Source organism: Pseudomonas sediminis (genome assembly GCF_039555755.1).
GTDB lineage: Bacteria > Pseudomonadota > Gammaproteobacteria > Pseudomonadales > Pseudomonadaceae > Aquipseudomonas > Aquipseudomonas mendocina_D.
The window spans coordinates 1,926,759-2,834,022 of the sequence record NZ_CP154631.1; the positions used below are offsets into that span (position 1 = coordinate 1,926,759).

Consider the following 907,264-nt stretch of genomic DNA (forward strand, 5'->3'; position numbering starts at 1 on the left):
CGGATGGCGGATATCCATCATCAACACCAGGCCGCTCAAACTCTCGCGGCTGCCCAGATACGCTTCCAGATGTTTCTGCCAGTGCTGTTTGAGCGGGATCGGTACCTTGGCATAACCGTAGCCGGGCAGGTCGACCAAGCGACGCTCGTCGTCCAGGCGGAAGAAGTTGAGCAACTGCGTGCGTCCCGGTGTTTTCGAGGTGCGCGCCAGGCTGGCGTGGGTAAGGGTGTTGAGCGCGCTCGACTTGCCAGCGTTGGAGCGGCCGGCGAATGCCACCTCCAGGCCGCTGTCCTCGGGGCACTGGTCGACCTTGGCGGCACTGATGAGGAAGCTGGCCTGCTGGCACAGACCGATGATGGGATTTTTCGGGAGCATGGGGGTATCCGGTGGATGCCTCGATTCCTGTTCAGTGGTTCGAGGGCTTGCGACATTTCCGCGCACCTGCTGCGCTCCAGAGGGGGCGGCAGGGGGCGTCGTTTCCGTTTCAGTGTTGCCAGTATATAATGCCGCAGATTTTGTGTGCGCTTTGTCCCACCCGCAGGAACCCAATTGCCGGGAGCGATTAAATCTCTGCTCGATAGAAAGCAGGACGTTCCCAACCCTGATGAGGTTGATCTGATGAAGAAAATGCTGCTTGCTGCTGCCGTTATGATGTTGTCGTTCAACGGCTATGCTGCTCAGGATGCGCAAGCTGTGTACGACCGTGCGTGTGGCGTTTGTCACAACGGCCAGATTCCCACGGCGCCCAAGAAGGGCGACAAGGCCGCATGGGAGCCGCGTTTGGCCAAGGGCATGGATGCACTGGTGCAAAGCGTTACCAATGGTTTGAATGCCATGCCGCCGCGCGGCTTGTGCATGGACTGCTCGGCCGAGGATTACCAGGCGGTCATCAAGCTGATGACCGAGTGAGTAAGCCCGCTCGATAACCCTTTCTCTCTTAGCCGTAATTGGATTAGCTGATGAACAAAGTACTCGTGAGTCTGCTGTTGACCCTGGGCCTCACTGGCGTGGCACAGGCTGCTGGCGATGCCGAAGCCGGTCAGGGCAAAGTCGCTGTCTGTGGTGCCTGTCATGGCGCCGATGGCAACAGCCCTGCACCAAACTTCCCCAAGCTGGCCGGTCAGGGCGAGCGTTACTTGCTCAAGCAGCTGCACGACATCAAGTCCGGTGCCCGTCCGGTGGTCGAAATGACCGGCATGCTGGACAACCTCAGCGAACAGGATATGGCTGACATCGCCGCTTACTTCTCCAGTCAGAAGATGAGCGTTGGTGCCGCCGATCCCAAGTTGGTCGAGCGTGGTGAAGCACTGTTCCGTGGCGGCAAGCTGGAAGAGGGCATGCCATCCTGCATCGGTTGCCATTCGCCCAACGGCGCTGGCCTGGCCGCTGCCGGCTTCCCACACCTGGGCGGCCAGCACGCTCAGTACGTGGCCAAGCAGCTGACTGACTTCCGCGAAGGCAACCGCACCAACGACGGCGACGCGATGATCATGCGCGCCATCGCTGCCAAACTGAGCAACAAGGATATCGAAGCTGTATCCAGCTTCATCCAGGGCCTGCACTGACGGACCATCGTTGCTTTTGGCAAGACAAAGGGTGGCTACGGCCACCCTTTTTCATTTGCGCCGCGGCTACAATGGGCGGAACCGGCCCAGCGGTAGCGAGTCATAGTCTCGAATCGCCACCAGGGCGACGCTTATCCAGTTGAGGAGTACCCCATGCGTAACCTGATTTTTGGCGCCGCTCTGGCGATCAGCAGCCTGTTCGGTCTTACTGCTCATGCCGAGCCGGTGGCCGGCCAGCAGTACGTCGAGCTGAAGAGCCCAGTGCCGGTGTCCAAGCCTGGCAAGGTCGAAGTGGTGGAGCTGTTCTGGTATGGCTGCCCGCATTGCTACCAGTTCGAAGCGACCCTCAACCCCTGGGTCGAAAAACTGCCGGATGACGTCAACTTCGTTCGTGTGCCGGCGCTGTTCGGTGGCATCTGGAACGTGCATGGCCAGGCGTTCATCACCCTGGAAAGCATGAAGGTCGAGCACAAGGTGCATGACGCCGTGTTCACCGCTATCCACCAGGAGAAGAAGAAACTGGCCTCGGCTGAAGAGTTTGCCGATTTCGTCGCCACCCAGGGTGTCGATCGCGAAGCCTTCCTCAAGACCTTCAATTCCTTCGCCGTCAAAGGCCAGATGGAAAAGGCCAAGAAACTGGCCATGGCTTACCAGATCACGGGTGTACCGGTGATGGTCGTGGGCGGCAAGTATCGCTTCGACCTGGGCTCGGCCGGTGGTCCGCAGCAGACCCTGCAGGTCGCTGACCACCTGATCGCCAAGGAACGCGAGGCGCTCTAAGCGCGGCCGCAGGCGCGAAGCATGCTGCGCCGCTGGCGAAAGACACGTGCGGTTGGTCTGTGCGATCCACAGATCAACCCGCACTGTTCGCCCCATGCCGACTGGCCAGCTGACGGCCTGTTGCGCTTGCTCAGTTTCAATGTCCAGGTCGGCATCAATACCCAGCGTTATCACCATTACCTGACGCGCAGTTGGCAGCATCTGTTGCCTCACGCCGGGCGTGCCGGCAACCTGCAGCGCATCGGTGATCTGCTCGCCGACTTCGATCTGGTGGCTTTGCAGGAGGTCGATGGCGGCAGCCTGCGTTCTGGCTACATCAATCAGGTCGAGTACCTGGCCCAGCAGGGGGCCTTTCCCTTCTGGTACCAACAGCTCAATCGCAATCTCGGGCGCTTCGCCCAGCACAGCAACGGTGTGCTCAGCCGTTTGCGTCCCTCTCTGCTGGAAGACCATCCGCTCCCCGGCCCGCCTGGGCGTGGTGCGATCTTCCTGCGTTTGGGCGAGGGTGAGCATGCACTGGGTGTAGTGATGATGCATCTGGCGCTGGGAGCTCGCACCCGAACGCGGCAACTGGCCTACATTCGTGAGCGTGTCAGCGAGTTTCGCCACCTGGTGCTGATGGGCGACATGAATACCCATGCCATCGACCTGCTGGAGAACTCCCCGTTGCGCGATCTCGGCCTGCTCGCACCGCAGGTCGAGGCGACTTTCCCCAGCTGGCGCCCGCAGCGCTGTCTCGACCATATCCTGCTCAGCTCGGAGCTTGAACTGGGGCGTGTCGACGTGCTCAGCCAGCCTATTTCCGACCACCTTCCCGTAGCCGTGGAAATCCGCCTGCCGGAAGCACAGAATGGCGCGCAAATGCCTATGCTGAAGACGCCATCTCCCGAGTAAGCCGTATGAGCGATGACGCGCAGCGCTGGAAAGAAAAGTACCTGAGCAGCCTGGAACAGCAGGAGAAGCTCGACCGCCGTTGGGAGTTGCGCCTGGATCTGCTGCGCCGGGGGCTGGTGCGCAGCAGCCTGGCCGCCGAGGGCGCGGACAAGGCGGTCGATCAGTGCATGCAGGAAATGCGCGAAATTCTTCGCCGCGACGATATGGACGCTGCATTGGGCGGCCTTATCCCGCGTCTGGAAAAGGCCGTGCTGGATTCCGAGCAGCGCCGTCAGCAGCGTGCCGGCGAGGCCGCCACGGCATTGGCGGGCCTGATCGAACAGTTGCAACGTCTGCAGCCGCCGCGTGAGGTACGCAAGGCACTCAAGTCACTCGGCAAACAACTGCAGGACGCCACCAGCCACCAGTATCTGTTGCCCGCATTGCTCAGCCAACTGAGCAACCTGCAAGGGCAGGCGCTGACCGTTCTGCAAACCCCGGTGCAGGAGCAACCCGGCTTGCTGCAGCGCCTCTTCGGCTCGCGTGGTGAAAGCAGCGAAGAGATCGCGAACACTGCACCTGCACCTAAATCGGAGCCTGAGGTTAAGCCTGCCACTGTCTCCGAGAGTGCAGAGCGCACGCCAGCGGTCCTCATGCCTGCGAGCGAGCCAGCGGCTGTTGCCACCTTGGCAAAGAGAAAGCATCAGGCCAACGACGCCGCGCCCATGCTCGACAGCCTGCCACTGCCGCCTGGCCTGGTGCCGCCGGAGGATGCAGGCGACAGCCCGTTCTCCCTGCCCGGCAGCGAACCCGGATACAGCGCGGTGGCCCCGCATATCGCCGGCAGCTTGCGCAGCCTGCTCGACGAGCTGGAGTTGCCGGCACGTCATCAGCCGCAAGGTGATGCGCTGCGCCAGCGTCTGGAGGGCAACCTCAACTGGTACGAACTGGTACCCGTGCTGGACGATCTGGCTGTGCTGGTATTGGCAGTCACCGACAGTGGCCATCGTGAGTTCGCCGGTTATCTCAAGCAGCTCAACGAGCGCCTGGCCGCCTTTATCAGCACCCTCAGTGAAGCGCATGAGGGTTATACCGCCTCGGTGGAAAGCACGCGCCACTTCAACCAGCAGTTGCGCGATCAGGTCAGCGACTTGCAGAACAGCGTGCAGGAGGCGGCCGATCTGGACGCGCTCAAGCAAGCGCTGGAGCAGCGTCTGGAGGGCCTGCTGCAGAGCGTCAGCAATCATCAGCGTCAGCGCGACAGTGGTGAGGATGACGTGGCGGAACGGCTGCAGGGCCTGGTCAAGCGTGTCGCTGAAATGGAGCTCGAGGCGCAACAGTTTCGCCAACATATCGAGGAGCAGCGGCAGAAATCGCTGCTCGACCCTCTGACCGGCTTGCCTAATCGCGCGGCCTGGAGCGAGCGCCTCGACCTGGAGACTGCCCGACGCCAGCGCTATGGCGGCCAGTTGCTGATGGCGGTGCTGGATATCGACCACTTCAAGCGGATCAACGATGGCTACGGTCACCTGGCAGGGGATCGAGTGCTGAAGATCATTGCCGGTGAACTGCACAAACGTCTGCGCAAGACCGATTTCATTGCCCGCTTCGGTGGCGAGGAGTTCGTTCTGCTGATTCCAGGCACGCCGCTTGATGGAGGCGTGCAATTGCTGGAAACCCTGCGTGCAGCGGTCGAAGCCTGCCCGTTCCACTTCAAGGGCGAGCCGGTGACCATCACTCTTTCTGCCGGCATTGCAGAGTTTCGCAATGACGAGGCCACCGAGGATACCTTCGAGCGCGCCGATCAGGCGCTATATCGAGCCAAGGGTGCTGGGCGCAACCGCGTTGAACAGGCCTGAGTCGGCGTAAATCCAGCCGCCGATGAAGTGGTCACCCTCGTGCAGGGCGGCGATGTCGCGATAGCGCAGGCTGCGCTCGGTACCTGCCACGAATACCGACTGCTGGTCCGAGTTGCCGGTGGTGAAATGGTTGAACAGCAGGTTGAGCAGGATCGCCATGATCGCCGCCGAGCTGATACCGGAGTGGAAGATGGTTTCGAACCAGGCCGGGAAATGGTGATAGAAGCTGGGCATGGCAATGGGGATCATGCCGAAATAGATGGAGGTGGCGACGATCACCAGATTCATGTTGTTGCGGTAATCCACCTTGGCTAGGGCGGCGGATGCCGCTGGCCGCGACCGTACCGAACAGCGCGATGCCGGCGCCACCTCGAACACCGGCACGCCGAAATGCAACGGAGTCGGGAAGGCCAACACCGGCTCTTCACTGACCCTGGAAAAGTCGGCCATGCCGAATGCCAAGGCGACCAGCGTGCCGATCACCATCGCCAGCAGGATCGACAGGCGCGAGATAGTGGCGCTGCCTACCTTGCTCAATAGAAGAACGGCAGGCCGATGGTCTGCAGCAGGGTAGCTGCGCCGCCAACGAACAGTGAGGCCGTGATCAGCCTGCCGATATCGGCAGGTGACAGGCCGGCCGCCTGACCGACGATCAATGGCACGGCAACGATGCCGCCATACATGGTCAGTACGTGTTGCAGAACGTAGAGCAGGTTGGAGCCGATACCGAGGTTCTCGTCCTCGGGGCGCGGAGCGGTGGAGGTCATGGAAAAACTACTCGCTGTTGTTCTTGTTTGGTCAATGTAGATATTTTGTGGCTGTCTTGGCTGATATTTTGTATACAAGTCTACGACTGGTCGTTTCCATGAGCGCCGCTGCGTTTTCGGTCATTAACAGTTCGCCCCTGCTAAAAAAGCAGGTATTAGGTGCGCGCGCCGGCTCGCGAGACGCCCCCCGCAGGCCCTAGACTATGCGCACCTGTCAGCGGAGATACCCATGGACATTTTCAGCATCGCCGCGCTGATCTTTCTGGTCACCGACCCTTTCGGCAATATCGCCATCTACATCGCCGCGCTGAAGAACGTCGAGCCTCGTCGACGCATCTGGATTGCCGCGCGCGAACTGCTGTTCGCCCTTGGCCTGCTGCTGCTGTTCCTCACCTTTGGTGACAAATTCCTCACCAGCCTCGGGCTCTCGCGCGAGGCAACGGCCATCGCCGGCGGTATCATCCTGTTCGTCATCGCCATGCGCCTGATCTTTCCCAGCCCGCAGGGCCTGCTCGGTGACGTGCCGGACGGTGAACCGATGCTGGTGCCGCTGGCGACGCCTGCGGTGGCAGGGCCTTCGGCACTCGCGGTGCTGATGACCCTGCGCAACACCCACACCGGGCCGCTCTGGGAGCTTTATCTGGCCTTGATCCTGGCCTGGGCGGCGACGGCATTCATTCTGCTGCAGGCTTCGTTCCTGCAGCGGTTCCTAGGTAACCGCGGGTTGATGGCAGTGGAACGTCTGATGGGGATGCTGCTGATCATGCTCAGCGTCGACATGCTGCTGGACAACCTGCAAAGCGTATTCGGTCACGCATGAAGTCTCTTTGCCTTGCCCTCGTTCTTGTTCTGCTCGCTGGTTGTGCCGGTAGCCTGCGAATTGACGACAGCCATACCGCAACTGGCCAGAACAGCCGCGTACAGTACGTCGTACTGCACTACACCTCCGCTGATCTGCAGCGTTCGCTCGAGCTGCTGACGCAGACCGAGGTCAGCAGTCACTACCTGATTGGCGATGCGCCACCGACCGTCTACCGCCTGGTGGACGAAAACCGCCGTGCCTGGCACGTCGGGGTCAGCGAGTGGAAAGGGCGCACCTGGCTCAACAGCACCACCATCGGCATCGAGTTGGTCAACCAGGGCTACTACCAGACACCTGCCGGGCGCTATTGGCAGCCGTTCGCCCCGCAGCAGATCGACACCCTGATCGTATTGCTCAAGGACATCGTCAAGCGTCATCAACTACCGTTGGGCTCGATCATTGCGCACAGCGACGTGGCGCCCCAGCGCAAGGTCGATCCGGGCCCGTTGTTCCCCTGGAAGCGTCTGGCCGATGAGGGCCTGGTGCCCTGGCCGAACGAAGACGCGGTGGCGCGTCAGCAGGCGCTGTTCAGCACCAGCTTGCCCAATGTGCAGTGGTTCCAGGAACAACTGGCGCAGCAGGGGTATACGGTGCCGCAGCATGGCGAGCTGGACGAGGCGACGCGCAATGTCATCGCGGCCTTCCAGATGAAGTATCGTCCGGCCAACTACGACGGTCAGCCGGACGCGGAAACCGCAGCGCGCTTGCTGGTGCTCAATCTGCAGGCGGCCGGCTGATCAGCGCAGGCCGGGTTGGAAGTCCCGCGCGTCGCGTGCCCAGACATCCAGCACCGGCTTAAGGTCGTCCAGGGTCAACTGGGTGCTGCTGTTGGCCAGCGTCAGGCCATGACCTTTGCGCACCACCCGCAGCACCGGTTCACTGGTGCGGGCATCGAGTGCTTCCAGTTCGATGAAAATCTCGGTGTCGCGGTCACGGGTGCCGGCAGCCGTGCTCGCTGCGGCGATCACCAGGGCCACGGGGATCACCTCGTAGGCCTTGATCCCCTCGGTCGAGACGTTGACCCCGGTGATCGCGCTGCGCAGCACCAGGCTATCCATGCTTGGCGTGTCGACCAGCTTCAGGCGCCCGTCCTTGAGCTCGCGCAGCAGTGCCTGGTGCAGGTAGTCACGCGCCTGTTCCAGCGTCTGGGCGCTGACTTGATCGCTGGGCATGGGTTCGGGGTAGAAGCTCGGCTGCTCGACGTAGACCGAGGTGTAGCGCTCGCTGCGAAACTGCGGCGAAATCCAGCGTAGCACCGGTGCTCCAGTGGCCGAGGTGGCAGGCTGGAGCTGGGAGTAATCGGCGAGGTAGCCGGAGAACTGCGTGGGTTGGGTGGTCTGACTGGCGCAGCCGGAGAGCAGCAAGCCAGCGAGAAGGCCCAGGCGAAGCGGGGTGGCGTAACGCATCGGCGGACTCTCCTGTCCAGTGGTCTGAAAATCAGACTAGATGCCGCTCCGTCAGCCCGCCAGTTCGCCCAGTCTTTGTGCCAGCAACCTGAAATCATAGGGTTTGACGATGCTGTCGGTGGCGGCTGCGCTGTCGCGAGCTCGTACGGCCTCGAGCAGTTCGCGTTCGTCGTAGCCGCTGGCGAACAGCACCGGCAGGGTCGGCTGCAACTGGCGTGCGGTTTCCACCAGTTCGCGCCCGTCCATGCCGGGCAAGCCAATATCGCTCATCAACAGATCGACCCGCTGCCCGCTGCGCAACAGATCGAGTGCGCTGGGGCCGTCACGCAGGGCGTGCACGCGATAACCGAACTCGCCGAGCACCTCCGCGGTGAGCTCGCGCACGACATCGTCGTCTTCGACCAGCAGGATGGTCTTGGCACTGGCGCAATCGGTTTCGGTCATGAGGCTCTCTGTTTCAGCGCGCAGAATACGCAAATGTTTGGCAAACTTCGGAGTCTGCACGCGGTCAGTGTGCCACACGCCTTCCCCCGATAGATAAGAAGAAGCGAGACAATCATCGAATGGACGTCCCAATGTCGAATGAGTCCGCAATGGACGAAAAAGGTTTTCGCCGAATTCTCAATCGTAACGTCGGGCTACCGCTCGGCCTGGGTCTGGTCGGCGCCCTGTTCTTTGCGCTGTTGATCGGTTACCTGCTCAATGTGATTCGCTGGGTCGAGCACACCGACCAGGTGCTGAACCGGGCCAGCGAGGTGTACAAGCTGACCCTGGATCTGGAAACCGGCATGCGCGGGTTCCTGCTCAGTGGCGACGAGGACTACCTCGCCCCCTATGAACAGGCGCGCGGCAAATTTCGTCCGCTGACCGAGCAGCTCATCGACATGGTCGGTGACAACCCGACACAGATGCAGCGGCTCGAACGCCTCTTGGCATTGCAGGAGCAGTGGGACCTGTTCGCTCAGGAAGTCATCGGCAGTCGTCGCGATGGCGGCAATTTCATGGCCGAGGTGGGACGAGGGCGCGGCAAGAACCTCACCGATGGCATGCGCCGCGAGCTCGACACCTTCATCAACAGCGAGCGAGAGCTGCGTCAGCAACGCAATGCCGATGTCAGCAGCACCACGCTCTGGGGCGCCGGCATCTACCTGGTGGTGAGCATCCTGTTCAGCGCCTTGTTGGCGCTGTTTGGTCGTCGTGAGCTGATGAGTCTCTCGCAGACTTACTCCCAGGCCATGGCCAGACAAGCCGAGTACGGCGAGGAGCAACGACGTCGCGCCTGGCTGGGTGGCGGCCAGACCCTGCTGTCGGAGCGCCTGCTCGGTCAGCCTCAGGTGCAGGAACTGGCTGACCGCTCCCTCGAGTTTCTCGCCGAGTATCTCAACTGCGTGGTCGCCGCCCTGTACCTGCGTGATGCCCACACGGGTGATCTGCGACGGGTTGCCGGCTATGGCTTCAGCAAGGACGCCAGCCTCAAGGAGCAGTTCTACAAAGGTGAGGGGCTGGTTGGCCAGGCTGCCCGAGGCCGTCGTCTGGTGTGCCTGGATGACTTGCCGGCGGATTACATCAAGGTGGCTTCGAGTCTCGGCGAGGGGCAGCCTGTCAGCGTTGCCCTGGTACCGCTGCAGTCCGAAGACAGTGTCAACGGCGTGATCGAGCTGGCGTTCATGCGCAAGCTCGATCCGCGTGAGCGCGAGTTCCTCGAAGCCATCGCCGGCAGCGTCGGTATGGCCCTGGAGGCCGCGCGTTATCGTCAGCGCCTGCAAGAGGTGCTCGGCCAGACCCAGCAGCTCAACGAGGAGTTGCAGACCCAGCAGGAAGAACTGCGTGCCGCCAACGAGGAGTTGGAGCAGCAGGCGCGGGTGCTCAAGGAATCCCAGGCGCACTTGGAAACCCAGCAGGCCGAGCTGGAGCAGACCAATGAGAAACTCTCCGAGCAGGCGCAGACGCTGGCTGACCAGCGCGACGAGCTGGACCAGCGCAATACCACGCTCGGCCGCATCCAGGCGCAGCTCGAAGAGCGTGCCGAAGAGCTGCAACGTGCCAGCCGCTACAAGTCCGAATTCCTCGCCAACATGAGCCATGAGCTGCGCACGCCGCTCAACAGCTCGCTGATCCTGGCCAAGCTGCTGGCGGAGAACGGCAAAGGCAATCTCGACGACGAACAGGTCAAGTTCGCCGAATCGATCTACTCGGCCGGCAATGACCTGCTCAACCTGATCAATGACATCCTCGACATCGCCAAGGTCGAGGCCGGCAAGCTCGAGGTGCGCCCTGAACGCACGCCGTTGGCCAGCATGCTGGAGAGCCTGCGCGATGTGTTCGTGCTCCTGGCTGGTGAGCGCGGCCTGAGCTTCCAGATCGAGGAGCAGGGCGAGCTGCCCGAGGTGCTGTTCACCGACCGCCAGCGCGCCGAGCAGATCCTGCGCAACCTGCTGTCCAACGCCTTCAAGTTCACCGATCGCGGCGGCGTGACCCTCAGCGTGTCGCGTCAGGATGATCATTACCTGGCCTTCGCCGTACGCGACACCGGCATCGGCATCGCGGCGGATCAACAAGAAGCGATCTTCGAGGCCTTCCGCCAGGCCGATGGCACCACCAACCGCCGCTATAGCGGCACCGGTCTGGGGCTTTCCATCTCGCGTGATCTGGCGGGGCTGCTCGGTGGCTCGATCACCGTCAGCAGCGTGCCGGGCGAGGGCAGTACCTTCACCCTGCTGCTGCCCGAACGGATGGTCGAAGACGCCGTTCAGAGCAAGCCAATGCCGCAGGTCTCGGCACCGCTGCCGGTGCCGGCGACGGCAGCTAGTCCCGCTGCTGCTGCGCCAATGCCGCGGACTCCGGCGCCTTTCGCCGATGATCGCGAGCAGCTCGACGAGCGCGGCGGCCGTCGTGTGCTGGTGGTGGAGGATGAAGTGCGCTTCGCCCGTATCCTCTTCGATCTGGCGCATGAGCTGGGCTACGCCTGCCTGGTCGCCACCTGCGCCGACGAAGGCCTGGAGCTGGCGCGGCAGTACCGCCCCGACGCCATCCTGCTCGACATGCGTCTGCCCGATGGTTCCGGCCTCAGCGTGCTGCAGCGCCTCAAGGACGATGCGCAGACTCGCCATATTCCGGTGCACGTGGTCTCGGTCGAGGACCAGAGCGAGGCTGCCCTGCACCTCGGCGCAGTCGGTTATGCATTCAAGCCCACCAGCCGCGACCAACTCAAGGAAGTCTTCGGCAAGCTGGAGGCCAAGCTCAACCAGCAGGTGAAACGCGTCCTGCTGGTTGAGGACGACCCGTTGCAGCGCGACAGCGTGGCCCGCCTGATCGGCGACGAAGACATCGAGATCACCGCCGTGGCCCTGGCCGGCGAAGCGCTGGAGAAACTGCGCACGACCGTCTTCGACTGCATGATCATCGACCTCAAGTTGCCTGACATGCTTGGCAACGAGCTGCTGCGACGCATGGCCGAGGAGGATATCTGCTCCTTCCCGCCGGTGATCGTCTACACCGGGCGCAACCTGACCCGCGACGAGGAAGCCGAGCTGCTCAAGTATTCGCGCTCGATCATCATCAAGGGCGCACGCTCGCCGGAGCGGCTGCTGGACGAGGTCACCCTGTTCCTGCACAAGGTCGAGGCCGAGCTGTCCAGCGAGCATCAACGTATGCTCAAGACGGCGCGCAGCCGCGACAAACTGTTCGAGGGCCGCCGCCTGCTGCTGGTCGATGACGACGTGCGCAACATCTTCGCCCTGTCCAGCGCGCTGGAGCAGAAGGGGGCCTCGGTGGAAGTGGCGCGCAACGGCCATGAGGCGCTGGCCAAGCTGCGCGAGCACGAGGACATCGACCTTGTACTGATGGACGTGATGATGCCGGAGATGGACGGCTACGAAGCCACCCGGCAGATTCGCCTGGAAGAACGCTGGAAAAACCTGCCGATCATTGCGGTGACGGCCAAGGCGATGAAGGATGACCAGGAGCGCTGCCGTCAGGTCGGTGCCAACGATTACCTGGCCAAACCCATCGACCTGGATCGCCTGTTCTCCCTGATCCGTGTGTGGATGCCCAAGCTGGAGCGTCTGTGATGCCTGACGAAATCGAGCTGCGCCTGCTGATCGAGGCGATCTATCTGCGTTACAGCTACGACTTTCGCGATTATTCGAAAGCCTCGCTCAAGCGCCGTGTGCGTCAGGCGCAGGCGCAGCTCGATTGCCCGACCATTTCGGCGCTGCAGGAGCGCATCCTGCACGAGCCGCAGGCGTTCATGCAGCTGTTGCAGTACCTCACCATCCCGGTCAGCGAGATGTTCCGCGACCCCGACTACTTTCTGGCCCTGCGCGAGCAGGTGGTGCCGCTGCTGCAGACCTATCCGTCGTTGAAGGTCTGGGTGGCTGGCTGCAGCACGGGTGAGGAGGTGTACTCCCTGGCCATCCTGCTGCACGAGGAAGGCCTGTTGGAGCGCACCATGATCTATGCAACCGACATCAACCCGCACTCGCTGGAAAAGGCTGAACAGGGCATCTTCGCCCTCGACAACCTGCGCACCTACACCCAGAACTACCAGCTCTCCGGCGGCAAGCGGGCGTTTTCCGACTACTACTCGGCGGCCTATGACCGCGTGCTGTTCGACAAGTCGTTGCGCGCCAACGTGACCTTCGCCGACCACAGCCTGGCCACCGACAGCGTGTTCGCCGAAACCCACCTGGTGTCGTGCCGCAACGTGCTTATCTATTTCAACCGCGACCTGCAGGACCGTGCCCTCGGTCTGTTCCACGAATCCCTCTGTCATCGCGGCTTTCTCGGTCTGGGCAGCAAGGAAAGCCTGGATTTCTCCGCCTACGCTCGGCACTTCGAAGCCGTGTCGCGCCCCGAGCGGATTTTTCGCAAGCGATGAGCAGCCAGCGGATCAACCTCCGCGGCCAGGTTCGTGCGCCGCTGCAGGCGCTGCTGATCGGTGCTTCTGCCGGCGGCGTGGAAGCCTTGCTCAGCCTGCTCGAAGACCTGCCGCCGGACTACCGGCTGCCGGTGGTGTGCCTGCTGCATCAGCCGGATCGCAACGACAGCCTGCTGGCAGACCTGCTCGCCCGGCGCCTACGGCTACCGGTCAAGGAAGCCGAGGACAAGGAATACCTGCGCCGCGGCATGGTTTACGTGGCGCCCGCCGGCTACCACCTGTCCATCGAAACCGAGCGCAGCTTTTCCCTCAGTCGTGAGGAGCCGCGGCATTTCTCCCGGCCCTCGATCGACATCCTCTTCGAGTCTGCGGCCGATGCCTACGGCGAGGACCTGGCTGCTGCGCTGCTGACTGGCGCCAACGAGGATGGCGCTGCCGGCCTGCTGGTTGTTCAGCAGGCCGGTGGTCTGACACTGGTACAGGACCCGGCCGACGCGCTGGTGCCCACCATGCCGAATGCCGCGCTGGCGCTGCTCAAACCGGATTTTCTCCTGCCTATCAATGCCATGCGCCTGCTGCTGGCCGAACTGGATACCCTGCCATGCTGAGGAAGATTGAAGCCAAGGTGCTGATCGTCGACGACCTACCGGAAAACCTGCTGGCACTGCGTTCGCTGATCCAGAGCGAGGATCGCACCGTGTTCCAGGCCAGCAGTGCCGATGAGGCCTTGTCGCTACTGCTCGAAAACGAATTCGCCCTGGCCATTCTCGACGTGAAGATGCCGGGCATGAACGGCTTCGAGTTGGCTGAGCTGATGCGTGGCACGGAGAAGACCAAGCACATTCCGATCATCTTCGTCAGCGCGGTCGGGCGCGACATGGACTATGCCTTTAGGGGTTACGAGAGCGGCGCGGTGGATTTCCTGCACAAGCCGTTGTCGCCGTTCGAGGTACGCAGCAAGGTGGCGATGTTCGTCGACCTGTACCGCCACCGTAAGGCGCTGAGCATGCAGCTGGAGGTGGTCGAGGCCGCGCGCCGCGAGCAGGAAGCGTTGCTTGCCGAGTTGCGTGAGACACAGGCCGAGCTGCAGAAGGCGGTGGAGATGCGCGACGTGTTCATGTCCATCGCCTCGCACGAGCTGCGTACGCCGCTCAACGGCCTGATTCTCGATGTGCAACTGCGCCGGCTGCGCCTGGAACAGGGGCGCATGGACGCCTTCACCGCCGACAAGCTACGGGAGATGGTCGCCCGCGACGAGCGGCAGATCCGCAGCCTGAGCCGCCTGATCGACGACATGCTGGATGTTTCGCGCATCCGTACCGGCAAGCTTTCCGTGCGCCCGGAACCGGGTGACCTCGGTGTGTTGGCCGGCAGCGTGGTAGAGAGCCTGGCTGCGCAGTACACCAATACCGGTACGCCTATCGACCTGCACGTGGAGGGGCCGGCCCCGGTGATGATGGACGAGTTCCGCATCGAGCAGGTTCTCGCCAACCTGCTGACCAACGCCTTGCGCTACGGTGGCGGCAAGCCGGTATCGGTACGGGTCGCGGCAGAGGGTGAGCAGGTTCGTGCCGAAGTACGCGATCAGGGCCTGGGTATCTCGGAAGAGGATCAGGGGCGCGTATTCGAGCAGTTCGAGCGGGTATCCGGTACCAGCGTCGCCCAAGGGCTTGGACTTGGCTTGTTCATCAGCGAGCAGATCGTCCAGGCCCACGGTGGCCGTATCGAGCTCAGCAGTCGCCTCGGCGAGGGCTCCTGCTTCAGTGTCGTGCTGCCGCGTCGTAGCTGATCGTGCAAATTGCACGTGTCGTAATTCATGCATCTTGCAAAGTGCATGAGGCAGGTAATTTTGAAGGTTAATAAGTTATTGATTTATAAGGATATTGTTGGTGGTTTGATGTTGGCATGAGCGCTGCAAAATCAGTCGTGTAAGCCACCGACTGACCTGCTGATGGAGAAGCGTCATGAACATCGTCCGAGTGAGCCTGTTTTGCGTCGCTGCATTGCTGGTCAACGGGGCTTACGCCAAAGATTTCAGTGGTTCGGCTGGAGCCATTGCAAAAACGGCCGAGTTCACCCTCTCCAACTCGCCGGTGTGGGAATCTCGTGTCGCTGCGCAGCAGGACGGCTCAGCCGAACTGCCCGCCCAGCCCACCCGCGCTGTCGGGGCCATCGGTGACGATGCGCAGTGGCTGCGCATTTCTGACGATGGCGAGACCGGTACCGCCAACCGTGAACCCCGTCCTGCTAACAGCACCCCTCGCTGGGTGTTCTGACCGACAAGGAGTCCCGCCATGTCCAGAAGTGCCGTACTGTTGTTGATCATGACCCTGTCGAGCCTGGCCGCGCTGTGGCTGAGCCCAGCTCTGCACGAGGGTGTCGCCCTGCTGCTCAAGGGTAGTAGCGTCGTCTTCGGTGCGGGCTTTCTGGTCGCGCTGATGGCCGGACGCCGCATCAAGTTCGACCCGGTGCTGCGCTGAAGCTGAACCGCACTGAGAAAACCAAAAACGCCGCGAAGACCGCGGCGTTTTTTATTGTGAGCGAATTGCCCGGTGTCTGCTGACCAGCCTCAGATCGGTAGGCTGAAATAGAAGTTGGCGCCTTCGCCCGGGCGGGAGTGAACGCCGATCTGGCCGCCGTGCAACTGCACGATCTCACGCGCCAGCGCCAAGCCCAGACCAACGCCACCTTTGCGTCTGCCAACCTGAACGAAGGGCTCGAAGATACGAGCCTGCTGCTCGAAGGGGATGCCTTCGCCGCCATCCTGTACGCTGACGATCACCTGCTCGCCTTGGCGGCGTACCTGTAGCCGCACCTCATCACCCGGGTTGCTGTAGCGCAGGGCATTGTCGATCAGGTTGTCGATCAGTCGCTCCAGTTGTGCAGCATCGAGGCTCAGGCGCGGCAGCGGTTCGTGAACCTCGCAGACCAGTGTCACTTCACGCTCGGCGGTCTTCTCGACAAAGCGCTGCGGCGTCTGCCGGATCATCTCGGCCAGGTCGCAGGGACGGCGCTGCAGGGTCTGCATGCCGTTCTGGTAGCGCGAGAAATTCAGCAGATCGTCGATCAACTGCACCAGGCGATGCATTTCTTCGTCGACGGTCCGCATCAGCTCCTGCTCACGGCCACTCGGCGGCAGCGAGAGGCGCTCGCGTAGCAAGCTGAAGGCCATGTGCATGCCGGTGATCGGCGTGCGCAGCTCGTGCGAGGCACGCAGGATGAATTCGCTGCGCACACGTTCGAAGGCGCGTTGCTTGGTGACGTCGCGTAGCACCATCACGGCCCCTACGCTGCCACCTTCGCTCACCTGCACCGGTGTCAGCGCCCAGGCCAGCAGGCGGGTTTCACCAGCGCGCTCGATCTGCAGGTCGGCTGGCGGCTCGTGCAGCAGCTCGCCTGCCAACACCTGGCGCAGCGCCTCGTCGACGGCGTGGTCCGGCAGCAGCGGCCCGATCGGTTGACCGAGGATATCGGCCTGCCAGGACAGCTGGCGCAGCGCCACGGGGTTGGCGTGCTCGATACGGCCCTGCTCGTCGAGGATGACCAGGCCATCGTCGATGCTGTCGAGCACGGCTTTCAGGCGGCCTTCGCTGCTGAGCAACTGGTTGAGGTTGCTCGAGTGGTACTCGCGCAGTGCCTCGGTCATCAGGCCGAAGCGACGGCTCAGCACTGCCAGTTCCACCACGGGCGAGACCGGCAGCACCACATCGTATTTGCCCTGGCCGATCTGGTCGGCGGCGCGCACCAGCATGTCGATGGGCGCGCCGAAACGGCGGGCGATGCCATGGGCGGTGAGCACGCCGATCGCCAGCACTGCCAGGCCCGTCAGCACCAGCAGCCCGGCGATCAATCGCGAACGTTCGGCGGCTTTGCGCTCAGCGGCGATCACCCAGGCGACGACCTGGTCCTGCTGTTCCAGCAGATGGTTGCGCAGGTGCTGGAAGGCGTCGGTGAAAGGTTTGTAGTTGGCCAGGTTGTGCGGCGTCTGACCTGCCGGGGTGCCCTCGCTCGCCATTCTTTCCATCTCGTCATAAAGCGCTGATGCCTGTTCCAGTGCACTTGCGTACTCCTGGCCAAGGTTGGCCTGAAAGCCCTCGTCGAAGGCGGCGCGGAATGACTGGCGGATGGCTTCCAGGCGTTGTGCGTCGGGCTGTTGGTCGATCAGCACCATCAGCTCGTCGCCCAGGTGCTGACGCAGCTTCTGACCGATTCGCACGGCATCGAAGCCGCGCTGGATCAGGTCGCTCTGGCTGTGTGACATCTGCGTGACGCTGAACAGGCCGAGCAGCAGGCCCAGCAGGGCCACGGTGATCAGCGCCGAAATGCTGAGAAACAGGCGCGTGCGAAGCTTCATCGACAGCTTCATGGTGGTCCCATGGTTAGAGGTTGTACTGCTTGCGTTTGCGATAGAGGGTCGAGGTATCGATACCCAGTGTCTTGGCCGCCATGTCGAGGGTGCTGCTGCTGGCCAATACCGCAGCGATGTGGGCCTTCTCCAGCTCCTCGAGGCTCATCGGTGCGCCGACCCGCACGGTGCTGGTTGGTGCTTCGTTGCTGCCACCGAGGCCGAGGTGGGCAATCTCCACGGTCTCGCTCTGGCAGATGATGCTGGCACGCTCGATGACGTTGCGCAGTTCGCGGATATTGCCTGGCCAGCGATAGGCCTGCAGAGCCGCTGCCGCTTCGGGGCTGAAGGCGCAGGCCGGACGGCCGTAGTCGCTGACGAAACGGGCGAGAAAGCGTTCGGCCAGGGACATCACGTCTTCGTGGCGTTCGCGCAGTGGCGGCAGCTTGAGGGTGATGACGTTGAGGCGGTAGAGCAGGTCTTCGCGGAAACGCCCCTCACGGACCATTTCGTCGAGATCCAGGTTGGTGGCGGCGACGATGCGTACATCGGCGCGGCGCGTGACCGGGTCGCCGACGCGCTCGTATTCCTTGTCCTGGATGAAGCGCAGCAGCTTGGGTTGCAGCGTCAGCGGGAAGTCGCCGATCTCGTCGAGGAACAGGGTACCGCCATCGGCCTGGCTGACGCGGCCCTGGGTGCTTTCGCTGGCGCCGGTGAAGGAGCCACGGGCATGGCCGAACAATTCGCTCTCCATCAGCTCGGCAGTCAGCGACGGGCAGTTGATGGTCACGCAGGTGCGCTTGGCGCGGCGGCTCCAGCCGTGAATGGCGCGGGCCAGCTCGCCCTTGCCGGTGCCGGACTCACCGAGGATGAGGATATTGGCGTCGGTGGCCGCAACCTGGCGCGCGGTTTCCAGGATCGACATCATCGCCGGGCTGTGTGAATCGAGCCCGTCCTTGACCTTGCGCACCTCGCCCTCCAGCGCTTCCAGGCGCGCGGCCAGGGTACGCACTTCCAGCTGCTTGGCGGCCGCCAGGCGCAGTTGATCGGGAGTGCAGGGTTTGACCAGATAATCGGCGGCGCCGGCCTGGATGGCGTCGACCGCTGTGTCCACGGCCGAGTGGGCAGTGACGATCACCACGCGCATCCACGGCGCCTGGATGCGCATCTGCGCCAGCAGGTCGAGACCGTTGTCCTCGCCCAGGCGCAGGTCGAGGAAGCACAGGTCAAACACCTGTCGATGCAACAGCGCTTCGGCTTGCGCCGCGCTGCTGGCCCCGGCGACGTCATAGCCTTCATCTTCAAGGCAGTAGCGGAAGGTACGCAGGATTGCCGCTTCGTCATCCACCAGCAGAATGCGCCCGCTGGTTTGCTCTGCAACTGCCATGTATGTGCTCCGTCTTGCTGGTCGATGCAGCTTAGTCAGGTAAAAACCGTGCAAGTTGCACGGCCTGAATGCGCAGATACTGCACCCTGCATGCAGGCAGGGTGCCTTTACTGTGTTTAAGTTATTGTTTTACATGGTATTTATGTTCTTTCATGGCTGGCATGGGGCTTGCCATATTCCTCGTATCGTCTCACGGACAGGAGTGAACTCATGCCCCCGTTCAAACCCTTGATGCTGGCCGCCAGTACTGCTTTGCTGCTCGGCCTGACTCCATTGGCCAGCCAGGCCGCCGAGGGCGCGCTGGCTTCGCAGCTCGAGGCTGCGCGCCAGGAAGGCTCGATCTGGACTGCCTTCGCGCTCAACCGCCATCTCAACCCGTTCAAGCTCAAGATCGACGTGGAGGATGGCGTGGCCACCCTCGGTGGCAAGGTCGAGAACGACGTGCAGAAGGAGCTGGCCGAGCAGGTGGCGCTGAGCATAGAGGGCATCGACTCGGTGAACAATCGCATCGAAGTCGGCAGCGATGCCGTCGAGGGCAACCCGCCGGGGATGGTGCAGCGTCTCGAGGACGCCAGCCTCGCCGCCACGGTCAAGTCCAAGCTGCTGTGGAACAGCAACACCCGTGGCCTGGACATTCAGGTCAAGAGCGAGACCGGCAACATCACCCTGAGTGGTCACGCCCAGACGCCCGCGGCCAAGGAGTTGGCGGGGCAACTGGCAGCCAATACCGATGGTGTGCGCGAGGTGTTCAACCACCTCAGCATCAGCACTGCCGACAGCAGTAGCAGCGAAGTGCAAACCACCCTCGACGAAGCGCGCGAGAACATCAGCGACAGCTGGATCACCAGTAAGGTCAAGGCCAGCTTTCTCTACAGCCGTAACCTGGACGCCATGAACATTTCGGTGAACACCGACGACGGTCTCGTCAGCCTGCGCGGCAGTGTGCTGAGCAGCGCCGAGAAGCGCCTGGCGGTCGAGATCGCCCGCAACATTCGCGGCGTGCGTGGCGTCGATGCAGATGCCCTGCGTATCAACAGTTGAACCCCTTCACCCCTCCGGCCACTGTCGTGGCCGATATCTGCAAGTCCCATAGCCAAGGAGAGAATCCATGAGCAGCAAGACCGCACAACTCAATGAACTGATCGAGATTACCCGCGACGGCAAGCGCTTCTACGAGCATGCCCACGATGAGGTCAAGGATATCCGCCTGCAGGCGCTGTTCCGTGACATGGTGCGTGCCAAGACTCAGGTGATCGATGCGCTGAGCGTCAAGGTCGCCGCCAACCAGAGCGAGCCGGCGTCCGGCGGCACCATGCTGGGCAAGCTGCGTCAGTTCTACGCCGACACCCGCGCGACCCTGGCCAAGGATGAAGATGCCACCTACGTTGCGCAGCTGGAGGAAGCAGAGGACCGTATCCTGCATGCCTTCGAAGATGCGCTGGAAAGCGCGGACAATGATGTCCGTGTCCTGTTGGCCGTGGAGATGCCCAAGGTGCGGGCTTGCCACGACCGTATGCGGGCGCTGAAGCAGAATATGCAGTAATCACTGCGGCGCTGTTACGAGCCCCTGCACGCGATGCGTGTGGGGGCTTTTTATTGGGGCTGGGCAGGCCAGGGCGCGTATTGCTCACTGGCTTAGCACTATCCGTTACCGAGTCCTCTGAGCGTTTAGGTTGCGCCCGTAAGGGGCGAAACCAAGACGAAAGATCGACACGCCAATGATCGTTGCCCGGATATAAATAGCGCAAAAACACACACAAGCTCGCCAGTCCGGTATCACCCACATTTTCTCCACGCCCGAAGCGCCTGTTCGCTACCCAACCGAGAGCCGTCGACGTTCATTTAACTGTCACATTCGTTTCATAGAGTGTTCACGTGGCCTGCAGATACTTGGGCCCGTTCCATCCAACACTATCCTGCTAGGAGCAAGGCATGAAACTGAAGCGTTTGATGGCGGCCCTGACTTTCGCCGCCGCTGGCGTAAGCGCCGTATCTGCTGTAGCCGCCGTCGACCCGGCTCTGCCGAACTACGAAAAGACTTCCGGTGTGTCGGGCAACCTGTCCAGCGTCGGTTCCGATTCGCTGGCCAACCTGATGACCCTGTGGGCAGAAGAGTTCAAGAAGAACTACCCCAACGTGAACATCCAGATCCAGGCCGCTGGTTCCTCCACTGCGCCACCCGCGCTGACCGAAGGCACCGCCAACATGGGCCCGATGAGCCGTCCGATGAAGGACAGCGAAATCCAGGCCTTCGAAGAGAAGTACGGCTACAAGCCGACCGCCGTTCCGGTAGCGATCGACGCCCTGGCCGTGTTCGTACACAAGGACAACCCGATCAAGTCGCTGTCCATCGAGCAGGTCGACGCGATCTTCTCCAGCACCCGTCTGTGCGGCAATGACAAGGACATCAAGACCTGGGGTGATCTCGGTCTGACCGGCGAGTGGGCAAACAAGCCGCTGCAGCTGTTCGGTCGTAACTCGGTATCCGGCACCTACGGTTACTTCAAGGAAGAAGCCCTGTGCAAAGGTGACTTCAAATCCAACGTCAACGAGCAGCCGGGTTCGGCTTCCGTGGTGCAGTCGATCTCCAGCACCCTGAACGCCATTGGCTACTCGGGTATTGGCTACCGTACCTCCAGCGTTCGCGCCGTACCGCTGTCCAAGAAGGGCGGTGAAGCCTTCGAAGCCTCGGAAGAAAACGCCCTGGCTGGCAAGTTCCCGCTGGCCCGCTTCTTCTACGTCTACGTGAACAAGGCTCCGAACCAGCCGCTGAGCCCGCTGGATGCCGAGTTCATCAAGCTGGTGCTGTCCAAGCAGGGCCAGGACGTCGTGATGAAAGACGGTTACATCCCGCTGCCGTCCAAGGTAGCCGAAAAAGCGATGAAGGAACTGGGCCTGTAAGGCTTCCAGTGTGATGGCCTAGCTCTGGTAGCCAGGCCATTCGACGAACCCGCCACCTTATGGGTGGCGGGCTTCGTCATGTCAGCAGGCTGTAATCTTTCTGTCACACAAGCTCGCTAAATTGACAAGCCTGGGCAGCCGTATGCGCTGCAATCAAGCTCGCGCAGAGACTTCTCGCATGAATGACTTGGCAAACGAATCCATGAACCGTTCGCAGAACCCTCTAGGGATCGACTTCAACACGCCCGCCCTGCAACGCAAGCGCCGTCTGCGCGCGTTGAAGGACCGCATGGCGCGCTGGTACGTCTCCATCGGTGGTCTGGCGGTGCTCGGTGCCATCACCCTTATCTTCTTCTACCTCGCCCATGTCGTGCTGCCCATGTTCCAGGGCGCCGAGCTCGAGTCGCGCAAGGCTCAGCAACCGGCCTGGCTGGCCGAGGCTCAGGCACCATTGCTTCTCGCCGTGGAAGAGCAGAACCAGGTCGCCATGCGCCTGGATACTTCCGGCGCCGTGCAGTTCTTCGAGCTCAAGAGTGGCGAAGCCCTGCAGCGCCTGCAATTGCCGCTGCCGCAAGGCGTCAGTGTCGCCTCTGTCGGCCAGGATCAGCCGGGTACACGCCGCGTGGTACTGGGCCTGTCCAACGGCCAGGCGCTGATCATTCAGCACAGTTACAAGATCACCTATCCAGACAACGTACGTGCCATCGCGCCGCAGATCGAATACCCCTACGGTGAAGCACCGATCGAGGTCGATCCGCAGGGGCGTCCGCTCGAGCACATCGCCGTCAATCTCAACAGCGGCACGCTGATGCTGGCTGGCTCCACGGGCAACGAGCTGCACCTGATCAGCCTCGCTCGCGAGGAGAACCTGTTCACCGGCGAGGTGAGCGTCAGCGAGGAGCGCATCAACCTGCCGCAGATCGGCGAGCCGATCAGTCAGCTGATCCTCGACCCGCGGCAGATGTGGCTGTACGTGTTCAACGGCGATTCCAGTGCCGACGTTTTCGATCTGCGCAAGCGCAGCCTCAATGGTCGTTACGAGCTGCTCAAGGATGCGTCCAACCGTGTGACCAGCGCTACCAGCCTGCTCGGCGGCATCTCGATCATGATCGGTGACGCCAAGGGTGGTATCCAGCAGTGGTTCATGGTGCGCGATCAGGATGGCAAGTCCACCTTCCAGTCGATCCGCAGCTTCCAGCTGGGCGACAGCGCGATCACCCAGATTCTTCCTGAAGAGCGCCGCAAAGGCTTCATGGCCCTGGACGCCGACGGGCGCCTGGGCATCTTCCACAGCACCGCGCACCGTACCCTGCTCAAGGAGCAGGTCGCCGAAGGCAGCGCCATCGCCGCCCTGTCACCGCGAGCCAGTCGTGTGCTGGTCGAGTCGGACGGCAAGCTGCAGCGCTTCGTGGTGGATAACCCGCACCCGGAAATTTCCTGGAGCTCGCTGTGGGGCAAGGTCTGGTACGAAAGCTACCCGGAGCCTGACTACGTCTGGCAGTCGACTTCCGCCAACACTGATTTCGAAGCCAAGCTGAGCTTGTCGCCGCTGGCCTTCGGTACCCTCAAGGCGGCGTTTTACGCCATGCTGCTGGCCGCGCCGCTGGCCGTGGCTGCAGCGATCTATACCGCCTACTTCATGGCGCCGCGCATGCGCACCAAGGTCAAGCCGGTGATCGAGCTGATGGAAGCGTTGCCGACGGTGATCCTCGGTTTCTTCGCCGGCCTGTTCCTCGCGCCGTTTCTGGAGAACCACTTACCCGGCATCTTCAGCCTCTTGTTGCTGACGCCGGTGGGCATCCTGCTTTTCGGTTTCCTCTGGACCAAGCTGCCTGAGTCCATCCGCCACCGTGTTCCCGAAGGCTGGGAAGCGGCACTGCTGATTCCGGTGGTGGTCGCCGTGGGCTGGTTCTCCATCGCGATCAGTGGTCATCTGGAAAACTGGCTGTTCGACGGCAACATGCGCCTGTGGCTGTCCAACGACCTGGGCATCCCCTTCGACCAGCGCAACGCTCTGGTGGTGGGCCTGGCGATGGGCTTCGCGGTGATCCCGAACATCTACTCCATCGCCGAAGACGCCGTGTTCAGTGTGCCCAAGAGCCTGACTTTCGGCTCCCTGGCCCTCGGTGCGACGCCCTGGCAGACCCTGACCCGCGTGGTGATTCTCACCGCCAGCCCGGGCATCTTCTCGGCGCTGATGATCGGCATGGGCCGCGCGGTGGGCGAGACCATGATCGTACTGATGGCCACCGGCAACACGCCGATCATGGACATGAATATCTTCGAAGGCATGCGCACCCTGGCGGCCAACGTCGCGGTGGAAATGCCCGAGTCTGAGGTTGGCGGCACTCACTACCGTGTGTTGTTCCTGGCCGCCATGGTGCTGCTGTTGTTCACCTTCGTCATGAACACCCTGGCCGAGCTGATTCGTCAGCGTCTGCGCACCAAGTATTCGTCGCTCTAAGGTTTTGGAAGGTATATGTCCGTGAAACAGAACAACCTGAAATCCTGGTACAAGAGCGGCGCTCCGGGCGTGTGGATGAGCGGTGGCGCGGTTGCCATCGCCATCATCATGACCCTTGGTCTGCTGGCGGTGATCGCCTCTCGTGGCCTGGGCCACTTCTGGCCGGCCGACATCCTCGAAGCCGACTACCAGGTGCCTGGTCAGGAAGCACGGGTGATGCTGGGTGAGGTGGTGCAGGTCGAGGAAGTGCCGCGTGCGCGTCTCGCGGCCGCAGGCCTGCCGGTCGCCGAAGAGGGCGGCGAATTCATGACCCGCGAGCTGATGAAAGTGGGTAACCGCGAGCTGTTCGGCGCCGACTTCACTTGGGTGGTCGGCGAGTGGCTGAGCAACCCGCGCAAGCCAGCGGGTATTACGGTGCTGGAGCGTCGCGAATGGGGCAACTTCTACGGCAACCTGGTCAACGTCAAGGAAAGCGGTCAGGTAATCGCCGAGGGTGATGCGGCCTGGGCTGCGTTGCAAGAGCGTCTGGATCGCGTCGATGATCTGCATGCGCAACTGGTGCGCCTGGAGAAGAAAGACATCGGCCGCATCAACCACAGCCTCGAGCGGATCCGTCTGGAAGGCCGCAAACTGCAGTTGCAGGGCAAGCTGGATGACGCCGCGCAAGCTGACATGGATGCCCGTCGCGATGCACTGAATGCCGAGTACAAGGTGCTCGAAGAGCGCATGGTGGCGCTGACCCAGCAGATCAATCGCGACAGCGTGACCCTGACAGCCAGCGATGGACGCCAGACCGAAATCGAACTGGGCAAAATCGTCCGCGCCTTCCGCCCGAACGCCATGGGCACCGTCGACAAGCTCGGCTTCTATGCCATGAAACTGTGGGAGTTCGTCAGTGACGAGCCGCGTGAGGCCAACACCGAAGGCGGTATCTTCCCGGCGATCTTCGGCACCGTGCTGATGGTCATGCTGATGGCGGTGATCGTTACCCCATTTGGCGTGATCGCCGCGGTCTACCTGCGCGAATACGCGCATCAGGGCGCACTGACCCGGGTGATCCGCATCGCGGTGAACAACCTGGCCGGCGTACCGTCGATCGTCTACGGCGTGTTCGGCCTGGGCTTCTTCGTTTACGTGCTGGGTGGCTCGATCGACCAGCTGTTCTTCCCCGAGTCCGCCCCGGCGCCGACCTTCGGCACCCCGGGCCTGATGTGGGCCTCGCTGACCCTGGCGATCCTCACCCTGCCGGTGGTCATCGTCGCCACCGAGGAAGGCCTGGCGCGTATTCCGCGTGCAGTACGTGAAGGTTCGCTGGCGCTTGGCGCGACCAAGGCCGAGACGCTGTGGAAGGTGGTCATCCCGATGGCCAGCCCGGCGATGATGACCGGCCTGATCCTGGCCGTGGCACGTGCCGCTGGTGAGGTGGCGCCGCTGATGCTGGTGGGTGTGGTGAAACTGGCACCGACCCTGCCGCTCAACGGTAACTACCCTTACCTGCACCTGGATCAGAAGATCATGCACCTGGGCTTCCACATCTACGACGTCGGCTTCCAGAGCCCCAACGTCGAGGCCGCGCGTCCGCTGGTTTACGCCACTGCGCTGCTGCTGGTGATCGTTATCGCCCTGCTCAACCTGACTGCGGTCTATATCCGTAACCACCTGCGCGAGAAGTACAAGGCGCTGGATCACTAACGCAGCTACGAGTCGCGCACCGCCGGTGCGCAGCTTGCAGCTTGTAGCTACGAACGGAGTGAGTTTATGCAACACGAAACCCATACCCACGGTATCGATCTGGCCGCCCTCGGCCGTGACAAGCAGAGCCTGAGCCTGGCCAACGAGACCACGGCCATCGAAGTGCCGGGGCTGAACCTGTACTACGGCCAGAAGCAGGCGCTGTTCGACGTCAAGATGGATATCCCCAAGCAGCGCGTGACCGCCTTCATCGGCCCGTCCGGCTGCGGCAAGTCGACCCTGCTGCGTACCTTCAACCGCATGAACGACTTGGTCGACGGTTGCCGTGTGGAGGGCGAGATCAACATCGACGGGCGCAACATCTACCGAAAGGGCGAGGACGTGGCCGAGCTGCGCCGCCGTGTCGGCATGGTGTTCCAGAAGCCCAACCCCTTTCCCAAGAGCATCTACGAGAACGTGGTGTATGGCCTGCGTATCCAGGGCATCAACAGCAAGCGTGTGCTCGACGAGGCCGTGGAGTGGGCGTTGAAGAGCGCGGCGTTGTGGGATGAGGTCAAGGATCGTCTGCATGACTCGGCGCTGGGTTTGTCCGGCGGTCAGCAGCAGCGTCTGGTCATTGCCCGTACCGTGGCCGTGCAGCCGGAAGTGCTGCTGCTCGACGAACCCTGCTCGGCCCTCGACCCGATTTCCACACTGAAGGTCGAAGAGCTGATCTACGAGCTCAAGAGCAAGTACACCATCGTCATCGTCACCCACAACATGCAGCAGGCGGCGCGCGTTTCCGACTACACCGCGTTCATGTACATGGGCAAGCTGATCGAGTTCGGTGATACCGACACCCTGTTCACCAACCCGGCCAAGAAGCAGACAGAAGACTACATCACCGGTCGCTATGGCTGATGGCCATGTCAGAGGTCGCTGGACTGCGTCGGCGGAACTTGCCGTACTACCTGTACTGTCTGCGTTCCGCCTCCTCGCCCAGCACCCTCTGCCAAAGCCCATCCCTTAACAACCAGTAGGGTGCGCGGCGCGCACCATGGCCATCCAAGCCGGCAGCTTTCGCGGAGCGAAACATGATCAACAAAGACAACCTTACCCAGCACATCTCCCAGCAGTTCAACGCCGAACTGGAAGAGGTGCGCAGCCACCTGCTGGCCATGGGCGGCCTGGTGGAAAAGCAGGTCAACGATGCCGTCACCGCGCTGATCGAGGCCGACTCCGGCCTGGCCCAGCAGGTGCGCGAGATCGACGACCAGATCAACCAGATGGAGCGCAACATCGACGAGGAATGCGTACGCATCCTCGCCCGTCGCCAGCCGGCTGCCTCCGACCTGCGTCTGATCATCAGCATCTCCAAATCGGTGATCGACCTCGAGCGCATCGGCGACGAGTCGACCAAGATCGCCAAGCGCGCCATCCAGCTGTGCGAAGAGGGCGAGTCGCCGCGTGGTTACGTCGAGGTTCGTCATATCGGTGATCAGGTGCGCAAGATGGTGCAGGAGGCACTGGACGCCTTCGCTCGCTTCGATGCCGACCTGGCCCTGTCGGTGGCGCAGTACGACAAGACCGTCGACCGCGAGTACAAGACCGCGTTGCGTGAACTGGTGACTTTCATGATGGAAGATCCGCGTTCGATCTCCCGCGTGCTCAACGTGATCTGGGCGCTTCGCTCGCTGGAGCGCATCGGCGATCATGCGCGCAACATCGCCGAACTGGTGATCTACCTGGTGCGTGGCACCGATGTGCGCCACATCGGCCTGACTCGCATGCGTGAAGAGGTCGAGGGCAAGTCCAGGGACTGATGCCTGCTTGATGCCGACGGCCCGGGCTTTCCCGGGCCGTTTTGTTTGCGCGATTTGTTGTGTGTCCGGCGTTTTTCCGTTGGCCTTAGGCCACTGGCCATGACTATGCTTACTGCCATTCGTACAGGAGTGGCCGATGAGCAAAGTCAGTGTGCTGGTGGTGGATGACGCGACCTTTATCCGTGATCTGGTCAAGAAAGGGCTGCGCGATAATTTCCCCGGCGTACAGATCGAGGAAGCGATCAACGGCCGCAAGGCCCAGCAGATGTTGAGCCGTCAGGTGGTCGACCTGATCCTCTGTGACTGGGAAATGCCGGAGATGTCCGGCCTCGAGCTGCTGACTTGGTGCCGCGAGCAGGACAACCTGAAAACCACGCCCTTCATCATGGTCACCAGCCGCGGTGACAAGGAGAACGTGGTGCAGGCGATCCAGGCTGGTGTTTCCGACTACATCGGTAAGCCCTTCTCCAACGAACAACTGGTGACCAAGGTGAAGAAGGCGCTGAGCCGCGCCGGCAAGCTGCAGGCCCTGGCCGCCAGCGCGCCGCCGAAGATGCTCAGCAGCGGCGGCTTTGCCAATGATTCGCTGGCCGCGCTCACCGGTGGCAAGGCTGAGGTGGTCAAACCCAGTGCTCCGGTGCCGGCTGCGGGCCAGGCTGAGCCGAGCGCAGCACCAGCGCCGGCAGCTCCGAGCAAGTCGCCAGCCGGTCGTGGCCAGGGTCAGCTGCGTTTGCCGGCGGGTAGCATGGCTTGTGTGATCAAGGCGCTGAGCCTCAAGGAGGCACTGCTAGTGGTCAAACGCACCGAACAACTGCCGCAGGTGCTGGAGAGTGCAGTGCTCGACCTAGAGCAGGGCGAAGCAGCGGAAACCGCTCGGCTCAATGGCTACCTGCACGCGGTGGTGGCATTCGAACCCAAGCCCGACAGCGAATGGCTGCAACTGACGTTCCGATTCGTCGACCGTGACCCGCAAAAACTCGATTATCTGTCGCGGCTGATCGCCCGCGGCACTGCGCAGAAGCATTTCAGCCCCGGCGCATAGCCGTATGCAATCCGCGGCGCTGTGCCGACCAATGGCGGTGAGCCGGTTCACAGCCTGACGGTCGGTGTCTCGCGCGCTCCGTGCTGCGCTGCTAGTCTTGCTAACCCGGATATCAAAAAGCCATAAGATCCGAGTCGTTATGCTAGGGCGTCTAATTATTCTCTGCAGTCTGCTGGTCTGTTGCAGCCAGGCCGCTGCGCTGACCATCTACAAGTACGTCGACAAGAACGGCGTAGTCACCTATAGCGATCAGGCTGCGCCTGGCGCGCAGGTGTTCGTGTTCAACGATCGCATGGTCGAGCGCTTGGACAACCAGGTGAAACTGGAAACCAAGAAGCACGAGGCCGGTGAAACCCTGCTGATTCGCAATGACCTGTATGCCCCGGTGGAAATCGAACTGAAGCTGGAGCAGGTACAGAACGCCATCGGCGCGCCGGACAAACCGATTCGCTGGGTGTTGCCACCGCGCAGCAATATCCGCCTCGCCACCCTCACCGCGCACGATGCATCGAAACCGCTGCGCTACACACCCAAGTTGCGCTACGCCCTCGGCGACCCGCGACTGCAGCCGAGCATCCATCGCTATCCGCTGCCCTGGCGTGGCGGTCCGTTCCGTCAGACCCAGGGCGCCAACGGCACCTACAGCCACTTCACTGCCAAGGGCCGCTATGCGGTGGATATCGCCATGCCTGAAGGCACGCCCATCGTCGCTGCACGCGCAGGCATGGTGGTGAAGACCGAGAACCAGCAGAGCGGCCGTGGCAACAACCCGGCCGGCAACTTCGTGCGCATTCTGCATGACGACGGCACCATGGGTGTTTACCTGCACCTGATGAAGGGGTCGGTCGGTGTGCGTGAAGGCCAGCGGGTAGAAACCGGCAGCCTGTTGGCGCGCTCCGGCAACACCGGCAACAGCACCGGCCCGCACCTGCACTTCGTGGTGCAGCGCAACGTGGGTCTGGCGGTCGAGTCCATTCCCTTCAACTTCCGTCAGCCGGTCAACAGCCTGCCGAATTTCGCCGTCGGCGGCGAATAGTCTGGCGGCAGAATATCAAGCAAAAAAACGGCGACCCTCGGGTCGCCGTTTTGTGAAAACCAGGCGTGATCAGCCGATCTCGATCATCTCGAAATCCATCTTGCCGACGCCGCAGTCAGGGCATAGCCAGTCTTCCGGCACGTCTTCCCAGCGGGTGCCGGGAGCGATGCCGTCATCCGGCCAGCCCTGGCTCTCGTCGTAAATCAGTCCACAGACCACGCATTGCCACTTTTTCATAAAAACCTCAGGCCAATCTCACGGTGTTGCGCGACGCAAGCTACCGCAATTGCACTGACGCGCCAAGCGGGCTGGCGGCAATCGCCGCCAGCCAGGGACCAACCAAAGTCGGGCCGCGCAGTGCACGGCCCGTCATCACTCAGCGAGCGGCCATCAGCGGGTCGGTCAGCGCCATGCCATACATCGTCACCAGGGCGATCACGCCGGCTGCAGCGAGGTAGTAGAGCGTCGGCAGGATGGTCTTGCGCAGGGTGATGCCTTCGCGCCCGAGCAGACCGACGGTCGCCGAAGCCGCCACCACGTTGTGAATGGCGATCATGTTGCCCGCCGCCGCACCGACCGACTGCACGGCGACCATCATCGCCCCGGACACGCCGATCAGCTCGGCAGCGTTGAGCTGGAACTGCGACAGCATCAGGTTGGACACGGTGTTGGAACCGGCGATGAAGGCGCCCAGTGCGCCCACGGCCGGGGCGAAGAACGGATACACGCCACCAACGCTGTCGGCCACCAGTTGCGCCATGGCCACCGGCATCGACACCAGGTCGCTGCCATTGACCCCGGAGTTGATCAGGATACGCACCATGGGGATGGTGAAGATCAGCACGAAGCCCGCACCGAGCAGGGTCTTGCTCGACTCGCCCACCGCCGCCTTCAGTTCGGAGAAGCGCATGCGATGGAGGAAGAAGGTGATCAGCACCACCATGCACAGGATGCCACCCGGCAGGTACAGCGGTTCGATGGTGCCGGACACGCCGGTCTCACCGAGGATGTCCTTCCAGCCGAAGGTAAAGCTCATCAGTGCCGCTTTCACCTCGGGGAAGGTGCGCGAGATCACCAGGAACACCGCCAGCAGCAGGTAGGGCGCCCACGCCATGGGCACCGAAATCGGCGCCTTGCCGGCCACCTCTTCCAGTTTCATTTCGATTTTGCCCATCCAGTCGGACGGCCAGTCTTTCGGGTCAGCGAAGTCCCAGGTGTCCTTCGGCAGCAGGAAGCCGGCCTTGGCGGCCGGTACCACGATGGCCAAGCCGACCAGGGCGCCGATCATCGAGGGGAATTCCGGGCCGAGGAACACGCCGGCTGCCATGTACGGCAGGGAGAAGGCGAAGGCGGTGAAGATGGCGAACGGCGCGACGGCCAGGCCTTCCTTCCAGCTCTGATTCTTGCCGAAGAAGCGCGTCATGATCATCACCATGATCAGCGGCATCAGCAGGCCGATCAGGCCGTGGGTGATGGCCACCCGCGAATAGATCAGGTGGAAGAAGGCTTCCCAGCTGCTGCCGGTGGCAACCAGTTGCTCGGTGATGCCGGTTCTGTCCAGGCCCGAACCGACACCCACCAGGATTGGCGTACCCACTGCGCCGAAAGATACCGGCGTCGATTGCACCATCATGCCCAGCACCACCGCGGCCAGCGCCGGGAAGCCCAGGGCGACCAGCAACGGCGCGGCCACGGCAGCCGGGGTGCCGAAACCGGAGGCGCCCTCGATGAAGCAGCCGAACAGCCAGGCGACGATCAGCGCCTGCACGCGGCGATCCGGACTGATGTTGGAGAAGCCCCGGCGAATTGCCGCGATGCCGCCGGAGTGCTTGAGGGTGTTCAGCAGCAGGATCGCGCCGAAGATGATCCATAGGATCGCGGCCGTGAGTATCAGCCCCTGCAGGCTGGAGGCGATGACCCGGTTGAGGGACATGTCCCAGGCCAGCAGGCCGATCAGAGCGGTGAGGACGAACACCAGCGGCATCGCGTACTTGGCCGGCCAGCGAAAGCCGATCAGCAGTACACCCGCCAGTACCAGTGGCACGAAGGCCAGGATGGACAGCAGCGTTTGACTCATGGGTTGGTTCCTTCTTTTTCTTGTGAACCACAGTTTTCCGGGGATACCCGGCGCCACGCATCTGGAAGTGTCGGGCACCACGGCACCGACCTTTCCGCGAGCCGCGACGGCAGGGATCACCCATCGTCGCGCTCATGCTCGAAAGCCCCGACGGCCAGAAACCGTCAGGGCTTGTTACTGCTCCGTGGAGGCGTCAAGAGCCATCCACGGTTGTTAGCTCCCTTGTGTAGGAGCTCCGCCCCGGGGCGAAGCGTTTCGAATCAACGCCGCCCTGCTTCGCGGCGGGGCGCCGCTCCTACATGATCGGTGAGATGTTCAGACCTCCTCTTTAAAGCGCAAACGCCAGGCATGCAGCAGCGGCTCGGTGTAACCGGACGGTTGCTCGCGGCCCTTGAATACCAGGTCGCTGGCGGCGCGGAAGGCGTGGGATTGCTCGAAGTTCGGTGCCATCGGGCGGTAGGCCGCATCGCCGGCATTCTGTCCGTCGACCACCTGGGCCATGCGCTGCAGCGTCTCGCGTACCTGGGCCTCGCTGACCACGCCGTGGTGCAGCCAGTTGGCGATGTGCTGGGCGGAGATGCGCAGGGTGGCGCGGTCTTCCATCAGGCCGACGTTGTGGATGTCCGGCACCTTGGAGCAGCCGACGCCCTGCTCGACCCAGCGCACCACGTAACCGAGGATGCCCTGGCAGTTGTTGTCCAGCTCCTGCTGGATATCGCTGGCGCTCCAGGGCCGTTCGGCGCTGACCGGTACGCTGAGCAGGTCATTGAGCAGGCTGTCGCGCTGACTGGCCAGGTCGATCAGCTCCAGCTCGCTCTGCACCGCCTGCACGTCGATCTGGTGGTAGTGCAGGGCGTGCAGCACGGCGGCGGTCGGCGACGGCACCCAGGCGGTGTTGGCGCCGGCTTTCGGATGGCCGATCTTCTGTTCGAGCATGGCTGCCATCAGGTCCGGCATGGCCCACATGCCCTTGCCGATCTGCGCCTTGCCGCGCAGCCCGCAGGCCAGGCCGACCAGCACGTTGTTGCGCTCGTAGGCCTGGATCCAGGCGCTGGATTTCATGTCGCCCTTGCGCAGCATCGCGCCAGCTTCCATGGCGGTGTGCATCTCGTCGCCAGTGCGATCGAGGAAGCCGGTGTTGATGAAGGCCACGCGCGCGCTGGCAGCCTCGATGCAGGCCTTGAGGTTGACGCTGGTGCGCCGCTCCTCGTCCATGATGCCCATTTTCAGGGTGTTCGCGGGCATGCCCAGTAGTTGCTCGACGCGACCGAACAGCTCGTTGGCGAAGGCCACTTCGAACGGCCCGTGCATCTTCGGTTTGACGATATACACGCTGCCGGTGCGCGAGTTGCCGCGGCGCTGCAGGTCATGCAGGGCGATCAGGCTGGTGATCACTGCATCGAGGATGCCCTCGGGAATTTCCAAGCCTTCACCGTCGAGGATCGCCGGGTTGCTCATCAGGTGGCCGACGTTGCGCACGAACAGCAATGAACGACCATGCAGGGTCAGTTCGCTGCCATCGGCGGCGGTGTAGACGCGATCCGGGTTGAGGCGGCGGGTGATACGCTTGCCGCCCTTGTCCAGTTCCTCGGCCAGGTCACCCTTCATCAGGCCCAGCCAGTTGCGGTAGACCACCACCTTGTCGACGGCGTCGACGGCGGCCACCGAGTCCTCGCAGTCCATGATGGTCGACAGTGCCGCCTCCATCAGCACGTCCTTCACCCCGGCGGCGTCGGTACGGCCGATGGGGCTACCTGCGTCGATCTGGATCTCGAAGTGCAGGCCGTTGTTCTTCAGCAGCACGGCGCTCGGCGTGGCAGCCTCGCCCTGGAAACCGACGAACTTCTCCGGTTGCGCCAAGGAGGTCTGCGCGCCGCTGCTCAGGGTCACCTGCAGCTGACCGGCGACCACGGCATAGGCACTGGCATCGGCGTGCGAGCCCTTGGCCAGCGGCGCGGCCTGGTCGAGGAAGGCGCGGGCGAAGGCGATCACCTTGGCGCCGCGTACTTCGTTATAGCCGGGACCTTTGCTGGCGCCGCCTTCTTCGCTGATCGCGTCGGTGCCATACAGGGCGTCGTACAGCGAGCCCCAGCGGGCGTTGGCAGCGTTCAGTGCGTAGCGTGCGTTCATCACCGGCACTACCAGCTGTGGGCCAGCCTGGGTGGCGATTTCGCTGTCGACGTTGGCGGTGCTGGCCTTAACCTGCTCCGGCTGCGGCAGCAGGTAACCGATGGAGCCGAGGAAGGCGCGGTAGGCGGCCATGTCGGTGATCGGGCCGGGGTTGGCGCGATGCCAGTTATCCAGCTCGGTCTGCAGACGGTCACGCTCGGCCAGCAGCGCGCGGTTGCGCGGGGCCAGGTCGTGTACCAGTGCGTCGAAACCGCTCCAGAAGGCCGCAGCCTCGACACCGCTACCGGGCAGCACTTCGCTTTCGATGAACTGCTTGAGCTCGGCGGCTACCTGCAGGCGCTGACATTGCACGCGTTCGGTCATTTTTCTGTTCTCCTGTCGTTCGCTCCCCTCTCCCTTTGGGAGAGGGGCTGGGGGTGAGGGTTCCTGGCTGTGCGCCGTAAGGCCCTCATCCGTCACTTCATGCCACCTTCTCCCAGAGGGAGAAGGGCATCAGTTGGCGGCTGCGCCGCATGTTTAAAGGGCCGCAATACCTGCTTTGGCCACCTGCGCATCCTGCTCGGCCTTGACCCCGGACACGCCCACTGCACCCACCACCTGGCCATCCACCAGCACCGGTACGCCACCTTCCAATGAAGTCACCAGCGGTGCGCTGAGGAAGGCGCTGCGACCACCATTGACCATGTCCTCGTAACCCTTGGTCTCGCGGCGGCCGATGGCGGCGCTGCGCGCTTTCTCGGTGGCGATGTAGGCGCCGATCGGCGCGCAGCCGTCGAGGCGTTCCAGGGCCAGCGGGTGACCGCCGTCGTCGACCACGGCGATGGCTACAGCCCAGCCCTGTTGCTGCGCTTCGCTGCGGGCCGCCTGAAGGATCTGGGCGACTTCGTTCTGGCTGAGTACGGCTTTATGTTGCATGGCATACCTCATTCTTGGCTTTTCTCCCCTCGCCCATTTATGGGAGAGGGGCCGGGGGAGAGGGTTCAGGCTTTCACGCCATGGCCTCTTCGACTATTTCGATCCAGTGCCTTACCGGCGTACGTCCGGCGCCGTCCAGATGGGTCTGGCAGCCGATATTGGCGGTGACGATGGCGTCCGGTTTGCTGCTTTCCAGGGCATTGAGCTTGTTGTCGCGCAGCTGGCGTGACAACGCCGGCTGGGTCAGCGAATAGGTGCCGGCCGAGCCGCAGCACAGATGGCTGTCCGGCACGGCAGTGAGGCCGAAACCGAGGCGCGTCAGCACGCCTTCCACCGCGCCGCCGAGCTTCTGCGCATGCTGCAGGGTGCAGGGGCAATGGAAGGCCAGGCGCTGCTCGGCGCGTACCTGCAACTGCTCCAGTGGCTCGCTTTGCAGCACCTCGACCAAATCCTTGGCCAGGGCACTGACCCGCGCCGCCTTGCTCGCATAGGCTGGGTCGCTGGCGAGCAGATGGCCGTAGTCCTTGACGAAGGCGCCGCAGCCGCTGGCGGTCTGCACGATGGCTTCGGTGCCGGCCTCGATGGCCGGCCACCAGGCGTCGATGTTCTGCCGGGCGCGTTGCAGGCCGGCTTCCTGAGCGTTGAGGTGATAGTCGACGGCGCCGCAGCAGCCGGCTTCGTGGATCGGCGTGACGCTGATACCGAGGCGATCGAGCACGCGCGCGGTGGCGGCGTTGGTGTTGGGCGACAGCCCCGGCTGCACACAGCCTTCGAGCATCAGCACGCGGCGCGCATGTTGCCCGGCCGGGCGCGGCTTGGCCGGGCGAACCTCACGCGGCAGCTTGGCCTTGAGCGCGGCCGGCAGCAGCGGACGCAGGGCCAGACCGGCCTGGGTCAGCGTCTTGAACAGCGCGGGTCGCGGTACCACGGCGCGCAGACCTTGGCGCAACAGGCGTTCGTTCAGCGGTCGCGGCACCGCCTGCTCGACCACTTCGCGGCCGATATCCAGCAGGTTGTGGTACTGCACGCCGGATGGGCAGGTGGTTTCGCAGTTGCGGCAGGTCAGGCAGCGATCCAGATGCTGTTGGGTCTTGGCCGTGACTTCATTGCCTTCGAGCATCTGCTTGATCAGGTAGATGCGCCCGCGCGGGCCGTCCAACTCGTCGCCGAGCAGCTGGTAGGTCGGGCAGGTGGCGTTGCAGAAGCCGCAGTGCACGCAGGAGCGCAGGATGCGTTCGGCTTCTTCGGCGCGCGGTAGGCGTTTGGCCTGTTCACTCAAATTGGTCTGCACGTCTTATACCTCGGCGTACATGCGGCCAGGGTTGAAAATACCCTGGGGGTCGAGCTGGTTCTTCAACTGGCGCTGGTAGCGCAGCAGCGGGGCTGCCAGCGGCTGGAAAGGTTGCGCCTGACCGGCGGCGAAGCAGGTGGCGTGGCCGCCGAGCTTGGCCGTCACGCTCTGGATCAGCTCGCCATCGGCGTCGGTCTTCAGCCAGCGTTGCGCGCCGCCCCAGTCGATCAACTGGCGGCCCGGCAGGTCGAGCAGGCCGCTGTTGGCCGGTAGCGACAGGCGCCACAACGTGCCGCTGGCCGCGAAGAAGGGCAGGCGCTGTTCACGCAGCTCATGCCAGTAAGCGTTATCGATTTCCTCACCACCGAGACGCTGGCGCGCGGCCTGAACCGAGCCCTCGCCACCCTCCAGGCGCAGGTGCAGCGCGGTACCGTCGTGGCTGGCGGCGCTGATCGGCAGCGGCTGCTGGCCCCATTCGGCGAGCTTGTTGAGGGCCTGCAGGGCTTCCACTTCCAGACGCAGGCTGAGCACCTGGCGCGGCTTGGGCAGGACCTTGAGCGAAACTTCGGCGAGCAGGCCGAGGCAGCCGAAGCTGCCGGCCATCAGGCGCGACAGGTCGTAGCCGGCGACGTTTTTCATCACCTCGCCGCCAAAGCGCAACAGCTTGCCCTGACCGGTGATCACACGGGTGCCAAGCACCTGATCGCGCACCGAACCGGCCCAGGGCCGACGCGGGCCGGACAGCCCGGCGGCAACCATGCCGCCGAGGGTGGCGCCATCGCCCAGGTGCGGCGGTTCGCATGGCAGCATCTGGTTGTTGGCCTCGAGCGCCGCCTCGATCTCGGTGAGCGGCGTACCGGCGCGGGCGGTGAGCACCAGCTCGGTGGGGTCGTAACTGACGATACCGCGATGCTGGCGGGTATCCAGTACTTCGCCAGTGGTGGCGCGGCCCAGATGCGCCTTGCTGCCGCTGCCCTGAATCCGCAGCGGGGTGGCGCTGTTCAGCGCGTGGTTGACCTGTTCCAGCAGCGCGGCGCTGGCATCGAAATCATGCTGCATCAGAAGCGCTCCAGTTCCGGGAAGGGCAGTTGGCCGTGGTGCACGTGCATGGCGCCGAACTCGGCGCAGCGGTGCAGGGTGGGGATGTTCTTGCCCGGATTGAGCAGGCCGCTGGGGTCGAACGCCGCCTTCACCGCATGGAACAGGGTGATTTCGTCGCTGTTGAACTGCGCGCACATCTGGTTGATCTTCTCGCGGCCAACGCCGTGCTCGCCGGTGATGCTGCCGCCGACCTTGACGCAGAGTTCGAGGATCTTGCCGCCGATGGCCTCGGCGCGCTCCAACTCACCAGGCACGTTGGCATCGAACAGGATCAGCGGGTGCATGTTGCCGTCGCCGGCATGGAACACGTTGGCCACGCGCAGGCCGTATTCCTCGGACAGCTCGGCGATGCCGCGTAGCACGCCTGGCAGCTCACGACGCGGGATGGTGCCGTCCATGCAGTAGTAGTCCGGCGAGATGCGCCCGACCGCGGGGAAGGCGTTCTTGCGCCCGGCCCAGAATTTCACCCGCTCGGCCTCGTCGCGCGCCAGGCGCACTTCGGTGGCGCCAGCTTTCTCCAGCACTTCACGGACGCGCTCGCAGTCGTCGGCCACATCGGCCTCCACGCCGTCGAGCTCGCAGAGCAGAATGGCTTCGGCCTCCACCGGGTAGCCGGCGTGGATAAAGTCTTCGGCGGCGCGAATGGCCAGGTTATCCATCATCTCCAGGCCGCCGGGGATGATGCCGGCGGCGATGATGTCACCCACGGCGCGGCCGGCCTTTTCCACTGAGTCGAAGGCCGCCAGCAGCACCTTGGCCACCTGCGGCTTGGGCAGCAGCTTGACGGTGACCTCGGTGACGATGCCGAGCATGCCCTCGGAGCCGGTGAACAGCGCCAGCAGGTCGAAACCGGGGGCGTCCAGGGCGTCGCTGCCGAGTGTCATGAACTCGCCCTCGACGGTGAGGATGTCGACCTTGAGCAGGTTGTGCACGGTCAGACCGTACTTCAGGCAGTGCACGCCGCCAGCGTTCTCGGCGACATTGCCGCCGATGGAGCAGGCGATCTGCGAAGACGGATCAGGGGCGTAATACAGGTCGAACGGCGCAGCGGTCTGGGAAATCGCCAGGTTACGTACACCAGGCTGAACCCGGGCGAAGCGACCTTCGCGGTTGATCTCGAGAATCTGGTTGAAGCGCGCCATCACCAAGAGGATGCCCTTTTCCAGTGGCAGCGCGCCGCCGGACAGGCCGGTGCCGGCGCCGCGTGCTACCACCGGTACGCCACGGGCGTGGCAGAGCTTGAGCAACTGCTGCACCTGCTCGATGCGCTCGGGCAGCACCACCAGCATGGGCGTGGTGCGATAGGCGGAAAGCCCGTCGCACTCATAGGGTTTGAGGTCTTCCTGGGTGTGCAGGATGTCGAGATCGGGCAGGCTCTGGCGCAACTCGGCCAGTAGGGCGGTCTTGTCGACCGCGGGTAGCGCGCCGTCGACGCGCTCGTCGTACAGAATGCTCATGGCAGGCTCAATCTTGGACGTTGTTGTTATTGGCGGTCATGCCGCGACCTTGGCTGCATGTTTAGGCTGCCTGCTTTTTTACGTCCATTCTCTTTGCTGCTGGTAGGACCAGTTTCTTTCATCAGGCTTTCGCCATGGATTGGCCTAAGGTCTCATACACTGTGGCTTGCCTGCCGGAAGGTGCACGATCTAAGGTGGCCCTTAAAAATTGGTACGACCAGTGCTGCGGAGGTGGCGAATGGACGGGCAACAGGGTGTCGCACGGCGGCAGGTAAGCGATGTTGTGGCCGAACGCATCGAGCGGCTGATCGTCGATGGCGTGCTCAAGGTAGGGCAGCCACTGCCGTCGGAACGGCGCCTGTGCGAAAAGCTGGGCATCTCCCGTTCGGCGCTACGTGAAGGGCTCAAGGTATTGCGTGGTCGCGGCATCATCGACACCGCGCAGGGGCGTGATTCACGGGTGGCCAAGCTCAGCGGCGAGCGCGATGCCAGCCCGCTGATGCACCTGTTCAACTCGCAACCACGCACCCTGTATGACCTGCTGGAGGTGCGCGGCCTGCTCGAAGGCGAGTCGGCGCGTTTGGCGGCGCTGCGTGGCACCGAGGCGGATTTCGTCCTGCTGACCCGGCGTTACGAAGAGATGCTGGCGGCCCATGCGCAGGAAAATCCGGTTGATCCGCGTGAGCATGCGCGCCTCGACCATGCCTTTCACCTGGCCATCTGCGAGGCCTCGCACAACCCGGTGCTGGTGCACACCTTGCAGTCGCTGACCGACCTGATGCTCAGCACCGTGTTCGCCTCGGTGAACAACCTCTACCACCGCCCGGCGCAGAAACGACAGATCGACCGCCAGCATTCGCGCCTGTACCACGCGGTGATCGAACGCCTGCCGGAACAAGCCCAGCGCGCCGCGCGCGACCATATCAACAGCATTCGCGACAACCTGCAGGAGATCGAGCAGGAAGAGCAGCGCCTGGTGCGCGCGACCATGCGTTTGGAGGGCTGGGCATGAGTTCCGCCCGTCTGCCTTTTCCCTCAACGTTTTTAGGTGTGGCAGCGACCAGTCGTCTGCTTCATGACTGGTCGCACAGAATGATGGCGTTTTAACAGCTATCATCGCGCCCTTTCCGCAGCATCCGGGCCGTGCGCCCGTCGAAACTGCCCCCCGCATTCCAATAAAAACCCCGCATTCAAGGGTTCACCCATCACTGCCGGCGCTCGCCTGCGGTGCATTGTCTCGTCCTCGAATTGGAGTACCGACGTGTTGAAGAAGTACCTGTCTGTCATTCTGCTCGCCTGCGCCGCGCTGGTGAGCATGCCCAGCCTGGCGCAGTTGAGCGATTCCGAAGCCATGAACATGGCCGGTCTGCAGCGCTCGCTGACCCAGCGCATGGCCAAGAACTACCTGATGCTCGGTGCCGACGTGCGCGTAGATGTGGCCCAGCGTCAGCTCAAGGAAACCATCGAGCGTTTCGATGCCAGCCAGAAGGCCCTGGCCGGTTACGCCCCCACTGCCGAGATCAAGGCCGCGCTGGCCAAGGTCGACGCCACCTGGGCTGTTCATCGCCAGCAGGTCGAAGCCAAGCCGGATCACGCCAAGGCCGCGGAAATGCTCGCCACCAGCGAGGAGCTGCTGCAGCAGACGCAGCACGTCAGTGACCTGATGGGCCAGCACCTGGGCGCCATGGGCGCCTCCGTGCATCACACCGGCTGGGCGCGCGTGCAGACCCAGCGCATCGCCATGCTCTACATGGCCAAGTCCTGGCGTGTGCCTGCGCCGGACCTGGATGCCAAGCTGGACAAGGCCGTGAGCGATTTCGAGACCATCCTCAAGGAGCTGGAAGCCCGCGGCACGCCGAACGAGGAAATCGCCAACACCCAGCGTCGCGCCCGCGCCCACTGGGGTTTCACCCTCAAGGGCATCGACCTGCACGCCTCGCAGGACTTCGTGCCGACCGTGATCACCGTCAGCACCGACTCGCTGTTCCGTCAGCTCAACGAGCTGACCCGTCTGTACGCCGGCCTGCAGGCCAAAGAGGCCTGATCCGCGTTTGCTGGAAAGCACAAGGGCCGCATTGCGGCCCTTGTGCTTTTGCCCTATCAAGCCGTTGAAAAACGTAGGCGAGGCAGCCAGTGCAATACCGATGGCGGCCCCGCAAAAACAGCCGAAAAAAACACTGGGCCCGCGCTCGGGTTTACGTGCTGTAAATGAGCATTTTGACTGGGCTCGCACGCGAGGCTGTTTTTAACGCAGCAATGGCAACGTAGCTAGTTTTTCAACGGCCTGCTATGCCTGAGGCGTGACGGCCAGGCTAGCCCAGGTCTCGGTTGAGCGGCTAAAGCTCAAGCTTGTAACCAACACCATAGATGGAGTGGATCAGCTCCTGCTCGGGAGCGGCCTGCTCCAGTTTGCGGCGCAGGTTCTTCACGTGGCTGTCGACGGTGCGGTCGGTGACGACGCGGTGGTCGTCGTAGAGATGATCCATAAGCTGGTCGCGCGAGTAGACCCGCCCGGGGGTGGTCGCCAGGCAGTGCAGCAGGCGGAATTCCACCGGGGTCAGGTCGAGTTCCTGCTGGTTGTAGAAGGCCCGGTAGGCCTGGGCATCCAGGCGCAGGCCGTTGTTGGCCGGCGGGCGGCGGCGCAGCACAGCGCGCACGCGCGCCATCACTTCGCGCGGGCTGAAGGGTTTGCAGATGTAGTCATCCGCGCCGAGGTCGAGGCCGAGCAAGCGGTCGACTTCTTCGACGCGCGCGGTGATCAGCATGATCGGTACGTCGCTGAAGGTGCGCAGTTCGCGGCAGATATCCAGGCCGTCGCGGCCCGGCAGCATGATGTCGAGCAGGATCAGTTGCGGCTCTTTTGCACGCACCGCTGGCACCACCGCCAGGCCGTCGGCCAGGCAGGTGACGCGATGCCCTTCAGCCTGCAGGTAGTCGCGCAGCAGCGCCGCCAACTTGGGTTCGTCCTCGACCACCAGGATGTCGGCTGCTGGCAGTGGTTGGTTGCTCAGCATGGGCCGTTCTCCCATGGCAGGTTCAGGTGCAGCCACAGCCCGCCCAGTGGTGAGGCCTTTGCTTCGAGGGTGCCGCCGTGCGCCTCGGCGATGCTGCGGCAGATCGCCAGGCCCAGGCCGGAGCCACCGCTGGCGCGCTGACGCGAACTGTCGGTGCGAAAGAAGCGTTCGCACAGGTGCGGAATGTCCGCCTCGGCAACCCCTGGTGCTGAATCCATCCAGTCCAGGGCAATGCGCCCTTGCTGCTCCTGCAGGCGGATGCGCAGGAGTCCGCCGGCCTCGGTGTAGCGCAGGCTGTTTTCCAGCAGGTTGCTGATCAGTTGGCGGATGCGCGCGGCGTCGACGCGCACCGGCAGGGCGTGCAACGGCAACTGCAGTTCGAGTTGCAGGCCGTGCTCCCGGCAGCGCTCCTGGCTGCCAGCGAGGGCTTCGCGCAGCAGCTCGACCAGGTCGTGCGGCTGCAGACGATAGGTCAGGGCGCCGACATCGGCCAACGACAGTTCGGAGAGGTCATCGACGAGTTTGTTCAACTGGCGCACCTCCTGCTGCAGCGAGCGCAGCGAGTCACCGTCGAGTTTGCGCACGCCATCTTCCAGTGCCTCCAGTTCGCCCTGCAGCACGGCCAGCGGGGTGCGCAGTTCATGGGACACATCAGCCATGAAGTCGCGGCGCATGCGTTCGTTGCGCTCCAGGGTGTAGGCCAGCAGGTTGAAGTCGCGGGCCAGCTGGCCGACGTCATCGTTCGCGGCTTCCTCCACACGTTCGCTGTACTCGCCAGCGGCCAGGCGGTGCGTGGCCGCTGCCACCCGCCGCACCGGTGCCAGCAGGCGCCGTGAGGCCCAGCCAGCGAGCAGTGCGGCCAGCAGCAGGGCGAGCAGACCGACCGCCAGGCTGGCCTGAAGCTGGCGCTTGAGCAGCAGCTCGCCGCCGGCCTCGGTGACGCTCTGGAAGGGCGTCATGGCCAGCCAGCCGACGGTTTTGCCGTCCACTTCGATGGGCATTTGCAGGGCGTCCTCGGTGGGTTCGACGAAGGCGATCAGGCTGCGCTTGTCGGCGTCGAGCAGGGAGATGCGGAATATCGCGCCGGTCAGGTCGGAGACCGGCAGTTCCCAGGTGCTCTGATCCTCGTTCTCCGGCTCGCCCTGTGGGTGGATCAGGCCGAACCAGCGCCGGCGGTCCTTGAGCAGGCCGTCCCAGCTGTGTTGCTCGCGGTAGTAGTCGCCCAGGCGCGGCAGCACCTGGCGCATGCGTTCTTCGGTCTGGCCGTTGATATAGCCGACGAAACCACGGGCGAAGTTCCAGCCGTCGGCGGCGCCCATGGCCAATGCGACCAGCACGGCGATGCCGAACACGGCGAAAAAGAGCTTGCGGGAAAGACTGTTCTTCATGGCGGACGCTGCAGCGGTTTTGCGCTATTTAGCGCCGGCATTGGCGGCGGATTCAATGCATCGCTCGCAATCTCCAAATTCTCTGCACATTTGCTGCGCAGCATAGCTCTCCTGAGAAAAGTCGAGAGTCCGGCCCAGCGTGCCGGTTGGAGAGCCCAATGCACATCACTCTGCGCAAGACCCTGTTGAGCCTGGCCCTGAGCCTGGCCCTGGCCGGTTGTGGCGAACAGGCCGCGCCGCCACCAGCGTCGCAGGCTGAGGTCGGCGTGATCAGCCTGCAGCCGCAGGCGCAACGCATTACCAGCGAGCTGCCCGGGCGCACCAAGGCCTGGCTGAGCGCCGAGATCCGTCCGCAGGTCGGCGGCATCCTGCAGAAACGCCTGTTCACCGAGGGCAGCCAGGTCAAGACCGGCGACGTGCTCTACATCATCGAGCCCGCGCCGTACCAGGCGGCGTTCGACCAGGCCAAGGCCAACACTGCCGAGGCCCGCGCCACGCTTGATGCGGCTCAGCTCAAGGCGCGCCGCTACGCCAATCTGGTGAAAATCGACGCGGTCAGCCAGCAGGACAACGAGGACGCCCAGTCCTCGCTGCAGAGCGCCAAGGCTGCCTACCAGGCTGCGCAAGCGGCACAGGAAAGCGCGCGCATCGACCTCGCCCATACCCGCCTGCAGGCGCCGATCAGCGGTCGCGTGGAGACCTCCAGTGTCACCCCCGGCGCGCTGGTCACCGCCAGCCAGGATGCCGCCCTGACCACCGTGCAGCAGCTCGATCCGCTGTACATCGACATCACCCAATCCAGCGCCCAGGTGCTGCATTACAAGCGTGAGCTGGCGGCCGGGCGGCTGACGGCGAGCGGCGACAACGAGGCGCAGATCCGCCTGGTGCTGGAAGACGGCAGCGAGTACGCGCACTCCGGCAGCCTGCAGTTCAGTGGCGCCAGCGTGTCGCAAAGCACTGGCAGCGTGACCCTGCGCGCGGTGATCCCCAACCCCGAAGGGCTGCTGCTGCCGGGCATGTACGTGCGTGCTCAGCTCGATGAGGCGGTCGACCAGCAGGCGCTGCTGGTGCCGCAGCGCGCCGTCACGCGCAGCGCCAGTGGTGCCACCAGCGTGCTGCTGGTGGTCGACGGCAAGGTCGAGCAGCGCCAGATCGAAGTGGGGCGCAGCGTCGAAAACCAGTGGTGGGTCGAGAGTGGTCTGGCCGCCGGTGACCAGGTGATCATCGAAGGTGGGCAGAAGGTGCGCGTTGGCGACAGCGTCAAGAGCGTGACGCTGCAACAGGCCAGCAGCACTGATCAGCTTGCCGCCAACGCGGCGCAGTGAGGAGGCGACATGGCACGTTTCTTCATTGATCGACCGATTTTTGCCTGGGTCATTGCCATCGTCATCATGCTGGCCGGCGGGCTGTCGATCAGCCAGTTGCCGCTGGAGCAGTACCCGGACATCGCGCCGCCGACCGTGCGCATTTCCGCCACCTACACCGGTGCTTCGGCCAAGACCATTGAGGACTCGGTCACCCAGGTGATCGAACAGCAGATGAAGGGCCTCGACGGCCTGATGTACATGTCGGCCACCAGCAGCTCCGATGGCAGCGCCAGCATCAGCCTGACCTTCACCGCCGGCACCGATGCCGACGTGGCGCAGATGCAGGTGCAGAACAAGTTGCAGCAGGCCGAATCACGCCTGCCGCAGTCGGTGCAGAGCCAGGGCATCACGGTGACCAAGGGCGGCGGCGACTTCCTGATGATCGTCGCCATCTCCTCCGCCAATGCCAGCGTCACCGCCACCGATATCGGCGACTTCATCGACAGCCAGTTGCTCGACCAGATCAGCCGTGTCGATGGCGTCGGTGATGTCGATACGCTGGGCTCCGGCTATGCCATGCGCGTCTGGCTCGACCCGGCCAAGATGGAGCAGTACGCGCTGATGCCGAGCGATGTGAGCAGCGCCCTGGAGGCGCAGAACACCGAGGTATCTGCCGGCCAGCTGGGCGCCCTGCCGGCCGCAGCCGGGCAGCAGCTCAACGCCACCATCACCGCGCGCAGCCGCTTGCAGAGCGTGCAGGAATTCCGCGACCTCGTGCTCAAGACCGACAGCGACGGCTCGCTGGTGCTGCTCTCGGATGTGGCGCGGGTCGAGCTGGGCAGTGAAAGCTACGACATCACCAGTGCGCTCAACGGCCAGCCGGCGGCAGCCATGGGCGTCAAGCTGGCCACCGGCGCCAACGCGCTGGACGTGGCCGAGGCGGTCAAGGCGCGCCTGGCCGAGCTGCAGCCGAACTTCCCGGCGGAAATGCAGTTGCAGACAAGCATTCCCTACGACACCACGCCTTTCGTCAGCCTGTCGATCGAGGAAGTGGTCAAGGCGCTGTTCGAAGCCATCGTGCTGGTGGTGGCGATCATGTACCTGTTCCTGCAGAACGTGCGCGCCACGCTGATCCCGGCGATCACCGTGCCGGTGGTGCTGCTGGGTACTTTCGGCGTGCTGGCGACCATGGGTTATTCGATCAACTCGCTGACCATGTTCGCCATGGTGCTGGCCATCGGCTTGCTGGTGGATGACGCCATCGTGGTGGTGGAGAACGTCGAGCGGGTGATGGCCGAGGAGGGCCTGTCGCCCCGCGAGGCCACGCGCAAATCGATGGGCGAGATCAGCGGCGCGCTGATTGGCATCGCTCTGGTGCTGTCGGCGGTGTTTATCCCGATGGCTTTCTTCAGCGGTTCCACCGGGGTGATCTACCGGCAGTTCTCGGTCACCGTGGTCAGCGCCATGCTGCTCTCGGTGCTGGTGGCCATGACCTTGAGCCCGGCGCTGTGCGCCAGTCTGCTCAAGCCGGGCCATGGCGAGGCGCAGCGCGGCTTCTTCGGCTGGTTCAACCGCATGTTCGCGCGCAACACCGAGCGTTATCAGTCCGGCGTTGGCGCGGTACTGCGCCGTGGCCCGCGCATGCTGCTGGTGTACGCGGCCATCGTCGCCGTGCTCGGCTTCGGTTATGCGCGGCTGCCGGGCGCGTTTCTGCCGGATGAAGACCAGGGCATGCTGATGGCCATGGTGCAGCTGCCGGTAGGCGCCACCGACGACCGCACGCAGGCGGCCACCAAGGAACTGGTCGATTACCTGCTCAAGCAGCCGGAAGTGGACTCGCTGATCACCATCACCGGTATGGGCATGGGCGGCAACGCGCAGAACTCCGGACGCGCCTTTATCAAACTGAAGGACTGGAGCGTGCGCGAAGGCGCCGACCAGAGCGGCGCAGCCCTGGCCCGTCGCGCCACTCAGGAGCTGTCCGGGTTGCGTGACGCGAGCATCTTCATCATGCAGCCGCCGGCGGTGCGCGGCCTCGGCGAAAGCTCGGGCTTCGACCTGCATCTCAAGGATGTCGGCGGTGTTGGCCACGATGCGCTGATTGCCGCGCGTGACCAGTTCCTCGCCCTGGCGGCCAAGAGCGACAAGTTGGTCGGCGTGCGCAGCACGGGCCTGGAGGATACCCCGGAGTTCCACATCAGCATCGATGACCGCAAGAGCGGCGCTTTCGGCCTGGCTACCAGCGACATCAACGACACGCTGGGCACCGCCATGGGCGGCAGCTACGTCAACGACTTCGTCTACAACGGCCGGGTGCAGAAGGTCTACGTGCAGGGCGAAGCGAATGCGCGCATGCAGCCCGAGGACATCAACCGCTGGTACGTGCGCAACGATGCCGACGAGATGGTGCCGTTCAGTGCCTTCGCCAGCAGCGCCTGGAGCTACGGTTCGCCGCTGCTGGAGCGCTACAACGGCAACTCCTCGGTGGAGTTGGTGGGCGACCCGGCTGACGGCGTCAGCTCCGGCGAGGCCATGACCGAGGTCGAGGCGCTGGTCGCGCAACTGCCCAGCGGCATCGGCTACGAGTGGTCCGGGCAGTCCTACCAGGAGCGCCTGTCCGGTTCGCAGGCGCCGTTGCTCTATGCGGTGTCGATCCTGTTCGTGTTCCTCTGCCTGGCCGCTTTGTACGAGAGCTGGTCGGTACCGTTCTCGGTGATGCTGGTGGTGCCGTTGGGCGTGGTCGGCGCGGTGGTCGGCAGTGGCCTGGCCGGGCTGAGCAACGACGTCTACTTCCAGGTCGGCCTGCTCACCACCGTGGGCCTGGCGGCGAAGAACGCGATCCTGATCGTCGAGTTCGCCAAGCACCTGCAGGAGCAGGGTGTGGAACTGGTCGAGGCGACGCTGCAGGCTTGCCGCCAGCGTCTGCGCCCGATCCTGATGACCTCGCTGGCGTTCATGTTCGGTGTGCTGCCGCTGGCCCTGAGCAGCGGTGCCGGCGCCGGCGGCCGCCAGGCCATCGGCACCAGCGTATTGGGCGGCATGTTCAGCGCCACCGTGCTGGGCATCATCTTCGTCCCGCTGTTCTTCGTGCTGGTGCGCCGCCTGGTCGGCAAGCGCGGCAATCTGGCTGCAGCAGAAGGAGTCTCGGCATGAGCCGCGCGATGTTTCCCCTGGCGCTGGTCGCGGCGCTGACCCTGGCCGGCTGTGTCAACCTGGCGCCGGACTACCAGCAGCCGGCCGCGCCGGTCCCCGCGCAGTGGCCGGCCAGCGCCGACACCGGCACGGCCTCGGCGCAGCTCGGCTGGCAGAGCTTCTTCCTCGATGCGCGGCTGCGTCAGGTGGTAGGGCAGGCGCTGGACAACAACCGCGACCTGCGCGTCGCCGCCCTTAATGTGGAAAAGGCCCGCGCGCTTTACCGCGTGCAGCGTGCCGAGCTGCTGCCCAGCGTCAACGCGTCGGCCAGCGGCACGCACAGCCGCACGCCGGCGAGCACGAGCAGCACCGGCAGCGCCACGACCAGCCACCAGTACAGTGCGGAAGTTGGCCTGAGCGCTTATGAGCTGGATCTGTTCGGGCGCATCCGCAACCTCAGCGATGCCGCCCTGGAGGATTACCTGCAACTGGAGGAGACCCGCCGCAGCACGCAGATCAGCCTGATCGGTGAAGTCGCCACAGCCTGGCTGACCTTGGCCGCGGATCGCGACCTGCTGCACCTGGCCGAGGAAACCCTGGCCAGCCAGCAGGCCAGCTACGCCCTGCAGCAACGCAGCCATGATCTGGGCAACACCTCGGGCCTGGCGCTGGCGCAAGCGCAAACCACCGTGGAGTCGGCGCGGGTCGACGTGGCCACCTATCAGAGCCAGGTGCAGCAGGACATCAACGCCCTCAACCTGCTGGTCGGCGGCACACTCAGTGACGACCTGCTGCCCGATGGCCTCGACGACAGCAGCGCGCAACTGCTGGAAATCCCCGCTGGCCTGCCGTCGAGCCTGCTGCAGCAGCGCCCGGACGTGCTGGCCGCCGAGCACGGGCTGAAATCGGCCAACGCCGATATCGGCGCGGCACGTGCGGCGTTCTTCCCCACCATCAGCCTGACCGCCAGCGCCGGCAGCAGCAGTACCGCGCTCAGTGGGCTGTTCAAGAGCGACAGTGGCGCCTGGAGCTTTGCCCCGAGCCTGAGCCTGCCGATCTTCGACGGCGGCGCCAACCGCGCCAATCTCGATGCCGCCAAGAGCGAGCGCGACATCCAGCTGGCCACTTACGAGCAGACCCTGCAGAGCGCCTTCCGCGAGGTGGCCGACGTGCTCGCCGAACGCAGCACCCTGCGCCAGCGTCTGCAGGCCCAGCAGGCGCTGACCGACGCCACCGCGCGCAGTTACCAGTTGGCCGACGTGCTCTACCGCAACGGCGCCAGCAGCTACCTTAATGTGCTCGACGCACAGCGTGAGCTCTATGCCGCGCGCCAGGATCTGATCAGCCTGCAGCTGACCGAACAAAGCAACCGCATCACTTTCTACCGTGTGCTGGGAGGCGGCTCGCTGAGCCAGACCCCGGCCGCCAACACCCCCGATGGAGCGACCCCATGACTGCCAAGACCCTTATCGCCAGCCTGAGCTGCAGCCTGCTGCTGGCCAGCACCCTGCTGCACGCCGCGCCGCAGGAGCAGGACGCCGACAAGAAACTCACCACGTCGGCCACGCAGAGTAGCCAGCAGGCCAAGACACAGACCTCGAGCAAGTCGCAGGCCCTGCAAGGTCAGACGAAAACTCAGACCCAAAGCAAGCCCAAGGCCCAGCAGACCCAGCCAAGCCAGGCCAAGGCTCAGACTCAGAGCAAGCCAAAAGCCCAGCAGACCCAAGCCAAGGCCCAGACCGCCAGCAAGGCGCAGACTCAGCAGAGCCATGCCAAGCCCAAGGCGCAAACCACCCGCGAAGGAGCGACCGAATGAGCACCAAGACCCTGATTACCCGTTTGAGCTGCGGCCTGTTGCTGACCAGCACCTTGCTGCACGCCGCCCCGCAGGAGCAGAACGATCCCCACAACGGCAAGCACGGCACGCCGGCCGCGCAGAGCAGTCAGCCGGGTAAACCGTCGAATCAGCGGCCGAGCCAGGGCAAGCCGCAAACCCAGAACAAGCCACAGGAGCAACAGAGCCAAGGCAAACCGCACCAGAGTGCGAGCAAGGCGCCTGGCCAGGCCCAGGGCGGCAAGCCGCCGAGTGACTTCAGCAGCGTGCGCAAGGTGTTCCAGGAGCGCCGTGGGCAGATCGGCAAGGGCGGCAATGTACCGGCCAGCGTCCATATCCAGGCCGGCAAGCCGTTGCCTTCGGGCTACGGCAAGCGCCTGGACAGCGCCCAGCTCAAAGGCGTACCGACCTATGCCGGCTACGAATGGCGCCGCGTCGGCAGCGACATGGTGCTGGTCGCCATCACCACCGGCATCGTCCATACCATTCTCTCCGGCGTACTCAACTGAGTGGCCAGCCGCGCCCGGCCAATGCCGGGCGCTCTGCTCGGCTGCGCGATCGTTAACCCAAGCGTAACGATCGCGCGGCCGGCTTGATTGATGCCCCCGCCCACCACTCCTAAGGTGACGCCACGACAGCGGAACCTGTGGAGTCTTCAATGACAACAACAATATCCCCACCGCCGCAGTGGTCGCGTCGTCGCGCGGAAAAAGCGCGGCGACTCGATCAGGTGTGCAACCTCGCCGGTGGCGTGGTGCTACCCAGCGACAAGATAGTCGCGGCGCTCGAAGGGCGGTTTCACAGCGCTCGAGTGTGAGGCAGTCACATCTTGCTCACGAAGTGACTATTTACCGATAGAGGCAATTCCAGTTTCTTGTAGAGATTCAGAAATGCTGGCAACTCGCCTGCGTCATCCTCGCACTCGATTTATGAGGTGAGAAGTGTTCCTGGAAACCAATCGTATGTCCTCTGGCCCCGCCTTCTTTTTCTGCATGTTATTTGGTTGGGCCAATTAGGTTGTCGCTCAGGAATACTTGATGCATACGATTACAAATGCCTGTTTCCAGGTAATGACCAAGGCATTTGCGAGCAAAGGTGTAGCGCTGGCCAGGTATCTACCTGGGTTGGATCAGGCCTTGGCCGGACACGAGCCGGTCAGGGTGATGCTGGTCTACCGTCTGCTGAGTGCACTCGTGAGCGAAACGGGTGATGCGGAAATGGGCTGAATGCATACGAGCATTTTCACCCGTGCATTCTGGGTGCTCAGAGCTACGCGCTGATGTCCACTCCGACGTTGGCTCACGCGCTGCAGCGCCTGGCCGATTATCACCCGATGACCAGCGACGGCTCGCACATGTTCCTGGAGCACCATGTCGAGCCCCTGAAGCTGGTTGGCCTGGAGAACGCCACGGTGGCCCAGCGGGCTCCGCGAGCCTTCATCGATGCGGGGGCGGCCTTGATCTTTGCCATCGTGCACTGGCTTTCGCCGTTTCAGCGGCCCATGCCATTGATGCTGGAACTGACCTATCCGGAGCCTGCCGACACGCGGCAGTTACGGCGCCTGTTTGGCGATAACCTGTATTTCTCGGCACGGCGCAATTGCATGACGTTCAGTGTTGAGGCTGGTGCGATCGAACTGCCCACTGCGGCCGCAGCCCTGCATCCCCTGCACGTCGAATATGCGCAGGCGCGCATGAGTGAGCAGGTGGATGGATCGCTGGAAGCCAGGGTAAGGCGCGTTCTGGCCGAGCAACTGAGTCAGGGTATCAGCCCGAGTCTCAGCCAGATTGCCGATCAGCTTGGTATGAGCCGGCGCAGCCTGCAACATGGCCTTGAGCGTGATTCGGCGAACTTCAGTCTGCTGCTGGACCAGGCCCGCCGCCGGCAGGCTGACAGTTTTCTGCGCAACACCAGCCGCAGTCTCAAGTACATCTCGGCGCAGCTGGGGTTTCGTGATCAGAGCAGCTTTCACAAGGCGTGCATGCGTTGGTTCAACACCTCGCCGAATCAGTACCGTGCATTACAGGAGGGTCGCGCGTTGTGAGGACGTGCACATCGCCTGGCATATGTCGTCACGTTACAACGAGTTGTCGATAAAGAACATTGCATGCAAAAGCTGTTTTGTATGAGGCTGTCATATGTAGGAGTATTACGGGGCATGGAGCTCTGTGGTTCTTTCCCTTCCCACGTACGACCCGAAAACAATAATGAAGAAGCACCTCAACGATCAGTTATTCGAACTCATCGCAGCGAGCATCCGTAAAGGTCGACTCAAGTCGGGAACCTTGCTGCTTGAAGGGCCCCTGGCGGATCTGTTCGGGGTGAGCCGCTCGCCTGTGCGCCAGGCGCTGCTCAGCCTGCATCAGGCAGGTCTTGTCTGTACGTTCGAAGGCCGTGGTTATCTGGTGGGTGCGCAGCCTGGCAAGGTGCTGCGGCGCAAGCTCGAGGCCGCTGATTTCAAGCTTACGGATGAGCAGGCTCAGGTTCCGCGCAAGACTGAAACCTGGAAATCCGTATACGACCAGATCGAACGGGACTTGCTGCACCAGTCGCTGTTCGGTACCTATCGCATCAACGAGCTCGAACTCTCCCGCCATTACGCCATCAGCCGCACGGTCTCCAGCCAGGTGCTCACGCGCCTTTCGCTGATGGGGTTGGTCGAGCGCGACGAGCGCTCCCGTTGGCAGCTCGGGCAGTGGGACGAGGCGCGTTTGGCTGAGCTGTACGAAGTGCGTCGGCGCCTGGAGCCTTATGTGCTGATGCGGGCGGCGGAGTTCATCGATGGCGAGCAGATCGAGGGGTATATCGAGCGTCTGCACCAGGCCGTTGATCTCTACCCGGACATGGACAGCCGCCAGTTCGACGACCTGGAAAGCGACCTGCACATCGAGACCCTGGGCCGCTGTCCCAACCGGCAGATGCTGCAGATACTGCGCCGTACTCACTCGCTGCTGCTGTCGGGCAAGCACATCCTGCTGGACAAGAGTTACTTCCCCGATGAGGAGCCCTTCTTCCGCGAGCACCTGAGCATCTTCGAGAACCTGCAGGCCGGTCGCCCTGACCTGGCGGCGCAAAGCATGGAGGAGCACCTGGTGATCGCCGAGCGCAAGGTCAAGCAGCGCCTGGCGCAGTTCCGCGCGCAGAACGTGATTCAGGCCGTGCCTTATCTGGAGCGGATCGACGCGTAGACGCCGCTGTAGGAGCCCTCTTGCGGGCGATCAGGGTGCCGGCAGAGAAAGTGGGCTGCTACGAGGCGGCACATCACAGATGCACGTCAGTAACGAAAACGGCCGGGAATCTCCGGCCGTTTTCGTATCAGCAGAACCTGACGATCAGGTCACCGCACCCACCTGCCACGGCACGAACTCGTTGTCGCCGTAGTTGTACAGCTCACTCTTGGACGGCTCGCCCGAGGCGATCTCGATAAGGATGTCGAAGATCTTCTGCCCGGCTTCGGCGATGCTCAACTCACCGTCGACGATGCCGCCGCAGTTGATGTCCATGTCCTCTTCCAGCTTGCGGAACATCTCGGTGTTGGTCGCCAGCTTGATGCACGGCGCCGGTTTGAATCCGGACACCGAGCCGCGACCTGTGGTGAAGCAGATCATGTTGGCGCCGGAGGCGACCTGGCCGGTCACCGATACCGGATCGTAGCCGGGGCTGTCCATGAACACGAAGCCGCGTTCGGTGATCGGCTCGCCCCATTCGTATACGCCGTTGAGCGAGCTGGTGCCGCCCTTGGCCGCCGCACCGAGGGATTTTTCCAGGATGGTGGTCAGGCCGCCGGCCTTGTTGCCTGGCGAGGGGTTGTTGTTCAGCTCGGCACCGTTGATGCGCGTGTATTCCTCCCACCAGGTCAGGCGGTCGAGCAGCTTCTGGCCCACTTCATGGCTGATCGCACGGGCGATCAGCAAGTGCTCGGCGCCGTAGATTTCTGGCGTTTCGCTGAGGATTGCAGTGCCGCCGTGCTGCGCCAGCAGGTCTGCTGCGTAGCCCAGTGCTGGATTGGCGGTGATGCCGGAATAACCGTCGGAGCCGCCGCACTGCATGCCGACCATGATGTGCTCGACACTTTCCGAGGTGCGCTCCAGGCGGCCGATGGCGTCGAGCATCTCGGTCACTTGCTCGATGGCGCGGGCGATGCTGGCGCGGGTGCCGCCGGCATTCTGGATGTTGAAGACGCGGAAGTTCGGTCCTTCGCTGATGTTGTAGCGCTTCATCAGCGAGCTGATCTGGTTGGTCTCACAACCCAGGCCGATGACCAGCGCACCCGCGATATTCGGGTTGCAGGCGTAGCCCCAGATGCTGCGTTCGAGGAACTTGAAGCCTTCCGATTCGGTATTGATCGCACAGCCACTGCCATGGGTCAGCGCCACCACGCCGTCGATGTTGTAGCGCTTGAGCAACTCCGAGCCGTTGAAGTGCGCGGCCACGGCGCGTGACACGGTCGCCGAGCAGTTCACCGTGGACAGGATGCCGATGTAGTTACGTGTGCCGACGCGGCCATCCGGACGGCGATAACCCATGAAGCGGCGGCGCTGTTCCGGTGGCAGTACCGGCGTGCGCTCGATGGGCGGTGGCAGCTGGTTGTTGGCGTGGCTCTGCGGCATCGACACGTTGTGGGTGTGCACGTGGGCGCCGGCGGCGATGTCCTGGCTGGCGACGCCGATGACCTGGCCGTACTTGAGCACGGCTTCGCCACTGGCGATGGCGCGGCGGGCGATCTTGTGGCCGGCGGGAATATCGTCCAGAGCCTCTAGATCGAGCTTTTCGACTCGGCTGCCCTGGGCCAGAGCACGGCGTGCGACGGCCACGGAATCTTGATCGCTGAGGATAACCACGGCTGGGGTGTTGGTGATGAGTTGCATGGCTCGTTCTCATTGTTGTTGTGATCGACTGGCGACGATACTGACAAAAATGAACATTGCACGCAATAATTTGTGATGTTAGTGTCGGCTCCACAGGGCTGCTTGCCAGCTTACAAAAACAACAATGTGAGGCTTTCCCGATGGCTCATTCCCATCCTTCCGGGAGCGTTGGCTGCCAGCCGACATCCTGCCTGTACGCTGTCATCGTCAGCTTGCTGGAGCGCCGTCATGCATAAGCTCGTCGACGGTTATTTCACCCTGCTCAAGGTGCTGGCGATCATCTGTCTGGTGACCATGGTGGTGCTGGTATTCGGCAACGTCGTGCTGCGCTACGGCTTCAACGAAAGCATCCTCATTTCCGAAGAAATTTCGCGTTGGGCCTTCGTCTGGCTGACGTTCCTTGGCGCCGTGGTGCTGCTGCGCGAGCGTGGTCACATGAGTGTGGACCTGGCGCTCCGGGCGCTGCCGAGCTGGGGTGAGCGTGGCTGCCTGATCCTTTCCCAATTGCTGATGCTGGCCTGTTCCGGGCTGTTCTTCTGGGGCAGTTGGCAGCAGATGGAAATCAACTGGAACGTACCGTCGCCGGTCGCTGGCTGGTCGATGGGCCTGTTCTACGGCTCTGGTGTGTTCTTCGGCATCTCGGCCTGCCTGATTCATCTCTACGAGATCGCCCGTCTCGCACTGGGCGGCGACATACCGCGACCTGACCTCTCGGCCGAGCTGCATCAGTAGCGCTTTCCAGTATTTCGTCCGGCCTGCCGCCGGCGCTCAATTTCATAATAAGAATCGGAGTGATGTGATGGTCATCATCGCGATATTCGTACTGTCTCTGCTGGGCGCCATGGCCATTGGCGTACCCATCTCCTATGCGCTGATCCTCTGCGCACTGGCCATGATGTATCACCTCGATCTGTTCGATGCGCAAATCGTCGCCCAGGGTCTGGTCAACGGTGCCGACAGCTTCCCCCTGATGGCTGTTCCATTCTTCATGCTCGCGGGTGAGCTGATGAATGCCGGTGGTCTGTCCCGGCGTATCGTCAACATGGCCATTGCTCTGGTCGGCCACATCAAAGGCGGGCTTGGCTACGTCACCATCCTGGCCGCCTGCGTATTGGCCAGCCTGTCAGGCTCGGCTGCGGCGGATGCCGCTGCGCTGGCTGCGCTGCTGGTGCCGATGATGGTCAAGGTCGGTCACGACAAGGCGACCGCTGGTGGTCTTGTCGCTGCATCGGGCATCATCGCCCCGGTTTTGCCGCCCTCGATTGGCCTGATTCTGTTCGGCGTGGCGGCCAACGTATCGATCACCAAACTGTTTCTCGCCGGTATCGCCCCCGGTCTGATGATGGGCGTGTCGCTGTGCATCGCCTGGGCCATCATCTCGCGCCGCGAGACGCTGATCACCCGCCCGCGAGCGCCGATGCGCGAAGTCGCCAAGGCGTTCTACGAAGGTGTCTGGGCGCTTCTGCTGCCGGTGATCATCCTCGTTGGCCTGCGCGCCGGGATCTTCACGCCCACGGAGGCGGGCGTGGTGGCAGCTGTCTATGCGCTGTTCGTTTCCCTGGTGATCTATCGTGAGCTGACCTGGAAAAGCATGTACCAGGTACTGGTGTCTTCGGTGATGACCACGGCGATGGTGATGTTCCTGGTCGCTTCGGCCATGGTCGCTGCCTGGATGATCACCGTGGCCGATTTGCCGAGCTCGGTGGTCGAGGTGCTGGAGCCGCTGATGGACAGCCCGCGTCTGCTGATGCTGCTGATCGTCGTCATCATCGTGCTGATCGGCATGGCCATGGACATGTCGCCGATCATCCTGATTCTGGCCCCGGTGATGATGCCGGTGGCGGTCGCGGCCGGTATCGATCCTATCTACTTCGGCGTGATTTTCGTCATGACCTGCGCCATCGGGCTGATCACTCCGCCCGTTGGGCTGGTGCTCAACGTGGTGGCCGGTGTGGCGAAGATCGACTTCGTCGCCACCATCCGCGGTGTGTTGCCCTTCCTGCTCGCCGAACTGCTGGTGATCGGCCTGCTGCTGGCCTTCCCGCAACTGCTGCTGGTACCCGCGCAGTGGCTCTACTGATCGACAACACCGCATTCGTCGTGTTCTGACGGCGAATGCGGAGCGGGCTGTTTCGCCCATTTCCCCGCCATCGCTGGCGGTAATAACAACAAGAGGAAACCTTATGAAATTCATCCCCAAAGCCCTCGCCGCACTGCTCTGCTCCTCGGCCCTGCTGTTGTCTGCCGCCAGCCAGGCTGTAGAGGAGATCAACCGCCACAACTTCAAGGTCGCGTTCGTCCAGGCCAAGGATCACCCGCACGGGCTGGGGGCGAACAAGTTCGCCGAGATCCTGAAGGAGAAGAGCGACGGCAAGATGAAGGTGATGGTGTTCGCCAGCGGTACCTTGGGCGGCGATGCTCAGGTGATCTCGTCCGTACAGGGCGGCACTGTCGACATGACGCTGGTAACTCCTGGCCTGCTCTCGGGCATCGAGAAGGGCTTCGCCCTGTATGGTCTGCCGTTCCTGTTCCAGAACTCTGCCGAGGTCGATGCCGTGCTCGACGGTCCGGCCGGGCAGAACCTGCTGACCACCCTGGAGCCGCATGGTTTGATCGGCCTTGGCTACTGGGATCATGGCTTTCGTCATGTCACCAACAGCAAGCACCCGGTGCAGAAGCTGGAAGACATCAAAGGCTTGAAACTGCGCCTGCAGCAGATTCCGACCGCCATCGAATCGTTCAAGGCGCTGGGTGCCAACGTGGTGCCGCTGTCGTTCACCGAGCTGTACACCGCGATGGAAACCCGCACCGTGGATGGCCAGGAGAACCCACTGGCGGCTATCGAAACCTCGAAGTTCTACGAAGTGCAGAAGTACCTGTCGCTGACCGGCCACTTCTACGATCCGCTGGTGGCGATCTTCAGCAAGCGCACCTGGGACAAGCTCAACGAAACCGAGCGTGAACTGGTACGCAGTGCATCGCTGGAAGCCCAGGCCTACGAGCGCAAGGTATCCCGCGAGATGGCCGTGAGTTCGCGCGAAGCGCTGGCCAAGCATGGCATGCAGATCAACGAAGTCGCGCCTGAGGAAATCGAGCGCATGCGTGAGCAGGTGCGTCCGACCGTCGAGAAGCTGGTCGCCGAGTATGGCCCAGCGCTGATGGATGAAATGAACGCCGAGATCGCCAAGGTCCGCAACGCTCAGTAACCCTTTACGTCTGTGCTCGGCACGGCTGATGCCGGGCACAGTCGCTACATGCAAGGTGGAGTCTCATGACCGCTATCAATGTTGGGTTCATCGGCCTCGGGTTGATGGGCCATGCCATGGCCAGCAACATCCAGAACAAGGGCTTCAGCCTCGGAGTTACGGCGCACCGCAACCGTCAGCCGGTCGAGGATCTGGTCAGCAAGGGCGCCCGCGAATACGCCAATGCCGCCGAGCTGACGCGTGCCGTCGACGTGGTGCTGCTGTGTCTGCCAGGCACGGCGGAAGTCGGCCGCGCTCTGGCTGGCGAGACCGGTATTCTCGCTGGCTTGCGCCCGGGGCAGATCGTCGTCGATTGCAGCACGGGTGATCCGAATCGCACCGCCGAGCTGGCCTCGCAGGTGGTTGCACAAGGCGGCCATTATCTCGATACGCCGGTCAACCGGACCCCCAAGGATGCCGTGGCCGGACGCCTCAATGTGCTCGCCGGCGGCGATGCCGAGGTGCTCGACAAGGTGCGCCCGGTGCTCGAGTGTTTCTCCGAGACCATCCACCACCTTGGCCCCCTGGGCTCAGGCCACAAGGCCAAGGTTATCCACAACTTCATTTCCCAGGGCAATGCCACCATTCTCGCCGAGGCGTTCTGCACGGCGGCGAAGAATGGTATCGACCTGGCCGCATTCGCCGAGATCTGCAGCATGAGCGGCGGCTACAGCCGCACCTTCGAGCGGATCATTCCCTATGTCCTGAAAGGCGACGATTCCGGGCAGCAGTTCGCCCTGGCCAACTGCGAGAAGGACATGCGCTATTACACCGAGCTGACCAAGCTGACTCCGACCACCGGCATCGTTTCCGACGCGGTGTACCAGACCTTCATGCTGGCCAAGGTGCTCGGCCACGGCGACAAGTACGTACCGCGCCTGTTTGACGTGCTGGGCGAAATCAATGGTGTACGGGTCAGCGCCCGTCAGGAGGACAAGGTATGAAACTGCTGCGTTACGGCCCGCTGGGCAAGGAAAAACCGGCTCTGGTTGCGGCCGATGGCAGCCTGCGCGATTTGTCACAGCACGTGCCCGATATCAACCCGCAGACGCTCGACGCCAAGGCACTCGATGAGCTGCGTGCGCTCGATCCGGCCAGCCTGCCGCGAGTCGAGGATGGTGTTCGTATCGGCACGCCCATCGCCAATATCGGCAAGCTGCTGTGCGTCGGGCTGAACTATGCCGACCATGCCAAGGAATCCAACCTGCCGGTGCCCAGCGAACCGGTGCTGTTCATGAAGGCGACCAGTGCCATCTGTGGGCCGAACGATCAGGTGATCATTCCGCGCGGCTCGGAAAAGACCGACTGGGAAGTGGAGCTGGGCATCGTCATCGGGCGCAAGGCGCAGTACGTCGAACGTGAGCAGGCGCTGGAGCATGTTGCCGGCTACTGCATCGTCAATGACGTTTCCGAGCGCGCCTACCAACTCGAAAGGGGCGGCACCTGGGACAAGGGCAAGGGCTGCGACACCTTCGCGCCCATCGGTCCCTGGCTGGTGACGCCTGACGAAATCGCCGATCTGCGCAATCTCGATATGCACCTGAGCGTGAATGGCGAGACCCGGCAGAACGGCAACACTCGCACGATGATCTTCTCCATCGACGAGATCGTCAGCTACATCAGCCAGTTCATGACGCTCAACCCGGGTGACGTGATCTGCACCGGCACGCCGCCAGGCGTGGGCGCGGGCATGAAACCGCCACAGTTTCTCAAGGCCGGCGACCGCATGCATCTCAGCATCAGCGGCCTGGGTGAGCAGCGCCAGAACGTGGTGGCCTGGCAGCGTTGAACATTGGGCGGCGCCTGTCGCCCGCACCTGAACGAGATGAGGTTTGAATATGCAACGACGCCTTTACCCAGGGCGCGATTTTCGCCGTGCGCAGAATATTGACGAGTTGCGCGAGATGGCGCGCCGCCGGTTGCCGAACTTTTCCTTCGAGTATGTCGAGGGCGGCGCCGACGATGAGGTGACGCTCAGGCGTAACCGCAGCGTATTCGAGGGCATCACCCTGCAGCCGCGCACACTTGTCGATGTTGGCCAGCGCGATCTGGGGTGTCATTTCTTCGATCGTCCATCGAGTATGCCTTGTTTGATCGGCCCGACTGGCTTCAACGGCCTGCTGACCGATCGTGGTGATTGGCACCTTGCCCAGGCGGCCACCCGTGCCGGTATTCCCTTCGTGCTGAGCAATGCTTCCACCGTCGCCATCGAAGAGATCGCTGCCATCGACGGGGTGCGTGCCTGGATGCAAATTTACCTGTACCGCACCCGCCAGCACGTTGCCGATCTGGTGGCGCGCTGCAAGGCACTGGAACTAGAGGCCATAGTGGTCACCACCGACAGTGCGATCCTCGGCAATCGTGAGTGGGACCGGCGCAATTACAGCCGGCCGCTGAAGCTCGACCTGCGCAATACCTTCGACGTTGCGGCCCATCCTAGCTGGGTCTGGGATGTGCTGGTACCCCATGGCGTGCCGCGCTTCAAGAACCTGGGCAATCTGTTGAAGCCAGGGCAGGACTCGGTGAAAGGCGCGGCCAGTGCCATCGGCCAGGAGCTGGACGCCACCCTGAGCTGGCAGGACATCGCCTGGTTGCGCGACCTGTGGCCCGGAAAGCTCATTATCAAGGGTCTGATGCATCCGGACGATGCGCCCCAGGCACTCAAGTACGGCGTCGATGGCGTGGTGCTGTCCAATCACGGCGGTCGCCAGCTCGATGGCGCAGTGTCGGCCATGGAGGTGCTGCCCGGTATCGTACGGCAGCTCAAGGGGCGCGTTAGCGTGTTCCTAGATGGTGGTTTCCGCCGCGGCACGGACATTCTCAAGGCCCGTCTGTTGGGCGCCGATGGGGTGTTCCTGGGGCGTGCGGGTCTTTATGGCCTGGCCGCGGGCAAAGGCCCGGGGGCCAGCCACGCGATCGAGATCCTGCGTAGCGAGATGGACCGTTCCCTGGGGCTGCTGGGCTGCAGCAGCCTGGAGGAGCTGACCCCCGATCTGATCCACGATCCCGTCTGGCGCGGCTTGGCCGAAGCCATTCGTCGCTAGTTTTCCAACTGCCTCGCACCCACCCACGAATCTGCAGGTGCGAGGCAGCTTTTTATGACCTGCCATCCTTGGTAGCCACCCTTTCGGGGGCATCGCATACTACGTTGAAAATGGCTCCCGGCTATTTTTTATCCCACTGACCTTCATGTTTTCGTAACCCGGATGCAATTCGGGGCAAACCATCGCCCGACAAGCCACTCCCGGAGTGCATCCGGCTACGCATTAGGTGTCGATGCGCCGATCCAGCTTGTGTAGGAACGGTCGGACGGAGAACCGAATTCGCGGATAAATCCGCTGCTACAGAGGCATAAGTTCATAAAAAACGCCGCGACCCGGCAAGGGCATCGCGGCTTTTGTTTAACTGATCGGAGCAATCAGAACGGCCAATCGCTGCCGGCCTCGTTGGCCGCTCCACGCAGCGCCGCCAGCACATCGTCTGGCAACTCCAGCCCTTGCTCGAAGGCTTTGGCGCGGCGCGCGATGCCGGCGTGGCCCGGCATGCGCACCGGGTTTTGTGCCACCCGCGGACGACTTTCCAGGCATGCACCGACGAAGTGATCCATCTCTGCTTTCAGTTCATTGACGCCACCGAAGAACGCTGGGTCGAAGGTCAGCACGGTCACCGCAGCGCCCCATTGCTTGACCCCGTCCTTGCGCCCGAAACCGCCCAAACCGGCAGTCAGCGCCTCGACCATAGTGCCAAGGGCGAAGCCCTTGTGGCCGAACTCCAGGCTGCCCAGTGGCAAGATCGCGCCCGGAGGCGTGCTGAAGTAGGCCGCTGTGTCGCGGGTCGGCTGGCCGTCCTGGCCGATCAGCGCGGCATGTTCCAGCTTGCCGCCAGCCTGATGGGTCTTGTTCACCAGGCCATTGGTGATGGTCGACATGCTGACGTCGATGAGAATCGGCTTCTCGCCGGTGGGAATGCCGATGCCCAGCGGATTGGGCGTGTACACCGGGTCGAGGCCGCCATGCGGTGCCACCGAGGCCACGGCCGGGTCGGAAGTGAGTACCAGCGGAATCAGGTTCTGCTCGGTGTAGCGCTGCAGGTAGGCCGCCAGGCAGGCGATATGGTGCGAGCGGCGGATGGTCGCCACGCCGATGCCGAAGGTGCGGGCTGCCTGCGTGGTGAAGTCCAGCGCCTGCTCCACGCAGTAGGGGCCAAGCAGGTAGTCGGCGTCATAGAGTCGCGCCGCCGGTGTCTGGCGGATGATTCGCAGACTTTCGGCATTGCCTTTGGCGTGGCCGGCGCGCAGGTCCTTGAGATAGCCCTGTGCCAGTTTCACGCCATGGGTGTGATGGCCGAGCAGATCGCCCTCGACCAGTACGCGGCTGACGACACTTGCCACGTCCGCGCTGACCTCAGCGTCGAGAAACAGCTGTTCGATGAATTGTTCGAGTTCTGCAGGGGCGATACGGCTCATTCGAGTGCTTCCTTGGGCTTGGTCAGGGCGCGTGGGTAGCGCATGCGCCAGTACTTGGCGAGCAACGGGAACAGGGCCACCAGCAGTACGAGCGAGGCCAGGCCGATGCTGATCGGGCGCTCGACGAAGGCCAGCAGATTGCCGTTGGCCTTGATCATCGAGGTCATGAAATTGCTTTCCAGGATATTGCCCAGCACCAGGCCCAGGATCGCCGGGGCGATGGGGAAGTCGGCGCTGGCGATCAGGTAGGCGACCACGCCGCAGATCAACATGATCCACACGTCGGTGATGCTGTTGTTGATGGCAAAGGCGCCGACGATGCAGAAGCACAGGATGATCGGCATCAGCACGCGGGTTGGCGTGACGGCAAAGACGTGGGCGCTGCGAATCGCCAGGTAGCCGATGGGGATCAGGATCAGGTTGGCGACGAAGAATGCGGTGAACAGACCGTAGGCCATGGCGCTGTTGTCCATGAAGATGGTCGGGCCGGGGTTCATGCCCTTCATGTACAGCACGCCGATCACGATGGCGGTGATCGAGTCGCCTGGAATGCCGAACACCAGAGCCGGCACCCAGGCACCCGCTACCGCAGCGTTGTTCGCCGAGCCGGCGTCGACCAGACCCTCGATATGACCTTTGCCATAGGCTTCGGGCGTCTTCGAGCGTTTCTTGCTGACGGCGTAGCAGATCCAGGCGGCGATGTCCGCGCCGGCACCCGGCAGTGCGCCGATGAAGGCGCCCAGGCTGCTGCCGCGGATCACGTTCTTCCAGTAGCGCTTGAGGTGCATCGGCACCAGGCCGAAGACGCTGCCGCTCTGGGGGGCGATGTCCTGGGCCGAGCCGTTGTCATTGGCCTTGTCCCTCGGTTGAGCGTAGAGCTTCATGACCTCGTACATGGCGAAGAAGCCGATCATCACCGGAATGAAGTTGATCCCGGCCATCAGGTCCGGCACGTCGAAGGTGAAGCGCGGCGCACCGGTGACCAGGTCCAGGCCGACGGTGGCCAGCAGCAATCCGACCAGCAGTGACAGGAATCCCTTGATCGCCGAACCGGTGGAGATGAACACCGCGCTGCCGAGGCCGAGCACGGCCAGCCAGAAGTATTCGAAGGAGCTGAAGTTCAGCGCGAACTCAGCCAGCGAAGGCGCAATCATCACCAGCACCAGGGTGCCGGTCAGACCGCCGATCACCGAGCAGGAGACGTTTACCCCCAATGCTTCGCGGGCACGACCCATGCGCCCGAGCGCGGCTGAGTCGGCGACGTAGGCCGCTGATGCCGGTGTGCCGGGGATGTTCAGGTAGGTGCCGGGGATGTCGCCGGCGAAGATCGCCATGGCCGCAGTGGTGATGATCGCGGCGATGGCGGCAGTGGGCTCCATGGCGAAGGTGATAGGCACCAGCAACGCAACGGCCATGGTGGCCGAAAGGCCTGGAATGGCGCCGACGAAAACGCCGAACAGCGCTGCAATGATGATCACAAACAGCGTCTGGAAATTGAAAACGAGCAAGATGCCGTCGAGTAGTTCGTTCATGCGTGTTTCCTCAGAAACCCAGAGGGCCGACGGGCAAAGGGACCTTGAGCAGGTGGCCGAAGGACAGGCTGATCACCGCCGTGGCCAGCGCAGCGATGACGATGGCGGGCAGTACGCGAACACCGCGTTGCACAAGCAGCACCAGCATGATCAGCAGCATCATCGTGGCCGCGCCCAGCACGTCGCTGAGGTAGATGTAGGCCACCACCAGGATGCCCGGCAGAATCACCGCGAAGCTGGGCAGGGGCAGGCGGGGTGTGCTTTGGTCCGGCCCACTGGCGCGCAGCTGGCGCAGGGCGCTGATGCTTAGCAGCAGACCTCCTACGGTCATGCCGATGGCAATCAGGGAAGGAAACAGGTCGGCCCCGTACTGCATGCCCGGTACGGCGGGGAACTCACGCGCGAGCAGCCATACGGTGATGCCAAGGGCGATGAAAATGATGCCGAACAGAAGGTCTTTCATGGTGCGTTCTCGAACTGCTGGAACAAAAGCATGCGACGCCCCGACGGGGCGTCGCATCGGATGAAGTCACTTCTTCATGCCGATCTTTTCGATGATGCCGCCCATGTACGCGTTGTTGTCGACCAGGAATTTCTTGAAGTCCTCGCCCTTGTGCCATTCGACACCGAAACCCTGGCGCTTCATGAAGTCCTGGTAGAACTCGCTGTTGTAGGCCTTCTCCAGGGCGTCCTCGAGTTTGGCCACCACGGCCGGGTCCATGCCTTTGGGGCCGGCGACACCGCGCCACTCACCCAGCGAGTAGTCGCTGCCGATGCTCTCCTTGATCGTCGGGATATCCGGGAAGGCCGGGTTGCGCTCGGGGGAAAGAATCGCCAGGCCCTTGGCCTTGCCGGCTTCGATCATCGAGCGGGCTTCGGGTACCGAGGACGGGACGAGTTCGATGCTGCCAGCGGCCAGTTCGACCATGGCCGGAGCGGCGCCCTGGCTGGGAATCCAGGTGACCTTGTTGGGCTCGATGCCGCGATCCATCAGCAGGCCGGCGAAGGCCACATGCCAGATGCCGCCCAGGCCGGTACCGGAAGCCTTGAAGGTACCCTTCGGCTTGTCGGCGATGTCCTTCAGGAGCTCTTCGACGTTGCTGTACGGCGCATCGGCGCTGACCTGTACGCCCGGGTAGTCGTAGTTGGTCATGGCCAGGGGCGTGAAGTCCTCGTGGGTGATCTTGGTCAGCCCCTGCCAGTGCATCATGTTCAGCTCACCGGTCACGAAGCCCAGGGTGTAGCCGTCGGGTTTGGCGCTGGCCATCACTGTGTGGCCCACCACGCTGCCACCGCCGGGACGGTTGACCACGTTGATGGTGACGCCCAACTCCTTCTCCAGCGCCGTGGCGATACCGCGTGCGGCAGAGTCGCTGCCGCCACCGGCGGCCCACGGCACGATCAGTTGGATGGGTTTGTTCGGGTATTCGGCCATGGCTGCCACTGGGGCGCCCAGAAGGGAAAAGCCGAGGGCGAGGCTGAGCGGGCGAAGCAGAGTGCTTAGCTTGATCATGAAAGGTCACCTATTGAAGTTATTTTGAGTGAGGTGCAGCTAGGTTCCGCTTGAACGAGTCGGCCAGGCAGATGGCACGGCGTGGAATCAAAGCCAGGCCGAAACTAGGCAACTCTGGGGGAGGTGTCTAATGAGGCTTTCTCATCGAGTCATAACTAGGGGTTATTCGCTGATGATTCGTCGCGAATGGCTGCCCGCAACGCCTCTATGAAGTCGCGGACTGCAGAGGATATGGGCTCGTCCTTGCGCAGCAGCACACCGTAGGCCAGTGGCGGCGGCGCCAGGTTTGTCTGTACCTGTTTCAGGCTGCCGTCGAGCAGGTTCTGCCGCACCACGGCTTCCGGCAGCAGGGCCAGGGTGTCGCTGTTGCACAGCAGTTTCAGCGTGGTTTGCACGGAGGTGGTTTCGATGCTGTTCGCTGGCGGGTTGACCCCGGCGTCGCTGAACGACTGCTCCAGCGATTGACGCAGCGGGGTGTTGAGCGGGTAGAGGACCCAGGGCCATTCGGTCAGTTGCGCCGGGCTGACGCGTTGCCGCGCGCAGAGCGGGTGTTCGGGGCGGGCGATGAGCAGGAAGGGTTCTTCGGCCAGCGCGGTGAAATCGAAGCGCTGGCGCTGCGGATGATCGGTGAAGCGCCCGACCACCAGGTCCAGCTGCTTGTGCTCCAGCAACTTGAGCAGATGGTCACTGGTGTCCTCCAGCAGTTCGATGGTCAGCAGCGGGCGCCTGCCTTTCAGGCGCAACAGGGTTTCAGGCAGGGCGTGGGCAGTGGCGGCGAAGATGGCGCCCACCTTGAGGTAGCCATGGCCGCCCTGGCGCAGGCTTTCCAGGCGATAGCTGAAGGTCTGGCAATCATTCAGGGCGCGCTGTGCATAGGCGATCACTTCCGCGCCCAGCTCGGTTGCCGGCAGTTCGCGGTTGAGACGTTCGAACAGGGTGAAGCCGAACTGGTTCTCGATGTCGCGCAGCATCTTGCTCACCGCAGGCTGGCTCAGCCCCAGCTGCTGGGCGCTGCTGTGCATGTTGCCGGTGCGGGCCAGGCTGTCGATCAAGGCCAGGTGGCGATAGCGCAGCCAGTTGTGAAGCGTCGGGAGATTGCCGGTTTGGCTCATGACGGATGTGCTCAGGAAGACTCGATAACCGGATCATATCGCGTACTGACTAATAGTCATTGGTGGTTATCGCGATTGGGGAGATAAGGTCGGCCGGCCTGACTGCACCACTGGGTGCCCCTGCAGGCATCCCCTTCGCATAACAAGACGGACACTGCCATGTCACATGCTCTCAGCCTTTCGCCCAGCAACACCTTGCCATCCGACGGCCTGCGCGGAACCCTCGTCGGCCGGGCCTGGCTGCCCGGAGAGCACGCGGGGCCTGCGCCTATCCTGCTGCGTGAAGATGGCGTCTACGATCTTTCCACTCTCGCGCCGACCCTAAGCGGGCTGTTCGAGCGCGAGCAGTTGTTGGCCAGCCTGGCGAGCGTTGGCGGCAGCCCGCTATGCAGCGTCGAGGCATTGCTGTGCAACAGCGGTGCTGATTTCAATCCACAGCTGCCCAGCCTGCTGGCGCCGGCCGATCTGCAAGTGCTCAAGGCTGCCGGCGTCACCTTCGCGTCCAGCATGGTCGAGCGTGTGATCGAGGAGCGCGCCGGTGGCGACGCCAGCCTGGCCGAAGGTGTGCGAGCCAAGGTCAGGCAGGTACTGGGCGACGATTTCGCCAGCATCAAGCCGGGCTCCGAGAAGGCCCAGCAGGTCAAGGCGCTATTGCAGGAGCAGGGCCTGTGGTCGCAGTACCTGGAAGTCGGCATCGGCCCGGATGCCGAGATTTTCACCAAGGCACCGGTACTGGCTGCCGTTGGCAGCGGGGCGGAGATCGGCATTCATCCCGGCTCGGTGTGGAACAACCCGGAGCCGGAGGTCGTGCTGGCCGTCAACAGCCGGGGCGAGGTGCTGGGTGCAACCCTGGGCAACGACGTCAACCTGCGGGATTTCGAAGGCCGCAGTGCCCTGTTGCTGAGCAAGGCCAAGGACAACAATGCCTCATGCGCCATCGGCCCCTTCATCCGCCTGTTCGACGATACCTTCAGCCTCGATGATGTGCGCAACACGGTAGTTCGCCTGCGCGTCGAGGGCGCTGACGGCTATGTGCTAGAAGGCACCAGCTCCATGGATAAGATCAGCCGCGATCCGCTGGATCTGGTCGGCCAGGCGCTCAACCGCAATCACCAGTATCCGGATGGCTTCCTGCTGTTTCTCGGCACCCTGTTCGCGCCGACCGAGGATCGTGATGCACCGGGTGGCGGCTTCACCCACAAGCTCGCCGATCGGGTGATCATCAGCAGTGAGCAGCTGGGCGCCCTGCACAACAGCGTCAACCACAGCGACAAGGCGCCGGTCTGGCAATTCGGTCTCAACGCGCTGATCAACAACCTGGCGGCACGCGGCCTGGTCTGATGCTCAGGCGTTGCCCTGCGCCGGTGTGAGCTGCTCGATGAACAGGCGGCTGATCGAAGACAGGCTGACACCGCGCCGGGTGATCAGCTGATACGGCTCGCTGCGGCTCTTCAGTTGCAGCGGCAGGATGCAGGTCATGCCGAAACCGGTGCAGAAGCGCGCCACGTCTGTAGACAGCAGTGCGACCAGTTCCGGGTTCTTCTGCAGCAGCGACAGGGTGGTGAAGGCCGAGGTGGTTTCCAGCAGGTGCAACGGGAAGCGTAGCCCCGCCTGCTGGAATTCCCGCTCCAGTGAAAGGCGCATCGGCATGTTGGCCGAGTAGACCACCCAGCGGCTATCAGCCAGGTCGGCCAGTTCCAGTTGCGCGCGGCCGGCCAGCGGATGATCACGGTTGGCGACCACGGCTAGGGTTTCGTCACGCACGTCGATGCAGTCGTATTGCTCCGGCTGGCGGCTGATGCTGGTGCGACAGATCGCCAAATCCAGACGGCCCTGGTCGAGCAGGCTGAGCAATCGCGCACTGGTGTCTTCGACGATTTCCACCGACAGATCCGGGTGCGCTTCCAGCAGCCGGGTCAGCGCATCCGTCATAAATGGCACTGCGCCCATGATCACGCCGACCGACAGCCGTCCGCCGTGGCCCTGGAGAATCCCCAGCATTTCCTCGCGCAGATGGGTCAGGTCGGTCTGGATCAGCTTGGCATAGCGAATTGCGCAATGCCCCAGCTCGTTGGCCTCCAGGCCGCGGTTGGTGCGTACGAAAAGCGGCGCGCCCAGCGTGGTCTCTATTTCCTGCAGGGCCTTGGTTGCTCCGGGTTGGCTGATCGAGACCAGTTCCGCGGCCTTGATCAACGAGCCCTGCTCGCCAAGGGCGATCAGCAGACGCAGTTGGCGGAAGCGCAGGCGGGAAAAAATGGAGGACACCGATGGCAGCATATATAGCTTTCCCTTATAGCAGTATCAGCGCCTCTCATTAGTCAGGAGCGCTTCTATCTCATAGTTTGCCTGGGCGGCAAGGCTATCTGTGAGAATGTCCGAGTGATCTTACTCGACGTTTTCCGCTGCCTGCTATTACAAAAAACAAAGCAGAGGCTTCCCATGGCACTTATCAACTACCTCACCCAAGTCCAGTTCGGCTATGACGCCCTCGGCCAGTTGGCTGCCGAGTGTCAGCGTATTGGTATCACTCGGCCCTTTATCGTCACCGATACCGGGGTGCGTGCTGCAGGTATCGTCGACAAGGTGCTGGCGCAACTGACCGAGCCCGCCGTTGCCGAGGTATTCGACCAGACGCCGCCGAACCCGAATGAAGGTGTGGTACGTGCTGCGGCTGCGCGTTATCGCGATGGTGGCTTCGACGGCATCATCGCGGTCGGTGGCGGTTCCTCCATCGATCTGGCCAAGGGCGTTGCCGTGTGCGGCACCCACGAAGGCCCGCTGAAGCAGTTTGCTGTCATCGAAGGTGGGCTGACTCGCATCACCGCCGCCACCGCGCCTGTGATCGCCATCCCCACCACCGCCGGTACTGGCAGCGAAGTCGGTCGCGGCGCCATCCTGATTCTCGACGACGGGCGCAAGGTTGGCGTCATCTCGCCCTATCTGATCCCGCGCTCGGCGATCTGCGATCCCGAGCTGACCCTCGGCTTGCCGGCGCAACTGACCGCTGCCACGGGCATGGATGCCATCGCCCACTGCCTGGAAACCTTCATGGCTCCGGCGTTCAATCCACCCGCCGACGGCATCGCCCTGGATGGTCTGTGGCGTGCCTGGCGGCACATCGAGCGTGCAACCCGTACCCCCGGAGATCGCGAGGCGCGGCTGAACATGATGAGCGCCTCGATGCAGGGCGCCCTGGCGTTCCAGAAGGGCCTGGGTTGCGTGCACAGCCTCAGTCACGCACTTGGCGGCATCAACCCAAGGTTGCACCACGGCACCCTCAACGCGGTATTCCTGCCTGCGGTTATTGCCTTCAACGCGCAGTCCGACTCGGTGCGCGACGAGCAGAAACTGCAACGCATCGCTCAGGCCATGGGGTTGGGTAGCGCGGAGCAAATCATCCCGGCGATCCGTGAGATGAACCGTCGTCTCGGCATGCCTTCGGGCCTGGCGGAAATGGGCGTGGACGAGTCGCTGTTCCCGGCGATCATCGAAGGTGCGCTGGCCGACCATAGCCACAAGACCAACCCGCGGGTGGCGAGTGCCGAGGACTACGCCGAGTTGCTGCGTCAGTCGTTGTAAGTGCGCTGATGGCGTGGCCGAGGCTGTGGCATTGGTGGCGTAATGCTCGAGAGGCGTCGGCCTTCCGCCAGCTGCCATGACCTCCGGACAAGTCCACTCCCACAGTAAACGCAGGCGCTGCGGCTTGCATCGTGGGAGCGGACTTGTCCGCTAATGCTCTCCTGATGCGGCTGTGGGCAGTGCCTTTCAGGCATCTTCCAACAGCGTGTCCAGCTCTTTGCGCAGGAGCTCCAGCAATTGCGCTGCCAAAGGCGACAGGTTGGTGCCGCTGCGATGGATGATCGAGCACGGTTCGTTACGCGACTGCAGCAATAGTGGCAAGCGGCGCAGCAGGCCGAAGCCTTCGCTGGAGCAGGCGATGGAGTGGGGCATCACCGCGACCAGCTGCGGGTCTTCCTGCAGCAGGCTGAGCATGGTGAAGGTCGAGGAAGTTTCCAGCGGGTTGCGTGGAAACTCCAGGCCGGCTTCGCCGAATTCACGCTCCAGCACCGTGCGCATCGGTGTGCCGGTCGGGTAGACCACCCAGCTGTAGGCGCTCAGGTCGGCCAACTGCAACCCCGGTTTGTTCTGCTGCGGATGCTGCGGGGCTGCGACCAGCGCCAGGCGCTCGGCATGCAGGCTCAGGCACTCGTAGGCGTCCGGATGCTGGCTGCCACTGGTGCGGGCGATGGCCAGATCCAGGCGGCCTTCATCGAGCAGCTTGAGCAGTCGCGGGCTGATGTCCTCGACGATCTGCACGGAAATATCCGGCTGCGCCTGGCGCAGGCGGGTGAGGGCGCGCAGGACCAGCGGCACCGAGCCGGCGATGGTGCCCACTGCCAGGTGACCACCATGGCCCTGGAGGATGCCCTGCATCTCGTCGTGCAGGTGTGCCAGGTCGTTGTGGATAAGGCGCGCGTAGCGGATCACGCAGCGGCCCATGTCATTGGCCTGCAGGCCTTGGGCCGTGCGTATGAACAGGGGCGTGCCGAAGGTGGTTTCGATCTCGTGCAGCGCCTTGGTAGCACCCGGCTGGCTGATGGCGATGCGCTCGGCTGCACGGTGCAGGGTGCCCAACTCGTCGAGGGCGATCAGCAGGCGCAACTGGCGAATACGCAGGCGCGAAACGATGTAGTTGAGTGGCTGCAACATAGGGGGATGACGAAAAGTTATCACCTAATCAGAAGCTTTCATTAGGCAGCACTGCGGGCAATTTTTAAAGTGCTAGCCAAGCAACGCCGCTGCGTCGGCGCAAGAACAACCGGACAAGAACAACAGGAGCACAGCGATGCGGTTGATTCAGTTTGAGAACGAACAGGGCCAGCGCCAGGTCGGCGTCGTCGGTGAGGCGCGTGTCAGTGTGGTCAGGGGCGTGGCCACGACCCGTGAGCTGGCGCTGCAGGCGATTGGCAACGGTCATGGCCTGATCGCCGAGATCGAGCGCCTGGGCGTCGAGCCTGGCCCGGTCTATGCCGAACTGATTGAACAGAACCGCGTGCTGGCGCCGCTGGATCACAGCGACCCGGCTCACTGCCTGGTATCCGGCACCGGCCTGACTCACCTGGGCAGCGCCTCCACCCGCGACAAGATGCACCAGCAGGTCGAGGCGCAGCAGGCCGAAGGCAAGCTCACCGACACCATGCAGATGTTCCAGTGGGGCATGGCCGGCGGTCGCCCGGCCGCAGGCAGCGAAGGCGCACAGCCGGAGTGGTTCTACAAAGGTGACGGCAGCATCGTGGTACGCCCCGGCGCCGATTTCCCTGTTCCAGATTTCGCCGAAGACTTCGGTGAGGAGCCCGAGCTGACCGGCCTCTACGTGATTGCTGACGACGGCCAGCCGTATCGCATCGGCTTCGCCCTGGGCAACGAGTTCTCCGACCACGTGGTCGAGCGCAAGAACTACCTCTACCTGGCCCACTCGAAACTGCGTTTCTGCTCCTTCGGTCCGGAGATGCTGATCGGTGAGCTGCCGCGCCACCTGTCCGGCATCAGCCGTATCCGGCGTGGCGACCAGGTGTTGTGGGAGAAGGAGTTCCTCTCCGGTGAGGACAATATGTGCCACAGCCTGGAAAACCTCGAATACCACCACTTCAAGTACCGCCAGTTCCTGCGTCCCGGCGATGTCCATGTGCACTTCTTCGGCACCGCGACCCTGTCGTTCGCCGATGGCATCAAGGCGCAGCCGGGCGATACCTTCGAGGTCAGCCTCGATGCTCTGGGCGAGCCGCTGCGCAACGGTATCAGCGTGCATGCCCCTGCCGTGAAGGTCGGTGGTGTACGTCAGCTGTAAGGATCTGCCAGGCCCGGCAGCACTGCTGTCGGGTCGAAATTCCGCTCGGCGGATTCGGATTGCGCCCTCACAAGGGGACGAATGCCGAAGTTATCACTTATCATACGTCTGACAACTGCATAGCCAGTTGCCAATCCCTGGCCCAAAAAGCCGGGGCCTCATTCATTTTCATTGTCCCTGGCGGCGACCCCGTCGCCCCACCTGACAGGAGAACGCCATGCTGAGTCTGACTGGCCACAATTACATCGGCGGTGAGCGCCGCGCTGCCGGCACCGTCGTGCACAAGAGCCTCGACGCCAGCAGCGGTGAAGCGCTGCCCTACACGTTCATCCAGGCCACAGCCGAAGAAGTCGACGCTGCTGCCCAGGCTGCCGCCGCCGCTTACCCGATTTACCGCAACCTGTCGGCCGAGCGCCGCGCCGAGTTCCTCGACGCCATCGCTGACGAACTCGATGCCCTCGGCGATGAGTTCGTCGCCCTGGTCACCCGCGAAACCGCGCTGCCTGCCGGCCGCATCCAGGGCGAACGTGGTCGTACAAGTGGCCAGATGCGCCTGTTCGCCAAGGTGCTGCGCCGTGGTGACTTCTACGGCGCGCGTATCGACCGCGCCCTGCCAGATCGCCAGCCGCTGCCGCGTCCGGATCTGCGTCAGTACCAGATCGGTGTTGGCCCGGTTGCCGTGTTCGGCGCCAGCAACTTCCCGCTGGCTTTCTCCACCGCTGGTGGCGATACCGCCTCTGCTCTGGCTGCCGGTTGCCCGGTGGTGTTCAAGGCGCACAGCGGCCACATGGCCACCGCTGAGTGCGTGGCTGATGCGATCATCCGCGCCGCCGAGAAAACCGGCATGCCGAAAGGCGTGTTCAACATGATCTTCGGTTCCGGTGTCGGCGAAGCGCTGGTCAAGCACCCGGCCATCCAGGCCGTCGGCTTCACCGGTTCGCTGAAAGGCGGCCGTGCCCTGTGCGACCTGGCCGCTGCCCGTCCGCAGCCGATCCCGGTGTTCGCCGAGATGTCCAGCGTCAACCCGGTGGTCATCCTGCCGGGCGCCCTGCAGGCCCGTGGCGCCACCATCGCCAAGGATCTGGCTGCCTCCGTGGTGCTGGGTTGCGGTCAGTTCTGCACCAACCCGGGCCTGGTCATCGGTATCCGTGGTGCCGAGTTCAATGACTTCGTCGCTGGCCTGGCCGATGCCATTGCCGCTCAACCGGCGCAGACCATGCTCAACGCCGGCACCCTGCGCAGCTACGTGGGTGGCTTGGCCCAGCTCAACGCCCATGCCAAGGTCACTCACCTGGCCGGTAACGAGCAGTCCGGCAACCAGGCGCAGCCGCAGCTGTTCAAGGCTGACGTGAGCATGCTGCTCGAAGGCGACCACCTGCTGCAGGAAGAAGTCTTCGGCCCGACCAGCATCGTTGTCGAAGTGGCCGATCGTGACGAGCTGACCCGCGCGCTGCAAAGCATGCACGGCCAGCTGACCGCGACCCTGATTGCCGAGCGTGACGACCTGCTGGCCTTCCGCGACCTGCTGCCGCTGTTGGAAGTCAAAGCTGGCCGCGTGCTGCTCAACGGCTACCCGACTGGCGTCGAAGTGTCCGACACCATGGTTCACGGCGGCCCGTACCCGGCGACCTCCGATGCCCGTGGCACCTCGGTCGGTACCCTGGCGATCAACCGCTTCCTGCGCCCGGTCTGCTACCAGAACTACCCGGACGAAGTGCTGCCCGAGGCGCTGCAGAACGCCAACCCGCTGGGTATCCAGCGTCTGGTTGACGGCGTGCACACCCGTGATGCCCTGAGCTGATCCGAACGCTGCAACGAAAAAGGCCCCAGGTTTTCACCTGGGGCCTTTCATGATCTGGCGCACTCGGCGGGATTCGAACCCACGACCCCCTTCGGAGGCCAATGCGGTATAGGAATCTTGGTTGGCGGCAAGCGTCCAAAAATGCCTCTAAGTGCCGTACTGCAAGGGTTTCGTCTTTAACTGCGTCTTGCAGTTTAAGGCGAATAGCGACATCTGAGGGCAGTTACTCTCGGCACAAAAAACGAAATCCGGAATATCGATTTTTGACCACTAGCCAGACCCTGGCGCGTCCTACCGTCGTTTCATTGAGCCTGAGTTCGGCTCGCGACATGCAGCGAGTATCGTAGCTCAGTACGCTCAGTGGAGGTTAACAGATCGCTGGTACCTGGCACCGCTCCGGCTCCATCGGCGCGTGGAATGCACGACTACAGTCGTGCTGCGCCTGAATTCGCACAAACCTGCTTTTGTCCTGTGCTGTTACATATACGCAACCCAGGACTTTGGTTGGCCAAAAGCTATCGGCACGTGTCTATGCATTAAGGACTCTGCTCCTGCAGGAGGCAATGGCAGAGCGACAAGCACCGGGATTCGCGTGCAGTAGGCTGGGTAGTCAGCTCACTCGTCCTTGGCGTTTATCTCGGCAGAGGCGTTGCCAAACGACTCCCAGTGGCCAACCAGCTCATCCACGCGATCAGGAATGCGCGGTGACTTACTGAGCACTAGGCAGCGGGTCGTGCCCACATACTCCTCAAGGAGGTAGAGCGTATCTCCGACGTCGACGCCCATCTCCTGCAGAACGTCGTCGGGTAGGCGAATAGCACCGTCGCCGTCCCAGTCCTCAATCACTACATGATTTCGCATTGTGACCCCAGGGAACGGTTGAATGGGTGTCCGCAGGGGGAAGCAACGGCGAGCCGTTGCCAACGAAGTCCCGCGGCGCAGATCGACAGAATAGCAAAAAGCTCCTGGGCTCAGAGGGTTGTAACGACGACGCCCCTCATCTCTAGCCGCAGCTTCTGATATTTGAACACGCCCAATGCCTGCCAGCTATCACCGCCGTTGTTGGGCTGAAAATCCCGCAATACCACCGGGGAAATTCACTATCCCCATGCCGCACTCAGCTAATGCACCGGCAGCTCACTGATAGGTCATCGTGACTTCGCTCTGTAGCCACCGTGGCTGCACTCGATTACCGCAGACTGTCGGTGGCAGTCCGGCAAAAACCACTGAGCCGCCACAAGCGCTCACTGGGGCACCTTCGCCGAACTAGCCAAATACACCCTCGTGACGACAGAACCCTCCACCGAATCGCCAATATCTAGCATGCGCCCCCGGAATAAATCGTTAAACCTCGACTGGCCTGGCCTTTCACTCACTCTATTCAAATGACACCGCCCCTGCGGACCATTAAACGGAGCCCACCCGCCAGGACAAATACGTATCATGAGGCAGCGGGTTAGCTTGGTAAGCTCGCTCTCAGACAACCTTTGTCAATGTGGCCGTCATGGAAGAAAGCGCGCAACAGCGTTCAGAACGCTATGTATCCGCCCGCAGCCAGCACCCAGCGTGGCTTTTGCTCGCCTCGCGGCGTGCTCCGCTCGTATTGGGCTGCCTGCGCACGCTATTCGAGCGGGCGCATGATGGGATCCCCATGGAGGATGCGCTGCAAGCGCTGTCCGAAATGCTGGCTGCTTATGCCAGCCAGGAGCTTTACGAAATCGACCCAGATGCAACGCATCTCCAAGCAGGTCGTGAACTTCGTGAATGGATCAAGCGGCGCCTCGTCGTAGAGCGAGAGGGCCGTATCTATGCAACCGACGCACTGGAGTCAGCCATCCGGTTCGTAGATTCGCTGGATAGTCGGATCATGACTTCCACAGCATCTCGCCTTTCGGTGGTTCAGCGCGAGATCGAAAACCTGGAAACGGGTCTGAACCCCAGCCCAACTGGCCGTATTGCCAGCCTGCGCCGCCGAATCCAGGATTTGGAGCACGAGCTAGCGCAGGTAGAAGCTGGCAACGTCATCGTGCTTGATGAAGCGCAGGCGATAGAGGGCATACGCGAGGTATATAACCTGGCCACCAGCCTACGCGCGGACTTTCGACGAGTTGAAGACTCTTGGCGCGAGGCGGATCGCGCCCTTCGACACTCGATCATCAGCGAGCAGTCTCACCGTGGAGAAATCGTCGATCGGTTGTTGGACGGGCAAGATGCTCTACTCAACACCCCCGAGGGGCGTGTCTTCGAAAGCTTCCAGCAGCAACTGAGGCAGTCCGCTGAGCTGGAAACCATGCGTGAGCGTTTGCGCACCATCCTTCGTCATCCAGCGGTTCCAAAGGCACTGAATCGTCCCCAGCAACGTGAGCTACGTTGGCTGGCGTTACGCCTGGTTCGGGAGTCGCAGGCTGTGCTCCAAGCGCGCGCCCGAAGCGAGCGCGATGTTCGTGGCTTCATGAAGACGGGGCTGGCCGCCGAGCATCATCGCGTCGGACAGTTACTCAACGATCTCTTCAATCTAGCGCTCAGAGTCGACTGGCAACGCCAGTCAGAACGCCGTAAGCCTGCATGTTTACCACCAGTTGGCGTAGCCATTACCGGTATCCCGGCAATCGAGCGTCTCCGCTTCAAGACCCTGGATGACGATGATACGGGCGAGCTGGATCTGAGTTTGAAGCCTGCGGGGTTGGAGCAGATTGATGATGACTTCTGGGATGCCTTCGACGGGCTGGATCGTGAAGCGCTGATTCAGGACACCCTAGCTGTGCTGGCGGAGCAGGGGCGCCCTGTCAGTCTCGGGGAGCTTGCGTCTTTGCTTCCACCTGCTCACGACCTAGAAACCTTTGCGCTCTGGTTGGCGATGGCACGCGAGGCAGGTATTGAGGTGCTGAAAGAGGAGCGTCAGCTCGTGGAGCTAGTTGACGAGGATGAGCAACGCTGGCGCTTCAATCTGCCTTATGTCGGACTCGACCACGAGGCACTCAAGGACATCGATTGGGAGTTGTGAGCATGGCAGGGATCTTCGATCGAATAGCAGGCGCCTCTGGCACCGACGAAACGGAGCTGACGGTGGAGCCCATAACGTTGGATGACGGCATGGATGATGAACAGCCTCTTATGAGCGCCGCTGTTCAGGTCGATGAGCGCCGGACGCCGCAACGGGTACGTGAGGCCGTACAGGAAATGCTCAAGTACGGGCTACTGGAAGAAAGTCACAAGCCCAATCTGTATCGCTCGGCGCTTGCCAATATCGAGGCGGTCGACACAATCCTGGAACCCCTCGACCTGGCCATGGGGGTCGACGAGGTTCGCGGGCTGGTGTTCGTCACCGTTCGTCAGGGCGAGGTGGCCGAGCAGGATGACTGGTCGCACCCCCTTGTGCGCAGGCAAAGGCTGAACCTGGAGCAGTCCCTGCTGATCGCCATTCTGCGCCAGCATTTCATCGCCTACGAACAGGAAAGCGGTACGGGCGCCACTCAGGCACTGGTAGCTGTTGATGAGCTGATTCCGCAATTGCAGGTTTACCTGGGCGAGCTGGGCAGTGAGGCGAAGGAGCGCAATCGCGTCATCACGCTGCTGGATCAGCTCAAGGGGCATGGTTTGGTGTCGGCTCTGGACGCCCATGACCGCGTCATCATCCGCCCCATCATTACCCACTTGGCCAACCCGGAGAACCTGCAGGCACTGGTGGTTTGGCTGCGCGAGCAGGTGGAGGGCGCGACTACCCCGGCTGCCGCTGCTGAGGAGGACGAGGCGTGAAGCAAGCACTGCTCTGGCGTGACAGCGAGACCCTCATTCTCAGCAGCATCGAACTCTATAACTGGGGCGGCTTTCAGGGATATCACCGTGCCGAGATCGATCCCTCAGGCACCGCCGTGATCGGCCCAACGGGTAGCGGTAAAACGACGCTGGTGGATGCTCTGATGACCTTGCTGTGCGCCAACCCGCGCTACAACCTGGCTTCCACAGGTGGGCATGAAAGCGACCGTGATCTGGTGTCCTATGTGCGCGGGGTTACCGGCCCTGGAGACGGAGGTGTAGAGCAATCTCATATCGCGCGACAGGGTAAGACGGTCACCGCCATTACCGCCACGCTCGAGCGTGACGGTGCGCAGGTGCGACTGGGCGCTGTACTCTGGTTCGAGGGCACCAGCTCCTCGGCGTCCGATCTGAAAAAACTGTGGCTGTTAAGCGAGTCCCCCGAGCAGACGCTGGAGCATTGGCTCAGCCAACATCACGCAGGCGGCATGCGGGCGCTGCGTCAGATGGAGAAGGATGGCACGGGTATCTGGCCGTATCCCAGTAAAAAAGCCTTCCTGGCCAGGCTCAGGGATTACTTCGAGGTGGGTGAAAACGCCTTCACCTTGCTCAACCGCGCTGCCGGCCTGAAGCAGCTCAACAGCATCGATGAGATCTTTCGCGAGTTGGTACTGGATGACCGCTCCGCCTTCGTGCGGGCTGCCGAAGTCGCCAGCAGCTTCGATGATCTGACCGATATTCACCGAGAACTGGAAACTGCTAGAAAACAGCAGCGCTCATTGCTGCCGGTCGCCGATGGCTGGGAGCGTTACCGAGTCTTGCAAGCCCAGTTGCAGGACAAACAGGCGCTCGAAGGCATTCTTCCGGTCTGGTTCGCCGAGCAGGGTTATCGCCTGTGGTTGGCCGAGACCAACAGGCTGGAGACGGCGTACAAACAGGCCGAACTGGATCAGGCGCAATGCAGGGGGCAGCTTGAAACCCAGAAGGGCGTGGTCGATCAACATCGTCAGCGCTACCTACGTGTAGGGGGCGCAGGGATAGATCAACTACGCGGGCGCATTGCGGATTGTGCCAGGGAGCGTGATAAGCGACGCCTGAAAGCCGAGCAGTACCAACGCTTGGTCAAGGGGCTTGGACTCGCGGATGAGTTATCGGCTGCTGCACTCGAGGAAAATCAGCAGCAGATCGCGGCACGCCTGGAAATACTGGGCGAGCATATTACCGAGGCACGGCAAAAGGCGTTCGATGCCGGCATCGTCCAGAAAGAACTCGATGGCCGCCTGCAGAGCTTGCAGCAGGAGCGTGCCGAGGTCGAACGACGGCCAGGCTCGAACCTGCCTGGGCATTTTCATGCTTTTCGAGGGGAGCTGGCGCAGACGCTTGGCGTCGATGAATCGGCCCTGCCTTTCGTTGCCGAGCTGGTGCAGGTCAAGCCCGAGGAGCTGGCCTGGAGGGGGGCCATCGAGCGGGCAATCGGCAGCCACCGCCTGCGTATCCTGGTGCCGCAGGGTGCGTCCGAGGCTGCACTGCGTTGGGTGAACCAACGACACAACCGCTTGCATGTGCGCTTGTTGGAGGTCAAGGAACCGTCGTCGCGCCCTGTGTTCTTCGACGATGGTTATACCCGCAAGCTGACCTTCAAGGAGCATCCGTACCGCGAAGCGATAAAGGCGCTACTGGCGGACAATGACCGACATTGCGTGGAGAGCACGGAGCAATTGCGTCATACCCCGCACGCCATGACGGCTCAGGGGCTGATGTCGGGTAAAGAACGCTTCTTCGACAAACAGGATCAGAAGCGCCTCGATGAGGACTGGCTGACCGGCTTCGATAACCGCGACCGTCTTGCCTTCCTGGCCGAGCAGATTGGCGAGGTCAATGAACTGCTCGCGCCTGCCAGGCTGGCCTTGGACGCTGCCCGGGGCGATGCCCGCAAGTTGGAGGATCAAGCTTCGCTGCTGCAGCGCGTCGAAGAACTGCAGTTCGAGGAGATTGATTTGCCGGGCGCCGAGCGTCAGCTTGCGTCGCTGCATGCTCAGCTCGAAACCCTGACGCGTCCCGACACCGACCTTGCCATGATCAAGGCTGAGTTGGATGAAGCTGAGGCGCTGTTCGACGCCCTGGATCGACAGAGGCAACAACTCATCGAGCAGTGCGGTCAGTTGAAACTTCAGTTCGAGCAGGCTGCATCCGCTACCCGTAAGGCCTATCGTGGTGCCGAAAAAGGGCTGAACGATACGCAGCGTGAACTAGCGCAAACGCATTTCCCGACCCTGACGGCAGATGACCTTGGCGATATTGTCGAGCTGGAGCGCCAGCATACGCGTGAGCTGCAAGGGCAGCTCAAAGCGCTCGGCGATAAACTCGGCGATCAGAAAACAGAGCTTGCCAAACGTATGTCTGACGCTCTGAAGGTGGACACCGGAGCGCTTGCGGAGGTCGGGCGAGAACTGGTGGACGTACCCAGGTATCTGGAGCGTCTTCGCGTGCTGACCGAGGAAGCCCTGCCCGAGAAACTCAAGCGCTTCCTGGAATACCTCAATCGTTCCTCGGATGACGGCGTCACCCAGTTGCTCAGCTATATCGACCATGAAGTCTCGGTGATCGAGGAGCGCCTGGATGACCTGAATAGCACGATGCAGCGTGTCGACTTTCAGCCCGGACGCTATCTGCGCCTGGTGGCGAAGAAGGTTATCCATGAAAGCCTGCGCACCTTGCAACAGGCTCAGCGCCAACTGAACTCGGCGCGCTTCATCGATGATGAAGGCGAGAGTCACTACAAGGCATTGCAGGCGCTCGTTGGGCTGCTCAAAGATGCCTGCGAGCACAGCAGGAATCAGGGCGCCAAAGCGCTTCTGGATCCGCGCTTCCGCCTGGAGTTCGCGGTCTCAGTGATCGATCGAGAAAGCAAGAGTGTCATCGAAACCCGAACAGGCTCTCAGGGCGGTAGTGGTGGTGAGAAGGAGATCATCGCCTCCTATGTGCTGACCGCATCACTCAGCTATGCGCTTTGTCCCGACGGCAGCAGCCGGCCGTTGTTCGGCACCATCGTTCTCGACGAGGCGTTCTCGCGCAGCTCCCATGCGGTTGCCGGTCGGATCATTGCAGCGTTGAGAGAGTTCGGCCTGCACGCTGTCTTCATCACGCCCAACAAGGAAATGCGCCTGCTGCGCCACCATACGCGTTCGGCAGTCGTCGTTCATCGGCGCGGCGTGGAATCCAGTCTGGTTTCCCTGAGCTGGGAAGCTTTGGATGAGCATCATCAACAGCGCATCAAGGCCATGCATGAAGTCGCCCACTGACATCAGTCGCAGCCTGGCCAGACAATGGCAGCGCTCCAGCGTACGCTTGGAACGCTTGCTCAATCCCGCTAGCTGGCCGCAAAGCCTCAACATCGGCAAGCCTTCGGCACGTCTATTCACTGACAACATCCAGGCGGTACTCCGGCATGTGGAGAACTGGCGGAGCGTGAACGTGGGTACAGTCGACTGGGAGCCCGTCAGCTACCGAGCAGGGCTGTCCCCCATTTCCTTACCGATGCGCTGGCACTTGCGTAGCCCTTCCGAATGGATTGCCGCGACCAATGATCCAGCGGTCAGCCAGGAATACGCTCAACTCGAGTATCTGGTTGAGCAGGTAGACAGTGCCTTTCATGCGCTGCTGGTAGCACAACGGAGCTTGTGGTTGACGAAGCCGTCTGAAGAAGTCGTCGCCACGGCGCGACTCGCCACCCGGTTGTCGCCAGGCTGTGCCCGAGGCCGTCCGCTGCGCCTGCTTGCCGAGCACGGCGTCGACACCAAGTTTTTCGAGCGCAACGCCAGTTTGCTGACCTGGCTCCTCGACGAGCGCTTCGGAGGCGCGGCATCCGAGCAAGGCCTGACGACTTTTCTGGATGCCTTTGAAGAAAGCAGCCACTGGGTTCTGGTCGTTCCCCTTCAGCCTGAACTGTTGCCCTTCAAGCGGCTCAGACTCACCACTGCGGAACTGGCCGAAACCCCACTTCCCGGTTCGCGATTGCTCGTGGTGGAAAATGAGCAATGCATTCACTTGCTGCCTGAGAACTTACCGGACACCCTGGCTGTGCTGGGCTCAGGACTCGATTTGCAGTGGCTAGCGTCCGCGCACCTGGCCGGTAAACATATCGCTTACTGGGGCGATATGGATACTTGGGGCTTGCTTATGTTGGCGCGAGCGAGACTTCATCAACCTACGGTCGAAGCACTATTGATGGAACGGGAGCTGTTCGAGCAACACTCACCGGTGAGCGCAGTCGTCGAGCCGACCAAAGCTCTGGATTCGGCCCCACCTGGTTTGCTGGCTGACGAAGCGGACTTCTATCGGTATCTGCTGGTGCAAGAACGAGGACGTCTTGAGCAGGAGTACCTGCCAAAGGAACAAGTTGAGCGCGCTATCGAGCAGTGGGCTCGAAAGATCCCTGTATAGAGCGGCTGGCGGTGGGCTCAATAGCCCTGTAATCCTTAGACCGCCTACCCTTAAACCACAATCTTCAGATATTCCTTCTCTGAAATTGCCAACGTTGATCGCTTTAGGCGGCCGGTTTTCAGCGTTGGTCTGCAGCGAGCCTTTCCACCTCCTCGACGAGACTAAGGGCGATTCACGATTCCGGTCGACTTAAAGCGCCGGAGGCCGGGATGCTCACGGATTTCCGGTCAGTTGAGTTGCACCATGGCCGAGCCGATCTCGCGCTCGCCAGATTCCGGTCTGATGACGCGACCAAGAGCGCTCGGCTGTTTCCGGTTGCGCTGGAGCGTATGGTCGGGGCTGGTTGACTGCCTGCGCACAGCATTCCGGTCAGACAGCGACACAGGGAAATTCACCACTTACTGCGCGGTTTACAGGGCGACGGGAGTCCAGCGCTCGCCCCAGTTTTGCATCCACCGGAATTTGCCGAGCGCCTTGGATCACAGGAACACCTTCGCCGAAATAGTCAAATGAACCCTCATTTCCTAATCTGGGAGCTGACGAAATTTGCGGCATCTACGTTAGCGCAGCGGAACATCGAGTTACCGTGTGTCTCGTAAGTAATCGGGAGCGCACGCTGATGAGATGGTTTTTCGTGGTGATGCTTTGCGGTGGGGCAGGTCTCTGGCTAAGCGCCCAATATCAAGTTCCTCAATGGTTGCTTTGGCTCCTGCTGGCGCTGGGAACCACGATGTGGGGCCTGGCCAAGTGGATGGAGCGGCAGGAGGCCAAGACGGAGTGCAGTCATGATTGAGCACACAGATCCGGGTTGGTCTGCATGCCCAATACTGCAGGCTTTGCAGCTTTCTGCACGGCAAACACTAGTTGGCATTGCACCTTATCTGGAGCGGTTTCACAGTGGGCGGGAAGGCCTGCAGGAATTCCAGGTTGATGGACTGCTGTTCTACCCTCTGGAGCTAATCAAGGGCGTGCTGGTACGTTCGCCTCAATGGCCGCGGCGCTTAACTGCGCGCTGGGTGGCGGGCGCTGGCGAGCCAGCTACCCGGGGCTTTGAGTTCATGACCAGGAGATAACGAGATTGACCCTCCCTTACGAAAGAACACGCGCCATCCTCAAAACAGAGGAGTTCCTGCGTGAACTCTCCCGTCATTCGGGGTTACCGCAGGATATCCGCAGCTATGCGAAAAGCCTGCTCAGGCACTATCCATCTGCCGATCAAATTTTCTCGCTGGGGCGCCTTGAGGAATGTCTGGTAAACGAAGCGCTTGAAGATGAATACCGACGGCGGGTAATCGCCTTCCACCAGCCGTTGCTCTGCTCGTCGCTGGAGTCGACACGATAGCAATGTCCTGCCCTCATTCTGAGCCGCCGGTGTCTCACCTCGTCAGGCAGCGGGTTAAGTTTCTGCGCAAGGGGAGGCCTTTCAGCATCAGGTGTCTTGCAGGGCTTGGTTCGAGCTCGGCCATCTCCAAGGCAGTCGCCCAGCTTGTTCGCCGTGGCGAGCTTGAGCGTGTGTATCGTGGCATCTACATGCGGCCGAAATACAGTCAGTACACTGGTCGGGTTCATCGTCCTGGGCCTTGGGACTTGGTGAATCTGATTGCCAGGCAGAACCGTTGGAAGCTGCAGATCCACGGCGCTGATGCCGTGAGACATTTCGGGCTGAGTACACAGATGCCGGTCATCCCGATCTATTACACGAGCGGCTCCAGTCGATCTCTATTCGTGGGGAAGGCCGAGATCAGGCTCGTGCATGCCGCTCCGATGGTGATGCAGTGCGCAGGAACCAAAGTGGGGATGACCATCAGCGCTCTGTTTTATCTCGGCAAAGGTGGTACTACGCCGGAGTGTGTTGCTGTAATGAAAAAAGCTCTCAGCCCTGAAGACCTGAGCAAAATAGTGGCCTGCAGAATGCCGAAATGGATGCGCGCAGCGCTGGAGACAACATGAGCCGGTAAGAAGCAGCCAGACACTCCGTTTGGCTGCCTATCCCTCTATCAGAGTCGGACCTGCATCTATTGCTGGCTGCCCTTCTGCATATTTATCCGCGCTCTGCGGATATAGCTCACCGACACGCTGAGCCGGCGGGCGATCTCGGCGTCGGAAAGGCCCCCGAACTCCGAGATAATTTCGGGTGTCATTTCGGGCAACGGTCGCTTGTACGCTTGTATTCCAAGCTCCCTACGCATTTTTTTGACCGGAAAATTACTGACGCCTAAACGGTCAGCGACTTCTGTATCCGGCATCATCCCCAGTAGAGCTATGGCTTCGCTGGTCCAAATGTCCTCCAGTGGTTTGAAACGCTCACGACTGATCTTTGACTCTGGGATCTTCAGCTCCGCTCTCGCACGCTTGATTCGGTTGATGGAAACACCGTACGGGCTTGCCAGCGCGTAATCAGGACGAACTGGAAGGGCGTGTTCGCTCGGTCATGAGACGATTGCAATTACACCCCCAAAGAATCCGTTCTTATTTCCGGCATCCACGTATCGCCTACGCGGCATGATTTGGTGTATTTGATTGCCGGGTTAATAGTGCGGGGTAGCCCACCGTGAGTCACTACTGCTAGTAGCCGATGGCAGAACCATCTTTACGCGGATCAGAACCGGCAGTCAGGGTGCCGGTTTGAGGATCGATGAGAATAATTTGACCGCCGCCCAGCGGCTTATAGCTGGGTGAATCGACCAGCTTATGCCCAAGCGCCTCAAGGCCCTGACGGGTATCAGCACTGACTCCCGCCTCCACCTGTACCACACCGTTCTCGAAGAACACTCGTGGCGCATCGATTGCCTCTTGCGCATCCATGCCGTAGTCGATGATGTTGGTCAGAACATGTACCTGCCCCACCGGCTGGTAGTCTCCACCCATCACGCCAAGTGGTGCAATCACCTGACCGTCCTTACAGAGCATACCCGGCATAATGGTATGCATGGGCCGTTTAGTCGGGGCGATAACGTTCGGATGTTCAGGACTCAGGCGAAAACTTTTGCCACGGTTTTGCAACAGCACACCGGATTTTGGAGCAACCACACCACTTCCAAACTCGTTGTAGATTGAATTGATAAAACTCACCACGTTGCGGTTTTCATCCACCACACACAGATACACCGTATCCGAGTGATCCAGCACCGAGTCAGGCAGCTCGCCTGTCGCTTTAAGGTTAATACCCCGGGCCATTTTTTCGCCCACTTCAGGCGCCAGCAGTTGCTCCACCGATGTGTTCATAGACGCCTGATCGGCAAGGCGCAGATCACGCTCACGGTAGGCCAGACGCGAGGCTTCAACTTCCAAATGAAGGCGTGCGGCACTCTCAGGATGCAACTCTTTCAAATCGAAGTGGCTCAGGGTATTCAGCATCAGTAGGGCTGTTAAGCCTTGGTTATTGGGTGGCACCTGATACAAATCAAAGCCACGGTAACTACCTTTAATAGGGTCGACATAATTGCCCCGGCACTCGGCAAAATCTGCCAGCGTGTGCAGCCCGCCACCAGCTTGCAGCGCCTCCACCATATCCTCGGCGATAGCGCCGGTGTAGAAGGCATCGCGACCAAATTTGGCAATCGCCTCCAAGGTATTGGCTAGTTCGGGCTGACGATGAATTTCGCCAGCCTTGGGGGCGCGGCCTTCAGGTAAAAACACCCGACGCGCATTGTCGATTTCTTTCAGCCACGGCTCGTTTTGCGCCCAGTCTCCCGCCACTCTGTCGGCCACCACATAACCTTCGCGGGCGAAGAAGATCGCGTCTTTAAAGACTTCTTCACGTGCCAGAACGCCGTGCTCATCCAAAAGCTGACACCAGGCATCAATCGCACCCGGCACCGTCACGCTATGCGCACCGCGACCGGGAATGGCATCAAGGCCCTGCTGCAGATACCAATCAAGGGTGGCGGCCTTTGGCGAGCGGCCCGAGCCGTTAAAGGCGCGCACCTTTTGATCTTTACCTGCCAACAGCACAAAGCAGTCACCGCCAATACCGGTGGCTTGCGGCTCAACCACCGCCAATACCGCAGCAGCGGCTACGGCAGCATCCATCGCACTGCCCCCACGGCGCAAAATATCCAGGCCGGCTTGGCTGGCCAGCGGGTGAGAAGTGGAAATCATGCCGCGCTGGGCACGTACCGGGGAACGGCCAGGTAGATGTAAGTTACGCATGGTGAAAACTCCGCAAACGGCTGGCATGTTCTGGATTTAAGGCCAAGGCAGGGACACGCCCGGCTAACAAGTCCTGGACTTGTGCCACACATTCCATGGCTTGGTAATCACTGGCCTCGGGTGTCAGCCCGGCAACATGAGGGGTAGCAATAACATTGGCGAGCACGGCAATTTTTGGATTCGGCTGCTCATCAAGGCCGCGCCCCACATCAAGGCCTGCGCCTTGAATCTGACCGCGGGTGAGTGCGTGATAAAGCGCTTCCTCATCAACCAGAATGCCTCGGGCGATATTGATAAAAAAGCTGTCTTTGCGCATTTGGCCAAACGCCCTAGCGTTAAACATCTCTATGGTTTCGGGCGTGGCGTAGGCTGCGGCAACCACATAATCAGAGGAGGCCAGCAGCTCCTCAAAACGCACCTTTTCAATGCCCTGTTCGGTGATCTCTGCGTAAGGGTCATAGACTGACACCTGCATGCCCGCACACAGACAAAGGGCCGCGATGCGCTTACCAATCGCGCCATAGCCGACAATGCCTACACTGGCTCCATAAAGCTGGCGACCAAAGACCATCGGCTGCTGATGCACGCCCTGATGATAAAGTGTGGCAGCCTGGGTAATACCGCGGCCCAGATCAATCATCAAACCCAAGGCCAGCTCACTACAGGCCTCGGCGTAACCTGCGCTGCAACGCACCGCCAAGATGCCTGCAGCACTGGCTGCCGACACATCGACATTGCGCGCATCCACCGCGCAGCGCAAAAAAGCCAGCAGGTTCGGCAGACCCGCAAACACCAAGGCCTCGCCCGGCGCCAGGCGATCAGAAATAATCACCTGACAATCTTTGGCTGCTGCTACTAGCGCATCGCCCCGCAAGGGCTCGTCACTATCGTTTAGCCGTACATTGCCAAGCCCCTGCAGGGTAGTTACCGCGCGGGCACTGAAGAAGTTTTTCAATAAGTCGCGGTTATGGGTAATCAGGATATTCATCTTTATCCCTTGGCAATTGGCAGATGACGCAACAGCCAGTTGTTCATGTCATGCACCACATCATCACGCCACGACAAGTGCCCCGGGGTATAACGAACCGAACTCAGGCCTTTTTGCTGTTTTTCCAGGATGCCAACATCTTCCAGAGCTACTGTGCCCCAGCGGTGGTAGTAAGGCTGAGCGCGCTCTTCAAAGTCGGGCAGCTCCAGCAAGTGTTTGGGGAAGCAGCCGCCCACCGACAAGTGCGTACGATCCACCGCAATCGGCCTTACTACCAGCCACCACATGCAATCTTGAGCGCAGCAGAATTGGGTAGTGGGCTCGACCAGAGTGAAGAAAGTGCCTTGTTTAGCCTGTTCGCTCAGGCCTTCAATTTGCGGAAAAGGCGCGTCCTGGGTTTTGTCGAGGACTGCGCTCGTCATCAACGACTGCACTTGAATGGCGTGCCATTCGCCTTTGGCTGCAAAGGTCAGGCTATTTTGCGCGCCTACGGTTTTGGCATGGACGATCCCGGTGTGATAGGTCTCCATTGCGTTTTCCAAAAGCAGCTTCCAGTTGCATTCGGCGATGATGTCTTTGCGCCAAACGCAGACCATATCCTCTAATTTGTTGGTCCCGACCAGCTCATCAAAGTCACCTAGATGGGTCATTAAATCCGGCGCGTTGTCGTCGAAATTTAAAAAGATATTGCCGCGCCACACGCTCATGCGAATCGGCACCAGCGCGTTATGTTCCGGATCAAAGCCCGGAACATCAGCCATCCCGGGCGCCCGCATCATGCTGCCATCCAACTTGTAGCTCCAGGCGTGATAGGGGCAGAGGATGTTGCGACGGTTACCGCAGCCTTCCAGCAGAATCGAGCCACGGTGACGGCAAAAGTTGGCAAAGGCGTGCAGCTCGCCTTGCTCATCACGGGTCAGCAGCACCGGCCCGCCCACGGTATCAATGGAGCGGTAGTCGCCCGAGCTGGCAAGCTCATCGGTACGCGCGGCAAAGAACCAGTTCTTTAAATGGATATGCTCCACTTCCTGTTTGAAGATTTCTTCACTGGTGTAGTAGTGCGGTGCAAGAGCACGGGCCTCGCCCAGTTCAGTGCCGCTCCAGAGGTACTTCGCAGAGTGGATCGTCATCATGCAACTCCAGTCACAGGTGTAGCGGCACCGCCGCCCAGATACAGTTGTTTTAAAAGGTCGGCATCCAGACTTGCACCGGAGCCTTGGTAGACAAGACGGCCCTGCCGCAGCACGTACGCGCTGTCAGCAATGGCAATTGCTTCAAGGGCGTTCTGCTCAACCATCAGCACCGTGATGCCCTTGTCGCGAATACTGGCTACCGCTTCCAGCACCCGGTCAATCATCTGCGGCGCCAGCCCCATGGTTGGCTCGTCCAGGATCAGGCATTGCGGGCGCGACATTAGCGCCCGGCCAATCGCAAGCATTTGCTGCTCTCCTCCGGAGAGGGTGCCGGCGAGTTGTTTGGCGCGGGTTTTCAGGATCGGAAACAGCTCGTGCAGCTCGTCGATATCACGGTCGATGGCGCGCTTGTCGCGCTGAATGTAGGCGCCCAGCAGTAAGTTCTCGGTGACCGTCATGCTGGCAAACACCAGCCGGCCTTCCGGTACATGGGCAATGCCCAGTTCGGAGCGGCTTTCAGCGCGTAATTTCAAAAGGTCGTGAGTGATATAGCGGATGCTGCCGCTGACCGGTTTCACCAGCCCTGAAATGGCTTTCAGAGTGGTGCTTTTACCTGCACCATTACTGCCGACCAGACTGGTGATCGTACCGGGCATCACCGCCAGACTGATATCGGTCAACGCTTCAACGGCGCCATAACGCACGCACAGGTTATCGACCTGAATTAATGGCGCAGTCATGCTTTGCCTCCTTTCACCTTTTGTTTGCCGAAGTAGGCGCTTTGCACGGCTTCATTGGCGAAGACTTCGGTCACGCTGCCTTCAGCCAGTTTTTGCCCGTGGTAGAGCACCGTGATCCGGTCGGCTAGACCATGGATGATGCTCATATCGTGTTCGACCAAAAGAACACTGGTGCCGTCGTCACGGATGCGTTTAATCAGGGCCGACAGCTCTTCCTTTTCGGCCAGGTTCATACCCGCCAAGGGCTCATCCAGCAGCAAAAGACGGGGGCGTGAGATCAGCGCGCGGGCAATCTCTACCCGGCGCTGATGGCCGTAGGCAAGGGTGGTGGGGGCACGCTCATCAAAGCTTTCATCCAGACCGACAAAGCGCAGAAGTGCTTTGGCTTGCTCAACCATCTGTGCCTCATGCACGCGCAGCGCCCGACGTAAAAACAGCAGGTGCCAGAGGTTTGCGTCAAAGTGCCGGTGGGCACCGACCAACACGGTTTCCAAGACACTCATCGCACCAAACAAACGGATGTTTTGAAAGGTGCGGGCCAGCCCTGCCTGGGCGATCACATGGGCTTCACGCCCACAGACTTCACTCCCGCTGATGGTCAATGACCCCGCTGTCGGTTTAACGAAACCAGACAGGGCATTGACCACAGTGCTTTTACCCGCACCATTGGGACCGATAAGCGCATGTATATGGCCCTCCCGGATACTGATATCCAGCCCGTCCACCGCCTTCAAGCCACCAAATGTCACGCTTAAACCTTGAGCATTTAGCAGGGCGTTCATTGCGCCACCAGCTTGACCCGCGCTTTGGCGGCAAGTCCTTGAGGTCGGTACAGCATCAAAAGGATCAACAACAGGCCCAGAAGGGCAAAACGCGCTTCAGGGAAGGCTTCAACAAAGGGCAAATCCAGCGCCAGCTGCAGGAACACCACCCAAATCAACGCGCCGATAAAGGGACCAATCAAAGTACCCAACCCGCCCAGAACAACCAGCATCAGCAGCAGAATGTTTTCAAACAGACTGAAGTTGAAAGGGCTGATGTACTGCTGGCTGTGGGCATAAAAGGTGCCAACCAGTCCACCAATAAAGCCACCGAAGGCGTAGGCATATAGCTTGTAGCGCGAGGTCGGGATGCCCATGGCTTCGGCAGCGTCTTCATCTTCACGTATGGCCACCCATGCCCGACCAACATGGGAGCGCACAATGCGAGCAATCACGAACACCACCAAGGCCGCCAGCGCCAACGCATAAAGGTATTGGGCCTGAGCGCTGGCCAACTCGTAACCAAACAGGTTTGGCAACGGGATATCGCGAATGCCCATCGGCCCCCGGGTCAGATCCACCCAGTTGATAGCCACGATGCGAATAATCTCGCCAAAGCCCAGGGTCATGATGGCCAGGTAATCGCCGCGCAGCTTTAGCGTCGGGTAGCCGATACACATTGCAGCCAGCGCTGCGAGTACACCGCCGACGATGAAGTTGGCGTACATCAGCCACCAAACCTCAGCAGATTCAATGCCGAAGCCCTGGCGCATCACCAGAATGAAGATGATTGAGGTGAAATAGGAGCCCACCGCCCAGAAGGCGACATAGCCCAGATCCAGCAAACCGGCAAAGCCCACCACCACGTTCAGACCGCTGGCGAGCATCCCGTAGATCAGCACGAAGATTAAAATCCGCAGCCAGTAGTCGCTGGTCACGACGAAGGCAAGACTAGCTGCAACAGCCACCAGAGCGATCATCAGCCAAGGACTTGGGCTGGCGAATTTACCTAGCAGGTGCTCAACGCGAGCCATCAACCAGCCGCTTTGCGGGCTGTTGCCCAACAAACTTCCACGCTCACCAGCAACGGTTTCCGGCCGGCCGAGCAGGCCTTGCGGGCGGAAGTACAGGAGCAAAATCAGCACACTGAAACTGATGGCGTCTTTCCAGGCGTTGCCGTTCGGCAAGTAACCACCACCCAAGGTTTCCATCATCCCCAGCAACAACCCGCCCAACGCAGCACCCGGAATGCTGCCAATGCCGCCCAAAACCGCTGCGGTCAGCGCTTTAAGCGCAGGTATAAAGCCCATAGTGGCGTGGGCAAAGCCGTAGGTTTGCGCGTAAAGAATCCCCGCCAGAGCGGCAAAACCTGAGCCAAGTAAAAAGGCGATGGCGATAATGCGGTTTACCGGGATGCCAATTAAGGTTGAAGCCGTGCTGTTCTCAGCCGTAGCCCGCATCGCCCGACCAAGGCGGCTGCGCGCCACGAACTGGTGCAACCCCAGCATCGCCACAACCGCCACGATAATGGTTAATGCTTCTGGCACAGTGAGATAGAGCGAGTTGAACAAGACGATCACTTCCATCTCTGAAAGCGGGTTTTCCGGGAAGCGCAGCTCTTCAGCACCCCAGATACTTTGCGCCCCGCTTTGCAGCAGCACAGAGATTGCGATAGAGGTAATTAAAGGCGCCAACCGCGGGGCGTTGCGCAGTGGCCGGTAGGCCAAGCGATCCACCACAACGCCTAATATTCCAGCCAGAACAATTCCGAAAGCAGCTGCCAACGGTAGCGCGAAGTGCGGCATCGCCACCGAAACTCCAAACAGGCTGATCTGGTCGAGCATCAAGCTCACGGTAATAAAGGCGCCCAACATGAAGAACTCGCCAAAGGCGAAGTTCACCATGCGCACCACCCCGTAGACGAGACTGAAGGCTACGGCCGCCAGTGCGTATATCGCACCAATGGTCAGGCCGTTAAGCAAAAGCTGAGCAAAGTATTCCATGGCAAACCCATCTGTGTTGCACGAAAGCAGCGGCGCAGCCGCACGGCAAATGGGGCGGCTAGGCCGCCCTGAGGTTTACTGGGTGTCGGCTAAGCGAAACGCGCCGTCTTTGACTTGCAAGAAGTACAAAGACCCCACGCGATCGCCGCTAGCCTCAAAGGTCGTTGGACCAGTAACGCCCGGAATATCTTTGATGGTGGAGAAGGCCTCATTAAGCGACTCACGGGTGAGTGCGCCCTGGCTCTTGGCTTGAGTCACCGCTGCGGCCAGAGTTTTACCGGCGTCATAGCCAAGGGCCGCCCAAGCATTGGGCTGCTCGCCATAGGCGCTTTGGTAGGCGTCGATAAAGGGGGCCGTGGTCTCGGTGGAAACCGACGGATCAAACATTCCGTAGGCGATCATGCCCTCCACCGCGCTGCGGCCCAGACTGATCAAATCAGGGTTGAGCGATCCGTCACTGCCTAGGAGCTGAACCTTGATTCCCAAGGCGCGTGCCTGTTCGGCAATTTTTGCTGCTTCAGAATAAAAACCACCGATAAAGATCGCGTCCGGCTTGGCAGCACGCGCCTTGATCAGCAGGGTTTTAAAGTCTTTGGTGCCCAGCAGGTAGCTTTCCTGACCAACAATCTCAGCGTTTTTCGCCGCAGCATCACTGAAGGCGCTTGATAGGCCGATACCATAGTCATCTTGCTGGTTGAGGATATAAACGCGCTTAAAGCCCAGCTTTTCCGTGGCGTAACGCCCCATGGTTTGCCCTTGGGTTGCATCGGTCATCACGTTGCGGCGGAAGTACGCACTGGCACCAGTTAAATCAGGACTGGTGACAGCAGAGGCCAGCACCGGCAATTTGCAGCGGTCAAACACCGGAACTGCAGCCAGTGCAATAGAGCTGAACGAGTAGCCCATCACTACATCAATGGACTCATCCGAGCAAAAGCGTTGTGCAATCAAAACACCTTCGCGAGCCTCACCACGGTCATCAGCCGAAGTCAGACTGAAGGTGGTGTCCGAAGTCTGATTGAGTTCAGTCAGGGCAATCTCTAGCCCCTTGCGGATGTTCAAACCAAATGCCGCAAAATCCCCTGACAGGGCTGCGGTAAAGCCAATTTTAACTTCCTCAGCAGCCACCTGCGTACTGATCAAGGGAAGAGCGGCCAAAGAACTCAGAGCCAGTCGTTTCAACATAAGCATTCTCCAAAGTCAGGATAAGCATGAAGACGATTGGGCAGCGTTAAGGCAATCAATTGGTCTTATTGGTTTGTTTTTTTATTCAGCATTTAGACCTGGATTTGATCTTGCCTTGCCTTGCTCTTGCTGGCAACCACTTATATGCTGGCTCCACTGAAAAAATTCACAAGAGCACATTGGTATGAATGGTTTGCCTGAAATCTTAATTGGTGCAAATGGTTCAGGTGGAAACAATGTCTTAGGCATCACCGCAGTCAACTCCAAAGAGCAGCTGCTGAGCCAGCTTTTGGGGGCGATGCGCACCGGCAGATTAAAAGTCGGAGACAGGCTTTTAAATGAGCGTGACCTGGCTGAATTTTCAACCCTTTCGCGGTCCACCGTGCGCGATGTCCTTAACACCCTTGAGAAGCAAGGGCTGCTAGAGCGGCGCGTCGGACGCGGTACTTTTCTGATCGCCCTTCCCGGGCATGAGCCGCTTGGAGAGCCGGGGAACGAATCCCTGGTTACGCCCGCTGAGCTGATTGAGTTTCGGCTGACAGTGGAACCGGCCCTGGCTGATTTGCTGGTGCTCAAATTGAGCGATGCTGAAATTGACAGGATTCGCGGTGAGCTGTTAGCAGGCCGACATGCCACCAGCTGGGATGAAGTGGAAAGGATCGACCGCGACTTCCACCTAATGCTCTACAGCGCCACACAAAACGCCATGTTCATCGAGTCCGGACGCAAGGTTGCGCGCATGCGCAACAACCCGGCCTGGCTGCGTCTTAAAGCTCATCGTTTTAACCGCGAGCGCTGGCTGGTGTTCCAGCGCGAACACGAAGCCATTCTGGATGCTCTCGCCATGCGCGATGCGCAAACCGTAGCCGACCTACTGCGCCACCATATCTCTGGGGTGCGTATGGATTACGCCCTGAACCGCTCTAACGCGATAAACGTACCCAAGGAGTAGCTGCTATGCCTGAGTCTTCGCACAAGCATCTTTTGTTTATTGACGGCCATTGGTGCTCAGGCCAAAAAGATGCATGGCTGGCAGTGGATAACCCCGCAACCAGCCAAACGGTAAATGAAGTGGCTGTTGCCGAAATCGAAGACTTGGATATAGCCCTAAACGCCTGCGCCAGGGGCTTTTCCGTTTGGCGCAAAACTCCCGCAATAAAGCGCGCGGATGTACTGCTTGAGGCGGCGCGACTGATCCGTGAGCGCCTTGAGTCGCTAGCGCAGACCTTAAGCCTTGAGCAAGGAAAACCCCTGCCTGAGGCACGCATGGAAATAAATTCCTGCGCCGAGCTTTTACAGTGGTACGCCGAAGAAGGGCGACGCGCTTGTGGTCGTCTGGTGCCGGCACGCGACAGCAAAGTGATCAACATGGTTCGGCGTGATCCGGTAGGGCCGGTGGCTGCATTTTCGCCGTGGAACTTTCCAGCCTCGCAAGCTGTACGCAAACTCGCGCCGGCCCTCGCGGCTGGCTGTTCGATTATCTTGAAAGGGCCAGAAGAAGCGCCGGGCGCGCTGATTGGGGTGGTGCAGGCACTGGTAGACGCCGGCCTGCCTGACGGAGTGCTGGCGTTGGTGTTTGGCCGGCCGGCTGAGATTTCTGCGCATTTGATTGCCTCACCGATTATTCGCAAAGTCTCGTTCACAGGCTCCGTGCCGGTTGGCAAGCTGATCGCCACCCAAGCGGCACAGAACGTCAAACCCTGCACTCTAGAACTCGGCGGACATGCTCCGGTTCTGGTATTCGAGGATGTGGATATCCTCGACTGCGCACAAAAGCTGGCACAGGCCAAGTTCCGTAACGCAGGGCAGGTATGCGTCTCGCCTACCCGCTTTTATATCCAGCAAAGTGTTTTTGCCGAATTCACCCAGGCATTTGTCGAGGCCGTACAACGTATAACCATTGGCGCAGCCCAAGAGCCAACCACACAAATGGGCCCACTAATCAACCAACGGCGCTGCGCGCAAATCGCCGACTTAGTCGCCGATGCCAAGGTCAAAGGCGCTACCGTCCTAACCGGTGGAGGGCCGCTAAGAGACTCCGGCTATTTTTTTGCGCCAACCGTGTTAACCAACGTTCCAGAAAACGCCCGCGCGTGGATGGAAGAACCTTTTGGTCCACTAGCGCTGCTGGCGCCGTTTAACTCGGTGGATGAGGCAATTGAGCTGGCCAACAACACAACCTTTGGTCTTGCTGCCTACGCCTTTAGCCACAACCTCGCAGTCTGTCATCGGCTAAGCGACGAGCTCATCACCGGCATGCTTGCCATTAATCACTTTGCGTTGGCCTTTGCTGAAACACCTTTTGGCGGTGTGGGTGAAAGCGGTTACGGGCGTGAAGGCGGCAGTGAAGGCTTGGATGTGTATTTGGTTAATCGCCTGATTACTCAGGCAGTGGCTTAGATTTCGGCTTTTGCGCTTTGTAAGCGAACGGGCATTACACCTTGCCGACGGATACCCAGTTGTGCGGCAGCAGCTCGGCCAGAGCGCTGGCCTTCTGTGTCGGCAGTCGCGTTAGCACATCCTTGAGATAGGCATACGGATCATGCCCATTCATCGTAACCGTCCGGGCAACACACCTCCCCGGTTCTTCCAGCTAGCGGCATGGTGTCCACCTGTTTTTGGTGGACACCATTTCAAGTCCCTTGCGGAGGATCTCCCGTGCCAGGCCAACGCCGCTCCTATCCCAAATCTTTCAAGGCCCAGGTCGTCGATGAGTGCACCCAGCCCGGCGCCTCGGTTGCCGGCGTGGCCTTGAGCCACGGCCTCAACGCCAATCTCGTGCATAAGTGGATTCGCCGCCAGCAGGCACAGCTGCCCGCTGTGCCTTCAGGTTTTATTCCGATTCCTCTCGTCCCGAGCCTGCTGGCTACCCCGAGTGCGGCCGACAGGGCCATCCAGATCGCCATTCCCCATCGGGCCGGCAAGCTGTCGGTGCATTGGCCGGGCAACGACCCTGAAGGCTGCGCCCGCTTCCTGCGCGAGCTGCTGAAGTGATCCGTATCGAGCGCATCTGGCTCGCCACCGAGCCGCTGGACATGCGCGCCGGCACCGAAACCGCGTTGGCCCGGGTGGTTCAAGTGTTCGGTGCGGCACAGCCGCACTGCGCCTACCTGTTCACCAACAAGCGCGCCAACCGGATGAAGGTGCTGGTGCACGATGGCTTCGGCATCTGGCTGGCTGCTCGCAGGCTCAATCGAGGGTGCTTCGTCTGGTCGGGCAATGGGCAGGGGCAGCAGTTGGAACTCAACCCCGAGCAGTTGCAGGCCCTGGTGGTCGGCCTGCCCTGGCAGCGTCTTGGGCCGGATGCCGAGATCAGGCTCCTGTAGCCGACGTGTGCCTGATTGTGGCTAATACTCAATCTCTGCGAAGTAACCGGCATGCCATCTCACCGTGCGGCACGCTTTGGGCACAGAATTGGCACAGCGTGAAAAGCCGCCGCTAGATGACACTGAGTGCAGTGCTCATCGCAGCCTGAGAGCTGGCATCAAGGGAATTTTGCTGGAGGGCGCCGATTCAGCAGCGGAAGCGGCGAAGCCTTAGAAAGAGGCCATTGAATCAAGAGGATATGGCGCACCTGGCGGGATTCGAACCCACGACCCTTGCCTTCGGAGGGCAATACTCTATCCAGCTGAGCTACAGGTGCGTATGTGTTGCGGCGAACTATTTGACCACTAGCCTGCACCCTTCTCAACTCGATGATCACTGCCTTCGGAGGGCAGTACTCTATCCAGCTGAGCTACGAGTGCGTTGCGGGGCGCAATCATACGCATCTCGGCGGTTAGCGTCCATTCTGCATGAGTGTGCATTATTCAGAACGGACTTTACACTTTTGGGCCGTCTGAATCTTAGTTTCAGAAGTTTTTGCCATTATTTTATGGATTTTGCTTGGTCGCCTATTGCCCTTTACCCCTGCCGATCCTAGGATTCGTTTGAGATTTCAAACGGCGTGTTCGGTCATTCTGAACCCTCGCGCGTTCAACGGCTCTGAATCCATTACCAGGCCCCGCACGGCTCCCATTTCGGCCTTGCGGGCTCTGTCCGTGACTCCAACGACTTACGCCGACGCCAGGGCGCCGGAACTGAAGGAGACTGCCATGCAACTGAAAGACCCCCAGCTGCTGCGCCAACAGGCTTATATCGATGGCCAGTGGTTGGACGCCGACAGCGGTCAGACCATTGCCGTGAACAACCCGGCCACTGGCGAGATCATCGGCCATGTTCCGAAGATGGGCCGTGCGGAAACTCGCCGCGCCGTCGAAGCCGCCGAGAAGGCGCTGCCGGCCTGGCGTGCGCTGACTGCCAAGGAGCGTGCGAACAAGCTGCGTCGCTGGTTCGAGCTGCTGATGGAAAGCCAGGATGACCTGGGCCGTCTGATGACCCTGGAGCAGGGCAAGCCGCTGGCCGAAGCCAAGGGCGAGATCGCCTACGCCGCCTCCTTCATCGAGTGGTTCGCCGAAGAGGCCAAGCGCGTCTACGGTGACGTGATTCCTGGTCACCAGCCGGACAAGCGCCTGATGGTGATCAAGCAGCCGATCGGCGTCACCGCCGCCATCACCCCGTGGAACTTCCCAGCCGCGATGATCACCCGCAAGGCAGGCCCAGCGCTGGCCGCTGGTTGCACCATGGTGATCAAGCCGGCTTCGCAGACCCCGTTCTCCGCCCTGGCCCTGGTCGAGCTGGCCGAGCGCGCCGGCATCCCGAAAGGTGTGCTGAGCGTGGTCACCGGCAGCGCTGGTGAAGTGGGTGGTGAGCTGACCAGCAACCCGATCGTGCGCAAGCTGTCCTTCACCGGCTCGACCGAGATCGGTCGCCAACTGATGGCCGAGTGTGCGCAGGACATCAAGAAGGTGTCGCTGGAGCTGGGCGGCAACGCGCCGTTCATCGTCTTCGATGACGCCGACTTGGACGCCGCCGTCGAGGGCGCGCTGATCTCCAAGTACCGCAACAACGGCCAGACCTGCGTCTGCGCCAACCGTATCTACGTGCAGGACGCCGTCTACGATGCCTTCGCCGAGAAGCTGATCGCGGCAGTGGGCAAGCTGAAGATCGGCAATGGTCTGGAAGATGGCACCACCACCGGTCCGCTGATCGACGAGAAGGCCGTGGCCAAGGTTCAGGAGCACATCGAGGACGCCGTGGGCAAAGGCGCCAAGCTGGCCCTGGGCGGCAAGCCGCACGCCCTGGGTGGCACCTTCTTCGAGCCGACCATTCTGCTCGACGTACCGAAAACCGCCGCCGTTGCTAAAGAAGAGACCTTCGGCCCGCTGGCGCCGCTGTTCCGCTTCAAGGACGAGGCCGAAGTGGTCGCCATGGCCAACGATACCGAGTTCGGCCTGGCTTCCTACTTCTATGCCCGTGATCTGGGCCGCGTGTTCCGCGTGGCCGAAGCGCTGGAGTACGGCATGGTGGGTATCAACACCGGCCTGATCTCCAACGAAGTCGCGCCGTTCGGCGGCGTGAAGGCGTCCGGCCTGGGCCGAGAAGGCTCCAAGTACGGGATCGAGGACTACCTCGAGATCAAGTACATGTGCCTCGGTGGAATCTGATTCGGAAATCCGCTGATTTCCAAGGCGGGGCAAGGTGCGAAAGAGCGTGCGGCGCCCCGGTTGTAAGCCGTAACCCTATTGAGTCCCTCGCGGGCTCGGTTCAGTCGATCATCGCATGCTGAGCCGACCTCCCGCCGGGGATGACCATGAGGACACCATGAGCAAGACCAACGAATCCCTGCTGCAACGCCGTGCCGCCGCTGTTCCGCGCGGTGTTGGCCAGATCCACCCGATCGTCGCCGAGCGCGCCGAGAACGCCACTGTGTGGGACGTCGAAGGCCGCGAGTACATCGACTTCGCCGGCGGCATCGCCGTACTGAACACCGGCCACCTGCATCCGAAGGTGATCGCTGCCGTTCAGGAGCAACTGACCAAGCTGACCCACACCTGCTTCCAGGTGCTGGCGTACGAGCCCTACATCGAGCTCTGTGAGGAGATCGCCAAGCGCGTACCGGGCGACTTCGCCAAGAAGACCCTGCTGGTCACCTCCGGCTCCGAAGCCGTCGAGAACGCGGTGAAGATCGCTCGTGCTGCCACCGGCCGTGCCGGCGTGATCGCCTTCACCGGCGCCTACCACGGTCGCACCATGATGACCCTGTCGCTGACTGGCAAGGTCGTGCCGTACTCTGCCGGCATGGGCCTGATGCCTGCTGGCGTGTACCGTGCCCAGGCGCCGTGCCCGCTGCACGGCGTGAGTGAGGACGAGTCCATCGCCAGCATCGAGCGCATCTTCAAGAACGACGCGCAGCCGCAGGACATCGCTGCGATCATCATCGAGCCGGTGCAGGGCGAGGGCGGTTTCTACGTCAACTCGCCGGCCTTCATGCAGCGCCTGCGCGCCCTGTGCGACCAGCACGGCATTCTGCTGATCGCTGACGAAGTGCAGACCGGCGCTGGCCGTACCGGCACCTTCTTTGCCACCGAGCAACTGGGCGTGGTGCCCGACCTGACCACCTTCGCCAAGTCCGTAGGCGGTGGCTTCCCGATCTCCGGCGTATGCGGCAAGGCCGAGATCATGGACAAGATCGCCCCCGGTGGCCTGGGCGGCACCTATGCCGGCAGCCCGATCGCCTGTGCTGCGGCCCTGGCCGTACTCAAGGTGTTCGACGAAGAGAACCTGCTGGCGCGCTCCAACGCCGTGGGTGAGAAGCTCAAAGCCGGCCTGAACAAGATCGCCGAGAAGCACAAGGTGATCGGTGACGTGCGCGGCCTGGGTTCGATGGTCGCCATCGAGCTGTTCGAAGGTGGCGACCACAGCAAGCCGGCTGCCGAGTTGGTCGGCAAGATCGTCGCCAAGGCGCGCGACAAGGGCCTGATCCTGCTGTCGTGCGGCACCTACTACAACGTCATCCGCTTCCTGATGCCCGTCACCATCCCTGACGCGCAACTGGAGAAAGGCATCGCTATCGTCGCCGAGTGCTTCGACGAACTGGCCTGAGTCGTTCCTGCCGTACCTGCGCCCGAGGCTCACTAGGCCGGGCGCACCCGTGACCCGCCGCGTGCGGGTCTTTTTTTGCCTGGAACAAGTCCGCCGTAGCCCAGATGCAATCCGGAGGCCGGGTTGCGGCCATCAGCGTCTATGCCTACTGCCGCAGCGCCGCTAGCGGGCATGAGTGGGCCGTGCGCGTGCCGAATAACTCGCGGGTTAAATCCGGGTCACGGGTGGGCTGAGCATTGGCCTCAGTGGCCGCGACTCAGCGAGTCGAGTTGCTGGCTGACGTCTCGGCTGGCCCGCTCCATCTGCGCCACGGCCTGCAGGGTGCGCGCCCAGTCCTGTTTCTGCGCGGCGTGCAGGGCTTCGTGAGCCGCCTCGTGCACCTGGCGATGTGGTGCCTCCAACTGCTGATAGCCGCGCGTCCTGCCGTAGCGGGTGATGGTTTCGCCATCCTGGTACCAGCGGCCCAGGCGGCAGCTCTGGTGGTTGGCCAGCTCGGTATTGCTGTCGTGACGCTGCAGGCGTTGGTAGACCTCGAACTTGAACAGCAGATGGTCGAGCTTGACCGCTTCGCAGAACGAGCCGAGGGCGATGTGCTCGATGAGTGCGCTCATGCGTTCACCCATTTCGACCATGCTGTCGAGGGTGTTGGCCGATTGCGAGACGTCGCCGGACAGACGCGAAGCTTCCTGCGATAGCTGACCGATGGACTGGCTGGCGCGCTCGGTTTCCTGGTTGATGCTGGCAACGAGCTGGCTGATTTCCTGGGTGGCCTGGTGGGTGCGTTGCGCCAGGGCGCGCACCTCATCGGCGACCACGGCAAAGCCACGGCCCTGCTCGCCCGCACGGGCCGCTTCGATGGCAGCGTTGAGGGCCAGCAGGTTGGTCTGGTCGGAAATGGCCTTGATCAGCTCGACGATGCGGCTGATATCGCCCGCCCGGCCTTGCAGCATTTCGACACTCTGTACGCTCTGGATGCCCTGCTCGGACATGCCGCCGAGTGCGCTGGAAAAACCGGCGAGCAAGCTCGAGGTCTGCTGGAAAACGCCCTGATGTTCGCGCTGCTTTTCGACCTCGACACGCAGTTGTTCCGCCTGCGCGACCACACCGTCACGCGTATCCGAGAGGGAATCCTGGAAGTGGCTCAGTTCGCTTTGCAGTCGTTCGCGAAAGCGGCTCATGCCGTTGAGCTGGTCTTGCTCCTGCTGGGTCTGGCGCAGCAGCTCGCGGGTATCCTCCAGCTCGCGCTGCATGGCCTGCTTTTCGGCGCTCAGGCGTTCGACCTGGCTGTGCAGGTCTTGGCATTGCTGGCGCAATTTACGGTCGAACATGGGGGGCTACTCCGGGCAGGAAACTACGGGTGACGCTGGCCTTCGCTATCGGCATTTCATTATTCGACTGAAGGGCGCGCGCGGCATTGACGCCGAGCATGGGCGCATGCAGAAAAAGGCCCGCGCATGGCGGGCCAAAGGGTGACAAGCAACAGGAATTGCGGGGCCTATTTGGGCTCGAAGATCACATACACCTTGCGGCAGGCTTCCAGCACTTCCCAGGTGCCGGAGAAGCCGGACGGGATGACGAAGCGGTCGCCGGCGCGCACGGTCTTGGCGTTGCCATCAGCATCACGCAGCACGGACACGCCCTGGAGAATCTCGCAGTACTCGTGCTCGGTGTAGCTCACCGTCCACTGACCGACTGCGCCTTCCCAGATACCGGTGCTGAACTGGCCGCAGGGGCTGCTGTAGTGGTTGCGCACGCTTTGCTCGGGGTCGCCCTTGAGCACTTTTTCCGGCGCTGGGCGATAGTGTTCAGCGGCCGTGTCGGCCTGGGCGAAGTCGATGATCTGCTCGATGTTCATCTGGCTGTTCCGTGGTGTCGGTGGCGGCAACCGCGCGACCAGCGGGGCTGTCGCGGGAAAGTCGTGGCAGCAGTCTATGTTTAAAAAAACGAACATGACAAGGGCTTTTGCCGGCCTATGTCAAAAATATTGAAAAGCCACAGCCCTCTGGTTTAGTGTGGCGAACAGGATTTGGCCAGCGATCTGGCCTTGCAGAATTATTGACAGCGCGCGCCCTGATGCGCGCCGCTTCCACCCATTGAGAGGATGCCGGAATGACTAGCCTTACGCGTGCCGACTGGGAACAGCGTGCCAAGACCCTGACCATCGAAACCCGTGCGTTCGTCCATGGTGAGTACCGCGCCGCCGAGTCTGGCGCCACCTTCGAATGCATCAGCCCGGTCGACGGCCGCCTGCTCGGCCTGGTGGCCAGCTGTGACCAGGCCGACGCCGAAGTGGCGGTCAAGGATGCCCGCGCTACGTTTGAATCCGGTGTGTGGTCGCGTCTGGCCCCGGCCAAGCGTAAGAAGGTGATGATCCGTTTCGCCGAGCTGATCGAAGAGCATGGCCAGGAGCTGGCGCTGCTGGAAACCCTCGACATGGGCAAGCCGATCAGTGACTCGCTGAGCATCGACGTCGGCAGTGCCGCCAACGCCATCCGCTGGAGTGGCGAGGCCATCGACAAGGTCTATGACGAGGTCGCTGCCACGCCTCACGACCAGCTCGGCCTGGTCACCCGCGAGCCGGTGGGTGTGGTCGCCGCCATCGTGCCGTGGAACTTTCCGCTGCTGATGTCCTGCTGGAAGCTCGGCCCGGCGTTGGCCACCGGTAACTCGATCATCCTCAAGCCCTCCGAGAAGTCGCCGCTGACCGGCATTCGCATCGCCCAGTTGGCCATCGAGGCAGGCATCCCGGCCGGCGTATTCAACGTGCTGCCGGGCTTCGGTCACACCGTGGGCAAGGCCTTGGCCCTGCACATGGATGTCGACACCCTGGTGTTCACCGGCTCGACCAAGATCGCCAAGCAACTGATGATCTATGCCGGCGAGTCGAACATGAAGCGCGTCTGGCTGGAGGCCGGCGGCAAGAGCCCGAACATCGTCTTCGCTGACGCACCGGACCTGCAGGCCGCTGCCGAGTCCGCTGCCAGCGCCATCGCTTTCAACCAGGGCGAAGTGTGCACAGCCGGTTCGCGCCTGCTGGTGGAGAACTCCATCAAGGACAAGTTCGTGCCCATGGTGGTCGAGGCGATCAAGGCCTGGAAACCGGGCAACCCACTGGACCCGGCGACCAACGTCGGTGCGCTGGTCGACACCACCCAGATGAACAACGTGCTGAGCTACATCCAGGCCGGTCATGACGACGGCGCCAAACTGGTGGCCGGCGGCAAGCGAGTGATGGAAGAGACCGGCGGCACCTACGTCGAGCCGACCATCTTCGACGGCGTGAACAACGCCATGCGCATCGCCAAGGAAGAGATCTTCGGCCCGGTGCTGTCGGTGATCGGCTTCGATGATCAGGACGAGGCCATTGCCATCGCCAATGACACTGTCTACGGCCTGGCCGCGGCGGTGTGGACCAGCAACCTGTCGCGCGCCCACCTGGTCGGTAAGGCATTGCGCGCCGGTAGCGTGTGGATCAACCAGTACGACGGCGGCGACATGACCGCGCCGTTCGGCGGCTTCAAGCAGTCCGGTAACGGCCGCGACAAGTCGCTGCACGCGTTCGACAAGTACACCGAGCTGAAATCCACCTGGATCAAGCTGTAGCGGCACCGGGGCGATCTCCTGGTCGTCGGCCAGGTGATCGGCTCCCCTCTCCCATTCATGGGAGAGGGGTTGGGGGGAGAGGGTCTAGAGTGCAGCGAAACTGCCGGCTACCTCGCTCCCGAAACCTACGGCCGGGTTCCCGAGGAACCCGGCCGTTGTCTTTGCAGTGGCTCGTCAGCCAAGGAATTCACCAATGCGTTGGGGTACCTACTTCGCCGTCTGTGCGGCGGTCATCAGCATCGGCCTCGCGCTGGGCGTGACCATGCCGCTGGTGTCGCTGCGTCTGGAAAGCTGGGGCTACGACTCCTTCGCCATCGGCGTAATGGCCGCGACTCCGGCTGTCGGTGTGCTGCTCGGTGCCTTGCTGGCCGGGCGCCTGGCGGCGCGCTTCGGCACCACCGTGTTGATGCAGCTGTGCCTGCTGCTCGGTGCAGTGTCGGTGGCCGGGCTGGCGCTGGTACAGAACTACGCGGTCTGGGTCGGCCTGCGCCTGTTCATCGGCGTGGCGCTGACCGTGGTGTTCATCCTCGGCGAAAGCTGGATCAATCAACTCGCCGTGGAAAAATGGCGCGGCCGCCTGGTGGCCCTTTACGGCACGGGCTATGCCCTCAGCCAGCTCAGTGGCCCACTGCTGCTGACGGCGCTCGGCACTGCGACCGACCGGGGTTTCTGGACGGGCGTGTGCCTGCTGATCGGTGGCTCGCTGATCCTACTCGGGCGCACTGGCGCACCCCAGGTGGATGCGCACAGCGCCTCCGGGCGCGGGCTGATGGTGTTCTGCCGCAAGCTGCCGGCTATCGCCTGGGCAGTGATGCTGTTCGCGGCCTTCGAAGCTATGATGCTGACCCTGTTGCCGATCTACGGCCTGCGCCAGGGCTTCACTCAGGAGGTGGCGTTGTTCATGGTCAGCGTGGTGGTGGTCGGCGACGCTGTGCTGCAACTGCCCATCGGCTGGCTGGCCGACCGCATGTCGCGGCAATTGCTGTTCCGCGCCTGTGGCGTCGTGCTGCTGGTCTCCAGCCTGGCCATCCCACCGTTGCTGCACACGCCGGTGATCTGGCCGGTGCTGGTGGCCTTCGGTGCTAGTGCCGGCGGCCTGTTCACCTTGTCGCTGATCATGATCGGCGAGCGTTATCGTGATGACGAGCTGGTGCGTGCCAATGCTCACGTCGCTCAGCTGTGGGGGCTGGGCTGCCTGATCGGGCCGTTGACCACCGGCGCCGTCAGCCAGTGGCTGAGCGGCCATGCGCTGCCGCTGATGATGGCCACCGGTGCGCTGGTGTTCATCATCCTGGCGAGCAAGCGTGGCGCCTTCAGCGAGATGCAGGCAGTGGGCGCGGCACGCTCCTGATGCCGCTGACCAGCTAGAGCACTTCCTTCAGCCGGTGCCAGAGCATGCCAAGGGCCAGCAGCGGTGAGCGCAGGTGCTTGCCGCCGGGGAAGGTCATGTGCGGCACCTTGTCGAACAGGTCGAAGCCACGGCTTGCCTGACCGGCGATGGCCTCGCCGAGCAGTTTGCCAGCCAGGTGCGTGGCGTTGACGCCGTGGCCGGCGTAGGCCTGGGCATGGAACACGTTGAGCTGATCCTTGAGCCGGCCGATCTGCGGCAGGCGGTTGGCGCCGATGCCGATCATCCCGCCCCATTGGTAGTCGATGCGCACGTCTGCCAGTTGCGGGAATACCTTGAGCATCTTCGGCTTCATGTAGCCGGCGATATCCGCCGGATCGCGCCCCGAATAGTGGCAGGCACCGCCGAACAGCAGGCGGCGATCAGCAGAGAGGCGGTAGTAATCCACGGTCACACGCTGGTCGCAGAGCGCCATGTTCTGCGGGATCAGTTGCCGCGCCTGCTCTTCGGAGAGTTGTTCGGTGGCGATGATGTAGCTGCCGGCCGGTAGCACCTTGCCACCCAGTTGCGGGTTGAGGCCATTGAGGTAGGCGTTGCAGGCCAGTACCAGATATTGGGCGCGCACCTGGCCACCTGCGGTGTGCACGCGCACCTCATTGCCGTAGTCGATGCGTGTCACCGGCGAGTCTTCGAACAGCTGCGCACCGAGCGACTGGGCGGCGGCGGCTTCGCCAAGCGCCAGGTTGAGCGGGTGCAGGTGGCCCGAGCCCATGTCGATCATGGCACCATGATAGTTGTCGGAGCCGACCACCTCATGGATGCGCTCCTTCGGCAGTAGGCGCAGTTCATGGCGGTAGCCGAGGCTTTCCAGCTCGGCCTTGTCGGCGGCGAAGTCGTCCATATGCGCCGGTTTGTTGGCCAGGTCGCAGTAGCCCCAGGTCAGGTCGCAATCGATCTGAAACTGCGCAACGCGATCACGCACGATCTCCACCGCCTCCAGCCCCATCAGCTTGAACTGACGCACGCCATCCTGGCCGACCACCGATTCGAACTGTTCGACATCATGGCCGACGCCACGAATCAGCTGCCCGCCGTTGCGCCCGCTGGCGCCCCAGCCGATCTTGCGCGCCTCCAGCAGCGCCACCGACAGGCCTTTCTGGGTCAGCTCGATGGCCGTGTTCAGGCCGCTGAAACCGCCACCGACGATGCACACGTCCACCTGCAGCTCACCGTCCAGGGGCGGGTAGGCCTGCTGGCGATTGACGCTGGCGGCGTAATAGGAAGCGGCATGTTGCGGGCTGTGGGCGGGCTGGTGAACGCGGGCGTTCATGTGCGAAATCCTGATTGTGTTGTGTGGAAAATTCAACGCAGCATAAGCGCGTGATCCGTCCGACGCCAAGTGTCAGTCGGAAAAAACACGCGGGACAGCAGAACGACGTCGTGCGCTCCGCTCGGGGATCGGCGTGTAGCTAATCCGTCCCTCTGCGGGCAGGCGTCAGCATGGCGCGGTAAACTGTCGTCTTCGTTGCCAGGCGCCCGCGTATGAGCTGCACAGACCGCAAGATCGACCACCTGCGTCGCAAGATTCCGCGCTTCGACTGCGTGCCCGGCTGTCACGATTGCTGCGGGCCGGTCACTGCGTCGTCCGAGGAACTGGCACGCCTACCGGTCAAGAGCGACGCCGAACATGATGCAGCACTGGCCGAATACAACTGCGTGCACCTGGGGCCGAACGGTTGCGAGGTGTACGACCAGCGGCCGCTGATCTGCCGCCTGTTCGGCACGACACCGCGTCTGCCTTGCCCGCATGGTCGCGGGCCGGAGCAGCCGATCGAGCCGGCGGTGGAGCGCCAGGTGCACCGGCTGATCGCCACGACGCGGCAGCGGCTGGTGTAGAACGCAGCGGCATCGCCTACGCGCACGACATGCGTTTCACTCCGGCACCGGCAGGGCCAGCGATTCCTTCACCTCTTCCATGACGATATAGCTCTTCGACTCGCGCACGTGCGGCAGCTTTAGCAGGATGTCGCCGAGCAGCTTGCGGTAGCTGGCCATCTCGTTGATGCGCGCTTTCACCAGATAGTCGAAGTCACCGGACACCAGGTGGCACTCCAGCACATGCGGCAGCTTGAGCACGGCGCGGCGGAATTCCTCGAAGGTGTCGCCGGACTTGTAGTCCAGGCTGATTTCGACGAACACCAGCAGGTTGGCCTTGAGGTTCTGCGGATTGAGGCGGGCGTGGTAGCCCATGATGATGCCTTCGCGCTCCAGGCGGCGTACGCGCTCCGTGCAGGGCGTGGTCGACAGCCCTACGCGTTCGCCCAATTCGGTGAAGCTGATGCGCCCATCCTCTTGCAGGATACGCAGGATGTTGCGGTCGATCTTGTCCAGTTCACGACGACTCTGATGCTGGGTTCTCATGGGGAATCCGCCTCTGTAAAACGGCTTTTTGCCAAGAATTCTCGCCAAATATAGCTGTGTATATGGTGAAAAGCACTGCACGGCTCTTCCTATACTGCGCCCATCGACAACAATGGCCTGTAACGCACGCGCCCTGGGCGCGGCGGGGAGAAAAACATGCGTGTTCTGGTTCTCGGCAGCGGTGTGATTGGTACCGCCAGTGCTTACTACCTCGCCCGTCAGGGCTTCGAGGTGGTGGTGGTCGACCGTCAGAACGGCCCGGCGCTGGAAACCAGCTTCGCCAACGCCGGCCAGGTCTCTCCGGGCTACGCTTCGCCATGGGCTGCGCCGGGCGTGCCGCTGAAAGCCATCAAGTGGCTGTTGCAGAAACACGCCCCGCTGGCGATCAAGGCCACTGGTGACGTCGACCAGTACCTGTGGATGGCGCAGATGCTGCGCAACTGCACTGCCAGCCGCTATGCGATCAACAAGGAGCGCATGGTGCGTCTGTCCGAGTACAGCCGCGACTGCCTCGACGAGCTGCGTGCCGAGACCGGCATCGCCTACGAAGGTCGCCAGCTCGGCACCACCCAGCTGTTCCGCACCCAGGCCCAGGTCGATGCTGCCGCCAAGGACATCGCCGTGCTGGAAGCCTCTGGCGTACCGTTCGAGCTGCTCGACCGCGACGGTATCGCCCGCGTCGAACCGGCTCTGGCTGGCGTCAAGCACAAGCTGGCCGGTGCCTTGCGCCTGCCCAACGACCAGACCGGCGACTGCCAGATGTTCACCACCAAGCTGGCGGACATGGCCAAGGCGCTCGGCGTCGAGTTCCGCTTCGGCCAGAACATCCAACGCCTGGACGCCGTCGGTGATCGCATCAATGGCGTGTGGATCGACGGCAAGCTGGAAACCGCCGACCGCTACGTACTCGCTCTCGGCAGCTACAGCCCGCAACTGCTCAAGCCGCTGGGCATTCGTGCTCCGGTTTACCCGCTCAAGGGCTACTCGCTGACCGTGCCGATCACCAACCCGGACATGGCACCGAACTCGACCATTCTCGACGAGACCTACAAGGTTGCGATCACCCGTTTCGATGGCCGCATCCGCGTCGGCGGCATGGCCGAGATCGCCGGTTTCGACCTGTCGCTCAATCCGCGTCGTCGCGAAACCCTGGAGATGATCACCTCCGACCTCTACCCGGAAGGCGGCGACCTGCAACGCGCCGATTTCTGGACCGGCCTGCGTCCGGCCACGCCTGATGGCACGCCGATCGTAGGGGGCAGCGCCTTCCGCAACCTGTTCCTCAACACCGGTCACGGCACCCTCGGCTGGACCATGGCCTGCGGCTCCGGGCGCCTGCTCGCCGACCTGATGGCCAACAAGCGCCCGCAGATCAGCGCCGATGGTCTGGATATCTCGCGTTACTCGCGCAAGGCGCGTGAAGTGCAAGCAGCACCGCAGCCGCTGCGCACCTGATGGCCTTCGCGCTTTCGCAATCCAAGGAGCTTTACCCCTATGTCGATCCAGCGCCTGCATGTGGCCAAACGCTACAGCGAAGTGGTGATCCACAACGGCACGATTTACCTCGCCGGCCAGTTGGCCGACGACTTCGACGGTGACATCCGCGAGCAGACCCGCCAGACCCTGGCCAACATCGACAAGATGCTGGCTGAGGGTGGCAGCGATAAGAGCAAGATCCTCTCGCTGACTATCTTCATCAAGGACATGGCCGACTATGACGGCCTCAACGCCGAGTACGACGCCTGGGTCGCCGATGGCCATGCACCGGCACGCGCCTGCGTCGAAGCGAAGATGTACAAGCCCGAAGTGCTGGTGGAAATGTGTGTGGTGGCTGCCGTCTGAGGCGGCCACAGCTTTTTGTTGCCTGCCATCCATGGCGGCAACCCTCCGGGCCGTCGCAAGCGACGTCAAAAAATTCTCCCGGAATCTTTTTGTGTTGGCTTTTCACCCGGCTCCCCCGCCGGGTTTTTTTTGAATGGCGATTTGTCGGCATAAGCCCGGATGTCACCGGACTACGAAAAATCGTCGCCTCAGTGAATGATTGAGAGAAACGAACCATGCGCCCCGCCCGTGCCCTGATCGACCTCGACGCCCTGCGTCATAACTACCGTCTGGCCCGCGAAATGAGCGGCGCCCGTGCTTTGGCCGTGGTCAAGGCCGATGCCTATGGGCACGGAGCGGTGCGTTGCGCGCAGGCACTCGAAGCCGACGCTGATGGTTTTGCCGTGGCCTGCATCGAAGAAGCGCTGGTGTTACGCGAGGCCGGCATCAGGGCGCCGATCCTGCTGCTCGAAGGCTTCTTCGAGGCCGACGAACTGGCGCTGATCGACCAGCATGACCTGTGGTGCGTTGCCCATGCGCAGTGGCAGATCGAGGCTATCGAGCAGGCCCAACTGAGCAAGCCGCTGACCGTCTGGCTCAAGCTGGACAGCGGCATGCACCGTGTCGGCCTGCATCCGGCCGAGTACCAGGCCGCCTATCGGCGTCTGCTGGCCAGCGGCAAGGTCAGCAAGATCGTACTGATGAGCCACTTCGCTCGGGCCGACGAGCCCGAGTGCGAGCGCACGAGTGAGCAACTGGCGGTGTTCCAGCAGGCTCGCGAAGGCCTCAGCGCCGAGGTCAGCTTGCGCAACTCGCCGGCCGTGCTTGGCTGGCCGCAGGTACCCAGCGACTGGGTGCGCCCCGGCATCATGCTCTACGGCGCCACCCCGTTCGAGCAGGCTCAGGAGCAGGCCGCGCGTTTGCGCCCGGTGATGACCCTGGAGTCGAAGGTCATCAGCGTGCGTGAGCTACCGGCCGGCGAGCCAGTAGGGTATGGCGCACGTTTCGTGGCCGAGCGGCCGACCCGCGTCGGTGTCGTCGCCATGGGCTATGCCGACGGTTATCCGCGTCACGCGCCGACCGGTACGCCAGTGCTGGTGGACGGTCAGCTGACCCGCCTGATCGGCCGGGTGTCGATGGACATGCTCACCGTCGACCTGACCGATCTGCCGCAAGCCGGTCTCGGCAGTCGTGTCGAGTTGTGGGGCAAGCAGGTGTTGGCCAGCGACGTGGCCATGGCGTCGGGCAGCATCCCCTACCAGATCTTCTGCAACCTGCGACGGGTGCCGCTGCTCTATCTCGGCAACTGAGCCCGGATCGGAAGGCCGCTTGCGCTGTGCGCTCCACGGCGCGCCAATTGCTGACTCGAACGGCTCTAGCTCGAGGCTTTTCGAAAGAGTATGTGGGCCGTGTAGGCGAAGGGTGAACGCAAGTGTTGTAAATTCCGAACGCTATGCCATGATACGGACACTTTTCCGTCTCATATCCCAAGGGGGATTCCAGCATTGGACGTCGGCGTTCGACTGCAATCGATTCGTAAGCTCAAAGGCCTATCCCAACGTGAACTCGCCAAGCGGGCGGGCGTCACCAACAGCACCATTTCCATGATCGAGAAGAACAGCGTGAGCCCCTCGATCAGCTCGCTGAAAAAGGTGCTCGGCGGCATTCCCATGTCGCTGGTGGAGTTCTTCTCCCTCGACATGGAGCAGGAGAACCAGGTTCAGGTGGTCTACCGGGCCTCCGAGCTGACCGATATCTGCAGTGGCGCCATCACCATGAAGCTGATCGGCAAGGCTCATCCGAGCCGCGCCATTTCCTTCCTCGACGAAACCTATCCGGCTGGCGCCGATACCGGTGACGAAATGTACGCCCATGAGGGCGAGGAAGCCGGCATGCTGGTCGAAGGCAAACTGGAACTGACCGTGGGCAACGAGGTGTTCATCCTCGAGCCGGGCGACAGTTACTACTTCGAGAGCAGTAAGCCGCATCGCTTCCGCAACCCGTTCGATATGCCGGCGCGCTTGATCAGTGCCACGACGCCCGCGAACTTCTGATCAATAACCCTGCGACAATATGGGTTGTTTCGGTGGGCCGCGCTTGCCGTTATACTGACGCCCGCTCGCGAAACCGTGGCCGCGGGCGTGACTAGCCACGAAGAGGGTGTACCGTGAATCTGATGAAGAAAATGCTGGCAGTACCGGCTGCCGTATTGGCCCTGTGGGCAGTGACTGCTCAGGCCACGACCGATGAAGCTATCGCCGAGCGCCTCAAGCCTGTAGGCGACGTGTGCATCATGGGCGAAGAGTGCAAGGGCGTCGAAACCGTCGCTGCGTCCGCCGGTGGTGGTGCACGTACCGCTGACGACATCATCGCCAAGCACTGCAATGCCTGCCATGGCTCTGGTGTACTGGGCGCACCGAAGATCGGTGACACCGCTGCCTGGAAAGATCGCGCCGATCACCAGGGCGGCCTCGACGGCATCCTCGCTGCTGCCATCTCCGGTATCAACGCCATGCCGCCGAAAGGCACCTGCGCGGATTGCTCGGATGACGAACTGCGCGAAGCGATCAAGAAGATGTCCGGTCTGTAAGACTCGCCGCTTCCCTGAAAAAACCGCCCTCTGGGCGGTTTTTTCGTTTCTGGCGGTGGCATGCAACCATGCCGGTGGCTACACAGTCCAAGCAGCATTCGTCATGGATGTCGCGAGGAGCGCCAGATGCCGCACACCTGTACCCTCGAACAAGCCGTCGACCACGTGTTGAGCGAAATCGACGGGCCGATTCATCTGGGCCTGCCCCTCGGTCTGGGCAAACCCAATCGCTGGGTAAACGCGCTCTATGAACGCGTGCGCAATCTGCCCGAGCGGCAACTGACCATCTACACCGCGCTGTGCCTGGCGCGCCCGCGTGCCGGCCAGGACTTGCAGCGACGCTTTCTCGAACCCTTCGTTGACCGGGTCTACGGCGATTATCCCGAGCTGGACTTTCTCGCCGATCTGCACGCCGGCAACCTGCCGGCCAACGTGCGCGTCGAGCAATTCTTCTTTCAGCCGGGCAGCCTGCTCGAATGCGAGCCAGCGCAGCAGGACTACATCAGCAGCAACTACAGCCATGTCGCCCGTGACCTCAATGCCAAGGGCCTGAATCTGGTCGCCCAGCTGGTGGCCGTTGACCCAGCGCACCCCGGGCATTTCAGCCTGAGCTGCAACCCGGACATCACTCTCGATCTGCTGCCGCTGCTGGATAAGCGCCGCGAGGCTGGCGAAACCGTGCTCAGCGTCGCCCAGATCCACAGTGACCTGCCCTACATGGCCGGTGATGCCCAGGTGTCGCGCGATACCTTCGATATCCATATTGGCGAGGACGAGCGCACCACGCTGTTCTCCACGCCGAACATGCCCGTGACCTTGCAGGATCATTGCATCGGCCTGTTCGCCAGCACCCTGGTGCGTGACGGTGGCACCCTGCAGATCGGTATCGGCGCGATGGGTGATGCCCTGGCGTCGGCACTGATGGCCAGGCAGGCCGACAATGCTCGCTACCGCGCACTGCTACGGGCGCTCCGTGCTGATGATTGGGCGGATGAGATTGCCGCCTGTGGCGGTCTCGAACCGCTCGCTCACGGGCTGTATGGCTGCAGTGAAATGTTCGTCAACGGCTTGCTGGCATTGGCCGAGGCCGGCCTGCTACGGCGCCGGGTTTACCCGGATCTGCGCCTGCAGCGTCTGGCCTGTGGTGGTGCGCTGGATGAACAGGATCGGCCACACAGCGTTCAGGCGCTGGTCGACGCAGGGCTGCCAGCGACCTTGCAGTCGAGCGATCTGGCCTGGCTGCTCGATAGCGGCCTGCTGCGCGGTGATATACGACTGGAGGCGGGCGAGCTGCAGTTGCTTGACGGTAGTCGCGTCGCCGCGGACCTCAGTGATCCCCAGACGCAGGCTCGCCTGCAGTCCTGTCTCGGCTGCGCGCAGGGCGGCGTGGTGCTGCATGGCGGTTTCTTTCTCGGCCCGGAAAGCTTCTACCGACGTTTGCGCGAGCTGGATGGTGCTGAACGGCAGCGCTTTGCCATGACCGGCATTCGCTATATCAACGAACTGTACGGCGAAGAGGAGCTCAAGCGTTTGCAGCGCCGTGACGCACGCTTCATCAATACGGCTTTCACCATGACGCTGCTCGGCGCAGGGGTGGCCGATCAACTGGAAGACGGCCGCGTACTCAGCGGCGTAGGCGGCCAGTACAACTTCGTCGCCCAGGCCCATGCGCTGGAGGATGCGCGCTCGATCCTGCTGCTGCGCAGCTGGCGCGAGTCGGGCGGCGAGGTGAATTCGAACATCGTCTGGGAGTACGGCCACGCCACCATCCCGCGGCACCTGCGCGACATCGTGGTAACCGAGTACGGCATCGCCGATCTGCGCGGCAAGACCGACGCCCAGGTCATCGAGGCGCTGCTCAAGGTCAGCGATTCGCGCTTTCAGAGCGAACTGATCGAGCAGGCGCAGCAGGTCGGCAAGCTGCCGGCGGATTTCCGCCTCGATGAGCGCTTCTGCAACAACCTGCCCGAGCGGCTGGAGGCTCTGCGTGCAGAACATTCGCAGCTGTTCGCCGAATACCCGCTAGGCAGCGATTTCAGCGCGGTGGAGCAGGACCTGGTGCGCGCGCTGAGCTGGCTCAAGAGCAAGCTGCGTCTGACCGAAGTACTGGCGCTGGGCAAGGCCACGCTCGATGCGCCGGAGCCGGTCGCCTATGCCGAGCATCTGCGACGCATGAGGCTGGAGGTGCCGGATGGGGCGCGTGAAGCCCTCTACCAGCGCTTGCTGCTGGCGGGCTTGCAGGCCACTGCCGGGGCCTGACTCGCGCGAGGGCGCGCACAGTTTTTAGTCGAGGAAGCGCACCTGGCCGTTCTCCAGCGTTGCTACACGGGCCAGCGACTCGACGCGGTAGCCTTCGCTCTCCAGCAGGTTGCGGCCGTCCTGGAAGGACTTCTCGATGACGATGCCAATACCGGCAATCTGCGCACCGGCTTGCTGGATCAGGTCGATCAGCGCCTTTGCGGCGTGGCCGTTGGCGAGGAAGTCGTCGATTACCAGCACCTTGTCGGCAGCAGTCAGGTGACGCGCGGAAATGGCGATGGTGCTTTCGGTCTGCTTGGTGAAGGAGAACACCTTGGAGATCAGTAGATCGTCCTTGAGCGTCAGCGACTGAAACTTGCGCGCGAAGATTACCGGAATGCCCAGTTCCAGGCCGGCCATCACCGCCGGGGCGATACCGGAGGCCTCGATGGTGACGATCTTGGTGATGCCCTGGCCGGCGAAACGCTGGGCGAACTCGTGGCCGATCTCCTGCATCAGGCGTGGATCGATCTGGTGGTTGAGAAAGGCGTCCACCTTGAGTACATGCTCGGACAGCACGATGCCTTCACTGCGAATCTTCTGTTTCAACGACTCCACGGTCGATCCTCTGGTTAAGCAGAAAAGCTGCGGATTTTCGCTCAAAATGACCTGCAATGTGTAGTGAAACCGCAGCCTGCCCGACAGTCGTGGGCAATTGACCGGTTAGACAGGTTGTTAGCCAGTGTCTGGAGCCCGGGTGCAATCCGCGGGCTGCTCCGCTCAGGCGCTCTTGGTCAGGCGGCGCAGGATGTCCTTGGGAATGCCGCGCGTGTCCAGCGGCAGCTTGTCCGGCGCAGGCTCCAGGCCCAGCTCGTAGAGCCAGTTGAGCGTGTACTCGCGCAGTTGCTTGAGTTCGTACGCCTGCCACTGCTGACGAATCGCCGGAAAGGATTCGATCTCGAAGTCGAACGCGCGCAGTGGCTTACGGCCGGTCAACGCGGCGCTGAGCAGTGGGTGGGCGTGCAGATCGTCGAGAGTGAACAGAAAAGACTCGCGCATGGCCACGCGCTGGGGAATGTCGAGGTTGGGTATCTGGGTGTAGCGATCCGGATTCAGTTCTACGTGCTGACGCTGCTCGCTGTGCTGATCTTCGGGCGACAGGCTCAGGACACTACCGCTTTCCAGGTCCAGCCAATTCTCCTGCTGCTCGCGGCCGTTGATCAACTGAGTCAGCGTGTCGAGGTCGAGAGTGAATGTGCGCATGGTGCCAACCCCCTGTGTCTGAACGATATCTTCTTTCTGACTGGCAAAAATGACGAGGGTGCCAGCCCGCCGAATAAACCGACCATACACCAGTCAGCCATGGCCTCAGCGCTTGAGCATCGCCCGCATATTGGCCAGGGCGTCGTTGCCGCGTGCGGCCTTGACCTCCACGGGCGCCTCTTCCAGGCCTTCCCACACCAGGTCTTCCGGCGGTAGCTCGTCGAGGAAGCGGCTCGGCGAGCAGTCGATCACTTCGCCGTACTGCTTGCGCTTGGCGGCGAAGGTCAGCGCCAGGTTGCGTTTGGCGCGGGTGATGCCGACGTAGGCCAGGCGCCGCTCTTCCTCGATGGTGTCGGCCTCGATGCTGGAGCGGTGCGGGAGAATCTCTTCCTCGAAACCGATGATGTACACCGAAGGGAATTCCAGGCCCTTGGAGGCGTGCATGGTCATCATCTGCACGCCCTCGGCGCCTTCTTCCTCCTCCTGCTGGCGCTCGAGCATGTCGCGTAGCACCAGTTTGCCGATGGCGTCTTCGATGGACATGTCGCCATCTTCGTCGCGCTCCAGGGTGCTCTTCAGTGCGTCGACGAGGAACCACACGTTGCCCATGCGCGCGTCAGCCACCTTGTCGCTGGAGGCGTTCTGCCGCAGCCAGTTCTCGTAGTCGATGTCCATGACCATGCTGCGGATGGCGGCGATCGGGTCGTTCTGCGCGCACTCCTGGCGCACCCGATCCATCCATTTGGTGAAGCGCTGCAGACGCTCGGTGAAGCGCGCATCGAGATGCTCGCCGAGGCCCATCTCACCGGCTGCGGCGTACATGCTGATCTTGCGCTCGTTGGCGTAGTTGCCGAGCTTTTCCAGGGTGGCGGAGCCGATCTCGCGGCGCGGCACGTTGATCACCCGCAGGAAGGCATTGTCGTCGTCCGGGTTTACCAGCAGGCGGAAGTAACTCATCAGGTCCTTCACCTCCTGACGGGCGAAGAAACTGGTGCCGCCGGACAGGCGATAGGGAATCTGATGGTGCTGCAGTTTCAGCTCCATCAGCTTGGCCTGGTAGTTGCCGCGATAGAGGATGGCGAATTCGCTGTAGGGACGCTGGGTACGCAGATGCTCGGTGAGAATTTCCAGTGCCACGCGCTCGCACTCGGCGTCTTCGTTGCGAGTGCGGATCACGCGAATCTCGTCGCCCATGCCCATCTCGCTCCACAACTGCTTCTCGAACACGTGCGGGTTGTTGGCGATCAGCACGTTGGCGCATTTGAGGATACGGCAGGTGGAGCGGTAGTTCTGCTCCAGCATCACCACTTTCAGCGACGGATAATCCTCTTTCAGCAGCATCAGGTTTTCCGGGCGCGCGCCGCGCCAGGCATAGATCGACTGGTCGTCGTCGCCGACCACGGTGAATTGGTTGCGCATGCCTACCAGCAGCTTCACCAGCAGGTACTGGCTGGCGTTGGTGTCCTGGTATTCGTCGACCAGCAGGTAGCGGATGCGGTTCTGCCACTTTTCCAGGATGTCGGCGTGCTCCTGAAAGAGTTTGACCGGCAGCAGGATCAGGTCGTTGAAATCCACCGCGTTGTACGCCTTGAGCGTGCGCTGGTAGTGCAGGTAGACGATGGCGGCGGTCTGTTCCTTGGGATTGCGCGCCTTGGCCAGGGCTTCATCGGGCAGGATCAGGTCGTTCTTCCAACTGTCGATGAGGTTTTTCACCTCGTCGGCACCGTCGTCGCCGGAATACTCCTTCTGCATGATGTCGCTGAGCAGCGCCTTGATGTCGCCGTCGTCGAAAATCGAGAAGCCGGGCTTGTAGCCCAGGCGTGCGTATTCCTTGCGGATGATGTTCATGCCCAGATTGTGGAAAGTGGACACGGTCAGGCCGCGCGCCTCGCTGCCCTTGAGCAGGGTACCGACGCGTTCCTTCATCTCGCGCGCGGCCTTGTTGGTGAAGGTCATGGCGACGATGTGCTGGGCGCGGATGCCACAGTTCTGTACCAGGTGGGCGATCTTGCGCGTGATCACGCTGGTCTTGCCGGAACCGGCACCGGCGAGCACCAGAAGTGGGCCGCCGACGTAGTTCACGGCCTCTTGTTGCCGGGGGTTCAGTCGGGACATGAGATCGTTCGCAGAAAAAAAGGCCGCGCATTTTAACAGGCCTGATGACTTCTGCCGCGACCGTCCGGAACTGTGGCCTAGCTCACGGAATTGCATAGCCATGCACTTGGTTAAGCGCTTTATTCCAGTACTCTGGTTCCACTTGTCTGTTTACTGGCTATACCTCAGGATCTGCACTACCTTTCGCACGGATGTGATTGATTAGACGCCGATTACGGCGCATTCAGGCGACGCGATTCGCCATCACTCTTGTGGTCATTGGGGAGGTTGCTTGTCCACGCTCGTCGAACCCTTGCGGTTGGTCCTGTTGGCGGAAACGCCGGACTGGGCCGAATTGTTGCGCGAGCAGTTGAGCGCCCTGGGCAGCCCATCCCCCCTGATTACCGCGCCGTCATGGGAGGCGGCCAGCAACCTGTTCGATGATCACGCCAGCGGTCTGCTGTTGAGTACCCCGGATCGCCTTCCCGAGCCGCATCAGTGCCCCTTGCCCATCGTCTTGCTACTCGACGAAGAGCCAGTCGAAGAGCCGACCGGTGTCAGCGATTGGTTGGTGCGCGGCAGCCTCAGTCTCGATGTGTTGCGTCGCTGCCTGCGCTACGCGCGTGAACAGGGCAATCTCAAGCACACCCTGCAACGACTAGCCGAGCAGGACCCCTTGACCGGTATCGCCAATCGCCAGGGCTTCCAGACCCTGCTCGCCGCGCGCCTGGCCGAGTGTGGTGGCCGTGGTCTTGTACTCGGTCATCTCGATCTGGATAACTTCCGCCACGCCAACGATGCCCTCGGCTACCAGGCTGGGGATCGCCTGATCCTGCAGGTGGTGGCGCGGCTCAAGAGTCTGCTGCAGCCCTGCGATCAGATTGCGCGTCTGGGTAGCGACGAATTCGCTCTGTTGCTCGATGCACGCCGCGATCCGCAGCGCGTGGAGCGCCTCGCCGAGCGTGTCACCGAGGTATTGGGTGAGCCTTACTGGGTAGACGGCGAGAGTCTGTTGATCGGCTGTAGTCTGGGGCTCGCTCACGCCCAGCCTGGAGAGGGCGCCGACCCGCTGCTGTGGCATGCGCATATCGCCATGCAGCAGGCCAAGAATCAGCAAGGCTGCGTGTTTCATGTCTATGACGAACGCCGCAACCGCAGCGCACGCAGTCAGGCCGATCTGGAAGGTGAGCTGCGCCGGGCGCTGCGCCGAGATGAACTGGAGCTGCATTACCAGCCGCGCCTGTGCCTGAAGAGCGGGCGCATCGTCGGCCTGGAGGCGCTGGTGCGCTGGCAGCACAGCGAGCGTGGGCTGCTCTCGCCCAATGAATTCGTGCCGTTGGCCGAAGAAACCGGATTGATCGTACCGCTCGGTTACTGGGTCATCTCCCGTGCCCTGCGCGACATGCAGTGGCTGCGTGGCCGTGGCCTGCCGGCGCTGCACATGGCAGTCAACCTGTCGTTCCGCCAGTTCCAGGACAGCCAATTGCTGCCGACACTCAGCCGCCTGATCGAAGAGCGTGGGGTGGACGCGCAGTGGCTGGAGTTCGAGCTGACCGAAACCGCAGTGATGCGCCGCAGCGACCAGGTGCAGCAGACCATGCTGGCGCTGGGACGGCTCGGCGTGCGTTTTTCGCTGGACGACTTCGGCACCGGGTTTTCCTCCTTCGTCCACCTCAACAGCCTGCCGATCACCCTGCTGAAGATCGACAGGAGCTTCGTCGGCGGCATGGGCGAGCGTGCCGAGAACCGCCAACTGGTGCGGGCGATGATCAACCTGGCGCATAACCTCAATCTCGAAGTGGTGGCCGAAGGGGTGGAGAACATCGAGCAGCTCGACATGCTGCGTCAGTTCGGCTGCGATCAGGTGCAGGGCTACCTGATCAGCAAGGCCGTGCCGCTGGCCGAGCTGGCGCGTTTTTTGGTGTTCGGCTTGCGTCAGCCGCTGCTGAGCGGTACTCCGCCTTCGGCGTGAGGCGCCGCAGTTCTGTAGCCCGAATGTAATCCGGGGCGCGCGCGTGTAGCCGGATTACGGCAGGCAGGCCTCGCTCGCCAGTGCACTCGGCCGCTGCAGGCGCGCCGTCTTCCATTGGAAACCCAGCACCAGACCGCTCGCCGTGACTGCCAGCCCAGCCGCCAGCCCCCACCACACACCCTGCGCACCCCAGCCGAGCGGGAAGGCGAGCAGCCAGGCCATTGGTGCGCCCACGCACCAGTAACCCGTCAGACCGATCAGCAGAGTGGTGCGGCCGTCGTTCAACCCGCGGATCGCACCCATGGCGATGCTCTGCAAACCATCGAACAACTCGAACCAGGCGGCAATCGCCAACAGGCCGACCGCGAGGGTGACGATATCGGCGAAAGCCGGGTCGTGACGGTCGAGGAACAGACCGATGATCCACTCTGGCAGCAGCCAGAACAGCAGGGCGAACAGCAGCATCAGCGCGGCGCCCACGGCCATGCCCAGGTGCCCCGCCAGCCGCGACAGGTGCAGGCGGTCGGCGCCGTAGTGCAGGCCGACGCGGAAGGTCACGGCATAGGACAACCCTTGCGGCACGATGAATGCCAGCGCCACCGTTTGTATGGCGATCTGATGCGCCGCCAGCTGCACGCTGCCCAGCGCGCCCATGCACAGCGTGGCGAAGGTGAACAGTCCCTGTTCGGCGGCGTAGGTGCCGCCGATAGGCAGGCCCAGACGCAGCAGGGCGCGCATCTCCGCTCGCTGTGGGCGACCCATGCCGTGCCGCAGCTGGTAGCGGTGATAGGTTGGCGAGAGCAGGATGTACAGCGCCAATGCCAGGGCCATGGCGCTGCTGACCAGCGCTGTGGTCATACCGATGCCGCTCAGGCCCAGGCTGGGCAGGCCGAACCAACCCTTGATCAGCGCGTAGTTGATGACGAAATTGGCGGCGGTACCGACGATGCTGATGGCCATGACCGGGCCGGGATGGCCAATGGCACTGGTGAAGCCGCGCAGCGCCATGAAGCACAGGTAGCCGGGCAGTGCCAGCGACAGCGGGCGCAGGAATGCCATGGCCTGGCTGGCTGCGTCAGGGTCCTGGCCCAGATGCGGCAGCAGCGGGCCCAGGCCATTGAGGCACAGCGCACTGACGGCGCCCAGCAGAATGGCCAGCCACAGACCATTGCGGATCAGGCGCGTGATGCCTGACGGGTCGCTCGCGCCGTGGCGAATGGCAATCAGGCTGCCCACCGCGGCGATCACCCCGGTGCAGAAGATCGAGAAAATGAAATAACAGGTGGCGCCCAGCGCGCCACCGGCCAGTTGCTGCGGACCGAGCATGGCCATCATCAGCGTGTCGGTGAAAATCATCAGCGCATGGGCCAGCTGGGCGGAGATCAGCGGGCCGGCCAGGCGCAACAGCGCAGCCAACTCGTGGCCAAGGGAATTCTTCATGATGAGTAAAACTTCGGCAGGGTAAGCATCCCCAGACTGTCGGGGGATGAGCAATGACAGCTATTCTCTGGTTTGTAGCGAATGCCCACAAAAGGAAAATAGCCATGACAGGCATGATAAAAACTCATGGATCTATGCGGTGACGCGTCGTCTTCCACCGCTTTACGCCCTGCGCGCCTTCGAGGCCGCCGCACGCCATGCCTCCTTTACCCGTGCCGCTGAAGAACTGGCCATCACCCAGAGCGCGGTAAGCCGGCACATCCGCACGCTGGAGGAGTACTTCACTTGTCGTCTGTTCGAGCGTCGTGGCCGCAGCCTGCACCTGACCGATCCCGCCCGTGCTCTGTTGCCGGGGCTGAGCGACGGCTTCGATGCACTGGAGCGCGCCATCGCTGCGTTGCGCGCCGATGATGAGGTGCTGCGTCTGAAGGCGCCGTCGACCCTGACCATGCGCTGGTTACTCGCGCGGCTGTCGCACTTTCGCCTGGCCAACCAGGACAGCGAAGTGCAGCTCACCAGCGCCTGGATGGATGTGGATAAGGTCGACTTCCGCCACGAGCCATTCGACTGTGCGGTGCTGTTGTCCGATGGCCAGTTCCCGGATGAGTGGGAAAGCGTGTTGTTGTTCGAGGAGTGGCTGATTCCGGTGTGCGCTGCCGGCGGTTCTGACGCAGGCCCCTGGTCGCTGGCGCGGCTGCAGGCGGCGGAGCAGTTGCACCCGACGCCGGATCGCCGCGACTGGCGGCGCTGGTTGCAGGCCACGGGTCTGGATGAGCAGGTGCCGCTGAAGACCGGCCAGCTGTTCGACATGCTTGAACTGGGCATCGTCGCCGCCGCACGCGGCTATGGCGTGTCCATCGGTGATTTGCTGATGGTGGCCGAGGACGTGGGCGCTGGCCGTCTCGGGTTGCCCTGGCCAACGGCAGTATTCAGTGGCGATAGCTATTATCTGGTATGGCCGCGGGGACATCGTGCGCAGGCGCGTTTGCAGCGGCTGCGCGACTACCTGTTGGCCGAAGTAGCGGCCATGCAACTTCCTCCAGTGGAGAGAGTGCTTTAGCCGCCGATACAGGTTTTTGAGAGCAAATGATTGCCATTCGGCAGAACGCTGATTGACCAACCATACTGCTCAGGTATCCTGCTGCGCCCTGGCTCGAGGTCGTATGACCACTCGGGTCAGTCAACCCCTGTTCCGTTCGGCCTGCCACTACTGAGTCAGGCCTTGAGAGGCCTGAATGACCCCTCCTCGTTCCCGTATCGCTCTGCAACTGGCCGCCATCCTGGCACTGGTGCTGGTGCTGCTGATCAGCTTCAGCACCCTGTTCGCCTTGCGCTCGCTCAACGAAGCCAACCTGGCCACCCGAGAGAAGCATCTGGGTAGCGAAGCCGGCCTGCTGGCCGACCAGCTCGAGACCTTCCATGGCAGTCTGCGCGACAGCACGCAGCGCCTGGCCGGCCTCTTCGAGCAGCGCTTCAGCAGTGGTTTGCAGGTGCGCAGCGACGAGCGTGTCGGGGTTGGTAGCCTGCAGACCCCGGCCCTCTATCTGGGTGCGACCCGGCTGAACAACGACTTCAGTGAGGTCGACGACTTTACCCGCATGACCGCTGGCGTTGCCACGGTGTTCGTGCGCGACGGTGAAGAGTTCGTACGTATCACTACCTCGCTGACCAAACAGGACGGTACTCGTGCGCTGGGTACCGTGCTGGACCACCAGCATCCGGCTTATCAGAAACTCCTGGCAGGCCAGGGTTATGTCGGCCGTGCGCTGCTGTTCGACCGCTTCTACATGACCCAGTACACCCCGGTGCGCGATACCGGTGGGCGGGTGATCGCCGTGCTGTTCGTTGGCTTCGACTACACCGACGCGCAGAACCTGCAAATGCGCAACCTCTCCGATTTCCGCATCGGCAGCACTGGTTCGCTGGCGCTGCTCGACGAGCAGGGCAAGTGGCTGGTGGCTCCGGCCGGTGCCGCCACTATGAGCAGCCTGCCTGCGGCGCTTACCGAGTTGATCGCCAGCCCCGGCAAGGGCGGTTTCTGGAGTGATGGTCATGACGAGTTCTACAGCGTGGCCATGCCGTTTGCCGGCGGCCCCTGGACGGTGCTGGCGAGCATGCCGCGCGAGGAAATCCAGGCGGTCACCTGGCGCGTCGGCACCCAGCTGGCTATCGGCAGTGCGCTGACCCTGTTGCTGGCGGTTATCGCCGTGGTCTGGTTGCTGCGACGCAAGCTGCGGCCGCTGGGCGATCTGGTGCAACAGGCGCAGGCGCTCGGTGCTGGTGATCTCGGCGCGCGCATGACGCAGTCCAGTGATGATGAGATTGGTGAGCTGGCGCGCAGCTTCAACCGCATGGGCGAGGCGCTGGCGAACATGGTCGCGGGCATTCGCAGTGCGGCTCAGGATGTCAGTGCGCGCTCGCAGTCTATGTCTGCGCTGTCGCGCGATGCCTACCAGGGGATCGATCAGCAGTCGGGCGAGATCAGTAGCATGGCCGGCGCGGTGGAGGAGTTCAGCGCCACTTCGCAGAATATCGCCGACAATATGCGCAGTACCGAGCGTATGGCCAGTGCCAACGCCCAACAGACCCGTATCGGTCGTGCCTCGATGGATCAGGCCTCCGAGGCACTGGTGCAGATTGCCGAGGCGCTGGAGCAGACCTCCACGGTGATCAACGGCCTCGGCCAGCGCTCACAGGAAATTGGCGGTATCGTCAGCGTGATCACCGCAATTGCTGACCAGACCAACCTGCTGGCGCTCAACGCCGCCATCGAGGCTGCACGTGCCGGCGAGCAGGGTCGTGGTTTTGCCGTGGTCGCCGACGAGGTGCGCAACCTGGCCGGGCGTACCCGCGAGGCGACCAACGAGATTTCCACCATGATTGGCAGCATCCAGAGCGAGACCAGCAGCGCCATCGCCACCATGGAGCAGGGCCGGCAACTGATGCAGGACGGTCTTGAGCGCAACGCCAAGGTGGCTTCAGCGCTGGCACAGATCAGCGAGCAGAGCGAGGCGGCGGGCGAGCAGTTCGCTGCCATCACCACCGCCACCAGCGAGCAGAGCAGCACTGCGACCGTGCTTAGCTCCAATCTGCAGAGTATCGCCCAGGCCAACGGCGAGCAGCGTGAAGTGGTGGCCAACCTGGCCGATACCGCGCGCGAGCTGGATCGCCTGGCCGCTCAGCTGCGTCAGGAGGTCGAGCGCTTTCGCTGAGTCACCCCGCTGCCGGTCTGTACTGCAGCGCTTCAGCCAGGTGGGCGCGGCTGATCTGCTGCTCGCTCGCCAGGTCGGCCAGAGTGCGCGCGACCTTGAGTACGCGATGGGCCGCGCGCAGGGACAGCCCGAGACGTTCGCAGGCGTTTTCCAGCCACTGGCGATCCGCGTCGCTCAATGCGCAGTGTTGGCGCAGACCGGGTAGGTCGAGAAAGGCGTTGGCCACGCCCTGGCGTTGCAATTGGCGCTCACGTGCCTGCGCCACCTTGGCTGCTGCCTGCGCAGTGCTTTCGCCATCCTGCGGTGGTGCATTCAGGGCTGTGGTTTCGCGGGCGACCGTCAGGTGCAGGTCGATGCGATCAAGGAGCGGGCCCGACAACTTGGCGCGGTAGCGCTGGATCTGCTCCGGGGTACAGCGACAGCGATTGCTCGGGTCGCCGAGGTAGCCGCAAGGGCAGGGGTTCATGGCGGCAACGAGCTGAAAACGAGCGGGAAAGCGCACCTTGTCGCGGGCTCGGGCGATGACGATGTGGCCGCTTTCCAGTGGTTCGCGCAGCACTTCCAGCACTTTCCTGTCGAATTCCGGTAGCTCATCGAGGAACAGGATGCCCATATGGGCCAAGGTTATTTCGCCAGGCTGCGGGCGACTGCCGCCACCCACCAATGCCGGGCCGGAGGCGCTGTGGTGCGGGGTGCGAAAGGGTCGCTGCGGCCAGTGCTGCAGAGGCGTATGGCTGGCCACCGAATGGATCGCGGCTACCTGCAGCGCCTCGTTTTCGTCAAGCGTAGGTAGCAGGCCTGGCAGGCGGCTGGCCAGCAGGGTTTTGCCTGTGCCGGGTGGGCCGCTGAGCAGCAGATTGTGCGAGCCGGCGGCCGCTACCAGTAACGCCCGTTTGGCGGCCAACTGGCCCTGCACTTCGGCCAGGTCCGGATAGGGCAGGCTCTGCCTGAGCAGGCCCTGGGCCGCGTAGAGTTCGAGAGGGTCGCTGCCGTTCAGGTGCGCAGCGATCTGCAGCAAGTGCTCGACGGCGATTACCTTCAACCCCGAGGCCAGGCTGGCCTCTTCGGCATTGGCCTGCGGCACCAAGAGGGTGCGTCCGGCTGCGCGTGCGGCCAGGGCAGCCGGCAATACGCCTTGCACGGGACGCACCGCGCCTGATAGCGCCAGCTCGCCCAGGCATTCGTATTCATCCAGCGATTGAGCTGGTACCTGGCCGCTGGCCGCGAGAATCCCCAAGGCGATGGCGAGGTCGAAGCGACCACCGTCTTTTGGCAGATCTGCAGGCGCAAGATTCAAGGTGATGCGTTTGCTGGGAAACTCGAAGGCAGCATTGAGGATGGCGCTGCGTACGCGATCCTTGCTCTCCTTGACTGCGGTTTCCGGCAGACCCACCAGGGTCAGAGAGGGCAGGCCGTTGGCCAGGTGCGCCTCGACGGTGACGGCCGGTGCTTCTACACCGACCTGGGCGCGGCTGTGAACGATGGCCAGGGACATGATCGCTCCTTGATCAAGTGGGGTGCAGTGCCTGTAGGAGCGGCTTCAGCCGCGAGGCCTGTCGCGGCTGAAGCCGCTCCTACAACATAACCTCAGTCTACGGCGGTGAGCTTGGCTTCCAGTTCCGCGACCTTGGCTTCCAACGCTTCAAGGCGAGCGCGGGTGCGGGCGAGAACCACCATCTGGCTGTCGAACTCTTCCCGGCTGACCAGATCGAGCTTGCTGAAGCCGCTCTGCAGCAGGGCCTTGAACTGCGCCTCCAGTTCGGCGCGCGGCAGTGGGCTGTCGCCACTGAACAAGCGCGAGGCGTGGCTACTGAGGGTGTCGAGCAAAGCTTTGGGCGGGAGCATGGGCCGGTTCCAGATACAGACGGCGGCAGTGTAGCACGCAGCCGCAGGCGCGGCGGTCGAGCACGGGTTGCACGATTTTTGAGCATTGCGGAATGTGTCGATGCACTGGATTGGTGCGATGCATTCGGTGCGAATGACCGCTCATCCATGCTCGAAGCGGGTAAAGGCCTGAAAGATGGCGCTTTTACGTGAGCTGGCAAGCTTTCTGCTTAGACCCCATCGACGCATGCACCGATGCAGTTCCGGTGCGGCAGGCGAAGCGGGGGAGTGTTTCGTCGGGAGCGGTTGGTGGGTATCGGCCACGCCAGGCTGGAGCGGTCGGTGCATTACAAAAGCCAGACACTGCGCTTAGACTTGAGCCGGGTTCGCAATTCCTGGGGCAAGTCCACCTTAAACGGGAGAAAGTTTCATGAAGCTAGTCACTGCCATCATCAAGCCGTTCAAGCTCGACGACGTGCGCGAGTCGCTGTCGGAGATCGGCGTGCAGGGCATTACCGTCACCGAGGTCAAGGGCTTCGGCCGTCAGAAAGGCCATACCGAGTTGTATCGCGGTGCCGAGTACGTGGTCGACTTCCTGCCCAAGGTGAAGATCGACGTGGCCATTGCTGACGATCAGCTGGATCGTGTGATCGAGGCCATCACCAAGGCTGCCAACACCGGCAAGATCGGCGACGGCAAAATTTTCGTAGTCAACCTGGAACAGGCGATTCGTATCCGTACCGGCGAAACCGATACCGACGCGATTTAACAAGCCTCCGAACCCCACGCCCCAGGAGTAAACCCATGACTCTGCGAACTTTCGCAGGGCTAGGAGCCCTTTTGTCCTCGAATTCTGGCCTTGCGCTGTTTTCGAGGGCGAATGCCGGAGCTGGCGATACCCTCGCCGCTCTGCTGTGCCAGACCCTCTTCAGGTCTCGCGCTTGGCCTAGTGATGGGAATGCCTGGTCGCCTCATGGCGCAGGGGTTCCGGTGATCCAGAACGAGCGTGGCAACGACTTGTAAAGCATGCGGAACGCGTCCGGCGCCAACCTGGACGTTTCTACCGAACAGCGCACAACAAAAGCGCCGGCAAGAGGTGAAAAATGGATAACACAGCATTGACTGCATTGCAGTACGGCTTCGATACCTTCTACTTTCTGATCTGTGGTGCCCTGGTGATGTGGATGGCAGCGGGTTTTGCCATGCTCGAATCCGGCTTGGTGCGTGCCAAGAACACCACCGAAATCCTGACCAAGAACGTGGCCCTGTATGCTGTTGCCAGCGTCATGTACCTGGTCATCGGCTACCACATCATGTATTCCAGCCCGGAAGGCGGCATCCTGCCGAGCCTGGGCTTCCTGATCGGTGACGAGAACAGCGTCGAGTCCGTTCTGGCCGGTGGCGACGATGCGCCCTACTACTCGGCGCGTTCGGACTTCTTCTTCCAGGTGGTGTTCGCCGCGACCTGCATGTCGATCGTGTCCGGTGCCGTGGCTGAGCGCATGAAGCTGTGGGCCTTCCTGGCTTTCGCCGTGGTCATGACCGGCTTCATCTACCCGGTTCAGGGCTTCTGGAAATGGGGTTCGGGCTTCCTTAACGAAGCCGGCTTCCTCGACTTTGCCGGTTCGGGTGTCGTGCACATGGCGGGTGCCTCTGCCGCTCTGGCTGGTGTGCTGCTGCTCGGTGCGCGTAAGGGCAAGTACGGTGCCAATGGCCAGGTCAACGCCATTCCGGGTGCCAACCTGCCGCTGGCTACCCTCGGTACCTTCATCCTGTGGATGGGCTGGTTCGGCTTCAACGGTGGCTCGCAGCTGAAGATGAGCACCATCGAAGACGCCAACGCTGTTGCCCAGGTGTTCACCAACACCAACATGGCCGCTGCTGGTGGCCTGATCGCGGCGCTGATCGTAGCCCGCATCCTGTTCGGCAAGGCTGACCTGACCATGGCCCTCAACGGTGCTCTGGCTGGTCTGGTGGCCATCACCGCCGAGCCGCTGACCCCGAGCGCCCTGCAGGCTACCCTGATTGGTGGCGTCGGCGGTGTGCTGGTGGTGTTCGCGATCCTGGGGCTGGACAAAGTCAAGATCGACGATCCGGTTGGTGCCATCTCCGTACACGGTGTGGTGGGTATCTGGGGTCTGCTGGCTGTCTGCCTGACCAACAGCGATGCATCGCTGGGCGCTCAGTTGCTGGGCATCGGTAGCATCTTCGCCTGGGTGTTCATCGCCAGCCTGATCGTGTGGAGCATCATCAAGGCTGTGATCGGTCTGCGCGTCAGCGAAGAAGAGGAATACGAGGGTGTGGACATCGCCGAATGCGGCATGGAAGCCTACCCGGAGTTCACCGGCAAGAAGTAAGTTTTGCCGGGAATGACAAGGGCGCCTTTTGGCGCCCTTTGTTTTTTCTGACAGCACGCTAGAATGCGCGCGCTGGAGCCATCGAGAGCGAGAGCGGCATGTGGCAGCAACGTATCATCAGCCTGCGCCCGCGTGAGCGCGGTTTTCATCTGGTGACCGAAGAAGTGCTGAGTGCACTGCCGGAACTGGCGCAGGTGCGTGTCGGTCTGTTGCACCTGTGGTCGCAGCACACCTCGGCATCGCTGACGGTCAACGAGAACGCCGATCCTGCGGTTCGCCGCGATTTCGAGCGTTTCTTCAACCGCCTGGTGCCGCAGGGTGAGTCGGGCTACGAGCACGATTACGAAGGGCCGGATGATCTGCCGGCGCACTTCAAGGGCAGTTTGCTGGGCTTTCAGCTACAGCTGCCGATACAGCAGGGGCGGCTGGCGCTTGGAACCTGGCAAGGGATCTACCTCGGTGAGCATCGCGATCATGGCGGTGCTCGGCGAGTGGTGGCGACCTTGCATGGCGAGGCTATTTGAATTTTTTCCGGTCGAGCGGTGCGCATCGCGCGACTGGGCTATAACTAACCTGCTTTTCGCAAGTCATGAGGTTGAACATGAGCGACGAAGACCTGGAACAAGACGATCTGGACGGGGCTGACGAGGACGATGGCGAGGGCCTGGCTGCTGCCGATGACGGCGACAGTGGCGACGATGAAGGCGATGGTGCAGTCGTAGCCAGCGGCAAGAAGAGCAAGGCCAAAGCCGTTGAAGTCGATGAGATGCCCAGCATCGAAGCCAAGCAGAAGGAGCGAGATGCCCTGGCCCGGGCCATGGAAGAGTTTCTCTCCCGTGGGGGCAAGGTGCAGGAGGTGGAGCCCAACGTGGTCGCCGACCCACCGAAGAAGCCCGACAGCAAATACGGCAGTCGTCCCATCTGAGGACGGCGTGCTGCAAGAACCCGCCCCTCGTGGCGGGTTTTTTGTGCCTATCATCCCGGGTTTCCCTTTTGGGCCGCCGCTGCGCGACGTCACAGATGGTGCTGTGGCGAGTAGGGTGCGCCGTGCGCACCGATCTTGTCGTGTATCAGGCGGTGCGCATTGCGCCCCCTGTGGGCACTAGCGTGTCCAGCTACCCAGCAGCGCGGGCAACTCTGCCAGGCTGCTGATTTGCGCGTCTGGTGTGGTCTCGCCTTCCCATGCTCGGCCCTGCGGGTTGAACCAGATCGCGCGCATGCCGGCTGCCTGAGCGCCGGCAATGTCATCGCTGGGGTGATCACCAATATGCACGGCGCGTTCGGCCGCTACGTCACCTGCGCGGCTGAGCGCTTCGCGGAAGGGTTTTGGATCGGGCTTGCCGATGCCCAGTTCTTCGGCGCACAGGGTGAACTGGAAGTAATCCGACAGGCCCAGGCGACGCACGTCGGCATTGCCATTGGTGATCACCCCGAGCATGAAGCGCTCGGCCAAGGACTCCAGTGTCGGGTGTACCTCGGTGAACAGTTGCACCTGATGGCGGGCGCTGAGAAACACCTGAAATCCCGCTTCGGCCAGCCCCTGTGCCTCGCTCAGGGGGTAGCCGGCGTCTTCCAGGGCGTGGAACAGAATGCGCCGGCGCAGTTCGCTGAGGCGATGCTTGAGCATCGGCTCGGCTTCCAGCAGGCGGCTGCGCACGGCCCATAGATGTTCGACCGGCACCGCGCCCAGGCGTGGCGCATGCAGTGCCAGCCAATTGCGCAGAGCGGCTTCGGCATCCTGCATCACCGGGGTAACGTCCCACAGGGTGTCGTCGAGGTCGAAGGTGATCAGTTCAATGCTCATTCGGAACCGCCTTTGCGCTTGGCGCGTGGATGGGCCTGGTCATAGACACTGGCCAGGTGCTGGAAATCCAGGTGGGTGTAGATCTGCGTGGTGGCGATATCGGCGTGGCCGAGCAGCTCTTGCACGGCGCGCAGATCCTGCGAAGACTCCAGCATATGGCTGGCGAAGCTGTGCCGCAGCATATGCGGATGCAGGTGCTGGCCCAGCTCGCGTACGCCGGCCTGGCGCACCCGCAACTGCACTGCACGCGGCCCGAGGCGGCGGCCTTGTTGACTGATGAATACCGCGCCGTCGCCAGGGTTGGCCAGTTTGCGCAGCGGCAGCCACTGCTCCAGCGCCTGGCGTGCCAGGCTGCCGACTGGCAGTTCGCGTACCTTGTTACCCTTACCGCGCACGCGCACCAGGCCGGCGGGTAGATCAAGGCCATCGAGATCGAGCCCGACCAGTTCGGACAGGCGCAGGCCGGAGGAATAGAACAGCTCGAGCATGGCCTGGTCGCGGCGGGCGATGAAGTCGTCCTCGACTGCGCCGTCGAGCAGTTGCGCGCTGCGGTCGGCGTCCAGGGTGCGGGGCAAGCGGCGTTCGCGTTTTGGCGGGCTGAGGCCGGTGGCTGGATCGTGACGACACAGGCCTTCACGCAGCAGGTACTGATAGAGGCCGCGGGTGGCCGAGAGCAGGCGCGCCAGGCTACGGCTTGCCAGACCCTGCTGATGCAGGCGGGCGACCAGGCGGCGCAGGTTACGTGTGTCCAGTCCGGCCCAGTCGCTCAGGCCTTCGGCTTCGCAGAATGTCCGCACCTTGTTGAGGTCGCGCCGATAGCCGTCGAGGGTATGCGCCGACACCTGGCGCTCGCGGCGCAGGTGTTCGATGTACGCGTCGAGGTGAGCTTCAAGTGTCACGTGCCGGCTTCCGAACGGGCCAATGGTGGATGAGCTTCGTCATCCACCCTATACGACCTAGCGTACCGAACGCAGCGGTGTGGAGAAACCGGGTACGACGCGTGCCAGTACTTCGGCGATATAGCTGAGGAACAAGGTGCCGAGCGAGCTTTTGTAGTGCTGTGGGTCGGCGCTGCCGATGGCCAGCACGCCATGCAGGCCCTGGTGGGTGAGGCTGACCACGGCGGCCGAGCCAACCTGCGCTGCGTCTTCCTTGCCGAAGAGGAACTCCAGCTCATGCGGGCGCAGCACGCCGCAGATGGTCTTGCCGCCGCTGAGCAGGCCGCCGACCTGTTGATGCGCTTCGGCCGAGCTGACCGAGCGACCGACCGGCAGCTTGTTGTCGCTGAACAGGATCAGACCGACGAAGGGCACCTGAAACTCGTGGCGCAGGCTGTCTTCGACCACGCCGACCACTTCTTCCAGGCTGCCGGCATCGAGTAGGTCGAGTACCAGGCGACGGGTCTTGTCGAACAGGCGATCATTGTCGCGCGCCACGTCCATCAGTTGACCGAGACGATGGCGCATCTCGATGTTGCGCTCACGCAGCAGCTTGACCTGGCGTTCGACCAGTGACACGGCATTGCCGGGCTGGTGCGGAATGCGCAGTTCGGCGATCAGTTCTTCATGGTCGATGAAGAACTCCGGGTGCAGGCGCAGATAGGCGGCGACCGTTTCCGAGTCGAGCGGTTTGGGCGAATCCTGCTGGTCGGTCATAGGCGAACCTGTCCTTCGTATACGCGGGCAGCGGGCCCGGTCATCATAACCGGCTGACCTTCGCCTGCCCATTCGATGGACAGTTTGCCGCCCGGCAGTTCCAGTTGCACGGGCGAATCCATCCAGCCCTGGCGAATCGCCGCGACCGCAGCGGCGCAGGCGCCGGTACCGCAGGCCAGGGTTTCCCCGGCGCCGCGCTCCCATACGCGCAGGCGTGCATGCTTGCGGTCGAGCACCTGCAGGAAGCCGACATTGACCCGCTGCGGGAAGCGCGGATGGTGTTCCAGCTTCGGCCCGAGCGTGTGCACCGGTGCGCTGTCGACATTGTCGACGCGTAAAACCGCATGCGGGTTTCCCATCGACAGCGCGGCGAGCTCGACGCTCTGGCCCTCGACGTCGACGCGATAGGTCAGTGCAGCCTGCTCTGCCTGGAACGGCACCTGTTCCGGCTGCAAGCGCGGTGCGCCCATGTTGACGCAGACCTGGCCGTCGTTCTGCACGCGCAGCTCGATGATGCCGCTCTTGGTCTCGACGCGAATGACCTTCTTGGTGGTCAGGCGTTTGTCCAGCACGAATCGGGCGAAGCAGCGCGCGCCATTGCCGCATTGCTCCACTTCCGAGCCGTCGGAGTTGAAGATGCGATAGCGGAAGTCGACGTCCGGGTGGCTCGGCGGCTCGACGATCAGCAGTTGGTCGAAACCGACACCGATGTGGCGGTCGCCCCATTGCTTGGCATGTTTGGGCTGCACGTGGGCATGCTGACTGATCAGGTCGAGGACCATGAAGTCATTGCCCAGGCCGTGCATCTTGGTAAAGCGCAATAGCATGACGTCGCCCTCAGGCCGGCAGCAGGCTTTCGCCGGCATAGAGCTCTTGGACGGTCTCGCGACGACGTACTTCGTAAGCCTGCTCGCCATCCACCAGCACCTCGGCGGCGCGGCCGCGGGTGTTGTAGTTGGAGCTCATAACGAAGCCATAGGCACCCGCCGAGCGCACGGCCAGCAGGTCACCTTCGGCCAGCGCCAACTGACGGTCCTTGGCCAGGAAGTCGCCAGTCTCGCAGATCGGCCCGACCAGGTCGTAGTTGCGCGTCTCACCTTCACGCGGCTGCACCGGCGACACGTCCATCCACGCCTGATACAGGGCGGGGCGGATCAGGTCGTTCATCGCCGCATCGACGATGGCGAAGTCCTTGTGCTCGGTGTGCTTGAGGTATTCGACCTGAGTCAGCAGCACGCCGGCGTTGGCGACGATGAAGCGGCCCGGCTCGAACACCAGCGACAGGTCACGGCCCGCCAGGCGCTTGCGCACGGCGGCGATGTAGTCGCCCGCCAGCGGAGGTTGTTCGTCGCGGTACTGCACGCCGAGGCCACCGCCCAGATCCAGATGCTTGATGCTGATGCCGCGCGCGGCCAGCTTGTCGACCAGCAGCAGCAGACGATCCAGGGCGTCGAGGAAGGGCTCAAGGGTGGTCAGCTGCGAGCCGATATGGCAGTCGACGCCGATCACGTCCAGGTTCGGCAGCTCGGCCGCGCGGGCATAGACCGCCTCAGCCTGCTCGATGTCGATGCCGAACTTGTTTTCCTTGAGGCCGGTGGAAATGTACGGGTGGGTGCCGGCGTCCACGTCCGGGTTGACTCGCAGCGAGACGGGCGCCTTGACGCCCAGTTCGGCAGCGACCTTCTGCAGGCGCTCCAGTTCGACGCTGGATTCGACGTTGAAGCAGTGCACGCCAACTTCCAGCGCGCGGCGCATGTCGTCGCGGCTTTTGCCGACGCCGGAGAACACGATTCGGCTCGGTTCGCCACCGGCGGCCAGTACGCGCTCCAGCTCACCGCTGGAGACGATGTCGAAGCCGGCGCCCAGGCGCGCCAGCACGTTCAATACGCCGATGTTGGAGTTGGCCTTGACCGCGAAGCAGACCAGGTGTGGCATGCCGGCCAGAGCATCGGCATAGGCACGGTACTGCCCCTCGATATGGGCGCGCGAGTAGACGTAGGTGGGCGTGCCGAAGCGCTGGGCCAGCGCGGACAAGGCGACGCCTTCCGCGAACAGCTCACCGTCGCGGTAGTTGAAGGCTTCCATGGTGCAGCTCCTGTCAGAGTTCGAAACGGTCTCGGCTGTTACCGGCGTTGTCGTCGCCCGGCAGGTACAGCGGGCCTTTCTGACCGCAGCCGGCCAGCAGGCAAACGGCGGCGAGGAGTGCGAGGGTCAGTCGCTTCATGGGACAGTCCTTGAAAATAAGCGTGAATTGCGCCGGAGTATACCGACCCCCTGCCACCTTGCCTATGCGCCCGGCGCCCGCCTGGCGGGGCGCCGGCTCGATTCGCGCGCATACGCCGAAGGCGTCCGTGCCTGCTTGGGTTAGCATGTGGCGAGTAACGAGGAGCCCCGATGGATAATCCCGCGATTCTGGCCGGTTCGGTCTCGGTCGCCTACCTGCAAGGCCTGATCGAGCACCTGCAGCGTCAGGGGGTAGCGCCCGACGCCTTGCTCGCCCATGCCCAGCTGAGCCCTGAAGTCCTCAGTCAGCGCGATCAGCGCATCGCTGCCAGTGCCTATCTGACATTGCTGGGCGAGGGCGTGCGTCTGATCGGCGATCAGTACCTGGGCCTGCATCTTGGGGAGTCGGTACGGCCGGGCTATTACGGCGTACTCGGCTACCTGATCATGAGTTGCGCGACCCTGGCTGACGCGCTGCACCGTCAGGCGCGCTACGCTTCGCTGGTTGGCAACCTGGGCCTGGTAGTGCTCGAAGACGAGCCCGCCCGGCCTGGTTGCGAACCGTTGGTTGCCCATAGCTGGCAGCCCTTGCTGGCGCAGCAGCAGCGTCAGCTGAGCGAGGAGACCCTGGCCGGCTGGGTGAGCTTCGGGCGCTGGATCAGTGGTCTGGACATCGCGCCGACCGAAGTGCGCTTCCAGCATCCGGCGCCAGCGGATACCTCGGAGCACACGCGCATCTTTCGCTGCCCGGTGCTGTTCGATCAGCCCGATAATGCCCTGATCTTTCCCAAGCGCTTGCTCGCGGCGCCGCTGAACCAGGCCGACGCGCAGGTGCGTGGCATGCTCGATGCCTATGCCGATCGGCTGTTGGCCGAACTCAACCGGGGCAACAGCGTGCTCGATCGCGCGCGCCTGGAGCTGGCGCGCCAGTTGCCGGAGCAGGGGCCGGACCTGGAAGCCATCGCTGTCGCCCTGGCGTTGAGCCCGCGAACCTTGCAGCGACGTTTGCGTGAGGGTGGGCTGTCGTTCAGCCAACTGGTCGACGAGACACGTCAGCAGCTGGTGCTGCATTACCTGCGTGACCCGGCTCTGGAGCTGGCGGAAATCGCCTTTCTGGTCGGTTTCGGTGAGTCCGGTTCTCTGGCACGTGCATTTCGTCGCTGGACGGGAACGAGTCCGGGCGAGTACCGTCGCCACCTTTGCGCCTAGGCCGCTACCCCGGCCGTGCGATTTCGCCTACTTTTTCTGCAGTCGCTGCATCTTGTGAGGACACCCCGATGAGCCTGAGTGAAGCCCGCTTTCACGACCTGGTCGATGCCACCCAGCAAGCGGTGGAGGACATTTTCGACGACAGTGGTCTGGACGTCGATCTGGAGAACAGCGCCGGTGTGCTGACGGTACGTTTCGACAATGGCAGCCAGCTGATCTTCAGCCGTCAGGAGCCGATTCGTCAGCTCTGGCTGGCGGCGCGCTCCGGTGGTTTCCATTTCGACTATGACGAGGCCGAGGGGCGCTGGATCTGTGACACCAGCGACGAGCAGTTGGGTGAGATGCTGGTGCGCATCACCCTTGAGCAATGCGGCACCGAGCTGGAGTTCGATGAGCTCTGAGTCCAACGTGGCGTCGCCGTGCCGACGTCAGTGTTGCCTTGATGAGCATGAACAGTGCCTCGGTTGCGGTCGTACCCTGCAGGAAATTCTCGACTGGGGCATGGCCGACAACGCGCGGCGACGCTTGATCTGCCAGGCCGCCGAGCAGCGCTTGCGCGAGCGCCGGCAGGGCCGTTGACCCGGCAGTCTTGTTTATTTATCCGGCTGTGTTAGGGTCGGCAGAACATTCAGCAAAACCCCGCCTTCGGGCGGGGTTTTGCTTTTTACGGTTTAGGCGAGGAGAGCGCCCGACATCATGAACAGCACACCAACCATCACTATTACCCGCCTCGATATGCAGCGTCTGGAGCGTCTGCTCGACAGCCTGGACGAGTTTGGCCCTGGCGCAGAAGCGCTACAGGCCGAGCTGGATCGTGCCGAAGTGGTGGGGCACGATGAGGTGCCGGCCGGTGTGGTAACCATGAACTCGCGCGTGCACTGCCGCGAGGAGAGCAGCGGCAAGGACTACCACCTAACCCTGGTCTACCCGGAGGATGCCGGTGGCGAAGGCAAGGTCAGCATCCTCGCGCCAGTCGGCAGTGCCCTACTTGGCCTGTCCGTCGGCCAACACATCGACTGGCCGGCGCCGGGCGGCAAGCAGCTCAAGCTGACATTGCTGGAAGTCGAATACCAGCCGGAAGCAGCGGGCGAGTACGACCGCTGACCGGTTTTTATGCAGGTAGCCCGTACCCGGGCGAGTGCAACCCTCAGGGCTTCACTGCCGGCGGCGGATTACCGATAGCGCTGTGTCAGGCCTGCTGCAGTGCCGCATTCAGAGCATTCTCCAGCTCGCTCTTGTAGCGCAGGTAGTGCACGGTCTGCGCCCGCTGTCCGGCCAGTACGGCAGACAGGTCGAGGTCGGTGATGTAGCAGGGGTAGCGTTCGCCACCGGCACGCTGAACGATGATGTGCTGTGCCACGGCGCGGTACAGTTCGCGACCGTATTCCAGTTCGGAAAACTCGCGGTGGTTGCAGTACAGCGTGACATGACGTCGGCGACCGTCGCCTGGCTCGACGATGGCCTGCACGTCGTAGAACGGATGGCTGACCTGCGACTCGGGCGCCGATCTGCGCTCGAGGTGCTGAGCGCGTAGTGGCGCCGCCGGCAGCAGTTGGTAGTAGATAATTTCCAATGGCGGCTGATTGTCGGCGCCATCGAGCGGCAACATGGCATTGCGCCGATACAGCAGTGATTGCAGGAAACGGTGGATCGGCGTCAGCAGGCTCTGCTCATCGCGAAATGGCAGGCGTCTGCGCCACAGGGCGTTGTGCTCGTCGAGCAGGGTCAGCTCGGCCTCACCGCTGCTCTCGTGCACGCGGTAGAAAACCTGCAGGCACTGTGGGCGGCCCATGGGCAGGATCAGCGCCAGGTCGTCGCCCTCGAGTGCATGGCGATCCAGGCGCAGCGGGCTGTAGCGCTCCTGTTCGGCGCCCAGGTGGTCGAGCAGGGCCGGCACGTCACCCAGAGCGGTGTGGCTGACCTGGCCGGGGACCAGTTGCAGAACGTGATAATGCTGGCGCACCTGCACCAGGTAGCGTGACGGGTACCCTTCGGCGTAGCTGTCGAGCAGGTCGCGCAGCAGTTCTTCGACCCGTTCGGCGATGGGTTGTGCACGGTTGCGGCAGTAGCAGCGTACCTGCACCCTGGGGAGCGCGCTGCCGGGCGGCAGGCTGTTGAGCAGGTCGCGCAGGCAGTCGAGCAGGGCGTCGGCACCGTCATAACGGCTGACCTGCAATTCGTTCCAGCTGTTGAGCACCACCTGGTCGAGGGTCAGCACCAGGTTCTCGCGTACTCCGGAATAGCCCAGCGCGTCGGTGCGGTCGGTGGTCATGTGCACGTTCATCTGGCTGTGCTGCTTGAGCGGGTCGACGCCGACATTGACCAGCAACAGCACCTGGCTGGGAGCGCTGGCACGCAGCAGGGCGGCTTCTTCCACGGGCTGCAGGGGCAGCGGGAAGCTCTGTTGCAGGCTGCCGATCAGGTTGGACAGCTCGTATTCGGTGAGGTCGCTGGCGCCGGGGTGCAGCGACAGGCGCGTGCTGCTGTCGATCACGCCGTTGCGATGGCACCAGGCGAGCAGTTCGATCAGTTCACGCGAGCGCTTCAGTGGCGCGAAGTCGGCCCATTCCTGCGCGCCCAGGCTGCCGTTGAACAGCGCCCAGAGGCGTTCGTTCGGCGCTTCGGGGCTGGGGTGCTGGACCAGGGTCAGGGTGTCTTCGGCCAGGTCTGGAGCGATGCCGGGGTTGATGAACTCCACCTTGCCGGCCTTGCGCTCGAATGCCGCATACAAGCGCCTGCCCAGCACATTCAGGTCGCGGTTGTTCAGCGAGCTGCCAGCCTCGGCGCTGCGGGCAAATTGCGAGAGAAAGCGGTAGCTGTACGTTAGCTCGTTGACCAGTACGCGGCGCTCGGCCGCGACCTGGCGCACCTTCCACTGGCTGCGACTGTCGAGCACGCTGAGCTGGCGGCTCTGCCAGCCCCATTCCGCAGTCAGGCGCTCCAGCAGCAGGCGCTGCCAGCTCTTGGCGCGGCCGCGTGTTGGCGGGCGACTGACCTTCTTGTTGACCTTCAGGTACAGGCAGCGGCGAATCAGCTCCAGTCTTTCCTGATCGCCGCGCGCGCTCAGATATTCCTCCAGGCGACGGTATACGACGATGTAGGGATCGAGCTCGTCGAGGTCCAGGCGGCCTTCGAACACTGCCCGCTTGAAGCGCAGTGCCAGGCATTCGACCTTGGGGTGCTCGCTGGCGTAGACCTCGGTGAGCAACAGTTTGAGCACCGACTTGTAGGGCGACTCGATGCCCTTGTACAGCTGCCACATGCCGGCGCCGATGAACTCTTCTGACGGAATGTGCGCCAGGTTGCCGAGGTCGAGTACGTCCTCGGAACGTACGAAGCGCTTGCTCAACAAGGTGCGGCAGTAGTCGTGGTAGCGCGTTTCCTCGTAGACCGGTACCAGCCACCAGAGTGGCGTACGACCGCCGAGCCAGATGGCGGTGCGGTAGAACTCGTCGAGCAGCAGATAATGCTGGGTGGTGCCGCAGTCGTCGGAGGTCAGTTGCGCCTCGCGTGCGCCCTGGGTGAAGCGCTGCGGGTCGACCAGAAAGACGTGCACCTCTGCGCCCTGGGTGGCGGCCCAGATTTCCAGTTGATCGCATTTTTTGCGCAGGTCTTGCAGTTCCTGCGCCGTGAGAGTGGGCGAGTGGCACAGCCACAGGTCCATGTCGCTCTGTTCGGCCTGCGCCACGGTGCCCAGGCTGCCCATCAGGAACAGGCCATGCAGCGGTGCTGCGCCCTGGCCACGACGGGGCTTGTAGACGAAGGAGCGGGTCAGTCGCTGGACTTCAGCGAGGCTGGCATCATCCGGTTCGAAGCCGCTGAGGCCCGCCGGTGTACTGGCCGACACATAGCCAGGCAGCAGCGGGTGATTGACGTGCAGCAGCAGCGGCAACAGCTTGAGGACCAGTTGCTGGCGTGTGGACAGCGCTTCCATGGCCCGCTGCACGCGGCCCTGATTGATCTGCAGAAAGCGCGCGCGCAGTTGCGTCAGCACCTTGCGGTCGATGCCGTCATCGATATCGGGGCGTATTTCCAGCGTGCGCGTCATGCTCGAACTCTACTGCAGATGCGGCAAGCCTATCAGCGGTGGGCTCGCCAGTGCAGTGCCTTTGACGCTATATCGCCCGCAGCGCCGCTCACTGAAGAGCGGCCGGCTAATGCCGAGTGGATAAGGTTACCAACGCAGTCTGTGGCAAGAGCCCCCGGGCGAGGTGCTCAAAGTGCGCGCCACTTTGACTCGCGGCGCGGCACCGGGTGACTGAGCGGCATTAGTCGGCGGGCGATTGGATTAAGCGGGAGTGGCCTGACGGGTCGAGAGAATGGTCAGCAGCGCTTGCGCGTGTTCGGCGGCATCGATGCCCAGGCTGGTCAGGTAGCCGCCGTCGGCTTGGCTCACCAGGCCTTTTTCGTGAAGGCGGGTGATGGCACCTTGCGCCTTGAATGAAGCGTTGTTGTGTACCTTGAGCCCTTCCAGATGGTTGTCCAAGTTGTACAGCGCGAGGATTTCCAGCTCGTCGATCAGGTCAGCGTTGAATGACTTCATGGTGACTCCGTCTTGTTGTTATGGCGTTCCTGCAGTGTAGAACCATGCGCGGTGCTCTGCCCATCAATGAGTTGCCAGTTGGCGAGAATTCGCTGGTAGGTGCCGTCCTGCCTGATCTGCCGCATGCCTGCGTCGAAGTCGCGCAGCAATGCTGCGGCCTGTGGATGATGGCGGGAAAAGGTCAGGTAGAGCTGTGGGCGATGCACCCTGGTCAGCGCCTTGAACTGGCCAGCCAGCTCGGGGTTTTCACGCAGCAGTGCTTCGGTGGTGCCGCGAAAGGCGATAACGTAGTCCACGCGGTCGCGCTGCAGCATGAGAAAGCCATTCATATCGCGCCGCACCGCAATGCGCTGGATATCCGCATAGCTGTCGAAGTACTCGCCGTAGGTGTAGCCGATGGTGACTGCCACGCGCTTGCCACGGATGCTGTCGAGATCATCAATCAGCGCATCCCCTGCATGACCCCAGAGCAGGATGTCGTCGCTGAACAGCGCCTCCTGCGGCAGCAGGAACTCCGCGCGGATGTGTGCGTCAGGGGTGGTGTTGAAGCAGCCTGCCAGACTGCCTGAACGCGCCAGCTCCATGCAGCGCGAGTAGGGGTAGGGCGCCAGCTCTACGGACGTTTTGCTGGCGCTGAACGCTGCACGGACGATGTCTGCCGACAAGCCCTCGATCTTGTCATTACGCAGGGCTGTGTAGGGATACCAGTCATCCTCGGCACCAATGCGCGGCGTTTCGGCTCGCACGACGCTGGCTCCGCTCAAACAGAGGGCGCAGATCAGCAGGGTGATGAGTCTGGGCAGCGTACAGGCCATCGAAGGCGGTACCTTCTCGGTCGGGATTGATGGTGACAGTAGCAATCTGCCTGCCAGTCCGACCAGTGGCCTGAGTCAATCCATCTTCAGTTTTCTTCCGGCAGCTCCGGCAGGGCGCGCAAGGCTTGCTCGTACCAGGCGCCATCGAAGGGGCGGTCCTCGCGCAGCATGGCATCGATTTCATGAGCCAAGACCAGTGCCATCAGCTCAAGGATCTCTTCGCGCTCGTAACCGACCAGCGTCAGCTTGTTGTACACCGCCTTGGCGGCTGCCGGTTCGCCGCTTTCCAGCTGATTCTCGATGGCCTGGATCAGGGTGGCCTCGGCGAAGCCTTCGTCTTCTTGGTCGTTGTTTTGGCTCATGTTCGATTCCTTATTGATTGTCGGCAGCGAAATCCAGCAAGGCCTGGCCAGCCAGGCGGTAGGTTGTCCACTCACTTTGCGGGCGGGCGCCGAAGGATTCATAGAAGTCGATGGCGGGGGTGTTCCAGTCCAGCACCGACCATTCGAAACGGCCACAACCGCGTGCCACGGCCAGTTGCGCAAGATGGCGCAGCAGTGCCTTGCCCGCGCCCAGGCCACGTGCTTCGGGGCTGATGTAGAGGTCTTCGAGGTACAGGCCGTGCTTGCCAAGCCAGGTGGAGTAATTGAAGAAGTACACCGCATAGCCGATGGGCTGACCGTCGTGCTCGCAGATCAGGCCGTGGGCCGTGCTGCCGTCGGCGAACAGGCTGTCGCGGATGCCGGCAGCATCGGTCTTGACCTCATGCTCGGCCTTTTCATAGATGGCCAGTTCGGTGATGAAGCCCAGGATCAGCTCTGCGTCGTCAGGGGTAGCGGGGCGGATGGTGAGGGGCATTGGCGTATCTCGTAAATGGTCAGCCGTAGGTCAGGGTCAGCCACGTCAGTGGCAAGCCCACCAGGCAAAGAAAACCGAATGCAGCGACCCAGGCCGTGCGCGAACCCATTGGGTCGTCCACGCGTAGCGGCAGGTTTGGGTAGCGGCCCAGCGTCAGTAGCCGCAGAGCCAGCCAGCCGATGCTGTACAGAATGTAGCCAACCACGACCTCGAGTACGAGCTCGGCGAGTAACGCCAGGCCGCGCAGCAATAATTCGAACATGGGAATTCCTTTTCCCTGATGGTTCCCGTGGGCGTTAGCGAGCCGCCAGCAGTTCGCGACCACGCACCACCGCCGCACGGACCTGATTCGGTGCAGTGCCGCCGATATGGTCGCGAGCGCCGACCGAGCCTTCCAGGGTCAGCACGGCGAATACATCGTCAGTGATCTGATCGCTGAACTGGCGCAGTTCGTCGAGGCTCATCTCGGCCAGGTCCTTGCCGGTCTGCACACCGTATTTCACGGCGTGCCCGACGATCTCGTGGCAGTCGCGGAAGGGCAGGCCCTTGCGTACCAGGTAGTCCGCCAGGTCGGTGGCGGTGGAGAAACCGCGCAGTGCCGCTTCGCGCATGATTTCGCGCTTTGGCTTGATTGCCGGCACCATGTCGGCGAAGGCGCGCAGGCTGTCGCGCAGGGTGTCGGCGGCGTCGAACAGCGGTTCTTTGTCTTCCTGGTTATCCTTGTTGTAGGCCAGCGGCTGGCCTTTCATCAGGGTCAGCAGGCCGATCAGGGCGCCGAATACGCGGCCGGTCTTGCCGCGCACCAGTTCGGGCACGTCTGGGTTCTTCTTCTGCGGCATGATCGAGGAGCCGGTGCAGAAACGATCCGGCAGGTCGATGAACTGGAACTGCGCGCTGGTCCACAGCACCAGCTCTTCGGAGAAGCGCGACAGGTGCATCATCGCCAGTGAGGCAGCGGCGCAGAACTCGATAGCGAAGTCGCGGTCGGAAACGCCGTCCAGCGAGTTGCCGCCAACAGCGTCGAAACCGAGCAGTTCGGCAGTGATCTCGCGGGCAATTGGGTAGGTGGTGCCGGCCAGTGCGGCTGAGCCCAGCGGCATGCGGTTGGTGCGTTTGCGGCAGTCGACCAGGCGCTCGTAGTCGCGCGCGAGCATCTCGAACCAGGCCAGCAGATGGTGGCCGAAGGTCACTGGCTGGGCGGTCTGCAGGTGGGTGAAGCCGGGCATGATGGTGTCCGCTTCAGCTTCGGCCAGGCCCAGCAGGCCCTGCTGCAGGCGGGTGATCTCGGCCAGGATGACGTCGATCTCGTCGCGCAGCCACAGGCGGATGTCGGTGGCCACCTGGTCGTTACGCGAGCGGCCGGTGTGCAGCTTCTTGCCGGTGACGCCGATGCGATCAGTCAGACGTGCCTCGATGTTCATGTGCACGTCTTCCAGATCGACGCGCCAGTCGAACTGGCCGGCTTCGATCTCGCCCTGGATCTGCTTGAGGCCGTCGATAATGGTGTCGCGCTCGGCATCGCTGAGTACGCCAACCTTGGCCAGCATGGTGGCGTGGGCGATGGAACCCATGATGTCGTGGCGGTACAGGCGCTTGTCGAATTCCACCGAGGCGGTGAAGCGGGCGACGAAGGCGTCGACAGGCTCGCTGAAGCGGCCGCCCCAGGATTGGTTGGTTTTTTCGCTGCTCATGATTTGGGCTCGGAATCGGGCGGGCCAGGTTGGCGGCCAGCATGGCGGACAAAGTGCGTCGATAATAACAGGGTCGGCAGGCGTTTCGCCGTGTCGAGTTAGCCGTCAGGCAGGACGCAGTGGTGTCGGCTGCTTCACAAATCTGTCGCGAAGGTGGCATTTCGGTGCTTTATTTTGTCCGGCTAGAGCCGTCTGGCTTGCCGGCTAGCAGGGCGACACGGAAACTGCGTCGATGCATACAAAATCGCTTGCCAAGAACAAACGTATCGACGACTTCTTCGTCCCGGAACTGTGCCAGCCGGAAGCCCTGCTGAGCATGGTGCTGCTGGCTGAGCTGCTGGTACTGGTGCTGGTGCTCGCCGAACCGATGACGCCCGGTTTCGACTGGGTGCGCCTGGCCCTGACCTCATTGTTCGTGCAGTGGATCGTGCTGCTGTCGGCTGCAGTGCTATGTCGATTACGGCCCTTGCTGGCGCGCCTGCCGCCGGCGCTGGCTGGCGGCCTGTGCTGTGTGCTGGTGGTGCTGCTGACTCTGGGTTGTACGGCGGTGGCCGACTATTACGAGCTGGGCGGGCCGCTGCCACGCAGTGGTGAAGTGAATCTTTATCTGCGCCATGCGTTGATCAGCCTGATCATGTCCGCACTGCTGCTACGCTATTTTTATCTGCAGAGCCAATGGCGTCGGCAGGAGCAGGCCGAGTTGCGTGCCCGTATAGAGTCGTTGCAGGCGCGGATTCGCCCGCATTTTCTGTTCAATAGCCTCAACAGCATTGCCAGCCTGGTCACGCTCGATCCGTACAAGGCCGAGCAGGCGGTGCTGGATCTGTCGGATCTGTTTCGCGCCAGCCTGGCCAAGTCCGGTACGCTGGTGCCGTGGAAGGAGGAATTGGAACTGGCGAAACGATATCTATCGATCGAGCACTATCGGCTCGGCGAGCGACTACAGTTGCAGTGGGAGGTCGAAGGTGTGCCGGAGGATCTGCCGATTCCCCAGCTGACCCTGCAACCTCTGTTGGAGAATGCGCTGATCTATGGCATCGCGCCGCGTATCGAAGGCGGCCTGGTGCGGGTCGAGGCGGATTACCAGGATGGTGTGTTCAGCTTGTGTGTCAGCAATCCGTATGAAGAGCGGGGCGAGCAGCATCCATCACGGGGTACGCAGCAAGCGCTGAGCAATATCGATGCGCGCCTGGCGGCACTTTTTGGGCCGAAGGCGAGTCTCAGCGTGGAGCGCCGTGACGGCCGTCACTACAGCTGTCTACGCTATCCTTGTGCGAGACTCACGCAGGAAGCCAGAGCAATATGAATGTCCTGATCGTCGATGACGAACCCCTTGCCCGCGAGCGCCTCAGCCGTATGGTCGGTGAGCTCGAGGGTTACCGGGTCCTGGAGCCCGCCGCCAGCAATGGCGAGGAAGCCCTGACCCTGATTGATAGTCTGAAGCCGGATGTGGTCCTGCTGGATATCCGCATGCCCGGCCTCGACGGCCTGCAAGTCGCTGCCAAGTTGTGCGAGCGCGAAGCGCCGCCAGCGGTGATTTTTTGCACGGCTCATGACGAGTTCGCTCTCGAGGCCTTCCAGGTCAGTGCAGTGGGCTACCTGGTCAAGCCTGTGCGCCCTGAGAGTCTGAGCGAAGCGCTGAAGAAGGCCGAGCGGCCCAATCGGGTGCAACTGGCCGCGCTGACTCGTCCCGCCGCGGAGACTGGCGGTGGTCCGCGTACTCATATCAGTGCGCGAACCCGCAAGGGCATCGAGCTGATCCCGCTGGATCACGTGGTCTACTTCATCGCCGACCACAAGTACGTCACTCTGCGTCATGAGGGTGGCGAGGTCTTGCTGGATGAGCCGCTGAAGGCGCTGGAAGACGAGTTCGGTGATCGCTTCGTGCGCATCCACCGCAATGCACTAGTGGCGCGTGAGCGTATCGAGCGTCTGCAGCGCACCCCGCTCGGACACTTCCAACTGTTCCTCAAGGGGGTCGACGGTGACTCGCTGGTGGTCAGCCGCCGCCATGTGGCCGGTGTACGCAAGATGATGCAGTCGCTGTAGCGGGTCGCCGGCTGCGGCCTATGGCCGCCTCCTTCCGCCGGCGCCGGGCGAGCCTGTTATGATTTGCGGCAATCGGTTTTCTGGAATTGCCTTCATGTCCCGCGAAATTCGCATCGCCACCCGTAAGAGCGCCCTGGCCCTGTGGCAGGCCGAATATGTCAAAGCCCGTCTGGAACAGGCTCATCCGGGCCTCAAGGTCAGCCTGGTGCCCATGGTCAGCCGCGGCGACAAGCTGCTCGACGCGCCGCTGGCGAAAATTGGTGGCAAGGGCCTGTTCGTCAAGGAACTGGAAACCGCACTGCTGGAAAACGAAGCCGACATCGCCGTGCACTCGATGAAGGACGTGCCGATGGACTTTCCCGAAGGGCTGGGCCTGTACTGCATCTGCGAGCGTGAAGACCCGCGCGACGCCTTCGTTTCCAATACCTACTCCAGCCTTGATGCACTGCCCGAGGGCAGCGTGGTCGGCACTTCCAGTCTTCGCCGTCAGGCGCAACTGCTGGCGCGTCGGCCGGACCTGAAAATCCAGTTCCTGCGTGGCAACGTCAACACCCGTCTGGCCAAGCTCGATGCCGGCGAATACGACGCCATCATTCTCGCCGCCGCCGGCCTGATTCGCCTGGGCTTCGAAGATCGCATCCGCAGCTCGATCAGCACCGAGGACAGCCTGCCGGCCGGCGGCCAGGGCGCCGTGGGTATCGAGTGCCGCAGCGCCGACAGTGACGTGCATGCTTTGCTGGCACCGTTGCATCACCGTGAAACCGCGCTGCGCGTTACTGCCGAGCGTGCGCTGAACAAACATCTCAATGGCGGCTGCCAGGTTCCCATCGCCTGCTATGCCCTGCTCGATAATGACCAGCTATGGCTACGCGGTCTGGTCGGCCAGCCTGACGGCGGCCTGTTGCTGCGCGCCGAAGAACGTGCTGCCAGTGGTGATGCTGAAGCACTGGGGGTGCGTGTCGCCGAGGCACTGCTGGCGCAAGGGGCCGATGTCATTCTCCAGGCCGTTTACGGTGAGGCCGGTCACTCTTGACTGCATGGCGCTTGCTGCTGACCCGTCCAGCCGAGGATTGTGCAGCGCTGGCGCAGACCTTGGGTGCGCAGGGCGTGTTCAGTCACTGCATGCCGCTGCTGGCCATCGAAGCGCTGGATGAGACGCCCGAGCAGCGCGAGGTCTTCGCCACATTGCAACGCTACTGTGCGGTGATCGTGGTCAGCAAGCCGGCGGCTCGCATGGGGTTGCGCCTCTTGGCGCAATATACGGCGCAGACGCCTGACCTGCCTTGGTTCAGCGTCGGCGCTGCCACCGCGGCTGTGCTCGCCGAACAGGGCTTGCGCGTGCACTTTCCTGATTCGGCCGATGACAGCGAAGCGCTGCTCGCTCTGCCTGCGCTACACCAGGCGATTGCCACGGCATCTACGCCGCGTGTTCTGATTCTGCGTGGCGAAGGTGGCCGAGAATTCCTTGCCGAGTACTTGCGCGGCCAAGGCGTGACGGTCGACTATCTGTCACTGTATCGCCGTGTGCTGCCGCTGTACGCGCCGGGCGAGCTGAGTCAGCGGGTGCGAGCGGAACGCCTGAACGGCCTGGTTGTCAGCAGTGGACAGGGTTTCGAACATCTGCAACAGCTAGCCGGCGATGACTGGCCGGCGTTGGCTCGGCTACCCTTGTTCGTACCCAGCCCGCGCGTCGCCGAACAGGCCCGTGCTGCGGGTGCACAGATCGTTGTGGACTGTCGTGGCGCCAATGCCGCGGCCTTGCAGGCAGCTCTGGAGCAGTTTCCGGCTGCCGCCCTCTAAAAGGACGGATACGTGAGCGAAGCATCCACCCCGAACACGCCAGAAGAAAAAACGGCCAGCGAAGCCGTGCAACCCACCCCCACACCGCCACCCGCGAAGGTACCCCGCAGTGGTGGTGGTAGCGGTCTTGCCGCATTCGCCCTGCTGATCGGGTTGGCAGGTGCCGCTGCCGGTGGCTGGAGCCTCTGGCAGCTGCATGAAATGCAGAGCCGGGACCAGCAGCAGGCCGAAGACCTGCAGCGCACCCGCGACGACAGCGCGAAGAAAGTGGATGAGTTGGCCCAGCGCCTGGATTCGCGCCTGTCCGCCCTGCCCAGCGCAGCTGAACTGGACGAGCGCCGCCGCCTGCTGGCTAACCTGCAGAACGATCAGCAGCGTATGAGCCAGCGTCTGGAAAGCGTGCTCGATGGCAGCCGCCAGGATTGGCGTCTGGACGAAGCCGAGCACCTGCTGCGCCTGGCAACTTTGCGGTTGTCGGCATTGCAGGATGTCGCCAGCGCCGAAGCTCTGGTGTTGGCTGCCGATGAAATCCTTCGTGAGCAGGACGACCCTGCGGCCTTCGCCGCCCGCGAGCAACTCAGCCGTAGCCTGGAAGCGCTGCGCACCACGGCGCGCCCGGATCGCGTCGGCCTGTTCCTGCAACTGGGCGCCCTGCGTGAGCAGGCAGCAACCCTCAACCCCCTGGCGCCGACCTTCGAAGGGCAGGGCGATGTGCTTTCCGATCTGGCAGCCGAAGGTGATGGCAGTGCCTGGTGGGGCGAGTGGGTGAAGAAGCTTTCGGAGTACTTCCGTATCGAATTCGATGCCGATCGCAACGTGCGTCCGCTGCTGTCCGGGCAAAGCCTGTCGCAGGTGCGCCTAAGTCTGTCGTTGGCGCTGGAGCAGGCACAGTGGGCCGCGCTGCATGGCCAGACCGGTGTCTACCAGCAGTCATTGAAGCAGGCCGAGGAAATCCTCGACGCCCACTTCAATCTGGACAATCCGGACAGTCGCGCCCTGCGCCAGCGCTTCGGCGAGCTGGCCGATGCCAGCATCGAGGTCAAGGTGCCGGACCTGAGCGACTCGCTCGATGCACTGCAGGCGTACCTGCAACGCAAACAGGCGCAACGTCGGCAGGGGGCCGCCGCGGCCGAGGAGGCGCAATGAGACGCCTGATCTGGCTTCTGCTACTGCTGGCCGTGGCAGTCGGGTTGTATCTGCTCAGCCTGGCTATCGAGGCCGACCGCGGCTATGTGTTGTTTGCGTACAAGGGTTTCCGTTATCAGTCCGGCCTGTGGGCATTCCTTGGCCTGCTGGTGGTCGTCGTGGTGTTGTACTACCTGATCAAGTGGACGTTGCGTCTGCTGCTCAGCTCGACGCGACTGGCCAACCCGTGGTCGCGTCTGCACCGCAATCGTCGCGTGCGCCTGGCGTCCGAACAGGGCATGCAGGACCTGGCCGAAGGCCGCTGGGCGCGCGCGCAGCGTCAGTTGACCCGCGCCGCCGAAGCCGACAGCCGACCGTTGATGTATTACCTGGGCGCAGCACGGGCTGCCAGCAAACTTGGGCAGCACGAGCAGAGCGATGCCCTGCTTGAGCGCGCACTGAGCAAGCAGCCTCAAGCCGAGCTGGCGATTGCCTTGACCCACGCCGAGCTGCAACGCAATCGTGGCGACAGTGATGCTGCACTGGAGACCCTGCAGGCGATGCGCGAGCGTCATCCGGGCCATCATCTGGTGTTGCGCCAGCTACAGCGCCTGTATTTGCAGCGTCAGGACTGGTCGGCACTGCTTGGCCTGCTGCCTGAGCTGCGCAAGGAAAAGGCCCTGCCTGCCGCCGAACTCGACGAGCTGGAGCGCGAGACCTGGCGCGGTCGTCTGGCCGATGCCGGGCAGCTAGGTCAGGGCGACGGAGAAACCGCACTGCAGCCGCTGACCCAAGCCTGGCAACAGCTTTCTTCACCGCTGCGTCAGGAACCTGAGCTGGTTGCCACCTACGTCGAGCAATTGCGTCGACTAGGCGCACAGGAAGAAGCCGAAGAGGTTTTGCGTGGTGCGCTCAAACGTGGCTACGACAGCCGTCTGGCGCGCTTCTATGGCGTGCTGCGTGGCGCCGATCCGGCGCGTCAGCTGCAAACCGCCGAACTCTGGCTCAAGCAGCATCCGCAGGACCCAGCCTTGCTCTTGACCCTGGGCCGCCTGTGCCTGCAGAACCAGTTGTGGGGCAAGGCGCGCGATTACTTCGAGACCAGTCTGAAGATCGAGCGCCATCCGGAAACCTGTGCCGAACTGGCGCGTCTGCTGGCGCAGTTGGGCGAGCTGGAACGCAGCAATCAGCTACTGCTGGAGAGTCTTGGCTTGCTGCATCAAGGCTTGCCTTCTCTGCCTCAACCAAAGGGCGTCAGAGCTTGAATGACTGCGGCCGAATGCCGCGGTAGGTTTGGTATGCGGACGGAGGGGCGTTCCAGCATGATGAAAAGCCGACTCTGATTCACGGGGCGCCTTGAAAGGCGCCCTCGCTTTCCTCTACCGTACGGCCCTCGATTTCCCTCCCGGAGCCACCATGCACTTGGCCAGTCCGCGTCCCCTGTTTTTTCTGGCATTCATCGGCTGCGTATTGCTGATGGCGGCTGCGCTGTACCTGGAACACGTCGTTGGGCTGGAGCCCTGCCCGATGTGCGTGCTGCAACGCATCTGCGTGGTGTTGTTCGGCGTGGTCTGCCTGATCGCTGCGATCCATGGGCCAGGCAGCGTAGGGCGCCGCGTTTACGCGGTACTGGCGCTGCTGTTCGCCGGGGCTGGCGCCGCCACCGCCGGCCGGCAGATCTGGCTGCAGAGCGTGCCAGCCGACCAGCTTGAAGCCTGTCTGCCCAGCCTCGAGTTCATGATGGAAGCTCTGCCGATGCAGGACATCGTGCGCCTGGTGTTCCAGGGTAGCGCTGACTGTGCCGAGGTGAAGTGGACGCTGTTCGGTATGAGCATCCCCGAGTGGAGCCTGCTGGGTTTCATCGGCATGCTCGGGTTCTGCCTGTTCCAGCTGCTGCGTCGCGATTGAGAATGCGAATTGTACGAAGCCACACGGGTCGTGGCTTCGGGATTAAACGGTCGTATGAAACTTTCTCACGGCGATGCCTTGATGGTGGGTGTCCACGAGCATAATCTGGCTCGCACGCACCGCCGGAAAAATGCCAATTTGCGGTTGCCTTCCCAAGGTCAAGCACCGATTGACAGAAAAACGTCTCGGGAGCGGACGTATAACAGGCATTATCGATAAGGGAAGCGAGGTTCATCATGCTTGAGAGTTGCCGGAACGCACAGGAACGTTGGGGTGGGGTTCACCAGTTGATCGATCGCTGGTTGGGTGAGCGCCGCGAACTTGTGCTGGCTTACACCGCCCTTACCAAGGCGCCGCAGGCGCCAGCAATCAACTGTGAGTCTCTGCAGGGTTTCTGCGAGTTGCTGGTGGATTACGTGTCTGCTGGTCACTTCGAGGTCTACGAGCAGTTGACCAACGAGGCCAAGGCCTTCAACGACCAACGTGGTCTGGAACTGGCCAAGCAGATCTACCCGCGTATCGAAGCCATTACCGCGGTCGCGCTGGCGTTCAACGACCACTGCGACAATGGCGACTGTCGCGACAGTACATCGCTGGTGGCGGAGCTCAATCATCTGGGGCAGTTACTGCACGAGCGCTTCGAACTGGAAGACTGCCTGATCGAAGTACTGCACAACTCTCATCAGGAACAGGCCGCCGAAGCGCTCTGAGCCCGTGTTGGCAATGGTCCGGAGCACTCCGGGCCGTGAGGCTGACGCCAGTCAGTTAAGCGTCGATGCACAAGTTTTTTGCGGCGGCGTCCCGCCGCGCATCAGGGCCGCGCGCAATCGAAAGCTTCGCCCCGCGGGGGGGTCCTACGTAAGCCTGCTTGTCGAAAGGCCATCAGTCGGCTACGTCGAGCAGGCGTAGATCGAACACCAGTGGCGCATAGGGTGGTATCAGGTCACCCGCCCCTTCTTCTCCGTACGCCTGATCCGCTGGAATTACCAGGCGCCAATGAGCGCCTTTCGGCATTTGCAGCAAAGCGCTGCGCCAGCCGGCGATCAGGCTGTCCAGGCGAAACCACTGCGGCGTGCTGCTCTCATCGAAGACGCTGCCGTCGGCCAGTTCGCCGCGGTAAATCACCTGCACTCGGCTGCGAGCGGTGGGCGTCGGGCCGCTGCCAGGGCTGAGCTCCGTCACCAGCACGCCATTGGCCAGCGTCCGCACGTTCGGGCGGCGCCCTTGCTCGGCGAGAAAGCGCTGCTCGGTTTCGATGGCTTTGGTGTGGCGCTGTGGCGAGGCTTCGATACGCGCTTCGTGTTCATCCAGCAGCTGCTCGATTCGACCTGCGTCGAGTCGCAAGGGCTTGCCCTCGTAGGCCTGGCGCAAGCCTTCGAACAGCTCGCTCAGTGGCAGGTCAGGCACCTCTTCGTGCAGGCGCTCGCCAAGGCGTACGCCCAAGCTGTAGGCCAGATCCTGCTGGTGCTGGTCGGCCTGCACGCCCAGGCTGCAGCAGATAGCGAGGGCGGCGATTACGGCGCGGCTCATGACGGTGTCTCCCGATCAAGATACTTGGCAGGCTGTTGAGGTTTTGCTGCGCCGTAGCGTGCTCTGCAACAGCTAAAAGGTCTCGCCGATTATGCCAGCGCACTTCGGCATCTGCTCGGCTCGCCAAAAGGCCTATGGCGAGCCCTCGCGGCTGCGTCTAGTATGGGCGCGTTCACATCCGCCAGGAGGCGCGCCATGTCGGCCAAGAAGAAGTCCATCACTACCCCGTTGCACCTGCTGCATCAACTGTCTGCCAGCTTGCTCGAGCACCTGGAAAATGCCTGCTCGCAAGCGCTGATCGACGCAGAGAAACTGCTCGCCAAGCTGGAGAAGCAGCGCGGCAAGGCGCAGGAAAAACTGCACAAGGCTCGCAGCAAGCTGCAGGACGCAGCTGTTGCCGGCAAGGCCAAGGCGCAAGCCAAGGCCAAGGACGCAGTCGCCGAGTTGGAGGAGTTGCTCGACGCACTCAAGGCCAGCCAGAGCGAAACCCGCACCTATATCGCCCAGCTCAAGCGTGATGCTCAGGAAAGCCTGAAGCTGGCCCAGGGCGTAGGCAAAGTGAAGGAAGCTGCCGGCAAGGCGTTGGATGTGCGTGAGGCCAAGGCCGCTGCTCCGGCCGCCAAGCCGAGCGCGGCGAAAAAGCCTGCTGCAGCGAAAGCACCCGTGAAGAAGGCCCCGGCCAAACCGGTTGCTGCCAAACCGGCGAGTAAAGCCGTCGCCAAGCCAGTAGCGAAACCGGCAGCAGCCAGCAAGCCTGCTGCCGCAAAAGCACCGGCCAAGCCCGCAGCAGCCAGTAAACCTGCTGCTAAGCCGGCTGCCAAGGCCACGCCTGCAAAACCCGCGAGCAAACCGGTCAGCAAGCCGGCTGCGGTGAAGAAACCAGTCGCTGCCAAGGCTCCGGCGAAGAAGGCTCCGGCCAAGCCAGCAGTTGCCAAGCCAGTCGCCGCGCCGGTTGCTCCGGCAGCCCCTGCTGCTCCTGCGACCACCAATGGAGCCACCGCCCCGGTTACTCCGAGCGCTTCCTAAGGGTGATCAACGGCGCCGCGTAGCACCTGCAGCGCGGCGCTGTTCCCTCCGGCCAGGCTGATCAACCAATCGTTTTCGCCTGCCTCGTTTGGCCAGTTCTTGGCCAGCGCCTGCAAACGATCGAGCAATATCCGCTCGGCCTGCAGTTCCAGTTTCTTGACCTGCTCACGCAAGGCTGCCAGTTCCGCATCCTGGCTTGCGTTCGCGCGCCAGTCCTGGCGTACATGACGCAAAGGCGCGATCACCTCGCGTTGCCAGGGGGCAGCCGCTTGCTGCAGTGCTTGCAGGCGCTCATCCAGGTAGCGCACACCGCGCCGCTGCAACCAGGCACCGGTCAGCAGCAGGCAAACGTCACTACCTGTGTCCTGCAACTCCAGGCAGGCCTGTTCCACGCCTGCTCTGGCGTAGAGTTCGAGGGCGAAATTCCACAGATCCTGCACGCGGCCTCCGGGGCGATTTGGTAGACTCCGCCGCCATTATGATCCGACTCCAGAACCTCACTCTACAGCGTGGCCCGCAGCGTCTTCTCGAAGGCGCCGAGCTGACCCTGCACGCCGGCCACAAGGCCGGTCTGATCGGTGCCAATGGCGCCGGTAAATCCAGCCTGTTCGCCCTGTTGCGCGGTGAGCTGACACCTGATGCCGGTGATTGCCTGCTGCCTGGTGACTGGCGTATCGCCCATATGCGCCAGGAGGTCGACACCCTCGATCGGCTGGCGGTGGATTACGTGCTCGACGGCGATCACAACCTGCGCCGCGTGCAGGCCGAACTGGCCGCGGCCGAGCAGAGTCATGATGGCGCCGCCATCGCCCGCCTGCACAGCGAGCTGGATAGCGCCGACGGCTATACCGCCGACGCGCGCGCACGCAAGCTGCTGGCCGGCCTGGGGTTCGAGAATGCGCAGATGGATCGCCGTGTCGGCTACTTCTCCGGTGGCTGGCGCATGCGTCTGAACCTGGCTCAGGCGCTGATGTGTCCGTCCGACCTGCTGCTGCTCGACGAACCGACCAACCACCTGGACCTGGACGCCATTCTCTGGCTGGAGGGCTGGCTGCAAAGCTATCCCGGCACCCTGCTGCTGATTTCCCACGACCGCGACTTTCTCGACGCGGTGGTCGACCACGTCGCCCATGTCGAACAGCGCAAGCTGAATCTCTATCGCGGCGGCTACACGGCTTTCGAGCGTACCCGCGCCGAACGCCTGGCCCAACAGCAGCAGGCCTACGAGAAGCAGCAGGCGCAGCGCGCACACATGGAAAAGTACATCGCCCGCTTCAAGGCCCAGGCCACCAAGGCCCGCCAGGCGCAGAGCCGGATCAAGGCCCTGGAACGCATGGAAGAGCTGAGCGCGGCGCATGTCGACTCACCTTTCGACTTCGTCTTTCGCGAGGCCGACAAGATTTCCACGCCGCTGCTCAGCCTCAGCGAAGGTCGCCTCGGCTACGGCGACAAGACCGTGCTGCAGCAGGTCAAGCTGAGCCTGGTGCCCGGCGCGCGCATTGGCCTGCTCGGCCCCAACGGCGCGGGCAAGTCGACGCTGATCAAGAACCTGTCGGCCGAACTGCAGCCGCTGAGCGGCAGCCTGAGCCGCGGTGAGAACCTGGTGATTGGCTATTTCGCCCAGCACCAGCTCGATTCGCTGGACGACAAAGCCAGCCCGTTGCTGCATTTGCAGCGTTTGGCACCGAGCGAACGCGAGCAGACCCTGCGCGATTTCCTTGGCGGCTTCGACTTCCGTGGGCCGCGTTGCGACGAGCCGGTGGTGAACTTTTCCGGTGGCGAGAAGGCCCGCCTGGCGCTGGCGTTGATCGCCTGGGAAAAGCCCAATCTACTGCTGCTCGACGAACCGACCAACCACCTCGACCTGGAAATGCGCCTGGCCCTGACCATGGCTCTGCAGGAATTTGCCGGCGCCGTGGTGGTGGTCTCGCACGATCGCCATCTGCTCAAGAGCACCACTGACGAGTTCCTGCTGGTCGCTGAAGGCCGCGTGGTGCCATTCGACGGCGATCTGGACGACTATGCGCGCTGGCTGGTCGATTACCGTCAGCGTCAGGCGCCAGCGAGTGCGCCGACCGAGGGTGGCGCGGACAAGACCGACAAGCGCGCCCAGCGCCAGGCTGCTGCGGCGTTGCGCCAGCAACTGGCACCGCACAAGAAGCAGGCGGAAAAGCTCGAACAGGAGCTGGGCAAGGTGCAGGAAAAGCTCGCCGCCGTCGAAACCCAGCTGGGCGACAGCGGTCTGTACGAGGCCGCGCGCAAGGATGAGCTGCGTCAGCGCCTGGCCGAACAGGCACAGCTCAAGACCCGCGAGGCCGAACTTGAGGAAGCCTGGCTGCTGGCGCTGGAAACCCTGGAGGCGTTGCAGCAGCAACTGGAGGAAGCCGAGTGATGGAACAGTTAGATTTGCTGATGGCCTGGCGCGACCCGCTGATTCGCACCGGCCAGGTATTGCTGATCATCCTGCTGGCGTGGGTTGCCCAACGCATTCTGACCCGTGGCATCAGCCGCCTCGGCGCGCGTTACAGCCTGCTGCCGCCAGAAGTGTTGCAGCCGCTGCGGGGGCTGGTGCGCTGGCTGATCATGGGCAGCGCACTGCTCATGGTGCTGGAGCGCCTGGGGGTTTCGGCCACCGTGCTGTGGACGGCGCTGACCGGTTTCACTGCTGTCGCTGCGGTGGCGTTCTTCGCCATCTGGAGCGTGCTGTCGAACATGTTCTGTGCGCTGCTGATCTTCACCATGGGGCCGTTCCGTATCGGCGACACGGTCGAGGTGATCGATAGCGCTGACAAGCCGGGTGTGAAGGGCCGGGTCATCGCCATCAACCTGTTCTACACCACCCTGCAGGACCTCACTGAGGATGCCTCCGGCGCTGTGTTGCAGGTACCCAACAGCCTGTTCTTCCAGAGGTCGGTGCGCCGCTGGCGCTGACCGACTGGTCGAGGCGCTGGAGCAGGAGTAGGCTGTGCTGCTCTTCCCCTGAATTCAGCTTCTCGAGGTACGCATCATGGCATTGGAAACCTGGCTCGCTTTCTTCGTCGCCTGCTGGGTGATCAGCCTGTCGCCGGGTGCCGGTGCCGTGGCCTCGATGTCGGCCGGTATGCAGTATGGCTTCTGGCGCGGCTACTGGAACGCGCTTGGCTTGCAGCTCGGCCTGGCGCTGCAGATCGCCATCGTCGCCGCTGGCGTGGGCGCCATTCTGGCCGCCTCGGCCCTGGCCTTCAGCCTGATCAAGTGGTTCGGCGTGGCCTATCTGGTGTTCCTCGCATACAAGCAGTGGGTCGCGCTGCCCAGCGATCTGGATGCCGGTGCGGCCGAGCGGCCTATTGGCCGGCCACTGACTCTGGTGTTGCGCGGTTTTCTGGTCAACTTCAGCAACCCCAAGGCGATCGTCTTCATGCTCGCGGTACTGCCGCAGTTCATCAATCCGCATGCGCCGCTGCTGGCGCAGTATCTGGTGATGGGCGTGACTATGATCATCGTGGATCTGATCGTCATGGCCGGCTACACCGGGCTCGCTTCGCGCGTCCTGCGCCTGCTGCGCACACCGCGTCAGCAGCGGGTGATGAACCGCAGTTTCGCCGCACTGTTCGCGGCTGCGGCTGGCCTGTTGGCGACGGTCAAGCGCGCGGCAGTCTGAGCCTCGTTCGTATCGCTCAACGCTGGCCGAGCGTTTGCCCGGGATGTTCTGAAAAAGCCATTCATCGCCACTCCCGCGAAGGCGAGCCCAGTTGATTCGCCGATCCTGGGTGCTCGCCTGCGCGTGCAGGACGGGTTTTCAGGTTCCGTTCGGCTGATTGTTACCAGATATTTCAGATTGTTCTTGTGCTTGGTCGTTAGGCAGGCAACAATTTAATGCCACCCATTCTCGTTTGGGATGCATTAATGATCCGCTTTCGTTTCTCCCTTTCCTGGCTGATGCTGCCGTTGCTGGCCTGCCTCAGCTTTCTCGCCGTTGCCGAGCCCCTCGATGGCGCCGCGCAGGCGCTGCATCTGATTGGCTATATCGGTGCTGATTACCCGGCCACCGTTGCCGGTGGCCAGATCGTCGATGCCGGTGAATACCAGGAGCAACTGGAGTTTCTCGACGTTTTGCAGGGCCTGGTCGTGGCCTTGCCGGCTCAAGCTGGCCGTGCCGAGTTGGAGCAGGGCGTGCGCGATCTGCACCAGGCGATTGTCCAGCTCCAACCGGGCGATGAGGTTGCAGGCGCCGCGCGCAAGCTGGGTGCACACCTGGCCGAGCTCTATAAGGTGGCGCAGACCCCCGTGCTGACGCCTGACCCGGAACGCGGTGCGCCGCTCTACGCGCAACATTGCTCGGTGTGCCATGGCGACACCGGCCTGGGCGATGGGCCTGCCGGCATCGGTCTGGAGCCGGCGCCGGCCAATCTGCGTGACGCCGCGCGTCTGGACCGCCTGAGCCTGTACGACCTCTACAACACGCTCGGCCTGGGCATTGAAGGCACCGATATGCCGGCTTTCGCCGATCAGCTCGACGAACGCCAACGTTGGGACTTGGCCGCCTACATCGCCGGCCTCAGCGCCGCGCCGGCACAGGGCCAGACGCGCTTCGCCATGAGTGAGCTGGCAGGGCGCACGCCTGCCGAGATTGCGGCTGCTGGCGGCGATATCGCCGCGTTCCGCGCCCAGCGCGCGCATCCGGTGCTGGAGCAGCGCGGCCCGCAACAATTGATCGGCTACACCCGCTCGACCTTGGAGCGCAGTCTGCAGGCCTACCGCGAGGGTGATCGTGAGCAGGCCTATGACCTCTCCGTCGGCGCCTACCTGGAAGGCTTCGAACTGGTCGAAGGTGCTCTCGACAACCTCGATGCAGTGCAGCGCAAGACCACTGAGCGTGCCCTGATGGCCTACCGCCAGGCGCTGCAGGATGGCGCTGGCGTCGCGCAGGCGGCACAGGCGCTGGAACAGGCCAAGGTGGAGCTGGACAAGTCTGCGGCGCTGCTGGCCGATGGTGCCATGGATGACAGCCTGAGCTTCTTCGCCAGCCTGTTGATTCTGCTGCGCGAGGGGCTCGAGGCGATTCTGGTGCTGGCGGCGATCCTCGCCTTTCTGCGCAATACCGGGCAACAGCAGGCGGTACGCAGCGTGCACATCGGCTGGGGTCTGGCATTGCTGGCCGGTGTCGCGACCTGGGCGGTGGCGGCCTACCTGATCGACATAAGCGGCGCTCAGCGTGAGCTGCTGGAAGGCGCCACGGCGCTGTTCGCCAGCGTGGTGCTGCTATGGGTTGGCGTGTGGATGCATGATCGTCGCCATGCTGCGGCCTGGCAGGATTACATCAAGAGCAGCCTGGTCGGTGGCGGTGGCCGTTTCGGCTTCGCCATGCTGGCGTTCTTCTCGGTGTATCGCGAGCTGTTCGAAGTGATTCTGTTCTACGAAACCCTCTGGCTGCAGGCCGGTCCTGCCGGGCACGGTGCGGTGCTGGCCGGCGCTGCCGCCGCCCTGGTGCTGTTGCTCGGCCTGGCCTGGGTGATCCTGCGTGGCTCGCGCAAGCTGCCGCTGGCCACCTTCTTCGGCATCAATGCGGTGCTGCTGTGCGTGCTGTCCGTGGTCTTCGCCGGTCATGGCGTGGCCGCGTTGCAGGAGGCTGGTGTGCTCGGCACTCGTCCGGTGGCCTTCTTCGAGTTCGACTGGTTGGGCATTCATGCCGATGCCTGGAGCCTGTCGGCGCAGGGCCTGGCGCTGGCCGGTATCGCGCTGCTGTACGGGCGCAGCCTGCTGGGTGAACGGCGCCGCGCAGCAGCTCAGGCCTGAGCCGCTGGAAAAGGCGTGAACGAGGGCGACTTTGCTCGCCCTCTTTGCGCGATAGCGTGAACCGCTGCCACGACAGCGGGTCCCAGTGTACCTAGGCTGGCTCTAATTTCTCTGCCGAGTGCGCGCATGTCTTCCTCGATCCACTCCACTCACTACGCCGACAGTCCTGATCTGGCGTTGGCTGCTCTGCGTCATCCTCCCCTGGAGCAGGCCCTGTCTGCGGCCTGTGCCCAGCTAGCTGTGCGCGAAGCTTTTCTCGCTGCGTTGCGCGATCCGGCCATCGGCCCACAGCCGCGCTTGCTGCTGGCGATTTCTGGTGCCGATGTGTGCGGTCAGCGGCGCCTGGCTGCGCTGGTAGCCGAGCTACTGCCCGATGAAGTGGAACTGGACCTCATCGAGCTGGCCGACGACAACCTGTCGCGCGCCGTGCGTGAGCGCTGCGAGCCTTTCTACAACGCCTGATCGAGTCGTCAGCTGGCATACTGCGCGCTGATTGTTCTGCGGAAGTTGCTGCATGCGCGTATGGATCGACGCCGACGCTTGCCCCCGGGCAGCGCGGGACCAAGTGGTCAAGTTCGCCCTCAAACGAGGCTTCGAAGTGGTGCTGGTGGCCGGTCAGGCCGTCGCCCGGCCGAATTTCGCCTGCGTGAAACTGATCGTGGTGCCCAGCGGGCCGGACGCCGCCGATGATCATTTGGTGGAGCACGCCGTGCCCGGCGAGCTGGTGATCTGCAGTGACGTGCCACTGGCCGACCGTCTGGTGAAGAAGGGTGTGGCTGCGCTCGACCCGCGTGGTCGCGAGTTCGACGAACGCAACATGGGTGAGCGCCTGGCGGTGCGCAATCTGTTCACCGACCTGCGTGAGCAGGGGCAGGTGGGCGGTGGTCAGGCGCCGTATTCGGAAAAGGATCGGCAGGCATTCGCCAACTCGCTGGATCGGATTCTCACACGGCTGAGTCGCTAGCTGCCTCGGCTACCGAGGCAATGACCGTAGGAGCGAGCTCTGCTCGCGAATTTCCTGGGGCAGGGCGCTTCGCGAGAAGAGCTCGCTCCTACAAAGGCATCCGTTCAGACGCACAGTTGTAGCCCGGGCGGCCTCCGTCAGCCGCACAGATAGGTGCCAGTGCCCACCGCCACCAGCACGCCCTCGTCGTTGTGCAGCTCCATACGAATCACCGCCACCTTGTTACCGGCGCGCAACGGCATGGCCGTGGCAGTGAAGCGCTGGCCGCGTCCGGGGCGCAGGTAGTCGATGCGCAGATCAATGGTGCCGAGCTTGGACAGTTTGCTCATGCGCTCGGCTGCCGGCAGGTGCTGGTGGTTGGCGAATGCGCCGATCAGCGCCATGGCGCCGCCACAGACGTCGAGCAGCGAGGAAATCACCCCGCCGTGCAGGATGCCGTGGACGAAGTTGCCGATCAGTTCGGGCTTCATCGGCAGGTGCATGGTCACCCGCTCGGGGCTCAGCTCGTCGAGTTCGATACCGAGCATCTGATTGAAGGGGATGCGCTGAAAGAAACTGGCCACCGCCTGTTGCAGGTCGGGGCTGAGGACGAAGGGCTGGGACATGGCAGGGGCTCCGGGAAATCCTGTTGCCACGCTGCAGTACCGCGCAAGGCTTGGCCAGAGGCAATGCAGGAGTGCCCTGAGTATTGGCCGGATCGGCCTGACTCCTGTGGGAGGATTCGGGCGCGTTCCGCTTCAGCTTCAGTCCACCAATGGTAATCAAGGTGGGCTAAAACGGAACGCCGCCCACCCCATGGGGCCTTGGCGTCAACTCAGGCGCAACGCCACATGCCGACGCCTGAAAATCAGTGGTGCGCCAGTTCCAGTACGCGGTCGACCATCTTGTTGATACCCGATGCCGCCTCGGCGATGGACTGCGCGAGCATATAGGCCGGCGTGGTCACCAGCTTGCGTTGCTCATCCTCGATGATGTCGCTGACCTCGCACTCATGGTGCTCGGCGCCCATCTGGGTCAGGGTGGTGGCGGTGTCGTGATCGGTGCCGATGGTGCACACCACGCCGGCCCCGAAGATTTTCGCCGCCAGTGCCGGCGCTATGCACATCAGGCCGACCGGCTTGCCGGCATCGACGAACGCCTTGCATGCGGCCAGTACGTCCGGCTGCACGGTGCAGCCGGCACCGTTGGTGGCGAAGTCGGAAAGGTTCTTCGCCACGCCGAAGCCGCCAGGTAGGATCAGCGCGTCGAACTCGGCCACATGCAGCTCTTTCACGTCCTTGATCTTGCCGCGGGCAATGCGCGCCGATTCCACCAGGACGTTGCGCGTCTCGTCCATCTCGTCGCCGCTATAGTGATCGACCACGTGCAGCTGCGGCACGTTGGGGGCGAAACACTGGACCTGGGCACCACGCTGGTCGAGGCGCAACAGGGTGATCACGCTTTCATGGATCTCGGCGCCATCGTAGACGCCACAGCCGGACAGAATCACTGCCACTTTCTTGCTCATGCTCGACTCCTGGTGAGGAAAGACGCGACCTTGAAACGGGCGCGGGTGTTACCGATTCCTAGGTTGTCGCCAAATGCCACTCGGGCTGTCATTTGCCGCCGCGAAGCCTGGCGAAGCTGCGCATAGGATGAATAACAGCTCATTCCCGACACAAGTACAACGATACGGCGCAGTCATGAATTACGTTCTCTACGCAGTGCCCTTCTTCTTTTTGCTGATCGCTCTGGAACTGCTCGCAGACCGCTGGCGCGGCATGCATACCTATCGCCTGGCCGATGCGCTCAACAGCCTCAGTGCTGGCGTGCTGTCGCAGGCCACCGGGATTCTCACCAAGGTGGTCGGCCTGCTCACCTATGCCTTCGCCTGGGAGCACCTGGCGTTGGTCGAGTTGTCTGCAAGCAGCCTCTGGGTCTGGATCTTCGCCTTCGTCTTCTACGATTTCTGCTACTACTGGAACCACCGCCTGGGCCACGAGCGCAATGTGCTGTGGGCTGCGCATGCCGTGCACCATCAAAGCGAGGACTACAACCTCTCCACTGCGTTACGGCAAACCAGCACCGGTTTCATCTTCGGCTGGATCTTCTACCTGCCGATGGCCGTGGTTGGTGTGCCGCCGCTGGTCTTTCTCACTGTCGCAGCCCTGAACCTGCTCTATCAGTTCTGGGTGCATACCCGCCACATTCCCAAGCTGGGCTGGTTCGAGTGGTTGTTCATCACGCCATCCAACCATCGGGTTCACCATGCGCAGAATCCTATCTACATGGATCGCAATTACGGCGGTGTGTTCATTGTCTGGGACCGAATTTTCGGCACATTCCAGGAGGAGCTCGACGAGGAACCGGTGATCTTCGGCGTAACCGTACCGCTGGCCAGCTGGAACCCCCTGTGGGCCAACCTGCAGGTCTACGCCGGGCTGTGGCGCGACGCCAGGCGCGCCAGCTCCTGGTGGGACCGCCTGCGTATCTGGTTCATGCCAACGGGGTGGCGCCCGGCCGACGTGGCGGCGCGCTATCCGCAAGCCAAGGCGGACCTGAGCAACTTCCGCAAGTTCGATGTGCCGCTGGCACGTGGCGCGCAGATTTACGCGTTGCTGCAGTTCGTCTGTTACCTGCTAGCCGGCGTATGGCTGCTGGCGCAGGGCGATGCGCTTTCGATCAGTGCGGTGCTGCTGGCCTGCCTGTGGATGGCCCTGGGCCTGTGCAGCATCGGCATGTGGCTGGAGAACCGCAGCAATGCCTGGCGGCTGGAGTGCCTGCGTCTGATGAGTAACCTGCCGGTATTCTGGTTGGCCGGTGAGCTCGGCATGCTGGGGCTCGATGCCAGCGCCTGGGTCTGGCTGAGCGCCTACGGTCTGCTCAGCATGCTTGGATTATGGCTGGTGCCGCGTGTAGGGCGGACCGGAACGCCGGCCGCTCGTAGCGAAGCGAACAGTCCGCACATTGGTGCATGACCTGATATCCACATGAGTCGTGAAGCTGCAGCGGCGTACTGCCTGCGGCGAGCGGATCGCCGCCCGGTACGCCCTACGCGCTGGTTCAGCCACGCCGGCGCTGACGCCACCGGTTTAGCCAGGCGAGGGCCAGTAGCAGTACCACCGCGGCGAGCAGGATGACCTGATAGTTGCGCAGCTCTTCCAGCAGACCGCCCATGGCGTTGCCCAGACTGTAGGCCAGCAGGCTGATGCCGCCGGCCCAGACGCCAGCGCCGATGGCATCGAGCAGCAGATAACGGCGCCAGGAATAGCCGGACAGGCCGATGGTCAGCGGCATCACCGTGCGCAAACCATAGAGGAAGCGGAAACACAGGACCCACAGGTCCGGATAACGCCTGATCAGCGCGCTGGCGCGTTCGCCCAGCGGTTGCCAGCGTGGTTTGCGTGCCAGCAGCGCGCGGCCATGGCGACGGCCGAGGTAGTACCACAGCTGATCGCTGGCGAAGGTGCCGAGGAAGGCGCACAGCGCCACCCATTCGATCTCCAACACGTTGCGCACGGCCATGTAGGCCGCCAGCAGCAAGGACACCTCACCCTCGAGGAAGGTGCCCAGTACCAATGCCGGATAACCGAACTGGCGGATCAGATCTTGGAGCATGCCGTGCGCTCGATGTGGGGGTGCTGAAGACTACTCTGACCGCGAGGAACCCGGAAGGTGGCGCGTCATGCCACAATGCGCGACTGGCTGTGCGACTCGCCGTCGCACGCGGTCATTTGACCGTCATCATTTGGTCATAATGGTCGCTTATAACCGTCACACTGGCCCGCCCGAGCGGGCTTTGGAGTCTGCCGTGAGCGTTACCCCCGCCAATCGTCTGTTCCCCGCCACCCGTCTGCGTCGCAATCGCCGCGACGATTTTTCCCGTCGCCTGGTGCGCGAGAATCGCCTGAGCGTCGATGATCTGATTCTGCCGGTGTTCGTCCTCGACGGCGAAAACCGCCGTGAAGCCGTGCCGTCGATGCCGGGCGTCGAGCGCCTGTCCATTGATCTGCTGCTCAAGGAAGCCGAGCATTGGGTCGAGCTGGGCATTCCGGCGCTGGCACTGTTCCCGGTCACGCCGCTGGAGAAGAAGTCCCTGGATGGGGCGGAAGCCTGGAACCCGGACGGTATCGCCCAGCGCGCGATCCGCGCCCTGCGTGAAAAATTCCCCGAGCTTGGGGTGATCAGTGACGTGGCCCTCGACCCCTTCACCACTCACGGCCAGGACGGCATTCTCGACGACTCCGGCTACGTGCAGAACGACATCACCGTCGATGCGCTGGTCAAGCAGGCACTGTCGCATGCCGAGGCTGGTGCCCAGGTGGTGGCGCCGTCGGACATGATGGATGGCCGCGTGCAGGCGATCCGCGAGGCACTGGAGCTGGCCGATCACGTCAATGTGCGCATCATGGCCTACTCGGCCAAGTACGCCAGCGCCTACTACGGTCCGTTCCGCGATGCGGTGGGCTCGGCCGCCAACCTCGGCAAGGGCAACAAGCTCGGTTACCAGATGGACCCGGCCAACAGTAACGAGGCGCTGCACGAAGTGGCCGCCGACCTGGCCGAAGGTGCCGACATGGTCATGGTCAAGCCTGGCATGCCCTATCTGGACATCCTCTGGCGCGTGAAGGATGCCTACAAGGTGCCGACCTTCGTCTATCAGGTCAGTGGTGAGTATGCCATGCACATGGCGGCGATCCAGAACGGCTGGCTCAGCGAGGCCGTGATACTGGAATCGCTCACCGCCTTCAAACGTGCCGGTGCCGATGGCATCCTCACCTATTTCGCCGTACGGGCGGCAGAACTGCTAAAACAAGAGCGATGACGCTCTCAGGAACCCAGCGATGAACAGCGAAGGACTCAACAGCGAAGTGCTCGACAGCAACCCGCCTCAGGCCGAGGTGGTCGCCGAGACGCCAGTGGTGGAAACCCCGCCGCCGGCGCCGATTCCCAGCCTGGATGACAGCAGCCTGTACATCCACCGTGAACTGTCGCAACTGCAGTTCAATATCCGGGTGCTGGAGCAGGCGCTGGATGAGTCCTATCCGCTGCTCGAACGTCTGAAGTTCCTGCTGATTTTCTCCAGCAACCTCGACGAATTCTTCGAGATCCGCGTCGCCGGCCTGAAGAAGCAGATCAATTTCGCCCGTGAACAGGCCGGTGCCGACGGCCTGCAGCCGCACCAGGCGCTGGCGCGCATCAGCGAACTGGTGCACGAGCAGGTCGAGCGACAGTACGCCATTCTCAACGACACGCTGTTCCCGGCGCTGGCCAAGCACAACATCAACTTCATCCGCCGGCGGTTCTGGACCACCAAGCTCAAGGCCTGGGTACGCCGCTACTTCCGCGACGAGATCGCGCCGATCATCACGCCCATCGGCCTCGACCCGACGCACCCCTTCCCGCTGCTGGTGAACAAGAGCCTGAACTTCATCGTCGAACTTGAGGGCGTCGATGCCTTCGGTCGCGACTCCGGTCTGGCCATCATCCCGGCGCCACGCCTGCTGCCGCGTATCATCAAGGTGCCGGAAGACGTCGGCGGCCCCGGCGACAACTACGTGTTCCTGTCGTCGATGATCCACGCCCACGCCGATGACCTGTTCCAGGGCATGAAGGTCAAGGGCTGCTACCAGTTCCGCCTGACCCGTAACGCCGACCTGTCGGTGGATACCGAGGACGTCGAAGACCTGGCCCGCGCCCTGCGCGGCGAACTGTTCAGCCGTCGCTATGGCGATGCGGTGCGCCTGGAGGTGGTCGACACCTGCCCGAAACACCTACGCGATCACCTGCTCAAGCAATTCGGCCTGACCGAGAGCGAGTTGTACCAGGTCAACGGCCCGGTCAACCTGACCCGGCTGTTCAGCATCACCGGCCTGGATAACCACCCGGAGCTGCAGTACGCGCCGTTCACTCCGGTGATCCCCAAGCTGCTGCAGAACGCCGAGAACATCTTCAGCGTGGTCAGTAAGCAGGACATCCTCCTGCTGCACCCCTTCGAGTCCTTCACCCCGGTGGTGGACCTGTTGCGCCAGGCGGCGAAAGACCCGCACGTGCTGGCGATCAAGCAGACCCTGTATCGCTCCGGCGCCAATTCGGAGATCGTCGACGCGCTGGTGGAAGCCGCGCGTAACGGCAAGGAAGTCACCGCGGTGATCGAGCTGCGTGCGCGCTTCGACGAAGAGTCCAACCTGGCCCTGGCCAGCCGTCTGCAGGCTGCCGGTGCGGTGGTGATTTATGGCGTGGTCGGCTTCAAGACTCACGCCAAGATGATGCTCATCCTGCGCCGCGAGAACGGCGAGATCGTCCGCTATGCACACTTGGGCACCGGCAACTACCACGCCGGCAACGCCAAGCTGTACACCGACTACAGCCTGCTCACCGCCGACGTGGCTCTGGGCGAGGACGTGTCGAAGCTGTTCAGCCAGCTGATTGGCATGGGCAAGACCCTGCGCATGAAGAAACTGCTGCACGCGCCCTTCACCCTGAAGAAGACCCTGCTCGACCTGATCGCCAAGGAAACCGCAGCTGCAGCCGAAGGCAAGCCGGCGCACATCATCGCCAAGTTCAACTCGCTGACCGACCCCAAGGTGATCCGCGCGCTGTACAAGGCCAGCCAGACCGGGGTGAAGATTGACCTGGTGGTGCGCGGCATGTGCTGCCTGCGCCCGGGTATCGCCGGGGTGTCGCACAACATCCAGGTGCGCTCGATCATCGGGCGCTTCCTCGAGCATACGCGGGTGTTCTACTTCCTCAATGGCGGTGACGAGAAGATCTACCTGTCCAGCGCCGACTGGATGGAGCGTAACCTCGACAAGCGCGTGGAGACCTGCTTTCCGGTAGAGGGCAAGAAGCTGATCATGCGCGTGAAGAAGGAACTGGAAAGCTACCTGACCGACAACACCCAGGCCTGGGTGCTGCAGCCGGACGGCCGCTACCTGCGTCAGCAGCCCACCGGCAACCAGAACCCGCGTAGCGCACAGTCCGGTCTGCTGGAAAAGCTCACGGCCCCGGTCGTCGTTGCTCGATAAAAGCGGCTGCTTGCAGCCCCTGATGACCCTCTCCTGCTTGCGGGAGAGGGTGCCCGAAGGGCGGGAGAGGGCTTTGAGGGCCGCGGGAAGCACTGCTTCCTGCGCCGATGAGCGCCCAATCGCTAGCCCTCTCCCCCGGCCCCTCTCCCGCAAGCGGGAGAGGGGAGAAAGCAGCCCGGCCGCATGTTTCGTAGGGTGCGCTGCCCCCTACACCGATTTGCGGCCGCAGTCCCTTACCTCTACGGGCACAGGGAAAACCGGCAGCTTTGCGGTATTCTCAGCCCTCCCCCGTGAATGGGAGAGGAGCAAGACCAGAGCCTTGCCTTCCGCCTTTTCCCGCCTTTCACGGGCTACGCTATCCCTACAACCGTGCCCGCACCTGCTTCGGGCTGATGCCGAACGCACGCTTGAACGCCGTGGAGAAGTTGGCGGCGCTGCTGTAGCCGGCGATCCAGGCGGCCTGGCCGACACTCACGCCCTGACGCTCCAGCGCCTCACGCGCCTGTTGCAGCTTGCGCTGGCGCTGATACTCGAACAGCGAGGTGCCCTTGGCCGCCTGGAACTGACGCTGCAGGGTGCTGGCGCAGCAGCCGACCTCGTGTGCGATATCTTCCAGTGACCAGCCATCGGCCTCGCCGCTGTGCAGCAGTTCCAGGGTGCGGCGGATGCGCTGGTGCTCGTGCGGGCGCAGATTCGGCACTGCCTGAGTCGGTTGCCGGGTCATCAGGCTCAACGCTTCGCCGGCGATCTCCAGGGCACGGCTTTCCAGGTAGAGATTTTCCAGCAGGCGATTGCCGCAGCCGGGATGCAGTACCTGTTCGGCCAGCGTCAGCAGGCGTGGCGACGGTTGCCAGCGCATTACATTGAGTGGCCGGTAATTGCCCTGCAGCAACGCCTTCAGCTGCGCCTGGCCATCGAAGCCGCTCGATTCGAACCACTCCGACGCCACGCTCACCGAGACCTTGCGGATGCGCTGGCCACGGCGTGCGCGACGGGCAAACAGCATCGGCTCGTTGAGCGCGATGGTCACTCCCTCGCCAGCAGTGCCGGATGTACCGAAGGTGAAGGGCCGACCGTCGTAGCTGACCTCGCTGCGCCCTTGCAGAAAGAGGATGAAATTCAGGTGAGGGCGCGCTTCGGTCTGGGTGGCGAAGTCCTGCAGCTCCTGGCAGTCCGAGCAGTGCAGCGACAGGCCGCTGCGCAGCCTGCGCCAGCTCAGGTGACCCTGGAACAGACGGTCGCGCGTGCGCTCGCCGTCCACCAGGCGAATGCGTTCATCGGCCAGGTTGGCCAGTTCTGCGGCGCGGACGATGGGAGCGTGGCTGGTCATCGATGACACCTCTGCATGCCTCTGGCGCAAAGAACAAATCCCCGCGCACAAACCTCTTGTTACAAACAGGGTGGCAGACTACGCCTCGCTATTTATTGATGTAAATCATTCGCATTGAATATTGTGCCGGCGCATCATGCCGTGCACATCGGGGAGGGGGCATGTACCTGCAAACGCGTCATCATTCACTCAAACCCTTGGCCATCGCCATGCTGCTGGTTGTGCCGGTATTGGCAGCGGCTTCCGAGGAGCCGTTGCAACTGCAGTCCACCGAGGTGCTTGGCACCGCGCAGGAGGAGCTCAAGCAGGCGCTTGGCGTATCGGTGATCACCGCCGAGGACATCCAGAAAGCGCCACCGGCGAACGACATCGCCGAGATCATTCGCAAGCAGCCGGGCGTCAACTTGACCGGCAACAGCGGTTCGGGCGCGCGTGGCAACAACCGCCAGATCGATATCCGCGGCATGGGTCCGGAGAACACCCTGATCCTGATCGATGGTAAGCCGGTGAGTTCACGCAATGCCGTGCGCTATGGCTGGCGCGGTGACCGCGACACCCGCGGCGATACCAACTGGGTGCCGGCCGAGCAGATCGAGCGCATCGAAGTGCTGCGCGGCCCGGCCGCTGCGCGCTATGGCAGCGGCGCTGCCGGTGGCGTGGTCAACATCATCACCAAGCAGGCCGGCCTGGAGCATCACGGCAACCTTAGCCTGTACGCCAACATGCCGCAGCACAGCGAGGAAGGCGCCACCCGGCGTTTCAACTTCGGCCTCAGCGGCCCGCTGGCGGAGAACATTTCCTATCGCGTCTACGGCAACCTGAACAAGACCGACTCGGACGACGCGGACATCAACGAAGGCCGCGCCGTCAGCACCAGCAACGCCGCGCTGGCGGGCCGCGAAGGCGTGCGCAACCGCGATGTCGACGGCACTCTGAGCTGGCGCCTGGACGAATCGCAGACCCTCGACCTGCAGGCCGGCTTCAGTCGCCAGGGCAACATCTACACCGGCGACAGTATGAACAACCTGAGCAGCAACGCAGGGATCAACAGCGCGCGCGCCGATTGGATTGGCCGTGAAACCAATCGCATGCTGCGCAACACCTACGCCATCACTCATCACGGCGACTGGGACTTCGGTAGCACGCTGAACTACCTGCAATACGAGCGCACGCGCAACAACCGCCTCAAGGAAGGCCTGGCCGGCGGTCCTGAAGGTGCTATCAATGGTAACGAGTTCGGCACCATCGAACTGCAAAGTCTGACCGCGCACAGTGAAGTCAGCCTGCCGCTGACAGCCCTGTTCGAGCAGGTGCTGACCCTTGGCGCCGAGTGGAACGAGCAACGCATGGAGGATGGTGTGTCCGATCTCGCCGCGATCCAGAGCATCGGCTATCCGACTCGTTTCGCCGGCAACATCGCCATGCGCACCGCATCGCTGTTCGTCGAGGACAATATCGAACTGCGCCCGGGCACCATGCTTACGCCAGGGCTGCGCTACGACCACAACAGCATCAGCGGCAGCAACTGGAGCCCATCGCTCAACCTGTCGCATCGCCTGGACGATAATTTCACCCTCAAGGCCGGTATCGCCCGCGCCTACAAAGTACCCAATCTGTATCAGAGCAACCCGTCCTATGCGCTCTACAGTAACGGCATCGGTTGCTGGGATTTCGTCGCCGGAGGCCCCGGCTGCTTCCTGGTGGGCAACGAGAATCTTGAGGCGGAAACCAGCGTCAACAAGGAGCTTGGTCTGGAGTTCGAGTCTGGTGAATATCAGGCCAGCCTGACTTGGTTCCGCAACGATTACCGCGACAAGGTCGAGGCCGGCCGCGTTCCGGTCGGTACGGTGGACTTCACGCAGGGCAGCGCTACCCGAGTGGCCAACGTGTTCCAGTGGAGCAACATTCCGCGTGCGGTGGTCGAGGGCTTCGAGGGCAACCTGAAGATGCCGCTGGCAAGCAGCCTGAGCTGGAACACCAACTTCACTTGGATGCTGCAATCGAAGAACAAGGAGACCGGCGAGCCGCTGTCGATCATCCCCGAGTTCACCGTCAACTCGACGCTGGACTGGCAGGTCAGCGACCCGCTGTCGTTGCAGACCACAGTGACCTGGTATGGCCGGCAGACGCCGGGCAAGTACGACTATCAGGGCAACGTGCTGACGGGCGACGCGCGCCGCGAAATTTCGCCCTACGCCCTGGTCGGCATCGGTGGCAACTATGCTATCGACAAGAACTGGAGCGTCGGTGCCGGAATCAGCAACCTGTTCGACAAGCGCCTGTACCGCGAGGGCAATAGCCGCGAGGCCGGCGCCTACACCTACAACGAACCGGGGCGCACCTTTTACGCCAGCATCAGCACCAGCTTCTGAGCGGGCGAGGGAGTGGTTCAAGCCACTCCCTCGCCCTTGCGACAACCACGACAGAAGCGGGCCCACCCGCCACCACCTGATGAGCCTTACTGCATGATTCGATTTCAAGGTACCGCGACCACCGCTTCGGCCTCGCTGTATATGACCAGGCTGTGCAAGCACTTTCGCCACAAGATCGCCGTGGAGTTCGACGAGCGCAGTGCCGATGCGCAATTTCCCTTTGGCCGCTGTCTGATGCACGCTGAAACCGATGCGCTGCATTTCGACTGTCAGGCCGACGATGCCGAGGCCGCCGCGCGCATCCGTTTCGTCCTCGACGATCATCTGGTGCGTTTCGCCCGCAAGGAGGGCCTGGCGGTCATCTGGAGCGAAGAGGCCAGCGATGAGAGCTAGCGTTGCCCTGTTCGTCCTGGCGCTGTGCGCGTCGCTCGGCGTAGCCGCCAAAAGCTGGCAGCCGGCGACGCTGGTGCAGGCCGAGATGCGCGAGCTGCATTCGCGGCACACCGGGCGCAGCTATCGACTGTATCTGTCGAAACCACAAGGTGAGGCGCCACCGCAGGGTTACCCGGTGGTCTATGTGCTCGATGCCGAGCTGTTCTTCCCGCTGCTGGCGCAGCAGGCGCTGATGTATACGCCGCACGCGGCGCGTGACGGGCGCGAGGCGGTGCTGGTGGTTGGCATCGGCTATCCGGGGGATGCGCCTTTCGACATTCCGGCGCGGGCCGAGGACTACACGCCGCCAGCGCCGAACCTCGGCGATAGCCATGCCCGCGAGGGCGGCGCCGAACGGTTTCTGGACTTTATCGAGGGTGAGGTCAAACCCTTGGTGGCGTCACGCTACAGGGTCGACACACGGCGCCAGACCCTGTTCGGCCACTCCTACGGCGGCCTGTTCACGCTCTACACCTTGCTGTCACGGCCACAGGCGTTCCAGCGCTACGTTGCTGCCAGCCTGTCGTTGTGGTGGCACCGGCGCTACGCCTTCGATCTTTTGGAGACCTTCGCCAGTCAGGAGCCGCGTCCAAACGTTCGCCTGATGCTCAGTGTCGGTGCGGCCGAGCAGCCGGCGGCCGATGCGCCGCTGCTGGATGCGTGACAAAAACACCTGGCCGAGCGGCGCATGGTCGATAACACTCGGGAATTTCAGCAGCGCCTCAGCGTGCTGGGCGTGAATGCGCAATTGCTGCTGACGCCTGGCGAGGATCACGCCGGCAACGCCTTCGTCAGCAGCCTGCAGGTGCTGGATTTCGCGCTGCAGCGCTAGGGCGGGTGATGGCGGTTTTCACCTGTCCTACGGCACTCCCGAATCAACGCACGCTCAATGTCAGCCGGGTGGGCTTTAGCCCACACTGACTGCGTTGGAGGGCTGAAACGGATCGCCGCCCGGCCCACCCGACGAGCTATCCCACCTGTAGGGTGCGCCGCGCCCACCGCCTGATCAGCGCACGCTCAGGGTCAGGTCGATGCGCTTGAGCCACTCGGCTTCGGCTTCGAAGTCCGCCAAGGTCAGCGGGTTGGCGGCCAGCCAGCCTTCGGGGAAGACGATCTCCAGGCTGTTGTCGTCGACCTTGAACTGCACCTCGGGCATGCTCTGCGTGCCGCGAATATGGTGAAAGAGGATGGCGAAGCGCAGCAGCACGCACAGGCGCATCAGCTTGATGCCTTCCTCGCCGAAGTCGGCGAACTTGTCCTTGGGAATGTTGCGCCGGTGGCCACGCACCAGCAGGGCGAGCATCTGCTGATCCTGGCGGGAGAAACCGGCCAGGTCCGAGTGCTCGATCAGGTAGGCACCGTGCTTGTGATACTGATAGTGAGCGATATCCAGGCCCACCTCGTGCACCTTGGCGCCCCAGCTCAACAGCTCGCGGTGCCAGACATCGGTCAGCCCCCAGTCACTGGCGACCTTGTCCAGTGCCGACAGCGCCTTGGCCTCGACCCGGGCGGCCTGGTCGGTATCGACGTGGTAGCGCTCCATGAACGCCGCCAGCGTGCGTTCGCGGACGTCTTCATGCTGATGACGGCCGAGCAGATCGTACAGCACGCCCTCACGCAGAGCACCTTCGGAGTGGCTCATGCGCTGGATGTCGCAGGCATCGAAGATGGCTTCGAGAATCGCCAAGCCGGCGGGGAAGATACCGCGGCGATCCGGTTTGATGCCGTCGAGGTCGATCTTCTCCACCTCGCCGAGCTTGAACAGCTTGCGCTTGAGCCAGGCCAGGCCCTCGACCGTGACCTCGCCATTGCCCAGGCCGGCGGCCTTGGTCGCCAGACCGATGGCCTTGATGGTGCCGGAGGCGCCGACGGCGTCTTCCCAGCCGAGACGGCGCAAGCCCTGCTCGATGCCCATCAGCTCCAGGCGCGCGGCGGTGTAGGCCTGGGCGTAGCGCGCCGGGGTGATCTTGCCGTCCTTGAAATAACGCTGGGTGAAGCTGACGCAGCCCATTTGCAAGCTCTCGCGCAGCAGTGGCTCGAAACGCTGGCCGATGATGAACTCGGTACTGCCGCCGCCAATGTCGGCGACCAAACGCTTGCCGGGGGTGTCGGCGATGCTGTGGGACACGCCGAGGTAGATCAGGCGAGCTTCTTCACGGCCGGAAATCACCTCGACCTGATGGCCGAGAATTTCCTCGGCGCGGCGGATGAACACCGCGCGGTTGCGCGCCTCACGCAGGGCATTGGTGCCGACGATGCGTACAGCGCCTTCCGGCAGTGTGTTGGTGAATTGGGCGAAACGACGCAGGCAATCCAGGCCGCGCTGCATCGCCTCTTCGCTGAGCTGGCGCTCGTCGTCCAGGCCCGCTGCCAGCTGGACCTTGTCGCCGAGGCGCTCGAGGATGCGGATTTCATGATTGTCGGCCTTGGCCAGCACCATATGGAAGCTGTTCGAGCCCAGGTCGATGGCGGCGATCAGGGGAAAACTCTCGGCAGGGGCTTGGGGCATGATTGCGGCATCTCGTTCGATTTCCGCGCATCCTGCCACGACTGAGCGCATGAGCCAACGCATTCGGATGTCGCACGAAACTGGTCTAGACCTGTGGTTATCGCAGGTTCAGCACGCTCAGCGGCTGTTTTAGAAGCTGCTCGTCGCAGTTGTGACCCTCGCCGCCGCGGTCCACCACCAGGAAGCGTCCAGGGTGTTGCAGGCAGAGTAACGGATGATGCCAGGTACCGCGCGCGTAGTTCACGCCCTGATCCGGCGCACTGATGAAGGCGCGGATTTTCGACTCGTCCAGTTCGCCAGGCGGGGCGCCGACGATCAGCATGCGCCCGCCGTCCACCGGGTAGAACGCCTGGCTGCCCAGCGGGTGGCGTTCGAGCATGCGGACTTCGATAGGTGCATGCCAGGCCTGACCCTCGAACAGATTGATCAGGGTGCGTGGCGCTTCACCGGCCAACTCCACCTGTGCCAGGTCGTGGTAGCGGGTGGTGGTGCCGGCGTTGATCGGGAAGGCCTGCGCTCCGGCCGCTTCGATCACATCACCGAAAGGCGCGAAGGCTTCGCGGGTCAGCGGCTCGACGCGCAGCGGCAGCGGCAGTGGCACTGGCGCGTTCACAGGTTCACCGAGCCGATGAAGTTGCGCAGTTCTTCCGTGCGTGGTGCGGCGAACAGCGCCTTGGGGTCGCCGATTTCATGCACCTTGCCATGGTGCATGAACACCAGCTTGTTACCCACTTCGCGGGCGAAGCGCATCTCGTGGGTGACCATGATCAGGGTCATGCCCTCGCTGGCCAGTTGTTGACCACCGCCAGCACCTCATTGACCAGCTCCGGGTCGAGCGCCGAGGTGATCTCGTCGCACCGCAGCACCTTGGGCGACATGGCCGGGGCGCGGGCGATGGCTACGCGCTGCTGCTGGCCGCCGGACAGGCGCTCGGGGTAGGCGTCGAACTTCTCCGCTAGGCCTACCCGCTCGAGTATCTGCCGGGCGATCTGCTCGGCTTCGGCGCGCGGTGTTTTCTTCACCACCTGCGGCGCCAGCATGACGTTCTCGCCGACGGTCAGGTGCGGGAACAGGTTGAACTGCTGAAACACCATGCCGACTTTCTGCCGCAAGCTGCGCAGGTCGGCGCGGGCGGCGTCGAGGTATTCGCCGTCGACTTCGATCACGCCGTCATTGATCGACTCCAGGCCGTTGAGGGTGCGCAGGAAGGTGCTCTTGCCCGAGCCGCTGCGACCGATGATGGCGACCACTTCGCCTTCCTCGACCTTGAGGTCGATGCCTTTAAGCACGTGATTGTCGCCGTAGTACTTGTGCAGGGCGACGACATTAAGCAGCGACATTCAGCCTCCTTTCCAGGCGATAGGCAGCGAGTGAGAGCGGGTAGCAGAGCAGGAAGTAGCCGAGGGCGACGAAGGCGTAGACCATGAACGGCTCGAAGGTAGCGTTGGCCGGCATGCTGCCGGTCTTGGTCAGCTCGGTGAAACCGATGATCGAGGTCACCGCGGTGCCCTTGCGAGCTGCGTGCGGGCGATTTCGAGCAAGCCAACCGTCTGGATTTCGAATTTCACCAGCGTATTCTCGTTGCCAGCGGCAATCAGGCAATGTGTGCCCTGGTGACGTCCAGCGCGGAGATCTTTCTGGACAGTCAAAAGCTGCCGTTCATCCGTCCGGAGCGGGCGCAGGAAACCTGGCAGGAGCATCGCAAGATTCTCAAGTCACTGGCGCCGGGCCGGCACAGAAGGCCATGCAGCAGCATATTCGCGCGGCTGCGCTGCGTACCGGCATCGCCTTCATCACCTTGAGTGATTGAAACTATTGAGTGGCTCAATCGCCAGTGCCTTTCGGTGTCACGCAAGCCGGGCTATGATGGCGCCACTTTTTGGTTGCCTGCCATCCTTGGCGGTAACCCTTCGGGCCGTCGCAAGCGACGTCAAAAATTCCTCCCGGCAATTTTTTGCTTCCGAATACACGGAGACTCCTCATGAGCGAATTCATCACCAACGTCAGCGACGCCAGCTTCGACCAGGACGTCATCCAGGCTGAAGGTCCGGTTCTGGTCGACTATTGGGCTGAGTGGTGCGGCCCGTGCAAGATGATTGCACCGGTGCTCGACGAGATCGCCAAGGAATACCAAGGCAAGCTGAAGATCTGCAAACTGAACATCGACGAGAACCAGGAAACCCCGCCGAAGTACGGCGTGCGCGGTATCCCGACCCTGATGCTGTTCAAGAACGGCAACGTCGAAGCGACCAAGGTCGGCGCGCTGTCCAAGTCGCAGCTGGCTGCTTTCCTCGACAGCAATATCTGAGGCAAGTCGCTCTGGAAGAGGCCCCGCAATTGGCGGGGTTTTTTCGTTTTCGGGACTAGACGCTGTTTTTTCACGGTGTTAAATTCGATCCCGCTGCATCCTCCATGCAGCTCTCTGCACGCCGTCGCCGATTCATTCCTATACGAATTCGTTCGCGATCCTGTCGCCTTCTCTGCGGCGCGGCCTCTCAAGCTAACAGCTTTCTTCTCCTCTCGATGATCACGTCATTCCTATGAATCTGACCGAACTCAAGCAAAAGCCGATTGCCGAACTGCTGGACATGGCCGAACAAATGGGCCTGGAAAACATGGCTCGTTCGCGCAAGCAGGACATCATCTTCGCCCTGCTGAAAAAGCATGCCAAAGGCGGCGAGGAAATTTCCGGTGACGGCGTGCTGGAGATCCTCCAGGACGGTTTCGGCTTTCTGCGCAGTGCCGACTCTTCCTACCTGGCCGGCCCTGACGACATCTACGTCTCGCCCAGCCAGATCCGCCGTTTCAACCTGCGTACCGGTGACACCATCGTCGGCAAGATCCGTCCGCCGAAGGAAGGCGAGCGTTACTTCGCTCTGCTCAAGGTCGACAGCATCAACTTCGACCGCCCGGAAAACGCCAAGAACAAGATCCTGTTCGAGAACCTGACGCCGCTGTTCCCGAATCAGCGCCTGACCATGGAAGCCGGCAACGGCTCCACCGAGGACATCACCGGTCGTGTGATCGACCTCTGCGCGCCGATTGGCAAGGGCCAGCGCGGCCTGATCGTCGCTCCGCCGAAAGCGGGCAAGACCATCATGCTGCAGAACATCGCCTCGAACATCACCCGCAACAACCCCGAGTGCCACCTGATCGTTCTGCTGATCGACGAGCGCCCGGAAGAAGTGACCGAGATGCAGCGCACCGTGCGCGGCGAAGTGGTCGCCTCCACCTTCGACGAGCCGCCGACCCGCCACGTGCAGGTCGCCGAAATGGTGATCGAGAAGGCCAAACGCCTGGTCGAGCACAAGAAGGACGTGGTCATCCTGCTCGACTCCATCACCCGCCTGGCGCGTGCCTACAACACCGTCATCCCGAGCTCCGGCAAGGTGCTGACCGGCGGTGTCGACGCCCATGCACTGGAGAAGCCGAAGCGCTTCTTCGGCGCCGCGCGTAACATCGAAGAAGGCGGCTCGCTGACCATCATCGCCACCGCGCTGGTTGAAACCGGCTCGAAGATGGACGAAGTGATCTACGAGGAATTCAAGGGCACCGGCAACATGGAGCTGATCCTCGATCGCCGTGTTTCCGAGAAGCGTGTGTTCCCGGCCATCAACATCAACAAGTCGGGCACTCGTCGTGAAGAGCTGCTGACCGGTGAGGAAGAGCTGTCGCGCATGTGGATTCTGCGCAAGCTGCTGCACCCGATGGATGAGATCGCGGCGATCGAGTTCCTGATCGACAAGCTCAAGGCCACCAAGACTAACGATGAGTTCTTCCTGTCGATGAAGCGCAAATAAGAGGATCTACTGCGCTTCGGTGATGCTGCGTTAAAAACCGACTCGGAATGCTCATGTACAAAAGTACACTCCGCTTCCTCGCCTGTTTGATTCGCTGGCGCTCACCCTTCGGGCCAGCCTTTGGCTGTTACTCCCGTTGGTCGTTGCGCCTTGCCTGACCTTCGCTCGCTACGATCCATTGCACCGCCACAAGGCCGGGGAAACCCGGCCTTGTCGTATCTGGAAGCTTTCAAGCCTTCTGAAAGCCCGACTTCGGCGCTAAACTTTGCGGCCGACTCCTGCCTGTCCGACACGAGGCTCCTGCATGCAGTATCGCGACCTGCGCGACTTCATCCGTGAACTGGAAAAGCGCGGCGAACTCAAGCGCATCCAGACCCCGGTATCGCCCGTTCTGGAAATGACCGAAATCTGTGACCGCACCCTGCGCAAGGGCGGCCCGGCGTTGCTGTTCGAAAAGCCCGCGGGCTTCGACGTGCCGGTGCTCGGCAACCTGTTCGGTACGCCCAAGCGCGTGGCGCTGGGCATGGGCGCCGAGGATGTCTCCGAGCTGCGCGAAATCGGCAAGCTGCTGGCCTTTCTCAAGGAGCCGGAGCCGCCGAAAGGCCTCAAAGATGCCTGGAGCAAGCTGCCGATCTTCAAGAAGGTCATCAGCATGGCGCCCAAGGTGGTCAAGGACGCGCCTTGTCACGAAGTGATCGAGGAGGGCGACGACGTCGACCTAGGCAAACTGCCGATCCAGCATTGCTGGCCGGGCGACGTGGCGCCGTTGATCACCTGGGGCCTGACCATCACCAAAGGCCCTAACAAGGAGCGGCAGAACCTTGGCATCTATCGCCAGCAGGTGATCGGCCGCAACAAGGTGATCATGCGCTGGCTCAGCCATCGCGGCGGCGCGCTGGATTACCGCGACTGGTGCCAGAAGCACCCGGACAAGCCTTACCCGGTTTGCGTGGCTCTGGGCGCCGACCCTGCGACCATCCTCGGCGCCGTGACGCCGGTGCCGGATACCCTCTCCGAGTACGCCTTCGCAGGGCTCTTGCGCGGCCATCGCACCGAGCTGATCAAGGCGGTTGGCAGCGACCTGCAGGTACCGGCCAGCGCCGAAATCGTCCTCGAAGGGGTAATCCATCCGGGCGAAACCGCCCCGGAAGGCCCCTACGGCGACCACACCGGCTACTACAACGAGGTCGACACCTTCCCGGTATTCACCGTCGAGCGCATCACCCGTCGCCGCGATCCGATCTATCACAGCACCTACACCGGCCGCCCACCAGACGAGCCGGCCATTCTCGGCGTGGCGCTGAACGAAGTGTTCGTGCCGATCCTGCAGAAGCAATTCCCCGAGATCACCGACTTCTATCTGCCGCCGGAAGGCTGCTCCTACCGCATGGCGGTGGTGACCATGAAGAAACAGTACCCGGGCCACGCCAAGCGCGTAATGCTCGGTGTGTGGTCGTTCCTGCGACAGTTCATGTACACCAAGTTCGTTATCGTCACCGACGACGATATCAACGCACGGGACTGGAATGACGTGATCTGGGCGATTACCACGCGCATGGACCCCAAGCGCGACACGGTGATGATCGACAACACGCCGATCGACTACCTCGACTTCGCCTCGCCGATCTCCGGCCTGGGTTCGAAGATGGGCCTGGACGCCACCCACAAGTGGCCCGGTGAAACCACTCGCGAGTGGGGCCGCGCCATCGAGAAGGATCCGGCCGTGGTGGCGCGTGTCGACGCGCTGTGGAGCGAGCTGGGAATCGATTGATGAACGTCACCCTGCAACCTTCCGGCGTCACCCTCGCCCTGCAACCGGGCGAACGCATTCTCGATGGCGCCCGGCGCCTGGGCTATGACTGCCCGCAGAGCTGCCGCAACGGCAACTGCCATATCTGTGCTGCCTTGCTGGTGGAGGGGCGTGTGCGGCAGAACGGCGTGGAGCTGGATCATGGCGAGCTGTTCACCTGCCTCGCCGAACCGCTGGAAGACTGTGTGCTGCACTGGGATGGCGTGCTGGCGCCGGGCGAGCTGCCGGTACGCGAGCTGAGTTGCCAGCTGATCGAATGCCAGGAAGTTGGCGGCGACGTGTTCCGCGTACGCTTGCGTACCCCGGCCGGCAAAGCGCCGCGTTATCACGCCGGGCAGTACCTGCTGTTGCAGCGCCCGGATAGCGAGATGGCGGCCTTTTCCCTGGCCTCTGCGCCGCATGCCGGGCGTGAGCTGGAACTGCATATCCTCGCGCGCGAGGACAGCAGCATTGCCCTGCTGGAGCATCTGCGCAGCACCGGCATGGCTCGCGTGCAGATGCCTTATGGTGATACCCACCTTGCCGATCTGCCCGATGGACCGCTGGTGTTGATCGCCGCGGGCACCGGTATGGGCCAGATGCACAGCCTGATCGAGCATTGCCGCGCCGCTGGTTTCCCCCACCCGGTACACCTGTACTGGGGCGCGCGGCGACCCGAGGATTTCTACGAGCTGCCGCACTGGGCCGAGTGGCAGCAACTGGACAATCTGCACCTGCATCAGGTGGTCAGCGACCAGTGTGGCTGGCAAGGCCGCTGCGGCCTGCTGCACGAAGCGGTGCGCGAAGACTTCCCCGACCTCAAGGCTTTGCACGTCTACGCCAGCGGCTCACCGGCGATGGTCTACGCCACCCTCGATGCACTGGTCGAAGCCGGTATGGACGCCCACCAGATGCGCGCCGACGTGTTTGCCTACGCGCCGCGCTCATAAGTGTAGGGCGGGTGCAACCCGCCACTGATTGATTCGGCGGGTTGCACCCGCCCTACGCACTTCAGCGAACGGTCACCACCACCTTGCCCACGGCCTTGCGCTGGCTGAGGGTAGCGATGGCTTCTCCGCCGCGCTCAAGCGGGAAGGTCTGCGACACCAGCGGCTTGAGCTTGCCTTCGGCATGCCAGGCGAACAGCTGCTGGAAGTTCGCGGCATTGTCCTGCGGCTGGCGCTGGGCGAAGGAGCCCCAGAATACGCCGACCAGGGAGGCGCCCTTAAGCAGTGGCAGGTTGGCCGGCAGGGCCGGGATGCCGCCGCCGGCGGCAAAGCCCACCACCAGGAAGCGACCGTTCCAGCCGATGCTGCGAAAGGCTTCCTCGAACAGCGTGCCGCCTACCGGGTCGTAGATCACGTCCACGCCCTGGCCGTCGGTGAGTTTCTTCACCTCGTCCTTGAGGCTTTGTTCGCTGTAGTTGATCAGGTCGTCGGCGCCGGCCTTGCGCGCCACTTCCAGTTTCTCGGCGCTGCTCGCTGCTGCAATCACTTTCGCGCCCATGGCCTTGCCGATTTCCACCGCTGCCAGGCCAACGCCGCCGGAGGCGCCGAGCACCAGCAGGGTTTCACCCGGTTGCAGGTTGGCGCGTTGCTTGAGGGCATGCATGGAGGTGCCGTAGGTCATGCCGAAGGCGGCGGCGGTGGTCAGGTCCATGCTCTTGGGTACTGGCAGCACGTTGTAGGCCGGCACGGCGACTTCTTCGGCGAAGCCGCCCCAGCCAGTCAGCGCCATCACCCGGTCACCAGCGCGCAGATGGCTTACCTTCTCGCCCACGGCCTTGACCACGCCGGCCACCTCGCCGCCCGGGGCGAAGGGGAAGGGCGGCTTGAACTGGTATTTGCCTTCGATGATCAGTGTGTCGGGGAAGTTGACCCCGGCGGCCTGCACCTCGATCAGCACCTCGTTCTTCTTGGGTTCGGGGCTCGGCAGGTCTTCCAGTACCAGGGTGTCGGCAGGGCCGAAGGCTTTGCACAGCAGGGCTTTCATGAAGGTCATTCCTCTTGCAGGGTGCCATGCAGTGTAGAAAGCGCCCGCCGAGGGTCAACGAGCATGCCGATGCCTGATAGGTCGGCATAAGCGTCGGGCTTGGGTGCTGGCGTGGGGATGGCTATGCTAGGCACATCCCCGATGGAGTGCCGAACGTGAAACTGTTGACCGCCCTGTTGCTGAGCCTGTCGATCTGCCTGCCTGCCCTGGCGTCTTCGGATAAGAAGGAAGCCCCGACGACGCTCTACTACAACCTGACGCCAGCGCTGATCGGTAACCTGGCCGATACCGGCAACCGCCTGAAATTCTTCAAGGCCGATGTGTCGTTGCGCGTGACCGGTACCGAGGCGGAGGAGAAGATTAAACAGCATGAGCCGCTGATCCGTCATCAGATGGTGATGCTGTTCTCGGCCCAGACCAGCGAGACCATCAATGCCCCCGATGGCCGTGAGAACCTGCGTCTGGAAGCGTTGAAGAAGGTGCAGGACGCGATCAATGGCGAAGAGGGCAAGCCCATCGTCGAAGACCTGTTTTTCAACAATCTGATCATTCAGTGAACGGCGGCGTAGTCAGTCACGCGTCGACGCTGTGAATGCGTAGGAGCGGCGCCCCGCCGTGAACCGCGGGGCAATGGAAAAGCTTCGCCCCAGGGCGGGGCTCCTACGAAAAGCCAGCTCCGGGTTGTTCAGGCCATCTGTGCCAAGGTCTTGCGAAAACGCGTCAGCGCGGCGACGAAGAACAGCGCGCCGATGCCGGCGATGGCCAGCATGTAGGGCCAGACGATCGCGAACCCCGCGCCGCGATAGAGAATGGCCTGGGCCAGCGCGACGAAGTGGGTGGTCGGCGCCGCCAGCATGATCTGCTGTACCAGCTCCGGCATGCTTTCGCGCGGCGTGGTGCCGCCGGAAAGGATCTGCAGCGGCAACAGTACCAGGATGATCAGCAGGCCCAATTGCGGCATCGAGCGCGCCACCGTGCCGAAGAAGATGCCCATCGAGGTAGTGGCGAACAGGTGCAGCGCCGCGCCAACCAGAAACAGCGCAATCGAACCCTCGATCGGCACCTGCAGCCAGCCCTGCACTACCAGCAGCAGTGACAGCGCCGCAGCTGAGAGCACCACCAGCCCCATCGACCAGACCTTGGCCAGCATGATTTCCAGTGGCGTCACCGGCATCACCAGCAGGTGTTCGACGGTGCCGTGCTCGCGTTCGCGAATCAGCGCCGCGCCGGTGAGGATGATCGACAGCATGGTGATCTGGTTGATCACCTCCATCACCGAGCCGAACCAGGCGCGCGTCAGGTTGGGGTTGAACTCTATGCGTGCCACCAGTTCGGCTGGCTGCTGCAGCTCGCCCCGGTAGCGGCGGACGAACTCGGCCACCTCGCTGGCGCCGATATTCTGGATGTAGCCGGCACCGGTGAAGGCCATGCTGACCTGGGTGGCATCGACGTTGAGCTGGATTGCCGGGCTCCGACCGGCGAGCACGTCGCGCTGGAAGTTCGGCGGAATGTTCAGGGTGAAGGTGTAGCGCCCGGCATCCATGCCGCGATCCATCTCGTTCAGGTCGATACGTTGCGGGGTACGGAAGTAGGGCGCCTGGAAGGCCTGGATCAGCCGTTCGGAGAGTTGCGACTGGTCTTCGTCGACCACGGCGATGGCGGCGTTGTGCAGGCTCTCCGGCATGCTGGTTGCGGCCGAGTAGATGCCCATGCTGAAGGCCCAGATGATCAGCAGTACCAGCGCCAGGTCATGCTGCAGGCTGCGCAGCTCCTTGATGCCGAGGTGGAGGATATTGGCCAGGCGTTCCATCACACCTCCTGTTTGCGCAGCAGGCTAGCGCTGAGCAGCGTCAGCAGAGGGATGGTCAGGGCCAGAGCGGTGAAGTAGCCGGTCAGGTCCTGCAGCTCCAGCGCCTTGGAGAAGATGCCGCGGCTGATCACCAGAAACTGCGAGGTCGGGTAGAGCTGGCCGATCAGCGCGCCCGCGCCTTCCAGCGAGGCCACCGGGTAGATCAGCCCGGAAAACTGGATGGCCGGCAGCAGGGTGACGATGGCGGTTCCGAATACGGCGGCGATCTGACTGTTGGTGAAGGTCGACATGAGCAGGCCGAGTCCGGTGGCGCAGGCCAGATAGAGCAGGGCGCCGGCCAGCAGAGTCAGCGGGTTGCCCTTGAGCGGGACGTCGAACACCGTGACTGCCAGCAGCATCAGCAGGATGAAGTTGAACAAGCCCAGGGCGATGTAGGGCAGTTGTTTACCGAGCAGGAATTCCAGGCGGGTGACCGGGGTAGCGTAGAGATTGATGATCGAGCCCAGCTCCTTCTCGCGCACCACACCCAGCGCCGTGAGCATCGCCGGGATCAGCATCAGCAGCAGCGGGATCACCGCCGGCACCATGGCCTTGAGGCTTTCCACGTCCGGGTTGTAGCGGTAGCGCACTTCCAGTTCGGCGGCGCTGGCTGCCTGCGGCTGGGGTGAACGGCGCGCAAGCTCTGCCAGGTAGTGCTGATGCAGGCCGGTGACGTAGCCCTTGATGGTTTCGGCGCGGGTCGGCATGGCGCCGTCGATCCACATGCCGATCTGCGGATTGTCGCCGCGCTTGAGATCGCGACCGAAGTGCGGCGGAATCTCCACGGCGAGGCTGATATCGCCATTGCGCAGGCGCCGTTCCAACTCGTCGTAGTCGGAGAGCGGCGCCTTCTCCAGGAAGTAGCGCGAGCCGGACAGGTTGAGGTGGTATTCCTGGCTGGTGGTGGTCTGGTCGCGATCGAGCACGGCGAAGGTCAGGTCTTCGACGTCGAGGCTGATGCCATAGCCGATGATGAACAGCAGCAGCACGGTGCCGAGCAGCGCCATGCCGCCACGAATCGGGTCGCGGCGCAGCTCCAGCGCTTCGCGGCGGGCATAGCTGAGCAGGCGGCGCAGGCTGAAGCGTTGACGCTGTTGTGGCGGCGCCTGTTCCAGCGGCGGCGCCTCGCTGACCGCTTGCTCGCCAACCGCCTCCTGCAGGTAGGCGATGAAGGTGGCTTCCAGGTTGTCCAGGCCGCGTTTGTCCATCAGGCCCTGCGGCGTGTCGCTGTCCAGCACGCGGCCGGCGTGCATCAGCGAGATGCGGTCGCAGCGCTGCGCCTCGTTCATGAAGTGGGTGGAGATGAAGATGGTCACGCCGTCCTGGCGCGACAGGTCGAGCATCAGTTGCCAGAAACCGTCACGCGCCACCGGGTCGACGCCTGAGGTGGGCTCGTCGAGGATGAGGATTTCCGGCTTGTGAATCACCGCCACGGCCAGCGACAGGCGCTGGCGGATGCCCAATGGCAGGCGCTCGGGGAGCATGTCCATGACCTCGCCGAGGTCGAAGCGTGCGGCCATCTGCGCCACGCGTGGCTCGATCTCCTCGGCGGGTACGTGAAAGAGTTGCGCGTGCAGCACCAGGTTCTGCCGCACCGTCAGTTCGCCATACAGGGAGAACGCCTGGGACATGTAGCCGACCCGCTTGCGCGTGGCCATGTCGCGCGGGTCAACTGCCTGGCCGAACAGCAGCGCCTCGCCCTCGGACGCTGGCAACAGGCCGGTAAGCATCTTCATGGTGGTGCTCTTGCCGCAACCGTTGGAGCCGAGAAAACCAAAGATTTCGCCCCGGCGGATGCGAAACGACACCGAATCGACGGCGACGAAATCACCGAAGCGCATGGTTAGACCCTTGGCTTCGATGGCGATCTCGTGGCTGTCTTGCAGGGGTGGAATGAGCACCTGCTGATGGCCACGCCGACGCTCTTCGGGCAACAGCGCGATAAAGGCCTGCTCCAGGCTGGTGCAGTTGGTGCGTTCGCGCAATTCGGCCGGGCTGCCTTCAGCCAGCACGCGGCCGGCATCCATCGCTACCAGGTGGTCGAAGCGTTCGGCTTCCTCCATATAGGCTGTGGCCACCAGCACGCTCATCTGCGGACGCTGTGCACGGATGCGCGCGATCAGTTCCCAGAACTGGTTGCGCGACAGCGGGTCGACGCCGGTGGTTGGCTCGTCGAGGATCAGCAGGTCGGGGTCGTGGATCAGCGCGCAGCACAGCCCCAGCTTCTGCTTCATGCCGCCGGACAGCTTGCCCGCCGGACGCTCGCGGAAGGCCGACATACCGGTGCTGCGCAGCAGGTCGTCGATGCGTCGCTCGCGTTCGGCAGCGTCCTGACCGAACAGGCGACCGAAGAAATCCAGGTTCTCGAACACCGACAGCGTCGGGTAGAGGTTCTTGCCCAGGCCCTGCGGCATGTAGGCGATATGCGGGCAGACATTGCGCCGATGACGGGCATCGGCCATGTCGCCGTCGAGCACCTCGACGCGGCCGTCCTGAATCTTGCGTGCCCCGGCGATCAGCGCCAGTAAGCTGGATTTGCCGACGCCGTCGGGGCCGATCAGGCCGACCATGCAGCGGGCCGGCAGTGCCAGCTCGATCTGTTGCAGCGCGTGGGTCTGGCCGTAGCGCAGGCCGACGCCGCTCAGGCGTGCGACCGGCGCGTTCATTGCGGGACCTTGATCGCCAGATGCGCGGGCCACTCGGCGTCAGGGTCGAGGCGCAGGTAGGCCATGCCCGGTACGCCGGTCTTGACCTGCTGCAGGTGCTTGCTCAGCAACTCGGGATCGAGGCGCGCCTTGACCCGGAACATCAGTTTCTCGCGCTCGTTGGCGGTTTCCACGCTCTTCGGGGTGAACTGGGCGACGCTGGCGACATAGCTGACCCTGGCCGGAATCACGTACTGCGGTACGGCATCGATCACCAGGCGTACCTCGCTGCCGAGGGCGACGCGACCGGCCTGGCGTTCGGGCAGGAAGAAGGTCATGTAGACGTCGGTGAGATCCACCAGGTTGAGTAGCTTGCCGCCGGCACCGAGCACTTCGCCGGGTTGTGTGACGCGATACTGTACGCGACCGGCGCGAGGCGCCTTGAGCAGGCTGTCATCGATGTCCACCTGCAGGCGCTCGACGCTGGCGCGGGCGGCCTCGGTCGCTGATTGCGCTTCGATGGCCTGCGATTGCGCGGCGGCGATACCGGCCTCGGCCGAGCTGACCTGGGCGCGCGCGGCGGCCAGCGCGGCTTCGGCGCTTTGCAGGCGGGCCAGATCGTCATCCAGCGTCTGCTGCGCCAGGGCGTTGCGCTTGACCAGGGTGGCGCTGCGCGCGTGACGTTTGCGTGCGGCATCCAGCTCGGCCTGGCGCTGGCGCACCACGGCTTCGGCAGCCAGCTTCTCGCTTTGGCGCAGGCTGATCTGGCTGGCGGCGGTGGTCTGGCCATTCTCGGCCTGGCGCAATTGGGCGCGGGCCTGCGCCAGTTGGGCCTCGAGCACCTGAGTGTCCATGCGCGCGAGAACCTGGCCTGGCTCGACGAAGTCCCCTTCGTCGACCTCGATGTTGGCAACGCGCCCGGCCAGCTTGGTGGCCACATCCACTTCGGTGGCTTCGATGCGTCCGTTGCCGCTGGCGAAGCCCTCGCCCAGGCCGTTCGGGCGCAGCTGCCACCAGGCTGTGGCAGCCAGTAGGGCGACGGCGGCAGCGAGCAGAACGGCCTGGCGAGATGTGATGTTGATCATTTCGGCTTCCCTGTTGAACCCCGGTTGCGGAGTTTTCACGACCTGTCGATTGTCTGCCGAATGGGCCTCAGGTGGCTTGATGCAGGTCAAGCACGGGTGGCTGCCACAGGCAGGTGCGGTTACGCCCTTGATGTTTGGCACGGTACAGCGCCTGATCGGCCTGGGCGAGCAATTCGCCTGGCTGTTCGTTAATCACCGGATCCACTACGGTGATGCCGATACTCAGGGTCAAACGCCCCAGCGGACTGCTTGGGTGCTTGATATCCAGGCTGGAAACCGCCGCATGAATGCGCGCGGCGACCTGCTCGGCACCCTCCTGATGGGTGTTGGCGAGGATGATGGCGAACTCCTCGCCGCCGTAACGGCAGGCGGTGTCGCCTTCGCGGTTCAGGCTTTCACGCAGGGCTGCACTGACCCGGCGCAGGACATCGTCACCGGCGAGGTGGCCGAGGGCATCGTTGTAGGGCTTGAAGTAGTCGATATCCAGCATCAGCAGCGCCAGGGGCGCATCGAGACGGCGCAGGCGGCGCCATTCAGCCAGCAGTTGCTGATCGAAGTAGCGACGGTTGTACAGGCCGGTCAGGCCATCGAGTTGTGACAGGCGCTGGAGTTGCGCCTCCAGTTGCAGGCGCTCGCTGTTGTCGCGGGAGACGGCGATCAGGTATTCGCGGTCGTGCAACTGCACCAACTGGGTGTTGATTTCGGCCGGCTGGCGACTGCCATCGCGGCGAATCAACTCGCGCTGGAAAATCCGCGAGAGGTTGTTGCTTTGCGCCTGGCGCGCCTGTTCCAGCCAGCTGTGAAAGTCTGGCAGGAGCTTCTCTGGATCATCGCGCAGTAGCTCGGCGAACTGTTCGGGGCGGTAGCCGAGCGTGGCGTAGGTGGCCTGATTCATGTGCAGCAGCTCGCGGGTACTGCTGTCGAAGATAAACAGTCCGTCATGGCTGGAGTCGGTCAGGTCCAGTACCAGTTGTAGCCGCTCGCGGTTCTCGCGCAGGCGTTGCTCGGTTTCTTCACGGCGTTCGGCTTCCAGTTTGAAGCGACGATTGGCCTGCTGCAGGGCATGGGCTCGGCGGCTGTTCTCCAGCGCCAGAGCCAGGGCGGCAACCAGCAGCAGGCTGATGGTCAGGCTGGCACCGAGCACGACGTCGGGCAGCGGCGAGTCCAGTTGATCGAGCAGTTGTTCAGTGGGGCTCAGGCGCAGGCTGAAGCCCTGATTGTTGAGCAGGCTCAGGTGCAGTTGCAGGCTGTGCTGCGTCTCGGAATCTGCTGCTCCATGACGAAACAGGCTGTGGCCGTTCTCAAGCAATTCGAGGTTGAAGGCTTGGCGGTCGATCTGGGTGAGTAGCTGCAGCATCAGCGGCTCGACCCGAAATGCGCCCTGCAGGAAACCGTCGAACACCTTGCTGCCATTCAGCTCGCGGTACAGCGGTGTATAGAGAACAAAACCGCGTCCGCCCTGGACCAGATCGAAGCTGTTGGAGAAACGTTGTTCACCGCTCTCGCGAGCTTCCATCGCCAATGGGTAATTGGGGTGCTCCGGGTGCAGGCGAAAATTCAGCGCCGCTTCGTTGCCGGCTACTGGCAGCAGCCAGCGCATATGCAGGTCGGGGCCAACCCATTGGATCGACTGGTAGGCAGGAAAGCCGCGTAGGGCAAGCTCCACTTCTTCGTCCCAGCTGGCGCGTGGCAGGCGGCCGAGGCTGTTCCACAAGCGGGCGATGCGTTCGAGGCTGGCCACTTCCAGGTGCAGCGTGCTTTCCAGCTGCCGTGCCAGGCTGCGTGCCTGGTAGCCGACTCGCTCGTCGACGCGTTGTTGTTGCGCAGATTCGATCTGGCGCCATAGCAATACGCTAGCGCTGCTCAGCACCAATAAGAGAAGCGCCAGCGCGAGCCGCGCTGGCCAGGCGGAGGATGCTGGCATGGATAACTCCCGAAGCGTGCTGTGGTGATAGCACACTGCTGTGGGGGACTCAACGCATGGCGAGAATCGCCGTCCACTCGGCCTCCGTGACCGGCATCACCGACAGGCGGCTGCCGCGTTGTACCAGGGCCAGCTCGGCCAGGAGCGGGTTGTTCTTCAGGTGTTGCAGCGCCAGTATCTCGTCGAAGGCTTCGACGAACTCGACGTCCAGGGCGCTCCAGGGGTTCTTCTCGGCGCTGGCCTTGGGGTCATGGTAGTGGCTGTGTGGGTCCAGCGCGGTTGGGTCCGGATACACCTCGCCGGCAATACGCGCGATGCCGGCGATACCGGGTTGCGGGCAGCTGGAGTGGTAGAAGAAGAACAGGTCGCCCGGTTGCATTGCGCGCATGAAGTTGCGTGCCTGGTAGTTACGCACGCCATCCCAGCGCGTTTTGCCCAGTCGTTGCAGGTCATGGATGGACAATTCATCGGGTTCTGACTTCATCAGCCAATAAGGCATGAACTTTGCTCCTGCAGGTCTGTCCGTAAGCGGACGCTCGTTTGAGGGGGATCTCCGACGGCCGGTTGGCGTCGGAAATTGCACAGTGCTTGGCACTGAAGGAAAATGCCCGGCTAAACGCTTGGCGCTGTCGTATTGCATAAAACAATAACGCGCGCATTGCCTTGAAGGGGGAGGCAATAAATGAAACGCAAGCCAGATCTTTTGTGGGTTCTCGTCGTACTGTTCAGCCTGGGCGTGGTTACCACGGGTTACACCCAGAGCCTTTGGGAGCGTCAAAACGACGCTCCGATCAATGTAACGCAGCAGCCCTGATTCACTGGCTGACCGCGTAAGCGCCGCAGGGAACGCGGTGCAGCATCCTTCGCTTCAATACCACGCCTTATCCGTCACCGTTGCCTGCAAGGGCACGTCCCAGCTGGCCATGGCCAGTTCATCCACCCGCTGACATTCATGCGCCAGACCCAGTAGTGTCGGCATGTGCCAATTTTTGCGCATGCGCAGATAAGCCAGGCTGCGGTCGTAGAAGCCGCCGCCCATGCCCAGGCGTCCGCCGCGATCATCGAAGCCCACCAGCGGCAGCAGCACCAGATCCAACGCCCAGACCTTGCGTTGGCGTTTGGGTTGCGGGCGCGGCTCGAGGATGCGGAAACGATTGCCCGCCAGTTTCTCGTGCCGACTGACGCGCTGAAACACCATCTTGGTGCGTGGCCAGGCGCTTAGCACTGGCAGGTAGGTGTGCTTGCCGCGTTTCTGTGCGGCGGCCAGCAGCGGGCGCGGGTCAATCTCGCCGTCATTGGGCAGGTATAGGGCGATATGCCTGGCGCGGCGAAACTGCGGGCTTTGCGTCAGCTGGCGATACAGGTTGCGTGCGGCAAGACGTTGCTGGCTGAGGCTGAGCGCGCGACGACGCTGACGCAGCACGCGGCGCAGTTGCGGGCGACTGAGAGTGGCGGGCGTAGTCATGAGGTGTGGCTGGGGCGAGGCGGGTAGCAGTGCTGAAGGCTGCTGCTGGAAAAGATGACTTCCCGACGTGCCGCTGTCGGTTTAGCCCTTGAACCCGAAAGTTCAAGGTGGAGGTTGCAGGAGGCGTTAAGGCTTTCCGTCAGGCGGACATGCACACCGGCCCCAACGTGCAACCCCCGTGGTTGTGCGTATCGGCTCAGGGACATCACCGACTGGCGCACACCCCAGGAAGTTGCGCCCAGTATACCCGAATAGAGGCTCTGCGGGGCGGCCTGCGACGAACAGGCAGGCATGACGGTGCTCAGGCGCTCGGGTCGTCGGCCAGTGCATGGTCGACGCGATCGAGCAGATCGCGCACCTGCTGGCGAGTGGAGTTGGCGTCCTGATCCAGGCGCTGTTGCTTGTGCAGCAGGTCGTGAGTGATGTTCAGTGCGGCCATCACGGCAACACGATCAGCACCAATCACTTTGCCGCTGGTGCGGATCTCGCGCATCTTGCCATCCAGGTAACGGGCAGCACTCTCTAGATTGGCGCGTTCATCCTGCGGGCAGGCGATGCAATATTCTTTGTCCAGAATGTGGACGGTCACGGTGTTCGACTGGGTCATGAGTCCTGCTCCAGGGCTTTAAGGCGCGAAATCATCGATTCGACCTTGTGCCGGGCCATTTCGTTCTTTTCGATCAGATGGGCGCGTTCCTCGCGCCAGGCCTGTTCATTCGCCAGCAGGAGTCGGTTGTGAGCCTTAAGCTGCTCGACACGCTGGATCAGCAGTTCCAGCTTGGCGGTCAATGCGTGCAGATCGGCGTCTTCCATGGGCTCTCGCTATGGGAGGGAATGGCTGGACTATATTAGGCCTGTCCCGTTCAGGGCACCTCTAAAAACTACCTGCGTTGTCATCACTGCGTTAAAAACAAGCTCAAAATGCTCATTTACAACTCGTAAACTCCGCTTTTTCGCTCGTTTTTGCCTTGTGCTGACTGCCTCGCCTACGTTTCTAGAAGCGCCCTTCTTGGGTCAAACCACGGATAGCAGTGGTGTGATGCAGATGGCGGCATCACCCTGGCGGCCTCGGATGGTCTTGCCGCGTCTGCCGGTGCTAGGATACGAGGCCTCCATTCTAGAGATTGCGCCGTCTGGCGCCTAGCTATCTATGTCGATTCCAAGCTCTCCCTACGCCGCCTTCGCCGCTTTGCTCAACAGCGCCGGGCATTCCGTTTCCCCTGCTGAACTGCATGGGCTGCTGCTCGGTCGCAGCTGCGCTGGCGCGGGCTTTGATGCCGATGCCTGGCTGCTCGACGCTGCCGATCTGCTTGGCAGCGAGCCGCAGGATAACGTGCGCCAGGCGCTGATCGGCCTGCAGGAGATGGTCAAGGGTGAGCTGTGCAGCGAAGACATCACCGTGGTGCTGTTGTTGCCGGATGACGAAACCCCGCTGGCGCAGCGCGCAACCGCTCTGGGCCAGTGGTGCCAGGGCTTTCTCGGTGGCTTTGGCTTGACCGCCCGCGACGGTGCGCTGAGCGCCGAGGCCATGGAAGTGTTGCAAGATCTCTCCGCCATCGCCCAGGTGCAGAGCGCTCTGGAAGAATCGGAAGATGGCGAGAGTGACTATATGGAGGTGATGGAGTACCTGCGTGTGGCGCCGCTGCTGTTGTTCACCGAGTGCGCCAAGCCCGCGGCGCCTGCTGCCAAACCATCCCTGCACTGATTTTTCGTCGGAGCCTGCCTTGATCAGCATCCCCAAGTCCGAATATGCCCGTCGGCGCAAGGCGCTGATGGCGCAGATGGAGCCCAACAGCATTGCCATCTTGCCGGCGGCACCGGTGTATATCCGTAACCGTGACGTCGAGCATGTCTACCGCCAGGACAGCGACTTCCAGTACCTCACCGGTTTCCCCGAGCCGGAAGCGGTGATGGCGCTGATTCCTGGCCGCGAGCACGGTGAATATGTGTTGTTCTGCCGTGAACGCGACCCGGAGCGTGAGTTGTGGGATGGCCTGCGCGCCGGTCAGGACGGCGCGGTTAAGCATTTCGGTGCCGACGATGCATTTCCCATCGGCGATATCGACGACATTCTCCCGGGGCTGATCGAAGGTCGCGAGCGTGTCTACTACGCTATCGGTAGTAACCAGGAGTTCGATCATCGGCTGATGGAGTGGGTCAACCACATCCGCGCCAAGGCTCGCCAGGGCGCTACGCCGCCGAACGAATTCGTTGCCCTCAACCATCTGCTGCACGACATGCGCCTGTACAAGTCGGCTGCCGAGGTGAAGGTTATGAAGGAGGCTGCCGAGATCAGTGCGCGCGCCCACATCCGTGCGATGCAGGCGAGTCGTGCCGGGCTGTTCGAATATCACCTGGAAGCCGAGCTGGATTACGAGTTCCGCAAGGGTGGGGCGAAGATGCCGGCCTACGGTAGCATCGTCGCCGCCGGCCACAATGCCTGCATCCTGCACTATCGCGAGAATGACGCGGCGCTCAAGGACGGCGATCTGGTATTGATCGACGCTGGTTGCGAGATCGACTGCTACGCCAGCGACATCACCCGCACCTTCCCGGTCAGCGGCAAGTTCTCGCCCGAGCAGAAGGCCATCTATGAGCTGGTGCTCAAGGCCAACGAGGAAGCGTTCAAGTTCATCGCGCCAGGCAAGCACTGGAACGAAGCCCACGAGTCCACCGTGCGCGTGATTACTGCCGGTCTTGTCGAGCTGGGCCTGCTCGAGGGTGACGTCGATGAGCTGATCGCCAGCGAAGCCTACAAACCTTTCTATATGCATCGCGCCGGCCACTGGCTGGGTATGGACGTGCACGATGTTGGCGACTACAAGGTCGGCGGCGAGTGGCGCGTGCTGGAAGTCGGCATGGCGATGACCGTCGAGCCGGGCATCTACATCGCCACCGACAACGACAAGGTCGCCAAGAAATGGCGTGGCATCGGCGTGCGCATCGAGGACGACGTGGTAGTGACCAAGAAAGGCTGCGAGATTCTCACCAACGGTGTGCCCAAGACCGTTGCCGCGATCGAGGCACTGATGGCAGCCGCGCGCACCGAGGTGGCCTGAGCCCATGTCACGCGTACAGTTGGCCATTATCGGCGGCGGTCTGGTCGGCGCGAGCCTGGCGCTGGCCCTGCAGGACACGGCGCGTCAGCGTGGTTGGCGCATCGCCCTGATCGAACCCTTCGCCCCGGGCAGCGAATACCAGCCCAGCTATGACGCGCGCTCTACCGCGCTGTCCTATGGCAGCCGGTTGATCTACGAGCGCCTCGGTCTGTGGCAGAGCATCGCCCAGCGGGCCGAGCCGATTCAGCAGATCCATGTGTCCGACCGCGGCCGCTTCGGCGCCACGCGCCTGCAAGCCATCGAGGAAGGCGTGCCGGCGCTCGGTTACGTAGCGGAGAACGCCTGGCTCGGCCATTGTCTGTGGCAGGCGCTGGATCAGGATGTGATCGAATGGCGCTGCCCGGCCGAGGTGGTCGGCATGCAGCGCCTTGACGACGGCTATCGCCTGACCCTGAACGACGAAACCTGTCTTGACTGCGACCTGGCGATTCTTGCCGATGGTGGGCGTTCCGGTTTGCGCGAGCAGCTCGGTATCGGCGTCAGCAGCAAACCTTACGGGCAGAGTGCGTTGATCGCCAACGTCAGCCCGCTGGAAGCGCATCGTGGGCAGGCTTTCGAGCGCTTCACCGATGACGGCCCGATGGCGCTGCTGCCCTTGAGCGACAACCGCTGCGCGCTGGTCTGGACACGCGCCGCGGCTGACGCCGAACGTCTGTTGCGCGCCAGCGAGTCGAGTTTTCTAAGCGAGTTGCAGCAGGCTTTCGGTTATCGCCTGGGCGCCTTGCGCCAGGTGGGTGCACGGCATCTGTATCCGTTGAGCCTGGTCGAGGCGCAGGAGCAGGTGCGTCCGCATCTGGTGGTGCTGGGCAACGCCGCGCACAGCCTGCACCCCATCGCCGGCCAGGGTTACAACCTGTCGCTGCGCGATACCCTGGCGCTGGCCGAGGTGCTGATCGATAGCGAGGCAGCACTGGGCGATTTCGCCACCCTGCAGCGTTACCTGCAACGGCAGCAGCTCGATCAACAGATGACCGTCGGCTTCTCCGATCAGGTAACGCGCCTGTTCAGCAACGCGCAGCCGCTGCTGACCGCCGGGCGTAACCTGGGTCTGCTCGGCCTCGATCTGCTATCGCCAGCCAAGCGCTGGTTCGCCCGGCAGGCCATGGGTATGGGAACCCGTAATCTATGACCGGCCCTGTAGGGTGCGCTGTGCGCACCAGCCGGAAGCCAGGGTGCGCACAGCGTGCCCTGGGGTTTAAGGAGTGATATGCGCGCGGATCTGATCATCGTCGGTGCCGGTATGGTCGGCAGCACCCTGGCTCTGGCGCTGGAGCACAGCGGTCTGGATATTCTGATCGTCGACGGCAGCCCGCTGAGCGTGTCGCCCTTCGATGCGCAGGCGCCGTTCGAGCCGCGCGTCAGCGCATTGTCAATGGCCAGCCAGCGCATTCTCGAGCGCCTGGGCGCCTGGCCAGGCATCGCTGCAAGGCGTGCCTGCCCCTATGGCGAGATGCGCGTCTGGGATGGCTCCGGTACCGGCAGCATTCACTTCGCTGCCGCCAGCGTGCATGCCGATACTCTGGGCCATATCGTCGAGAACCGTGTGGTGCAGGACGCTTTGCTAGAACGTCTGCACGACAGCCAGATCGGCCTGTTACCCGGCGCACGCTTGGAGCAACTGCGCCGCTCCGGCGACGACTGGCTGCTGACGCTCACCGATGGCCGCCAGCTGCGTGCACCGCTGCTGGTGGCGGCTGATGGTGCCAACTCCGCGGTGCGTCGCCTGGCCGGCTGCGCCACGCGCGAATGGGATTATCTGCACCATGCCATCGTCACCAGCGTGCGCTGCGAGCGTGCGCACCAGGCCACTGCCTGGCAGCGTTTCACCGATGACGGTCCGCTGGCCTTCCTGCCGCTGGCCGGGCCGGCCGGCGAGCACTGGTGCTCGATCGTCTGGTCCACCGTACCGGTCGAGGCTGAGCGCTTGATGGCGCTGGACGATGAGGCCTTCTGCGCCGAGCTGGGCAAGGCTTTCGAATCCCGCCTGGGCAAGGTGCTGCATGCCGATCGCCGTCTGTGCATCCCGCTGCGTCAACGCCATGCCAAGCGTTACGTGGAGCCGGGGCTGGCGCTGATCGGCGATGCCGCGCACACCATCCACCCGCTAGCGGGGCAGGGCGTCAACCTGGGCTTTCTCGATGCGGCGGTGCTGGCCGAGGTGCTGCTGCATGCCGCTATGCGAGGTGAGAACCTCAGTGATGAGCGCGTGCTGAGCCGTTTCGAGCGTCGGCGCATGCCGCACAACCTGGCGATGATGGCGGCTATGGAAGGCTTTCAGCGTCTGTTCCAGGCCGACCCGTTGCCGTTGCGCCTACTACGCAACGTCGGCCTCGACCTGGTCGACGGCCAGGCCGAAGCCAAGGCGCTGTTCGTGCGTCAGGCGCTTGGGCTGTCCGGCGACTTACCGGAACTGGCGCGAGCCTGAGCTGACGCAACTTGTAATAACTGCTGCGTGTGGTCTTGCTGTTTACGTTGAGAAGGCAAATAACATTCACTACTATTCAGCCACTTTGTAATCCACAAGAGGCTGGTCCCATGAAGGCTCGTAACGCGCTCCTCGCCGCATTCACTCTCAGCACCCTGGCAACTGCCGTCCAGGCTGCCGATGAAGTGGTGGTCTACTCCGCCCGCATCGATGAGCTGATCAAGCCGGTGTTCGACGCCTACACCGAGAAAACCGGGGTCAAGGTGAAGTTCATCACCGACAAGGAAGCCCCGCTGATCGCCCGCCTCAAGGCCGAGGGCGCCAACACCCCGGCTGACCTGCTGATCACCGTCGACGCCGGCAACCTCTGGCAGGCCGAGCAGGAAGGCGTACTGCAGCCGACCAAATCCGACGTGATCGATGCCAACATCCCCGCTCAGTATCGCTCCAGCACCGACAGCTGGACCGGCCTGTCGCTGCGTGCACGGACCATTTTCTACTCCACCGAGCGCGTCAAGCCTGAAGAGTTGTCCACCTACGAAGCGCTAGCAGACAAGAACTGGGAAGGCCGCCTGTGCCTGCGCACCAGCAAGAAGGTCTACAACCAGTCGCTGACCGCCACCCTGATCGAAGCCCATGGCGCCGAGAAGACCGAAGAAATCGTCAAGGGTTGGGTCAACAACCTGGCTACCGACGTGTTCCCGGATGACACTGCGCTGTTGCAAGCCATTGACGCCGGCCAGTGCGACGTGGGCATCACCAACACCTACTACTATGGCCGCCTGCACAAGCAGCAGCCGGATCTGAAGGTCAAGCCGTTCTGGCCGAACCAGAACGACCGTGGCGTGCACGTCAACCTGGCCGGTGCTGGTGTGACCAAGCATGCACCGCATGCCGAACAGGCCAAGAAGCTGCTGGAGTGGATGACCACCGCAGAAGCACAGAGCATCTTCGCCGGCGTCAACCAGGAATACCCGGCCAACCCGGCGGTCAAACCGTCTGCCGAGGTGGCTTCCTGGGGCACTTTCAAGGCCGATACCGTGGCCACCGAAGTGGCCGGCAAGCGCCAGGCCGAAGCGACCATGCTGATGGACCGAGCCGGCTGGCAGTAAGCGCGTAACGATTTGCTGCTCGTTTGCCCTGCTGATCGTGCCCACGCTCCGGCGTGGGAGAACGATCATCGACGAGCCCAGCGCTGCCGTTATACTGCGACGCCCCGCCTAGCCGGGGCGTCGTCATTTCCGTAGTCGAGGAGTCCGCGTGCCGCATCCCGTCCAGCGTCGCTGGTACCCCATCGTCCTTGCCGTCGCCGTTCTGGTGTTGATGCCGCTGTCGGTGCTGCTGCTGAGCTGGCACGACGTGGATCAGCAGATCTGGGCGCACCTGTGGCAGACGCAGATGGCACGGCTGATCGGTAATACGCTGACGCTGGTGATCGGTGTCGGCGTAGGGGTGACGCTGCTGGGCGTGAGCCTGGCCTGGCTCACCAGCCTCTGTGAGTTTCCCGGCCGGCGCTGGCTGGACTGGGCGCTGATGCTGCCTTTCGCCATTCCCGCCTACGTGCTGGCATTCGTTTTCGTTGGCCTGCTGGATTTCGCCGGCCCGGTGCAGACGCTGCTGCGCGAATGGTTCGGCAGTGGCTTGCGCCTGCCGCGCGTGCGCTCGACCGGCGGGGTGATCATCGTGTTGGTGCTGGTGTTCTATCCCTACGTCTATCTGCTCGCTCGTGGCGCCTTCCTGGCTCAGGGCAAGGGCTTGATGGAGGCGGCCCGGGTGCTCGGGCAAAGCCCCTGGCAGGCGTTCTGGCGGGTGGCGCTGCCAATGGCGCGCCCGGCCATCGGTGCTGGTCTGGCCCTGGCAATCATGGAGACTCTGGCGGATTTCGGCGCGGTGTCGGTGTTCAACTTCGACACCTTTACCACGGCGATCTACAAGACCTGGTACAGCTTCTACAGCCTGACCAGTGCCACCCAACTGGCCAGCCTGCTGCTGCTGGCCGTGGCGTTGGTGCTCTACGGCGAGCGTCGTGCCCGCGGCGCCGCACGACCGGCCAACGAGCGGCCGCGCGGCAAGGCGCTGTATCACCTGCACGGCTGGAAGGCCTTCGCGGCCAGCGCCTGGTGCGGTCTGGTATTCGCCTGCGCCTTCGTCATCCCGCTGCTGCAACTGCTGGCCTGGTTCTGGCAGCGCGGTCGCTTCGACCTCGATGAGCGATACGCCGGGCTGATCCTGCATACCCTTTACCTGGGCGGCATGGCGGCGCTGATCACGGTGAGCGTGGCCATGTTGCTGGCCTTTGCCCGGCGTCAGGCGCCGAATCGCAGCGTGCGTTTCGGTGTGGCGTTGGGCAACCTCGGTTATGCCTTGCCCGGTTCGGTGCTGGCGGTGGCGATCATGTTGGCCTTCAGTTTCCTCGATCGTGAACTGGTGATTCCGCTGTCCACGGCACTGGGCGGAGCCGGCAAGCCGCTGCTGATGGGTAGCCTCACGGCGCTGCTGGTGGCCTATCTGATCCGCTTCATGGCCGTGGCGTTCGGGCCGCTGGAAACCAGCCTGGCGCGGATTCGCCCGTCGCTGCCGGAGGCGTCGCGCAGCCTCGGTGTTGGCAGCTTCGGGCTGTTCTTCAGGGTCTATCTGCCGCTGCTGCTGCCGGGCACCTTGTCGGCCGCGCTGCTGGTATTCGTCGATGTGCTCAAGGAAATGCCGGCGACCCTGCTGATGCGTCCGTTCGGCTGGGACACCCTGTCGGTACGGGTATTTGAAATGACCAGCGAAGGCGAGTGGGCGCGCGCCTCGCTGCCGGCGCTGACCCTGGTGCTGGTCGGCCTGCTGCCGGTGATTCTGCTGATAAGGCGCTCGGCCCGAAGTTTCGGTTGATCAAGACAGCGATGTAGGGCGGGTGCAACCCGCCAGTGTCGGGGCATGGCGGGTTACACCCGCCCTACGACCTGAAGCCAGGATGACCCCCCGGACGCATGCGGCTACAATGCGCGCCATTCGCGAGCCGGGGTAACCCGGCGGACGTGCCGAGAAGCGTAGGCGAGGCGGCCAGTGCAAGGCGCAGCCAGGTGAAAAACGGCCGGGGTCGCGCCCGACTGTGCTCATACACATGAGCATTTTGAGCCTGGCTGTAACGCAGCAATGGCAACGCAGCTAGCTTCTCGGGGGTCTGAATCGCTTCGCCAAGCCCGGAAGGAGATTTACCCATGGGACAGCGCACCCCCCTCTATGAGCTGCACCTGGCGCTGGGGGCCAAGATGGTGGATTTCGGCGGCTGGGACATGCCGCTGCACTATGGTTCGCAAGTCGAGGAGCATCATCAGGTGCGCCGCGAGTGCGGCGTATTCGATGTCTCGCACATGTGTGTGGTGGACGTCAGCGGTGAGCAGGCGCAGGCCTACCTGCAGCACCTGCTGGCTAATGACGTGGCGCGCCTGCAGACGCCCGGCAAGGCGCTGTACAGCGCCATGCTCAACGAGCAGGGCGGGGTGGTCGATGACCTGATTGTCTACCTGACTGGCTCTTCTTCTCCGGCACCGGGCTACCGCCTGGTGCTCAATGCGGGGACTCGCGACAAGGACCTGGCCTGGATGCACGCCCAGACCGCCGAGTTCGCTGTCGAAGTGCGCGAGCGCCGCGACCTCGCGGTATTGGCCATTCAAGGCCCCAAGGCCCGTGCCCGTGTTGCCGAGTTGGTGACCCAGGCACGCGCCGCACTGATCCACGAGCTCAAGCCGTTCCAGGGTCTGCCCGAGGGTGACTGGTTCATCGCCCGAACCGGTTATACCGGTGAGGATGGTCTGGAAATCGTGCTGCCGGCGGCAGAGGTGGCGTCTTTCTTCAACGATCTGGTCGGTGCCGGTATTTCGCCGATTGGCCTGGGCGCGCGTGACACCCTGCGCCTGGAGGCGGGCATGAACCTGTATGGCCAGGACATGGACGAGCAGGTCAGCCCGCTGGCTGCCAACATGGCCTGGACCATCGCATGGGAACCAGCCGAGCGCGACTTCATTGGTCGTCCAGTGCTGGAAGCGCAGCGCGCCGCCGGCTGCCCGAGCAAGCTGGTTGGGCTGGTGCTGGAGGAGCGCGGCGTGCTGCGTGCACACCAGGTGGTACGCGTTGATGGCATTGGTGATGGCGAGATCACCAGTGGCAGCTTCTCGCCTACGCTGAACAAATCCATCGCGCTGGCGCGGGTACCGGCCGCGACCGGGGATCGTGCCGAGGTGGAGATCCGCGGCAAGTGGTACCCGGTGCGGGTGGTCAGGCCGAGCTTCGTGCGCAACGGTAAAACCCTTATCTGAATCATCAGGTCGCGGTGCTGGCTTCCCCTGGCGCTGCGGCCTGCTAAATTGTCCAGACGGCCCACTTGCCGTCACCGTTTACGAGGAATCAAACATGAGCAATATCCCCGCCGATCTGCGTTATGCCGCCAGCCACGAGTGGGCGCGCCTGGAGGCTGACGGTAGCGTGACCGTGGGCATTTCCGACCACGCCCAGGAAGCCCTCGGCGACGTGGTATTCATCGAGCTGCCGGAAGTCGGCAAGCAACTGAACGCCGGCCAGGAAGCCGGTGTGGTGGAGTCGGTCAAGGCTGCCTCCGACATCTATGCGCCGGTTGGCGGCGAAGTGATCGCCATCAACGAAGCGCTGGCTGACAGCCCGGAAAGCGTCAACAGCGACCCCTATGGCAGCTGGTTCTTCAAGCTCAAACCGAGCGACACCAGCGAGCTGGACAAGCTGCTGGACGCTGCCGCCTATCAGGCTGCTGCTGACGCCGACGCCTGATTCATCAGGCCTCTACCCGGAAACCCGCTGCGGCGGGTTTCTGTGTTTCTGGGCTCTGCTAGTGAATCCGCATGCAGGGCGTCAGTGGTAGCCCGGATGTATCCGGGGAGTGAGGCGCTTTAGCGGCGAGTTCTTGTCGCGGCTAAAGCCCCTCCCACGATTTGTGCTGTGCATGCATCGGTTGATGCAGGTAGGCGCGCTCTTGTAAGGCCCGTTCAATTCCCTCTTTAACCGCTGGTCGGTTGGGCTAACACTTACCCGGAATACAGTATATAAAAATACATATTGTATTGAGTGAGGGTGTTCCATGACTGAGCCCATCGATATCCAGCAGCTGCGTGCCAATGCCGACGCTGCCGGGCAACTGCTCAAGGCGCTGGCCAATCCGGATCGCCTGTTGCTGCTCTGCCAGCTGTCGCAAGGCGAGCGCAACGTCAGCGAGCTGGAGGCGCTGCTTGGTATCCAGCAGCCGACGCTGTCCCAGCAACTGGCGGTGTTGCGCCGCGAGGGGTTGGTGGAGACTCGTCGTGACGGCAAGCAGATCTTCTATCGCATCAGCAGCCCGGCGGCGCTGGCGGTGATCGAGACGCTCTACCGTCTGTTCTGCGAGGGCCGGCAATGAACATCGACTGGGCCAGCTTCACACCCTGGAGCGCCCTGGCTGGGGGGGCGCTGATTGGTCTGGCGGCTGCCATATTCGCCTTGGCCAATGGCCGGGTAGCGGGTATCAGCGGCCTGCTCGGCAGCCTGCTGCAGCGTCAGGGCGAAGGGCGCGGCGAAAAAGCAGCGTTCCTTGTTGGCCTGCTTCTGGCGCCCCTGCTCTGGGGATTGTTCGCGGCATTACCGTCGATTCATTTCGAGACTGGCAGTCTCGGCTTGATCGTCGCCGGCTTGCTGGTCGGTATCGGCACCCGTTATGGCTCGGGCTGCACAAGCGGCCACGGCGTCTGCGGTATTTCCCGCCTGTCGCCGCGCTCCATGCTGGCAACCCTGTGCTTCATGGCTACGGGTTTCGCCACGGTCTTTGTCCTGCGTCATCTCCTGGGAGCTTGAACATGGCCAGACTCAGTGCATTCGTCTGCGGCCTGCTGTTTGGTCTGGGCCTGCTGCTGGCGGGCATGGCCGACCCGGCCAAGGTGCTGGCATTTCTCGATCTGGCCGGCAATTGGGATCCCTCGCTGGCGCTGGTGATGGCCGGGGCCATAGGCGTAGCAGCGTTACCGTTGAACCTGGCGCAGCGGCGCAGTAAGGCGCTGCTGGGTGGCGCCATGCAGTTGCCGACCCGCCGCGATCTTGATGCTCGCCTGATTGGCGGCAGCCTGCTGTTCGGGGTCGGTTGGGGTATCGCTGGCATCTGTCCGGGGCCGGCTGTTGCCATCCTGCTGAGCGGGCACTGGCAGGCGCTACTGTTCGTCGCGGCGATGCTCGCCGGCATGCTGATCTTTACTGCGCTGGAAGGCCGGCGCGGACGTTGACCTGGAGAACCTCGATGAAAGCCAATGTTGGAACGCTCGACCGCAGTCTGCGCATCGCCGCAGGTCTGATTCTTATCGCGCTGAGTCTTGCCGGTGTCATCGGCCTGTGGGGTTGGATCGGTGTGGTGCCACTGGCGACCGGCATCTTCCGTTTCTGCCCGGCGTATCCATTGCTGGGTATCAACACCTGCAAAATGAAATGAAACATATCCACTGAGGCGAGATGCGCATGCGACTTGATGCAGATCAAGTCGCCCCGGGTGTGCGCTGGGCATGGTCGAGACATAACCAGAATAGCCAATACCTGAGGAGATACACACATGCGCACTCTGACCCTGCTGGCCGGATTGTGCTTGGGCGCCAGCGCCTGGGCCAATCTACCGGCCAACGAACCCGTCGAGCCGATCGCACCGGCCGAGATCACTGATCCGGCCAAGGTGGAGCTGGGCAAGCAGCTGTTCTTCGACCCGCGCCTGTCGCGCTCGGGGTTCATTTCCTGCAACTCCTGCCACAACCTGTCGATGGGGGGCAGCGACAACCTGCCGAGCTCAATCGGCCACAACTGGCAGCAAGGGCCGATCAATTCGCCGACCGTGCTCAATTCCAGTCTCAACCTCGCGCAGTTCTGGGATGGCCGCGCCGCCGACCTCAAGGAACAGGCCGCCGGCCCTATCGCCAACCCGATGGAAATGGCCTTTACCCACATTCTCGCCGTCGACGTGCTGCGCTCGATCCCGCAATACCGCGAGTCGTTCAAGGCCGTGTACAAAACCGACGAGATCACCCTGGACGAAGTGACCGATGCTATCGCCGAGTTCGAGAAGACCCTGGTCACGCCCAACTCGCGCTTCGACCTGTGGCTCAAGGGGGATGCTGAGGCCATCACCAAGACCGAGCTGGAAGGTTACGAGCTGTTCAAGTCCATCGGCTGCGTGGCTTGCCACAACGGCCCGGCGCTGGGCGGCAACTCGTTCCAGAAGATGGGCCTGGTAGAACCCTATGAAACCAGCAACCCCGCCGAAGGCGTTGCCGGTCTGACTGGCAAGGATGCCGACCGCTTCAAGTTCAAGGTGCCGACCCTGCGCAACGTCGAACTGACCTATCCCTACTTCCACGACGGTGCCTACTGGAAGCTGGAAGAGTCGGTGGACATCATGGCGCGCCTGCAGCTCGGCCGGCAGCTGAGCGAAGGCGATATTGGCAAGATCACCGCCTTCCTCAAGACCCTGACCGGCGAGCAGCCGAGCTTCGCCCTGCCGATCCTGCCGCCGTCTAACAATGACACACCGCGGCCGCAGCCATTCGAGTGATCAGTACTCCTCCAGCGCCTCGGCGAACTGGCGCACGGCATCGACAACCTGCCGTGCGCCGCTCTGGATTTCCTCGATCATCTGCCCGGCCTGGTTGACCAGCTCCACACCCTGCTCGACCTTGTGCTGACTGGACTGCATGTTGTCTACGGCGTCTTGCGCCAGCTCGTGGTTGCGCTTGACCACCTCGACGATCTCCACCGTGGCCTGTGCGGTACGCGCGGCCAGGCTGCGTACTTCATCAGCGACCACGGCGAATCCGCGGCCCTGCTCGCCTGCGCGCGCCGCTTCGATAGCGGCGTTGAGGGCCAGCAGGTTGGTTTGCTCGGCAATGCCGCGGATGGTCTGCACGATGCTGCTGATCATCTCCGACTGCTGACTGACCGCGCTAATGCCCTCGGCTGCGCGGGACAGCTCGTCGGCGATGCCGCGCACCATCGTGACGGTTTCGCTGATCACCTCGGCGCCATGCCGGGCACTGTCGTCGGTGCGTTGGGAAATTTCATAGGCAAGCTTGGCTGCATCAGATTCGGCCTGTTGCTGTTGCACCTGCGGGGTGATGTCACGGGCGAACTTGACGATCTTGTAGAGCGTGCCGCTGGCGTCGAACACCGGATTGTAGGTGGCGCTCAGCCAAATGATGTCGCCGTGGCGGTTGATGCGCTGGAATCGCCCTGAGAAGAATTCGCCGCGATTCAGGCGTGCCCAGAAGTCGCGGTAGGCAGGCGAGTCGGCCTCTTCGCGAGTGCAGAACAGGCGATGGTGCTTGCCGCGGATTTCGTCCAGGCGGTAGCCCATGGTTTGCAGGAAGTTGGCGTTGGCTTCCAGCACTTCGCCCTTGAGGTTGAACGCGATCACGGCCATGGAACGGCCGATCGCGTCGATCATGCTCTCCTGCTCCTGTTCGCGGGCCACCAGGGTGGTGATGTCGGTGGCCAGCTTGAGCACCGACTCGACGCGGCCATCGGCGCCCAGGATCGGGTTGTAGCTGGCTTCCAGCCAGACTTCCTGGCCCTGCTTGTTGCGGCGCAGGAAACGATCACGGATGTACTCGCCGGCCGCCAGGCGCTGCCAGAAACGCCGGTACTCGGCGCTGGCCTGGTAGTCGGGAAAGCAGAACAACCGGTGGTGCTGGCCCTGAATTTCTTCCAGGCGGTAGCCCACGGTCGTGAGGAAATTGTCATTGGCGCCGATGATGGTGCCGTCGGGTTTGAACTCAATCATGGCCGTCGAGCGATCGACGGCAGCCTTCCTGGCGAGAGCAGCTTGCAACTGTTGACGAGCCGCTTCCAGGGCTTGCTTGAGGGCTTTATTGAACATGATGTGCTCGAGAGGATACGGGGATGATCCCGACCTATATTATCGGCTTGGTCAGGATCTACTTGAACCCTGCGCGAGCAATTTTCAGCGCTGTTGCGGCGCCGGCTGTTGCTGGGTGATGCAGTGGATATTGCCGCCGCCCAGAAGGATCTCACGGCCCGGCACCATCACCACGCGATGCTCGGGGAAAATACGCTCAAGAATGGCGCGCGCCTCTTCGTCCTTCGGGTCATCGAAGCTCGGCGCGACAATGCCGCCGTTGACGATAAGGAAGTTGACGTAGGAGCCGGCCAGGCGAACGTCCGGGCTGCGCTCCTGGCTGCCGTCGACGATGTCGACCCCCGCGCACTCTTCGGCGGTGGCATGAATCGGGCCTGGAATGGGCATCTTGTGCACGGTCAGCTGACGGCCCTTGGCGTCGCGCACGCTTTCCAGCACGCGCATGGCGGCCTGACAGCGCGGGTAGTTGGGATCGTTCGCATCGTCGGTCCAGGCCAGCAGCACTTCACCGGGGCGCACGTAGCAGCAGAAGTTATCGACGTGGCCATCGGTCTCGTCGTTATACAGACCGTCCGGCAGCCAGATCACCGTATAGATGGAGAGGTGATCGCGCAGCACATTCTCGATCTCTTCGCGCGACAGGTGCGGGTTGCGGTTCTTGTTCAGCAGGCACTCCTCGGTGGTGATCAGGGTGCCTTCGCCATCGACATGGATCGAGCCGCCTTCGAGGACGAAACCTTCCGTGCGATAGCGCTTGCAGCCTTCGATCTCGAGAATCTTGCGCGCCACCTGATCGTCACGCAGCCACGGCCAGTACAGGCCGCCATCGAAGCCGCCCCAGGCATTGAAGGCCCAGTCCACGCCGCGCACTTCGCCACTGGCATCGGTCACAAAGGTCGGGCCGGTGTCGCGCACCCAGGCGTCGTCGGTGGTGATTTCCACCAGGCGGATGTTGGCGTCATCCAGGCGTGCGCGGGCGTTTTCGTACTGCGCCGCGGATACGCAGACGGTTACCGGTTCGAACTGGGCGATGGCCTTGGCCACGGCGGTGAAGGCTGCCTGCGCCGGCTTGCCGCCGTTGCGCCAGTTGTCCGGGCGTTCGGGCCAGACCATCCAGGTCTGGCTGTGTGGTGCCCACTCGGCAGGCATGTGGAAGCCATCGGCGCGTGGAGTCGTGGTCAACGTGGTCATATTTCGCTTCCGTAGGGTGCGCCATGCGCACCGGCAAAGTGTTTGGAGGGCTGGGTGCGCACAGCGCACCCTACCGGATCGACGGTGCTTTTCCGTCGAGCGTGGAAAGCGGCCAGTATAGGTTCGGCCGGCGGTCGCGGAACACACCCCAGGCGGTGCGCACCTTCTCCAGCTCGGTCAGGTCGAAGCTGTGCACCAGCACGCCTTCCACGGTCTGGTTCAGCTCCTCGACTTTCTCGCCGAACTGGTTGGCGATGAACGAGCTGCCGTAGAAGGTGATGTCGTAGCCGTCCTGCTCCTCGCGGCCGATGCGGTTGCTTGCCACCAGCGGCATCAGATTGGCGCCGACATGGCCCTGTTGCACACGCTGCCAGTGCTCGCGCGCCCTGTGCGGCAGCCTGGCGTACCAGCCTCTCGGCATTGGCGATGTTCGCGGGCGTATCCCAGGAGCAGGCCATCTGGGGCGCAGCGACGGTAACGATACTGGACATAAAGCACCTCTTGGCTCGTTCGCAAGCCGCTTCGGCGGTCTATTCAGAGTGCTGTGGCTGGACTTGGCCAAGGCTGGATGCTCGTTTTATATCCGATAAATATCGGTATTAGAAGGTGCTTTTTGTTGAATTAGCAAAATTTATACGATTTTGTCGGATTTATATTGGTTATGACCATGGGCGTGCAGTGTCGCCTAGGCTGCGCGCCGCGATCGAGCCGGGCGTCAGATACCATCGGTGCGCACGGCGCACCCTACGGGGGATTACGCCAATGGCGCAGGTCTTTTCGGCAGGGCAGCAGGCAGGTACAGGCCGAGGTAGGCATCGAACACACGCATGCCTTCCTCGGCCAGGCGTGGCGTGATTTTGCCGTGCAGCTGTACAGAGCGGGCATAGACGCGATCACCCAGTTCCATGGCCAGGGCGAAGACATCGATATCCATCGGTAGCTGCGGTAGGGGGAAGTGGCGGTCGAACAGCGCCTGCATCAGGCGGCCCAGTTCGATGTCGTGCTGATGGTCGGCCTGGGTTACCTCGGCCAGGCCATGCTGGGCGAGGATCAGCTGGCGCGCTGCGGCGTCGCGCGCGTAGATGTCCAGCATACGTTGTTCGACGATGCGCGACAGGTCATGCCAGGTGTTCAGACTGGCGTGTTCGACCGGCTCCTGCAGGCAGGCGCGAAAGGCTGCGTGCACGTCTGCAGTCAGGCCTTCGAGTAGTGTCGGCACGCTGGCGAAGAAGTGGTACACCGACGACGGTGGAATGCCTGCGTGCTCGGCCACCGTGTAGATCGACAGGTTGGCCATGCCCTGCTCGGCCAGCAGTTCGCGTGCTGCCGCCAGTATCACGGCGATACGGGCCTGGCTGCTGGCGCGTGGCTTGCGGGTGCTGGCGGGGCGCGACATGGCTGAGTCCTCGTGGGTCGAGGCGCTATTGGACGTCAGCAGGCGGCGGCGAGGCAAGCATCGCCGCCGTCATCAGCTACCGTCGCGAAACCGCTGCCAGACATCGCTGCGAACCTGGGCATGCTTCTCCGAAAGCACTTCCAGCGGATGCAGGCGGCGCTTGGTGTCCTGATCCGGATAAAGGCCGGGCTGTTCCAGTAGGGCTTTATCGATGAACGACATCGAATCGGCATTACCGTTGGGGTAGAGCGTTTCAGCGGTAATCTGGGCAATGACCTGCGGCTGCATCAGGTAGTCGATGAAGCGGTGAGCGAGGTCCGGCCGAGCGGCGTTGGCAGGAATTACCAGGTTGTCGATGAACAGCACCGAGCCTTCGTCCGGTACCACGAAGCGTACCGGCTGGCCGGCCTGCGCCGCTGCAAGGGCGTCTCCGACCCAAGCCATGGCCAGGCACAGGCGACCGTTGTTGAGGTCTGCGATATAGCGCTCGCTGTCGACGTAGCGCAGGTTCGGGCGTAGTGCCTCAAGCACTCCGCCGGCGCGCTCGACCCGGCTTGGTGCGCTGCGCGCCAGGCTGCGGCCCTGGTAGTTGAGCAGCAGCGACAGGGTTTCATCTGGCGCATCCAGCACGCTGATGCCGCAACTGGCCAGGCGCAGGCTCTGTTTGGCATCGAACAGCAGGCTCCAGCTGTCCGGCAGTGGTCCGCCATAGGCCGCCTCGGCCTGCGGCGTGTTGATCGCCAGGCCGACCGCGCCCCACAGGTACGGCACGGCGTGCTGGTTCTGTGGGTCGACCGCAGCCAGCTTGCTCAGCAACTGCTTGTCTAGGTGCGTGCGGTTGGGTAGCAGGTTGAAGTCCAGTGGGCGAATGCGGCCACTGGCGATCAGCGCCGGCAGCTCGCTGTGCGAGGGCGCGGCGATGTCGATGGGCTGGCCGCTTTGCAGTACGGCGGCCAGTTCTTCAGCACTGGCGAAGGTGTGGTACTCGACCTCGATGCCGGTGTCGCGGGTGAAGTCTTCCAGCACCTGCGGCGCGATGTAATCGTTCCAGTTGTAGACCCGAATGCTGTCGGCGGCCTGGGCCAGGCCACAGCTCAGGCCCAGCAGCACGGCGGCAATAGCGCGTTGCATGAGTAGCTCCCCGATGGATGAAGGCAACAGTATCCGGCGGCCTTGCTTGCCGGAGGTTGATTCATGTCAGCGGAGTCGCCGGGCGGCGAACCGCCGGCCCCGACGCGGGGTGTCGGAGTTGGCAGTTGGCAGGCAAAAAGAAGCCGGCTCCAGACCCTGTGAAAACGCAGCATGGCCGAGCGTTGTAGTTTTCACAGAGTCTGCGGCCGGCTTTCTCGGTGTTACACGGTATGCAGGTACCAGTTGTACTCGAGGTCGGAGATGGTGGTCTCGAACTCCTGCAGTTCGGCTTCCTTGCACGCGACGAAGATGTCGATGTACTTGGAGTCGATGTATTTGTTCATCACCTCACTGTCGTCCAGCTCGCGCAGCGCGTCACGCAGGTTGTTCGGCAGGCTGGGTTCGAGCTGCTCGTAAGAGTTGCCTTCGATCGGCTCGCCCGGTTCGATCTGGTTGGTCAGGCCGTGGTGGATACCGGCGAGGATCGAGGCCAGCATCAGGTAGGGGTTGGCATCGGCGCCGGCCACGCGGTGTTCGATGCGCACGGCATCCGGGCTGCCGGTGGGGATGCGAACGGCCACGGTGCGGTTGTCCAGTGCCCAGCTCGGCGCGTTGGGGACATAGAACTGCGCGCCGAAGCGGCGATAGGAGTTGACGTTGGGGCAGAGGAACGCCATCGACGCGGACATGGTGTCGAGGATGCCGCCGACGGCATGACGCAGCGAGGTGTTCTCCAGCGGATCTTCGGCCGCGAAGATGTTCTTGCCGGTCTTCTTGTCCAGCAGCGAGATGTGCACGTGCAGACCGTTGCCCGCCTGGCCTGGATAGGGCTTGGCCATGAAGGTGGAATCCATTTCATGGTCGTAGGCGATGTTCTTGATCAGGCGTTTGAGCAGCAGGGCGTAGTCGCAGGCCTTGATGGCGTCTTCGACGTGGTGCAGGTTGACTTCGAACTGCGCCGGGGCGCTTTCCTTGACGATGGCGTCGGCGGGGATGTCCTGCTCCTTGGCGGCTTCGAGCATGTCCTGCAGGCAATCGACGTACTCGTCGAGGTCATCGATCAGGTAGACCTGGGTCGAGTGCGGGCGTTTGCCGGAGATCGGCGAGCGCGGTGGCTGCGGACGACCGTTCACGTTCTCCTGGTCGATCAGGTAGAACTCCAGTTCAAAAGCTGCGCAGATACGCAGGCCCAGTTCGTCGAACTTCTGTACCACCTGGCGCAATACCTCGCGCGGGTCGGCGAAGAAAGGCGTGCCGTCCAGCTCGTGCATGGTCATCAGCAGCTGCGCGGTTGGGCGCTTCTGCCAGGGTTCGTTGCACAAGGTATTGGGGATGGGGAAGCAGATACGGTCGGCGTCGCCGATGTCCAGGCCAAGGCCGGTGCTCTCGACGGTGGAGCCATTGATGTCGAGCGCGAAGAGCGAGGCGGGCAGGTTGATGCCTTTCTCGTACACCTTATGAAGGGCGTTCCGGTCGATGCGCTTGCCGCGCACCACACCATTCATATCTGCAATAAGAAGGTCGACGAACTGGACCTCGGGATGTTCCTTGAGGAACGCGTTCGCTTCGTTAAGCTGAACGGCACGCGGGGGTACCGACATGATGCAACACCTTTTTGTTAAATATATCAATCATGCGACTGCATGGGTGTGAGTCAATCCGAAACGCACTTTACTGTCAAGCAGGCCACATGATGCCCTCTAGTGGGGCGTGATGGCCATTTTTGGGGCATTTCAAGGCCTTTCAGGGGGCTCCAAACCTTGATCTTTCAGGGTGCACAGCGGGGTGTGTTCAATTTTTTACAGGACTATTGTGTAAAAAAATGAACAAGGCTAAGCTCGGTTCAAACCCATAACAGCAATAATACGGGTGTCTCATGTTTTCCCTGCCGGCCATCGGCGTCAGCGCTTGTGCCAGGACCATCGGTCACGCTACCTCTTCCCGCAACAGCGAGGCGAATCTGCATATCATGCGGGCCCGAATGGTCATGAGCATGACCGCTGCAATGCGGCAACATCCTTTCTTTGTGCCCGGCGCGTCGCACGACCTGCCTGATCCGGTTTTTCGTTCATTGCATACCCAGCACGATAGCGTACGCGGCCGTGTGACGCTGTCTGCTGCGCGCCTTGGCCCGCGTCCTGCAATACACAAGGCGCTCGCCTGCTTCGCCGGGCGCGTGCTATGTCGCGAGATAGACGGCCCGATGTTCGAATACAAGGGTGAGCGATTTTCTTTCTGTGGTGTGCAAAGTCGGGTACCGGAGGTGTCGCACCCCTAGTAGCATCCACACGAATATCTCGCCTTCTTCCAGGCCTTTGGTGAGGCTTGCAGGGAGAGGGCGGGGCAACGCTGAACCCGCTATAACAAAAGCAGGTTCTACAACCCTGAGGTCTCTATGAGTACCAAGCTAGACCAGCTCACGAGCTGGCTGAAAGAACGCAAAATCACCGAAGTCGAATGCCTGATCAGCGATCTGACCGGCATTGCCCGCGGCAAGATCTCGCCGACCAACAAGTTCCTCGATGAGAAGGGCATGCGCCTCCCCGAGAGCGTGCTGCTGCAGACCGTGACCGGCGACTACGTCGAGGACGATATCTATTACGACCTGCTGGACGAGGCGGACATCGACATGTTCTGCCGTCCGGACCCCAACGCTGTCTTCGTCGTGCCCTGGGCCATCGAGCCCACCGCCATGGTGATCCACGATACGTTCGACAAGCAGGGCAATCCCATCGAGCTGTCGCCGCGCAACATCCTCAAGAAGGTGTTGCAGATGTATGCCGACAAGGGTTGGAAGCCCATCGTCGCGCCGGAGATGGAGTTCTACCTGACCAAGCGCAACAGCGACCCGGACTTCCCGCTGGTGGCGCCTGTTGGCCGCTCCGGCCGTCCGGAAACCGGCCGTCAGAGCTTCTCCATCGATGCGGCCAACGAGTTCGACCCGCTGTTCGAAGACATGTACGACTGGTGCGAACTGCAAGGCCTGGATCTGGACACCCTGATCCATGAAGAAGGCCCGGCGCAGATGGAAATCAACTTCCGTCACGGCGACGCGTTGCACCTGGCTGACCAGATTCTGGTGTTCAAGCGCACCATGCGTGAGGCTGCGCTCAAGCATGATGTGGCAGCCACCTTCATGGCCAAGCCGATCACCGACGAGCCGGGCAGCGCCATGCACATTCACCAGAGCGTGGTCGACCTGAAGACTGGCAAGAACATCTTCTCCAACGACGACGGCACCATGAGCGAGCTGTTCATGCATCACATCGGGGGGCTGCAGAAGTACATCCCCGAGCTGCTGCCACTGTTCGCGCCGAACGTTAACTCGTTCCGCCGCTTCCTGCCCGATACCTCGGCGCCGGTGAACGTGGAGTGGGGCGAGGAGAACCGCACCGTCGGCCTGCGCGTGCCTGAGGCGACTCCGCAGAACCGTCGTGTGGAAAACCGCCTGGCCGGCGCTGACGCCAACCCGTACCTGGTGCTGGCAGCTACTCTGCTGTGCGGCTACATGGGTATGGTCGGCGGGGTGAGGCCCGGTGCACCGGTCAAGGGCCGTGGTTACGAGCGTCGCAACCTGCGCCTGCCGGTGACCATCGAGAGCGCTCTGGAGCGGATGGAAGCGTGCAGGGACGCCGAGAAATTCCTCGGCGAGAAGTTCATCCGTGGCTATGTCGCGGTCAAGCGTGCCGAGCACGAGAACTTCAAGCGCGTGATCAGCTCCTGGGAACGCGAGTTCCTCCTGCTGTCGGTGTAAAAGGCTACCGGCCGCGCCTGGCGCGGCCGGCGCCACGAATTTCTGCGTAGCGCCACTGGCGCTGCGTGTTAGCAAGGTGTTGGCAATGAACAAGCAAGCGAACAATCCCAAGACTGCCCAGTGGCAGGCCCTGAGCAAGGCCCACCACTTGGCGCCGTTCAGTGATTACAAGCAACTGGCCGAAAATGGCCCGCGCATCATCACCGAGGCCAAGGGCGTGCATCTGTGGGACAGCGAGGGCAACAAGATCCTCGATGGCATGGCCGGCTTGTGGTGCGTGGCCGTCGGCTATGGCCGCGAGGAGCTGGTCGCAGCCGCCGCTACGCAGATGCGTCAACTGCCGTTCTACAACACCTTCTTCCAGACCGCGCACCCGCCGGTACTTGAGTTGGCCCACGCCATTTCCCAGCTGGCGCCGGCCGGCATGAACCACGTGTTCTTCACCGGTTCGGGTTCGGAAGGCAATGACACCATGCTGCGTCTGGTGCGCCACTACTGGGCATGCAAAGGCCAGCCGAACAAGAAAATCATCATCGGCCGCGACAACGGCTACCACGGCTCCACCGTGGCCGGGGCTAGCCTCGGCGGCATGAAGTTCATGCACGAGCAGGGCGATCTGCCGATTCCGGGCATCGCCCATATCCCGCAGCCGTACTGGTTCGGCGAGGGTGGCGAGCAGTCGCCGGAAGAGTTCGGCATCTGGGCTGCCGACCAGTTGGAGAAGAAGATTCTCGAACTGGGCGAAGAAAATGTTGCAGCGTTTATCGCCGAGCCGATCCAGGGCGCGGGCGGTGTGATCATTCCGCCCGAAACCTACTGGCCGCGGATCAAGGAAATCCTCGGCAAATACGACATCCTGTTCGTTGCCGACGAGGTGATCTGCGGTTTCGGCCGCACCGGCGAGTGGTTCGGCAGCCAGTACTACGACCTCAAACCTGACCTGATGACCATCGCCAAGGGCCTCACCAGTGGCTACGTGCCGATGGGCGGGCTGATTGTCAGCGACAAGGTGTTCGAAGTGATCGAGGCGCATGGCGACTTCAACCACGGCTTCACCTATTCCGGCCACCCGGTGGCCGCTGCGGTGGGCCTGGAGAACCTGCGCATTCTCAGGGAAGAAGGCATCGTCGAGCGGGTTAAAGCGGAAACGGCACCGTATTTGCAACGTCGTCTGCGTGAGCTGGCGGATCACCCGTTGGTGGGCGAAGTACGCGGCGTCGGTATGCTCGGCGCCATCGAGTTGGTGCAGGACAAGGCGACGCGCACGCGTTATCCGGGTGACAAGGCGGTAGGCATGATCTGCCGCGGCCACTGTTTCAACAACGGTCTGATCATGCGCGCCGTGGGCGACACCATGATCATTGCGCCGCCTCTGGTGATCAGCCAGGCGGAAGTGGATGAGCTGGTAGATAAAGCACGCAAGTGCCTGGATCTGACCCTGCGTGACCTATCGGTCTGAAAGCCTGCAGTCACGGAAAGTTGTCAGCGGTGCCATGACCTTGCCAGACTGCGCCAGAATGCGTGAGCCGTCCTGATTGGAACGGTTTGCGCGAACTCTGGAATATCGACACAACAACAGGAGCTGTACGCATGAAAACATTCGGCAAGACCCTTCTCGCGTTGTCCCTGGCTGCGGCCGTGGCAGGCGCTGCTCAGGCTGACGACAAGGTGCTGCACGTCTATAACTGGTCCGACTACATCGCACCTGACACCCTGGCCAATTTCGAGAAGGAAACCGGCATCAAGGTTGTCTACGACGTCTTCGACAGCAACGAAGTGCTGGAAGCCAAGTTGCTGGCCGGCAGCTCCGGTTACGACGTAGTGGTACCGTCCAACCCCTTCCTCGCCAAGCAGATCAAGGCCGGCGTATTCCAGAAGCTGGACAAGTCCAAGCTGCCCAACTGGAAGAACCTCGACACCGACCTGCTCAAGGCGCTGGATCCGAGCGATCCGGGCAACCTGTACTCGATCCCCTACATGTGGGGCACCATCGGCATCGGTTACAACGTCGACAAGGTCAAGGCCGTGCTCGGCGACGGCGCTCCGGTCGATTCCTGGGACCTGGTGTTCAAACCCGAGAACATCGAGAAGCTGAAGTCCTGCGGCGTCTCCTTCCTCGATTCACCGACCGAGATTCTGCCGGCCGCCCTGCATTACCTGGGTTATGCCCCGGATAGCAGCAGCACTGACGAGCTGAAGAAAGCCGAAGAGCTGTTCCTGACGATTCGTCCATCGATCTCCTACTTCCACAGTTCCAAGTACATCTCCGACCTGGCCAACGGCAACATCTGCGTGGCTGTCGGTTACTCGGGCGATATCTACCAGGGCAAGTCCCGTGCCGAGGAAGCCGGCAACGGCGTACAAGTCGGCTACAACATTCCGAAGGAAGGCGCTGGCAGCTTCTTCGACATGCTGGCCATCCCGGCGGACGCCAAGAACGTCGAGGCCGCGCATGTCTTCCTGGACTACCTGATGCGTCCGGAGGTGATCGCCGAGATCGGCAACTTCACCCAGTTCCCCACCGGCAACGCGGCGGCCGTTGCGCTGGCTGACGAAGCCCTGCGCAACGACCCGGGCGTCTACCCGACGCCGGAAGTGCTGAAGAAGATCTACACCTTCCCGGACCTGCCGGCAGGTGTGCAGCGCAACATGACCCGCAGCTGGACCAAGATCAAGTCCGGTCGCTAAGCGACGAAGCAACGCCGCCTGGCGGGTTCGCCCGCCAGGTACCCAAATCGCAAGAAGAGGAAACGTCATGCGTCGTTCTACCCTGCTGGCTGGCCTGATCGCCGCTGCCATTGGTATGTCTGTTGCCCAGGCCGCCGACCGTGTGGTCAGGGTCTACAACTGGTCCGACTACATTGCGCCGGACACCATTGCCGAGTTCGAGAAGGAAACCGGTATCAAGGTGGTGTATGACGTTTTCGATTCCAACGAAACCCTCGATGGCAAGCTGGCCACCGGCCAGAGCGGCTATGACGTGGTGGTTCCGACCAACCACTTCCTGGCCAAGCAGGTACGTGCCGGCACCTACCTGAAGCTGGATAAATCCAAGTTGCCCAATCTGGTCAATCTTGACCCGACCATCATGAAAAACCTGGCCGCGGGTGACCCCGGCAACGAATATTCGGTGCCCTACCTATGGGGCACCAACGGCATCGGCCTGAACGCCACCAAGGCGCGCGCTGTGCTCGGTGACGATGCACCACTGGATTCCTGGGAGCTGCTGTTCGACCCGAAATACGCCGAGAAGCTCGCCTCCTGCGGCATCGCATTGCTCGACTCTGGCGACGAAGTGCTGCCGCAAACGGTCAACTACCTGGGCCTCTCGCCGCATACCACCAAGCGTGAAGACTACGAGAAGGCCTATGAGCAGCTGATGAAGGTGCGCCCTTACATCACCTGCTTCCATAGCTCCAAATTCATCTCCGACCTGGCCAACGGCAACATCTGCGCCGCCTTCGGCTACTCCGGTGACGTGCTGCAGGCCGCTGACCGCGCCGAAGAGGCCGGTCGTAGCGACGAGATCATCTACATCATCCCCAAGGAAGGCACCGCCATGTGGGCGGATCTGCTGGCCATCCCCAAGGACTCGAAGAACGTCGCCGAAGCCCATGAATTCATCAACTACCTGCTGCGCCCCGACGTGATCGCCAAGATCAGCGACTACGTCGCCTACGCCAACCCCAACCTCAAGGCCACCGAGCTGGTCGACGAGAGCGTACGGGACAACCCGGGCGTTTATCCCAGTGAGGAGGTCATGGCCAAACTCTATGTTGCCGAGGAGCGTACGCCCGAGGTGCAGCGTTGGCTGACCCGTGACTGGACGAGAATCAAAAGCGGCCGCTGATCGACGAACGATTTTCCTATAAAGTGCCGCGCCTTTTTCGGGCGGCACACAAAAACGAGGATGATACAGTGCGAGTTACCCTGCCCAAGTCTCTGATCGCGATGGCGGCTTCCGCCTTCTGTAGTGCCGCGCTGGCCCAGTCCACGGTGCACATCTACAACTGGAGCGATTACATCGGCGAAGAGACGCTGGCCGACTTCGAACAGGCCACTGGCATCAAGCCGGTCTACGACGTCTTCGACTCCAATGAAACGCTGGAAGGCAAGCTGCTCGCCGGTCGTACCGGTTATGACGTGGTGGTGCCGTCCAATCATTTTCTCGGCAAGCAGATCAAGGCCGGCGCGTTCCAGCCGCTGGACCGTACCAAGCTGCCGAACTGGAGCAACCTCGACCCAGCCCTCCTCAAGCAGCTCGAAGCCAACGATCCGGGCAACCAGTACGCCGTACCCTATCTGTGGGGTACCAACGGCATAGGTTACAACGTCGAGAAGGTCAAGGCGGCGCTGGGCGTCGACAAGATCGACTCGTGGGCAGTGTTGTTCGAACCGGAGAACATGAAGAAGCTCGCCAGCTGTGGCGTGTCCTTCATGGATTCGGCCGACGAGATGATTCCCTCGGTGCTCAACTACCTGGGTCTGGATCCGAACAGCCAGAGTGCCGATGACTACGCCAAGGCCGAAGCCAAGCTGATGGAAGTGCGTCCCTACGTGAGCTACTTCCACTCCTCGAAATACATCTCCGATCTGGCCAACGGCAACATCTGCGTGGCGTTCGGTTATTCGGGGGACGTTCTACAGGCGGCCGACCGCGCCGAGGAGGCCGGAAAGGGCATCGAAATCGCCTATGCGATTCCCAAGGAGGGCGCCAACCTGTGGTTCGACATGCTGGCCATTCCCAAGGATGCCCGCAATGTCGAGCAAGCCCATGCCTTCATCAACTACCTCCTCGATCCCAAGGTGATCGCCGGGGTCAGCGACTATGTCGGCTATGCCAACCCCAACATCAATGCAGGGGAGATCATGGATCAGGACATTCGTCAGGACGAATCGGTGTATCCACCGCAGGCCGTGCTGGACAAGTTGTACGTGATGGCCGAACTGCCGCCCAAGGCTCAGCGTCTGATGACTCGCACCTGGACCAAGGTCAAGTCGGGTCAGTAATCGTTCCTGCCCGGCCGCTGGGGTCGGGCACAATCTTCCGGGAGTTTTCCTAAATGGCTGTTGCCTCCAGCGCCTACAAAAAAGCCCTCGAGGGGGATCAGACACCGAAAGAGGTGCTGGTCAAGATCGATCGGGTGACCAAGAAGTTCGACGAGACCGTGGCCGTCGACGACGTCTCGTTGACCATCAACAAGGGCGAAATCTTTGCTCTGCTCGGTGGCTCCGGCTCCGGTAAATCCACGCTGCTGCGCATGCTTGCCGGCTTCGAGCGGCCCACCTCCGGGCGCATCATTCTCGATGGTGTCGATATCACCGACATGCCGCCCTATCAGCGGCCGATCAACATGATGTTCCAATCCTATGCGCTGTTCCCGCACATGACCGTGGCGCAGAACATCGCCTTCGGTCTGCAGCAGGACAAGCTGCCCAAGGCCGAGATCGACGAGCGCGTGGCCGAGATGCTCAAGCTGGTGCACATGACCCAGTACGCCAAGCGCAAGCCGCATCAGCTTTCCGGCGGCCAGCGTCAGCGCGTGGCCCTGGCACGCTCACTGGCCAAGCGTCCGAAACTGCTGCTGCTCGACGAGCCGATGGGCGCGCTGGACAAGAAACTGCGTTCGCAGATGCAGCTGGAACTGGTGGAAATCATCGAGCGCGTCGGCGTGACCTGCGTGATGGTCACCCATGATCAGGAGGAGGCCATGACCATGGCCCAGCGCATCGCCATCATGCACCTGGGCTGGATCGCCCAGACCGGCAGCCCGGTGGACATCTACGAGACCCCGACCAGCCGCCTGGTGTGTGAATTCATCGGCAACGTCAACCTGTTCGACGGTCAGATCGTCAGCGACGAGGCCGACCACGCGATCATCGATTGTCCGCACCTGGACAAGCCGATCTACATTGGCCACGGCGTCAGCACCCGTGCCGAGAACAAGTCCGTCAGCTACGCCCTGCGCCCGGAAAAACTGCTGATGGCCACCGCCTTGCCGGCCGACCACGAGCACCCCGAGTACAACTGGAGCCGTGGCCACGTGCATGACATCGCCTACCTCGGCGGGCACTCGGTGTACTACGTCAAGCTTACTTCCGGTCAGGTGGTGCAGTGCTTCATCGCCAACGCCGAGCGCCGTGGTAAGCGTCCGACCTGGGACGATCCGGTGGTGGTGTACTGGGAAGACGACAGCGGCGTGGTACTGCAATCATGAAACTGGCCAAGCTCTCGCGCTATCTGCCCAGTGGGCGGCATGCCGTGATCGGCATACCCTTCCTCTGGCTGTTCCTGTTCTTCCTGCTGCCGTTCGTCATCGTGCTGAAGATCAGCTTCGCCGAAGCCGACGTGGCCATTCCGCCCTACACGGAAATCTACGAGTGGGCGGACAACAAGCTGACCCTGCTGCTGAATTTCGGCAACTACATCTTCCTCACCGAGGATGCGCTGTACCTGTCGGCTTATCTGGGTTCGCTGAAGGTGGCGTTCTTCAGCACCCTGCTGTGCCTGGTGATCGGCTACCCGATGGCCTATGCCATCGCCCGTGCGCCGAAGTCGCAGCAAACCGTGCTGTTGCTGCTGATCATGATGCCGACCTGGACCGCGATCCTGATCCGCGTCTATGCCTGGATGGGCATTCTCGGCAACAACGGCCTGCTTAACAGCCTGCTGATGGGCATCGGTCTGATCGATACGCCGCTGCAGATCCTCAATACCAACACCGCGGTGTACATCGGCGTGGTCTATTCCTACCTGCCGTTCATGATCCTGCCGCTTTACGCCAACCTGGTGAAGCATGATCTGAGCCTGCTGGAAGCTGCCTCCGACCTGGGCTCGAGCAACTTCAACAACTTCTGGCGGATCACCGTGCCGCTGTCGAAGAACGGCATCATCGCCGGCTCCATGCTGGTGTTCATTCCGGTGGTGGGTGAGTTCGTCATCCCCGAACTGCTCGGCGGGCCGGAGACCCTGATGATCGGCAAGGTGCTGTGGCAGGAGTTCTTCAACAACCGCGACTGGCCGGTGGCTTCCGCCCTGGCGGTGGTGATGCTGGCGATCCTGATCGTGCCCATCATCCTGTTCAACCGTAACCAGGCTAAAGAGCTGGAGGGCCGGCCATGACTGATCTAATCGCAATGAGCCCGTCATCCTGTTCAACCGGCTTTTTAACCAGACGCGTGGCTAAAGAACTGGAGGACCGCCCATGAAGCGTTTCAGTTTCTCCAGCATCATGCTCTGGGCGGGGCTGGCATTCATCTACCTGCCCATGGTCATCCTGGTCATCTACTCGTTCAACGCCTCGCGGCTGGTAACGGTGTGGGGCGGCTGGTCGGTGAAGTGGTACGTCGGCCTGCTGGACAACACCCAGCTGATGAACTCGGTGATGCGCTCGCTGGAAATCGCCTGCTACACCGCCATCGCGGCGGTGGCGCTGGGCACCCTGGCGGCCTTCGTGCTGACCCGCATCACCCACTTCAAGGGACGCACGCTGTTCGGTGGCCTGGTTACCGCGCCGCTGGTGATGCCGGAAGTGATCACCGGTCTGTCGCTGCTGCTGCTGTTCGTGCTGATGGCACAACTGATCGGCTGGCCGATGCAGCGCGGCATGACCACCATCTGGATCGCCCACACCACCTTCTGCTCGGCCTATGTGGCGGTGGTGGTGTCATCGCGTCTGCGTGAGCTGGACATGTCCATCGAAGAGGCGGCCATGGATCTGGGAGCGCGGCCGTGGAAGGTGTTCTTCCTGATCACCGTGCCGATGATCGCACCGTCGCTGGCAGCGGGCGCGATGATGTCCTTCGCCCTGTCGCTGGACGACCTGGTGCTGGCCAGCTTCGTCTCCGGTCCGGGTTCGACCACCCTGCCGATGGAGATTTTCTCCGCCGTGCGCCTGGGGGTTAAGCCGGAGATCAACGCGGTGGCCAGCCTGATCCTGCTGGCGGTGTCGTTCGCCACCTTCCTGGCTTGGTTCTTCGCCCATCGCGCCGAGGAAAAACGCAAGAAGGCCATGCAGCAGGCCATGGACGAGACCGCCAATCCGTCCTGGCAGCAGGTCATCGACAGCCGTCGCAACCCTGGCAGCAACTGAGCTTCTGGCTGAAAGCAGAACGGGCCCCGCGGGGCCCGTTTTTCATGGTGTCACTGATCGGCGCGGTACCGCGATCTGTAGGAGCGGCTTCAGCCGCGAAGGTTGTGAGGCCCAGCCGCTATTTCACCAGCGCCTTCCACCCCTTGAGGCTGCTCACGATCTGCGTCTGAGTTGCGCGCAATTGGCGCTGCTCGTCGTCCAGCGCCTGCTGCGCCAGTTCGTAGAGCTTGTTCAGCTCGCCATACAGGCGGTCGACCTCGGGGGCTTCCAGCACGCCACGGGCCAGGCGCAGCCAGACCAGCAGGCGCTCAAGGCGCGGCATCTGCTCGGCCAGGTCTTCCGGCTGCTGCTGGTAGCGGCGCAGCTGCAGGGCGGTGCCTTCTTCGCCCAACAGGGTCGGCAGCCAGTTGCCCAGCGCGGCATTGCCCTGGCGGTTGCCACGGTTATTGCGTTCGGCGGTCCAGCTGCGTTGCAGCAGCCAGTGCGACAGTTTCAGCGACAGCAGGCCCCAGCGGCAGCCATCGAGCTCGGCGGCGAACAGCGCTGGGGCATTACGCCGCATGCTGTCGTCGTCCTGACCCGCCGCCAGACGTGGGCGCCAATCGTCGAGCAGCGCATCGAGTGCTTCACGCAATTCGCGCGAGCTGGCACGCGGGGCTGCCTGGCCGAGGCTGGCGAGCAGGGCGCGCAGGTCGACCAGTTGCTCCAGCCATTGCTGCAGCAGGCTCCAATGGCCGTTCCAGCGATATTGCTCGGCCAGGCGCTGGCTGGCGCCGAGCAGATGCCAGGCCAGCGCCGCGAAAGCGTCGTCCAGGCTCATCTCGGCCGTCAGCTGGGGAGCCGGCAGGCTCAGGTTGTAACTGCCAGCATCGAACAGGCGATAGCCACGCTCGGCTTTGCTGATGTCACAAGGCATCAGCGGCAGCTCGGCGGCCAGCTCGCAGGCCAGCTCCAGCAGGGCTGCAGGCTCGCCCTGGCGCAGTTCCAGCTCCAGCTCGCAAATCTCTTCTTCGCCCTCGCCGGCGAACACCTTGCCCAGGTCCAGCGCGGCCTCGATGACCACCTTGGCCTTGCCGCGGCCCCAGGCGATCTCGGCCTTCTCGCGGACGAAGTCGGTGGTGAACAGCGGCTGCAGGGTTTTCTTGTCCAGCTCGGCCAGGCTGGCCGGCCAGCAGCTGTCGTCGAGCTTTTTCAGATCGAGCTTGGCCTTGCTCAGGTACCAGTCCCACTCGTTGCGCTCGGACAGGCCGGCAACGCTCTGGCCGCGGCTCTTCAGCGTCTGAATGAACTGCTCGCCATCACGGCGCAGGCGCAGGGCAACCTTGGCGCTGGCCAGGTCACGGTTCGGCGTATCGTAGTACTGATTGAACAGCTCGCCGCGCTGCCAGCCGCTCTTGTTGCGTTTCTTCAGCAGCGGGTGCTCGCGCAGGGCGGCCAGGGTGGCGCGGCTGGCGCGCAGTTTGATTTCGGTTTCTTTGACCATGGTCGAGAGCTAGATAGCCTTTTATGAAAATGTGACAGACCGATGACGCGCGCTGGCGAATGACGAATCCGGTCCCTATACTTGCGGCCTTCTCAAAACGGGGGCTTACCCTATGCCTATCAATCCCTTTGTCAGCCTGTTCGGCCGTTCACCCATCGGCCCCATGCAACAGCATATCGCCAAGGCCCACGAGTGCGCGGCGAACCTTGTTCCCTTCTTCGAGGCCGTGATGGCCGAGGACTGGGCCAAGGTAGAACAGGTGCAACAGGAGATGTTCCGGCTGGAGCACGAGGCCGACAAGCTGAAGAAGAGCGTTCGCCTGCATCTGCCCAAGAGCCTGTTCCTGCCCGTGCCGCGTTCGGACCTGCTTGAGCTGCTGAGTGTACAGGACAAAGTCGCCAACCGTGCCAAGGACATCGCCGGCCTGATGCTTGGCCGGCAGATGGTCATACCGGCCAGCCTGCAGCCGAAGATGATCGCCTATGTACGACGCACCGTGGACGCCAGCGCCCAGGCGCTGAAAGCCATGAACGAACTGGACGAGCTGTTGGAGGCCGGCTTTGGTGGCCGCGAGGCAACCCTGGTGGAATCGATGGTGGTGGAACTGGAGGACATCGAGCGTGATACCGACCGCATGCAGGTCGAGGTGCGTCGCGCGCTGTTCGCCCTGGAAAAGGATCTCCCCCCGGTCGATGTGATGTTTCTCTACAAGATCATCGACTGGATCGGCGATGTCGCCGATCGTGCCGAGCGTGTCGGCAACCGACTGGAACAACTGCTGGCGCGCTAAGCGCCAGTGTCCTTTCTGGGATCTACGGAAACTAATTTATGTCTCTGATTGCGGACTACGGGCTGGTTCTGCTCGTTCTTGCCTGCCTTTTCGGTTTTTTCATGGCCTGGGGTGTTGGAGCCAACGATGTAGCCAATGCTATGGGTACATCCGTTGGCTCGCGTGCATTGACCATCAAGCAGGCGATCATCATCGCCATGGTCTTCGAGTTCGCCGGTGCCTACCTGGCCGGCGGCGAGGTGACCGAAACCATCAAGAACGGCATCGTCGATGCCAATCTGATCAGCCCCAACCTCATGGTGTTGGGCATGATGTCGGCGCTGTTAGCGGCAGGCACCTGGCTGCTGGTGGCGTCGATGCGCGGCTGGCCGGTGTCCACCACCCACACCATCGTCGGTGCGGTGATCGGTTTCGCCGCAGTCGGTGTATCGGTTGATGCCGTGCATTGGAGCGGCGTTGGCCCCATCGTCGCCAGCTGGGTCGTCACGCCGATGCTGGCCGGGACCATCTCCTTCTGCCTCTTCGTCAGCGTGCAGAAGCTGATCATCGATACCGACAATCCGTTCATGAACGCCAAGCGTTATGTGCCGCTGTACATGTTCATCACCGGCTTCATGATTTCGCTGATGACCATGACCAAGGGTCTCAAGCATGTCGGCCTGAACCTCTCCAGCACCGAAGGCTTCCTGCTCTCGATCGGTATCGGCGTGCTGGTCATGCTGATCGGTATCGCGCTGCTCAGCCGCATTCATGTCGACGCCGAAGCTGACAAGGCTTTCCACTTCTCCAGCGTGGAGAAGGTGTTCGCCATCCTGATGATCTTCACCGCCTGCTCCATGGCTTTCGCTCATGGCTCCAACGATGTGGCCAATGCCGTTGGCCCGCTGGCGGCCATCGTCGGTGTGATCCAGAGTGGCGGTGACCTGGCCGCCGGCGACAAGTCGCTGGTACCGGGCTGGATTCTGCTGCTGGGCGCGCTGGGCATCGTGGTCGGCCTGGCGACCTACGGCTACAAGGTAATCGCCACCATCGGCAAGGAAATCACCGAGCTGACCCCCAGCCGCGGCTTCGCCGCCGAACTGGCTGCCGCCACCACCGTGGTCAGTGCCTCGGGTCTCGGCCTGCCGGTATCAACCACCCACACCCTGGTCGGTGCCATTCTGGGCGTCGGCCTGGCGCGCGGCATCGGTGCGCTGAACCTGGGCATGATCGGCAAGATCTTCCTGTCCTGGATCATCACCCTGCCGGCCGGTGCGATCCTGTCGATCATCTTCTTCTTCATCCTGCGCGCGCTGTTCGGCGGGGTCTGATCCCGGCCTGACGGTTTCCCCTGAGGTTGGATGCCCCTATGATGGGGCTCCGACCCAGGAGATCGCCGATGCCCTTGCCGTCCTTCCGAGAGCAGTTCGCCGCGCTGATCGCAGCGCCCTCGGTGAGCTGCACCCAGCCCAACTGGGACCAGAGCAACGCGCCTGTCATCGAGCTGCTTGCCGCCTGGCTCGGTGACCTGGGCTTCACCTGCGAAACTCAGCAGATCGCCCCCGGCAAATTCAACCTGCTCGCCAGCTATGGCAGTGGCCCAGGTGGTCTTGTGCTGGCTGGGCATAGCGATACTGTGCCCTTCGATGCGGCCCTGTGGCAGACCGATCCGCTCAAGCTGAGCGAAGTGGGCGACCGCTGGGTGGGGCTAGGCAGTTGCGACATGAAAGGTTTTTTTGCCCTGGCCATCGAAGCCGTGCGGCCGCTGCTTGATCAGCCTTTCCAGCAACCTTTGCTGATCCTTGCTACTTGTGATGAAGAAAGCTCCATGGCTGGCGCCCGCGCCCTGGCCGAGGCCGGGCGGCCGCTTGGCCGTGCGGCGGTGATCGGCGAGCCGACCGGCCTCAAACCCATCCGCCTGCACAAGGGCGTGATGATGGAGCGTATCGATATTCTCGGGCGCAGCGGTCACAGCTCCGACCCGAGTCTCGGGCATAGCGCGTTGGAGGCCATGCAGGACGTGATGGGTGAGCTGCGTGGCCTGCGTGCGCAGTGGCAGCGCGAATTCAACAACCCGCAATTCGGCGTGCCACAGCCGACGCTCAACCTCGGTTGTATCCACGGCGGCGACAATCCCAATCGCATCTGCGGGCAATGTGCGCTGGAGTTCGACCTGCGTCCGCTGCCGGGCATGGATCCTGAGCAACTGCGCGAGACCATTCGCGGCAAGCTGCTGCCGCTGGCGCTCAAGCATCAGGTACGCATCGACTATGGTCCGCTGTTCCCCGAAGTGCCGCCATTCGAGCAGCGTGCCGATGCCGAGCTGGTACGTCTGGCCGAGCGGCTGACCGGGCACGGCGCGCAGGCGGTGGCATTCGGCACCGAAGCGCCTTATCTTCAGCGCCTTGGCTGCGAGACGCTGGTGCTCGGCCCCGGCGATATCGACTGTGCGCACCAGCCCGGGGAACACCTGGAGCTGGCCCGTATCGAACCAACTGTGGCGATACTGCGCCAACTGATCCAACACTATTGCCTGACCCGGAGTGACGACGTGCAGCGACGATGAGAGCGACTCTCTAACCGAACATGACGGCTATGCCCGTCCTACGTCTCGACGCTAATGGATTGCTCATGCACGACTACGTCAACTGGTTACGCCACGCATCTCCCTATATCAACGCCCATCGCGACTGCACCTTCGTGGTCATGTTGCCGGGCGAGGGTGTTGCCCATCCGAATTTCGCCAATATCGTCCACGACCTGGTGTTGCTGCACAGCCTCGGCGTGCGCCTGGTGCTGGTGCATGGCTCGCGCCCGCAGATCGAGGCGCGCCTCGCTGCCCGTGGCCTGACCCCGCATTACCATCGCGACCTGCGCATCACCGACGCACCGACCTTGGAATGCGTGATCGATGCCGTCGGCCAGCTGCGCATCGCCATCGAGGCGCGTCTGTCTATGGACATGGCCGCTTCACCGATGCAGGGCTCGCGCTTGCGCCTGACCAGCGGCAACTTCGTCACCGCGCGGCCGATCGGTGTGGTCGATGGCGTCGACTACCACCACACCGGCGAAGTACGGCGCATCGACCGCAAGGGCATCAATCGTCAGCTCGACGAACGCAGCATCGTGCTGCTGTCGCCGCTGGGCTATTCGCCCACCGGGGAAATCTTCAATCTAGCCTGCGAGGACGTCGCCACCCGCGCCGCGGTCGACCTGGGCGCGGACAAGCTGCTGCTGTTCGGCGCCGAGGATGGCCTGCTCGACGAAAACGGCAAGCTGGTGCGCGAACTGCGTCCGCAGCAGGTGCCGGCGCATCTGGCGCGCCTGGGCAGCAACTATCAGGGCGAGCTACTCGATGCCGCCGCCGAAGCCTGTCGGGGCGGCGTGAAGCGTAGCCATATCGTCAGCTATGCCACCGATGGTGCGCTGCTCAGCGAGCTGTTCACCCGCACCGGCAACGGCACCCTGGTGGCCCAGGAGCAGTTCGAGTCCCTGCGCGAGGCGACCATCGAGGATGTCGGTGGTCTGATCGAGCTGATCAGCCCGCTGGAAGAACAGGGGATTCTGGTGCGCCGTTCGCGCGAGGTGCTGGAGCGCGAGATCGAGCAGTTCAGTATCGTCGAGCGCGAAGGCCTGATCATCGCCTGCGCGGCGCTTTATCCCATCGCCGATTCCGACTGTGGCGAGCTGGCCTGCCTGGCGGTCAATCCCGATTACCGCCATGGCGGCCGTGGCGACGAGTTGCTGGAACGCATCGAGGCCAGGGCGAGGGCGCAGGGCATCAAGACGCTGTTCGTGCTCACCACCCGCACCGCCCACTGGTTCCGCGAGCGCGGCTTCGAGCCGAGCAGCGTCGAGCGCATGCCCACCGCGCGAGCATCGCTGTACAACTACCAGCGCAATTCGAAGGTGTTCGAGAAGGCGTTGTAGGCGAGGCGAGAGCAGGCTGCAATTGTAGGAGCGGATTTATCCGCGAGTTTCGCGGCTGAAGCCGCTCCTACACTGGAGCGATGCGGGAGGCCAAGGCCGAGCATTTAGCCGCGACGGGTTCACCGCTCGCGGCTAAAGCCCCCCCCACAATGCGTTCAGAGTGTCAGGCGCTGTGCTGCTGCAGGCGCATCTGCTCGAAGCCGTCGTCCCAGCCGGCTTCCCACGCTGCTGCGGGGATTTCGTCCGGGTAGGGCTGGCGCGTTCCGGGCTGGCCAGTAAGGCCGGCCATATAACCTTGCTGGTAGGCCTTGGTCAGGCTCTCCAGGCTCCATTGCGGCGTGGCTTCATCGGCCATGGGCGCTGCTCGTCTATCGTCCTTTACCCGGCAATGCTAGCTGGCCGAGCGGCCATAGGTACGGCCGCCCATCCTGGCTTTTGCTCCGCTGGTTTGCTTTGTGACGCAGTCGACGCTTCGTCGCCCGTGCAACCGGGCACGTAGAGTGCGTCGCACGCACCGCGGTTACCCGGTGCGTACAGGTGCGCGCGGCCCTGGCTGCGTTGAGACCTAAACGGCCAGCGCCAGGATGCTCGCCTGATAGGCCGCGACGAAGGCGTCGAAATCGCCTGTGGGCTGCGCTTCCAGCTCCGCCTGCGCGGCCAGCGAGTCGTGCGCGGCCTGTTCGAAAGCCTGCTGCTGCTGTGGGCTGAGCGGCTGAGCGCGGAAGTACTCGGCGTGACGCAGGCTCTGCTGCAGGGCGAACTCGGTAAAGCTCTTGCCCTGACGCAGAATCGCCAGTACCTGTGCCGACGGCGTCATTTCCACATCCGCGACCTTGGCTTGCTGCTGCGCCAGGGCCTCGACGTGCGCATTGCCGTCCTGGCTGCGATCGAGCAGTTCGGCCAACGGCAGGATGCGCTCAAGCAGTTCGCTGGCCCAGACTTTGAGTTCTACCTGCTGGCTACCTTTCTGCAGGTGCAGGCCGGGACGCCGCCCCTCCTTGACCACCTTGAGGAAGTTGCTGGTGCAACTGCTGCACTCGCCGTTCTCCAGCAGCGGGCTGTCTTCCAGCGCACAGAACAGCAGGAACGCGTCGATGAAGCGCGCCTGCGTCACGTCGATGCCCAGCGGCAGGAAGGGGTTGATGTCGAGGCAGCGTACTTCCACGTATTGCACGCCACGGCTCATCAGCGCCTGGATCGGTCGCTCGCCGCTGTAGGTGACGCGTTTCGGGCGGATGCTCGAGTAGTACTCGTTCTCGATCTGCAGGATGTTGGTGTTCAGCTGCAGCCATTCGTCGCCGCGCTTGGTTCCTGCCTCGACATAGGCCGGGTAGGGCGTGCCCACCGCCAGGCGCAGGCTGTCGGTGTAGCTGGCCAGATCGTTGTAGCAGGGGGTCAGGCCAGACTGTGCGCTGCTCTGGTAGCCTAGGTCGCTCATGCGCAGGCTGGTGGCGTAGGGCAGGTACAGGGTGCCTGCGTCCAGTTCCTGAAGCTGGTGCGGGCGGCCACGCATGAAGCCTTTGCCCAGCGCCGGTGAGGCACCGAACAGGTACATCAGCAGCCAGCTGTAGCGACGGAAGTTGCGGATCAGGGCGATATAGCGGGCCGACTGATAGTCACGCGCACTCTGTTCGTTGCCTTCGCTCTGCTGTTGCAGCTGCCACAGCCCCTCGGGCAGGGAGAAGTTGTAGTGAATGCCGGCGATGCACTGCATGGTCTTGCCGTAACGCAGTGCCAGGCCCTTGCGGTAGACGTACTTGAGGCGGCCGATGTTGGAGCTGCCGTAGCGAGCGATGGGAATCGTCTCTTCGTCCGGCAGAGGGCAGGGCATCGACGGGCTCCACAGCAGTTCGTCATCGAGCTTGTCGTAGGCGAAACGGTGGATGTCTTCCAGTTCGGCGAGGGTGGCGGCCGGATCGTTGGCGGTGCCGGTGATGAACTCCAGCAGCGACTCGGAATAGTCGGTGGTGATCTGCGCATGGGTCAGCGCCGAGCCTAGTGCCTGCGGGTGCGGAGTCAGGGCCAGCTGGCCGTCGCGGTCGACGCGCAGGCACTCGCGCTCGATGCCATGCAGACACTCGCCCAGCAGGGACAGGTTGGCCGGCTCGCCGAGCTGGGCCAGGCGGCGGGAGAGAAGGTCGCTCAAGATGCAATTCCTAACTGGGCAGTCGCCACAATATGGGGATCGCCCCTGCACTCTGCAAGGGGCGAACGCTTACCCAGATTAGATCAGCGAGCGGAGTGCCGATTACACGCAGGCGAAGGTGCCTTGTGCCTTGGCGACCAGCTTGTCGCCCTGCAGCACTTCGGCCTCCACCACCTGGGTGCGGCGACCGGCGTGCAGCACCTTGGCGTGGCACAGCACGCTGCCCTCGGATACCGGGCGGATGTAGTTGATCTTGCACTCCAGGGTCACGCTGCTCGGGCCGCCATCGCCGAGGCTGTGGCTGGCCTGGCCCATGGCGGTGTCGATCAGCGAGAACAGCGCGCCGCCGTGCAGCTTGCCGTGCAGGTTGCGCAGCTCGTCGGTGAGGGTCAGGCGCACGCGCGCCTCGCCACCGCCGACCTGGAGGATCTCCAGGCCGAGCAGGCGGGAAAAGGCGCTGCTGGCGCCGACGTTATCGCTCGTACTCATTTCTTCAACTGCTTGGCGTTGGCGAACAGGGCGGCCATGCCGCCGGTGGCGGGTGCCGGTTTGTCCTGGCTGGAATGGCGCTCGCTGCGCGGCGTGTTGCCGCCACGGTTGCCGTTGCCGCGCTGACCGCCGCGCGCGCCCTCGACTTTCTCGCCGGGGGTGTCGCCCATGCGCATGGACAGGGCGATGCGGTTACGCGGAATGTCTACTTCCATCACCTTGACCTTGACCACGTCGCCGGCCTTGACCGCTTCGTGCGGATCCTTGATGAATTTCTCCGACAGTGCGCTGATGTGCACCAGGCCGTCCTGGTGCACGCCGATGTCGACGAAGGCACCGAAGTTGGTGACGTTGGTCACCACGCCTTCGAGCACCATGCCCAGCTTGAGGTCGTTCAGCGTTTCCACGCCTTCCTGGAACTCGGCGGTCTTGAACTCCGGGCGCGGGTCGCGGCCGGGTTTGTCCAGTTCCTTGAGGATGTCGCCGACGGTGACCAGGCCAAAGCGCTCATCGGTGAACTGGGCCGGATCGAGGCGCTTGAGGAAGCTCGAATCGCCGATCAGCGAGCGGATGTCGCGGCCGGTATCCTGGGCGATGCGCTCGACCAGCGGGTAGGTTTCCGGGTGCACCGCAGAGGCGTCCAGCGGGTTGTCGCCGCTCATCACGCGGAGGAAGCCGGCAGCCTGTTCGAAGGTCTTCTCGCCCAGGCGCGGCACCTTCTTCAACTCGGCGCGCGAGGCGAAGGCGCCGTTGGCGTCGCGGTACTGCACGATGTTCTGCGCCAGGGTCGCATTGAGGCCGGAGATGCGTGCCAGCAGGGCGGCGGAGGCGGTGTTCACATCGACGCCGACGGCGTTCACGCAGTCTTCCACCACCGCGTCCAGGCTGCGCGCCAATTTGAGCTGCGAGACGTCGTGCTGGTACTGGCCGACGCCGATGGATTTCGGGTCGATCTTCACCAGCTCGGCCAGCGGGTCCTGCAGGCGGCGGGCGATGCTGACTGCGCCACGCAGGGAGACGTCGAGATCGGGGAATTCGCGGGCGGCCAGTTCCGAGGCCGAGTACACCGAGGCGCCGGCCTCGGAGACCATCACCTTGGTCAGTTTCAGGCCCGGTACTTTCTTGATCAGTTCGGCGGCCAGCTTGTCGGTCTCGCGGCTGGCGGTGCCGTTGCCGATGGAGATCAGGTCGACGCCATGCTTGGCGCAGAGCTTGGCGAGGATGGCCAGGGTACCGTCCCAGTCGTTGCGAGGCGCGTGCGGGTAGACGGTGGCGGTTTCCAGCACCTTGCCGGTGGCGTCGACCACCGCCACCTTGCAGCCGGTGCGCAGGCCCGGATCGAGCGCCAGGGTGGCGCGCGGGCCGGCCGGGGCAGCCAGCAGCAGGTCGTGCAGGTTGCGGGCGAAGACGCTGATCGCCTCGTCCTCGGCCTTTTCGCGCAGCTCGCCGAGCAGGTCGGTTTCCAGGTGGTTGTACAGCTTGACCTTCCAGGTCCAGCGCACCACCTCGGCCAGCCACTTGTCGGCGGCACGGCCTTGCTCGCTGATACCGAAGCGCTCGCCGATCATCAGCTCGCACGGATGCATGGCGCCGGGCAGCTCTTCGCCGACCTTCAGGCTGGCGCTGAGAATGCCTTCGTTGCGCCCGCGGAAAATCGCCAGCGCACGGTGCGACGGCACGCCCTTGAGCGCTTCGTCGTGTTCGAAGTAGTCGTTGAACTTGGCGCCTTCGTTTTCCTTGCCCGGCACCAGGCGAGCACTGAGGGTGGCGTTGTCCTTGAGGAAGCTGCGCAGCTTGTCCAGCAGCGCGGCGTCTTCGGCGAAGCGCTCCATGAGGATGTACTTGGCGCCTTCGAGCACGGCCTTGACGTCGGCGAAGCCCTTTTCGGCGTCGATGAAGCGCTCGGCTTCCTGCTCGGGCGCGAGATTCGGGTCGTTGAACAGTGCATCGGCCAGCTCGCCGAGGCCTGCTTCCAGGGCGATCTGGCCCTTGGTGCGGCGCTTTTGCTTGTACGGTAGGTAGAGGTCTTCGAGGCGCGTCTTGGTGTCGGCCAGATTGATCTCGCGCTTGAGTTCGGGGGTCAGCTTGCCCTGCTCCTCAATGCTGGCGAGGATCGCCGTACGGCGCTCGTCCAGCTCGCGCAGGTAGCGCAGGCGCTCTTCCAGGTGGCGCAGCTGGGTATCGTCGAGGCTGCCGGTCACTTCTTTACGATAACGGGCGATGAAGGGCACGGTGGAGCCTTCGTCGAGCAGGGCGACGGCCGCGGCAACCTGTTGCGGGCGCACGCCCAGTTCATCGGCGATACGGTTGTTGATGCTATCCATATGAAAACTACCCACTGAAGCGACAGGGCGGCCGCAAAGACGCTGGCCAGACACGAAAGCGGCGCATTATAAACACCGCATTCGCGAGAGCTGCGAGCCGTTGGGGAAAAATCTGCTAACAATGGCTAAAGCGCCCACCCATGCGCCTGAGCGATAATGCCGCCACTTGCCGTCCTCAGTACGGCTGTCCAAGGAGACGCCATGACCCAGTCCGCTGCCCCTGTCGCCGAAGGCGAGAAGATCCTCATCGTCGATGACGACGCCCGCCTGCGCCGCTTGCTCGAACGCTTCTTCGATGAGCAGGGCTACCGGGTTCGCGCAGTGGAGAACGTCGAGCAGATGGATCGTCTGCTGGCGCGCGAGCTGTTCAATCTGGTGGTGCTGGACCTGATGTTGCCCGGCGAAGACGGCCTTTCTGCTTGCCGCCGCTTGCGCGAAGCGGGCAACCAGATGCCGATCATCATGCTCACCGCCAAAGGCGATGAGTCCAGTCGTATCCAGGGTCTGGAACTGGGTGCCGATGACTATCTGGCCAAACCCTTCAACCCGCGTGAGCTGCTGGCGCGGATCAAGGCGGTGCTGCGCCGTCAGGCGCCGGTGGTGCCGGGTGCGCCGGGTAGCGAGGACGAAAGCGTCAGCTTCGGCGAGTACGAATTGTCCCTGGCCACCCGCGAGCTGAAGAAGGGTGAGGAAGTGCATATGCTCACCACCGGCGAGTTCGCTGTGCTCAAAGCGCTGGTGCAGCATGCGCGCGAGCCGCTGACCCGCGACAAGCTGATGAACCTGGCCCGTGGCCGCGAATGGGATGCGCTGGAGCGCTCCATCGACGTGCAGATCAGCCGCCTGCGTCGCCTGATCGAGCCGGACCCGTCCAAGCCGCGCTATATCCAGACTGTCTGGGGTGTGGGTTACGTGTTCGTTCCCGACGGCAACAAGTGACCTGTAGGAGCGAGCGCTGCTCGCGAATCGAAGCCACATTTTCGCGAGCAGCGCTCGCTCCTCCGGTTATGTGTTGATGAAAGCCCCTTACTGGTTCCCGCAAAGCTTCTTCGCCCGCACCCTGTGGCTGGTGCTGGTGGTCGTGCTGTTCTCCAAGGCACTGACCCTGGTGTACCTGATGATGAACGAGGATGTACTGGTCGACCGCCAGTACAGCCACGGCGCGGCGCTGACCTTGCGCGCCTACTGGGCAGCCAACCCTGATGATCGCGACCACATCGCCCAGGCCGCCGGACTCAAGCGCATCCCGCGGGACAAGGTGCCAGCCAGCGAGCAGCACTGGCCCTACAGCGAGATCTTCCAGCGGCAGATGCAAACCGAGCTGGGCCCCGATACCGAAACCCACGTGCGTGCCACCACGCCGCCGGCGCTGTGGGTGCACGCGCCGAGCCTTGGCGACGGCTGGGTACGGGTGCCGATGTATCCGCATCCGCTGCGTGGCCAACGTATCTGGAGCGTACTTGGCTGGTTCCTCGGTATCGGCCTGCTGTCCACGGCTGCGGCCTGGATCTTCGTGCGCCAGCTCAATGCGCCGCTCAAGCGCCTGGTCTATGCCGCTCGCCAGCTTGGTCAGGGGCGCAGCGTGCGCCTGCCGGTGGGTGATACGCCAAGCGAGATGACCGAGGTGTACCGCGCCTTCAACCAGATGGCCGAGGACGTCGAACAGGCCGGGCGCGAACGCGAACTGATGCTGGCCGGTGTTTCTCATGATCTGCGCACGCCGCTGACTCGCCTGCGGCTGGCCCTGGAATTCATGGATAACGACACCGAGCTGACCGACGACATGGTGCGCGATATCGAGGACATGGACGCCATTCTCGATCAGTTCCTCGCCTTCATCCGCGACGGCCGCGACGAGCCGGTGGAGGAGCTGGACTTCTCCGAACTGGTGCGCGAAACCCTGGCACCCTACAACCAGAATGGCGAGCGCGTGCGTCTGTGCCTCGAGCCGATCCCGCCTTTCCCGCTGCGCCGCGTTTCGACCAAGCGGCTGCTAACCAATCTGGTGGAGAACGCCCTCAATCACGGCGGTGGTGATGCCGTCGAGGTGGTCGCCAGCCTGGCCGGCGACCACAACGCGCCTTATGTGGTGCTGAGCGTGCTGGACCGTGGCAACGGTATCGATCCGGCCGAGCTGGACAGCATCTTCAACCCCTTCATTCGCGGTGATCGGGCGCGTGGTGGGCGCGGCACCGGCCTAGGTCTGGCCATCGTCAAGCGCATCGCGGCGCTGCATGGTGGCAGCGTCGAGTTGCGCAACCGCTCCGGCGGCGGCCTGGAGGCGCGGGTGCGCCTGCCGCTCGGCCTGCTGCTACCGCGCGACGCGGTGTAGCAGACGACCGACCGTCCTGGCGGCGGTCTGCGTGCTGGCAATATGCTGCCAAGCGCTCTGGCGCTGGGCTATGCTGTGCCAGCGCATCAACTCGAGGCCTGCATGCCCGCCGCCTTCCCCGACCGCTTGCCCAACTGGACCTGGTGGCTGCCGCTGCCGATTTTCCATCTGGCAACCTGGATTTCCCTGGCGACCCGCCTGAATGACGGGGTGGCGTTGTGTTACCTGCCCATGGTGCTCGGCCTTGCCATGTGCCTGTGGTGGGGCCCGCGGGTGCTGCCTGCGTTGTACCTCAATGCTCTGTTCTGCGTGCCGTTATGGGGCCTGCCCTGGCAGTTGGCGCCGCTCTATGCCTTGCCGGAAACCGCCGCCGTCGCGCTGGGCTGGTGGCTGTTGCGACGTCAGCCTTTCGACCCCGCCCTGGGGCGCTTGAGTGATCTGCTCCGATTCCTCGCCTTCGCTGTGTTGATGCCGAGCACGCTGGTGGCGCTCGGCTTGCAGAGCAACCTGTGGCTGACTGGTTTCCAGACCAGCGAGCAGTGGGTGCAAGCCAGTTTGTCGGTCTGGTTGGGCGATACCATCAATATGCTCGCGTTGACGGCGCCCCTGCTGGCGTTCTGTACCCCACTGCTGCGCGCCCGCGGCTGGACCCACGCGCCGGTGGACAATGCCGCGCCAACGCTGAACATCAGTCGCTCGCCAACTGGCTGGTTGTTGGCCACTGGGGTGTTTCTGGTACTGATGCTGCTCAGCACCAGCCTACCGGCTCAGTTCGCTCTGCCGCTGCTTGGTCTGAGCATGCTGGTCCTGGCGCTACGACACGCCTTTGCTGGTGCTCTGTATGGCGTGCTGCTGGTGTACGCCGCGACTCTGCCGCTACCGCTGCTGCGCGACAGCCTGAGTTTCGGCGAGCTGGATCTGCAGCGTAACCAGCTGCACTTCGCGGTGGTGCTGCTGATGGGGGCTACCTTGCTGGTGGGCCGTGTGCTCGGCGACCTGCGTCAGGCGCTGGCGCGCAGCGCGCAGATGCAGCAGCAACTGGCCCGCGCCAACCTGGCGATAGAGGCCAGCCCGCTGGGCGTGACCATCGCCGATGTGCGCCAGGAGGACATGCCATTGGTGTACTGCAATTCCGCATTCAGCCAGATAACCGGCTACAGCGCCGAGGAGGCGTTAGGGCGCAACTGCCGTTTCCTGCTCGGCCAGGACCGCGCCCAGCTGGAGTCGCAACCGTTGCGCCGTGCCTTGCGGGAGGGGCGCAGCGGCCATGCGGTGGTGCGTAACTATCGCAAGGATGGCAGGCCGTTCTGGAACGAAGTGGTGTTGGCGCCAATGCGTGACGATCAGGGCATCAGCCATTTCGTCGGGCTGCAACACGATGTCACCGAGCGCGTCGAACTGGCGGCCAAGGTCGAGCTGCAACGCTCGCAGTTACTGCGTCAGAGCCATCTGTTCAGCCAGACCGAAGACATCGCCAGCCTGGGTGGCTGGGTGCTGGAGATCAGCGACTACGGCATGTCCTGGAGCGATGGCTGCTATCGCATCGTCGACCGTGACATTCATCTTGGGCCGCCGAATCTCGAGCAGGCGCTGCATTACTTCGACACGCCGAGCCAGACGCTGATCATGCAGACCCTGCAGGCAGCCTTGAGCGGGATGGATGATCTGGACATCGAGGTACGCCTGGCGGCGCGTCTGGGCGGACGCCTGGTGCGCCTGCGTGGCATGGCCGAGCGCAATCAGGACGGTAGCCTGGTGCGCATCTATGGCGTGGTGCAGGACATCAGCGAGCGCAAACGCACCGAGTCGCAACTGCGCGAGCGTGACGAGCGGCTGCGCCTGTTCTTCGAGGCGCCGCTGATCGGCATGGCACTGACCACCCAGAGCTTTGGCTGGGAGGAGGTCAACCAGAAGCTGTGCAGCATCCTCGGTCGCAGTCGTGACGAATTGCTCGCCTGCAGTTGGCAGCAGCTGTCGCACCCGGACGATCTGCCGGTCGAACAGGCCCATGTGGAGCAGGTGCTGCTGGGTAGCAGCGATGACTTCGAGATGGACAAGCGCTTTCTGCGTGCCGATGGTTTGGTGGTCTTCACCCGTGTCAGCCTGCGCGCCGTACGTGGTAGCGGCCGCCAGACACTGTTCCTGCTGCTGGTCGAGGACATCAGTGCGCGGCGCGAAGCCGAGGCGCGCTATCGAACACTGGTCGAGCATGCGCCCGAGGCGATCCTGCTGTTCAATCCTGAGGGCGGTATCGTCGAATGTAACGAGAACGCCTTGAGCCTGTTCCGCTATCGCCGCGATGAGCTACTCGGCAAGTCGATTCAGAGCATCAGCCCGGTGTGTCAGGCCGATGGTCGGCTGTCCTCCCGCGCTGGCAAGGCCTTCCTGCGCCGCGCCATCGCCGGTGAAGCGCCGGTATTCGAATGGAACCATCGCGACAGCGCCGGTCGCCAGTTGCCCTGCGAGGTGCGCCTGGTACGCATGCCGGGGGAGAACCTGCTGATTCGCGCCAGCGTCACCGACATCTCCGAGCGCCAGCGCTATCAGCGCGAGATTGAGCGCCTGGCCTACAGCGACGAACTCACCGGCCTGCCCAATCGCCGGCTGCTGCTCGATCGCCTGCAGCACGCCATGGACCGGGAGAATCGCGAGGGCAGCCTGGGCGCGCTGCTGTTCATCGATCTGGATCATTTCAAGACGGTCAACGACAGCCTGGGCCATCTGGTTGGCGATGCACTGCTGGTCGAAGTGACCACACGCCTGGCTGCCGAATTGCGTACTGAAGACACCCTGGCGCGCCTCGGTGGTGATGAGTTCGTGGTGCTGCTCGAAGCCCTGGGGCATGAGCCGCAAGTGGTTGCCGAGCAAGCTGCGGCAGTGGGAGAGAAATTGCTGCGTGGCCTGCAGGGCAGTTGCCTGATCGACGGTCATGAGCTGGCGATCAGCGCCAGTATCGGTATCGCCCTGCATCCACTGGGCCTGCAGCAGGCCTCGGACATTCTCAAACAGGCCGATACCGCCATGTACCGGGCCAAGCATGCCGGGCGCAACGCCCTGCATTTCTTCGCCCCGGAGATGCAGGTTGCCATCGACCAACGCCTGCAGTTGCAGAGCGAGCTGCGCCAGGCCATCGCGCGCCAGCAACTGCAGCTGGTGTTCCAGCCACAGCTGATGCTGGCTGACAACAGCGTGGCGGGCGCCGAGGTGTTGCTGCGCTGGATGCACCCGGAGCGCGGTGAGATCGGTCCGGATCAGTTCATCCCGCTGGCCGAGGAAACCGGGCTGATCCAGGACATTGGCCAGTGGGTGCTGGAGCAGGCCTGTGCGGCGCTGGCGCGCTGGCAGGCGCAATGGCCGCGACTGGTGCTGGCGGTCAATCTCAGCCCGCGTGAGCTGCGTCAGGCGTGCTGCTCGAAGACGTCGAGCGCTGCATCGGCAACATGCAGCAGCTCAAGGCGCAGGGCGTACGCTTCGCCATCGACGACTTCGGCACGGGCTACTCGTCGTTGACCTACCTCAAGCGTCTGCCGCTGGATCGGCTGAAGATCGACCGCAGTTTCGTCGCCGATCTGGACGGCGAGGCGAGCGGGCGCATGCTGGTGCAGACCATCCTGATGATCGCGCGCAACCTGGGCCTGGAATGCGTGGCCGAAGGGATCGAGCACGACAGCCAGCTGGCGCTGCTGCGCGAGCAGAACTGTACATTGGGGCAGGGCTATCTGTTTGGTCGGCCGATGGCCGAGGCCGAGTTTCTCGCCTGGATGCAGGCGCGTCAGCGCTGAGCGGGTTACCAGCTCAGGTTGCCGCCGCTCAAACGTGCACGCTGACCGTAGGGCCAAGGGTAGTTGACGTCACCGTGCCCGCTGGGCAGATCGCCGTACAGTGGCACGCCCAGCGGCGCCAGGTACTCGCCGATGATCTGCTCCAGGCTGTGCTGCACGCCGCGTCGCGGGCAGTCGGTGAAACTGCCCAGGCACACCGCGCGTGGTCTTTGCCCGGCGAAACTGTGCAGCAACTGCCAGAGGCTGCGCTCGAGGCGGTAGTAGGGCTCACCGACGTCTTCCAGGATCAGGATCGAATCCTCGGCCAGGCGCAGCTCGGCCGCCGTCCCGCAGACGCTGGCCAGGGCCGTGAGATTGCCGCCCTGCAAGGTGCCCTCGACGACATGTTGTGGACCACTGATATGGCGCAGCGGCAACTGCCGGTGCTCGCCCTTGAGCAGGCTCCACAGCGCCTGCATCGAAGTCAGGCGCTCACGCTGGCCGCCGGGCGCCGACAGCGTCTGATGGCCGAGCGCAGTAGCCACGGGACCATGAATGGCTGGCAGCCCCCGTTGGGCAAAGGCCTCTAGCAGAATCGACAGATCGGAGAAGCCGATCAGCGGCCGTGGGCTGGCCTGGCTTAGCAGCGTCCAGTCGATATCCGCCACCAGTTGTGCGCAGCCGTAGCCGCCACGCAGGCACCAGACGGCGCTGATATCCGCCAGGGTAAAGGCCTGGTGCAGGTCGTCCAGGCGCTGCTCCGGCGTGCCCGCCAGGTAGCGATGGCGGGCGCGCGCGTGCTGGCCCAGGTGATAGCGCACGCCGAGCACGTCGAGCTGCGCCAGGGTCGCTTCCAGTACGTCTTCGGCAATCGCCGCCGCGGGGGCGATCAGCGCCAGGCGGCCGTCGAACACTTGGCTCATCCGCGCCCTCGGGTGCGGGTCTGGCCGGGTTCGGCGTTCTTTTCCAGGTACTGGATGATCATGCCGGCGACATCCTTGCCGGTGGTGGTCTCGATACCTTCCAGGCCAGGGGAGGAGTTCACCTCCATCACCAGCGGGCCATGGTTGGAGCGCAGGATGTCGACACCGGCGACGTTCAGGCCCATGACCTTGGCCGCGCGCACTGCCGTCATGCGCTCCTCCGGGGTGATCTTGATCAGGCTGGCGCTGCCGCCGCGGTGCAGGTTGGAGCGGAATTCGCCAGCCTTGGCTTGACGCTTCATCGCGGCAATTACCTTGTCACCGACCACGAAGCAGCGAATGTCGGCGCCGCCGGCCTCCTGGATGTATTCCTGGACCATGATGTCCTGCTTGAGGCCGAGGAAGGCCTCGATCACTGATTCGGCCGCCTTGTGCGTTTCGGCCAGCACCACGCCCATGCCCTGGGTACCTTCCAGCACCTTGATCACCAGCGGCGCGCCACCCACCATCTGGATCAGATCGGGAATGTCGTCGGGGGAGTGGGCAAAGCCGGTCACCGGCAGGCCGATGCCCTTGCGCGACAGCAGTTGCAGGGCGCGCAGCTTGTCGCGCGAACGGCTGATGGCCACCGACTCGTTGAGCGGGTAGACGCCCATCATCTCGAACTGGCGCAACACCGCGCAGCCATAAAAAGTCACCGAAGCCCCGATGCGCGGAATCACGGCATCGAAGCCCTCAAGCGCCTGGCCACGATAGTGGATCTGCGGTTTGTGGCTGGCGATGTTCATGTAGGCGCGCAGGGTGTCGATCACCACCATTTCATGGCCTCGCTGCTGGCCGGCTTCCACCAGACGGCGGGTGGAATACAGGCGCGGGTTGCGCGACAGCACGGCGATCTTCATTGGGCACCTGGAAGGGCAGAGGAAAGTGAGGGTTTGTCCTGCACATAGCTGAGTGCCGGATTGACTAGCAGTTGGCCGGTGATCAGCGCCTTGGAGCCAAGTAGTACGCGATAACGCATGGTCTTGCGACAGGCCAGGGTGAATTCCACCGGCCACAGCAGATCACCGAGGGCCAGGTGGGTGCGGATTACATAGCGGCTCTGCGCCTGGCCATTGGAACTCTTGATACGTTTGACCGAGACCAGCGGCGCCTCGCAACGGTGGCGGCGCTGCACCTGAGTGCCGAGGTAGGCAGTGAAGCGTACCCAGTCCTCGCCGTCACGCTGGAACGGCTGGATGTCGCTGGCGTGCAGGCTCGAGGTGCTGGCGCCGGTGTCGATCTTGGCGCGCAGGCCGATGATGCCGAGCTCAGGCAGATTGATCCACTCACGCAGGCCGATCACGCTGAGCTGGTCGAAAGTCTTCAAGGTGAGAGTGTCCCCTGCGGCCGACAACGCCTATGATTCCGCGCATTCTAGTTGTGTCGTGTGACAACTGCATCTGCCGCGCGTGCGAATAGCTGAACCCTTCAGAGAGTGAGATGAGCGAAAAAGACGACGACAAGATCCGCCTGGACAAATGGCTGTGGGCGGCACGCTTCTTCAAGACGCGCGCCCTGTGCAAGGCGGCTATAGAAGGTGGCAAGGTCCACCATCGTGGCGAGCGCTGCAAGCCGGGCAAGGAGCCGAAGATCGGTGATGAGTACGTGCTGCGCACCGGCTTCGATGAACGCACCGTGGTCGTGCTGGCATTATCCAGCGTCCGCCGTGGTGCGCCCGAGGCGCAACTGCTGTATCGCGAGACCGAAGAAAGTATCGCCCGCCGCGAGCAGGCCGCGGCGATGCGCAAGGCTGGCGCCGTGGGCATGCAGACCGATGGTCGACCGAGCAAGAAGCAACGCCGGCAGATCCATCAGTTCAACGAGCAGCAGGAAGGTGGGCTGCGCCACCCCTGGGCGGATGAGGATTAGGCGAAAGCCTGTGGGAGCGAGCTCTGCTCACGAATGCGAGCTGCGGTAAAGCTTCGCGAGAGAGCTCGCTCCCACTTTCTCGTTCAGCGTCCGCTGACGATGCTCATGCGGCCCAGCAGTGGCAGTTTGGCCAGGCGCGAAGTGATCGGCAGGGTGACCTTCTCCAGCCATTCGCTGGCGTGATAACCCAGCGGGGTGTAGCAGCTCCAGGCCAGGGCCAGCAGGCTGAGGAATACGCCGCCGACGAAGGCATCCGCCCCCCAGTGAGCACCGGCCACCAGGCGCGGCAGGATGCCGATCACGGTAATGGCCCAGACCAGCAGCAGACGCCAGCCGCGGGCAAAGAAGCTCATGAAATAAGCCCAGATCAGCAGCACCGAGGCGTGGTCACCGGGGAAACTGCGGCTGGCGCTGTCCTTCAGGTCCCAGCGTTCTTCCCAGGCCGGGAACATCTCGGTCAGGCGCGCGCTGCCTTCTACTACCAGAGAAGGGCTGGCGTGCTGCTAGCCCATGTATTCGACCAGGTCGGCGAACAGCACGCGCATCAGCAGCATCACGATCAGGGCGACCAGAAAGGCGAACAGCGCTCGGCGTACCTGCGGTCCGGTGAATACCAGATCCGCCTTGAGCATGACCGCCAGCATCACCACGCCGACGCCGGCATCGACCGGGCGCATGCTGCCGATGGCCCAGATATGGGCCCACAGGCCGCCGGCATGGACCGGGTCGTTGAGCAGTTTGAACAGCCACACATCGAAGACATTCCAAAGCTCGCGGGTAGGCTGCCACAGCCAGCTGGCGAGCAGCACGACGGCCACGACATGGCAGGCCAGCACGGCGCGTGGTTGCCAGTGACGATTGATGAACGTGCTCGACATGGGAAATCCCTTTGCAGATTTATGACAGGTCTGACCTCAGGCGCGCGGATGATAGGCAGTGCTGGCGCCAGTACAAGGCCGGCAACACTGTCGTTCAGTCCAGGTTCAGGGGGCGATGGCGGGACGTGACCGACTGCACATGACGTTCGGGCCTTGGTTGTGCTGGCGTTTGTGCATAAAATCGCCAGCCCTTTTCAGACCTCGGGCCAGCCGCTATGAACGACTTCAGTCAACGCTTTCTCTTCGACGACACCGACGTGCGAGGCGAAATGGTCGCGTTGCGCGAAAGTTACGCTCATGTGCTGGCCAAGCACGCCTACCCGCAGCCAGTGGCGCAACTGCTCGGCGAGATGATGGCCGCCGCCGCCTTGCTGGTCGGCACCCTCAAGTTCGACGGCCTGCTGGTACTGCAGGCGCGTTCCGACGGCCCGCTGTCGCTGCTGATGGTCGAATGCTCCAGCGCTCGTGAGCTGCGCGGCATTGCCCGCTATGACGTCGAGCAGATCGGCGCCGATGCCGACCTGCAGAGTCTGATGCCCAATGGCGTGTTGGCCATTACCATCGACCCGACCCGGGGCCAGCGTTACCAGGGCATCGTCGATCTGGATGGCGTCGACCTGGCCGAGTGCCTGACCAACTACTTCGCCAGCTCCGAGCAACTGCCGACCCGCTTCTGGCTCAAGGCCGACGGCCAGCGTGCTCGCGGCCTGCTGCTGCAGCAACTGCCGCCGCACCACCAGATCGAGCCGGAAGAACGCGCCGAGAGCTGGAACCATGTGCTGACCCTGGCCAATACCCTGAGCGCCGAAGAGCTGCTCGGTCTGGACAACCCGACCCTGCTGCATCGTCTCTACCACGAAGAGAACGTGCGGCTGTTCGACGAACAGCCGCTGCAGTTCCGCTGCAGTTGCTCACGCGAGCGCTCGGCCAGTGCCCTGGCCAGCCTCGGCCAGGCCGATGCCGAGCTGTTGCTGGCCGAACAGGGCGGCAGCGTGGTGATCGATTGCCAGTTCTGTAACGAGCGTTATGCCTTCGACGCCGCCGACATCGCCCAGCTGTTTGCCGGGGCCGGCAGCGAAGCGCCGTCGCAGACCCGGCACTGATGAACCTCTCGCGCCAATAGACTGTCACTATTGGCGCTGTATCGGATTGGAGGCTGCCAAGCAGTTCGCTTTTCTGGCATACTCCCGCGACTTTTTTACCGTGTAGCGCAGTTGCCCCTGTAACTACACAACGTTCGGAAGACTCGGCCAGCGGCCGACGGGGATCCTCATGACGCAAGCCAACAACGCCGTGTACACCGACATCAGCGCCGCGCAACTGGTCGAAGAAGCCATTCGCCGTGGTGAAGGGGAACTGGCCGCCAACGGCGCGCTGGTCGTTCGTACCGGTCATCGCACTGGCCGCTCGCCGGCTGATCGCTTCATCGTTCAGGAGCCGAGCACCGAGGCGCAAATCGCCTGGGGCAACATCAACCGTCCGTTCCCGGCCGACAAGTTCGACGCCCTGTGGGATCGCGTCGAGGCGTTCAACGCCGCTCAGGATCACTTCGTTTCCCATGTGCACGTCGGCTCGGCCGAAGAGCACTATCTGCCGGTCAAGATGACCACCGCGACCGCCTGGCAAAACCTGTTCGGCCGTCAGCTGTTCATCAACCCGCACGCCTACAACCCGGCTGGCCGTGGCGAGTGGCAAGTGCTCAACGTCGCCAACTTCGAGTGCGTGCCCGAGCGTGACGGCACCAACTCCGATGGCTGCGTGATCATCAACTTCGCGGCCAAGAAAGTGCTGATCGCCGGCATGCGTTACGCCGGTGAAATGAAGAAGGCCATGTTCTCCGTGCAGAACTTCCTGCTGCCGGAAAAAGACGTGCTGCCGATGCACTGCGCTGCCAACATCGGTGAAGAAGGCGACGTCACCCTGTTCTTCGGTCTGTCCGGCACCGGCAAGACCACCCTGTCCGCCGACGAGTCGCGTTACCTGATCGGTGACGACGAGCACGGTTGGGGTGAAGGCGTGGTGTTCAACGTCGAAGGCGGCTGCTATGCCAAGTGCATCGACCTGTCCGAGAAGAACGAGCCGGTGATCTGGAAAGCCATCCAGTTCGGCACCGTGCTGGAAAACGTCGTGCTCGACGACAGCCGTACTCCGGATTACGCCGACGACAGCCTGACCCAGAACAGCCGCGCGGCCTACCCGCTGGAGTACGTCGAGAAGCGCAGCGAGAAAAACCTGGGCGGCGAGCCGAATGCCGTGATCTTCCTGACCTGCGACCTGACTGGCGTTCTGCCGCCGGTATCGATCCTCAACAACGAGCAGGCGGCCTACCACTTCCTGTCCGGCTACACCGCGCTGGTCGGTTCCACCGAAATGGGTTCGGGCGGCGGCATCAAGTCGACCTTCTCCACCTGCTTCGGCGCACCGTTCTTCCCGCGTCCGGCTGGCGTCTACGCTGAGCTGCTGATCAAGCGCATCAATGCCTTCGGCTCCAAGGTCTACCTGGTCAACACCGGCTGGACTGGCGGTGGCTACGGCGTCGGCAAACGCTTCAACATCCCCACCACTCGCGGCGTGATCGCGGCCATCCAGAGTGGCGCGCTGATCGGTGCCGAGACCGAGCACCTGCCGATCATCAACCTGGATGTGCCGAAGTCGGTACCGGGCGTCGAGACCAACCTGCTCAACCCGCGCAATACCTGGGCAGACAAGAACGCCTACGACGAAGCTGCCAAGGGCCTGGCCAAGCTGTTCATCGACAACTTCACCAAGTTCGATGTCAGCGACGCCATCAAGAACGCCGGTCCGCAGCTGTAAGCTGAGCCGTGTTCTCTGACAAAGCCGCCTTCGGGCGGCTTTGTCGTTTATGGCGTGGTGCCCGCGGAGCCCGGATGCAATCCGGGATGGCTGGTGACCCTTCCCGGATTTTATCCAGGCTATACACAGTGCCCGAGGTAGGGTGCGCCGTGCGCACCGGCTCTCAACGGGATTCTGTCTGTGCGCATGGCGCACCCTACCTAACCGCGTTATGGTCAGGGGCCATTCAGCGGTCAATGGAGTGACAGCGCATGTCTACCCTCAAACGTGTCTTCGGTTTCGATCAACTGCGTCCCGGCCAGGAAACGGTGATCAGCGCTGTGCTTGCCGGTCGTTCGGCGGCGGCGATCTTTCCTACCGGTTCGGGCAAGTCGCTGTGCTATCAGTTGCCGGCCTTGCATCTGCCACACCTGACCCTGGTGATTTCGCCGCTGCTTGCGCTGATGCAGGATCAGTTGGCGTTCCTGCATGCCCATGGCATTGCCGCGGCCAGTATCGATTCGGCGCAGAGCCGCGAGCAGGCGGCCGAGGTGATGAATCGCGCGCGCAGCGGCGAGCTGAAGATCCTGATGATCTCGGTGGAGCGCCTGAAGAACGAGCGTTTTCGCAATTTCATCGCTCAGGTGCCGATCTCCCTGCTGGTCGTAGACGAGGCGCACTGCATCTCCGAGTGGGGCCACAACTTCCGTCCGGACTACCTCAAGTTGCCCGACTATCAGCGCCAGTTCGGCATCAACCAGGTGCTGCTGCTGACCGCCACGGCGACGCCCAAGGTGATCGCAGATATGCGCGAGAAATTCGCCATTGCCGAGGCGGACGTGGTCACCACCGGTTTCTACCGACCCAACCTCAATCTGCTGGTCGAGCCCGTGCCCGGAGGTGCCAAGCAGCAGCGTCTGCAGCAATGGCTGGCGCCGCGACGTGGCCAGGCGAGCATCGTCTACGTCACCCAGCAGAAGACTGCCGAGCAGGTCGCCGAGCATCTGGCGCGCGACGGTCTGGCGGTCAGCGCTTACCACGCGGGTATGGCTCATGACGTACGTGAGTCGATCCAGCGCCGTTTCATGGCTGGCGAGCTGGAGTGCATCGTCGCCACCATCGCCTTCGGCATGGGCATCGACAAGCGTGATATCCGCAACGTGGTGCACTTCGACCTGCCCAAGTCGGTGGAGAACTACAGCCAGGAAATCGGCCGCGCCGGGCGTGACGGCCTGGCCTCGGACTGTCTGGTGCTTGCCAGCCGCGATGGTCTCAGCGTGTTGGAAAATTTCGTTTTTGGCGATACACCCGAGCTCAGCGGTATCCGCGCCGTGCTCGATGATTTGCGCGCGGTCGGCACGGGCGGGCAGTGGGAGCTGATGCTCGGGCAGCTGTCCGAGCTGAGCAATATTCGCGCATTGCCACTCAAGACCCTGCTGGTGCAGCTAGAACTGCGCGGCATCATCGCCCCGCGTTATGCCTACTTCGCGGAGTACCGCTTCAAGCTGCTGCTGGAAGATGACGTGCTGCTGGCCAAGTTCGAGGGCGAGCGCCGCCAGTTCGTCGAGGCGATTCTTGCCAGCTCACGGCGCGCACGAACCTGGAGCACCCTGGATTTCGACGTGCTGTATCGCGACCACGGCGCCGAACGTGCGCGGGTGGTCAAGGCGCTGGATTACTTTCAGGAAAGGGGCTGGCTGGAGCTGGAGAGCAAGCAGATGACCGAGGTCTACGCCGTGCTCGATGGCGACTTCGATGTGGCAGCCCTGGCCAGCGATCTACACGCGCACTTCCGCGCCCACGAGGCCAGCGAAATCGCGCGTATCCAGGCCATGCTCGGTTTGTTCGAGAGCCGCGAATGCCTGAGCCGGCGCCTCGCCTTGTACTTTGGTGACGAACAGGCGCCCGAGCATTGCGGACATTGTTCGGTGTGCCGGGGTCAGGTCGCGACCTTGCCGCAGCCTCCGGAACTACCGCCCTTGAGCGGACGTGATGCCGAGGCGCTGTGCGCCGCCTTCATCGAGAAGCACCAGCAGCACGCCGGCTACAGGCCGAGCCACGAATGCCTGACGCGTTTTCTCTGTGGCGTGACCACGCCGCTATTGACCAAGCTCAAGGCACGTCAGCTGGCCGGCTTCGCCGCGCTGGAGGATTACCCCTACGCCGAGGTGCGCGATTGGTTGGCTGTGTAGGGGGTGGATTGGTGCGCACGGCGCACCCTACGGTAGCGGCATCCATCGCGTAGGATGTGCTGTGTGCACCGATGATCACGTGTGCGCTGCCATGTGCTTATGGCCGGCGACTTCGTTGCCCTTCGGCCAGCGTCCAGTCCACCAACTCGCGGGACAGCCGATCGCCAGCCTGGCCGAAGGCTTTCACTACTGCAGCAATCGACGTATCACTCGCCGGCTGACTAACGCTGAAGCGGCGGCTGGCGAGGATGCGCTGATCGCGCCCGTCGACCAGACGCACGTCGAGCTGGATCAGTGCCTCGGCAACGCCATCGCGATACTGGCTGTGGAAGCTGCGCAGGTCGCTGACCAGCTCCAGGTCGGCCTGCAGACGTTGCTCTTCGTTGCTCAATGCCTGAACTCTGCCGTCATCCTGAAATGCGTCGAGCAGACGGCCGCGCAGCAACTGCGGCGTGCGCTCGCTCCAGCGCACGCCCTGGTAGGTGTTGACCCGGCCGGGCTCGGGCAGTACGACGATGCGTGTGCCGTCTAGTAACTGGTTGCTGACCGGGCTGTTCACTCGCAGCGACCAGTCGACGCGCTGGGTTTGTGCCGGCAGGGTAGCGCCTGGCAGCAGATAGATATCCAGGGGCTCGCTCTGCGGCAGGATCGAGCAGGCGCTGAGCAGGCCGGCGGCCAGCAGCAGGGACAGGCGCTTCATGGTTGGAACTCCTTGATGCTGTCGTTGCGCAGCAGGTAGCCGGTGGGGTCCTGCTCCAGGCGACGGGAGAAGCTGCGCAGGGCGCCGAGGGTGTCACGCAGTTCGCTAACTGCCGGGCCCAGCTCACCGAGACTCTGCATACCGTTGTCCAGCGCGCTGCGGTTGTTTTGCAGCAGCTCCTCGATATTGCGGCTGCTGCGTTCCAGCGAGGCCATCAGGCGCTCGGCGTTCTCCAGCACCTGGCTGCCCTGGCCATCGAGCAGGCGATTGGCCGTGCGCATCAGTTCTGCCGCTTCGCGGGTGGCGGCACTGGTCTGGCGCAGGGTTTCACCCAGCTCATCACGCTGCTCGGCGATGCCGGCGGTGGCCTGCTCCAGATTTTCCAGCGTGCGCGACACGCGCTCGGCGTTCTCGCGTGACAGCATGCGGTTGGCGCGATTGAGCAGGCGCGTGATGTTGACCACCAGATCTTCGCCGTTGGCCATCAGCCGCGACAGGGGCGATCGGTCGGCAATGATGATGCCGGGTTCGCCATCCGTGCTCTCCAGTGGCGGGCTTTCCGGGCTGCCGCCATGCAGCTGGATCACCGCCAGGCCGGTGATGCCGGTGATCGCCAGGCGGGCACGGGTGTCCTGCTTGATCGGCGTGTGGCCGACGATACGAATCCGCGCCCGCACGGTACGCGGATCGTTCGGGTCGAGCCCCAGGCTGACCACGTCGCCGACCTTGATCCCGCTGTACTGCACGGCGCTGCCTTGCGACAGGCCGGTAACCGCCTCGTTGAAGATCACCTCGTAGTCGGTAACGGCGCGATCAGCGCCGGCCTTGTTCAGCCACAGGCCGAACAGCAGCGCGGCGCCCACCGTGAGCACGGTAAACAGGCCGATCAGCACATGATGGGCTCTGGGTTCCATTCATTGACTCCCTACCGCTGCGGCGGCCTGTGCAGCCGCGCGTCCACGCGGGCCATGAAAATAGTCCTGAATCCAGGCGTTGTCGGTGGCAGCCACCACGTCCAGGCGGTCGGCCACCAGCACCTTCTTCTGCGCCAGCACCGCGACCCGGTCGCAGATGCTGTAGAGCGTGTCCAGATCGTGAGTCACCAGAAATACACTCAGACCGAGGCTGTCGCTGAGGGTGCGGATCAATTGGTCGAAGGCCGCCGCGCCAATCGGGTCGAGGCCGGCGGTAGGTTCGTCGAGAAACAGAATGTCCGGGTCGAGCGCCAGGGCACGGGCCAGGGCGGCGCGTTTGACCATGCCGCCGGATAGCGAGCTGGGGTACTTGCTGCCGGCGTCCTGCGGTAGGCCGGCGAGGGCGATCTTGACCCTGGCCAGGCGCTCGGCCGCGGCGCGCGACAGGCCGGCATGTTCGATCAGCGGCAGGGCGATGTTCTCGCTGACGGTCAGCGAGGAGAACAGCGCGCCGCGCTGGTAGAGCACGCCGAAGCGCCGTTCCAGTTGCGAGCGCCGCTCGGCCGGCAGGCTCAGCAATTCCTCGCCGAATACCCGTACGGTGCCGGCATTGGGTTGGCGCAGGCCGACGATGCTGCGCAGCAGCACGGATTTGCCGGTACCGGAGCCACCGACCACGCCGAGGATCTCGCCGCGATAGAGATCGAAATCCAGGTGCTCGTGCACCACCTGGCTACCGAAGCGATTGCTCAGGTCGCGTACCTCGATGACGGTCTCCCGGCTCACCAGCCCATCTCCATCAGGAACAACGCCGCCAGGGCGTCGAGCAGGATGACCACGAAGATCGATTGCACCACCGCCGAGGTGGTGTGCTCGCCCACCGACTGTGCGCTACCGCTGACCTTGAAACCTTCCAGGCAGCCGATCAGGGCGATCAGGAAGGCGAAGATCGGCGCCTTTAGCAGGCCGACCAGAAAGTGCCGCAGCAGGTCGCTTTCCTGCAGGATCGACAGGTACATGGCCAGCGGAATATCCAGTGACAGCGCGCAGACCAGCGCGCCGCCGAGCATGCCGCTGAGCATGGCGATGAAGGTCAATATCGGCAGGGCGATGAGCATGGCGAAAACGCGCGGCAGCACCAGCAGTTCGATGGGGCTCAGGCCGAGGGTGCGGATGGCGTCGATTTCCTCGTTGGCCTTCATCGAGCCGATCTGTGCGGTGAAGGCGCTGGCGGTGCGGCCGGCCATGAGAATCGCAGTGAGCAGCACGCCGAATTCGCGCAGGAAGGAGAAGGCCACCAGATTCACCGTGTAGATGCTGGCGCCGAAGTCGGCGAGGATGGTCGCGCCGAGAAAGGCCACCACGGCGCCGACCAGAAAGGTCAGCAGGGCGACGATGGGCACGGCATTGAGCCCGCACTGCTCCAGGTGCGCGGTCAGCGAGGTCAGGCGCCAGCGCGTCGGCCGCACCAGTATCGTTAGCATGCTGGTCAGGGTCAGTCCCATGAAGCCGAGCAACGCGCGGCCCTGGTGCCACATGCTTTCGACCACTTCGCCGATGTGCCCGAGCACTTCACGCAGCACCGACGGCTCCGGCGGTGTCTGAGCCTGCTGGCTGTCGGCCATGGCATCGGCCACTGTCAGCAGCAGTGCGCGGCGTTGCTCGTTGAATTCGCTGTTTTTGCTGAGCTGGCGTAGGCGTTCGCTGCCGAACAGCTCCACCAGCAACGCGGCACCGGCGGTATCCAGCGCGGCCAGGTCGCTCAGGTCGACGGATTCCTCGCCCTGCAGGCGTTCGCGTAGAGCCAGTACCTGGGGCTCCAGCACGCTGTAGTGGGCCAGCGTCCAGTCACCACCCAGCCGCAGGCTACTGGCGGCGTCCGTGCTGCTGGTCTGCTGCGAGGTCAGGTAGGGAGTGGTCATCGCCACAGCTTAGCGCTGCTCGGGCGCCTGAGGCCAGTCGTGGCGCTCACTCGAGGTTCTGCGCCTCTTTCCGAACGACCCCGCAGGCCATTGCTGATGGCCCGTATCGCGCAGGCTTTGCACCTGCTGCCAACGCAGGGCAAGCGCATGCCATGGAATCTGCTCCAGCATTACCTGCCCGATCTGGCACTGCTGCACTACGGCAAACTGGAAGACGATTAGCTGATGTTTTCCACCCCTCGGAAAGAGCCGTAAGCGGAGTCAGCGCAGCCCTGATGTGACGGGGGTATAGCGAATGTCCTACAAGAAATTACATAATCGCGCCGCTTTCTTTCCTGGCATTGCGCCACTACCATTTTGCGATATGTGTCACGGATGAGCCACTGGGTGCAGTGTCACCCATTACATGAGGAGTCGGCCATGAAGGAACAGCGCCACCTGCCCGCACTGCGTGCGCATATCGAGCAGCTATTGAGTAAAGGCTGGGTGATCGCCAGTCGCAGCCCCCTGACCCTGCAGAACGGTCATCGCTGCTTTCTCGTCTCCCACGGCATGCTGATCAGCGACTCTTCTTCGCGCGCAGCCTGATAACTGTTTCCCGACCGCTGCGCCGTTATCCCGCCTGGCGCAGCGGCGTTTTTGGTTACCGGATATTGCGTCCGTAGCCTGCCGCATTTCCTCTCCTGCGCCCGTCACTGCCGGCCTCCGGCGGATTCCCTTGCTGTCTTTCTCGGTCGATAGCGAATCGGTCGCGGATGTAACGCCTTGGTCTCAGCGCGGTCAGTGCCTATAACCAACCGGTCACTGTTAGAGGAGCCACGTCATGCCTACTCGTCGCCGAGTCCTGCAAGGTAGCGCCAGCCTGGCAGCGTTAGCTGTCCTGATGCCCTGGTTACCGTCCTCCGTCTTCGCCGCCGAAACACTGCTGAGCCGGGCGATTCCCAGTAGCGGTGAACTGCTGCCGGTGATCGGTCTGGGTACCTCACGCACCCACGATGTGGCGATGAGCGACGAGGCGCTACAGCCCTTGCGCGAGGTGTTGCAGGCACTGGTCAACGGTGGCGCCAGCCTGGTGGATACCGCGCCGAGCTACGGGCGGGCCGAAGCGGTGTGTGGCGCTCTGGCCGCAGAAGGCGACATGCGCAAAAAGCTGTTCCTGGCCAGCAAGGTGTCCTCCACCGGGCGTTCTGCTGGCGAGCGGCAGGTCGAAGCCAGTTTCGCCGCGCTCAAGACCGACACCATCGACCTGATGCAGGTGCATAACCTGCAGGACACCAGCACTCAGCTTGGCCTGTTGCGCGAGCTGAAAGAACAGGGCCGGGTACGCTACATCGGCGTGACTCACTACCTGGATTCCGCCCACGAGCGCCTGCTCGAGGTCCTGCGCAAGGAACCAGTGGATTTCGTCCAGTTCAACTACTCCATCGGCGAGCGCAACGCCGAGCGCGAGCTGTTGCCCTACTGCGCCGACAAGGGCATCGCAGTTTTGATCAACCGGCCTTTTCAACGCTCGGCCCTGTTCGATCGGGTCAAGGGCAAGAGCCTGCCGGACTGGGCTGCGGTGGAGCTCGATGCCACCTCCTGGGCACAGCTGATGCTCAAGTACATCCTCGCCAACCCGGCGGTAACGGCGGTGATCCCGGCCACCTCCAACCCACGCTATATGGCTGACAACATCCTCGCCGGCCAGGGCCGCCTGCCCGACGCGGCGCAGCGCCAACGCATCATCGAGCTATTCGCCTGAGATGCAGGCGCTCACCCGGCGCCTGGCGCGTGCGATCAATGCCGAAGGTGAGGAGCTGGCTGCGGTGCTGGCCGGTTTTGCCTTGTTCTTCTGTCTGTTCGCCGGCTATTTCATGTTGCGGCCGATCCGTGAGGCGATGGGCATCACCGGTGGTGTGAACAATCTGCAGTGGCTGTTCACCGCGACCTTTGTCGTCATGCTGCTGGCGGTGCCGCTGTTCGCCTGGCTCAACTCGAAAGTCCCGCGTATCCATTTCATCGACTGGGTATACGGCTTCTTCTGCCTCAACTTGCTGGCCTTCGTCCTGCTGTTTCGCATCGACCACGACAGCGTATGGCTGGCGCGGGTGTTCTACGTGTGGATCTCGGTCTACAACCTGTTCGTCGTCTCGGTGGCCTGGAGCCTGATGGCCGACGTGTTCGATGGCGCCCAGGCGCGGCGGCTGTTCGCCTTCATTGCTGCGGGCGCTAGCGTTGGTGGGCTCTGTGGACCGCTGTTGAGCGCCTTGTTGATCGGCGCTATCGGTGAGTCCGGGTTGATGCTGATGGCCGCCGTGCTGCTCGGTGCGGCCATGGCGCTCAAGCGTTACCTGATGGAGTGGCGCGAGCGACAGGGCGCCGGGCGGTCTGCAGGGGCAGCCAACGAGAGCCCGCGCAGGCCGGTGTCAGGCAATCCGTTCAGCGGGCTGACGCGTATGCTCGGTTCGCGTTACCTGCTGGGTATCGGCGCGTTCATTTTGCTGCTCACCTCGGTGAGCACCTTTCTCTATTTCGAGCAGGCGCGCCTGGTGGCTGAGCTGTTCCCGGATCGCGCCGCCCAGGTGAAGGTGTTCGGTGTGATCGATTTCGTCGTGCAGGCCGGTGCCCTGGCTGCGCAGTTGTTCATCACCGGGCGGGTGGCGCAGAAGCTGGGCGTACGTGTGTTGCTGTCGCTAGTACCGGCACTGGTGTGTCTGGGCTTTATCGGCCTGGCGCTGGCGCCGACTTTCGCCATGTTGGCTGGGCTGATGATCGTGCGGCGTATTGGTGAATACGCCTTCGTGCGGCCGGGGCGGGAAATGCTCTTCGCCCCGCTCGACGCCGAGAGCAAGTACAAGGCGAAGAACTTCATCGACACCGTGGTCTATCGCGGTGGCGATGCCCTCAGCGGCTGGGCCAAGGCCGGGCTGGACATGCTCGGCCACGGCGCCTGGCTGGTGGCCATGGTCGGTGCTCTCTGTGCAGCGCTGTGGGGAATGTTAGGTTGGTATCTGGGCGGACGCGCCGATAGGCAGGCGGAAAGACAGGACGGGTGACTGGGTAATCATCCCGCCACCGCGACGATCTCCTCGATCAGCCATTGCAGCGCGGCATCGCGTTGGCGTTGTGCCAGGCTGACTACCTCCAGATGGAAAGGCCCGAGGGTGAAGGGCAGGTCGAACAACTGCAGTGGCAGCAGCGTGGCGAAATGTCGGGCGAGGGCGGTGGGCAGCACTGCCGCCAGCTCGCTGCCAGCGACGATATGCGCCGCCTGCAGGTAGTTCGGTGTGGTGTAGAGAATCTGCCGCGACAGCCCCTGTTCCCCCAGCCATTGATCGACCATGCCGCGGGTCTGCCCACCATGCACCCAAAGGTGGCGCAGGCGCAGGAAGGTATCCAGATCCAGATTGCCCTGGCGCAGCAGCGGATGATCGCGGTGTACCGCCAGCTTGAGTGTCTCGCTCATCCAGTGGTGACGGGCGAAGCGCGCCGGCATCTCGTCGAAGCGGCCCAGCACCAGATCCAGCTCGCCCTTGTCCAGCGCCTCCATCGGCAGGCTCGGGCTGAGGTGGCGAATGTCGATGCCGATGCCCGGCGCTTTCTGGCTGATGCGGTCGAGCAGGCGCGGCATGCATACCAGCTCCACGTAGTCGGTGACGGCGATGCAAAAGCGCTGGCGGCTTTCGCCCGGCTCGAAGGTCTCGCCGGCGCTCAGGCTCTGTTCCAATTGGCGCAGGGCGCTGCGGATCGGGGCTTCCAGCGCCAGTGCTCGTGGCGTCGGTTGCATGCGCCGGCCCACGCGCACCAGCAGCGGGTCGCCGAGCAGCTCGCGCAGGCGCCCCAGCGCATTGCTCACGGCAGGCTGGCTCAAGGACAGGCGCTCGGCGGCGCGCGAGACGTTCTGTTCGCGCAGCAGAGCGTCCAGCACCCGCAACAGGTTGAGGTCGAAATTGCTGAAATTCATCTGCTGAATACGTCGTATCACAAGACTAAATTTCAAAAATAGTAGCGGCTTGCTTATCGTGACCCAAGCTTCTGGGTGCCTTTAAAAACGTAGGCGAGGCAGTCAGCGCAAGGCGAAAACAGGCTAAAAAGCGGAGTTTACGGGTTGTAAATGAGCATTTTGAGCCTGTTTTTAACGCAGCGATGGCAACGTAGGTAGTTTTTAAGGGGGCCCAGCCTGTTCGTGCACGAGAGGAACAACAATGAACAAAGTCGTCTCGCCGCTTCGCTGTGCCGCTGTGATCGGCGCCGGCACCATGGGCCGCGGTATCGTCATCAGCCTGGCCAATGCCGGCTTGCGCGTGCTGTGGCTGGATAACAATTCGCAGATGGTCGAGCAGGGCCTGGCGATGGCCGAGGAAACCTGGACGCATAACGTCGCCAAGGGGCGTATCGATGCGGCGCAAGCGGCTGCGCGACGGGCACTTATCGAGGCGGTAGACAGCTATGCGGCGCTGGCCGACGCCGACCTGGTGATCGAGGCGGTATATGAAAACCTCGAACTCAAGCAGCGCATCTTCCGCGAGCTGGACGCTGTGATGAAGCCCGGCGCGATTCTCGCCAGCAACACCTCGGCGCTGGATATCGATGCCATCGCCGCCGTCACCACTCGGCCGGAAGCCGTGCTGGGCCTGCACTTCTTCAGCCCGGCGCACATCATGAAGCTGCTGGAGATCGTCCGCGGCGCCAAGACCGCGCCAGCCGTGCTGGACGCCGCTCAAGAGCTGGGTGAGCGCATGGGCAAGGTGGCGGTGGTGGCCGGTAACTGCCACGGTTTCATCGGCAACCGCATGCTGCATACCTATGTGCGCGAGGCACGCATGCTGCTGCTCGAAGGCGCCTGGCCGCACCAGGTGGACGCGGCGCTGCAGGGCTTCGGCTTCGCCATGGGGCCGTTTCGCATGTACGACGTGGTCGGCATCGACCTGGAATGGCGTGCCCGTGAACTGTCCGGCCAGGGCCAGGACGACCCGGCGGTACAGGTGGACAACCGCCTGTGCGAACTGGGCCGCTTCGGCCAGAAGAGCGGCAAAGGCTATTACCTGTATGCGCCGGGCAGTCGTCAGGCGGAGCACGATCCCGAGGTGGACGCGCTGGTGCAAGCCGAGTCCGAGCGCCTGGGCTTCAGTCGCCGTGATATCGGCAACGAGGAGATTCTCGAGCGCTGCCTGCTGGCACTGGTCAACGAAGGGGCGAAGATTCTCGAAGAGAACATTGCTGCTAACAGCCACGATATCGATCTGGTCTATCTCAATGGCTACGGTTTCCCTGCCGAGCGCGGTGGCCCGATGGCTTGGGCCGACGGCGAGGGCGTCGGCGCCATTCGTCAGCGTCTGCTGCAACTGGCCGAACGCTTCGGTAGCCATTGGCAACCGGCGGCGTTGATCGAGCGTCTGGCCGCCGACAACAAGCGCTTCAGCGACGTGCAGGAGGGCCGGGTATGAGCTATCAGGCGCCATTGCGCGATATGCGCTTCGTCCTGCACGAACTGTTCGACGCTGCCGGCCACTGCGAGCGTCTGGGCAACGGCCTGGATCGCGAGCTGATTGACGGCGTGCTGGAGGAGGCTGCGGCCTTTGCCGCAGGCGAGGTCGCGCCGCTCAATCGCAACAGCGATGAGGAGGGTTGTTACCTGGAAAACGGCCTGGTCAGCACGCCCAGGGGCTTTGCCGAGGCCTATCGGCAGTACGTGGACAACGGCTGGGCGAGCATGACCGGCCCGGTGGAGTACGGTGGCCAGGGCTTTCCACAACTGGTTGCCTTTGCCTTTCACGAGATGCTGATGGGCGCGTCGTTGTCGTTCCGCGTCTACTCCGGGCTGACCGAGGGCGCCGTGCTGGCGCTGCACAAGCACGGTAGCGAAGCGCTCAAGCAGACCTACCTGGGTAAGCTGGTCAGCGGCCAGTGGACCGGCACCATGTGCCTGACCGAGCCGCAGGCCGGCACCGACCTGGCTCTGCTGCGTACTCGCGCCGAGCCGCAGGCCGATGGCAGCTACAAAGTCAGTGGCAGCAAGATCTTTATCAGCGGCGGCGAGCAGGACATCTCCGAAAACATCATCCATCTGGTGCTGGCGCGTCTGCCGGATGCACCTGCTGGCGTGAAGGGCATTTCGCTGCTACTGGTACCGAAATTTATCGCTGCCGCCGACGGTACGCCAGGCGAACGCAACAGCCTGTCGTGTGGTGCGATCGAGCACAAGATGGGTATCAAGGGCGCGTCCACCTGCGTGATGAACTTCGACGGTGCCACCGGTTGGCTGGTCGGCGAGGCCAACCAGGGCCTGGCCTGCATGTTCACCATGATGAACGACGCGCGCTTTCAGGTCGGCCTGCAGGGCTTGGGGATAGGCGAGGCAGCCTTCCAGGGCGCGCTGCGTTATGCCCGTGAGCGCCTGCAGTCACGTGGTCTGGCGGGCGTGCAGGCGCCGGACAAGGCAGCCGATCCGATCATCAATCATCCCGACGTGCGACGCATGCTGTTGACCCAGAAGACCCTGGTCGAGGGCAGCCGCATGCTCGCCGCCTACACCGCCCGCCAGTTGGACCTGGAGCACGGTGACGAGGCGGCCGAGGCACGCAAGGCGGCCGGCAAGCGCGCGGCGCTGCTGATCCCTATCGTCAAGGCGTTCTTCACCGACATGGGCCAGGAAGTGGCCAGCCATGGCGTGCAGGTTTATGGCGGTCACGGTTTCATTCGCGAGTGGGGCATGGAGCAACTGATGCGCGACAGTCGCATCACCCAGCTGTACGAGGGTACCAACGGCATCCAAGCGCTGGACTATATCCGCCGCAAGTTGCTCGGCGACGGTGGGGCCGAGCTGTCTGCGCTGCAGGCCGAGTTCAGCGCGCTGTGCGATGCCCAGGCCGAGCGCCTGGCGCTGAAGAATATGGCGACCGTCGTGCAGGCTCGTCTGGGTGAATGGCGCGAGCTAAGCGCAGAAGTGATTGCCGTCTGTCAGCGCGACCCGCAGGAGATTGGCGCTACTTCGGTGGATTTTCTCCAGTACTCGGCTTATGTGCTGCTCGCCGGTTTCTGGCTGCAAGCCGCGGCGCGGGCGCAGGATGCGCTGGAAACGGGCAGCGGCGAGGCGGCGTTCTACCAGGCCAAACTGCACAGCGCCGATTTCTATCTGCGCCGTGTGCTGCCGCGAGCCAGCGCGCACCGCGAAGCCCTGCTGGGTGGAGCGGATTGTTTGATGGCCATGGATGAGGGCAGTTTCGCGTTCTAACGCGGGTTATTGGTGCGCACGGCGCACCCTACGCGTGAGACGCCCAGCGGCGTAGCCCGGATGCAATCCGGGGACATTTGCATGACCAGTCCCGGATTTCATCCGGGCTACAAAAAGAGGAGCACCCATGCACCCATTCAGCTTCGCCACTACCGCGCAAATTCTTTGCGAATCCGGCGCCAGTCTGCGTCTGGCCGAACTCTGTCGCGAGCGCGGCGCCCGGCGCGTGCTGATCGTCACCGACCCCGGTATCACCCGTCTCGGTCTGCTGGAACCGCTGCTGCCGGGTTTTTCTCGCGCCGGCATGAACGTGCGGATATTCGATCAGGTGCTGGCCGACCCGCCCGAGGCCGTGGTGCTGGCCGCTGTGGCCCAGGCCCGCGAGCTGCAGGCGGAGCTGGTGGTCGGCTTTGGTGGCGGCAGCTCGATGGACGTGGCCAAACTGGTGGCCCTGCTGGCGCATCCAGACTGCGCCCAGGCCCTGAACGAGATCTACGGCGTGGGCAATGCCCGCGGTCGGCGCCTGCCGCTGATCCAGGTGCCGACCACCGCCGGCACCGGCTCCGAGGTGACGCCGATCGCCATCGTCACCACCGGCGAGACCACCAAGATGGGCGTGGTGTCGCCGCTGCTGCTGCCGGACCTGGCTCTGCTCGATGCCGACCTGACTCTCGGCCTGCCGGCGACGGTCACCGCCGCCACCGGCATCGACGCCATGGTGCATTCCATCGAGGCCTACACCAGTGCGCTGAAGAAGAACCCGCTTTCCGACTTGCTGGCGCGCGAAGCGCTGCGTCTGCTTGCGGCCAACCTCGATGAGGTAGTGAGTAACGGCAGCAACCGCGAGGCGCGCCAGGCCATGTTGCTTGGTGCCTGCCTGGCCGGACAGGCATTTGCCAACGCGCCAGTGGCGGCGGTGCATGCCCTGGCTTATCCCCTGGGCGGGCATTTCCATATTCCCCACGGGCTGTCCAACGCCCTGGTGCTACCGCAGGTGCTGGCATTCAACGCACCAGCAGCCGCGCCGCTATATGCCGAGCTGGCGCCGCTGGTATTGGGCGAGCGTTTACGTGCGGGCAGTGCAGCGGCGCAGACCGAGCAACTGATCGAGGCCCTGGCTGGCTTCAGTCAGCGCAGCGGCCTGCCGACGCGGTTGCGCGACGCCGGAGTCAGCGAAGCCATGTTGCCCACGCTGGCGGCGGACGCCATGCTGCAGCAGCGCCTGTTGGTGAACAATCCGCGCGAGATGAACGAGCAGCAGGCGCTGGCCATTTATCAGGCTGCCTACTGACACTCACCGCAATTGGTGCGCATGGCGCACCCTACCGGGCCGCCGCTATCCCTGCCGTAAGGTGCGCCGCGCGCACCGAAGCCACCCCAAGGACCCTTGATGAACCAACCCCAACACCTGCGTAGCGACTACCGTCACTTCCAGCCGATCACCACGCGCTGGCACGACAACGACATCTATGGCCACGTGAATAACGTGACCTACTACAGCTACTTCGACAGTGCGGTGAATGCCTACCTGATCGCCGAAGGTGGTCTGGATATCCATGACGGCGAAGTGGTTGGGTTCGTGGTCAGCTCGGCGTGCGACTACTTCGCCTCCATCGCCTTCCCCGACGCCATCGAGGTCGGCCTGCGCGTGGGCAAGCTGGGCAACAGTTCGGTGCAGTACGAGCTGGCGATTTTCAAGGTAGGTGAGGAGCAGGCCTGCGCCGCTGGGCGCTTCGTTCATGTGTTTGTCGACCGGACGAGCAATCGCCCAGTAGCGATCCCCGAGACCTTGCGTGCTGCGCTGGAGCGCTTACTCACGACCTAGTCGGGCCTGCTAGGCTGTGGGCAGTCATTTGCCAGGGAGTGCCCATGTCCGATCTCGAGCGTGAGCAGGCGCAACAGCGTGCCGCTCGCATCGCCGCCTTCCGCGAGGAGCTGGCGGAGTTGCGTCAGGAGCAGGTGTTGCAACTGAGCGCGACACAGGAACAAGCCGTCACCGACCATCATCGCCAATTGCTGGCGCACTTTCGCCAGTCGCTGGATATCGACGCCGATGCTCGCGCACGCCAGCTCTCACTGGGGATGCGCCTGGCCTCGCTGTTCGGCGCTCTGGCGCTGGCGGCCGGATTGTTCTTTCTGTTCTACCAGTTCTGGGGGCTGTTCGACGCCTTCACGCAGGTCGCCATCCTGGTGGGCAGTGCCTCGGGCAGCCTGCTGCTGTGCTTCTGGCTGCAGGCTCGCGACACTTCGGTTTATTACGCCAAGCTGGCCGCGGTGCTGGCGTTCGTCTGCTTCGTGCTGAACCTGTCGATGCTCGGGCAGATCTTCAATATCACCCCGTCGGACAAGGCCCTGCTGCCTTGGGGCGCGTTGGCGCTGCTATTGGCTTATCAATGCCGCCAGCGTCTGTTGCTGGTGGTGGCATTGCTCTGCTTCGGTCTGTTCGTCGCGGCTCGCCTGGGTGATTGGGCGGGCTGGCACTGGTGGTCGCTGGGGGAACGGCCGGAGCTGTTCATGCCGCTGGCGGCGCTGTTGCTCGTGCCGCAAGTGCTCGATCAGCGGCGTTATTCGGGCTTTGCCGCCTGCTACCGAGTAGTGGGGCTGCTGTACCTGCTCGGTCCGGTGCTGGTGCTGTCCTACTGGGGAGGCGGCAGCTATCTCGACTGGCCGACGGGCTGGATCGAGGCGTTCTACCAGACGCTCGGTTTCGTCCTCGCCGGGTTGACCATCTGGCTCGGTATTCGTCGCGACTGGGGGGAGGTGGTCAATACCGGCCTGGTCTTCGCGTTGATCATGCTCTTCGCCAAGCTGTTCGACTGGTGGTGGCAGTTGCTGCCGCGCTACCTGTTCTTCCTCCTGCTCGGGTTGATCGCCGTGCTGCTGCTGGTGGTGTTGCAACGCTGGCGGCGCAGCGCGTCGGGAGGTGCACGATGAAGCGTGCAGCATGGCTTGGCCTTGGTGTGGTGTTGCTGAGCAATGCCGTTGCCCTGGGCGGCGTCTGGTACAACCGCAGCGGCGAGCCCGAGGCGCAATTGCGGCTCAGCGAGCGCGAGCTGCAGCGCGTTTACGGTGGCTGGTTGCGCGATGAGGACGATGGCGTACTGCGTCTGCAACTGAGCTGGCAGCGCCCCGGTGATGCTTGGCAGTTGCCCTGGCTGGACGAGGCCAAGCTGCGCGAGCTGGGTTTCTCCGCTACCGATGAGCAAACCTTGAACAGACAGCCGGCACGCCAGGTCTGGTTGGTGCTGGAGCTGGATGGACCGTTGTACCGAGGTCAGGTCGAAGAGGCGCGGCAGGCTCTGAGCGGGGCCGAAGCTGAATTGCACGCCAAGCCAGAGAGCGAGGTGTTACAGCAGGAGCGCGATGAGCGCCAGCGTCGCCTGCAATTCGTCGAGCAACAGGCCAGCCGTTTGATGCTGGTGGATGCGGGCGTGGATGCGCAGGTGCTGCGCCAGCGTTGGCCGGATCGGCAGCGTCAGGTGTTACTGGCCGGGCGTATTGAACCCTATCGCCACGCTGCTGAAGCCGGTTATGGCGCCACCATTCGCCTGGAGAATGACCGCCTGAGTGTGCCCTACGCCTATCGTGAATTAGCGCGTGGCTGGGAGCGCAGCTACGAACAGACAGGGTTCAAGGCGCAGGTTGAAGTGGCCTTCGGTCGTCGCCATGAACCCTGGGTGATGGGGTTTGTTGGCGTTTCGCCGCGACCGCGCCGGAGCCAGTTTTAGCGCGGAGCTAGGCACGAGACGCGAAGTTTGGTTGCCCAAATGAGCCGTCGAGTAACGACGCTCCACGCTAAAACTGGCCCGGCCCTTCGGGTTGCGCGGGAAATGACTCCCGCTGTTGTTGCAGGACTTGGCAAGGGAATGACCATTACCTGCGTCCTGCGCCTAACCGGGAGCCATTTCTCGCGGCAACGCGGCTTGCGTCGAAATGCCAACAGACCCCAGGCATCCGTCAGTGACGGCGCCAGTGCTTGCCGTGCTTCTTGTGTTTCTTGCCATGGTGTTTGTGATGTTTGCCGCGACGATCATCGTCGTAGCTGGCGTTGCCCATGTAGTTGCCCAGCGCGCCACCAGCGCCGCCGCCGACTGCTGCACCGACCACGCCGCCGGTGTTACCACCGACCTGCTGGCCGACCACGTTACCGCCCGCTGCGCCCAGGGCGCCGCCAATCGCGGCTTCGGTACGACTGCGGCGATCCGCGCCGACCATGCTGCCGGCGGCGCCACCGAGACCGGCACCGACCGCAGCGCCAGTGTTGCCACCGACCTGCTGACCAACCATCGCACCCACTGCGCCACCTAGTGCGCCGCCCAGGCCGGCCTCGGTATTGCCGGCAAAGGCAAAACCGCCGCTAGTCAGGCCAAGGGAAAGAAAGAAGAGTTGCAGAGACTTCATGGACACCTCGATAACAGAAACCGCCAGATGGCGAGCGTTACGCCATTGACCAGCGATTTCTGTACGAGGTTCCTGGCCGCCGGTCAGCTTGCTGCGCTGCTGCCCAGCAGATTGCCGCCGCTGGCAGCCTGCAGGCGGATGGCGACGAACTTGCTGGTCGGTGTGCTGCTACCGACGCCGGCGCTTTCCAGCGGCACCAGCGGATTGGCTTCGGGGAAGTAGGCAGCGGCCTGGCCGGCCGGGATATCGAAGGCGAGCAGGGTGAAACCGCTCACCCGGCGTTCGATGCCATCGTTCCACAACGAGCGGATGTCCACCTTCTGACCTGGCTTGAAGCCCAGACGAAGGATGTCCGCTTCGTTGGCGAACAGCACATCGCGCTGCCCGCGCACGCCGCGGTAGCGGTCGTCGAGGCCGTACACCGTGGTGTTGTACTGATCGTGCGAGCGCAGGGTCTGCAGGATCAGATCCGGCTTCTCACCGCTTTCGCGCACCTGCGGAGGCAGCAGGTCGTCGAGCAGCGCATTGGCCTTGAAGTTGGCCTTGCCGGATGCCGTTTTCCACTGGCGCGCGCCGGCCGAGTTGCCGAGGTAGAAACCGCCGGGGTGAGCGACACGCTGGTTGAAATCCTGGAAGCCGGGGATGGTGTCGGCGATCAGCTCGCGGATGCGGTCGTAGTCGGCGATCAGCGCGTCCCAATCCACCGGGTGGTTGCCCAGGGTGGCCTTGGCGATCCCGGCAACGATGGCAGGCTCCGAGCGCATCTCGCTGCCGGAGAGCGGTTCGAGCTGGCCGTAGGAGGCGTGGATCATGCTGAACGAATCTTCCACCGTCACCGCTTGAGGGCCACCGGCCTGATGGTCGATGTCGGTACGGCCCAGGCACGGCAGGATCAGCGCGTCGCGGCCGACGGTGAGGTGACTGCGATTGAGCTTGGTGCTGATCTGCACGGTGAGGTCGCAGCTCTGCAGCGCCTTGTGCGTACGCGGGCTGTCCGGCGTGGCCTGAGCGAAGTTACCGCCGAGGCCGATGAATACCTTGGCCTGGCCGTCGATCATGGCGTTGATCGCCTCGACGGTGTTGTGGCCATTCTCGCGCGGCACCTTGAACTGAAAGCGCTTTTCCAGGGCGTCGAGCAGCGTGACCGGCGGGCGGTCGTTGATGCCCATGGTGCGGTCGCCCTGTACGTTGCTGTGGCCACGCACCGGGCACAGACCGGCGCCGGGGCGGCCGAGGTTGCCGCGCAGCAGTTGCAGGTTGACGATTTCCTGGATGGTGGCCACCGAGTGGTGGTGCTGGGTGATGCCCATGGCCCAGCAGATGATCACCCGCTCGGCGCGGCGGTACATGCGCGCCGCCTGTTCGATTTCCAGCAGGCTCAGGCCGGACTGGGCTTCGAGCGCCTCCCAGGTAGTGTCGTCGAGCAGCTGCAGGTAGGCCTCGACACCATCGGTGTGCTCAGCGATGAAGGCATGGTCGAACACCGCTGCTTCACCCTTGGACTGCGCCTCGCGCTCCCACAGCAGCAGGAACTTGGCGATGCCGCGCAGGGCGGCCATGTCGCCGCCCAGGGCCGGACGGAAGAACGCGGTGTTCAGCGGCTCGGAGCCGTTGGTGAGCATCTCCAGCGCGTGTTGCGGATGCTGGAAACGCTCCAGGCCACGCTCCTTCAGTGGGTTGAAGCAGACCACCTGGGCGCCGCGTTTGACCGCTTCACGCAGCGGTTCGAGCATGCGCGGGTGGTTGGTGCCGGGGTTCTGGCCGAGGACGAAAATGGCGTCGGCATGCTCGAAATCGTTGAAGGTCACGCTGCCCTTGCCGATGCCCACGCTCTGGCCGAGGGCGACGCCGCTGGCCTCGTGGCACATGTTCGAGCAGTCGGGGAAGTTGTTGGTGCCATAGGCGCGCACGAACAACTGGTAGAGGTATGCCGCCTCGTTGCTGGCCCGACCGGAGGTGTAGAATTCGGCGTGATCCGGACTCGGCAGCGCCTTCAGATGCCTGGCGATCAGGGCGAAGGCTTCGGCCCAGGTGGTCTTCGTGTAGCGATCGGTGCTGGCGTCATAGCGCATCGGGTGGGTCAGGCGGCCCTGGTATTCGAGCCAGTAGTCGCTCTGCTCGCGCAGTTGGCTGACCGTGTAGCGGGCAAAGAAGGCCGGGTCCACGCGGCGTTTGGTGGCTTCCCAGTTGACCGCCTTGGCGCCGTTCTCGCAGAACTTGATATGGCCGTCTTCGGGCGAATCGCCCCAGGCGCAGCCGGGGCAGTCGAAACCGCCGTTCTGGTTGGTCTTGAGCAGCGCGCGCAGGTTCTTGAATGGCTGCTTGCTGTCCAGCCAGAAGCGGGTCACGGCGTTCAGTGCACCCCAGCCAGCGGCTGGGCCTTTGTAGGGCTTATAGCGAGGATTGACGGGTTGCAGGCTCATGGTCGTTCTTCTTCGTCAGGCGCAGGGCTGTAGACCCGCGGCGTGCTGTGATGGGGCAGGTGGATCAGGTTGAGGCGATGGCGCCGCGCCCAGTCCACGGTCAGTGCGGTGGGCGCGGACAGGCTCACCAGGGTGCCGATGCCGGCACGTACCGCCTTGTGCAGTAGTTCCAGGCTGCAGCGGCTGGTGACCAGGGCGAAGCCACCGTGAGTGTCGATACGTTCGCGGGCGATGGCGCCGATCAGCTTGTCCAGGGCGTTATGGCGACCGATGTCTTCACGGCACAGACGAATCTCACCGCTGGCATCGATGAACAAGGCGGCATGCAGCGCGCCGCTGTGGCGTGCCAGTTGCTGCTGCTCACCGATGCGCTCGCGCAGGCCGCTCAGGTGTTCCAGCGGTGGCAGGGTGGCGCCTGGCAAAGCCGTCAGGGTTGGCAGGGCCTGTTCCAGCGCATCCACACCGCACAGGCCGCAACCACTGGTGCCAGCCATTTGTCGGCGTTGCTGCTTGAGCGCCCAGAAGGCGCGGCTGCTGACCTGCAAGCGGGCTTCGCGGCTGTCACCCAGGCCGCGCAACTGGATGTCATAGATGTCGTCGATTGACTTGATCAAGTCGTTGCCAAGACTGAAGCCGACGGCAAAATCTTCCAGGTGATGGGGCGAAACCATCATCACCGCCTGGTTCAGGTCGTTGTAGCTGATCGCCAGGGCACATTCTTCGGCCAGTGCAGCGTGCTGCGCGCGACCGTCACCGAGTTCGGCGTAGGTATAGGCACTGGCAATGTGCGGCTGGGCGGCTGGCTTGGCCATCGAGGCGCGCTCTGTGACAGATTGACACAGCTAAGCCTAGGCCCATGGGCGGGGAGCGTCTAATCGTTGGCTTTGATGTGTTGATCGAGCAAATCTATCAAGCGTTCGCCAGCCACTCTCGTGCCTCTTCGAAACAGGCTTGCGCGAGCGGTGAGGCAGGGGCGCTACGGCGCATGATCAGGCCCTGAGGTGCCAGGGTATGAGCGTCCTCGATGGGTAGCAGGCGCAGATGACCGTCAGTCGGAGAGCCGTCGGTCGGCAATGGCATGACGCTGCAGCACAGCCCGGCGCTGACCGCTTGAGTCAGGTGGTGTACGGCATCGGCCTCCAGGCGTACCTGCGGGCTCAGGCCGCGAGCACGGAAGCTGTGATCGATGGACTGGCGAAAGTGCATACCGGTGGAGAGCAGGCCCAGGGGCAGGTTGGCCAACTGTTCCCAGCGCAGGCTGCTGCTGACGAAGTGGAAGTGGCGCTGATCGTAGAGCAGGCCCATGCGTGCTTCGGCCAGCTCCAGGCTGGCGAAGTGCTCGCGGTCAAGGCGATCGAGATAGGACAGGCCCAGGTCGAGCTGATTGCGGACCAGGCCCTCAAGAATCTGATCGCTGCTCAGCGCGTGCAACTGAAAGCGCAGCCCAGGGTGACGCTCGGCGAACAGACTGATCAGGCGCATCGGGTCGAAACTGGCCAGCGGCACCACGCCCAGGCGCAGCGTACCCACCAGGTGCCCACGACAGGCTGCAGCTTCGGCGAGCAGGCCATCCTGTGCGGCCAGCACACTGCGTGCCCAGGCCAGGATACGCTCACCTTCGGCGCTGAAACCTTCGAAGCGCTGCCCGCGACGTACCAGTTCCAGGCCTAGCTCGTCTTCCAGTTGGCGCAAGCGCATGGACAGTGTCGGCTGGGTCACGTGGCAGCGCGCAGCGGCCTGACCGAAGTGGCGGGTCTCGTCGAGGGCGACGAGGAATTTCAGCTGCTTTATGTCCATGGGGGCTCCTGGTTTGCCCGGATTCTAATGCGCGAACGCTAATCAGGGGTGTTTCCTGAACTAGACTTTGGTCTCCGGGCGGTTTGCCCGGTCATTCACAAGGAACGAGAGGAATCGCCATGAGTCTGTTTGCCTTTGTCAAAGACGCCGGGGTCAAGCTCTGGGAGTCGCTGGTGGGTCAGGAGGCACAGGCCGCCGAATCGCTCAAGGAGCATGTCGCCAAGGTTGGCCTGGGCAACCCCGACATCGAGGTCAGCGTCGAGGGCGACAAGGTCATCGCTCGCGGCGAAGTGGCCAGCCAGGAAGAGAAGGAAAAGATTCTCCTGGCGCTGGGCAACGTGGCCGGCGTCGGTGAGGTCGATGATCAGATCAGCGTGACCACGCCCGCGCCCGAAGCGCGCTTCGTCACGGTGAAGAAGGGCGACACGCTGAGCGCGATTGCCAAGGCCGAGTACGGCAACGCCAATGCCTACATGAAGATATTCGAAGCCAACAAGCCGATGCTCAGTCACCCAGACAAAATCTATCCGGGGCAGGTATTGCGGATTCCCGACTAAACCCGCGCTCAGGTGCGGCGGGGGCTTGGCGACGATCGGCATCATTCGCGATCGCCGCCAAGCCGGCTCCTACCGCGAGGGCGTCGCAGGCAGTCCGTGCACCAACTCCCGGTAGTCCTCCACTGCGGCGAACTCCTCGGTATCTTTAGGCCCGGCCTGGCTGTCTGGCTGGCGCACGGCGAGCAGATGGGCAACACCGAACTGCCCGGCGCTGCGCAGGATCGGCAGGCTGTCATCGATGAACAGGCTGCGGGCCGGGTCGAAGTCGACGTCCTGGCGCAGGGCGAACCAAAACTGCTGATCCTCCTTGGGGAAACCGTAGTCGTGGGAGCTGATCAGGCGTTCGAACCAGGGCGCCAGCTCGACGCGTTCCAGTTTCAGCGACAGCGAATCTCGGTGCGCGTTGGTGATCAGCACCACGCGTTTGCCAGCTTCGCGCAGGGCGCGCAGAAACACTTCGGCATCCGTACGCAGGGCGATCAGGTGCGCGACCTCGCGCTTGAGGTCGCGGATTGACAGGCGCAGCTCGCGGCTCCAGAAATCGGTGCAGTACCAGTTCAGCGTGCCGGCGTGCTCGCGAAACAGCGGCAGCAGTTCGGCCTTGGCCAGCGCCAGGCTGACGCCATGGTGCTCGGCGTAGCGCTGCGGCAGGTGGGTGAGCCAGAAGTGGTTGTCGAAGTGCAGGTCGAGCAACGTGCCGTCCATATCCAGCAGGAGGGTGTCGATCTGCTGCCAGGGTAGTAGGGGCATACTCATCTCTCTGATCGGGAACAATCGATCCGTGGCCTGTTTCGCCTTGATGCAATCTCGGCCACGGATAATGGCGAAAGCCGCTGTATGATAACCCGCTCGGTCCCGCCAAGGAGTCGCCTCATGCGCCAAAAGCCCACGGTTCTCGCTCGCGAAATTGTCGCCAGCAGCCGTCTGTTTCGTGTCGAGGAAGTGCAGTTGCGCTTCTCCAACGGCACGGAGCGCACCTATGAGCGACTGGTCGGCAAGGGCTCGGGCTACGGCGCGGTGATGGTGGTGGCGATGCTCGACGCCGAACACGCGGTGCTGATCGAGGAGTATTGCGGCGGCACCGATGACTACCAGCTGTCGCTGCCCAAAGGCTTGATCGAGCCGGGTGAAGACGTGTTGGTGGCCGCCAACCGCGAGCTCAAGGAGGAGGCTGGTTTCGGCGCGCACGAACTGGAGTACATCACCGAGCTGAGCCTGTCGCCCGGTTACATGAGCCAGAAAATTCAGGTGGTACTGGCGCGCAACCTTTATGAAGAGCGCCTGCCGGGTGACGAGCCCGAGCCGATGCGGGTCGACCGCATCAGCCTGCGCGAGCTGTCCAGCCTGGCTCAGCACGAACAGTTCAGCGAAGGCCGTGCGCTGGCTGCGTTGTACCTGGTGCGCGATCTGCTGACTCAGCGCGGGGATTACCGTCCGTGAGTCATCCCTTTATTCCCCAGGTGATCGAACTGGTTCGTGCGGCGGGCGCGGCGGCGCTGCCGTACTGGCGCAGCGGTGTGGCAGTGACGGAGAAGGCCGATGCCTCGCCGGTGACCGCCGCCGACCTGGCCGCGCACCATATCCTGCTCGATGGCCTGCAGGCGCTGGCGCCGGATGTGCCGGTGCTGTCAGAGGAGGCCGCCGACATTCCGCTGGTCGAGCGCGCCACCTGGACGCGTTGGTGGCTGGTCGATCCGCTCGATGGCACCAAGGAATTTATCGCCGGCTCCGAAGAGTTCACGGTCAATGTCGCGCTGATCGAACAGGGGCGAGTGGTCTTCGGTGTGGTCGGCATTCCAGCCAATGGCCGCTGCTATTACGGCGGTGCTGGTTTGGGCGCCTGGTGCAGCGACACGCCGGGCGAGGAGCATTCGATCAGCGTGCGCCTGGCGCCCGCGCAGGGCTTTACCCTGGTGGCCAGCAAGCGCCATTCGAGCCCGGCGCAGGAAACCCTGCTCGCAGGCCTGTCTGAGCGTTTCGGCGAACCGGCGCTGGCCAATATCGGCAGCTCGCTTAAGTTCTGTCTGCTGGCTGAAGGCAATGCCGACTGCTATCCGCGCCTGGCGCCCACCTCGCAGTGGGATACCGCAGCCGCGCAGGGCGTGCTGGAAGGGGCGGGTGGCGAAGTGCTGGATCTGGCTGGCGAAGTGCTGACCTACGAGGCGCGCGAATCCTTCCTCAATCCGTCTTTCCTGGCGCTGCCGGCTGCCGCTGAGTGGCGTGGCGAGCTGATCGAGCTAGCGCGCGGTCTTTAGCCTTGACACGTTACCTGTAGGAGCGAGCTCTGCTCGCGAACCCTGGCGATCCAGAAGCTTCGCGAGCAGAGCTCGCTCCTACGGTTTGTGCGTCGTTGCTGCTTCGCTCAGTCGAGCATATCGCTGTAACGCGCATCCTTCCTGAACACCAGCGGCTGGTCGAAGCCAGGCACCTTCACTTCTTCGGTGGTGATGGAGATCGCCTGGTCGTCGATCATGTCGTTACCGAAGTTGTAGATGATGTCCAGCTTGCCCTGCAGGGCAAGTTGGTCGTACGCGGCAGCGGCGGCGCGTGTGCCTTCACGGCGCGCCAAGTAAGCGTCGAAAGCGGCCTGGCCGTGGCGTTTGCGCAGCATGCGCTCGGTCACGTGCGGGGCCAGCACCAGGGCGCTGGCGTTGTTACCGCCGAAGCCCTTGGAGTTGATGAAGGCAACGTCCAGCGCCTGCTCGCCGACCTTGCGGTCTTCGGTGGACAGGCTCAGGTGATCCTGGTGCACGTCGCCAGCGACTGCGTCGATGGTCTTCAGGCCCGGCACAATGCCGTACTTGAAGGCGCCGAGTGCGCCGATCACCTGGTCGCCGCTGGCGGTGGCCAGGGAGTGGCCGACGAAGGCCTTCACCGCTGTGACCGGCCACTGTTCGATGCCGAAGGCCGCCGCGACGCGGTCGAGGATTTCCGACTCGGTGACGCGGTTGGCCGGGGTGCTGGAGCCGTGGGCGTGGACGAAGCTGCGGCTACGTACGGCATCCAGGCCGAGCAGTTGCACGGCGCTGGCCACGGCCTTGGCCACGGTCAGGTAGTTGCCCGGGCCGGGGGCGGAAATGGATTTCTTGAAACCATCGGCATTGATGAACACGTCCGGCACCGCGCCGTGGATGTCTGCACCGAGTTCCAGGGCTAGCTCATCATCCATCAGCACCGCGAACTGGCAGGCCTCGGCCAGGGTGAAGCCGCAGTTGTCGCCGAACGGGCGGCTGGCGCGGCGGAAGTCCACCTCACTCTTGCCTTCGATCTGGCGCAGGCCCTCTTCGGTGGCCAGTGCGCCCATGGCGCCATAGCCCTCGATGCATTCCTGGTTGATCGGCGCCTCGCTGCTGCCGACGATGACCACGCGCGCCTTGCCGGAGGCGATCTGCTCGATGCCTTTCTGCAGGTTGTAGAGGAAGGTGGCGCAGGCGCCGGTGATGCTGCCGGTGGTGCCGACGCTACCGAGCACGTAGGCGTTGATGAAGTCGGCCGGCATGGTGTTCAGGCCGAGAGCCAGCTGCTTGGCGGTGACGCGGCCGCCCTTGAGGCGCGACTGCATCATGCCGCCGAAACCGTTCTCGTCGAGCTGGCTCATGATGCAACTGGCGAATACGGCGATCTCGTCCGGGGCGACGTGCTGGACGATGCGCTGCCAGTCGATGCCTACCGAGCGCAGGGCATCGGTGACTCCGACCACGGTCATGGCCAGGCCTCGCGGGTGAAAACGGGCGTTGTACAGCTCGCTCGGCTCGAAGCCGGTGGGCAACTGGCCGGCGGATTTCACTGCCAGCGGGCGATAGCTGTCGACCTTGAATTCGCAGCTGTCGTGCAGGGTGACGCGTACTTCGTTGCCTTCGAGCTCTTCGACCGACCAGTTGGCTGGCAGCGGCTCGGGCAGTTGCTTGCGCTGGGTGATGAAGCTCAGGTTGGCGCCATTGACGGGGGCGAGGCTGATGCTCTTCTGCCAGTGGGCGGCGTCCGGGTCCAGGTGCTGCTTCTCGAGACGACGTACCAAGGTGCCGGCGAGAATCTCCTTGGCGTAGCGGCTTTCGATGTCGGCGAGGCTCAGCGCCTGGCCGTCCTGATCCTGGTACTGGCCATCGACCACGCGCACCAGTTTCATCATTTGCGCCAATCCGGCCAGGGTTTCCTGGCGCGCCTGGGGTTCCAGCGACTCCTGCACGGTGCGACGGAAGCCATGGTGGAAGGAGCTGCGCCCGGCTGCGTTGTAACCCCCAAAACCCACGATCACAGGTAAGCGCGACATAAATCAAAAGCTCCTGAACAAGGCCAGCGCGACGCCAGGCCGGCGCCTTCGGGCGCGAGCGGGGTCATAGGGCGGTGGCATTTGGAAAATTTCGGCTGCCTAACCTGACGTGGATCATGACCGTCGAGTCACTACTTCGTCCAATGTCGTGGCAAGAGCGGGGCGTGTCGCGGATGGGAAGGTCGCCTGGACGTAGGGTGCGCCGTGCGCACCGCGGCCTTCAGCGGTTGGTGCCTGCGGCCTGGGCGACCCCGCGACACCCTACGGAGCTGGCGAGCCCGCCGGGTGGCGGGCTCGTATCGGTTCAACCCTGGTAGCTGATGTGTCCGTCGACCAGTGTGTAGCGCACCGCGCCAGGCAGGCAATGGCCGATGAACGGGCAGTTGCTGCCCTTGGAGTACCACTGCTCGCCGGCGATGGTCGAGGCCTGCGCATCGAACAGCACGATATCGGCAGCGCCGCCGACGTTCAGGCTGCCGGCTGGCAGGCGCAGCGCGGCGGCGGGGCCGTTGGTAAGGCGCGCCAGCAGTGTCGGCAGATCCAGCAGGCCGTCTTGCACCAGGCTCAGGGCCAGTGGCAGCAGCAACTGCACGCTGCTGATGCCTGGCTCGGTGGCGGCGAAGGGCGCCAGCTTGGCATCGCGCTCGTGCGGCTGGTGGTGACTGGAAATGGCAGAGATCACCCCGGCTTTCACTGCTTCGCGCAGACCGTCGCGGTCGGTACGCGAGCGCAGCGGCGGCTGCACATGGTAAAGGCTGGAGAAATCGATCAGCGCCTCGTCGGTGAGGATCAGTTGGTACAGCGCCACGTCGGCGGTCACCGGCAGGCCGCGGGCCTGAGCAGCGGCGATCAGCTCGGCACCACGGGCGCTGGTGATCTGGCTGAAGTGCGCACGCACGCCGCTTTGTTCTACCAGCAGCAGGTCGCGAGCCAGGGCCACGGTTTCGGCGGTTTCCGGGATGCCGGCCAGGCCGAGGAAGCTGGCGGTCGGGCCTTCGTGAGCCAGGCCGCCTTCGGCCAGGTCGGCATCCTGCGAGTGGAAGATCACCTGCAGGTCGAAGGTGGCTGCATATTCCAGCGCGCGGCGCAGGGTGCGGCTGCTGCGGAAGTTGTCCAGGCCGTTGCCGAATGCCACACAACCGGCATCGCGCAGAGCAACCAGTTCTGCGAGCTGCTCGCCGGCCAGGCCCTTGCTCAGTGCGCCGATGGGATAGACCTTGGTGTGCCCGGCTTCGCGGGCGCGGTCGAGGATCAGCTCGGCCACCGCCGAGGTGTCCAGCACTGGTTTGGTGAACGGTGGGCAGCACAGGCTGGTGACGCCGCCGGCCGCTGCTGCGAGGGTTTCCGTGGCGATGCTGCCCTTGCGGCTATAGCCAGGCTCACGCAGGGCCACCGACAGGTCGACCAGGCCGGGTGCGGCAATCAGGCCTTGGGCGTCGAGAGTCTTGTCGGCAGTGAAGCCGGCAGGTGCCTGGCCGGTGGCGATCAGTTTGCCGCCATCTATATAGAGGTCGGTGACCTGATCCAGGCCGCTGGCCGGGTCGATCACGCGGGCGCCGAGGATTGCGGTACGCATCAGTTGGCCTCCTCGGCGTTGAGTTGACGTTGGGCGTTCTGCCCGCTCATGGCCATCGACAGCACGGCCATACGGATGGCGATGCCGTAGGTGACCTGGTTGAGGATCACCGACTGCGGGCCGTCGGCCACTGCCGACTCGATCTCCACGCCGCGGTTGATCGGCCCCGGGTGCATCACCAGGGCATCCGGCTTGGCCAGCTTGAGGCGCTGCTCGGTGAGCCCGAACAGGCGGTAGAACTCGCCCTCGCTGGGCAGCAGGCCGCCCTGCATGCGCTCGCGCTGTAGACGCAGCATGATCACCACGTCGACGTCCTTGAGGCCTTCATCGGCATCGCTGAACACGCGCACGCCGTAAGCCTGCTCCAGACCGATCGGCAGCAGAGTCTTCGGCGCGATGACGCGAATGTCCGGGCAGCCCAGGGTCTTCAGCGCCAGCATGTTCGAGCGTGCTACCCGCGAGTGCAGGATGTCGCCGACGATGGCCACCGAGAGGTTCTCGAAATCACCTTTGTGGCGGCGGATGGTGAGCATGTCGAGCATGCCCTGGGTCGGGTGCGCGTGGCGGCCGTCGCCGCCGTTGATGATCGCCAGGTTCGGGCACACGTGCTCGGCGATGAAGTGCGCGGCGCCGGAGTCGGCATGGCGCACGACGAAGATGTCGGCGGCCATGGCTTCGAGGTTGCGCAGGGTATCGAACAGCGTCTCGCCCTTGCTGGTGGAACTGGTCGAGACGTTGAGGCTGATGACGTCGGCCGATAGGCGCTGGGCGGCCAGTTCGAAGGTGGTGCGGGTGCGCGTGGAGTTCTCGAAGAACACGTTGCACACGGTCTTGCCGCGCAGCAGCGGGACTTTCTTCACTGCCCGCGCGCCGACTTCGAGGAAGGAGTCGGCGGTGTCGAGGATTTCGGTCAACAGCTCGCGGGGCAGGCCGTCGAGTGAGAGGAAGTGGCGCAACTGACCTTGGTCGTTCAGTTGCAGCGGGCGCTTGGCGGCGAGTGGCGTCATCGCGGGGGTCTCAGTTGGCGAGCGTCTGGAGTTCGAGGGTCAGCGGCGTGGGGCCGGACAATTTTACCCGCTCGTTGGCTGCCAGCGACAGGGTGGCACCGACCACGTCGGGGCGAATCGGTAACTCGCGGGCATCGAGGTCGAGCAGGCTGACCAGGGTCACACTGGCCGGGCGGCCATAATCGAACAGTTCGTTCAGTGCGGCGCGGATGGTGCGGCCGCTCATCAATACGTCGTCGATCAGTACCAGGTGCTGGCCTTCGATCTCGAACGGCAGCTCGGACGGTTGCACCTGTGGATGCAGGCCATTCTGGGTGAAGTCGTCGCGGTAGAAGGACACGTCGAGCACGCCCAGCGCGTCGTCACGATTCAGGGCCTGCAGCAGGGCCTGGGCGACCCAGACACCGCCAGTCCGGATGCCGATAAAACGCGGTTCGCTGATCTGGCGCCGATTCAGATGCTGGGTCAGGGCGCTGGCCATGGCCGGCAGTAGATCGTTGGGGTTGGGCAGCATGGCGAAACTCCTTGGTGCGGGCTGACTCGATCAGCCCGTGCAGTTTTCCTCTAACCAGCCCTGTAGCAACAAGGCTGCAGCAATGGCATCAACGGGGCGCTCGCGATGGCCGCCACTCTGGCCTTCGCGCAGGCGCTGGCCCTTGGCCTCGAAGGTGGTCAGGCGTTCGTCGTGGGTGAAGGCCGGCAGGTTGAAGCGGCCGTTGAGGCGGCGGGCGAATTTCTCGGCGCGGGCGCTCATCTCACTGGGCGTGCCATCCATGTTAAGGGGCAGGCCGACCACCACGGCGTCCGGCTGCCACTCCTTGATCAGCGCTTCGACGCGGCTCCAGTCCGGCACGCCGTTCTGCGCCTTGAGCACACACAGTTCGCGGGCCTGGCCGGTGATTACCTGGCCGACGGCGACGCCGATCTGCTTGGTGCCATAGTCGAAGCCCAGCAGCAGGCGCAGTGGCTTGTTGCTCATCAGGCGTGCCCAACCTGTGAAGTCAGCAGGCTGAGGTTGACCCCCAGACGCGCAGCTGCGGCATTCAGGCGTTGGTCGAACGGCAGGTCGAAGAGAATGTTGGTGTCGGCGGGGCAGGTCAGCCAGGCGTTATCGGCCAGTTCGGCCTCCAGTTGCCCGGCATCCCAGCCGGCGTAGCCGAGGGTGATCAGGTAGTGATCCGGGCCGCTGCCGTCGGCGATGGCGAACAGCACGTCCTGCGAGGTCGAAAGCCCCAGCTCGCCCAGCTCCAGGGTCGCCTGGAACTGTGGGCCGGCGGGATGCAGGACGAAGCCGCGGTCAGTCTGTACCGGGCCGCCAGCGAAGATCGGCAGGCTGTGGCACAGCGCCGCGGGCTCCTCATCGGGGCGTAATTGCTCCAGCACATCGGCCAGGTTGAGGCCATTGGGCTTGTTGATCACCAGGCCCATCGCGCCCTGCTCGTTGTGTTCGACCAGGTAGGTGACGGTCTGCGCGAAATTCGGATCGTCCATGTGCGGCATGGCGATCAGGAAATGGTGCTTGAGCGAGGTAGGGGCTGAACTCTTCATGTCGGCTAGTTTGAAGCCGCAAGCTGCAAGCGACAAGCATCAGCAGAAGAACCTCCGTCGCGGTTCTCCGTATTGAGGCTTGTCGCGGCTCTGGCTAGTTGCTCGACAGGCGGTCGCCGCGCTCGAAGCGCCAGGTGCGGATGATCTCCAGGCGGTCGATATCAGCCAGGTCGCCGGTGAAGGGCGCATAGGGCGCGGCCAGGCGCACGATGCGCTGCGCGGCCTGGTCGAGCATGGCCTGGCCGGACGATTCCAGCACCTGGACCTCGTACAGCGAGCCGTCACGGTTGATCGACACCAGCAGGCGCAGGCTACCGTAGATGCGTTGGCGACGAGCATCGTCGGGATAATTCAGGTTGCCGATGCGCTCGACCTTCTTGCGCCATTCGTCCTTGTACCAGGCGCCCTTGTCGCGCATGGTCGAGGCAGCATTGAGGCGGTGGATCTTCGGGCGTTTGGCGTACTGCTGAACCTCCTGGGCAAGCTCCGCCTCCAGGCTGGCGATCTCGGCGGACAACTGAGCAGAGTCGAACACTGGTGCAGGCTGGGTTTGAGGCGCCGGCTTGGTTTCTTCGCGTTTGACCGGAGTTTTCTGCTGCTGTGGTGCGCGTGTAGCGACCGCGGCCTTGGGTGCTTCCTGTTTACTGGCGGGCTGTTGCGGGGCGGCGGGCGGTGTGACCTTGCGCACCTCGCTGTCCTGGAAGGGCGCCTGTTCGGTGGTCTTGGGGGCTGCTGCATGTTCCAGCGTGCCGCTGCCTTGCTGGTTGTCCTGCGCCAGGAAATCCGCTTCTTTGGGCTTTTCTTCGCTCTTGAAGGTGGAAAGCGTGATTTCCAGCGTCTTGCTGATTTCCGGCGGCGACTCTAGGGTAAAACCGACGCCGAGGATCAGTGCCGCGTGCAGTGCAGCCGCGAGAAACAGGGTGAATCCCAGGCGGTCCGCCGGTCGTGCGTTGGCGGAGGAGGTGGTCGGTGGGGTGGCTGCTGCGTTCATCGCGTATCGGGTCTGCTTTCGAATGTCGCGCAGTCTGCCGGGTAGCAGTAGGCGCCTGCAAGTTGCAGGCGCCAGGCTGCCACCTGCGTCAAGCTTTTAACCCGCGCTTGCGTGCAATGCAGTCCATCAGCTGTTCGCCGATGCGGGTGTCGAATGCCGCATCGATCTCGCGGATACAGGTCGGGCTGGTGACATTGATTTCTGTCAGATGGTCACCGATCACGTCGAGCCCAACGAAGATCAGGCCTTTTCCGCGCAGGGTCGGGCCGACTGCGGCGGCGATCTCACGATCACGTTCGGTCAGTGGGCGTGCCTCGCCACGGCCACCTGCGGCCAGGTTGCCGCGGGTCTCTCCGGCAGCCGGAATACGTGCCAGGCAGTAGGGTACCGGTTCCCCGTCTATCATCAGGATGCGTTTGTCGCCGTCCTTGATCGCCGGCAGGTAGGCCTGCGCCATGATCTGCTGGTGGCCGTGAAGGGTCAGGGTTTCCAGAATCACCGAGAGATTCGGGTCGCCCTCACGGTGGCGAAATATCTGCGATCCGCCCATGCCATCAAGGGGTTTGAGAATGATGTCACGGTGCTCATCGGCAAACTGGCGCACAATGTCGGGGCGCCGGCTTACCAGAGTCGCAGGTGTGTATTGAGGAAACTGGGTGGCGAAGAACTTTTCATTGCAGTCGCGCAGACTCTGCGGCCGATTGACCACCAGTACGCCGTCGCGCTCGGCCTGCTCGAGCAGGTAGGTGGAGTAGACGAACTCGTTATCGAAGGGCGGGTCCTTGCGCATCAGGATCACGTCCAGTTCGGCGAGCGGCGTGTCCTGCTCCGTACCAAGGGTGAACCAGCGCTGCGGATCGTTGAACACTTCCAGAGAGCGCAGGCGGGCGCGAGCCTGACCGCGAACCTGATAGAGATCCTGCTGCTCCATGTAAAACAGCGACCAGCCGCGTGCTTGAGCGGCCAGCAACATGGCCAGCGAGCTGTCTTTTTTGAAGGAGATGCTGGCAATAGGATCCATGACGATCCCGAGACGAAGGCTCATGGGGGGATAAACTCCGTGAGATGAGGGTGAAGGCCGGGCTGACCGAGCCGAATGACGGCTCTCAGGGTGGCGCCGGCCGGGCCGCGTGGTCAAGGGCGGAGCTGCCCGGGAAGCCTTATAGATTGCATCTGGAGAGTGTGCTAAAAAGGCCCGACGATTGGGTCAAGACCCATCGAAGACTGGGCCTCAGGCATACTGATAACGCGAATATAACGACTCACCGAGGCGATGGTAGGGCAAACATGGAACAGCATACCGAGGGTTTGAAAGTGATGGTGATCGACGATTCGAAAACGATTCGTCGCACCGCTGAAACTCTGCTGAAAAAAGTGGGTTGTGATGTCATCACTGCGGTCGATGGCTTCGATGCCCTGGCCAAGATTGCCGACACGCATCCCAGCATCATCTTTGTTGACATCATGATGCCGCGTCTCGATGGGTATCAGACCTGTGCCCTGATCAAGAACAACAGTGCTTTCAAGTCCACGCCAGTGATCATGCTGTCCTCCAAGGACGGCCTGTTCGACAAGGCCAAGGGGCGTATAGTCGGCTCCGACCAGTACCTGACCAAGCCTTTCAGCAAGGAAGAGCTGCTCGGTGCTATCAAAGCCCACGTGCCTGACTTCACCCCAGTGGAACAAGCCTCCTGACGTTCCGGCCTGACCGCCGTACGCCACTTCTGTATTGGGAAACACCATGGCTCGAATTCTGATTGTTGATGACTCACCGACCGAGATGTACAAGCTGACCGCCATGTTGGAAAAGCATGGGCATCAGGTACTCAAAGCGGAAAATGGCGCCGATGGCGTAGCTCTGGCTCGCCAGGAAAAACCCGATGCGGTGCTGATGGACATCGTCATGCCGGGCCTCAACGGTTTTCAGGCGACCCGTCAGTTGACCAAGGACGCCGAGACCAGCCACATCCCGGTGGTCATCGTTACCACCAAGGATCAGGAAACCGACAAGGTCTGGGGCAAGCGCCAGGGCGCGAAGGACTACCTGACCAAGCCGATCGATGAAGATACCTTGCTGAAGACTCTCAATGCGGTGCTGGCCGGCTGATGCCGTGCTGCTCGCGTACTAAATAAAAAGAAGGCCAAGGCTGGCATGTCCGTGCAGACTCCTTTCCAGATTCTCCTCGAGATCGACCAGCGTTGCCGAGCCCTGGCGGCCGGGCTGCCGTCGCAGCAAGCGGCGGTACAGACCTGGAGCGGTATCGGCTTTCGCATGGGCGAGCGATTCTTCGTCGCGCCGATGGGGGAGGTGGGTGAGGTACTGCATGAGCCGCGCTACACCCTGCTGCCGGGTGTCAAAGGCTGGGTCAAAGGGGTGGCCAACGTGCGTGGCCGCCTGCTGCCGATCATGGACCTGTGCGGGTTCTTCGGTAATGAGCTGTCGCCGCTGCGCAAGTTGCGGCGAATTCTGGTGGTCGACTATCAGGAAATCTTCGCTGGCCTGACGGTCGATGAAGTTTTCGGTATGCAGCACTTCCCCGTGGATGCATTTTCAGAACAACTGCCGCCTCTCGAGGCGAGCATTGCGCCGTTTATCCACGGTGTCTTTCAACGAGAACAGCCCTGGTTGGTGTTCAGCCCTCATGCGCTGACGGCCGATCCTGGCTTCCTCGATGTGTCCTTTCAGTAGATTTTCGGTTGGGTCGGTTCTTCCGGCCCTTTGGCGTTACATGGGAACCGTAGTGCGGTCGGTCCAGGCGGGGGCCAGAAAATGAAAAAATTCAATGCAGGTAATTTGTTGGTCGGGGCGCGCAGTAGCACGCTGATCGCGACGCTGTTCGTCGTGCTGATCGTTTCCATCGTGCTGTTGTTCGCGAACTTCGCCTACATCAACACCCAGTCCAACTACGATACCGAGTACATCAGCCACTCCGGTGAGCTGCGCGTACTGTCCCAGCGTATCGCCAAGAACGCCACGGAAGCTGCGGCAGGTAAAGCCGAAGCCTTCGGTCTGTTGCGCGACGCGCGTAACGACTTCCAGCTGCGCTGGGGGTACCTGACCGATGGTGATGCCAGCAGTGGCTTGCCGTCGGCGCCCGCGTCGGTGCAGGCGCAGATGGCTGCGGTACAGCAGGACTGGGATAGCCTGCGGCAGAATACCGACGCCATTCTGGCCAGTGAGCAGACCGTACTGTCCCTGCACCAGGTAGCCGCCACCCTGGCGGAAACCATCCCGCAGTTGCAGGTCGAGTACGAGGAAGTGGTCGACATCCTGCTGGAAAGCGGTGCGCCGGCTGCTCAGGTTTCTGTGGCCCAACGCCAGTCGCTGCTGGCCGAGCGTATTCTCGGTTCGGTGAACAAGGTACTGGCCGGTGACGAAGACTCGGTACAGGCTGCCGACATGTTCGGTCGTGACGCCAGCCTGTTCGGCCGTGTACTGGCTGCAATGCTCGAAGGCAACGCCGCGATGGAAATCAGCCAGGTGACCGACGAGGAAGCCCTCGAACGTCTGGCCGAGATTTCCGAGCTGTTCGAATTCGTATCCGGCTCCGTGGACGAGATTCTCGAAACCTCGCCAGAACTGTTCCAGGTACGTGAATCGGCGAACTCGATCTTCACCGTTTCGCAGACCCTGCTGGACAAGGCCTCCGAGCTCGCCGTCGGCTTTGAGAACCTGGCCTCGGGCCGTGCCATCAACACCCTGTTCGGCTACGTGCTGGGTGGCCTGGCGCTGGGTGCGATCATCCTCATCGGTCTGGTGATGGTGCGTGAAACCAACCGCCGTCTGGCCGAGACCGCCGAGAAGAACGAGCGTAACCAGACCGCGATTCTGCGTCTGCTCGACGAAATCGCCGACCTCGCCGACGGTGACTTGACCGTGGCCGCGACGGTAACCGAAGACTTCACCGGTGCCATCGCCGACTCCATCAACTACTCCATCGACCAGCTGCGCGACCTGGTAGCCACGATCAACCTGACCGCCGTTCAGGTAGCCGGTGCTGCCCAGGAAACCCAGGCCACGGCGATGCACCTGGCGGAAGCTTCCGAGCACCAGGCGCAGGAGATTGCCGGCGCCTCCGCCGCGATCAACGAAATGGCCGTGTCGATTGACCAGGTATCGGCGAACGCCTCGGAATCCTCCGCGGTAGCGGAGCGTTCCGTAGCCATCGCCAACAAGGGTAACGAAGTCGTACACAACACCATCACCGGCATGGATAACATCCGTGAGCAGATCCAGGACACCTCGAAGCGGATCAAACGCCTCGGTGAATCGTCCCAGGAGATCGGTGACATCGTTAGTCTGATTAACGATATTGCCGACCAGACCAACATCCTCGCACTGAACGCTGCGATCCAGGCCTCCATGGCCGGTGATGCGGGCCGCGGTTTCGCCGTGGTAGCGGACGAGGTACAACGCCTCGCAGAACGTTCCTCGGCGGCGACCAAGCAGATCGAGGCGCTGGTAAAAACCATTCAGACCGACACCAACGAAGCCGTTATCTCCATGGAGCAGACGACTTCCGAAGTGGTGCGCGGTGCCCGCCTGGCGCAGGACGCCGGGGTGGCACTGGAAGAGATCGAGAAGGTATCGAAGACCCTCGCGGCCCTCATCCAGAACATTTCCAACGCCGCGCGTCAGCAGGCCTCTTCGGCCGGCCACATTTCCAACACCATGAACGTGATCCAGGAGATCACCTCGCAGACGTCCTCGGGTACCACCGCCACCGCCAAGAGCATTGGTAACCTGGCCAAGATGGCCAGTGAGATGCGCAAGTCGGTGTCCGGTTTCACCCTGCCAGACGCCTGATAAAGGAGTGCGAGGGCTGGCGGCAGCCTTCGCTACATAGCCATGACTCAGGGCGAAGGTATGCAGTCAGCGGGCGTTTGGGCATTGCGCCCGGTGGCCGATATGTCGCAAGCCGATTTTCACGACTGGCAGACGTTGCTCGAAGCGCGTACCGGTGTGGTGATCAGCGAGCAGCGGCGTGCATTTCTGCAGACCAACCTGAGTGCGCGCATGCGCGAACTGGGCGTCACGGATTACGCCAGCTATTACCGTCAGGTCACCGATGGCCCGCGTGGCGCGGTGGAGTGGTCGACCCTGCTGGATCGTCTGACCGTGCAGGAAACCCGCTTCTTCCGCCACCCGCCGTCCTTCGAGGTGCTCTCGCAGTACCTGCAGGAGCGTCTGGCGGCGGGCCTGGGCAAACCCTGGGAGTTCTGGAGCGTGGGTTGCTCCAGTGGTGAAGAGCCTTACTCGCTGGCGATTCAGGCCGCAGAGGCGCTTCAAGGCAGCGAGTTGCCCGAGCATTTCGCGGTAACCGGCACGGATATCAGTCAGGGCGCACTGAGCAAGGCACGCGAGGCGTGTTATTCGGTGCGACGCCTGGAGCAGGTGAGTGACGAGCTGCGCGAGCGCTACTTTCTCGCTCAGGCCGATGGACGCTTCAAGATAGTACCGAGCCTGGCAGCGCGTGTGTGCTGCGCCAAGCTCAATGTGCTGGAACTGGCCAAGGCGCCGATGTCCGGCATGGATGTGATTTTCTGTCAGAACTTGCTGATCTATTTCCGCCGCTGGCGTCGCCGCGACATCCTCAATCGCCTGGCCGAAAGCCTGGCGCCGGGTGGCCTGCTGGTCGTGGGCGTGGGCGAAGTAGCCGGTTGGCAGCACCCGCAACTGGTGCCGGTGGCCGACGAGCGAGTTCTGGCGTTTACCCGCAAGGGATAAGGCCAAGTTTATGAGTGGAGTGGCTATGGGTGATCGGCATGATTATGTCGCCCTGGAGTGGGTCAAAGGCGAGATCGGGGAAACCCTGAAGCAGGCGCGGCAAGCCCTGGAGGCGTTCGTCGAGAACCCGCAGGACCCTACGCGCATGCGCTTCTGCCTGACCTACGTGCACCAGGTTCACGGCACCTTGCAGATGGTCGAATTCTACGGCGCCGCGTTGCTCGCCGAAGAAATGGAGCAGTTGGCCAAGGCGTTGATGGAAGGTCGCGTAGCCAATCAGGGCGAAGCCCTGGAAGTGCTGATGCAGGCCATCCTGCAACTGCCGGTGTACCTCGACCGTATCCAGACCGCTCGCCGCGACCTGCCCATGGTCGTGCTGCCGCTGCTCAACGACCTGCGTGCCGCCCGTGGCGAGAAGCTGCTGTCGGAAACCAGCCTGTTTTCCCCGGACATGTCCGCGCGCCTGCCGGCGCTGCCATCCGACAGCCTAGCGCGCCTGCGTACCGCCGAGCTTCCCGTGCTGTTGCGCAAACTGCGGCAGATGCTGCAAATGGCCCTGGTCGGCGTGATCCGCAACCAGGAACTGGCGACCAATCTGGGTTATATGGCGCGCGTCTTCGCGCGCCTGGAAACACTGTGCAAGGACGCCCCGCTGGGCGGCCTGTGGCAGATCGCTTCCGGCATGGTCGAAGGTCTGGCCAACGGCAGCGTGGTCAACGGTACGTCGGTGCGTACCCTGCTGCGTCAGGTCGACAAGGAGCTCAAGCGCCTGGTCGAACAGGGCGCCGATGGCATCAACCAGTCTGCGCCCGATGAGCTGACCAAGAACCTGCTGTTCTACGTCGCCAAGGCGCCGGCACAGTCCCCTCGCATTCGTGCGCTGAAGGAGCAGTACCGCCTCGACGAAGCACTGCCTGACAATGAGGTGGTGGATGAAGAACGTGCTCGCTTGGCCGGGCCAGACCGTGACGCCATGCGTTCGGTGGTCGCCGCGCTGTGCGAGGAACTGGTGCGGGTCAAGGACAGCCTCGATCTGTTCGTACGCAGCGATCGTAGCCAGCCCGGTGAGCTGGACGCCCTGCTTGCACCGCTCAAGCAGATCGCCGATACCCTCGCGGTGCTTGGCTTCGGTCAGCCGCGCAAGGTCATTCTCGACCAGATCGACGTGATCCATGGCCTGTCTCTCGGTCAGCGCGAGCCGAACGATGCGGTGCTGATGGACGTCGCTGGCGCGCTGCTCTATGTCGAGGCGACGCTGGCCGGCATGGTCGGCCCGAGCGACGACGGCCCGAATGAGCAGAGCCATCTGCCGACCACCGACGTGGCGCAGATCCACCAGCTTGTCATCAAGGAAGCGCGCAATGGCCTGGAACAGGCCAAGGACGCGATCATCGAATTCATCGCCTCGCAGTGGAACCACGAGCACCTGGCCCGTGTGCCCGAGCTGCTGACCCAGGTCCGTGGCGGCCTGGCGATGATTCCGCTGCGGCGCGCTGCCGACCTGCTCAATGCCTGCAATCGCTACATTCAGGAACAGCTGCTGGCGCGCAAGGCCGTGCCCAACTGGCAGAGCCTGGACACCCTGGCCGATGCCATCACCAGCGTCGAGTACTACCTCGAACGGCTGTCCGAGGACCATGGCACGCAGGGCGATCTGATTCTCGACGTTGCTGAGGAAAGCCTGGAAACCCTGGGTTACCCGCTCAAGGAGAAACCGTCGATCCTCGACCGTGTCGAGCTGCAGGAAGAAAGCCTGGCACCGCTGGCTGACCCGCTGCAGGAAATCGAGCTGCTGGGCGCCGAAGACGAACAACTCGAAGAGCCCCTGGCCGAGAGCGAGGCGCTGACCTTCGACGTGGTCGAGCCGTCCAGCGATGAGGTTGCGGATCTGCAACTGCTGGAGGCTGAGCCCGAGCAGTCGGACGCCCGTGAGACTGCCGACAGCTTTACCTTCGAGCTGGACGAGCTTGAAGAACTACCCGCCCTGCAGGACGAAGAGACTGTTGCCGCGCCGCTGCTTGACGCTGAGCCGGAGCTTGAGCTCGAAGAGCTGAGTCTGGATCAACTGGCCGAGCCGGCGCAGTGGGATGAGCTGGAACTGGCCGATCTGGAACTACCGGAAGTCGAGCTGCCCAGCGCACCGCAGGTGCAGGAACTGCCGGATGAACCGGCAGCGGAGAAGCCGCTGTCGATGGCCGATGTCATGGCAGCTCCGGTACAGGCGATCAACCCACCTGCTGCCGACGTGCCGCCGAGCCTGCTGCCGCCGCCTGCCGACGAAGAGCCGGTGGACGAAGAGCTGCTGGAAGTCTTTATCGAAGAAGTCGGCGAAGTACTGGAAACCATCGGTGAGTACCTGCCGCAGTGGCAGGCCGATACCGACAACAAGGACGCGCTGATCGAAGTGCGTCGCGCCTTCCACACGCTCAAGGGCAGCGGGCGTATGGTTCGCGCGCTGATCATCGGTGAGCTGGGCTGGTCCATCGAGAACCTGCTCAACCGCGTGCTGGACCGCAGCATCGAGCCGAACGCGCCTGTGCAGCAGGTGGTACTCGATGTCGTGGCCCTGATGCCGGCGCTGGTCGACGAGTTTGCCGCCAAGGCGCAGCGTCAGCGCGACGATGTCGATCTGCTGGCGGCCACCGCTCATGCTTTGGCCAAGGGGCTGACGCCCCCAAAATCTAACGCCCCGGCCACCCAGCAGGTAGCCGAGCCCGTGGGCGTTGACGACGCTACCGAGGTCGTCGAGCTGGACGAGTCGGCCAACGACCAATCGCTCGATGGTGAGCCCCTCGACCCGCAGTTGCTGGAAATTTTCCGCAACGAGGCGGAAACCCATCTGGATACCCTGGTTGGCTTTCTTGCCGACTGCGCGCAGGAACTGCCGCAGCCAGTCACCGATGACCTGCAGCGTGCGCTGCACACCCTCAAGGGCAGTGCCTATATGGCCGGCATCCTGCCGGTGGCAGAAATCGCGGCGCCGCTGGAGAAGCTGGTCAAGGAGTTCAAGACCAACCTGATCCAGGTGGATCTGGCGGCTGCCGAGCTGTTGAGCAGCGCCGAGGGCGTGTTCCGTATCGGTCTCGACAATCTCGAGACCCAGCCTCTGGCACCCATTCCTGGCGCAGAGGCACTTCTTGCTCGCGTCCAGGCGCTGCATCAGGAGCGTCTCGCCAGCGCCGAAGACGAGCGTATGGCGCAGAGCGGCGAAAGTCGCGACCCGCAGATGATCAGCATCTTCCTCGCCGAAGGCATGGATATCTTGCTGGACGCCGAGGACCTGCTACGCAAATGGCGCGAGCATCCGTCCGAGCGCCAGGAGCTGTCTGCGCTGCTGGAGGAACTGACGACCCTCGGCCGTGGCGCCGAAATGGCCGAGCTGCCGCAGATCGACGAGCTCTGCGAAGCCCTGCTGGATCTCTATGGCGCTGTCGAGGAAGGCAGCCTGGCGGTCAGCGAGCGCTTCTTCGACGAGGCGGAGAAGGCCCACGAAGCGCTGATCGGGATGATGGATCAGGTCGCTGCGGCCTTGCAGGTCACCCCGCAACCCGAGCGGGTGCAGGCGCTACGTGATCTGCTGAGCGAAGCCATCGATCCGCATACCTTGGCCTTGCTCACGCCTGGCGTCGGAGGGCTGGAGGTCATCGAGTTGGACCAGGCCACCGCCGAGCTGGAACAGGAAGCCGAGGCTGAGCCGGTGCTGTGGCAAGAGGCACCCGCCGAACCGGAAGTCGCCGAAGACATTGATCTGGAGTCGCAGTCTGAGGCCGAGCTGGGCTTCAGCCTTGTCGACGCCGATCTCGATGAGGAAATGGTCGAGATCTTCCTCGAAGAGGCTGTGGATATTCTCGACAGTGCTGGTCAGGCGCTGGAGCGCTGGCTCAGTGAGCCGGACAACACCATGCCGCTGTCCTCACTGCAGCGCGACCTGCACACCCTCAAGGGCGGTGCGCGCATGGCCGCGATTCGCCCGATCGGTGATCTTGGCCACGAACTTGAGTCGCTCTACGAGGGCTTGGTCGACCGCCGTTACAACCATTCGCCGGCGCTGGGCAATCTGCTGCAGCAAAGCCATGATCGCCTGGCGCAGATGCTCGATCAGTTGCAGGCTCGACTGCCGTTGGTCTCTGGTGACGACCTGATTCAGGCAATTCGTCAGTTCCGCCAGGGCGGTACGCCGCAGAGCCTGTCGGCGGCCGTCGCCCAGGTTGAGCCGGAGCTGGACGACGAACTCGTCGAGTCGATCGAGGTGGTGGAGCCGGATAGCTTCAAGCTGCCGCCCCTGGCGCTGGTCGAAGACGAAATCGTGCTCGACGAAGCGCCACAGGCAGAGCCAGAGGCAGTGTTGCCGCTGATCGACGAAGTCGAGCTGGTATTACCCGAAGACGAAATGCCTGTTGTCGAGCCCGAGCCGCAAGGGACGACGCTGGCCAACTGGCATGAAGAGCGTGATCCCGAACTGGTGGAAATCTTCCTCGAGGAAGGTTTCGACATCATCGACAGTGCTGGCGCCGCTCTGCAGCGGTGGATGGGCGATGTTGACAACAGCCTGGAGCTGGAAGCCCTGCAGCGTGACCTGCACACCCTCAAGGGTGGTGCGCGCATGGCTGAAATTCGTGAAATCGGCGATTTGGCTCACGAGCTGGAATTCCTGTACGAAGGTCTCGGCGGTGGTCGCCTGCGGGCTAGTCAGGAGCTGTTCACGCTGTTGCAGGCCTGTCATGACTGCCTGGCCGAGATGCTCGAAGCCGTGCGAGATAAGCGGGCAGTGCCGCAGGGCCATGCCCTGATCGAGACGATCAAACGCTTTCGTGCCAACCCTGACGAGCAACTGAGCATGCCGTCGGCGGTACAGCTCAGGGCGGTGGTCGAGAGCGACGAAGCCGAAGAGGCTGACAGCGACATCCTCGATATCTTCCTCGAAGAAGGCTATGACCTGCTCGAGGCGATGGAGGTGTCGATCGGGCGCTGGGAAGAACAGCGCGATGATGTCAGCGCCATCGACGAAATGCTGCGCACGCTGCACACCCTCAAGGGTGGTGCGCGTCTGGCTGGGCAGAAACGCCTTGGCGATCTGAGCCAGGACCTGGAACAACATCTCAGCGAGGCTCTGCTGCAGGGCGCCCCCTGGCCGGAGAGCCTGTTACTCGACGTGCAGTCCGGTTTCGAAGGGCTGCAGAATGAGCTCGACGTGCTGCGCCAGCGTCTTAGCGCCAGTCTCGGTGAAGAGCCGGTGGCGGCCGATGCCGGGGTCGAGCCAGCGGCAGCGCCTGTGAGCAATCTGCTCAACCCGATCGTTGCTGCCAGTGACGTGCCAAGCCAGTTGCAGGCGCCGAAGGTGCTGCCGTTCGTACAGCGTGCGCAGGAGGCCGCACTGGAGGTAGCGTCCCGCCGTGCGCCACAGGAGCTGGTCAAGGTGCCAGCCGAGCTGCTCGAAGGCCTGGTCAACCTGGCCGGTGAGACGTCGATCTTCCGCGGACGTGTCGAGCAGCAGGTGAGCGATGTCGGTTTCACCCTGAGCGAGATGGAAGCGACCATCGACCGCGTACGTGACCAGCTGCGCCGTCTCGATACCGAGACCCAGGCGCAAATTCTCAGCCGTTACCAGGCTGAGGCCGAGCGCGCCGGTTATGAAGATTTCGACCCGCTGGAGATGGACCGTCACTCGCAACTGCAGCAGCTCTCTCGCGCGCTGTTCGAGTCTGCCTCCGACTTGCTCGATCTGAAGGAAACCCTGGCGGCGAAGAACCGCGATGCCGAGACCCTGCTGCTGCAACAGGCGCGGGTCAACACCGAGCTGCAGGAAGGTCTGATGCGCACCCGCATGGTGCCGTTCGACCGCCTGGTACCGCGTCTGCGTCGCATCGTGCGCCAGGTTGCAGGCGAACTGGGCAAGCAGGTGGAGTTCGTCGTTGGCAACGCCGAAGGGGAAATGGACCGCACGGTGCTCGAGCGCATCGTCGCGCCGCTGGAACATATGCTGCGTAACGCCGTCGATCACGGCATCGAGCAGAGCGATGTGCGTCGCGCTGCTGGCAAGTCGGAGACCGGCACCATCCGCCTCAATCTCGGCCGTGAGGGCGGCGATATCGTTCTTACCCTGGACGATGACGGTGGTGGTATTCGCCTGGAAGCCGTGCGGCGCAAGGCCATCGAGCGTGGGCTGATGGACGCCGACAGCGGCCTGAGCGATCACGAAATCCTGCAGTTCATTCTTGAGGCAGGTTTCTCCACTGCCGAGAAGGTCACGCAGATTTCCGGCCGTGGTGTCGGCATGGACGTGGTGCACTCGGAGGTCAAGCAGCTCGGCGGTGCGATGAGCATCGACTCGACGCTGGGTCAGGGTACGCGCTTCACCATTCGCCTGCCGTTCACCGTGTCGGTCAACCGTGCCCTGATGGTGTACTCCGGCGAAGACCTCTACGCCATCCCGCTGAACACCATCGAAGGTATCGTGCGGGTGTCGCCGTTCGAGCTGGAGGCCTATTACGCGCCTGACGCGCCGCGCTTCGAATACGCCGGACAGGCCTACGAGCTGAAGTACCTGGGCGACCTGCTGAACAATGGCCAGCATCCCAAACTGGTGGGTCAGAGCCTGCCGCTGCCAGTGATTCTGGTGCGCTCCAGCGAGCACGCCGTGGCGGTGCAGGTAGACAGCCTGGCCGGTTCGCGCGAGATCGTGGTGAAGAGCCTCGGCCCGCAGTTCGCCGGGGTGCACGGGATCTCCGGTGCGACCATCCTCGGTGACGGCCGCGTGGTGGTGATTCTCGATCTGCTGGCGACCATTCGTGTGCTGCATGCGCATCTGCAGAATCAGCTGATGCCGCGCCTGGCTTCGCGTCAGGCTTCGGCCAGCGAAGAGGTGGAAATCGACCGTCCGACGCTGGTCATGGTGGTCGACGACTCGGTCACCGTGCGCAAGGTTACCAGCCGTTTACTCGAGCGTAATGGCATGAACGTGGTCACCGCCAAGGACGGGGTCGACGCTATTGCTCAGCTCCAGGAACACAAGCCTGACATCATGCTGCTGGACATCGAAATGCCGCGCATGGATGGCTTCGAGGTGGCCACGCTGGTGCGCCACGACGAGCGCCTGAAGGACCTGCCGATCATCATGATCACCTCGCGTACCGGCGAGAAGCACCGCGAGCGGGCCATGTCCATCGGTGTCAACCAATACCTCGGCAAGCCCTATCAGGAGTCCTTGCTGCTCGAGACCATCGCTCAGTTGGTGGATAGCCATCGGGTCAAACGGACATGACAGACAAAACCTCCGCGCGCATTGCAGTAATCGCCGACACCTCGTTGCAGCGCCATGTGTTGCAGCAGGCATTGGCCGGTGGCGGTTATCAGGTAGTGCTCAACAGCGACCCGGCGCGGCTCGACGAGGAGCAACTGGCTGCCTGCGAAACCGATCTTTGGTTGGTGGACCTGGCTCTGTCGGAAGATTCGCCGCTGGTCGACAGCCTGCTCGAGCGTGCCAGTGCCCCGGTGTTGTTCGGCGAGGGGCACGCGCCCGAGCGTCACTCGGAGAACTACCCGCGCTGGGAGCGCAGCCTGTTCGGCAAACTCAAGCGCCTGGTCGGTGATCCGACTCAGGCGGTTGGGCCCAGCCTGCAGGCACTGCTCGATGAAGCCCAGCGTCCGGCGCGTCTGGAGTTGCCGCAAGCACTGGCCAATACGCCGCTTAAAGCTGGCGAGCCGGCACGCCAGGTCTGGTTGCTGGCTGCCTCGTTGGGTGGCCCGGCAGCGGTCAAGGCATTTCTCGATGCCTTGCCGGGTGGTCTGCCCATCGGCTTTATCTACGCCCAGCACATCGATGCCAGTTTCGAGGCGGCCCTGCCGCAGGCGGTGGGTCGACATAGCCAGTGGCACGTCAACCCGGCACGTCATGGCGATCCGGTGCGGTGCGGTGAAGTGGTGGTGGTGCCGATCAGCAATGAACTGGGCTTTGCCGAAGACGGTGCGATGCAGATTACCGAACGCGGTTGGCCTGAGCCCTACAGCCCTTCCATCGATCAGATGATGCTCAATCTGGCGCAGCAATTCGGCGGCCTGTGCGGTGTGATCGCGTTCAGCGGCATGGGCAGCGATGGCAGTGCCGCTGCCGCTTACGTCAAACGCCAGGGTGGCTTGATCTGGACCCAGCGCGCCGACAGTTGCGCCAGCCCGAGTATGCCCGACAGCCTGCGCGAGGGCGGCTACAGCAGTTTCAGTGCCGACCCGCGTGAGTTGGCCGTGGCCCTGGTCAATCACCTCGCCGAACATTGCAGTTGAGGACGTTTCAATGAGCCAAGCCGTCGCTACCCAGAACAGCACTGAAGGTCTGACCGGCCTACTGGTGCCGCTGGCCGACCGCACCCTGTTGCTGCCCAACGTGGCCGTGGCCGAGCTGATTCCCTATCGCGCACCGCAGGTCAGCGAAGGCATGCCCGAGTGGTTTCTCGGTCAGATTGCCTGGCGTGATCTGCGCTTGCCGCTGTTGTCCTTCGAGGCGGCCAGCGATGGCCAGGCGCAGGTTGCCGGTGGCGCCCGTGTCGCGGTGATCAACGCTCTGGGGGGGCGGCCCAAGGTCAAGTTCATTGCCCTGCTGGTGCAGGGTATCCCGCGCTCGCTGAAGGTCGGCAGTGACCTGCCTGCGGCCGATGTCGAGCTGGCGCCGCTGGAACTGGGTGCCGCACGTGTCGGTGACGAGATCGTGCGTATTCCCGACCTGGCCGCACTGGAGCAATTGCTCGCCGATGCCGGTTTGATCTGAAGTCGCCATGCGCTCAGGCGAGCGCCCATGAAAAAGCCCCTGCACTTGGCCGGGGCTTTTTCGTTACTGCCGGGAGTGATCAGCGCTGCACTTGCTGCGCTTCAGTTTTCTCTGCAGTCAGGTTCTCTTCCGAGGTGTTGCTGCCCCAGTAGTCGGCATTGGTGATGCCAAGCTTCTCGGGGTGGAAGACCGGATCCTTACCCTCATCCAGCTGTTGTTCGTAGTCCTTCAGGCACTTGTAGGCAACCTTGTGCATGAGCAGGATAGCGATGATGTTCAGCCAGGCCATCAGGCCCACGCCGAGGTCACCCAAGTCCCAGGCGAAGGTGGCGGTGTGCACGGTGCCGTACACGGTGGCCGCGATGATGCCGAACTTCAGCAGCAGGGTGAGGATGGGGCGCTTCACCTTGCGGTTGATGTAGGCGATGTTGGTTTCGGCGATGTAGTAGTAGGCCAGGATGGTGGTGAAAGCGAAGAAGAACAGAGCAATGGCGACGAAGGCGTTGCCGAAGCCGGGCATCATGTTTTCCATCGCGGTCTGTACGTAGCCCGGACCTGCGGCTACGCCGGCGATACCGGTGAACATCGCGCTGCCATCAGGCGCCTGGACGTTGTACTGACCGGTGATCAGCAGCATGAAGGCGGTGGCGGAGCAGACAAACAGGGTGTCGATATAGACCGAGAAGCCCTGTACCAGACCTTGCTTGGCCGGGTGGCTGACGGCAGCGGCGGACGAAGCGTGCGGACCAGTACCCTGGCCGGCTTCGTTGGAATACACACCACGCTTGACGCCCCACTGGATGGCCATGCCGACGATGGCGCCGAAACCAGCCTCGAGGCCGAATGCGCTCTTGACGATCAGCAGCACGACTTCCGGCAGCTTTTCGATGTTCAGCAGGATGATGACCAGGGCGACCAGGATGTAGCCCAGCGCCATGAACGGTACGACCACCTGGGTGAAGTGGGCGATACGCTTGACGCCGCCGAAGATGATCAGGCCGATCAGCACGGCCAGAGCCGCCGCGGTGACGTTCGGGTCAATACCGAAGGCGGTTTGCGCACTGGAGGCAATGGAGTTGGCCTGAACACCCGGCAGCAGCAGGCCGCAGGCGAATACGGTAACGATGGCGAACAGCCAGGCGTACCACTTCAGACCCAGACCGCGCTCGATGTAGAAGGCCGGGCCACCACGGTATTCACCATTGAGCTTTTCCTTGTACACCTGGCCAAGGGTGGATTCGACGAACGCCGAGCTGGCGCCGAGGAAGGCCACCATCCACATCCAGAACACGGCACCCGGACCGCCGAAGGTGATCGCAGTGGCCACACCGGCGATGTTGCCGGTACCGACACGACCGGCGAGGGTCATGGTCAGTGCCTGGAAGGAGGTGATGCCATGTTCATCGGTCTTGCCGGTGAACATCAGGCGAATCATTTCTTTGAAGTGGCGAACCTGGAGAAAGCGGCCGCGCAGAGAGAAGTAGAGACCAACGCCGAGACATAGATAAATCAGCGCCGGGCTCCAGACCAGACCGTTTAGGGTCGAGACCAGTTCGTTCATGCAATGCTCCTGGGCATGCGGTCGCTTTTTGGGCGGTGCCGAGGCCCGTTGTTTGTTATTGGAAGAGAGCCGACGCTAACGGGCGTCGGCCTCGGCCGTGCGCGGTTCGCTGGTGAGCGGCCCGCGCATGCGGCGCGAAGAGCATGACAAAGACTGTCGATCTTGCAATCTCTTGAAATCACATTTTGTTACGTCCAAGCGACATTCTTATGCCTGGAGGTCGCCCCAGAGCTGTTGAGCGACAGTCAGCGCCACCACGGGTGCCGTTTCCGTGCGCAGAACGCGTGAGCCCAGGCGGGCAGGATGGAAGCCGGCGCTCGTGGCTTGGTCGACTTCGGCATCGCTCAGGCCGCCTTCCGGGCCGATCAGAAAGGCCAGGGAATGGGGCTTTTCATGGCTTTGCAGAGCAGCGGCAACGGGGTGCAGCACCAGCTTCAGCTCGGCTTCGGTCTGCTGCAACCAGGCGTCCAGCTCCAGCGGTGCATGGATCACCGGCAGTACCGAGCGGCCGCACTGTTCGCAAGCGCTGATCGCCACCTGACGCCAATGCGCCATGCGCTTGTCGGCGCGCTCGTCCTTCAGGCGTACCTCGCAGCGTGCCGAGACGATGGGGGTGATTTCGCTGGCCCCCAGTTCGGTGGCTTTCTGGATGGCCCAGTCCATGCGTTCGCCGCGTGACAGGCCCTGGCCGAGGTGAATATGCAGCGGCGACTCGCTTAGGCCGGCAAAGGCTTCACGCAGTTCGACGCGCACGCTTTTCTTGCCCACTTCGATCAGCTCGCCGAGGTATTCCTGGCCGCTGCCGTCGAACAGCTGCACGGCATCGCCCACGGCATGGCGCAGCACGCGGCCGATGTAATGGGCCTGGGCCTCGGGCAGTTCATGCTGGCCGAGAGACAGCGGGGCATCGATGAAGAAGCGGGACAGGCGCATGGTTTACCCACCTTGAAGAGAGGCGCGAATTCTAGCTGTAGGGTGCGCTGTGCGCACCGCTCCTGAGTCAGCCCGGATCGCGATGATCGGGGAAACGGTTGTCCACTGCCACGCTGATTGACTCTCGGGTGGCGATATCGATGCCCTCGCTGGCCACCTCGGCGAGGAAATCGATCTCTTCGGGCGTGATCACGTAGGGCGGCAGGAAGTACACCACACTGCCCAGTGGGCGCAGCAGCGCGCCGCGCTCCAGTGCATGCTGGTAGACGTGCAGGCCGCGCCGCTCCTGCCAGGGGTAGGCTGCCTTGATGGCCTTGTCCTGCACCATCTCGATGGCCAGAGCCATGCCGGTCTGGCGCACTTCGGCGACATGCGGGTGATCGGCCAGGTGCGCAGTGGCGCTGGCCATACGCGCCGCCAGGGCCTTGTTGCGTTCGATCACATCGTCGTCACGGAAGATGTCCAGCGTCGCCAGCGCGGCGGCGCAGGCCAGCGGGTTGCCGGTGTAGGTGTGCGAGTGGAGAAAGGCGCGCAGGGTGGCGTAGTCGTCGTAGAAGGCGCTGTACACCTGGTCGGTGGTCAGCACCGCAGCCATCGGCAGGTAACCACCGGTCAGTGCCTTGGACAGCACTAGAAAGTCCGGGGTAATCCCGGCCTGTTCGCAGGCGAACATCGTGCCGGTACGGCCGAAGCCGACAGCAATCTCGTCATGGATCAGGTGCACGCCATAGCGGTCGCAGGCCTCGCGCAGCAGCTTGAGGTAGACCGGATGATACATGCGCATGCCGCCGGCACCCTGGATCAGCGGTTCGACGATCACCGCGGCGACTTCGTGGTGATGCTCGGCCAGGGTCTGTTCCATGTGGGCGAACATGACGCGCGAATGCTCTTCCCAGCTCACGCCTTCCGGGCGCAGGTAACAGTCCGGGCTGGGCACCTTGAGGGTGTCGAGCAACAGCGGCTTGTAGGTGTCGGTGAACAGCGACACGTCGCCCACCGACATCGCTGCCACGGTTTCACCGTGATAACTGCTGCTCAGGGTGACGAAGCGCTTCTTGTTCGCCTGGCCGTTGTTGAGCCAGTAGTGAAAGCTCATCTTCAGCGCCACCTCGATGCCCGAGGAGCCGTTGTCGGCGTAGAACACCTTGTTCAGGCCGGCCGGGGTGATCTGCACCAGACGCTCGGACAGTTCGATCACCGGCTGATGGGTGAAGCCGGCGAGCATGACGTGCTCAAGGCTGTCCAGTTGCTCGCGGATGCGCGCATTGATACGTGGGTTGGCGTGACCGAAGACGTTGACCCACCAGGAGCTGACGGCATCCAGATAACGCTTGCCGTCGAAGTCTTCCAGCCACACGCCGTACGCCTTGCGAATCGCTACCAGCGGCAGGCGCTCGTGATCCTTCATCTGGGTGCAGGGGTGCCACAACACGTCGAGATCGCGTTGCATCCAGTGATCGTTCAGGCTCATGAGCTATCTCCCAGGGTTCGGCGGCACAGCCTACCAGAAGCCGTCACCGAGTCACGGCGTTGCCGCTGGTCTGGCAGAATGTACCGCTGGTGCCGTTGCCGGGGAACTCCATGGGCGGCGCGTCATACCAACTGGGTCGGCTTGAGGGGGACGCGCGAAATATCGCATTTCCTGATATTTCATAGCGAAATTTTCCGCTTTAAATCGATATATTTGCAGTTAGTCTTGCTCGGATCTGGATTAGGAAAGCCACCATGCAATGGCGTAACACTTCTGCTCGTTATGGTCTGGTCAGCGTGCTGCTGCACTGGTCGGTCGCGCTGGTCGTCTTTGGCCTGTTCGGCCTTGGCTTCTGGATGGTGGGGCTCAGTTACTACGACCCGTGGCGCCAGAGTGCGCCAGACCTGCACAAGAGCATCGGTATCCTGCTTTTCGCGGCGATGCTGCTGCGCGTGCTGTGGCGTCTGCTCAACCCTGCGCCGGTAGCTCTGGCCAGCCACGGCCAGCTCACTCGTCTGGCCTCCAAGCTGGGTCATGGCGTGCTCTATTTCGGCCTGTTTGGCGTGATGATTTCCGGCTACCTGATTTCCACTGCCGATGGCCGTGGCATCGAGGTGTTCGGCCTGTTCAGTGTGCCGGCCACCCTGACCGGTATCGCGCAACAGGAAGACATTGCCGGAGCCATTCACGAATACCTGGCCTGGGGCCTGGTGATTTTCGCTGGCCTGCATGGCCTGGCTGCACTCAAGCACCATTTCATCGACCGCGACAGCACCCTGCTGCGGATGTTCGGGCGCTGAAGCATTCAAATCGGGCCAAGGCCCATCTAGATCGACAACCTCGCAAGGAGAACACCCATGTTGAAGAACGCCCTCGCTGCACTGGTTCTGGGTTCCGCTCTGATCGGCGGCCAGGCCATGGCGGCAGACTACGCCATCGACAAGCAAGGCCAGCACGCCTTCGTCAATTTCAAGATCAGCCACCTGGGCTACAGCTGGCTGTACGGCACATTCAAGGATTTCGACGGCAAGTTCAGCTTCGACGCCGCCAATCCCGAGGCGAGCAAAGTCAGCGTTACCCTGAAGACTGCCAGCGTCGATACCAACCACGCCGAACGTGATAAGCACATCCGCAGTGCCGACTTCCTCAATGCGAGCAAGCACGCTACTGCCACGTTCGAATCGACTTCGGTCAAGTCCACTGGCGAAGGTACTGCCGACGTTACCGGCAACCTGACCCTGAACGGCGTGACCAAGCCGGTGGTGATCGCTGCCAAGTTCATCGGCGAGGGCAAGGACCCGTGGGGCGGCTACCGCGCCGGCTTCGAGGGCACCACCACCCTGACGCTGAAAGACTTCGACATCTCCATGGATCTCGGCCCGGCTTCGCAAACCGTGGAGCTGATCATCTCGGTCGAAGGTGTGCGTCAGTAAAGAAAGCGGCCGCTTGCGGCCCACTGATGACCCTCTCACATTTATGGGAGAGGGCTATTTAGCTGTTCATTCTGACTCTGCCGGCACCAGCAAAAAAGCCACCCCATGCAGACTGTGTGAAAACCTAGCAGTCTGAGAGCAAGCTGAAGACAATGCCTCCATCAGTCGATGGGGGCATTGTCGTTTATGGGCTACATCCAGGGCGAAGGTCGTCAGCAAAGCAGCCTGTTTCCTCCCACATTGGAGGAGCTGGTGCCGGAGGATCACCTGGTACGGGTGATCGAGGCCTATGTCGCCCGCCTGGATCTGCAGACTCTGGGTTTCAGCAAGGCCGAACCACTCAAGACTGGACGTCCTGGCTATGATCCAGCGGATCTACTCAAGCTTTATCTGTACGGTTACTTCCAGCGCATCCGCTCCTCCCGGCGCCTGGAAGCTGAGTGCCAACGCAATGTCGAGGTGATGTGGCTGCTGGGCCGATTGGCACCGGATTTCAAGACCATTGCTGATTTTCGCAAGGACAACAGCGCTGCTTTTCAGGCGACCTGCCGCACCTTCGTCCGGTTCTGTCGCCAGGTGGGGCTGATCAGCGGGCAACTCGTGGCCATCGATGGCAGCAAGTTTCAGGCGGTAGCGTCGCAACGCAAGCATCTGAGCCTGACGAAGCTCAAGCGTCAACAAGGCAAGCTGGAGGCGCAGATCGCCCGTTATCTGGCCGAACTGGACGAGGCTGACCGCAGTGAGGCCGCTGAAGTGGTTGATCGCAGTGCGGTCAAGGCTGCGCTGCAGCAGCTGGAGAGCCGACATGCCGATAACCTGACAGCCCAGGCGTTGATGGAGGTACAGGGGCTGGAGCAGTTCGTCGTGGGTGAGAGCGAGGCGCGCATGATGCGTACCCACCAGGGGGCTCGCGTGGCTTATAACGTGCAAAACGCGGTGGATGGCGAGCATGGGCTGATCGTGCATCATGCTGTCACTCAGGATGGCAGCGATAACCAACAACTGGAACCTATGGCCAAGGCTGCCCAGGCGATCCTGGCGCAGGAAGAGCTGACGGTTACAGCCGATGCCGGCTACTCCAATGGTGAGCAGTTTCAAGCGTGTGATGATGCTGGGATTACGGCCTATGTGCCGGAGAATCGGGGCATAAATAACAAGGGCGACGACACGCCGCTATTCGATCGCAGCGCCTTCAGCTACGACGCAGAAAACGACCAGTACCAATGCCCTGCAGGCCAATGGTTACCGCTCAAGCAGGTAAACGGCCTACAGCGCATTTATGCTCTACGCGGCGACTGCACGGCTTGTCCATTGAAATCACGCTGCACCAAGGCTAAACGTCGACACGTGACTCGGCATGTCCATGAGGCCGCATTCGAGCGCATGCATCAGCGGATGCAGGCGCATCCAGAGATGATGGTCAGGCGCCGATCCATCGTCGAACATCCCTTCGGCAACCTGAAGCAATGGATTTTGGGTAATGGTCGCTTCCTGCTCCGACAACTGCAGGGCGCTCGGACGGAAATGGCCCTGGCGGTCAACGCCTACAACCTGAAGCGTGCCATCAATGTGATGGGTGCCCGTCGGCTGATCGAGCTGTTGGGGTAAATCCCGCCTTCCATTTCCAAGCATCAAAAACACCAACGCCCCGAACCAGTCGGGGCGTTGGATTTTTCTGGCGTCAGTGCGTTTTCACACGCTCTGCATGGGGTGGCTTTTTTGTTTGCGTGGCAGCTTACTCTTCGCGATTACGCGTCAGCAGCGCTGGCTTCTCGCTGCGTGGACGAGTGCTGTTGCTCAACTCGTCTAGCTGCTCGGCGCTAGGGAAACGATCCAGGCGCGAGCCCTTGTGCACGATGATCGGCTGCTTCTCGCGCGGGTTGCGCACGGCCGCTTCGGCGCGTGGCAGTTCGTCGCGGTCTAGCGAGGTGATGCGACCATCCGCCTGCCGGCCACGGCCCCCGCCGTTGCGGCCTTGACCACCCTGGCCACCTTGACGGCGATTCTTGCCGGGATTGCCTGGGTTGCCGCCAGTGTTGTTGCGGGGCTGCCTGTTGTTGCTGTTGGCTCTCTGACCTTGGCCCTGAGCAGCGCCATTGCCAGGTGCACCGCCGCCTGAGCGGCGGCCGCGACCTTGCGGCTTGTTCTGCACCGGGACGTAATCGGCACGGTTGCCGAAATTGTCGATTTCGTCGTCGAGAAACTCTTCCGGATCGCGATCCGGCGGCAGTGCGGGAACGGCCGGGGCTGCGCCACGATTCTGGTTGCGAGGCTGCTGGCCACGACGGTTCTGACCTTGGCCCTGCTGTTGCGGCTTGGCTTTCTGCTCCTTGCCGCTGTCTTTGCCCTTGTCTCGACGACCACCGTTGTTGCGCTCGCCCTTGGGCTTGTCGGCGCCTTCGGCTTTCTGTTTCTTCTGGCCGGCACCACGTGGTTGGCGTGGCTCGCGCACTTCCGGGCGCTCCGCTTCTACGGCGCTGGCGTCGAAGCCCATCAGATCGCCGTCGGGGATCTTCTGCTTGGTCATGCGCTCGATGCTTTTCAGCAGCTTCTCTTCGTCCGGAGCGACCAGCGAGATGGCCTCACCACTGCGGCCGGCACGGCCGGTGCGGCCGATACGGTGAACGTAGTCTTCCTCGACGTTGGGCAGCTCGAAGTTGACTACGTGCGGCAGTTGGTCGATATCCAGGCCGCGTGCGGCGATATCGGTGGCTACCAGGATGCGTACTTGGTTGGCTTTGAAGTCGGCCAGGGCCTTGGTGCGCGCGTTCTGGCTCTTGTTGCCATGGATCGCGGCAGCCGGCAGACCATGCTTGTCGAGGTACTCGGCCAGGCGGTTGGCGCCGTGTTTGGTGCGGGTGAACACCAGCACCTGTTCCCAGGCGCCCTGAGTGATCAGGTGGGCGAGCAGGGCGCGCTTGTGGCTGGCGGCCAGGCGGAAGACGCGTTGTTCGATACGCTCGACTGTGGTGTTCGGCGGCGTGACCTCGATGCGCTCGGGGTTGTGCAGCAGCTTGCCGGCCAGGTCGGTGATGTCCTTGGAGAAGGTGGCCGAGAACAGCAGGTTCTGGCGCTGTGCGGGCAGTTTGGCCAGCACCTTCTTGACGTCGTGGATGAAACCCATGTCGAGCATGCGGTCGGCTTCATCGAGCACGAGGATTTCGACATGAGACAGGTCGATGGCTTTCTGATTGGCCAGGTCGAGCAGGCGGCCAGGGCAGGCCACCAGCACGTCGACGCCCTTAGCCAGGGCCTGGACCTGCGGGTTCATGCCAACGCCGCCGAAAATGCATGCGCTGACGAATTTCAGATCGCGGGCATAGACCTTGAAGCTGTCATGCACCTGGGCGGCCAGTTCGCGAGTGGGTGTCAACACCAGCACGCGCGGCTGTTTCGGGCCGTGACGTTGTTCGCGATCCGGATGACCACCCGGAAACAGGCGCTCGAGGATCGGCAGGGCGAAACCGCCCGTCTTACCTGTACCCGTCTGGGCCGCCACCATGAGATCGCGACCTTGCAACACGGCGGGAATGGCCCGCTGTTGCACCGGAGTGGGTTGGGTGTAGCCGGCGGCTTCGACCGCACGGACTAAAGCCTCGGAGAGACCGAGGGAGGCAAAGGACATGAGCAATCCTGTACTAGTGAGGGCGTGGCCCTGGGGGTGTAGAGCCTGGCTTGAATCACGCATTGGGGGCGTGATCCCGTCCGGTACTGCTGGCTTTAGAGCACCAGCATCCGGGCGCAAGCCTGGCGGGAAGGCCCGATTATAACAGAGCGCAAGGCTTGCGCACCTATCAGCCTGTCGGCTGGTTCACGGTTGGCGTTCGTGTGGCCTGGCGTAGCGTGCCTGCAGGCGGGCATAGGCGGGTTCGCGCTTGAAACGGCGTAGCTCGCGAGCGAACGCCTGCGCCAGTGGCTGCAGCGCCGGATCCTTGCGCAGCGCCAGGTACAGATGGTCGCGCCCGAGTCTTTTGCGGTGGTAGTCGATTTGCCCCTCGATACCCATCTGCGCGATCAGATAGAGGCCGGCGCGCCGGTCATTGACCACCAGGTCGACGCGGTGGCGTATCAGCTTGCCCATGTTGGCTTCATGGCTCTGCGCTTCTTCGCGGCTGAACAGGGTCGAGGTGCGGAAGGTTTCGTCGTTGTACCAGTAGCCTGGCGAGACACCGATTACCAGGTCGCTCAGGTCTTCCATGTTGGTGTAGCGGAAGGGACGATTACGTGCATGGAACAGCACCAGCTCGACCTCGCTCAGTGGCTCTGCGACGAAGAGCATGTCGGCCTCGCGCTCCGGGAGGTGGAATATGTCGAGAATTCCATCGGCGCGGCCTTGTTCCAGCGCCAACAGGCAGCGCTTCCAGGGCAGGAATTGCAGGTCCAGCGTTACCCCCAGGCGCTGCAGCACCTCGCGGGTTATTTCGTAGTCGAGGCCTGCGGCTTGGCCGTTGTCCTCGTAGACATAGGGCGCCCAGGCTTCCGTGACCAGGCGCAGCGTTTCACCGCGAGCGGCGAAAGCACAGAAGCACAGTAAAAGTATGGTGATAATCTGACGCGGAAATAGTGGCATTGCGCCGGATTAGCGATTTTGTAATGGCCTTTGAAGTGCGCCTACGCCACCTCAATCGATGACGCGATAGCAGGGCTCATAGGCGCTGCCGCCCGGCAGCTTCATGCGGTGTTGCTCGACGAAGGCCTGCAGCAGGCGATCCAGCGGGCGCATGATGGTGGCTTCGCCGCGAATCTCGTAGGGGCCGTGCTCCTCGATCAGACGGATGCCGTTCTCCTTGACGTTGCCGGCGACGATGCCGGAAAAGGCACGACGCAGGTTGGCGGCCAACTGATGCAATGGCTGCTCGCGGGTCAGGTTGAGGCTGGCCATGGATTCATGGGTTGGCTCGAAGGGGTGCTGGAAGCTCTCGTCGATCTTCAGCAGCCAGTTGAAGTGGAAGGCGTCGTTGCGCTCGCGGCGGAACTGACGCACGGCCTTGATGCCGACGGCCATTTCGCGGGCAACTTCAGCTGGGTCGTTGACGATCATGCGGTAGCGTTGCTGCGCCGCTGCGCCGAGAGTGGCGCCGATGAAATCATGCAGCTGCTGCAGGTACGGCCCGGCGCTTTTCGGTCCGGTAAGAATGACCGGGAAGGGCAGATCCTGGTTGTCCGGGTGGGTGAGGATGCCCAGCAGGTAGAGGAATTCTTCGGCAGTACCAGCGCCACCCGGGAAGATGATGATGCCGTGGCCGACGCGAACGAAAGCCTCCAGGCGCTTTTCGATATCCGGCAGAATCACCAGCTCGTTGACGATCGGGTTCGGCGCTTCGGCGGCGATGATCCCCGGTTCTGTCAGGCCCAGGTAGCGGCCGGTGAGGTTGCGCTGCTTGGCGTGGCTGATGGTGGCGCCCTTCATCGGCCCCTTCATCACGCCTGGGCCGCAGCCGGTGCAGATGTCCAGGCCGCGCAGGCCCAGCTCGTGACCGACCTTCTTGGTGTACTTGTATTCCTCGGTGCTGATCGAATGGCCGCCCCAGCACACCACCATCTTCGGCTCGACGCCGCTGCGCAGGGTCTGTGCGTTGCGCAGCAGGTGGAAGACGTAATCGGTGATGCCTTCGGAGCTGTCCAGGTCGATGCGCTTGTGCTCCAGCTCGCTTTGCGTGAAGACGATGTCGCGCAGCGCGCTGAACAACATCTCGCGGGTGCTGGCGATCATCTCGCCATCGACGAAGGCGTCGGCCGGGGCGTTGATCAGCTCCAGACGGATGCCGCGATCCTGCTGGTGAATCTTCACTTCGAAGTCCGGGTAGGCTTCGAGGATGGTCTTGGCGTTGTCGCTGTGCGAACCGGTATTGAGGATCGCCAGGGCGCACTGGCGGAACAGGCGGTAGACGCTGCCCGAGCCGGTCTCGCGCAGTTGCTGCACTTCGCGCTGGGAGAGGGTTTCCAGGCTGCCCTTGGGGCTGACGGAGGCGTTGATCGTGGAGCGTTTGAGCATGAAATGTGGTCCTGGTGGCAAGCTTGCGCCGAAGGTTGGCGCGGAGGCGTTCGAATAGGTTGTCGCCGTGGGTGTTGCGGTTGTCTGTGTCGGGCGTTCAGTGCCTGGTGGCTGGTGCGTCGGTTGCGGGTTCGCTCGGGTTCAGCAGAAATACCACATAGCCACGGAACCAGGGACTGCTTTGCAGGTAATCCGGCGCCTGCCATTCGCCGTTTTGTATCAGGCCGATGCGAAACGGCAACTGCAGCCGCGCGATGCTCGGCAGGTAGCGCTGGTAGCCAGCGATGCTGTGGCGGCCCTGGTATGTCTGCATCACCACTTCATCGACCATCCCGGCGAGACGGTTGAGCGCCGCCGGGTCGGCATTACCGGCCCAGTCGAGCAGGCCGGTGATACTCAGGCGGTACTGCTGTGGCAGGCGCTGGCGCAGGTCTTCGAGGAAGGCGGCGTAGCGATCCAGGCGCAGCGTTTGTGCATCGAAGTCGATCTGCACCCCGCTGACCCGGTTGCCGGAACGCTGCCAGCGCTGCAATTGGCTCAGCAGCAGGGCGAACACTTCCTCGTTCCAGTCCAGGGTATGCGCGCGATACACCACCCAGAGTTCGATATCCTCCGACAGCCTGGGCGTGGCTGGGTTCTGTGCCTGCATCCGCGCCGATGGATCGCCAGCGCGGCGTGGACCATCGATCTGCCCCTGCAGCATGTATAGGGTACGGGCTTGGGCCAGCACCGGCTGTGGCGTCACGCCGGCCCACAGCCAGAAGGCCTGATGCTCGGCGGCGTCGACGCGCGCGGCCTGCACCGGCAGGCCGGCTGCCAGCAGGAGCAGGCCTACCAGTAGTACTTGAGTCGCTGTGCCCACTGGGTGTCCGCGTAGCTACGCTTGAGAGTCTGGAACCACTGCTTGCGCTGATCCTTGCCGATGTCCTGGCCGTCGCAGCTGTTGTAGCCGCTGGGCGCGTAGCAGTTGATCGCGCGAAACAGCGCGTAGGCCTTGTCCTCGCGGCTGACCTGGGGCGCAGCCAGCAACATCTGGTAGGCGGCCAGGCGAGAAAAGGACGACCCCTGGAACTGACTTGGCGCGCTGCCCAGCTCGCCGGTCGCCGGCGGACGGTTCAGCCAGTGTTCGTCGAGGCCGTGGACACGGACGAAGTCGCCCAGGCACAGCATGCCTTGGGCGTCCTCGGCATTGGCGGCGAGGCGTTCGGCGATCTTCACCAGACTGGGGCAGGCGTAGCCGGCATCGCTGCCGCCGGCCCAGGCAAACAGGCCAGGATCGAGGCGCGGCGCAGGCTGTTCCGGCTTGTAAGGGTATTGCGCGAAATCGCTGAGAAAGTCGGCGTAGCGGCCATAATCCAGGTCACGGTAGAGCAGGGCATACAGCGCAGTTGCCCGCTCGCTTGCAGGTGCCTGTGCGTCGCCAGCCTGCTGGCGCAGCAGCTCGGGGCCGGCACCATAGGCCAGCAGGCGTTCGCGGATCGGCGCGGTGGTGATCGGCGAAGCGGCGGCGAATACCTTGTCCAGTTCGCCACTGCGCTCGTAGTTCAAGGCCAGCGCCAGTTGCAGTTGTGCCTGCTGCAGCGGGTCTTGGCTGCGTGCCAGTAGCGCCCGCCAGTGCTGCAGTGCCTGGGTCGTCTCGCCCTTGGCTTCCAGTGCCAGGCCGCGCAGCGTTTCCTGGCTGAAGACGAGGGCGTTCAGAGGCCCACCTTCGGCATCCGGCAGGGCGGCGAGAGTCTGCTCGGCGTTCTCACTGCGATAGAAATGCCAGGCAGCGACCAGGTAGGCATGTAGGTCAGGTTGGCTGGCGAAGCGCGGCTGCTGTGCCTGCAATTGCTCGAGGCTGAGGCGCGGCTGGCTGTTGCTGCCGGGGGCGCGCAGATGAATCAGGTCGACCATGGCCAGCAGCAGCGGGTCTTCGATGGTATCTGGGGCGAGGCTGGGCAGCAGTTTGCCGTCCAGTTCCTCGATCAGCGCGGGCATATCGACCTGCTGCGCGCCTCGCTGGAACTGCCGGGCAAAGGCCTCGGCAAATCGCCGGGTGTCACCGGCAAGCCAGTACACGCGGCGCTGCAGACCGCGCGCCGAGTCGCTGTAGAGCCCCTGTGGATAGTTATTCAGATACTGCTCGAAGGCCTTCGCGCTGGCGTCGAGGTTGGTTTTATCGACCTGCTCGGGGCTGAAGAAACCGTATTCATCGAAGGCGTGGAGCTGCGCCCGGTTCAGCGCGACACGGCCGAGCAGGTACTGGGCGGTTTCGCTCAGCCAGGGCCGCTCGCTGTGTGCGAGTTCGGCGAAACGTTCATGCGCCTGATCGAAGTCGCCGCGATAGAACGCGTCGGCGCCGCGCAGGTAGTCCCCGAAGGCCTGGGCAGCGGGCGACTGCAGTTGCGTCGCTTGCGGCAGAATGTCCTGCGTTTGTGGATCGCCCTCACCGCACAGGCTCAGCAGGCTGCGCCGCGAACGGGCCAGCGCCTGTGTCTCGCTCGAGGCCAGCTCTGGCGTGGCGCTGAGCGCATCGACGAAGCCGCGCATGGCCTGCAGGTCGTTGCTGCGGCAGCGATTGCCCTCGCCTTCAGCGAAGTGGTGCACGGCGAAAGCATCCGCCTCGCTGTCGACGCCCAGGCGCTGCAGGGCCTGGGTCAGGTACGTCGCGTCCGTCTCGGCGGCTTGCTCGTCCGTCTCGGCCGCTTCGCTACGAGTGCGGCTCGGGTCGAGCATGCCGAGGCTGAAGGGCACCAGGCCGTAGCCGTATTCGTAGCCTTCGAGTGCCAGCGGTTCGCGCGTCAGTTTCAGGTGGCCGGCGTCGTCGAGCAGCAGTTGCAGATTGACGCGGCTGTCGTTGCCGGGGCTGAGAAAGGCCAGGTTATTGCACGCCGAAAGCTCGTCGGAAATCAGCTTCCAGCTTGGTGTGCAGGTCATGTCGGAGCTGGCCAGTGCAGCGGGCGTATGCAGGCCGGCGAGCAAGGCGAAGGGGAGGAGGCGCTTGATTGTCATAGGGCTCATCCTTGAGCGTGGGAGCCGCTGTGCGGCTCCCTGCCCGTCAGCGTTTGAGATCGAGGTTGTTCCAGATGGCCAGGCTGGGACCTGCCAGGTTCATGCTGTAGAAGTGCAGGCCGGGCGCGCCGCCTTGCAGCAGGCGTTCGCACATCTCGGTGATGACCTGTTCGCCGAAGGCGCGAATGCTGTCGGCATCGTCGCCGTAGGCTTCCAGCTGCTTGCGCACCCAGCGTGGGATTTCAGCGCCGCAGGCGTCGGAGAAGCGCGCCAGCTTGCTGTAGTTGGTGATCGGCATGATGCCTGGCACCACTGGAATGTCCACGCCCAGCTTCTGCACGCGCTCGACGAAGTAGAAGTAGCTGTCGGCGTTGAAGAAGTATTGGGTGATGGCACTGTCGGCACCGGCCTTGGCCTTGCGCACGAAGTTGGCGATATCGTCCTCGAGGTTACGTGCCTGCGGATGCATCTCCGGGTAGGCGGCTACCTCGATGTGGAAGTGATCACCGGTTTCGCTGCGGATGAACTCGACCAGTTCGTTGGCGTAGCGCAGCTCACCGCTGGCCATGCCCATACCCGACGGCAGGTCGCCGCGCAGGGCAACGATGCGCTTGATACCGGCGTTCTTGTACAGGTTGAGCAGCTCGCGCAGTTCGGCCTTGCTGTCGCCGACGCAGGACAGGTGCGGGGCGGTGGGCACCTTGATCTCGCCATCGAGTTGCAGCACGGTGTTCAGGGTGCGGTCGCGGGTGGAGCCACCGGCACCATAGGTGCAGGAGAAGAAATCGGGCTTGTAGGCCGCCAGTTGGCGCGCCACGTCCATCAGTTTTTCATGCCCGGCTTCGGTCTTGGTGGGGAAGAATTCGAAGCTGTAGCGGCGTTCTTGGCTCATAGATTTCTAGCCTTGGAGACGTAGGGTGGATGGCGTTTTTCCATCCACCTTGCGGGAAGTCGGCGGTGGACAAGCCAGGGGCTTATCCACCCTACGCATCAGTAGCGATAGGTGTCCGGCTTGAACGGGCCTTCCACGGTCACGCCGATGTAGTCGGCCTGCTGCTTGGTCAGCTGGGTGACCACACCGCCGAAGCCCTTGACCATTTCCAGCGCCACTTCTTCGTCGAGCTTCTTCGGCAGCACTTCGACGGTCAGGCGCTCGGCCTTCTTCTCGGCGGACAGATCAGCGAACTTCTGCTCGAACAGGAAGATCTGCGCCAGCACCTGGTTGGCGAAGGAGCCGTCCATGATGCGGCTCGGGTGGCCGGTGGCGTTGCCCAGGTTCACCAGGCGGCCTTCGGCCAGCAGGATCAGGTAGTCGTCGTTGGCCGGATCGAAGCTGCCGGCGCCGGTGCGGTGGATCTTGTGCACCTGCGGCTTGACCTCTTCCCATGCCCAGTTCTTGCGCATGAAGGCAGTGTCGATCTCGTTGTCGAAGTGGCCGATGTTGCACACCACGGCGCGCTTCTTCAGGGCCTTGAGCATGCCCGCGTCACAGACGTTGACGTTGCCGGTGGTGGTGACGATCAGGTCGATCTTGCCCAGCAGCGCAGCGTCGACGCTGGCTTCGGTGCCGTCGTTGAGACCGTTCTTGTATGGGGAAACCAGCTCGAAGCCGTCCATGCAGGCCTGCATGGCGCAGATCGGGTCAATTTCGGAGACCTTGACGATCATGCCTTCCTGACGCAGCGACTGGGCCGAGCCCTTGCCCACGTCACCGTAGCCGATGACCAGCGCCTGCTTGCCCGACAACAGATGGTCGGTGCCGCGCTTGATGGCATCGTTGAGGCTGTGACGGCAACCGTACTTGTTGTCGTTCTTGCTCTTGGTGACCGCGTCGTTGACGTTGATCGCCGGGATCTTCAGCTCGCCCTTGGCCAGCATGTCCAGCAGGCGGTGTACACCGGTGGTGGTCTCTTCGGTGACGCCGTGGATGCGCTCGAGCATCTGCGGGTATTTCTTGTGCAGGATCTCGGTCAGGTCACCACCGTCGTCCAGCACCATGTTGGCGTCCCACGGCTGGCCGTCCTTGAGGATGGTCTGCTCGATGCACCACTCGTACTCTTCTTCGGTCTCGCCCTTCCAGGCGAATACCGGGATGCCGGCGGCGGCGATGGCGGCAGCGGCCTGATCCTGGGTAGAGAAGATGTTGCAGGACGACCAGCGCACTTCCGCGCCCAGGGCGGTGAGCGTCTCGATGAGCACGCCGGTCTGGATGGTCATGTGAATGCAGCCGAGGATCTTCGCGCCTTTCAGCGGTTGGCTGGCGGCGTACTTGCGGCGCAGGCCCATCAGTGCCGGCATCTCGGACTCGGCGATGATCAGCTCTTTGCGGCCCCAATCGGCCAGGGAAATGTCGGCGACTTTGAAATCATTGAAAGACATGCAATAGCACTCCATTCGTTGTCTGCGAATGGGCGCCGTTGATGCGTATGGTTAACGCCCCATCCGAGCCTGACAGTCTGGAAGGCTGATTCGAATCTACCGCGAAGCATTGTAGGAATGCAGGGCTTGGGGATTCGAAACAGATCTTTCAGGCTGCTGCAGCGCCCCTCGGACAGGTGGCGGGCACAACCGGAGCGGTGCCGGTTGCGTGAAACCGGCAAATTATAGCCGTGTACGCGGCGCAGCCCAAGGCTTTCCGTCGCATTTGCCTGGCTATGATTGTCATAGCCAGCGATGCAACGACAAGCGCAGCGCTGCGGGCGCATCATGGGCGCCCAATCTGGCACGGAGGACACTGCATGAATTTCCATACTCGCAAGTGGATCAAGCCCGAGGATCTCAACCCCAACGGCACTCTGTTCGGCGGCAGCCTGCTGAAATGGATCGATGAAGAAGCAGCGATCTACGCCATCGTCCAGCTCGACAATCAGCGCGTGGTGACCAAGTACATCTCCGAGATCAACTTCGTCAGCTCGGCGCGGCAGAGCGACATCATCGAGCTGGGTATCACTGCTACCGAGTTTGGCCGCACCTCCATCACCCTGTGCTGCGAAGTGCGCAACAAGGTAACCCGCAAGAGCATCCTGACCATCGACAAGCTGGTGTTCGTCAACCTCGGTGAGGATGGCTTGCCGGCCCCTCACGGCAAGACGGCGATCACCTACGCCAAGGATCGCTTCCCCGGCTGAGCCGCACTGGCCAGTCTGGCCGCAGGCTTGGCCGAAGCGCCGGCATCATGGGCCGGCGCGGCCATGGACGGTAACGGGGCGCTCGCTCAGGCTTGGCTTCCCGACCTTTCGAGTGAAGCCACACCATGACCCTTGCCTACTGGTGCGTACTGATCGCCATCTTTCTGCCCTACCTGGGCACTGCCACTGCCAAGTTCCTTGGCCCCGGCTACGGGCCGCGCGCCAATCAGGACCCGCGCGCCTTCCTGGGCACGCTGGAGGGCTGGCGTAAGCGCGCCAACAACGCCCAGCTCAATGGCTTCGAGGTGACTCCGGCGTTCGCCGCCGCAGTGATCATCGCGCACCAGGCCGGTGGCGCCGAGCAAGCGCTGCTCGACCAGTTGGCCATGGCGTTCATCGTCAGCCGTGTGCTGTATTTCATCTGCTACCTGGCCGACTGGGGCCCTGTTCGTTCGCTGGTGTGGTTCGCCGGGATGGGGCTGATCGCGGCCTTGTTCGTGGTGTCCGCTAGCTGAACACTGGCTGACTGCAAGGCAGGAAAGGCAGCCGTTGTGACAAGAGGTCGCTTGGCCCGGCCGGGGTGAGCCGCGATACTGTCGGCCCCTTGTCGCCTGGAAGTCGTGTCGATGACCTTGAAGAAACTCCTGCTGCTCACCTGCATCTGCCTGACCCTGGCTGCTTGTGGTGGGGTCGACCCCAACTCGCCGTTGGGCAAGCGCCAAGCCGCGTTCAAGGAGATGCTCAAGGTCAGCGAAGACCTCGGTGGGATGTTGCGCAATCGTATTCCCTACGACGAAGCCGCATTCATCAGCGGCGCAGCCAAGCTCGAGCGTCTGTCGCACGAGCCCTGGCAGCACTTTCCACAGGTGCGTGACGACGAGCGCAGCAAGGCCAATCCCGAGGTCTGGCAGCGCCAGGAGCAATTCCAGAAGATGGCGCGTGATCTGGAGCAGGCCACCGCCGCACTGGTGCAGGCGACGACCGCTCCGCCGTTACGCCGCTCCGAGCTGGAGCCGGCAGTGCAGGCTGTCGAGGATAGTTGCGAGGCCTGCCACAAGGCGTTTCGCGCTTACTGATCGGCGCGCGCTTCGGCCTCGGCCTGCTCCAGTTCGGCGCGCGCCTCGGCCAACTTGGCCTGACGCTTGGCGATCGTTTCCTGATCGCCCTTGCCCATGGCTTCGCGCAGATCCATCTCACGCTCCTGCACTTCCTCACGGGCTTCCTTGACGCTGGCCAGGCGATCACTGTGCAGGGTGGCGTCGTCGCAATTCATTTCCACATTGCCCAGCGCCCTTTGCAATCCATCCAGTTGCTGTGAGTTGCCGTTCTTGCGCGCGGCCTCGATCTTTTCTTCGATGACCTGGCGCTTGGCCGCACAGCCACCGTCGCCGTCTGCAGCGAGGATGGGCGTGGCGTTGAGATTGGCGGCCAGCAAGAGGCCGAGCAAAGCGGTTTGACGATTCATGGTCTGTCCTCGTGTAGGTCTACTTCGAAGTGACCCTGGTTGCCGCGCGAGGTTCGACCCGAGTGAGTCATCGGCTGACCAGGGTCAACCGCGCGGTGAATTTTCCTGCGGCAGGAAACCGGCGGTGCCGGCCTCCTGCAGTTGCGCGCCCAGGCGCTGAATCTCGGGGTGGCTGAAGAACGCCAACAGACGCTCAGCGCTCTTTTGGCTCACGCCGGGCTGCTTCATCCAGTCGGCGTGGCTGCGACCCAGTAGCGTGGCCCAGTCATCCTCCGCGCCTAGCTGGATGCCAGGTGGTGCGCCGAGTGCCTGCAGCCATTGCTGCAGTGAGCGCCGCTGGGCCTGGGCGAAGGCCTGCTGCAACTGCGAGGCGCGCCGTGGACCGATACCTGGCAGTTGCTGCAGGTGTTCGCTGTCGAATTCCAGCCAATCGAGCAGGCCATGCAGTTTCTGTCCCGCCAATAACGTGCTCCAGGTGCCTGGTCCTACGCCGGGCAGGTTCAGCCCCTGTTTGCCGGCGAGCCAGTTCAGGCGTGCCTGGAACTGTTGCTGGCACTCGTCGCTGAGTCGCCAGCAACTCATGGCGTGGTATCGATTAGGGTCAGGTGCCTGCACCGCTGCGCGCTCCTGGCTACGCCAGATCACTTGGTCGAGGCGTGGAATGGTCAGGCCAGCCAGGCGTATCGCCACCTGATCGCCGGGGCGAATGTCCAGTTCTTCCCAGGCTTGCAGCGAGCCGAGCGCGACCCGGCTGATACGCCGCTCGTCAAGGTCGACCGGCTGCAAGCGCAGGATGGGCGTGATACGTCCAGTGCGGCCGATACTGAAATCCACCGCCTGCACCACTGCCAGAGCCTGGCTGGCGGGGTATTTCCAGGCAATCGCCCAGTGTGGCGCTTCGGCCAGCCAGCGCTCTCCTGGGGGGCGTATGCCTTGGCGTATGACCACACCGTCGCTGGCGAACGATAGCGGCGCATTAAGCCAGTGCTGGCGCCAGCCGCGGGCATCCGCCGTGCTATTGAGTGGCTGGGTGTAATGCAGGCTGTCGCTGAAGCCTAGATTTTGCAGGGCTTTCAGGCGCTCGGGCATGTTCTCAGGGCCGTTCGGCCAGTCCCAGACGAACAGGCCAATGGCGTTGGTTTCCTGCTCATCGAGTGACTGTCGCGCCATCAAGCCTGCCACCTTGCCGCGTGCTCCGGCGCCACCGTCGCGGCCCTGAACATGGTCGTCCAGGCGCCAGTAAAGCTCGCCTTGCAGCACGGCATCTAATGGCTGTTTCAGGTGCTTGGGAATGGCTGGTAACTGTCTGGCGCGCGCCGTCCAGTCCTGTCCATGGCGTCCATCGCCGCGGCTGATGGCTTGTTTCAGGATGCCGCCCTGGTAGACCAGAGTAACTGCGACACCATCGACCTTGGGCTGAATCCACAGACTGTCGCGGCTGGCGACCCATTCGGCTACCGCCGCATCGTTCAGCTTGCGCAGGCCGGTTTGTGCCACGGGGTGAGCGAGCTTGCCCGTACTGCCGGCCAACGGTTCCGGCAGGTCAACGAGCGCGCTGGGGAAGCACTGATGCCAGGATTGCAGGCGCTCACGGGCTTGATCGTAAAGTTCATCGGCGATCAGCGAGCGACCATGATTGTGGTAGGCATCATCCCACTCGGCGATCTGCTGGCTAAGGACAGAGAGTTCGCTCTTGGCGCGGTTGGCCGGCCAGTCGGGGCAGGGGGCTGCCTGTGCGGTCAATGGAAAAAGGAGCAGCGCGATCCAGCGTGTCATGGCAAGCGTCCGTGCTTGGGATTGAATTCTCAGCCTAGACGATTTCGCGACGCCTGTCGGGTGAAGGGTGCTTTCACCTACTCCAGCAAAGAAAAAGCCCTGCGCAGGGCAGGGCTTCTCTTGTCGTCGCTGAGCCTTACAGGCCAGCGGCGGCGCGCAGGTCGGCAGCCTTGTCGGTGCGTTCCCAGGTGAAGGTGGTGAAGCTGTCGTCGCCAACGGTTCTGGACTGCGGCGTGCGGCCGAAGTGGCCGTAAGCTGCGGTGTCCTGGTACATCGGGTGCAGCAGGTCGAGCATCTTGGTGATGGCGTATGGGCGCAGGTCGAACACGTCACGCACTAGTTTGATGATCTTCTCTTCAGCGATCTTGTGGGTGCCGAAGGTGTTGATCGAGATGGAGGTCGGCTGGGCCACGCCGATGGCGTAGGACACCTGGATCTCGCAACGCTCGGCCAGGCCGGCGGCGACGATGTTCTTGGCCACGTAGCGGCCAGCGTAGGCAGCGCTACGGTCGACCTTGGAGGGGTCCTTGCCGGAGAACGCGCCACCGCCGTGACGGGCCATGCCGCCGTAGCTGTCGACGATGATCTTGCGCCCGGTCAGGCCGCAGTCGCCCACTGGGCCGCCGATGATGAACTGGCCGGTCGGGTTGATGTGGAACTGGGTGTCCTTGTGCAGCAGCTCAGCCGGCAGCACGTGCTTGACGATCAGCTCCATCACGCCTTCGCGCAGGTCGTCGTATTTCACTTCCGGGTTGTGCTGGGTGGACAGCACGACCGCGTCGATGGCTGCGACCTTGCCGTTTTCGTAGCGGCAGGTGACCTGGGATTTGGCATCCGGGCGCAGCCACGGGAGCAGGCCGGACTTGCGTGCTTCGGCCTGACGCTCGACCAGGCGGTGCGAGAAGCAGATCGGCGCCGGCATCAGCACGTCGGTTTCGTTGCTTGCGTAGCCGAACATCAGGCCCTGGTCGCCAGCGCCCTGATCTTCCGGCTTGGCGCGGTCGACGCCCTGGTTGATGTCCGGGGACTGCTTGCCGATGATGTTGAGCACGCCGCAGGTGGCGCCGTCGAAGCCGACGTCGCTGCTGGTGTAGCCGATGTCGCAGATCACGTCGCGGACGATCTGCTCCAGGTCGACCCAGGCGCTGGTGGTGACTTCACCGGCAACGATGGCCACACCGGTCTTGACCAGGGTTTCCACGGCCACGCGGGCGTGTTTGTCCTGGGTGATGATGGCGTCGAGCACCGCATCGGAGATCTGGTCGGCGATCTTGTCCGGATGCCCTTCGGACACGGACTCGGAGGTAAACAGGGAATATTCGCTCATCTATCGGTTCCTTTCTTGCCGGAGGCTGAAGGCGCTGTGCGCATCGGGTTTGGCAAAGTGCCGTAATTGAATCTGAAAGCCGTTTTTCAGGCCTATGTACAAACTTTCGCCAGGCGTCAGGCCGGCAGCCGTTGCCCAGCGCGCCAGGTCTTCCTGTTCGAAGCCGAGCCAGAGGTCGCCGCACGCTTCGCGCGCCCAGCTCTGGTCGTGGCTGCACAGTTCGCTGAGCAGCAGGCTGCCGCCTGGTGCGACCAGGCCAGCCAGCTTGCGAAAGGCCTCGGCCGGGGTGGCGAAGTGGTGCAGCACCATGTTCAGTACCACGCAATCTGCCGTGACTGGCGCGTCCTGCAGCGCATCGGCCAGTTTCAGCTCGACGTTATGCAGGCTTTCAGCGGCGCAGCGTTGGCTGGCCAGTTCGAGCATAGCCGGGCTGTTGTCCAGTGCCGTGACCTGGGCGAAGCGCCGCGCCAGTTCGGGGAGGAAGGCGCCATCGCCCGGGCCGATTTCCAGCGCGCTGGCGCTGGGGGCGAAGTGCAGGGCATCAAGCAGCGCCAGCAGGCTGTCGCGGTACTGCGGCAGGCCGGCGATCAGGTCCTGCTGGGCCTGGAAGTTGCTGGCCATGCGTGCGAAGAAATCGCGACTGACGGTGGCGCGCTGCTGGTGCACGGTGGCGATGCGTGCCTGTACATCGCCGGGCAGCGGCAGCTCGTCGATATCGTCCAGCAGGGCGGCATGCAGACGGCCATTGGGCAGTGCGCGGCGGTAGAAGATCGCGTTGCCTTCGCGGCGCGTTGCCACCAGCCCAGCCTGGGCCAGCACCTTGAGGTGATGGCTCATGCCCGACTGGCCGATGGCGAAGATCTGTGCCAACTCCAGTACGCCGAAGGAATCGTTGCTCAGCACGCGCAGCACGTTCAGGCGCAGCGGATCGCCGCCGGCCTTGCACAGGGCGGCGAGTGTGTCGCAGGGGTCGAATTCCAACTGGGGGGCGCGCAGGGTCATGGTGGCGCAGTCTAGTCGGTCATTTTTCATACAGCAATACCAATATCAAAAAGTTTTGATATTGGTATTGCTGTTACTCCGACGTTTGAGTCAACGCCAGGAAAGCCGCGGGTGCCGGGCTCAGACTGGCGCCCAGGCGCCACAGCACATGCAGCTCGCGCTCGATCTGCAGGTCCTGTACCGGCAGATGGCGCAGTTCGCCGTTGGCCAGTTCGCGCTCCACCACTCGCTGCGACAGCCAGGCAATGCCCTGGCCGTCAGCGAGCAGACGCTTGAGCGCCTCGGTGCTGCCGATGGCCATGCCGGCACGGGGTTCGAGGCCATGCGCGCGGTAGGCCTGCTCGACGCTGACGCGCGCGCCAGAGCCCGGCTCGCGCATGTACAGCGGGTAATCCTGCAGTTTCTCCGCGGCGAGCGTCTGGCTGGCGGCCAGCGGATGGTGCGGCGCAACCACCGGTAGCAGGGCGTCGCGTGCCAGCAGGCGATGGGCGTAGTCGGTGCGGACGAACGGGCCTTCGACGAAGCCCAGGCTGATGCGGCCTTCGTCCAGCTGCCGGGTGACGGCGTCGGTGTTGCTCACGTCGAGGCTGACGAATATCTGTGGATGCAGGGCGCGAAAACGGGTGAGCAGGGGCGGCAACAGGTAGGAGCCGAGGGTGGCGCTGGCGCCCAGGTGCAGTTCGCCTTGTTCCAGTTGGGCAAAGTCACGCAGGTCGCGTTCGGCGGCGCGTTCCAGGCTGAAGATGCGCTGGGCGTAGTCGAGCAGGCGCAGGCCGCCTTCGGTCAGTTGTACGCCGCGCGGCAGGCGGTCGAACAGGCGCAGGTCGAGGCTGGCTTCGAGGTCGCGAATTTCCCGCGTCACCGCCGGCTGGCTGATGTGCAGGCGCTCGGCGCCAGCGCTGATGCTGCCGGCCTCTGCCACGGCAAGGAAGACTTTCAGGTGATGGAGGTTCATGATTAATACATAAGTGAAAGGTATGGTAAGGATGCTGAATATGTATTTTTCATATGGCAAGCCTCTTCTTAACCTTGCGCTATCACTCATGTCACGGGACAACCCGATTCATGCCGCGCCCTTTCAGTCGTTTGCCCGAGCCGCTCGCATTCATTCGTCACTTCACGCCTAGCTGGTTCGCCATGACCATGGGCACCGGTGTGCTGGCGCTGGTTATCGCTCATCTGCCTTGGTCGCTGCCTGGTCTGGCGATGCTGGCGGAGGGGCTGTGGTTCTTCGCTGTCAGCCTGTTCGTCCTGTTCACGGCGCTGTTTCTGCTGCGCCTGGCACTGTTTCGCGACACGGTCTGGCCGATGCTGCTGCACCCGGTGCAGTCGATGTTTCTCGGCGCGATCCCGATGGGGCTGGCGGTGCTGATCAAGGGCCTGTTGCTGTTCGGCGTCCCGCGCTGGGGCGAGGGCGTCTATGCGCTGGCGCATGCCTTGTGGTGGCTGGATGCGGCGCTGGCGCTGCTCGGCGCCCTGCTGGTGCCCTATCTGATGTTCACCCGCCAGCATCACGCACTGGAAAAACTCACGGCAGTCTGGCTGCTACCTATCGTCGCTCCCGAGGTCGCTGCCAGCACGGCGGGAGCGTTGGCGCCGCACCTGGGCGCTGCGGCCGCGCAGCAACTGCTGGTCGCCGGCTTTATCCTCTGGGGATTGTCGCTGTCGCTGGCGTTCTCGCTGATCACCCTGGTGCTGCTGCGCCTGGCCCTGCACAAGTTGCCGGATACCGATTTCGCCGCCACCAGTTGGCTGCCGCTTGGGCCGCTGGCGACCGGCTGCCTGGGGCTGCTGAGCATGGGGCAGGCCGCGCCGCTGGCGTTCGCTGGCACACCCTTGGCCAGCGCTGCCGAGCTGGCCCGAGACCTTGGCCTGATCGGCGGCCTGGCGCTGTGGGGCGCGGGGCTGTGGTGGCTGGTGATCGCCACCCTGTTCACTCGCCACTACATTCGCGACAACATGCCATTCAACCTGGGTTGGTGGGGCTTCACCTTTCCGCTCGGAGTCTTCGCCCTGGCCACCTTCGAGCTACAGGCGCTGACCGGGCTGACCTTCTTCACTCTGGTCGGCGTGGCGCTGGCGATCCAGCTGGCGGCGGTATGGTCGCTGGTGTTCAGTCGTACGCTCGCTGGCGTCTGGCATGGCGAGCTGTTTCAGGCGCCCTGCCTGGGTGGGCCGGGTAGTCCGGCGGTGAGCGTGCTGAGCGAGCAGGCAGGTTGATTTGGTCTCTACGACCATCTGTCATTGCCCCGCGGGGGCCGGCTGGGCGAAAATAGGCGTCTTTTTTCGCCCCCTTCATTCAGAAGCAGCCCCCGTAGGAGATTCAGCGATGCCCAGCCGTCGTGAGCGAGCAAATGCCATTCGTGCCCTCAGCATGGATGCTGTGCAGAAAGCCAACAGCGGCCACCCCGGTGCCCCCATGGGTATGGCGGATATCGCCGAAGTGCTGTGGCGCGATTTTCTGAAGCACAATCCGAGCAACCCGAACTTCGCCGATCGTGACCGCTTCGTGCTGTCCAACGGCCATGGTTCGATGCTGATCTATTCGCTGCTGCACCTGACCGGCTACGACCTGTCCATCGACGACCTGAAGAACTTCCGTCAGCTGCATAGCAAGACCCCGGGCCACCCGGAATACGGCTACACCCCTGGCGTGGAAACCACCACCGGCCCACTCGGCCAGGGCATCGCCAACGCCGTCGGTTTCGCCATTGCCGAGAAGGTACTGGGCGCGCAGTTCAACCGTGAAGGCCACACCATCGTCGACCACAACACCTATGTGTTCCTCGGCGACGGCTGCATGATGGAAGGCATTTCCCACGAAGTCTGTTCGCTGGCCGGCACCCTTGGCTTGGGCAAGCTGATCGCCTTCTACGACGACAACGGTATCTCCATCGACGGTGAGGTCGAGGGCTGGTTCACCGATGACACGCCGAAGCGCTTCGAAGCCTACGGCTGGCAGGTGATCCGCAATGTCGACGGCCATGATGCCGAAGAAATCAAGATGGCCATCGACACCGCGCGCAAGACCACGGATCAGCCGACCCTGATCTGCTGCAAGACCACCATTGGCTTCGGTTCGCCGAACAAGCAGGGCAAGGAAGAGTGCCACGGCGCGCCGCTGGGCAATGACGAAATCGCCCTGACCCGCGCCGCGCTGGGCTGGAACCATGGCCCGTTCGAAATCCCCGCCGAGATCTACGCCGAGTGGGACGCCAAGGAAGCCGGCGCTGCCGCCGAAGCCGCCTGGAACGACAAATTTGCCGCCTACGCCGCTGCCCATCCTGAACTGGCTGCCGAGTTCAAGCGCCGCATCGCTGGTGAGCTGCCGGCCGACTTTGCCGAGAAGGCCGCTGCCTATATCAAGGACGTCGCCGAGAAGGGCGAGACCATCGCCAGCCGCAAAGCCAGCCAGAACGCGTTGAATGCCTTCGGCCCGCTGCTGCCGGAGTTCCTCGGTGGTTCGGCCGACCTGGCCGGTTCCAACCTGACCCTGTGGAAGGGCTGCAAGGGCGTCTCCGCTGAAGATGCGTCCGGCAACTACATGTTCTACGGCGTGCGCGAGTTCGGCATGAGCGCGATCATGAACGGCATCGCTCTGCACGGCGGCTTCGTGCCGTACGGCGCCACCTTCCTGATCTTCATGGAATACGCCCGTAACGCCGTGCGCATGTCCGCGCTGATGAAGAAGCGCGTGCTGTACGTGTTCACCCACGACTCCATCGGTCTCGGCGAAGACGGCCCGACCCACCAGCCGATCGAGCAACTGGCCAGCCTGCGTGGTACGCCGAACCTCGACACCTGGCGTCCGGCCGATGCCGTGGAGTCCGCTGTGGCCTGGAAATACGCCATCGAGCGCGCCGACGGCCCCAGCGCTCTGGTGTTCAGCCGCCAGAACCTGCCGCACCAGCCGCGTGATGCCCAGCAACTGGCTGACGTCGCCCGTGGCGGCTACGTGCTCAAAGACAGCGCTGGCGAGCCGGAGCTGATCCTGATCGCCACCGGTTCGGAAGTCGGCCTGGCCGTGGCTGCCTACGACAAACTGACTGCTGCCGGCCACAAGGTACGCGTGGTGTCGATGCCTTCCACCAGTGTGTTCGACGCCCAGGACGCCGCCTACAAGCAGGACGTGCTGCCACTGCAGGTCGGTGCGCGCATCGCCATCGAGGCCTCGCACGCCGACTACTGGTACAAGTATGTGGGCCTGGAAGGTCGCATCATTGGCATGACCAGCTTCGGCGAATCGGCCCCGGCTCCGGCCCTGTTCGAGCACTTCGGTTTCACCGTCGACAACATCGTCGCCACCGCCGAAGAACTGCTGGACGCCTGACCCTTCCGTAGGAGCGAGCTCTGCTCGCGAAGCTGTTTGCCTCGCGCAGGGTTCGCGAGCAGAGCTCGCTCCTACCGGGTTCCTTTTGCCTTGCGAGCGCCTATGTCACGACAACGCCCCTATCGTGTCGCCCTCAACGGCTATGGCCGCATCGGCCGTTGCGTGCTGCGCGCGCTGCACGAGCGTGGCAATTCTGCGAGCCTGGAAATCGTCGCGCTTAACGACCTGGCCGATCAGGCCAGCATCGAATACCTGACCCGCTTCGACTCCACCCACGGGCGCTTTCCCGGCGAGGTGAAGGTCGATGGCGACTGTCTGCATATCAATGGCGATTGTGTGAAGGTGCTGCGTCAGAGCGAGCCCGAGTCCATCGACTGGGCCGCGCTGGATATCGACCTGCTGCTGGAATGCTCCGGGCAATACACCACGCGTACCGATGCCGAGCGTTTTCTCGCTGCCGGCGCGCCGCGCGTGTTGTTGTCGCAGCCGATGGCCAGCGAGGCGGATATCGACGCCACGGTGGTCTACGGCGTCAATCAGCAGTGCCTCAGCGGTGCCGAACAACTGGTATCCAACGCCTCCTGCACCACCAACTGCGGCGTGCCGCTGCTGAAGCTTCTCGATGAGGTGGTGGGTCTGGAGTACGTCTCCATTACCACCATCCACTCGGCGATGAACGACCAACCGGTGATCGATGCCTACCACCACGAAGACCTACGCCGCACGCGCTCGGCCTTCCAGTCGGTGATTCCGGTGTCCACCGGCCTGGCACGCGGTATCGAACGCCTGCTGCCGGAGCTGGCCGGGCGCATTCAGGCCAAGGCCATTCGCGTGCCGACGGTCAACGTCTCGTGCCTGGACATCACCCTGCAGACCGCACGCGATACCTCTGCCGAAGAGATCAACCGCGTACTGCGCCAAGCGGCGGAAAGTGGCCCGCTCAAGGGGCTGCTGGCCTACACCGAACTGCCGCACGCCAGCTGCGACTTCAACCACGACCCGCACTCGGCCATCGTCGACGGCAGCCAGACCCGCGTGTCCGGCCCGCGCCTGGTCAACCTGCTGGCCTGGTTCGACAACGAGTGGGGGTTTGCCAACCGTATGCTCGATGTCGCCGAACATTTTCTCCTACAAGCCAATCAAGCCAATCAAGCCAATCCTGCCCCGTGAAGGACTGATCTATGACCGTTCTGAAGATGACCGACCTCGACCTCGCTGGTAAGCGCGTGTTGATCCGCGAAGACCTCAACGTTCCGGTGAAGGACGGTGTGGTCAAGAGCGACGCGCGTATCCTCGCCTCGCTGCCGACCATCAAGCTGGCGCTGGAAAAAGGCGCGGCCGTACTGGTTTGCTCGCACCTCGGGCGCCCGGAAGAAGGCGTCTACAGCGAGGAAGACAGCCTGGCGCCCGTCGCCGCTTACCTGAGCAAGGCCCTCGGCCGCGAAGTACCGCTGGTCAAGGACTACCTCGGTGGTGTCGAGGTCAAGGCCGGCGAGCTGGTGCTGCTGGAGAACGTCCGCTTCAACAAGGGCGAGAAGAAGAACACCGACGAGCTGGCCCAGCAGTACGCTGCCCTGTGCGACGTGTTCGTCATGGACGCCTTCGGTACCGCTCACCGCGCCCAGGGCTCGACCCATGGCGTGGCCAAGTTCGCCAAGGTCGCCTGTGCCGGCCCGCTGCTGGCTGCCGAGCTGGACGCGCTGGGCAAGGCGCTGGACAAACCGGCCCGCCCGATGCTGGCCATCGTCGCCGGCTCCAAGGTGTCGACCAAGCTCGACGTGCTCAACTCCCTGGCCGATATCTGCGACTCACTGATAGTCGGTGGCGGCATCGCCAACACCTTTCTCGCGGCTGCCGGCCTGCCGGTAGGCAAATCGCTGTACGAGGCTGATCTGGTCGATACCGCCAAGGCCATCGCAGCCAAGGTCAGCGTACCGCTGCCGGTCGACGTGGTGGTGGCCAAGGCTTTCGCCGAAGACGCCGAAGCCACCATCAAGGCCGTCGCTGATGTGGCCGAAGACGACATGATCCTCGACATTGGCCCGCAGACTGCGGCGATGTTCGCCGAGATGCTCAAGGCCTCGCAGACCATCCTGTGGAATGGCCCGGTCGGCGTGTTCGAGTTCGATCAGTTCGGCAACGGCACCAAGGCCCTGGCCCTTGCCATCGCCGAAAGCCCGGCGTTCTCCATCGCCGGTGGCGGCGACACCCTGGCGGCCATCGACAAATACGGTGTGGCAGAGAAGATTTCCTACATTTCCACCGGTGGCGGCGCCTTCCTCGAGTTCGTCGAGGGCAAGGTGCTGCCGGCCGTGGAAGTGCTGGAGCAACGCGCACAATAAACACCAGCTAGGGTGAATGGAGTCACCCTGCGCCACGGCGGATAAAACCCTGACGTGAACGGGTGGTCTGTAAGAAGACCGGATCATCGAACAAGGAGTCATGTCATGGACAAGTTAGCCGCCCTGGGCGTCATTGGTATGTTGCTGGCCGGTTGTGCCGGCGGTGGTCGTGAAGCGGCCTGCGAGGTGTTCAGCCCGGCGCAGATCGAAACCCCGACCACTCAGGATGATCAGCGTGTCGAGCAGAACAGTGGTGAGCCCACTGGCCCGGCACCGGAACAGCGTTGCTGAGAAGGAGAGACAATGATCGCTATCAGACTTGCAGGGCTCGCCGCCACCGGCTTGCTGCTTGCGGCTTGCAGCAGCAAGCCGCCAGTGTCGGATCAGTGGACTCGCTGGGTGTGCGACAGCCAGACCGAAGTGCTGTGGCGCTTCGCCAATGGCAGTGTCGAGCAGGTGGATGTGCGCCTGGGCGGTGATGACATCGTCTACCGCCTGACCCAGGAGCCGGCGGCATCCGGTGTGCTGTACAGCGATGGACGCCTGTCCTTCCACACCAAAGGTGAGGAAGGCCTGGTCTACTGGACCGCGACCGATGACCTGATCGGCCGCGGCTGCAAGGCCCCGTAACACCTTCGGCGCTGCCGAGACGGGCCGCGGGCACAGGCTCCGGCACGACGAAACTTGAACAACGCCTGCCCCTGCGGCAGGCTTGCACGATTAACGACCTCCAAACCGGGAGACAGAAACACCATGGCACTTATCAGCATGCGCCAGATGCTCGACCACGCCGCCGAATTCGGCTACGGCGTGCCGGCCTTCAACGTCAACAACCTCGAGCAGATGCGCGCCATCATGGAAGCCGCCGACAAGACCGATTCGCCGGTCATCGTCCAGGCTTCTGCTGGTGCCCGCAAGTACGCCGGTGCGCCGTTCCTGCGCCACCTGATCCTGGCTGCCATCGAAGAATTCCCGCACATCCCGGTGTGCATGCATCAGGACCACGGCACCAGCCCTGACGTATGCCAGCGCTCGATTCAGCTGGGTTTCTCCTCGGTAATGATGGACGGCTCGCTGAAAGAAGACGGCAAGACTCCCGCCGACTACGACTACAACGTCGCCGTTACCCGGCAGACTGTGGCCTTCGCCCATGCCTGTGGCGTGTCGGTGGAAGGTGAGCTGGGTTGCCTGGGCAGCCTGGAAACCGGCATGGCCGGTGAAGAAGACGGCGTCGGCGCCGAAGGCGTGCTGGATCACAGCCAACTGCTGACCGACCCGGAAGAAGCGGCGGCCTTCGTCAAGGCTACCCAGGTCGACGCTCTGGCCATCGCCATCGGCACCAGCCACGGCGCCTACAAGTTCACCAAGCCGCCAACCGGCGACGTGCTCTCCATCGAGCGCATCAAGGAAATCCACAAGCGCATCCCCAACACCCACCTGGTCATGCACGGTTCCTCCTCCGTGCCGCAGGAGTGGCTGAAGGTGATCAACGAATTCGGCGGCGACATCAAGGAAACCTACGGTGTGCCGGTCGAGGAAATCGTCGAAGGCATCAAGCACGGCGTGCGCAAGGTCAACATCGACACCGACCTGCGCCTGGCCTCCACCGGTGCCATCCGCCGCATGATGGCCGAGCACCCGAGCGAGTTCGACCCGCGCAAGTTCTTCGCCAAGACCATCGTTGCCATGCGTGACATCTGCATCGCCCGCTACGAGGCCTTCGGCACTGCCGGCAATGCCTCGAAGATCAAACCGATCTCCCTGGAAGGCATGTACCAGCGCTACGCCAGCGGCGAATTGAACGCCAAGGTCAACTGAGCCTGATGCGTGACCCGGAGCCCCGCCTTGTGCGGGGCTTCTGCTTTTTATAGTCGGGGTTCGGCGTGAGCAACGCAGTGAGAGGTAAAACCCTGTAAAACTCCCGAAGCGTGAGGGCAGGCGGGGTGCGCCATAATTCGCGCACTGTCGTTCCGGGAAACTGCCCCCCCATGTCCAGCAAGCCGCGTCTGTTGCTCGCTTTCCTCCTCGCCGTGTTGCTGGCCTCGCTGCTCGCCTCGATCTTCCAGACCCAGACCAACCTCGCTGCCTTGCAGGCGCTCGGTGCACCGATGCCGATGGATGTGCGCGTTGCCACCACCTGCCTCGATCTGCTCGGTTTCGCGCCGACCTTCGCCCTGCTCAGCGCGCTGGGCTTTCTGCTCGCTTTGCCGCTGGCTGCCTGGTTGGCGCGGAGCATGCCGCCGCTGCGTTGGCTGATCTTCGTGCTGGCTGGCGCTGCAGCCATCTGGACGGCACTGGCGCTGGCCAATGCCGTAGCGCCGATGCCGACGCTGATCGCCGCCGACCGCAGCCCGTTCGGCACGCTCGGGCTGATGGCATGCGGCAGCGTCGGTGCACTGCTGTTCGGCCTGCTCGGCCGGCGGGTACGCTACCGCGCGCAGCCGACTTCTTCCGATTCTCTGTGACAAGGCGTTGCCCATGTTGAGAAGCACCCGTGCGCTGATGCTCTGCGCCCTGTTCGTCAGTACGCCACTGCTGGCGCTGGACTACCGTGTTGAAACCTTCAGCGAAGGGCTGGAGAACCCGTGGGCCGTGGCCTTCCTGCCGGACGGGCGCCTGCTGGTTACCGAGCGGGTCGGGCGCCTGCGCATCATCGAAGCCGATGGCAGTGTCGACCCGGAGCCGGTGGCTGGCCTGCCCGAGGTCTTCATCGCTGCCCAGGCCGGGCTGATGGAAGTGGCACTGGGCCCGGACTACAGCGACAACCGCTGGCTGTACCTGACCTACGCGCACGGCTCGCTGGAGGCCAACAACACGCGTCTGGCGCGTGCCCGCCTGGTGGATGACGAACTGCACGACTTCGAGCTGTTGTTCACCGCCCAGCCGCTCAAGGCCGGCGCGGCGCATTACGGTGGGCGCATCGCCTTTCTCGCCGACAAGACCCTGGTGCTGACCCTGGGCGACGGTTTCGACTGGCGTGAGCAGGCGCAGAACCCGGCCAACCACCTGGGCAAGATCGTGCGTCTGAACCGCGACGGCAGCGTGCCGCAGGACAACCCGTTGCTCGGTCAGGAGGGCGCCGCGCCGGAGATCTACAGCCTTGGCCACCGCAACGTGCAGGGTATCTTCTTCGATGCCGAACACAATCGTCTGTACAGCCACGAGCACGGCCCGCGCGGGGGAGACGAGTTGAATCTGATCGAGGCCGGCAACAACTATGGCTGGCCGCTGGCGACCTTCGGTATCGACTACACCGGCGCGCGCATCAGCCCCTACACCGAGCTGCCGGGGCTGACCGCGCCGCTGCTGCACTGGACGCCCTCGGTCGCGCCGTCGAGCCTGACGCTGTATCGCGGCGAGCTGTTCCCCGACTGGCAGGGCGACCTGTTCGCAGCCACTCTGGCCGAGCGCAGCGTACGCCGCGTGCGTGTCCGTGATGGCATGCTGGCGGGTGAGGAAATTCTCTTCGAGGAGCTGGGAGAGCGGATTCGCGATGTGCGCAGCGGGCCGGATGGCGCGCTGTATCTGCTCACCGATAATCCGCAGGGGCGTCTGCTGCGTGTGGTGCCCAGCGAGTAATGCGGCATCCGTTACACTGGCGGTCCTGATGAAAATGGGATCGTGGCGTTGAAGTATCTACAGGGTTATCCGGTCGCCTTGCAGCAGCAGGTTCGTCAGCTGATCGCCGATGATCGGCTTGGCGACTACCTGGCGCAGCGCTATCCGGGGCGGCATGAAGTGCAGAGTGACAAGGCGCTGTACGGCTACGTCATGGCGCTCAAGCAGGAGCACCTGAAGAACGCGCCGGCCATCGACAAGGTGCTCTACGACAATCGGCTCGACCTCACGCACCGCGCCCTTGGCCTGCATACGGCGGTTTCGCGTGTGCAGGGCGGCAAGCTCAAGGCGAAAAAGGAGATTCGTGTTGCTTCGCTGTTTCGCGATGCGGCGCCGGCCTTTCTGCAGATGATCGTGGTGCACGAGTTGGCGCACCTGAAAGAGAGCGATCACAACAAGGCCTTCTACAAGCTGTGCGACCACATGTTGCCGGGCTATGCGCAGATCGAGTTCGACCTGCGCATGTACCTGACCTGGCGTGAGATGACAGCGGCGAACTGAGCCGCCGATGTGCTGACCTGTGAGCTCAGCCGTGCAGGCGCACGTTGAGCTGGTCGACCACTGGCGCCCAGTCGGCGTCTTCGAGAATTTCCTCGCGCAGCAGCGCGGCCTGCGCCGGCGTCCAGAACGGAGCCTCGGACAGTTTGCAGGCATCCGGCAGCGGCGAATGGGTGCTGATGAAGGCGTTGATGCTGGCGGCATCGTCAGGCAGGCCGAGCTGCTTGAACAGGGCTGGCAGGCTGTGGACTGGATTTTCCATGGTATTGGCTCTCGCTAGACGTGGTGTTCATCGCTAATTACCAACCCTAGCCCAGATAGTTCCACTCACGTGGCTGCCAGCACCTCGAAAACCTGCTGGCGGCTTCCTATTGGCAGGCTTATCTCGTCGCCGGGCTTCTTGCCAAGTAGCAACTTGCCAAGCGGTGCGGTATTGCCCAGTACCTGGATGCTCTGGTCGGCCAGTTGCAGTTTCATGCTGGCGCCTGGTGGGCCAATGAACAACCATTGTTCGTGGCCATCCTCAGCCGCAAGCTGCACCAGCGCACCGAGCTCGATACCTAGCTCGATATCGAACGGCCGCGGGCGCAACTGGCGCCAGGTGATCAGGGTCTGGCGCAGTTCTTCGACGCGGCGCGCCTGGCCGCTGGCCAGGTAGGCCGCTTCCAGTCCCAGGGTGTCGTACTTGTTCTCGGCGACGTTCTCTTCGTGGGTGGCCGTTTCGTGGGCGCTGAGAGCGGCGAGGCTGGCCTGTTCTAGGTCGGCCTGCAGGTGGGCGAGTACGTCTTGCAGCAGTTGATTCTTGTCCATGGCGGGCTATCGGGTTTGGGGTGATGAGAGGGGCAGCGGCCCCTCTTCAAAGCTGTTGGGTGGCCAGCTGTACGCGGTTGCGGCCTTCGGCCTTGGCCCGGTACATCGCAGCATCAGCCAGGCGAATCAGCAGAGTGGCATCGTCGGCACCGTGGCTCAGGGCGATACCGATGCTGGCGCCGACGCGTACGGCACGATCTTCCAGGTACATCGGGGTGTCCAGGCCTTCCAGCAGGCGTTTGGCCAGGTCTTGGGCATCCTCGGCCGATTGCACGTTCTCGCAGATCACCACGAACTCGTCACCGCCCAGGCGCGCAGGCAGATCGGTATCGCGCACGTATTGCCGCAGGCGCTGCGCCACTTCGGTCAGTATCAGGTCGCCGTAGCCATGGCCATGCTGGTCGTTGATCGGCTTGAAGCCGTCCAGGTCGATCAGCATAACGGCGAGCAGTTCGTTGCGGCGCAGGCTGCGCGCCAGAGCCTGCTCCAGGTGTTGCTGCAGGGCGGTGCGGTTAGCCAGCCCGGTCAGCGGGTCCTGCAGCGCCAGCTCGCTGAGGCGCTGATTGGCCTGCTCCAAGGCCTGGGTGCGTTCGGTTACGCGCTTGGCGAGGATCTGCTCGTTGAGCTGCAGCGCGGCTTCGCGTTGGCGCTTGAGCTCGTTGAAGCGTGCCGCCAGGGCGAAGGACAGCAGGATCATCTCCAGCCCCGAGCCGATCTGCATGGCGTACAGGGTAAGGAAGTTCGACGGAATCAGGGCGAAGTTGCGTAACGCCAGCAGCACCGCGCCGGTGAGTAGCATCAGCCAGGCCAGGGCGAACAGGCGAGCGCCGGGCACCCGGTAGCCAATGCAGACGAAGCTGGTCAGCAGCAGCGTCAGGGTGGCGATCAGGCCGGTCAGCGACATCAGCTGCAGCGCGCGCTGCAGTGGCAGCAGCACACTGGCCAATACGGCCCCACCGATGGCGACGGACAGCATCAGCAGGCCCTTGTCCCAGCGCGGCAGCCACTGGCGGGTGTCGAGAAAGCTGCGCGCAAACACCACCGACAGCAGCGCCGCCGTCGTCAGGCTGACCGGCAGCATGCGGTTGCTCCAGGGCGCGGCTTCGGACCACAGATACTGCGCGCCAAGGCCATTGAGTGACAGCACGCTGAGGGCGAAGGCGAACATGAACAGTACGTAGTTGAGGAAAGGCCGCTCGTGCAGGGCGAGAAACAGCAGCAGGTTGTACAGCCCCAGGGCGATCAGCACGCCGAAGTAGATGGCGTGCACCAGATAGCCGTTCTGGCTGTGCTGTTCGAAGTCGCGCGAAGACATCAGTGCGCCGCTGAGGGTCATGCTGCCGCGCGAGTCGACGCGCAGGTACAGCATGCGTTGTTCGCCGGGCTGCAGAACGATCTCGAATACCGGGTTGCGATGGCCAACGCTGCGCTGCGCGTAGGGCACGGTGTCGCCGCTGCGCGACTCGCGCACGGCATCGGCGCCGATGTCGTACAGACGCACCTCGTCCAGCGAGGCGTAATTCAGTTCCAGGCGCCAGACGCGTGTTTGCTGGGCATCCGATTGTAGCGCCAGGCGCAGCCAGATCACCCCCGGCACGTAGCCGAAGCTGAGGTCACGGCGGTCCAACGAGGATTGGAAAGGGGCATCGACAGCGCGAACGTCGTCCAGGCTCAGGGTACTCTGGGGATCGGCGAGAAAGTCGACCAGGCCGTAGAGATCCTGTGCTGCGCTGCTGTCACCCAGGCGCGTACTGGCGAGGGTGGCCTGGCTGGCCAAAAGCAGGCTGCACACCAACAGCAGACCCGGCAGCGAGGCCAGGCAGGCGAGGGTGGTGTGTCGATTGGCTGGCATGGGCAAGGTCTGGGAACTCGGCGTCGTCAGATAGTGGCAGAAAGCCCCATGAGCCTGCTAGTGGCGATCCTTCTGCAGATGCGCGGCCAGGGTGCGCAGTGGCGCCAGCTGGCGGCAGATCAGCGCCAGTTGCGTCTGCACCAGACGTTGGCGTTCGTCGACGTCGTCAGCAATCTGCTCCAGGCTTTGCGCCAGTGCCTGTTCTTCATCGCTGTGGATGGCCAGCGGCTGCTCGCCGCGCAGGCCGGTGGCGATTTCATCGAGACTGCTCGCCAGCGCTTCGGCCTGTTCCAGCAATTGTGCCTGGGCCGCCTGCGGTAACTGCTCGCCACGATGGGCGCCGAGCCCGGAGAGATAGCTGAGCAGGGTGTGCGACAGCACCAGAAAGCGAAAGCCGAGGTCGGCGTCCTTACGGAAGTGGCCAGGCTCCATCAGCATGTTGCCGAGGGTGGTGGACAGCGCGGCGTCGGCGTTGTGCGCATTGCGTCGGGCCAGGCGGTAGCCGAGGTCGTCACGCTTGCCGTGTGCGTACTGGGCGATGATCTGCCGCAGGTAAGCGCTGTTGCAGCTCAGTGTGTTCGCCAACATGCGCCCCAGGCGTCGACCCTGCCAGTCCGGCAGGATCAGGAACACCGCCAGCCCGGCCAGCATACCGCCGAGCAGGGTGTCGACCAGGCGCGGCAGGAACAGGCCGTAGCCATTGCCGATCTGGTTGAAGCAGAACAGCACCAGCAGGGTGATCGCCGCCGTGGCCAGGGTATAGCGGGTGCTGCGTGTGGCGAAGAAGGCGACCCCGGCGATCACGGCAAACAGTGCCTGGATGCGTGGGTCGGGGAACAGATCGAACAATGCCCAGCCGAGGCCCAAGCCGATCAGGGTGCCGACGATACGCTGCACCAGCTTGAGACGCGTGGCGCCGTAGTTCGGCTGGCAGACGAACAGGGTGGTCAGCAGAATCCAGTAACCCTGAGTCGGGTGGATCAAATGCAGCAAGCCATACCCGGCGGCCAGGGCAATGGACAAGCGCAGCGCGTGGCGAAACAGCAGCGAAGTGGGCGTCAGTTGCTGGCCGATCCGCTCGATGACCTCGCGCAACGAATGCGGCTCGCGGTCCAGCAGGCTGCTGTCCTGCTCATCGGCCAGAGCGTCGGGGTTGCTGGCGTTGCCGAGCAGCAGGTCGAGGCTGGCGAGGTTGCCGGCCAATGCACCGAGCGAGCGCAGCAGGCGGCGCCAGGCCGGGTTGCTTTGCAGGTGCAGGTGGTCGAGCGAGGCATGCAGGTCTTCCAGGGCCTGGCTGCACAGCTCGCGGTATTCGAACGGCTGGCGCAACTCGATGGCGCTGCCCAGGCGCTGGCAGGCTTCGCCGTGCAGGCGCAGCAAGCGCTGGCAACGAAACAGCACATCACTGTGGAAGAAGGCTTCGGCCAGTTCGTTGTAAGGGTAGTGCGACGAGCTGGCGCGTTCGTGAATGTCCTGGGCGAGGAAGTACAGCTTCAGGTAGCGATTGACCTTCGGTGCCGGCCGACCACCCCCGACCCGGTGCAGGATGATCTCCTTGGCCGCGTTGAGTGCGGAGACTACACGGCCATTCTGCTTGGCCAACTCCAGACGGCGTTGTTCCACATCCAGCTGGCGCACAGGTTCGAACAGCGCTGCCTTGAGCTTGAGGTACTTGCCCAGTTCGCGAAACAGCCGGGCCAGGGCGAGTTGCACCGGCTGATGGGCGAACAGCGCGTGCCAGATCACCGACAGAAGGCCGTACCAGGCGGCACCGGCCACCAGCAGTAGCGGCTCCAGCCACAGGCCGGCAACACCGCCGCGCTGCTCGACGCCGATCATGCTGTACACGGCGAGGATCAACGTGCCCGAACCCAGTGTGGCGAAACGCTCGCCGAGCGCGCCGAGCATGGTCAGACAAAAGGCGGAAAAGGCCAGGGCGATGACAAACAGCCAGGGATAGGGAAAGAGGAACTCCACCGCATAGGCTGCTGCGCTGAAGCAGGCCAGGGTGGCCAGCACCGCGCCGAGGCGGCCTTGCCAACTGTCGTCGGTCTCGGTCAGGGCGCTGGCGATGATGCCGAGAAACAGCGGGATCAGCCCATGCATCCAGCCCTGCCACCAGCACAGCGAAAGGGCTCCGGCCAGGGCGATGAATACCCGCAGACTGGCGCTGAACTTGTCCAGTGCCCAGAGGCGGCGCAGTGATTGACGGAGGCGAAGGCGGGGCATACGAAGCCTGATCTGAAGCGATGCATGAAGCCTACCGGAACTCATCGGTCACTGGGTATCGGTAGCGATACGCAGATCGTGTTGATTATTTGGACCGATTGGTTCTAAATTCGGCATATGACGACACGTGGACGCCCCAAAAGCTTCTGCCCGGACCGGGCCCTGGAAAATGCCATGCAGCTGTTCTGGCAGCGCGGTTATGAGGCCGCGTCGCTGCAGGACCTGCAGGCGGCCACCGGGCTGTCCAAGAGCAGCCTGTATCAGACCTACCCGAGCAAACAGGCCTGGTTCATCGCTGCGTTCAGCCGCTATGTCGCTCAGCGCCGCGCTTTGCTGCTTGAGCAGTTGCAGGCCAGCGCCTCGCCGCTTGCCTTCATCCATGAGCGCCTGCTCAGTGTGCTCGAAGATGACGGCCCCGGTGGTGTGCCGCGAGGCTGCATGCTGGTCAACGTCGCTAACGAGTTTTCTCTTTCGGAGCCGGCGCTGGTACCGGTTCTGCGGCAGGCCACGGCGGGTGTCTGCCAGGTGTTCGAAGAGGCGTTGGCGCGTGCCGTGGCCTGCGGGGAGCTGCGCAACGGGCAGGACCTTGCGGCCCGGGCAGGCTACTTGCAGTGTGTGATGAGCGGGCTGCGCACGCAGGTGAAATCCGCGGTGCCGGCGGACTCGATTCGTGCCACCGTGGCCGTGGTGATGGCGAGCCTGGACTGCCAGTGAGGCAGCCAGTGCCGGGTCTTCGTTGGTTTAATTCTGGACTGATTGGTTTTGAATGGAGGTGATATGCGCGAGTTGTTCGAACTGTGCGGCGCCGATCGCGAGCTGCTGTTCTCGCCCTACTGCTGGCGCGTCCGCCTGGCCATGGCGCACAAGGGGCTGGACTGGCAGAGCCGGCCGATACGTTTCACCGACAAGGAACTGATCGCCTTCTCCGGGCAGAAGCTGGTGCCGGTGCTGAGCGACGACGGCGAAACGGTGCACGACAGCCTGGCGATCTTCACCTACCTGGATCGGCGTTATCCACAGCGCCCGTTGCTCGGCGAGGGCCTGGCGGCCGAACGCGCCCGTCTGGTCGAGCGCCTGAGCTTTCACATGGTGCGCATACCGCTGTTGAAGATACTGATCCCGCGCGTCTGGCAGGTGATCGACCCGGCTGACCGTGAGTATTTCCGCAGTAGCCGCGAGCAGGCGCTAGGCATGAGCCTGGAGGCGTTCGCCGATCCGCAGGGTGGTGAGCGGCTGTTCCGTGAGGGCGTGGCGCCGCTGGAAGCGTGGCTGCGTGATCAGCCCTTCCTCGAAGGCCAGGCGCCCGGTGGCTGCGACTACCTGCTGGCCGGCATGTTGTTCTGGGCATGGTGCCTGGGCGCACAACCCTGGGCCGACGATTCGGCGCTGGGCGCCTGGTTCGCGCGCATCCTGCAGGCGTATGAGGCGACTCACGGCCCGGTCAAGCGGGCTGCGATCCACGTGGAGGAAAAGCAATGATCGACCTGTACTACTGGACCACACCCAACGGCCACAAGGTCAGCATCTTTCTCGAGGAGGCCGGGCTCGACTACCGTATCGTCCCCGTGCACATCGGCAAGGGCGAGCAGTTCGCGCCGGCGTTTCTCAAGATCGCGCCGAACAATCGCATTCCCGCCATCGTCGATAACGCGCCGGCTGATGCTGGCGAGCCCATTGCCCTGTTCGAGTCCGGGGCAATTCTCGAATACCTGGCGGACAAGAGCGGGCAGTTCCTGCCGCGCGAGACGCGGGCACGCTTCGACGTGCTGCAGTGGCTGTACTGGCAGATGGGCGGCCTCGGGCCGATGGCAGGGCAGAATCATCACTTCGTGCGCTACGCACCGGAGCCGATCCCCTATGCCATCGACCGCTACGTGAAGGAAACCGCGCGCCTCTACGGTGTGCTCGACCGCCAGCTGGCCGGGCGCGAGTATGTGGCGGGCGAGTATTCCATTGCCGACATGGCCATCTACCCCTGGGCCAAGCTGTGGAAGATGCAGCAGCAGAAGCTGGAGGACTTCCCCAACATGGCCGCCTGGCTCGAACGCATCGATGCACGCCCTGCGGTGCAGCGTGCCTACGCGCTGGTAGAGCAGGTGAATGCCGATCCGCAGGCATTGCTCACGGCTGAGGCGCGGCGCCTGCTGTTCGGACAGTGACGGACGGGCGAACTTTCTCGCGGATTTTCCTGTGATACGGCTCACGCTTTCCTAGACTTCAGACTGTTGGCCCGCAATGGTTGGAGATGGTGATGCGAATCGGCGTACCCAAGGAAATCAAGAACCACGAATACCGCGTCGGTCTCACGCCGCAGTCGGTGGCCGAGCTGACCGCGCTCGGTCATGAGGTGTGGGTCGAAACCCATGCCGGAGCCGCCATCGGTTTTGCCGACGCGGATTACCTCGAGGCCGGGGCGCAGATCGCCAGGAACTCGGCCGAGGTGTTCCAGCAGGGGCAGTTGATCGTCAAGGTCAAGGAGCCGCTGGCAGTGGAGCGCGCCAGGTTGCGCGCCCATCACACGCTGTTCACCTACCTGCACCTGGCGCCGGACCGGGCACAGACCGAAGAGCTGATGGCCGGCGGCGCCACCTGTATTGCCTATGAGACGGTGACCGATGCACAGGGGCGCCTGCCGTTGCTGGCACCGATGTCGGAAGTGGCCGGACGCATGTCGATCCAGGCCGGGGCCGGCTGCTTGGAAAAGGCCCGCGGCGGACGTGGCGTCCTGCTCGGCGGTGTGCCAGGCGTGGCGCCGGGTAAGGTGGTGATTCTCGGCGCTGGCGTGGTCGGTAGCCATGCCCTGGCCATGGCGGTGGGTCTTGGCGCCGATGTCGCGGTGCTGGACAAGAGCGTCGACGCACTGCGCCGGCTCGATGCCCAGTATGGCAATCGCATCACCACGCTCTATTCCACCCGCGCGGCGGTGCGCGAGCAGGTATTGGCTGCTGATCTGGTGATTGGCGGGGTACTGATTCCCGGCGCCGCCGCGCCGAAGCTGATCAGTGCGGAGATGGTCCGGCAGATGAAGGTGGGCGCAGTGCTGGTGGATGTCGCCATCGACCAAGGCGGCTGCGCCGAGACCTCGCGCGCCACCACCCATGCCGAGCCCACCTATGTGGTCGATGATGTGGTGCATTACTGCGTGGCCAACATGCCTGGCGCGGTGGCGCGCACCTCGACCCTGGCGCTCAACAACGCCACGCTGCCGTTCGTCGTGGCGCTGGCGCAAAAGGGCACGCGACGAGCCTTGCAGGAGGACCCACACCTGCTCGCTGGCCTCAACGTCGCGCGCGGCATCATCACCTGCGCCAGTGTCGCCGAGGCACATGACCTGCGCTTCCAGTCACCGGCCAGCGTCATCGAGCAGCTCTGAGGCAGGGTAGCCCCGGTGAACGGTTAGCCTGGCGGCGAGTTACAGCGGCCAGACCCAGAGCAGCAACGGGATGCTGACCAGTACTACCAGGATCTCCAGTGGCAACCCCAGGCGCCAATAGTCGCCGAAGCGAAAACCACCAGGGCTGAGAATCAGGGTGTTGTTCTGATGGCCGATGGGGGTGAGGAACGAACACGAGGCGCCGATGGCCACTGCCATCAACAGCGCGTCCGGGCTGACGCCAAGTTGGCTCGCGGCGCTCAGCGCAATCGGGCACATCACCGCAGCGGTTGCCGCGTTGTTCATGAAGTCCGACAGGGTCATGGTCACCACCAGCAACAGGGTCAGGGTGATGATGGCGTTGCCCTGCGCCAGATTTTCCATCAGCACTCGTGCCAGCAGATCGGCCGCGCCTGTGGTGGACATCGCCCCAGCCACCGGGATCAACGCTCCGAGCAGCACGATCACCGGCCAGTCGATGGACTCGTAGACGGCCCGCAGCGGCACCAGGCGCAGCAGCATGTAGGCCAGCACCCCGCAGGCGAAGGCGATCGCCGTGGGCAGCAGACCAAAGGCCGCCGCGATGATGGCCAGGATCATGATGCCAAGGGCCAGGTTGGCCTGACGTGGATCGGGAATGTTGATGGCGCGCGCCGCCAGCGGCACACAGTCATAGTCGCTGGCGAACTCACCGATATCCTCGGCGCTGCCCTGCATCAGCAGCACGTCACCACCCTGGATCAGGGTCGAGCGCAGGCGCTTGATCGAGCGATGGCTCTGCCGTGAGATGGCCAGCAGGTTGATGGAGTAGCGGCTGCGCAAGCGCGTGCTGCTGGCGGAGCGACCGATCAGCGAAGAGTCAGGTTTGACCAGCAGTTCCTGCATTGCACGGTCTTCGTCGTTGCTGACTTTCTTCTCGGTGTCACTGTTCTTGTCGTTCTGTTGCTCGGCCTCCCTGGCTTCGCGCTCGGCTTCCAGCAGCAGGTCCAGCTTGCCGAGCACTTCGCCCAGCTCTGCCGGGTCGGCCTCGATCACCAGCACGTCGTCGGCCTGCAGCACACGCCGCGGGTTGGGGGCAGTCAGGCGCAGCTTGTTGCGCACCATGGCCACCACCTGGGCGTCGGCTTCATCGAGCAACTGTTCGATCTCGCGCAGGGTCTTGCCCTCGGCGCTGCCGCCTGCCTTGACCCGCGCCTCGGTCAGGTAATGGCCAGTGTCGAAACTGGCGGCGTTGCCCACTTCGCGCTTGGGTACCAGGCGCCAACCGAGCAGGCTGATGAACAGTACGCCGGCCAGCGCCACGGCCACGCCGACCGGGCTGAAGTCGAACATTTCGAAGGGACCACCGCCATGCTGGGCGCGGAAGCTGGAGACGATCAGGTTTGGCGGTGTGCCGATCAGTGTGGTCATGCCGCCGAGGATGGTGCCGAAGGCCAGAGGCATCAGCACGCGTCCTGGCGGCAACTCCAGGCGTGCGGAAATCTGCAGGGCGATGGGCATCAGCAGGGCAAGGGCGCCGACGTTGTTCATGAATGCCGAGAGCAGCGCCCCGAGGCAGGTCAACGCGGCGATGGACACTAGAGCGCCCGCGCCGCTGGGCAGCAGGCGTTGTGCCAGGCGGTTGACCGCGCCAGTGCGCTGCAGGCCATGGCTGAGCACCAGCACGCAGGCAACGGTGATCACCGCCGGGTGACCGAAACCAGCGAAGGCGTCGCGGTCTGGCACGATGCCGACGATCACGCAGGCCAGCAGCGCCCCCAGTGCGACCACATCGTGGCGCCAGCGACCCCAGATGAACAAGCCCATGCTGGCGATTAGAATAGCGAAGATCAGGCCTTGTTCGAACGTCATGATGCGGCGTCATCCCTGTGATTGCAGCGTTGCATAAGCTGTTCACAGCAGAGTCTGCGCCGCGCCGGCAGTTCCCGGCGCGCCTTCAAATGGGGCGCAAAATTTTGTCTCAGACGTATTGCGCGGCGGCGTAGCCCGAAGCCCAGGCCCATTGGAAGTTGAAGCCGCCGAGGTGGCCGGTGACGTCGAGCACTTCGCCGATGAAATACAGCCCCGGCACCTTGAGCGACTCCAGCGTCTTCGACGACACCTCGTCGGTGTTCACCCCGCCCAGGGTTACCTCGGCGGTGCGGTAGCCCTCGGTGCCGGCCGGCACCAGCTGCCAGTCGGAGAGACGCTCGGCGATCGTCTTGAGCTCGCCAGGCGTGTACTGCTTGAGGGGTTTGTTGCTGAACCAGGCGTCGACCAGCAGGGTCGCCATCTTTTTGGTGAACAGCTCGGCCAGCAGAGTTTTCAGCTCGCTGTTGCCGCGCTCGCGCTGTTGCGTCGCCAGCCATTCAGGCAGATCGATGTGCGGCAGCAGGTCGATGTGCACGGTGTCGCCCGGCTGCCAGTAGGAGGAAATCTGCAGGATCGCCGGCCCGGACAGGCCGCGGTGGGTGAAGAGGATGTTCTCGACGAAGCTCTGGCCGTTGCAGCTTACCCGGCAATCCTCCACCGAAGTGCCGGACAGCTCGGTGCACAGCGCCTTGAGTTGCGGATCGGTGAGGGTGAACGGCACCAGCCCGGCGCGGGTTGGCAGCAGTTCGTGGCCGAATTGCCTGGCCACCTGATAGCCGAAGCCGGTGGCGCCCAGGGTCGGAATCGACAGCCCTCCGGTGGCGATCACCAGCGACTGGCAGGCCACGGCGCCGAGATCGGTTTGCAGGCAGAAGCCGGCGTCGGTTTTCTCGATGCTCTGCACGGCGGTATCGAGGCGGATCTCTGCGCCTGCTTCTGCGCACTCGGCCAGCAGCAGTTCGAGGATGTCGCTGGACTTGTTATCGCAGAACAGCTGGCCGAGTTTCTTCTCGTGATACGGCACGCCATGCTTGGCCACCAGGCCGATGAAGTCCCATTGAGTGAAGCGCGCCAGGGCCGACTTGCAGAAGTGCGGGTTACCAGAGAGGAAATTACCCGGCTCGCAGTACAGGTTGGTGAAGTTGCAGCGGCCACCACCGGACATGAGAATCTTCTTGCCGGCCTTGTTGGCGTGGTCGAGCACCAGCACCCGACGGCCACGAGCGGCGGCGCTGGCAGCGCACATGAGGCCGGCGGCGCCTGCGCCGATGATCAGTACGTCGGTTTGCAACACGATAGGTCCTCGGGTGGTTCATTGCCGCAGAAAGGCTGCGTGAAAACCTTGCAAGTTTACCCGAAGCCGCTCTGTACACCCGGTTCTGTCGGCATGCCGCTGGCACCAGTGGCATGCTCCGGTGACTGTCTCGAATTTGAGACAGTGACGAGTGGCCCTGCGCCTGCTATCACTAGAACGAAGATTTCGGATGGATTGTCACCCATGCCTGCAGTACGCGTCTGGCTATTGCTCCTCCTGCTGTCGCCTGCGCTGGCCTCGGCCGAACTGCTGCGTCTGGTGGCCAATCCCTGGCCGCCTTTCAATGACCAGGACCTTCCCGGCAAGGGGCTGGCCAGTGACCTGGTGGAACAGGCGCTCAAGCGCGCGGGCTACAGCACCAGTTATGTGGAAGTGCCCTGGGAGCGAGCGGTATTGGGGCTCAAGCGCGGCGACTACGACGTGCTGATCAACGCCTGGTACAGCGCCGAGCGCACCGAGTACGGCTATTTTTCCCAGCCCTATCTGGTCAATCGCATCCGCCTGATGCAGCGCAAGGGCGGTTCGATTCGCTTCGAAAACCTGGCCGATCTCTACCCGTACAGCATCGCGGTGATTCGCGGCTATGCCTATTCCAAGGAGTTCGACAGCGACCCGCGCCTGCTCAAGGTGGGTGTCGGCAGCTTCGAGATTGCCGCACGCATGTTGCATGCCGGGCGAGTGCAGCTCGCGCTGGAAGACGAGTTGGTGGCGCGTCATGTTCTCGCGCGAGAGTTGAACTCCATTCGCGATGAGCTGGAGTTCTTGCCCTTGCCGCTGAGCGAGAATGGCCTGCACATACTGGTGAGGCGCAGCCATCCCCATTTTCGCGAGATCGCCAGACGCTTCGATGCAGCGATTCAGGCGATGAGCGACGATGGCAGCTATGCCACGACGCTACAGCGGCACGCTCCCTGATCAGGCCAGGACAGTGCGCGCGCGGCCCTGCTGCTTGGCCCGATATAGGCGAATGTCGGCTTCGTGCAGCAGGCTCTCCAGGTCTTCCGGCTCACCCTGATACAGCCCGGCGCTGAACGATAACGGCGGGGCGCCTACGGTGTAGTGCAGCCCGGCACACTGGCGGCGCAATCTATCCAGCGCCTGGGCTACGTGCTCCGCGCCATGCAGGGTGAGCAGGGCGAACTCCTCGCCACCCAGGCGGCCGAGCAGCATGTCGGGGAAGGCATTGCTCATCGCCCGTGCGAATACCACCAGGGCGCTGTCGCCGCTGGCATGGCCGAAGCCATCGTTGATCTGCTTGAAGTGATCGAGGTCGAGCATCGCCACGCTGATCTCGCGGCCTTCCCGTTGCGCCTGCTGCAGCATCTTCAGGCCCTGTTCGTAGAAGGCCCGGCGATTGTTCAAGCCGGTCAGGGCATCGAACTGCGCCGCCTTCTTCAGGGCGCGCAACAGGTCGCGGCGCTCCAGAGTCGACATCACCCGGCAGTTCAGCTCTTCCGGGCAGAACGGCTTGCGCAGGAAATCGTCGGCGCCATGCTTGATGAACTGGGCGCTGAGCGAGCCTTTGGGGTCGGCGGAAACGCCAATGATGATCAGGTCATTGAGGCGCAGCTTCTGGCGCAGCAGCTTGACCAGCTCGAAGCCGCTGACGCCCGGCATGGCATGATCGAGGACCAGCAGGTCGAGGTCGGGGTGCTCGTTCAGCTGGCGCAGAGTCTCCTTGCCGTCGCTGGCTTCGATGATCTGGTAGTGGTGCGCTTCGAGAATGTGGCGGATGTAATGGCGCTGCGCTGCAGAGTCGTCGGCGATGAGAATCTTGATATGGCTGTTGTGATCGAGCCGGTGCAGCAGGCGGAAGGCGTACTCGTAGGAGTGCTGGCTTTCCTTGAGCACGTAGTCGACCACGCCTTTCATCAGCAGGTCGTCGCGCCGCTGTTCGTTGTAGCTGCCACTGAGCACGATGCACGGCAGGTTATAGCGCATCACCAGGTCGACGCTCTCGCCGTCCGGTGCATCGGGCAGGTGCAGGTCGACGATGGCGGCGAAGAACAGCGCGGCCGAGGTTTCCAGCATCACTTCGGCTTCTGCTAGCGAGGCACAGAAGATCGGCTCCAGATCGGTTTCCTGGCGAAACAGATGTTCGAGGATCTTCAGTACCAGTGGACTGTCTTCAATGACCAGAATATTGCGCATGGGTAACTCCGGCCCAGGCCTTTTGATGCTTTATATCAGCCTAAGAGCCTGTTCGCGATCTTGCGAGCCAGAGCGCCCGGCAGGAAAACGAGCGTCCGAGCTTGCTTTCAACGCAGTAGCGCCGACGCGCAGCAGGCCGTGTGCAGGCTCTTACAGTAGACGCACGCGCAGTGTTCTGCCCTTGATCTTGCCCTCAGTGAGGCGCTTGAGCGCCTGGCGGGCGACATCGCGCTCGACTGCGACATAGGCCTGGTAGTCGAACAGGGCGATCCTGCCGACCTGGCTACCGGGCAGCCCGGCGTCGCCGGTCAGGGCACCGAGAATATCGCCGGGGCGCAGCTTGTCCTTGCGTCCGGCGCCGATGCACAGCGTATGCATCGGCGGCAGCAACGGCTCACCCGTTGCCTTGGCCGCGGGTAATGGGTACCAGGCCAGCTCCTTGCCTTGCAGGGTTTCGATGGCCTGGGCGCGACCGGCTTCAGCGGGCGCCACCAGGCTCAGTGCCAGGCCTTTCTCGCCAGCGCGACCACTACGGCCGATACGGTGGATATGCACCTCGGCATCACGCGACAGCTCGACGTTGATCACCATTTCCAGCCCCGCGATATCCAGGCCGCGCGCGGCCACGTCGGTGGCCACCAGCACACTGAGGCTGCGATTGGCGAACAGGGCGAGGATCTGGTCGCGATCGCGCTGTTCCAGATCGCCATGCAGGGCCGCGGCGGAGATCTTCTCGGCTTCCAGTTGCGCGGCCAGCTCGTCGCACTGCTGGCGCGTGGCGCAGAAGGCCACGGTTGGTTGCTTGCGGAAATGCCGCAGCAGGGTGCTGACCGCTTCCATGCGCTGGCTCGGCGCTATTTCGTAGAAGCGCTGCTCGATCTGTCCGTCATCATGCTGAGCCTCCACTTCGACCCGCTCCGGGCTACGCAAGAAACGCGCGGCAAGCTGTTCGATGGCAGGCGGATAGGTGGCGGAGAACAGCAGGGTCTGACGGCGTGCCGGGGTCTGCTCGATGATTTCACTGATGCTGTCGATGAAACCCATGTCGAGCATGCGGTCAGCTTCGTCGAGCACCAGGGTATTGAGTCCATCGACTTTCAGCGTGCCCTTGCGCAGGTGCTCCTGTACCCGCCCCGGGGTGCCGACTATTACGTGCGCACCATGCTCCAGCGAGCCGATCTGCGGTCCGAAGGGTACGCCGCCGCAGAGGGTGAGCACCTTGATGTTGTCGGCGGCGCGGGCCAGGCGGCGGAGTTCCTTGGCCACCTGATCGGCCAGTTCGCGCGTCGGGCACAGCACCATGGCCTGGCAGCCGAAGTAGCGCGGGTTGAGCGGGTGCAGCAGGCCGATGCCGAAGGCTGCGGTCTTGCCGCTGCCGGTCTTGGCCTGGGCGATCAGATCGCGGCCCTTGAGAATCAGCGGCAGGCTGGCGGCCTGGATCGGCGTCATCTCGGCATAGCCGATGGCGGCGAGGTTGGCCTGCATGGCGGCAGAAATGGGCAGGCTGGCGAAGGCGGTAGCGGTCACGGCAAGTGCTCGGGGATGGCGAAACAGGGCGGCAGTGTAGCAGGCCCGATCATTCGTCCGCTGAAACCTCGATATTGCGGCCGCTGCGGCCATCTTTCGCATCCAGTTGCAGGAAGATCGCTGCCGCCAGCATCGACAGCAGGCCGACGCACAGGTAGGTGGCCTGGAACGCCTGCAACACATGCCCACTGTCACCCAGTTCACGGCTGAAACCACTGAGCAGCGCTGCCGCCGACGCAACGCCGAGGCCCATCGCCAGTTGCACCACCACCGACAGCAGGCTGTTGCCGCTGCTGGCGTCGCGGTTGTCCAGGTCGATCAGGGTCACGGTATTCATTGCGGTGAACTGCAGTGAGTTGCAGGCGCCGATCAGGCCTAGCTGGATGATCAACTGCATCGTCGAGGTCTCGGCATCGACCAGCGCCAGGCTGGCGATCAGGGCGCCGAGCAGCAAGGTATTGCTGGTGAGGATGGTGCGGTAGCCGAGGCGTTCGATCAGCGGTTTGGCCAGGGGCTTGGCCGCCATCGCCGCCAGTGCCAGCGGGATCAGGCTCATGCCGGCCTGGGCCGGCGAATAGCCCATCGCCAGTTGCAGCAACAGCGGCGTGAGGAAGGGCAGCGCGCCGCTACCGAGGCGGGCGAACAGGTTGCCGATGATGCCCACGGCGAAGCTACGGGTATGAAATAGCGCGGGTGAGAACAAGGGGTGCTCGATGCGCCCGGCGCGCAGCCAGTAGGCGGCCAGGCAGGCCATGCCGCCGAGCAACAGCAGCACCACGCGCATGGTTGGCAGGTGCAGCTCGCCCAGCCCTTCCAGCGCCACGGTGATCAGCAGCATCGCCGCGCCGAACAGCAGGAAACCGGCGGTATCGAAGCGGCTGCGTTCCGGCCCGCGCAGATCCGGCATGTGCCGCCATACCGCCCAACAGCCGAGCAGTCCCACCGGCAGGTTGATCAGGAAAATCCAGTGCCAGCTGGCCACCTCCACCAGCCAGCCGCCTAGACTTGGGCCGATCAGCGGGCCGAGCAGGCCGGGCAGGGTGATGAAGCTCATGATCCGCACCAGCTCCGAGCGCGGATAAGCGCGCAGCACCACCAGGCGCCCGACCGGCATCATCAGCGCGCCGCCCAGGCCCTGGATGACCCGTGCGCCGATCAGCATGCTGAGCGACTCTGACAGCGCGCAGAGCAGTGAACCGAGGCTGAACAGGGCGATGGCGCCGAAGAAGATACGCCGCGTACCGAAACGGTCGGCTACCCAGCCAGAGGCCGGTATCAGCAGGGCCACGGTGAGCATGTAGGCGATCACCACCGACTGCATGCGCAGTGGATCTTCGTTGAGATCGCCCGCCATGGCTGGCAGCGCCGTATTGAGGATGGTGCCGTCAAGCGTCTGCATGAAGAAGGCGATGGCGACTATCCAGGGCAGCAGGCGGGCGGTGCGTGGGTCGAGCAGGGCAGGGTTGGTCATGCTGTTCTCATGGGTTGTGCCTTTCACTCTAGGCTGCGGGTTCTGTGGGGGCAACCGCGGCAGGCTGCAGGCAGGCGCGAGTCAATGGGAGTTGCTACGCTGGGTTGACTGGCACATCGCCCCGCAAGGGCTAAGGATGGCTTCATGCGCTGGTTGTCTCTGTGGTTTTCGCTGGCCTGTCAGCCGCTGCTGGCAGCCGAGTGGTTCCCGTATCCGGTACGCGCCGATGGCCGCCTGCTGGATTACCGGCCTCTGCCGGTGGCCAGCCAGCCCTGGCGGATCTGCGCGCTATTGCCTCATGGCAAGGATCGCTACTGGTGGGGCGTGGCCTGGGGTCTGGACCAGGAGGCCAACCGTCTGGGCGTGCGCCTGGGCATCTATGAGGCTGGTGGCTACGAGCATGCCGAGGTGCAGGTGGAGCAGTTCGAGCATTGCGTGGCCGAGGGCGCCGATGCCTTCGTCGTCGCCAGCATCAACACCTATGACCTGTGCAGCGCGGCAGAAGTGCAGAGCAAGGCGGGCCGCCCGGTCATCGATCTGGTCAATCGCCTGGAGTGCCCAACGCTGAGCGCACACTCGCGGGTCGATTTCGCCGACATGGCGCGCACCACGCTTGAGTATCTGGTGCGCATCAGCGACGGTCGGCCGATTCAGGTCGGCTGGCTACCCGGCCCAGCCGATGCAGGCTGGGTGCAGGATGCCGAACGCGGTCTGCGCGATGCCTTGCCGGGAACCCAGGTGACCCTGATCCATGGCGGCTACGGCCCGGTGGATCGCAGCCGGCAGGCGCAGCTTGCGCGCGAGTTGTTCAAGCAGCATCCGCATCTCGATTATCTGATCGCCAATGCCGAGGCAGCGGCCTTCGCTGCGCAGTTGGTGCGCAACCTCGGCTCCGAGGCGCAGGTGCTGTCGCTGTACGCCACCGAGCGGGTGCTGGAACAGATTCGCGAGGGACAGGTGCTGGCCGCGCCCACCGATTCACCGGTGATTCAGGCTCGTATCGCGCTGGATATGGCCGTTCGTGGCCTGCAGGGCGAAAAACTGCCGCAACTGGTGAGCCCGCAGATCGAAATGCTCGACGCGGACGCGCTGGATCGCTTCGACCTCGGCCGGCTGATGCCGCCCGAGGGGCATTGGATGATCCGCCAGGAATTACCCGACTAACCTGTCGTGCTGGCTGCGCAGCGGCGTGCCGCGCACCGGACGCTCACCAGCGACGAAGTAAGGCGCGGTGCTGCGCGGCAAAGGCTGGCGACCACGAATCCGGTCCGCGATCTTCTCCGCCATCATGATGGTGGTGGCGTTGAGGTTGCCGGTGATGATCTCCGGCATGATCGACGCATCCACCACGCGCAAGCCCTGCACGCCGTGCACGCGGCCCTGGCTATCCACGACTGCCATGTCGTCCTCACCCATCTTGCACGAGCAGGACGGGTGGAAGGCGGTTTCCGCGTGCTCACGAATGAAGGCATCGAGCTCGGCGTCGCTCTGCACATGCGCGCCAGGGCTGATTTCACGGCCACGGTAAGGGTCCAGTGCCGGTTGTGCCATGATCTCGCGGGTGAGGCGAATGCCGTCGCGGAACTCCTGCCAGTCCTGCTCATGACTCATGTAGTTGAAGAGGATGCTCGGGTGCTGGCGCGGGTCCTTGGACTTGAGCTGGATGCGTCCGCGGCTGGGCGAGCGCATCGAGCCGACATGAGCCTGGAAACCGTGCTCGTTGACTGCGTTGCTGCCGTTGTAGTTGATCGCCACCGGCAAGAAGTGGAACTGGATGTTGGGCCAGGCGAACTCCGTGCGCGTGCGGATGAAACCGCCGGCCTCGAACTGGTTGCTGGCGCCGATGCCGTTGCCGGCGAACAGCCATTGCGCGCCGATGCCCGGTTGGTTGAGCAGCTTGAGCGCCGGGTACAGTGACACTGGCTGGGTGCAGGCGTACTGCAGGTACATCTCGAGGTGGTCTTGCAGGTTCTGGCCGACGCCAGGCAGTTCATGCACCAGCGGGATATCCAGCTCGCGCAGCAGCGCGGCAGGGCCAACGCCGGAGCGCTGCAGGATCTGCGGCGAGGCGATGGCGCCGGCGCACAGCAGCACTTCGCGACGGGCGCGGGCTTCAGTGGCGTTGTTCGAGTTGCCGATCAGGTAGCTCACGCCGCTGGCGCGCTTGCCGTCGAACAGGATGCGGTCGGTGGTGGCGTGGGTGACGATGGTCAGGCTCGGCCGCTCGCGGGCTTGGTCCAGATAACCGCGTGCGGTGCTGGCGCGGCGGCCTTCCGGGGTCACGGTGCGGTCCATCGGGCCGAATCCTTCCTGCTGATAGCCGTTGAGGTCATCGGTGCGTGGGTAACCAGCCTGCACGCCGGCCTCGACCATGGCGTGGAACAGCGGGTTGTTGCCGGCCTTTGGCGTGGTCACGCTCACCGGGCCATCGCCGCCGTGGTAATCGTTGGGGCCGATATCGCGGGTTTCCGCCTTGCGGAAATACGGCAGGCAGTCCAGATAAGTCCAGTCTTCCAGGCCTTTGGCCGTGGCCCAATTGTCGAAATCCAGCGCGTTGCCGCGGATGTAGCACATGCCGTTGATCAAGGATGAGCCGCCCAGGCCCTTGCCGCGTCCGCACTCCATACGGCGGTTGTTCATGTACGGCTCGGGTTCGGTCTCGTAGGCCCAGTTGTAGCGCCGCCCCTGCAGCGGGAAGGCCAGGGCGGCCGGCATCTGGGTGCGGAAATCGAGGCGGTAATCTGGGCCGCCAGCTTCCAGCAGCAGTACGCTGACGTCTGCGTCTTCGGTTAGCCGGGTGGCCAGGACGTTACCGGCCGAACCGGCGCCGATGATGATGTAGTCGAATTCCTGGGTCATGGCTCCTCCTGTCGCCCGGCTGCGAGCCGGGAAAACCTGGATGAATGTCCCCGGATGGCATCCGGGCTACGGGGGCGGCGATTCTTTGTAGGAGCGGATTCATCCGCGATGTCTTTCGCGGCTGAAGCGGTGCGCCGCCCGGCCGCTCCCACAGAACGATGTTCAGAACACTGACGCGTAATCGCCCATTTCCAGCTGTACCGACTTGATGCGGGTGTAGTGGCCGAGGGTGACCAGGCCGTTCTCACGGCCGACGCCGGACTGCTTGTAGCCGCCCACCGGCATTTCGGCCGGCGACTCACCCCAGGTGTTGATCCAGCAGATGCCGGCTTCCAGCTTGTGGATCACCCGGTGCGCGCGGTTCAGATCGCGAGTCACCACGCCGGCAGCCAGGCCGTAGTCGGTATCGTTGGCGCGGCGGATCACTTCCTCTTCGCTGTCGTAGATGAGGATGCTCATCACCGGGCCGAAGATTTCCTCGCGCACGATGCTCATGTCGTCGCGGCAGTCGGTGAACACGGTCGGCGCCACGTAGGCGCCCTTGGCGTAGTCGCCATCCGTGACGCGTGAACCGCCGATCAGCAGGCGCGCGCCCTCTTTGCGGCCCTGCTCGATGTAGCCGAGCACGCTTTCCATGTGCGCGTAGCTCACCAGCGGGCCGAAGTTGGTGGTGTCGCCGAGCGGATCGCCTAGGCGGATGCGCTTGACGCGCTCCAGCACCTTGGCCTCGAAGCGCGCTTGCAGCATGCGCGGTACGAACACGCGGGTGCCGTTGGTGCATACCTGGCCGGAACTGTAGAAGTTGGCCATCACCGCGATGTCGGCGGCGCGGTCCAGATCGGCGTCCTCGAACACGATCAGCGGCGACTTGCCGCCCAGCTCCATGGTCACTTCCTTGAGGCTGGAACTGGAGGCGCTGGCCATCACTTTCTTGCCGGTGACGGTGCCGCCGGTGAAGGAGATCTTCTCGATACCCGGATGCTCGGTCAGCCACTGGCCGACTTCGCGACCGCTGCCGGTGAGCACGTTGAACACGCCGTCGGGCAGGCCGGCTGCGGTATAGATCTCGGCCAGTTTCAGTGCGGTCAGCGAGGTGACTTCGCTGGGCTTGAAGATCATCGCGTTACCGGCGGCCAGGGCCGGAGCGGACTTCCACAGGGCGATCTGGATCGGGTAGTTCCAGGCACCGATGCCGGCGACCACGCCCAGCGGTTCGCGACGGGTGTAGACGAAAGAGGTCTCGCGCAGCGGGATCTGCTCGCCTTCGATGGCCGGGATCAGGCCAGCGTAGTACTCCAGCACGTCGGCGCCGGTAACGATATCGACGTAGCGGGTTTCCGACAGTGGCTTGCCGGTGTCGAGGGTTTCCAGCTCGGCCAGCTCGTCGTTGCGCTCACGCAGGATGTCGACGGCCTTGCGCAGGATGCGCGAGCGCTGCATGGCGGTCATCGCTGCCCACACCTTCTGCCCTTCGGTGGCACTGGCCACGGCACGGTCGACGTCGGCCTGGCTGGCGCGCTGCACCTTGGCCAGCACCTCACCGGTGGCCGGGTTGATGCTGTCGAAGGTTTCTCCACTGCTGGCGGCGACGTACTGACCACCGATGTAGAGCTGCTGTTCGGAGAAACGGGGCATGGGCTGTCCTCTGCACTTGGCAATCTGCTAAGAGAACAGCCTATTTTATTTAAATTGAACGATCAATCAACAAAAACGACAGCGCGCAGCCAAACGCGACATGCACGCGGGCGAACGGTCGTCCGTAGGGTGCGCCATGCGCACCTAGCGATCTAAGAGCGTGTTCAAAGTCTGCTGCGCGTCGGCCATGCAGCGTTGAAATCAAGCTGGAACGCCAGCCCGGTCAGAATGCTCATTTACAGCTCGTAAAGTCGAACGCGACTCCGAGCGTTCTTCGCACGATTCGCGGGGCCGCCATCGGTATTGCCTGGCTCTAGCTCGCGAGACTTTGAACAGGCTCTAAATGATCAGAAGAGGGGGTTGTACGCGGTGCGCACAGCGCACCCTACAAGGCCTTGGCCAACTGCAGGTCGAGATAGTCGTAAGCGATGCGGCGCGCCTGTTCGGTGTCGAAGGCCTCGCCGGACAGCGCGCCGCGCAGCCACAGGCCGTCGATCAGCGAAGCCAGCCCACGGGCGGCGAAGCGCGCCTGATCCTGCGGCAGTGCGCGATGGAACTGGCCACACAGGTTGGAGTAGAGGCGGTGATCATTGACCCGCTGCAGGCGGCGCAGGGCCGGCTGATGCATGCTGCTGGCCCAGAACGCCAGCCAGGTTTTCATCGCCGGACCGCTGACCTGGCTGTCGTCGAAGTTACCATCGATCATCGCCTTCAGGTGTGCCCGAGGGCTGTCCTCGCGCAATGCGCGACGGCGTTCTCCCACGGCATTGCTGAGCGCCTGCATCAAATGGCGCATGGTCGCTTCGAGCAGCCCGTTCTTGTCGTTGAAGTAGTGGCTGATGATGCCGTTCGACACCCCCGCCAGGCGGGCGATATAGGCGATGCTGGCATCGGCCATGCCGACCTGGTCGACCGCTTCCAGGGTGGCGGCGATCAGTTGCGAACGACGAATGGGCTGCATGCCGACCTTGGGCATGGGGATCTCCAGCGGGTGAAGTTGGGCCGGAGTCTAGGCGGATTTTGATCGTTCGATCAATCAAGCGAGGTGGGGAGCGGGGGGCGGGGCGCCGATTCCGCAGGCTGTCACGGGGCCACCTTGGCCGTGCACACCGCCTTATCATCGGTGCCTGCGGTGCACACGCGACCTTGCGACATCCTACGGAAACGACAAAGCGGGCCGAAGCCCGCTTTGTGATGCGACAGGGTGAGGCTTACTTCAGCCATTCCGCAACGCGGTCCGGGTTCTGGGCGATCCAGTCCTTGGCAGCCTGGTCAGGCTTGGCGCCTTCGCGGATGGCCAGCATGACTGCACCGACTTCTTCGCCGCTCCAGGAAATCTTGCTGAGGAAAGCAGCAGCGTCGGCGGCCTTGCCCTTCAGTTCCGGGTTGGCCACGGTGTCGACACGCTCGTCGTCGCCGAAGACTTTCTTCGGATCTTCAAGGAAGCGCAGTTTCCACTTGGCGAACATCCAGTGCGGAATCCAGCCGGTGACCACGATCGGCTTCTGCGCCTTCTCGGCACGGGTCAGGGCGGTGGCCATGGCCGGGCCCGAGCTCGGCATCAGCTTGATGCTGGCCAGGTTGTATTCCTTGATGGCGTCTTCGGTGCGGCGCATCACGCCGGCACCGGCGTCGATACCGGTGATCTTGCCGTCGAAGTCCTTGGCGTATTTTTCCAGGTCTTCGATGGTCTTGGCTTGTACGTAGTCCGGCACGATCAGGCCGATCTTGGCGCCGGAGTAGTTGGTGCCGAGGATTTCCACCTTGTCCTTGAGCTTGTCGTAGTACTCGCCGTGGGTAGCCGGCAGCCAGGCGGAGAGGGTGGCATCGAGGTCGCCACGGGCCACGCCCTGCCACATGATGGCGGGTTCGACCGGCTTCAGCTCGACGCTGTAGCCGAGTTTGCTTTGCAGGATTTCACCGGCGACATGGGTGACGGCGACGCTGTCGTCCCAGCCGTTGACGTAGCCGATCTTCAGGGTGGGTTTGTCAGCGGCCAGGGCGCTGCCCATGCCGATGGCCAGGGCGGCAGCGCCGAGGCAGAGGTGCTTAAGTACGCGCATGTTGTTGTGCTCCATCAGTGAGTGGCAGTTGCAAAATCGTTGACTGGCTCGTTCTCATTGCGGGCCTTGCGAATCCGTGTTGCGCAGCAGATAGCGGTTTCGCGGGCAAAGTCTCCCCGTCACGGCCAGAAATCAGCCGCTAGTGGTTTGCGAGGAGATTTTCAGGCTCGAACCCTGAGGTTCGAGCCCGAATCGGGTCGTGGCCTGTTACAGCCCGACGTGTTTCTTCACGGCGGCAACGCCGTCCTGACCGTCAAAGGTGGTCACGCCGTTCAGCCACTGGTCGAGGATCGCCGGGTTGGCCTTGATCCACTCCTTGGCGACGGTCTGCGGGTTTTCCTTCTCCAGCACCTTTTCCATCAGTTGGCTTTCGATATCGACGGTGAACTGCAGGTTGTTCAGCAGTTTGCCGACGTTCTCGCAGCGTGCTTCGTAATCCGGAGGTACCACGGTGTAGACCTTGGCTGCGCCGTAGTCGGGGCCGAACACGTCGTCACCGCCGGACAGGTAGGTGATGTCGTGCTGAGTGTTCATCGGGTGCGGCGCCCAGCCGAGGAAGACCACCGGCTCTTTCTTCTTGATGGCGCGCGATACCTGCACCAGCATCCCGGCTTCGCTGGACTCGACCATGCGGAAGTCGCCGAGGTCGAACTGGTTGTTCTTGATCATGCCGTCGATCAGCAGGTTGCCGTCGTTACCCGGCTCGATGCCGTAGATCTTGCCGCCCAGTTGATCCTTGAACTTGGCGATGTCCTGGAAGCTCTTCAGGCCAGCCTCGGCTGCGTAGGTCGGCACGGCGAGGGTGTACTTGGCGCCTTCGAGGTTGGCCTTGGGCAGCACCTTGACGCCGTCATCCTTGAGGAAGGGCTCGATCACCGAGTCCATCGACGGCGCCCAGTAGCCGAGGAAGACATCGACCTGGCCGCTCTTCACGCCGGTGAAGGCGATAGGCACCGAGGCCATGATCTTGCGTGGCTGATAGCCCAGGCCTTCGGCCAGGGTCATGGCCACACCGGTAGTGGCGGCGATGTCGGCCCAGCCAATTTCGGCAAAGCGTACCTGCTTGCAGCTGGCAGGTTCAGCGGCCATGGCGCCCTGCATCAGTGCGCAGGACAACAGGCCAATGACGGCGGTGGTCTTGATCGTTTTCATCTGCGGTTCCCTGTGAAGTGAAAAAAACGTATTAGCTGGACTGGCGCTGCAGTTTGCCACTGAACCAGGCGAATAGGCCGCGTTTGGCGGTCTGCGGCGTGCCGAAGCTTTCGGTGATGCGGTCGAGGATGATTGCCAGCAGCACCACGGCCATGCCGCTCTCGAAGCCTAGACCGATGTCCAGTCGCTGGATACTTGCCAATACATCGTTACCCAGGCCACCGGCGCCGACCATCGAGGCGATGATCACCATCGACAGGGCCATCATGATGGTCTGGTTGACCCCGGCCATGATCGACGGCATGGCATTGGGCAGTTGCACCTTGAACAGCAACTGGCGGCTGGTGCAGCCGAAGGATTGACCGGCCTCGACGATTTCCTTGTTCACCTGGCGGATACCCAGGCTGGTCAGGCGCACGGCTGGCGGCATGGCGAAGATCACCGTGGCGATGATGCCTGGTACGCGACCAAGGCCGAAGAGCATGGCAGCCGGGATCAGGTAGACGAACGCCGGCATGGTCTGCATGAAGTCGAGAATCGGCCGGATGATGGTCGCCACGCGCTCGCTCTTGGCAGCCCAGATGCCTAGTGGGATCCCCAGCAGCAGGCTAATCAGGGTGGCAGAGAAGGTCAGGCCGAGGGTGACCACGGTCTGATCCCAGAAACCGGTCATGACGATCAGGATGAAGGCCACGGCGGTGAAGATCGCGAAGCGTGCGCCGATGCGCCACAGGCCGAGAGCAACGAAGATGGCGATCAGCAACCAGGCTGGCGGCAGCATCAGCACCTTCTCGATGGCCTCGGAGAAGCCGGCGACCACGCTGCCAATGCTGTCGAAGGCACCGCTGTAGTTGTCCAGCAGGTGCTGGACGACGTCGTTGACCCAGCTACCCAGGTCGAGTTTCTTGTCACTCATTGGATTCCCCCTGCAGTCGGGTCAGCAGACGGCCCTTGCTGATGGCGCCGCAGTAATGGCCGTCGGCGTCCACCACCGGGATCGGACCTTCGTTGTCCACCAGACGGGTGATCACATCTTCCAGCGGCATGTCTTCGGGCACCGGCACGACCTGCTTGAGCGCATCCGCTTCGAGTGGTCGGGGTTCGTCGCCGTCGACCATCAGGGCGATCTTCTCCAGGCTGATGGAACCCTGGAAGTTGTTCTGTTCGTCGACGATGAAGGCGTAGTGCTTGTCCAGCGCCTGCAGCTCCTTGCAGATCTTCGCCGCGTCCGGCGCGCTGCCGTTGTAGACGTAGGTCGGCACGCTGTCGGCCTTGAGCTGGCCGGCGGTGAGATAACGGCTGGTGTCGACGGTGTCGAAGAAGTTGCGCACGTACTCGTTGGCTGGCTTTTCGATCAGTTCCTGCGGGGTGCCTACCTGGATCAGCTTGCCGCCTTCCATGATGCCGATGCGGGTACCGATGCGCATGGCCTCTTCGATGTCGTGGGAGACGAAGATGATGGTACGGCGATGGGTCTTCTGCAGCTCCAGCAGCACGTCCTGCATTTCGCGGCGCTTGAGCGGGTCGAGGGCGGAGAAGGCCTCGTCCATGATGATCATCGACGGGTTGACCGTCAGCGCACGGGCCAGGCCGACGCGCTGCTGCATGCCGCCGGAGAGTTCGTGCGGGTACTTTTGGGCGAAAGTGTCCAGGCCAACCTGCTTGAGCACTTCCATGGCGCGCTTTTCGCGCTCCTTGCGGCCGGTGCCGGCCACTTCCAGGCCGAAGGCGGCGTTGTCCAGCACGCTGCGCGAAGGCATCAGGGCGAATGACTGGAAGACCATGCTCATGTCGCGGCGGCGCAGGTCGATCAGTTGCGACTGCGGCAGCTTGGCCACGTTCTGGCCATCGATGTAGACGTCACCGCCGCTGGGCTCGACCAGGCGGTTGATCAGACGGATCAGGGTGGATTTGCCAGAACCGGACAGGCCCATGAGCACGAAGATTTCGCCCTCTTCGACACTGAACGACACATCGCTGACGCCGATCACGGCGCCTTTCTCGGCCAGAATCCTCTCCTTGCTCCAGCCTTCCTTGAGCAGGTCGATGGCTTCTTGTGGGTTAGGGCCGAAAACCTTGTACAGGTGTTCGACCACGATCTTTCCAGACTGCATGGGACGTTTCCCCTTCAATCGGCATCCAGTTCGCGCTGGCACGGCTGGGTACGCATCGTCGAAGCGTAGAACAGCGGTGTCAGGCTTCTGATACCTGTTTGGGTGTTTGCTGGGTTTCGGGGCTGGCGAGCGCTTCGCTGCGGGCGTCGGATGTGGCGCTCGGGCACGCTGCAGCGGACGCGGCTGGTGGCAGAAACTGCCCACTGCGTCGTCGCAACCTGTTGATGAGTGACCACTGTCTTGCCGTGCTGCAAACCGCTTTCCAAACCCTCTGGCAGTGTTTCGAAGCCCATTCCTTTGGGGTTTCATGCGTCGTCCTGGCGCATGCGTACATCCGAAATTTCTTGTTGGGCTGGCGCCCTATCGATGGTGGGCCAGCGCTTATCTGTTCTTCGGTCCGGGGCGGTGGGCCCCAGTCTGCCGGTCCCCTCGGGAGGCGGCAGCGACGTCATCGGCTGACTCAACGATATAGTCTTGGGGTCTGCGCAATTATCGGTTTGCGACCCTGACGTGTTGGGCGACGACATGGCCCGTCACACCCCGTGTTTTCCATGTTTTCGCCGTTTTTCGGGCTCCTGAAAGCACTGCGTGATGCCGTTTTGAATAGCGCTCGATGTGAGCATCGAGAAGCGCTTTCGAGAACGTGCTTTAAAAACCTTAACAGACTTTTTCGTCCCTTGGCCAAGGCTGAAAGCCGCGCCGGTGCTGGTTTTCAGCCCTTTAAGCGAGGCGCAGGCGGCGTAGCGCGGGGGCTGTGGCGATGTTGAAAAAAATTTACAGCCAGAGGTGGAGGCGTGCCGAAAAGCGTTGAAAAATCCAAAGGCGGCGCAATGTGACCGGTCGGTCATGGTTGGCCAGGCTTGCGAGCCTGGCCGTGATTCTCGACACGACAAGGGAGATCCCTTTCCAGCCATGAAGTGTTCTCTGTTTTCCGCCATTTTTATTGATTTTTCTCGGCTATTTCGTCGAATTTATCAGTCATTTTTCGCTAGCGATACGTCGAATACCTTGCTGATGGGGCCGCCTTGATAGCGAGTCACACCTTCCAGCCAGGACGCAACCATCTGCGGGTTGTCTTCGATCCACTGCTTGGCCACGCGGCGGCGATTGGTATTGCCTTCCAGCACGGCGCTCATCAAATGGTTTTCTGCGGCGATGGTGAAGGTCATGTTGCGAAACAGCTTGGCCAGATTGGGACACTGCTGGCTGAAGCCGCCGCGTGCCACCGTGTTGACCTGCGCTGCACCGTAATTGGGGCCGAAATAATCATCGCCACCGGCCAGATAGCTCATCTTCAGACGCTCGTTCATCGGGTGCGGTTCCCAGCCCAGAAAAACTGCCCATTTGCCCAGGCGCTGAGCGCGTTCGACGTGGTTGAGCATGCCGCTTTCGCTGGACTCCACCAGGGTGAATCCCTGCAAGCCGAATACGTTGTCGCGGATCATGCCTTTGACCATCTCGTTGCCTTCGTTGCCGGGCTCGATGCCGAAGATCTGCCCGTTGAGCTCGTCCTTGAAACGATGGATGTCGGCGAAGTCCTTGAGCCCCGCTTCATAACCTGGTGCCAGCACTGCCAGGGTGTAGCGCACCGTGGGCAGGTTGGTGTGCAGTTTTTCGATCTTGCCGCTGTCCAAGTGCGGCTGTACCTGCTCGCTCTGTGCCGGCATCCAGTTGCCAAGGAACACGTCCAGCTGGCCTTCGGACAATCCACGATAGGTATCGGGCAGTGACATGCGGCGGATCTGCGTGCGATAGCCGATCTCGCCCAGTATCAGGCGAGCCACGGCGGTGGTCATGGTGATGTCGGTCCAGCCTACATCGCTGAGGCGTACCAGCTCGCAGCGCTCGGATTCCGCGGCGTACAAGGTGGTGGATGAGGTGAGGGCGATCACGAGCAGCCAGCGAGCAAATCTGTTCATGGGGTGTGCCTCTGTTCGGGCGGCTGAAGCCGCTGGAAGATTCCTGGAGCGGACGATTGGCTATTTCACAGCAAGAGGTGGGCCGCCCCCTGGGCGAGAAGCGACACTGGCATGCCGAGAAAAGACCCCGATACGGCTGCTCGCTGCGGCGTGATTGAATATGTACGAGTCGGTTGGAGATCTGGACGTGCTGACGAAAGTTGGATCATCGCGAACCTGTTGCGGATTCGTCAGGTCGCTTGTCTCTATCAGGTCTGGCGGCTGGTGCATCGGCGAGCGTTGACCTGTGCTGGTGCAGTGATTCTGGCTAGGCCACCGCTTCGCGAGATTTTGGTGCGACGCGTGCGGTCATCGACTCCATCGGTCGTGACCGATCGGTCGCTGCTGTTACCGTCCGTCCGTTACTGGTAATCAGGGCAGCCGTAGCAGGCCACTCAATCCGTGCTACCGAAATGCTCAAAGCCTTGCGGCAAGAGGCTTTGAGAGCGTTTCGCAAGCTCTTGGATTCGCGTCAAGAAGCCCGTCTGGCGCGCCACGCATGGAAGGCTCTGTTTTTATTGAACGCTTGATCAATTTAGGCATGACCTTTGCGTAGAGATGCATAGCCACCGGGTTTTCAGACCTGGCCAGGATAAAACAGAGGCCCACTTCAATTGGGCTCACACCGTGCTTAGCGTGAGAGGGTTCCATCAATGTCGCAGTTCAGCCAAGGGGCGCATCCCCAGAACCGTGTCGCCCAGTCCATCGGCTTCCTGCTCCTGGACAACTTCACCCTGATTTCTCTCGCTTCGGCGGTAGAGCCCCTGCGCATGGCCAACCAGCTTTCCGGCAAGGAACTGTTTCGCTGGCATACCCTGACTCATGATGGCCTGCCGGTCTGCGCCAGCGATGGCTTGCAGATCACCCCGGACGCGGCCATGCAAAGCGCGCCGGCGCTGGATGCGGTGATCGTCTGTGGTGGCGTGGATATTCAACACAGCGTCAAGCGTGAACATGTCAGCTGGCTGCAACTGCAGGCGCGCCAGGGGCGCCTGCTTGGTGCTGTGTGCACCGGCAGTTGGGCGCTGGCCAAGGCCGGTCTGCTCGACGGCTACGATTGCAGCGTGCATTGGGAGTGCCTGGCCTCGATGCAGGAAGCCTTCCCGCGTGCGGCCATCACCACTCGCCTGTTTTCCATCGACCGCAATCGCCACACCTCCTCTGGCGGTACCGCGCCGATGGACATGATGCTGCACCTGATCGGTCAGCAGCATGGCCGCGAGCTGGCAGCCGGCATCTCCGAAATGTTCATCTACGAACGTATTCGTAACGAGCAGGATCACCAGCGTGTACCGCTCAAGCACATGCTTGGCAGCAACCAGCCGAAGTTGCAGGAAATCGTCGCACTGATGGAGGCGAATCTTGAGGAGCCGATCGATCTCGACGAGCTGGCCTGCTTCGTCGACATCTCCCGTCGTCAACTCGAGCGCCTGTTCCAGAAGTATTTGCACTGCTCGCCGTCGCGTTACTACCTCAAGCTGCGGCTGATCCGTGCGCGCCAGTTGCTCAAGCAGACCAGCATGTCGATCATCGAAGTGGCCTCGGTTTGCGGCTTCGTCTCCACCCCGCATTTCTCCAAGTGCTACCGCGAGTACTTCGGTATTCCGCCACGCGACGAGCGCGCTGGTCAGCAGGGTAACAACCTGGTGGTGCTGTTGCCGATCCCTGAGCAGCAAGCTCATTCCGGTGCCATGTTGGCGCTCAACCGTGCCCAGGGCGAGTCGACTTTCGCCAGCGTACGTATTTAGGTCGAGCTGCAATGAAAGCGGGGCGCCAGTGGCGCCCCGTTTTCATTGTGTCGTTGCTGTAGGGCGTCCGTCCGTAGGGTGTGCCATGCGCACCGAGGAATATCAAGCCGGCTTGGGCACCAGCGCTGGCAGTAGGTGCTTGCTGATGGCTTCGCGCACGTTGGGCAGCAGGGTGGCGCTGCCGCCGAGCAACTCCTCCACCAGATGACGCAAGGCCACGGCGCGTTCGGCGCTGAGGCCGCTGACGGCCAGCTCGCAAGCCTGCTCGGGCGTGACGCCTGCTGGAATGCTTAGGCCCAACGCGATCAGGCGTTCACGGAAGTCTTCCTGGTCGATCAGATCGGCATGCATCATGGTCGTGGCTCCTTGTGGAAAAGCAGGCGTTTAAAAACGTAGGCGAGGCAGCCAGTGCAATACCGATGGCGGCCCCGCAAAAACAGGCGAAAAACGGCCGGGGTCGCGACCGACTTTACGACTTGTAAATGAGCATTTGACCGGGCTGGCGTTCCAGCCTGTTTTTAACGCCGCAATGGCAACGCAGGTAGTTTTTAAACTGCCTGCTAGCGCAGGACGCCTTCTTCGATCAGTAGCTTGAAGATAGCCTCTGCTCCTTCCTGTGGCGAGACATCCTTGAGGATCTGGCCGCCGCCACCACTGGCTTTGGCTGTAGCTGCCTTCATCCGTTCCGCGCCGGTCTTGGCCTTGATCACCTTGAGACGCTTGGGCCGCGGCTTGGCCGGCTGCAGACTGGCCTCGGCCAGCAGCGTGTCATCCACCACCGTCACTTCATGTGCTTCGATCTGTCCGCGTCGTGCCGGGCCAAAGGCGCTCTGGCGAGCGACGGGGGCGGCGTTGTCGACGCTGGCCACGCACGGCAAGCGCACCTTCAGGCGACGCCGCTGGCCACGTGGCAGTGCTTGCAGCACCTGGGCTACGCCGTTCTCGACCTTCTCCACTTCGGCCAGGCCAACGACCATCGGCCAGCCCAGCCGCTCGGCGAGCAGGAACGGCAGCATGCCCGAGCCTTCGCCGGTTTCCGCCTGGCTGCCGGTGAGCACGAGCTGCGTGCGGCTGCCTTGCAGGTAGTCGACCAGCAGCGGCAAGGCGTCGGCGCCTTCGGGCTGCTCCAGCACGTCGAGCTGTTCCAATCCCATGCCCAGGTAGCCGCGCAGGGCTTCGGCCTGGGGATCGCCAGCGTGCAACAGCTGCAGATTCTGTCCGGCCAGACGCAGGCCGAGCTCCACCGCGCGGGCGTCCTGCTCGGCACGCCGTGGGCGAGCGGAGGTCGGGTGAGCGCCGACCGAGACCAGGGCGACGATATTCAGATCAGTCATGGTGGCAACCTCGAACCGTGGTAGCGGCTCTAGCCGCGATCTGGCCAAGCACGCAATCTGTCGCGGCTGAAGCCCCTCCCACGAGGGAGCATTCGTGAGAGTTAGGCCGCATCACGTTTTCCTTCCTGGCGCCAGGCCGCGACGCGCTCCATCAGCGCTGCGAGGATCGCTGCCGAGTCACCGATCACCGAGAGGTCGGCACGTTTGATCATGTCGCAGCCGGGGTCCATGTTCACTGCCACCACCTTGTCGCAGGCACCGATGCCCTGCAGGTGCTGGATGGCGCCGGAAATACCGACAGCCAGGTAGACGCGAGCGGTGACCCAGGTGCCGGTGGCGCCGACCTGACGGTTGCGCGGCATGAAGCCATCGTCGACCGCCACGCGCGAGGCACCTTCGGTGGCGCCGAGAGTGATGGCGGCCTGATGGAACAGCTTCCAGTCCTTCACGCCGTTGCCGCCGGAGAGGATGAATTCGGCCTCGGCCATGGGAATTTGTGCCGGGTCTACGGCTACCGGGCCGAGATCTTCGACGCGCGGCAGGCTGTGCGCGACTTTTTCAGCCAGCTCCAGCGAGCGGACTTCATGGCGGGTGTCGCTGACCGGCTCGGCGCATTCGGCGGCGGCCAGGATCAACCGTGGCAGCGCGCGCTGGATATCCTGCTGGCCACTGCCGGCACGGCCGATGGCCTGCTCGCCGGCGACCTGCCAGACGCGCGTTGCAGGACGCTCACCGAGCTTGGCAGCTAGGCGCCGACCCAGTTCGCCGCCACCGGTGCGGCTGTCGGGCAGCAGCCAGTGGCGCGGCGCCAATTGGCTCTCCACGGCGCTCAGCGCCAGTACGCGGGCTTCTGGGGCGTAGCCGTCGAAAGCGTCGCCCTGGACGCGCAGTAGACGGTCGACGCCGGCTGTGTCGAAGGCGCCTTCCTTGTCTTCGCCGAAGATCACGGCGACTACGGCACCTCTATCGCCGGCCAGCTTGCGCGCCAGGCCGAGCAGATCCTTGTCATGGCTGGACAGACGCCCGCCGACCATGTCCGGTACCACGCAGATATGGAATGCCGGTTGCTCGACGACGTGCAGCGGTAGTTGCACCTCGACGCTGGCGCTGCTGCGTTTGCCGGCAGTGCCCTGCTGGGCGCCGCTGCGGTCGATGCGCTTGAGCCCGGCCGGGCCGACGAAACCGGCGGCAATGACGTGCGGGTTCTTGCGGATGATGCCATTGGGGCCCATCCAGCTGGTTTCGGCCTTCTGCATCGAGGCATGCAGTGGATGCAGGCGGTTGCGGGCGATCCACTCGGCGCGTGGGTCGCGGCGGATTATGTCGCTCATGCCTGGGCCTCCTGGATGCGCTGGGATTGTTGTTTCATCACTGCACCTCCGCCAGTTCGCGCTTGGCGGCGGGGCGTTTGGCCGCTACGTCGGTGGCTTCGATCAGCACTTCGGCGACCAGCTCGGCGATGTCCTTGATCTCCGGGCGCGGGGCGACCACGCCTTCGAGCATCGCGGTGCATTGCGGGCAGCCGACGGCTACCAGTTCGGCGCCGGTTTCCTTGATGTCTTCCATGCGCATGTCGGGAATCCGTTGCTTGCCGGGGATGTCGGTGATCGGCGCGCCGCCGCCACCACCGCAGCAGCGCGAGCGAAAGCCCGAGCGTTGCATCTCCTTGACTTCGATGCCGATGGCCTTGAGCACCGCCCGCGGCGCCTCGTACTCACCGTTGTAGCGGCCCAGATAGCACGGGTCGTGGTAGGTGACCGATCCGCCCTTGTGTTGGCCCAGGTTGAGGCTGCCGCGCTGCAGCAGGGTTTCAATGAAGGTGCTGTGGTGCATGACCTGGTAATTGCCGCCCAGGGCGCCGTATTCGTTCTTCAGCACATGGAAACTGTGCGGGTCGCAGGAGACGATGGTCTTGAAGCGGTACTGGTTCAGCGTGGCGATGTTGCGTTTGGCTAACTGCTGAAAGGTCGCTTCGTCGCCGAGTCGGCGGGCGACGTCACCACTGTCGCGCTCTTCCAGGCCGAGCACGGCGAAGTCGACGCCGGATGCCTTGAGGATCTTCACGAAGGCGCGCAGGGTGCGCTGGTTACGCATGTCGAAGGCGCCGTCGCCAATCCAGAACAGCACCTCGGCGCTGCTCTTGTCGGCCATCAACGGCAGGTTCAGGTCTGCCGCCCAGTTCAGCCGGCCACTGGGTGCGAAGCCGCCCGGGTTGTCGGTGGCGATGAGGTTTTCCAGCACCTCGGCGCCCTTGTTCGGGGTCGAGCCCTTTTCCAGGGTCAGATGACGACGCATGTCGACGATGGCATCGACGTGTTCGATCATCATCGGGCACTCCTCCACGCAGGCACGGCAGGTGGTGCACGACCATAGCGTGTCGGCATCGACCAGGGCTTTGCCCTGCAGGGAGACGATCGGCTGGTGCGGGCCGCCACTGTGTTCACCAAGCGGCTTTCCTGGGTAGGGCGAGCCCGCGAATTTGGCGTCGCTGCCACCGGCCAGGCCGATGACCATGTCCTGAATCAGCTTCTTGGGGTTGAGCGGCTGGCCGGCGGCGAAGGCGGGACACATGGCTTCGCACTTGCCGCACTGCACGCAGGCGTCGAAACCGAGCAACTGGTTCCAGGTGAAGTCGGTGGGTTTTTCCACACCCAGCGGGGCTTTCGGGTCGTTCAGATCGAGCGCCTTCAGGCCGGTGGAGCGCCCACCACCGAAGCGTTCGCTGCGGCGGTGCCAGGCCAGGTGCAGAGCGCCTGCGAAGGCGTGCTTCATCGGCCCGCCCCAGGTCATGCCGAAGAACAGCTCGGAAACGCCCCAGGCCACGCCAACGGCGAGGATCGCCGCCAGTACCCAGCCGCCGAAGTCGGCGGGCAGAATCCCGGCCACCGGCAGGGTGGCGATGAAGAAGCTGCCAGCGAACATCAGCAGGCTTTTCGGCAGGCGCATCCACGGGCCTTTCGACAGGCGCGAGGGTGGGGCCAGGCGGCGCTTGGCGACGAACAGGGCACCGGTGAACATCAGCACCGTGGCAGCCAGCAGGGCGAAGCCGAGGATGCGGTTGTGCAGGCCGAAACCGTGCACGACGATGGCCAGCACGGCCGCCAGCACGAAGCCGCCAGCGGTGGCCACGTGGGTCTTGGACATGTACTTGTCGCGCTCGACCACGTGGTGCAGGTCCACCAGATAGCGCCGCGGCATCTTCAGCAGGCCGCCGATCCAGTCGACCTTGGCCGGGCGGCCGCGGCGCCACATGAAGAAGCGCCTGGCCGCGCCGATGACCGCGAGGGCCAGGGCGGCGAAGAGCAGAATGGGTAGAAGGGTGTTCAGCATCGGTCTGTCCTCACCGGACGAGATGTGGTGGGAGCGGGCCGGCCCGCAACCGGGCGCAGCCTTGGCGCAAATCAATCGCGGGCATGGACTAGGCGTCCCCGCCCGCTCCCACAAGGGCGTCGTTTAGATCAGAAGTCTTTGCACAGGCGCAGGGCGTCGTAGATCGCCGCGTGCACGTTGCGTTGGGCCACGCAGTCGCCGATACGGAACAGCAGGTAGCCGTCGCCCGCCTCGGACAGGCACGGCTGCGGCTTGATCGCAAACAGCGCCTCGACGTCGATCTGGCCCTTGTTGCGCGAGCCGTCCTTGAGCCCGTAGTACAGGCCCTCGTCCGGGCGCACGCCGTTCTCGATGACGATCTGGTCGACCACCCGCTCTTCCCGGGCGCCGGTGTATTCGTTCTCCAGCACCGCGACTTTCTTGTCGCCCTCGGCGTAGACCTTTTCCAGCATCATGTCGCCGGTCATGACCACTTCCTTGGGGTACATGCTGCGGTAGTAGGTCGGGAAGGTGGTGCCGCCCATGGCCACACCGGGCTTGATGTCGTCGGTGACGATCTCCACCTGGCTGCCTTTCTCGGCCAGGTAGTCGGCCGCCGACATGCCGGTGAATTCGCAGATGGTGTCGTACACCAGCACGTTCTTGCCGGGTTCGACCTTGCCGCTGAGGATGTCCCAGGCGCTGACCACCAGGCCTTCGGCCGCGCCCCAGTGTTCGTTCTGTTCGAGGAAGGCGTGGCCGCCGTTGGCCAGCACCACGATGTCCGGGCGCAGGTCGAGGATGGTCGCTTCATCGGCCGCCGTACCCAGGCGCAGGTCGACGCCGAGGCGGGCGATTTCCAGCTGATACCAGCGGGTGATGCCGGCGATCTGGTCGCGTTGCGGGGCGCGGGCGGCGATGCTGATCTGCCCGCCGAGGCTGTCCTGCTTCTCGAACAGGGTCACGTCGTGGCCACGCTCGGCAGCCACGCGGGCGGCTTCCATACCAGCCGGGCCGCCGCCGACGATCACCACCTTGCGCTTGGCGCCGGTGGTCTTCTCGATGATGTGCGGCACGCCCATGTATTCGCGGCTGGTCGCGGCGTTCTGGATGCACAGCACGTCCAGGCCCTGGTACTGGCGGTCGATGCAGTAGTTGGCGCCTACGCATTGCTTGATCTGGTCGATCTGGCCCATCTTGATCTTGGCGATCAGATGCGGGTCGGCCATGTGCGCGCGGGTCATGCCGACCATGTCGACGTAGCCGCCTTCGAGGATGCGCGTGGCCTGGTTCGGGTCCTTGATGTTCTGCGCGTGCAGCACCGGCACCTTGACCACTTCCTTGATGCCGGCCGCCAGGTGCAGGAACGGCTCCGGCGGGAAGCTCATGTTGGGGATGACGTTGGCCAGGGTGTTGTGGGTGTCGCAGCCCGAGCCGACCACGCCGATGAAGTCGAGCATGCCGGTGGCGTCGTAATAGGCGGCGATCTGCTTCATGTCCTCGTGGGACAGGCCGTCGGGGTGGAATTCGTCACCGGTGATGCGCATTCCCACGCAGAAATCTTCGCCGACTTCGGCGCGCACCGCCTTGAGCACTTCCATACCGAATTTCATGCGGCCTTCGAAGGTGCCGCCCCATTCGTCGGTACGCTTGTTCACGCGTGGCGACCAGAACTGGTCGATCAGGTGCTGGTGCACGGCGGACAGCTCGACGCCGTCCAGGCCGCCTTCCTTGGCGCGGCGCGCAGCCTGGGCGTAGTTGCCGATGATGCGCCAGATTTCCTCGACCTCGATGGTCTTGCAGGTGGCGCGGTGTACCGGTTCACGGATGCCGGACGGCGACATCAGGGTCGGCCAGTGGAAGCCGTCCCAGCGCGAGCGGCGGCCCATGTGGGTAATCTGGATCATGATCTTGGCGCCGTGCTTGTGCATGGCGTCGGCGAGATTCTGGAAGTGCGGGATGATGCGGTCGGTGGCCAGGTTCACCGAACTCCACCACTGCTGCGGGCTGTCGATGGCCACGACCGAGGAGCCGCCGCAGATCGCCAGGCCGATGCCGCCCTTGGCCTTCTCTTCGTAGTATTTGACGTAACGCTCGGTGGTCATGCCGCCGTCGGTGGCGTACACCTCGGCGTGAGCCGTGCTGAGTACGCGGTTACGGATGGTCAGTTTGCCGATCTGGATCGGCTGGAACATTGCTTCGAAGGCCATGACCTTCTCCTCGATTCGACGGCTGCACTGCGTTCACGGTCAATGCGGGGTGGAGCGCCTAGCGAGTGGCGCGCCTGTTGTTATTCAGAGCGGGCGGGTGACGAACAGGCCATCGTCGTGGCCTTCTTCCGAGCCGCCATATTCCTGCACGGTGACGGTGCGCAGGCTGCTGCCCTTGGCGGACAGGATCTGGTCGATGGCGCCGGAGAACCAGCCGGTGAACATGTAGTCCACCTTGCGGCCGACCTTGCCGTACACGTACACGAAGGCCGAGTGCTTGAGCTTCACTTCAGCGTAGCCGGCGTCGATGTCCAGTTTCTGGATCTCGAACAGGCCCCAGCCGCGCTGCGACAGGCGCTTCATGTAGTGCTCGAACACCGCATCGCCCTGCAGGCCATGGCACTCGGCTTCCTTCTCGCACCAGTGCCAGGCGGACTTGTAGCCGGCCTTGTAGAGAATCTCGGCGTACTTGTCGGCGCCGAGCACTTCCTCGATGCCGCGGTGGTTGTTGACGAAGAAATGCCGCGGCACGTACAGCATCGGCAGGGCATCGGTGGTCCATACGCCGGTTTCGTCGTCGACCTGAATGGGCATTTCGGGGGCGTGGGTGGCCATGTGTTGTTAACTCCAGAATTCGTTGTCTTGCATGTTTGAACGGTGCGGATGAATGCCTGTGGAGCCGTAGCGAGCACGCCGAGAGCAAGGAGACCCGCAGCGACAAGCGAGAGCAGTACGACTGTACGGCGAGCTTGTCGCGAGGACGCGACGCAGCTATCGGTGTGCGCAGTAGGCTCCGGAGGTATTCATCACTCGCCCCAGACGTCTTTCAGTACCCTTACCCAGTTCTCGCCCATGACCTTGCGCACCACGCGCTCGGGCATGCCGCGTTTGAGCAGGGTCTCGGTGAGGTTGGGGAATTCGCCCACGGTGCGGATGCCCAGTGGGTTGACGATCTTGCCGAAGCTGGTCAGGCGGCGGGCGTAACCTTTGTCGTGGGTCAGCCACTCGAAGAATTCCTTGCCGTGGCCCTGGGTGAAGTCGGTGCCGATACCGATGGCGTCTTCGCCGACGAGGTTCATCACGTACTCGATGGCCTCGGCGTAGTCGTCGATGGTCGAGTCGATGCCCTTGGCCAGGAACGGCGCGAACATGGTCACGCCGACGAAGCCGCCGTGGTCGGCGATGAACTTCAGTTCTTCATCGGATTTGTTGCGCGGGTGTTCTTTCAGGCCCGAGGGCAGGCAGTGCGAGTAGCAGACCGGCTTCTTCGATTCGAGGATGACTTCCTCGCTGGTCTTGGAACCGACGTGGGACAGGTCGCACATGATGCCGACGCGGTTCATCTCGGCGACGATCTCGCGGCCGAAGCCGGACAGGCCGCCGTCGCGTTCATAGCAGCCGGTACCGACCAGATTCTGTGTGTTGTAGCACATCTGCACGATACCCACGCCGAGCTGCTTGAACACCTCGACGTAACCGATCTGATCTTCGAACGCGTGGGCGTTCTGGAAGCCGTAAAGGATGCCGGTCTTGCCCTGTTCCTTGGCTTTACGGATGTCGGCGGTGGTGCGCACCGGGATGACCAGGTCGCTGTTCTCGCGGATCAGGTTGTTGCTGGCGACGATATTGTTCACCGTGGCCTGGAAACCTTCCCACACCGACACGGTGCAGTTGGCCGCGGTCAGGCCGCCCTTGCGCATGTCTTCGAACAGTTCGCGGTTCCACTTGGCGATGATCAGACCGTCGATGACGATGCTGTCGGCGTGCAATTCGGCTGGGCTCATCAGGCTTGTCCCCTAAACAGATGCGCCGAGTCGGTCGTCGGCGCTTTGGGGAGAGCTTATCCCTGGGGGGCAGGGCGACCCGGTGCAAAAACGACTGGGGGTTTGCCGAAAGCGTCAAGCCGAGGTCGCGAACGGATATGTGGCTCTGCAAGTGGCATCCCGTTCCTACGGGCAGGTGTGCATTCAGGCTGGCCGTTCGTGACGATCCTGGCTGGGGCTGACGGCGAAGCGCCTGCGGTAGCTGCGCGAGAAGTAAGAGGCCGAGTCGAAGCCGCAGGCAAGGCTCACCTCAAGTACGCTGAGATCGCTCTGGCGCAATAGCTGGCGGGCCTTTTCCAGGCGCAGATCGAGGTAGAAGGCCGAGGGTGTGGTCGCCAGGTGGTGGCGGAACAACCGCTCCAGCTGGCGCACGGTGATGCCGGCCAGCTCGGCCAGTGCCTCGCTGGACAGCGGTTGCTCGCACTGGCGCTCCATCTCGCCGACCACCCGCACCAGCTTCTTATTGCGCAGGTCGTAGCGGCTAGCTACCTGCATGCGCTGGTGGTCCAGACGGGTGCGGATGCGGCTGACCACGAACTGTTCGGATACCTGCACCGCCAGCGGCTCGCCGTGTTCCTGGCCGATCAGACCGAGCATCAGGTCGAGGCTACTGGTGCCGCCGGCGCTGGTGATGCGCCGGCCGTCGATCTCGAACAGTTCCTGGGTGACCAGCAGCGTCGGGTAGCGTTCGCGAAAGGCATCGATGGCTTCCCAGTGCAGGGTCAGGCGCTGGTGCTGGAACAGACCCGCTTCAGCCAGCACGAAGCTGCCGGTGTCGATGCCGCCGAGGATCGCCAGTTCCGGCTCGCGTCGTTGCAGCCAGTGCGCCAGATGATGGTCGTAGTGGGCCAGTGGCTCGAAGCCGGCGACCACGAACAGCGCCTGGCTGTCAGCGGGCAATTCCAGGCTGTCGTCGACGTTGAGCGACATGCCGTTGCTGGCCTGCACGGCATTGCCATCCTGGCTGAGCAGGCGCCAGCGATACAGCTCGCCGCGAAAGCGATTGGCCACGCGCAGCGGTTCGATGGCTGACATCAGGCCCATCATCGAGAAGCCGGGCAGCAGCAGAAAGCAGAAGGTCTGGGGCATACAGGTCACGACACGGGTGCAGGGTTACGGGCATACCGAGAGATTAATGGGCCAGTATCGCTTTCACACAAGAAAAAGTCGGCATAGGTAAATAAATAGTCGTTCAAGTGCGAATGTTGCATCGAATCGAAGCGTAAGGTGTTTTCATCGGGAGACGAAAGTCCCCGAGCACGGTGGGGGTTCTGTCCGTTGGCAGGCCTCTAGAAGAACGAAATAGAACCGCTGTGACACGATGAGGAGCACCCAGATGAAAGGTCTTACCGCGCTGGCCGCGTGCTGCACCCTGAGCCTGTTCAGTACCTCCCTGCTGGCCGACGACGCCAGTTGCAAGAACGTTCGAATTGGCGCCGTCGGCTGGACCGACGTGGTCGCCACTACCGCTGTCGCCAGCGAGCTGCTGAGTGGTCTCGGCTACGAAACCAAGCAGACCCAGGCGTCGCAACAGATCATCTTCGCCGGTATCCAGAAAGGGCAGATCGATGCCTTCCTCGGCTACTGGAAGCCGATCATGGACGACAACATCAAACCCTTCCTCGATGCCGGCGCGGTCAAGGTCGCGGCCGAGCCGTCGCTGGATGATGCGGTGGCGGTGCTCGCGGTACCGAGCTACACCGCCGACAAGGGACTGAAGACCCTGGCCGACATCGCCAAATTCAAGGACGAGCTGGACAGCAAGATCTATGGCATCGAAGCTGGTTCGGGCGCCAATACGGCGATCCAGAAGATGATCGACTCCGACCAGTTCGGTCTGGGTGGCTTCAAACTGGTGGAGTCGAGTGAAGCGGGCATGCTCGCCGCCGTCGGTCGCGCCGTACGCAACGAGAAACCGGTGGTGTTCTTCGGCTGGAAACCGCACCCGATGAACCTGTCGATGCAGGTCACCTACCTGACCGGCACCGACGACGTGTTCGGCCCCAACGATGGCGCCGCCACGGTGTCCACCGTCACCGCGCCGGACTACGCCGAGCGTTGCCCTAACGCCAACCGCCTCCTCACCAGCCTGCGCTTCACCAGCCAGCAGGAAGCCGAGCTGATGCAGCCGATCATGGACCGTAAGCCGGCCGCCCAGGTGGCGCGTGACTGGATCAAGGCCAACCCGCAGGTGGTCGATGCCTGGCTCGAGGGTGTCACCACGCTGGACGGCAAGCCGGCCAACGCCGCGCTGGTCGCCGGTAACTGATAGCACGGCGCCGGTTGATCCGGCGCCAACTCCCTTTTTTGCATAACGCCTGCGGCCCCGCCGTCGGCACTCGTTCGCCTCTGGAAAGGACAGTCGAAAATGAATTACGAGGTTATCGTCACCTGCGCGGTGACCGGCGCTGGCGACACCGTCGGCAAGCACCCGGCGATCCCGGTCACGCCCAAGGAGATCGCTGCCGCCGCCATCGAGGCGGCCAAGGCCGGTGCCACCGTCGCCCACTGCCATGTGCGCGACCCGCAGACCGGCAAGCCGAGCCGCGACGTGGCCCTGTACCGTGAATTGGTCGAGCGCATTCGTGAAAGCGATACCGACGTGATCATCAACCTCACTGCCGGCATGGGCGGTGATCTGGAAATTGGCCGAGGCGAGCAGCCATTGGAGTTCGGCGCCGGCACCGATCTGGTCGGGCCGATCACCCGCCTGGCGCATGTCGAGGAGCTGCTGCCGGAAATCTGCACCCTGGACTGCGGCACGCTGAATTTCGGCGATGGCGACTTCATCTACGTCTCCACCCCGGCGCAACTGCGCGCGGGCGCCAAACGCATCACCGAGCTGGGGGTGAAGGCCGAGCTGGAAATTTTCGACACCGGCCACCTGTGGTTCGCCAAGCAGATGATCAAGGAAGGCCTGCTGGACGACCCGCTTATCCAGCTGTGCCTGGGCATTCCCTGGGGCGCGCCGGCCGACACCACGACCATGAAGGCCATGGCCGACAACCTGCCGCCAGGCATCACCTGGGCTGGCTTCGGCATTGGCCGCATGCAGATGCCGATGGTCGCCCAGGCCATGTTGCTCGGCGGCCACGTGCGGGTGGGGCTGGAGGACAACATCTGGCTGGATCGCGGCGTGCATGCGAGCAACGGCCAACTGGTCGAGCGCGCCATCGAGATCATCGAGCGCCTTGGTGGTCGCGCCCTGACCCCGGCCGAGGGGCGGGAAAAGATGAAGCTCAAACCCAGACGCTAAGCCCGCTTCCTCCCCTCTCCCATTTATGGGGCAAAAGCGGGAACAGCGAAGCACTGCTTCGCCCGCTTTTGCGACCTGAGCTCTGCGAAGGGCTGGGGCACAGAGTGGGGGCCGGGGGAGAGGGCCTGTGAGCATCCCCCGTAGCCCGGACGCAATCCGCGGCATCCCCTAACGCCAATTCCCCGGATTGCATCCGGGCTACCGGAGTTCAACCATGACCTTCGTCACCGATATCAAGACTTTCTCCGCCCTCGGCACCGGCGTCATCGGCGCCGGCTGGATTGCTCGCGCCCTGGCCCATGGCCTCGACGTCATCGCCTGGGACCCGGCGCCCGGCGCCGAGGCTGCGCTGCGCACGCGGTTGGCCAATGCCTGGCCTGCGCTGGAAAAACAGGGCCTGGGACCCGGCGCCGCACTGGATCGCCTGCGCTTCGTCAGCACCATCGAGGACTGCGTACGCGATGCCGACTTTATCCAGGAAAGCGCGCCCGAGCGCCTCGAGCTCAAGTGCGAGCTGCACGCGAAGATCAGCGCCGCCGCGCACCCGGATGTGTTGATCGGCTCCAGTACCTCGGGCCTGCTGCCCAGCGAATTCTATGCAGACGCTGCGCACCCCGAGCGCTGCGTGGTTGGCCATCCCTTCAATCCGGTGTATCTGCTGCCACTGGTGGAGGTGGTCGGCGGGGCGAAGACCGCCCCGGAGGCGGTGCAGGCCGCCATCGAGGTCTACCAATCGCTGGGCATGCGCCCGCTGCATGTGCGCAAGGAGGTGCCGGGCTTTATCGCCGACCGCCTGCTCGAAGCGCTATGGCGCGAGGCGCTGCACCTGGTCAACGACGGCGTGGCGACCACCGGCGAGATCGACGATGCGATCCGCTTCGGCGCCGGCCTGCGCTGGTCGTTCATGGGTAGCTTCCTGACCTACACCCTGGCCGGCGGCCCGGCCGGCATGCGCCACTTCATGGCCCAGTTCGGCCCGGCGCTGAAACTGCCCTGGACGTACCTGGAGGCGCCGGAACTGACCGATGGGTTGATCGATGCGGTGGTCGAAGGCACCGCCGAGCAGCAGGGCGAACGCAGCCTGGATGCCCTGGAGCGCTATCGCGATGACTGCCTGCTGGCGGTTATGGAGGCGATTCGCCAAACCAAGGCCAAGCACGGCTTCGAGTTCGCCGAGTAACCGAGTCATTCCCGGTGCGCACGGCGCACCCTACAGACCGACTCCAATCTAGCTCCTCTCTCCCACTTGTGGGAGAGGGGCTGGGGGAGAGGGCCTCATCGGAAGCCGAGCATGAATCTGCCACCCTATCGCACCACCATCTCCCCTGACTGGGTCGACTACAACGGCCACTTGCGTGACGCCTTCTACCTGCTGATCTTCAGTCATGCCACCGATGCGCTGATGGACGTGCTGGGCCTGGATGAGGCCGGTCGCGCCCGCACCGGCCACACGCTGTACACCCTGGAGTGTCACCTGAACTTCCTGGCGGAGGTGAAGGAGGGCGAGCGGGTGGAGGTGCGCACCCAGCTACTGGCGCACGACGCCAAGCGCTTGCATATCCATCACGGCCTCTATCGGCCGGGCGAAGAGGCCAGCTTGGCGGAAAGCGAACAGATGCTGATGAACATCGACAGCGCGGCCGGCCGCGCGGCGCCATTCGACGAGCAGGTGGCCGAGCGGGTGACGCACCTGGCTGCCGAGCAGCAGAACCTGCAACGTCCTGTCTGTGTCGGGCGTGTTATCGGCCTACGCCGCGCTTCGTAGGGTGTCGCGGGGCCGCCCAGGTTGTGCGCACCAGCGTCACTGCCCGCGCAGCAACCCTTATTTGGGCTTATACGCGCAATACCCTGGCCGTGGGCCGACCTTGGGATGGTGGCGGCAGGTGTCCGGGCGCTTGTCGTAAACGGTGCACAGGCGCGTCTTGCGATCAAGGAACAGGCAGTCGTTATTGGACATGCGGATCAGGGTGAAGATGCCTGACTTCTGGTTGAAGCGCTCGACGATGCCGTCCTTCTGCAGGCGTTTGGCGATATTTTTCGGCGGCTCGCTGCGCTCGAACTCGTCCACCAGCTCCAGGCGGATCAGATCGTTCAGGCGCACCTCAACCGGCATGGTGCAGCAGGTGGACATGCAGCTGTGGCACATGTCGCTGGTGTATTTGGCCCAGGTTTCCAGGCGGTCGATCTCTGCAGCGGCTATCAGGCGGGGCTTCATCATGGTTTTGGCTATCGTGCGGTCTGCGCCGCTGCTGTCACGGGGGCGGCGATAATAGCGGGCGCGGGGCGTTTGTGAAGCACCGGCTGGCGGCTGATCGTTTTCCGTTGTGCCTGTGAACAGCTTGGCAGTCGTCTCCCTGGGTGTGGGTCGGCGCGGCTCCTATACTGTGGCTCGTCTCGGGCGGCCAGCAGGAACGTGAGGCGACTTCTTTCTCAAGATTGGGACATAACGCATGCAATGGATTTTCATGCTGGTCGGTTTGGTGCTCGGTGCGGGCGTCAGCGAATCGGTCACAGGCGCGCTGCTTGGCGGGCTGATCGGCCTCGGTCTGGGTCAGGCGCTGCGTCTGCAGGGATTGGAGGCGCGCAATGCGCAACTGACTGCGCAGCTCAAGGAATTCGCCGAGCGCTTCGATCGCGGTACGCGCGCCATGCATGAACGCCTGGTCAAGGTCGAGCAGGGCGAGCGGGGCGAGCGGGGCGAGCCGCAACCTGCTCCCGTCGAACCCGTCGCCAGTCCAGCACCAGAACTGCCACCCGAGCCGGCCGTTGTCGAAGAAGCGCAGCCGGAACTGGACTGGACGCTGCCGGAACTCGAAATCCCTCCAGCCGAACAGCCTGTCCCACTTGCCGCACAGGTCGTCCACGAGCCGCAGCCTGGTCCCCAGCAGAGCCCCTGGCGCGAGCAGGGCCCGCGCGAGCCGAATCTGATCGAACGTGGTATCGCTGCTGCCAAGGCCTGGTTGTTCGGTGGCAATACCGTGCTGCGAGTCGGCGTGGTGCTGCTGTTTCTCGGTCTGGCCTTCCTCCTGCGTTACGCCACCGAAGGTGTCGAGGTGCCGGTAGAGCTGCGTTACATGGGCGTCGCGGCCAGTGCCCTGGCCTTGCTCGGCCTGGGCTGGTGGTTGCGCCGGCGCAATCGCAACTACGCCCTGGTGTTGCAGGGCACCGGCATCGCCGTGCTGTACCTGACGGTGTTCGCCGCCATGCGCCTGCACCCATTGCTCGACCCCGGCATGGCGCTGGGGTTGCTGGTGGCGGTGATGCTGTTCTCGGCGATTCTCGCCGTGCAGCAGAACGCCCTGGGCCTGGCGGCTGCAGCGGCGCTCGGCGGTTTCGCCGCGCCCATTCTCACTTCCACGGGGAGCGGCAATCATGTTGCCCTGTTCTCCTACTTCGCCCTGCTCAACGCCGGCATCTTCGCCATCGCCTGGTTCAAGGCCTGGCGTCTGCTCAATCTGATCGGTTTCGTCGGCACCTTCGGTATCGGCCTTGCGTGGGGACTGCGCTCCTATACAGCGGATCTGCTCTGGAGCACCGAACCTTTCCTGATCCTGTTCTTTCTGATGTACGTGGGCATCGGCCTGCTGTTCGCCCGCCGCACCCTGCGTGACGCGACGGATGCGCCCGAGGCGCGTGACGAACTGCTGCGCTGGTCGTTGCGCCGTGGTGACTATGTCGATGCCACCACGCTGTTCGGCCCGCCATTGATCGGCTTCGGTCTGCAGGTGGCGCTGGTACGGCATATCGAGTTCGCCGCGGTGTTCAGCGCCCTCGGTCTGGGTTTCTTCTATCTGTTGCTGGCACGGGTGCTCAAGGCGCGCGCTGGCGACCGTGCACTGTTGCTGGTGGAGACTTGCCTGGCGCTCGGCGTGGTCTTCGCCAGCCTGGCCATCCCACTGGGTCTCGATGCGCGCTGGACGGCGGCGGCCTGGGCCGTGGAGGGCGCCGGTATCTACTGGTTGGGCCTGCGTCAGCGCCGACCGCTGGCGCGGGCTTTTGCCCTGCTGCTGCAGGTGGGCGCGGCCCTGGCCTTCGTCAGTGGTCTGGACGTCGGCCATGAAAGCCTGCTCGATGGCTCGCCGCTGGGCGCGCTGATGCTCGGTGCGGCGCTGCTGTTCAGCTACTGGCAATTGCGGTCGATGCCCGAAGCGGCCAACGCCTGGGAAAATCGCCTGCTGCCCTGGCTCGGTATCGCCGGCCTGGCGTTTCTCTATCTGATCGCACCGCTGCTGTTCGAGGCCCCCGGCACGGCCATCGCCTGGGCGCTGGCGGGGCTGGCGACCCTGTTGGTCGGGCTGCGCATCGCGGCGCCGAGTTTCGTCTACAGCGCCTTCGCCGTGCAACTGCTCGGTGGGCTGCTGTTCCTCGGGCAGATGGCGCTGGACTCGCTGTTCGGACGTGGTGGCTTCAGCGCCGGCTGGCTCGGCCTGCTGGCGGCGTCGATGGTCGGTCTGGGGCTGATCGCCGGCATGCTGCTGGCGGCGCGCGACCCGCAGATTCGCGAGAACCGACGGCTGCTCGGCGTCTTGTCGATGGTGATGCTGGTGGGCCTGGTGTTCATCAACCTGGCCGTACTGTTCGTGCTGCCCTGGGTGGCGGCTGCGGCCGTGTGGGGCGGCACGGGCCTGCTGATTCTGTGGCTGGCGCTGTATCTGCAACAGCGTGCGGCGTTCCTGTTCAGCTTGCTTCTGCAAGTGTTTGCCGGCCTGGCCTTCCTCGCTGCCGGGCCCTTGCTGCTCTCGGGCATCAGTGGCGAGGGCCTGGCGCCGCTGGCGCATACCGGCTTCTGGACGCCCGCTGTGCTCGGCCTGGCCGCACAGATCGGCGCCTGGCGCCTGCAGGGGCTGGCGCGTAGCGGCCGTGATACGGGCATCGATGGCGTCAGTCTGCAGCGCCTGGGCCAGCTGTTGCTGGCCTGGGGGGCGGGCTGGTGGGCCTTGGCTTTGGCCAGTGAAGTGCTGCGTTTCGTGAGCGATAACATGCAGGCCAGCGTGCTGCTGGTACTGGCCGCTGTGTCGAGCCTGGCCTGGATGCTGCTCGCGCTACGCACGGGCTGGCGCGACCTGGCCGTGCTGTGCAGCCTGCTGGCGCCGGTGGCAGGCCTGATTCTGGCCTATGCCTGGCATCCGCTGTATCACCCGGCGGCGAACTATGGCTGGCTGGGTTGGATCGCTGTGATCGCCGCGCATCTGTTGATGCTGAGGCGTTTGAGCGCGCTGCTACCGAACACTGCGGCCAGCGCCGCCCATGTGCTCGGGTGCTGGTTGTTGCTTGGCGTGCTGGCGTTGGAGCTGCGTTATCTGCTGCTGAGCCTTTCCGAGCACTACAACGCCTGGCGCTGGCTGGGTTGGGCGTTGCTGCCGACCGCCTACCTCTGGGCGATGGCGCAGGCGCGCCGACTGCCCTGGCCGGTGGCCCACTTCGAGCGCGAGTACCGGTTGTGGGCGGCGGCACCGCTGGCCGCGCTGATGCTCGCCTGGTTCTGGCTGGCCAATGCCAATAGCGCCGGTGATAGCGATCCGCTGCCTTATCTGCCGCTGTTCAATCCACTGGAGTTGGGTTTGCTGCTGTGTCTGGGCGCGCTGTTTGTCTGGGCACGCGATGCCCTGCCGCGCTTTGGCCTGGAACCTGCGCGTGCACAGCAATTGGTGCAGGGCGTCGCGGGGCTTTCGCTGTTCGCCCTGCTGACCGTGATGGTGATGCGTACCGCGCACCACTGGGGCGGCGTGCCCTGGCAGAGCGCTGCACTGTTCGACTCGATGCTGGTGCAGGCCGGGCTGTCCATCGTTTGGACCCTGATCGCCCTGGCGCTGATGCTCTTCGGCCATTTGCGTGTACGCCGCGAGCTGTGGCTGGTCGGCGCTGCGCTGATCGCCCTGGTGGTGGCCAAGCTGTTCTTCGTCGAGCTGGGCAACCGCGGCGGCCTGGAGCGCATCGTCTCGTTCATCGGGGTCGGTGTGCTGTTGCTGGTGGTCGGTTATTTCGCGCCGTTGCCGCCACGCAAGGTCGATGATTCGGCCGCTAACCAACAGGAGTCTGCCGTATGAACCTCATCCGTTGGGGCCTGCTCCTGGGCCTATCGCTGAGTGCACTCAGCCAGGCCAGTGAGAAACCTCAGGACTATCGGCACAGCGCTGCCCTGCAACTCGCTGGCGAGGGGCCCTGGTATCGCCTGGAGCTGCCCTTCGCTGCTCACCTCGCTGCCGGGCATGGCGATTTGCGTGATCTGCGCGTATTCGACAGCGATGGCCAGATGCAGGCCTATGCGCTGATTCCGGGGCGTAGCGAGACCGTGCAGCAGGAACAGGAGCATGGCGTGCGCTGGTTCCCGTTGCGGGGCCGCGCCGATGCCCAGGAAATGCCTGCGCTGCGAGTCGAGCGCAGTACCACTGGCACGCTGATCGAACTGCGCGGCGATGCGCCGGCCGAAAGCGAGCAGCAACTGCGCGGCTGGTTGCTCGATGCCAGTGCCATCGATGCGCCGCTGGTGCGTCTGAGCCTGGACTGGAGCGGGGCAGAGGACGGATTTCAGCGCTTCAGCATCGAGGCCAGTGACGATCTGCAGCATTGGCGCGGCTGGGGGGAGGGGCAGGTAGCGCGTCTGAGCTTCGCCGATGAGCGTATCGATCAGCGCCAGGCCGAATTGCCTGGGCAGCGTGCCCGTTATCTGCGGTTGCTGTGGCGCAACCCTGCTCAGGCCCCGCAACTGGAGGCCGTTACCCTGCGCAGTCAACGGCAGGCTCATCAGGCTGCGCCTTTGGTGTGGTCCGAGCCCCTGTCGGCGCAGGCCAACGCTGAGGGGCAGTTCCAGTGGCAGTTGCCCTTGTCGTTGCCTCTGGAGCGACTGCGGGTCGAACTGGAACAGAGCAATACGCTGGCGCCACTACGTTTCGAGGCGCGCAGCAGTGATCAGGGCGCCTGGCGCCAACTGGTCAACGGTGTGCTCTATCGCCTGCCCGAGGCTGGGCGCGAAGTGGTGAGCGATGAGTTGACCCTGCCCGGTTGGCCGGTGCGACAACTGCGTGTGCAGGTGGATGCGCGAGGGGGCGGCTTGGGCACGGATACGCCACGTATGCAGGTAGCGCTGCGCGCCACGCAACTGGTGTTTCTCGCACGTGGCGAGCCGCCTTATAGGCTGGCGTTGGGTAGCCCGAGTGCGCAGTCGGCAGCATTGCCGCTGCACACCCTGATCCCCGGTTATCAGCCGGAACGACTGGTCAGCCTTGGTCGTGCCGAGTTGACCGAGGCGTTTGCCTCCCCGGTCGAATCACAGACTGGCCCCGCTCGAGACTGGCAGCGTTGGGGACTCTGGGCTGTACTGCTAGTGGGCGTTGGATTGCTGGCTGCGATGGCCGCCAGTGTGCTGCGTCGCCCGCCAGACGCCTGAGAGGCATGGAGCAACAAAACCCGGCTGCGGCAGGGCTTTTGCAGTATCTTAGGCGCCCCGCGCCAATCCAGCATTGAAGGTCAGGAAGGCCCTTGCGTATTTCGATTCGCGTCATCGCCCAGTCGTCCTGTGTCGCTTGCCTCCGCGACTCACGCACTGCTTCGCCGGGAATGCGGAGGAGTCGCTGATGCAAGCCTGCATGGCTTCCGGCTGGAGTTTCTCGGGCCCCGTACTGGTGACGCTGCTGGTGTGCCTCGGCGTGATTCTGCTGGCGCACTGGGTGACCCGTCAGCGCGACTTTCCCGGACGTGAGCGGTTCATCTTGCTGCATCTGGCCAGCCTCTGGTGGATGGTTACTGCAGCGCTGGAAATTACCTTCCTCTGCACCACCTCAGTGAACTCAAGCTGGCTGAAGCACCGGCGCTGAGCGAGGAGCGCCTGCGCACCATCTCCAGCCTGCATGAACAACTGCGCGAACAGGCCCTGTGTGATCCACTGACGGGGTTGTACAACCGGCGTTACCTGGATGAGTTCTTCGAACGCGAACCGGCCAGGGTGCAGCGCGAGAACCTGCCATTGGCACTGGCCCTGATCGATCTCGATCACTTCAAGCGCCTTAACGACGAGTGCGGACATCTGGTCGGCGACGACGTACTCAAGGCCGTCGCCCAGCACCTGCTGGGCAACCTGCGCAGCACCGATGCGGTGTTTCGTATCGGTGGCGAGGAGTTTTTGCTGATATTGCCGGGCGCCGATCCACGTGAGGCCAGTGAACGCCTGCAAAGCATCGGCACGCAGCTGGCCGCTCAGGAGGTAGCGACCCGTGGTGGCGATCAGCGTGTGACGCTGTCCGCCGGCCTGGCCCATTGGCCTGAGCAGGGCCAGGCACTCGACGAGCTACTGCAGGCTACCGACGCCGCGCTTTATCAGGCCAAACGCGACGGGCGTAACCGCGTCTGCGACCTTTTGCCCGGCGCGGATCTCAGCCATCCATCCCGGCAGGCAGCATTGCGCGGCGACTCGGGTTAAACTGCGCGCGATTTTTCCCCTTTCCGGAGCCGTCCATGTCCCGCGTCACCCTGAGCCGATACCTGATCGAGCAGACTCGCAGCCATAACACCCCGGCCGACCTGCGTTTCCTTATCGAAGTCGTGGCGCGGGCCTGCAAGGCGATCAGCCATCAGGTGTCCAAGGGCGCCCTTGGCGGCGTGCTGGGCAGCCTGGACAGCGAAAACGTGCAGGGCGAAGTGCAGAAGAAGCTCGACGTGATTTCCAACGAGATTCTGCTCGAAGCCAACGAGTGGGGCGGCCACCTGGCCGGCATGGCGTCCGAGGAAATGGACAACGCCTACCAGATTCCCGGCAAGTACCCGAAAGGTGCCTACCTGCTGGTATTCGACCCGCTGGACGGCTCCAGCAACATCGACGTCAACGTTTCGGTCGGCACCATCTTCTCCGTGCTGCGCTGCCCTGACCGCAACGGCCAGACCGGCGACCTGGGCGAGGAAGCCTTCCTTCAGCCGGGCACCCAGCAGGTCGCGGCCGGCTACGCCATCTATGGTCCGCAGACCATGCTGATGCTGACCCTCGGCGACGGCGTGAAGGGCTTTACCCTGGATCGTGAGCTGGGCAGTTTCGTGCTCACCCACGACAACATCAAGGTGCCGGAGTCGACCAAGGAATTCGCCATCAACATGTCCAACCAGCGCCACTGGGAAGCCCCGGTGCAGCGTTACGTTTCCGAGCTGCTGGCCGGTGAAACCGGGCCACTGGGGCGTAACTACAACATGCGCTGGATCGCCTCGATGGTGGCCGATGTGCATCGCATCCTCACCCGTGGCGGCGTGTTCATGTACCCGCGCGATGCTCGCGAGCCGGACAAGCCGGGCAAGCTGCGCCTGATGTACGAGGCCAACCCGATGTCGATGATCATCGAACAGGCCGGCGGCTCCGCGACCGACGGCAGCCAGCGTATTCTCGATATCCAGCCCACTTCCCTGCACCAGCGTGTGCCGGTATTCCTCGGCTCCAAAGAAGAAGTGCTGCGCATCACCGCCTACCACCGCAACTGATGAGTACCTGGCTACCGTTGCTCGACTGGTGGTTCGGTGCCGAAGGCAGCGCTACCGAAGTCGCCGCAGCGCGCCAGGGTTTGTGGTTCGGCAAGCGTGACAGCCAGGATCGTGAGGCCGAGGCGCGTTTCGGCGCCCTGGTCGAGCAGGCACTGGCTGGCGAGCTCAGGGATTGGCTGGATGACCCGCAGGGTTGGCTGGCACAGCTGATCCTGCTCGATCAACTGCCGCGCATGATCTTTCGCGATACACCACGCGCATTTGCGGGAGACCAACGGGCTCGCCCGCTGCTGCGCGATGGTCTGGAGCGCGGCTGGGACCGCCGGCTGACGCCGATACAGCGTGTCTTTGCCTATCTGGTCTTTGAGCACGCCGAAGATCTGCCGTTGCAGAACCGTGCGGTTGAACTGTTTGCTGATCTGCTCAGCGAAGCAGCTGCCAATGAGCGGCCATTGTTCGCCAATTTCCTCGATTACGCCGAGCGCCATCAGCGGGTGATCGCTCGTTTCGGTCGTTTTCCCCATCGCAATGCGATTCTCGGTCGCGCATCCAGCGACGAAGAGCAGGCCTTCCTGCGGGAACCCGGCTCGCGTTTCTGAACTCCAAGCGGGCAAGTCGTCGCCGGCTATGCCAAGCTTGTTGGCACCTTCCCATCAGGAGCTTCATCCATGTCGATGCGTATCGTCGCGTTGCTCGCCTGTTGCCTGCTCGCCGCCTGCGGCAAGGTCAATCAGGAAAACTACTCCAAGCTCAAGGCCGGTATGAGCAAGCAGGAGGTGGAAAGCCTGCTCGGCGCGCCGGGCGAATGTGCCGGTGCGTTAGGGATGACCAGCTGCACCTGGGGCGACGACAAGGCCTATATCAGTGTCCAGTACGCCGGAGACAAGGTCATGCTGTTCTCCGGCAAGGGACTCAAGTAAACAGGAGCCTCCATGCGTTCGATCCTACTCGCCAGCGCCATTCTCGCCCTCGCCGGCTGTGCCAACTCCGGTACCGGCAACATTCACAAATCGCCGCCGCAGACCATGCAGGTCGACCTGCAGCGCTACCAGGGCACCTGGTACGAGCTGGCGCGGCTGCCGATGTTCTTCCAGCGCAAATGCGTGCAGTCGGAAGCGCATTACGGCCTGCGTGACGACGGGCGCATCGACGTCACCAACCGCTGCCGTGACAAGGACGGTGAATGGATCGAGGCCAAGGGCGTCGCCGAGCCGCAGGTCGAAGGGAAGACCGACAAGCTCTGGGTGCGCTTCGATAACTGGGCCAGCAAGATCCTGCCGATCAAGGGCGACTACTGGGTGATCTACCACGACGAGGATTATCGTGTAGCGCTGGTCGGCCACCCGAAGCACAAGTACCTGTGGCTGCTGTCACGCTCTCCGGAGATCGATCAGGAAACCCGCGACAAGCTGCTCAGCGTCGCGCGTGAGCAGGGTTATGTGACCTCGGATCTGATCTGGCGCCAGCCCGATTGATGCAGCTGTAGCCTTGCATCGAGCGCGTAACTGGGTACATTAGGCCCGCCCCCTGCAGGAGCGAGCTTGCTCGCGATCAACATCGAGGGACCGCCGGCAAACCGGCTCCTACGCAGGCGGGGGCCAGGCTACGCTTTTACTCCCAGTCCAGCCGCGCGAGTTTCCACTCGTTGCCGTCCAGCCACCATTCCAGCTTCACCGAGTAGTGCCGCGCGCTGTCGGGAATCAACCCTTCGGCGCCGCTAAGACCCACCTGCGCTTCGGTATAACCCTTGCTGCTGATTGCCGAGTCGATCCAGCTGTTCTTGCCCAGTGCGATGACCTTGATGTTCTTGTGGCGCAGGAACAGCAGGGTCATGGTGCGTTTGGCCCATTCACGGTCGAGCTCCTGGCGGGCCAGGAAATCATCATGTAGCAGGTCCAGCACTGCACCGGTGCTCTTGGCCTCGATATTGTCCTGCAACTGCTGTACGGCCGCCTCCAGCGCTGCCTGTGGGTCGTCACGACCGCCGCAGCCGGCGAGCAGGAGGGTGATGGACATAAACAGCGACCAAGCCAGATGACGCATCGACATGCTGAACTTCCTTTTCATGGTTATGATGCCGGGCAGAGTGGAACACGGCAGTTGTAGCCCAGCCAACAGGAGCCAACCATGCAGACTTTGTATCCGGAGATCAAACCCTACGCCCGCCATGAGCTGGCGGTCGAGCAACCGCACGTGCTTTACGTCGACGAGAGCGGCTCTGCGGATGGGTTGCCGGTACTGTTCATCCATGGTGGCCCTGGCGCCGGCTGCGATGCGGCCAGCCGCCGCTACTTCGATCCTGCCCTGTATCGCATCGTCACTTTCGACCAGCGTGGCTGCGGCCGCTCCACGCCGCATGCGAGCCTGGAGAACAACACCACCCAGGCGTTGATCGCCGATATCGAGCGTATTCGCGAGCATCTGGGCATCGACAAGTTCGTGCTGTTCGGCGGCTCCTGGGGCTCCACCTTGGCGCTGGCGTATGCGCAGACGCATCCGCAGCGTGTGCATGGTTTGATCCTGCGCGGCATCTTCCTGTGCCGGCCGCAGGAACTCGGCTGGTTCTATCAGGAAGGCGCCAGCCGCCTGTTCCCCGATTACTGGGAAGATTACGTGGCGCCCATCCCGGTCGAGGAGCGCGGTGACCTGATGCAGGCCTTCTACAAGCGCCTGACGGGTACCGACCAGATCGCCCAGATGCATGCGGCCAAGGCCTGGTCGACCTGGGAGGGGCGCACTGCCACCCTGCGTCCGAACACTCAGGTGGTCGAGCGCTTCAGCGAGGCGCATCGGGCACTGTCCATCGCCCGTATCGAGTGCCACTACTTCGTCAACGACGCCTTCCTCGAGCCTAACCAGCTGCTCCGTGACATGCCGAAGATCACCCACCTGCCGGGCATCATTGTGCATGGCCGATACGACGTGATCTGCCCACTGGATAATGCCTGGGCGCTGCATCAGGCATGGCCCAACAGCGAGCTGCAGATCATCCGTGACGCCGGCCACTCGGCGGCGGAACTCGGTATCACCGATGCGCTGATCCGCGCCGCCGAACAGATGGCCCGGCGCCTGCTCGACCTGCCGCCGGAGGATGCATGAAGCTGCTGATCCAGCGCGTCACTGAGGCGCGGGTGGAGGTGGAAGGGGAAGTGGTCGGGCGCATCGATCAGGGCCTGTTGGCGCTGGTCGGCATCGAACCGCAGGACGATCAGGCCAGTCTGTCGCGCGCGCTGCACAAGCTGCTGAATTACCGCGTGTTCAGCGATGAAGCGGGCAAGATGAATCGTTCGCTGACGGATATGCAGGGCGGCCTGTTGCTGGTCTCGCAGTTCACCCTGGCGGCCGACACCAAGAGCGGTATGCGCCCCAGCTTCTCCAGCGCTGCACCGCCGGTGCAGGGGGCTGCGCTGTTCGACGGTTTGGTCGAAATGGCCAAGGCCCAGCACCCGCAGGTCGCCACCGGGCGTTTCGGCGCCAATATGCAGGTGCACCTGGTCAACGATGGGCCGGTGACCTTCCTGCTGGAGGTATAGCGGTAGCTTGTGGGAGCGTTCGTGCTTAGAACAATCTGGCCAGCAACGCCGGCACGGCCGTCTCCACCCGCAAGATTCGCTCGCCGAGCTGCACCGGCTGCAGGCCTGCGGCTTCACGCAGAAGCTCGACTTCGTAGGGAATCCAGCCGCCTTCCGGGCCGATGGCCAGGGTCACTGGCTCCTGTACTGCACGCGGGCAGGTTGGGTGATTGCCGGGATGGCCGGTCAGGCCGAGCGTGCCGGCTGCCAGCGCCGGCAGGCGATCCTCGACGAAGGGCTTGAAGCGTTTCTCGATGCTCACCTCGGGTAGCACCGTATCACGCGCCTGTTCCAGGCCCAGGATCAGCTGTTCGCGAATGGCCTCTGCCTCGAGAAATGGCGTCTGCCAGAAGCTCTTTTCCACGCGATAGCTGTTGACCAGCACCAGGCGCGGCACGCCCATGGCGCTGACGGTTTGCAGCACGCGCTTGAGCATCTTCGGGCGGGGCAGGGCGAGGATCAGCGTCAGCGGCAGCTTGGCGGGTGGGGGTTGGTCGAGGCTGACCTGCAGTTCGGCATGCTCGGCATCCAGAGCGATCAGTCGACCTTCGCCCATCAAGCCGTCAAGGCGACCGACGCGCAGGCGGTCACCGGTTTCGGCGCGATGTACTTCATGTAGGTGCTTCAGGCGCCTACCAGTGAGACGTACCCGGTCGCCGTCAACGAAGTCGGCGTCTTCCAGCAGCAGCAGATTCACGGCTGTGGTGCGGGTGGTTGGTCTTCGGGCTCGGCCTGTTCCTCGTCGCGCTTGCGCTTGACCATGGCGCCAGCCAGCACGCCGGCCTCGAACAGCAGCCACATAGGTACTGCCAGCAGCGTCTGCGAGAACACGTCCGGCGGCGTCAGTACCATGCCGACCACGAAGCAGCCAACGATCACATAGGGACGGCTCTTGCGCAGTGTGGCGACGTCTACCAGCCCGACCCAGATCACCAGAAATGTAGCGATGGGGATCTCGAAGGCCACGCCGAAGGCGAAGAACAGCGTCAGGACGAAATCCAGGTACTGGCCTATGTCGGTCATCATCGCCACGCCTTCCGGCGTCACGCTGGCGAAGAAGCCGAACATGATCGGGAACACCACGAAGTAGGCGAAGGCCATGCCGGCATAGAACAGGAAAATACTGGAGACCAGCAGTGGCACCGCGATACGCCGTTCGTGGGTGTACAGCCCTGGCGCGATGAAGCCCCAGATCTGGTGCAGGATCACCGGCATGCCGAGAAACAACGCACACATCAGCGTCAGTTTGAACGGTGTGAGAAACGGCGAGGCGACGCCCGTGGCGATCATCGTCGCGCCTTCCGGCAGGTAGGCCCGCAGCGGCGCTGCTACCAGAGCGTAGATATCCTGAGCGAAGTAGAACAGGCCGGCGAAGATCAGCAGGATGATCACTACACAGCGCAACAGGCGAGTACGCAGCTCGGCCAGGTGCGAGACCAGGGGCATTTCCTGGTCGGCTTGTGGATTATTGCTCATGGCTGGGGATTCTTGTCCTGAACGCTCTGGGCCGTTTCGGTGGTCGGTTTGGCGCTGTTCTCGGCTGACGGGCTGTTACTGCTGCCGGTGCCGAGAATGTCCTGCTTCATCGCCTTCATCTCGCGCTCCAGCTCAAGAATCCGCTCGTTGTGCAGCTGGCGACGAATTTCATCAGCGCCGATCTCGCGCTCCACCTCGGCCTTGATCGAGTTGAAGCTGCGCTTGATCCGGCCGATCCACAGGCTGGCCGTGCGCACGGCGCCGGGCAGGCGCTCAGGGCCGAGCACCACCAGAGCCACGAGGCCGACCAGTAATAGCTCGGTAAAACCGATGTCGAACATGGCTTAGTCTTTCTTCGCCGGCTCTTCGACCTTGCGTGCCTGGGCATCGATGGTCTGGCCCTTGGGCTCTTCCACGGCGGGCTTTTCAGCTTCGCTGCTATCCATCGATTTACGGAAGCCTTTGATCGCGTCGCCCAGATCCGAGCCCAGGCCTTTCAGGCGCTTGGTACCGAAAAGCATGACCACGATGAGCAGGATGATCAGGAGTTGCCAGATGCTGATACCGCCGAAACCCATGATGAGTTCTCCGTTGTGAAAGTTATTCGGATTGCGGTCGCGCGGCTTTTTCCGCGTGGCCGGAGAGGCCGAAACGGCGATCCAATTCATCCAGCACGGCCTGAGGATGCTGGCCCAGGGCCGCGAGCATGACCAGACTGTGGAACCACAGATCGGCGGTTTCGTAGATCAGGTCCTTGCAGTCACCGCTGCTGGCGGCGTCCTTGGCGGCGAGGATGGTTTCCACCGATTCCTCGCCGACCTTTTCCAGAATCTTGTTCAGGCCCTTGTGATAAAGGCTGGCGACATAGGAGCTGTCGGCCGCTGCGCCCTTGCGCGCTTCCAATACCTCGGCCAGGCGGCTCAGGGTGTCACTCATGGCTATGTCCTGCATAGATGGCGTGCGGGTCTTTCAGCACGGCGTCGACGGTTTTCCAGTCGCCGTTCTCGTACACGCGGTAGAAGCAGCTCTCGCGACCGGTGTGGCAAGCGATGCCGCCCAGTTGCTCGACCATCAGCACGATGACGTCGGCATCGCAGTCCAGGCGCAGTTCGTGCAGCTTCTGCACATGGCCGGACTCTTCGCCCTTACGCCACAGCTTGCCACGTGAGCGCGACCAGTAGATGGCACGGTTCTCGGCGGCGGTGAGAGCGAGGGATTCACGGTTCATCCAGGCCATCATCAGGATGCGGCCGGTCTGGTGGTCCTGGGCGATGGCCGGCACCAGGCCGTCTTCGTTCCAGTGGATTTCGTCGAGCCAATCGTTCATCGGTGTTCCAAGTCTGCCGGGGCTGCCGGACTGTCAATTCGCCAAGTGTGCCAGTGCCGTGGCTAGCTGGCTATCGGCGCAGCACCAGATAGAGTCCGCCGCCAACCATCAGCCAGGCGGGCCAGGCGGCCAGCAGCGGTGCCAGGCCTTGAATGGTACCGGCAGCAATCAGTGCGGCGCCGAGCAGGCGTAGTGGCCATCGGTCGCTGCTGGGGTGCTGCTCTTCCCGTTGCTGCGAGCGCTGCAGGCGCTCCAGGGTGTCGCGGGCGATCTGCGACAGGTGCGGCACCTGCTCGGCCTGTTGCTGCAGATTGCGCAGCAGGTGTAACGGGCTGATGCGTTCGCGCATCCAGCGTTCGAGATAGGGCTGGGCGGTGCTCCACAGGTCCAGGTCCGGATACAGCTGGCGACCGAGGCCTTCGATGTTGAGCAGGGTCTTCTGCAGCAGTACCAGCTGCGGCTGCACTTCCATGTTGAAGCGCCGTGCGGTCTGGAACAGGCGCAGCAGCAACTGGCCGAAGGAGATGTCTTTCAGCGGCCGTTCGAAGATCGGCTCGCAGACGGTGCGGATCGCAGCCTCGAACTCGTTGACCTTGGTCTCCGCCGGCACCCAGCCGGAGTCGATGTGCAGCTGCGCGACCTTGCGATAGTCACGCTTGAAGAAAGCCAGCAGGTTGCGCGCCAGGTAGTCCTGATCCTCGTCGGTGAGGCTACCGACGATGCCGCAGTCGATGGCGATGTACTGCGGGCTCCAGGGCGTGCGCGTGCTGACGAAGATGTTGCCGGGGTGCATGTCGGCGTGGAAGAAGCTGTCGCGGAACACTTGGGTGAAGAAGATTTCCACGCCGCGCTCGGCCAGGAGCTTCATGTCGGTGCGCTGGTCGGCCAGGGTCGCCAGGTCGGTGACCGGGATGCCGTAGATACGCTCCATCACCAGCACCTGTGGACGGCACAGGTCCCAGTACACCCGCGGTACGTAGAGCAGCGGCGAACCATCGAAATTGCGTCGCAGCTGGCTGGCGTTGGCCGCCTCACGCAGTAGGTCGAGCTCGTCGTAGATGGTCTTTTCGTAGTCGCTGACCACCTCGACCGGATGCAGACGACGGGCATCGGCGGAAGCCTTTTCGGCAATGCGGGCGATCAGAAACAGCCAGGCCAGATCCTGGCGGATCACCGGCTTGAGGCCTGGGCGTACTACCTTGACCACCACTTCTTCGCCGGTCTTGAGCTGCGCGGCGTGCACCTGCGCGACCGAGGCAGAGGCCAGCGGCTGGCTGTCGAAGCGGGCGAACAGTTCGCTCACCGGTGCGCCGAGCTGACGCTCGATCAGGGCGATGGCCTGGGCTTCGGGGAACGGCGGTACCTGATCCTGCAGACGCGCCAGTTCGTCGGCGATGTCCGGCGGCATCAGGTCGCGGCGGGTAGACAGCAGTTGGCCGAACTTGATGAAGATCGGTCCGAGGTCTTCGAACGCCAGGCGCAGGCGTGCACCGCGCGACAATTGTGACGGCTTGCGCGGCAGCCAGCGCCACGGCAGCAGCCAGGACAGTGCGCGCAGCCAGAATGGCAGCGGCAGTTCGAGGAGCAGGTCGTCCAGTTGATAGCGGATGACCACGCGCTGGATACGCAGCAGACGGCGAACGGCAAGCAGCTTCATGCGTCGGACTTATTGGCAGAAGTGAGGCGCTCGATGCGTGCTTCCAGGCGGTCGAGGGCGAGTTTGAGATGGTCCAGTTCGGCAAAGCGCACATCGGCTTCGCGCTGGCCCACCAGCGTGCGTGATTCTTCGGCCAGGTAGTCGGCCAAATCCTGCTTGAGGCTGGCCGCTCCGTTGCTGGCCAGGTTCACCCGGCTGCGCAGATGGCCGGCGAGCAGGGTAGTGGCCACCGGGCCGAGCCAGCGGGAGACTTCGTATTCCCAATCCAGCTCCAGATCCTGGAGGATGCCGGCCAGTTGCAGCAGCACCGCGCTGTCGCCATCGAGCGAGACTTCCGGGCGGTGCAGCACGGCGGTCTTGTCGCGGCTCAGTGCCAGGCGCGCCAGGCTGGCGGCGGGTGCGGTGAGCGTGCAGTCGGGCGGTGCGTGCCATTGCGACGCCAGTTGCAGGCCGTCGCCGCTGGGCAGGATGAACAGCTCCAGGGTGGGACTCTGGCAGTGCACGGCGATGACCTTGCCGCTCAGCGCCTGCAGGCGCGGCAAGGCCGTGCCATCGAGGCCGAGAACCCGGTTGAGGCCCGTTTCGACGCCTGCCAGCAATCCGGTTATGAGCATTAAGGCTTGATGCCGCGGTGCAGGGCGACGATGCCGCCGGTCATGTTGTGGTAGGTCACGCGTTCGAAGCCGGCATCGACCATCATCGCCTTGAGGGTTTCCTGATCCGGGTGCATGCGGATCGACTCGGCGAGGTAGAGGTAGCTTTCCGAATCATTGGTGATCAGCTTGCCAGCCAGCGGCATGAAGCTGAACGAATAGGTGTCGTAGACCTTGGCCAGCAGCGGGTTGCCGGGCTTGGAGAACTCCAGCACCAGCAGGCGGCCACCGGGTTTGAGCACGCGCAGCATGGAGGCGATGGCCGCATCCTTGTGGGTGACGTTGCGCAGGCCGAAGGCGATGGTGACCACGTCGAAGTGATTGTCGGGGAACGGCAGCTTCTCGGCATCGGCTTGAACGAACTGCACGTTGCCGGCCACGCCCTTGTCCAGCAGGCGGTCGCGACCGACCTTGAGCATGGAATCGTTGATATCGGCCAGCACCACTTCACCGGTCGGGCCGACGATGCTGGCGAACTTGCGGGTCAGATCACCGGTGCCGCCGGCGATGTCCAGCACACGGTTACCGGGGCGCACGCCGGACAGCTCGATGGTGAAGCGCTTCCACAGGCGATGCAGGCCGCCGGACAGCACGTCGTTCATCAGATCGTACTTGGCCGCCACCGAGTGGAAGACTTCAGCCACCTTTTCCGCTTTCTGGCTTTCCGGTACGTCCTGGAAACCGAAGTGGGTGGTGGGTTCCTGCTCCTGGGCCTTGCGTGGATCGCTCATGTCGCTCTCACCGGGTAGAAAACCGCACCATTCTAAAGGCGCCTGGCGCCTTTGTCTTGCCTGGGTGCCCGCTTGCCCGATGGGCTGGTAGAGTGATGTGACCTCATGCCGCAGCCACGCGGCACGCTGCCAGTTCAAGGAGTTTTCATGTCCCGTATTCGTGTCGAACGATCCCATTCCCTTGGTCGCGAGGGCGCCCGCGAAAAGGCCGAGCGCCTGGCCGAACGCCTGGCCAGCGAGTACGACGTGCGCTATCGCTGGAACGGCGACACCCTGGAGTTCAAGCGCAGCGGTGCCGACGGCAGCATCGCGGTGGGTGAAGACACCGTGCGTGTCGAGCTCAAGCTCGGGCTGTTGCTGTCGCCCATGGGCGGCATGATCCAGCGCGAGATCGAGCAGGTGCTGGACAAATCGCTGGCCTGAGAGTAGCTGCAAGCCGGTAGGGTGCGCTGTGCGCACCTTCGCTGGGGTGCTTGAGCATGCGTACAGTCGCCTGCTCCTAGTATGCGATTTCTAATTTTTCTCTTTAGGGTGTACCCAAGCCTGCATTCCGTGGGCGTTTCCGCTAACTGTAAAGCGCGTGAGGTGCACCATGTCGAAAGTATCCGTGAAGAAAAAAGTAGAAGCCGTGGTCGAAGACAAAGCCGGTCTGTTCGACGACGTGAAGGGCTATGCCCGCAAGATCTACCTCGCTGGCCTGGGCGCTTACGCCAAGGCAGGTGTCGAGGGGGCTGAATACTTCAAGGAACTGGTCAAGGCCGGTGAAGGCGTCGAGAGCAAAGGCAAGAAGCTGGTCGACGAGCAGGTAGAGGCCGCCAACAGCCAGATCGAATCGGTCAAGCAGTCGGTCAATTCCAATGTCACCAGCGTTAAAGGCAAGGTCGAAGTTCAACTCGACAAGATCGAGAAGGCTTTCGATACTCGTGTGGCTTCCGCTCTGAACCGTATCGGCATTCCGTCCAAGCAGGATGTTGAAGCACTCTCTGCTAAGCTGGATGAGCTGAGCGCGTTGCTCGAGCATGTCGCGCGTACCAAATAAGGAGATCAGGATGGCTGTTAAGAAGAAAACCGAGAAACAGACCAGCTCCTGGATCGGCGAGGTCGAGAAATACTCGCGTCAGATCTGGTTGGCAGGCTTGGGCGCTTACTCCAAGGTCAGCAAGGACGGCACCAAGCTGTTCGATACGCTGGTCAAGGACGGCGAGAAGGCTGAGAAGCAGGCCAAGAGCGAAGTCGACAAGCAGGTTGGCGCGGTGAAAGCCGGCGTCGGCTCCAAGGTCGGTTCCGCCAAGTCCAAGGTCGATGAAGTCCGGGGCAAGGCGATCGGCAAGTGGGGTGAGCTGGAAGAGGCTTTCGACAAGCGTCTGAACAATGCCATCTCGCGTCTGGGCGTGCCCAGCCGCAACGAGGTCAAGGCATTGAACGACAAGGTCGACAGCCTGACCAAGCAGCTGGAGAAAATCACTGGCGTATCGGCCAAGTCGGTCGCCAAGCCTGCTGCCAAAGCTGCGCCCAAACCTGCCGCGAAGGCTGCCGCCAAGCCGGCTGCCAAACCTGCTGCCAAAGCTGCAGCCAAAGCTGCAGCCAAGCCCGCTGCCAAACCGGCTGCCGCGAAACCTGCAGCCGCCAAGCCGGCAGCTAAACCTGCGGCGAAACCGGCAGCCAAGGCCGCAGCGAAACCCGCTGCCAAGCCAGCGGCCGCCGCCAAGCCTGCAGCTAAGCCAGCAGCCAAGCCTGCTGCAGCGAAGAAGCCGGCTGCGAAGAAACCGGCAGTACCCAAGGCAGCTGCGCCGAAACCGGCTGCACCGGCACCAGCTCCGGCCGTCGCTGCAACGCCGGCTGCTGCACCGGCTCCGGCTGCCACTCCGGCAACTCCAGCCACCCCGTCCTGAGTTTCTCGGGACTGAAAACGCCCGGCCTAGTGCCGGGCGTTTTCGTTTCAGGTCGCAGGGCGGGCCATGCGCAACAACCGTGGATGCGTCTCGGCTTTGTAGGGCGGGTGCAACCCGCCATTTGCGCTCTGGCGGGTTGCACCCGCCCTACATTCCCAGCGTGTCATTGGCATGCGCACGGCTGCGCATCAGGCTTCCAGATAGCGCTGCGCCAGATGTTCGACGGTGCTGCGTGATGGCTGATTCAGATGAGGCGCGACTAGCATCATGATCTGGTACACCACCAGGCGGACTTCACCCTGCTGGTCGAGGATGCGCTGGTAGTCGAGGGAGAACAGCAGGGTCAGGGTGATCTGCTCGACCAGTTGGCCGAGCGCCTGAGTGCCGCTGTTCAACTGCCCATCCGCCATCAGGCGGGCGAGCAGGGCAGCCAGGGTGCGTTTCAGCGCGTTCAGCCAATGACGAATTCCTCGTGCCAGCTTCGGCAACCTTCCCGCCAGGTTGGACATATCTTGGAAGAGAAAGCGGTACTGCGACAGGCGCTCGACGATCAGGTGCAGGAACAGCCAGTAGTCCTCGACATCCAACTGGGCCTCTGCGGGTGGGTCGAGCAGAGGCGCCATCTCGCTCTGGAAACGCTCGAACAGTTCCAGTACCAACGGCTCCTTGCCATGGAAGTGGTAGTAGAGATTGCCTGGGCTGATGTCTAGCTCGTTGGCGATCTCCAGGGTCGAAACATTGGGCTCGCCCTGCTCGTTGAACAGCTGCAGGGCGGTTTGCAGAATGCGTTCGCGGGTTTTCATCCTTGGCTTCTTGTTCGACTGCGCGAGGGCTGACGATAACCGGCCGGCGTGCTGGCGGCCATCCCTTTACTAAAAGTCGCACAGCGACACCTCCTATACCCTTCTCCCTTGGGAGAAGGTGGCGCGAAGCGCCGGATGAGGGGTGCGCATGTCCACGGGCTTTCTTCGTTGCATGCCGCTTCAGCGGATATGCACGTAGGTGCCGGGCGCCGCCTCCATGGTCGGATGCTTCTGGCTGCCCAGGGTCATCAGCGTGGCGCGTTGCTCGCCGGAGCGCGCCTGAATCCACTCCAGCCACTGCGGCCACCAGCTGCCCTGCTGATGCTGGGCGTCGTGATACCAGGCGCGCGGGTCTGAGGTGAGCTTGGCGTTCTCGTAGTAGTTGGCCTTGGGGTTGCCCGGCGGGTTGAGAATGCTCTGGATATGGCCGCTGTTGGAGAGGATGAAGCGGCGGTTGCCGCCGAGCAGCAGGGTCGAGCGGTAGACTGCGTCCCAGGGCGTGATGTGATCGTTGATGCCGGCCACGCTGAAACTGTCGACAGTGACCTTGGCCAGGTCCACCGGCGTACCACAGACTTCCAGGCCGCCGCTGCGGCTGAGCGGGTTGTGCTTGAAGAAGTCGATCAGATCGCCATGCAGTGCAGCGGGCAGGCGGGTGTTGTCGTTGTTCCAGTAGAGGATATCGAAAGCCGGCGGCTGCTTGCCGAGCAGGTAGTTGTTGATCCAGTAGTTCCAGATCAGGTCGTTGGGGCGCATCCAGGCGAATACCCTGGCCATGTCGCGACCATCCAGCACGCCTTGCTGGTAGGAGCGGCGCTTGGCTGACTCGAGGGTTTCCTCGTCGGCGAAGAGCATCGCCGGGCTGTCGATCTGACTGTCGAGCAGACTGACCATATAGGTAGCGCTGGCAACCTTGCGTAACTGCCGGCGCGCCTGCAGGTGGCCTTGCAGGGCGGCGATGGTCAGACCACCGGCGCAGGCGCCGAGCAGATTGACGTCCTTGCTGCCGGTGATCGCGCGGCAGGCGTCGACCGCCTCTTCGACCGCCTGCACGTAGCTCGATAGACCCCATTCGCGATGCCGTGGATCGGGATTGCGCCAGCTGATCATGAAGGTCTGCAGGCCGTTCTTCAGCGTGTACTGGACGAAGCTCTTGTCGTTGGACAGGTCGAATATGTAGTACTTGTTGATCTGCGGCGGCACGATCAGCAGCGGGCGCAGGTACTGCTTTTCGCTCATCGGCTTGTACTGGATCAGCTCCAGCAGCTCATTGCGAAACACCACTGCGCCGGGGGTGCAGGCCAGGTTACGACCGACCTCGAAAGCATGCTTGGTCACCTGGCTGGGCATGCCGTCGTTGTGCAGCAGGTCGTCGAGCAGGTGGCGCAAGCCCTTGAAGGCACTACTGCCGCCGGTATTGAACAGCTCCTTCAACGCCTGCGGGTTGAGCGGGCTATTGGAGGGCGACAGTGCGTCACTCATCAGCGCGGCGAGAAAGCGCGCGCGGGCGCGATCATCGGCTGACAGATCGCTGTCGTCGATCCATGCCGCCAGTTGCTTCTGCCACGCCAGATAGGCCTGCAGACTGCGGCGATAGAAGGGGTTGAGGTGCCAGGTTGGATCGGCGAAACGGGCATCCTGCGGATTGACCTTGTGCAGGGTGTCGCCGAGCAGCACCCGGCCAAGCTGGCCGCCGAAGGCCAGCAGGTGACGACCACTGCGCACCGGGTTCTTCAGGCCCTGGGCGGCCAGCAGGCGCATCGTGGACAACAGATCGCGACCGCGTACGCCCACTACCGCGCTCTGGGCATTCATGAAACTGGCAGGTGCCGGCAGTGAGGCCAGGTTCGACTTGTCTCGCATGGTGTAACACTCCATCGTCAAACCGCTTGGCAGGTCGTTGAGCACGACCTGCAAGAGACTTTCATGGCGCGGACTGCCTGACGCGCACCTTGTGCTTGTGCAACCTGTGCAGCAAGCCCTGTACCAGGCACACGGGAAGTGCATTCCAGAGCGCCGCGTCGAAAATCGAAGGGGCCGTTATCGGCCCCTTCGTCGCGCATGCCCTACATTGCGCACTAAGCTGGTGCGGGTCAATGCTGGCGCACGGGTGTTGGCTGCGGGTGCATCACCGCGCGGTGCCGTTCCTCTTCGAGAAACTTCATGATGATCGGCGCTACCGCCTCGGCGCGGGTCACCAGGAACAGGTGGCCGTCGTCGATCACGTGCAGTTCGGCGTTGGGAATGCGCCAGGCCAGCAGGCGCATGTTGATCAGTGGGATCAGCGGGTCGTCATCGCCGGCCATCACCAGCGTCGGTTGGCGGATCTTGTGCAGCCAGTGAATGCTGGTCCAGCCGAGGCCGGCGAACAGCTGCCAGTAGTAGCCCATCTTGCCGCCCGAACGCACCTTGCTGGCATGCGCCATGGCCAGCTTGGGGTCGCGACGGAAGGCGCCGCCGTAGATGTCCGGGGCGATGCGCACGCCGTAGGACGGCTGCACGTAGCGCCGCGGGCTGGCCATGCGCCAAAGCACCTTGGGCTTGCCTGGCACCATCACCGCGCCGGCCGACGTGGCGGCGAGGATCAGCTTCTTGCAGCGCTCGGGGTAGTCATGGGCGAACTGCTGCGCGAGTGCGCCGCCCCAGGACACGCCAATGGCGTTGACCTGACCGTAGTCGAGATAGTCCAGCATGCGCGCCGCCAGCTTGGCCAGACCGGGAAACCGGTAGGGCGTGGCCGGGGTCGATGAGCCACCAACGCCAGGAACGTCGAAGGCGATGATTTCCAACTCTGGGTCCAGGGCGGCGACGAAGGGCATCACCAGCTCCAGGTTGGCGCCGATGCCGTTGAAAATCAGCAGCGGCACCAACTGGCTGTTGCCCGGCCGCACCGCGGTGCGGATGGTCTGCCCATCGAGGTCGATGGTGCGGAATACGAATGGTTGCGGCATGGGCGCAGCCCCTATGGAGTTAAGCGCTGGAGGCGACGATCCTGGCCGCTTCCAGAATGACCAGGGCAATCCTGGTTCGTCACGCCCGGCCAGGCCGTCGTGACGTGCGGCACTTCCCAGTGCCGCGGGCAGTGTGGCGCCAGAGGCGCCGCATCAACGTTCGTGTACGTAGGTGCCCGGGGCGGCTTCGCCGGCCGGGAATTTCTTGTTGCCCAGTGTGGTGGACGCGTTCTTGGTCTTGCCTGAGCGCTCGGCCAGCCAGGTCTGCCAGTGCAGCCACCAGGAGTCGGCGTGCTTGGTCGAGCTTTCCTGCCAGGCCTTCGGGTCCAGCGGCATCTCGCTGTTGGTCATGTAGCGCGCCTTGGGGTTGCCCGGCGGGTTGAGAATGCTCTGGATATGGCCGCTGTTGGAGAGCACGAACTCGCACTTGCCGCCGAACAGATGAGCCGATTTGTAGCAGGAATCCCATGGTGTGATGTGGTCGGTGGTGCCGGCGACGACGAAGAAGTCGCAGGTGACCTGTTTGAGGTCGATCGGCGTACCGCAGACTTCCAGCGCGCCGGGACGGGTCAACGGGTTGGTCTGGAACATTTCGATGAACTCGCCGTGCAGCGCAGCCGGCAGGCGTGTGGTGTCGTTGTTCCAGTAGAGAATGTCGAACACCGGCGGCTCGTTGCCGAGCAGGTAGTTGTTGACCCAGTAGTTCCAGATCAGGTCGTTGGGGCGCATCCAGGCGAACACCTTGGCCATGTCGCTGCCTTCCAGCACGCCGGCCTGGTAGGAACGGCGCTTGGCCGCTTCCAGGGTCTTCTCGTCGGCGAACAGCGCTACCTGGGTGTCGAGCTGGGTGTCGAGCACGCTGACCAGCAGGGTTAGGGCATTGACTTTGGGCTGGCCGAGCGCGGCGTAGTGGCCGAGCAGCGAAGCAGTGGTCAGGCCACCGGAGCAGGCGCCGAGCATGTTGACGTCCTTGCTGCCGGTGATGGCGCAGATGACGTCGATGGCTTCCTTGAGCGCCTCGATGTAGGTGGACAGGCCCCACTCGCGCTGCGCCTTGGTCGGGTTGCGCCAACTGACCACGAAGGTCTGCACCTGGCTGCGCAGCAGAAAGCGCGCCAGGCTCTTGTCTGGCGACAGGTCGAAGACGTAGAACTTGTTGATCTGCGGCGGCACCACCAGCAGCGGGCGTTCGTGCACGCTCTCGGTGATCGGCTTGTACTGGATCAGCTCCAGCACGTCATTGCGAAACACCACGGCGCCGTCGGTGGTGGCCAAGTTCTTGCCGACCTCGAAGGCCTCCATGTTCACCTGGCTGGGCATGCCGCCGTTGTGCACCATGTCCTTGGCCAGGTGCGAGAGGCCGTCGAGCAGGCTCTTGCCGCCGGTTTCGAAGAAACGTTTGACCGCGGCCGGGTTGGCCATGCTGTTGGAGGGTGCCATGGCTTCGGTCATCAGGTTGATCACGAAGTGGCCGCGGCTGGCGTCCTGCTCGGACAGCGAGCTGTGCTCGATCCAGTCGTGCAGTTCCTTGCGCCAGGCCAGGTAGGTCTGCAGGTAGCGGCGATACAACGGGTTCTGGCTCCAGGCCGGGTCGGCGAAGCGGCGGTCACCGTCTTCAGGCTTGAGCGCGGACTGGCCGAGCATGACGTTCTTTAGTTCGAGGCCGAAATGGGCGACATGCTTGGCGCTGTGGAACGGTTGCTTGAGTGCCTGGGTGAGCACCATGCGGGCAGATGTCAGGAGATCCTTGCCGCGGATGCCAATCACTGGGTTGAGTCCCAGAGTGTTTTCCGAGGCCTGGCGTTTCAGGTCTTCGTTATTCTTATCACTCATCTACGACGCTCCATTGTCCTGAGACGAATACCGGCCTGTGGGGGCGCGCGGCGACACAGGGCCTGGTACTGCTCGGGTTAACCGGGGGCGGATCGAGTCCGCATCTTTCGTTGCATCTGGCACAGCCAAATGCAGGGAACCTGCCAGTTCCTTGGTTACCCGAGTTTTTGAAGTTAAGCAAGCTGGTCAGTGGGGCAGGAGTATGCCGCGATAGATTAGAAAACGCGCTCTAACTGTCGCTAACGTGACTCTATGTGATGGGCGCGAGCGCTCTGCGTCGAGGCTTTTGCAGCCGCTCAAAGCATCAGGCGGACGACCGACTCGTTGGGGTCGCGAGATTTTCCGGCAGCGCTGAGTTCGGCCAGGTAGTCGGCCCACAGCGCGTCTTGGCGTGTGGCCAGTTCGTACAGGTATTCCCAGGTGAACAGGCCGCTGTCGTGGCCATCGTCGAAGCACAGTTTCAGTGCGTAGTTGCCAGCCGGTTCGATGCGCTCGAGACCGACGTTGAGTTTGCCGGTCTGCAGGATCGGCTTGCCATGCCCCTGTACTTCGGCCGAGGGCGAGTGTACGCGCAGAAACTCGGCACTGAGCCGATAGCTCTGCTCGCCATAGCGCAGCTCCAGGGTTTTCGAGGCCTTGTGCAGTTTGATTGCGCTGGGGATGGGCATGGCTGATTTCCGTGATCTTTTGGGGTGCTTGCAATGTCCTGTAGGAGCGGCTGGGCGGCATTGCGCTTCAGCCGCGAAATTCGCGGATAAATCCGCTCCTACAGAATGGCGCCGGTCACCAGCGACAGGATCGTGCGCCTGGATTTACCAGGCTGTTGAAAAACTACCTACGTTGCCATTGCTGCGTTAAAAACAGGCTCAAAATGCTCATTTATAGCTCGTAAACTCCGCTTTTTCGCCTGTTTTTGCCTTGCACTGGCTGCCTCGCCTACGTTTTTCAACGGCCTGTTACAGGATATAGCGCGACAGGTCTTCGTCCTGCGCCAGCTCGCCGAGGTGGTCGTTGACGTAGGTTGCGTCGATGCGAATCGGTTCGCCGTTCTGCTGGCCAGCCAGATCACCGGCACTGAAGGAGACTTCCTCCAACAGGCGTTCGAGCAGGGTGTGCAGGCGACGGGCACCGATGTTCTCGGTCTTCTCGTTGACCTGCCAGGCGATTTCGGCGAGACGCTTGATGCCGTCTTCGGCGAATTCGATGCTCAAACCCTCGGTCTGCAGCAACGCACTGTACTGTTCGGTAAGCGAAGCGTGCGGCTCGCTGAGGATGCGCTCGAAGTCCTGCGGGCTCAGTGCCTTGAGCTCGACGCGAATCGGCAGGCGGCCTTGCAGCTCGGGCACCAGGTCGCTCGGCTTGCTCAGGTGGAAAGCGCCCGAGGCGATGAACAGGATATGGTCGGTCTTGACCATGCCCAGCTTGGTGTTGACCGTGCAGCCCTCGATCAGCGGCAGCAGGTCGCGCTGCACACCCTCGCGAGAAACATCGGCGCCACCGGTATTGCCGCGCTTGGCCACCTTGTCGATCTCGTCGATGAAGACGATGCCGTGTTGCTCGACGGCTTCCAGTGCGCGGGCCTTGAGTTCTTCCTCGTTGACCAGGCGCGCGGCTTCCTCGTCGCGCACCAACTTGAGGGCATCGGCGACCTTGAGCTTGCGGCTCTTCTTCTTGCCCTTGCCCATGCTGGAGAACAGGTTCTGCAGCTGGTTGGTCATCTCCTCCATGCCCGGCGGGGTCATGATCTCGACGCCCATGGGCGAGTCGGCCACTTCGATATCGATTTCCTTGTCGTTCAACTGACCTTCGCGCAGGCGCTTGCGGAACAGCTGACGGGTATTGGAATCCTCGCTGCGCGCCGGCTCATCACCGAAACCCTGGCGTGCAGGTGGCAGCAGGGCATCGAGGATGCGCTCTTCGGCGGCATCTTCGGCACGGTGGCGGACCTTGGTGATCTCCTGTTCGCGCAGCATCTTCACCGCGGCATCGGCCAGGTCGCGGATGATCGACTCGACGTCGCGGCCAACGTAGCCGACCTCGGTGAACTTGGTCGCCTCGACCTTGAGGAACGGCGCGTTGGCCAGCTTGGCCAGGCGACGGGCGATTTCGGTCTTGCCGACACCGGTCGGGCCGATCATCAGGATGTTCTTCGGTGTCACTTCCTGGCGCAGTTCAGCCGGAAGCTGCATGCGCCGCCAGCGGTTGCGCAGGGCGATGGCGACGGCGCGTTTGGCGTCGTCCTGGCCGATGATGTGGCGGTTGAGTTCGTGAACGATCTCGCGGGGCGTCATGGACATGGAATCTGGCTCGCTATCGGGAAACTGTGAGCGCCTGTTCGTCGGCATCGGAACAGGTTCTGAGGCAGTGGACGCTACTCGGCAGCGTCCAGTTCCTCGATGGTCTGATGATGGTTGGTGAACACGCAGATGTCGCCGGCGATGCCGAGTGCGGTCTGCGCTACCTCAAGGGCCGACAGATCGGTCTTCATCAGCAGGGCGCGCGCGGCGGCCTGAGCGAAGTTGCCGCCGGAGCCCATGGCGATCAGGCCTTCCTCGGGTTCGACCACGTCGCCGTTGCCGGTGATGACCAGGGATGCGTCCTTGTTGGCCACGGCCAGCATGGCTTCCAGGCGGCTCAGGCTACGGTCGGTACGCCAGTCCTTGGCCAGTTCGACGGCGGCGCGTACCAAGTGGCCTTGATGTTTCTCGAGCTGGCCTTCGAAGCGCTCGAACAGGGTGAAAGCGTCGGCGGTGGCACCGGCGAAGCCGGCCAGCACCTGGCCGTGGTAGAGGCGGCGCACCTTCTTGGCGTTGCCCTTCATGACGGTGTTGCCGAGGGAAACCTGGCCGTCGCCAGCCATCACGACCTTGCCGTGGCGGCGCACTGAAACGATGGTGGTCAAGGGTGAATCTCCACGCTGCGGGGCGAACTTGCCCGGATGGAAACTCAGATGGGGTGCCCGCCGCAGATTTTCAACCGGCGGCGGATCAAACGGCGATCAGCGGACCTGGCGCTGCTGTAACAGCAGATTGCTGTAGCCGTTGCCAGCGAGGGTCTTCTGCGCGGCCGCGAGTTGCTCGCGACTGGCGAAGGGGCCGACCAGAACCCGGTGCCAGGTCTCGTCGCGCACCTTGCCAGTTTCCACGCGTACGTTCTGGCCGAGCAGGATGATCTGCGCGCGCACAGTGTCGGCATCGTCACGCTTGCGGAACGAGCCTGCCTGGAGGAAGAACTGCGTGGTGACGGGCGCGCTGGCCAGTACCGGCGGCGCAGGCGGCGGCACCTGGCCGTTGAGCGCAGCTTCGGCGCGAGCGGTGTCGATCTTCGCAGCCTCTTCCGGGGTGACCGGTTTCTGTTCGGGCAGGGGGGGCGGCGTTTCTTCCAGTGCCTGCGGCAGGATCACTTCCGACTCCGGCAGCAGGGTGTAGAAATCGTACTTGGGTCTGGACGGCTCGGGTTGCGTCGGCTTCGGCTCCGGCTTGGTACTGCGGACCTGCTCGCCCTTGTCGCGCTTGATCTCGTCACGGCCCGGTTCGAGGCTGAACAGAAACATGAAGAAACCACCGACCACCAGGCCGCAGGCCAGCCAGATCCATCCTGGTACGGGCTTTTTCGCCGGGGCTTGGTAGCGACTGGCGCCACGTTTCGGTGCCGGTTTCTTGCGCGCTGCCATTTACATCCGCTCCAGGGTTTCCAGGCCGAGCAGCTCCAGGCCCTGCTTGAGAGTGCGGCCGGTGAGGGCGGCCAGACGCAGACGGCTGTCGCGGGTGGCTTCGTCCTCGGCACTCAGGATCGGGCAATTCTCATAGAAGCTGGAGAACAGGCCGGCGAGGTCATACAGGTAGGCACAAAGAATGTGCGGCGTGCCCTTGTCGGCGACGTTGCCGAGCAGCTCGTTGAATTGTGCCAGCTTGGCGGCCAGGGCTTGCTCCTGATCGGCAACCAGGGTGATTTGCCCGCCGATCTCGTCCACGCCCTTGCCCAGCTTGCGGAACACACCAGCCACGCGGGTATAGGCGTACAGCAGGTAGGGTGCGGTATTGCCTTCGAAGCTCAGCATCAGGTCGAAGTTGAAGCTGTAGTCGCTGGTGCGGTGCTTGGACAGATCGGCGTATTTCACCGAGGCGATGCCAACCACGCGTGCGATGTTGCGCAGTTCCTCTTCGCCGAGGTCCGGGTTCTTGTCCTTGACCAGGCTGTAGGCGCGCTGTTCGGCTTCGTCGAGCAGTTGCACCAGCTTCACGGTGCCGCCGTCGCGGGTCTTGAACGGGCGACCGTCCGGACCGTTCATGGTGCCGAAGCCCATGTGTTCCATTTCCATGCTGGCCGGGACGAAGCCTGCCAGGCGCGCGCAGGCGAAGACCATCTGGAAGTGCAGGGCCTGGCGCTGGTCGACGAAGTACAGCACCCGGTCGGCCTTGAGCGTGCCGGCACGGTAGCGGGTGGCGGCCAGGTCGGTGGTGGCATACAGGTAGCCGCCGCCGGCCTTCTGCACGATCAGCGGTAGCGGGTTGCCTTCGGCATTCTTGAACTCGTCCATGAATACGCACTGCGCGCCGTTGTCTTCGGTCAGTAGACCCTTGGCGGCCAACTCGGCAACCACTTTCGGCAGGTCATCGTTGTAGGCGCTCTCGCCTTTGACGTCGGCCATGCTCAGCTTGACGCCGAGGCGGTCGTACAGCGCCTGGCAGTGCGACAGGGAAATGTCGTTGAAACGGTGCCACAAGCGCAGGCACTCGGCGTCGCCAGCCTGCAACTGGACCACCAGCTCGCGGGCGCGGTCGGCGAACTCGCTGGATTCGTCGAAGCGCTTTTTGGCGGCGCGGTAGAAGCCTTCCAGGTCGGCCAGCTCGCTTTCGGCGGCCGCCGGGTTTTCCTGCATGTAGGCCAGCAGCATGCCGAACTGGGTGCCCCAGTCGCCGACGTGGTTCTGGCGAATCACGCTGTCACCGAGGAACTCCAGCACGCGCGCCACACCGTCACCGATGATGGTCGAGCGCAGGTGACCAACGTGCATTTCCTTGGCCAGGTTGGGTGCCGACAGGTCGACTACCACGCGCTGCGCTGCGCCGTTCTTGCGTACGCCGAGCTTGGCATCGGCCAGTGCTGCTTCCAGGCGCTGGGCCAGGGCATCGCTGTTCTGGAAAAAGTTGAGAAAGCCTGGGCCGGCGATTTCCACCTTGGCGATCTGCTCGTCGGCCGGTAATGCTGCGATCAGCTTTTCGGCCAGGTCGCGCGGCTTCATGCCAGCCGGCTTGGCTAGCATCATGGCGATGTTGCTGGCGAAGTCGCCGTGGCTCTTGTCCTTGGTGTTCTCCACCTGGATGGCCGGCGTCAGGCCCGCTGGCAGCACGCCTTCGGCGGTCAGGCGGTCGAGGGCTTGCTGGATCAGGTGGCGAATGCTGTCTTTCATGTTCGGCTCGGGTTGCCTTGGGGCTTTGGTCGAAAACTGCGCATTATAAGAGCAGCGGCAAGCTGCAAGCCACAAGCAGGCATCACCCTGTTACAGCGCGTCGCCTCAGAACAGATCGATCGGGTCTACGTCCAGCGACCAGCGTACCGCACGGCCGCTGGGCATTTGCTCAAGCGCGTGCAGCCAATGGTTTAGCAGGCGGTGTAGCGGTGCGCGGGCGTTGCCCTGCACCAGCAGTTGCGCACGGAAGCGCCCGGCGCGGCGCTCCATCGGCGCGGGCACCGGGCCGAGCAGTTCGATGCCGGTCAATCCCAGCTCAGCCAGCAAATGCTCGGCCTCACTGCAGGCCTCATCGAGAAAACCTTCTGCCTGGCCGGGCTTGTGCGCTTCGGCGCGCAGCAGGGCCAGATGGCAGAACGGCGGCAGGCCGGCGCTGCGGCGCTCACTCAGCGCCTGTTCGGCGAAGGCGAAGTAGCCCTGCTCGGTCAATTGCACCAGCAGGGGGTGGTCGGCCAGGTGGCTCTGGATGATCACCTTGCCCGGCTCCTCGGCACGCCCAGCACGGCCAGCGACCTGCACGATCAACTGCGCCATGCGCTCGCTGGCACGAAAGTCAGCCGAGAACAGGCCGCCGTCGGCGTCGAGGATCGACACCAGCGTCACCCGCGGGAAATGGTGACCCTTGGCAAGCATCTGGGTGCCGACCAGGATGCACGGCTCGCCCTTGTTGATGGTGGCGAACAGGCGATCCATCGCGCCCTTGCGTGAGGTGCTGTCGCGGTCGATGCGCAGCACCGGGTAATCGGGGAACAGCACGGCCAGGCGTTCTTCGGCGCGCTCGGTGCCGGCACCGACCGGGCGCAGGTCGACGTGTTGGCACTTCGGGCAGTTGCTCGGCTGCCGCTCGACATGGCCACAGTGGTGGCAGCGCAGTTCCTGATAGCGCTGGTGCACGGTCATGCGCGCATCACAACGCGGGCACTCGGATAGCCAGCCGCAGTCGTGGCAGAGCAGGGTCGGGGCGAAACCGCGACGGTTGAGAAACACCAGCACCTGCTGACCAGCCGCCAGGGTTTGGGCAATGGCCTGCTGCATCGGGCCGGAGATGCCCGAGTCCAACGGCCGGCTCTTCACGTCCAGACGCAGGAAGCGCGGCTGGCTGGCACCGCCGGCGCGCTGGGTCAGTTTGAGCAGGGCGTAACGGCCGCTATAGGCGTTGTGCAGGCTTTCCAGTGAGGGCGTGGCAGAGCCAAGCACGATCGGCACGTCTTCCTGGCGGGCGCGTACCAGTGCCAGATCGCGGGCGTGGTAGCGCAGGCCTTCCTGCTGTTTATAAGAGGCGTCGTGTTCTTCGTCGACGATGATCAGCCCAGGGTTCTTCATCGGCGTGAACAGGGCCGAGCGGGTGCCGATGATGATGTCGGCCTCACCATCGCGCGCCGCCAACCAGGCGTCCAGACGCTCGCGGTCGTTCACCGCCGAATGCAGCAGGGCGATGCGTGCGTTGAAGCGGCGGGCGAAGCGGTCGAAGGTCTGCGGGCCGAGGTTGATCTCGGGGATCAGCACCAGCGCCTGCTTGCCGGCTTCCAGGCATTGATGGATCAGCTGCAGGTAGACCTCGGTCTTGCCGCTGCCGGTAACACCCGCGAGCAGGAAGGCATTGAACTGATTCCAGCCCGACGCCACGGCATTCACTGCGGCGCGCTGCTCTGCGTTCAGCGGCAGTTCCGGTTGCGCCAGCCAGTGCGCGGGCTTGGCATGCGGCTGGGTGCGGCGCACCTCGACCCGCACCAGTCCCTTTTCATGCAGCAGCTGCAGGCTGTCGCGATTGAGTTGCAGTTGGCTGAGCAGGCTGTGGGCCACGCCATGAGGGTGTTGCGCTAGCGCCTTGAGCGCGTCGCGCTGGCGTGGCGCGCGGGCCAGGCGTGGGTCGTCGACGCTGGCGCCTTTGCTGGCCAGCCAGTAACGCTCCTGGCGGGTTTCGGCCGGCTCGCCCTGGCGTAGTAACACGGGCAAGGCCCAGCTCAGGGTGTCGCCGAGGCTGTGCTGGTAGTACTGCGCCGTCCACAGGCACAGCTTGAACAGCGACGCCGGTAGCGGTGGGCGAGCATCGAGCAATTCCAGGGCGGGCTTGAGCTTGTCGAGTGGTACCTCACTCTGGCTGTCGACTTCAACCAGTACGCCGATCATCTCGCGCCGGCCGAAGGGCACGCGCAAGCGCACGCCTGGCTGCAAGGCACTGCGCGACACGCCGACGGGGGCGAGGTAGTCGAACAGGCGGCGCAGCGGCGAGGGCAGGGCAAGGCGCAGGATCAGGTCGGGCAAGCCAGGAGCTCCTTTGACAGGCCGGCGATCTTAGCACGCGACGACCGGCGCCTTGCGCGGCTTGCATCGACTCACGCGTCTGGTAAGATGCGCGGCCTATTTCTGTGCGGTGCCTGACATTGGTCGGGTGGCGGCACGACTACCCTGAGGAAAGCACGATGAAAGCCGATATCCATCCGAACTACGTCGAAATCGACGCTACCTGCTCCTGCGGTAACGTGATCAAGACCCGCTCCACCCTGGGCAAGAACCTGAGCCTCGACGTTTGCTCCGAGTGCCACCCGTTCTACACCGGTAAGCAGAAAGTGCTGGACACCGGCGGCCGTATCGATCGCTTCAAGCAGCGCTTCGGCGTATTCGGCGCCAAGTAAGCGACCGAACGAAAACGGAATCTGGCATGCGCCACTCCGTGATACTGAAAAAGGCGTCCCTGGTGGGCGCCTTTTTCGTTTCTCTGCTTTGTGTGGACCTTGCTCAGGCCTTCTGCCCTCTACGCGCAGATCTCACCCAGGTCGCCGTGCGCCAGGTGGTCGATGGCGATACGGTGCGCCTGGCCGATGGGCGCAGCATTCGCCTGATCGGCATCAACACGCCCGAACTGGGGCGAAAAGGGCGCAGTGATGAGCCCTATGCGGTGCAGGCCAGGCGCCGTCTGCAGGCGCTGGTGGATGCCAGCGATGGTCGTGTCGGTCTGCTCTACGGCAAGCAGCGCAAGGACCGCTACGGCCGCACCCTGGCCCATCTCTACGATCGCCAGGGGCGCAATCTCGAAGCACAACTGCTCGGCGAAGGCCTTGGCTTCATGGTCGCCGTGGCGCCCAACAGTGCGCTGGTGAGCTGTCATGTACAGGCCGAACGGCAGGCGCGCAGCCAGCGCCTCGGCCTGTGGCGCTCTGCTCAGGTGAAGAGCGCCGGCCAGCTGAGTGGTGGCGGCTTCGCCTTGCTCGGCGGGCGGATCACCGGCGTGCAGCGCAATCGCGGCGGCCTCTGGATCGACCTCGATGGCGGTCGGGTTCTGCGCGTGGCGCCAGAGATGCTCGACGAGTTCGATGTGCATGCCTTGCAGAAGCTCAAGGGCCGGCGAGTGGAGGCGCGCGGCTGGGTAATCGACCGCCAGACTCGCGGTGGCTTGAAATCCGGTCAGGCACGCTGGATGCTGCCGCTTACCCATTCGGCGATGCTGGAGGTGTTGCCATGATGCGTGCATTGATGCTGTGTCTGTGCTGCAGCTGGCTGGCCGGTTGTGCGGTCAACCCGGCGACCGGTCGCACCGACTTCGTGATGATGAGCGAGCGTCAGGAGCTGGACCTCGGCGCGCGTTACAACCAAGAAATCCTCAAGCAATACCCGCGCTACGAAGACGCCAAGCTGCAGGCCTATATACAGCGCGTGGGCGAGCGGGTAGCGCGCAGCAGCCATCGCAACCAGCTCAACTACGTCTTCACTCTGGTGGACAGTCCGGACGTCAATGCCTTCGCGCTGCCGGGCGGCTACATCTATATCCATCGTGGCCTGCTTGCCTATCTCAACTCCGAGGCAGAGCTGGCTGCCGTGCTGGGGCATGAGGTCGGTCACGTGACGGCGCGTCATAGCGTGCGCCAGCAGAGTCAGTCCACTGCCTGGGGGCTGCTCGGCCAGGCTGCCGCCATCGGCACCGGTGTCGGCGCAGTGGGGGATCTGACCAGTGTCATGGGCAATGCCTTCGTGCGCGGTTACGGTCGTGACATGGAGCTCGAGGCCGATGGCCTGGGCGCGCAATACCTGGCGCGCAGCGGCTATGACCCGCAGGCAATGATCGAAGTGGTCAAGGTGCTCAAGGCGCAGGAGGATTTTGCCCGCGAGCAGGCCGCCCGGCGCGGTGAAGCCGCGACTGCGGGTGGTTATCACGGTCTGTTCGACACCCATCCGGACAACGATCGTCGTCTGCAGGAAGTGATCGGTCCGGCGAGCGCGCTGGTCGGCAGCAACCAGGAGGTGGGGCGTGACAGTTTTCTGCAGATGCTCGACGGCCTGGTGTTCGGCGATTCGGCAGCCAGTGGCATTCGCCGCGGGCGCCATTTCTATCACGGCGAACTGGACTTCACTCTGACCTATCCGCAGGGCTGGCAACTGGTCAATCGTCCCGATGTACTTATCGGCCATACCCAGGATGAGCAAGCCTTTATCGCCATGACGCTGGAGGCAGCGGACAAGCAGCTTTCGCCCGCCGAGTATCTGCGCCGGCGCGTTGGCAATCAGCGCCTGGTTGCTGGTGAGGAGCTGCGTCTGGGGGCGCTGCGAGGCTATACGGCGGTGTTGCAGGGGCAGTCGGCGCGCCGCGTGGCGGTGATTTATCGTGGCGACAGTGCGTACCTGTTCGTGGGGGCGGTGAAGGGGCGCGCTTCGCTGGAAACCGAGGACCAGCGTTTCCTCGAGGTCATCCGCAGTTACCGGCCACTGAAGGCGGCCGAACGCAAGCTGGCCGAGCCGGTGCGCCTGCGCTTGATGCGGGCCAAGGCGGGGCAGAGCCTGTCTACTCTGGCCAAGGACTCGCCGCTGCCAACTGATGGCGAGGCCCAGTTGCGTTTGCTCAATGGGTTCTATCCAAGCGGTGAGCCGCGCCCTGGCGAGTGGCTGAAAACGCTGCGCTAGTGCGGCGCTTCAATCGCGACCGAACGGTCTTGTGCAGGTGTATACAACTTGCGTATCCTCGGCCGCCTGCCCGTTCAACAGCCAACAAAAGCGGAAATGCCACTATGTCAGATCTAAAAACTGCCGCTCTCGAATATCACGCCCAGCCCCGTCCCGGTAAGCTGAGTGTCGAGTTGACCAAAGCCACTGCTACCGCCCGCGACCTGTCGCTGGCCTACAGCCCGGGTGTCGCCGAGCCGGTTCGCGAAATCGCGCGTGATGCCGAGCTGGCCTACCGTTACACCGGTAAAGGCAACCTGGTAGCCGTGATCTCCGACGGCACTGCCATCCTCGGTCTGGGTAACCTCGGCCCGCTGGCTTCCAAGCCAGTGATGGAAGGTAAAGGCGTACTGTTCAAGCGTTTCGCTGGTATCGACGTGTTCGATATCGAAGTCGACTCGGAAAGCCCGCAGGCCTTCATCGACACCGTAAAACGCATCTCCATCACCTTCGGCGGCATCAACTTGGAAGATATCAAGGCCCCCGAGTGCTTCGAGATCGAGCGCGCGCTGATCGAACAGTGCGACATCCCGGTCTTCCACGATGACCAGCACGGCACCGCTATCGTGACCGCTGCCGGCATGCTCAATGCTCTGGAAATCGCCGGCAAGACCCTGGAAGAGGCGAAGATCGTCTGCCTGGGCGCCGGGGCAGCCGCCATCTCCTGCATGAAGCTGCTGGTGAGCATGGGTGCCAAGGTCGAAAATATCTTCATGATCGATCGCAAGGGCGTGATCCATGCCGGTCGCGATGACCTGAATCAGTACAAGGCCGTGTTCGCCACCGAGACCGACAAGCGCACGCTGTCCGACGCTCTCGACGGTGCTGATGTGTTCGTCGGCCTGTCCGGTGCCAACCTGCTGAGCCCGGAAGATCTCAGCCGCATGGCGGCCAACCCGATCGTCTTCGCCTGCTCCAACCCGGACCCGGAAATCAAGCCAGAGCTGGCGCACGAGACCCGCAACGACGTGATCATGGCCACCGGTCGTTCCGACTACCCGAACCAGGTCAACAACGTGCTGGGCTTCCCCTTCATCTTCCGTGGCGCTCTGGATGTGCGGGCGACCCGCATCAACGAAGAAATGAAGATCGCCGCTGCCCTGGCCCTGCGTGATCTGGCCAAGCTGCCAGTGCCGCAGGATGTCTGCGACGCGTACGGCGGCATCAAGCTGGAGTTCGGTCGCGAGTACATCATTCCGAAACCGATGGATCAGCGCCTGATCACCGTGGTCTGCGACGCCGTGGCTAAGGCTGCCATCGAATCCGGTGTGGCGACTCTGCCGTATCCGAAGCACTATCCGCTGACCTCGGTGGAAGATGTGTTCAACGGCTAAGCCGGCTGAATGCACAAACAAAAACCCGCCTAGCAGACTGAGTGAAAACCTAGCAGTCTGAGAGCAAGCTGAAGACAATGCCTCTATCGGTCGATAGGGGCATTGTCGTTTATGGGCTATATCCAAGGTGAAGGTCGGCAACAAAGCAGCCTGTTTCCGCCGACATTGGAAGAGCTGGTTCCTGAGGATCATCTAGTTCGAGTCATCGAGGCCTATGTGGCTCGTCTGGATCTGAAGGTACTGGGGTTCAGCAAGGCTGAGCCGCTCAAGACTGGGCGCCCTGGCTACGATCCAGCTGATTTGCTCAAGCTATACCTATATGGCTACTTCCAGCGCATTCGCTCCTCTCGTCGATTGGAGGCGGAGTGCCAGCGCAATATCGAGGTGATGTGGTTGCTGGGTCGTCTGGCGCCGGACTTCAAGACCATCGCGGATTTTCGCAAAGATAACAGCATGGCCTTTCAGGCGACTTGCAAGGCTTTCGTCCAGTTCTGTCGCCAGGCGAGCTTGATCAGTGGGGAGCTGGTGGCCATCGATGGCAGCAAGTTCCAAGCGGTAGCTTCGCTGCGCAAGCACCTGAGCGTGGAGAAGCTCAAGCGTCAACAAGCGAAGCTGGAAAAACACATTGCCCAGTACCTGGCCCAGCTTGATGAGGGTGATGCACAAGACGCGCAAGAGACGATTGACCGGGCAGCGGTGAAACAGGCGCTACGCCAGCTACAGGATCGCCATGCCGATAACTTGACTGTAAAAGCGCTGATGGAGGCGCAGGGCCTGGAACAGTTCGTCGAAGGCGAAGCGGATGCCAAGAAGATGCGCTGCTCAGGCAAGAGTCCTTGCGCGGCCTACAACGTGCAGAGCGCTGTCGATGCCGAGCATGGCCTGATCGTGCATCACGAAGTGACCAATGACTGCACCGACAACCAGCAGTTGGAGCCGATGGCCAAAGCGACTCATAGTGCCGATCAGAACAGATCGATCGGCGCCATTTCGTCAGCCGGCAGCGGGCTGCCAGGAGCGCCCATGCCAGGCTCGAACTCACTCATCGGTGGTGGCGAGTCTTCGCTTTTGAACAGTTCGAAGTAGGCGTCCGGCGTGCCCGGTGCGGCAGCGCGGCCACTGACCGGGTCGACGCGCAGCGTCAGCAGACCTTTGGGTTCCTTGGGCAGATGGTTGGGGCGGTCCTTGAGTACCGCGCCCATGTAGCCCATCCAGATGGGTAGTGCGACGGTGCCGCCATACTCGTGGCGGCCGAGACTTTCCGGTTGGTCGAAGCCGGCCCAGACAGTGGTTACGTAGTCGGCGTTGTAGCCGGAGAACCAGCTGTCCTTGGACTCGTTGGTGGTACCGGTCTTGCCCGCCAGGTCGCTACGACCCAGTGCAAGGGCGCGGCGACCGGTGCCGCGCTTGATCACATCCTGCAGCATGCTGGTCATGATGTAGGCCGTGCGCTCGTCGATGATCTGCTCGGCTACCTTGGGCTCTTCCAGGGGCAGATCGTCGGCCGCGTTAACCGTCAGGTTGGCATTCTCCTCGGCCGGCTCGCTGCCTGGGACGCGCGCCGGGTTGGCGCGGAACAGCGGTTTGCCGTTGCGGTCATCGATACGTTCGATCAGGTAGGGCTCGATCTTGTATCCGCCATTAGCGAAGGTGGCCCAGCCCTCGGCGATTTCCATCGGCGTCAGGCTGGCAGTGCCGAGGGCCAGCGACAGGTTGCGCGGCAGGTCCTGCGGGGCGAAGCCGAAGCGCTCGATATAACGCAGGCTGCGGTCGATGCCCATGTCCTGCAGCAGGCGGATGGAAACCAGGTTGCGCGACTTGTACAGCGCTTCGCGCATACGAATCGGGCCGAGGAAGGTGTTGTTGTCGTTCTTCGGCCGCCATTTCTGCGACAGGTAGTCATCGGAGAGGATGATCGGCGCATCGTTGACCAGCGTCGCAGCGGTGTAGCCACTATCCAGTGCCGCACTATAAATGAAGGGCTTGAAGCTCGAGCCTGGCTGGCGCTTGGCCTGTACGGCGCGGTTGTAATTGCTCTGGTCGAACGAGAATCCGCCGACCAATGATTGAATGGCGCCGCTGTATGGATCGAGGGAAACCAGTGCGCTCTGCGCCGATGGGACCTGGGCGAAAAGCAGGCTGCCATCTTCCTGGCGCTGCACGCGCACGATATCGCCAACTTGGGCGACATCGCCGGGCTGCTGCGGGCGTGGGCCAAGGCTGTTGGTATTGAGGAAGGGGCGCGCCCACTTCATGCTGTCCCAGGCCACGGCCTGCTCTTCGCCGTTGCGGGTCAGCACCAGGATGCCGCTTTTCTCGACCTGGGTAACCACTGCCGGCTCCAGGCCGCCGATGCTGCGAAATTTGCCCAGTTCAGCGAGCCAGGTTTCACGTGTCATGCCTGGCAGGCGGCTCTCGGGGCCGCGGTAGCCATGGCGCTGATCATAGGCGATCAGTCCGTCACGTAGCGCGCTATTGGCCACTTCCTGCAGATTGCTGGGGACTGTGGTGGTGACGTTGAAGCCTTCCGTATAGGCCTCGCTGCCATAACGGCCGACCATTTCGGCACGCGCCATCTCGGCTATATAAGGTGCGCTCAGTTCTGGCGCGGGAACGTGATAGCGCGCGTCGACCACCTCGGCAAGCGCTTCCTCGTAGCTGGCCTGGTCGATACGACCCAGGCGATACAGACGGCCGAGGATCCAGTCGCGGCGCTCTTTGGCGCGAGTTGGGTTGACCAGTGGGTTGTAGCGCGAGGGGGCTTTCGGCAGGCCGGCGATCATCGCCATCTGTGCCAGGTTGAGGTCGCGGATCGATTTGCCGTAGTAGACCTGTGCGGCAGCTTCGATGCCGTAGGCGCGGTGGCCGAGGTAGATCTTGTTGACGTAAAGCTCGAGGATCTCGTCCTTGCTCAGCTCGCGCTCGATTTGCAGCGCCAGGAGAATTTCGGTGGCCTTGCGCGAGAAGCTGCGCTCGCTGGTGAGGAAGAAGTTCTTCGCCACCTGCATGGTAATGGTGCTGCCGCCGCTTTGAATCTGGCCGCTTTTCAATAATTGCGTGGCAGCGCGCATCAGGCTGGTCACATCGACGCCATAATGATTGGCGAAATTATCGTCTTCGGCAGCCAGCAGGGCGCTGATGAATTCCTTGGGGATTTCGTCGAAGCGGATGGGCGAACGGCGCATCTCGCCAAACTCGGCGATCAGCTTGGCATCGCTGCTGTAGACGCGCAGGGGAATCTGCAGCTGCACCTGACGCAGTGACTCGACGGACGGAAGGGTCGGGCTAAGATAAAGAAACGCGCCGCTGAAACTGAGCAACAGCCCACAAAAAACGGCAACGCAAGACCACCAGATGAACTTCAGCAGGCGTATCAAAATGTTCGGAATTCCAAGTAAAAGAATGAGTTAAGCAGGAGCCGAGGCTAAAAGGGAAAAGCTGATCACATTATAAGCGTTTTTTTTCCCGGGGAGCCATTTGCGCTTCTGTCAAGACTGATATTTAATGTGGAAAAACATAAATAGTCCGTAAGTCGCGGATGCCAATAGGAAAACGGTCGTGCTAGGGCTCTTCACTAAGAAAGCGAATACGCTGCTGGGGATCGATATCAGCTCGACTTCGGTCAAGCTCCTCGAACTGAGTCGCTCGGGAAGCCGCTACAAGGTAGAGGCTTATTCAGTCGAGCCGCTTCCACCTAACGCAGTGGTAGAGAAGAACATCGCCGAACTGGAGGGGGTCGGTCAGGCGCTCTCGCGCGTGTTGGCCAAGGCCAAGAGCGGCGTCAAGACGGCCGCGGTTGCTGTGGCTGGTTCGGCGGTCATCACCAAAACCATCGAAATGGAAGCCGGCCTTTCCGAGGATGACCTGGAAAACCAGCTGAAGATCGAGGCTGACCAGTACATTCCTTATCCGTTGGAAGAGGTTGCCATCGATTTCGAAGTGCAGGGCCCGGCGCCGCGTAATCCTGAGCGGGTTGAGGTGCTGCTGGCTGCATGCCGCAAGGAAAACGTGGAGGTCCGCGAAGCAGCCCTCGCGCTCGCCGGGCTTACTGCGAAAGTGGTCGATGTCGAGGCCTATGCCCTCGAGCGCGCTTACGGTTTGCTGGAGGCGCAGCTGGGTGGCGGTCACGATGAGTTGACCGTCGCGGTGGTGGATATCGGGGCGACGATGACCACGCTCAGTGTTCTGCACAACGGCCGCACCATCTATACCCGCGAGCAGCTTTTCGGTGGCAAGCAACTGACCGAGGAAATCCAGCGCCGCTATGGCCTGTCGGTCGAGGAAGCTGGTCTTGCCAAGAAGCAAGGTGGTCTTCCAGATGACTACGACAGCGAGGTTTTGCAACCGTTCAAAGAAGCTGTGGTTCAGCAGGTTTCGCGCTCGCTGCAGTTCTTCTTCGCCGCCGGGCAATTCAATGATGTCGACTACATCCTCCTGGCTGGTGGTACCGCGTCCATTCCTGACCTCGATCGTCTGATCCAGCAGAAGATCGGTACGCAGACGTTAGTGGCCAATCCCTTTGCCGATATGGCGCTGAGCAGCAAGGTCAATGCCGGTGCGCTGGCCAGTGATGCGCCGGCACTGATGATTGCCTGTGGTCTGGCGATGAGGAGTTTCGACTGATGGCGCGGATTAACTTACTTCCCTGGCGTGAGCAGTTACGCGAGGAGCGCAAGCAGCGGTTTTTGGTTACGTTGGTCGGCGTCCTTGTCGTGGCGGCTGGTGTTGTCTTTCTGGGCGATCAACTCCTCAACGGTGCTATCGAGCAGCAAAATGCGCGTAATGAGTTCATAAAAAGAGAAATTGCAGTGCTTGATGCGCGGATCAAGGAAATCAGTGAGTTGAAAGCGCGCCGTCAGCAATTGCTGGAGCGCATGAAAATTATCCAGGATCTTCAGGGGAACCGACCCATCATCGGGCGTGTGTTCGATCAGTTGGTTCGAACTCTGCCTGATGGTGTGTACTTTTCCAGCGTGAAGATGGTCGGCAAGAAGATCGATATTCTGGGTGCTGCAGAGTCGAACAACCGTGTCTCCAACCTCATGCGCAACTTGGATGCTTCTGAATGGCTGAGCGCGCCTAACCTGACTCAGGTAAAGGCCACTACGGCAGGTGCACTGGATCAGGCAAATGTCTTTCAGCTGAGCGTTCAACAGACTCAGCCTGCGGTAGAGGACGTTGAGGGTAATAAAAAATGAGTCTGGCCGAATCCATTGAAAGTCTGCGCAAATTCGATCTGAATGATCTTGATCTCAATAACGTGGGCTCTTGGCCTGGTGCAGTAAAAGCCATTGTATTTGCCTTGTTTTTTGTGCTGGTGCTAGGTGCAGGTTATTACTTTCATTTAAGTGATCTTCAAAGTGATCTCGAGCGTGTCACGTTGGAAGAGGATAGCCTGAAGCAGCAGTTTTCCATTAAAGCATCTCAAGCCGCCAATCTTGACGCCTACAAAGAGCAGATGAAGGAAATGGAAGTTTCCTTTGGCGCGTTGTTGAGTCAGTTGCCAAGTGATACCGAAGTGCCTGGCTTGCTCGAAGACATTACCCGCACAGGGCTTGGCAGTGGTTTGGAATTTGAAGAGATCAAATTGCTTCCCGAGGTCACGCAGCAGTTTTATATTGAACTGCCGATTCAGATGGCCGTGCTGGGCAGCTATCACGATCTGGCCACTTTTGTCAGTGGTGTTGCAAGTCTTCCTCGCATCGTGACGCTGCATGATTTTGAGATTAAGCCATTTGAGAAAGATGGGTCTTCTTCTGCGTTGCGAATGACTGTTCTGGCAAAGACTTATCGTTATAACGATAAGGGGCTTGAAAAATGAAAGCATTTAAGCTGTTTTTCTTGATTTGTTGTTCGGCAGGCTTGGCTGGTTGCGGTAGTGGCGATTTTGCCGATCTGCAGGCTTTCATGGATGAGGTTCGCGCCAGGCCCAAGGGAGCAATCGAGCCATTGCCAAAGGTTCCAGCTTATGAGGCCTTCACCTACAGCGCTGCTTCTTTGCGTAGTCCTTTTCAGCCACCGGTCAAGGTAGATACGGTGAGTCGTACCAAGGGCGCCCCAGAGGTTCGCCCTGATGAAACCAGGGTCAAACAATTTCTCGAAGGTTTCAATATCGAACTGTTCGAAATGGTGGGGAGCCTTTCGAACGAAAGTGGCTTTTTCGCGCTTGTAAGTGGTGCCGGAGGGGTTCACCGGATCAAGGTGGGTGACTATTTGGGGCGAAATCACGGGCGTGTAATTGCCGTTGATGAGGCCAAGATCGATGTTGTCGAAATAGTACCGGATGGTGATCAAGGTTGGCTCGAGAGGCCGCGAAGCCTAACGCTCAAAGAGCGCTCATAACTGGCGGGAACCTATATGAAAAATAATTTTCAGTCTGCACAATGGAAATATGTAATGAACAACTCGTTCTCGCGGCTCGGCCTTTCTGTTGCGGCTCTCTTAATGTCGCCAGCGCTGCTGGCTGCAAGCCTGAACAGTGTGGATGTCGCCGCTCTGCCAGGGGATCGTGTCGAGCTGAAGCTGACTTTCGATGAGCCTATTGCAGCGCCTCGCGGCTACACCATCGAGCAGCCCGCGCGTATTGCCCTTGATTTACCCGGTGTTTCCAATCGTCTGGGTAGCAAAAATCGCGAAATTGGAATGGGTAACGCACGTAGCCTGACTGTTGTCGAGGCCAAGGATCGTACGCGTTTGATTGTCAATCTGACCAATCTCACGCCTTATACCACTCGCGTCGATGGCAACAACCTGTTTGTCGTCGTGGGTGATGGTCCGGTATCTGCTGTTTCGACTCCGGCAGTAGCGAGCCCTGTTGCGGTGGCGCCCGCGCCAGCTGCTCGAGCTGTTGCAGGCGTTCGCGCGGTCAGCGATATTGACTTCCAGCGAGGTGAGCAGGGCGAGGGTAATATCGTAATTTCCTTGTCCGACCCAAAAATCAGCCCTGATGTTCAAGAGCAGGGCGGTAATATTCGTATTGATTTTCCCAAGACTCAATTGCCAGAGTCTCTGCGTGTACGCTTGGATGTAAAGGATTTCGCTACGCCCGTACAGTTCGTTAACGCCAGTGCTTCAGCTGATCGCGCCAGTATTGTCGTCGAGCCAACGGGCCTCTATGACTACCTGGTTTTCCAGGCGGACAATAAGCTGACTATCAGCGTCAAGCCTCTTACCGAAGAGGATGCGGTTCGGCGTAACGCAGACCGCTTTACCTATACCGGTGAAAAGCTTTCTCTGAACTTTCAGGATATTGATGTTCGCTCGGTTCTGCAGCTGATTGCCGATTTCACGGATCTGAATCTGGTTGCCAGTGATACGGTTCGTGGAAACATCACCTTGCGATTGCAGAATGTGCCTTGGGATCAGGCGCTGGATTTGGTGCTCAAGACCAAGGGCCTCGATCAGCGCAAAGTCGGCAATGTGCTGATGGTTGCGCCGGCAGATGAAATCGCTGCCCGTGAGCAGCAGGAATTGGCTGTGCAGAAGCAGGTTGCCGAGTTGGCACCGTTGCGCAAGGACATCATTCAGCTCAATTACGCGAAAGCATCCGATATCGCCAAGCTCTACGAGGAGGGGTCATCGGGCACGTTGAAGGACGATATGCGTGGCTCGGTAATTTTCGATGACCGCACCAACAATCTGATCGTGACCCTTACTCAGGAGCGTATCGACGAGCTCCGCCGTATTGTCACCCAACTGGATATCCCGGTTCGTCAGGTGATGATCGAGGCTCGCATTGTTGAAGCGAATGTCGATTATGACAAGTCGCTGGGTGTTCGCTGGGGTGGGAACCTCAGCTCGGGTAACTGGAGTGCGCGAGGCAAGAATGGCAACCTCACTTTGGGTGAGGAAACTGATGGCGTGCAGCAGATCGATATTCCTTTCAATACGCCCTTCGTTGATCTCGGGGCCAGCGGAAGCACTTCTGGTATTGGTATAGGTTTCATTACCAACAATACTGTGCTCGATTTGCAACTCAGCGCTATGGAAAAGTCGGGCTCCGGAGAGGTTGTGTCCCAGCCCAAGGTTGTAACTTCCGACAAGGAAACGGCAAAGATCCTCAAAGGCACTGAAGTGCCTTATCAGGAGGCGAGTTCCAGTGGTGCAACCAGCACTTCTTTCAAAGAAGCTGCTTTGTCGCTCGAGGTGACGCCGCAGATCACGCCTGACAACCGTGTGCTGATGGAGGTCAAGGTTACCAAAGATGCGCCTGACTTTTCTGTTGCTTCCTCCACGGGTGGTATCCCTGCCATTAGCAAGAACGAGGTCAACGCTAAGGTTCTTGTGGCGGATGGCGAGACCATCGTGATCGGTGGCGTGTATTCCAATACCCAGTCCAAGTCGGTTGACAAGGTACCGTTCCTGGGTGATCTGCCCTTTATCGGTCGGGTATTCAAGCGTGATCTGGTTCAGGACAGGAAGGCGGAATTGCTTGTATTCCTCACTCCGCGCATCATGAACAACCAAGCCATTGCCGTGAACCGATGACCTAAGTGCGGAATGTAATCCTCGTTGGCCCGATGGGAGCTGGAAAGAGCACCATCGGGCGTTTGCTTGCTAAAGAACTGCGTTTGTCTTTCAAGGACTCCGACAAGGAGATCGAGCAGCGTACCGGTGCCGACATACCCTGGATATTCGATGTCGAGGGTGAGCAGGGCTTTCGTGAGCGGGAGCAGGCGGTGATCGCCGAGCTCTCGATGCAGGACGGTCTTGTGTTGGCCACCGGCGGTGGGGCGGTCATGCGCCCGGAGAATCGCCAGGCTCTGCATGCGGGGGGGCGAGTCGTCTACCTGCACGCTTCTGTGGAGCAGCAGATCGACCGCACGTCGCGTGATCGCAATCGCCCGCTACTGCGCACGGCCAATCCGTCTCAGGTGCTCAGGGATCTGATGGCCATGCGTGATCCTCTATACCGAGAGGTCGCCGATATCATCATCGAGACGGATGAGCGTCCGCCGCGTATGGTGGTTCAGGAAATTCTCTCGCGTCTGGACGCCTTGTCGCCCCGTTAAAGCGCGGGGCGAACTGCGCTATCCTAGTGGCCTTTTTCTCCTGGGGGCCTCATGCAGACTCTTCACGTTGATCTCGCTGAACGCAGCTATCCCATTTATATCGGTCAGGGGTTGCTGTCTCGCCCTGCACTGCTCACGCAGCACATAGCTGGTCGGCAGGTGGCAATCGTGACCAATGAAACCGTCGCGCCGCTGTATCTGCAAGCGCTGCTGCAGGTGCTCGAGGGCTATAACGTTACCTCTGTGGTGTTACCCGACGGTGAGGCGTTCAAGAACTGGGAAACCTTGCAGCTGATCTTCGATGGCTTGCTGAGCGCCCGGCATGATCGCCGCACCACTGTCGTGGCGCTTGGTGGTGGTGTGATCGGTGATATGGCAGGCTTTGCTGCAGCCTGTTATCAGCGTGGTGTCGATTTCATCCAGGTCCCGACGACCCTGCTTTCGCAGGTTGATTCCTCAGTGGGTGGCAAGACTGGCATCAATCATCCGCTGGGCAAAAACATGGTAGGTGCCTTCTACCAGCCCAAAGCCGTTGTGATCGACACGAGCAGTCTTGATACCTTGCCTGTTCGCGAGTTGTCGGCTGGCCTTGCCGAAGTCATCAAGTATGGCCTGATCTGCGATGAGCCCTTCCTGACATGGCTGGAGCAGAATATGCCGGCCTTGCGTGCGCTCGATCAGCAGGCGCTCACCTACGCTATCGAGCAATCCTGTGCGGCCAAGGCGCGTGTCGTCGGTGCTGACGAGCGTGAGTCTGGAGTGCGCGCCACCCTGAATTTGGGGCACACCTTCGGTCATGCCATTGAGACCGAGCAGGGCTATGGTGTTTGGCTGCACGGCGAGGCCGTTGCCGCCGGAACGGTGATGGCGCTGGAAATGTCCTATCGCCTGGGCTGGCTATCGGCAGCGGATCGCGACCGTGGCGTACGCCTGTTGCAGGCGGCCGGGCTGCCAGTGGTGCCGCCGCAGGATATGACGCCTGCGCAATTCCTCGAGCATATGGCAGTGGACAAGAAGGTGCTCGATGGTCAGCTGCGTCTCGTGTTGCTAAAGCGTTTGGGTGAGGCTGTAGTGACTGCCGACTACCCGCGTGAAATTCTCGACGCCACGCTGCGTAGCGATTACGCCGCGCTGGCTCAGTCGTCCAACTCTTGAAGAGTGATCCATGACCAGTTTGCATGCTGACGAAGCTTTCCTGGCGCATTACCAGTTCAGCCACGACCCCTTTACGCCACGAGTGCCTGGCTTCAAGTTCTTCCCGGCGCAGCGCAAGCCGGTATTGGGGCAGTTGCATCACCTGGCGCGCTACAGCCAGCTACTGCTGGCTGTGATCGGGCCGCAGGGTAGTGGCAAGACCCTGCTGCGCCAGGCGTTGGTTGCCAGCACCAACAAACAGGCAGTGCAGAGTGTGGTCATTGCTCAGAGCGTGGTTGGTAGCGATGCGCTGCTGCGTCAGATTGCGCAGGGGCTTTCCGTTGCGAATGCTGACGTGCGTTCGATTCTGGCGCAGGTCGGGCAGCTGGCGTTGACCGGGCAGGAAGTGTATTTGCTGATCGATGATGCCGATCAACTGGACGACTCTGCGCTGAAGAGCGTTCTGGCTCTAGCTGCCGGAAACTCCGAAGGGCGGCCTCATGTATTCCTGTTCGCCGAACATGAATTGCTCGATCGTCTTGAGGCGCTGAGTGGTGGCGAGGAGTCCTATCACGCCATCGACTTGCAGCCTTATGGTGAGGATGAAACTCGCGAGTACCTCGCTCAGCGCCTCGAAGGTGCGGGTCAGGACATCGAGGTGCTGACGGAGGAGCAGATCGAGGACATCCATCAGCGTTCAGGTGGTTGGCCGGGATTGATCAATACCGAAGCGCGAGAGCTTTTGGTTGAGCGGATGTTGGCTCAGCGCTCTGAAGGGCGTAGTGGTGGTTTCTCGTTTGCACTGCCGAAGAAGCACATGCTTGCTCTGGGTGTTGTTGTGCTGGGAGTGGCCGCTGCTTGGCTGATGCAGGGGCGTGATTCGCGGCCTGCTGAATCACCGGCCGGTGCGTCGGTACCGCTGCAATCTACCGAGGCAGTCGCCGCTGGTGAGGCTGCTGCCGAAGTGCCGGCACCTGCTCAGAAACCTGCCATCGAGTTTGCCGGGAATAGCCAGCCATTGCCGCTGCCGCTGGTTGGTGAATCGCAGGCAGTCATTCGCCAGCCGTTGGCTGAGGCTGCGGGTGAGGAGTTGGATGATTTCGAGCCGCCAGCTTCGCCTGCTCCTTCGACAGTTACCACTCCAGCGGCTCCAATCTCTGCTGCACCTGCACCTGCACCTGCACCTGCACCTGCACCGAAGGCGCCCGAGCCAGTTGCGGTAAAACCACCGGTCTCGGCGCCGGCTCCGTCCCCAGCCCCTGCCAAGCCTGCAGTATCGAGCGCGGCAAGTGGCAACTGGTATGCGCAACAGCCTGCCTCGCGGTTCGCTCTGCAGGTCGCGGGGTCGCGCTCTGAGGCCAATATCCAGGCGCTGGTTCGTGAAGGTGGTAGTGAATATCGCTACTTCAAGAAGATCCACCAGGGCCAGCCGTTGTACGTGCTGACCTATGGTAGTTTCGCCAGTCGCGATGCAGCGCAGGCTGCGGTGAGGTCCCTGCCTGCCAAGCTTCAGGCGGGCAAGCCTTGGCCGCGAACGCTGGGTAGTATCCAGCAGGAGATGAGCCGCTAGTCGCCTCCCTGGCGCACGCTTCCCTCGACTGTCTTGAGGTTTAGCGCTTTGTCGAGTGTCATGTCGGGCGATTCGGCATGGCATTCGCAATGATTCGGTTCCTTATATTCAGGCGACATTCCTGTGCATAGGGATGCGATGGCACGACCTGTTTTGGTGCGCCAAGTGCACCTTAAAATACGTAATGCTCGAAAATGGTGCACCAATAACACTTGGTTGCAATCTTATCCTTCGCCTTGGCGGCATTGGCTTTCAAAAAAGCGACATAAAAATTGTGAGGCTCAGGGTGGCTATGTACAATGCCCTCCCCCTTTTGCCCGCGAAAGGCTGGCCCGTGTCCGCTGCTCAGGGGCCAAGTGATTGAATTAGAAAGTAAATTGCCTGACACAAAGGCAACCTGGTGAGAGTTCCCCCTATGAAAGCAGGTTTGTTCCGTCCTGATGAGTTCAAGGATAACTGCGGCTTCGGCTTGATCGCCCATATGCAAGGTGAGCCTAGTCATCACCTGCTCAAGACCGCTATTGAGGCCCTCACCTGCATGACCCACCGCGGCGGTATCAACGCCGACGGCAAGACCGGTGATGGCTGTGGCCTGTTGATCCAGAAGCCTGATCAATTCCTGCGTGCGATCGCCCAGGAGCAATTCGGCGTCGAACTGCCCGGGCAATATGCCGTGGGCATGGTGTTCTTCAATCAGGATTCGGCCAAGGCCGAAGCCGCGCGCGAGAACATGAACCGCGAAATCCTCGCGGCCGGCCTGCAACTGGTGGGCTGGCGCAAGGTGCCGATCGATACCAGCGTTCTCGGCCAGCTGGCACTGGAGCGCCTGCCGCAGATCGAGCAGGTGTTCATCGGCGGCGAAGGTCTATCCGACCAGGAATTCGCCATCAAGCTGTTCAGCGCCCGTCGTCGCTCGTCGGTGGCCAATGCCGACGACAGCGATCACTACATCTGCAGCTTCTCGCACAAGACCATCATCTATAAAGGTCTGATGATGCCGGCGGACCTGCAGCAGTTCTACCCGGACCTGGGTGACGAGCGTCTGCAGACCGCCATCGCGGTCTTCCACCAGCGTTTCTCCACCAACACGCTCCCGAAGTGGCCGCTGGCACAGCCTTTCCGTTATCTCGCGCACAACGGCGAGATCAACACCATCACAGGCAACCGCAACTGGGCGCAGGCTCGTCGCACCAAGTTCGCCAACGAGCAGATTCCCGATCTCGACGAACTGGGCCCGCTGGTCAACCGCGTCGGTTCCGACTCCTCGAGCATGGATAACATGCTCGAACTGATGGTCACCGGTGGTATCGATCTGTTCCGTGGCCTGCGCATGATCATTCCGCCGGCCTGGCAGAACGTCGAGACCATGGACGCCGACCTGCGCGCGTTCTACGAATACAACTCCATGCACATGGAGCCCTGGGATGGCCCGGCCGGCGTGGTACTGACCGATGGTCGCCATGCCGTGTGCCTGCTCGACCGTAACGGTCTGCGCCCGGCACGTTGGGTCACTACCAAGAACGGCTACATCACCCTGGCGTCGGAAATCGGCGTGTGGGATTACCAGCCCGAGGACGTCATCGCCAAAGGCCGTGTCGGCCCGGGGCAGATCCTCGCCGTCGACACCGAGACCGGCCAGGTGCTGGACACCGAGTCCATCGACAGCCGCCTGAAGTCGCGCCACCCCTACAAACTGTGGCTGCGCAAGCATGCTCAGCGCATCAAGGCGACGCTGGAAGACCGCGACCATGGTTCTGCCTTCTACGACCCGGATCAGCTCAAGCAGTACATGAAGATGTTCCAGGTCACCTTCGAGGAGCGTGACCAGGTGCTGCGCCCGCTCGGTGAGCAGGGCCAGGAAGCCGTCGGCTCCATGGGGGATGACACGCCGATGGCGGTGCTCAGCCAGCGCGTACGTTCGCCCTACGATTACTTCCGCCAGCAGTTCGCGCAGGTCACCAACCCGCCGATCGACCCGCTGCGCGAAGCGATCGTCATGTCCCTGGAGATCTGCCTGGGCGCCGAGCGCAACATCTTCAGCGAGTCGCCGGAGCACGCTACCCGCGTAATCCTCAGCAGCCCAGTGATCTCGCCGGCCAAGTGGCGCGCGCTGATGAACCTGGATCGCCCAGGCTTCGACCGTCATGTCGTCGACATGAACTACGACGAGTCGCTGGGTCTGGAAGCTGCCGTGCGCAACATGGCTGACCAGGCCGAGGAAGCCGTGCGTGCCGGCAAGGTGCTGCTGGTGCTGACCGACCGTCACATCGCTCCTGGCAAGCTGCCGGCGCATGCTGCGCTGGTCACTGGTGCCGTGCATCACCGCCTGACCGAGAAAGGTCTGCGCTGCGACTGCAACATCCTGGTGGAAACCGCCACCGCGCGTGATCCGCACCACTACGCCGTGCTGCTGGGCTTCGGGGCCTCGGCGGTCTACCCGTTCCTGGCTTATGAAGTGCTGGGCGACCTGATCCGCACCGGCGAAGTGCTGGGCGATCTGTACGAAGTCTTCAAGTACTACCGCAAGGGCATCTCCAAGGGCCTGCTGAAGATCCTGTCGAAGATGGGTATCTCCACGGTCGCGTCCTATCGCGGTGCGCAACTGTTCGAGGCGGTCGGCCTGGCCGACGAAGTCACCGAACTGTGCTTCCGGGGTGTGGCCAGCCGCATCCAGGGCGCGCGTTTCGTCGATATCGAAAGCGAGCAGAAGCTGCTGTCCCAGGAGGCCTGGAACAACCGTAAGTCGATCCAGCAGGGCGGCCTGCTCAAGTTCGTCTACGGTGGCGAATACCACGCCTACAACCCGGACGTGGTGCGCACGCTGCAGGACGCGGTGCAGCAAGGCAACTACGAGAAGTACAAGGAATACTCGAAGCTGGTCGACACCCGTCCGGTGTCGATGATCCGCGATCTGCTCAAGGTCAAGGAATCCACTGCGCCGATCAGCCTCGACGAAGTCGAGCCGCTGCAGTCGATCTTCAAGCGCTTCGACGCCGCCGGCATCTCCCTCGGCGCGCTGTCGCCGGAGGCGCACGAGGCGCTGGCCGAGGCGATGAACCGCCTGGGTGGTCGCTCCAACTCCGGTGAGGGCGGCGAAGACCCGGCCCGCTACGGCACCATCAAGAGCTCGAAGATCAAGCAGGTGGCCACCGGCCGCTTTGGCGTGACCCCGGAATACCTGGTCAACGCCGAAGTGCTGCAGATCAAGGTGGCCCAGGGCGCCAAGCCCGGTGAGGGCGGCCAGCTGCCGGGTGGCAAGGTCAACGGCCTGATCGCGCGTCTGCGTTATGCGGTGCCGGGCGTGACCCTGATCTCGCCACCGCCGCACCACGACATCTATTCGATCGAAGACCTGGCGCAGCTGATCTATGACCTCAAGCAGGTCAACCCGAAGGCGCTGGTGTCGGTCAAGCTGGTGGCGGAAGCCGGTGTCGGCACCATCGCTGCCGGTGTGGCCAAGGCCTATGCCGACCTGATCACCATTTCCGGCTACGACGGCGGTACCGGCGCATCGCCGCTGACCTCCATCCGCTATGCCGGTGCGCCTTGGGAGCTGGGCCTGGCCGAGACCCATCAGACCCTGCGCGGCAACGACCTGCGCGGCAAGGTGCGGGTACAGACCGACGGTGGTCTGAAGACCGGCCTCGATGTGATCAAGGCAGCCATCCTCGGTGCCGAGAGCTTCGGCTTCGGTACTGCGCCGATGGTGGCCCTGGGCTGCAAATACCTGCGCATCTGCCACCTGAACAACTGCGCCACCGGCGTGGCCACGCAGAACGACAAGCTGCGCAAGGATCACTTCATCGGCACCGTCGAGATGGTGATGAACTTCTTCACCTACGTCGCCGAGGAAACCCGCGAGTGGCTGGCCAAGCTGGGCGTGCGCAGCCTGGAAGAGCTGATCGGGCGTACCGACCTGCTCGAAGTGCTGCCGGGCGAAACTGCCAAGCAGGGCAACCTGGATCTGTCGCCGCTGCTGGCCAGCGCGCATATCCCGGCTGACAAACCGCAGTTCTGCCAGGTGCCGAAGAACCCGCCGTTCGACGAAGGCCTGCTGGCCGAGAAGATGGTGGAAATGGCCAAGGACGCAATCGCCAACAAAACCGGTGGTGAGTTCGAGCTGAACATCGGTAACTGCGACCGCTCCATCGGTGCGCGTATTTCCGGTGAGATCGCCCGCGTGCATGGTAACCAGGGTATGAATGACGCGCCGATCACCTTCCGCTTCAAGGGCACTGCCGGGCAGAGCTTTGGCGTGTGGAACGCTGGTGGTCTGCACCTGCGCCTGGAAGGCGACGCCAACGACTACGTGGGCAAGGGCATGACTGCGGGCAAGATCGTTATCACCCCGCCTGCCGGCAGCCCGTTCGCCACAGAGGACAGCGCCATCATCGGCAACACCTGTCTGTACGGTGCCACTGGCGGCAAGCTGTTCGCCACCGGCACCGCAGGTGAGCGTTTCGCCGTGCGTAACTCCGGTGCCCACGCCGTGGTGGAAGGTACTGGCGACCACTGCTGCGAGTACATGACCGGCGGTTTCGTCTGCGTACTGGGCAAGACCGGCTACAACTTCGGCTCGGGCATGACCGGCGGCTTCGCCTACGTGCTCGACCTGGACAACGGCTTTTACGACCGCGTCAACCACGAGCTTGTGGAAATCCAACGCATCAACAATGAAGCGATGGAGGCTTACCGCAGCCACCTGGAAAGCGTGCTGGCCGAGTATGTCGAGGAAACCGGTAGCGAGTGGGGCCAGAACCTGCTGGAAAACCTGGACGATTACCTGCGCAAGTTCTGGCTGGTGAAACCGAAAGCGGCCAGTCTGAAGTCGCTGCTGTCCAGCACCCGTGCCAACCCGCAATAAGAATGCGCCTGAAGTGGTTTGATGAGGTAATGCAATGACTGAACGTCTGAATAACGACTTCCAGTTCATCGAAGTCGGGCGCAAAGACCCGAAGAAGAAACTGCTGCGTCAGCGCAAGAAGGAATTCGTCGAGATTTACGACAACTTCAAGCCGGCGCAAGCTGCAGACCAGGCGCATCGCTGCCTGGGCTGCGGCAACCCGTATTGCGAGTGGAAGTGCCCGGTGCACAACTTCATTCCCAACTGGCTGAAGCTGGTCTCGGAAGGCAACATCCTGGCCGCCGCCGAGCTCTCGCACCAGACCAACACCCTGCCGGAAGTCTGCGGCCGCGTGTGCCCGCAGGATCGCCTCTGCGAAGGTGCCTGCACCCTCAATGACGGTTTCGGCGCGGTGACCATCGGTTCGGTGGAGAAGTACATCACCGACACCGCCTTCGCCATGGGCTGGCGCCCGGACATGTCCAAGGTCAAACCGACCGGCAAGCGCGTCGCCGTGATCGGCGCAGGCCCGGCTGGCCTGGGCTGCGCTGACGTGCTGGTGCGCAATGGCGTGACCCCGGTGGTGTTCGACAAGAACCCGGAAATCGGTGGCCTGCTGACCTTCGGCATTCCCGAGTTCAAGCTGGAAAAGACCGTGCTCAGCCGCCGCCGTGAAGTCTTCACCGGCATGGGCATCGAGTTCCGCCTGAACACCGAGATCGGCAAGGACGTGACCATGCAGCAACTGCTGGATGAGTACGATGCCGTATTTATGGGCATGGGCACCTACACCTACATGAAGGGCGGCTTCCCGGGTGAAGACCTGCCGGGCGTCTATGACGCGCTGGACTTCCTCATCGCCAACGTCAACCGCAACCTCGGTTTCGAGAAGGCGCCGGAAGACTTCATCGACATGAAGGGCAAGCGCGTCGTGGTGCTGGGCGGTGGTGACACCGCGATGGACTGCAACCGCACCTCGATCCGTCAGGGCGCCAAGGCCGTGACCTGCGCCTACCGTCGTGACGAAGAGAACATGCCGGGCTCGCGCAAGGAGGTGAAGAACGCCAAGGAAGAGGGCGTGAAGTTCCTCTTCAACCGCCAGCCCATCGCCATCGTTGGCGACGGCAAGGTGGAAGGCATCAAGGTGGTCGAGACCCGTCTCGGCGAGCCGGATGCCCGTGGCCGCCGCAGCCCCGAGCCGATCCCCGGTTCTGAGGAAGTCATCCCGGCGGAAGCCGTGCTGATCGCCTTCGGCTTCCGTCCGAGCCCGGCGCCCTGGTTCGAACAGTTCGAGATCCAGACTGACAGCCAGGGCCGCGTCGTTGCGCCCGAGCAGTCGCAGTTCAAGCACCAGACCAGCAACCCGAAGATTTTCGCCGGTGGCGACATGGTGCGCGGTTCCGATCTGGTGGTGACGGCGATCTTCGAAGGCCGCAACGCCGCCGAAGGCATCCTGGATTACCTGAACGTCTGATTTCGTCAGTTAGCGTACGAGGCCGGCTTGATGCCGGCCTCGTCGTATCTGCCCCTTTGCTGACCTGGGGCAATGGGCCGCAGGGTTATCGGCGGTAGGCTGTCTCCAGTGCTTTTATCGAGGAGATTGCCATGCTTACCACCGCCATTTTCCCATCCCGCTATGTGCAGGGGCGCAATGCGCTCGAACAGTTGGGCAGCGAGCTGGCGCGTTTCGGCAGCACGGCGCTGGCCTTGCTCGATCCCTTCGCCGACGACCATCTGGGCGCTGTTGTGGCCAGTGCCTGCGCAGGGCGGATCGACTGCCAGCGCGTGCGCTTTGCCGGAGAATGCTGCGATGAAGAGATCGCCCGGCTGCTGACCATGGCGTGCGAAAGCAAGCCACAGGTTGTGCTGGGAATGGGTGGCGGCAAGGCCTTGGATACTGCCAAAGCGCTGGCTTACGAGCTGGGCATACCGGTGGCGATTGTGCCTACTCTGGCTTCCAGCGATGCGCCGTGCAGTGCGCTGTCGGTGATCTATACCGCGTCCGGTGAGTTCAAACGCTACCTGGTGCTGCCGCGCAACCCGGATCTGGTGCTGGTCGACAGTCAGGTGATCGCCCAGGCGCCGGCGCGCTTTCTCGTTTCCGGGATGGGCGATGCCCTGGCCACCTGGTTCGAGGCCGAGGACTGCCGCATTCGCGGCGCCGCCAACATGACCGGGCGACCTGGCCCGCGTACCGCCCATGCGCTGGCGCGGTTCTGCTACGACACCCTGCTGCAGTACGGGCCGCTGGCGCTGCAGGCTTGCCGCCAACAGGTGGTGACGCCGGCGCTGGAGCATGTCATCGAGGCCAACACGCTGCTCTCCGGGCTGGGCTTCGAAAGCGGCGGCCTGGCTGCGGCGCATGCCATTCACAACGGCTTCACCGCGCTGCCTGAAACCCATCACTACTGGCATGGCGAGAAGGTCGCCTTCGGTGTGCTGAGCATGCTGATGCTGCGCGACAGCGAGCCGGCGTTGATCGACGAGGTATACGACTTCTGCATCGCCATCGGTCTGCCGGTGACCCTGGCCGATATCGGCCTGCAGGATGTCAGCGACGAAGCGTTGCTGCGCGCCGCGGAGCTGGCCTGTGCGCCGGGCGAGAGTATCCACAACGAGCCGTTCCCGGTGGACGCCCGCAGTGTACTGGCGGCCATGCGCACGGCCGACGCCGAAGGGCGCCGGCGTAAGGTCGCCTAGCCACATCTGTATCCCCTGAACCTGCGGCACGGCGTCCTACGCCGTGCCTTTTGTTGTCTGCTCTGCGACAATACGCACAATTTTTGTTCACTGTTTTCTGCTCGGAACCGCCATGACCGCTCTGAAGAACGACCGCTTCCTCCGCGCCCTGCTCAAGCAACCTGTAGACGTCACACCTGTCTGGATGATGCGCCAGGCCGGTCGCTATCTGCCGGAGTACCGCGCGACCCGAGCCAAGGCCGGCGATTTCGTGAGTCTGATGAAGAACCCGGAGCTGGCTTGCGAGGTCACCATCCAGCCGCTGGATCGCTACCCGCAGTTGGACGCGGCGATTCTGTTCTCCGACATCCTGACCATTCCCGATGCCATGGGCCAGGGCCTGTACTTCGAGACGGGCGAAGGCCCGCGTTTCAAGAAGGTAGTCAGCAGCCTGGCCGATATCGAGGCGCTGCCCGTGCCGGACCCGGAGAAGGATCTGGGCTACGTGATGGACGCCGTGCGCACCATCCGTCGTGAGCTCAATGGCCGCGTGCCGCTGATCGGCTTCTCCGGCAGCCCGTGGACGCTGGCCACTTACATGGTCGAAGGCGGCTCGTCGAAGGACTTCCGCAAGACCAAGGCCATGCTCTACGACAACCCGCAAGCCCTGCATGCGCTTCTCGATAAGCTGGCGCAGTCGGTCACGACTTATCTCAACGGGCAGATCCTGGCCGGTGCGCAGGCGGTGCAGATCTTCGATTCCTGGGGCGGCGCGCTGTCGGCAGCGGCCTATCAGGAGTTCTCCCTGGCCTACATGAAGAAAATCGTCGATAGCCTGATCCGCGAGCACGACGGGCGTCGTGTGCCGGTGATCCTGTTCACCAAGGGCGGTGGCCTGTGGCTTGAATCCCTGGCCGACACCGGCGCCGAAGCACTGGGTCTGGACTGGACATGCGACATCGGCAGCGCTCGCGCCCGTGTCGGTGCCAAGGTTGCCCTGCAGGGCAACATGGACCCGGCGGTGCTCTACGCCAAGCCGGCGGCGATTCGTGCCGAGGTGGCGCGCATCCTGGCCGCCTATGGTGCCGGTAGCGGCCATGTGTTCAACCTTGGCCACGGCATCACTCCGGAAGTCGACCCGGCTCACGCGGGCGCGTTCTTCGAAGCCGTGCACGAGCTGTCGGCGCAGTATCACCAGTAAGCGGCAGCCGGGCGGCCTGGTCAGTCTGCCTGGCCGCTATCGATCACCGTTGCGAGGTGCTGCCGGCGCCACGCGTTCCTTTTTCTTGCGCGGATGAATCAGGCGCACGCTGATCACGCTTTCCGTCGTGCCATGCTCGAACAGGCTGTCGCCGGGTGTGGGTTTGCCGCCGAATAGCGACGGATTGCCGGAAAAACCGACCGGCTCCAGCGGAATGCCACGAGGGCTAAAATCCAGCTTGCCGTTACCGTTGTTGTCCTGGAACACCTGCACGGCATAGCGGCCGGGGGGAAGGTCGCTCAGGCGCAGCGGTGTTTCTGCGCTGTGCAGTTCGCGCAGGCTTGGCTGCCAGTCCTGCTGGTCTGCTGGCACCAGCGCCAGGTACAGGTTTGCCTGATCCTGTACGCCTTCCACCTCGATCAGCAGATCGCCTGCCTGGAGCGATTGGCAAACGAGTAGCGGAACCAATAGGCAAAGTTGGCACAGGCGGGTTACGGTTTGAAGAATTCTCTGTGGCATAATTTGCACATTTTGCAGGGAATGCGCCGCGAATGCGTCATGTTTTAGTCGTCCACTTTTCTCAGACTGGCCAATTAGACCGCTTGGCGCAATCGGTCTGTGCGCCGTTGCGCGAGTGCGACGGCATCGAAGTGGATTTCCTGGCGCTGCAACCTGCCCAGCCTTTCCCCTTTCCCTGGCCCTTTCTCGGTTTCTTTCGCATCTTCCCGGAAACCGTGCTGATGAAGCCGCAGCCGTTGCTGCCGCTGGCTGTGGACGCCGACAAGCGCTACGACCTGGTGATTCTGGCCTATCAGGTCTGGTTCCTCTCGCCCTCGTTGCCCTGCACCAGCTTTCTCGCCTCGCCCGAGGCCGCCCGTCTGCTGAAGGACACGCCGGTGGTCACGCTGATCGGTTGCCGCAACATGTGGCTGATGGCGCAGGAGAAGGTCAAGGCGCGCCTGCAGGCGCTGGGCGCGAAGCTGGTGGACAACGTCGTGCTGACCGATGCCTGCGGTACGGCGGCGAGCTTCCTGGCCACGCCGCTGTGGATGTTCACCGGCCGGCAGAAGCCCTATAGCTGGGTCCCGCGCGCGGGCATCGACGAGCGGGAATTGGCGGCGGCCAGCCGTTTCGGCGACGCGATGGCGCGCCGGCTGCTCGCTGATCAGCAGCCCATCGAAGCACCGATGCTCGCTGGCTTGGGCGCGGTGAAGGTGGATGAAAAACTGATCGCCAGCGAAAAGGTCGGCAACCGTAGTTTCACCCTGTGGAGCCGACTGCTCTCGGCGCTCGGCCCGCAGCAGAGTCGGCGGCGCGGCGCCGGGCTGGTGCTGTATATCGTGTTTCTGATTTGCCTGATCCTGACCGTGGTACCGGTCACCGCTGTTTTGAAAAAAATGCTGGCACCGCTGTTCAAAGCGCGTATCCAGAGAGAGAAGGCCTACTTTGCCGGCCCATCCGGCGAGTGAGAATGTGTTGATGATTACGCGAGCTAGAGCCATGCAAGGCAAAAACAGCCGAGGAAGCGGAGTTTACGAGCTGTAAATGAGCATTCCGAGGCTGTTTTTAACGCAGCAGGACCGACGCGCAGCGGATCATCAATACGTTCTCAGTGATCCTGAGGTAATTCCGTGGTAACCCCTGTATTCATCAACCGCATCAGTGCCTGCCTGCCGCACGAGCCCGTGGATAACGAGCAGATGGAAGCACGCCTGGGCATGGTCGGTGGCAAGCCGTCGCGTGCGCGCAAGCTGGTGTTGCGCCGTAATGGCATCCAGCAGCGCCACTACGTGATCGACCCGCACACGGGCGAGCCGAGCATGAGCAATGCGCAGCTCAGCGCCGAAGCTATTCGTGGCCTGCAGGGCGAGGGTTTCGAGCTGAACCAGCTCGACTGTCTGGTGGCCAGCACCTCGTCGCCGGATCAGGTGATGCCGGGCCACGCGGTGATGGTGCATGGTGAGCTGGGCAACCCGTCCTGCGAGGTGGCGACCACCGCTGGTATCTGCCTGTGCGGGATGACCGCGTTGAAATACGCCTGGATGAGCGTGGCCAGTGGCGAGAGTCGCACGGCCGTGGCCTGCGGTTCGGAGGTCGCCTCGACCCTGATGCAGGCACGCAACTTCAACGCCGAATACGAAAGCCGCGTCGACGAGCTGGAAAAACACCCGGAGATCGCCTTCGAGAAGGATTTTCTGCGCTGGATGCTTTCCGATGGTGCTGGCGCCGTGCTGTTGCAGGATCGCCCGAATCCGGGCGGCCTGAGCCTGCGCATCGACTGGCTGGATATCTACTCCTTCGCCGATCAGATGCCGCCCTGCATGTACGCCGGCGCTGACATGCAAGACGATACCCTGCGTGGCTGGAGCCGTTACGACGCCGACGACCGCGCGAAGCAGTCGGTTATGGCGATCAAGCAGAACGTCAAACTGCTTAACGAGAACATCGTCAAATACACCGTGGAAGAGGCGCTGCGCCGGATCATGGCACGCCGCGAGTTGCGCGTGGCGGACATCGACTGGTTCCTGCCGCACTACTCCTCGGAGTTCTTCCGCGAGCCGCTGGCCGTGGGCCTGGCCAATGTCGACTTGCCGATCCCGATGGAGCGTTGGTTCACCAACCTGACCAGCAAGGGCAATACCGGCGCGGCGTCGATCTTCATCATCCTTGAAGAGCTGTTCAATGGCGGGCGCCTGCGCAGCGGACAGAAGCTGCTCTGCTACGTGCCCGAAAGCGGGCGCTTTTCCAGTGCGTTCATGCACCTGACGGTGGTTGGCGATGAAGCTTGACGAAGTTCCGCAGGATTCCGGCTCCGCCTATGGCGGGCACAGCAAGCTGCTTTACGCGGTCGATGAAAGCGGCCATTACCAGGGCGCGCAGAGTGTCGGCTGGGATCCTGAATCCTACGCCACGCAACTGGCCGTCGCCGAGCTGGAGGCGCAGGAGGCAGAGGCCCTGGCGCTCTGGCAGCGTGGCGAGCTGTCGCCGCTCAAATGCCTGATGTACCGCTACCGCATGGACGAGCCGGCGCTGGCGCAGATCACCGGTCTGTGGCAGTGGCGGGTGCGCCGCCACTTTCGTCCGGAAATCTATCGCCGCCTGAGCACTTCGCTGCTGGCGCGCTACGCCGAGGCCTTTGGCCTGACCGTCGACGAGCTGCGTCGCTACCAGAGAGAGTTGCCATGACCGCGTTCCAGCACCGCCAGAGCGCCCACTGCGAAAGTGGCGTCATGGCCAGTCTGCTCACCCATGCCGGTCTGCCGATGAGCGAGCCGATGGCCTTCGGTCTGGCATCGGGTCTGGCCTTCGCCTACCTGCCCATCGTCAAGATCGGCGGCATGCCGCTGATTGCCTATCGCATGCCGCCGCGCCACCTGATCAAGACCCTGAGCAAACGCCTCAGCGTGCGCCTGACCAGCCGGACCTTCTCCAATCCCGAGCAGGGTCGTGTCGAACTCGACCGGGTGCTCGACAGCGGCCGGCTGGCTGGCCTGCAAAGCTCGGTGTTCTGGCTGCCTTACTTCCCGCCGGAGATGCGCTTTCACTTCAATGCGCACAACGTGCTGGCCTACGGCCGCGACGGTGACGAGTACCTGCTCAGCGACCCGGTGTTCGAGGCGCCCGTGCGTTGCGCCAGTGCCGACCTGCAGAAGGCGCGCTTTGCCAAGGGCGCGCTGGCGGCCAAGGGCCTGATGTACTACCTCGACGACGTGTCGCCGGACCAGGACTGGGAGCGCCTGATCCGCCAGAGCGTGCTGTCCACCTCACGCATCCTCGACGGCATGCCACTGCCGTGGATTGGTATTCGTGGCATCCAGCACCTGGCCAAATGCGTCGAGTCGCTGGATCCGGCGCAGGCTAAGTACAACCGCCTGTACCTCACCCATATCGTGCGCATGCAGGAAGAGATCGGCACCGGCGGTGCAGGTTTTCGTTTCATGTATGCCAGCTTCCTGCAGGAGGCCGGCGAGAAGATCGGCGATGCCAGCCTGCAGGAGGCATCGTCGCGTCTGACGGCGGTGGGCGATGACTGGCGCCAGTTCGCCTCGGCCTGCGTGCGTGCCAGCCGCAGCAAGGGTGAGACGCCGGACTTCCGGCCGATTGCCGAGATGCTCCGCGGTATCGCCGGGCGGGAGCGGGTGCTGATGAAAGAGCTGGGCGCCTGGGCCAAGCGCAAGGGGTGAGGTTGGTGCGGTGGGCTGAAGCCCACCAGCGCCTTCAACAAACCAGGTTAAAGCTGCAGATGCAGCACTTCGATGCCTGCCGTCAGCTCGGCAAAATCCAGTGCCTTCGTTGGCGCCTCGATCAACACCGTCTGCGCCTGAAAATCGCCGTCCTCGTCGATTACCACCAGCAACGCCTGGCTGATCGCGCCATCGGCCAAATCCAGGGCTGCCAGCATCTGCAGCTGTTTCCACACATTGGCCCCGGCCCCGATAAACAGGTTCGGCCCTTCCAGTCCCAATTGGGCGGCGACGTGGAAGCCAGCTGCATTGCTGACGCTGTTGACGAATTCGAAGGGCTTGGGCTGGCGCCGATGCACGCAAACGGCGTCGAGCAGCGCGCCCATGGTGGCGCGGGCCGGGTGGCGCGAGGCCAGATAGAGGCCGCAATCGCTACGCACATGCGCCTTGAGTGGCGCGCTGCACAGCAGGGCTTGCAAGATCATGCGGTCGATACGGCGTGGCGGCGCGGCCAGCCATTGGCCCAGGGCGGCCTTGAGCTCCTTGTCGGAGCAGCTCGCATCCCCGCGCACGCTGCAGGCAGCGATGACTGGCTTCATACCTGACTCTCCGCGCAGCGTTGCAGTACCAGGCTGGCATTGTTGCCACCGAAGCCGAAGAAGTTGGCCAGCAGCAGGCTGTCAGCTGCCACGCGGGTCGGCTCGGCGCTGAGCGGCAGCACGGCTTCGGCGGCATAGTCCACACCCGGCAGGTTGGCGAGATTTTCCACCAGCAGCTGGGTTTCGCTGAGGCCACAGGCGCCCAGGGTATGACCGAGCCAGGGTTTGAGCACGCACAGTGGCGGCAGGGTGTCGCCGAACAGCAGGCGCACGCCATTGCTCTCGGCGCGGTCGTTGGCACCGGTGGCGGTGCCATGCAGCTTTACCAAGCCGATCTGTCCGGCCTCGACGCCGGCACTGCGCAGGGCCTCGCGCATCACCCAGTCGATATGGCTGCCGTCTTCGCGGGTGGTGGTCAGGTTGCTGGTGTCGCAGGCGCTGAAGCCGCCGAGCAGCTTGGCCAGTGGCGCCTCGCCGGGCTCCCGAGCTAGCAGCGTGGCGGCATACGCCTCACCGAGAATCAGGCCGTCGCGCTCCGGGTGAAAGGGCCGGTAGGCGCCGCTCGGGCTGGTCAAGTCGAGGGCGCCGAAACCTTGCTGGGCGATGGCACTGGGCGTCTCGAAGGCCAGTACCAGCACACGTTCGTAGAGGCCGGCGGCGAGCATCCGTGCACCATACAGCAGGCCGTTGGCAGCGCTGGTGCAGGCGGTGTTGAGAGTGAACGCGTCAGCGAAACCCCAGCGTTGGCGCAGGTCTTCGGCCAGCAGGTCGAGCGGGGTCGAATGTTCTGGGCGAAAGCCGCCTTCTGCGGCGATCAGTTGTTCGAGGTCGTCGATATCCAGGCTGGTGCTGGCGATGATCAACAGGCAGTCATCCAGCGCACCTGGCTGTTCGCCCAGGGTCTCACTGAGCAGTCGGTCGCAGCGCTGCTGGCGGCTTTCACTGCTGCGGCTTACGGCCATGTAGGGGCGCGGTTGCTGCAGTTCATGCAGTCGGAACGAGCTCGGCACAGGCAGTTGGCCGGCTTGCAGAGCCACGCTGGCGGTGCGCAGGTCGTTGCCAAGGGCGCTGTGAAGGGCGCCGCGTTGGAGATAGATGGGCGTCACTTTTTCTGCCTGATGAAGGCCGCGATGCTGGCGATGCTGTTGAGAATACGTCGCCCATCCTTGGCTCCTTCGATGCGCACGCCATAGTGCTGTTGCAGCGCCAGGGAGACCTGCAGAGCATCGAGGCTGTCCATGGCGATACGACTTTGCTGACCGAACAACGGCTCGTCATCGGCGATGCTCTGCCAGTCGATGTCGTCTTCCTTGTCGCATTCACGGATCAGCAATTGCTTGAGTTCTTGTTCTAGTAATGTGTCGTCCATTGCGTTTGCTGCACTCGTCTGCGGAACAGGTAAAGCCCGCCGCCGCCCAGCACCAGGGCGAACAGCAGAAGGCGGGCACAGTCAGGGGCGATGTCGGCAAGCGTTCCCTGACCCACCAGCAGGGTCAGGAAGGCGTCCAGCGCCCAACTCATCGGCGAGATTTCCGCCAGTTGGCTCATGGCCTCGGGCATCACGCTCTTGGGCACCATGATGCCGCCGATGGCGGCGAGGATGATATTGAGACCGCCGCCGAGCAGCAATGCCTGTTCGCCGCTACGCGCCAGGGCGGCCAGCAGCAGGCCCAGGCTGCAGGCGGCCAGACTCAGGCTCAGTGCCAGCAGCGCGTAGGTCAGTGGCGAGCCCGGTAGGCTCAGGCCGCTCAAGCCGAGCAGCGGTAGCAGGTATACGCCGATGGCCAGCAATAGGGCGAACTGCAGCAGATTGATCGCCAGATAAGGCAGCAGCTTGCTCAGCACCAGAGTGGTGGGGCTCAGGCCCAGCGCACGAAAGCGTAGCAGGGCGCCGCTCTGCTGTTCACGCTGGAAGCCGCCGGCCATCGGCAGGGCGACGAAGAACATGCCGAAGATCAGCCAGGCCGGCACGCTCAGTTGGCTGGCGTTGGCCTTGCCGCTCAGTTCGCCGCTGGCCAGCATCTGCCGTTCGCTGATCTCGCTCTGGGTGCGCTGGCTGATCAGTTGCCAGCGTTGTTCGGTGCTCATCCCCGCGTCCAGCGCGTCGCTGTCTTCCTGGTAGGCCAGCAGGCGGGTCTGCGCCAGGGCGATGTTCAGCGCTGCGCGCAGGCGTTGGCGCGTCTGGCCATCGGTACGCGGAGGAAAGCTCAGCGTGGGGCCGATGTGAGGCGTTTCCAGCAAGGTCTCGGAAAAGTTCCTGGCCAGGCTGATGCGGGGCAAGGGTTCTTCGCTGCTGGCGAGCAGGTGGCTGCCCGGCAACTGTTCCTGCAGCGCATGCTGGAAGAAAGCGCTGGCTTCGCTACCTTGCTCGATCTCCAGCACCAGGCTCAAGGGCGGCGGCTGGTCACGCAGGTAGTTGGACAGTGCGGCTGCCATCAGCACGAGAAACAGGATCGGCATGATGAACAGCACGGCCAGTGCATGCGGGTCGCGCAGCAGCAGCAGGCATTCCTTGCGTACCAGCGCTAGCAACGGGCTCACAGTCGGCCTCCATTGAGGCTCAGGTAGAGCTGTTCCAGCGACGGCCGGCCAAAGCGCAGCAGGCTCGGTGGAGTAGGCTGCGTGGCGAGGAACTGGGTGATCGCCAGCAGTTGCTGGCTGTCCAGATTGCCGATGCGCAGACCATCTGGCAGCGCCTCGGCGCTCAGTTGCAGCTGGTCGAGCAGTTGCAGAAAGCCAGTGGGAACCTGTTCCGGCCATTCCAGCAGCAGGCCGTGACCGCCATCGAGCAGTTGCTGCTTGTCCACATCGAGGCGCACCTTGCCTTCATGCAGCAGCAGGATGCGCCCAGCCACACGCTCGACCTCGTCCAGATAGTGGCTGGTGTAGATCACCCCATGCCCCTCGGCGGCGAGCCGCTCGACGGCATCGAGCAGCATTTGCCGGCTGGCGGCATCGACGCCGACGGTGGCTTCATCGAACAGGTACAGGCGTGCGGGCTGGAGCAGGCCGATGGCGAAGTTCAGGCGGCGCTGCTCGCCACCGGACAGGCGTGCGGCGCGGCGTTGCAGTTTGTCTTCGAGAGCGCTGCTGGCGATGCTCAACTCCAGCCGCTGGCGGCGCTGAGCACCGTGCAGACGGTAGAGGTCGGCGAACAGCGCGAGGTTCTCGGCCACCGTGAGTTCGGCGTAGAAGGCCAATTGCTGGGGCACCAGGCCCAGGCTGCGCGGGCCGTGCCAGCGGATTTCACCCTGCTGCAGGGCCAGCGTATCGCTGAGCAGGGCCAGTAGCGTGGTCTTGCCCGCGCCGTTACTGCCGAGCAGGCCCAGGCACTGGCCTTCCTTCAGTTGCAGATCGATGCCGTGCAGGGCGAGGGTGTCTGCGCCCGGGTAGCGGAAGCTGACGTCACGTAACTCAAGCACGGACAAGCACCAGCAGCAGTTTGCCGTCCAGCAGTGGTTGGCTGCCGGCATGGATGGTGAAGGCGTAGAGCCCGCCGGCCGGGCTCAGCGCCTCCTGTTGGGCACTGACCAGCAGCGGTTCTGCACTGCGTGTGACCGGGTGCAGATTGAGCTGGGAAAGTTTGCCGACCAAGGCCATTTCAATGGCATCCGCTTCGCCGTATAGGGCACCATGTGCGGCGCAAAGCTGGGCGGCGGCTTCGAACAGCAGGCAAGGCGAGGCATTTTCGCCAAGCTTGTCGAGGTGATGCCAGGCGCTGAGACCGCGGATAGTGAGGTTGTCGTGATCGACCAATGCATCCAGCCAGAGAGCATCGCCCTGGTGCGGCAGCAGTCTGTGCAGTTGGGTGCGATCCATGGCGGGCGGTCAGGAAATTTGGGCGACGCAGTGTAACAGAGGCGAGGACAGAGGGAGGATGGCGTGACGATCTGGCAGTGGCTGGCTTTTGGGACGATCAGTGCGGTGCTGGTGGGAATTTCCTGGCGTACGCTGGGCAATCCGCGTAGCCACGGGTTCTACCGTTTCCTGGCTTGGGAGGCGATGGCGGTGATGCTGGTGCTCAACGCTGAATCCTGGTTTGGCGACCGGGGCGAATGGAACCAGCGCATAGCCTGGGTTCTGCTCAGCCTTTCGCTGCTGGTGCTGTTCGCCGGGATCTACCAGATGCGCCGCTTCGGCAACGCCGGAGCACAGCGCCAGGATGATGAGCTATTTGCCTTCGAACGCACGTCGCAGTTGGTGACGGGCGGTATCTTCCGCTACATCCGTCATCCGATGTACTGCTCGTTGCTGCTGCTGGCCTGGGGTATCGCCTTCAAACGCATCGATGTGCTGATCGTGCTGCTGGCGGTGCTGTCCTGCGTGCTGCTGTGGTGTTCGGCGCGCTGCGAAGAGCGCGAATGTATGGCCTATTTCGGCGATGCCTATCGCCAGTATATGGGCCGTAGCTGGATGTTCCTGCCACTCGTGCTCTGAGCGCCTCGTTCAGAAGCCCTATTGCGCGCTCTGGTGCTCCAGCAGAAGCTGCCGATAGGCGCGTTGATATTCCTCATAGCCGAGATTCTGCTGCTGCAGATCACGCACGCGTTCATCCAGGCTCTTGCGTGGCTCGGCTGTCGAGTGGGCCTGTGCGGCAGGTTGGGCCGTGCTGCTCAACTGCGCGCTGGCCAGCAACTCGTCGATGACCGGATCGATCTTGCTCTTGGTGCCTTGCCATTTCATCAACGACAAACCGCCCTTTCCGCGCAGGTGGTAGCTGGCTGTGGCCAGTGTCTGGCGACGGGGGCCGAGAATGGTGATTTCGGCGGTGGACAGATACGGCGCCATGTCCCAGGAACGGCGAGCTGTGTAAGTCACCACGTAAGGGCAATCGGCCCTGGGAATCTTCGAGTGGATTTGCGTCTGGATACCATGTCGGGCAAAGCCTTCCTGCAACACGGGCACGAAGTCGCTGACCTGAACTTTTGGGTTCTCTTGGATGCACATTTGATCGGCCGCCGTTTTTAGTGGCGTGACCCGGGTAGCGGTGCAGCCACCGAGTAGTGTTGCCGCCACGAGCAGTGGCAGGGCAATGCGCAGTTTCGACATGTAGAGGGCTTCCTTGCGTGAAAAGGCCACCTTTACGGTGGCCTTTTGGGGGGCAGGTCTTGTCACTTCACCTTGGCGTACTTGGCCTTCAGTGCGACGCCGGCCATGATGGCACCAGCGTGGCATTCGTATTTGCTGTCGTCGCGGTATTCCTTGTTCTTGTAGTTGCTGGCCAGGTCGACCACGGCGTTGGCGCCTGCGGCCTTGGCCGAGTTCTGCAGTTTGATCAGGGCCGATTGCAGTGCCCAGCTGCAAGCCGCTTCATCGGTCTTGTTGAAGGCGTTGGTCTTCTGGCTGGTGGTGACGTTGGCGTTGATGATCTGTGCGCCAGCCGGAGTCTTGTTCAGGAAGAACTTCACCGAACCGTCGAGACGACCGGCCTGGGTCGCTTCGTTGACCACCGACTGGAAGTCCAGGAAGTGAGCGGTGTCGCGCGCCTGGCTAAGGCCGGGCAGCAGGGCAACGGAGAGAAGTGCGGCAGTGGTCCAGATTTTTGCTTTCATGGTTATCTCCTTGAATATCACTGTATGGAAAAGCTCGTTCAACGTCTGCTGCGCGTAGGCCTGTAGCAATCACCTACAGCTCATTACCAACCAGGCACCCTGTCAGAAGGACGCCCTGTTCAGTTCCTGCTGGATGTTGCGATCCAGATTATGAATCCACTTGTTGTAGTTGCGGTGGATCTTGCCGTTCTTGTAACCGAGGTTCTGGCTGTCGCGATAGCGGATCGAATAGCTCGACGCGCTATAGGGAATGGTGATCTCGGCCTGGTGATTGCGGCGCTGGATGAGCGCCATGATGTTGCCTCGGTCGGCACGCTCGACGGTCCACTGGCGGCTTTGCAGCGCGGCGAGAATAGCGCGGCGCATATCATCCTCACTCCTGACCGTCGAAGTGGGTGTGCGGTTCTCGATGTTCATCACCGGTTTCGACGTACAGGCTGCAACGCCCAGCAGCAGGGTTGCGATCAGAGCAAATCGAGTGAAACGAGACATCATCCGTGTTCCTTGTCTGTTGAAAATCAATGCCAGCGCTTGAAGATCAGCGAGGTATTCACGCCACCGAAGGCGAAGTTGTTGTTCATCACGTACTCGTGGCTCATCTGGCGGAACTCGCCGCGCAGATAATCCAGCTCACCGCAGGCCGGGTCGATCTCGTCCAGATTCAGGGTGTAGACGTAACTGTCCGAGTTCATCATCTCGATGCTGAACCAGGATTCCAGCGCGCCGCAGGCGCCCAGGGTGTGGCCGAGGTAGCTCTTCTGCGAGCTGATCGGCATCTGCGCGCCGAACAGGCTGCTGGTGGCCAGGGTTTCGGCGACGTCGCCCTGTTCGGTGGCAGTGCCATGGCCGTTGACGTAACCGATGGCGGAAGGTTCCAGGCCGGCGTCATCCAGAGCCAGCTGCATGGCGCCGCGCATGGTTTCCTGCACCGGCTTGGTGGCGTGCTGGCCGTCGGAGTTGCAGCCGAAGCCGACGATCTCGGCATGGATGGTGGCGCCACGGGCGAGGGCGTGCTCCAGCTCTTCGAGCACCAGGATGCCGGCGCCTTCACCGATCACCAGGCCGTCACGGCCGCTGTCGTAGGGGCGCGGGCTGGTGTGCGGTGCGTCGTTCTTCAGACTGGTGGCGTAGAGTGCATCGAAGACCATGGCCTCGGTGGGGCACAGTTCTTCGGCGCCGCCGGCGAGCATCATTTTCAGACGGCCGAACTTGATCGCCTCGTAGGCATAGCCAATACCCTGACTGCCGCTGGTGCAGGCGCTGGACGTCGGGATCAGGCGGCCCTTGAGGCCGAAGAAGATGCTGATATTGGCCGCCGTGGTGTGCGGCATCATGCGGATGTAGGAGTTGGCGTTGAGGCCGTCGGCCACAGAGTTCAGCAGCATGTTGCCGAAGGCCTTGACCTCCTCGGTGCTGCCGGTTGACGAGCCGCAGGCCACGCCCATGCGCCCATCGGCGATGCACGGATCGCCGAGCAAACCGGCGTGTTCCAGCGCGCGTTCAGCGGCATACACCGCCAGCTTGGACACCCGGCCCATGCTGCGCGTCTGCTTGCGATTCCAGTACTTGGGCTGGACGAAATCGTCCACCGGCCCGCCCAGGCGGGTGTTCAGCTCGGTGAAGCGATCCCATTCGTCCATGCGTCGGATACCACTTTTGCCGGCTTTGAACGCGGCCGAGATGGTTGGCCAGTCGCTGCCCAGCGAGGTGATACCGGCCATACCGGTGACGACTACACGTTTCATCAGCACAGACCGCCATTCACTGCGAGAACCTGGCGGGTAATGTACGCCGCTTCGCTGGACATCAGGAAGTTCACCGCACCCGCCACTTCTTCCGGGGTGCCCATGCGCGCCGCCGGAATCATCTTGAGAATCTCCTCTACGGGCACCAGTTCGTCGAGAATCTCGGTATCGATCAGCCCTGGGGCCACACAGTTGACGGTGATCTTGCGCTTGGCCAATTCGATCGCCAGGGCCTTGGCGGCGCCGATCACGCCGGCCTTGGAGGCGCTGTAATTGACTTGGCCGCGATTGCCGACCAACCCGGATACCGAGGTGATGCAGACGATGCGGCCTGGCTCACGGCGGCGGATCATCGGCATGGTCAATGGGTGCAGCACGTTGTAGAAACCGTCCAGGTTGGTGCGCAGCACCTGATCCCAGTCTTCCTCGGAGAGCGCCGGGAAGGCGCCGTCGCGGGTCAGGCCGGCGTTGCACACCACGCCGTAGTAGGCGCCATGGGCTTCGACGTCGGCCTCCAGTGCCGAACGGCAGGCGGCGCGGTCGGATACGTCGAATTGCAGGATGCGCGCCTGGCGCCCGAGTTCGGCGATCTGCGCCTGCACGGCTTCAGCCTCATCGCGGCGCGAGCGGCAGTGCAGGACGATGTCATGGCCCGAACGCGCCAGGCGCAGGGCGATGGCGCGGCCGATGCCACGGCTGGAGCCGGTGACCAGTACGGTGGCGGCGGAAGTAGTTTCAGTCATGGGATTGTTCTTGCGGTTCTTGTGGCTCTTGTAAATAAACCGCCGGTTGCGGCGGGCGGAACACGTTGAGGCGCGCTTCGGCCTGTATGTCGGGGCCTTGCAGGTGGCATTCGAACACGCCCATGCCGTTGTCGTCCTGCAACGAGCATAGGGCGCGGATGTGCAGTTCGCTGCCGGCTGGAAAGTGCTCGACGTTGCAGTTGTACTTGCGTGTGCCAAGCAGGAAGCCCAGTTCCACCGGCAAGCCGGCACGCTTGGCCTGGATGCCGGCGAAGGCGGCGATGGCCTGGGCCATCAGCTCGATGCCGGTCCAGGCAGGCAGATTGCCGTCGGCATCGCTGAGCAGGCCATCCGGACGTACGACGAGGCGCACCTCGATCGCTTCCGTATCGCAGCTCAGCACTTCGTCGAGCAGCACCATGTTGCCGGCATGGGGCACCAGTTCGGCGACGGGCCAGAGTTTCATGGCGCATCCCCCAGAATCAGGGCGACATTATTGCCGCCAAAGGCGAAGGAGTTGCTCATCAGATGGCGGCCCTGTTTGCGCGGAAGCTGGGCACCGGCTTGGGCGAGTTCGATCGGTGCCAGTTCGGGATCTCGCTGTCCGTCCCAGAGGTGCGGTGGCAGCAGTCCGTCACGGTTGTACTCGCTCAGCGTCAGCCAACAGAAGGCCGCCTCCAGTGCACCTGCGGCGCCCAGGGTGTGGCCGGTCATGGACTTGCTCGACGAGCAGGGCAGGCCATTGGGGAACAGGGCGTGTACCGCTTTGCTCTCCATCGCGTCGTTGTGGCGGGTGGCAGTGCCGTGCAGGTTTAAGTAGTCGATCCGATCCGGCGTCAGGCCGGCGCTGGCCAGGGCCTTCTCCATGGCGGCTCGGGCGCCGACCCCTTCTGGATGCGGGGCGGAAATATGGTGGGCATCGGACGTGGCGCCGCCGCCGAAGAAGGCGATGGGCGAAGGCTCGCGCGTCATCAGGAACAGGGCCGCCGCTTCGCCGATATTGATGCCGTTGCGATTTACCGAGAACGGATTGCAGGGCTCGGCGGAAACCGCCTCCAGCGATGAGAACCCATTTAGGGTCAGGCGGCACAGGCTGTCCACGCCGCCGCAGATCACCGCGTCGCACAGGCCCATGCGCAGCAGGCGATGGGCGCTGAGCAGGGCGCGGGCGCTGGAGGTGCAGGCGGTGGACTGGCAGTACACCGGGCCAGTCAGTTTCAGCCAGTCCGCCAGGAAGTTCGCTGGCGCGGCCATCTCCTGCTGGATGTAGTCGTACTCGGCTGGCAGCTCGCCATCGTCGAGCTGGCGCCCGATATGCTCGCCCGCTTCGCGAATGCCCGAGGTGCTCGTACCCAGCACCAGGCCGACGCGGTGAGCACCATGGCGGGCGATGGCCGCGCGCAGTTCGGGCTCGATCTGCAGCGCGGCTGCAAGCAGCAGTTGGTTGTTGCGACTGTGCGAGCGCTCGAAACCGGCTGGTATGGCTGGCAGATCGGCATGCACGGCACCGACCGTCAGGCAGCGTTCACTGACCCAGCCGTCTTCGGCACGCATGCCCGAGGTGTCACCGGCGAACAGCGCATCGGCGACGGCCTGCTTGCCTTCGCCCAGGGCGCAGATCACGCCGAGTGCATTGAGGTAGCCGGGGGTAGGGGCACGGGACATCAATCGCTTTCTTCCAGGTTCAGTGCATGTATCCGGTAGTTCAGGCCGGTCTTGCCAAGGGTGAAATTCAGTGGGCCGTGGTAGTCGACGGTCCAGTCCGGAACAAGGCGGCGTTGGTCGTCACTCACCTGTTGCCAGCTGCCGGCCGGGTAGGCCTGCAGCGCGTCGCTTCGGGTCAGGGCAAACAGCAGCGCAGCGAACAGTTCTCGCGCTTCGGTATTGGGTGGCAACAGGCCGTCGTTGCGCCATTGTCCGGCATCCAGCAGCTGACGCGCCTGTGGGATGCCCAGTGGGTCCATCAATGACCAGCGCAGGGCCGAGCCTTCACGCTGGATCACCAGCAGCCAGTCCTGTCGCACCTGTGCCTGCTCACGCTGGATCTGCAGGCTGAGCGGCAAGGGCGCGACCAGTGCCGGTGGCGTCTGCGGCACGGGGGTATGTGCGGCGCAGGCGCCCAGCAGCAGGCTGGCGACGAGCAGGAGTATGCGTGGCATCACGGTTTGCGCGCCACTACGTTGAGCAGCGTTTCGTCGCGTTGGCCGACCGGCTTGGGCCGCATCAGCCCCCAGCGCTCCAGCAGGCCGAAATCCTTGGAGCGACTCCACCACAGATAGGGGTAGGAAACACTGCTCTCTTCGAACTGGAAACCCTGCGCGCTGAGCATTTGCAGGTACTGCTCGGCGCTACGTTGAACGTGCATCGGGTGACGGAACAGCCAGCGGATCACCCAGGTGTCGATGTAGTACTTGGTCGATTCGGCCAGCAGCAACCGGCCACCCGGTTTCAGCACGCGCCAGAACTCGGCGAGGGCTTTCTCCTGCTCCACCAGGTGATGCAGGGTCTGGTGGCAGAACAGCAGGTCGACGCTGGCGTCGGGCAGGTCGATGGCCGCGCAGTCACTGGCGATCAGTTCGACCTCCAGGCCCAGGCGCTCCGCCTCGCGGCGCGAGCATTCGAGGCTGTGCGGATCGGCGTCGAGGCCGATCATCCGCGCCGGTGCGAAGGCGGCGTTGAGCAGGCCGAAAGAACGGCCCTGACCGCAGCCGGCATCGAGCAACGCGGGCGCTTGCGGCAACGGGCTGCCGCTCAGGCGTACCAGATCGTTGATCGCGACCCGCAGTACATGGTGTTGCCAGACATGGCTCTGCAGGAACCAGAAACCGAAGCGGGTTTCTTCGACGTAGGTGGGCGAGACGGGGCGCAGGGCGTTCATCGACGATCCTTGTTTAGAACCTATTTACGAGCTAGCGAGCTAGAGCCATACAATGCAGAAGCAGGCGAGGAAGCGGAGTTTACGAGTTGTAAATGAGCATTCCGAGCCTGTTTCTAACGCCGTAGGGCCGACGCGCAGCTGATCGTAAGTAGGTTCTCAGGGTTGGGAGCAAAGTTCTGCGAGCACTCGCAGGCGGCGGCGTGGTTCGGACACGTAGGGATTCTTACCGTCCCAGGCGTAGCCGGCAAGGATCGAGCTGATCATGCGACGAATTTCCGGGGAGGCGTTCTCGTAGTAGATCACGTCCTGGAAGGAACCCTCGTACCAGCCTTCGACGTAGACGCGGAAGGTATCCACGCCGCGTTTGAGCGGGATGGCGAACTCGTTCTCCCAGTCCACCGTTTCGCCACCCAGCTGGCGATGCAGCAGCCCGGCGGCCATGCTCGCCGAACGCATGGCGATGGTTACGCCGGAGCTGAATACCGGATCGAGGAACTCGGCGGCGTTGCCCAGCAAGGCGAAGCCTGGGCCGTGCAGGCTCTTGACGTTGGCCGAGTAACCGTTGATCTCGCGCGCCGGGGTATCCCACACGGCATTGCCGAGCACCTTGCTCAACGATGGGGTCTCGGCAACGAACTGCTTGAGACAGGCATCGAGATCTTTCGGAGAATTCTCGTAGTGCTCGGCTGCGGCGACCACGCCCAGCGAGCAACGGCCGTTGCTGAATGGGATGGTCCAGAACCACACGTCGCGCAGAGTCGGGTGAGTGGTGATGAGGATCATCTCGCGGTTGAAGCCCGAGGCCGGGTCGATGCGATCCTCGATATGGGTGAACACCGCGCGACGGACCGGGAAGGCCGACGGCGTGTCGAGATCGAGCAGGCGCGGCAGCACGCGGCCATAACCACTGCCGTCGAGGACGAAGGCGCACTCGACCTGGTACTCGAAGCCGTCGGCCAGGCGGCGTACCGACAGGCGCGGGCAATCACCACTGAAGTCGGCGGCGAAGATTTCTTCCTCGTAGCGGATCTCCACGCCCTGGCGCTCGGCTTCGTCGGCCAGCAACTTGTCGAAGTCGGCGCGGATTACCTGATAGGTCGAACCCTTGCCCTCGGTGAACTTGTCGCGGAAGTCGAAGCTGGTGTAACGCTCACCCCAGGCGAACGCAGCACCGTGCTTGGTCTGGAAGCCAGCGGCCTGGACGGCCTCGAGCATGCCGGCTTCTTCGACGAAGTCCAGGCAGTGCGACAGCAGGCTCTCGCCGATGGAAAAGCGTGGGAAGCGCTGGCGCTCCAGCACCAGTACGTCATGACCCTTGCGTTTGAGGATGGCGGCTGCGATGGCGCCGGACGGGCCGGCACCGATGACGACGATCTGGCGTTGTTCGAGTTCAGGAGATTTCATAGCGGGTTTTCGCTTCATGATTGGCCGCATGCCGGCCCAGCAGGGCAGGCAGCAGAGTAGAGAACAGACTCATCAGCAGCAGGCCGAAGTACACCGTTGAATCAATCAGCTGGAGCTGCAGGAGCAGGTTGAGGAACACGATTTCGGTCAGGCCGCGGATGTTCAGCAGCAGGCTTTCACGCCACTTGATCCGTGCCGACGCGGCCGGATCTGCCCAGTGCAGACCCAGCCAGCTACCAAGCACCTTGCTGATGACCGGCAGCGCCAGCAGGGTACCTATCACCAGCCAGGACATGTGTTGACCCAGGCCATGGAAATCCACGCGCAGCACGCCGTAAGTGAGAATCAGCGGAACCGCGATGCCATTCATCAGCAGCTTCCAGTGGCGTTGCGCCAATGGCAGGACGAAGGGCTGTTTCAGATAGCCCAGACACAGCATGTAGGCGATGCCGAATACCAGCGCATTCAGTCCAAGCTGCTGAAACAGCAGCATCAGGGCGAAGAACGGCAGGCTGTAGAACAGCGGATGGCGCCGCTTGAGCCTGTGCAGCAACAGGGGCAGCAGTGCCGCCAACAGCGGCCAGAGCAAGGTTGCCGGCTGGCTGCTGCCCTGGGCCAGGCCGAACAGGCTCCAGCACATGAAGTCCATCAGGATTGCCGCGTGCAGCAGGCGTTTGGTGTCGGCGGCCGGGTAGCCGATGCTCTGCAGGAACAGATAGAGCACCGGGATGGCAGTGATGGAAAACAGCAGGCCAATGCCCAGCGCACTCAACCAGCCACGCTCGCCGGGTAGCAGCCATAGCGAGCAGGCCAGGCCCGCCAGCATCGGCACGAGAAAACTCGGCAGGGCGATTTTCACGCAGGCCGGGCTGAGATCGAGGTCGATCACATCACTGAGGATGTAGCCGAGCAGCAGCGCGAAGCATAGGCCGTAGGCAAGCTCCAGCCAGTCGGGCGCCAGCAGGTCGTTGGCACTCAACTGCCAGTGCGGCTCGGCCCACAGCAACAGCAGCGCCGGAATGGCGAGTGCGGCCACCAGCAACTGCCCGACGATGGGTATCAAGCGGCGCCCACCGACGACCGCGACCAGCGCATAGATGGCCAGGGCCAGCAACCAGAACAGGACGACCGTCATGGCTGCTTATCCTTTGCTTGCGCGTCACCTGCCCAGGGGGCGAGGAGGAAGCTGAAGGCCAGGCCGATGCTGATGGCCAGGCCGAAGTTGCTCACCGCAGGCGTACTGGAAACGGCCAGCAGGCCGAACGACAACCAGGTGGTCAGTGCCGACAGCAGCGTGCCGAGCAGGCTGGTGGCGGCGCCGCCGACCCGTTCGCGAATCAGAATGGCGTAGTCCACGCCGATGGCGGTGACCAGCAACAGGCCGAACAGGCTGAACAGGGTCAGCGGCTGGCCAAGCCAGCCCAGGCTGGCCAGGCTGGCCAATGCGGCCAGCAGCGAGACCGCCAGTACACGAGCGGCACCGCGTGCGCCAAAGAAGATCCAGAGCACAGCGAAGATCAGCAGGCAGGAGGCCAGCTTGAGTTCGGCGGCGCTGACTTGCGTGGCGGCGAACAGGCGATTGAGCTCGCCGAGGCGGTCGACCAGTTTTACCCCGTCCAGTCCCTCGACCTGGGCGGCAAGCAGATCGCTGTCGGTCAAGCCTTGCAGGCTGATCAAGCCGGCGACCTGGCCGTCATCGGCGTTGCCCAGCCAGAGTGGCCGCCAGGGCTCACTGAGTGGCGCGGATAGCACCTGCTCGATGGTCAGCGTCGGCAGTGCTTGCAGCTGTTGCGCTTCCTGCTCGATGGCCTCGGCGGGGATGCCCAGTTCGTTGAGTGCAGCGCTATGGCTCGGGAGCTGTGCCACGGCTTGGCGCAGTGCCTCCTGCTGGGTGGCTGGCGCCATCAGCTGGCTCAGGGCCAGATAGCTCTTCAACTGGCCTTGTTCCACCAGCTTGTCCAGGCGTTGGCTCAACGGCTGCTGGCGTTGCAGCAATTGTTCCTCGTCGTCGCCGCGCACCAGAAAGAACTGACTGGTCGGTTGCATGCCGACGATCTGGCTGATGGCTTTCGACTGCTCAAGCAATTGCGGCGGTACGCTGGCCCACTGGCGCAGGTCGTCCTTGTGCGAGAGCTGCAACAGGCCAGCAGCGCAGAACAGGGCGAAGATCAACAGCAGCCAGGGTGTGGGCAGTTTTCGCAACAAGGCTTCGCGCCAGTCGAGCAGGCGCTGTGCTAGGGCATGCGGCGGCTGCCAGGGACGTATCTCGGCCTTGCCGAGCAGGGTTGGCAACAGGAACAGCGTGCTCAGGTAGGCGCCGAGCAGGCCGGCGGCGGAGAAGATCGCCACTTGTTTCAGTGCCGGGAACGGCGTGAAGGCCAGGGCCAGATAGCCGATGACGTTGGTCAGCAGACCGAGGCTCAGGCCAAGAAACGTGGCGCGCAGGGCACGCCAACTATCCCAGGGTTGCAGCGTCCAGCTTTTCGACAGCAGGTGCAGGGGGTAGTCGATGGCCACGCCGATCAGGCTGGCACCCAGCACCAGGGTCATCACGTGGATGTGGCCGAACACCGCGACGCAGGCCGTGAGCCCAGCGAGCACGCCAATGGCCGCGGGGATGAAGGCGAGCAGTACGCGCACCCGGCGAAACACCAGCAGCATCATCAGCAGGGCACCAGCGCTGGCGATGCTGCCCATCACGTTGATTTCGCGAGTGGCTTCGCGCTGGCCATGGGCGGAATACAGCAGCCCGCTGCTGGCGAGCAATTGGCCGCCGCGTGCCTGCACCTCATCACGGGACTGGGCGACCAGATCGTCCACGGCCAGAGCCAGGTTGCCGTCGAAGGCGTCGGCGTTGGTGCGGGCGCGTAGCAGGGCCCAGGTGATCCCTTCGCTTTCGGCGATCAGCGCGCCGCTGAGGTCGACCTGGACATTGTGGTAATGGGGAAGCCCTTTCTCCACCAGGGTGCTGAGGCCGAGCAGATCATCATTGGTGGCAACCACGCCCTGACTGCGGAAGGGGTCGAACAGATCCTGCACCCGTCGCTCGACGAAGGCGGATGGATTGTCGATCAGCAATTGACGGTCGGCAGCCGGCAACAGCGCCAGGCGTTGATCCTGCAGTTGCTGGCGTATGCCGGACAGGTCGGCTTGCGGATCCCACTGCACCTTCTCGAACAGCGCCTGTTGCTGCCAGCGTGTGCCCAGTTCGGCGGCCAGTGCCAGGGCTTGCTCGCGCTGCGGGTGGCTGATCAGCACCAGAAGCTCGCGATTGAGCGGCTCCTGCATACGTTGCACGGCCTGCTGCTCGAGCGCGTCCGGCGTGCCGTTGGGTACCAGTTCCAGCAGGTTGGCCGATACGGGCGCGCCGCCGCGCCACTGCCAGGCAGCGACGGCAACGAGCAGGAGCAGGGCGAGCGGAAAGAGCCGTGAACCCCAGTATTCAACTCTGGAAGTCATGTCGCTCCGCGTCGCTCAGGGACTGATCGGCCTGATTGTCCTCAAGGCGCAGCACGGTGCTGTCGCCCTGAGTTTCCTGCAGCTCGATACGCTGCACCAGCTCACCGCCGGTGATGACGATGGCCTTGAATACCTGCTTGAGCAGAACGCTGCGGGGCGTCAGATCGAGCTGCCAGGCCTCGGCGCTACCGCTCAGGCTTAGTTCGAAATCCTGACGCAGACCGCTGCTGTCGCCCTTGAGCACGGCAAGAAACAGGCGGTTCTGCTGAGCGGTGGCGCTTTGCTGGGCGACGAACTGCCAACCCTGTTCGCTGCGCCGGGCAATGCCTTGCGCGTCGATACGGTAGTCCTGCTGCAATGGGCGTTCGAGCAGCCAGAGCAGGCCATGATCCTTGGCCAGGACGAAGGTGCCGCGGCTGGTCAACGGTTGCGGCAGGGCGCGCAGGTGTTTTTCCTGGATGAAGCTGCCGCGCACCACCTCGGGCTCGCCGAGTTGCTCGCTGAGCTGGTCGAGGTCGAAGGCCAGCGCCAACTGGGCTGTGCCGAGCAGGATGAAGGCCAGAGCTGCACCGAGAAGGCGTTTCACGCGATGGCCCTCTGTACGGCATCGATGAACACCTGGGGTGAGGCGAACTGCATTTCTCGCGTGGCGATCTCCACGGCGACCTGCACGGTGCTGCCGCGGGTCATGCGTTCGCCGGTCTCAGCATCGCTGATCAGGTAGTTGATCTTCAGGCGGCTTTCCCATTCCACCAGGTCGGCGCGCACGATGATGCGCTGGCCGAACTGGGCGCCGCGCACATAGCGTACCTGCAGGTCGATCACCGGCCAGGCGTAGCCGGAGTCGCGCATCTGCCGGTAGTTGTGGTCGAGCTTGTCGAGCAGGGCGCAGCGCGCCTGCTCGAAGTATTTGACGTAATGGCCGTGCCAGACGATTTCCATCATGTCGACGTCATAGAACTGCACCTGCAGTTCGATTTCCGCCTGCAATACGCCCTTGCTACGCATACAGCCTCCAGTGCTGAGTGCGGATGCGCTCCAGGCACAGGCGCAGTTCGCCTTCCAGGGCGCGGTCTTCGATCACCGGCGGGAAATCGCTGGCCAGTTGCTCGCGCATGGCGGCCAGTGGCGCGGGGATGTCCTGCTTGCCTGCCTGCTCGCGCAGCCACACGCCCTGGTTGGCGGCCAGCAGCGTGGCAGCGGCGACCTGTTCGGTCAGCTCCAGGCTGCGCAGAGCATCGCGTGCGGCGATGGTGCCCATGCTCACCTTGTCCTGGTTATGGCACTCGGTGGAGCGCGAGAACACGCTGGCCGGCATCGTGTTCTTCAGCGCTTCGGCAGTCCAGGCGCTGGCGCCGATCTGCACGGCCTTGAAGCCGTGGTTGATCATCGCCGTCTCGACTGGCGCGCCGGACAGGTTGCTCGGCAGGCCGTGGTTGTAGCGGGTGTCGACCAGCAGGGCGAGCTGGCGGTCGAGCAGGTCGGCGACGTTGCCCACCAGGTTCTTCAGGCTGTCCATGGCGAAGGCGATATGCCCGCCATAGAAGTGGCCGCCGTGCAGGGTGCGTTCGGTCTCGGCATCGAACAGCGGGTTGTCGTTGGCGCTGTTTAGTTCGATCTCGATGAACTGGCGCAGCAGGCCCAGGCTGTCGGCCAGCACGCCCAGCACGTGCGGCGCGCAGCGGATCGAATAGCGATCCTGCAGGCGGTGCAGCGGCGGCAGTGGCGCCTCGACGGCCAGATCCTGGCGAATCCAGGCGGCGACCTGGGTCTGGCCCGGGTGCGGCTTGGCGGCGAACAGGCGCTCGTCGAAGTGCTCCGGATTGCCTTCCAGGGCGATCACGTTGAGTGCGGTGATGCGTGTGGCCAGCTTCAGCAGGTAGTCGGCGCGGGCGTAGGCCAGGCAGGCCAGGGCGGTCATCACGGCGGTGCCGTTCATCAGCGCCAGGGCCTCTTTCGGGCGCAGGGTCAGCGGCGTCCAGCCGAGTTCTTCATGCACCTCGGCGGCGCTGCGACGTTCGCCCTTGTACAGCACCTCACGCTCACCGCTGAGGGTGGCGGCGACGTAGGACAGCGGAGTGAGGTCGCCGCTGGCGCCGACCGAGCCTTCTTCCGGGATCAAGGGCAACACGTCGTGCTCGATGAACGCCTGGATACGCTCCAGCAGTTCCACGCGCACCCCGGACACGCCGTGGCACAGCGACTGCAATCGGGCGGCGAGCACCGCGCGGGTACTGGGGGCGTCGAGCAGTTTGCCCAGGCCACAACCGTGGAAGGTGAACAGGTGCTGGGGCAGCGCCTCGACCTGATGCAGCGGCACCGCGACCACGCAGGAGTCGCCGTAGCCGGTGGTGACGCCGTAGATCACGCCTTCCTTGTCCAGCAGGGTGTCGAGGAAACGTGCGCCCTTGGCGATCTTTTCCCGGTAGGCGGCATCGTCCTGCAGCTGGGCACGGGCCTGGTGCTGCGACAGGGCTACGATGTTCTCGATGGTCAGGGCGCGCTCGCCGAAGATCACCGGCTCAGGCTGGTATGTCGTCATCTCGCTTCCAGAAAGGGTAGAAGTTGAACCATTGTTGCGGTGCGTCCAGGCAGTGTTCGCCCAGGCGCTGCGCGTAACGTTGTGCCCAGTCGTGAACCACCTGATCGCGCTCGCTGCGCTTCCAGCTCACGGCATCGGCGAAGTGTTCCAGACGCACCTGGTAGCGCCCATCGATCTTCAGGCAGTGCATCAGCCCGACCGGGCATTGCAGCAGGCCAGCCAGCAACCAGGGACCTTGCGGAAACGCTGCCGGCAGACCGAGGAAATCGACCACCACGCTGCGCCCGCCATGTAGCGGCACGCGGTCGCCAGCGATAGCCAGCCACTCGCCGCGCTCCAGGCGCTCGGCCAGTTGCAGCATGATCGCCGGGTCCAGTTCGCTGACTTGAATCAGGCGCAGGTGGCTGGCGCCGGACTCACCCAGCAGGCGGTTGAAGCGCTCGGCGTGCTTGGTGTGCACCAGCACGTTCATGCATACCTGCTCGCCGAGTTCGGCCAGGGCGCGGCAGACTTCCAGATTACCCAGGTGGGCGCCGACCAGCAGGCGTCCGCGACCACCGCTATGCAGTTGGCCGCGGATGTCGTCGGGATCGTCCAGTTGCAACTGCTGCAGTGGCAGGCGGCCGTTCCACACATCGAGCTTGTCCAGCAGGCTATCGGCGAACGCCAGGAACTGACGCAACACAGAGCTGCGGCTTGGGCGCAGATCGGGGCGTGCGCTCCAGGCGGCCAGGTTGTTCTGATACTGATGAATGCTGGTGCGTGCACTACGGCCGAAGAGGTAGAAGTACAGGACGATCAGGTACAGCAGCGGTACCAGGGGGCGGCGGCCAAGCAGGCGCGCGGCCGCGACGGTGAAACGCATCAGCAGGAAACTGCCGCGCTCCTTCTGCCGGGCCCAGTGCTCGTTTTGTTCGGCAGCGCTCATGCGACCAGCCTGCGCCAGAGAATGCGTGGCGCGCGCAGCAGCATGCCGAAGAACAGCCGGGCATGCATGCCCGAGATCAGCAGGTTGTCGTGCCACAGGCGAAAGTGCGAGAGGCCGTCGGCCGGGTAGTGCACCCGCGTTGGCAACCAGTGCATCGGCTGTTCACGCCAGGCCATGCGCACCAGTATCTCTGTGTCGAAATCCATGCGCCGGCCGAGCTTCACCGTATCGAGGAGGGCCAGGGTGGCCGGTAGTGGGTAGATGCGAAAGCCACACATGGAGTCGCGAATCTGCAGCGACAGGCAGTTGATCCAGACCCAGACATGGGTCAGGTAGCGGGCGTAGAGGCGTGACTTGGGCACGCTCGCATCGTATTGCGGGTAACCGCAGACCAGCGTTTGCGGATGAGCGCGAGCGGTGGTGATGAAATGATCCAGGGTGCTCAGATCGTGTTGACCATCAGCGTCTACCTGCAGGGCGTGGCTGTAGCCAAGGCGCGCGGCCTCGCGCAGGCCGGCCATCACCGCGCCGCCTTTGCCCTGGTTGCTCGGCAGGCGTAGCAGGTGAATGTTCGGCTGCTGCGCCAGTTCATCCATTACCGCAGCGCAGGCCGTGTTCGAGCCGTCGTCCACCAGCAGGCATGGCAATCCAGCGCTGCGCAGTTGCCCGACCACGCCGGGCAACGGCCGCTCGTGGTTGTATACCGGGATCACCGCGCAGGGATTGAAGTCTGGCTCAGCCATGGGCCGGCTCCAGCAGAATGCGCCCTGAGGAACAGGCAGCCTCGCCATTGCGGTAGGCGAAATACAACTTGCCGCGTTCGGTGTCGAAACGCAGCGACAGCTGCAGGGTGTCGCCGGGGCGCACCAGTTGCTGAAACTTGAGCACTTCCATGCCGGCGAAGCGCGGCGGCAGATGTTCGATCACCTGGCGCGCCAGTTGCTGCGCCCAATCGACCTGCACCACGCCCGGCAGTACCGGCGTCTGTGGGAAGTGGCCGGTGAAGTGGGCAAGGTCCAGTGGCACCTGCAGTTGCAGCAGCCATTCGCCGTCATGCTCTTCGGCGCTGGCTGGCTCTACCCTCGTTGGTCGTGGCGCAGCCAGCAGGTCGTCGATCTGGCTCTGCGCCAGCTTGCCCTGGCTGCTGTAGGGCAGTTCCAGCAGCAGACGCCAGCGGCGCGGCAGGGCGATGGTTTCGCAGTGTTCGGCCAGGTGTCGGCGCAGGGTTTCGGTCACGGTACGGCGGCCCTGGTTGCGCAGGGCATGCACGCCGTTGGCGCTCAGCGCCAGCAAGGCCCCGAGGTAGGCGCGACCCTCCTGAACGACACCCAGGCGGGCATCGGCAACCCAGTCATGATTGACCAGTGCCTGCTCGATCATGGGCAGGGAGATGCGCTTCTCCTCCAGTTTGACGATGCGATCCAGTCGTCCGCGCAGGACGAAACGACCGTCGTCACCGATCTCGGCGGCATCCGCGCTCTGTTCGATATGTCCGGCTGGCAAATATGGCGAGGCGATGCGCAGGGCTCCGGCCTCATCCAAGCTCAGTTCGACGCCGGTGAACGGTTGCCAAGGCGTGTCACCCTGGCGCCAGCCGATACCGCCGGTTTCCGAACTGCCATAGATTTCCGTCGGCCATTGGCCCAGACGGTCATGCAGGGCCTGCGCTGCTTCGGCGGGCAGGGCGCCGCCGGAGGAAAATACCTGTTTCACGCGGCTCAGCGCCGGCCAGTCGAGGTTGTCGCCCATGCGCTTGAGCAGGGCAGGGCTGGCGACCCAGACGAAATGGGGCTGACTGAGGCTGACCTGCTGCAGGTCTTCAGGGAATGGCAGGGCGCGGCTGTGCACCGGGCGACCGGCGCAGAGCGGCCAGAGCAAGCGGAACAGCAGGCCGTAGATATGCTGGCAGGCGACGCTACCAAGCACGCAAGCCTGGCCCAGGTGTTGCCCCCACAAGTGCTCCAGGGCTTCGAGTTCGTTGGCCAGTTGCGCCAGGCTCTTGTCGATCAGCTTGGGTTCGCCGCTGGAGCCCGAGGTGCACAGGGTCAGGCGGCACTGCTCGGGGTCGAGAGCGGCGGCGGGCAGCGCCTCGGCGTCCAGCCCTGCCAAGTCGTCCAGCCACAAATCGACCTGGGCCGCCAGCCGCTGGCGTGTCTGCGCCTGGGCATCGGCCGGCAGCAACACCTGCACCCCGGCGCGCCAGGCTCCGAGCAGGGCGATGGCCAGCTCACCAGCATCTTCCAGATACAGCGCCACGCGTCGTATGCCTTGCGTTTGCAGGGCAGCAGCCAGGCGCAAGGCGCGCTCACGCAGCGCTGGATGAAACAGCGCGGGCTCCAGGGTCACCTGGCGCTCGGGCTGAGCCTCCAGCAACAGATCGGAGAGGGGCAGCCAAATCATTCGTGTTTCCTTACCTGCTGGCGGATCAACCATTCGCCAGCGAACAGCAGGCCAATAAGGCCATAAGAAATAAAGCCGGTGTACAGCGTCCACCAGGAGAGCGGCGCCCAGGCCGCGAGAGCCATCAACAGGAAGGAGTTGCCGAGAAAGAACAGGGTCCAGACCAGAGTGACCTTGCGCGTGTAGCGCACGGCGACTTCCGGCAACTGCGGCTCGCGCAGGCGCGCCAGGCGCTCGACCAGCGGTGGGCCGAACTTCAGGCTGAGGCCGAACAGGGCCAGCAGCATCAGGTTGAGTAGTACCGGGTACCAGCGCAACAGGGCCGGTTCGTCCGCCAGGCCGAGCATCAGGCAGAACGCCAGGGCAGCAGCGGCCAGCCACAGGCCCCCGGGCCGGCGACGGGCAGTCAGCGCACGGGCGAGCCAGAGCCCGCCCAGCAGCGCAGCGAACAAACGTGGCGACCAGTGCTCCATGCCGTAATAGACGGCGAAGGGATAGAGCACGCCGGCTATCAGCAGTAGCAGGCCAAACAAGCGAGCCATTTGATCAGGCTTGAGCCTGGGGCGCTTCGTTGATCAGGCGGTATACGGCTTCGACCACGTCACCCACGCTGCGCACGCTCTTGAATTCCTCGGCGGCGAGCTTGCGGCCGGTCTGACGCTTGATGTGGTCGATCAGGTCGACAGCGTCGATGCTGTCGATTTCCAGATCTTCATACAGGCTGGCTTCCAGGGTGACGCGCTCGGCATCCAGTTCGAACAGCTCCACCAGGGCGCTGCGCAGGGTGACGAAGATTTCTTCGCGGCTTTGCATCTGGAGTAATCCTCAAGCGGTTTGCTGGGCGGAAACGAACGCAGCCAGGCTCGCGACATTGGCGAAGTGCTTGCGAGTGTCCTTGGCTTCGGCGTCGATCTTGATGCCGAAGCGCTTCTGGATCGCCAGCCCAAGCTCCAGCGCGTCCACCGAATCCAGGCCGAGGCCTTCTCCGAACAGCGTCTGTTCCGCGCCAATGTCGTCGGCGCTCATGTCCTCGAGGCCGAGGGCATCGATGATCAGGTTCTTGATTTCACGTTGCAGATCGCTCATCTGAGGCGAGCTCCTTCATAAAGTGTTGATGCAGATGGTCGTTGAGCTTGCGCGAGGCAATCGGCAATGGGGCCTGCTCGGTGAATTGCCGCGGGTCGATATCCTCCCCGACCCGCAGGCGAAAGTGAAAACGGCGCGACGGAATGCTGTACCAGGGCTCGGCCTTGGTCAGGGTCGTCGGTGTCACGCTGATCACCACGGGGGTAACCACGCTGGCGCCGCGTACCGCGATTGCAGCTGCACCGCGGTGAAACTCCGGGTTGGTGCCGGGCACCGTGCGGGTGCCCTCCGGGAAAATGATCAGGGTCTCGCCGCTTTGCAGGGCGCCGGCTGCTTCGTCGAGCATGTCCATGCTGCCGCTGTTGCTGATGTACTGAGCGGCGCGAATCGGGCCGCGCATGCAGGGGTTTTCCCACAGGCTCTGCTTGACCACGCAGTTGGCGTCGCGGATGAAGGCGATCAGCACGACCACGTCGATCAGCGAGGGGTGATTGGCGATCACCATCTGGCCGGGACGGCCCAGGCGTTCGGCGCCCTCCACCTCATAGGTGAGTACACCCGTGCGGAACATGAACTGCACGAATACGCGGAAGGTCCAACTGACCACTGCACGCGCCCGGGTGCGGCGCTGCAGAACATCGCCAGGCAACAGGCCAAGCACAGGGAAAACCAGCACGCGCAGCAGCACGCCGCCGACCCCGAAGAGGGCGAAGCTCAGTGCCGTCGCGACAAGCCTCCATGCATACGGCGGGCTATAGGGGCTCAGTCCTCGTTGCGTGACCAGGTCCATTGGCGGTCTTTCCAGTAATGAGTCAGCGTTCGCTGCCCGCCATGGTAGGCGCGCAGCAGGTTCAGAGGGTGTGGCCAGGCGGCAGGTAAGCCGGATTCGGCGGGAGCGAGGCTCAAGGTCCAGGTTGTGCCCGGTTTCAGCAGCAGAGCCAGCGCGTAGGAGAAGGGTACGTCATCTATATAGGGCGTGTAGAGGTCAGGCGGTAATTCCTCTGTGACGACCAGCAAGACGCCGGGGGCACCCTCGGCAAGTAGCCCGCCGGCCTCGAGCATGGCTTGCTCCAAACCGTCTCCTGTCGCAGCCATAGCAGTCATCTCGCTGCTGTCCTCACGCAGGATCGACCACAGGCCGATGATCGCGTTGTGCACGGAGAGGCTGAACTGGGTGGGCGACAGCGGCTCGCCTTTGGCGAGTTCGGTAAGAATGGCAAGCGTGCGCGGCGTTTCGCCGTGGCGCGAGGCGAACACCAGGGGGAGTGGGCCTTGCCCTTCGGCCAGGGGCCAGGCGACATGGAACAGCATGCGCGCCAGCCGGCTGAGGCGGCGGCGTTGCATGGCAGGCAGAAAACTCACGTCCGGCTGTTGCTGGTCGTCAGGCACGACCACAGGGGCGCTGCACCAGGCACGCCAATCATCCTCTGACTCCAGGCCGGGGGCCCAGGCGCGCAATCCTTCGATCTGGAAATTCATAGCACGAGGCTTTTCGCCACTCCGGGCATACGGGTCGGCACGACAATACGCCTGAAAGAGAGGTCAATCAGCGTCCATGGCATAGTGCCGGTATCTGTTCGGTCGGGCATTATCTAGATGCGCACGGCACTGTGCAAATGTTGTGCAGCCTCTTCTGATGGGCGGATGATGGCGTTGTGGTCTGCTTCTCGTGTCTGTCATGGGCTTTGCATAGAATCCACAGTATTCGAAATCAGGGAGAGCGGCGATGCGACGTGTGGTGTTCAACCAGAAGGGTGGCGTGGGCAAGTCCAGTATCGCCTGCAATCTTGCGGCAGTGAGTGCGGCGCAGGGCTACCGTACGCTGCTGATCGACCTGGATGCTCAGGCCAACTCGACCCATTACCTCACCGGGCTGACCGGCGAGGAAATTCCCATGGGCATTGCCGATTTCTTCAAGCAAACCCTGTCGTCCGGGCCGTTCGCCAAAAAGGGCAAGGTCGATATTTACGAAACTCCCTTCGACAACCTACATGTGGTCACGGCCACGGCCGAACTGGCCGAGTTGCAGCCCAAGCTTGAGCAGAAGCACAAGATCAACAAGCTGCGCAAACTGCTCGACGAGCTGGCCGAAGACTACGACCACATCTACCTGGATACGCCGCCAGCGCTGAATTTCTATACGGTTTCCGCCTTGATCGCGGCCGACCGTGTGTTGATACCCTTCGACTGCGATAGCTTCTCGCGCAATGCCCTTTACGGCCTGCTGGCCGAGATCGAAGAACTCAAGGACGACCATAACGAGGCGCTGGAAGTGGAGGGCATCGTGGTCAACCAGTTCCAGCCACGTGCGACGCTGCCGCAGCAGTTGCTGGATGAGCTGATTGCCGAAGGGCTGCCGGTGCTGCCGGTGAACCTGATGAGCTCGGTGAAGATGCGTGAGTCGCATCAGGTGTGCACGCCGCTGATCTATCTGGATGCACGGCACAAGCTGACCCAGCAGTTCGTCGAGCTGCACGATCTGCTCAATCAGGCTTGAAGGTTTGTCAGCGATAAATCAAGGCGCCCGTGGGCGCCTTGTTCGTTAGCGCACCACGAAAACGTCGCAGGGCGCCTTGTGCAGGAAGTGCTGTGCCAGGCTGCCCAGCAGTGCCTGGGAGAAGGCGCTGCGGCCATGGCTGCCGAGTACCAGTAGTTCTGCTCGACGCGTCTTGATCTGCTCTTGCAGGCTACGCAGGATGCCACCCTGCAGCACCTCGTGGCTCAGCTTGGGACCTTCGGCCGGGAGCTTCTGCGCTTCGTCATGCAGTAGCTGATCGATCAGACCTTGCTGGGTCTGCAGCTGCAGTTCGACCTGTTGCTGCGTGCCCTTGTCCGGTTCGAATACATGCAGGGCATGCAGTTCGGCATCGCCAGGCAGCAGATGATAGGCCTGGCCCAGAGCGCTGCAGGCGCATAGGGAAAAGTCGATGGCGGCCAATGCCCGTTGATACGGCTGGAAGTCGTTGCGGGCGACCAGCAGCAGTGGCACGGTGCAGCGACGAGCGATACGGTCGAGGCTGGTGCCGGAGAAAAAGTCATGGCGCTGATGGTGGCCGCCCAGTACCAGCAGGTCGCAACCGCTGTCCTGAACCTGTTGCAGGACGACCTCCGACGGCTTGCCGCTGAGCATGCGCAGCTCGGTGCCGGGCGGGGCGTATTGGGTCAGGCTGCGATCCAGCGCCTGGCGCGCTTTCTCATGCTGGTCGCTGCTCTGGCCCGGGTCGAGCACATGGAGCATGGTCAGCCGGGCGTTATGCTGCTTGGCTAACTGGGTGGCGCGGCACAGTGCCATATCGGCAGTGTCGCGCAGGTCATGGGCGATAAGAATGTGCTTGAACATGGTGACGGCTCTCCTGCCGATACCCTTCGGCAATTTTATTGTGCCTGTTCAGATAGCCGCTCTTTTGACCTATGGCAAGGTCGGGGACTGTTACCGATTGCAAATGCAGGCAGCGGCGCCATTCAGCGTAAACGCAATTGGTAGTGGCCGCGACTTTCTGCGACCACTTCGCCGCTGCCGTCGGTCAGCTGCAATTCCAGCAGATATTCGGCCTTGCCCTGTAGGATCGCTTGTTCTTCCAGGCGGGCGATCTCCTCGGTCGAGAGGCGCGCCTCGACCTGGATATCACCCGTGGCGGGGCGACGAAAACGCAGGTTCATTTCCTTGATGATGGGATAGAAGCGCTGGGCGTCGAAGCTGGTCAGAAACAGCGCGCCGCCGGGTATTTCCGCAAGGGTGAAGAGGGCGCCGGCGTACATGCTGCCGATATGGTTCTGGTTGCCTTGCAGGGGCATGCGCAGGCGCACGAATCCAGGTTCCAGCACTTCGGCCTTGAGGCCGCTGCGTTTGACGAAGGCGATCTGTTCTTCGGTGAGTTGGCGGGCGATTTCAACGGGCAGCGGCATGACAAAACTCCTTGGGCGGGCGTTTTGCCAGACTAAGGGGCCGATGGCGCGCTGCAATTGACCGCAGTGCCCGTAGTGACTGACCGAAGCGCTCAAGAGCTCCAGCCACATAGCCCGGATTGCATCCGAGCTATAGGTGCATCCTAAATGCCCTGTTGGCGCAGCCAGGCCTGCAGTTGCGGTAGCGGCATGGCACCACTCTGGCGGGCGACTTCGATGCCTCCCTTGAACAGGATCAGGCTTGGAATGGAGCGGATGCCCAGTTGCCCGGCCAGATTCGGGTTGGCTTCACTATCGAGCTTGCCCAGGCGGCAGCGTCCCTGCAGTTGCACGGCGGCCTGCTGGAAGGTCGGGGCGAAGGACTGGCAGGGGCCGCACCAACTGGCCCAGACATCTACCAGTAACGGCAGGTTGCCCTTGAGTTGGCTGGCGAAATTAGCCTGCGTGAGGGTGATGGGTACGCCTGGCAACACTTCGCTCTTGCAGCGACCACAGCGTGGGGCGTCACCCAGGCGTTCGGCGGGAATGCGGTTGAGCCCATTGCAATGTGGGCAGGGGATCAGCAGGGGATCGCTCATTTTTCGGCTCCAGCGGCTATGACACCAATCTGGAGCCGAAAACGCCGCTTTTCAAGCGATCAGCCGCGTGCGGCTTCGAGAGCCTGGCTCAGGTCGGCGAGGATATCGTCGATATGCTCGATGCCGATGGACAGGCGCACCATGTCGCGCGGTACGCCGGCCTTCTGCAATTCTTCGTCGCTGAGCTGGCGGTGTGTGGTCGACGCCGGGTGGCAGGCCAGCGATTTGGCATCACCGATATTGACCAGGCGCACCACCAGTTGCAGCGCATCGATGAAGCGCGCTCCAGCCTCCTGCCCGCCCTGGATGCCGAAGGAGAGGATCGCCGCCGGCTTGCCGCCGAAGTAGCGCTGGGCTAGTTCGTGTTCGGGGTGATCGGCCAGGCCGGCGTATTTGACCCAGGCCACTTGCGGGTGGCTTTGCAGATACTGCGCGACTTTCAAGGCGTTCTCGGTATGCCGCTCCATGCGCAGGGCCAGGGTTTCCAGGCCTTGAAGGATGAGGAAGGCGTTGAACGGCGACAGCGCCGCGCCGGTGTTGCGCAGTGGCACTACGCGGCAGCGGCCGATGAACGCAGCAGGGCCGAAGGCTTCGGTGTAGGTGACGCCGTGGTAGGAAGGATCGGGCGTGTTGAGCAGCGGGAAGCGCGCCTTGTTGTCGGCCCAGGGGAATTTACCGGAGTCGACCACGATGCCGCCGATGCTGGTGCCATGGCCACCGATGTACTTGGTCAGTGAGTGCACGACGATGTCCGCGCCATGTTCGAAGGGACGGCAGAGAATCGGCGTGGCCACGGTGTTGTCGACGATCAGCGGCACGCCATGACGGTGTGCGGCGTCGGCCAGGGCCTTGAGGTCGACGATGTTGCCGGCTGGGTTGCCGATGGATTCGCAGAACACCGCCTTGGTGCGCTCGTCAATCAGTGCTTCCAGTGCGGCGATGTCATCGTGCGCGGCGAAGCGGGTCTGGATGCCGAAACGCGGCAGTGTATGGGCCAGCAGGTTGTAGGTACCGCCGTAGAGCTTGGCCACCGAGACGATGTTGTCGCCGGCCTCGGCCACGGTCTGGATGGCATAGGTAATGGCGGCCATGCCGGAGGCCACGGCCAGTGCACCGACGCCGCCTTCCAGCGCCGCCACGCGCTCCTCGAGCACGGCGTTGGTCGGGTTCATGATGCGCGAATAGATGTTGCCGGCGACCTTCAGGTCGAACAGGTCGGCGCCGTGCTGGGTGTCGTCGAAGGCGAAGGAGCTGGTCTGGTAGATCGGTACCGCCACTGCTTTGGTGGTGGGGTCCGGATCGTAGCCAGCGTGGATGGCGAGTGTTTCCAATTTCATGCGCGCGTTCCTTCAGGGCAGATTGAAAGGATCGCAGCATGGATAAAGCGACAAGGTCCGGTCAATGCGCAGGCGCAATGAAACGGGCCTTGGGTTAGAACATTGTATTCGCAGCTTATGCCTTAGACCGGCGTCAGCGGGAAGAACCAGGGGATTACCAGCGTTGCTACGCCCCACAGCAGCAGATTCAGGGGAATGCCAATTCTCATGAAATCGGTGAAGCGATAACCGCCGGCGTTGTAGACGAAGGTGTTGGTCTGGTAGCCGATCGGGGTGGCGAAGCTGGCGCTGGCGGCGAACATCACCGCGACCACGAAGGCGCGTGGATCGACGCCCAGGTGCTGAGCCATGCCGATGGCGATGGGCGTCACCAGTACCGCCACCGCATTGTTGGACAGCATCTCGGTGAGGATCGAGGTGAACAGGTAGATGAAACTCAGCATCAATAGTGGTCCGGCCCAAGGCAGCCAGCCCATGACATTCTCCACCAGCAGCTTGACCAAACCGACCTTGTCCATGGCGATGCTGATGGCCAGCATGCCGAAGATCAGGCTGAGAATCTTCCAGTCCACCGCCTTGTAGGCGTCTTCCACGTCCAGGCAGCGGGTGGCCAGTACCGTGACGGCGCCGATGATCGCCAGGCCCTCAATGGGCATCACGCCAAAGGCAGCCAGCAGCATCACGGCCAGGGTCGAGATGATCGCGATGGGCGCCTTGTCGCGGCGGAAGGCACGCTCCTGCACAGCGTTGAGGCTGATCAGTTCGCCGTTGTCGGCGAAGCGTTTGATCTGCGCAGGTGTGCCTTCGACCAGCATCACATCGCCGAACTGCAGCTCGAAATCATCCAGGTTGCCCTGCACGTTCTCGTCCTGGCGGTGCACGGCGAGCACAGCGATGCCGTAGCGCGCAGTGAGGTCGAGGTCGCGCATCGGCCGGTGGCTGTAGCGCGAGTTTCGCCCGACGATAGCCTCAGCGAGGATCACGTCGTGGCTGCTGATGGTTTCGAAGGCATCGCCACGGTTGAAACTCAGGTGGCCGCTCTCGCGCAACTCCACTACATCCTTGACCTGGCCATGCAGTACCAGACGGTCGCCGCTGGCGAGCAGCGTTTCGGCACCCGGCTCGGTCAGCTCCTGTTCATCGCGGAACAACTTGAGCACTTGCAGACCACTACCACCGTTAAGGTTGGCCTCGTGCAGGGTCTTGCCAATCATCGGTGAGTCGTGCGGCACCAGCAGTTCGGTCATGAAGGTGCGTGACAGATCCGGGCGCAGCTGGCGTGACAGGGTCTCGCGTTCCGGCAGCAGGCGATGACCGATGGTCAGCAGGTAGAGCATGCCGCATGCGGCCATGACCAAGCCGACACCGGTGATTTCGAAGATGCCAAAGGGCGCGAGGCCGGCCTTGCGCGCGACGCCATCGACCAGAATGTTGGTCGAGGTGCCGATCATGGTCAGGGTGCCGCCGAGGATGGTGGCGTAGGACAGCGGGATCAACAGCTTCGACGGCAGGGTGCCGGCGCGGCGCGCCAGGGCGATGGCCACCGGGGTGAGGATGGCCACCACTGGTGTGTTGTTGAGGCAAGCGGATACCACCAGCGCGGTGACGGTGAGGCCAGTGAGCACGCGAATCGGGCTGGTGCCTACCAGATTGCCCAGCCAGTTGCCGAGAGCGTCGATGCAGCCGGTACGCTCCAGCGCGGCGGAGAGCACGAACATGCAGGCGATGGTCACGGGGGCGGAGTTGGACAGCACGCTGAGTACTTCGCCCGGCGTCAGCAGTTGGCTGACCAGCAAGGCGGCCACGGCGATGGCGGCGACTATGTCCGGGCTCCATTTCTCGCGAACGAAGGCATACAGAACCCAGGTCAGCAGGGCGCCGACAAACAGCAGAGGCAGGGAATCCCAGAACATGAACATCCTTAGATCCTGCATGTGATTCAGGTGGCTGGCGCTGCGTTTGGGCTCGCGGCGCTGGCTGACGAATCAGGGGCAGAATCTTTGCGTCGAATCTCGTGTGAGGTATCGGGCACGCACTGGGCGGCCTGGCAGGGCGCCAAGATAGAGGGGTTCTTTTAGATAGTCTAAGAATGTTTGGGCAGATTGATATGCCTTTTCGATTTAACAGATAAGCGCAGTCGAAAGGCCGGCCAACGTCGGTGAGCTGCCGCGCAACAGGCCGGCAGCACTATCACTCACGACGAACAACTGATCTCCAGATGCTTGCCCCATTCGGGCGGACGCTCGGCATAGCGTTCGAGCCCCGGCTGCTCGTCGAACGGTCGTGACAGTACCGAATGCAGTTCGCGCACTGGGCCATAGTCGCCGCGTTCGGCGGCTTCGATGGCCTGCTGGGCCAGGTAGTTGCGCAGGATGTACTTGGGATTGACCGCGTGCATGCGCGCCTGTCGTTCGCTCTGTTCCCCACCCTCCAACTCGCAGCGAGCCAGGTAATCGCGTCCCCAGGCATCGAAGCCCGCGAGGTCGACGAAGTCATCGCGCACGACCTTGAGCGCTTCGGCGGCTGCCTGTGCGCCGAGGCGACGGAAGAACAGGGTGTAGTCGGTAGATTTACCGGCCTGCATCAGTTGCAGCAGACGTTGGATCAGCGCTTCGTCCTCTTCCTCGGCGCGGGTGAAACCCAGGCGCTTGCGCATCAGGTCGAGGTAATGCGCCTGGTACAGCGGCAGGAACAGCTCCAGCGTCTCGCGCAACTTTTCCACGGGAGCGAAGGGCGTCAGCGCTTGGGCCAGGGCTGCGAGGTTCCAGTGCGCAATGGGCACCTGATTGCTGAAGCTGTAGCGGCCGGTATCGTCGGAGTGATTGCAGATGTGGTTGGCGTCGAAGTCGTCGAGGAAGGCGTAGGGGCCGTAGTCGAAGGTGATGCCGAGGATCGACATGTTGTCGGTGTTCATCACACCATGGCAGAAGCCATAGGCCTGCCAGTGGGCGATCATCGCGGCGGTGCGCTCGATGACCTCGCGCAGCAGGGCCGGCCAGGGTTCGTCCTGCTCCAGGCAGGCGGGGAAGTGGCAGGCCATGACGTGTTCACCGAGGGTCTTCAGGTGCTCGTGCTGGCGCGTGTAGTAGAAGTATTCGAAGTGGCCGAAGCGCACGTGGCTCTGCGCCAGTCGCAGCACCATGGCCGCGCTTTCCTGCTTCTCGCGCCACACCGGCGTGCTCGAACCGGTCACGCACAGCGCGCGTGAGCTGGGAATGCCGAGCGCATGCAGATGTTCGCTGGCGAGAAATTCGCGGATCGACGAGCGCAGCACCGCACGACCATCGCCCATGCGCGAGTAGGGCGTCATGCCGGCGCCTTTCAGGTGCAGGTCCCAGTGCTCGCCAGCTTCGTTGAGCACTTCACCGAGCAGCAGGCCGCGACCGTCGCCCAGGCGCGGCGTGTAGCCGCCGAACTGGTGGCCGGAGTAGACCATCGCGCGCGGCTCGGCCTCTTCCCACAGTTTGTGCCCGGCAAACAGTTCGGCGAACTCGCTGCGTTGTGCTTCGTCTGGAGCCAGGTCGAGCAAAACCATGGCCGACTCGCTCGCCACCACCAGGCGTGGTTGCTCGATAGGTTCGGGCAGTACCTCGGTGGAGAAGGCATCGCCTAGGCGGGCGAAGCGGTTGTCGAAGATCAACTGGTCGAGGCTTTTCACCGGGTGGCTCCTACCTGCTCAAGGCACTGCGGGCGGTTTGGGTGGTTGCTGCACACTGGCGGCGCCAGCGGCTGCGACTCTGGCCAGGTCTTTCTGATCCAGCTTCTGCTCGCCATGTTCCAGGTTTTTCACGTACACCTCGACCTGGCGGAAGGCGATGTTGATGCCGTTCTTCGGGAACTCGCGGTCGATGAAACGATTGATCTCGTCGGTGGCCGGGTTGCGGTCGCCGAGGTCGCGCACGTGGATGCGCAGCTCGTGGTCCAGCGTGCTCTCGCCGAAGTTGAGGAAGTAGACGATGGGCCCCGGCTCCTTGAGCACGCGCGGGTTTTCCTGCGCCGCCTGCAGCAGCAGCTTGCGCACCAGATCGAGATCCGAGCCATAGCCGACGCCGACCTTGAGGGTGACGCGGGTGACCGTGTCGCTCAGCGACCAGTTGATGAGTTGGCCGGTAATGAAGGTCTTGTTCGGTACGATGATTTCCTTGTGATCGAAGTCGGTAATGGTGGTGGCACGGATACGGATCTTGCTCACGGTGCCGGACAGATTGCCGATGGTTACCACGTCACCGATACGCACTGGGCGCTCGAACAGGATGATCAAACCTGAAATGAAGTTGGCGAAAATTTCCTGTAGGCCGAAACCGAGGCCGACCGACAAGGCCGCCACCAGCCACTGCAACTTGTCCCAACTGACGCCCAGCGTCGATAGCGTGGTGACGATGCCAATGGCGACCAGGGCGTAGGACAGCAAGGTGGTGGTGGCGTAGGCGCTGCCCTGTGCCAGGCGCATGCGCGACAGCACCAGCACTTCGAGCAGGCCGGGCAGGTTACGCGCCAGTGCCACGGTGATGGCGACGATGATCAGGGCACCGATTACGTCCATCAGGCTGATGGGCACCAGTGTCGCGTTATCCCCGGTACCGCTGCTGTATTCGTAGAGGTTGATGGTATCGAGGTAGGTGAATACGCCGATCAGATCGGCCCAGACCGCGTACAGGCAAACCAGGAAGCCGCCGAGCAGGGCCAGGCGGATCAGGCGCAGCGATTGCTGGTTGACCTGCTCGATGTCCAGGGTCGGCTCTTCCACCGGCGCTTCGCCATCCAGGCTTTCCTTACTTTGCGCCTGACGCTTGGCCAGGGCGCGTTGGTAGGCCAGGCGTCGTGCCGCGACGCTCAGCCCGCGGACCAGCGTAGCCTCGACGATAAGCAGGATGATCAGCAGGTACAGGGTATCGATCAAGCGGTCGGTGAGCTTGAGCGCCGTGTAGTAATAGCCGAACGCAACCGCACCGATCAGCGCCAGCGGTAGCAGGTTGAACAGCACGCCGACACTGGTGCGCAGGCCCGAGGTGTGCTCGCGCAGGGGGGCGCTGAACAGCAGATGGAAAAGCATCCAGGCCATCAGGGCATAGCAGCTGAGGACCACGATGATGCCGATCACATCGTTGGCCAGGCTCGCTGGCTGGTGTTCGGCAATGCTCACTACGGCCACCAGCGCCATCACCACCAGGCCCAGGCGACGCAGGTGCTGGCGGAAGAAAGCGACGTTGGCCGGCGGCCAGTGGAAGTGCAGGACGGCCACGCCATCCGGGGACAGGATGCGGTGCAGGGTATAGAACACCAGCCAGGCCTCGGCCATCTCGTACAGCGCGGCGCCCAGGTAGAGATTCTGCCCGCGCGCATCGTGCAGCAGGGCATAGCCGCACAGGGCCAGGAACAGCGTCACCGGCAGCGCCAGGATGATGTTGAGGCCCAGCGCCATCGGCGTGTGCAACTGACTGTCGTGCTTGTAGTGGCCGATGTCGCCATGCAGCCCGCTGAGCTTGTCGAACAGGAACTGGCGGCGCCAGAGGATCAGCGCACAGAGCAGGATCAGCGGCAGGAACACCAGCGGACGTTCGACCAGGCCCGCGCCCAGTTCGCTGATGGCCATGCTCCAGGGCAGGTCGGCCAGTTGCCGCTCGAGGCGCCGCGGTGCCGATTTCAGCCAATCCAGATCAATTGGCTTGTTGCTGGGAATCCAGAACATCTGCTCGTCGATGGTGGCGCGCAGGCTGCTGGCGGTGCTTTCCAGCTCCTTCTGGTTGAGCTGCAGGGTGATCGACTCGTTGAGCAGCGCATTCAGCGAGCGGTTGAGGCGGTCGAGCAGTTCGCGCCGGGTATTGAGCTGCTCGCGCAGTGCGTTGCGCAGCTCCGGGGTGACTTCCTCGCTCGGTTGGCCGCTGAGCAGGTTCTCCATGTAGCGGGCCGGATCGCTGATCTCCTCGCGCTGCTTGTTCAGCTCGAACTGATAGAGACGAATATCGGCGATCTCGTTGGCCAGCGAACCGTCTTCGAGTTTCAGCTTCGGCAGCCCCTGCTTCTGCTGGTAGAGAATCTTCGACAGTAGCAGGCTGCCCTGCAGCACCCCAATCTGCTCGTCCAGCGCCCTGTTGGCCTGGTTGAGGTTGTCCAGCTGCTGGCGGGTCTGCAGGTTCTGCTCGGTCAGGCCGTTGAGGCGATCGGTCGCACGCAGCAGGTAGTCGGAGAGCTTGAGGTTGAGCGAGCTTTCCCGAGCCAGCAGCCTGTCCGAGCTGGCCCGTTCGGCCTCGCGCGATTGCTCGGCGACGGTCTGTTCCGATTCCGCGCGACGGCGTTCGTTGATCAGGCCCTGCAGGGCCTGGCGCTCCTGCTCGGCGCGATTGATGCGTTCCTCGAGCAGTGCGCGCTGGGCGCTGCCGAGGTCCTGCAGCAGGCTGTTGCCCGCCAGTTCCTGGCGGCGCAGCTGGGTTTGCGCGGCGAGCAGGGAGAGTTCGGCGTTGAGCTGATTGCGCCGCTCCTGATTCAGGGCCTTGCCTTCGAAGCGGCCGCTCTTCAGGGCGTCGTTGAGCAGCTGGCTGCGTGCCTGGTTCTGGCTGATCTCCGCCTGGGCGCGTTCCGGGCGGGTCTGTGCGGTGATCACCAGGCTGTTGGCCTCGATGATCGCCTTGTTCCAGTCGCTGATCTGGCTGGAGCGTTCGCTCAGCAGCTGTTCGAGCTGAGCCAGCGAGCTGCGCGCATGGCGCGCGGAAATCTGCTGTTCGGGGCTCGACTTGAGCCGGTCCAGCTCGCGCTGGGCTTCGTTGATCAGGCGCGGCGCATCGTCCAGCTGCTTGCGCAGGTCGCTGAGGCGCTGCTCGGCATTCTGCCGGTCCTGCAGCATGCGCAGCGTCTGTTCGAGTGTCTGCTTGAGCGCCAGTTGTTCGGCCTCTGGCAGTTTGCGCTCGGCCAGGCCGTCGAGGCTCTGCTGCACGCTTTCGATCTGCGGCGGCTCTTCGGCAAATGCCTGCGGCATGCCGAGATACAGGGCGAACAGGACGGCTGCTAGGGAAAGACGCGACAGATGCATGGTCGATTGAATACCAAAGTGGACGGTTGCGATTGAGGATACCGCGGCACAACGAAGGCGCGGGCCTGTTGGCCCGCGCGCGATGCTGATGCTAGCAGAGTCCCTGCCGGGAGTTTTGACCACCTGCTAGAAGTGCAGCCCAGGGCCCGGACGTGTGCCCTCGGGGAATCTGACGCCGACTTTGCGCACCTTGTTCCCTTCCATGGCCGCCACGGTCCAGGTCAGGCCCTGCCACTCCACCTGGTCACCGACCACCGGCTCGCCACCGATCTCGTGGGCGATGAAGCGGCCCAGCGGCTGATTGCCTTCCAGCTCGTCGAGCTTCAGGCCATAGAGCGCGGCGACTGCACTCAGCTCGGCGTCGCCTTCCAGGACGAAATCACCGAAGAAGCGCAGGTCCTGGCCTCGTTTCGGCGCCTGGCTGAACAGCTTGCCGAGGGCTGGCAGATCGTGTTCGTGACCGATCACGCAGAGCAGGTCATCTGCTTGCAGGCGCGTACTACCCGACGGGTGGAGCAGCTCGCGGCCTCGGAACAGTGCGGCGATACGGGTGCCTTCTGGCATGTTCAGCTCACGCAGGGCGGCACCGATGCACCATTTTTCCGCGCCCAGGCGATAGACGAACAGCTCCCACTGGCTGGTCGGGTGCACTTCCAGGCCGGCGCGTGACACCGGTGCGGGTTCTGGCGGTACGGTGACGCGCATCAGCTTGGCGGCCAGCGGCAGGCTGGTGCCCTGCAGCAGCAGAGAGATGATCACGATGAAGAACGCCACGTTGAAGAACAGCTGCGCGTTGGGCAGGCCGGCCATCAGCGGGAACACCGCGAGGATGATGGGCACGGCGCCGCGCAGGCCAACCCAGGCGATGAAGATCCGCTCGCGGTCGTGGAAGGCACGAAACGGCAGCAGGCCGAGGAAGATCGACAGTGGCCGCGCGAAGAGAATCATCCACAGAGCCAGAGCCAGCGCCGGCAGGGCGATGGGCAGCAGCTCGTGCGGCGTGACCAGCAAGCCGAGAACCAGGAACATGCCGATCTGCGCCAGCCAGGTGAGGCCGTCGAGCATGTGCAGGATGCCGTGGCGCGAGCGGATCGGTCGGTTACCCAGCAGCAGGCCGCACAGGTAGATGGCGAGGATACCGCTGCCACCCACTGCAGTGGTGATGGCAAAGATGATCAGGCCGCCACTGACCACCAGTAGCGGATACAGGCCGGTAGCCAGCTCCATGCGATTGATCAGTTTCAGCAGCAGCCAGCCGCCACCCAGGCCGAGCAGGGCGCCGAGGCCGAACTGTTGCACCAGCTGGATCGGCAGGTCCCAGCTGAAGCCGGTCTGACCGCTGGCGAGCATGGCGATCAGGGTCACGGTGAGGAACACCGCCATCGGGTCGTTGCTACCGGACTCGATTTCCAGTGTGGAGCTGACCCGTTCGTTGAGGCCGCGCCCGCCCAGCAGGGAGAACACCGCCGCGGCATCGGTGGAGCCGACGATGGCGCCGATCAACAGGCCTTCCAGCAGGGTCAGATTGAACAGCCACATTGCAGCCAGGCCGGTCAATCCGGCTGTGATCACGACACCTACGGTGGCCAGTGACAGGGATGGCCACAAGGCCACGCGGAAGCTGGAAACCCGGGTGCGCATGCCACCATCGAGCAGGATCACCGCCAACGCCAGGTTGCCGACCAGATAGGCCAGGGGGTAATTGTTGAAGACGATGCCGCCGGGGCCGTCGGTGCCGGCCAGCATGCCGACGCCGAGGAAGATCACCAGAATCGGGATGCCGAAACGAGCGCCGAACGCGCTGACCAGAATACTGGCCGCCACCAGCAGTGCGCCGATCAAAAAAAGATTATTGATAGCGCTGGCATCCAAACGCGCTTACTCCTGGCTGTGAAAATCGGGGGGTGCGCTATGCATGGCGCGTGCCAGAGATTCTAACCGTAGCCTCCGTATCGCTGTCAAAAAGGTTATTACATTTTTACAGACTGCCCCGAAGCGCCCGTGTCGGGGCGGCCCAGGGCACTTGCTCGAGGTTCAGAACCAGGCGTTCTGCATGCCCAGGCAGGTGTCGTCGCGGGCCTCGAGAATGGCCAGGTCATGGTGACAGGCAGGCACCTCCCAGGTCAGGAAGTAGCGCGCGGCTTGCAGCTTGCCGCGGTAGAAGGATTGCTCGTCGGCATTGTCGGTGTTCGCCAGGCCTTGTTCGGCACGGATCGCCTGCTCCAGCCAGCGCCAGCCGATCACCGTGTGGCCGAACACCTTCAGGTACAGCGCCGAGTTGGCCAGGCCCTGGTTGACCTTGCCGCTCATCAGGTCGCCGAGCAGCTCCAGAGTCACCGCCTGCAGGCGCGCCAGCAGTTGTTCCAGCGGCTGGCGCAGGGCAGTGAGCGATTCATGCTCGCTGGCACGTTGGCAGCAGTCGTTGATCAGCTTGAGTAGCTGCTTGAGCGCGGCGCCACCGTTCTGCGAGACCTTGCGCCCGAGCAGGTCGAGCGACTGGATGCCGTGGGTGCCCTCGTGAATCGGATTAAGGCGGTTATCGCGGTAGTACTGCTCCACCGGGTATTCGCGGGTGTAACCGTGGCCGCCGAGAATCTGGATGGCCAGCTCGTTGGCCTTGAGGCAGAACTCCGATGGCCAGGATTTGACGATGGGTGTGAGCAGGTCGAGCAGTTCCAGCGCGCGGCTGCGCTCTTCGGCGGTTTCCAGGGTATGGGTGTCATCGAACAGCCGTGCCGCGTACAGGCCGAGGTCGAAGGCACCTTCGACGTAGGCTTTCTGCGTCAGCAGCATGCGTCGCACGTCAGCGTGTTCAACGATGGAAATCTGCGGGCTGCTCGGGTCCTTGCCGTCCGGCTGGCGGCCTTGCGGGCGGTTACGCGCGTAGTCCAGCGAATACAGGTAGCCGGCGTAGCCAAGCATGATTGCGCCCATGCCGACGCCAATGCGCGCCTCGTTCATCATCTGGAACATGTAGGACAGGCCCGCATGCGGTTTGCCCACCAGATAGCCGACGCACTCGCCGTTGTCGCCGAAGTTCAGCGCCGTGGACGTGGTGCCGCGCCAGCCCATCTTGTGGAATAGCCCGGCTAGGGTCACGTCGTTGCGCGCGCCGAGGCTGCTGTCTTCATTGACGTGGAACTTGGGCACCAGGAACAAGCTGATGCCTTTCACCCCGGGCGGTGCGTCCGGCAGCTTGGCCAGCACCATGTGCACGATGTTCTCTGAGATTGGCTGGTCGCCGCCGGAGATGAAGATCTTGTTGCCCTTGATCCGGTAGCTGCCGTCGGCATGCGGTTCAGCGCGGGTTCTGATGTCCGATAGCGACGAGCCAGCGTGCGGCTCGGTCAGCGCCATGGTGCCGAAGAAGCGGCCATCGATGATCGGTTGCAGGTAGCGGGCCTTCTGCTCCTCGTTGCCGAAGGCCTCGATCAGGTTGGCCACGCCCATGGTCAGCATCGAGTAGGAGCTGGTGGCGATATTGGCTGACTGGAAATGCGCGAAGCAGGCCTGCGACAGCAGATTGGGCAGTTGCATGCCGCCGTGCTCGAAATCGCGGGTGGCATTGAGGAAGCCCGCTTCATGGAAGGCGCGCAGCGCGGGCTCGACCTCGGGGATCAGCACCGCGCCGCCGTCGACGTACTGCGGCTCGTGTTCGTCGTTCTTGCGGTTGTGCGGGGCGAACAGCTCTTCGGCAATGCCACGCGCGGTGTTGATCGCCGCGTCGAAGGTCTCGCGGTTGTGATCGGCGAAGCGCGGACGCTGGGTCAGGGCTTCGGCGTCGAGCACCTCATAGAGTTCGAACGCCAGGTTGCGGGAGCTGAGCAGTGTCTCGGACATGGAACGGGCCTCCAGATGATCAATCGAGTCTAGGCAGTCTGCCGCCTGACTGCCCAGCATCATCATTGGCCGTGATAGTCACTGGTTGGTGTATGTAGGGCGGGTGCAACCCGCCGTCTCGGTTATGGCGGGTTGCACCCGCCCTACGAGGTCATACCAGGTTGTCAGGCGAAGCCCCGTGCCAGCTCGCGCGTCAGCTCGGCGGCGGGCATGGGCCGGCAGCTCGCGACGTTCTGCCCGGCCCACAGTGGCGAAAAGTCCCCGCTGCCCTGCGCCTCGGCCGCTGTGCGCAACGGTGCGATGGCTGCTGTGGCCAGAGGGAAGGCTGGTGCCTGCGTGCTCAGTGGCCCCAGCTCGCGCATCAGGCGATTGACGATACCGCGTGCTGGTCGGCCGCTGAACAGATTGGTCAGCGCCGTGTGGCGCGCCGCCGGGCTCCGTAGCGCAGCACGGTGCAGGGCGCTGGTGGTGGCTTCCGGGCATAGCAAATACGCACTACCAACCTGCACGCCGGCGGCGCCGAGGGCCATGGCCGCGGCTACACCTCGGGCATCGCTTATGCCGCCGGCGGCAATCACCGGTATCGACAAAGCGTCGACCAACTGGGGTAGCAGGGCGAAGGTGCCAAGCTGGCGGCTCAGATCGAAGTCCAGAAAGTGCCCGCGATGGCCACCTGCTTCCAGGCCCTGAGCGATCACCGCATCGACGCCCCGTTCCTGTAGCCACAGCGCTTCGTCCAGCGTGGTAGCGCTGGAGAGAATCTTCGGCCCGCTGCGGCGGACGCGCTCTAGCAGGTCCGGTCGTGGCAGGCCGAAGTGAAAGCTCACAACCGCAGGGCGGTACTCCTCCACCAGTGCGGCCGCTTCATCGTTGAATGGCAGGCGACCTGGTCCGCTGGCGATGCTTGCCGGGTCCACGCCCAGCTCGCGGTAGTAGGGCGCCAGTGCTTCGTGCCAGCCTGCCTCGCGGGTCGCGTCTGGCTCGGGCGGCACATGGCTGAAGAAGTTGAGGTTGAACGGCTGTTCGGTCAGGCCGCGCATCGCTTGCAGCTCCTGGCGCAGGGCGGCAGGTGTGAGCATCGCGCAAGGAATCGAGCCAAGGCCGCCTGCCTCGCATACGGCGGCGGCCAGGCGATGATCCTGCGAGCCGGCCATCGGCGCCTGGATCAGGGGAAGTTCGCTACCGAGCAGCTTTTGCAGGGGCATGGCGGGGTTCTCGCTGTCCATGGAGGAGCTGGCAGCCTAGGCTGTGAAGGTGCAGTGGAGCAAGCCACGATGCGAGTGGCCAGCGGCCTGTTAAACTGCGCGCCTGATTCGAGGACTGATCCATGAACTACCGCCACGCCTTCCATGCCGGCAACCACGCCGACGTACTCAAGCACTTGGTGCTGACTCGCCTGATCGGCCTGCTGTCGAAGAAAGAGGCACCGTTCGCCTACCTCGACAGCCACGCAGGACTCGGCCTTTACGACCTGCAGGGTGATCAGGCCAGCCGTACCGGCGAGTACCTGGAGGGCATCGCACGCTTGTGGCAGGCCGAGCACCTGCCGGATGCCGTGGAGGCCTACCTGGAGGTGGTGCGGGCGATGAATCCGGATGGCGAGCTGCGCTATTACCCCGGCTCGCCGGAGCTGGCGCGACTGCTCAGCCGTGAGCAGGATCACCTGCAGCTCAACGAAAAACATCCCGAGGACGGCCGCCTGCTCAAGGACAACATGCGCGGCGACCGCCGCGTCGCTGTGCACCTGGGCGAAGGCTGGCATGTGCCGCGGGCGCTGATGCCGACCCGCGAAAAACGCGTTCTGCTGCTGATCGATCCGCCGTTCGAGAAGGCTGATGAGCTGCAGCGCTGTGTCGAGGCCTTGAACGAAGCGCACGGACGCATGCGCCAGGCCATCGTCGCGATCTGGTACCCGATCAAGGATGAGCGCCAATTGGCGCGCTTCTATCGCGATCTGAGCAAGAGCGCCGCGCCCAAGCTGCTGCGTGCCGAGCTTTACGTGCACGCGCCGGACGATGCCACGCGCCTGAGTGGTTCAGGTCTGGTGATCAGCAACCCGCCATGGGGGCTGGAGGACGAACTCAAGCAACTGCTGCCCTGGCTGGCAGACGCACTTGGCCAGAGTCAGGGCGGCTGGCGCCTGGATTGGCTGATCGAGGAGAAGTCGGCCGGTTGAGCGAGCAGGGCGGTGCGCATGGCGCACCCTACGGCTACGCAGCTGTAACCTGGAGACAAAGTCGTCGCTGACGGCTGCTCAACCCGGCTTGCGATTGGGCTCGATGTGGTAGCTCAGGTTGCGCCGCGGGCTGAGGTATTCCAGCACCTCCAGCGGTAGTTGCGAGGGGCGCAGGCTGTGGGCGATGGCGAGCTTCGGCTCCTGGGCGAGGTCCACGATCAATGCTTCCTGCTTGGGAATATCGGGGTCGTAAATGATCAGCGTCGGTTTCAGTGCCTGAGTCGGGTTCATGCCCGGCACCAGCGCATAACGCTCATCGTCCAGTTGCACCAGGCTGCAGCGTCTTGCGCAGCAGCACAAGGGACATCTTCGCCGATGCCTGGCTCGATACCTGACTGGAAATGCTGCTCAGCTCCACGACCCGTTACCCGTGCTCAAGACTCAGGGGGTAGACATACGCCTGTTCCGCCAAGGCCGCAATAGCCGCCCGGATTCTTCGCCAGGTATTGCTGATGATAGGTCTCGGCGTAATAGAAGGTCGGCGCCTCGGCGATTTCCGTGGTGATGTGGCCCATTCCCGCCTTGTCCAGCTCAGCTTGGAAGCGTGCCTGGCTGGCTTTGGCGGCGCTCAGCTGCGCCTCGTCCTGGCAGTAGATCGCCGAGCGGTACTGAGTGCCCTGGTCGTTGCCCTGGCGCATGCCCTGGGTCGGGTTGTGCACTTCCCAGAACACTTTGAGCAGCGCTTCGAAGCTGGTTTGCTGCGGGTCGAACACGACCAGCACTACTTCGGTGTGTCCGGTCAGGCCGGAGCAGACCTCCTCGTAGGTTGGGTTGGGCGTGAGGCCACCGGCATAGCCGACCGCAGTGCTGAACACACCGGGTTGCTGCCAGAAGCGGCGTTCTGCCCCCCAGAAACAGCCCAGACCGAACACCGCCTGCTGCAGGCCGGCAGGGAAGGGCGCCTTGATCGGATTACCGTTGACATAGTGGGTGTCGGCCACTGGCAGCGGCTCGGCGCGGCCGGGTAGCGCCTGCTCGGCAGTCGGCAGGATGTCCTTGTTAACGAGAATCTGTGAACGCAGAACCATGGCGGTCTCCTCGAAATGGGTCAATGGTGGACTACGCGCAACGCGGCGTATTACGTCCGTTGGTCTGCCTGGCGACTGGCGTCGGCCTGTGGCCGGCAGGGGTAGCGGCGCAGGCTGACGATCAGCTCGCGGCCGGAAATCGGTTTGTCGAACAGGTAGCCCTGGCCGACGTCGCATTGCTGGCGGCGCAGGAGCGCGAGCTGGGCGCCGGTCTCGATGCCTTCGGCCACGACCTTGAGCTTGAGGTTGTGGGCCATGGCTATCACCGCCGAGGTGATTTCCATGTCGTCCTGGTTGTCCGGGATGTCTTTGATGAAGCTGCGATCGATCTTGATCACGTCGATGGGGAATTTCTTCAGGTAGCTGAGCGACGAGTAGCCCGTGCCGAAGTCGTCCATGGCCAGGGTCAGGCCCAGGCTCTTGAGACGACCCAGTTGGTGGCGGGTGTCGTCGGTGGCCTCCAGCAGCAGGCTTTCGGTGAGTTCCAGTTCCAGCAGCCTGGGGTCGAGCTGTTCTTCATGCAGGATGGCGGCGATGGAGCCGACCAGATCCGGGTCGGAGAACTGTTTGGGCGACAGATTGATCGCCACCTGCAGTTGCCCCAGGCCAATGGCGGCGATCTGCTTGCTCATGCGGCAGGCCTGGCGCACCACCCACTTGCCGATGGGGATGATCAGGCCGGTTTCCTCGGCGACGCCAATGAACTGATCTGGGCGGATCATGCCCTTCTCCGGATGCTGCCAGCGTAGCAACGCCTCCATGCCCAGCAATTGCCCGCTTCTGAGGCAGAGTTTGGGTTGGTAGAAGACTTCCAGCTCGTTCTGAGTCAGCGCGCGGCGCAGGTTGTTCTCGACGAACAGCTTGTAGTTGGCCTCGGCGTTCAGCGCTTCGGTGAACAACTGCACCTGATGTTTACCGTTAGCCTTGGCTTTATGCAGGGCGAGGCCGGCGTGCTTCATCAGAGTCTGCGGGGCGTCACCGTGTTCCGGGGCGATGGCCAAGCCGACCGAGCCGGTGATGCTGATCAACTGGTTGTCGACGAACAGCGGCTTGTCCAGGGTTTGCAGTACCTGATGAGCGACACGCAGGCCTGCGTCCTGATCGCAACCGTCGAGCAGGATGGCGAATTCATTGCTGGCGAAGCGTGCCAGAGTGCCCTTGGCGCCAAGACTGTTGCGCAGGCGCCGAGCTAGGGCCGAGAGCAGCTTGTCGCCGGTCTGGTGGCCGAGGCTGTCGTTGATCCGCTTGAAATTGTCGATGTCCACCAGCAGCAGCCCGAGCGATTGAACATTGCGGGCGAAGCGCTCTTCAAGGCTGCGGATGAACGACGGGCGATTGCCCAGGTTGGTCAGGTTATCGGTATAGGCCAGGCGTTCGATGCGCTGCTGCGCCAGCTTGGCCTCGGTAATGTCTTCGTAGATGCCGATGTAGTGGGTCAGTTCGCCATCGTCGCCATACACCTTTGAGATCGACAGATGGCCCCAGTACGGCTCCTGATTCTTGCGCCGACTGCGGAATTCGCCTTGCCAGCTGCTGTGTTCGGCCAGGCTGGACTGGGCGTCGAACAACAGGTCGCTAAGGTTGGCCATGGCCGGTAGCTCGGACAGGCGGTGACCGCAGACTTCGTCGCTGCTGTAGAGGGTGATGGCGGTGAAGCTGGGGTTGACGTATTCCACCCGGCCGTCGCGGTCGACCAGAAGAAAGGCGCTGGCGCTCTGCTCGACGGCGCGCTGGAACAGATACAGCGCGTGGGTGGCGGAGCGCTTCTCCTGATTGATCAGGACTTGGGCGAATTGATCAGCCAACTCGCCGGCGAAGGCAGTCTCGTCTGCCTGCCAGAGACGTTTGGGGCCGATATGTTCGAGGCAGAGCACGCCCACCACTTCGCCTTCGATGCGGATGCTGGCGTCCAGCATCGAGGTGATGGCGAGTGGTTGAAGGTAAGAGGGGGTCAGCTCGCGAGTGCGCAGATCATGTTGGGCATCGTGGGCATCGATTGCCCGTCCGCTTTGCAGAGCCTCCAGATAGTGCGGGAAATCACGCGCATCTATCGAGGGCAGTTGCTCGTGCCGGTTCAGGTCGCGGCGGTACAGCGACACCGAGTCCAGTCTATTGCCACCCAGATGCCAGATTCCCGCCCTGGCCGCGCCATAGATCTCACAGGCCGCCTGGGTGATGAGCTCGGCGGCCTCCTGGAGCGGGTCGCTTGAGACATAGCGTTGGCGCGCCAGGCGCACGATCAGTTGCTGCTGGGTATGCGAGCGCGCCAGATGCTGCAGATGGTCGTCCTGGGTGCGCTGATACTGTTGCAGCGAGCTGCGCAGGTCCAGGTTCTGTGCCTGGAGTTCACGCTCATCGGGAGCATGGGCGTCGAGGTTCTCGTGGGCGATCAGCAGATAACCGCGTAACAACTGACGGTTGCGTTGTTTGAATGGCTCGCCCATCTCCAGCAGATTCAGCGGCCCCTGCGGCGTGTGCAGCGTGTAGCGCACCAGGTAGTGGGCCTCCTGCAGGAGTTGCTGCTGGATAGCATCATGCAGGCGATAACGGGCTTCGGGCTCCATCAGGCTGGCGTAAGGGGCGTCTACCAATGCGCACAGATCGGCGGCACTGATGCCGAGTTTGCGCTCACAGGCCGGGTCGAGAAAAAGCAGCGCCCAGCTTGGCTCGTTCAAGCGCTCGAAACGCAACATGCCGAGCCGCGAGGGCACTGGCAACTGCGTCACAACCTCGGCTGCCGAGCGTGCGCTGGCATCGGGATGGCTTTTCATTGGGCGTTGGGCTTCCAGTATGCTGACCAGGCGAGGCGTCCGTTCTCGGTACAAGGCCGCTGCGTCAGAAGGCGCATTGGCGTGGACGGAGGCTAGGGCTCAGGCCTACTTCACTATAGCGTTCGGCAAGGGTGCATCATGCAAGCGAGACTGACAAGAAAACTCATGGCCATGGTGCTTGGCGGAGCACTTTTTACGACCATACCTGCGGTTGCTGGCGCCGATGATGCGGCGGCGCTGCAGGGCGCCGAGCAGGCCGCTTATCTGGCCGAGCTCAAGCGTCTTTATCTGACCGATAACGAGCGCAATGCATTACTCGCGCACAGCAACGCATTGCTGGAAACCTACGCCCTGCGCGCCGGCTATCAGGTTGGCCAAGCGCAGCGGCAGGACCTGTTCTACCGCTTCGCTGTCGGCAATGCCGGCGAACTGATTCTGCGCGAGGAACGCCGTGACGTGCAGGGGACTGCCATCGCCGTGCGCAACCAGCGCGTTTCGGTGTTCGGTATCGACCCGTTCATCCGCTACGAATGTCCGACCGGTGGAATCCGTTGTGTGCTGCTCAATCCGGTCGATGGCAGCGAGCTGCTGAGTATCGTGCGTGACCATCAGGGTGCGGGCGAGCTGGCCAAGGCCATGAGCTTTCTGATCCGTAACGTGCAGAAGGGTTGACCTGGCCCTCACAGGTTCAGCAGGAACATGGCCTTGGCCAGAAACAGAATGGCCAGCATCTGCAGCAGAACGCTGAGGTGAATGCGTCGCGAGCGTACTGCGGTCATGCGGCCGCTGCGCATCAGGAAGACCACCAGCAGAAAATGTCCGAGGATGCTCAGAGCCAGCGTGATTTTCAGACTGAGCAGGATGCCGAAGCTGCTGGCCAGCGGCGCATGCAGGGCTGCGCGGTAGTGCCATGCCAGGCCCAGGCCGGCGCCGTAGAGCGCCAGTACTACCCAGTGCATGACTTGTCGCGCCCGCCGTCCGAGTGCACGTGAGAACCCCGCCTTGGCGTCATCCGGAAGCTCGCGCGTGGCACGGCTGAGAATCATCACTTCGAAGAATACGCCGCCGATGAAGAAGGTGGCGGCAGTCAGGTGGGCGAACTTCAGAAACAGATAGAGCATGGGGATGCGCCGGATCGATATCGATGGCTCGATCATGGCGGCTGCTGTGGTAAATGCCATGACCGGGATCAAGTCGGCCGTGGCTTGAGCAGGCGAAAAAAAACCCCACCCAAATGGGCGGGGTTGAGGATGCGAGCGTGGCGTGCTCGAAACGATTTACAGCAGGATGGTGCGGATGTCCGCCAGCAGCTGCGACAGGCGCTGAGTGAAGCGGGCAGCGGCAGCGCCGTTGATCACCCGATGGTCGTAGGATAGCGACAGCGGCAGCATCAGGCGCGGCTGGAAGGCCTTGCCGTCCCAGACCGGCTGCATGGTGGCCTTGCTAACACCGAGGATCGCCACTTCCGGCGCGTTGACGATCGGCGTGAAGCCGGTGCCGCCAATGTGGCCGAGGCTGGAGATGGTGAAGCAGGCACCTTGCATGTCGTCAGCCGACAGCTTCTTCTTGCGCGCCTTGTCGGCCAGTTCGGCCGCTTCGGCTGCCAGTTGCAGCAGGCTCTTCTGATCGACGTTCTTGATCACCGGCACCAGCAGGCCGTCCGGCGTATCGACGGCGAAGCCGATATGCACGTACTTCTTGCGGATGATCGCCTTGCCGCTCGGCGCCAGCGAACTGTTGAAGTCCGGCAGTTCCTTGAGCAGGTGCGCGCAGGATTTGAGCAGCAGCGGCAGTACGGTCAGCTTGACGCCAGCCTTTTCGGCCACGGCCTTCTGCGCGACGCGGAAGGCTTCCAGGTCGGTGATGTCGGCCGAGTCGAACTGGGTCACGTGCGGCACGTTGAGCCAGCTGCGATGCAGGTTGGCAGCGCCGACCTGCATCAGGCGGGTCATCGCCACCTCTTCGATTTCACCGAACTTGCTGAAGTCCACCGCCGGGATCGGCGGAATGCCGGCGCCGCTGGTAGCGGCTGCAGCAGTCGCCTGCGGTGCGGCCTTGGCCTTCTGCATCATCGCCTTGACGTAAGCCTGCACGTCTTCCTTGAGGATGCGACCTTTCGGGCCGGTGCCGGCGATATCCGCCAGCTCCACGCCGAAGTCGCGGGCCAGCTGACGCACGGCCGGGCCGGCATGCACCTTGGCGCCATCGCGCTTGGGCGCATTGGCGACTTCGGCGGCAGCTGCCGACAGCGAGGCGATGGCGCGCACTTCGGCGGCCACTTCCGGCGCCGCACCTTCCGGCACGCGGTGCACTTCCTGGCTGGCTTGCGCCGGGGCGGGTGCAGAAGCGGAGCCGGCGACCTTGAGCTTGAGGATCAGGTCGCTAGTACCGATTTCGTCATCCAGCTTGACCAGCACCTGTTCCACCACGCCGGCAGCCGGCGAGGGGATTTCCATGGAGGCCTTGTCGGACTCCAGGGTCAGCAGGCTCTGGTCGGCTTCGATGCTGTCGCCGGCCTTGACCATGATCTCGATGACCTTGCCCTTGGCGCTGGAGCCGATATCGGGCACGTGCACGTCCTGCACGCTGCTGCCGCTCGCTGCGGCGGCCGGTGCAGGGACTGCGGCGGGTGTGGCAGCTTGCGCCGGCGCGGCCGCCGGAGCCGAGGCCGCCGGAGCCGAGGCCGCCGGAGCAGCCCCTTCGACTTTCAGCTTGAGAATCAGGTCACCAGTGCCGATTTCATCATCGAGCTTGACCAGCACTTGCTCCACCACGCCGGCAGCCGGCGCGGGGATTTCCATGGAGGCCTTGTCGGATTCCAGGGTCAGCAGGCTCTGGTCGGCTTCAATGCGATCTCCGACCTTGACCATGATCTCGATGACCTTGCCCTTGGCGCTGGAGCCGATGTCCGGCACGTGCACGTCCTGCACGCTGCTGCCAGTGGATGCAGCGGCGGGCGCGGCTGCCGGAGCGGCCGCTTTAGGGGCTTCGGCAGGTGCGGCTTCGGCCTTCGGCGCAGGCGCTGCTTGCGCAGCACCTTCGACTTCCAGCACCAGCAACTCGTCGCCTTCTTTCAGGCGGTCACCGATCTTGACCTTGATTTCCTTGATCACGCCGGCTTTGGGGGAGGGTACTTCCATGGAGGCCTTGTCGGACTCCAGGGTCAGTACGCTCTGGTCGGCTTCGACACGGTCGCCGACCTTCACCAGCAGTTCAATCACCTCGCCTTCACCGCCGAGGTCGGGTACGCGAATCAATTCACTCATCGCTACGCTCCTTAGCAGTCCAGGGGGTTGGCTTTATCGGCGTCGATGCCGAACTTGGTGATGGCGTCAGCCAGCACCTTGGCTTCGATTTCGCCGCGGTCTACCAGGGCTTCCAGTGCGGCGAGCACGACCCAGTTGCGATCCACTTCGAAGAAGTGACGCAGCTGTTTGCGGCTGTCGCTGCGGCCGAAGCCGTCGGTGCCCAGGACCTTGTATTCCTTGCTCGGTACCCACTGACGAACCTGTTCGGCGAACAGCTTCATGTAGTCGGTCGACGCAATGACCGGACCCTTGCGGCCGCTCAGGCACTGCTCGATATAGGTCTGCTGCGGCTTCTGACCTGGGTGCAGACGGTTGCGGCGCTCCACGGCCAGGCCGTCGCGACGCAGTTCGTTGAAGCTGGTGACGCTCCACACATCGGCGCCGATGTTGTACTCGTCACGCAGGATCTTCGCCGCCTCGCGGACTTCGCGCAGGATGGTGCCGGAACCCAGAAGCTGCACGTGGTGCGCGGCTTCCTTCTTGTCTTCCTCTAGCAGGTACATGCCCTTGATGATGCCGTCTTCCACGCCTTCCGGCATGGCCGGCTGCTGGTACGACTCGTTCATCACGGTGATGTAGTAGAAGATGTCCTGCTGCTCTTCGGTCATCTGGCGAATACCTTCGCGGATGATCACGGCGAGCTCGTAGCCGTAGGTCGGGTCGTAGGTGCGGCAGTTGGGGATGGTCGCTGCCAGCATGTGGCTGTGACCGTCTTCGTGCTGCAGGCCTTCACCGTTGAGGGTGGTGCGGCCGGCGGTACCGCCGATCAGGAAGCCACGGGTGCGGCTGTCGCCAGCGGCCCAGGCCAGGTCGCCGATACGCTGGAAGCCGAACATCGAGTAGAAGATGTAGAACGGCAGCATCGGCTGGTTGTGGCAGGAGTACGAGGTGCCCGCGGCGATGAAGGAGCTCATGGCGCCGGCTTCGTTGATGCCTTCCTCGAGGATCTGACCTTTCTTGTCCTCTTTGTAGAACATCACCTGGTCTTTATCGACCGGCTCGTACAGCTGGCCGACCGAAGAGTAGATGCCGAGCTGACGGAACATGCCTTCCATACCGAAGGTACGGGCTTCGTCCGGGATGATCGGAACGATGCGTTGGCCGAGTTCCTTGTCCTTGACCAGCTGCGCGAGGATGCGCACGAAAGCCATGGTGGTGGAGATTTCGCGGTCGCCCGAGCCGTCGAGGATGGCCTTGAGGGTATCCAGCGGCGGGGTCGGGATGCTGAAGCTCTGCTGGCGGCGCTGCGGTACGAAGCCACCCAGCGCGTTGCGGCGCTCGTGCAGGTACTTGTACTCGGGGCTGCCTGGCTCCGGCTTGACGAAGGGCAGGTTTTCCAGCTCCTCGTCCTTGACCGGGATATCGAAGCGGTCGCGGAACTGACGCAGGCTGTCGACATCGACCTTCTTGGTGTTGTGCGCGGTGTTCTTCGCTTCACCGGCGCCGGTACCGTAGCCCTTGATGGTCTTGGCCAGGATCACGGTCGGCTGGCCGCTGTGGTTCACGGCCTGGTGGTAGGCCGCGTAGACCTTGTACGGGTCGTGGCCGCCACGGTTGAGCTTCCAGATCTCGTCGTCGGAGAGATCCTTGACCATCTCCTTGAGCTCTGGGGTGTTGAAGAAGTTTTCGCGAACGTAGGCGCCGTCTTTGGCCTTGTAGTTCTGGTACTCACCGTCGACCACTTCGTCCATGCGACGCTGCAGGGCGCCGTCCTTGTCCTTGGCGAACAGTGGATCCCAGAAGCGACCCCAGACCACCTTGTTGACGTTCCACTGGGCACCGCGGAACACGCCTTCGAGTTCCTGGATGATCTTGCCGTTACCGCGTACCGGGCCGTCGAGGCGCTGCAGGTTGCAGTTGATGACGAAGATCAGGTTGTCCAGTTTCTCGCGGCCTGCCAGGGAGATGGCACCGAGGGATTCCGGCTCGTCGCACTCGCCGTCGCCCATGAAGCACCAGACTTTCTGCTTGCCGGCCGGGATGAAGCCGCGGGCTTCCAGGTACTTCATGAAACGCGCCTGGTAGATCGCCTGGATCGGGCCGAGGCCCATGGAAACGGTGGGGAACTGCCAGAAGTCCGGCATCAGCCAGGGGTGCGGGTAGGACGACAGACCTTTGCCATCCACTTCGCGGCGGAAGTTCTTCATCTGGTCTTCGCTGATGCGGCCTTCCATGAAGGCGCGGGCGTAGACGCCAGGGCTGGCGTGGCCCTGATAGAACACCAGGTCGCCGCCGTGTTCTTCGGTCGGCGCCTGGAAGAAGTAGTTGAAGCCGATGTCATACAGCGTCGCGGAGGAGGCGAAGCTGGAAATGTGGCCGCCCAGATCCGGGTCGTCCAGGTTGGTGCGCATCACCATGGCCAGGGCGTTCCAACGCACCAGCGAACGGATGCGGCGTTCCATGAACAGGTCGCCGGGCATGCGCGCTTCGTGGGTAACCGGGATGGTGTTGCGGTAGGGCGTGGTGATCGCGTAGGGCAGTTGCGCACCGCTACGGGTGGCCAGCTCGCCCAGACGGGTCATCAGGTAATGGGCACGGTCTTCACCCTCACGGTCGAGGACGGATTCAAGGGCGTCCAGCCATTCCTGGGTTTCGATCGGATCGAGGTCTTGCATGGCTTGCTCCAGGGCGGAAAGGCTTCCAGAATCGGAGGCCAGTTGGGTCTCACCGGCTTTTTGGGCGGGCGAGTTGAAATTCTTGGATTTACCGGGGGTATGACCGGCCGCTTGTAGTTTTACTACATTTCGACGACGGATTCAGCCCTCTGGATACAATTCTTTCGTAGTAAAACTACAATCCGCGGCACCGCCGGCCGCGCGTGCCCCGCTGGAGCGGGGCTGCGGGCGATTGCACCGTGCGTCCGGCAGTCCGCCAAAAGGATAGACCATGAGCCTGCCGTTGCTGGTCGAGTTGCCCCCTTCCCTTGTTCCCCTGGCCGAACGTGCCGAGCAGTCACTGCAAGCCGCCTTGGTCGAGCACGAAGCGCTGGCTGAGCGTGTTGCGGGCTGGCCGCAAGAGCGCCGCGATGCCTGGCGGCAGGTTTCGGCCTTGAGCGACTTCGTTGCCGAGCAGGCTCAGCGTGATCCGCAGATGTTCGTCGCCCTGGCGGAATCTGGTGAGCTGGAGCGTAGCCTGGCGCCGGGCGAGTTGCGCCAGCAACTGGAAGTGCAACTGAATGAATGCGCCGATGAGGATGCCCTCGGGCGCTGCCTGCGGCGCTTTCGCAATCGCCAGCAGCTGCGCATTATCTGGCGCGACTTCAGCCGCCAGGCGGCACTCGGTGAAACCTGCCGCGACTTGTCCGATCTTGCCGATGCCTGCATCGATCTGGCCTATCACTGGCTCTACCCGCGCCATTGCACGCAGTTCGGTACGCCTGTAGGGCGGCGCAGCGGCCAGCCGCAGCACATGGTCATCCTTGGTATGGGCAAGCTGGGCGCGCACGAGCTGAATCTTTCCTCTGATATCGACCTGATCTTCGGTTATCCCGAAGGCGGTGAGACCGAGGGCGTCAAGCGCCCGCTGGATAACCAGGAGTTCTTCATTCGCCTGGGGCAGAAGCTGATCAAGGCGCTGGATGCGATCACCGTAGACGGTTTTGTGTTCCGTACCGACATGCGCCTGCGCCCTTATGGTTCCAGTGGGGCGCTGGTGTTCAGCTTCAATGCGCTGGAGCAGTACTACCAGGATCAGGGCCGTGACTGGGAGCGTTACGCCATGATCAAGGCGCGCGTGGTTGGTGGTGATCAGGCTGCGGGTGCCGAGTTGCTGGAAATGCTGCGGCCCTTTGTCTACCGCCGCTATCTGGATTTCTCCGCCATCGAGGCGCTGCGCGCGATGAAGCTGCTGATCCAGCAGGAAGTGCGGCGCAAGGGTATGAGCGAGAACATCAAGCTCGGTGCCGGTGGTATTCGCGAGATCGAGTTCATCGCCCAGGCGTTTCAGTTGATCCACGGCGGGCGCGACCTCAGCCTGCAGCAGCGTCCTCTGCTCAAGGTGCTGGGTACGCTGGAAGGGCAGGGCTACCTGCCCCCGGCGGTGGTTGCGGAGATGAAGGAAGGCTACGAGTTTTTGCGTTATACCGAGCATGCCCTGCAAGGCATCGGTGACCGGCAGACGCAGATGCTGCCGGCCGATGCGCAGGACCAGGCGCGAGTCGCCGCGATCATGGGGTTCGCCGACTGGGCGAGTTTTCATGAGCGCCTGATGCACTGGCGTGGCCGCATCGAATGGCACTTCCAGCAAGTGATCGCCGATCCCGACGATGATGAGGCGCAGGCCGGCGAAACCGCCGTCGGCGCCGAGTGGCTGCCTTTATGGCAAGGCGCACTGGATGATGAGGCTGCCCAGCAGCAGCTGCAGGAGGCCGGTTTTGTCGAGGCTGCCACGGCCAATCGGCGCCTCGTCGATCTGCGCAATGGGCCGCAGGTGCGTGCCATGCAGCGGCTCGGGCGTGAGCGTCTGGATGCCTTTATTCCGCGCTTGCTGGCGCAGACCGTCGAGCACGACAAGCCGGATCTGGTGCTGGAGCGGGTGCTGCCGTTGGTCGAGAAGGTCGCCCGGCGCTCGGCCTACCTGGTGCTTCTGACTGAAAACCCAGGGGCGCTGGAGCGACTGATCACGCTCTGCGCCGCCAGCCCCTGGATTGCCGAGCAGATAGCCCGCTACCCGCTGCTGCTCGATGAGTTGCTCAATGAAGGCCGGTTGTATTCGCCGCCGCTGGCGCCGGAGTTAGCGGCCGAGTTGCGCGAGCGGCTGGTGCGCATTCCCGAGGAGGATCTGGAGCAGCAGATGGAGGCGTTGCGTCATTTCAAGCTGGCGCACAGCTTGCGCGTGGCCGCCTCGGAGATCGCCGGTACGCTGCCCTTGATGAAAGTGTCGGATTACCTCACCTGGCTGGCCGAGGCGATCCTCGACCAGGTGCTGGCGCTGGCCTGGCAGCACACGGTGCAGCGTCATGGTCGGCCGTTCCGTGCAGACGGCACACCGTGCAACCCGGACTTCATCATCGTCGGCTATGGCAAGGTCGGTGGCCTGGAGTTCGGCCACGGCTCGGATCTGGACCTGGTGTTCATCCATGACGGCGATCCGCAGGCCGAGACCGATGGTGCCAAATCCATCGACGGCGCGCAGTTCTTCACCCGCCTGGGCCAGCGCATCATCCATTTGCTGACCACTCAGACCACCTCCGGCGCCTTGTATGAAGTGGATATGCGCCTGCGACCATCGGGCGCAGCCGGGCTTCTGGTCAGCTCGCTCGGCGCCTTCCAGCGCTATCAGGAGAACGAGGCCTGGACCTGGGAACATCAGGCGCTGGTGCGCGCGCGGGTGCTGGTGGGATGCTCGCGTCTAGCCGCTGAGTTCGCCCGGGTGCGCGCCGAGGTGCTGGGGCGTCAGCGTGATGTCGAGGCGCTGCGCGTCGAGGTCAGCGAGATGCGGGCGAAGATGCGTGACAACCTTGGCAATAAAAATACCGCGGCCGGAACGGCGCCGAATGCCTTCGAGGCCACGTCCTCCTTCGATCTGAAGCAGGACGCCGGTGGTATCGTCGATATCGAATTTATGGTGCAATACGCGGCTCTGGCCTGGTCGTGGCAACACCCGCAGCTACTCGAGTTCACCGATAACATTCGCATTCTGGAAGGTCTGGAACGGGTGGGTTTGATGGGCGCCGAGGATGCCGCCTTGTTGCGCGAGGTCTACAAGATCTATCGCTCGGCCGCTCATCGCCAGGCGCTGCAGAAGCAGCCTGGAGTGGTGCCGGGGGATCAGTTTCAGGATGAGCGTCGTGCCGTGATGCGCCTGTGGCGTGAGCTGGGACTGAGTTGAATGACGGGGGCTGCGGCCCCACCTAATTGTTCGAACCGTGAAGCGAATTTGAGGAGCAGGCAAGATGTCGATGTCCGACCGTGATGGCGTGATCTGGTACGACGGCAAACTGGTGCCGTGGCGCGAAGCCAACACCCATGTGCTGACCCATACCCTGCACTACGGCATGGGCGTGTTTGAGGGTGTGCGTGCCTACAACACCCCGGACGGCACTGCGATCTTCCGTCTGCAGGCGCACACCGACCGTCTGTTCGACTCCGCGCACATCTTCAACATGCAGATTCCTTTTACCAAGGAAGAGATCAACGAAGCCCAGCGCGCCGCCGTGCGTGAAAATGGCCTGGAAAGCGCCTACCTGCGCCCGATGGTGTTCTTCGGCAGCGAAGGCATGGGTCTGCGCGCCGCAGGCCTGAAAGTGCACGTGATCGTCGCTGCCTGGCATTGGGGTGCGTACATGGGCGAGGAAGCGCTGGAGGCCGGCATCAAGGTGCGCACCAGCTCCTACACCCGCCACCACGTCAACATCGCCATGACCCGCGCCAAGGCCAACGGCAACTACATCAACTCGATGCTGGCCCTGCAGGAAGCCATCTCCGGTGGCGCCGACGAAGCAATGCTGCTGGATCCGGAAGGCTACGTGGCCGAAGGTTCGGGCGAGAACATCTTCCTGGTCAAGGACGGCGTGGTGTACACCCCGGAAGTGACCTCCTGCCTCAACGGCATCACCCGCAGCACCATCCTGACCCTGGCTGAAGAGCATGGCATCAAGGTGGTCGAGAAGCGCATCACTCGCGATGAGGTGTACATCGCCGACGAGGCGTTCTTCACCGGTACTGCCGCTGAAGTCACTCCGATCCGCGAAGTGGATGGGCGCAAGATTGGCGCCGGCCGCCGTGGTCCGGTCACCGAGAAGCTGCAGAAAGCCTACTTCGACCTGGTCACCGGCAAGACCAGTGGCCACGCCGAATGGCGTACGCTGGTCAAATAAGCGATTCCTCGAAGGCTCGACGGGGAGGCGAAAGCCTCCCCGGTCGTTTCTGGAAAGAATATGAAGATACTTATCGTTGGGCCAAGCTGGGTAGGCGACATGGTGATGGCGCAGACGCTGTTCCAGTGTCTGAAACAGCGTCACCCCGAGTGCGAGATCGACGTGCTGGCGCCGGACTGGAGCCGGCCGATCCTAGAGCGTATGCCCGAGGTGCGCGCCGCGCTGAGCCTGCCGCTGGGCCACGGCGTGCTCGACCTGGCCACGCGTCGGCGCATCGGCAAGTCGCTGGTCGGTCAGTACGACCAGGCGATCCTCTTGCCTAACTCGCTCAAGTCCGCCTTGGTGCCCTGGTTCGCCGGCATTCCCAAGCGCACCGGCTGGAAGGGCGAGATGCGTTATGGCCTGCTCAACGATATCCGCACGCTGGATAAAGACCGCTATCCGTTGATGATCGAGCGCTTCATGGCGCTGGCCTATGAGCCAGGTGCTACGTTGCCGCAACCTTATCCACAGCCGCGTTTGCAGATCGATGAGTCCAGCCGTGCAGCGGCCCTGAGCAAGTTCGGTCTGCAGCTGGATCGTCCGGTACTGGCGCTGTGCCCGGGGGCGGAGTTCGGTGAGGCCAAGCGCTGGCCGGCCGAGCATTACGCCAAGGTGGCCGAGATCAAGATCCGCGAGGGTTGGCAGGTCTGGCTGTTCGGCTCGAAGAACGATCATGCCGGCGGCGAAGACATTCGCATGCGCCTGATTCCAGGGCTGCGTGAGGAAGTCAGCAACCTGTCCGGGCAGACCAGCCTGGCCGAGGCCATCGACCTGATGTCGGCCGCCACTGCCGTGGTCTCCAACGATTCCGGGCTGATGCACGTAGCAGCGGCGCTGAACCGTCCGCTAGTGGCGGTCTATGGCTCCACCTCGCCAGGTTTCACTCCGCCGCTGGCTGATCGCGTCGAGATTGTTCGCCTGGGGTTGGAGTGCAGCCCTTGTTTCGAGCGTACCTGCCGCTATGGCCACTACAACTGCCTACGCGAACTCAAGCCGCGGCCGGTGATCGAGGCGCTGGATCGGTTGGTTGGCGAAACCTTGACCCTGGTCGAGGGCGACTGATTTGCGGGTACTGATCATCAAGACCTCGTCGCTGGGCGACGTGGTGCATACCCTGCCGGCGTTGACCGACGCGGCACGTGCTATTCCCGGCATTCATTTCGATTGGGTGGTGGAAGAAGGCTTCGCCGAAATTCCGGCCTGGCATCCGGCGGTGTCCCAAGTGATTCCGGTGGCCATCCGCCGCTGGCGCAAGCATCCGCTGCGCACTTGGCGTAGCGGTGAGTGGGCGCGTTTCAAGCAGCGCCTACGGGAAACCCGCTACGACCTGGTGATCGATGCCCAGGGCCTGCTCAAGAGTGCCTGGTTGACGCGCTATGTGTCGGCACCGGTGGCGGGGCTGGATCGTGATTCGGCGCGTGAGCCGCTGGCCAGTCGTTTCTACGACCGCCGCTACGCGGTAGCCAAGGATCAGCATGCGCTGGAGCGTGTGCGCCAGCTGTTCGCCAAGGCGCTCGGTTACACGCTGCCGTCCGGCAGCGGTGACTACGGTCTCAACCGTGCGGCGATGATGGATGCCGCCGCGCAGCCGTACTTGGTGTTCCTGCATGGCACCACCTGGACCAGCAAGCACTGGCCCGAAGCCGATTGGCGTGCGCTGGCCGAGCGCATGGACGAGCTGGGCTGGGCCGTGCGCCTGCCCTGGGGCAACGAGATCGAGAAGGCGCGTGCTGAACGCATCGCCGCCGGTCTCACGCATGCCGCCGTGCTGCCGAAGCTGAACCTGGCCGGCGTAGCCAAGGTGATTGCCGGTGCCAGCGCCTGCGTCTCCGTCGACACCGGGCTCGGTCATCTGGCTGCGGCGCTGGATGTACCCAATATTTCGCTGTATGGCCCGACGTTGCCCGGCAAGGTGGGCGCCTATGGCCGTAGCCAGATTCACCTGTGTGCCAGTGGTCCGGGCGCCGGTAGCGGTGACCGTGACAAGCCCTGCTTCGATGGTCTCGGCGCCGAGCGCGTCGGGTTGGAACTGGAGGCGCTGCTGCTCGCGCCTCCCGGCACCTTTTAAGGAGCGGCTATGCAACTGGCCTTCGTTCTCTACAAATACTTCCCGTTCGGTGGGCTGCAGCGCGATTTCATGCGCATCGCCCTGGAATGCCAGGCGCGTGGTCACGCCATTCGCGTTTATACGCCGATCTGGGAAGGGGAAAACCCCGGCGGCTTCGATGTGCGCGTAGCGCCGGTGCGTGCGCTGTTCAACCATCGCCGCAACGAGAAATTCAGCGCCTGGCTGCAGGCTGACCTGAAGCGCGACCCGGTTGATCGGGTGATCGGCTTCAACAAGATGCCTGGCCTTGACGTGTACTACGCCGCTGACGGCTGTTTCGAGGACAAGGCGCAGACCCTGCGCAACCCGATCTATCGCCGTTGGGGGCGCTACAAGCACTTCGCCGAGTACGAGCGCGCGGTGTTTGCGCCGGAGTCGAAGACCGAGATCCTGATGATCTCCGAGGTGCAGCAGCCGCTGTTCGTCAAACACTACAAGACCCCGCTACAGCGTTTCCACCTGCTACCGCCCGGCATTGCCTTTGACCGCCGCGCGCCGGCCAATGCCGCCGAGATTCGCGCCGAGTTCCGTCGCGAGTTCAGGCTGGCCGACGACGACCTGTTGCTGGTGCAGATTGGCTCCGGCTTCAAGACCAAGGGCCTGGATCGCAGCCTCAAGGCGCTGGCCGCGTTGCCGCGTGAGCTGCGCAAGCGCACCCGTCTGATCGCCATCGGCCAGGACGATCCCAAGCCCTTCCTGCTGCAGATCAAGGCGCTGGGTTTGTCCGATCAGGTGCAGATACTCAAGGGCCGCAGCGACATCCCGCGTTTTCTGCTCGGCGCTGACCTGCTGATCCACCCGGCCTACAACGAGAACACCGGCACCGTGCTGCTGGAAGCGCTGGTGTCCGGCCTGCCGGTACTGGTCACCGATGTCTGCGGCTACGCGCATTACATCGCCGAGGCCGACTGCGGTCGCGTGCTGCCCAGTCCATTCGAGCAGGAACAGCTCAATCGTACCTTGGCCGACATGCTGGCCGATCCGAAGCAGCGCGGCTTCTGGGGTCGTAACGGCCTGGCCTATGCCGACAGCGCTGACCTGTACTCGATGCCGAAGAAGGCAGCTGATGTGATCCTCGCGGAGAGACGCGCGTGAAGCTGATTCTTGCCGAGCCCTTCAAGAGCCTGTGGTCGGGCCGCGATGCTTTCGATGCCGTCGAAGCGCTTCAGGGGCAGGTATATCGTGAGCTGGAAGGCCGCCGCACATTGCGCACCGAAGTCGATGGGCGTGGCTATTTCGTCAAGATCCACCGTGGCATCGGCTGGGGCGAGATCGTCAAGAACCTGCTCACGGCCAAGGCTCCGGTGCTCGGTGCTGCGCAGGAGTGGCAGGCGATCCAGCGTTTGACCGAAGCTGGGGTGCCGACAATGACCGCTGTTGCCTACGGCGAGCGTGGCAGCAATCCGGCGCGCCAGCACTCGTTTATCGTCACCGAGGAGCTGGCGCCGACCGTCGATCTGGAGCAGCTCAGCCTCAACTGGGCGCAGCAACCGCCGAAGGCTGCGCTCAAGTGGGCCTTGATCGAGCGAGTAGCACAGATGACCGGCAACATGCACCGCGCCGGGGTCAACCACCGCGACTGCTATATCTGCCACTTCCTGCTGCACATCGATCGGCCGATTCAGGCCAATGATCTGCGCCTGTCGGTCATTGATCTGCATCGCGCCCAGGTACGCAGTGCCACACCACGTCGCTGGCGCGACAAGGATCTGGCCGCGCTGTATTTTTCGGCGCTGGATATCGGCCTGACCCGTCGTGACAAGCTGCGCTTTCTGCGTACCTACTTCCAGCGTCCTCTGCGCCAGGTGCTGCGTGAGGAAGCGAACCTGCTCGCCTGGCTGGAGCGCAAGGCGGCGAAACTGTATGAGCGTAAGCAGCGTTATGGAGATCGACTGTAGATGTCGGAGAGCAAGACACTGATCGCCCCGGGGTTGAAGGTGGCGCTTGTGCCGTGCCCGGCACTCGGAGACACCACTTTGTTCCTACGCCTTGCCTGGCGCTTGCAGACTGCCGGTGCACAGGTCTCCCTGGCTTCCGCTTCGCTGGCTTCCATACGCGAGTATCTGCCAGGGCTGGAGGTAGTGGGTGGTACACCTGATGTGGTTGCTCTGGCCGCGTGCAACGATCTGGTGATCTGCGCCATCGACTGGCAGGTCGATGTACCGCTGAGCAACGTGGCCTACTTGGCTGGCAAGAAACTTCCGCGTGGGTTCAAGCCCGAGCAACAGCCTGTTTCATTGCGAGGGCGTGAGATTGCGGGGGCGCATAATGTCATCTGCCGCGACCCCAAGGCTGGCAAGAGCATGGTGCAGTGGATAGATCTGTATGCCGAGGAAATACTGGGGCTTGACCTGACTCAGCCTGTTGCAGGTCTGCAGGCGATGCCTGCCCAACCTGCAGATGCGGAGCGACGCATCGCTATCTTTCCAACGACGCCGCATACCAGCAAGAATTTTTCATGCTCTGGATTTCGCCGTCTGGCACGGCGCCTGGTCGCCCGGGGGTGGCTGGTCGAGTTCGTCGGCATTCCCGCTGAGCAGCAAATGTTGAGCGCTGCATACCCAGGCTACAGCGTGCACGCATTCAATGATCTGAAAGGGCTTGTCGACTTTCTGCGTACCTGCTCCGTCGTCATCAGCAACGACTCGGGAGGCGGGCATCTTGGTTCGCTCCTGGGCCTGCGCACGTTCACCATTACCCGTCGTCGTAGCGATTTCACCTGGCGCCCAGGCTTCAACGAACTCAATAGCGTCATCAATCCGGTGCTGAGCTTCAAGTGGTTGGGCAAGACGGTGTGGCGTCCGTTTATTCCGTTGCGCCGGATCGTACAGGCCTTGCCAAGCTGGAAAGGAAAACAGGCATGACGGCCTGGAGGCACGATCTGCAAGATCCGCAGTTGCTCGCGGCGTTCGGTACGCTCGAGGCCGTATTCGCCCTCGAGGGGGAGCGCCTGACCAAGGACCCATTGTCTGAGGTTATTCGTGTCGAGCTTCTGGGCGTGCGCTATTACGTCAAGCGCTACTGGGGGGCCGGCAAGGGTTTGCGGCGCTATCTGGGGCGTCCCAGGGTCAAGGCCGAATGGCAGAACCTCAAATTGTTCGCCAAGTGGGGTATTCCCACTGCGCCGATCGTCGCTCATGGACTCGAGCGCCGGGGCGGCGCATTCGTGCGTGGTGCGCTGGTGACCCGTGAACTCGAAGGGACGCTCGACCTGGCAGAAATGGCAAATCGACGCGACCCTCGTTTGGCTGATGCCAGGTGGGTTGAGTGTGTCAGCCGGCAGTTGGCCGACGGAACCCGGGCGCTGCACGACCACCACTTCACTCACAATGATTTGAAGTGGCGCAATCTGCTGGTCAACGAGAAAGCCGAGCTGTTCTTTATTGATTGTCCGACCGGCAGTTTCTGGTGGGGGCCGTTACTGCGCTATCGGATCGTCAAGGACCTGGCGTGCTTGGACAAGGTCGCCAAATACCATCTGTCGCGAACGCAGCGTCTGCGCTTCTACCTGCAATACCGGGAACGCAGTCGACTGAGTCGCGATGACAAGCAGCGTGTCCTGCAAATCCTGAAGTTCTTCGAGGGGCGCGAATGAGCGACTTCATTGCAATGGAGGATCGTGCGCTGCTCGAGCGTCACGGGCTGGCCAGTTTCGAGGCGCTCTGGGCGCTGAAGCTGGAGGCGGTGGACGAGCCCAATACCGAGCGTGGCGGTTGGAGCAGTGTGTATCGCCTTGAGCTGGACGAGCGTGCTTTCTATCTCAAGCGGCAGAGCAATCATCTGACTCGCAGCCTGCTGCACCCCTTCGGCGAACCCACTTTTGCCCGCGAGTTTCGCAATATTCGCCGTTATGCCGAGTTGAACATTCCGGCCCTGCAGGCTGCGTTCTTTGCTGAGCGCCGAGTGCCGGGCGAGCGCCGTGCCGTTCTGCTGACCCGCGCATTGGACGGCTGGCAGGATCTGGATAGCTGGCTGTCGCGCTGGCATGAACTCGATGCGCTGCATCGTGGCGGCATCCTGCGTGCCTGTGGCGAGCTGGCGCGACGCCTGCACCAGGCCGGGCAGGTGCATGGGTGTTTCTATCCCAAGCACATCTTTCTGCACGAACAGGTCGATGGTTTCGAGGCGCAATTGATCGATCTGGAGAAGACCCGGCCGCTGTTGCTCGGTCGCCGCGACCGGATCAAGGATCTGGAGCCCCTGTTGCGCCGCGCCAGAGTCTGGAGCGAGGCTGAGGTGCGCGAACTGTTGGCTGCCTATCTGGGCGCTGCGACGGATGTTGATGGCTGGTGGTTTCAGTTAGGCGCTCGTCAGCGTCACAAGGAGGCGCGCTGATGCGCTTGAGCGAACTCGCTGAGGCTGGGCGCAGCCTCGAGCTGCCGCTGACGCTGCAGGTCGACGGTGAGCCGTTGATACTGGAGTGCCTGCTGCGTGTGCTGCCTGGGCAGCGTTACGTCGGCATGGCCCGCTGGCGGGGGCGCCAGGTGTTGGCCAAGTTGCTGGTGGGCGGCAAGGCGCAGCGGCACTTCCAGCGCGAGCTTGAGGGTGCGCAGATGCTGGCCGAACAAGGGCTGGTCACGCCCGAACTGCTGGCGCAGGGTTGTATCGACGGGCAGGGCGGCTGGCTGCTGTTCGACTATCTGGACGGCGCGCAGAGCCTCTGGCAGGCCTGGCACGAGGTCACGCAGCAACCGGTTCTCAGCGATGGCCAGCAAGGCGTGCTGGCACAGGCGCTAGGCGCTATCGGGCAGATGCACGCTCAGGGGCTGTGGCAGGCCGACCTGCATCTGGACAACCTGCTGCGGTACGACGGGAGCCTGTATCTGATCGATGGGGGTGGTGTGCGCTGGGAAACCCCGGGCCAGCCGCTGTCCCGCGCGCGCGTACTGGAAAACCTCGGCGTGTTCTTCGCCCAGTTGCCGGCCGAGCTTGATCCCTTCCTCGAAGAGTTGCTGATCCACTACCTGCTGGCCAACGGCGAGCACGCGTTGCCGCTGGAAATGCTCCAGGCCGAGATTGCCAAGGTGCGCCGTTGGCGCCTGCGCGATTACCTGAAGAAGACGGCGCGCGACTGCAGCCTGTTCGCTGCACGTATCGGTGCCTTCGGCCTGCGCGTGGTGCGCCGGGAAGCGGAACCGACACTGCAGCCGCTGCTGGCCGATCTGGACGCTTGCATCGATGCCGGGCACATCTACAAGACCGGCGGCGCCGCCACGGTGGCGCGCGTCGAGGTGGGCGGTCGGCCTCTGGTGGTCAAACGCTACAACGTGAAGAACTGGCTGCACTGGCTCAAACGCTTCTGGCGGCCGAGCCGTGCCTGGCATAGCTGGCGCGAAGGTAATCGCCTGCAACTGCTCGGTTTGACCACGCCGACGCCGCTGGCCGTGATCGAACGACGCTGGTGTTGGCTGCGCGGTCGCGCTTACCTGATTACCGACTATTGTGGCGGGCAGGATATAATCGCCCGTTTCGAGGCATACAAGCAGGCAACACCCCCGGAAACCGAGCTGCTGGCGCTGGATCGACTGTTCGCTGCCCTGCTGCGCGAACGCATCAGCCATGGTGATTTCAAGGGGCATAACCTGTTCTGGGATGTTGAACTGGGCGCCTGGTCGCTGATCGACCTCGATGCCATGCGTCAGCATCGCAGTGCACACAGTTTCGCCCGGGCCTATGCCCGCGACCGCGCCCGTTTTCTGCGCAACTGGCCGGCGGACTCAGCTCTGCACCAGTTGCTCGACCAACGTTTACCGCAGGTGCCCGGCACCTGCCCGAATTAGAGGCTCAAACCTGTGGCACTGACCATTCTCGGCCTGTCCGGCGCCCTCAGTCACGATCCGTCCGCCGCGCTGTACATCGACGGCAAGCTGATCGCGGCCGTGGAAGAGGAGCGCTTCGTGCGCGACAAGCATGCGAAGAACCGCATGCCCTACGAGTCGGCCAAATTCTGCCTGGAGCAAGCCGGGGTCAAGCCCTCGGATGTCGACGTGGTAGCGATTCCCTTCGCCCCCATCAGCATCTTCGAGAAGGCCCGCTGGCAGTACGCCAAGCGCTATGCCTACGCCCCGGATCGCGCTCTCGATGCCATCCTGTTCGGCAACCGCCGCTACAAGCGCTACAAGAAGCGCATCGAGTGGTGCCTGGTACAGCTCGGCTTCGACCTGAAGAAGATCAAGATCGAGCCGGTCGAGCACCACCTGGCGCACGCTTCCAGCGCCTATCACTGCTCGGGCTTCCAGGAAAAAACCGCGATCCTCGGCATCGACGGCAAGGGCGAGTACGCCACGACCTTCTTCGGCTATGGCGAGAACGGCAAGATCCACAAGATCAAGGAATTCTACGATCCGGATTCGCTCGGCGGTCTCTACGGTGCGATCACCGAGTACCTGGGTTTCGAGATGCTCGATGGCGAGTTCAAGGTCATGGGCATGGCGCCTTATGGCGATGCTGCCAAGTACGATTTCTCGCGTCTGGCCAAGTTCGAGAACGGCGAGCTGATCATCAACACCGAGTACGCCAACGTCATTGGTTTCCGTCGCTACAAGGAAAATGGCAAGGGCTACTACTTCTCGCCCAAACTGATCGAATGGCTCGGGCCGAAGCGTGAGGGCGATATCGCCGACGACCCTTACATCCATTACGCGGCCAGCATGCAGGCGCTGTTCGAGAAGTTGGCGCTGCAGATGATGGAGTACTACCTGGGCGACATCCTCAAGGAAACTGGCAAGATCGCCTTCGCTGGCGGCTGCGCGCTGAACGTCAAGCTCAACCAGAAGATCATCGCCCGCGATGACGTCAAGGAGCTGTTCGTGCAGCCGGCTTCCGGTGATGCCGGCACCGCCGTTGGTGCTGCCGCCTACGTCTCGCATAAGCGTGGCGTGCCGGTGGAGAAGATGGAGCACGTCTACCTCGGCCCCTCGTACAGCAACGAAGAGGTTATCGCCGCTTGCGCCAAGCACCCGAACCAGCCGGTTTTCAAACGCATCGACAACACGGCTGAGCGCATCGCCAAGATCATGGTCGATGGCAACCCGGTGGCCTGGTTCCAGGGCCGTATGGAGTTTGGCCCGCGCGCCCTCGGTGGCCGTTCGATCATCGGTTGCCCAAGCATTCCGGGCGTCGCCGACCGCATCAACGAGCAGATCAAGTTCCGCGAGCGCTGGAGACCCTTCTGCCCGTCCATGCTCGACACCGTGGCGGCGAAGATGCTCAAGGTGGATCACCCGAGCCCGTTCATGACCTTCACCTTCGAGGTGAACGAAGAGTGGAAAGAGCGCGTCAGCGAAGTGGTGCATGAAGACGGCACCTCGCGCGCTCAGGTGCTGGAGCGCCAGTACAACCCGCGCTGGTATGACCTGATGCTGGAGTTGGAGAAGCTCACCGGCAATGGTGTTTCGCTGAACACCTCGCTCAACCGTCGTGGCGAGCCAATGATCTGTTCGCCGACCGATGCGCTGAACATGTTCTACGGCTCGGACCTGCAATACCTGATCATGGAAGACGTACTTGTGGTCAAGGACGGCAAGGATTGGTATGACAGCGTCTGAGCAGGCCTCTGGCGCGGCGCAGCGCTGGGTTCTGCAGTTTTGCCATGGTTATGACGGCCCTTTTCTGGATTGTGCGCGGCAGTATGCGGTGCTATTCAAGGGCTCGCCTTACAAGGTCTGCACCGTCTACCTGACTGGTAAGCCGTCAGCGGAGGTCGAGCGCGGCTCGGCGTCCGACGAGGTGATCTTCCTCGACTATTCCAGCGCGCAGGTGCGCGGTCTCAAGTTGGGGGCAATCCGCGATTTGCGCCGGATCGCTGCTTCGCGTGATTTCGGCCTGTGCATCGCGCACCGCTTCAAACCGATCTATGTCGCGCTGCTTGGCAGCCGCCTACCGGTGATCGGCGTGCATCACGCCTTTGGCGACTACAAGCGCCGTTCGCGGCAGATGTTCGCCAACCTTTTCCGCAAGCGCCTGATGCTTCTCGGCGTCTCCAATGCCGTGCGCGACGACATGCGCGCCTGCCTGTCCGATTGGCCGACAGAGCGCATCGAGACACTCTATAACCGAATCGACGTCGCTTCAGTGCAGGCCGATCAGGTATCCCGCGAGGCCGCGCGTGAACATCTGGCTTTGCCCCAGGATGCCTGGGTGGTCGGCAACGTCGGCCGCCTGCACCCGGACAAGGACCAGGCCACGCTCATCCGTGGTTTTGCTCAGGCCTTGCCGCAGCTACCAACTGGTAGCCTGCTGGTGATCATGGGCAGTGGCCGTCTGGAAGCCGATCTCAAGGCCTTGGCGGCTGAGCTGGGCGTCAGCGAGTCGGTGCGTTTTCTCGGCCAGGTGTCGAATGCAAGGCGCTATTTCAAGGCGTTCGACGTATTCGCCCTGACCTCCGATCACGAGCCATTTGGCATGGTGCTGCTGGAAGCGATGGCCGCCGGAGTGCCGGTGCTGGCGACCGATTGTGGAGGGGCTCCCGAGGTTGTGTGTGAGCCGCAAGCACTGTTTCCGCTGGGCGACGCTGCGACGTTGGCGTCTCGTTTGTCGGTTGTATCAAGCACTGATTGGAAACCGATCGAGCACGGTGTGAAGGGCTGTTTCACGGACGAGGGCGCTCATGCGTGTTTCTGGTCGCGGCCGGGTGTCGTGTGTCTAGCGCAGTCGAGGAAACCATGATGCCTGAGCGCGTATCCAGGCAGCTGGTTTATCTGGTTTACGGAGGTAAGCTGGAATATCATCAGGAGGCCAAGTACAGCATCCTCTCGGCCCTGCACCATGCCCAGGGAGCCTGCCCTCGAATTCTGCTGTACACCGATGAGCCCGAGCAGTTCCGCGGTTGGCCGGTCGATCTGATCACGCTCGATGCCGAGACCTTGAAGACCTGGACAGGCCCTGCAACTTACCTGCACCGTCGAAAAGCTGCTGCCATTCGTGATGCATTGCAGTATGCCGAGCAAAGCATTTTCATCGATACGGACACCTTCTTTCTGGATTCTCCGGTGAGGCTCTTCGAGCGTCTGGCAAAAGCGCCGTGGCTTGTCGATGAAATCGAAGGTATCTGGAAAGAGTACAAGGGCGAGCCCCTGCATGATGTATTGGCGCCCTATTTGGCAGAACGGCATGGAGTCGATCAGCAGATGTTGCTGATCAACTCTGGCGTTCTGGGTTTCCAGGCAGATGCCTCTGGTTTGATGGATGAGGTGCTGAGTCTCATTGATGTCATGCATCCGATGGTTCCCAAGATTCATATCATCGAGCAATTCGCCGTTGGAGTGGCGGCCAGACACCTGGGGCGGCCTGCGGAGTCTCGCGGGGTGATCAAGCATTATTTTTCGGGGAAGAATTATTGGCGTCACCTGGTCGCTGCGTTCTTTCGGCGCCATGGTGACGCGTTCTCAGAGCTCGCCGTGCAGGCAGTTCTTGAGATGCCAACCACAAAGCCGAGGCCTGCTTTGGGGCACCGTTTGTACTTTCGTTTGCGAAGTCTGTTCCTACCCTCCCGAGCCCGCTCTCATGCCAAGCTGGCGTACTACGCTGCAGTGATGCGCGCCGATCCCTACGCTGAGGCCTGTGGCCATGGCTATGCAGAGGAGTTGCGGCGCAAAGCCATTCCCGCAGGTGAAAGCCTGAGCATGCAACCCTGGAGCAAGATATTGAGTGGGCAGCAGAAGCGGTATCTGGCGAGGCTGCTGGGTGAGGCTGCTTCAGGGAGCTCTCGTGATCTTTCCTAATCGCGTATTCGAGGTGTGCCTTTGAACGTGCTTTTTCTCGTCCAGGCCGAGCAACGAGCGATACTGGATCGACTGTACGATGGTATTGCACAAGCGTGCGATAGCTGTGATATCCGTTGGCTGAGCAGCGATGAACAAGCCAATCTGCAGCGTTACTTCCGTGAGCACGTGGATGTATCGCGTTACGACAGAATTCTCTTCTTTCTGCGTTTCAAGAAAGAAATGCGTCAATGGCGTTTTATTCGCACCCTGCCCAATCTGGTTATCCTGGAACACGACGCCTACCAGAACTACATCCCCTGTAAGTACACGGGCAAGTTCAGCGCGCATTACCGGCGGATGCCCTGGGTGCGCATCATCAGTTCCGGTGCACAGGTCAGCCAGCGTTTGTGCGATGAGGGCTTCGACGCCTGTTTCGTGCCCAAGGGCTATGACCAGGCGTTGCTCTCCTATCAGGGCCGGGAGCGGGATATCGAGCTGGCTTTCGTCGGCAGCACCAAGAGCGTGGCCTACAGTGGGCGCAAGGCGCTACTCGATGAGCTCGGGCAGGTCGAGAATCTGCTCGTAACCAAGACCAAATCGGGTGAGGAGTATTGCGATACGCTCAACCGCATTCGCTTCTTCGTGAGTGCCGATGTCGGTATGGGCGAGTACATGATCAAGAATTTCGAGGCCATGGCATGCGGTTGTGTGCTGCTGGCCTATGATCATGGGGAGCAGGAAAATGCGGCTCTCGGTTTCGTCGATATGCACAACTTGGTTCTGTATCGAAACGTCGCCGAATTGCGCGAGAAGCTGCATATGTTGCGGCAGGATCCGTCCAGAACTGCAGCTATCGCCGAGGCGGGGCGTCAACTGGCCGAGCAATACTATGGTTTCGCCGCCATCGGGCACCAGATCGTCGAGGCCATGCGTCCGCCGTTACGTCGGGCATCGCAGCCTTCCTGGTTGCAGTTGCAGCTGCGCAAGGTTGGCGTTTACTACTAAGGCAGGTGCCAGTGGATATCCTCAACATCATGTGGGGAGGCGGCCCGGCATTCGTCTCCGTGCACAAGGTGCACCGCGAAATTCTCCGCTTCGGCGAGCCCGGCGCGTCAATCAGTAGCCTTTTGCTGCAGGGTGGCGAGGCGGGCGCACTGGCGGAAGTCGGAGAAGTTTCGTGTCTTGAGCTGTCCTCTGCGCGTATCAAGGGGCGCGGTCTTAATGCGCTACGACGCTGGTTCGACCGCCGACGTCTGGCCGCAGTGCTGGTCTCGCGCCAGCCACGGGTGGTGCTGCTAGACGGCATTGGTGTGGCCGCCTACGTTCTTCCAATACTGTCTGCACTGAGCGAGGTGCGGGTCATTGTGCTGTTTCACGGCCACAAGCGCCTCAGGCCTGATCAGGTCAGGCTGCTGCAGCGGTTCCCGGCCGACAGACTGCAGTTGGTGGCGGTTTCTGAAACGCTGGCTGGCGATCTTGAGCGTCAGGTCGGGCGTAGTGTTCTTGGCGGTCGCATCGCTCTGGAGCCGACCACGCTGCGAGCGTCGCTCAAGAGCAGGGAGGATGCCCAGCGTGCTCTGGGTTTGCCAGTGGCCGCAACGGGGCGCACGATCGGGGCTGTGGGCCGGCTAGTCGCCGAGAAGGGCTTCGCTCTGCTGATCGAGGCGGTGGCCGGCTGGTTGAAGGCTCATCCCGGAGATCGCCTGGTGATAGTCGGTGAAGGACCGGAACGGGAGGCCTTGCTTGCGCTGGCGCAGAGGCTTGGCGTCGTCGACCAGGTCTATCTGCCGGGTCATGTCGCAGAGGCCCCGCGCTTGTATCAGGCGTTCGACCTGCTATGTATCCCGTCTCGTCAGGAGGGCCTGGGATTGGTGCTGCCTGAGGCTGTCATCGCTGGCATCCCCGTACTGGCAACAGATCTACCCGTCTTCCGCGAACAGCTGGCCGGAGATTTCGGCTTGCAGGCTTCTGATCGCAAGGATGCCTGGGAGGTTGCCCTGCATCAGCATCTGCAGGGCGATTTGGCGGCGTTGGCGCAGGCGCAGCAGCAAGGCCTTGATCCCGAGGGCGCCTGGTTGCGCTTCAGCGAGGATTACCGCGCGTTGTTGCGTTAGTCGTCCAGAACTGCCGTAGTCAGGGCGGCCATTGGGAACTGCTCCGCTAGGCCGAGGTTTTTCAGCAGACGCGTAAAGTGGGCGAGGTTGCGCCTGGCCTTGGCCTTCGATAAAGGCCGGCGTTGAACGCTCAGGTCGGCAATGTCGATCAGGCCCAGCGAGCCTTCCGGTGTTCGTACGATATTGCCCAGGTGAAGCGAGCGGAAATAGATACCGCGAAGGTGCAAGGTGCGAATGAAGTCGACCAGATTCGGTAGCTGCGTGGTGAAGGCAGTCGGGTCTTCCAGATAGATATCCTTGAGCGTTCTTCCTTGCAGCGGGCTATACAGCACCGCGCTCAGCGAGGTGTCCTCCAGTTGATACAGTTCCAATGGAGTGAGTGTGGGGATGCCGAGTGATTTCAGGCGCTTGGCATTGAGCCAGAAACGATCCGAATAGGGAACGAACAGCGCCGAGGAGAGCAGGCGCTTGCGTCTGAAGAGTTTGAGAAAGTTACCGTCGGCCAATCTGTACACTTTGGGGCCGAGACTGTCCTCCTCCAGAACCTGTGCGTCGGCCGTCAGGGTGGCTAGCATGTTGTTGCTTAGTTTGGTTTTGATGGGCATGAAGTGGGCCGGGCGTTCAATTGGCTGTCAAACCAGCGAGTATATGAGAGTTCAGCGCTGGATACGGCTTCGCTCGCGTTGATCGATCGCTGCGCTAAAAGCGAGGTAAATCAATTGTGTAGCGTGAGTCATTGGGGGCGAGCCATCCTCTTGATGGCGTGTAGAATATCATCCTCTGAATACATGGCCGTCATCAGATGGCCCATCTTACTGGAGTGAAGATGGTAGGCGTTCGTAGTGCCTGGGCGGTCGGCGTCCTGTGTATGGGATATCTGTGGTTTCTGTTCGGCATTGTCTGGGTGCCCAGTAACAAGCTCTATCAGCAGGGGCTGGTGTTGCTTCTATGGTTGCCAGTGCTGATCGCAGTGCTGGTGCTACACAAGCGGTTGCTGCCAGTCTGGCGAACCAACAAGGTATTTCTGGGGCTGTTGCTGATGCTGCTGGGCTGGGCGGCACTAAGCACACTCTGGACCGCCGCCGAAGAGCCACTCAAGGAGCTAAAACGGGTTCTGTATGTTGGCTTGTTTCTACTTTTATTTCAGATACTGGCCGAATTGCGATCGGCATTTGTCTGGAAAGGACTGGGCTTGGCCTTTGTCGCGCTAGCGCTCTCCTGTCCGGTCAGCTTCTATCTGTTTTATGTGCAAGGTATGCATCCGCTGTACGCAAGGTTGGATGGTATAGGGCAGGCCGGCCATCCCATTCTTGGCGCTTATGTGATGGCGTTGGCCGTCATGTGGGGGCTGCAGTTCATACCTCGTCAGCCTTGGCAACGCCTCGTGTGGGCCGGGTTGATCTCCCTGCTAATCGCATTTGTCGTGCTCGGGCAGAGCCGCGGTGCCATGTTGGCTCTCGCATTGGCTCTGCTGTCTATGCCGCTCTGGAACGGTGGGCGCATCGCCTGGCTGGTCGCACTGATTACCTGCGCTTTGGCTGTTGTGGGTGCGGTGTTGTTCATGCCGTTTATCCTGGAGCGCGGCTTCTCCTATCGCCCGGAGATATTCGCCTCCAGTGTGCAGATGATCATGCACAATCCCTGGCTCGGCCTGGGAATCGGTTCGGAGTACCGCGTATTTACTGCCAACTTCCCTGATGGGTTTGATCACTCCCACAATGCCTTCACTCACGCGGCCATTGAGCTTGGGATTCCAGGTTTGTTGCTGTGGGGCGGGCTCTGGCTGGAGGCTTTTCGGGTCGCCTGGCTTCAACGCTCTTCGTGGGAAGGGCGTCTACTGCTGAGCAGTCTCCTGGTTGCCTTTGTCGCGTTGCAGTTTGACGCGGCCAGTCTCTGGGATAGCCCGCGAGCCGAGTGGTTTGTCTCCTGGCTACCGATCGGGCTAGCGATGGCGCTCGCCGCCCGTCGGGCTCGCTCTGCCGAGCCCGGGTTGCAAAGATTCGATTGAATCGGCCCGTCGTGCTCTTGAGGCTGCCCCAAGGAAGGGGCGTAAAAACTTCTCGATGTGCTTAGGTGCGTAGCGAGAGCGTGCTGTTACAATCCGCCCCTTGCTAATCCTGCCAGTGCGTGAGGCGAGCCGAATGGCCAATTCCAACCAGCAATCCAGCATGAAGGTGTATCTGCGATTGCTGCGCTACGTGGTTCCCTACTGGGGCCTTTTCACCATCAGTCTTCTGGGCTTCCTGATCTTCGCCTCCACCCAGCCGATGCTGGGCTACATCCTCAAGTATTTCGTCGATGGGCTGTCCAATCCCGAGGCCAGTCTGTTCGCGGGCGTGCCCTGGCTGTTGGAGCATGCGCCTTGGCTAGCGCACCTGAAGCTGCTGCAGGCGGTGCCATTGCTGATCGTGCTGATCGCATTGTGGCAGGGTATTGGCTCTTTCCTTGGCAACTACTACCTGGCCAAGGTCTCTATGGGGCTGGTACAGGATTTGCGCATCGCGCTGTTCAATAACCTGCTGACCCTGCCCAACCGCTACTTCGATAACCACAACTCCGGTCATCTGATCTCGCGTATCACCTACAACGTGACCATGGTCACCGGTGCCGCCACCGATGCGATCAAGGTTGTCGTTCGTGAGGGTATGACGGTGATTTTCCTGTTCGCCACCCTGTTGTGGATGAACTGGAAGTTGACTCTGGTGATGGTGGCGATTCTGCCGATCATCGGCCTGATGGTGACCAGTACCAGCAAGAAATTTCGTAAGCAGAGCAAAAAGATCCAGACCAGCATGGGCGATGTCACTCATGTCACCTCCGAAAGCATCCAGGGCTACCGTGTGGTGCGCAGTTTTGGTGGCGAAGACTATGAGAAGCAGCGCTTCTTCGACGCCAGTGAGGAGAACAAGAACAAGCAACTGAAGATGGTGCGCACTGGCGCCGTCTATACGCCTTCGCTGCAACTGGTGATCTACAGTGCCATGGCCGTGCTGATGTTTCTTGTCCTGTGGCTGCGCGGCGATGCCTCGGCGGGGGATCTGGTGGCTTACATCACGCTGGCGGGCCTGCTGCCCAAGCCGATTCGCCAACTGTCCGAGGTCAGCTCGACCATCCAGAAAGGTGTGGCGGGTGCCGAGAGCATTTTCGAGCAGCTCGATGAGGAGCCGGAGGTCGACCGCGGCACCCAGGAGCGCGAGCGCATCAACGGCCGACTGGAAGTAAAGGCGCTGAGCTTCAGCTACCCCGGCTCGGATAAACCTGTTCTGAACAACATTTCCTTCGTTGCCGAACCGGGGCAGATGGTGGCGCTGGTGGGGCGTTCCGGTAGCGGCAAGTCGACCCTGGCCAACCTGATTCCGCGGTTCTATCACCACGAGCAGGGCAGCATCCTGCTCGATGGGGTGGATGTGGAGGATTACACCCTGCGCAACCTGCGCCGGCACATTGCTCTGGTCACCCAGCACGTCACCCTGTTCAACGACACGGTGCGTAATAACATCGCCTATGGCGATCTGGTCGGCGCTCCGCTCGAAGCCGTTCAGCAGGCGGCGGGCGATGCCTATGCCGCCGAGTTCATCGAGAAGATGCCGCAAGGCTATGACACCCTGGTTGGCGAGAACGGCGTGCTGCTGTCCGGTGGTCAGCGCCAGCGCCTGGCTATCGCCCGCGCGCTGCTCAAGGATGCGCCTGTGCTGATTCTCGACGAGGCCACCTCGGCGTTGGATACCGAATCCGAGCGACACATCCAGGCCGCCCTGGACCAGGTGATGCAGGGCCGTACCACGTTGGTGATCGCTCATCGCCTGACCACCATCGAAAAGGCCGACCTGATTCTGGTGATGGATCAGGGGCAGATCGTCGAGCGCGGCAGCCATGCCGAGTTGCTGGCACAGAACGGCTACTACGCGCGGCTGCATGCCAAGCAGTTCGAGGATGGCAGCCAGCCCGCTGCGGTCGAGCAGGACATCTGATGCTTAGCCGTCTGCAATTCTGGCGTGAGCGCGGCTGGACGCCGATTAGCGCCACCGATTATGCCGAGGCCTGGTCGCGTTTCGGCGGTAGCGTCGCCACCCACCCTGCAGTGGTGGCGCGTCTGGCTGATCTGGCTAGCATTCCCGTGCGCTACCTGGGTTGGTTGGTCGATGGCCAATTGAGCGCGGCGATGCCGACTTGGGGCCGATACTTGGCGCTGTCCAAGGATGTGCTGAAGCAGCAGGGGCGGCGTGGGCTCTTCGATCTGGGTAATGCCGAGATCATTCTGCCCATCGCCAACGGTCTGAAAGTGCCGGTGCAGCACTCCATGCGCTACGTTTCCGAGCTCAACGCCGCACAGGTCACCCCGCTGCGCGAGCAGCCCGAGGGGCTGGCATTGGCTCGCGAGCCCGAGCAATACAGCAAGAAATTTCGCTACAACCAGCGCCGCGAACAGCGCCTGCTGGAGGAGGCGGGCGGGGTGATCCGGCCGATGCTGGATCTGACGGCGCAGGAGCAGGCGCGCATCTACGCTGATCTGTTTCAGCGTCGCTGGAGCTTTGAGGCCACCGGCAAAGCGCATCTGGTCGAGGTGTTCAGCCGCCTGCGCGAGTTCATGACCGGCTCGCTGATCTATCTGAATGACGAACCCGTGGCGATCCAGGTGCTCTATCGGGTCGAGGCGCCGCAGTGGGTCAGCCTGGAGTACATCAACGGCGGCGTTGACCCGCAACAACGCGAGTTCAGCCCCGGCAGCGTGCTCAGCTTCGTCAACACGCAAAGCGAGTGGGAGCAGGCGCGGGCGCTGGGCAAACCACTGCGTTATTCGTTCGGTCGCGCCGACCGCGAATATAAGGATCGCTGGTGCAACCGGGTACCGGTCTATCAGGTGTGAGCGCATGAACGGACGCAAGCAACAGCTGCTCAAGCAGCATCGGCGCAACAAGCGCATCGCCCTATTGTTGGCGCTGTTGGCGTTGCTGGCGCTCGGTGTTTTCGTCGCCTGGTGGCTACCGCCTCTGTTGCTGGTACTTGGTTGGGTGGCGCACGAGGCTTGGTTCGCCGACCACCTGTTCTATTCGCCGCGCGACGATTACCGCTACGACTTCCCCGATGATTGCCTCAGCGTACCGGCACGTATCGAGCAGGGCGCACTGCAGGTCGAGGTGGACCTCGTCGGTTACGACACGCTGATTCTCGAGTTGAGCCTAGCCGCGACCTGGCTGGGACGTTGGGTCGATCCGTATGTGCGTCTGGGCGATGACCGCCAGGATTTTGAGCGTGGCGTGGCTGGGCGCCGCTACCTCAATGTCTCTGGGCAGTCGGTGCGAGGGCTGAGCATCGTCCCTCGCTTCTGCCGTATCGTGGGCGAATTGCGCGTGCATGCCATGCGCAGCCCCGACTTTACCGCGCAGCGCATGCTGATCATCGCGCCACATGCTGACGATGCCGAGCTGGCGGCCTTTGGTCAGTACAGTCGCTCGTCCGAGACCGCCATCGTCACCCTGACCCAAGGTGAGATCGAGGCCGAAAACTATCAGCGCCTCGGCCTGGACAAGGCCGCTGCCGCCCGTCTGAAAGGCCGGCTGCGCTCCTGGGACAGCCTGGCCGCGCCGCTTTGGGGCGGCGTACCGCAGCATCGCTGCGTGCAGCTCGGCTACTACTGCCTGCAGCTGCCCGCCATGGCCGAGCAACCGCAAGTGCCCTTTGGCTCACGCGAATCGGGGGAAAGCGATGTGCGCCCTGTGCGCCGTCACAATCCGCTGCCGCTACCGGCCGACACCGATGGTCAGCCGACCTGGAATAACCTGATCGCCGACCTAGTAGCTGTGATCGAGCATTACCGCCCCGAAGTGTTGCTGACGCCGCACCCGGAGTTGGACCCGCATCACGATCATGTCGCCAGCACCCGTGCCGTGCTCGAAGCCTGCGAGCGCAGCGGCTGGAAGCCGAAAGCCCTGTTGCTCTACGCCAATCACCTGAATGACAACGACCGTTGGCCCATGGGCCCGGCGGGTAATGGCATCGCCTTGCCGCCGGCGATAAACGCGCTGCCGGCCGACCGCCTGTGGAGCCCGACGCTGGATGCTGAACGGCAGTTGGACAAGGCCATGGCGCTGGGCCTGCAGCATGACCTGCAAGGCCCGCTGCCGCTGAAAAGACGCCTGCGCCGCCTGATTCAGTGGGCGTTGGCCGGGCGCCGCTGGCCCGCCACGGGCGAGGACGAGTTCTTCCGTAAGGCCGTGCGCCGACATGAGCTGTTCTGGGTTCGCCCGCTCTGAGCTGCCCGCCGTATTCGCCATGCTATGATTTTTCCCGTTTTTCTCCCCTTCTGGAGCTGCCATGAAACTATCCATGCCCCGCTATGACCAAGCCACCGTTCTGGTGGTGGGCGATGTGATGCTCGATCGCTACTGGCATGGCGGCACCTCGCGGATTTCTCCCGAAGCCCCGGTGCCCGTGGTGCGTGTCGACCAGATCGAGGACCGCCCAGGTGGTGCTGCCAACGTGGCACTGAATATCGCGGCGCTCGGTGCGCGGGCGCTGCTGGTTGGCGTCACGGGTGAGGACGAAGCCGCCGACAGCCTCAGCGACAGCCTGCAGGGCGTGGGGGTGGAAACCCATTTCCAGCGTATCGATGACCAGCCCACCATCGTCAAGCTGCGGGTGATGAGCCGCCACCAGCAGTTGCTGCGCATGGACTTCGAGGAACCGTTCAGAACCGACACCGCCGCTCTGGCGCGTGAGGTCGATGCACTGCTCGATGGGGTCAAGGTGCTGGTGCTGTCGGACTATGGTAAGGGGGTGCTGCAGAACCATCAGGTACTGATCCAGGCGGCGCGTAACAAGGGCATTGCGGTGCTGGCCGATCCCAAGGGCAAGGACTTTTCCATCTACCGTGGTGCCAGCCTGATCACGCCTAACCTGCACGAGTTCGAGCTGATCGTCGGCGGTTGTGCCGATGAGGCCGAGTTGGTCAGCAAAGGCGCCAAGCTGATGCGCGAGCTGGAGTTGGGCGCTTTATTGGTGACCCGTGGCGAGCACGGCATGACCCTGCTGCGCCCGGAGCATGCGCCACTGCACCTGCCGGCCCGTGCCCGAGAGGTGTTCGACGTCACTGGTGCTGGCGACACGGTGATTTCCACCTTGGCCGCCTCCATCGCGGCGGGCGAGGAGCTGCCGCTGGCAGTGGCCCTGGCCAACCTGGCCGCTGGCATCGTGGTCGGCAAGCTGGGCACTGCAGCCATCAGCGCACCCGAGCTGCGTCGTGCGGTGCAGCGCGAAGAAGGTTCCGAGCGTGGCGTACTGAGTCTGGATCAATTGCTGATCGCCATTGAAGACGCCCGCGCCCATGGAGAGAAGATCGTCTTCACCAATGGTTGTTTCGATATCCTTCACGCCGGTCACGTGACCTACCTGGAGCAGGCGCGCGCGCAGGGCGATCGCCTGATCGTGGCGATCAACGACGACGCCTCGGTCAGCCGCCTGAAAGGCCCCGGCCGCCCTATCAACGCGGTCGACCGTCGTATGGCGGTGCTCGCTGGCCTGGGGGCGGTGGACTGGGTTGTGAGCTTCAGTGAAGACACGCCCGAGCGCCTGCTCAAGCAGGTGCAGCCGGATGTGCTGGTCAAGGGCGGTGACTATGGTGTCGACCAAGTGGTCGGTGCCGACATCGTCCAGGCCTATGGCGGCGAAGTACGCGTACTTGGTCTGGTGGAGAACAGCTCCACCACAGCAATCGTCGAGAAGATTCGCAGCAAGTGAACGCGGACTGAGCAAGGCGCGAGTCGTGCTCGGTCTATTCGTTTCCAGTCATGGCTCGACCCGATTGTCGCCGGGTTGTAGTCATAGTGACTGCCGGCCCTGACTTCACCCTCGATTGCATCCCTCGTACTGAAGAGATGCCATGATCGTCGATGTGATGATCATCCGGCACCAGCACCTCCTGTGTGGGGGAGTTAGGCTGCTTTGCTGACGATCTTCTGCCTTGATGTATCCCATAAACGACAATGCCCCCATCGACCGATGGAGGCATTGTCTCTGGCTTGGATACAGACTACTCGGTTTTTACACAGTCTGAATTGCGGGCTTTTTGTTTAGAAGCGGAAGACTTCCGTATCGATCTTGATGGGTTCTGCCACTGGAATCTTCGGCCCGGCGGCAGGCTCCTGCGGCTTGGCTTTGGCGATCGGGGTCTTCTTGCGCGGCGGCTCAGGCGTGGGCTCAGCCGCTGCGATGGGCTGGATGGCCACCGCCAGCTCCGCCGCCAGGCGGTGCAGCAGAATGCTCTGCGCCTTGACCTGTTCGGCCAGGGCGCCACTGTGCGCTTCTTCCAGGCGGATCAGGCGGCTATCGCGCAGTTGCCCGCGACGGTCGAGCAGGCGCCATTGCGCTTCGAGTACGGCGGGTTGAGTCGGGCCGGAGTCCAGACGGGTAATGGTCAGCATGACCTGCGCATCGGCGCTGAAGCCGGGGGCTGCCGGGGCCAGCACCAGGCGCTGGCTGTCCAGGCGCCAGGCCAGCTGGCGCAGCATCTGCTGGTCTATATCGTTGGCCAGGCCGCTGGCCCAGCGCGCATCCTGCGTGGCAACGAGGCTGCCATCGGCCTGGCGCTGCAGCAGGTGCTGTTGGCGCAGATAGTCGGCAACGCTGATCGGGCCGACCAGCACGGTCACACCGTTATCCTTGGTCGGCGTCACCGCATCGCCGCTGTCGAGTTGGTAAAGGGGCACCGGCTTCTGCTGCAGCAGGCTGCAACCGCTCAGCACGAGCAGCGCGGTCAGAAGCAGAGCGATAGGGCGTACTACAGTCATCATCAATTCCAGGCAGCCGCTTCTGGGGCAGCTGCACATCGATCCCATATCATGCAGGGGTCATGGATGACCCAGGGCGCGTATCATCCGTCAAACCGCGCTACGACTCCAGCCTTGGCTGCTTGTCGGTAGCGCGGATATCCCGGAAGAACGGGGCGTGTTGTCGACGCTATTCCACCAGAAGCTGGTCGACGCGCTGGAAGCCGCGCGGCAGCTTGTTGCCACGGCGGCCGCGCTCGCCCTTGTAATGCTCGAGGTCGTCGGCTTTGAGTGTCAGGGTACGCTTCCCGGCCTGCAAAACCAAACTCGAGCCGCTGGGCAGCACGGCCAGATCGGTCAGATACTCCTCGCGCGAGGCCACTCGCTCGCCTGGAATGCCGATGATCTTGTTGCCCTTGCCTTTGCCCAGTTGCGGCAGGTCGGTGACCTTGAACAGCAGCAGGCGGCCTTCGGTGGTCACGGCGGCCAGCCAGTCGTCTTCCAGATTGTTGACCGGCTTGGGTGCAACCACCTTGGCGCCGTTGGGCAGGGTCAGCAGGGCCTTGCCGGCCTTGTTCTTGGCTTGCAGGTCTTCGCCCTTGACCACGAAGCCGTAGCCGGCGTCGGAGGCGATCACATACAGGGCACTGTCCTCCGGCAACATCACGCATTCGAAGGTTGCCCCCGGTGGTGGTGTCAGACGACCGGTCAGCGGTTCACCCTGGCCGCGCGCCGACGGCAGGCTGTGGGCGGCGAGCGAATAACTTCTGCCTGTCGAGTCGATAAACACCGCGTACTGGTTCGAACGGCCCGGTGCGGCGGCCTTGAAGCCATCGCCGGCCTTGTAGGACAGACCGGTGGCGTCGATGTCATGGCCCTTGGCGCAGCGCACCCAGCCTTTTTCCGAGAGCACCACGGTGACCGGTTCGGTCGGCATCAGCTCGGTTTCCGACAGGGCCTTGGCTTCGGCGCGGGCGACGATCGGCGAGCGACGGTCATCGCCGTACTTCTCGGCGTCTTCGATGATCTCCTTGCGTACCAGCTTCTTCAGCTTGGCTTCGCTGCCGAGCAGAGCCAGTAGCTTCTCGCGTTCCTTGGCCAGCTCGTCCTGCTCGCCTCGGATCTTCATTTCTTCCAGGCGAGCCAATTGGCGCAGGCGGGTGTCGAGGATGTAGTCAGCTTGCACATCGGTGAGGCCGAAGGTTTCCATCAGCACCGGCTTGGGCGAATCTTCGGTGCGGATGATGCGGATCACCTCGTCGAGGTTGAGGAAGGCAATCAACAAGCCTTCCAACAGGTGCAGACGCTTCTCCACCTTGTCCAGGCGGAACTGCAGGCGGCGGCGCACGGTGCCGACGCGGTACACCAGCCACTCGCTGAGCAGGGTGCGCAGGTCCTTGACCTGCGGCTTGCCGTCGAGGCCGATGACGTTGGTGTTGACCCGGTAGCTGGATTCCAGGTCGGTGGTGGCGAACAGGTGAGTCATCAGTTCATCTGCATCGACGCGGTTGGAGCGCGGGATGATGACGATGCGGCACGGGTTCTCGTGGTCCGACTCATCGCGCAGGTCAGCGACCATCGGCAGCTTCTTGGCCTGCATCTGTGCCGCTATCTGCTCCAGCACCTTGGACCCGGAGACCTGATGCGGCAGGGCAGTGACGACGATGTCACCGTCCTCGACACTGTACACGGCGCGCATGCGCACCGAGCCGCGGCCGGTTTCGTAGATCTTCAGCAGGTCGGCCTTGGGCGTGATGACTTCGGCTTCGGTGGGGAAGTCAGGGCCCTGGATATGCTCGCAAAGCTGCTCGATCGTGGCGCTAGGCTCATCGAGTAGACGCACGCAGGCCGCGGCGACTTCGCGCAAGTTGTGCGGCGGCACGTCGGTGGCCATGCCGACAGCGATGCCGGTGGTGCCGTTGAGCAGCAGGTTGGGCAAGCGTGCCGGCAGCGTCGCCGGCTCGTTCATCGTACCATCGAAGTTCGGCACCCAGTCGACCGTGCCCTGGCCCAGCTCGGAGAGCAGCACTTCCGAGTAACGCGACAGGCGCGCCTCGGTGTAGCGCATGGCAGCGAAGGACTTGGGATCGTCCGGCGCGCCCCAGTTGCCTTGGCCGTCGACCAGTGTGTAGCGGTAGCTGAACGGCTGCGCCATCAGCACCATGGCTTCATAGCAGGCGATGTCACCGTGCGGGTGGAACTTGCCGAGCACGTCACCGACGGTCCGCGCCGACTTCTTGTGCTTGGAGTCGGCGTCCAAGCCCAGCTCGCTCATGGCGTAGACGATACGGCGCTGCACGGGTTTCAGGCCGTCGCCGATGTGCGGCAGGGCGCGGTCCATGATCACGTACATGGAGTAGTTGAGATAAGCCTGCTCGGTGAAGTCGGCGAGTGACCGGCGTTCAACACCTTCCAGGCTCAAATCGAGGGATTCGCTCATGCGGGCCTCATTGCAAGGTTGATTGGCGCAGCACCAGGGTGCCGCCCTTCTGACTGAATTCGAGTTGTTTCAGGGCGCTCATGCCCAGCAGCACTTCATCACCGTCCATGCCGGAGGCGATCAGTGCGGCGACGTCACGCAGTTCGATATCGCCCAGGCGCAGGCTGTCCAGGCGCGTGCGATGTCCCGTGGCGCGGCCGTTGGCGGTGCTGATGATGACCGGCGCACCGCGTTGCAGGCCGAGCCGCTCGGCCACCGTGCTGGGGATCGCGACCTGCGTGGCGCCGGTATCGAGCAGGAAGGTCACGTCCTGCCCATCGATCTGGCCGTTGACCACGTAATGCCCCTGACGGCTGCTGGCCAGGCTGACTTCGACGAAACCATCGCCATGTAGCGACTGCGGCGTCTGGTTCGGGTTGCGCTGGCGATCTTCCCAGTTGCCGAAGAAATGCGTGGCCAGCAGCAGGCCTGCACCCCAGGCGAGCACCCACATCACGCGTCCGGCACGGCGGCCGGGCGTCTGCTCGCTCACGGGCGCCGGCTCCAGCCGCCCTTGGGCGCAGCAAAACGCCAGACGATTGGGCGTTCTTCACCATCGGCGCGGGCCTGGCTGCCATTGTCGACGCCGATCCAGGCGCCGTCCTTGTCGATCCACAGCGCTTCGGCCATGCCGTAGTCCGGCGTATAGCGGCGTGGCTCGCTCAGTGCCTCGGCGGCGAATGACCAACAGATATCCGCAATACCGTCGCTCAGGGTGCGGCGGCAGATACGATGAGCCTGGCGTTCCAGAGTGAAGATTTTTTCGCCGAAATAGGCCAGGCCGGAGAAGTCGCGAGGGGCCAAATGGCCGCCGAGGGCTTCCGGGGAGGGTTCATCACCGCTTTCGCTGGTCAGCACGCAACCGCCCGTGCAGCGCCAGCTACTGCCGCGCCGATGCAACACGGTCAGGCCGCGACGACGTTGTTCCGCTGCCAGCCACAGGCGTTCGCCTGCTGGGTCGATGGCGATGCCTTCGAAGCCCTGGTTGAAGTGCAAGAGCATGCCGCTGGCGCGCGCCTGGCGTACCAGGCCGCTGGGCAAGTTGAGCCACTGTGCGTTGCCGTTGCTGCTGACCTGCAACACGGCGGCACGGGTTTCGCTGACCAGGTAACGGTTGCCCTGCGCATCGCACGACAAGCCTTCGAAATCCAGCTTGCCGCCGCGTACCAGGCCAGCCGCCCAGTTGCGCATGCGCAGCCCCCAGGGCAGGGTGTTCTCGGGTGGTTCAGGGGCGACGAAGGTTTCTGCCTCGGCGCGCAGCAAGCCCTCCTCTCGGTGCAGTTGGTAGATACGGTCGTCGTCGCGGTCGGACACCGCCCATATCGTGTCGCCACACATGGCCAGGCCGGACAGATTGCCACTGGGCATTTCCGTCACCGGGTATTCCGCCTGCAGCTTCAGCTCTTCCAGCACCACTGGCTCGGCATTGGCGACGCCGGCCAACAGACCAAGTGCAAGGAGGTGGTTGCGCATCAGGCCAGTACCTCGGCCAGGTTGCCCTTGGTTTCCAGCCAGCTCTTGCGATCACTGGCGCGTTTCTTCGCCAGCAGCATGTCCATCACTTCGCGGGTGCCTTCGAAATCATCCAGCGTGAGCTGCACCAGGCGCCGGGTGTTCGGGTCCATGGTGGTTTCGCGCAGCTGCGGCGGGTTCATCTCGCCGAGGCCCTTGAAGCGGGTTACCTGCGGTTTGCCGCGGCGCTTCTCGGCCACCAGGCGGTCGAGGATGCCGTCACGCTCGGCATCGTCCAGAGCGTAGAAGATCTCCTTGCCCAGGTCGATGCGGTACAGCGGTGGCATGGCCACGTAGACGTGACCGGCATCCACCAGTGGGCGGAAGTGCCGGACGAACAGGGCGCAGAGCAGGGTGGCGATGTGCAGGCCGTCGGAGTCGGCGTCGGCGAGGATGCAGATCTTGCCGTAGCGCAGCTGACTCAGGTCGCTCGAACCCGGATCGATGCCGATGGCGACGGCGATATCGTGCACTTCCTGGCTGGCCAACACTTCGCTGCCGTCCACTTCCCAGGTGTTCAGGATCTTGCCGCGCAGCGGCATGATGGCCTGGAATTCTTTGTCGCGCGCCTGCTTGGCGCTACCGCCGGCGGAGTCACCCTCGACCAGGAACAGCTCGCAGCGCAGCGGGTTCTGCCCCGCGCAGTCGGCCAGCTTGCCGGGCAGTGCCGGGCCCTGGGTGATCTTCTTGCGTTCGACCTTCTTGCCCGCCTTGAGGCGGCGGCCGGCGTTGCTGATGGCCAGTTCGGCCAATGCCAGGCCGGTTTCCGGGTTGGCGTTGAGCCACAGACTGAAGGCGTCCTTGACCACGCCGGAGACGAACGCGGCGGCCTCGCGGGAGGACAGGCGTTCCTTGGTCTGGCCAGAGAACTGCGCGTCCTGCATCTTCATTGAGAGGACGAAGGCGATGCGCTCCCAGACGTCTTCCGGTGCCAGCTTGACGCCGCGCGGCAGCAGGTTGCGGAACTCGCAGAACTCGCGCATGGCATCCAGCAGGCCCTGACGCAGGCCGTTGACGTGGGTGCCGCCCTGCGCGGTGGGGATCAGGTTGACGTAGCTTTCCTGCACCGCGTCGCCGCCCTCCGGCAGCCACAGCAGGGCCCAGTCTACCGCCTCCTTGTTGCCAGCCAGGGCGCCGCAGAAGGGTTCGACGGGCAGGCGTTCGAATTCGCTGACGGCGTCGACCAGGTAGGAGCGCAAGCCATCTTCGTAATGCCACTCGACTTTCTCGCCGGCGGCCCTGTCCTCGAAGGTCACCGACAGGCCCGGGCACAGCACGGCCTTGGCCTTGAGCACATGCTTGAGGCGGCTGACCGAGAATTTGAAGGAGTCGAAATACTTGGCGTCCGGCCAGAAATGCACGCTGGTGCCGGTATTGCGTTTGCCGACCGTGCCGATGACTTCCAGGTCGCTGGCCTTGAAGCCATCGGCGAAGCTCATCTGGTACTCGTTGCCATCACGCTTGACGGTGACTACCACGCGCGTCGACAGGGCGTTGACCACGCTGATACCGACGCCGTGCAGGCCGCCAGAGAACTGGTAGTTCTTGTTGCTGAACTTGCCGCCGGCGTGCAGCTTGGTGAGGATCAGTTCGACCCCGGGCACGCCCTCTTCCGGGTGGATATCCACCGGCATGCCGCGGCCGTCGTCGAGCACTTCCAGGGAGTTGTCCTCGTGGAGGATCACCTGGATGGTCTTGGCGTGCCCGGCCAGGGCTTCGTCGACGCTGTTGTCGATGACTTCCTGAGCCAGGTGGTTGGGGCGCGTGGTGTCGGTGTACATGCCCGGGCGCTTGCGCACCGGGTCGAGGCCGGAAAGGACTTCGATGGCGTCTGCGTTATAGGCGTTCTGCTGGGCCATAGGGTCTCTTGTTCGTCAATTGAATGCGGAAAAGTCGGTATCACGCCAGAGTGTGGCGTTAATACCGGCAAAAGCGAAGAGGGTCGGCAGGCGTTCGGCAAAACCCTGGAAACCGTGGTCGCCACCGGCCTGGATGCGCAGGGCGCAGCCGCGGTAGTAGCGCTCGGCGTCGCGGTAGTCGAGGGTCTCGTCGCCGGTTTGCAGCCATACCTGGTAGCGGCTGGCGTCCAATGGCGGCGCCACCTCCAGTTCGGCCAGGGCGTGGACGTGATCCTCGGTGAGGTCCCAGGTCTCGTCGCTGTAGTAATTCTTCTGTGGGCCCAGATAGCCGTCGAAACGCAGGTGCGGCTGCACGGCCGGATTGATCAGCAGCGCTTTCAGCCCATGCTGCTCGGCCAGGTAAGTGGCGTAGTAGCCGCCCAGAGAGCTGCCCACCAGCACGGGTGTGCCAAGTTCGCTGATCAGCGCCTGCAACTGGGCGATGGCCTGGCGTGGATGATGATGCAGGGCCGGTACGCGCAGTTGGTTTTCCAGGCCCAGATGGACCATGGCGCGGCTCAGTTGGCTGGCTTTGTGCGAGGCTGGCGAGCTGTTCAGGCCGTGTATATAGAGGATGGATGCGGTCATGGAGCGGGAGGCTACTCGTCCGAGGCCTCAAGCTGCAAGCTTCAAGCTGATTGGGGGTATGTCAGTAACCCTTGACGCTGTAGTCCACTTCGAAATCAATGCCGGTGACGCGCGATACGCCGGTGTCCAGCTTGCCGTCGGCATGCAGACGCAGCCAGCGATAGCCGGGGGCATCATTGCCCACCTGAAACTCCTCGCTGCCCGGTGCGAACTGTACGCAGGTCGAGGGCGAGGCGAGCAGGCGCAGGTTATCGCGTATCTGGTCGAACTCCTGGTGGATATGCCCCCAGAGCACGGCCCGCGCCTGCGGGTAACGGTCAAGGATGGCGAACAACGCATCGGCGTTACGCAAGCCTATGGGCTCCATCCACTTGCAGCCGATGGATACCGGGTGGTGATGCAGGCAGATCAGGTGATGGCGCAGCGGTGCTTCGCTGAGCGCGCGTTCGAGCAGTTCGAGTTGGCTGTCGGCAAGAAAACCGGGCACGGCGCCCGGAATCGAGGAGTCGAGCAGGGTAATGCGCCAAGCCCCGAGGTCGATCACCGGCTCCAGCAACTCACTGTCTTTGCAGGCGGCCTGCATCGGTGGGGTTTCATCGTGATTGCCGGCCAGCCAGCGAGCCGGGGCGGCAATGGCCGAGGTGAGTTGGCGAAAGCGCTGATACGACGCAACGCTGCCGTCCTGAGAAAGATCGCCCGTGGCCAGGATCAGATCTATCTGCGGCTGCTCCTGCTGCACCCGCTCGATCACTCGTTGCAGGCTGTCGCAGGTATCCATGCCCAGCAGCTTGCCGTCCGCTTCGGCGAACAGATGGCTGTCGGACAACTGCACCAGCAGGACCGAGGATTCGGTGGATGGGGCGGGCAGGCTCGGCAAGACCATCTCCTAAGGCATTATCGAGTGAATTATGGTGGTTGCTGCGGCAAAGGGAAAACCCGGGAAGCGGAAGCAGATCACAGAAAAAACGCCGAGAGCGTTTTTGACGTGGCTTGCGCTAACCCTTGGCAACGAAAACCATGCAAGCAGAACAGGCCCGTAATATCGGCCGGGCAGTGCAAAGCTTGATTGCGGGGGCTACATCACCGGCTGTGGTTCGTGGCCGCATGCCAGGCAATGGCTCAGCCACTCGCCAAGGAACAGGTTGAGCTGACTCTTTTCATCCGGTTGATGCATCGCCGCATTGGGGTAGGGATAGCGAATATGCAGGCGCCGCGCGTCCTCTGCGCCGACCACCTCGGCCATGCGCGCATCGTGATACACCCGCACCTCCAACTGTGGCACCGGTAGCCAGGGCAGGCTGTATTCCTGGCGCACGCGCAGGGTGGTGGTATAGGGGCAGCTTTCCAGCACTTCCAGCGCTAGCACGCCGAGCAGGTGCTCGCCCTGGCTCAGGGCTACGCGACGGCTTTGCGTGTGCTTGCGCATGTCTGGCAGCAGACGCATCAGGCGCGCGTAATTGGCCTCGCAAGCCGCTTGCAGCTCGACCAGGTCGACCCGATAGCGCTCGCGCAGCAGGTTCACGACCACATCCCCCGCACTTCATCACGATTCAGCGCCAGCCATTGCAGGGCGATGATGCTGGCAGCATTGTCGATACGTCCGTCGCGCACGGCGGCCAGCGCATCTTCCAGCGGCATCACCTGAACACGAATGTCCTCGCCTTCCTCGGGCAGGCCATGCACACCGCCGGCACCTTCACTGCTGCAGCGACCGACGAACAGATGCACGCGCTCGTCCGAGCCGCCGGGCGAGGGGTAATACTGGGTGATCGGCCACAACGAAGTCAGGGGCAGGTCGGCTTCCTCGATGGCCTCGCGACGCGCGACCTCTTCGGGCTCTTCGTCCTTGTCGATCAGGCCGGCGACCAGTTCCAGCAGCCAGGGATTGCTGCTCTTGTCCATGGCGCCGACGCGAAACTGCTCGATCAGCACCACTTCATCGCGCTGCGGATCGTATGGCAGCACGCAAACGGCATCGTGACGCACGAACAGCTCGCGGGTCAGTTGCGGGCCCATGTTGCCGGCGAACTGGCGATGGCGCAGCTTGATCCGGTCGAGGCGATAGAAACCGCGAAAGCAGTTTTCGCGCTCGATGATGTCGATGTCGTCTTTGCCCATGGCAACTCCCCAGATAGTCGTAACGGGCCAAACTGCGGCCCGTTACGCATCACACTAGCGAGCATAGTGCTCGCCGATCAAGCCTGGCTGACGGAAAGTACGCCGCTACACCTTCTGATACAGCTGGCTGCCTTGCGCCTTGAACTCCTTGGCCTTGGCCTGCATGCCCTGTTCGGCTTCCAGGTCGACGGCGTCGATGCGCTGCTCCTTGGCGTAGTCGCGCACTTCCTGGGTGATCTTCATCGAACAGAACTTCGGCCCACACATGGAGCAGAAGTGTGCCACCTTGGCCGAATCCTTCGGCAGCGTTTCATCATGGAATGCGCGCGCGGTGTCCGGGTCGAGGCCGAGGTTGAACTGGTCTTCCCAGCGGAACTCGAAGCGCGCCTTGGAGAGCGCGTTGTCGCGGATCTGTGCGCCCGGGTGACCTTTTGCCAGGTCGGCGGCATGTGCGGCGATCTTGTAGGTGATGATGCCGGTCTTCACGTCATCTTTGTTCGGCAGGCCCAGGTGCTCCTTGGGCGTGACGTAGCAGAGCATGGCGCAGCCGAACCAGCCGATCATTGCCGCGCCGATGCCGCTGGTGATGTGGTCATAACCCGGGGCGATGTCGGTGGTCAGCGGACCGAGGGTGTAGAAAGGCGCCTCGTCGCAGCATTCCAGCTGCTTGTCCATGTTCTCCTTGATCAGTTGCATCGGCACGTGGCCGGGGCCTTCGATCATGCACTGTACGTCGTGCTTCCAGGCGATCTTGGTCAGCTCGCCGAGGGTTTCCAGTTCGCCGAACTGCGCTTCGTCGTTGGCGTCGGCAATCGAGCCCGGACGCAGGCCATCGCCCAGCGAGAAGCTGACGTCGTAGGCCTTCATGATTTCGCAGATGTCGTCGAAATGGGTGTAGAGGAAGTTTTCCTTGTGATGCGCCAGGCACCACTTGGCCATGATCGAGCCGCCGCGGCTGACGATGCCGGTCACGCGCTTGGCAGTCAGCGGCACGTAACGCAGCAGTACGCCGGCGTGGATGGTGAAGTAGTCCACGCCCTGCTCGGCCTGCTCGATCAGGGTGTCGCGGAACAGCTCCCAGGTCAGGTCTTCGGCGATGCCGCCGACTTTTTCCAGCGCCTGGTAGATTGGCACGGTGCCGATCGGTACCGGCGAGTTGCGGATGATCCACTCGCGGGTTTCGTGGATGTGCTTGCCGGTGGACAGGTCCATCACGGTGTCCGAGCCCCAGCGGATGCCCCAGGTCAGCTTGGCCACTTCTTCTTCAATCGAAGAGCCGAGCGCCGAGTTGCCGATATTGCCGTTGATCTTCACCAGGAAGTTGCGGCCGATGATCATCGGCTCCAGCTCCACGTGGTTGATGTTGGCCGGGATGATGGCGCGGCCACGGGCGACTTCGCTGCGCACGAACTCGGGAGTGATTTCTTTCGGAATGCTGGCGCCGAAGCTGTGGCCGGCGTGCTGTTCATTGAGCAGGCCGGCTTCACGCGCTTCGGTCAGCTTCATGTTTTCGCGGATGGCGACGTATTCCATCTCGGGGGTGATGATGCCCTTCTTGGCGTAGTGCATCTGGCTGACGTTATGCCCGGTCTTGGCCCGGCGCGGGTTGCGCACGTGGGCGAAGCGCATCTTGGTCAGCTCGGCATCGTTGAGGCGGCGCTGGCCGAATTCGGAGGACAGGCCCGGCAGTTTCTCGGTGTCACCGCGATCCTCGATCCAGGCGCTGCGCACGTCGGCCAGGCCTTTGCGCACGTCGATGGTCACGTTCGGGTCGGTGTAGGGGCCGGAGGTGTCGTAGACGGTGACCGGCGCGTTGATCTCACCACCGAAGTCGGTGGGCGTCACGTCCAGGCTGATTTCACGCATCGGCACGCGAATATCCGGGCGCGAGCCCTGGACATAGACTTTCTGCGAACGAGGAAAGGGCTTTACCGACTGTTGATCGACCTGTGCAGACTCGCTCAGGTTCTTTTGTTGTTGTGCGCTCATCAAGGCTCTCCGGGATAGATGTCGGAGTTGGAACCTGAGCGGACGAAGGGCGTGAGATGCACCATGGGCGGTGCCGAGAGGACTCGCCGATCTACTGGCGAGGACATCTTGTTCCCTACGCAGGCCTTAACCTGATCAGGTTCAACGGGATCCGGCAGCTGCCAATCTCAGCCCCGCATTTGGGGCACCCCGACAAGAACTCGGGCAGTCTAAACAAGCTGGTGGAAGAAAACCAACTCGGCGGTCAATAAATATCGACCCGCGCGTCGGAAAACGACTGTTGGCGTGGCGAATGATGGATTGTTCCCGACGAGCAACATAGCTTGCCGCCAGCTAGACTGATGCTGCCCATGGCGCGCTTGACCCCCGCCTGCGGCGCCCCGTAGCCTTGCTGATTACCGCCTATTCAAGGATCGACAACCATCATGTTGCGCAGACTTTCCCTGGCAATCACCGTGGCCGCCGCTTCGGTGGGCCTGGTTCAGGCCGCAGAGGCCCCGCTGTCGAGCAAGACCGACCTGGTCACCGTGTATCAGGAAGCGGCGCAGAACAATGCCGATATCGCCGCCGCGCGCGCCGATTATCAGGCTCGCCGTGAAGTCGTGCCGCAGGCACGCGCTGGCTTGCTGCCCAACCTGTCGGCTGGTGCCAATTACGGCGACACGCGCACTGAAATCGATTCGCCGAGTGCGACGATCTCGCGCAGTGGCCTGGTGTACCAGGCCAACCTCAGTCAGCCGCTTTTTCGCGCTGACCGCTGGTTCCAGCTGCAGGCGGCCGAGGCCACCAGCGAGCAGGCCGCGCTGGAGCTGTCCGCCACCGAGCAGAACCTGATCCTGCAAAGTGCTGAAACCTACTTCGCCGTGCTGCGCGCCCAGGACAACCTGGCCTCGACCAGGGCCGAAGAGGCGGCCTTCAAGCGTCAGCTGGATCAGGCCAACGAGCGCTTCGATGTCGGCCTGTCCGACAAGACCGACGTGCTCGAAGCGCAGGCCGGTTTCGATACCGCCCGTGCCAATCGCCTGCTCGCCGAGCGCGCGGTGGATGATGCCTTCGAAGCCCTGGTGACCCTGACCAACCGTGATTACGTGGCGGTCGAAGGCATCGTCCACTCCCTGCCGGTGCTGGCGCCGACGCCCAATGACGCCAAGTCCTGGGTCGATACCGCTGCCGCGCAGAACCTCAACCTGCAAGCCAGCCTGTACGCGGTAAACGCTGCCGAAGAAAATCTGCGTCAACGCAAGGCCGGCCATGCGCCGACCCTGGATGCGGTGGCCAGCTATCAGCAGGGCGATAACGACAGCTTGGGTTTCACCAACTCCGGTTCTCCTCTGTCTCCGCGTTACAGCGGCGACGTTTCGCAGCGTTCCATCGGTCTGCAATTGAACATCCCGCTGTACAGCGGTGGCCTGACCAGCTCGCAGGTGCGCGAGGCTTATCAGCGTCTCGGCCAGACCGAGCAGCTGCGTGAAAGTCTGCGTCGCCAGGTGGTGCAGAACACGCGCAACCTGTTCCGCGCGGTGAACACCGATGTGGAAACCGTACAGGCGCGTCGCCAGTCGATCATCTCCAACCAGAGCGCGCTGGAAGCCACCGAGATCGGTTACCAGGTCGGTACTCGCAACATCGTCGACGTGCTCGACGCCCAGCGTCAGCTCTACAGCGCCGTGCGCAACTACAACGATGCCCGTTATGACTACATCCTCAACAACCTGCGCCTGAAGCAGGCAGCTGGTACCTTGAGCCCGGCCGATCTGGAAGCGCTGGGTAGCTTCCTCAAGCCGGACTACAACCCGGACAAGGACTTCCTGCCACCGGATCTGGCCTCTGCCGCCGAGGAACGCCTGAAGAACAATCAGGATTTCTGAGGCGTTCGCAGCAAAGCAAAAGCCCGACGCGAGTCGGGCTTTTTCATTTTGGCGATGTGCCACGTAGGGTGCGCTGCGCGCACCGATATGGCGGGTGGTGCGCTACCCGAGTTTGAACCGGGCTGAATCAGTCGTAGCCCGGATGTAATCCGGGGAATGTTGCCGGCGTGATGCTTGCCCCGGATTGCATCCGGCTACAGAAGACGCTGCAAACCCTTCAGCAAGCGCTCCAGCGCACCCTGGTTGGCCTTGAGCACACTCAGACCGGCCTGACTCATGCTTTGCATCTCGCTCGGTTCATTGAGCAATGTTGCAATCCTGTCCGCCAACTGCGCGGCGTTTTCCACCTCGCTCAGGGCGCCGGCGTCACGCAACTGCGCGGCGATTTCCAGGAAGTTGAACAGGTGCGGGCCGCTCAGTACCGGTTTGCCCAGAGCCGCCGGTTCCAGCAGGTTATGCCCGCCATTGGCCACCAGGCTGCCGCCGACGAAGGCGATATCCGCCAGCGCATAGAGAAACAGCAACTCACCCATGGTGTCGCCCAGCAGCACCTGGTCGCTGGCTTGCACGGCTTCACCCATGGAGCGGCGGCGTGTCTTCAGTCCTTCACTGATGCACAGATCATGGACCGAATTGAAGCGTTCGGGGTGGCGTGGCACCAGAATCAACAGCGCATCCGGCCGCGTTGTCAGTAACTGGCGATGGGCGGCGAGGACGATCTCGTCTTCACCCGCATGGGTGCTGGCGGCGATCCATACGGGGCGCTGTTCGGCCTGCCACTGACGACGCAGTTCGGCTGCCCGTTGCGGCAGCTCGGCATCGATCTTCAGGTCGAACTTGATCGAGCCGGTCACTTCCACGCACTCGGGGCGTGCGCCCAAGGTCAGAAAACGCTGCGCCTCGGCCTGGGTCTGCACGGCGATCAGCGACAGCTCGGCGAGCATCGGCGCAGTGAGCTTGGCGAAACGCGCATAGCCGCGTGCAGAGCGCTCTGACAGGCGCGCATTGGCCAGCGCCACCGGGATACCGCGCTTGGCGCATTGGTGGATGTGGTTCGGCCATAGCTCGGTTTCCATCACCACGGCCAGGCACGGCTGTACGCGCTCGAGAAAGCGCGCTGCGGCCCACGGCAAGTCGTAGGGCAGGTAGCAGTGCTGAACGCTGTTGCCGAACATGGCCTGGATGCGCTCGGAGCCGGTCGGCGTCATGCAGGTCACGGTGATCGGCAACTCGGGATAGTGCGACTGCAGCGCGCGGATCATCGGCGCGGCGGCGATGCTCTCACCGACCGATACCGCGTGCACCCAGATCCCGCCGGGCTGCATCGTTGGCAGGCCAAGGGAGAAGCGTTCGTTGATACGTCGTGCGTAAGCCGGCGCCTTGCGCGCGCGCAGGGCCAGGCGCAGGGCAATCAGGGGCAGAGCCAGGTGCAGCAGCAGGGTGTATAGGGGTCTGTTCATGGGGGCGCAGCTTAGCGTTGCCAGCCAGGCGCTGGAAGGGCACCTCTAAAAACTACCTGCGTTGTCATCACTGCGTTAAAAACAATCTGGAACGCCAGCCCGGTCAAATGCTCATTTACAACTCGTAAACTGCGCTTTTTCGCTTGTTTTTGCCTTGTGCTGACCGCCTCGCCTACGTTTTTAGAGTGGTGCCCTGGCGGGCAGTCATGCCTGCGGGCGCAACAGTTCGCGCGCCAGGCAGTCGGCCAGCCAGTTGGCCGCCGGGCCGAGCGCGCCGTCGCGCCGGGTGACGAGCTCCACCACCAGCGGCAGCGGCGCCCAGTCGCTGCACAGTTCCTGCAGGTGGCCCTGGTAGGTCGGGTACTGCGCCACATGGCGCGGCAGCCAGGCCCAGCCAACACCGCGTATCACCAGCTCGGCCATCACATAGAAGCTGTCGGCACGCCACACCAGCGGGCTGATCTGCTCGCCGCCGGGATAGTGGCTGTCCTGCGGGGTCATCAGCAACTGGCGATGTTCGGCCAGGTCACGCCGCTCCACGCTGTCGAGTGCAGCCAGCGGATGGTTCGGGCTGCATACCGTGACCATCTCGATGGTGCCCAGACGCTGGCTCTCCAGTTCCCGCGGCATTTGTTCATGATGAAACAGCAGGCCCAGGTCGGCCTGGCGCTGCAGCAGCTTGCGCGCCACGTCGCCCTGCGCGCCGCTGGAAAGCTGCACTTCGAGCAAGGGAAAGGCATCTGCTAAAGCTTCCAGGCTGGCCAGCACCGGCTGGTAGGGCATGGCTTCGTCCTGTGCCAGGCGCAGACGCGCCTCCTCGCCGCGTGCCAGACCGAGCGCGCGGCCGTCCAGTCGTTCACATTGCTGCAACACGCTGCGGGCCTGCTCCAGCAGCGCGACGCCTGCTTCGGTCAGGCGCGGCTGGCGCCCACTGCTGCGTTCGAAGAGGGTCACGCCGAGGTCGCTCTCGAGCAGGGCGATGGCGGTGCTGACCGCCGATTGCGCGCGGCCGGTGTGCCGAGCTGCGGCGGAGAAGGATCGACTCTCTGCGGTCAGGACGAACAGTTGCAGCTGATCGAGATTCCAGTTCATGGTCAACCTATCTTGATCATAGATAGGTAATGACTTTATCCCATCATGGAAGAACTTAGAATCGTGGCCATCTTTCAGGAGTCGCCACCATGCCCGGATACCTCTATCTCGCTATCGCCATCGCGGCCGAGGTGATTGCCACCACTTCGATGAAGGCTATCGACGGCTTCAACAAACCCTTGCCGCTGTTGCTGGTGATCGGCGGTTACGCGATCGCCTTCTGGATGCTGATTCTGGTGGTGCGTACCATCTCGGTGGGCATTGCCTACGCCATCTGGGCGGGGTTGGGCATCGTCCTGGTCAGCATCGCGGCAATGTTCATCTACCAGCAGAAGCTCGATCTGCCGGCCGTGCTCGGCATGGGACTGATCGTCAGTGGCGTGGTGGTGATCCAGCTGTTCTCGCAATCGACCGGGCACTGATCGGCCGCGGGCGAGGAAGTTGACGGGTTATACTGCGCGCCTGTTTTTCGCCGAGGCCCGTTCATGTCCCAGTCTCTCAGCACCGATGTCCTGATCGTCGGCGGCGGTATCGCCGGCCTCTGGCTCAATGCGCGCCTGCGTCAGCATGGCTTCGCCACCGTTCTGGTGGAGCGCGGCAGCCTGGGCGGCGGGCAGAGCCTGAAGTCGCAGGGCATCATTCATGGCGGTGCCAAATATGCCCTGCATGGCGCGCTGACCGGTGCTTCCGAAGCTATCGCCGATATGCCGCGCCGCTGGCGCGAAGCGCTGGCCGGCAGTGGCGAGCTGGACCTCTCCGGTGTGCGCATCCTGTCCGACGCCCATTATCTCTGGTCGCCCGGTACCCTGGCCGGCAACCTCACCAGCTTCTTTGCCAGCAAGGCGGTGCGCGGTCGGGTCGATCAGGTCAAGGGTGAGCAATTACCGCCGGCGCTGCAGCACCCGAAGTTCAAGGGCAAGGTCTATCGACTCGCCGAGCTGGTGCTCGATGTGCCGAGTCTGATCGCACGTCTGGCCGAACTGGCCGGTGATGGCCTACTTGCCGCCGAGCGTATCGAACCGCTGCAGGAAAACGGTGAGCTGTGCGGGTTGATCGTCGACGGTCGCGAGATTCGCGCGCAGCGCGTGGTGCTCAGCGCCGGGGCCGGTAATGCCGAGCTGCTCGCCGCGCTGGGCATCGAACAGCCCGCGCAGCAGTTGCGCCCGCTGCATATGGTGTTGGCCAAGGGGCCGGCACTGAAGCCGCTGTACGCGCACTGCCTCGGCGGTGGGCCGAAGCCGCGGGTCACCGTCACCACCCATCCGGCCGCCGATGGCCAGTGGGTCTGGTACCTGGGCGGCGATCTGGCCGAGGCTGACGGCGTTGCGCGCGACGAAGGCGCTCAGATTCAGGCGGCGCAAAAGGAAGTGGCCTCGCTGCTACCCTGGGTCGACCAGAGCCAGACGCGCTGGGCGACATTGCGCGTTGATCGCGCCGAGCCCGCGCAGTCGGGCCTGGTGCGCCCGGACAACGCTTTCCTCGCCGAACAGCAGCGCCTGTTGGTGGGCTGGCCGACCAAGCTGGCGCTGGCGCCGGATTTCGCCGACCGCGTACTGGCCGCCCTGCAGCGGGACAAGGTACAGCCGGCTGGCCATGCGCCGTTGCCTGAGCTGCCGCGCCCCGCGCTGGGGCAGCCGGTATGGGAGGCACTGTTACCATGAGCACCCTGCACGATCTGCATCGCCCGCTGGGCTCCACCGGCTTGCGCGTTTCGCCGCTGGGCCTGGGTACGGTCAAGCTCGGCCGTGATCAGGGCGTGAAGTATCCCAACGGTTTCACCATCCCTGACGATATGCAGGCCCTGGCCTTGCTGCGGCAGGCTCGCGAGCTGGGCATCAATCTGATCGATACCGCGCCGGCTTACGGCGTCAGCGAGCAACGCCTCGGTCCACTGCTGCGTGGCCAGCGCGATGAGTGGGTGATCGTCAGCAAGACCGGTGAGGAGTTCGAGCAGGGCCAGTCGCACTTCGATTTTTCCGCCGCGCATACCCGCCTGTCGGTCGAGCGCAGCCTCAAACGCTTGGAGACCGACCGTATCGACCTGCTGTTGGTGCACTCCGATGGCAACGATCTGGCGGTACTGCGTGAAACGGGCGTGTACGAGACGCTGGCAGCGCTCAAGCGCGAGGGCAAGATCCTCGGCTACGGGATTTCCGGCAAGACCGTCGAGGGTGGGCTGCTGGCGCTGGAGCAAGGCGACTGCGCCATGGTCACTTATAACCTGAGTGAGCAGGGCGAGAAGCCGGTGTTGGACTACGCTGCCAGTCACGCCAAGGGCATTCTGATCAAGAAAGCGTTGGCCAGTGGGCATGCCTGCCTGGCCGAGGGTGTCGATCCTGTACGTGCCAGCTTCGAACTGATCTTCGCTCATCCGGGCGTCAGCAGCGCCATCGTTGGCACCATCACGCCCGCGCACCTGGCGGCCAATGTCGAGACGGTCGCGGCGGTTTTGCAGGGTATCCGCTGAGAACCTATTCACGATCTCGCGAGCTAGAGCGATACAACACCGATGGCGGCCCCGCAAAAACAAGCGAGGAACGGTCGGAGTCGCGGGCGACTGTACTGTTGTACATGAGCATTTCGACCGGGCTGGCGCTCCAGCTTATTTTTAACGCAGTAGCGCCGAAGCGCAGCAGATCGTGAACAGGTTCTGAGGTCCCCGGTCACGTCCTCTTACAGCCTTGGGTTGTGCTGAGTGGTCGGCTTGGGGCAGCCTTGAGCGGTTTTCGCTTCAACCTGATCCTCGCGTGAAGGCCGCTCGTCGAGCTGGATTCACGCCCAGCCGGAACAAGGAGTCGAGATGCCGCGTACGCTGATCCGCAAGGACCCGAGTAACTTCAAGACCCTGCCACTGCTCGTCGAAGCTAGCCCCGATGGTCTGAGATACCAGAGCCTGGGGCAGCCGCTGAATTTCCAGCAGATGCTCGAACGCCGCCGTCCGGTCGAGGTGGCGGACAGTTCGCGCTTTTCCATCGAGCTGGCCAACCTTGGCGTATCGGTACGCATGACCCTGCGCTTGCACGGTCGTGACTACTGGTTGCTGGTGCGCCAGCGCCGCCCGGATCGCGGTGACACAGTCCTCAAGCTGATTTCCGGCTACGTGCCGGCGCATGAGCTGAATCTGCCGTTGCTTACCGCGGTTCAGGAAGTAGCCGAGGAATGCCTGCTGGAGAGTGCCGATGGCTGGCTGGGCGGGCGTTTTGCCGATACCTGGTTGCCCACGCCCTATCAGGGTGCGCTGCGCTATCGTGAGTCCAGTCACTTCCGCCTCAGTCCGCTGTCCGGTGCAGCGCTACCGGTGCAGTGTGGCAACCTGACCCTGCTCGAGCGCCCGCGTGCCTATGTGCATCTTCCTACGGCATCCTTGCAGCTGGTCTATGACATGAGTCTGGAGCTGCCGCGCGATGCCCGCCAACTGAGTCTGTTCCATGTCGATGAATGCCTGGAGGAGGGCCGGTTGGTGGCGCGGCTGGAGCGTCGTCGCCCGGATCTTTACCTGTTGGCGCTGCAGCGGGGGGCGCCCAGTGGCGAGCTGTTCACCCTGAGCAAAGGCGAGTTGCGGCCTGCCGGTACCCGCGGCCTGTGGCTGTCGGAGAGTTTTGCCGAACAGGATGGCTGGCTGGTGCGCGACGAGCGGATTCGCTGGAAAGACTGGCTGCAGCGCTACGGTGTGAAACCCCCGCAGCGGAGAGCATTGGCCAGCGCGTAGGGCGGGTGTAACCCGCCGTTGGCCTTCTGGCGGGTTGCACCCGCCCTACATGGGCTGCGCCGCTTTCACACTCGGCTGTCGCGCATGCGCGTCAACTGCCGCTCGAGCAGTGCCGGATAAGGATCGAGCAGGCGCTCCACGCAGCTGGCCCCTTCCGGGCTGGCAATCGGGCGGATGCGGGCGCGCTGGCGGGCCAGGGCATCCTGCGCGACGCGTTGCTCGACCAGCAGCAGGTTGCGGCTGTGTTGCGACAAGGCCAGGGCGTCCAGGGCGCTGTCGCTGAGCAGCAGGTCGGCCTGGCCCAGTTCTTCCAGATCACGGCCCAAGGTCAGCCCCAACTGCAGTTGCAGGGTGATGCCGCTGTCGGCGACCTCGACCTGCAGGGCATGGCCCAGGGCGCGCATCAGCTCGCCACAGCAGATCGCGTGGGTCAGGTAGTCTTCGCCGCATTCGCGCTCATGGAACAGCATCAGGCTGCTGCCGTCCTTGAGGGTATGCAGTTGCCCCTGGTAGAGCGCGGCAGCTTGTTCCAGGCAACCCCGATAGCGATCCAGCAGGTCCAGTAGTCGCGTGCGTGGTAGGCGACGAAGCTGCTCCTGAGCACCGAGTTGAATGGCCAGCACGGCGCTGGCTTGCGAGGGGCGCGGAGCCTTGGCGACCGGCGCAGGCGCTTCGGAGTCGTCACGCAGGTCGGCAAAGGGATCATCCGGCTCTATGGCGTCGGGCCAGGGCTTGAGCTGCTCGTCATCGCCATCCTCAGCGCTGATGTGCGTTTCATCGAACGCATGCTCGGCCTCGATCGCCTCCTGCTCGTCGAAGCGCTCGTCGTCTTCTTCTGGCAGATAGTCCTCGCTGTCATCGAGCAGCTGTTCGTCATCCAGCTCCTGTTCGGGCTCCGGTTTTTCCGGTACCAGGCGCGCCTGCAGTTGACGCGCCAGATCACCGATCTCGTCGTTGCGCCCCGCCCCCGGTGCAGGGTCGTCCGGGTCACGCAGCCACAGGCGCATTTGCAGCAAGGGCGTGGAAATGTAACGGCCCAGGCGCATGCTCAGCGACAGGGTCAGTGCCAGCAGGATCAGGCTGAGAATGCCCATGCTCTGCAGGCTGATGGTCATCGGCTGCTGGAACTGGCTCATATCGAGGCTGATGCGCAACTGTCCGGCCATCACCTCCTGGAACGTGATGGGGGTGGTGTACAGACCCTCGGTTTCGCCCAGAACGCTGCGCGTCGGGCGCGAGCCAGCTTCGGCGAGGATGCGGTTATCCACGCTGTAGATGGCCGCATGGGCAACCAGCGGGTTCTTCGCCAGGTTGTTCAATAGCACGTTGAGACTGAGGATGTCGTTGGACACCAGCAGCTCGGTGGACGACGCCGCCGTCTGGGTGATCAGCGCCTGACCCAGTGCATCGGCCTGCTGCTGCATGGCCTGCTTGAACTGCATGCCCATGACCCAGGCATAGATGACCATTGCCAGGGCTACCAGCAGCACGCTGTGGCTGGCAATACGCAGCACCAGAGGCACCCGCCGCTGACGCAGCGCGTGGAAGATCAGGATGAAGAAGTTATCGGGTTTGACGGGCGCAGGCCGGTTCACAGAGCACGGCTCTTGTCGACTGAAGTTGCCGCGCAGTATAGCGAGCGGTCTGGGGCGGGCAAAGCGCATGGCTGCCCGGATCGACGGGAAACTGGGTAGAATGTGCGCCTTTTAGTCGGTCGGTGGCCAATTCGCCGCTTGCCTGCCTCAATCGTTTGCCTTGGAGGGTGCGTCTTGCGCGAAATCGTCCTGATCAATATCACTGGCGAAGATCGCCCCGGACTCACCGCTGCCATCACCGGGGTGCTGGCTCAAGGCGGGGTGAATATCCTCGATATCGGTCAGGCGGTGATCCACGACACCCTGTCGTTCGGCATCCTTATCGAAATTCCTGACAACGGCCGCTCCCAGTCAGTGCTCAAGGACTTGCTGTTCACTGCCTACGAGCTCGACCAACAGGTGCGTTTCACTCCGGTTTCCGAAGACGACTACCGTCAGTGGGTTGGTGGCCAGGGCAAGGCGCGCCATATCGTGACTCTGCTGACGCGCAAGGTCAGCGCCGAGCAGTTGCAGCGCGTCAGTGCGATCACCGCCAAGTACGGCCTGAACATCGATCATATCGACCGTCTTTCCGGGCGTATGCCGCTGGACATGCCGGCCGAGCAGGGCAAGGGCTGCATCGAGTTTTCCGTGCGTGGCGAGCCGGCCGATCCAGTTGCCCTGCGCGCTGAGTTCCTCAGCGTGGCGCAGGAACTCAACGTCGACATCGCCTTCCAGCGCGACTCGGTGTTCCGTCGCAATCGTCGCCTCGCCGTGTTCGACATGGACTCGACGCTGATTGAGGCCGAGGTCATCGACGAGTTGGCCAAGGCTGCCGGCGTGGGTGAGCAGGTGGCCGAAATCACCGAGCGCGCCATGCGCGGCGAGCTGGATTTCCGCGCCAGCTTCAAGGAGCGCCTGGGCTTGCTGCAGGGGCTGTCGGAGGACGTGCTGGAGGAGATCGGCGCGTCCCTGCGCCTGACCGAGGGTGCCGAGGTGTTGTTCGCCGAACTCAAACGCCTGGGCTACAAGACTGCGATTCTCTCCGGCGGCTTCACTTACTTCGCCAAGCAACTGCAGGCCAAGCTGGGCATCGACTACGTGTTCGCCAACGAACTGCAGATCGAGAACGGCAAGGTCACCGGCGTGGCTGTCGAGCCCATCGTCGATGCGCAGCGCAAGGCCGATCTGCTGCGTGAGTTGGCGCATAAGGAAGGTTTGCAGCTGGAGCAGACCATCGCTGTCGGCGATGGCGCCAATGACCTGCCGATGCTCGGTCTGGCCGGTCTCGGCGTGGCTTTCCGCGCCAAGCCGTTGGTCAAACAATCGGCCAAGCAGGCGATCTCCACCCTTGGGCTGGACGGCATTCTTTATCTGCTGGGCTTCCGTGATCGTGAGGGGCAGGAATAAGCCCCAGTGTTGCGTCGGATATGAAAAAGCCGCCTGAGCCAGAGCGTGTGAAAACGCACTGACGCCAGAAAAATCCAACGCCCCGACTGGTTCGGGGCGTTGGTGTTTTTGATGCTTGGAAATGGAAGGCGGGATTTACCCCAACAGCTCGATCAGCCGACGGGCACCCATCACATTGATGGCACGCTTCAGGTTGTAGGCGTTGACCGCCAGGGCCATTTCCGTCCGAGCGCCCTGCAGTTGTCGGAGCAGGAAGCGACCATTACCCAAAATCCATTGCTTCAGGTTGCCGAAGGGATGTTCGACGATGGATCGGCGCCTGACCATCATCTCTGGATGCGCCTGCATCCGCTGATGCATGCGCTCGAATGCGGCCTCATGGACATGCCGAGTCACGTGTCGACGTTTAGCCTTGGTGCAGCGTGATTTCAATGGACAAGCCGTGCAGTCGCCGCGTAGAGCATAAATGCGCTGTAGGCCGTTTACCTGCTTGAGCGGTAACCATTGGCCTGCAGGGCATTGGTACTGGTCGTTTTCTGCGTCGTAGCTGAAGGCGCTGCGATCGAATAGCGGCGTGTCGTCGCCCTTGTTATTTATGCCCCGATTCTCCGGCACATAGGCCGTAATCCCAGCATCATCACACGCTTGAAACTGCTCACCATTGGAGTAGCCGGCATCGGCTGTAACCGTCAGCTCTTCCTGCGCCAGGATCGCCTGGGCAGCCTTGGCCATAGGTTCCAGTTGTTGGTTATCGCTGCCATCCTGAGTGACAGCATGATGCACGATCAGCCCATGCTCGCCATCCACCGCGTTTTGCACGTTATAAGCCACGCGAGCCCCCTGGTGGGTACGCATCATGCGCGCCTCGCTCTCACCCACGACGAACTGCTCCAGCCCCTGTACCTCCATCAACGCCTGGGCTGTCAGGTTATCGGCATGTCGGCTCTCCAGCTGCTGCAGCGCAGCCTTGACCGCACTGCGATCAACCACTTCAGCGGCCTCACTGCGGTCAGCCTCGTCCAGTTCGGCCAGATAACGGGCGATCTGCGCCTCCAGCTTGCCTTGTTGACGCTTGAGCTTCGTCAGGCTCAGATGCTTGCGTTGCGACGCTACCGCCTGAAACTTGCTGCCATCGATGGCCACGAGTTGCCCGCTGATCAGCCCCACCTGGCGACAGAACCGGACGAAGGTGCGGCAGGTCGCCTGAAAAGCAGCGCTGTTGTCCTTGCGAAAATCAGCAATGGTCTTGAAATCCGGTGCCAATCGGCCCAGCAGCCACATCACCTCGACATTGCGTTGGCACTCAGCTTCCAGGCGCCGGGAGGAGCGGATGCGCTGGAAGTAACCGTACAGATAAAGCTTGAGTAGATCCGCTGGATCATAGCCAGGACGTCCAGTCTTGAGTGGTTCGGCCTTGCTGAAACCCAGAGCCTGCAGATCCAGGCGGGCGACATAGGCCTCGATCACCCGTACCAGGTGATCCTCCGGCACCAGCTCCTCCAATGTGGGAGGAAACAGGCTGCTTTGCTGACGACCTTCGCCCTGGATGTAGCCCATAAACGACAATGCCCCCATCGACTGATGGAGGCATTGTCTTCAGCTTGCTCTCAGACTGCTAGGTTTTCACACAGTCTGGAGCAGGCGGCTTTTTCGTCGGCGGGATTTATTCGTCGCCGGCGGAGAAGTCGTAGTCCATCGACTGGCTCGGGCCCTGCAGGTAGTAGCCCTGAATGAAGTTGACCCCGGCCTGCCACAGCGTCGCCAGTACGCTGGCACTTTCGACGAAGGGCACGATGGTCAGCTTGGCCTGGGCATGCAAGCTGCTGAGTAGGGTTTTCAGCGCTTCCTGGTTCTCTGCATTGCTCAGGTCCTGGGAGAAGGAACCGTCGACTTTGACGAAGTCCACTTGCAGGTGCTTGAGCGTGTTGAACGGGTTCAGGGCGCAGCCGAACTGGCTCAGAGCGACCTTGCAGTGCAGCTCAGCCAGGCCCTGGGTCAGCACCTTGGCCTGTTTCAGGTAGGTAATGGCATCGGGCTCGCTGAACTGGAATACCAGTGAATCCGATGGCAGGCGAGCGGCCTTGAGGGCCACGCTTAGCCAGGGCAACAAGGTCTGATCCTGCAGGCTGGCGCTGGACAGGTGCACGAACAGGCGGGTGTTGTGGCCTTTGGAGCGGTGGTCGGCCAGCAGCTTGATCGAGTTGAGGATCACCCAGCGGTCGATTTTCTCGCCCAGGCCCGCGTCCTTGGCCGCGGCGAGGAACTGCGCCGGCGGAACCTCTTCGCCCTGTGGGCTGAGCAGGCGCAGCAGCACTTCGTAATGTTCGTGGGCGTCGCCACGCAGGCTGATGATTGGCTGGAACAGTAGGCGGAAGCTGTTGTTCTCCAGTGCCTGCTGCACCATCGCCAGCAGGTTGCCGCGGTTGGCGGCTGCGGCCAGCTCATCGGCCGGGTTGAACAGCTTGATGGCGTTGCCGTCGCTGAGCTCGTCGGCGCAGCGGTGCGCGCGATCGATGACTTCCTGTGCCTTGGCGGTTTTCTCACTGAGCCCCGCCACGCCGATTGAAAGCGTGGTCTGTACGGTGCGGCCGCTGACGTCGAACAGGTGGCCTTCGACCTTCTTCAGCAGGGCTGCCAGACTGGCCTGGCACTGCTCGGGCGTCTGGAGCGGCAGTAGGGCGGCGAACACGTCGTCACCGAAGCGGGCCAGCTGGGTCTCCATCGGGAAATGCGCGCGCAGCAGGCCGGCCAGGTCGGTCAGCAGCATGTCGATGCCGGCCAGGCCGATTTCGCCCTGCATGCCGGCGTAGCGGTCGACCCGGATATACGCCAGGGTCGAGGGCTGGCCGCTGTTGATGGCGCGTTCGGCGGCGTTGTCCATCAGCTCGAGGAAGTGGTTGCGGTTGAATAGGCCAGTGACTAGGTCCTGGCTGCTGATCTCACGCAGTTTCTCTTCCAGTTCGGCATTGGACGTTTGCGCGCGGATCACCACCTGAATGCACGGCTCGCCATCATAGGTGGCGGGGGAAAAGGTCATTTGCGCGGCGAAGCTGCTGCCATCGGCGCGCACGCCCTGGCAGTTGAGCTCGGCGTGGCCTTCAGCGCTCTGGTAGTTCTTCAGGAAGTCCTTGAACGCCCCGTGATCGGCACTTGCGATCAAGTCGATCATCGGCATGCCTTCGAGCTCATCACCGTCCTCGTAGCTGAACAGCTCGAGATAGGCACGGTTGGCATAGATGTGCATGCCGTCGTGGACATAGGTGATGGCGTCGACCGAGCTTTCCAGTAGCAGCTGGCAGCGTTTCTCGGCTTCGCGTAATGCCACTTCGGCGGCACGACGGGCGCGGCGCTCTTCGAGATTGGCCAGCTCGCGCTTGGCGACCAGCACCAGGCGTTCATCCTCGCCTTGCGGCAGGGCGTCTTGTGCGCCGAACAGCAGGGCTTCGGTAATGATCTCGGAGTCATTCTCCTCGACCAGTTGGATGACCGGGATGTCCTTGGCCTGGCGGCGAATGGCGGTTATCGCCTCGCTGGGTTCTAAGTGCTCGCTACTGGGGGCGCAGATCAGCAAGTCCCAAGTCTGTTGCAGGCTTTCAGCAAGGTCGTCGCTGGAGGTCAGGCGATGCACGCGAGTGGCATGTCCTGCATTGCGGAACAGACTGACTAGGCGCTCTGCTTCGTTCTGCGAGTCTTCGAGAATCAGCAGGCGGATGGTTTTTTTTTCGATGGCCATAGAGGGGTCATTACCGCGCCGAACGGACGCGAAAAAGCGACAAATGGTGAGTCCACCGGAGCCTACAGCGACTTCCAGAGCGAGTCAAAATCTTCCTCCCCGGCAGGCTTCTGGCTTTGCGAGGCTGTGACCGGTGTCCCGGCTGAGGCTTCTTCCACGCCCACTCGGTGATATTCGAACTGGCTGAAGCTGCCGGTGCTGACTTGCTTGCGCGTCAGTACCGCGCGGTGCTCTTCGCCGTGGTCGTTGATCAGTACCTTGCTGCCTTCCTGGAACGGCAGGCGCGGCGTGATCAGGCTGGCAGGGCGGGAAATGGCGCTGATTTCCGGCAGCAGCAGGGCGCGCAGGTACTGGCTGTTCTGCTCGCCTTTGCGCAGCAGTTGCAGGCCGCACGGGCGCGCGTGCGGTGCGATCAGCTCGATCCCCATCTGCGTGCCGCCGCCGCGGACCTGACGAATCCAGCGCACGATGGCCACGCTCCAGCCCTGGCTGGGATTGTCTTGTACGCCTAACAGTTCGCCGGCCTGCAGTTGGCTGGGGACGTCCTTTGGCCAGGAAAGGCAATAGCCACCGGGGCTGTGATTGACGATGGGCAGAGGAAAGGTCGGGTAGCTTTCGCCATTGCTCTCGGGTTGAGCCTGCTCGCCGGGGGTTACCTTGGTGTACTGAATCTCTTCGAAGTGGATTTCGTCAGCCGCATTGCGTTGGGCATCGAAGGCGTTCGACCAGACGTCAGGCTCGCCGGTAACCGGCTTGAACACCGCTGCGCCGATCTCCACGGGACGCTTGAGCACTTCGGCGAACGAGCTGCGTCCGGCGAGGAAGAAGTGCAGCGCGGTCATGCCGATGCACAGGGTCAGGCTGCCGTGGCCCGCAGTGCGCTGGAAGGTGCGTTCGGCGATGTCGCCCCAGGCCGCCGCGACGTGTTGCAGCAGGTCGAGGCTGATGCCCTCCGGAATCATCAGGCGCGATTTGCTGCGCTCTTCTTCCGGCAGATCGAGGTACTCCTTGATGGCGTCGACCAGCGGCTGGGTATCGATACCCAGCAGGTTGTGCAGTTCGCTGCTCTGGTACAGCGACTTGTAGCGTGGTGGGCCGTCGATCTGTGGCGCCAGCACGAACAGGCTGTCTGGATCATCGCCGGCCTGCAGCTTGACCAGCGTGCTCCAAGGCTCCAGCGCTTCTGCCAGGCGTGCGATGCCGTTCTGGCGCATCTGGTTGGTACGCGCGCAGCCCAGCAGCAGTGCGGTCACGTAGGTCTGCTCGGTGCTCATGCCCTGAGTATGGCGTGCCAACGGGTCACGAATGACCTGACGCTGCAGGCGCTGCTCGCAGGCAATCTGATAGAGCTGGTGCAGCTCCAGCCAGAGCCCTTCGGGCACCGGGCAGTAAAGCTGACTGGCACGAATCAGCGGGCAGCACAGGCTGTGGCTGGCACGCTGCAGGGAGACGGCGAGCAGTTGGTCGCGATCCTTGCCGCTACGGGTGATCACGCGGGAAATGATCAGCTTGTAGCCAACGGCCAGGTGGTTCTGTAACGCCTGGCACAGGTTGGCCACCTTGCGCGGGCGTTCGTCGAGCACGATGGCCTGGTTGAGAAAGTGGCGTTCCAGGTGTTGGCAGACGAAGCTGACTTCCGGGCGTAGCAACTCCAGCAACTGCAGACGGTTTTCCGAGGGAGTGAGGAATTGATTGAGTTCCACCAGGCTCTGATACAGCTGGCGTGCAGTTTCACCGATGTTCGCCTTGGGCAGGCCAGCGATCCAACGTTTGAGATCGCGGGGGCTGCCGTCGCAGAAGCTGAGGCTCTGCTTGCTCGGCGTGGGAACGCGCAATAGCTGAAGGTGGGTACTCTGTTTATCCATCAAACTCGGAGGCTCCGGCCACGCACTAGCAAGCGGCTCTAGTAACAGTCTTTCGAACTCTAGCAGTATCTGCTTGGGCTGGCAGCCCGTCTGTGTGGACGGTCTACCTCGCCAGAGTACGGATCTATGACCGAACGGTCGAGATGCGGGTGCTTTTTCTCAGCAGCTCAGTCCTGAGTTGTGCCCATCAGTTGGCCCATGCGCACCGCGCTGCCAGCGTCCAGCTCTTGCGCCCATTGCACCTGATTCGGGCCGAACAGGACGATGGCAGTGGAGCCCAGCTTGAAACGGCCCATTTCGGCGCCCTTGGCCAGTTCGATTGGCCCGCGTGCTTGCGCGTCATAGCGTGTGCTCTTGAGCTCGCGCTTGGGTGGGGTGACCAGGCCGGCCCATACCGTCTCGACGCTGGCGACGATCATCGCGCCCACGAGCACTACCGCCATCGGACCGCGCTCGGTATCAAACAGGCAGACCACGCGCTCGTTGCGGGCAAACAGCTCCGGCACATTTTCTGCGGTGGTCTGGTTGACCGAGAACAGGCGACCCGGCACGTAGACCATTTCTTTCAGCGTGCCCCCCAGCGGCATATGCACGCGGTGGTAATCCTTCGGTGAGAGGTACACGGTGGCGAACTGGCCACCCATGAACGGCGCTGCGCGTTCGGCGTCGCCGCCAAGCAATTCGACAGCGCTGAAGCTGTGGCCCTTGGCCTGGAAGATGCGGCCGTGCTCGATGGCGCCGAGTTGGCTGATCGCGCCGTCGGCCGGGCTGAGAATCGCGCCGGGAGTTTCATCCAACGGGCGCGCGCCGTCTTTCAGGGCGCGGGTGAAGAACGCGTTGAAGTGTTCGTAAGTGCGCAGGTCTTCGACTTGCGCTTCGCTCATGTTGACCTGGTACTGCTTGGCGAACCACGAGATCAGCGGATTCTTCAGCCAGCCGATACGGCATTCGGCAACGCAGCCGATCAGGCGCGACAGCAGGTGATGAGGCAGCAGGTACTGGCTGAGGATAAAAAGACGTTGTTTCATCGTGTTTCCTTGAAGGTTCTGAACCGGCACTGGCGTGGCCAGGCCGGGGATATCTGATCGTCGGCGCGCTCAGCGTTCGATGGGGGTGTCGGGCAGATTGCCCCACTCGGACCAGGAGCCTGCATAGGCCTTCACGCGTGGATAGCCGAGCGCCTTGGCCACCACATAGCTGAAGCCGGAGCGGCGGTGCGTCTGGCAGTGAGTGATCACTTCCTTGTCGGGCGTGATGCCCAGGTTTTGCAGGACATCGGCGATGTCCGTACGGATGCGCATGCCGCGTTGCGGGTCCATGCCCGCGGTCCACTCGAAATGGGTGGCGCCGGGGATATGCCCGCCACGCGCTGAACTCAGTTTTTCGCCGCGGTACTCGTCTGCGCCGCGCACGTCCCAGATGGCCAGGTCGGCAGCATCCAGGCGCGATTGCAGATAATCGCGAGTGGCGGTGGGGGCGTCGCTCAGCGTCAGTGATACCTCGGTGCGGGTCACGGCTGGTTCTTCCTGGCTCAGCTCGAGGCCATCGCCAACCCAGGCCTGCAAGCCGCCGTTGAGGAAGTGGTAGCGCGAATGGCCGATCACGTCGAGCAGCCAGATGAAACGACCGGCCCAGGGGCCGCCCTCATCGTCGTAGACCACATAAGTGGCATCGGCGTGGTGGCCAATATCGGCGAACAGCGCTTCGAGTTGGGCTTGCTCGGGTAGTAGGCCGGGAGCGGGCGGGGCACCCAGTTGCGTGCGCTTGGTATCGACCCAGCGTGCGCCGGGGATATGGCCGGCTGCATAACGCGCAGCACTGCTCAGGTCGAGCAGGATCAGATCGGGGGCGTCCAGGCGCTCAGCCAGCTCGGCTGGCTCGATCACCAATGGCAAGTTGTCGAAGGCGGACATGACGGCCTCCTTGAATGAAAAGAGGTCGATTGTAGCGGAAACAGAGCGCTTCAGCGCCCGCGCCTGGAAAAGCTGCCCAGTGCGCGCTCGATGCACTGCACGGTCTTGCCGAACGCCTGCAGGCAGACGTCGTTGAGTGGTTGGCCGCCCTGGTCCGCTATAACCAGCATCACCACGCGACCATTGTTGGCCACAGAGCGCAGCAGCAGGTGTTCGCTGGGGAAAAGTGCCTTGAGGTTGCCGGGCAGCAAGGCAGAAAACTGCGCGATGTTGCTCGGTGTCAGGCGCAGTTGCCCGGGCGCGCTGAGCAGGCGCTTCAACACCTGGCTCTGTGCCGGATCGAGGCTGAGGCTCGCAGCGCTGGCGTCGAGGCCGGCATGTTGCTGGCTCTGCAGGCGAGTGTGATTACGATCGGCAAGTAGCAGCAGCACGCGCTTCATACCGCAGGCCTGCAAGGCGTCTCGGGCGCAGGCAGTCAGCTGTGGCACGTTGGCAAAGGTGCTGGGGTCGGAGAGCAAGCGTGCGCAGTGCTGGCGCCAGGCGGCGAGGTCATCGCGTTTTGGGGGGGCAGCTACGCTCACGGCTGGTTTGAGGCGATGAGCGTCCCAGGGCCAGATCAGTGCCAGCGCCGGGTGCCACAGTGCGGGGTCGTGGATCAAGCGCGCGCTGCTCACGGCATGCTGGTGCACTTCCTGCTGCAGTTCGTTGAGGGGTATCTGCAGGTACAGCCTGGTCAGTCTTTGCCAGCGCAGGCAGTGCGCGGTATCCCAGGCCTGATGCGCTGAGACCGCCAGGCCGTTGGCCAGCAGCACGCAATTGCTCGGGTGAGTGAGCCAGTGGCGCAGGGGGATGTCGGCGTCGAGCATCTGCTGTAGATGCAGGGAATGCTCGTTATCACGGGCGATGTGCAGTGCCTTGACCAATTGACGCCGATCTCGCTCCAGCAAGCGGTAGCCGCGAACGATCCACTCGGGCAGGCGCCAGCGCTCGGCCAGTTTGACGCACAGCTGGATCAAGGTGACCCCGAGCAATTCCTTCTCGACGACGGCAGGGCGCTCGCCTTTTAGTAGTACGCGCTGTTCCCACGCTTCGAAGAGTTGAGGATGGGCGCACAGCAGCGGCCAGATAGGGGAGAGAAACAGCAGGCTGCAGCCGTGCAGTTCATTCCACAGGCGTGCCAGGCGTGCGCCGAACAGGCCGCGCGCCTGTTGGCTGGCATGCTGACTAATCAGCAGGATCTGCTTGAGTGGCAGAGGGATGTCGCTTTCTGGCAGGGCAGGTGCCTGGTTGAGAAGGGCTTCGCAGCGGCTCAGTCCCAGACGTGAAAGTGCCGTTTCGACACTCTCGGCGGGATCGCTGAGGCTGTTGCCCGACTGGTTGGCTTCGCGCAGCACTTGCAGGGCAAAGGATGGGCTGGCTTCTATCGCCTCGGCAATTTCGCGCCAGGTGCGGCGGCTGTCGGCGAGGATGCGACGCAGGCGCAAATGCTGCTGCTGCTCGATTGGCAGTGGCAATTTGCCCAGTTGTTGTAACCAGGCATCCAGCGTGCGTGGCAGGGACTTTGACGTCGACATATTGGCTCGAGTCGAAACTGGCTTTTGACCATAACTGGCTATAGTCTGGCGTATAAGTTCCGATAATTAGAAGGGTTGTTTTCAATAACCCATCCACTAGGCTCTTCAAGCGTTTATTTCATGGTAAGAATCATAGGCATCATTGTTGTCTTTGGCTGTGTGCTCGGTGGGTTCATACTCTCGGGCGGCAAGTTTATGGCCTTGGTCCATCCCTTCGAGGTTCTGATTATTGGCGGCGCGGCGCTGGGGGCATTCTTACAGGCCAACCCCGGCAGCATGTTCATGACGGTGTTCAAGAAGTCGTTGAGCATGTTTGGCAGTCGCTTCACTCACGCCTATTACCTCGAAGTGCTCAAGCTGCTGTACGAGATACTCAACAAGAGTCGCCGCGAGGGCATGATGGCCATCGAGGCCGACGTCGAAGACCCCAACGCCAGTCCGATTTTCAGCAAGTATCCCGGTGTGCTCAAGGATGCGCGGATGACTGCATTCATCTGCGATTACCTGCGCATCATGTCTTCCGGCAACATGGCTCCACACGAACTGGAAGGCCTGTTCGATATGGAGCTGGCCAGCCTCAAGGATGAAGTGGAGCACCCTGCGCACGCGGTGGCCAAGGTCGCCGACGGCATGCCGGCCATGGGTATCGTCGCCGCTGTACTGGGCATCGTGATCACCATGTCGATTCTGGCCGAGGCGGACAACGCCCAGATCGGTGAGAAGGTAGGTACGGCCCTGGTCGGTACCTTCCTCGGCATTCTCGCTTCCTACGGCTTCTTCGGCCCGCTTTCCGGCGCGCTGGAGCATGACGCCAAGGAAGAGCTGAATCTCTACGAGGCGATCAAGGCGACGCTGGTCGCTTCCGCTTCTGGCATGCCGCCGACCCTGGCTGTCGAGTTCGGACGCAAGGTGCTGTATCCCGCGCATCGCCCGAGCTTCAGCGAGCTCGAGCAGGCCATGCGCGGCAACTAAGCCATGGAAAATAACCAACCCATCATCGTCAAGCGGGTCAAGAAGACTGCGGGCGGGCACCATGGTGGCGCCTGGAAGATCGCTTTCGCCGACTTCGCGACCGCCATGATGGCGTTCTTTCTGGTGATGTGGCTGATGTCATCGGCCACGCCGGAGCAGAAACGCGCGATCTCCGGTTACTTCCAAGACCCCATCGGCTTTACCGAAAGTGCCAGCCCCTACGCCATCGACCTGGGCGGGACGCCGACGCCGGCACCGGAGCGTACGCTCAATCCGGATGTTTCCGAGACGCCGGAGAGTCAGCCGGACGAGACGGGCGTCAGCACCGATCAGATCGAGACCCTGGCCGAGAAGATGGAGCAGGAGCGCCTGGAGCTGCTGTTGCAGGAATTGCAGAACAAGGTCGAAGAAAACCCCGAGCTGCAGCGTTTCAAGGATCAGATCCTGTTCGAGATCACCCAGGATGGCCTGCGCATTCAGATCATGGATGCCGAGAACAGGCCGATGTTCGCCCTTGGCAGCGCAGAGCTGCAGCCCTACTTCGAAGACATCCTGCTGGCGATGGCCGACACCATTCGAGCGGTGCCGAACAAGATCAGCGTCAGCGGTCATACCGATGCCAAGCCGTTTATCGGCCATGGTGATTTCGGTAACTGGGAGTTGTCATCCAATCGTGCCAATGCCGCAAGGCGCACGCTCGTGGCCGGCGGGTACCCGGACGAGCAGGTGGCGCGTGTCGTCGGGTACGCTTCGTCGGCGTTGTTCGATCGTGAGGATCCGTTCAATCCCGTCAATCGGCGCATCGATATCGTCGTGCTGACCAAGAAGGCGCAGCGCGCTATCGAGGGCGAGCAGGGCGCGGGTGCAGAGCCGTCAGCACAAGAGCCGGGACCCGCCGGCAGCCCGCCAGTGCCACCCGCCGACGCGCTACCGGCCGATCAACTGCGTGAGCGGTTGAATATCTTCGAGACTGGCAACAGTCCGCTCGACCAGTTGAACAATCAGTAATCGTCTTCCGGCAGGCTGGCGATGATGTGCCGATAGCTGGCCATGCGCTGTGGCTTTACGCGACCGTCTTCCAGCGCCTGCAGCAGGGCGCAACCGGGTTCGCGATCATGCTTGCAGTCACGAAAGCGGCAGCGCCCGAGCAGGTCGTGGAATTCGATGAAGCCCGCTTCCACGTCATCACGGCTGACATGGCCGAGGCCGAATTCGCGAATACCCGGGGAGTCGATCAATTGGCCGCCACCGGGAAAGTGGAAAAGACGAGCGGTGGTGGTGGTGTGCGTGCCCTTGCCAGTCAGCTCAGACAGCGCGCCGACACGCGTATCGACGCCGGGTAACAGGCTGTTGACCAGCGATGATTTGCCCACGCCAGATTGGCCCACGAATACGCTGACGTTACCGTTCAAGCGCTGTTTCAGCTGCTCCATGCCGTCGCCTTGATGGGCCGAGACCTCCAGCAACGGATACTCAAGCTCACGATAGACCTTGAGCAGAGCGTCCAGCGCGACCTGGTTCTGCTCGTCGATCAGATCGGCCTTGTTCAGCAGCAGCAACGGACGAATACCCGCGTGCTCGGCGGCCACCAGATAACGGTCGATCAGGTTGGCGTGCGGCTCGGGCAGCGGCGCGAAAACGATGACGATCTGGTCGACGTTGGCCGCCACCGGCTTGAGTTGGCCGCGCATGTCGGGGCGGCATAGCTCACTGTTTCGCGGCAATTGCGCGACGATGACGCCATCACCCTGATTGCCCGGGCGCCAGACCACCTGGTCGCCAGTGACCAGCGCCGGCAGGTTGGCGCGCAGGTGGCAGCGAAACACCTGGCCGGCCATTTCACCCTGCAAGCCCTCGATTTCCACCTGCACGCCGAAGTGGGCTATTACCAGGCCGGTCTGTTCCGGGCCGAGGTCACCGCCTTCCAGTGCTTCCACTGCCTTCGATTCACGCTTGGCTGCGCGGGCCGCGCGCTCACCTTGAATCTTTTCGATCCGCCAGTTCTGGCGGCGGTTGAGTTGGCGTTTGGCCATGGAGCTTCCGGGTAGTGGAGTGTTGATCGCGGCGAGTTTAGCATGAGCGCTCGGCGGCCATTCGGCTGTCAGGAACAGAGGTCGGGAATGACGATAGGCGAGGAAAGAACGGTGCTGCGGCTACCGTTGTTGCGCGCTCTTTTAGCGCAGGGCCTGTCCCTGGCGCTGGTGGTGGTGCTGGTCTATCTGCTGGCGTTACTGCCTTGGCGCATGTCGTTGTTTTCAGTGGCGCTGCTACAAGGTGTCGTAGCCGCAGTGATCGGCTGGCGCCTGGGCCTGTCACGCTGGTGGTTGTGGATCAATCTGGCGTTTTTACCCGCACTGCTGGTGATGCAGCGCGCTGAATTACCGGCCTGGCTTTTCCTGCTGGGATTCGTGCTGTTGCTGCTGGTCAACTGGAACAGTTTGCGTGAACAGGTGCCGCTCTACCTGAGTGGGCGCAAGGCACAGCAACGTCTGCAGCAGTTCATGAGCGAGCGTGAGTCGCCGCTGCGCTTCGTCGACCTGGGGTGTGGTACGGCAGGTACGGTACTGCAGCTGGCCAGGCAGTTTCCGCGCGGACAGTTCGTGGGTGTCGAGACGGCGCCCCTGCTCTTCGCTTTCGCCTGGCTGCGCTGCTTGCTGCAGGAAAACTGCAGCATTCGTTATCGGAGCTTGTGGCAGGTCGAGCTTGGCGAGTTCGATGTCGTCTACTGCTTTCTCTCGCCCGTGCCGATGCCGCGCCTGTGGGCCAAGGCGCAAGCCGAGATGCGCGCTGGCAGCTGGCTGATCAGCAATACCTTCGAGATTCCGGGTGTGCCTGCTGATCGCGAATTCGACGTCAGCGAGGGGCGGCAAACCTCTCTGTTTCTCTGGCAGATGAAGGGCGCCGAGATCCGCTAGACTTGGCGCCTGAGCCAAGGAGCCTAACCATGCAAAACCCCAACAACCTGATCTGGATCGACCTGGAAATGACCGGGCTGGAGCCAGAGCGTGATGTGATCATCGAGATGGCCACTATTGTCACCGATAGTGAGCTGAACGTGCTGGCTGAGGGACCGGTGATCGCCGTTCACCAGAGCGACGAGGCTCTGGCCGGCATGGACGAATGGAACACCCGCACCCATGGCCAGAGTGGCCTGACCCAGCGCGTGCGTGAGAGCAAGATCGACAGCGCCGCTGCCGAGGCGCAGACCATCGCTTTTCTCGAGCAGTGGGTGCCGAAGGGTAAGTCGCCAATCTGCGGCAACAGCATTGGTCAGGATCGCCGCTTTCTCTACAAGTACATGCCGGCGCTGGAAGCCTACTTCCACTACCGCTACCTGGACGTATCGACGCTGAAGATACTGGCCGGCATGTGGGCGCCAGAGGTCAAGGACAGCTTCCAGAAAACCGCCACCCACCAGGCGCTGGACGACATTCGCGAATCCATCGCCGAGCTGCGTCACTACCGCAAGCATTTCCTCAAGGTGTAAATGAACCCGCTCTTAGGGTGCGCCGCGCGCACCGAGCGGTTGTCGCGGTGCCGGCGTTAACTCGTGTAGCCCGGATGAAATCCGGGAAAATTCATCCGGCTACAGCGCGTTGTGCCGATCCAGTGCCCATTCCACATGCTCGCGCACAAGTTCCGATGGGTGTTCGCGGCGAGCATTGAGCGCCTGCAACACCGGGATGGTCGAAGGTGCATTGCCCAGACCGACTGCCAGGTTACGCAGCCAGCGCTCGTAGCCGGCGCGGCGTAGCGGTGAACCTTCGGTACGACTGAGAAATTCTTCTTCCGTCCACAGGAACAGCTCGGCCAGGCTGCTGTTGTCCAAGCCGTGGCGCGGCTGGAAGTCGCCCTGCTCGGTGGGGCGAGCGAAGCGATTCCAGGGGCAGACGATCTGGCAGTCGTCGCAGCCGAACACCCGGTTGCCGATCGGCGCACGTAGCTCTTCGGGGATCGAGCCTTTCAACTCGATGGTCAGGTAGGAAATGCAGCGCCGGGCGTCCAGCATGTAGGGGCCGGCGAAGGCCGCTGTGGGGCAGATATCCATGCATGCGCTGCAGCGTCCGCAATGCTCGCTGCCATGCGGTGCGTCCACCGGCAGTGGCAGGTCGACGAACAGCTCGCCGAGAAAGAAGTAGCTGCCAGCCTTGCGATTGAGCACCAGAGTGTTCTTGCCTATCCAGCCGAGGCCGGCCTTTTCGGCGATGGCCTTTTCCAGCACTGGGGCACTGTCGACGAAGGCGCGGTAGCCGAACGGACCGATCTGCTGCTGGATGCGTTCGGCCAGTTGCTGCAGGCGCTTGCGGATCAGCTTGTGGTAGTCGCGGCCCAGGGCGTAGCGCGACACGTAGGCTTGCTCCGGCTCCTGCAGGCGCTGGACCATCTGCGTATCGCCGGGCAGATAGTCCATGCGCAGGGACACCACGCGCAGGGTGCCGGGCACCAGCTCATCCGGGTGCGAGCGTTTGCTGCCGTGGGCGGCCATGTAGTCCATCTCGCCCTGGTAGCCAGCATCGAGCCAGCGTTGCAGGTGCGCCTCGTGCTCTCCCAGCTCGACATCGGTGATGCCGACTTGCTGAAAGCCCAGCTCACGTCCCCAGTCCTTGATGGACAGGGCGAGGGCGTCGAGGTCGAGGGTTTGATCGGACATGGGACGGGCGCAGGCGATGGACGTGGGTATAATTCTGCCAGACATACGCTGCGAGCGAGCCATGCATCTACCCGCCTCTTTACCGTTGAGCCTGCACAGCGCCGAACAGGTGCGTGCGCTGGATGCGCAACTGATCGCCGCCGGCACCCCCGGCTTCGAGTTGATGCAACGCGCGGCACATGCGGCCTGGCGCGCCCTGCGCAGGCGCTGGCCGGATGCCGACGAAATCACCGTACTGGCTGGGCGCGGCAATAATGCGGGTGATGGCTACCTGATTGCCGCTCTGGCTCGGCGTGCTGGGTGGCGTGTGCGAGTGCTGGCGGTGGGGGATGCTGCGGCTCTGACTGGTGATGCTGCTCAGGCCGGCGCCGAGGCGCGAAGAGCGGGTGTGGACATTTTGCCCTGGAACGAGTGCGCGCCATTGGCGGGTGTAGTGGTCGATGCGTTGCTCGGTACCGGGCTGTTAGGGGCGGTGCGTGAACCCTATGCCCGGGCGATCGTTATGCTCAACCAGAGTGGCTTGCCGGTGCTGGCGGTAGATATTCCTTCTGGCTTGAATGCTGACAGCGGCGCGTGTCTCGGTGTGGCAGTGCGCGCCGATCTGACCGTGACCTTCATCGCCCTCAAGCTCGGCCTGCTGACGGGAGTTGGTCCGGAGCTATGCGGCGAGCTGCAGTTCGATGATCTGCAGGGCGACGCTCAACTTTCGGCCCAGGCGCCCAGCGTGGCGCAGCGCCTCGATTCCGCCAACCTCCCACGGTTGAGCGCCCGCTCGCCTGTGGCGCACAAGGGGCAGTTCGGTCATCTGCTGGTGGTCGGGGGTGATCTGGGCATGGGCGGCGCTGCGCTGCTCTGTGCTGATAGCGCATTGCGCGCCGGTGCCGGCCTGGTATCACTGGCGACTCGTCCCGAGCACGTTGCGGCGTCCCTGGTGCGGCGGCCTGAAATCATGTGCGCTGCAATCGCTTCCGCCAATCAGTTGTTGGCACTGAGCGAGCGCGCCGATGTCTGTGTGGTAGGGCCTGGCCTGGGGCAGGGCGCCTGGTCGCGCAGTTTGCTGTCTGCTATCAGCGGTCTCGATGTGCCTCAGGTCTGGGATGCCGATGCGTTGAATCTTCTGGCTGCTGGCCAGGTCACCGCGCCTGGTCAGGGTGTGCTCACGCCGCACCCGGGCGAGGCGGCGCGCTTGCTGGGCTCCGATACCGCAAGCGTGCAGGCGGATCGGCTGGCTGCGGCGCGAGCGTTAGCGCAACGTTTCGGGCTGGTAGTGGTACTCAAGGGCGCAGGCAGCTTGATCGCTGAACCGGGCGGGCGGCTGGCGTTGTGTGATCGCGGCCATCCGGCGATGGCGGGCGCGGGGTTGGGAGATGTGCTGGCGGGATTGATTGGCGCACTGCTGGCGCAAGGTATGGCAGCGTATGATGCGGCCTGCCTGGCGGTGTGGCTGCATGCGCGGGCTGGTGAGGTGCTGGCTGCGCAGGGGCGCGGGCTGGCTGCTGGTGATCTACCTTGCGCTATTCGTCAGTTATTGGAGGAGTCGTGTCCTTGTGTGAAGTGAAACTCGAAGCGGCTGACGAAGCTGCGATGCTGACGTTGGGTGCGCGGATTGCCGAGATCAGCGGTGGCCTGGGCATCATCTATCTGCATGGTGATCTGGGTGCCGGCAAGACCACCCTTTCACGTGGCATTTTGCGCGGCCTGGGCCATGCTGGTGCGGTCAAAAGCCCGACCTTTACCCTGGTCGAACCCTACGAAATTGGCGACGTGCGCGCCTTTCATTTCGATCTTTACCGTCTGGTCGATCCTGAAGAGCTGGAGTTTCTCGGCATCCGTGATTACTTCGAGGGGGATGCCCTGTGCCTGATCGAATGGCCGCAGCGTGGCGCAGGCGTTTTGCCAAAGCCCGACCTGGACATTACCATTGACACCCAAGCGAGCGGCCGTTCGCTGTTGCTGCAGGGGCATGGGGCTCGAGGGGAGGCCTGGTGCAAGGCCCTGAGCAGCAAGCAATGAATAAGAAGCGATGGGGTTGGTTATGCGCATAGGCGCGCTGGTTACCGCTGTGGGAGTGTTGTTGGCGGCCCTGGCTGCCGAGGCCCTGGCTGCCTCCGATATACGGAGCGTGCGTCTGTGGCGTGCCCCGGACAATACTCGCCTGGTCTTCGATCTGTCTGGGCCGGTACAGCACAGTGTGTTCACCCTGGCCGCACCTGATCGCATCGTCATCGATGTCACGGGTGCCAAGCTGGCCACCAATCTCGAGCAGCTTTCGCTGGCCAACACCCCGATCACCGGTGTGCGCTCGGCTCAGCGCAGCGCTGACGACCTGCGCGTGGTCATCGATTTGTCGGCGCCGGTGTCGCCGAAGAGTTTTACCCTGGCGCCTAATCAGCAATATGGCCATCGTCTGGTGGTCGATTTGTTCGACCAGGGCAGTGCGCCACCCGCCACGCAAACGCCCAGTATCGCCACCAGTGAACCTCCTGTGCCGGTCACGCCGACCCAGCCGCCACCCAAGTTGACGCCCGTGCCCAATGGCAAGCGCAATATCGTCGTCGCCATCGATGCCGGCCATGGTGGCGAGGACCCGGGTGCACTGTCGCCGGTCAAGGGGCAGTACGAAAAGAACGTGACGCTGGCCATTTCCAAAGAGTTGCAGCGGCAGATCAATGCCGAAAAAGGTTTCCGAGCCGAACTGGTCCGCACGGGGGATTATTTCATCCCGTTGCGTAAGCGCACCGAGATCGCGCGCAAGAAGGGTGCCGATCTATTCGTCTCCATTCATGCCGACGCGGCGCCGCGCTCCTCGGCGTTCGGCGCCTCGGTCTATGCCTTGTCTGAACGGGGTGCTACATCCGAGACCGCGCGCTGGCTGGCCGACGCCGAGAACCAGTCCGACCTGATCGGTGGCGCCGGCAACGTCAGCCTCGATGACAAGGACAAGATGCTTGCTGGTGTGTTGCTGGACCTGTCGATGACCGCTTCTCTGTCCTCCAGTCTCAATGTGGGGCAGAAGGTGTTGTCGAACATGGGCAGCATCACTCCGCTGCATAAGCGCCGTGTCGAGCAGGCAGGCTTCATGGTGCTGAAATCGCCGGATATTCCCTCGATTCTGGTGGAAACCGGCTTCATCTCCAATCCCAACGAGGCGAGAAAACTGCACACCGCCAGTCATCAGCAGGCGCTGGCCCGCTCGATTACTTCGGGGGTCAAACAGTTCTTCCACGAAAACCCACCGCCCGGCACCTACGTCGCTTGGTTGCGCGACGAAGGCAAGATCGCTGCTGGCCCGCGTGAGCATGTGGTGGCGCGTGGCGAGAGCCTGGCGCTGATCGCCCAGCGTTACCAGGTCGGCCTGGCCGCCCTGCGTAGTGCCAACAAGCTCAATGGTGACGTGATCAAGGTCGGCCAGACATTGCAGATACCCGCCACAGCGCTGGCAGCCCAGTAGTGAGTGTCATGTCCCGTATTCATTTGCTCAGCCCGCGCCTGGCCAACCAGATTGCTGCCGGCGAGGTGGTCGAGCGTCCGGCGTCGGTCGCCAAGGAATTGCTGGAAAACAGCCTGGATTCCGGTGCGCGACGCATCGATGTCGAAGTCGAGCAAGGTGGCGTCAAGCTGCTCAAGGTGCGCGACGACGGTGGCGGCATCGCCCCGGACGATCTGCCGCTGGCCTTGGCGCGCCACGCCACCAGCAAGATCCGTGAGTTGGAAGACCTCGAAGCCGTGCTCAGCATGGGCTTTCGTGGGGAGGCGTTAGCGTCGATCAGTTCGGTGTCGCGCCTGACCCTGACTTCGCGTACCGCAGATGCCGAGCAGGCCTGGCAGGTGGAAACCGAAGGCCGTGACATGGAGCCGCGGATACAGCCTGCCGCGCATCCAGTCGGCACCTCGGTGGAAGTGCGTGACCTGTTCTTCAATACCCCGGCGCGCCGCAAGTTCCTGCGTGCCGAGAAGACCGAGTTCGATCACCTGCAGGAAGTGATCAAGCGTCTGGCGTTGGCCCGCTTCGATGTCGGCTTCCACCTGCGTCACAACGGCAAGACCGTGTTTGCTCTGCACGAGGCGAGCGACGAGATCAGTCGTGCGCGCCGCGTCGCTTCAGTCTGTGGGCCGGCTTTTCTCGAACAGGCGTTGCCAATCGAGATCGAGCGCAGCGGTCTGCGTTTGTGGGGGTGGGTCGGATTGCCGACCTTCTCCCGTAGTCAGGCGGATCTGCAGTATTTCTACGTCAATGGACGCATGGTGCGCGACAAGCTGGTTGCGCATGCGGTGCGCCAGGCCTATCGCGACGTGCTGTTCAATGGTCGCCACCCGACCTTCGTGCTGTTTCTCGAAATCGATCCATCGACGGTGGACGTCAACGTTCACCCGACCAAGCATGAAGTACGTTTCCGCGACAGTCGCATGGTTCATGACTTCCTCTACGGCACATTGCATCGTGCCCTGGCCGATGTGCGCCCGGAGGATCAGGTGGCGGCCCCGGCGGCCATATCGCCCATGGTGCGCCCGACCGGCCAGGCCGCCGGGGAGTTCGGCCCGCAAGGCGAGATGGGCCTGGCCGCCAGCATACTTGAAACCCCGCAGGCCACTGCGCAGCCGGCCTGGCGCGGCAGTGGTGCTGGTTATCAGCAGCCTGCCGGTAACCCCGGCGTATCCGCTGGTGAAGCCCAGGCTGCATATCGCGAGTATTTTTCGCCACTGCCGGCTGCCCAGATTCAGCCCATGCCGCAGGAGCAGGGTGACATTCCACCACTCGGCTATGCCGTGGCGCAGCTCAAAGGCGTCTACATCCTCGCCGAAAACGCTCAGGGCCTGGTGGTGGTGGATATGCACGCCGCCCACGAGCGCATCACCTACGAACGCCTGAAACATGCCATGGCCAGCGAAGGTTTGCGTGGCCAGCCGTTGCTGGTGCCTGAGTCGATCGCCCTCAGTCAGCGCGAAGCCGATTGCGCCGAGGAGCATGGTGAATGGTTCCAGCGTCTGGGCTTCGAGCTGCAGCGCCTCGGTGAAGAAACCGTGGCGATTCGCCAGATTCCGGCCCTGCTCAAACAGGCCGAGGCCACCCAGTTGGTGCGTGATGTGCTGGCCGACCTACTGGAGTACGGCACCAGCGACCGCATCCAGGCGCATCTCAACGAACTGCTGGCGACCATGGCTTGTCATGGCGCGGTGCGCGCCAACCGGCGCCTGACCCTTCCCGAGATGAATGGCTTGCTGCGTGATATGGAGCAGACCGAGCGCAGCGGCCAGTGCAACCACGGGCGTCCGACCTGGACGCAACTCAGCATGGATCAGCTCGACAAGCTGTTCATGCGCGGCCAGTAATTGAATGAAGCCCTGAGTCAGGGGCGCCCGTCTTCGTGTTTCGAGTCATATCGATGTCTTCGCTTCCTCCTGCAATCTTCCTGATGGGGCCGACCGCTGCCGGCAAGACCGACCTGGCCCTGGAGCTCGCTCGTGTGTTGCCGTGCGACCTGATCAGCGTCGACTCGGCGCTGGTCTATCGCGGCATGGACATCGGCACGGCCAAGCCGGAGCGCGACGTTCTGGACGCGTTTCCCCATGCATTGATCGATATTCGTGACCCGGCCGAGAGCTATTCGGCGGCGGAATTTCGCACCGATGCGCTGGCCGCGATGGCTGAGAGTGCTGCGCGCGGGCGTATCCCCCTGTTGGTCGGCGGCACCATGCTCTACTACAAGGCCTTGTTGGAAGGGCTGGCTGATATGCCCAGTGCTGACCCGGCGATCCGCGCCGAGCTGGAGGCGCGTGCGGCGGCCGAAGGCTGGGAGGTGCTGCATCGGGAGCTGGCAGCGGTCGATCCGCAGTCCGCTGCGCGTATCCATCCCAATGATCCGCAGCGTCTGACTCGGGCGCTCGAGGTCTATCGCCTGAGCGGTATGAGCATGACCGAACATCGCCTGCGCCAGGCTGCAGGAAATCCCGATATGGGCACATCAGGCGCCGGGCAATTACCCTATACTGTTGTTCAGCTTGCTATCGCACCAGCGCAGCGTCAGGTTTTGCATGACCGCATCGCTCAACGATTTCGGGTGATGTTGGAACAGGGTTTCGTGGAAGAGGTCCAAGCCCTGCGTAGACGAAGTGACTTGCACGCGGGATTGCCGTCTATACGGGCGGTGGGTTATCGCCAGGTATGGGAATACCTCGATGGCGAGCTGTCCCGGGACGAAATGATCGAGCGGGGCATCATCGCTACTCGGCAACTGGCCAAGCGTCAGTTCACCTGGTTACGCGGTTGGGAGAACGTGCATTGGCTCGATAGCCTGGCCTGCGACAATCTGTCTCGCGTCTTGAAATACATGGGAAGCGTCTCCATATTGAAATGAGACCTTGCCGCTGGTCGTCTATCCTTTGGGGGTGGAACGGCCTGAAGTCATTGTTTACCTACTAAAACTATTGAAATTGATCCTCGAAAGGAGTGCGGCACATGTCAAAAGGGCATTCGCTACAAGACCCTTACCTGAATACCCTGCGTAAGGAACGCGTCCCTGTTTCCATCTATCTGGTCAACGGCATCAAGCTGCAGGGCCAGATCGAGTCCTTCGACCAGTTCGTCATCCTGCTGAAGAACACTGTCAGCCAGATGGTCTACAAGCATGCCATCTCCACCGTCGTGCCAAGCCGTCCGGTACGCCTGCCAAGCGCTGGCGACTCCGAGCAGGGCGATAGCGAGCCGGGTAACGTCTAATAGGGGGCTGCATTGTTCTTCGAGCGTCATGAGGGCGGTGAGCGGGCCATCCTGGTTCATCTGGAAGGCCAAGACTCCGAGGCGAGCGAAGATCCCCAGGAGTTCCAAGAATTGGCCATGTCGGCGGGTGCTGACATGGTCGCTTTCTTTAGCGTGCCCAGCAGTCGCTTGACTGCCAAATACCTTATCGGCAGCGGCAAGGTCGAGGAGTTGCGCGACCAAGTCAAGGCCATCGAAGCCGATCTGGTCATCTTCAATCACACCCTGACACCGAGCCAGGAGCGCAACCTCGAGCGCGCCTTCGAGTGTCGTGTGCTTGATCGTACGGGGTTGATCCTCGATATCTTCGCGCAGCGTGCGCGCACCCACGAAGGCAAGTTGCAGGTCGAGCTGGCTCAGCTCGATCACATGAGTACGCGCCTGGTGCGTGGTTGGACTCACCTCGAGCGGCAGAAGGGTGGTATCGGTCTGCGTGGTCCGGGTGAAACCCAGCTGGAAACCGACCGCCGCTTGCTGCGCGTGCGCATTCGCCAGATCAAGCAGAAACTCGAGAAGGTGCGCAGTCAGCGTGAGCAGGCGCGCCGTGGGCGCAGGCGCGCGGACATTCCTTCGGTTTCCCTGGTGGGGTACACCAACGCTGGCAAGTCCACGCTGTTCAATGCCCTCACTACCTCCGAGGTCTATGCGGCTGATCAGTTGTTCGCCACGCTCGACCCGACCTTGCGGCGTCTCGAACTCGACGACCTGGGGCCGATCGTGCTGGCCGATACCGTGGGTTTCATTCGTCACCTGCCGCACAAACTGGTCGAAGCCTTCCGTGCTACGTTGGAAGAGTCGAGCAACTCCGATCTGCTGCTGCACGTTATCGATGCCCATGAGCCCGAGCGTATGGCGCAGATCGAGCAGGTGCAGAACGTGCTCAAGGAGATCGGTGCACACGAATTGCCGATGCTCGAGGTATACAACAAGCTGGATTTGTTGGATGGTGTCGAGCCGCAGATCCAGCGCGATGCTGATGGCAAGCCGCTGCGTGTCTGGTTGTCGGCCCGTGAGGGGCGTGGCCTTGAACTGTTGCGTCAAGCAGTGGCGGAGCTGCTGGGTGAAGATTTGTTCGTCGCTACGCTGCAATTGCCGCAACGCTTGGGGCGACTGCGTGCGCAGTTCTTCGCGCTGGGGGCAGTGCAGAGCGAGGAGCATGACGAGTTGGGGCATAGCTTGCTGGCGGTACGTTTGCCGCGAGTCGAGCTCAATCGCCTGGTGAGTCGCGAAGGTTTGGAGCCTCAGGCCTTCATCGAGCAACATACTTTGCAATAAAGCCTGGGACAGTGGCTTTGCTGTCACCATAGGGCTTTGGGTAGCATTGGCCGGCGCGCCGTGGGCGCGCCTTCGCTTTATCAGTACGGAGAACGCTATGGCTTGGAATGAGCCGGGTGGCAACTCGAACAATCAAGACCCTTGGGGCGGCCGCAAAGGCGGTGGCCGGCAGGGGCCGCCGGATCTCGACGAAGCGTTCCGCAAACTGCAAGAAAGCCTCAATGGGCTGTTTGGCGGTGGCAAGAAACGTGGTGACGACGAATCCGGTCGCAGTGGCGGCGGCGGTGGCTTCGGCCTGCTGTTCGTCGGTCTTGGCCTGTTGGCGGTGGTATGGCTGTACAGCGCGATATATGTGGTGGATGAGCAGGAGCAGGCTGTGGTGCTGCGTTTCGGCAAGTACCACGAGACCGTTGGTCCTGGCCTGAATATCTATTTCCCGCCAATCGACCGCAAGTTCCAGGAAAACGTCACGCGTGAGCGCGCTTACAGCAAGCAGGGCGCCATGCTGACCGAAGACGAGAACATCATCGAAGTACCGCTGACCGTGCAGTACCGGGTGAGCAATCTGCAGGACTTCGTGCTCAACGTCGACCAGCCGGAAGTCAGCCTGCAGCACGCCACCGACAGTGCCGTGCGCCATGTGGTGGGTTCCACCGAGATGGACCAGGTGCTGACCGAAGGTCGTGAGCTGATGGCCAGTGAGGTGCGTGAGCGCCTGCAGCGTTTCCTCGACAACTACCGGACCGGTATCACCATCACTCAGGTGAACATCCAGAGCGCTGCTGCGCCGCGTGAAGTTCAGGAAGCCTTCGATGACGTGATCCGTGCCCGTGAAGACGAGCAGCGCGAGAAGAACCAGGCCGAGTCGTACGCCAACGGCGTCATTCCGGAAGCGCGTGGTCAGGCCCAGCGTCTGCTGGAAGAGGCCAACGGTTACCGTGATGAAATCATCGCCCGCGCTCAAGGTGAGGCGGATCGTTTCACCAAATTGGTCACCGAGTACCGCAAGGCGCCTGAGATCACTCGTGAGCGTCTGTACATCGACACCATGCAGGAAGTGATGAGCAACACCAGCAAGGTTCTGGTCACCGGTGACAAGGGGCAGAACAACCTGCTCTACCTGCCGCTAGACAAGATGATCGACAGCCGTGGTGGCGCTTCTTCCTCCAGCTCCGCCAACAGCAGCAATTCGACAACGCGTGATCCGGCCGTGCCGCTGAGCAGCGATCTGTCGCAGCGTAATCTGCGTACCCGGGAGGGCCGTTGATGAACAACAAGTCCCTGATCGGCCTGATCGTGGCCGTGGTTGTGGCCCTGGTGGCATGGAACAGCTTCTATATCGTGGCTCAGACCGAGCGTGCGGTATTGCTGCAGTTCGGCCGCGTGGTTCAGCCTGATGTGCAGCCTGGTCTGCATGTGAAGATTCCTTACGTCAACCAGGTGCGCATCTTCGACGGTCGTCTGCTGACGCTGGATTCAACTTCCTCGCGCTTCCTGACTCTGGAGAAGAAAGCGCTGATGGTCGATGCCTACGCCAAATGGCGGGTGAAGGATGCCGAGCGTTTCTATCAGGCGACGTCTGGTATGAAACAAGTGGCAGACGAGCGTCTGGCGCGTCGTCTGGAGGCATCGCTGCGTGACCAGTTTGGTAAGCGCACTCTGCACGAGTCGGTATCTGGTGAGCGTGATGCGCTGATGGCCGATGTGACCGCGACCCTCAACCGCGCTGCCGAGCGTGAGCTGGGTATCGAAGTGGTCGACGTGCGAGTCAAGGCTATCGACCTGCCGCGCGAAGTGAACCGCAGCGTGTTCGAGCGGATGAGCACCGAACGTGAGCGTGAGGCTCGCGAGCATCGCGCCAAGGGTCGTGAGCTGGCTGAAGGTATTCGCGCCGACGCCGACCGTCAGCGCCGCGTGCTGCTGGCTGAAGCCTATCGTGAAGCTGAAGAGCTGCGCGGTGACGGTGATGCTCAGGCTGCTTCCATTTACGCCCGCGCCTACGGTCAGGATCAGGAGTTCTACTCCTTCTACCGTAGTCTGCAGGCTTACCGCGAAAGCTTCGCTGACAAGCGTGATGTGCTGGTGCTTGACCCGAGTAGCGATTTCTTCCGCTACCTGGAAAAGTCCAAGCGTTGATCGGCAACCCTGGCGGCGCGATGCGTCGCCAGGGTGACCTCGAAGTAAAACGTGGTATCATGCGGCAGCCGGGAAAATCCCGGCTTTTTTGCGTCTGTGGGAATCATGTGGCAGGAACTCGGCATCGCGTTGTGTCTGGTATTGGTGCTGGAAGGCATCCTGCCCTTCCTCTAGCCGCGCCATTGGCGCGGAGCGGTCATGCAGGCAGCTCGTCTGCCCGACCGTCGACTGCGCCTTATGGGGCTGACCAGCATGCTGCTGGGTACTGCCCTTCTATATCTGCTTCACTGAAGGCTTGTGCCGCCCGGATCGAGAGGGGAATGGCGAAATGGCAACGGTAGACCGCTGGCTGCTGCCAGATGGCATCGAAGAAGTACTGCCGCCGGAAGCGGCACGCATCGAGGCGGCACGCCGTCAGGTGCTGGACCTGTTCCAACGTTGGGGTTACGAGTTCGTCGTCACCCCCCATATCGAGTACCTGGAATCTCTGTTGACTGGCGCCGGTCAGGATCTCGACCTGCGCACCTTCAAGGTCACCGATCCGCTGTCCGGTCGGCAGATGGGCTTTCGTGCTGACATCACGCCGCAGGTGGCGCGTATCGACGCGCACACCTTGCGCCGCGAAGGGCCTAGCCGCCTGTGCTATGCCGGCAGCGTGCTGCATGCGCAGCCGCGTGCGCTGACTACATCGCGCAGCCCGATCCAGTTGGGTGCCGAGCTCTATGGCGACGCCAGTCCGGCCAGTGATATCGAGGTGATCAGCCTGCTGGTCGAGACCCTCGAACTGGCCGCAGTGCCGGACGTGCACATGGACCTCGGTCATGTCGGCATCTACCGTGGCCTGGCGCACGCCGCTGGTCTGTCTGGTGAGGCCGAGCAGCAGTTGTTCGATGCGCTGCAGCGCAAGGCGATGGATGAAATCGAAAGCCTGACCGCGGCATTACCGGCTGGGCTGGGCAGCATGCTGCGCTCGCTTGCCGAACTATGTGGTGGCCGCGAGGTGCTGGATCTGGCCCAGGCCGTGTTGGTCGAGGCGCCGGATGCGGTGCATGCTGCGCTCGATGAGCTGGTGGCCATTGCTGATGCGCTGGAGCTGCGTTATCCAGAATTGCCGCTGTACTTCGACCTCGGCGAGCTGCGCGGCTACAACTACCACACCGGTGTGGTGTTCGCGGCGTTCGTACCGGGCGAGGGCGGAGCCATCGCTCAGGGTGGTCGTTACGACGATACCGGCGCGGTATTCGGTCGTGCACGCCCGGCTACTGGCTTCTCTACCGACCTCAAGACCCTGGTCACCCTGGGTGACATGCGTGTGGATGAGACGGTCAGCGGCGTCTGGGCGCCGGATAATCATGATCTCTATCTGTGGCAGGCTGTTCGTCGTCTGCGTGGTGAGGGAGAGCGCGTGGTACAGGCGCTGCCTGGGCAGAGCGAGGCCGATGCGCGCGAGGCGGGCTGTGATCGCCTGCTGGCGCTGCGTGATGGACGTTGGCAGGTGGCGCCCCTGGCGTCCTGAATTCATTTTCGCCGGCCCGCGGCCGGCATCGAAGCTTGCGCGAAGAGGACAAGTTTATGGGTAAGAATGTCGTCGTCCTGGGCACCCAATGGGGTGATGAGGGCAAGGGCAAGATCGTCGACCTGCTCACCGAGCAGGCCGCTGCAGTCGTGCGTTATCAGGGTGGTCACAACGCGGGTCACACCCTGGTGATCAACGGTGAGAAGACCGTCCTGCACCTGATTCCGTCCGGCATCCTGCGTGAAGGCGTTGAGTGCCTGATCGGCAATGGTGTGGTCGTCGCGCCCGACGCCCTGATGCGCGAAATCACCAAGCTGGAAGAGAAGGGTGTGCCGGTGCGTGAGCGCCTGCGTATCAGCCCGGCCTGTCCGCTGATCCTGTCTTACCACGTAGCGCTGGATCAGGCGCGCGAAAAGGCCCGTGGTGACGCCAAGATCGGTACTACCGGTCGCGGTATCGGCCCGGCCTACGAAGACAAGGTCGCGCGTCGCGGTCTGCGTGTCGGTGACCTGTTCCACCGCGAGCGTTTCGCCGCCAAACTGGGCGAGCTGCTGGACTACCACAACTTTCAGCTGGTCAATTTCTACAAAGAGCCGGCCATCGACTTCCAGAAGACCCTGGATGAGTGCATGGAATACGCCGAGCTGCTCAAGCCGATGATGGCTGATGTCACTGCGGTTCTGCATGACCTGCGTCGTGGCGGCAAGGACATCATGTTCGAGGGCGCCCAGGGCTCCCTGCTGGATATCGACCACGGTACCTACCCCTACGTCACCAGCTCCAACACCACTGCTGGTGGCATTGCAACTGGCTCCGGTTTCGGCCCGCTGTACCTGGATTACATCCTCGGCATCACCAAGGCCTACACCACCCGTGTCGGCTCCGGTCCGTTCCCGACCGAGCTGTTCGATGACGTCGGCGCCTTCCTGGCCAAGCGTGGTCATGAGTTCGGTGCCACCACTGGCCGCGCCCGCCGTTGCGGCTGGTTCGATGCGGTGATCCTGCGTCGCGCCATCGAGATCAACAGCATCTCCGGCCTGTGCCTGACCAAGCTGGACGTGCTCGACGGCCTGGAAACCATCCGCATCTGCACCGGTTACAAGGATGCCAATGGCCAGGTGCTGGTCGATGCGCCGACCGACGCCGACAGCTACATCGGCCTGCAGCCGGTGTACGAGGAAATGCCGGGCTGGAGCGAATCCACCCTGGGCGCAAAGACCCTGGAAGACTTGCCGGCAGCTGCGCGTGCCTACATCAAGCGCGTTGAAGAGCTGGTCGGTGCGCCGATCGATATCATCTCCACCGGCCCGGACCGCAACGAGACCATCGTGCTGCGTCATCCGTTCGCCTGATCGAGAGATTCTCGAGTCGCACAGGAGCCGCCTTCGGGCGGCTTTTTTGTGCTCGCCCGTACGGGGTCCTGGCTGGTGCGCTGGGCATGCGCTTTGCTTGTATTCAATAAATCCCGGAAGTCGCCGTTATAGCTGTTACGGTCGTTGAGGAGTGTCCCCCGTGTTCGCCATCGTTTCCATGTTGCGTAGCCGTCTGCTGCGTCCGGTGTTCGTTGCGCTTGGTCTGGCCATGTTGGTACAGGTCGGTTTGGCTGTCTGGCTGATGCGTGCGTCGGTCGATGGCATGGTCGAGGATCTGGCGCAGCGCCTGGGCGGCGAGAGCAGGCGCCTTGGTGAAGAGCTGAACATGGCCGAGCGCGAGATGAGTCAGGGGCTTGCGGCCTTGTCGAGCAGCACTCGCACTCGCCTGGGCGAAGGGCTTTCCACCCAGTTGAAGAGCGAGCAGGCGCAACTGCGTGCGGTGCTGGAGGGTAACCTCAAGCAATCCGGTCAGGCGCTGGCACAACTGCTGGCGGGTGTTGCGCCGAAGTCCATCTGGGATCTGGACATTCCTGCGCTGACGGCGCTTACCCGAATCGCCCAGCAGGACCCAGTGGTGCTATTCGCCATCATCTATGACGCCGAAGGCAAGCGCCTGACGCGCAATTTCAATCGTAGTAATGCGCAGGTGCGCGAGCTGGTCGCTGCTGGGCAGGGTGGCTCGCCGCTGGAGAGGCTGGTCGAAGCAGCGTCGCGTGATCCGCGCGTGTACGTGGTTGAGGCGCAAATCAGTCCGATGGGAGCGTCGATCGGCAAGGTGCAGATGGGCCTGTCGCTGGATCTGGTGGAGAAGGAGTTGACCGCGCTGGACGGCCGCTTTGCTGCTTTGGTCAACGGTGCTGGTGAGCTGGTCGATAGCAGTCTGGCTGGCGCTTCCGAAGAAGCGACCGGCGCGCTGCGTGAGCGCCTGCAGTCGGCCGAGCGCTACACCCAGGAAATGGCGCGTAACGGTGGTGAGTCGGTGCGCGTGGCGGCGGATTCGCTACGCTGGAACATCGCCCTCGGCTTGTTGATCGTAGGGGCGTTGGCAATGGTAATGGTCGCTGTGGTATTGGGCTGGCGAGTGCTGAATCGCCTGCGTCTGCTCAGTGCGGCGCTCAATGACCTGGCGGCGGGCGAGGGGGATCTGACTCGCCGCGTGAGTATCGATAGTCAGGATGAAGTTGGCGAAATGGCCGATGCGGTCAATCGCTTCATCGCCAAGCTGCAACCCATTGTGCGTGAGTCTGGCGAGGTGGCGTTGCGCACTGGCGAGCAGATTCGCAGCCTGACTCAGCGCGGCGTGGCGGCCGAGGCCGCTGCTGGTCGTCAGCGCGATGAGGTGGCGGGCAGCCTGCAGGCGTTGGAGCAAATGGCCGATGAGGCGCAGGCGGAAAGCCAGGCCATGCAGGATGCGCTGCAGCGTGTCGATACCATCCGCCAGGCCGCGCACGAAAATGCGGCGATTGCTCGGCGTCTGTCCGCGCTGATCGAGGGCTTGGTGGCGCGGGTGGCTGATGGTTCGGCGGTGATCGAGCGGCTGGCCAAGCAGAGCGAGCAGATCGAGGTGGTACTGACGGTGATTCAGTCCATCGCCGAACAGACCAACCTGCTCGCGCTCAACGCGGCCATCGAAGCGGCGCGGGCTGGTGAGAGTGGGCGTGGTTTTGCGGTAGTGGCCGACGAGGTGCGCGCGCTGGCAAGCAAGACCCAGCAGTCCACTGGCGATATCCAGACGCATATCGCGGCATTGCAGCGTGGCGCGCAGGAGGCGGTTGCTGCCATCGCTCAGGCAGGTGTGCAGGGCAGCGAGGGGTTGGAGGTGCTGCGTGACAGTGCGCGCCTGCAGCAGTCGGTGCAGCAATCGGTGGATGATGTGCACGGCGCCATCAATGCGGCAACTCAGGCGGCGGCGCATCAGGCAGAAGGTGCAGGCGCTGTGCGTGGGCGTGTCGAGACCATTCATGCCGAAGCGCAGCATGCTGCCGAGGCGGTGGCAGCGATTGCCGGCAATGCCCGGGCGTTGGATGAGCTGGCAGCGCAGCTCAAGGCCAGCCTGGGGCAATTCAAGGTCTGAGGGGCTGTGTAGGAGTGAGCTCTGCTCGCGAAGCTTTTGCAAGAGGATCGTAGGGCATACTCGCCGAAGGCAGTACGCCGATGCTGAGATTTTAGTTGCCTGGCGGAGCGCTGGCGGACTGTTCGCTGGCGCTCCTTAGTCCGCCCTATGGTCTGGCAAGAGCTCGCTACTGCGTTTTTTTGTGGGCAATAAAAAACCGAGTCATGCGACTCGGTTTTTTGAATTTTGGTGCCCAGGAGAAGACTCGAACTTCCACGGCCGTTAAGCCACTGATACCTGAAACCAGCGCGTCTACCAATTCCGCCACCTGGGCACTGCAGCAATGTTCGTCGTTACCGACACGGAGCGTTGCATCCGTTATTTGCAAAATGGCTTATCAGACCACTTCACGAAATTTGGTGCCCAGGAGAAGACTCGAACTTCCACGGCCGTTAAGCCACTGATACCTGAAACCAGCGCGTCTACCAATTCCGCCACCTGGGCACAGAAACCGATGAATCATCATCTGCTTCGTGTTACAACGTCTGCTCGACGCTGTGGGCGCGAACTATACGGGCGGGCATTTACCTTGTAAACCCCTGCCCCCAAAAAAATTATTGTCACCGGAAAAGCTGCCCCGGATGCCTTTTTCGCGCTTCAATAGGCATATGGCATACACCTTTATACATAAGCACAGGTAATCCTCCTTACATGGCCGATTGGCAATCCCTCGATCCCGAGGCCGCCCGCGAGGCGGAAAAATACGACAACCCCATCCCCAGCCGTGAGCTGATCCTTTCGCACCTGGCCGAGCGCGGCGCGCCTGCCAGTCGTGAACAACTGGTCGAAGAGTTCGGTTTGCATACCGACGATCAGCTCGAAGCGCTGCGCCGCCGTCTGCGCGCCATGGAGCGTGACGGTCAACTCATCTATACCCGCCGCGGCACTTACGCCCCGGTGGACAAGCTCGACCTGATCTGCGGCCGCATCAGTGGTCACCGCGACGGCTTCGGCTTCCTCGTGCCGGATGACGGCAGCGACGACCTGTTCCTCAGCCCGGCGCAGATGCGCCTGGTGTTCGATCGCGATCGCGCATTGGTGCGGGTCGCGGGTTTCGACCGGCGTGGCCGCCGTGAAGGCGGTATCGTCGAGGTGATCGAACGCGCTCATGAGAGCATCGTTGGCCGTTACTACGAAGAAAACGGCATCGGTTTCGTCATCCCCGACAATCCCAAGATCCAGCAGGAAGTGCTGGTCACCCCGGGCCGTACTGCAGGTGCGCGTATCGGTCAGTTCGTTGAAATCAAGATCACTCACTGGCCAACCCAGCGCTTCCAGCCGCAGGGCGACATCGTCGAGGTCATCGGCAACTACATGGCTCCGGGTATGGAGATCGACGTAGCGCTGCGCAGCTACGACATCCCGCACGTCTGGCCTGAGGCCGTGGTCAAGGAAGCGCGCAAGCTCAAGTCTGAAGTGGAAGAGAAGGACAAGGAGAAACGCGTCGACCTGCGTCATCTGCCCTTCGTCACCATCGATGGCGAAGACGCGCGTGACTTCGACGACGCCGTGTACTGCGAGAAGAACAGCAGCCGCTGGAAGCTGTTCTCCGGTGGCTGGAAACTCTACGTGGCCATCGCCGACGTGTCGCACTACGTCAAGGTCGGTTCGGCGCTGGACGTCGAGGCGGTCGAGCGTGGCAACTCGGTGTACTTTCCTGAGCGCGTCGTGCCGATGCTGCCGGAGGAGCTGTCCAACGGCCTGTGCTCGCTCAATCCGCACGTTGATCGCCTGGCCATGGTTTGCGAAATGACCATGTCCAAGAGCGGCCAGATGGTCGACTATAAGTTCTACGAGGCGGTGATCCACTCCCATGCGCGCCTGACCTACAACAAGGTCAGCCTGATGCTGGAAGATCCCAAAAGCAGCGAGGGCAAGTCCCTGCGCAGCGAATACAAGGAAGTCCTGCCGCACCTCAACCAGCTCTATGCGTTGTATCAGGTGCTGATTGCGGCTCGTCACGAGCGCGGCGCCATCGACTTCGAAACGCAGGAGACGCGCATCATCTTCGGTGAGGATCGCAAGATCGCCGAGATCCGTCCGACCCAGCGCAACGACGCGCACAAGCTGATCGAGGAGTGCATGCTGGCCGCCAACGTGGCCACCGCGCGCTTCATGCAGGATCACGAGATCCCGTCGTTGTACCGTGTGCACGACGGCCCGCCGCTGGAGCGCCTGGAGAAGCTCAAGGCGTTCCTCGGCGAGCTGGGTCTGTCGCTGCAGCGCGGCAAGTCCAAAGACGGTCCGTCGCCCAAGGACTACCAGCGACTGCTGGAAAGCATTCGCGAGCGCCCGGACTATCACCTGATCCAGACCGTGATGCTGCGTTCGCTGAGCCAGGCGGTATACAGCGCGCAGAACGAAGGGCACTTCGGTCTCAATTACGATGCTTATACCCACTTCACCTCGCCGATCCGTCGCTACCCGGACCTGCTGGTGCACCGCGCCATTCGCAGCGTGATCCGCTCCAAGCGCGACACCAAGCACGTCGAGCGTGCGGGTGCGGCGATCATGCCCAAGGCACGCATCTATCCGTACGATGAGGCGACCCTGGAGAAACTCGGCGAGCAGTGCTCGATGACCGAGCGCCGTGCCGATGAAGCGACGCGTGACGTGGTCAACTGGCTCAAGTGCGAGTTCATGCAGGATCGCGTCGGTGAGACGTTTGCCGGTGTGATCACGGCGGTGACTGGTTTCGGCATCTTTGTCGAGCTGCGTGACATCTACGTCGAAGGCCTGGTGCACGTGACCGCGTTGCCGGCCGACTACTACCACTTCGATCCGGTTCACCATCGCCTATCCGGCGAGCGTAGCGGCCGCAGCTTCCGCCTTGGCGACAGTGTCGAGGTCAAGGTAATGCGTGTCGATCTGGACGAGCGCAAGATCGACTTCGAGCTGAGCCAGGACAAGGCCGGCAAGGGTGATGATGCGCGTCGCGGTGGCAAGCTGAATGGCATGGGCAATACCGACGTGCAGAAAAGCCGGGACGTGAAGAAAGCGTTGTTGGCTGGCGCCAAGGCTGGCAAGGGTGCGAGTGGCAAGGGTGCTGCCGGCAAGTCGGCGAGCAAGTCGGCCGGTAGTTCGCGCAAAGGCTCCGGGCGTGGCGACAGTGCCTCGCCGCCTGCCGGTAAGCCGCGCAAGCGTAAGGCCAAGTCATGAGTGATCTGGAAAAGATCTACGGCGTACATGCCGTAGAAGCCTTGCTGCGTCATCACCCCAAGCGGGTGAAGCAGGTCTGGCTGGCCGATGGTCGCAGTGATCCTCGGGTGCAACCCTTGCTGGAGCTGGCTGCGCAGTCTCGCGTAAAAGTTGGGCAGTGCGAGCGCCGTGAGATGGATGTCTGGGTCGAGGGCGTGCATCAGGGTGTGGTTGCCGATGTCAGCCCCAGCCAGGTCTGGGGCGAGGCGATGCTCGAGGAGCTGCTCGATCGTTGCGAAGGCCCGCCTTTGCTGTTGGTGCTCGATGGCGTGACCGATCCGCACAACCTGGGTGCCTGCCTGCGCACGGCGGATGCCGCTGGCGCGTTGGCGGTGATCGTGCCCAAGGACAAGTCGGCCACCCTCAATGCCACGGTGCGCAAGGTCGCTTGTGGCGCTGCCGAGGTGATTCCGCTGGTGGCGGTGACCAACCTGGCGCGCAGCCTGGAGAAGTTGCAGCAGCGTGGCCTGTGGGTTGTGGGTACGGCCGGCGAGGCCGAGCAGGAGGTCTATCAGCAGGACATGACCGGGCCGACGGTGCTGATCATGGGCGCCGAGGGCAAGGGCATGCGCCGCTTGACCCGAGAGCACTGCGATTATCTGGTCAAACTGCCCATGGCCGGCAGTGTCAGCAGCCTCAACGTCTCGGTGGCCACCGGTGTCTGTCTGTTCGAAGCGGTGCGTCAGCGTCAGGCCAAGCGCAAGGGCTGACTGCTCAAATAATCGCCAATTCGTCTTGCGTGCGACAGGGGGCTTCTCTAGAATGGCGCCCCTTGCCGTGACGGCAGGCCTTTTCGCGCCTACCGCCCGGCAAGCTCATCACGAGAAAACCCACTCCTTGCCTGACCACCTTAGTTGGCAGGCTACAACCCGTAAGGAGCATTTATGCGTCATTACGAAATCATCTTTCTGGTTCACCCGGACCAGAGCGAGCAAGTCGGCGGCATGGTCGAGCGTTACACCAAGCTGATCGAAGAAGACGGTGGCAAGATTCACCGCCTGGAAGATTGGGGCCGTCGTCAGCTGGCTTACGCCATCAACAACGTCCACAAAGCCCACTACGTGATGCTCAACGTAGAGTGCACCGGCAAGGCCCTGGCCGAGCTGGAAGACAACTTCCGCTACAACGACGCCGTGATCCGTAACCTGGTCATCCGTCGCGACGAGGCCGTCACTGGCCAGTCCGAGATGCTGAAGGCCGAAGAAAACCGCAGTGAGCGCCGCGAGCGTCGTGAACGTCCTGAAAACGCCGAGTCCAACGACGGCGATGACAGCGACAGCAACGACAGCGACAACGCTGACGAGTAATCCACGGATCTATTGAGGAGCCAATCACATGGCACGTTTCTTCCGTCGTCGTAAATTCTGCCGCTTCACCGCTGAAGACGTGAAAGAGATCGATTTCAAAGATCTCAACACCCTGAAAGCCTACATCTCGGAAACCGGCAAAATCGTTCCTAGCCGTATCACCGGTACCAAGGCTCGTTATCAGCGTCAGCTGGCCACCGCTATCAAGCGCGCCCGCTTCCTGGCCCTGCTGCCCTACACCGACAGCCACGGCCGCTGAGACCGGACAGTCGACAAGAGTTAAGGAATAGATCGCATGCGCGCCCTGGCTGAATACATCATGCGCGGCCGTATGCAGGCCACCCTCGTGGTGGTGGGATCGGCAGCGATGCCGCTGTTGTTCTGGTTGAGTGCAGCCGCTGGCAGCCTGGTGCTGCTGCGGCGTGGAGCCAGTGATGCCATCGGCATCCTGGCCTGGGCCCTGCTACCGGCGATTGCCTGGTGGTATTTCGGCGAACCGCGCACCTTGCTGGTGCTGGTCGGCGCGCTGGGGTTGGCGTTGTTGTTGCGCGCCAACTGGACCTGGAACCGCATACTGCTGAGCAGTGTGGCACTGGGCCTGGTGTATGGATTTGTCCTTGGGGCAGTGTTCCGCGAACCCATCGCGGCCATGGCCGGTGAGCTGCAGAAGCTACTGCCGACCATGTTCGATGGGGCTCACCAGCAATTGTCGGTGAGTGAACGCGAGCGTCTCGAGGCTTTGATCGCACCGGTGCTGACCGGATTGCTGGCGGCCTTGCTGCAGATTCTGAGCTTGCTGAGCCTGATCCTTGGGCGTTACTGGCAGGCCGTGTTGTACAACCCTGGCGGTTTTGGTCGCGAGTTCCGCGCCCTGAGACTGCCGCTGCCGCAGGCGCTGTTGCTGCTGGCGGGCATGATCCTAGGTCCCAATCTGGGGCCGCAGTTGGCCATGCTCACGCCGCTGTGCAGTGTGCCACTGCTGTTCGCCGGGATCGCCCTGGTGCATGGCTTGGTAGAAAAGGGTGGGCTCGCTCGCTTCTGGCTGGTGGGCATGTACATCACGCTCCTGCTGTTCATGCAGCTGATCTATCCGTTACTGGTGGTCTTGGCCATCGTCGACAGTCTGTTTGATTTTCGCGGTCGCCTGGCGCGCAAGAATGGCCCGGGCTCTGCGAACGGTGAAGGTTAAAAGTTAAGAGGTAAGACCCAAATGGAAGTCATCCTGCTGGAAAAAATCGCCAATCTGGGCAACCTGGGCGACAAAGTGAACGTTAAAGCCGGTTACGGCCGTAACTTCCTGCTGCCGCAAGGCAAAGCCACCGCTGCCACCGAAGCCAACGTTGCTGCTTTCGAAGCACGTCGCGCCGAGCTGGAAAAAGCTGCTGCCGAGAAGAAAGCTTCTGCTGAAACTCGCGCTGCTCAGCTGGCAGAGCTGGAAGTCACCATCACCGCCACCGCTGGCGATGAAGGCAAGCTGTTCGGTTCCATCGGCACCCACGACATCGCTGACGCCCTGACCGCCTCCGGCGTGGAAGTGGCCAAAGCTGAAGTTCGTCTGCCGAACGGCACCATTCGCCAGGTTGGCGAATACGACGTAGCTGTGCACCTGCACACCGACGTCGAAGCCACCGTCAAGGTGATCGTGGTCGCTGCTTAATCAAGTAGCCGCCAAGCGGGCTTGCGCTGTAGCGTAGGTCTGCTGACAATCGGGCACGGTATCGCTCTGCGATCCGTGCCCTTTGTTTTTCTATCGCAGCATTTTCTTCCCGAGCCTATGAACGACATCAGCATTCCCGAGCAATACGACCTGCAGACTGCCGCCCTGAAAGTGCCTCCGCACTCCATCGAGGCGGAACAGTCGGTGCTCGGCGGCCTGATGCTCGACAACAACGCCTGGGAGCGTGTGCTCGATGGTGTGTCGGATGTCGATTTCTATCGCCACGACCACCGGCTGATCTTCCGCGCCATCTTCAAGCTGGCCGAGCGTAACGAACCCTTCGACGTGGTGACCCTGTCCGAGCAGTTGGACAAGGAAGGGCAGCTGTCGCAAGTCGGTGGCCTGGCTTATCTTGCCGAGCTGGCGAAGAACACGCCGTCGGTGGCCAACATCAAGGCCTATGCGCAGATCATTCGCGAACGCGCCACCCTGCGCAAACTGATCAGCATCAGCAACGAGATTGCCGACAGTGCCTACGCCCCGGAAGGCCGCACCGGCGAGGAGATTCTCGACGAGGCGGAGCGGCTGATCTTTCAGATTGCCGAGGATCGCCCCAAGACCGGTGGGCCGGTGGGCATCAACGATATTCTGGTCAAGGCCATCGACCGCATCGACACGCTGTTCAACAACGGTGACGCGATTACCGGCCTGTCCACCGGCTTCGATGACCTGGATAACCTGACCAGCGGCCTGCAGCCGGCCGACATGATCATCGTCGCCGGCCGTCCGTCGATGGGTAAGACCACCTTCGCCATGAACCTGGTGGAAAACGCTTTGATGCGTAGCGACAAGGCGATTCTGGTCTACTCGCTGGAAATGCCGTCGGAGTCCATCGTCATTCGTATGCTCGCCTCGCTGGGGCGCATTGACCAGACCAAGGTGCGTGCCGGTCAGCTCGACGACGATGACTGGCCGCGCCTGACCAGTGCGGTCAACCTGCTCAACGACCGCAAGCTGTTCATCGACGATACCGCCGGTATTTCCCCGAGCGAGATGCGGGCGCGCACGCGGCGTCTGGCACGCGAGCACGGTGAGATCGGCCTGATCATGGTCGACTACCTGCAGCTGATGCAGATTCCCGGTTCCAGCGGCGATAGCCGGGTCAACGAGATTTCCGAGATCTCGCGCTCGCTCAAGGGCCTGGCCAAGGAATTCAACTGCCCGGTCATTGCCCTGTCGCAGCTCAACCGTGGCCTGGAGCAGCGCCCCAACAAGCGCCCGATCAACTCCGACCTGCGCGAATCCGGTGCGATCGAGCAGGACGCCGACATCATCCTGTTCGTCTACCGCGACGAGGTGTACCACCCGGAGACCGAGTACAAGGGCGTGGCCGAGATCATCATCGGTAAGCAGCGTAACGGCCCACTGGGTACGGCACGCCTGGCCTTCCTCGGTAAGTATTCGCGCTTCGAGAACCTGGCACCGGGTAGCTACCAGTTCGACGACGAATAACCGCGCGAGCAGTGTAGGAGCGAGCTCTGCTCGCGAATCAAGCAAGGTGAACGTTTCGCCAGCAGAGCCCGTGGCTACGGCAACAGTCTGATCTCGCTCAATGAAAACGGGCGCCCAGCGGTTAAGATGGGCGCCCGTTTTTTGTTCAGGCCTTCCGTCATGCGTCCGCTTGCCGCCATCGTCGACCTCTCTGCCATCGCTCATAACTACGCCGTGGCCAAGCGCTGCGCGCCCGGGCGCCAGGCCTTTGCCGTGGTCAAGGCCAACGCCTATGGTCATGGTGTGCGCGAGGTGGTCACGGCGCTGCACGAGGTTGCCGATGGCTTCGCCGTGGCCTGTCTGGAGGAGGCGGCCGAGGTGCGCGCCATGCACGGTGAGGCGCGCATCCTGCTGCTTGAGGGTTGTTTCGAGGCCAGTGAATATGCCATCGCCGCGCAACTTGGGCTGGATCTGGTGCTGCAGAGCACGGCGCAGGCCGAGGCGCTGATTACCAGTGAGCTGGTGCGTCCGCTCAACGTCTGGCTCAAGCTGGATTCGGGCATGCACCGCCTCGGTTTCGATGCCGCCAGCCTGCGCCAGTGGCATGCGCGGCTCGAAGATGCCGAGCAGGTTGCCGAGCTCAACCTGCTTAGCCATTTCGCTTGTGCCGACGAGCGCGGCCATCCGCTGACTGAGCTGCAGGTCGAGCGTTTTCTCGATCTGCTGGATCTGGATTTCAATCATCGTTCGTTGGCCAATTCGGCGGCCGTGCTGACCATTCCGGCGGCGCATATGGATTGGCTGCGCCCCGGCATCATGCTCTACGGCGCCACGCCATTCGCCGAACTGAGTGCGCGCGAATTGGGGCTGAAACCGGCCATGACCCTGGCTGCGCGGGTGATCGCCGTGCGTGAGGTGGCAGTCGGTGAAAGCGTTGGTTATGGCGCGTCCTGGGTGGCCGAGCGGCCCTCGCGTATTGCCACGGTCAGCTGTGGTTATGCCGATGGTTATCCACGCCATGCGCCCAGTGGTACACCGGTGTTGATCGAGGGGCAGCGTGCCAAGCTGGCGGGCAGGGTGTCGATGGACATGCTGGCGGTGGATATCACGGACCTACCGGAAGCCGATGTCGATTCACCGGTGGAGCTGTGGGGCAGCCAGTTGCCGGTGGATGAAGTGGCCACGGCTTGCGGCACTATCGGCTACGAGCTGCTGAGCAAGGTCACCGCGCGGGTACCGCGGCGCTATATCGGCTAGCAGGACTTCGGGTGGGGCGGATGTAACCCGCCATCGGTAGCCTGGCGGGTTGCACTCGCCTATGGGGCCTAGGCCAGGCCGCTGGGGACTTTAAGTACGTCCAGCTCCAGGCAGGCCTGTTCGCTGAGTTCGCCATCGTCGCCATGCACGCGCGAGCCGGAGCGGCCCAGTTCCTTCACCCGGTAAAGGGCCATGTCTGCCGCCTTGTACAGCCCGGTGAAGTTCTTCGCATGGCGCGGATAGAGCGCTACGCCGATGCTGATGGTTACGCGCAGGCGCTCGGCGCCGTAGTGCACGGGCTCGGATAGCTCGGCCAGCAAGCGCTCAGCGATTTCTCGGGCCTGGCCTTCGGCATCGCTACCGCAGATCAGTGCGGCGAATTCATCGCCGCCCAGACGTGCAACCGCATCACCGGCGCGAACGTGCTCACGCAGGCGCATGGCGACTACCTGCAGCATCAGGTCGCCAGCGGCGTGACCGAAGCGGTCATTGATGGGTTTGAAATGGTCCAGATCGATCAACAGCAATGCCACGCTTTCATTGTGCCGTTCGGCATGAGCCAGGGCCGACTCGCAGCGCTCGACCAGGTAGCGCCGGTTGGGCAGTTCGGTCAGCGAGTCATGGAAGGCGGCGTGCTGCAGTTCGCGCTCGCGTTCGCGTAACTGTTCGTTGGTTGCGGCCAGCTCGGCGGTGCGTGCGGTCACTGCAGCTTGCAGTTCATCGGCGCTGGCCTGCAGTTGCGCCAAACGTGCGGTTTTCTCGCGATCTGCCTGTTGCAAGGCAACGGCGCGCTCCTGTTTGAGGATCTGGATGCGATAGGCCAGGGCGAAGGAGAACAGGATGGATTCGGCAGCCACTGCCAGAGGGAACACGTAGGCATTCCACTCGGCCGGCTGCAGCACGCCGGTGGTACGCAGCAGCAGAATGGCGACACTGCCCAGGACCAACCCGTAGCCGTACAGATACAGCTGCGCTGGGAAGAAACCCTGGCGCCAGCGGATTACGGCGCTGCCCAGGGCAGCAGGGATGCTGGTCAGCGACAGCAGGGCGATGGCCCAGGCAGCGAGGTAGCGCTGATCGTACAGGGTCAGAACGATGGCGATCAGGTAGATCACGCAGGCCATGTTCAGCAGGTGATGCGCCCAGCGCGCGTAGATACGTGTCTGCAACAGTGTCTGGGTGAAGCGGCTGGCGAACAGGCCCCATAGTGAAGGTAGGGTGATGCGATCGAGCCATACCGGCACCGCATGGTTTGGCCACAGGTACTGTGCGCCATGGCCGGTCATGCTCATGATGAACAGCAGGGCGAAAGCAGTGGTCAGCACATACCAGAAATAGGCCTTGTCGCGCAGCGAGATGAGGATGAACAGGTTGTACAACAGCAGCGCGAAAACCACGCCGTAGATGGCCCCGAGCGCCAGGTTCTCGCGGGTGGCCAGTTGCGTGAGGTCTTCGAGTTGCCAGACTCGCAGCGGGAAGGAGTTGCCTGCCGGGTCGAAGGCACGCAAGTAGAGGGTCTTTGGCTGCTCACCCAGGGTCGGTAGGTCGAACACCATGCGTCGGTACGGATGGTCGCGGTTTTCGCTGAAGGGGACTCGCTCGCCGGACTGACGCAACTGCCAGCCACCCTGGCCGTCAGGGAGATAGAGCTGCAGGTCCAGCTGAGTCACTGAGCCCACCTCCAGTACCCAGTAGGCGGGAGCGTACATGTCGCGTTGCAGAGTGAGTTTGATCCACCAGGGATTGAGGCTCTGGCCGACACTGGCTCGGCCGTTGGCGGGTTGAAAGCGCGACTGCTGCTCAGGGCTGGCAAGGTCGTCGATGGTCAGGGTGCCTTGGGTGTCTTCCAGCAACTCGATATGCGCATTGAGCGGCATGCCGCTGCTGGCGTCGGTGAGTACCACTGACGCCGCTGCCGGGCCCGTGATCGACAGTCCCAGCAGAAGAGCGAGCAGAAAGGCGAAGCGCCGCGGCATAGATGTCCTGGAGTCGGCTGACAGAGTACTTGAGTATATGCACAGGATTGTTATCGGACGAAAACAAATATGGCGTAAGGCTACTGCAGGAAAAGAACTGATTTCTCTATCCTTTCTTTCCTGAGGTCGGCGCTGGGCAAGAGCCAGTAGCCAGGTGAGTGATCTGTGCGCCCGTTTGAGCGTTTGCCGTGGTGCGCGCAGGTGCTATTAAACCCAGCGTATTAGTCTGGTTTGGTCAATTTTTGTGCTATTATCCGCGCCCCTCGTGATAGCCCGCTGATCAAAAAATATGCAAGCCGCCAAGCCGTTGTTCGACTATCCCAAGTATTGGGCCGAGTGTTTCGGGCCTGCACCGTTCCTGCCGATGAGCAGGGAGGAGATGGATCAGCTCGGCTGGGATTCGTGCGACATCATCATCGTCACCGGTGATGCCTACGTCGACCATCCTTCGTTCGGCATGGCGATCATCGGCCGTCTGCTGGAAGCCCAGGGCTTTCGCGTGGGCATCATCGCCCAGCCGAACTGGCAGTCGAAAGACGACTTCATGAAGCTCGGAGAGCCGAACCTGTTCTTCGGTGTTGCAGCCGGCAACATGGACTCGATGATCAACCGCTATACCGCCGACAAGAAGATTCGCTCCGACGACGCCTATACGCCCGGCGGCCTGGCCGGCAAGCGCCCGGATCGCGCCAGCCTGGTCTATAGCCAGCGCTGCAAGGAAGCCTACAGCCACGTTCCGGTGGTGCTGGGCGGTATCGAGGCATCCTTGCGCCGTATCGCCCATTACGACTACTGGCAGGACAAGGTCCGCCGTTCGATCCTCATGGACGCCACCGCCGATATCCTGCTCTACGGCAATGCCGAGCGCGCAGTGGTCGAGATCGCTCAGCGTCTGTCGCGTGGCGAGCAGGTCGAAACCATCAGCGATGTACGCGGCACGGCTTTCATTCGGCGTGACACGCCCGAAGGCTGGTATGAGGTCGATTCCACCCGTATCGATCGGCCGGGCCGCGTCGACAAGATCATCAACCCCTACGTCAATACTCAGGACACCGAGGCCTGTGCCATCGAGCAGGCAAAAGGCGAGGTCGAAGACCCCAACGAAGCCAAGGTGGTGCAGATTCTCGACAGCCCGCGCATGACCCGCGACAAGACGGTGATCCGTCTGCCGTCGTTCGAGAAGGTGCGCAACGACCCCGTGCTCTATGCTCACGCCAACCGCGTGCTGCACCTGGAAACCAACCCGGGCAACGCCCGCGCGCTGGTGCAGAAGCATGGCGAGGTGGACGTGTGGTTCAACCCGCCACCCATCCCCATGACCACCGAGGAAATGGACTACGTGTTCGGCATGCCCTACGCGCGCGTGCCGCACCCGGCCTATGGCAAGGAGAAGATCCCGGCCTACGAGATGATCCGCTTCTCGGTGAACATCATGCGTGGCTGCTTCGGCGGCTGCACCTTCTGCTCGATCACCGAGCACGAGGGGCGCATCATCCAGAACCGCTCGCACGAGTCGATCATCCGCGAGATCGAGGAAATGCGCGACAAGGTGCCGGGTTTCACCGGCGTGGTTTCCGACCTTGGCGGGCCGACCGCCAACATGTACCGCATTGCCTGCAAGGACCCGGAGATCGAGAAGCACTGCCGCAAGCCGTCGTGCGTGTTCCCCGGTATCTGCGAGAACCTCAATACCGATCACAGCTCCCTGATCGAGCTGTACCGCAAGGCTCGCGCGCTGCCGGGGGTGAAGAAGATCCTGATCGCTTCCGGCCTGCGCTATGACCTGGCGGTGGAATCGCCGGAGTACGTCAAGGAACTGGTGACCCACCACGTCGGCGGTTACCTCAAGATCGCGCCGGAGCACACCGAGCGTGGCCCGCTGGACAAGATGATGAAGCCGGGGATCGGCAGCTACGACCGCTTCAAGCAGATGTTCGAGAAGTTCTCGAAAGAGGCGGGCAAGGAGCAGTACCTGATCCCGTACTTCATCGCCGCGCACCCCGGCACCACCGACGAGGACATGATGAACCTCGCCCTGTGGCTCAAGCGCAACGGTTTCCGCGCTGACCAGGTGCAGGCCTTCTACCCCTCGCCGATGGCCACCGCCACCGCCATGTATCACTCGGGCAAGAACCCGCTGCGCAAGGTCACCTACAAGAGCGACGGTGTCGAGATCGTCAAGAGCGAGCAACAGCGTCGTTTGCACAAGGCGTTCCTGCGCTATCACGATCCGAAAGGGTGGCCGCTGCTGCGTGAAGCGCTGACGCGCATGGGCCGCAGTGATCTGATCGGCCCGGCCAAGCATCAACTGATTCCGGCCCACCAGCCGGCTGCTGATGATGGCTACCAGAGTGCGCGGCGCAAGAACTCGACGCCCGCCGGCAGCAAGAAGGTTGGTAATGCAGGCAAGATCCTGACCCAGCACACCGGCTTGCCCCCTCGCGCCAGCGACGGCAGCAAACCCTGGGACAAGCGCGAGCAGGCCAAAGCAGCGGCCGAGGCGCGTAATCAACAGGCTGCGCGCGAGCGCGCCGGCGCGGGTAAAGGCAAGGGCAAGAAACCGTCGAAGAAGCCAGCAGTACCGCGCTGAATCATCGGTAACGCTCACGAAAACGCCAGCATTATGCTGGCGTTTTCGTTTCAGAGGCTCTGGCCGGTATCTGGTAGGGTGGGCTTCAGCCCACCATTGTCGCGTGAGGTGCGGTCATCTCAGTCAGCGCTGAAACGGCAGGTCAGGTAACGGTTGCTCGGGCCGTAGCGCAGTATCGACCACAAGCGCCTGAACAGATACAGCGGGTGGCTGCGGTAGTACGCCAGCACGGCATTGCCGACACCTTCCGAGCGGTGCTGGCGGGCCTCTTTTTTCTCCGACTTCTTGAACAGTCCGGAAAATTCCCAGTGCTGGATCTGCTCGAAGCGCTCATGCGGGCGCAAGCCATGGCGACGGAACAGGCGGGCGAAGCTGGCTGGGCTGAAATCATGCAGATGGTGCGGGTTGCCGTCGAGCGTTGGCGTGGTCGGCACCGAGGCAATGATGCAGCCACCATGGGCCAGCAGTCGTGAGAGGTTTTCTACCAGGCGCACCGGGTCCGGCAGGTGCTCGATGGTCTCCAGGCTGACGATACTGTCGAAGCCTGCGCTGTCGGCGAAGGTTTCGGCGTTGGCGCACTGATAGCGCAGGTTGGGGCGTTGATAATTCGCCTGCGCGTAGGCAATGGCTTCGGGGTCGATGTCGATACCGGTGATCTGCTTGTCCGGATGCCGTTCAGCCAGCAATGCACTGCCGTAACCACAGCCACACGCCATGTCGAGCACGCGCGTGCCTGCCAGCGAGTCGCTGGCGAATTCATAGCGCTGCATGTGCAGGTCGAGAGTGGCCTGGTCGGCGGCCAGGCGCTCATCCATCTTCAACGGATAGATGCGTTCGAGGGTGTGCATGGCGGCCTGTCCTTGGGCTGTGGGGGTAGAGATGGCCGACGTAGTCTGTTGTTTCCCAGTAAGAGCTGCAAGCGTCTCGCCTGGTTTCATGGCTCGGCGTGTGATGCATGGCGGGCTTGGTTTGTTTTTATATTGGTACTATAGTTCCAAAATATAAAAACAACATCGGAGTCCTACCATGCGCCTTGCTGCTCCTTCTGTTATCGCTCTGTCCCTGTTGTTGGCTGCATGTGGGGAGAGCGAAGCGCCGCCCGTGGCCAGTCTCGACTTTCAGAAGCAACTGCAGACGCAACTGATCAAGGCCAAGCCGGGTGAGGTGATCGAGATCCCTGCGGGCACCTGGCAGCTTGACCGTAGCCTGAGTCTCAAGGTCAGTGGTGTGACGTTGCGCGGCGCCGGCATGGATCAGACCATCCTCAACTTCAAAGGGCAGAAGTCGGGGGCCGAAGGGCTGCTGGTGGACGCCTCCGACTTCACTATCGAGGATCTGGCGCTGGAGGACACCAAGGGTGATGCGCTCAAGGTCGTGGGCGGTCAGAACATCATCATCCGCCGTGTACGTACCGAGTGGACCAATGGCCCGGCTACCGAGAATGGTGCCTATGGCATCTACCCGGTGCAGACCGAGAACGTGCTGATCGACGGCGTGGTGGCCATCGGTGCTTCGGACGCCGGCATCTACGTCGGCCAGTCGCGCAACGTAGTGGTGCGCAACAGCCGTGCCGAGCGCAACGTCGCCGGTATCGAAATCGAGAACACCATCGGTGCCGACGTTTACGACAACGTCGCCACTGGCAATACCGGCGGCATCCTGGTGTTCAACATGCCCAATTTGCCACAGCCAGGACACACCACGCGGGTCTACCGCAACAAGGTCAAGGGCAACAACCACAAGAACTTCGGCCACAAGGGCACGCCGGTCGCCAGTGTGCCGGCGGGCTCTGGAGTGCTGGTTAACTCCAACGACAGGGTGGAAATCTTCGATAACGATATTGGCGACCACCGCACTGCCAACGTCATCGTCAGCAGTTACTTCAGTACCGGTTATACCGATCTATCCACGACCGATGATTTCGACCCCTACCCGGAGGCCATCCATATCCATGGCAATCGCTTCGGCCCGGGCGGTGACAGCCCTGACAACCTCGAAATCAAGGCCCTGAGGCTGGCCAAGTTCGGGCTCAATGGGCGCTTGCCGGACATCCTCTGGGATGGCTACGTGAACCCTGAGAAACTGGTCGACGGCAAACTGCCGGTGGAGCTGGCCATCTGCATCGACAATGGCGAGGCGGGTATCGTCAATGTCGATGGGCCAGGCGGCTACAAGAACATCAGCACCGACATCGAGCCGCATCGCTGCGAGTTGCCTCGTCTTCCTGCCGTCGAGCTGCGTGCAGCCCTGGCCGAGGCAGGTGAGTGAGCATGAAGCACGCCTGGCTGTTGATTGCCGCTGTACTGCTCGCGGCATGCGAGCAGGCACGCACGCCTCTGTATCTGCCCAGCAGCGAGGACTATCCGCAGAAGCTCAGCGCATGGGGTGTGCTGCAGCAGCGTGACGGCCAGCTGCAGCCGGTCGAAGGCGTGCAGCCCTACGATCTGAACACGCCACTGTTCACCGATTACGCGCACAAGTTGCGTACTGTCTGGATGCCCCAGGGTAGCCACGCTCGCTATGCCGAAACACGTTTCGATTACCCCGTCGGCACCGTGCTGAGCAAAACCTTCTACTACCCGGTCGATGCCCAGGGTCGGCTGCTGCGCAGTGAGCAGCACGGCGCCGAGGCGGTGGTGCTGAAACGGGTGCGGCTGATCGAGACGCGTATTCTGCTGCGCCAGGAGCAGGGTTGGGTCGCCCTTCCTTACGTCTGGGACGATGCGCAACGCGAGGCCACCCTGGACTGGGCAGGCGCCAGTTTCGACCTGCAACTGCATGATGAAGCGGGCGAGGTGCTGGCGGTCGACTATCAGGTGCCCGATGCCAACCAGTGCGCGGGGTGTCACGAGGAGCAGGCGGGCAAGGGCGTACAGCCGTTGGGGCCGAAGGCGAGCCATCTGAACAAGGATTTCGCCTACGCCGATGGTGTGGCCAACCAGTTGCAGCATTGGCAGAGCATCGGCTTCCTGCAAGGTATGCCGGCTGACATGGCAAGCGTGCCACGCAATGCCCTGTGGAGCGCGCCGCGCGAAGGGGAGGTGCTGGAACATCAGGCGCGCAGTTATCTGGATGCCAACTGCTCGCACTGCCATAACCCTGAAGGGCCGGGTCGCACCTCGGGTTTGTATCTCGATCCGGCTACGCCGCTGAGCATCGCCTATGGCCTGTGCAAGCAACCAGTGGCCGCGGGCAAGGGCTCCGGCGACCGCTTGGTGGACATCCACCCCGGTGCGCCGGAAAAGTCGGTGCTGAGCTTCCGTCTGCACAGCACCGATCCCAGCATCATGATGCCCGAGCTTGGGCGCTCAACCTCCCACCGCGAAGGACTGGAGGTGATCGACCGTTGGATCGCCAGTCTCGACGGCGAGTGTTGACTCCCAGCGGAATTGTCATCATTACGGCTGGTGCCTGCTCTATAGTTGTGCGTCCATCTGACCTTGGTGCGGGCGATGCCCCGATAAGGGGCTTGCGGGGCGCGGTACGCTGGGAAATCAGCGGGTTGCCCCTGGCATAAGTCTTGCGCTGCACTGAGTATCGTCCAGGCTAGCAGGAGGCCGCCGTGTCGATTCATGTCGCGCTGCATCATGTCACCCACTACCGCTACGACCGCGCGGTCAATCTCGGGCCGCAGGTCGTGCGCCTGCGCCCGGCACCGCACAGCCGCACGCGCATTCTCTCCTACGCATTGACAGTCGAGCCGGCCGAATACTTCATCAACTGGCAGCAAGACCCGCAGGGTAATTACCTGGCGCGTCTGGTGTTCCCGGAGAAGACTCGCGAGTTCAAGGTCGAGGTGGACCTGGTCGCCGAGATGGCGGTGTTCAACCCGTTCGACTTCTTCCTTGAGCCCTACGCCGAGCGCATTCCTTTCGCCTACACCGAGGGCGAGCAGCGCGAGCTGGCGCCTTATCTGCTCAAGCTGCCGGCCACGCCGTTGTTCGCCAAGTACCTGGCCGGTATTTCTCGCAAGCCGCGTCCCAGCATCGATTTTCTGGTCGAGCTGAACCAACGTCTGTCGGCCGACATTCGCTACCTGATTCGCATGGAGCCGGGCGTGCAGACGCCGGAGCAGTCGCTCGAGCTGGCTGCCGGTTCGTGCCGTGATTCGGCCTGGCTGCTGGTGCAACTGCTGCGTCACCTGGGGTTGGCGGCGCGCTTCGTCTCCGGTTACCTGATCCAGCTCACGGCCGACGTGAAAGCTCTCGACGGTCCCTCTGGCACCGACAAGGATTTCACCGATCTGCACGCCTGGTGTGAGGTGTATTTGCCCGGGGCCGGCTGGGTCGGTCTCGACCCCACTTCAGGCCTGTTCGCCGGCGAAGGCCATATCCCGCTGGCCTGCAGCCCGGAGCCATCCTCGTCGGCGCCGATCACCGGTGGTCTGGACGAGTGCGAGGTGGAATTCGAGCACCTGATGAGCGTCGAGCGTGTGTGGGAAGCACCACGCGTCACCAAGCCCTACAGCGAGGCGCAATGGCAGGCGATCCAGGCGCTGGGCCAGCAGATCGACGATGACCTGCACAAGCACGACGTGCGCCTGACCATGGGCGGCGAGCCGACCTTCGTCGCTCTCGATTATCCCGATGACGACGAGTGGAACACCGCCGCGCTCGGACCGAACAAGCGCCGCCTGGCGGCCGACCTGTTCTATCGCCTGCGCAACCACTATGCGCCCAAGGCACTGGTGCATTTCGGTCAGGGCAAGTGGTACCCCGGCGAGCAGTTGCCGCGTTGGTCGCTGAACTGCTTCTGGCGGCGCGATGGTGAACCGCTATGGCACGACCCCAAGCTGCTGGCTGACGAGAAGCGTGGCTATGGCGCGACGGCAGAAACCGCCGAGCGTTTCCTGGGGACGCTGGCCGCGCATCTGGGGGTGGATGCTGGCAACGTTTTCCCAGCCTATGAGGATTGGTTCTATTACCTGTGGCGCGAGCGCAAGCTGCCGGACAACGTCACTCCGGATGACCCGCGTTTGAGTGATCCGCTGGAGCGCGAGCGCCTGCGCAAGGTGTTCGATCAAGGGCTCGACTCGGTGGTTGGCCACGTGCTGCCGTTGGCGCGTCAGGTGGTGGGCGAGGGCTGGCAGAGCGGGCGCTGGTTCCTGCGTGACGAGCATTGCCGTCTGTTGCCGGGCGACTCGGCGCTGGGCTATCGCCTGCCGTTGGATTCCATGCCCTGGGTCAGTCAGGCCGACTACCCCTACGTCAATCCGGTCGACCCTAGCCAGGCGTTGCCGCCGTTGCCCAGTCCGGCGCAGATCCAGCGTCAGCTGCGCGGTGTCTGGCGCGGCGCCAGTGCCGGCCCGCAGAGCGCGCGCCCGGCCAACGGGCAATCGGCTGCCGGCATCGTCCGTACCGCGCTGTGCGCCGAGCCCCGCGACGGCCGCCTGTATCTGTTCATGCCGCCGCTGAGCCATCTCGAAGATTATCTGGAGTTGGTCGCGGCCATCGAGGCCGTGGCTGCCGGGCTCAAATGCCCGGTGCTGCTGGAGGGCTACGAGCCGCCGTTGGACCCGCGCCTGCAGTATTTCCGCGTCACCCCCGACCCGGGCGTGATCGAGGTCAACATCCACCCGGCCGCCAGTTGGGATGAGCTGGTCGAGCGCTGCGAATTTCTCTACGAGGCCGCGCGGCAGTCTCGTCTGTCCAGCGAGAAATTCATGATCGACGGACGCCACACCGGCACCGGCGGCGGCAACCACTTCGTCCTCGGCGGGGCGACGCCGGGGGATTCGCCCTTCCTGCGCCGTCCCGATCTGCTGCGTAGCCTGATCAGCTATTGGCACAACCATCCGTCGCTGTCCTATCTATTCAGCGGGCTGTTCATCGGCCCGACGTCACAGGCGCCACGTGTCGATGAGGCGCGCAACGATGCGCTGTACGAGCTGGAGATTGCCTTCGCGCAGATGCCCGAACCGGGGCGCGACTGCCCGCCGTGGCTGGTCGATCGGCTGTTGCGCAACCTGCTGGTGGACGTCACCGGCAATACCCACCGCGCCGAGTTCTGCATCGACAAGTTGTACTCGCCGGACTCGGCCACTGGCCGCCTAGGCCTGCTCGAACTGCGCGCCTTCGAAATGCCGCCGCATGCGCAGATGAGCCTGGCTCAGCAACTGTTGCTGCGTGCGCTGATCGCGCGTTTCTGGCAGGAGCCCTATCGGCCGGCGAAGCTGGTGCGTTGGGGCACCGAGTTGCACGACCGCTACCTGCTACCGCATTTCATCGAGCAGGACTTCGCCGATGTGCTGCAGGAACTGGGTGCCTTTGGCTATCGCCTGCGCAGCGAGTGGTTCGCCCCGCATTTGGAGTTCCGCTTTCCCAAGGCCGGCGACTTCATGGTCAAGGGGATCGACCTGGAAGTGCGCCAGGCACTGGAGCCCTGGCACGTGTTGGGTGAGGAGGGTGCGGTCGGTGGCACCGTACGCTACGTCGACTCGTCCCTGGAGCGGCTGCAGGTGAAGGTGAACGGCATGGCCCCGGATCGCTATGTGTTGACCTGCAACGGCGTGCCGGTGCCGCTGCGGCCGACCGGCAAGGTTGGCGAGTTCGTCGGCGGTGTGCGTTTCCGTGCCTGGCAGCCGGCCAGTTGTCTGCAACCGACCATCGGTGTGCACGCGCCGCTGGTGTTCGACCTGATCGACACCTGGATGCAGCGTTCGCTGGGTGGTTGCCAGTACCATGTCGCGCATCCGGGCGGTCGTAACTACGACAGCCTGCCGGTCAACGCTTACGAGGCCGAGAGCCGGCGCCTGGCGCGTTTCTTCCGCCTGGGCCACAGCCCGGGCAAGCGCCCGGCCCTGCAGCCGATAGACAATAATGAACTGCCGATGACCCTGGATCTGCGTCGCGTTTGACGTCGACTCCGTCTGTGGGAGGGGCTTTAGCCGCGAGCCGTCGCCGCTGAAGCGCCTCCCACGGATACAGCATCAACCTGCATCACGCTGCACCGCCTTGCCACTGCCGAGCCTGCCATGCACGACCTGCTAGACGATTACCCGCCCCCTGCCGGGGCCTACCACGAACTGCTCGACGCCAAGGGCAACGTGCGCCCGCACTGGCGCCGCCTTTATGAGCAACTGGCACGCAGCCGCCCTGAACACCTGGCGCAGCGCGAGGCGATGCTGGCGCGGCAGATTCAGGAAAACGGCGTGACCTACAACGTTTACGCCGACCCGGACGGCGCCGACCGCCCGTGGGAACTCGACCTGCTGCCCAATCTGATCCCCGCTGACGAGTGGCAGCAGATTGCCGCCGGCGTGGCGCAGCGCGCGACCTTGCTCAACCGCGTGCTGGCCGATCTGTATGGCCCGCAGAAGCTGATCGCCGAAGGCTTGCTGCCGACCGAACTGGTGTTCGGCCACAACAATTTCCTCTGGCCGTGCCAGGGCATGCAGGCGCCGGGCGGCACCTGGCTGCATCTGTATGCAGTGGATCTGGCCCGGGCGCCGGACGGGCGCTGGTGGGTCACCGCCGACCGCACCCAGGCACCCTCCGGTGCCGGTTATGCGCTGGAGAACCGACAGATCGTCTCGCGCGCCTTCCCCGAGTTGTACCGCGACCTGCGCGTGCAGTATCTGGCTGGGTTCTTCCGCACTCTGCAGGACACCCTAGCGCGTCAGGCACCAAGTGGCGGCGAGACGCCGCTGGTAGTACTGCTGACGCCGGGGCGCTTCAACGAGAGCTACTTCGAACACCTGTACCTGGCGCGCCAGCTCGGTTATCCACTGGTCGAAGGCAGCGACCTGACCGTGCGCGACGCCACCCTCTACCTCAAGACCCTGGCCGGCCTGCGCCGCGTGCACGCGGTGCTGCGTCGTCTCGATGACGACTACTGTGACCCGCTGGAGCTGCGCACCGATTCCGCTCTCGGCGTGCCCGGTCTGCTCGAGGCCGTGCGCCGCGGTCGCGTGTTGGTGGCCAATGCCCTGGGCAGCGGCGTGCTGGAATCCCCCGGCCTGCCCGGCTTTTTGCCGGCGATCAGCGAGCACCTGTTGGGCGAGGAACTGCTGCTGCCATCCATCGCCAGTTGGTGGTGCGGCGAGCCGCCGGTGCTGGACGAGGCGCTGGAGAAACTCGATCAGTTGCTGGTGCGCCCGGCCTTCCCCTCGCAGAGCTTCAATCCGGTATTCGGCCGTGATCTGGACGAGGCGCAGCGCGCCAAGCTGGCCGAGCGCCTGCAGGCACGTCCCTACGCCTATGTCGCGCAAGCGCGGGCCAAGCTGTCGCAGGCACCAGTGTGGGACGGCAGCGGTTTGCAGCCGCGGGCCATCGGCATGCGTGTGTTCGCCGTGGCCAGCGCCGATGGCTATCGGGTGATGCCGGGTGGCCTGACTCGCGTGGCCGCCGAGGCCGATGCCGAGGTCGTGTCGATGCAGCGCGGCGGGGCAAGCAAGGATACCTGGGTGCTCGGCACGCGGCAGAGCGGCGGCGAGCCCTGGCAGACGCAGCGTACGCTCGGCACCGCCGACCTGGTCCGCAGCGACCCCTTCCTGCCTTCACGCGTGGTGGAGAACCTGTACTGGTTCGGTCGTTACGCCGAGCGCTGCGAGGGCAATGCGCGGCTGCTGCGCATCATGCTGGCGCGCTACGTCGATGACGATGACGACCCACAGGCGCTGCAGAGCGCGCTGGCGCTGGCGCAGGAATTGGGCCTGCTGGCAGATCCCGACGAGGGTGAACTGGCGGAGCGTCTGTTGCAGGCGTTGCTCGGCAGCGACTGGCCAGCCAGCCTGCGCTCCAATCTGCAGCGCTTGCAGTGGGCCGCTGGCAGCGTGCGCGGCAAGCTGTCCCAGGCCAATTGGCAGGCGCTAGTGGAGCTGCAGCGCGAGGCGCAGCTGCTCGAAGGCCAGCCGGCCGACTTCGGCGAACTGCTGGATTTCCTCAACCGCTTGCTGATGTCGCTGGCGGCGCTGTCGGGCTTTGCCCTCGACGACATGACGCGCGACGACGGCTGGCGCTTCCTCATGCTCGGTCGTTACATCGAGCGCTTGCAGTTTCTTTGCGACAGTTTCGCCGGCTTCCTGCGCAGCGGCTCGGCCACCGACCAGTCGGCGCTGGAATGGCTGCTGGAACTGGGCAACAGCAGCATCACCTACCGCACCCGTTACCTGGCCTCGGCGCAGTTGATTCCGGTGCTCGACCTGCTTCTGCTCGATGAGCAGAACCCGCACGCCGTGATTTTCCAGATGCGTACCTTGCTGCGCTCGCTGGAAGGGCTCAACGAGCGTTTCGAACTGCCGGCCGAGCGCTACCTGGTCTATCTGGAACAGCAGCTCACCGCCTTCAGCCTGGCCAGCCTGGAGAACCCGTTGTTCGGCCCAGGCAGCATCCGGGCGGTGCTCGAAGGTCTGGCCGATTTGCTGGTGGCCATCAGCGAGGCTGCCGGCGCGGTCTCCGATCACCTCGGGCTGCGTTTCTTCGCCCACGTCGATGTCAGTCAGCGGACGCAATCCTCATGAGCAGCGCGTTGTATCAGGTTCTCCACGACACCCATTACCGTTACTCGGCGCCGGTTTCCCTGGCCCAGCAACTGGCGCACCTGTGGCCGCGCGAATGCCCCTGGCAGCGCTGTCATGAACAGGAATTGCGTATCGACCCACAGCCCTGCCAACGTCGTGACGGTCTGGACGTGTTCGGCAACCCCCTGACCCGCCTGGTGTTCGAGCGCCCACATGAGGCTTTGGTCGTCAGCGCTAGGCTGCGCGTCGAAGTGCTGGCGCGGCCAGCGCTGGAGCTGGATGACTCACCAAGCTGGGAGGCTACCAGCGCGGCTCTCAGCTACAGCGGCAAACGGATGGCGCCAGCGTTGCTGGAGGCGGCGCGCTACCGCTTCGAATCGCCCTATGTGCGTCTCAAGCAGGTGTTCGCCGACTACGGCGACGATTGCTTCACGCCGGAGCGCCCGCTGCTGCAGGCGTGCCAGGCGCTGATGCAGAAGATCTTCGAGGAATTCAGTTTCGATGCCGGCGCCACTCAGGTGGCTACGCCACTGCTGCAGGTGCTGGAAGAAAAACGCGGCGTCTGCCAGGACTTCGCCCACCTGATGCTTGCCTGCCTGCGTTCGCGCGGCCTTGCGGCCCGCTATGTCAGCGGTTACCTGCTGACCCAGCCGCCACCCGGCCAACCACGGCTGATCGGTGCGGATGCCTCGCATGCCTGGATCTCGCTGTACTGTCCGCGTCAGGGTTGGGTGGATTTCGACCCGACCAACAACGTGCGCCCGGCTCTGGAGCACATCACCCTGGCCTGGGGCAGGGATTTCTCCGATGTGTCGCCGCTGCGTGGGGTGATCCTGGGGGGCGGCAGCCATGACCCGGAAGTGCAGGTCACGGTGCTGCCGCTCGGATAGATGGGATGAAGGGCTTCGCTTGAAGTCCTGGAAATGACTCAGTCGACCAGCTTCACGCTGCCTTTCATCATCGAGTAGTGACCGGGGAAGGAGCAGAAGAAGCTGTAGTCCTCACCAGCGGCCAGTTTGCTCACGTCGAAGGTCACCGAGGTGCTCTCGCCGCCGCCGATCAGGTCGGTATGAGCGATCACGCGCTCGTCGCCGGCCTTGAGGTAACTGGCGTCCGGGCCGGCGGGAATGCCGTCGGTGGCGATACCGGGCATGTCGGCGGTCTTGCTCAGCACCCAGTTGTGGCCCATGGCGGTCTTGGGCAGCGAGCCGGTGTGCTTGAGATTGACGGTAAAGGTCTTGCAGCTCTTGCTGACAGAGATGGCTTGGGTGTTGAAGGTCATCTGGTCGGTCGATTCGACATCCACCGAGCATTCGGCAGCGAGCAGCGGGGTGCTGGCCAGGCCGAGCAGAGCGATTAGAGCAGCGTTACGCAACATCATGTGAATCCTCCAGATTCTGAGTTTCCGGTCAGGTATGGACAGATTCGCACAGCTTTCAGTACTCGTGGGTGCGACCGAACGCCACGTGAGGTTATCCCGACAATCTGTGGGTAACTCTGTTGAGAAGCTCTGCAACGGCGCCCCAGAGCCTGATCCTACGGCCTTTCTGGGTGGTTGGTCAGGTTTTGTTCAGGGCGCACCTGTCGAGCAAAAAATCCTTTGTAATGAATTGATTGGCGGCGGGTGGAGAAAATCCGCAGGCTTCCATCGGGCTGTCATGGCTTATCCCCGGAAAGCGTGGAGCAAGCTGTGGATAAGCTTGGGGAAAGTGCTTGCCGGCCGCATTTGTCGAAGCGTACCGCCGGCTGATCAGGAAATGACCGGCTCAACGAGTCCTGGATGGGCGCAGCAACTGCCACAGACGAGTACCGAGGCTCACCAGCGGCAGGCTGAGCAAACCGGCGGCCACGCCCAGCAGCGCATTGAGCAGCGTCGGCACCAGCGCAGAAAGTAGCTGCCCCGCATCCTGCGCCACCCACTGCGCCGCATGATGCACGGCCGCTTCGACGGGCGGCAGGCCGTGGCTGAGGATACCGCCGCCGACCATGAACATGGCTGCGGTGCCGATTACCGAAAGCGCCTTCATCAGCCAGGGCGCCAGACGCAGGATGCCGCGTCCGCAAGCCTGGGCGAAGGCGCTGGCGCGCTGGCTAAGATAGAGCCCGGCATCGTCCAGTTTGACGATGCCGGCGACTAGCCCGTAGACGCCGGCGGTCATCACCAGGGCGATGCCGCTGAGCACCAGCACCTGATTGAGGAAGCTGGCGGTGGCGACGGTGCCGAGGGTAATGGCGATGATTTCCGCCGAGAGGATGAAGTCGGTGCGCACGGCGCCGCGAATTTTGTCGCGCTCGAACGCCACCAGGTCGACCTCGGGGTCGGCGATGGCATCCAGACGAGCCTGTTTGTCGTCCTCCTCGTGGCGGTGCAGCAACTTGTGCACGAGTTTTTCGGCGCCCTCATAGCAGAGGAACAAGCCTCCGAGCATCAGTAGCGGCACTACCAGCCATGGCGCGATAGCGCTGATCAGCAGCGCGGCCGGCACCAGGATCGCCTTGTTGACCAGCGAGCCCTTGGCTACGGCCCAGACCACCGGCAGTTCGCGATCCGCCTTGACGCCGGTGACCTGCTGGGCATTGAGCGCGAGGTCGTCACCCAGTACGCCAGCGGTCTTGCGCGCGGCGATCTTGGTCATGGTGGCGACGTCGTCGAGTACGGTGCTGATGTCGTCGATCAGGGCGAGCAGGCTGCTTCCGGCCATGTTGCGGCTTCCGTGGGGGAGAGAAGCCGCAGAGCGTAGCATTGTGTTACATGTCTGCGTATAGGCTCAGACGGGCGCGCGATCCACCCACTTCGGTGCCGCGCTGGGGCGCCATTCGCTCAGGGCATCGAGCAGGTTTTGCGGGCTATCGGCAATCTGCAGCATCTCGCGGTGCTGCGCACGGACGAAACGCTCGGCAACCAGGTGATCGAGGAAGTCGCCCAGCTTGCTGTAGAAGCCATTCACTTCCAGCAGGCCCAGCGGTTTGGCGTGATAGCCCAATTGGCCCCAGGTCCATACCTCGAACAGTTCTTCCAGGGTGCCGAGGCCGCCGGGCAGGGCGATGAAGGCGTCGGCCAGCTCAGCCATGCGCGCCTTGCGTGCGTGCATACCATCCACCACTTCCAGGCAGGTCAGACCGCGGTGGCCGATTTCGGCGCGCTCCAGGCTTTGCGGGATGATGCCGATCACTTCGCCACCGGCATTGAGCGCCGCATCGGCGACTACACCCATCAGGCCGACGGCGCCGCCGCCGTAGATCAGGCGAATGCCACGCTCGGCCAGGTGCTGACCCAGCGCTTCGGCGGCTTCGCGGTAGATAGGGCTGGCGCCGGGGCTGGCTCCACAGAAGACGCAGACGCTACGCAGGGACATGGACGAACTCCTTGGCTGAATGCACCAAGGGTAACCAGTCGCTACGCAGCCACCAAGTGTCAGTGCCGCGTATCAATGCCGCAGGTAGCGCAGGCGTAGCTGGCGAGCAGTTGCTTGAGCAGGTCGTTGAGGTGCATGGCGCGGCTTCCTGACGCAGGGACATGCTGTTCAGGCTAGTCCCGATGCCGGCGCCGCGCCGTTAGATTGTTTCGATGATGGCGATAGCCGCCGTGCGATCAGACCAGTTCCAGCGCACTCATCCCGGCCAGGCCCAGCAGCACCACGCCGCAGGCTGCATAGGTCAGGCGGTGCCAGAGCAGCGAGGCGGCGCGGCGGAACCAGTCCACCAGGCCGGCGCAGATGAAGCACCAGAGGATCGACGACACCATGAACCCGGCGAAGAACACCGCCAAATGCATGGGTGTTGGCTGGGCGACACCGATGGCGGCCATCGCACCACCCATCGCCGCCCAGTAGACGATGTTCTGCGGGTTGGTCAGCGATAACGCCGCGCCAGCGGCAAAAGCGCCACCGGCAGCAACCTGGCCATCGTCGCTGGGTTGTGGCGGGCGATGGGCGTCGCGTAGCGACTGATAGCCAAGCCAGGCCAGGTAGAGCGCGCTGGCCAGCGTCAGCGGGTAGCGAATCTGTGCGCTGTCGAGCAGCAGCGCCAGGCCGGTGAGGCCGAGTGCGGCCCAGGTGGCGTCGCCCACCAGCGAGCCGATCTGCACCAGCAGCGCAGGTCTGTAGCCGTCACGCAGGCCACGGCGCAGGGTTTCGCTGAACACGGCACCCGGAGCGGCGTTGAACACGAAACCAAGCAGCATGGCGGCGAGGAAGAAACTGAACATGAAGCGTCCTTACTAGGCAGGGAAACGAAGGCTACTCGCCTAAGCAGGCAGCATGCCAGGTGGGGAAAATAAAGTTTTCCACGAAGCCTGTGGGGACAACTGTGGATAAGCTGGTGGTGCCTGTCTGTGGGGCTTAAATAGCGCCGTTTTCAGGGTGCTGATGAAGATTTGATCAGTGGCATTTTCCCTTTGTACACAGAGACTTGACATGTTTTCGCGAAGCTGTAGCCGAGCTTTGCGTTTGTCCACGAGAGCTGTGGGTGATGTTGTTGATAACTTCTGTAAGCCTTGTCGTAGCCCTTTGCTGGCGAGCGCTTCAGCGCTTTGGCGTTTTTTTGATCAGGCCGTTGTGGGCGCAGCGAAGGGGGTGGATTACGTGCGTTTGTCCAGTGTTTTTTCTGATGGTCAATCGCAGGGTGAAGATTATCCCCTGAATCTGTTGATGAGTCTGTGGATAAGCTGGTGATGGCGCGCGCTGGCACACGTCGAGTCAGTGTTTGCCCGCGCTGTGCGCTTAGTCTTCGGTCAGCGCACCGAGCTGGGTGGAGCGCCCCAACAACTGCAAGGCGCGATCCGGATAGTCGGTGATCAGGCCATTGACGCTCATCTCCAGCAGCGCGCGCATGCTGGGTTGCTCGTTGATCGTCCACAGATGTACCTGTAGGCCGCGTGCCTGTGCGTTGCGAACCAGCCGCGGTGTGGCCAGGGTCAGGCCGCTGTGCTCGGGGGGTATCTGCAGCACCGGGTAGGAAGGCGACAGCAGGTCGCTCAGTCCCAGCCAGTTGAGCGCCAGTAGCAGGCGCACCGAAACCGGCCCGGCTGCGGTGGCGACCTCCGGGCAGAGCTCCCTGAAGCGCTTGAGGCTGCGCTCATGAAAACTGCCGACAATGACCCGATCGAGTTGGTCGTAAGCCGCCAGCATTTCGCAGAGCACAGCTTCCATACCGACATCGGGAACCTTGATTTCGAGCGCCTTGGGGATCAATGGGAAGCGCTCGAACACCTCTTCCAGTGCGGCAATGCGCGTACCCTGACCACGGTAGGGATAGCTCTGACCGCCATCGGCCGTCCATTTGTAGCCGGCATCGAGCGCTTGCAGTTCGGCGAGGCTGAAGTGCACGACCGGGCCTTGGCCATTGGTGGTGCGCTCCAGGGTGTCATCGTGGATCACCACCAGCTTGGCGTCCTGGCTCAGGTGCAGATCCATCTCCAGCATATCGACGCCGAGAGCGGTGGCGCGTTCGAAGGCGAACAGGGTGTTCTCCGGCCACAGCCCCTTGCCACCGCGATGGGCGATCACCAGAGGGCGCTCGCCGAGGTCTTCGAGCACTGCAGGCGTGCTCGCCGGGCGGCTGGTCAGTGTGAGCACCAGCACGACGACGCCGATCAGCAGCAGCGTGACGAGCAGAAATCGGGTGATGCGCAGCATGGGCCGGGTCTCGAAAGCGGTTCGGGACTTTGTGCCCCACTACAGAGGCATTGGCAATCATTGCGGCTTGCGGGGCGCCGAGCCCATCGCAAGATCCGCAATGGGCAAGCCGGCATCGGTGCGCATGGCGCACCCTACGGGGGTAGGGTGCGCTGCGCGCACCACGGCAGCCGCTATTGGCTGCGGCTCTTCAGCTAGCCAGCAACCAGACACCGGTCGCTGCCGAGGCTGCACCGGCCATACGCACCAACGGCGCCGCCGCTTGCGGCAGGAAGCGCACCAGGGCGAAGCCGATGGCGTGCAGTGCCGCAGTGGCGACGATGAAGCCGATGGCGTAACCGAAGGGGCTGGCCAGATCAGGCAATTCCAGGCCGTGGGCGACGCCGTGGGTGAGGGCGAAGAGCGCGGTCAGGGCAACGGATACCGCCATGGGCAGGCGTGCAGCCACGGCCACCAGCAGGCCGAAGGCCAGAACCGAACCGGCGATGCCGGTCTCCATCAGCGGGATTTCCATACCGGCGAAGCCGAGAAGGCCGCCGACCAGCATGGTGCCAACGAAGGTCACCGGCAGTGCCCAGCGCGCCGCACCACTCTGTTGCGCGGCCCACAGGCCGACGGCGAACATCGCCAGCAGGTGATCCAGGCCAAACACCGGGTGAGCCAGGCCGGCCATCAGCCCGGAGTCGCCGTGCCCGGGGTGAGCAAAGGCCAGCGCCGGGGTGCAGAACAGGGCGACGGCGTAGAGGGTTTTGCGCAGATTCATGAGGTTCTCCTTGAGTGGAATCAGGCCGCGGTGAGCATGCCCTGGCGTTCGATGAAGGCGATGATCTCGTCGAGACCCTGGCCGACTTTCTGGTTGCTGAAGACGAAGGGCTTGTCGCCGCGCATCTTCAGCGTGTCGCGCTCCATGACCTCCAGCGAGGCGCCGACCATGGGCGCCAGGTCGACCTTGTTGATCACCAGCAGGTCGGATTTGCAGATGCCCGGGCCGCCCTTGCGAGGCAGCTTGTCGCCGGCCGATACGTCGATCACGTACAGGGTCAGATCGGACAGCTCCGGGCTGAAGGTGGCGGACAGGTTGTCGCCACCGGATTCGACGATGATCAGGTCCAGGCCGGGGAAACGGCGGTTGAGTTGTTCGACGGCCTCCAGGTTGATCGAGGCGTCTTCGCGGATGGCGGTATGCGGGCAGCCGCCGGTTTCCACGCCGATGATGCGCTCGGGCTCCAGGGCCTCGTTGCGCACCAGGAACTGGGCGTCTTCCTGGGTATAGATGTCGTTGGTGACCACGGCGATGTTGTAGCGCTCGCGCAGGGCGCGGCACAGGGCCAGGGTCAGAGCGGTCTTGCCGGAACCGACCGGGCCGCCGATGCCGACACGCAGGGGTTGGCTGTTCATTTCTGGGTTCCTCGTCAGGAGCGGAAGAGACGTGAGTACTGGCGCTCGTGCGCCATGCTCGCCAGGGCCAGGCCGAAGGCGGCGCTGCCCCAGTGTTCAGGGGAAAGGGTGGCGGCTTGCTGCTGGGCGGCATCGAGCTGCGGTAGCAGGCGGCTGGTCAGGCGTTGGGCGGCCTGCTGACCCAGCGGCAACACCTTCATCAGCACGGCGAGCTGGTTTTCCAGCCAGCCCCAGAGCCAGGCGGCGAGGGCGTCGTCCGGGCTGATCTGCCAGGCGCGTGCGGCCAGTGCCCAGGCCAGTGCCAGGCCGGGTTCGTCCTGGGCTGCAAGTGCTTCACGCGCCGCCTCGTCCAGTTCGGGCAGGCCTTCGAGCAGTTGCCGCAGCGAGTAACCCATCTGCCGGCTCTCCAGAGCCAGCTCGCGTGTCTCGCGGCTGGCGCGGTGCTGTTCGGCCAGTTGCTGCAGGCGCGGCCAATCACCCTCGTCGGCGGCGCGGCAATGAGCCAGCAGCAGCGGCGCTTCGAAGCGGGCGAGGTTGAGCATCAGTTGATCGGCCAGCCAGCACTCGGCGCTTGCGGCATCGGTTATCAGGCCGCTGTCGATGGCCCATTCCAGGCCTTGCGAGTAGCTGTAGCCGCCAATGGGCAGCTGCGGGCTGGCCAGGCGCAACAATGCCCAGGCTGGTTTCATGGCGTTGCCTTTGCCAGGCTTGATGGGGGCGGTGTCACTTGCGCACCCCGAATTGGTGCAGGCGTGGACCGTAGTTGAATTCTTCATCGCCGTGATGGGAGTGGTGATGGCCGCCGCCGTAGGCGCCTTGCTCTGGCTGATAGGGCGCTTCGACGGCTTCGACCGTAGCACCGAGCTGTTCGAGCATGGCCTTGAGCACGTAGTCGTCAGGCAGGCGCAGCCAGCCGTCCCCCAGTTGCAGGGCGACATGGCGGTTGCCCAGGTGGTAGGCGGCGCGCATCAGCTCGAAGGGGCTGGCGCAGGTAACGTGCAGCAGCGGTTCGGCCTTGGCCCGTACCCTGGCGATGCGCCCGTCCTTGGCCTGCAGACACTCACCATCAGCCAGCGCCGGTTGGCCGCGCTCGAGGAACAGGCCTACTTCTTCACCGTCAGTGGTGAAACAGCGCAGGCGGCTCTTGCTGCGGGCTTCGAAGGTCAGTTCCAGTTCAGCGTGGCAGGCGCTCTGCGGCGCGATTCGGGAGTGGATCACCAGCATGCGTATCTATTCCGGGGCAATGTGCCCGGAAATAGTGCAAGTGGCTTGCCAAGGCTGGAGAGTGGCGCAAGGCGGGGCGTTCAAGCCTGTTGTGGATAACTTGGCGAGGCGGTCAGGTTTGATTTGGTGCGTTTTTGTTAGAGGTGAGCGATTTTGGTGCGCTCTAGTCGGAGGGCTTGCCCAGCCCCAGCCAATGCTTGCCGCCGACCATGATGAAGCGCAGTTGCTGGATGACCTTGGCTTCTGCTGTGAGATGGGCGGGGAGGGTCTCTGAGGGTGGGTCGATCAGCTCGGGCAGGGTAGCGAACACGGTCTTGACCACCAGGTCCGAGACCACGTCGAGCGCTGCATCGTCGAGGTGCGGCATGCGGTTCATCAGCTTGAGGTCGGCAGCCAGGTCGCTGGTGATGCGCTCGCGCAGGGCTGCAACGGCCTGGCGCACCGGTTGCGAGCCGCCGTACTGCTCGCGGGCGAGGAACAGAAACTGGGCACGATTGGCGGCCACTTCGGCGAGGAAGATGCGCACCGAGGCGTCGATCATGCCGCGCATCTCGAACTCGTGACGGCGCACCTGACGGATCGCCGCACGGAAGGTTTCACCGACTTCCGCCACCAGCGCCAGACCCAGTTCGTCCATGTCGGCGAAATGGCGGTAGAAACCGGTGGGCACGATACCAGCGACGCGGGTGACCTCGCGCAGGCTCACGCTGCCAAAGCCGCGCCCGCTCTCCATCAGCGTGAGGGCGGCAGCCATCAGGGCCTGGCGGGTCTGCTGCTTTTGTTCGGCGCGTGGCGTCATGCGAGATCGGGGTCGTTGAGCGATGCCGCACTCTAACAAATGCGCGACACCAGCGTCGAACCGAGCCGACATCGTTCGGTGAACAGCTGTTGACTGAAATTCGTGCTTTCTGCCAGTCTTGTGCACAAGTGTTCACTGGATTTATTGAATGGCTTTACTTTCCCTTTCTGGGGCGCGCTGGGTTGCGGGTTGTCTGCGGCCGCTACGTAGGCTTTGTGACGGTGGTTGGCTGCGTGAGGCGGATGTCGATCTATGCCTGCGCCAGTTGCACCCGACGCTGCGCCTCAATCGTGTGTTCGCGCAGGTCGAGGCGCGTCGTTGGGTGGCTGAAGACATGCTGGCGCTGGAGTTGCGTTGCAATGGCAATGCGCAGAACTGGCGGGCCGGGCAGCATGTCCAGCTGTATCTGGAGCAGAACGGGGTTCGCCACGGACGCAGTTACAGCCTGACGTCGGTGGCAGCCGACGGGCGCATCGAGATCGCGATCAAACGCCAGCCGGATGGGCGCCTGTCCAATCTGCTGCTCGACCACCTCGCGGTCGGTCAGGTGATCGAACTGGGCCAGGCATTCGGTGAATTCACCTGGCCGCAGGAGCAAGGAGCTGTGCTGCTCATGGCAGCAGGCAGTGGCATCACGCCATTGTTCGGCCTGCTGCGCGATGCTCTGGCGCGTGGCTTCACTGCACCGGTGACACTGCTGCATCAGGTGCGCCGTCAGGGGCAACAGGCCTTTGCCGAAGAGTTGCAGGCATTGGCGGCACTTCATGCCAACTTCCAGGTGCACTGGCTTTTCAGTGGCGAGGGTGATCGCCTGTCCGCCGAACGGCTGGCTGCGTTGCCGGGCGATCATCTGCGGGTCTGTGGTCCGCGTGGTTTCGTCGAGCAGGCATGTAGCTGGTGGCATGACGCCGGACGCGGGAGCAGCCTGCAATCGGAAAGCTTCAGTCCGCTTCCGATGCTGGCCGAAACGGCGGCTGGCGAAGTCCGCTTGAGCTTCGCCCGGAGTCGGCAGCGGGTTTCCGGCAGCAGCAATGCAAGTCTGCTGGAGCAGGCCGAAACTGCTGGGCTGCGTCCGGCTCATGGCTGTCGCCAGGGCATCTGCACCAGTTGTACCTGTTTGCTGCTGGCCGGCACGGTGCGTGATCTGCGCAGCGGTGAACTGTTCGCCGAACCGGGGCAGCCCATCCGTCTATGTGTCAGCGCCCCGCATGGGGATGTGGAGATCGACCTGTGAGCCATCGTCCCGATCGTGAGTTGACCCCTGCCGGGCTCGAAGCCTTCGGTCAGGAACTGGATACGTTGCGCCAGCGCACCCTGGCCGACCTGGGCGAGGCCGATGCGCGCTACATCCGCCGTGTGCGTGGGGTGGTGCGCCTATGTTGCTGGGCTGGCCGTGCGCTGCTGATGTTTGGCTGGTTCCCACCGACCTGGCTGCTCGGCACGTTCTTGCTGGGGCTGGGCAAGATCCTCGAGAACATGGAGCTGGGCCACAACGTGATGCACGGCCAGTACGACTGGATGAACGACCCGGAATTCGCCGGGCGCCAGTATGAATGGGACATCGTCGGCCCCGCGGACTTCTGGCGGCACACCCATAACCATGTGCATCACACCTACACCAACGTGCTGGGCATGGACGATGACGTTGGCTACGGCGTGGTGCGGCTGTTCCCGGAGCAGCGTTGGAAGCCTTTCTACCGCTGGCAGCCGCTGTGGGTGACGATCCAGGCGCTGCTGTTCCAGTACGCGGTGGCGATCCAGCACCTGCGCCTGGACAAACTGGTGAAAGGCCGCATCAGCAAGGAGGAGGTACGTCCGCTGGCACGTCAGTTCGGTGCCAAGCTGGCGCGGCAGTGGGGCAAGGACTATCTGGCATTTCCGCTGCTGGCCTTGCTGCTCGGTGCCAATGCCGTGGCTGTGCTGACGGGCAATCTGGTGGCCAATCTGCTGCGCAATCTATGGACCTTTCTGGTGATCTTCTGCGGCCATTTCACCGAGAAGGCGGCGGTCTTTGCACCAGAAATTTTGCAAGGGGAGACGCGCGGGCACTGGTATTTGCGGCAACTGCGCGGCTCGAGCAACCTGTCCGGTGGGCCGCTGCTGCATATTTTGACCGGCAACCTCAGCCATCAGATCGAGCATCACCTGTTCCCGGATCTGCCCGCGCGGCGCTATGCCGAACTGGCGCGTGAGGTGCGCTTGATCGCCGAACGTTATGGCCAGCATTACAACTGCGGCACCTTGTGGGGGCAGTTTGCGACTGTGCTGCGACGTATCTGGATCTACCGCTTGCCCTCTGCAGGGACGGCGTGACTCGCTGCGTGCCGGTGCGCGCTCGCCTATAAATCGCAGGCATGAAAAAGCCCGGCCTGTCAGAGCGTGTGAAAACGCACTGACGCCAGAAAAATCCAACGCCCCGACTGGTTCGGGGCGTTGGTGTTTTTGATGCTTGGAAATGGAAGGCGGGATTTACCCCAACAGCTCGATCAGCCGACGGGCACCCATCACATTGATGGCACGCTTCAGGTTGTAGGCGTTGACCGCCAGGGCCATTTCCGTCCGAGCGCCCTGCAGTTGTCGGAGCAGGAAGCGACCATTACCCAAAATCCATTGCTTCAGGTTGCCGAAGGGATGTTCGACGATGGATCGGCGCCTGACCATCATCTCTGGATGCACCTGCATCCGCTGATGCATGCGCTCGAATGCGGCCTCATGGACATGCCGAGTCACTTGTCGACGTTTAGCCTTGGTGCAGCGTGATTTCAATGGACAAGCCGTGCAGTCGCCGCGTAGAGCATAAATGCGCTGTAGGCCGTTTACCTGCTTGAGCGGTAACCATTGGCCTGCAGGGCATTGGTACTGGTCGTTTTCTGCGTCGTAGCTGAAGGCGCTGCGATCGAATAGCGGCGTGTCGTCGCCCTTGTTATTTATGCCCCGATTCTCCGGCACATAGGCCGTAATCCCAGCATCATCACACGCTTGAAACTGCTCACCACTGGAGTAGCCCGCATCGGCTGTAACCGTCAGATCTTCCTGCGCCAGGATCGCCTGGGCGGCCTTGGCCATAGGTTCCAGTTGCTGGTTATCGCTGCTGCCCTGAGTGACAGCATGATGCACGATCAGCCCATGCTCGCCATCCACCGCGTTTTGCACGTTATAAGCCACGCGAGCCCCCTGGTGGGTACGCATCATGCGCGCCTCGCTCTCACCCACGACGAACTGCTCCAGCCCCTGTACCTCCATCAACGCCTGGGCTGTCAGGTTATCGGCATGTCGGCTCTCCAGCTGCTGCAGTGCAGCCTTGACCGCACTGCGATCAACCACTTCAGCGGCCTCACTGCGGTCAGCCTCGCCCAGTTCGGCCAGATAACGGGCGATCTGCGCCTCCAGCTTGCCTTGTTGACGCTTGAGCTTCGTCAGGCTCAGGTGCTTGCGTTGCGACGCTACCGCCTGAAACTTGCTGCCATCGATGGCCACGAGTTGCCCACTGATCAGCCCCACCTGGCGACAGAACTGGACGAAGGTGCGGCAGGTCGCCTGAAAAGCAGCGCTGTTGTCCTTGCGAAAATCAGCAATGGTCTTGAAATCCGGTGCCAATCGGCCCAGCAGCCACATCACCTCGACATTGCGTTGGCACTCAGCTTCCAGGCGCCGGGAGGAGCGGATGCGCTGGAAGTAACCGTACAGATAAAGCTTGAGTAGATCCGCTGGATCATAGCCAGGACGTCCAGTCTTGAGTGGTTCGGCCTTGCTGAAACCCAGAGCCTGCAGATCCAGGCGGGCGACATAGGCCTCGATCACCCGTACCAGGTGATCCTCCGGCACCAGCTCCTCCAATGTGGGAGGAAACAGGCTGCTTTGCTGACGACCTTCGCCCTGGATGTAGCCCATAAACGACAATGCCCCCATCGACTGATGGAGGCATTGTCTTCAGCTTGCTCTCAGACTGCTAGGTTTTCACACAGTCTGCTGTGCCGGGCTTGGGGGGTTGCGATAGCACTTATGCAGTACGTCCACGTTGCTCGATCAGGCGATCAGAGCCGCCTTCGGCCAGCTGTAGACGCTGTGCGCCAGGAGTACGTTCGTAACCGCCTTCGGCCAGCTGAACGCGTTGGGCACCAGGGGTACGCTCATATCCGCCTTCTACCAGCTGGATACGCTGGTTGCCGGGAGTGCGGTCAGAGCCATCTTCAGCCAGTTGGATGCGCTGTGCGCCAGGAGTACGTTCGTAACCACCTTCGGCCAACTGAACACGTTGGGCACCCGGAGTGCGTTCATAGCCGCCTTCAGCCAGCTGAACGCGCTGTGCACCCGGCGTACGCTCATAACCACCTTCTACCAGCTGAACGCGCTGGGCACCGGGGGTGCGGTCGGCGCCGTCTTCGGCCAGCGGGGCGACGGGTTGCTGTTGGACCTGGCTGTCCTTGGTTTCACCCACCAGAGGGAAGGGGGCGCTGCTAGGGGCGGCGAATACACTGGTGGTCATCAGGCTCAGGGCCAGGGCTGCAAGGCTAAGTTGAGTTTTCATGTCGTTCTCTCCGTTGGGGAGTAATAAGTGGCTTCGGAGCTAATTCTTGAGGACATGAGCGAAGATAAGAATTTGACTGACCTGATAGTGAACATCGATCCCCTCAATACTTGATCGGGGCGCTCTATTTCGGTGCTTCTGGCTGGGTGTCAAGCTTGGCGGCGGATGTTTCGCAAGGCGTCGCGCTGAGCGTTCGGCACGCGTATGCTTGGCGGCCCTCGCGGGTCGAGCTCGATCCGTCCTCTTCAGCAGTCCCAGGAGGCCGCCTCAGCCATGCTCGCCGCACAGGCCATTTTGCCGATCTTCGCTCTGATCGTTCTCGGCTATCTGCTCGGCTGGCGCCAGTGGCTCACCACCGAGTCGGCGGCCGGTCTGGCCAACATCACCTTCAAGCTGTTCATGCCGACGCTGCTGTTTGCGGGTATCGCCAAGGCATCGCTGGCCGAAGGGCTGTCGCCGATGTTGTTGTTGGCCTATTACCTGCCGGTACTGCTGGTGTTCGTCGTGGTCAACGCGCTAGCGCATTGGCGGCGCGGTACGGCGACGCCGCTGGGATTGGTGGCGGCGTTCTCCAACAACGTACTGGTCGGCATCCCGCTGATCGCCAGCCTGATGGGTAATGACGGCCTGCTCTATGTCTTCGCCATTCTGGTGTTTCACAGCCTCACGCTGTTTTCCCTGCAGAGCTTCTATGCGGCCTTCGGCAGCCAGGAACGGGTCGACGGGCGTGCTCTGCTGAAGAATCTGGCCAACCCGATGATCATCGGCCTGTTGTTGGGCGCCTTGCTCAATCTTTCCGGGCTGGTGGTGCCAGACAGCCTGTGGCGCGCGGTGACCTGGCTGGGCCAGGCCGCCCTGCCTTGTGCGCTGATCGTGCTGGGCGCGAGTCTGTCGCGCTATCGGCTGCGACCGACTGCCGAGGCCTGGGGCGTGGCGCTGGTCAAGCTGCTGCTGTTCCCGGCCTTGGTGTGGACATTGAGTGGCCTGCTGCCAGGCCTCAACGATTCCGCGCGGACGGTGATGGTGCTGCTCGCGGCCTGCCCGAGCGGAGTCAACGTGATGGCGTTTTCCCGCACGGCTGATGACAACCGCAGCGTCAGTGCGGCGATTTCGCTGTCGACGCTGTTGGCGGCAGTCAGCCTGCCGGCCTGGATGATGCTGATGGGCTTCTGAGTGCGGGCGTCGTCAGCGACGCCCGCAGGTCGGCTCAAGGCGCCAGATCAAGCGGCAGGCTGACCTTCACTTCGGGTGGGTTGGCCAGCCAGGCGGCGGTGCGCTGGCGGTAGTCGAGGTAATGCGCGCTTTGCCGGTGCGCCTCTACTGCTGCGCGATCCACGTACAGCTCGTAGAGATCGAAGGTGCCGGGCGCGCCGTCACGCTCGAACAGGTCGTAGCGCAGGTTGCCGGGCTCGGCGCGGGTGGCGCTGACCATCTGCCGCAGCGCTTGCAGCATTTCGTCGCGGTGTTCGGGCTTGGCCTGGATGCTGGCAAAGATGGCGATGCTCATGCGCGCCCCTCAAGCAGTTTGAGCAGCGCTTCGGCGCTGGCCTCGGAAGAAGCTGGGTTCTGCCCGGTGACCAGCAGGCCGTCGACCTCGATATGGCTCTGCCAGTCATCGCCACGGGCATACAGGCCACCATTGGCCTTGAGCATGTCCTCGACCAGGAAGGGCACCACCTGGGTCAGTTGCACCGCTTCCTCTTCGCTATTGCTGAAACCGGTGACGCGCTTGCCGGCGACCAGCGGCTTGCCGTCGCTGCCCTTGACGTGGCGCAGCACGCCCGGCGCATGGCAGACCGCACCGACCGGCTTGCCGAGCGCCTGGAAACGTTCGATCAGGGCGATGGAGGCGGCGCTTTCGGCCAGATCCCACAGCGGGCCATGGCCGCCGGGGTAGAACAGCGCATCGAATTCTTCTGCACGCACCTGCGCCAGCGGCAGGGTGTTGGCCAGTTCGCGTTGGGCCTCGGCATCGCCGGCGAAGCGGCGAGTGGCGTCAGTCTGTGCGCTCTCGTCATCGCTCTTCGGATCGATGGGCGGCTGCCCGCCCTTGGGCGAGGCCAGGGTCAGCTGGGCGCCGGCATCCTTGAAGCTGTAATAGGGCGCGGCGAACTCTTCCAGCCAGAAGCCGGTCTTGTGGCCGGTGTCGCCGAGGCGGTCGTGGGAAGTCAGTACCAGCAAAATCTTCATGACGATTTCCTTGCGGTTGTGGCTGATCGAATAGAGCTAGTGACTGCGGCCAGGGACGGGCGTTCCCCCAGGGCTCAGGCATCCGCCTGTGCTTGTGCCGCCTCCAGCGCCGGTGCCGCATAGATGCCCACTTCCACCGCCAGCTCCATTACCCGCGGCAGGTCGCTGGCGTACACCAGCACGGCCTGCAGCTCGTCATCCAGTGGCTCGCTGAAGTCCACCAGCACGTAGCCACCGGTTTCCGGCGACAGCGCCGAGAGTTGCACCTGAATGCGGTTCAGTGCTTTCAGCGGTTCGGTCTTGGCCAGTTGCTTGGCCTTGAGCACAAACTGCACTTGCGGGCCGAAGGATTCGGTGATGCGCTGGAACAGCTCTTCATAGCTGTCGGCCTGGAACAACACCGTCTCCGGCAGGCTGCCGACCACCACCCACTCGCCCAGCGGGATGGGGAATTCGTCGTCGTAGTTGACGTCCGGGTTGGCGGCGAGAAAGGCCGCCGGATCGGCATAGGCCTGCGTGGCCTCGTCAGCGATACGGGCGATCTCGTCCTCGGGCAGGCAGCCGGAGCTTATCTTGGCGATCAGTTCTTCCAGCTGGGCTTTCATTGGGCATGTCCTCGGGGATCAAAGGTTGGCAAGAATATCATCAGGTGCATGCGGAGCGTTCCGGGTAGGGTGCGCCGTGCGCACGGCGCACCCTACATCCTTTAGCCGCGAGCTCTTCAGCCGGATTGGTCTGTGCGGGAGGCTGGAATCGCGGCTGAAGCCGCTCCTACAAAAGCGCTGCGCCTAGCCGTAGCGCTTTTTCGCTTCGATGGCCAGGCCACTACCAATGCTGCCGAAGGTGTTGCCTTCCACGCTGCGTGCATTGCGCAGCATCGCCGCCACGCTCTGGCGCAGCGCCGGCACGCCACTGGAACCTCCGGTGAAGAACAGCGTATCGACCTGATCAGCGGCGATGCCGGCATCGGCTAGCAACTGCGTGAGGCTCGCGCGGATGCGTTCGAGCAGTGGCTCGATGGCGTTCTCGAACAGCGGGCGGGTCAGCTCGGCGACCAGGCCTGGTTCGACGCGTGACAGGTCGATGGGGCGCGCGTCCTGTTCGCTCAGGGCGATCTTGCTCTCTTCCACCTGCATCGCCAGCCAGTGCCCGGCGCGCTGTTCGATCAGACCGAACAGGCGGTCGATGCCGGTGGCGTCGACGATGTCGTAGCGCATATTCTGCAGGGCCAACTGGGTCTTCTGCGCGTACAGCGCGTTGATGGTGTGCCAGGTGGCCAGGTTGAGGTGGTAGCTGGTGGGCATGAAGGCGTCGCTCTTCATCCGGCTGCCATAGCCGAACAACGGCATCACCCCGGCCAGCGACAACTGCTTGTCGAAGTCGGTACCGCCGATATGCACGCCGCCGGTGGCGAGGATGTCGCTCTGGCGTTCGGCCAGGTGGTGGCGTTCGGGCGCCAGGCGCACCAGAGAGAAGTCCGAGGTACCACCGCCGATGTCGACGATCAGCACCAGCTCCTCGCGATCCAGGTTCGACTCGTAGTCGAAGGCCGCAGCGATGGGCTCGTACTGGAACGACACGTCCTTGAAACCGAGCTTGTGCGCCACGGCTACCAGGGTGTTTTGCGCTTCCTGGTCGGCAGCTGGGTCGTCATCGACGAAGAACACTGGGCGGCCCAGTACCACTTCTTCGAAAGGCCGCTGGGCCTGGGCTTCGGCGCGTTTTTTCAGCTCACCGATGAAGAAGCCGAGCAGGTCCTTGAAGGGCAGGGCGCTGCCCAGCACGGTGGTTTCGCTCTTCAGCAGCTTGGAACCCAGCAGGCTCTTGAGCGAGCGCATCAGGCGTCCTTCGTAGCCTTCCAGGTATTCGTGCAGGGCCAGGCGACCGTAGACCGGGCGGCGTTCCTCTGTGTTGAAGAAGATCACCGAGGGCAGGGTGATCTTGCCGTCTTCGAGTACCAGCAGGCTGTCCTGGCCGGGGCGCAGCCAGCCGACGGTGGAGTTCGAGGTGCCGAAGTCGATGCCGCAGGCGCGGGCGGGAGTGGAGAAAGACATGAAACGCAGGCCATGAAAAACGGCCGCGCATTCTATGTCAGTCGCGCGGCGACGGCGAGCCGTCAGGACGGCAGGACGGCAGGTCAAGGCTCTCTTCGCGCTTGCGCTTCCACTGCGTCCATTCGAAGCCCAGCACCACCAGCAGTGACAGTGCGAACGGCAGCAGCAGGTAGAACACGCGGAACACGATAAGCGCCGCCAGCACATCGGCAGCGGGAATCTCCGGCAGTGCGGCGAGGAAGGTCACTTCCAGTACACCCAGGCCGCCAGGTGCATGGGACAGCAGCGCCAGAGAGAAGGAAGCGAGGAACACGCCGAGCACCACCAGATAGCCGGGATGATTGTCGGCCGGCAGGGCGAAATAGATGATCGCCGCCGCACAGAGCAGTTCCAGTGGCCCGGCCAGCAACTGGCGGCTGACGATGGGCAGGCGTGGATATTCCACATGCAGCTTGCCCAGCGTCCAGGGTTTGAACTGGCGCCAGGAGCCCAGCACGTAGAGGCCGACCAGGCACAGCAGGACGCTGCCGAAGACTACCGAGACCAGGGGAGTGACATTGGCGACGCGGTGGATCAGGTCGGGCTGGGCGATCAGCACGCAGCCGCTGGCGAGCAGGGTGCCGAGGGCGAAGGTAAAGGAGCAGAAAACGATAAGGATGCCGATTTCCTGCGGCGTCAGGCCCTTGCTGCGGTAGGCCCGGTAACGCACCACTGCGCCTGAGAATACCGAGGCGCCGATGTTGTGGGCCAGGGCATAGGTGGTGAAGGAGCACAGGGTGATGAAGCGCCAGGGAATCTTCTTGCCGAGGTGAGCGACGGCGATGCGGTCGTACCAGGCCAGTGCCCAGTACGCGCCGAGGGTGGCCGCTGCGGCAAGCAGCCAGTTCATGTGGGAGATCGCTTCGATGCTCCCCTTGATCTCATCGAGGGAGATATTGCGCAACTCGCGATACAGCAGAAAGCCAGACAGCACCACGGCACTGAGTCCGATCAGCGTCCAGATCAGGTCGCTGCGCTTCAGTTTTGGTTTGGCTTCTACGACAGACACCGCAATTCCTCGCTCGCTAGGCCCCGAGGTAGTGGGGCCGCATGCCTCTGTGGGAGGCAGCTGTTCATCGGCCATCCGGCCATTGTGCAACGGCCGGTGGCGGATCGTGCCCGCGTGGCGCGCTGCGCAGTATCAGGGAGGCGCAGCCTGTACTCAACTGCCAAGCACATTCGCACCCTCTTGTGGTTGTGTCAGCGGTTGTCCTGATACGTTCATATCCATGCCAGCGTCAGCGCCGCCAGCACGGCGTAGCGGCTCGCTTTAGCCAGGGTGACGATGGCCAGAAACACCCACAGACGCTCGCGCATTACGCCGGCAACCAGCGTCAGTGGGTCGCCGATCACCGGCATCCAGCTCAGCAGCAGCGACCAGCGCCCATAGCGCGCGTACCAGCTCTGTGCCTGCTGTAACCGAGCAGGGCTGACCGGGAACCAGCGGCGCTCGCGATAGTGTTCGATGGAGCGGCCCAGCAGCCAGTTGACCCAGGAGCCCAGCACATTGCCCAGAGTAGCCACCAGCAACAGGGCCCAGAGCGGATGTTGGCCGGCCAGCAGCAAGGCGACCAGCACCGCTTCGGACTGCAGCGGCAACAGCGTCGCCGCGCCAAAGGCGGAGAGAAACAGAGCCGGATAGGCGGAAAGCCCAAGCATGTTCAGCGCGGCCGACCCGAAGGTCGGCGCTGATCAGGGCTGCGATTCCTGGCCGGTGTTGGCCAAGATTTCTTCCAGGCTCAGGCCGGTCAGGCCGTGAATGGTCTTCCACAGGTAGTAGAAGATGGCCATCAGCATGATCATCGAGGGAATGGCGATCATCGGGTAGCTGAGCAGGGTCATGCGACCCAGCTCGTCGTTGAACGCTTCGGTACCGGCGGGGCTGACCACGATCCACTTGGCCAGCACATAGTTCATGAACGAGGAGAAGAAGAAGGTGCCGCTGAGCCAGTAGGTGGCGCGCATCAGCCGCGTCTCGAAGTGCTCGACATGGCCGCCTTGCTCCAGGCGGTCGTGGATCTTGTCGATATTGAGCACGGTCTTGTTGAACAGCAGAGTGCGGATCAGCGGGTAGCGGGTGCGGGTCGACACCAGCACGGCGATGCCGATCAGGCCGGGGATCAGCGCTTCCTTGACTGCCAGCCACTGGGTGTCGAGCTTGAGCAGGCCGATACCGCCGGTCAGCGCGACGCTGATCAGGCCGAGCAGGGCGATGAAGTTGAATTTGCGATATTTGATCAGCTCGAACGCGCCCCAGGCCAGCGGGAACGCCAGGGCCAGGATCAACGCACCATCGGCGCCGAGACGGTGCTCGCCACTGAGCTTCATCAGAATGAACGAGGGAATCAGGATGCTGATGGCCAGATCGATCAGCGGGCGGGGCTTGTGTGTCGGGGTACGGCTGTCAGTGGTGGCGGTCATGGTAACTGGAGTCTGCGTAGGAAGCCCGATGATCGCCTGCCCGGCGCGCCAGAGCTAGCCCGACTGTCGGGTTTGAATGTGAAAAAGTATGAGTCGACAGCTTGCCGACAGGAGGCGCGCGGCGCAATGGCGCTGCTAAAGTGATGGCGAGGCTCTGGAGTCGAACATGCCAAGAATCATCCCCTTCATTTGCCTGCTGCTGAGCGCCGCGTGGCTGGCGGTGCCCTCTGCCTGGGCGCGTGAATGCATTGGCCTGGTGCCGGCCGGCTCCTCGTCCTACTGGGCCGAGCTGGAGGCTGGCGCGAGGCGTACTGCCGCCGACCTGCAGCTGGAACTTTATACCCGCGGGCCAGCACAGGAGGGCCGCGTCGAGGTGCAACTGCAACTGATCGACCACGTTCTCGCCCATGGCTGCAAGGCGTTGATCATCGCACCGGCTGGCGACGCCATCGACACACGTATCGCTGCTTTGCGCGCCGAAGGCATTCCCACCGTCTACGTTGATCGCAGTGTCGCTGGTGAAGGCGCCTATGCGCTGGTGGCGACCGACAACTTCCTTGCCGGCCAGTTGGCCGGGCAGCAGTTGGCAGAGCGTCTCGGGCGCGGTGGCAGAGTGGGGGTGTTGCGTTTGCGGCCAGGGCTGCAATCGACCGAGGAGCTTGAGCGCGGCTTTCTGCTGGCGGCGCAGGCGACTGGGTTGCAGGTGGTGTTCGATACCTACCTGGGGGATGACCGCCAGCGCATCGCCGAGGCCTTGAGCCAGCAGTTACCCAAGCTCGACGGCCTGTTCAGCCCCAATGGCACCAGTAGTCGGGCAACCCTCGCGGCGCTGCGCCAACTGGGCAAGGCCGGTACGTTGGACTTCGTCGGTTTCGACGGTGGCGACCTGCTGTTCGATGCCGTGCGCGAGGGAGAGATTCATACCCTGTTGCTCCAGCAGCCGCAGGCCATGGGGGATCATGCGGTGCGCCTGGTGCACCGGGCCCTGAGTGGCGAACGCGCCATTTCGCGCCTGCAACTGCTACTTGAACCGCGTGTAGTGACCGCCAGGGATTTGGCTGAAATGACAGCCCCGCAATAGCCTTGGTGATGGGCCAGGTGCGGGTTTATGATCCTTGTTCTGGCCGTCCTGAATTCGCTGTAGGGCGCGCTCTAGACGGTGGCGTGTGATGAATCTGAAGTGCCCGGTAGCCGTTCTGTTGTTGTTTTGCGGCCTCTGCGCCCATGTGGCGGCTGCCGATTTGCGGCTGTATACCGAAGACTATCGACCCTTCAGCTATCTCGAAAATGGCAAGCCGAGTGGCATGGCTGTGGCCGTGGTCGAGGAGCTGATCCGCCGCACTGGCGAGACCGCGCATATCGAACTGGTGCCCTGGACACGCGGCTATCACCAGGCTCGCCATCAGGCCGACACGGCATTGTTCTCCACCGTACGTACGGCGCAGCGCGAAGCCGAGTTTCAGTGGGTCGGACCGATCGCGCGCGGCTATACGCGTTTCTACACGCACAAGGATGCTGGGCTTCGAGTCGCCAGCCTCGAAGACGTCCGGCGCCTCGGCACCCTGGCGATTCCCAAACAGTGGTACAGCTACGAACTGTTGCGCGAACAGAACCTGGATAACCTGTATGGCGTGTCGACGCCTCAGGACATGCTGCGCATGTTTCGCCATCGCCGGGTCAAGCTGCTGCTGGCCAACAACCTGACCCTCGACGGCATGCTCGCCGAGCAGGGCATGAATGCCGGGCAGCTGCAGGAGCAGTTCGACCTGATGCCCAACGACTCCTATATCGCCTTTTCCCTGAATACGGATCCGGCGCTGGTCGCTCGTTGGCAACAGGCGCTGCAGCAGATGCGCCAGGACGGCAGCCTGGAGCGGATCTACCGCCACTGGTTCCCCGCGGCCGATGAGCGCACCCTGGTCGACTTGCTGCGCAGCGAGTGAAGCGGCTGCGCGGTGCGCCCCGGCTTGCTAGGCTGCAAGCGAGAGGGGCGATGATGGCCAAGTGTATTAATCGATGGCTATGTGTTCTGCTGCTGGCGCTGTGCGCTCCGGTACAGGCACAGCTGCGTCTGCTCACCGAGGATGCGCCGCCGATGAGCTTCATGCGCGAGGGCGAACCGAGCGGTCTTGCTGTCGAGGTGGTCAGGGCATTGCTGGCGCGTACCGGCGACACTGGACAGATCGAGCTGATGCCCTGGACGCGAGCGCTGTACCTGGCTCAGCAACAGGAAGATATCGCGCTGTTCTCCACTGTGCGTACAGCCGAGCGTGAGGACCGGTTCCAGTGGGTCGGCCCCATAGTGGTCGGCACTACCAGTTTCTACTCGCTCAAGTCCCGCAACCTCGTCATCGACACGTTGGCGCAAGCCGCTGCCAGCGGACCTCTGGCGTTGCCCAAGCAGTGGTACACCTTCGAAACCCTCAGCGCGAAGGGCTTCACCAACCTCTATGGCGTACCCAGTTCGAAGCAGATGATGACCATGCTCAAGCATGGCCGGGTCAATCTGATCGCCACTGAGGATTTGACCTTGGCTGGCGAGTTGGCCGCTGTCGACCTCAAGCCGCAGGACGTCACCGCGCACGTGCCGTTCATGCGTTCGGCCTACTACATCGCCTTTTCTCCGCAGACCTCTGTGGTGCGCGTGGTGCGCTGGCAGCGCGCATTACAGCAGATGCATGAGGACGGCAGCCTGGAGGCGATCCTGAAACGCTGGTTGCCGCATGCGCCGATGCCGCCCATCGCTCCGTAGCGCCTCGCGCGGCGACTGGTTAACCTGAGCGCTGCAATCCACCGAGTCCGATCATGTCGCGTCGTCATCTCACCCTCGATCTGCGCAGTCGCGCCGGCTTGTTCGCTCACCTTGGCGCGATGGAGCGGGCGGGCGTGCCTATCGATCGAGCGCTGGTCAGTCTGGATCTCGGTGCGCGCCACGAGGCCGCCGTCAAGCGCCTGCGGCAGATGGTCGGCGGCGGACGCGACCTGGCGACTTCCGGCCAGTTGAGTGGCGTGTTCACGCCGTTGGAAAGTGGCCTGGTCCGAGCCGCGCAGGAGGCCGGGGCATTGGCGCATATCTACGAGCAATTGGCGCAGCGCTACGACGAACAGGCGCGTTATGCCGCAGAGTTGAAGTCACGTCTGCTGTTGCCGGCCGGGGTTTTGCTGCTGGCGCTGGCGGTCAAACCCTTGCCTGCTTTAGTTGGGGGAAGTCTGAGTGGCGCGGGCTACCTGGCGGCTGTGCTGATGCCGATCTTGTGGCTGTCGGCATTGCTGTTCGGCGTGCGGGCGTTGTGGCGGCGCTGGCAACAGCGGCGAACCGATCAACCGGGCCCGTTGGACGATCTGCTGCTGGCTCTGCCGGTGTTGGGCAGCCTGCAGCGCCGGGCGGATGTCCGTAATTTCTGCGACAGCCTCGGGCTGCTGCTGGAGGCCGGGATGCCCGTGCTCGACGCCCTGCCGCGCGCCTGCAGTGCAGTGAGCGGCGCGCGGCTGCGGCGGGATTTCGCCAATCTGGCACCACGGGTCGCGGCTGGGCAGTCGTTGGTGCGCGCTTTCGATGGGCTGAGCTTTCATGGCAAAGCCATGCTGATCGGCGTGCTCAATACCGGTGAAGCGACCGGTCGGCCCGGTGAGGCGCTGCTACGTTTTGCCCGCCTGCAGGCGCAACAGCTGGCTGCGAGCCAGCAGATGCTGGCGAGCTGGGCGCCACGGCTGTTCTATTTGGCGGTCGCCATGTGGATGGCATACGGCCTGCTGACCGGTGGTGGTTTCTTCCCGGCGCTGCCCGCGGAGCTGGCTGGCCGATAATTTGCTGGTTATCGACCACGGCGCTTCGTTTGAAAGCTGGCAGCAAGTGCCTTGCGCTAGCATTCGTCACGTCTACGCCATTACTAAAAAGAGAAAAAAGCGATTCAACCGACTTTGGAATACGCCCCATGCCCATCCTGCAACGTGCATCCCACCATGAGCTACGCAGCGCTTTTCGTGCCCTGCTGGCTTCCGACCGCTGCTATCACACGGCTTCGGTCTTCGATCCCATGTCCGCCCGCATCGCCGCTGATCTCGACTTCGAGGTCGGTATCCTTGGCGGCTCCGTCGCCTCCCTGCAGGTACTCGGTGCGCCGGACTTCGCCCTGATCACTTTGAGCGAGTTCGTCGAGCAGGCGGCGCGTATCGGCCGCGTCTCGCGCTTGCCGGTAATCGCCGATGCCGACCACGGCTACGGCAACGCGCTCAACGTGATGCGCACCGTGGTCGAGCTGGAACGCGCCGGTGTTGCCGCGCTGACCATCGAAGATACCCTTCTACCGGCCCAGTTCGGCCGCAAGTCCACTGATCTGATTTCCATCGAGGAGGGCGTCGGTAAGATCCTCGCCGCGCTGGAAGCCCGCGTCGATCCGGATCTGGCGATCATCGCCCGTACCCATGCCGGCGTGCTGGAGGTGGACGAAGTGATTCGTCGCACGCGCGCCTACGAGGCCGCCGGCGCCGATGGTATCTGCCTGGTCGGGATCAAGGATTTCACCCATCTGGAGCAGATCGCCTCGGGCCTCAAGGTGCCGCTGATGCTGGTCACCTACGGCAACCCCGAACTGCGCGACAACCAGCGTTTGGCACGCCTGGGCGTGCGCATCGTGGTCAACGGCCACGCAGCCTACTTCGCCGCGATCAAGGCCACCTACGACAGCCTGCGCGAACAGCGCGGCGCCCAGCCCTGCGACCTCAATGCCACCGAGCTGACCCACAAGTACACCATGCCTGAGGACTACATCCTTTGGGCCAAGGAGTTCATGGAAGTCCGCGAGTAGCCTGTCGCGACCGGCTGCACTTGCACTTCGCATTCTCCGGGCGCATATCTGTTCGGAGAGTGCGAGGAGGTCGAACATGGCAGGTGGTTGGGCAAGCGACGACGCAGTGCAGGAACAGATCGACAGCAGCATCGAGGACGCCGTTGCGCGTGCCCGTAGCCAGTTGCCGAAAGGGGAGAGCCTGCGTCACTGCGAAGAGTGCGACGCGGTGATACCCGAGGCCCGTCGCCAGGCAATTCCTGGTGTGCGCCTGTGCGTGAACTGCCAGGCTGAGCACGACCGCGAGAACGCCGCTTTCAGCGGTTACAACCGCCGTGGCAGCAAGGACAGCCAGTTGCGTTGAGCAAGCGGTACGGCACCTATTCGCCTCCTGCTGGTCTAGTGCTACTACGACCGTGACTCAGGAAGAGGTGCTTGCATGACGATTTTCGAAGCCTTACGCATCAGCCACGACATCCAGCGCGAACTGGCGCAGAAACTGATCGCTACCCAAGGGGACAGCGCCGAGCGCCACGCCTTGTTCTCTCAGCTCAAGCAGGAACTGGCCGTGCACTCGGTGGCCGAAGAACGCCATTTCTATATTCCCCTGATGCAGCAGGACGCAGGCGTCGACCTGTCGCGCCACGCGATTGCCGAGCATCACCAGATGGACGAAATGATCGAGGACCTGGAAGAGACCGACCCCAGCAGCCCCAGCTGGCTGGCGCAAGCCAAGGCCCTTGCGGAAAAGGTCGAACATCACCTCAAGGAGGAGGAGCACACCTTCTTCCAGATGGCCGGCAAGCTGCTTAGCGACAAGGAGAAGCAGCAACTGGCTGGTGATTACCTCAGTGCCTACGACGAGATGAAGCAGGCCTCCTGAATGGGCTAGCCTCAATGGTAACGGCGGGTTTCACCCGCCCTACACATGAGCGTAGGGCGGGTGAAACCCGCCACCTATCACATCTGCAACAAGGACGTTGCCATGCCCGACTACCGTCGCGCCGCCGTTCCTGGCGGCATCTATTTCTTCACCCTCGTCACCGAGCGGCGCCAGCCGATTCTGACCCATCCCGATATTCGCCAGGCTCTGCGCGAGGCGATCCAGACGGTGCGCCTGACCCAGCCCTTCGTCATCGACGCCTGCGTATTGCTGCCCGATCACCTGCACGGCATTTGGCGTTTACCGCCCGATGACATGGACTTCTCCAATCGCTGGCGACTGATCAAGCGGCATGTCACCCATGCGTGTGGCAAGACTTACCTGCTTGCCGATCTGTTGAGCGGGCGACGCCAGGCAAAGGGGCAGGGCACGCTCTGGCAGCAACGCTTCTGGGAGCATCTGATTCGTGACGAGGACGACTACGCCAGGCACTTCGACTACCTGCACGGCAACCCGCTCAAGCATGGGCTGGTGACGCGTGTGCGGGATTGGCCCTGGTCGTCGTTTCATCGTCGGGTGAAGTAGGGCGTTTACCCCGTCGATTGGGGCGGGGATGCGAGCCTTGATGAGCTGGGTGTAGGGGAATGAACCGGAGAATAAATTGGCGGGTTGCACCCGCCCTACAGGTTCGCGCAGACGAGCAATCACCTACCCGTAGGGCGGGTGCAACCCGCCAAGGATGCCAAAACAAACCAGGCGTTTTGCGCAGGCGGGCAATCGCCTACCCCGTAGGGCGGGTGAAACCCGCCAGACAACTCAGAACAGGAAATACCGCTGCGCCATCGGTAGCACTTCGGCCGGCTCGCACCAGAGCAACTGGCCGTCAGCCTTAACCTGATAGTTCTGCGGATCGACCTCGATGTTCGGCAGGTAGCCGTTGTGGATCAGGTCGGTCTTCTGCACCTCGCGGCAGCCCTTCACCACGCCAATCTGCTTCTGCAAACCGAGCTGCTGCGGCACCCCGGCGTCGAACGCCGCCTGGCTGATGAAGGTGATGCTGGTGGCATGGCGGCTGCCGGCGTAGCTGGCGAACATCGGTCGGTAGTGCACCGGTTGTGGCGTCGGGATCGAGGCGTTGGCGTCGCCCATCAGGCTGGCGGCAATTGCGCCACCCTTGAGGATCAGCGTCGGCTTGACGCCGAAGAAGGCCGGGCGCCAGAGCACCAGGTCGGCCCACTTGCCCACTTCGATGGAGCCCACTTCGTGGCTGATGCCATGGGTGATCGCCGGGTTGATGGTGTACTTGGCGATGTAGCGCTTGGCGCGGAAGTTGTCGTTGCCGGGTGCGTCTTCGGGCAGCGGGCCGCGCTGCTGCTTCATCTTGTCGGCGGTCTGCCAGGTACGGGTGATCACCTCGCCGACGCGGCCCATGGCCTGGCTGTCGGAGCTGATCATGGAAAACGCGCCGAGGTCATGCAGGATGTCCTCGGCGGCGATGGTCTCGCGGCGGATACGCGATTCTGCGAAGGCCACGTCCTCGGCGATGCTCGGGTCGAGGTGATGGCAGACCATGAGCATGTCCAGATGCTCGTCAATGGTGTTCTTGGTGAACGGCCGCGTCGGGTTGGTCGAGGACGGCAGCACGTTGGGGAAGCCGCAGGCCTTGATGATGTCCGGGGCGTGGCCGCCGCCAGCACCCTCGGTGTGATAGGTGTGGATGGTGCGGCCCTTGAACGCGCCGAGGGTGGTTTCGACGAAGCCCGATTCGTTCAGGGTGTCGGTGTGGATCGCCACCTGCACGTCGTACTGGTCGGCCACGCTCAGGCAATTGTCGATGGCCGCCGGGGTGGTGCCCCAGTCTTCGTGCAGCTTCAGACCGATGGCGCCGGCTTTCACCTGCTCGATCAGCGGCTCGGGCAGCGAGGCGTTGCCCTTGCCGGTAAAGCCCAGGTTCATCGGGAAGGCGTCGGCGGCCTGCAGCATGCGCGCCATGTGCCAGGGGCCGGAGGTGCAGGTGGTGGCGTTGGTGCCGGTGGCCGGGCCCGTGCCACCGCCGATCATTGTGGTCACCCCACTCATCAGCGCTTCTTCGATCTGCTGCGGGCAGATGAAGTGGATATGGGTGTCGATGCCGCCAGCGGTGAGGATCATACCTTCACCGGCGATGACTTCGGTGCCGGCACCGATGGCGATGGTCACGTCCGGCTGGATATCCGGGTTACCGGCCTTGCCGATGGCGGCGATGCGCCCGTCCTTGAGGCCGACGTCAGCCTTGACGATGCCCCAGTGGTCGATGATCAGCGCGTTGGTGATCAGCGTGTCGACCACGTCGGCGGCGCAGAGCTGGCCCTGGCCCATGCCGTCACGGATCACCTTGCCGCCGCCGAATTTCACTTCTTCACCGTAGGTGGTGAAGTCCTTCTCCACTTCGATCCACAGGTCGGTATCGGCCAGGCGCACCTTGTCGCCGACGGTGGGGCCGAACATGTCGGCGTAGGCTTGTCTGCTGATCTTCATTGGCTCGTCCCGTAGGGTGCGCCGTGCGCACCGTCGTTATCCGCGTTGCTCGTGGTGCGCATGGCGCACCCTACGAAAATTTGTATCTCAAAGATCGCCCATCACCCGGCCGGCGAAGCCGAACACCCGGCGTGCACCGGCCAGATCGACCAGCTCCACGTCACGGCTCTGCCCCGGCTCGAAACGTACGGCAGTGCCGGCCGGGATATTCAGGCGCATACCGCGAGTACTGGCACGGTCGAACAGCAGGGCGTCATTGGTTTCGAAGAAGTGGTAGTGCGAGCCGACCTGGATAGGCCGGTCGCCGCTGTTGGCTACGGACAGGGTCAGGGTGCGGCGACCGGCGTTGATCTCGATCTCGCCGTCGGCAATCTGGTATTGGCCGGGAATCATGGGGTGCTCACTCCAGAATCAGTTGCATGAAAGTCAGATCCAGCCAGCGGCCGAACTTGCGGCCGACCTGGGGCATCTGCCCGGTGGTGACGAAACCGAGGCGTTGGTGCAGGCGAATCGAGGCGGCATTTTCCGACTCGATGGCGGCGACCATGACGTGCAGGTTGGCGGCGCGGGCGCGTTCGATCAGCGCCTGCATCAGCGCCGGGCCGATGCCCTGGCCGCGTTGGTCGGCACGTACGTAGACCGAGTGCTCGACGGTCTGACGAAAACCTTCGATGGTGCGCCAGGTGCCGTAGCTGGCGTAGCCGACTACCTCGCCGGCGGCGTCATGTGCGACCAGCACGGGAAAACCCGCTGCAGTGCGCTCGGCCAGCCAGGCGCGGCGGTTGGCGAGATCCACCAGGGTCTCGTTCCAGATCGCCGTGGTGTGCTGCACCGCGTCGTTGTAGATGGCCATGATGCCGGGTAGGTCGGCTTCGCCAGCGTCGACTATGGAATTACTCATGAGTTACGCAATCGGCTGGTGCACGGTCACCAGCTTGGTGCCGTCAGGGAAGGTGGCTTCGATCTGGATCTCCGGGATCATCTCCGGCACACCTTCCATCACCTGATCGCGGGTCAGCAGGGTGGTGCCGAAGTGCATCAATTCGGCCACGGTCTGGCCGTCGCGTGCGCCTTCGAGCAGGGCCGCGGAGATATAAGCCATGGCTTCCGGGTAGTTCAGCTTGACTCCGCGCGCCAGGCGGCGCTCGGCCACCAGGCCGGAGGTGAAGATCAGCAGCTTGTCTTTCTCGCGTGGACTCAGATCCATCGTGTTACTCCATTGGGGCGTATGCCAGGCATCGCCGGAATGCGTCGTGGGGTAGGGCGGATGTCGCTTTTTACATCCGCCGTCATGTGCTCCAGATACGGGGTGGGCGTGCCTCGCGCCCCAGCAACGCCGGGCGCAGCAGGCGCCAGAGCTCGATCAGCCAGGCACGTGCCTTGAGTGCTTCACTGGCCAGGCAGCGCGCTACAAGCAGGCCTGAAATCTGGCTGAGGTCACCGCGTACACCGTCGATCTTCAGCTCCCGGCAGCGTTCCAGTAAATCACTGTCTACATCGGCGCTGATCAGCAGGGTGGCGAATACCGGCTGGCCGTCGAGGCCGATGGGCGAGTCGAGCAGGCCGTCGCCGCCGCTCACGCGCTGGCGCTCGTGCCACAGCAGCTTGCCATCGCGGCGGATGTCCAGCGCGGCCTGGAAGTGGCCGCTGGCAAAGCGCTCGTCGGCAGCGGGTCGGCCGAGAGCGACGATGTCCCAGTAGAACAGACGAGCATCGCCGTGCAGCTCGATCTGCGTGTGCAGTTCGGCCTGGGCGCCGGCATAGATGATGGTTTCCTGCGGCAGCCATTCCAGGGTCGCGCCAGCGTCGACGCGCAGGCGCAGATCCTGCCGAGCGACCCCGGCCGCGCGATACCACTTGGCCGCGCCTGGGCTGGTGAGCTGCACCCAGGTGTTCTCGCCGGCATGGGCGCTGATGTCCAGAACGTCGCCGCCGGCAATGCCGCCGGGCGGGTGGACGATGATGTGCTGGCACACCTCCGGGCCTTCGGCATACAGGTGCTTCTGCACTCTTAATGGACCTAGGTGGCGTCTCTGCACTGGAGTGGTGCGTTCGCCGTGGCGCGCGTAGGCCAGCTCCAGCTCGGCAGGCCAGCTTGGCGTGAACAGGGCGGCAGGCAGATTCATGTTGAGGCAGCGGTTCCGCAGGATAGTTGACCGAGTGGGCAAGCAAGAGGCGTGCCCTGAACCAATTCGGTGCGCATTACGCTGTTTGCGGCGGTGGCCAGTCGCACTGCCGTATCTGGCTCTGCCTTCTCGAGCCTGGCCGGCTCTAGAGTGGGGCGTCGATTCGTGCGGAGCGCTCATGTTCACTTTTATCGCCTTTGCCGCCGGGTTGGTGCGCGGCTATAGCGGCTTCGGTTTCGCCATGTTGATGGCGCTCGGACTGATGCTGCGACTGCCGCCTGCGGAAGCGGTGCCGGTGGCGCTGATTCTCGATGTGGCCTGCAGCGTGACACTGTGGCCGGCGGCGCTGCGTGTCGTGCATGGGCGCGTGCTGGGGCGTCTGTTGGTCGGCGTGCTGCTGGCGGTGCCGCTGGGGGCCTGGCTGTTGCTGTGGCTGCCGGCGCACATCATGGCGCCGCTGGTGGCGGTGCTTTGTCTGTGCGGGGGCATAATAGTGTTATGGCGGCCGTCCGTTGCCACACCGGTGAGCCAGGGCATGGCCTGGTTGGCGGGCCTGGCATCAGGGCTGGCGACTACCATGGCTTCGGCTGGCGGCCCGCCCTTGATGATCTACCTGCTGCGCAGTGGCCTCGATGCGCGCCAGTTGCGCGCTACGGCGGTGCTGTTCTTCCTCGCCAGCAGTGGCGCTGCGCTGATCGGGTTGGGGCTTGCGGGTGTGCTGAGCGGCGCGTTGTGGCGGCTGGCGCTGGAACTGGCATTGCCGGCGCTGGCCGGCAACCTGCTTGGCCAGTGGCTGCATCCGCGCTGGCAGCCGTTACCGCTGCGGGTGCTGGTCGGTGGGCTGCTGGTGCTGCTGTCGCTGGGGAGTCTGTTGCGGGTGTTGTGCGTGTAGGGCAGGGGCATCACCAGACACGGGTGGTCTGGCGGGTTGCACCCGCCCTACGGTGAGCTATGACCTTCAATCGCGGTCGACGGCGAAGGGCGACCAGGCCTGGCGGCTCGGCATGATTTCCAGACGGTTGATGTTGATATGGTCCGGCAGGGTGGCGACGTAGAAGATCTGCTCGGCGATATCTTCGGCGGTCAGCGGTGTGGTAGTGCCGTACAGCGCGTCGGAGGCAGCCTGGTTGCCCTTGGTGCGTACCAGGGTGAATTCGGTTTCGGCCATGCCGGGGGCGATGTCGGTGACGCGCACGCCGGTCGATACCAGGTCGCAACGCAGGTTGAAGCTGAATTGTTTGACGAAGGCCTTGGTGGCGCCATACACGTGGCCGCCCGGGTAGGGCCATTCGCCGGCCACCGAGCCGATGTTGATGATGCTGGTGCCCTTGCCGATTTCCAGCAGCTTCGGCAGCACGGCGTGGCTGACGTTGACCAGGCCGGTGACGTTGGTGTCGATCATGGTGTGCCAGTCTTGCAGGGCAACCTTCTGCGCGGCTTCCGGGGCCAGCGCCAGACCGGCATTATTGACCAGCACGTCGATACGGTCGAAGGGTGCCTGCAGGCCGTCGACCAGCGCTTTCACCGCGGCGGCATCACGTACGTCGAGCGCAGCGATGTGCACCGGCACCTTGTCCTGCAGTTCGGCCTTCAGTTCTTCCAGGCGCTCCATGCGTCGGCCACTGAGTACCAGGGCCCAGCCGGCCTCGGCGAAACGTCCTGCCGTGGCGCGGCCGAAACCGGATGTCGCGCCTGTGATGAATGCCACCTTGCTCATGGATAACCTCGTTTTGCTATCAGGGTTCATGGCCTGCTCCTGTACCCTCTATCGGGCGCAGCTCGAGCAGTCCTTTTGCTGCGGTGTGCCAGTGTAAAACCTTGGCCTAAAGGCCGCGCTCCACAGCTGGTCGCGGATTCATGCGGACAGTTCGAGAAACTTGCGCACGCGTTCGGTTTCCGGGTTGGTGAAGAACTTCTCCGGGGCGGATTTCTCGATCAGCAGGCCCTTTTCCAGGAACACCACCTGATCCGACACCGCGCGGGCGAATTCCATTTCGTGGGTAACCACGATCATGGTGTAGCCCTCGCTGGAGAGATTCTTCATCACCGTCAGCACTTCACCGACCCGCTCCGGGTCGAGTGCCGAGGTCGGCTCGTCGAACAGGATCACCTCCGGGCTCATGGCCAGGGCACGGGCTATCGCCACGCGCTGCTTCTGCCCACCGGAGAGGGTGTAGGGAAAGGCCTCGGCCTTCTGTTCCATGCCGACTTTTTCCAGCAGCGTCTGGGCGATGGCGCGGGCCTCGTCCTTGCGCATCTTCTTCACCTGCATCGGTGCTTCCATGACGTTCTGCAGCACGTTCAGGTGCGGCCACAGGTTGAAGCTCTGGAACACCATGCCGGTACGCGCGCGAATCGCCGCCAGGTCGCGGTTGTTCATACGCTTGCCCTGGGCATCCACACCGATGCGCTGGCCGGCGATATGAATGCTGCCGCGATCCGGTTCTTCGAGCCAGTTGATGCAGCGCAGCAGGGTGGATTTGCCCGAGCCGGAGGAGCCCAGCACGCTGACCACCTCGCCCTTGTTCACGGTCAGCGAGATGTCGCGCAGTACCTCGACGCCGTCGAAGCTCTTGGAAAGATTGTCGATCTGTACCGCAGGTACGTCAGGCATGTTCAAAACCTCGTGTGGCACCGAACCGGCTCGCCCACTTGAGCGCCAGTTCCAGGCAGATGCTGATGATCCAGTACAGGGCGATGACCACGATGAACGCCTCGGTGGGGATGAAGTAGGTGGCTTGCACCGAATTGGCTGCGGCGGTCAGTTCCTGCACGGTGATGATGGTGAGAAAGGCGGTGTCCTTGAGTGCGTAGATCAGCTGATTGCCGAGCAGCGGACGGGTGCGGATCACCAGTTGCGGCAGGATGATCCGCCAATACAGGCGAGCGGGGCGAAAGCCATGAGCCTTGGCCGCCTCGACCTGGCCGAGCGGCAGCACCAGGCGTGCGCCGCGCAAGATCTCGGCGAAGTACGCCGCGTGATAGATGGCCAGCGCGACAAGGCCCGCGCCCCAGGCGCTGGGCTTGATGCCGAGCGCCGGCAGGCCGTAGTAGAGCAGGTAGGCCAGCACCAGGAAGGGCAGCATGCGCATCAGATTGATCGCCCCGCGCAGCAGCGTCGACAGCCAGTTGCGGGCCTCCAGCAGGTAGACGCTGAAACAGCCGATGACGAAGGCTGCCAGCACCGACAGGACGAACAGGATCAGCGTGTTGAGTGCGCCGTTGAGGAAGGCGTCGCGCGCCTCCCAGATGATGCTCCATTCGGTCATGGTGGCGTCCTCACATGGCCAGTCGGTTGGCTTTTTTCTCGGCGATAGCCTGCACCTTGAGCAGCACGCCGATGATCAGCATGTACAGCAGGGCAGCGGCGAGAATCGGTGGCAGCGGCTCGTAGGTCACGGCGCTGATGCGGTTGGTCACGCGGGTCAGATCGACGATGCCGATTACCGCGATGGCCGGGCTGCTCTTGATCAGGAAGGACATCTCGTTGACCAGGCCGGGCAGGCTGCTGGTTATCATCTGCGGCAGCATGATGCGACGGAAGAACACGCCATTGGTCATGCCGCAGGCCAGCGCCGCTTCCTTCTGCTCGCGGGAGAAACTGATGAACGCCGTGCGCCAGACCTCGGCGTTGAAGGCCGCGGTGTTCAGGGTGAGGGCGAGAATCGCTGCCGTGTTGCGATCCATGGCCAGGCCGAAGGTCGGCGCCGAGAGGAAGATGAACAGCACCAGGGTGACCAGCGGCGTGGCGCGAGCCAGGCTCACGTAGAGCACCAGCGCCTGTTCCACGAAGGGAATGCGCGCCATGCGCAGCAGGGCGATACCCAGGCCGATGACGACGCCCAGGGCAATGGCGATCGAGGAGATCCACAGAGTCGTCCAGGCGCCTTCGAGCAGCAATAACCAGGCTTGTCCGTTCATGTCGGGCTCCAGGGAAAGGGATGGGATGTTGCAAGCAAGGTCAGGGCCAGAGCTGGCCCTGATAGACGGCAGTGCGTTGGCGATGAGCATGTAGGGTGCGCCCTGTGTATCGACGCGCGGCACCATCTACGCCGGTGCGCGGCGCACCCTATGCGGCCATGTCAGAGACGTGGGCGCAGCCCGCTGTCACATGCCGGCCAGTTCGTGGAACTGCTCGACCTTGGTGATCGGCTCCTTGGGCATGGCCGGGAAGGCTTCGCCGAACCACTTGGTCTGCAGCTCGGCCAGTCGGCCGCTGTCGCGAACTTCGGTCATGAAGCCGGTGAGGAACTCCAGCAGCTCGGGGCTGTTCTTCGGTACCGGCCAGGCGGCGAAACCATCACCGGACACGGCAATGCCCTTGGCGAAGGTATCGCCACGGGTCTTGACCAGGTCGTTGACCGAAATCAGCGCGTTGATCACGTAGTCCAGGCGACCGTTGGCCAGGTCGGCGTAGGCCTCCGGGTAGGACGGGTATTCGGTCACGGTGCCGATCTCGCAGCCTTTGTCAGCCATCATCTTCTTCAGCTCTGGCAGGCGCGCGAGCAGGGCACTGCCGGCCTGCAGGCCGACGGTCTTGCCGCACAGGCTGGCGATATCGCTGAGGCGGTCGTCGCCTGCGCGCTTGACGTAGAAGTGCTGCGCCGAGGCGAAGGGCGGGGCGAAGTTGAACACGCGCAGGCGATCGTCGGTGACCAGGGCGCCGGTGAAGGCCATGTCGTACTGGCCGGACGAAACCGAGGCGAGCAGACCGGTCCAGGGCAGGATTTCCTGCTTCACGTCGAAGCCCTGCGCTTTGGCATAGGTCTTCAGGTCCTCGAACAGCTCCTTGTGGAACCCCTCCGGCTTGCCGTCGACGATGAAGTTGAACGGCGCGTAGTCATCCTCGGTGGCAACAGTCATCACGCCCTTGGACTTGATGTCGTCGAGGTCGGCGTGGGCGCTCAGCGAGGCGCCGACCAGGCAACTGGCCAGGGCCAGCTTGCGCAGCAGGCCGAAGGGTTTGGAATCGATTTTCGATGGCTTCATGGGCGTGCTCCAGAGGTGTCGACAAGGGTTGTCCAGGCCGCTCGGCGGCGGTTTGGTTTTCACCTTAGAGACGCCTGACGAGCCGGCGATAGGGGCAGTTCCGGCCTTTGTTCTGGCCAGCGACAGTGGCGCGCTACTTGCTACATCACAGGGTTGTTTGGCTGTTGGAGGGCGCCATGATCGACCACTTTTACCACCTTGATTTCGACCGTCAGCGCGGCCTTCAGGAGCAGCTTCGCGAGTCGCTGGTGTCGGCCATTCTTGGCGGCGGTTTCCCGGCCGACGAGCCACTGCCGTCATGCCGCAAGCTGTCCCAGCAGTTGTCGGTCTCGCGCAATACCGTGGCGCTGGTGTACGAGAGCCTGCTCGACAACGGCTACCTGGTCAGCCGCCCGCGCAGTGGTTACTACCTGCACCCCGATTACTGCGGGCAGACCGATGCCGTATTGCGCATGACGCCGCTGCGAAAACCGGAACCGTCCGACGACAGCAGCGCCGCCACTGCCCCGGATTGGGCCGCGCGCTTTCGCATGCAGCCCAGTTTGAAGCACGGCGTATTGCGCCCGAGCAACTGGAGCCGTTTCACCTACCCCTTCATCTACGGTCAGCCGATCAGCGAGCTGTTCCCGCTGGAGCGTTGGCGCGAGGTATCACGCAAGAACCTCAGCGGTGAGCGCGACCAGCTGTGGCTGGGCGACCGTTTCGACCGTGACGATGAGCAACTGATCGAGCAGCTGCGCACCCGCGTGCTGCCCAAACGCGGTATCTGGGCGCGAGCCGACGAGATTCTGGTGACCCTCGGTTCGCAGAACGCGCTCTATCTGCTGGCCAGCCTGCTGATGGCGCGCGGTGTGCGCGTTGGCGTGGAGAACCCTGGCTTTCGCGATGCGGCGAGCATCTTCGACATTCACGGCGCCAAGGTGCACCTGCAGGATGTCGACGATCAGGGCCTGGTGGTGGACCGGCGTCTGGATGACTGCCAGTACCTCTACGTGACGCCGGGGCACCAGGTGCCCACCGGCGTGGCGATGAGCGCGGCACGGCGTGAACAACTGCTGCGGCAGATTCGCGAGCACGACCAGGTGCTGATCGAGGACGACTACGACGCCGAATTCAACCTCGACAACCACCCGCTACCGGCGCTCAAGGCCAGCGACAGCAGCGGCCGGGTGATCTATCTGAGCAGCCTGTCCAAGGCCTTCTCGCCGGGGCTGCGCATCGGCTACATGGTGGCCGACGCCGAGCTGATCGACGAACTGCGTGCCCTGCGCCGGCTGATGTACCGCCACCCGCCGCTGAACAACCAGCGCATGCTCGCCGACTTCCTCGCCCAGGGGCATTACGACGCGCACCTGCGGCGTTTTCGCGAGGAACATTGCCGCCGCCGCGAGCTGCTCTACCAGGCGCTGCGCAGTGACCTGAGCGATTGCCAGCCCATGGGCAGCCCAGGTGCCAGCTCCTGCTGGCTGGCGGCACCACGCGGTGTCGATACCCAGCGCCTGGCCTGGGCGGCGGCGCAGCAGAGCGTGTTGATCGAGTCCGGGGCGCAGTTCTTCCTTGGCGAGTGTGCAGCGCCGACCAACTTCATGCGTCTGGGTTTCCATGCTATCGATGCCGAGCGCATAAGACCGGGGGTGCAGAAACTGGGTGAGGTGCTGTCGGGGTTGTGAAGAGCGGTCGCGGCTAAAGCCCTTCTCACAAATGCTCCGTGACTCTGTGGGAGGGGCTTTAGCCGCAACGGTTATCAGACAAAGCGCGGCGCGAACAGGGCGAACACTTCATCAAAGATCGCCAGCGCCTCGTTTACCTGCGCGGCGCTGACGATGCACGGCGGCACCACGTGGATGCGGTTTTCCACCACGAAGCTGAGCAGCCCGCGCGCGGTCAGCGCGGCCTTCATTTCCTGCATCACCGGTGCCGGCATCGGCGTCTTCTTCTGGGCATTACTGACGAACTCCAGCGCCCAGAACAGGCCCACACCTCGGGCCTCGCCGATCATCGGGTAGCGCTCGGCCAGCTTCTGCAGGCCTGGGCCGAGCACCTGGGCGCCGATGTCACGGGCATTCTCCACCATGCCTTCCTCACTCATCGCATCCAGCGTGGCGACGATGGCGGCCATGGCCAGCGGGTGGCCGGAGTAGGTCAGGCCGCCAGGGAAGAAGTGATTGTCGAAGTGCTCGCAGATCGGCTTGGAAATCATCACGCCGCCGGCCGGGACGTAACCGGAGTTGACGCCCTTGGCGAAGACGATCAGATCCGGCACCACGCCGAAGTGCTCCAGCGCCAGCCAGGCGCCGGTGCGGCCGAAGCCGGCCATCACTTCATCGAGGATGAGCATGATGCCGAACTCGTCGGCCAGCTTGCGCACGCCCTGCATATAGCCTTTTGGCGGTACGAGGATGCCGGCAGTGCCGGGAATGCTCTCCAGCAGTATCGCGGCGATGGCGCCCGGCCCTTCGCACTCGATGACCCGGCGCAGATGCTGCAGGGCACGCGCGCATTCTTCTTCTTCGTTCGCCGCATTGAACTCGCTGCGGTACAGGTAGGGGTTGAAGAAGTGCACGTGGCCACGGGCGTATTCGTTGGGCACGCGGCGTGGGTCGCCGGTGGCGACGATGGCCGCGCCGGTGCTGCCATGGTAGGAGCGGTAGGCGGAAAGGATCTTGTCGCGACCGGTGTACAGGCGCGCCATGCGCATGGCGTTCTCGTTGGCATCGGCGCCGGCGTTGGTGAAGAACACCTTGGAGAAACCAGCCGGCGCGCGGGCGAGGATGCGCTTGGCCGCTTCGCCACGCATCAGGTTGGCGGTGGCCGGGGCGATGGTAACCAGGCTACCGGCCTGTTCCTGAATGGCGGCGATCACCTTCGGGTGCTGGTGGCCGATATTGGTGTTGACCAGTTGGCTGCTGAAGTCGAGGTAGCGTTTGCCGTCGTAGTCCCACAGGGTGCAGCCCTCACCGCCGGCAATCACCAGCGGGTTGAGGGCGCCCTGGGTCGACCAGGAATGGAAGACGTGCTGGCGATCCAGATCGTGGACGTACTGGTTGCTGATCGGTGTGCTCATGATGACCTCGGGCTGGTCGTTGCGGATGGCTGCACCATAGGAACAAAGCGGCCGTGTGCCGTAGGGCCAGATGCCGGAAATGGCTGGGTCAGCGCGTCTGGCTCGCCGATATCGGGCAACTGTCCCTAGGCGCCTGGTGTGCAAAGGCTAGGCTGGAGGCATCCGTTTTCAGGAGTGAAACCATGGCCCACGCATTTGAAATCAACACCGCCCCGCTGGCGTCCACAGAGGGCCTGAACAGCGCCGAGATCGTCCAGGCACGTATCGACCTGGCCGCCTGCTTTCGCATGGCGGCACGGCTCGGCATGGGCGAAGGCATCTGCAATCACTTTTCCGTGGTGGTGCCGGGACGGCCCGAGTTGTTTCTGGTCAATCCTTATGGCCTGGCCTTTGCCGAGGTCACGGCCTCGTCGTTGTTGATCTGCGATTTTGACGGGCGCGTGGTGCTGGGCGAGGGCCGCCCGGAGGCCACGGCGTTTTTTATTCATGCCCAGTTGCACCGCCTCAACCCACGCGCTACGGCAGCCTTTCACACCCATATGCCCAACGCCACGGCGCTGTGCATGCTGGAGGGCGAGCCCTTCGTCTGGGCCGGGCAGACCGCGCTGAAGTTCTACGAGCGTCTGGCGGTGGATGAGGATTATCAGGGCCTTGCGCTGAATGATGCCGAGGGCGAGCGCATCGCCCGCGCGGCAGGTGATGCCGATGTGGTGATGCTGAAGAACCACGGCCCGTTGGTACTGGGGCCGAGCATTGCCGAAGCCTGGGACGATCTCTACTACCTGGAGCGCGCTGCCGAGGTGCAGCTCAAGGCCATGGCCAGCGGTCGGCCGCTGAAGGCCGTGGCACCGGCGATTGCCAGTGCGGCGTGCCGGCAGATGCTGCAGGGCAACGCCGAAAGCGCGCACCTGCATCTTGAGAGCGTGAAACGCCAGTTGCTGCGCGAGGGGGCGGATTTCGCCGAGTAACTGGTTGGTGGGCGGGTGAGGCGTCGCCCACCCTACAAATCGCTCGCCTGCCGTAGGGTGGGCTTCAGCCCACCAATTGACGCTCCCTGGATGGATCAGGCGGGTTACACCCGCCCTACGTTCCGCATCAGATCGCTACCAGCCCGCGTACGCCTTCGGTTTCCATGTTCTCGCCACGGCCCTGCTGGACGATCTCGCCACGGCTCATTACCAGGTACTGGTCGGCCAGTTCGGCGGCGAAGTCGTAGAACTGCTCCACCAGCAGGATGGCCATGTCGCCGCGAGCGGCGAGCTTCTTGATCACTACGCCGATCTCCTTGATTACCGAGGGCTGGATGCCTTCGGTGGGCTCGTCGAGGATCAACAGGCGTGGCTGGCTGGCCAGGGCGCGACCGATGGCCAGCTGTTGCTGTTGGCCACCGGACAGGTCGCCGCCACGGCGATGCTTCATCTCGCGCAGCACCGGGAACAGCTCGTAGATGAATTCCGGCACGGCCTTGGCCTGGCTGCCGGGAAAACGTGACAGGCCCATCAGCAGGTTCTCTTCCACCGTCAGGCGGCCGAAGATCTCGCGGCCCTGGGGCACGTAGGCGATACCAGCGTGTACGCGCTGGTGCGGTTTGAAAGCGGTGATGGGTTTGCCTTCCCATTGCACGCTACCGTCCTTGGCCGGGATCAGACCCATCAGGCATTTGAGCAAGGTGGTCTTGCCCACGCCGTTGCGGCCAAGCAGGCAGGTGACTTCGCCGACCTTCACGTCAAACGACAGGCCACGGAGGATGTGGCTGCCGCCGTAATACTGGTGGAGTTGTTGGACTTGCAGCATATCGATGTCCTTAAGCATGCGGTGCGCGTGGCGCACCCTACGGGATAAACCGCGCCGGGTAGGGTGCGCCGTGCGCACCGACTGTCAGCGACCCAGATAAACCTCGATCACCCGCTCGTCGTTCTGTACCTGTTCCAGCGAGCCTTCGGCCAGTACGCTGCCTTGGTGCAGTACGGTGACGTGGTCAGCGATGGAGCCGACGAAGCCCATGTCGTGCTCGACCACCATCAGCGAGTGCTTGCGTGCCAGCGATTTGAACAGCTCGGCGGTGAACTCGGTCTCGGCATCGGTCATGCCTGCCACTGGCTCGTCGAGCAGCAGCAGATGCGGCTCCTGCATCAGCAGCATGCCGATCTCCAGGAACTGCTTCTGGCCATGGGAGAGCAGGCCAGCCGGACGGTTGCGCGAGGCTTCCAGGCGGATGGTGGTCAGCACCTCCTCGATGCGATCCTTCTGCTCGCCACTGAGCCGGGCGCGCAGGCTTGCCCATACCGACTTGTTGGTCTTCTGCGCCAGTTCCAGGTTTTCGAACACCGTCAGTGCTTCGAACACCGTCGGCTTCTGGAATTTGCGGCCGATGCCGGCCTGGGCGATCTGCACTTCGCTCATGGTGGTGAGGTCGTACTGCTCGCCGAAGTAGGCCACGCCGTTGTCCGGGCGGGTCTTGCCGGTGATCACGTCCATCATTGTGGTTTTACCGGCGCCGTTCGGGCCGATGATGCAGCGCAGCTCACCGACGCCGATGTACAGCGTCAGGTTGGTCAGCGCCTTGAAACCATCGAAGCTGACGTTGATATCTTCCAGCGTGAGGATGGTGCCATGGCGGACGTTGACGCCCTTGCCGACGTTCTTGCCGGTGTCCAGCGCCAGGCCGGTGGGGTCGAAAGCGGCTTCGAGCATGGTTTCAGGTACCGGAGTGGCTTTCATTGATCCTTCTCCTTGCGCAGCAGGCCAACCACGCCGCGTGGCAGGAACAGGGTGACGACGATGAATAGCGCACCGAGGGCGAACAGCCAGTATTCCGGGAAGGCCACGGTGAACCAGCTCTTCATGCCGTTGACCAGGCCGGCGCCAAGCAGCGGGCCGATCAGCGTGCCGCGACCGCCCAGGGCGACCCACACGGCGGCTTCGATGGACTGCGTCGGTGCCATTTCGCTGGGGTTGATGATGCCCACCTGCGGCACGTACAGCGCGCCGGCCAGGCCGCACAGCACCGCGCTCAGCACCCAGATGAACAGCTTGTAACCGCGTGGGTCGTAACCGCAGAACATCAGGCGGTTCTCGGCGTCACGCAGGGCCGTGAGCACGCGGCCAAACTTGCTGCGTGCCAGGCGAAAGCCCAGGTACAGGCTGCCCACCAGCAACACCACGGTGGCGAAGAACAGCGCCGCGCGAGTGCTCTGCGCGGTGATGTCGAAGCCGAGGATGCGGGTGAAGCCGGTAAAGCCGTTGTTGCCGCCGAAGCCGGTTTCGTTGCGGAAGAACAGGAGCATGCCGGCGAAGGTCAGCGCCTGGGTCATGATCGAGAAGTACACGCCCTTGATCCGCGAGCGGAAGGCGAAGAAGCCGAACACCAGGGCCAGCAGGCCGGGCGCCAGCACCACCAGGCACATCGCCCAGAGGAAGCTGGAGGTGCCGTACCAGTACCAGGGCAGCTCGCTCCAGGCGAGGAAGCTCATGAACGCTGGCAGGCCGTCACCGGCACTCTGGCGCATCAGGTACATGCCCATGGCGTAGCCACCGAGGGCGAAGAACAGACCGTGGCCCAGCGACAGCATGCCGGCGTAGCCCCAGACCAGATCCAGCGCCAGGGCGACTATGGCGTAGCAGAGGATCTTGCCCACCAGGGTCAGCGAATAGGCCGAGACGTGCAGAGCATGGTCGGCCGGCAACAGGTGCAGCAGCGGCATGGCCAGCAGCACGGCCAGCACCAGCAGGCCGATGGCCAGCGAAACCTGCGGGCCGAGCTTGGCGCTGGCGCGGGCCAGCAACGTTTGATTGAGTGGCATTGTCATCAGTCGATCACCCGTCCTTTGAGAGCGAAGAGGCCTTGCGGGCGTTTCTGGATAAACAGAATGATCAGCGCGAGGATGAGGATCTTGCCGAGCACCGCACCGATCTGCGGTTCGAGGAACTTGTTCACCACGCCCAGACCGAAGGCCGCCAGCACGCTACCGGCCAGTTGCCCGACGCCGCCGAGCACCACCACCAGGAAGGAGTCGATGATGTAGCTCTGGCCGAGGTCCGGGCCGACGTTGCCGATCTGGCTCAGGGCCACGCCGCCGAGGCCGGCGATGCCCGAGCCGAGACCGAAGGCCATCATGTCCACGCGCCCGGTGGGCACGCCGCAGCAGGCTGCCATGTTGCGGTTCTGGGTTACCGCGCGCACGTTCAGGCCCAGGCGCGTCTTGTTCAGCAGCAGCCAGGTCAGGACCACGACGAACAAGGCGAAGCCGATGATGACGATGCGGTTGTACGGCAGCACCAGGTTCGGCAGCACCTGCATGCCGCCAGACAGCCAGGCCGGGTTGGCCACTTCGACGTTCTGCGCGCCGAAGGTGACGCGTACCAGCTGGATCAGGATCAGGCTGATACCCCAGGTGGCCAGCAGGGTTTCCAGCGGGCGACCGTAGAGATGGCGGATCACCGTACGCTCCAGCGCCATGCCGATGCAGGCCGTGACCACAAAGGCGATCGGCAACGCGGCCAGTGGGTAGAGCGTGAGGTATTCGGGCGCCAGGCGTTGGAAGCTCAGCTGCACCACGTAGGTGGTGTAGGCGCCCAGCATCAGCATTTCGCCGTGGGCCATGTTGATCACCCCGAGCAGACCGAAGGTGATGGCCAGGCCGAGGGCGGCGAGCAGCAGGATCGAGCCAAGCGACAGGCCGCTGAAGGCCTGGCCGAGCAGTTCGCCGATCAGCAGTTTGTTCTTCACCTGGGCCAGGCTCTGCTCGGCAGCGGCGCGCACGGTGGCATCGCTTTCTTCGCCATCGAGCAGGCTTTGCAGGCGCGTGCGGGCCAGCGGGTCGCCGGTCTTGCCCAGACGCTCCACGGCAGCCAGGCGCACGGCTGGGTCGCTGGCCTCCAGCTGCAGATTGGCCAGGGCCAGGGTAATGGCGTCACGCACGTTCTCGTCTGCTTCCATGCTCAGGCGGCTTTCCAGCAAGGGCAGCAACGCTGGCGGCGTGTTGCGTTGCAGTTGCTTGGCGGCAGCGAGGCGTATAGTGGCGTCGTGATCGAGCATTTGATGGCTGGCCACGGCGAAGGTGACCAAGCCGCGCAGGCGGTTGTTCAGGCGCAGTTTGCGTGGCGTGCCATTGGCTTCGGCGTCGCCATCAGCGGCTTGCCAGGTGCCGTCCTGTTCGATGAAGGCACGTTTGTCGGCATCGCTGCCGACGCGGCCCTGCTGCAGAGCTTGCAGCAGTGGCATGCGTTCGGTGCTGGGCGTGGCGGCCCAGTCCTGCAGCAGTTTGGCCTGTTTGCTGGCGTTGGCAGCGACGAAGTCGTCGGCCTCGCCAGCCTGTGCCGCCAGTGGCAGCAACAGCAGCAGGCTCAGGAGAATTCGGGTAAGGGCAGTGGGCATAAGGGTGTCCTTGGCATAGCCCGGATGACGTCCGGGGCGAGCTTCCCGGATTGCATCCGGGCTACGGCGACCCTCTCCCCGCCCCTCTCCCGCAAGCGGGAGAGGGGAGACAAGCGGCACTGCAACTCATTGACGAGCTGTGGTTACCGCATGCGGGAGAGGGGCTTTTGCCTTAGTTCGACTTCACCGGGGTATCGGCTTTCTTGTCGTTGCCTTCGATGTACGGGCTCCACGGCTGGGCGCGGATCGGGCCTTCGGTTTCCCAGACCACGGAGAACTGACCGTCATCCTGGATCTCGCCGATCATTACCGGCTTATGCAGGTGGTGGTTCTTCTCGTCCATCTTCAGGGTGAAGCCGCTCGGCGCCGCGAACTCCTGGCCAGCCATGGCTTCACGCACCTTGTCGACGTCGGTGGTACCGGCTTTCTCGACGGCCTGCGCCCACATGTGGATGCCCACGTAGGTGGCTTCCATCGGGTCGTTGGTCACCACGGTGTCGGCGTTCGGCAGCTTCTTGGCTTTGGCGTAGGCTTTCCAGTCGGCGACGAACTTCTCGTTGACCGGGTTCTCCACGGACTGGAAGTAGTTCCAGGCCGCGAGGTGGCCGACCAGCGGTTTGGTATCGATGCCGCGCAGTTCTTCTTCACCCACGGAGAAGGCCACCACCGGCACTTCGGTGGCTTCCAAGCCCTGGTTGGCCAGTTCCTTGTAGAACGGTACGTTGGAGTCGCCATTCACAGTGGAAACCACGGCAGTTTTGCCGCCAGCGGAGAACTTCTTGATGTTGGCGACGATGGTTTGATAGTCGCTATGACCGAAGGGGGTGTAGACCTCTTCGATGTCCTTGTCGGCGATGCCCTTGCTGTTGAGGAAGGCGCGCAGGATCTTGTTGGTGGTGCGCGGGTAGACGTAGTCGGTGCCGAGCAGGAAGAAACGCTTGGCGGCGCCGCCGTCTTCGCTGAGCAGGTATTCCACCGCCGGGATCGCCTGCTGGTTTGGCGCTGCACCGGTGTAGAACACGTTCGGCGACATCTCTTCGCCTTCGTACTGCACCGGGTAGAACAGCAGGCCGTTGAGCTCTTCGTACACCGGCAACACGGATTTGCGCGATACCGAGGTCCAGCAGCCGAAGGTCACCGCGACCTTGTCCTGGGTCAGCAACTGACGGCCACGCTCGGCGAACAGCGGCCAGTTCGATGCCGGGTCAACCACCACTGCTTCAAGCTGCTTGCCGAGTACGCCGCCTTTGGCGTTGATCTCGTCGATGGTCATCAGCGCCATGTCTTTCAGCGACGTTTCGGAAATGGCCATGGTGCCGGACAGCGAGTGCAGGACGCCGACCTTGATGGTCTCGGCGGCCTGGATGGACCAGCTCAGGCCCATGGCGGCGATGGAAGCGGAAAGGGTAAAGGCCTTGATCAGGCTGCGACGTTGCATGGTGCGTTCTCCATTCTCATTTTGAGTAAGTGGACAGCGTTGTTATTGGTCATGCGTTAAGGTCATGGCCTGGCTGCACCGGCATCGGCTCTACGCGCCGGTAAGCGCCGTGTCGCCTGTGCAAGTCGAGTAAATGCCCCCTGCCTTGCTGACCTCTATAAGGCCCTTCAGCAATTGCTGTGCCTCTTCCGTACGATGAGTCAGGATCGCCGGCGCCGCTCAGCTCGATACGCTGCGTCTGGACGCGGTGCAGCCGCCCCGCAATACGCGCCTGCGCGTGGATTTTGTGGTGTACGCGGGGCTTTTCGTGATTGCCGGTGATTGGCCGTGAACGGTTGCGCCGAGGGTGAGGCGGCAACGCCGATGCCCTGTCTTTCGCACCATCCAGGTGCGAATCAGCGCCTGCGGTGCAGGCAGGTGTTCATTCGTGGGGCGCTAGCAGGGACGGCGCGCCGCTTCGAGTTCGAGCGCGTCGAACCGGGCGAATATCCGCAGACGACCCTGCCAGGCACGGCCTAAGTGCGCCTGGAGAAAATCTTCGCGTTGCAGGCGATGCAGGGCGCATCGCTGCTCGTTTGCGGATTGCCGGGGGAGTGTTAGACACGATTGCTGCGAACAGCCTGCCCTGGACGTTGGTGCAGGCGTTCGTCAGGTACCGGGGTTTCAGAGCACCAGGTAGTTCTTCACCCCGGTGAAGATGATCTGCGCCGCCAGGGCGCAAACGAACAGCCCCATCAAACGGCTGACGATCTGCAGGCCCTGGTCGCCGAGCAGGCGCTCGAACTGGTTGGACAGGTACAGCACCACGCCCACGGTGAGGCTGGCGAGGAAGATCGCTGCCACGGCCACCAGTTTGTCGTCCCAGTGCGGCTGGCTGGCGCCCATCAGCAGCAGGGCACCGATGGTGCCGGGGCCGACGGTCAGGGGGATGGTCAGCGGGACGATGGTCACGTCCTGCTGTACGTTATCGCTCTGCACCGCCGATTTGCCCTGGGCCATGCCGAGGGCGGAGATGAACAACACCGATCCCGCGCCGATGCGGAAGGCGTCGATGGTGATACCGAACAGGGTGAAGATGTGTTTGCCGAACAGGTACAGCAGCACGCTGGCGATCAGCGTCGCCAGCGCCACTTTCCAGGCCAGGCGCTTGCGCTCCTTGAGGGTGTAGCCGCGGCTGAGGCCGATGAAGCAGGAGAGGACGAAGAAGGGGCTGTAGAGCACCAGCATCTTCAGGTACAGGCTGAACAACTCGGACGCCATGGCGGCAGGCTCGCAGAAAGGCAGTGAAGGTAAAGAAGACTATCAGTGTGGCAGCGCATCACGCTGGCGGCGCAGCTCGCGCTCGGCGATCCAGTGCTCGATCAGCTCGCGCAGTTGTGACAGCTCCACCGGCTTGGACATGTGGCCATCCATGCCGACGGCACGTGCGCGCTCCTTGTGTTCGCTGAGGATATGCGCGGTCAGTGCCACCACCGGTGTACGCGGGCGTTTCTCGCTCTTTTCCCAGGCACGCAGCTGTTCGGTGGCGGAGAAACCATCGAGCACCGGCATTTCGCAATCCATCAGCACCAGGTCGTAGGGCTGCGCTTTCATCGCACTGAGGGCTTCCTCGCCGTTGCTGGCGGTGTCCGGCTTGAGGTTGAGCTTGCCGAGCATGCCGCGAATCACCTTGGTCGAGATGCTGTTGTCTTCGGCCACCAGAATGCGGAAGTCGGCCGGCACGTTCAGTGGTGTACTGACCGGAGTAGGCGCTGCCTGGGCGGGGGTATCGTTGGGGCGCTGGGCCAGTTCGTCGGCCAGGGTGGTCTTGAGCGTGTAGCCGGCCACCGGCTTGGCCAGGATGCGCTTGATCCCGGCGTTGCGTGCAATCACCTTGCTCGGCGCGTTGCTGATGCCGGTAAGCATGATGATCAGGATGTCATGGTTGAGGCTCGGATCTTCCTTGATCTTGGCGGCCAGCTGCATACCGGTCATGCCGGGCATGTCTTGGTCGAGCAGCACCGCATCGAAGTACTCGCGCATGTGCGCCTTGGTGCGCAGCAGCGCCAGCGCCTCCTTGCCGGAAGGGACTGCACTGACCTGCATGCCCCAGGCGTTGCATTGCTGCATCAGTACCTTGCGGCAGGTGTCGTTGTCGTCCACCACCAGCAGGCGCGCGCCTTGCAACGGGCTGTCGAGGTCGGCTTCTGGCTGTTCCAGGCGGGCGGCATCCAGCGGCAGGGTCAGCCACAGTGTGGTGCCCTGGTTGCCGCTGCCCTGGATGCCGAACTCGCCGCCCATCAGACGCACCAACTGGCGCGCGATGATCAGGCCGAGGCGCCCGCCCAGGCGGGTGGCGGAGAGGAAGTCGCGGCTCTGCAGTTCGGTGTTGAGCAGGGCGTCGCGCTCCTCCGGCAGCAGTGGACGACCGCTGTCCTGTACGGCGACGCGCAGACGATGTTGACCGTCGCCGCTGTCGAGGGCGGCGACCAGAAGAATCTCGCCCTCGTCGGTCTGCTTGAAGGCGTTATCCAGCAGGCTCAACAGAGCCTGGCGCAGGCGCGTCGGGTCACCGCTGATCACTCGTGGCACCTGTGGCTGGATGAAACTGATCAGCTCCACGCGCTGTTGTTCGGCCTTGGCGCGGAAGATGTCGAGGCAGTCTTCGATCAGCGCGCCGAGGTCGAACTGCACATCGTCCAGTTCAATCTGCCCGGACTCGAGCTTGGAAATGTCGAGGATTTCGTTGATCAGGGTAAGCAGCTCGTTGCCCGAACTGTGGATGGTCTGCACGTAGTCGCGCTGCTTGGCCGACAGCGGCGTGCCCAACAGCAGCTCGGTCATACCCAGCACGCCGTTCATTGGCGTGCGGATTTCATGGCTGATCTTGGCCAGGAACTCAGCCTTGGCTTTCAGCTCGGCACTGCTGGCAGCCAGGGCGGTGCTTTCCTGCAGGGTGTCGCGCTGGATCTGCCGCTGCCGCTCGGTCAGCGACACGCTGAGGATCAGACCGGCCAGAGTGGCAACGCTGAATACGCCCAGCACCAGCCAGCCCGGATTGAGCTGATCGAAGCCGAGTAGTACCGGCACGAAGAAACCGAAGCCCATGTTGAACACCAGCATGCCTAAGGCGATCAGGCGTGCCGGCTGATAACCGGCGCGCCAGTGCAGGCCGCTCACCAGCAACAGGTTGATCGCGCTCAGGGCCACCAGCAGGTAGACCAGCGAGCTGTACCAGAACAGACCGGTGACGACGATGCACAGCGCATAGCCCAGGAGCAGTAGAGCATTACCCCGCAGCAGGCGGTTCAGGGGGCTGTGCTGTACTGGCGTGCCGTGCATGAAGCTCAGGCCAAAAGCCAGGGCGCTGAAGGCGGCGAACAGGGCAGAGAGGTCGGCGATCAGTGACTGGTTGTAGCCCAGGCTGGGCAGCCATTGGGCGAAGATGCCGAGGTTGGCCGACGAGCACACGGCCAGGCCGATGTTCACCCCGGCCAGCCACAGACCACTGGCGCTGCGGCTGTAGATGAAGCGGATGAGGTTGTACAGGGTCAGCAGCAGCAGGGCGCCGAAGAGCATGCCGTAGAGATAGGCGGGCTTTTCCAGGCTGACCAGTTCGGCTTGATCCATGACCTTGAACCAGGTCATCAGCGGGTGGTTGGAGGTCAGGCGGACATAGGCGACGCGGGCCTGGCCGTCATTCGGCAACGGCATCAGGTAGAAGCGCGACGGCAGCGGTCGCGAATCCAGCGGCATGGCCTCGCCGGTGTGCAGGTTCTGCTCCAGCACACCGTCTCTCAGCAGGTAGTAATCGAGGTACTGCACCCGTGGTGAAAAGATCCACAGCCAGGCGGGTTGCTGCTGCGGTGCGAACTCGGCACGCAGCCAGACAGCGTGATCACTGGGCGGGAAAGTAAAGGACTGTTTGCTGAGGGGTTTGAACTGTTGGCGCTGGGCGCGGACTTCTTCAAGGCCCAGGCGGGCGCTGGCGTCGACCAGATAGGACCAGCTGTGCGTGCCGGTAGGGGCTGTGTTCGCCGTGGCTGTCAGGGCAAGGCCAAGCAACAGCAAGCTGGCGAGTAGTCCGATGGCAATCCTGAGCCGGCGCACGGGCAAAATCCTTCTAAATGAGTGGCCGGATTATAGCCAAGCATTTGCTCGAGCGAATACGGCACAAACAGCGATTTTGCCTTGTTTGTGCCGCATTTTCGCTCAAACGATCAGCTCTCGCCGCGCTCGCGGGCGATGGCCCGATAGCCGATATCGTTGCGGTGGAACATGCAGTTCCAGCGAATCTTCTCGGCCAGGCGATAGGCCTGCTGTTGGGCATCGGCAACGCTGGCGCCGATGGCGGTGGCGCACAGAACGCGGCCACCGGCGGTGACGATCTGGCCGTCCTTCAGTGCGGTACCGGCGTGGAACACCTTGCCGTCGAGCTTGGCGGCTTCATCCAGGCCTTCGATGACGTCGCCCTTGGCGTAGTCGCCCGGGTAGCCACCGGCAGCCAGTACCACGCCCACGGTCGGACGTGGGTCCCAGGTTGCTTCGACCTTGTCCAGGGCCTTGGCCAATGCGGCCTCGACCAGCAGTACCAGGGAGCTTTCCAGGCGGCACATGATCGGTTGGGTTTCCGGGTCGCCGAAGCGGCAGTTGAACTCGATGACCTTGGGCTTGCCAGCCTTGTCGATCATCAGGCCGGCATAGAGAAAACCGGTGTAGACGTTGCCTTCGCTGGCCATGCCGCGCACGGTCGGGTAGATCACCTCGTCCATCACGCGCTTGTGCACCTCGGCGGTGACCACCGGCGCAGGCGAATACGCGCCCATGCCACCGGTGTTCGGGCCGCTGTCGCCGTCGCCAACGCGCTTGTGGTCCTGGCTGGTGGCCATCGGCAGTACGTTCTCGCCGTCGACCATGACGATGAAGCTGGCTTCTTCGCCGTCGAGGAACTCCTCGATCACCACACGCGAGCCGGCTTCACCGAAGGCGTTACCGGCGAGCATGTCGCGCACCGCGTCTTCGGCTTCCTGCAGGGTCATGGCGACGATCACGCCCTTGCCTGCGGCCAGGCCATCGGCCTTGATCACGATCGGTGCGCCTTTCTCACGCAGGTAAGCCAGCGCCGGCTCGATTTCGGTGAAGTTCTGGTAGTCAGCGGTGGGGATCTGCTGGCGCGCCAGGAAGTCCTTGGTGAAGGCCTTGGAGCCTTCCAGCTGGGCAGCGGCGGCGGTAGGGCCGAAGATGTCCAGTTTGCGGCTGCGGAACAGGTCGACCACACCTTTGACCAGCGGAGCCTCCGGGCCGACGATGGTCAGCTGCACGTTCTTCTCGGCGAAGTCGGCCAGCTGTTCGATGGCCAGTACGTCGATGGCGACGTTCTCGCATTTGGCTTCGGTAGCGGTGCCAGCGTTGCCTGGGGCGATGAAGACCTTCTCGACGCGCTTGTCCTGCGCCACTTTCCAGGCCAGGGCGTGTTCACGACCGCCGCTGCCGATGATCAATACGTTCATAAGTCTCTCCCAATGGAGGCGGGCCGGTGGCCCGCTTGGTGGATAGGAAAAGCGCTATCCACCCTACGGAATAAGGTTGGCGTAGGTGGATGGCCGAAGCCATCCACCAGCCAATCAATGGCGGAAGTGACGCATGCCGGTAAACACCATCGCGATACCGGCTTCATCGGCAGCCGCGATCACCTCGTTGTCGCGCATCGAGCCACCCGGCTGGATCACCGCGGTGATGCCGGCCTTGGCAGCGTTGTCGATGCCGTCGCGGAAGGGGAAGAAGGCGTCCGAGGCCATCACCGCGCCCGGTACCGGCAGGCCAGCGTGCTCGGCCTTGATGCCAGCGATGCGGGCGGAGTTGACGCGGCTCATCTGGCCGGCGCCGACGCCGACGGTCTGACGGTTCTTGGCGTAGACGATGGCGTTGGATTTGACGAACTTGGCCACTTTCCAGGCGAAGATCAGGTCGTGGATTTCCTGCTCGCTCGGCGCGCGCTGGGTGACGATCTTCAGGTCTTCTGCCTTGATCATGCCGATGTCGCGGCTCTGTACCAGCAGACCGCCATTGACGCGCTTGAAGTCCCAGCCCGCAGCGCGCTCGGCCGGCCATTCGCCGCATTCGAGCAGGCGCACGTTGGCCTTGGCTGCCACCACTTCACGAGCGGCAGCGCTGATTTTCGGGGCGATGATCACTTCGACGAACTGACGCTCGACGATGGCCTGGGCGGTTTCGCCGTCCAGTTCGCGGTTGAAGGCGATGATGCCGCCGAACGCCGATTCGGTGTCAGTGGCGTAGGCCAGGTCGTAGGCCTTGCGGATGCCGCCTTCGTCTTCCGGTACCACGGCGACGCCGCAGGGGTTGGCGTGCTTGACGATGACGCAGGCCGGTTTGACGAAGCTCTTCACGCATTCCAGCGCGGCGTCGGTGTCGGCGACGTTGTTGAACGACAGTTCCTTGCCTTGCAGCTGCACGGCGGTGGAAACGCTGGCTTCGCCCTTCTTCGCCTCGACATAGAACGCCGCGCTCTGGTGCGGGTTCTCGCCGTAGCGCATTTCCTGCGCCTTGATGAACTGGCTGTTGAAGGTGCGCGGGAAGGCGCCACGGCCTTCGGTGGACAGGGTGCCCGCCGCCTGGTCGATGGTGCCCAGGTAGTTGGCGATCATGCCGTCGTAGGCCGCGGTGTGTTCGAAGGCCTTCAGGGCCAGGTCGAAGCGCTGGGCGTAGCTCAGGCCGCCGGCCTTGAGGGAGGCGACGATGCCGGCGTAGTCGCCGGTGTTGACCACGATGGCGACGTCCTTGTGGTTCTTCGCTGCGCTGCGGACCATGGTCGGGCCGCCGATGTCGATGTTCTCGATGGCGTCGGCCAGGTCGCAATCAGGCTTGGCCACGGTGGCTTCGAAGGGATAGAGGTTTACCGCCACCAGGTCGATCGGCTTGATGCCGTGCTCGTCCATCACTGCGCCGTCCAGGGCGCGACGACCGAGGATGCCGCCGTGAATCTTCGGGTGCAGGGTCTTCACGCGGCCGTCCATCATCTCCGGGAAACCGGTGTAGTCAGCCACTTCCACTGCGGCTACGCCGTTGTCCTTGAGCAGCTTGTAGGTACCACCGGTGGAGAGAATCTCGACACCGAGGGCGGCCAGTTCGCGAGCGAATTCGAGGACGCCAGTCTTGTCGGAAACGCTGATCAGCGCGCGGCGCACGGGCAGAAGGGTGGTCTGGTCGGTCATTTCACTATCCATCAGAGCGGGGATATCAGCAAAAAAGGCGGCTCATGCGGGCCGCCCTTTTCGGGAGTTCGGGGTTACAGCAGATCGTACTGCTTGAGCTTCTTGCGCAGCGTGCCACGGTTCAGGCCGAGCAGTTCGGAAGCTTTGGTCTGGTTACCTTTCACGTGATTCATGACGGTTTCCAGCAGCGGCGCTTCGACTTCGGTGAGCACCAGGTTGTACACGTCGGTGACGTCCGCGCCCTCGAGGTGGGCGAAGTAATTGTGCAGCGCCTTCTCCACGGCGCCGCGCAGGGTCTGACCCTCTTCGCTCGGCGTGTTCAGGTGCTGTTTAAGGCTGGTGTTGTCACTCACGGGTGCAATTCCACTCACTAGGGTCTCTGTCATCAACGTCATGCGGCCACCTCGTTTCCATCGTTATGCCGTTCGCTGAAGAACTCGCGAACGTTGGCGCACTGTGCGTCCGTACTGTCCAGACGGTTGAACTGGGCGCGAAACTCCCTGGCGCCCGGCAGGGTTGCGAGATACCAGCCGACATGCTTGCGGGCGATGCGTACGCCCATCAATTCGCCGTAGAAGGCGTGCAGTGCGGCCAGGTGTTCCAGCAGGATGCGTTCCACTTCGAGCAGGCTCGGTGCCGGCAGGGTTTCGCCGGTACGCAGGTAGTGCTCGATTTCACGGAATATCCATGGCCGCCCCTGGGCGGCACGGCCAATGAGCAGGGCGTCGGCGCCGGTGGCGTCGAGCACGGCCTTGGCTTTTTGTGGGGAGTCGATGTCGCCGTTGGCGAACACCGGAATCGATATCGCCTGCTTGATGGCGGCGATGGTGTCGTACTCGGCTTCGCCGGTATACAGATCGGCGCGGGTACGACCGTGGACGGAAAGCGCAGCAATGCCAGCATCTTCGGCGATCTTCGCTACAGTGATGCCGTTCTTGTTCTGCCGATCCCAGCCAGTGCGAATCTTCAGGGTCACCGGCACGTCCACCGCACCGACTACCGCATCGAGGATTTCACGTACCAGGGGCTCGTCACGCAGCAGCGCGGAGCCGGCGGCCTTGTTGCAGACCTTCTTGGCCGGGCAACCCATGTTGATATCGATGATCTGCGCGCCCAACTCGACGTTCTTGCGCGCGGCGTCGGCCATCATCTGCGGGTCGCCGCCGGCGATCTGTACCGAACGCGGCTCGGGGTCACCGGCGTGCATCAAACGCAGGCTGGACTTGCGGCTATTCCACAGGCGCACATCGCTGGTGACCATCTCCGACACCACCAGGCCAGCGCCGAGACGGCGGCACAGCTGGCGGAACGGACGATCGGTGACGCCGGCCATGGGAGCCAGGATCAACCGATTGGGCAATGTGTAGGGGCCAATACGTGGGGCCGACATGGGGCGTCCCTGCTTGTTGGTGCGCAGTTGAGACAAAGGGCGATCGACACCTGTCCTCCACTGTGTCCTGAGATTCTGTTCAAAGCCTGCTGCGCGTCGGCCAGGCGGCGTTGAAGTCAGACTCAGAATGCTCATTTACAGACAGTAAACTGCGCTTCTTCGCCCGACTTCGCCTTGCCTGGCTCTAGCTCGCGAGACTTTGAACAGATTCTCGGGGAAACGATGGTGGTTCGGTGCTCGCGAAAGGGTGGGCATGATACCCGCTCTGGATGACCGGATAAAGGTCGTTTTGAACAAATTCTGAACAGCTATGGGCTTATCGCCAGTAGTTAGATAAAGGGCCTGCGACCACGGGTCGCGGCCCCTTCAGGCTACTCGGGGGAATGGAAGCTGAGGCTGTAGTTAACCGCGCGCGTGCCCGGGTCGAGGATGTCCAGGGAGATGTGAATGGGCGTCTGCGGCGGCATTTCGCTCTGCCCGGCCAGCTCGCCAGCAAGGTACTCGCTGGGTTTGAAGCGACGACTGGCGACCAGTTGGCCGCCCAGGTCGGCGAAGCGCATCTCCAGCAGCGGGAAGGGCTGGGCGAAGGAGGCGCGGTTATAGAGGATGGCGTCGACGATCAGCGCGCCGGAGAACTCCGGGTGGCTGCGCACTACCAGGTTGCTGCTGCGAATCTGGCTGATGTCGACTTTCGACGGCAGGCTGCAACCGATGTTCGGGCACAGCTGTTCGAACCAGGGGCGATAACGGTCCTGGCGCGCCAATTCGTCGAAGTTGTAGGCCGCGTACTGCGCCAGCAGGCCGCCCACCGCCAGCAGATTGAGCAGGCCCCAGCCGAACAGGCGACCCCAGGATGTGCCCTGTGGCTGGCGCCAGTCGAGTTGCAAGGGCTCGTCGTCCAGTTCGAACAGGCGCTCCTCGCGCAGGCCCGGCTCGTTACGCGCTACCTTGGGGTCTTCACGTTCCGTGCGCAGGTCTTCGTCCTGTCGCTCCGGCTCGTCGGGTTCGTCATCGAGGTTACCCAGGCGCGGCTCATCGGCTTCGTCGAGGTCGTCGGCGATGGGCTGCTGCTTGCGGGGTGTGACGGGGGTGGACTCAATGGCGGCTTTGGGCTCCGGTGCAAGTGCGGGCTCTGGCTGTTCCTCGGTAGGCTGCAATTCGAAGCTGTCGCGCTCGCGCTTGACTGGTTCGTCGCGCAGCAGGGCTTCGGCCCAGGCTTCGTCGTGCGCATCTTCGCGTTCATCTGTCGCGCGGCTGCCGAAGTTCTCGGCATAGCGCGGCGCCTGTTCCAGCGCGAGGAACTGCTGCGACAGCTGTTGTTCCTGCTCTTCCAGCTTGGCCAGTTCCTCATCGAGGTCGAGGCTGTCCAGGTCGAGGTCGTCATGAATCCACAGGGTGTCGGCGGCGGGCTTGGCCGCTGGCGGCTTGGGGCGGGTTTCGGGTTGAGCTTTGACCGGAGCGCTTGCCGTTTTGGCTGCCACTGGCGCAGGTGCGGCTGCACGGGGGCCGAACAGTTGCTCGACAGCGTTGAACACGTGCAGGCAGGCGCCGCAGCGTACGGCACCATGGGCAGCAGCCAGCTGCGCCTGACTGACGCGGAAGCTGGTACGGCAATTGGGGCACTGGGTGACGTGGCTTTCGCTCATGCGCGGGTCCGGAAAATCCAAGCAGCTAGTCTAACGCAACGATTGCGCGCGGTTCAGCGCTTGACGCCGCTGATGCGCACCCAGCCGTCTTTGACGGCCGTTGGGTCGAGGTCGAACGCACCTGCGTAGGCGGCGCGGACTTCCTCGGCCTGTTCGGCGAGGATACCCGACAGCGCCAGGCGTCCACCGCCTTTGACCAGCGCGGTGATCTGAGGTGCCAGGGAAACCAGCGGGCCAGCGAGGATGTTGGCGACGACCACGTCGGCGGGTTGTTGCGGCATGTCGGCGGGCAGATAGACCGGGACGCGGGCAGGGTCGATACCGTTGCGCGAGGCATTGTCGCGCGAAGCTTCCAGCGCCTGCGGGTCGATATCGGTGCCCACTGCCTGCGGTGCGCCGAGCAGCAGGGCAGCGATGGCGAGGATGCCTGAGCCGCAACCGAAGTCGATCACGCTGCAGTTATCGAGCTTCTGACTGTCGAGCCATTCCAGGCATAGTGCGGTGGTCGGGTGAGTGCCGGTGCCGAAGGCCAGGCCCGGATCGAGCAGCAGGTTCACCGCATCCGGTTCCGGGGCGGCGTGCCAGCTCGGTACGATCCACAGGCGCTGGCCAAAGCGCATCGGCTGGAAGCCATCCATCCAGCTGCGTTCCCAGTCCTGATCCTCGATACGCTCGACATGATGCTCCGGCAATGCGCCGCCACACAGCAGTTGCAGGTGGGCAAGCAGCGCGGTTTCGTCGGTATCAGCTTCGAACAGGGCCAGCAGGTGGGTGTTTGACCACAGCGGCGTGGTGCCCAGATCCGGCTCGAAGATCGGCTGATCTTCAGCATCCATGAAGGTTACCGACACGGCGCCGACTTCCAGCAGGGCGTCCTCGTAGGTTTCTGCCTGCTCAGGTGTGATGGCGAGACGGACTTGTAACCAGGGCATGAGAAACCTCGAAAGCATGTGGAACGGTTTGGCCGCGCAGCTTACTTGAACGGATGGCCGGCCGGCCAGTTCGGCTATCGGCCGGAAACGACAAGGGCCGCCCGAGGGCAGCCCTTGTGTAGCACTTCAGTCATGACCTCGCGAGCTAGAGCGAGACAAGGCAAAAACGGTCGAGGGAGCGGAGCTTACATTTGTAAGTGAGCATTGCTCGTTCCACTCGCCCTTCGGGCCGCGCTAAAGCGCGTTAGCTGCAAGCAGCTTGCCGAGATCGTTTTTAACGCCGTATCGCCGACGCGCAGCAGGTCATGGACTCAGTGCTTGTCCATACCCAGTTTCTTTTCCAGGTAATGGATGTTGACGCCACCTTTGACGAAACCCTTGTCGCGGGTCAGGTCGCGGTGCAGTGGCACGTTGGTCTTGATGCCGTCGACCACTATCTCGTCCAGGGCATTACGCATGCGCGCCATGGCTTCGTCGCGGTCCTTGCCGAAGGTGATCAGCTTGCCGATCAGCGAGTCGTAGTGCGGCGGGACGCTGTAGCCGCTGTACAGGTGCGAGTCGACGCGCACGCCATTACCGCCCGGAGCATGGAAATGCTTGACCTTGCCGGGGCTGGGCATGAAGTTGTCCGGGTCTTCGGCGTTGATCCGGCACTCGACCGAGTGACCGAGAATCTTCACGTCTTCCTGCTTGATCGACAGCTTGTTGCCAGCGGCGATGCTGAGCATCTCCTTGACGATGTCGATGCCGGTGACCATCTCGGTGACCGGGTGCTCCACCTGGACGCGGGTGTTCATCTCGATGAAATAGAAACGACCGTCTTCATAGAGGAACTCGAAGGTGCCGGCGCCGCGGTAGCCGATCTCGACGCAGGCATCGACGCAGCGCTTGAGCACTTCGGCGCGGGCCTTCTCGTCGATCAGCGGGGCCGGAGCCTCTTCGATCACCTTCTGGTGACGGCGCTGCAGCGAGCAGTCACGGTCATACAGGTGAATCGCGTTGCCCTGGCCGTCGGAGAGCACCTGGACTTCCACGTGGCGCGGGTTGCCGAGGAATTTTTCCAGATAGACCATCGGGTTGCCGAACGCTGCACCGGCTTCGGTGCGGGTCAGCTTGGCCGATTTGATCAGGTCTTCTTCCTTGTGCACCACGCGCATGCCGCGGCCACCACCACCACCAGCGGCCTTGATGATCACCGGGTAGCCCACTTCACGGGCGATACGCAGCGCTTCTTCCTCGTCTTCCGGCAGCGGGCCGTCGGAGCCGGGAACCACCGGTACGCCGGTTTTGATCATGGCTTCCTTGGCCGACACCTTGTCGCCCATCAGGCGGATCACGCTGGCGGTCGGGCCGATGAAGGCGAAACCGGAGTTCTCCACCTGTTCGGCGAAGTCGGCGTTCTCGGCGAGGAAGCCGTAGCCCGGGTGAATGCCGGTGGCTCCGGTCAGCTCAGCGGCGCTGATGATTGCCGGGATGTTCAGATAGGACTGTGCGCCAGGTGCCGGACCAATGCAGACGGACTCGTCGGCCAGGCCCAGGTGCATCAGTTCGCGGTCGGCGGTGGAGTGCACGGCCACCGTCTTGATACCCAGCTCCTTGCAGGCGCGCAGGATACGCAGGGCGATTTCGCCACGGTTGGCGATAAGGACTTTTTCCAGCTTCTGCATTGCAGGCTCCCCGTGCATCAAACGATGGTGAACAGGGGTTGGTCGTACTCAACCGGCTGGCCGTTTTCCACCAGGATGGATTCGATCACACCGCTGGCTTCGGCTTCGATGTGGTTCATCATCTTCATGGCTTCGACGATGCAGAGGATGTCGCCTTTCTTCACGGTCTGACCGACTTCGACGAAGTTGGCAGAGGTCGGCGAAGCGGCGCGGTAGAAGGTGCCGACCATCGGCGAGCGAGCAACTGTGCCGTTCAGCTTCGGTGCGGCGGCCGGAGCGGCTTCAGCGCCCGGAGCGGCTGCGGCGACAGGCGCTGCTACCGGAGCTGGTGCTGGCGCGTACATCGGCTGCGGGGCATAGGCCGGTTGTTTGCTGTGACGGCTGATGCGTACGGACTCTTCGCCCTCTTTGATCTCCAGCTCGTCGATACCGGACTCTTCCAGCAGCTCGATCAGTTTCTTGACTTTACGGATATCCATGAATGGTCAACTCCCAGAGGTGAGGTAGGACTTGTCTACCAGGCTACGCGTCAGGCGCGCCCGGTCAGTTGTTCGAGTGCCGCTTCCAAGGCCAGCCGATAACCGCTGGCGCCAAGGCCGCAGATCACCCCTACTGCAACGTCGGAGAAGTAGGAGTGATGGCGGAAAGGTTCACGCTTGTGCACGTTGGACAGGTGCACTTCGATGAATGGGATGCTCACCGCCAGCAATGCGTCACGTAATGCGACGCTTGTATGGGTAAAAGCGGCAGGATTGATCAGGATAAAGTCGACGCCTTCACCCTTTGCGGCGTGAATGCGGTCGATCAGTTCGTATTCGGCATTGCTCTGCAGGTACAGCAGATGATGGCCAGCCTCGCGTGCGCGCTGCTCCAGATCCTGGTTGATTTCGGCGAGGGTGGTGGCGCCATATTTGTCGGGCTCGCGGGTGCCCAGCAGATTCAGATTGGGGCCGTGTAGCACCAGTAGGGTGGCCATGGTCGCGTTCCTTGTTGTTCGGGCTGCGCAGGACTATGCCGCAGCTGCGCGATGTCAGCAATAGTCGACACGATGCCTGCTGTTTGCGGCAGAAATATGACTATAGCGTTGGTTTCGGTCGTTGCCAGGCGCTAGCGATGATCGTCTTGGCGGCGTTCAGCTACCTGGGGATGGTCTGAAATAGTCGTCATTCCCGCGAAGGTGGGAATCCAGACCCCGCAGTACCTGGACTCCCGCCTTCGCGGGAGTGACGGTTTGGGGCTCTTTCAGCGTTTTCCTAGGCGGCTACTTGCCTGATCCAGGCGGCCTGCGAAGGTGGCGGCATTGATCTCACCTACGACACGCAGATCGAGTAATTCGTCACCATTGCCGGCGAACAGCTGGATGGCTGGCGGGCCAAACAGCTTGTAACGGTCCAGCAGGGCGCGCTGGGCGGCGTTGCTTTCGGTGATATCGAAGCGGATCAGGCGCCAGCCGGCCAGTTTACTGCCGACTTCGGCATTGCCGAATACCTCACGCTCGATGACCTTGCAGCTGATGCACCAGTCAGCATACCAGTCCAGCAGCAGCGGCTGGCCGCTGGCTTTGGCCTCGGCCAGTGCGGCGTCCAGTTCGGTGGGGCTACTCAGGGTTTGCCAGGCACCGCTCTTGGCGCTGCTCTGGCTGGCACCGGTCTGCAACTGGCCGAGCGGCTTGAGCGGATCGCTCGCACCCTGCAATGCACCGACCCAGGCGGCCAGGGCATAGACCAGCAACGCCAGACCGGCGATCTGACCGAGCTTCTGTCGATGCGTTTTGGGACCTAACTCCAGCGCGCCGAGGAATACTGCCACGCCACCCGCCAGCAGGCCCCACAGGGCCAGGCTGAGACTGCCCGGCAGCACGCGTTCGAGCAGCCACACCGAAACGGCCAGCAGCAGTACGCCGAAGGCATTACGCACTGTGACCATCCAGGTGCCGGTTTTCGGCAGCAGTGCACCACCGCCCACGGCGAACAGCACCAGCGGCGTGCCCATGCCGAGGCCGAGCGCTAGCAGTTTCAGGCCGCCGCCCAGGGCATCGCCACTGGCGCTGATATAAAGCAGGGCGCCGGCCAGCGGTGCGGAAACGCAGGGGCTGACCAACAGGCTGGAAAGGACGCCGAGCAGTGCGGCATTCACGTGCGAACCGCCGTGAGTCTTGCCGGCCAGGCGATCCAGCGGTTCGCTGAGGAAACGGGGCAGGCGCAGCTCGAACAGGCCGAACATGGCCAGGGCGAAGAACGCGAAGAACGCGGCGAAAGGCACCAATACCCAAGCCGATTGCAGGCGAGCCTGCAGATTGAGGCCCGCGCCGAACAGCCCCATCAGCGTGCCGAGAATGGCGAAGCAGGCGGCCATCGGCAGGACATAGGCCAGTGACAGGGTCAGGCTGCGTACGCCCCCCAGTTGGCCGCGCAGTACTACCCCGGAAAGAATCGGCAGCATGGGCAGCACGCAGGGCGTGAAGGTCAATGCCAGGCCGCCGAGGAAGAACAGCGCCAGCTCCTTCCAGTTCCAGTTGGTCGCGACAGGTGCTGCATCGCCGCTGGCAGCCGGCATATCACCGATCTCGATGAACTCGGTCTCCGGCGGATAGCACAGGCCCTTGTCGGCGCAGCCTTGATAGCCGACCTGCAGGCGCAGCGGGCGCTCGTCCGGGTTGTCCAGCGGCAGGCGGATATCCAGTACGCCGTAATAAACCTCGACATCGCCGAAGAACTCGTCGTGCTTGGCCTGGCCGGCGGGCAGCTCGGCCTCGCCGAGCACCAGATCGGCCGGCTCGACGCTGAAGTTGAAGCGGTGGCGGTAGAGGTAGTAACCCTCGGCGGCGACGAAGCGCAGGGTCACCGCCTGGGCATCGCTGCTGACCAGGCTCAGCTTGAAGGCTTCGCGTACTGGCAGGAAATCACTGCTGTTGTTCAGCGGTGCACCAATCGGCGACGCGGCCGGGCGCTGATCGAACAGGCCAGCGCTGGCAGGAAGACTCAGGCAGAGCAGAAGCAGGGGAAGTAACAGTCGACGCAGTGACATCGGGCGAATATCTCGGCGAAAGGTGGCGGCATGATACCGGAAAGCGCCCAGCCGCATCGCCGTCGCCACGCTGGAGCGTCGAATGCCGGGGATGAGCGGAGCCTTGGAAAGTGCCGTCTTTACCGAGTTCCCGAGCGTAGCGGGCGTGCGCTGCCTTGTCGCAGTGCCTGTTCGTCAGGCCTAGACGCGAAACGCCTGCACGGCGCTGTGCAACTGGCCGCCAAGCTGCAGCAGGCGTTCGCTCTCGTTGCGTCCGCTGGCGATCAGACCGAGATTGTCGTCACCCAGTTGGTGGATGCGTTCGCCATGTTCGCGAATCTCGCCGACTGCACCGCTCTGCTGCGCGGTAGCCTCGGCGATGCGCTGGGCCATGCTGGCGATGGTGCGTATGGCGCTGACGATTTCATCCAGAGCGCCGTCGGCGGCCTCGGCCTTGCCGGCAGTCGCCTCGGCGTGTTCGACCTGCGCGCGCATCGCCTGTACGGACTGGTGTGCGGCCTGTTGCAGGCGACCGATGACCTCCTGGATTTCCGCGGTGGCGCTACCGGTGCGTTGCGACAACGAGCGAACCTCGTCGGCGACCACGGCGAAGCCACGGCCGGCCTCACCGGCACGCGCGGCTTCGATGGCGGCGTTGAGGGCCAGCAGGTTGGTCTGTTCGGCGATGCCGCGAATCACCGTCAGCACGCTGCCAATGGTGGCGGTCTCATCGGCCAGGCGTTCGATGGCCTGGGCATTGTCCTGCACCTCGCTGACCAGTGCATGCAGGCCCTCCAGGCTCTGGCCGATGACTTGCTGGCCCTGAGCCAGGGCGCGGTCGGCGTCGCGGCTGGCATCGGCTGTCTGGCTGGCGTCCTGGGCGACCTGGCCGATGGTTGCTTCCAGCTCGCCCAGTGCGTCGCGGATCAGCGCGGTATCGTTGGCCTGGCGTTCGGCGCCGCCGTGCAGGCCGCCGCTGAGGTCGGCCAGGGTGCGGCTTGAGCCAGCAACATGCTCGGCGTGGCCGCGGATGCTGGCGACCAGCTCCACCAGATAGCGGCGCAGGTGATTGAGCGAATCTTCGATATCGCGCAACTCGCGGGTGCGAGAGTGGATGCTGATCGGCGTCGCGAAATCACCGCTAGCCCATTGCGACAGCGCCGGTACCAGGCGTCCGAGCACCTGTGCCAGGCGCCTTTGGATGCGGTCGATAACCAGGGCGATCAGCAGGATCAGGCCGATCATCAGGCCCTGAATCAGCCTTACCTCGCCCTGAATGCGCGCGTACTCACCTTTTACCAGCGGCTCCAGCGCCGCCAGTGCCTGCTGCACCTGGGTCACGCGCTCGGTCGTGGTCACGGCCAGTTGCTGGCGTTGCTCGACCAGTTCGCGGGTGCGTTGCAGTTCGCTGGGGTAGCGGCGCACCAGCGTCCCCAGTTCACGTTTCAGGTCGATGCCGCGATCCTGCGCCTCTTGCTCCTGCTGGGCGTCGTCCAGCCCGAGCAGCGCGGCGAAACCGACGCTGGCAGAGCTGTCGGCTTGTTGCACGCCAAGTAGCGGCAGCTTATCCAGCGTCTCGACCTGCTGGGCAAGGGCCTTGAGTTCGCGCTCGACATCGCCGAGCAGTTCACTGCGGCCCTGGCTGATGAAGCGTTCACGGGCGTGAGCAAGCTTCAGCAGGCGCGAGCTCGCGTCCTGCAGCGGCTGGCGATAGTCACCGGCTGCCGGGCCGCTGCCACTGGCTGCGTACTGGTTGAGCTGTTCCAAAGCGGCGAGCATCTCGCGCTCGGCTTGCAGCAGCAGACCCTGTGGATCGCCAGCCAGCTTGCCGGCGGCCAGCAGCTGATTGGCGCTGAAGTCGCGCAGTTGTTCCAGGCTGGGGCGCAGCTCGGTGGTCAGTTGTTGCGGCAGTTGTTCGATAGATTCGTCGAAGGCGTCGATGGCCTGGGTTGCAGCGCTGTGTTGCACGGTGTTGCCGCTGGCCAGGTAGGCCTGAATGTTGTCGGCCACTTCGCGCTGAAACTGCTGGGATAGCGTCAGGTAGCGCTCCATCATTTGCACCGGCTGCTGCAACTCGCGCTGCGACCACCACAAGGTTGCCGCCAGGGCGACACAGACGGTGACCAGCAACAGAGTATTGAGGTTGGTAAGCAGCTTGAGGCGCATGGCAGGCTCGATCGACAACTGAACGATGCGCGCGAGCGTATTGCGGTTTGGTTACATCCTGATGACGCCGTGAGCGGCGTCACGTTTGGCGGCGCTTTATTCGTCGTCGTACAGCTCCACGCGGTTACGACCACCATGTTTGGCCTTGTACAGCGCTTCGTCGGCGCGTTTGGACAGTGCGTTGCCGTCCAGGCCAGCTTGCAGCATCGCGATGCCGCAGCTGAAGGTGCAGGACAGGTCCTGCGGTTGCGCCGGGTAGTGGATCTCGGCGAAGCGCTGGCGAATTTCCTCCAGTACCTTGAGCGCCGATTGTTCATCGGTGTCGGGCAGTACCACGGCGAATTCCTCGCCGCCATAACGGCCGATATGGTCGGTCTTGCGCAGGCGTTGCTTGAGGAACAGCGCCAGGCTCTTGATCACCCGGTCGCCCATGGGGTGGCCGTAGGTGTCGTTGACCTTCTTGAAGTGGTCGATGTCGAGCATGGCGAAGGCCAGCGGTTGCTCTTCGCGGCGTGCGCGGAAGCAGGCGTCGTCGAGCAGTTGCAGGGTGTGAGTGTGGTTGTACAGGCCGGTCAGGCTGTCACGCACCATGCGCGCCTTGAGGTTGCGCGCACGTGCCGCGCGGTTGCGTACGGTGGCGATCAGGTGGCGTGGTTTGATCGGCTTGGTGAGGAAGTCATCGCCGCCCTCGCTCATGGCATCGAGCTGCTTGTCGAGGTCGTCCTCGGCCGACAGATAGATGATCGGCACGCTGACGTAGCGGTCGTTGTGGCGGATCACCTTGGCCAGTTCGGTGCCGTTGCACTCGGGCATGTACATGTCGAGGATGATCAGATCCGGCTGGAACTCGGCCAGCGCATCCATTGCCAGGATAGGCTCGGTAAGGGTGTGGGTGAGGATGCCGGCGCTGTTGAGTACGCGCTCGGTTTGGGTCGCCTGGGCTTTGGAGTCGTCGACGATCAGCACCTTGTACGGGTCGTATTGCGAGACGTGAGTCAGCACTTCGATGCGCTCGAGCAGGCTCGATGCATCCAGCGAGCCAGTGAAGAACTCCTGGCCGCCGGCGCGTACGGCGGCCAGGCGTGTCGGGGTATCGGTGTTGCAGTGGCTGAAGAACAGCAGCGGAATCTTCTGCTCCAGGCCTTCCTGCACCGAGCCTGCCAGCTCCAGCCCGGCGCCGGCGAAGTCGACGTCCATGACGATGGCGGCGGGGTGGCGTTCGGTGATGGCGGCGCGGAAAGCACGCTCATCGCTCAGTGCCTGCGCGGCCAGGCCGAAGAACTCCAGTTGCTGGGCCAGGCGCTCGGCGCGTTGGGCATCCTGCAGGGCGAGATAGACCGGTTTGCGCAGCGGTGGCAGGAAGGTTTGCTCGAAGGCGTCGCTATGGCGCAGGCCGGTACGTGAAAGGCGTTGCATGGCCTGATTGAGGCGAGCGATCAGCGTACTGTTGAGACGGCCGCGATTTTCCACGACCTCGTCGAGGCTGGTGCCAATGATTTGCGCCAGTTGCGCATGCTCGATCTGCTCGAAGCGCTCGGCGTAACGCAGCAGGCGCAGGTTGGCTTCGGTCAGCTCGGCCATGCCGGCGTCGTTCCATTCGCTGCGCTGCAGGCGTTGCCATACTTCCAGCACCTGGCGCGCCTGATGAATCACGCGCTGGGCGAAGTGATGCTTGAGGCGATCGCGACTGGGATCCGGGTGCTCGGTCATGGGCCGGCTTCTATAGGTGGTTAAGTCAGTGGTGGCTTGATGCTATCACTTGCTGCGGGCGCTGGCATTGCCGTCGATCAATTGACGGCCGTATTTCTGTCGAATAAGCGACAGAAATGTAGTTTTCCCGTACCAGCGGTAAGTTTGCGCCTGCGCCATGCGTTTTGCAGTTGGCTTGCCTTATAGTGCGGAACAGGTCGCAACCCGTTGGCCAGGTTGTGGTCGAACACTCGAATTCGCTTAAAAAGGGACACTGTCATGCTGGACTGGAAGAATCGCTCGACGAACTCGCAGGGCAGCGCCGATAAGGCCTCAGGGCGCGACCGCAGCGGTGGCAACCTGATCGCTCGATCACTGGGCGGCCTGATCGGTGTCTATCTGCTGATCGCCCTGGTGGTTGGCTGGTACTGGAGTCAGGAGCCGTCTGCGTTTCAGGTGCAGCAGCATGCTCAGAGCGCGGCGCAGCAGGCGCAGCGCCAGATGGTGATCGGTTACACCACGGTGGAAACCCTCAAACAGGTCGCCAGCACGCTGCTCGACAAGCCGGGCGGCTACCTGTCCAACGACCTCGCGCCGCCCGGCCTGTGGCTGGACAACATGCCGAGCTGGGAATACGGCGTACTGGTGCAGGTGCGTGATTTCTCCCGTGCGCTGCGCAAGGATTTCGCCCGCTCGCAGTCGCAGTCGACCGAAGACCCGGATCTGGCCAAGGCCGAACCGCGTTTCCACTTCGATAACAAGAGCTGGGCATTGCCGGCGTCCGAGTCCGAATACCGCGAGGGCATCAAGTCGCTGGATCGCTATCTGGATCGTCTGTCTGATACGGGGCAGAAGAATGCGCAGTTCTATGCCCGTGCCGACAACCTCAACAACTGGCTGGGCGATGCTGGTACCCGTCTCGGCTCGCTGTCGCAGCGCCTGTCGGCCAGCGTCGGCCAGGTGCGCCTGAACGAGAACCTGCAGGTGGGCAACGACGCCGAGGAGTCCGGACTGGTAGGGCGAGATGGCGTGTACGAGACGCCGTGGCTGCAGATCGACAACGTGTTCTACGAAGCCCGCGGTCAGGCCTGGGCGCTGGCTCACCTGCTGCGCGCGATCGAGGTCGACTTCGCTGACGTGCTGGCGAAGAAGAACGCCACCGTCAGCGTGCGCCAGATCATTCGTGAGCTGGAGGCCGCGCAGGCCACCCTGTGGAGCCCGATGATCCTTAACGGCAGTGGTTATGGTGTTCTGGCCAACCATTCGTTGGTGATGGCCAACTACATCTCCCGTGCCAATGCCGGCATGATTGATCTGCGTCAGCTGCTGAGCCAGGGTTGATGGTCGAGATTTCGGCAGCGGAAGCGGCGCATCGCGTCGCTTCCGATCAGGAGCGGGTGGCTTGGGTTGATGAGCGTGATCAGCCACTGGGCGGCGTTTCCCGTGCCGAGCTACGCGAGCAGCGCCTGATCGGACGCGGCACCTACATCCTGTTGTTCAATTCGGCCGGGCTGCTGTGCGTGCACCGGCGCACCCTGAGCAAGGCGCTGTATCCCGGCTATTGGGACGTAGCGGCCGGCGGCATGGTGCTCGAAGGTGAGGACTATCGGCTCTCTGCCGAGCGTGAGCTGGCCGAGGAGTTGGGTATCGTCGATGCCGAACTGATCGAGCATGCGCACTTTCTTTACGACGCCCCGGAAAGCCGTCTGTGGTGCATGGCCTATTCGGCGGTGTCCGATGCACCACTGCAGCTGCAGCCGGAAGAAGTGCTGGAGGCGCGCTTCATCAGCATCGAGCAGGCGCTGGAGGAAACTCACCGCCTACCTTACTGCCCGGACTCGTTGGCGGCGCTGGAACGCTATATGAGGCGGCCGCTTGCGGCCTTCCGATGACCCTCTCCCATTTATGGGAGACGACTGCAGGGATGCAGGAGTTAGAGCGACCCAGGATGCCCAAGCCGAGGGTGCCCGAAGGGCGGGAGAGGGTGGTTGTATCGAGTTCGTAGGGTGCGCTGTGCGCACCGAAGCTCCGTCTCAGATCTAAAGGCGGTGCGCACGGCGCGCCCTACGGCGTCGTTGATTCCGAGCGCTCCGTGCACGATGACGAACAGCGTCGCCAAAGTACCGAACAATGACGCAAATTTGGTCTTAGCAAGCCCGGTCTTTGCCGTTAAACTGCGCGGCCTTTTCGGCGGACGTCTGTCCGCCTGCGCTGCCCCTAGCAGAAGGGCTTCGCCTATCCTGACCCCTACGAGGACAAGCCGGTGGTCAAGAAAGCCTCTTCATTCTCCGCCCTGGGCGGTCTCGTCTATTCCACCGATGGTGGTCGCCATTGCCCGGATTGCAACCAGGCGGTGGATGCCTGCATCTGCAAACAGATGCGCATTCCCGATGGCGACGGTATTGCCCGTGTGCGTCGTGAGACCAAGGGCCGTGGCGGCAAGACCGTCACCACCGTCAGTGGTGTGCCGTTGGCCGAAGAGCCGCTCAAGGAGCTGGCCAGCGCGCTGAAGAAGCGTTGTGGCACCGGCGGCGCGCTCAAGGATGGGGTGATCGAGATCCAGGGTGATCACGTCGAGCTGTTGTTGGCCGAGCTGAGTAAGCGCGGGTTTACCGCGAAGAAGTCCGGCGGCTGATAAGCCCTTTTCTAAACTTCGATGACGTTACTACGGTCAACCGCCGAGCAAACGTCATCTTGCTTTCATCATCTCTAAACTGGCCGCCAGCAAGGTCAGGCTTTTCTCATGGGAGAACCCGATGTCCGCACGACGCACCCGCAAAGACGACGGCAGCCAATGGACCGTAGCCGATAGCCGCAGTGTCTACGGCATTCGCCACTGGGGCGCCGGCTATTTCTCGATCAACGACGCCGGGCGTATCGAAGTGCGTCCCAACGGGCCGGACAGCCAGCCCATCGACCTGTATCAGCAGGTCGACGAGCTGCGTCAGAGCGGCCTGTCGCTGCCGCTGCTGGTGCGCTTCCCGGACATTCTGCAGGACCGTGTACGGCGCCTGACCGGAGCCTTCGACGCCAGTATCGAACGCCTGGAATACCAGAGCCGCTACACCGCGCTGTATCCGATCAAGGTCAACCAGCAGGAGGCGGTGATCGAGAACATCATCGCCACGCAGAATGTCTCCATCGGCCTCGAAGCCGGCTCCAAGCCCGAGCTGCTGGCGGTGCTGGCGCTGGCGCCGAAGGGCGGCACCATCGTCTGCAACGGCTACAAGGACCGGGAGTTCATCCGTCTGGCGCTGATGGGGCAGAAGCTCGGCCACAACGTGTTCATCGTCATCGAGAAAGAGTCGGAAGTCGCCCTGGTGATCGAAGAGGCGGCCGAGCTCAAGGTCGCGCCGCAGATTGGCCTGCGCGTGCGCCTGTCCTCGCTGGCATCCTCGAAGTGGGCCGACACCGGTGGCGAGAAGTCCAAGTTCGGCCTGTCTGCGGCGCAGATCCTTTCGGTGGTCGAGCGTTTCCGCGCCGCCGGGCTGGACCAGGGCATCCGCCTGCTGCACTTCCACATGGGCTCGCAGATCGCCAACATCGCCGATTACCGCAAGGGCTTCCGCGAGGCCATCCGCTACTACGGCGAGCTACGTGCCATGGGCCTGCCGGTCGATCACATCGACGTCGGTGGCGGCCTCGGCGTGGACTACGACGGCACCCACTCGCGCAATGCCAGCTCGATCAACTACGACATGCAGGACTACGCCGATGCCGTGGTCGACATGCTCAAGGAGTTCTGCGACCGCCAGGAAATCCCCCATCCGCACATCTTTTCCGAGAGCGGCCGGGCGATGACCGCGCACCACGCCGTGTTGCTGGTGCAGGTCACCGACGTCGAGCGACACAACGACAAGGTGCCGGAGATCGATGCCAGCGTCGAGCAGCCGGAAGTGTTGCAGGTGCTGATCGAACTCTTGGAAGACAGCGACCCGGAAATGGTCGCCGAGACCTACTGGCGCGCCACCCACTACATCGAGGAGGTGGCCGCGCAGTATTCGGCCGGCAAGCTCAGCCTGGCGCAGAAGGCGCTGGCCGAGCAGTGCTACTTCGCCATTTGCCGTCGCCTGCACAACCAGCTCAAGGCCCGCCAGCGCTCGCACCGCGCGGTGCTCGACGAGCTCAACGACAAGCTGGCCGACAAGTACATCTGCAACTTCTCGGTATTCCAGAGCCTGCCGGACACCTGGGCCATCGGCCAGATTCTGCCGATCCTGCCGCTGTCGCGCCTGGACGAAGAGCCGCTGCGCCGCGCCGTGCTGCAGGACCTGACCTGCGACTCCGACGGCAAGATCCGTCAGTACGTCGACGAGCAGTCCATCGAGACCAGCCTGCCGGTACACGAGATTCGCGAGGGCGAGGACTACGTGCTGGGTATTTTCCTGGTCGGTGCCTACCAGGAGATTCTCGGTGATATGCACAACCTGTTCGGCGACACCGACTCGGTGAACATCTACCAGGGCGCCGATGGCAGCGTAGTGCATGCCGGTATCGAGACCCACGACACCATCGAGGACATGCTGCGCTATGTGCACCTGTCGCCCGAGGAGCTGATGACCCACTACCGCGACAAGGTGGCCAGCGCCAAGATCAGCGCCCGTGAGCGTACCCAGTTCCTCGACGCTCTGCGTCTGGGCCTGACCCGTTCGTCCTACCTGGCGTCGTAAGCCGCCTGCCCGGATGCTCTCCGGGGCTGGCGCAATGTCGGACATCGTTCCCGGATTGCATCCGGGCTACGGTGCTGCTCTGTGGGCGGCGCTTTAGCGGCGATGCTTTGCGTCTCTCACGGCTCAGCCAATCACGCCATAACCGCGCGCCATCAGCGCGTCGCCAGCAGCGGGATCACCAGCAACTGCAGCAGCTCGAGGCGAATGCTCCAGGTCACCAGGCGTACCTGCCGAGCACTCGGCGCGGGCACCTGAGCGGCCTTCACGGCGCCACGCCATTTGAAAAAACCACCGTAGGCAGGATCGACAGCAGGCCGACCAGGATGAACAGGCCGAGTTTGGCGTGAAACAGGCTGTTGCCCATGTAGTAGGCGGCGCCCTTGCCGAACCACAGCACGCGGGCGACACCGGTGGCCAGCACCAGACCGGCACAGATGCCGTAGACCAGGTCGGTGATCATCAGGCTGCGCGCACGGGACAGATCCAGCGGCGCCTTGAACAGCACGTGCTCGACGCTAAGCAGGGCGAACAGGGCGAAGATCGCTAGAAAATGCAGATAGGCGCCGAGTGCGGCGGCCATCGAGTGCTCCCGGCGGGTTATTGATCGGTTGCGGCGAATTCGCAGCGATTGCGACCGCCGCGCTTGGCCCGGTACAGCGCCTGGTCGGCCCGTTTCAGGCCGTCGGCGGCGGTTTCGCCGGGCGCCAGCAGGGCGCAGCCGAGGCTGGCGGTCTGGCTCAACTGGGCGCCGTCCAGCTCCATGGCCGGTTCGGCGATGGCCAGGCGAATGCGTTCGGCGATCTGCAGCAGTTCGGTGCTGTCGTGCACCAGGGCGAGAATCACGAACTCTTCGCCGCCGTTGCGGGCGACCACGTCCTGCGGGCGCACCACCGCGCTCAGGCGTCGCGCGCTCTGCCATAGCACCTGATCGCCGGCGGCGTGGCCATGGTGGTCGTTGACCTGCTTGAAGTGGTCGAGGTCGCAGAACAGCAGGCCCAGGCGCAGGCCGGCGCGTTCGGCCGCGGCCTGCTGCTGGGGCAGAAAGTGCAGCAGGCCGGCGCGATTCCACAGCTGGGTCAGCGCGTCGAGCATGGCCTTGCGCTGCGCGCGACTCAGTGCTGCGCGCAGCTGTTCGGCCTGGCGCGAGCTGTGGCGCAGGCGCAGATAGCCCTCCACCAGTTGTGCCATGTCGCGCAGCTGGCGCCGCTCGCGGGTATCTAAGCCGCGCGGCTGTGGGTCGATCAGGCACAGGGTGCCGAGGGTCTGGCCGTTTTCGTCATGCAGTGGCTGGCCGGCGTAGAAGCGGATAAAGGGCGATTGCAGCACCACCGGATTGTCGGCGAAGCGAAAGTCCAGGTGGGTGTCCTCGACCACCAGGGCGTCGTCTTGCAGGATGGCGTGGGCGCAGAAGGAAATGTACCTTGGGGTCTCGGCGAGTTCCAGGCCTTGGCGGCTCATGAACCACTGCCGGCCGTTGTCGATCAGGCTGATCAGCACCGTCTTCACCGCGAACAGCTCACGGGTGATACGGGTCAGCGTGTCCAGGTAGGGATCGGCCGGGGTGTCGAGCAGGTCCTGGCGCTCCAGGGCCTGTTGACGTTGTATTTCGTTGTGCGGCAGCTCAGCGCTGAGCATGGGCGGTCTCTCCTGCTGGCAGTGGGGGGAACCATTGGTCGCGGCGACTCAAGTGCCAAGCATAGCCACCCAGTATGATGCTGCGCAGCCCCATGAAGGCCAGAAATGCCAACCACAGCCCGTGGTTGCCCAGACTTTGCAGCCACCAGCCCAGCGGCAGCGTCAACGCCAGGGCGATGAGCATGGCGTCGCGCATTTCCCGGGCGCGGGTGGCGCCGATGAACAGGCCATCAAGCAAATAGCTCCAAACCGCCAGCAAAGGCAGCAACGCCAGATAAGGCAGGAAGTTCAGAGCCAGTTCGCGGACCTCGGCAATGTTTGTGAGCATGCCGACGAACCAGTGCCCGCCGAGTAGGAAGAACAGCGCAAAGCCGGCGCTGGCCAGCAGTGACCAAGTGCCGGCCACCAATAGCGAGCGACGTAGCGCATCGCGATCTCGCGCACCAAGGGCATGGCCGCACAGGGCTTCGACGGCATGCGCGAGGCCGTCCAGGGCGTAAGCGGTCAGGGTCAGACCATTGAGCAGCAGTGCGTTGGCCGCCACCGTGGCATCGCCCAGGCGCGTGCCTTTCACGGTGATCAGAAAGAACACCAGTTGCAGCGCCAGGGTGCGGATGAAGATATCGCGGTTGACTGCCAGCAATGGGTGCCAGTTGCTCCAGCGTTTCAGCGCGCTGCTGTCGAGGCGGCCGGGATAGCGTGCCAGCGCGCTGCGGGCCAGCCACAGGCCGAGCAGGGCGCCGCTCCATTCGGCGATCACCGAGGCCCAGGCCGCACCGGCCACGCCCCATTCGAGACCGAGCACGAATAGCAGGTCGAGCGCCACGTTGATCAGGTTGGCAGTCATCAGAATGGCCAGCGGGCCTCGCGCGCTCTGCGTGCCCAGCAGCCAGCCGATCAGGGCATAGGTCGCCAGGCTCGCGGGCAGGCCGAACAGGCGAATCTGAAAGTACTGGCGCGCCAACTGATCCAGCTCGGCGGAGGGTTGCATCAGGCTCAGCGCCGCACCGCTCAACGGCAGTGCCAGCAGGCCCAGCAGCAAGGCCATGAACACGCCCAGCCCGAGCCCCTGCACCAGCACCTGGCGCAGGGCGCTGCCGTCCTCGCGACCTGCGGCCTGGGCCGCGAAGCCGGTACTGCCCATGCGCAGAAAACCCATCGCCCAGGTCAGGAGGGTATAGAGGCTGCCGCCTACCGCTACGGCCGCCAACTGGTGGGCATGCGGCAAGTGGCCGACCACGGCGGTATCGACCAGCGCCACCATGGGCACTGACAGGTTGGAGAGAATCATCGGGGCGGCCAGGGCCCAGACCTTTCTCTGGGTCGGCGCGTGGCGCCAGGCTTCGAACAGGGCGTGCATGGGGGCTTCCGTTCCAGCAAAGCGCCGATTATAGGCACAGGGTGGACTGTGCGCAGCTTGGCGGATTTCGTCGCTTCGCCTCGTCGGCGCAGTAGCCGCTCGGCTATAGTATCGGCCTTCGCGCCCCTACTCTCCGGAGCCCGCAATGCCGAACAAAGGACTGCTTCTGGCCTTGGTGCTGAGCCTGCTCAGCGCCTGTGATTCTTCTGAACCTCCTGCCACGGTGACACCCGCCGCTCCTGCTGCGCAGCAGCCGCAGGCGCCCAAACCAGCAGTCGATCGCGACGCGCTGGCCAAGCGCTATGCCGGACGCGAGCTGGAAGTGGTCGACGTTTCCGAGGTGCAGCTCGACGGTGCCAGTGCACTGTCGGTGACCTTCTCCATCCCGCTGGACCCCGACCAGCCCTTCGCCGAACGCCTGCACCTGGTCGACAGCACGGCCGGCAAGGTAGACGGCGCCTGGGAGCTGACCGACAACCTCAGCGAGCTGCGCCTGCGCCACCTGGAGCCGCAGCGCAAGCTGGTGCTAACCATCGATGCCGGCCTGAAATCGATCAATGGCGGCAAGCTCGCCAAAGAGCAGGTCAGCCGCTTCGAAACCCGCGATCTGCAGGCCAGCGTCGGTTTCGCCAGCCGTGGCTCGCTGCTGCCGACCCGACTGGCCGAAGGCCTGCCGGTGATCGCGCTGAACGTCGACAAGGTCAACGTCGAGTTCTTCCGCATCAAGCCCGAGGCGCTACCGCGCTTCCTGTCCCGCTGGGGCCGGGCCAGCAACCTGGATACCTGGGAGGCGCGCGAACTGCTGCCGATGGCCGATTTGGTCTATGGCGGACGCTTCGACCTCAACCCGGCGCGCAATACCCGTGAAACCTTGCTGCTGCCCATCGCCGGCCTGGAGCCGTTCAAGCAGCCGGGCGTGTACCTGGCGGTGATGCGTGAGGCCGGCAGCTACAGCTACTCGCAGCCGGCGACGCTGTTCTCCCTGAGTGATATCGGCCTGTCCGCGCATCGTTACCGCGACCGTCTCGACGTGTTCACCCAGGCGCTCGAAGGTGGCAAGGCGCAGTCCGGCGTGCAGCTCGAGCTGCTCGATGGTGAAGGCGCGCTGCTCGCTGAAGGCAAGACCGATTCGGCTGGCCATGCGCAACTGCCCTTGCCGGAAAAGGCTCAGGTGCTGGTGGCCAAGCAGGACGAACAGACCAGCCTGCTGCGCTTGAACACACCGGCGCTGGACCTGGCCGAATTCGACATCACCGGGCCCAAGGCACATGCCCTGCAATTCTTCGTGTTCGGCCCGCGCGATCTGTATCGCCCTGGCGAAACCGTGCTGCTCAATGGCCTGCTGCGTGACGCCGACGGCAGCCCGGTCAAGGCTCAGCCGGTCAGCGTCGAGGTGCGCCGCCCGGACGAGCAGATCAGCCGCAAGTTCGTCTGGAATGCCGGCGATGACGGCCTCTATCAGTATCAACTGCCGCTCGCCGAAGAGGCCCCGACTGGCCGCTGGCAACTGTTGCTCGACCTGGGTGACGGCAACCCGCAGCTCTACGAATTCCTCGTCGAGGACTTCCTGCCCGAGCGCATGGCCCTGGAGCTCAAGGGCCAGGAGCAGCCTTACGCGCCGAGCGACAGCGCCGAGTTCGCGGTGACTGGCCGCTACCTCTACGGTGCCCCGGCCGCCGGCAACCGCCTGACCGGGCAACTCTACGTGCGTCCGCTGCGTGAGGCGGTGGCGAGCTTGCCGGGCTATCAGTTCGGCGACATCACCGAGGCCGACCTGAGCCAGGACCAGGAACTCGACGAGCAGAATCTGGATGACCAGGGCCGCGCCGTGCTGCGCCCGGAAAATCGCTGGAGCGACGCCAAGTCGCCGCTGCGCCTGATCCTCCAGGCCAGCCTGCAAGAGGCCGGTGGTCGCCCGATCACTCGCCGCATCATCCAGCCGGTATGGCCGGCCGAGCGTTTGCCGGGCTTGCGTGGGCTGTTCGACGGCGAGGAAGTCGACGCCGATAGCCTGGCCGAGTTCGAAATCCTCGTAGCCGATGCTGCTGGCAACAAGCTGGCGGCCGACAACCTCAACGTGCGCCTGGTGCGCGAACGCCGCGACTACTTCTGGAGCTTCTCCGACGGTGAAGGCTGGCGTCACAACTACAACGAGAAATTCCTCACCCTCAGCGACGAGCCGCTGAAGATCGCTGCCGGTGGGACTGCCAAAGTCAGCTTCCCGGTGGAGTGGGGCCCGTATCGGGTTGAGGTTGTAGACAGCCAGACCGGTCTGGTCAGCAGCCTGCGTTTCTGGGCCGGCTACCGCTGGCAAGACAACGCCGATGGCGGCGCAGTGCGCCCGGACCAGGTCAAACTGGCGCTGGACAAGCCTGCCTACGCCGCGGGCGAGGTGGCCAAGATCACCGTCACCCCGCCGGCTGCCGGCAATGGCTACCTGCTGGTCGAGTCCAGCGAGGGGCCGCTGTGGTGGCAGGAAATTAGCGTACCGGCCGAGGGTAAGACCTTCGAGCTGCCCATCGACAAGAAATGGGCGCGTCATGACCTCTATCTCAGTGCTTTGGTGGTTCGTCCCGGCGAGCGCAAGGCACAGGTCACGCCCAAGCGTGCCGTCGGCCTGCTGCACCTGCCGCTGGAGCGCGCTCCGCGCAAGCTGGCAGTCAGCCTGGACGCACCGGAGAAGATGCGTCCCAAGCAGCCGCTGAAGGTCAAGGTCAGCGCGCGCAATGCCGACGGCAGCATCCCTGACAAGGTGCATGTACTGGTCGCCGCGGTGGACGTGGGCATCCTCAATATCACCAGTTATGCCACGCCCGATCCTTTCGCCAACTTCTTCGGGCGCAAGGCCTACGGCGCTGACCAGCTGGACATCTATGGCCAACTGATCGAAGCGCAGGGGCGTGTCGCCAGCCTGGCCTTCGGTGGTGATGCCGGCCTTGCCGCCGGTGGCAAACGCCCGGATACCAGTGTGCTGATCGTCGCCCTGCAGAGCGATGCGCTGAAGCTGAACGACAAAGGCGAGGGCGAAGTCAGTCTGGATATCCCCGACTTCAACGGTGAGCTGCGCCTGATGGCGCAGGCCTGGACCGACGAGCGCTTCGGCATGGCCGAGGCCAAGACGGTGGTGGCCGCGCCGCTGATCGCCGAACTGTCGATGCCGCGCTTCCTTGCCGGTGGTGACGAAACCACGCTGGCGCTGGATCTGACCAACCTGTCCGGCAGCGAGCAGAAGCTCGACGTGCAACTGGGCGTGGAGGGCCAGCTGCGCCTGCTCGGCAAGGGTGAGTCGCCGATCAGCCTGAAGGATGGTCAGCGCACTACCTTGCGCATTCCGGTGCGCGCCGAAGGTGGTCTGGGCCAGGGCCGTATCCATGTCGAGGTGCAGGGCCTGGCTCTGCCGAACGAGGATCTGGCCGACTTCAGCCGCGAGTGGACGCTGGGTATTCGCCCGGCCTATCCGGCGCAGCTGCAGCACTTCCGTGCGGTACTGGGGGAGGGCGAGCCGTGGAGCATGCCGGCGGGCACCCTCAATCAGTTCGAACCTGCCGGGCTGGAGGCCGTGTTGGCGCTGTCGAGCCGACCGCCTCTGAATCTCGGTGAGCAGATCCGCGCGCTCAAGGCTTACCCCTATGGCTGTCTGGAACAGACCACCAGTGGCCTGTATCCGTCGCTCTACGCTGACGCTGCGAGCCTCAAGCGCCTCGGCCTGGAAGGCGAGCCGGACGAGCAACGGCGCAAGAGCATCGAGCTGGGTATCGAGCGTCTGCTCGGCATGCAGCGTCACAGTGGCGGCTTCGGCCTGTGGAGCGCCGAGAGTGAAGAGGAATACTGGCTCACCGCCTATGTCACCGACTTCCTCCTGCGTGCTCGCGAGCAGGGCTTTGGCGTACCGCCAGAGGCCCTGAAGAAGGCCAACGACCGCCTGCTGCGCTACCTGCAGCAGAGCAGTCTGATTGAAGCCAGCTACAGCCAGGACTTCGCTCACACCCGCTTCGCCGTGCAGGCCTACGCTGGCTACGTGCTGGCGCGCAGTCAACAGGCGCCGCTGGGCGCGCTACGCAGCCTGTTCGACCGTCGTAACGACGCCCGCTCCGGTTTGCCGCTGGTGCAACTGGCCGCCGCATTGAAGCTGATGGGCGATGCACCACGTGCCGAGCAGGCGTTGAATCAGGGCTTGATCCAACAACGCGATGGCGAACGCTGGATGGCCGATTACGGCAGTCCGCTGCGTGACCAGGCGCTGATTCTCGCCCTGTTGGAAGAGCATGATCTGGCTGCCGGCCAGCGCGAGCAGCGTCTGTTCAACCTGGCAGATGAGCTGGCAGGTCAGCGCTGGTTGTCGACCCAGGAGCGCAACTCGCTGTTCCTCGCCGGTCGCGGCATTCTCGGCAAACCCGAGCAGACCTGGAGCGCCAAGCTGGCCAGCGGCGCCTTCCAGTTCGACCTGAGCAACCAGCAGCCCGGCATCAAGCTGGAGCGTGCGGAGCTGGCCGAACCGCTGAGCGTGAGCAACGCCGGCAGCGCTACCTTGTATCAGCAACTGACCCTGTCCGGTTACCTGAGCCAGGCGCCGCGCGCCGGTGGTGAGAACCTCAGCATCGAGCGCGAATACCTCGGTATGGATGGTCGCCCGCTCGATTTGCAGCGCCTGGACAGCGGCGAACTGGTGCTGGTGCACCTGGCCGTGCGCGCCAAGCAGCGTGTGCCGGATGCCCTGGTCGTTGACCTGCTCCCGGCTGGCCTGGAGCTGGAGAACCAGAACCTGGCGCAAAGCGCGGCGAGCCTCGATGACGCCGGCAGCAACGTCAAGGAGTGGCGTCGGTCGATGCAGAACGCGCGGATCAAGCATCAGGAATATCGTGGCGACCGCTACGTGGCCGCCGTGGATGTGGAGGAGTACGGCACCACCCATCTGCTCTACCTGGCCCGTGCGGTGACGCCGGGCAGCTACCGCGTACCGCCACCGCAGGTCGAATCCATGTACCGCCCGAGCTGGCAGGCACTGGGTAGTGCGCCGGATAGTCTGGTGGTGAGGGGGCGCTAAAAGCGATCCCGGATTCATTTGGGCTACAGTCTGCGTAGCCCGGATGAATCCGGGAGCTTGTACTGACCATGCCATTCAAACGCTGGCGGCGTTGGCTGCTGATCCTCCTGCTCCCCCTGACCCTGCTCTGGCTAGCCGACCAACTCTTTCCACTACCCCTGCCCGAGGATGATCTGGCGCGGGTGGTGCTGGCCGAGGACGGCACGCCGTTGTGGCGCTTCGCTGACCGTGATGGCGTATGGCGCTACCCGGTGACGCCCGAAGAGGTCTCGCCCTATTACCTGGAAGCGCTGCTGACCTACGAGGACCGCTGGTTTCGCCAGCACCCTGGGGTCAATCCGTTGGCGTTGGGGCGCGCGGCCTGGCAGAACCTCACGGGCGGGCGCGTGGTGTCCGGCGGCAGTACGCTGTCGATGCAGGTGGCGCGGCTGCTCGATCCGCATGGGCGTGACCTGCCCGGCAAGCTCAAGCAACTGTGGCGCACGGCGCAGTTGGAATGGCACCTGTCCAAGGACGAAATCCTCACCCTGTACCTGAACCGTGCGCCTTTCGGTGGCACCCTCGAGGGCGTGGCGGCGGCAAGCTGGAGTTACCTGGGCAAGCCGCCGAGCCAACTGACCCGTGCCGATGCCGCGTTGCTCGCGGTGCTGCCGCAGGCGCCCAGCCGTTTGCGTCCGGACCGCCATCCTGAGCGCGCCCAGGCCGCACGTGACAAGGTGCTGCGGCGCCTGGGCGAGTTTCAGGTGTGGCCCCAGTCCCAGGTAGACGAAGCGCTGGAGGAGCCAGTGTTTCTCGCGCCGCGCCGTGAGCCAAGCCTCGCGCCCTTGCTGGCGCGGCGGCTGAACCGTGCCGGCAGCCCACCACTGATTCGCACCACTCTCGATGCCGGCTTGCAGCTGCGCCTGGAAGATCTGCTGCTGGGCTGGCGCGCGCGCCTGCCAGAGCGCACCTCGGCGGCGATTCTGGTGGTCGAGCACGAGAGCATGGCGGTGCGTGCCTACCTTGGATCGGTGGATATAGCTGATACCTCGCGCTTCGGTCACGTCGACATGGTTCGCGCCCTGCGCTCGCCGGGCTCGACGCTGAAGCCCTTTCTCTATGGCATGGCCCTGGATGCCGGGCTGATTCATTCCGAGTCGCTGCTACAGGATGTGCCGCGACACTATGGCGACTACCGGCCCGGCAACTTCGCCGCCGGCTTCATCGGTCCGGTATCGGCCAGCGAGGCGCTGGCCACCTCGCTCAATTTACCGGCGGTGCAGTTGCTCGAAGCCTATGGGCCGAAACGCTTTACCGGCGAGCTGCGCAGTGCCGGTGTGCCTATTCGCCTGCCAGCGCTGGCAGAGCCGAATCTGGCACTGATCCTCGGTGGCGGCGGTTCGCGCCTGGAGTCGCTGGTGGCAGGCTACAGCGCCTTCGCGCGCGGTGGCATGGCGGCCAAGCCGCGCCTGCAGCCGGATGATGAACTGCGCGAGCGGCGCCTGCTGTCGCCCGGCTCGGCCTGGATCATCAGGCGCATTCTCAGCGGTCAGGCGCGTCCTGATCGTGACCCGCGCGCCTACCTGGCGCAGCGCCCGACCCTGGCCTGGAAAACCGGCACCAGCTACGGCTTTCGCGATGCCTGGGCCATCGGCGTCGGCCCGCGTCACCTGATCGGTATCTGGATCGGTCGCCCGGATGGCACGCCGGTGCCTGGCCAGTTCGGCCTGGCCTCCGCTGCGCCACTGCTGCTGCAGGTTCACGATCTGCTGGTCAACCGCGACAGCCAGCGCGGCATTGCCACACCGCCCGATCCACAACCTGCCGAGGTGGGTGTGGCGGCCATCTGCTGGCCATTGGGGCAGCCGATGAGCAGGGACGACCCCAACTGCCGGCGCCTGCGTTTCGCCTGGACGCTCGAAGGCACAACGCCACCCACGCTGCTGGCAGCCGATCAGCCACTGGGGAACGGGTTGCGCGAGCGCTATTGGGTCAATGCCCAAGGGCTGCGCGTCGGTTCAGGTTGTGCCGGGGCCGAAGCGCGTGAACTGGCCTTGTGGCCGGCACCGCTGGAGCCCTGGTTGCCGCGCCGGGAGCGGCGTACCGCGCGCTTGCCACATATCGATGCGAGCTGCCCGCCACCACAGAGCAGTCAGGTGTCACCGCTGTCCATCGTCGGTGTGCGCAATGGCGATCGCTTGCGTCGGCCGCAAGGCAGTCAAGAACCGCTAAGGCTCAATCTTTCGGCCCTGGGCGGCAGCGGTCGGCGCTGGTGGTTCCTCGATGGCCAACCTATTGGAGAGAGCACTCAGGATGCTCCCTTCAACCACGCGTTCGCCAGTGGCCGGCATCAACTGAGTGTGCTCGACGAAGGCGGCCAGACCGCTCGTCTGGAATTTAGCGTAGGGCCCTGAGATCTGAGTTTCCAGGTGTCGGCCGCTCTGGCCTGAGCTGCCTGGCCGATGGTCTAACCGGGCAGATGGGCAAGTTCCGCCTTTAGTCGTGATGGGCTTTGTAAGATGCCGTGCACACCACTTATCCCTCCGGAACACGCTGGTGTGCGCCGCCTGGGCAGCCCCGCTGCACCTTACCTAAATCGGTACGTGATCTTAACGCCAGCGCGCCTTAGTGATCGGCCGCAACCAGACGATTGCGACCCTCGCGTTTGGCGCGGTAGAGCGCGCCATCCACGCGCTTGAAGAAGGCGTCGGCGTTGCAGTCACGGCGACTGTTGAAGCAGCCGACGCCCAGGCTGGTGGTCAGCTCCAACTGCTGGTCGGCCAGTCGCAATCCTTCCGCTTCCAGTTCCTTGCGAAAGTGCTCGGCCAGATCCCAGGCCTGGGCCAATGTGGTGCCTGGCAGCAGCACGCCGAACTCTTCGCCACCCAGGCGCAGCAGTGCGTCGGCATCGCGGCGAAACACCTTGCGCATGCGTTCGGCGAAGGCGCTCAGGCAGGCATCGCCACCGGTGTGACCGTGTTCATCGTTGACCTTCTTGAAGAAGTCGATATCCATCAGTACCAGCGACAGCGGCTCGCCCTGGCGCACTGCATTGGCCACCAGGCTGGGAAACAGGTTATTGAACTGATAGCGGTTGCCGAGCTGGGTCAGGCTGTCGGTGCGACTGAGCAGGTCCAACTGGCTTTGCTGCTCCAGCAGCTTGAGCTCCAGATTGATGGTGGCGCGGTACTCGCGATGGTTACGCCCTAATACCAGAATCAGATAGCTGAGATAGAAGATCAGAGTGATCAGCATCGCGTGCCTCTGCTGCCAGTTCAGCGCCATCACTGCCAGGCCCGGCAGATAGAGCAGGGCCAGCGCCAGGAGTGCGCGGCCGCGGCGCATGGCGAAGTTGAAGGTCATCGCCGTGGCGAAGGCCACCGTGGCCAGGGTGGCGATCATTTCCGAGTCGTTGTAGGCGTTGCTGTATACCGCTAGCGCATGGGCCTGGCCCCAGCACAGCGAGGTCAGGAGAATCAGGCCCCAGTGACGGTCGAGCCAGCGCTGCAACTGCTCGGGGTTTTCGAGGCCGTCAGGGCGGTGCAGCAGTCGCGCGGCCAGCAGTGCAGCGAACAGCAGGCAGCCCAGCACCCCGCTGAACATCAGGCTGCCGGGCGCTGCGCTGAAGGCCCAGGTCAGCAGCCAGGCCAGAAAATAGAATAAGCCACCCAGGCGCGTGCGGATGCGGGTGTCATCCACTTCGCGCCACAGGGCGAAGGTATTGGGTTGGCGCGGTACTTCGGCGTCGGTCATCGTTTTCGGCCTGTCACCGCTGGCGGCCACCTCCGGGCCGTCGCAGGCGACGTCAGAACCTTCTCCACGGGGCTTTTTGTGATCACAGAAAGTGCATGCCTGAGCATAGCGCCTTTTTGTGATACCTGGAGTGTCCATTTGCCAGTATTCGCGGCCACCCGTCAGCCGCGACGGATCATCCATATCCCGGCGACGATCAACAGCAGACCTGCCACCTTGCCGAGGGTGATGGGATTTTCGCGGAAACCGGCCCAGCCGAAATGATCGAGGGTGATGGCCATGGCCAGTTGTCCGGCGATCACCAGCACCATGAACAGCAGCGCGCCCACGCGTGGGCCGGCGAAGGCTGCAGTAGCAATGAAGAAAGCGCCGAGCAGGCCGCCGCTCCAGTGCCACCAGGTCAGCTCCTTGAGCGCACCGAGGCCAGGCATTTCACGCTGGCTAAGGGTCATCAGCAGTAACGCCAGGCTGCCAACGGCAAAGGAAATCAGCGCGGCGGCGAAGACACTGGACAGGTGACGGGCAAGCTGGCCATTGATACCGGCCTGCAGAGGCAGCACCGCGCCGGCGAGGAAGGGCAGGGCTAGCAGCCAGCCGCTGATGTGGTTCATAAATAACTCCAACGAGGGAAACGGGGTAAGGCGTTACGATAGGTTTTTTTCCAGCTGCACCAGGGCGATGCGGCTGCCATCCGGGGCGCGGCGTTCGACGATGCCGACGGTCTGATAGCCAAGACGCGTGTAGAGCAGCAGGCCGCCAGCGTTGGCGTTGAAGCAGGACACCTTCATCAGCGGCGCCTTGTAGCGCTCGTGGGCGATCTGCTCCATCACTTCCACCAGGTGCTGAGCCACGCCCTGGCTGCGTGCCCAGGGTGCCACCATCAGGTTACCGAGGGCGCAGAATTCGCCGTGCTGCCATTGGTAGAAATTGGCGAAGCCGGCGACTTTTCCAGCCAGTTCCACCACGGTGCTTTCACGCCGCTCGGCGATGGCGGCAGCGAGCTGGCCGACGTTGAGTGGCCAGATGGCCTTGGGGTAGCAAAAGAACAGTTCATCGACATTCTGCGGGAAGCCGACCACGTCACCGAGGTCGGTGGCCGTGGCCGGGCGGTGTTGCAGGTTTGCGTTCAAACGGGGCGGTCCTTGTTTAGCGCGGTGGATACTGCGAGAGCACCTGGGTGACGGTTTCACGGATCGCCCGCTCGCGCTCGATCGGTGTCGGTGGCTGGCTGCGCATGACCTGTTCACCGCTGCCGCGCCAGACCAGTTTGCCGTCTTTGCCGTCGTACAAGTCGATCTGCAGCGTCGCGACCTTGTAGTCCACACGGCGCGTTTCGGTGAAGGCCGGGCCGCCCCAGTAACCTCCCCAATAGCCGCCCCAGCCACCGCCGTACTGGGTGGTGATCTGGTCCTGACGCTCGTCGACGATCAGCACGCTCTGCACTTTCAGGTCGCCCTTGCCGTCAGCTGCTTGGCGCAGGCCGCGTTGCTCGAGCTGCTCGGCGACGGCCTGGCTGATTCGCGCTTCGGTGATGTCGCTCTTCAGGCGTGCGTCGTCGGGTTGGTAGGCGAGCTTGTCGTCCATCCAGCTCCAGCTGCGGTAGGCGCCGAAGTCGCGACTGGGATCGAAGTCGCGCTCCAGGCTGACGCTGGCGCAGCCGCTCAGGAGCAGTGCCGCGATCAGGTAGGACAGGTTACGCATGGTGCTCTCCAGGGCTGTCGATCAATAGGGTGGGTAGCCGTTCAGCGCGCTGCGGATGGCCGCACGCATGGCATCGGCCTGCGCCGCCTGGTCCTTGCCGGCCACGGCTTCGCCGCTGCCTGACCAGACCACCTGGTGGTCGCGTGGGTCGATCAGTTCGATGCGCACCACGGCCACTTTCTGTTCGTAGGTGCGCACGATGGGGGCGCTGCCGTAGGCGCCGTAGCGGCGGTCCCAGTGGCTGCCGGTGCCGTAGTAGCCACCGACGTTGTCCTGATACTGGCGAAGACGGGTTTCCTGGCTGATACGGGCGCTGACCAGCACGTCGCCTGGGCCATTGAGCGCCGGGCGCAGGCCATACTGGTCGAGGCCGGCGCTGACGCTGTCGGCCAACTGATCGCCGCCAGGCGCGCGGCCATCCAGCCAGCTCCAGCTGCGGTAGCGGCCGTAGTCACGCGGCGCGGCAGGGTAGGCGCTGCGGTCGAAGGTGGTGGCCGCTTCGGGCGGCGCCGGTGGCATGGGTAGCGACTCGGCCTGGTAAGGGTTCTTGCTTTGGCAGGCGGCCAGCAGCGGCAAGATGAATAGGGCTATGGCGGTGCGCATGGTCGTCTCCGTGGTCGCGTGCGGCATCCCCGATGGTTTCAGGCTACGCCGGCCTGCCAGCTTCGTCCAACGCGCTCAGCGTGGTCGGCAGATCCAGTGCAGGTAGCGGCCGAGCCCCTCGAAGCTGGGATGGCGGCGGTGCGCCAGCTCCATTTCCAGCAGGTCGATCAGTTCGGCTTTGGCCTGGAATTGCTGCGGCATGTAGTCGTGGAATACGCGTACGCCGCTGCGGCTTTCGACCTGCCAGTCGGCGGCGAGTTGCGTGCTCAGCTCGCGCGGGTCGACCGGCTGCTGTGGTGTCAGGCTCTGTTTCTCGCCGGCGAAGTGTTCCTTGCGCAGTTTGCGGAAATGCCCCTTGAGCAGGTTGCGGTAGATCAGCGCGTCCTTGTTGTAGAAGGCCAGCGACAACCAACCGTCCTTGGCCGTGAGCTGATGCAGCACCGGCAGAATGGCCGCCGGCTCGGCCAGCCACTCCAGCACGGCGTGGCACAGCACCAGATCGAAGGGCTCCTGTAACTGGCCGAGCAGATCCTGCCAGGGTGCCTGGAGGAAAGTGGCATTCTGGCCTGCCTCGGCGAAGCGCTGCCGAGCACCTTCGAGCATGGGCTCTGCGGGCTCGGCGAGGGTGATCTGATGGCCGCGTTGGGCCAGCCACAGGCTCATGTGGCCCAGGCCGGCGCCGACGTCCAGCACGCGCAGCGGGCGATCCGGTAGCGCTTCAGCGAGATCAGCCTGCAGCACGGCGAGGCGGATGGCACCCTTGGCGCCGCCATAGATCTTCTCGGCGAAGCGGGTGGCGAGTTCATCGAAGTGGCGGTCGCTCATTTGAGGAAGCGCCGTTCGTTGTCGGCGAGCTTGTCTAGCACCGCCTGGTTCATGTCCAGGCCTAGTTCACTGCACAGTTGCAGCAGATAGAGCACCACGTCGGCTACTTCCTGCCCAGCGTGGGCGAGCTGGTCGGCAGACAGCTGGCGCGACTGCTCTTCGCTCAGCCACTGGAAGATCTCCACCAGCTCGGCCATTTCCACGCTGGCGGCCATGGCCAGGTTCTTCGGGCTCTGGTAACGGCGCCAATCGTTGTGATCGCGAATGGCGTGCATGCGGGCGGTGAGTTCAGCGAGGTTCATGGTGTGGCTCCGTTCGAGCCGCATAGCTTCGGCTCGAACGGAGCGTGCTGCAAGATGTCCTGCGCGCTTATTCACATGTAGGAGATCAATTTTCCAGCGGCTGCCAGCTCCCAGCCATATGCGGGGTGTCGCCTTCGCTGATCAGGCGGAACTGGCCGCTGGCGCCAGGCACGCTGGCTTGCAGGGCAACCTGGGTGGGCAGCAGCACGGGCTTCTGGAAGCGTACGTCCACGGCGTAGCCGGCCTGCGGCAGGTGGGCGTGCAAGGCCGCGAGGCTGCGCGCCTTGTTCCACAGGCCATGAGCGATGGCGCGTGGGAAACCGAACAGACGTGCCGTTACGGCGTAGAGGTGGATCGGGTTGTAGTCGCCGGCCACGCGAGCGTAACGCCGGCCTGTATCGGCAGGGGCGGCCCAGTCGGCCAGTGGCGTCAGCTCCAGCGGCGGCTGTTCGGCGCGTAGCGGCGCCTGGCCGTCGAGACGTAGAGCGCGGCAGAGAATGCGGCTGTCACCTTCCCAGAGCAGGCCGAGCTGATCTTCCAGGCGGGTGATCAGGCTGAACGTGGCGCCTTTGTCGTGCGGCTGCAGGTCGGTCACCTGCACGCTGACCTGGAACGGCCCCAGCCCGCCCATTGGGCGCAATACGCGGATACGGTTCTCCAGATGCACCAGGCCCAGCAGCGGGAACGGAAAGCGGCGGTCGGTGAGCAATTGCATCTGCAAACCGAAAGCCAGCACATGCGGATAGACCGGTGGCAGGTAGGGACTGTCTGCGATGGCGCAGACCTGGCGATAGCGCGCCAGGTGTTTCGGGTCCACGTCCACGCGGCAGCGCAGGCCGATATTGGGTAGCTGGCGGCCTGTCACCTTGCGGCGCAGGGCTGCGCGCAGGAACAGGCCGGGCAGGGCCGGTGGTGTATCGAGGTCGAGCCAGTCGATGGCCATTGGCGAACTCCTTGGCGAATGAATGACAGCAGCTTAACCCTCAGACCCACACTGGCATTGGCTGTTCTGCCCAGCGTGTGTGCAGGCCAGTCAATCCGACGTGCGACGCGGTTTGCGCGCGGTGGCTCGCTGACCCTAAGATGGCTCCGCTCACGAAAAACGCTCACTAATAAGAAGAACAGCAGGAATCATGCGTGATCTGACCGACGATGTGGCGCTGATGCGCCCGGTAAGCGATGCCCTGCGTGCCAGCGGAACCGATCCTGACCGCGTGCTGGTGCGCGTTGGCCTGCCGCCTGGTGGGCTGCCGGCTGGCCGCTTTCCTCATGCCGCCCAGGCGCCATTCTGGAAGGCCGCCAGCGAAGAGTGTGGCGAGGAGCATGTCGGGCTGTACCTGGCCCAGCACCTGCCCGCCTTCCATGGCCTGCTGCTGGAATATCTGTTTCTCTCCAGCGAAACCTTTGGCGTTGGCCTGCGCCACGCGCTGCGCTATGTGCGCCTGCTCTCCGACACCCTCAGCGCGCGCCTGGACGTGGAAGGCGACGTGGCCGTGCTGACCCTGGGACTGGAAGCCGATACGCCGCGGCACTTTCCGGAGATGCTGGCAGGGGCGGTGATCCGCCTGTTCGCGGCATTGACCGAAAACGATTTCCGCCCGCGTGAAGTGCGCTTCATGCATGCCGAGGGCGCGCCTGCTGAGCGCTACCAGGCTGTCTATGGTTGCCCGGTAAGTCTGGGCGCCGAGGATTGTGCGCTGCTGTTCGACGCTGCAGTGCTGGACAAGGCCTCGCGCCACGCCGCCCCGGAATTGCTGCGCATGCACGAGTCGCTGGCGCGGCGGCAGTTGGCGGAAGTGGAGAGGCTGGACCTGGTGCGCCAGGTGCGCGAGCTGATTGCCGAACTGCTGGTCGATGGCGGCGCCACCCTGGAGCAGGTGGCGGCGCGCTTGAACATGCCGGCACGGCGCTTGCGCGAGCGCCTGGCCATGGCCGGGGTTCGCTTCAACGACCTGATCACCGATTACCGCTGCCGCCTGGCCAAGGAACTGTTGCTCAAGACCGACGAGCGTATCGAAGTGATCGTCGAACGCACCGGCTTCTCCGAGCCGAGCACCTTTTACCGCGCGTTCAAGCGCTGGGTCGGGGAAACGCCAGTGGAATTTCGCAAGCGCGGCAAAGCCTGAAGTCGTAGGGTGCGCCGTGCGCACCACGCATCCGCCGGATGAATGGTTGACCTCGGTGCGCGCGGCGCACCCTACACGAATCGCCCTGGTAGTAGGTTGGGCCGGGCGGCGATCCGCTTCAGCCCATCATCGCAACGGTCTCAAGCCCCCAACAAACTTTGCCCGCACACGCGCAGCACCTGCGCAGTCACTGCGCCCGAGCCCGGCTGGGCGAACCAGGCCACGGCTTCGGCGACGTCTTGCGGCAGGCCGCCCTGGCTCATCGAGTTCATCCGGCGTCCGGCTTCGCGGATACCCAGCGGAATGGCGGCGGTCATCTGGGTTTCGATGAAGCCAGGGGCCACCGCGTTGATGCTGATGCCTTTCTTCGCCAGGGTCGGCGCCCAGGCCTGAGCCAGGCCGATCACGCCGGCCTTGCTCACCGCGTAGTTGGTTTGACCCATATTGCCGGCGATGCCGCTGATCGAGGCGATCAGCACCACGCGGCCGTTGTCGTGCAGCTTGTCGGCGTCCAGCAGCGCTTGGGTCAGTACTTGCGGCGCCTTGAGGTTGACGTCGATCACCGAGTTCCAGAAGGCGTCGCTCATCTTCGCCAGGGTCTTGTCGCGGGTGATGCCGGCGTTGTGCACGACGATGTCGAGGCCGTCGGGCAGGGCTTCTACCAGGCGCTGCGGCGCATCTTCGGCGCAGATATCCAGGGTCACGGCGCGTCCACCCAGGCGCGCCGCCAGCGCCTGCAGCGCATCGGCTGCCTGGGGCACATCGAGCAGCACCACCTCGGCGCCGTCACGGGCGAGCACTTCGGCGATGGAGGCGCCGATGCCGCGCGAGGCCCCGGTGACCAGCGCTTTCTTGCCGGCCAGCGGGCGTGTCCAGTCCCTGACCTGTTCACTGCAGGCGCCGAGCCGCAGCACCTGGCCGGAAACGTAAGCGCTCTTCGGCGAGAGGAAGAAGCGCAACGCGCCTTCCAGTTGCTGCTCGCCACCTTTGCCGACATACAGCAACTGCACGCTCCCGCCGCGACGAATTTCCTTGCCCAGAGAGCGGGTAAAGCCCTCCAGTGAGCGCTGCACGCTGGCGGCGATTGGGTCTTTGAGCGACTCGGGCGCACGCCCCAGCACTACTACACGAGGGCTGTTGGCCAGCCCCTTCAAGGCGGGCTGGAAGAAGTCGCGTAGCTCGATCAACTGCTCGAAACGGGTCAGGTGGCTGGCGTCGAAGACCAACGCCTTGAGCTTGGGGCCGTGCTCGGCGGTCCAGCGGGGCAGGTCGAACTGGCCGTCGCGCGCGGCGAACAACTGATCCGTGAGCTTGCTGGCAAAAGGCTGGATTGCCTTGACCAGTTCGCCTTCACCGCCGAACAGCAGGGCCCCGTCGATCGGTCGTACGCGGCCGGCCATCCAGCGTTCCAGGCGCACAGGCGCCGGCAGACCGAGGGCGCCAACCAGGCGGCGGCCGGTGGATGAATTGGCGAAGGCGAGGTAACGATCAGACATGAAGGGCTCCTGCGGGCGAATCGAAAGTCGTGTCACTGTACGCGGCAGTCGGCAAAGCGCAATTGACTCTGTTGCCTCACGCGCCGGCGAGGCGGGCAATGTTCGCGGCTATTCAAGGTTTAGCCTGTACGACCATAGGGCTAAAGTGTCAGAACCTGCTCACGATCTGCTGCGCGTCGGCCCTACTGCGTTAAAAACAGCCTCGGACTGCTCATTTACAGCTCGTAAACTGCGCGTCCTCGCCTGTTTTTGCCTTGTAGGGCTCTAGCTCGCGAGATCGTGAACAGATTATACGTCTCATGTTTCTGGGAACCGGCTGACGGGCAATAGTTCGCCACAGGTTTCTTCGATTTCTCGACCAGCAAGGAGTCCACATGACCCAGTTGCGCCGGGTCGCCATCGTAGGCGGCAACCGTATCCCGTTCGCGCGTTCCAACACCGTCTACGCCAGGGCGAGCAATCAGGAAATGCTGACCAGCGCCCTTGAAGGGCTGGTGGAGCGCTTCAATCTGCATGGCGAGCGCCTCGGTGAGGTGGTGGCCGGGGCTGTGCTCAAGCACTCGCGGGACTTCAACCTGACCCGTGAATGCGTGCTGGGCTCGCGCCTGGCGCCGGAGACGCCGGCCTACGACCTGCAGCAGGCCTGCGGCACCGGCCTGGAGGCGGCGATTCTGGTGGCCAACAAGATCGCTCTTGGGCAGATCGACTGCGGCATCGCTGGTGGCGTCGATACCACCTCCGACGCGCCCATCGGCGTCAACGAGGGGCTACGGCAGATTCTGCTGGAAGCCAATCGCAGCAAGGGCACCGGCGACAAGATCAAGAGTCTGCTGAAGATTCGCCCGCGCCACCTGGCGCCGCACATTCCACGCAATGGCGAGCCGCGCACCGGCTTGTCGATGGGCGAGCATTGCGAGCTGATGGCGCAGCGCTGGGCCATCCCGCGTGACGAGCAGGATCAGCTGGCACTGGCCAGTCACCAGAAGCTCGCGGCGGCCTACGCCGAGGGTTGGCACGATGACCTGATGACGCCGTTTCTCGGTCTGACCCGCGACCAGAATCTGCGCCCGGACATCAGTGCGGAGAAACTCGCGACCCTCAAACCCTGCTTCGAACGCGGACCGCGCGGCACGCTGACCCCGGCCAATTCCACGCCGCTGACCGATGGCGCCTCGCTGGTGCTGCTGGCCAGCGAGGAATGGGCCAAGGCTCGTGGCCTGCCGGTGCTGGCCTACCTGCGCGACGGCGAGGCGGCGGCGGTGGATTTCGTCCAGGGCAAGGAGGGCCTGCTGATGGCACCGGTCTATGCGGTGCCACGCCTGCTGGCGCGCAACGGCCTGACCCTGCAGGACTTCGACTACTACGAGATCCACGAGGCCTTCGCCGCTCAGGTGCTGTGCACGCTCAAGGCCTGGGAGGACGCCGAGTACTGCAAGGAGCGCCTGGGTTTGGACGCCGCACTGGGGACCATCGACCGCAGCAAGATGAACGTCAAGGGCAGTTCGCTGGCTGCCGGCCACCCGTTCGCGGCCACTGGCGGACGCATCGTCGTCAACCTGGCCAAGCTGCTGTCGGTGGCCGGTGAGGGGCGCGGTCTGATCTCCATCTGCGCGGCAGGCGGTCAGGGTGTGACTGCAATCCTCGAGCGGTAATCCAATACGGGTGGTCGCAAGTCATCGCGATCACTCGATGTAAGCAACTCCGTGATTCGGGCGGCCCGCGTAGCGCGTGGCCGCCCTTTTTTTGCGCGCCGCAGGCCTGTAGGAGGGGCTTCAGCCGCGACAAGCGCTCGCAGCGTGCTGTTCTCTGCGAACGCTGCGGTGGCCTGTCGCGCGGCAAATCACCACAGCGCCGGTTATGCCTTTAGCGGCTAGTCTTTTAGTGCGCATTGATCCAGATCAGTACGCCTTTTCGCGCTTTACTCAGCAGCTTCTCGGCTGCATTCCATTTCCATAAGAACAATTTCAGTTCGTTTGACTCCAAGACCTGGAGTCTATGGATCGGCTTGCGTGCTGGGGCCGAAATAACCCTGAATGAGGATGTGACATGTTCGGCCTAGAGGCGCTTGATCTCGCCCGAATCCAGTTTGCCTTCACCATTTCTTTCCACATCGTCTTCCCGGCCATCACCATTGGTTTGGCCAGCTACCTGGCGGTGCTCGAAGGTCTTTGGTTGAAGACCAGCAATACGCTGTACCGCGATCTCTACCACTTCTGGTCGAAGATCTTCGCAGTCAACTTCGGCATGGGCGTGGTCTCCGGCCTGGTCATGGCCTATCAGTTCGGCACCAACTGGAGTGCCTTCTCCGACTTTGCCGGGGCGGTCACCGGGCCGCTGCTGACCTACGAAGTGCTCACCGCGTTCTTCCTCGAAGCGGGATTCCTCGGCGTCATGCTGTTCGGCTGGAACCGCGTCGGGCCTGGCCTGCACTTCTTCTCCACGGTGATGGTGGCCATCGGCACGCTGATCTCGACCTTCTGGATTCTTGCCTCCAACAGCTGGATGCACACGCCGCAGGGCTTTGAGATCATCGATGGCCGGGTGATCCCGGTGGACTGGTTCGCCGTGGTGTTCAACCCGTCGTTCCCTTATCGCCTGGCGCATATGGCGACCGCGGCGTTCCTTGCCACCGCCTTCTTCGTCGGCGCTTCGGCGGCCTGGCACCTGCTGCGCGGGCGTGACAACCCGGCGATCCGCAAGATGCTGTCGATGGCGCTGTGGATGGCCCTGCTGGTGGCACCGGTACAGGCCTTCATCGGTGACCTGCATGGCCTCAACACGCTCAAGTACCAACCGGCGAAGATCGCCGCCATCGAGGGCCACTGGGAGAACATCGGCGACGAGCCGACCCCGCTGATCCTCTTCGGCTGGCCGGACATGCAGCGTGAGGAAACCCGCTTCAAGGTGGAAATCCCGGCGCTCGGTAGCCTGATCCTGACCCACAGCCTGGATAAACAGGTGCCGGCCCTGAAGGACTTCCCGCCGGAAGATCGGGCCAATTCCACTATCGTGTTCTGGACCTTCCGCATCATGGTCGCCATGGGCCTGATGATGATCCTCACCGGCCTGTGGGGCACCTGGCTGCGCCGCGGCGAGCGGCTGTACACCTGCAGGCCGTTCCTGCACCTGGCGGTGTGGATGGGGCCGAGCGGGATCATCGCCATCCTCGCCGGCTGGTACACCACCGAGATCGGCCGTCAGCCGTGGATCATCCATGGACTGATGCGTACCGCCGATGCTTCGTCAGGGCATAGCGCGGCGCAGTTGGGCTTTACCCTGGCGCTGTTCGTGGTGGTTTATTTCGTGCTGTTCGGTGCGGGGATCGGCTACATGCTGCGCCTGGTGCGCAAGGGGCCGAAGATCGACGAGGGCAAGGAAACGTCCGAAGGTGGGCCAGGCCAGCCGCGTACGCCAGCGCGTCCGCTGTCGGCGGCTGAAGAAGGCCTGGAAGATGGTGAAACCGACACCTTGCCGGAGAGGAGCTGAACATGGGTATCGACCTTCCGCTGATCTGGGCGGTGATCATCGCCTTTGGCGTAATGATGTACGTGGTGATGGATGGCTTCGATCTGGGTATCGGCATCCTCTTTCCCTTCGTCCGTGACGACGGCGAGCGCGACGTGATGATGAACACCGTCGCACCGGTCTGGGACGGCAACGAGACCTGGCTGGTACTCGGCGGTGCCGGCCTGTTCGGCGCCTTCCCGCTGGCCTATGCGGTGGTACTCGACGCGCTTTATCTGCCGCTGATCCTGATGCTTCTGGGGCTGATCTTCCGTGGTGTGGCCTTCGAGTTTCGCTTCAAGGCCAAGGCCGCCAAGCGCCATCTGTGGGATAAGGCCTTCATCGGCGGCTCGCTGACTGCCACCTTCTTCCAGGGCGTGGCACTGGGCGCCTATATCGACGGTTTCGAGGTGGTCAATCGCAGTTTCGCCGGCGGTGCCTTCGACTGGCTGACACCCTTCTCGGTGTTCTGCGGCCTGGCCCTGATCGTTGCCTATGCGCTGCTTGGCTGCACCTGGCTGATCATGAAAACCGAAGGTCGCCTGCAACAGCAGATGCATGACATGGCGCGGCCACTGGTGTTCGTGGTGCTGGCGGTGACCGGCATCGTCAGTCTGTGGACACCGTTCGAGCACCCGGCGATCGCCGAGCGTTGGTTCAGCCTGCCGAACCTGTTCTGGTTCATGCCGGTGCCAGTATTGGTGCTGCTGTGCACATACGCACTGCTGCGCTCGGTGGCCAACAACCGCAACTACTCGCCATTTCTGCTAACTCTGGCGCTGATCTTCCTCGGCTACAGCGGCCTGGGCATCAGCCTGTGGCCGAACGTGATTCCGCCGTCGATCAGCATCTGGGAGGCAGCCGCACCGCCGCAGAGCCAGGGCTTCATGCTGGTGGGCGCGTTGTTCATCATCCCCTTCATTCTCATGTACACCGCCTGGAGCTATTACGTGTTCCGCGGCAAGGTGACGGTGGATGATGGCTACCACTGAGGGGCGTGAAATGACCAAGGTCGAGCAGGATAAAAAACCGCTGTGGCAGCGTCTGGGTTGGCTGGTGCTGATCTGGGCCTGCAGCGTCACCGCGCTGGGCATCGTGGCCTGGCTGCTGCGCCAGTTCATGAGCGCGGCGGGGTTGGGGACGCCGGGCTGAGCACGCGGTTGATCCCGGCGCGTGCTTGTTCCCATACTGGCCTCCTTTGTTCGCACGCCAAGGAGGCTCGATGTTCGCCCTCAGCGATACCCTGCAACGCCGCTTCGCCGCGCTGAAATCCACTGCCGACTACTGGTCGCTGCGCCATGTGCGCGAGAGCAGGGAATCCTACTGGGTGCGGCGGCGTGTGGCGCAGGCGCCTTCCTTCGTCGACGATACTGGTGCCATGCTCACAGTGCGTATCGCCGGTGTCGAAGCCTATGCGGCCACCAGCGATCTCAGTCAGGCTGGCTTGCAGGCTGCACTGGAGCACGCCGAGCAGATGGCACGCACCTTGGCTGGGCATAACCTGCTGGATCTCGGCAGCCTGCCGTACCCCACCGAGCACAGCGACGATGTGATGCCAGGCTACGAACAGCCGTTGGCGGGGGCTGCCCACTGGTTCGAACTGTTGATGGCAGAGTCGGCATTGATTCCCCAGGATGCGCGTCTGGTCGATAGCCATGTCGGGCTGACGTTCACCTACCATGAGCAGATATTTCTCAACAGCGCGGGCGCCTGCCTGCGGCGTGCCCAGCGCTATGTGTTCCCGCAGGTGGGCGTTACCGCCAGCGACGAACACGACAGCCAGAGCCGCAGCTTCGGCGGCACGCATCTGGCGCGCCAGGGCGGCGCCGAGGTGTTGCAGCAGTTGGGGGTGATCGGCAGCGCCGCGCGCATCGCCGACGAAGCATTGCAACTGTTGCTGGCGCCGAACACCCCGAACGGTTCGCGTGACCTGCTGTTGATGCCGGACCAGATGATTCTGCAGATTCACGAGTCCATCGGCCATCCGCTGGAGCTGGACCGCATTCTCGGTGACGAGCGCAATTTCGCCGGCACCAGCTTTATCCGCCAGAGCGATTTCGGGCATTACCAATATGGCTCGCCGCTGCTCAATGTCAGCTTCGATCCGGATGTGCCTGGAGAGTTGTCCAGCTACCGCCATGACGATGACGGCACGCCGGCCGAACGGCAGCTACTGATCCGAGACGGCATCCTTCAGCGTCCGCTCGGCGGCGCGCTGTCGCAATGGCGCAGCGGCTTGCCAGGCGTGGCCAACAGCCGGGCCTGCAGCTGGAACCGGCCGCCCATCGACCGTATGGCCAATCTCAATCTGGAGCCAGGCGATCAGCCACTGGCCGAATTGATCGGCGGTATCGAACGCGGGATTCTGATGAGTAACAACCGCTCCTGGTCGATCGACGACGCGCGCAACAAATTCCAGTTCGGCTGCGAGTGGGGCCAGTTGATCGAAAACGGTGAGCTCAAGGGCGTGGTGAAGAACCCTAACTACCGAGGCATCAGTTCGCGGTTCTGGCGCAATCTGCGCGCGGTGGGGGATACCAGCACCTTCGAGGTGATGGGCACACCCTATTGCGGCAAGGGTGAGCCCAACCAGGTGATTCGCGTGGGGCACGCTACGCCAGCCTGCGTATTCGCCGATATCGACGTTTTCGGAGGGGCGGCCTGATGGATGCACGTCAGCATTTCAGCGCGTTGCTCGAACATCTGCAGGCGCAAGTCGTGGGCGAGGAGGGTTTCACCCTGGCCTATGGCGCCGAGGTGTCCAGCTTCATCCGGTTCAATCAGGGGCAAGTGCGCCAGGCCGGCGATGTGCAGCAGGTCTACGTCACCCTGTCTCTGTACCAGGGGCAGCGACATGCCGAGAGTAAACTGGCACTCAGCGGTGTGCTCGACGAGGATCTGCCGCGTCTGCAGCAGATAGTGCAGCGCCTGCGAGGCGTGCTGCCAAACTTGAGTGATGACCCTTATCTGCGCTTGAACCGTGAGGCTTGGCGCAGCGAGGTGGCGAGTGAAGCAGGTTCGCTCGACAGTGCGGTCATGGCGCAGCAGATCGTCGCTGCGGCTGCTGCTCTGGATCTGGTCGGCTTTCTGGCCGTGGGGCCGCAGTACCAGGGGTTCGCCAGTTCCTGGGGCGCATTCGGCTGGTACGCCGCGAGCAGTTTCAACTTCGAATTCAGCCTGTTTCACGGCAACGGTCAGGCAGTGAAAAGCGCCTATGCCGGTGAGCAGTGGGACGCCCAGGCGTTCGCCCGCAAGCTGGACCGCGCGCGACAACAGCTGGAATTTCTCGGTCGGCCGGCGAAGGCGCTGCAGCCGGGGGGGTATCGCGCCTACCTGGCACCGGCTGCGCTGGAAGAACTGGTCAGCCTGTGCTGCTGGGGCTTCGGCGCCCAGGCGCTGGCGTCGGGTGGCAGCCCGTTGCAGCGGTTGTTCAGCGGTAAATCCGAACTCAGCTCGTTGGTGACCATGGACGAGCGCATCGAAGGCGGCCTGGCGCCGGCCTTTACCGCAGAAGGGCCGCGTCGGCCGTTGCGCCTGATCAGCCAGGGGCGACCCGGCGAGCGCTTGGTCAGCTCGCGCAGTGCCGCGGAATATGGCCTGATCGCCAATGGCGCGTGCAGCGGCGAATACCCGCTGTCCTTGCAGATGCATGGCGGTGAGCTGGATGAGCAGGACGTGCTGCAACGGCTTGGCACCGGGCTGTATATCGGTAACCTGTGGTACGGCAATTTCTCCGACCTGCCCGCGGCACGCCTGACTGGCATGACCCGCTTCGCCACCTTCTGGGTCGAGGATGGGCAGATCCAGGCGCCAGTCGACACCATGCGTTTTGACGATTCGCTGTTCGACTTCCTCGGCCTGCAGCTGGAAGCCCTGACCCGCGAGCCGGAGCTGCTGCTGCCGGGCGGGACCTACGGCGCCAGGCAGACCGGCTCGATGGCTTTGCCGGGCGCGCTGCTGTCGCGGTTTACTCTGACGTTATGACGATCACTCGAGCATGTGGGCGCGTAGCACGCGCTCCTCTCGCATGATGTAAATGATGAAAACCGTTGTGTCTGTATAGCGGTAGAAAATTCGGCAGGGCGGGACGACGATTTCGCGGTACACCGAGTGCGGAAGCTCATCCGGAACACGGCCCGACAGGGGGAAATCCGCTAGCCGTGAAACCGTTTCAACGGCCCTCCTGACCAACGCTCGCGCGGCATCTGGTTTGTCGAGGGCGATGTATTGCGCTAGATCGTCGAGTTGCTCGATGGCAGTGTTCGTCCAGACTATTTCAGCCATTTGCTCAGCCTTTCCTTGGCCTGCTCATGGTTCACGGTGCAGCCTTCGATAACGGCACGTTCACCGCGAGCCAGGGCATCTAGAAGGGCAAGACGCTTCTGCATGAACTGGTAATCATCGACATCCACCAGATAAGCCGAGGGCATTCCATGCTCGGTGATCAGTACGGGCTCTTTGGACTCGTGAAGGTCGGCCAGAATCTTGGTGGCTTGCCGCTTCAGGTTGGTGACCAACTCGACTTTCATGGACGGTGCCCGCTGCGCAGATGAAAGTGCCACTTTAGTGATACTTTTCGGCCGTTACAATCAACGGGTCACTTACTCGCCTTGAGCACCACGAACTTTGGATTGGCCGCCACCTGCTCGACGCCACGGAACAGCCGCGCCAGCTTGGCGTGGTAGCCCAGGTGGCGGTTGCCGACTATCCACAGTTCACCGCCAGCGACCAGCGCCGCGCGGGCTTGCTGGAACATACGCCAGGCGAGGAAGTCACCGACCACCTGCTGCTGATGGAAGGGCGGATTGCACAGCACCATATCCAGCGAGTCAGCCGGCTGCTCGGCCAGGCCATCGCCAGCGCGTATGGTTACCGGTCTCTCACCAAGTGCCGCCTGCCAGTTCTCCTGCGCCGATTGCACGGCCATGTACGACTCGTCCACCAGCGTCAGCTCCGCTTGTGGGCTGCCCAGGGCATAGGCGATGCCGAGCACGCCGTTACCACAACCCAGATCGGCGACGCGGACGCGGCCGAGGTGGCGTGGCAGATGCGGAAGAAAGGCGCGTGTACCGATATCCAGACCGTCGCGGCAGAACACATTGGCGTGGTTGATCAACTCCAGCGCCGGTTTATCCAGGTGGTAGCGAGTGGGGTAGGGCGAGTGCGGCGCCGCCTTGGTTTCAGGCGTGGCTACGAGCAGCCGGGCTTTCTTCACGGCTAGCGAGGCTTGCACCGGGCCTATGTATTGCTCCAGCAGATCACCGGCGGCGCGCGGCAGGTGTTTGATCATTGCCCCAGCCACCACACGAGCATTCGGTGCCAACTGGCCGTGCAGACGGATCAGTTGCTCCTCGAGCAACGCCAGGGTCTTCGGCACGCGGATCAGTATCCAGTCGAACGGCCCTTGCGGCGTTTCGCAGCTCGGCAGAAAGGTCACCGTATCGCCACTCAGGCCATTGCTGGCGAGGTTCTTCTGCAAGGCGAGAAAGCCTAGGTGCGAGTCACCGCTGCTGGTCACATGGCAGCGTCCGGCCAGCGAGCAGGCGAGGGCGCCGAAGCTGTCGTTGAGCAGCAGCCCCCGGCTGCTTGGTGCGATGCCATGCTCATGAAGATGATGGAGCAGGTATTCGTCGGCGGCGTCGAAGGCTTGGAGCGGCTCGTTCGCCTGGTGCGGTTGACGCTGCAGTTCTAGGCTGGCGAAGGGAGTTTCGAGAGTAGGCATGCAAACCTTCGGTGTTTGTCGCTGGCCGATTGCGCCAGACTGGACAGGTATTCAATGAAGGGGGCGATTATGACCGTCAGCGAAGACAAGTTCACCCGTCAGACGCTGCTCGAGGTACGCGCCTTGACGCAGAGTCTGTTTACCCTGCGCACTACCCGTGACCCGGGCTTTCGTTTCCGCGCCGGGCAGTTCGTGCGCCTGGGCGTGGAGAAAACCGATGGCACTGTGGTTTGGCGCGCCTATTCGCTGGTGTCCGCGCCACATGACGAGTTTCTCGAGTTCTTCTCCATCGTGGTGCCGGGTGGCGAATTCACCAGTGAGCTGAGTCGACTGCGCGTCGGCGACAGCGTGCTGGTGGAGAAGATGGCGACCGGCTACCTGACCCTGGACCGCTTCGTCGACGGCCGTGACCTCTGGCTGCTGGGTAGTGGCACCGGCATCGCACCGTTCCTGTCGATCCTGCAGGACTTCGAGGTGTGGCAGCGCTTCGCGCGCATCGTGCTGGTGTACAGCGCAAGAACTTCTGCCGAGCTGGCTTACCAGTCGCTGATCCGGGGGCTTGCCAAGCTGGAGCACCTGGCCGAGTTCGCTGACAGGCTCACCTACCTGCCGGTGGTCACCCGTGAGCAGGCGCCGGATTGTCTGAGCTCGCGCATCACCGAGCTGCTCGACAGCGGCGAGCTGGAGCGGGCCGCCGGGCTTGAGCTGACGCCTGAGCGTTCGCGAGTGATGATCTGCGGCAACCCGCAGATGATCGACGACATTCGTCAACGCCTGAAGGCGCGTGGTCTGAACCTGAGCCTGACCCGGCGGCCGGGTCAGGTGGCAGTCGAAAACTACTGGTGATCAGTCTTCGCGGATCGCCTTGAGTCGGTGCTCCCAGCGGCGCTTGGCGAAGCGGCGCATGTTGGGGATGTCGTCGGTCTCGTCGAGGATCGGCTTGCCGATGATGGTTTCCATGATGTCTTCCAGCGTCACCAGGCCGCGCCAGCTACCGAATTCGTCATACACCAGGCACATGTGCTGACGCTCCTGCATCAGCAGGGTCATCAGGTTTTCCACGTTCATGCTTTCCGACACGACCTTGAGCGGCTTCATGATCTGGGTGATCGGTTCGGCGTCGTTCTCGGCGGCCAGGGCGTCATAACGGAACACCACGCCCAGCGGCGACTCATCCTCGCCGATCACCGGGTAGCGGGAGAACTGGCTCTCGCGGGCACGGGTTTTGAACGCGGCGATCGATTCATCCGGTGCGGCCGACTCGCAGACGATGCGTGGCGTCATGATGTCGCGCAGACGAATCTCGTGCAGGTCGAGGATGTTGCTGATCACTCGATGCTCGTCTTCGTCGAGTTTGCCCACCTCGCGGCCGAGCAGGGTCAGCGCTTTGATTTCCTGGCGAATGTCGTGCTCCGGCTCCTTGCCGCCAAACAGGCGCATGATCAGGTCAGATAGCACGATGAACGGCTTGAGCAGCAGGATCATCGCCCGCAGCAGGCTCGGCAGGAAGGGGGCCAGGGCGCGCCAGTAACGAGCGCCGATGGTCTTCGGCAGAATCTCCGAGAGCACCAGAATCAGCAGGGTCATGACCGCCGAGGCGATACTCAGGTAACCGTCGCCGAAGACGATTGCCACCTGCGCACCGACACCGGTCGCGCCAACGGTGTGCGCCACGGTATTGAGAGTCAGGATGGCCGCCAGCGGCTGGTCGATCTTGTCTTTGAGCTCTTTCAGCCTTTCGTACAGCTGAGGTTTTTCGACCTTCTGCTGAGCGATGTAACTGGGCGTGAGGGAGAGCAGGGCGGCTTCGAGGATGGAGCAGATGAACGAAACCAGAATGGAGAGGACAGCGAACGCTATCAGGAGTGTCATGTAGGGGGATAAGTAGCCAAGGGCCGATGAATTTAGCGCAAGAGCGGTAGGAAAAGCAGAAAAGCTGCAACATTTCATTTCGGAGTGCGGGCACAGGCAGTGCTCGTCGACTGACGGCTGGCTTGCTGATCGCTCTTTGGCGGCACGCGGCCCAGCTTCGACTAGGCTAAAGGGACACTCTTTGGGGAGGTCCTCCATGCCGCTTGAACATCACCCGTTGACCCGCGAATTCCCTCAGCAAGGCGATACCATGCGCAAGCTGATGCAAAGTGACCCACACTTCCCTCGCCTGGCTGGCGAGTATGAGGCGCTGGACAAGCGCATCTACGAAATAGAGGACGGCCGTGAAGCTGCCGACGACCTGACGTTGCAGGGGCTAAAGCTGCAGCGTGTGGGCCTGAAGGACGAGATCGCCGATCTGCTGCGTAAGGCGGGCAGTGCTTGATCCGGATCAAATGAACGGTCGACGTGCAGCGCTAGGCTGGAGCCATCTTTCTTGTCAGAGGCTTCATCATGCACGTCGACCACCATCCGTTGGTTCATGACTTTCCCGACCTGCGCAACGAGCTGCAGCGCCTGCGCCAGAGCGATGAACAGTTCTCACGCCAGGCTGAAGAGTATGAAGCGCTGGACAAGCGCATCTGCCGAATAGAAGACGGTATCGAGTTGCTCGATGACGTCACCCTCAGCGCGTTGAAACTCAACCGTGTTGCGCTCAAAGACGAACTTGCTCGTCAGCTCAAGCGTGCCTCCGGGCAGTGCTGTGGCTGTGGCAACGGTTGCAAGGGTTGAGCGTAGGAGCCGGCTTGCCGGAGATATTTGTGGCAGGTTGATCGCCCGCAAGCGGGCGCCTACGGCCAAACGCTTTCAATGCACGGGCGGGTTGATCAGATAGGTCAGCAGTCCGTCTGCCTCATCTTCCGTCCAGACCGCCCTCGGCGGTCTTGGCAACTCGCTCATCAACTGTTGCCAGAAAGCCAGGGCCACCTCGTCCTGGCGGTAGAAGCGCAACAACCAGGTGCTGCCGTCGCCCATCGCCTGCTGCACCAGTGCACGACCGATACCCAGTCGGCGGTAGCGCTTGAGGATGAACAAATCGGCGAATTCCGGTGCATCGATGGCGGGTAGTTCGCTGCGCTCGACCAGCAGAAAACCGGCGATGAACCCATCAGCCAGGATCAGGCTGGCGCTCCAGCCCGCCTCCTGCCAATAGCGCTGCAGGTGTTCTTCATGAATGTAGAAACGACCATCGACCTCGACGTCCTCCTGCTCCCAGTCCGAGCTGTCGTAGGAGTAGAACTGATAAAGATTGCGGATCAGCGGTAATTGCTCGGCGGTGGTGGGTAGCAGTTCGATCTGCATGGTGTTTCCTGGTGAAGGTCTGTGTCGGTGGTCTGTAAATCTATCCAGTAGTTCGGTATCGTTCCAGCCTTCGCTCAACAGGCAGGACGATTTTCCCATGGCCAAGGCAAAACGCATGTACGGCTGCACCGAGTGTGGCGCCACCTTTCCCAAGTGGGCCGGGCAGTGTGGCGAGTGCGGCGCCTGGAATACCCTGGTGGAAACCGTGGTCGAGGGCGCTACGCCCAGCGGTCGCACAGGCTGGGCCGGCGACAAGGCCAATATCAAGACCCTGGCTGAAGTCAGTGTCGAGGAAATTCCGCGTTTTTCCACCGCTTCCGGCGAGCTCGATCGTGTACTTGGCGGCGGCCTAGTCGATGGCTCGGTGGTGCTGATCGGTGGTGACCCAGGCATCGGCAAGTCGACCATCCTGCTGCAGACCCTGTGCAACATCGCACAGCGCTTCCCGGCCTTGTACGTTACTGGCGAGGAGTCGCAGCAGCAGGTGGCGATGCGTGCACGGCGGCTGGACCTGCCGCAGGACAAGCTCAAGGTCATGACCGAGACCTGCATCGAGACGATCATCGCCACCGCGCGCCAGGAAAAACCCAAGGTGATGGTGATCGACTCGATCCAGACCATCTTCACCGAGCAGTTGCAGTCGGCGCCAGGCGGTGTCGCCCAGGTGCGCGAGAGTGCGGCGCTGCTGGTGCGTTTCGCCAAGCAGAGTGGTACGGCGATCTTTCTCGTCGGCCACGTGACCAAGGAAGGCGCGCTGGCCGGTCCGCGCGTGCTAGAGCACATGGTCGATACCGTGCTGTATTTCGAGGGTGAGTCCGACGGTCGTCTGCGCCTGCTGCGAGCAGTGAAGAACCGTTTCGGCGCGGTCAACGAGCTGGGTGTGTTTGGCATGACCGACAAGGGCTTGAAGGAAGTCTCCAACCCCTCGGCGATCTTCCTCACTCGCGCTCAGGAGGCAGTGCCCGGCAGTGTGGTAATGGCCACCTGGGAAGGCTCGCGACCGATGCTGGTGGAGGTGCAGGCGCTGGTCGACACCAGTCATCTGGGCAACCCCCGCCGCGTCACCCTGGGCCTCGATCAGAACCGTCTGGCCATGCTCCTGGCGGTGCTGCATCGCCATGGCGGCATCCCGACCTACGACCAGGACGTGTTTCTCAACGTGGTTGGTGGGGTCAAGGTGCTGGAAACGGCGTCTGACCTGGCGTTGATGGCGGCGGTGATCTCCAGCTTGCGCAACCGGCCTTTGCAGCACGACCTGCTGGTGTTCGGCGAGATCGGCCTGTCTGGCGAGATCCGCCCGGTGCCGAGTGGTCAGGAACGCCTGAAAGAGGCGGCCAAGCACGGCTTCAAACGTGCCATCGTGCCCAAAGGCAACGCGCCCAAGGAGGCGCCGCCTGGGCTGCAGATCGTTGCTGTCACGCGATTGGAACAGGCGCTGGATGCGCTATTCGAATAAGCCAAGTCCTGGCTAAAGCCCTTCCCGCAGGCGTCAGGAGTCCGCTGTGGGAGGGGCTACAGCCGCGATCCACGCATGCGGCGTTCTGCCGCGAGTGGGGCGGGGCGAAAACTGACCGAGATCAATAGGTAGCAGGCTATCGGCGCGCAGCATGAAGGCGTATCCACTGAAGGAGATGCCATCATGTTCCTGTTCTTCGATTTCTTTTCCCGGGCTTTCAACTTCGACGCCAAAGCAGTCGAGTCGCGCGATGCACGTCGTGAGGCGCAGCGTATTCAGGCGCGTCGCCAGCGCCGTGAGCAGGCAGAGGCTGCCTGCCTGCGCCACTGACCACTAGTCGTCTTCGCCCAGCGCTGCCAGTTCGCGTTCCAGAAGCTGTTCATCGCCAAGGTTGAGCTCGACCAGGCGGCGTAGGTGGCTGATGGAGTCCAGATCGATATGGCGGCAGACGAAGCCGAGGGACTGCGGCTGGGTGCGCGTCAGCACCACTTCCATCTTTACCTTGGCTTCGTCTCCCAGTTCGATAAGGGCTTCGAAGGGCTGGTTCGGGTCACCGTTCCAGTCACGCGGGGTCTTGATCAGCAGGCCCTTGAGTGAAACATCGTGCAGAGCTGCCGACCATTGCCGCTCACCTTGAGCGATGACGGTGGGGGCGTCGAAGGCGATGCGCTGAAAGCGCCGACGCTCGTTGGCTGATTCACTCATGCCCATACTCCTGAAGGATTTACATCACTATAGCCAAGGCTGGCGGCCCCGTGCTTTGCCGCTGTGTCGCAGGGTACCGCTGAGGCACATCAGTTTGACAGGTGGCTAAGTCTCACCAAAGCTCCTTGTGTGGTTTTCATTACTCGATAATGCGGAGCGATAGACATGAGCAAGCGACTGCTAGGCAAAGGTTTGGTCTTCGGCCTGTTGAGCATGGCCAGTGTTGGCGCATTTGCCGACGCTGCGGGTGGCAATGGCTGCGGCTGGGGCAACATGTTGTTCGAAGGGCAGCGCGGCATAGCCCCGCATTTTCTGGCCACCACCACCAACGGCACCTTCGGTAATGCCACCTTCGGTATGACCTCAGGCACCAATGGTTGCGATACCAGTGGCGCGCTGGGCTACAACGGCCGCTCCATGCTGGCGATGAACGGTATGCTCGATTCCATCGCCGAAGACATGGCCATCGGCCAGGGTGAAGCGCTGGACGCCTACGCCACCTTGCTGGGTGTTGAGGCCAAGGATCGTGCGCACTTCGCCAAGGTCACCCACGACAACTTCGGCAGCATCTTCAGCCAAGCCGACGCCACCAGCGAGCAGGTGCTGGCCGCTACCCTCGATGTGATGAGTCGTGATGCGCAACTGGCGCGCTATGTGAAACAACCGGCCTGAGGCAAATCCCAGGCAAAAAAGAAGCCCGCGATCGGCGGGCTTCTTCGTTTCACGCTGAGCCTTAGTTGCCGTATACCGGGAACTGGGCGCACAGGGCTTTGACCTGCTCACGCACGCGGCCTTCGACTTCATCGTTGCCGATGTTGGCCAGTACTTCGCAGATCCAGCCCGCCAGTTGGCGGCACTCGTCTTCCTTGAAGCCGCGAGTGGTGACAGCAGGGGTACCGATACGCAGGCCGGAGGTGACGAACGGCGAACGCGGATCGTTCGGCACGCTGTTCTTGTTGACGGTGATGAAGGCGCGGCCGAGGGCTGCGTCGGCATCCTTACCGGTGATGTCCTGCTTGATCAGCGAGAGCAGGAACAGGTGGTTCTCGGTGCCACCGGAAACCACGTCGTAGCCATTGTCGATGAACACCTGGGCCATGGTCTGGGCGTTCTTGATCACCTGCGCCTGGTAGGCCTTGAACTCAGGCTGCAGCGCTTCCTTGAAGCATACGGCCTTGGCGGCGATGACGTGCTCCAGCGGGCCGCCCTGGCCGCCCGGGAATACCGCGGAGTTGAACTTCTTCTCCAGCTCTTCGTTCTTGCGCGCCAGGATCAGGCCGCCGCGCGGGCCGCGCAGGGTCTTGTGCGTGGTGGTGGTAACGACGTCGGCGAACGGCACCGGGTTCGGGTACAGACCGGCGGCGACCAGACCGGCCACGTGAGCCATGTCGACGAACAGGTAGGCGCCGACCTTGTCAGCGATGGCGCGGAAACGCGGGAAGTCCAGCACCTGCGAGTAGGCGCTGAAGCCGGCGATGATCATCTTCGGCTTGTGCTCGACGGCCAGGCGCTCGACTTCGTCGTAGTCGATCAGGCCTTGATCATTGATGCCGTACTGCACGGCGTTGTAGATCTTGCCGGAGAAGCTGACGCTGGCACCGTGGGTCAGGTGGCCGCCGTGGGCCAGGCTCATGCCCAGTACGGTATCGCCGGCGTTGAGCAGGGCCATGTATACAGCGCTGTTGGCCTGGCTGCCGGAGTGAGGTTGGACGTTGGCGTAGTCGGCGCCGAACAGTTCCTTGGCGCGGTCGATGGCGAGTTGCTCGACCACGTCGACGTACTCGCAACCACCGTAGTAACGCTTGCCCGGATAGCCTTCAGCGTACTTGTTGGTCAGCACGCTGCCCTGGGCTTCCATCACCGCCGGGCTGGTGTAGTTTTCCGAGGCGATCAGCTCGATGTGCTCTTCTTGGCGCTGAGCTTCTTGCTCCATCGCGGCAAAGAGTTCGGCGTCATAACGAGCGAGGTTCAAATCACGGCTGAACATGGCAATCCCCTGAAAACCAGTTGGGCGGAAGAAATAGGCGGCGGATTCTACCGCAAAGGTCGCATTCAGGCATATGAGGGTCGGTCATGAGCCTGATAAATGGCCTTCATGCTGAGTTGGGCGCAGGGGCGCCGGTGTTCGGCCAGTCAACTGAGTATGAACAGCGCCGTGCCGCTGAACTGGGCGGCGAGCTGATGTGCAGGCATTGGTCTGCCGAGGAGGAAACCCTGCACTTCGTCGCAGTCGTGCTCGCGCAGGAAGTCCAGTTGTGCCTGGCTCTCCACGCCCTCGGCGATCACCATCATGTTCAGGCTGTGCGCCATGGCGATGATGGCGCGAGCGATCTGCGCGTCCTGCTCACCATCGGGCAGGCCGTCGACGAAGCTGCGATCAATCTTCAAGACGTCGATGGGGAACTGCTTGAGGTAGTTCAGCGACGAGTAGCCGGTGCCGAAGTCATCCACCGCAATGCACAGCCCCAAACGCTTGAGGTTGCCGAGCGTTTGCATGGCGCTGGCGACGTCACGCATCAGTATGCTTTCGGTCAGCTCCAGCTCCAGACAGGCCGGGGCCACGCCAGTTCTGTCCAGAATGGTGGCGATCCGTGCGCTCAGATCACCTTCGGCGAACTGACGGGCCGACAGGTTGACCGAGATTTTGGGGATACGTATCTGCTCTTCTTGCCATGCCTTGAACTGGCGACAGGCTTCCTCCAGTACCCATTCGCCGACCTGGACCACCAGGCCGAGCTCTTCCAGCACCGGAATGAACTCGGTGGGTGATACCAGGCCGCGGCTCGGGTGGTTCCAGCGCAGCAGCGCTTCGGCCCCGGTCAGGCGACTGCCATCGCCGGAGAACTGCGGCTGATAATGCAGGACGAACTGGCCCTGCTCCTGGGCGTGGCGCAGATCGCTTTCCAGCTCCAGACGCTCCAGGGCGCTGGCGTTCATGTCGGCCTGGTAGAACTGGAAGTTGTTCTTGCCGCGTTCCTTGGCGTGATACATCGCAGTGTCGGCGTTCTTCATCAGTTGGCTCAGTTCGCTACCGTCCTGCGGGGCGAGGGCGATGCCGATACTGGCGGTGACGAAGAACTCGCGGCCTTCGAGCACGAAAGGGCGGGCCAGGCTGCAGAGAATCTGCTCGGCGACATGAATGGCGCGATTCAGTGCGCCCTCACGGGTGGCGCGAGGCTGCAGCAGCAGGGTGAATTCGTCGCCGCCCATGCGCGCCACGGTGTCGTCGCCATCGACGCAGGCCGACAGGCGCACGGCCACATCCTTGAGCATACGGTCGCCCGCAGCGTGGCCGAGCGAGTCGTTGATCGGCTTGAAGCGGTCGAGGTCGAGGAACATCAACACCACCCATTCATCATGCCGATCCGCATGTTGCAGGGCACTGTGCAGGCGATCCTGGAACAGGGTGCGGTTGGGCAGGTGGGTCAGGGCGTCGTAGTAGGCCAGGCGGTGGATGCGCTGCTCGCTGGCCTTGCGTTCGCTGATGTCGCTGAAGAAGCACACATAGCTGACCAGGTCACCTTCTTCGTCATGTACCGCGGTGATGCCGACCCAGGCCGGGAAGTTTTCCCCTCCCTTGCGTTTGAGCCACACCTCGCCCTCCCAGCTGCCACGCTGGTTGAGTTGGCCGAGGATGTACTGCAGGTGTGCCGCCTGTTGGCGATCAGCGGTGAGCATGCCTGGAAGCTGATCGAGCACTTGCCCGGCGGAATAACCGCTGACGCGGCTGAAGGCCTTGTTGACTTGTACGATGTAACCGGCCGGGTCGGTCACCAGAATCGCTGCGGTGGAGTGTTCGAACACCGTGGCCGCCATGCGCAGGTCTTTTTCCGCGCGACGTTGCTGGCTGACGTCGCGGCCGACGCCGAGGATGCCCTCGAAGCGACCGTTCTCGTCCCACATCAATACCAGGCGCAGTTCCACCGGGATCTTGTGGCCGTCGGCGCGCAGGCAGTCGAAGACGAACAGCTGATCCGGTAGCTCCTCGCGCAGGCGCTCGAGGCGGTCACGCTCGCCGAGCGAATCGCGAATCCGCTCGAGCAGCAGGTAGAGGCTGGCGAGCTGCTGCGGGTTGGCCGCCAGGCCTTGCAGGCCGTTGGTTGTCACCCATTCGGCGTCGTAACCGAGCATGGCTTCCACCGACGGGCTGACGTAGTTCAGGTTCAGGCTGTCGTCGGTGGAGACGATCACGTCGCTGATGCTTTCCGCCAGCAGACGGTAGCGTTGCTCGCTGTCACGCAGCGATTGGTTGCGCTCGATTTGCTCGGTAATGTCCTTGGCTACGCCGATCAGACGGCTGACGCGCCCACGATCATCGCGCGCCAGCGCCTGCTCACGGATGCTGAACCAGCGCCACTGGCCGTCGCGGTGACGCCAGCGCAGCACTGATTCGAGCAGCAAACCGTTGCCGATCACTTTCTGCAGGTTGCGGATGCGCCAGTAGTATTCGCTGTCGTCCGGGTGCAGTACCTGCTCCCAGAAGTCCCTGCTCATAGCCTTGAGCTCGCTGATGCTATAGCCCAGCTGCAATCCGAGGCTGTGGTTGCTGAACAGCACCTGCTGGTTCTGCATGTCATGCACGTAGAGCAGGTCGGGAACCGAGCGAACCACTTCGGACCAGAAACGTTCACGCTCGATCAGCGACAGCTCGATGCGCTTGCGGCTGGTGATGTCGCTGATGCTCAGGGTGACTGCCTGATAGTCCTGGAGCATTTCCGGCAGGCGCAGCACCAGCCAGACGTGACGCTGCAAGCCTTGTGCGGTGACCAGCTGGGTTTCCAGCTCCATCAGGTTGGGGCCTTCGAGCACGGCCACGGCCAGGCGGTAACGCAGATCGTCGAGCTGCACCGGGCCGTTGTCGATCAGCTGCTGCCAGGCCTGTTCGGTAGATTTCACCCCGAGCAGGTTGAGCGCCACCTGGTTGGCTTCGCTAATGCGCAGTTGCTCGATCAGCAGTTGCTGATGCTCGGCATCGGCTTGCAACCAGCGTTGCAAACCCGCCGCATCGCGCAACTTGTGCTGCAGCAACAGGCTGCGCAGGCCGGAGAGATCGAGCACGCACAGGGCCACGCCGGTGCCATCGAAGATGTCCTGGTAGCGCCTGCGGGTTTCCTGCAGCACGCGCATGGCCTGCTGTTCATCGGTCACATCGCGCAGCACCCAGACGTAACCGGCATGGCGCCCGACCTCGCTGATATCACTACGGGTCACGGCGAACAGGCGCTCGCGCCCCTCGCTTTCGACTCTGATCAGCTCCGGCCCCAGATCGCTGCTCAGTTGTGGGCTGTTGAGCAGCAACGGGTCGAGATCAGGAAGCAGATCAAGCAGATGGAGTTCCCCGGCCACGTCGCTGGGAACCCCGAACAGCGCTTCGGCCTGCGGGTTCAGGTAGCGCACCTTGCCATCGGCCTGGGTCACCAGAATGCGTTCTTCGACGGCGCCGAGCGCACTGGCGGCCTGGCGCAGCGAACGGCGTGTTTCGGTATTCAGGCGCTGCAGGCTGCGCTGCTCGCGTTGCAGGCCGTACAGGGCCAACAGGGTAAGCAGGCTGCACAGCGCGAACAGCAGGAACTTGCCGGCCAGGGTCGGCATCAGCTCGTTGCCGGCGCGCTTTGCATCGAACAGGGCGCGCAGTTGCCAGTCGCTGCCGGGCAGGGCGATCAGGTCGAGGCTTTGTGCCTGTTCTGCCGCGGTAACCGGGGCGATGATGCTGCCTGCCTGTTGCAGGTCGTCGTCGCGCGCTATCACGCGGTGGCTGAGCAGATCTTCAAGTAACCAGTTGTACTCGCTCTGGTGTTGCTCGCGCAGCCAGTCGCGCAACACACTGGTGCGCATGCGCAATACTTGGTGACTGTCGTCAGGCTGGCGCAGCAGCAGGTACAGCGCGCCGCCGTCCAGTGCGCTGAAGGCGAAGTGATAGGGTGCTGCGCCGCTGCGTTGCTGCAGATTGCGAATGAAGCTCAGGTCGCGCGACTCGCTGGCGCTGTCGGCCAGCAACTGCCCGTTGGCATCGAGCCAGGCCACGCTGTTGACGGTCGGGAAAATGCTGCGCAATGCCGTGACCAATTCGCTGCCGTCGCCAGCGCGCGCTGGGCTGCTTTGCAGCATTGCCTGGCCTGCCTGGGCCTTGAGGCGCATGTTCAGACTCAGGTGCTTGGCCAGTTGAGCGCTGTAACCCTGGCTCAGTTGCTTCTGACTATCGAGCAACTGGCGGTATTCCTGAGTCAGCTGCCAGGCCAGCAATCCCAGCATCGCCAGCACCAGCACCACCAGTGCACGGCGCAAGGCTGCGCGCGACTCGCCCGGGGAGAAGGAAGGCAGGGATGAGTGAGTCGACACGTTCTGAGAACCTGCAGCCAGTGCTGAGTATTTTAAGCGTTGGGACGCGCGAGCATGCCTGCGCTCGCGCTGGCCGGCTAGAATGCCTGCAAACGTGGCCAAGTGCCAGCTGCGCCGACGAGCGTAGGTTTGCTCTGCCACGTACATTACGGTAGCTTTGCGCCGCGCGCGTGAACTGTCCGCGCGGTACTTGGCGTTCGCTCCGGCAGGGGCTATGGTCTCTGCCAACGCCCCGCTGCAGGCTTGATGAAGCTGCCTGCAGCCGCTAACGCGGCGGCCAGGCCGACAGGCGCCAGAGGTTTGCCGCCTGGTAGACTGCGGGCGTTGCCGGTGTCGTCACTCGCAATGTCCTCGCAGTGTCTGCAAGGCCCGCCATTTTCAGCCCTTATTCTCACCAGTCAGGTTCTCCATGGCTCAGTACGTCTACAGCATGCATCGGGTCAGCAAGGTCGTCCCGCCGAAGCGTGAAATTCTCAAGGACATCTCCCTGTCTTTCTTCCCAGGCGCCAAGATCGGCGTGCTGGGCCTCAACGGTGCCGGTAAGTCGACCTTGCTGCGTATCATGGCCGGCGTCGATACCGAGATCGATGGCGAAGCCCGCCCGATGCCCGGCATCAAGGTCGGCTACCTGCCGCAGGAGCCGCAACTCGACCCGAGCAAGACCGTGCGTGACATCGTCGAAGAGGCCGTAGGCGAGATCAAGCAGGCCCAGGCGCGCCTCGACGAGGTGTATGCCGCCTACGCCGAACCGGATGCCGATTTCGACGCGTTGGCCGCCGAGCAGGCCAAGCTCGAAGCCATCCTGCAGGCCTCCGACGGCCACAACCTGGAGCGCCAGCTGGAAGTCGCCGCCGACGCCCTGCGCCTGCCGCCATGGGATGCCAAGATCGAACACCTATCCGGTGGCGAAAAGCGCCGTGTGGCGCTGTGCCGCCTGCTGCTGTCGGCGCCCGACATGCTGCTGCTGGACGAACCGACCAACCACCTGGATGCCGATTCGGTGGCCTGGTTGGAGCGCTTCCTGCACGATTTCCCCGGCACCGTGGTGGCCATTACCCACGACCGTTACTTCCTCGACAACGTTGCCGGCTGGATTCTCGAACTCGACCGCGGCCACGGCATCCCCTACGAGGGCAACTACTCCGGCTGGCTGGAATCCAAGGCCAACCGCCTGGCCCAGGAAGCCAAGGCTGAGGCATCGCACGCCAAGGCGATGAAGGCCGAACTGGAGTGGGTACGCCAGGGTGCCAAGGCACGCCAGTCCAAGTCCAAGGCACGTCTGCAGCGCTTCGAGGAAATGCAGTCGCAGGAATTCCAGAAGCGCAGCGAGACCAACGAGATCTACATCCCGGCAGGCCCGCGTCTGGGCGACAAGGTCATCGATTTCCACAACGTGTCGAAGTCTTTCGGCGACCGCGTGCTGATCGATGACCTGTCCTTCAGCATTCCGAAAGGCGCCATCGTCGGCGTGATCGGCGGTAACGGCGCCGGTAAGTCGACCCTGCTGCGCATGATCACCGGCAAGGAGCAGCCGGACTCCGGCACCATCGAGATCGGTGAAACCGTACAGATCGCCAGCGTCGAGCAGAGCCGCGAGGCGCTCGACGGCAACAAGACCGTGTGGGAGCAGATTTCCGACGGCTTTGACATGATCAAGGTGGGCAACTATGAAGTGCCGTCGCGCGGTTACGTCGGTCGTTTCAACTTCAAGGGCGCCGACCAGCAGAAGTTCGTCAAGGACCTCTCCGGTGGTGAGCGGGGTCGTCTGCATATGGCGTTGACCCTCAAGCAGGGCGGTAACGTGCTGCTGCTCGACGAACCGTCCAACGACCTCGATGTGGAAACCCTGCGTGCGCTGGAAGAGGCGCTGCTGGACTTCCCGGGCGCCGCGGTAGTGATTTCCCACGATCGCTGGTTCCTCGACCGTATTGCCACGCACATCCTCTCCTACGAGGACGACGGCAAGGTCAATTTCTTCGAAGGCAACTACACCGAGTTCGAAGCCGACCGCAAGAAACGCCTGGGCGATGCCGCCGCGCAGCCGCATCGTGTGCGTTACAAGAAGCTGGCGCAGTAAGTTCGCCAGATGAAAAAACGGAGCCTTCGAGCTCCGTTTTTCGTTGTGACGGGGGCTGGCTGGCTCTGTCTCGTAGGGTGCGCTGTGCGCACCGATTGCGGGGGCATGGTGCGCACGGCGCACCCTATCTCCTCAGAGCTTAGCCAGTAGGCTTTCCAGCGCTTTGGCCTGGTTCTCGGCCAGGTCGATGATATGAAAGCCGGCCCAGCAATGCTGGCCGTCAGCGCCGGGGCGGCTCCACAGGCAATCGGCGCCCAGATGTACTTCCTGTACCGCATCGCTACCTGTGGTGCACACCAGGCGGCATTCCAGCACCGCATCAGCGGTGTGGGGGGTGTCGCTGAACAGCATGAAGCCATCGGCAGACAGGTCGACGATGCGGCCCAGGCGCTGCCCGCTGTTCAGGTCGAAGACCTCCAGCTGCATCTCGGTGCCATGGCGGCTGTGTTGACGACGCTCTTCCATGGAAATTCCTCAGCGGGGTTCGGCCGTGCGCCCAGTGAAGCGCTGCAGCACACGGTAGATGGCAGTCAGCGCGCGATCGACCAGCGGCGTCGCGCGTTCGGGTGTCACGATACGGGCCAGGCCCTTTTCCATCTCACTGGCCAGCAGGGTTAGCGGCTTGATCGCCACGCGCTGGCCACTGTGGTCGACGAACATGTAGTTGTGCGTGGTCGGGCTGAACCAGGAAAGCTTGAGTATGCGGCTCTTGCTGTCATCGACGAACTCGAACCAGGTGCCGAACTCGACGTTGGCCAGCTCCTTGGCCAGGGCTTGTGCGCGCGCCGATAGCTTGCTGCGCGAAGGTGCCTGGCGAGCCAGATCGGCATCCTCGCCGAGCATTGCGCCCAAGGGGCTTTCTGGCAGGGTGGGTTTGAGCTGTGCGGCCAACTGTGGTTGTTTGGCTTGCACCGCATGCTGGCAGGCCACCAGGTCCTGCAGCAGGCGACGGATGCCGTCTTCGTGATAGCCGCCGAGCAATTCCAGGCCCTTGCGCAGGTCGCTGAGCATCGGCACGCGCTGCTCCTGCAATTGCAACGCCTCGGCCTCGTTCAGCGGCGTGCCGCTCCAGGCCAGCTGCTCGGCCACTTCGCAGGAGCGCTTCCATTCCGAGCTCTGCTCGCCATGGCGCAGCAGGACGAAAACCAGTACATCGGCCCAGGTCAGCTCGAGGAAGTTGCGGATGATTGTCGGTAGATTGCGCTGCCCGATGCATCGCTGAATCACCTCGAGTGCCTGCTCGCGAGCCCCCAGTAGGCGATCACGGCCCTTGGCTGCCTCGACTGCGCGGCGTTCGCGCAGCTCGACCTTGTGGCGCAGGGTTTCGACGTATTCGTTGAATTCCTCGATCAGGTTGTCGAACAGCCCCAGATCACCGCTGAAACCGTGAATCACCCGTTCGACCACCCACTGCATCTTGGCCAGCAGGCCGCGTTCGTCGCCCTCGTTGCCATACAGCACGCCGGCTTGGGCCATGGTGTTGAGCAGGCGCCGCGCCGGATGGTGGTGCTGGGTGAACAGCGCCTTGTCCTGCAGCGCGATTTTCAGATAGGGCGTATGCAGGTGCGACAGCGCTGTCTTGCAGGCGTCCGGCAGGTTCTCGTCATCGAGGATGAAGTCGAACAGCATGCCAACCAGGTCGATCACGTCGGCTTCCTGATCGGACACCTTGCTATCGCCGGGCAGGCTGCTGTGTGATTCCAGCTGCTGCTGCAGGTCGGCCTTGAGGCCTTCAACGGCCTGCGGCTGATGCAGGCGCTGGGCCAGTTCGTGGGCTGACTGCTGTTGCATGCGGTTGAGCGCAGCGAGCAACTCGCTGGCGCTGTAGGTGCGGCTGGCCTCACGCGGAGAGAAGCTGATGATACTCCGTGTGCCACCCAGTAGTGGGGCGTCAGGGTGGTTCTGGCGGTGCTCGCCAAGCAGGCTGGACAAGCCGCTGAACAACGCGCCCGGCTCGCTGGGCGGTGGTGCGCTGAGGTCCAGGTCGAGCAGTGCCGGCTCTACGGGCGCAGGGCTTTTCCCCGGTCTGCCTGGTGTTTGTTGTTGGGGCGCCTGGGCTTCTTTCGGCGGGGCGTCGGGGCGGCTGACGCTTTGAGTGATCTGCGCGCTGTACTTGAGGTTGGGCAGCACGCCGGCATCGATCAGGCGCTGGTTGAGTGCGCCATAGAGTGAATCGAGGCTTTGCATCACATGGCGATCGAAGAGCATGTAGAGGATGGTCTTGATCTGCAGCGGGAAGGGGCAGGGCGCCAGCGCATCGCGAAACGCCTGGGCAATGGCCTGTGGGCCGAAGGGGTTGCTGTCCTCGCCGAGCTTCTGACCGTTGTTGAGCAGCGCCAGGCGCTGCTCCAGGGCAAATAGTGGCTGGGTGCAGCGTGCCTTGACCCGGCTGACCATATTGGTGACCTGCAGGGTTTCTTCGTAATCCTCGTTCTGCACCAGGGCCAATTGTTCGGGGTCGAGTGAGGCCGGTGTCTGATCCTGCAACTTGCCGTCGAGAAAATCGGAGAAATTGTTGGCGATGGCCTGGTGGTAGCTGCGTTCGATCTGCGGGCACTGGCGGCGTATCTCGCGCATGTTGTCGAAGAACAGCGTCTGCACCTTGTTGTTCTCGGCCTTTTCGGCGCATTCGAACAGGGTGTCATCGACCTGGCCGAATACACCACTCAGATGCTCCGCCAGGCGATTCATCACCAGCTTGCGGCAGGCTTGTACCAGATCGCTGAAGCGCGGCTGTATACCGCGGCTGGCGAGGCTGACCACCTTGGGATGAATGGGGGGCTTGTCCTGGTTGCTCATGGACTGTCCTGGCTGGCGTCTTCGGCTGGCGCGTCCTGCGTCGTGCCACAGTTCGATGAAACATATAGTAGTCCATGGCTTGCCTGCAAAGCATTGTCGTAAAAGCAGTTTGCAGGGGTTGACAGGGAAATTTTGCTACGTAAAATGGCGCGCCTCTGAAGCGGTAAAGCGAAAGCCAAAGCGCAGAAGAGCTGGAAGACCGAAGTTCCGCGATAGCTCAGTCGGTAGAGCAAATGACTGTTAATCATTGGGTCCCTGGTTCGAGTCCAGGTCGCGGAGCCAACTTCCTATCGGGGTATAGCGCAGTCCGGTAGCGCGCTTGCTTTGGGAGCAAGATGTCGGGAGTTCGAATCCCCCTACCCCGACCATTTTTGGGTCGTTAGCTCAGTTGGTAGAGCAGTTGGCTTTTAACCAATTGGTCGTAGGTTCGAATCCTACACGACCCACCACTACAACGAACAAGCCCGCCTAGTGCGGGCTTGTTCGTTTCTGCGCCTCACGTGCGTCTGGGCCGTCTCGCATTGTCCCGGCCCACCCTACAAGACTGGAATCGCGCTGCGTGCTTGTCTCCCCTCTCCCGCTTGCGGGAGAGGGGCCGGGGGAGAGGGGTATCGGAAGGCCTTGGGCAGCTGATGCGAACAGCCTTTCGTAGGAGCCCCGCCTCGGGGCGAAGCTTTTCCAGCCGCGCCGCCCAGGTTCGCGGCGGGTCGCCGCTCCTACAGTTACCTATTGGGTCGCTTCTAGTGCAGCTTCAGGCGTGGCTCGGTGCTGCGTCCGATGCGGTCGCTGAGCATCAGCAGCAGGGTACGTGGTACGCCATACAGGGCCATCTGGTGCATGCGGTAGAGCGACACGTAGAACACTCGCGCCAGCCAGCCTTCGAGCATCACGCTGCCGGTCAGGTTGCCCATCAGGTTGCCGACCGCAGAGAAGCTCGACAGCGAGATCAGCGAGCCGTAGTCGCGATAGCGATATTCCGGCAGCGCCTGGCCACTGATCTTCAAGCGCAGCGACTTGGCCAGCAGCGATGCCTGCTGGTGCGCCGCCTGGGCGCGCGGTGGCACGTTGCGCCCTTCGTTACCCGGCTGCGGGCAGGCAGCGCAATCGCCGAAGGCGAACACGTCGTCATCGAGCGTCGTTTGTAGAGTCGGACGCACCTGCAACTGATTGATACGGTTGCTCTCCAGGCCGTCGAGATCCTTGAGGAAGCCGGGGGCGCGAATGCCGGCCGCCCAGACTTTCAGGCTGGCTGGGATGAAGTTGCCGTCGGCGGTTTTCAGGCCATCGGCAGTCACTTCGCTGACAGCCGCGCCGGTCAGTACGGTGACGCCGAGCTTCTCCAGGGTCTGATGCACCGGCCGCGCGATGCGCTCGGGCAGGGCTGGCAGTACACGCGGCCCGGCCTCGATCAGGGTGATACGCATGTCTTCGGGGCGAATGCGATTGAGGCCATAGGCAGCCAGCTGTTTGGCGGCGTGGTGCAGTTCTGCAGCCAGCTCGACACCAGTGGCACCGGCACCGACGATAGCGATATCGATTTTCGAGCCGTCTTCGCTCTCGCTGGCATGCGCGCGCAGGTAGTGGCTGAGCATGCGCCGGTGGAAGCGCTCGGCCTGCGCCCGCGTGTCGAGGAAGATGCAGTGTTCGGCAGCGCCGGCGGTGCCGAAATCGTTGGTGGTGCTGCCGACGGCGATCACCAGGCTGTCATAGCTGATGCGGCGCTCAGGCATCAGCACCTGGCCGTCATCATCCAGCGTCGGTGCCAGAGTGATGCTCTTGCTTGCACGATCGAGGCCGGACATGCGGCCGAGCTGAAACTCGAAATGGTTCCACTTGGCCTGGGCCACGTAGTTTAGTTCGTCCTCCGAGGAGTTCAGCGAGCCGGCGGCCACTTCGTGCAGCAGGGGTTTCCAGATGTGGGTAAGGTTGGCGTCGACCAGAATGATCCGGGCAGCGCCACTCTTGCCCAGTTTTCTACCCAGACGGGTGGCCAGCTCCAAACCGCCGGCGCCGCCGCCGACAATCACGATGCGATAGGACATGGATATTGCTCACAAGGCTTTGAAAAATGCGGTGTGAGTGCGAGAGGGCGAGCGCAAGGCAGCTCATAGCACCAGTCGACTCAGAAGGCGGCTCAGCAGGCCCAGGCCAATGGTCGCCACCAGGACCACCGCCAGCAGCCGCCAAACGCGAAACGGTTGACGTTCGACCTGATGCTGCGGTGCGCTCAGGTATTGGTCGACTTTCTGTTGGTCTTCGGGGCTCAGGCGACTGGTCATGGGGGCCTCTGCTTGAATGCGGCTATCTTAGCAGGCTGTTGAAAAACTATCTGCGTTGCCACTGCTGCGTTAAAAACAGGCTCAAAATGCTCATTTACAGCTCGTAAACTCCGCTTTTTCGCCTTTTTTTGCCTTGCATTGGCTGCCTCGCCTACGTTTTTCAACGGCCTGCTAGGCGTGCCCGCCAGCCTTGGCGAGCGTCGTTGTCCTGCGGGTCAGATATCGTTTCGAGGGGTTCCACGCTCACGGCGTCCTCCAGGCGGATGATGCCGCCCTCGATCACGCGAGCGGTGATACCGCCATGGCCACGCATGGCCTGGAAGGTGCCGCGCCCGAGACGCTCCTCCAGGCGGGCGCAGGGTTGGCACCAGCCGGTGGTCTCCAGCAGTGCCTGGCCGATGCGAAAACGCCGACCCTTGAGGCTGAACAGATTGATGCCGGCAACTGCGATATTGCGGCGTAGCTCGCTGGGTAGCATGGGCGCTTCGCGGCCGAGCAGGGCGGCAACCACGGCCAGGTGCTCCCACTGAATCAGCGTGACCTGCCGCGCATTGCGTGGCCCGGGGCGGCTGTGATCACCTGTCAGGCCGGCGTCGCGTCGGGCTTCCACGGCGTCGACTTCGAGCATCGCCTCGCGCGCCTTGGGGCGAACCCCTATCCAGCGTACCTGGCCGACCTGCGGCACCTCAGCGAGCAATTCCTGCAAGGGGCTCATAGGCCGATCCCGATGTCGAACAGTAGGCTGCGCCCGAGGTTGTGCCGTAGAAAATCCGGCGCATCCGGGTGAGCGAACAGCACGCGGGCGAAGCGCGGGCCAACCAGCGACAGCGAGCGCCAGCCCTGGCGCAGATATTCGGTGGGCGGCGGGAAGTGGCTGTTGCAGTCGAGCACAGCGCGCTTGAGACTGACGAAGGCGACCAGATCGAGTTCGCCGAGGTCGATGCCACGCTCGCGATAGTTATGCGCCTTCTTGCGTAAGGTCGGCGCCAGACGCGCCTGCATCTCGCTGGCTGCAATGCGTTTGGGGCGCGCTTCGCGCCTGACCAGTTGGCTGAGGGAAAAGGCGCTGCGGCGACGTTCCAGCTCGGCGCGCCATTCGTCATTGAGGCGCCGACCTTCATCGAGCACGAAGAACACTTCGAAATTGGCATCGCGAAACAGCACGTCCGGTGGCTCCTGGCCACTGGGTGTAAAGTCGTCGCTGTGATGGCGTACGTTCAAGGCCTGCAGCAGGCGCTGACAAACCCAGCGCTCACGCTCCCATTTCTTCGCGTTGGAGAGGAAGGCATTGGCCTGTTCGGCCTGGTGCGTGAGTAAGCGCAGGTAATCTGAATCGTCCATGACCAAAGCTTAGCCGTAGCGCTTACCCGCATGCCAGTGCTGCAACTTCAGTCGTTCCAGTGAGCGTGGAAATCCAGCAGGGTTTCGTTGGCTGTTGTCGATCAATGGCAGGGCAACTGCTCTGCCGGCAAAATCAAATCCGAGTACCGGTGTAGACTGCCGGGCATGGCGATGAATGAAGGAGAGGGTGTGCGCGCATGATCGCTTCCAACCTGCTGGCGTTCTCCACCTTGTTGGTCGGCTGGCTGGTCTGCGGGCTAGCTCTGCTCTGGGCGGTGGCGCGGGCGCCCTGGGTCGAACTGTTCAGTGATCTACGCCGCCAGCATCTGCTGTTCGGCACCATGCTCGCGCTGTTCCTGCTTTGGCTGGTGCGCCGCGATTTCGACTCCGGGCTTTCCTATCACTTCATCGGCATGACCGCCGTGACCCTGCTACTCGACTGGCCACTTGCCGTGCTGGCGGGCCTGGCGGCGCAGCTTGGCCTGCTGGCTATCGGCCGTATGGATCTGGCCTCGCTCGGCATCAACGGCGTGTTGTTGGTGCTGATCCCTATTCTGATCACCGAGCTGTGCGCGTTACGTGTGGAGCGCGCGCAGCCGCGCAACCTGTTCGTCTACATCTTCTTCTGTGGGTTCTTCCCGGCGGCATTGGCGACCCTGATGACCTTGCTCGGCGGTCTCGCGCTGTTGTGGATGGACGGGCTGTTCCCCATGCCGCCCTGGCTGGACGACTTTGCCGGCTACCTGTGGCTGGTGGCGTTCCCCGAAGCCTTCATCAACGGCACCATCGTCACCGCGCTGGTGGTGTTCTACCCGGACTGGCTGGAAACCTTCAACCGCAGCCGTTACCTGCAGGCGCCCTGGAAGGAGAGCGATCGCGGCGAGTGAATGACGCCGTATTGGCCGATTGAATGGCGGCGAGCGGATTGATCCCCGTCAATATCCGAAACAGGCCTGCCGCCATGCTGTGAGAAACACCTCCGAGGGACTCGATATGAGTGTTCACAGCTGGGCAAGAAACGTTGTTCAGGACGATTTGCATGACGCCGAAGTGCATGGTCATGAGCCTATCGTGGCATTGCGTGCGCTGCTGTCGGAGGTCGTACAGCGGAGCAGGGCGCTGCGTGATCCCCAGGAGCTGGCGCATGAACTGCAGTTTCTCGCCAACAACCTCGACGATGACCGCGACTACGCCTTTATGCGCCCCTGATGTGCGCAAGACGCTACTGTAGGAGCGGCTTCAGCCGCGATTGCTTGTCAATGTGGCCGCGTCGGCAGATCGCCGCTGAACATCTCGTCTTCCAGGTCATTGCCGGGAATCGCATGCTCCTCAGCGGCCCAGGCGCCCAGGTCGATCAGCTTGCAGCGTTCACAGCAGAACGGACGATAGATGCTCTCGGTTTTCCACTCGACGGGCGCACCGCAGGTGGGACATTGAACGATCGTGGTCATGGTTGGCCTCCGCGCAGGGTCAGATAGAAGTTGTGCAGGCGCTCGACCTCCGCGTCCAGCCAAACCCTGTCTCGATCATTGACCAGTACGTCGTGGGCATGGCGCAGGCGCTCTTCGCGGCTGGCCTGAGCCTGCATGATGGCGCGAACCTGTTCTTCCGAACTCTGGTCGCGTGCGATGGTGCGCTGTACCTGCAACTCGGCCGGCGTGTCGACGACCAATATGCGTTGGGTCATCTGCCGCTGGCCGGACTCGACCAGTAGTGGCGACACCAGAATGGCATAGGACGATTCTGCGCGCGCCAGCACCTGAACGATCTCCTGACCGATCAGCGGGTGCAACAGTCCTTCCAGCCAGCGGCGCTGCTCGGGTGCGGCAAATATCAGCTTACGCAGCGCGGCGCGGTCCAGCTCGCCATTGGCTTGCAGTACGCCCTCGCCGAAATGCTCGACGATCCTGGTCAGCGCCGGACGACCCGGTTCGACCACCCAGCGCGCCGCATGATCGGCGTCCACCACGTGCACGCCGCGCTCGATAAAGCCTTGCGCCACCGCGCTCTTGCCGCTACCAATGCCGCCAGTCAGGCCGAGTATCCAGGGTTTCATAACGCCAATGTGGCCTCTTTACTGCTCAAGGCCGCGATTGTAGGGGGGATTGCCCGATGATGCGAACCGCGTGTGTCGCGATCCGTCATCCCCGCGAAGGCGGGGACCCAGCCTGTGGAGCCAGTATAACTCCTGGGCTCCCGCCTTCGCGGGAGTGACGAGTGTCGCTGGGTTAGCTCAAAAACCGGCGAACTTCAGATAACTGCCGGTAATCACATCACCCCACAGCAGGGCGATCCACCCGGCAATCGCCAGATAAGGGCCAAAGGGAATCGGCGTGCCGGAATCGCTGCCGCGCATGCGCAGCATGATGACCCCGAGCACCGCCCCGACCAGCGACGACAGCAGAATGGTCAGCGGCAGAATCTGCCAGCCACCCCAGGCGCCGAGCATCGCCAGCAGCTTGAAATCACCGTAACCCATGCCTTCCTTGCCGGTGATCAGCTTGAACAGCCAGTACACCGACCACAGGCTGAGATAACCGGCAATCGCCCCCCACAGTGCATCTTCCAGGCTGGTGAAAAGCCCGAAGTAATTGACGATCAAGCCCAGCCACAGCAGAGGCAGCACCAGCACGTCGGGCAGAATCTGGTGATCAGCATCGATCAGGCTCATCGCCAGCAGCCCCCAGGCCAGCACCAGCATCGCCCCGGCCTGCCAGGTGAAACCGAAATGCCAGGCGACGTAAGCGGAAAGCAGCCCGCAGGTCAGTTCGACAATGGGGTAACGCTTGCTGATCGGGGTCTTGCAGTTCGAACACTTGCCGCGCAGAAACAGATAGCTGATGACTGGGATGTTCTCCCAGGGCTTTATCTCATGGCCACAATCAGGGCACGAAGAGTTGGGTAGAACAAGATTGAAGGTTCCTGTGGGAGGGGCTGATGGCAACTCCAGTATCTCCCGGGCTTGGGCTTGCCAATCGCGCTGCAGCATCAGCGGTAGGCGATAAACCACGACATTGAGGAAGCTGCCGATCAGTAGACCGAAAATCGCACAGACAAAAACAAAGGCCGACAGATTGTCGGCCAGAAATTCGAACACCATTGCTTAGCCGACCACCGAGCCGAGTTGGAAGATTGGGAGATACATGGCGATGATCAGGCCGCCGACCAATACCCCAAGCACGGACATGATCAGTGGCTCCATCAGCGTGGTGAGGTTATCAACCGCGTTGTCCACTTCTTCTTCATAGTAACTGGCGGTTTTATCCAGCATTTCATCCAGAGAACCGGCCTCTTCACCGATGGCGGTCATCTGTACGGCCATGGTTGGGAAAATGCCGGTGTTGCGCATGGAGAAGTTGAGCTGCGTGCCTGATGAAACATCGTTCTTGATTCGGTTGACCGCATTGCGAAACACCACGTTGCCGGTCGCGCCCGCCACAGAGTCCAGCGCGTCAACCAGTGGTACGCCAGCAGCAAACGTGGTTGCCAGGGTTCGAGCAAAGCGCGCGACTACAGCCTTGTACAGAATGGGGCCAACGATGGGGGCTTTGAGCAGCGCTCGGTCTAGCGAGTCGCGGAACTTCTCCGAGCGTTTGTATGCCTGGCCGAAGCTGTAGATCGAGATAAAGATCGCGAACAGTACCAGGAACCACCACTCCTGCAGCCATCTGGAAAGGTTGACCACCACCATCGTAAAGGCAGGGAGCTGTGCGCCAAAGCCTTCGAATACGCTCTCGAACTGCGGTACGACCTTGATCAACAGAATCGCCGTGACGATCACTGCCACCACGACTACCGCAATAGGGTAGGTCATGGCCTTCTTGATCTTGGCTTTCAGCGCTTCGGTTTTTTCCTTATAGGTGGCGACCCTGTCGAGCAAGGTTTCCAGGGCACCGGACTGTTCGCCGGAGTCGACCAGGTTGCAGTACAAGTCATCGAAATACATCGGCTTTTTACGTAGCGAGGTGGCGAAGCTATTGCCCGCAGCTACTTCCTGCTTGATCTCGTCGATCAGCTTGCGCATGTTCGGGTTGTCGAAGCCTTCGGCGATGATGTCGAACGACTGCAGCAGTGGCACGCCAGCTTTCATCATGGTGGCCATCTGGCGGGTGAACAAGGCGATATCCATCGGCTTGATCTTCTTGCCCGCGCTGAAAAGGGAAACTGCCTTTTTACGCACCTTGAGCGGGTTGATGCCCTGCTTGCGCAGTTGGGCCTTGACCAGTGCGGGAGATTGGCCGGAGATCTCTCCTTTGATCTTGCCGCCTTTTCTGTCGGTACCTTCCCAGGCGAATACGCTGGTTTTCAGTGCTTTTTCCGCCATGGATTAGTCCTTGGTCACACGGTTGACTTCTTCCAGGCTGGTGATGCCCTGCATCGCCTTGAACAGCCCGGAAGTTCGGAGGTCATTGAAGCCGTCGGCTTTCGCCTGCGCGGCGATTTCGATGGAGTTGCCTTCCTCCATGATAATGCGTTGCAGGGAGGGCGTGATTTTAACTACTTCATAAATCCCCACCCTTCCTTTATAGCCGCCTTTGCAATTGTCACAGCCATTGGGGGCGAACAGCTTGAAGCTGCCAATCTTGCTTTCAGGGAAGCCTTCTTTAAGCAAGGCCTCGCGCGGCAGTGTTACTTCCTTCTTGCAACTGCAAAGTTTACGCGCCAGGCGCTGGGCGATGATCAGGTTCACCGAGGTGGCGATGTTGAATGCCGGCACGCCCATGTTGCGCAGGCGGGTCAGGGTTTCCGCGGCGCTGTTGGTGTGCAGGGTGGACATCACCATATGCCCGGTCTGCGCGGCCTTGATGGCGATTTCGGCCGTTTCCAGGTCGCGAATCTCACCGACCATGATCACATCCGGGTCCTGGCGCAGGAAGGCGCGCAGGGCCTGGGCGAAATCCATGCCGTGTTTCGGGTTGACGTTGACCTGATTGATGCCTTCCAGGTTGATTTCCACCGGGTCTTCCGCGGTGGAAATATTGATGTCCGTGGTGTTGAGAATATTCAGGCCGGTATAAAGCGATACCGTCTTGCCCGAGCCGGTTGGGCCGGTCACCAGAATCATGCCTTGCGGCTGCTTCAGAGCTGTCATGTACAGCTCTTTCTGTTCTTCTTCATAGCCCAGCGCATCGATGCCCATCTGCGCGCTGGTGGGGTCGAGAATCCGCATCACGATCTTCTCGCCCCAGAGGGTGGGCAGGGTGTTGACGCGAAAGTCGATGGCTTTGGTTTTGGAGACCTTCATCTTGATCCGGCCGTCCTGCGGCTTGCGCCGCTCGGAGATATCCAGTTGCGCCATGACCTTGAGGCGAGCGGAAAGTCGGCTGGCCAGCTGGATGGGCGGGCGGGCTACTTCATGCAGCATGCCGTCGGTACGAAAGCGGACGCGGTAGGCTTTTTCGTAGGGCTCGAAGTGCAGGTCGGACGAGCCACCCTTGATGGCGTCCAGCAGCATCTTGTTGATGAAGCGCACCACTGGCGCATCGTCAGAGTCGTTACCGGCGCCAGCATCGTCCGCTTCGTCACTGACGGCTTCGACATCAAGCCCGTCCAGATCGACGTCGGCCAGCTCTTCCATACCGCTGGTGCCGGCGTCGAAGAACTTGTCCAGGGCGTCGCCCAGCTTGTCGTCCTCCACCAGCAGGGCGTCGGTGCTCAGCCCGGTGCTGAACTGCACGTCGGTGATGGCCTGGTGGTTGGTGGGGTCGGAGAGGGCGATAAACAGCTTGTTGCCGCGGCGGTACAGCGGCAGCACGCGGTGCTGGCGGCACAGCTTCTCGCTGATCAACTCGCGCGGCTGGCTGTCCTTGTCGATGGCCGCCAGGTCGAAGTAGGGCACGCCGAACTGCTCGGAGGCGATCTCGGCCAGGGCGCGGCTGGTGGCCAGCTTGTTCTGCACCAGGTAGGACACCAGGGGGATCCTGTTGCGCAGCGCCTGGGCAAAGGCCTGGCTGGCGGCGCGCTCGTCGAGCAGGTTGGCATTGACCAGTTGGCGGGCGAGGCCGGTCAGTTGGGCGGTGTCGCTCATGATAAGGCTGCTTGGTCGGTGAAGTGATGCTGCCTATATAGCCCATATTCGCCGATGGCCCAAGCTTGGTTATTAAGGGTGACAAAAAGCGTCATATCCTGCCGGTGCGTGTTTGTGGTGGATATGCCGTTGCGGGTGCTTGCCGCTGATTAGGCGGGGTTTGGGGTTTTGGCACGTCGTCTGCATTGAACGGTTCAGGTCGCTGACCTTAACCACAATAGGAGTTCGTCCATGAAGTCTCTGAAGAAGCAAAAGGGTTTTACCCTGATCGAGCTGATGATCGTAGTCGCCATCATCGGTATTCTGGCTGCTATCGCCATTCCGCAGTTCAATGAATATCGCGCCAAGTCCAACGATACCGTCTCTAATGCGGATACTAAAAATACTCTGACCGTTATGGCTGCTGCTCAGCTCTAAGGAGAAATTAAATGAAAAAGTTTTTTGCTGGCGCCCTGGTTGTGTCTGGTTTTTTTGTGGGCTCTGCCTTTGCGGCCGAAACTATCGTATCTGGCAACACTGTTGGTGCGGGTGAGTGCGAGCTTCTGGCGGAGCCAGTAGTTGTGACGCTTTCTAATAATGTGCATGGTGCATATAATTGTACTCGTAATAATAATTCAATTACTGTTGCTACTTGTCATTTTGCTGGTAGTCGCAAGGTTGGGCCGGAGCGTTGTGCGGTTATTGGGGTTAACAAGGATGGTGATCCTGTTTACAATGACAATAGTTGCTCTGGTACCGGGCCAGAAGATGTTTTTAATGTGACTAACAAGGGTAAGGCGTATGTGGGGTCTACCACGGGTGGTAGTATCGCAGCGTCGAGTCTTGATGATTTTTGTAGCGATGAAACAGTGACTGCAGTTTTGCCAGAGTAAATCGGTTTTATCGCGAGCCTCGGTCTGGGCTCGCGATAAATTTAACTTATGCTTGTGTGCTGTTAGGCTGCATTGGTATGAAGTGTGAGCGCGGATTTACTTTGATCGAATTGATGGTGGTTGTTGCTATTATTGCGATCTTGTCGGCCATTGCCTTGCCGCAATTCAATGAATATCGTGCGCAAAGCTCGGACTCTACCGCAAAAGCCGATGCGAGGAATGCGATCGCGGTTTTTGCTGTGCATATGTTGCGTTAGTTATAGGGCGTACTAGAATATAGGCGTCGTTGCTGGCGTATCCCCTTTTGACAGGAAAATCATGTCCTGGTCCTCTCTTCTCATTCCTTGCCGTTTGGCGTTTCGTGCACGCTATGCTTGGCTGGTCATTGGTTGCGTTGTTGCTTTACTTATGGCCGCGTCCCTTTCGGCGTTGTTCAGTGGGCGTCAGCCGTCTACTGTGGCGCTAGATGTTGGTATATCTGTTATGCGGTTGTCCTTGCCTCTGCTTTTGATCCTTTTAATGCAGGAGTTGGTTTCTCGCGAGTTTGATCGGCGTTATTTTCTGAGTTCACTGAGCTATCCGGTTTCTAGGCTCAGTTTTCTGTTGGAGCGATTCTTTGCAGTCGTCGGCATGGTGTTGGTTGCGCAGTTTTTGATGGCAGTGTCACTGGCGGTGCTAGTTGTCCTTGTTGGTAAGGGGTATGTGCAAAGTAGTCCGGTCAACCTCGGGCTTCCTTATGTTGTAACAATGGGTTTTATGTCTCTGGATCTTCTGGTGCTTTGTGCCGTTGCCTTGCTGCTTGCTGTTGTTGCCTCGACGCCGAGTTTTGTGCTGGTGGGTACATTTGGCTTTATGCTGATAGCACGCTCCTATTCGGCAATTATCGAGCTGTTACTGCGTGAAACCTATGTAGTGGACAATCCGGATGGCTATCGTGCCGGCCTCGGAATGCTGGGCTATCTCTTGCCCGATTTGGGTAGGTTGGATGTGCGTATGGTCGCTTTGTATGGGTACTGGGATTTTATACCCGGCGACTGGTGTGTGTTGCTGGTGAGTAGCCTGATTTACATATGTGTGCTGCTTTGCTTGTCTGTCTGGTTGTTGGAAAGGAAGCTGTTTTCTTGAACGTGTCACGCCGTTTGTGGGCGTTGTTTTCATGCCTATTTTTTGTGGCTGCATTTATTTTGCTGGGGGCTTGGCGTGCCGAGCAACCGATGCACTTGCGGGCGCAAATAGTATCGGGTCGGGTGGTTCCAAATGCGCCGATATTGGTGGTTCTCTATGCTGGGGATCGATATCTGGCGGCAAGTTTGGAAGCGATCAGATTGTCTTCTACGGGCATCAACTACAGTGGTGTCGATGCCGATTACTTAATTCGATCGCAGCGTGTAGTCGCTGAGCTTAACTCGTGTCATGAGGATAATTATTACTTGGCAAATGGGCTGCTAACTTGGGGTGGGGCCGTACAGGAAGGTAATCATGTACTCAAGGCCGCAATGGCCTGTCGCTTCTGGGATTATGTGCCGGCATTTTTTTATGGCGTTAATCTGGCCTTTTTTCAGCGGCAGTATTCCGACGCTTCGGCGGTGATGGTACTTGCCGCGGAGCGCTCGCAGGAAAATTCGGCTACCCTGCGCAGATTGGCGATATCGCTCAGAGCGGAGGGGTTCGCCGATGAAGCACTGGCATTGTCCTATCTGACTCAGCAGCGTGATAGCACGAAGGAACCATCCCTGCGCGAGATGCTTGATAAGCGCGTGGTGCGCTTGCAGGGGTTGATTGATCTGCGTGCGGCACAGCGTCGCTACGAGTCGATTAACGGTCCTTTATCCGATTTACAGCAGTTGGTTTTCTCCGGGCTGCTGGCTGAGCTACCTCAAGACCCCCTGAATTTGGGGTATGAGTTGCGCGATGGGTTAGTCGAAATGAAGAAGTTGAAAATCGCCGGTATGGAGAATCAGCCTTGAGTGCGGCGCTGGAGTTCAAAGGCGTCAGCCAGACGTTCCGGGTCAAGGGCAGGGAAGTCCGCGCGCTGCGCGATGTGAGTTTTGCCTTGGCCGAAGGCGAGGTGTTCGGTTTCGTCGGCCCCAATGGCGCCGGCAAGTCCACCACCATCAAGGTGATGCTGGATATCATCAACGACTACCAGGGCGCGGTCAGCATCTACGGCGTGGATGCGCATCGCGCCGAGGCGCGTCAGCCGCTGGCCTATGTGCCCGAGGCGCCGGCGCTCTACGAGCAGTTCACCCCGCTGGAAATCCTGCGCATGGGCCTGTCCATGTATGGCATCAAGCGGGCGGATGCCGATGCCTGGTGCATGCACTGGCTGGAGCGCTTCTCCGTGGATATGAACGCCAAGCGGCGTATCCGCGAGTTGTCCAAGGGCAATGTGCAGCGCGTGGCGCTGGCACATGCCATGGTGGTGCAGCCCAGGCTGCTGGTGCTGGACGAACCGCTGTCCGGGCTCGATCCGGTGGGGCGCAAGGATGTGGTGGATATCCTTACCGAGTTCAAGCAGCAGGGTGGGGCGATCTTCTTTACTTCCCATGTGCTGCATGACGTGGAGCGCATTGCCGACCGCTTTGGCTTTATCAACAAGGGCGAGTTGCTGACCGTGCGCTCGCCGCGCGAGCTGGCTGCCGAGCGCGCTGACGATATGCTGGTGCGCTATCACGCGGCGCAGCCGATTGGTCAGCCGTTGCGCGTGCTGCGCGAGGGTGAGTTCGAGTGTGAGGTGCTGCAGGCTGACCTGCCGGCTTTCATCGCTCAGTTGAACCAGGTCGGCGGCCATCTGTTGACGGTCAAGCCGGCGGTGTCGCTGGAGACGGTGTTCTTCAATATTCTCGACAGCGCCGCTGGAAAGACTCCGGCCTGAAGTAGGATGCGCTGCGCGCACCGACCTTGTCGTTTTCTGCTGCTCTCCTTGCGGGCGTCTTGCCTCGGGAGGGAAGGCTTTTGACCGTGCAGTGGCGACGATTCGCTACGGCGCGCGCCTCTTACAGAGTGTGATCGCTCGTGGTCTTCGGTGTGCATGGCAGACCCTGCAGCGTTGTGGTTGATTATCGTGTTGTGCAGCCTCATTCGACGTGTCTGGGATACACTTCCAGGCGTGTATAGGGAGGCCAGCCATGAATAGAGAAACCTTGATTGGGTTGCTGCGTTCGCGTCTGGACGGGGTGTTGGCTATCTACGCCTTTGGTAGCCGTGTGCAAGGTACGGCGGACAGTCGTAGCGACCTTGATCTCGCAGTGTTGGTGCGAGGGTATGCCGACCCATTACTGCTCTGGGAGCTTGCCGGAGAGGCCGCCGATATCGCCGGTTGCCCAGTTGATCTCCTGGATATGCGCAAGGCTTCTACGGTCATGCAGCAGCAGGTGTTGCAGCGGGGTGAGCGCTGGTGGGCAGTCGATGGCGTTGAGGCCGGTTTGTTCGAGTGCGCGGTGTTGAGTGAGAAGCTCGAGCTGGATCGGGCCAGGGCTCCCCTGTTACAGGAAATCGCGAGAGACGGGCGGATTTATGGTCGATGATGTCTTGCTGAACAAGGCTGCCAGCATCGAGCGTTGCGTGCGTCGAGCTCGCGAGGAGTACGGGCGTGACCCGGCGAGTTTTGCTGAAGATTACACCCGTCAGGATGCCGCAATCTTGAATATCCAGCGGGCCTGTGAGGCGGCGCTCGATATGGGCCAGCACCTGATCAGGCGCGAACGTCTGGGGGTGCCCCAGAGCGCGCGTGATGTGTTCGCTTTGCTGGCTGACGGAGGTTGGATCGAACGTGATCTGGCTGAGGCACTCAAGCGTATGGTCGGTTACCGCAATATCGCCGTGCATGAGTATCAAGCGCTGCAATTGCCTATAACCGTCGCTGTCATCACGCGACACCTGGGCGAATTTCTCGACTATTCCCAGAGCATTTTGTTGAAGGATGCTCAGCAAGATTAAAGCGCGGTTTGACCTGTAGGAGCCCCGCCCCGGGGCGAATGGTGTGTAGTGCGGTGCGATTTCGCTGAGACATCGATTCGCCGCGAGGCGCGGCGCCTACAGTGAGTTGGCGGCTTATAGGGCCAGGCGCATCGACAGATCCACCGCCTTCACATCCTTGGTCAACGTCCCCAGCGAGATGTAGTCCACGCCGGTCTCTGCGATCACGCGCAAGGTGCTGTCATTGATGCCGCCCGAGGCTTCGAGTTTGGCGCGGCCGGCGGTGAGTTGTACGGCTTCGCGCATGTCTTCCAGTGACAGTTCGTCGAGCATGACGATATCGGCGCCGGCCTGCAGCGCTTCGCGCAGTTCTTCCAGGCTTTCCACTTCGACTTCCACCGGTTTGCCCGGGGCGATCTGGTGGGCGGCGTTGATGGCCTGGGCGATGCCGCCGCAGGCGGCGATGTGGTTTTCCTTTATAAGGAAGGCGTCGTACAAACCGATGCGATGGTTATGGCAGCCGCCGCAGGTCACTGCGTACTTCTGCGCCAGGCGCAGACCCGGTAGGGTCTTGCGGGTGTCCAGCAGTTTTACCTGGGTGCCTTCTACCAGGTCGGCATAGTGGCGGCAGCGGGTGGCGACGGCAGACAGGGTCTGCAGGAAGTTCAGTGCGCTGCGCTCGCCGCTGAGCAGGGCGCGGGCCGGGCCTTCGAGGCGGAACAGGGTCTGGTCGGCGCTGACCTTGTCGCCATCCTTTACCTGCCAATGCACCGCGACACGCGGGTCGAGTTGGCGAAATACCGCATCGACCCAGGCCGTGCCGCAGATAACTGCCTCTTCGCGGGTGATGATCCGGGCGCTGGCCAGGCGCTCGGCCGGAATCAGCTGGGCCGTGATGTCGCCGTTGCCAATGTCTTCGGCCAGGGCGCGGCGGGCGTTGGCTTCGATTTCACTGCTGAGGTCGGCGAGGATCAGGTTGGGCATGGTCGGCTCCGGTGTAGTCGAGCCGCGATTATAGAGGCAGGTGGTTGCAGGGCAATGCTCCATCGCGGCGCTGGGCCTTTTGTCGTTCTGCAGAATTGATCAGGCACTTTTGTATGTTGCCGCTGCTCTTAATGACGAGGGCACCCCCTTGGCCCGACTATCGGTGCAGCGCCTAAGGCCTGTCAGGGTTAGGCTGTGGAGGTGCGAGTGTGGTGTATTGGCCGTCGTCCGAAGATGGCGTGTGGCTATCTGTGATCTGGGTCATGTCTGTGGGAAAAATTGGCTTGGTATGGCGCGCAGCCTCCCTATAATGGCTTTACTTTTTTCATTATTGACGCCAGGCCTTTGACGTTAAGGACGACGCTCGGTTGACGCTGTGCAGACCAGGAAGCCCGGATTCGGGCTGTCTGCGGGAGACTAGAATGAAGACCGACGCGAATGTGGTGCCGCTGACCAAGGCCACCGCTGAGCAATCGCCAACTTCGCCGGTAGGAAGACTGCCCGTGGCGCTGATTCAGGTGCGTGACAAAGCGGCGCAACAGCTCAAGCAGAACCTGCAGAGCTTGTTCGACAATGCTGACGATACCCTCTTCGAGATGGCGGATCGGGCGACCAGCAATGCCGAGCAGAATGCTTTCTTCGAGGCCATGCGCGACCTGCGGCTCAAGCGCAAGAATATCGAGCGCGGCTTTCTGCAGAAGGTGTTCGAGTCTTTCGCCAATCTCAACCAGTACGAAATTGGCAAACCTCAGCCCACGCTGGATGCCGTGTCGTTCGATAGCCTGAGCCTGGTGCAGAACGACGAGCTGGAAGAGACGGTGGCGCTGGATGCCATGGTGGCCAAGGTCATGAGCCGTGATGCCATGGCGCTGGGCCATCTCACCACACGCCTCAATGCGGTGATCAGCAAGAAGCTGGACGACAAGAGCAACCCGCTCGGCCCGACCCTGCTCAGTGAGTACTTCCTCGACGCCTGCAGCGGGCTAGGTGTGGAGATCAAGGTCAAGCTGATCATCCTCAAACTGTTCGAAAAGTACGTGCTGGGCAGTTGCGATGTTCTGTATGCCGAGGCCAATCAGGCGCTGGTCAATGCGGGTGTGCTGCCGGAGTTGAAGTCCGCGCAGCCGCGCCGTCAGCAGCGCCCTGTGGCTTCTGCATATAGCCAGTCTTCGGGCGAGGAGGGCATGCCGTTGCTCGAAGGCGCCGATCAGGGCGTGCAGGAAGTGTTCGGTGCGCTGCAGGATCTGCTCTCGCAAGTACGCGGCACATCGATGCCACGCCGCGCTCAGACAGCCGATGCACTGCCGATCACCAGCAACGACCTGATGCGCCTGCTATCGCACATGCAGCAGCGTGCTCCGGCACAGGTCAACGTCGAAGATTTCGATCTCCGTGACCAGCTCGAACGATTGCTCGAACGTGCCAGCGCCAAGAGTGGCAAGGCGCGAGTGGTGGGTGAGGTCGATGAAGATGTGATTAATCTGGTGTCGATGCTGTTCGAGTTCATTCTCGACGATCGCACCCTGCCGGATTCGCTCAAGGCACTGATTGGCCGTCTGCAGATCCCGATGCTCAAGGTTGCGGTGCTGGACAAGACCTTCTTCAGCCGTGGCAGCCATCCGGCTCGCCGCTTGCTCAACGAGATCGCCTCTGCCGCGTTGGGTTGGGTCGATCAGGACGATGCCCAGCGTGACAGCCTCTATCAGAAGATCGAACAGGTGGTTCAGTGTCTGCTGAACGACTTCGTCGACGATCCGGCGATTTTCTCCGAGTTGCTCGCCGAGTTCATGGCGTTCACGGGCGATGAGCGCCGTCGCAGTGAACTGCTCGAACAGCGTACCCGCGATGCCGAGGAAGGCAGTGCCAAGGCCGAGTTGGCCCGTCGCCAAGTCGAGCAGGCACTGAATGAGCGTTTGCTCGGCAAGACCCTGCCGGAAGTGGTGGTGCGGCTGCTGCAGGAAGCCTGGAGCAAGGTGCTGATGCTCACTTGCCTCAAGCATGGCGTGGAGTCGGAGGAATGGCAGGCTGCGCTGCAGACCATGGATGACCTGGTCTGGAGCGTCGCCCCGCATGAAGATCCAGAGGCGCGTCTGCGTTTGCTGGAGCTGGTGCCCGGCTTGCTCAAGGCACTGCGCGAAGGCATGGCCAGTGCGGCGTTCGATCCGTTCTCTACCAGCGAATTCTTCAGCCAATTGGAAGTGCTGCACGTGCAGGCCTTCCAGCGCTTCAAGCGCGCAGCCCCTGAAGCCGAAACGGCCGTACCTGAGGATGTCGCGCACACCGATCTGAGCGAAGCGGGCGTCGAGTTGCCACTGCTGGAGCTGCCGGCGGCCGAAGAAGAGGTCGAGGATGCCCCGGCGATGGTCGAGGTGGTCGAAGAGATCATTCTGCTTGCGCCCGGTCAGACCCGTCCGCAGGAGCCGGACGTGGTGCTCCCGGACGACGACGAAGCGCTACTGCAGGTAGACAGCCTGCGTGTGGGTAGCTGGGTGGAAATTCAGGAAGATGAAGAGCACAAGCTGCGCTGCAAGCTGGCAGCCATCATCAAGCCCACCGGCAAGTACGTGTTCGTCAATCGCACCGGCATGAAGGTGCTGGAGAAGACGCGCAACGCGCTGGCGGTGGAGTTCCGCCGCAACGCTGTGCGCCTGCTCGACGATGCGTTGCTGTTCGACCGCGCCCTGGAGTCGGTCATCGGTAACTTGCGCAAGCTGAAGCACAGCTGATTTGTTGCCAGGAGCGTTCGCCCCTGGCAACGGCTTGATTTGTAGGAGCCCCGCCCCGGGGCGAAGCTTTTTGATCCTGCGGCGTGCTCGATATCGATTCGCCGCGAGGCGCGACTCCTACAGTCGTGATCCTCGATTTTCCCGCCTTTGCACATCCTGTTGCGGCCTCGCGCTTGGCCGCCGTAGCCACCTGCTCTAGAGTGGTGGCTCGTTCAGGAGCCTTCCATGCAGCTCGACCCCTCAACCGGCTGGTTTCAGGGCATCCCTCACTGCCCATCGCCGAATTTCAATGTTCGCCCCAGTGGCGAAATTTCCCTGTTGGTGGTGCACAACATCAGCCTGCCACCCGGGCAGTTCGGTACTGGCAAGGTGCAAGCGTTCTTTCAGAACCGCTTGCCGGTGGACGAACATCCTTTCTTCGCCGAAATTGCGTCCTTGCAGGTTTCCGCCCATTTCTTCATCGAGCGTGATGGCGGGCTGACGCAGTTCGTCTCCTGTCTGGATCGTGCCTGGCACGCCGGGGTTTCCTGGTTCGAGGGGCGCGACAACTGCAACGATTTTTCGCTGGGTGTGGAGCTGGAGGGGACGGATGATCTGCCTTATACCGATGCTCAATACGCCAGGTTGGCCGAGCTGACGCGGCAGTTGCTGGACGCTTACCCGGCGTTGTCGACGCAGCGCATCCGCGGCCACAACGATATCGCGCCTGGGCGCAAGACTGATCCGGGGGCAGCGTTCGACTGGGCGCGTCTGCACGCCGAATTGAAGGAGAGGTAGCAATGAGTTTTCTGGTGATTCTGCTGGTGCTGTGGGTCGAGAAGTTTTCCGCCTGGCGCCTGCGCATCCAGCAGGACGGCCCCTGGTTGGCGCAACTGCAGCGCCTGCAACAAGGCGGCCTGCAGCAGGCTCCGTGGCTGTGCCTGGCCGTTCTGGTGCTGTTGCCGGTGTTGGCGTTGGGCCTGGTGCTGCTGATCCTCAAACCGTTGGCTTACGGCTGGCTGGCTTTACCGGTGCATTTGCTGGTGCTGATTTACAGCCTGGGGCGGGGTGATCTGCTCGCAGCGCTGGGGCCGTTTCGCGACGCTTGGCGGCGCGGTGACGGTCAGGCCGCTTACCACGTGGCCGAACGTGACCTTTCGTTGCAGCCGGAGGAGGGCACCGAGCTGCTGCAACAGGTGCAGGGGCATCTGCTATGGCAGGCCTATCAAAGCTTCTTTGCGGTGATCTTCTGGTATCTGCTGTTGGGCCCCATGGCCGCGCTGGCCTATCGCCTGTTGGCGATGAGTGCAGAGCATGCGCAGCAACCGGCTCTGCGTGAGCGCGCCGTACAACTGCGCCACGCTTTCGATTGGCTGCCGGCGCGGGTGCTGGCTTCCAGTTTCGCCCTGGTCGGCAATTTTGTCGCCGTCAGCCGCGCCTTGCTGCATGAGCTGCTGAGCTGGGACATTTCTGCCGCGCAACTGGTGGTCAAGGCTGGGCGAGCCGCTGGTGAGATGCCGCCGCCAGTGATGGGTGAGGAGGGTGTCGATACCCTGGATCAGCTGTGGCAACTGCTGATTCGTGCTGCGGTGGTCTGGTACGCCGGTTACGCGGTTTGGGTGTTATTCATTTAGGGGGAACGCTGAAATAGCCGTGATTGCTGCGCAGGCGTTAATCCAGAACCTGCGTAGTCCCTGGGCTCCCGCCTTCGCGGGAGTGACGATAAATGGCTTTTCAGAACATCCTTAGAGATCGTATCCAAGCGATTTACAGGGCGGGGGCAACCTGCTGTCACGCACAGTGGCGGGTTGCTCCCGCCCTTTGTCCTTATGTAATTCCAGTGACGAACTACGCTTACTCTTGAGAGGGAGTGAAGGGCGCTGCGCGCGTTTAACCTTAAGTTACAGAGACGCGTGTCGATAAGGCGTATAAGGAGGCGGTAGTCGACCCTGTTTGGTGATTTTCGTCACATTTGTCTGCCTGTCTTTGCCGCATAGCTCGGCGAACCCAGGTCGGTCGACACAGGGCGCCGTGATCAGCCCGTAAGAGGCTCGGCGGCGATCCAAGCAATACCTATAACAATAATGGCAACTGGAGACGTCTAGTGAAGACCGTGTTGTATCCGGCCATCGCGCTGATGAATCGCCTCAGCTTCGGTATGAAGTTCAGCCTGATCAGCGTTCTATTCTTCCTGCCCATGCTCGTCACCAACTTCTACCTGGTGCGCGACTCCTATCGACAGTTCGTTGGTACCCAGACCGCCCTGGAAAGCCTCGAGCTACTTGGCAGCAGCTTGCAGCTGCGGCGTGATCTTGAAAGCCTCAATGATCTGGTCCAGATCAACTCGATGATTGGTCAGTCCGGTCAGGCGGGGGATCTGGAGGGGCGTATAGATCAACTGCAGCAGTCGCTCAGTACCGGCCTGCAAGGACTGCAGCCAGTGACCAGCGATGCCGAGCAGGAAGCGGAGTTCATCGCCAAGCGCGACGAATTGCTGGCCGAGCTGAAGAGCGCAGAGGCCGAGACTTCTTTGCAGAGCAAGACGGTCATCGTCGAGAAGCTGCTGGGCTCTTCCCAAGTCTTCATCAAGCTGGTGGCCAGCCAGGCGGGACTAAGCCAGGACCCGCAGCGTCAGGTACGGCAGATTACCGAGCTGATCACCAACGTCACCCCGCAGATCACCAATGTGCTCAGCCAAGGCCGCGCCATCGGCGCCTATTCCCTGGGGCAGGGTTTTCTCAATTCCGCGGCCAGTACCCAGTTCGATGACCTGCTGCTGCAGTTGGAGAAGTTGCATGCCGAGTACGGCCTGAATCTGCAGGAGGCACTGGCCGGTAACGTCGTGGCGCAGAACGGGCTGGGCAGCCTGGCCGAAGCCAGTCGCCAGAGTCTGAAGGACAGCGGCGTACTGTTCGAGGATCAGGTGATCATCGCCGACAGCCTGGATACGCCCTGGGCGCAGTTCTACGATCAGGTCAGCCAGGAAATGGCCAAGACCTACGCCTTCAACGACGGCCTGCTGGCCTTCCTCGATAACCAGCTAAGCGAGCGTCTGACCGAGAACCGTGCGCAGATGGTGTTGTTGGTCGTGGCTCTGGTAGTGGTGTTTCTGCTGATCGTCTATCTCTACAGCGGTTTCTACGTTTCCACGCGGGCGACCCTGAAGAATCTGGGCCGGGTAATGGACAAGGTGGCCGCCGGTGACATGACGGTCAACTTCCAGGCACAGAGTAGTGATGAGCTCGGCGAGCTGGGCCAGGTCTTCAACCAGACTGTGCAGCGTATTCATGATCTTATCGAGCGGGTTGGCCATACCGTGGGTGAGGTCGGTGGGCAGGCCGACCGGGTCGAACTGGTCTCGGGCGAGAGCAATCAGGCGGTGGCCGGTCAGCGTGCACAGATCGAGCAGGTGGCAACGGCGATGAACCAGATGTCTGCCACTGCTCAGGAGGTGGCGCGTAGTGCCGCCGCTGCGGTGGGTAGCGCGCAGAGCGTGAATCAGGAGACGGTCAGTGGCCGGGCATTGGTCGAGCAGCAGGTCGGTGCGATCCAGCGTCTTGCCGGAGAAATCGACCAGTCGGTGGCGGTAATCAACCAGCTGGCCAGTGACAGCGCCGCGATCAGCCAGGTACTCGACGTAATCAAGGGCATCGCCGAGCAGACCAACCTGCTGGCGCTCAACGCCGCCATCGAGGCGGCGCGGGCCGGCGAGCAGGGGCGTGGTTTCGCTGTGGTGGCTGATGAGGTGCGCAACCTGGCCAAGCGTACGCAGCAGTCCACCGAAGAGATCGAAGCGATGATCGCCAAGCTGCAAGGTGGCGTGGGGGCGGCGGTGAAGGCGATGAACGCCAGTCACCAGATGGCCGATGGCACGGTCAGTCAGTCGGCCAAGGTGCAGCAGGCCTTGGAGAACATCCTCGGCGCGGTGGGCATGATCGTCGATCAGAACCAGCAGATCGCCGCGGCGGCCGAGCAGCAGACGGCGGTGGCGCACGACATCGACCAGAATATCGTCGAGATCAACTATGCGGGGGAGCGTACCGCTGCCGGCGCCAGCCAGACCGAGCAGGCCAGCCGCGAGCTGAGCGAGCTGGTTACGCGTCTCAAGCAGTTGATCGGCGCGTTTCGCGTCTGATCGCTCCTCCCACAGGCTTCCCTTGGCCATTGCTCTGACCCTGTAGGAGCGGCGCCCCGCCGCGAGCTTGGGCGACTCTCTCCAGTCGCCTTTTCTGCGCAGAGCCTGTCCTCGAAGTGTTCCAGGTCGGAGGACGGGAATCCAGAGTCTCTGTAGCTCCTGGGCTCCCGCCTTCGCGGGAGTGACGGTGAAGGTTGTTCCAGAACAACCGGAAGCACAGATGGCACGGAGCGGCTCCCCGCCGCGAATATGGGCGACACGGTCTGGAAACATTCGCCCCGGGGCGGGGCTCCTACAGATGGTCATGTAGGATGATTTGCCTGAGGTCTATGCCCAGCCGAACAACTCATCCGCATTACGGCTGCTGGCCGCGGCCAGTTCCTCTGCCGTCATATCGCGCAACGCAGCCAGCTCGGCACAGATTTCAGCCAGATATTCCGGGCTGTTGCGCTGGTTGGGGTGCATGGCCGGGGCCATGTCCGGCGAGTCGGTTTCCAGCACGATGGCCTCCAGTGGCAGCTGCGCCACCACCTTGCGCAGTCGATTGGCTTGCGGCCAGGTAGCGGCGCCACCAAGACCGAGGCGGAAACCCAGCTTGATGTACTCGCGCGCCTCCTCGTAGCTACCGGCGAAGGCGTGGATGATGCCGCCGCGCGCCAGACGAAAGCGCTTGAGGGTGGCGATGGTCGCGGCATGGGCGCGGCGCACGTGCAGCAGCGCCGGCAGTTCGAAGTCGGCAGCAAGTTGTAGCTGCGCTTCGAACAGCGCCTGCTGGCGCTGTCGATCCAACTGTTCCAGATAATAGTCCAGACCGAACTCACCGACGGCGCACAATTTGTGGTGCCCAGCCAGTTTGCTCAGCCAGTCGCGCAGCTCAAGGAGATCCTGCGGACGATGTTCGTCCAGATAGACCGGATGCAGGCCGAAAGCTGCGTACAGGCTTTCATCTTCTTCGACCAGTTGCCATAGCCGCTGCCAGTTGGCCCGGTAGACGCCGAGCACCACCAGGCGCTGCACGCCCAGTGCGCGGCTGCGTGTAAGCACTTCGTCGCGATCTGCGTCGAAGTCGGGGAAGTCGAGGTGGGTGTGGGTGTCGATCAGGCGCATCGGTCAGCTCACCAGCGGGCGTTCAGAATCGGCTATTTTCCCCTTTCACGCCAGGGCAAGGGAGCGTTGGCGAATCTTTTCAGTCGTATGGATATGGACGAGTTTCACTCGGGCAGTGAAATAAGGAGGTCGCTGGGTGCGCCATTTACGCAAGTTTGTAGGCGCATTGTTCGCCGTTTTCCTGTTGTTGCTGGCGGCGTTGATGCTGTTTCTGGTGCTGTTCGATTGGAATCGGGCGCGGCCGCTGATCAATGAACAGGTTTCTGCGGCCCTGAATCGACCGTTCGCCATCGAGGGCGATCTGCGCGTGGTCTGGCAGCGTGAAGCCGGTCAGCAGGGTTTGAGCGCCTGGCTACCCTGGCCCCATTTTGCTGCCGAGCAGTTGCGCCTGGGCAACCCGGACTGGGCGCAGGGCGATACCTTCGTCAGTCTCGACAGCGTGCGTTTGCGCCTGTCGCCCCTGCCGCTGCTGTGGAAAACGGTGAGCATTCCCAGTATCGAACTCGGCGCGCCGGTCGCCGATCTGCAGCGCCTGGCCGATGGCCGGGCGAACTGGGTGTTCGATCTGGGCAAGGAGGAGGCGGACGACAGCAAGCAGCCCAGCCCCTGGACGTTGGATATCGGCACGATTGGCTTCGACAAGGGGCAGGTGAAGGTCGACGACAAGGTCAGCAATACCCGCCTGGAGGCGATTATCCAGCCGCTGGGCGAACCGATCCCATTCGCCGATATCGTCGGCAAGAGCGCGGCCGAGCGTCTGGCCGAGAACAATGGCAATGCCCAGGATTACGCATTCGCCTGGCAGACCAAGGGCAGTTTCCGTGGCCAGCCGTTGACCGGCAGCGGCAAGGTCGGTGGCCTGCTGGCGCTGCATGACGCGTCGCAGCCGTTCCCGTTGCAGGCCGATCTGCGCATTGGCGCGACCCGTATCGTGCTGGCCGGCAGCCTGACCGATCCGCAGAACCTGGGGGCTCTGGATCTGCGCTTGCGTCTGTCCGGCGCCAGCCTCGGTCAGCTGTATCCGCTGACCGGCGTGACCTTGCCGGATACCCCGCCATACAGCACCGACGGTCGCTTGCAGGCCGACCTGCACGATGCCGACGGGGCGATCTTTCGCTACCTCGGCTTCAACGGCCAGATCGGTGACAGCGATATCCGTGGCGACCTGACGTTTGTGGCCCGCGAGCCACGGCCGAAACTGTCCGGCCAGCTGACCTCCAACCAACTGCTGTTCAGTGACCTGGCGCCGCTGATCGGCGCTGACTCCAGTGCGGACAAGCGCGAACGTGGCGAACGGGACGTGCAGCCGGCGAACAAGGCGCTACCCGTTTCCGAGTTTCGTACCGACCGCTGGCGCGCGATGGACGCCGATGTGCGTTTCGTCGGCAAGCGCATCGTGCACAGTGAGCAATTACCGATCACCGATCTCGACACCCATGTGGTGCTCAATGACGGCATGCTGAGTCTGGAGCCACTGCGTTTCGGCATGGCCGGCGGTGTGCTCGACTTGCAGATCCGCCTCAATGGTGCGACCACCCCGTTGCAGGGGCAGATGCGTCTGCGCGCGCGTGATCTCAAGCTTAAGCAGCTTTTCCCCACCTTCGCGCCGATGCAGACCAGCCTCGGTGAGCTCAACGGCGATGCGCGCATCAGCGGCCGTGGCAACTCGGTGGCCGCTTTGCTCGGCAGCGCAGATGGCGAGTTGAAGATGCTGATCAACGATGGCGCGGTGAGTCGCGGGCTGATGGAAATCGCCGGGCTGAACGTTGGTAACTACCTGGTCGGCAGGCTGTTCGGCGACGAGGATGTGAAGATCCACTGTGCGGCAGCGGATCTCGGCATCAAGCAGGGGCTGATGAGCACGCGGCTGTTCGTCATCGACACCGACAATGCGGTGATCAAGGTCGACGGCAGTGCCAACTTCGCCAACGAGCGGCTGAACTTCACCATCACGCCCGCGACCAAGGGCTTTCGTATCTTTTCCCTGCGCTCGCCGCTGTATGTGCGCGGCACGTTCAAGGAGCCGTCACCAGGCGTACAGGCCACGCCGCTGGCGCTGCGTGGTGTTGGCCTGGTAGCGCTGGGCGTTGCGGTGGCGCCGGCGGCTGGGCTGCTGGCGCTGGTGGCACCCAGCGCTGGCGACGAGCCGAGCCAGTGCGCGCCGCTGCTGCAGAAAATTCAGGGTGGCCAGTGATCCGCTCAGCGCGTAGGGCGGGTGCAACCCGCCTCGGCCTCGAGGGCCAATATTCAGGCTCGGGCCTTGAAGCTGCGGCCGATGGCCTCGATGCCGGGCTGATAGTCATTGTGTTCCACCGCCCGCAGTGTCCAGGCCAGCACGCGCTCGGCGATGCGTTCGTGCTGCTGGCTCATGGCATTGACTCGCAGCGGCAGAAAATCCAGCAACTGGGTATCGCCGAAGGTGGCCAGACGCACTGAAGGCCATTGCTCGCTGCTCTGTTCACGTAGCGCATCGAACACCCCTTCGAGCAGCACGTAGGCGGTGGTCAGCAGCGCATCCGGCGAGCCGACTTCCTCCAGCAGCGTTTGCATCTGTCGGTAGCCGCAGGCGCGGCTGAATAACTCGCCTTGGTAGACGCTGATGCGCCCGTCGAAACCTTTCAATGCCGAACGGAAGCCGCGTTCGCGCGCCTGGCTGATGACCAGTTCTGCGCGCGCGCCGAGCAGGGCGATATGCCGGGGTCTAGGCGTCAGCAGGCTTTCGGTCAGGGTGCGCCCGGCTTGTTCGTCATCGCTGACCACCGAGCGAATGTGAGTGGGCGACAGCGCGCGGTCCACGGCCACGACCGGCAGGCCGGCGGCGACGATGGCCGGATACAGCGGATCGTCCGCAGGCAGGCAGCTGGCGACGATCAGCGCCTCGCAGCGGCGTGAGCGGAACAGCTCGAGCAACTGCCGCTCGCTGCTCGGGTCATCGTCGGAACTGGCGATCAGCAACTGATAGCCGGCGGCGCGCGCCTTCTGTTCGAGCAGCTTGGCCAGGCGCGCATAACTGGGGTTTTCCAGGTCCGGCAGGATGAAACCCAGGCAGCGGCTTTGCCCGCGGCGCAGGCTGGCGGCCTGCTGGTCCGGGCGATAGCCATGCTCCTCGACCACGGCCAAGACCCTGGCCACGGTCGCAGGGCTGATGCGCCGACGTTCGGCCTGACCGTTGATCACGTAGCTGGCGGTGGTCACCGAGACCTGTGCCAGGCGGGCGATGTCGCTGAGTTTCACGGGCGCAGCACCATGCAGGGAAAGGATTTCGAGCGTGCGAGCGCGGCGAGTCTACACCGACTCGACGACGACTGGGCTTCAAGGATTACCCATTATCGGATAAGGTGCCAGCGTTTGATGAAACGTTTCAGTAGTGCGATTCATCAGCTAGTCTTGAAGGTGTTTGGGTGGCGTAAGTGAGCGCCGAGTCCGTGAACACCCTTCTCAATCAGAACAAGAATCCAAGCCGGAGACCACCATGCTCGAACTCGATGCCAGCCAAATCCAGATGGGCCGGGCGGCGGCGAACAAGGGCGAAGCCCTGGCCATGCTCGGCGATGCGCTGGCCAGTGCCGGCCTGGCCACTGCGGCTTACCTCGAAGGCCTGCAGGCGCGCGAAGCCCAGGGTTCGACCTTTCTCGGCCAGGGCATCGCCATCCCCCATGGCACGCCGCAGACCCGCGATCAGGTGCTGCGCACCGGCGTCAGCCTGATCCAGTTCCCCGCGGGCGTGGACTGGGGCAACGGCCAGCAGGTGTACCTGGCCATCGCCATTGCCGCCCAATCCGACGAACACCTGCACTTGCTGCAACTGCTGACCCGCGCCCTGGGCGAGGGCGATCTGAGCCAGGCGCTGCGTGAAGCCCGCGAGCCGGCGCAGATACTCGAACTGCTGCAGGGCGCACCGCAGGCGCTGGCACTGGACGGTCAACTGGTGGCGCTGGCGCAGCCCGCCGAAGACTTCGACGAATTGCTCTGGCAGGGCGCGCGCCTGTTGCGCCAGGCTGGCTGCGCACGCAGTGGCTTCGCCCTCGGGCTGGCGCGTGGCGAGCCGCTGCCGCTGGGCGATGGCCTGTGGTGGCTGCACAGCGAGACCAGCGTCGAGCGGCCCGGGCTGGCCTTCGTCACCCCGGCACAGCCGCTGACCTTTCGCGGTGAGGCGTTGCGCGGCCTGTTCTGCCTGGCCAGCCAGGGCGAGGCGCATCGTCAGGCGCTGGAGCGTCTGTGCGATGTGCTGATCGGTGGCCGCGCGGCGGCGTTCAGTGAAGCCAGCGACAGCCGTCAGGTGATCGAGGCGTTGGGTGGTGAAGTGCCGCCGGACTGGCCCAGCCTCAGCGTGCCGCTGCTCAATGCCCATGGTCTGCACGCGCGTCCGGCCAAGGCGCTGAGCGAGCTGGCGCAGGGTTTTGCCGGAGATATCCGCGTGCGCTTGCTCGGTGACGCGGGCGCCGGTGTTTCGGCCAAGAGCCTCAGCCGCCTGCTGGCGCTGGGCGCGCGGCGTGGTCAGATGCTCGAATTCAGCGCCGAACCGGCGATTGCCGACTGCGCGCTGCCGGCCATTCGCGCCGCACTGGAAAGTGGTTTGGGCGAAACGGTCGAGCCGCTGAGCGAAGCGCTGCCTGAGGTCGCGGCGCAGCTGGAACCGGTTGAGGCCGTCGCCCCTGTCGCCGGAAGCCGTTTGCTGGCAGTCGGCGCTTCGCCCGGTATCGCCATCGGCCCGGCATTGGTGCGCACGCCGCCGACCTTTGATTTCGCCGAACAGGGCCAGGGCGTGGAGCAGGAACGCGGGCGACTGGATTCAGCTCTGGCGGCTGTCTCTGCGCAGATTCAGCGCCTGGTCGATGGCGCCGGCGTGGCGAGCATTCGGGAAATCTTCAGTGCCCACCTGGCCATGCTCGCTGACCCGGCGCTGCGCGAGGACGTCGACGCCCGCCTGGCCAAGGGCGCGAGCGCCGAAGCGGCCTGGCAGGTCGAGGTCGAGGCCGCGGCCAAGCGTCAGGAGGCGCTGCATGACCCGCTGCTGGCCGAACGAGCGGCTGACCTGCGTGATATCGGCAACCGTGTGCTGGCGCATCTGTGTGGCGTAGAGCTGCCCAGCGAGCCGAACGAGCCGTACATCCTGGTGATGGCTGAAGTCGTGCCGTCGGACGTCGCTGGCCTCGACCGCCAGCGCGTGGCTGGCATCCTGACCGCTCGTGGTGGCGCCACCGCGCACAGCGCGATCATTGCTCGCGCCCTGGGGATTCCCGCTGTGGTCGGTGCCGGCGATGGCGTGCTGGCGCTGGCGCAAGGCACGCCGATGCTGCTCGATGGCGACAGCGGCCTGCTGCGCATCGCCCCTGATGCAGCTGAGCGCGACCAGGCGCTGCATGATCGTGAGACGGCGCAGCAGCGGCGCGAGCAGGCGCATGCCGCGCGCTTCAACGATGCGCAGACGCGCGATGGCGTGCGTGTGGAAGTGGCGGCCAATATCGGTGCCAGCGGCGAAACCGCCGACGCCGTGGAGCTGGGCGCGGAGGCGGTGGGCCTACTGCGCACCGAGCTGGTATTCATGGAGCATGCCCAGGCGCCGGATCACGCCGCGCAGGAGCGCGAGTACCGGCGCGTGCTCGATGCCCTCGCCGGGCGCCCGCTGGTGGTGCGTACGCTGGATGTCGGCGGCGACAAGCCGCTGCCGTACTGGCCGATGCCGGCTGAGGAGAACCCTTTCCTTGGCGTGCGTGGCATTCGCCTGAGCCTGCAGCGTCCGGAGATTCTCGAAACCCAGCTGCGCGCCTTGCTCGCCTCGGCCGATGGCCGACCGCTGCGGATCATGTTCCCCATGGTCGGTTCGGTGGAGGAGTGGCGTGCGGCGCGCGACATGGTGCAGCGCCTGCGCGAAGAGATCGAGGTGCGCGACCTGCAGGTCGGCATCATGATCGAAGTGCCCTCGGCCGCGCTGTTGGCGCCGGTGCTGGCGCGCGAGGTGGACTTTTTCAGCATCGGCACCAATGACCTGACCCAGTACTGCCTGGCCGTCGACCGCGGCCATCCGCAGCTGTCGGCACAGGCCGATGGCCTGCACCCGGCGGTGCTGCGCCTGATCGAGATGACCGTGACCGCAGCCCATGCTCAAGGCAAGTGGGTCGGTGTCTGTGGTGAGCTGGCCAGCGACCGCCTGGCCGTGCCGCTATTGGTCGGTCTGGGCGTGGACGAGCTGAGCGTGACGCCGCGCTCGATTGCCCTGGTCAAGGCCCGTGTGCGCGAGTTGGACAGCCGCCAGGCGCGAACCCTGGCTGACCGCGCCCTGACCCTGGACAGTGCCAGCGCCGTGCGTGCGCTGGTGGCGGAGATGCACTGATGGCCCGAATTCTGACCCTGACCTTGAACCCGGCGCTGGACCTGACCCTGCGTCTAGACCGCCTGCAGCCCGGCGCGATCAACCGCTGCCATGAGCTGCGCAGTCACGCCGCCGGCAAGGGCCTGAACGTCGCCCAGGTGCTGGCCGACCTTGGCCACAGCCTGAGCGTCGGCGGCTTTCTCGGCCGCGCCAATGCCGCGCCGTTCGAGAGCCTGATGCACAAGCGCGGGTTTCACGACCTGTTCGTCCGTGTGCCGGGCGAGACGCGCAGCAATATCAAGCTGGCCGAAGCCGACGGCTGTATCACTGACCTCAACGGCCCTGGCCCACAGGTCGAGGCTGAGCATCTGCAACGCCTTGAGGCCGAGCTGGAGCCGCTGCTGGCCGGGTATGACGCCGTGGTAGTGGCCGGCAGCCTGCCGCGTGGTGTGACGCCTGAGTGGTTCGCCGGCCTGCTGCGGCGGATCAAGGCCAGCGGCGTGCCGCTGGCGGTCGATAGCAGTGGCGCGGCCCTGCAAGCGGCCCTGGGCGTCGCCCCCTGGCTGATCAAACCCAACGAAGAAGAACTGGCCGACGTGTGCGGCAGTGACCTGTCTGCCGCCGTGCAGACACTGCGTGCGCAGGGTATCGAGCATGTGCTGCTGTCACGTGGTGCGGACGGCGTCGACTGGCACGGCCCGTACATTGCCCTGCGCGCCGTACCGCCGCGTGTCGAGGTCGCCAGCACGGTCGGTGCCGGTGACTCGCTGCTGGCGACCAGCCTGCACGGCCTGCTCGAAGGCTGGCCGGCCGAGCGTACGTTGCGCCTGGCCACGGCGGTGGCGGCGCAAGCGGTCACCCAGATCGGCTTCGGTATCCATGATCGCGAGCAACTGGCCCGCTTCGAAGCGGCCGTGCAATTGCACTCCATAGAAGAATAAGAGGCACCCACCATGAATCTGCTGATCGTCACCGCCTGCCCCAATGGCCAGGTCACCAGCGTGCTGTGTTCGCGCCTGCTGCAGGCCGCTGCCGAGCGCCTGGGCTGGCAAACCCGTGTCGAGGTGCATGACACGCGCGCGATTGGCTCGCCGTTGAGCGAGGCCGAGATCGCCGCTGCCGACTGGGTGCTGGTGGTCAAGACCGGTGAGCTGCCGCTGAGCCGCTTTGCCGGCAAACGCTTGCTGCAGGCCACGCCGGCCGAGGCGCTGGCCGACCCGCAGCGTTTCCTGCAGGACGCCGCCGAGCGCGCCCAGCCCCATGCTGACAGCACCGAGGCGGTGCCCAGCGGCCGTCGCCGCCTGGTCGCGGTCACCGCTTGCCCGACCGGGGTGGCGCACACCTTTATGGCTGCCGAAGCGCTACAGCAGGCGGCGCTGCGTATGGGCCTGGACCTGCAGGTGGAAACCCGTGGTTCAGTCGGTGCGCGCAACCTGCTCGATGATGCCGTCATTGCGTCTGCCGATGCTGTGCTGCTGGCCACCGATATCGAAGTGGATACCAGCCGCTTTGCCGGCAAAAAGGTTTATCGCTGTGGCACCGGGGTGGCGCTAAAGCAGCCGCAGCAGACGCTGGAAAAGGCCTTGAGCGAGGCGCGACCGTTGAGCGAAGCCGCGCCTGCCGAAGGCAATGCTGCCAGCGGCGAGAAATCTGGCCCTTACAAGCACTTGCTCACCGGTGTTTCCTACATGCTGCCGATGGTGGTGGCGGGCGGCCTGCTGATCGCCCTGTCGTTCGTCTTCGGCATCAAGGCGTATGAGCAGGAGGGCACATTCGCCGCCGCGCTGATGCAGATCGGTGGCGACGCCGCATTTAAGCTGATGGTGCCGGTGCTGGCCGGCTATATCGCCTATTCCATTGCCGACCGTCCGGGGTTGGCGCCAGGGATGATCGGTGGGTTGCTCGCCAGCTCGCTGGGCGCCGGTTTTATCGGCGGTATCGTCGCTGGCTTTATCGCCGGCTATTCAGCTAAAGCCATTGCCCGCTGGGTGCGCTTGCCGGACAGCCTGGAGGCGCTCAAGCCGATTCTGATCATCCCGCTGCTGGCCAGCCTGATCACCGGCCTGGTGATGATCTACATCGTCGGCAGTCCTGTGGCTGATGTGTTGCGGTCGCTCACCCAGTTCCTCGATAGCATGGGCAGCACCAATGCCATCCTCCTTGGCGCATTGCTCGGCGGCATGATGTGCGTGGATCTCGGCGGGCCGATCAACAAGGCGGCCTATGCTTTCTCGGTCGGTCTGCTGGCGTCGAGCAGCTATGCGCCGATGGCTGCGACCATGGCCGGCGGCATGGTGCCGCCGATCGCCATGGCTATCGCCACCGTGCTGGCACGGCGAAAGTTCGCCCAGAGCGAGCGCCAGGCGGGCAAGGCGGCAGGGGTGCTGGGGCTGTGCTTCATCTCCGAGGGCGCGATTCCCTTCGCCGCGAAGGACCCGCTAAGGGTGATCCCGGCCAGCATTGCCGGTGGTGCGCTGACCGGCGCACTGTCGATGTACTTCGGCTGCAAGCTGATGGCGCCGCACGGCGGGCTGTTCGTGCTGCTGATTCCCAACGCCATCAACCATGCTCTGTTGTACCTGCTGGCCATCGTCGCCGGCAGCCTGCTCACCGGCGTGCTGTATGCGCTGATCAAGCAGTCCGAGGCGCAGCCGCTGGCGATTGGAGCGCAATAAACGCAGGCTCCGTTGCTTCGGTTACACTGAGTTGAACGGCGCCCGGGAAGTAGCAGTCTGTTGAATGGTCCGTGCGCCGATGCGCAGCGACGGATCTCGCTGACTTCGTGGCGCAGTCGCCCTCATAAAGAAAGGATCTTTCGTCGATGACCCAAGCTCTCGCGCATCGCTGGCGCTTCTTCCGTGCCGGTGGCTTCGATCAGGTGCAACTTGAAACCCCGGCGGATCTCGCCGCCCTGCGCGGCCTGGACCAGAAACTCTGGGCCAGCCTGGCCTGTCCGGTGAACAACCTGGAACTGGACCGGCGCATGCTGCAATACATCGACCTGAACCAGGACGGTCGTATCCGTGCTCCGGAAATTCTCGATGTGGTGGATTGGACGCTGGCACGCCTGCGTGATCCGGCCGTGCTGTTCCAAGAGGGACCGCTGCAGTTGTCGTCGCTCACCGACGACGCCGTAGGCACACGCCTGGGGTTGGCGGCTCGGCGCCTGCTGGGCGTGCTTGGACGGCCGGATGCCGAGAGTCTGACGCCGGCCGATACTGCCGATCTGGCGAAGTTGTTCCCGCCCCATCAATCCAATGGTGACGGCCTGGTGCCGGCGACTCTGACCGAGGATGCCGAGCTCAAGGTCGCCATTACTGACATCATCGCCTGCCTGGGCGCGCAGACCGACCGTAGTGGTGAGCCCGCCATCGGCGCCGAGCAGATCACCGCTTTCTTCGACCAGGCGCGCCAGTTGCATGCCTGGCACGCACGTGCTGCCGAACAGGGGCTGGATGCATTCGGTGAAGGCACGGTGGCGGCGGTCGAAGCGCTGAGCGCCGTGCGCGCCAAGATCGACGATTACTTCACCCGCGTGGCCATGGCCGAGTTCGATCCGCGTGCCGCCGCCTTGATGAATGCCAAGGAAGAGGAGCTGGTGCGTTTGGCATCGCTGTCGCTGGCAGATGCTGGCGAGGTCGCGGGTCTGCCCCTGGCAACGGTGCAGCACGGTGACGAGCTGCCGCTGAGCAAGGGGCTCAACCCGGCCTGGCAGCATGCCGTCGATGAATTCCGCCAACGTGTGGTGGTGCCGGTGTATGGCGAGCAGGACAGCCTGTCGCGCGAGCAGTGGCAGCATCTGGTCGCATTGTGCGGCAACTACCTGGCCTGGCGCGCCGAGACGCCGAAAGTGGCAATTGCCGAGGTGCTCGAACGCGGCCGTATTCTCGAGCTGGTGGAGCAGGGTGCCGAAGCGCGCCTGCTGGCGCTGGTGGAAGAGGACAAGACCGTGGCCGAAGCGGCCGATGGGCTGGTCGAACTGGATAAGCTGATTCGTCTGCGTCATGGCTTGGTCAAACTGCTGCGTAACTTCGTTTCTTTCCAGGCGTTCTATTCGCGTCACGAGAAGGCCGTTTTCCAGGCCGGGGTTCTGTATATCGACGGCAAGAGTTGCGAGTTGGTGGTGGAGGTCGAGAATGTCGAAGCCCACGCCAAGGTGGCAGCGGCCAGTGATTGCTTCCTGCTCTACTGCGCTTGCACCCGTCGCGGTGAGCCGGTGCGCGGCAAGGAAAGCCTGAATATCGTGGTGGCGGTGACTGCCGGCAGCGAGGGTGATTTGCAGGCGGGGCGCCACGGACTGTTCTACGACCGCGACGGTAACGACTGGGATGCCACGGTGGTCAAGGTGGTACAGCACGCGATCAGTATTCGCGAGGCGTTCTGGTCACCGTATCGGCGCATTTCCAAGCTGGTTTCCGATCAAGTGCAGAAGCTTGCGGCCAGCCGCGACGCCGACATGGTCAGCAAGACCGCCGCCAAGGTCGGTGAAACCGGTGCAGCGCCAGCCGCCACGCCTACCCCGGCGTTCGACATCGCCAAGTTCGCCGGTATCTTCGCGGCCATCGGCCTGGCGGTCGGTGCCCTGGGCACGGCGCTGGCGGCAGTGGTCACGGGGATTCTGTCGCTGGTCTGGTGGCAGATTCCATTGCTGTTTATCTGTGTGCTGCTGGCCATCTCCGGGCCGGCCATGCTGCTGGCCTGGTTCAAGCTGCGCCGCCGCAGTCTGGGGCCGATTCTCGATGGTAACGGCTGGGCGGTGAATGCTCAGGCACGCATCAGCATTCCCTTCGGCACCGCGCTCACGCAAATGGCGACAATACCCAAGGGTAGCGACCGCGCATTGCGCGATCCTTATGCCAACAAGCCGGTAGTGTGGCCCTGGCTCATCGCGCTGTTGCTCGTGCTGGGTGTGGGGTATTACGCCTGGAGCAATGGGGTGTTCAGCCCGGAGCCACAGGTGCCGGCTGAGGCAGTGGCGCCTGTTCAGGACGCTGCGCAGTAGGTGCTTGTCTCCCCTCTCCCGCTTGCGGGAGAGGGGCCGGGGGAGAGGGGACGTCAACTGATAAGCGTAGGGTGGGTGCAACCCGCCGGCTCGATAATTGGCGGGTTGCACCCGCCCTACGTTCCCTCTCAACCCGCCAACAGCTCTGTCACCCAGCGGGGCAATTGCTCGGTGGCCGGGCCGTAGCGTTTTTCCGCGAACAGCGAATGGCCCTGGCTGGGCTCCAGGTTGATCTCCAAGGTGTGCGCGCCGGCACGACGCGCCTGCTCGACGAACCCCGCCGCCGGGTAGACATGGCCAGAGGTGCCGATGCTGACGAACAGCTCGCACTGCTCCAGCGCGTCGTAGATGCGCTCCATGTGATAGGGCATCTCGCCGAACCAGACGATATCCGGGCGCAAGGTGCCGACCAGGCCGCAGCAGGTGCATGACTGCGTGACCGGCATGTCGTCCAGCAGCGGAAAACGCTGCTGGCTATTGCTGCACAGCATCGACTGCAACTCACCGTGCATGTGCAGCAAGCGTTTGGAGCCGGCGCGTTCGTGCAGGTTGTCGACGTTCTGCGTGACCAGCAGAAATTCGCCCTGCCAGGCAGCCTCCAGTTCCGCCAGGGCCAGGTGCCCGGCATTCGGTGCGATGACCGGATCGCGCAACTGCGCGCGGCGCATGTCATAGAAGCGCTGTACCAGTGCCGGATCGCGGGCAAAGCCTTCGGGCGTGGCCACCTCTTCGATGCGGTGGTCTTCCCAGAGGCCGTCAGTGGCGCGGAAGGTGCGGATGCCGCTCTCGGCGGAGATACCGGCGCCGGTGAGAATGACGATATTGGGATGGGGCATGGCGGCTCCGAAGCAGGTGCGTTGCTGCAACTCTAAGCCAATTCCGAATACCGTAGGGCGCGCCGTGCGCACCTGGGCAAAGGTGTCGGTGCGCGCGGCACACCCTACATGTTAGTCAGTCGGCAGTGGCGGGTTGCATCCGCCCTACGCGGCTATTGGCGCAACCGGATCTGCTCCGCTTGTCCTGCACAGCTAAAGATGGCCACCTGTTGATCAATTAGCAGCCGGCTCTTCTACACTCTGTAGAGCGTTGGGTGGCGACATGTCCAGCATACGGCTTTGCAAGTGCAGCCTTACTCGCAGAATCGCTGAACTCTCTCCCTCACTTCGCATCCACAAAGCACGGCCCCGATCTCCGGGGGCAGCGTTTCGGGGAGCGAGCAATGACAGGCAACAACAAGGCGCAGCTCCTGCGCATCAAGCTTACGGTTTGGGCGACAGTCGTTCTGGGCGCGCTGCTGGCGCTCGGTGGCGCTTATCTGCTGTGGCTGGGCGGTTCCTGGTACTACCTGCTGGCTGGCCTCGGCCTGTTGTTGGTGGGCGTGCTGATTCATCGCCGTCAGCGCGCGGCGCTGTGGCTGTATGCCCTGGTGCTGCTGGCGAGCCTGGCCTGGACGGTCTTCGAGGTGGGTTTCGATTGGTGGCAGATAGCGCCGCGCATCGACCTGTGGTGCGTGCTCGGCCTGTGGCTACTGCTGCCCTGGATCAACCGGCATATCGCGCCTGGGCAGCCCTGGCGTGACGGTGCCAGCGTGATGCTGGGTATCGGCCTGCTGCTGGGAGCGAGCATGGCTGGTTATTCATTGACGCAGGACTACCATCGACTGCCCGGCCGCTTCGACGAGCCGCGCATGGCCGCTGCAGGTGCGTCGACAGCCAGTCGTTCGGCCAGCGAATGGACTGCCTACGGCGGCTCGTCGCGTGGCGAGCGCTATGCCAGTGCCGAGCAGATCACCACGGCCAACGTCGGGCGGCTGAAGAAAGCCTGGGAGTTCCACACGGGGGATCTGCCCGGTGAGGGCGACCCCGGCGAGATTACCAATCAGGTGACGCCGCTCAAGGTCGGTGACAACCTGTTCATCTGCACGCCGCACAGCATCGCCATCGCGGTGGATGCCGACACCGGCGAGGAGCGCTGGCGCTTCGACCCGGCCATCAACCGTCAGGCCGAGTACTACCAGCACATGACCTGTCGTGGTCTGGCTTACCACGATGCGACAGCCTATCGCGGCCCGCTGATTGCCGCCCGAGATGGCGCGGCGCCGGAGCCTTCACCAGCGGCAACGGCGCGCTGCACCCAGCGACTGTTCCTGCCTACTAACGATGCCACGCTGTACGCGCTTGATGTGCATGACGGCAAGCCGTGCGAGGACTTTGGCGAGGCCGGCATGGTCGACCTCAAGGTTGGCCTGGGCGATGACACGCTGGGTGTCTACCTGCCTACCTCGCCGCCGGTGGTCACCGAGAAACTGGTCATCGTCGGCGGCTCGGTGACCGACAACGGCTCGGTGGATTCGCCGGGTGGGGTGATCCGTGCCTACGACGTACGCACCGGTGCGCTGGTGTGGAACTTCGACCCCGGGCGTCCCGATGCCACTGAGCCGCTGCCAGCCGGTGAGACCTACGTGCGCAGCACGCCAAACTCCTGGACCATCGCCACGGCGGACGAGGCACTGGGCCTGGTGTACATCCCCATGGGCAACCAGACGCCGGATCAGTGGGGCGTGCAACGCAGCGCCGAGGCCGAACGTTTCACCGCGGCGCTGGTGGCGCTGGACCTGGAAACCGGCAAGGTGCGTTGGGAATTTCGCACCGTGCATCATGACCTCTGGGATCGCGACCTGCCGTCTCAGCCCACGCTGGTGGATATCGAAGGCGCTGATGGGCCGGTGCCGGCGATCATCCAGCCGACCAAGCGCGGCGATCTCTATGTGCTTGACCGGCGCAGCGGTGAGCCCATCGTGCCGGTCAGCGAGCATGCCGTGCCGCAGGGTACGGTGGAGGGCGACTTCACCGCGCCGACCCAGCCGGCATCAAAACTCAGCTATGCCCCTGACGAGCCGCTGAGCGAACGCGACATGTGGGGCGGTACGCCCTTCGACCAGTTGATGTGCCGCATTCAGTTCCATCGTCTGCGTTACGAGGGCGACTTCACTCCGCCATCGGAGCAGGGATCGTTGATCTACCCGGGCAACGTCGGCGTGTTCAACTGGCCATCGGTGGCGGTCGATCCGCAGCGGCAGATTCTCTTCGGCGCGCCTAATTACCTGGCGTTCGTGTCGCGTCTGGTCAAACGCGAGGAGGCGCAGGATGTTCGTTATGGCAGTGGCGAAACCGGTCTGCAACCCAATCGTGGCGCGCCTTACATGGTCAGCCTGAAGCCGTTTCTTTCGGTCCTCGGCCTGCCTTGCCAGGCGCCGCCATGGGGCACTGTCACGGCGGTCGACCTGCGCAGCATGGACAAGGTCTGGCAGCGCAAGAATGGCACCAGCCGCGACAGTGCCCCCTTGGGCATTCCCCTGACCGTCGGCGTGCCGAACCTCGGCGGGCCATTGGTCACTGCTGGTGGTCTGGGCTTTCTCAGTGGCACGCTGGACTACTACCTGCGCGCCTACGACATGCGCACCGGCGAGGAGTTATGGAAGGACAGGCTGCCGGCCGGCGGCCAGGCCACGCCTATCAGCTACGTGTCGGAGAAGACCGGCAATCAATATGTGGTGGTAATGGCCGGCGGGCACGGCTCGTTCGGTACGCGCCTGGGTGATTCTCTGGTGGCCTGGACGCTGGAGGAGGATGAGTAGATAGCACAAGGCCCGCAGAGCGGGCCTTGTTCGATGGGTTAGTGATGCTCGCGCGTCGCGCGGAATTTCACTTCCTGCCAGCGTTCTTCCATCAGGCTCAGGTTGACTCGGGTCGGCGCCAGGTAGGTGAGGTGACCGCCGCCATCGATGGCGAGGTTCTCGTAGGCCTTGTCCTTGAATTCCTTGAGCTTCTTCTCGTCGCTGCATTCGATCCAGCGCGCCGACCAGACGTTGATAGCCTCGTAGGCGCACTCGACCTTGTATTCCTCTTTCAGGCGGCTGGCGACCACGTCGAACTGCAGCACACCGACGGCGCCGAGCACGATGTCGTTGTTGCGTTCGGGGAAGAACACCTGGGTGGCGCCTTCCTCGGCCAGTTCCTGCAGGCCCTGGCGCAGCTGCTTGGATTTCAGCGGATCTTTCAGGCGCACGCGACGGAACAGTTCCGGGGCGAAGTGCGGGATGCCGGTGAAGCCCAGGTTCTCGCCTTCGGTGAAGGTGTCACCAATCTGGATGGTGCCGTGGTTGTGCAGACCGATGATGTCGCCGGCGTAGGCTTCTTCCAGGTGCTCACGCTCGCTGGAGAAGAAGGTCAGCGCGTCGCCAACGCGCACGTCCTTGCCCAGGCGCGCGTGGCGCATCTTCATGCCCTGGGTGTACTTGCCCGAGCAGATACGCATGAAGGCAATCCTGTCCCTATGCTTCGGGTCCATGTTCGCCTGGATCTTGAACACGAAGCCGGAGAATTTCTCCTCGGTCGGCTCCACATTGCGCTCGTTGGCGGCGCGCGGCAGCGGACGCGGCGCCCAGTCGACCACGGCGTCGAGCACATGGTCGACACCGAAGTTGCCCAGTGCAGTGCCGAAGAATACCGGGGTCATCGCGCCCTTGAGGAAGGCGTCGGGCTCGAACTCGTGACAGGCGCCCTGCACCAGTTCCAGCTCTTCGACGAAGCGCTCGTACATGTCGCCGAGGTGGTTGCGGGCTTCGTCCGAATCCAGATTCTGGATGATCTTGGCTTCGGTGCGCTCGTGACCATGGCCCGGGGTGTAAACCACGATGTAGTCGCCGCTCAGGTGGTAAACGCCCTTGAAATCCTTGTAGCAGCCAATCGGCCAGGTGATGGGCGCCGCCTTGATCTTCAGCACCGCCTCAATCTCGTCGAGCAGCTCGATGGGGTCGCGGATGTCGCGGTCGAGCTTGTTGATGAAGCTGACGATGGGCGTGTCGCGCAGGCGGCAGACGTCCATCAGGGCGATGGTACGTGGCTCGACGCCCTTACCGCCGTCGAGCACCATCAGCGCGCTGTCCACTGCGGTCAGGGTGCGGTAGGTGTCCTCGGAGAAGTCTTCGTGGCCGGGGGTGTCGAGCAGGTTGATGATGTGCTCGCGGTAGGGGAACTGCATCACCGAGGTGGTGATGGAGATGCCGCGCTGCTTCTCCATCTCCATCCAGTCGGAGGTGGCATGGCGGTCGGATTTACGCGACTTCACGGTGCCGGCCACTTCGATGGCCTTGCCCATCAGCAGCAGCTTCTCGGTGATGGTGGTCTTACCGGCGTCCGGGTGGGAAATGATGGCGAAGGTACGGCGCTTGGCGACTTCGGCGGCCTGGGTGGTCATGAATATGTGCCTGGATGGAGTCGTTGAGGGTGCCTTGGCACCCGTAAAGCGCGGGATTATACCGATAACTGCCGGCTCTGGCGGAGAGCGGCCATCGGTTTTCAGGCCGTTCGGTAAGTGCTGCGGCCGGGCCTTGTTGCCGATGCGTAAATATCGCGCAAAGTAATGGTTATGAAAATTATTCCCATATAGAGTAGCCGCCCGTCGCAGTGGGTGAGGGTGGCTCCGTCGTGTTCAAGAAAATCATCTTCCAGTTGCACTGGTTCTTCGGTATCAGCGCCGGCCTGGTGCTGGCCGTCATGGGTATCACCGGCGCCCTTTATAGTTTCGAGGGCGAGATAACCCGGGCGCTTAACGCCGACCGCTGGCAGATCCAGCCCAGCGCACAGGGGCATCTCACGCCAGGCGAGTTGGCTGCGAAGATCGAGGCCTCTACCTCTGATCGTGTAACTGCGTTGTGGGTCGACGGTCGCCATGACGGGCCTGGCACGGCTTTTCTTATGCCACCGCCGGGCGAGCGGCGCGGGCCACGCATCGTCTTCGACCCCTATACCGGCGAGGTGCTTGCCGAGCCCATGGGGCAGGACTTCTTCCGGTTGATGCTGATGCTGCACCGCTTTCTGTCGATGGGCGAGGTGGGCAAGCAGATCACCGCTGCCAGTACGGTGGCGCTGATTTTCTTCTGCTTGTCCGGCCTCTATCTGCGTTGGCCGCGCCAGGCCTTGAGCTGGCGTACCTGGTTGACGCTGGACTGGAAGAAGAAGGGGCGTAGCTTCAACTGGGATCTGCACGCTGTCGCCGGCACCTGGGCGCTGCTGTTTTATCTCTGCGCCGGGCTCACCGGTTTGTATTGGTCTTATGACTGGTATCGCGAGGGGCTGACGCGCCTGCTTTCCGACACACCGCCCGAACAGCGTGGCGAGCGTGGCCGTGGCGGTCGCCAGGCGCCCAATGGCCCTGCCCCCGAAGTCGACTACGACGCCGTCTGGCAGAGCATCCAGCAAGCCGCCGGGCCCAAGCTGGTGGCCTGGAACCTGCGCCTGCCGCCAGTGGCGGGGCAGCCGGCGACGGTTTTCTACATGCTCGATGGCGCCGAGCATGTGCGCGCCTTCAACCAGTTGCAGCTCGACCCGCAAAGCGGCGCAGTTAGCCAGCATGAGCGCTACACCGAGAAGAGCTTCAAGGCGCAACTGCTGGCCAGCGTCTACGCCCTGCATGTGGGCGAGTACTTCGGCATGCCCGGGCGCATCCTGATGATGCTGGCCACGGCGGCCATGCCGCTGTTTTTCATCACCGGCTGGCTGCTGTACCTGGACCGCCGACGCAAAAAGCGCGCGGCCCAGGCGGCGCGCGGTACGCTGAAAACGGATAACTCGGCTGAAGGCTGGCTGGTGGGGTTTGCCAGCCAGAGCGGCTTCGCCGAGCAACTGGCCTGGCAGAGCGCCGGGCAGTTGCAGGCCGCCGGTATCCCGGTGCGGGTCGAGCCGCTGTCGCGCCTCGACGCTGACAGCCTGAGCCGCACGCAGAAGGCGCTGTTCGTGGTCAGCACCTTTGGTGATGGCGAGGCGCCGGATGCCGCGCAAGGCTTCGAGCGCAAGGTGCTGGGTGGTTCGCTGCCGCTGGGACAGTTGAGCTATGCGGTGCTGGCGCTGGGGGATCGGCAGTACGAGCATTTCTGCGGATTCGCCCGGCGCATCAACGACTGGCTGGGGTTGCAGGGTGCGCATCGCCTGTTCGACAGCGTTGAGGTCGACGGCGACGACCAGGCCGCGCTGCAGCACTGGCAGCAGCAACTGAGCGAGCTTACCGGCGCTGCGCCGATTCGCTTCGAGGAGATGCCGTGGCAGAACTGGCCGTTGGTCGAGCGACGTCTGCTCAATCCTGGCAGTCAGGGTGCTGCGGTGTTCTTCATCGGCCTCACACCGCCTGCACAGAGCACCTGGCAAGCCGGCGACATCCTGCAGATTCGCCCGCGCCATGCGCCGAGTGTGGTGGAGTCCTGGCTGCAGCATTCCGGCTTCGAGGGCTTCGAGCCCGTCACGCTCGCGGGGCAATCGACCAGCCTGCGCGAAGCATTCGCTGAGCGGCAGTTGCCAGACAGCTTCGCCCATCTGGTGGGGCTGCATGCCCAGGCACTGGTCGATGCGCTGGTGCCGTTGGGCACGCGGGAATATTCCATCGCCTCGGTGGCGGCCGATGGTGTGCTGCAACTGATCGTGCGCCAGGCCGTGCAGGCCGATGGCCGCCTGGGGCTTGGGTCTGGCTGGTTGACCGAGCACCTGCCCGAGGGCGGTCAGGTGCTGGCGCGGGTACGACGCAATAGCGGCTTCCACCTGCCTGAGGATGACCGTCCGTTAATCCTGATTGGCAATGGCACCGGCCTGGCCGGCCTGCGTTCGCTGTTGCGCGCACGCACCCTGGCAGGGCAGGCACGCAACTGGCTGCTGTTCGGCGAGCGTAACCGCGCCTGCGACTTCTTCTGTGGCGACGAGCTGCAGGCAGCGCTGGCGGCAGGCGAGCTGCAGCATCTGGATCTGGTGTTCTCCCGCGACCAGGCCGACAAGCGCTACGTGCAGGATCTGCTGCGCGAGCAGGGCGAGCGCCTGCATGCCTGGCTGGCCGAGGGCGCGGCGATTTATGTGTGCGGCAGCCTGCAGGGTATGGCCGGTGGTGTCGACAGGGTATTGCGCGAGCTGCTGGGCGATGAAGCGCTACAGGCATTGCTCGAGGAAGGGCGTTATCGCCGTGACGTGTACTGAGTGGACGAGCGGGCGGTGCAAACCGCTCGCTCAAAGGTGCTGCAATGGCACTGAAACATGGCTGCGCCAAACTGGCTGAAAGCCCCGCCTGTTCAGCATTTCAGGGCGTTTTGTGTGATATCCGGAACGAGCTGAAATTAGGCAGAATTTCCGGTTGATCTGCGGGGCGCATGGTCTTAAAGTCCGCGCCCGAACGTCCATGCTGGAAACGATCCATCCGGCTCAAGTACTGACGACGAGAGGTTGCCGGCCGGCGCATGGTCGGTACCGGTGATGCTCGGCGACATGCCTTGGGAAGTAGGCGAACCAAAGTGGGGAAACTGTCAGACGTTCAGGCACGCGCGTTGCGCGGCCACCCCCTACACGTAGCGGAACCTGTGAGGCGTTTCGCTGCCCGAATCCATGTGTTCCCGGTTTAGCCATTGGAGTTCCCGCATGTCGATCAAGGTCGAAGACTATTACGCACCCGCCACTTTCCAGCGCATGAAGGCATTCGCCGATCAGCACGAAACCCCGTTCGTGGTGATCGACCGGCAGATCATCGCCGATGCCTACGATCAGCTGGGTACCTGCTTCCCCTTCGCCAAGGTCTACTACGCGGTCAAGGCCAACCCGGCCGTCGAGATCATCGAGCTGCTGCGTGACAAGGGCTCGAGCTTCGATATCGCCTCGATCTACGAGCTGGACAAGGTCATGGCCACCGGCGTCGGCCCCGAGCGCATCAGCTACGGCAACACCATCAAGAAGGCGCGCGACATTCGCTACTTCTATGAAAAAGGCGTGCGCCTGTTCGCCACCGATTCCGAAGCCGACCTGCGCAACATCGCCAAGGCCGCGCCGGGTTCGAAGATCTACGTGCGCATTCTTACCGAAGGCTCCACCAGCGCCGACTGGCCGCTGAGCCGCAAGTTCGGTTGCCAGCCGGACATGGCCCTGGACCTGCTGATCCTGGCCAAGCAACTGGGCCTGGTGCCGTACGGCATTTCCTTCCACGTCGGTTCGCAGCAGCGCGACATCGATGTGTGGGACGCCGCCATCGCCAAGGTCAAGGTGATCTTCGAGCGCCTCAAGGAAGAGGACGGCATCACCCTGCAGATGATCAACATGGGTGGCGGCTTCCCGGCCAACTACATCCAGCGCACCAATGATCTGGAAACCTACGCAGCGGAAATCACCCGCTTCCTCAAGGAAGATTTCGGCGATGATCTGCCGGAAATCATCCTCGAGCCGGGCCGCTCGCTGATCGCCAACGCCGGTGTGCTGGTCTCGGAAGTGGTGCTGGTGGCGCGCAAGTCGCGTACCGCCGTCGAGCGCTGGGTGTATGCCGACGTCGGCAAGTTCAGTGGCTTGATCGAAACCATGGACGAGTCGATCAAATTCCCGATCTGGACCGAGAAGAAGGGTGAGATGGAAGAAGTGGTGATCGCCGGCCCGACCTGCGACAGCGCCGACATCATGTACGAGCACTACAAGTACGGCCTGCCGCTCAACCTCTCCAGTGGTGACCGCCTGTACTGGCTGTCCACCGGTGCCTACACCACCAGCTACAGCGCCGTGGAGTTCAATGGCTTCCCGCCGCTGAAGTCCTACTACCTGTAAGCGCTACTCCCTCCAAGAACCCGCCTTTCGGCGGGTTTTTGCGTTTTTGGCCGGCCATTTACCTGGCTGGGCCTGTCGTTGCGCGGGGCGTGTGAAACGTTGAGGTCTTTGTCGTGCGCTGGGTGGCATGCCTGCTGTCTTTACGGCAGCCCGCGTCGGCCTGTGGCACAAGAGGCTGTCTCCGTTTAGTTCGTGCCTGTGTAGCGGGGGGGGGGGGATGAGCGTCAAGGAAATGTAAAAATCTAAATCTAGTTGTATTGCTATTGTATATAAGAGTTATTAGCATTCGCGCACTTTGTTAAGTATTTGTTACTTCCTGTTGCACTGCCGCTTGCAAGGCCAGGACGTAGCCTTTCCAACCTGGGGACAACAATGACAATCCGTAGTCGTAAGCATCATCACGTCAATCATCTTGCCGCACTTGTCGCGGCAACCCTGCCAGCCCTGGCAGTTGCACAGACCGCTGACAGCGAAAAGGGCGTGGACCTGCCCGAGATGGTGGTGACGTCCAAGGCCGAAATCCCCTACAAGGCCGACAAGAGCGCCAATACCAAGCTGACCCAGCCGCTGCTGGATACACCCAAGACCGTGCAGGTGATCAAGAAGGAGATGCTCCGCGAACAAGGCGCAGGCAGCCTGATGGAGGCGCTGCGCAATACCCCCGGCATCACCCTGCAGCTCGGCGAAAACGGCAATACCTCTGCGGGCGACACCTTCATGATGCGCGGCTTCTCCACCCAGCAATCGACCTTCGTCGACGGTGTGCGTGACCTCGGCGCGGTCAGCCGCGATGTGTTCAACCTGGATCAGGTTGAGGTGGTCAAGGGGGCAGCCGGCTCCGATATTGGTCGTGGTGCATCCTCGGGTTACATCAATCTGATCTCCAAGCTGCCGACCCTGACTGACGAGACCTTCGCCACCCTCGGCTACGGCACCGCCGACAAGAGCAACCTCACCGCCGACATCAATCGTCAGTTGGGTGACAACTCGGCGCTGCGCCTGAACCTGATGCGTCGCGCTGGCGACGTCGATGGCCGCGACTATGTGGACAACAGCAGCTATGGCGTTGCCCCGGCGATCGCATTCGGCCTGGATACGGCGACCCGCGTCTACCTCTACTCGCAGCATGTGCGCCAGGACAACACGCCAGACGGCGGCATCCCGACCATCGGCATGAGCGGCTTCTACAACGCCAATGCGGCGCTTAACGCTGCTGGCAAGGTCGACACGGAAAACTACTACGGGGCCAAGGGTGACTATGAGCGCATCGACGGCGACATGTTCACCCTCAAGGTCGAACACGACGTCAATGACGCCCTGACCCTACGCAACCTGTCGCGTTGGGGACGCAGCAATAACGACCGCATCCTCACCGGCATCAACGCGCTCAATGCCAATGGTTCGACCAATCCGGCAAACTGGACCGTTTCCCGCAGTCGTCAGGTGGTCGACCAGGAAAACCAGATCCTCGCCAACCAGAGCAGCCTGAACGCTCAGTTCGATACCTTCGGCCTGCGCAACGAGTTAGCGGCTGGCCTTGAGCTGATGAGCGAGAAGCAGCTCAACCGCAGCTATGCCACTGCCGCCCAGACCATCGATGGCGTGGCCTACCCGGCAGTGCCGCTGCCGCCAGCCAACCTGTATGACCCGAACGCGCACGATGCTCTGGGTGACCCCTACAAGACCGGCGCCTATACCGATGGTGAAACCAAGACCGCCGCGCTTTACGTTTTCGATACCCTGCACCTGAACGAGCAGTGGGCGCTCAATGGCGGTGTGCGTTTCGAGCACTTCCGCACCGAGACCGACAGCGTCGCCATCACCTCCGGCGCACGTGTGCCGGGCAGTGGCTACGAGTCGGGCGACCTGACCAGTTGGAACACCGGCGTGGTATTCAAGCCCTTGCCCAACGGCAGCATTTACCTGTCCTACGCCAACTCGATGACTCCGCCGGGGAGCAACAACTTCGCTCTGGTGGCGGACTCCGCGACTTCTTCGTCCAACGAACAGGTTGGTCTGGACCCGCAGGAAACCCGACACATCGAGCTCGGCACCAAATGGGATCTGCTGGATGAGCGCCTGGCGCTGACCCTGGCGGCCTACCGCACGGAGAACGAGAACCAGGTCAGCTACGACTCCTTCGCTGCCCGCTACTTCCAGGAAGGCAAGACCCGCGTCGACGGCGTCGAGCTTGGCGTGGTCGGCCAGCTGACCAACTTCTGGCAGGTTTCCGCCGGCGTGGCTCACATGAACACCAAGCAGCTCAATCAGGCCAGCTTCAGTGCCACCAACGGCGTCAGCAATAACACTGGCGTGCGCTGGTCACCGGATCTGACTGCGACACTGTGGACTTCCTACACCCTGGGCGATCTGACCCTGGGCGGTGGCGCGCGCTACGTGTCCGAGCAGGACCGGGTGATCGTTTCCGGTGTCGACATGAGCACGCAGAACATGCCGGTCATCCCGTCGTACTGGGTGGCCGATGCCATGGCAGCCTACCGTCTGAACAAGAACGTCAACCTGCGTCTGAACCTGTATAACCTGTTCGACAAGGAGTACATCGAGTCGCTGAACAACAGTGGTGCCCGTGCTCGTCTCGGCACGCCGCGTTCGGCGATGTTCACCACCGAACTGTCCTTCTGATCCGACCCCGTGTCGCAAGAAGCCTGCGCCATGCGCGGGCTTCTTGCGTTCAACGCAGGAGACTGCCCCGATGTTGCTGCATATCCCGCAGGTTCTGAGCAAGCAGGAGGTCGCCGCCCTGCGCGCCGAGCTGGCGGCCCATGATTGGGTCGACGGCGCGCGTTCGTCCGGCGCCCAGGCTGCGGCGCTCAAGAGCAACCTGCAGTTCCCGGCAGAGTCACCAGCTTTCGCCGCGCTCTCGCAAAGCATCGCTGGCGCCTTGCAGCGTCACCCGCTGTTCGTCTCGGCGGTGTTGCCACGGCACATGCTGCCGCCGATGTTCAACCGTTACAGCGGTGGCGGGCGCTACGGCAACCATGTCGACAACGCCCTGCAGCGTGACCGTTTCAGTGGTTTGCAGGTGCGCACCGACGTTTCCACCACGGTGTTTCTCAGCGAGCCGGATGAGTACGAAGGCGGCGAGCTGATCATCGAGGACACCTACGGCGAGCATGAGGTGAAGCTGGCGGCTGGCGATGCCATCCTCTACCCGGCCACCAGCCTGCACCGCGTCGAGCCTGTGACCAGCGGCACACGTATCGCCTCGTTCCTGTGGACGCAGAGCTGGGTACGCGATGCCTGGCAGCGCAAGCTGCTGTTCGAGCTGGACATGAACATCCTCAAGCTGCGCGCGCAACTGGGTGACAGCCAGGAGGTGCTTGGCCTGACCAGCACCTACCACAACTTGCTGCGTCAATGGAGCGAGTGAGCATGAGCCTTCCGGCGCCGCTGAGTGAAATTCCTGCTGACCTCGTTTCTGCCCGCGACTATGAGCGCTATGCCCTCGAGCGGCTCGATGGCAATGCCCTGGCCTATCTGCAGGGCGGCGCTGGCGACGAGCTGACCTGCCAGGCCAATCTGCAGGCATGGCAGGAGTGGGCCTTGCTGCCGCGCATGTTGCGTGATCTGCGTGGTGGCCACACCCGTTGCCAGTTGCTTGGCGATGCACTGCAGCATCCCATCGTGCTGGCGCCGATTGCTTATCAGCATCTGTTTCACGCCGAGGGTGAACGCGCCAGCGCGCTGGCTGCTGGTGTCATGGGCGGCGCGGCGGTGCTCAGCTCCTTCGCCTCCACGCGATTGGAGGAGGTGGCCGAGGTGGCGCAGGGGCCGCTGTGGTTTCAGCTCTACTGGCAGGGCAGCGGCCCGGCGACCTTGGCCCTGGCGCAGCGCGCCGAAGCGGCCGGCTATCGCGCCTTGGTGCTGACGGTGGATGCGCCGGTGTCCGGCGTACGCAACCGCGAACAGCGTGCGGGCTTTCGCTTGCCGCCGGATATCTCTGCGGTGAATCTCGAACAGGCGGTGCAGCTGCCGGCGTTGCCCGAGGGCGGCAGCGCGGTGTTCGATGGGCTGATGGCGGTGGCGCCGGGTTGGCAGGATGTCGCCTGGCTGTGTCAACGCAGCTGCCTGCCGGTGCTGCTCAAGGGCATCCTGCACGCTGACGATGCGCGTTTGGCCGTGGAGGCAGGGGCTGCCGGGGTGATCGTCTCCAACCATGGTGGCCGGGTGCTGGATTCGCAGTGGCCGGCGATTCGCTCGCTGGCGTCGATTCGCGCCGAGCTAGGCGCAGATGTGCCGGTCTTGGTCGATGGCGGCATACGTCGTGGCAGTGATGTGTTCAAGGCTCTGGCGCTGGGCGCCGACGCGGTGCTGATCGGCCGGCCTTACATCCATGCCTTGGCTACCGCCGGAGCGCTGGGTGTGGCGCACCTGCTCAGGCTGTTGCGTGAAGAACTGGAGGTGACCATGGCGCTATGCGGTTGCCGTGATCTTGCCAGCATCGCCCCCGAGATGCTGCAGCGTGCCTGAGGCGCTGCATGTGTCTTGATCGCAAAAGCTTCGCCCCGGGGCGGGGCTCCTACATGAATTGCGCAGACATCGCGTCGCTCTGTAGCAGCCGCGCCGCGCGGCGAAGCGGTTAGTAAAGGTCGCGCCGGTAACGTCCGGCTTCGCGCAATGCCGTCACCTGCTGCTGGCCGAGCAAGCCGCGCAGCAGCGCGTCGACTTCCTCACCCATACCCTTGAGGCTGCCGCACAGCAACAGGCTGGCGCCACGCTCGATCCAGGTGCGCAGCTCATCAGCAGCGTCGCGCAGCAGGTGTTGTACGTAGACCGGTTGCGCCTGATCGCGGGAGAACGCCAGGTCGAGGCGGCTAATGTGGCCGCTGCGCTGCCAGGTGCGTAGCTCGTCGGTGAAGAACAGATCGCAGGCGGCGTTGCGTTCGCCGAACAGCAACCAGTGGCCATGCTGGCCCAGCCGCTCACGCTCACGCAGGTGGGCGCGCAGGCCGGCCAGGCCGGTGCCGTTGCCTATCAGGATCAGCGGGCCGCTGGTTGCCGGCAGGTGAAAGCTCGGGTTGCTGCGAATACGCAGTTCGACAGCCCCGCCGATGGGGGCGTATCGGCACAGCCAGCCGGAACCCAGGCCGGGCTGACCTTTGGCGTCCTGCTGCAGGCGGACCAACAGTTCCAGCGCGCCGTCGTCAGGCAGCGAGGCGATGGAGTAGTCGCGATGCGTCAGCAGGGGCAGCGCCTGCAGCACGGTCTCGGCATCCAGGCCGTGCAGGCTTTGCAGGTCATCCGGCCATTGCCGACGGGCCAGTTGTGAGCTCAGGGATTGGCCGTCGCCAAGGCGTAGCTGGCCATCGAGCTGGAGCGCGCGCAGCAACGCTTCGACTCGCTCGGGCGGCTGGCAGGGGGCGACTTCGGCGATATCACCGGCTTGCCAGGCCGGCATGTCGTCTGTTGGCTGCAAGCGCAGGTGGAACGCGGGGCGCCCCTGGCTGGCGGGGTTCAGACATTGACGTGCGAGCAGTTGCCAGGGCTGGTAATCGGCTGCCTGCCAATCGGCGAAGTACTGCCCGCCAGCCAGCAGGCCGAGTTGCTGCTGCCATTGGCGCAGCACGGCCGGGTCGCCACGGTCGGCTTCCAGGCGGTCGAACAGGGGATTCGCGCCGAGGCGTTGCAGGCGCTGATCCAGTTGCCTGGCAAAACCACAGAAATGCTGATATTGGCGATCCCCCAGGCCGAGCAGGGCGAAGTTGAGCCTGCTCAGGTCTGGCTGGGCCTGGTCGAGCTCACGCAGCCAGCGAGCCGCGTGGTCCGGCGCTTCGCCTTCGCCGTAGGTGCTGGCTATCAGTAGCAGGCGGCTGCTGGAGGTCAGGCGTTCTGCGCGCAGGGTATCGCATGGCAGTGCCTGTGCATTGATGCCGCTGCTGCGCAGCTGTTCGGCACTCATTTCGGCCAGTGCCTGCGCCTGGCCGCTCTGGCTGGCGTAGGCAACGAATAAGGGCTCGCCTGTCTCGCTGGTGGTCGCGGCGCAGGCAGAGCGGGGACGCCAGCTTCGCACGCAGATCCCCAGCCAGGCGAGCACGGCTAGCGCGGCGCTGATGTGCCGTGGCGGCTGCAGCCAGAGCAGCAGGATGGCCAGGCTCAGGCAGGTAAGGGCGGGCCAGTAGCGCTGTAAGAAGGGGGCGAGTGGAGATGTCATGCAGATCCATAGCCTGGATGTCATCCAGGATGGTCGTGGTGCACATTCTCTGCGGCAGCTGCCTGATCGCAGTGGCTGCCGCAGGTGCAGCGTGCTGATCGACTCAGGGCGCGAGCACTTCCAGGGTTGCGCTGTAGCTGGCGCGGCGGCGGGTGGCTGGCGCCTGTGCCTGATCGCTTTCCAGCTCGGCTTCCAGCCAGTACATGCCGGCCTCGGGCCAGGTGATGCTGATACGGCCCTGGGCGTCGCTCTTCAACTCGATCTCGCCGAGCTGGTCGCGGTAGCGGTTGCCGCCGGGGATCACGCTCACTGCCACATCAGCGGCAGGCTTGCCGTCGAGCAGCAGGATGAACTCGGCCGCTTCACCCGCGAACAGGTCATTGGGGTGGGTCACCGGCTGCAGCTCCAGACCCTTGCCGGTGGTGGCCAGCACGGTGTCGGTGGTTTTGCCGGAGGTGACGAAGACTTCCATGCGGCTGGAGGTCTGGCTGACCTGCAAATCTTCGGCGGCCGCCGGGATTTCCTTGGCCAGGGCATCAGCGCTGCCCATCCAGCGCCGCTGCTGGCCGTTCTCCTTGTAGGAGGCGAACAGGCCGTGGTTGGCGATGCTCAGCTTGTAGGTGCCCTTCTGCGAGAGGGGCAGATCGAAGCTGCTGCGATAGCGACCGATATGGCCATTTTTCGGTTGCAGCAGGCTGCCGTCCGGTGCCTGGATCTGCAATTGCGCGGCCGGGCGCGGACGCATGCCAGGCGGCCCACCGGCAGGCGTCTGGTCCACTGCGCCGACACCGGCGATACGCATCGGAAAGTGCTCGAAGTAGAACAGATCATTGGAGACAGCGGCGTCGACGGTGATCCACGGTGCTTCACCGGACAGTACGGTGGCCGAGGGCAGCATCCAGGCGCGGTGAGCCTGAGCGGAGAAAGGCAGGCACAGGGCCAGGGTCAGTGCGGCCCATTTGCAGGTCGTGTTCATGATGATTTCCTTTATGGGGTGAGTTCGAGGGTAATGGCGCCCAGCTCGTGCTGGCCCTGGACGCTGGCCTGGCTGCGCTGCTGTGGCGGCCAGGTGAACGGCACACGTAGCAGTTCGCGGCCACCGACTTCGCGTGCAGCCTCTACGACCAGTTGGTATTTACCCGCCGCCAGGTTCTGCAACTGCGGGCTGTCGCTGGCGAAGCTCAGGCTGTGCTTGCCCACGGCGTGGGTGGCGCCGCTGATGCCATCGACCGGCATGTCCAGGTTGCGCCCGCTACGGCGCCACCACTGGCGCAGGTCCTTGAGCCATTTCTCGCCCTCGGCATCCTTCATCTTCATGTCGTACCACACCGCCAGATCGGCGGCATGACGGTTGCCCGCATCCTCCAGCCAGACGGCCACATAGGGGCGGTGATATTCGGCGACCTGCAGGCGCGGGATCTCGACCTCGACGGTCATCTGCGCCGCCAGCAGTGGGGCGCTGAGCAGGCTGGTAAAGGCGAACAACAAGGGTCTGGACATGGCCACCTCGTCAATGGATGAAAACAAGCGCCAGCAGCAGCGGCAGCAACAGGCCCAGACCAGTGAGTGGCCAGGTCGAGGGGCGGCTACCGGCATGGCGGTGCAGGAGCAACAGGCCGGTGAGGCTGAACATCACGCAGACTGCGGCGAAGATATCGATGAACCAGCTCCAGGCCGTGCCGGTATGGCGGCCCTTGTGCAGGTCGTTGAAGTAGGCGATCCAGCCTCGGTCGGTGGCTTCGTATTCCAGTGCGCCGGAACTCAGATCGAGGCTTAGCCAGGCGTCGCCGCCCGGGCGCGGCAGGGCGATATACAGCTCGCCATCCGACCATTCGGCGCTGCGTCCGTCGAGGCGCACATCCAGGCTCTGCTCCAGCCATTGACGCAAGGCCAGCGGCAAACCCTGATTGGGCGTTTGCTGCAGCAACTGCGCCTGCAATTCGGCGGGCAGTTGCGCCTGCTTCTGTTGTACCTGCGGGCGTGCTTCGATCTGCCCGGCGTGGTTGAGGGTGATGCCGGTGATAGCGAACAGCAGCATGCCAGCCAGGCATAGCGCGGAACTGATCCAGTGCCATTGGCGCAGGGTGCCGAGCCAGGGGAGTCGGGGCATGTGCAGCGTGCTCGAAGGAGGGAGGCGGCGGATTCTAGAGGGGAAATTCTTGCGGGTGGTTCTTATTTACACAGTCTATACGTTCGTTTGCCGATGCCGTTCACCAGAGAAGCCGCCGCTCCGGATGGAGCGGCGGCATTGTGATCAGAAGTCGATCACGGCAGACAGCCAGAGACGGCGGCCTTCTTCCACAGTGCCCGTGGTGGACTGGCCGGTTTGCATGTAGTCGGTGCCGTAGGCCGTGCTATCGACCGCTCCGCTGTTTGCATAGGTGGTATATGCCTTGCCTTTGACGAAGTCCTTGTCCAGCAGGTTGTAGATCGCTGCATTGAGCGTGACGTTTTCCGAGGCTTTGTACGAGCCACCCAGATGGAACAGGGTATAGGCCTTGGTGTTCTTGCCTAGGGTGTCGTAGATCGACTGATTGGTGGAGTAGCTGCCGTTGGCATTGGCCAGGTTTTCGTACTTCGAGGTAAAGCGAGCGCGTTCGCCCCGGTACTCGCTCTTCAGCCAAAGGTTGAGGCGGTCAGTGGTCTGCCAGGCGAGCTTGGCATTGGCCAGATGTTCGGGAGTATTGGTCAGCGGTTGGCCCTTGTTGTCGCCGCTTTTCTGTTCGCTATCGGTATAGGTGTAGTTAGCCGACAGCGTCCAGGCCGGCGCGAAGTTCCAGCTGGCAGCAAGTTCCAGACCCTGGGTTACGGCTTCGTCGATATTGATCTGCTGCGAGCAGGTGCCAGCCGGGAGTCCGCCACTTGCTATGTTGCCGCTGCACAGCGGATCTGCAACCGGATCACCGCTGGCGATCTTGTCCTTGAACTTGTTGTGGAACAGTGTGGCGTTGGCATTGAAGCCGGACAGACTGTCGAAGTAGACGCCAAACTCGCTGCTGGTGGTTGTCTCAGGCTTCAGGTCTGGGTTGCCGATGGTCACGACCCGTCCCTGGCTGGTGACACCGTTTATGCCGCCATGCAGGTCGTTCAGATCCGGAGTCTTGTAGCCACGGCTGATACCACCTTTGAGTGTCCAGCTGTCCGTGGTATTCCATACCAGATAGGCACGCGGGCTGACATGGCCGCCGAAGGCTTCATGGTCGTCATAGCGCGCGCCCAACGTCAGGGCCAGATCATCACGCAAGCGCCATTCATCTTCGGCGAAGACTGCCCAGGTTTTCTGTTCGAAATCATCTAGGGCGATGCCGTCGGTCATTTCGGCTTTCCACCACTGACCGCCGAGGGTGGCAATGTGCGACTCACCTATTGGGGCTACGAGTTTGCTGTCGAAAACCAGGTTGGTTGTCTCCAGATCACGATCATCACCAATTAGCGTGCCTGGGATGCCGGAGCTATTGCCGATAATGTCACCTGGAATGGTACGACCGATGGTTTCGGTGCGATTGTGCATCAGGCTGGAGTCCAGGGTCCCGAAGCCCAGGCGCGCGGTGTGGGTCAGGGCGATCTGCTCGCGTTCGAATCGTAGCTCGTCGGCATAGCCATTGGCGGAGGTAGCGCTGGCAGTACAGTCGCGGTTCTGGCCGTCGAGGCTGCCGAGCTGGCATTCGTCGTTGTTGTACTTCTGGCGGCCGCGTTCAATATCCAGGCCGAAATCGTGATTCTCATGAGGAGTTAGAGTCAGGCGTGCTCCCAGATTGTTGGTACGGCCATCGACTGGAGAGGGGCCACGCTTGCTGACATCTACGCCGTTACCGTAGCTCAGGTCGGACTCCTCACGATTGAACAGGCTGCCCCGTACCTGCAGGCCGAGCAGGTCGTCGATCAGCGGGCCGCTCGCGTAGATGCTGGTGTTACGGGTATCACCGAAGTCGCGATTTTCCTGGTAGGTGTAATCCTGGGTCAAAGAGCCGGACCATTCCTTGCCGACTTTGCGGGTGATGATGTTGATCACCCCGCCCATGGCGTCGGAACCATACAGAGTCGACATCGGCCCGCGAATCACTTCGATACGCTCGATGGCGGACATCGGTGGCATGAAGCTGGTGGACGTCTCACCGAAGCCATTGGGCGTGACGTTACCGGCAGCGTTCTGACGGCGGCCGTCGATCAGGATCAGGGTGTACTGGCTGGGCATGCCGCGGATGCTGATATTCAGGCCGCCGGTCTTACCGGTGCCCTGGCCAATGTCGATACCTTCCACATCGCCTAGTGCCTGGGCCAGGTTGTTGTAGCGCTTCTGCTGCAACTCCTCGCGGCTGATCACGCTGATGCTGGCGGGGGCTTCGGTGATCTTCTGCTCGAAGCCGGAGGCGCTGACGACCACGTCGCCTAGGGCGATGGGCTCGTTGGCCTGGGCGCCGAAGCTGGCGGCCAAGGCAATGGCGCTGGCTAAGGCGGTACGGGAATTAAGGGCGGACATCGATCGACTCCTGGCAGTAAGAGGGTGCAGTCGTAATGCGTGCAAACGGTCGGGATGATAGTGATTTGCATATAAGGTTCAATTGCGGATGATATCGATGGGCATGGCATCCGGCTGGAGAGGCCGTGGCGATTGGCCTGCAGGCAGATGTAAATTTTGTAAATACGATTAATTCTCGAGTTTTGAGTGCGCTTTGCGCTGGCTTTCCTGGCGTTCTAAGCTGCCGGCATGAACCCTATTCTCCTGAACTGCGACATGGGCGAGGGCTTCGGCGCCTGGCGTATGGGCGATGATGAACTGGCCATGCCGCTGATCGATCAGGCCAACCTGGCGTGCGGCTTCCATGCAGGCGATCCGCTGATCATGGCGCGCTGTGTCGAGCTGGCCGTGGCGCATGACGTGAGTATTGGTGCGTATCCTTCCTATCCGGACCTGCAAGGCTTTGGTCGGCGTCACCTGCAGTGCTAGCCGGAGGAGGTCTGCGCACTGGTGCTGTATCAGGTGGGGGGGCACTGGATGCCTTTTGCCGAGCGCGCGGTTGCCAGCTGGCCTATGTCAAACCGCATGGCGCGCTGTACAACGATCTGGTGCGTTGCTGATGGCGGTGCTGGATGCCTGTGTCAGCTATCGCAAGGGCCTGCCGCTGATGGTGTTGGCGCTGGCTGACAATGACCGGGAGCTGCGTCTGGCTGACGAGGCCGATGTGCCGCTGATGTTCGAGGCGTTCGCCGACCGCGCCTACCTGTCAGATGGGCAGCTGGCACCACGCCGCCTCAGCGGCGCGGTGCACCATGATCCCGAGCGAATCCTTGGCCAGGCGCTGGCTATTGCCAGCGGCGAGCCGTTTGCCGATATCGATGGCAAGCCGCTGCGGTTGCGGGCCGACAGCCTCTGCGTGCATGGCGACAACCCCGAGTCCCTGGCGGTGTTGCGCCGTTTGCGCGCTCGGCTGGATGCGCTTTGAGGGATCAGATGGGCTGCCAGTCCAGGGTCAATTCTTCCTGCCAGGCAAAACGTTCGAAGTGACTGCCGACGACGCCTTCCAGGCGTTGCAGGTCTTCGCTGCTGGCGCTTTCCACCTGTAGGCGCAGGCCCTGGTTTTCCGCTTTCAGGGTCGCCAGGCCAGCGCCGAACTCGATGCGCCCCTGTTGTTCATCGAAGCTGACCGGGATCTTGTGTGCGAAGTGCTTGCACAGCCGGCTGATATAGCGTGCCGGGGTGTCGGTTGCGACGAAGGCACTGCTGCTGAATGGAGTCATGGACATTCCTCTGGGTTATTGGCGTTCGGAGCGGCCGCCCGCGTGAGCGCTCGGTTCAGTACGCCACGGTGAAACGCTGGCGGATATGCTGCGGTCGCTCGGTTTCATCGATCAGCGCCACGGCGAGGTCGGCAACCGAAATGCTGCCCGGCTCATCGCCATTCATCAGCAACTCGTCGCGGGCCAGACGAAATTTGCCTGTGCGCGGCCCCGGAACGAGCAGGGCGGCGGGCGAGAGAAAGGTCCACTCCAGCTGTGCTTCCTCGTGCAGCATATTCAGCGCCTGGCGTGCGCCCTCGGCGCCTTCCTTGTACTCGGCAGGAAAGTCCGGGGTGTCGATCAATTGCACGCCAGGGGCGACATAAAGGCTGCCCGCACCGCCGACAACCAGCAGGCGTTTGATGCCAGCCTGCTTGCTCGCCGCGATGATCGAGCGGCTGCCGGCTATGAACTGTTCACGAATCTCTGTCACGCCCCAGCCCGGGTTGAAGGCGCTGATCACCGCGTCATGTCCACGCAACTGCTCGGCCAGCGCTGTGCTGTCGTGAACGTCCGCCTCAATGGCGCTCAGCTGCGGATGTGCGCTCAGCTTTTGCGGGTGGCGTACCAGAGCGGTGATCTGATGGCCGCGGTTCAATGCTTCTTGCAGCAGCGGTGCGCCCACATAACCAGTGGCGCCGATCAGAGCGATCTTCATGAAGTAATCCTTGGTAGGTGATGGTTGATACATGATCGCCGCTGGATAAAGCCTGGAAAAAGTGGCCTGATGTACTTGGATAGTTAAGCGAGGCTTCATAATGGAGCAGCTCAAACGCATGGCGTTGTTCGCCACGGTGGTGCAAAAGGGCTCGATGGTGGCAGCTGCCCAAGTCATGGGCATGACGGCTTCGGCGGTCAGTCAGCAGATGCGCCGGCTGGAGGAGGCCACTGGCGTCACGCTGCTGCACCGCACCACACGCAAGCTGACCCTGACCGAGGCCGGCGCGCAGTTCTATGAAAGCTGCCGGCAGATAGTCGAACTGGCCGAGCGAGCCGAGCAGCGCCTGGCCGAGCAGCGTGATGCGCCGGTGGGCGAGTTGCGTGTCGCCGCGCCGGTCGGGTTTTCCGGGCCGTTGCTGAGCGAAGCGCTGGCGCCGTTGCTCAGTGCCCATCCGGGGTTGAGCCTGAGCCTGTTCTTTCACGATGAACAGATCGACCTGATCGAATCACGTATCGACCTGGCCATCCGTGTCGGCCGCCAGGAGGACTCCAGTCTGGTGGCTCGTTACGTGACCGACTGGCGCATGATCCTGTGCGCAGCTCCAGCCTACCTGGCCCGCGTTGGTTTACCCGTCGAACCGTCGCAGTTGCTCAAGCTCGACTGGATCAGTCTGCATCTGGAGCGTAGCCAGCACCTGACCTTGCATGGCCCCGGTGGAGCACAGCAGCGCCTGCGGCTGGAGACGCGCATCAGCTGCAACAACATCCTGGCCGCGCGCCAGTTCACCCTCGCGGGTATGGGCATGTCGTTGCAGCCTGAGCCGGAAATCCGTGAACTACTGGCTCGCGGCGAGCTGTTGCCGCTGCTGCCGGATTGGAAACTGGAACCCATCGGCCTGCATATCGTCACCCCTCGACGCGACGCTCAGCCGGCCAAAGTGCGCTACGCCATCGAGGCGCTCAGGCGTCATCTGGTCAGTGCCTGAACAGTGGGAGTCGGCATCTGCCCCGCGCTGTGAGAGGATGGCCCCTGAAAGTCCGCCTCTGGCCAAAAAGGACCCGTGATCCACACCGATGAAGACGCCCAAACGTATTGAACCCCTGGTCGAAGACGGCCTGGTGGACGAGGTGCTGCGACCGCTCATGAGCGGCAAGGAAGCAGCGGTTTATGTGGTGCGCTGCGGCGACGAGCTGCGCTGCGCCAAGGTCTACAAGGAAGCCAACAAACGTAGCTTTCGCCAGGCTTCCGAGTATCAGGAAGGCCGCAAGGTGCGTGGCAGCCGTCAGGCGCGGGCCATGGCCAAGGGCAGCAAATATGGTCGTAAGGAGCAGGAAAGCGCATGGCAGAACGCCGAAGTCGCCGCGTTGTTCCGTTTGGCCAATGCCGGCGTGAGGGTGCCCAAGCCTTACGATTTTCTCGACGGCGTACTGCTGATGGAACTGGTGGGCGACGGCGAGGGCGACGTGGCACCACGGCTCAATGACGTCGACCTGCACCCGGATGATGCGCGTGAATTTCACGCCTTCATGATCCAGGAGATCGTCAAGATGCTCTGCGCCGGCCTGGTGCACGGCGACTTGTCGGAATTCAACGTGCTGCTCGGCCCTGAGGGCCCGGTGATCATCGATCTGCCGCAGGCCGTGGACGCCGCCGCCAACAACCACGCCTTCAGCATGCTCGAGCGCGACGTGCGCAACATGGCTGAGTACTTCGGCCAGTTCGCTCCCGAGCTGAGATACACCAAGTACGCCAAGGAAATGTGGGCGCTCTACGAGGCCGGCAAACTGCTGCCCGATACGCAGCTGACCGGCGAATTCGCCGAGCCCGAGGACGCTGCCGATATCGACGCGGTGATGCGCGAGATCAAGGCCGCCCTGGCCGAGGAAGCGAAGAAGCAGGCCCTGCTCAACGCCGAAGACGAACCCAAGGACGCCGAACCGATACCGCCCTGGATGCGCTGATAAAGCTTTTGCCGGGCTCTGCTCCGTAGGGTGCGCCGTGCGCACATCCTCACGCTGCGCCCGGTGCCATGGGAGGGGCTTTAGAACCGGCAGCGCCACTGACGTAGGGCGGGTGCAACCCGCCGTTGTCGGTCTGGCGGGTTTCACCCGCCCTACGGCTGACGGTGCGACGAACATCCCGCCGCGCCGCAACTCACTCCTTCCTCCAGCCCCTGCAGAATCGGACAATCCGGCCGGCTATCGCCCTGGCAACTGTTTGCCAGATCCACCAGCGTATCGCGCAAGGCGCTCATCTCGGCAATCTTGCGTTCCAGTTCGGCGATATGGCCCTCGGCCAATGCCTTCACATCGGCACTGGCGCGCTGCTTGTCCTGCCAAAGGGCCAGCAGCTTGCCCACCTCCTCCAGCGAAAACCCCAGATCCCGTGCCCGCTTGATGAATGCCAGGCGGTGCAGGTCGCTGCTGCTGTACTGCCGATAGCCGCTCTCCGAGCGCCCGGCATGGGGCAGCAGGTCGATGGACTCGTAGTAGCGAATCATCTTTGCACTGAGGCCGGTGTGCTTGGCGGCTTGGCCGATGTTCATGCTCGCGGTCTCCAGCGATTGAGCAGCAACGCGTTGCTCACCACGCTGACGCTGGACAGGGCCATGGCGGCGCCAGCGAACATCGGGTTGAGCAGGCCGGCGGCGGCCAGCGGGATGCCGATCAGGTTGTAGATGAAGGCCCAGAAGAGGTTCTGGCGGATCTTGGCGTAGGTGCGCCGGCTGATTTCCAGCGCGGCCGGCACCAGACGCGGGTCGCCGCGCATCAGGGTGATGCCCGCGGCATGCATGGCTGCATCGGTGCCGCCGCCCATGGCGATACCGACATCTGCCGCGGCCAGCGCCGGTGCGTCGTTGATGCCGTCACCGACCATCGCCACGGTGCCGTGTTGGCGCAGTTCGCCGATCAGCCGCGCCTTGTCCGCCGGCAGCACCTGGGCATGAGGTTGGTCGATGCCCAGCACGCTGGCCACAGCAGCGACACTGCCCTGGTTATCGCCGCTGATCAGGTGACTGGTGATGCCCTGTTCGCGCAGTTCGGCGATGGCGTCGGCCGCACCTTCCTTGAGTTGATCACCGAAGGCCAGCAGGCCAAGCAGGCGTGGCGTGCTGCCGGTTTCGATCAGCCAGGACAGCGTGCGGCCCTCGGCCTCCCAGGTGCGGGCGGATTCGGCCAGTGCTCCAGCCTGCAAATGGTTCTCCTCCAGCAGGCGGCTGCTGCCCAGTTGCAGGCTGCGGCCCTCGACACTGCCAGCGATTCCACGACCGGTCAGCGCGCGGCTGTCGCTGAGTGCTGGCAGGGCGATGTGCTGTTCGGCGCAGCGCTGCAAGACGGCCTTGGCCAGCGGATGTTCGCTGCCCTGTTGCAGGCTACCGGCCAGGCGCAGCAGTTCGGCTTCATTGGCTTCGCCCAGGCCGATATGGACGATGCGTGGCTTGCCTTCGGTGAGGGTGCCGGTCTTGTCGAAGGCGATGTGCTGCACGGCATGCGCCACCTCCAGCGCTTCGGCGTCCTTGATCAGGATGCCGTGGCGCGCGGCGACGCCGGTGCCGGCCATGATCGCGGCCGGCGTGGCCAGGCCCAGCGCGCAGGGACAGGCGATCACCAGCACGGCGACGGCATTGAGCAGGGCGCTTTCCAGTGGCGCGCCGAATGCCAGCCAGCCGAGCAGCGTGGCCAGGGCGATCAGCAGCACGGTTGGGACGAAGATCTGACTGACCTTGTCCACCAGCTTCTGGATCGGCGCCTTCGCTGCCTGGGCGTCTTCTACCAGACGGATTATCCGCGACAGCACGGTCTCTGCACCCAGGGCGGTGGTCTCCACCAGCAGGCGGCCATCGCCGTTGATGGCGCCAGCGGTGACCTTGTCGCCCGGCTGCTTGGCCACCGGCAGGCTTTCACCGCTGATCAGCGCCTCGTCCGCATGGCTGTGGCCCTCCAGGACCTGGCCGTCGACCGGGAAGCGCTCGCCCGGCTTGACCAGGATATGGTCGCCCAGCGCCAGTGCATCAATGCTGACGCGTTCCTCGTGGCCATCCACAAGGCGCACCGCGTGCTCCGGGCGCAGTGCCTGCAACGCGCGAATGGCGCTGGCGGTCTGGCGTTTGGCACGGCTCTCAAGGTACTTACCGAGCAGGATCAGGCTGATGATCACTGCCGAGGCTTCGAAGTACAGGTGCGGCATTTGCCCGGCCGGCGTCACGGCCCATTGATACAGGCTCAGGCCATAGCCGGCGCTGGTGCCGATCGCCACCAGTTGGTCCATGTTGCCGGCGCGAGCCTTCAGCGCCTGCCAGGCCGCGCGATAGAAGCGCGCGCCGAAGATGAACTGCACCGGCGTGGCCAGCAGGAACTGCACCCAGGCTGGCAGCATCCAGTGCAGGCCGAACGGCTCGACGAGCATCGGCAGCACCAGCGGCAGAGTCAGGACGATGGCTGCCAGCAAGGTCAGACGTTCACGGCGTAGTCGGTGCTGGGCATCATCCGTCGTGGCGTGATCATCGAGCAGGGTGGCTTTGTAACCGGCGGCAGCTACCGCCTTCAGCGCCTGTTGCGGGTCGAAACCAGCGAGCACCTGCAGGCGCGCCTTCTCATCGGCAAGATTGGCGGCGACCTGGCTGACACCCGGCAGCTTGTTCAGGGCGCGCTCGATACGACCGACGCAGCTGGCGCAGGTCATGCCCTCGATGTCCAACTCCAGTGGCTGGCTGGGCACACTGTAACCGGCGCCCTCGATGGCGGTGATCAGTTGCGGCAGGCTGCCGGCCGGCGCGTCGATACGCGCCTGCTCATTGGCCAGGTTGACGCTGGCGCTGCTCACCTCCGGCAATTTGCGTAACGCGCGCTCGACACGGCCGGCGCAACTGGCGCAGGTCATGCCTCGGATCGGCAGGTCGAAAGTGGTCATGGTTCGGCTCCCTGTAGCTTTATGGCTACAGGATCAACCTTGACCCCATGGCAAGGTCAAGCCTTCAGTTCAGTGTTGGCGCGGCATGCAGTCGCAGGCCATCGCTGCCCATGGCGATGCGGTAGCGGCGCACCTCGCCCGATTGCAGTTCCAGCGACTGACCGGCGAGCTGGTTGATACCGTCCTGACATGAACCGGTGCCGGTCAGGCCGAGGCGCAGCGAGACCTTGCCTGGCGGCAGGTTGAAGGACACCGACTGGCCCTGGTGCAAGCGTGCGGCCATCTGGTCATGCAGGTACAGCGCAACCTCGCAGGTGGTGGCCACTTCCAGGCGTTCGCGCGAGACGATCAGCACCGCATAACCTTCGCCCTGGCTGGTCGAGGGCAGCGGGGCCAGCGGTTCGGCCTGGGCCGGAGGCGTCAGCAGCAGGGCAAGGGCGGAGCAGAGCAGGCGCATGGTGATGACCCTCGTACGGGAACGCGGCAAATGACATGACGCAAGGGCTTGACCTTGCCATTGTGGCAAGGTCGAGACTACTCCCATCGACCAGCAGGCCGTTGAAAACGTAGGCGAGGTAGCCAATGCAAGGCAAAAATAGGCGAAAAAGCGGAGTTTACGAGCCGTAAATGAGCATTTTGAGCCTGTTTTTAACGCTGCAGTGGCAACGTAGGTAGTTTTCAATAGCCTGCTATAGGTTCAAGGAGTCAGTCATGCAACAGTTCAAAGTTAGCGGAATGTCCTGCGGTCATTGCGTGCGCGTCGTCACCCAGGCAATCCAGGCGCTGGACCAGGCGGCCAGCGTCGAAGTCGATCTGGCCGCTGGGCTGGTACGAGTGCAGGGCAATCTGGACGCTGCGCAGATCCAGGCCGCCATCCGTGAAGAAGGTTACGAGGTTGCGCCCGCCTAGAACTCGGATCGGCTATGGCCACTGCCGCAGCAGGCCGCGAAAGCAGCTGTCGATCATCGCTGGCGTGTCGGTCTGGGCGTCGAACAGATTGGGATCGCGCAGCCAATCGCTGAACAGGCCGACGATTAGCGCGTGCAGCGTGCGCGAGGCCAGGCGTGGGGTGATGCCGGGGTGCAGGTGCGGTTGCACCTCTGGCAGGGCGAACTGTTGTTCGCACAGGGCGATGAACTGATTGACGAAGGCTTCGTGGCGCTCTTCGGCTTCGCGTAAATCCTCGGTGAACTCGCAGCGGCGCAGCAGCACGGTGAGGATGCGCCGGCGTTGCTCATCCAGCACCAGATTGGCCATGGCTTCTATGCACAGGTCGCGCAGTAACTGCAGCGACGCCAGGCCGTCGACTGCGGCCAACTGTTCGGCCAGTGGCTCCAATGGCAGGCGTACCTGATTGAGCATTTCGTGGAACAGGTGCGCCTTGTTCTGGAAATGCCAATAAACCGCGCCGCGCGTGACCCCAGCATGCCGGGCGATATGCTCGAGGCTGGTATGGGCGACCCCGCGCTCGAGGAACAACTGTTCCGCAGCGGCGAGGATGGCGCAGCGGGTTTTCTCCGCATCTTCTTTGGTTCTACGCATGGCGATCCGGTTAATTGGAACTAGGCTCAGATTGTGCCGAGTTTACCGATTTTGCCCCGCCTGCTGGTGGCGGGCTTGGTTGTCCTGCTTCTGCCCTGTGTCTAGCCAAGGAGAGGAATGCCTCATGCCCTTCGTTCGTCTGGTCGGAGTCTGTCTGCCCTTCAGCCTGGTCCTGCTGGCCGCGAGCGTCGAGGCCGCCGAGGCGCCACCGACGGCGGTGACGGTCGAGCAGGTCAAGGCCGGCGAACTACCTATCGTGCTGGAGTATCCGGCGCGAACCGCTGGTTACCGCGAAGTGCAGGTTCGAGCCCAGGTCGGCGGCATTCTGCAGGAGCGCACCTACCAGGAGGGTAGTCGGGTGCAGAAGGATCAGGTGCTGTTTCGCATCGATTCGCGCCCCTACGAGGCGGCTCTGGCCCGTGCCAAGGGCGCGCTGGCGCAGGAGCAGGCGCGTTTCCGGCAGACCGATCGTGACCTCAAACGCATCCGCGAATTGCAGAAGAAGGGCTTCGCCAGCGAGAGTGAACTGGACAACGCCATCTCCAACTTCGAACAGAGCAAGGCCAATATCGAGGCGGCCCAGGCCGAGGTGCAGTCGCGCCAGATTGACCTCGACTACACCACGGTCAAGGCGCCGATCACCGGCATCACCAGCAAGGAAAGCGTTTCCGAAGGCAGCCTGATCGTCGCCGGTGATCCCAGTGCCAGCCTGCTGACGCAGATCACCCAGCTCGACCCGATCTTCGTCAACTTCGCTTACCCGGATGCCGAGGCCGAGCGTCTGCGCCGTGAAGTGTCCGAAGGCAGCCTGGCGCTGCCGGCCAGCGGCAAACTCAGCGTGGAAGTGCATTTTGGTGATGGCTCGGCCTATCCGACAGCGGGCGAAGTGGACTTCACCGACAGCCTGATCGATCGCGGTACCGGCACCGTCAGCGCCCGTGGCGTGGTGCCGAACCCCGATCAGAAGCTGTTGCCCGGGCAGTTCGTGCGTGTGCAGGTCAAGGGGCTGACCCGTCCCAACGCCATCACCGTACCGGAGCGCGCCGTCGCTCAGGGCCCGCGCGGGACCTTCGTCTACGTAGTGGACGAGCAAGGCCTCGCGCGCATGCGTCAGGTCACCACCGGTGATACGGCCAGCGGGCGCTGGGTGATTCTGGCTGGCGTCAGCGATGGTGAACGGGTGATCGTCGACGGCCTGGCCAAGGTGCGACCGGACAGCCCGGTCAAAGTCGAGGAGGCGAAGGCAGCCACGCCAGCCAGCCCGGCGCAGGAGTAACGGCCATGATCTCGCGCTTTTTCATCGACCGCCCGGTATTTGCCACCGTCATTTCCATCGTCATCGTGCTCGCCGGCTTGGCGGCGATGCGCGCGCTGCCCATTGCTCAGTACCCGGAAATCCTGCCGCCGCAGGTATCGGTCAGCGCCGCTTACCCCGGTGCTAGCTCGCAGGTCATCGCCGAAACCGTGGCGGCACCGCTGGAGCAGGAGATCAACGGTGTCGAGAACATGATCTACCAGCTGTCCAACTCCTCCAGCAGTGGGGCGATGAGCTTGACGGTGTACTTCGCGGTCGGCACCGACCCGGACCAGGCCACCATCAACGTCAACAACAAGGTGCAAGCAGCGTTGGCCAAGCTGCCGGAAGAAGTGCGCCGCCAGGGTGTGAAGGTGGAGAAGAAGTCTTCCGACATCCTCCAGGTGATCACCCTCTATTCGCCGGATGGTTCGCGCGACCCGATCTTCATCAGCAACTACGCGCTGATCAACGTCATCGACGAACTCAAGCGTCTCAAGGGCGTTGGTGATGCCAGCCAGTTCGGTTCCAAGGACTACTCCATGCGCATCTGGCTGCGCCCGGACAAGCTGGCGCAGTACAACCTGACGCCCACCGACGTGGTCAATGCCATTCGCGAGCAGAACTCGCAGTTCGCCGCCGGTAGCTTCGGCCAGCAGCCGCTGAAGGAGCCACAGGACTTCACCTACACCGTCACCACGCAAGGGCGTTTCACCGACCCGAAGGAGTTCGAGAGCGTCATCCTGCGTACCGACGATACCGGTGCCAGCCTGCTGCTCAAGGATGTGGCGCGGGTCGAGCTGGGCGCCCAGGACTACTCGCTGGTCACTACCCTCAATGGCCAGCAGAACGCCGCTTTCGGCATCTACCTGCAGCCCGGCGCCAACGCCCTGGACACCGCCGAAGCGGTCGAACGCACCATGCAGCGTCTGGCCAAGCGCTTCCCCGAGGGCATCGCCTACAAGATCCCCTACGACACCACCAAGTTCGTTCAGGTCTCGATCACTGAGGTGATCCACACTTTCTTCGAGGCGCTGGTGCTGGTGGTGTTGGTGGTGTTCATCTTCCTGCAGAACTGGCGCGCCACGCTGATTCCGGTGCTGGCGATTCCGGTATCGCTGGTCGGCACCTTTGCCGGCATGTACCTGCTGGGCTTCTCCATCAACCTGCTGACGTTGTTCGGTATGGTGCTGGCCATCGGCATCGTGGTGGACGATGCCATCGTGGTGATCGAGAACGTCGAGCGGGTGATGCGCACGCAGGGGCTGAATGCGCGAGATGCCTCGATCAAGGCGATGGAAGAGGTGACCGGGCCGATTATTGCCATCGTTCTGGTGCTGTGCGCGGTGTTCGTGCCGGTGGGCTTTCTCGGCGGCCTGGCGGGGCAGATGTACAAGCAGTTCGCGATCACCATCGCAGTGTCGGTGGTGATTTCCGGCATCGTCGCCCTGACGCTTTCCCCCGCGCTTTGCGCGCTGTTGCTCAAGCCAGGCCATCACGAACCGGCGGCGCCTTTTCGCGCCTTCAACCGCTTCTTCGACAAGGCCACCGCAGGCTACGGCGCCGGCGTGCGTTTCTTCCTCAAGCGTTCGCTGGTCGGCCTGCTGCTGTTCGGCGGCATGATCGCGCTGATCATGCTGCTGTTCTCACGGGTGCCCGGCTCGCTGGTGCCCGATGAGGATCAGGGCTACGTGATCAACGCCTACTACCTGCCGCCGGCCGCTTCGCTCAATCGCACCGAGGCGCTGAGCGGGGCGGTGAGCCAGCAGTTGATTGAGCATCCGGCAGTGGCGGATGTGGTGACTTTCGCCGGTTTCGACGTGCTCACCTTCGGCGTGCGCAGCAACGCCGGGGTGTCCTTCGTGCCGCTCAAGGACTGGAGTGAGCGCACCACGGACGAGCTCGATGCACGCAATCTGACGCGCGAGTTCATGGGCATGGGCGCTGCGCAGAAGGATGGCCTGGTGTTGTCGTTCAATCCACCACCGATCACCGGCATGAGCACCACCGGTGGCTTCGAGTCCTTCATTCAGGACCGCTCCGGCGGCAGCGTCGAGCAGCTCGGCGAGAAGGTCCAGGCCTTCGTCGCAGCCGCCAGCAAGCGGCCGGAGCTGGCCGGCATTCAGAGCACCTTCAGCGCCAACGTGCCGCAGTACTACATCGACCTGGATCGCACCAAGACGCGGGCGCTGGGCGTCAGCGTCAGCGATGTGTTCACCGCGATGCAGGCGACCTTCGGCAGTTACTACGTCAACGACTTCACGCTCTACGGGCGTACCTGGCAGGTCAGTCTGCAGTCCGAGTCGGAGTTCCGCCGCAAGCCGGAAGACCTCGGCCAGGTCTACGTGCGTTCCAGCAGTGGCGATCTGGTGCCGCTGTCGACCTTGCTGCGGGTGCGGCGCATCCTCGGGCCGGATTCCTACGACCGTTTCAACGTCTATCCCTCGGCCAAGGTGCTTGGTGGCCCGGCGCCAGGCTACAGCTCCGGGCAGGCACTGGCGGCGATGCAGGAAGTGGCCGATGAGGTATTGGGCGAGGACTACAGCCTCGGCTGGATCGGCTCCGCGTATCAAGAGCTGGCGACTCAGGGTTCGGGCACTCAGGCCTTCGTCTTCGGCCTGATTCTGGTGTTCCTGATTCTCGCCGCGCAGTACGAGCGCTGGACGCTGCCGTTGGCAGTGGTCACCGCCGTGCCGTTCGCCGTGTTCGGCGCGATTCTCGCGGTGTGGCTGCGCGGCATTCAGAACGACGTGTACTTCCAGGTCGGTCTGGTTACCCTGATCGGTCTGGCGGCGAAGAACGCTATCCTCATCGTCGAGTTCGCCGTGTTGCTGCGTGCCGAGGGCAAGAGCATCTTTGAATCGGCGCTGGAGGCGGCCAAGCTGCGTTTCCGTCCCATCGTGATGACTTCGCTGGCGTTCATTCTCGGCTGCGTACCGCTGGCCATCAGCTCCGGCGCCGGCTCGGCCAGTCGTCACTCCATCGGCACCGGGGTGATCGGCGGCATGCTCGCGGCAACCCTGCTGGCCACGTTCGTTATCCCGATGTTCTATCTGCTGGTGGAAACGGCAGCGCAACGGGTGAGCCGGCGCGGCAAGGCCAGGGAGGAAGAACAACCGCATTGAGTCATCCGGGCCGTCCCTCGGCGGCCCACGCTTTCGCAAGCTGCCCGGTCGATGAGATGATTAGCCGGCTAATAATTCTCCGGATCATTCATGAACCTGCGAACCCTCCTGATTCTGGGCGCGCTCAGCGCTTTCGGCCCCCTGGCCATCGATTTCTACCTGCCTAGTTTCCCTACCCTGGCGCAGCAGTTCGGCACCGACGTCGAGCATATTCAGCTGTCGCTGGCGGCTTATTTTGTTGGCATCGCCATCGGCCAACTGTTCTACGGGCCGCTGGCGGATCGTTTCGGGCGCCGAATGCCGCTACTGGTCGGGGTGACCCTGTTCACCTTGGCATCGCTGACCTGCGCCCTGGCTCCCAGTCTGGAATGGCTGGTGGCCGCGCGCTTCGTGCAGGCCCTCGGCGGTTGCGCCGGCATGGTCATCACCCGCGCGGTAGTGCGCGATCTGTGCGACCCACTGGCCTCGGCCAAGGTGTTCTCGCAACTGGTGCTGGTGATGGGGCTGGCGCCGATTCTCGCGCCCCTGGGCGGCGGACTACTGCTCAATACCCTGGGCTGGCCGTCGATCTTCCACAGCCTGGCAATCTTTGCCGGGTTGTGCCTGCTGGCCGTGCTGTTGTGGTTGCCGGAGACGCGTCCGCAGCATCTGCCACCGGCCCCGCTGAATGGTGCCTTCGGCCAATACCGCGCGCTGTTGGGCAATGCACCGTTCATGGGTTACAGCCTGGCCGGCGGTGTGGCGATGGCGGGCATGTTCGCCTACATCGCCGGCTCGCCCTTCGTGTTCATCGAGTTGTACGGTGTGCCGCCGGAGCACTATGGCTGGCTGTTCGGCAGCAACGCAGCGGGCTTCGTGATCATGGCGCAGGTCAATGCGCGTCTGGTGCGCAGTGGTGGCCCGGCGCTGTGGCTGCGGCGCATGGTGCTGGTGTACCTGGCCAGTGGCCTGTGTCTGCTGGTGCTGGCGTTGTGGCAACCGGCGCAGCTGTGGCCGCTGATGATTCCGCTGTTCATTTGCGTGGCCAGCCTCGGCTGCGTGTTGCCCAATGCCACGGCTTGCGCCATGGCTGGGCAGGGCCGTCATGCCGGCAGCGCATCCGGGTTGCTGGGCAGCATGCAGTTCAGTGTGGCGGCCAGCGCTTCGGCTTTGGTGGCCTTCCTGCATGATGGTTCGGCCATGCCCATGGCGCTGGTGATCGCCCTGTGCGGCGCTGCCGCCTGCGGCTTTGCCTGGTGGAGCAAGCGCTTCGTGGTGTAAGCCGGCGTGTTACAGGCGCGCCGCCTTGAAGGTTTCGCAACGCCCTGGCTGACCGCTTTCAAAACCGCTGCTGAACCAGCGCACGCGCTGCTCTGAGGTGCCATGGGTGAAGGCGTCCGGCACCACTTGGCCGCGCGCTTGTTTTTGCAGGCGGTCATCGCCGATGGCGCTGGCGGCGTTCAGCGCTTCTTCAAGGTCACCCGCCTCCAGCCAGTCATGCCGGCGTTGCGCGTGATGCGCCCAGACCCCGGCCAGGCAGTCGGCCTGCAGTTCCTGGCGCACCAGCAGGCCGCCATCACCCTCGACGCGTTCGCCACGTTGGCGCGCCGCATTGACCTTGGCCGAGACGCCGAGCAGCGTCTGCACGTGGTGGCCGACCTCATGGGCGATCACGTAGGCCTGGGCGAAGTCGCCGGCAGCGGAGAAACGCTGCTCCATCTCGCGGAAAAACGCCATGTCAAGATACACGCGCTGATCGCCAGGGCAGTAGAAGGGGCCGACCGCCGAACTGGCGAAACCACAGGCGGAATTGACGCCGCCGGAGAACAGTACCAATTGCGGGTCGCGATACTGCTGGCCGGCCTGCTGGAACAGTTCGCGCCAAGTGTCTTCGGTGTCGCCAAGAATGGCGCGGACGAACTCGCTCTGTTGGTCGTTGGCCGGTGGTGCGCTCTGTGTCTGCGCGACCTGAGGCTGGGTAGCCTGGCCGGCGATCTGGCCAAGAATCTGCAGCGGGTCCTGGCCCATCAGCAGGCCGACGATGACGATCACCGCCACGCCACCGAGGCTCAGGCCACCACCGAGGCGCCGGCCGGAGCGGCCGCGCGCATCCACCACGTTGTCACTGCGTCTACCGCGTTGCCAGCGCATGGCTGCACTCCCTGGTTGGTTATCGCAGCAGTGTAGCTGCGTCCGTGCCGGCTCAGTTGGCGGGATAGTCGCTCAGCAGCTGATCGTTGCGTTGGTTATCCAGGCCGATGACCTGATAGGCGTCGACACGACCACCGTACTCCATGCCTGGCGAGCCCATGGGCATGCCGGGTACGGCAGCGCCGATCAGATCGGGACGTTGACGCAGCTTGAGAATGTCGGCCGCCGGCACATGGCCTTCGACGAACTTGCCGTCGATCACGCCGGTGTGACAGGACGCCAGGCGCGGCGGAACGCCAAGTCGCTGTTTGACCGCACTCATGTCGGCCTCGACATGGTCATTGACGGTGAAACCATTGTCCTGCAGATGGCTGATCCACGCCTTGCAGCAGCCACAATTGGCATCGCGGTGCACATCGATGGTCAGGGGCTCGCTGGCGTGAGCCAGGCTGGTGAACAGGCAGAGGGCGAGCAGGGAACGACGCATGGCAAGGCTCCAGATAATCGAGCGCTTAGCATAGCGCCGGCATCACGCCCGCCCAAGCCATTGCGACTATGCGTCGCGACTGGCGACAGTCGATCACTGTCCGGTACTCGCCGATGCTGTTTGCCCGAATCATCTTGCTGATCCAGATCGCTGCCCTGCTCGTGCTGGGGCTGGCCTACTTCATTCGGCCCGAGGAAATGGCCAGCTTCAGCGGCGCGTTGCTGATGGGAAGCGCCGCCGTGACTGAAGTGCGTGCCTATTACGGCGGCCTGCAACTGGGGCTGGCGGCTTACCTGGCGATGGCTCTGCTGCGCCAGGATCTGCTGCGGCCGGCGCTGATTCTGCTGGTGCTGCTGTACAGCGTGCTGGCGTTGGCACGCGCAGCCGGGCTTTGGCTGGACGGTAGTTCGCAGCAGACCTTCAACCTCTACGCATTGCTGCTCGAAGTGGCATCGACCGGGTTGGCCTGGTGGGCGTTGCGCGGTTTGTCTCGCTGAGTCGGGCCAAGGGCGAAAACTACTCAGCGCCGCTCCAGCAGCACACCCGCTTCCATGTGGTGGGTGTAGGGGAACTGGTCGAACAGCGCGCTGCGCGTCACCTTGTGGGTGTCGCTCAACTGGGCGATGTTGGCGGCCAGGGTCTCCGGGTTGCAGGAGATGTACAGGATGCGCTCGAAGCGGCGGGTCAGCTCGCAGGTGTCCGGGTCCATACCGGCGCGCGGGGGGTCGACGAACACACTGCCGAACTCATAGCTCCTGAGATCGATACCGGCCAGACGGCGGAACGGGCGCACCTCGTTCAGCGCCTGGGTCAGCTCCTCGGCGGACAGGCGCACCAGCTCGACGTTGTTCACGCCGTTGTCAGCCAGGTTGGCCAGGGCGGCGTTCACCGAGGTCTTGCTGATCTCGGTCGCCAGAACCTTGCGCACGCGGGTGGCCAGCGGCAGGGTGAAGTTGCCGTTGCCGCAGTACAGCTCCAGCAGGTCGTCGTCGCGCTGGCCTAGGGCATCATGGGCCCAGTTCAGCATCTTTTCGCAGACCTTGCCGTTGGGCTGGGTGAAGGCGCCTTCCGGTTGGCGATAGCGAAAGCTGCGCCCGGCTACGGTCAGTTCTTCTTCCACATAGTCGCGACCGATCACCAGGCGCTGACCGCGGGAGCGGCCGACCAGGCTGACGTTCAGCTCGGTGGCCAGCTTTTCCGCCTCAGCTTGCCAGACGTCGTCCAGCGGGCGGTGGTAGGCCAGGGTGATCAGTGCATCACCGGCCAGGGTGGTGAGGAACTCGACCTGGAACAGCTTGAACGACAGCGCTTCGCTGGCCTGCCAGGCAGCGCGCAGGCGCGGCATCAATTCGTTGATGCGCAGGCTGGCAATGGGGAAGTCGTCGAGCAGGATCGGCGTGTGCTTGTCGCCTGGCGCGAACATCGCGTAGTGGCGCTGGCCGTCTTCACGCCACAGGCGAAATTCGGCGCGCATGCGGTAGTGCTCGCGCGGCGAATCGAACACCGCAGGCTCCGGCGCGCCGAAGGGCGCCAGCAGTTCGACCAGGCGGGCCTTCTTCTCGGCGAGTTGGGCGTCGTAGGTGGCAGGGTCGAATGCGGGGCGGCTCATCGGTCACTCATGGGGCAGGAAAACGGGGCGCCATTGTAGCGACTCCGTTGCCGATGTGCCGTTGTCGTCGATCATTGGTGGCGCTGGACGCGGAGCGTCCCGAGGAGGCGTTCCCACGTGGAGCGTGGGAACGATCATGACGAGGCCGATGGTAGGCTGAAGCGGAACGTCGTCCGGCCCACCCTACGCAGGTTGTCCGGGTGCGGCGTAGGGCGTACTCGCGAAGCAGTACGCCGTTATCGGCTGATCAGGCGAAGTAGGCCAGCTTGACCACGAACAGGGCCGAGAGCACCCACATCGCCGGGTTCAGTTCGCGCCAGCGGCCGGCCAGTACCTTGACCGCGGTCCAGGCGATGAAACCGAACGCGATGCCGTTGGCGATGGAGAAGGTCAGCGGCATGGCCAGGGCGGCGATTACCACCGGGGCGGCGACAGTCAGGTCGTCCCAGTCGATCTGCGCCAGGCTGCTCATCATCAGTACGGCGACGAACAGCAGCGCAGGCGCGGTGGCATAGGCCGGAACGGCGCCAGCCAGCGGGGCGAAGAACAGGGCCAGGAGGAACAGCGCGGCGACCACGCAGGCAGTCAGGCCGGTACGTCCACCGGCACTGATGCCTGCGGCAGATTCGATGTAGCTGGTAGTGGTGCTGGTGCCCAGCGCGGCGCCGGCCATGGTCGCGGTGCTGTCGGCCATCAGGGCACGGCCGAGGCGTGGCATCTTGCCGTCCTTGTCCAGCAGGTCGGCTTTTTGCGCCACGCCGACCAGGGTGCCAGAGGTGTCGAACAGGTCGACGAAGAGGAAGGCGAAGATCACGCTGATCAAACCGATATCCAGCGCGCCGGCTATGTCCAGCTGCAGCAGGGTCGGCATCAGCGACGGTGGCATCGACATCACGCCTTGCAGCTCGGACAGGCCGAGGGCAATGGACAGGCCGGTGACCAGCAGGATGCCGATCATCACTGCGCCGGTGACCTTGCGATAGGCCAGTGCGGCGATGACGAAGAAGCCCAGGCAGGCCAGCAGTGCGCCGCCGTTGCTCATATCGCCGAGGCCGACCAGGGTGGCTGGATGATCGACCACGATGCCCGCGTTCTTCAGTGCGATGATCGCCAGGAACAGGCCGATACCGGCGGCGATACCTGCGCGTAGCGCCAGCGGGATGCTGTTGATGATCCACTCGCGGATCTTGAAGATCGACAGCAGGAAGAAGATTGCGCCGGAGAGGAACACCGCGCCCAGAGCGGTCTGCCAGCTGTAGCCCATGGTCATCACCACGGTATAGGTGAAGAAGGCGTTGAGGCCCATGCCGGGCGCCAGGGCGATCGGGTAGTTGGCCAGCAGGCCCATGATCAGCGAGCCGATGGCGCCAGCCAGACAGGTGGCGACGAATACTGCACCGTGGTCCATGCCGGTCTTGGCGAGCATTTCCGGGTTGACGAAGAGGATGTAGGCCATGGTCAGGAAGGTGGTGATCCCGGCCAGTACCTCGGTGCGCACCGTGGTGTTGTGGGCTTTGAGTTGGAACAGTCTTTCCAGCATGGTGGCTCCCCGAGGCGCAACCGCGCCTGAATTGGTCTGCACAAAGCAAAGCACATCCGTCCATGCAGGCCGGAAAATTGCTCGATTTCGCAAAAGCCGCGCATCATAACAGCAAGGTTTTGCCGGGTGAATTCAAGGTCTGTCGTGTCCTTTTATGACCAGGTGGACAGTTTCATTTTCTGTCTGAAGGAGTAGTGAGATGAGCAAGCGAGCACTGATTACAGTCGCTGATGGTGTCGAAGATCTCGAATGCGTGACCCTGATCGATGTGCTGCGCCGCGCCGATGTCGAGGTACTGGTGGCGAGTATCGAAGAGCGCAGGATGATCACCTGCGCCCGCGGTACCCGGCTGACCGCTGATGCCATGCTGGTGGACGTGCTGGCGCAGGATTTCGATCTGATCGTCCTGCCTGGTGGCATGCCTGGCGCGCAGCGTCTGGCTGACTTCGAACCACTGGCCGAGCGCGTACGCTAGCAGGCCAAGGCGGGCGAGCTGTTCGCCGCGATCTGCGCCGCGCCGGCGTTGGCCCTGCAGCAGTACGGGGTGCTCAGGCAGCGAAGGTTGACCTGCTATCCGGCGTTCAGTGATCGACTGAGTGGCTGCACCTTCGTCGATGAGGCTGTGGTGGTCGATGGCAACTGCATCACCAGCCAGGGCCCGGGAACGGCACTGGCGTTCGCCCTGACCCTGGTGGAGCAACTGGTCGGGCGTGGCACGCGCAGCGACGTGGCCAAGGCGATGCTGGCCTAGAGACCGATGGCGCCCCCTACGGGTGTCAGCATGCAGCGAAGCAAAGCGTAGGGTGCGCCGTGCGCACCGACAGCGCTACGACTGTTCCTGCTCCAGCAACCGCCGTTTGCGCTGCAACCCCCAGCGATAGCCGCTGAGGCTGCCATCGCTGGCCACCACACGATGGCAGGGTAGCAACAGACCGATGGCGTTGCTGGCACAGGCGCGGGCAATCGCCCTTGGGTGACTGTGCAGCTGTCTGGCCAGGTCAGCGTAGCTGCGGGTTTCGCCGCTGGGAATATGCTGCAGCTCCAGCCAGACGCGTTGCTGAAAGGCCGTACCGCGAATGTCCAGGGGCAGATGGGCGGCGCGTTCGGGTTCCTCGAGTTGTGCCAGCACCTGCTGCAGCCAGTTGCGCAGACCTTGTTCATCTTCTTCTAGCTGGGCGGCGGCGAAGCGTTGTTGCAACTCGTCACGCAGGGCAGTCGGCTCGTCGCCGAACAGCAATGCACAAACGCCCTTGTCACTGGTTGCCAGCAGCACCTGGCCGAGTGGGCTGGGGGCGATGCTGTAGCGCAGTCGTTCGCCCGCACCGCGTAGGCGGCGCTGCGCCGGGCTCATGGCCTGGGGTTTTTCATACAAAGCGCGGGTGCCAGAGTAGCCAGCGGCCAGGGCCGCCTCGAGCACGTTATCTGCCAGTGGCAACTGGGCGTCCAGACGCTGGCGGCGTTGCGCCGCCGCCCAGGCATTGGGCGTCATCCCGGTACGCGCCTTGAACGCACGGGCCAGGTGTGACGGCGACAAGCCAATGCGCGCTGCCAGTTGCGGCAGCGTCAGGCGCTGTTCACCGCGCAGAAGCTCACAGGCGGCCGCAACCAGTGCGTCGAGCTGCTGCGCCGGGCTTTGCCCCTGTGGCGAGCAGCGCTTGCACGGGCGAAAGCCAGCGGCCTCGGCACTGGCTGCATCGACATGGAAACTGACATTGTCGCGCCGTGGCCGCCGCGCAGGGCAGTTCGGCCGACAATAGATGCCGGTGCTGCGTACGGTGAAAACGAAGCGTCCGTCGAACGCCCCATCACGTTCGCAAACGGCCTGCCAACAGCGTTCCGGGTCGAGCATGGCGCAGCCCTTCTGGTCACGGTTTTGCTGACGATTGTCGGCTGCTCGCGTTGCGCTGCCAATCCGCATTGCACTTTCAAACCGCTGCCGAGGTCATTTGTATGTCGGCCTGAGCGCAAATACAGCCCAGCGCCTTTAATGATGACTAGGCAGGTGCCAGTGGAGGTCGCCATGCGCGGGATGCTCGATAGGCCGGAGCAGGAACTGATTCTGGTGGTGGACGATGCGGTGGACGCGCGCCAGCGCCTGGGCGCGCTATTGGTCGACCGCTACCAGGTGCGCCTGGTCGGCAGTGAGGAAGCGCTGCACGCTGCCAGGTCGCGACCGCAACCGGACCTGATTCTGCTCGACTGGCAGAACGACTATGCACTGTGTCGCGGGCTCAGCACCGACCCGCAGACCCGCCATATCCCGCTGATCCTCATCACGGCTCATAGCGATGCGGCCGACGAGCAACTGGGCTTCGACCTTGGCGCTGCCGACTACATCATCAAACCGGTCAGCGCGCCCATCGTGCTCGCGCGCGTTCGGGCGCAACTGCAGCTCAAGGCGGCCACCGATTACCTGCGTGACAAGAGCGAGTATCTGGAGCTTGAGGTCAAGCGCCGCACGCGCGATATCCAGAACCTGCAGGACGTCACCATAGAGGCCATGGCCAGCGTTGCCGTCATGCGTGACAACCCGCGCAGCCGTCGTCTGGAGCGTATCGAACGCTACATGACCTGCCTGGCTGCTGCGTTTGCACGGCAGCAGCCGGCCTTGTCCGAGTCTCTGAACGAGGAGCGCATCGCTCAGTTGGGCAAGTCGGCCATGCTGCATGTGATCGACCGGCTGACCCTGCCAGATCGCGTACTGCTCAGCCATGGTGAGCCGGATGAAAATGATCTGCGCCTGCTGAGCGAGGGCGTGATCGCCGGACGTGATGCGCTCGAACGCGCCGAGCGCAAACTGGGCAGCATCACCGACTTTCTCTCCGATGCCAAAGACATCGTCTACGGCCAGCACGAGCGCTGGGACGGCAAAGGCTATCCGCAGGGGTTGTTCGGCGAGCAGATTCCGCTGTCAGCGCGGCTGATGGCGCTGGTGGGCCACTTCGAAGAACTGAGCTGTCGGCATCCTTACCTGCCGCAGATCAGCCCGGCGCAGGCAGTGGCGCAGATCAGCGCGGCCAGCGGCACACGCTTCGATCCCATGGTGGTATTGGCCTTCGTCGAAGCCACGACGGAGTTTCTGCATATCGCCGAAACCCTGGCCGATGACGCTGCTGCGGTCGGCGTCGAGTTGCAGCGGCTGGAGGACTCGCTGGCCGAGAGCATCGAGCTGACCCTGCCACCAACGGCATAGGCGCGTCGTCAGCCTAGGCAGCGCCGCGACGCTCTAAGGAGCGCCGCGGTCTTTGCCGTGAGCTAGTCGACGATCCGCTCCACATGATGGCAGGCCACCTGCCGTGCATCGATCAGGCGCAGCTCCGGGCGCTCGCCACGGCAGCGCTCGTCGGCATGAGGGCAGCGCTTGTGGAAGGCACAGCCGGAGGGTGGATTCAGTGGATTGGGCAACTCACCGCTGATCTTCATCCGCGGCTTGTCCGGATCGGGATGAGTCGCCGGCGTCGCCGATAGCAGGGCGCGGGTGTAGGGGTGCAGCGGGCGGGTGTAGAGCGCCTCGGCCGGGCCCATTTCCACCGGACGGCCTAGGTACATCACCAGCACGTCGTCGGCGACATGGCGCACCACCGAGAGGTTGTGCGAGATGAACACGTAGCCGGTCTGGTACTGCTCCTGCAGGTCCATGAACAGGTTCAGCACCTGGGCCTGGATCGACACGTCCAGCGCCGAGGTCGGTTCGTCCGCCACCAGTACCTGCGGCTGCAGCATCATGGCGCGGGCCAGGGCGATGCGCTGGCGCTGGCCGCCGGAGAACATGTGTGGGTAGCGCTGGTAATGCTCGGGGCGCAGGCCCACCTGCTGCATCATCGCTTGCACTTTCTCGCGGCGTTCGGCGCGCGACAGGCGGGTGTTGATCAGCAGCGGTTCGGCCAACTGATCACCGATCTTCTGCCGCGGGTTGAGTGAGGCGTAGGGGTTCTGGAACACCATCTGCACATCGCGGCGCAGTTGCTTGCGCTCGGCATGGCTGGCGCCAGCCACTTCGTGCCCGGCGATCTGCAGGCTACCGGAACTGGGTGTTTCGATCAGAGTCAGGGCGCGGGCCAGGGTGGACTTGCCGCAGCCGGACTCGCCGACCACGGCCAGGGTCCTGCCGGACTGCAGGCTGAAGGACACACCATTGAGCGCCTGGACCGTGGCCGCTGGCTTGAACAGGCCGCGCGAGACACTGTAGTGACGGGTCAGCTCACGGGCTTCGAGTACGGTACTCATCAGGCCACCTCCAGCGGGAAGAAGCAGCGCGCGGCGCCACGGTCATGTGGTTCCAGGGCTGGGCGTTGCTGGTGGCAGCGCTCCTGCACGTAGGGGCAGCGGGGTGACAGCAGGCAGCCCAGCGGGCGGTCATAGCGGCCGGGCACGATACCGGGCAGGGTGGCCAGGCGGCTGGCACCGGCGCTGTGCTCGGGGATGGCCTTGAGCAAGGCCTCGGTATAGGGATGACTGGGCGCGTCGAACAGAGCTGGCACATGACCCAGCTCCACCGCTTGCCCGGCGTACATCACGCAGACGCGCTGGGCGGTTTCGGCGACCACGGCCAGGTCGTGAGTGATCAGCACCAGAGCCATGCCCTGATCGCGCTGCAGGTCGAGCAGCAATTCCATGATCTGCGCCTGAATGGTCACATCCAGCGCCGTGGTCGGTTCGTCGGCGATCAGCAGCTTGGGCTCGGCGGCAATCGCCATGGCGATCGCCACTCGCTGGCTCATGCCCCCGGACAGCTGATGCGGATAGGCGTCGAGGCGACTGGCGGCACCAGGGATTTCCACCCGTTCCAGCAGTTCGAGGGCGCGGGCCCGCGCCGCCTTGCCTTTCAGACCGAGGTGCTGCTGCAGCACTTCCTCGATCTGGAAACCCACGGTATAGCTGGGGTTGAGCGCGGTCATCGGGTCCTGGAACACCATGGCCAGGTCCTTGCCGACGATGTGCCGGCGTTGGCGGCCCTTGAGGCGCAGCATGTCGGTGCCGTCGAACTGCAGACAGTCGGCCTGGACGATGCCGGGGGCGTCGATCAGGCCCATCAGCGCCATCATGGTCACGGACTTGCCGGAACCCGATTCACCGACGATGGCCAGCACTTCGCCCTGCTCGACGCTGAGATCGAGGCCATCGACCACCGGCATGGCGGGGCCGAAGCGTACGGAGAGATTGCGGATATTCAGCAGGCTCATTCCTGGCTCCTCACTGCGCATTCTTCAATTTCGGGTCGAGCGCATCGCGCAGGCCGTCGCCCATCAGGTTGATCGCCAGCACGCTGAGCAGAATCGCCAGGCCGGGCAGGCTCACCACCCACCAGGCGCGCTCGATGTAGTCGCGCGCCGAGGCCAGCATGGTGCCCCACTCGGGCGTCGGCGGTTGCACGCCGAGGCCGAGAAAGCCCAGTGCGGCCGCGTCGAGAATCGCCGAGGAAAAGCTCAGGGTGGCCTGCACGATCAATGGCGCCATGCAGTTGGGCAGCACGGTGACGAACATCAGCCGTGGCAGGTTGGCGCCGGCCAGCTGCGCAGCGGTGACGTAGTCCCGGTTCAGTTCACCCATCACCGCCGCGCGGGTCAGGCGCACATAGGAAGGCAGCGAGACGATGGCGATGGCGAAGATGGTGTTGATCAGCCCTGGGCCGAGGATGGCGACGATGGCGACCGCCAGCAGCAGCGAGGGCAGCGCCAGCATGATGTCCATCAGGCGCATGATGCCGGGGCCGAGCAGACGCGGGAAAAAGCCGGCGACCAGGCCCAGCAGGATGCCGGGAATCAGCGACAGCAGCACCGATGCCAGGCCGATCAGCAGCGACAGGCGTGCACCGTGGATCAAGCGCGAAAGCAGATCGCGGCCCAGTTCGTCGGTGCCGAGCAGGAACTGCCATTGGCCGCCTTCCAGCCACACCGGTGGGGTGAGCAGGAAGTCGCGGTACTGCTCGCTGGGATCGTGCGGTGCGACCCAGGGGGCGAATAGTGCGCAGAACACCAGCAGGATCATGAACGCCAGGCCGCCGAGGGCGCCGGTGTTGTGGGCGAAGGCTTGCCAGAACTCTTTCAGCGGCGAGGGGTAGAGCAGGCTCTGGTCGAGTGGGGTGGAGGTGGTCATGGGCGCACCTCTTGTAGGGTGGACGACGCTTCACCCGTCCACCGACGTGTTTTCACGGTGGATGAAAAGCGCGTCATCCACCCTACGCAAACGATGTGGCTATGCATGGCGCCTTCCTTACTTCTGATGGCGAATACGTGGATTGGCCAGGCCATAGAGGATGTCCACGATGAAGTTGACCAGGATCACCAGGCAGGCGATCAGCAGGATGCCGTTCTGCACCACCGGGTAGTCGCGGGCGCCGATGGCTTCGATCAGCCATTTGCCAATGCCTGGCCAGGAGAAGATGGTTTCGGTCAGCACTGCACCGGCCAGCAGCGCACCGACCTGCAGGCCGAACACCGTCAGTACCGGGATCAGTGCATTACGCAGAGCGTGCACGAACACCACGCGTGTCGGCGACAGGCCTTTGGCCCGCGCGGTGCGGATGTAGTCCTCGCGCAGCACTTCGAGCATGGCCGAGCGGGTCATCCGGGCGATCACCGCCAGCGGGATGGTGCCCAGCACGATGGCGGGCAGAATCAGATGGCGCAGGGCGTCGACGAAGGCGCCTGGCTCATCGCTGAGCAGGGTGTCGATCAGCATGAAACCGGTGACCGGCGGGATGTCGTAGAGCAGGTCGATGCGCCCGGACACCGGCGTCCAGCCTAGGCCGACCGAGAAGAACATGATCAGCAGCAGGCCCCACCAGAAGATCGGCATGGAATAGCCGGTGAGGGCGATGCTCATTACGCCATGGTCGAGCAGCGAGCCGCGCTTGAGTGCCGCGACCACGCCGGCAATCAGCCCCAGGGTGCCGGCGAACAGCAGGGCGGCCAGGGCCAGTTCGACGGTGGCCGGGAACAGGGTGAGGAACTCGCTCCACACACTTTCGCGCGAGCGCAGCGACTCGCCCAGGTTGCCCTGGGCGAGTTGGCCGATGTAGTCGAAGTACTGCTGGTACAGCGGCTTGTTCAGCCCCAGACGCTCCATGGCCTGGGCGTGCATTTCCGGGTCGACGCGGCGTTCGCCCATCATCACTTCCACCGGGTCGCCGGGGATCAGGCGGATCAGCGCGAAGGTCAGCAGGGTGACGCCGAAGAAGGTGGGGATCAGCAGCCCCAGGCGTCTGGCGATAAATGACAGCATCAGGCGTTTTGACTCCATGACGGTATGTACTCACCGGACTGCATGGCCCGGTGTCGTTTTGGATAGTGCGTAGCCCGGATGCAATCCGGGGCATTCGCGGAGTGACCGGTGCCTTGTGGGAGGCGCTTCAGCGGCGACAGGTTCGCGGCTAAAGCCCCTCCCACAAAAGCGTGGCGCGGACGGCTCACGGCAGTTTCACCCGGGCAAAGTTGTTCGAGCCCAGCGGGCTGAGCACGATGCCCTCGACGCCTTTGCGCAGCGCAACGAACTGTTTTGGGTGAGCGAGGGCGATCCACGGTGCCTGCTCATGGAAGATCGCCAGGGCCTGGCGGTACAACGCGGCGCGTTTGTTCTGCGCGGGCTCCTGGCGGGCCTGGGTGATCAGCGTATCGAAGGCCTTGTCGCACCAGCCCGCCTGATTCTCGCCGCTTTCGGCGGCGGCGCAGGAGAGGTTGGGCGTGAGGAAGTTGTCCGGATCGCCGTTGTCGCCAGCCCAGCCCATGAACACCAGGTCGTGCTCGCCGTTCTTGGCGCGCTTGATCAGCTCGCCCCACTCAAACACGCGGATGTCGCTTTGAATGCCGATGGCGGCGAGGTCGGCCTGCAGCATCTGCGCGCCGATACCCGGATTTGGATTGGTCGGCCCGCCGCCGGGGCGAGTCCAGATCGACAGCTTGAAGCCGTCGGCGTGACCGGCTTCGGCCAGCAACTGGCGAGCGCGTTCGGGATCGTGCGGCCAATCCTTCAGCGTCGCGTCGTGGCCCCACAGAGTGGCCGGATAGGGCGCCACGGCCGGCGTGGCATTGCCTTCGCCGAACTGCGCACGAATGTAGGCGGCCTTGTCGAAGGCCAGGTTCAGCGCCTGGCGCACGCGCACGTCGTCCAGCGGTGGGTGACGGGTGTTGATGCCAATATAGGCGGTCAGCAGCGAATCCAGTTCCAGCACCTGCAGCCTGGGGTCGGCCTTGAGTGCCGGGATATCCACCGGGCGGGGGAACAAGGTGATCTGGCAGTCACCGGCCTTGAGCCGTTGCTGACGCACGTTGGGCTCGGGGGTGATGGCCAACACCAGACGCTTGATCGCCGGTGCGCCATTCCAGTAATCGGGGTTGCCGCGAAAGCGCACCTGGGCGTCCTTGGCATAACGCTCAAAGATGAACGGCCCGGTGCCGATGGGCTTGTTGTTCAGCCGCTCCGGAGTGCCAGCCGCGAGCAGGTGATCGGCGTATTCGGCCGAATAGATGGAGGCGAAGCCCATGGCCAGGTTGGCCAGGAAGGGCGCTTCCGGGTGTTTGAGGACGAAGCGCACGCGATGATCGTCGAGCTTGTCGATGCGCTCGATCAGCTGCGCCAGGCCCATCGCCTCGGCATAGGGGAAGCCGCGCAGCGACAGCTTGTGCCAGGGATGTGCCGGGTCGAGCTGGCGCTGGAAACTCCACAGCACGTCATCGGCATTGAGCTCGCGAGTCGGGCTGAATCCCTGGTTGGCATGGAATTTCACTCCCTGGCGCAGGGTAAAGGTGTAGCTCAGACCGTCATCGGCTATTTCCCAGCTTTCTGCCAATGCCGGGACGATTTCGGTGCTGCCGGGGGCAAAGTCCACCAAGCGTTCGAACAGGGTTTCCGCCGTTGCATCGGCGGTAGTGGCTGCGGTGTATTGAACGATGTCGAACCCTTCCGGGCTGGCCTCGCTGCAAACCACCAGGTTGGCCGCCTGGGCCTGAGCAGCGAGCAGCGCGGCAAACAGCAGACTGCCGCGCAGAAGGGGAAAGGTAGGCATGCTGGCTCCTGGTTGAACGTCTTGCAATCGGCGCCCCTTCAAGGGCGCCGATGCAGATTGTTACTTGCCGATACCTACACCATAGAACGAGTTGATGCCGAACGGGCTGATACGGAAGTCCTGCACTTCCTTGCGCATCGGCTGGTACACGGTGGAGTGGGCCAGCGGAGTGATCGGTACCTCGCGCTTGAGGATCACCTGCGCCTGCTTGTACAGCTCGGTGCGTTCGGCTACGTCGGTGGTGCGTTTGGCGGCCTTGACCAGCTTGTCGTAGTCCTCGAAGCACCATTTGGAGAAGTTGTTGCCGTCGACCGCGTCGCAGCCATAAAGGGTGCCGAGCCAGTTGTCGGGATCACCGTTGTCGCCGCTCCAGCCGATCAGCATGGCGTCGTGCTCGCCGGCCTTGGCGCGCTTGAGGTATTCGCCCCACTCGTAGGTGACGATGCGTGCCTTGATGCCAATCTTGGCCCAGTCAGCCTGCAGGATCTCGGCGATCTGCTTGGCGTTGGGGTTGTACGGGCGCTGTACCGGCATGGCCCATAAGGTGATCTCGGTGCCTTCCTTGACGCCTGCAGCTGTGAGCAGCTCCTTGGCTTTTTTCGGATCGAAGGCCGGGTCCTTGATGTCTTCGTCATACGACCACTGGGTTGGCGGCATACCGTTGACGGCCAACTGCCCGGCGTTCTGGTAAACGGCGTCGAGAATTGCCTGCTTGTTCACCGCCATGTCCAGCGCCTGGCGCACTTCCAGTTTGTCGAACGGTGGGTGGGTAACGTTGTAGGCGATGTAGCCGACGTTGAAACCGGCCTGCTCGGGCATCTTCAGCTTGGCGTCCTGCTGCAGCGAGGCGATGTCGGCCGGGCGCGGGAACAGGGTGACATGGCATTCGCCGGCACGCAGTTTCTGCATGCGCACGGACGAGTCGGTATTGATGGCGAAGATCAGGTTGTCGACCTTCACATCCTCGGGCTTCCAGTAGTCTTGGTTACCCTTGTAACGGATCACCGCGTCCTTCTGGTAACGGCTGAACACGAAGGGGCCGGTGCCGATGGGTTTCTGGTTGATGTCAGCGGCCTTGCCAGCTTTGAGCAACTGGTCGGCGTACTCGGCAGACTGGATCGAGGCAAAGCTCATCGCCAGGTTCTGCACGAAGGCGGCGTCCACTTCGTTGAGAGTGACGCGCACGGTCATGTCATCGAGCTTCTCCAGCTTGGCGATGTTGCTGTCCATGCCCATGTCGGTGAAGTAGGGAAACTCGGTGGGGTACGCCTTGCGGAACGGGTGGTCCTTGTCGAGCATGCGGCCAAAGGTGAATAGCACGTCGTCGGCATTGAACTCGCGGCTGGGCTTGAAGTAATCGGTGGTGTGGAATTTCACCCCGGGGCGCAGCTTGAAGGTGTAGGTCAGGCCGTCGTCGGACACTTCCCAGCTTTGCGCCAGGCCGGGCTCGACCTTGGTGCCGCCACGCTCGAACTGGGTCAGGCGGTTGAAGATGGTTTCCGCGGCGGCGTCGAAATCGGTTCCGGTGGTGTACAGGCCAGGGTCGAAGCCGGCGGGGCTGCCTTCGGAACAGAACACCAGGTTGGCGGCGCTGGCGAGGGGGGCGCTGGCGATCAGCCCAGCGGTAAGTAAAGCCTGGATAACGGCGTTCTTGCGCATCTTGACCTCATCGTTGTTGTGGTTGTGGTCCTTGAGGAGTCTCTTGTAGAAACCACCAACGAAACTATGCAGGCCTTGTGCCTGAGGCAAGAGGGGCGCCGTGTGGAGAATGGTTAGCGCTACAGCGCTGTAATTTGCTGTCGCATTTATGAAAAAATTGCAGAGAAAAGATGGCAAAACGCCGTTATCTGGTGATAACGGCGCTGCTTTGTTGCGGAGCGTGGTTCAGGGCATCTGCACTTCGATGACGCCATCGGCGCTGACCGTGACCTGGCTGGTACCGGCTTCGATCTGCGGTGTGGGGGCTGAGTCCATCATCGCCATGCCCTTGGCTTCGAAGTTGCGCATGGCCATTGGTGGCTGGAAGCCACCGGTGTTGAGGTTCAGGCTGACCAGCTTGTAGCCCTTGCCGCCAAGCGCTTCGGTGGCCAGTTGCGCGCGCGCCTTGAAGGCATTCACGGCGTCCTTGAGCATGGCGTCTTCACGGGTTTTGCGGGTGTCGGTGGCGATGCTGAAATCCATGCCGGCTATCTTCATCGATTGCAGCAACTCACCGGTGAGGGTGGACAAGCGGGCGAAGTCAGCGCTTTCCAGGCGCACCTCGGCGCGCTCGCGCCAGGCGGTGATCTTCTGGCCCTTGTCGTCATACACCGGGTAGCTGTTGCGGCTGCCGAGTTTGACTGCCACGCCCTTGACCTGACGCACCTGCTCCAGCGTCTTGTTGAGGGTAGTGGTGATCTCGGCGGCCAGTTTGGCCGGGTCGCTGTGCTGCGCTTCGGTATAGAGGGTGACGTGCATCAGATCGTGCGCCACTTCCTGATTGACCTCGGCGCGCAGGGCGATCTGGTTGTAACGCGCCTCGGCGGCCAGCAGGCCGGTGCTGGCGAGACTGGCGGCGGTCAGGGCGAGGGCGGTGGCGATACGGGTCATGGTGCGCATGTGCGGTTCCTTTTTCGATGGCCTTGTGGCCGTTTCCCGAGGTTAGACGAAGGCGAGTCGCGATCCGGGTTAATGCCGTGCAATTTTTTTCATCCTGCCCACCGAGCGGGCTACGGCGAAGTGTGCGTCCGGTTGCCGCAGCGGCGGAAGGCCGCGTCGGGCTTGGTTATACTCGCTCCCAGTCAAGGGAGTCTTCATGCTCGAACCCGTGCAGTTATTGTCCGCCAGTCGCCAGAATCTCTGGCGTCTGACTCTTATCCGTATTCTGGTGCTGGCAGCTCAGGCGGGCTCGGTCGGTCTCGCCTACAAGTCGGGCATGCTACCGCTACCCTGGTTGCAATTGTCGGTCACCCTCGGCGTTTCTCTGCTGTTGTGCCTGGGCACGGCCTTGCGCTTGCGCGGCCCCTGGCCGGTGACCGAGGTCGAGTACGCCGTGCAGCTGGGCTGCGACCTGATCATCCACAGCGTGCTGCTGTACTACTCGGGTGGTTCGACCAACCCCTTCGTTTCCTATTATCTGGTGCCACTGACTATTGCCGCCGCAACGCTGCCGTGGATGTTCACCATCGTCCTGGCCGGTATGGCGCTGGCCGGCTACACATTGCTGCTGGTGTGGACGCATCCACTCGAGTTGCCGGCGGCGCGTGAGAGCCTGCTGGTCTATGGCATGTGGCTGAGCTTTGCCCTGTCTGCTGCGTTGATCACCTTCTTCGTTGCCAAGATGGCCGAGGAACTGCGCCGCCAGGACGAGCTGCGCGCCGAACGCCGCGAGGAAAGCCTGCGCGACCAGCAACTGCTGGCCGTGGCCACTCAGGCCGCTGGCGCCGCGCATGAGCTGGGTACGCCGCTGGGCACCATGAGCGTGCTGCTCAAGGAGCTGCGCCAGGAATACCGTGACAAGCCGGCGCTGCAGGACGACCTGGCCTTGCTGCAAGAGCAGGTCAAGTTGTGCAAGTACACCCTGCAGCAGCTGGTGCGTGCTGCCGAGAATGATCGGCGTCAGGCAGTGGTCGAGCAGTCCTGCGTCGAATGGTTGGAAACCACCCTCAATCGCTGGCACCTGATGCGCCCGGAAGCCAGCTACCGCTACCAGTGCCTGGGCCGTGGTACGCCGCCGCGCATTATGCCACCGGCCGATCTCACTCAGGCGCTGCTCAACCTGCTCAACAATGCTGCCGATGCCTGCCCGGACAAGCTCGATATCCGCCTGGACTGGGATCATCAGTGGCTGCGTCTGAGCATTCGCGATCATGGTGCCGGCGTACCGCTGGCCATCGCCGAGCAGCTTGGTCGCCCCTTCTTCACCACCAAGGGCAAGGGCTTCGGGCTTGGACTGTTCCTCAGCCAGGCCAGTGTGACGCGTGCCGGTGGTACGGTTAAGTTGTATAACCATGAAGAAGGCGGCACCCTCACCGAATTGAAGTTGCCGCGAGCCTATGGCGCGGCCTGACAAGGAATACCCAGCATGAGCGACGAGTCCCTGTTCGAAGGTGAGGAGCATCCCCATCTGCTGCTGGTCGACGACGACCCCACCTTTACCCGCGTGATGGCGCGCGCCATGAGCCGCCGCGGTTTGCGCGTATCCACCGCCTCCAGCGCCGAAGAAGGCCTGGCGCTGGCCAAGGGCGACCTGCCGGATTACGCCGTGGTCGACCTGAAGATGGAAGGCGACTCCGGCCTGGTGCTATTGCCCAAGCTGCTGGAGCTGGACGCGGAGATGCGTGTGGTGATCCTCACCGGCTATTCCAGCATCGCCACCGCGGTGGAGGCCATCAAGCGCGGTGCGGCCAACTACCTGTGCAAGCCGGCCGATGCTGACGATGTGCTCACTGCGCTGCTCTCCGAACACGCCGACCTGGACAGCCTGGTGCCGGAGAACCCGATGTCGGTGGACCGCCTGCAATGGGAGCACATCCAGCGCGTGTTGGCCGAGCACGAGGGCAACATCTCCGCCACCGCACGCGCCCTGGGCATGCACCGCCGCACGTTGCAGCGCAAATTGCAGAAGCGCCCGGTTCGCCGCTGAGGCGCTGCAGCGTATCGAGCGTGCTTTTTGTAAGAGCGGCTTTAGCCGCGAAACATCTGGCTCAGCGGCCTGACCGCGGCTGAAATGTAATGCCCCAGCGATCTGCGCGAGCGAATATTGGTGTCCTGTGCCCATGGCCGATAAATGCTTAGCCAGCTAGCATAGGTCGTCAGACAACTCTGGTGCCCTATGTTCGCCGTCGCAGCACAAACCCTCGCCATCACTGCGCCCGTGTTCGCCATGTTGTTTCTCGGCGTGATACTCAAGCGTGTACGCTGGATCGATACCCCCTTCATCGATACGGCCTCGAGCCTGGTGTTTCGCGGCACCATGCCGGCCCTGCTGTTTCTTGGCGTGGTCAAGGCCGACCTGGATGCGGCCATGCAGCCGCAACTGCTGACCTACTTTTTCCTGGCTACCGTGGCCTCGTTCTTCGTTGCCTGGGCCTGGGCGATCTGGCGGGTACCGTTCGAGGACCGTGGTATCTACACCCAGGGTGCCTTCCGTGGTAACAACGGCATTGTCGGTCTGGCGCTGGCCACCAGCATGTATGGCGACTACGGTCTGTCGGTCGGCTCACTGCTCGCGGCGCTGGTGATCCTCTGCTACAACGCGCTCTCGGCCGTCGTGTTGGCCATCTACAGCCCAGGCGTGAAGCCTGGTGCCAAGGCCATCGTACGCAGCATCGTGACCAATCCGATGATCATCGGCGTGCTGTTGGCCGTACCGATCGCCTACTGGAAGATCCCGCTACCGCAGTGGTTTCTGACCTCGGCCGAGTACTTCGCGCAGATGACCTTGCCGCTGGCGCTGATCTGTATCGGCGGCACGCTGAGCCTGGCGTCGCTGCATCGCAGCAGCGGCACCGCGATCGGCTCGGGCATGATGAAAATGGTCTGGCTGCCCCTGCTGAGTACCTCTGGCGCCTGGCTGTTGGGCTTTCGCGGCGCGGACCTGGCGATCCTCTTCCTCTATTTCGCCAGCCCCACGGCGGCGGCCAGCTTCGTCATGGCCCGTGCAGTGGGCGCCAACCATGAGCTGGCTGCAGCCATCATCGTGATCACCACGCTGGCGGCGGTGGTCACCACCAACATCGGTTTGTTGCTGTTGCAATGGGGTGGCTGGATCTAGAGGAAGTGGTCACCAGCTTTTATAGGGTGCGCCGTGCGCGCCGATGGCTCTGACGGTTGGTGCGCACGGCACACACTACGAACTGGTGTTGTTCTGCCACTCGTCGATCACTTCCTGCGCCGCGCGGAAGGCATCGATGCTGGCTGGAACGCCAGCGTAAACCGCGCAGTGCAGCAGAGTTTCGCGAATTTCCTCGACGGTGCAGCCGTTGTTCAGCGCGCCACGCACATGGCCTTTGAGTTCCTGCGGGCATTTCAGTGCGGTCAGCGCAGCCAGGGTGATCAGGCTGCGTGTCGCGCGTGGCAGGCCGCTGCGTGTCCACACGCCGCCCCAGGCATGTTCGTTGACGAAGTCCTGCAATGGCTGGGTAAGCTCGGTGGCATTGTTCAGGGCGCGATCGACGAATGCATCGCCCATCACTTCACGACGTACCTGCAGACCGCGGTCATGGTTCTCGCTCATGTTCACACCTGCTCGCCGCGTTGTTTGTGCCAGGCGCGCCCGGCGATGATTACCAGGGTGATGGCGGTCAATGGCAGCACGTAACCCAGCATGGCTTCGCCCATCACGTCAGCGAAGGGGCGCCCCGTGGAAGACAGGATCAGGTAGAGGGTGTAGGCCACGTAATACGCCAGAAACAGTAGACCTTCCCAACGGTTGATGCGGTAACCGGCGAAGAAGATCGGCAGGCATGCAACGGCGACGGCAATCATGACCGGGAAATCGAACGCCAGGGCATTGGGCGACACCGAAATGGCGGTCGGCGAGACCAGCGAGGCCAGGCCCAGCACGCAGAGCAGGTTGAAGATGTTGCTGCCGACGATATTGCCCACGGCGATATCGCGCTCACCCTTGATGGCGGCGATGATCGAAGTGGCCAACTCCGGCAGCGACGTGCCGACAGCGACAACCGTCAAACCGATGACCAGCTCCGAAATTCCCAGTGCTCGTGCAAGCGTCACTGCGCCTTCGACCAGGAAGTTTGAACCTGCCACCAACAGCACCAGCCCAGCGATGATTAGGCCCAGGTTGACGGCCCAGGCGTAGGGCTTGGGCGTCTCGTCGAGGCCGAATTCCTTGGCAAATTCGTCATCATCGCCGCCCTTGTCCTTGCGCGCGCTGTAGATCAGGAAGCCGGTGTAGGCCAGCACGCCACCGAACAGCAGAGTGCCGTCGAGGCGACTCAGTTCGCCGTCCCAGGCCAGGCCAAAGGTGACCAGGCTGGCGCCGATCATGATCGGCACGTCGAGGCGGATCAGCTGGCGCGAGACGACCAGCGGTGCGACCAGGGCAGTCACACCGAGAATCAGCAGGACGTTGGCGATATTGCTGCCGATCACGTTGCCGATGGCCAGATCGCCACTGCCGTTGAAGGCCGATTGCACGCTGACTGCGGTTTCCGGCGCGCTGGTGCCGAAGGCCACCACGGTCAGGCCGATCACCAGTGGCGGAATGCCGAACTGTGCGGCCAGCTTGGCGGCGCCGCGTACCAATACCTCGGCGCCGGCAACCAGCAGCACCAAGCCGGCGATCAGGTAGACATAGGTCATCAGGGTCATTGCAGGGTAGCTCCGAAAAAAGTGCGGTTAGTGTAGCGATGGCATTATTGGCCGCTAGATGCGCCAGAAAGATTTTGTTGCCAATTGTTCCTCAGTCCAGTGCTTCGACCCTGACCGGCACCACGCCTGCGCGCAGCATGTCCAGTTGCGTTGCGGCGGCCCGGGAAACATCGATAACCCGGCCGCGCACGAAGGGGCCGCGGTCGTTGATGCGCAGTACCACGTTGCGGTTGTTGTTGAGGTTGGTCACCCGCACGCGTGTGCCAAAGGGCAGGGTGCGATGCGCGGCGGTCAGCGCGTTCTGATCGAAACGTTCGCCGCTGGCCGTACGCTGGCCGTGGTGGCGGTCACCGTAGTAGGAGGCCTTGCCGGTTTCGCTGCCGCCTGGGCCGCCGCCGAACGTGGAGCAGCCGCCGAGCAGGGTGAGAGCGCCGAGCAGGGCAAGGGTCTGTAGCCTGGATAAAATCCGGGGCAGTGAAGGTTCCCGGATTGCATCCGGGCTACGGATCATCATGTTCATGGACTCCATAAAAAAACGCCGGGCGAGCCCGGCGTCGTTGCAGCTAGCGTAAGCGAGCCGGTCCGGCTCAGCCTTCGAGCTTTTTCTTCAGCAGTTCGTTCACTTGCCCCGGGTTGGCCTTGCCCTTGGAGGCTTTCATGGCCTGCCCGACGAAGAAGCCGAACATCTTGCCGCGCTTGGCTTCGTCGCTGGTGCGGTACTGCTCGACCTGTTCGGCGTTGGCCGCCAGCACTTCGTCGAGCATCTTCTCGATGGCGCCGGAATCGGTGACCTGCTTGAGGCCCTTCTTCTCGATCACTTCATCAGCCGTTGCGCCTTCACCGGCAGCCAGGGCTTCGAAGACCATCTTGGCGATCTTGCCGCTGATGGTGTTGTCCTTGATGCGAAGGATCATGCCGCCCAGTTGCTCGGCGGACACCGGCGACTGGTCGATCTCCAGGTTGTCCTTGTTGAGCAGGCTGGACAGCTCGCCCATCACCCAGTTGGCGGCCAGCTTGGCATCGCCACAGGTCTTGGCGACCACTTCGAAATAGTCGGCCAGCTCGCGGCTGGCGCTCAATACACTGGCATCGTAGGCTGACAGCGCGTACTGGTTCTCGAAGCGCTCGCGCTTCTGCGGCGGCAGCTCGGGCAGGGCCGCGCGCAGTTCGTCGAGGAAGCTGCGCTCGATGACCACCGGCAGCAGGTCCGGGCAGGGGAAGTAACGGTAGTCGTTGGCTTCTTCCTTGCTGCGCATGGAGCGGGTCTGATCCTTGTTCGGATCGTACAGGCGGGTTTCCTGAACCACCTTGCCACCGTCCTCGATCAGCTCGATCTGGCGCTGCACTTCATGGTTGATGGCTTTCTCGATGAAGCGGAACGAGTTGACGTTCTTGATTTCGGCGCGGGTGCCGAACTCGGCCTGGCCCTTCGGGCGTACCGACACGTTGCAGTCGCAGCGCAGCGAGCCTTCGGCCATGTTACCGTCGCAGATACCCAGATAGCGCACCAGGGCGTGGATGGCTTTCACGTAGGCGACCGCTTCCTTGGCCGATCGGATGTCCGGCTCGGAGACGATTTCCAGCAAAGGCGTGCCGGCGCGGTTCAGGTCGATGCCGCTCATGCCTTGGAAGTCTTCGTGCAGGCTCTTGCCTGCGTCTTCTTCCAGGTGCGCACGGGTGATGCCAATGCGCTTGACGGTGCCGTCTTCCAGGGCGATGTCGAGGAAACCCTTGCCGACGATGGGGTGCTCCATCTGGCTGGTCTGGTAACCCTTCGGCAGGTCCGGGTAGAAGTAGTTCTTGCGTGCGAAGATATTACGCTCGGCGATCTCGGCATCGATGGCCAGGCCGAACTGGCAGGCCATGCGCACGGCTTCGGCGTTAAGCACCGGCAGGGTGCCGGGCATGCCGAGGTCGACCAGGCTGGCCTGGGTGTTGGGCTCAGCGCCAAAGGTGGTGGCGCTGGCCGAGAAAATCTTCGATTGGGTGCTGAGCTGAGCGTGAATCTCGAGCCCGATGACTGTTTCCCACTGCATCTTTATCGTCCTCAGAAGCCGCTCGGTGCTTGTTTGTGCCAGTCGCTGACCTGCTGGTACTGGTGTGCGACATTGAGCAGACGACCTTCCTGGAAGTAGTTGCCGAGCAACTGCACGCCTACTGGCAGACCATCGACGAAGCCGGCCGGCATCGACAGGCCGGGAATGCCGGCCAGGTTGGCGGTGATGGTGTAGATGTCTTCCAGGTAGGCGGACACCGGGTCGGCGTTCTTCTCGCCGAGTTTCCAGGCCAGGTTCGGCGTGGTCGGGCCGAGGATCACGTCGACCTCCTTGAAGGCCGCGACGAAGTCGTTCTTGATCAGCCGGCGGATCTGCTGGGCCTTGATGTAGTAGGCATCGTAGTAACCGGCGGACAGCGCATAGGTGCCAACCATGATGCGGCGCTTCACTTCGGCACCGAAGCCTTCTTCCCGCGAGCGCTTGTACAGATCCTGCAGGTCTTTGGGGTTTTCGCAGCGGTAGCCGAAGCGCACGCCGTCGAAACGCGACAGGTTGGAGCTGGCTTCTGCTGGCGCGATCACGTAGTAGGCCGGGATGGCGTGCTGCATGTTCGGCAGGTTGATGTCCTTGACGGTGGCGCCGAGCTTTTTCAACTCCTCGACCACAGTCATCACCTTCTCACCGATGCGCGCATCGAGGCCAGTGCCGAAGTATTCCTTGGGCAGGCCGATGCGCAGGCCGGCCAGCGGCTGGGCGAGGGCGGCGAGGTAGTCATCGACCGGCTGATCGACGCTGGTGGAATCCTTGGTATCGAAGCCGGCCATGGCGCCGAGCAGCAGTGCGCAGTCTTCGGCGGTGCGGGCCAGCGGGCCACCCTGATCGAGGCTGGAAGCATAGGCGATCATGCCCCAGCGCGAGACGCGGCCGTAGGTCGGTTTGATGCCGGTAAGGTTGGTCAGCGCGGCTGGCTGGCGAATCGAGCCGCCAGTGTCGGTGCCGGTAGCGGCTGGCAGCAGGCGCGCAGCAACGGCGGCGGCCGAACCACCCGAGGAACCACCCGGTACGCGGCTGGTGTCCCAAGGGTTCTTCACCGGGCCGTAGTGGCTGGATTCGTTGGCCGAGCCCATGGCGAATTCGTCCATGTTCAGCTTGCCCAGGGTGACAGTGCCAGCGGCGGCCAGCTTCTCGACCACGGTGGCGTCATAGGGGGCCTTGAAGCCGGTGAGAATTTTCGAACCACAGGAGGTCAGCACGCCGTTGGTACAGAACAGATCCTTGTGCGCGATCGGCGCGCCGAGCAGTGGACCGTTTTCACCGGCGGCGCGGCGTGCGTCAGCGGCCTTGGCCTGCTCGATGGCCAGATCCTCGGTGACGGTGATGAAGCTGTTGAGCTGCGGGTCGAGTTGCGCGATGCGCGCAAGCAAGCTGCGGCTCAGCTCTTCGGCGGAGAATTGCTTGTCGGCGAGGCCGCGGGCGATCTCGGCCAAGGTCAGTTGATGCATGTCGGGCCCTTTCCTTTATTCGATGACTTTCGGCACGAGGTACAGACCGCTTTCCACGGCCGGGGCGATAGCCTGATAGGCGTCGCGCTGGTTGCTCTCGGTGACCACGTCGGCACGTAGACGCTGGGTGGCTTCCAGCGGGTGGGCCAGGGGTTCGATGCCCTGGGTGTCGACCGCCTGCATCTGGTCGATCAGGCCGAGAATGCTGTTCAGGGTCTCGGTGGTTTGCGGAATATCGCGTTCGTTCAGACCCAGGTGGGCCAGGTGGGCGATTTTTTCCACCTCGGAGCGTTCAAGCGCCATCGGGGGTTCTCCAGTGGAAGTGTGACAGAGAGGGCATGCAGGGAACGGATGTCGCGAGCCAGTGGTCAAAGGCCGCGATGTGCAGCTACAAGGCCCGGAAAAACAGGCAATCTACCATATTGCCGCCTTGCTCAAAATCCCTGCCGTTGTTAGAGTTTGCCGCACTTTTTACCCGCGCGTTTTTCCGCGTCTGACTTTTACCCACGCGTTGCCTAGGGTCCCTTCCTAATGTTCAAGAAACTGCGTGGCATGTTTTCCAGCGATCTGTCGATCGACCTGGGCACTGCCAATACCCTTATTTATGTGCGCGAGCGCGGTATCGTCCTGAATGAGCCGTCCGTGGTCGCGATTCGTACCCATGGCAATCAGAAAAGTGTCGTGGCCGTTGGCACCGACGCCAAACGCATGCTCGGTCGTACGCCTGGCAACATCTCCGCCATCCGCCCGATGAAAGACGGTGTGATCGCCGACTTCAGCGTCTGCGAGAAGATGCTGCAGTACTTCATCAACAAGGTTCACGAGAACAGCTTCCTGCAGCCGTCGCCACGCGTGCTGATCTGCGTGCCGTGCAAGTCGACCCAGGTCGAGCGTCGCGCCATTCGTGAATCGGCGCTCGGCGCCGGTGCACGCGAAGTGTTCCTGATCGAAGAACCGATGGCCGCGGCCATCGGTGCCGGCTTGCCGGTCGAAGAGGCGCGCGGTTCGATGGTCGTCGACATCGGCGGCGGTACCACCGAGATCGCCCTGATTTCCCTGAACGGCGTGGTCTACGCCGAATCCGTGCGCGTCGGCGGCGACCGCTTCGACGAAGCCATCATCACCTACGTGCGTCGCAACTACGGCTCGCTGATCGGTGAAGGCACCGCCGAGCGTATCAAGCAGGAAATTGGCACTGCCTACCCGGGCGGCGAGATCCGCGAAGTCGACGTACGCGGCCGCAACCTGGCCGAGGGCGTACCGCGCAGCTTTACCCTGAATTCCAACGAAGTGCTCGAAGCGCTGCAGGAGTCCCTGGCGACCATCGTTCAGGCGGTCAAGAGCGCTTTGGAACAATCGCCGCCCGAGCTGGCCTCGGACATTGCCGAGCGCGGCCTGGTGCTGACCGGTGGTGGCGCGCTGCTGCGTGATCTGGACAAGCTGCTGAGCCAGGAAACCGGTCTGCCGGTGATCGTTGCCGAAGACCCGCTGACCTGCGTCGCCCGTGGCGGCGGCAAGGCCCTGGAAATGATGGATCGCCACGCCATGGACCTGCTCTCCACCGAGTGAGCCCCGCGGCTGTGGACGCTTGCCGTGCCGCCTCCGGGCGGCACGCGAATATTCGAGCATTGCAGTACACTCGGCCCAACCTTCGCCAGACCGGTTCGCCCTTCGCATGAATTCGCGCGCTTTCCGCCCTCGTGGCGCACAAGGAGCAGCTCATTAAGCCGCTCTTCGCCAAAGGTCCCTCGCTGGGCATTCGCATGTTGGTATTTGCCGTTTTGTCGGCAGTGCTGATGGTGGTCGACGCCCGCTTCGATACGCTCAAACCTGTGCGTAGCATGATGGGCATGGTGTTGACGCCCCTGTACGAACTGGCCGAGATGCCTGTGCGAGCCTGGGAAGGCGCGACCCAGCAAATTTCCTCGCGAAGCGAATTGCTGGCCGAAAACGAGAAGCTCAAGGCCGAAGCCCTGTTGCTGCAGCGCCGCCTGCAGAAGTTGGCGACCCTTACCGAGCAGAACGTGCGCCTGCGCGAGCTGCTCAACTCTGCAGCGTTGGTGGACGAGGAAGTGCTGGTCAGCGAACTGATCGGCGTCGATCCCAACCCCTACACGCACCGCATCCTGATCGACAAGGGTGAGAAGGACTGCGTCGACGAGAGCAAGAAAAACTGCGTGTTCCTCGGTCAGCCGGTGCTCGATGCCCGCGGCCTGATGGGGCAGGTGGTGGAAGTCATGCCCTATACCTCGCGCGTACTGCTGCTTACCGATAACACCCACAGTATTCCGGTGCAGGTCAACCGTAACGGCCTGCGCGCCATCGCTGTCGGCACCGGCAACCCGGAGAGCCTCGAACTGCGTCACGTCGCCGATACCGCCGATATCAAGGAAGGCGATCTGCTGGTCAGCTCCGGCATGGGCCAGCGTTTCCCAGCTGGCTATCCGGTAGCCACGGTCAAAGAGGTCATCCATGACTCCGGCCAGCCATTCGCCATCGTTCGCGCCACGCCGACCGCGGCGCTCAATCGCAGTCGTTACTTGCTGCTGGTGTTCTCCGATCGTCGCAGTCCCGAGCAGCGTGCCACCGATTCGGCCCAGGCTCAGGAGGCCGCCGACCGCGAGGCCGTACAGGAACGTATCCAAGGTGAACAGGCGCCAGAGTCGAGCGTCGCTCCGGCCGCGGACACGCCCGCACAGGAGGCGAACTGATGGTCGGTGTAAGGCCCCGTAATGGCTGGGTGATCTGGCTGACCCTGGCCTTCGCGCTGCTGCTCAGCGTGGCGCCGATGCTCGAGTTCATGCAGGTCGGTCGTCCGCTGTGTGTCGCCCTGATTCTCACCTACTGGGTGCTGGCGCTGCCGCACCGGGTTGGCCTGACCACTGCCTGGGTGCTTGGTTTGGCGCAGGATGTGCTGCTCGGCACGTTGCTCGGGCAAAACGCGTTGATCCTCACCCTGATCACCTTCCTGGTGCTGAGCCTGCACCAGCGTCTGCGCATGTTTCCCATGTGGCAGCAGAGCATGGTGCTGATGGTGGTGTTCGGTCTCGCCCAGTTGGTTCAACTGTGGCTCAACGCCTTGACCGGCAGCCGTCCGCCAACCCTGGCCTTCATCCTTCCAGCACTGGTCAGCGCCCTGCTGTGGCCCTGGATCTGCGTCATCCTGCGTGGATTGCACCAGCGCCTCAACGTCAACTGAACGCGGCCTGCCGCACGGCTGGCCGCGGTTCGCCAAGGGAGATACCCGCATGGCCGAGCTGTTTCTGGCCTCCGCCTCGCCCCGTCGCCGTGAATTGCTGGCTCAGATCGCTGTGCCTTGCGTCACGCAAATCGCCTCGATAGATGAAAATCCGTTGCCAGCCGAGCCGGCGGCAGCCTATGTAGAGCGTTTGGCGCGTGAGAAAGCGCGCGCCGGTCTGCTCGCCTTGGGCGGGCACAAGGATGTCGTGGTGTTGGGCGCCGATACCGCTGTGGTGCTCGATGGACGCATTCTGGGTAAGCCAGCGGATTTCGCCGAGTCACGTGCGATGCTGCAGGCTCTGTCGGGGCGTAGCCATCAGGTGATGACGGCCGTGGCGCTGGTCGGTGGCGATCGTGAGGCGGCGCGAGTGGTCAGCAGTGAGGTGAGCTTTCGTCCTATCAGCGAGGCGGAAATCGAAGCGTACTGGGCCAGCGGCGAGCCATGTGACAAAGCGGGAAGTTATGGTATCCAGGGGTTGGCGGCCGTGTTCGTCAATCGATTGCAGGGTAGCTATTCAGCAGTGGTCGGCCTGCCGCTGTGCGAAACTGCGGAGCTGCTTGGCGAATTCGGTATTGCCTGTTGGCAGTTGCCGGCGAAAGGGCCGCGTTAAGAACCCAGGCGGTGGCAGCATAGAGTAGTTTTTTGGACGTGCCCGAAAGCTTGAGTCCGCGGGGCGTTGCAGTAGCCCGGCCGGCATGATCACCAGGATGGATGCATGAGCGAAGAGATTCTGATCAATATCACGCCGATGGAGTCGCGCGTGGCGGTGGTGGAAAATGGCGTGCTGCAGGAAGTGCACGTCGAGCGTACACAGAAGCGCGGCATCGTAGGCAACATCTACAAGGGTAAAGTGGTGCGCGTGCTGCCCGGCATGCAGGCGGCCTTCGTCGATATTGGCCTGGAGCGTGCGGCCTTCATTCATGCTTCCGAGATTTCCACCCGCGAAGGAGCGGCGGTGGAGCCGATCAGCGCCCTGGTTCACGAAGGGCAGAGCCTGGTGGTGCAGGTCACCAAGGACCCCATCGGCAGCAAGGGGGCGCGTCTGACCACGCAGTTGTCCATCCCTTCGCGGTATCTGGTGTACATGCCACGCACCAGTCATGTCGGTATTTCCCTGAAGATCGAAGATGAAGCCGAGCGCGAGCGCCTCAAGCAGGTAGTCGCCGATTGCGTCGCCGCCGAAGGCATCGAGGAGGCCGGCGGCTTCATCTTGCGCACCGCAGCTGAGGGTGCTGGCGCTGATGAAATTCTGATCGACATCCGTTATTTGCGTCGCCTCTGGGACCAGATCGGCGCGCAGATCCAGAATGCCAAGGCGCCTGTGGTGATCTACGAGGATCTGTCCCTGGCGCTGCGTACCTTGCGTGACCTGGTCAGCCTACGTACCGAGAAGATTCGCGTGGACTCGCGGGAAACCTTCCAGAAAATCACCCAGTTCGTCGCCGAGCTGATGCCGGAGATTGCCGACCGCCTCGAGCATTACCCCGGTGAGCGGCCGATCTTCGACCTGTACGGTGTCGAGGATGAAATCCAGCGCGCACTGGAGCGCAAGGTGCCGCTAAAGTCCGGCGGCTATCTGGTGGTCGACCCTGCCGAGGCGATGAGCACCATCGACGTCAACACCGGCGCCTTCGTCGGCCATCGCACGCTTGAGGAAACCATCTTCAAGACCAACCTCGAGGCCGCTACCGCGATTGCCCGTCAGCTACGCCTGCGCAACCTGGGCGGCATCATCATCATCGACTTCATCGACATGGAAGATGAAGAGCATCAGCGCCAGGTGCTGCGCACCCTGGAAAAGCAGCTCGAGCGTGATCACGCCAAGACCAACATCATCGGCATCACCGAGCTCGGCCTGGTGCAGATGACCCGCAAGCGCACGCGCGAAAGTCTCGAGCAGATTCTCTGCGAGCCCTGCAGCGCCTGTCAGGGACGCGGCAAGCTGAAGACGCCGGAGACCATCTGCTACGAGATCTTCCGCGAGATTCTGCGCGAAGCCCGTGCCTACCAGGCGGAAAGCTACCGGGTGCTGGCTAATCAGAAGGTGGTTGATCGCCTGCTCGATGAAGAGTCGGGCAACGTCGCCGATCTGGAAGCCTTCATCGGACGTACCATCAAGTTCCAGGTGGAAACCATGTATTCCCAGGAACAGTACGACGTGGTGCTGCTCTGAGCGCGGGGGCTGCCGAGGCGAGCGCCCTGGCGCGCCTCTTTTCCGCGCTGCTGCGCTGGGGCTTGGGCTTGTGCGCCGCTGTGTTGGTGCTGGCGGCGCTGTACGTCAGTCTGGGCCGTGAGCTGGTGCCGTTAGTAGCCGAATATCGGCTCGAGCTGGAAGACCGTGTCACGGCGCAGTTGGGTGTGCCGGTGCGCATCGGTCGCCTCGAAGGCCGTTGGCAGGGTTTTGCCCCGGTACTGGAGGCGCATGACGTGCGTCTGGGTAGCGACGAGGAAGGCTTGAGCCTGGAGCGAGTACAACTGGTGCCGGACGTGGGCGGTAGTCTGCTGGCCCGCCAGCCGCGCATCGCCCACCTGCAGTTCGACGGTCTGCAGCTGAACGTACTGCAGAACGCCGAAGGTGGCTGGCAGTTACAAGGGATGCCACAGCGCAGCGGTCCCGAGGTGAATGTCGAGCAGCTACTGGAACAGTTGCAGATCGTGCATCGCATCAGCCTGCTCGACAGTCGTGTGGTGGTGCAGCCGCTGGATCAGGAGCCGCTGCTGCTCAGCTACGTCAACCTGAGCCTGCGCTATGGCAACAACACTCAGCGTCTCGACGGCCGCCTGCTGCTGCCTGATGGGCAACCGGTGGCGCTGCGTTTGCGCACGCGCATGCAGCCCGAGAGTTGGCGCGAGGCACAATCCGAGCTTTATCTAAGCCTGCCGCAGAGCGACTGGGCTGCCTGGCTGCCGAAATCGCTGCTCGGTGACTGGCAGTTACAGCGTCTGCAGGCTGGTGGAGAGCTGTGGCTGGAGGGCCATGGCCTGACCCTGGACAAAGGTGCCTTACGCCTGCATGCCCCCGAGTTGGTCGGCGGCCAGGCCAAGCATGAAGCGGTGACGCTCAAGGACCTTGCCTTCAACGCCTTTTTCACTCAAGACAAGCAGGGCGTGCGGGCGCAGATCGACTCCCTGGCCCTGACCCATGGTGAGCAGCGCATCGGCGAATTGCACCTGAACCTGAAGCAAAAGGATGGGGGCGAGCCTGACGAGCGCTGGGCGCTGACGGCTGATCGTCTTGATCTTGCGGCCTGGGCGCCGCTGGTGCAGGCGCTGGTGCCGATGCCCGATAAAGCCCGCGATGTCTTGGGCGAGCTGGCGCCGGTTGGTGCGATCAACAACCTGCTGCTCGATTACTACCCCCGGCATGAAGGCGCCGAACGCCTGCAATTCGCCGCCAATCTGGACAAGGTGGGCATTCAGGCCTATCACGGCGCGCCGGCCGCCGAGAACGTCACTGGCAGTGCCTCGGGCAATATGTTCCAGGGCGAGCTGCGCCTGAACAGCGAAAATTTCGCCCTGCACCTCGATCAGCTGTTTCCCAAGCCCTGGCGCTACCGCCATGCTCAGGCCCGGTTGAGTTGGGACTGGAGTGAAACCGGCCTGACCTTGTACAGCCCCTACATGCGTGTTGATGGCGAGGAGGGGCAGGTCGCCGGTGACATGCTGATCCGCCTGTTGAGCGATCCTGAGGCCGAAGACTACATGGACCTGCGCGTCGGTATGCGCGACGGCGATGCGTCCTACACTGAGAAGTACCTGCCGAGCCGCGCGCCCGGCATGAGCGCCGAGCTCGATCATTGGCTGAAGACGGCCATCCGTGCGGGGCACGTCGAAGAAGGCTACTTCCAGTATCAGGGCTCGTTGAACAAGGGCGCACCGTTGGGCGCGCGCAGCCTCAGTCTGTTCTTCAAGGTCAGGGATGCCGAGCTGGCCTTCCAGCCCGGTTGGCCTGCGTTGCGCGAGGGCGTGGGTGAGGTGCTGATCGAAGATGATGCAGTGCGCGTGCGCCTACAGAGCGGGCGCTTGCAGGAAAGCCAGGTCAGCGATGTCGTGGCCAATATTCCGCTGTTGCACGACGGCAAACCACCACGTCTGCAGCTCGACGGCAAGGTGCAGAGTAGCCTGACTGACGCCATCAAACTATTGCAGGAAGCGCCTCTGGGGACCGCAGAAATCTTTGCCGGTTGGCAAGGTGAGGGGCCTCTGGCTGGCCGTCTGCAGCTGGATATTCCGCTGCAGAAAGGGCAGCCGCCTGGTGTGGTGGTGGACTTCGCCACTGAGGGCGCAAGCCTCAAATTGGCCAATCCCGATCTGCAACTGAGCAAGGTTCAAGGCGCGTTTCGCTTCGACAGCGCTGCCGGGCTGAGCGCGCCGGATGTTCGCGCCGAGGTCTTCGGGCGTCAGGTGCGCGGCAAGATCAGCGCCGAGGGCGCAAGTGGGCAGGCGCGTACGGTTTTCGATCTGCGTGGACGGGTCCAGGTCGATACCCTCAGCCAGTGGCTGGGTGGGCCGCAGAAGCTGCCAGTCAGCGGACTGCTGCCTTATCGCCTGCGCCTTACCCTGGATGGCGATGACAGCAAGCTGCGTGTCGACTCCAACCTGCGCGGTGTGGTGGTCGACCTGCCCGCGCCTTTCGGTAAGACGGCGCAGCAGGAGCGGGATACCGATTGGCGCATGACCCTCTCCGGGCGTGAGCGCCGTTACTGGGCGAACTATGGCGAGCTTGCCAGTCTGAGTCTGGCCGCACCTCCGGGGGCGCTGGCAGACGGCCGCGGTGAGCTGGTGCTTGGCGGTGGCGCGGCCGGTCTGCCGCCCGGCCAGGGGCTGCGAGTGCGTGGGGGTCTGGACGAGCTGGACCTGGACGCCTGGAAGCAGCTCGGCAGCAATCATCCGGTCAAGGTGGATGCCGACAGCCAGCGCCTGTTTCGCAGTGCGCGACTGGATATCGGGCGTTTCCGCGGCTTTGGCCAAGAGGTCGAACAGCTGACCCTTGGTCTGGCGCGAGAAGGCCAGGGCTGGGCCTTGCAACTCGACAGCGAGCTGGCGGCCGGACGTGTGCTGTTGGCCGATGCCGAGGGTGTGCCTATACGTATCGATCTGCAGCACGTGCGGTTGCCGGCGCCAGATCCTGAGGCGACCAAGGCCAGCGATGCGCCTGATCCTATGGCCGATATCGACCCTCGACAGATTCCGGCGCTGGATATCGCCATCCAACGCGTGCAGCGCGGTGACAAGGTGCTGGGCGCCTGGTCGCTCAAGGTACGCCCGGAAGCGCAGGGCGTGCGTTTCGATGAGCTCGACCTTGACCTGCAGGGGCTGAAAATCGGCGGTAGCGCCGGTTGGCGAGGCACGCCAGGCAACACGCAGAGCTGGTACAAGGGGCGTCTGCAGGGCAAGGATCTCAGCGATATTCTCAAGGCCTGGGATTTTGCCCCCAGCGTCACCAGTGAAAACTTCCGGGTGGATGCCGACGGTAACTGGCCTGGTTCGCCGGCCTGGTTCTCGCTCAAGCGTTTCTCTGGCAACCTCGACCCCTCGCTGCGCAAGGGGCAGTTCGTCGAAGTGCAGGGCTCGGCTCAGGCGCTAAGGGTGTTCGGCCTGCTCAACTTCAACTCCATCGGCCGCCGCCTGCGCTTGGACTTTTCCGACCTGCTGGGCAAGGGCCTGAGTTACGACCGGGTCAAGGGTAACCTGCAGGCGACCAATGGCCTGTTCGTCACCCATGAGCCGATCACCCTGACCGGGCCGTCGAGCAATCTGGAGCTCGACGGTAACCTGGACATGCGTGAAGAACGTATCAATGCCAAGCTGCTGGTGACCCTGCCGGTGACCAACAACTTGCCGCTGGCGGCGTTGATCGTCGGCGCTCCAGCGATTGGCGGGGCGCTGTTCGTGGTGGACAAATTGCTCGGCGACAAGGTCGCTCGCTTTGCCAGTGTGCAGTACGACGTCAAGGGCCCGATGCAGGACCCGGAGATCAGCTTCGACAAGCCCTTCGAAAAACCGCAATGACGTGGTGTCTTGGCGTACGCTGTTACACCGGGAACCGATGAGTACTGCCATGAATCTCGCTGTAATCCAGATGGTCAGTCAGGACGACGTGCAAACCAATCTGCGTCTGGCTCGCCGTATGCTGGAGCGCGCCGCGCAGGGTGGTGCGCGCCTAGCCGTGCTGCCCGAGAACTTCGCGGCCATGGGGCGTCGAGACCTGGCCGCCATCGGCCGTGCCGAGGCAGTGGGCGAGGGGCCGATCCTGCCCTGGTTGAAACGGGCCGCGCGTGACCTCAGTTTATGGATAGTGGCCGGCACTTTGCCGTTGCCGCCGGATGACGATGCCGAGGGCAAGCCGCGTGCATGCTCGCTGCTGATCGACGACCAGGGCGAACGCGCGGCTCGCTACGACAAACTGCACCTGTTCGATGTCGACGTCGCCGACAACCGTGGCCGTTATCGTGAGTCCGATGATTTTTCCCACGGCCAGCGTGTGGTGGTTGCTGATACGCCGGTGGGGCGCTTGGGGTTGAGCGTGTGTTACGACTTGCGCTTTCCTGAACTGTTCGGGGCGCTGCGGGAAGCCGGCGCGGAGCTGATCAGCGTACCCGCCGCGTTCACGGCAGTGACTGGCGCGGCGCACTGGCAGGTGCTGACGCGCGCCCGCGCCATCGAAACCCAGTGCTATGTGCTGGCCGCCGGGCAGGGCGGTGAACATCCGGGGCTGCGCCTGACCTTCGGTCATTCGGCAATCATCGACCCTTGGGGCAGCGTTCTGGCCGAGCAGGATCAAGGCGAAGCCGCATTGCTGGCTTCGCGCGATGCCGCCGAACAGGCGAGCATTCGCCAACGCATGCCGGTGCAGCAGCACCGCCGTTTCTTTTTATCGGGCGCACCGCGTCCGATCGTTGTGGAGTGATCATGAATACGATGTTGCAATCCGTCAGCGAGCACCTGCTGGCGCCTGGGAACCTGACTTTCAACAGCCTCAGCAGCGTGCTGGGCGACGTCGCAGGGCCTGGCATCGATGCCGCCGATCTGTACTTTCAAAGCCAGGTCTCGGAAACCTGGGGGCTGGAGGATGGCATCGTCAAGGAAGGCAGTTTCAACCTCGATCAGGGGGTTGGGGTGCGTGCCCAGTCCGGTGAGAAAACCGGCTTCGCCTACAGCAATGCCATCAGCCTCGATGCGCTGACGCAAGCCGCCCAGGCCGCACGTTCGATCTCGCGCGCCGGCCAGCAGGGCCGCGTGCAGGCTTTCGTCAGCCCGCAAGTGACCCAGTTGTATGCCGAGGGCAACCCGTTGGACGTCATGGGCCGGGCCGAGAAGGTCGAACTGCTGCAACGCATCGACCGCGCCACGCGTGCTCTGGATCCGCGTATCAAACAGGTGACCGTGAGCCTGGCTGGAGTCTGGGATCGTATTCTGGTGGCGGCACATGACGGCAGCCTAAGCGCCGATATCCGCCCGTTGGTGCGTTTCAACGTCAGCGTCATCGTCGAGCAGAACGGTCGTCGCGAGCGCGGCGGGCATGGAGGTGGCGGACGCACCGACTACCGCTATTTCCTCGATGAGGATCGCGCCATGGGTTACGCCCGCGAGGCGCTGCGCCAGGCGCTGGTCAACCTGGAGGCTATCGCTGCGCCTGCCGGCAGCATGCCGGTGGTGATGGGCGCGGGCTGGTCCGGCGTCCTGTTGCATGAAGCGGTCGGTCATGGTCTGGAAGGCGACTTCAACCGTAAAGGCAGCTCGGCCTACAGCGGCCAGGTCGGCCAAAAGGTCGCCTCCAGCCTGTGCACCATCGTCGACGACGGCACCCTGGCTGGGCGTCGCGGTTCACTTAGCGTCGATGACGAAGGCACGCCAACCCAATGCACCACGTTGATCGAGAACGGCGTGCTCAAGGGTTACATGCAGGACAAGCTCAACGCGCGCCTGATGGGCGTGGCCGCCACCGGCAACGGTCGTCGCGAGTCATACGCGCACCTGCCGATGCCACGCATGACCAACACCTACATGCTGGCCGGTGAGAGCGACCCGGAGGAGATCATCCGTTCGGTGAAGAAGGGTATCTACTGCGCCAATCTGGGTGGCGGCCAGGTCGATATCACCAGCGGCAAGTTCGTGTTCTCCACCAGCGAGGCCTACCTGATCGAGGACGGCAAGATCACCGCGCCGGTCAAGGGCGCCACTCTGATTGGCAATGGTCCGGAGGCGATGAGCCGCGTGTCCATGGTCGGCAATGATCTGGCGCTGGACAGCGGCGTCGGTACTTGCGGCAAGGATGGTCAGTCGGTGCCGGTGGGCGTCGGGCAGCCGACGCTGAAGATCGACGCGATCACCGTAGGCGGCACCGGTGCCTGATGCGATGCAGGCTCAACGCAAGCCGCGGTGGGTTTCATCGAGCTCGCGGATGTACTTGAACACCTTGCGCGCCGCAGCCGGCGGCTTGTTGCGCGCGGCTTCGTGCTGCGCGTGACGAACCAGGCCGCGCAGGTGCTGGACGTCAGCGTCCGGATAGAGCTCGACGAAGCTCTCCAGCGCGCTGTCGCCCTCGGCGATCAGGCGGTCGCGCCAGCGTTCGAGAGCGTGGAAACGCTCGTTGTACTCGCGGGTGGAGCTGTCCACCTGGTCGAGCATGGCAACGATTGCGTCGACATCCTGTTCACGCATCAGCTTGCCGATGAACTGGATGTGGCGTTTGCGCGCGGCATTGGCGGTATGTTTCGGCGCTTCGGCGAGCGCGCGGCGTAAGGCATCGGTCAGCGGCATCTTGGCCAGCAGATCCGCCTTGAGCGTGGTCAGTCGCTCGCCAAGGTCCTGCAGGGCATGCAGTTCGCGTTTGACCTGGGATTTGCTCTTCTCCAGGGAGAAGTCGTCGTAGGAATCAGACATGGGGTGGGTCCAGAGGGAAACGCCGCCATGATAGCAGTAACCGTGACTGCCGGCCCGTGGGCGGGGAGTCGAGAGCAGGCCTTGGGTTTCGCATAAAGAGTGCCTGCGCCAAGAGAATCGGGAGTGGTTATGAGTGAAGTAGAACGTATCGGGCCGCAGGCCTTGCCAGTGCTGCAAGAGCAGGTCGAGGCCATTCTCGCCGAAGCCAGGCGCCAGGGCGCGAGTGCCTGCGAGGTGGCGGTTTCGGCTGGTCAAGGGCTTTCTACCACGGTGCGTCAGGGCGAGGTGGAGACCGTCGAGTTCAATCGCGACCAGGGTTTTGGCATCACCCTGTACGTAGGCCAGCGCAAGGGCTCGGCCAGCACCTCGGCCACCGGTATCGAGGCCATTCGTGAGACTGTGGCAGCGGCCCTGGCGATTGCCAAACATACCAGCGAGGACGAGTGCTCCGGCCTGGCCGATGCCGCGCTGATGGCGCGCGAGCTGCCCGAGCTGGATCTCTATCATCCCTGGTCGATCACTCCAGAGCAGGCGGTGGAGCAGGCACTGACCTGTGAGGCCGCGGCTTTTGCGGCAGACAAACGAATCAAGAATGCTGACGGTACCAGCCTCAATACCCACCAGGGCTGTCGTGTGTATGGCAACAGCCACGGTTTCGTCGGCGGTTACGCCAGCACCCGTCATAGCCTCAGCTGCGTGATGATCGCCGAGGGCGATGGGCAGATGCAGCGCGACTACTGGTACGACGTCAATCGTCAGGGTGAACTGCTGGCCGATGCCAAAGGCATCGGCCAGCGCGCCGCCGAGCGCGCGGTCAGCCGTCTTGGTGCGCGCCCGGTACCGACTTGCGAAGTACCGGTGCTTTTCGCCGCCGAGCTGGCTGGTTGTCTGTTCAGCCACCTATTGGCGGCAATCTCGGGTGGCAACCTGTATCGCCAGTCCTCCTTCCTCGAAGGTGCCCTCGGCCAGCGCTTGTTCCCCGAGTGGCTGAGCCTCGACGAGCGCCCGCATCTGCCGCGCGCACTGGGCAGTGCCACCTTCGATGGTGACGGCCTGGCCACCTACGCCAAACCGTTCGTGGAAAAGGGCGAGCTGGTGTCCTACGTGCTCGGCACCTATTCCGGGCGCAAGCTGGGTTTGCCGAGTACCGCCAACTCCGGTGGCGTACACAACCTGTTCGTCACCCATGGCGATGAGGATCAGCAGGCGCTGATTCGCCGCATGGATCGTGGCTTACTGGTTACCGAGCTGATGGGCCAGGGGCTGAATCTGGTGACGGGCGATTACTCGCGGGGTGCGGCAGGCTTCTGGGTCGAGAATGGCGAAATCCAGTTCCCGGTTCAGGAAGTAACCATCGCCGGTAATCTGCGCGACATGTTCCGTCAGGTCGTTGCAGTCGGTCGTGACCTTGAGCGTCGCGGCAATATCTGCACTGGCTCGGTGCTGATCGAGAAAATGACTGTCGCCGGCAGTTGAGTTGGCAGAAACGACAAGGCCACCTGCGGGTGGCCTTGTCGTTTTTGTCAGGAGGGGTTACTCGCCTTCGTCGAAGTAGTTCTCTATCAGGCCTACCAGGGCGGCCATCGCTTCTTCGTCCTGCTCGCCCTCGGTCAGCAGGTGCACGTTGGAGCCCTTGCCGGCCGCCAGCATCATGACTGCCATGATGCTCTTACCGTCCACCAGACTTTCGGTGCTGCGACCGATGCGCACCTGGCAGGGGTAAGTGCTCGCCACGCCGACGAACTTCGCAGCGGCGCGGGCATGTAGACCAAGCTTGTTGATGATGGTGATTTCACGTGCGGGCATCGCGGCATGGCTCCTTAGCTGAGGTCGCGGTGACGCACCTGGACATTCTTCAGCGAATCTTTGAGCGCCTGGCTCAGGCGATTGGCCAGATACACAGAGCGGTGGTGACCACCGGTGCAACCGATGGCGATTGTGACGTAGGCGCGGTTGCTGGCGGCGAAGCGCGGTAGCCATTTTTCCAGATAGGCGAGGATATCCTGATACATTTCCTCGACCTCCGGCTGCGCAGCCAGGTAGTCGATCACAGGTTGATCCAGGCCGGAGTAGTCGCGCAGTTCAGGCTTCCAGTAAGGATTGGGCAGGCAGCGTGCATCGAACACCAGATCGGCGTCGACCGGCATGCCACGCTTGAAGCCGAAGGACTCGACGAGAAAGGCGGTGCCCGTTTGCGTCTGGCCCAGCAGGCGCAGTTTGAGCGTGTCGCGCAACTGATAAAGGTTCAGTCGAGTCGTGTCGATCTTCAGATCGGCACGATCAGTGATCGGCGCCAGCAGCAGACTTTCGTACGCAATGGCTTCGGCCAGCGAGCGGTTATCGTTGGTCAGCGGATGGCGCCTGCGGGTTTCCGAAAAACGCTTGAGCAGCGTCTCGTCCTCGGCGTCGAGGTAAAGCACATCGCAGCGGATATTACGTTTGCGCACTTCTTCGAGCAGCTCCGGGAAACGCTTGAGCTGACTCAGCAGGTTACGTGCATCGATGGAAACGGCCACTTGCGGCAGCAGCATGTCGCTGTGCGGCAGGAAGCGCTCGGCGAGGTCCGGTAGCAGACCGGCCGGCAAGTTGTCGATGCAATAGAAACCGTTGTCCTCAAGTACATCGAGGGCGGTGCTCTTGCCCGAGCCCGAGCGACCGCTGACGATGATCAGGCGCATGATTATTGACCGTTCTGAATGTCCACGACGACCTGAAAGAGATCTTCGCCGCTGTTGGCCTGGCGCAGACGTTCACGTACTTCCTGGCGATCGAGCATGCTGGCGATCTGGCGCAACAGTTCGAGGTGCGCATCGGTTGCCGCTTCCGGCACCAGAAGTACGAACAGCAGATCGACCGGCACGCCGTCGATGGCGTCGAAGTCGACTGCCGTCTCCAGGTGCAGGACTGCACTGATCGGGGCACTGCAGCCAGCCAGGCGGCAGTGGGGAATGGCAATGCCGTTGCCGAAGCCGGTAGAGCCAAGCTTCTCGCGGGCGATGAGGCTTTCGAAGATGTCCTGGGCATCCAGGTCGGGCAGGTCGCGTGCAACCAGGTTGGCGATCTGTTCGAGCACGCGTTTTTTGCTGCCGCCCGGCACGTTCACCAGGGAACGGCCGGGGGTCAGGATATTTTCAAGTCGGATCATGGATAGGGAATGTCAGCGGGCTGTGGCACCTTGCAGGCGTTCGAGCTGCTTTTCCTTGTGCTTGATGAGTTGACGGTCGAGTTTATCGGCCAACAGGTCGATGGCAGCGTACATGTCCTGATGTTCGGCGTTGGCGACGACTTCGCCGCCGGCGATGTGCAGGGTGGCTTCGATCTTCTGCTTGAGTTTTTCGACCTCCATGGTCACCTGTACGTTGGTGATCTTGTCGAAGTGGCGTTCCAGTCGGCCCAGTTTCTCGCCGATATAGTCACGCAGGGCGTCGGTCACATCCAGCTGATGTCCACTGATGTTGACTTGCATACCGCTATCTCCTTGTTGCCTTGTGTAAGAGACGGAATCCATGAGAATCCGCCACCGGAACACGTTGGCTTGGAGGCAGGTCGCCTCCTTGGCCTACATCAGTCGCTTGCGTTCGCTGGAGGGCGCTATACCGAGGGATTCACGGTATTTGGCAACCGTCCTGCGGGCGACTTGGATGCCTTGTGCCTCCAGTAAACCAGCGATCTTGCTGTCACTCAACGGCTTTTTCGCGTTTTCTGCTGCGACCAGTTTTTTGATGATCGCGCGGATCGCGGTGGACGAGCATTCGCCGCCTTCGGAGGTGCTGACGTGGCTGGAGAAGAAATATTTCAGCTCGTAAATACCACGCGGGGTGTGCATGAATTTCTGCGTGGTAACACGTGAAATGGTCGACTCGTGCATGCCTACTGCCTCGGCGATGTCGTGCAATACCAGAGGCTTCATCGCTTCATCACCGTAGTCGAGGAAGCCACGCTGGTGCTCGACGATCTGGGTGGCTACCTTCATCAGCGTTTCGTTACGGCTTTGCAGGCTCTTGATGAACCAGCGGGCCTCTTGCAACTGGTTGCGCATGAAAGTGTTATCGGCACTGGAGTCGGCGCGTTTGACGAAGCCGGCATACTGCGGGTTGACGCGCAGACGCGGCATCGCCTCCTGGTTCAGCTCCACCAGCCAACGCTCATTGTGCTTGCGCACGATTACATCGGGCACGACGTATTCTGGCTCGCTGGATTCGATCTGCGAACCTGGACGCGGATTCAGACGCTGGATCAGGTCGATGACCTGGCGCAGTTCGTCTTCCTTGAGTTTGGTGCGCCGCATCAGTTGGGCGTAATCGCGGCTGCCGAGCAGTTCCAGGTAATCACCGACCACGCGCTGGGTTTCGTTCAGCCAGGGGGTGTTGGCGGGCAGCTGACGCAGTTGCAGTAGCAGACACTCGCGCAGATCACGGGCGCCGATACCCGCGGGTTCGAACTGCTGGATGCGGTGCAGCACCACTTCCACTTCGTCCAGTTCGATATCCAGCTCGGGGTCGAAGGATTCGGTCACTTCCTCGAGGGTTTCCTCGAGATAGCCGTCGTTGTTGATGCAGTCGATCAGGGTGGCCGCGATCAGGCGATCCTTGTCCGACATGGGCGCCAGGTTCAGTTGCCAGAGCAGGTGGCTGTGCAGGCTCTCGCCGCTGGACGTGCGGGTGGTGAAGTCCCACTCGTCATCATCGTTGCTGGGCAGGCTGCTGGCGCTGGTTTGGTAGATGTCTTCCCAGGCTGTGTCGACTGGCAGCTCATTGGGAATACGCTCGCCCCAGTCGCCTTCTTCCAGGTTATCCACCGTGGGGGTGGTTTCCTGGTAGCTCTCTTCCTTGCTCGGGGTCGGGGTGGCGCTCTCGGCGCCATCAGCCATTGGATCGCTGTTGTCGAAGTCGTCGCCTTCTTCCTGGCGCTCGAGCATGGGATTGGACTCCAGCGCCTCCTGAATTTCCTGTTGCAGGTCCAGGGTGGACAGTTGGAGGAGGCGGATAGCCTGTTGCAGCTGCGGGGTCATCGTCAGCTGCTGGCCCATCTTGAGGACTAGCGATGGTTTCATTGCAGACCTTAATTTACTGGCGAGTTACGCCTTCCACATCAGGGCGCCGAAGCGCCGCCAGGAAGCAAATTATATGCCTGATGTTGTCGATTTTGCCTAGGGGTTGCCATATTTCTGTCGTGAAATATCCGCAGGCCTACAGGCGGAACTCGTGCCCCAGGTAAACCTCTTTCACCGTCTGGTTGGCAAGGATGGTCTCGGCGTCACCTTCAGCGATTAGTTGTCCATCGTTGACGATGTAGGCGGTTTCGCAGATATCCAGGGTTTCGCGCACGTTGTGATCGGTGATCAGAATGCCGATGCCCTTGGTCTTGAGGTGATGGATGATCTGTTTGATGTCGCCAACCGAGATCGGGTCGACACCGGCAAAAGGTTCGTCGAGCAGAATGAACTTGGGGTTGGTCGCCAGGGCTCTGGCAATCTCTACGCGGCGTCGCTCACCGCCGGACAGGCTCATGCCGAGGCTGTCGGCGATATGGTGAATATGGAACTCCTGCAGCAGGTTTTCCAGCTCCGCCTGGCGGCCGGTGCGGTCCAGGTCCTTGCGCGTTTCCAGGATGGCCATGATGTTGTCGGCCACCGACAGCTTGCGGAAGATCGACGCTTCCTGCGGCAGGTAGCCGATGCCCGCGCGGGCGCGGCCGTGCATAGGCTGATGGCTGACGTCGAGGTCGTCGATCAGCACGCGGCCTTGGTCGGCGCGTACCAGGCCGACGATCATGTAGAAACAGGTGGTCTTGCCGGCACCATTGGGGCCGAGCAGGCCAACGATCTGACCGCTTTCGATGCTTAGGCTGACGTCACGCACGACCTGGCGGCTCTTGTAACTTTTCGCCAGGTGTTGGGCTTTGAGAATGGCCATTACTGCTGCTGATCCGCGGGTTTGTTCTTCGGTTGGATGACCATGTCGATACGCGGGCGCGGCGTGCTGACGTTGCCGCCTGTTGCGCGGCCGGCGTTGACGATCTGGCGGCGGGTGTCGTAGACGATCTTCTCGCCTTCGAAGGTATTGCCTTCCTGAATCACCTTGGCCTGGTCGATCAGTACGATGCGCTCATTGCTGGCGAAGTACTGGATGGTCTTGCCGTAGGCCTTGACGATGTCCTTGTCCACAGCCGGCTTCTGCTCGTAGTAGGCCAGATTGCCGACCGATGTGAAGACGTCGATGTCGCCACTGGCGGTCTGGGTGATGGTAACAGTGTCGCCCGTGATCTTCAGGGTGCCCTGAGTGATGATCACATCGCCGCGGTAGACGGCTACACCTTGTCGATCATCCAGTTCTGCGCTGTCGGCCTGGATGCGAATCGGTTGATCGCGATCCGATGGCAGTGCCCAGGCAGCCGCGCTTCCCAATGCGGCGCCGAGGCTGAGAATCAGGGGGAGGGTATTAACGAACCTCATGCTGGCCTCTTACGTTGGACTGCAGGAGCATCCTGCCGTCATTCAAGTACGCTTTCATTCCTTGTGCCGTGGTTACCCCGTTGGCCGCGACGATTCTAACGGCTTGCTCGGTCTGCGCATATTCCTTGTCAGGAATAACGGTCATGCGGCTGCTGGTGATGATGGTTGGACGGTTCTTGGCGTCGGTGCGGGCGATGCGCACGTCGTCGATCAGTTCTACCTCGACGCCGCCGGGCGAGACTTCGGCACGCTGGCTGGTGACTTCCCAGGGCAACTCGGTGCCGCGATATAGCTTCAGCTTGGGGGTATCGACCAGGGTAATGTCGGTGCTTTTGATGTGTTCGAGCTTGTCCGCGGTCATGCGGTAGTGCAGTTTGCCGTCATCCTGGAACTGCACGGTACGCGCGCCTACCGCATAGAAGTCGACTACGTTGTCATCGCTGGCCTGCTGGGTCAGGCGCGCGCTGTCCGGGGCAAGGTTCCAGTAACCGAGTGCGGCCACGACGACTGCAATCAGAGCAAAGATCAGGGTATTGAGGATTTTACGCGGCATGCTGTTCTCTACAGGTAGGCGGCTTGGGCCGCATCCAGTGTGCCTTGGGCACGCATGATCAGTTCGCAGAATTCCCGCGCCGCACCATCACCGCCACGCGCCTGGGTTACGCCGTGGGCATGCTGGCGGACGAAGCTGTCGGCGCTGGCCACGGCCATGCCCAATCCGACACGACGAATCACCGGAAGGTCCGGCAGGTCGTCACCGAGATAGGCGACCTGTTCATAGCTTAGGCCGAGTTCGGCGAGCAGGCCGTCGAGTACCACGAGTTTGTCTTCACGACCTTGGAACAGGTGCTGGATACCCAGGTTGTTGGCGCGGCGCTCCACCACAGGTGTCTTGCGGCCGCTGATGATGGCCGTGCGCACGCCCGAGTTGATCAGCATCTTGATGCCGTGGCCGTCGAGTGTGTTGAAGGTCTTGAACTCGCTGCCGTCTTCGAGAAAGTACAGGCGGCCGTCGGTCAATACGCCATCGACGTCGAAGATCGCCAGTTTCACGGCGCGTGCGCGTTGCAGTAGTTTGTTCATCACATCACCCCCGCGCGCAGTAGATCGCCGAGGTTGAACGCGCCGATCGGGCGATCATCACTATCGACTACCACCAGGGCGCTGATCTTGTTGTCTTCCATGATCTTCAGGGCTTCGGCGGCGAGCATCTCGGCGCGAATGGTCTTGCCATGCGGCGTCATCACGTCGTCGATCCGGGCATCGCGTACATCGATGCCCTTGTCCAGTGCGCGGCGCAGGTCGCCATCGGTGAAGATCCCGGCCAGGTGGCCATCAGCCTCCAGGACCGTGGTCATACCCAGGCCCTTCTGGGTCATTTCCAGCAGGGCGTCACGCAGGCTGGTGCCGCGTGTGACTTGAGGCAGGCTCTCGCCGCTGTGCATCACGTTCTCTACCTTGAGCAGCAGGCGCCTGCCAAGGGCGCCGCCCGGATGGGAGAAGGCGAAGTCTTCGGCGGTGAAGCCGCGCGCTTCGAGCAGGGCGATAGCCAGGGCGTCGCCCAGTACCAGGCTGGCAGTGGTCGAGGAAGTGGGTGCCAGGTTCAGCGGGCAGGCTTCCTGCGAGACGCGTGCATCCAGATTGACCTCGGCGGCCTTGGCCAGCGGCGACTCAGGGTTACCGGTCATGCTGATCAGGCGGATACCGAGGCGCTTGATCAGTGGCAGCAGGGTAACGATCTCGGCGGTCGAGCCAGAGTTCGACAGTGCCAGAACGATGTCGTCCTTGGTGATCATGCCCATGTCGCCATGGCTGGCTTCTGCCGGGTGGACAAAGAACGACGTGGTACCGGTGCTGGCCAGAGTTGCAGCGATCTTGTTGCCGATATGCCCGGACTTGCCCATGCCAACCACGACCACGCGGCCCTTGCAGCTGAGAATCAGCTCGCAGGCCTTGATGAAGTCGGCATTGATACGGGGCAATAGCTCCTGCACCGCTTCAATTTCGAGGCGGATGGTGCGCTGCGCGGAATCAATCAGGTCGCGGGTCTGGTTCATTGAGTAAGGCTGTCGGGCGAAAAAAGACGGGGATTATAAACGGAAAAGCTTCCCGCGCTCACCCTCGGTGCAACGAGCCAACGTCGAAACTGTCGCAAGTCTGAACGACGCTTTGGGGCGCTATTGGGCGGCATGTTCGGCAAATGCTATAGTTCGCGGCCATTTTGGCCCTCTCTGGATGGTGCGTGTCTTCGCTTCTGGAGGCGGCGTCTGCCAGGAAGGCCTTATTTTCAAGGAGTTCAGATGAGCGCCGAGCACGAGTACGCGATCGAGTTGCAGGGCGTCAGCTTTCAGCGTGGCGCGCGATCGATTTTCGACAAGGTCGATATCCGCATTCCGCGCGGCAAGGTCACCGGCATCATGGGCCCCTCCGGCTGCGGCAAGACCACGCTGCTGCGCCTGATCGCTGCCGAACTGCGTCCTTCTGCAGGCGATGTGCGCGTCGACGGCGTCAGCCTGCCGAAGCTCTCGCGCGACGAACTGTTCGATATGCGCAAGCAGATGGGCGTCCTGTTCCAGAGCGGCGCGCTGTTCACCGATCTCGATGTGTTCGAGAACGTGGCGTTCCCTCTGCGCGTACACACCAAGCTTTCTGAAGAAATGATCCGCGACATCGTCCTGATGAAACTGCAGGCCGTCGGCTTGCGCGGGGCGCTGGATCTGATGCCGGACGAGCTGTCTGGCGGCATGAAGCGCCGTGTCGCGCTGGCCCGAGCCATTGCGCTCGATCCGCAGATTCTGCTGTATGACGAGCCGTTTGTCGGTCAGGACCCCATCGCCATGGGTGTTCTGGTGCGCCTGATCCGCCTGCTCAACGATGCACTGGGGATCACCAGCGTGGTGGTGTCTCACGACCTTGCAGAAACGGCCAGCATCGCCGACTACATCTATGTCGTCGGTGATGCTCAGGTGTTGGGGCAGGGCACTCCGGCCGAGTTGATGGAGTCGGATAATCCACGTATTCGCCAGTTCATGAAGGGCATTCCGGATGGGCCGGTGCCGTTTCATTTTCCAGCGCCGGACTACCGCGAAGATCTGTTGGGGAGAGGTTGATGCGCAGAAATTCACCGCTCGAACGGCTGCGGCTGTTCGGTCGTGCGGGTATCGATGTGGTCGCGACACTGGGGCGTTCGGTGCTGTTTCTGGTCAGCGCTCTGTTCGGTCGCAGCCGTGCCGGCAAGCCTTTGCAGCTGTTGATCAAGCAACTGTTCGCGGTTGGCGTGATGTCGCTGGCGATCATCGTCGTGTCCGGCATCTTCATCGGCATGGTGTTGGCCCTGCAGGGCTACAACATTCTGGTCAGCTATGGCTCCGAACAGGCTGTTGGGCAGATGGTCGCCCTGACCCTGCTGCGTGAACTTGGCCCGGTGGTGACCGCGTTGCTGTTCGCCGGTCGCGCCGGCTCGGCGCTGACTGCCGAGATCGGCAACATGAAGTCCACCGAGCAGCTCTCCAGCCTGGAGATGATTGGCGTCGACCCGCTCAAGTACATCGTCGCGCCGCGGCTGTGGGCCGGCTTCATTTCCATGCCGCTGCTGGCGATGATCTTCTGCGTGGTCGGCATCTGGGGTGCGGCCATGGTCGCCGTGGATTGGCTGGGCGTTTACGAGGGCTCGTTCTGGTCGAACATGCAGAACAGTGTTTCTTTTTATGACGACGTGCTCAACGGCGTGATCAAGAGCATCGTCTTCGCCTTCGTGGTGACCTGGATCGCCGTGTTCCAGGGCTACGACTGTGAACCCACTTCCGAAGGCATCAGCCGTGCGACCACGCGCACCGTGGTGTACGCCTCGCTGGCCGTGCTTGGGCTGGATTTCATTCTGACCGCTTTGATGTTTGGAGATTTCTGATGCAAAACCGCACGCTGGAGATTGGTGTCGGCCTGTTCCTCATGGCCGGTGTGCTGGCCCTGCTGTTGCTGGCCCTGCGCGTCAGCGGCCTGAGCGTCGGCAGTGCTGGCGATACCTACAAGGTCTACGCCTATTTCGACAACATCGCCGGGCTGACCGTGCGCGCCAAGGTCACCATGGCCGGCGTGAGCATCGGCAAGGTCACTGCGATCGATCTGGATCGTGACAGCTACATGGGCCGGGTGACCCTGGAGCTCGATGGTGGCGTCAATAACCTGCCTGAGGATTCCACTGCGTCGATCCTGACTGCGGGGCTACTCGGTGAGAAATACATCGGCATCAGCGTTGGTGGTGACGAGGAGGTGCTCAAGGACGGCGGCACCATTCACGACACGCAGTCCTCGCTGGTGCTGGAAGACCTGATTGGCAAATTCCTGCTCAATTCGGTCAATAAAGATGAAGCCAATTGATGAGGGCTCCTGACATGTTCAAAACCGTGCGTAATTCCCTGCTGGTGTTGCTGGCTACCATGCCGCTGCTGGCCACCGCTGCGCCAAGCGCCCATGAAGTGGTGCAGCAAACCACCGAAACCCTGCTGGCGGACCTCAAGGCCAACAAGGAGCAGTACCGCAGCAACCCCAATGCTTTCTACGACTCGCTCAACGAGATTCTCGGCCCGGTGGTGGATGTCGATGGCATCGCCCGTGGCGTGATGACCGTGCGCTACTCGCGCCAGGCCTCGCCTGAGCAGATGAGCCGCTTTCAGGAGAACTTCAAGCGCAGCCTGATGCAGTTCTATGGCAATGCCTTGCTCGAGTACAACAATCAGGACATTCGCGTGCTGCCGGCCAGCGGCAGGGCCGAAGGCGAGCGCACGTCGGTCGGCATGGAGATTCGTGACGGCAAGGGCGCGGTTTATCCGCTGTCCTACACCATGGTGTCGATGGATGGCGGCTGGAAGTTGCGTAACGTGGTGATCAACGGCATCAACGTCGGCAAGTTGTTCCGCGATCAGTTCGCTCAGTCGATGCAGAACAACCGCAACGATCTCGACAAGGTCATCGACACCTGGGCCGATACTGTGGCCAGGGCTCGTCAGGCTCGGGGCGAGTCGTGAGCCAGGCGACAATCAGCGAGCGCGCCGCTGGGCAATTGCAGCTCAGTGGCGTGCTCGATTACAGCACCGGCCCGCTGCTGCGTGAGCAGGGCGCGCGCCTGATCGCCGCAAGCAGTGCGACATGTCTGGCACTGGACTGCAGCGCAGTGGAAAAGTCCAGCAGCGTCGGTCTGGCGCTGTTGCTGGCGTTCATGCGTGATGCACGTAAGGCAGGGCGTGAGTTGACAATCAGTGCGCTGCCCGACGACATGCGAGAGATCGCTCAGGTCAGCGGCCTGCTGGAGTTGCTACCGCTGCAAGCGTGAAGTGCTTCCCGTCGTTCCGTCAGCGCCGTTGCTGGCGGGGTTCGCAGGCGGGAGGCTTTTTTGTATGATGGCCGACCCGCGGGCGCTGGTAGCCCGAATGCGTCAGTCGAGGTCGAGCATGCAGGCTGCAGAAGTAAAAAGCCTCCTAGAGGAAAAACTCCCGAATACCCAGGTGGAAGTCGAAGGCGAAGGCTGCAACTTCCAGCTCAACCTGATCAGCGACGAACTGGCCGCACTCAGCCCGGTCAAGCGTCAGCAGCAGATCTATGCCCACCTCAATGCCTGGATCGCTGATGGCAGCATCCACGCCGTGACCATGAAATTCTTCAGCCAGGCCGATTGGGCCGCGCGTTCCTGAGCCTGCGGGCGACGAGATTCCTATGGATAAACTGATCATTACCGGCGGCGCTCGCCTCGATGGCGAAATCCGCATTTCCGGTGCGAAAAACTCTGCTCTGCCGATTCTGGCGGCCACCCTGCTGGGCGACGCCCCCGTCACCATCTGCAACCTGCCGCACCTGCACGACATCACCACCATGATCGAGCTGTTCGGCCGCATGGGCATCGAGCCGGTGATCGACGAAAAACTGGCGGTGGAAGTTGATGCGCGTGCGATCAAAACCCTGGTCGCGCCTTACGAGCTGGTAAAAACCATGCGCGCCTCGATTCTGGTGCTTGGCCCCATGGTCGCCCGCTTCGGTGAGGCCGAGGTGGCGCTGCCCGGTGGTTGCGCGATCGGTTCGCGTCCGGTCGATCTGCACATCCGTGGCCTCGAGGCCATGGGCGCGATCATCGATGTCGAAGGTGGCTACATCAAGGCCAAGGCCCCGGAAGGTGGCTTGCGCGGGGCGCACTTCTTCTTCGACGTGGTCAGCGTGACCGGTACCGAGAACATCATGATGGCCGCGACCCTGGCCAAGGGCCGCAGCGTGCTGGAAAACGCCGCGCGTGAGCCTGAGGTGGTCGACCTGGCCAACTGCCTGATTGCCATGGGCGCGAAGATCCAGGGCGCCGGCACCGATACCATCATCATCGACGGCGTCGAGCGCCTGCACGGTGCGCGTTTCAACGTCATGCCCGACCGTATCGAAACCGGCACCTACCTGGTCGCCGCCGCCGTTACCGGTGGTCGGGTCAAGGTCAAGGATGCCGATCCTTCGACGCTGGAAGCCGTACTTGCCAAGCTGCAGGAAGCGGGCGCCGAAATCACCACCGGCCCGGACTGGATCGAGCTGGACATGAAGGGCAAGCGCCCGAAAGCCGTCAACCTGCGCACCGCTCCCTATCCGGCGTTCCCCACCGACATGCAGGCGCAGTTTATCGCCCTGAACGCGGTGGCCGAAGGCACTGGCACCATCATCGAAACCGTGTTCGAAAACCGCTTCATGCACGTCTACGAGATGTTGCGCATGGGCGCCAATATCCTGGTCGAAGGCAATACTGCCGTGGTTACCGGGGTCGACAAGCTCAAGGGCGCGCCTGTTATGGCCACCGACCTGCGCGCCTCGGCGAGTCTGGTACTGGCCGCGCTGGTGGCTGACGGCGATACGCTGATCGACCGCATTTATCACATCGACCGTGGTTACGAGTGCATCGAAGAGAAGTTGCAACTGCTCGGCGCCAAGATCCGCCGCGTTCCGGGTTGATGGCGATCTGCTGCGCGTCGGTCCTGCTGCGTTAAAAACAGGCTCGGAATGCTCATTTACAACTTGTAAACTCCGCTTCCTCGCCTGTTTTTGCCTTGCATGACTCTAGCTCGCGAGATCGCAGATAGTGTGGCCACCCCTCTCGGGAGGCCGCTTCCGCTCAAGGAAACCGTTTCATGTTGACCATCGCCCTGTCCAAAGGCCGCATTCTCGATGACACCCTGCCGTTGCTGGCTGCAGCGGGCATCGAGCCGACCGAGAACCCGGACAAGAGCCGCAAGCTGATCATCCCGACCACTCAGGATGACGTGCGCCTGCTGATCGTGCGTGCCACCGATGTGCCGACCTATGTCGAGCACGGTGCCGCTGATCTGGGTGTCGCCGGCAAGGATGTACTGATGGAGTACGGCGGCCAGGGCATCTACGAGCCGCTGGATCTGCAGATCGCCAAGTGCAAGCTGATGACGGCTGGCAAGGTCGGTGCGCCGGAGCCGAAAGGCCGCCTGCGCGTGGCCACCAAGTTCGTCAACGTCGCCAAGCGCTACTACGCCGAGCAGGGCCGTCAGGTCGACATCATCAAGCTGTACGGCTCGATGGAACTGGCGCCGCTGGTGGGCCTGGCCGACAAGATCATCGACGTGGTCGACACCGGCAACACCCTGCGTGCCAACGGCCTGGAACCGCAGGAACTGATTGCTACCATCAGCTCGCGGCTGATCGTCAACAAGGCCTCGATGAAGATGCAGCACGCGCGCATCCAGGCTCTGATCGATACCCTGCGTGGCGCCATCGAGGCGCGACATCCGCACTGATCTCTTTCGAGTAAGCGCTGAAGCAGTCGTCATTCCCGCGAAGGCGGGAACCCAGAACATGCAGCACCTGGGCTCCCGCCTTCGCGGGAGTGACTGTTCAGAGTTTTCTCCAGCCTATCCGTGTCATAGCCATTTTTCTTGGGTGCCCGCACGGTGGGCTTGCTACATTACGGGCGCCCGAGAACACGCCATTTAATGAGGCTTTCGCTATGACCGCACCCGTTGCCATCCGCCGACTCAACGCTGCCGACACGGACTTCGCGCGTCATCTGGATCATCTGCTGTCCTGGGAAAGTGTCTCCGACGATGGCGTCAACCAGCGCGTGCTGGAAATCATCCAGGCCGTGCGTGAGCGCGGCGATGCCGCCCTGGTCGAATACACCCAGCGTTTCGATGGTCTGCAGGTCGCCTCCATGGCCGACCTGATCCTGCCGCGCGAGCGCCTGGAACTGGCCCTGACCCGTATCAGCGCCGAGCAGCGCCAGGCGCTGGAAGTGGCCGCCGAGCGGGTGCGCAGCTACCACGAGAAGCAGAAGCAGGACTCTTGGCGCTACACCGAAGCCGACGGCACGGTGTTGGGGCAGAAGGTCACCCCGCTGGATCGCGCCGGCCTGTACGTGCCGGGCGGCAAGGCGTCCTACCCGTCCTCGGTGCTGATGAACGCCATTCCGGCCAAGGTCGCCGGCGTGCCGGAAGTGGTAATGGTGGTGCCGACCCCGCGCGGTGAGATCAACGAGATCGTTCTCGCTGCTGCCGCCATCGCCGGCGTCGATCGTGTGTTCACCATCGGTGGCGCCCAGGCTGTGGCCGCGTTGGCCTACGGCACCGAGAGCGTGCCGCCGGTGGACAAGATCGTCGGTCCGGGCAACATCTATGTGGCCACCGCCAAGCGCCATGTGTTCGGCAAGGTGGGCATCGACATGATCGCCGGTCCGTCGGAGATCCTCGTGGTCTGCGATGGTCAGACTGACCCGGACTGGATCGCCATGGATCTGTTCTCCCAGGCTGAGCACGATGAGGACGCCCAGTCGATTCTGGTCAGCCCGGATGCCGCCTTCCTCGACCGCGTCGCTGAAAGCATCGCCAAGCTGCTGCCGACCATGGAGCGGGCCGAGATCATCCGTACCTCGCTGGAGGGGCGCGGCGCCTTGATCCAGGTGGCGGACATGGCGCAGGCTATCGAGGTGACCAACCGTATCGCGCCCGAACACCTGGAGCTGTCGGTCGCCGACCCGGAAGCCTGGCTGCCCGAGATTCGCCACGCAGGTGCGATCTTCATGGGCCGCTACACGGCAGAAGCCCTGGGCGACTACGTGGCAGGCCCGAATCACGTGCTGCCAACATCGGGCACCGCGCGTTTTTCCTCGCCGCTGGGTGTGTACGACTTTCAGAAGCGCTCGTCGATCATCTTCTGCTCGCCGGATGGCGCGTCGGAGCTTGGCAAGAGCGCCTCGGTGCTGGCCCGTGGCGAGTCGCTGACCGCGCATGCGCGCAGCGCCGAGTACCGAATCAAGCCTTAAGGGCCACGTAGGGTGGACAACGCTTCGCTTGTCCACCGCTATGCATACGACAACTCAAGCATTTCGAGGAGAGAAGGGCGGATGAGCAAATTCTGGAGCCCCTTCGTCAAAGACCTGGTGCCCTATGTGCCAGGTGAGCAGCCCAAGCTAAGCAAGCTGGTCAAGCTCAATACCAACGAAAACCCTTATGGTCCGTCGCCCAAGGCCATTGCGGCGATGCAGGCTGAGGTCAACGACAACTTGCGTTTGTACCCGGACCCCAACAGCGACCGCCTGAAGCAGGCGGTCGCTGACTACTACGGCGTACAGACCAGCCAGGTGTTCGTCGGCAACGGTTCTGACGAGGTGCTGGCGCATGCGTTCCATGGCCTGTTCCAGCATGACGCGCCTTTGCTGTTCCCGGATATCAGTTACAGCTTCTATCCGGTTTACTGCGGCCTGTACGGTATCGAGCAGCAGCAGGTGCCGCTGGACGAGCAGTTCCAGATCCGCGTGGAGGATTACGCCAGGCCGAACGCTGGCATCATCTTCCCCAACCCCAATGCTCCGACGGGTTGCCTGCTGCCGCTCGACGCCATCGAGCGCCTGCTGCAAGGCAGCCCGGATTCGGTAGTGCTGGTTGATGAGGCATATATCGACTTCGGTGGGCAGACGGCCATCGCCCTGGTCGACAAGTACCCGAATCTGCTGGTCACCCAGACCCTGTCCAAGTCGCGCTCGCTAGCTGGGCTGCGCGTCGGCATCGCGGTTGGCCACCCGGATCTGATCGAAGCGCTGGAGCGAATCAAGAACAGCTTCAACTCCTACCCGCTTGATCGAGCGGCCATCGCCGGTGCAGCCGCAGCGTTCGAGGACCGTGATTATTTCGAGAAAATCTGCCAGCAGGTGATCGAGAGTCGTGAGGCGGTGGTTGCGGGCCTGCAGGGGCTGGGCTTCGAGGTACTGCCTTCGGCAGCGAACTTCGTCTTCGCCCGTCATCCGGGCAAGGATGCAGCGACTTTGGCCGCGGGCCTGCGTGAGCAGGGCGTGATCGTGCGTCACTTCAAGCAGCAGCGCATCGCCCAGTTCCTGCGTATCACCATCGGTACGCCGGGGCAGAACCAGGCACTGCTGGATGCGCTGCGCGGGCTGTAAACGGTCCTGATCAGACATGAAAAAGCCGGCTAACGCCTAGGGTGTGTTGCCGTTTCGCGCTAAGCGCTTGATCTATAAGAGCAAACTCGTATCGTTGAAGCTCTGACCCGACATCGATACGAGCTTGCAATGCCCCGATTACTGCTCAGCGATGAGCATTGGTCGAAGCTGCGGGAAATTCTGTTGCACAAGGCCATCTACAACAAGCGTGATCTACGAATGACCGTGGAGGGCATGCTGTACCGCATGCGCACGGGATGCCCCTGGAGAGACCTGCCCAAGGCGTTTGGCAACTGGAATAAGGTCTACAAGCGCTTCAATGCATGGTCTGCTGCCGGCAAATGGCTCAAGGTCTTCAAGGTGCTGGTGGTGGAGCCCGACATGGAGTGGGTGTTCATTGATGGCAGCCATGCCAAGGCTCACCAGCACAGTGCAGGTGCTGCCAGCGCAAACGATGAAGCTATAGGGAAAAGCCGAGCCGGCAATACCAGCAAGATTCATCTGGCAGTGGACGCCCACGGCTTACCCATCGAGTTTGAAATCACGGGAGGCCAAATCAATGACTGTACTCAGGCACCCGGATTGATTTCCAAGCTCCCAGCGGCAGAAACCATCGTTGCGGATAAGGGCTATGACAGCGAGAGAATCCGAGAGCAGGTTGAGCGACAAGGGGCCAAGGCCGTGATCCCGAGGAAGCGTAACTCTGTGAAAGGCAACGCGGATCTGGACAGAGGTCTATACCGAAATCGCCACCTGGTAGAAAACGCCTTCGCCCGGCTGAAGCACTAGCGGGCGGTGGCCTCTCGATTCGACAAACTCAAGAGAAATTACGAGAGCGTGGTGGCCATGGCCTGTGCATTCCTATGGTTGCCCATGTGAAACGGCAACAGACCCTAGGGTCGCCTTTTTGCTTTGTCATGGTCCGGTTGTAATTGGGGGGCTTCCGGATTGCGTCCGCGCTAAGCGTGTCTCACGCCGCCTGGGCGCTGGTGACCATCTTGCGCGCATGAGCCAGGGATTCCTCGGTCAGGTCGACGCCACCGAGCATGCGGGCGATCTCTTCGACGCGGCCGCTTTCGTCCAGCTTGCTCACGGCGGTAGAGGTGGCATCTTCGCCGCGGCGTTTGTGCACGAACAGATGCTGGTGGCCCTGTGCGGCGACTTGCGGCAGGTGAGTGACGCAGAGCACCTGGCCACGTTCGCCGAGACGGCGTAACAACTGCCCGACCACTTCTGCGGTTGGGCCGCCGATACCGACGTCCACTTCGTCGAATACCAGGGTCGGCACGCGCGAGGTCTGTGCGGTGATCACCTGAATCGCCAGGCTGATGCGTGACAGTTCACCGCCAGATGCCACCTTGGCCAGGCCGCGTAACGGCTGACCAGGGTTGGCGCTGACCAGAAATTCCACTGTCTCCAGGCCGCTTGCGTGTGGTTCTTCGCTGCTCATGGCCTGGAGTTGAATATTGAAGCGACCGCCGGGCATGCCCAGTGCCTGCATCTCCTGCTCTACGGCTGCGGCCAGGCGCTCGGCAGCATTGCTGCGCAGAGTGCTGAGCTCGGCTGCTTTCTCCAGGTAGTGGCGCTCATAAGCCGCCAGCTCCTCGGCCAGGCGTTCGCTGGCCTGATCGTCGGCATTCAGGCCTTCGATCTCATCGAACAATTGCTGCTGCAGGGCGGCCAGTTCGGCTGGTTGAATACGGTGCTTGCGGGCCAGGGTGTAGATGGTGTCCAGGCGTTCTTCGAGAAACTGCTGACGCTCTGGGTTGGCGTCGAAGTGATCGAGGAAGCGGTTCAGCTCGCCGACTGCTTCCTCTACCTGGATCTGCGCGCTGGCCAGCAAGTTGCTGGCTTCGTTCAAGGTGCCACCCTGACCGCCAAAGGCGCCCAGGCGGTTGAGGCTGGCGGTCAGCGCCGACAGCACGTTGCCGGCATCGCTTTCGCTACACAAATCGAGCACTTGGCGACAGGCCGCGAGCAGCGCTTCAGCATTGCTCAGCGCCTTGTGTTCCTGTTCCAGCTGTTCCAGCTCGTTGTCGCCCAGCGCCAGATTTTCCAGCTCTTCCAGTTGATAGCTTAGCAACTGGTGGCGGGCGCGCTGCTCGTCGCTCTGGCTGGAGATGCGCTCAAGTTCGTTGCGCGTCTGCTTCCAGCGCTGCGCGGCGAGTTGCACCTGGCGCGCGAGGTCCTGGCTGCCGGCGTATTCGTCGAGCAGGCGACGGTGGGTGTCGGTCTTGAGCAGCGACTGATGTTCGTGCTGGCTGTGGATATCGATGATCAGTTCGCCAAGGGCCTTGAGATCGGCCTGCGGGCAGGGGCTGCCATTGATATAGCCGCGCGAGCGGCCCTCGGCGGTGATCACCCGGCGCAGGATGCACGGGCCGTCGCTGTCCAGGTCGCGCTCGGCAAGCCAGGTGCGGGCTTCGGGAATGTCCGCCAGGTCAAAGCTGGCGAGAATGTCCGCCTTGTCACTGCCTGGGCGTACCACGCCGCTGTCGGCGCGATCGCCCAGGCACAGGCCGAGGGCGTCGAGCATGATCGACTTGCCGGCACCGGTCTCGCCGCTGATGGCGCTCATGCCGGCATCCAGCTCGAGATCCAGGTGGTCGACGATGGCGTAGTTGTGAATGGACAGGTGCACCAGCATGGCGAACGCTCCCGAATTGATGTCTGGTTATTTATACAGTGTTTTTTCTTTTCCTGGCAATCCTCGTCTATCGCCCCTTGAAAGCTGTGGAATTGACTCCATATAGGCGTCAGTAGCGCGAGCCGGTATCGCGCCAGTTTTTTCGAGAGGAGAAAGGCATGGCTGACGAACAGACCCTGGATACGCAGAATCCCGAAGCGCAGGCAGCGGATGCTGTGGCGCCGAGTGACGATCTGGCTGCTCGCGTGCAAACGCTGGAAGAGCAACTGGCCGCTGCGCAGGATCAGTCGCTGCGCATGGCTGCCGACCTACAAAACGTGCGTCGCCGCGCAGAGCAGGATGTGGAAAAGGCGCACAAGTTTGCGCTGGAAAAATTTGCCGGCGACCTGCTGCCGGTAATCGACAGCCTGGAGCGTGGCCTGGAGCTGTCCAGCCCTGACGATGTATCGATCAAGGCCGTACGTGAAGGTATGCAGCTGACCCTCAAGTTGTTCCACGACACGCTGGCTCGCTACAACCTGGAAGCCATCGACCCGCACGGTGCGCCGTTCAACCCGGAGCACCACCAGGCCATGGCCATGGAAGAGAGCATTCATGCCGAGCCTAATTCGGTGCTCAAGGTGTTCCAGAAGGGCTATCTGCTCAACGGTCGCCTGCTGCGCCCGGCCATGGTCGTGGTCAGCAAGGCACCAACCACGCCGCCGCCGAGTATCGACGAGCAGGCTTGAAATCAGCTGTAGCGACCCCATTTTTAAGTCAAGCGTTTTAGTGCTGCCGGCGCCTGAGAAACGAGGCGACGGAAAAATCAAAGTTTCGGGAGAACATTCATGGGCAAAATTATCGGTATCGACCTGGGGACCACCAACTCCTGCGTCTCCATTCTGGAAAACGGCAACGTCAAGGTAATCGAGAACGCCGAAGGCGCTCGTACCACGCCGTCCATCATTGCTTATGCCAATGACGGTGAAATTCTCGTCGGTCAGTCGGCCAAGCGTCAGGCTGTGACCAATCCGCACAACACCCTGTATGCGGTGAAGCGTCTGATCGGTCGTCGTTTCGATGAAGAAGTCGTGCAAAAAGACATTCAGATGGTGCCGTACAAGATCGCCAAGGCGGACAACGGTGACGCCTGGGTCGAAGTGAACGGCCAGAAAATGGCGCCGCCGCAAATCTCGGCTGAAATTCTCAAGAAGATGAAGAAGACTGCCGAAGACTATCTCGGCGAAGCAGTCACCGAGGCGGTGATCACCGTCCCGGCTTACTTCAACGACAGCCAGCGTCAGGCTACCAAGGATGCTGGTCGCATCGCTGGTCTGGACGTCAAGCGCATCATCAACGAGCCGACTGCGGCTGCGCTGGCGTACGGTATGGACAAGGCCAAGGGCGACCACACCGTGATCGTCTATGACCTGGGTGGCGGTACCTTCGACGTGTCGGTGATCGAGATCGCCGAAGTCGATGGCGAGCACCAGTTCGAAGTGTTGGCCACCAACGGCGACACCTTCCTCGGTGGTGAGGACTTCGACATTCGTCTGATCGATTACCTCGTCGACGAATTCAAGAAAGAAACCGGCATGAACCTCAAGGGTGACCCGCTGGCCATGCAGCGCCTGAAGGAGGCCGCAGAGAAGGCCAAGATCGAGCTGTCCTCGAGCCAGCAGACCGACGTCAACCTGCCGTATATCACTGCAGATGCCACCGGTCCGAAGCACCTGAACGTGAAGATCTCCCGCTCCAAGCTGGAGTCGCTGGTCGAGGATCTGGTGCAGCGCACCATCGAGCCTTGCCGTATCGCGCTGAAAGATGCTGGTGTCGACGTCGGCTCTATCAACGATGTGATTCTGGTCGGTGGTCAGACCCGTATGCCGCTGGTGCAGAAGTTGGTGACCGAGTTCTTCGGCAAGGAACCGCGCAAGGACGTCAACCCGGACGAAGCCGTTGCCATGGGCGCAGCCATTCAGGGCGCCGTTCTGGCTGGTGACGTCAAGGACGTTCTGCTGCTCGACGTGTCCCCGCTGACCCTGGGTATCGAAACCATGGGCGGCGTGATGACTGCGCTGATCGAGAAGAACACCACCATCCCGACCAAGAAGTCGCAGGTGTTCTCCACTGCCGATGACAACCAGAGCGCCGTGACCATTCACGTGCTGCAGGGTGAGCGCAAGCAGGCCGGCCAGAACAAGTCCCTGGGCAAGTTCGACCTGGCCGAGATTCCGCCGGCTCCGCGTGGCGTGCCGCAGATCGAAGTGACCTTCGATATCGACGCCAACGGCATCCTGCACGTGTCCGCCAAGGACAAGGCCACTGGCAAGCAGCAGTCCATCGTGATCAAGGCCAACTCCGGTCTGTCCGATGAGGAAATCGAGCGTATGGTGCGTGATGCCGAGGCCAACGCTGAGGAAGACCGTAAGTTCGAAGAACTGGCCACTGCGCGTAACCAGGGTGATCAGCTGGTGCACGCCACCCGCAAGATGCTCACCGAGGCGGGCGACAAGGCCACTGCCGACGAGAAGGCGGCCATCGAGAAGGCCATTGGCGAACTGGAAGTGGCTGTGAAAGGCGACGACAAGGAGGCCATCGAAGCCAAGATGAACGCCCTGTCCGAGGCCACCACGCCGCTGGCGCAGAAGATGTATGCCGAGCAGCCGCAGGGTGGTGCCGCCCAGGCTGACGCTGGCGACGCCAAGGATGCCGGTGACGACGTGGTCGACGCTGAGTTCGAAGAGGTCAAGGAGAACAAGTAAGGGATGCGGCCTGCTCGGCAGGCCGCCTCTTCTTTACGCTCCACCGTCGCTCGCGACGGGCAGGATTCGCCGCGCGGGAGCCTTCTCCCGCGTCGGCGTATCTGGAGCTCACGAATCTGAGAGTGCAGCACAACTATGGCAAAACGTGACTATTACGAGATCCTGGGGGTCGAGCGCGGCGCTAGTGAAGCCGAGCTGAAGAAGGCCTACCGGCGCCTGGCGATGAAGTATCACCCGGACCGCAACCCGGACGACAAAGACGCCGAAGAGAAATTCAAGGAGGCCAACGAGGCCTACGAAGTACTTTCTGATGCGGCCAAGCGTTCGGCTTACGATCAATACGGCCACGCCGGGGTCGACCCGCAGATGGGTGGCGGTGGTGGCGCTGGTTTCGGCGGCGCCAACTTCTCCGATATCTTCGGGGATGTGTTCAGCGACTTCTTCGGCGGTGCTCGCGGCGGTTCGCGTGGCGGCGCCCAGCGCGGCTCGGATCTGCGCTACACCCTTGAGCTGGATCTGGAGGAAGCGGTACGCGGCACCACCGTGACCATCCGCGTGCCGACCCTGGTCGGTTGCAAGACCTGCGATGGCTCGGGTGCCAAGAAGGGTACCAGCCCGGTCACCTGTACCACGTGCGGTGGTATCGGTCAGGTGCGCATGCAGCAGGGTTTCTTCTCCGTACAGCAGACCTGTCCGCGCTGTCATGGCAGCGGCAAGATGATCTCCGACCCGTGCGGCAGCTGTCATGGCCAGGGGCGCGTGGAAGAGAGCAAGACCCTGTCGGTCAAAGTGCCGCCAGGTGTCGATACCGGTGACCGCATTCGCCTGTCCGGCGAGGGCGAGGCCGGCACCCATGGCGGTCCGGCCGGTGACCTGTATGTGGTGGTCAACGTCCGTGAGCATGCGATCTTCCAGCGTGACGGCAAGCATCTGTACTGCGAAGTGCCGATCAGCTTTGCCGATGCGGCGCTGGGTGGCGAGCTGGAAGTGCCGACCCTCGATGGTCGGGTCAAGCTGAAGATCCCGGAAGGTACTCAGACCGGCAAGCTGTTCCGCCTGCGTGGCAAGGGCGTGGCACCTGTGCGTGGTGGTGCGGCTGGTGATCTGATGTGCCGGGTGGCGGTGGAAACGCCGGTCAACCTGAACAAGCGTCAGCGCGAGCTGCTCGAGGAGTTCCGCAAGTCGCTGCAGGGTGACGATTCCCACTCGCCCAAGGCCAGTGGCTGGTTCGAAGGCGTGAAGCGCTTCTTCGGCGACGTTTAATCGCAACGCGCCCCGGTGATGCCGGGGCGACAGCTTGGAGCTGATGTATGCAACGTATTGCAGTGATGGGCGCCGCCGGGCGTATGGGCAAGACCCTGATCGAGGCCGTCAATCAGGCCGAGGGTGCCAAGCTCAGTGCCGCCATCGACCGTGCTGACAGCAGCCTGATCGGTGCAGATGCTGGTGAGCTGGTCGGTCTGGGCAAGATCGGGGTAACCCTGGCAGGCGACCTGAGTGCCGTGATCGATGACTTCGACGTGCTGATTGACTTCACTCACCCGTCGGTGACGCTGAAGAACCTGGAAGTCTGCCGTCAGGCGGGCAAGGCCATGGTAATCGGCACCACCGGCTTCACTGTCGAGGAAAGGCAGCAGCTAAGCGAAGCGGCCAAGCAGATTCCGATCGTTTTCGCCGCCAACTTCAGCGTCGGCGTCAACCTGTGCCTGAAGTTGCTCGATACCGCAGCTCGCGTATTGGGTGATGACGTGGATATCGAGATCATCGAAGCCCACCATCGGCACAAGGTCGATGCGCCGTCCGGCACCGCGCTGCGCATGGGCGAAGTAGTTGCTGATGCATTGGGGCGTGATCTGCAGAAGGTCGCCGTCTACGGCCGTGAAGGGCAGACCGGTGCGCGTGAGCGTGAAACGATTGGCTTCGCCACCGTGCGTGCCGGTGATGTGGTGGGTGATCACACCGTGTTGTTCGCCGCCGACGGCGAGCGCGTAGAGATCACGCACAAGGCCTCCAGCCGCATGACTTTCGCCAAGGGCGCAGTGCGTTCTGCGCTGTGGCTGCAGCAGCGTTCTCCGGCGCTGTACGACATGCAGGACGTGCTGGGCCTGCGTTGATGCGAATGTGTGACTGAGGCGTCTTATTGGGTGGACCGAAAAAGGGTTTTCCTGTAAGCTTCCTGTTTTAGTGTGTCCACTAAAAGTTACGCAGAATGGCTCAAATAAAAAAGCGGGATGACCTTCACACGTCATCCCGCTTTTTTACAACCTGCGTTTGCTTCAAGCCTTGATCGAGACGGAGGTCTTCTTGACTAAGCCAGCCCCCAAACCTGCCATTTTGGCCCTTGCTGACGGCAGCATTTTTCGCGGCGATTCCATCGGGGCCGATGGCCAGACGATTGGAGAGGTGGTGTTCAACACCGCCATGACCGGCTATCAGGAAATCCTTACCGATCCATCCTATGCCCAGCAGATCGTTACCCTGACTTACCCGCACATCGGCAACACCGGCACCACGCCGGAAGATGCCGAGTCCAACCGCGTATGGGCCGCTGGCCTGATCATTCGTGACCTGCCGCTGATCTCCAGCAACTGGCGCGACAAGCAACCGCTGGACGAGTACCTGAAAGCCAACGGCACCGTCGCCATCGCCGGTATCGATACGCGCCGCCTGACCCGCATCCTGCGCGAGAAGGGTTCGCAGAACGGCTGCATCCTGGTCGGTGACGACGCCACCGAAGAGAAAGCACTGGAGCTGGCGCGCAGCTTCCCGGGTCTCAAGGGTATGGATCTGGCCAAGGTGGTCAGCTGCACCGAGCGCTACGAGTGGCGCGAAAGCACCTGGAATCTGAAGAACGACAGCCATCCGGAAATCCCGGCCAGCGAACTGCCTTATCACGTGGTCGCCTACGACTACGGTGTGAAGCTGAACATCCTGCGCATGCTGGTCGAGCGTGGCTGCCGCCTGACCGTGGTGCCGGCGCAAACTCCGGCCAGCGACGTGCTGGCGCTCAATCCCGATGGTGTGTTCCTGTCCAACGGCCCTGGCGATCCCGAGCCGTGCGACTACGCGATCCAGGCGATCAAGGACGTGCTGGAAACCGATATCCCGGTATTCGGCATCTGCCTCGGCCACCAGTTGCTGGCCCTGGCCTCCGGCGCCAAGACCCTGAAAATGGGTCATGGCCATCACGGTGCCAACCACCCGGTACAGGATCTCGACAGCGGCGTGGTGATGATCACCAGCCAGAACCACGGTTTTGCCGTGGACGAAAGCAGCCTGCCGAGCAATGTGCGTCCGATCCACAAGTCGCTGTTCGACGGCACCCTGCAGGGCATCGAGCGTACCGACAAGGACGCCTTCAGCTTCCAGGGTCACCCCGAGGCGAGCCCCGGCCCGCACGACGTGGCGCCGCTGTTCGACCGCTTCATCGAAGCCATGGCCAAGCGCCGTTAAGCCCCGCCGACTGACCCAAGGATTCGAGTAACCGCTATGCCAAAACGTACAGATATCAAAAGCATCCTGATCCTCGGCGCCGGCCCCATCGTCATCGGCCAGGCCTGTGAGTTCGACTACTCCGGCGCCCAGGCCTGCAAGGCGCTGAAGGAAGAAGGGTTCCGCGTCATCCTGGTGAACTCCAACCCGGCCACCATCATGACTGACCCGTCTATGGCCGACGCCACCTACATCGAGCCGATCAAGTGGGCCACCGTGGCCAAGATCATCGAGAAGGAGCGCCCCGACGCGCTGCTGCCGACCATGGGTGGCCAGACCGCACTGAACTGTGCGCTGGATCTGGAGCGCCATGGCGTGCTGGAAAAATTCGGCGTCGAGATGATCGGTGCCAACGCCGACACCATCGACAAGGCTGAAGACCGTTCGCGCTTCGACAAGGCGATGAAAGACATCGGCCTGGCGTGCCCGGTATCCGGCATTGCCCACAGCATGGAAGACGCTTACGGCGTCCTCGAGAAAGTCGGCTTCCCGTGCATCATCCGTCCGTCCTTCACCATGGGTGGCACCGGTGGTGGCATCGCCTACAACCGTGAAGAATTCGAGGAAATCTGCGCCCGCGGTCTCGATCTGTCGCCGACCAGCGAGCTGCTGATCGACGAGTCGCTGATCGGCTGGAAGGAATACGAGATGGAGGTGGTCCGCGACAAGAAGGACAACTGCATCATCGTCTGCTCCATCGAGAACTTCGACCCGATGGGCGTGCACACCGGTGACTCGATCACCGTTGCCCCGGCACAGACCCTGACCGACAAGGAATACCAGATCCTGCGTAACGCCTCGCTGGCGGTACTGCGTGAGATCGGCGTCGAAACCGGTGGCTCCAACGTGCAGTTCGGCATCTGCCCGAACACCGGTCGTATGGTCGTGATCGAAATGAACCCGCGTGTATCGCGCAGCTCGGCGCTGGCCTCCAAGGCCACCGGCTTCCCGATTGCCAAGATCGCCGCCAAGCTGGCTGTCGGTTACACCCTCGACGAGCTGAGCAACGACATCACCGGCGGGCGTACCCCGGCGTCGTTCGAGCCGGCCATCGACTATGTGGTAACCAAGGTTCCGCGCTTCGCCTTCGAGAAATTCCCGAAAGCCGACGCCCGCCTGACCACTCAGATGAAGTCCGTCGGTGAAGTCATGGCCATCGGCCGTACCTTCCAGGAGTCCATGCAGAAAGCCCTGCGCGGTCTGGAAGTCGGCGTTGCCGGCTTCGATCCGAAGCTCGACCTGAACGACCCGGAGGCTGAAAGCACTCTGCGTCGCGAGCTGACCGTGCCCAGTGCCGACCGTATCTGGTACGTGGCTGATGCCTTTCGCGCCGGCAAGACCGTCGCCGAAGTGTTCGAGCTGACCCGTATCGACGAGTGGTTCCTGGTGCAGATCGAAGATCTGATCAAGGACGAAGCCACCGTGCAGACCCTGGGTCTGTCGGCCATCGACCGCGATCTGATGTTCAAGCTCAAGCGCAAGGGCTTCTCCGATGCGCGCCTGGCCAAGTTGCTGGGTGTTTCCGAGAAGAGCCTGCGTGCTCATCGCCACAAGCTGAAAGTGCTGCCGGTGTACAAGCGCGTGGACACCTGCGCCGCCGAATTCGCCACCGACACCGCCTACATGTACTCGACCTACGAGGAAGAGTGCGAGGCCAATCCGTCGAGCCGCGAGAAAATCATGATTCTCGGTGGCGGCCCCAACCGTATCGGCCAGGGCATCGAGTTCGACTACTGCTGCGTGCACGCTGCGCTGGCCATGCGTGAAGACGGTTACGAGACCATTATGGTCAACTGCAACCCGGAAACCGTCTCCACCGACTACGACACCTCCGACCGCCTGTACTTCGAGCCGGTGACACTGGAAGACGTGCTGGAAATCGTCCGTGTCGAGCAGCCGAAAGGCGTCATCGTGCAGTACGGCGGCCAGACCCCGCTGAAGATCTGCCGCGCCTTGGAAGAAGCGGGCGTACCGATCATCGGTACCAGCCCCGAGGCCATCGACCGCGCCGAAGACCGCGAGCGCTTCCAGCAGATGGTGCAGCGTCTGAACCTGCGTCAGCCGGCCAACGCCACTGCGCGCAGCGAAGATGAAGCCCTGGCTCTGTCGAAGAACATCGGTTACCCGATGGTGGTGCGTCCGTCCTACGTACTGGGCGGCCGGGCGATGGAAATCGTCTACCAGGAAGAAGAGCTCAAGCGCTACATGCGCGAAGCGGTGAAGGTCTCCAATGACAGCCCGGTGCTGCTCGATCGCTTCCTCAACTGCGCCATCGAGGTGGACGTGGATGCGGTGTGCGACGGCGAGACCGTGGTGATCGGTGCGATCATGCAGCACATCGAACAGGCTGGCGTGCACTCCGGTGACTCCGCTTGCTCGTTGCCGCCGTACTCGCTGCCGATGCACATCCAGGACGAGATCCGCGAGCAGGTCAAGAAAATGGCCCTGGAGCTCGGCGTGGTCGGTCTGATGAACGTACAGATGGCCGTGCAGGGCGAGGATATCTACGTCATCGAGGTGAACCCGCGCGCCTCGCGTACCGTGCCGTTCGTCTCCAAGTGTGTCGGCGAGTCGCTGGCCAAGGTGGCTGCCCGCGTCATGGCCGGCAAGAGCCTGGCCGAGGCCGGTTACAGCGAGGAAATCATCCCGCCGTTCTTCAGCGTCAAGGAAGCGGTATTCCCCTTCGCCAAGTTCCCGGGCGTCGACCCGATCCTCGGCCCAGAGATGAAATCCACCGGTGAAGTCATGGGTGTCGGTGACAGCTTCGGTGAGGCCTTTGCCAAGGCGCAGCTGGGTGCCAGCGAGATTCTGCCGAACTCCGGTTGCGCGTTCATCAGCGTGCGTGAGGATGACAAGGCGGAAGCTGTTCAGGTCGCACGTGATCTGGTCGCGCTGGGCTTCGAGGTGGTCGCCACCGCCGGCACTGCCAAAGTTATCGAGGCTGCCGGCCTGCCGGTACGCCGCGTGAACAAGGTGACCGAAGGCCGTCCGCACGTGGTCGACATGATCAAGAATGACGAAGTCACTCTGATCATCAATACCACCGAGGGGCGTCAGTCCATCGCTGACTCCTACTCGATCCGTCGTAACGCCCTGCAGCACAAGATCTACTGCACCACCACCATCGCGGCGGGGCAGGCGGTCTGTGAAGCGCTCAAGTTCGGTCCCGAGAAGACCGTGCGCCGGCTGCAGGATCTGCATGCAGGAATCAAGGCATGAACAAGTACCCCATGACCGTCCAGGGCGCTCGCGCCCTGGAAGAAGAGCTGGCGCACCTGACCAAGGTGCGTCGTCCCGCACTGAGCCAGGCGATTGCCGAAGCTCGCGAGCTGGGCGACCTGAAGGAAAACGCCGAATACCACGCCGCCCGCGAAGAGCAGGGCATGGTCGAGGCGCGCGTGCGTGATATCGAAGGCCGTCTGCAGAACGCAGTGATCATCGACGTCACCAGCATCGAGCACACCGGCAAGGTGATCTTCGGCACCACGGTGGAAATCGCCAACGTCGAGACCGACGAAAGCGTGACCTACCAGATCGTTGGTGAAGACGAAGCCGACATCAAGCAGCGCAAGATCTCCGTCGGCTCGCCTATCGCTCGTGCCCTGATCGGCAAGAGCGAGGGTGATGTGGTGGCGGTGCAGACCCCCAGCGGCCTGATCGAGTACGAGATTGTCGAAGTCCGTCATATCTAAACCGCAACAACCGTCGCGGGCGGCTGCCATAAGTTGGCAGCTGGCCCAGACTCTCTGGGTTGGCGGTTTGTGGTTGCTGCAATTCGTCATCCTGCCAGCTATCGGTCAGGTTGGCCTGGCGCCGCTGCTGGTGGAGGAAATCGCTACGCGGCTGGTGCCGTTGCTGGTCGGCATGACGGCCGTATGCATTGCGCTGCAGGCCTTTGCCCTGTTGCGCAGTGATGGGCTATCGAGTCTTTGGCGAGATATACGCGGGCAGTTGTTGTTGACCGTCGCAGTCATGGCCCTGAGCTATTTTGCCGTGCTGCGTTACTGGCCCGATGCCGAGCGCCTGCTGCGTTTCAGCTATCTGGTGATGGCCTTTTGCGGGCTGTTACTGGTACTACAGCCCGTTCCGGGTAAATTGCGCGGCGCCTGACGTCTGACAGGCGCTGCACGCAGCCGTCAACCCTGATAACGAATGACGTTGGACAGGTTGCGATTCGGCTTGGGGTTCTTGCGATAGAGCAGGGCGACCTTGCCAATCGATTGGACCAGTTCAGCGCGTCCACTCTCGCACAGGGCTACAATGGCAGTCTGGCGATCCTCGCGTTCGGTGAGGCGCAGCTGTACCTTGATAAGCTCGTGATCGTTCAGGGCGCGGTCCAGCTCGGCCAGCACTCCCTCGGTCAATCCATTGTCAGCCACGATCAATACAGGTTTCAGGTGGTGGCCGATAGATTTGAATTGTTTCTTCTGCTCTTGAGTGAGCGGCATAATCGTTAGTACCTAGTTCGGTCTGGAAAACGGCGCCTATCTTACCCGAGCCCGCGCAGTTATTCATGACCCGTTGAGTCAGAGGTTTCAGTGGCACGTTCCAAGACCAGCCAGCGTTGGCTGAAAGAACATTTCGACGATCCTTACGTGGAGATGGCGCAGATGGACGGCTATCGTTCACGCGCCAGCTACAAGTTGCTGGAAATCCAGGAGAAGGATCGCATCCCTGATGTCACCTTCATTCAGGGTGACTTCACCGATGACGCGGTCTTCGCGCAGATTCTCGAGGCCATCGGTGAAAATCCGGTGGACCTTGTTATTTCCGATATGGCCCCCAATATAAGTAGGGTAAGAACCGCCGATCAGGCGCGCGCCATGTAATTGTGCGAGCTGGCGCTGGATCTGGCCGGGCGTGTATTGCGTCCGGGCGGTGATTTTCTGATCAAAATCTTCCAGGGCGAAGGTTTCGACGCTTATCACAAGCAGGTGTATGAGACCTTCGACAAGGTACAGATGCGCAAGCCGCTGTCCTCGCGTGATCGCTCCCGTGAACAATATCTGCTGGCGCGTGGCTTTCGCGGGGTGTGATTGAAACTGGTATCGACCCTGTCGGTCTCAGTGGCAGAAACCTAATAAAGGGTTACAGACGGCGCCTGCGGGACGCGGGCGTTTGGTGTAAGTTAGTCGGTATATCATTGGTCGTCATGGGAAGCCCGCTTCGCCACGAGGCCTGCTTCAGAGGGTAGCTAATTGAACGACATGGCAAAGAATCTGATCCTGTGGCTGATCATCGCGGCGGTGCTGGTTACCGTGATGAACAACTTCTCCAGTCCGAGCGAGCCGCAGACCCTGAGCTACTCGCAATTCATCGAGCAGGTGAAGGAAGGGCGCGTCGAGCGCGTCACCGTCGACGGCTATGTGATCACTGGTAAGCGTACCGATGGCGAGGGCTTCAAGACCATTCGGCCGGCGATCCAGGATGGTGGCCTGATTGGCGACCTGATCGATAACAACGTGGTTATCGAAGGCAAGCAGCCTGAGCAGCAGAGCATCTGGACTCAGTTGCTGGTGGCCAGCTTCCCGATTCTGGTGATCATCGCGGTATTTATGTTCTTCATGCGTCAGATGCAAGGTGGGGCTGGCGGCAAGGGCGGGCCGATGAGCTTCGGCAAGTCCAAGGCGCGCCTGCTCTCTGAGGATCAGGTCAAGACCACCTTCGCCGACGTTGCCGGTTGCGACGAGGCCAAGGAAGAAGTCAGCGAGTTGGTGGAATTTCTACGCGATCCAGGCAAGTTCCAGCGTCTGGGCGGTCGTATCCCGCGCGGTGTGCTGATGGTCGGGTCGCCAGGTACAGGTAAAACCTTGCTGGCCAAGGCCGTGGCCGGTGAAGCGAAAGTGCCGTTCTTCACCATTTCCGGTTCCGACTTCGTCGAAATGTTCGTCGGTGTGGGTGCTTCCCGCGTTCGCGACATGTTCGATCAGGCCAAGAAGCACGCACCATGCATCATCTTCATCGACGAGATCGACGCCGTGGGTCGCCATCGTGGCGCTGGCATGGGCGGCGGTCACGACGAGCGTGAGCAGACACTCAACCAGTTGCTGGTGGAGATGGATGGCTTCGAAATGAATGACGGCATTATCGTCATCGCTGCCACCAACCGTCCGGACGTTCTCGACCCTGCGCTGCTGCGTCCTGGCCGCTTCGACCGCCAGGTGGTCGTTGGTCTGCCGGATATTCGTGGTCGCGAGCAGATTCTGAAAGTGCACATGCGCAAGGTGCCGATGGGCGACGACGTCAATCCGGCTGTCATTGCACGTGGTACTCCGGGGTTCTCCGGTGCCGATCTGGCCAACCTGGTAAACGAGGCTTCGCTGTTCGCAGCCCGTGCCGGCAAGCGACTGGTGGAGATGAAGGAATTCGAGCTGGCCAAGGACAAGATCATGATGGGCGCTGAGCGCAAGACCATGGTCATGTCCGACAAGGAGAAGCTCAACACCGCTTACCACGAGGCGGGCCACGCCATCGTCGGTCGCCTGGTTCCCGAGCATGATCCTGTCTACAAGGTTTCCATCATTCCGCGCGGTCGTGCCTTGGGTGTGACCATGTTCCTGCCGGAAGAAGATCGTTACAGCCTCAGCAAGCGCGCTTTGATCAGTCAGATCTGCTCGCTGTTCGGTGGCCGTATCGCCGAGGAAATGACCCTGGGCTTCGACGGCGTTACCACGGGGGCTTCCAACGATATCATGCGCGCCACCCAGCTGGCCAAGAACATGGTCACCAAGTGGGGCCTGTCCGAGAAGCTGGGCCCGTTGATGTATGCGGAGGAGGAAGGTGAAGTCTTCCTGGGTCGTAGCATGGGCAGCCAGGCCAGCAATGTTTCCGGTGAGACTGCCAAGCAGATCGACGAGGAAGTGCGCCGTATCATCGATGAATGCTACGACACGGCCAAGAAGCTGCTGGTAGAGAACCGTGACAAGCTCGATGCCATGGCCGAAGCGTTGATGAAATATGAAACCATCGACGCTGAGCAGATCGATGACATCATGAATGGTCGCGAGCCCCGTGAGCCGCGCGGCTGGGGTGGTGGTGACGACTCTGGTGCTCCGCAGGCCAAAGTCGACGAGCCAGACCGCTCTGAAAAGCCCATTGGTGGGCCGGCGGCCGAGCACTAAGGTTTCATATGTCTCAAGCGCAACACCCGAGCCGGCTACCCTGTGGTAGCCGGCTTCTTGATTTGTCCCGTCCGCAGGTGATGGGCATCCTCAATGTCACTCCTGATTCTTTCTCCGACGGTGGGCGCTTTACGGCGCGCGATGCTGCATTGCGTCACGCCGAGCAGATGGTCGCCGCAGGTGCGACGCTGATCGATATCGGTGGTGAGTCCACCCGCCCGGGCGCCCGAGCCGTTTCTCCGACCGAAGAGCTGGAGCGGGTTGCGCCAGTGGTCGAAGCCATCGCCCGTCAGCTCGACGTGATCATTTCCGTGGATACCTCGACGCCCGCAGTCATGCGCGAAAGTGCAAGGCTTGGTGCGGGGCTGATCAATGATGTGCGTTCGTTGCAGCGTGATGGTGCTCTGGATGCGGCGGCAGATACTGGTTTGCCGGTCTGTCTGATGCATATGCGTGGCGAGCCCGGCAACATGCAGGATGATCCGCAATATCCGGATATCGTCGCTGAGGTGCGTGATTTTCTCGCCGAGCGCATGGCCGTCTGCACGACAGCCGGTATTCCCGCTGAGCGGATCCTGCTCGATCCGGGCTTTGGTTTTGCCAAGACCCTGGAGCACAATTTGCTCCTGTTCAAGCGCATGAGTGAGCTCTCTGATCTGGGGCGCCCATTGCTGGTCGGTGTTTCGCGCAAGAGCATGATCGGTAAGGTGCTCGGTCACGAGGTTGGCGGTCGACTCTTCGGTAGTTTGGCATTGGCGGCCCTGGCATTGACCAAGGGTGCAAATATTTTGCGTGTGCACGATGTCGCCGAAACGGTGGATGTGGTGCGCATGATCGCTGCGGTTGAGGCGGCGCAATAACAAGGAAAGCGTTATGACTAGAAAATACTTCGGCACCGACGGTATTCGTGGCCGCGTTGGCCAGTTTCCCATTACTCCGGATTTCATGCTCAAGCTCGGCTGGGCCGCTGGTATGGCGTTTCGCAAACAGGGTAAGTGCCGCATTCTGATCGGCAAGGACACGCGTATCTCTGGCTACATGTTCGAGTCTGCCCTTGAAGCGGGGCTGGCTGCTGCAGGGGCTGACGTGCAACTGCTCGGGCCGATGCCGACGCCGGCCATCGCCTACCTGACGCGTACTTTCCAGGCTGATGCCGGTATCGTCATCAGTGCTTCGCACAATCCGCATGACGATAACGGCATCAAGTTCTTTTCCAGCGAAGGTACCAAGCTTCCGGATGATGTCGAGCTGATGATCGAAGAGTTGCTCGACCAGCCGATGACCGTGGTTGAGTCTGCCGGGATCGGTAAGGCTTCGCGAATCAACGACGCTTCGGGGCGCTATATCGAGTTCTGCAAGGGCAGCGTGCCCAGCGGCACCAGCTTCAAGGGGCTGAAGATCGTCCTCGATTGCGCTCATGGTGCTGCCTACAAGGTGGCGCCGAGTGTATTCCGCGAGCTGGGTGCAGAGGTTCGGGTCATTTCGGCTCAGCCTGATGGGCTCAATATCAATGATGATTGTGGCTCCACGCACATCGCGGCGTTGCAGGCTGAAGTGGTCGCGCAGCAGGCGGACCTGGGTATTGCCTTCGATGGCGATGCTGATCGTGTGCTGATGGTCGATCAGTACGGTGCGGTGGTCGACGGTGATGAGCTGTTGTTCATCATTGCGCGAGACCTGCAGGAGCGTGATCGTCTGCGTGGCGGTGTGGTTGGCACGCTGATGAGCAACCTGGGGCTGGAGCTGGCTCTGGCAGATCTGAACATCCCATTCGTTCGCGCCAATGTGGGCGATCGCTATGTGATCGCTGAATTGCTGGCGCGCAATTGGCAACTTGGTGGCGAGAACTCTGGGCACCTGGTGTGCTTCCAGCACACCACCACCGGCGATGCGATCATTGCCGCTCTGCAGGTGCTGATGGCGCTCAAGCGTCGTGGCCAGAGTCTGGTCGAGGCGCGCAGCGACCTGAAAAAATGCCCGCAGATATTGGTCAATGTGCGGTTTTCCGGTGCGCTCGACCCGCTCGAGCATCCGTCCGTTAAAGAGGCTTGTGCGCGGGTGACCGAGAGCATGGCAGGGCGCGGTCGCGTACTGCTACGCAAATCCGGCACCGAGCCATTGGTGCGGGTAATGGTCGAGGGTGACGAGGAAAGCTCGGTTCGCGGCTATGCCGATGAATTGGCTAAGATTGTTGCCGAAGTCTGTGCTTGATTGAGCTTGCTACCGAGGGTGCTCTTGGGTAACATCTGCGCCCTCTTTGATCGACGAGGCAAAACATGCGTCGCACCTTAGTCGCCGGTAACTGGAAAATGCACGGTACCCGCGCAAGCGTCGCAGAGCTGATCGAGGGGTTGCGTCAGCAGGTGCTGCCTGCTGATGTCGATTTTGCGGTGTTTCCCTCCAGTCTGCATATCGCTCAGGTCGTCGAAGGCCTGAATGGTAAGGCGGTGAAGATTGGGGCTCAGGATTGCGCGGCGCAAGTAGAGCAGGGCGCCTTGACTGGTGAGCTGGCCGTTAGTCAGTTGGTCGACGGCGGTTGTGAGCTGGTGCTGGTTGGTCACTCGGAGCGTCGCCTGATTCTGGGTGAAAGTGACGAAGTGGTCGTGCGCAAGTTTGCAGCGGTACAGGCTGCAGGTTTGACTCCTGTGCTCTGTGTGGGTGAAACCCGCGAGCAGCGTGAGGCGAATGCAACGCTGGGTGTGGTGGGTGGCCAGTTGGCCGCAGTCATCGACGCGCTGGGTGTCGATGCGTTGAAAAACGCCGTAGTGGCCTATGAGCCTGTATGGGCCATTGGTACCGGGTTGACCGCTACGCCCGAGCAGGCTCAGGAAGTGCACGCAGCGATCCGGGCGCAAGTTGCGCAGCTCGATGCTGGTGTCGCGAGTGAGTTGAGAATTCTTTATGGCGGCAGTGTAAAGGCCGCCAGTGCTGTCGAGTTGTTCGGTATGCGGGATATCGATGGGGGGCTCGTAGGTGGTGCCTCTCTGAATGCGGATGAATTCGGTGCGATCTGTCGCGCTGCAGGAAACTGAAGAATGCTGGAAACAGTCATTGTTGTTTTGCACCTGATGGGTGCGATCGGGATTGTAGCGCTGGTGCTGTTGCAGCAAGGTAAGGGTGCTGACGCAGGTGCGTCGTTCGGTTCGGGTGCTTCGGCAACTGTATTCGGAAGCCAAGGTTCCTCTACCTTTCTGAGTAAGTTTACTGGTATACTAGCTGCGGCTTTTTTCATTACCAGCTTGGGTTTAGCGTACTTTGCTAAAGAAAAAGCTGATGCACTGACTCAGGTTGGTCTGCCAGATCCGGCGGTTCTGGAAGTTCAACAAAAACCGGCTGTCGAAGATGTGCCGGTGCTCGAAGAGCAAGCTCCAGCATCCGATGCTTCGGATGTGCCGGAGGCTCCAGAGCAGTAACAGTTTTGCCGAGGTGGTGGAATTGGTAGACACGCTACCTTGAGGTGGTAGTGGCCATAGGCTGTAGGGGTTCGAGTCCCCTCCTCGGTACCATACTCAAGAAAGCCCGCAGTTCGCGGGCTTTCTTGTTGCTGGAGTGTTTGGTTGACCCTCGCCAGGGGGTGGCCGTATAATTCCGGCCCAGCTTTGACGCGGGGTGGAGCAGTCTGGTAGCTCGTCGGGCTCATAACCCGAAGGTCGTAGGTTCAAATCCTGCCCCCGCAACCAGTTTCAGAAGCCCCTTTTCAGGGGCTTTTTGTTAGCTGAAACACAGTGTCCGCAGCGTTATCGCGGGCAGACGGGATGGGCGTTTCGCCCATTTTTTATTTGCACAGCATGCACGAGGGCCGTTAAGTGTCGAGCAAGCTAGAACAGTTGCAGGCCTTGTTGGCCCCAGTAATCGAGGCGCTCGGTTACCAATGTTGGGGCATCGAGTTCCTGTCGCAGGGGCGTCATTCGCTGCTGCGTGTCTATATCGATAAAGCCGATGGCATCCTGATCGACGATTGTGAAATCGTCAGCCGTCAGCTCAGTGGTGTACTCGATGTCGAGGATCCGATTACCTCGGAGTACACACTGGAAGTTTCTTCTCCTGGCATGGATCGTCCGTTGTTCACCATCGAACAGTTTGCGACGCATGCCGGTGAACAGGTGAAGATCAAGCTGCGTTCGCCTTTCGACGGGCGTCGTAACTTCCAGGGCCTCCTTCGCGGTGTGGAGGAGCAGGACGTGGTAGTTCAGGTGGATGACCACGAGTATCTGTTGCCGATCGACCTGATCGACAAGGCCAATATCATCCCCCGATTTGATTGATATGCGGATTTTGTGGCGCTGCTGAACTGCCGATTTTCGGCGCAGCGCAAGCGACACAGATGGCGCGAAGGTAGCGCGGCCGCTCACGACGATAGCGCCAATGGCGTGAACGTGACGCGGACTGCGCAGAACCAATGGATTGCGAAAGGCGAGGCGTACGATGAGCAAAGAAGTACTGCTGGTTGTTGAGTCGGTATCCAACGAAAAGGGTGTACCGGCCGGCGTGATTTTCGAGGCGCTGGAGCTGGCTCTGGCGACTGCCACCAAGAAACGTTTCGAGGACGAGGTCGACCTGCGTGTGTCGATCAACCGTCAGAACGGTAGCTACGAAACTTTCCGGCGCTGGACCGTGGTCGACGAGTCCGAGTTCGAGGACCCTGCCTACCAGGTGACCGAGGATATGCCGCAGGCCGTTGAGGCCAACGCCAAGATCGGTGCCGTGCTCGAAGAGAAGGTCGATTCCATCGAGTTCGGCCGCATCGCCGCGCAAACTGCCAAGCAGGTCATCGTGCAGAAAGTGCGCGAGGCCGAGCGTGCCCAGGTGGTAGACGCCTACCGCGAGCGCCTGGGTGAGATCATCTCCGGCACCGTGAAGAAGGTCACCCGCGACAACGTCATCGTTGACCTGGGTAACAACGCCGAGGCGCTGCTGGCCCGTGAAGACATCATCCCGCGCGAGACTTTCCGCGTTGGTGTGCGTCTGCGTGCCCTGCTCAAGGAAATTCGTACCGAGAACCGCGGCCCGCAGCTGATCCTGTCGCGTACCGCTCCGGAAATGCTGATCGAGCTGTTCCGCATCGAAGTACCGGAAATCGCCGAAGGGCTGATCGACGTCAAGGCCGCCTCCCGTGATCCGGGTTCGCGCGCCAAGATCGCGGTGCGCTCCAAGGACAAGCGTATCGACCCGCAGGGTGCCTGCATCGGTATGCGTGGTTCGCGCGTCCAGGCCGTTTCCGGCGAGCTGGGCGGTGAGCGCGTTGATATCGTGCTGTGGGACGACAACCCCGCGCAGTTCGTCATCAATGCCATGTCGCCGGCTGAAGTGGCTGCGATCATCGTCGATGAAGATGCCCATGCCATGGACATCGCCGTTGGCGAAGACAACCTGGCCCAGGCCATTGGTCGTGGCGGTCAGAACGTGCGTCTTGCCAGTCAGTTGACCGGCTGGACGCTGAACGTGATGACCGAAGCGGACATTCAGGCCAAGCAACAGGCAGAAACCGGCGACATCATGCAGTCCTTCATCGACGAGCTGGAAGTCGACGAAGAGCTGGCACAAGTCCTGGTTGAAGAGGGTTTCACCAGTCTCGAAGAGATTGCCTACGTACCCATGGAAGAAATGCTCAGTATCGACGGCTTCGACGAGGAGATCGTCAATGAGCTGCGTGCACGGGCCAAGGATCGTCTGCTGACCAAGGCGATCGCCAACGAGGAGAAGTTGGCCGATGCCCATCCGGCAGATGATTTGCTGGAACTGGAAGGCATGGACAAGGCGCTGGCTCTGGAGCTTGCGCTGCGCGGCGTGATTACCCGTGAAGACCTGGCCGAGCAGTCGATTGACGACCTGCTCGACATCGACGGCATCGACGAAGAGCGTGCCGGCAAGCTGATCATGGCCGCCCGAGCCCATTGGTTCGAATAAGCGGTTGCGGCCTGAGGAGAAAGATGCATGACGCAAGTCACGGTGAAAGAACTGGCCACAGTGGTCGACACCCCGGTTGAACGCCTGCTGCAGCAGATGCGTGAGGCTGGCCTGTCCCACGACAGTGCCGAACAAGTAGTGACCGATAGTGAGAAACAGGCCCTGCTGGCCTATCTCAAGAGCAGTCACGGCGACAAGGTCGAAGAGCCGCGCAAGATCACCTTGCAACGCAAGACCACCAGCACGCTGCGCGTTGCTGGTAGCAAGACCATCAGTGTTGAAGTGCGCAAGAAGAAAACCTTCGTCAAGCGCAGCCCGGAAGAGCTCGAAGCCGAGAAGCAGCGTGAGCTGGAAGCTCAGCAGGCAGCTGCCGAGGCCGAGCGCCTGAAGGCCGAGGAAGACGCCAAGCGCAAGGCCGAAGAAGAGGCCAAGCGTCAGGCGGCAACTACCACTACCGATACTGCCGCACCTGCTGCTGCGCCGACGCCTGTCAGCGAGCCGGTGGTTGCCGCTCCGGTCATCGAAGTCGAGCGCAAGAAAGAAGAAGTACGGCGCCCCGAGAAGGCACGCTCTGATGAAGACGAGCGTCGCGACCGCAAGCACACTCAGCATCGTCCTGCCACCAAGGAGAAGGCGCCGGCTCCGCGCGTCGCTCCGCGTAGCGTCGATGAAGAAAGCGACGGCTTCCGTCGTGGTGGCCGCGGCAAGTCGAAGATGAAGAAGCGCAACCAGCATGGTTTCCAGGCTCCGGCCGGTCCGGTGGTGCGTGAAGTGGCCATTGGCGAAACCATCACTGTGGGCGATCTGGCTCAGCAGATGTCGGTCAAGGCTGCCGAAGTCATCAAGTTCATGTTCAAGATGGGCACCCCGGCTACCATCAACCAGGTGCTGGATCAGGAAACTGCCCAGCTGATCGCCGAAGAGTTGGGCCACAAGGTCAAGCTGGTCAGCGATACCGCCCTGGAAGATTCCCTGGCCGAGTCGCTGAAGTTCGAAGGTGAAGCCGTATCCCGTGCTCCGGTTGTGACCGTAATGGGTCACGTTGACCACGGTAAGACCTCGCTGCTCGACTACATTCGTCGCGCCAAGGTGGCTTCCGGTGAAGCGGGTGGCATCACCCAGCATATCGGTGCCTACCACGTCGAAACCGAGCGCGGCATGGTCACCTTCCTCGACACCCCCGGTCACGCCGCGTTCACCGCGATGCGTGCGCGTGGTGCCAAGGCCACCGATATCGTCATTCTGGTCGTCGCTGCTGACGACGGCGTGATGCCGCAAACTCAGGAAGCCGTACAGCACGCGAAAGCGGCTGGCGTGCCGATCGTGGTTGCCGTGAACAAGATCGACAAGCCCGACGCCAACCCGGACAACATCAAGAACGGCCTGGCCGCTCTCGACGTGATCCCGGAAGAGTGGGGCGGCGATGCCCCATACGTGCATGTATCGGCCAAGATGGGTACAGGCATCGACGAACTGCTCGAAGCCGTACTGCTGCAGGCTGAAGTGCTCGAGCTGAAAGCTACTCCGTCGGCCCCGGGTCGTGGTGTGGTGGTCGAATCGCGTCTGGACAAGGGCCGTGGCCCGGTAGCCACCGTGCTGGTTCAGGACGGTACCCTGCGTCAGGGTGACATGGTGCTGGTCGGCGTCAACTATGGCCGCGTGCGCGCCATGCTCGACGAGAACGGCAAGCCGATCAAGGAAGCTGGTCCGTCCATTCCGGTCGAGATTCTCGGCCTCGATGGCACCCCGGATGCCGGTGACGACATGACCGTGGTCGCCGACGAGAAGAAGGCCCGCGAAGTTGCCCTGTTCCGTCAAGGCAAGTTCCGCGAGGTCAAGCTGGCCCGTGCTCACGCCGGCAAGCTGGAAAACATCTTCGAGAACATGGGCCAGGAAGAGAAGAAAACCCTCAACATCGTGCTCAAGTCCGATGTGCGTGGTTCTCTGGAAGCCCTGCAAGGCTCGCTCAGCACCCTGGGCAACGACGAAGTGCAAGTGCGCGTGGTCGGTGGCGGCGTCGGTGGTATCACCGAGTCCGATGCCAACCTGGCGCTGGCTTCCAATGCCGTGCTGTTCGGCTTCAACGTCCGTGCTGACGCCGGTGCGCGCAAGATCGTCGAGGCCGAAGGCCTGGACATGCGCTACTACAACGTCATCTACGACATCATCGAAGACGTCAAGAAGGCGCTCACCGGTATGCTCGGCAGCGATGTTCGCGAGAACATCCTGGGCACCGCCGAAGTGCGTGACGTATTCCGTTCGCCGAAGTTCGGCGCTGTCGCTGGCTGCATGGTCATCGAGGGCACCGTCTACCGTAACCGTCCGATCCGCGTACTGCGTGAAGACGTGGTGATCTTCGAAGGTGAGCTGGAATCGCTGCGTCGCTTCAAGGACGACGTCGCCGAAGTGCGTAACGGCATGGAGTGCGGTATCGGCGTGAAGAGCTACAACGACGTCAAGGTCGGCGACAAGATCGAAGTGTTCGAGAAAGTCCAGGTGGCTCGCAGCCTGTAATCGCGAGTCGCAACACGCAACGCCCGGCCCCGCATTCGCGCGGCCGGGCGTTTGCCGCTTTTGAGTCCGCTGGCGAACAGGCAGCGGAGGAAGTAAAGGTAACTAGAAAATGGCCAAAGATTACAGCCGTACCCAGCGTATCGGCGACCAGATGCAGCGCGAACTGGCCCAGCTTATCCGGCGTGAGGTTAAGGATCCGCGTCTGGGCCTGGTGACCATCACCGCTGTCGACGTCAGTCGTGATATCGGTCACGCCAAGGTCTTCATCACCGTCATGGGGCAGGACGACGCCGAGGCGATCAAGGAGAGCCTCAAAGTGCTCAACGACGCGGCCGGCTTCCTGCGCATGCAACTGGGCAAGGCGATGAAGCTGCGCAGCGTGCCACAGCTGCACTTCCACTATGACGAGAGCGTCCAGCGCGGTGCTCACCTGTCGGCGCTGATCGAGCGTGCCGTAGCGGAAGATCGTCTGCACGACGACACCGCAGGTTCCAAGGAGTAAGGCGTGGCGCAGGTCAAACGTATTCGCCGCAAGGTCGACGGCATCATCCTGCTCGACAAGCCGTACGGTTTCACGTCCAACGCCGCGCTGCAGAAAGTGCGTTGGCTGCTCAATGCCGAGAAGGCCGGTCACACCGGCAGCCTCGATCCACTGGCCACCGGTGTGCTGCCGCTGTGTTTCGGTGAAGCGACCAAGTTCTCCCAGTATCTGCTCGACGCTGACAAGGGCTACGAGACCGTCGCTCAGCTGGGCGTCACCACCACCACTGGTGATGCCGAAGGCGACGTTATCGAACGGCGCCCGGTGACCGTCGGTCGCGCCGAAATCGAGGCGCTACTGCCGCGTTTTCGCGGTGAAATCAAACAGATACCGCCGATGTACTCGGCGTTGAAGAAGGACGGTCAGCCACTCTACAAGCTGGCCCGTGCGGGTGAAGTAGTGGAGCGCGAAGCGCGTTCTGTTACTATTGCGCGCCTGGAACTGCTGGCCTGCGAAGGCGAGCGGGCCCGTCTGGCGGTTGATTGCAGTAAAGGCACCTATATTCGTACGTTGGTCGAGGATCTCGGCCAATTGCTGGGCTGCGGTGCGCATGTCGCCGAGTTGCGTCGTACCAAGGCCGGACCGTTCGATTTGACGCGCACCGTAACGCTGGAAGAGCTGGAAGCTGCACACGCTGAAGGTGGCAACGAGGCGCTGGATCGCTTCCTGCTACCGGCCGATAGCGGCCTGCAGGACTGGCCGCTGCTGCAGTTCTCCGAGCACAGCGCGTTCTACTGGTTGCAAGGGCAGCCGGTGCGAGCGCCGGAAGCACCGAAGTTCGGTATGGTGCGGGTGCAGGATCACAATGGTCGCTTCATCGGCATAGGTGAAGTGAGTGACGATGGGCGTGTTGCCCCGCGTCGATTGATTTATACCGGTGCGTAGCACCGAACGATTCGGCCGAGATGGCTGAAAGCCTGATGCTGACGATGTCGTCATCAGGTACTGCGAGGGTGGCTGTTAGTAGGCACGGTCATACCTCTTTTTAAAACACGGGGAGCGATTCCCGGCCTATTGAGACTGCTTCGGCAGTTTCCCGATGAGAGGAAGCCAACATGGCACTCAGCGTTGAAGAAAAAGCCCAGATCGTTAACGACTACAAGCAAGCTGAAGGCGATACCGGTAGCCCGGAAGTGCAGGTTGCCCTGCTGACCGCCAACATCAACAAGCTGCAAGGCCACTTCAAGGCCAACGGTAAAGATCACCACAGCCGTCGTGGTCTGATCCGTATGGTTAACCAGCGTCGTAAGCTGCTGGACTACCTGAAGGGTAAAGACACCAGTCGTTACAGCGCCCTGATCGGTCGCCTGGGCCTGCGTCGTTAATAGACGCGAGCTGCACAAGTTGGAAGCTGGGAGTTCGGCGTCGCGAGTGGGGAGTGATCCTCACCTCGTGGCGCTGGGCTTCCAGCTTTTGGCTTTTCGAGGGATGCACCGGGTCCGACTCCCGCGCTTCTTTCCAATTTCCCCCAAGGCAACAAAGAGAAGGAAAACACCGTGAACCCGGTAATCAAGAAATTCCAGTTCGGTCAGTCGACCGTTACCCTCGAGACTGGCCGTATCGCCCGTCAAGCCTCCGGCGCAGTGCTGGTCACCGTTGACGACGACGTCAGCGTGCTGGTCGCCGTAACCGGCGCCAAGACTGCCGACCCAAGCAAGGGCTTCTTCCCGCTGTCCGTGCACTATCAGGAAAAGACCTACGCTGCCGGCAAGATCCCCGGCGGTTTCTTCAAGCGTGAAGCACGTCCTTCCGAGAAAGAAACCCTGACCTCGCGTCTGATCGATCGCCCGATCCGTCCGCTGTTCCCGGAAGGCTTCCAGAACGAAGTGCAGGTCATCTGCACCGTGGTTTCCACCAGCAAGAAGACCGACCCGGACATCGCAGCGATGATCGGCACCTCGGCCGCTCTGGCCATTTCCGGTATCCCGTTCAACGGCCCGATTGGTGCCGCGCGCGTGGCCTTCCACCCGGAAACCGGCTACCTGCTGAACCCCAATTACGAGCAGCTCAAGGCTTCCAGCCTGGACATGGTCGTGGCCGGCACCAAGGACGCCGTTCTGATGGTCGAATCGGAAGCCAAAGAGCTGACCGAAGACCAGATGCTGGGCGCCGTGCTGTTTGCCCATGAAGAGTTCCAGGTCGTCATCCAGGCGGTCGCCGAACTGGCCGCCGAAGCCGGCAAGCCGACCTGGGACTGGCAGCCGAAGCCGGAAAACACCGCGCTGCTGAATGCCATCCGTAGCGAGTTCGGCGAGGCGATTTCCAAGGCCTACACCATCACCGTCAAGCAGGATCGCTACGCGCGTCTGGGCGAGCTGCGTGATCAGGTCGTGGCCAAGTTCTCCGGTGAAGAAGGTCAGCCTACTGCCGGTGAAGTCAAGGAAGCCTTTGGCGAGATCGAATACCGCACCGTGCGCGAGAACATCGTCAACGGCAAACCGCGTATCGATGGCCGTGACACTCGAACCGTGCGTGGCCTGAACATCGAAGTCGGTGTACTGGACAAGACTCACGGTTCGGCGCTGTTCACCCGTGGCGAAACCCAGGCGCTTGTGGTTGCCACCCTCGGCACCGCTCGTGACGCACAGCTGCTGGACACCCTTGAAGGCGAGAAGAAAGACCCCTTCATGCTGCACTACAACTTCCCGCCGTACTCGGTCGGTGAGTGTGGTCGCATGGGCGCCACTGGCCGCCGCGAAATCGGCCACGGCCGTCTCGCCCGTCGTGGCGTTGCCGCCATGCTGCCGAGCGCCGACGAGTTCCCGTACACCATCCGCGTAGTGTCGGAAATCACCGAGTCCAACGGTTCTTCCTCCATGGCTTCGGTGTGCGGCGCTTCCCTGGCGCTGATGGACGCCGGTGTGCCGATGAAGGCACCGGTTGCCGGTATCGCCATGGGTCTGGTGCTCGAGGGTGAGAAATTCGCCGTTCTGACCGATATCCTCGGTGACGAAGATCACCTGGGCGACATGGACTTCAAGGTAGCCGGTACCGCCAAGGGTGTTACCGCGCTGCAGATGGACATCAAGATCCAGGGCATCACCGAAGAGATCATGGAGCAGGCGCTGGAGCAGGCGCTGGAAGCGCGTCTGAACATCCTCGGTCAGATGAACCAGGTCATCGCCCAATCGCGCAGCGAGCTGTCGGCCAACGCGCCGACCATGATTGCGATGAAGATCGACCAGGACAAGATCCGCGACGTCATCGGTAAAGGCGGCGCAACCATCCGTGGTATCTGCGAAGAGACCAAGGCCTCGATCGACATCGAAGACGATGGCTCGATCAAGATCTTCGGCGAAACCAAGGAAGCCGCCGAGGCTGCCAAGCAGCGTGTACTGGCCATTACCGCAGAAGCCGAGATCGGCAAGATCTACGTCGGCAAGGTCGAGCGCATCGTCGACTTCGGTGCCTTCGTCAACATCCTGCCGGGCAAGGACGGCCTGGTGCACATCTCCATGCTGAGCGATCAGCGCGTGGAGAAGGTCACCGACGTGCTGCAGGAAGGCCAGGAAGTGAAAGTGTTGGTACTGGACGTGGACAACCGCGGCCGTATCAAACTGTCGATCAAGGACGTAGCTGCTGCTGAGGCCTCTGGCGTCTAAGTACGGCTGACCTGTTCGAACGAAAAGGCTCCTTCGGGCTAATGCCAGTCAGTTAAGCGCTACAGCTTGACCTTCTGCGCGCTGAAACGAAAATCCGATGCTTGTTTTGAGCATCGGATTTTTTATGCGACTTTCCCGCGCCTTGGCACTGCCTCACGAAGCGGCTTCTGCCACCCACTCCCTTGACGAGCTGGGGCGCTGCTTGATCCAGACCTAGTTAGCACCGCACTGGAAACGGCGGGAGTGGCGACCCTGCGTAAGCGACGTCTCCCTCTTGAAGCCATGATCTGGTGCGTGATCGCCATGGCGTTGTTTCGCCGGATGTCGGCCTGGGATGCCGCGAGCCGTATGGGCATCATGCTGCCTGGGCAGAAGCCATTGGTAGCACCCAGTGCAATCGTGCAAGGTCGCCAGCGTTTGGGCAGCGCTGCGGTGCGAGAGGTCTTTTCCCTGACTCAACAACGCTGGCATGCCAGCGCCAATCACCCCACTTGGGCCGGTTTGCGCCTGCTCAGTGTCGATGGCGTGGTCTGGCGCACACCGGATACGGACGACAACCGCAAGCACTATGGCAGCGCCAGTAATCAGCATGGCGATACCGGCTATCCCCAAGTTCGCATGGTCTGCCAGATGGAGCTGACCAGCCACATGCTGGTGAATAGTGCTTTTGCCGGCTACCACAGCAACGAGATGAAACTGGCCGAACAACTGATCGACAGCACACCCGATCACTCGCTGACCTTGTTCGACCGTGGCTTCTATTCACTGGGGTTACTTCATCGCTGGCAACAGACAGGCACTCAGCGCCATTGGTTACTGCCGCTGCGCAAGGATGCTCAATACGAGGTGCTGCGTAAGTTAGGGCGCCACGATGCCATCGTCTCGCTAAAGACCTCGCCGCAGGCGCGTAAACAATGGCCCGCCCTGCCAGACACGCTACAGGCTCGGTTATTAAGCAAGACCATCAAGGGCAAAGTGCGGCAGGTACTGACCTCAATGATCGATCCTCTGCGCTTCCCTCCAGACGAAATCGTGGATCTGTACAGTCAGCGTTGGGAAGTCGAACTGGGCTATCGAGAAATGAAGCAAGGCATGCTCGCGGGTCACTACACACTGCGTAGTAAAACGCCGGAGATGATTGAACAAGAACTGTGGGGCGTACTACTGGGGTACAACCTGCTGCGTTATCAAATGCTGGAAATGAGTCGCCACTGCCCTGGCATCTACCCCTGCGAAATGAGTTTTACCGCTTGCACCTGGGCGATTCTGGGCTTCTTGAGCGGGGTCTCTTTGAATCATCCAGGCAACATCCCTCGTTACCTGGCCGAACTACAGGCCTCGGCCATGCACTACGTCCTACCTCGTCGTCGTGAGGATCGCAGTTATCCGCGAGCGGTCAAACCCAAGCCATCCAAGTATCCGACCAGAAATAAAAATGCCAGTCAGCTTAACTGACTGGCATTACCCCGAAGGGCGGTTTTTTGTGCGTGACGATCAGGCGCTGGGAGTATCGAGCTGCAGGCGCTGGTTCGATTGCGTCTGTACCTGGCGATAGCGCTCGGCGTCGTGGGACAGAACCTCGGCCATGGCCGGGAAGATCTCATCCAGCTTGGTGCGCCAGCCTTCGCTCTTGGCTTGCTCGGGGAAGCAGCGACGGATCAAGTCGAGCATGATCGACACGGTCACCGATGCGCCCGGCGAGGCGCCGAGCAGGGCAGCGATGGTGCCGTCTGCAGCTGCCACCAGTTCGGTGCCGAACTGCAGGATGCCGCCGTTCTTGCTGTCTTTCTTGATGATCTGCACGCGTTGGCCGGCCACTTCCAGGCGCCAGTCCTCGGCCTTGGCTTCCGGGTAAAAGCCGCGCAGGGTGTTCAGACGCTGCTCTTCGGACTGCATCACTTCCTTGATCAGGTAACGGGTCAGATCCAGGTTGTCGCGCGCCACCGCCAGCATCGGGCCGAGGTTGTTGGGGCGTACCGACAGCGGCAGGTCGAGGAATGAGCCGTACTTGAGAAACTTGGTGGTGAAGCCGGCGTAAGGGCCGAACAGCAGGGATTTCTTGCCGTCCACTACGCGAGTGTCGAGGTGCGGCACGGACATCGGCGGTGAGCCGACGGCAGCCTGGCTGTAGACCTTGGCCTGGTGCTGCTTGACGATCTCAGGGTTGTCGCAACGTAGCCACTGGCCACTTACCGGGAAGCCGCCAAAGCCTTTGCCTTCGGGGATGCCGGACAGTTGCAGCAGCGGCAGTGCGCCGCCACCAGCGCCGAGGAAGACGAACTTGCTCTTGAGCTTGCGCGTGGCGCCGGAGCGGGTGTCCTTGATGTCCACCAGCCAGCCTTCACCGTCGCGCTTGAGGTCGGTGACCTTCTGGTTGCAGGTGACTTTGGCGTTGGGCTGGGTGGTCAGGTAGGCGAGCATCTGTTCGGTGACCGCGCCGAAGTTGACGTCGGTACCGGCTTGCACGCGGGTCATCGCCAGTGGCTCGCCACTGTCGCGGCCCGGGATCAGCAGCGGCGCCCACTCGGCGATGGTGGCACGATCTTCGGTGTACTCCATCTCGGTGAAGGCGTGGTGCTGGCGCAGGGCCTCGAAACGCTTCTTGAGGAAGGCGATACCGCTGTTGCCGCGCACGAAACTCATGTGCGGGACCGGGTTGATGAAGGTCTTCGGCGAGTTGATCGCGCCTTTATCGATCAGGTAGGCCCAGAACTGCTTGGACTCCTCGAATTGGGCGTTGATGTTCACCGACTTCTTGATGTCGATGCTGCCGTCAGCGCCTTCCGGTGTGTAGTTCAGCTCGCACAGGGCCGCGTGACCGGTGCCGGCGTTGTTCCAGGGGTTGGAGCTTTCCACTGCGCCGGACTCGCGCAGCTCCACCACTTCCAGGGTGATGCCGGGGTTGAGTTCCTTGAGCAGTACGCCCAGGGTCGCGCTCATGATACCGGCACCAACCAGCACCACATCTACGCTTTGGGAATCGTTGTGCGCCATTAACCTCTCTCCAAGAAAAACTGCACCAGATGGACGGCCGTTCGGCCTTTCAGGGCGATACCGGCAGACTCAGGCGTGATGCCCTGTCGTTCGGCGGGGAGGGTCAAGGCTGGGATTTGCGGACGCAAAACTGTTCATTTGTTCGCCACACTCTTGTGAAGTTTGTAAAAACCGTCTTTTCACGCTCTTTTGGAGCGGTGAACCTCAAAAGCTCGACTGCCTCGGCGCGCTTTTGCCCGTGCAAATCATGCAATGCATGGCTGCATAACTGCTCTGCATATGGGCTGAAAGCGGCTGGCCGGAAGCGGCAGCTCGAAGTGGGCGACTCTCTGGGGCGGGGCGATGACGTTGCATCGGCGAGGTCGTTCGGCCCGATCAGGAGACGTCCTTATAATCGGGGCGTGATTATAACGGTGAATGAGGGGAAATTGAGCCCCTGTGTGACTTTTATTCTTTCACCGGTCAGGCCGCCAACGGGCGGGCTGCTGATGCGTGTGTGGCGACCGGGGTGAGCCGGGCACCGGCGGGCAGTGGGGCGCCCAGCCAGGAGATGCTCGGCTCGCGAGTTTCCACCCATCCCGCCTGGATCGGGTGTTCCTGCATCTGCCGCAGGGCACAGCAAACGCCACGATCATCAATCAGGGCAAAATGGCGCATCGGGCGAGCGTGGCTGAACAGGCGGCGCAACAGCATGGCGAAGGCTCCAGCGTGGTGACAGGTACTTTATGCCCGTGCGCGGTGACAGGCTGATGACAGGAACCGCAGCGATATGCCAACGGTCCTATGCAGCGCTACTGTCGGCCTCAGGCCGCGCTGGTTATACTGCCGGCCACTTTTACCTCACTCGGAGAGATGAGCATGCTGCACCGTGCGTTGATCGCCTTGCTTGCTGCCGCCAGCCTGACTCTGGCCGGTTGCGCCCTCAGCCCTCAGCAACTCACCCCGCAACCCAAGCTGACCAGTTCGCTGACCCCAGTCGGCCAGGGTCAGCCGGTGGTGGTGCGCGTGGTCGACGGCCGTCCTTCGCCGGTGCTTGGCACCCGCGGCGGTCTGTATCCGGAGACCAGCTCCATCAGCGTCAACCCCGATTATGTGCTGCCCAAGCTGCAGGCTGAGGCCGAGGCGGCTGTACGTCTGCTCGGCTTCACCCCGTCGGCCAACGCTTATAACGCACCACAGCTGACTATCACCCTGGCGGAACTGAAGTATCAGTCGCCCAAAGAGGGCATGTACGTCACCGAGGCGGATATCTCGGCCTCGATCCGTGCCGACGTGCAAGGTGGCAGCCGCCGTTATACCGGCCGTTACGGTGCCTCGCTGAACCAGCGTTTCGGCACCGCACCGAACCAGCAGACCAATAGCAAGCTGGTGGGTGACGTGCTCAGCGACGCGCTGACTCGTGCGTTCAAGGACCCGACCATCGGCCAGGTACTGCTGCAGTAATTCGGCGTATCGTTATAAAAAAACGCCCCGCATTGCGGGGCGTTTTCATTTGTCCTGGGTCTTCATGCTGCTTCGGCGTAGAACTCCGGCAGGCTCATGCCGGTACGGTTGTCGATATCCGGCAGGTCGTAATGCTCATGGCCGCCAAGGGCGCAGTACACCAGCCAGTGCTGGTCCTGCACGTTGAAAGACAGCTCGTCGACCACGGCGTCCACTTCATCCAGCGAGTCGATCAGGTAATCGCGGTCCAGCGGTTGAGAATTGAGCATGGCAGGGCCTCCAGGGACATTGAGGTTTGGCTCCAGCAACAGTCGTGACTGTTTGGTCACTCTTGGAGATACAAACCCTAGGCCAGGCATATGACAGTTTTCAGACGATTTCGGGATAGCGGGCCGCGTTCGTCGGAAACGAACCTTATAAAAGGGGTATTTCAGTACACTGCGCGACGACTTTTCGAGGGTCGAGATGCACCGCTTCTCGGCCAAAATCCCCATTCTGGTGCGGTGGCGAGGTTGCTGCACCATGCTGTTCTCGAGGTGTTGCATGTCGCTGCAGATGTTGTGGTCGCTGTTCCTCGCCCATCCGGCCGGTGCGGTCAATTCGCTGGCATTGTTCTTCGCGTTGGCGGGCGCCTGGCTGTGCCTGATGACTCACTTGCGCGAGCAGCGCGGCTTAGCGCGAGTGCTGGCGCAAGGCGAGCTGGATGAAACCGAGGTTCAGGACGAGCGTACCCTGCGGATCAACCGCTTCTTCTATCGCTTCGGTGGCATTTGCCTGGGTGCAGCCCTGGTGCTGTCCTGGTTCAGTACGCGGCTTTGACGCTTGAGCGATAAATGAAAACGGCAGCCTTCGGGCTAATGCCAGTCAGTTAAGCGCTACAGCTTGACCTTCTGCGCGCTGAAACGAAAATCCGATGCTTGTTTTGAGCATCGGATTTTTTATGCGACTTTCCCGCGCCTTGGCACTGCCTCACGAAGCGGCTTCTGCCACCCACTCCCTTGACGAGCTGGGGCGCTGCTTGATCCAGACCTAGTTAGCACCGCACTGGAAACGGCGGGAGTGGCGACCCTGCGTAAGCGACGTCTCCCTCTTGAAGCCATGATCTGGTGCGTGATCGCCATGGCGTTGTTTCGCCGGATGTCGGCCTGGGATGCCGCGAGCCGTATGGGCATCATGCTGCCTGGGCAGAAGCCATTGGTAGCACCCAGTGCAATCGTGCAAGGTCGCCAGCGTTTGGGCAGCGCTGCGGTGCGAGAGGTCTTTTCCCTGACTCAACAACGCTGGCATGCCAGCGCCAATCACCCCACTTGGGCCGGTTTGCGCCTGCTCAGTGTCGATGGCGTGGTCTGGCGCACACCGGATACGGCCGACAACCGCAAGCACTATGGCAGCGCCAGTAATCAGCATGGCGATACCGGCTTTCCCCAAGTTCGCATGGTCTGCCAGATGGAGCTGACCAGCCACATGCTGGTGAGTGGCTACCACAGCAACGAGATGAAACTGGCCGAACAACTGATCGACAGTACACCCGATCACTCGCTGACCTTGTTCGACCGTGGCTTCTATTCACTGGGGTTACTTTATCGCTGGCAACAGGCAGGCACTCAGCGCCATTGGTTACTGCCGCTGCGCAAGGATGTTCAATACGAGGTGCTGCGTAAGTTAGGGCGCCACGATGCCATCGTCTCACTAAAGACCTCGCCGCAGGCGCGTAAACAATGGCCCGACCTGCCAGACACGCTACAGGCTCGGTTATTAAGCAAGACCATCAAGGGCAAAGTGCGGCAGGTACTGACCTCAATGATCGATCCTCTGCGCTTCCCACCCGACGAAATCGTGGATCTGTACAGCCAGCGCTGGGAAATCGAACTGGGCTATCGAGAAATGAAGCAAGGCATGCTCGCGGGGCACTACACACTGCGTAGTAAAACACCGGAGATGATTGAACAAGAACTGTGGGGCGTACTACTGGGGTACAACCTGCTGCGTTATCAAATGCTGGAAATGAGCCGCTACTGCCCTGGCATCTACCCCTGCGAAATGAGTTTTACCGCTTGCACCTGGGCGATTCTGGGCTTCTTGAACGGGGTCTCTTTGAATCATCCAGGCAACATCCCTCGTTACCTGGCCGAACTACAGGTCTCGACCATGCACTACGTCCTACCTCGTCGTCGTGAGGATCGCAGTTATCCGCGGGCGGTCAAACACAAGCCGTCCAAGTATCCGACCAGAAATAAAAATGCCAGTCAGCTTAACTGACTGGCATTATCCTTCGGGAGCCTTTTTTTGTGCCTGATCGTCAGGGGGCGCTCGAACTCTGCCACTGTCCAGGTCATCCAGGGGCGGCGTTTTTCAAGATAGTTGTCGCGTCGACCGTGTTTTCAGGCCGCCTTTTTCTGCGGCTGTTGTTCCTGCTCCCGCTCGGGGTTGAGTGTCACCGCTCCGACCGGCGTCCAGTTGCGTGTGGTGCCTGACCAGCGCTCCGGCATGCGCTGGCGGGCTTCTTGGTACAGCGCATGGCGATGGGCCAGCGCGCGGTGATCTTCACCCCGATGGCGCTCTGCCGGTGTCACGAAACCGATGCGGCTGTGCCGGTGCTCGTGGTTGTACCAGCGGATGAAATCTCTCACCCAGCAACGTGCCGCTTCCAGGTCGGCGAAGCCTTGTTTCGGCCACTGCGGGCAGTATTTCAGCGTGCGGAACAGCGATTCCGAGTAGGGGTTGTCGTCGCTCACCCGCGGGCGGTTGTGCGACGGCGTGACGCCCAGGTCGTACATCTTTTGCAGCATGGTCGCCGATTTCATCGGTGCACCGTTGTCCGAGTGCAGTACCGGCAGCTTGAGCAGGCACTGCTCGCTGAGCACGCTGCGTTGCAGCAGCATGGCACCCAGCTCGCCGCTTTCCTGTTCGTGGACCTCCCAGCCCACCGCCTTGCGGCTGTAGATGTCCTCGATCAGGTACAGGTAGAAATACTTCCCGCGTACCGCCGCCGGGAGATAGGTGATGTCCCATGACCAGACCTGATTGGCGGCGGTCGCTACATGGCTGGTCGGCGCTTTCACCGTGCGCGGTGGCTGGCTGCGACCGCGGCGATGCTGCTGATCGGCTGCGTGCAGGACGCGGTAGAACGTCGACTCCGAGGCCAGGTAACGCCCGGCATCCGCCAGCCTCGGCACGATCTGGCTGGGCGGCAGATGCGCGTATTCCGGGCTGTTGCAGACGGCCAGGATGGCTTCGCGCTCAGCCGGGCTCAGTGCATTGCGCGGCACCGGTCGCTTGGCTGTGGGGCGGGCATCAGCGCGCACGACGTTCTCCTCGGTCCAGCGTTGCAGGGTGCGCAGGGACACGCTCAGCTCCTTGCAGGCCAACGTTTTACGGGCACCTGCGGCGACGGCTTCGTTCAGCCATTCAACGAGTTTCTGCCGTTCTGGCAGCGGGATCAGTTGTCCTCGCTGTCGTTGCCCCAGTAGGCGTTCAGCTTTTTTCGCAGCACCAGAATCGCTGCCGCCTCGGCCAACGCCTTGTCCTTGCGGCGCAGCTCGCGCTCCAGCTCACGGATGCGTTTCTTGTCTGCCTTGGCTTGCTCGCGCTCGGCCTGTCGCTGCGCCTGTGCCGACTGCTGGCCGCTGATGCACGCCTACCGCCAGGTCTGCACCTGCTCGGGGTAGAGCCCCTTACGTCGGCAGTACTCGCTCAGTTCGATTTCCGACAGCGCAGCGGTTTCCAGCACGACGGCGAACTTGGCCTCGGCCGACCAGTCATCGGGCAGTTTCTTGTCTCCTGGCACGGGGGCTCCTTCAGCCTTGGCCTGTTTGCGCCAAGCATACAGGGTCATCTTGGAGACGCCTTCCTGGCGGGCGACCTCAGCCACGGACAGGTTGATCGGTGGCAGCAGCTTCTTCAGCAGGGCAGCTTTTCGTTCAGCAGAGTAACGCGGCATTGCATGGCTCTTTCCGCCCCCGGGGTTCAGTTTGGGTGAATCCGATCAGGCGACAACTATCCTGACACCGGGGGGGGGCTGCTCCATATTGCTTTAGATACGCGCCGGTAGTGGCTTGGTGCCATGTTCATGCAAATTGCCCGAGGTCTTTTATGCGATTCGGCGAAATGCAATCAAAAGTGTAATGGTGATTTTATTTAAGTTATTGTTTTTAAAGGATTTTTTTTATTTTAAAACCTGGCACAGGCCCTGCAATAGTACTAGTGAACCTGCAGCCAGGAGTTGGTTTGCAGATTGTCTGGAATGTACAGGAGTCGAATCATGAAACAGCCAATCAACCGTTTTGCCGCTACTACCCTGACCGCTGCCGTGCTGAGCATGTCTCTGGCCTCCGCAGCCTTCGCCGCTGAGCCGACCATGCTTGCAGCCAGTGACACTGTGGATAAAGCCGAGCAGGCGGTATCCGACACTTGGATCACCAGCAAAGTGAAATCCACCTTCGTTGCTGACTCGAACCTCAGCGCGCTGGACATCAAGGTCGAGACCAACCAGGGCGTAGTTTCCCTGTCCGGCGTGGTCGCTACCGACGCCGAGCGTGATCTGGCTATCGCCAAGACCAAGGAAATCGAGGGTGTGCGTGACGTGTCCGCTGATGCCCTGAAAACCGCTGACTGATAGCCGGGCCGGCCGGGCTAGCGCCCGGCCCCCACCTTCTGTCACTGGGAGAATGACCATGAATAGCGACATCATCAAAGGCAAATGGAAGCAGCTCAGCGGTCGTATGAAGGAGCGTTGGGGCAACCTGACCGATGACGACCTGGACGTCGCCGAGGGCCACAGCGAATACCTGGCTGGCAGGCTGCAAGAACGTTACGGCTGGACCAAGGAAAAGGCCCAGCAAGAGCTGCGCGATTTCAGCGACAAGCTCTAAGTAGGGATTATCTGGTAAGGATGCCGATTAAGCACGGACAGCTATGGAAACGGATGTCTCAGCAGCACGGATGGCTGCAGGCAGGACGCCTGATCTGCACGGATAGCGAAAGCATGGATGCGCGAAGGCCCCGTCGGTGTAACCGACGGGGCCTCGATTTTTGTGCTGAGCACTAGAAATGCGTCAGGCAGGTGCACCCGGCATGCAGGGTTCGATCAGCTACCGCGCTTGCTGCGGACCTCGGTCAGGCGGCCGCCCTCGAAGCGGAGAAAGTGGTACATGCCGCTTTTCGGGCCGTAGATCCACTCCTCGACACTCACCTCATTACGAAAACCATAGCTGTCGACCACTTCCTTGTAGCCGACAAAGTCGCGGCTGGAAGGCTCGCCACATTTGTTCAGCACCTCTGCAGTGGGCGCTGTCTTGCTGACCAGGGCGCTACCGCAGCGATAGGTGGAGGACGCCTCGGCCATCAGGGGCAGGCAGAGCAGGGTGAGCAGACAGCTGAATTTGCGCATGAGAACCTCCTGCTCAGCGTTCGCGCCGGCGTTCAATGACGGTCAGACGGTTACCCTCGAAACGCAGGATGCTGAGCATGCCGTTGCTCGGGCCGTATACCCATTCCTCGATCATGTACTCACGACGGTCATAGGAGCCCAGGGTGTAGCCGACTGGGTCACGGTGCACTGGCGCGCCACATTTACGCTCGACCTCGAACGGGCGGTCGCCCAGGTTGACCAGGGCGCTGCCGCAACGCAGCGTGTCGGCCTGCGCGTTGGTACTGTTCAGGCCGGTAACCAGGGCGGTGAACGTGATGATGGATAAGCTGCGCATGATCATTGGCTGTCCAGGTGCAGGGTGGTGAGCACGCGGCCGTCGGCTTCGGGCTCACCCAGGTTGGCATCGATCAGGTAGACACGTTCATCGTACAACCCACCTTGTTCAACCAGATAATCCTTGATCGTTGCAGCGCGTTGCTGAGCCAGCTGACGCAGCAACAACTTGCTTTGAGCCCAGGAGTCCAATACTGCCTTGCGCATGTTCTGCTGGCGTTGTTCTTTGTCCAGCTCGGCCCACTCGGCTGGCGGCTGCTGCTTGAGCCGGGTGCGATAAATACCTTCGAGCAGGGCGGCTTGTTCATCTTCCGCGACCGTCAGTTCATCGGGGCTGGCCGGTACTTTGTCACCACGGCGTTGTAGCACCTTGTACCAGCCTTCGCGAAACTCGCGTTGCAGACGCTGTTCGGCCAGCAGCGGGCCGTCGGCACGCTGTGCGGCCTGACCTTCGACCTCCAGGCGCAGGTTCGGGCGTTCCTCGAGCGCTTTGGCCAGGGTGTCCAGGGCCTGGCGTGCGTCTCCCTCCAGCTCTGCAGAGCCCGCAGCGAACGGCACGGTACTGAGGTCGACGTTGCTGCCGCCGACCAGGCCGGCGATGAACTTGAATGGCGCCTGGGCCGCGCGCAACACCAGATTGCGCAAGGTTTGCCAGACGATGGGCATGACGCTGAACTGCGGATTGTTCAGGTCTCCCTGTACCGGCAACTCGATGGCGATGCGCCCCTGGGTGTCCTTGAGCAGGGCCACTGCCAGGCGAATCGGCAGGTCGACAGCATCCGGGCTGTCGACACGCTCGCCCAGTTGCAGGTTCTCCACCAGCACCTTGTTCTCGGCATTGAGCTGGCCTTTCTCGATGCGGTAGTGCAGGTCGAGGTTGAGGCGACCCTTGCGGATGCGATAGCCGGCGAACTTGCCGGAATAGGGGGTGATGGTGGTCAGTTCGACGTTCTTGAAGCTGGTGGCGATATCCAGGCTGTTGAGCGGATCGAACGGCGTCAGCTTGCCTTTGATGCTCATTGGCGCGTAGCGGTCGACCTTGCCCTGGATATCGACGCTGGCGGCTTGCGGCTTCTGGTTGTCGAGTACACCGATGCGCCCGTTCATTTGCTGAACGGCAGTGGCGAAGCTGGGGGTCAGGCTGAAGTCGGCGAAGTTGGCCGAACCATCGTTGATGGCTACGCCGCCGATGCGGATCGCCAGTGGTTTGCCCGCATCGGCCTTGCTCTCGTTCGGCGTCGCCGGTTGCGGCACGATCAGCTCGCTGACGTTGGTGGTCAGGTCCTCGTTTATCACGAAACGTGCATAGGGCTGATCCAACTCGACGCGCTCGATGGCCAGGCTTTCGCCGTGACGATAGTCGAGACCACCCACCCGTAATTGCTTCCAGCGCACGAAATCGCGTTCGCGCAGAGTATCCAGGGTATGCAGCTGATCGACCTTGGCGTTGCCGGTGACGCTGAGTGCCAGCGGTTCGGTGCTCTTGAGTTGCACGTCGAGGTCGCTGCCGAGCAGGCCACTGCGCAGTTCCAGGTGAATGAATGGGCTCAGGTAGGCTTGTGCCACGCGCAGGTCGATGTCCTGCGTGGCGACCTTGAGTTGAGCGCTGGTCGGGCTCAGTTGTACGTTGCCGGCTGCCTGCAGCTTGCCCTGTTTGCCGAGGCCGCTATCGAGCCTGAGGTCGAAAGGTTTGTCGCCCAGGCTGTCGAAATTCTTCAGATCCAGGTTCAGTGGGCCGACCTCCACCGCCACTTCTTGCTGCGGCACGCGGTCGGCCAAGTGAGCCTTGTAGTCGCGTAGCTGCACATCTTGCAGCAGCACTTGCCAGGGCTTGCTATCGCCGGCTTGCGACGTCGGCTCGGCAGTTTCGCTCTTGGCGCTTTCGGGTTTGGCGAACAGCTTCTGCCAATCCAGCTGGCCGTCGGCTTCGCGCGCCGCCCAGGCTTCGAGGCCCTGGCTACGCACCTGGCCGATCACCACCTGCTGCTTGGCCAGGTCGAGGCTGGTGTTGTCGATATCCAGGCGTTGCAGGCGTACCAGCGGTTTGCCTTGCGGATCGTCGATGGCGAAGGGGGCCAACTGCACCTTGACCTTGCTCAGTTGCAGCTCGGTACCGCTGGAGAGGTCGAGGCGATAGTCGCTGCTGAGGTCGACCTGGCCTTCTTTCAGCACCAACGGCAAGGCATCCCGCACGTAAGGCCAGAAGGTGCTCAGGCGGCCATCGCTGACGCTCAGACTACCGCTGGAGGTGATGGGCGTCAGGCTGACCTGGCCGCGCCAGTCGATCTGCGAGCCGTGCGGGCCGCTGGCGGTCATGGTCATTTCGGCGTTATCGCCGGCCAGGGTGCTGAGGTTGTGCAATTCCAGATCGAGCGCGTCATAGGCGAATTCCACGGCCTCGCTCGGGCGCAGGTCCTGAAAGCGCAGAGACTTCTCGCGCAGACGAATGCTGTCGATGCGCAGCGGGAAAGGCTCGCTGCTCTCTGTCTTGGGTTCCGCCTGACTTTCCGGCAGATGGAACAACTGGGTGAGATTGAGCGTACCGTCTTTGGCGAAGAGTATTTCAGTGCGCGCACCGTCCAGCTCGACGCCACTCAGGTGCAAGGCACCGCTCCACAGGCTGTCACTTTGCAAGTTAGCGTAGAGGCGCTGGAAGCTCACTTGCTCCTGGCCACTCTCGCCGATACGCAGGCCCCAGAGGCTCAGCTCGAGTGTGAAGGGGTTGAGCTGCACGCGCTGCAGCGAGGCGGGCAGCGTGGCGTACTGCGCCAACTGCTGATTGGCGACACGCAGGGCGATGCCCGGCAGAATCAGAAAGCCGATCAGGCTGTAGAGGAAAACGGTGATCAACAGTGCGCTTAGCGCGCGCTTCAGTCCTTTGGGCATGGCTTGGCGTCATCTATCCAGACGAGGAGACGACTTGGAGTATGGCACGGCGGTTCGGTTCCGGTCGTTATCGCTGCAGTCAGATTGCGCGTAAGTCCCGGTTCAGAGGTGCAGGATCAGGGTTTTCAGCGGCGGTTTGGCATCATGCGAAGGGAAGTCGGATGCTGGGACGATGACCTGGCAATCCTGGACTGGGCGGCCGAGTTTCTCGGCGCAGCGCAGCACCTGGGCGCGCCAGTCGCTCATCTCCACTTTTGCCAGGTTGTTGCAGCACACCAGGGTGCCGCCTTCGGCAGTGGCCAGCAGAGCTGGCTTGAGCAGGCTCTGGTAATCACGCAGCAGATCGACCGTACCGAAGGTGCTCTTGGCCCAGGCAGGCGGGTCGAGGAACACAAGATCGAACTGACGCGGTTGCAGGCGCGGGTAACTCGGCAGTTTTTGCCCGCGTCGGCTGCTGATCGGTAGATCGGCCAACTGACGAATCGCCGGGAAGTAATCGGACTGGATGAACTGCATGGCGGGCAACTCGGGGTTGAGCGCACCGTTTTCGCGGCCCACTGCGAGGTTACCCTGGGCGAAGTCGAGGTTGGTCACCTCACGTGCGCCACCCGCCGCGGCGCACAGACCGACGCCGCAGGTGTAGGCGAACAGGTTGAGCACGGACTTGTCGGCGCTGTTGGCCTTGACCCAGCCGCGGGCGTTGCGCAGGTCGAGAAACAGCAGCGGGTCCTGTCCGGCATGCCGGCCGCGTACGCGGTAACGCAGTCCCCACTCGCGGCCGACCATATCCTCCAGCGCTGCCTCATCGGCCTGGAACAGGGTTGGGTCGCGATCGATCCGCGAATTGCCCTTGGAGCGGTCGTTGTAGACCAGGAGCAGCGGCTGTCCCAGATGCGCTTCGACGTTGCCGACGATGCTGTGTAGCTCGCCGGCCTCAAGTGGTTGATGAAAACTCTGTACCAGCAACTGCGGGCCGTAGCGGTCGACGGTCAGGCCAGGCGCGCCTTCCTGGCTCCCGTGGAACAGTCGGTAGCAGTCGGTGCCCTGGGCGTGCAGGTCTGCGAGGAGGTTTTCGCGAGCAGCGAGGGCGGCGCGCAGCGCCTGGTCAAGAGAAGGCATGCGCGGCGTCTCGGAGAAAGGGAGGCGCAAGTTTATCAAGAAAAGCCGCGGGGGATGGACGTGGGACGGTGGCCTACAGGCGCGGCGCTAAACGACGGTGGGCGCGCTGTGCTGCGCTGTTACGAATCGCCCAGCGCAGCAGCGTGGCGGTGCGTTGCACGCTGCTGCGAATCAGCGGACGGCGCCAGGGCGCCTGGTGTTCGCCGAGCAGGTCGCTGGCCCAGTCCGGCAGCAGGTCTACACCGGCCTGCATCATCAGATTGCCGAAGGGTTTGGCGAGAATATTGGGCATCGGTGCGGCATACAGCAGTCGCACCACTTCGCGTGTTCGCGCGTCACACAGCAATTGCGGGCGCATACGCTGGAGGTAGTCGCTGATGGTCTGGCGCGATTTAGGCACGTCCTGCACGCCGAGGCGTTCGGCGATCAATGCCACTTCGCGGTAGTAACGATCCTGTTCGGCCACCGGCAGTTGCGGGTCGACGTAGCGCAGGTAGCCGGTGAGAAACTGGCTGGCCTCGGAGACATGCACCCAGGTCAGCAGCTCGGGATCGCTGGCGGCATAGGGGCGACCGTCCGGCGCGTTGCCGGTTACCTGCAGGTGGATGCGGCGCACCTTGTCGAGCAACTGTTCGGCATCGTGCAGGCCGCCATAGGTGGTGCCGGCGATGAACAGGCTGGTGCGGCGCAGGCGGCCGAGCATGTCCTGGCGAAAGGTAGAGTGATCCCACACCCCGGCCAAGGCCAGCGGGTGGAGCATCTGCAGGAGCAGGGCGGAGATGCCGCCGACCATCATCGCGGTGAAGTCAGCGTGGACTTTCCAGACCATCGACTCGGGGCCGAACAGACCGGCATCACCGTGCGGCTGATCGAGGTCGAGCACGCCCAGCGAGGCGCCGGTGAGGCTGTGCACCTGTTTTTCGATCTGACGACGTAGGCTTTCCATGGCGCGTAGTGTCGGCGCTTGGCAGGCACAAGACAAGATGCGCCCGGCCCTTTCAGGCCGGGCGCGAGGCTCAGCGGTTGAGGCGCTGATCGATCAGGCTGTCGACCACGCCGGGGTCGGCCAGGGTCGAGGTGTCGCCCATGTTCTCCAGCTCGTTGCAGGCGATCTTGCGCAGGATGCGGCGCATGATCTTGCCCGATCGGGTCTTGGGCAGGCCCGGTGCCCACTGGACCAGTTCCGGCTTGGCGAAGCTGCCGATCTCCTTGCCGACCAGGGTCAGCAGATCCTTCTTCAGCTCGTCGGAAGGCTCCTGGCCATTCATCAGGGTGACGTAGGCATAGATGCCCTGGCCCTTCACATCGTGCGGGTAGCCGACCACTGCCGCTTCGGCCACTGCATCGTGCAGCACCAGCGCGCTCTCCACTTCGGCGGTACCGATGCGGTGGCCGGAGACGTTGATCACGTCATCCACACGGCCGGTGATCCAGTAGTAGCCTTCCTCGTCGCGGCGTGCGCCGTCACCGGTGAAGTAGTAGCCGGGGTAAGGCTTGAAGTAGGTATCGATCATGCGTTGATGATCGCCGTAGACGCTGCGGATCTGGCTCGGCCAACTCGCCTTGATGGCCAGTACGCCGCTGCCGGGGCCGTCGATCTCCTTGCCCTGTTCGTCGAGCAGCACCGGTTGTACGCCGAAGAACGGACGGGTGGCCGAGCCGGGCTTGAGGTCGGTAGCACCAGGCAGCGGAGTGATCAGGATGGAGCCTGTTTCGGTCTGCCACCAAGTGTCGACGATGGGGCAGCGGCTATCGCCCACCACATGAAAGTACCACTCCCAGGCTTCCGGGTTGATCGGCTCGCCCACCGTGCCGAGCAGGCGCAGGCTGCTACGCGACGTGCTCTTGACCGGGGCTTGACCCTCGCGCATGAGCGCGCGCAGGGCAGTGGGCGCGGTATAGAAGGTGTTGACCTGGTGCTTGTCGATTACCTGCCAGAAGCGCGAAGCGTCCGGGTAGTTGGGCACGCCTTCGAACATCAGTGTGGTGGCAGCGTTGGCCAGTGGGCCGTAGACGATGTAGCTGTGCCCGGTAACCCAGCCGACATCGGCGGTGCACCAATAGATGTCGCCCTCGTGGTAGTCGAACACGTACTTGTGCGTCATCGCCGCGCCGAGCAGGTAGCCGCCAGTGGTGTGCAGTACACCCTTGGGTTTCCCGGTCGAGCCCGAGGTGTAGAGAATGAACAGCGGATCCTCGGCGTCCATCGGCTCGGCCGGGCAGTCGGCATCGACCCCCTTCAGCGCCTGGTGGTACCAGAGGTCACGACCTTCCACCCAGGCGATATCGCCCTGAGTGCGTTCGACTACCACCACGGTGGAGACGTCCGGGCAGCTTTGCAGGGCCTTGTCGACGTTGGCCTTCAAGGGGATGTACTTGCCGCCGCGCACGCCTTCGTCGGCGGTGATCACTGCACGGCAGTCGGCATCGAGGATGCGGTCGCGCAGGGCATCGGGAGAGAAACCGCCGAACACCACCGAATGCACCGCACCGATACGCGTGCAGGCGAGCATGGCGTAGGCTGCTTCGGGAATCATCGGCATGTAGATGCACACCCGGTCGCCTTTCTTCACGCCACGCCCCTTGAGCACGTTGGCCAGTCGGCTGACGTTGTGGTGCAGCTTGTTGTAGGTGATGTGTGCCGACTCGGCCGGGTTGTCACCTTCCCAGATGATGGCGATCTGTTCGCCGCGCTTTTCCAGGTGGCGGTCGATGCAGTTATAAGCGACGTTGAGTTGGCCGCCCTTGAACCATTCGGCGTGGCCCTGTTTCAGGTCGCTGGTATGCACCTTGTCCCAGGGTTTGAACCAGTCCAGAAAGGTCTTGGCCTGCTCGCCCCAGAAGGTCTCGGGTTGCTCGACGGACTGTTGATACAGGCGCAGATAAGCATCGTTATCCAGGTGTGCGCGCTGACGTACCGCGTCGGCCACGGGGTGGCGGGTGATCTCGAACATGGCGGGCTCCTTGTAATTGTTTGTCCGCAACAATCACAAGGGTGCACCCAAGCAGGCGCTTGGTTCAAGGGGCGATATTCGACGCAAGAGCGGCTGCGCGCCGTGAACACTGCCCGGCGCTTGGCCCCGGGCAGCGTCAGACGCGTACATCAGCCGCGATGATGTTCGCGGAAATGAGCGATCAGGCCCTGGGTCGATGCATCCGATGCACTGCCATCGAGCTGGCCGGTCAGGCGCTGATACACTTCCTTGCCCATCTCCTTGCCCAGCTCCACGCCCCACTGGTCGAAGGCATTGATGCCCCAGATGGCGCTCTGCACGAAGACCTTGTGCTCGTAAAGGGCAACCAGCGCGCCCAGCTCGAATGGTGCGATGCGGTTCATCACCAGGATGTTGCTCGGGCGATTGCCGGGGATCACCTTGTGCGGCGCCAGGCGCTGCACGTCGGCCTCGGCCATGCCTTTGGCGCGCAGTTCGGCCTCGGCCTCCTCACGCGTCTTGCCCTGCATCAGCGCCTGGGCCTGCGACAGGCAGTTGGCGAACAACCACTGGTGATGGTCTGACAGCGGGTTGTAGCTGTTGACCGGAACGATGAAGTCCGCCGGTACCAGCAGGCGGCCCTGGTGCAGCAACTGGTGGTAAGCATGCTGGCCGTTGCAGCCGACACCGCCCCAGATGATCGGCCCCGTGGCGATGTCCAGCGCGCTGCCATCCTGGCGCACGCTCTTGCCGTTGGACTCCATGTCCAACTGCTGCAGGTGTTTGGTGAAGTTACGCAGGTAATGGTCGTAGGGCAGGATGGCGTGGCTCTGCGCGTCCCAGAAATTGGTGTACCAGATGCCCAGCAGGGCCATCAGCACCGGCATGTTCTCGGCCAATGGCGCCTGGGTGAAGTGCTGGTCCATGGCGTAGGCACCGGCCAGCAGTTCCTTGAAGTTGGACACGCCGATGGCCAGGGCGATGGGCAGGCCAATGGCCGACCACAACGAGTAGCGGCCGCCGACCCAGTCCCACATGGGGAAGATGTTCTCTTCGCCGATGCCGAACTCGATGGCAGCCTTGCGGTTGCTGGTTACGGCGATGAAGTGACGGTGCAGCTCTTCTTCCGGGCCGCCCATGGCCAGGTACCAGTCGCGCGCGGCCAGGGTATTCTTCAGGGTTTCCAGGGTGCCGAAGGACTTGCTGGAAACGATGAACAGGGTAGTTTCCGGGTTGAGGCGGGCGGTCAGTTCGCGGAATTCGCTGCCGTCGATATTGGCCAGGTAGTGGCAGCGCACGCCACGCTGGGTGAATGGGCGCAGGGCCTCGGAAACCAGTTGCGGGCCGAGGAAGGAGCCGCCAATGCCGATGTTGACCACTTCCTTGATCGGTTTTTCGCTGTAGCCGCGCCACAGGCCACTGTGAATGCGACTGACCAGCTCGGTGACCTGGTTCAGGACGCGATGGACCTCGGGAATGATGTCATGGCCGTCGACCAGCAGGCGGCGGCCAATCGGGCTGCGCAGGGCGGTATGCAGCGCGGCGCGGCCTTCCGAAGCGTTGACCTGTTCGCCGTGGTACAGGCTGGCGATGGACTCCTGCAGACCGGCCTGCTCGGCCAGTTGAATCAGCAGATCGAGGCCGTGCTCATCGATCAGGTTCTTCGAGTAATCCAGCAGCAGCCCGCAGCTGTCGAGGGAAAAGCGCTGGTAGCGCCGTGCGTCTGCAGCGAAGGCTTCGCGCATGCTGAAACCGGCCATCTCGGCGCGATGCTGCTGCAGGGCCTGCCAGGCGGGCAGGGTGGTGACGTCTTGAGGCTGCTGGTAATAGGCCATCGGAGCTCCTGGTCCACAAAAGCAAAAGGCCCGGATCGATCCGGGCCTTTGAGAGTGTAACCGGCTGCCTTTGCGGGCAGCTACTGGCGTGGCAGTTCAACCACCAGATTATCGATCAGGCGGGTGCTACCCAGCTGTGCAGCAGTCAGCACCACCAGGTGATGATCGTCGAGCTGGGCCGGGCGCAGGTTCACCGCGTTACGGATCTCCAGGTAATCGGGGATGAAGCCAGCACCACGTTGCTGCGCCTGGGCACTGTCGATAAGCCGTGCGTAATCGCGAGCGCCACGCTGCAGCTCTTCGGCGATCGCTTGCAGGCCTCGATACAGCGCGGGGGCGGCGGCGCGTTGCTCCTCGCTGAGGTAGCCGTTGCGCGAGGACAGCGCAAGGCCGTCCTCGGCGCGTTGAGTTGGCGCACCGATAATCTGGATCGGCATGTTCAGGTCCTGCACCAGTGCGCGGATCACTGCCAGTTGCTGATAGTCCTTCTCGCCGAACACGGCCAGATCAGGCTGGACCATGTTGAACAGCTTGGTCACCACCGTCGCGACGCCCTCGAAATGCCCCGGACGACTGGCGCCGCAGAGGCCTTCGGAAACACCGGGAACGATGACGCGGGCCTGGTTACTCATGCCGTGCGGGTAGATTTCCGCGACATCGGGGTGAAACAGCAGGTGGCAGCCGGCCGCCAGCAGTTTCTCCTGGTCGGCGGCGAGGGTGCGCGGATAGGTGTCCAGATCCTCACCGGCGCCGAACTGCAGTGGGTTGACGAAGATGCTGGCAACCACGAAGTCGGCGCGTTGGGCGGCGATCTGTACCAGCGAGACGTGGCCCGCGTGCAGATTGCCCATGGTCGGCACGAAACCGATTTGCTTGCCCTCGGCTCGTGCCTGAGCGATGGCTGCGCGCAGCTCGCGCAGGGTCTTCACCGTGGTCATGCGGAAAACCCATGTTCGGCAGCCGGGAAGCTGCCGTCTTTGACGGCCTGTACGTAAGCGCTGAAGGCGCCCTGAATGCTGCTCTGGCCCTCCATGAAGTTACGCACGAACTTCGGCGAACGACCGGACAGCGACAGCCCGAGCATGTCGTGCTTGACCAGCACCTGGCCATCGGTGGCGCTGCCTGCGCCAATACCGATCACCGGAACCTTCACCGCCTGGGTGATTTCCGCGGCCAACTCGCTCGGTACGCATTCGAGCAGCAGCATGGCCGCACCGGCCTGTTCCAGTGCCATGGCGTCGGCACGCATCTGCCGTGCCTGCGCTTCCTGGCGGCCCTGAACCTTGTAGCCGCCGAGAATGTTCACCGCTTGTGGGGTCAGGCCCAGATGCGCGCACACCGGTACGCCGCGCTCGGCCAGCAGACGGATCGGCTCGGCCAGCCAGCCAGCACCTTCCAGTTTGACCATGTGCGCGCCGGCCTGCATCAGCTTGGCGCTGTTGTGCAGAGCCTGCTCGGTGGTGGCATAGGCCATGAACGGCAGATCGGTGACGATCAGTGCTCCCTGGTTGCCGCGTTTGACGCAGGCGGTGTGGTAGGCCATTTCCTCGACGCTGACCGGCAGGGTGCTGTCGTGGCCCTGCAGGACCATGCCCAGGGAGTCGCCGACCAGCAACACGTCGACACCCGCCTGGCAGGCCGCATGGGCGTAGGTGGCGTCATAGCAGGTCAGCATGGCGATCTTTTCACCGTTCTGCTTGAGGCTCTGCAGGGTGGTCAGGGTAACGTCAGGCATTTCAAAGGTCCTCGCTCAGGCTCGGTATACCGCTTCTATCTGGCTGCAATCCGGCCTGGATTGGCATCAAAGGTGCGCCCGGCGCTGGGCGACGGGACGCCTATAGTCCTGATGGGGGGGCGTGAAGTCAATTGCAGGTGTTACCGCTCTGTTACTGGCGTTACCGCCAATGTCCGTGGCGAACGGCCGAGCTAGAGCTGGCGCGGGCTTGCGGCGGGTAGCAGGCGCAGAACAAGGTGAAGGTGGCTGGCGCTTGCTCGGACGTCACTCCGGCAGGCGCTCCAGGCCGGTGAAGGGGCAGGCTTCGAGCAATGCATTGAGGCTGCGGCCGTCCGGCAACTGCAGCTCTGCGGCTAGCTCGGCCAGCGGGTAGAGCACGAAAGGACGCGCGTGCATGTGGTAGTGCGGCACGGTCAGGCGCTCGTCGTCGATCAGGCGCTTACCGAACAGCAGGATATCCAGGTCCAGTGTGCGCGGTCCCCAGCGTTCGGCCTTGCGCACGCGACCCTGTTCCTGTTCGATGCGTTGCAGCGCGTCGAGCAACTGCCAGGGCTCCAGTGCGGTATCCAGCGCTGCCACGGCGTTGACGTAACGCGGCTGATCCGCCGGACCCAGTGGGTCGCTGATGTAGAACGACGAATGCGCCTGCAAGCGGCTGTGTGGCAACTGGGCGATAGCATGCAAGGCCGCGCGCAGCTGTTGCAGCGGCTCGGCCAGGTTGCTGCCGAGGCCGATGTAAACCCGCTCCATCATTCGCCGCCGGCTTCGTCGCTGCGCTTACGCCGATTGTTGTTGCTGCGGCGACGTTTGCGCGGCGCGGCGCCGGTGCTTTCGCCTTTGCCTGCGAGGTCGCGAATCATCTGTCGGCGCTCACTGTCGTTAGCGTCTTGATAGTCCGTCCACCATTCGCCCAGGCCTCCAGTGTCCTCCCCGGCCAGTTCGCGCAGCAGGAGGAAGTCATAGCCTGCGCGGAAACGCGGGTTCTCCAGCAGCAGATCGGCACGCTTGCCACTGCGTCGCGGCAGGCGCTCCTGCATGTCCCAGATTTCGCGAATCGGGATGGTGAAACGCTTGGGCACGGCAATGCGCTGGCATTGCTCGGCGATCAGTTCGTGGGCGGCTTCCTGCATGGCCGGAATCGGCGGCATGCCTTTGCTTTGCAACTGCAGTACGCGGGCCGGGAGGGCAGGCCACAACAGTGCGGCGAAGAGGAAGGCCGGCGTGACCGATTTGCCATCGTGGATGCGGTCGTCGGTGTTGATCAGCGCCTGGCGAATCAGCTTCTCGGTGTACTGCGGGTTCTGCTTGAGCGCTGCGCCGCTGGCCGGGAACAGTTGGGCGAACAGGTCGTGCTCGAGCAGCAGGTCGAAGGTGTATTCGGCGTAACCGGCGAGGAACAGCTTGAGCACTTCGTCGAACAGGCGCGCCGAGGGAATGTCGCGCAGCATCGGCGCCAGACGGCGAATCGGCGCGGCGCTGTGCTTCTCGATATCGAAATCCAGCTTGGCGGCGAAACGTACCGCACGCAGCATGCGCACCGGGTCTTCCAGGTAACGCTGCTCCGGGTCGCCGATCAGGCGTACCTGGTGGTTGCGCACATCGTGCATGCCGCGGGCGTAGTCGAGGATGTGCTCCTGGGTTGGATCGTAGTACAGCGCGTTGATGGTGAAGTCGCGGCGCTGTGCATCGTCTTCGAGGGTGCCGTAGACGTTGTCGCGCAGGATGCGGCCGCTTTCGTTGCGTGCCGCCTGGTTGCTGTTTTCCTCTTCCTCGCCTTGTGGGTGGTTGGCGCGGAAGGTAGCGACTTCGATGATCTCGCGGCCGAAATGCACGTGAACCAGCTTGAAGCGGCGGCCGATCACCCGGGCGTTACGGAATTCGGCACGTACCTGCTCAGGCGTGGCGCTGGTGGCGACGTCGAAATCCTTGGGGTCAATATCCAGCAGCAGGTCGCGGACGCAACCACCGACCAGATAGGCCTGGTAGCCAGCCTTCTGCAGGCGCTCGACCACGCTTATGGCGTGACGGCTGATCTCGTTACGCTTGAGCGGATGTTGGCTGCTGCTCAGCACTTCGGGAGTGCTGCGTGGGCGTGGGGCACGGCGCAGAGGTGAGTGGAAAGATTTGAACAGCTTTTTCAGCATGGGATGCACTGTTTGGAGTAGTGGTCGGCCTGCTGCGCATGCGCTTGAAAATCGAATTGCGTGGGCATCACGGCGTTAAAAGCAGTTTGCTTTGGCAAGGTTTTTCAACTGCATGCGAAACGATGACCGCATGATTGCTGCGGATTCTAGCATCGTGTAGGGGGAAGGTGTGTAGAGGGGCGGCAGGCGGGGATCTGAGGACCGGAAGCTACTGGGGGAGCTGAAGCTCCCCCCCAAAATTGGTGCGTGCTCTGTTTTTATTGTTATTGAGGGCCTGTTGTTTTTGTTGTTTGGCCCTTCCCGGCTTGCCGTGGCTTACCGGGTGCTCCCCAGAGAGGGGAGCCAATAGCAAACGGATTTCTTTGGACGCTGATGCTGCCTTAATCAACCAGTTCTGGCGCTGCCTTGAAGCAGTTTTATTGTTCTCAGCCTGGTCGCTGGGGCGAACCCCTCGCGGCAACTCCTCTCCAAAAGAATCAGTTAGCTGCGCCTCCGTGCCTTGTTGTTCTTGTTGTGCTGGAGTCGTTACGTCTTGTTCTTATTGTGTAGGGCATTGCTTGTTATTGTTGTTGTGCCAGAGATAAAGCAGATGCCGTGCCAGTTTTTGTGATTCCTTGTAAATCAAGGGCTTGCGGCGGATTGGGGTGTTGGGTGGGGGAGGGGAAGCCGGATTTTCGTTACCGATAGACCCGGTCTTTGTTACGAGATATTGAAAAGGTAACAACCTGTGGAACCCCGGCGCAGACAGGTTGTCACCTAGGCGTTAAGTCAAGGGCTGCTGGTTACACCGGTTTTACGCCGTGGAATGCCCAGGCGCTGACGGCGCTCCCACAGGCACTTGCGGCTGATGCCCAGCTTACGCGCCAGCTCGGTCTCGGTCATGTGATCCTGGTGTTCGAGGACGAAGTGCTGGAAGTAATCTTCCAGTGACAGATCCTCGGTCGGCTCGTGGCTGTTGCCACTGCTCTGCCCGGCCACAGCCGGCAGGCTGAAGTCCTCGTCATCCAGGTCGTCCAGCTCGATATCGATGCCCAGCAGGTCGGCACAAATTTCCGCACCTTCACAGAGAATCACTGCGCGCTCGATGGCGTTTTCCAGTTCGCGCACGTTACCCGGCCATGGGTAGTGGCGGATCGCTTGCTCGGCATCATGAGCGAAACGCAACGGCTCGCGGCCCATGCGGGTGTACTGGCGCACCAGGAATGCCTGGGCGATCTCTATCACGTCGCTACCGCGCTCGCGCAGCGCCGGCAGCTTGAGGGCGATGACGTGCAGGCGGTAATAGAGGTCTTCACGGAATTGGCCGGTCTTGGCCAGGGTCTTCAGGTCGCGGTGAGTGGCGGCGATCAGGCGCACGTCCACTTTCTGTGACTGCACCGAGCCGACCCGGCGAATCTCGCCTTCCTGCAGCACGCGCAGCAGGCGTGCCTGAGCTTCCAGCGGCAGTTCGCCAATCTCGTCGAGGAACAGCGTGCCACCGTCGGCCGCTTCCACCAGACCAGCGCGCCCGGCGCTGGCGCCGGTGAAGGCGCCTTTTTCGTGGCCGAACAGCTCGGACTCGATCAGGGTTTCCGGAATGGCGGCGCAGTTCACCGAAATCAGCGGTGCCTTGGCGCGCTTGGACAGGTTGTGCAGGGCGCGTGCGACCAGCTCCTTGCCCGTGCCGGACTCACCCTGCACCAGCACATTGGAGTCGGTGGGGGCTACCTTGCGAATCTTGCTGTAGAGCTCCTGCATGGCGGCGCAGGAGCCGATGATGCCGATCTCGCCATTGGCGTTATCCACCACCTTCTCGGCATTGCCACTGCGTGCGCTGCTACCGGTGGCGGGCGCGGGTGCGCTCTTGGCTTCCTGGCGGTCGCGCAGGATGCGAGCGACTGCCTGCAGCATCTCGTCGTGGTCGAAGGGCTTGGCGATGTAATCGACTGCGCCCATCTTCATGGAGTCCACCGCCGAGCGCAGGCTGGCGTAGCTGGTCATGATCAGCACCGGCGTGCCTTCGGCCAGCTTGATCAGTTCGGTGCCCGGTGCGCCAGGCAGGCGCAGGTCACTGACGATCAGGTCGAAGGTGGGAATGCTGTAGCGCTCCTGGGCTTCCTGTACCGAGCCAGCTTCGCTGACCTGGTACTGATTGCGTTCGAGCAGGCGGCGCAAGGCAGAGCGGATAATGGTTTCGTCTTCGACGATAAGAATATGTGGCATCAATTCGGTCTCTCGACGGTCACGGAGGTGCCATGGGCAGCCTCTCTCGCTGTTTACATCGCTACGGACGTCGCCTCGACATGCCTCGGTAGGGTGACCCGAATTCGAGTGCCCAATTGGCGCTCGGGGTCAGCCGGGCTGTCGATTGTTATCTGTCCATAATGCTCTTCCACGATCGAATAGACCAGTGCGAGGCCCAGGCCCGTCCCTTCGCCGGGGTCCTTGGTGGTGAAGAATGGCTCGAACAGGCGGTCGATGATCGCCTTGGGAATGCCGCTACCCTCGTCCTCTACGATCAGGTCCACGGTGTGCTCGCTGGCTTCGCTGCGCACGCGGATGGCGCCGACGGGTGGCGAGGCATCACGGGCGTTGGACAGCAGGTTGATCAGCACCTGGGCCAGGCGCTGCGGGTCGCCGCAGGCCCAGTGCTGCGGATCGCACAGGTTGTAGAACTGGATGTCGAAGTTGCGCTTGTTCAGCGACAGCAGGCCGATGGCGTCCTGCGCCACATCGGCCAGACACACCGGCTCGTCGCTGCGCTGGTGGCTGCCGGAATGGGCGAAGCTCATCAGCGACTGGACGATGCGTGACACGCGCTTGGTCTGTTCGAGAATCTGCCCGCTGATTTCGGTCAATTCGGCGTCGGTCTCACGTTCCTCGCGCAGGTTTTGCGCCAGGCAGGCGATACCGGTGATCGGGTTGCCGATCTCGTGAGCGACGCCCGCAGCGAGACGGCCGATGCTGGCCAGGCGCTCGGAGTGCACCAGTTTGTCTTCGAGCATCTGGGTTTCGGTCTGGTCCTCGACCAGCAGCACCAGGCCGCTGTTACCGGGCGCCAGTGGCTCGTTGATGGCAGCCTTGTGCAGGTTGAGCCAGCGGATCTGACCATCGAGCGCCAGGTGCTGTTTATGCAGGTGCTGGTCGGGGCGTTCGATGAAGTCCTGCAGCAGGCTCTGCCAGGGTTCGCTCAGGGTGCTCAGGCGCGAACCGACGATGCGTTGCGCGGGGATGTCGGTGAGCTCTTCCATGGCCCGGTTCCACATCAGGATCTCCTGGTCCTTGGCCAGCGAGCACACCCCCATCGGCAACTCCTGCAGGGTCTGGCGGTGGTAGCGGCGCAGCGCATCGAGTTCGGCGGCCAGGCCGGTAAGGCGCGACTGGTAGTCCTCCAGGCGGCTTTCGATGAAGTGGATGTCCTCGGTGACGTAGCCCTCGGTGCCGGATTTGTAGGGCAGGAAGGTTTCCACGATGTCCTGCGCCACGCTCGGCCCCATCAGGCCGGAGAGGTTGGCCTCGATGCGGTCGCGCAGGCGGCGCAGGGCATAGGGACGGCTTTCGTCGAAGGGCAGGTGCAGGTCGCGCAGGGCCTGTTCCACCTCGCGCTGTGCGGTCTTGGCGCCAAGCGGCTTGGCCAGTTGCGCGGCGAAGTCCTGCGGCGAGTCGGCGACCAGTTCGCGCCGTTGCGGGCGGCGCACGTTGTCGACTGCGCAGGCTTCGGCGGCGCTCTTCTCCTCGGGGCTGGCTTCGGTGAACAGTGATACCAGGGTAAACACCAGCACGTTGGCGGCCAGCGAGGCGATGGCTGCGAGGTGCCAGCTGGCATCGTCTAGCACATAGATGACGTTGAACAGCGGCAGGTAGAAGCCTTCCAGATTGCCCAGCAGCGGCAATAGCATGGTCAGCGCCCAGACGCTGATGCCGGCCAGTAGGCCGGCGAGGAAGCCGCGGCGATTGGCCGTCTGCCAATACAGCACCGAGAGCACGCCGGGCAGGAACTGCAGGGTAGCGACGAAGGCGACGATGCCCAGGTTGGCCAGATCCTGCTGCGCACCGAGCAGCAGGTAGAAGCCGTAGCCGGCCATGATGATGAAGGCGATCAGCGCGCGGCGCGTCCACTTCAGCCAGCGGTAGATGTTGCCTTCGGCTGGGGGCTGGTACAGCGGCAGCACCAGGTGATTCAGCGCCATGCCGGACAGCGCCAGGGTCGAGACGATGATCAGGCCGCTGGAGGCCGACAGCCCACCGACATACGCCAGTAACGCCAGGGTTTCACTGTTGACCGCGATCCCCAGGCCCAGGGTGAAGTATTCGGGGTTGGTGGTGGCGCCAAGTTTCAGGCCAGCCCAGAGAATCAGTGGTACCGCCAGGCTCATCAGCAACAGGAACAGCGGCAGGCCCCAGCTGGCGCTGACCATCGCGCGCGGATTGAGGTTCTCGGTGAAGGTCATGTGGTACATGTGCGGCATGACGATGGCCGAGGCGAAGAACACCAGCAGCAGGGTGCGCCACGGGCCTTCCTGCAGCGGTGTGTGCAGGGTCGACAGCGCGGCCTGGTTCTGCACCAGCCACAGCTCCAGCTCACGTGGGCCGCCGAATACCTGATACAGCGCGTACCAGCCAATGACGCCCAGCGCCACCAGCTTGACCAGCGACTCGAAGGCGATGGCGAACACCAGGCCCTCGTGCTTCTCGCGGGTGGCGATATGGCGCGCGCCGAACAGGATGGTGAACAGGATGATCAGGCCGCAGTAGCTCAGCGCGACCTTTTCCTGCAGCGGCTCGCGGCTGAGGATGCCGATGGAGTCGGCCACCGCCTGGATCTGCAGGGCCAACAGCGGCAGTACACCAATCAGCATGAACAGCGTGGTCAGTGCGCCGGCCCAGGTGCTGCGAAAGCGAAAGGCAAACAGGTCGGCCAGTGATGACAACTGGTAGGTGCGGGTGATGCGCAGGATCGGGTAGAGCAGCACCGGCGCCAGCAGGAAGGCCCCGGAGACGCCGAGGTAACTGGCGAGGAAGCCGTAACCGTACTGGTAGGCCAGACCCACCGTGCCATAGAAGGCCCAGGCGCTGGCGTAGACGCCCAGCGACAGGGTGTAGGTCAGTGGATGGCGGATGATCCAGCGGGGGATAAGACCGTGTTCACTGACCCAGGCGACGCCGAACAGCACCAGCAGATAGCCGGCGCTGATCAGGATCAGTTCGCTCAGGCTAAAGCTCGTCAGCATCGCGTTGGCTCTGAAGGATGAAGGTAACGACGATCAGGATCAGCCACAGCAGATAAGGCCGATACCAGGCGCCATTGGGGTCGATCCACCAGTCCATGATGGCCGGTGAGAACAGGTAGATCCCCACTACCAGGATCAGAACCAGTCGGTAGATATACATGTGACATCTCGTCGAAAGATGCCGCGATGGTAAAGGAAGCTGCGCGCTTCAAGCCACAAACTTGAGGCTTGCCGTAGGGTGCGCTGTGCGCACCGGGACCGTACAAGGTTCGCTTGGTGGTCAACAGTGCGCGCGGCGCGCGCTACCTCAATTGCGTTTCGGCCAGGGTGCGGCTGCGCGGAATACGTGTGGCGTCCCAGTTGGCGATGCCCCAGGCCAGCAGCTCGGCAGATGCCGCGCCTTGCAATTCGGCGGGTGGTTGTTGCCCCAGCGCGCGCAGGGCGCGTAGTAGCAGAGGCCCGGCCTGGTCGGCGGGTAGCGGTGGCGAGCGGTAGCTCTTGCCTAGCTTGTGCCCGTCCGGCTGAATGATCAGCGGCACGTGCAGGTAACGCGGTTGCGACAGCCCCAGCAGTTCCTGCAGATAGAGTTGGCGCGGGGTGGAGTCGAGCAGGTCGGCGCCGCGCACCACGTCGGTAACACCTTGCCAGGCATCGTCCAGCACCACGGCGAGCTGATAGGCGAACAAGCCGTCGCGCCGGCGAATCACGAAGTCGCCGACCTCACGGCCCAACTGCTGGCGAAATTCGCCCTGCACCCGGTCGATGAAGTGATAGTCCAGCTCTGGCACGCGCAGGCGGATGGCCGCTTCGTGGTCAGGGTGGCAGGCGTTACGGCAGAACCCCGGATAAATGCCGGCGTGGCCTTCGAGCTGCTTGCGCGAGCAGATGCAGGCGTAGGCCAGGCCCTGGCTGAATAGCCGGGCGATCACCGCTGTGTATTCGGCGTGGCGCTCGCTCTGGCGCACCAACTCGCCGTCCCACTCGAAACCGTAGGCTTCCAGCGTGCGCAGAATCGCATCCTGAGCGCCGGGCACTTCCCGTGGCGGGTCGAGGTCTTCCATGCGCAGCAGCCAGCGACCGCCAGCGGCGCGGGCATCGAGGTAGGAGGCGAGAGCGGCGACCAGCGAGCCGAAGTGCAGATAGCCGCTGGGCGTGGGGGCGAAGCGCCCGACATAGGCTGTGTTCATGGAGCTAGGGCCAGAAACAGAGCGGGGCGCCTAAGCGCCCCGTTGTCAGATCAGGAACCGACCTGCTTTTCCTTGATTTCCGCCAGCGTCTTGCAGTCGATGCACAGCGTGGCGGTCGGGCGGGCTTCGAGGCGGCGAATGCCGATCTCTACACCGCAGGAGTCGCACCAGCCGTAATCGTTGTCTTCGATCAGCTGCAGGGTTTCGTCGATCTTCTTGATCAGCTTGCGCTCGCGGTCGCGGGCACGCAGTTCCAGGCTGAATTCTTCTTCCTGGCTGGCGCGGTCGGCCGGATCCGGGAAGTTGGCCGCTTCGTCCTGCATGTGGTGCACGGTACGGTCGACTTCCTGCATCAGCTCCAGCTTCCACTTATTGAGGATGCCTGTGAAGTGAGCGCGCATCGGCTCGCTCATGTATTCCTCGCCCTTCTTCTCTGGATAAGGCTCGAAACCACGAATCAGCTGGCTGGTGCTTTTGGCTTTTTCTTTTGTGGGCATGGATGACGCCTCTCACTCTTTCAAATCCATCGCGCAGGTTATTCCATTGCCAGGCGTTTGTCCGGCCCTGCGACTGCAAGCCGGCGAACTTACCAGATCAAATCGGGGCGCGCTACTCCCGGTTGTCTATGCCTTGTCCGGTGTGTGAGCGAAATCCGCAAGGGACTGCTCTGCAAGCGTAGCGGCGCTTTGGCGCCCTTGCCGTGGCCTTGAGCTGCCCTGCTAGAATCCGCGCCTCGCAACCCTGAAGACAGACCCATGGCTCAGCTCTACAGTGCGCGCAGTCGCGCCATCGAACCCTTCCACGTGATGGCCTTGCTGGCACGTGCCAACGAGTTGCAGGCCGCCGGCCACGATGTGATTCACCTGGAGATCGGCGAGCCGGACTTCACCACTGCCGAACCGATCATCCGTGCCGGTCAGGCCGCGCTGGCCGCCGGGCACACCCGCTACACCGCCGCCCGTGGCCTGCCGCAACTGCGCGAAGCCATCGCCGGCTTCTATGCCGAGCGTTACCGACTGAGCATCGATCCGCAGCGCATTCTGGTGACGCCGGGTGGCTCCGGCGCACTGCTGCTGGCCGCCAGCTTGTTGGTCGACCCGGGCAAGCACTGGTTGCTGGCCGACCCGGGCTACCCGTGCAATCGCCATTTCCTGCGCCTGGTCGAAGGCGCCGCGCAACTGGTGCCGGTCGGCCCGGACGTGCGTTACCAGCTCACCCCGCAATTGGTGGAACGGCACTGGGACTCTGGCAGCGTCGGCGCCTTGGTCGCGTCGCCGGCCAACCCGACCGGCACCTTGCTGCACAAGGATGAGCTGGCGGCCCTGTCGACCTGCCTCAAACAGCGTGGCGGTCATCTGGTGGTGGACGAGATCTACCACGGCCTGACCTACGGCTGCGATGCCCCGAGCGTGCTGGAAGTGGACGACGATGCCTTCGTCCTCAATAGTTTCTCCAAATATTTCGGTATGACCGGCTGGCGCCTGGGTTGGTTGGTGGCGCCTGAGGCGGCGGTGCCTGAGTTGGAGAAGCTGGCGCAGAATCTCTATATCAGTGCGCCGAGCATGGCCCAGCATGCCGCGCTGGCCTGCTTTGAACCGGCCACGCTGGCGATCTTCGAAGAGCGGCGTCATGAATTCCAGCGTCGCCGTGACTACCTGCTGCCGGCATTGCGTGAGCTGGGCTTCGGTATCGCCGCCACGCCTGAAGGCGCCTTCTATTTATATGCCGACATCAGCGCCTTTGGCGGCGACGCCTTCGCTTTCTGCCGGCACTTCATCGAAACCGAGCATGTGGCCTTCACCCCGGGTCTGGATTTCGGCCGTTACCAGGCTGGGCACCATGTGCGCTTCGCCTATACGCAGAACGTCGAGCGTCTGCAGCAGGCGGTCGAGCGTATCGCGCGCGGCCTGAAGAGCTGGAAGCCCGATGCGCTTTGATCCGCCGCTGGAGGAAGGGCGGCTGTTGCGCCGCTACAAGCGCTTTCTCGCCGATATCGAGACGGCCAGCGGCGAGCAGATGACCATCCACTGCGCCAACACCGGCTCGATGCTCAACTGCATGAGTGAAGGCTGTCGGGTGTGGTTCAGCCGCAGCAACGATCCCAAGCGCAAGTTGCCGGGCAGTTGGGAAATCAGCGAAACGCCGCAGGGGCGCCTGGCCTGCATCAACACCGCGCGGGCCAACGCGCTGGTGGAAGAAGCGCTGCGTGCCGGCGTGATCAGCGAACTGGCTGGCTTTACCGCGCTCAAGCGCGAGGTGGCTTACGGGGTGGAGAACAGCCGCGCCGATTTTCGTCTGGATTACTCGGACGGGCCGGCCTTTGTAGAGGTCAAGAGCGTGACGCTGGGCTTCGATGGCAGCGATGTGGCGGCTTTTCCCGATGCAGTGACGCAGCGCGGTGCCAAGCACCTGCGCGAGCTGGCCGCGCTGGCGCGTGCCGGTGTACGCACGGTGCAGCTGTATTGCGTGAACCTCTCCGGCATTCGCGCCGTGCGCGCCGCGGAGGAAATCGATCCGACTTACGGGGCGGGATTGCGTGATGCCAAGGCTGCGGGTGTGGAGGTGCTGGCCTACGGCGCCGAGCTCAGCCCTGAAGGGATCACCCTGGTTCGCCGGCTGGAAATCCTGACGTAGAGTGCGCCGTGCGCACCGGTTACTGCGTTGGGAAAGCGGTGCGCACAGCGCGCTCTACGGCGCAATCCAGATTCCGTTCGCGTCTTCCTTGCACGCCAGCCTCTGCAGCGCCTGGCCTTCGCACGGGCCGGCCACGCATTCACCGCTCTCGATCAGAAACAGCGCGCCGTGAGTCGCGCAGCGGATCAGGCTGCCGCTGTCATCGAGAAAGTCGTCTGGCCGCCACTCCAGGGCAATGCCGCGATGTGGGCAGCGGTTGATATAGGCGTGCACCTGACCGTCCCTGCGTACTGCAAGCAGGTTCAACTGGTCGAGCACGAAGCCCCGGCTCTGACCCTCGGCCAGTTCCTGTGGAGCGCACAAGCGAATCATCGCGGTTTCCCGTTAGCGTGAAGGTCGACGACCTCGGATGACCGTCCTCCGGCAGGAGGAAGGTGGCGCATGGCGCCGCAAGACGGGCGGATTATCCCGCAAGAAGGAGGAGGGCGCATCCTTGCGCCAAGTGGAACTCAGAACTGCCAGGAGGCCGATACGCGGAAGCTGCGCCCGGGCTCGCTGTAGTAGTCGACCGGTTGAGGTGTGGTGCGGCCGCCAATGTTGGGCACGTTGAGGGCGTTCCAGTACTTCTTGTCGAACAGGTTGAACAGACCGGCCTGCAGCCGGACTCCATCCAGCGCTGCCGGTTGCCAGTAACCGGTGAGGTCGACCACGCCATAGCCGGGAGCCTTGAAGTCGCTGTCGTTCTCGACCTTGTCGCGACGGCGGGCGGCGGTCAGCATCAGGTCCGCACCATAGTGCTGCTGGGTGTAGCTGAGGCCGAGGGTGCCAGTCAGCGGGGCGACCGAGTTCAGGTGCTGTTTGGTTTCGCGGTCCTTGCCCACGGCCCAGGCGACCGAGCTCCAGGCTTGCCAGGAGGGTGCGAACTGCCAGTGCGCGGTGCCTTCGGCGCCGTAGATACGCACCTTGTCGCGGTTCTCCATCACCTCGAAGAAGGTCGGGAATTCTCCGGCCTGGAAGCCGTAGTCCTCTTCGTTGGCGGTGATGCTGTCGATGAAGTTCTTGTAACGGTTGTCGAACAGGCTGACGGAGCCGCCGAGATGCTTGTCGCCCAGGCGCGCGCCGACTTCGTAGCCGGTGCTTTCCTCGGGCTTGAGGTTGGGGTTGCCGACGCGCGCGTAGCCCATGCCGGAGTTGGTGAAGGTGCTGTACAGCTCGTTGACGTCCGGTGCCTTGAAGCCCTGCGCCCACTGCGCGTAGAGGGTTGCCAGCTCGTGCGCCTGCCAGGTCAGCAGCAGGCTGCCGGCCCAGTTGGAGTCCTTGTTTTCGGTGAGCATCACACTGTCGCCGGCCAGCACGTAACCGCTGGTGCCGCTCTTGGGTTTGTACTCGTAGCGGTCATAGCGCACGCCCGGCGTCAGGGTCAGTGTGTCGCTGAGGGCGATGTCGTCTTTCAGGTAGAGGCCGTACAGGTTGCCCGGCGTCTTCGGCATTTCGGCCTGATTGGTGTGCAGGTTGATGCAGGAAAAGTAGATGCCGGCGGGCGTGCTGTCCGGGCGCGGCGGGAAGGGCGGTACCAGTACGCTGGGGCAGGCATCGTAGCCGCCGCTGTACTGCTCGGCCTCGATGCGGCTCCACTCCGCACCCAGGGTCAGGTTGTGCTGCCCCAGTTGCTTGCCCAGGCTGCCGTTGATGCCGTATTGGGTTTTCTCGATTTCGTTGTTACGGCCGAACGGGCCGGCGAGGGTTCCGGCGCGAGTGGCGTCCACCTCGTCTTCGCGACGCAGCTTCTGCCAGTAGACGATGGTGTCGGCCCAATCCAGCAGGCTGTCGCTGCTCTCGGCACGGTACTGGTGGTCGAAGGACAGGCGCTTGCGCTCGTTGCTCTCGCGGGTTTCATAGTGCCGTGGATAGTTGGCGGTGCCCTGGTTGATGCGGCTGTCCATGTCTTCTGTGCGCTCGAACAGTTCGGCGGTCACACCGACGCGGTGCCCGCCGCCGAGCTTCTGCTGAACCTTGAGCAGCAGGCTGTGCTGATCGGTGTCACTGGGGTTGGCCTCGGTGCGCTGGCTGCCCAGAACATCACGGTTGCCCTGGTTATCGAGCTCGTGCCCCTTGCGCCCGCCAGCCTGGAGCAACCAGGAGGTGTCGTTGAAACGACCGGCCAGCGCGGCATTGAGCCCCCAGCTGCGGTCGGCGCTGTCGTAGTCGTTCTTGATCATTCCGGCGAACTCGTCCTTGTCGCCCAGCAGGTCGTCCGGGTTCAGCGTACGCAATTGCAGCGCTCCGCCGAGGGCGCCTGAGCCAACCTGGCTGGAGTTGGCGCCGCGCACCACGTCGATGGAGGACAGACCCTGGAAGTCGATGCTGTTGGGGCCGCCGTTGACGTCGCGCACGGCGTCGTTCAGCCAGGGCATGCGAATACCATCGAGGGTGGTGAGCACACGGTCGCGGTCCAGACCACGGATGTTGATGCTGTTGTTGCTGCGGTTGTAGTTCAGTCCCGGCTCGGCACGGCGCGACAGGTCATCGAAGCTGCGAATCTGTCGGCGTTCCAGCGTCTGGGCGTCGGTCTGGGTCGTGGTCGGCAGCGGTTGCTTGGCCGCCACTCCAGTGACCTCGACAGCGGGTAGCTCGGCTGGTGTTTCAGCCAGAGCCAGCGAAGGGCACAGCAATAGCAGCGCGAGCCAGGAGCGGCGAGCGAGGGGCGGGCGAACGTGCATGGTGATACTCCGGTGCATGTGTGGCAGCTCTGCGACTGCCTGGTTGGCGACGGCGCAAGACGTTAACCAGATCACTCATTTGATGCAAATAATTCTCAGGTAGATTATCGTTCTCTCAAATTGCACTGCCGTGTCGGTACGCGTTCGCGTCGCCGACGGTGGTGGTAACTGCCCGTGAGAGAGGAAATCCCGATGAGTACCGCAAATAACTTGGCAGCCCCGGCTGCTGGTCTTTACCAGGCCTGGCAAACGCTGCGTGATGAGCAACCCCGTCTGCGCGCCCGGGAAGCAGCGGCGCAGCTAGGTGTCAGCGAGGCCGAGTTGACCGCTAGCCGCCTGGGCATCGACGCGCAGCGCTTGCGCCCGGATTGGGCCGCGCTGCTGCCGGCGCTTGGCGAACTCGGTCGGGTCATGGTGCTGACGCGTAACGAGCATTGCGTCCATGAGCGCAAGGGGCTGTACCGTGAAGTGAGCGTTGCCGCATCCGGGCAGATGGGCCTGGTGGTGTCTGCCGACATCGACCTGCGCCTGTTCCTCGGTGGTTGGGCCAGCGTGTTCGCCATCGCCGAGGAAACCGCCAAGGGCACCCAACGCAGCATCCAGGTGTTCGACCAGCAGGGCGTCGCCGTGCACAAGGTCTACCTGACCGAGCACAGCAAGTTAAGCGCCTGGCAGCCGTTGGTCGAGCGTTTCGCCGGCGAGCAGAATGCCGAGCTGCAATTGCTGCCACCGCCAGCCGCACCAGCGCGCAAGGCCGATGCGGAGGTCGACAGCCAGGCGCTGCGTGAGGGCTGGGCGACGCTGCAGGACACCCACCATTTTTTCGCCCTGCTGAAAAAGCATGAAGTCGCGCGTACCCAGGCGTTGCGCCTGGCGGGTGAGCAATGGGCGCAGCCGCTGGCGACCTCCGGGCTGACAGTGCTGATGGAGCAGGCCGCTGCCCGTGAAGTGCCGATCATGGTGTTCGTCGGTAACCGTTACTGCATCCAGATTCACACCGGCTCGGTGCACAATCTGCGCTGGATGGACAGCTGGTTCAACGTACTCGACCCCGATTTCAACCTGCACCTGCAGACCCGTGGTGTGGTCGAGCTGTGGCGCGTGCGCAAGCCCAGCGTCGATGGCGTGATCACCAGCCTGGAAGCCTTCGATGCCGAGGGCGAGCTGGTCGTCCAGCTGTTCGGCGCTCGCAAGCCTGGCATGGCTGAGCGTGATGACTGGCGCGAGCTGGCCGAGTCGCTGCAGGTGCTGGCCTGATCCGTGCCGGATCCCCGCTGGGGCCGGTCGATGTCACGTTCGAGGAGTCGAGACCATGCGTCTTGCGAATATTCTGGGCGGCCTGGCGGCTGTCCTGCTGTTTCCCAATCTGGCGCTTGCAGAGCCATTGCCGCAGCGCTGGGTGAGTTCCGGTGGTGCCCTGAGTGAGTGGGTGGTGTTGCTGGGCGGCGAGAGCAAACTGGTGGGTGTCGATACCACCAGTCGTCATCCGGCGTCGCTGACCAAGCTGCGCAGCGTCGGTTATCAACGGCAACTGGCTGCCGAGGGCATTCTCGCCCTGCGCCCGGACCTGCTGCTGGGCAGCGAGGAGATGGGCCCGCCGCCGGTACTTGAGCAACTGGCTGCAGCCGGCGTGCGTATCGAGCGTCTGACGGCGCGCGCGGAGCTGGGCAGCCTGCAGGCCAACCTGAAACGTCTGGGCCAGTTGCTCGGGGATGAGGCGGCAGCGCAACGCGCCTTCGCCGATTACCAGGCGCGTCTGCAGACTCAGCGGCAGTGGGTCGAGCAGGCCCAGCGCAGCCAGGAAGCGCCCGGTGTGTTGCTGTTGCTCGGGCACGCCGGTGGCAGCCCGTTGGTGGGCGGCGTCGATACGGCGGCCGACTGGCTGATCAGTCGCGCCGGTGGGCGCAACCTGGCCAGTCACAATGGCTACAAGGCGCTGTCCAGCGAAGCACTGCTGGCGCTCGACCCACAGGTCGTGGTTGTCGCTGATCGCGCTCTTGAAGGCGATGCCGCGAGGCAGGCCCTGCTGCAGCAGAACCCGGCCCTGGCCGGTACGCGCGCGGCGCGTGAGGGGCGTTTGCTGGCGCTCGACCCGACCCTGCTGGTCGGCGGTCTTGGACCGCGTGTGCCGGATGGGCTGGCGATGCTCGGCGCAGGCTTTTATCCTGCCAGCCACTCTCTGACAGCTGAAGCCAAAAGCGCGCCATGACCTCACCTCTTTCGACGCGCCCATTGTTCATCGCACTGGGCCTGCTGCTCGTGCTCGCACTGTGGCTCTCGCTGGCGCTCGGCCCGGTCAGTCTGCCGCTGGGCGACACTCTGCGTGCCGCGCTGCGTCTGCTGGGCGTGCCGCTTGCAGCTGATGCGTCGGTGCAGCAGGCGGAACTGATCCTGGCGCAGATCCGCATGCCGCGTACGCTGCTCGGGCTCGCCGTGGGCATGGTGCTGGCGCTCTGTGGTGTGGCGATGCAGGGGCTGTTTCGCAACCCTCTGGCGGACCCTGGCCTGGTCGGCGTTTCCAGCGGTGCCGCGCTGGGCGCTGCGGTTGCCATCGTTGGCGGCGCCGCGTTCGGCGGTTTGCCCGAAGCCTTCGCGCCTTATCTACTGTCGGCCTGTGCCTTCGTCGGTGGCTTGCTGGTGACCGCTCTGGTCTACCGTCTGGGCCGGCGTGATGGGCAGACCCACGTGGCGACCATGTTGCTGGCCGGCATCGCGTTGACTGCGCTGGCCGGTGCGGCCATCGGCCTGTTCACTTACCTGGCGGACGATGCAACGTTGCGTACCCTGACGTTCTGGAACCTGGGCAGTCTCAATGGCGCCAGCTACGCACGGCTCTGGCCGTTGTTGCTGGCAACGCTGGCCGTGGCACTGTGGTTGCCGCGACGGGCACGGGCGCTGAACGCGCTGCTGCTGGGCGAGTCGGAGGCGCGCCACCTCGGTTTCGATGTGGAGCGCCTCAAACGCGAGCTGGTGTTCTGCACGGCGCTGGGTGTCGGTGCTGCGGTAGCCGCCGCCGGCCTGATCGGCTTTATCGGGTTGGTGGTTCCGCACCTGATGCGGCTGCTGGTCGGCCCCGATCATCGCTTGCTGTTACCGGCATCCGCACTGGCCGGTGCCAGCCTGCTGCTGCTGGCTGATCTGGTTGCACGCCTGGCGTTGGCACCTGCCGAGTTGCCGATCGGCATCGTCACGGCGCTGATCGGCGCACCGTTCTTTCTTTATCTGTTGGTGCGGGGGCGAAGCTGATGCTGCAGCTCGAACGGTTGGAAGTTCGCCGCGGGCCCTGTGTGGTGCTCAGTGACATCGATCTGCAGCTGCGTCCAGGCGAAGTGCTGGGTGTGCTGGGGCCGAATGGTGCGGGCAAGAGCACCTTGCTGGCAGCGCTGACCGGCGAGTTGCCGGCCAGTGCCGGGCAGGTGACGCTGGAGCAGCGCGCGCTCGATGAATGGTCGGGGCCGGAGCGTGCCCGGCGGCTTGCAGTGCTACCGCAGAGTTCGAGCCTGAATTTCGCCTTCCGCGTCGAGGAGGTGGTCGCCATGGGCCGTCTGCCTCACGACAGCGGTCGCGTGCGCGATGCGCAGATCGTCCTGGAGGCGCTGCACGCAGCTGATGCAGCGCACTTGGCCGGGCGCAGCTATCTTGCCCTGTCCGGCGGTGAGCGTCAGCGCGTGCACCTGGCGCGAGTGCTGGCGCAGCTGTGGCCGGGCGGCGAGGGGCAGATTCTGCTGCTCGACGAGCCAACCTCGATGCTCGACCCCCTGCATCAGCACACCTGCCTGCAGGCGGTTCGTCGTTTGGCTGAATCCGGTGCGGCGGTGCTAGTGATCCTCCACGACCTCAATCTGGCTGCGCGTTACTGTGATCGCCTGTTGTTGCTGGAGCAGGGCAGGGCGCATGCGCTGGGTACGCCTGCCGAGGTATTGCGGGCCGAGCCACTGCAGGCCGTTTTCGGCCTGGAGGTGCTGGTGCAGACTCACCCCGAGCGCGGCCATCCCCTGATCGTCGCACGCTGAGCCTTGGAGAGTTCGATGCGAGTGGTTCTGCTGAGTTGTCTGATGCTGATGGCCGCCTGCCAGAGTCGATATGTGCTACCGCCCCCGGCGCCCCTCGCTCCGCTAGGCCGCGAGCACACTGACCTGGGCCGTATTGTCGATCTTGCCAGTGGGCAAACCATCAGTCCTGAGCAGTTGCTGAGTCGCCTGGCGCCGGCCCAGCGGGTGTTGGTCGGCGAACAGCATGACAATCCCGATCACCATGCCGTGCAGCTCTGGCTGTCGCGTGAGCTATCCCGGCAACGCCCGCGGGGCAGTATGTTGATGGAGATGCTCAATCCCGATCAGCAGAGCAGGGTCGATCAGGCTCAGGCCGCTGCACGCACAGGGCAGGTGCCTGCAGATCCGTTCGATGCGCTGGCTTGGCAGCCGGGATGGGACTGGTCGCTGTACGGGCCGTTGGTGCTGCATCAGTTGCGTCAACCTTATCCCCTGCTCGCGGCCAATCTGGACCGCGCCGAGATCATGCAGATCTACTGCCAGCGCCCGACCCTGCAGGGCGAGCGCTCCAGCGCAGGCGAGGTGCAGGCGCGTTTGCTGGCGGACATCCGCGAATCGCACTGCAGCTTGCTGCCGGACAGCCAGTTGCCGGCGATGCTCGCCGTGCAGCAGCAGCGCGACCGGCGCATGGCCGAGGCGCTGTTGGCTGCACCGCAGCCAAGCCTGCTGCTGGCTGGCGCCTTCCACGTGCGCAAGGACCTCGGCGTGCCGCTGCACCTGGGTGATCTCGATGCGCAGACCGGCAATGTGGTGCTGATACTGGCCGAGGTCGGTCGTGCGGTGGACGCGTCCATGGCTGACTACGTCTGGTTCACCGCCGCGCAGCCTGCGCAGGATCACTGCGCCAAACTGCGACCCTAGCCGCCTTTCGCAGGCTGGCCGCAAGGTATCCTCGGCGCTTTGCCGCTCTGGAGTCTGCCCTATGTCCACTGACGTCCGCGACCTGCTGCAAGGTTATTTCAACGCCCTCAATGATCGGGATATTCGCGCCTGCCTGGCACGGGTCAGTGACGAGCTGATTCTGGAGCCCAATCAGGGGTTCGCCGAGCACGGGCGCGACGCCTTCGCCGCTTTTCTCGAGCGGCAACTGCATTGCTATCGCGAGACGGTCGATGCATTGGTGATTCTGGCCGAACCACAGGGGCGGCATGCTGCCTGCGAGTACCGCGTCATTGGCGAGTACCTGGCGACCGACGATGGGCTGCCTGAGGCCTGCGGGCAGCGTTACGAGATACGGGTGGGCGCGTTCTTCGAAATCGGCGATGGGCTGATCACGCGCATCAGTCTGCACTTCAACCTGCCGGACTGGCTGGCACAGGTCGACGATTAAATCCGGCTAGGGGTATCGGCTGGAGACAGCGGGACGGACGTTCGTCCAGGTAAAAAAAGACCCGGCAAGAGCCGGGTCAATAACCGTGATTAGCCTGATGAGGAGATAATCTGAAGAGTCCGACTGAATGGTCTCTTTAGCTTATCGGCTGATCTCGCGACCAGTTGATGTAATAATAACAATTCTCATTTCATAGTCAACGCCCTTTTGAGAATTTTTCTCAGAAAGTTTCTGTCGAGCTCAGAAATGCAAAACCCCGGCGATGGCCGGGGTTGGTCGAGACCAAATGAAGGCTCAGGGCTCGCCGGGCAGGCGCAGCTGAGTCACTTCCTTGTTCAGCAGGTCGATGCGTCGGGCCATGCTCTCGATCAGGCTGTGAGCGATGCGCGGGTTACTCTGCATCAGGCTGAGGAACTGCTCCTTGGGGATCACCATGACCGTGCAAGGTTCGCTGGCGACCACCGTGGCGCTACGCTTCTCGCGCGTGAACACTGCCATGGCACCGAAGATTTCGTCCTTCTGCACGTCACCGACCTTCTGGCCGTCGACGTAGGCCTCGGCGTGGCCCTCGATGATGATGAACACGTGGTCGGCTTCATCGCCCTGGTGAATCAGTTCCTCACCGGCAGCGAAATGCTGGAAGCCAGTCGCCGGACGGATCTCCGGTTGTTTCAGGCGTGCCAGTGCGTCGGACAGCAGGGCAGTATGGCCGATCAGGTATTGAATGAACTGTTCCTGGCGCTGCTCGCTGGCATAGATGTGTTGGAACACGTCACTGCGCGAATAGGGAATCAGGCTGATGGGTTCTTCACTGCTGTAGCGGCAGGAGGGCAGATCGATGCCCTGACGCAGGCCGACCAGATCGCCCTCCTGCAGATAGAACAACGGGCGCTCGTCGACCAGCGCGTGCAACAAGCCATTCTCGATGATGAATAGCTGATTGCCAGGCAGTACCTGAGCCAGGTCATCGACACGTTCCAGGCGCAGTGGCTCACCCGCGGGTTGCAGCCCTTCCAGCAGCTGAGTGGGGATACTCTGTAGGCGGTTGATCAACTGATCGGCGTAGGCCGGTTGCTCCCCGAGTAAATACATAACCGTAATTCCTTGAACTGGCTGGGCTGGCTGACCACACGAAGGTCCCTGAAACAATAGGCTGTGCGGCTCTTCGAGTAAATCACCTTGCACTGGTGTTGTGAGCTAGCTCTTGTTGTGGCTCTGGGCTTCGTCCAGCTTGCCGTTCAGTTCGGCCTTGTGCGCCGCTGGCAGCTCACTCCAATGCACATTGAGCAGAGCACCCTCGATGGCGTAAAGCAGCACCTTGGAGGCGCGAAAGCCACGTGCCCTGACCGCACGATAGGCGCCGACAGCGCCATAGCGGCGCAAGTCGTTAGCGCTGTGAATACCTACGGCGTGCAGCCACTGCGCCGAGGTCTTGCCCAGGTTTTTCAGGTGTTGCAGTTCGTCGTTCATCGGGCCTCCATGCGTGCGAGTGAAAAGTTCACGTTGGCGTGCCTGCCAAAAAGTGTAGCGGCCAATTGCCTGAGTCTGAGTAGCGCATAGCGTGGTAAGTACGCTGCTACTTGGTGCGATAACGCAGGCGCGTGCCGAAATTCACCGACATGAGAATTTCATCGGCGGTCAGTTCGACGGGAAAGTAGGCGCCGGAGATCTGTGCGTGGGCCAGGCTGGCGCCTTCGATCCTGGCGTTACGGAAATCCAGGCCGCGCAGGTCGGCGCCGCGAAAATAGGCGTCGGTGAAGTTGATCGCGTCGGTGTCCATGTTGCGCAGGTCGAGCCCGCGAAAGTCGCCGCCGGACAGGTCGACTTCGACACCCTTGGGCTTCTGCGCATTGAAGCCCTTCACGTCGTCGTTATGCAGGAGGTGGTAGAGCGGATGATCAAGCTGGCGTGGCTGGCTCATGGCAGATACCGGTGGTGGTCTCACCGGCAGTATAGAAGCCCTGCCAGGGTTTGCCTGGCAGGCTGAGGCCATGGGTCAAGGCCGCGACGATAGTCAGATCCCTGGCAGACGCTGACGAATACGTTCGACCAGGCTGTCCAGGCTTGCACTGTCATGCGTGTCGACGCGCTTGCTGTGGCTCTGCTCTTCGTCGTCGAGCGGTTCGCGGCTGGTTTGTTGGGCCTGGATAACGTCCAGCGTCGCATCGGACGGGTCCTGGCCTTCGTTCTGGCGCTGCTCTAGCCAACTGGCGATGACGGCTTGCGGCGCATGGCAGTCGATAATCAGGAACGGCACACCAGTCTCTTCAGCGACTTCGCTGGCAGCCTGGCGTTGCGCTGACTTGAGATAGGTTGCGTCGATCACCACAGGAAAGCCTGCCAGTAGTGCCTGGCGCGCCAACTGGTGCAGGCGTTGGTAAGTCGCCTGGCTAGCGTCGGTGCTGTAGATGCCGGCGCTTAACTGGTCCTTGGCTTCGGCACTTTGCTCGCCGAACAGGCGCTTGCGCTCGATGTCGGAGCGCAGGCGAATGGTGCCCAGTGCTTCGACCAGGCGCATGGCGACATGGCTTTTACCTACAGCCGATACGCCATGGGTGATGGCCAGGAAGGGCGATGGAATGGCGCTGTAGCTCTCCGCCAGAGCGGCGTAGCCACGGTACTGGCGCAGGATCACCGCTCGCTGCACCGAGTCCTGCTCCTGACCCAGACGGAACAACGCGACTTTGCCGCGAACCATGGCGCGGTAGGCCTTGTAGAAATTCAGCAGTTGCAGGGCTGCATAGTCGCCGGTGCGCTCCAGCCAGCCGCTGATGAAGCGGCGTGCCAGGCACTTGAGGCCGCGATCTTCGAGGTCCATCGCGAGGAAGGCGATATCGGCGGTGACGTCGGTAAAACGGAAGGGTTCGTTGAATTCGATGCAGTCGAACAGCACCACGTGACCGTCGATCTGGGCGGCGTTGCCCAGGTGAATATCACCGTGGCATTCACGGATGAAACCCTGCGTCTTGCGTTCGCTCAACAGTGGTTGCAGGCGTTCGTAGCTGGACTGAGCCCAGGCCTCGAGGGCGTCGAGTTGCTGCAGGTCTGCCTGCTCGCTGAGCATCGGACGAATCTGCTCGAAATTTTGTTGCACCGGAACCATTACCGCTTCGGCAGTGCCCAGCGGATGATCCTGCGGTACCTTCGGTGCGTTCAGGTGAAAAGTGGCGATCTGCTCGGCCAGGGCGTCGATATAGGCGTCGTTCAGTTCGCCGCGGGCCTGAATGGCGCTGAGCAGTTGCTCCTGCGGAAACTGGCGCATTTTCAGCGCATATTCGATGGCTGGCGTGCCGCCATCGAGGCTGGGTGCGTCTTCACTGCCGCTGATCGGCAACACGTCCAGATACAAATCCTTGGTCAAACGCTGGTTGAGGCGCAGCTCTTCTTCGCAGAAATGACGGCGTGCATCGAGCTCGGTGAAATCGAGAAAACCGAAGTTGACCGGTTTTTTGATCTTGTAGGCATATGGGCCAGTGAGCAAAACCCAGGAAATATGGGTCTCAATGACCTGAAACACATCCACAGGGTGCGGATACAGGGCCGGGTTCTGCAATGCGGCAATCAGGGCTTGGCTCACGTTCGATCCTTGTTCTAGACGCTGTTCGAGCTGGGCATTATGGCCGCTGTGAGCTGCTCTGCAAACCATCCGGGCGGCCTGCTGGCCCCTATGTAAAGTGCGTATAATCCCGCCATGACTCGAAAACGCTCCCCCCGCTCAAACAAAAAATCCCGCTCGTCCGGCATGCGTCCCTGGCTTGCATGGGGCCTCAAGCTCGGTCTGGTTGGCCTGGTGATCCTGGCTGGCTTTGCCGTTTACCTCGATGCCGTGGTGCAGGAAAAATTCTCCGGCAAGCGCTGGACCGTGCCCGCAAAGGTTTACGCCAGACCGCTGGAGCTCTTCGTGGGCCAGAAATTGGCCAAGGATGACTTCCTGCGCGAACTCGACGCCCTGGGCTATCGCCGTGAAAGCACGGTCAATGGACCTGGCGCGGTATCGGTGGCGGGTAACAACATCGAACTTAACAGTCGCGGCTTTCAGTTCTACGAGGGCGCCGAGCCCGCACGAAAAGTCCGGGTGCGCTTCTCTGGCGATTATGTGGCCGGGCTGACCCAGGCCGATGGCAGCAATCTGGCGGTGGCGCGGCTGGAACCGATGCTGATTGGCGGGCTTTACCCGGCGCACCAGGAAGATCGCATTCTGATCAAGCTGGATCAGGTGCCGGCCTATCTGATCGATGCATTGGTGGCCGTCGAGGATCGCGACTATTTCGAACACTTCGGCGTATCGCCCAAGGGTATTGCCCGCGCGCTGTGGATCAACGCCTCCTCCGGTCGCCTGGTGCAGGGCGGCAGCACCCTGACCCAGCAGTTGGTGAAGAACTTCTACCTGACCAACGAGCGTACCCTGCTGCGTAAGGGCACCGAAGCGATGATGGCGGTGCTGCTGGAGCTGCATTACGACAAGCGCGAGATTCTCGAAGCCTATATGAACGAGGTGTTCCTCGGTCAGGACGGTCAGCGCGCCGTGCATGGCTTCGGTCTCGCCAGTCAGTACTTCTTCAGTCAGCCGGTATCCGAGCTGAAGCTGGAGCAGGTCGCGTTGCTGGTGGGCATGGTCAAAGGCCCCACCTACTTCAACCCGCGGCGCAATCCCGAGCGTGCGCTGGCGCGCCGCAACCTAGTGCTCGATCTGCTTGCCGAGCAAGGCTCGATCACCCCCGAGGAAGCCGCAGCAGCCAAACAGAAGCCGCTTGGTGTGAGCGCGCGCGGTAGCATGGCTGACAGCTCGTTCCCGGCTTTCCTCGATCTGGTCAAACGTCAACTGCGTGAAGACTATCGTGAGCAGGATCTGACCGAAGAAGGCCTGCGCATCTTCACCAGCTTCGATCCGATCCTGCAGCTCAAGGCTGAGGAGGCGCTGGCCGAGACGCTCAAGCGCCTGGCCGGACGCAAAGGCGTAGATGAAGTGCAGGCCGGTATGGTCGTGACCAACCCCGAGACCGGGGAAATTCAGGCATTGATTGGCAGCCGTCAGCCGCGGTTTGCTGGCTTCAACCGAGCGCTGGACGCCGTGCGGCCGATAGGTTCGCTGATCAAACCGGCGATCTACCTGTCGGCGCTGGAGCGTCCCAGCCAGTACACCCTGACCAGTTGGCTGGAGGATGAACCCTTCTCCATCAAGGGGCAGGACGGCCAGGTCTGGACGCCGCAGAACTATGACCGCAAGGCTCACGGCACCATCTACCTGTATCAGGGGCTGGCGCACTCCTACAACCTGTCTACGGCCAAGCTCGGCCTGGAGATCGGCGTGCCCAATGTGCTCAAGACTCTCGAGCGATTGGGCGTCGAGCGCAAGTGGCCGGCCTATCCGTCGATGCTGCTCGGTGCTGGAGCTCTGACGCCGATGGAAGTGGCGGGCATGTACCAGACCCTGGCCAACGGGGGGTTCAACACGCCGTTGCGCGGCATTCGTAGCGTATTGACCGCTGACGGTGAGCCGCTCGGGCGTTATCCATTCAAGATCCAGCAACGTTTTGATCCAGGGGCCATTTACCTGGTGCAGAACGCCATGCAGCGCACCATGCGTGAAGGCACGGGGCGTTCGGTGTACAGCCAACTGCCTAGCTCGCTGAATCTGGCGGGCAAGACCGGCACCAGTAACGACTCGCGTGACAGCTGGTTCGCTGGCTTCAGTCAGGATCTGCTGTCGGTGGTGTGGCTGGGGCGTGATGACAATGGTCCAACCCCGCTGACCGGGGCAACCGGTGCACTGCAGGTCTGGACCGGCTTCATGCGCAAGGCCGATCCGCTGCCGCTGGATATGCCGATGCCGGACAACGTCACCCAGGCTTGGGTGGATCGTCAGACGGGTCTGGGCTCGGCTTCGGGCTGCCCGAATGCGGTGCAGATGCCTTATATTCGCGGCAGTGAACCTGCCCCGGGCTCCGCTTGCGGTATCCAGGCACCCGTCGAGTCGGTGATGGATTGGGTCAAGGGTTGGTTGGAATAACGGCCGAGTCGAGTGGCTCGGTGTTACCTGAAGAGGATTGGATGTGAACAAGAAGTGGCTTGCCACGATGCTGGCAACAGCGGTTCTGAGTGGTTGCAGTACGGTGCCGCAGGGTTCGATTCCGGTGATCGATGCCGGCTCTCCGCTATCGTCGGGTGGTTCTGGTCCGTCGACCAGCCAAGCCCCCGCAGCTACGCCGCAGCGTATTGAGGAAGACTCCGGGGTTGTCGTGATGGTGCCGCAGGGTGCGGTCTCCACGCCGCTGCAGACAGACTCACAGCCGATCACCTCCAGTGGCGGCCTGACCTTTGATCCACCCGTGATCAGTCAACCTTCTGCGCCGAGCCAAGGCAGTTTTGGTTCCTCGGCACCGAGCGTGCCCAGTGGCATTCCCAGCGGCGGTGGCCTGGCGGCCGACGAGCAACTGGATGGACCGGTTCTCGCGCTGCTGACCACTGCTCAACAGCAGCAGGGCGGTGGCGATCTGAATGGTGCCGCCTCCAGCCTGGAGCGTGCCCAGCGCATCGCGCCGCGTGAGCCGCAGGTACTCTACCGCCTTGCCGAGGTACGTATGGCTCAAGGCGATGCAGCGCAGGCCGAGCAACTGGCACGTCGTGGTCTGACTCAAGCCAGTGGCCGCCCGGCACTGCAGGCCAGCCTGTGGGATCTGATTGCCCGCGCTCGCGAGGGGCAGGGTGATCCCGCTGGTGCTGCCCAGGCCCGTGAGCGCGCACGAGTCAATCTCTGATGGATGCTCGCGTGAGCGCACTGGCCGAACACTTGCTGCTGATCGAGCGTGAGTTGCGTGTATTGGGTTGGTGGCAGGAGGAGGCGCCCAGCGCCGAGGCCCTTGCCAGCCCGGAGCCGTTCTGTGTCGATACGCTGGCGTTCGAGCAATGGCTGCAGTGGATTTTTCTGCCGCGAATGAAAGTGCTACTGGAAACCGGCGCTGCCTTGCCGTCGGTGTCGGGTATTCAGGCGATGGCCGAGATGGTCTATCAGCAGCAGCCGGGCATTGCGCGCCGGCTGCTTGAATTACTCGGCGAGTTTGATCGCCTGATCACGCGCACGCCCTGAGGGTATGCGCGTAGTCCATTACTTGCAGTTTTCTGCGATGGACTTCTTCAGTTCGGTGATGCGTTCCTGGCGCTCGTTCTCGTCGATGCGGCGGACCTCGCCACCATCTTCAATCCTGACTCGTGGATTGTTTTCCAGCTGAGCCAGATTGGTGCGTGCTGTCTCGCAGTACTGCTTACGCTCGGCTTCCTGCTTCGCCACATCTTCCTTGACCTTCTTGTCGATAGCCGCCTGTTCGGGGTCGAGTTGTTCTTCGATGCTGGGCTCCGGCTCACTCGGCGCTGGGCGGGGAGGTGGGGCTGCAGTATTGATGGTCGTGGCCTGTTGGCCCTGCGGAGGTTGCGCGCCAAAGTGGGTCACGCCTTTGTCATCTACCCACTTGTACACCTGGCTGGCCATGGCGGACGTGCTCAACGCGAGCATCAAGGTGCCAGTAAGAATCATGTGGCGCATGCTGTTTCCTTTATCGAGAGCGGCGGTGCTGATGGTTACTATAACCAAAAGCGGGCAATCTTCATCCTGCGCTGCGTCACAGCAGCAGGTTGAATAATAGGTTAGCCATCGCTTGACTTGCCCTCGCCGAACCCGAACAATTCAGGCTGCCCCCGTAGTGGAGTCCGCCGCAAGCGTCCTTCAGCTCGGGGAAAAGAGGCGCTACCCGCGCCGAACCGTGACACCCGCTACGCGTTACCTCGCGCTGGGAGGGCCAGCCCCGCAAGACCATGGGCTGCTCCGTTACTCGTCAAGCTGATGTTCCGAATCCACGATCACCGTCGTGCGTGTCCGCTGACAGTAAGAACCTACTTAGGGCTACCCGTTGCGGGTGGCATTCTGGCGTTCAAGAGGTGAACAACGTGGAGCTTTTATCCGGCGCTGAAATGGTCGTCCGCTTCCTGCGTGACGAAGGCGTTAAGCATATCTATGGGTACCCTGGTGGTGCTCTCCTGCACATTTATGATGCCCTGTTCAAAGAACCGGAAGTGACTCACATCCTGGTGCGTCATGAACAGGCAGCGACCCATATGGCTGACGGCTATGCCCGCGCCACCGGCAAGGCCGGTGTGGTGCTGGTGACCTCTGGCCCTGGCGCGACCAATGCCATCACCGGTATTGCGACTGCCTACATGGATTCCATTCCGATGGTGGTGATCTCCGGCCAGGTGCCGAGCGCCATGGTCGGCACCGATGCCTTCCAGGAAACCGACATGGTCGGTATTTCCCGCCCGATCGTGAAGCACAGCTTCATCATCAAGCACCCGTCGGAAATCCCCGAGGTGCTGAAGAAGGCGTTCTATCTCGCCGAGTCCGGTCGTCCCGGTCCGGTCGTGGTCGACATTCCGAAAGACATGGGCGATCCGACCCAGAAGTTCGAATACGTCTATCCGAAGAAGGTCAAGCTGCGCTCCTACAGCCCGGCGTTACGTGGTCACTCCGGCCAGATCCGCAAGGCGGCCGAGATGCTGCTGGCCGCCAAGCGTCCGGTCATGTACTCCGGTGGTGGCGTGATCATGGGCGGTGCCTCTGCGCCGCTTACCGAGCTGGCGCAGATGCTCAACCTGCCGGTGACCAACACCCTGATGGGCCTCGGTGGCTATCCGGGTACCGACCGCCAGTTCATCGGCATGCTCGGCATGCACGGCAGCTACACCGCCAACCTGACCATGCACCATGCTGACGTGATTCTGGCCGTCGGTGCGCGCTTCGATGACCGCGTGATCAACGGTGCGGCCAAGTTCTGCCCCAACGCCAAGATCATTCACATCGACATCGATCCGGCTTCGATCTCCAAGACCATCAAGGCTGACATCCCGATCGTTGGCCCGGTGGACAGTGTGCTGAGCGAAATGGTCGCCATCCTCAAGGAAATCGGCGAAACCCCGAACAAGGACACCGTTGCCAGCTGGTGGAAGCAGATCGAAGAGTGGCGCGGTAGCGGCCGTCTGTTCCCTTACAACGAGGGCGACGGTTCGATCATCAAGCCGCAGACCGTGATCGAAACCCTGTGCGACGTGACCAAGGGCGATGCTTTCATCACCTCCGATGTGGGTCAGCACCAGATGTTCGCGGCGCAGTACTACCGCTTCAACAAGCCCAATCGCTGGATCAACTCCGGCGGCCTGGGCACCATGGGCTTCGGTTTCCCGGCCGCAATGGGCATCAAGCTGAACTTCCCGGAAGCCGATGTGGCATGCGTCACCGGTGAGGGCAGCATCCAGATGAACATCCAGGAGCTGTCGACCTGTCTGCAGTACGACCTACCGGTGAAGATCGTCAACCTGAACAACGGTGCCCTCGGCATGGTCCGCCAATGGCAGGACATGCAGTACAACAGCCGTTATTCGCACTCCTATATGGAGTCGCTGCCGGACTTCGTCAAACTGGCCGAGGCTTATGGCCACGTCGGCATGCGCATCACTTCGCTGAAGGACCTCAAGCCCAAGCTGGAGGAAGCCTTTGCCTTGAAGAATCGCCTGGTGTTCCTCGACATCGCGGTGGATTCCAGCGAGCACGTCTATCCGATGCAGATCAGAGACGGTGCGATGCGTGACATGTGGCTGAGCAAGACGGAGCGGACCTAAGATGCGACACATCATTTCCCTGCTGCTGGAAAACGAGCCGGGCGCCCTGTCGCGCGTGGTTGGTCTGTTCTCCCAGCGTAACTACAACATCGAAAGCCTCACCGTTGCGCCAACCGAGGATCCGACGCTGTCGCGCCTGACCCTCACCACCGTTGGGCAGGATGAGGTGATCGAGCAGATCACCAAGAACCTCAACAAACTGGTCGAGGTAGTCAAGCTGGTCAACCTGTCGGAAAGCGCCCACATCGAGCGCGAGCTGATGCTGGTCAAGATCAAGGCCACTGGCGCTCAGCGTGCCGAGGTCAAGCGTACTACCGACATCTTCCGCGGCCAGATCGTGGATGTGACCAGCAGCGTCTACACCGTGCAGCTGACTGGTACCAGCGACAAACTGGATAGCTTTATCCAGGCCGTTGGCACTGCATCGATCCTGGAAACTGTACGCAGTGGCGTCACCGGTATCGCGCGTGGCGACAAGGTACTGAGTATCTGATCGTCATGGTGAAGAAAGCCCCGCCTGGTGCGGTAATGCTGTTCACTTAAGCATTTGAGCCCCAGCGGGGCTTCCCCGAAAATCCGATGCTAGGTTCTGGCATCGGATTTTTTATGTCTCTCCAACAGCAACTGCTCGATTTGGGCGAACTGTTCAACTTCTCCGATCTGAGCACCTTCACCCAAAACATCCCCATCGAGTGGGTGGCGTCCGCGCTAGACCTATCCGCCCAGGCCACCATCCGGCGGCGGCGTTTGCCGAACGATCAGGTACTCTGGCTGGTGCTGGGCATGGCCCTGTTTCGCGACGTGCCAGTCCATGAGGTCGCCCGGCGCCTGAACATCTGCGCCCAGGGCCTGGCCTCTCTCGATCTGCCGGCCAGAAGCGGTATCACCGAGGCCCGCAAACGACTGGGTGCTGACCCGGTTGAGTGGCTGTTTCGCCAGACAGGCAACCACTGGGGCTGCGAACGCTATGAGGACGATACCTGGCAGGGCCTGCAAGTGTTCGCCGTCGATGGTGCGCTCCTGCGCACTCCGGACACCCCCGCACTTAGAGAGCATTTCGGCTCCGGCAATACCTCCACTGAGCGCCAGACGCCGTTTCCCATGCTGCGATTGGTGGCCCTTATGAACGTGCGTTTTCACTTGATTTTGGATGCCCAGCTGAGCCCCTATCGGCGCAGTGAAATGCGCCTGGCCGATGAATTTGTTCAGCAGATTCCCCAGCATTCGGTGACGCTTTTAGACAAGGGCTTCTGGAGTGCCGATCTGCTCCTGAAGCTGGCCACGGCTGGGGAGAGCCGGCACTGGCTGATTCCGGCCCGCCAGGGCTTGGTCAGCTAGGAAGTCGCTCGCTACGGCAGGCTGATCGCCTGCTGCGCATGGAAGTGTCGCCGCAGGCACGAAAGCGCAACCCCAACCTCCCAACGCACTGGGACGTGCGCGATGTCAGCTACGAGAACAAGGGCAAGATCAAAACCGTACTCACCTCGCTGCCCGTGGATACTTACAGCGCCAAAGCCATCACCCAGCTGTATCAGGAACGCTGGGAAATCGAATTGGGTTTCCGGGATATCAAAAGCTCCCTACAACAGAATGCAATGACCCTGCGTAGCAAGGTAAAGGAGCTGATCTACCAAGAGGTTTGGGGATTGTTGCTGGCCTACAACATCATTCGTCGTGAAGCCAGTCAGGCAGCCGTTGCCTTTGGCCGCTCCCCAAGCGACATCCGCTTCAAGCCGGTGGCCCACTACATAGCCGTGCAATTGATCGTGATGGCAGTGACCAACCCGATTTCAGCCACAGAACGACGCTCATCAGCGTTGAGGACAGTGGTCGGCGGGCTGTTTCTGGATCACCGCCCAAGGCCATTAAGACCAAGGACGGTGAGGATTTCAAAGACCCGCTACCCAGTGGATCGCAAGGCTGCTCCGCTTAAGTGAACAGCATTACCGCCTGGTCCGGGGCTTTTTATTGCCCGAAATTCAGCGTTGGCGATTCCAGAAAGCGGCGATCAGCGGGTCCTTGAGGCGTTTTTCCAGCGCGAACAGACCAATGTCATAAGCGGTTAGCGGTGGCTGGATGTCGTAGATGCGAATGCGTGCGGTCAGTGGGCTGTTGTCCAGTACGATCTGCGGCACCACCCCGATACCGAAGCCCAGGCTGACCATGCTGACGATCGCTTCGTTGCCGCTGACCTGGGCATAGATGCGCGGCTTGATGTTGTGGCTTTTCAACCAGCGATCGGTGCGTGTCCGTGCCAGGCCCTCTTCCGAAAGAATCATCGGCACATCTTTCCAATTCTCCGCCGTTGGATGCCTCAGTTGTTCCTCGTTCAGCAGTTGGGGCGCTTGGGGGCCGATAAAGCGCAAGTCAGAGCGGGTGATCGACTGAAACTTGACCCCGGCCGGCAGACTGTCGGGTAGGGCGCCGATGGCCAGGTCTTCCAGCCCTTGTTGCACGCGCTCGACTGCTTTCGCTGGATCGCCGGTGTGCAGTTTCATTTCGATGCGCGGGTAGTCCTGGCGAAAGCTGCTGAGGATGTCGTAGAGGAAGCTGTAGCTCGCGGTGACCGAGCAGTACAGCGACAGCTCGCCGTGCAGGTTCAACTGGTCCTGCATGAAGGTCTGGCGAATCGCCTGCCAGCCATTGATGACCTCGCTCGCGTACTCGCGAAACTGCTGGCCCTCGCGGGTCAGGCGGACTGAACGGTTGTCGCGAACGAACAGCGCAGCGCCGACTTCGTCCTCTAGCTGCTTGATGCTGCGGCTGAGCGCAGAAGGGCTGACATGCTGCTCGCGGCTGGTTCGACCGAAGTGCAGGTTGTCAGCCAGGGAGAGAAAAAGCCTGAGGGAGTGACTGTCCATTTATATTTCATAAATCAGCATGTGGTGTTGCAAATATATCATTTTACGCAATGGTGAGGATCACTTAAGGTAGCTCTGTCGCGGTGCTGAGCACCCCATCCCTTTCGATACATAAGAGCCAAGAACATGAAAGTTTATTACGACAAAGACTGTGACCTCTCGATCATCCAGGGCAAGAAAGTTGCCATCATCGGCTACGGCTCCCAGGGCCACGCTCAGGCGTGCAACCTGAAAGACTCCGGCGTCGACGTCACCGTCGGTCTGCGTAAAGGCTCCGCTACCGTTGCCAAGGCTGAAGCCCATGGCCTGAAAGTCGCTGACGTGGCTTCCGCCGTCGCCGCTGCCGACCTGGTCATGATCCTGACCCCGGACGAATTCCAAGGCCAGCTGTACAAGAACGAGATCGAGCCAAACATCAAGAAGGGCGCCACCCTGGCCTTCTCCCACGGCTTCGCCATCCACTACAACCAGGTCGTACCGCGTGCCGATCTCGACGTGATCATGATCGCGCCGAAGGCTCCGGGCCACACCGTTCGCACCGAATTCGTCAAAGGCGGCGGCATCCCTGACCTGATCGCTGTTTACCAGGACGCTTCCGGCAATGCCAAGAACGTTGCCCTGTCCTACGCCTCGGGCGTTGGCGGCGGCCGTACCGGCATCATCGAAACCACCTTCAAGGACGAGACCGAAACCGACCTGTTCGGTGAGCAGGCCGTTCTCTGCGGCGGTACCGTCGAACTGGTCAAAGCCGGTTTCGAAACCCTGGTCGAAGCTGGCTACGCGCCGGAAATGGCCTACTTCGAGTGCCTGCACGAACTGAAGCTGATCGTCGATCTCATGTACGAAGGCGGCATCGCCAACATGAACTACTCGATCTCCAACAACGCCGAGTACGGCGAGTACGTCACCGGCCCGGAAGTGATCAACGCCGAATCCCGCCAGGCCATGCGCAACGCTCTGAAGCGCATCCAGGACGGCGAGTACGCCAAGATGTTCATCAGCGAAGGCGCCACTGGCTACCCGTCGATGACCGCCAAGCGTCGTAACAACGCCGCTCACGGTATCGAAGTCATCGGTGAGCAACTGCGTTCGATGATGCCGTGGATCGCTGCCAACAAGATCGTCGACAAGGCCAAGAACTAAGGTCTGCGATGTACGAAAGAACGCGGCTTTATGCCGCGTTTTTTCATTATTGGGCAGTGCTTCTGGTATAAAGCCTGGGCGTCGGAGTCTGCTGCAAGCGCTGCCGACCATTCTTCAAACCCGTTGCAAGGTGCTGTTCATGAGTGAAGGTCCCGAGGATCAAAAGCCGGCTGGCGACAATCTGGAAAGCCTGCTGCCGATCGACGAGCACATAGAGGAAGGGCAGGACGCTGAAGGACGCAAGGTGCGTCATCGAGGCATTTACCTGCTGCCCAATCTGTTCACCACGGCAAACCTGTTCGCCGGTTTCTACTCCATCATCAACGCAATGAACGGCAACTTCTATGTGGCTGCCGCCGCGGTGTTCGTCGCCATGGTGCTCGATGGTCTGGACGGCCGCGTGGCGCGTTTGACCAATACGCAAAGTGCATTCGGCGCCGAGTACGACTCGCTTTCCGATATGGTGGCCTTCGGCGTTGCGCCAGCTCTGCTCGCATTCGAATGGGCGCTGGGTAGCATGGGCAAAGTAGGCTGGATGGTCGCCTTCATCTATGTTGCTGGCGCAGCCTTGCGGCTGGCGCGCTTCAATACGCAGATCGGCAGCGTCGACAAACGTTACTTCATCGGTCTGGCCAGTCCGGCTGCGGCGGGTGTGGTTGCCGGTACGGTGTGGGCGTTCAGCGATTTCGGTATCAAGGGCTCGAACATGTCCTTTGCCGTGGCGCTGCTGGTCGCTGCTGCAGGGTGCCTGATGGTCAGCAACATCAAGTACTACAGCTTCAAGGACCTGGACCTGAAAGGGCGCGTACCTTTCGTGGCCATTCTGGCCGTGGTGCTGGTGTTCGCCGTGGTGTTCAGCGATCCGCCCCGTATCCTGCTGCTTATCTTCCTCGCTTACGCAGCCTCCGGTCCGATTCAGTACCTGCTGCAATTGCGTCGTCGTAAATCTGCCTGACGCTGTAATTTCTCCAGCACTCCGTGGTCTACAGTTCGTTTCTCGAACTGTAGTCGCGGAGTCGCCATGCTCATCCGAGTACCTCCCTCTTCTCGGGCTCTTGAGTCCGAAGTCACCCCGGAATCCGTTTACCTTTCCCGTCGCAAGCTGATGCAGGGCTCGCTGGCGCTGGCTGCGATGGCGGCTATGCCCGGTTGGGCCAGTGCCGAAGCTCAAGGGCGCTACAGCGATGTCGAGCCCGCCAAGGCGCCTGGCTGGTTCGAAGAGAAACTGGCGGCCACGCGCTGGCAAGCGATTACGGCTGAAGGTGAAAGCATCACGCCGTTCAAGGACGCGACGCACTACAACAACTTCTATGAGTTCGGCACAGGTAAGGGCGATCCGGCGGCCAATGCCGGCAAGCTGCAGGTCGAGCCCTGGACAGTGATGGTCGATGGCAAGGTGGGCAAGCCGGGGCGCTATGCCATCGAGGATCTGGTCAAACCGTATGCGTTCGAAGAGCGCCTCTATCGACTCCGCTGTGTCGAGGCCTGGTCCATGGTCATTCCCTGGTTGGGCTTTCCTTTGGCCGAACTGCTCAAGCAGGTCGAGCCCACCTCATCGGCTCGTTATGTGCGTTTCGAGACGCTGATTGATCTTGAGCGCATGCCGGGCCAGCGCTCGGGGTTCTCTCTGATCGATTGGCCTTATGTGGAAGGCTTACGTCTGGACGAGGCCATGCATCCGTTGGCCTTTATGGCTGTCGGCATGTACGGCCGAGTGCTGCCGAACCAGAACGGCGCTCCCTTGCGTCTGGTGGTGCCCTGGAAATATGGTTTCAAAAGCATCAAATCCATCGTACGCATCAGCCTGGTGAGCGAGGCGCCTAAAACTACCTGGGAGCGCATTGCGCCGAACGAGTACGGCTTCTATGCCAACGTCAACCCGCAGGTGGATCATCCGCGCTGGTCTCAAGCAACCGAGCGGCGTCTGCCTAGCAGGTTGTTCAGCCCCAATGTGATCGATACACGGATGTTCAATGGCTATGAGGAGGTCGCTGACCTCTACGCGGGAATGGATCTGTCGAGGTACTACTGATGCGCTACAGGCTCTGGCGCGTCAGCGTATTCCTGGCTGCATTGGTACCGCCGCTGTATTGGCTGTACTGCGCCGTCTTCAATTTGCTGGGGCCTGACCCCGGTAAGGTGCTGGTGGATAATCTGGGGCTCGGTGCTCTGATCCTTCTGTTGATCACCTTGGCAATGACACCGCTGCAGCAGTTGACCCGCTGGAGCGGTTGGATCGCCGTGCGCCGACAGTTAGGTCTATGGTGCTTTGCCTACGTAACGCTGCACCTGTCCGGCTACATGCTGTTTATCGCCGGGTTGCGTCTGGATCTAGTGCTTCGCGATCTTTCCGAGCGTCCTTACATCATCGTTGGGGCGCTGGCGTTCTTTGGCTTGCTGGCATTGGCTGTTACCTCGAATCGTTTCAGCGTCAGAAGACTGGGGCGCAAGTGGAAGGCTCTGCACCGTCTGGTCTACGTCATCCTGTTACTGGCCTTGCTGCATATGCTCTGGGTGGTGCGTGCGGATCTGGGTGAGTGGCTCGCTTATGCGCTCATCGGTGGGGCGCTGCTGCTACTGCGTGTTTCTGCAGTGGCAAGTGGGTTGCAGCGAGCTGGCGTCCTTTGGCGAGAAAATCCGAAGAAAGTTGAAATATAAGCTTGACGCGCATTCTGCTGGATGTAGAATGCGCGCCACTTCAGCGATGAAGCGCTTCAAAAACTTCTTGTTAATCAATAAGTTAAGTTAAATGAAGGGCTTGCAAAACTGGATCTGGCGTGTAGAATACGCGCCGGTCGACAGGGTGGTGGTAAGGCTCTGTTGGTGGTTCGGTCGAATGGATCGAAGGCGGTAGAAAAGAGGTGTTGACAGCGGTTTTGAACGCTGTAGAATGCGCCTCCCGCTGGAGAGAAGAAGTTCAGATCGAAGGCGCAAGTGGTTGAGTAGAAAGAAGTTTCTCCGGAAACAAATTCGAAAAACAGCTTGACAGATAGAGAGGCTGCTGTAGAATGCGCGCCTCGGTTGAGACGAAAGGCTTAACCAGCTGTTCTTTAACAACTGAATCAAGCAATTCGTGTGGGTGCTTGTGAGGTAAGACTGATAGTCAACTGATTATCAGCATCACAAAGCAACACTCGTTAATTCGAGAGTTACCTTTCATTAATTTGAAAGTTTTGCGATTGCTGAGCCAAGTTTAGGGTTTTCTCAAAACCCAAGCAGTATTGAACTGAAGAGTTTGATCATGGCTCAGATTGAACGCTGGCGGCAGGCCTAACACATGCAAGTCGAGCGGATGAGAGGAGCTTGCTCCTTGATTTAGCGGCGGACGGGTGAGTAATGCCTAGGAATCTGCCTGGTAGTGGGGGATAACGTCCGGAAACGGGCGCTAATACCGCATACGTCCTACGGGAGAAAGCAGGGGACCTTCGGGCCTTGCGCTATCAGATGAGCCTAGGTCGGATTAGCTAGTTGGTGAGGTAATGGCTCACCAAGGCGACGATCCGTAACTGGTCTGAGAGGATGATCAGTCACACTGGAACTGAGACACGGTCCAGACTCCTACGGGAGGCAGCAGTGGGGAATATTGGACAATGGGCGAAAGCCTGATCCAGCCATGCCGCGTGTGTGAAGAAGGTCTTCGGATTGTAAAGCACTTTAAGTTGGGAGGAAGGGCAGTAAGTTAATACCTTGCTGTTTTGACGTTACCGACAGAATAAGCACCGGCTAACTTCGTGCCAGCAGCCGCGGTAATACGAAGGGTGCAAGCGTTAATCGGAATTACTGGGCGTAAAGCGCGCGTAGGTGGTTCGTTAAGTTGGATGTGAAAGCCCCGGGCTCAACCTGGGAACTGCATCCAAAACTGGCGAGCTAGAGTACGGTAGAGGGTGGTGGAATTTCCTGTGTAGCGGTGAAATGCGTAGATATAGGAAGGAACACCAGTGGCGAAGGCGACCACCTGGACTGATACTGACACTGAGGTGCGAAAGCGTGGGGAGCAAACAGGATTAGATACCCTGGTAGTCCACGCCGTAAACGATGTCAACTAGCCGTTGGGTTCCTTGAGAACTTAGTGGCGCAGCTAACGCATTAAGTTGACCGCCTGGGGAGTACGGCCGCAAGGTTAAAACTCAAATGAATTGACGGGGGCCCGCACAAGCGGTGGAGCATGTGGTTTAATTCGAAGCAACGCGAAGAACCTTACCTGGCCTTGACATGCTGAGAACTTTCCAGAGATGGATTGGTGCCTTCGGGAACTCAGACACAGGTGCTGCATGGCTGTCGTCAGCTCGTGTCGTGAGATGTTGGGTTAAGTCCCGTAACGAGCGCAACCCTTGTCCTTAGTTACCAGCACGTTATGGTGGGCACTCTAAGGAGACTGCCGGTGACAAACCGGAGGAAGGTGGGGATGACGTCAAGTCATCATGGCCCTTACGGCCAGGGCTACACACGTGCTACAATGGTCGGTACAAAGGGTTGCCAAGCCGCGAGGTGGAGCTAATCCCATAAAACCGATCGTAGTCCGGATCGCAGTCTGCAACTCGACTGCGTGAAGTCGGAATCGCTAGTAATCGTGAATCAGAATGTCACGGTGAATACGTTCCCGGGCCTTGTACACACCGCCCGTCACACCATGGGAGTGGGTTGCTCCAGAAGTAGCTAGTCTAACCTTCGGGGGGACGGTTACCACGGAGTGATTCATGACTGGGGTGAAGTCGTAACAAGGTAGCCGTAGGGGAACCTGCGGCTGGATCACCTCCTTAATCGAAGACATCAGCTTCTTCATAAGTTCCCACACGAATTGCTTGATTCATAGTCGAAGACGATGCTGTAACGCGACCCTGTTATAGGTCTGTAGCTCAGTTGGTTAGAGCGCACCCCTGATAAGGGTGAGGTCGGCAGTTCAAATCTGCCCAGACCTACCAATTGCTTGGTGCAGAAGAATACGGGGCCATAGCTCAGCTGGGAGAGCGCCTGCCTTGCACGCAGGAGGTCAGCGGTTCGATCCCGCTTGGCTCCACCACTCTCTACGCGGTTACGGTGAGAAGAGAAAGAGTTCAGAAATGAGCGCTTCAGGGTAGACCTGGCGAGTGCTGATTTCTGGTCTTTTGACCGGTACGAATATCGTTCTTTAAAAATTTGGATATGTGATAGAAGTGACTGATTAATTGCTTTCACTGGCAATTGATCTGGTCAAGGTAAAATTTGTAGTTCTCAAGACGCAAATTTTCGGCGAATGTCGTCTTCACGATTGAGACAGTAACCAGATTGCTTGGGGTTATATGGTCAAGTGAAGAAGCGCATACGGTGGATGCCTTGGCAGTCAGAGGCGATGAAAGACGTGGTAGCCTGCGAAAAGCTTTGGGGAGTCGGCAAACAGACTGTGATCCAGAGATCTCTGAATGGGGGAACCCACCCGGCATAAGCCGGGTATCTTGTACTGAATCCATAGGTGCAAGAGGCGAACCAGGGGAACTGAAACATCTAAGTACCCTGAGGAAAAGAAATCAACCGAGATTCCCTAAGTAGTGGCGAGCGAACGGGGACTAGCCCTTAAGTTGATTTGAGTGTAGTGGAAGGCTCTGGAAAGTGCCGCCGTAGTGGGTGATAGCCCCGTACACGAAACGCTCTTATCAACGAAATCGAGTAGGACGGGGCACGAGAAACCTTGTCTGAACATGGGGGGACCATCCTCCAAGGCTAAATACTACTGACTGACCGATAGTGAACCAGTACCGTGAGGGAAAGGCGAAAAGAACCCCGGAGAGGGGAGTGAAATAGAACCTGAAACCGTATGCGTACAAGCAGTGGGAGCCTACTTTGTTGGGTGACTGCGTACCTTTTGTATAATGGGTCAGCGACTTATATTCAGTGGCGAGCTTAACCGAATAGGGGAGGCGTAGCGAAAGCGAGTCTTAATAGGGCGCTTTAGTCGCTGGGTATAGACCCGAAACCGGGCGATCTATCCATGGGCAGGTTGAAGGTTAGGTAACACTGACTGGAGGACCGAACCGACTACCGTTGAAAAGTTAGCGGATGACCTGTGGATCGGAGTGAAAGGCTAATCAAGCTCGGAGATAGCTGGTTCTCCTCGAAAGCTATTTAGGTAGCGCCTCGTGTATCACTGCTGGGGGTAGAGCACTGTTTCGGCTAGGGGGTCATCCCGACTTACCAAACCGATGCAAACTCCGAATACCAGCAAGTGTCAGCACGGGAGACACACGGCGGGTGCTAACGTCCGTCGTGAAAAGGGAAACAACCCAGACCGTCAGCTAAGGTCCCAAAGTTATGGTTAAGTGGGAAACGATGTGGGAAGGCTTAGACAGCTAGGAGGTTGGCTTAGAAGCAGCCATCCTTTAAAGAAAGCGTAATAGCTCACTAGTCGAGTCGGCCTGCGCGGAAGATGTAACGGGGCTCAAACCATACACCGAAGCTACGGGTTCATCCTTTGGATGAGCGGTAGAGGAGCGTTCTGTAAGCCTGTGAAGGTGAGTTGAGAAGCTTGCTGGAGGTATCAGAAGTGCGAATGCTGACATGAGTAACGACAATGCGAGTGAAAAACTCGCACGCCGAAAGACCAAGGTTTCCTGCGCAACGTTAATCGACGCAGGGTTAGTCGGCCCCTAAGGCGAGGCAGAAATGCGTAGTCGATGGGAAACGGGTTAATATTCCCGTACTTCTAGTTACTGCGATGGAGGGACGGAGAAGGCTAGGCCAGCACGGCGTTGGTTGTCCGTGTTTAAGGTGGTAGGCTGAGATCTTAGGTAAATCCGGGATCTTAAGGCCGAGAACTGATGACGAGCGTTCTTTTAGAATGCGAAGTGGTTGATGCCATGCTTCCAGGAAAAGCTTCTAAGCTTCAGGTAACTAGGAACCGTACCCCAAACCGACACAGGTGGTTAGGTAGAGAATACCAAGGCGCTTGAGAGAACTCGGGTGAAGGAACTAGGCAAAATGGCACCGTAACTTCGGGAGAAGGTGCGCCGGTGAGGGTGAAGTATTTACTACGTAAGCCCATGCCGGTCGAAGATACCAGGCCGCTGCGACTGTTTATTAAAAACACAGCACTCTGCAAACACGAAAGTGGACGTATAGGGTGTGACGCCTGCCCGGTGCCGGAAGGTTAATTGATGGGGTTAGCGCAAGCGAAGCTCTTGATCGAAGCCCCGGTAAACGGCGGCCGTAACTATAACGGTCCTAAGGTAGCGAAATTCCT

The 907,264-nt window shown here is 62.8% G+C and carries 793 protein-coding genes, 10 tRNA genes, 2 rRNA genes, 1 other RNA gene, 28 pseudogenes and 2 riboswitches (2 of these 836 only partly in view); of the genes and pseudogenes, 432 read left to right on the forward strand and 402 right to left on the reverse strand.

All coding sequences use genetic code 11. The features are described from left to right. Positions 1-375: the 5' portion of a ribosome biogenesis GTP-binding protein YihA/YsxC gene (yihA, locus tag AAEQ75_RS09210; protein ID WP_343351837.1), read on the reverse strand. It extends 273 nt beyond the left edge of the window; the window shows 375 of its 648 coding nt (coding positions 1-375); it begins with the start codon at positions 373-375; its stop codon lies beyond the left edge, outside the window. Positions 376-618: 243 nt separating this feature from the next. On the opposite strand from yihA, the gene AAEQ75_RS09215 reads away from it, so the two are divergent. From AAEQ75_RS09215 to AAEQ75_RS09235, 5 genes are all read left to right on the forward strand, one after another. Next, positions 619-909 (forward strand): c-type cytochrome, encoded by a 291-nt coding sequence (locus AAEQ75_RS09215; RefSeq protein WP_343352356.1) that lies wholly within the window; start codon positions 619-621, stop codon positions 907-909. Positions 910-959: 50 nt separating this feature from the next. Further along, a complete protein-coding gene (locus tag AAEQ75_RS09220; RefSeq protein WP_017676420.1) occupies positions 960-1,565 on the forward strand; it encodes a c-type cytochrome in 606 nt (201 codons plus the stop codon). Positions 1,566-1,718: 153 nt separating this feature from the next. Continuing rightward, positions 1,719-2,345 carry a thiol:disulfide interchange protein DsbA/DsbL gene (locus AAEQ75_RS09225; RefSeq protein ID WP_343351840.1) on the forward strand — a complete coding sequence of 209 codons (627 nt, stop codon included), beginning with the start codon at positions 1,719-1,721 and terminating at the stop codon, positions 2,343-2,345. 21 nt (positions 2,346-2,366) lie between these two features. Continuing rightward, positions 2,367-3,239: an endonuclease/exonuclease/phosphatase family protein gene (locus AAEQ75_RS09230; protein WP_343351842.1), complete on the forward strand. Its 873-nt coding sequence runs from the start codon at positions 2,367-2,369 to the stop codon at positions 3,237-3,239. Positions 3,240-3,244: 5 nt separating this feature from the next. Further along, a complete protein-coding gene (locus AAEQ75_RS09235; RefSeq protein ID WP_343351844.1) occupies positions 3,245-5,077 on the forward strand; it encodes a GGDEF domain-containing protein in 1,833 nt (610 codons plus the stop codon). Here AAEQ75_RS09235 and AAEQ75_RS09240 read toward each other — a convergent pair. Next, a pseudogene (locus tag AAEQ75_RS09240) lies at positions 5,072-5,844 on the reverse strand (solute carrier family 23 protein); the annotation flags it as partial. The gene AAEQ75_RS09235 and the pseudogene AAEQ75_RS09240 sit on opposite strands and share 6 nt — an antisense overlap. Positions 5,845-6,073: 229 nt before the next feature. Between AAEQ75_RS09240 and AAEQ75_RS09245 the strand changes: the two are divergent. Next, entirely contained in the window at positions 6,074-6,664 is a 591-nt protein-coding gene (locus AAEQ75_RS09245; protein WP_343351846.1) for a MarC family protein, read from the forward strand. Continuing rightward, positions 6,661-7,443, forward strand: a complete 783-nt coding sequence (locus AAEQ75_RS09250; RefSeq protein WP_343351848.1) for an N-acetylmuramoyl-L-alanine amidase — start codon at positions 6,661-6,663, stop codon at positions 7,441-7,443. Before AAEQ75_RS09245 ends, AAEQ75_RS09250 begins: the two co-directional genes overlap by 4 nt. Here the strand turns inward: AAEQ75_RS09250 and AAEQ75_RS09255 are convergent, their stop codons facing one another. Both AAEQ75_RS09255 and AAEQ75_RS09260 read right to left on the reverse strand, forming a co-directional pair. Next, the gene (locus AAEQ75_RS09255; RefSeq protein ID WP_017361120.1) at positions 7,444-8,112 is read right to left on the reverse strand and encodes a DUF3313 domain-containing protein; all 669 of its coding nucleotides are present in this window, start codon (positions 8,110-8,112) and stop codon (positions 7,444-7,446) included. Between the two features lie 51 nt (positions 8,113-8,163). Next, positions 8,164-8,556, reverse strand: coding sequence for a response regulator (locus AAEQ75_RS09260; protein WP_013713337.1), 393 nt, complete (start codon positions 8,554-8,556; stop codon positions 8,164-8,166). 131 nt (positions 8,557-8,687) lie between these two features. Between AAEQ75_RS09260 and AAEQ75_RS09265 the strand changes: the two genes are divergently transcribed. The 6 genes from AAEQ75_RS09265 to AAEQ75_RS09290 all read left to right on the forward strand — a co-directional run bounded on the left by AAEQ75_RS09265 (position 8,688) and on the right by AAEQ75_RS09290 (position 15,471). Continuing rightward, positions 8,688-12,182, forward strand: coding sequence for a response regulator (locus AAEQ75_RS09265; RefSeq protein WP_343351852.1), 3,495 nt, complete (start codon positions 8,688-8,690; stop codon positions 12,180-12,182). Next, entirely contained in the window at positions 12,182-12,991 is an 810-nt protein-coding gene (locus tag AAEQ75_RS09270; RefSeq protein ID WP_181563431.1) for a CheR family methyltransferase, read from the forward strand. Before AAEQ75_RS09265 ends, AAEQ75_RS09270 begins: the two co-directional genes overlap by 1 nt. Next, on the forward strand, positions 12,988-13,599 hold the full coding sequence (locus AAEQ75_RS09275) for a chemotaxis protein CheB (RefSeq protein WP_343351854.1): 612 nt from the start codon (positions 12,988-12,990) through the stop codon (positions 13,597-13,599). Before AAEQ75_RS09270 ends, AAEQ75_RS09275 begins: the two co-directional genes overlap by 4 nt. After that, positions 13,593-14,780: a hybrid sensor histidine kinase/response regulator gene (locus AAEQ75_RS09280; RefSeq protein ID WP_143496287.1), complete on the forward strand. Its 1,188-nt coding sequence runs from the start codon at positions 13,593-13,595 to the stop codon at positions 14,778-14,780. The genes AAEQ75_RS09275 and AAEQ75_RS09280 overlap by 7 nt, the downstream gene beginning before the upstream one ends. Before the next feature lie 175 nt (positions 14,781-14,955). Continuing rightward, a complete protein-coding gene (locus AAEQ75_RS09285) occupies positions 14,956-15,267 on the forward strand; it encodes a hypothetical protein (RefSeq protein ID WP_179543366.1) in 312 nt (103 codons plus the stop codon). A gap of 18 nt (positions 15,268-15,285) precedes the next feature. Continuing rightward, positions 15,286-15,471, forward strand: coding sequence for a PA3371 family protein (locus AAEQ75_RS09290; protein WP_143496289.1), 186 nt, complete (start codon positions 15,286-15,288; stop codon positions 15,469-15,471). Between the two features lie 89 nt (positions 15,472-15,560). Here AAEQ75_RS09290 and AAEQ75_RS09295 read toward each other — a convergent pair whose 3' ends face one another. After that, positions 15,561-17,357 (reverse strand): ATP-binding protein, encoded by a 1,797-nt coding sequence (locus AAEQ75_RS09295; RefSeq protein WP_343351859.1) that lies wholly within the window; start codon positions 17,355-17,357, stop codon positions 15,561-15,563. Between the two features lie 13 nt (positions 17,358-17,370). Then, positions 17,371-18,723, reverse strand: a complete 1,353-nt coding sequence (algB, locus tag AAEQ75_RS09300; RefSeq protein ID WP_106734710.1) for a sigma-54-dependent response regulator transcription factor AlgB — start codon at positions 18,721-18,723, stop codon at positions 17,371-17,373. 210 nt (positions 18,724-18,933) lie between these two features. Between algB and AAEQ75_RS09305 the strand changes: the two genes are divergently transcribed. From AAEQ75_RS09305 to AAEQ75_RS09345, 9 genes are all read left to right on the forward strand, one after another. Beyond that, a complete protein-coding gene (locus AAEQ75_RS09305) occupies positions 18,934-19,764 on the forward strand; it encodes a BON domain-containing protein (RefSeq protein ID WP_106734709.1) in 831 nt (276 codons plus the stop codon). A gap of 67 nt (positions 19,765-19,831) precedes the next feature. Further along, complete coding sequence (locus tag AAEQ75_RS09310) at positions 19,832-20,266, forward strand: ferritin-like domain-containing protein (RefSeq protein WP_143507224.1); 435 nt, start codon at positions 19,832-19,834, stop codon at positions 20,264-20,266. A gap of 389 nt (positions 20,267-20,655) precedes the next feature. After that, positions 20,656-21,624, forward strand: coding sequence for a PstS family phosphate ABC transporter substrate-binding protein (locus AAEQ75_RS09315; RefSeq protein WP_106734706.1), 969 nt, complete (start codon positions 20,656-20,658; stop codon positions 21,622-21,624). Between the two features lie 178 nt (positions 21,625-21,802). Next, the gene (locus AAEQ75_RS09320; RefSeq protein ID WP_343351863.1) at positions 21,803-24,088 is read left to right on the forward strand and encodes an ABC transporter permease subunit; all 2,286 of its coding nucleotides are present in this window, start codon (positions 21,803-21,805) and stop codon (positions 24,086-24,088) included. 15 nt (positions 24,089-24,103) lie between these two features. Then, positions 24,104-25,780, forward strand: a complete 1,677-nt coding sequence (pstA, locus tag AAEQ75_RS09325; RefSeq protein ID WP_177432019.1) for a phosphate ABC transporter permease PstA — start codon at positions 24,104-24,106, stop codon at positions 25,778-25,780. A 66-nt stretch (positions 25,781-25,846) separates the two neighbouring features. Continuing rightward, positions 25,847-26,680: a phosphate ABC transporter ATP-binding protein PstB gene (pstB, locus tag AAEQ75_RS09330; protein WP_021487569.1), complete on the forward strand. Its 834-nt coding sequence runs from the start codon at positions 25,847-25,849 to the stop codon at positions 26,678-26,680. A 173-nt stretch (positions 26,681-26,853) separates the two neighbouring features. Beyond that, positions 26,854-27,582 carry a phosphate signaling complex protein PhoU gene (phoU, locus tag AAEQ75_RS09335; protein WP_106734704.1) on the forward strand — a complete coding sequence of 243 codons (729 nt, stop codon included), beginning with the start codon at positions 26,854-26,856 and terminating at the stop codon, positions 27,580-27,582. 136 nt (positions 27,583-27,718) lie between these two features. Beyond that, on the forward strand, positions 27,719-28,624 hold the full coding sequence (locus AAEQ75_RS09340) for a response regulator (protein ID WP_143507216.1): 906 nt from the start codon (positions 27,719-27,721) through the stop codon (positions 28,622-28,624). Between the two features lie 139 nt (positions 28,625-28,763). Further along, positions 28,764-29,660 carry a M23 family metallopeptidase gene (locus tag AAEQ75_RS09345; RefSeq protein ID WP_343351867.1) on the forward strand — a complete coding sequence of 299 codons (897 nt, stop codon included), beginning with the start codon at positions 28,764-28,766 and terminating at the stop codon, positions 29,658-29,660. 69 nt (positions 29,661-29,729) lie between these two features. Here the strand turns inward: AAEQ75_RS09345 and AAEQ75_RS09350 are convergent, their stop codons facing one another. The 7 genes from AAEQ75_RS09350 to glcD form a co-directional block, all read right to left on the reverse strand. Continuing rightward, entirely contained in the window at positions 29,730-29,897 is a 168-nt protein-coding gene (locus AAEQ75_RS09350) for a rubredoxin (protein ID WP_003242223.1), read from the reverse strand. A gap of 139 nt (positions 29,898-30,036) precedes the next feature. Beyond that, entirely contained in the window at positions 30,037-31,737 is a 1,701-nt protein-coding gene (locus tag AAEQ75_RS09355; protein WP_179575108.1) for an L-lactate permease, read from the reverse strand. Between the two features lie 315 nt (positions 31,738-32,052). Further along, positions 32,053-34,230 carry a malate synthase G gene (locus AAEQ75_RS09360; RefSeq protein ID WP_343351870.1) on the reverse strand — a complete coding sequence of 726 codons (2,178 nt, stop codon included), beginning with the start codon at positions 34,228-34,230 and terminating at the stop codon, positions 32,053-32,055. Between the two features lie 153 nt (positions 34,231-34,383). Beyond that, a complete protein-coding gene (locus AAEQ75_RS09365; RefSeq protein WP_004423059.1) occupies positions 34,384-34,782 on the reverse strand; it encodes a heme-binding protein in 399 nt (132 codons plus the stop codon). A 73-nt stretch (positions 34,783-34,855) separates the two neighbouring features. Beyond that, positions 34,856-36,073, reverse strand: coding sequence for a glycolate oxidase subunit GlcF (gene glcF, locus AAEQ75_RS09370; protein WP_343351873.1), 1,218 nt, complete (start codon positions 36,071-36,073; stop codon positions 34,856-34,858). A gap of 3 nt (positions 36,074-36,076) precedes the next feature. Further along, a complete protein-coding gene (gene glcE / locus AAEQ75_RS09375; protein WP_343351875.1) occupies positions 36,077-37,132 on the reverse strand; it encodes a glycolate oxidase subunit GlcE in 1,056 nt (351 codons plus the stop codon). After that, positions 37,132-38,631, reverse strand: a complete 1,500-nt coding sequence (glcD, locus tag AAEQ75_RS09380) for a glycolate oxidase subunit GlcD (protein ID WP_343351877.1) — start codon at positions 38,629-38,631, stop codon at positions 37,132-37,134. Before glcD ends, glcE begins: the two co-directional genes overlap by 1 nt. Before the next feature lie 238 nt (positions 38,632-38,869). On the opposite strand from glcD, the gene glcC reads away from it, so the two are divergent. Both glcC and AAEQ75_RS09390 read left to right on the forward strand, forming a co-directional pair. Beyond that, positions 38,870-39,643 carry a transcriptional regulator GlcC gene (glcC, locus tag AAEQ75_RS09385; protein ID WP_072423634.1) on the forward strand — a complete coding sequence of 258 codons (774 nt, stop codon included), beginning with the start codon at positions 38,870-38,872 and terminating at the stop codon, positions 39,641-39,643. Positions 39,644-39,892: 249 nt separating this feature from the next. Further along, on the forward strand, positions 39,893-40,675 hold the full coding sequence (locus tag AAEQ75_RS09390) for a type IV pili methyl-accepting chemotaxis transducer N-terminal domain-containing protein (RefSeq protein WP_343351881.1): 783 nt from the start codon (positions 39,893-39,895) through the stop codon (positions 40,673-40,675). A 292-nt stretch (positions 40,676-40,967) separates the two neighbouring features. On the opposite strand, the gene AAEQ75_RS09395 is transcribed toward AAEQ75_RS09390, so the two are convergent. Both AAEQ75_RS09395 and AAEQ75_RS09400 read right to left on the reverse strand, forming a co-directional pair. Continuing rightward, positions 40,968-41,645, reverse strand: coding sequence for a response regulator (locus AAEQ75_RS09395; protein WP_343351882.1), 678 nt, complete (start codon positions 41,643-41,645; stop codon positions 40,968-40,970). Further along, positions 41,639-43,033, reverse strand: a complete 1,395-nt coding sequence (locus AAEQ75_RS09400; protein WP_343351883.1) for an ATP-binding protein — start codon at positions 43,031-43,033, stop codon at positions 41,639-41,641. Before AAEQ75_RS09400 ends, AAEQ75_RS09395 begins: the two co-directional genes overlap by 7 nt. A 158-nt stretch (positions 43,034-43,191) precedes the next feature. On the opposite strand from AAEQ75_RS09400, the gene AAEQ75_RS09405 reads away from it, so the two are divergent. The 9 genes and pseudogenes from AAEQ75_RS09405 to AAEQ75_RS09445 all read left to right on the forward strand — a co-directional run bounded on the left by AAEQ75_RS09405 (position 43,192) and on the right by AAEQ75_RS09445 (position 52,494). Then, complete coding sequence (locus AAEQ75_RS09405) at positions 43,192-44,358, forward strand: efflux RND transporter periplasmic adaptor subunit (RefSeq protein ID WP_343351884.1); 1,167 nt, start codon at positions 43,192-43,194, stop codon at positions 44,356-44,358. Between the two features lie 9 nt (positions 44,359-44,367). After that, positions 44,368-47,493 (forward strand): efflux RND transporter permease subunit, encoded by a 3,126-nt coding sequence (locus AAEQ75_RS09410; RefSeq protein ID WP_343351885.1) that lies wholly within the window; start codon positions 44,368-44,370, stop codon positions 47,491-47,493. Further along, a complete protein-coding gene (locus AAEQ75_RS09415; RefSeq protein WP_343351886.1) occupies positions 47,490-48,926 on the forward strand; it encodes an efflux transporter outer membrane subunit in 1,437 nt (478 codons plus the stop codon). Before AAEQ75_RS09410 ends, AAEQ75_RS09415 begins: the two co-directional genes overlap by 4 nt. Further along, complete coding sequence (locus AAEQ75_RS09420; protein WP_343351887.1) at positions 48,923-49,288, forward strand: hypothetical protein; 366 nt, start codon at positions 48,923-48,925, stop codon at positions 49,286-49,288. Before AAEQ75_RS09415 ends, AAEQ75_RS09420 begins: the two co-directional genes overlap by 4 nt. Next, on the forward strand, positions 49,285-49,815 hold the full coding sequence (locus AAEQ75_RS09425) for an anti-virulence regulator CigR family protein (protein ID WP_343351889.1): 531 nt from the start codon (positions 49,285-49,287) through the stop codon (positions 49,813-49,815). Before AAEQ75_RS09420 ends, AAEQ75_RS09425 begins: the two co-directional genes overlap by 4 nt. Positions 49,816-49,964: 149 nt before the next feature. Further along, positions 49,965-50,096: pseudogene (locus AAEQ75_RS09430) on the forward strand (hypothetical protein); the annotation flags it as partial. A gap of 247 nt (positions 50,097-50,343) precedes the next feature. Beyond that, the gene (locus AAEQ75_RS09435; protein ID WP_256833991.1) at positions 50,344-50,532 is read left to right on the forward strand and encodes a hypothetical protein; all 189 of its coding nucleotides are present in this window, start codon (positions 50,344-50,346) and stop codon (positions 50,530-50,532) included. A 53-nt stretch (positions 50,533-50,585) separates the two neighbouring features. After that, on the forward strand, positions 50,586-51,350 hold the full coding sequence (locus AAEQ75_RS09440; RefSeq protein WP_343351892.1) for a helix-turn-helix transcriptional regulator: 765 nt from the start codon (positions 50,586-50,588) through the stop codon (positions 51,348-51,350). A gap of 163 nt (positions 51,351-51,513) precedes the next feature. After that, positions 51,514-52,494: a GntR family transcriptional regulator gene (locus tag AAEQ75_RS09445; protein ID WP_343351894.1), complete on the forward strand. Its 981-nt coding sequence runs from the start codon at positions 51,514-51,516 to the stop codon at positions 52,492-52,494. A 144-nt stretch (positions 52,495-52,638) separates the two neighbouring features. Here AAEQ75_RS09445 and AAEQ75_RS09450 read toward each other — a convergent pair whose 3' ends face one another. Then, positions 52,639-54,174, reverse strand: coding sequence for a UxaA family hydrolase (locus AAEQ75_RS09450; RefSeq protein ID WP_343351896.1), 1,536 nt, complete (start codon positions 54,172-54,174; stop codon positions 52,639-52,641). 228 nt (positions 54,175-54,402) lie between these two features. Here AAEQ75_RS09450 and AAEQ75_RS09455 point away from each other — a divergent pair, with 228 nt between their 5' ends. From AAEQ75_RS09455 to AAEQ75_RS09480, 6 genes are all read left to right on the forward strand, one after another. Then, positions 54,403-54,906 (forward strand): TRAP transporter small permease subunit, encoded by a 504-nt coding sequence (locus tag AAEQ75_RS09455; RefSeq protein ID WP_179575123.1) that lies wholly within the window; start codon positions 54,403-54,405, stop codon positions 54,904-54,906. A gap of 67 nt (positions 54,907-54,973) precedes the next feature. Beyond that, positions 54,974-56,254 carry a TRAP transporter large permease subunit gene (locus AAEQ75_RS09460; RefSeq protein ID WP_179575124.1) on the forward strand — a complete coding sequence of 427 codons (1,281 nt, stop codon included), beginning with the start codon at positions 54,974-54,976 and terminating at the stop codon, positions 56,252-56,254. A 103-nt stretch (positions 56,255-56,357) separates the two neighbouring features. Beyond that, positions 56,358-57,380: a TRAP transporter substrate-binding protein gene (locus AAEQ75_RS09465; RefSeq protein WP_343351899.1), complete on the forward strand. Its 1,023-nt coding sequence runs from the start codon at positions 56,358-56,360 to the stop codon at positions 57,378-57,380. Positions 57,381-57,445: 65 nt separating this feature from the next. After that, complete coding sequence (locus AAEQ75_RS09470) at positions 57,446-58,363, forward strand: NAD(P)-binding domain-containing protein (RefSeq protein ID WP_179575125.1); 918 nt, start codon at positions 57,446-57,448, stop codon at positions 58,361-58,363. Beyond that, entirely contained in the window at positions 58,360-59,208 is an 849-nt protein-coding gene (locus AAEQ75_RS09475; protein WP_143507195.1) for a fumarylacetoacetate hydrolase family protein, read from the forward strand. Before AAEQ75_RS09470 ends, AAEQ75_RS09475 begins: the two co-directional genes overlap by 4 nt. A 49-nt stretch (positions 59,209-59,257) precedes the next feature. After that, on the forward strand, positions 59,258-60,463 hold the full coding sequence (locus AAEQ75_RS09480) for an alpha-hydroxy acid oxidase (RefSeq protein WP_343351903.1): 1,206 nt from the start codon (positions 59,258-59,260) through the stop codon (positions 60,461-60,463). 374 nt (positions 60,464-60,837) lie between these two features. Here the strand turns inward: AAEQ75_RS09480 and AAEQ75_RS09485 are convergent, their stop codons facing one another. From AAEQ75_RS09485 to AAEQ75_RS09505, 5 genes are all read right to left on the reverse strand, one after another. Further along, entirely contained in the window at positions 60,838-61,884 is a 1,047-nt protein-coding gene (locus AAEQ75_RS09485) for an Ldh family oxidoreductase (protein ID WP_343351905.1), read from the reverse strand. Next, positions 61,881-63,416 carry a tripartite tricarboxylate transporter permease gene (locus tag AAEQ75_RS09490; protein ID WP_343351907.1) on the reverse strand — a complete coding sequence of 512 codons (1,536 nt, stop codon included), beginning with the start codon at positions 63,414-63,416 and terminating at the stop codon, positions 61,881-61,883. Before AAEQ75_RS09490 ends, AAEQ75_RS09485 begins: the two co-directional genes overlap by 4 nt. A gap of 10 nt (positions 63,417-63,426) precedes the next feature. Further along, positions 63,427-63,879 (reverse strand): tripartite tricarboxylate transporter TctB family protein, encoded by a 453-nt coding sequence (locus AAEQ75_RS09495; protein WP_013713421.1) that lies wholly within the window; start codon positions 63,877-63,879, stop codon positions 63,427-63,429. A 66-nt stretch (positions 63,880-63,945) separates the two neighbouring features. Continuing rightward, positions 63,946-64,929: a tripartite tricarboxylate transporter substrate binding protein gene (locus AAEQ75_RS09500; RefSeq protein WP_013713422.1), complete on the reverse strand. Its 984-nt coding sequence runs from the start codon at positions 64,927-64,929 to the stop codon at positions 63,946-63,948. A 155-nt stretch (positions 64,930-65,084) separates the two neighbouring features. Continuing rightward, positions 65,085-66,041: a LysR family transcriptional regulator gene (locus AAEQ75_RS09505; protein ID WP_013713423.1), complete on the reverse strand. Its 957-nt coding sequence runs from the start codon at positions 66,039-66,041 to the stop codon at positions 65,085-65,087. A gap of 159 nt (positions 66,042-66,200) precedes the next feature. Between AAEQ75_RS09505 and AAEQ75_RS09510 the strand changes: the two genes are divergently transcribed. Beyond that, a complete protein-coding gene (locus AAEQ75_RS09510; RefSeq protein ID WP_013713424.1) occupies positions 66,201-67,382 on the forward strand; it encodes a fumarylacetoacetate hydrolase family protein in 1,182 nt (393 codons plus the stop codon). Between the two features lie 3 nt (positions 67,383-67,385). Here AAEQ75_RS09510 and AAEQ75_RS09515 read toward each other — a convergent pair whose 3' ends face one another. Then, positions 67,386-68,318: a LysR family transcriptional regulator gene (locus AAEQ75_RS09515; RefSeq protein WP_343351911.1), complete on the reverse strand. Its 933-nt coding sequence runs from the start codon at positions 68,316-68,318 to the stop codon at positions 67,386-67,388. A 162-nt stretch (positions 68,319-68,480) separates the two neighbouring features. On the opposite strand from AAEQ75_RS09515, the gene AAEQ75_RS09520 reads away from it, so the two are divergent. Continuing rightward, complete coding sequence (locus AAEQ75_RS09520; RefSeq protein ID WP_343351913.1) at positions 68,481-69,620, forward strand: iron-containing alcohol dehydrogenase; 1,140 nt, start codon at positions 68,481-68,483, stop codon at positions 69,618-69,620. Between the two features lie 186 nt (positions 69,621-69,806). On the opposite strand, the gene AAEQ75_RS09525 is transcribed toward AAEQ75_RS09520, so the two are convergent. Continuing rightward, on the reverse strand, positions 69,807-70,751 hold the full coding sequence (locus tag AAEQ75_RS09525) for a LysR family transcriptional regulator (RefSeq protein WP_343351915.1): 945 nt from the start codon (positions 70,749-70,751) through the stop codon (positions 69,807-69,809). A gap of 136 nt (positions 70,752-70,887) precedes the next feature. Between AAEQ75_RS09525 and araD1 the strand changes: the two genes are divergently transcribed. Further along, on the forward strand, positions 70,888-71,889 hold the full coding sequence (gene araD1 / locus AAEQ75_RS09530; RefSeq protein WP_343351917.1) for an AraD1 family protein: 1,002 nt from the start codon (positions 70,888-70,890) through the stop codon (positions 71,887-71,889). Between the two features lie 217 nt (positions 71,890-72,106). Continuing rightward, positions 72,107-73,690, forward strand: a complete 1,584-nt coding sequence (locus tag AAEQ75_RS09535; protein WP_343351919.1) for an aldehyde dehydrogenase (NADP(+)) — start codon at positions 72,107-72,109, stop codon at positions 73,688-73,690. A gap of 615 nt (positions 73,691-74,305) precedes the next feature. Here AAEQ75_RS09535 and AAEQ75_RS09540 read toward each other — a convergent pair. After that, positions 74,306-74,551 carry an AbrB/MazE/SpoVT family DNA-binding domain-containing protein gene (locus AAEQ75_RS09540; RefSeq protein ID WP_041110166.1) on the reverse strand — a complete coding sequence of 82 codons (246 nt, stop codon included), beginning with the start codon at positions 74,549-74,551 and terminating at the stop codon, positions 74,306-74,308. 643 nt (positions 74,552-75,194) lie between these two features. Here AAEQ75_RS09540 and AAEQ75_RS09545 point away from each other — a divergent pair. The 7 genes and pseudogenes from AAEQ75_RS09545 to AAEQ75_RS09575 form a co-directional block, all read left to right on the forward strand. Beyond that, positions 75,195-76,694, forward strand: coding sequence for a DUF3375 domain-containing protein (locus AAEQ75_RS09545; protein WP_343351922.1), 1,500 nt, complete (start codon positions 75,195-75,197; stop codon positions 76,692-76,694). 2 nt (positions 76,695-76,696) lie between these two features. Beyond that, entirely contained in the window at positions 76,697-77,446 is a 750-nt protein-coding gene (locus AAEQ75_RS09550) for a DUF4194 domain-containing protein (protein ID WP_177333899.1), read from the forward strand. After that, positions 77,443-80,748, forward strand: a complete 3,306-nt coding sequence (locus AAEQ75_RS09555) for an ATP-binding protein (protein ID WP_343351926.1) — start codon at positions 77,443-77,445, stop codon at positions 80,746-80,748. The genes AAEQ75_RS09550 and AAEQ75_RS09555 overlap by 4 nt, the downstream gene beginning before the upstream one ends. Continuing rightward, on the forward strand, positions 80,699-81,889 hold the full coding sequence (locus tag AAEQ75_RS09560; protein WP_343351928.1) for a Wadjet anti-phage system protein JetD domain-containing protein: 1,191 nt from the start codon (positions 80,699-80,701) through the stop codon (positions 81,887-81,889). Before AAEQ75_RS09555 ends, AAEQ75_RS09560 begins: the two co-directional genes overlap by 50 nt. Before the next feature lie 1,078 nt (positions 81,890-82,967). Then, positions 82,968-83,231 carry a BPSL0761 family protein gene (locus tag AAEQ75_RS09565; protein ID WP_060499449.1) on the forward strand — a complete coding sequence of 88 codons (264 nt, stop codon included), beginning with the start codon at positions 82,968-82,970 and terminating at the stop codon, positions 83,229-83,231. Positions 83,232-83,260: 29 nt separating this feature from the next. Continuing rightward, the gene (locus AAEQ75_RS09570; RefSeq protein WP_306303013.1) at positions 83,261-83,839 is read left to right on the forward strand and encodes a DUF6088 family protein; all 579 of its coding nucleotides are present in this window, start codon (positions 83,261-83,263) and stop codon (positions 83,837-83,839) included. Between the two features lie 424 nt (positions 83,840-84,263). Further along, positions 84,264-84,395, forward strand: a pseudogene (locus AAEQ75_RS09575) (IS630-like element ISPa47 family transposase); the annotation flags it as partial. Positions 84,396-84,454: 59 nt separating this feature from the next. Here the strand turns inward: AAEQ75_RS09575 and ggt are convergent. The 7 genes and pseudogenes from ggt to AAEQ75_RS09610 form a co-directional block, all read right to left on the reverse strand. After that, entirely contained in the window at positions 84,455-86,041 is a 1,587-nt protein-coding gene (gene ggt / locus AAEQ75_RS09580; protein WP_167644123.1) for a gamma-glutamyltransferase, read from the reverse strand. After that, entirely contained in the window at positions 86,034-87,029 is a 996-nt protein-coding gene (locus AAEQ75_RS09585; RefSeq protein ID WP_023083522.1) for an NAD(P)-dependent oxidoreductase, read from the reverse strand. The genes ggt and AAEQ75_RS09585 overlap by 8 nt, the downstream gene beginning before the upstream one ends. A gap of 2 nt (positions 87,030-87,031) precedes the next feature. Continuing rightward, entirely contained in the window at positions 87,032-88,162 is a 1,131-nt protein-coding gene (locus tag AAEQ75_RS09590; protein WP_049878502.1) for an aromatic ring-hydroxylating oxygenase subunit alpha, read from the reverse strand. Beyond that, positions 88,159-88,812, reverse strand: a pseudogene (locus AAEQ75_RS09595) (ABC transporter ATP-binding protein); the annotation flags it as partial. The gene AAEQ75_RS09590 and the pseudogene AAEQ75_RS09595, both read right to left, overlap by 4 nt. An 86-nt stretch (positions 88,813-88,898) precedes the next feature. Then, positions 88,899-89,684 (reverse strand): ABC transporter ATP-binding protein, encoded by a 786-nt coding sequence (locus AAEQ75_RS09600; RefSeq protein WP_033982762.1) that lies wholly within the window; start codon positions 89,682-89,684, stop codon positions 88,899-88,901. After that, positions 89,681-91,666, reverse strand: a complete 1,986-nt coding sequence (locus tag AAEQ75_RS09605) for an ABC transporter permease (RefSeq protein ID WP_343351935.1) — start codon at positions 91,664-91,666, stop codon at positions 89,681-89,683. The genes AAEQ75_RS09600 and AAEQ75_RS09605 overlap by 4 nt, the downstream gene beginning before the upstream one ends. Positions 91,667-91,741: 75 nt before the next feature. After that, positions 91,742-92,851, reverse strand: a complete 1,110-nt coding sequence (locus AAEQ75_RS09610; protein WP_033982765.1) for an ABC transporter substrate-binding protein — start codon at positions 92,849-92,851, stop codon at positions 91,742-91,744. 184 nt (positions 92,852-93,035) lie between these two features. Here AAEQ75_RS09610 and AAEQ75_RS09615 point away from each other — a divergent pair, with 184 nt between their 5' ends. Together AAEQ75_RS09615 and AAEQ75_RS09620 are read left to right on the forward strand one after the other, a co-directional pair. Continuing rightward, entirely contained in the window at positions 93,036-93,803 is a 768-nt protein-coding gene (locus tag AAEQ75_RS09615; protein WP_033982767.1) for a FadR/GntR family transcriptional regulator, read from the forward strand. Between the two features lie 5 nt (positions 93,804-93,808). Further along, positions 93,809-95,251, forward strand: a complete 1,443-nt coding sequence (locus AAEQ75_RS09620; protein ID WP_033982769.1) for an NAD-dependent succinate-semialdehyde dehydrogenase — start codon at positions 93,809-93,811, stop codon at positions 95,249-95,251. A gap of 34 nt (positions 95,252-95,285) precedes the next feature. Here AAEQ75_RS09620 and AAEQ75_RS09625 read toward each other — a convergent pair. Continuing rightward, a pseudogene (locus AAEQ75_RS09625) lies at positions 95,286-95,417 on the reverse strand (transposase domain-containing protein); the annotation flags it as partial. A gap of 92 nt (positions 95,418-95,509) precedes the next feature. Here AAEQ75_RS09625 and tnpA point away from each other — a divergent pair. Continuing rightward, positions 95,510-95,845: an IS66-like element accessory protein TnpA gene (gene tnpA / locus AAEQ75_RS09630; protein ID WP_343351080.1), complete on the forward strand. Its 336-nt coding sequence runs from the start codon at positions 95,510-95,512 to the stop codon at positions 95,843-95,845. Next, complete coding sequence (gene tnpB / locus AAEQ75_RS09635) at positions 95,842-96,177, forward strand: IS66 family insertion sequence element accessory protein TnpB (RefSeq protein WP_343351941.1); 336 nt, start codon at positions 95,842-95,844, stop codon at positions 96,175-96,177. The genes tnpA and tnpB overlap by 4 nt, the downstream gene beginning before the upstream one ends. Before the next feature lie 240 nt (positions 96,178-96,417). Here tnpB and AAEQ75_RS09640 read toward each other — a convergent pair. Further along, positions 96,418-96,494 (reverse strand) — tRNA-Arg (locus AAEQ75_RS09640). Between the two features lie 451 nt (positions 96,495-96,945). Between AAEQ75_RS09640 and gabD the strand changes: the two genes are divergently transcribed. Together gabD and gabT are read left to right on the forward strand one after the other, a co-directional pair. Continuing rightward, positions 96,946-98,397, forward strand: coding sequence for an NADP-dependent succinate-semialdehyde dehydrogenase (gene gabD, locus AAEQ75_RS09645; RefSeq protein ID WP_343351943.1), 1,452 nt, complete (start codon positions 96,946-96,948; stop codon positions 98,395-98,397). A 157-nt stretch (positions 98,398-98,554) separates the two neighbouring features. Further along, complete coding sequence (gabT, locus tag AAEQ75_RS09650; protein ID WP_209450926.1) at positions 98,555-99,835, forward strand: 4-aminobutyrate--2-oxoglutarate transaminase; 1,281 nt, start codon at positions 98,555-98,557, stop codon at positions 99,833-99,835. Between the two features lie 242 nt (positions 99,836-100,077). Here the strand turns inward: gabT and AAEQ75_RS21945 are convergent, their stop codons facing one another. The 3 genes and pseudogenes from AAEQ75_RS21945 to AAEQ75_RS09660 all read right to left on the reverse strand — a co-directional run bounded on the left by AAEQ75_RS21945 (position 100,078) and on the right by AAEQ75_RS09660 (position 101,690). Further along, complete coding sequence (locus AAEQ75_RS21945) at positions 100,078-100,467, reverse strand: CZB domain-containing protein (protein WP_430523459.1); 390 nt, start codon at positions 100,465-100,467, stop codon at positions 100,078-100,080. Positions 100,468-100,470: 3 nt separating this feature from the next. Then, a pseudogene (locus AAEQ75_RS21950) lies at positions 100,471-100,746 on the reverse strand (methyl-accepting chemotaxis protein); the annotation flags it as partial. A gap of 584 nt (positions 100,747-101,330) precedes the next feature. Further along, positions 101,331-101,690 (reverse strand): cupin domain-containing protein, encoded by a 360-nt coding sequence (locus AAEQ75_RS09660; RefSeq protein WP_343351949.1) that lies wholly within the window; start codon positions 101,688-101,690, stop codon positions 101,331-101,333. Here AAEQ75_RS09660 and AAEQ75_RS09665 point away from each other — a divergent pair. The 3 genes from AAEQ75_RS09665 to AAEQ75_RS09675 all read left to right on the forward strand — a co-directional run bounded on the left by AAEQ75_RS09665 (position 101,683) and on the right by AAEQ75_RS09675 (position 104,789). Continuing rightward, complete coding sequence (locus tag AAEQ75_RS09665; RefSeq protein ID WP_157837813.1) at positions 101,683-101,823, forward strand: hypothetical protein; 141 nt, start codon at positions 101,683-101,685, stop codon at positions 101,821-101,823. The genes AAEQ75_RS09660 and AAEQ75_RS09665 overlap by 8 nt on opposite strands. A gap of 121 nt (positions 101,824-101,944) precedes the next feature. Beyond that, on the forward strand, positions 101,945-103,438 hold the full coding sequence (locus AAEQ75_RS09670; protein ID WP_143507169.1) for an aldehyde dehydrogenase: 1,494 nt from the start codon (positions 101,945-101,947) through the stop codon (positions 103,436-103,438). A gap of 193 nt (positions 103,439-103,631) precedes the next feature. After that, a complete protein-coding gene (locus AAEQ75_RS09675; RefSeq protein ID WP_343351952.1) occupies positions 103,632-104,789 on the forward strand; it encodes an MFS transporter in 1,158 nt (385 codons plus the stop codon). Between the two features lie 13 nt (positions 104,790-104,802). Here the strand turns inward: AAEQ75_RS09675 and AAEQ75_RS09680 are convergent, their stop codons facing one another. Then, entirely contained in the window at positions 104,803-106,116 is a 1,314-nt protein-coding gene (locus tag AAEQ75_RS09680; RefSeq protein ID WP_343351954.1) for an NAD(P)/FAD-dependent oxidoreductase, read from the reverse strand. Between the two features lie 212 nt (positions 106,117-106,328). On the opposite strand from AAEQ75_RS09680, the gene AAEQ75_RS09685 reads away from it, so the two are divergent. Next, on the forward strand, positions 106,329-106,682 hold the full coding sequence (locus AAEQ75_RS09685; protein WP_343351956.1) for a YkgJ family cysteine cluster protein: 354 nt from the start codon (positions 106,329-106,331) through the stop codon (positions 106,680-106,682). Positions 106,683-106,718: 36 nt separating this feature from the next. Here the strand turns inward: AAEQ75_RS09685 and dadR are convergent, their stop codons facing one another. After that, a complete protein-coding gene (gene dadR / locus AAEQ75_RS09690) occupies positions 106,719-107,207 on the reverse strand; it encodes a transcriptional regulator DadR (protein ID WP_017678280.1) in 489 nt (162 codons plus the stop codon). A gap of 156 nt (positions 107,208-107,363) precedes the next feature. On the opposite strand from dadR, the gene dadA reads away from it, so the two are divergent. The 6 genes from dadA to AAEQ75_RS09720 all read left to right on the forward strand — a co-directional run bounded on the left by dadA (position 107,364) and on the right by AAEQ75_RS09720 (position 113,877). Then, positions 107,364-108,662, forward strand: a complete 1,299-nt coding sequence (gene dadA / locus AAEQ75_RS09695; protein WP_125835248.1) for a D-amino acid dehydrogenase — start codon at positions 107,364-107,366, stop codon at positions 108,660-108,662. 39 nt (positions 108,663-108,701) lie between these two features. After that, positions 108,702-109,049: a RidA family protein gene (locus AAEQ75_RS09700; RefSeq protein WP_017361197.1), complete on the forward strand. Its 348-nt coding sequence runs from the start codon at positions 108,702-108,704 to the stop codon at positions 109,047-109,049. Positions 109,050-109,264: 215 nt separating this feature from the next. Continuing rightward, positions 109,265-110,338, forward strand: a complete 1,074-nt coding sequence (gene alr, locus AAEQ75_RS09705; RefSeq protein WP_143507163.1) for an alanine racemase — start codon at positions 109,265-109,267, stop codon at positions 110,336-110,338. A gap of 195 nt (positions 110,339-110,533) precedes the next feature. Next, positions 110,534-111,082, forward strand: a complete 549-nt coding sequence (locus AAEQ75_RS09710; RefSeq protein WP_128579573.1) for a cupin domain-containing protein — start codon at positions 110,534-110,536, stop codon at positions 111,080-111,082. 113 nt (positions 111,083-111,195) lie between these two features. Next, on the forward strand, positions 111,196-111,618 hold the full coding sequence (locus tag AAEQ75_RS09715; protein WP_099524757.1) for a c-type cytochrome: 423 nt from the start codon (positions 111,196-111,198) through the stop codon (positions 111,616-111,618). A gap of 126 nt (positions 111,619-111,744) precedes the next feature. Beyond that, on the forward strand, positions 111,745-113,877 hold the full coding sequence (locus tag AAEQ75_RS09720) for an acetyl-CoA hydrolase/transferase C-terminal domain-containing protein (protein ID WP_343351959.1): 2,133 nt from the start codon (positions 111,745-111,747) through the stop codon (positions 113,875-113,877). A 24-nt stretch (positions 113,878-113,901) separates the two neighbouring features. On the opposite strand, the gene AAEQ75_RS09725 is transcribed toward AAEQ75_RS09720, so the two are convergent. The 3 genes from AAEQ75_RS09725 to rep form a co-directional block, all read right to left on the reverse strand. Further along, positions 113,902-114,474 (reverse strand): xanthine phosphoribosyltransferase, encoded by a 573-nt coding sequence (locus tag AAEQ75_RS09725; RefSeq protein WP_343351961.1) that lies wholly within the window; start codon positions 114,472-114,474, stop codon positions 113,902-113,904. Between the two features lie 162 nt (positions 114,475-114,636). Continuing rightward, positions 114,637-115,119: a UPF0158 family protein gene (locus AAEQ75_RS09730; protein WP_179575157.1), complete on the reverse strand. Its 483-nt coding sequence runs from the start codon at positions 115,117-115,119 to the stop codon at positions 114,637-114,639. 105 nt (positions 115,120-115,224) lie between these two features. Beyond that, positions 115,225-117,234: a DNA helicase Rep gene (gene rep, locus AAEQ75_RS09735; RefSeq protein ID WP_343351963.1), complete on the reverse strand. Its 2,010-nt coding sequence runs from the start codon at positions 117,232-117,234 to the stop codon at positions 115,225-115,227. 271 nt (positions 117,235-117,505) lie between these two features. Here rep and AAEQ75_RS09740 point away from each other — a divergent pair, with 271 nt between their 5' ends. Beyond that, complete coding sequence (locus AAEQ75_RS09740; protein WP_343351965.1) at positions 117,506-119,185, forward strand: putative bifunctional diguanylate cyclase/phosphodiesterase; 1,680 nt, start codon at positions 117,506-117,508, stop codon at positions 119,183-119,185. A 54-nt stretch (positions 119,186-119,239) separates the two neighbouring features. Here AAEQ75_RS09740 and AAEQ75_RS09745 read toward each other — a convergent pair whose 3' ends face one another. Continuing rightward, the gene (locus AAEQ75_RS09745) at positions 119,240-120,625 is read right to left on the reverse strand and encodes a NorM family multidrug efflux MATE transporter (protein ID WP_343351967.1); all 1,386 of its coding nucleotides are present in this window, start codon (positions 120,623-120,625) and stop codon (positions 119,240-119,242) included. Between the two features lie 139 nt (positions 120,626-120,764). Here AAEQ75_RS09745 and AAEQ75_RS09750 point away from each other — a divergent pair, with 139 nt between their 5' ends. The 3 genes and pseudogenes from AAEQ75_RS09750 to AAEQ75_RS21960 all read left to right on the forward strand — a co-directional run bounded on the left by AAEQ75_RS09750 (position 120,765) and on the right by AAEQ75_RS21960 (position 123,837). After that, entirely contained in the window at positions 120,765-121,685 is a 921-nt protein-coding gene (locus AAEQ75_RS09750; RefSeq protein WP_343351969.1) for a LysR substrate-binding domain-containing protein, read from the forward strand. A gap of 175 nt (positions 121,686-121,860) precedes the next feature. After that, positions 121,861-122,931, forward strand: a pseudogene (locus tag AAEQ75_RS21955) (Cache 3/Cache 2 fusion domain-containing protein); the annotation flags it as partial. 183 nt (positions 122,932-123,114) lie between these two features. Beyond that, positions 123,115-123,837 (forward strand): methyl-accepting chemotaxis protein, encoded by a 723-nt coding sequence (locus AAEQ75_RS21960; protein WP_430523460.1) that lies wholly within the window; start codon positions 123,115-123,117, stop codon positions 123,835-123,837. Between the two features lies 1 nt (position 123,838). Here AAEQ75_RS21960 and AAEQ75_RS09760 read toward each other — a convergent pair whose 3' ends face one another. Continuing rightward, entirely contained in the window at positions 123,839-125,332 is a 1,494-nt protein-coding gene (locus AAEQ75_RS09760) for a YifB family Mg chelatase-like AAA ATPase (RefSeq protein ID WP_343351973.1), read from the reverse strand. 92 nt (positions 125,333-125,424) lie between these two features. Continuing rightward, positions 125,425-125,682 (reverse strand): accessory factor UbiK family protein, encoded by a 258-nt coding sequence (locus AAEQ75_RS09765; protein WP_106735048.1) that lies wholly within the window; start codon positions 125,680-125,682, stop codon positions 125,425-125,427. A 409-nt stretch (positions 125,683-126,091) separates the two neighbouring features. On the opposite strand from AAEQ75_RS09765, the gene glnK reads away from it, so the two are divergent. From glnK to sutA, 4 genes are all read left to right on the forward strand, one after another. Beyond that, positions 126,092-126,430, forward strand: a complete 339-nt coding sequence (gene glnK / locus AAEQ75_RS09770) for a P-II family nitrogen regulator (protein ID WP_003096476.1) — start codon at positions 126,092-126,094, stop codon at positions 126,428-126,430. 334 nt (positions 126,431-126,764) lie between these two features. Continuing rightward, entirely contained in the window at positions 126,765-128,018 is a 1,254-nt protein-coding gene (locus tag AAEQ75_RS09775) for an ammonium transporter (protein WP_143507676.1), read from the forward strand. 98 nt (positions 128,019-128,116) lie between these two features. After that, complete coding sequence (locus AAEQ75_RS09780; protein ID WP_343351977.1) at positions 128,117-128,542, forward strand: secondary thiamine-phosphate synthase enzyme YjbQ; 426 nt, start codon at positions 128,117-128,119, stop codon at positions 128,540-128,542. A gap of 77 nt (positions 128,543-128,619) precedes the next feature. After that, positions 128,620-128,943 carry a transcriptional regulator SutA gene (gene sutA / locus AAEQ75_RS09785; protein ID WP_179575164.1) on the forward strand — a complete coding sequence of 108 codons (324 nt, stop codon included), beginning with the start codon at positions 128,620-128,622 and terminating at the stop codon, positions 128,941-128,943. A gap of 177 nt (positions 128,944-129,120) precedes the next feature. On the opposite strand, the gene AAEQ75_RS09790 is transcribed toward sutA, so the two are convergent. The 6 genes from AAEQ75_RS09790 to lptM are packed head-to-tail and all read right to left on the reverse strand — an operon-like array spanning position 129,121 to position 133,701. Further along, positions 129,121-129,822 (reverse strand): HAD-IA family hydrolase, encoded by a 702-nt coding sequence (locus AAEQ75_RS09790; protein WP_179575166.1) that lies wholly within the window; start codon positions 129,820-129,822, stop codon positions 129,121-129,123. Next, positions 129,819-130,721: a tyrosine recombinase XerC gene (xerC, locus tag AAEQ75_RS09795; RefSeq protein ID WP_143507672.1), complete on the reverse strand. Its 903-nt coding sequence runs from the start codon at positions 130,719-130,721 to the stop codon at positions 129,819-129,821. Before xerC ends, AAEQ75_RS09790 begins: the two co-directional genes overlap by 4 nt. 57 nt (positions 130,722-130,778) lie before the next feature. Continuing rightward, positions 130,779-131,477, reverse strand: coding sequence for a DUF484 family protein (locus AAEQ75_RS09800; RefSeq protein WP_143507671.1), 699 nt, complete (start codon positions 131,475-131,477; stop codon positions 130,779-130,781). Then, positions 131,474-132,304 (reverse strand): diaminopimelate epimerase, encoded by an 831-nt coding sequence (gene dapF / locus AAEQ75_RS09805; RefSeq protein ID WP_343351982.1) that lies wholly within the window; start codon positions 132,302-132,304, stop codon positions 131,474-131,476. Before dapF ends, AAEQ75_RS09800 begins: the two co-directional genes overlap by 4 nt. 10 nt (positions 132,305-132,314) lie before the next feature. Further along, positions 132,315-133,562 (reverse strand): diaminopimelate decarboxylase, encoded by a 1,248-nt coding sequence (lysA, locus tag AAEQ75_RS09810; protein ID WP_143507669.1) that lies wholly within the window; start codon positions 133,560-133,562, stop codon positions 132,315-132,317. A 13-nt stretch (positions 133,563-133,575) separates the two neighbouring features. Continuing rightward, on the reverse strand, positions 133,576-133,701 hold the full coding sequence (gene lptM / locus AAEQ75_RS09815) for an LPS translocon maturation chaperone LptM (protein ID WP_017361215.1): 126 nt from the start codon (positions 133,699-133,701) through the stop codon (positions 133,576-133,578). Positions 133,702-133,871: 170 nt separating this feature from the next. Between lptM and AAEQ75_RS09820 the strand changes: the two genes are divergently transcribed. From AAEQ75_RS09820 to rnk, 4 genes are all read left to right on the forward strand, one after another. Further along, complete coding sequence (locus tag AAEQ75_RS09820) at positions 133,872-134,909, forward strand: AraC family transcriptional regulator (RefSeq protein WP_343351987.1); 1,038 nt, start codon at positions 133,872-133,874, stop codon at positions 134,907-134,909. Between the two features lie 68 nt (positions 134,910-134,977). Further along, positions 134,978-135,310, forward strand: a complete 333-nt coding sequence (gene cyaY, locus AAEQ75_RS09825) for an iron donor protein CyaY (RefSeq protein WP_003458550.1) — start codon at positions 134,978-134,980, stop codon at positions 135,308-135,310. Continuing rightward, on the forward strand, positions 135,300-135,488 hold the full coding sequence (locus tag AAEQ75_RS09830) for a DUF1289 domain-containing protein (protein ID WP_343351989.1): 189 nt from the start codon (positions 135,300-135,302) through the stop codon (positions 135,486-135,488). Before cyaY ends, AAEQ75_RS09830 begins: the two co-directional genes overlap by 11 nt. A 117-nt stretch (positions 135,489-135,605) precedes the next feature. Continuing rightward, positions 135,606-136,013: a nucleoside diphosphate kinase regulator gene (gene rnk / locus AAEQ75_RS09835; RefSeq protein ID WP_143507666.1), complete on the forward strand. Its 408-nt coding sequence runs from the start codon at positions 135,606-135,608 to the stop codon at positions 136,011-136,013. 85 nt (positions 136,014-136,098) lie between these two features. Here the strand turns inward: rnk and AAEQ75_RS09840 are convergent, their stop codons facing one another. The 7 genes from AAEQ75_RS09840 to argH form a co-directional block, all read right to left on the reverse strand. Next, a complete protein-coding gene (locus AAEQ75_RS09840; RefSeq protein WP_343351992.1) occupies positions 136,099-138,957 on the reverse strand; it encodes a class I adenylate cyclase in 2,859 nt (952 codons plus the stop codon). Between the two features lie 240 nt (positions 138,958-139,197). Continuing rightward, positions 139,198-139,452 (reverse strand): TIGR02647 family protein, encoded by a 255-nt coding sequence (locus AAEQ75_RS09845; RefSeq protein ID WP_099524712.1) that lies wholly within the window; start codon positions 139,450-139,452, stop codon positions 139,198-139,200. After that, the gene (locus AAEQ75_RS09850; RefSeq protein WP_343351996.1) at positions 139,449-140,198 is read right to left on the reverse strand and encodes a substrate-binding periplasmic protein; all 750 of its coding nucleotides are present in this window, start codon (positions 140,196-140,198) and stop codon (positions 139,449-139,451) included. Before AAEQ75_RS09850 ends, AAEQ75_RS09845 begins: the two co-directional genes overlap by 4 nt. A 155-nt stretch (positions 140,199-140,353) precedes the next feature. Next, complete coding sequence (locus tag AAEQ75_RS09855; RefSeq protein WP_179575179.1) at positions 140,354-140,629, reverse strand: hypothetical protein; 276 nt, start codon at positions 140,627-140,629, stop codon at positions 140,354-140,356. 10 nt (positions 140,630-140,639) lie between these two features. Continuing rightward, complete coding sequence (locus AAEQ75_RS09860; RefSeq protein WP_273257660.1) at positions 140,640-141,125, reverse strand: GNAT family N-acetyltransferase; 486 nt, start codon at positions 141,123-141,125, stop codon at positions 140,640-140,642. 19 nt (positions 141,126-141,144) lie between these two features. Continuing rightward, entirely contained in the window at positions 141,145-141,387 is a 243-nt protein-coding gene (locus tag AAEQ75_RS09865; protein ID WP_143507660.1) for a hypothetical protein, read from the reverse strand. A gap of 34 nt (positions 141,388-141,421) precedes the next feature. Next, positions 141,422-142,816: an argininosuccinate lyase gene (gene argH, locus AAEQ75_RS09870; RefSeq protein WP_179575181.1), complete on the reverse strand. Its 1,395-nt coding sequence runs from the start codon at positions 142,814-142,816 to the stop codon at positions 141,422-141,424. A 232-nt stretch (positions 142,817-143,048) separates the two neighbouring features. Here argH and AAEQ75_RS09875 point away from each other — a divergent pair, with 232 nt between their 5' ends. The 8 genes from AAEQ75_RS09875 (at position 143,049) to rsd (ending at position 150,408) form a co-directional block, all read left to right on the forward strand. Next, complete coding sequence (locus tag AAEQ75_RS09875; RefSeq protein WP_179575182.1) at positions 143,049-144,122, forward strand: histidine kinase; 1,074 nt, start codon at positions 143,049-143,051, stop codon at positions 144,120-144,122. Further along, on the forward strand, positions 144,119-144,865 hold the full coding sequence (locus AAEQ75_RS09880) for a LytR/AlgR family response regulator transcription factor (RefSeq protein ID WP_343352001.1): 747 nt from the start codon (positions 144,119-144,121) through the stop codon (positions 144,863-144,865). Before AAEQ75_RS09875 ends, AAEQ75_RS09880 begins: the two co-directional genes overlap by 4 nt. A gap of 94 nt (positions 144,866-144,959) precedes the next feature. Beyond that, positions 144,960-145,898, forward strand: a complete 939-nt coding sequence (hemC, locus tag AAEQ75_RS09885) for a hydroxymethylbilane synthase (protein ID WP_343352003.1) — start codon at positions 144,960-144,962, stop codon at positions 145,896-145,898. Further along, on the forward strand, positions 145,895-146,665 hold the full coding sequence (locus AAEQ75_RS09890; RefSeq protein ID WP_343352005.1) for a uroporphyrinogen-III synthase: 771 nt from the start codon (positions 145,895-145,897) through the stop codon (positions 146,663-146,665). Before hemC ends, AAEQ75_RS09890 begins: the two co-directional genes overlap by 4 nt. Positions 146,666-146,677: 12 nt before the next feature. After that, positions 146,678-147,811: a uroporphyrinogen-III C-methyltransferase gene (locus AAEQ75_RS09895; RefSeq protein ID WP_343352007.1), complete on the forward strand. Its 1,134-nt coding sequence runs from the start codon at positions 146,678-146,680 to the stop codon at positions 147,809-147,811. Further along, positions 147,808-149,055, forward strand: coding sequence for a heme biosynthesis HemY N-terminal domain-containing protein (locus AAEQ75_RS09900; protein ID WP_343352009.1), 1,248 nt, complete (start codon positions 147,808-147,810; stop codon positions 149,053-149,055). Before AAEQ75_RS09895 ends, AAEQ75_RS09900 begins: the two co-directional genes overlap by 4 nt. A gap of 151 nt (positions 149,056-149,206) precedes the next feature. Further along, positions 149,207-149,698: a disulfide bond formation protein B gene (locus AAEQ75_RS09905; protein ID WP_099524669.1), complete on the forward strand. Its 492-nt coding sequence runs from the start codon at positions 149,207-149,209 to the stop codon at positions 149,696-149,698. A gap of 236 nt (positions 149,699-149,934) precedes the next feature. Beyond that, on the forward strand, positions 149,935-150,408 hold the full coding sequence (rsd, locus tag AAEQ75_RS09910) for a sigma D regulator (RefSeq protein WP_125880821.1): 474 nt from the start codon (positions 149,935-149,937) through the stop codon (positions 150,406-150,408). Positions 150,409-150,580: 172 nt separating this feature from the next. Here the strand turns inward: rsd and AAEQ75_RS09915 are convergent, their stop codons facing one another. Beyond that, positions 150,581-151,228 (reverse strand): FKBP-type peptidyl-prolyl cis-trans isomerase, encoded by a 648-nt coding sequence (locus AAEQ75_RS09915; protein WP_343352012.1) that lies wholly within the window; start codon positions 151,226-151,228, stop codon positions 150,581-150,583. A 195-nt stretch (positions 151,229-151,423) separates the two neighbouring features. On the opposite strand from AAEQ75_RS09915, the gene AAEQ75_RS09920 reads away from it, so the two are divergent. Then, positions 151,424-152,254, forward strand: a complete 831-nt coding sequence (locus tag AAEQ75_RS09920) for an AlgP family protein (RefSeq protein WP_343352014.1) — start codon at positions 151,424-151,426, stop codon at positions 152,252-152,254. On the opposite strand, the gene AAEQ75_RS09925 is transcribed toward AAEQ75_RS09920, so the two are convergent. After that, positions 152,251-152,694 carry a TIGR02444 family protein gene (locus AAEQ75_RS09925; protein ID WP_343352016.1) on the reverse strand — a complete coding sequence of 148 codons (444 nt, stop codon included), beginning with the start codon at positions 152,692-152,694 and terminating at the stop codon, positions 152,251-152,253. The genes AAEQ75_RS09920 and AAEQ75_RS09925 overlap by 4 nt on opposite strands. A gap of 38 nt (positions 152,695-152,732) precedes the next feature. On the opposite strand from AAEQ75_RS09925, the gene AAEQ75_RS09930 reads away from it, so the two are divergent. The 6 genes from AAEQ75_RS09930 to AAEQ75_RS09955 all read left to right on the forward strand — a co-directional run bounded on the left by AAEQ75_RS09930 (position 152,733) and on the right by AAEQ75_RS09955 (position 158,993). Further along, positions 152,733-154,646: an ATP-binding cassette domain-containing protein gene (locus AAEQ75_RS09930; RefSeq protein ID WP_343352018.1), complete on the forward strand. Its 1,914-nt coding sequence runs from the start codon at positions 152,733-152,735 to the stop codon at positions 154,644-154,646. Continuing rightward, positions 154,646-155,185 carry a mechanosensitive ion channel family protein gene (locus AAEQ75_RS09935; protein ID WP_343352020.1) on the forward strand — a complete coding sequence of 180 codons (540 nt, stop codon included), beginning with the start codon at positions 154,646-154,648 and terminating at the stop codon, positions 155,183-155,185. The genes AAEQ75_RS09930 and AAEQ75_RS09935 overlap by 1 nt, the downstream gene beginning before the upstream one ends. A gap of 76 nt (positions 155,186-155,261) precedes the next feature. After that, a complete protein-coding gene (locus tag AAEQ75_RS09940; RefSeq protein ID WP_099524656.1) occupies positions 155,262-155,894 on the forward strand; it encodes a LysE family transporter in 633 nt (210 codons plus the stop codon). A gap of 245 nt (positions 155,895-156,139) precedes the next feature. After that, positions 156,140-158,029, forward strand: a complete 1,890-nt coding sequence (locus AAEQ75_RS09945; protein ID WP_343352022.1) for a cytochrome c/FTR1 family iron permease — start codon at positions 156,140-156,142, stop codon at positions 158,027-158,029. A gap of 126 nt (positions 158,030-158,155) precedes the next feature. Next, the gene (locus tag AAEQ75_RS09950) at positions 158,156-158,491 is read left to right on the forward strand and encodes an enhanced serine sensitivity protein SseB C-terminal domain-containing protein (protein ID WP_143507650.1); all 336 of its coding nucleotides are present in this window, start codon (positions 158,156-158,158) and stop codon (positions 158,489-158,491) included. A 52-nt stretch (positions 158,492-158,543) separates the two neighbouring features. Beyond that, positions 158,544-158,993 carry a YaiI/YqxD family protein gene (locus AAEQ75_RS09955; RefSeq protein WP_099524651.1) on the forward strand — a complete coding sequence of 150 codons (450 nt, stop codon included), beginning with the start codon at positions 158,544-158,546 and terminating at the stop codon, positions 158,991-158,993. Positions 158,994-159,130: 137 nt separating this feature from the next. Here AAEQ75_RS09955 and AAEQ75_RS09960 read toward each other — a convergent pair whose 3' ends face one another. Beyond that, the gene (locus AAEQ75_RS09960) at positions 159,131-159,598 is read right to left on the reverse strand and encodes a thioesterase family protein (protein ID WP_143507649.1); all 468 of its coding nucleotides are present in this window, start codon (positions 159,596-159,598) and stop codon (positions 159,131-159,133) included. Positions 159,599-159,840: 242 nt separating this feature from the next. Beyond that, entirely contained in the window at positions 159,841-160,500 is a 660-nt protein-coding gene (gene elbB / locus AAEQ75_RS09965) for an isoprenoid biosynthesis glyoxalase ElbB (protein WP_273257636.1), read from the reverse strand. 175 nt (positions 160,501-160,675) lie between these two features. Here elbB and AAEQ75_RS09970 point away from each other — a divergent pair, with 175 nt between their 5' ends. Then, positions 160,676-161,950 carry a sterol desaturase family protein gene (locus AAEQ75_RS09970; protein WP_343352026.1) on the forward strand — a complete coding sequence of 425 codons (1,275 nt, stop codon included), beginning with the start codon at positions 160,676-160,678 and terminating at the stop codon, positions 161,948-161,950. An 85-nt stretch (positions 161,951-162,035) separates the two neighbouring features. Here AAEQ75_RS09970 and AAEQ75_RS09975 read toward each other — a convergent pair whose 3' ends face one another. Then, positions 162,036-162,590 carry a DedA family protein gene (locus AAEQ75_RS09975; RefSeq protein WP_212629236.1) on the reverse strand — a complete coding sequence of 185 codons (555 nt, stop codon included), beginning with the start codon at positions 162,588-162,590 and terminating at the stop codon, positions 162,036-162,038. A 193-nt stretch (positions 162,591-162,783) separates the two neighbouring features. Between AAEQ75_RS09975 and hemB the strand changes: the two genes are divergently transcribed. Continuing rightward, positions 162,784-163,797: a porphobilinogen synthase gene (hemB, locus tag AAEQ75_RS09980; protein WP_343352029.1), complete on the forward strand. Its 1,014-nt coding sequence runs from the start codon at positions 162,784-162,786 to the stop codon at positions 163,795-163,797. Between the two features lie 19 nt (positions 163,798-163,816). Next, positions 163,817-166,000 (forward strand): polyphosphate kinase 1, encoded by a 2,184-nt coding sequence (ppk1, locus tag AAEQ75_RS09985; protein WP_343352031.1) that lies wholly within the window; start codon positions 163,817-163,819, stop codon positions 165,998-166,000. 361 nt (positions 166,001-166,361) lie between these two features. Here ppk1 and AAEQ75_RS09990 read toward each other — a convergent pair whose 3' ends face one another. Beyond that, positions 166,362-167,330: a helix-turn-helix transcriptional regulator gene (locus AAEQ75_RS09990; protein ID WP_343352033.1), complete on the reverse strand. Its 969-nt coding sequence runs from the start codon at positions 167,328-167,330 to the stop codon at positions 166,362-166,364. A 209-nt stretch (positions 167,331-167,539) separates the two neighbouring features. Between AAEQ75_RS09990 and AAEQ75_RS09995 the strand changes: the two genes are divergently transcribed. The 4 genes from AAEQ75_RS09995 (at position 167,540) to AAEQ75_RS10010 (ending at position 170,966) form a co-directional block, all read left to right on the forward strand. After that, positions 167,540-169,702: a TonB-dependent siderophore receptor gene (locus tag AAEQ75_RS09995; protein ID WP_430523461.1), complete on the forward strand. Its 2,163-nt coding sequence runs from the start codon at positions 167,540-167,542 to the stop codon at positions 169,700-169,702. Positions 169,703-169,795: 93 nt separating this feature from the next. Further along, positions 169,796-170,095, forward strand: a complete 300-nt coding sequence (locus AAEQ75_RS10000; RefSeq protein WP_273257623.1) for a DUF2218 domain-containing protein — start codon at positions 169,796-169,798, stop codon at positions 170,093-170,095. Then, positions 170,085-170,798, forward strand: coding sequence for an alpha/beta hydrolase (locus tag AAEQ75_RS10005; protein ID WP_343352038.1), 714 nt, complete (start codon positions 170,085-170,087; stop codon positions 170,796-170,798). The genes AAEQ75_RS10000 and AAEQ75_RS10005 overlap by 11 nt, the downstream gene beginning before the upstream one ends. A gap of 24 nt (positions 170,799-170,822) precedes the next feature. After that, complete coding sequence (locus tag AAEQ75_RS10010; protein WP_343352040.1) at positions 170,823-170,966, forward strand: hypothetical protein; 144 nt, start codon at positions 170,823-170,825, stop codon at positions 170,964-170,966. Positions 170,967-171,140: 174 nt separating this feature from the next. Here AAEQ75_RS10010 and ppx read toward each other — a convergent pair whose 3' ends face one another. The 4 genes and pseudogenes from ppx to AAEQ75_RS10030 form a co-directional block, all read right to left on the reverse strand. Beyond that, entirely contained in the window at positions 171,141-172,643 is a 1,503-nt protein-coding gene (ppx, locus tag AAEQ75_RS10015; protein ID WP_343352042.1) for an exopolyphosphatase, read from the reverse strand. Positions 172,644-172,740: 97 nt separating this feature from the next. Further along, positions 172,741-173,256, reverse strand: coding sequence for an ureidoglycolate lyase (locus AAEQ75_RS10020; protein WP_343352044.1), 516 nt, complete (start codon positions 173,254-173,256; stop codon positions 172,741-172,743). Next, a pseudogene (locus tag AAEQ75_RS10025) lies at positions 173,253-173,983 on the reverse strand (amino acid ABC transporter ATP-binding protein). Before AAEQ75_RS10025 ends, AAEQ75_RS10020 begins: the two are co-directional and overlap by 4 nt. Then, positions 173,970-174,155: pseudogene (locus tag AAEQ75_RS10030) on the reverse strand (amino acid ABC transporter permease); the annotation flags it as partial. The pseudogenes AAEQ75_RS10025 and AAEQ75_RS10030, both read right to left, overlap by 14 nt. A 2-nt stretch (positions 174,156-174,157) precedes the next feature. On the opposite strand from AAEQ75_RS10030, the pseudogene AAEQ75_RS10035 reads away from it, so the two are divergent. From AAEQ75_RS10035 to AAEQ75_RS10055, 5 genes and pseudogenes are all read left to right on the forward strand, one after another. Next, a pseudogene (locus tag AAEQ75_RS10035) lies at positions 174,158-174,453 on the forward strand (FCD domain-containing protein); the annotation flags it as partial. Between the two features lie 171 nt (positions 174,454-174,624). Next, a complete protein-coding gene (gene trxA, locus AAEQ75_RS10040) occupies positions 174,625-174,951 on the forward strand; it encodes a thioredoxin TrxA (RefSeq protein WP_003458627.1) in 327 nt (108 codons plus the stop codon). A 232-nt stretch (positions 174,952-175,183) separates the two neighbouring features. Continuing rightward, complete coding sequence (gene rho, locus AAEQ75_RS10045) at positions 175,184-176,443, forward strand: transcription termination factor Rho (RefSeq protein ID WP_143504656.1); 1,260 nt, start codon at positions 175,184-175,186, stop codon at positions 176,441-176,443. A gap of 304 nt (positions 176,444-176,747) precedes the next feature. Then, complete coding sequence (ubiD, locus tag AAEQ75_RS10050; RefSeq protein ID WP_343352049.1) at positions 176,748-178,214, forward strand: 4-hydroxy-3-polyprenylbenzoate decarboxylase; 1,467 nt, start codon at positions 176,748-176,750, stop codon at positions 178,212-178,214. Next, positions 178,214-179,182, forward strand: a complete 969-nt coding sequence (locus AAEQ75_RS10055) for a CDP-6-deoxy-delta-3,4-glucoseen reductase (protein ID WP_343352051.1) — start codon at positions 178,214-178,216, stop codon at positions 179,180-179,182. The genes ubiD and AAEQ75_RS10055 overlap by 1 nt, the downstream gene beginning before the upstream one ends. Before the next feature lie 61 nt (positions 179,183-179,243). Here the strand turns inward: AAEQ75_RS10055 and AAEQ75_RS10060 are convergent, their stop codons facing one another. Further along, positions 179,244-180,224, reverse strand: a complete 981-nt coding sequence (locus AAEQ75_RS10060) for an NADPH:quinone oxidoreductase family protein (protein ID WP_343352053.1) — start codon at positions 180,222-180,224, stop codon at positions 179,244-179,246. Positions 180,225-180,379: 155 nt separating this feature from the next. Between AAEQ75_RS10060 and AAEQ75_RS10065 the strand changes: the two genes are divergently transcribed. Continuing rightward, entirely contained in the window at positions 180,380-180,781 is a 402-nt protein-coding gene (locus AAEQ75_RS10065) for a flagellar basal body-associated FliL family protein (protein WP_343352055.1), read from the forward strand. Between the two features lie 128 nt (positions 180,782-180,909). On the opposite strand, the gene AAEQ75_RS10070 is transcribed toward AAEQ75_RS10065, so the two are convergent. From AAEQ75_RS10070 to AAEQ75_RS10090, 5 genes are all read right to left on the reverse strand, one after another. Beyond that, positions 180,910-182,034: an ABC transporter permease gene (locus AAEQ75_RS10070; RefSeq protein ID WP_343352057.1), complete on the reverse strand. Its 1,125-nt coding sequence runs from the start codon at positions 182,032-182,034 to the stop codon at positions 180,910-180,912. Continuing rightward, positions 182,034-184,739, reverse strand: coding sequence for a ribosome-associated ATPase/putative transporter RbbA (gene rbbA / locus AAEQ75_RS10075; protein ID WP_343352059.1), 2,706 nt, complete (start codon positions 184,737-184,739; stop codon positions 182,034-182,036). Before rbbA ends, AAEQ75_RS10070 begins: the two co-directional genes overlap by 1 nt. After that, entirely contained in the window at positions 184,736-185,803 is a 1,068-nt protein-coding gene (locus AAEQ75_RS10080) for an HlyD family secretion protein (RefSeq protein WP_287168108.1), read from the reverse strand. The genes rbbA and AAEQ75_RS10080 overlap by 4 nt, the downstream gene beginning before the upstream one ends. A 67-nt stretch (positions 185,804-185,870) precedes the next feature. Next, positions 185,871-187,727: a sensor domain-containing diguanylate cyclase gene (locus AAEQ75_RS10085; RefSeq protein WP_343352063.1), complete on the reverse strand. Its 1,857-nt coding sequence runs from the start codon at positions 187,725-187,727 to the stop codon at positions 185,871-185,873. A 49-nt stretch (positions 187,728-187,776) separates the two neighbouring features. After that, on the reverse strand, positions 187,777-188,226 hold the full coding sequence (locus AAEQ75_RS10090; RefSeq protein ID WP_343352065.1) for an EVE domain-containing protein: 450 nt from the start codon (positions 188,224-188,226) through the stop codon (positions 187,777-187,779). A 183-nt stretch (positions 188,227-188,409) separates the two neighbouring features. Here AAEQ75_RS10090 and AAEQ75_RS10095 point away from each other — a divergent pair, with 183 nt between their 5' ends. Beyond that, the gene (locus tag AAEQ75_RS10095; protein WP_316914185.1) at positions 188,410-188,541 is read left to right on the forward strand and encodes a hypothetical protein; all 132 of its coding nucleotides are present in this window, start codon (positions 188,410-188,412) and stop codon (positions 188,539-188,541) included. Between the two features lie 54 nt (positions 188,542-188,595). Here the strand turns inward: AAEQ75_RS10095 and AAEQ75_RS10100 are convergent, their stop codons facing one another. The 4 genes from AAEQ75_RS10100 to AAEQ75_RS10115 all read right to left on the reverse strand — a co-directional run bounded on the left by AAEQ75_RS10100 (position 188,596) and on the right by AAEQ75_RS10115 (position 190,005). Then, positions 188,596-189,192: a 5-formyltetrahydrofolate cyclo-ligase gene (locus AAEQ75_RS10100; protein ID WP_343352069.1), complete on the reverse strand. Its 597-nt coding sequence runs from the start codon at positions 189,190-189,192 to the stop codon at positions 188,596-188,598. A gap of 55 nt (positions 189,193-189,247) precedes the next feature. Further along, positions 189,248-189,426, reverse strand: a non-coding RNA gene (ssrS, locus tag AAEQ75_RS10105) — 6S RNA. A gap of 67 nt (positions 189,427-189,493) precedes the next feature. Next, positions 189,494-189,799: a cell division protein ZapA gene (locus AAEQ75_RS10110; RefSeq protein ID WP_003458649.1), complete on the reverse strand. Its 306-nt coding sequence runs from the start codon at positions 189,797-189,799 to the stop codon at positions 189,494-189,496. Further along, the gene (locus tag AAEQ75_RS10115) at positions 189,796-190,005 is read right to left on the reverse strand and encodes a TIGR02449 family protein (RefSeq protein ID WP_003458652.1); all 210 of its coding nucleotides are present in this window, start codon (positions 190,003-190,005) and stop codon (positions 189,796-189,798) included. Before AAEQ75_RS10115 ends, AAEQ75_RS10110 begins: the two co-directional genes overlap by 4 nt. A 337-nt stretch (positions 190,006-190,342) precedes the next feature. On the opposite strand from AAEQ75_RS10115, the gene AAEQ75_RS10120 reads away from it, so the two are divergent. From AAEQ75_RS10120 to AAEQ75_RS10180, 13 genes are all read left to right on the forward strand, one after another. Further along, positions 190,343-190,897: a YecA family protein gene (locus AAEQ75_RS10120; RefSeq protein ID WP_343352074.1), complete on the forward strand. Its 555-nt coding sequence runs from the start codon at positions 190,343-190,345 to the stop codon at positions 190,895-190,897. Between the two features lie 19 nt (positions 190,898-190,916). After that, positions 190,917-192,251, forward strand: coding sequence for a Xaa-Pro aminopeptidase (gene pepP / locus AAEQ75_RS10125; protein ID WP_343352076.1), 1,335 nt, complete (start codon positions 190,917-190,919; stop codon positions 192,249-192,251). Positions 192,252-192,255: 4 nt separating this feature from the next. Next, positions 192,256-193,440, forward strand: a complete 1,185-nt coding sequence (ubiH, locus tag AAEQ75_RS10130) for a 2-octaprenyl-6-methoxyphenyl hydroxylase (RefSeq protein WP_343352078.1) — start codon at positions 192,256-192,258, stop codon at positions 193,438-193,440. A 78-nt stretch (positions 193,441-193,518) separates the two neighbouring features. Further along, on the forward strand, positions 193,519-194,736 hold the full coding sequence (locus tag AAEQ75_RS10135) for a 2-octaprenyl-3-methyl-6-methoxy-1,4-benzoquinol hydroxylase (RefSeq protein WP_343352080.1): 1,218 nt from the start codon (positions 193,519-193,521) through the stop codon (positions 194,734-194,736). A gap of 110 nt (positions 194,737-194,846) precedes the next feature. Continuing rightward, positions 194,847-195,848, forward strand: coding sequence for an extracellular solute-binding protein (locus AAEQ75_RS10140; protein WP_099524609.1), 1,002 nt, complete (start codon positions 194,847-194,849; stop codon positions 195,846-195,848). Positions 195,849-195,996: 148 nt separating this feature from the next. Continuing rightward, positions 195,997-197,613, forward strand: coding sequence for an ABC transporter permease (locus AAEQ75_RS10145; RefSeq protein WP_143504644.1), 1,617 nt, complete (start codon positions 195,997-195,999; stop codon positions 197,611-197,613). 329 nt (positions 197,614-197,942) lie between these two features. Further along, a complete protein-coding gene (gene gcvT, locus AAEQ75_RS10150; protein ID WP_343352084.1) occupies positions 197,943-199,040 on the forward strand; it encodes a glycine cleavage system aminomethyltransferase GcvT in 1,098 nt (365 codons plus the stop codon). 94 nt (positions 199,041-199,134) lie between these two features. Beyond that, positions 199,135-199,524, forward strand: coding sequence for a glycine cleavage system protein GcvH (gene gcvH, locus AAEQ75_RS10155; protein WP_003458665.1), 390 nt, complete (start codon positions 199,135-199,137; stop codon positions 199,522-199,524). 307 nt (positions 199,525-199,831) lie between these two features. Next, positions 199,832-200,146, forward strand: coding sequence for an ArsR/SmtB family transcription factor (locus AAEQ75_RS10160; protein WP_125835201.1), 315 nt, complete (start codon positions 199,832-199,834; stop codon positions 200,144-200,146). After that, positions 200,143-200,577 carry a YeeE/YedE family protein gene (locus tag AAEQ75_RS10165; protein ID WP_343352086.1) on the forward strand — a complete coding sequence of 145 codons (435 nt, stop codon included), beginning with the start codon at positions 200,143-200,145 and terminating at the stop codon, positions 200,575-200,577. Before AAEQ75_RS10160 ends, AAEQ75_RS10165 begins: the two co-directional genes overlap by 4 nt. 2 nt (positions 200,578-200,579) lie before the next feature. After that, positions 200,580-200,999, forward strand: coding sequence for a DUF6691 family protein (locus AAEQ75_RS10170; protein WP_256835614.1), 420 nt, complete (start codon positions 200,580-200,582; stop codon positions 200,997-200,999). Between the two features lie 14 nt (positions 201,000-201,013). Continuing rightward, positions 201,014-201,202, forward strand: a complete 189-nt coding sequence (locus AAEQ75_RS10175; protein WP_074857615.1) for a YgaP family membrane protein — start codon at positions 201,014-201,016, stop codon at positions 201,200-201,202. A 117-nt stretch (positions 201,203-201,319) separates the two neighbouring features. After that, entirely contained in the window at positions 201,320-202,309 is a 990-nt protein-coding gene (locus AAEQ75_RS10180) for a cytochrome-c peroxidase (RefSeq protein ID WP_125874199.1), read from the forward strand. Here the strand turns inward: AAEQ75_RS10180 and AAEQ75_RS21965 are convergent, their stop codons facing one another. From AAEQ75_RS21965 to AAEQ75_RS10210, 7 genes and pseudogenes are all read right to left on the reverse strand, one after another. Next, positions 202,310-202,921 (reverse strand): methyl-accepting chemotaxis protein, encoded by a 612-nt coding sequence (locus AAEQ75_RS21965; protein ID WP_430523462.1) that lies wholly within the window; start codon positions 202,919-202,921, stop codon positions 202,310-202,312. It abuts the gene before it with no gap. Further along, a pseudogene (locus AAEQ75_RS21970) lies at positions 202,901-203,629 on the reverse strand (PAS domain-containing protein); the annotation flags it as partial. The gene AAEQ75_RS21965 and the pseudogene AAEQ75_RS21970, both read right to left, overlap by 21 nt. A gap of 84 nt (positions 203,630-203,713) precedes the next feature. Next, entirely contained in the window at positions 203,714-204,820 is a 1,107-nt protein-coding gene (aguA, locus tag AAEQ75_RS10190) for an agmatine deiminase (protein WP_343352094.1), read from the reverse strand. A gap of 70 nt (positions 204,821-204,890) precedes the next feature. Then, positions 204,891-205,202: pseudogene (locus tag AAEQ75_RS10195) on the reverse strand (nitrilase-related carbon-nitrogen hydrolase); the annotation flags it as partial. A 372-nt stretch (positions 205,203-205,574) separates the two neighbouring features. Next, positions 205,575-206,216: a TetR/AcrR family transcriptional regulator gene (locus AAEQ75_RS10200; protein ID WP_343352096.1), complete on the reverse strand. Its 642-nt coding sequence runs from the start codon at positions 206,214-206,216 to the stop codon at positions 205,575-205,577. A 72-nt stretch (positions 206,217-206,288) separates the two neighbouring features. Further along, on the reverse strand, positions 206,289-207,347 hold the full coding sequence (locus tag AAEQ75_RS10205; protein ID WP_343352098.1) for a polyamine ABC transporter substrate-binding protein: 1,059 nt from the start codon (positions 207,345-207,347) through the stop codon (positions 206,289-206,291). 221 nt (positions 207,348-207,568) lie between these two features. Beyond that, on the reverse strand, positions 207,569-208,948 hold the full coding sequence (locus AAEQ75_RS10210; protein ID WP_143504635.1) for a glutamine synthetase family protein: 1,380 nt from the start codon (positions 208,946-208,948) through the stop codon (positions 207,569-207,571). A 275-nt stretch (positions 208,949-209,223) separates the two neighbouring features. On the opposite strand from AAEQ75_RS10210, the gene AAEQ75_RS10215 reads away from it, so the two are divergent. The 9 genes from AAEQ75_RS10215 (at position 209,224) to AAEQ75_RS10255 (ending at position 219,194) form a co-directional block, all read left to right on the forward strand. Next, on the forward strand, positions 209,224-209,625 hold the full coding sequence (locus AAEQ75_RS10215) for a hypothetical protein (RefSeq protein WP_343352101.1): 402 nt from the start codon (positions 209,224-209,226) through the stop codon (positions 209,623-209,625). 117 nt (positions 209,626-209,742) lie between these two features. Next, positions 209,743-211,101 carry a glutamine synthetase family protein gene (locus AAEQ75_RS10220; RefSeq protein ID WP_343352103.1) on the forward strand — a complete coding sequence of 453 codons (1,359 nt, stop codon included), beginning with the start codon at positions 209,743-209,745 and terminating at the stop codon, positions 211,099-211,101. A gap of 85 nt (positions 211,102-211,186) precedes the next feature. Then, the gene (locus AAEQ75_RS10225; RefSeq protein WP_343352104.1) at positions 211,187-212,560 is read left to right on the forward strand and encodes an aspartate aminotransferase family protein; all 1,374 of its coding nucleotides are present in this window, start codon (positions 211,187-211,189) and stop codon (positions 212,558-212,560) included. A gap of 131 nt (positions 212,561-212,691) precedes the next feature. Next, on the forward strand, positions 212,692-213,789 hold the full coding sequence (locus AAEQ75_RS10230) for a polyamine ABC transporter substrate-binding protein (RefSeq protein WP_143504632.1): 1,098 nt from the start codon (positions 212,692-212,694) through the stop codon (positions 213,787-213,789). A gap of 67 nt (positions 213,790-213,856) precedes the next feature. After that, positions 213,857-214,951, forward strand: coding sequence for a polyamine ABC transporter substrate-binding protein (locus tag AAEQ75_RS10235; RefSeq protein WP_343352105.1), 1,095 nt, complete (start codon positions 213,857-213,859; stop codon positions 214,949-214,951). Positions 214,952-215,019: 68 nt separating this feature from the next. Next, a complete protein-coding gene (locus AAEQ75_RS10240; RefSeq protein WP_343352106.1) occupies positions 215,020-216,111 on the forward strand; it encodes a polyamine ABC transporter substrate-binding protein in 1,092 nt (363 codons plus the stop codon). 53 nt (positions 216,112-216,164) lie between these two features. Next, complete coding sequence (gene potA / locus AAEQ75_RS10245) at positions 216,165-217,319, forward strand: polyamine ABC transporter ATP-binding protein (RefSeq protein ID WP_143504630.1); 1,155 nt, start codon at positions 216,165-216,167, stop codon at positions 217,317-217,319. A gap of 23 nt (positions 217,320-217,342) precedes the next feature. Next, the gene (locus AAEQ75_RS10250; protein WP_343352358.1) at positions 217,343-218,224 is read left to right on the forward strand and encodes an ABC transporter permease subunit; all 882 of its coding nucleotides are present in this window, start codon (positions 217,343-217,345) and stop codon (positions 218,222-218,224) included. A gap of 82 nt (positions 218,225-218,306) precedes the next feature. Continuing rightward, the gene (locus tag AAEQ75_RS10255) at positions 218,307-219,194 is read left to right on the forward strand and encodes an ABC transporter permease subunit (protein WP_024306476.1); all 888 of its coding nucleotides are present in this window, start codon (positions 218,307-218,309) and stop codon (positions 219,192-219,194) included. A gap of 118 nt (positions 219,195-219,312) precedes the next feature. Here the strand turns inward: AAEQ75_RS10255 and AAEQ75_RS10260 are convergent, their stop codons facing one another. Further along, entirely contained in the window at positions 219,313-220,677 is a 1,365-nt protein-coding gene (locus AAEQ75_RS10260) for an inorganic triphosphatase (RefSeq protein WP_343352108.1), read from the reverse strand. A gap of 112 nt (positions 220,678-220,789) precedes the next feature. On the opposite strand from AAEQ75_RS10260, the gene AAEQ75_RS10265 reads away from it, so the two are divergent. From AAEQ75_RS10265 to argA, 4 genes are all read left to right on the forward strand, one after another. Next, positions 220,790-221,467: a TIGR00153 family protein gene (locus AAEQ75_RS10265; protein WP_256835604.1), complete on the forward strand. Its 678-nt coding sequence runs from the start codon at positions 220,790-220,792 to the stop codon at positions 221,465-221,467. Positions 221,468-221,505: 38 nt separating this feature from the next. After that, a complete protein-coding gene (locus tag AAEQ75_RS10270) occupies positions 221,506-222,777 on the forward strand; it encodes an inorganic phosphate transporter (protein ID WP_343352111.1) in 1,272 nt (423 codons plus the stop codon). 68 nt (positions 222,778-222,845) lie between these two features. Next, the gene (argE, locus tag AAEQ75_RS10275; RefSeq protein WP_343352113.1) at positions 222,846-224,012 is read left to right on the forward strand and encodes an acetylornithine deacetylase; all 1,167 of its coding nucleotides are present in this window, start codon (positions 222,846-222,848) and stop codon (positions 224,010-224,012) included. 65 nt (positions 224,013-224,077) lie between these two features. Further along, positions 224,078-225,376: an amino-acid N-acetyltransferase gene (gene argA / locus AAEQ75_RS10280; protein WP_343352115.1), complete on the forward strand. Its 1,299-nt coding sequence runs from the start codon at positions 224,078-224,080 to the stop codon at positions 225,374-225,376. Between the two features lie 163 nt (positions 225,377-225,539). Here argA and rmf read toward each other — a convergent pair whose 3' ends face one another. The 4 genes from rmf to AAEQ75_RS10300 all read right to left on the reverse strand — a co-directional run bounded on the left by rmf (position 225,540) and on the right by AAEQ75_RS10300 (position 230,335). Beyond that, positions 225,540-225,731 carry a ribosome modulation factor gene (rmf, locus tag AAEQ75_RS10285; RefSeq protein ID WP_343352117.1) on the reverse strand — a complete coding sequence of 64 codons (192 nt, stop codon included), beginning with the start codon at positions 225,729-225,731 and terminating at the stop codon, positions 225,540-225,542. Positions 225,732-225,941: 210 nt separating this feature from the next. After that, the gene (gene gshA, locus AAEQ75_RS10290; RefSeq protein WP_343352119.1) at positions 225,942-227,522 is read right to left on the reverse strand and encodes a glutamate--cysteine ligase; all 1,581 of its coding nucleotides are present in this window, start codon (positions 227,520-227,522) and stop codon (positions 225,942-225,944) included. Between the two features lie 102 nt (positions 227,523-227,624). Continuing rightward, positions 227,625-228,011 (reverse strand): PaaI family thioesterase, encoded by a 387-nt coding sequence (locus AAEQ75_RS10295; protein ID WP_343352121.1) that lies wholly within the window; start codon positions 228,009-228,011, stop codon positions 227,625-227,627. Next, positions 228,008-230,335 (reverse strand): Tex family protein, encoded by a 2,328-nt coding sequence (locus tag AAEQ75_RS10300; protein WP_343352123.1) that lies wholly within the window; start codon positions 230,333-230,335, stop codon positions 228,008-228,010. Before AAEQ75_RS10300 ends, AAEQ75_RS10295 begins: the two co-directional genes overlap by 4 nt. A 201-nt stretch (positions 230,336-230,536) precedes the next feature. On the opposite strand from AAEQ75_RS10300, the gene ompR reads away from it, so the two are divergent. From ompR to AAEQ75_RS10315, 3 genes and pseudogenes are all read left to right on the forward strand, one after another. After that, positions 230,537-231,274 (forward strand): two-component system response regulator OmpR, encoded by a 738-nt coding sequence (ompR, locus tag AAEQ75_RS10305; protein WP_106733612.1) that lies wholly within the window; start codon positions 230,537-230,539, stop codon positions 231,272-231,274. Positions 231,275-231,350: 76 nt separating this feature from the next. After that, a complete protein-coding gene (locus AAEQ75_RS10310; protein ID WP_106733613.1) occupies positions 231,351-232,667 on the forward strand; it encodes an ATP-binding protein in 1,317 nt (438 codons plus the stop codon). 42 nt (positions 232,668-232,709) lie between these two features. Beyond that, positions 232,710-236,449, forward strand: a pseudogene (locus AAEQ75_RS10315) (PAS domain S-box protein). A 5-nt stretch (positions 236,450-236,454) separates the two neighbouring features. On the opposite strand, the gene AAEQ75_RS10320 reads toward AAEQ75_RS10315, so the two are convergent. Genes AAEQ75_RS10320 through AAEQ75_RS10330 form a run of 3 tightly spaced genes read right to left on the reverse strand, consistent with a single transcriptional unit; the run spans position 236,455 to position 238,654 of the window. After that, positions 236,455-237,351: a S66 peptidase family protein gene (locus AAEQ75_RS10320; protein WP_343352126.1), complete on the reverse strand. Its 897-nt coding sequence runs from the start codon at positions 237,349-237,351 to the stop codon at positions 236,455-236,457. Further along, entirely contained in the window at positions 237,348-238,253 is a 906-nt protein-coding gene (rimK, locus tag AAEQ75_RS10325) for a 30S ribosomal protein S6--L-glutamate ligase (RefSeq protein WP_279920989.1), read from the reverse strand. Before rimK ends, AAEQ75_RS10320 begins: the two co-directional genes overlap by 4 nt. Beyond that, positions 238,250-238,654 (reverse strand): ATP-dependent zinc protease family protein, encoded by a 405-nt coding sequence (locus tag AAEQ75_RS10330; protein WP_343352360.1) that lies wholly within the window; start codon positions 238,652-238,654, stop codon positions 238,250-238,252. The genes rimK and AAEQ75_RS10330 overlap by 4 nt, the downstream gene beginning before the upstream one ends. Before the next feature lie 179 nt (positions 238,655-238,833). On the opposite strand from AAEQ75_RS10330, the gene AAEQ75_RS10335 reads away from it, so the two are divergent. Beyond that, a complete protein-coding gene (locus tag AAEQ75_RS10335; RefSeq protein WP_017678397.1) occupies positions 238,834-239,262 on the forward strand; it encodes an RNA-binding S4 domain-containing protein in 429 nt (142 codons plus the stop codon). Positions 239,263-239,345: 83 nt separating this feature from the next. On the opposite strand, the gene AAEQ75_RS10340 is transcribed toward AAEQ75_RS10335, so the two are convergent. Both AAEQ75_RS10340 and AAEQ75_RS10345 read right to left on the reverse strand, forming a co-directional pair. Beyond that, positions 239,346-239,714 (reverse strand): phosphatase PAP2 family protein, encoded by a 369-nt coding sequence (locus tag AAEQ75_RS10340; RefSeq protein WP_343352130.1) that lies wholly within the window; start codon positions 239,712-239,714, stop codon positions 239,346-239,348. A 51-nt stretch (positions 239,715-239,765) separates the two neighbouring features. Continuing rightward, positions 239,766-240,140, reverse strand: coding sequence for a hypothetical protein (locus AAEQ75_RS10345; protein WP_343352132.1), 375 nt, complete (start codon positions 240,138-240,140; stop codon positions 239,766-239,768). 215 nt (positions 240,141-240,355) lie between these two features. Between AAEQ75_RS10345 and hslO the strand changes: the two genes are divergently transcribed. The 3 genes from hslO (at position 240,356) to AAEQ75_RS10360 (ending at position 245,125) form a co-directional block, all read left to right on the forward strand. Continuing rightward, the gene (hslO, locus tag AAEQ75_RS10350) at positions 240,356-241,243 is read left to right on the forward strand and encodes an Hsp33 family molecular chaperone HslO (protein ID WP_343352134.1); all 888 of its coding nucleotides are present in this window, start codon (positions 240,356-240,358) and stop codon (positions 241,241-241,243) included. 169 nt (positions 241,244-241,412) lie between these two features. Beyond that, the gene (locus AAEQ75_RS10355; protein WP_343352136.1) at positions 241,413-242,954 is read left to right on the forward strand and encodes a phosphoenolpyruvate carboxykinase; all 1,542 of its coding nucleotides are present in this window, start codon (positions 241,413-241,415) and stop codon (positions 242,952-242,954) included. Between the two features lie 251 nt (positions 242,955-243,205). Continuing rightward, entirely contained in the window at positions 243,206-245,125 is a 1,920-nt protein-coding gene (locus AAEQ75_RS10360) for a RecQ family ATP-dependent DNA helicase (protein WP_343352138.1), read from the forward strand. Positions 245,126-245,222: 97 nt separating this feature from the next. Here the strand turns inward: AAEQ75_RS10360 and AAEQ75_RS10365 are convergent, their stop codons facing one another. From AAEQ75_RS10365 to AAEQ75_RS10380, 4 genes are read right to left on the reverse strand one after another with little or no spacing between them, the layout of a single operon-like run. Further along, positions 245,223-245,825 (reverse strand): ABC-type transport auxiliary lipoprotein family protein, encoded by a 603-nt coding sequence (locus AAEQ75_RS10365; RefSeq protein ID WP_343352140.1) that lies wholly within the window; start codon positions 245,823-245,825, stop codon positions 245,223-245,225. Beyond that, positions 245,822-246,739, reverse strand: coding sequence for an MlaD family protein (locus AAEQ75_RS10370; RefSeq protein WP_296233199.1), 918 nt, complete (start codon positions 246,737-246,739; stop codon positions 245,822-245,824). The genes AAEQ75_RS10365 and AAEQ75_RS10370 overlap by 4 nt, the downstream gene beginning before the upstream one ends. Then, complete coding sequence (locus AAEQ75_RS10375; protein ID WP_179546092.1) at positions 246,740-247,525, reverse strand: ABC transporter ATP-binding protein; 786 nt, start codon at positions 247,523-247,525, stop codon at positions 246,740-246,742. Then, on the reverse strand, positions 247,522-248,661 hold the full coding sequence (locus AAEQ75_RS10380) for an ABC transporter permease (RefSeq protein ID WP_296233202.1): 1,140 nt from the start codon (positions 248,659-248,661) through the stop codon (positions 247,522-247,524). The genes AAEQ75_RS10375 and AAEQ75_RS10380 overlap by 4 nt, the downstream gene beginning before the upstream one ends. 96 nt (positions 248,662-248,757) lie before the next feature. Between AAEQ75_RS10380 and AAEQ75_RS10385 the strand changes: the two genes are divergently transcribed. The 4 genes from AAEQ75_RS10385 (at position 248,758) to AAEQ75_RS10400 (ending at position 251,699) form a co-directional block, all read left to right on the forward strand. Beyond that, positions 248,758-248,883, forward strand: a complete 126-nt coding sequence (locus AAEQ75_RS10385; RefSeq protein WP_256579274.1) for a hypothetical protein — start codon at positions 248,758-248,760, stop codon at positions 248,881-248,883. A gap of 198 nt (positions 248,884-249,081) precedes the next feature. Next, complete coding sequence (locus AAEQ75_RS10390) at positions 249,082-249,249, forward strand: hypothetical protein (protein ID WP_177429652.1); 168 nt, start codon at positions 249,082-249,084, stop codon at positions 249,247-249,249. Positions 249,250-249,484: 235 nt separating this feature from the next. Next, positions 249,485-250,405, forward strand: coding sequence for an aldo/keto reductase (locus AAEQ75_RS10395; protein WP_099522917.1), 921 nt, complete (start codon positions 249,485-249,487; stop codon positions 250,403-250,405). A gap of 1 nt (position 250,406) precedes the next feature. Continuing rightward, complete coding sequence (locus tag AAEQ75_RS10400; RefSeq protein ID WP_099522916.1) at positions 250,407-251,699, forward strand: NTP/NDP exchange transporter; 1,293 nt, start codon at positions 250,407-250,409, stop codon at positions 251,697-251,699. An 8-nt stretch (positions 251,700-251,707) separates the two neighbouring features. On the opposite strand, the gene AAEQ75_RS10405 is transcribed toward AAEQ75_RS10400, so the two are convergent. Next, positions 251,708-252,607, reverse strand: a complete 900-nt coding sequence (locus tag AAEQ75_RS10405; RefSeq protein WP_343352149.1) for a LysR family transcriptional regulator — start codon at positions 252,605-252,607, stop codon at positions 251,708-251,710. A 241-nt stretch (positions 252,608-252,848) separates the two neighbouring features. Between AAEQ75_RS10405 and AAEQ75_RS10410 the strand changes: the two genes are divergently transcribed. The 6 genes from AAEQ75_RS10410 (at position 252,849) to AAEQ75_RS10435 (ending at position 259,605) form a co-directional block, all read left to right on the forward strand. Next, positions 252,849-254,090, forward strand: coding sequence for a 3-hydroxyacyl-CoA dehydrogenase (locus tag AAEQ75_RS10410; protein WP_343352151.1), 1,242 nt, complete (start codon positions 252,849-252,851; stop codon positions 254,088-254,090). Next, positions 254,087-255,877: an acyl-CoA dehydrogenase C-terminal domain-containing protein gene (locus AAEQ75_RS10415; RefSeq protein ID WP_343352153.1), complete on the forward strand. Its 1,791-nt coding sequence runs from the start codon at positions 254,087-254,089 to the stop codon at positions 255,875-255,877. Before AAEQ75_RS10410 ends, AAEQ75_RS10415 begins: the two co-directional genes overlap by 4 nt. Before the next feature lie 127 nt (positions 255,878-256,004). Beyond that, positions 256,005-257,168 carry an iron-containing alcohol dehydrogenase gene (locus tag AAEQ75_RS10420; protein WP_343352155.1) on the forward strand — a complete coding sequence of 388 codons (1,164 nt, stop codon included), beginning with the start codon at positions 256,005-256,007 and terminating at the stop codon, positions 257,166-257,168. Positions 257,169-257,267: 99 nt separating this feature from the next. Beyond that, positions 257,268-257,702, forward strand: a complete 435-nt coding sequence (locus AAEQ75_RS10425; protein ID WP_343352157.1) for an acyl-CoA thioesterase — start codon at positions 257,268-257,270, stop codon at positions 257,700-257,702. A gap of 44 nt (positions 257,703-257,746) precedes the next feature. Further along, positions 257,747-258,811, forward strand: a complete 1,065-nt coding sequence (locus AAEQ75_RS10430) for a DUF2157 domain-containing protein (RefSeq protein WP_343352159.1) — start codon at positions 257,747-257,749, stop codon at positions 258,809-258,811. After that, a complete protein-coding gene (locus AAEQ75_RS10435; RefSeq protein ID WP_125879114.1) occupies positions 258,808-259,605 on the forward strand; it encodes a DUF4824 family protein in 798 nt (265 codons plus the stop codon). Before AAEQ75_RS10430 ends, AAEQ75_RS10435 begins: the two co-directional genes overlap by 4 nt. Positions 259,606-259,834: 229 nt before the next feature. Here the strand turns inward: AAEQ75_RS10435 and AAEQ75_RS10440 are convergent, their stop codons facing one another. From AAEQ75_RS10440 to AAEQ75_RS10455, 4 genes are all read right to left on the reverse strand, one after another. Further along, the gene (locus AAEQ75_RS10440; RefSeq protein WP_125879113.1) at positions 259,835-260,278 is read right to left on the reverse strand and encodes a hypothetical protein; all 444 of its coding nucleotides are present in this window, start codon (positions 260,276-260,278) and stop codon (positions 259,835-259,837) included. Positions 260,279-260,361: 83 nt separating this feature from the next. Then, positions 260,362-262,701, reverse strand: coding sequence for an FdhF/YdeP family oxidoreductase (locus AAEQ75_RS10445; RefSeq protein ID WP_343352162.1), 2,340 nt, complete (start codon positions 262,699-262,701; stop codon positions 260,362-260,364). Beyond that, positions 262,698-263,513 (reverse strand): formate dehydrogenase accessory sulfurtransferase FdhD, encoded by an 816-nt coding sequence (gene fdhD, locus AAEQ75_RS10450; RefSeq protein WP_343352164.1) that lies wholly within the window; start codon positions 263,511-263,513, stop codon positions 262,698-262,700. Before fdhD ends, AAEQ75_RS10445 begins: the two co-directional genes overlap by 4 nt. 97 nt (positions 263,514-263,610) lie before the next feature. Then, positions 263,611-264,498 (reverse strand): LysR family transcriptional regulator, encoded by an 888-nt coding sequence (locus tag AAEQ75_RS10455; RefSeq protein ID WP_343352166.1) that lies wholly within the window; start codon positions 264,496-264,498, stop codon positions 263,611-263,613. Positions 264,499-264,617: 119 nt separating this feature from the next. Here AAEQ75_RS10455 and lysM point away from each other — a divergent pair, with 119 nt between their 5' ends. After that, entirely contained in the window at positions 264,618-265,055 is a 438-nt protein-coding gene (gene lysM, locus AAEQ75_RS10460; RefSeq protein WP_179546078.1) for a peptidoglycan-binding protein LysM, read from the forward strand. A gap of 69 nt (positions 265,056-265,124) precedes the next feature. Here lysM and yrfG read toward each other — a convergent pair whose 3' ends face one another. Next, the gene (gene yrfG, locus AAEQ75_RS10465) at positions 265,125-265,805 is read right to left on the reverse strand and encodes a GMP/IMP nucleotidase (RefSeq protein ID WP_343352169.1); all 681 of its coding nucleotides are present in this window, start codon (positions 265,803-265,805) and stop codon (positions 265,125-265,127) included. 123 nt (positions 265,806-265,928) lie between these two features. Here yrfG and nudE point away from each other — a divergent pair, with 123 nt between their 5' ends. Further along, complete coding sequence (nudE, locus tag AAEQ75_RS10470) at positions 265,929-266,495, forward strand: ADP compounds hydrolase NudE (protein WP_106733634.1); 567 nt, start codon at positions 265,929-265,931, stop codon at positions 266,493-266,495. Next, positions 266,492-267,310: a 3'(2'),5'-bisphosphate nucleotidase CysQ gene (gene cysQ / locus AAEQ75_RS10475; protein WP_343352172.1), complete on the forward strand. Its 819-nt coding sequence runs from the start codon at positions 266,492-266,494 to the stop codon at positions 267,308-267,310. The genes nudE and cysQ overlap by 4 nt, the downstream gene beginning before the upstream one ends. 107 nt (positions 267,311-267,417) lie before the next feature. Here cysQ and AAEQ75_RS10480 read toward each other — a convergent pair whose 3' ends face one another. From AAEQ75_RS10480 to gshB, 8 genes are all read right to left on the reverse strand, one after another. Continuing rightward, complete coding sequence (locus AAEQ75_RS10480) at positions 267,418-269,325, reverse strand: beta-ketoacyl synthase (RefSeq protein ID WP_343352174.1); 1,908 nt, start codon at positions 269,323-269,325, stop codon at positions 267,418-267,420. A 304-nt stretch (positions 269,326-269,629) separates the two neighbouring features. Continuing rightward, entirely contained in the window at positions 269,630-270,901 is a 1,272-nt protein-coding gene (locus AAEQ75_RS10485; RefSeq protein WP_343352176.1) for a dihydroorotase, read from the reverse strand. Next, positions 270,901-271,908 (reverse strand): aspartate carbamoyltransferase catalytic subunit, encoded by a 1,008-nt coding sequence (locus tag AAEQ75_RS10490; protein WP_143504597.1) that lies wholly within the window; start codon positions 271,906-271,908, stop codon positions 270,901-270,903. Before AAEQ75_RS10490 ends, AAEQ75_RS10485 begins: the two co-directional genes overlap by 1 nt. Before the next feature lie 10 nt (positions 271,909-271,918). Then, positions 271,919-272,422, reverse strand: coding sequence for a bifunctional pyr operon transcriptional regulator/uracil phosphoribosyltransferase PyrR (gene pyrR, locus AAEQ75_RS10495; protein WP_125879105.1), 504 nt, complete (start codon positions 272,420-272,422; stop codon positions 271,919-271,921). A gap of 30 nt (positions 272,423-272,452) precedes the next feature. After that, positions 272,453-272,890 (reverse strand): Holliday junction resolvase RuvX, encoded by a 438-nt coding sequence (gene ruvX, locus AAEQ75_RS10500; RefSeq protein ID WP_343352362.1) that lies wholly within the window; start codon positions 272,888-272,890, stop codon positions 272,453-272,455. Then, entirely contained in the window at positions 272,887-273,456 is a 570-nt protein-coding gene (locus tag AAEQ75_RS10505) for a YqgE/AlgH family protein (protein WP_343352179.1), read from the reverse strand. Before AAEQ75_RS10505 ends, ruvX begins: the two co-directional genes overlap by 4 nt. 94 nt (positions 273,457-273,550) lie before the next feature. Then, on the reverse strand, positions 273,551-274,447 hold the full coding sequence (locus AAEQ75_RS10510) for an energy transducer TonB (RefSeq protein WP_343352181.1): 897 nt from the start codon (positions 274,445-274,447) through the stop codon (positions 273,551-273,553). An 88-nt stretch (positions 274,448-274,535) separates the two neighbouring features. Beyond that, positions 274,536-275,492: a glutathione synthase gene (gene gshB / locus AAEQ75_RS10515; protein ID WP_343352183.1), complete on the reverse strand. Its 957-nt coding sequence runs from the start codon at positions 275,490-275,492 to the stop codon at positions 274,536-274,538. 242 nt (positions 275,493-275,734) lie between these two features. Here gshB and pilG point away from each other — a divergent pair, with 242 nt between their 5' ends. The 8 genes from pilG (at position 275,735) to AAEQ75_RS10555 (ending at position 288,933) form a co-directional block, all read left to right on the forward strand. Beyond that, positions 275,735-276,142 (forward strand): twitching motility response regulator PilG, encoded by a 408-nt coding sequence (pilG, locus tag AAEQ75_RS10520; RefSeq protein WP_017678433.1) that lies wholly within the window; start codon positions 275,735-275,737, stop codon positions 276,140-276,142. Positions 276,143-276,188: 46 nt separating this feature from the next. After that, the gene (gene pilH, locus AAEQ75_RS10525; protein ID WP_099522894.1) at positions 276,189-276,554 is read left to right on the forward strand and encodes a twitching motility response regulator PilH; all 366 of its coding nucleotides are present in this window, start codon (positions 276,189-276,191) and stop codon (positions 276,552-276,554) included. A 45-nt stretch (positions 276,555-276,599) separates the two neighbouring features. After that, positions 276,600-277,136, forward strand: coding sequence for a chemotaxis protein CheW (locus AAEQ75_RS10530; protein ID WP_099522893.1), 537 nt, complete (start codon positions 276,600-276,602; stop codon positions 277,134-277,136). Positions 277,137-277,217: 81 nt separating this feature from the next. Then, positions 277,218-279,254, forward strand: coding sequence for a methyl-accepting chemotaxis protein (locus AAEQ75_RS10535; RefSeq protein ID WP_343352187.1), 2,037 nt, complete (start codon positions 277,218-277,220; stop codon positions 279,252-279,254). Positions 279,255-279,314: 60 nt separating this feature from the next. Further along, entirely contained in the window at positions 279,315-280,175 is an 861-nt protein-coding gene (locus AAEQ75_RS10540; protein WP_179575261.1) for a CheR family methyltransferase, read from the forward strand. A gap of 25 nt (positions 280,176-280,200) precedes the next feature. Further along, positions 280,201-287,436 (forward strand): Hpt domain-containing protein, encoded by a 7,236-nt coding sequence (locus tag AAEQ75_RS10545; protein ID WP_343352189.1) that lies wholly within the window; start codon positions 280,201-280,203, stop codon positions 287,434-287,436. Next, positions 287,433-288,452 (forward strand): chemotaxis protein CheB, encoded by a 1,020-nt coding sequence (locus AAEQ75_RS10550; RefSeq protein WP_343352191.1) that lies wholly within the window; start codon positions 287,433-287,435, stop codon positions 288,450-288,452. Before AAEQ75_RS10545 ends, AAEQ75_RS10550 begins: the two co-directional genes overlap by 4 nt. A 10-nt stretch (positions 288,453-288,462) precedes the next feature. Next, on the forward strand, positions 288,463-288,933 hold the full coding sequence (locus AAEQ75_RS10555) for a chemotaxis protein CheW (protein WP_179575264.1): 471 nt from the start codon (positions 288,463-288,465) through the stop codon (positions 288,931-288,933). A gap of 79 nt (positions 288,934-289,012) precedes the next feature. On the opposite strand, the gene AAEQ75_RS10560 is transcribed toward AAEQ75_RS10555, so the two are convergent. The 3 genes from AAEQ75_RS10560 to AAEQ75_RS10570 all read right to left on the reverse strand — a co-directional run bounded on the left by AAEQ75_RS10560 (position 289,013) and on the right by AAEQ75_RS10570 (position 292,898). Further along, positions 289,013-290,494: an alanine/glycine:cation symporter family protein gene (locus AAEQ75_RS10560; RefSeq protein WP_143504587.1), complete on the reverse strand. Its 1,482-nt coding sequence runs from the start codon at positions 290,492-290,494 to the stop codon at positions 289,013-289,015. 207 nt (positions 290,495-290,701) lie between these two features. Beyond that, positions 290,702-291,427 carry a 16S rRNA (uracil(1498)-N(3))-methyltransferase gene (locus AAEQ75_RS10565; protein ID WP_343352194.1) on the reverse strand — a complete coding sequence of 242 codons (726 nt, stop codon included), beginning with the start codon at positions 291,425-291,427 and terminating at the stop codon, positions 290,702-290,704. Between the two features lie 67 nt (positions 291,428-291,494). After that, a complete protein-coding gene (locus AAEQ75_RS10570) occupies positions 291,495-292,898 on the reverse strand; it encodes an adenosylmethionine--8-amino-7-oxononanoate transaminase (RefSeq protein ID WP_343352196.1) in 1,404 nt (467 codons plus the stop codon). Between the two features lie 254 nt (positions 292,899-293,152). On the opposite strand from AAEQ75_RS10570, the gene AAEQ75_RS10575 reads away from it, so the two are divergent. The 3 genes from AAEQ75_RS10575 (at position 293,153) to AAEQ75_RS10585 (ending at position 295,939) form a co-directional block, all read left to right on the forward strand. Continuing rightward, the gene (locus AAEQ75_RS10575; protein WP_343352198.1) at positions 293,153-293,698 is read left to right on the forward strand and encodes a cytochrome b; all 546 of its coding nucleotides are present in this window, start codon (positions 293,153-293,155) and stop codon (positions 293,696-293,698) included. A 57-nt stretch (positions 293,699-293,755) separates the two neighbouring features. Continuing rightward, entirely contained in the window at positions 293,756-294,331 is a 576-nt protein-coding gene (locus AAEQ75_RS10580; protein ID WP_106733649.1) for a YceI family protein, read from the forward strand. Between the two features lie 186 nt (positions 294,332-294,517). After that, on the forward strand, positions 294,518-295,939 hold the full coding sequence (locus AAEQ75_RS10585) for an IS1182 family transposase (protein WP_343352342.1): 1,422 nt from the start codon (positions 294,518-294,520) through the stop codon (positions 295,937-295,939). A 127-nt stretch (positions 295,940-296,066) separates the two neighbouring features. Here the strand turns inward: AAEQ75_RS10585 and AAEQ75_RS10590 are convergent, their stop codons facing one another. The 7 genes from AAEQ75_RS10590 to ahcY form a co-directional block, all read right to left on the reverse strand. After that, a complete protein-coding gene (locus tag AAEQ75_RS10590) occupies positions 296,067-297,956 on the reverse strand; it encodes a DEAD/DEAH box helicase (RefSeq protein ID WP_343352200.1) in 1,890 nt (629 codons plus the stop codon). Between the two features lie 186 nt (positions 297,957-298,142). Further along, positions 298,143-298,901, reverse strand: a complete 759-nt coding sequence (locus AAEQ75_RS10595; protein ID WP_143504582.1) for a substrate-binding periplasmic protein — start codon at positions 298,899-298,901, stop codon at positions 298,143-298,145. A gap of 51 nt (positions 298,902-298,952) precedes the next feature. Beyond that, complete coding sequence (gene ppnN / locus AAEQ75_RS10600) at positions 298,953-300,326, reverse strand: nucleotide 5'-monophosphate nucleosidase PpnN (protein WP_143504581.1); 1,374 nt, start codon at positions 300,324-300,326, stop codon at positions 298,953-298,955. 97 nt (positions 300,327-300,423) lie between these two features. After that, positions 300,424-301,188 (reverse strand): DUF3142 domain-containing protein, encoded by a 765-nt coding sequence (locus AAEQ75_RS10605; RefSeq protein ID WP_343352203.1) that lies wholly within the window; start codon positions 301,186-301,188, stop codon positions 300,424-300,426. After that, on the reverse strand, positions 301,158-303,320 hold the full coding sequence (locus AAEQ75_RS10610; RefSeq protein ID WP_343352204.1) for a hypothetical protein: 2,163 nt from the start codon (positions 303,318-303,320) through the stop codon (positions 301,158-301,160). Before AAEQ75_RS10610 ends, AAEQ75_RS10605 begins: the two co-directional genes overlap by 31 nt. Before the next feature lie 46 nt (positions 303,321-303,366). Next, positions 303,367-304,212 (reverse strand): methylenetetrahydrofolate reductase [NAD(P)H], encoded by an 846-nt coding sequence (gene metF, locus AAEQ75_RS10615; protein WP_343352205.1) that lies wholly within the window; start codon positions 304,210-304,212, stop codon positions 303,367-303,369. Between the two features lie 98 nt (positions 304,213-304,310). Further along, entirely contained in the window at positions 304,311-305,699 is a 1,389-nt protein-coding gene (gene ahcY, locus AAEQ75_RS10620) for an adenosylhomocysteinase (protein ID WP_343352206.1), read from the reverse strand. Positions 305,700-305,722: 23 nt separating this feature from the next. Further along, a riboswitch (S-adenosyl-L-homocysteine riboswitch) is annotated at positions 305,723-305,875 on the reverse strand. A gap of 183 nt (positions 305,876-306,058) precedes the next feature. Here ahcY and AAEQ75_RS10625 point away from each other — a divergent pair. The 3 genes from AAEQ75_RS10625 to AAEQ75_RS10635 all read left to right on the forward strand — a co-directional run bounded on the left by AAEQ75_RS10625 (position 306,059) and on the right by AAEQ75_RS10635 (position 307,524). Further along, complete coding sequence (locus AAEQ75_RS10625; protein ID WP_143504577.1) at positions 306,059-306,448, forward strand: acyl-CoA thioesterase; 390 nt, start codon at positions 306,059-306,061, stop codon at positions 306,446-306,448. A 125-nt stretch (positions 306,449-306,573) separates the two neighbouring features. Continuing rightward, positions 306,574-306,963 (forward strand): MAPEG family protein, encoded by a 390-nt coding sequence (locus AAEQ75_RS10630; protein WP_099522877.1) that lies wholly within the window; start codon positions 306,574-306,576, stop codon positions 306,961-306,963. 111 nt (positions 306,964-307,074) lie between these two features. After that, positions 307,075-307,524, forward strand: coding sequence for a c-type cytochrome (locus AAEQ75_RS10635; RefSeq protein ID WP_343352209.1), 450 nt, complete (start codon positions 307,075-307,077; stop codon positions 307,522-307,524). Here AAEQ75_RS10635 and AAEQ75_RS10640 read toward each other — a convergent pair. From AAEQ75_RS10640 to AAEQ75_RS10660, 5 genes are all read right to left on the reverse strand, one after another. Further along, positions 307,518-307,913 (reverse strand): DUF1090 domain-containing protein, encoded by a 396-nt coding sequence (locus AAEQ75_RS10640; RefSeq protein WP_343352211.1) that lies wholly within the window; start codon positions 307,911-307,913, stop codon positions 307,518-307,520. The two genes, AAEQ75_RS10635 and AAEQ75_RS10640, sit on opposite strands and share 7 nt — an antisense overlap. A gap of 84 nt (positions 307,914-307,997) precedes the next feature. After that, on the reverse strand, positions 307,998-309,689 hold the full coding sequence (gene ligB, locus AAEQ75_RS10645) for an NAD-dependent DNA ligase LigB (protein WP_343352213.1): 1,692 nt from the start codon (positions 309,687-309,689) through the stop codon (positions 307,998-308,000). A gap of 136 nt (positions 309,690-309,825) precedes the next feature. Beyond that, positions 309,826-311,016 (reverse strand): methionine adenosyltransferase, encoded by a 1,191-nt coding sequence (metK, locus tag AAEQ75_RS10650; protein ID WP_099522872.1) that lies wholly within the window; start codon positions 311,014-311,016, stop codon positions 309,826-309,828. Beyond that, a complete protein-coding gene (locus AAEQ75_RS10655) occupies positions 311,017-312,018 on the reverse strand; it encodes an ArsR/SmtB family transcription factor (RefSeq protein ID WP_125834977.1) in 1,002 nt (333 codons plus the stop codon). Between the two features lie 73 nt (positions 312,019-312,091). Then, positions 312,092-312,973, reverse strand: coding sequence for a LysR family transcriptional regulator (locus AAEQ75_RS10660; protein ID WP_280079725.1), 882 nt, complete (start codon positions 312,971-312,973; stop codon positions 312,092-312,094). 110 nt (positions 312,974-313,083) lie between these two features. On the opposite strand from AAEQ75_RS10660, the gene AAEQ75_RS10665 reads away from it, so the two are divergent. From AAEQ75_RS10665 to AAEQ75_RS10710, 10 genes are all read left to right on the forward strand, one after another. Then, positions 313,084-314,238 (forward strand): TDT family transporter, encoded by a 1,155-nt coding sequence (locus tag AAEQ75_RS10665; protein WP_343352217.1) that lies wholly within the window; start codon positions 313,084-313,086, stop codon positions 314,236-314,238. Between the two features lie 109 nt (positions 314,239-314,347). Next, positions 314,348-316,348, forward strand: coding sequence for a transketolase (gene tkt, locus AAEQ75_RS10670; protein ID WP_343352219.1), 2,001 nt, complete (start codon positions 314,348-314,350; stop codon positions 316,346-316,348). Positions 316,349-316,450: 102 nt separating this feature from the next. After that, positions 316,451-317,518 carry an erythrose-4-phosphate dehydrogenase gene (gene epd, locus AAEQ75_RS10675; protein WP_343352221.1) on the forward strand — a complete coding sequence of 356 codons (1,068 nt, stop codon included), beginning with the start codon at positions 316,451-316,453 and terminating at the stop codon, positions 317,516-317,518. A gap of 11 nt (positions 317,519-317,529) precedes the next feature. Next, complete coding sequence (locus AAEQ75_RS10680; protein ID WP_343352223.1) at positions 317,530-318,690, forward strand: phosphoglycerate kinase; 1,161 nt, start codon at positions 317,530-317,532, stop codon at positions 318,688-318,690. 105 nt (positions 318,691-318,795) lie between these two features. Next, a complete protein-coding gene (locus tag AAEQ75_RS10685) occupies positions 318,796-318,981 on the forward strand; it encodes a hypothetical protein (RefSeq protein WP_106733667.1) in 186 nt (61 codons plus the stop codon). A gap of 12 nt (positions 318,982-318,993) precedes the next feature. Further along, on the forward strand, positions 318,994-319,320 hold the full coding sequence (locus AAEQ75_RS10690; RefSeq protein WP_179546051.1) for an MliC family protein: 327 nt from the start codon (positions 318,994-318,996) through the stop codon (positions 319,318-319,320). Positions 319,321-319,443: 123 nt separating this feature from the next. Beyond that, positions 319,444-320,508, forward strand: coding sequence for a class II fructose-bisphosphate aldolase (fba, locus tag AAEQ75_RS10695; protein ID WP_206409090.1), 1,065 nt, complete (start codon positions 319,444-319,446; stop codon positions 320,506-320,508). Positions 320,509-320,678: 170 nt separating this feature from the next. After that, a complete protein-coding gene (locus AAEQ75_RS10700) occupies positions 320,679-321,155 on the forward strand; it encodes a hypothetical protein (RefSeq protein WP_343352226.1) in 477 nt (158 codons plus the stop codon). 13 nt (positions 321,156-321,168) lie between these two features. Further along, positions 321,169-322,269, forward strand: coding sequence for a PQQ-dependent sugar dehydrogenase (locus AAEQ75_RS10705; RefSeq protein WP_343352228.1), 1,101 nt, complete (start codon positions 321,169-321,171; stop codon positions 322,267-322,269). Between the two features lie 39 nt (positions 322,270-322,308). Further along, positions 322,309-322,809, forward strand: coding sequence for a M48 family metallopeptidase (locus AAEQ75_RS10710; protein ID WP_343352364.1), 501 nt, complete (start codon positions 322,309-322,311; stop codon positions 322,807-322,809). Positions 322,810-322,834: 25 nt separating this feature from the next. Here the strand turns inward: AAEQ75_RS10710 and AAEQ75_RS10715 are convergent, their stop codons facing one another. From AAEQ75_RS10715 to yccS, 4 genes are all read right to left on the reverse strand, one after another. After that, a complete protein-coding gene (locus AAEQ75_RS10715; protein WP_343352230.1) occupies positions 322,835-323,068 on the reverse strand; it encodes a DUF2789 domain-containing protein in 234 nt (77 codons plus the stop codon). 65 nt (positions 323,069-323,133) lie between these two features. Continuing rightward, the gene (locus AAEQ75_RS10720) at positions 323,134-323,616 is read right to left on the reverse strand and encodes a GreA/GreB family elongation factor (protein ID WP_343352232.1); all 483 of its coding nucleotides are present in this window, start codon (positions 323,614-323,616) and stop codon (positions 323,134-323,136) included. A gap of 46 nt (positions 323,617-323,662) precedes the next feature. Next, entirely contained in the window at positions 323,663-325,468 is a 1,806-nt protein-coding gene (locus tag AAEQ75_RS10725; RefSeq protein ID WP_343352234.1) for a diguanylate cyclase, read from the reverse strand. Between the two features lie 57 nt (positions 325,469-325,525). Beyond that, complete coding sequence (yccS, locus tag AAEQ75_RS10730) at positions 325,526-327,697, reverse strand: YccS family putative transporter (RefSeq protein ID WP_343352236.1); 2,172 nt, start codon at positions 327,695-327,697, stop codon at positions 325,526-325,528. A gap of 174 nt (positions 327,698-327,871) precedes the next feature. On the opposite strand from yccS, the gene AAEQ75_RS10735 reads away from it, so the two are divergent. The 4 genes from AAEQ75_RS10735 to ald all read left to right on the forward strand — a co-directional run bounded on the left by AAEQ75_RS10735 (position 327,872) and on the right by ald (position 331,070). Next, complete coding sequence (locus AAEQ75_RS10735) at positions 327,872-328,411, forward strand: TetR/AcrR family transcriptional regulator (protein WP_343352238.1); 540 nt, start codon at positions 327,872-327,874, stop codon at positions 328,409-328,411. Between the two features lie 63 nt (positions 328,412-328,474). Next, positions 328,475-329,176 (forward strand): glutathione S-transferase family protein, encoded by a 702-nt coding sequence (locus AAEQ75_RS10740; protein WP_343352240.1) that lies wholly within the window; start codon positions 328,475-328,477, stop codon positions 329,174-329,176. Next, positions 329,173-329,856 carry a glutathione S-transferase N-terminal domain-containing protein gene (locus tag AAEQ75_RS10745; RefSeq protein ID WP_343352242.1) on the forward strand — a complete coding sequence of 228 codons (684 nt, stop codon included), beginning with the start codon at positions 329,173-329,175 and terminating at the stop codon, positions 329,854-329,856. The genes AAEQ75_RS10740 and AAEQ75_RS10745 overlap by 4 nt, the downstream gene beginning before the upstream one ends. A 92-nt stretch (positions 329,857-329,948) precedes the next feature. After that, positions 329,949-331,070, forward strand: a complete 1,122-nt coding sequence (gene ald / locus AAEQ75_RS10750) for an alanine dehydrogenase (protein ID WP_343352244.1) — start codon at positions 329,949-329,951, stop codon at positions 331,068-331,070. Positions 331,071-331,109: 39 nt separating this feature from the next. Here the strand turns inward: ald and AAEQ75_RS10755 are convergent, their stop codons facing one another. After that, positions 331,110-332,921, reverse strand: a complete 1,812-nt coding sequence (locus tag AAEQ75_RS10755) for an SLC13 family permease (RefSeq protein ID WP_343352246.1) — start codon at positions 332,919-332,921, stop codon at positions 331,110-331,112. A gap of 109 nt (positions 332,922-333,030) precedes the next feature. Next, positions 333,031-334,215: an NAD(P)/FAD-dependent oxidoreductase gene (locus AAEQ75_RS10760; RefSeq protein WP_343352248.1), complete on the reverse strand. Its 1,185-nt coding sequence runs from the start codon at positions 334,213-334,215 to the stop codon at positions 333,031-333,033. A gap of 204 nt (positions 334,216-334,419) precedes the next feature. On the opposite strand from AAEQ75_RS10760, the gene AAEQ75_RS10765 reads away from it, so the two are divergent. Continuing rightward, a complete protein-coding gene (locus AAEQ75_RS10765) occupies positions 334,420-335,151 on the forward strand; it encodes a substrate-binding periplasmic protein (protein WP_296233073.1) in 732 nt (243 codons plus the stop codon). On the opposite strand, the gene AAEQ75_RS10770 is transcribed toward AAEQ75_RS10765, so the two are convergent. The 3 genes from AAEQ75_RS10770 to mdtD form a co-directional block, all read right to left on the reverse strand. Further along, positions 335,152-336,387 (reverse strand): GGDEF domain-containing response regulator, encoded by a 1,236-nt coding sequence (locus AAEQ75_RS10770; RefSeq protein WP_343352251.1) that lies wholly within the window; start codon positions 336,385-336,387, stop codon positions 335,152-335,154. It abuts the gene before it with no gap. Positions 336,388-336,537: 150 nt separating this feature from the next. Continuing rightward, a complete protein-coding gene (dbpA, locus tag AAEQ75_RS10775; RefSeq protein ID WP_343352253.1) occupies positions 336,538-337,914 on the reverse strand; it encodes an ATP-dependent RNA helicase DbpA in 1,377 nt (458 codons plus the stop codon). A gap of 49 nt (positions 337,915-337,963) precedes the next feature. Beyond that, positions 337,964-339,385 carry a multidrug transporter subunit MdtD gene (gene mdtD, locus AAEQ75_RS10780; RefSeq protein WP_343352255.1) on the reverse strand — a complete coding sequence of 474 codons (1,422 nt, stop codon included), beginning with the start codon at positions 339,383-339,385 and terminating at the stop codon, positions 337,964-337,966. Between the two features lie 144 nt (positions 339,386-339,529). Between mdtD and torT the strand changes: the two genes are divergently transcribed. Beyond that, positions 339,530-340,549, forward strand: a complete 1,020-nt coding sequence (gene torT, locus AAEQ75_RS10785) for a TMAO reductase system periplasmic protein TorT (protein ID WP_343352257.1) — start codon at positions 339,530-339,532, stop codon at positions 340,547-340,549. Here torT and betA read toward each other — a convergent pair. The 9 genes from betA to AAEQ75_RS10830 form a co-directional block, all read right to left on the reverse strand. Continuing rightward, complete coding sequence (gene betA / locus AAEQ75_RS10790; RefSeq protein ID WP_343352259.1) at positions 340,538-342,244, reverse strand: choline dehydrogenase; 1,707 nt, start codon at positions 342,242-342,244, stop codon at positions 340,538-340,540. The genes torT and betA overlap by 12 nt on opposite strands. 162 nt (positions 342,245-342,406) lie before the next feature. Continuing rightward, positions 342,407-343,879 carry a betaine-aldehyde dehydrogenase gene (gene betB / locus AAEQ75_RS10795; RefSeq protein ID WP_343352261.1) on the reverse strand — a complete coding sequence of 491 codons (1,473 nt, stop codon included), beginning with the start codon at positions 343,877-343,879 and terminating at the stop codon, positions 342,407-342,409. A 385-nt stretch (positions 343,880-344,264) separates the two neighbouring features. Next, positions 344,265-344,855, reverse strand: a complete 591-nt coding sequence (gene betI, locus AAEQ75_RS10800) for a transcriptional regulator BetI (protein WP_343352263.1) — start codon at positions 344,853-344,855, stop codon at positions 344,265-344,267. Between the two features lie 235 nt (positions 344,856-345,090). After that, entirely contained in the window at positions 345,091-345,942 is an 852-nt protein-coding gene (locus tag AAEQ75_RS10805; RefSeq protein WP_343352265.1) for a glycine betaine ABC transporter substrate-binding protein, read from the reverse strand. Between the two features lie 207 nt (positions 345,943-346,149). Further along, positions 346,150-347,094, reverse strand: coding sequence for a choline ABC transporter substrate-binding protein (locus AAEQ75_RS10810; RefSeq protein WP_316914106.1), 945 nt, complete (start codon positions 347,092-347,094; stop codon positions 346,150-346,152). Positions 347,095-347,125: 31 nt separating this feature from the next. Next, entirely contained in the window at positions 347,126-348,010 is an 885-nt protein-coding gene (locus tag AAEQ75_RS10815; protein ID WP_099522842.1) for an ABC transporter permease, read from the reverse strand. After that, positions 348,003-349,208 (reverse strand): quaternary amine ABC transporter ATP-binding protein, encoded by a 1,206-nt coding sequence (locus AAEQ75_RS10820; protein ID WP_343352268.1) that lies wholly within the window; start codon positions 349,206-349,208, stop codon positions 348,003-348,005. The genes AAEQ75_RS10815 and AAEQ75_RS10820 overlap by 8 nt, the downstream gene beginning before the upstream one ends. Positions 349,209-349,741: 533 nt before the next feature. Next, on the reverse strand, positions 349,742-350,056 hold the full coding sequence (locus tag AAEQ75_RS10825; protein ID WP_343352270.1) for a hypothetical protein: 315 nt from the start codon (positions 350,054-350,056) through the stop codon (positions 349,742-349,744). A 126-nt stretch (positions 350,057-350,182) separates the two neighbouring features. Beyond that, positions 350,183-351,127 (reverse strand): ABC transporter substrate-binding protein, encoded by a 945-nt coding sequence (locus AAEQ75_RS10830; protein WP_343352272.1) that lies wholly within the window; start codon positions 351,125-351,127, stop codon positions 350,183-350,185. A 692-nt stretch (positions 351,128-351,819) separates the two neighbouring features. Here AAEQ75_RS10830 and AAEQ75_RS10835 point away from each other — a divergent pair. Continuing rightward, positions 351,820-352,914, forward strand: coding sequence for a GlxA family transcriptional regulator (locus AAEQ75_RS10835; protein ID WP_099522839.1), 1,095 nt, complete (start codon positions 351,820-351,822; stop codon positions 352,912-352,914). Positions 352,915-353,016: 102 nt separating this feature from the next. Here AAEQ75_RS10835 and AAEQ75_RS10840 read toward each other — a convergent pair whose 3' ends face one another. The 8 genes from AAEQ75_RS10840 to AAEQ75_RS10875 form a co-directional block, all read right to left on the reverse strand. After that, the gene (locus tag AAEQ75_RS10840) at positions 353,017-353,268 is read right to left on the reverse strand and encodes a hypothetical protein (protein ID WP_099522838.1); all 252 of its coding nucleotides are present in this window, start codon (positions 353,266-353,268) and stop codon (positions 353,017-353,019) included. A gap of 206 nt (positions 353,269-353,474) precedes the next feature. Further along, positions 353,475-354,248 carry an electron transfer flavoprotein subunit beta gene (locus AAEQ75_RS10845; RefSeq protein ID WP_099522837.1) on the reverse strand — a complete coding sequence of 258 codons (774 nt, stop codon included), beginning with the start codon at positions 354,246-354,248 and terminating at the stop codon, positions 353,475-353,477. A 101-nt stretch (positions 354,249-354,349) separates the two neighbouring features. Then, positions 354,350-355,579, reverse strand: a complete 1,230-nt coding sequence (locus AAEQ75_RS10850; protein ID WP_343352274.1) for an electron transfer flavoprotein subunit alpha/FixB family protein — start codon at positions 355,577-355,579, stop codon at positions 354,350-354,352. Positions 355,580-355,616: 37 nt separating this feature from the next. Continuing rightward, on the reverse strand, positions 355,617-357,578 hold the full coding sequence (dgcB, locus tag AAEQ75_RS10855; protein ID WP_343352275.1) for a dimethylglycine demethylation protein DgcB: 1,962 nt from the start codon (positions 357,576-357,578) through the stop codon (positions 355,617-355,619). Between the two features lie 128 nt (positions 357,579-357,706). Then, positions 357,707-359,767 carry a dimethylglycine demethylation protein DgcA gene (dgcA, locus tag AAEQ75_RS10860; protein WP_343352277.1) on the reverse strand — a complete coding sequence of 687 codons (2,061 nt, stop codon included), beginning with the start codon at positions 359,765-359,767 and terminating at the stop codon, positions 357,707-357,709. An 84-nt stretch (positions 359,768-359,851) separates the two neighbouring features. Further along, positions 359,852-360,382, reverse strand: coding sequence for a DUF5943 domain-containing protein (locus tag AAEQ75_RS10865; protein ID WP_075933537.1), 531 nt, complete (start codon positions 360,380-360,382; stop codon positions 359,852-359,854). Positions 360,383-360,573: 191 nt separating this feature from the next. Continuing rightward, a complete protein-coding gene (locus AAEQ75_RS10870) occupies positions 360,574-361,551 on the reverse strand; it encodes a dipeptidase (RefSeq protein WP_099522832.1) in 978 nt (325 codons plus the stop codon). Positions 361,552-361,734: 183 nt separating this feature from the next. Next, complete coding sequence (locus AAEQ75_RS10875) at positions 361,735-362,679, reverse strand: GlxA family transcriptional regulator (RefSeq protein WP_343352283.1); 945 nt, start codon at positions 362,677-362,679, stop codon at positions 361,735-361,737. 247 nt (positions 362,680-362,926) lie between these two features. Here AAEQ75_RS10875 and choX point away from each other — a divergent pair, with 247 nt between their 5' ends. The 4 genes from choX (at position 362,927) to AAEQ75_RS10895 (ending at position 366,611) form a co-directional block, all read left to right on the forward strand. Then, positions 362,927-363,859, forward strand: coding sequence for a choline ABC transporter substrate-binding protein (choX, locus tag AAEQ75_RS10880; protein ID WP_343352285.1), 933 nt, complete (start codon positions 362,927-362,929; stop codon positions 363,857-363,859). A gap of 99 nt (positions 363,860-363,958) precedes the next feature. Continuing rightward, a complete protein-coding gene (locus tag AAEQ75_RS10885; protein WP_125835013.1) occupies positions 363,959-364,846 on the forward strand; it encodes a 3-keto-5-aminohexanoate cleavage protein in 888 nt (295 codons plus the stop codon). A 214-nt stretch (positions 364,847-365,060) separates the two neighbouring features. Beyond that, positions 365,061-366,026 (forward strand): L-carnitine dehydrogenase, encoded by a 966-nt coding sequence (locus AAEQ75_RS10890; RefSeq protein ID WP_343352287.1) that lies wholly within the window; start codon positions 365,061-365,063, stop codon positions 366,024-366,026. Between the two features lie 111 nt (positions 366,027-366,137). Then, on the forward strand, positions 366,138-366,611 hold the full coding sequence (locus tag AAEQ75_RS10895; RefSeq protein WP_343352289.1) for a thioesterase family protein: 474 nt from the start codon (positions 366,138-366,140) through the stop codon (positions 366,609-366,611). Positions 366,612-366,668: 57 nt separating this feature from the next. Here the strand turns inward: AAEQ75_RS10895 and AAEQ75_RS10900 are convergent, their stop codons facing one another. Further along, positions 366,669-367,064, reverse strand: coding sequence for a YkgJ family cysteine cluster protein (locus AAEQ75_RS10900; RefSeq protein ID WP_074676458.1), 396 nt, complete (start codon positions 367,062-367,064; stop codon positions 366,669-366,671). Between the two features lie 232 nt (positions 367,065-367,296). Between AAEQ75_RS10900 and AAEQ75_RS10905 the strand changes: the two genes are divergently transcribed. The 8 genes and pseudogenes from AAEQ75_RS10905 (at position 367,297) to AAEQ75_RS10940 (ending at position 375,780) form a co-directional block, all read left to right on the forward strand. Further along, complete coding sequence (locus AAEQ75_RS10905; RefSeq protein ID WP_343352293.1) at positions 367,297-370,893, forward strand: DUF2339 domain-containing protein; 3,597 nt, start codon at positions 367,297-367,299, stop codon at positions 370,891-370,893. Then, positions 370,890-372,233 carry a DUF3999 domain-containing protein gene (locus AAEQ75_RS10910; RefSeq protein ID WP_343352295.1) on the forward strand — a complete coding sequence of 448 codons (1,344 nt, stop codon included), beginning with the start codon at positions 370,890-370,892 and terminating at the stop codon, positions 372,231-372,233. The genes AAEQ75_RS10905 and AAEQ75_RS10910 overlap by 4 nt, the downstream gene beginning before the upstream one ends. 199 nt (positions 372,234-372,432) lie before the next feature. Next, entirely contained in the window at positions 372,433-372,660 is a 228-nt protein-coding gene (locus AAEQ75_RS10915; protein ID WP_343352366.1) for a histidine kinase N-terminal 7TM domain-containing protein, read from the forward strand. After that, a pseudogene (locus tag AAEQ75_RS10920) lies at positions 372,618-373,262 on the forward strand (GGDEF domain-containing protein); the annotation flags it as partial. The gene AAEQ75_RS10915 and the pseudogene AAEQ75_RS10920, both read left to right, overlap by 43 nt. Positions 373,263-373,297: 35 nt before the next feature. Then, positions 373,298-374,305, forward strand: a complete 1,008-nt coding sequence (locus tag AAEQ75_RS10925) for a class 1 fructose-bisphosphatase (protein WP_179575318.1) — start codon at positions 373,298-373,300, stop codon at positions 374,303-374,305. Beyond that, positions 374,305-374,904, forward strand: coding sequence for a DUF924 family protein (locus tag AAEQ75_RS10930; protein ID WP_179575319.1), 600 nt, complete (start codon positions 374,305-374,307; stop codon positions 374,902-374,904). The genes AAEQ75_RS10925 and AAEQ75_RS10930 overlap by 1 nt, the downstream gene beginning before the upstream one ends. Positions 374,905-374,973: 69 nt before the next feature. Next, a complete protein-coding gene (gene bamE, locus AAEQ75_RS10935) occupies positions 374,974-375,225 on the forward strand; it encodes an outer membrane protein assembly factor BamE domain-containing protein (protein ID WP_106733706.1) in 252 nt (83 codons plus the stop codon). A gap of 12 nt (positions 375,226-375,237) precedes the next feature. After that, positions 375,238-375,780 carry a lipocalin family protein gene (locus AAEQ75_RS10940; protein WP_343352298.1) on the forward strand — a complete coding sequence of 181 codons (543 nt, stop codon included), beginning with the start codon at positions 375,238-375,240 and terminating at the stop codon, positions 375,778-375,780. Positions 375,781-375,916: 136 nt separating this feature from the next. Here the strand turns inward: AAEQ75_RS10940 and AAEQ75_RS10945 are convergent, their stop codons facing one another. Further along, complete coding sequence (locus AAEQ75_RS10945) at positions 375,917-376,354, reverse strand: hypothetical protein (protein ID WP_343352300.1); 438 nt, start codon at positions 376,352-376,354, stop codon at positions 375,917-375,919. A 78-nt stretch (positions 376,355-376,432) separates the two neighbouring features. Here AAEQ75_RS10945 and pip point away from each other — a divergent pair, with 78 nt between their 5' ends. Both pip and dtd read left to right on the forward strand, forming a co-directional pair. After that, complete coding sequence (gene pip / locus AAEQ75_RS10950; RefSeq protein ID WP_343352302.1) at positions 376,433-377,404, forward strand: prolyl aminopeptidase; 972 nt, start codon at positions 376,433-376,435, stop codon at positions 377,402-377,404. Further along, positions 377,401-377,838 (forward strand): D-aminoacyl-tRNA deacylase, encoded by a 438-nt coding sequence (dtd, locus tag AAEQ75_RS10955; protein WP_316914089.1) that lies wholly within the window; start codon positions 377,401-377,403, stop codon positions 377,836-377,838. Before pip ends, dtd begins: the two co-directional genes overlap by 4 nt. A 25-nt stretch (positions 377,839-377,863) precedes the next feature. On the opposite strand, the gene AAEQ75_RS10960 is transcribed toward dtd, so the two are convergent. The 9 genes from AAEQ75_RS10960 to ubiE form a co-directional block, all read right to left on the reverse strand. Beyond that, positions 377,864-378,574 (reverse strand): 16S rRNA (uracil(1498)-N(3))-methyltransferase, encoded by a 711-nt coding sequence (locus AAEQ75_RS10960; RefSeq protein WP_179575323.1) that lies wholly within the window; start codon positions 378,572-378,574, stop codon positions 377,864-377,866. Next, positions 378,571-379,353 carry a twin-arginine translocase subunit TatC gene (gene tatC, locus AAEQ75_RS10965; protein WP_343352304.1) on the reverse strand — a complete coding sequence of 261 codons (783 nt, stop codon included), beginning with the start codon at positions 379,351-379,353 and terminating at the stop codon, positions 378,571-378,573. The genes AAEQ75_RS10960 and tatC overlap by 4 nt, the downstream gene beginning before the upstream one ends. Continuing rightward, positions 379,350-379,694, reverse strand: coding sequence for a Sec-independent protein translocase protein TatB (gene tatB / locus AAEQ75_RS10970; protein WP_179575325.1), 345 nt, complete (start codon positions 379,692-379,694; stop codon positions 379,350-379,352). Before tatB ends, tatC begins: the two co-directional genes overlap by 4 nt. Positions 379,695-379,697: 3 nt before the next feature. Beyond that, positions 379,698-379,931 (reverse strand): twin-arginine translocase TatA/TatE family subunit, encoded by a 234-nt coding sequence (tatA, locus tag AAEQ75_RS10975; protein WP_099522810.1) that lies wholly within the window; start codon positions 379,929-379,931, stop codon positions 379,698-379,700. Positions 379,932-379,953: 22 nt separating this feature from the next. After that, the gene (locus AAEQ75_RS10980) at positions 379,954-380,289 is read right to left on the reverse strand and encodes a phosphoribosyl-ATP diphosphatase (RefSeq protein ID WP_125836707.1); all 336 of its coding nucleotides are present in this window, start codon (positions 380,287-380,289) and stop codon (positions 379,954-379,956) included. Next, a complete protein-coding gene (hisI, locus tag AAEQ75_RS10985) occupies positions 380,282-380,680 on the reverse strand; it encodes a phosphoribosyl-AMP cyclohydrolase (protein WP_143504529.1) in 399 nt (132 codons plus the stop codon). The genes AAEQ75_RS10980 and hisI overlap by 8 nt, the downstream gene beginning before the upstream one ends. Before the next feature lie 70 nt (positions 380,681-380,750). Continuing rightward, positions 380,751-382,337, reverse strand: coding sequence for a ubiquinone biosynthesis regulatory protein kinase UbiB (gene ubiB / locus AAEQ75_RS10990; protein ID WP_343352308.1), 1,587 nt, complete (start codon positions 382,335-382,337; stop codon positions 380,751-380,753). Beyond that, positions 382,334-382,951, reverse strand: coding sequence for a ubiquinone biosynthesis accessory factor UbiJ (locus tag AAEQ75_RS10995; protein ID WP_343348666.1), 618 nt, complete (start codon positions 382,949-382,951; stop codon positions 382,334-382,336). The genes ubiB and AAEQ75_RS10995 overlap by 4 nt, the downstream gene beginning before the upstream one ends. Beyond that, positions 382,951-383,721 carry a bifunctional demethylmenaquinone methyltransferase/2-methoxy-6-polyprenyl-1,4-benzoquinol methylase UbiE gene (gene ubiE / locus AAEQ75_RS11000; protein WP_343348667.1) on the reverse strand — a complete coding sequence of 257 codons (771 nt, stop codon included), beginning with the start codon at positions 383,719-383,721 and terminating at the stop codon, positions 382,951-382,953. The genes AAEQ75_RS10995 and ubiE overlap by 1 nt, the downstream gene beginning before the upstream one ends. 147 nt (positions 383,722-383,868) lie before the next feature. Between ubiE and AAEQ75_RS11005 the strand changes: the two genes are divergently transcribed. The 3 genes from AAEQ75_RS11005 to AAEQ75_RS11015 all read left to right on the forward strand — a co-directional run bounded on the left by AAEQ75_RS11005 (position 383,869) and on the right by AAEQ75_RS11015 (position 385,613). Then, the gene (locus tag AAEQ75_RS11005) at positions 383,869-384,144 is read left to right on the forward strand and encodes a polyhydroxyalkanoic acid system family protein (RefSeq protein WP_013713710.1); all 276 of its coding nucleotides are present in this window, start codon (positions 383,869-383,871) and stop codon (positions 384,142-384,144) included. Between the two features lie 169 nt (positions 384,145-384,313). Then, positions 384,314-384,760, forward strand: a complete 447-nt coding sequence (locus AAEQ75_RS11010) for a phasin family protein (protein ID WP_179575328.1) — start codon at positions 384,314-384,316, stop codon at positions 384,758-384,760. Between the two features lie 10 nt (positions 384,761-384,770). Then, positions 384,771-385,613, forward strand: coding sequence for a phasin family protein (locus AAEQ75_RS11015; protein ID WP_343348671.1), 843 nt, complete (start codon positions 384,771-384,773; stop codon positions 385,611-385,613). Between the two features lie 188 nt (positions 385,614-385,801). On the opposite strand, the gene AAEQ75_RS11020 is transcribed toward AAEQ75_RS11015, so the two are convergent. The 10 genes from AAEQ75_RS11020 to AAEQ75_RS11065 form a co-directional block, all read right to left on the reverse strand. After that, a complete protein-coding gene (locus AAEQ75_RS11020; protein ID WP_179575330.1) occupies positions 385,802-386,416 on the reverse strand; it encodes a TetR/AcrR family transcriptional regulator in 615 nt (204 codons plus the stop codon). 180 nt (positions 386,417-386,596) lie between these two features. Further along, positions 386,597-388,279: a class II poly(R)-hydroxyalkanoic acid synthase gene (gene phaC / locus AAEQ75_RS11025; RefSeq protein WP_343348673.1), complete on the reverse strand. Its 1,683-nt coding sequence runs from the start codon at positions 388,277-388,279 to the stop codon at positions 386,597-386,599. Positions 388,280-388,509: 230 nt separating this feature from the next. Further along, positions 388,510-389,367, reverse strand: coding sequence for a poly(3-hydroxyalkanoate) depolymerase (gene phaZ / locus AAEQ75_RS11030; RefSeq protein ID WP_017678527.1), 858 nt, complete (start codon positions 389,365-389,367; stop codon positions 388,510-388,512). Positions 389,368-389,520: 153 nt separating this feature from the next. Further along, entirely contained in the window at positions 389,521-391,200 is a 1,680-nt protein-coding gene (gene phaC / locus AAEQ75_RS11035) for a class II poly(R)-hydroxyalkanoic acid synthase (RefSeq protein ID WP_343348676.1), read from the reverse strand. Positions 391,201-391,496: 296 nt separating this feature from the next. Then, on the reverse strand, positions 391,497-391,868 hold the full coding sequence (locus tag AAEQ75_RS11040) for a DUF971 domain-containing protein (RefSeq protein WP_343348678.1): 372 nt from the start codon (positions 391,866-391,868) through the stop codon (positions 391,497-391,499). A 288-nt stretch (positions 391,869-392,156) separates the two neighbouring features. Then, positions 392,157-393,497 (reverse strand): HslU--HslV peptidase ATPase subunit, encoded by a 1,341-nt coding sequence (hslU, locus tag AAEQ75_RS11045; RefSeq protein WP_343348680.1) that lies wholly within the window; start codon positions 393,495-393,497, stop codon positions 392,157-392,159. Between the two features lie 74 nt (positions 393,498-393,571). Continuing rightward, positions 393,572-394,102, reverse strand: coding sequence for an ATP-dependent protease subunit HslV (hslV, locus tag AAEQ75_RS11050; RefSeq protein ID WP_343348682.1), 531 nt, complete (start codon positions 394,100-394,102; stop codon positions 393,572-393,574). A gap of 96 nt (positions 394,103-394,198) precedes the next feature. After that, on the reverse strand, positions 394,199-394,873 hold the full coding sequence (locus AAEQ75_RS11055) for an SPOR domain-containing protein (RefSeq protein WP_343348684.1): 675 nt from the start codon (positions 394,871-394,873) through the stop codon (positions 394,199-394,201). Beyond that, complete coding sequence (gene argS, locus AAEQ75_RS11060; protein ID WP_343348686.1) at positions 394,874-396,613, reverse strand: arginine--tRNA ligase; 1,740 nt, start codon at positions 396,611-396,613, stop codon at positions 394,874-394,876. It lies immediately after the preceding gene. 105 nt (positions 396,614-396,718) lie between these two features. Further along, entirely contained in the window at positions 396,719-398,938 is a 2,220-nt protein-coding gene (locus tag AAEQ75_RS11065; protein ID WP_343348688.1) for a primosomal protein N', read from the reverse strand. Positions 398,939-399,096: 158 nt separating this feature from the next. On the opposite strand from AAEQ75_RS11065, the gene rpmE reads away from it, so the two are divergent. The 5 genes and pseudogenes from rpmE to AAEQ75_RS11090 form a co-directional block, all read left to right on the forward strand. Continuing rightward, positions 399,097-399,309 (forward strand): 50S ribosomal protein L31, encoded by a 213-nt coding sequence (gene rpmE, locus AAEQ75_RS11070; protein ID WP_003459015.1) that lies wholly within the window; start codon positions 399,097-399,099, stop codon positions 399,307-399,309. Positions 399,310-399,335: 26 nt separating this feature from the next. Beyond that, positions 399,336-400,136 carry a thermonuclease family protein gene (locus tag AAEQ75_RS11075; RefSeq protein WP_256837168.1) on the forward strand — a complete coding sequence of 267 codons (801 nt, stop codon included), beginning with the start codon at positions 399,336-399,338 and terminating at the stop codon, positions 400,134-400,136. Next, complete coding sequence (locus AAEQ75_RS11080; RefSeq protein WP_256837169.1) at positions 400,133-401,569, forward strand: M48 family metalloprotease; 1,437 nt, start codon at positions 400,133-400,135, stop codon at positions 401,567-401,569. Before AAEQ75_RS11075 ends, AAEQ75_RS11080 begins: the two co-directional genes overlap by 4 nt. Positions 401,570-401,673: 104 nt before the next feature. Continuing rightward, positions 401,674-402,942: a malic enzyme-like NAD(P)-binding protein gene (locus AAEQ75_RS11085; protein WP_256837170.1), complete on the forward strand. Its 1,269-nt coding sequence runs from the start codon at positions 401,674-401,676 to the stop codon at positions 402,940-402,942. 111 nt (positions 402,943-403,053) lie between these two features. Then, a pseudogene (locus AAEQ75_RS11090) lies at positions 403,054-403,944 on the forward strand (transposase); the annotation flags it as partial. Here the strand turns inward: AAEQ75_RS11090 and AAEQ75_RS11095 are convergent. Further along, positions 403,908-406,316, reverse strand: coding sequence for a penicillin-binding protein 1A (locus AAEQ75_RS11095; protein WP_430523463.1), 2,409 nt, complete (start codon positions 406,314-406,316; stop codon positions 403,908-403,910). The pseudogene AAEQ75_RS11090 and the gene AAEQ75_RS11095 sit on opposite strands and share 37 nt — an antisense overlap. A 184-nt stretch (positions 406,317-406,500) precedes the next feature. Here AAEQ75_RS11095 and AAEQ75_RS11100 point away from each other — a divergent pair, with 184 nt between their 5' ends. The 12 genes from AAEQ75_RS11100 (at position 406,501) to hemE (ending at position 423,380) form a co-directional block, all read left to right on the forward strand. Then, a complete protein-coding gene (locus AAEQ75_RS11100; protein WP_017678539.1) occupies positions 406,501-407,565 on the forward strand; it encodes a pilus assembly protein PilM in 1,065 nt (354 codons plus the stop codon). Next, positions 407,565-408,140 (forward strand): PilN domain-containing protein, encoded by a 576-nt coding sequence (locus AAEQ75_RS11105; protein WP_143504517.1) that lies wholly within the window; start codon positions 407,565-407,567, stop codon positions 408,138-408,140. The genes AAEQ75_RS11100 and AAEQ75_RS11105 overlap by 1 nt, the downstream gene beginning before the upstream one ends. After that, complete coding sequence (gene pilO, locus AAEQ75_RS11110) at positions 408,137-408,763, forward strand: type 4a pilus biogenesis protein PilO (protein WP_143504516.1); 627 nt, start codon at positions 408,137-408,139, stop codon at positions 408,761-408,763. The genes AAEQ75_RS11105 and pilO overlap by 4 nt, the downstream gene beginning before the upstream one ends. Continuing rightward, positions 408,760-409,284 (forward strand): type 4a pilus biogenesis lipoprotein PilP, encoded by a 525-nt coding sequence (pilP, locus tag AAEQ75_RS11115; protein WP_143504515.1) that lies wholly within the window; start codon positions 408,760-408,762, stop codon positions 409,282-409,284. The genes pilO and pilP overlap by 4 nt, the downstream gene beginning before the upstream one ends. 54 nt (positions 409,285-409,338) lie before the next feature. Next, positions 409,339-411,429 (forward strand): type IV pilus secretin PilQ, encoded by a 2,091-nt coding sequence (gene pilQ / locus AAEQ75_RS11120; protein ID WP_343352368.1) that lies wholly within the window; start codon positions 409,339-409,341, stop codon positions 411,427-411,429. A gap of 5 nt (positions 411,430-411,434) precedes the next feature. Further along, positions 411,435-411,953 carry a shikimate kinase AroK gene (gene aroK / locus AAEQ75_RS11125; RefSeq protein ID WP_343348699.1) on the forward strand — a complete coding sequence of 173 codons (519 nt, stop codon included), beginning with the start codon at positions 411,435-411,437 and terminating at the stop codon, positions 411,951-411,953. 51 nt (positions 411,954-412,004) lie between these two features. Next, positions 412,005-413,108, forward strand: a complete 1,104-nt coding sequence (aroB, locus tag AAEQ75_RS11130) for a 3-dehydroquinate synthase (protein ID WP_343348701.1) — start codon at positions 412,005-412,007, stop codon at positions 413,106-413,108. Between the two features lie 10 nt (positions 413,109-413,118). Further along, the gene (locus tag AAEQ75_RS11135; protein ID WP_343348703.1) at positions 413,119-414,657 is read left to right on the forward strand and encodes an AAA family ATPase; all 1,539 of its coding nucleotides are present in this window, start codon (positions 413,119-413,121) and stop codon (positions 414,655-414,657) included. Between the two features lie 415 nt (positions 414,658-415,072). Next, positions 415,073-419,521 (forward strand): glutamate synthase large subunit, encoded by a 4,449-nt coding sequence (gene gltB, locus AAEQ75_RS11140; RefSeq protein ID WP_343348705.1) that lies wholly within the window; start codon positions 415,073-415,075, stop codon positions 419,519-419,521. A gap of 34 nt (positions 419,522-419,555) precedes the next feature. Then, positions 419,556-420,974, forward strand: coding sequence for an FAD-dependent oxidoreductase (locus AAEQ75_RS11145; protein WP_143504509.1), 1,419 nt, complete (start codon positions 419,556-419,558; stop codon positions 420,972-420,974). Positions 420,975-421,105: 131 nt separating this feature from the next. Next, positions 421,106-422,200 (forward strand): glycerol dehydrogenase, encoded by a 1,095-nt coding sequence (locus AAEQ75_RS11150; RefSeq protein ID WP_343348708.1) that lies wholly within the window; start codon positions 421,106-421,108, stop codon positions 422,198-422,200. Positions 422,201-422,312: 112 nt separating this feature from the next. Next, positions 422,313-423,380: a uroporphyrinogen decarboxylase gene (gene hemE, locus AAEQ75_RS11155; protein WP_343348710.1), complete on the forward strand. Its 1,068-nt coding sequence runs from the start codon at positions 422,313-422,315 to the stop codon at positions 423,378-423,380. 36 nt (positions 423,381-423,416) lie between these two features. Here the strand turns inward: hemE and AAEQ75_RS11160 are convergent, their stop codons facing one another. Continuing rightward, on the reverse strand, positions 423,417-423,794 hold the full coding sequence (locus AAEQ75_RS11160; protein ID WP_343348711.1) for a DUF2141 domain-containing protein: 378 nt from the start codon (positions 423,792-423,794) through the stop codon (positions 423,417-423,419). A gap of 137 nt (positions 423,795-423,931) precedes the next feature. Between AAEQ75_RS11160 and AAEQ75_RS11165 the strand changes: the two genes are divergently transcribed. The 4 genes from AAEQ75_RS11165 to AAEQ75_RS11180 all read left to right on the forward strand — a co-directional run bounded on the left by AAEQ75_RS11165 (position 423,932) and on the right by AAEQ75_RS11180 (position 427,564). Continuing rightward, positions 423,932-424,849, forward strand: coding sequence for a dialkylrecorsinol condensing enzyme (locus AAEQ75_RS11165; RefSeq protein WP_343348713.1), 918 nt, complete (start codon positions 423,932-423,934; stop codon positions 424,847-424,849). A 162-nt stretch (positions 424,850-425,011) separates the two neighbouring features. Beyond that, on the forward strand, positions 425,012-426,169 hold the full coding sequence (locus tag AAEQ75_RS11170) for a beta-ketoacyl-ACP synthase III (RefSeq protein ID WP_343348715.1): 1,158 nt from the start codon (positions 425,012-425,014) through the stop codon (positions 426,167-426,169). After that, positions 426,159-426,566, forward strand: a complete 408-nt coding sequence (locus tag AAEQ75_RS11175; protein ID WP_343348717.1) for a hypothetical protein — start codon at positions 426,159-426,161, stop codon at positions 426,564-426,566. The genes AAEQ75_RS11170 and AAEQ75_RS11175 overlap by 11 nt, the downstream gene beginning before the upstream one ends. Next, positions 426,563-427,564 carry a BtrH N-terminal domain-containing protein gene (locus AAEQ75_RS11180; protein ID WP_343348719.1) on the forward strand — a complete coding sequence of 334 codons (1,002 nt, stop codon included), beginning with the start codon at positions 426,563-426,565 and terminating at the stop codon, positions 427,562-427,564. The genes AAEQ75_RS11175 and AAEQ75_RS11180 overlap by 4 nt, the downstream gene beginning before the upstream one ends. Positions 427,565-427,611: 47 nt before the next feature. Here the strand turns inward: AAEQ75_RS11180 and AAEQ75_RS11185 are convergent, their stop codons facing one another. Genes AAEQ75_RS11185 through AAEQ75_RS11210 form a run of 6 tightly spaced genes read right to left on the reverse strand, consistent with a single transcriptional unit; the run spans position 427,612 to position 431,982 of the window. Next, the gene (locus AAEQ75_RS11185; protein WP_343348721.1) at positions 427,612-428,163 is read right to left on the reverse strand and encodes a hypothetical protein; all 552 of its coding nucleotides are present in this window, start codon (positions 428,161-428,163) and stop codon (positions 427,612-427,614) included. Continuing rightward, complete coding sequence (locus tag AAEQ75_RS11190; protein ID WP_343348723.1) at positions 428,160-429,269, reverse strand: beta-ketoacyl synthase N-terminal-like domain-containing protein; 1,110 nt, start codon at positions 429,267-429,269, stop codon at positions 428,160-428,162. The genes AAEQ75_RS11185 and AAEQ75_RS11190 overlap by 4 nt, the downstream gene beginning before the upstream one ends. Further along, the gene (locus tag AAEQ75_RS11195) at positions 429,266-429,532 is read right to left on the reverse strand and encodes an acyl carrier protein (protein WP_074676408.1); all 267 of its coding nucleotides are present in this window, start codon (positions 429,530-429,532) and stop codon (positions 429,266-429,268) included. Before AAEQ75_RS11195 ends, AAEQ75_RS11190 begins: the two co-directional genes overlap by 4 nt. Next, a complete protein-coding gene (locus tag AAEQ75_RS11200) occupies positions 429,514-430,704 on the reverse strand; it encodes an ABC transporter permease (RefSeq protein ID WP_343348725.1) in 1,191 nt (396 codons plus the stop codon). Before AAEQ75_RS11200 ends, AAEQ75_RS11195 begins: the two co-directional genes overlap by 19 nt. After that, positions 430,701-431,585, reverse strand: coding sequence for an ABC transporter ATP-binding protein (locus AAEQ75_RS11205; RefSeq protein WP_343348727.1), 885 nt, complete (start codon positions 431,583-431,585; stop codon positions 430,701-430,703). The genes AAEQ75_RS11200 and AAEQ75_RS11205 overlap by 4 nt, the downstream gene beginning before the upstream one ends. After that, on the reverse strand, positions 431,578-431,982 hold the full coding sequence (locus AAEQ75_RS11210) for a beta-hydroxyacyl-ACP dehydratase (RefSeq protein ID WP_143504498.1): 405 nt from the start codon (positions 431,980-431,982) through the stop codon (positions 431,578-431,580). The genes AAEQ75_RS11205 and AAEQ75_RS11210 overlap by 8 nt, the downstream gene beginning before the upstream one ends. 63 nt (positions 431,983-432,045) lie before the next feature. Here AAEQ75_RS11210 and AAEQ75_RS11215 point away from each other — a divergent pair, with 63 nt between their 5' ends. Continuing rightward, entirely contained in the window at positions 432,046-432,600 is a 555-nt protein-coding gene (locus tag AAEQ75_RS11215; protein WP_343348730.1) for a methyltransferase family protein, read from the forward strand. A gap of 18 nt (positions 432,601-432,618) precedes the next feature. On the opposite strand, the gene AAEQ75_RS11220 is transcribed toward AAEQ75_RS11215, so the two are convergent. From AAEQ75_RS11220 to AAEQ75_RS11330, 23 genes are all read right to left on the reverse strand, one after another. Next, on the reverse strand, positions 432,619-433,212 hold the full coding sequence (locus AAEQ75_RS11220) for an Sbal_3080 family lipoprotein (protein WP_343348732.1): 594 nt from the start codon (positions 433,210-433,212) through the stop codon (positions 432,619-432,621). A gap of 62 nt (positions 433,213-433,274) precedes the next feature. Then, positions 433,275-433,715 (reverse strand): excinuclease, encoded by a 441-nt coding sequence (locus tag AAEQ75_RS11225; RefSeq protein WP_125833655.1) that lies wholly within the window; start codon positions 433,713-433,715, stop codon positions 433,275-433,277. 102 nt (positions 433,716-433,817) lie between these two features. After that, a complete protein-coding gene (locus tag AAEQ75_RS11230; protein ID WP_143504496.1) occupies positions 433,818-434,210 on the reverse strand; it encodes a hypothetical protein in 393 nt (130 codons plus the stop codon). Between the two features lie 23 nt (positions 434,211-434,233). Next, a complete protein-coding gene (locus AAEQ75_RS11235; protein ID WP_343348735.1) occupies positions 434,234-435,460 on the reverse strand; it encodes a beta-ketoacyl-ACP synthase in 1,227 nt (408 codons plus the stop codon). Then, positions 435,460-436,203, reverse strand: coding sequence for a 3-oxoacyl-ACP reductase FabG (fabG, locus tag AAEQ75_RS11240; protein ID WP_343348737.1), 744 nt, complete (start codon positions 436,201-436,203; stop codon positions 435,460-435,462). Before fabG ends, AAEQ75_RS11235 begins: the two co-directional genes overlap by 1 nt. Beyond that, positions 436,196-436,669: a hotdog family protein gene (locus AAEQ75_RS11245; protein WP_256834313.1), complete on the reverse strand. Its 474-nt coding sequence runs from the start codon at positions 436,667-436,669 to the stop codon at positions 436,196-436,198. The genes fabG and AAEQ75_RS11245 overlap by 8 nt, the downstream gene beginning before the upstream one ends. After that, positions 436,666-437,868 carry a beta-ketoacyl-[acyl-carrier-protein] synthase family protein gene (locus AAEQ75_RS11250; protein ID WP_343348740.1) on the reverse strand — a complete coding sequence of 401 codons (1,203 nt, stop codon included), beginning with the start codon at positions 437,866-437,868 and terminating at the stop codon, positions 436,666-436,668. Before AAEQ75_RS11250 ends, AAEQ75_RS11245 begins: the two co-directional genes overlap by 4 nt. Continuing rightward, positions 437,868-438,362, reverse strand: a complete 495-nt coding sequence (locus AAEQ75_RS11255) for a hypothetical protein (protein ID WP_343348742.1) — start codon at positions 438,360-438,362, stop codon at positions 437,868-437,870. The genes AAEQ75_RS11250 and AAEQ75_RS11255 overlap by 1 nt, the downstream gene beginning before the upstream one ends. Next, positions 438,362-439,081: a class I SAM-dependent methyltransferase gene (locus AAEQ75_RS11260; RefSeq protein ID WP_343348744.1), complete on the reverse strand. Its 720-nt coding sequence runs from the start codon at positions 439,079-439,081 to the stop codon at positions 438,362-438,364. The genes AAEQ75_RS11255 and AAEQ75_RS11260 overlap by 1 nt, the downstream gene beginning before the upstream one ends. 156 nt (positions 439,082-439,237) lie before the next feature. Beyond that, complete coding sequence (locus AAEQ75_RS11265) at positions 439,238-440,485, reverse strand: NAD(P)/FAD-dependent oxidoreductase (RefSeq protein WP_017363370.1); 1,248 nt, start codon at positions 440,483-440,485, stop codon at positions 439,238-439,240. Beyond that, on the reverse strand, positions 440,472-441,620 hold the full coding sequence (locus tag AAEQ75_RS11270) for a sodium:proton antiporter (protein ID WP_343348747.1): 1,149 nt from the start codon (positions 441,618-441,620) through the stop codon (positions 440,472-440,474). The genes AAEQ75_RS11265 and AAEQ75_RS11270 overlap by 14 nt, the downstream gene beginning before the upstream one ends. Next, positions 441,617-443,944: an MMPL family transporter gene (locus tag AAEQ75_RS11275; RefSeq protein ID WP_343348749.1), complete on the reverse strand. Its 2,328-nt coding sequence runs from the start codon at positions 443,942-443,944 to the stop codon at positions 441,617-441,619. Before AAEQ75_RS11275 ends, AAEQ75_RS11270 begins: the two co-directional genes overlap by 4 nt. Further along, positions 443,928-444,530 (reverse strand): LolA family protein, encoded by a 603-nt coding sequence (locus AAEQ75_RS11280; RefSeq protein WP_343348751.1) that lies wholly within the window; start codon positions 444,528-444,530, stop codon positions 443,928-443,930. Before AAEQ75_RS11280 ends, AAEQ75_RS11275 begins: the two co-directional genes overlap by 17 nt. Next, positions 444,527-444,952, reverse strand: coding sequence for an acyl-CoA thioesterase (locus tag AAEQ75_RS11285; RefSeq protein WP_024306669.1), 426 nt, complete (start codon positions 444,950-444,952; stop codon positions 444,527-444,529). Before AAEQ75_RS11285 ends, AAEQ75_RS11280 begins: the two co-directional genes overlap by 4 nt. Next, positions 444,945-446,486 carry an HAL/PAL/TAL family ammonia-lyase gene (locus AAEQ75_RS11290; protein ID WP_343348754.1) on the reverse strand — a complete coding sequence of 514 codons (1,542 nt, stop codon included), beginning with the start codon at positions 446,484-446,486 and terminating at the stop codon, positions 444,945-444,947. Before AAEQ75_RS11290 ends, AAEQ75_RS11285 begins: the two co-directional genes overlap by 8 nt. Beyond that, positions 446,467-447,414: a glycosyl transferase gene (locus tag AAEQ75_RS11295; protein WP_125833643.1), complete on the reverse strand. Its 948-nt coding sequence runs from the start codon at positions 447,412-447,414 to the stop codon at positions 446,467-446,469. Before AAEQ75_RS11295 ends, AAEQ75_RS11290 begins: the two co-directional genes overlap by 20 nt. Further along, complete coding sequence (locus AAEQ75_RS11300; RefSeq protein ID WP_343348757.1) at positions 447,411-448,157, reverse strand: glycosyltransferase family 2 protein; 747 nt, start codon at positions 448,155-448,157, stop codon at positions 447,411-447,413. The genes AAEQ75_RS11295 and AAEQ75_RS11300 overlap by 4 nt, the downstream gene beginning before the upstream one ends. Further along, entirely contained in the window at positions 448,150-449,814 is a 1,665-nt protein-coding gene (locus tag AAEQ75_RS11305; RefSeq protein ID WP_343348759.1) for an AMP-binding protein, read from the reverse strand. Before AAEQ75_RS11305 ends, AAEQ75_RS11300 begins: the two co-directional genes overlap by 8 nt. Then, positions 449,811-450,356, reverse strand: coding sequence for a hypothetical protein (locus tag AAEQ75_RS11310; RefSeq protein WP_343348761.1), 546 nt, complete (start codon positions 450,354-450,356; stop codon positions 449,811-449,813). The genes AAEQ75_RS11305 and AAEQ75_RS11310 overlap by 4 nt, the downstream gene beginning before the upstream one ends. A 4-nt stretch (positions 450,357-450,360) precedes the next feature. Next, on the reverse strand, positions 450,361-450,627 hold the full coding sequence (locus tag AAEQ75_RS11315) for an acyl carrier protein (RefSeq protein ID WP_115292445.1): 267 nt from the start codon (positions 450,625-450,627) through the stop codon (positions 450,361-450,363). Positions 450,628-450,639: 12 nt separating this feature from the next. Next, a complete protein-coding gene (locus AAEQ75_RS11320; protein ID WP_013713773.1) occupies positions 450,640-450,900 on the reverse strand; it encodes a phosphopantetheine-binding protein in 261 nt (86 codons plus the stop codon). Next, positions 450,881-451,690: a lysophospholipid acyltransferase family protein gene (locus AAEQ75_RS11325; RefSeq protein WP_343348765.1), complete on the reverse strand. Its 810-nt coding sequence runs from the start codon at positions 451,688-451,690 to the stop codon at positions 450,881-450,883. The genes AAEQ75_RS11320 and AAEQ75_RS11325 overlap by 20 nt, the downstream gene beginning before the upstream one ends. Then, positions 451,663-452,379: a beta-ketoacyl synthase chain length factor gene (locus tag AAEQ75_RS11330; RefSeq protein WP_143504481.1), complete on the reverse strand. Its 717-nt coding sequence runs from the start codon at positions 452,377-452,379 to the stop codon at positions 451,663-451,665. The genes AAEQ75_RS11325 and AAEQ75_RS11330 overlap by 28 nt, the downstream gene beginning before the upstream one ends. A gap of 247 nt (positions 452,380-452,626) precedes the next feature. On the opposite strand from AAEQ75_RS11330, the gene AAEQ75_RS11335 reads away from it, so the two are divergent. Then, the gene (locus AAEQ75_RS11335) at positions 452,627-453,397 is read left to right on the forward strand and encodes a ParA family protein (protein WP_143504480.1); all 771 of its coding nucleotides are present in this window, start codon (positions 452,627-452,629) and stop codon (positions 453,395-453,397) included. Between the two features lie 45 nt (positions 453,398-453,442). On the opposite strand, the gene AAEQ75_RS11340 is transcribed toward AAEQ75_RS11335, so the two are convergent. The 10 genes from AAEQ75_RS11340 to AAEQ75_RS11385 form a co-directional block, all read right to left on the reverse strand. Beyond that, positions 453,443-454,240, reverse strand: coding sequence for a universal stress protein (locus AAEQ75_RS11340; RefSeq protein ID WP_343348769.1), 798 nt, complete (start codon positions 454,238-454,240; stop codon positions 453,443-453,445). Between the two features lie 122 nt (positions 454,241-454,362). After that, complete coding sequence (locus tag AAEQ75_RS11345) at positions 454,363-454,806, reverse strand: PaaI family thioesterase (protein ID WP_343348771.1); 444 nt, start codon at positions 454,804-454,806, stop codon at positions 454,363-454,365. 143 nt (positions 454,807-454,949) lie between these two features. After that, entirely contained in the window at positions 454,950-455,384 is a 435-nt protein-coding gene (gene trxC, locus AAEQ75_RS11350; RefSeq protein ID WP_143504477.1) for a thioredoxin TrxC, read from the reverse strand. 59 nt (positions 455,385-455,443) lie between these two features. Beyond that, entirely contained in the window at positions 455,444-456,721 is a 1,278-nt protein-coding gene (locus tag AAEQ75_RS11355) for a bifunctional O-acetylhomoserine aminocarboxypropyltransferase/cysteine synthase (RefSeq protein ID WP_179575381.1), read from the reverse strand. A 122-nt stretch (positions 456,722-456,843) separates the two neighbouring features. Next, positions 456,844-458,634: an SLC13 family permease gene (locus AAEQ75_RS11360; RefSeq protein WP_343352370.1), complete on the reverse strand. Its 1,791-nt coding sequence runs from the start codon at positions 458,632-458,634 to the stop codon at positions 456,844-456,846. Between the two features lie 281 nt (positions 458,635-458,915). After that, entirely contained in the window at positions 458,916-460,379 is a 1,464-nt protein-coding gene (gene selO, locus AAEQ75_RS11365; RefSeq protein WP_343348775.1) for a protein adenylyltransferase SelO, read from the reverse strand. Between the two features lie 18 nt (positions 460,380-460,397). Then, positions 460,398-463,748 (reverse strand): mechanosensitive channel MscK, encoded by a 3,351-nt coding sequence (mscK, locus tag AAEQ75_RS11370; protein WP_343348777.1) that lies wholly within the window; start codon positions 463,746-463,748, stop codon positions 460,398-460,400. Between the two features lie 126 nt (positions 463,749-463,874). Further along, positions 463,875-465,620, reverse strand: coding sequence for a potassium/proton antiporter (locus AAEQ75_RS11375; RefSeq protein WP_280051354.1), 1,746 nt, complete (start codon positions 465,618-465,620; stop codon positions 463,875-463,877). A 162-nt stretch (positions 465,621-465,782) separates the two neighbouring features. Continuing rightward, on the reverse strand, positions 465,783-467,588 hold the full coding sequence (locus AAEQ75_RS11380; protein WP_343348781.1) for an acyl-CoA dehydrogenase: 1,806 nt from the start codon (positions 467,586-467,588) through the stop codon (positions 465,783-465,785). A gap of 164 nt (positions 467,589-467,752) precedes the next feature. Next, positions 467,753-468,793: an NAD(P)H-dependent flavin oxidoreductase gene (locus AAEQ75_RS11385; RefSeq protein WP_343348783.1), complete on the reverse strand. Its 1,041-nt coding sequence runs from the start codon at positions 468,791-468,793 to the stop codon at positions 467,753-467,755. A 122-nt stretch (positions 468,794-468,915) separates the two neighbouring features. On the opposite strand from AAEQ75_RS11385, the gene AAEQ75_RS11390 reads away from it, so the two are divergent. Further along, complete coding sequence (locus AAEQ75_RS11390) at positions 468,916-469,764, forward strand: 23S rRNA (adenine(2030)-N(6))-methyltransferase RlmJ (protein ID WP_143504470.1); 849 nt, start codon at positions 468,916-468,918, stop codon at positions 469,762-469,764. A gap of 78 nt (positions 469,765-469,842) precedes the next feature. Here AAEQ75_RS11390 and AAEQ75_RS11395 read toward each other — a convergent pair whose 3' ends face one another. The 3 genes from AAEQ75_RS11395 to AAEQ75_RS11405 form a co-directional block, all read right to left on the reverse strand. After that, complete coding sequence (locus AAEQ75_RS11395; protein ID WP_343348786.1) at positions 469,843-470,094, reverse strand: hypothetical protein; 252 nt, start codon at positions 470,092-470,094, stop codon at positions 469,843-469,845. Between the two features lie 104 nt (positions 470,095-470,198). Further along, positions 470,199-470,852, reverse strand: a complete 654-nt coding sequence (msrA, locus tag AAEQ75_RS11400) for a peptide-methionine (S)-S-oxide reductase MsrA (RefSeq protein ID WP_143504469.1) — start codon at positions 470,850-470,852, stop codon at positions 470,199-470,201. A 50-nt stretch (positions 470,853-470,902) separates the two neighbouring features. Then, complete coding sequence (locus AAEQ75_RS11405) at positions 470,903-473,623, reverse strand: putative bifunctional diguanylate cyclase/phosphodiesterase (protein WP_343348788.1); 2,721 nt, start codon at positions 473,621-473,623, stop codon at positions 470,903-470,905. Between the two features lie 165 nt (positions 473,624-473,788). Here AAEQ75_RS11405 and AAEQ75_RS11410 point away from each other — a divergent pair, with 165 nt between their 5' ends. After that, positions 473,789-474,295 (forward strand): hypothetical protein, encoded by a 507-nt coding sequence (locus AAEQ75_RS11410; protein ID WP_372857887.1) that lies wholly within the window; start codon positions 473,789-473,791, stop codon positions 474,293-474,295. A gap of 8 nt (positions 474,296-474,303) precedes the next feature. Here the strand turns inward: AAEQ75_RS11410 and AAEQ75_RS11415 are convergent, their stop codons facing one another. The 3 genes from AAEQ75_RS11415 to aceE form a co-directional block, all read right to left on the reverse strand. After that, on the reverse strand, positions 474,304-474,744 hold the full coding sequence (locus AAEQ75_RS11415) for a CopD family copper resistance protein (RefSeq protein WP_026042185.1): 441 nt from the start codon (positions 474,742-474,744) through the stop codon (positions 474,304-474,306). A gap of 156 nt (positions 474,745-474,900) precedes the next feature. Continuing rightward, positions 474,901-476,889 carry a dihydrolipoyllysine-residue acetyltransferase gene (aceF, locus tag AAEQ75_RS11420; RefSeq protein WP_343348791.1) on the reverse strand — a complete coding sequence of 663 codons (1,989 nt, stop codon included), beginning with the start codon at positions 476,887-476,889 and terminating at the stop codon, positions 474,901-474,903. Positions 476,890-476,900: 11 nt separating this feature from the next. Beyond that, positions 476,901-479,546, reverse strand: coding sequence for a pyruvate dehydrogenase (acetyl-transferring), homodimeric type (gene aceE, locus AAEQ75_RS11425; protein WP_256834347.1), 2,646 nt, complete (start codon positions 479,544-479,546; stop codon positions 476,901-476,903). A gap of 271 nt (positions 479,547-479,817) precedes the next feature. Here aceE and glnE point away from each other — a divergent pair, with 271 nt between their 5' ends. The 15 genes from glnE (at position 479,818) to AAEQ75_RS11500 (ending at position 497,715) form a co-directional block, all read left to right on the forward strand. Continuing rightward, entirely contained in the window at positions 479,818-482,760 is a 2,943-nt protein-coding gene (glnE, locus tag AAEQ75_RS11430; RefSeq protein ID WP_343348793.1) for a bifunctional [glutamate--ammonia ligase]-adenylyl-L-tyrosine phosphorylase/[glutamate--ammonia-ligase] adenylyltransferase, read from the forward strand. Between the two features lie 64 nt (positions 482,761-482,824). Continuing rightward, a complete protein-coding gene (locus AAEQ75_RS11435; protein ID WP_003459089.1) occupies positions 482,825-483,748 on the forward strand; it encodes a branched-chain amino acid transaminase in 924 nt (307 codons plus the stop codon). 60 nt (positions 483,749-483,808) lie between these two features. Beyond that, a complete protein-coding gene (gene waaF / locus AAEQ75_RS11440; RefSeq protein ID WP_343348795.1) occupies positions 483,809-484,852 on the forward strand; it encodes a lipopolysaccharide heptosyltransferase II in 1,044 nt (347 codons plus the stop codon). A 1-nt stretch (position 484,853) separates the two neighbouring features. Continuing rightward, positions 484,854-485,858: a lipopolysaccharide heptosyltransferase I gene (gene waaC / locus AAEQ75_RS11445; RefSeq protein ID WP_343348797.1), complete on the forward strand. Its 1,005-nt coding sequence runs from the start codon at positions 484,854-484,856 to the stop codon at positions 485,856-485,858. A 9-nt stretch (positions 485,859-485,867) separates the two neighbouring features. Next, entirely contained in the window at positions 485,868-486,992 is a 1,125-nt protein-coding gene (locus tag AAEQ75_RS11450; RefSeq protein ID WP_125879019.1) for a glycosyltransferase family 4 protein, read from the forward strand. Further along, positions 486,989-487,795: a lipopolysaccharide core heptose(I) kinase RfaP gene (rfaP, locus tag AAEQ75_RS11455; protein WP_343348800.1), complete on the forward strand. Its 807-nt coding sequence runs from the start codon at positions 486,989-486,991 to the stop codon at positions 487,793-487,795. Before AAEQ75_RS11450 ends, rfaP begins: the two co-directional genes overlap by 4 nt. Further along, a complete protein-coding gene (locus AAEQ75_RS11460; protein WP_343348802.1) occupies positions 487,796-488,761 on the forward strand; it encodes a glycosyltransferase family 9 protein in 966 nt (321 codons plus the stop codon). After that, on the forward strand, positions 488,758-489,492 hold the full coding sequence (locus AAEQ75_RS11465; protein WP_074676336.1) for a lipopolysaccharide kinase InaA family protein: 735 nt from the start codon (positions 488,758-488,760) through the stop codon (positions 489,490-489,492). Before AAEQ75_RS11460 ends, AAEQ75_RS11465 begins: the two co-directional genes overlap by 4 nt. After that, positions 489,489-490,232 (forward strand): lipopolysaccharide kinase InaA family protein, encoded by a 744-nt coding sequence (locus AAEQ75_RS11470; RefSeq protein ID WP_074676334.1) that lies wholly within the window; start codon positions 489,489-489,491, stop codon positions 490,230-490,232. The genes AAEQ75_RS11465 and AAEQ75_RS11470 overlap by 4 nt, the downstream gene beginning before the upstream one ends. Continuing rightward, a complete protein-coding gene (locus AAEQ75_RS11475) occupies positions 490,232-491,677 on the forward strand; it encodes a lipopolysaccharide kinase InaA family protein (protein ID WP_343348805.1) in 1,446 nt (481 codons plus the stop codon). Before AAEQ75_RS11470 ends, AAEQ75_RS11475 begins: the two co-directional genes overlap by 1 nt. A 12-nt stretch (positions 491,678-491,689) precedes the next feature. Beyond that, positions 491,690-493,444, forward strand: a complete 1,755-nt coding sequence (locus tag AAEQ75_RS11480) for a carbamoyltransferase family protein (RefSeq protein ID WP_343348807.1) — start codon at positions 491,690-491,692, stop codon at positions 493,442-493,444. Continuing rightward, complete coding sequence (locus tag AAEQ75_RS11485) at positions 493,431-494,564, forward strand: glycosyltransferase (RefSeq protein WP_343348809.1); 1,134 nt, start codon at positions 493,431-493,433, stop codon at positions 494,562-494,564. The genes AAEQ75_RS11480 and AAEQ75_RS11485 overlap by 14 nt, the downstream gene beginning before the upstream one ends. Continuing rightward, the gene (locus AAEQ75_RS11490) at positions 494,564-495,619 is read left to right on the forward strand and encodes a hypothetical protein (protein ID WP_343348811.1); all 1,056 of its coding nucleotides are present in this window, start codon (positions 494,564-494,566) and stop codon (positions 495,617-495,619) included. The genes AAEQ75_RS11485 and AAEQ75_RS11490 overlap by 1 nt, the downstream gene beginning before the upstream one ends. Before the next feature lie 21 nt (positions 495,620-495,640). Next, a complete protein-coding gene (locus AAEQ75_RS11495) occupies positions 495,641-496,606 on the forward strand; it encodes a glycosyltransferase (protein ID WP_343348813.1) in 966 nt (321 codons plus the stop codon). 11 nt (positions 496,607-496,617) lie between these two features. After that, positions 496,618-497,715, forward strand: a complete 1,098-nt coding sequence (locus tag AAEQ75_RS11500) for a glycosyltransferase (RefSeq protein WP_343348815.1) — start codon at positions 496,618-496,620, stop codon at positions 497,713-497,715. Here the strand turns inward: AAEQ75_RS11500 and AAEQ75_RS11505 are convergent. After that, positions 497,712-498,320 carry a toluene tolerance protein gene (locus AAEQ75_RS11505; protein WP_343348817.1) on the reverse strand — a complete coding sequence of 203 codons (609 nt, stop codon included), beginning with the start codon at positions 498,318-498,320 and terminating at the stop codon, positions 497,712-497,714. The genes AAEQ75_RS11500 and AAEQ75_RS11505 overlap by 4 nt on opposite strands. A 221-nt stretch (positions 498,321-498,541) precedes the next feature. Between AAEQ75_RS11505 and AAEQ75_RS11510 the strand changes: the two genes are divergently transcribed. From AAEQ75_RS11510 to hldE, 5 genes are all read left to right on the forward strand, one after another. Then, a complete protein-coding gene (locus tag AAEQ75_RS11510) occupies positions 498,542-499,723 on the forward strand; it encodes an O-antigen ligase family protein (protein WP_206407936.1) in 1,182 nt (393 codons plus the stop codon). A 133-nt stretch (positions 499,724-499,856) separates the two neighbouring features. Then, entirely contained in the window at positions 499,857-501,686 is a 1,830-nt protein-coding gene (msbA, locus tag AAEQ75_RS11515; protein WP_343348820.1) for a lipid A export permease/ATP-binding protein MsbA, read from the forward strand. Next, the gene (locus AAEQ75_RS11520) at positions 501,686-502,582 is read left to right on the forward strand and encodes a GNAT family N-acetyltransferase (RefSeq protein WP_343348822.1); all 897 of its coding nucleotides are present in this window, start codon (positions 501,686-501,688) and stop codon (positions 502,580-502,582) included. Before msbA ends, AAEQ75_RS11520 begins: the two co-directional genes overlap by 1 nt. Positions 502,583-502,586: 4 nt before the next feature. Further along, on the forward strand, positions 502,587-503,969 hold the full coding sequence (locus AAEQ75_RS11525; RefSeq protein ID WP_106733790.1) for a PIG-L deacetylase family protein: 1,383 nt from the start codon (positions 502,587-502,589) through the stop codon (positions 503,967-503,969). A gap of 61 nt (positions 503,970-504,030) precedes the next feature. Further along, positions 504,031-505,452, forward strand: a complete 1,422-nt coding sequence (hldE, locus tag AAEQ75_RS11530; protein WP_106733791.1) for a bifunctional D-glycero-beta-D-manno-heptose-7-phosphate kinase/D-glycero-beta-D-manno-heptose 1-phosphate adenylyltransferase HldE — start codon at positions 504,031-504,033, stop codon at positions 505,450-505,452. A gap of 332 nt (positions 505,453-505,784) precedes the next feature. On the opposite strand, the gene AAEQ75_RS11535 is transcribed toward hldE, so the two are convergent. The 10 genes from AAEQ75_RS11535 to thiC all read right to left on the reverse strand — a co-directional run bounded on the left by AAEQ75_RS11535 (position 505,785) and on the right by thiC (position 517,064). Next, entirely contained in the window at positions 505,785-506,504 is a 720-nt protein-coding gene (locus tag AAEQ75_RS11535) for a PqiC family protein (protein ID WP_343348826.1), read from the reverse strand. A 166-nt stretch (positions 506,505-506,670) separates the two neighbouring features. Continuing rightward, the gene (gene parC, locus AAEQ75_RS11540; protein ID WP_256834377.1) at positions 506,671-508,920 is read right to left on the reverse strand and encodes a DNA topoisomerase IV subunit A; all 2,250 of its coding nucleotides are present in this window, start codon (positions 508,918-508,920) and stop codon (positions 506,671-506,673) included. Between the two features lie 7 nt (positions 508,921-508,927). Further along, positions 508,928-509,413, reverse strand: a complete 486-nt coding sequence (locus AAEQ75_RS11545) for a retropepsin-like aspartic protease family protein (protein ID WP_372237952.1) — start codon at positions 509,411-509,413, stop codon at positions 508,928-508,930. Positions 509,414-509,448: 35 nt separating this feature from the next. Then, positions 509,449-510,432 carry an esterase-like activity of phytase family protein gene (locus AAEQ75_RS11550; RefSeq protein WP_343348830.1) on the reverse strand — a complete coding sequence of 328 codons (984 nt, stop codon included), beginning with the start codon at positions 510,430-510,432 and terminating at the stop codon, positions 509,449-509,451. Next, positions 510,432-512,330, reverse strand: a complete 1,899-nt coding sequence (gene parE, locus AAEQ75_RS11555; protein ID WP_343348832.1) for a DNA topoisomerase IV subunit B — start codon at positions 512,328-512,330, stop codon at positions 510,432-510,434. Before parE ends, AAEQ75_RS11550 begins: the two co-directional genes overlap by 1 nt. A 15-nt stretch (positions 512,331-512,345) precedes the next feature. Continuing rightward, the gene (locus tag AAEQ75_RS11560) at positions 512,346-512,957 is read right to left on the reverse strand and encodes a YqiA/YcfP family alpha/beta fold hydrolase (protein WP_343348834.1); all 612 of its coding nucleotides are present in this window, start codon (positions 512,955-512,957) and stop codon (positions 512,346-512,348) included. A gap of 61 nt (positions 512,958-513,018) precedes the next feature. Continuing rightward, entirely contained in the window at positions 513,019-513,840 is an 822-nt protein-coding gene (gene cpdA, locus AAEQ75_RS11565) for a 3',5'-cyclic-AMP phosphodiesterase (protein WP_430523414.1), read from the reverse strand. Between the two features lie 192 nt (positions 513,841-514,032). Further along, positions 514,033-514,485: a DUF1249 domain-containing protein gene (locus tag AAEQ75_RS11570; protein ID WP_125878996.1), complete on the reverse strand. Its 453-nt coding sequence runs from the start codon at positions 514,483-514,485 to the stop codon at positions 514,033-514,035. Beyond that, a complete protein-coding gene (locus AAEQ75_RS11575) occupies positions 514,476-515,075 on the reverse strand; it encodes an NUDIX domain-containing protein (protein ID WP_106732496.1) in 600 nt (199 codons plus the stop codon). Before AAEQ75_RS11575 ends, AAEQ75_RS11570 begins: the two co-directional genes overlap by 10 nt. Before the next feature lie 105 nt (positions 515,076-515,180). Further along, complete coding sequence (gene thiC / locus AAEQ75_RS11580; protein WP_343348839.1) at positions 515,181-517,064, reverse strand: phosphomethylpyrimidine synthase ThiC; 1,884 nt, start codon at positions 517,062-517,064, stop codon at positions 515,181-515,183. Between the two features lie 95 nt (positions 517,065-517,159). Continuing rightward, a riboswitch (TPP riboswitch) is annotated at positions 517,160-517,266 on the reverse strand. Between the two features lie 223 nt (positions 517,267-517,489). Here thiC and AAEQ75_RS11585 point away from each other — a divergent pair. Then, positions 517,490-518,932, forward strand: a complete 1,443-nt coding sequence (locus AAEQ75_RS11585; protein WP_125833570.1) for a TolC family outer membrane protein — start codon at positions 517,490-517,492, stop codon at positions 518,930-518,932. A 194-nt stretch (positions 518,933-519,126) separates the two neighbouring features. Here AAEQ75_RS11585 and waaA read toward each other — a convergent pair whose 3' ends face one another. Both waaA and AAEQ75_RS11595 read right to left on the reverse strand, forming a co-directional pair. Beyond that, complete coding sequence (gene waaA / locus AAEQ75_RS11590; RefSeq protein WP_343348842.1) at positions 519,127-520,392, reverse strand: lipid IV(A) 3-deoxy-D-manno-octulosonic acid transferase; 1,266 nt, start codon at positions 520,390-520,392, stop codon at positions 519,127-519,129. A gap of 204 nt (positions 520,393-520,596) precedes the next feature. Next, positions 520,597-521,484: a LysR family transcriptional regulator gene (locus AAEQ75_RS11595; protein WP_343348844.1), complete on the reverse strand. Its 888-nt coding sequence runs from the start codon at positions 521,482-521,484 to the stop codon at positions 520,597-520,599. 89 nt (positions 521,485-521,573) lie between these two features. Here AAEQ75_RS11595 and AAEQ75_RS11600 point away from each other — a divergent pair, with 89 nt between their 5' ends. From AAEQ75_RS11600 to AAEQ75_RS11615, 4 genes are all read left to right on the forward strand, one after another. Further along, complete coding sequence (locus AAEQ75_RS11600) at positions 521,574-521,906, forward strand: DMT family transporter (RefSeq protein ID WP_343348846.1); 333 nt, start codon at positions 521,574-521,576, stop codon at positions 521,904-521,906. A gap of 63 nt (positions 521,907-521,969) precedes the next feature. After that, a complete protein-coding gene (locus AAEQ75_RS11605; protein ID WP_343348848.1) occupies positions 521,970-523,145 on the forward strand; it encodes an NAD(P)/FAD-dependent oxidoreductase in 1,176 nt (391 codons plus the stop codon). Continuing rightward, complete coding sequence (locus AAEQ75_RS11610) at positions 523,142-523,951, forward strand: aldo/keto reductase (protein WP_143505572.1); 810 nt, start codon at positions 523,142-523,144, stop codon at positions 523,949-523,951. Before AAEQ75_RS11605 ends, AAEQ75_RS11610 begins: the two co-directional genes overlap by 4 nt. Before the next feature lie 333 nt (positions 523,952-524,284). Next, on the forward strand, positions 524,285-525,193 hold the full coding sequence (locus tag AAEQ75_RS11615) for a metal ABC transporter ATPase (protein WP_343348852.1): 909 nt from the start codon (positions 524,285-524,287) through the stop codon (positions 525,191-525,193). Between the two features lie 65 nt (positions 525,194-525,258). Here AAEQ75_RS11615 and AAEQ75_RS11620 read toward each other — a convergent pair whose 3' ends face one another. Beyond that, positions 525,259-526,788: an AhpA/YtjB family protein gene (locus AAEQ75_RS11620; protein ID WP_343348854.1), complete on the reverse strand. Its 1,530-nt coding sequence runs from the start codon at positions 526,786-526,788 to the stop codon at positions 525,259-525,261. A 174-nt stretch (positions 526,789-526,962) separates the two neighbouring features. Here AAEQ75_RS11620 and serB point away from each other — a divergent pair, with 174 nt between their 5' ends. After that, entirely contained in the window at positions 526,963-528,177 is a 1,215-nt protein-coding gene (gene serB / locus AAEQ75_RS11625; protein ID WP_125878987.1) for a phosphoserine phosphatase SerB, read from the forward strand. Positions 528,178-528,312: 135 nt separating this feature from the next. Here serB and AAEQ75_RS11630 read toward each other — a convergent pair whose 3' ends face one another. The 6 genes from AAEQ75_RS11630 to AAEQ75_RS11655 form a co-directional block, all read right to left on the reverse strand. Next, the gene (locus AAEQ75_RS11630) at positions 528,313-529,734 is read right to left on the reverse strand and encodes an IS1182 family transposase (RefSeq protein ID WP_343352373.1); all 1,422 of its coding nucleotides are present in this window, start codon (positions 529,732-529,734) and stop codon (positions 528,313-528,315) included. A gap of 106 nt (positions 529,735-529,840) precedes the next feature. Beyond that, positions 529,841-531,910: an EAL domain-containing response regulator gene (locus AAEQ75_RS11635; RefSeq protein ID WP_125833566.1), complete on the reverse strand. Its 2,070-nt coding sequence runs from the start codon at positions 531,908-531,910 to the stop codon at positions 529,841-529,843. A gap of 62 nt (positions 531,911-531,972) precedes the next feature. Then, on the reverse strand, positions 531,973-533,775 hold the full coding sequence (locus AAEQ75_RS11640) for a molecular chaperone (protein ID WP_343348857.1): 1,803 nt from the start codon (positions 533,773-533,775) through the stop codon (positions 531,973-531,975). Between the two features lie 167 nt (positions 533,776-533,942). After that, positions 533,943-534,803 carry an archaetidylserine decarboxylase gene (asd, locus tag AAEQ75_RS11645; RefSeq protein ID WP_143505567.1) on the reverse strand — a complete coding sequence of 287 codons (861 nt, stop codon included), beginning with the start codon at positions 534,801-534,803 and terminating at the stop codon, positions 533,943-533,945. A gap of 69 nt (positions 534,804-534,872) precedes the next feature. After that, the gene (locus tag AAEQ75_RS11650; RefSeq protein WP_343348861.1) at positions 534,873-535,688 is read right to left on the reverse strand and encodes a rhodanese-like domain-containing protein; all 816 of its coding nucleotides are present in this window, start codon (positions 535,686-535,688) and stop codon (positions 534,873-534,875) included. Between the two features lie 50 nt (positions 535,689-535,738). Next, positions 535,739-537,262 carry an HDOD domain-containing protein gene (locus AAEQ75_RS11655; protein ID WP_343348863.1) on the reverse strand — a complete coding sequence of 508 codons (1,524 nt, stop codon included), beginning with the start codon at positions 537,260-537,262 and terminating at the stop codon, positions 535,739-535,741. A 120-nt stretch (positions 537,263-537,382) separates the two neighbouring features. Here AAEQ75_RS11655 and motA point away from each other — a divergent pair, with 120 nt between their 5' ends. After that, positions 537,383-538,234: a flagellar motor stator protein MotA gene (motA, locus tag AAEQ75_RS11660; RefSeq protein WP_343348865.1), complete on the forward strand. Its 852-nt coding sequence runs from the start codon at positions 537,383-537,385 to the stop codon at positions 538,232-538,234. A 3-nt stretch (positions 538,235-538,237) separates the two neighbouring features. Then, positions 538,238-539,242: a flagellar motor protein MotB gene (motB, locus tag AAEQ75_RS11665; protein ID WP_343348867.1), complete on the forward strand. Its 1,005-nt coding sequence runs from the start codon at positions 538,238-538,240 to the stop codon at positions 539,240-539,242. On the opposite strand, the gene rsgA is transcribed toward motB, so the two are convergent. Next, a complete protein-coding gene (gene rsgA, locus AAEQ75_RS11670; protein ID WP_343348869.1) occupies positions 539,236-540,267 on the reverse strand; it encodes a small ribosomal subunit biogenesis GTPase RsgA in 1,032 nt (343 codons plus the stop codon). The genes motB and rsgA overlap by 7 nt on opposite strands. Positions 540,268-540,354: 87 nt before the next feature. Between rsgA and AAEQ75_RS11675 the strand changes: the two genes are divergently transcribed. Beyond that, positions 540,355-541,149: a class I SAM-dependent methyltransferase gene (locus AAEQ75_RS11675; protein WP_343348871.1), complete on the forward strand. Its 795-nt coding sequence runs from the start codon at positions 540,355-540,357 to the stop codon at positions 541,147-541,149. Between the two features lie 29 nt (positions 541,150-541,178). After that, positions 541,179-541,721: an oligoribonuclease gene (gene orn, locus AAEQ75_RS11680; RefSeq protein ID WP_099522717.1), complete on the forward strand. Its 543-nt coding sequence runs from the start codon at positions 541,179-541,181 to the stop codon at positions 541,719-541,721. A 99-nt stretch (positions 541,722-541,820) separates the two neighbouring features. Here the strand turns inward: orn and queG are convergent, their stop codons facing one another. Then, positions 541,821-542,885 (reverse strand): tRNA epoxyqueuosine(34) reductase QueG, encoded by a 1,065-nt coding sequence (gene queG / locus AAEQ75_RS11685; RefSeq protein WP_343348874.1) that lies wholly within the window; start codon positions 542,883-542,885, stop codon positions 541,821-541,823. Between the two features lie 61 nt (positions 542,886-542,946). Here queG and AAEQ75_RS11690 point away from each other — a divergent pair, with 61 nt between their 5' ends. From AAEQ75_RS11690 to AAEQ75_RS21980, 14 genes and pseudogenes are all read left to right on the forward strand, one after another. Continuing rightward, on the forward strand, positions 542,947-544,443 hold the full coding sequence (locus AAEQ75_RS11690; RefSeq protein ID WP_343348876.1) for an NAD(P)H-hydrate dehydratase: 1,497 nt from the start codon (positions 542,947-542,949) through the stop codon (positions 544,441-544,443). Beyond that, complete coding sequence (gene tsaE, locus AAEQ75_RS11695) at positions 544,431-544,898, forward strand: tRNA (adenosine(37)-N6)-threonylcarbamoyltransferase complex ATPase subunit type 1 TsaE (protein ID WP_179545909.1); 468 nt, start codon at positions 544,431-544,433, stop codon at positions 544,896-544,898. The genes AAEQ75_RS11690 and tsaE overlap by 13 nt, the downstream gene beginning before the upstream one ends. 10 nt (positions 544,899-544,908) lie before the next feature. After that, positions 544,909-546,336, forward strand: a complete 1,428-nt coding sequence (locus tag AAEQ75_RS11700) for an N-acetylmuramoyl-L-alanine amidase (protein ID WP_343348880.1) — start codon at positions 544,909-544,911, stop codon at positions 546,334-546,336. Continuing rightward, positions 546,336-548,216: a DNA mismatch repair endonuclease MutL gene (mutL, locus tag AAEQ75_RS11705; RefSeq protein WP_343348882.1), complete on the forward strand. Its 1,881-nt coding sequence runs from the start codon at positions 546,336-546,338 to the stop codon at positions 548,214-548,216. Before AAEQ75_RS11700 ends, mutL begins: the two co-directional genes overlap by 1 nt. 53 nt (positions 548,217-548,269) lie before the next feature. Next, on the forward strand, positions 548,270-549,241 hold the full coding sequence (gene miaA, locus AAEQ75_RS11710; RefSeq protein WP_256834425.1) for a tRNA (adenosine(37)-N6)-dimethylallyltransferase MiaA: 972 nt from the start codon (positions 548,270-548,272) through the stop codon (positions 549,239-549,241). Between the two features lie 101 nt (positions 549,242-549,342). Further along, positions 549,343-549,603 carry an RNA chaperone Hfq gene (gene hfq, locus AAEQ75_RS11715; protein WP_179575443.1) on the forward strand — a complete coding sequence of 87 codons (261 nt, stop codon included), beginning with the start codon at positions 549,343-549,345 and terminating at the stop codon, positions 549,601-549,603. Between the two features lie 12 nt (positions 549,604-549,615). Further along, positions 549,616-550,917, forward strand: coding sequence for a ribosome rescue GTPase HflX (hflX, locus tag AAEQ75_RS11720; RefSeq protein WP_343348885.1), 1,302 nt, complete (start codon positions 549,616-549,618; stop codon positions 550,915-550,917). Positions 550,918-551,014: 97 nt separating this feature from the next. After that, positions 551,015-552,184 carry an FtsH protease activity modulator HflK gene (gene hflK, locus AAEQ75_RS11725; RefSeq protein WP_099522710.1) on the forward strand — a complete coding sequence of 390 codons (1,170 nt, stop codon included), beginning with the start codon at positions 551,015-551,017 and terminating at the stop codon, positions 552,182-552,184. Then, positions 552,184-553,053, forward strand: a complete 870-nt coding sequence (hflC, locus tag AAEQ75_RS11730) for a protease modulator HflC (RefSeq protein WP_125833554.1) — start codon at positions 552,184-552,186, stop codon at positions 553,051-553,053. The genes hflK and hflC overlap by 1 nt, the downstream gene beginning before the upstream one ends. A 105-nt stretch (positions 553,054-553,158) precedes the next feature. Next, positions 553,159-553,344 (forward strand): annotated as a pseudogene (locus tag AAEQ75_RS11735) (DUF2065 domain-containing protein). A 37-nt stretch (positions 553,345-553,381) separates the two neighbouring features. Further along, positions 553,382-554,569, forward strand: coding sequence for an ATP phosphoribosyltransferase regulatory subunit (locus tag AAEQ75_RS11740; protein ID WP_099522708.1), 1,188 nt, complete (start codon positions 553,382-553,384; stop codon positions 554,567-554,569). Between the two features lie 56 nt (positions 554,570-554,625). Next, on the forward strand, positions 554,626-555,921 hold the full coding sequence (locus AAEQ75_RS11745; protein ID WP_099522707.1) for an adenylosuccinate synthase: 1,296 nt from the start codon (positions 554,626-554,628) through the stop codon (positions 555,919-555,921). 1,075 nt (positions 555,922-556,996) lie between these two features. Further along, positions 556,997-557,158 (forward strand): annotated as a pseudogene (locus AAEQ75_RS21975) (HAMP domain-containing protein); the annotation flags it as partial. Further along, positions 557,132-558,016: a methyl-accepting chemotaxis protein gene (locus tag AAEQ75_RS21980; protein ID WP_430523464.1), complete on the forward strand. Its 885-nt coding sequence runs from the start codon at positions 557,132-557,134 to the stop codon at positions 558,014-558,016. The pseudogene AAEQ75_RS21975 and the gene AAEQ75_RS21980, both read left to right, overlap by 27 nt. Positions 558,017-558,242: 226 nt before the next feature. Here the strand turns inward: AAEQ75_RS21980 and AAEQ75_RS11755 are convergent. Both AAEQ75_RS11755 and AAEQ75_RS11760 read right to left on the reverse strand, forming a co-directional pair. Then, a tRNA-Leu gene (locus tag AAEQ75_RS11755) sits at positions 558,243-558,329 on the reverse strand. 83 nt (positions 558,330-558,412) lie between these two features. After that, positions 558,413-558,499, reverse strand: a tRNA-Leu gene (locus AAEQ75_RS11760). Positions 558,500-558,706: 207 nt separating this feature from the next. Between AAEQ75_RS11760 and rnr the strand changes: the two genes are divergently transcribed. From rnr to alr (AAEQ75_RS11800), 8 genes are all read left to right on the forward strand, one after another. Then, positions 558,707-561,214: a ribonuclease R gene (rnr, locus tag AAEQ75_RS11765; RefSeq protein ID WP_343348892.1), complete on the forward strand. Its 2,508-nt coding sequence runs from the start codon at positions 558,707-558,709 to the stop codon at positions 561,212-561,214. Next, on the forward strand, positions 561,211-561,963 hold the full coding sequence (rlmB, locus tag AAEQ75_RS11770; RefSeq protein WP_343348894.1) for a 23S rRNA (guanosine(2251)-2'-O)-methyltransferase RlmB: 753 nt from the start codon (positions 561,211-561,213) through the stop codon (positions 561,961-561,963). Before rnr ends, rlmB begins: the two co-directional genes overlap by 4 nt. A 174-nt stretch (positions 561,964-562,137) precedes the next feature. Beyond that, positions 562,138-562,560 carry a 30S ribosomal protein S6 gene (gene rpsF, locus AAEQ75_RS11775; protein WP_003246846.1) on the forward strand — a complete coding sequence of 141 codons (423 nt, stop codon included), beginning with the start codon at positions 562,138-562,140 and terminating at the stop codon, positions 562,558-562,560. Positions 562,561-562,588: 28 nt separating this feature from the next. After that, on the forward strand, positions 562,589-562,819 hold the full coding sequence (rpsR, locus tag AAEQ75_RS11780; protein WP_003246847.1) for a 30S ribosomal protein S18: 231 nt from the start codon (positions 562,589-562,591) through the stop codon (positions 562,817-562,819). Positions 562,820-562,855: 36 nt separating this feature from the next. Next, positions 562,856-563,749: a hypothetical protein gene (locus AAEQ75_RS11785; protein WP_125878968.1), complete on the forward strand. Its 894-nt coding sequence runs from the start codon at positions 562,856-562,858 to the stop codon at positions 563,747-563,749. 21 nt (positions 563,750-563,770) lie between these two features. Further along, entirely contained in the window at positions 563,771-564,217 is a 447-nt protein-coding gene (rplI, locus tag AAEQ75_RS11790; protein ID WP_125833549.1) for a 50S ribosomal protein L9, read from the forward strand. Between the two features lie 117 nt (positions 564,218-564,334). Then, entirely contained in the window at positions 564,335-565,729 is a 1,395-nt protein-coding gene (gene dnaB, locus AAEQ75_RS11795) for a replicative DNA helicase (RefSeq protein WP_125833548.1), read from the forward strand. Between the two features lie 159 nt (positions 565,730-565,888). Further along, on the forward strand, positions 565,889-566,965 hold the full coding sequence (gene alr / locus AAEQ75_RS11800; RefSeq protein WP_343348901.1) for an alanine racemase: 1,077 nt from the start codon (positions 565,889-565,891) through the stop codon (positions 566,963-566,965). A 68-nt stretch (positions 566,966-567,033) separates the two neighbouring features. Here alr (AAEQ75_RS11800) and AAEQ75_RS11805 read toward each other — a convergent pair whose 3' ends face one another. Then, entirely contained in the window at positions 567,034-568,941 is a 1,908-nt protein-coding gene (locus tag AAEQ75_RS11805) for a diguanylate cyclase domain-containing protein (protein ID WP_343348903.1), read from the reverse strand. Between the two features lie 289 nt (positions 568,942-569,230). Here AAEQ75_RS11805 and AAEQ75_RS11810 point away from each other — a divergent pair, with 289 nt between their 5' ends. Further along, complete coding sequence (locus AAEQ75_RS11810; protein ID WP_343348905.1) at positions 569,231-571,531, forward strand: YgiQ family radical SAM protein; 2,301 nt, start codon at positions 569,231-569,233, stop codon at positions 571,529-571,531. 119 nt (positions 571,532-571,650) lie between these two features. Here the strand turns inward: AAEQ75_RS11810 and AAEQ75_RS11815 are convergent, their stop codons facing one another. Next, complete coding sequence (locus tag AAEQ75_RS11815) at positions 571,651-572,379, reverse strand: class I SAM-dependent methyltransferase (RefSeq protein ID WP_343348907.1); 729 nt, start codon at positions 572,377-572,379, stop codon at positions 571,651-571,653. A 178-nt stretch (positions 572,380-572,557) separates the two neighbouring features. Here AAEQ75_RS11815 and AAEQ75_RS11820 point away from each other — a divergent pair, with 178 nt between their 5' ends. From AAEQ75_RS11820 to AAEQ75_RS11840, 5 genes are all read left to right on the forward strand, one after another. Beyond that, on the forward strand, positions 572,558-573,799 hold the full coding sequence (locus AAEQ75_RS11820; RefSeq protein WP_343348909.1) for a parallel beta-helix domain-containing protein: 1,242 nt from the start codon (positions 572,558-572,560) through the stop codon (positions 573,797-573,799). Between the two features lie 2 nt (positions 573,800-573,801). After that, the gene (locus AAEQ75_RS11825; RefSeq protein ID WP_343348911.1) at positions 573,802-574,908 is read left to right on the forward strand and encodes an SO2930 family diheme c-type cytochrome; all 1,107 of its coding nucleotides are present in this window, start codon (positions 573,802-573,804) and stop codon (positions 574,906-574,908) included. Between the two features lie 185 nt (positions 574,909-575,093). After that, a complete protein-coding gene (locus AAEQ75_RS11830; RefSeq protein ID WP_343348913.1) occupies positions 575,094-578,387 on the forward strand; it encodes a DUF2126 domain-containing protein in 3,294 nt (1,097 codons plus the stop codon). A gap of 117 nt (positions 578,388-578,504) precedes the next feature. Next, a complete protein-coding gene (locus tag AAEQ75_RS11835) occupies positions 578,505-580,991 on the forward strand; it encodes a circularly permuted type 2 ATP-grasp protein (RefSeq protein ID WP_343348915.1) in 2,487 nt (828 codons plus the stop codon). After that, positions 580,988-581,881 (forward strand): transglutaminase N-terminal domain-containing protein, encoded by an 894-nt coding sequence (locus AAEQ75_RS11840; RefSeq protein ID WP_179575455.1) that lies wholly within the window; start codon positions 580,988-580,990, stop codon positions 581,879-581,881. Before AAEQ75_RS11835 ends, AAEQ75_RS11840 begins: the two co-directional genes overlap by 4 nt. 38 nt (positions 581,882-581,919) lie before the next feature. On the opposite strand, the gene azu is transcribed toward AAEQ75_RS11840, so the two are convergent. The 3 genes from azu to AAEQ75_RS11855 form a co-directional block, all read right to left on the reverse strand. Continuing rightward, the gene (gene azu / locus AAEQ75_RS11845; RefSeq protein WP_036994833.1) at positions 581,920-582,369 is read right to left on the reverse strand and encodes an azurin; all 450 of its coding nucleotides are present in this window, start codon (positions 582,367-582,369) and stop codon (positions 581,920-581,922) included. A 388-nt stretch (positions 582,370-582,757) separates the two neighbouring features. After that, positions 582,758-583,693 (reverse strand): DUF808 domain-containing protein, encoded by a 936-nt coding sequence (locus AAEQ75_RS11850; RefSeq protein ID WP_343348918.1) that lies wholly within the window; start codon positions 583,691-583,693, stop codon positions 582,758-582,760. A 66-nt stretch (positions 583,694-583,759) separates the two neighbouring features. Further along, the gene (locus AAEQ75_RS11855; RefSeq protein WP_041976613.1) at positions 583,760-584,347 is read right to left on the reverse strand and encodes a TIGR00730 family Rossman fold protein; all 588 of its coding nucleotides are present in this window, start codon (positions 584,345-584,347) and stop codon (positions 583,760-583,762) included. A gap of 11 nt (positions 584,348-584,358) precedes the next feature. On the opposite strand from AAEQ75_RS11855, the gene AAEQ75_RS11860 reads away from it, so the two are divergent. Next, positions 584,359-584,499, forward strand: a complete 141-nt coding sequence (locus AAEQ75_RS11860) for a hypothetical protein (RefSeq protein ID WP_256834465.1) — start codon at positions 584,359-584,361, stop codon at positions 584,497-584,499. Between the two features lie 84 nt (positions 584,500-584,583). Here AAEQ75_RS11860 and AAEQ75_RS11865 read toward each other — a convergent pair whose 3' ends face one another. The 7 genes from AAEQ75_RS11865 to AAEQ75_RS11895 all read right to left on the reverse strand — a co-directional run bounded on the left by AAEQ75_RS11865 (position 584,584) and on the right by AAEQ75_RS11895 (position 590,048). Beyond that, positions 584,584-585,198, reverse strand: coding sequence for a LysE family transporter (locus AAEQ75_RS11865; protein ID WP_099522685.1), 615 nt, complete (start codon positions 585,196-585,198; stop codon positions 584,584-584,586). A gap of 514 nt (positions 585,199-585,712) precedes the next feature. Next, on the reverse strand, positions 585,713-586,627 hold the full coding sequence (locus tag AAEQ75_RS11870; RefSeq protein ID WP_256834467.1) for a glycerophosphodiester phosphodiesterase: 915 nt from the start codon (positions 586,625-586,627) through the stop codon (positions 585,713-585,715). A 190-nt stretch (positions 586,628-586,817) separates the two neighbouring features. Further along, positions 586,818-587,390, reverse strand: a complete 573-nt coding sequence (locus AAEQ75_RS11875; protein WP_343348922.1) for a HupE/UreJ family protein — start codon at positions 587,388-587,390, stop codon at positions 586,818-586,820. 20 nt (positions 587,391-587,410) lie between these two features. Next, a complete protein-coding gene (gene ureG, locus AAEQ75_RS11880; protein ID WP_013713893.1) occupies positions 587,411-588,025 on the reverse strand; it encodes an urease accessory protein UreG in 615 nt (204 codons plus the stop codon). 14 nt (positions 588,026-588,039) lie between these two features. Further along, positions 588,040-588,714, reverse strand: coding sequence for an urease accessory protein UreF (locus AAEQ75_RS11885; protein WP_343348924.1), 675 nt, complete (start codon positions 588,712-588,714; stop codon positions 588,040-588,042). Positions 588,715-588,748: 34 nt separating this feature from the next. Then, the gene (ureE, locus tag AAEQ75_RS11890; RefSeq protein WP_343348926.1) at positions 588,749-589,249 is read right to left on the reverse strand and encodes an urease accessory protein UreE; all 501 of its coding nucleotides are present in this window, start codon (positions 589,247-589,249) and stop codon (positions 588,749-588,751) included. Positions 589,250-589,412: 163 nt separating this feature from the next. After that, positions 589,413-590,048 carry a TetR family transcriptional regulator gene (locus AAEQ75_RS11895; protein WP_343348928.1) on the reverse strand — a complete coding sequence of 212 codons (636 nt, stop codon included), beginning with the start codon at positions 590,046-590,048 and terminating at the stop codon, positions 589,413-589,415. A 148-nt stretch (positions 590,049-590,196) separates the two neighbouring features. On the opposite strand from AAEQ75_RS11895, the gene AAEQ75_RS11900 reads away from it, so the two are divergent. Both AAEQ75_RS11900 and AAEQ75_RS11905 read left to right on the forward strand, forming a co-directional pair. After that, positions 590,197-591,282, forward strand: a complete 1,086-nt coding sequence (locus AAEQ75_RS11900; RefSeq protein ID WP_343348930.1) for a ferredoxin reductase — start codon at positions 590,197-590,199, stop codon at positions 591,280-591,282. Then, positions 591,240-592,361, forward strand: a complete 1,122-nt coding sequence (locus AAEQ75_RS11905; protein WP_343348932.1) for a fatty acid desaturase family protein — start codon at positions 591,240-591,242, stop codon at positions 592,359-592,361. The genes AAEQ75_RS11900 and AAEQ75_RS11905 overlap by 43 nt, the downstream gene beginning before the upstream one ends. Before the next feature lie 156 nt (positions 592,362-592,517). Here the strand turns inward: AAEQ75_RS11905 and AAEQ75_RS11910 are convergent, their stop codons facing one another. Both AAEQ75_RS11910 and AAEQ75_RS11915 read right to left on the reverse strand, forming a co-directional pair. Beyond that, positions 592,518-593,939, reverse strand: coding sequence for an IS1182 family transposase (locus AAEQ75_RS11910; RefSeq protein WP_343352326.1), 1,422 nt, complete (start codon positions 593,937-593,939; stop codon positions 592,518-592,520). A 109-nt stretch (positions 593,940-594,048) separates the two neighbouring features. Further along, positions 594,049-594,576: a hypothetical protein gene (locus AAEQ75_RS11915; protein ID WP_343348934.1), complete on the reverse strand. Its 528-nt coding sequence runs from the start codon at positions 594,574-594,576 to the stop codon at positions 594,049-594,051. A gap of 273 nt (positions 594,577-594,849) precedes the next feature. On the opposite strand from AAEQ75_RS11915, the gene AAEQ75_RS11920 reads away from it, so the two are divergent. After that, positions 594,850-595,749: an AEC family transporter gene (locus AAEQ75_RS11920; RefSeq protein ID WP_343348936.1), complete on the forward strand. Its 900-nt coding sequence runs from the start codon at positions 594,850-594,852 to the stop codon at positions 595,747-595,749. A 34-nt stretch (positions 595,750-595,783) separates the two neighbouring features. Here the strand turns inward: AAEQ75_RS11920 and AAEQ75_RS11925 are convergent, their stop codons facing one another. The 7 genes from AAEQ75_RS11925 to AAEQ75_RS11955 all read right to left on the reverse strand — a co-directional run bounded on the left by AAEQ75_RS11925 (position 595,784) and on the right by AAEQ75_RS11955 (position 601,280). Then, entirely contained in the window at positions 595,784-596,083 is a 300-nt protein-coding gene (locus AAEQ75_RS11925; protein ID WP_343348938.1) for a putative quinol monooxygenase, read from the reverse strand. After that, complete coding sequence (locus AAEQ75_RS11930) at positions 596,080-596,766, reverse strand: type 1 glutamine amidotransferase domain-containing protein (protein WP_343348940.1); 687 nt, start codon at positions 596,764-596,766, stop codon at positions 596,080-596,082. The genes AAEQ75_RS11925 and AAEQ75_RS11930 overlap by 4 nt, the downstream gene beginning before the upstream one ends. A 74-nt stretch (positions 596,767-596,840) precedes the next feature. Continuing rightward, entirely contained in the window at positions 596,841-597,371 is a 531-nt protein-coding gene (locus AAEQ75_RS11935) for a hypothetical protein (protein ID WP_343348942.1), read from the reverse strand. Positions 597,372-597,554: 183 nt separating this feature from the next. Continuing rightward, positions 597,555-598,820, reverse strand: a complete 1,266-nt coding sequence (locus tag AAEQ75_RS11940; protein ID WP_343348944.1) for an Hsp70 family protein — start codon at positions 598,818-598,820, stop codon at positions 597,555-597,557. A gap of 37 nt (positions 598,821-598,857) precedes the next feature. After that, positions 598,858-599,868, reverse strand: coding sequence for a lysylphosphatidylglycerol synthase transmembrane domain-containing protein (locus tag AAEQ75_RS11945; RefSeq protein WP_343348946.1), 1,011 nt, complete (start codon positions 599,866-599,868; stop codon positions 598,858-598,860). Between the two features lie 212 nt (positions 599,869-600,080). Then, on the reverse strand, positions 600,081-600,518 hold the full coding sequence (locus tag AAEQ75_RS11950; RefSeq protein ID WP_343348947.1) for a YqaA family protein: 438 nt from the start codon (positions 600,516-600,518) through the stop codon (positions 600,081-600,083). 33 nt (positions 600,519-600,551) lie between these two features. Continuing rightward, complete coding sequence (locus AAEQ75_RS11955) at positions 600,552-601,280, reverse strand: VC0807 family protein (protein ID WP_343348949.1); 729 nt, start codon at positions 601,278-601,280, stop codon at positions 600,552-600,554. Between the two features lie 166 nt (positions 601,281-601,446). On the opposite strand from AAEQ75_RS11955, the gene AAEQ75_RS11960 reads away from it, so the two are divergent. The 8 genes and pseudogenes from AAEQ75_RS11960 to AAEQ75_RS11995 all read left to right on the forward strand — a co-directional run. After that, positions 601,447-602,361, forward strand: a complete 915-nt coding sequence (locus AAEQ75_RS11960) for a substrate-binding domain-containing protein (RefSeq protein WP_343348951.1) — start codon at positions 601,447-601,449, stop codon at positions 602,359-602,361. 88 nt (positions 602,362-602,449) lie between these two features. Beyond that, entirely contained in the window at positions 602,450-603,223 is a 774-nt protein-coding gene (locus tag AAEQ75_RS11965; protein ID WP_343348953.1) for a substrate-binding periplasmic protein, read from the forward strand. 50 nt (positions 603,224-603,273) lie between these two features. Next, a complete protein-coding gene (locus tag AAEQ75_RS11970) occupies positions 603,274-604,032 on the forward strand; it encodes a substrate-binding periplasmic protein (protein WP_343348955.1) in 759 nt (252 codons plus the stop codon). 53 nt (positions 604,033-604,085) lie between these two features. Then, positions 604,086-605,087, forward strand: coding sequence for a type II secretion system F family protein (locus AAEQ75_RS11975; protein ID WP_125833512.1), 1,002 nt, complete (start codon positions 604,086-604,088; stop codon positions 605,085-605,087). Between the two features lie 137 nt (positions 605,088-605,224). Continuing rightward, the gene (locus AAEQ75_RS11980; RefSeq protein WP_343352376.1) at positions 605,225-606,088 is read left to right on the forward strand and encodes an isocitrate lyase/PEP mutase family protein; all 864 of its coding nucleotides are present in this window, start codon (positions 605,225-605,227) and stop codon (positions 606,086-606,088) included. A gap of 76 nt (positions 606,089-606,164) precedes the next feature. After that, complete coding sequence (locus tag AAEQ75_RS11985) at positions 606,165-606,431, forward strand: DksA/TraR family C4-type zinc finger protein (protein WP_115292376.1); 267 nt, start codon at positions 606,165-606,167, stop codon at positions 606,429-606,431. A gap of 75 nt (positions 606,432-606,506) precedes the next feature. After that, entirely contained in the window at positions 606,507-606,950 is a 444-nt protein-coding gene (locus AAEQ75_RS11990; RefSeq protein ID WP_343348958.1) for a hemerythrin domain-containing protein, read from the forward strand. 102 nt (positions 606,951-607,052) lie between these two features. After that, positions 607,053-607,532, forward strand: a pseudogene (locus AAEQ75_RS11995) (REP-associated tyrosine transposase); the annotation flags it as partial. A gap of 234 nt (positions 607,533-607,766) precedes the next feature. Here AAEQ75_RS11995 and ureC read toward each other — a convergent pair. From ureC to AAEQ75_RS12020, 5 genes are all read right to left on the reverse strand, one after another. Continuing rightward, positions 607,767-609,467: an urease subunit alpha gene (gene ureC / locus AAEQ75_RS12000; RefSeq protein WP_343348962.1), complete on the reverse strand. Its 1,701-nt coding sequence runs from the start codon at positions 609,465-609,467 to the stop codon at positions 607,767-607,769. An 87-nt stretch (positions 609,468-609,554) separates the two neighbouring features. Continuing rightward, positions 609,555-609,860 (reverse strand): urease subunit beta, encoded by a 306-nt coding sequence (locus AAEQ75_RS12005; protein WP_343348963.1) that lies wholly within the window; start codon positions 609,858-609,860, stop codon positions 609,555-609,557. A gap of 7 nt (positions 609,861-609,867) precedes the next feature. Beyond that, complete coding sequence (locus AAEQ75_RS12010; protein ID WP_343348965.1) at positions 609,868-610,368, reverse strand: GNAT family N-acetyltransferase; 501 nt, start codon at positions 610,366-610,368, stop codon at positions 609,868-609,870. A 3-nt stretch (positions 610,369-610,371) separates the two neighbouring features. Beyond that, positions 610,372-610,674 carry an urease subunit gamma gene (ureA, locus tag AAEQ75_RS12015; RefSeq protein ID WP_256836128.1) on the reverse strand — a complete coding sequence of 101 codons (303 nt, stop codon included), beginning with the start codon at positions 610,672-610,674 and terminating at the stop codon, positions 610,372-610,374. Positions 610,675-610,756: 82 nt separating this feature from the next. Further along, positions 610,757-611,593 (reverse strand): urease accessory protein UreD, encoded by an 837-nt coding sequence (locus tag AAEQ75_RS12020; RefSeq protein ID WP_343348968.1) that lies wholly within the window; start codon positions 611,591-611,593, stop codon positions 610,757-610,759. A 178-nt stretch (positions 611,594-611,771) separates the two neighbouring features. On the opposite strand from AAEQ75_RS12020, the gene AAEQ75_RS12025 reads away from it, so the two are divergent. Continuing rightward, positions 611,772-612,485: a sulfite exporter TauE/SafE family protein gene (locus AAEQ75_RS12025; RefSeq protein ID WP_343348970.1), complete on the forward strand. Its 714-nt coding sequence runs from the start codon at positions 611,772-611,774 to the stop codon at positions 612,483-612,485. 66 nt (positions 612,486-612,551) lie between these two features. Here AAEQ75_RS12025 and AAEQ75_RS12030 read toward each other — a convergent pair whose 3' ends face one another. The 5 genes from AAEQ75_RS12030 to AAEQ75_RS12050 form a co-directional block, all read right to left on the reverse strand. Then, positions 612,552-613,310: an SDR family NAD(P)-dependent oxidoreductase gene (locus AAEQ75_RS12030; RefSeq protein WP_343348972.1), complete on the reverse strand. Its 759-nt coding sequence runs from the start codon at positions 613,308-613,310 to the stop codon at positions 612,552-612,554. Between the two features lie 138 nt (positions 613,311-613,448). Further along, complete coding sequence (locus tag AAEQ75_RS12035) at positions 613,449-614,207, reverse strand: amino acid ABC transporter ATP-binding protein (RefSeq protein WP_316913937.1); 759 nt, start codon at positions 614,205-614,207, stop codon at positions 613,449-613,451. Beyond that, on the reverse strand, positions 614,200-614,862 hold the full coding sequence (locus AAEQ75_RS12040; protein ID WP_343348976.1) for an amino acid ABC transporter permease: 663 nt from the start codon (positions 614,860-614,862) through the stop codon (positions 614,200-614,202). The genes AAEQ75_RS12035 and AAEQ75_RS12040 overlap by 8 nt, the downstream gene beginning before the upstream one ends. Positions 614,863-614,872: 10 nt before the next feature. Then, entirely contained in the window at positions 614,873-615,514 is a 642-nt protein-coding gene (locus AAEQ75_RS12045; protein ID WP_017678737.1) for an amino acid ABC transporter permease, read from the reverse strand. Between the two features lie 186 nt (positions 615,515-615,700). Continuing rightward, a complete protein-coding gene (locus AAEQ75_RS12050; RefSeq protein WP_343348979.1) occupies positions 615,701-616,582 on the reverse strand; it encodes a transporter substrate-binding domain-containing protein in 882 nt (293 codons plus the stop codon). Between the two features lie 176 nt (positions 616,583-616,758). On the opposite strand from AAEQ75_RS12050, the gene AAEQ75_RS12055 reads away from it, so the two are divergent. Then, positions 616,759-618,252 carry a PLP-dependent aminotransferase family protein gene (locus AAEQ75_RS12055; RefSeq protein ID WP_343348981.1) on the forward strand — a complete coding sequence of 498 codons (1,494 nt, stop codon included), beginning with the start codon at positions 616,759-616,761 and terminating at the stop codon, positions 618,250-618,252. A gap of 74 nt (positions 618,253-618,326) precedes the next feature. On the opposite strand, the gene AAEQ75_RS12060 is transcribed toward AAEQ75_RS12055, so the two are convergent. Then, on the reverse strand, positions 618,327-619,646 hold the full coding sequence (locus AAEQ75_RS12060; RefSeq protein WP_343348983.1) for an aspartate aminotransferase family protein: 1,320 nt from the start codon (positions 619,644-619,646) through the stop codon (positions 618,327-618,329). Between the two features lie 182 nt (positions 619,647-619,828). Between AAEQ75_RS12060 and AAEQ75_RS12065 the strand changes: the two genes are divergently transcribed. Then, a complete protein-coding gene (locus AAEQ75_RS12065; protein ID WP_343348985.1) occupies positions 619,829-620,614 on the forward strand; it encodes an aldolase in 786 nt (261 codons plus the stop codon). A 127-nt stretch (positions 620,615-620,741) separates the two neighbouring features. Here the strand turns inward: AAEQ75_RS12065 and urtE are convergent, their stop codons facing one another. From urtE to AAEQ75_RS12160, 19 genes are all read right to left on the reverse strand, one after another. After that, entirely contained in the window at positions 620,742-621,440 is a 699-nt protein-coding gene (gene urtE, locus AAEQ75_RS12070; protein ID WP_099522645.1) for an urea ABC transporter ATP-binding subunit UrtE, read from the reverse strand. A gap of 84 nt (positions 621,441-621,524) precedes the next feature. Beyond that, on the reverse strand, positions 621,525-622,367 hold the full coding sequence (urtD, locus tag AAEQ75_RS12075) for an urea ABC transporter ATP-binding protein UrtD (protein ID WP_041976655.1): 843 nt from the start codon (positions 622,365-622,367) through the stop codon (positions 621,525-621,527). Continuing rightward, positions 622,364-623,455, reverse strand: coding sequence for an urea ABC transporter permease subunit UrtC (gene urtC / locus AAEQ75_RS12080; protein WP_099522643.1), 1,092 nt, complete (start codon positions 623,453-623,455; stop codon positions 622,364-622,366). The genes urtD and urtC overlap by 4 nt, the downstream gene beginning before the upstream one ends. After that, positions 623,455-625,023 (reverse strand): urea ABC transporter permease subunit UrtB, encoded by a 1,569-nt coding sequence (gene urtB, locus AAEQ75_RS12085; protein WP_343348990.1) that lies wholly within the window; start codon positions 625,021-625,023, stop codon positions 623,455-623,457. Before urtB ends, urtC begins: the two co-directional genes overlap by 1 nt. A 172-nt stretch (positions 625,024-625,195) precedes the next feature. After that, positions 625,196-626,461, reverse strand: a complete 1,266-nt coding sequence (gene urtA / locus AAEQ75_RS12090) for an urea ABC transporter substrate-binding protein (protein WP_059390392.1) — start codon at positions 626,459-626,461, stop codon at positions 625,196-625,198. Between the two features lie 663 nt (positions 626,462-627,124). Beyond that, the gene (locus AAEQ75_RS12095; RefSeq protein ID WP_343348994.1) at positions 627,125-627,721 is read right to left on the reverse strand and encodes a MarC family protein; all 597 of its coding nucleotides are present in this window, start codon (positions 627,719-627,721) and stop codon (positions 627,125-627,127) included. A 42-nt stretch (positions 627,722-627,763) separates the two neighbouring features. Beyond that, positions 627,764-630,550, reverse strand: coding sequence for a hybrid sensor histidine kinase/response regulator (locus AAEQ75_RS12100; RefSeq protein WP_343348996.1), 2,787 nt, complete (start codon positions 630,548-630,550; stop codon positions 627,764-627,766). 110 nt (positions 630,551-630,660) lie between these two features. Further along, positions 630,661-631,950: a phosphoribosylamine--glycine ligase gene (gene purD / locus AAEQ75_RS12105; protein WP_343348998.1), complete on the reverse strand. Its 1,290-nt coding sequence runs from the start codon at positions 631,948-631,950 to the stop codon at positions 630,661-630,663. Positions 631,951-632,064: 114 nt separating this feature from the next. After that, positions 632,065-633,672, reverse strand: coding sequence for a bifunctional phosphoribosylaminoimidazolecarboxamide formyltransferase/IMP cyclohydrolase (gene purH / locus AAEQ75_RS12110; RefSeq protein ID WP_343349000.1), 1,608 nt, complete (start codon positions 633,670-633,672; stop codon positions 632,065-632,067). Between the two features lie 74 nt (positions 633,673-633,746). After that, on the reverse strand, positions 633,747-634,067 hold the full coding sequence (gene fis, locus AAEQ75_RS12115; protein ID WP_003242613.1) for a DNA-binding transcriptional regulator Fis: 321 nt from the start codon (positions 634,065-634,067) through the stop codon (positions 633,747-633,749). Further along, entirely contained in the window at positions 634,064-635,062 is a 999-nt protein-coding gene (dusB, locus tag AAEQ75_RS12120) for a tRNA dihydrouridine synthase DusB (RefSeq protein ID WP_125833489.1), read from the reverse strand. The genes fis and dusB overlap by 4 nt, the downstream gene beginning before the upstream one ends. 371 nt (positions 635,063-635,433) lie before the next feature. After that, the gene (locus AAEQ75_RS12125; RefSeq protein WP_343349004.1) at positions 635,434-636,708 is read right to left on the reverse strand and encodes a DUF3426 domain-containing protein; all 1,275 of its coding nucleotides are present in this window, start codon (positions 636,706-636,708) and stop codon (positions 635,434-635,436) included. Positions 636,709-636,761: 53 nt separating this feature from the next. Then, positions 636,762-637,640, reverse strand: a complete 879-nt coding sequence (prmA, locus tag AAEQ75_RS12130; protein WP_343349006.1) for a 50S ribosomal protein L11 methyltransferase — start codon at positions 637,638-637,640, stop codon at positions 636,762-636,764. Positions 637,641-637,951: 311 nt separating this feature from the next. Next, on the reverse strand, positions 637,952-639,307 hold the full coding sequence (accC, locus tag AAEQ75_RS12135) for an acetyl-CoA carboxylase biotin carboxylase subunit (protein WP_343349008.1): 1,356 nt from the start codon (positions 639,305-639,307) through the stop codon (positions 637,952-637,954). 17 nt (positions 639,308-639,324) lie between these two features. Next, positions 639,325-639,786, reverse strand: coding sequence for an acetyl-CoA carboxylase biotin carboxyl carrier protein (gene accB / locus AAEQ75_RS12140; RefSeq protein WP_106732582.1), 462 nt, complete (start codon positions 639,784-639,786; stop codon positions 639,325-639,327). 50 nt (positions 639,787-639,836) lie between these two features. After that, positions 639,837-640,283 (reverse strand): type II 3-dehydroquinate dehydratase, encoded by a 447-nt coding sequence (aroQ, locus tag AAEQ75_RS12145; protein ID WP_024306841.1) that lies wholly within the window; start codon positions 640,281-640,283, stop codon positions 639,837-639,839. Positions 640,284-640,549: 266 nt separating this feature from the next. Further along, a complete protein-coding gene (locus tag AAEQ75_RS12150; RefSeq protein WP_343349013.1) occupies positions 640,550-642,334 on the reverse strand; it encodes a protein-disulfide reductase DsbD in 1,785 nt (594 codons plus the stop codon). Between the two features lie 180 nt (positions 642,335-642,514). After that, positions 642,515-644,479 carry a methyl-accepting chemotaxis protein gene (locus tag AAEQ75_RS12155; RefSeq protein WP_343349015.1) on the reverse strand — a complete coding sequence of 655 codons (1,965 nt, stop codon included), beginning with the start codon at positions 644,477-644,479 and terminating at the stop codon, positions 642,515-642,517. A gap of 96 nt (positions 644,480-644,575) precedes the next feature. Continuing rightward, entirely contained in the window at positions 644,576-646,189 is a 1,614-nt protein-coding gene (locus AAEQ75_RS12160) for a PleD family two-component system response regulator (protein WP_343349017.1), read from the reverse strand. 258 nt (positions 646,190-646,447) lie between these two features. On the opposite strand from AAEQ75_RS12160, the gene AAEQ75_RS12165 reads away from it, so the two are divergent. From AAEQ75_RS12165 to speA, 4 genes are all read left to right on the forward strand, one after another. Then, entirely contained in the window at positions 646,448-647,509 is a 1,062-nt protein-coding gene (locus AAEQ75_RS12165; protein WP_343349018.1) for a DUF2333 family protein, read from the forward strand. After that, on the forward strand, positions 647,509-648,060 hold the full coding sequence (locus AAEQ75_RS12170) for an NUDIX hydrolase (protein ID WP_343349020.1): 552 nt from the start codon (positions 647,509-647,511) through the stop codon (positions 648,058-648,060). Before AAEQ75_RS12165 ends, AAEQ75_RS12170 begins: the two co-directional genes overlap by 1 nt. Positions 648,061-648,431: 371 nt before the next feature. Further along, on the forward strand, positions 648,432-648,803 hold the full coding sequence (locus AAEQ75_RS12175) for a translation initiation factor Sui1 (RefSeq protein ID WP_143505495.1): 372 nt from the start codon (positions 648,432-648,434) through the stop codon (positions 648,801-648,803). 121 nt (positions 648,804-648,924) lie between these two features. Beyond that, positions 648,925-650,838 carry an arginine decarboxylase gene (gene speA, locus AAEQ75_RS12180; RefSeq protein WP_343349022.1) on the forward strand — a complete coding sequence of 638 codons (1,914 nt, stop codon included), beginning with the start codon at positions 648,925-648,927 and terminating at the stop codon, positions 650,836-650,838. Positions 650,839-650,961: 123 nt separating this feature from the next. On the opposite strand, the pseudogene AAEQ75_RS12185 reads toward speA, so the two are convergent. From AAEQ75_RS12185 to AAEQ75_RS12195, 3 genes and pseudogenes are all read right to left on the reverse strand, one after another. Beyond that, a pseudogene (locus AAEQ75_RS12185) lies at positions 650,962-651,418 on the reverse strand (DUF2214 family protein). 17 nt (positions 651,419-651,435) lie between these two features. Then, the gene (locus AAEQ75_RS12190; RefSeq protein ID WP_343349024.1) at positions 651,436-652,473 is read right to left on the reverse strand and encodes a sensor domain-containing diguanylate cyclase; all 1,038 of its coding nucleotides are present in this window, start codon (positions 652,471-652,473) and stop codon (positions 651,436-651,438) included. Then, on the reverse strand, positions 652,460-653,833 hold the full coding sequence (locus AAEQ75_RS12195; RefSeq protein WP_343349026.1) for an MATE family efflux transporter: 1,374 nt from the start codon (positions 653,831-653,833) through the stop codon (positions 652,460-652,462). Before AAEQ75_RS12195 ends, AAEQ75_RS12190 begins: the two co-directional genes overlap by 14 nt. A gap of 145 nt (positions 653,834-653,978) precedes the next feature. Here AAEQ75_RS12195 and AAEQ75_RS12200 point away from each other — a divergent pair, with 145 nt between their 5' ends. Both AAEQ75_RS12200 and pbpC read left to right on the forward strand, forming a co-directional pair. After that, positions 653,979-658,877, forward strand: coding sequence for an alpha-2-macroglobulin family protein (locus AAEQ75_RS12200; protein ID WP_343349028.1), 4,899 nt, complete (start codon positions 653,979-653,981; stop codon positions 658,875-658,877). Positions 658,878-658,945: 68 nt separating this feature from the next. Then, the gene (gene pbpC / locus AAEQ75_RS12205; RefSeq protein ID WP_343349030.1) at positions 658,946-661,270 is read left to right on the forward strand and encodes a peptidoglycan glycosyltransferase PbpC; all 2,325 of its coding nucleotides are present in this window, start codon (positions 658,946-658,948) and stop codon (positions 661,268-661,270) included. A gap of 211 nt (positions 661,271-661,481) precedes the next feature. On the opposite strand, the gene AAEQ75_RS12210 is transcribed toward pbpC, so the two are convergent. The 8 genes from AAEQ75_RS12210 to AAEQ75_RS12245 form a co-directional block, all read right to left on the reverse strand. Next, positions 661,482-662,609: a GGDEF domain-containing protein gene (locus AAEQ75_RS12210; RefSeq protein ID WP_343349032.1), complete on the reverse strand. Its 1,128-nt coding sequence runs from the start codon at positions 662,607-662,609 to the stop codon at positions 661,482-661,484. 161 nt (positions 662,610-662,770) lie between these two features. Continuing rightward, positions 662,771-663,220, reverse strand: a complete 450-nt coding sequence (locus tag AAEQ75_RS12215) for a DMT family transporter (RefSeq protein ID WP_343349034.1) — start codon at positions 663,218-663,220, stop codon at positions 662,771-662,773. 33 nt (positions 663,221-663,253) lie between these two features. Then, the gene (locus AAEQ75_RS12220) at positions 663,254-663,739 is read right to left on the reverse strand and encodes a GNAT family N-acetyltransferase (RefSeq protein WP_343349036.1); all 486 of its coding nucleotides are present in this window, start codon (positions 663,737-663,739) and stop codon (positions 663,254-663,256) included. A 16-nt stretch (positions 663,740-663,755) separates the two neighbouring features. Then, positions 663,756-664,310, reverse strand: a complete 555-nt coding sequence (locus AAEQ75_RS12225; protein ID WP_143505486.1) for a DUF4136 domain-containing protein — start codon at positions 664,308-664,310, stop codon at positions 663,756-663,758. Between the two features lie 21 nt (positions 664,311-664,331). Continuing rightward, a complete protein-coding gene (locus tag AAEQ75_RS12230; protein WP_343349041.1) occupies positions 664,332-664,913 on the reverse strand; it encodes a DUF4136 domain-containing protein in 582 nt (193 codons plus the stop codon). Positions 664,914-664,988: 75 nt separating this feature from the next. Continuing rightward, positions 664,989-665,738 carry a methyltransferase domain-containing protein gene (locus tag AAEQ75_RS12235; RefSeq protein ID WP_256836180.1) on the reverse strand — a complete coding sequence of 250 codons (750 nt, stop codon included), beginning with the start codon at positions 665,736-665,738 and terminating at the stop codon, positions 664,989-664,991. After that, positions 665,735-666,040 (reverse strand): nucleotide pyrophosphohydrolase, encoded by a 306-nt coding sequence (locus AAEQ75_RS12240; protein WP_125881515.1) that lies wholly within the window; start codon positions 666,038-666,040, stop codon positions 665,735-665,737. The genes AAEQ75_RS12235 and AAEQ75_RS12240 overlap by 4 nt, the downstream gene beginning before the upstream one ends. Positions 666,041-666,125: 85 nt before the next feature. Continuing rightward, a complete protein-coding gene (locus AAEQ75_RS12245; protein WP_343349044.1) occupies positions 666,126-666,983 on the reverse strand; it encodes a MaoC family dehydratase in 858 nt (285 codons plus the stop codon). A 190-nt stretch (positions 666,984-667,173) separates the two neighbouring features. Between AAEQ75_RS12245 and AAEQ75_RS12250 the strand changes: the two genes are divergently transcribed. Beyond that, a complete protein-coding gene (locus AAEQ75_RS12250; protein WP_343349046.1) occupies positions 667,174-668,166 on the forward strand; it encodes an AraC family transcriptional regulator in 993 nt (330 codons plus the stop codon). Positions 668,167-668,306: 140 nt separating this feature from the next. Here AAEQ75_RS12250 and AAEQ75_RS12255 read toward each other — a convergent pair whose 3' ends face one another. Then, the gene (locus AAEQ75_RS12255; protein ID WP_343349048.1) at positions 668,307-669,662 is read right to left on the reverse strand and encodes a 3-oxoacyl-ACP reductase; all 1,356 of its coding nucleotides are present in this window, start codon (positions 669,660-669,662) and stop codon (positions 668,307-668,309) included. Positions 669,663-670,036: 374 nt separating this feature from the next. On the opposite strand from AAEQ75_RS12255, the gene AAEQ75_RS12260 reads away from it, so the two are divergent. The 6 genes from AAEQ75_RS12260 (at position 670,037) to AAEQ75_RS12285 (ending at position 677,150) form a co-directional block, all read left to right on the forward strand. After that, positions 670,037-671,314: an acetyl-CoA C-acetyltransferase gene (locus tag AAEQ75_RS12260; protein ID WP_316913894.1), complete on the forward strand. Its 1,278-nt coding sequence runs from the start codon at positions 670,037-670,039 to the stop codon at positions 671,312-671,314. Between the two features lie 394 nt (positions 671,315-671,708). Further along, a complete protein-coding gene (locus AAEQ75_RS12265; RefSeq protein ID WP_143505479.1) occupies positions 671,709-673,148 on the forward strand; it encodes a cytochrome ubiquinol oxidase subunit I in 1,440 nt (479 codons plus the stop codon). Between the two features lie 2 nt (positions 673,149-673,150). Beyond that, on the forward strand, positions 673,151-674,158 hold the full coding sequence (gene cydB / locus AAEQ75_RS12270; RefSeq protein ID WP_106732607.1) for a cytochrome d ubiquinol oxidase subunit II: 1,008 nt from the start codon (positions 673,151-673,153) through the stop codon (positions 674,156-674,158). A 10-nt stretch (positions 674,159-674,168) separates the two neighbouring features. After that, complete coding sequence (locus AAEQ75_RS12275) at positions 674,169-674,318, forward strand: DUF2474 domain-containing protein (protein ID WP_099522599.1); 150 nt, start codon at positions 674,169-674,171, stop codon at positions 674,316-674,318. A 70-nt stretch (positions 674,319-674,388) separates the two neighbouring features. Beyond that, on the forward strand, positions 674,389-675,831 hold the full coding sequence (locus AAEQ75_RS12280) for a TldD/PmbA family protein (RefSeq protein WP_343349053.1): 1,443 nt from the start codon (positions 674,389-674,391) through the stop codon (positions 675,829-675,831). Next, complete coding sequence (locus tag AAEQ75_RS12285; RefSeq protein WP_343349055.1) at positions 675,831-677,150, forward strand: TldD/PmbA family protein; 1,320 nt, start codon at positions 675,831-675,833, stop codon at positions 677,148-677,150. The genes AAEQ75_RS12280 and AAEQ75_RS12285 overlap by 1 nt, the downstream gene beginning before the upstream one ends. A 3-nt stretch (positions 677,151-677,153) precedes the next feature. Here the strand turns inward: AAEQ75_RS12285 and AAEQ75_RS12290 are convergent, their stop codons facing one another. The 3 genes from AAEQ75_RS12290 to AAEQ75_RS12300 all read right to left on the reverse strand — a co-directional run bounded on the left by AAEQ75_RS12290 (position 677,154) and on the right by AAEQ75_RS12300 (position 678,888). Beyond that, positions 677,154-677,450, reverse strand: a complete 297-nt coding sequence (locus AAEQ75_RS12290; protein WP_256836192.1) for a type II toxin-antitoxin system RelE/ParE family toxin — start codon at positions 677,448-677,450, stop codon at positions 677,154-677,156. Then, positions 677,438-677,695 (reverse strand): type II toxin-antitoxin system Phd/YefM family antitoxin, encoded by a 258-nt coding sequence (locus tag AAEQ75_RS12295; protein WP_179545815.1) that lies wholly within the window; start codon positions 677,693-677,695, stop codon positions 677,438-677,440. The genes AAEQ75_RS12290 and AAEQ75_RS12295 overlap by 13 nt, the downstream gene beginning before the upstream one ends. Before the next feature lie 68 nt (positions 677,696-677,763). After that, positions 677,764-678,888 carry a class I SAM-dependent methyltransferase gene (locus AAEQ75_RS12300; protein ID WP_343349059.1) on the reverse strand — a complete coding sequence of 375 codons (1,125 nt, stop codon included), beginning with the start codon at positions 678,886-678,888 and terminating at the stop codon, positions 677,764-677,766. A 69-nt stretch (positions 678,889-678,957) separates the two neighbouring features. Here AAEQ75_RS12300 and AAEQ75_RS12305 point away from each other — a divergent pair, with 69 nt between their 5' ends. Continuing rightward, positions 678,958-679,734 carry a ferredoxin--NADP reductase gene (locus AAEQ75_RS12305; protein ID WP_343349061.1) on the forward strand — a complete coding sequence of 259 codons (777 nt, stop codon included), beginning with the start codon at positions 678,958-678,960 and terminating at the stop codon, positions 679,732-679,734. Here the strand turns inward: AAEQ75_RS12305 and AAEQ75_RS12310 are convergent, their stop codons facing one another. Further along, positions 679,735-680,760 (reverse strand): CNNM domain-containing protein, encoded by a 1,026-nt coding sequence (locus tag AAEQ75_RS12310; RefSeq protein WP_343349063.1) that lies wholly within the window; start codon positions 680,758-680,760, stop codon positions 679,735-679,737. It abuts the gene before it with no gap. 196 nt (positions 680,761-680,956) lie between these two features. Here AAEQ75_RS12310 and AAEQ75_RS12315 point away from each other — a divergent pair, with 196 nt between their 5' ends. Together AAEQ75_RS12315 and AAEQ75_RS12320 are read left to right on the forward strand one after the other, a co-directional pair. Continuing rightward, entirely contained in the window at positions 680,957-681,205 is a 249-nt protein-coding gene (locus tag AAEQ75_RS12315) for a YdcH family protein (RefSeq protein ID WP_099522588.1), read from the forward strand. A 68-nt stretch (positions 681,206-681,273) separates the two neighbouring features. Beyond that, positions 681,274-681,552, forward strand: a complete 279-nt coding sequence (locus AAEQ75_RS12320; protein ID WP_256836203.1) for a YdcH family protein — start codon at positions 681,274-681,276, stop codon at positions 681,550-681,552. Between the two features lie 75 nt (positions 681,553-681,627). Here the strand turns inward: AAEQ75_RS12320 and AAEQ75_RS12325 are convergent, their stop codons facing one another. Further along, a complete protein-coding gene (locus AAEQ75_RS12325; RefSeq protein WP_343349067.1) occupies positions 681,628-682,122 on the reverse strand; it encodes a GNAT family N-acetyltransferase in 495 nt (164 codons plus the stop codon). 97 nt (positions 682,123-682,219) lie between these two features. Between AAEQ75_RS12325 and radA the strand changes: the two genes are divergently transcribed. Both radA and AAEQ75_RS12335 read left to right on the forward strand, forming a co-directional pair. Beyond that, complete coding sequence (gene radA / locus AAEQ75_RS12330) at positions 682,220-683,578, forward strand: DNA repair protein RadA (protein WP_179545811.1); 1,359 nt, start codon at positions 682,220-682,222, stop codon at positions 683,576-683,578. A 183-nt stretch (positions 683,579-683,761) separates the two neighbouring features. After that, on the forward strand, positions 683,762-683,908 hold the full coding sequence (locus AAEQ75_RS12335; protein ID WP_179545810.1) for a hypothetical protein: 147 nt from the start codon (positions 683,762-683,764) through the stop codon (positions 683,906-683,908). A gap of 3 nt (positions 683,909-683,911) precedes the next feature. On the opposite strand, the gene AAEQ75_RS12340 is transcribed toward AAEQ75_RS12335, so the two are convergent. After that, entirely contained in the window at positions 683,912-684,283 is a 372-nt protein-coding gene (locus AAEQ75_RS12340; RefSeq protein ID WP_099522584.1) for a PilZ domain-containing protein, read from the reverse strand. A gap of 165 nt (positions 684,284-684,448) precedes the next feature. Between AAEQ75_RS12340 and AAEQ75_RS12345 the strand changes: the two genes are divergently transcribed. Next, complete coding sequence (locus tag AAEQ75_RS12345; protein WP_343349072.1) at positions 684,449-684,955, forward strand: DUF3015 domain-containing protein; 507 nt, start codon at positions 684,449-684,451, stop codon at positions 684,953-684,955. A 61-nt stretch (positions 684,956-685,016) separates the two neighbouring features. Here the strand turns inward: AAEQ75_RS12345 and glyA are convergent, their stop codons facing one another. Further along, the gene (glyA, locus tag AAEQ75_RS12350; RefSeq protein WP_179575536.1) at positions 685,017-686,270 is read right to left on the reverse strand and encodes a serine hydroxymethyltransferase; all 1,254 of its coding nucleotides are present in this window, start codon (positions 686,268-686,270) and stop codon (positions 685,017-685,019) included. A 146-nt stretch (positions 686,271-686,416) separates the two neighbouring features. Then, a complete protein-coding gene (locus AAEQ75_RS12355; protein ID WP_430523415.1) occupies positions 686,417-690,622 on the reverse strand; it encodes an EAL domain-containing protein in 4,206 nt (1,401 codons plus the stop codon). Between the two features lie 409 nt (positions 690,623-691,031). Between AAEQ75_RS12355 and ettA the strand changes: the two genes are divergently transcribed. After that, entirely contained in the window at positions 691,032-692,699 is a 1,668-nt protein-coding gene (gene ettA, locus AAEQ75_RS12360) for an energy-dependent translational throttle protein EttA (protein ID WP_343349074.1), read from the forward strand. Positions 692,700-692,831: 132 nt separating this feature from the next. Here the strand turns inward: ettA and AAEQ75_RS12365 are convergent, their stop codons facing one another. Next, positions 692,832-693,164, reverse strand: a complete 333-nt coding sequence (locus AAEQ75_RS12365) for a PilZ domain-containing protein (protein WP_343349076.1) — start codon at positions 693,162-693,164, stop codon at positions 692,832-692,834. A 9-nt stretch (positions 693,165-693,173) separates the two neighbouring features. After that, positions 693,174-695,498: a DUF1631 domain-containing protein gene (locus AAEQ75_RS12370; RefSeq protein ID WP_343349078.1), complete on the reverse strand. Its 2,325-nt coding sequence runs from the start codon at positions 695,496-695,498 to the stop codon at positions 693,174-693,176. Between the two features lie 206 nt (positions 695,499-695,704). Between AAEQ75_RS12370 and AAEQ75_RS12375 the strand changes: the two genes are divergently transcribed. The 3 genes from AAEQ75_RS12375 to AAEQ75_RS12385 all read left to right on the forward strand — a co-directional run bounded on the left by AAEQ75_RS12375 (position 695,705) and on the right by AAEQ75_RS12385 (position 695,947). Continuing rightward, positions 695,705-695,780, forward strand: a tRNA-Asn gene (locus AAEQ75_RS12375). A gap of 9 nt (positions 695,781-695,789) precedes the next feature. Continuing rightward, positions 695,790-695,866 (forward strand) — tRNA-Pro (locus AAEQ75_RS12380). A 5-nt stretch (positions 695,867-695,871) separates the two neighbouring features. Further along, positions 695,872-695,947 (forward strand) — tRNA-Lys (locus AAEQ75_RS12385). Between the two features lie 291 nt (positions 695,948-696,238). Here AAEQ75_RS12385 and AAEQ75_RS12390 read toward each other — a convergent pair. From AAEQ75_RS12390 to AAEQ75_RS12405, 4 genes are all read right to left on the reverse strand, one after another. After that, positions 696,239-697,540, reverse strand: a complete 1,302-nt coding sequence (locus tag AAEQ75_RS12390; RefSeq protein ID WP_343349080.1) for an NAD(P)/FAD-dependent oxidoreductase — start codon at positions 697,538-697,540, stop codon at positions 696,239-696,241. A gap of 63 nt (positions 697,541-697,603) precedes the next feature. Beyond that, positions 697,604-697,777 carry a DUF3094 family protein gene (locus tag AAEQ75_RS12395; protein ID WP_343349082.1) on the reverse strand — a complete coding sequence of 58 codons (174 nt, stop codon included), beginning with the start codon at positions 697,775-697,777 and terminating at the stop codon, positions 697,604-697,606. 160 nt (positions 697,778-697,937) lie between these two features. Beyond that, complete coding sequence (locus AAEQ75_RS12400) at positions 697,938-698,492, reverse strand: MOSC domain-containing protein (RefSeq protein WP_343349084.1); 555 nt, start codon at positions 698,490-698,492, stop codon at positions 697,938-697,940. Then, entirely contained in the window at positions 698,489-699,118 is a 630-nt protein-coding gene (locus AAEQ75_RS12405) for a DUF1780 domain-containing protein (protein ID WP_125880112.1), read from the reverse strand. Before AAEQ75_RS12405 ends, AAEQ75_RS12400 begins: the two co-directional genes overlap by 4 nt. Before the next feature lie 197 nt (positions 699,119-699,315). Here AAEQ75_RS12405 and AAEQ75_RS12410 point away from each other — a divergent pair, with 197 nt between their 5' ends. Both AAEQ75_RS12410 and AAEQ75_RS12415 read left to right on the forward strand, forming a co-directional pair. Beyond that, positions 699,316-700,005 (forward strand): energy-coupling factor ABC transporter permease, encoded by a 690-nt coding sequence (locus tag AAEQ75_RS12410; RefSeq protein WP_343349088.1) that lies wholly within the window; start codon positions 699,316-699,318, stop codon positions 700,003-700,005. Positions 700,006-700,111: 106 nt separating this feature from the next. Continuing rightward, positions 700,112-700,327: a hypothetical protein gene (locus AAEQ75_RS12415; protein ID WP_343349090.1), complete on the forward strand. Its 216-nt coding sequence runs from the start codon at positions 700,112-700,114 to the stop codon at positions 700,325-700,327. Between the two features lie 47 nt (positions 700,328-700,374). Here AAEQ75_RS12415 and yacG read toward each other — a convergent pair whose 3' ends face one another. From yacG to pilB, 5 genes are all read right to left on the reverse strand, one after another. Beyond that, the gene (gene yacG, locus AAEQ75_RS12420; RefSeq protein ID WP_256835435.1) at positions 700,375-700,569 is read right to left on the reverse strand and encodes a DNA gyrase inhibitor YacG; all 195 of its coding nucleotides are present in this window, start codon (positions 700,567-700,569) and stop codon (positions 700,375-700,377) included. Next, the gene (gene coaE, locus AAEQ75_RS12425; protein WP_343349093.1) at positions 700,566-701,174 is read right to left on the reverse strand and encodes a dephospho-CoA kinase; all 609 of its coding nucleotides are present in this window, start codon (positions 701,172-701,174) and stop codon (positions 700,566-700,568) included. Before coaE ends, yacG begins: the two co-directional genes overlap by 4 nt. A gap of 177 nt (positions 701,175-701,351) precedes the next feature. Beyond that, positions 701,352-702,218, reverse strand: a complete 867-nt coding sequence (locus AAEQ75_RS12430) for a prepilin peptidase (RefSeq protein ID WP_343349095.1) — start codon at positions 702,216-702,218, stop codon at positions 701,352-701,354. A 3-nt stretch (positions 702,219-702,221) separates the two neighbouring features. Then, complete coding sequence (locus AAEQ75_RS12435) at positions 702,222-703,442, reverse strand: type II secretion system F family protein (protein WP_343349097.1); 1,221 nt, start codon at positions 703,440-703,442, stop codon at positions 702,222-702,224. Between the two features lie 3 nt (positions 703,443-703,445). Continuing rightward, positions 703,446-705,146, reverse strand: a complete 1,701-nt coding sequence (gene pilB, locus AAEQ75_RS12440; protein ID WP_343349099.1) for a type IV-A pilus assembly ATPase PilB — start codon at positions 705,144-705,146, stop codon at positions 703,446-703,448. 231 nt (positions 705,147-705,377) lie between these two features. On the opposite strand from pilB, the gene AAEQ75_RS12445 reads away from it, so the two are divergent. The 8 genes from AAEQ75_RS12445 (at position 705,378) to hepT (ending at position 709,957) form a co-directional block, all read left to right on the forward strand. Continuing rightward, a complete protein-coding gene (locus tag AAEQ75_RS12445) occupies positions 705,378-705,563 on the forward strand; it encodes a prepilin-type N-terminal cleavage/methylation domain-containing protein (RefSeq protein WP_343349101.1) in 186 nt (61 codons plus the stop codon). Between the two features lie 11 nt (positions 705,564-705,574). Next, positions 705,575-706,018: a hypothetical protein gene (locus tag AAEQ75_RS12450; RefSeq protein ID WP_343349103.1), complete on the forward strand. Its 444-nt coding sequence runs from the start codon at positions 705,575-705,577 to the stop codon at positions 706,016-706,018. Between the two features lie 101 nt (positions 706,019-706,119). Further along, positions 706,120-706,275, forward strand: a complete 156-nt coding sequence (locus AAEQ75_RS12455) for a prepilin-type N-terminal cleavage/methylation domain-containing protein (protein WP_343349105.1) — start codon at positions 706,120-706,122, stop codon at positions 706,273-706,275. 61 nt (positions 706,276-706,336) lie between these two features. Next, positions 706,337-707,143, forward strand: a complete 807-nt coding sequence (locus tag AAEQ75_RS12460; protein ID WP_343349106.1) for a hypothetical protein — start codon at positions 706,337-706,339, stop codon at positions 707,141-707,143. Positions 707,144-707,145: 2 nt separating this feature from the next. Beyond that, positions 707,146-707,985, forward strand: coding sequence for a hypothetical protein (locus AAEQ75_RS12465; protein ID WP_343352379.1), 840 nt, complete (start codon positions 707,146-707,148; stop codon positions 707,983-707,985). Beyond that, positions 707,982-708,893 carry an ABC transporter ATP-binding protein gene (locus AAEQ75_RS12470; RefSeq protein WP_343349108.1) on the forward strand — a complete coding sequence of 304 codons (912 nt, stop codon included), beginning with the start codon at positions 707,982-707,984 and terminating at the stop codon, positions 708,891-708,893. The genes AAEQ75_RS12465 and AAEQ75_RS12470 overlap by 4 nt, the downstream gene beginning before the upstream one ends. A gap of 253 nt (positions 708,894-709,146) precedes the next feature. Further along, positions 709,147-709,545, forward strand: coding sequence for a type VII toxin-antitoxin system MntA family adenylyltransferase antitoxin (mntA, locus tag AAEQ75_RS12475; RefSeq protein WP_343349110.1), 399 nt, complete (start codon positions 709,147-709,149; stop codon positions 709,543-709,545). Further along, positions 709,535-709,957, forward strand: coding sequence for a type VII toxin-antitoxin system HepT family RNase toxin (gene hepT / locus AAEQ75_RS12480; RefSeq protein WP_143506146.1), 423 nt, complete (start codon positions 709,535-709,537; stop codon positions 709,955-709,957). The genes mntA and hepT overlap by 11 nt, the downstream gene beginning before the upstream one ends. A 114-nt stretch (positions 709,958-710,071) precedes the next feature. On the opposite strand, the gene nadC is transcribed toward hepT, so the two are convergent. Next, entirely contained in the window at positions 710,072-710,920 is an 849-nt protein-coding gene (gene nadC / locus AAEQ75_RS12485) for a carboxylating nicotinate-nucleotide diphosphorylase (protein WP_343349113.1), read from the reverse strand. A 422-nt stretch (positions 710,921-711,342) separates the two neighbouring features. On the opposite strand from nadC, the gene AAEQ75_RS12490 reads away from it, so the two are divergent. The 5 genes and pseudogenes from AAEQ75_RS12490 to AAEQ75_RS21990 all read left to right on the forward strand — a co-directional run bounded on the left by AAEQ75_RS12490 (position 711,343) and on the right by AAEQ75_RS21990 (position 717,760). Then, positions 711,343-713,646, forward strand: a complete 2,304-nt coding sequence (locus AAEQ75_RS12490) for a DUF1631 domain-containing protein (RefSeq protein WP_343349115.1) — start codon at positions 711,343-711,345, stop codon at positions 713,644-713,646. A 225-nt stretch (positions 713,647-713,871) separates the two neighbouring features. Beyond that, on the forward strand, positions 713,872-714,423 hold the full coding sequence (gene ampD, locus AAEQ75_RS12495; protein ID WP_099522563.1) for a 1,6-anhydro-N-acetylmuramyl-L-alanine amidase AmpD: 552 nt from the start codon (positions 713,872-713,874) through the stop codon (positions 714,421-714,423). A 2-nt stretch (positions 714,424-714,425) separates the two neighbouring features. After that, positions 714,426-715,259 (forward strand): regulatory signaling modulator protein AmpE, encoded by an 834-nt coding sequence (gene ampE / locus AAEQ75_RS12500; RefSeq protein WP_099522562.1) that lies wholly within the window; start codon positions 714,426-714,428, stop codon positions 715,257-715,259. Between the two features lie 1,439 nt (positions 715,260-716,698). Continuing rightward, positions 716,699-716,905, forward strand: a pseudogene (locus AAEQ75_RS21985) (HAMP domain-containing protein); the annotation flags it as partial. Positions 716,906-717,055: 150 nt separating this feature from the next. Next, positions 717,056-717,760, forward strand: coding sequence for a methyl-accepting chemotaxis protein (locus AAEQ75_RS21990; protein WP_371916932.1), 705 nt, complete (start codon positions 717,056-717,058; stop codon positions 717,758-717,760). A gap of 327 nt (positions 717,761-718,087) precedes the next feature. Here the strand turns inward: AAEQ75_RS21990 and AAEQ75_RS12510 are convergent, their stop codons facing one another. Then, positions 718,088-718,867 carry a TatD family hydrolase gene (locus AAEQ75_RS12510; protein WP_343349120.1) on the reverse strand — a complete coding sequence of 260 codons (780 nt, stop codon included), beginning with the start codon at positions 718,865-718,867 and terminating at the stop codon, positions 718,088-718,090. Between the two features lie 136 nt (positions 718,868-719,003). Between AAEQ75_RS12510 and AAEQ75_RS12515 the strand changes: the two genes are divergently transcribed. After that, the gene (locus AAEQ75_RS12515) at positions 719,004-721,061 is read left to right on the forward strand and encodes an AsmA family protein (RefSeq protein ID WP_343349122.1); all 2,058 of its coding nucleotides are present in this window, start codon (positions 719,004-719,006) and stop codon (positions 721,059-721,061) included. Positions 721,062-721,114: 53 nt separating this feature from the next. On the opposite strand, the gene cra is transcribed toward AAEQ75_RS12515, so the two are convergent. Next, on the reverse strand, positions 721,115-722,101 hold the full coding sequence (cra, locus tag AAEQ75_RS12520; RefSeq protein ID WP_343349124.1) for a catabolite repressor/activator: 987 nt from the start codon (positions 722,099-722,101) through the stop codon (positions 721,115-721,117). 238 nt (positions 722,102-722,339) lie between these two features. Here cra and ptsP point away from each other — a divergent pair, with 238 nt between their 5' ends. The 4 genes from ptsP to AAEQ75_RS12540 all read left to right on the forward strand — a co-directional run bounded on the left by ptsP (position 722,340) and on the right by AAEQ75_RS12540 (position 730,182). Beyond that, positions 722,340-725,201 (forward strand): phosphoenolpyruvate--protein phosphotransferase, encoded by a 2,862-nt coding sequence (ptsP, locus tag AAEQ75_RS12525; RefSeq protein ID WP_343349126.1) that lies wholly within the window; start codon positions 722,340-722,342, stop codon positions 725,199-725,201. Next, positions 725,201-726,121, forward strand: a complete 921-nt coding sequence (gene pfkB, locus AAEQ75_RS12530) for a 1-phosphofructokinase (RefSeq protein WP_343349128.1) — start codon at positions 725,201-725,203, stop codon at positions 726,119-726,121. Before ptsP ends, pfkB begins: the two co-directional genes overlap by 1 nt. Positions 726,122-726,133: 12 nt before the next feature. Then, a complete protein-coding gene (locus AAEQ75_RS12535; RefSeq protein ID WP_343349130.1) occupies positions 726,134-727,855 on the forward strand; it encodes a fructose-specific PTS transporter subunit EIIC in 1,722 nt (573 codons plus the stop codon). A gap of 146 nt (positions 727,856-728,001) precedes the next feature. Then, entirely contained in the window at positions 728,002-730,182 is a 2,181-nt protein-coding gene (locus AAEQ75_RS12540; protein ID WP_343349132.1) for a hypothetical protein, read from the forward strand. 128 nt (positions 730,183-730,310) lie between these two features. Here the strand turns inward: AAEQ75_RS12540 and cobB are convergent, their stop codons facing one another. Beyond that, positions 730,311-731,018, reverse strand: a complete 708-nt coding sequence (gene cobB, locus AAEQ75_RS12545; protein ID WP_256835462.1) for a Sir2 family NAD+-dependent deacetylase — start codon at positions 731,016-731,018, stop codon at positions 730,311-730,313. Positions 731,019-731,401: 383 nt separating this feature from the next. Between cobB and AAEQ75_RS12550 the strand changes: the two genes are divergently transcribed. Then, positions 731,402-733,819, forward strand: coding sequence for a membrane-bound PQQ-dependent dehydrogenase, glucose/quinate/shikimate family (locus AAEQ75_RS12550; protein WP_343349134.1), 2,418 nt, complete (start codon positions 731,402-731,404; stop codon positions 733,817-733,819). 38 nt (positions 733,820-733,857) lie between these two features. Here AAEQ75_RS12550 and AAEQ75_RS12555 read toward each other — a convergent pair whose 3' ends face one another. Beyond that, positions 733,858-735,441, reverse strand: coding sequence for a peptide chain release factor 3 (locus tag AAEQ75_RS12555; protein ID WP_343349135.1), 1,584 nt, complete (start codon positions 735,439-735,441; stop codon positions 733,858-733,860). Positions 735,442-735,671: 230 nt separating this feature from the next. On the opposite strand from AAEQ75_RS12555, the gene AAEQ75_RS12560 reads away from it, so the two are divergent. From AAEQ75_RS12560 to AAEQ75_RS12580, 5 genes are all read left to right on the forward strand, one after another. Beyond that, on the forward strand, positions 735,672-738,200 hold the full coding sequence (locus AAEQ75_RS12560) for a sulfite reductase flavoprotein subunit alpha (protein ID WP_343349136.1): 2,529 nt from the start codon (positions 735,672-735,674) through the stop codon (positions 738,198-738,200). Positions 738,201-738,635: 435 nt separating this feature from the next. Next, positions 738,636-739,799, forward strand: coding sequence for a type III PLP-dependent enzyme (locus AAEQ75_RS12565; protein WP_143506163.1), 1,164 nt, complete (start codon positions 738,636-738,638; stop codon positions 739,797-739,799). 372 nt (positions 739,800-740,171) lie between these two features. Beyond that, complete coding sequence (locus tag AAEQ75_RS12570; protein ID WP_343349137.1) at positions 740,172-742,442, forward strand: catecholate siderophore receptor Fiu; 2,271 nt, start codon at positions 740,172-740,174, stop codon at positions 742,440-742,442. Positions 742,443-742,512: 70 nt separating this feature from the next. Continuing rightward, entirely contained in the window at positions 742,513-743,190 is a 678-nt protein-coding gene (locus tag AAEQ75_RS12575; RefSeq protein WP_343349138.1) for a Fe2+-dependent dioxygenase, read from the forward strand. A gap of 2 nt (positions 743,191-743,192) precedes the next feature. Further along, a complete protein-coding gene (locus AAEQ75_RS12580; protein WP_343349139.1) occupies positions 743,193-744,290 on the forward strand; it encodes an alpha-hydroxy acid oxidase in 1,098 nt (365 codons plus the stop codon). 109 nt (positions 744,291-744,399) lie between these two features. On the opposite strand, the gene AAEQ75_RS12585 is transcribed toward AAEQ75_RS12580, so the two are convergent. From AAEQ75_RS12585 to AAEQ75_RS12605, 5 genes are all read right to left on the reverse strand, one after another. Beyond that, positions 744,400-745,971 (reverse strand): sulfite reductase subunit alpha, encoded by a 1,572-nt coding sequence (locus tag AAEQ75_RS12585; RefSeq protein WP_343349140.1) that lies wholly within the window; start codon positions 745,969-745,971, stop codon positions 744,400-744,402. A gap of 103 nt (positions 745,972-746,074) precedes the next feature. Then, positions 746,075-746,947: a DUF4198 domain-containing protein gene (locus tag AAEQ75_RS12590; RefSeq protein WP_343349141.1), complete on the reverse strand. Its 873-nt coding sequence runs from the start codon at positions 746,945-746,947 to the stop codon at positions 746,075-746,077. Positions 746,948-746,958: 11 nt separating this feature from the next. Continuing rightward, the gene (locus AAEQ75_RS12595) at positions 746,959-747,471 is read right to left on the reverse strand and encodes a DUF2271 domain-containing protein (RefSeq protein ID WP_343349142.1); all 513 of its coding nucleotides are present in this window, start codon (positions 747,469-747,471) and stop codon (positions 746,959-746,961) included. A gap of 10 nt (positions 747,472-747,481) precedes the next feature. Continuing rightward, positions 747,482-748,081, reverse strand: coding sequence for a PepSY-associated TM helix domain-containing protein (locus AAEQ75_RS12600; RefSeq protein WP_343349143.1), 600 nt, complete (start codon positions 748,079-748,081; stop codon positions 747,482-747,484). A 144-nt stretch (positions 748,082-748,225) separates the two neighbouring features. Beyond that, a complete protein-coding gene (locus AAEQ75_RS12605; RefSeq protein ID WP_343349144.1) occupies positions 748,226-750,451 on the reverse strand; it encodes a TonB-dependent receptor domain-containing protein in 2,226 nt (741 codons plus the stop codon). Positions 750,452-750,679: 228 nt separating this feature from the next. On the opposite strand from AAEQ75_RS12605, the pseudogene AAEQ75_RS12615 reads away from it, so the two are divergent. Beyond that, a pseudogene (locus AAEQ75_RS12615) lies at positions 750,680-751,415 on the forward strand (5-oxoprolinase subunit PxpA). 4 nt (positions 751,416-751,419) lie between these two features. Here the strand turns inward: AAEQ75_RS12615 and AAEQ75_RS12620 are convergent. Both AAEQ75_RS12620 and AAEQ75_RS12625 read right to left on the reverse strand, forming a co-directional pair. Then, positions 751,420-751,710, reverse strand: coding sequence for a DUF2218 domain-containing protein (locus AAEQ75_RS12620; protein ID WP_343349146.1), 291 nt, complete (start codon positions 751,708-751,710; stop codon positions 751,420-751,422). 55 nt (positions 751,711-751,765) lie between these two features. Next, positions 751,766-752,407, reverse strand: coding sequence for an NAD(P)-dependent oxidoreductase (locus AAEQ75_RS12625; RefSeq protein WP_343349147.1), 642 nt, complete (start codon positions 752,405-752,407; stop codon positions 751,766-751,768). A gap of 100 nt (positions 752,408-752,507) precedes the next feature. Between AAEQ75_RS12625 and AAEQ75_RS12630 the strand changes: the two genes are divergently transcribed. Both AAEQ75_RS12630 and AAEQ75_RS12635 read left to right on the forward strand, forming a co-directional pair. After that, the gene (locus AAEQ75_RS12630; RefSeq protein ID WP_343349148.1) at positions 752,508-753,395 is read left to right on the forward strand and encodes a LysR family transcriptional regulator; all 888 of its coding nucleotides are present in this window, start codon (positions 752,508-752,510) and stop codon (positions 753,393-753,395) included. 88 nt (positions 753,396-753,483) lie between these two features. Further along, on the forward strand, positions 753,484-754,371 hold the full coding sequence (locus tag AAEQ75_RS12635; protein WP_074857790.1) for a PA4780 family RIO1-like protein kinase: 888 nt from the start codon (positions 753,484-753,486) through the stop codon (positions 754,369-754,371). A gap of 152 nt (positions 754,372-754,523) precedes the next feature. Here AAEQ75_RS12635 and cueR read toward each other — a convergent pair whose 3' ends face one another. From cueR to AAEQ75_RS12650, 3 genes are all read right to left on the reverse strand, one after another. Next, positions 754,524-754,955, reverse strand: coding sequence for a Cu(I)-responsive transcriptional regulator (cueR, locus tag AAEQ75_RS12640; protein ID WP_179575580.1), 432 nt, complete (start codon positions 754,953-754,955; stop codon positions 754,524-754,526). Beyond that, positions 754,952-757,321: a heavy metal translocating P-type ATPase gene (locus AAEQ75_RS12645; protein WP_343349149.1), complete on the reverse strand. Its 2,370-nt coding sequence runs from the start codon at positions 757,319-757,321 to the stop codon at positions 754,952-754,954. The genes cueR and AAEQ75_RS12645 overlap by 4 nt, the downstream gene beginning before the upstream one ends. Before the next feature lie 64 nt (positions 757,322-757,385). Then, on the reverse strand, positions 757,386-757,778 hold the full coding sequence (locus tag AAEQ75_RS12650; protein ID WP_343349150.1) for a hypothetical protein: 393 nt from the start codon (positions 757,776-757,778) through the stop codon (positions 757,386-757,388). Positions 757,779-758,032: 254 nt separating this feature from the next. Between AAEQ75_RS12650 and AAEQ75_RS12655 the strand changes: the two genes are divergently transcribed. Next, positions 758,033-758,230: a heavy-metal-associated domain-containing protein gene (locus AAEQ75_RS12655; protein WP_343349151.1), complete on the forward strand. Its 198-nt coding sequence runs from the start codon at positions 758,033-758,035 to the stop codon at positions 758,228-758,230. A gap of 12 nt (positions 758,231-758,242) precedes the next feature. On the opposite strand, the gene AAEQ75_RS12660 is transcribed toward AAEQ75_RS12655, so the two are convergent. Then, on the reverse strand, positions 758,243-758,863 hold the full coding sequence (locus tag AAEQ75_RS12660) for a TetR family transcriptional regulator (RefSeq protein WP_143506179.1): 621 nt from the start codon (positions 758,861-758,863) through the stop codon (positions 758,243-758,245). A 124-nt stretch (positions 758,864-758,987) separates the two neighbouring features. Here AAEQ75_RS12660 and AAEQ75_RS12665 point away from each other — a divergent pair, with 124 nt between their 5' ends. The 3 genes from AAEQ75_RS12665 to AAEQ75_RS12675 all read left to right on the forward strand — a co-directional run bounded on the left by AAEQ75_RS12665 (position 758,988) and on the right by AAEQ75_RS12675 (position 764,542). Then, a complete protein-coding gene (locus AAEQ75_RS12665; RefSeq protein ID WP_099522526.1) occupies positions 758,988-760,139 on the forward strand; it encodes an efflux RND transporter periplasmic adaptor subunit in 1,152 nt (383 codons plus the stop codon). A 5-nt stretch (positions 760,140-760,144) separates the two neighbouring features. After that, positions 760,145-763,282 carry an efflux RND transporter permease subunit gene (locus AAEQ75_RS12670; RefSeq protein WP_343349152.1) on the forward strand — a complete coding sequence of 1,046 codons (3,138 nt, stop codon included), beginning with the start codon at positions 760,145-760,147 and terminating at the stop codon, positions 763,280-763,282. 90 nt (positions 763,283-763,372) lie between these two features. Then, on the forward strand, positions 763,373-764,542 hold the full coding sequence (locus AAEQ75_RS12675; RefSeq protein WP_343349153.1) for a Bcr/CflA family multidrug efflux MFS transporter: 1,170 nt from the start codon (positions 763,373-763,375) through the stop codon (positions 764,540-764,542). Between the two features lie 9 nt (positions 764,543-764,551). On the opposite strand, the gene ypfJ is transcribed toward AAEQ75_RS12675, so the two are convergent. Together ypfJ and AAEQ75_RS12685 are read right to left on the reverse strand one after the other, a co-directional pair. Continuing rightward, positions 764,552-765,412 (reverse strand): KPN_02809 family neutral zinc metallopeptidase, encoded by an 861-nt coding sequence (gene ypfJ / locus AAEQ75_RS12680; RefSeq protein WP_343349154.1) that lies wholly within the window; start codon positions 765,410-765,412, stop codon positions 764,552-764,554. A gap of 52 nt (positions 765,413-765,464) precedes the next feature. Further along, positions 765,465-765,899: a DUF411 domain-containing protein gene (locus AAEQ75_RS12685; protein WP_256835490.1), complete on the reverse strand. Its 435-nt coding sequence runs from the start codon at positions 765,897-765,899 to the stop codon at positions 765,465-765,467. A 113-nt stretch (positions 765,900-766,012) separates the two neighbouring features. Here AAEQ75_RS12685 and AAEQ75_RS12690 point away from each other — a divergent pair, with 113 nt between their 5' ends. Then, positions 766,013-766,396, forward strand: coding sequence for a DUF4345 domain-containing protein (locus AAEQ75_RS12690; RefSeq protein WP_343349155.1), 384 nt, complete (start codon positions 766,013-766,015; stop codon positions 766,394-766,396). Positions 766,397-766,419: 23 nt separating this feature from the next. Here the strand turns inward: AAEQ75_RS12690 and trmA are convergent, their stop codons facing one another. Both trmA and AAEQ75_RS12700 read right to left on the reverse strand, forming a co-directional pair. Next, positions 766,420-767,508 (reverse strand): tRNA (uridine(54)-C5)-methyltransferase TrmA, encoded by a 1,089-nt coding sequence (trmA, locus tag AAEQ75_RS12695; protein WP_343349156.1) that lies wholly within the window; start codon positions 767,506-767,508, stop codon positions 766,420-766,422. 247 nt (positions 767,509-767,755) lie between these two features. Further along, positions 767,756-769,048, reverse strand: coding sequence for an NCS2 family permease (locus AAEQ75_RS12700; protein WP_343349157.1), 1,293 nt, complete (start codon positions 769,046-769,048; stop codon positions 767,756-767,758). A gap of 199 nt (positions 769,049-769,247) precedes the next feature. Between AAEQ75_RS12700 and AAEQ75_RS12705 the strand changes: the two are divergent. Next, positions 769,248-769,799: pseudogene (locus AAEQ75_RS12705) on the forward strand (DJ-1 family glyoxalase III). A 75-nt stretch (positions 769,800-769,874) separates the two neighbouring features. Here the strand turns inward: AAEQ75_RS12705 and ada are convergent. After that, on the reverse strand, positions 769,875-770,897 hold the full coding sequence (ada, locus tag AAEQ75_RS12710) for a bifunctional DNA-binding transcriptional regulator/O6-methylguanine-DNA methyltransferase Ada (RefSeq protein WP_343349158.1): 1,023 nt from the start codon (positions 770,895-770,897) through the stop codon (positions 769,875-769,877). Positions 770,898-771,068: 171 nt separating this feature from the next. Here ada and AAEQ75_RS12715 point away from each other — a divergent pair, with 171 nt between their 5' ends. Next, complete coding sequence (locus AAEQ75_RS12715) at positions 771,069-772,241, forward strand: HD domain-containing phosphohydrolase (protein WP_343349159.1); 1,173 nt, start codon at positions 771,069-771,071, stop codon at positions 772,239-772,241. A 62-nt stretch (positions 772,242-772,303) separates the two neighbouring features. Here AAEQ75_RS12715 and AAEQ75_RS12720 read toward each other — a convergent pair whose 3' ends face one another. The 7 genes from AAEQ75_RS12720 to AAEQ75_RS12750 form a co-directional block, all read right to left on the reverse strand. Then, entirely contained in the window at positions 772,304-773,275 is a 972-nt protein-coding gene (locus AAEQ75_RS12720) for a peptide ABC transporter ATP-binding protein (RefSeq protein WP_343349160.1), read from the reverse strand. Beyond that, positions 773,275-774,231 carry an ABC transporter ATP-binding protein gene (locus AAEQ75_RS12725; protein ID WP_099522515.1) on the reverse strand — a complete coding sequence of 319 codons (957 nt, stop codon included), beginning with the start codon at positions 774,229-774,231 and terminating at the stop codon, positions 773,275-773,277. The genes AAEQ75_RS12720 and AAEQ75_RS12725 overlap by 1 nt, the downstream gene beginning before the upstream one ends. A 10-nt stretch (positions 774,232-774,241) precedes the next feature. Continuing rightward, positions 774,242-775,144, reverse strand: a complete 903-nt coding sequence (locus AAEQ75_RS12730) for an ABC transporter permease subunit (protein WP_106732694.1) — start codon at positions 775,142-775,144, stop codon at positions 774,242-774,244. 117 nt (positions 775,145-775,261) lie between these two features. After that, positions 775,262-776,272 (reverse strand): ABC transporter permease subunit, encoded by a 1,011-nt coding sequence (locus AAEQ75_RS12735; protein ID WP_343349161.1) that lies wholly within the window; start codon positions 776,270-776,272, stop codon positions 775,262-775,264. Between the two features lie 184 nt (positions 776,273-776,456). Further along, on the reverse strand, positions 776,457-778,052 hold the full coding sequence (locus AAEQ75_RS12740; RefSeq protein WP_343349162.1) for an ABC transporter substrate-binding protein: 1,596 nt from the start codon (positions 778,050-778,052) through the stop codon (positions 776,457-776,459). Between the two features lie 60 nt (positions 778,053-778,112). Next, positions 778,113-779,711, reverse strand: a complete 1,599-nt coding sequence (locus AAEQ75_RS12745) for an ABC transporter substrate-binding protein (RefSeq protein WP_343352381.1) — start codon at positions 779,709-779,711, stop codon at positions 778,113-778,115. A 225-nt stretch (positions 779,712-779,936) separates the two neighbouring features. Further along, a complete protein-coding gene (locus AAEQ75_RS12750) occupies positions 779,937-780,650 on the reverse strand; it encodes an SIMPL domain-containing protein (RefSeq protein WP_192980008.1) in 714 nt (237 codons plus the stop codon). Positions 780,651-780,846: 196 nt separating this feature from the next. Here AAEQ75_RS12750 and AAEQ75_RS12755 point away from each other — a divergent pair, with 196 nt between their 5' ends. The 3 genes from AAEQ75_RS12755 (at position 780,847) to AAEQ75_RS12765 (ending at position 783,807) form a co-directional block, all read left to right on the forward strand. Next, positions 780,847-782,100: an ATP-binding protein gene (locus AAEQ75_RS12755; RefSeq protein ID WP_099522507.1), complete on the forward strand. Its 1,254-nt coding sequence runs from the start codon at positions 780,847-780,849 to the stop codon at positions 782,098-782,100. 15 nt (positions 782,101-782,115) lie between these two features. Then, the gene (locus AAEQ75_RS12760; protein WP_256835531.1) at positions 782,116-782,676 is read left to right on the forward strand and encodes a response regulator transcription factor; all 561 of its coding nucleotides are present in this window, start codon (positions 782,116-782,118) and stop codon (positions 782,674-782,676) included. Between the two features lie 189 nt (positions 782,677-782,865). Further along, entirely contained in the window at positions 782,866-783,807 is a 942-nt protein-coding gene (locus AAEQ75_RS12765) for an AEC family transporter (protein ID WP_343349163.1), read from the forward strand. A gap of 75 nt (positions 783,808-783,882) precedes the next feature. Here AAEQ75_RS12765 and AAEQ75_RS12770 read toward each other — a convergent pair whose 3' ends face one another. The 6 genes from AAEQ75_RS12770 to gatC all read right to left on the reverse strand — a co-directional run bounded on the left by AAEQ75_RS12770 (position 783,883) and on the right by gatC (position 789,168). Beyond that, the gene (locus tag AAEQ75_RS12770) at positions 783,883-784,269 is read right to left on the reverse strand and encodes a carboxymuconolactone decarboxylase family protein (RefSeq protein ID WP_099522504.1); all 387 of its coding nucleotides are present in this window, start codon (positions 784,267-784,269) and stop codon (positions 783,883-783,885) included. A 2-nt stretch (positions 784,270-784,271) separates the two neighbouring features. Continuing rightward, positions 784,272-785,366, reverse strand: a complete 1,095-nt coding sequence (locus AAEQ75_RS12775; protein ID WP_343349164.1) for a calcium/sodium antiporter — start codon at positions 785,364-785,366, stop codon at positions 784,272-784,274. Positions 785,367-785,457: 91 nt separating this feature from the next. After that, positions 785,458-785,880 carry a septal ring lytic transglycosylase RlpA family protein gene (locus AAEQ75_RS12780; RefSeq protein WP_106732709.1) on the reverse strand — a complete coding sequence of 141 codons (423 nt, stop codon included), beginning with the start codon at positions 785,878-785,880 and terminating at the stop codon, positions 785,458-785,460. A gap of 73 nt (positions 785,881-785,953) precedes the next feature. Continuing rightward, complete coding sequence (gatB, locus tag AAEQ75_RS12785; RefSeq protein ID WP_343349165.1) at positions 785,954-787,402, reverse strand: Asp-tRNA(Asn)/Glu-tRNA(Gln) amidotransferase subunit GatB; 1,449 nt, start codon at positions 787,400-787,402, stop codon at positions 785,954-785,956. An 11-nt stretch (positions 787,403-787,413) separates the two neighbouring features. After that, complete coding sequence (gene gatA, locus AAEQ75_RS12790) at positions 787,414-788,865, reverse strand: Asp-tRNA(Asn)/Glu-tRNA(Gln) amidotransferase subunit GatA (protein WP_343349166.1); 1,452 nt, start codon at positions 788,863-788,865, stop codon at positions 787,414-787,416. A gap of 15 nt (positions 788,866-788,880) precedes the next feature. After that, complete coding sequence (gene gatC, locus AAEQ75_RS12795; RefSeq protein WP_343349167.1) at positions 788,881-789,168, reverse strand: Asp-tRNA(Asn)/Glu-tRNA(Gln) amidotransferase subunit GatC; 288 nt, start codon at positions 789,166-789,168, stop codon at positions 788,881-788,883. A gap of 228 nt (positions 789,169-789,396) precedes the next feature. On the opposite strand from gatC, the gene mreB reads away from it, so the two are divergent. From mreB to tldD, 8 genes are all read left to right on the forward strand, one after another. Then, positions 789,397-790,434 carry a rod shape-determining protein MreB gene (mreB, locus tag AAEQ75_RS12800; RefSeq protein WP_045734124.1) on the forward strand — a complete coding sequence of 346 codons (1,038 nt, stop codon included), beginning with the start codon at positions 789,397-789,399 and terminating at the stop codon, positions 790,432-790,434. A 194-nt stretch (positions 790,435-790,628) separates the two neighbouring features. Next, positions 790,629-791,576: a rod shape-determining protein MreC gene (mreC, locus tag AAEQ75_RS12805; RefSeq protein WP_343349171.1), complete on the forward strand. Its 948-nt coding sequence runs from the start codon at positions 790,629-790,631 to the stop codon at positions 791,574-791,576. Further along, on the forward strand, positions 791,576-792,064 hold the full coding sequence (gene mreD, locus AAEQ75_RS12810) for a rod shape-determining protein MreD (protein WP_343349172.1): 489 nt from the start codon (positions 791,576-791,578) through the stop codon (positions 792,062-792,064). The genes mreC and mreD overlap by 1 nt, the downstream gene beginning before the upstream one ends. Positions 792,065-792,113: 49 nt before the next feature. Continuing rightward, complete coding sequence (locus AAEQ75_RS12815; protein ID WP_343349173.1) at positions 792,114-792,716, forward strand: Maf family protein; 603 nt, start codon at positions 792,114-792,116, stop codon at positions 792,714-792,716. A gap of 105 nt (positions 792,717-792,821) precedes the next feature. Beyond that, entirely contained in the window at positions 792,822-794,279 is a 1,458-nt protein-coding gene (gene rng / locus AAEQ75_RS12820; protein WP_179575607.1) for a ribonuclease G, read from the forward strand. A gap of 26 nt (positions 794,280-794,305) precedes the next feature. Then, the gene (locus tag AAEQ75_RS12825; RefSeq protein WP_343352383.1) at positions 794,306-798,118 is read left to right on the forward strand and encodes a YhdP family protein; all 3,813 of its coding nucleotides are present in this window, start codon (positions 794,306-794,308) and stop codon (positions 798,116-798,118) included. Between the two features lie 49 nt (positions 798,119-798,167). Next, a complete protein-coding gene (locus tag AAEQ75_RS12830; RefSeq protein WP_343349175.1) occupies positions 798,168-799,016 on the forward strand; it encodes a carbon-nitrogen hydrolase family protein in 849 nt (282 codons plus the stop codon). A gap of 2 nt (positions 799,017-799,018) precedes the next feature. Next, on the forward strand, positions 799,019-800,461 hold the full coding sequence (gene tldD / locus AAEQ75_RS12835) for a metalloprotease TldD (RefSeq protein WP_343349176.1): 1,443 nt from the start codon (positions 799,019-799,021) through the stop codon (positions 800,459-800,461). 12 nt (positions 800,462-800,473) lie between these two features. On the opposite strand, the gene yjgA is transcribed toward tldD, so the two are convergent. After that, complete coding sequence (yjgA, locus tag AAEQ75_RS12840; RefSeq protein WP_343349178.1) at positions 800,474-800,992, reverse strand: ribosome biogenesis factor YjgA; 519 nt, start codon at positions 800,990-800,992, stop codon at positions 800,474-800,476. A 129-nt stretch (positions 800,993-801,121) separates the two neighbouring features. Between yjgA and pmbA the strand changes: the two genes are divergently transcribed. Next, positions 801,122-802,468, forward strand: a complete 1,347-nt coding sequence (gene pmbA / locus AAEQ75_RS12845; protein ID WP_343349180.1) for a metalloprotease PmbA — start codon at positions 801,122-801,124, stop codon at positions 802,466-802,468. Positions 802,469-802,525: 57 nt separating this feature from the next. Here pmbA and AAEQ75_RS12850 read toward each other — a convergent pair whose 3' ends face one another. The 10 genes from AAEQ75_RS12850 to AAEQ75_RS12895 form a co-directional block, all read right to left on the reverse strand. Further along, complete coding sequence (locus AAEQ75_RS12850) at positions 802,526-802,798, reverse strand: HPr family phosphocarrier protein (protein ID WP_013714096.1); 273 nt, start codon at positions 802,796-802,798, stop codon at positions 802,526-802,528. Positions 802,799-802,812: 14 nt separating this feature from the next. After that, positions 802,813-803,670, reverse strand: a complete 858-nt coding sequence (gene rapZ, locus AAEQ75_RS12855; RefSeq protein ID WP_143506206.1) for an RNase adapter RapZ — start codon at positions 803,668-803,670, stop codon at positions 802,813-802,815. A 2-nt stretch (positions 803,671-803,672) separates the two neighbouring features. Beyond that, positions 803,673-804,137 (reverse strand): PTS IIA-like nitrogen regulatory protein PtsN, encoded by a 465-nt coding sequence (ptsN, locus tag AAEQ75_RS12860; protein WP_343349183.1) that lies wholly within the window; start codon positions 804,135-804,137, stop codon positions 803,673-803,675. Positions 804,138-804,149: 12 nt separating this feature from the next. Then, on the reverse strand, positions 804,150-804,458 hold the full coding sequence (hpf, locus tag AAEQ75_RS12865) for a ribosome hibernation-promoting factor, HPF/YfiA family (protein ID WP_003459233.1): 309 nt from the start codon (positions 804,456-804,458) through the stop codon (positions 804,150-804,152). A gap of 93 nt (positions 804,459-804,551) precedes the next feature. Next, on the reverse strand, positions 804,552-806,045 hold the full coding sequence (locus AAEQ75_RS12870; RefSeq protein WP_343349188.1) for an RNA polymerase factor sigma-54: 1,494 nt from the start codon (positions 806,043-806,045) through the stop codon (positions 804,552-804,554). A gap of 136 nt (positions 806,046-806,181) precedes the next feature. Next, the gene (gene lptB / locus AAEQ75_RS12875) at positions 806,182-806,907 is read right to left on the reverse strand and encodes an LPS export ABC transporter ATP-binding protein (protein WP_256835543.1); all 726 of its coding nucleotides are present in this window, start codon (positions 806,905-806,907) and stop codon (positions 806,182-806,184) included. Continuing rightward, the gene (gene lptA, locus AAEQ75_RS12880) at positions 806,907-807,446 is read right to left on the reverse strand and encodes a lipopolysaccharide transport periplasmic protein LptA (RefSeq protein ID WP_021488070.1); all 540 of its coding nucleotides are present in this window, start codon (positions 807,444-807,446) and stop codon (positions 806,907-806,909) included. The genes lptB and lptA overlap by 1 nt, the downstream gene beginning before the upstream one ends. Continuing rightward, positions 807,433-807,999 carry an LPS export ABC transporter periplasmic protein LptC gene (gene lptC, locus AAEQ75_RS12885; protein ID WP_099522488.1) on the reverse strand — a complete coding sequence of 189 codons (567 nt, stop codon included), beginning with the start codon at positions 807,997-807,999 and terminating at the stop codon, positions 807,433-807,435. Before lptC ends, lptA begins: the two co-directional genes overlap by 14 nt. Before the next feature lie 8 nt (positions 808,000-808,007). Beyond that, positions 808,008-808,529, reverse strand: coding sequence for a KdsC family phosphatase (locus tag AAEQ75_RS12890; protein WP_343349193.1), 522 nt, complete (start codon positions 808,527-808,529; stop codon positions 808,008-808,010). Continuing rightward, complete coding sequence (locus AAEQ75_RS12895) at positions 808,529-809,503, reverse strand: KpsF/GutQ family sugar-phosphate isomerase (protein ID WP_343349195.1); 975 nt, start codon at positions 809,501-809,503, stop codon at positions 808,529-808,531. The genes AAEQ75_RS12890 and AAEQ75_RS12895 overlap by 1 nt, the downstream gene beginning before the upstream one ends. 243 nt (positions 809,504-809,746) lie before the next feature. On the opposite strand from AAEQ75_RS12895, the gene AAEQ75_RS12900 reads away from it, so the two are divergent. The 11 genes and pseudogenes from AAEQ75_RS12900 (at position 809,747) to AAEQ75_RS12950 (ending at position 818,766) form a co-directional block, all read left to right on the forward strand. Next, positions 809,747-810,556: an ABC transporter ATP-binding protein gene (locus tag AAEQ75_RS12900; RefSeq protein ID WP_343349197.1), complete on the forward strand. Its 810-nt coding sequence runs from the start codon at positions 809,747-809,749 to the stop codon at positions 810,554-810,556. Beyond that, the gene (gene mlaE / locus AAEQ75_RS12905) at positions 810,556-811,353 is read left to right on the forward strand and encodes a lipid asymmetry maintenance ABC transporter permease subunit MlaE (RefSeq protein ID WP_106732742.1); all 798 of its coding nucleotides are present in this window, start codon (positions 810,556-810,558) and stop codon (positions 811,351-811,353) included. The genes AAEQ75_RS12900 and mlaE overlap by 1 nt, the downstream gene beginning before the upstream one ends. Beyond that, complete coding sequence (gene mlaD / locus AAEQ75_RS12910; RefSeq protein WP_343349200.1) at positions 811,353-811,823, forward strand: outer membrane lipid asymmetry maintenance protein MlaD; 471 nt, start codon at positions 811,353-811,355, stop codon at positions 811,821-811,823. The genes mlaE and mlaD overlap by 1 nt, the downstream gene beginning before the upstream one ends. A gap of 14 nt (positions 811,824-811,837) precedes the next feature. Further along, on the forward strand, positions 811,838-812,470 hold the full coding sequence (locus AAEQ75_RS12915) for an MlaC/ttg2D family ABC transporter substrate-binding protein (protein WP_125833737.1): 633 nt from the start codon (positions 811,838-811,840) through the stop codon (positions 812,468-812,470). Next, entirely contained in the window at positions 812,467-812,775 is a 309-nt protein-coding gene (locus AAEQ75_RS12920) for an STAS domain-containing protein (protein WP_343349203.1), read from the forward strand. Before AAEQ75_RS12915 ends, AAEQ75_RS12920 begins: the two co-directional genes overlap by 4 nt. Before the next feature lie 118 nt (positions 812,776-812,893). Beyond that, the gene (locus AAEQ75_RS12925; RefSeq protein ID WP_003459267.1) at positions 812,894-813,133 is read left to right on the forward strand and encodes a BolA family protein; all 240 of its coding nucleotides are present in this window, start codon (positions 812,894-812,896) and stop codon (positions 813,131-813,133) included. Positions 813,134-813,155: 22 nt separating this feature from the next. Continuing rightward, complete coding sequence (murA, locus tag AAEQ75_RS12930) at positions 813,156-814,421, forward strand: UDP-N-acetylglucosamine 1-carboxyvinyltransferase (RefSeq protein ID WP_106732748.1); 1,266 nt, start codon at positions 813,156-813,158, stop codon at positions 814,419-814,421. A gap of 176 nt (positions 814,422-814,597) precedes the next feature. After that, on the forward strand, positions 814,598-815,233 hold the full coding sequence (gene hisG, locus AAEQ75_RS12935; RefSeq protein ID WP_143506213.1) for an ATP phosphoribosyltransferase: 636 nt from the start codon (positions 814,598-814,600) through the stop codon (positions 815,231-815,233). Between the two features lie 209 nt (positions 815,234-815,442). Then, complete coding sequence (gene hisD / locus AAEQ75_RS12940) at positions 815,443-816,753, forward strand: histidinol dehydrogenase (protein WP_343349208.1); 1,311 nt, start codon at positions 815,443-815,445, stop codon at positions 816,751-816,753. Positions 816,754-816,834: 81 nt separating this feature from the next. Then, positions 816,835-817,887, forward strand: coding sequence for a histidinol-phosphate transaminase (gene hisC / locus AAEQ75_RS12945; RefSeq protein ID WP_343349210.1), 1,053 nt, complete (start codon positions 816,835-816,837; stop codon positions 817,885-817,887). Between the two features lie 129 nt (positions 817,888-818,016). Then, a pseudogene (locus tag AAEQ75_RS12950) lies at positions 818,017-818,766 on the forward strand (IS5 family transposase). Between the two features lie 91 nt (positions 818,767-818,857). Here the strand turns inward: AAEQ75_RS12950 and recN are convergent. After that, positions 818,858-820,534 (reverse strand): DNA repair protein RecN, encoded by a 1,677-nt coding sequence (recN, locus tag AAEQ75_RS12955; protein WP_343349212.1) that lies wholly within the window; start codon positions 820,532-820,534, stop codon positions 818,858-818,860. A gap of 158 nt (positions 820,535-820,692) precedes the next feature. On the opposite strand from recN, the gene grpE reads away from it, so the two are divergent. The 8 genes from grpE (at position 820,693) to AAEQ75_RS12995 (ending at position 830,880) form a co-directional block, all read left to right on the forward strand. Then, entirely contained in the window at positions 820,693-821,262 is a 570-nt protein-coding gene (grpE, locus tag AAEQ75_RS12960) for a nucleotide exchange factor GrpE (protein ID WP_256832978.1), read from the forward strand. Between the two features lie 99 nt (positions 821,263-821,361). Further along, entirely contained in the window at positions 821,362-823,278 is a 1,917-nt protein-coding gene (gene dnaK, locus AAEQ75_RS12965) for a molecular chaperone DnaK (protein ID WP_106735378.1), read from the forward strand. Between the two features lie 135 nt (positions 823,279-823,413). Next, positions 823,414-824,541: a molecular chaperone DnaJ gene (gene dnaJ / locus AAEQ75_RS12970; RefSeq protein ID WP_343349216.1), complete on the forward strand. Its 1,128-nt coding sequence runs from the start codon at positions 823,414-823,416 to the stop codon at positions 824,539-824,541. A 47-nt stretch (positions 824,542-824,588) separates the two neighbouring features. Beyond that, positions 824,589-825,392 (forward strand): 4-hydroxy-tetrahydrodipicolinate reductase, encoded by an 804-nt coding sequence (dapB, locus tag AAEQ75_RS12975; protein ID WP_343349218.1) that lies wholly within the window; start codon positions 824,589-824,591, stop codon positions 825,390-825,392. A 190-nt stretch (positions 825,393-825,582) separates the two neighbouring features. Further along, a complete protein-coding gene (gene carA, locus AAEQ75_RS12980; RefSeq protein ID WP_343349220.1) occupies positions 825,583-826,731 on the forward strand; it encodes a glutamine-hydrolyzing carbamoyl-phosphate synthase small subunit in 1,149 nt (382 codons plus the stop codon). Positions 826,732-826,767: 36 nt separating this feature from the next. Next, entirely contained in the window at positions 826,768-829,989 is a 3,222-nt protein-coding gene (gene carB / locus AAEQ75_RS12985; protein ID WP_343349222.1) for a carbamoyl-phosphate synthase large subunit, read from the forward strand. Continuing rightward, positions 829,986-830,462, forward strand: a complete 477-nt coding sequence (greA, locus tag AAEQ75_RS12990; protein ID WP_143506221.1) for a transcription elongation factor GreA — start codon at positions 829,986-829,988, stop codon at positions 830,460-830,462. Before carB ends, greA begins: the two co-directional genes overlap by 4 nt. Beyond that, positions 830,440-830,880: a DUF4149 domain-containing protein gene (locus tag AAEQ75_RS12995; protein ID WP_256832986.1), complete on the forward strand. Its 441-nt coding sequence runs from the start codon at positions 830,440-830,442 to the stop codon at positions 830,878-830,880. Before greA ends, AAEQ75_RS12995 begins: the two co-directional genes overlap by 23 nt. A gap of 26 nt (positions 830,881-830,906) precedes the next feature. On the opposite strand, the gene yhbY is transcribed toward AAEQ75_RS12995, so the two are convergent. Next, entirely contained in the window at positions 830,907-831,218 is a 312-nt protein-coding gene (gene yhbY / locus AAEQ75_RS13000; RefSeq protein WP_343349225.1) for a ribosome assembly RNA-binding protein YhbY, read from the reverse strand. 90 nt (positions 831,219-831,308) lie between these two features. Here yhbY and AAEQ75_RS13005 point away from each other — a divergent pair. From AAEQ75_RS13005 to AAEQ75_RS13080, 16 genes and pseudogenes are all read left to right on the forward strand, one after another. After that, a pseudogene (locus tag AAEQ75_RS13005) lies at positions 831,309-831,806 on the forward strand (RlmE family RNA methyltransferase). A 171-nt stretch (positions 831,807-831,977) separates the two neighbouring features. After that, a complete protein-coding gene (gene ftsH / locus AAEQ75_RS13010) occupies positions 831,978-833,891 on the forward strand; it encodes an ATP-dependent zinc metalloprotease FtsH (protein WP_179574418.1) in 1,914 nt (637 codons plus the stop codon). A gap of 8 nt (positions 833,892-833,899) precedes the next feature. After that, complete coding sequence (gene folP / locus AAEQ75_RS13015; protein ID WP_273256243.1) at positions 833,900-834,751, forward strand: dihydropteroate synthase; 852 nt, start codon at positions 833,900-833,902, stop codon at positions 834,749-834,751. 13 nt (positions 834,752-834,764) lie between these two features. After that, entirely contained in the window at positions 834,765-836,102 is a 1,338-nt protein-coding gene (gene glmM / locus AAEQ75_RS13020) for a phosphoglucosamine mutase (protein ID WP_343349229.1), read from the forward strand. A 65-nt stretch (positions 836,103-836,167) separates the two neighbouring features. Next, the gene (gene tpiA / locus AAEQ75_RS13025) at positions 836,168-836,923 is read left to right on the forward strand and encodes a triose-phosphate isomerase (RefSeq protein ID WP_273256239.1); all 756 of its coding nucleotides are present in this window, start codon (positions 836,168-836,170) and stop codon (positions 836,921-836,923) included. Positions 836,924-836,926: 3 nt separating this feature from the next. Then, the gene (secG, locus tag AAEQ75_RS13030; RefSeq protein WP_125835137.1) at positions 836,927-837,304 is read left to right on the forward strand and encodes a preprotein translocase subunit SecG; all 378 of its coding nucleotides are present in this window, start codon (positions 836,927-836,929) and stop codon (positions 837,302-837,304) included. Between the two features lie 7 nt (positions 837,305-837,311). Further along, positions 837,312-837,397: transfer RNA gene (locus AAEQ75_RS13035), tRNA-Leu, on the forward strand. A 97-nt stretch (positions 837,398-837,494) separates the two neighbouring features. Then, positions 837,495-837,571 (forward strand) — tRNA-Met (locus AAEQ75_RS13040). Positions 837,572-837,697: 126 nt separating this feature from the next. After that, a complete protein-coding gene (gene rimP / locus AAEQ75_RS13045) occupies positions 837,698-838,156 on the forward strand; it encodes a ribosome maturation factor RimP (protein WP_099526098.1) in 459 nt (152 codons plus the stop codon). A gap of 160 nt (positions 838,157-838,316) precedes the next feature. Continuing rightward, entirely contained in the window at positions 838,317-839,798 is a 1,482-nt protein-coding gene (nusA, locus tag AAEQ75_RS13050; protein WP_143506227.1) for a transcription termination factor NusA, read from the forward strand. Between the two features lie 27 nt (positions 839,799-839,825). Next, complete coding sequence (gene infB, locus AAEQ75_RS13055; RefSeq protein ID WP_143506228.1) at positions 839,826-842,312, forward strand: translation initiation factor IF-2; 2,487 nt, start codon at positions 839,826-839,828, stop codon at positions 842,310-842,312. 109 nt (positions 842,313-842,421) lie between these two features. Continuing rightward, on the forward strand, positions 842,422-842,814 hold the full coding sequence (gene rbfA, locus AAEQ75_RS13060; RefSeq protein WP_004424397.1) for a 30S ribosome-binding factor RbfA: 393 nt from the start codon (positions 842,422-842,424) through the stop codon (positions 842,812-842,814). Positions 842,815-842,817: 3 nt separating this feature from the next. Then, positions 842,818-843,738, forward strand: coding sequence for a tRNA pseudouridine(55) synthase TruB (truB, locus tag AAEQ75_RS13065; protein WP_343349234.1), 921 nt, complete (start codon positions 842,818-842,820; stop codon positions 843,736-843,738). Between the two features lie 170 nt (positions 843,739-843,908). Further along, positions 843,909-844,178 (forward strand): 30S ribosomal protein S15, encoded by a 270-nt coding sequence (gene rpsO / locus AAEQ75_RS13070; protein ID WP_004424394.1) that lies wholly within the window; start codon positions 843,909-843,911, stop codon positions 844,176-844,178. 171 nt (positions 844,179-844,349) lie between these two features. Continuing rightward, the gene (gene pnp / locus AAEQ75_RS13075) at positions 844,350-846,455 is read left to right on the forward strand and encodes a polyribonucleotide nucleotidyltransferase (RefSeq protein WP_343349236.1); all 2,106 of its coding nucleotides are present in this window, start codon (positions 844,350-844,352) and stop codon (positions 846,453-846,455) included. Between the two features lie 124 nt (positions 846,456-846,579). Continuing rightward, positions 846,580-847,910: pseudogene (locus tag AAEQ75_RS13080) on the forward strand (IS4 family transposase). 39 nt (positions 847,911-847,949) lie between these two features. Here the strand turns inward: AAEQ75_RS13080 and mqo are convergent. Next, on the reverse strand, positions 847,950-849,449 hold the full coding sequence (gene mqo / locus AAEQ75_RS13085; RefSeq protein WP_179574447.1) for a malate dehydrogenase (quinone): 1,500 nt from the start codon (positions 849,447-849,449) through the stop codon (positions 847,950-847,952). A 462-nt stretch (positions 849,450-849,911) separates the two neighbouring features. Continuing rightward, positions 849,912-850,142: a hypothetical protein gene (locus AAEQ75_RS13090; protein WP_343349239.1), complete on the reverse strand. Its 231-nt coding sequence runs from the start codon at positions 850,140-850,142 to the stop codon at positions 849,912-849,914. 165 nt (positions 850,143-850,307) lie between these two features. Between AAEQ75_RS13090 and AAEQ75_RS13095 the strand changes: the two genes are divergently transcribed. After that, on the forward strand, positions 850,308-850,892 hold the full coding sequence (locus tag AAEQ75_RS13095; RefSeq protein ID WP_343352385.1) for a YajG family lipoprotein: 585 nt from the start codon (positions 850,308-850,310) through the stop codon (positions 850,890-850,892). A 62-nt stretch (positions 850,893-850,954) separates the two neighbouring features. Here the strand turns inward: AAEQ75_RS13095 and AAEQ75_RS13100 are convergent, their stop codons facing one another. After that, entirely contained in the window at positions 850,955-851,161 is a 207-nt protein-coding gene (locus tag AAEQ75_RS13100; protein WP_004424534.1) for a hypothetical protein, read from the reverse strand. A 274-nt stretch (positions 851,162-851,435) separates the two neighbouring features. Here AAEQ75_RS13100 and AAEQ75_RS13105 point away from each other — a divergent pair, with 274 nt between their 5' ends. Together AAEQ75_RS13105 and AAEQ75_RS13110 are read left to right on the forward strand one after the other, a co-directional pair. Beyond that, positions 851,436-851,711 carry a hypothetical protein gene (locus AAEQ75_RS13105; protein ID WP_343349241.1) on the forward strand — a complete coding sequence of 92 codons (276 nt, stop codon included), beginning with the start codon at positions 851,436-851,438 and terminating at the stop codon, positions 851,709-851,711. A 121-nt stretch (positions 851,712-851,832) separates the two neighbouring features. Continuing rightward, positions 851,833-853,151: pseudogene (locus AAEQ75_RS13110) on the forward strand (IS4 family transposase). 122 nt (positions 853,152-853,273) lie between these two features. On the opposite strand, the pseudogene AAEQ75_RS13115 reads toward AAEQ75_RS13110, so the two are convergent. Next, a pseudogene (locus tag AAEQ75_RS13115) lies at positions 853,274-854,832 on the reverse strand (IS3-like element ISPa31 family transposase). 321 nt (positions 854,833-855,153) lie between these two features. On the opposite strand from AAEQ75_RS13115, the gene AAEQ75_RS13120 reads away from it, so the two are divergent. Together AAEQ75_RS13120 and AAEQ75_RS13125 are read left to right on the forward strand one after the other, a co-directional pair. Beyond that, complete coding sequence (locus AAEQ75_RS13120) at positions 855,154-855,507, forward strand: BON domain-containing protein (protein WP_099526094.1); 354 nt, start codon at positions 855,154-855,156, stop codon at positions 855,505-855,507. A 58-nt stretch (positions 855,508-855,565) separates the two neighbouring features. Next, entirely contained in the window at positions 855,566-855,763 is a 198-nt protein-coding gene (locus AAEQ75_RS13125) for a CsbD family protein (RefSeq protein ID WP_143506232.1), read from the forward strand. 215 nt (positions 855,764-855,978) lie between these two features. Here AAEQ75_RS13125 and AAEQ75_RS13130 read toward each other — a convergent pair whose 3' ends face one another. The 16 genes from AAEQ75_RS13130 to dksA all read right to left on the reverse strand — a co-directional run bounded on the left by AAEQ75_RS13130 (position 855,979) and on the right by dksA (position 876,142). Then, positions 855,979-856,281 (reverse strand): DUF2845 domain-containing protein, encoded by a 303-nt coding sequence (locus tag AAEQ75_RS13130; RefSeq protein ID WP_125835133.1) that lies wholly within the window; start codon positions 856,279-856,281, stop codon positions 855,979-855,981. A gap of 13 nt (positions 856,282-856,294) precedes the next feature. Beyond that, positions 856,295-856,603 carry a DUF2845 domain-containing protein gene (locus AAEQ75_RS13135; protein WP_343349245.1) on the reverse strand — a complete coding sequence of 103 codons (309 nt, stop codon included), beginning with the start codon at positions 856,601-856,603 and terminating at the stop codon, positions 856,295-856,297. Continuing rightward, positions 856,600-859,482 carry a DUF748 domain-containing protein gene (locus AAEQ75_RS13140; RefSeq protein WP_343349247.1) on the reverse strand — a complete coding sequence of 961 codons (2,883 nt, stop codon included), beginning with the start codon at positions 859,480-859,482 and terminating at the stop codon, positions 856,600-856,602. Before AAEQ75_RS13140 ends, AAEQ75_RS13135 begins: the two co-directional genes overlap by 4 nt. 102 nt (positions 859,483-859,584) lie before the next feature. After that, positions 859,585-860,601 carry a class I SAM-dependent rRNA methyltransferase gene (locus AAEQ75_RS13145; RefSeq protein WP_143506234.1) on the reverse strand — a complete coding sequence of 339 codons (1,017 nt, stop codon included), beginning with the start codon at positions 860,599-860,601 and terminating at the stop codon, positions 859,585-859,587. Between the two features lie 73 nt (positions 860,602-860,674). Further along, on the reverse strand, positions 860,675-861,547 hold the full coding sequence (locus AAEQ75_RS13150) for an oxygenase MpaB family protein (protein WP_343349249.1): 873 nt from the start codon (positions 861,545-861,547) through the stop codon (positions 860,675-860,677). Between the two features lie 70 nt (positions 861,548-861,617). Continuing rightward, complete coding sequence (gene acs, locus AAEQ75_RS13155; protein ID WP_343349251.1) at positions 861,618-863,555, reverse strand: acetate--CoA ligase; 1,938 nt, start codon at positions 863,553-863,555, stop codon at positions 861,618-861,620. A 149-nt stretch (positions 863,556-863,704) separates the two neighbouring features. Continuing rightward, the gene (gene pgi, locus AAEQ75_RS13160) at positions 863,705-865,369 is read right to left on the reverse strand and encodes a glucose-6-phosphate isomerase (protein WP_106735399.1); all 1,665 of its coding nucleotides are present in this window, start codon (positions 865,367-865,369) and stop codon (positions 863,705-863,707) included. Between the two features lie 80 nt (positions 865,370-865,449). Then, complete coding sequence (gene panC, locus AAEQ75_RS13165) at positions 865,450-866,307, reverse strand: pantoate--beta-alanine ligase (protein WP_343349253.1); 858 nt, start codon at positions 866,305-866,307, stop codon at positions 865,450-865,452. Further along, positions 866,304-867,104, reverse strand: a complete 801-nt coding sequence (gene panB / locus AAEQ75_RS13170) for a 3-methyl-2-oxobutanoate hydroxymethyltransferase (protein WP_125835128.1) — start codon at positions 867,102-867,104, stop codon at positions 866,304-866,306. The genes panC and panB overlap by 4 nt, the downstream gene beginning before the upstream one ends. 264 nt (positions 867,105-867,368) lie before the next feature. After that, positions 867,369-867,857, reverse strand: coding sequence for a 2-amino-4-hydroxy-6-hydroxymethyldihydropteridine diphosphokinase (gene folK / locus AAEQ75_RS13175; RefSeq protein ID WP_099526084.1), 489 nt, complete (start codon positions 867,855-867,857; stop codon positions 867,369-867,371). Beyond that, complete coding sequence (locus tag AAEQ75_RS13180; RefSeq protein ID WP_125880298.1) at positions 867,854-869,248, reverse strand: polynucleotide adenylyltransferase PcnB; 1,395 nt, start codon at positions 869,246-869,248, stop codon at positions 867,854-867,856. Before AAEQ75_RS13180 ends, folK begins: the two co-directional genes overlap by 4 nt. A 768-nt stretch (positions 869,249-870,016) precedes the next feature. After that, a complete protein-coding gene (locus AAEQ75_RS13185) occupies positions 870,017-871,450 on the reverse strand; it encodes a sigma-54-dependent transcriptional regulator (RefSeq protein ID WP_256833008.1) in 1,434 nt (477 codons plus the stop codon). Positions 871,451-871,503: 53 nt separating this feature from the next. Further along, positions 871,504-874,458 (reverse strand): sensor histidine kinase, encoded by a 2,955-nt coding sequence (locus AAEQ75_RS13190; RefSeq protein WP_343349256.1) that lies wholly within the window; start codon positions 874,456-874,458, stop codon positions 871,504-871,506. Beyond that, positions 874,442-874,618 carry a hypothetical protein gene (locus tag AAEQ75_RS13195; RefSeq protein WP_003244646.1) on the reverse strand — a complete coding sequence of 59 codons (177 nt, stop codon included), beginning with the start codon at positions 874,616-874,618 and terminating at the stop codon, positions 874,442-874,444. Before AAEQ75_RS13195 ends, AAEQ75_RS13190 begins: the two co-directional genes overlap by 17 nt. Before the next feature lie 142 nt (positions 874,619-874,760). Continuing rightward, positions 874,761-875,645: a tRNA glutamyl-Q(34) synthetase GluQRS gene (gene gluQRS / locus AAEQ75_RS13200; protein WP_279922012.1), complete on the reverse strand. Its 885-nt coding sequence runs from the start codon at positions 875,643-875,645 to the stop codon at positions 874,761-874,763. 50 nt (positions 875,646-875,695) lie between these two features. Then, on the reverse strand, positions 875,696-876,142 hold the full coding sequence (dksA, locus tag AAEQ75_RS13205; protein ID WP_099526079.1) for an RNA polymerase-binding protein DksA: 447 nt from the start codon (positions 876,140-876,142) through the stop codon (positions 875,696-875,698). Positions 876,143-876,400: 258 nt separating this feature from the next. Here dksA and AAEQ75_RS13210 point away from each other — a divergent pair, with 258 nt between their 5' ends. Together AAEQ75_RS13210 and sfsA are read left to right on the forward strand one after the other, a co-directional pair. Continuing rightward, positions 876,401-877,582: a pyridoxal phosphate-dependent aminotransferase gene (locus AAEQ75_RS13210; RefSeq protein ID WP_099526078.1), complete on the forward strand. Its 1,182-nt coding sequence runs from the start codon at positions 876,401-876,403 to the stop codon at positions 877,580-877,582. Continuing rightward, positions 877,572-878,279, forward strand: coding sequence for a DNA/RNA nuclease SfsA (sfsA, locus tag AAEQ75_RS13215; RefSeq protein ID WP_343349259.1), 708 nt, complete (start codon positions 877,572-877,574; stop codon positions 878,277-878,279). The genes AAEQ75_RS13210 and sfsA overlap by 11 nt, the downstream gene beginning before the upstream one ends. Before the next feature lie 54 nt (positions 878,280-878,333). On the opposite strand, the gene AAEQ75_RS13220 is transcribed toward sfsA, so the two are convergent. Both AAEQ75_RS13220 and AAEQ75_RS13225 read right to left on the reverse strand, forming a co-directional pair. Then, the gene (locus AAEQ75_RS13220) at positions 878,334-878,651 is read right to left on the reverse strand and encodes a Rieske (2Fe-2S) protein (RefSeq protein ID WP_041980719.1); all 318 of its coding nucleotides are present in this window, start codon (positions 878,649-878,651) and stop codon (positions 878,334-878,336) included. A 137-nt stretch (positions 878,652-878,788) separates the two neighbouring features. Next, positions 878,789-880,999: a TonB-dependent hemoglobin/transferrin/lactoferrin family receptor gene (locus AAEQ75_RS13225; RefSeq protein ID WP_343349261.1), complete on the reverse strand. Its 2,211-nt coding sequence runs from the start codon at positions 880,997-880,999 to the stop codon at positions 878,789-878,791. Positions 881,000-881,191: 192 nt separating this feature from the next. Between AAEQ75_RS13225 and AAEQ75_RS13230 the strand changes: the two genes are divergently transcribed. The 6 genes from AAEQ75_RS13230 (at position 881,192) to AAEQ75_RS13255 (ending at position 886,381) form a co-directional block, all read left to right on the forward strand. Then, complete coding sequence (locus AAEQ75_RS13230) at positions 881,192-882,256, forward strand: hemin-degrading factor (RefSeq protein WP_343349263.1); 1,065 nt, start codon at positions 881,192-881,194, stop codon at positions 882,254-882,256. Between the two features lie 55 nt (positions 882,257-882,311). Further along, entirely contained in the window at positions 882,312-883,208 is an 897-nt protein-coding gene (locus AAEQ75_RS13235) for a heme/hemin ABC transporter substrate-binding protein (RefSeq protein WP_343349265.1), read from the forward strand. Between the two features lie 50 nt (positions 883,209-883,258). After that, on the forward strand, positions 883,259-884,245 hold the full coding sequence (locus tag AAEQ75_RS13240) for a FecCD family ABC transporter permease (protein ID WP_177429705.1): 987 nt from the start codon (positions 883,259-883,261) through the stop codon (positions 884,243-884,245). Then, positions 884,245-885,012: a heme ABC transporter ATP-binding protein gene (locus tag AAEQ75_RS13245; protein ID WP_343349266.1), complete on the forward strand. Its 768-nt coding sequence runs from the start codon at positions 884,245-884,247 to the stop codon at positions 885,010-885,012. Before AAEQ75_RS13240 ends, AAEQ75_RS13245 begins: the two co-directional genes overlap by 1 nt. A 15-nt stretch (positions 885,013-885,027) precedes the next feature. Next, positions 885,028-885,912 (forward strand): ChaN family lipoprotein, encoded by an 885-nt coding sequence (locus AAEQ75_RS13250; RefSeq protein ID WP_343349267.1) that lies wholly within the window; start codon positions 885,028-885,030, stop codon positions 885,910-885,912. A gap of 61 nt (positions 885,913-885,973) precedes the next feature. Continuing rightward, positions 885,974-886,381, forward strand: coding sequence for a nuclear transport factor 2 family protein (locus AAEQ75_RS13255; protein WP_143506254.1), 408 nt, complete (start codon positions 885,974-885,976; stop codon positions 886,379-886,381). A gap of 294 nt (positions 886,382-886,675) precedes the next feature. Here AAEQ75_RS13255 and AAEQ75_RS13260 read toward each other — a convergent pair whose 3' ends face one another. The 4 genes from AAEQ75_RS13260 to AAEQ75_RS13275 all read right to left on the reverse strand — a co-directional run bounded on the left by AAEQ75_RS13260 (position 886,676) and on the right by AAEQ75_RS13275 (position 889,958). Beyond that, positions 886,676-887,473 carry a cyclic nucleotide-binding domain-containing protein gene (locus AAEQ75_RS13260; protein WP_106735415.1) on the reverse strand — a complete coding sequence of 266 codons (798 nt, stop codon included), beginning with the start codon at positions 887,471-887,473 and terminating at the stop codon, positions 886,676-886,678. Positions 887,474-887,578: 105 nt separating this feature from the next. Beyond that, complete coding sequence (locus AAEQ75_RS13265) at positions 887,579-887,851, reverse strand: TfoX/Sxy family protein (RefSeq protein ID WP_343349270.1); 273 nt, start codon at positions 887,849-887,851, stop codon at positions 887,579-887,581. A 106-nt stretch (positions 887,852-887,957) separates the two neighbouring features. Beyond that, positions 887,958-888,302: a pentapeptide repeat-containing protein gene (locus AAEQ75_RS13270; RefSeq protein WP_343349271.1), complete on the reverse strand. Its 345-nt coding sequence runs from the start codon at positions 888,300-888,302 to the stop codon at positions 887,958-887,960. Positions 888,303-888,395: 93 nt separating this feature from the next. Then, positions 888,396-889,958, reverse strand: coding sequence for an AAA family ATPase (locus AAEQ75_RS13275; RefSeq protein ID WP_343349272.1), 1,563 nt, complete (start codon positions 889,956-889,958; stop codon positions 888,396-888,398). A gap of 114 nt (positions 889,959-890,072) precedes the next feature. On the opposite strand from AAEQ75_RS13275, the gene mrcB reads away from it, so the two are divergent. The 3 genes from mrcB (at position 890,073) to AAEQ75_RS13290 (ending at position 893,468) form a co-directional block, all read left to right on the forward strand. Next, positions 890,073-892,391: a penicillin-binding protein 1B gene (mrcB, locus tag AAEQ75_RS13280; RefSeq protein ID WP_125880285.1), complete on the forward strand. Its 2,319-nt coding sequence runs from the start codon at positions 890,073-890,075 to the stop codon at positions 892,389-892,391. Between the two features lie 67 nt (positions 892,392-892,458). Then, positions 892,459-893,139 carry a tetratricopeptide repeat protein gene (locus tag AAEQ75_RS13285; protein WP_430523465.1) on the forward strand — a complete coding sequence of 227 codons (681 nt, stop codon included), beginning with the start codon at positions 892,459-892,461 and terminating at the stop codon, positions 893,137-893,139. After that, complete coding sequence (locus AAEQ75_RS13290; protein ID WP_343349274.1) at positions 893,139-893,468, forward strand: YqcC family protein; 330 nt, start codon at positions 893,139-893,141, stop codon at positions 893,466-893,468. Before AAEQ75_RS13285 ends, AAEQ75_RS13290 begins: the two co-directional genes overlap by 1 nt. 18 nt (positions 893,469-893,486) lie before the next feature. On the opposite strand, the gene AAEQ75_RS13295 is transcribed toward AAEQ75_RS13290, so the two are convergent. Next, positions 893,487-893,921: a DUF4124 domain-containing protein gene (locus AAEQ75_RS13295; RefSeq protein WP_179574389.1), complete on the reverse strand. Its 435-nt coding sequence runs from the start codon at positions 893,919-893,921 to the stop codon at positions 893,487-893,489. Between the two features lie 401 nt (positions 893,922-894,322). On the opposite strand from AAEQ75_RS13295, the gene AAEQ75_RS13300 reads away from it, so the two are divergent. The 3 genes and pseudogenes from AAEQ75_RS13300 (at position 894,323) to AAEQ75_RS13310 (ending at position 897,984) form a co-directional block, all read left to right on the forward strand. Beyond that, on the forward strand, positions 894,323-896,047 hold the full coding sequence (locus AAEQ75_RS13300) for an acetolactate synthase 3 large subunit (RefSeq protein ID WP_179574388.1): 1,725 nt from the start codon (positions 894,323-894,325) through the stop codon (positions 896,045-896,047). A gap of 1 nt (position 896,048) precedes the next feature. After that, positions 896,049-896,540, forward strand: a complete 492-nt coding sequence (gene ilvN / locus AAEQ75_RS13305) for an acetolactate synthase small subunit (protein WP_003462832.1) — start codon at positions 896,049-896,051, stop codon at positions 896,538-896,540. Positions 896,541-896,653: 113 nt separating this feature from the next. Then, a pseudogene (locus tag AAEQ75_RS13310) lies at positions 896,654-897,984 on the forward strand (IS4 family transposase). 42 nt (positions 897,985-898,026) lie between these two features. Here AAEQ75_RS13310 and ilvY read toward each other — a convergent pair. Next, positions 898,027-898,908 (reverse strand): HTH-type transcriptional activator IlvY, encoded by an 882-nt coding sequence (ilvY, locus tag AAEQ75_RS13315; RefSeq protein WP_179544118.1) that lies wholly within the window; start codon positions 898,906-898,908, stop codon positions 898,027-898,029. 126 nt (positions 898,909-899,034) lie between these two features. Here ilvY and ilvC point away from each other — a divergent pair, with 126 nt between their 5' ends. The 8 genes from ilvC to AAEQ75_RS13355 form a co-directional block, all read left to right on the forward strand. Continuing rightward, complete coding sequence (gene ilvC, locus AAEQ75_RS13320) at positions 899,035-900,051, forward strand: ketol-acid reductoisomerase (protein ID WP_037001483.1); 1,017 nt, start codon at positions 899,035-899,037, stop codon at positions 900,049-900,051. A 139-nt stretch (positions 900,052-900,190) separates the two neighbouring features. Then, a complete protein-coding gene (gene pssA / locus AAEQ75_RS13325; protein WP_026088416.1) occupies positions 900,191-901,006 on the forward strand; it encodes a CDP-diacylglycerol--serine O-phosphatidyltransferase in 816 nt (271 codons plus the stop codon). 66 nt (positions 901,007-901,072) lie between these two features. Further along, positions 901,073-902,083, forward strand: a complete 1,011-nt coding sequence (gene msrP, locus AAEQ75_RS13330; RefSeq protein ID WP_343349275.1) for a protein-methionine-sulfoxide reductase catalytic subunit MsrP — start codon at positions 901,073-901,075, stop codon at positions 902,081-902,083. Next, entirely contained in the window at positions 902,083-902,709 is a 627-nt protein-coding gene (gene msrQ, locus AAEQ75_RS13335; protein WP_343349276.1) for a protein-methionine-sulfoxide reductase heme-binding subunit MsrQ, read from the forward strand. The genes msrP and msrQ overlap by 1 nt, the downstream gene beginning before the upstream one ends. Before the next feature lie 565 nt (positions 902,710-903,274). Beyond that, positions 903,275-904,811, forward strand: a 16S ribosomal RNA gene (locus AAEQ75_RS13340). Between the two features lie 85 nt (positions 904,812-904,896). Continuing rightward, positions 904,897-904,973: transfer RNA gene (locus tag AAEQ75_RS13345), tRNA-Ile, on the forward strand. Between the two features lie 22 nt (positions 904,974-904,995). Then, positions 904,996-905,071: transfer RNA gene (locus tag AAEQ75_RS13350), tRNA-Ala, on the forward strand. A 261-nt stretch (positions 905,072-905,332) separates the two neighbouring features. Next, positions 905,333-907,264: ribosomal RNA gene (locus tag AAEQ75_RS13355) — 23S ribosomal RNA — on the forward strand (it continues 961 nt past the right edge of the window). Together the 16S and 23S rRNA genes with 2 tRNA genes alongside form the textbook arrangement of a ribosomal RNA operon.

What these genes read in the sequence shown, in the direction of transcription:
- AAEQ75_RS10090 (WP_343352065.1), bottom strand. Translation starts at nt 188,226, where the DNA reads ATGCCTTATTGGCTGATGAAGTCAGAACCCGATGAATTGTCCATCCAT.
- AAEQ75_RS10215 (WP_343352101.1), top strand. Translation starts at nt 209,224, where the DNA reads ATGTTTTCCCTGCCGGCCATCGGCGTCAGCGCTTGTGCCAGGACCATC.
- AAEQ75_RS09840 (WP_343351992.1), bottom strand. Translation starts at nt 138,957, where the DNA reads ATGACGCGCACGCTGGAAATACGCCCCGATATCGATGACGGCATCGAC.
- AAEQ75_RS10365 (WP_343352140.1), bottom strand. Translation starts at nt 245,825, where the DNA reads ATGAAGCGCCTGTCCCTGCTGCTGGCCGCCGGCCTGCTCAGCGCCTGC.
- AAEQ75_RS09340 (WP_143507216.1), top strand. Translation starts at nt 27,719, where the DNA reads ATGAGCAAAGTCAGTGTGCTGGTGGTGGATGACGCGACCTTTATCCGT.
- AAEQ75_RS09420 (WP_343351887.1), top strand. Translation starts at nt 48,923, where the DNA reads ATGACTGCCAAGACCCTTATCGCCAGCCTGAGCTGCAGCCTGCTGCTG.
- AAEQ75_RS10870 (WP_099522832.1), bottom strand. Translation starts at nt 361,551, where the DNA reads ATGAGCCCAGCCGAATTGCACGCCGACAGCATCGTCATCGACGGTCTG.
- alr (WP_143507163.1), top strand. Translation starts at nt 109,265, where the DNA reads ATGCGCCCCGCCCGTGCCCTGATCGACCTCGACGCCCTGCGTCATAAC.
- AAEQ75_RS12625 (WP_343349147.1), bottom strand. Translation starts at nt 752,407, where the DNA reads ATGAAGATCGCTCTGATCGGCGCCACTGGTTATGTGGGCGCACCGCTG.
- AAEQ75_RS11865 (WP_099522685.1), bottom strand. Translation starts at nt 585,198, where the DNA reads ATGTTCAGTTTCTTCCTCGCCGCCATGCTGCTTGGTTTCGTGTTCAAC.
- AAEQ75_RS09270 (WP_181563431.1), top strand. Translation starts at nt 12,182, where the DNA reads ATGCCTGACGAAATCGAGCTGCGCCTGCTGATCGAGGCGATCTATCTG.
- AAEQ75_RS12850 (WP_013714096.1), bottom strand. Translation starts at nt 802,798, where the DNA reads ATGCCCGCACGTGAAATCACCATCATCAACAAGCTTGGTCTACATGCC.
- rpmE (WP_003459015.1), top strand. Translation starts at nt 399,097, where the DNA reads ATGAAAGCCGATATCCATCCGAACTACGTCGAAATCGACGCTACCTGC.
- pgi (WP_106735399.1), bottom strand. Translation starts at nt 865,369, where the DNA reads ATGGCCTATTACCAGCAGCCTCAAGACGTCACCACCCTGCCCGCCTGG.
- AAEQ75_RS11405 (WP_343348788.1), bottom strand. Translation starts at nt 473,623, where the DNA reads ATGAAAAGCCATCCCGATGCCAGCGCACGCTCGGCAGCCGAGGTTGTG.
- mreC (WP_343349171.1), top strand. Translation starts at nt 790,629, where the DNA reads ATGTTGGTATTTGCCGTTTTGTCGGCAGTGCTGATGGTGGTCGACGCC.
- AAEQ75_RS10000 (WP_273257623.1), top strand. Translation starts at nt 169,796, where the DNA reads ATGATTCGATTTCAAGGTACCGCGACCACCGCTTCGGCCTCGCTGTAT.
- AAEQ75_RS11635 (WP_125833566.1), bottom strand. Translation starts at nt 531,910, where the DNA reads ATGGCCATCGAAAAAAAAACCATCCGCCTGCTGATTCTCGAAGACTCG.
- AAEQ75_RS13245 (WP_343349266.1), top strand. Translation starts at nt 884,245, where the DNA reads ATGCTGCAGCTCGAACGGTTGGAAGTTCGCCGCGGGCCCTGTGTGGTG.
- AAEQ75_RS12690 (WP_343349155.1), top strand. Translation starts at nt 766,013, where the DNA reads ATGCTGTTTGCCCGAATCATCTTGCTGATCCAGATCGCTGCCCTGCTC.
- AAEQ75_RS09510 (WP_013713424.1), top strand. Translation starts at nt 66,201, where the DNA reads ATGTCACATGCTCTCAGCCTTTCGCCCAGCAACACCTTGCCATCCGAC.
- AAEQ75_RS10580 (WP_106733649.1), top strand. Translation starts at nt 293,756, where the DNA reads ATGTTGAAGAACGCCCTCGCTGCACTGGTTCTGGGTTCCGCTCTGATC.
- AAEQ75_RS09935 (WP_343352020.1), top strand. Translation starts at nt 154,646, where the DNA reads ATGGAACAGTTAGATTTGCTGATGGCCTGGCGCGACCCGCTGATTCGC.
- AAEQ75_RS11270 (WP_343348747.1), bottom strand. Translation starts at nt 441,620, where the DNA reads ATGACGGTCGTCCTGTTCTGGTTGCTGGCCCTGGCCATCTATGCGCTG.
- AAEQ75_RS12280 (WP_343349053.1), top strand. Translation starts at nt 674,389, where the DNA reads ATGTTCGCCCTCAGCGATACCCTGCAACGCCGCTTCGCCGCGCTGAAA.
- AAEQ75_RS10490 (WP_143504597.1), bottom strand. Translation starts at nt 271,908, where the DNA reads ATGACGCCACTCGCCGCCAAGCGCCCGCTGCAACTGAACGACCAAGGT.
- hemE (WP_343348710.1), top strand. Translation starts at nt 422,313, where the DNA reads ATGACCGCTCTGAAGAACGACCGCTTCCTCCGCGCCCTGCTCAAGCAA.
- AAEQ75_RS11325 (WP_343348765.1), bottom strand. Translation starts at nt 451,690, where the DNA reads ATGGACCTGGTCACGCAACGAGGACTGAGCCCCTATAGCCCGCCGTAT.
- AAEQ75_RS12730 (WP_106732694.1), bottom strand. Translation starts at nt 775,144, where the DNA reads ATGACCACCTCCACCCCACTCGACCAGAGCCTGCTCTACCCCTCGCCG.
- AAEQ75_RS09830 (WP_343351989.1), top strand. Translation starts at nt 135,300, where the DNA reads ATGAGCTCTGAGTCCAACGTGGCGTCGCCGTGCCGACGTCAGTGTTGC.
- AAEQ75_RS10260 (WP_343352108.1), bottom strand. Translation starts at nt 220,677, where the DNA reads ATGGTCAAAGAAACCGAAATCAAACTGCGCGCCAGCCGCGCCACCCTG.
- glnE (WP_343348793.1), top strand. Translation starts at nt 479,818, where the DNA reads ATGAGCCTGCCGTTGCTGGTCGAGTTGCCCCCTTCCCTTGTTCCCCTG.
- AAEQ75_RS21990 (WP_371916932.1), top strand. Translation starts at nt 717,056, where the DNA reads ATGTCTGCCACTGCTCAGGAGGTGGCGCGTAGTGCCGCCGCTGCGGTG.
- AAEQ75_RS12155 (WP_343349015.1), bottom strand. Translation starts at nt 644,479, where the DNA reads ATGCGCCTCAAGCTGCTTACCAACCTCAATACTCTGTTGCTGGTCACC.
- AAEQ75_RS11295 (WP_125833643.1), bottom strand. Translation starts at nt 447,414, where the DNA reads ATGAGCGCTGCCGAACAAAACGAGCACTGGGCCCGGCAGAAGGAGCGC.
- AAEQ75_RS10930 (WP_179575319.1), top strand. Translation starts at nt 374,305, where the DNA reads ATGAGTACCTGGCTACCGTTGCTCGACTGGTGGTTCGGTGCCGAAGGC.
- AAEQ75_RS10915 (WP_343352366.1), top strand. Translation starts at nt 372,433, where the DNA reads ATGGCTTCCGGCTGGAGTTTCTCGGGCCCCGTACTGGTGACGCTGCTG.
- AAEQ75_RS12665 (WP_099522526.1), top strand. Translation starts at nt 758,988, where the DNA reads ATGCCCTTCGTTCGTCTGGTCGGAGTCTGTCTGCCCTTCAGCCTGGTC.
- AAEQ75_RS09970 (WP_343352026.1), top strand. Translation starts at nt 160,676, where the DNA reads ATGAATTACGTTCTCTACGCAGTGCCCTTCTTCTTTTTGCTGATCGCT.
- fba (WP_206409090.1), top strand. Translation starts at nt 319,444, where the DNA reads ATGGCACTTATCAGCATGCGCCAGATGCTCGACCACGCCGCCGAATTC.
- AAEQ75_RS10295 (WP_343352121.1), bottom strand. Translation starts at nt 228,011, where the DNA reads ATGAGTACGAGCGATAACGTCGGCGCCAGCAGCGCCTTTTCCCGCCTG.
- AAEQ75_RS10400 (WP_099522916.1), top strand. Translation starts at nt 250,407, where the DNA reads ATGCAGGCGCTCACCCGGCGCCTGGCGCGTGCGATCAATGCCGAAGGT.
- AAEQ75_RS09450 (WP_343351896.1), bottom strand. Translation starts at nt 54,174, where the DNA reads ATGCAACTCATCACCAACACCCCAGCCGTGGTTATCCTCAGCGATCAA.
- greA (WP_143506221.1), top strand. Translation starts at nt 829,986, where the DNA reads ATGAACAAGTACCCCATGACCGTCCAGGGCGCTCGCGCCCTGGAAGAA.
- AAEQ75_RS12660 (WP_143506179.1), bottom strand. Translation starts at nt 758,863, where the DNA reads ATGCGTAGAACCAAAGAAGATGCGGAGAAAACCCGCTGCGCCATCCTC.
- AAEQ75_RS09685 (WP_343351956.1), top strand. Translation starts at nt 106,329, where the DNA reads ATGAGCTGCACAGACCGCAAGATCGACCACCTGCGTCGCAAGATTCCG.
- AAEQ75_RS13225 (WP_343349261.1), bottom strand. Translation starts at nt 880,999, where the DNA reads ATGCACGTTCGCCCGCCCCTCGCTCGCCGCTCCTGGCTCGCGCTGCTA.
- AAEQ75_RS13185 (WP_256833008.1), bottom strand. Translation starts at nt 871,450, where the DNA reads ATGCCACATATTCTTATCGTCGAAGACGAAACCATTATCCGCTCTGCC.
- argH (WP_179575181.1), bottom strand. Translation starts at nt 142,816, where the DNA reads ATGAGCAGCGAAAAAACCAACCAATCCTGGGGCGGCCGCTTCAGCGAG.
- AAEQ75_RS12405 (WP_125880112.1), bottom strand. Translation starts at nt 699,118, where the DNA reads ATGGACGATTCAGATTACCTGCGCTTACTCACGCACCAGGCCGAACAG.
- AAEQ75_RS09860 (WP_273257660.1), bottom strand. Translation starts at nt 141,125, where the DNA reads ATGCCCCTCACCATCCGCCCCGCTACCCCTGACGACGCAGAGCTGATC.
- AAEQ75_RS10335 (WP_017678397.1), top strand. Translation starts at nt 238,834, where the DNA reads ATGAGCGAAAAAGACGACGACAAGATCCGCCTGGACAAATGGCTGTGG.
- AAEQ75_RS12030 (WP_343348972.1), bottom strand. Translation starts at nt 613,310, where the DNA reads ATGAGCAAGGTGGCATTCATCACAGGCGCGACATCCGGTTTCGGCCGC.
- AAEQ75_RS11470 (WP_074676334.1), top strand. Translation starts at nt 489,489, where the DNA reads ATGAGCGACTTCATTGCAATGGAGGATCGTGCGCTGCTCGAGCGTCAC.
- dusB (WP_125833489.1), bottom strand. Translation starts at nt 635,062, where the DNA reads ATGTCGGCCCCACGTATTGGCCCCTACACATTGCCCAATCGGTTGATC.
- AAEQ75_RS12670 (WP_343349152.1), top strand. Translation starts at nt 760,145, where the DNA reads ATGATCTCGCGCTTTTTCATCGACCGCCCGGTATTTGCCACCGTCATT.
- AAEQ75_RS13150 (WP_343349249.1), bottom strand. Translation starts at nt 861,547, where the DNA reads ATGGAAAGCCTACGTCGTCAGATCGAAAAACAGGTGCACAGCCTCACC.
- AAEQ75_RS12700 (WP_343349157.1), bottom strand. Translation starts at nt 769,048, where the DNA reads ATGCTGGAAAGACTGTTCCAACTCAAAGCCCACAACACCACGGTGCGC.
- AAEQ75_RS11460 (WP_343348802.1), top strand. Translation starts at nt 487,796, where the DNA reads ATGTCGGAGAGCAAGACACTGATCGCCCCGGGGTTGAAGGTGGCGCTT.
- AAEQ75_RS09310 (WP_143507224.1), top strand. Translation starts at nt 19,832, where the DNA reads ATGAGCAGCAAGACCGCACAACTCAATGAACTGATCGAGATTACCCGC.
- AAEQ75_RS10385 (WP_256579274.1), top strand. Translation starts at nt 248,758, where the DNA reads ATGGCCCGTATCGCGCAGGCTTTGCACCTGCTGCCAACGCAGGGCAAG.
- thiC (WP_343348839.1), bottom strand. Translation starts at nt 517,064, where the DNA reads ATGAGCGCACAACAACAAAAGAACCTGAGCGAGTCTGCACAGGTCGAT.
- AAEQ75_RS10115 (WP_003458652.1), bottom strand. Translation starts at nt 190,005, where the DNA reads ATGGAAGACGCCGATCTGCACGCATTGACCGCCAAGCTGGAACTGCTG.
- AAEQ75_RS11990 (WP_343348958.1), top strand. Translation starts at nt 606,507, where the DNA reads ATGACGATTTTCGAAGCCTTACGCATCAGCCACGACATCCAGCGCGAA.
- AAEQ75_RS09820 (WP_343351987.1), top strand. Translation starts at nt 133,872, where the DNA reads ATGGATAATCCCGCGATTCTGGCCGGTTCGGTCTCGGTCGCCTACCTG.
- AAEQ75_RS09855 (WP_179575179.1), bottom strand. Translation starts at nt 140,629, where the DNA reads ATGAGCCAAAACAACGACCAAGAAGACGAAGGCTTCGCCGAGGCCACC.
- urtB (WP_343348990.1), bottom strand. Translation starts at nt 625,023, where the DNA reads ATGCCCACTGCCCTTACCCGAATTCTCCTGAGCCTGCTGCTGTTGCTG.
- AAEQ75_RS10565 (WP_343352194.1), bottom strand. Translation starts at nt 291,427, where the DNA reads ATGCGCCTGTCCCGCTTCTTCATCGATGCCCCGCTGTCTCTCGGCCAG.
- AAEQ75_RS09915 (WP_343352012.1), bottom strand. Translation starts at nt 151,228, where the DNA reads ATGAGCCGCGCCGTAATCGCCGCCCTCGCTATCTGCTGCAGCCTGGGC.
- AAEQ75_RS12565 (WP_143506163.1), top strand. Translation starts at nt 738,636, where the DNA reads ATGTCGATCAAGGTCGAAGACTATTACGCACCCGCCACTTTCCAGCGC.
- msrA (WP_143504469.1), bottom strand. Translation starts at nt 470,852, where the DNA reads ATGGTTCTGCGTTCACAGATTCTCGTTAACAAGGACATCCTGCCGACT.
- AAEQ75_RS12815 (WP_343349173.1), top strand. Translation starts at nt 792,114, where the DNA reads ATGGCCGAGCTGTTTCTGGCCTCCGCCTCGCCCCGTCGCCGTGAATTG.
- AAEQ75_RS11650 (WP_343348861.1), bottom strand. Translation starts at nt 535,688, where the DNA reads ATGTCCGCCTTCGACAACTTGCCATTGGTGATCGAGCCAGCCGAGCTG.
- AAEQ75_RS11965 (WP_343348953.1), top strand. Translation starts at nt 602,450, where the DNA reads ATGAATCTGAAGTGCCCGGTAGCCGTTCTGTTGTTGTTTTGCGGCCTC.
- AAEQ75_RS09620 (WP_033982769.1), top strand. Translation starts at nt 93,809, where the DNA reads ATGCCTGAGTCTTCGCACAAGCATCTTTTGTTTATTGACGGCCATTGG.
- AAEQ75_RS11230 (WP_143504496.1), bottom strand. Translation starts at nt 434,210, where the DNA reads ATGATGTCTCGTTTCACTCGATTTGCTCTGATCGCAACCCTGCTGCTG.
- AAEQ75_RS10700 (WP_343352226.1), top strand. Translation starts at nt 320,679, where the DNA reads ATGTCCAGCAAGCCGCGTCTGTTGCTCGCTTTCCTCCTCGCCGTGTTG.
- AAEQ75_RS12285 (WP_343349055.1), top strand. Translation starts at nt 675,831, where the DNA reads ATGGATGCACGTCAGCATTTCAGCGCGTTGCTCGAACATCTGCAGGCG.
- AAEQ75_RS09460 (WP_179575124.1), top strand. Translation starts at nt 54,974, where the DNA reads ATGGTCATCATCGCGATATTCGTACTGTCTCTGCTGGGCGCCATGGCC.
- AAEQ75_RS11085 (WP_256837170.1), top strand. Translation starts at nt 401,674, where the DNA reads ATGTCAGATCTAAAAACTGCCGCTCTCGAATATCACGCCCAGCCCCGT.
- mscK (WP_343348777.1), bottom strand. Translation starts at nt 463,748, where the DNA reads ATGCATCTGTCGCGTCTTTCCCTAGCAGCCGTCCTGTTCGCCCTGTAT.
- AAEQ75_RS10110 (WP_003458649.1), bottom strand. Translation starts at nt 189,799, where the DNA reads ATGACCCAGTCGAACACCGTGACCGTCCACATTCTGGACAAAGAATAT.
- ppx (WP_343352042.1), bottom strand. Translation starts at nt 172,643, where the DNA reads ATGCCCCAAGCCCCTGCCGAGAGTTTTCCCCTGATCGCCGCCATCGAC.
- betB (WP_343352261.1), bottom strand. Translation starts at nt 343,879, where the DNA reads ATGCCCCGTTTCTCCGAACAGCAGCTCTACATCGGTGGTCAGTACGTC.
- nudE (WP_106733634.1), top strand. Translation starts at nt 265,929, where the DNA reads ATGCGCCAAAAGCCCACGGTTCTCGCTCGCGAAATTGTCGCCAGCAGC.
- AAEQ75_RS09535 (WP_343351919.1), top strand. Translation starts at nt 72,107, where the DNA reads ATGCTGAGTCTGACTGGCCACAATTACATCGGCGGTGAGCGCCGCGCT.
- AAEQ75_RS10835 (WP_099522839.1), top strand. Translation starts at nt 351,820, where the DNA reads ATGTCGCAGTTCAGCCAAGGGGCGCATCCCCAGAACCGTGTCGCCCAG.
- AAEQ75_RS12925 (WP_003459267.1), top strand. Translation starts at nt 812,894, where the DNA reads ATGCAGGCTGCAGAAGTAAAAAGCCTCCTAGAGGAAAAACTCCCGAAT.
- cydB (WP_106732607.1), top strand. Translation starts at nt 673,151, where the DNA reads ATGGGTATCGACCTTCCGCTGATCTGGGCGGTGATCATCGCCTTTGGC.
- AAEQ75_RS11005 (WP_013713710.1), top strand. Translation starts at nt 383,869, where the DNA reads ATGTCCCGTATTCGTGTCGAACGATCCCATTCCCTTGGTCGCGAGGGC.
- AAEQ75_RS09540 (WP_041110166.1), bottom strand. Translation starts at nt 74,551, where the DNA reads ATGCGAAATCATGTAGTGATTGAGGACTGGGACGGCGACGGTGCTATT.
- AAEQ75_RS12575 (WP_343349138.1), top strand. Translation starts at nt 742,513, where the DNA reads ATGTTGCTGCATATCCCGCAGGTTCTGAGCAAGCAGGAGGTCGCCGCC.
- AAEQ75_RS10680 (WP_343352223.1), top strand. Translation starts at nt 317,530, where the DNA reads ATGACCGTTCTGAAGATGACCGACCTCGACCTCGCTGGTAAGCGCGTG.
- ampD (WP_099522563.1), top strand. Translation starts at nt 713,872, where the DNA reads ATGCAGCTCGACCCCTCAACCGGCTGGTTTCAGGGCATCCCTCACTGC.
- AAEQ75_RS09550 (WP_177333899.1), top strand. Translation starts at nt 76,697, where the DNA reads ATGGCAGGGATCTTCGATCGAATAGCAGGCGCCTCTGGCACCGACGAA.
- AAEQ75_RS09670 (WP_143507169.1), top strand. Translation starts at nt 101,945, where the DNA reads ATGACTAGCCTTACGCGTGCCGACTGGGAACAGCGTGCCAAGACCCTG.
- infB (WP_143506228.1), top strand. Translation starts at nt 839,826, where the DNA reads ATGACGCAAGTCACGGTGAAAGAACTGGCCACAGTGGTCGACACCCCG.
- AAEQ75_RS10200 (WP_343352096.1), bottom strand. Translation starts at nt 206,216, where the DNA reads ATGTCGCGCCCCGCCAGCACCCGCAAGCCACGCGCCAGCAGCCAGGCC.
- AAEQ75_RS10390 (WP_177429652.1), top strand. Translation starts at nt 249,082, where the DNA reads ATGAAGGAACAGCGCCACCTGCCCGCACTGCGTGCGCATATCGAGCAG.
- AAEQ75_RS10665 (WP_343352217.1), top strand. Translation starts at nt 313,084, where the DNA reads ATGCCGCGCCCTTTCAGTCGTTTGCCCGAGCCGCTCGCATTCATTCGT.
- AAEQ75_RS11145 (WP_143504509.1), top strand. Translation starts at nt 419,556, where the DNA reads ATGACTGAACGTCTGAATAACGACTTCCAGTTCATCGAAGTCGGGCGC.
- AAEQ75_RS09500 (WP_013713422.1), bottom strand. Translation starts at nt 64,929, where the DNA reads ATGATCAAGCTAAGCACTCTGCTTCGCCCGCTCAGCCTCGCCCTCGGC.
- AAEQ75_RS10720 (WP_343352232.1), bottom strand. Translation starts at nt 323,616, where the DNA reads ATGGACAAGAATCAACTGCTGCAAGACGTACTCGCCCACCTGCAGGCC.
- gcvT (WP_343352084.1), top strand. Translation starts at nt 197,943, where the DNA reads ATGGGACAGCGCACCCCCCTCTATGAGCTGCACCTGGCGCTGGGGGCC.
- AAEQ75_RS09290 (WP_143496289.1), top strand. Translation starts at nt 15,286, where the DNA reads ATGTCCAGAAGTGCCGTACTGTTGTTGATCATGACCCTGTCGAGCCTG.
- gshB (WP_343352183.1), bottom strand. Translation starts at nt 275,492, where the DNA reads ATGAGCCTTCGTCTCGGGATCGTCATGGATCCTATTGCCAGCATCTCC.
- argS (WP_343348686.1), bottom strand. Translation starts at nt 396,613, where the DNA reads ATGAAAGACAGCATTCGCCACCTGATCCAGCAAGCCCTCGACCGCCTG.
- phaC (WP_343348673.1), bottom strand. Translation starts at nt 388,279, where the DNA reads ATGCGAGACAAGTCGAACCTGGCCTCACTGCCGGCACCTGCCAGTTTC.
- dapB (WP_343349218.1), top strand. Translation starts at nt 824,589, where the DNA reads ATGCAACGTATTGCAGTGATGGGCGCCGCCGGGCGTATGGGCAAGACC.
- AAEQ75_RS09515 (WP_343351911.1), bottom strand. Translation starts at nt 68,318, where the DNA reads ATGCTGCCATCGGTGTCCTCCATTTTTTCCCGCCTGCGCTTCCGCCAA.
- AAEQ75_RS10530 (WP_099522893.1), top strand. Translation starts at nt 276,600, where the DNA reads ATGTCCGTGCAGACTCCTTTCCAGATTCTCCTCGAGATCGACCAGCGT.
- AAEQ75_RS09475 (WP_143507195.1), top strand. Translation starts at nt 58,360, where the DNA reads ATGAAACTGCTGCGTTACGGCCCGCTGGGCAAGGAAAAACCGGCTCTG.
- AAEQ75_RS11585 (WP_125833570.1), top strand. Translation starts at nt 517,490, where the DNA reads ATGTTGCGCAGACTTTCCCTGGCAATCACCGTGGCCGCCGCTTCGGTG.
- AAEQ75_RS13100 (WP_004424534.1), bottom strand. Translation starts at nt 851,161, where the DNA reads ATGCTCAATTCTCAACCGCTGGACCGCGATTACCTGATCGACTCGCTG.
- AAEQ75_RS12310 (WP_343349063.1), bottom strand. Translation starts at nt 680,760, where the DNA reads ATGACACTCCTGATAGCGTTCGCTGTCCTCTCCATTCTGGTTTCGTTC.
- AAEQ75_RS10085 (WP_343352063.1), bottom strand. Translation starts at nt 187,727, where the DNA reads ATGCCAGCATCCTCCGCCTGGCCAGCGCGGCTCGCGCTGGCGCTTCTC.
- AAEQ75_RS10205 (WP_343352098.1), bottom strand. Translation starts at nt 207,347, where the DNA reads ATGCAACGCGCTATTGCCGCCGTGCTGCTGGGCCTGAGCTGTGGCCTG.
- pssA (WP_026088416.1), top strand. Translation starts at nt 900,191, where the DNA reads ATGAGTGAAGGTCCCGAGGATCAAAAGCCGGCTGGCGACAATCTGGAA.
- dapF (WP_343351982.1), bottom strand. Translation starts at nt 132,304, where the DNA reads ATGCTATTGCGCTTTACCAAGATGCACGGCCTGGGCAATGACTTCATG.
- AAEQ75_RS11630 (WP_343352373.1), bottom strand. Translation starts at nt 529,734, where the DNA reads ATGGGCTACATCCAGGGCGAAGGTCGTCAGCAAAGCAGCCTGTTTCCT.
- ada (WP_343349158.1), bottom strand. Translation starts at nt 770,897, where the DNA reads ATGCTCGACCCGGAACGCTGTTGGCAGGCCGTTTGCGAACGTGATGGG.
- AAEQ75_RS13220 (WP_041980719.1), bottom strand. Translation starts at nt 878,651, where the DNA reads ATGATTCGCTTGTGCGCTCCACAGGAACTGGCCGAGGGTCAGAGCCGG.
- AAEQ75_RS12570 (WP_343349137.1), top strand. Translation starts at nt 740,172, where the DNA reads ATGACAATCCGTAGTCGTAAGCATCATCACGTCAATCATCTTGCCGCA.
- AAEQ75_RS12245 (WP_343349044.1), bottom strand. Translation starts at nt 666,983, where the DNA reads ATGGCCATCGACTGGCTCGACCTCGATACACCACCGGCCCTGCCCGGC.
- AAEQ75_RS09775 (WP_143507676.1), top strand. Translation starts at nt 126,765, where the DNA reads ATGGATAACACAGCATTGACTGCATTGCAGTACGGCTTCGATACCTTC.
- potA (WP_143504630.1), top strand. Translation starts at nt 216,165, where the DNA reads ATGGCTGTTGCCTCCAGCGCCTACAAAAAAGCCCTCGAGGGGGATCAG.
- AAEQ75_RS09585 (WP_023083522.1), bottom strand. Translation starts at nt 87,029, where the DNA reads ATGAATATCCTGATTACCCATAACCGCGACTTATTGAAAAACTTCTTC.
- AAEQ75_RS10235 (WP_343352105.1), top strand. Translation starts at nt 213,857, where the DNA reads ATGCGTCGTTCTACCCTGCTGGCTGGCCTGATCGCCGCTGCCATTGGT.
- AAEQ75_RS12410 (WP_343349088.1), top strand. Translation starts at nt 699,316, where the DNA reads ATGATCGCTTCCAACCTGCTGGCGTTCTCCACCTTGTTGGTCGGCTGG.
- AAEQ75_RS09425 (WP_343351889.1), top strand. Translation starts at nt 49,285, where the DNA reads ATGAGCACCAAGACCCTGATTACCCGTTTGAGCTGCGGCCTGTTGCTG.
- AAEQ75_RS09765 (WP_106735048.1), bottom strand. Translation starts at nt 125,682, where the DNA reads ATGCTCCCGCCCAAAGCTTTGCTCGACACCCTCAGTAGCCACGCCTCG.
- AAEQ75_RS12780 (WP_106732709.1), bottom strand. Translation starts at nt 785,880, where the DNA reads ATGATGATCCGTAGCCCGGATGCAATCCGGGAACCTTCACTGCCCCGG.
- rng (WP_179575607.1), top strand. Translation starts at nt 792,822, where the DNA reads ATGAGCGAAGAGATTCTGATCAATATCACGCCGATGGAGTCGCGCGTG.
- AAEQ75_RS10440 (WP_125879113.1), bottom strand. Translation starts at nt 260,278, where the DNA reads ATGAAGTCTCTGCAACTCTTCTTTCTTTCCCTTGGCCTGACTAGCGGC.
- AAEQ75_RS11075 (WP_256837168.1), top strand. Translation starts at nt 399,336, where the DNA reads ATGCGCCACTCCGTGATACTGAAAAAGGCGTCCCTGGTGGGCGCCTTT.
- AAEQ75_RS09480 (WP_343351903.1), top strand. Translation starts at nt 59,258, where the DNA reads ATGCAACGACGCCTTTACCCAGGGCGCGATTTTCGCCGTGCGCAGAAT.
- AAEQ75_RS11165 (WP_343348713.1), top strand. Translation starts at nt 423,932, where the DNA reads ATGCGTCATGTTTTAGTCGTCCACTTTTCTCAGACTGGCCAATTAGAC.
- hemC (WP_343352003.1), top strand. Translation starts at nt 144,960, where the DNA reads ATGTCCCGCGAAATTCGCATCGCCACCCGTAAGAGCGCCCTGGCCCTG.
- gltB (WP_343348705.1), top strand. Translation starts at nt 415,073, where the DNA reads ATGAAAGCAGGTTTGTTCCGTCCTGATGAGTTCAAGGATAACTGCGGC.
- metF (WP_343352205.1), bottom strand. Translation starts at nt 304,212, where the DNA reads ATGAGCCAAGAACGCCGCTACAGCTTCGAATTCTTCCCCACCAAGACC.
- AAEQ75_RS10445 (WP_343352162.1), bottom strand. Translation starts at nt 262,701, where the DNA reads ATGAGCCTGCAACCCGTCAATCCTCGCTATAAGCCCTACAAAGGCCCA.
- mntA (WP_343349110.1), top strand. Translation starts at nt 709,147, where the DNA reads ATGAATAGAGAAACCTTGATTGGGTTGCTGCGTTCGCGTCTGGACGGG.
- AAEQ75_RS11135 (WP_343348703.1), top strand. Translation starts at nt 413,119, where the DNA reads ATGACCAGTTTGCATGCTGACGAAGCTTTCCTGGCGCATTACCAGTTC.
- torT (WP_343352257.1), top strand. Translation starts at nt 339,530, where the DNA reads ATGCGCTGGTTGTCTCTGTGGTTTTCGCTGGCCTGTCAGCCGCTGCTG.
- alr (WP_343348901.1), top strand. Translation starts at nt 565,889, where the DNA reads ATGCGTCCGCTTGCCGCCATCGTCGACCTCTCTGCCATCGCTCATAAC.
- AAEQ75_RS10480 (WP_343352174.1), bottom strand. Translation starts at nt 269,325, where the DNA reads ATGTCGCGCTTACCTGTGATCGTGGGTTTTGGGGGTTACAACGCAGCC.
- AAEQ75_RS10890 (WP_343352287.1), top strand. Translation starts at nt 365,061, where the DNA reads ATGACCTTCGTCACCGATATCAAGACTTTCTCCGCCCTCGGCACCGGC.
- ompR (WP_106733612.1), top strand. Translation starts at nt 230,537, where the DNA reads ATGACCCAGTCCGCTGCCCCTGTCGCCGAAGGCGAGAAGATCCTCATC.
- fdhD (WP_343352164.1), bottom strand. Translation starts at nt 263,513, where the DNA reads ATGGCCAAGCCAGCCGCCCAGCCGCACATTGCCAGTGCCTATACCTAC.
- dtd (WP_316914089.1), top strand. Translation starts at nt 377,401, where the DNA reads ATGAAGCTGCTGATCCAGCGCGTCACTGAGGCGCGGGTGGAGGTGGAA.
- AAEQ75_RS12150 (WP_343349013.1), bottom strand. Translation starts at nt 642,334, where the DNA reads ATGTCACTGCGTCGACTGTTACTTCCCCTGCTTCTGCTCTGCCTGAGT.
- AAEQ75_RS10435 (WP_125879114.1), top strand. Translation starts at nt 258,808, where the DNA reads ATGAAGCGTGCAGCATGGCTTGGCCTTGGTGTGGTGTTGCTGAGCAAT.
- ilvC (WP_037001483.1), top strand. Translation starts at nt 899,035, where the DNA reads ATGAAAGTTTATTACGACAAAGACTGTGACCTCTCGATCATCCAGGGC.
- murA (WP_106732748.1), top strand. Translation starts at nt 813,156, where the DNA reads ATGGATAAACTGATCATTACCGGCGGCGCTCGCCTCGATGGCGAAATC.
- AAEQ75_RS12165 (WP_343349018.1), top strand. Translation starts at nt 646,448, where the DNA reads ATGCTGGACTGGAAGAATCGCTCGACGAACTCGCAGGGCAGCGCCGAT.
- AAEQ75_RS13090 (WP_343349239.1), bottom strand. Translation starts at nt 850,142, where the DNA reads ATGCTGTTGCGCCGCCTGTTCAGCCACGCTCGCCCGATGCGCCATTTT.
- AAEQ75_RS10425 (WP_343352157.1), top strand. Translation starts at nt 257,268, where the DNA reads ATGAACCAACCCCAACACCTGCGTAGCGACTACCGTCACTTCCAGCCG.
- AAEQ75_RS09590 (WP_049878502.1), bottom strand. Translation starts at nt 88,162, where the DNA reads ATGATGACGATCCACTCTGCGAAGTACCTCTGGAGCGGCACTGAACTG.
- AAEQ75_RS10395 (WP_099522917.1), top strand. Translation starts at nt 249,485, where the DNA reads ATGCCTACTCGTCGCCGAGTCCTGCAAGGTAGCGCCAGCCTGGCAGCG.
- ureE (WP_343348926.1), bottom strand. Translation starts at nt 589,249, where the DNA reads ATGCTGGTGATCCACTCCCGAATCGCGCCGCAGAGCGCCTGCCACGCT.
- AAEQ75_RS10100 (WP_343352069.1), bottom strand. Translation starts at nt 189,192, where the DNA reads ATGACTACGCCCGCCACTCTCAGTCGCCCGCAACTGCGCCGCGTGCTG.
- ubiD (WP_343352049.1), top strand. Translation starts at nt 176,748, where the DNA reads ATGCAGTATCGCGACCTGCGCGACTTCATCCGTGAACTGGAAAAGCGC.
- AAEQ75_RS12510 (WP_343349120.1), bottom strand. Translation starts at nt 718,867, where the DNA reads ATGCGCCTGATCGACACCCACACCCACCTCGACTTCCCCGACTTCGAC.
- AAEQ75_RS12460 (WP_343349106.1), top strand. Translation starts at nt 706,337, where the DNA reads ATGTCCTGGTCCTCTCTTCTCATTCCTTGCCGTTTGGCGTTTCGTGCA.
- AAEQ75_RS09245 (WP_343351846.1), top strand. Translation starts at nt 6,074, where the DNA reads ATGGACATTTTCAGCATCGCCGCGCTGATCTTTCTGGTCACCGACCCT.
- AAEQ75_RS12225 (WP_143505486.1), bottom strand. Translation starts at nt 664,310, where the DNA reads ATGCGTAACCTGTCCTACCTGATCGCGGCACTGCTCCTGAGCGGCTGC.
- AAEQ75_RS12010 (WP_343348965.1), bottom strand. Translation starts at nt 610,368, where the DNA reads ATGAGTAATTCCATAGTCGACGCTGGCGAAGCCGACCTACCCGGCATC.
- AAEQ75_RS09445 (WP_343351894.1), top strand. Translation starts at nt 51,514, where the DNA reads ATGAAGAAGCACCTCAACGATCAGTTATTCGAACTCATCGCAGCGAGC.
- AAEQ75_RS12395 (WP_343349082.1), bottom strand. Translation starts at nt 697,777, where the DNA reads ATGACCAGTCGCCTGAGCCCCGAAGACCAACAGAAAGTCGACCAATAC.
- AAEQ75_RS09470 (WP_179575125.1), top strand. Translation starts at nt 57,446, where the DNA reads ATGACCGCTATCAATGTTGGGTTCATCGGCCTCGGGTTGATGGGCCAT.
- AAEQ75_RS11360 (WP_343352370.1), bottom strand. Translation starts at nt 458,634, where the DNA reads ATGTTCTGGGATTCCCTGCCTCTGCTGTTTGTCGGCGCCCTGCTGACC.
- AAEQ75_RS10765 (WP_296233073.1), top strand. Translation starts at nt 334,420, where the DNA reads ATGCCTGCAGTACGCGTCTGGCTATTGCTCCTCCTGCTGTCGCCTGCG.
- AAEQ75_RS11285 (WP_024306669.1), bottom strand. Translation starts at nt 444,952, where the DNA reads ATGCGTAGCAAGGGCGTATTGCAGGCGGAAATCGAACTGCAGGTGCAG.
- mreD (WP_343349172.1), top strand. Translation starts at nt 791,576, where the DNA reads ATGGTCGGTGTAAGGCCCCGTAATGGCTGGGTGATCTGGCTGACCCTG.
- AAEQ75_RS12290 (WP_256836192.1), bottom strand. Translation starts at nt 677,450, where the DNA reads ATGGCTGAAATAGTCTGGACGAACACTGCCATCGAGCAACTCGACGAT.
- AAEQ75_RS11345 (WP_343348771.1), bottom strand. Translation starts at nt 454,806, where the DNA reads ATGCCGCTGCCCGTTGAAATCGCCCGCCAACTCACCGAAGAACAGATC.
- AAEQ75_RS10320 (WP_343352126.1), bottom strand. Translation starts at nt 237,351, where the DNA reads ATGAGCCAAGTGTTCGACGGCCGCCTGGCGCTGATCGCCCCCGCGGCG.
- AAEQ75_RS11785 (WP_125878968.1), top strand. Translation starts at nt 562,856, where the DNA reads ATGCGCGCCCTGGCTGAATACATCATGCGCGGCCGTATGCAGGCCACC.
- phoU (WP_106734704.1), top strand. Translation starts at nt 26,854, where the DNA reads ATGATCAACAAAGACAACCTTACCCAGCACATCTCCCAGCAGTTCAAC.
- urtA (WP_059390392.1), bottom strand. Translation starts at nt 626,461, where the DNA reads ATGCAACGTCGCAGCCTGATCAAGGCCTTTACCCTTTCCGCTTCCATC.
- AAEQ75_RS09880 (WP_343352001.1), top strand. Translation starts at nt 144,119, where the DNA reads ATGAATGTCCTGATCGTCGATGACGAACCCCTTGCCCGCGAGCGCCTC.
- lysM (WP_179546078.1), top strand. Translation starts at nt 264,618, where the DNA reads ATGAGTCTGTTTGCCTTTGTCAAAGACGCCGGGGTCAAGCTCTGGGAG.
- AAEQ75_RS09490 (WP_343351907.1), bottom strand. Translation starts at nt 63,416, where the DNA reads ATGAACGAACTACTCGACGGCATCTTGCTCGTTTTCAATTTCCAGACG.
- rbbA (WP_343352059.1), bottom strand. Translation starts at nt 184,739, where the DNA reads ATGAACGCGCCGGTCGCACGCCTGAGCGGCGTCGGCCTGCGCTACGGC.
- AAEQ75_RS09285 (WP_179543366.1), top strand. Translation starts at nt 14,956, where the DNA reads ATGAACATCGTCCGAGTGAGCCTGTTTTGCGTCGCTGCATTGCTGGTC.
- AAEQ75_RS12775 (WP_343349164.1), bottom strand. Translation starts at nt 785,366, where the DNA reads ATGACCCTGATGACCTATGTCTACCTGATCGCCGGCTTGGTGCTGCTG.
- rnr (WP_343348892.1), top strand. Translation starts at nt 558,707, where the DNA reads ATGGCCGATTGGCAATCCCTCGATCCCGAGGCCGCCCGCGAGGCGGAA.
- trxA (WP_003458627.1), top strand. Translation starts at nt 174,625, where the DNA reads ATGAGCGAATTCATCACCAACGTCAGCGACGCCAGCTTCGACCAGGAC.
- AAEQ75_RS11550 (WP_343348830.1), bottom strand. Translation starts at nt 510,432, where the DNA reads ATGCGCAACCACCTCCTTGCACTTGGTCTGTTGGCCGGCGTCGCCAAT.
- nusA (WP_143506227.1), top strand. Translation starts at nt 838,317, where the DNA reads ATGAGCAAAGAAGTACTGCTGGTTGTTGAGTCGGTATCCAACGAAAAG.
- rapZ (WP_143506206.1), bottom strand. Translation starts at nt 803,670, where the DNA reads ATGCGCCTGATCATCGTCAGCGGTCGCTCGGGCTCGGGCAAGAGCACC.
- AAEQ75_RS11320 (WP_013713773.1), bottom strand. Translation starts at nt 450,900, where the DNA reads ATGAGCGATCTGCAACGTGAAATCAAGAACCTGATCATCGATGCCCTC.
- AAEQ75_RS10875 (WP_343352283.1), bottom strand. Translation starts at nt 362,679, where the DNA reads ATGCCCCAGACCTTCTGCTTTCTGCTGCTGCCCGGCTTCTCGATGATG.
- AAEQ75_RS12215 (WP_343349034.1), bottom strand. Translation starts at nt 663,220, where the DNA reads ATGAACCACATCAGCGGCTGGCTGCTAGCCCTGCCCTTCCTCGCCGGC.
- prmA (WP_343349006.1), bottom strand. Translation starts at nt 637,640, where the DNA reads ATGCCCTGGTTACAAGTCCGTCTCGCCATCACACCTGAGCAGGCAGAA.
- nadC (WP_343349113.1), bottom strand. Translation starts at nt 710,920, where the DNA reads ATGCCCAACCTGATCCTCGCCGACCTCAGCAGTGAAATCGAAGCCAAC.
- AAEQ75_RS11815 (WP_343348907.1), bottom strand. Translation starts at nt 572,379, where the DNA reads ATGCACACCCTCGAACGCATCTATCCGTTGAAGATGGATGAGCGCCTG.
- pilP (WP_143504515.1), top strand. Translation starts at nt 408,760, where the DNA reads ATGAAAGCATTTAAGCTGTTTTTCTTGATTTGTTGTTCGGCAGGCTTG.
- AAEQ75_RS11855 (WP_041976613.1), bottom strand. Translation starts at nt 584,347, where the DNA reads ATGTCCCTGCGTAGCGTCTGCGTCTTCTGTGGAGCCAGCCCCGGCGCC.
- AAEQ75_RS09675 (WP_343351952.1), top strand. Translation starts at nt 103,632, where the DNA reads ATGCGTTGGGGTACCTACTTCGCCGTCTGTGCGGCGGTCATCAGCATC.
- AAEQ75_RS12745 (WP_343352381.1), bottom strand. Translation starts at nt 779,711, where the DNA reads ATGCGCAAGAACGCCGTTATCCAGGCTTTACTTACCGCTGGGCTGATC.
- AAEQ75_RS13260 (WP_106735415.1), bottom strand. Translation starts at nt 887,473, where the DNA reads ATGTATTTACTCGGGGAGCAACCGGCCTACGCCGATCAGTTGATCAAC.
- ptsP (WP_343349126.1), top strand. Translation starts at nt 722,340, where the DNA reads ATGCTCGAACTCGATGCCAGCCAAATCCAGATGGGCCGGGCGGCGGCG.
- AAEQ75_RS09435 (WP_256833991.1), top strand. Translation starts at nt 50,344, where the DNA reads ATGCATACGATTACAAATGCCTGTTTCCAGGTAATGACCAAGGCATTT.
- AAEQ75_RS10705 (WP_343352228.1), top strand. Translation starts at nt 321,169, where the DNA reads ATGTTGAGAAGCACCCGTGCGCTGATGCTCTGCGCCCTGTTCGTCAGT.
- AAEQ75_RS12190 (WP_343349024.1), bottom strand. Translation starts at nt 652,473, where the DNA reads ATGCTCAGCGCTGAGCTGCCGCACAACGAAATACAACGTCAACAGGCC.
- AAEQ75_RS11525 (WP_106733790.1), top strand. Translation starts at nt 502,587, where the DNA reads ATGAACGGACGCAAGCAACAGCTGCTCAAGCAGCATCGGCGCAACAAG.
- hisC (WP_343349210.1), top strand. Translation starts at nt 816,835, where the DNA reads ATGAGCAAATTCTGGAGCCCCTTCGTCAAAGACCTGGTGCCCTATGTG.
- rplI (WP_125833549.1), top strand. Translation starts at nt 563,771, where the DNA reads ATGGAAGTCATCCTGCTGGAAAAAATCGCCAATCTGGGCAACCTGGGC.
- AAEQ75_RS12620 (WP_343349146.1), bottom strand. Translation starts at nt 751,710, where the DNA reads ATGACTCCATTCAGCAGCAGTGCCTTCGTCGCAACCGACACCCCGGCA.
- dnaJ (WP_343349216.1), top strand. Translation starts at nt 823,414, where the DNA reads ATGGCAAAACGTGACTATTACGAGATCCTGGGGGTCGAGCGCGGCGCT.
- AAEQ75_RS12335 (WP_179545810.1), top strand. Translation starts at nt 683,762, where the DNA reads ATGTTCCTGTTCTTCGATTTCTTTTCCCGGGCTTTCAACTTCGACGCC.
- AAEQ75_RS12600 (WP_343349143.1), bottom strand. Translation starts at nt 748,081, where the DNA reads ATGCCCCGACTCCCCTGGCTCGGCACCCTGCGCCAATGGCACTGGATC.
- AAEQ75_RS11560 (WP_343348834.1), bottom strand. Translation starts at nt 512,957, where the DNA reads ATGACCGCATCCATCCTCTATATACACGGCCTGAACAGCTCGCCAGCC.
- pilG (WP_017678433.1), top strand. Translation starts at nt 275,735, where the DNA reads ATGGAACAGCATACCGAGGGTTTGAAAGTGATGGTGATCGACGATTCG.
- radA (WP_179545811.1), top strand. Translation starts at nt 682,220, where the DNA reads ATGGCCAAGGCAAAACGCATGTACGGCTGCACCGAGTGTGGCGCCACC.
- AAEQ75_RS10070 (WP_343352057.1), bottom strand. Translation starts at nt 182,034, where the DNA reads ATGGAACGCCTGGCCAATATCCTCCACCTCGGCATCAAGGAGCTGCGC.
- AAEQ75_RS12445 (WP_343349101.1), top strand. Translation starts at nt 705,378, where the DNA reads ATGAAGTCTCTGAAGAAGCAAAAGGGTTTTACCCTGATCGAGCTGATG.
- AAEQ75_RS11575 (WP_106732496.1), bottom strand. Translation starts at nt 515,075, where the DNA reads ATGGGCAAAGACGACATCGACATCATCGAGCGCGAAAACTGCTTTCGC.
- AAEQ75_RS10175 (WP_074857615.1), top strand. Translation starts at nt 201,014, where the DNA reads ATGAAAGCCAATGTTGGAACGCTCGACCGCAGTCTGCGCATCGCCGCA.
- lptA (WP_021488070.1), bottom strand. Translation starts at nt 807,446, where the DNA reads ATGAGGTTCGTTAATACCCTCCCCCTGATTCTCAGCCTCGGCGCCGCA.
- hslO (WP_343352134.1), top strand. Translation starts at nt 240,356, where the DNA reads ATGAACGACTTCAGTCAACGCTTTCTCTTCGACGACACCGACGTGCGA.
- AAEQ75_RS11195 (WP_074676408.1), bottom strand. Translation starts at nt 429,532, where the DNA reads ATGGACGACACATTACTAGAACAAGAACTCAAGCAATTGCTGATCCGT.
- speA (WP_343349022.1), top strand. Translation starts at nt 648,925, where the DNA reads ATGTCCGCACGACGCACCCGCAAAGACGACGGCAGCCAATGGACCGTA.
- hpf (WP_003459233.1), bottom strand. Translation starts at nt 804,458, where the DNA reads ATGCAAGTCAACATCAGTGGACATCAGCTGGATGTGACCGACGCCCTG.
- AAEQ75_RS13145 (WP_143506234.1), bottom strand. Translation starts at nt 860,601, where the DNA reads ATGCCTTCTCTTGACCAGGCGCTGCGCGCCGCCCTCGCTGCTCGCGAA.
- AAEQ75_RS12050 (WP_343348979.1), bottom strand. Translation starts at nt 616,582, where the DNA reads ATGAAGCCATCGAAAATCGATTCCAAACCCTTCGGCCTGCTGCGCAAG.
- phaZ (WP_017678527.1), bottom strand. Translation starts at nt 389,367, where the DNA reads ATGCCGCAACCATTCGTATTCCGCACCATCGACCTCGATGGGCAGACC.
- AAEQ75_RS09940 (WP_099524656.1), top strand. Translation starts at nt 155,262, where the DNA reads ATGGCATTGGAAACCTGGCTCGCTTTCTTCGTCGCCTGCTGGGTGATC.
- AAEQ75_RS09960 (WP_143507649.1), bottom strand. Translation starts at nt 159,598, where the DNA reads ATGTCCCAGCCCTTCGTCCTCAGCCCCGACCTGCAACAGGCGGTGGCC.
- pilO (WP_143504516.1), top strand. Translation starts at nt 408,137, where the DNA reads ATGAGTCTGGCCGAATCCATTGAAAGTCTGCGCAAATTCGATCTGAAT.
- secG (WP_125835137.1), top strand. Translation starts at nt 836,927, where the DNA reads ATGCTGGAAACAGTCATTGTTGTTTTGCACCTGATGGGTGCGATCGGG.
- AAEQ75_RS10735 (WP_343352238.1), top strand. Translation starts at nt 327,872, where the DNA reads ATGCAGCTGTTCTGGCAGCGCGGTTATGAGGCCGCGTCGCTGCAGGAC.
- AAEQ75_RS09315 (WP_106734706.1), top strand. Translation starts at nt 20,656, where the DNA reads ATGAAACTGAAGCGTTTGATGGCGGCCCTGACTTTCGCCGCCGCTGGC.
- AAEQ75_RS11175 (WP_343348717.1), top strand. Translation starts at nt 426,159, where the DNA reads ATGAAGCTTGACGAAGTTCCGCAGGATTCCGGCTCCGCCTATGGCGGG.
- AAEQ75_RS11835 (WP_343348915.1), top strand. Translation starts at nt 578,505, where the DNA reads ATGCACGACCTGCTAGACGATTACCCGCCCCCTGCCGGGGCCTACCAC.
- AAEQ75_RS12305 (WP_343349061.1), top strand. Translation starts at nt 678,958, where the DNA reads ATGACCGTCAGCGAAGACAAGTTCACCCGTCAGACGCTGCTCGAGGTA.
- AAEQ75_RS10900 (WP_074676458.1), bottom strand. Translation starts at nt 367,064, where the DNA reads ATGATGAAGCCCCGCCTGATAGCCGCTGCAGAGATCGACCGCCTGGAA.
- AAEQ75_RS10555 (WP_179575264.1), top strand. Translation starts at nt 288,463, where the DNA reads ATGAGCCAAGCCGTCGCTACCCAGAACAGCACTGAAGGTCTGACCGGC.
- yhbY (WP_343349225.1), bottom strand. Translation starts at nt 831,218, where the DNA reads ATGCCGCTCACTCAAGAGCAGAAGAAACAATTCAAATCTATCGGCCAC.
- ubiB (WP_343352308.1), bottom strand. Translation starts at nt 382,337, where the DNA reads ATGAAGCTGCTTGCCGTTCGCCGTCTGCTGCGTATCCAGCGCGTGGTC.
- urtC (WP_099522643.1), bottom strand. Translation starts at nt 623,455, where the DNA reads ATGACAATGCCACTCAATCAAACGTTGCTGGCCCGCGCCAGCGCCAAG.
- AAEQ75_RS09345 (WP_343351867.1), top strand. Translation starts at nt 28,764, where the DNA reads ATGCTAGGGCGTCTAATTATTCTCTGCAGTCTGCTGGTCTGTTGCAGC.
- yccS (WP_343352236.1), bottom strand. Translation starts at nt 327,697, where the DNA reads ATGCCCCGCCTTCGCCTCCGTCAATCACTGCGCCGCCTCTGGGCACTG.
- accC (WP_343349008.1), bottom strand. Translation starts at nt 639,307, where the DNA reads ATGCAGAAGCTGGAAAAAGTCCTTATCGCCAACCGTGGCGAAATCGCC.
- AAEQ75_RS10725 (WP_343352234.1), bottom strand. Translation starts at nt 325,468, where the DNA reads ATGCCAGCCAATCGACACACCACCCTCGCCTGCCTGGCCTCGCTGCCG.
- queG (WP_343348874.1), bottom strand. Translation starts at nt 542,885, where the DNA reads ATGTCCGATCAAACCCTCGACCTCGACGCCCTCGCCCTGTCCATCAAG.
- purD (WP_343348998.1), bottom strand. Translation starts at nt 631,950, where the DNA reads ATGAACGTATTGATCATCGGCAGCGGCGGTCGTGAACACGCCCTGGCC.
- AAEQ75_RS12555 (WP_343349135.1), bottom strand. Translation starts at nt 735,441, where the DNA reads ATGACCACCCAGGCCGCCGAAGTCGCCAAGCGCCGTACCTTCGCCATC.
- ureG (WP_013713893.1), bottom strand. Translation starts at nt 588,025, where the DNA reads ATGAACAGCCAACCCCTGCGTGTCGGCATCGGCGGCCCGGTCGGTTCC.
- AAEQ75_RS10005 (WP_343352038.1), top strand. Translation starts at nt 170,085, where the DNA reads ATGAGAGCTAGCGTTGCCCTGTTCGTCCTGGCGCTGTGCGCGTCGCTC.
- yrfG (WP_343352169.1), bottom strand. Translation starts at nt 265,805, where the DNA reads ATGCCCCTACTACCCTGGCAGCAGATCGACACCCTCCTGCTGGATATG.
- elbB (WP_273257636.1), bottom strand. Translation starts at nt 160,500, where the DNA reads ATGAGCAAGAAAGTGGCAGTGATTCTGTCCGGCTGTGGCGTCTACGAT.
- AAEQ75_RS12370 (WP_343349078.1), bottom strand. Translation starts at nt 695,498, where the DNA reads ATGAGCAACCAGGACAAGCCCCCCATTCATCCCAAGGTGGTCAGCCTC.
- trmA (WP_343349156.1), bottom strand. Translation starts at nt 767,508, where the DNA reads ATGAGCCGCCCCGCATTCGACCCTGCCACCTACGACGCCCAACTCGCC.
- AAEQ75_RS11820 (WP_343348909.1), top strand. Translation starts at nt 572,558, where the DNA reads ATGCGCCTTGCTGCTCCTTCTGTTATCGCTCTGTCCCTGTTGTTGGCT.
- ilvY (WP_179544118.1), bottom strand. Translation starts at nt 898,908, where the DNA reads ATGGACAGTCACTCCCTCAGGCTTTTTCTCTCCCTGGCTGACAACCTG.
- AAEQ75_RS11535 (WP_343348826.1), bottom strand. Translation starts at nt 506,504, where the DNA reads ATGATGACTGTAGTACGCCCTATCGCTCTGCTTCTGACCGCGCTGCTC.
- AAEQ75_RS11355 (WP_179575381.1), bottom strand. Translation starts at nt 456,721, where the DNA reads ATGAAATTGGAAACACTCGCCATCCACGCTGGCTACGATCCGGACCCC.
- panC (WP_343349253.1), bottom strand. Translation starts at nt 866,307, where the DNA reads ATGACCACGGTGAAGACCCTGCGCGAGCTGCGCGCAGCCATCGCTCAG.
- AAEQ75_RS10170 (WP_256835614.1), top strand. Translation starts at nt 200,580, where the DNA reads ATGGCCAGACTCAGTGCATTCGTCTGCGGCCTGCTGTTTGGTCTGGGC.
- AAEQ75_RS09365 (WP_004423059.1), bottom strand. Translation starts at nt 34,782, where the DNA reads ATGCAACATAAAGCCGTACTCAGCCAGAACGAAGTCGCCCAGATCCTT.
- AAEQ75_RS12715 (WP_343349159.1), top strand. Translation starts at nt 771,069, where the DNA reads ATGCGCGGGATGCTCGATAGGCCGGAGCAGGAACTGATTCTGGTGGTG.
- AAEQ75_RS13265 (WP_343349270.1), bottom strand. Translation starts at nt 887,851, where the DNA reads ATGAACGACGAACTGCAACACCTGAAAAACCTGGGCAAGACCTCGGCG.
- ftsH (WP_179574418.1), top strand. Translation starts at nt 831,978, where the DNA reads ATGGCAAAGAATCTGATCCTGTGGCTGATCATCGCGGCGGTGCTGGTT.
- AAEQ75_RS11310 (WP_343348761.1), bottom strand. Translation starts at nt 450,356, where the DNA reads ATGGCTCGCTTGTTTGGCCTGCTACTGCTGATAGCCGGCGTGCTCTAT.
- AAEQ75_RS09730 (WP_179575157.1), bottom strand. Translation starts at nt 115,119, where the DNA reads ATGCGCACATTCACTCTCGACCTCGACACGCTGACTCAGTTGATCAAC.
- AAEQ75_RS12755 (WP_099522507.1), top strand. Translation starts at nt 780,847, where the DNA reads ATGCTCGAACCCGTGCAGTTATTGTCCGCCAGTCGCCAGAATCTCTGG.
- lptC (WP_099522488.1), bottom strand. Translation starts at nt 807,999, where the DNA reads ATGCCGCGTAAAATCCTCAATACCCTGATCTTTGCTCTGATTGCAGTC.
- AAEQ75_RS12720 (WP_343349160.1), bottom strand. Translation starts at nt 773,275, where the DNA reads ATGAGTACCGTACTCGAAGCCCGTGAGCTGACCCGTCACTACAGTGTC.
- AAEQ75_RS11740 (WP_099522708.1), top strand. Translation starts at nt 553,382, where the DNA reads ATGGCAACGGTAGACCGCTGGCTGCTGCCAGATGGCATCGAAGAAGTA.
- AAEQ75_RS10210 (WP_143504635.1), bottom strand. Translation starts at nt 208,948, where the DNA reads ATGTCGGTACCCCCGCGTGCCGTTCAGCTTAACGAAGCGAACGCGTTC.
- accB (WP_106732582.1), bottom strand. Translation starts at nt 639,786, where the DNA reads ATGGATATCCGTAAAGTCAAGAAACTGATCGAGCTGCTGGAAGAGTCC.
- AAEQ75_RS10340 (WP_343352130.1), bottom strand. Translation starts at nt 239,714, where the DNA reads ATGTTCCCGGCCTGGGAAGAACGCTGGGACCTGAAGGACAGCGCCAGC.
- AAEQ75_RS12390 (WP_343349080.1), bottom strand. Translation starts at nt 697,540, where the DNA reads ATGTCCTATCGCATCGTGATTGTCGGCGGCGGCGCCGGCGGTTTGGAG.
- AAEQ75_RS10550 (WP_343352191.1), top strand. Translation starts at nt 287,433, where the DNA reads ATGACAGACAAAACCTCCGCGCGCATTGCAGTAATCGCCGACACCTCG.
- AAEQ75_RS12585 (WP_343349140.1), bottom strand. Translation starts at nt 745,971, where the DNA reads ATGACATCTCCACTCGCCCCCTTCTTACAGCGCTACTGGCCCGCCCTT.
- AAEQ75_RS11745 (WP_099522707.1), top strand. Translation starts at nt 554,626, where the DNA reads ATGGGTAAGAATGTCGTCGTCCTGGGCACCCAATGGGGTGATGAGGGC.
- AAEQ75_RS12320 (WP_256836203.1), top strand. Translation starts at nt 681,274, where the DNA reads ATGCACGTCGACCACCATCCGTTGGTTCATGACTTTCCCGACCTGCGC.
- AAEQ75_RS12685 (WP_256835490.1), bottom strand. Translation starts at nt 765,899, where the DNA reads ATGCGTCGTTCCCTGCTCGCCCTCTGCCTGTTCACCAGCCTGGCTCAC.
- AAEQ75_RS12900 (WP_343349197.1), top strand. Translation starts at nt 809,747, where the DNA reads ATGAGCGCCGAGCACGAGTACGCGATCGAGTTGCAGGGCGTCAGCTTT.
- AAEQ75_RS09350 (WP_003242223.1), bottom strand. Translation starts at nt 29,897, where the DNA reads ATGAAAAAGTGGCAATGCGTGGTCTGTGGACTGATTTACGACGAGAGC.
- rnk (WP_143507666.1), top strand. Translation starts at nt 135,606, where the DNA reads ATGAACAGCACACCAACCATCACTATTACCCGCCTCGATATGCAGCGT.
- AAEQ75_RS10135 (WP_343352080.1), top strand. Translation starts at nt 193,519, where the DNA reads ATGCGCGCGGATCTGATCATCGTCGGTGCCGGTATGGTCGGCAGCACC.
- pfkB (WP_343349128.1), top strand. Translation starts at nt 725,201, where the DNA reads ATGGCCCGAATTCTGACCCTGACCTTGAACCCGGCGCTGGACCTGACC.
- AAEQ75_RS10230 (WP_143504632.1), top strand. Translation starts at nt 212,692, where the DNA reads ATGAAAACATTCGGCAAGACCCTTCTCGCGTTGTCCCTGGCTGCGGCC.
- AAEQ75_RS10160 (WP_125835201.1), top strand. Translation starts at nt 199,832, where the DNA reads ATGACTGAGCCCATCGATATCCAGCAGCTGCGTGCCAATGCCGACGCT.
- AAEQ75_RS10575 (WP_343352198.1), top strand. Translation starts at nt 293,153, where the DNA reads ATGCAATGGCGTAACACTTCTGCTCGTTATGGTCTGGTCAGCGTGCTG.
- AAEQ75_RS10405 (WP_343352149.1), bottom strand. Translation starts at nt 252,607, where the DNA reads ATGAATTTCAGCAATTTCGACCTCAACCTGTTGCGGGTGCTGGACGCT.
- AAEQ75_RS10660 (WP_280079725.1), bottom strand. Translation starts at nt 312,973, where the DNA reads ATGAACCTCCATCACCTGAAAGTCTTCCTTGCCGTGGCAGAGGCCGGC.
- AAEQ75_RS11415 (WP_026042185.1), bottom strand. Translation starts at nt 474,744, where the DNA reads ATGCTCTATCTGTTTCTGAAGTTCGCCCACCTGACTGCCGCCACCTTC.
- AAEQ75_RS12255 (WP_343349048.1), bottom strand. Translation starts at nt 669,662, where the DNA reads ATGTCTGATCGTTACCTCGCCTTCGCCAATTCATCCACCGGCCGCCGC.
- AAEQ75_RS10995 (WP_343348666.1), bottom strand. Translation starts at nt 382,951, where the DNA reads ATGCTCATAACCGGATTGCTGGCAGGCGTCGAAACGGGCCTCAACCGG.
- AAEQ75_RS09415 (WP_343351886.1), top strand. Translation starts at nt 47,490, where the DNA reads ATGAGCCGCGCGATGTTTCCCCTGGCGCTGGTCGCGGCGCTGACCCTG.
- AAEQ75_RS09235 (WP_343351844.1), top strand. Translation starts at nt 3,245, where the DNA reads ATGAGCGATGACGCGCAGCGCTGGAAAGAAAAGTACCTGAGCAGCCTG.
- AAEQ75_RS13235 (WP_343349265.1), top strand. Translation starts at nt 882,312, where the DNA reads ATGCGTCTTGCGAATATTCTGGGCGGCCTGGCGGCTGTCCTGCTGTTT.
- purH (WP_343349000.1), bottom strand. Translation starts at nt 633,672, where the DNA reads ATGACCGACCAGACCACCCTTCTGCCCGTGCGCCGCGCGCTGATCAGC.
- AAEQ75_RS09225 (WP_343351840.1), top strand. Translation starts at nt 1,719, where the DNA reads ATGCGTAACCTGATTTTTGGCGCCGCTCTGGCGATCAGCAGCCTGTTC.
- AAEQ75_RS12735 (WP_343349161.1), bottom strand. Translation starts at nt 776,272, where the DNA reads ATGCTGTCATTTATCGCCAGACGCCTGGGGCTGCTGATCCCCACCTTC.
- folK (WP_099526084.1), bottom strand. Translation starts at nt 867,857, where the DNA reads ATGATGGAGCGGGTTTACATCGGCCTCGGCAGCAACCTGGCCGAGCCG.
- AAEQ75_RS09220 (WP_017676420.1), top strand. Translation starts at nt 960, where the DNA reads ATGAACAAAGTACTCGTGAGTCTGCTGTTGACCCTGGGCCTCACTGGC.
- AAEQ75_RS10925 (WP_179575318.1), top strand. Translation starts at nt 373,298, where the DNA reads ATGTCCCGCGTCACCCTGAGCCGATACCTGATCGAGCAGACTCGCAGC.
- AAEQ75_RS10895 (WP_343352289.1), top strand. Translation starts at nt 366,138, where the DNA reads ATGAATCTGCCACCCTATCGCACCACCATCTCCCCTGACTGGGTCGAC.
- AAEQ75_RS11545 (WP_372237952.1), bottom strand. Translation starts at nt 509,413, where the DNA reads ATGTGGGTGCTCGCCTGGGGTGCAGGCCTGCTGCTGGCCACGCATTTC.
- AAEQ75_RS12235 (WP_256836180.1), bottom strand. Translation starts at nt 665,738, where the DNA reads ATGAGCGACCGCCACTTCGATGAACTCGCCACCCGCTTCGCCGAGAAG.
- AAEQ75_RS11950 (WP_343348947.1), bottom strand. Translation starts at nt 600,518, where the DNA reads ATGCTTGGGCTTTCCGCCTATCCGGCTCTGTTTCTCTCCGCCTTTGGC.
- AAEQ75_RS09275 (WP_343351854.1), top strand. Translation starts at nt 12,988, where the DNA reads ATGAGCAGCCAGCGGATCAACCTCCGCGGCCAGGTTCGTGCGCCGCTG.
- AAEQ75_RS10585 (WP_343352342.1), top strand. Translation starts at nt 294,518, where the DNA reads ATGGGCTACATCCAGGGCGAAGGTCGTCAGCAAAGCAGCCTGTTTCCT.
- AAEQ75_RS11870 (WP_256834467.1), bottom strand. Translation starts at nt 586,627, where the DNA reads ATGCTGCGCATCACCCGATTTCTGCTCGTCACGCTGCTGCTGATCGGC.
- AAEQ75_RS11655 (WP_343348863.1), bottom strand. Translation starts at nt 537,262, where the DNA reads ATGTCGACGTCAAAGTCCCTGCCACGCACGCTGGATGCCTGGTTACAA.
- AAEQ75_RS09610 (WP_033982765.1), bottom strand. Translation starts at nt 92,851, where the DNA reads ATGTTGAAACGACTGGCTCTGAGTTCTTTGGCCGCTCTTCCCTTGATC.
- glcE (WP_343351875.1), bottom strand. Translation starts at nt 37,132, where the DNA reads ATGCAGCATGATTTCGATGCCAGCGCCGCGCTGCTGGAACAGGTCAAC.
- AAEQ75_RS09975 (WP_212629236.1), bottom strand. Translation starts at nt 162,590, where the DNA reads ATGCTCCAAGATCTGATCCGCCAGTTCGGTTATCCGGCATTGGTACTG.
- AAEQ75_RS11900 (WP_343348930.1), top strand. Translation starts at nt 590,197, where the DNA reads ATGGCTTTACTTTCCCTTTCTGGGGCGCGCTGGGTTGCGGGTTGTCTG.
- AAEQ75_RS10380 (WP_296233202.1), bottom strand. Translation starts at nt 248,661, where the DNA reads ATGACCACTCCCTACCTGACCTCGCAGCAGACCAGCAGCACGGACGCC.
- AAEQ75_RS11040 (WP_343348678.1), bottom strand. Translation starts at nt 391,868, where the DNA reads ATGCCCATCCCCAGCGCAATCAAACTGCACAAGGCCTCGAAAACCCTG.
- hldE (WP_106733791.1), top strand. Translation starts at nt 504,031, where the DNA reads ATGAAACTATCCATGCCCCGCTATGACCAAGCCACCGTTCTGGTGGTG.
- AAEQ75_RS10310 (WP_106733613.1), top strand. Translation starts at nt 231,351, where the DNA reads ATGAAAGCCCCTTACTGGTTCCCGCAAAGCTTCTTCGCCCGCACCCTG.
- AAEQ75_RS13295 (WP_179574389.1), bottom strand. Translation starts at nt 893,921, where the DNA reads ATGCGCCACATGATTCTTACTGGCACCTTGATGCTCGCGTTGAGCACG.
- AAEQ75_RS09295 (WP_343351859.1), bottom strand. Translation starts at nt 17,357, where the DNA reads ATGAAGCTGTCGATGAAGCTTCGCACGCGCCTGTTTCTCAGCATTTCG.
- argE (WP_343352113.1), top strand. Translation starts at nt 222,846, where the DNA reads ATGCCCTTGCCGTCCTTCCGAGAGCAGTTCGCCGCGCTGATCGCAGCG.
- AAEQ75_RS10545 (WP_343352189.1), top strand. Translation starts at nt 280,201, where the DNA reads ATGGGTGATCGGCATGATTATGTCGCCCTGGAGTGGGTCAAAGGCGAG.
- AAEQ75_RS12595 (WP_343349142.1), bottom strand. Translation starts at nt 747,471, where the DNA reads ATGTCCAGACCCTTGTTGTTCGCCTTTACCAGCCTGCTCAGCGCCCCA.
- fabG (WP_343348737.1), bottom strand. Translation starts at nt 436,203, where the DNA reads ATGACTGAAACTACTTCCGCCGCCACCGTACTGGTCACCGGCTCCAGC.
- dnaK (WP_106735378.1), top strand. Translation starts at nt 821,362, where the DNA reads ATGGGCAAAATTATCGGTATCGACCTGGGGACCACCAACTCCTGCGTC.
- AAEQ75_RS11805 (WP_343348903.1), bottom strand. Translation starts at nt 568,941, where the DNA reads ATGCCGCGGCGCTTCGCCTTTCTGCTCGCTCTTCTGCTGGGACTGTCG.
- dgcA (WP_343352277.1), bottom strand. Translation starts at nt 359,767, where the DNA reads ATGGCCTTCGAAGCAATGTTCCAGCCGATCCAGATCGGCAAACTGACC.
- rho (WP_143504656.1), top strand. Translation starts at nt 175,184, where the DNA reads ATGAATCTGACCGAACTCAAGCAAAAGCCGATTGCCGAACTGCTGGAC.
- rpsR (WP_003246847.1), top strand. Translation starts at nt 562,589, where the DNA reads ATGGCACGTTTCTTCCGTCGTCGTAAATTCTGCCGCTTCACCGCTGAA.
- AAEQ75_RS11450 (WP_125879019.1), top strand. Translation starts at nt 485,868, where the DNA reads ATGCAACTGGCCTTCGTTCTCTACAAATACTTCCCGTTCGGTGGGCTG.
- AAEQ75_RS09410 (WP_343351885.1), top strand. Translation starts at nt 44,368, where the DNA reads ATGGCACGTTTCTTCATTGATCGACCGATTTTTGCCTGGGTCATTGCC.
- AAEQ75_RS09900 (WP_343352009.1), top strand. Translation starts at nt 147,808, where the DNA reads ATGAGACGCCTGATCTGGCTTCTGCTACTGCTGGCCGTGGCAGTCGGG.
- AAEQ75_RS10540 (WP_179575261.1), top strand. Translation starts at nt 279,315, where the DNA reads ATGCAGTCAGCGGGCGTTTGGGCATTGCGCCCGGTGGCCGATATGTCG.
- AAEQ75_RS11055 (WP_343348684.1), bottom strand. Translation starts at nt 394,873, where the DNA reads ATGGCAGCGCGCAAGAAACCGGCACCGAAACGTGGCGCCAGTCGCTAC.
- ureA (WP_256836128.1), bottom strand. Translation starts at nt 610,674, where the DNA reads ATGGATCTGAGTCCACGCGAGAAAGACAAGCTGCTGATCTTCACCTCC.
- AAEQ75_RS10940 (WP_343352298.1), top strand. Translation starts at nt 375,238, where the DNA reads ATGCGTTCGATCCTACTCGCCAGCGCCATTCTCGCCCTCGCCGGCTGT.
- AAEQ75_RS12750 (WP_192980008.1), bottom strand. Translation starts at nt 780,650, where the DNA reads ATGCGCACCATGACCCGTATCGCCACCGCCCTCGCCCTGACCGCCGCC.
- AAEQ75_RS11385 (WP_343348783.1), bottom strand. Translation starts at nt 468,793, where the DNA reads ATGCCCCTGCAAAAGCTGCTCGGTAGCGAACTTCCCCTGATCCAGGCG.
- AAEQ75_RS12740 (WP_343349162.1), bottom strand. Translation starts at nt 778,052, where the DNA reads ATGCCTACCTTTCCCCTTCTGCGCGGCAGTCTGCTGTTTGCCGCGCTG.
- AAEQ75_RS12325 (WP_343349067.1), bottom strand. Translation starts at nt 682,122, where the DNA reads ATGCAGATCGAACTGCTACCCACCACCGCCGAGCAATTACCGCTGATC.
- AAEQ75_RS12300 (WP_343349059.1), bottom strand. Translation starts at nt 678,888, where the DNA reads ATGCCTACTCTCGAAACTCCCTTCGCCAGCCTAGAACTGCAGCGTCAA.
- AAEQ75_RS10455 (WP_343352166.1), bottom strand. Translation starts at nt 264,498, where the DNA reads ATGGACATAAAGCAGCTGAAATTCCTCGTCGCCCTCGACGAGACCCGC.
- AAEQ75_RS12055 (WP_343348981.1), top strand. Translation starts at nt 616,759, where the DNA reads ATGATCGACCACTTTTACCACCTTGATTTCGACCGTCAGCGCGGCCTT.
- AAEQ75_RS11595 (WP_343348844.1), bottom strand. Translation starts at nt 521,484, where the DNA reads ATGAACTGGAATCTCGATCAGCTGCAACTGTTCGTCCTGACCGCAGAG.
- AAEQ75_RS11300 (WP_343348757.1), bottom strand. Translation starts at nt 448,157, where the DNA reads ATGGCTGAGCCAGACTTCAATCCCTGCGCGGTGATCCCGGTATACAAC.
- rpsO (WP_004424394.1), top strand. Translation starts at nt 843,909, where the DNA reads ATGGCACTCAGCGTTGAAGAAAAAGCCCAGATCGTTAACGACTACAAG.
- tldD (WP_343349176.1), top strand. Translation starts at nt 799,019, where the DNA reads ATGAATACGATGTTGCAATCCGTCAGCGAGCACCTGCTGGCGCCTGGG.
- sfsA (WP_343349259.1), top strand. Translation starts at nt 877,572, where the DNA reads ATGCGCTTTGATCCGCCGCTGGAGGAAGGGCGGCTGTTGCGCCGCTAC.
- AAEQ75_RS12915 (WP_125833737.1), top strand. Translation starts at nt 811,838, where the DNA reads ATGTTCAAAACCGTGCGTAATTCCCTGCTGGTGTTGCTGGCTACCATG.
- AAEQ75_RS09440 (WP_343351892.1), top strand. Translation starts at nt 50,586, where the DNA reads ATGTCCACTCCGACGTTGGCTCACGCGCTGCAGCGCCTGGCCGATTAT.
- choX (WP_343352285.1), top strand. Translation starts at nt 362,927, where the DNA reads ATGAAAGGTCTTACCGCGCTGGCCGCGTGCTGCACCCTGAGCCTGTTC.
- AAEQ75_RS09605 (WP_343351935.1), bottom strand. Translation starts at nt 91,666, where the DNA reads ATGGAATACTTTGCTCAGCTTTTGCTTAACGGCCTGACCATTGGTGCG.
- AAEQ75_RS12450 (WP_343349103.1), top strand. Translation starts at nt 705,575, where the DNA reads ATGAAAAAGTTTTTTGCTGGCGCCCTGGTTGTGTCTGGTTTTTTTGTG.
- AAEQ75_RS12160 (WP_343349017.1), bottom strand. Translation starts at nt 646,189, where the DNA reads ATGACCGAGCACCCGGATCCCAGTCGCGATCGCCTCAAGCATCACTTC.
- AAEQ75_RS09305 (WP_106734709.1), top strand. Translation starts at nt 18,934, where the DNA reads ATGCCCCCGTTCAAACCCTTGATGCTGGCCGCCAGTACTGCTTTGCTG.
- AAEQ75_RS12265 (WP_143505479.1), top strand. Translation starts at nt 671,709, where the DNA reads ATGTTCGGCCTAGAGGCGCTTGATCTCGCCCGAATCCAGTTTGCCTTC.
- cueR (WP_179575580.1), bottom strand. Translation starts at nt 754,955, where the DNA reads ATGAACATCGGCCAAGCCGCCAAGCACACCGGCCTCAGTGCAAAGATG.
- AAEQ75_RS12240 (WP_125881515.1), bottom strand. Translation starts at nt 666,040, where the DNA reads ATGAACCTCGCTGAACTCACCGCCCGCATGCACGCCATTCGCGATCAC.
- AAEQ75_RS12315 (WP_099522588.1), top strand. Translation starts at nt 680,957, where the DNA reads ATGCCGCTTGAACATCACCCGTTGACCCGCGAATTCCCTCAGCAAGGC.
- AAEQ75_RS09320 (WP_343351863.1), top strand. Translation starts at nt 21,803, where the DNA reads ATGAATGACTTGGCAAACGAATCCATGAACCGTTCGCAGAACCCTCTA.
- AAEQ75_RS10220 (WP_343352103.1), top strand. Translation starts at nt 209,743, where the DNA reads ATGAGTACCAAGCTAGACCAGCTCACGAGCTGGCTGAAAGAACGCAAA.
- AAEQ75_RS11080 (WP_256837169.1), top strand. Translation starts at nt 400,133, where the DNA reads ATGATGCGTGCATTGATGCTGTGTCTGTGCTGCAGCTGGCTGGCCGGT.
- azu (WP_036994833.1), bottom strand. Translation starts at nt 582,369, where the DNA reads ATGTTGCGTAACGCTGCTCTAATCGCTCTGCTCGGCCTGGCCAGCACC.
- ald (WP_343352244.1), top strand. Translation starts at nt 329,949, where the DNA reads ATGCGAATCGGCGTACCCAAGGAAATCAAGAACCACGAATACCGCGTC.
- AAEQ75_RS12200 (WP_343349028.1), top strand. Translation starts at nt 653,979, where the DNA reads ATGCCGAACAAAGGACTGCTTCTGGCCTTGGTGCTGAGCCTGCTCAGC.
- algB (WP_106734710.1), bottom strand. Translation starts at nt 18,723, where the DNA reads ATGGCAGTTGCAGAGCAAACCAGCGGGCGCATTCTGCTGGTGGATGAC.
- dgcB (WP_343352275.1), bottom strand. Translation starts at nt 357,578, where the DNA reads ATGCTGAACACCCTTCTACCCATTCTGCTCTTCGCCGCCCTGGCCCTC.
- mqo (WP_179574447.1), bottom strand. Translation starts at nt 849,449, where the DNA reads ATGGCGCACAACGATTCCCAAAGCGTAGATGTGGTGCTGGTTGGTGCC.
- AAEQ75_RS12540 (WP_343349132.1), top strand. Translation starts at nt 728,002, where the DNA reads ATGACCCAAGCTCTCGCGCATCGCTGGCGCTTCTTCCGTGCCGGTGGC.
- AAEQ75_RS11505 (WP_343348817.1), bottom strand. Translation starts at nt 498,320, where the DNA reads ATGCCCATCAAAACCAAACTAAGCAACAACATGCTAGCCACCCTGACG.
- dnaB (WP_125833548.1), top strand. Translation starts at nt 564,335, where the DNA reads ATGAACGACATCAGCATTCCCGAGCAATACGACCTGCAGACTGCCGCC.
- AAEQ75_RS09395 (WP_343351882.1), bottom strand. Translation starts at nt 41,645, where the DNA reads ATGCTGAGCAACCAACCACTGCCAGCAGCCGACATCCTGGTGGTCGAG.
- ahcY (WP_343352206.1), bottom strand. Translation starts at nt 305,699, where the DNA reads ATGTCTTTCAATGATTTCAAAGTCGCCGACATTTCCCTGGCCGATTGG.
- dadA (WP_125835248.1), top strand. Translation starts at nt 107,364, where the DNA reads ATGCGTGTTCTGGTTCTCGGCAGCGGTGTGATTGGTACCGCCAGTGCT.
- AAEQ75_RS12005 (WP_343348963.1), bottom strand. Translation starts at nt 609,860, where the DNA reads ATGATTCCCGGCCAATACCAGATTGCCGACGGCGAGATCGAGATCAAC.
- ypfJ (WP_343349154.1), bottom strand. Translation starts at nt 765,412, where the DNA reads ATGCGCTGGCAACGCGGTAGACGCAGTGACAACGTGGTGGATGCGCGC.
- AAEQ75_RS11975 (WP_125833512.1), top strand. Translation starts at nt 604,086, where the DNA reads ATGTCGCGTCGTCATCTCACCCTCGATCTGCGCAGTCGCGCCGGCTTG.
- AAEQ75_RS11410 (WP_372857887.1), top strand. Translation starts at nt 473,789, where the DNA reads ATGGCCATGGTGCTTGGCGGAGCACTTTTTACGACCATACCTGCGGTT.
- bamE (WP_106733706.1), top strand. Translation starts at nt 374,974, where the DNA reads ATGTCGATGCGTATCGTCGCGTTGCTCGCCTGTTGCCTGCTCGCCGCC.
- AAEQ75_RS11810 (WP_343348905.1), top strand. Translation starts at nt 569,231, where the DNA reads ATGCAAGCCGCCAAGCCGTTGTTCGACTATCCCAAGTATTGGGCCGAG.
- mrcB (WP_125880285.1), top strand. Translation starts at nt 890,073, where the DNA reads ATGACTCGAAAACGCTCCCCCCGCTCAAACAAAAAATCCCGCTCGTCC.
- AAEQ75_RS09465 (WP_343351899.1), top strand. Translation starts at nt 56,358, where the DNA reads ATGAAATTCATCCCCAAAGCCCTCGCCGCACTGCTCTGCTCCTCGGCC.
- AAEQ75_RS10080 (WP_287168108.1), bottom strand. Translation starts at nt 185,803, where the DNA reads ATGATCAACATCACATCTCGCCAGGCCGTTCTGCTCGCTGCCGCCGTC.
- AAEQ75_RS13210 (WP_099526078.1), top strand. Translation starts at nt 876,401, where the DNA reads ATGGCTCAGCTCTACAGTGCGCGCAGTCGCGCCATCGAACCCTTCCAC.
- ggt (WP_167644123.1), bottom strand. Translation starts at nt 86,041, where the DNA reads ATGCGTAACTTACATCTACCTGGCCGTTCCCCGGTACGTGCCCAGCGC.
- rlmB (WP_343348894.1), top strand. Translation starts at nt 561,211, where the DNA reads ATGAGTGATCTGGAAAAGATCTACGGCGTACATGCCGTAGAAGCCTTG.
- miaA (WP_256834425.1), top strand. Translation starts at nt 548,270, where the DNA reads ATGTCTTCGCTTCCTCCTGCAATCTTCCTGATGGGGCCGACCGCTGCC.
- pilQ (WP_343352368.1), top strand. Translation starts at nt 409,339, where the DNA reads ATGAACAACTCGTTCTCGCGGCTCGGCCTTTCTGTTGCGGCTCTCTTA.
- AAEQ75_RS12025 (WP_343348970.1), top strand. Translation starts at nt 611,772, where the DNA reads ATGTTCACTTTTATCGCCTTTGCCGCCGGGTTGGTGCGCGGCTATAGC.
- AAEQ75_RS12890 (WP_343349193.1), bottom strand. Translation starts at nt 808,529, where the DNA reads ATGAACAAACTACTGCAACGCGCACGCGCCGTGAAACTGGCGATCTTC.
- AAEQ75_RS12580 (WP_343349139.1), top strand. Translation starts at nt 743,193, where the DNA reads ATGAGCCTTCCGGCGCCGCTGAGTGAAATTCCTGCTGACCTCGTTTCT.
- fis (WP_003242613.1), bottom strand. Translation starts at nt 634,067, where the DNA reads ATGACGTTGATGACAGAGACCCTAGTGAGTGGAATTGCACCCGTGAGT.
- AAEQ75_RS12430 (WP_343349095.1), bottom strand. Translation starts at nt 702,218, where the DNA reads ATGGTGTTCGAATTTCTGGCCGACAATCTGTCGGCCTTTGTTTTTGTC.
- AAEQ75_RS12275 (WP_099522599.1), top strand. Translation starts at nt 674,169, where the DNA reads ATGACCAAGGTCGAGCAGGATAAAAAACCGCTGTGGCAGCGTCTGGGT.
- AAEQ75_RS11225 (WP_125833655.1), bottom strand. Translation starts at nt 433,715, where the DNA reads ATGAAAGCAAAAATCTGGACCACTGCCGCACTTCTCTCCGTTGCCCTG.
- ampE (WP_099522562.1), top strand. Translation starts at nt 714,426, where the DNA reads ATGAGTTTTCTGGTGATTCTGCTGGTGCTGTGGGTCGAGAAGTTTTCC.
- AAEQ75_RS11390 (WP_143504470.1), top strand. Translation starts at nt 468,916, where the DNA reads ATGAACTACCGCCACGCCTTCCATGCCGGCAACCACGCCGACGTACTC.
- waaA (WP_343348842.1), bottom strand. Translation starts at nt 520,392, where the DNA reads ATGAACAGACCCCTATACACCCTGCTGCTGCACCTGGCTCTGCCCCTG.
- AAEQ75_RS12830 (WP_343349175.1), top strand. Translation starts at nt 798,168, where the DNA reads ATGAATCTCGCTGTAATCCAGATGGTCAGTCAGGACGACGTGCAAACC.
- hisD (WP_343349208.1), top strand. Translation starts at nt 815,443, where the DNA reads ATGACCGCACCCGTTGCCATCCGCCGACTCAACGCTGCCGACACGGAC.
- tpiA (WP_273256239.1), top strand. Translation starts at nt 836,168, where the DNA reads ATGCGTCGCACCTTAGTCGCCGGTAACTGGAAAATGCACGGTACCCGC.
- AAEQ75_RS10415 (WP_343352153.1), top strand. Translation starts at nt 254,087, where the DNA reads ATGAGCTATCAGGCGCCATTGCGCGATATGCGCTTCGTCCTGCACGAA.
- ligB (WP_343352213.1), bottom strand. Translation starts at nt 309,689, where the DNA reads ATGACACGCTGGATCGCGCTGCTCCTTTTTCCATTGACCGCACAGGCA.
- AAEQ75_RS13230 (WP_343349263.1), top strand. Translation starts at nt 881,192, where the DNA reads ATGAGTACCGCAAATAACTTGGCAGCCCCGGCTGCTGGTCTTTACCAG.
- AAEQ75_RS10830 (WP_343352272.1), bottom strand. Translation starts at nt 351,127, where the DNA reads ATGAACAGATTTGCTCGCTGGCTGCTCGTGATCGCCCTCACCTCATCC.
- AAEQ75_RS10590 (WP_343352200.1), bottom strand. Translation starts at nt 297,956, where the DNA reads ATGTCCTTTGCCTCCCTCGGTCTCTCCGAGGCTTTAGTCCGTGCGGTC.
- AAEQ75_RS11185 (WP_343348721.1), bottom strand. Translation starts at nt 428,163, where the DNA reads ATGAAGCCAGTCATCGCTGCCTGCAGCGTGCGCGGGGATGCGAGCTGC.
- gluQRS (WP_279922012.1), bottom strand. Translation starts at nt 875,645, where the DNA reads ATGAACACAGCCTATGTCGGGCGCTTCGCCCCCACGCCCAGCGGCTAT.
- AAEQ75_RS10630 (WP_099522877.1), top strand. Translation starts at nt 306,574, where the DNA reads ATGACCCTTGCCTACTGGTGCGTACTGATCGCCATCTTTCTGCCCTAC.
- AAEQ75_RS09355 (WP_179575108.1), bottom strand. Translation starts at nt 31,737, where the DNA reads ATGAGTCAAACGCTGCTGTCCATCCTGGCCTTCGTGCCACTGGTACTG.
- AAEQ75_RS10655 (WP_125834977.1), bottom strand. Translation starts at nt 312,018, where the DNA reads ATGACCCTGCGCGCCCCCCAGTTGGAATTCGACCCCTGCGACACACTC.
- AAEQ75_RS11520 (WP_343348822.1), top strand. Translation starts at nt 501,686, where the DNA reads ATGCTTAGCCGTCTGCAATTCTGGCGTGAGCGCGGCTGGACGCCGATT.
- AAEQ75_RS10560 (WP_143504587.1), bottom strand. Translation starts at nt 290,494, where the DNA reads ATGAACGAACTGGTCTCGACCCTAAACGGTCTGGTCTGGAGCCCGGCG.
- AAEQ75_RS10120 (WP_343352074.1), top strand. Translation starts at nt 190,343, where the DNA reads ATGTCGATTCCAAGCTCTCCCTACGCCGCCTTCGCCGCTTTGCTCAAC.
- AAEQ75_RS09920 (WP_343352014.1), top strand. Translation starts at nt 151,424, where the DNA reads ATGTCGGCCAAGAAGAAGTCCATCACTACCCCGTTGCACCTGCTGCAT.
- AAEQ75_RS09995 (WP_430523461.1), top strand. Translation starts at nt 167,540, where the DNA reads ATGCTGCTGGTTGTGCCGGTATTGGCAGCGGCTTCCGAGGAGCCGTTG.
- AAEQ75_RS10225 (WP_343352104.1), top strand. Translation starts at nt 211,187, where the DNA reads ATGAACAAGCAAGCGAACAATCCCAAGACTGCCCAGTGGCAGGCCCTG.
- AAEQ75_RS10010 (WP_343352040.1), top strand. Translation starts at nt 170,823, where the DNA reads ATGGTCGATAACACTCGGGAATTTCAGCAGCGCCTCAGCGTGCTGGGC.
- tatB (WP_179575325.1), bottom strand. Translation starts at nt 379,694, where the DNA reads ATGTTCGACATCGGTTTTACCGAGCTATTACTGGTCGGCCTCGTGGCT.
- AAEQ75_RS12065 (WP_343348985.1), top strand. Translation starts at nt 619,829, where the DNA reads ATGGCCCACGCATTTGAAATCAACACCGCCCCGCTGGCGTCCACAGAG.
- AAEQ75_RS10410 (WP_343352151.1), top strand. Translation starts at nt 252,849, where the DNA reads ATGAACAAAGTCGTCTCGCCGCTTCGCTGTGCCGCTGTGATCGGCGCC.
- AAEQ75_RS09700 (WP_017361197.1), top strand. Translation starts at nt 108,702, where the DNA reads ATGTCGATCCAGCGCCTGCATGTGGCCAAACGCTACAGCGAAGTGGTG.
- AAEQ75_RS09545 (WP_343351922.1), top strand. Translation starts at nt 75,195, where the DNA reads ATGGAAGAAAGCGCGCAACAGCGTTCAGAACGCTATGTATCCGCCCGC.
- AAEQ75_RS09760 (WP_343351973.1), bottom strand. Translation starts at nt 125,332, where the DNA reads ATGTCCCTGGCCATCGTTCACAGCCGCGCCCAGGTCGGTGTAGAAGCA.
- hisG (WP_143506213.1), top strand. Translation starts at nt 814,598, where the DNA reads ATGTTGACCATCGCCCTGTCCAAAGGCCGCATTCTCGATGACACCCTG.
- AAEQ75_RS12415 (WP_343349090.1), top strand. Translation starts at nt 700,112, where the DNA reads ATGAGTGTTCACAGCTGGGCAAGAAACGTTGTTCAGGACGATTTGCAT.
- AAEQ75_RS11290 (WP_343348754.1), bottom strand. Translation starts at nt 446,486, where the DNA reads ATGACGACATACCAGCCTGAGCCGGTGATCTTCGGCGAGCGCGCCCTG.
- AAEQ75_RS11315 (WP_115292445.1), bottom strand. Translation starts at nt 450,627, where the DNA reads ATGCAAAGCCGCGAAGAAATCTTCGTCACCCTGCGCAGCGCCCTGGTG.
- AAEQ75_RS11435 (WP_003459089.1), top strand. Translation starts at nt 482,825, where the DNA reads ATGTCGATGTCCGACCGTGATGGCGTGATCTGGTACGACGGCAAACTG.
- hflC (WP_125833554.1), top strand. Translation starts at nt 552,184, where the DNA reads ATGAACAACAAGTCCCTGATCGGCCTGATCGTGGCCGTGGTTGTGGCC.
- betA (WP_343352259.1), bottom strand. Translation starts at nt 342,244, where the DNA reads ATGACCCAGGAATTCGACTACATCATCATCGGCGCCGGTTCGGCCGGT.
- pilB (WP_343349099.1), bottom strand. Translation starts at nt 705,146, where the DNA reads ATGAGCGACACCGCCCAACTGACCGGCCTCGCCCGCCAACTGGTCAAT.
- AAEQ75_RS11010 (WP_179575328.1), top strand. Translation starts at nt 384,314, where the DNA reads ATGTCGAAAGTATCCGTGAAGAAAAAAGTAGAAGCCGTGGTCGAAGAC.
- argA (WP_343352115.1), top strand. Translation starts at nt 224,078, where the DNA reads ATGCACGACTACGTCAACTGGTTACGCCACGCATCTCCCTATATCAAC.
- AAEQ75_RS13180 (WP_125880298.1), bottom strand. Translation starts at nt 869,248, where the DNA reads ATGCTGAAAAAGCTGTTCAAATCTTTCCACTCACCTCTGCGCCGTGCC.
- AAEQ75_RS09400 (WP_343351883.1), bottom strand. Translation starts at nt 43,033, where the DNA reads ATGAAGAACAGTCTTTCCCGCAAGCTCTTTTTCGCCGTGTTCGGCATC.
- AAEQ75_RS11265 (WP_017363370.1), bottom strand. Translation starts at nt 440,485, where the DNA reads ATGAAATCTCCTGAACTCGAACAACGCCAGATCGTCGTCATCGGTGCC.
- AAEQ75_RS12345 (WP_343349072.1), top strand. Translation starts at nt 684,449, where the DNA reads ATGAGCAAGCGACTGCTAGGCAAAGGTTTGGTCTTCGGCCTGTTGAGC.
- AAEQ75_RS11840 (WP_179575455.1), top strand. Translation starts at nt 580,988, where the DNA reads ATGAGCAGCGCGTTGTATCAGGTTCTCCACGACACCCATTACCGTTAC.
- AAEQ75_RS11615 (WP_343348852.1), top strand. Translation starts at nt 524,285, where the DNA reads ATGCCGCGTACGCTGATCCGCAAGGACCCGAGTAACTTCAAGACCCTG.
- AAEQ75_RS11245 (WP_256834313.1), bottom strand. Translation starts at nt 436,669, where the DNA reads ATGAAACTCTGGCCCGTCGCCGAACTGGTGCCCCATGCCGGCAACATG.
- AAEQ75_RS12675 (WP_343349153.1), top strand. Translation starts at nt 763,373, where the DNA reads ATGAACCTGCGAACCCTCCTGATTCTGGGCGCGCTCAGCGCTTTCGGC.
- AAEQ75_RS10345 (WP_343352132.1), bottom strand. Translation starts at nt 240,140, where the DNA reads ATGTCGAGCACGTTCATCAATCGTCACTGGCAACCACGCGCCGTGCTG.
- AAEQ75_RS10510 (WP_343352181.1), bottom strand. Translation starts at nt 274,447, where the DNA reads ATGAACGCAGCAGCCACCCCACCGACCACCTCCTCCGCCAACGCACGA.
- AAEQ75_RS21960 (WP_430523460.1), top strand. Translation starts at nt 123,115, where the DNA reads ATGGCCGGCGCGGTGGAGGAGTTCAGCGCCACTTCGCAGAATATCGCC.
- AAEQ75_RS12590 (WP_343349141.1), bottom strand. Translation starts at nt 746,947, where the DNA reads ATGAACACGACCTGCAAATGGGCCGCACTGACCCTGGCCCTGTGCCTG.
- AAEQ75_RS11930 (WP_343348940.1), bottom strand. Translation starts at nt 596,766, where the DNA reads ATGAAGATTTTGCTGGTACTGACTTCCCACGACCGCCTCGGCGACACC.
- parC (WP_256834377.1), bottom strand. Translation starts at nt 508,920, where the DNA reads ATGAGCGAATCCCTCGATTTGAGCCTGGAAGGTGTTGAACGCCGGTCA.
- AAEQ75_RS11485 (WP_343348809.1), top strand. Translation starts at nt 493,431, where the DNA reads ATGACAGCGTCTGAGCAGGCCTCTGGCGCGGCGCAGCGCTGGGTTCTG.
- waaF (WP_343348795.1), top strand. Translation starts at nt 483,809, where the DNA reads ATGAAGATACTTATCGTTGGGCCAAGCTGGGTAGGCGACATGGTGATG.
- AAEQ75_RS09950 (WP_143507650.1), top strand. Translation starts at nt 158,156, where the DNA reads ATGTCTTCCTCGATCCACTCCACTCACTACGCCGACAGTCCTGATCTG.
- AAEQ75_RS11510 (WP_206407936.1), top strand. Translation starts at nt 498,542, where the DNA reads ATGGTAGGCGTTCGTAGTGCCTGGGCGGTCGGCGTCCTGTGTATGGGA.
- AAEQ75_RS09405 (WP_343351884.1), top strand. Translation starts at nt 43,192, where the DNA reads ATGCACATCACTCTGCGCAAGACCCTGTTGAGCCTGGCCCTGAGCCTG.
- AAEQ75_RS11465 (WP_074676336.1), top strand. Translation starts at nt 488,758, where the DNA reads ATGACGGCCTGGAGGCACGATCTGCAAGATCCGCAGTTGCTCGCGGCG.
- AAEQ75_RS10740 (WP_343352240.1), top strand. Translation starts at nt 328,475, where the DNA reads ATGCGCGAGTTGTTCGAACTGTGCGGCGCCGATCGCGAGCTGCTGTTC.
- AAEQ75_RS10535 (WP_343352187.1), top strand. Translation starts at nt 277,218, where the DNA reads ATGAAAAAATTCAATGCAGGTAATTTGTTGGTCGGGGCGCGCAGTAGC.
- msrQ (WP_343349276.1), top strand. Translation starts at nt 902,083, where the DNA reads ATGCGCTACAGGCTCTGGCGCGTCAGCGTATTCCTGGCTGCATTGGTA.
- cyaY (WP_003458550.1), top strand. Translation starts at nt 134,978, where the DNA reads ATGAGCCTGAGTGAAGCCCGCTTTCACGACCTGGTCGATGCCACCCAG.
- AAEQ75_RS12635 (WP_074857790.1), top strand. Translation starts at nt 753,484, where the DNA reads ATGAAGACGCCCAAACGTATTGAACCCCTGGTCGAAGACGGCCTGGTG.
- AAEQ75_RS10865 (WP_075933537.1), bottom strand. Translation starts at nt 360,382, where the DNA reads ATGGCCACCCACGCCCCCGAAATGCCCATTCAGGTCGACGACGAAACC.
- ettA (WP_343349074.1), top strand. Translation starts at nt 691,032, where the DNA reads ATGGCTCAGTACGTCTACAGCATGCATCGGGTCAGCAAGGTCGTCCCG.
- AAEQ75_RS10430 (WP_343352159.1), top strand. Translation starts at nt 257,747, where the DNA reads ATGTCCGATCTCGAGCGTGAGCAGGCGCAACAGCGTGCCGCTCGCATC.
- AAEQ75_RS09280 (WP_143496287.1), top strand. Translation starts at nt 13,593, where the DNA reads ATGCTGAGGAAGATTGAAGCCAAGGTGCTGATCGTCGACGACCTACCG.
- aguA (WP_343352094.1), bottom strand. Translation starts at nt 204,820, where the DNA reads ATGACCACGTTGACCACGACTCCACGCGCCGATGGCTTCCACATGCCT.
- AAEQ75_RS10420 (WP_343352155.1), top strand. Translation starts at nt 256,005, where the DNA reads ATGCACCCATTCAGCTTCGCCACTACCGCGCAAATTCTTTGCGAATCC.
- AAEQ75_RS12490 (WP_343349115.1), top strand. Translation starts at nt 711,343, where the DNA reads ATGAAGACCGACGCGAATGTGGTGCCGCTGACCAAGGCCACCGCTGAG.
- AAEQ75_RS09525 (WP_343351915.1), bottom strand. Translation starts at nt 70,751, where the DNA reads ATGTTGCAGCCACTCAACTACATCGTTTCGCGCCTGCGTATTCGCCAG.
- hslU (WP_343348680.1), bottom strand. Translation starts at nt 393,497, where the DNA reads ATGTCCATGACGCCCCGCGAGATCGTTCACGAACTCAACCGCCACATC.
- glyA (WP_179575536.1), bottom strand. Translation starts at nt 686,270, where the DNA reads ATGTTCAGCCGTGATTTGAACCTCGCTCGTTATGACGCCGAACTCTTT.
- rpsF (WP_003246846.1), top strand. Translation starts at nt 562,138, where the DNA reads ATGCGTCATTACGAAATCATCTTTCTGGTTCACCCGGACCAGAGCGAG.
- AAEQ75_RS10820 (WP_343352268.1), bottom strand. Translation starts at nt 349,208, where the DNA reads ATGCAGTCTGGAAAGATCGTGGTCGAACACCTGTACAAGGTTTTCGGC.
- AAEQ75_RS09250 (WP_343351848.1), top strand. Translation starts at nt 6,661, where the DNA reads ATGAAGTCTCTTTGCCTTGCCCTCGTTCTTGTTCTGCTCGCTGGTTGT.
- AAEQ75_RS13285 (WP_430523465.1), top strand. Translation starts at nt 892,459, where the DNA reads ATGCTGGCAACAGCGGTTCTGAGTGGTTGCAGTACGGTGCCGCAGGGT.
- AAEQ75_RS11675 (WP_343348871.1), top strand. Translation starts at nt 540,355, where the DNA reads ATGACGATAGGCGAGGAAAGAACGGTGCTGCGGCTACCGTTGTTGCGC.
- AAEQ75_RS10360 (WP_343352138.1), top strand. Translation starts at nt 243,206, where the DNA reads ATGTCTACCCTCAAACGTGTCTTCGGTTTCGATCAACTGCGTCCCGGC.
- AAEQ75_RS11380 (WP_343348781.1), bottom strand. Translation starts at nt 467,588, where the DNA reads ATGTCCGAGACACTGCTCAGCTCCCGCAACCTGGCGTTCGAACTCTAT.
- motA (WP_343348865.1), top strand. Translation starts at nt 537,383, where the DNA reads ATGGTAAGAATCATAGGCATCATTGTTGTCTTTGGCTGTGTGCTCGGT.
- AAEQ75_RS12045 (WP_017678737.1), bottom strand. Translation starts at nt 615,514, where the DNA reads ATGAACGGACAAGCCTGGTTATTGCTGCTCGAAGGCGCCTGGACGACT.
- dadR (WP_017678280.1), bottom strand. Translation starts at nt 107,207, where the DNA reads ATGAGAACCCAGCATCAGAGTCGTCGTGAACTGGACAAGATCGACCGC.
- AAEQ75_RS10980 (WP_125836707.1), bottom strand. Translation starts at nt 380,289, where the DNA reads ATGAGTGACACCCTGAGCCGCCTGGCCGAGGTATTGGAAGCGCGCAAG.
- AAEQ75_RS13120 (WP_099526094.1), top strand. Translation starts at nt 855,154, where the DNA reads ATGAAACAGCCAATCAACCGTTTTGCCGCTACTACCCTGACCGCTGCC.
- AAEQ75_RS10055 (WP_343352051.1), top strand. Translation starts at nt 178,214, where the DNA reads ATGAACGTCACCCTGCAACCTTCCGGCGTCACCCTCGCCCTGCAACCG.
- AAEQ75_RS13135 (WP_343349245.1), bottom strand. Translation starts at nt 856,603, where the DNA reads ATGATCATGCGCAGCTTATCCATCATCACGTTCACCGCCCTGGTTACC.
- hepT (WP_143506146.1), top strand. Translation starts at nt 709,535, where the DNA reads ATGGTCGATGATGTCTTGCTGAACAAGGCTGCCAGCATCGAGCGTTGC.
- phaC (WP_343348676.1), bottom strand. Translation starts at nt 391,200, where the DNA reads ATGAGTGATAAGAATAACGAAGACCTGAAACGCCAGGCCTCGGAAAAC.
- AAEQ75_RS10715 (WP_343352230.1), bottom strand. Translation starts at nt 323,068, where the DNA reads ATGGAAAATCCAGTCCACAGCCTGCCAGCCCTGTTCAAGCAGCTCGGC.
- AAEQ75_RS10165 (WP_343352086.1), top strand. Translation starts at nt 200,143, where the DNA reads ATGAACATCGACTGGGCCAGCTTCACACCCTGGAGCGCCCTGGCTGGG.
- AAEQ75_RS13095 (WP_343352385.1), top strand. Translation starts at nt 850,308, where the DNA reads ATGCTGCACCGTGCGTTGATCGCCTTGCTTGCTGCCGCCAGCCTGACT.
- AAEQ75_RS11105 (WP_143504517.1), top strand. Translation starts at nt 407,565, where the DNA reads ATGGCGCGGATTAACTTACTTCCCTGGCGTGAGCAGTTACGCGAGGAG.
- AAEQ75_RS10755 (WP_343352246.1), bottom strand. Translation starts at nt 332,921, where the DNA reads ATGACGTTCGAACAAGGCCTGATCTTCGCTATTCTAATCGCCAGCATG.
- AAEQ75_RS12550 (WP_343349134.1), top strand. Translation starts at nt 731,402, where the DNA reads ATGACAGGCAACAACAAGGCGCAGCTCCTGCGCATCAAGCTTACGGTT.
- tatC (WP_343352304.1), bottom strand. Translation starts at nt 379,353, where the DNA reads ATGAGCAATAATCCACAAGCCGACCAGGAAATGCCCCTGGTCTCGCAC.
- cpdA (WP_430523414.1), bottom strand. Translation starts at nt 513,840, where the DNA reads ATGGTCTTGCCGAGCCTGCCCGCCCCATCCACCGAATCCTCGGTCCTG.
- AAEQ75_RS11235 (WP_343348735.1), bottom strand. Translation starts at nt 435,460, where the DNA reads ATGAAACGTGTAGTCGTCACCGGTATGGCCGGTATCACCTCGCTGGGC.
- AAEQ75_RS12365 (WP_343349076.1), bottom strand. Translation starts at nt 693,164, where the DNA reads ATGGAAGAGCGTCGTCAACACAGCCGCCATGGCACCGAGATGCAGCTG.
- AAEQ75_RS12020 (WP_343348968.1), bottom strand. Translation starts at nt 611,593, where the DNA reads ATGAATCTGCCTGCCGCCCTGTTCACGCCAAGCTGGCCTGCCGAGCTG.
- orn (WP_099522717.1), top strand. Translation starts at nt 541,179, where the DNA reads ATGCAAAACCCCAACAACCTGATCTGGATCGACCTGGAAATGACCGGG.
- AAEQ75_RS11935 (WP_343348942.1), bottom strand. Translation starts at nt 597,371, where the DNA reads ATGAAAGCCCAGCTGGAAGAACTGATCGCCAAGATAAGCTCCGGCTGC.
- AAEQ75_RS11955 (WP_343348949.1), bottom strand. Translation starts at nt 601,280, where the DNA reads ATGACCGCCACCACTGACAGCCGTACCCCGACACACAAGCCCCGCCCG.
- AAEQ75_RS21980 (WP_430523464.1), top strand. Translation starts at nt 557,132, where the DNA reads ATGGCCGATGCGGTCAATCGCTTCATCGCCAAGCTGCAACCCATTGTG.
- AAEQ75_RS09745 (WP_343351967.1), bottom strand. Translation starts at nt 120,625, where the DNA reads ATGAAGAATTCCCTTGGCCACGAGTTGGCTGCGCTGTTGCGCCTGGCC.
- betI (WP_343352263.1), bottom strand. Translation starts at nt 344,855, where the DNA reads ATGCCCAAGGTCGGCATGCAGCCCATTCGTCGTTCGCAACTGATCGCC.
- AAEQ75_RS11605 (WP_343348848.1), top strand. Translation starts at nt 521,970, where the DNA reads ATGTCCCAGTCTCTCAGCACCGATGTCCTGATCGTCGGCGGCGGTATC.
- AAEQ75_RS11640 (WP_343348857.1), bottom strand. Translation starts at nt 533,775, where the DNA reads ATGGATAAACAGAGTACCCACCTTCAGCTATTGCGCGTTCCCACGCCG.
- AAEQ75_RS09665 (WP_157837813.1), top strand. Translation starts at nt 101,683, where the DNA reads ATGTTCATCTGGCTGTTCCGTGGTGTCGGTGGCGGCAACCGCGCGACC.
- rep (WP_343351963.1), bottom strand. Translation starts at nt 117,234, where the DNA reads ATGTCCCGACTGAACCCCCGGCAACAAGAGGCCGTGAACTACGTCGGC.
- AAEQ75_RS10625 (WP_143504577.1), top strand. Translation starts at nt 306,059, where the DNA reads ATGAATTTCCATACTCGCAAGTGGATCAAGCCCGAGGATCTCAACCCC.
- AAEQ75_RS09955 (WP_099524651.1), top strand. Translation starts at nt 158,544, where the DNA reads ATGCGCGTATGGATCGACGCCGACGCTTGCCCCCGGGCAGCGCGGGAC.
- AAEQ75_RS11150 (WP_343348708.1), top strand. Translation starts at nt 421,106, where the DNA reads ATGCTTACCACCGCCATTTTCCCATCCCGCTATGTGCAGGGGCGCAAT.
- pbpC (WP_343349030.1), top strand. Translation starts at nt 658,946, where the DNA reads ATGCCATTCAAACGCTGGCGGCGTTGGCTGCTGATCCTCCTGCTCCCC.
- AAEQ75_RS11475 (WP_343348805.1), top strand. Translation starts at nt 490,232, where the DNA reads ATGCGCTTGAGCGAACTCGCTGAGGCTGGGCGCAGCCTCGAGCTGCCG.
- gatC (WP_343349167.1), bottom strand. Translation starts at nt 789,168, where the DNA reads ATGGCGCTTGAACGCTCCGAGGTGGAAAAAATCGCCCACCTGGCCCAC.
- AAEQ75_RS10910 (WP_343352295.1), top strand. Translation starts at nt 370,890, where the DNA reads ATGAACCTCATCCGTTGGGGCCTGCTCCTGGGCCTATCGCTGAGTGCA.
- cobB (WP_256835462.1), bottom strand. Translation starts at nt 731,018, where the DNA reads ATGCCCCATCCCAATATCGTCATTCTCACCGGCGCCGGTATCTCCGCC.
- AAEQ75_RS09800 (WP_143507671.1), bottom strand. Translation starts at nt 131,477, where the DNA reads ATGACCGACCAGCAGGATTCGCCCAAACCGCTCGACTCGGAAACGGTC.
- AAEQ75_RS10805 (WP_343352265.1), bottom strand. Translation starts at nt 345,942, where the DNA reads ATGCGCGTACTTAAGCACCTCTGCCTCGGCGCTGCCGCCCTGGCCATC.
- yacG (WP_256835435.1), bottom strand. Translation starts at nt 700,569, where the DNA reads ATGACCACGATCGTTCAATGTCCCACCTGCGGTGCGCCCGTCGAGTGG.
- AAEQ75_RS09265 (WP_343351852.1), top strand. Translation starts at nt 8,688, where the DNA reads ATGTCGAATGAGTCCGCAATGGACGAAAAAGGTTTTCGCCGAATTCTC.
- AAEQ75_RS09905 (WP_099524669.1), top strand. Translation starts at nt 149,207, where the DNA reads ATGCACTTGGCCAGTCCGCGTCCCCTGTTTTTTCTGGCATTCATCGGC.
- lysA (WP_143507669.1), bottom strand. Translation starts at nt 133,562, where the DNA reads ATGGAAGCCTTCAACTACCGCGACGGTGAGCTGTTCGCGGAAGGCGTC.
- AAEQ75_RS09485 (WP_343351905.1), bottom strand. Translation starts at nt 61,884, where the DNA reads ATGAGCCGTATCGCCCCTGCAGAACTCGAACAATTCATCGAACAGCTG.
- AAEQ75_RS10595 (WP_143504582.1), bottom strand. Translation starts at nt 298,901, where the DNA reads ATGCCACTATTTCCGCGTCAGATTATCACCATACTTTTACTGTGCTTC.
- glnK (WP_003096476.1), top strand. Translation starts at nt 126,092, where the DNA reads ATGAAGCTAGTCACTGCCATCATCAAGCCGTTCAAGCTCGACGACGTG.
- AAEQ75_RS12725 (WP_099522515.1), bottom strand. Translation starts at nt 774,231, where the DNA reads ATGAGCCTGCTGAATATCCGCAATCTCTCCGTACGCTTCGGCCCCGCC.
- AAEQ75_RS12650 (WP_343349150.1), bottom strand. Translation starts at nt 757,778, where the DNA reads ATGCGCCTGCTCTGCTCCGCCCTTGCCCTGCTGCTGACGCCTCCGGCC.
- recN (WP_343349212.1), bottom strand. Translation starts at nt 820,534, where the DNA reads ATGCTGGTGCACCTGTCCATTCACAACTACGCCATCGTCGACCACCTG.
- AAEQ75_RS13290 (WP_343349274.1), top strand. Translation starts at nt 893,139, where the DNA reads ATGGATGCTCGCGTGAGCGCACTGGCCGAACACTTGCTGCTGATCGAG.
- AAEQ75_RS09360 (WP_343351870.1), bottom strand. Translation starts at nt 34,230, where the DNA reads ATGACCGAACGCGTGCAATGTCAGCGCCTGCAGGTAGCCGCCGAGCTC.
- tatA (WP_099522810.1), bottom strand. Translation starts at nt 379,931, where the DNA reads ATGGGTTTCGGCGGTATCAGCATCTGGCAACTCCTGATCATCCTGCTC.
- AAEQ75_RS09865 (WP_143507660.1), bottom strand. Translation starts at nt 141,387, where the DNA reads ATGTTCGAATTATTGCTGCGCGGCCTGGCGTTACTCGCCGAGCTCGTA.
- AAEQ75_RS13255 (WP_143506254.1), top strand. Translation starts at nt 885,974, where the DNA reads ATGTCCACTGACGTCCGCGACCTGCTGCAAGGTTATTTCAACGCCCTC.
- rimK (WP_279920989.1), bottom strand. Translation starts at nt 238,253, where the DNA reads ATGAAGATCGCCGTGCTGTCGCGCAACCCGCGCCTGTATTCCACCCGC.
- AAEQ75_RS10255 (WP_024306476.1), top strand. Translation starts at nt 218,307, where the DNA reads ATGAAGCGTTTCAGTTTCTCCAGCATCATGCTCTGGGCGGGGCTGGCA.
- rsd (WP_125880821.1), top strand. Translation starts at nt 149,935, where the DNA reads ATGCTTGAGAGTTGCCGGAACGCACAGGAACGTTGGGGTGGGGTTCAC.
- AAEQ75_RS09990 (WP_343352033.1), bottom strand. Translation starts at nt 167,330, where the DNA reads ATGACCAGCCACGCTCCCATCGTCCGCGCCGCAGAACTGGCCAACCTG.
- AAEQ75_RS12400 (WP_343349084.1), bottom strand. Translation starts at nt 698,492, where the DNA reads ATGAGCCCCTTGCAGGAATTGCTCGCTGAGGTGCCGCAGGTCGGCCAG.
- AAEQ75_RS11915 (WP_343348934.1), bottom strand. Translation starts at nt 594,576, where the DNA reads ATGAAAACTCAACTTAGCCTTGCAGCCCTGGCCCTGAGCCTGATGACC.
- AAEQ75_RS11690 (WP_343348876.1), top strand. Translation starts at nt 542,947, where the DNA reads ATGCATCTACCCGCCTCTTTACCGTTGAGCCTGCACAGCGCCGAACAG.
- AAEQ75_RS11850 (WP_343348918.1), bottom strand. Translation starts at nt 583,693, where the DNA reads ATGGCCGGAAGCAGCCTGCTCGCCCTGATCGACGACATCAGCACCGTA.
- dksA (WP_099526079.1), bottom strand. Translation starts at nt 876,142, where the DNA reads ATGCCCACAAAAGAAAAAGCCAAAAGCACCAGCCAGCTGATTCGTGGT.
- AAEQ75_RS09930 (WP_343352018.1), top strand. Translation starts at nt 152,733, where the DNA reads ATGATCCGACTCCAGAACCTCACTCTACAGCGTGGCCCGCAGCGTCTT.
- msbA (WP_343348820.1), top strand. Translation starts at nt 499,857, where the DNA reads ATGGCCAATTCCAACCAGCAATCCAGCATGAAGGTGTATCTGCGATTG.
- hisI (WP_143504529.1), bottom strand. Translation starts at nt 380,680, where the DNA reads ATGAACGATTGGCTCGACGAAATCCACTGGAACGAAGACGGCCTGGTG.
- parE (WP_343348832.1), bottom strand. Translation starts at nt 512,330, where the DNA reads ATGGCCCAGCAGAACGCCTATAACGCAGACGCCATCGAAGTCCTTTCC.
- AAEQ75_RS10685 (WP_106733667.1), top strand. Translation starts at nt 318,796, where the DNA reads ATGGACAAGTTAGCCGCCCTGGGCGTCATTGGTATGTTGCTGGCCGGT.
- AAEQ75_RS11910 (WP_343352326.1), bottom strand. Translation starts at nt 593,939, where the DNA reads ATGGGCTACATCCAGGGCGAAGGTCGTCAGCAAAGCAGCCTGTTTCCT.
- AAEQ75_RS10095 (WP_316914185.1), top strand. Translation starts at nt 188,410, where the DNA reads ATGAAACGCAAGCCAGATCTTTTGTGGGTTCTCGTCGTACTGTTCAGC.
- AAEQ75_RS11180 (WP_343348719.1), top strand. Translation starts at nt 426,563, where the DNA reads ATGACCGCGTTCCAGCACCGCCAGAGCGCCCACTGCGAAAGTGGCGTC.
- AAEQ75_RS10370 (WP_296233199.1), bottom strand. Translation starts at nt 246,739, where the DNA reads ATGGAACCCAGAGCCCATCATGTGCTGATCGGCCTGTTTACCGTGCTC.
- ilvN (WP_003462832.1), top strand. Translation starts at nt 896,049, where the DNA reads ATGCGACACATCATTTCCCTGCTGCTGGAAAACGAGCCGGGCGCCCTG.
- rsgA (WP_343348869.1), bottom strand. Translation starts at nt 540,267, where the DNA reads ATGGCCAAACGCCAACTCAACCGCCGCCAGAACTGGCGGATCGAAAAG.
- AAEQ75_RS11905 (WP_343348932.1), top strand. Translation starts at nt 591,240, where the DNA reads ATGTGTCAGCGCCCCGCATGGGGATGTGGAGATCGACCTGTGAGCCAT.
- yjgA (WP_343349178.1), bottom strand. Translation starts at nt 800,992, where the DNA reads ATGTCTGATTCCTACGACGACTTCTCCCTGGAGAAGAGCAAATCCCAG.
- AAEQ75_RS12230 (WP_343349041.1), bottom strand. Translation starts at nt 664,913, where the DNA reads ATGCGCACCGCCATAGCCCTATTCATCTTGCCGCTGCTGGCCGCCTGC.
- tkt (WP_343352219.1), top strand. Translation starts at nt 314,348, where the DNA reads ATGCCCAGCCGTCGTGAGCGAGCAAATGCCATTCGTGCCCTCAGCATG.
- AAEQ75_RS09945 (WP_343352022.1), top strand. Translation starts at nt 156,140, where the DNA reads ATGATCCGCTTTCGTTTCTCCCTTTCCTGGCTGATGCTGCCGTTGCTG.
- AAEQ75_RS10270 (WP_343352111.1), top strand. Translation starts at nt 221,506, where the DNA reads ATGTCTCTGATTGCGGACTACGGGCTGGTTCTGCTCGTTCTTGCCTGC.
- gatA (WP_343349166.1), bottom strand. Translation starts at nt 788,865, where the DNA reads ATGCATCAACTGACCTTGGCCGAGATCGCCCGCGGCCTCGCCGACAAG.
- aroQ (WP_024306841.1), bottom strand. Translation starts at nt 640,283, where the DNA reads ATGGCCACCCTACTGGTGCTACACGGCCCCAATCTGAATCTGCTGGGC.
- AAEQ75_RS11210 (WP_143504498.1), bottom strand. Translation starts at nt 431,982, where the DNA reads ATGGATCGCACCCAACTGCACAGACTGCTGCCGCACCAGGGCGATGCT.
- AAEQ75_RS10355 (WP_343352136.1), top strand. Translation starts at nt 241,413, where the DNA reads ATGACGCAAGCCAACAACGCCGTGTACACCGACATCAGCGCCGCGCAA.
- carB (WP_343349222.1), top strand. Translation starts at nt 826,768, where the DNA reads ATGCCAAAACGTACAGATATCAAAAGCATCCTGATCCTCGGCGCCGGC.
- AAEQ75_RS11255 (WP_343348742.1), bottom strand. Translation starts at nt 438,362, where the DNA reads ATGCCACGCATACTCCTGCTCGTCGCCAGCCTGCTGCTGGGCGCCTGC.
- AAEQ75_RS10845 (WP_099522837.1), bottom strand. Translation starts at nt 354,248, where the DNA reads ATGACTGATCTGAATATCGTCGCCCTGGTCTCGGTCGGCGCTCACCCG.
- AAEQ75_RS11260 (WP_343348744.1), bottom strand. Translation starts at nt 439,081, where the DNA reads ATGAACGCCCTGCGCCCCGTCTCGCCCACCTACGTCGAAGAAACCCGC.
- gabD (WP_343351943.1), top strand. Translation starts at nt 96,946, where the DNA reads ATGCAACTGAAAGACCCCCAGCTGCTGCGCCAACAGGCTTATATCGAT.
- AAEQ75_RS10180 (WP_125874199.1), top strand. Translation starts at nt 201,320, where the DNA reads ATGCGCACTCTGACCCTGCTGGCCGGATTGTGCTTGGGCGCCAGCGCC.
- AAEQ75_RS12060 (WP_343348983.1), bottom strand. Translation starts at nt 619,646, where the DNA reads ATGAGCACACCGATCAGCAACCAGTACGTCCACGATCTGGATCGCCAG.
- AAEQ75_RS13105 (WP_343349241.1), top strand. Translation starts at nt 851,436, where the DNA reads ATGTCGCTGCAGATGTTGTGGTCGCTGTTCCTCGCCCATCCGGCCGGT.
- pmbA (WP_343349180.1), top strand. Translation starts at nt 801,122, where the DNA reads ATGAGTGAAGTAGAACGTATCGGGCCGCAGGCCTTGCCAGTGCTGCAA.
- AAEQ75_RS10640 (WP_343352211.1), bottom strand. Translation starts at nt 307,913, where the DNA reads ATGAATCGTCAAACCGCTTTGCTCGGCCTCTTGCTGGCCGCCAATCTC.
- rmf (WP_343352117.1), bottom strand. Translation starts at nt 225,731, where the DNA reads ATGGCCGATGAAGCCACGCCGCAATGGAGCCTGGAGAGCCTGACCAAG.
- AAEQ75_RS10690 (WP_179546051.1), top strand. Translation starts at nt 318,994, where the DNA reads ATGATCGCTATCAGACTTGCAGGGCTCGCCGCCACCGGCTTGCTGCTT.
- araD1 (WP_343351917.1), top strand. Translation starts at nt 70,888, where the DNA reads ATGCGGTTGATTCAGTTTGAGAACGAACAGGGCCAGCGCCAGGTCGGC.
- mlaD (WP_343349200.1), top strand. Translation starts at nt 811,353, where the DNA reads ATGCAAAACCGCACGCTGGAGATTGGTGTCGGCCTGTTCCTCATGGCC.
- AAEQ75_RS09230 (WP_343351842.1), top strand. Translation starts at nt 2,367, where the DNA reads ATGCTGCGCCGCTGGCGAAAGACACGTGCGGTTGGTCTGTGCGATCCA.
- AAEQ75_RS13125 (WP_143506232.1), top strand. Translation starts at nt 855,566, where the DNA reads ATGAATAGCGACATCATCAAAGGCAAATGGAAGCAGCTCAGCGGTCGT.
- ureC (WP_343348962.1), bottom strand. Translation starts at nt 609,467, where the DNA reads ATGAAGATCAGCAGACAAGCCTACGCCGACATGTTCGGCCCCACCGTC.
- AAEQ75_RS12125 (WP_343349004.1), bottom strand. Translation starts at nt 636,708, where the DNA reads ATGAGCGAAAGCCACGTCACCCAGTGCCCCAATTGCCGTACCAGCTTC.
- motB (WP_343348867.1), top strand. Translation starts at nt 538,238, where the DNA reads ATGGAAAATAACCAACCCATCATCGTCAAGCGGGTCAAGAAGACTGCG.
- AAEQ75_RS21945 (WP_430523459.1), bottom strand. Translation starts at nt 100,467, where the DNA reads ATGGTCGAAATGGGTGAACGCATGAGCGCACTCATCGAGCACATCGCC.
- AAEQ75_RS09720 (WP_343351959.1), top strand. Translation starts at nt 111,745, where the DNA reads ATGCCGCACACCTGTACCCTCGAACAAGCCGTCGACCACGTGTTGAGC.
- AAEQ75_RS13270 (WP_343349271.1), bottom strand. Translation starts at nt 888,302, where the DNA reads ATGAGCCAGCCACGCCAGCTTGATCATCCGCTCTACCACCTCCTGCAT.
- hflK (WP_099522710.1), top strand. Translation starts at nt 551,015, where the DNA reads ATGGCTTGGAATGAGCCGGGTGGCAACTCGAACAATCAAGACCCTTGG.
- AAEQ75_RS09780 (WP_343351977.1), top strand. Translation starts at nt 128,117, where the DNA reads ATGTGGCAGCAACGTATCATCAGCCTGCGCCCGCGTGAGCGCGGTTTT.
- AAEQ75_RS12435 (WP_343349097.1), bottom strand. Translation starts at nt 703,442, where the DNA reads ATGGCGGAAAAAGCACTGAAAACCAGCGTATTCGCCTGGGAAGGTACC.
- AAEQ75_RS10825 (WP_343352270.1), bottom strand. Translation starts at nt 350,056, where the DNA reads ATGACCGACCGGTCACATTGCGCCGCCTTTGGATTTTTCAACGCTTTT.
- hfq (WP_179575443.1), top strand. Translation starts at nt 549,343, where the DNA reads ATGTCAAAAGGGCATTCGCTACAAGACCCTTACCTGAATACCCTGCGT.
- pstB (WP_021487569.1), top strand. Translation starts at nt 25,847, where the DNA reads ATGCAACACGAAACCCATACCCACGGTATCGATCTGGCCGCCCTCGGC.
- pilH (WP_099522894.1), top strand. Translation starts at nt 276,189, where the DNA reads ATGGCTCGAATTCTGATTGTTGATGACTCACCGACCGAGATGTACAAG.
- pstA (WP_177432019.1), top strand. Translation starts at nt 24,104, where the DNA reads ATGTCCGTGAAACAGAACAACCTGAAATCCTGGTACAAGAGCGGCGCT.
- glcD (WP_343351877.1), bottom strand. Translation starts at nt 38,631, where the DNA reads ATGAGCATTCTGTACGACGAGCGCGTCGACGGCGCGCTACCCGCGGTC.
- AAEQ75_RS13250 (WP_343349267.1), top strand. Translation starts at nt 885,028, where the DNA reads ATGCGAGTGGTTCTGCTGAGTTGTCTGATGCTGATGGCCGCCTGCCAG.
- coaE (WP_343349093.1), bottom strand. Translation starts at nt 701,174, where the DNA reads ATGAAACCCTGGATACTCGGCCTGACTGGCGGCATTGGTAGCGGCAAG.
- AAEQ75_RS11490 (WP_343348811.1), top strand. Translation starts at nt 494,564, where the DNA reads ATGCCTGAGCGCGTATCCAGGCAGCTGGTTTATCTGGTTTACGGAGGT.
- lptM (WP_017361215.1), bottom strand. Translation starts at nt 133,701, where the DNA reads ATGAAGCGACTGACCCTCGCACTCCTCGCCGCCGTTTGCCTGCTGGCC.
- msrP (WP_343349275.1), top strand. Translation starts at nt 901,073, where the DNA reads ATGCTCATCCGAGTACCTCCCTCTTCTCGGGCTCTTGAGTCCGAAGTC.
- gabT (WP_209450926.1), top strand. Translation starts at nt 98,555, where the DNA reads ATGAGCAAGACCAACGAATCCCTGCTGCAACGCCGTGCCGCCGCTGTT.
- AAEQ75_RS12260 (WP_316913894.1), top strand. Translation starts at nt 670,037, where the DNA reads ATGACCCAGTTGCGCCGGGTCGCCATCGTAGGCGGCAACCGTATCCCG.
- AAEQ75_RS09660 (WP_343351949.1), bottom strand. Translation starts at nt 101,690, where the DNA reads ATGAACATCGAGCAGATCATCGACTTCGCCCAGGCCGACACGGCCGCT.
- urtD (WP_041976655.1), bottom strand. Translation starts at nt 622,367, where the DNA reads ATGAAAGCCACTCCGGTACCTGAAACCATGCTCGAAGCCGCTTTCGAC.
- AAEQ75_RS11610 (WP_143505572.1), top strand. Translation starts at nt 523,142, where the DNA reads ATGAGCACCCTGCACGATCTGCATCGCCCGCTGGGCTCCACCGGCTTG.
- AAEQ75_RS11885 (WP_343348924.1), bottom strand. Translation starts at nt 588,714, where the DNA reads ATGAAACCAGCCTGGGCATTGTTGCGCCTGGCCAGCCCGCAGCTGCCC.
- AAEQ75_RS12195 (WP_343349026.1), bottom strand. Translation starts at nt 653,833, where the DNA reads ATGCACGCCCTGTTCGAAGCCTGGCGCCACGCGCCGACCCAGAGAAAG.
- pip (WP_343352302.1), top strand. Translation starts at nt 376,433, where the DNA reads ATGCAGACTTTGTATCCGGAGATCAAACCCTACGCCCGCCATGAGCTG.
- AAEQ75_RS11020 (WP_179575330.1), bottom strand. Translation starts at nt 386,416, where the DNA reads ATGAAAACCCGCGAACGCATTCTGCAAACCGCCCTGCAGCTGTTCAAC.
- epd (WP_343352221.1), top strand. Translation starts at nt 316,451, where the DNA reads ATGTCACGACAACGCCCCTATCGTGTCGCCCTCAACGGCTATGGCCGC.
- ubiH (WP_343352078.1), top strand. Translation starts at nt 192,256, where the DNA reads ATGTCACGCGTACAGTTGGCCATTATCGGCGGCGGTCTGGTCGGCGCG.
- AAEQ75_RS11340 (WP_343348769.1), bottom strand. Translation starts at nt 454,240, where the DNA reads ATGTTCAAGCACATTCTTATCGCCCATGACCTGCGCGACACTGCCGAT.
- AAEQ75_RS09520 (WP_343351913.1), top strand. Translation starts at nt 68,481, where the DNA reads ATGGCACTTATCAACTACCTCACCCAAGTCCAGTTCGGCTATGACGCC.
- AAEQ75_RS12535 (WP_343349130.1), top strand. Translation starts at nt 726,134, where the DNA reads ATGAATCTGCTGATCGTCACCGCCTGCCCCAATGGCCAGGTCACCAGC.
- AAEQ75_RS09600 (WP_033982762.1), bottom strand. Translation starts at nt 89,684, where the DNA reads ATGAACGCCCTGCTAAATGCTCAAGGTTTAAGCGTGACATTTGGTGGC.
- AAEQ75_RS09455 (WP_179575123.1), top strand. Translation starts at nt 54,403, where the DNA reads ATGCATAAGCTCGTCGACGGTTATTTCACCCTGCTCAAGGTGCTGGCG.
- acs (WP_343349251.1), bottom strand. Translation starts at nt 863,555, where the DNA reads ATGTTCGAGATCACCCGCCACCCCGTGGCCGACGCGGTACGTCAGCGC.
- AAEQ75_RS10745 (WP_343352242.1), top strand. Translation starts at nt 329,173, where the DNA reads ATGATCGACCTGTACTACTGGACCACACCCAACGGCCACAAGGTCAGC.
- AAEQ75_RS09875 (WP_179575182.1), top strand. Translation starts at nt 143,049, where the DNA reads ATGCATACAAAATCGCTTGCCAAGAACAAACGTATCGACGACTTCTTC.
- AAEQ75_RS09680 (WP_343351954.1), bottom strand. Translation starts at nt 106,116, where the DNA reads ATGAACGCCCGCGTTCACCAGCCCGCCCACAGCCCGCAACATGCCGCT.
- AAEQ75_RS10815 (WP_099522842.1), bottom strand. Translation starts at nt 348,010, where the DNA reads ATGAGTGACAAGAAACTCGACCTGGGTAGCTGGGTCAACGACGTCGTC.
- trxC (WP_143504477.1), bottom strand. Translation starts at nt 455,384, where the DNA reads ATGAGCGATCCCCTGCTGATCCCCTGCCCACATTGCAATGGGCTCAAC.
- AAEQ75_RS10905 (WP_343352293.1), top strand. Translation starts at nt 367,297, where the DNA reads ATGCAATGGATTTTCATGCTGGTCGGTTTGGTGCTCGGTGCGGGCGTC.
- grpE (WP_256832978.1), top strand. Translation starts at nt 820,693, where the DNA reads ATGGCTGACGAACAGACCCTGGATACGCAGAATCCCGAAGCGCAGGCA.
- AAEQ75_RS11600 (WP_343348846.1), top strand. Translation starts at nt 521,574, where the DNA reads ATGCCCGGATACCTCTATCTCGCTATCGCCATCGCGGCCGAGGTGATT.
- mdtD (WP_343352255.1), bottom strand. Translation starts at nt 339,385, where the DNA reads ATGACCAACCCTGCCCTGCTCGACCCACGCACCGCCCGCCTGCTGCCC.
- AAEQ75_RS10850 (WP_343352274.1), bottom strand. Translation starts at nt 355,579, where the DNA reads ATGAGCGACATAATCCGCCGCGACCCACGCGCCGAGTGGATCGCCCGC.
- AAEQ75_RS09845 (WP_099524712.1), bottom strand. Translation starts at nt 139,452, where the DNA reads ATGAAGTCATTCAACGCTGACCTGATCGACGAGCTGGAAATCCTCGCG.
- AAEQ75_RS10300 (WP_343352123.1), bottom strand. Translation starts at nt 230,335, where the DNA reads ATGGATAGCATCAACAACCGTATCGCCGATGAACTGGGCGTGCGCCCG.
- AAEQ75_RS11940 (WP_343348944.1), bottom strand. Translation starts at nt 598,820, where the DNA reads ATGTCTTTCTCCACTCCCGCCCGCGCCTGCGGCATCGACTTCGGCACC.
- AAEQ75_RS10570 (WP_343352196.1), bottom strand. Translation starts at nt 292,898, where the DNA reads ATGAGCCTGAACGATCACTGGATGCAACGCGATCTCGACGTGTTGTGG.
- AAEQ75_RS12035 (WP_316913937.1), bottom strand. Translation starts at nt 614,207, where the DNA reads ATGCCTGACGTACCTGCGGTACAGATCGACAATCTTTCCAAGAGCTTC.
- AAEQ75_RS12870 (WP_343349188.1), bottom strand. Translation starts at nt 806,045, where the DNA reads ATGAAACCATCGCTAGTCCTCAAGATGGGCCAGCAGCTGACGATGACC.
- AAEQ75_RS11700 (WP_343348880.1), top strand. Translation starts at nt 544,909, where the DNA reads ATGGGGTTGGTTATGCGCATAGGCGCGCTGGTTACCGCTGTGGGAGTG.
- AAEQ75_RS12250 (WP_343349046.1), top strand. Translation starts at nt 667,174, where the DNA reads ATGCGTGATCTGACCGACGATGTGGCGCTGATGCGCCCGGTAAGCGAT.
- gcvH (WP_003458665.1), top strand. Translation starts at nt 199,135, where the DNA reads ATGAGCAATATCCCCGCCGATCTGCGTTATGCCGCCAGCCACGAGTGG.
- AAEQ75_RS11970 (WP_343348955.1), top strand. Translation starts at nt 603,274, where the DNA reads ATGATGGCCAAGTGTATTAATCGATGGCTATGTGTTCTGCTGCTGGCG.
- AAEQ75_RS12210 (WP_343349032.1), bottom strand. Translation starts at nt 662,609, where the DNA reads ATGACCGACGCCGAAGTACCGCGCCAACCCAATACCTTCGCCCTGTGG.
- ppnN (WP_143504581.1), bottom strand. Translation starts at nt 300,326, where the DNA reads ATGCTCAAACGCTCCACGATCAACGCCTCCGTCAGCCCCAAGGGCAGC.
- AAEQ75_RS13190 (WP_343349256.1), bottom strand. Translation starts at nt 874,458, where the DNA reads ATGCTGACGAGCTTTAGCCTGAGCGAACTGATCCTGATCAGCGCCGGC.
- ptsN (WP_343349183.1), bottom strand. Translation starts at nt 804,137, where the DNA reads ATGATCCGACTTGAAAATATCCTGACCCCCGGCCGTTCCCTGGTGAAC.
- AAEQ75_RS09495 (WP_013713421.1), bottom strand. Translation starts at nt 63,879, where the DNA reads ATGAAAGACCTTCTGTTCGGCATCATTTTCATCGCCCTTGGCATCACC.
- AAEQ75_RS12170 (WP_343349020.1), top strand. Translation starts at nt 647,509, where the DNA reads ATGGTCGAGATTTCGGCAGCGGAAGCGGCGCATCGCGTCGCTTCCGAT.
- AAEQ75_RS10945 (WP_343352300.1), bottom strand. Translation starts at nt 376,354, where the DNA reads ATGTCGATGCGTCATCTGGCTTGGTCGCTGTTTATGTCCATCACCCTC.
- AAEQ75_RS12895 (WP_343349195.1), bottom strand. Translation starts at nt 809,503, where the DNA reads ATGAACCAGACCCGCGACCTGATTGATTCCGCGCAGCGCACCATCCGC.
- AAEQ75_RS12630 (WP_343349148.1), top strand. Translation starts at nt 752,508, where the DNA reads ATGGAGCAGCTCAAACGCATGGCGTTGTTCGCCACGGTGGTGCAAAAG.
- AAEQ75_RS11335 (WP_143504480.1), top strand. Translation starts at nt 452,627, where the DNA reads ATGCGACGTGTGGTGTTCAACCAGAAGGGTGGCGTGGGCAAGTCCAGT.
- AAEQ75_RS12295 (WP_179545815.1), bottom strand. Translation starts at nt 677,695, where the DNA reads ATGAAAGTCGAGTTGGTCACCAACCTGAAGCGGCAAGCCACCAAGATT.
- folP (WP_273256243.1), top strand. Translation starts at nt 833,900, where the DNA reads ATGTCTCAAGCGCAACACCCGAGCCGGCTACCCTGTGGTAGCCGGCTT.
- AAEQ75_RS12340 (WP_099522584.1), bottom strand. Translation starts at nt 684,283, where the DNA reads ATGAGTGAATCAGCCAACGAGCGTCGGCGCTTTCAGCGCATCGCCTTC.
- mreB (WP_045734124.1), top strand. Translation starts at nt 789,397, where the DNA reads ATGTTCAAGAAACTGCGTGGCATGTTTTCCAGCGATCTGTCGATCGAC.
- aceE (WP_256834347.1), bottom strand. Translation starts at nt 479,546, where the DNA reads ATGCAAGACCTCGATCCGATCGAAACCCAGGAATGGCTGGACGCCCTT.
- glcC (WP_072423634.1), top strand. Translation starts at nt 38,870, where the DNA reads ATGGACGGGCAACAGGGTGTCGCACGGCGGCAGGTAAGCGATGTTGTG.
- AAEQ75_RS11305 (WP_343348759.1), bottom strand. Translation starts at nt 449,814, where the DNA reads ATGATTTGGCTGCCCCTCTCCGATCTGTTGCTGGAGGCTCAGCCCGAG.
- AAEQ75_RS11250 (WP_343348740.1), bottom strand. Translation starts at nt 437,868, where the DNA reads ATGTCCCGTGCCCCTACCCCCGGCTACCTCAATGCACTCGGCGTGATC.
- AAEQ75_RS09215 (WP_343352356.1), top strand. Translation starts at nt 619, where the DNA reads ATGAAGAAAATGCTGCTTGCTGCTGCCGTTATGATGTTGTCGTTCAAC.
- AAEQ75_RS10485 (WP_343352176.1), bottom strand. Translation starts at nt 270,901, where the DNA reads ATGCGTACCGCAATCCTCGGCGCCCGCGTGATCGACCCGGCCAGCGGC.
- AAEQ75_RS11825 (WP_343348911.1), top strand. Translation starts at nt 573,802, where the DNA reads ATGAAGCACGCCTGGCTGTTGATTGCCGCTGTACTGCTCGCGGCATGC.
- ubiE (WP_343348667.1), bottom strand. Translation starts at nt 383,721, where the DNA reads ATGAGCGATCCACGCAAGGCCCAGGAGCAGGAACCCACCACCCACTTC.
- AAEQ75_RS10770 (WP_343352251.1), bottom strand. Translation starts at nt 336,387, where the DNA reads ATGCGCAATATTCTGGTCATTGAAGACAGTCCACTGGTACTGAAGATC.
- AAEQ75_RS09560 (WP_343351928.1), top strand. Translation starts at nt 80,699, where the DNA reads ATGAGCATCATCAACAGCGCATCAAGGCCATGCATGAAGTCGCCCACT.
- pyrR (WP_125879105.1), bottom strand. Translation starts at nt 272,422, where the DNA reads ATGCTGCCCAACCCCAACGATCTACTGCCGGCCATGGCCAGCGCCCTG.
- AAEQ75_RS11220 (WP_343348732.1), bottom strand. Translation starts at nt 433,212, where the DNA reads ATGTCGAAACTGCGCATTGCCCTGCCACTGCTCGTGGCGGCAACACTA.
- AAEQ75_RS11895 (WP_343348928.1), bottom strand. Translation starts at nt 590,048, where the DNA reads ATGACGCCACGCGCCGAACAAAAGCAGCAGACCCGCCAGGCCCTGATG.
- AAEQ75_RS10140 (WP_099524609.1), top strand. Translation starts at nt 194,847, where the DNA reads ATGAAGGCTCGTAACGCGCTCCTCGCCGCATTCACTCTCAGCACCCTG.
- lptB (WP_256835543.1), bottom strand. Translation starts at nt 806,907, where the DNA reads ATGGCCATTCTCAAAGCCCAACACCTGGCGAAAAGTTACAAGAGCCGC.
- ppk1 (WP_343352031.1), top strand. Translation starts at nt 163,817, where the DNA reads ATGAACAGCGAAGGACTCAACAGCGAAGTGCTCGACAGCAACCCGCCT.
- AAEQ75_RS10885 (WP_125835013.1), top strand. Translation starts at nt 363,959, where the DNA reads ATGAATTACGAGGTTATCGTCACCTGCGCGGTGACCGGCGCTGGCGAC.
- AAEQ75_RS11985 (WP_115292376.1), top strand. Translation starts at nt 606,165, where the DNA reads ATGGCAGGTGGTTGGGCAAGCGACGACGCAGTGCAGGAACAGATCGAC.
- AAEQ75_RS10810 (WP_316914106.1), bottom strand. Translation starts at nt 347,094, where the DNA reads ATGAAAACGATCAAGACCACCGCCGTCATTGGCCTGTTGTCCTGCGCA.
- AAEQ75_RS10635 (WP_343352209.1), top strand. Translation starts at nt 307,075, where the DNA reads ATGACCTTGAAGAAACTCCTGCTGCTCACCTGCATCTGCCTGACCCTG.
- AAEQ75_RS11330 (WP_143504481.1), bottom strand. Translation starts at nt 452,379, where the DNA reads ATGAATTTCCAGATCGAAGGATTGCGCGCCTGGGCCCCCGGCCTGGAG.
- AAEQ75_RS12605 (WP_343349144.1), bottom strand. Translation starts at nt 750,451, where the DNA reads ATGTCCGCCCTTAATTCCCGTACCGCCTTAGCCAGCGCCATTGCCTTG.
- AAEQ75_RS10505 (WP_343352179.1), bottom strand. Translation starts at nt 273,456, where the DNA reads ATGAAGAGTTCAGCCCCTACCTCGCTCAAGCACCATTTCCTGATCGCC.
- AAEQ75_RS10265 (WP_256835604.1), top strand. Translation starts at nt 220,790, where the DNA reads ATGCCTATCAATCCCTTTGTCAGCCTGTTCGGCCGTTCACCCATCGGC.
- AAEQ75_RS11925 (WP_343348938.1), bottom strand. Translation starts at nt 596,083, where the DNA reads ATGAGCATCGCCATCTTTGCCAGCATCCAGGCCAAGCCCGAACACCGC.
- metK (WP_099522872.1), bottom strand. Translation starts at nt 311,016, where the DNA reads ATGAGCGAATATTCCCTGTTTACCTCCGAGTCCGTGTCCGAAGGGCAT.
- rbfA (WP_004424397.1), top strand. Translation starts at nt 842,422, where the DNA reads ATGGCCAAAGATTACAGCCGTACCCAGCGTATCGGCGACCAGATGCAG.
- aroB (WP_343348701.1), top strand. Translation starts at nt 412,005, where the DNA reads ATGCAGACTCTTCACGTTGATCTCGCTGAACGCAGCTATCCCATTTAT.
- AAEQ75_RS12655 (WP_343349151.1), top strand. Translation starts at nt 758,033, where the DNA reads ATGCAACAGTTCAAAGTTAGCGGAATGTCCTGCGGTCATTGCGTGCGC.
- mlaE (WP_106732742.1), top strand. Translation starts at nt 810,556, where the DNA reads ATGCGCAGAAATTCACCGCTCGAACGGCTGCGGCTGTTCGGTCGTGCG.
- AAEQ75_RS09505 (WP_013713423.1), bottom strand. Translation starts at nt 66,041, where the DNA reads ATGAGCCAAACCGGCAATCTCCCGACGCTTCACAACTGGCTGCGCTAT.
- asd (WP_143505567.1), bottom strand. Translation starts at nt 534,803, where the DNA reads ATGAAACAACGTCTTTTTATCCTCAGCCAGTACCTGCTGCCTCATCAC.
- AAEQ75_RS13130 (WP_125835133.1), bottom strand. Translation starts at nt 856,281, where the DNA reads ATGCGCAAATTCAGCTGTCTGCTCACCCTGCTCTGCCTGCCCCTGATG.
- AAEQ75_RS11920 (WP_343348936.1), top strand. Translation starts at nt 594,850, where the DNA reads ATGCTCGCCGCACAGGCCATTTTGCCGATCTTCGCTCTGATCGTTCTC.
- gatB (WP_343349165.1), bottom strand. Translation starts at nt 787,402, where the DNA reads ATGCAGTGGGAAACAGTCATCGGGCTCGAGATTCACGCTCAGCTCAGC.
- glmM (WP_343349229.1), top strand. Translation starts at nt 834,765, where the DNA reads ATGACTAGAAAATACTTCGGCACCGACGGTATTCGTGGCCGCGTTGGC.
- AAEQ75_RS09255 (WP_017361120.1), bottom strand. Translation starts at nt 8,112, where the DNA reads ATGCGTTACGCCACCCCGCTTCGCCTGGGCCTTCTCGCTGGCTTGCTG.
- sutA (WP_179575164.1), top strand. Translation starts at nt 128,620, where the DNA reads ATGAGCGACGAAGACCTGGAACAAGACGATCTGGACGGGGCTGACGAG.
- AAEQ75_RS09260 (WP_013713337.1), bottom strand. Translation starts at nt 8,556, where the DNA reads ATGACCGAAACCGATTGCGCCAGTGCCAAGACCATCCTGCTGGTCGAA.
- AAEQ75_RS12770 (WP_099522504.1), bottom strand. Translation starts at nt 784,269, where the DNA reads ATGAGCGAGAACCATGACCGCGGTCTGCAGGTACGTCGTGAAGTGATG.
- AAEQ75_RS10060 (WP_343352053.1), bottom strand. Translation starts at nt 180,224, where the DNA reads ATGAAAGCCCTGCTGTGCAAAGCCTTCGGCCCTGCCGACACCCTGGTA.
- AAEQ75_RS11960 (WP_343348951.1), top strand. Translation starts at nt 601,447, where the DNA reads ATGCCAAGAATCATCCCCTTCATTTGCCTGCTGCTGAGCGCCGCGTGG.
- AAEQ75_RS11015 (WP_343348671.1), top strand. Translation starts at nt 384,771, where the DNA reads ATGGCTGTTAAGAAGAAAACCGAGAAACAGACCAGCTCCTGGATCGGC.
- aceF (WP_343348791.1), bottom strand. Translation starts at nt 476,889, where the DNA reads ATGAGTGAATTGATTCGCGTACCCGACCTCGGCGGTGAAGGCGAGGTG.
- urtE (WP_099522645.1), bottom strand. Translation starts at nt 621,440, where the DNA reads ATGCTGCAAGTCCAACAACTCCACCAGTATTACGGCGGCAGCCACATC.
- panB (WP_125835128.1), bottom strand. Translation starts at nt 867,104, where the DNA reads ATGCCTGACGTTACCCTGACCACCCTGCAGAGCCTCAAGCAGAACGGT.
- AAEQ75_RS13140 (WP_343349247.1), bottom strand. Translation starts at nt 859,482, where the DNA reads ATGCCCAAAGGACTGAAGCGCGCGCTAAGCGCACTGTTGATCACCGTT.
- AAEQ75_RS09790 (WP_179575166.1), bottom strand. Translation starts at nt 129,822, where the DNA reads ATGAGCATTGAACTGATCACCTTCGACCTCGACGACACCCTGTGGGAC.
- AAEQ75_RS12760 (WP_256835531.1), top strand. Translation starts at nt 782,116, where the DNA reads ATGAGCGACGAGTCCCTGTTCGAAGGTGAGGAGCATCCCCATCTGCTG.
- AAEQ75_RS11275 (WP_343348749.1), bottom strand. Translation starts at nt 443,944, where the DNA reads ATGACTTCCAGAGTTGAATACTGGGGTTCACGGCTCTTTCCGCTCGCC.
- AAEQ75_RS12765 (WP_343349163.1), top strand. Translation starts at nt 782,866, where the DNA reads ATGTTCGCCGTCGCAGCACAAACCCTCGCCATCACTGCGCCCGTGTTC.
- AAEQ75_RS12040 (WP_343348976.1), bottom strand. Translation starts at nt 614,862, where the DNA reads ATGACCGAATGGAGCATCATCTGGGAGGCGCGCGACGCCTTCCTCAAC.
- AAEQ75_RS12645 (WP_343349149.1), bottom strand. Translation starts at nt 757,321, where the DNA reads ATGACCACTTTCGACCTGCCGATCCGAGGCATGACCTGCGCCAGTTGC.
- AAEQ75_RS12095 (WP_343348994.1), bottom strand. Translation starts at nt 627,721, where the DNA reads ATGGCGTCCGAGTTGTTCAGCCTGTACCTGAAGATGCTGGTGCTCTAC.
- AAEQ75_RS11875 (WP_343348922.1), bottom strand. Translation starts at nt 587,390, where the DNA reads ATGAATCTGCGCAAAACCCTCTACGCCGTCGCCCTGTTCTGCACCCCG.
- AAEQ75_RS13195 (WP_003244646.1), bottom strand. Translation starts at nt 874,618, where the DNA reads ATGTATATCTACCGACTGGTTCTGATCCTGGTAGTGGGGATCTACCTG.
- AAEQ75_RS09615 (WP_033982767.1), top strand. Translation starts at nt 93,036, where the DNA reads ATGAATGGTTTGCCTGAAATCTTAATTGGTGCAAATGGTTCAGGTGGA.
- AAEQ75_RS10840 (WP_099522838.1), bottom strand. Translation starts at nt 353,268, where the DNA reads ATGATGCATGCCGATCTGATCGACCAGGAAGACTTCCGTGAACGCCTG.
- AAEQ75_RS10610 (WP_343352204.1), bottom strand. Translation starts at nt 303,320, where the DNA reads ATGACAATCAAGCGCCTCCTCCCCTTCGCCTTGCTCGCCGGCCTGCAT.